General features: G+C 63.0%; 822 protein-coding genes, 9 tRNA genes, 1 other RNA gene and 23 pseudogenes (1 of these 855 running past the window's edge). 427 read left to right on the plus strand and 428 right to left on the minus strand.

The genetic code is table 11. The features are described from left to right. Positions 1 to 318: 318 nt before the first annotated feature. Positions 319 to 1556 (minus strand): annotated as a pseudogene (locus BXE_RS09115) (sensor histidine kinase). A gap of 134 nt (positions 1557 to 1690) precedes the next feature. On the opposite strand from BXE_RS09115, the gene BXE_RS09120 reads away from it, so the two are divergent. Then, positions 1691 to 2005: a hypothetical protein gene (locus BXE_RS09120; RefSeq protein ID WP_011488041.1), complete on the plus strand. Its 315-nt coding sequence runs from the start codon at positions 1691 to 1693 to the stop codon at positions 2003 to 2005. 237 nt (positions 2006 to 2242) lie between these two features. Here the strand turns inward: BXE_RS09120 and BXE_RS09125 are convergent, their stop codons facing one another. Both BXE_RS09125 and BXE_RS09130 read right to left on the minus strand, forming a co-directional pair. Continuing rightward, positions 2243 to 2617, minus strand: a complete 375-nt coding sequence (locus tag BXE_RS09125) for a hypothetical protein (protein WP_011488042.1) — start codon at positions 2615 to 2617, stop codon at positions 2243 to 2245. Between the two features lie 88 nt (positions 2618 to 2705). Further along, the gene (locus BXE_RS09130; RefSeq protein WP_011488043.1) at positions 2706 to 2969 is read right to left on the minus strand and encodes a hypothetical protein; all 264 of its coding nucleotides are present in this window, start codon (positions 2967 to 2969) and stop codon (positions 2706 to 2708) included. Positions 2970 to 3340: 371 nt separating this feature from the next. Here BXE_RS09130 and BXE_RS09135 point away from each other — a divergent pair. The 12 genes and pseudogenes from BXE_RS09135 (at position 3341) to BXE_RS09190 (ending at position 10041) form a co-directional block, all read left to right on the plus strand. Continuing rightward, a pseudogene (locus BXE_RS09135) lies at positions 3341 to 3794 on the plus strand (Hsp20/alpha crystallin family protein). Positions 3795 to 3830: 36 nt separating this feature from the next. Next, positions 3831 to 4238 carry an Hsp20/alpha crystallin family protein gene (locus tag BXE_RS09140; protein ID WP_011488045.1) on the plus strand — a complete coding sequence of 136 codons (408 nt, stop codon included), beginning with the start codon at positions 3831 to 3833 and terminating at the stop codon, positions 4236 to 4238. A 455-nt stretch (positions 4239 to 4693) separates the two neighbouring features. Continuing rightward, the gene (locus BXE_RS09145; RefSeq protein ID WP_011488046.1) at positions 4694 to 5257 is read left to right on the plus strand and encodes an Hsp20/alpha crystallin family protein; all 564 of its coding nucleotides are present in this window, start codon (positions 4694 to 4696) and stop codon (positions 5255 to 5257) included. 49 nt (positions 5258 to 5306) lie between these two features. Beyond that, a tRNA-Lys gene (locus tag BXE_RS09150) sits at positions 5307 to 5379 on the plus strand. 269 nt (positions 5380 to 5648) lie between these two features. Then, complete coding sequence (gene fdxA / locus BXE_RS09155; protein WP_011488047.1) at positions 5649 to 5972, plus strand: ferredoxin FdxA; 324 nt, start codon at positions 5649 to 5651, stop codon at positions 5970 to 5972. A 734-nt stretch (positions 5973 to 6706) separates the two neighbouring features. Next, positions 6707 to 6979 (plus strand): CsbD family protein, encoded by a 273-nt coding sequence (locus BXE_RS09160; protein WP_011488048.1) that lies wholly within the window; start codon positions 6707 to 6709, stop codon positions 6977 to 6979. Positions 6980 to 7294: 315 nt separating this feature from the next. Next, a pseudogene (locus BXE_RS09165) lies at positions 7295 to 7546 on the plus strand (response regulator); the annotation flags it as partial. Between the two features lie 225 nt (positions 7547 to 7771). Next, positions 7772 to 7975 (plus strand): cold-shock protein, encoded by a 204-nt coding sequence (locus BXE_RS09170; RefSeq protein ID WP_007584087.1) that lies wholly within the window; start codon positions 7772 to 7774, stop codon positions 7973 to 7975. Positions 7976 to 8174: 199 nt separating this feature from the next. Next, positions 8175 to 8405 (plus strand): hypothetical protein, encoded by a 231-nt coding sequence (locus tag BXE_RS47175; RefSeq protein WP_038456335.1) that lies wholly within the window; start codon positions 8175 to 8177, stop codon positions 8403 to 8405. A 365-nt stretch (positions 8406 to 8770) separates the two neighbouring features. Beyond that, complete coding sequence (locus tag BXE_RS09180; protein WP_011488051.1) at positions 8771 to 9346, plus strand: hypothetical protein; 576 nt, start codon at positions 8771 to 8773, stop codon at positions 9344 to 9346. A 41-nt stretch (positions 9347 to 9387) separates the two neighbouring features. Then, positions 9388 to 9624 (plus strand): hypothetical protein, encoded by a 237-nt coding sequence (locus BXE_RS09185; protein WP_038456331.1) that lies wholly within the window; start codon positions 9388 to 9390, stop codon positions 9622 to 9624. Between the two features lie 99 nt (positions 9625 to 9723). Further along, positions 9724 to 10041, plus strand: coding sequence for an H-NS family nucleoid-associated regulatory protein (locus BXE_RS09190; protein WP_038456327.1), 318 nt, complete (start codon positions 9724 to 9726; stop codon positions 10039 to 10041). A 978-nt stretch (positions 10042 to 11019) separates the two neighbouring features. Here BXE_RS09190 and tnpC (BXE_RS09195) read toward each other — a convergent pair. From tnpC (BXE_RS09195) to BXE_RS09210, 4 genes are read right to left on the minus strand one after another with little or no spacing between them, the layout of a single operon-like run. After that, positions 11020 to 12594, minus strand: a complete 1575-nt coding sequence (gene tnpC / locus BXE_RS09195) for an IS66 family transposase (protein ID WP_011488053.1) — start codon at positions 12592 to 12594, stop codon at positions 11020 to 11022. Positions 12595 to 12624: 30 nt separating this feature from the next. Then, the gene (tnpB, locus tag BXE_RS09200; protein ID WP_011488054.1) at positions 12625 to 12969 is read right to left on the minus strand and encodes an IS66 family insertion sequence element accessory protein TnpB; all 345 of its coding nucleotides are present in this window, start codon (positions 12967 to 12969) and stop codon (positions 12625 to 12627) included. Then, complete coding sequence (tnpA, locus tag BXE_RS47855) at positions 12966 to 13394, minus strand: IS66-like element accessory protein TnpA (RefSeq protein ID WP_011488055.1); 429 nt, start codon at positions 13392 to 13394, stop codon at positions 12966 to 12968. Before tnpA (BXE_RS47855) ends, tnpB (BXE_RS09200) begins: the two co-directional genes overlap by 4 nt. A 33-nt stretch (positions 13395 to 13427) precedes the next feature. After that, positions 13428 to 13913 (minus strand): hypothetical protein, encoded by a 486-nt coding sequence (locus BXE_RS09210; protein ID WP_407668615.1) that lies wholly within the window; start codon positions 13911 to 13913, stop codon positions 13428 to 13430. Positions 13914 to 15017: 1104 nt separating this feature from the next. Between BXE_RS09210 and BXE_RS09215 the strand changes: the two genes are divergently transcribed. The 3 genes from BXE_RS09215 to BXE_RS09220 all read left to right on the plus strand — a co-directional run bounded on the left by BXE_RS09215 (position 15018) and on the right by BXE_RS09220 (position 17628). Then, positions 15018 to 15299 carry a hypothetical protein gene (locus tag BXE_RS09215; RefSeq protein WP_038458019.1) on the plus strand — a complete coding sequence of 94 codons (282 nt, stop codon included), beginning with the start codon at positions 15018 to 15020 and terminating at the stop codon, positions 15297 to 15299. Between the two features lie 667 nt (positions 15300 to 15966). Beyond that, positions 15967 to 16200, plus strand: a complete 234-nt coding sequence (locus tag BXE_RS44125) for a DUF3460 family protein (protein ID WP_081435505.1) — start codon at positions 15967 to 15969, stop codon at positions 16198 to 16200. A 198-nt stretch (positions 16201 to 16398) separates the two neighbouring features. Next, a complete protein-coding gene (locus BXE_RS09220; RefSeq protein WP_011488060.1) occupies positions 16399 to 17628 on the plus strand; it encodes an efflux RND transporter periplasmic adaptor subunit in 1230 nt (409 codons plus the stop codon). A gap of 441 nt (positions 17629 to 18069) precedes the next feature. Here the strand turns inward: BXE_RS09220 and BXE_RS09225 are convergent, their stop codons facing one another. Continuing rightward, positions 18070 to 18303: a hypothetical protein gene (locus BXE_RS09225; protein WP_049782139.1), complete on the minus strand. Its 234-nt coding sequence runs from the start codon at positions 18301 to 18303 to the stop codon at positions 18070 to 18072. 40 nt (positions 18304 to 18343) lie between these two features. Beyond that, a pseudogene (locus BXE_RS09230) lies at positions 18344 to 18565 on the minus strand (hypothetical protein); the annotation flags it as partial. 262 nt (positions 18566 to 18827) lie between these two features. Between BXE_RS09230 and BXE_RS09235 the strand changes: the two are divergent. The 7 genes from BXE_RS09235 (at position 18828) to BXE_RS09265 (ending at position 24203) form a co-directional block, all read left to right on the plus strand. Further along, on the plus strand, positions 18828 to 19265 hold the full coding sequence (locus BXE_RS09235; RefSeq protein WP_011488063.1) for an Hsp20/alpha crystallin family protein: 438 nt from the start codon (positions 18828 to 18830) through the stop codon (positions 19263 to 19265). A gap of 15 nt (positions 19266 to 19280) precedes the next feature. Next, on the plus strand, positions 19281 to 19694 hold the full coding sequence (locus BXE_RS09240) for an Hsp20/alpha crystallin family protein (RefSeq protein ID WP_011488064.1): 414 nt from the start codon (positions 19281 to 19283) through the stop codon (positions 19692 to 19694). A gap of 90 nt (positions 19695 to 19784) precedes the next feature. Further along, the gene (locus tag BXE_RS09245) at positions 19785 to 20342 is read left to right on the plus strand and encodes an Hsp20/alpha crystallin family protein (protein ID WP_011488065.1); all 558 of its coding nucleotides are present in this window, start codon (positions 19785 to 19787) and stop codon (positions 20340 to 20342) included. Between the two features lie 209 nt (positions 20343 to 20551). Beyond that, entirely contained in the window at positions 20552 to 21064 is a 513-nt protein-coding gene (locus BXE_RS09250; RefSeq protein ID WP_011488066.1) for a phosphate-starvation-inducible PsiE family protein, read from the plus strand. 1206 nt (positions 21065 to 22270) lie between these two features. Beyond that, positions 22271 to 22735 (plus strand): hypothetical protein, encoded by a 465-nt coding sequence (locus tag BXE_RS09255; RefSeq protein ID WP_011488068.1) that lies wholly within the window; start codon positions 22271 to 22273, stop codon positions 22733 to 22735. 9 nt (positions 22736 to 22744) lie between these two features. Beyond that, positions 22745 to 23437: a protein mobD gene (locus BXE_RS09260; protein ID WP_011488069.1), complete on the plus strand. Its 693-nt coding sequence runs from the start codon at positions 22745 to 22747 to the stop codon at positions 23435 to 23437. Beyond that, positions 23430 to 24203, plus strand: a complete 774-nt coding sequence (locus BXE_RS09265; protein ID WP_011488070.1) for a hypothetical protein — start codon at positions 23430 to 23432, stop codon at positions 24201 to 24203. Before BXE_RS09260 ends, BXE_RS09265 begins: the two co-directional genes overlap by 8 nt. Here BXE_RS09265 and BXE_RS44130 read toward each other — a convergent pair. The 3 genes from BXE_RS44130 to BXE_RS09275 form a co-directional block, all read right to left on the minus strand. Continuing rightward, positions 24104 to 24349, minus strand: a complete 246-nt coding sequence (locus BXE_RS44130; protein ID WP_081435506.1) for a hypothetical protein — start codon at positions 24347 to 24349, stop codon at positions 24104 to 24106. The genes BXE_RS09265 and BXE_RS44130 overlap by 100 nt on opposite strands. A gap of 84 nt (positions 24350 to 24433) precedes the next feature. Beyond that, positions 24434 to 26674 carry a ParB/RepB/Spo0J family partition protein gene (locus BXE_RS09270; RefSeq protein ID WP_038456320.1) on the minus strand — a complete coding sequence of 747 codons (2241 nt, stop codon included), beginning with the start codon at positions 26672 to 26674 and terminating at the stop codon, positions 24434 to 24436. A gap of 129 nt (positions 26675 to 26803) precedes the next feature. Beyond that, on the minus strand, positions 26804 to 27637 hold the full coding sequence (locus BXE_RS09275) for a DUF932 domain-containing protein (protein WP_011488072.1): 834 nt from the start codon (positions 27635 to 27637) through the stop codon (positions 26804 to 26806). A 371-nt stretch (positions 27638 to 28008) separates the two neighbouring features. On the opposite strand from BXE_RS09275, the gene BXE_RS46470 reads away from it, so the two are divergent. Then, positions 28009 to 29715, plus strand: a complete 1707-nt coding sequence (locus BXE_RS46470; RefSeq protein ID WP_148311793.1) for a hypothetical protein — start codon at positions 28009 to 28011, stop codon at positions 29713 to 29715. A 202-nt stretch (positions 29716 to 29917) separates the two neighbouring features. Here BXE_RS46470 and BXE_RS09285 read toward each other — a convergent pair whose 3' ends face one another. Further along, on the minus strand, positions 29918 to 33058 hold the full coding sequence (locus BXE_RS09285) for an SIR2 family protein (protein WP_233518790.1): 3141 nt from the start codon (positions 33056 to 33058) through the stop codon (positions 29918 to 29920). Between the two features lie 525 nt (positions 33059 to 33583). Here BXE_RS09285 and BXE_RS09290 point away from each other — a divergent pair. From BXE_RS09290 to BXE_RS09315, 6 genes are read left to right on the plus strand one after another with little or no spacing between them, the layout of a single operon-like run. Next, positions 33584 to 33874, plus strand: coding sequence for a hypothetical protein (locus BXE_RS09290; protein ID WP_011488075.1), 291 nt, complete (start codon positions 33584 to 33586; stop codon positions 33872 to 33874). A 1-nt stretch (position 33875) separates the two neighbouring features. Beyond that, positions 33876 to 34196: a helix-turn-helix domain-containing protein gene (locus BXE_RS09295; RefSeq protein ID WP_011488076.1), complete on the plus strand. Its 321-nt coding sequence runs from the start codon at positions 33876 to 33878 to the stop codon at positions 34194 to 34196. Beyond that, positions 34196 to 35050, plus strand: a complete 855-nt coding sequence (locus BXE_RS09300; protein WP_038456316.1) for an ImmA/IrrE family metallo-endopeptidase — start codon at positions 34196 to 34198, stop codon at positions 35048 to 35050. Before BXE_RS09295 ends, BXE_RS09300 begins: the two co-directional genes overlap by 1 nt. Next, positions 35047 to 35841: a hypothetical protein gene (locus tag BXE_RS09305; protein WP_011488078.1), complete on the plus strand. Its 795-nt coding sequence runs from the start codon at positions 35047 to 35049 to the stop codon at positions 35839 to 35841. The genes BXE_RS09300 and BXE_RS09305 overlap by 4 nt, the downstream gene beginning before the upstream one ends. A 14-nt stretch (positions 35842 to 35855) precedes the next feature. After that, on the plus strand, positions 35856 to 36929 hold the full coding sequence (locus BXE_RS09310) for a nucleotide kinase domain-containing protein (RefSeq protein WP_011488079.1): 1074 nt from the start codon (positions 35856 to 35858) through the stop codon (positions 36927 to 36929). A 13-nt stretch (positions 36930 to 36942) separates the two neighbouring features. Next, entirely contained in the window at positions 36943 to 37863 is a 921-nt protein-coding gene (locus tag BXE_RS09315) for a nucleoside triphosphate pyrophosphohydrolase family protein (RefSeq protein WP_011488080.1), read from the plus strand. 536 nt (positions 37864 to 38399) lie between these two features. Here the strand turns inward: BXE_RS09315 and BXE_RS46475 are convergent. Further along, positions 38400 to 38630, minus strand: coding sequence for a hypothetical protein (locus tag BXE_RS46475; protein ID WP_167540865.1), 231 nt, complete (start codon positions 38628 to 38630; stop codon positions 38400 to 38402). Between BXE_RS46475 and BXE_RS09325 the strand changes: the two genes are divergently transcribed. From BXE_RS09325 to BXE_RS09350, 6 genes are all read left to right on the plus strand, one after another. Beyond that, positions 38619 to 40400: an ATP-dependent nuclease gene (locus BXE_RS09325; protein ID WP_233518789.1), complete on the plus strand. Its 1782-nt coding sequence runs from the start codon at positions 38619 to 38621 to the stop codon at positions 40398 to 40400. The genes BXE_RS46475 and BXE_RS09325 overlap by 12 nt on opposite strands. Then, positions 40346 to 42001, plus strand: coding sequence for a UvrD-helicase domain-containing protein (locus BXE_RS09330; RefSeq protein WP_199577082.1), 1656 nt, complete (start codon positions 40346 to 40348; stop codon positions 41999 to 42001). The genes BXE_RS09325 and BXE_RS09330 overlap by 55 nt, the downstream gene beginning before the upstream one ends. A gap of 148 nt (positions 42002 to 42149) precedes the next feature. Beyond that, entirely contained in the window at positions 42150 to 43634 is a 1485-nt protein-coding gene (gene istA / locus BXE_RS09335) for an IS21 family transposase (RefSeq protein ID WP_038456258.1), read from the plus strand. Next, entirely contained in the window at positions 43631 to 44482 is an 852-nt protein-coding gene (gene istB / locus BXE_RS09340) for an IS21-like element helper ATPase IstB (protein ID WP_011487036.1), read from the plus strand. Before istA (BXE_RS09335) ends, istB (BXE_RS09340) begins: the two co-directional genes overlap by 4 nt. Positions 44483 to 44578: 96 nt before the next feature. Then, complete coding sequence (locus tag BXE_RS44135; RefSeq protein ID WP_081435507.1) at positions 44579 to 45049, plus strand: 3'-5' exonuclease; 471 nt, start codon at positions 44579 to 44581, stop codon at positions 45047 to 45049. A 539-nt stretch (positions 45050 to 45588) separates the two neighbouring features. Further along, positions 45589 to 46035: a hypothetical protein gene (locus tag BXE_RS09350; RefSeq protein WP_038456309.1), complete on the plus strand. Its 447-nt coding sequence runs from the start codon at positions 45589 to 45591 to the stop codon at positions 46033 to 46035. 632 nt (positions 46036 to 46667) lie between these two features. On the opposite strand, the pseudogene BXE_RS44140 reads toward BXE_RS09350, so the two are convergent. After that, positions 46668 to 46883 (minus strand): annotated as a pseudogene (locus tag BXE_RS44140) (transposase); the annotation flags it as partial. A gap of 235 nt (positions 46884 to 47118) precedes the next feature. Between BXE_RS44140 and BXE_RS09360 the strand changes: the two are divergent. Next, the gene (locus BXE_RS09360) at positions 47119 to 48357 is read left to right on the plus strand and encodes an IS110 family transposase (protein ID WP_011488086.1); all 1239 of its coding nucleotides are present in this window, start codon (positions 47119 to 47121) and stop codon (positions 48355 to 48357) included. Positions 48358 to 48378: 21 nt separating this feature from the next. On the opposite strand, the pseudogene BXE_RS44145 reads toward BXE_RS09360, so the two are convergent. The 4 genes and pseudogenes from BXE_RS44145 to tnpA (BXE_RS09375) form a co-directional block, all read right to left on the minus strand. Next, a pseudogene (locus BXE_RS44145) lies at positions 48379 to 48826 on the minus strand (transposase); the annotation flags it as partial. Positions 48827 to 48998: 172 nt separating this feature from the next. Continuing rightward, positions 48999 to 50579: an IS66 family transposase gene (gene tnpC, locus BXE_RS09365; protein ID WP_011487049.1), complete on the minus strand. Its 1581-nt coding sequence runs from the start codon at positions 50577 to 50579 to the stop codon at positions 48999 to 49001. 89 nt (positions 50580 to 50668) lie between these two features. Further along, positions 50669 to 51022, minus strand: a complete 354-nt coding sequence (gene tnpB / locus BXE_RS09370) for an IS66 family insertion sequence element accessory protein TnpB (protein ID WP_011487048.1) — start codon at positions 51020 to 51022, stop codon at positions 50669 to 50671. Next, positions 51022 to 51489, minus strand: a complete 468-nt coding sequence (gene tnpA, locus BXE_RS09375) for an IS66-like element accessory protein TnpA (RefSeq protein WP_011490266.1) — start codon at positions 51487 to 51489, stop codon at positions 51022 to 51024. The genes tnpB (BXE_RS09370) and tnpA (BXE_RS09375) overlap by 1 nt, the downstream gene beginning before the upstream one ends. Before the next feature lie 87 nt (positions 51490 to 51576). Here tnpA (BXE_RS09375) and BXE_RS44150 point away from each other — a divergent pair. Next, positions 51577 to 52751 (plus strand): IS3 family transposase gene (locus BXE_RS44150; protein WP_085953587.1). Its coding sequence is split into 2 segments (ribosomal slippage): positions 51577 to 51850 and positions 51850 to 52751, totalling 1176 coding nucleotides; the frame shifts between segments, so codons are not numbered across the junction. A gap of 33 nt (positions 52752 to 52784) precedes the next feature. On the opposite strand, the pseudogene BXE_RS09390 reads toward BXE_RS44150, so the two are convergent. The 6 genes and pseudogenes from BXE_RS09390 to BXE_RS09420 all read right to left on the minus strand — a co-directional run. Then, a pseudogene (locus tag BXE_RS09390) lies at positions 52785 to 52982 on the minus strand (transposase); the annotation flags it as partial. A gap of 40 nt (positions 52983 to 53022) precedes the next feature. Continuing rightward, a protein-coding gene (locus BXE_RS09395; protein ID WP_085953580.1) for an IS3-like element ISBxe1 family transposase occupies positions 53023 to 54197 on the minus strand; the annotation gives its coding sequence in 2 pieces (ribosomal slippage) (positions 53023 to 53942 and positions 53942 to 54197; 1176 coding nt in all). A 70-nt stretch (positions 54198 to 54267) separates the two neighbouring features. Further along, positions 54268 to 54675, minus strand: a pseudogene (locus BXE_RS09405) (transposase); the annotation flags it as partial. A gap of 41 nt (positions 54676 to 54716) precedes the next feature. Beyond that, entirely contained in the window at positions 54717 to 55955 is a 1239-nt protein-coding gene (locus BXE_RS09410; protein ID WP_011488088.1) for a tyrosine-type recombinase/integrase, read from the minus strand. A gap of 152 nt (positions 55956 to 56107) precedes the next feature. Next, positions 56108 to 56194: transfer RNA gene (locus BXE_RS09415), tRNA-Leu, on the minus strand. Between the two features lie 241 nt (positions 56195 to 56435). Beyond that, positions 56436 to 56522, minus strand: a tRNA-Leu gene (locus BXE_RS09420). 338 nt (positions 56523 to 56860) lie between these two features. Here BXE_RS09420 and rnr point away from each other — a divergent pair. The 3 genes from rnr to rpiA all read left to right on the plus strand — a co-directional run bounded on the left by rnr (position 56861) and on the right by rpiA (position 61093). Continuing rightward, on the plus strand, positions 56861 to 59362 hold the full coding sequence (gene rnr / locus BXE_RS09425) for a ribonuclease R (protein ID WP_011488089.1): 2502 nt from the start codon (positions 56861 to 56863) through the stop codon (positions 59360 to 59362). 225 nt (positions 59363 to 59587) lie between these two features. Beyond that, positions 59588 to 60331 carry a 23S rRNA (guanosine(2251)-2'-O)-methyltransferase RlmB gene (gene rlmB / locus BXE_RS09430; protein ID WP_011488090.1) on the plus strand — a complete coding sequence of 248 codons (744 nt, stop codon included), beginning with the start codon at positions 59588 to 59590 and terminating at the stop codon, positions 60329 to 60331. A 66-nt stretch (positions 60332 to 60397) separates the two neighbouring features. Continuing rightward, complete coding sequence (rpiA, locus tag BXE_RS09435) at positions 60398 to 61093, plus strand: ribose-5-phosphate isomerase RpiA (protein ID WP_011488091.1); 696 nt, start codon at positions 60398 to 60400, stop codon at positions 61091 to 61093. 126 nt (positions 61094 to 61219) lie between these two features. On the opposite strand, the gene BXE_RS09440 is transcribed toward rpiA, so the two are convergent. Beyond that, positions 61220 to 62506 (minus strand): glycosyltransferase family 4 protein, encoded by a 1287-nt coding sequence (locus tag BXE_RS09440; protein ID WP_038456300.1) that lies wholly within the window; start codon positions 62504 to 62506, stop codon positions 61220 to 61222. 168 nt (positions 62507 to 62674) lie between these two features. Between BXE_RS09440 and BXE_RS09445 the strand changes: the two genes are divergently transcribed. The 3 genes from BXE_RS09445 (at position 62675) to BXE_RS09455 (ending at position 64873) form a co-directional block, all read left to right on the plus strand. Then, a complete protein-coding gene (locus BXE_RS09445) occupies positions 62675 to 63898 on the plus strand; it encodes a glycosyltransferase family 4 protein (RefSeq protein ID WP_011488093.1) in 1224 nt (407 codons plus the stop codon). Between the two features lie 256 nt (positions 63899 to 64154). After that, positions 64155 to 64454, plus strand: coding sequence for a type II toxin-antitoxin system HigB family toxin (locus tag BXE_RS09450; RefSeq protein ID WP_007182193.1), 300 nt, complete (start codon positions 64155 to 64157; stop codon positions 64452 to 64454). Then, a complete protein-coding gene (locus BXE_RS09455; protein ID WP_011488094.1) occupies positions 64451 to 64873 on the plus strand; it encodes a helix-turn-helix domain-containing protein in 423 nt (140 codons plus the stop codon). The genes BXE_RS09450 and BXE_RS09455 overlap by 4 nt, the downstream gene beginning before the upstream one ends. A gap of 235 nt (positions 64874 to 65108) precedes the next feature. On the opposite strand, the gene BXE_RS09460 is transcribed toward BXE_RS09455, so the two are convergent. The 10 genes from BXE_RS09460 to BXE_RS09500 all read right to left on the minus strand — a co-directional run bounded on the left by BXE_RS09460 (position 65109) and on the right by BXE_RS09500 (position 77785). Beyond that, a complete protein-coding gene (locus BXE_RS09460) occupies positions 65109 to 67517 on the minus strand; it encodes a polysaccharide biosynthesis tyrosine autokinase (protein WP_011488095.1) in 2409 nt (802 codons plus the stop codon). Beyond that, a complete protein-coding gene (locus tag BXE_RS46480) occupies positions 67514 to 67684 on the minus strand; it encodes a hypothetical protein (RefSeq protein ID WP_158340892.1) in 171 nt (56 codons plus the stop codon). Before BXE_RS46480 ends, BXE_RS09460 begins: the two co-directional genes overlap by 4 nt. Then, on the minus strand, positions 67663 to 68616 hold the full coding sequence (locus BXE_RS09465) for a glycosyltransferase family 2 protein (RefSeq protein WP_011488096.1): 954 nt from the start codon (positions 68614 to 68616) through the stop codon (positions 67663 to 67665). The genes BXE_RS46480 and BXE_RS09465 overlap by 22 nt, the downstream gene beginning before the upstream one ends. A gap of 2 nt (positions 68617 to 68618) precedes the next feature. Continuing rightward, the gene (locus tag BXE_RS09470) at positions 68619 to 70004 is read right to left on the minus strand and encodes an undecaprenyl-phosphate glucose phosphotransferase (protein ID WP_011488097.1); all 1386 of its coding nucleotides are present in this window, start codon (positions 70002 to 70004) and stop codon (positions 68619 to 68621) included. A gap of 35 nt (positions 70005 to 70039) precedes the next feature. Further along, entirely contained in the window at positions 70040 to 70774 is a 735-nt protein-coding gene (locus BXE_RS09475) for a Crp/Fnr family transcriptional regulator (protein WP_006048767.1), read from the minus strand. A 630-nt stretch (positions 70775 to 71404) separates the two neighbouring features. Next, positions 71405 to 74053 carry a glycosyl hydrolase 2 galactose-binding domain-containing protein gene (locus BXE_RS09480; protein WP_011488098.1) on the minus strand — a complete coding sequence of 883 codons (2649 nt, stop codon included), beginning with the start codon at positions 74051 to 74053 and terminating at the stop codon, positions 71405 to 71407. A 40-nt stretch (positions 74054 to 74093) separates the two neighbouring features. Continuing rightward, positions 74094 to 75197 carry a DUF1839 family protein gene (locus tag BXE_RS09485; protein WP_038456297.1) on the minus strand — a complete coding sequence of 368 codons (1104 nt, stop codon included), beginning with the start codon at positions 75195 to 75197 and terminating at the stop codon, positions 74094 to 74096. Beyond that, positions 75194 to 76258, minus strand: a complete 1065-nt coding sequence (locus tag BXE_RS09490) for an amino acid--[acyl-carrier-protein] ligase (RefSeq protein ID WP_011488100.1) — start codon at positions 76256 to 76258, stop codon at positions 75194 to 75196. Before BXE_RS09490 ends, BXE_RS09485 begins: the two co-directional genes overlap by 4 nt. Before the next feature lies 1 nt (position 76259). Next, positions 76260 to 77537 (minus strand): acyl-CoA dehydrogenase family protein, encoded by a 1278-nt coding sequence (locus BXE_RS09495; RefSeq protein WP_011488101.1) that lies wholly within the window; start codon positions 77535 to 77537, stop codon positions 76260 to 76262. Further along, positions 77534 to 77785, minus strand: coding sequence for an acyl carrier protein (locus BXE_RS09500; protein ID WP_011488102.1), 252 nt, complete (start codon positions 77783 to 77785; stop codon positions 77534 to 77536). Before BXE_RS09500 ends, BXE_RS09495 begins: the two co-directional genes overlap by 4 nt. A gap of 350 nt (positions 77786 to 78135) precedes the next feature. Between BXE_RS09500 and BXE_RS09505 the strand changes: the two genes are divergently transcribed. From BXE_RS09505 to BXE_RS09530, 6 genes are read left to right on the plus strand one after another with little or no spacing between them, the layout of a single operon-like run. Then, complete coding sequence (locus tag BXE_RS09505; RefSeq protein ID WP_011488103.1) at positions 78136 to 78669, plus strand: GNAT family N-acetyltransferase; 534 nt, start codon at positions 78136 to 78138, stop codon at positions 78667 to 78669. Continuing rightward, complete coding sequence (locus BXE_RS09510) at positions 78669 to 80246, plus strand: O-antigen ligase family protein (RefSeq protein WP_038456295.1); 1578 nt, start codon at positions 78669 to 78671, stop codon at positions 80244 to 80246. The genes BXE_RS09505 and BXE_RS09510 overlap by 1 nt, the downstream gene beginning before the upstream one ends. An 11-nt stretch (positions 80247 to 80257) precedes the next feature. Beyond that, on the plus strand, positions 80258 to 81436 hold the full coding sequence (locus tag BXE_RS09515; protein ID WP_011488105.1) for a glycosyltransferase family 4 protein: 1179 nt from the start codon (positions 80258 to 80260) through the stop codon (positions 81434 to 81436). Then, the gene (locus BXE_RS09520) at positions 81433 to 82590 is read left to right on the plus strand and encodes a glycosyltransferase family 4 protein (protein ID WP_011488106.1); all 1158 of its coding nucleotides are present in this window, start codon (positions 81433 to 81435) and stop codon (positions 82588 to 82590) included. Before BXE_RS09515 ends, BXE_RS09520 begins: the two co-directional genes overlap by 4 nt. Positions 82591 to 82603: 13 nt before the next feature. Next, positions 82604 to 85030: a hypothetical protein gene (locus BXE_RS09525; protein ID WP_011488107.1), complete on the plus strand. Its 2427-nt coding sequence runs from the start codon at positions 82604 to 82606 to the stop codon at positions 85028 to 85030. Then, the gene (locus BXE_RS09530; RefSeq protein ID WP_011488108.1) at positions 85027 to 86181 is read left to right on the plus strand and encodes a glycosyltransferase family 4 protein; all 1155 of its coding nucleotides are present in this window, start codon (positions 85027 to 85029) and stop codon (positions 86179 to 86181) included. The genes BXE_RS09525 and BXE_RS09530 overlap by 4 nt, the downstream gene beginning before the upstream one ends. A 52-nt stretch (positions 86182 to 86233) precedes the next feature. Here the strand turns inward: BXE_RS09530 and BXE_RS09535 are convergent, their stop codons facing one another. Continuing rightward, positions 86234 to 87694, minus strand: a complete 1461-nt coding sequence (locus tag BXE_RS09535) for an oligosaccharide flippase family protein (protein WP_011488109.1) — start codon at positions 87692 to 87694, stop codon at positions 86234 to 86236. A 335-nt stretch (positions 87695 to 88029) separates the two neighbouring features. Between BXE_RS09535 and BXE_RS09540 the strand changes: the two genes are divergently transcribed. The 8 genes from BXE_RS09540 (at position 88030) to lepB (ending at position 97376) form a co-directional block, all read left to right on the plus strand. Next, complete coding sequence (locus BXE_RS09540) at positions 88030 to 89022, plus strand: glycosyltransferase family 2 protein (protein ID WP_011488111.1); 993 nt, start codon at positions 88030 to 88032, stop codon at positions 89020 to 89022. Between the two features lie 142 nt (positions 89023 to 89164). Continuing rightward, on the plus strand, positions 89165 to 91069 hold the full coding sequence (locus BXE_RS09545; RefSeq protein ID WP_011488112.1) for an alpha/beta fold hydrolase: 1905 nt from the start codon (positions 89165 to 89167) through the stop codon (positions 91067 to 91069). A 49-nt stretch (positions 91070 to 91118) separates the two neighbouring features. Continuing rightward, on the plus strand, positions 91119 to 91952 hold the full coding sequence (locus BXE_RS09550) for a class I SAM-dependent methyltransferase (protein WP_011488113.1): 834 nt from the start codon (positions 91119 to 91121) through the stop codon (positions 91950 to 91952). A gap of 123 nt (positions 91953 to 92075) precedes the next feature. Further along, positions 92076 to 93668, plus strand: coding sequence for a mannose-1-phosphate guanylyltransferase/mannose-6-phosphate isomerase (locus BXE_RS09555; protein ID WP_011488114.1), 1593 nt, complete (start codon positions 92076 to 92078; stop codon positions 93666 to 93668). Next, the gene (locus tag BXE_RS09560) at positions 93643 to 94224 is read left to right on the plus strand and encodes a flavin reductase family protein (RefSeq protein ID WP_038456291.1); all 582 of its coding nucleotides are present in this window, start codon (positions 93643 to 93645) and stop codon (positions 94222 to 94224) included. The genes BXE_RS09555 and BXE_RS09560 overlap by 26 nt, the downstream gene beginning before the upstream one ends. A gap of 345 nt (positions 94225 to 94569) precedes the next feature. Beyond that, positions 94570 to 95289, plus strand: coding sequence for a FadR/GntR family transcriptional regulator (locus tag BXE_RS09565; protein WP_011488116.1), 720 nt, complete (start codon positions 94570 to 94572; stop codon positions 95287 to 95289). A gap of 146 nt (positions 95290 to 95435) precedes the next feature. Next, the gene (locus BXE_RS09570; RefSeq protein ID WP_049782231.1) at positions 95436 to 96434 is read left to right on the plus strand and encodes a Gfo/Idh/MocA family protein; all 999 of its coding nucleotides are present in this window, start codon (positions 95436 to 95438) and stop codon (positions 96432 to 96434) included. 240 nt (positions 96435 to 96674) lie between these two features. Then, positions 96675 to 97376, plus strand: coding sequence for a signal peptidase I (lepB, locus tag BXE_RS09575; RefSeq protein WP_011488118.1), 702 nt, complete (start codon positions 96675 to 96677; stop codon positions 97374 to 97376). Positions 97377 to 97395: 19 nt separating this feature from the next. Here the strand turns inward: lepB and BXE_RS09580 are convergent, their stop codons facing one another. The 7 genes from BXE_RS09580 to BXE_RS09610 all read right to left on the minus strand — a co-directional run bounded on the left by BXE_RS09580 (position 97396) and on the right by BXE_RS09610 (position 102973). Further along, positions 97396 to 98055: an amino acid ABC transporter permease gene (locus BXE_RS09580; RefSeq protein ID WP_011488119.1), complete on the minus strand. Its 660-nt coding sequence runs from the start codon at positions 98053 to 98055 to the stop codon at positions 97396 to 97398. Between the two features lie 112 nt (positions 98056 to 98167). After that, positions 98168 to 98962: a cystine ABC transporter substrate-binding protein gene (locus BXE_RS09585; RefSeq protein WP_011488120.1), complete on the minus strand. Its 795-nt coding sequence runs from the start codon at positions 98960 to 98962 to the stop codon at positions 98168 to 98170. A gap of 135 nt (positions 98963 to 99097) precedes the next feature. Next, positions 99098 to 100159, minus strand: a complete 1062-nt coding sequence (locus BXE_RS09590; RefSeq protein ID WP_011488121.1) for a quinone-dependent dihydroorotate dehydrogenase — start codon at positions 100157 to 100159, stop codon at positions 99098 to 99100. 97 nt (positions 100160 to 100256) lie between these two features. Further along, on the minus strand, positions 100257 to 101096 hold the full coding sequence (locus BXE_RS09595; protein ID WP_011488122.1) for an arginyltransferase: 840 nt from the start codon (positions 101094 to 101096) through the stop codon (positions 100257 to 100259). A gap of 116 nt (positions 101097 to 101212) precedes the next feature. Beyond that, a complete protein-coding gene (aat, locus tag BXE_RS09600) occupies positions 101213 to 101950 on the minus strand; it encodes a leucyl/phenylalanyl-tRNA--protein transferase (RefSeq protein WP_011488123.1) in 738 nt (245 codons plus the stop codon). Between the two features lie 9 nt (positions 101951 to 101959). Beyond that, positions 101960 to 102505 (minus strand): NUDIX hydrolase, encoded by a 546-nt coding sequence (locus tag BXE_RS09605; protein ID WP_007182161.1) that lies wholly within the window; start codon positions 102503 to 102505, stop codon positions 101960 to 101962. Positions 102506 to 102896: 391 nt separating this feature from the next. Continuing rightward, positions 102897 to 102973 (minus strand) — tRNA-Met (locus tag BXE_RS09610). Between the two features lie 242 nt (positions 102974 to 103215). Here BXE_RS09610 and BXE_RS09615 point away from each other — a divergent pair. Then, positions 103216 to 103713: a heme-degrading domain-containing protein gene (locus tag BXE_RS09615; protein ID WP_011488124.1), complete on the plus strand. Its 498-nt coding sequence runs from the start codon at positions 103216 to 103218 to the stop codon at positions 103711 to 103713. 10 nt (positions 103714 to 103723) lie between these two features. Further along, complete coding sequence (locus BXE_RS09620) at positions 103724 to 104056, plus strand: DMT family transporter (protein ID WP_407668616.1); 333 nt, start codon at positions 103724 to 103726, stop codon at positions 104054 to 104056. Positions 104057 to 104095: 39 nt separating this feature from the next. Here the strand turns inward: BXE_RS09620 and BXE_RS09625 are convergent, their stop codons facing one another. Further along, a complete protein-coding gene (locus BXE_RS09625; RefSeq protein WP_011488126.1) occupies positions 104096 to 104485 on the minus strand; it encodes a hypothetical protein in 390 nt (129 codons plus the stop codon). 75 nt (positions 104486 to 104560) lie between these two features. Then, positions 104561 to 104752 (minus strand): hypothetical protein, encoded by a 192-nt coding sequence (locus BXE_RS09630; protein WP_011488127.1) that lies wholly within the window; start codon positions 104750 to 104752, stop codon positions 104561 to 104563. A gap of 293 nt (positions 104753 to 105045) precedes the next feature. Here BXE_RS09630 and BXE_RS09635 point away from each other — a divergent pair, with 293 nt between their 5' ends. Together BXE_RS09635 and BXE_RS47190 are read left to right on the plus strand one after the other, a co-directional pair. Further along, positions 105046 to 105333: a hypothetical protein gene (locus BXE_RS09635; RefSeq protein ID WP_011488128.1), complete on the plus strand. Its 288-nt coding sequence runs from the start codon at positions 105046 to 105048 to the stop codon at positions 105331 to 105333. Then, positions 105333 to 105794, plus strand: a complete 462-nt coding sequence (locus BXE_RS47190; protein WP_011488129.1) for a DUF1488 domain-containing protein — start codon at positions 105333 to 105335, stop codon at positions 105792 to 105794. Before BXE_RS09635 ends, BXE_RS47190 begins: the two co-directional genes overlap by 1 nt. 173 nt (positions 105795 to 105967) lie before the next feature. Here BXE_RS47190 and BXE_RS09645 read toward each other — a convergent pair whose 3' ends face one another. After that, a complete protein-coding gene (locus tag BXE_RS09645; protein WP_011488130.1) occupies positions 105968 to 106966 on the minus strand; it encodes an NAD-dependent epimerase/dehydratase family protein in 999 nt (332 codons plus the stop codon). Between the two features lie 143 nt (positions 106967 to 107109). Here BXE_RS09645 and BXE_RS09650 point away from each other — a divergent pair, with 143 nt between their 5' ends. Together BXE_RS09650 and BXE_RS09655 are read left to right on the plus strand one after the other, a co-directional pair. Then, positions 107110 to 108102, plus strand: a complete 993-nt coding sequence (locus tag BXE_RS09650; RefSeq protein ID WP_038458000.1) for a TetR/AcrR family transcriptional regulator — start codon at positions 107110 to 107112, stop codon at positions 108100 to 108102. 46 nt (positions 108103 to 108148) lie between these two features. Further along, positions 108149 to 109279, plus strand: a complete 1131-nt coding sequence (locus BXE_RS09655) for an enoyl-CoA hydratase/isomerase family protein (RefSeq protein ID WP_011488132.1) — start codon at positions 108149 to 108151, stop codon at positions 109277 to 109279. A 45-nt stretch (positions 109280 to 109324) separates the two neighbouring features. On the opposite strand, the gene BXE_RS09660 is transcribed toward BXE_RS09655, so the two are convergent. Further along, entirely contained in the window at positions 109325 to 109750 is a 426-nt protein-coding gene (locus tag BXE_RS09660) for a hypothetical protein (RefSeq protein ID WP_038457998.1), read from the minus strand. 603 nt (positions 109751 to 110353) lie between these two features. Between BXE_RS09660 and ssuD the strand changes: the two genes are divergently transcribed. From ssuD to BXE_RS09680, 4 genes are read left to right on the plus strand one after another with little or no spacing between them, the layout of a single operon-like run. Next, positions 110354 to 111514, plus strand: a complete 1161-nt coding sequence (gene ssuD, locus BXE_RS09665; protein ID WP_011488134.1) for an FMNH2-dependent alkanesulfonate monooxygenase — start codon at positions 110354 to 110356, stop codon at positions 111512 to 111514. A 55-nt stretch (positions 111515 to 111569) separates the two neighbouring features. Then, the gene (ssuC, locus tag BXE_RS09670) at positions 111570 to 112412 is read left to right on the plus strand and encodes an aliphatic sulfonate ABC transporter permease SsuC (protein ID WP_011488135.1); all 843 of its coding nucleotides are present in this window, start codon (positions 111570 to 111572) and stop codon (positions 112410 to 112412) included. Then, positions 112409 to 113431, plus strand: a complete 1023-nt coding sequence (locus tag BXE_RS09675) for an ATP-binding cassette domain-containing protein (protein WP_038456285.1) — start codon at positions 112409 to 112411, stop codon at positions 113429 to 113431. The genes ssuC and BXE_RS09675 overlap by 4 nt, the downstream gene beginning before the upstream one ends. Positions 113432 to 113478: 47 nt before the next feature. Next, positions 113479 to 113694, plus strand: coding sequence for a TOBE domain-containing protein (locus tag BXE_RS09680; protein ID WP_011488137.1), 216 nt, complete (start codon positions 113479 to 113481; stop codon positions 113692 to 113694). 8 nt (positions 113695 to 113702) lie between these two features. Here BXE_RS09680 and BXE_RS09685 read toward each other — a convergent pair whose 3' ends face one another. Then, the gene (locus tag BXE_RS09685) at positions 113703 to 114008 is read right to left on the minus strand and encodes a hypothetical protein (protein ID WP_038456281.1); all 306 of its coding nucleotides are present in this window, start codon (positions 114006 to 114008) and stop codon (positions 113703 to 113705) included. A gap of 163 nt (positions 114009 to 114171) precedes the next feature. Here BXE_RS09685 and BXE_RS09690 point away from each other — a divergent pair, with 163 nt between their 5' ends. Both BXE_RS09690 and BXE_RS09695 read left to right on the plus strand, forming a co-directional pair. Then, positions 114172 to 114369, plus strand: coding sequence for a hypothetical protein (locus tag BXE_RS09690; protein ID WP_038456279.1), 198 nt, complete (start codon positions 114172 to 114174; stop codon positions 114367 to 114369). Between the two features lie 111 nt (positions 114370 to 114480). Then, entirely contained in the window at positions 114481 to 114723 is a 243-nt protein-coding gene (locus tag BXE_RS09695; protein WP_011488138.1) for a DUF6566 family protein, read from the plus strand. A 200-nt stretch (positions 114724 to 114923) separates the two neighbouring features. On the opposite strand, the gene BXE_RS09700 is transcribed toward BXE_RS09695, so the two are convergent. Then, positions 114924 to 115190, minus strand: a complete 267-nt coding sequence (locus BXE_RS09700) for a hypothetical protein (protein WP_011488139.1) — start codon at positions 115188 to 115190, stop codon at positions 114924 to 114926. Between the two features lie 315 nt (positions 115191 to 115505). On the opposite strand from BXE_RS09700, the gene BXE_RS09705 reads away from it, so the two are divergent. Both BXE_RS09705 and BXE_RS09710 read left to right on the plus strand, forming a co-directional pair. Beyond that, entirely contained in the window at positions 115506 to 115730 is a 225-nt protein-coding gene (locus BXE_RS09705; protein ID WP_038457992.1) for a hypothetical protein, read from the plus strand. Positions 115731 to 115894: 164 nt separating this feature from the next. Then, complete coding sequence (locus BXE_RS09710) at positions 115895 to 116140, plus strand: hypothetical protein (protein WP_011488141.1); 246 nt, start codon at positions 115895 to 115897, stop codon at positions 116138 to 116140. A 104-nt stretch (positions 116141 to 116244) separates the two neighbouring features. Here the strand turns inward: BXE_RS09710 and BXE_RS09715 are convergent. The 4 genes from BXE_RS09715 to BXE_RS44155 form a co-directional block, all read right to left on the minus strand. Continuing rightward, positions 116245 to 116320, minus strand: a tRNA-His gene (locus BXE_RS09715). An 89-nt stretch (positions 116321 to 116409) separates the two neighbouring features. Continuing rightward, a complete protein-coding gene (gene dusA, locus BXE_RS09720) occupies positions 116410 to 117411 on the minus strand; it encodes a tRNA dihydrouridine(20/20a) synthase DusA (RefSeq protein WP_011488142.1) in 1002 nt (333 codons plus the stop codon). Positions 117412 to 117551: 140 nt separating this feature from the next. Beyond that, positions 117552 to 117899, minus strand: coding sequence for a hypothetical protein (locus BXE_RS09725; protein ID WP_038457990.1), 348 nt, complete (start codon positions 117897 to 117899; stop codon positions 117552 to 117554). A 202-nt stretch (positions 117900 to 118101) separates the two neighbouring features. Then, positions 118102 to 118913 (minus strand): IS5 family transposase gene (locus tag BXE_RS44155; RefSeq protein ID WP_407668610.1). Its coding sequence is split into 2 segments (ribosomal slippage): positions 118102 to 118577 and positions 118577 to 118913, totalling 813 coding nucleotides; the frame shifts between segments, so codons are not numbered across the junction. Positions 118914 to 119161: 248 nt separating this feature from the next. Between BXE_RS44155 and BXE_RS09735 the strand changes: the two genes are divergently transcribed. Next, complete coding sequence (locus BXE_RS09735; RefSeq protein WP_011488144.1) at positions 119162 to 120754, plus strand: tetratricopeptide repeat-containing sulfotransferase family protein; 1593 nt, start codon at positions 119162 to 119164, stop codon at positions 120752 to 120754. Beyond that, positions 120751 to 121290, plus strand: a complete 540-nt coding sequence (gene cysC, locus BXE_RS09740; protein WP_011488145.1) for an adenylyl-sulfate kinase — start codon at positions 120751 to 120753, stop codon at positions 121288 to 121290. Before BXE_RS09735 ends, cysC begins: the two co-directional genes overlap by 4 nt. Positions 121291 to 121318: 28 nt before the next feature. On the opposite strand, the gene BXE_RS09745 is transcribed toward cysC, so the two are convergent. Together BXE_RS09745 and BXE_RS09750 are read right to left on the minus strand one after the other, a co-directional pair. Continuing rightward, complete coding sequence (locus BXE_RS09745; RefSeq protein WP_038457987.1) at positions 121319 to 121564, minus strand: hypothetical protein; 246 nt, start codon at positions 121562 to 121564, stop codon at positions 121319 to 121321. Positions 121565 to 121767: 203 nt separating this feature from the next. Continuing rightward, a complete protein-coding gene (locus BXE_RS09750; protein ID WP_035518164.1) occupies positions 121768 to 121980 on the minus strand; it encodes a DUF3820 family protein in 213 nt (70 codons plus the stop codon). 144 nt (positions 121981 to 122124) lie between these two features. On the opposite strand from BXE_RS09750, the gene BXE_RS09755 reads away from it, so the two are divergent. Then, positions 122125 to 123177, plus strand: coding sequence for an NADP(H)-dependent aldo-keto reductase (locus BXE_RS09755; protein WP_038456270.1), 1053 nt, complete (start codon positions 122125 to 122127; stop codon positions 123175 to 123177). Positions 123178 to 123711: 534 nt separating this feature from the next. Then, positions 123712 to 124134: a hypothetical protein gene (locus BXE_RS09760; protein WP_011488149.1), complete on the plus strand. Its 423-nt coding sequence runs from the start codon at positions 123712 to 123714 to the stop codon at positions 124132 to 124134. Between the two features lie 84 nt (positions 124135 to 124218). On the opposite strand, the gene BXE_RS09765 is transcribed toward BXE_RS09760, so the two are convergent. Both BXE_RS09765 and nodI read right to left on the minus strand, forming a co-directional pair. After that, positions 124219 to 125046: an ABC transporter permease gene (locus BXE_RS09765; protein ID WP_011488150.1), complete on the minus strand. Its 828-nt coding sequence runs from the start codon at positions 125044 to 125046 to the stop codon at positions 124219 to 124221. An 87-nt stretch (positions 125047 to 125133) separates the two neighbouring features. Then, the gene (gene nodI / locus BXE_RS09770; protein ID WP_011488151.1) at positions 125134 to 126048 is read right to left on the minus strand and encodes a nodulation factor ABC transporter ATP-binding protein NodI; all 915 of its coding nucleotides are present in this window, start codon (positions 126046 to 126048) and stop codon (positions 125134 to 125136) included. 285 nt (positions 126049 to 126333) lie between these two features. Between nodI and BXE_RS09775 the strand changes: the two genes are divergently transcribed. Then, positions 126334 to 126798 (plus strand): universal stress protein, encoded by a 465-nt coding sequence (locus tag BXE_RS09775; RefSeq protein ID WP_011488152.1) that lies wholly within the window; start codon positions 126334 to 126336, stop codon positions 126796 to 126798. A gap of 62 nt (positions 126799 to 126860) precedes the next feature. On the opposite strand, the gene BXE_RS09780 is transcribed toward BXE_RS09775, so the two are convergent. The 3 genes from BXE_RS09780 to lexA form a co-directional block, all read right to left on the minus strand. Continuing rightward, positions 126861 to 127511 (minus strand): DUF2939 domain-containing protein, encoded by a 651-nt coding sequence (locus tag BXE_RS09780; protein ID WP_011488153.1) that lies wholly within the window; start codon positions 127509 to 127511, stop codon positions 126861 to 126863. 108 nt (positions 127512 to 127619) lie between these two features. Beyond that, positions 127620 to 127967, minus strand: a complete 348-nt coding sequence (locus tag BXE_RS09785) for a hypothetical protein (RefSeq protein WP_011488154.1) — start codon at positions 127965 to 127967, stop codon at positions 127620 to 127622. A 119-nt stretch (positions 127968 to 128086) separates the two neighbouring features. Next, a complete protein-coding gene (gene lexA, locus BXE_RS09790; RefSeq protein ID WP_007182127.1) occupies positions 128087 to 128737 on the minus strand; it encodes a transcriptional repressor LexA in 651 nt (216 codons plus the stop codon). 314 nt (positions 128738 to 129051) lie between these two features. Here lexA and BXE_RS09795 point away from each other — a divergent pair, with 314 nt between their 5' ends. The 7 genes from BXE_RS09795 (at position 129052) to BXE_RS09820 (ending at position 136059) form a co-directional block, all read left to right on the plus strand. Next, on the plus strand, positions 129052 to 130092 hold the full coding sequence (locus tag BXE_RS09795) for a sulfate ABC transporter substrate-binding protein (protein ID WP_011488155.1): 1041 nt from the start codon (positions 129052 to 129054) through the stop codon (positions 130090 to 130092). A gap of 138 nt (positions 130093 to 130230) precedes the next feature. After that, on the plus strand, positions 130231 to 131124 hold the full coding sequence (cysT, locus tag BXE_RS09800) for a sulfate ABC transporter permease subunit CysT (RefSeq protein WP_011488156.1): 894 nt from the start codon (positions 130231 to 130233) through the stop codon (positions 131122 to 131124). Next, the gene (gene cysW / locus BXE_RS09805; protein WP_233518787.1) at positions 131121 to 132194 is read left to right on the plus strand and encodes a sulfate ABC transporter permease subunit CysW; all 1074 of its coding nucleotides are present in this window, start codon (positions 131121 to 131123) and stop codon (positions 132192 to 132194) included. Before cysT ends, cysW begins: the two co-directional genes overlap by 4 nt. Next, positions 132194 to 133252, plus strand: a complete 1059-nt coding sequence (locus BXE_RS09810) for a sulfate/molybdate ABC transporter ATP-binding protein (protein ID WP_007182123.1) — start codon at positions 132194 to 132196, stop codon at positions 133250 to 133252. The genes cysW and BXE_RS09810 overlap by 1 nt, the downstream gene beginning before the upstream one ends. 82 nt (positions 133253 to 133334) lie before the next feature. Further along, the gene (locus BXE_RS09815) at positions 133335 to 134261 is read left to right on the plus strand and encodes a CysB family HTH-type transcriptional regulator (protein ID WP_007182122.1); all 927 of its coding nucleotides are present in this window, start codon (positions 133335 to 133337) and stop codon (positions 134259 to 134261) included. A 470-nt stretch (positions 134262 to 134731) separates the two neighbouring features. Further along, positions 134732 to 134905: a hypothetical protein gene (locus BXE_RS46485; RefSeq protein WP_158340890.1), complete on the plus strand. Its 174-nt coding sequence runs from the start codon at positions 134732 to 134734 to the stop codon at positions 134903 to 134905. 113 nt (positions 134906 to 135018) lie between these two features. After that, the gene (locus tag BXE_RS09820) at positions 135019 to 136059 is read left to right on the plus strand and encodes an asparaginase (protein WP_011488159.1); all 1041 of its coding nucleotides are present in this window, start codon (positions 135019 to 135021) and stop codon (positions 136057 to 136059) included. 164 nt (positions 136060 to 136223) lie between these two features. Here the strand turns inward: BXE_RS09820 and BXE_RS09825 are convergent, their stop codons facing one another. The 4 genes from BXE_RS09825 to gcl form a co-directional block, all read right to left on the minus strand. After that, complete coding sequence (locus BXE_RS09825; protein WP_011488160.1) at positions 136224 to 136625, minus strand: DUF3597 domain-containing protein; 402 nt, start codon at positions 136623 to 136625, stop codon at positions 136224 to 136226. A gap of 546 nt (positions 136626 to 137171) precedes the next feature. Beyond that, entirely contained in the window at positions 137172 to 138080 is a 909-nt protein-coding gene (locus BXE_RS09830) for a 2-hydroxy-3-oxopropionate reductase (protein WP_011488161.1), read from the minus strand. Between the two features lie 96 nt (positions 138081 to 138176). After that, complete coding sequence (gene hyi / locus BXE_RS09835; protein WP_011488162.1) at positions 138177 to 138986, minus strand: hydroxypyruvate isomerase; 810 nt, start codon at positions 138984 to 138986, stop codon at positions 138177 to 138179. 144 nt (positions 138987 to 139130) lie between these two features. Then, positions 139131 to 140906: a glyoxylate carboligase gene (gcl, locus tag BXE_RS09840; RefSeq protein WP_011488163.1), complete on the minus strand. Its 1776-nt coding sequence runs from the start codon at positions 140904 to 140906 to the stop codon at positions 139131 to 139133. A gap of 295 nt (positions 140907 to 141201) precedes the next feature. On the opposite strand from gcl, the gene BXE_RS09845 reads away from it, so the two are divergent. From BXE_RS09845 to BXE_RS09930, 17 genes and pseudogenes are all read left to right on the plus strand, one after another. After that, entirely contained in the window at positions 141202 to 142116 is a 915-nt protein-coding gene (locus BXE_RS09845; protein WP_011488164.1) for a LysR family transcriptional regulator, read from the plus strand. 191 nt (positions 142117 to 142307) lie between these two features. Next, positions 142308 to 143045, plus strand: a complete 738-nt coding sequence (locus BXE_RS09850; protein ID WP_011488165.1) for an RNA polymerase sigma factor — start codon at positions 142308 to 142310, stop codon at positions 143043 to 143045. After that, positions 143035 to 143997: an anti-sigma factor family protein gene (locus tag BXE_RS09855; RefSeq protein ID WP_011488166.1), complete on the plus strand. Its 963-nt coding sequence runs from the start codon at positions 143035 to 143037 to the stop codon at positions 143995 to 143997. Before BXE_RS09850 ends, BXE_RS09855 begins: the two co-directional genes overlap by 11 nt. A 169-nt stretch (positions 143998 to 144166) precedes the next feature. Continuing rightward, positions 144167 to 144541, plus strand: a complete 375-nt coding sequence (rpsF, locus tag BXE_RS09860; protein ID WP_006048823.1) for a 30S ribosomal protein S6 — start codon at positions 144167 to 144169, stop codon at positions 144539 to 144541. A 50-nt stretch (positions 144542 to 144591) separates the two neighbouring features. Beyond that, a complete protein-coding gene (priB, locus tag BXE_RS09865) occupies positions 144592 to 144891 on the plus strand; it encodes a primosomal replication protein N (RefSeq protein ID WP_007182110.1) in 300 nt (99 codons plus the stop codon). Positions 144892 to 144893: 2 nt separating this feature from the next. Next, positions 144894 to 145169 carry a 30S ribosomal protein S18 gene (gene rpsR / locus BXE_RS09870; RefSeq protein WP_007182109.1) on the plus strand — a complete coding sequence of 92 codons (276 nt, stop codon included), beginning with the start codon at positions 144894 to 144896 and terminating at the stop codon, positions 145167 to 145169. A gap of 27 nt (positions 145170 to 145196) precedes the next feature. Next, positions 145197 to 145649: a 50S ribosomal protein L9 gene (gene rplI / locus BXE_RS09875; RefSeq protein ID WP_011488167.1), complete on the plus strand. Its 453-nt coding sequence runs from the start codon at positions 145197 to 145199 to the stop codon at positions 145647 to 145649. Positions 145650 to 145782: 133 nt separating this feature from the next. Continuing rightward, positions 145783 to 147168 (plus strand): replicative DNA helicase, encoded by a 1386-nt coding sequence (locus tag BXE_RS09880; protein ID WP_007182107.1) that lies wholly within the window; start codon positions 145783 to 145785, stop codon positions 147166 to 147168. A 305-nt stretch (positions 147169 to 147473) separates the two neighbouring features. Then, a complete protein-coding gene (locus BXE_RS09885) occupies positions 147474 to 148622 on the plus strand; it encodes a tyrosine-type recombinase/integrase (RefSeq protein ID WP_011488168.1) in 1149 nt (382 codons plus the stop codon). Between the two features lie 9 nt (positions 148623 to 148631). Beyond that, a tRNA-Pro gene (locus BXE_RS09890) sits at positions 148632 to 148704 on the plus strand. A 396-nt stretch (positions 148705 to 149100) separates the two neighbouring features. Continuing rightward, positions 149101 to 149667 (plus strand): molecular chaperone TorD family protein, encoded by a 567-nt coding sequence (locus tag BXE_RS09895; protein WP_011488169.1) that lies wholly within the window; start codon positions 149101 to 149103, stop codon positions 149665 to 149667. A gap of 313 nt (positions 149668 to 149980) precedes the next feature. Next, positions 149981 to 153214 (plus strand): hypothetical protein, encoded by a 3234-nt coding sequence (locus BXE_RS09900; RefSeq protein ID WP_038456263.1) that lies wholly within the window; start codon positions 149981 to 149983, stop codon positions 153212 to 153214. A gap of 8 nt (positions 153215 to 153222) precedes the next feature. After that, positions 153223 to 153951: a hypothetical protein gene (locus BXE_RS09905; protein WP_148222937.1), complete on the plus strand. Its 729-nt coding sequence runs from the start codon at positions 153223 to 153225 to the stop codon at positions 153949 to 153951. Between the two features lie 1093 nt (positions 153952 to 155044). Continuing rightward, positions 155045 to 155937, plus strand: a pseudogene (locus tag BXE_RS09915) (IS3-like element ISBxe2 family transposase); the annotation flags it as partial. A gap of 229 nt (positions 155938 to 156166) precedes the next feature. After that, positions 156167 to 157651, plus strand: coding sequence for an IS21 family transposase (gene istA / locus BXE_RS09920; RefSeq protein ID WP_038456258.1), 1485 nt, complete (start codon positions 156167 to 156169; stop codon positions 157649 to 157651). Beyond that, a complete protein-coding gene (gene istB / locus BXE_RS09925; protein WP_011487036.1) occupies positions 157648 to 158499 on the plus strand; it encodes an IS21-like element helper ATPase IstB in 852 nt (283 codons plus the stop codon). Before istA (BXE_RS09920) ends, istB (BXE_RS09925) begins: the two co-directional genes overlap by 4 nt. Positions 158500 to 158821: 322 nt before the next feature. Further along, positions 158822 to 159118, plus strand: a pseudogene (locus BXE_RS09930) (integrase core domain-containing protein); the annotation flags it as partial. 336 nt (positions 159119 to 159454) lie between these two features. Here the strand turns inward: BXE_RS09930 and BXE_RS09935 are convergent. Both BXE_RS09935 and BXE_RS09940 read right to left on the minus strand, forming a co-directional pair. Further along, complete coding sequence (locus BXE_RS09935; RefSeq protein ID WP_011488173.1) at positions 159455 to 160054, minus strand: recombinase family protein; 600 nt, start codon at positions 160052 to 160054, stop codon at positions 159455 to 159457. A gap of 381 nt (positions 160055 to 160435) precedes the next feature. After that, positions 160436 to 161143 carry a DUF4145 domain-containing protein gene (locus BXE_RS09940; RefSeq protein ID WP_011488174.1) on the minus strand — a complete coding sequence of 236 codons (708 nt, stop codon included), beginning with the start codon at positions 161141 to 161143 and terminating at the stop codon, positions 160436 to 160438. Between the two features lie 131 nt (positions 161144 to 161274). Between BXE_RS09940 and BXE_RS09945 the strand changes: the two genes are divergently transcribed. Beyond that, complete coding sequence (locus BXE_RS09945; RefSeq protein ID WP_011488175.1) at positions 161275 to 161649, plus strand: DUF5594 family protein; 375 nt, start codon at positions 161275 to 161277, stop codon at positions 161647 to 161649. Between the two features lie 955 nt (positions 161650 to 162604). Here BXE_RS09945 and BXE_RS09955 read toward each other — a convergent pair. Continuing rightward, positions 162605 to 164113 (minus strand): annotated as a pseudogene (locus BXE_RS09955) (TrlF family AAA-like ATPase); the annotation flags it as partial. Positions 164114 to 164384: 271 nt separating this feature from the next. Beyond that, the gene (locus BXE_RS09960) at positions 164385 to 165305 is read right to left on the minus strand and encodes a LysR substrate-binding domain-containing protein (RefSeq protein ID WP_011488178.1); all 921 of its coding nucleotides are present in this window, start codon (positions 165303 to 165305) and stop codon (positions 164385 to 164387) included. A 153-nt stretch (positions 165306 to 165458) separates the two neighbouring features. On the opposite strand from BXE_RS09960, the gene BXE_RS09965 reads away from it, so the two are divergent. From BXE_RS09965 to BXE_RS10050, 19 genes and pseudogenes are all read left to right on the plus strand, one after another. Continuing rightward, on the plus strand, positions 165459 to 166283 hold the full coding sequence (locus BXE_RS09965) for a transporter substrate-binding domain-containing protein (RefSeq protein ID WP_011488179.1): 825 nt from the start codon (positions 165459 to 165461) through the stop codon (positions 166281 to 166283). A 33-nt stretch (positions 166284 to 166316) separates the two neighbouring features. Continuing rightward, a complete protein-coding gene (locus BXE_RS09970) occupies positions 166317 to 167024 on the plus strand; it encodes an amino acid ABC transporter permease (RefSeq protein ID WP_011488180.1) in 708 nt (235 codons plus the stop codon). Then, entirely contained in the window at positions 167021 to 167860 is an 840-nt protein-coding gene (locus tag BXE_RS09975; protein ID WP_011488181.1) for an amino acid ABC transporter permease, read from the plus strand. The genes BXE_RS09970 and BXE_RS09975 overlap by 4 nt, the downstream gene beginning before the upstream one ends. Then, positions 167857 to 168627 carry an amino acid ABC transporter ATP-binding protein gene (locus tag BXE_RS09980; RefSeq protein ID WP_011488182.1) on the plus strand — a complete coding sequence of 257 codons (771 nt, stop codon included), beginning with the start codon at positions 167857 to 167859 and terminating at the stop codon, positions 168625 to 168627. The genes BXE_RS09975 and BXE_RS09980 overlap by 4 nt, the downstream gene beginning before the upstream one ends. 18 nt (positions 168628 to 168645) lie before the next feature. Continuing rightward, on the plus strand, positions 168646 to 169710 hold the full coding sequence (locus BXE_RS09985; RefSeq protein WP_011488183.1) for a C-terminal binding protein: 1065 nt from the start codon (positions 168646 to 168648) through the stop codon (positions 169708 to 169710). A 10-nt stretch (positions 169711 to 169720) separates the two neighbouring features. After that, on the plus strand, positions 169721 to 170428 hold the full coding sequence (locus BXE_RS09990) for an RraA family protein (RefSeq protein WP_011488184.1): 708 nt from the start codon (positions 169721 to 169723) through the stop codon (positions 170426 to 170428). Positions 170429 to 170433: 5 nt separating this feature from the next. After that, the gene (locus BXE_RS09995; protein ID WP_011488185.1) at positions 170434 to 171624 is read left to right on the plus strand and encodes an alpha-hydroxy acid oxidase; all 1191 of its coding nucleotides are present in this window, start codon (positions 170434 to 170436) and stop codon (positions 171622 to 171624) included. 46 nt (positions 171625 to 171670) lie between these two features. After that, complete coding sequence (locus BXE_RS10000; RefSeq protein WP_011488186.1) at positions 171671 to 173029, plus strand: acyclic terpene utilization AtuA family protein; 1359 nt, start codon at positions 171671 to 171673, stop codon at positions 173027 to 173029. Next, positions 173026 to 173355: a DUF4387 domain-containing protein gene (locus BXE_RS10005; protein WP_011488187.1), complete on the plus strand. Its 330-nt coding sequence runs from the start codon at positions 173026 to 173028 to the stop codon at positions 173353 to 173355. The genes BXE_RS10000 and BXE_RS10005 overlap by 4 nt, the downstream gene beginning before the upstream one ends. A gap of 20 nt (positions 173356 to 173375) precedes the next feature. After that, a pseudogene (locus BXE_RS45790) lies at positions 173376 to 173507 on the plus strand (FAD-dependent oxidoreductase); the annotation flags it as partial. Positions 173508 to 173591: 84 nt separating this feature from the next. After that, positions 173592 to 173816 (plus strand): annotated as a pseudogene (locus BXE_RS10015) (IS6 family transposase); the annotation flags it as partial. Positions 173817 to 174160: 344 nt separating this feature from the next. Next, complete coding sequence (locus tag BXE_RS10020; RefSeq protein ID WP_011488189.1) at positions 174161 to 174814, plus strand: glutathione S-transferase family protein; 654 nt, start codon at positions 174161 to 174163, stop codon at positions 174812 to 174814. A 285-nt stretch (positions 174815 to 175099) separates the two neighbouring features. Then, entirely contained in the window at positions 175100 to 175762 is a 663-nt protein-coding gene (locus tag BXE_RS10025; protein ID WP_038456250.1) for a HEPN domain-containing protein, read from the plus strand. A 455-nt stretch (positions 175763 to 176217) separates the two neighbouring features. After that, positions 176218 to 176679 (plus strand): hypothetical protein, encoded by a 462-nt coding sequence (locus tag BXE_RS45795; RefSeq protein WP_011488192.1) that lies wholly within the window; start codon positions 176218 to 176220, stop codon positions 176677 to 176679. A gap of 11 nt (positions 176680 to 176690) precedes the next feature. Further along, positions 176691 to 177353 (plus strand): hypothetical protein, encoded by a 663-nt coding sequence (locus BXE_RS10030; RefSeq protein ID WP_011488193.1) that lies wholly within the window; start codon positions 176691 to 176693, stop codon positions 177351 to 177353. Between the two features lie 50 nt (positions 177354 to 177403). Then, the gene (gene tnpA, locus BXE_RS10035; protein WP_011488194.1) at positions 177404 to 177790 is read left to right on the plus strand and encodes an IS66-like element accessory protein TnpA; all 387 of its coding nucleotides are present in this window, start codon (positions 177404 to 177406) and stop codon (positions 177788 to 177790) included. Next, positions 177787 to 178125, plus strand: a complete 339-nt coding sequence (gene tnpB / locus BXE_RS10040) for an IS66 family insertion sequence element accessory protein TnpB (protein ID WP_011488195.1) — start codon at positions 177787 to 177789, stop codon at positions 178123 to 178125. The genes tnpA (BXE_RS10035) and tnpB (BXE_RS10040) overlap by 4 nt, the downstream gene beginning before the upstream one ends. Positions 178126 to 178188: 63 nt before the next feature. Continuing rightward, on the plus strand, positions 178189 to 179769 hold the full coding sequence (gene tnpC, locus BXE_RS10045; protein ID WP_038456248.1) for an IS66 family transposase: 1581 nt from the start codon (positions 178189 to 178191) through the stop codon (positions 179767 to 179769). Positions 179770 to 179820: 51 nt separating this feature from the next. Beyond that, entirely contained in the window at positions 179821 to 180294 is a 474-nt protein-coding gene (locus BXE_RS10050; RefSeq protein ID WP_011488197.1) for a hypothetical protein, read from the plus strand. A gap of 256 nt (positions 180295 to 180550) precedes the next feature. Here the strand turns inward: BXE_RS10050 and BXE_RS10055 are convergent, their stop codons facing one another. The 3 genes from BXE_RS10055 to BXE_RS10065 all read right to left on the minus strand — a co-directional run bounded on the left by BXE_RS10055 (position 180551) and on the right by BXE_RS10065 (position 182911). Next, positions 180551 to 181132 (minus strand): acyltransferase, encoded by a 582-nt coding sequence (locus BXE_RS10055; protein ID WP_011488198.1) that lies wholly within the window; start codon positions 181130 to 181132, stop codon positions 180551 to 180553. A 607-nt stretch (positions 181133 to 181739) separates the two neighbouring features. After that, a complete protein-coding gene (locus BXE_RS10060) occupies positions 181740 to 182471 on the minus strand; it encodes a hypothetical protein (RefSeq protein WP_011488200.1) in 732 nt (243 codons plus the stop codon). Between the two features lie 89 nt (positions 182472 to 182560). Further along, positions 182561 to 182911, minus strand: coding sequence for a hypothetical protein (locus tag BXE_RS10065; protein ID WP_011488201.1), 351 nt, complete (start codon positions 182909 to 182911; stop codon positions 182561 to 182563). Positions 182912 to 182983: 72 nt separating this feature from the next. Here BXE_RS10065 and BXE_RS44165 point away from each other — a divergent pair, with 72 nt between their 5' ends. Continuing rightward, a complete protein-coding gene (locus BXE_RS44165) occupies positions 182984 to 183250 on the plus strand; it encodes a helix-turn-helix domain-containing protein (protein WP_011488202.1) in 267 nt (88 codons plus the stop codon). Between the two features lie 29 nt (positions 183251 to 183279). Here BXE_RS44165 and BXE_RS43310 read toward each other — a convergent pair whose 3' ends face one another. From BXE_RS43310 to BXE_RS10080, 4 genes are all read right to left on the minus strand, one after another. Beyond that, positions 183280 to 183918 carry a hypothetical protein gene (locus BXE_RS43310; RefSeq protein WP_011488203.1) on the minus strand — a complete coding sequence of 213 codons (639 nt, stop codon included), beginning with the start codon at positions 183916 to 183918 and terminating at the stop codon, positions 183280 to 183282. A gap of 2 nt (positions 183919 to 183920) precedes the next feature. After that, positions 183921 to 184229, minus strand: a complete 309-nt coding sequence (locus BXE_RS10075) for a hypothetical protein (protein WP_011488204.1) — start codon at positions 184227 to 184229, stop codon at positions 183921 to 183923. Between the two features lie 112 nt (positions 184230 to 184341). After that, positions 184342 to 184518 carry a hypothetical protein gene (locus BXE_RS46490; protein WP_158340888.1) on the minus strand — a complete coding sequence of 59 codons (177 nt, stop codon included), beginning with the start codon at positions 184516 to 184518 and terminating at the stop codon, positions 184342 to 184344. Between the two features lie 429 nt (positions 184519 to 184947). After that, on the minus strand, positions 184948 to 185256 hold the full coding sequence (locus BXE_RS10080) for a hypothetical protein (protein WP_011488205.1): 309 nt from the start codon (positions 185254 to 185256) through the stop codon (positions 184948 to 184950). A 597-nt stretch (positions 185257 to 185853) separates the two neighbouring features. Here BXE_RS10080 and BXE_RS10085 point away from each other — a divergent pair. The 3 genes from BXE_RS10085 to BXE_RS45800 all read left to right on the plus strand — a co-directional run bounded on the left by BXE_RS10085 (position 185854) and on the right by BXE_RS45800 (position 188264). Next, positions 185854 to 187398 (plus strand): methyl-accepting chemotaxis protein, encoded by a 1545-nt coding sequence (locus BXE_RS10085; RefSeq protein ID WP_011488207.1) that lies wholly within the window; start codon positions 185854 to 185856, stop codon positions 187396 to 187398. Positions 187399 to 187521: 123 nt separating this feature from the next. Then, positions 187522 to 187821 (plus strand): transposase, encoded by a 300-nt coding sequence (locus tag BXE_RS44170; RefSeq protein ID WP_011488208.1) that lies wholly within the window; start codon positions 187522 to 187524, stop codon positions 187819 to 187821. Between the two features lie 101 nt (positions 187822 to 187922). After that, a complete protein-coding gene (locus BXE_RS45800) occupies positions 187923 to 188264 on the plus strand; it encodes a hypothetical protein (RefSeq protein WP_011488209.1) in 342 nt (113 codons plus the stop codon). A gap of 720 nt (positions 188265 to 188984) precedes the next feature. On the opposite strand, the gene BXE_RS10090 is transcribed toward BXE_RS45800, so the two are convergent. After that, positions 188985 to 189377: a helix-turn-helix domain-containing protein gene (locus BXE_RS10090; protein WP_038457966.1), complete on the minus strand. Its 393-nt coding sequence runs from the start codon at positions 189375 to 189377 to the stop codon at positions 188985 to 188987. Positions 189378 to 189619: 242 nt separating this feature from the next. Between BXE_RS10090 and BXE_RS10095 the strand changes: the two genes are divergently transcribed. Further along, the gene (locus BXE_RS10095) at positions 189620 to 190282 is read left to right on the plus strand and encodes a hypothetical protein (RefSeq protein WP_011488211.1); all 663 of its coding nucleotides are present in this window, start codon (positions 189620 to 189622) and stop codon (positions 190280 to 190282) included. Between the two features lie 230 nt (positions 190283 to 190512). On the opposite strand, the gene BXE_RS10100 is transcribed toward BXE_RS10095, so the two are convergent. Next, on the minus strand, positions 190513 to 191739 hold the full coding sequence (locus tag BXE_RS10100) for a hypothetical protein (RefSeq protein ID WP_011488212.1): 1227 nt from the start codon (positions 191737 to 191739) through the stop codon (positions 190513 to 190515). 473 nt (positions 191740 to 192212) lie between these two features. Between BXE_RS10100 and BXE_RS45805 the strand changes: the two genes are divergently transcribed. Continuing rightward, entirely contained in the window at positions 192213 to 192731 is a 519-nt protein-coding gene (locus BXE_RS45805; RefSeq protein WP_148222938.1) for a hypothetical protein, read from the plus strand. Here BXE_RS45805 and BXE_RS10105 read toward each other — a convergent pair whose 3' ends face one another. Beyond that, a complete protein-coding gene (locus BXE_RS10105) occupies positions 192732 to 192992 on the minus strand; it encodes a helix-turn-helix transcriptional regulator (protein ID WP_038456237.1) in 261 nt (86 codons plus the stop codon). 179 nt (positions 192993 to 193171) lie between these two features. Between BXE_RS10105 and BXE_RS10110 the strand changes: the two genes are divergently transcribed. From BXE_RS10110 to BXE_RS10120, 3 genes are all read left to right on the plus strand, one after another. Further along, entirely contained in the window at positions 193172 to 193933 is a 762-nt protein-coding gene (locus BXE_RS10110) for a hypothetical protein (protein WP_011488215.1), read from the plus strand. Positions 193934 to 194383: 450 nt separating this feature from the next. Continuing rightward, positions 194384 to 195010, plus strand: a complete 627-nt coding sequence (locus BXE_RS10115; protein WP_007182106.1) for a DUF47 domain-containing protein — start codon at positions 194384 to 194386, stop codon at positions 195008 to 195010. Next, positions 195010 to 196020, plus strand: coding sequence for an inorganic phosphate transporter (locus BXE_RS10120; protein ID WP_011488216.1), 1011 nt, complete (start codon positions 195010 to 195012; stop codon positions 196018 to 196020). The genes BXE_RS10115 and BXE_RS10120 overlap by 1 nt, the downstream gene beginning before the upstream one ends. A gap of 90 nt (positions 196021 to 196110) precedes the next feature. On the opposite strand, the gene BXE_RS10125 is transcribed toward BXE_RS10120, so the two are convergent. The 12 genes from BXE_RS10125 to BXE_RS10185 all read right to left on the minus strand — a co-directional run bounded on the left by BXE_RS10125 (position 196111) and on the right by BXE_RS10185 (position 209572). Further along, positions 196111 to 196917, minus strand: coding sequence for an SDR family NAD(P)-dependent oxidoreductase (locus tag BXE_RS10125; protein WP_011488217.1), 807 nt, complete (start codon positions 196915 to 196917; stop codon positions 196111 to 196113). Positions 196918 to 197062: 145 nt separating this feature from the next. Next, positions 197063 to 198277, minus strand: a complete 1215-nt coding sequence (locus BXE_RS10130; RefSeq protein ID WP_011488218.1) for a C40 family peptidase — start codon at positions 198275 to 198277, stop codon at positions 197063 to 197065. Between the two features lie 205 nt (positions 198278 to 198482). Beyond that, positions 198483 to 200339 carry a PhoH family protein gene (locus tag BXE_RS10135; RefSeq protein ID WP_038457965.1) on the minus strand — a complete coding sequence of 619 codons (1857 nt, stop codon included), beginning with the start codon at positions 200337 to 200339 and terminating at the stop codon, positions 198483 to 198485. Between the two features lie 356 nt (positions 200340 to 200695). Further along, the gene (locus BXE_RS10140; protein WP_011488220.1) at positions 200696 to 201157 is read right to left on the minus strand and encodes a peroxiredoxin; all 462 of its coding nucleotides are present in this window, start codon (positions 201155 to 201157) and stop codon (positions 200696 to 200698) included. A gap of 141 nt (positions 201158 to 201298) precedes the next feature. Continuing rightward, entirely contained in the window at positions 201299 to 202192 is an 894-nt protein-coding gene (locus BXE_RS10145) for a polysaccharide deacetylase family protein (protein ID WP_011488221.1), read from the minus strand. A gap of 10 nt (positions 202193 to 202202) precedes the next feature. Beyond that, positions 202203 to 203249, minus strand: a complete 1047-nt coding sequence (locus tag BXE_RS10150; protein WP_011488222.1) for a bifunctional UDP-4-keto-pentose/UDP-xylose synthase — start codon at positions 203247 to 203249, stop codon at positions 202203 to 202205. After that, positions 203246 to 204181: a formyltransferase gene (locus tag BXE_RS10155; RefSeq protein WP_011488223.1), complete on the minus strand. Its 936-nt coding sequence runs from the start codon at positions 204179 to 204181 to the stop codon at positions 203246 to 203248. Before BXE_RS10155 ends, BXE_RS10150 begins: the two co-directional genes overlap by 4 nt. Beyond that, positions 204178 to 205221, minus strand: coding sequence for a glycosyltransferase (locus tag BXE_RS10160; protein ID WP_011488224.1), 1044 nt, complete (start codon positions 205219 to 205221; stop codon positions 204178 to 204180). The genes BXE_RS10155 and BXE_RS10160 overlap by 4 nt, the downstream gene beginning before the upstream one ends. A gap of 6 nt (positions 205222 to 205227) precedes the next feature. Further along, positions 205228 to 206379 carry a DegT/DnrJ/EryC1/StrS family aminotransferase gene (locus BXE_RS10165; RefSeq protein WP_011488225.1) on the minus strand — a complete coding sequence of 384 codons (1152 nt, stop codon included), beginning with the start codon at positions 206377 to 206379 and terminating at the stop codon, positions 205228 to 205230. Positions 206380 to 206622: 243 nt separating this feature from the next. Next, complete coding sequence (locus BXE_RS10170) at positions 206623 to 206994, minus strand: SMR family transporter (protein WP_007182095.1); 372 nt, start codon at positions 206992 to 206994, stop codon at positions 206623 to 206625. Positions 206995 to 207019: 25 nt separating this feature from the next. Then, positions 207020 to 208756: an ArnT family glycosyltransferase gene (locus BXE_RS10175; protein WP_011488226.1), complete on the minus strand. Its 1737-nt coding sequence runs from the start codon at positions 208754 to 208756 to the stop codon at positions 207020 to 207022. Positions 208757 to 209197: 441 nt separating this feature from the next. Beyond that, positions 209198 to 209572: an Mth938-like domain-containing protein gene (locus BXE_RS10185; RefSeq protein ID WP_011488228.1), complete on the minus strand. Its 375-nt coding sequence runs from the start codon at positions 209570 to 209572 to the stop codon at positions 209198 to 209200. Positions 209573 to 210107: 535 nt separating this feature from the next. Between BXE_RS10185 and BXE_RS10190 the strand changes: the two genes are divergently transcribed. The 6 genes from BXE_RS10190 (at position 210108) to BXE_RS10215 (ending at position 216548) form a co-directional block, all read left to right on the plus strand. Beyond that, positions 210108 to 211358, plus strand: a complete 1251-nt coding sequence (locus tag BXE_RS10190) for a pyridoxal phosphate-dependent aminotransferase (protein ID WP_007182091.1) — start codon at positions 210108 to 210110, stop codon at positions 211356 to 211358. 132 nt (positions 211359 to 211490) lie between these two features. Further along, positions 211491 to 212822, plus strand: a complete 1332-nt coding sequence (locus tag BXE_RS10195) for a homoserine dehydrogenase (protein WP_011488229.1) — start codon at positions 211491 to 211493, stop codon at positions 212820 to 212822. A gap of 8 nt (positions 212823 to 212830) precedes the next feature. Further along, positions 212831 to 214282, plus strand: a complete 1452-nt coding sequence (gene thrC / locus BXE_RS10200) for a threonine synthase (protein ID WP_011488230.1) — start codon at positions 212831 to 212833, stop codon at positions 214280 to 214282. 242 nt (positions 214283 to 214524) lie between these two features. Next, on the plus strand, positions 214525 to 215754 hold the full coding sequence (gene glp, locus BXE_RS10205) for a molybdopterin molybdotransferase MoeA (RefSeq protein WP_038456231.1): 1230 nt from the start codon (positions 214525 to 214527) through the stop codon (positions 215752 to 215754). 26 nt (positions 215755 to 215780) lie between these two features. After that, positions 215781 to 216038: a molybdopterin converting factor subunit 1 gene (gene moaD / locus BXE_RS10210; protein WP_007182087.1), complete on the plus strand. Its 258-nt coding sequence runs from the start codon at positions 215781 to 215783 to the stop codon at positions 216036 to 216038. 33 nt (positions 216039 to 216071) lie between these two features. After that, positions 216072 to 216548 carry a molybdenum cofactor biosynthesis protein MoaE gene (locus tag BXE_RS10215; RefSeq protein ID WP_011488232.1) on the plus strand — a complete coding sequence of 159 codons (477 nt, stop codon included), beginning with the start codon at positions 216072 to 216074 and terminating at the stop codon, positions 216546 to 216548. A gap of 261 nt (positions 216549 to 216809) precedes the next feature. On the opposite strand, the gene BXE_RS10220 is transcribed toward BXE_RS10215, so the two are convergent. Next, positions 216810 to 217355: a group III truncated hemoglobin gene (locus BXE_RS10220; protein WP_011488233.1), complete on the minus strand. Its 546-nt coding sequence runs from the start codon at positions 217353 to 217355 to the stop codon at positions 216810 to 216812. Between the two features lie 306 nt (positions 217356 to 217661). Here BXE_RS10220 and BXE_RS10225 point away from each other — a divergent pair, with 306 nt between their 5' ends. Both BXE_RS10225 and clpB read left to right on the plus strand, forming a co-directional pair. Next, on the plus strand, positions 217662 to 218162 hold the full coding sequence (locus BXE_RS10225; protein ID WP_011488234.1) for an Rrf2 family transcriptional regulator: 501 nt from the start codon (positions 217662 to 217664) through the stop codon (positions 218160 to 218162). 119 nt (positions 218163 to 218281) lie between these two features. Continuing rightward, complete coding sequence (gene clpB, locus BXE_RS10230) at positions 218282 to 220879, plus strand: ATP-dependent chaperone ClpB (protein WP_007182083.1); 2598 nt, start codon at positions 218282 to 218284, stop codon at positions 220877 to 220879. Between the two features lie 144 nt (positions 220880 to 221023). Here the strand turns inward: clpB and BXE_RS10235 are convergent. Then, positions 221024 to 221455, minus strand: a pseudogene (locus BXE_RS10235) (YidB family protein); the annotation flags it as partial. A 207-nt stretch (positions 221456 to 221662) separates the two neighbouring features. Next, a complete protein-coding gene (locus BXE_RS10240; RefSeq protein WP_011488236.1) occupies positions 221663 to 222268 on the minus strand; it encodes a ComEA family DNA-binding protein in 606 nt (201 codons plus the stop codon). A 332-nt stretch (positions 222269 to 222600) separates the two neighbouring features. On the opposite strand from BXE_RS10240, the gene BXE_RS10245 reads away from it, so the two are divergent. Further along, a complete protein-coding gene (locus tag BXE_RS10245) occupies positions 222601 to 223107 on the plus strand; it encodes a MerR family transcriptional regulator (protein ID WP_011488237.1) in 507 nt (168 codons plus the stop codon). Then, positions 223059 to 223505 (plus strand): carboxymuconolactone decarboxylase family protein, encoded by a 447-nt coding sequence (locus tag BXE_RS10250; RefSeq protein WP_011488238.1) that lies wholly within the window; start codon positions 223059 to 223061, stop codon positions 223503 to 223505. Before BXE_RS10245 ends, BXE_RS10250 begins: the two co-directional genes overlap by 49 nt. An 18-nt stretch (positions 223506 to 223523) precedes the next feature. Here BXE_RS10250 and BXE_RS10255 read toward each other — a convergent pair whose 3' ends face one another. From BXE_RS10255 to trxA, 8 genes are all read right to left on the minus strand, one after another. Then, positions 223524 to 224903 (minus strand): MATE family efflux transporter, encoded by a 1380-nt coding sequence (locus tag BXE_RS10255; RefSeq protein ID WP_011488239.1) that lies wholly within the window; start codon positions 224901 to 224903, stop codon positions 223524 to 223526. Between the two features lie 2 nt (positions 224904 to 224905). Then, complete coding sequence (locus tag BXE_RS10260) at positions 224906 to 226663, minus strand: ArnT family glycosyltransferase (protein WP_038456228.1); 1758 nt, start codon at positions 226661 to 226663, stop codon at positions 224906 to 224908. A 284-nt stretch (positions 226664 to 226947) separates the two neighbouring features. Beyond that, positions 226948 to 227214: a type B 50S ribosomal protein L31 gene (locus BXE_RS10265; protein WP_007182076.1), complete on the minus strand. Its 267-nt coding sequence runs from the start codon at positions 227212 to 227214 to the stop codon at positions 226948 to 226950. A gap of 237 nt (positions 227215 to 227451) precedes the next feature. Beyond that, a complete protein-coding gene (locus tag BXE_RS10270; RefSeq protein WP_011488241.1) occupies positions 227452 to 228285 on the minus strand; it encodes a zinc-dependent peptidase in 834 nt (277 codons plus the stop codon). A gap of 15 nt (positions 228286 to 228300) precedes the next feature. Further along, positions 228301 to 229857, minus strand: a complete 1557-nt coding sequence (locus BXE_RS10275) for an MFS transporter (protein WP_011488242.1) — start codon at positions 229855 to 229857, stop codon at positions 228301 to 228303. After that, the gene (locus BXE_RS10280) at positions 229857 to 230390 is read right to left on the minus strand and encodes a MerR family transcriptional regulator (RefSeq protein ID WP_038456226.1); all 534 of its coding nucleotides are present in this window, start codon (positions 230388 to 230390) and stop codon (positions 229857 to 229859) included. Before BXE_RS10280 ends, BXE_RS10275 begins: the two co-directional genes overlap by 1 nt. A gap of 253 nt (positions 230391 to 230643) precedes the next feature. Continuing rightward, positions 230644 to 231912, minus strand: coding sequence for a transcription termination factor Rho (gene rho, locus BXE_RS10285; RefSeq protein WP_006048863.1), 1269 nt, complete (start codon positions 231910 to 231912; stop codon positions 230644 to 230646). Between the two features lie 238 nt (positions 231913 to 232150). Further along, positions 232151 to 232477, minus strand: coding sequence for a thioredoxin TrxA (gene trxA / locus BXE_RS10290; protein ID WP_006048864.1), 327 nt, complete (start codon positions 232475 to 232477; stop codon positions 232151 to 232153). 453 nt (positions 232478 to 232930) lie between these two features. Between trxA and ffs the strand changes: the two genes are divergently transcribed. The 9 genes from ffs to BXE_RS47860 all read left to right on the plus strand — a co-directional run bounded on the left by ffs (position 232931) and on the right by BXE_RS47860 (position 241823). After that, positions 232931 to 233029: signal recognition particle sRNA small type (ffs, locus tag BXE_RS43410), an RNA gene on the plus strand. Between the two features lie 260 nt (positions 233030 to 233289). Next, on the plus strand, positions 233290 to 236163 hold the full coding sequence (locus BXE_RS10295) for a DNA polymerase III subunit gamma/tau (RefSeq protein ID WP_011488244.1): 2874 nt from the start codon (positions 233290 to 233292) through the stop codon (positions 236161 to 236163). Between the two features lie 67 nt (positions 236164 to 236230). Beyond that, positions 236231 to 236557: a YbaB/EbfC family nucleoid-associated protein gene (locus BXE_RS10300; RefSeq protein WP_007182071.1), complete on the plus strand. Its 327-nt coding sequence runs from the start codon at positions 236231 to 236233 to the stop codon at positions 236555 to 236557. 236 nt (positions 236558 to 236793) lie between these two features. Further along, positions 236794 to 237390 (plus strand): recombination mediator RecR, encoded by a 597-nt coding sequence (gene recR / locus BXE_RS10305; RefSeq protein ID WP_011488245.1) that lies wholly within the window; start codon positions 236794 to 236796, stop codon positions 237388 to 237390. A 64-nt stretch (positions 237391 to 237454) separates the two neighbouring features. Next, on the plus strand, positions 237455 to 238696 hold the full coding sequence (locus BXE_RS10310) for a CaiB/BaiF CoA transferase family protein (protein ID WP_011488246.1): 1242 nt from the start codon (positions 237455 to 237457) through the stop codon (positions 238694 to 238696). A 69-nt stretch (positions 238697 to 238765) separates the two neighbouring features. Further along, positions 238766 to 239803 (plus strand): ABC transporter substrate-binding protein, encoded by a 1038-nt coding sequence (locus tag BXE_RS10315; RefSeq protein ID WP_011488247.1) that lies wholly within the window; start codon positions 238766 to 238768, stop codon positions 239801 to 239803. Positions 239804 to 239929: 126 nt separating this feature from the next. Then, positions 239930 to 240742, plus strand: coding sequence for an ABC transporter ATP-binding protein (locus BXE_RS10320; protein ID WP_011488248.1), 813 nt, complete (start codon positions 239930 to 239932; stop codon positions 240740 to 240742). Between the two features lie 86 nt (positions 240743 to 240828). Continuing rightward, positions 240829 to 241653, plus strand: coding sequence for an ABC transporter permease (locus BXE_RS10325; RefSeq protein WP_007182066.1), 825 nt, complete (start codon positions 240829 to 240831; stop codon positions 241651 to 241653). Between the two features lie 47 nt (positions 241654 to 241700). Next, positions 241701 to 241823, plus strand: a complete 123-nt coding sequence (locus BXE_RS47860; protein WP_267886359.1) for a hypothetical protein — start codon at positions 241701 to 241703, stop codon at positions 241821 to 241823. Here the strand turns inward: BXE_RS47860 and BXE_RS10330 are convergent. After that, a complete protein-coding gene (locus BXE_RS10330; RefSeq protein ID WP_011488249.1) occupies positions 241820 to 242794 on the minus strand; it encodes an NADPH:quinone oxidoreductase family protein in 975 nt (324 codons plus the stop codon). The genes BXE_RS47860 and BXE_RS10330 overlap by 4 nt on opposite strands. A gap of 209 nt (positions 242795 to 243003) precedes the next feature. On the opposite strand from BXE_RS10330, the gene surE reads away from it, so the two are divergent. The 6 genes from surE (at position 243004) to rlmD (ending at position 249344) form a co-directional block, all read left to right on the plus strand. Then, entirely contained in the window at positions 243004 to 243762 is a 759-nt protein-coding gene (surE, locus tag BXE_RS10335; RefSeq protein ID WP_011488250.1) for a 5'/3'-nucleotidase SurE, read from the plus strand. Next, positions 243759 to 244859, plus strand: a complete 1101-nt coding sequence (locus tag BXE_RS10340; RefSeq protein ID WP_038456220.1) for a protein-L-isoaspartate(D-aspartate) O-methyltransferase — start codon at positions 243759 to 243761, stop codon at positions 244857 to 244859. Before surE ends, BXE_RS10340 begins: the two co-directional genes overlap by 4 nt. 5 nt (positions 244860 to 244864) lie before the next feature. Further along, positions 244865 to 245800, plus strand: a complete 936-nt coding sequence (locus BXE_RS10345; RefSeq protein WP_011488252.1) for a peptidoglycan DD-metalloendopeptidase family protein — start codon at positions 244865 to 244867, stop codon at positions 245798 to 245800. An 11-nt stretch (positions 245801 to 245811) separates the two neighbouring features. Further along, positions 245812 to 246894, plus strand: coding sequence for an RNA polymerase sigma factor RpoS (rpoS, locus tag BXE_RS10350; RefSeq protein WP_007182061.1), 1083 nt, complete (start codon positions 245812 to 245814; stop codon positions 246892 to 246894). Between the two features lie 4 nt (positions 246895 to 246898). Beyond that, positions 246899 to 247675 carry a 3'-5' exonuclease gene (locus BXE_RS10355; RefSeq protein WP_011488253.1) on the plus strand — a complete coding sequence of 259 codons (777 nt, stop codon included), beginning with the start codon at positions 246899 to 246901 and terminating at the stop codon, positions 247673 to 247675. Positions 247676 to 247925: 250 nt separating this feature from the next. Beyond that, positions 247926 to 249344, plus strand: coding sequence for a 23S rRNA (uracil(1939)-C(5))-methyltransferase RlmD (gene rlmD / locus BXE_RS10360; RefSeq protein ID WP_011488254.1), 1419 nt, complete (start codon positions 247926 to 247928; stop codon positions 249342 to 249344). 127 nt (positions 249345 to 249471) lie between these two features. On the opposite strand, the gene BXE_RS10365 is transcribed toward rlmD, so the two are convergent. Beyond that, on the minus strand, positions 249472 to 250332 hold the full coding sequence (locus tag BXE_RS10365) for an outer membrane protein assembly factor BamD (protein ID WP_011488255.1): 861 nt from the start codon (positions 250330 to 250332) through the stop codon (positions 249472 to 249474). A gap of 38 nt (positions 250333 to 250370) precedes the next feature. On the opposite strand from BXE_RS10365, the gene BXE_RS10370 reads away from it, so the two are divergent. The 15 genes from BXE_RS10370 to BXE_RS47865 all read left to right on the plus strand — a co-directional run bounded on the left by BXE_RS10370 (position 250371) and on the right by BXE_RS47865 (position 266878). After that, entirely contained in the window at positions 250371 to 251687 is a 1317-nt protein-coding gene (locus BXE_RS10370; RefSeq protein ID WP_011488256.1) for an RluA family pseudouridine synthase, read from the plus strand. After that, complete coding sequence (gene pgeF, locus BXE_RS10375; protein ID WP_011488257.1) at positions 251684 to 252541, plus strand: peptidoglycan editing factor PgeF; 858 nt, start codon at positions 251684 to 251686, stop codon at positions 252539 to 252541. Before BXE_RS10370 ends, pgeF begins: the two co-directional genes overlap by 4 nt. Positions 252542 to 253175: 634 nt before the next feature. Next, positions 253176 to 254981 carry a class I poly(R)-hydroxyalkanoic acid synthase gene (phaC, locus tag BXE_RS10380; RefSeq protein WP_011488259.1) on the plus strand — a complete coding sequence of 602 codons (1806 nt, stop codon included), beginning with the start codon at positions 253176 to 253178 and terminating at the stop codon, positions 254979 to 254981. A 138-nt stretch (positions 254982 to 255119) separates the two neighbouring features. Further along, complete coding sequence (locus BXE_RS10385; protein WP_011488260.1) at positions 255120 to 256301, plus strand: acetyl-CoA C-acetyltransferase; 1182 nt, start codon at positions 255120 to 255122, stop codon at positions 256299 to 256301. 182 nt (positions 256302 to 256483) lie between these two features. Then, a complete protein-coding gene (locus BXE_RS10390) occupies positions 256484 to 257224 on the plus strand; it encodes a 3-ketoacyl-ACP reductase (protein ID WP_007182053.1) in 741 nt (246 codons plus the stop codon). 133 nt (positions 257225 to 257357) lie between these two features. After that, entirely contained in the window at positions 257358 to 257987 is a 630-nt protein-coding gene (gene phaR / locus BXE_RS10395; RefSeq protein WP_011488261.1) for a polyhydroxyalkanoate synthesis repressor PhaR, read from the plus strand. 252 nt (positions 257988 to 258239) lie between these two features. After that, positions 258240 to 259211 (plus strand): DUF3800 domain-containing protein, encoded by a 972-nt coding sequence (locus BXE_RS10400; protein WP_011488262.1) that lies wholly within the window; start codon positions 258240 to 258242, stop codon positions 259209 to 259211. 125 nt (positions 259212 to 259336) lie between these two features. Continuing rightward, positions 259337 to 260359, plus strand: a complete 1023-nt coding sequence (locus tag BXE_RS10405; protein ID WP_011488263.1) for a tRNA dihydrouridine synthase — start codon at positions 259337 to 259339, stop codon at positions 260357 to 260359. 81 nt (positions 260360 to 260440) lie between these two features. Then, complete coding sequence (gene rimO, locus BXE_RS10410) at positions 260441 to 261826, plus strand: 30S ribosomal protein S12 methylthiotransferase RimO (RefSeq protein WP_011488264.1); 1386 nt, start codon at positions 260441 to 260443, stop codon at positions 261824 to 261826. A gap of 3 nt (positions 261827 to 261829) precedes the next feature. Then, positions 261830 to 262780, plus strand: a complete 951-nt coding sequence (locus BXE_RS10415; protein WP_011488265.1) for a sugar kinase — start codon at positions 261830 to 261832, stop codon at positions 262778 to 262780. Between the two features lie 66 nt (positions 262781 to 262846). Next, the gene (gene bktB, locus BXE_RS10420) at positions 262847 to 264031 is read left to right on the plus strand and encodes a beta-ketothiolase BktB (RefSeq protein ID WP_011488266.1); all 1185 of its coding nucleotides are present in this window, start codon (positions 262847 to 262849) and stop codon (positions 264029 to 264031) included. 55 nt (positions 264032 to 264086) lie between these two features. Beyond that, on the plus strand, positions 264087 to 264725 hold the full coding sequence (locus BXE_RS10425; protein WP_038456213.1) for a hypothetical protein: 639 nt from the start codon (positions 264087 to 264089) through the stop codon (positions 264723 to 264725). A gap of 138 nt (positions 264726 to 264863) precedes the next feature. Continuing rightward, a complete protein-coding gene (locus BXE_RS10430; protein WP_011488268.1) occupies positions 264864 to 266048 on the plus strand; it encodes a cystathionine beta-lyase in 1185 nt (394 codons plus the stop codon). A 199-nt stretch (positions 266049 to 266247) separates the two neighbouring features. Further along, complete coding sequence (locus BXE_RS10435) at positions 266248 to 266697, plus strand: hypothetical protein (protein ID WP_011488269.1); 450 nt, start codon at positions 266248 to 266250, stop codon at positions 266695 to 266697. A gap of 49 nt (positions 266698 to 266746) precedes the next feature. Then, the gene (locus tag BXE_RS47865) at positions 266747 to 266878 is read left to right on the plus strand and encodes a hypothetical protein (RefSeq protein ID WP_267886358.1); all 132 of its coding nucleotides are present in this window, start codon (positions 266747 to 266749) and stop codon (positions 266876 to 266878) included. 84 nt (positions 266879 to 266962) lie between these two features. Here BXE_RS47865 and serB read toward each other — a convergent pair whose 3' ends face one another. Next, positions 266963 to 267802 (minus strand): phosphoserine phosphatase SerB, encoded by an 840-nt coding sequence (serB, locus tag BXE_RS10440; protein ID WP_011488270.1) that lies wholly within the window; start codon positions 267800 to 267802, stop codon positions 266963 to 266965. A gap of 297 nt (positions 267803 to 268099) precedes the next feature. On the opposite strand from serB, the gene BXE_RS10445 reads away from it, so the two are divergent. The 4 genes from BXE_RS10445 (at position 268100) to BXE_RS10460 (ending at position 273917) form a co-directional block, all read left to right on the plus strand. Next, a complete protein-coding gene (locus BXE_RS10445) occupies positions 268100 to 269353 on the plus strand; it encodes a cytochrome P450 (protein WP_011488271.1) in 1254 nt (417 codons plus the stop codon). A 132-nt stretch (positions 269354 to 269485) separates the two neighbouring features. Further along, positions 269486 to 270493 carry a Ku protein gene (locus BXE_RS10450; RefSeq protein WP_011488272.1) on the plus strand — a complete coding sequence of 336 codons (1008 nt, stop codon included), beginning with the start codon at positions 269486 to 269488 and terminating at the stop codon, positions 270491 to 270493. Positions 270494 to 270535: 42 nt separating this feature from the next. Next, positions 270536 to 273541, plus strand: coding sequence for a DNA ligase D (gene ligD, locus BXE_RS10455; protein ID WP_011488273.1), 3006 nt, complete (start codon positions 270536 to 270538; stop codon positions 273539 to 273541). A 43-nt stretch (positions 273542 to 273584) separates the two neighbouring features. Next, on the plus strand, positions 273585 to 273917 hold the full coding sequence (locus tag BXE_RS10460) for a hypothetical protein (protein WP_011488274.1): 333 nt from the start codon (positions 273585 to 273587) through the stop codon (positions 273915 to 273917). Positions 273918 to 274080: 163 nt separating this feature from the next. Here the strand turns inward: BXE_RS10460 and BXE_RS10465 are convergent, their stop codons facing one another. Continuing rightward, on the minus strand, positions 274081 to 275034 hold the full coding sequence (locus BXE_RS10465) for a LysR family transcriptional regulator (RefSeq protein WP_011488275.1): 954 nt from the start codon (positions 275032 to 275034) through the stop codon (positions 274081 to 274083). 137 nt (positions 275035 to 275171) lie between these two features. Here BXE_RS10465 and BXE_RS10470 point away from each other — a divergent pair, with 137 nt between their 5' ends. Both BXE_RS10470 and BXE_RS10475 read left to right on the plus strand, forming a co-directional pair. Then, positions 275172 to 276194 carry a zinc-binding alcohol dehydrogenase family protein gene (locus tag BXE_RS10470; RefSeq protein ID WP_011488276.1) on the plus strand — a complete coding sequence of 341 codons (1023 nt, stop codon included), beginning with the start codon at positions 275172 to 275174 and terminating at the stop codon, positions 276192 to 276194. A 381-nt stretch (positions 276195 to 276575) separates the two neighbouring features. Continuing rightward, positions 276576 to 277133 carry a DUF6013 family protein gene (locus BXE_RS10475; protein WP_011488277.1) on the plus strand — a complete coding sequence of 186 codons (558 nt, stop codon included), beginning with the start codon at positions 276576 to 276578 and terminating at the stop codon, positions 277131 to 277133. Positions 277134 to 277175: 42 nt separating this feature from the next. Here BXE_RS10475 and BXE_RS10480 read toward each other — a convergent pair whose 3' ends face one another. Together BXE_RS10480 and BXE_RS10485 are read right to left on the minus strand one after the other, a co-directional pair. Beyond that, positions 277176 to 277982 (minus strand): ABC transporter permease, encoded by an 807-nt coding sequence (locus tag BXE_RS10480; RefSeq protein WP_011488278.1) that lies wholly within the window; start codon positions 277980 to 277982, stop codon positions 277176 to 277178. Further along, positions 277979 to 278707, minus strand: coding sequence for an ABC transporter ATP-binding protein (locus tag BXE_RS10485; RefSeq protein WP_011488279.1), 729 nt, complete (start codon positions 278705 to 278707; stop codon positions 277979 to 277981). The genes BXE_RS10480 and BXE_RS10485 overlap by 4 nt, the downstream gene beginning before the upstream one ends. A 208-nt stretch (positions 278708 to 278915) precedes the next feature. Between BXE_RS10485 and BXE_RS10490 the strand changes: the two genes are divergently transcribed. Continuing rightward, entirely contained in the window at positions 278916 to 281435 is a 2520-nt protein-coding gene (locus BXE_RS10490; protein WP_011488280.1) for an AsmA family protein, read from the plus strand. Continuing rightward, positions 281435 to 281560 carry a hypothetical protein gene (locus BXE_RS47870; RefSeq protein WP_267886357.1) on the plus strand — a complete coding sequence of 42 codons (126 nt, stop codon included), beginning with the start codon at positions 281435 to 281437 and terminating at the stop codon, positions 281558 to 281560. The genes BXE_RS10490 and BXE_RS47870 overlap by 1 nt, the downstream gene beginning before the upstream one ends. A gap of 181 nt (positions 281561 to 281741) precedes the next feature. On the opposite strand, the gene BXE_RS10495 is transcribed toward BXE_RS47870, so the two are convergent. Beyond that, on the minus strand, positions 281742 to 282236 hold the full coding sequence (locus BXE_RS10495) for a hypothetical protein (protein WP_038456208.1): 495 nt from the start codon (positions 282234 to 282236) through the stop codon (positions 281742 to 281744). A gap of 401 nt (positions 282237 to 282637) precedes the next feature. Here BXE_RS10495 and BXE_RS10500 point away from each other — a divergent pair, with 401 nt between their 5' ends. The 3 genes from BXE_RS10500 to BXE_RS10510 all read left to right on the plus strand — a co-directional run bounded on the left by BXE_RS10500 (position 282638) and on the right by BXE_RS10510 (position 286887). Then, positions 282638 to 284248, plus strand: a complete 1611-nt coding sequence (locus BXE_RS10500) for a sensor histidine kinase (protein WP_011488282.1) — start codon at positions 282638 to 282640, stop codon at positions 284246 to 284248. A gap of 81 nt (positions 284249 to 284329) precedes the next feature. Beyond that, the gene (locus tag BXE_RS10505; RefSeq protein ID WP_011488283.1) at positions 284330 to 284833 is read left to right on the plus strand and encodes a response regulator; all 504 of its coding nucleotides are present in this window, start codon (positions 284330 to 284332) and stop codon (positions 284831 to 284833) included. An 80-nt stretch (positions 284834 to 284913) separates the two neighbouring features. After that, a complete protein-coding gene (locus BXE_RS10510; protein ID WP_011488284.1) occupies positions 284914 to 286887 on the plus strand; it encodes a hybrid sensor histidine kinase/response regulator in 1974 nt (657 codons plus the stop codon). A gap of 101 nt (positions 286888 to 286988) precedes the next feature. Here the strand turns inward: BXE_RS10510 and mscL are convergent, their stop codons facing one another. The 4 genes from mscL to mfd all read right to left on the minus strand — a co-directional run bounded on the left by mscL (position 286989) and on the right by mfd (position 293499). Then, a complete protein-coding gene (mscL, locus tag BXE_RS10515) occupies positions 286989 to 287435 on the minus strand; it encodes a large conductance mechanosensitive channel protein MscL (protein WP_011488285.1) in 447 nt (148 codons plus the stop codon). Between the two features lie 89 nt (positions 287436 to 287524). Beyond that, positions 287525 to 288559 (minus strand): pyridoxal-phosphate dependent enzyme, encoded by a 1035-nt coding sequence (locus BXE_RS10520; RefSeq protein WP_011488286.1) that lies wholly within the window; start codon positions 288557 to 288559, stop codon positions 287525 to 287527. Between the two features lie 54 nt (positions 288560 to 288613). Next, a complete protein-coding gene (argE, locus tag BXE_RS10525; RefSeq protein WP_011488287.1) occupies positions 288614 to 289864 on the minus strand; it encodes an acetylornithine deacetylase in 1251 nt (416 codons plus the stop codon). 152 nt (positions 289865 to 290016) lie between these two features. Continuing rightward, positions 290017 to 293499: a transcription-repair coupling factor gene (gene mfd, locus BXE_RS10530; protein ID WP_011488288.1), complete on the minus strand. Its 3483-nt coding sequence runs from the start codon at positions 293497 to 293499 to the stop codon at positions 290017 to 290019. Between the two features lie 121 nt (positions 293500 to 293620). Here mfd and ispD point away from each other — a divergent pair, with 121 nt between their 5' ends. After that, complete coding sequence (gene ispD / locus BXE_RS10535; protein WP_011488289.1) at positions 293621 to 294334, plus strand: 2-C-methyl-D-erythritol 4-phosphate cytidylyltransferase; 714 nt, start codon at positions 293621 to 293623, stop codon at positions 294332 to 294334. A 45-nt stretch (positions 294335 to 294379) separates the two neighbouring features. Then, positions 294380 to 294859, plus strand: coding sequence for a 2-C-methyl-D-erythritol 2,4-cyclodiphosphate synthase (gene ispF / locus BXE_RS10540; protein ID WP_011488290.1), 480 nt, complete (start codon positions 294380 to 294382; stop codon positions 294857 to 294859). Positions 294860 to 294917: 58 nt separating this feature from the next. Here the strand turns inward: ispF and BXE_RS10545 are convergent, their stop codons facing one another. The 4 genes from BXE_RS10545 to ompR all read right to left on the minus strand — a co-directional run bounded on the left by BXE_RS10545 (position 294918) and on the right by ompR (position 298440). Further along, positions 294918 to 295442 (minus strand): carboxymuconolactone decarboxylase family protein, encoded by a 525-nt coding sequence (locus BXE_RS10545; protein ID WP_011488291.1) that lies wholly within the window; start codon positions 295440 to 295442, stop codon positions 294918 to 294920. Positions 295443 to 295520: 78 nt separating this feature from the next. Further along, positions 295521 to 296069 carry a peroxiredoxin gene (locus BXE_RS10550; RefSeq protein ID WP_007182021.1) on the minus strand — a complete coding sequence of 183 codons (549 nt, stop codon included), beginning with the start codon at positions 296067 to 296069 and terminating at the stop codon, positions 295521 to 295523. A gap of 185 nt (positions 296070 to 296254) precedes the next feature. Further along, positions 296255 to 297604 carry an ATP-binding protein gene (locus tag BXE_RS10555; protein ID WP_007182020.1) on the minus strand — a complete coding sequence of 450 codons (1350 nt, stop codon included), beginning with the start codon at positions 297602 to 297604 and terminating at the stop codon, positions 296255 to 296257. 101 nt (positions 297605 to 297705) lie between these two features. Continuing rightward, positions 297706 to 298440: an osmolarity response regulator transcription factor OmpR gene (gene ompR / locus BXE_RS10560; RefSeq protein ID WP_006048917.1), complete on the minus strand. Its 735-nt coding sequence runs from the start codon at positions 298438 to 298440 to the stop codon at positions 297706 to 297708. Between the two features lie 228 nt (positions 298441 to 298668). On the opposite strand from ompR, the gene BXE_RS47195 reads away from it, so the two are divergent. The 3 genes from BXE_RS47195 (at position 298669) to BXE_RS10570 (ending at position 302106) form a co-directional block, all read left to right on the plus strand. Beyond that, positions 298669 to 298989, plus strand: a complete 321-nt coding sequence (locus tag BXE_RS47195; protein ID WP_081435512.1) for a hypothetical protein — start codon at positions 298669 to 298671, stop codon at positions 298987 to 298989. A gap of 180 nt (positions 298990 to 299169) precedes the next feature. After that, a complete protein-coding gene (locus BXE_RS10565) occupies positions 299170 to 300807 on the plus strand; it encodes a DUF1800 domain-containing protein (RefSeq protein WP_038456200.1) in 1638 nt (545 codons plus the stop codon). Positions 300808 to 300900: 93 nt separating this feature from the next. Next, positions 300901 to 302106 (plus strand): DUF1501 domain-containing protein, encoded by a 1206-nt coding sequence (locus tag BXE_RS10570; protein WP_011488294.1) that lies wholly within the window; start codon positions 300901 to 300903, stop codon positions 302104 to 302106. A gap of 103 nt (positions 302107 to 302209) precedes the next feature. On the opposite strand, the gene BXE_RS10575 is transcribed toward BXE_RS10570, so the two are convergent. Continuing rightward, positions 302210 to 303034, minus strand: a complete 825-nt coding sequence (locus BXE_RS10575) for a squalene/phytoene synthase family protein (RefSeq protein WP_038456197.1) — start codon at positions 303032 to 303034, stop codon at positions 302210 to 302212. Between the two features lie 220 nt (positions 303035 to 303254). Here BXE_RS10575 and BXE_RS10580 point away from each other — a divergent pair. Further along, a tRNA-Leu gene (locus BXE_RS10580) sits at positions 303255 to 303341 on the plus strand. Positions 303342 to 303438: 97 nt separating this feature from the next. Here the strand turns inward: BXE_RS10580 and BXE_RS10585 are convergent. Together BXE_RS10585 and BXE_RS45810 are read right to left on the minus strand one after the other, a co-directional pair. After that, positions 303439 to 303726, minus strand: coding sequence for a hypothetical protein (locus BXE_RS10585; protein WP_038456194.1), 288 nt, complete (start codon positions 303724 to 303726; stop codon positions 303439 to 303441). A 246-nt stretch (positions 303727 to 303972) separates the two neighbouring features. Further along, positions 303973 to 304233 carry a hypothetical protein gene (locus BXE_RS45810; RefSeq protein WP_148222939.1) on the minus strand — a complete coding sequence of 87 codons (261 nt, stop codon included), beginning with the start codon at positions 304231 to 304233 and terminating at the stop codon, positions 303973 to 303975. On the opposite strand from BXE_RS45810, the gene BXE_RS10595 reads away from it, so the two are divergent. Further along, the gene (locus tag BXE_RS10595; RefSeq protein ID WP_011488297.1) at positions 304233 to 305702 is read left to right on the plus strand and encodes a DUF3999 domain-containing protein; all 1470 of its coding nucleotides are present in this window, start codon (positions 304233 to 304235) and stop codon (positions 305700 to 305702) included. The genes BXE_RS45810 and BXE_RS10595 overlap by 1 nt on opposite strands. 27 nt (positions 305703 to 305729) lie before the next feature. Here the strand turns inward: BXE_RS10595 and BXE_RS10600 are convergent, their stop codons facing one another. Together BXE_RS10600 and BXE_RS10605 are read right to left on the minus strand one after the other, a co-directional pair. Then, positions 305730 to 306179, minus strand: a complete 450-nt coding sequence (locus tag BXE_RS10600; RefSeq protein ID WP_011488298.1) for a MarR family winged helix-turn-helix transcriptional regulator — start codon at positions 306177 to 306179, stop codon at positions 305730 to 305732. A gap of 62 nt (positions 306180 to 306241) precedes the next feature. After that, on the minus strand, positions 306242 to 307387 hold the full coding sequence (locus BXE_RS10605) for a glycerate kinase (protein ID WP_011488299.1): 1146 nt from the start codon (positions 307385 to 307387) through the stop codon (positions 306242 to 306244). A gap of 525 nt (positions 307388 to 307912) precedes the next feature. Here BXE_RS10605 and tig point away from each other — a divergent pair. From tig to BXE_RS10645, 8 genes are all read left to right on the plus strand, one after another. Continuing rightward, the gene (gene tig / locus BXE_RS10610) at positions 307913 to 309259 is read left to right on the plus strand and encodes a trigger factor (protein WP_011488301.1); all 1347 of its coding nucleotides are present in this window, start codon (positions 307913 to 307915) and stop codon (positions 309257 to 309259) included. Positions 309260 to 309448: 189 nt separating this feature from the next. Next, complete coding sequence (clpP, locus tag BXE_RS10615; RefSeq protein ID WP_007182010.1) at positions 309449 to 310102, plus strand: ATP-dependent Clp endopeptidase proteolytic subunit ClpP; 654 nt, start codon at positions 309449 to 309451, stop codon at positions 310100 to 310102. Between the two features lie 184 nt (positions 310103 to 310286). After that, positions 310287 to 311558 carry an ATP-dependent Clp protease ATP-binding subunit ClpX gene (gene clpX / locus BXE_RS10620; protein WP_011488302.1) on the plus strand — a complete coding sequence of 424 codons (1272 nt, stop codon included), beginning with the start codon at positions 310287 to 310289 and terminating at the stop codon, positions 311556 to 311558. A 203-nt stretch (positions 311559 to 311761) separates the two neighbouring features. Beyond that, positions 311762 to 314185, plus strand: coding sequence for an endopeptidase La (lon, locus tag BXE_RS10625; RefSeq protein ID WP_007182008.1), 2424 nt, complete (start codon positions 311762 to 311764; stop codon positions 314183 to 314185). Positions 314186 to 314525: 340 nt separating this feature from the next. Continuing rightward, positions 314526 to 314798 carry an HU family DNA-binding protein gene (locus BXE_RS10630; RefSeq protein WP_007585907.1) on the plus strand — a complete coding sequence of 91 codons (273 nt, stop codon included), beginning with the start codon at positions 314526 to 314528 and terminating at the stop codon, positions 314796 to 314798. Between the two features lie 83 nt (positions 314799 to 314881). Continuing rightward, a tRNA-Val gene (locus tag BXE_RS10635) sits at positions 314882 to 314957 on the plus strand. A gap of 47 nt (positions 314958 to 315004) precedes the next feature. Then, a tRNA-Asp gene (locus tag BXE_RS10640) sits at positions 315005 to 315081 on the plus strand. Between the two features lie 86 nt (positions 315082 to 315167). After that, positions 315168 to 317105 carry a SurA N-terminal domain-containing protein gene (locus BXE_RS10645; protein WP_011488303.1) on the plus strand — a complete coding sequence of 646 codons (1938 nt, stop codon included), beginning with the start codon at positions 315168 to 315170 and terminating at the stop codon, positions 317103 to 317105. Positions 317106 to 317193: 88 nt separating this feature from the next. On the opposite strand, the gene BXE_RS10650 is transcribed toward BXE_RS10645, so the two are convergent. Both BXE_RS10650 and BXE_RS10655 read right to left on the minus strand, forming a co-directional pair. Then, complete coding sequence (locus tag BXE_RS10650) at positions 317194 to 317535, minus strand: hypothetical protein (protein WP_011488304.1); 342 nt, start codon at positions 317533 to 317535, stop codon at positions 317194 to 317196. Between the two features lie 118 nt (positions 317536 to 317653). Further along, positions 317654 to 318328, minus strand: coding sequence for an arylesterase (locus BXE_RS10655; protein WP_171914662.1), 675 nt, complete (start codon positions 318326 to 318328; stop codon positions 317654 to 317656). A 28-nt stretch (positions 318329 to 318356) separates the two neighbouring features. Between BXE_RS10655 and BXE_RS10660 the strand changes: the two genes are divergently transcribed. Then, a complete protein-coding gene (locus BXE_RS10660) occupies positions 318357 to 319043 on the plus strand; it encodes an ABC transporter ATP-binding protein (RefSeq protein ID WP_007182003.1) in 687 nt (228 codons plus the stop codon). A 171-nt stretch (positions 319044 to 319214) separates the two neighbouring features. Here the strand turns inward: BXE_RS10660 and pgi are convergent, their stop codons facing one another. The 4 genes from pgi to BXE_RS10680 form a co-directional block, all read right to left on the minus strand. Next, the gene (gene pgi / locus BXE_RS10665) at positions 319215 to 320837 is read right to left on the minus strand and encodes a glucose-6-phosphate isomerase (RefSeq protein ID WP_011488306.1); all 1623 of its coding nucleotides are present in this window, start codon (positions 320835 to 320837) and stop codon (positions 319215 to 319217) included. Positions 320838 to 321071: 234 nt separating this feature from the next. Beyond that, positions 321072 to 322673, minus strand: coding sequence for a bifunctional ADP-dependent NAD(P)H-hydrate dehydratase/NAD(P)H-hydrate epimerase (locus tag BXE_RS10670; RefSeq protein ID WP_011488307.1), 1602 nt, complete (start codon positions 322671 to 322673; stop codon positions 321072 to 321074). Positions 322674 to 322845: 172 nt separating this feature from the next. Next, a complete protein-coding gene (locus BXE_RS10675) occupies positions 322846 to 324144 on the minus strand; it encodes an FAD-dependent oxidoreductase (protein ID WP_011488308.1) in 1299 nt (432 codons plus the stop codon). Positions 324145 to 324410: 266 nt separating this feature from the next. Continuing rightward, positions 324411 to 325952, minus strand: coding sequence for a M35 family metallopeptidase (locus tag BXE_RS10680; RefSeq protein WP_011488309.1), 1542 nt, complete (start codon positions 325950 to 325952; stop codon positions 324411 to 324413). 324 nt (positions 325953 to 326276) lie between these two features. Here BXE_RS10680 and purL point away from each other — a divergent pair, with 324 nt between their 5' ends. The 3 genes from purL (at position 326277) to BXE_RS10695 (ending at position 332240) form a co-directional block, all read left to right on the plus strand. Then, a complete protein-coding gene (gene purL / locus BXE_RS10685; protein WP_011488310.1) occupies positions 326277 to 330362 on the plus strand; it encodes a phosphoribosylformylglycinamidine synthase in 4086 nt (1361 codons plus the stop codon). Positions 330363 to 330700: 338 nt separating this feature from the next. After that, a complete protein-coding gene (locus tag BXE_RS10690; protein ID WP_038458856.1) occupies positions 330701 to 330958 on the plus strand; it encodes a helix-turn-helix domain-containing protein in 258 nt (85 codons plus the stop codon). Continuing rightward, entirely contained in the window at positions 330948 to 332240 is a 1293-nt protein-coding gene (locus tag BXE_RS10695) for a HipA domain-containing protein (protein ID WP_011488312.1), read from the plus strand. The genes BXE_RS10690 and BXE_RS10695 overlap by 11 nt, the downstream gene beginning before the upstream one ends. 149 nt (positions 332241 to 332389) lie before the next feature. Here BXE_RS10695 and BXE_RS10700 read toward each other — a convergent pair whose 3' ends face one another. The 5 genes from BXE_RS10700 to BXE_RS10720 form a co-directional block, all read right to left on the minus strand. After that, positions 332390 to 333169 carry a peptidylprolyl isomerase gene (locus BXE_RS10700; protein WP_011488313.1) on the minus strand — a complete coding sequence of 260 codons (780 nt, stop codon included), beginning with the start codon at positions 333167 to 333169 and terminating at the stop codon, positions 332390 to 332392. Between the two features lie 11 nt (positions 333170 to 333180). After that, on the minus strand, positions 333181 to 333501 hold the full coding sequence (locus tag BXE_RS10705) for a BolA family protein (protein WP_011488314.1): 321 nt from the start codon (positions 333499 to 333501) through the stop codon (positions 333181 to 333183). Position 333502: 1 nt separating this feature from the next. Then, on the minus strand, positions 333503 to 334033 hold the full coding sequence (locus BXE_RS10710) for a septation protein A (protein ID WP_011488315.1): 531 nt from the start codon (positions 334031 to 334033) through the stop codon (positions 333503 to 333505). A 162-nt stretch (positions 334034 to 334195) separates the two neighbouring features. Continuing rightward, positions 334196 to 334618: a peptide-methionine (R)-S-oxide reductase MsrB gene (msrB, locus tag BXE_RS10715; RefSeq protein ID WP_007181992.1), complete on the minus strand. Its 423-nt coding sequence runs from the start codon at positions 334616 to 334618 to the stop codon at positions 334196 to 334198. Between the two features lie 129 nt (positions 334619 to 334747). Continuing rightward, on the minus strand, positions 334748 to 336304 hold the full coding sequence (locus BXE_RS10720) for a protein adenylyltransferase SelO (RefSeq protein WP_011488316.1): 1557 nt from the start codon (positions 336302 to 336304) through the stop codon (positions 334748 to 334750). Between the two features lie 197 nt (positions 336305 to 336501). On the opposite strand from BXE_RS10720, the gene BXE_RS10725 reads away from it, so the two are divergent. From BXE_RS10725 to BXE_RS10735, 3 genes are all read left to right on the plus strand, one after another. Then, on the plus strand, positions 336502 to 338190 hold the full coding sequence (locus BXE_RS10725; RefSeq protein ID WP_011488317.1) for a 3-(methylthio)propionyl-CoA ligase: 1689 nt from the start codon (positions 336502 to 336504) through the stop codon (positions 338188 to 338190). A 169-nt stretch (positions 338191 to 338359) separates the two neighbouring features. Then, a complete protein-coding gene (locus tag BXE_RS10730) occupies positions 338360 to 340444 on the plus strand; it encodes a 3-hydroxyacyl-CoA dehydrogenase NAD-binding domain-containing protein (protein WP_011488318.1) in 2085 nt (694 codons plus the stop codon). A 138-nt stretch (positions 340445 to 340582) separates the two neighbouring features. Next, a complete protein-coding gene (locus BXE_RS10735) occupies positions 340583 to 341761 on the plus strand; it encodes an acetyl-CoA C-acyltransferase (RefSeq protein ID WP_011488319.1) in 1179 nt (392 codons plus the stop codon). 16 nt (positions 341762 to 341777) lie between these two features. On the opposite strand, the gene BXE_RS10740 is transcribed toward BXE_RS10735, so the two are convergent. Then, positions 341778 to 342281 carry an LEA type 2 family protein gene (locus BXE_RS10740; protein WP_011488320.1) on the minus strand — a complete coding sequence of 168 codons (504 nt, stop codon included), beginning with the start codon at positions 342279 to 342281 and terminating at the stop codon, positions 341778 to 341780. Positions 342282 to 342512: 231 nt separating this feature from the next. Between BXE_RS10740 and BXE_RS10745 the strand changes: the two genes are divergently transcribed. The 5 genes from BXE_RS10745 (at position 342513) to BXE_RS10770 (ending at position 346960) form a co-directional block, all read left to right on the plus strand. Further along, complete coding sequence (locus tag BXE_RS10745; RefSeq protein WP_011488321.1) at positions 342513 to 342902, plus strand: hypothetical protein; 390 nt, start codon at positions 342513 to 342515, stop codon at positions 342900 to 342902. A 439-nt stretch (positions 342903 to 343341) separates the two neighbouring features. Further along, positions 343342 to 343827: a PaaI family thioesterase gene (locus BXE_RS10755; RefSeq protein WP_011488322.1), complete on the plus strand. Its 486-nt coding sequence runs from the start codon at positions 343342 to 343344 to the stop codon at positions 343825 to 343827. A gap of 112 nt (positions 343828 to 343939) precedes the next feature. Then, positions 343940 to 344938 carry an NADP-dependent oxidoreductase gene (locus BXE_RS10760; RefSeq protein WP_011488323.1) on the plus strand — a complete coding sequence of 333 codons (999 nt, stop codon included), beginning with the start codon at positions 343940 to 343942 and terminating at the stop codon, positions 344936 to 344938. Between the two features lie 55 nt (positions 344939 to 344993). Further along, positions 344994 to 345908, plus strand: coding sequence for an SDR family oxidoreductase (locus BXE_RS10765; RefSeq protein WP_011488324.1), 915 nt, complete (start codon positions 344994 to 344996; stop codon positions 345906 to 345908). An 86-nt stretch (positions 345909 to 345994) separates the two neighbouring features. Then, positions 345995 to 346960: an alpha/beta hydrolase gene (locus BXE_RS10770; protein ID WP_011488325.1), complete on the plus strand. Its 966-nt coding sequence runs from the start codon at positions 345995 to 345997 to the stop codon at positions 346958 to 346960. 50 nt (positions 346961 to 347010) lie between these two features. Here BXE_RS10770 and BXE_RS10775 read toward each other — a convergent pair whose 3' ends face one another. Then, positions 347011 to 347856 (minus strand): NRDE family protein, encoded by an 846-nt coding sequence (locus tag BXE_RS10775; protein WP_011488326.1) that lies wholly within the window; start codon positions 347854 to 347856, stop codon positions 347011 to 347013. 89 nt (positions 347857 to 347945) lie between these two features. Next, positions 347946 to 349031 (minus strand): YgfZ/GcvT domain-containing protein, encoded by a 1086-nt coding sequence (locus tag BXE_RS10780; RefSeq protein ID WP_011488327.1) that lies wholly within the window; start codon positions 349029 to 349031, stop codon positions 347946 to 347948. 78 nt (positions 349032 to 349109) lie between these two features. On the opposite strand from BXE_RS10780, the gene mltG reads away from it, so the two are divergent. From mltG to BXE_RS10835, 11 genes are all read left to right on the plus strand, one after another. Further along, the gene (mltG, locus tag BXE_RS10785; RefSeq protein ID WP_038458853.1) at positions 349110 to 350120 is read left to right on the plus strand and encodes an endolytic transglycosylase MltG; all 1011 of its coding nucleotides are present in this window, start codon (positions 349110 to 349112) and stop codon (positions 350118 to 350120) included. Next, on the plus strand, positions 350120 to 350740 hold the full coding sequence (gene tmk / locus BXE_RS10790) for a dTMP kinase (RefSeq protein WP_011488329.1): 621 nt from the start codon (positions 350120 to 350122) through the stop codon (positions 350738 to 350740). Before mltG ends, tmk begins: the two co-directional genes overlap by 1 nt. 94 nt (positions 350741 to 350834) lie before the next feature. After that, complete coding sequence (locus BXE_RS10795; protein WP_011488330.1) at positions 350835 to 351869, plus strand: DNA polymerase III subunit delta'; 1035 nt, start codon at positions 350835 to 350837, stop codon at positions 351867 to 351869. A gap of 111 nt (positions 351870 to 351980) precedes the next feature. Beyond that, positions 351981 to 352511 carry a GNAT family N-acetyltransferase gene (locus tag BXE_RS10800; RefSeq protein ID WP_011488331.1) on the plus strand — a complete coding sequence of 177 codons (531 nt, stop codon included), beginning with the start codon at positions 351981 to 351983 and terminating at the stop codon, positions 352509 to 352511. Positions 352512 to 352545: 34 nt separating this feature from the next. After that, positions 352546 to 353337 (plus strand): TatD family hydrolase, encoded by a 792-nt coding sequence (locus BXE_RS10805; protein ID WP_011488332.1) that lies wholly within the window; start codon positions 352546 to 352548, stop codon positions 353335 to 353337. 67 nt (positions 353338 to 353404) lie between these two features. Beyond that, positions 353405 to 354142, plus strand: a complete 738-nt coding sequence (locus BXE_RS10810) for an ankyrin repeat domain-containing protein (protein WP_085953590.1) — start codon at positions 353405 to 353407, stop codon at positions 354140 to 354142. 193 nt (positions 354143 to 354335) lie between these two features. Further along, positions 354336 to 354692 (plus strand): Rap1a/Tai family immunity protein, encoded by a 357-nt coding sequence (locus BXE_RS10815; RefSeq protein ID WP_007181973.1) that lies wholly within the window; start codon positions 354336 to 354338, stop codon positions 354690 to 354692. A gap of 391 nt (positions 354693 to 355083) precedes the next feature. Beyond that, a complete protein-coding gene (locus BXE_RS10820) occupies positions 355084 to 356307 on the plus strand; it encodes a mechanosensitive ion channel family protein (RefSeq protein ID WP_011488334.1) in 1224 nt (407 codons plus the stop codon). Positions 356308 to 356564: 257 nt separating this feature from the next. Further along, on the plus strand, positions 356565 to 357977 hold the full coding sequence (gene otsA, locus BXE_RS10825; RefSeq protein ID WP_011488335.1) for an alpha,alpha-trehalose-phosphate synthase (UDP-forming): 1413 nt from the start codon (positions 356565 to 356567) through the stop codon (positions 357975 to 357977). 115 nt (positions 357978 to 358092) lie between these two features. Next, the gene (locus BXE_RS10830) at positions 358093 to 359274 is read left to right on the plus strand and encodes an AAA family ATPase (protein ID WP_011488336.1); all 1182 of its coding nucleotides are present in this window, start codon (positions 358093 to 358095) and stop codon (positions 359272 to 359274) included. A 230-nt stretch (positions 359275 to 359504) separates the two neighbouring features. After that, positions 359505 to 360572: a glycosyltransferase family 4 protein gene (locus BXE_RS10835; protein WP_011488337.1), complete on the plus strand. Its 1068-nt coding sequence runs from the start codon at positions 359505 to 359507 to the stop codon at positions 360570 to 360572. A 290-nt stretch (positions 360573 to 360862) separates the two neighbouring features. Here BXE_RS10835 and BXE_RS10840 read toward each other — a convergent pair whose 3' ends face one another. The 4 genes from BXE_RS10840 to BXE_RS45815 form a co-directional block, all read right to left on the minus strand. Further along, on the minus strand, positions 360863 to 361450 hold the full coding sequence (locus BXE_RS10840; RefSeq protein ID WP_007181968.1) for a BPSL1445 family SYLF domain-containing lipoprotein: 588 nt from the start codon (positions 361448 to 361450) through the stop codon (positions 360863 to 360865). Between the two features lie 379 nt (positions 361451 to 361829). Next, positions 361830 to 362279: a hypothetical protein gene (locus tag BXE_RS10845; RefSeq protein WP_011488338.1), complete on the minus strand. Its 450-nt coding sequence runs from the start codon at positions 362277 to 362279 to the stop codon at positions 361830 to 361832. 237 nt (positions 362280 to 362516) lie between these two features. Further along, positions 362517 to 362813, minus strand: a complete 297-nt coding sequence (locus BXE_RS10850; protein WP_007181966.1) for a PsiF family protein — start codon at positions 362811 to 362813, stop codon at positions 362517 to 362519. Positions 362814 to 363099: 286 nt separating this feature from the next. Beyond that, positions 363100 to 363450 (minus strand): hypothetical protein, encoded by a 351-nt coding sequence (locus BXE_RS45815; RefSeq protein ID WP_011488339.1) that lies wholly within the window; start codon positions 363448 to 363450, stop codon positions 363100 to 363102. A 467-nt stretch (positions 363451 to 363917) separates the two neighbouring features. Here BXE_RS45815 and BXE_RS10855 point away from each other — a divergent pair, with 467 nt between their 5' ends. Further along, positions 363918 to 365123 carry a transposase gene (locus tag BXE_RS10855; RefSeq protein WP_011488340.1) on the plus strand — a complete coding sequence of 402 codons (1206 nt, stop codon included), beginning with the start codon at positions 363918 to 363920 and terminating at the stop codon, positions 365121 to 365123. Positions 365124 to 365252: 129 nt separating this feature from the next. Here BXE_RS10855 and BXE_RS10860 read toward each other — a convergent pair whose 3' ends face one another. Beyond that, complete coding sequence (locus BXE_RS10860) at positions 365253 to 366806, minus strand: mannose-1-phosphate guanylyltransferase/mannose-6-phosphate isomerase (protein WP_011488341.1); 1554 nt, start codon at positions 366804 to 366806, stop codon at positions 365253 to 365255. A gap of 635 nt (positions 366807 to 367441) precedes the next feature. On the opposite strand from BXE_RS10860, the gene BXE_RS10865 reads away from it, so the two are divergent. From BXE_RS10865 to BXE_RS10915, 11 genes are all read left to right on the plus strand, one after another. After that, a complete protein-coding gene (locus BXE_RS10865) occupies positions 367442 to 368839 on the plus strand; it encodes an undecaprenyl-phosphate glucose phosphotransferase (protein ID WP_011488343.1) in 1398 nt (465 codons plus the stop codon). Positions 368840 to 368973: 134 nt separating this feature from the next. After that, the gene (locus BXE_RS10870; protein WP_011488344.1) at positions 368974 to 370422 is read left to right on the plus strand and encodes a UDP-glucose dehydrogenase family protein; all 1449 of its coding nucleotides are present in this window, start codon (positions 368974 to 368976) and stop codon (positions 370420 to 370422) included. Between the two features lie 77 nt (positions 370423 to 370499). Beyond that, a complete protein-coding gene (locus BXE_RS10875; protein WP_007181961.1) occupies positions 370500 to 370955 on the plus strand; it encodes an exopolysaccharide biosynthesis protein in 456 nt (151 codons plus the stop codon). Then, positions 370949 to 372178 (plus strand): polysaccharide biosynthesis/export family protein, encoded by a 1230-nt coding sequence (locus BXE_RS10880; RefSeq protein WP_038457944.1) that lies wholly within the window; start codon positions 370949 to 370951, stop codon positions 372176 to 372178. The genes BXE_RS10875 and BXE_RS10880 overlap by 7 nt, the downstream gene beginning before the upstream one ends. Positions 372179 to 372301: 123 nt before the next feature. Next, on the plus strand, positions 372302 to 374500 hold the full coding sequence (locus tag BXE_RS10885; protein ID WP_038457942.1) for a polysaccharide biosynthesis tyrosine autokinase: 2199 nt from the start codon (positions 372302 to 372304) through the stop codon (positions 374498 to 374500). Positions 374501 to 374562: 62 nt separating this feature from the next. After that, the gene (locus BXE_RS10890) at positions 374563 to 375495 is read left to right on the plus strand and encodes a glycosyltransferase family 2 protein (RefSeq protein ID WP_011488347.1); all 933 of its coding nucleotides are present in this window, start codon (positions 374563 to 374565) and stop codon (positions 375493 to 375495) included. A gap of 97 nt (positions 375496 to 375592) precedes the next feature. After that, positions 375593 to 376783 carry a glycosyltransferase gene (locus BXE_RS10895; RefSeq protein WP_011488348.1) on the plus strand — a complete coding sequence of 397 codons (1191 nt, stop codon included), beginning with the start codon at positions 375593 to 375595 and terminating at the stop codon, positions 376781 to 376783. 3 nt (positions 376784 to 376786) lie between these two features. After that, on the plus strand, positions 376787 to 378280 hold the full coding sequence (locus tag BXE_RS10900) for a glucose-6-phosphate isomerase (protein ID WP_011488349.1): 1494 nt from the start codon (positions 376787 to 376789) through the stop codon (positions 378278 to 378280). Continuing rightward, a complete protein-coding gene (locus BXE_RS10905) occupies positions 378277 to 379506 on the plus strand; it encodes a glycosyltransferase family 4 protein (protein WP_011488350.1) in 1230 nt (409 codons plus the stop codon). Before BXE_RS10900 ends, BXE_RS10905 begins: the two co-directional genes overlap by 4 nt. Positions 379507 to 379585: 79 nt before the next feature. Continuing rightward, positions 379586 to 380752: a glycosyltransferase family 4 protein gene (locus BXE_RS10910; RefSeq protein ID WP_011488351.1), complete on the plus strand. Its 1167-nt coding sequence runs from the start codon at positions 379586 to 379588 to the stop codon at positions 380750 to 380752. 242 nt (positions 380753 to 380994) lie between these two features. Next, positions 380995 to 381555: a hypothetical protein gene (locus BXE_RS10915; RefSeq protein WP_011488353.1), complete on the plus strand. Its 561-nt coding sequence runs from the start codon at positions 380995 to 380997 to the stop codon at positions 381553 to 381555. A 98-nt stretch (positions 381556 to 381653) separates the two neighbouring features. On the opposite strand, the gene gmd is transcribed toward BXE_RS10915, so the two are convergent. From gmd to BXE_RS10930, 3 genes are all read right to left on the minus strand, one after another. Further along, positions 381654 to 382697: a GDP-mannose 4,6-dehydratase gene (gmd, locus tag BXE_RS10920; protein ID WP_007181954.1), complete on the minus strand. Its 1044-nt coding sequence runs from the start codon at positions 382695 to 382697 to the stop codon at positions 381654 to 381656. A gap of 172 nt (positions 382698 to 382869) precedes the next feature. Beyond that, the gene (locus tag BXE_RS10925; protein ID WP_011488354.1) at positions 382870 to 383598 is read right to left on the minus strand and encodes an SGNH/GDSL hydrolase family protein; all 729 of its coding nucleotides are present in this window, start codon (positions 383596 to 383598) and stop codon (positions 382870 to 382872) included. Then, positions 383595 to 384713, minus strand: coding sequence for an acyltransferase family protein (locus tag BXE_RS10930; RefSeq protein ID WP_011488355.1), 1119 nt, complete (start codon positions 384711 to 384713; stop codon positions 383595 to 383597). The genes BXE_RS10925 and BXE_RS10930 overlap by 4 nt, the downstream gene beginning before the upstream one ends. Before the next feature lie 692 nt (positions 384714 to 385405). Here BXE_RS10930 and BXE_RS10935 point away from each other — a divergent pair. The 3 genes from BXE_RS10935 (at position 385406) to BXE_RS10945 (ending at position 391642) form a co-directional block, all read left to right on the plus strand. Beyond that, the gene (locus BXE_RS10935; RefSeq protein ID WP_011488357.1) at positions 385406 to 387607 is read left to right on the plus strand and encodes a hypothetical protein; all 2202 of its coding nucleotides are present in this window, start codon (positions 385406 to 385408) and stop codon (positions 387605 to 387607) included. 109 nt (positions 387608 to 387716) lie between these two features. After that, complete coding sequence (locus BXE_RS10940) at positions 387717 to 389183, plus strand: flippase (protein WP_011488358.1); 1467 nt, start codon at positions 387717 to 387719, stop codon at positions 389181 to 389183. Continuing rightward, entirely contained in the window at positions 389180 to 391642 is a 2463-nt protein-coding gene (locus tag BXE_RS10945) for a glycosyltransferase family 4 protein (RefSeq protein WP_011488359.1), read from the plus strand. The genes BXE_RS10940 and BXE_RS10945 overlap by 4 nt, the downstream gene beginning before the upstream one ends. A gap of 143 nt (positions 391643 to 391785) precedes the next feature. On the opposite strand, the gene BXE_RS10950 is transcribed toward BXE_RS10945, so the two are convergent. Continuing rightward, a complete protein-coding gene (locus BXE_RS10950; RefSeq protein ID WP_011488360.1) occupies positions 391786 to 392997 on the minus strand; it encodes an acyltransferase family protein in 1212 nt (403 codons plus the stop codon). Positions 392998 to 393261: 264 nt separating this feature from the next. Between BXE_RS10950 and BXE_RS46495 the strand changes: the two genes are divergently transcribed. Continuing rightward, entirely contained in the window at positions 393262 to 393405 is a 144-nt protein-coding gene (locus BXE_RS46495) for a hypothetical protein (RefSeq protein ID WP_007181947.1), read from the plus strand. Positions 393406 to 393687: 282 nt separating this feature from the next. Beyond that, positions 393688 to 394605 (plus strand): UTP--glucose-1-phosphate uridylyltransferase GalU, encoded by a 918-nt coding sequence (galU, locus tag BXE_RS10955; protein ID WP_007181946.1) that lies wholly within the window; start codon positions 393688 to 393690, stop codon positions 394603 to 394605. Positions 394606 to 394763: 158 nt separating this feature from the next. Here the strand turns inward: galU and BXE_RS10960 are convergent, their stop codons facing one another. From BXE_RS10960 to glcD, 6 genes are all read right to left on the minus strand, one after another. Further along, positions 394764 to 395216 (minus strand): DUF4279 domain-containing protein, encoded by a 453-nt coding sequence (locus BXE_RS10960; RefSeq protein WP_011488361.1) that lies wholly within the window; start codon positions 395214 to 395216, stop codon positions 394764 to 394766. A 182-nt stretch (positions 395217 to 395398) separates the two neighbouring features. Further along, a complete protein-coding gene (locus tag BXE_RS10965) occupies positions 395399 to 397573 on the minus strand; it encodes a malate synthase G (protein WP_011488362.1) in 2175 nt (724 codons plus the stop codon). A 107-nt stretch (positions 397574 to 397680) separates the two neighbouring features. After that, positions 397681 to 398085, minus strand: a complete 405-nt coding sequence (locus tag BXE_RS10970; RefSeq protein WP_007181944.1) for a heme-binding protein — start codon at positions 398083 to 398085, stop codon at positions 397681 to 397683. A gap of 19 nt (positions 398086 to 398104) precedes the next feature. Next, the gene (gene glcF / locus BXE_RS10975; protein ID WP_011488363.1) at positions 398105 to 399346 is read right to left on the minus strand and encodes a glycolate oxidase subunit GlcF; all 1242 of its coding nucleotides are present in this window, start codon (positions 399344 to 399346) and stop codon (positions 398105 to 398107) included. A 37-nt stretch (positions 399347 to 399383) separates the two neighbouring features. Further along, a complete protein-coding gene (glcE, locus tag BXE_RS10980; protein ID WP_011488364.1) occupies positions 399384 to 400451 on the minus strand; it encodes a glycolate oxidase subunit GlcE in 1068 nt (355 codons plus the stop codon). After that, complete coding sequence (gene glcD / locus BXE_RS10985; RefSeq protein ID WP_011488365.1) at positions 400451 to 401950, minus strand: glycolate oxidase subunit GlcD; 1500 nt, start codon at positions 401948 to 401950, stop codon at positions 400451 to 400453. The genes glcE and glcD overlap by 1 nt, the downstream gene beginning before the upstream one ends. 267 nt (positions 401951 to 402217) lie before the next feature. Here glcD and glcC point away from each other — a divergent pair, with 267 nt between their 5' ends. Both glcC and BXE_RS10995 read left to right on the plus strand, forming a co-directional pair. Continuing rightward, on the plus strand, positions 402218 to 402985 hold the full coding sequence (gene glcC / locus BXE_RS10990; RefSeq protein ID WP_011488366.1) for a transcriptional regulator GlcC: 768 nt from the start codon (positions 402218 to 402220) through the stop codon (positions 402983 to 402985). 62 nt (positions 402986 to 403047) lie between these two features. Beyond that, positions 403048 to 403923 (plus strand): MOSC domain-containing protein, encoded by an 876-nt coding sequence (locus tag BXE_RS10995; RefSeq protein ID WP_011488367.1) that lies wholly within the window; start codon positions 403048 to 403050, stop codon positions 403921 to 403923. Between the two features lie 69 nt (positions 403924 to 403992). Here the strand turns inward: BXE_RS10995 and BXE_RS11000 are convergent, their stop codons facing one another. Beyond that, the gene (locus BXE_RS11000; RefSeq protein WP_007181938.1) at positions 403993 to 404373 is read right to left on the minus strand and encodes a response regulator; all 381 of its coding nucleotides are present in this window, start codon (positions 404371 to 404373) and stop codon (positions 403993 to 403995) included. Positions 404374 to 404632: 259 nt separating this feature from the next. Then, entirely contained in the window at positions 404633 to 405448 is an 816-nt protein-coding gene (gene cobA / locus BXE_RS11005) for a uroporphyrinogen-III C-methyltransferase (RefSeq protein WP_011488368.1), read from the minus strand. Positions 405449 to 406091: 643 nt separating this feature from the next. Here cobA and nirB point away from each other — a divergent pair. The 6 genes from nirB (at position 406092) to BXE_RS11035 (ending at position 416180) form a co-directional block, all read left to right on the plus strand. After that, complete coding sequence (nirB, locus tag BXE_RS11010) at positions 406092 to 408632, plus strand: nitrite reductase large subunit NirB (RefSeq protein ID WP_038458840.1); 2541 nt, start codon at positions 406092 to 406094, stop codon at positions 408630 to 408632. A gap of 32 nt (positions 408633 to 408664) precedes the next feature. Beyond that, the gene (nirD, locus tag BXE_RS11015; protein ID WP_011488370.1) at positions 408665 to 409036 is read left to right on the plus strand and encodes a nitrite reductase small subunit NirD; all 372 of its coding nucleotides are present in this window, start codon (positions 408665 to 408667) and stop codon (positions 409034 to 409036) included. Between the two features lie 42 nt (positions 409037 to 409078). Beyond that, on the plus strand, positions 409079 to 413284 hold the full coding sequence (locus BXE_RS11020) for a bifunctional nitrate reductase/sulfite reductase flavoprotein subunit alpha (RefSeq protein WP_011488371.1): 4206 nt from the start codon (positions 409079 to 409081) through the stop codon (positions 413282 to 413284). Positions 413285 to 413484: 200 nt separating this feature from the next. Further along, positions 413485 to 414852 carry an MFS transporter gene (locus BXE_RS11025; protein WP_011488372.1) on the plus strand — a complete coding sequence of 456 codons (1368 nt, stop codon included), beginning with the start codon at positions 413485 to 413487 and terminating at the stop codon, positions 414850 to 414852. A gap of 103 nt (positions 414853 to 414955) precedes the next feature. Further along, positions 414956 to 415630, plus strand: coding sequence for a type IV pili methyl-accepting chemotaxis transducer N-terminal domain-containing protein (locus BXE_RS11030; protein ID WP_011488373.1), 675 nt, complete (start codon positions 414956 to 414958; stop codon positions 415628 to 415630). A 61-nt stretch (positions 415631 to 415691) separates the two neighbouring features. Next, a complete protein-coding gene (locus tag BXE_RS11035; protein ID WP_011488374.1) occupies positions 415692 to 416180 on the plus strand; it encodes an MgtC/SapB family protein in 489 nt (162 codons plus the stop codon). Between the two features lie 149 nt (positions 416181 to 416329). On the opposite strand, the gene BXE_RS45825 is transcribed toward BXE_RS11035, so the two are convergent. The 7 genes from BXE_RS45825 to BXE_RS11055 form a co-directional block, all read right to left on the minus strand. Further along, positions 416330 to 416731 (minus strand): hypothetical protein, encoded by a 402-nt coding sequence (locus BXE_RS45825; RefSeq protein ID WP_011488375.1) that lies wholly within the window; start codon positions 416729 to 416731, stop codon positions 416330 to 416332. Then, the gene (locus tag BXE_RS45830; RefSeq protein ID WP_011488376.1) at positions 416728 to 417069 is read right to left on the minus strand and encodes a hypothetical protein; all 342 of its coding nucleotides are present in this window, start codon (positions 417067 to 417069) and stop codon (positions 416728 to 416730) included. Before BXE_RS45830 ends, BXE_RS45825 begins: the two co-directional genes overlap by 4 nt. A gap of 417 nt (positions 417070 to 417486) precedes the next feature. Beyond that, complete coding sequence (locus tag BXE_RS44190; protein WP_011488377.1) at positions 417487 to 418299, minus strand: hypothetical protein; 813 nt, start codon at positions 418297 to 418299, stop codon at positions 417487 to 417489. Between the two features lie 22 nt (positions 418300 to 418321). Continuing rightward, positions 418322 to 419110, minus strand: a complete 789-nt coding sequence (locus BXE_RS44195; RefSeq protein WP_237712039.1) for a hypothetical protein — start codon at positions 419108 to 419110, stop codon at positions 418322 to 418324. Between the two features lie 576 nt (positions 419111 to 419686). After that, positions 419687 to 420052, minus strand: a complete 366-nt coding sequence (locus BXE_RS11045; protein WP_007181921.1) for a hypothetical protein — start codon at positions 420050 to 420052, stop codon at positions 419687 to 419689. 154 nt (positions 420053 to 420206) lie between these two features. Continuing rightward, a complete protein-coding gene (gene tam / locus BXE_RS11050) occupies positions 420207 to 420983 on the minus strand; it encodes a trans-aconitate 2-methyltransferase (protein WP_011488380.1) in 777 nt (258 codons plus the stop codon). A 120-nt stretch (positions 420984 to 421103) separates the two neighbouring features. Then, a complete protein-coding gene (locus tag BXE_RS11055; RefSeq protein ID WP_011488381.1) occupies positions 421104 to 421934 on the minus strand; it encodes an oxidoreductase in 831 nt (276 codons plus the stop codon). A 215-nt stretch (positions 421935 to 422149) separates the two neighbouring features. Here BXE_RS11055 and BXE_RS11060 point away from each other — a divergent pair, with 215 nt between their 5' ends. The 3 genes from BXE_RS11060 (at position 422150) to BXE_RS11070 (ending at position 424333) form a co-directional block, all read left to right on the plus strand. After that, entirely contained in the window at positions 422150 to 423097 is a 948-nt protein-coding gene (locus BXE_RS11060; protein WP_011488382.1) for an AraC family transcriptional regulator, read from the plus strand. Between the two features lie 97 nt (positions 423098 to 423194). Further along, positions 423195 to 423818, plus strand: coding sequence for a glutathione S-transferase family protein (locus BXE_RS11065; protein WP_038457935.1), 624 nt, complete (start codon positions 423195 to 423197; stop codon positions 423816 to 423818). 170 nt (positions 423819 to 423988) lie between these two features. Then, entirely contained in the window at positions 423989 to 424333 is a 345-nt protein-coding gene (locus BXE_RS11070; protein ID WP_011488384.1) for a hypothetical protein, read from the plus strand. Between the two features lie 78 nt (positions 424334 to 424411). Here the strand turns inward: BXE_RS11070 and fabV are convergent, their stop codons facing one another. Next, positions 424412 to 425608 (minus strand): enoyl-ACP reductase FabV, encoded by a 1197-nt coding sequence (gene fabV / locus BXE_RS11075; protein WP_011488385.1) that lies wholly within the window; start codon positions 425606 to 425608, stop codon positions 424412 to 424414. A 170-nt stretch (positions 425609 to 425778) separates the two neighbouring features. On the opposite strand from fabV, the gene BXE_RS11080 reads away from it, so the two are divergent. Next, on the plus strand, positions 425779 to 428295 hold the full coding sequence (locus BXE_RS11080; protein ID WP_011488386.1) for a penicillin-binding protein 1A: 2517 nt from the start codon (positions 425779 to 425781) through the stop codon (positions 428293 to 428295). An 81-nt stretch (positions 428296 to 428376) separates the two neighbouring features. On the opposite strand, the gene BXE_RS11085 is transcribed toward BXE_RS11080, so the two are convergent. Next, complete coding sequence (locus BXE_RS11085) at positions 428377 to 430254, minus strand: glycoside hydrolase family 15 protein (protein WP_011488387.1); 1878 nt, start codon at positions 430252 to 430254, stop codon at positions 428377 to 428379. Between the two features lie 180 nt (positions 430255 to 430434). Between BXE_RS11085 and BXE_RS11090 the strand changes: the two genes are divergently transcribed. Beyond that, positions 430435 to 430806, plus strand: coding sequence for a hypothetical protein (locus tag BXE_RS11090; protein ID WP_011488388.1), 372 nt, complete (start codon positions 430435 to 430437; stop codon positions 430804 to 430806). Between the two features lie 236 nt (positions 430807 to 431042). Here BXE_RS11090 and BXE_RS11095 read toward each other — a convergent pair whose 3' ends face one another. Then, positions 431043 to 432014: a helix-turn-helix domain-containing protein gene (locus BXE_RS11095; RefSeq protein ID WP_011488390.1), complete on the minus strand. Its 972-nt coding sequence runs from the start codon at positions 432012 to 432014 to the stop codon at positions 431043 to 431045. Between the two features lie 93 nt (positions 432015 to 432107). On the opposite strand from BXE_RS11095, the gene BXE_RS11100 reads away from it, so the two are divergent. The 3 genes from BXE_RS11100 (at position 432108) to BXE_RS47200 (ending at position 435749) form a co-directional block, all read left to right on the plus strand. Next, positions 432108 to 433352, plus strand: a complete 1245-nt coding sequence (locus BXE_RS11100; RefSeq protein WP_011488391.1) for a DUF1479 domain-containing protein — start codon at positions 432108 to 432110, stop codon at positions 433350 to 433352. 77 nt (positions 433353 to 433429) lie between these two features. After that, positions 433430 to 434677 carry an ABC transporter substrate-binding protein gene (locus BXE_RS11105; protein ID WP_011488392.1) on the plus strand — a complete coding sequence of 416 codons (1248 nt, stop codon included), beginning with the start codon at positions 433430 to 433432 and terminating at the stop codon, positions 434675 to 434677. Between the two features lie 55 nt (positions 434678 to 434732). Then, entirely contained in the window at positions 434733 to 435749 is a 1017-nt protein-coding gene (locus BXE_RS47200; RefSeq protein ID WP_011488393.1) for an aldo/keto reductase, read from the plus strand. A gap of 9 nt (positions 435750 to 435758) precedes the next feature. Here the strand turns inward: BXE_RS47200 and BXE_RS47875 are convergent. Both BXE_RS47875 and BXE_RS11115 read right to left on the minus strand, forming a co-directional pair. After that, positions 435759 to 435902: pseudogene (locus BXE_RS47875) on the minus strand (helix-turn-helix domain-containing protein); the annotation flags it as partial. A 259-nt stretch (positions 435903 to 436161) separates the two neighbouring features. Then, the gene (locus BXE_RS11115; protein ID WP_038457933.1) at positions 436162 to 437607 is read right to left on the minus strand and encodes a DEAD/DEAH box helicase; all 1446 of its coding nucleotides are present in this window, start codon (positions 437605 to 437607) and stop codon (positions 436162 to 436164) included. A 197-nt stretch (positions 437608 to 437804) separates the two neighbouring features. Between BXE_RS11115 and nudC the strand changes: the two genes are divergently transcribed. Then, complete coding sequence (gene nudC / locus BXE_RS11120) at positions 437805 to 438752, plus strand: NAD(+) diphosphatase (protein WP_011488395.1); 948 nt, start codon at positions 437805 to 437807, stop codon at positions 438750 to 438752. A 159-nt stretch (positions 438753 to 438911) separates the two neighbouring features. On the opposite strand, the gene BXE_RS11125 is transcribed toward nudC, so the two are convergent. The 8 genes from BXE_RS11125 to BXE_RS11155 all read right to left on the minus strand — a co-directional run bounded on the left by BXE_RS11125 (position 438912) and on the right by BXE_RS11155 (position 446442). Further along, positions 438912 to 440342 carry a cytochrome c gene (locus tag BXE_RS11125; RefSeq protein ID WP_011488396.1) on the minus strand — a complete coding sequence of 477 codons (1431 nt, stop codon included), beginning with the start codon at positions 440340 to 440342 and terminating at the stop codon, positions 438912 to 438914. A gap of 2 nt (positions 440343 to 440344) precedes the next feature. Next, on the minus strand, positions 440345 to 440758 hold the full coding sequence (locus tag BXE_RS11130; protein ID WP_233518786.1) for a hypothetical protein: 414 nt from the start codon (positions 440756 to 440758) through the stop codon (positions 440345 to 440347). Then, positions 440755 to 441408 (minus strand): cytochrome c oxidase subunit 3, encoded by a 654-nt coding sequence (locus BXE_RS11135; RefSeq protein WP_011488398.1) that lies wholly within the window; start codon positions 441406 to 441408, stop codon positions 440755 to 440757. The genes BXE_RS11130 and BXE_RS11135 overlap by 4 nt, the downstream gene beginning before the upstream one ends. 1 nt (position 441409) lies before the next feature. Further along, on the minus strand, positions 441410 to 443449 hold the full coding sequence (ctaD, locus tag BXE_RS11140) for a cytochrome c oxidase subunit I (RefSeq protein WP_011488399.1): 2040 nt from the start codon (positions 443447 to 443449) through the stop codon (positions 441410 to 441412). Between the two features lie 28 nt (positions 443450 to 443477). Next, complete coding sequence (coxB, locus tag BXE_RS11145) at positions 443478 to 444494, minus strand: cytochrome c oxidase subunit II (RefSeq protein WP_011488400.1); 1017 nt, start codon at positions 444492 to 444494, stop codon at positions 443478 to 443480. A 249-nt stretch (positions 444495 to 444743) separates the two neighbouring features. Then, entirely contained in the window at positions 444744 to 444920 is a 177-nt protein-coding gene (locus tag BXE_RS46500; RefSeq protein WP_167540873.1) for a hypothetical protein, read from the minus strand. Between the two features lie 311 nt (positions 444921 to 445231). Continuing rightward, a complete protein-coding gene (locus BXE_RS11150) occupies positions 445232 to 445873 on the minus strand; it encodes a DUF1109 domain-containing protein (protein ID WP_011488402.1) in 642 nt (213 codons plus the stop codon). Next, complete coding sequence (locus BXE_RS11155) at positions 445870 to 446442, minus strand: sigma-70 family RNA polymerase sigma factor (protein ID WP_011488403.1); 573 nt, start codon at positions 446440 to 446442, stop codon at positions 445870 to 445872. Before BXE_RS11155 ends, BXE_RS11150 begins: the two co-directional genes overlap by 4 nt. A 277-nt stretch (positions 446443 to 446719) precedes the next feature. Between BXE_RS11155 and BXE_RS11160 the strand changes: the two genes are divergently transcribed. The 3 genes from BXE_RS11160 to BXE_RS11170 all read left to right on the plus strand — a co-directional run bounded on the left by BXE_RS11160 (position 446720) and on the right by BXE_RS11170 (position 448460). Beyond that, the gene (locus tag BXE_RS11160; protein WP_011488404.1) at positions 446720 to 446971 is read left to right on the plus strand and encodes a pentapeptide MXKDX repeat protein; all 252 of its coding nucleotides are present in this window, start codon (positions 446720 to 446722) and stop codon (positions 446969 to 446971) included. A 69-nt stretch (positions 446972 to 447040) separates the two neighbouring features. Continuing rightward, positions 447041 to 447667 carry a cytochrome b/b6 domain-containing protein gene (locus BXE_RS11165; RefSeq protein ID WP_011488405.1) on the plus strand — a complete coding sequence of 209 codons (627 nt, stop codon included), beginning with the start codon at positions 447041 to 447043 and terminating at the stop codon, positions 447665 to 447667. A 16-nt stretch (positions 447668 to 447683) separates the two neighbouring features. Beyond that, positions 447684 to 448460: a molybdopterin-dependent oxidoreductase gene (locus BXE_RS11170; RefSeq protein WP_011488406.1), complete on the plus strand. Its 777-nt coding sequence runs from the start codon at positions 447684 to 447686 to the stop codon at positions 448458 to 448460. Positions 448461 to 448478: 18 nt separating this feature from the next. Here the strand turns inward: BXE_RS11170 and BXE_RS11175 are convergent, their stop codons facing one another. From BXE_RS11175 to BXE_RS11250, 16 genes are all read right to left on the minus strand, one after another. After that, positions 448479 to 449816 carry an LLM class flavin-dependent oxidoreductase gene (locus BXE_RS11175; protein WP_011488407.1) on the minus strand — a complete coding sequence of 446 codons (1338 nt, stop codon included), beginning with the start codon at positions 449814 to 449816 and terminating at the stop codon, positions 448479 to 448481. A 127-nt stretch (positions 449817 to 449943) separates the two neighbouring features. Further along, entirely contained in the window at positions 449944 to 451281 is a 1338-nt protein-coding gene (locus tag BXE_RS11180; protein WP_011488408.1) for an LLM class flavin-dependent oxidoreductase, read from the minus strand. 222 nt (positions 451282 to 451503) lie between these two features. Next, entirely contained in the window at positions 451504 to 452181 is a 678-nt protein-coding gene (locus tag BXE_RS11185) for a hypothetical protein (protein WP_011488409.1), read from the minus strand. Beyond that, positions 452178 to 453584: a selenium-binding protein SBP56-related protein gene (locus tag BXE_RS11190; protein ID WP_011488410.1), complete on the minus strand. Its 1407-nt coding sequence runs from the start codon at positions 453582 to 453584 to the stop codon at positions 452178 to 452180. The genes BXE_RS11185 and BXE_RS11190 overlap by 4 nt, the downstream gene beginning before the upstream one ends. A 189-nt stretch (positions 453585 to 453773) precedes the next feature. Beyond that, positions 453774 to 454652, minus strand: a complete 879-nt coding sequence (locus BXE_RS11195; RefSeq protein WP_011488411.1) for an ABC transporter permease — start codon at positions 454650 to 454652, stop codon at positions 453774 to 453776. Next, positions 454649 to 455479, minus strand: a complete 831-nt coding sequence (locus BXE_RS11200) for an ABC transporter ATP-binding protein (RefSeq protein WP_011488412.1) — start codon at positions 455477 to 455479, stop codon at positions 454649 to 454651. Before BXE_RS11200 ends, BXE_RS11195 begins: the two co-directional genes overlap by 4 nt. Positions 455480 to 455549: 70 nt before the next feature. Next, on the minus strand, positions 455550 to 456602 hold the full coding sequence (locus BXE_RS11205) for an ABC transporter substrate-binding protein (protein WP_011488413.1): 1053 nt from the start codon (positions 456600 to 456602) through the stop codon (positions 455550 to 455552). Between the two features lie 48 nt (positions 456603 to 456650). Further along, on the minus strand, positions 456651 to 457559 hold the full coding sequence (locus tag BXE_RS11210) for a TauD/TfdA dioxygenase family protein (RefSeq protein ID WP_011488414.1): 909 nt from the start codon (positions 457557 to 457559) through the stop codon (positions 456651 to 456653). 148 nt (positions 457560 to 457707) lie between these two features. Then, positions 457708 to 461061 carry an enterotoxin A family protein gene (locus BXE_RS11215; RefSeq protein ID WP_011488415.1) on the minus strand — a complete coding sequence of 1118 codons (3354 nt, stop codon included), beginning with the start codon at positions 461059 to 461061 and terminating at the stop codon, positions 457708 to 457710. Between the two features lie 271 nt (positions 461062 to 461332). After that, entirely contained in the window at positions 461333 to 461911 is a 579-nt protein-coding gene (locus tag BXE_RS11220; protein WP_038457928.1) for a c-type cytochrome, read from the minus strand. Further along, the gene (soxC, locus tag BXE_RS11225) at positions 461904 to 463178 is read right to left on the minus strand and encodes a sulfite dehydrogenase (protein WP_011488417.1); all 1275 of its coding nucleotides are present in this window, start codon (positions 463176 to 463178) and stop codon (positions 461904 to 461906) included. Before soxC ends, BXE_RS11220 begins: the two co-directional genes overlap by 8 nt. 12 nt (positions 463179 to 463190) lie before the next feature. Beyond that, positions 463191 to 464228 carry an ABC transporter substrate-binding protein gene (locus BXE_RS11230; protein WP_011488418.1) on the minus strand — a complete coding sequence of 346 codons (1038 nt, stop codon included), beginning with the start codon at positions 464226 to 464228 and terminating at the stop codon, positions 463191 to 463193. 41 nt (positions 464229 to 464269) lie between these two features. Next, positions 464270 to 465100 (minus strand): ABC transporter ATP-binding protein, encoded by an 831-nt coding sequence (locus BXE_RS11235; protein ID WP_011488419.1) that lies wholly within the window; start codon positions 465098 to 465100, stop codon positions 464270 to 464272. Then, positions 465094 to 466155, minus strand: coding sequence for an ABC transporter permease (locus BXE_RS11240; protein WP_011488420.1), 1062 nt, complete (start codon positions 466153 to 466155; stop codon positions 465094 to 465096). Before BXE_RS11240 ends, BXE_RS11235 begins: the two co-directional genes overlap by 7 nt. Before the next feature lie 56 nt (positions 466156 to 466211). Beyond that, positions 466212 to 467666 carry a SidA/IucD/PvdA family monooxygenase gene (locus BXE_RS11245; protein WP_038457926.1) on the minus strand — a complete coding sequence of 485 codons (1455 nt, stop codon included), beginning with the start codon at positions 467664 to 467666 and terminating at the stop codon, positions 466212 to 466214. Between the two features lie 164 nt (positions 467667 to 467830). Beyond that, the gene (locus BXE_RS11250) at positions 467831 to 469330 is read right to left on the minus strand and encodes an MFS transporter (RefSeq protein ID WP_038457923.1); all 1500 of its coding nucleotides are present in this window, start codon (positions 469328 to 469330) and stop codon (positions 467831 to 467833) included. A 288-nt stretch (positions 469331 to 469618) separates the two neighbouring features. Between BXE_RS11250 and BXE_RS11255 the strand changes: the two genes are divergently transcribed. From BXE_RS11255 to BXE_RS11285, 7 genes are all read left to right on the plus strand, one after another. After that, the gene (locus BXE_RS11255; RefSeq protein WP_011488423.1) at positions 469619 to 470686 is read left to right on the plus strand and encodes an ABC transporter substrate-binding protein; all 1068 of its coding nucleotides are present in this window, start codon (positions 469619 to 469621) and stop codon (positions 470684 to 470686) included. A gap of 31 nt (positions 470687 to 470717) precedes the next feature. Continuing rightward, positions 470718 to 471569, plus strand: coding sequence for an ABC transporter permease (locus tag BXE_RS11260; RefSeq protein WP_011488424.1), 852 nt, complete (start codon positions 470718 to 470720; stop codon positions 471567 to 471569). Positions 471570 to 471728: 159 nt separating this feature from the next. Next, positions 471729 to 472607 (plus strand): ABC transporter permease, encoded by an 879-nt coding sequence (locus BXE_RS11265; RefSeq protein WP_011488425.1) that lies wholly within the window; start codon positions 471729 to 471731, stop codon positions 472605 to 472607. A gap of 34 nt (positions 472608 to 472641) precedes the next feature. Next, complete coding sequence (locus BXE_RS11270) at positions 472642 to 473508, plus strand: ABC transporter ATP-binding protein (protein ID WP_011488426.1); 867 nt, start codon at positions 472642 to 472644, stop codon at positions 473506 to 473508. A 46-nt stretch (positions 473509 to 473554) separates the two neighbouring features. Then, positions 473555 to 474931 (plus strand): LLM class flavin-dependent oxidoreductase, encoded by a 1377-nt coding sequence (locus BXE_RS11275; protein ID WP_011488427.1) that lies wholly within the window; start codon positions 473555 to 473557, stop codon positions 474929 to 474931. A 113-nt stretch (positions 474932 to 475044) separates the two neighbouring features. Beyond that, a complete protein-coding gene (locus tag BXE_RS11280) occupies positions 475045 to 475992 on the plus strand; it encodes a TauD/TfdA dioxygenase family protein (RefSeq protein ID WP_011488428.1) in 948 nt (315 codons plus the stop codon). A gap of 116 nt (positions 475993 to 476108) precedes the next feature. Then, on the plus strand, positions 476109 to 477662 hold the full coding sequence (locus BXE_RS11285; protein ID WP_011488429.1) for a phospholipase D family protein: 1554 nt from the start codon (positions 476109 to 476111) through the stop codon (positions 477660 to 477662). A 27-nt stretch (positions 477663 to 477689) separates the two neighbouring features. Here BXE_RS11285 and BXE_RS11290 read toward each other — a convergent pair whose 3' ends face one another. The 10 genes from BXE_RS11290 to BXE_RS11335 form a co-directional block, all read right to left on the minus strand. Continuing rightward, entirely contained in the window at positions 477690 to 478520 is an 831-nt protein-coding gene (locus BXE_RS11290; RefSeq protein ID WP_011488430.1) for a polysaccharide deacetylase family protein, read from the minus strand. Further along, positions 478517 to 479632: a glycosyltransferase family 4 protein gene (locus BXE_RS11295; RefSeq protein WP_011488431.1), complete on the minus strand. Its 1116-nt coding sequence runs from the start codon at positions 479630 to 479632 to the stop codon at positions 478517 to 478519. The genes BXE_RS11290 and BXE_RS11295 overlap by 4 nt, the downstream gene beginning before the upstream one ends. Before the next feature lie 498 nt (positions 479633 to 480130). Further along, complete coding sequence (locus BXE_RS11300) at positions 480131 to 480805, minus strand: nucleotidyltransferase family protein (protein ID WP_038457921.1); 675 nt, start codon at positions 480803 to 480805, stop codon at positions 480131 to 480133. Further along, on the minus strand, positions 480802 to 481863 hold the full coding sequence (locus tag BXE_RS11305) for an XdhC family protein (protein WP_011488432.1): 1062 nt from the start codon (positions 481861 to 481863) through the stop codon (positions 480802 to 480804). The genes BXE_RS11300 and BXE_RS11305 overlap by 4 nt, the downstream gene beginning before the upstream one ends. A 10-nt stretch (positions 481864 to 481873) precedes the next feature. Then, on the minus strand, positions 481874 to 483079 hold the full coding sequence (locus BXE_RS11310; RefSeq protein WP_011488433.1) for a vWA domain-containing protein: 1206 nt from the start codon (positions 483077 to 483079) through the stop codon (positions 481874 to 481876). Then, entirely contained in the window at positions 483073 to 483966 is an 894-nt protein-coding gene (locus BXE_RS11315; RefSeq protein ID WP_011488434.1) for an AAA family ATPase, read from the minus strand. The genes BXE_RS11310 and BXE_RS11315 overlap by 7 nt, the downstream gene beginning before the upstream one ends. Before the next feature lie 15 nt (positions 483967 to 483981). After that, positions 483982 to 484608 carry an SRPBCC domain-containing protein gene (locus tag BXE_RS11320; protein ID WP_011488435.1) on the minus strand — a complete coding sequence of 209 codons (627 nt, stop codon included), beginning with the start codon at positions 484606 to 484608 and terminating at the stop codon, positions 483982 to 483984. An 88-nt stretch (positions 484609 to 484696) separates the two neighbouring features. Continuing rightward, positions 484697 to 487108: an aerobic carbon-monoxide dehydrogenase large subunit gene (locus tag BXE_RS11325; protein WP_011488436.1), complete on the minus strand. Its 2412-nt coding sequence runs from the start codon at positions 487106 to 487108 to the stop codon at positions 484697 to 484699. Positions 487109 to 487124: 16 nt separating this feature from the next. After that, positions 487125 to 487646, minus strand: coding sequence for a (2Fe-2S)-binding protein (locus BXE_RS11330; protein ID WP_011488437.1), 522 nt, complete (start codon positions 487644 to 487646; stop codon positions 487125 to 487127). Between the two features lie 25 nt (positions 487647 to 487671). Then, positions 487672 to 488538, minus strand: a complete 867-nt coding sequence (locus BXE_RS11335) for an FAD binding domain-containing protein (RefSeq protein ID WP_011488438.1) — start codon at positions 488536 to 488538, stop codon at positions 487672 to 487674. Positions 488539 to 488905: 367 nt separating this feature from the next. Here BXE_RS11335 and rcoM point away from each other — a divergent pair, with 367 nt between their 5' ends. Next, positions 488906 to 489709, plus strand: coding sequence for a heme-containing CO-sensing transcriptional regulator RcoM (rcoM, locus tag BXE_RS11340; protein ID WP_011488440.1), 804 nt, complete (start codon positions 488906 to 488908; stop codon positions 489707 to 489709). 16 nt (positions 489710 to 489725) lie between these two features. Here the strand turns inward: rcoM and BXE_RS11345 are convergent, their stop codons facing one another. From BXE_RS11345 to BXE_RS11375, 7 genes are all read right to left on the minus strand, one after another. Next, positions 489726 to 490055 (minus strand): hypothetical protein, encoded by a 330-nt coding sequence (locus BXE_RS11345; RefSeq protein ID WP_038457917.1) that lies wholly within the window; start codon positions 490053 to 490055, stop codon positions 489726 to 489728. A gap of 374 nt (positions 490056 to 490429) precedes the next feature. Continuing rightward, positions 490430 to 491806: a BatD family protein gene (locus BXE_RS11350; protein WP_011488442.1), complete on the minus strand. Its 1377-nt coding sequence runs from the start codon at positions 491804 to 491806 to the stop codon at positions 490430 to 490432. After that, on the minus strand, positions 491803 to 493395 hold the full coding sequence (locus BXE_RS11355; protein WP_011488443.1) for a vWA domain-containing protein: 1593 nt from the start codon (positions 493393 to 493395) through the stop codon (positions 491803 to 491805). Before BXE_RS11355 ends, BXE_RS11350 begins: the two co-directional genes overlap by 4 nt. Further along, positions 493385 to 494422, minus strand: a complete 1038-nt coding sequence (locus tag BXE_RS11360; RefSeq protein ID WP_038457915.1) for a vWA domain-containing protein — start codon at positions 494420 to 494422, stop codon at positions 493385 to 493387. Before BXE_RS11360 ends, BXE_RS11355 begins: the two co-directional genes overlap by 11 nt. Next, positions 494409 to 494951 carry a DUF4381 domain-containing protein gene (locus tag BXE_RS11365; protein WP_049782156.1) on the minus strand — a complete coding sequence of 181 codons (543 nt, stop codon included), beginning with the start codon at positions 494949 to 494951 and terminating at the stop codon, positions 494409 to 494411. The genes BXE_RS11360 and BXE_RS11365 overlap by 14 nt, the downstream gene beginning before the upstream one ends. After that, entirely contained in the window at positions 494948 to 495904 is a 957-nt protein-coding gene (locus BXE_RS11370) for a DUF58 domain-containing protein (RefSeq protein ID WP_038458826.1), read from the minus strand. Before BXE_RS11370 ends, BXE_RS11365 begins: the two co-directional genes overlap by 4 nt. Before the next feature lie 38 nt (positions 495905 to 495942). After that, positions 495943 to 496902, minus strand: coding sequence for an AAA family ATPase (locus BXE_RS11375; protein WP_011488447.1), 960 nt, complete (start codon positions 496900 to 496902; stop codon positions 495943 to 495945). 382 nt (positions 496903 to 497284) lie between these two features. Between BXE_RS11375 and BXE_RS11380 the strand changes: the two genes are divergently transcribed. The 4 genes from BXE_RS11380 (at position 497285) to BXE_RS11395 (ending at position 504187) form a co-directional block, all read left to right on the plus strand. Next, a complete protein-coding gene (locus tag BXE_RS11380) occupies positions 497285 to 498439 on the plus strand; it encodes a formylglycine-generating enzyme family protein (RefSeq protein ID WP_011488448.1) in 1155 nt (384 codons plus the stop codon). Between the two features lie 105 nt (positions 498440 to 498544). Continuing rightward, entirely contained in the window at positions 498545 to 499603 is a 1059-nt protein-coding gene (locus BXE_RS11385; RefSeq protein WP_011488449.1) for an HAD family hydrolase, read from the plus strand. Between the two features lie 113 nt (positions 499604 to 499716). Further along, the gene (locus tag BXE_RS11390; RefSeq protein ID WP_011488450.1) at positions 499717 to 501399 is read left to right on the plus strand and encodes an arylsulfatase; all 1683 of its coding nucleotides are present in this window, start codon (positions 499717 to 499719) and stop codon (positions 501397 to 501399) included. 295 nt (positions 501400 to 501694) lie between these two features. Beyond that, positions 501695 to 504187 (plus strand): spermidine synthase, encoded by a 2493-nt coding sequence (locus BXE_RS11395; protein WP_011488451.1) that lies wholly within the window; start codon positions 501695 to 501697, stop codon positions 504185 to 504187. A 194-nt stretch (positions 504188 to 504381) separates the two neighbouring features. On the opposite strand, the gene BXE_RS11400 is transcribed toward BXE_RS11395, so the two are convergent. Then, the gene (locus BXE_RS11400) at positions 504382 to 504831 is read right to left on the minus strand and encodes a glycine zipper domain-containing protein (RefSeq protein ID WP_011488452.1); all 450 of its coding nucleotides are present in this window, start codon (positions 504829 to 504831) and stop codon (positions 504382 to 504384) included. Between the two features lie 805 nt (positions 504832 to 505636). Here BXE_RS11400 and BXE_RS11405 point away from each other — a divergent pair. From BXE_RS11405 to BXE_RS11440, 8 genes are all read left to right on the plus strand, one after another. Further along, positions 505637 to 506974, plus strand: a complete 1338-nt coding sequence (locus BXE_RS11405; protein WP_038458818.1) for a DUF3300 domain-containing protein — start codon at positions 505637 to 505639, stop codon at positions 506972 to 506974. 22 nt (positions 506975 to 506996) lie between these two features. Further along, positions 506997 to 507962 (plus strand): DUF2950 domain-containing protein, encoded by a 966-nt coding sequence (locus BXE_RS11410; protein WP_011488454.1) that lies wholly within the window; start codon positions 506997 to 506999, stop codon positions 507960 to 507962. Positions 507963 to 508236: 274 nt separating this feature from the next. Next, on the plus strand, positions 508237 to 509856 hold the full coding sequence (locus BXE_RS11415; protein ID WP_011488455.1) for an intermembrane transport protein PqiB: 1620 nt from the start codon (positions 508237 to 508239) through the stop codon (positions 509854 to 509856). Further along, on the plus strand, positions 509853 to 510662 hold the full coding sequence (locus BXE_RS11420) for a PqiC family protein (RefSeq protein WP_081435515.1): 810 nt from the start codon (positions 509853 to 509855) through the stop codon (positions 510660 to 510662). The genes BXE_RS11415 and BXE_RS11420 overlap by 4 nt, the downstream gene beginning before the upstream one ends. 425 nt (positions 510663 to 511087) lie before the next feature. Further along, positions 511088 to 511690, plus strand: a complete 603-nt coding sequence (locus BXE_RS11425; RefSeq protein ID WP_011488457.1) for a DUF2760 domain-containing protein — start codon at positions 511088 to 511090, stop codon at positions 511688 to 511690. Continuing rightward, positions 511687 to 513555 (plus strand): Hsp70 family protein, encoded by a 1869-nt coding sequence (locus BXE_RS11430; protein ID WP_011488458.1) that lies wholly within the window; start codon positions 511687 to 511689, stop codon positions 513553 to 513555. The genes BXE_RS11425 and BXE_RS11430 overlap by 4 nt, the downstream gene beginning before the upstream one ends. Then, complete coding sequence (locus tag BXE_RS11435) at positions 513552 to 516512, plus strand: Hsp70 family protein (protein ID WP_011488459.1); 2961 nt, start codon at positions 513552 to 513554, stop codon at positions 516510 to 516512. The genes BXE_RS11430 and BXE_RS11435 overlap by 4 nt, the downstream gene beginning before the upstream one ends. 421 nt (positions 516513 to 516933) lie before the next feature. Continuing rightward, on the plus strand, positions 516934 to 520506 hold the full coding sequence (locus tag BXE_RS11440) for a helix-turn-helix domain-containing protein (RefSeq protein ID WP_233518784.1): 3573 nt from the start codon (positions 516934 to 516936) through the stop codon (positions 520504 to 520506). Between the two features lie 61 nt (positions 520507 to 520567). On the opposite strand, the gene BXE_RS11445 is transcribed toward BXE_RS11440, so the two are convergent. Continuing rightward, positions 520568 to 521599 carry a sensor domain-containing diguanylate cyclase gene (locus BXE_RS11445; RefSeq protein ID WP_011488461.1) on the minus strand — a complete coding sequence of 344 codons (1032 nt, stop codon included), beginning with the start codon at positions 521597 to 521599 and terminating at the stop codon, positions 520568 to 520570. Positions 521600 to 521830: 231 nt separating this feature from the next. Between BXE_RS11445 and BXE_RS11450 the strand changes: the two genes are divergently transcribed. Beyond that, on the plus strand, positions 521831 to 523048 hold the full coding sequence (locus tag BXE_RS11450) for an amidohydrolase family protein (protein WP_011488462.1): 1218 nt from the start codon (positions 521831 to 521833) through the stop codon (positions 523046 to 523048). 91 nt (positions 523049 to 523139) lie between these two features. On the opposite strand, the gene BXE_RS11455 is transcribed toward BXE_RS11450, so the two are convergent. Then, positions 523140 to 523397 (minus strand): helix-turn-helix domain-containing protein, encoded by a 258-nt coding sequence (locus BXE_RS11455; protein WP_038457910.1) that lies wholly within the window; start codon positions 523395 to 523397, stop codon positions 523140 to 523142. A 190-nt stretch (positions 523398 to 523587) separates the two neighbouring features. On the opposite strand from BXE_RS11455, the gene BXE_RS11460 reads away from it, so the two are divergent. Continuing rightward, positions 523588 to 527421: an ArsR family transcriptional regulator gene (locus BXE_RS11460; RefSeq protein ID WP_063719321.1), complete on the plus strand. Its 3834-nt coding sequence runs from the start codon at positions 523588 to 523590 to the stop codon at positions 527419 to 527421. A gap of 101 nt (positions 527422 to 527522) precedes the next feature. Here the strand turns inward: BXE_RS11460 and phnX are convergent, their stop codons facing one another. Both phnX and BXE_RS11470 read right to left on the minus strand, forming a co-directional pair. Continuing rightward, a complete protein-coding gene (phnX, locus tag BXE_RS11465; RefSeq protein WP_011488465.1) occupies positions 527523 to 528326 on the minus strand; it encodes a phosphonoacetaldehyde hydrolase in 804 nt (267 codons plus the stop codon). Between the two features lie 122 nt (positions 528327 to 528448). After that, positions 528449 to 529681: a 2-aminoethylphosphonate--pyruvate transaminase gene (locus BXE_RS11470; protein WP_011488466.1), complete on the minus strand. Its 1233-nt coding sequence runs from the start codon at positions 529679 to 529681 to the stop codon at positions 528449 to 528451. A gap of 158 nt (positions 529682 to 529839) precedes the next feature. Between BXE_RS11470 and BXE_RS11475 the strand changes: the two genes are divergently transcribed. Continuing rightward, a complete protein-coding gene (locus tag BXE_RS11475; protein WP_011488467.1) occupies positions 529840 to 530724 on the plus strand; it encodes a LysR substrate-binding domain-containing protein in 885 nt (294 codons plus the stop codon). Positions 530725 to 530830: 106 nt separating this feature from the next. Here BXE_RS11475 and BXE_RS11480 read toward each other — a convergent pair whose 3' ends face one another. Both BXE_RS11480 and BXE_RS11485 read right to left on the minus strand, forming a co-directional pair. Continuing rightward, the gene (locus BXE_RS11480) at positions 530831 to 531577 is read right to left on the minus strand and encodes a glucose 1-dehydrogenase (protein ID WP_011488468.1); all 747 of its coding nucleotides are present in this window, start codon (positions 531575 to 531577) and stop codon (positions 530831 to 530833) included. Between the two features lie 400 nt (positions 531578 to 531977). Continuing rightward, positions 531978 to 532733 (minus strand): sulfite exporter TauE/SafE family protein, encoded by a 756-nt coding sequence (locus BXE_RS11485; protein ID WP_011488469.1) that lies wholly within the window; start codon positions 532731 to 532733, stop codon positions 531978 to 531980. 129 nt (positions 532734 to 532862) lie between these two features. On the opposite strand from BXE_RS11485, the gene BXE_RS11490 reads away from it, so the two are divergent. Further along, complete coding sequence (locus tag BXE_RS11490; RefSeq protein WP_011488470.1) at positions 532863 to 533747, plus strand: LysR family transcriptional regulator; 885 nt, start codon at positions 532863 to 532865, stop codon at positions 533745 to 533747. 183 nt (positions 533748 to 533930) lie between these two features. Beyond that, positions 533931 to 534908, plus strand: coding sequence for a PDR/VanB family oxidoreductase (locus BXE_RS11495; protein ID WP_011488471.1), 978 nt, complete (start codon positions 533931 to 533933; stop codon positions 534906 to 534908). 49 nt (positions 534909 to 534957) lie between these two features. On the opposite strand, the gene catC is transcribed toward BXE_RS11495, so the two are convergent. The 3 genes from catC to BXE_RS11510 form a co-directional block, all read right to left on the minus strand. Then, complete coding sequence (gene catC / locus BXE_RS11500) at positions 534958 to 535248, minus strand: muconolactone Delta-isomerase (protein WP_007181832.1); 291 nt, start codon at positions 535246 to 535248, stop codon at positions 534958 to 534960. 113 nt (positions 535249 to 535361) lie between these two features. Then, positions 535362 to 536270 carry a catechol 1,2-dioxygenase gene (gene catA / locus BXE_RS11505; RefSeq protein ID WP_011488472.1) on the minus strand — a complete coding sequence of 303 codons (909 nt, stop codon included), beginning with the start codon at positions 536268 to 536270 and terminating at the stop codon, positions 535362 to 535364. 47 nt (positions 536271 to 536317) lie between these two features. Next, positions 536318 to 537475: a muconate/chloromuconate family cycloisomerase gene (locus BXE_RS11510; RefSeq protein WP_011488473.1), complete on the minus strand. Its 1158-nt coding sequence runs from the start codon at positions 537473 to 537475 to the stop codon at positions 536318 to 536320. Between the two features lie 104 nt (positions 537476 to 537579). On the opposite strand from BXE_RS11510, the gene BXE_RS11515 reads away from it, so the two are divergent. After that, positions 537580 to 538467, plus strand: coding sequence for a LysR family transcriptional regulator (locus BXE_RS11515; RefSeq protein WP_011488474.1), 888 nt, complete (start codon positions 537580 to 537582; stop codon positions 538465 to 538467). 23 nt (positions 538468 to 538490) lie between these two features. Here the strand turns inward: BXE_RS11515 and BXE_RS11520 are convergent, their stop codons facing one another. Then, positions 538491 to 539411, minus strand: a complete 921-nt coding sequence (locus BXE_RS11520) for a LysR family transcriptional regulator (protein ID WP_038458804.1) — start codon at positions 539409 to 539411, stop codon at positions 538491 to 538493. Positions 539412 to 539515: 104 nt separating this feature from the next. Here BXE_RS11520 and BXE_RS11525 point away from each other — a divergent pair, with 104 nt between their 5' ends. The 7 genes from BXE_RS11525 (at position 539516) to BXE_RS11555 (ending at position 545676) form a co-directional block, all read left to right on the plus strand. Beyond that, entirely contained in the window at positions 539516 to 540799 is a 1284-nt protein-coding gene (locus tag BXE_RS11525) for an aromatic ring-hydroxylating oxygenase subunit alpha (protein ID WP_011488476.1), read from the plus strand. After that, positions 540796 to 541296 carry an aromatic-ring-hydroxylating dioxygenase subunit beta gene (locus BXE_RS11530; RefSeq protein ID WP_011488477.1) on the plus strand — a complete coding sequence of 167 codons (501 nt, stop codon included), beginning with the start codon at positions 540796 to 540798 and terminating at the stop codon, positions 541294 to 541296. Before BXE_RS11525 ends, BXE_RS11530 begins: the two co-directional genes overlap by 4 nt. A 26-nt stretch (positions 541297 to 541322) precedes the next feature. Then, positions 541323 to 542639: an MFS transporter gene (locus BXE_RS11535; protein WP_011488478.1), complete on the plus strand. Its 1317-nt coding sequence runs from the start codon at positions 541323 to 541325 to the stop codon at positions 542637 to 542639. 211 nt (positions 542640 to 542850) lie between these two features. Then, on the plus strand, positions 542851 to 543228 hold the full coding sequence (locus tag BXE_RS11540) for a hypothetical protein (protein WP_011488479.1): 378 nt from the start codon (positions 542851 to 542853) through the stop codon (positions 543226 to 543228). A gap of 10 nt (positions 543229 to 543238) precedes the next feature. Continuing rightward, entirely contained in the window at positions 543239 to 543754 is a 516-nt protein-coding gene (locus tag BXE_RS11545) for a nuclear transport factor 2 family protein (RefSeq protein ID WP_038458802.1), read from the plus strand. After that, the gene (locus BXE_RS11550) at positions 543751 to 544875 is read left to right on the plus strand and encodes an amidase (protein WP_011488481.1); all 1125 of its coding nucleotides are present in this window, start codon (positions 543751 to 543753) and stop codon (positions 544873 to 544875) included. The genes BXE_RS11545 and BXE_RS11550 overlap by 4 nt, the downstream gene beginning before the upstream one ends. 57 nt (positions 544876 to 544932) lie before the next feature. Next, complete coding sequence (locus BXE_RS11555; RefSeq protein ID WP_011488482.1) at positions 544933 to 545676, plus strand: SDR family NAD(P)-dependent oxidoreductase; 744 nt, start codon at positions 544933 to 544935, stop codon at positions 545674 to 545676. A gap of 159 nt (positions 545677 to 545835) precedes the next feature. On the opposite strand, the gene BXE_RS11560 is transcribed toward BXE_RS11555, so the two are convergent. Beyond that, positions 545836 to 546864 (minus strand): ImpA family type VI secretion system protein, encoded by a 1029-nt coding sequence (locus BXE_RS11560; RefSeq protein WP_407668617.1) that lies wholly within the window; start codon positions 546862 to 546864, stop codon positions 545836 to 545838. 254 nt (positions 546865 to 547118) lie between these two features. Next, positions 547119 to 547823, minus strand: coding sequence for a TagK domain-containing protein (locus BXE_RS11565; protein ID WP_011488484.1), 705 nt, complete (start codon positions 547821 to 547823; stop codon positions 547119 to 547121). Positions 547824 to 548357: 534 nt separating this feature from the next. Here BXE_RS11565 and tssH point away from each other — a divergent pair. The 9 genes from tssH (at position 548358) to tssL (ending at position 558197) form a co-directional block, all read left to right on the plus strand. Beyond that, the gene (gene tssH, locus BXE_RS11570) at positions 548358 to 551108 is read left to right on the plus strand and encodes a type VI secretion system ATPase TssH (RefSeq protein ID WP_011488485.1); all 2751 of its coding nucleotides are present in this window, start codon (positions 548358 to 548360) and stop codon (positions 551106 to 551108) included. Positions 551109 to 551147: 39 nt separating this feature from the next. Then, positions 551148 to 551696, plus strand: a complete 549-nt coding sequence (gene tssB, locus BXE_RS11575) for a type VI secretion system contractile sheath small subunit (RefSeq protein ID WP_011488486.1) — start codon at positions 551148 to 551150, stop codon at positions 551694 to 551696. A gap of 33 nt (positions 551697 to 551729) precedes the next feature. Beyond that, positions 551730 to 553223, plus strand: a complete 1494-nt coding sequence (gene tssC, locus BXE_RS11580; RefSeq protein WP_011488487.1) for a type VI secretion system contractile sheath large subunit — start codon at positions 551730 to 551732, stop codon at positions 553221 to 553223. Between the two features lie 166 nt (positions 553224 to 553389). Further along, positions 553390 to 553791 (plus strand): hypothetical protein, encoded by a 402-nt coding sequence (locus BXE_RS11585; protein ID WP_011488488.1) that lies wholly within the window; start codon positions 553390 to 553392, stop codon positions 553789 to 553791. Continuing rightward, positions 553788 to 554279, plus strand: a complete 492-nt coding sequence (locus tag BXE_RS11590; protein ID WP_011488489.1) for a DUF3828 domain-containing protein — start codon at positions 553788 to 553790, stop codon at positions 554277 to 554279. Before BXE_RS11585 ends, BXE_RS11590 begins: the two co-directional genes overlap by 4 nt. Before the next feature lie 42 nt (positions 554280 to 554321). After that, complete coding sequence (locus BXE_RS11595) at positions 554322 to 554804, plus strand: Hcp family type VI secretion system effector (protein ID WP_011488490.1); 483 nt, start codon at positions 554322 to 554324, stop codon at positions 554802 to 554804. A 114-nt stretch (positions 554805 to 554918) separates the two neighbouring features. After that, on the plus strand, positions 554919 to 555419 hold the full coding sequence (gene tssJ, locus BXE_RS11600; protein ID WP_011488491.1) for a type VI secretion system lipoprotein TssJ: 501 nt from the start codon (positions 554919 to 554921) through the stop codon (positions 555417 to 555419). Positions 555420 to 555431: 12 nt separating this feature from the next. Beyond that, positions 555432 to 556778: a type VI secretion system baseplate subunit TssK gene (gene tssK / locus BXE_RS11605; RefSeq protein ID WP_011488492.1), complete on the plus strand. Its 1347-nt coding sequence runs from the start codon at positions 555432 to 555434 to the stop codon at positions 556776 to 556778. A gap of 150 nt (positions 556779 to 556928) precedes the next feature. Continuing rightward, positions 556929 to 558197, plus strand: a complete 1269-nt coding sequence (gene tssL / locus BXE_RS11610; protein WP_171914070.1) for a type VI secretion system protein TssL, long form — start codon at positions 556929 to 556931, stop codon at positions 558195 to 558197. 121 nt (positions 558198 to 558318) lie between these two features. Here the strand turns inward: tssL and BXE_RS11615 are convergent. After that, a protein-coding gene (locus BXE_RS11615) for an IS3-like element ISBxe1 family transposase (protein WP_085953580.1) occupies positions 558319 to 559493 on the minus strand; the annotation gives its coding sequence in 2 pieces (ribosomal slippage) (positions 558319 to 559238 and positions 559238 to 559493; 1176 coding nt in all). Between the two features lie 68 nt (positions 559494 to 559561). Here BXE_RS11615 and tssM point away from each other — a divergent pair. Then, complete coding sequence (gene tssM, locus BXE_RS11625; protein ID WP_038457907.1) at positions 559562 to 563608, plus strand: type VI secretion system membrane subunit TssM; 4047 nt, start codon at positions 559562 to 559564, stop codon at positions 563606 to 563608. Positions 563609 to 563803: 195 nt separating this feature from the next. On the opposite strand, the gene BXE_RS11630 is transcribed toward tssM, so the two are convergent. From BXE_RS11630 to BXE_RS11640, 3 genes are all read right to left on the minus strand, one after another. Then, positions 563804 to 564199 (minus strand): copper resistance CopC family protein, encoded by a 396-nt coding sequence (locus tag BXE_RS11630; RefSeq protein ID WP_038458801.1) that lies wholly within the window; start codon positions 564197 to 564199, stop codon positions 563804 to 563806. 22 nt (positions 564200 to 564221) lie between these two features. Beyond that, entirely contained in the window at positions 564222 to 565118 is an 897-nt protein-coding gene (locus tag BXE_RS11635; protein ID WP_011488496.1) for a hypothetical protein, read from the minus strand. A gap of 108 nt (positions 565119 to 565226) precedes the next feature. After that, the gene (locus BXE_RS11640) at positions 565227 to 565697 is read right to left on the minus strand and encodes a DUF2946 domain-containing protein (protein WP_011488497.1); all 471 of its coding nucleotides are present in this window, start codon (positions 565695 to 565697) and stop codon (positions 565227 to 565229) included. Between the two features lie 235 nt (positions 565698 to 565932). Here BXE_RS11640 and BXE_RS11645 point away from each other — a divergent pair, with 235 nt between their 5' ends. Next, positions 565933 to 567285 (plus strand): TAXI family TRAP transporter solute-binding subunit, encoded by a 1353-nt coding sequence (locus BXE_RS11645; RefSeq protein WP_011488498.1) that lies wholly within the window; start codon positions 565933 to 565935, stop codon positions 567283 to 567285. Positions 567286 to 567301: 16 nt separating this feature from the next. Here the strand turns inward: BXE_RS11645 and BXE_RS11650 are convergent, their stop codons facing one another. Then, positions 567302 to 568156, minus strand: a complete 855-nt coding sequence (locus BXE_RS11650; RefSeq protein ID WP_011488499.1) for a ProQ/FinO family protein — start codon at positions 568154 to 568156, stop codon at positions 567302 to 567304. Positions 568157 to 568312: 156 nt separating this feature from the next. Between BXE_RS11650 and BXE_RS11655 the strand changes: the two genes are divergently transcribed. Next, on the plus strand, positions 568313 to 569224 hold the full coding sequence (locus tag BXE_RS11655; protein WP_011488500.1) for a LysR family transcriptional regulator: 912 nt from the start codon (positions 568313 to 568315) through the stop codon (positions 569222 to 569224). Positions 569225 to 569260: 36 nt separating this feature from the next. Here the strand turns inward: BXE_RS11655 and BXE_RS11660 are convergent, their stop codons facing one another. The 8 genes from BXE_RS11660 to BXE_RS11695 form a co-directional block, all read right to left on the minus strand. Continuing rightward, positions 569261 to 570637, minus strand: coding sequence for an MFS transporter (locus BXE_RS11660; RefSeq protein WP_011488501.1), 1377 nt, complete (start codon positions 570635 to 570637; stop codon positions 569261 to 569263). Between the two features lie 123 nt (positions 570638 to 570760). Next, positions 570761 to 571579, minus strand: a complete 819-nt coding sequence (locus BXE_RS11665) for an enoyl-CoA hydratase/isomerase family protein (RefSeq protein WP_011488502.1) — start codon at positions 571577 to 571579, stop codon at positions 570761 to 570763. 4 nt (positions 571580 to 571583) lie between these two features. Then, positions 571584 to 573161: an AMP-binding protein gene (locus BXE_RS11670; protein ID WP_011488503.1), complete on the minus strand. Its 1578-nt coding sequence runs from the start codon at positions 573159 to 573161 to the stop codon at positions 571584 to 571586. Continuing rightward, a complete protein-coding gene (locus BXE_RS11675; RefSeq protein ID WP_038458799.1) occupies positions 573154 to 573675 on the minus strand; it encodes a (2Fe-2S)-binding protein in 522 nt (173 codons plus the stop codon). The genes BXE_RS11670 and BXE_RS11675 overlap by 8 nt, the downstream gene beginning before the upstream one ends. 32 nt (positions 573676 to 573707) lie before the next feature. Continuing rightward, complete coding sequence (locus tag BXE_RS11680) at positions 573708 to 574529, minus strand: FAD binding domain-containing protein (protein ID WP_011488505.1); 822 nt, start codon at positions 574527 to 574529, stop codon at positions 573708 to 573710. Next, on the minus strand, positions 574526 to 577564 hold the full coding sequence (locus BXE_RS11685) for a xanthine dehydrogenase family protein molybdopterin-binding subunit (RefSeq protein ID WP_038457902.1): 3039 nt from the start codon (positions 577562 to 577564) through the stop codon (positions 574526 to 574528). Before BXE_RS11685 ends, BXE_RS11680 begins: the two co-directional genes overlap by 4 nt. Beyond that, positions 577561 to 578217: a UbiX family flavin prenyltransferase gene (locus BXE_RS11690; RefSeq protein ID WP_011488507.1), complete on the minus strand. Its 657-nt coding sequence runs from the start codon at positions 578215 to 578217 to the stop codon at positions 577561 to 577563. Before BXE_RS11690 ends, BXE_RS11685 begins: the two co-directional genes overlap by 4 nt. Continuing rightward, on the minus strand, positions 578210 to 579694 hold the full coding sequence (locus BXE_RS11695) for a UbiD family decarboxylase (RefSeq protein WP_011488508.1): 1485 nt from the start codon (positions 579692 to 579694) through the stop codon (positions 578210 to 578212). Before BXE_RS11695 ends, BXE_RS11690 begins: the two co-directional genes overlap by 8 nt. Before the next feature lie 329 nt (positions 579695 to 580023). Here BXE_RS11695 and BXE_RS11700 point away from each other — a divergent pair, with 329 nt between their 5' ends. Then, entirely contained in the window at positions 580024 to 581010 is a 987-nt protein-coding gene (locus tag BXE_RS11700) for a LysR family transcriptional regulator (RefSeq protein ID WP_011488509.1), read from the plus strand. A gap of 91 nt (positions 581011 to 581101) precedes the next feature. Here the strand turns inward: BXE_RS11700 and hpnK are convergent, their stop codons facing one another. Genes hpnK through BXE_RS11715 form a run of 3 tightly spaced genes read right to left on the minus strand, consistent with a single transcriptional unit; the run spans position 581102 to position 583553 of the window. Further along, positions 581102 to 581926: a hopanoid biosynthesis-associated protein HpnK gene (gene hpnK / locus BXE_RS11705; RefSeq protein WP_049782162.1), complete on the minus strand. Its 825-nt coding sequence runs from the start codon at positions 581924 to 581926 to the stop codon at positions 581102 to 581104. Continuing rightward, on the minus strand, positions 581916 to 583190 hold the full coding sequence (gene hpnI / locus BXE_RS11710) for a bacteriohopanetetrol glucosamine biosynthesis glycosyltransferase HpnI (protein ID WP_011488511.1): 1275 nt from the start codon (positions 583188 to 583190) through the stop codon (positions 581916 to 581918). Before hpnI (BXE_RS11710) ends, hpnK begins: the two co-directional genes overlap by 11 nt. A 12-nt stretch (positions 583191 to 583202) precedes the next feature. Then, a complete protein-coding gene (locus tag BXE_RS11715; RefSeq protein WP_038457899.1) occupies positions 583203 to 583553 on the minus strand; it encodes a hypothetical protein in 351 nt (116 codons plus the stop codon). Between the two features lie 330 nt (positions 583554 to 583883). Between BXE_RS11715 and BXE_RS11720 the strand changes: the two genes are divergently transcribed. Then, a complete protein-coding gene (locus tag BXE_RS11720) occupies positions 583884 to 584543 on the plus strand; it encodes a response regulator (protein ID WP_038458795.1) in 660 nt (219 codons plus the stop codon). Then, positions 584540 to 585943, plus strand: coding sequence for an ATP-binding protein (locus BXE_RS11725; protein WP_011488514.1), 1404 nt, complete (start codon positions 584540 to 584542; stop codon positions 585941 to 585943). Before BXE_RS11720 ends, BXE_RS11725 begins: the two co-directional genes overlap by 4 nt. A gap of 127 nt (positions 585944 to 586070) precedes the next feature. Here the strand turns inward: BXE_RS11725 and BXE_RS11730 are convergent, their stop codons facing one another. The 4 genes from BXE_RS11730 to BXE_RS11745 form a co-directional block, all read right to left on the minus strand. Then, positions 586071 to 587066, minus strand: coding sequence for a flippase-like domain-containing protein (locus tag BXE_RS11730; protein ID WP_011488515.1), 996 nt, complete (start codon positions 587064 to 587066; stop codon positions 586071 to 586073). Positions 587067 to 587168: 102 nt separating this feature from the next. Further along, positions 587169 to 588329: a bacteriohopanetetrol glucosamine biosynthesis glycosyltransferase HpnI gene (gene hpnI, locus BXE_RS11735; protein ID WP_011488516.1), complete on the minus strand. Its 1161-nt coding sequence runs from the start codon at positions 588327 to 588329 to the stop codon at positions 587169 to 587171. Continuing rightward, the gene (gene hpnJ, locus BXE_RS11740) at positions 588326 to 589747 is read right to left on the minus strand and encodes a hopanoid biosynthesis associated radical SAM protein HpnJ (RefSeq protein ID WP_011488517.1); all 1422 of its coding nucleotides are present in this window, start codon (positions 589745 to 589747) and stop codon (positions 588326 to 588328) included. The genes hpnI (BXE_RS11735) and hpnJ overlap by 4 nt, the downstream gene beginning before the upstream one ends. A 176-nt stretch (positions 589748 to 589923) precedes the next feature. Next, positions 589924 to 590127 (minus strand): cold-shock protein, encoded by a 204-nt coding sequence (locus tag BXE_RS11745; RefSeq protein ID WP_007181784.1) that lies wholly within the window; start codon positions 590125 to 590127, stop codon positions 589924 to 589926. A 412-nt stretch (positions 590128 to 590539) separates the two neighbouring features. On the opposite strand from BXE_RS11745, the gene BXE_RS11750 reads away from it, so the two are divergent. The 4 genes from BXE_RS11750 (at position 590540) to BXE_RS11770 (ending at position 593446) form a co-directional block, all read left to right on the plus strand. Continuing rightward, positions 590540 to 591985: an NAD-dependent succinate-semialdehyde dehydrogenase gene (locus BXE_RS11750; RefSeq protein ID WP_011488518.1), complete on the plus strand. Its 1446-nt coding sequence runs from the start codon at positions 590540 to 590542 to the stop codon at positions 591983 to 591985. 563 nt (positions 591986 to 592548) lie between these two features. Then, on the plus strand, positions 592549 to 592677 hold the full coding sequence (locus BXE_RS47880; protein ID WP_038457896.1) for a hypothetical protein: 129 nt from the start codon (positions 592549 to 592551) through the stop codon (positions 592675 to 592677). A 53-nt stretch (positions 592678 to 592730) separates the two neighbouring features. Then, positions 592731 to 593111 (plus strand): hypothetical protein, encoded by a 381-nt coding sequence (locus tag BXE_RS11765; RefSeq protein WP_011488520.1) that lies wholly within the window; start codon positions 592731 to 592733, stop codon positions 593109 to 593111. Between the two features lie 86 nt (positions 593112 to 593197). Next, positions 593198 to 593446: a hypothetical protein gene (locus BXE_RS11770; RefSeq protein ID WP_011488521.1), complete on the plus strand. Its 249-nt coding sequence runs from the start codon at positions 593198 to 593200 to the stop codon at positions 593444 to 593446. Between the two features lie 53 nt (positions 593447 to 593499). On the opposite strand, the gene BXE_RS11775 is transcribed toward BXE_RS11770, so the two are convergent. After that, positions 593500 to 593751, minus strand: a complete 252-nt coding sequence (locus BXE_RS11775) for a hypothetical protein (protein ID WP_011488522.1) — start codon at positions 593749 to 593751, stop codon at positions 593500 to 593502. 353 nt (positions 593752 to 594104) lie between these two features. Here BXE_RS11775 and BXE_RS11780 point away from each other — a divergent pair, with 353 nt between their 5' ends. Further along, entirely contained in the window at positions 594105 to 595007 is a 903-nt protein-coding gene (locus BXE_RS11780; RefSeq protein WP_011488524.1) for an aspartyl/asparaginyl beta-hydroxylase domain-containing protein, read from the plus strand. Positions 595008 to 595043: 36 nt separating this feature from the next. Here the strand turns inward: BXE_RS11780 and BXE_RS11785 are convergent, their stop codons facing one another. From BXE_RS11785 to BXE_RS11830, 10 genes are all read right to left on the minus strand, one after another. Then, positions 595044 to 595685, minus strand: a complete 642-nt coding sequence (locus BXE_RS11785) for a glutathione S-transferase family protein (protein ID WP_011488525.1) — start codon at positions 595683 to 595685, stop codon at positions 595044 to 595046. A gap of 16 nt (positions 595686 to 595701) precedes the next feature. After that, entirely contained in the window at positions 595702 to 596238 is a 537-nt protein-coding gene (locus BXE_RS11790) for a chromate transporter (protein ID WP_011488526.1), read from the minus strand. Further along, positions 596228 to 596800 carry a chromate transporter gene (locus BXE_RS11795; protein ID WP_011488527.1) on the minus strand — a complete coding sequence of 191 codons (573 nt, stop codon included), beginning with the start codon at positions 596798 to 596800 and terminating at the stop codon, positions 596228 to 596230. Before BXE_RS11795 ends, BXE_RS11790 begins: the two co-directional genes overlap by 11 nt. Before the next feature lie 75 nt (positions 596801 to 596875). Continuing rightward, a complete protein-coding gene (locus tag BXE_RS11800; RefSeq protein ID WP_011488528.1) occupies positions 596876 to 598423 on the minus strand; it encodes a tripartite tricarboxylate transporter permease in 1548 nt (515 codons plus the stop codon). Positions 598424 to 598435: 12 nt separating this feature from the next. Beyond that, a complete protein-coding gene (locus tag BXE_RS11805) occupies positions 598436 to 598966 on the minus strand; it encodes a tripartite tricarboxylate transporter TctB family protein (protein ID WP_011488529.1) in 531 nt (176 codons plus the stop codon). A 176-nt stretch (positions 598967 to 599142) separates the two neighbouring features. Continuing rightward, a complete protein-coding gene (locus tag BXE_RS11810) occupies positions 599143 to 599523 on the minus strand; it encodes a VOC family protein (RefSeq protein WP_011488530.1) in 381 nt (126 codons plus the stop codon). A 46-nt stretch (positions 599524 to 599569) separates the two neighbouring features. Then, a complete protein-coding gene (locus BXE_RS11815) occupies positions 599570 to 600568 on the minus strand; it encodes a tripartite tricarboxylate transporter substrate binding protein (protein ID WP_011488531.1) in 999 nt (332 codons plus the stop codon). A gap of 35 nt (positions 600569 to 600603) precedes the next feature. Beyond that, a complete protein-coding gene (locus BXE_RS11820; protein ID WP_011488532.1) occupies positions 600604 to 601587 on the minus strand; it encodes a 4,5-dihydroxyphthalate decarboxylase in 984 nt (327 codons plus the stop codon). 183 nt (positions 601588 to 601770) lie between these two features. Further along, the gene (locus BXE_RS11825; protein WP_038457894.1) at positions 601771 to 602508 is read right to left on the minus strand and encodes a GntR family transcriptional regulator; all 738 of its coding nucleotides are present in this window, start codon (positions 602506 to 602508) and stop codon (positions 601771 to 601773) included. A 162-nt stretch (positions 602509 to 602670) separates the two neighbouring features. Beyond that, entirely contained in the window at positions 602671 to 603834 is a 1164-nt protein-coding gene (locus tag BXE_RS11830; RefSeq protein ID WP_011488534.1) for a porin, read from the minus strand. Positions 603835 to 604121: 287 nt separating this feature from the next. On the opposite strand from BXE_RS11830, the pseudogene BXE_RS47210 reads away from it, so the two are divergent. Then, positions 604122 to 604870 (plus strand): annotated as a pseudogene (locus BXE_RS47210) (heat-shock protein); the annotation flags it as partial. On the opposite strand, the gene BXE_RS11840 reads toward BXE_RS47210, so the two are convergent. The 8 genes from BXE_RS11840 to mprF all read right to left on the minus strand — a co-directional run bounded on the left by BXE_RS11840 (position 604867) and on the right by mprF (position 616967). Continuing rightward, positions 604867 to 605631 carry a ParA family protein gene (locus tag BXE_RS11840; protein WP_011488535.1) on the minus strand — a complete coding sequence of 255 codons (765 nt, stop codon included), beginning with the start codon at positions 605629 to 605631 and terminating at the stop codon, positions 604867 to 604869. The pseudogene BXE_RS47210 and the gene BXE_RS11840 overlap by 4 nt on opposite strands. A gap of 120 nt (positions 605632 to 605751) precedes the next feature. Continuing rightward, positions 605752 to 606936: a 4-hydroxybenzoate 3-monooxygenase gene (locus tag BXE_RS11845; RefSeq protein ID WP_011488536.1), complete on the minus strand. Its 1185-nt coding sequence runs from the start codon at positions 606934 to 606936 to the stop codon at positions 605752 to 605754. Between the two features lie 241 nt (positions 606937 to 607177). Next, on the minus strand, positions 607178 to 608752 hold the full coding sequence (ilvA, locus tag BXE_RS11850; protein ID WP_011488537.1) for a threonine ammonia-lyase, biosynthetic: 1575 nt from the start codon (positions 608750 to 608752) through the stop codon (positions 607178 to 607180). Positions 608753 to 608966: 214 nt separating this feature from the next. Beyond that, a complete protein-coding gene (locus tag BXE_RS11855) occupies positions 608967 to 610868 on the minus strand; it encodes a serine aminopeptidase domain-containing protein (RefSeq protein ID WP_233518783.1) in 1902 nt (633 codons plus the stop codon). Beyond that, positions 610852 to 611112, minus strand: coding sequence for an acyl carrier protein (locus tag BXE_RS11860; protein ID WP_011488539.1), 261 nt, complete (start codon positions 611110 to 611112; stop codon positions 610852 to 610854). The genes BXE_RS11855 and BXE_RS11860 overlap by 17 nt, the downstream gene beginning before the upstream one ends. Before the next feature lie 79 nt (positions 611113 to 611191). Further along, a complete protein-coding gene (locus tag BXE_RS11865) occupies positions 611192 to 612817 on the minus strand; it encodes an amino acid adenylation domain-containing protein (protein WP_011488540.1) in 1626 nt (541 codons plus the stop codon). 335 nt (positions 612818 to 613152) lie between these two features. Continuing rightward, a complete protein-coding gene (locus tag BXE_RS11870; RefSeq protein WP_011488542.1) occupies positions 613153 to 614418 on the minus strand; it encodes a virulence factor family protein in 1266 nt (421 codons plus the stop codon). Next, the gene (gene mprF, locus BXE_RS11875) at positions 614415 to 616967 is read right to left on the minus strand and encodes a bifunctional lysylphosphatidylglycerol flippase/synthetase MprF (protein WP_011488543.1); all 2553 of its coding nucleotides are present in this window, start codon (positions 616965 to 616967) and stop codon (positions 614415 to 614417) included. Before mprF ends, BXE_RS11870 begins: the two co-directional genes overlap by 4 nt. A 40-nt stretch (positions 616968 to 617007) precedes the next feature. On the opposite strand from mprF, the gene BXE_RS46505 reads away from it, so the two are divergent. Beyond that, entirely contained in the window at positions 617008 to 617874 is an 867-nt protein-coding gene (locus BXE_RS46505) for a hypothetical protein (protein ID WP_167540866.1), read from the plus strand. Positions 617875 to 617914: 40 nt separating this feature from the next. Next, positions 617915 to 619312: an MFS transporter gene (locus BXE_RS11880; protein WP_011488545.1), complete on the plus strand. Its 1398-nt coding sequence runs from the start codon at positions 617915 to 617917 to the stop codon at positions 619310 to 619312. Positions 619313 to 619356: 44 nt separating this feature from the next. On the opposite strand, the gene BXE_RS11885 is transcribed toward BXE_RS11880, so the two are convergent. From BXE_RS11885 to BXE_RS11905, 5 genes are all read right to left on the minus strand, one after another. Beyond that, on the minus strand, positions 619357 to 619851 hold the full coding sequence (locus tag BXE_RS11885) for a DUF421 domain-containing protein (RefSeq protein WP_011488546.1): 495 nt from the start codon (positions 619849 to 619851) through the stop codon (positions 619357 to 619359). Positions 619852 to 619953: 102 nt separating this feature from the next. Then, the gene (locus tag BXE_RS11890; protein WP_011488547.1) at positions 619954 to 620607 is read right to left on the minus strand and encodes a glycosyltransferase; all 654 of its coding nucleotides are present in this window, start codon (positions 620605 to 620607) and stop codon (positions 619954 to 619956) included. Next, entirely contained in the window at positions 620604 to 621209 is a 606-nt protein-coding gene (locus BXE_RS11895; protein WP_011488548.1) for a class I SAM-dependent methyltransferase, read from the minus strand. The genes BXE_RS11890 and BXE_RS11895 overlap by 4 nt, the downstream gene beginning before the upstream one ends. Before the next feature lie 24 nt (positions 621210 to 621233). Then, positions 621234 to 622424 carry an acyl-CoA/acyl-ACP dehydrogenase gene (locus tag BXE_RS11900; protein WP_038458782.1) on the minus strand — a complete coding sequence of 397 codons (1191 nt, stop codon included), beginning with the start codon at positions 622422 to 622424 and terminating at the stop codon, positions 621234 to 621236. A gap of 192 nt (positions 622425 to 622616) precedes the next feature. Continuing rightward, on the minus strand, positions 622617 to 624590 hold the full coding sequence (locus BXE_RS11905; RefSeq protein WP_011488550.1) for a PAS domain-containing hybrid sensor histidine kinase/response regulator: 1974 nt from the start codon (positions 624588 to 624590) through the stop codon (positions 622617 to 622619). 191 nt (positions 624591 to 624781) lie between these two features. Here BXE_RS11905 and BXE_RS11910 point away from each other — a divergent pair, with 191 nt between their 5' ends. Next, a complete protein-coding gene (locus BXE_RS11910; protein WP_011488551.1) occupies positions 624782 to 625018 on the plus strand; it encodes a hypothetical protein in 237 nt (78 codons plus the stop codon). Positions 625019 to 625168: 150 nt separating this feature from the next. Here the strand turns inward: BXE_RS11910 and BXE_RS11915 are convergent, their stop codons facing one another. Beyond that, positions 625169 to 626230 carry an NAD(P)/FAD-dependent oxidoreductase gene (locus BXE_RS11915; RefSeq protein ID WP_011488552.1) on the minus strand — a complete coding sequence of 354 codons (1062 nt, stop codon included), beginning with the start codon at positions 626228 to 626230 and terminating at the stop codon, positions 625169 to 625171. A gap of 61 nt (positions 626231 to 626291) precedes the next feature. Here BXE_RS11915 and BXE_RS47885 point away from each other — a divergent pair, with 61 nt between their 5' ends. Further along, positions 626292 to 626417 carry a hypothetical protein gene (locus BXE_RS47885; protein WP_267886354.1) on the plus strand — a complete coding sequence of 42 codons (126 nt, stop codon included), beginning with the start codon at positions 626292 to 626294 and terminating at the stop codon, positions 626415 to 626417. A 22-nt stretch (positions 626418 to 626439) separates the two neighbouring features. Here the strand turns inward: BXE_RS47885 and BXE_RS11920 are convergent, their stop codons facing one another. Both BXE_RS11920 and BXE_RS11925 read right to left on the minus strand, forming a co-directional pair. After that, positions 626440 to 628014, minus strand: a complete 1575-nt coding sequence (locus tag BXE_RS11920; RefSeq protein WP_038458780.1) for a methyl-accepting chemotaxis protein — start codon at positions 628012 to 628014, stop codon at positions 626440 to 626442. A gap of 353 nt (positions 628015 to 628367) precedes the next feature. Then, positions 628368 to 629228, minus strand: coding sequence for a LysR family transcriptional regulator (locus tag BXE_RS11925; protein WP_011488554.1), 861 nt, complete (start codon positions 629226 to 629228; stop codon positions 628368 to 628370). A 156-nt stretch (positions 629229 to 629384) separates the two neighbouring features. On the opposite strand from BXE_RS11925, the gene BXE_RS11930 reads away from it, so the two are divergent. Beyond that, complete coding sequence (locus BXE_RS11930) at positions 629385 to 630785, plus strand: DHA2 family efflux MFS transporter permease subunit (RefSeq protein ID WP_011488555.1); 1401 nt, start codon at positions 629385 to 629387, stop codon at positions 630783 to 630785. Positions 630786 to 630803: 18 nt separating this feature from the next. Here BXE_RS11930 and BXE_RS11935 read toward each other — a convergent pair whose 3' ends face one another. Then, entirely contained in the window at positions 630804 to 631577 is a 774-nt protein-coding gene (locus tag BXE_RS11935) for an SDR family NAD(P)-dependent oxidoreductase (RefSeq protein ID WP_011488556.1), read from the minus strand. A 251-nt stretch (positions 631578 to 631828) separates the two neighbouring features. Here BXE_RS11935 and BXE_RS11940 point away from each other — a divergent pair, with 251 nt between their 5' ends. Beyond that, entirely contained in the window at positions 631829 to 632758 is a 930-nt protein-coding gene (locus BXE_RS11940; RefSeq protein WP_011488557.1) for a LysR family transcriptional regulator, read from the plus strand. A gap of 37 nt (positions 632759 to 632795) precedes the next feature. Here BXE_RS11940 and BXE_RS11945 read toward each other — a convergent pair whose 3' ends face one another. Continuing rightward, entirely contained in the window at positions 632796 to 633047 is a 252-nt protein-coding gene (locus BXE_RS11945) for a DUF1488 domain-containing protein (RefSeq protein WP_007181749.1), read from the minus strand. A gap of 252 nt (positions 633048 to 633299) precedes the next feature. On the opposite strand from BXE_RS11945, the gene BXE_RS11950 reads away from it, so the two are divergent. Then, positions 633300 to 635630, plus strand: a complete 2331-nt coding sequence (locus BXE_RS11950) for a hypothetical protein (RefSeq protein WP_038457887.1) — start codon at positions 633300 to 633302, stop codon at positions 635628 to 635630. Between the two features lie 43 nt (positions 635631 to 635673). On the opposite strand, the gene BXE_RS11955 is transcribed toward BXE_RS11950, so the two are convergent. From BXE_RS11955 to BXE_RS11975, 5 genes are all read right to left on the minus strand, one after another. Then, positions 635674 to 637104: an amidohydrolase family protein gene (locus tag BXE_RS11955; RefSeq protein WP_167540874.1), complete on the minus strand. Its 1431-nt coding sequence runs from the start codon at positions 637102 to 637104 to the stop codon at positions 635674 to 635676. Positions 637105 to 637170: 66 nt separating this feature from the next. Beyond that, positions 637171 to 637929 (minus strand): ABC transporter permease, encoded by a 759-nt coding sequence (locus BXE_RS11960; RefSeq protein WP_011488560.1) that lies wholly within the window; start codon positions 637927 to 637929, stop codon positions 637171 to 637173. A gap of 161 nt (positions 637930 to 638090) precedes the next feature. Next, positions 638091 to 638924 carry an ABC transporter ATP-binding protein gene (locus tag BXE_RS11965; RefSeq protein WP_011488561.1) on the minus strand — a complete coding sequence of 278 codons (834 nt, stop codon included), beginning with the start codon at positions 638922 to 638924 and terminating at the stop codon, positions 638091 to 638093. Positions 638925 to 638926: 2 nt separating this feature from the next. Next, positions 638927 to 639973: an aromatic ring-hydroxylating oxygenase subunit alpha gene (locus BXE_RS11970; protein WP_011488562.1), complete on the minus strand. Its 1047-nt coding sequence runs from the start codon at positions 639971 to 639973 to the stop codon at positions 638927 to 638929. 75 nt (positions 639974 to 640048) lie between these two features. Next, positions 640049 to 641080, minus strand: coding sequence for an ABC transporter substrate-binding protein (locus BXE_RS11975; RefSeq protein ID WP_011488563.1), 1032 nt, complete (start codon positions 641078 to 641080; stop codon positions 640049 to 640051). Between the two features lie 594 nt (positions 641081 to 641674). Here BXE_RS11975 and BXE_RS11980 point away from each other — a divergent pair. Then, complete coding sequence (locus BXE_RS11980; RefSeq protein WP_081435516.1) at positions 641675 to 641854, plus strand: hypothetical protein; 180 nt, start codon at positions 641675 to 641677, stop codon at positions 641852 to 641854. 79 nt (positions 641855 to 641933) lie between these two features. Here BXE_RS11980 and BXE_RS47890 read toward each other — a convergent pair whose 3' ends face one another. Beyond that, positions 641934 to 642068 carry a hypothetical protein gene (locus tag BXE_RS47890; RefSeq protein ID WP_267886352.1) on the minus strand — a complete coding sequence of 45 codons (135 nt, stop codon included), beginning with the start codon at positions 642066 to 642068 and terminating at the stop codon, positions 641934 to 641936. Between BXE_RS47890 and BXE_RS11985 the strand changes: the two genes are divergently transcribed. Together BXE_RS11985 and BXE_RS11990 are read left to right on the plus strand one after the other, a co-directional pair. After that, the gene (locus BXE_RS11985) at positions 642067 to 643149 is read left to right on the plus strand and encodes a glycosyltransferase family 2 protein (protein WP_011488565.1); all 1083 of its coding nucleotides are present in this window, start codon (positions 642067 to 642069) and stop codon (positions 643147 to 643149) included. The two genes, BXE_RS47890 and BXE_RS11985, sit on opposite strands and share 2 nt — an antisense overlap. Before the next feature lie 159 nt (positions 643150 to 643308). Then, on the plus strand, positions 643309 to 643530 hold the full coding sequence (locus BXE_RS11990; RefSeq protein WP_011488566.1) for a hypothetical protein: 222 nt from the start codon (positions 643309 to 643311) through the stop codon (positions 643528 to 643530). Between the two features lie 120 nt (positions 643531 to 643650). Here BXE_RS11990 and BXE_RS11995 read toward each other — a convergent pair whose 3' ends face one another. The 12 genes from BXE_RS11995 to BXE_RS12050 all read right to left on the minus strand — a co-directional run bounded on the left by BXE_RS11995 (position 643651) and on the right by BXE_RS12050 (position 661697). Beyond that, positions 643651 to 644955: an MFS family transporter gene (locus BXE_RS11995; protein WP_011488567.1), complete on the minus strand. Its 1305-nt coding sequence runs from the start codon at positions 644953 to 644955 to the stop codon at positions 643651 to 643653. A 244-nt stretch (positions 644956 to 645199) separates the two neighbouring features. Further along, positions 645200 to 646918 (minus strand): SpoVR family protein, encoded by a 1719-nt coding sequence (locus BXE_RS12000; protein WP_038457884.1) that lies wholly within the window; start codon positions 646916 to 646918, stop codon positions 645200 to 645202. Continuing rightward, positions 646915 to 648186: a YeaH/YhbH family protein gene (locus BXE_RS12005; RefSeq protein WP_011488569.1), complete on the minus strand. Its 1272-nt coding sequence runs from the start codon at positions 648184 to 648186 to the stop codon at positions 646915 to 646917. The genes BXE_RS12000 and BXE_RS12005 overlap by 4 nt, the downstream gene beginning before the upstream one ends. A 140-nt stretch (positions 648187 to 648326) precedes the next feature. Continuing rightward, positions 648327 to 650249: a PrkA family serine protein kinase gene (locus BXE_RS12010; RefSeq protein WP_011488570.1), complete on the minus strand. Its 1923-nt coding sequence runs from the start codon at positions 650247 to 650249 to the stop codon at positions 648327 to 648329. Positions 650250 to 651057: 808 nt separating this feature from the next. Next, positions 651058 to 651819: a 2-keto-4-pentenoate hydratase gene (locus tag BXE_RS12015; RefSeq protein WP_011488572.1), complete on the minus strand. Its 762-nt coding sequence runs from the start codon at positions 651817 to 651819 to the stop codon at positions 651058 to 651060. A 414-nt stretch (positions 651820 to 652233) separates the two neighbouring features. Further along, complete coding sequence (locus tag BXE_RS12020) at positions 652234 to 654039, minus strand: methyl-accepting chemotaxis protein (protein ID WP_011488573.1); 1806 nt, start codon at positions 654037 to 654039, stop codon at positions 652234 to 652236. A gap of 472 nt (positions 654040 to 654511) precedes the next feature. Further along, complete coding sequence (locus BXE_RS12025) at positions 654512 to 655552, minus strand: LacI family DNA-binding transcriptional regulator (RefSeq protein WP_011488575.1); 1041 nt, start codon at positions 655550 to 655552, stop codon at positions 654512 to 654514. Positions 655553 to 655737: 185 nt separating this feature from the next. Continuing rightward, on the minus strand, positions 655738 to 656835 hold the full coding sequence (locus tag BXE_RS12030; protein ID WP_038457881.1) for an ABC transporter permease: 1098 nt from the start codon (positions 656833 to 656835) through the stop codon (positions 655738 to 655740). Further along, positions 656832 to 658430, minus strand: a complete 1599-nt coding sequence (locus tag BXE_RS12035) for a sugar ABC transporter ATP-binding protein (RefSeq protein WP_011488577.1) — start codon at positions 658428 to 658430, stop codon at positions 656832 to 656834. Before BXE_RS12035 ends, BXE_RS12030 begins: the two co-directional genes overlap by 4 nt. Positions 658431 to 658742: 312 nt before the next feature. After that, positions 658743 to 659705, minus strand: a complete 963-nt coding sequence (locus BXE_RS12040; RefSeq protein WP_011488578.1) for a sugar ABC transporter substrate-binding protein — start codon at positions 659703 to 659705, stop codon at positions 658743 to 658745. Between the two features lie 366 nt (positions 659706 to 660071). Next, on the minus strand, positions 660072 to 661049 hold the full coding sequence (gene corA / locus BXE_RS12045) for a magnesium/cobalt transporter CorA (protein WP_011488579.1): 978 nt from the start codon (positions 661047 to 661049) through the stop codon (positions 660072 to 660074). A gap of 180 nt (positions 661050 to 661229) precedes the next feature. Beyond that, the gene (locus BXE_RS12050) at positions 661230 to 661697 is read right to left on the minus strand and encodes a hypothetical protein (RefSeq protein WP_011488580.1); all 468 of its coding nucleotides are present in this window, start codon (positions 661695 to 661697) and stop codon (positions 661230 to 661232) included. Between the two features lie 253 nt (positions 661698 to 661950). On the opposite strand from BXE_RS12050, the gene cydX (BXE_RS43665) reads away from it, so the two are divergent. Then, a complete protein-coding gene (gene cydX / locus BXE_RS43665) occupies positions 661951 to 662100 on the plus strand; it encodes a cytochrome bd-I oxidase subunit CydX (RefSeq protein WP_038457877.1) in 150 nt (49 codons plus the stop codon). Next, positions 662097 to 662714 (plus strand): AAA family ATPase, encoded by a 618-nt coding sequence (locus BXE_RS12060; RefSeq protein WP_011488582.1) that lies wholly within the window; start codon positions 662097 to 662099, stop codon positions 662712 to 662714. The genes cydX (BXE_RS43665) and BXE_RS12060 overlap by 4 nt, the downstream gene beginning before the upstream one ends. A 141-nt stretch (positions 662715 to 662855) precedes the next feature. On the opposite strand, the gene BXE_RS12065 is transcribed toward BXE_RS12060, so the two are convergent. The 4 genes and pseudogenes from BXE_RS12065 to BXE_RS12075 all read right to left on the minus strand — a co-directional run bounded on the left by BXE_RS12065 (position 662856) and on the right by BXE_RS12075 (position 666203). Beyond that, on the minus strand, positions 662856 to 663953 hold the full coding sequence (locus BXE_RS12065) for a saccharopine dehydrogenase family protein (protein ID WP_011488583.1): 1098 nt from the start codon (positions 663951 to 663953) through the stop codon (positions 662856 to 662858). A 498-nt stretch (positions 663954 to 664451) separates the two neighbouring features. Continuing rightward, a pseudogene (locus BXE_RS47215) lies at positions 664452 to 664556 on the minus strand (3-octaprenyl-4-hydroxybenzoate carboxy-lyase); the annotation flags it as partial. A 135-nt stretch (positions 664557 to 664691) separates the two neighbouring features. Further along, positions 664692 to 665150, minus strand: coding sequence for an Lrp/AsnC family transcriptional regulator (locus BXE_RS12070; protein WP_007181725.1), 459 nt, complete (start codon positions 665148 to 665150; stop codon positions 664692 to 664694). 168 nt (positions 665151 to 665318) lie between these two features. After that, positions 665319 to 666203, minus strand: coding sequence for a LysR family transcriptional regulator (locus tag BXE_RS12075; protein WP_011488584.1), 885 nt, complete (start codon positions 666201 to 666203; stop codon positions 665319 to 665321). 198 nt (positions 666204 to 666401) lie between these two features. Here BXE_RS12075 and BXE_RS12080 point away from each other — a divergent pair, with 198 nt between their 5' ends. Continuing rightward, a complete protein-coding gene (locus BXE_RS12080) occupies positions 666402 to 666920 on the plus strand; it encodes a Spy/CpxP family protein refolding chaperone (protein ID WP_011488585.1) in 519 nt (172 codons plus the stop codon). Positions 666921 to 667109: 189 nt separating this feature from the next. Then, positions 667110 to 667547, plus strand: a complete 438-nt coding sequence (locus BXE_RS12085; protein WP_011488586.1) for a PGDYG domain-containing protein — start codon at positions 667110 to 667112, stop codon at positions 667545 to 667547. 103 nt (positions 667548 to 667650) lie between these two features. Here BXE_RS12085 and BXE_RS12090 read toward each other — a convergent pair whose 3' ends face one another. Next, positions 667651 to 668955: an MFS family transporter gene (locus tag BXE_RS12090; RefSeq protein ID WP_011488587.1), complete on the minus strand. Its 1305-nt coding sequence runs from the start codon at positions 668953 to 668955 to the stop codon at positions 667651 to 667653. A 279-nt stretch (positions 668956 to 669234) separates the two neighbouring features. On the opposite strand from BXE_RS12090, the gene BXE_RS12095 reads away from it, so the two are divergent. Next, positions 669235 to 671199: a hypothetical protein gene (locus tag BXE_RS12095; protein ID WP_011488588.1), complete on the plus strand. Its 1965-nt coding sequence runs from the start codon at positions 669235 to 669237 to the stop codon at positions 671197 to 671199. Positions 671200 to 671339: 140 nt separating this feature from the next. On the opposite strand, the gene BXE_RS12100 is transcribed toward BXE_RS12095, so the two are convergent. The 8 genes from BXE_RS12100 to BXE_RS12135 form a co-directional block, all read right to left on the minus strand. After that, a complete protein-coding gene (locus BXE_RS12100) occupies positions 671340 to 671705 on the minus strand; it encodes a DUF3022 domain-containing protein (protein WP_011488589.1) in 366 nt (121 codons plus the stop codon). Positions 671706 to 671817: 112 nt separating this feature from the next. Continuing rightward, positions 671818 to 672648 (minus strand): YhfC family intramembrane metalloprotease, encoded by an 831-nt coding sequence (locus tag BXE_RS12105; RefSeq protein WP_011488590.1) that lies wholly within the window; start codon positions 672646 to 672648, stop codon positions 671818 to 671820. A 71-nt stretch (positions 672649 to 672719) separates the two neighbouring features. Then, on the minus strand, positions 672720 to 673802 hold the full coding sequence (locus tag BXE_RS12110; RefSeq protein WP_011488591.1) for a LacI family DNA-binding transcriptional regulator: 1083 nt from the start codon (positions 673800 to 673802) through the stop codon (positions 672720 to 672722). 67 nt (positions 673803 to 673869) lie between these two features. Beyond that, a complete protein-coding gene (locus BXE_RS12115; RefSeq protein WP_011488592.1) occupies positions 673870 to 674835 on the minus strand; it encodes a 2-hydroxyacid dehydrogenase in 966 nt (321 codons plus the stop codon). A gap of 4 nt (positions 674836 to 674839) precedes the next feature. After that, positions 674840 to 676129 (minus strand): MFS transporter, encoded by a 1290-nt coding sequence (locus BXE_RS12120; protein ID WP_011488593.1) that lies wholly within the window; start codon positions 676127 to 676129, stop codon positions 674840 to 674842. Positions 676130 to 676239: 110 nt separating this feature from the next. Further along, positions 676240 to 677223, minus strand: coding sequence for a sugar kinase (locus BXE_RS12125; RefSeq protein WP_011488594.1), 984 nt, complete (start codon positions 677221 to 677223; stop codon positions 676240 to 676242). A gap of 230 nt (positions 677224 to 677453) precedes the next feature. After that, entirely contained in the window at positions 677454 to 678227 is a 774-nt protein-coding gene (locus tag BXE_RS12130; protein ID WP_011488595.1) for a TIM barrel protein, read from the minus strand. Positions 678228 to 678397: 170 nt separating this feature from the next. Continuing rightward, the gene (locus BXE_RS12135) at positions 678398 to 679288 is read right to left on the minus strand and encodes a LysR family transcriptional regulator (protein WP_011488596.1); all 891 of its coding nucleotides are present in this window, start codon (positions 679286 to 679288) and stop codon (positions 678398 to 678400) included. 118 nt (positions 679289 to 679406) lie between these two features. On the opposite strand from BXE_RS12135, the gene BXE_RS12140 reads away from it, so the two are divergent. The 6 genes from BXE_RS12140 (at position 679407) to BXE_RS12170 (ending at position 685703) form a co-directional block, all read left to right on the plus strand. Then, positions 679407 to 680504, plus strand: coding sequence for a YeiH family protein (locus tag BXE_RS12140; protein WP_011488597.1), 1098 nt, complete (start codon positions 679407 to 679409; stop codon positions 680502 to 680504). A gap of 157 nt (positions 680505 to 680661) precedes the next feature. Continuing rightward, entirely contained in the window at positions 680662 to 681399 is a 738-nt protein-coding gene (locus BXE_RS12145; RefSeq protein ID WP_011488598.1) for a glutathione S-transferase, read from the plus strand. A 112-nt stretch (positions 681400 to 681511) separates the two neighbouring features. Then, positions 681512 to 683245 carry a ClcB-like voltage-gated chloride channel protein gene (locus BXE_RS12150; protein ID WP_038458774.1) on the plus strand — a complete coding sequence of 578 codons (1734 nt, stop codon included), beginning with the start codon at positions 681512 to 681514 and terminating at the stop codon, positions 683243 to 683245. Between the two features lie 162 nt (positions 683246 to 683407). Further along, positions 683408 to 684745, plus strand: coding sequence for a C45 family autoproteolytic acyltransferase/hydolase (locus tag BXE_RS12155; RefSeq protein ID WP_011488600.1), 1338 nt, complete (start codon positions 683408 to 683410; stop codon positions 684743 to 684745). Positions 684746 to 685012: 267 nt separating this feature from the next. Further along, positions 685013 to 685267, plus strand: a complete 255-nt coding sequence (locus tag BXE_RS12165; protein WP_007181707.1) for a hypothetical protein — start codon at positions 685013 to 685015, stop codon at positions 685265 to 685267. A gap of 205 nt (positions 685268 to 685472) precedes the next feature. Further along, on the plus strand, positions 685473 to 685703 hold the full coding sequence (locus BXE_RS12170) for a DUF2795 domain-containing protein (protein WP_011488602.1): 231 nt from the start codon (positions 685473 to 685475) through the stop codon (positions 685701 to 685703). Positions 685704 to 685845: 142 nt separating this feature from the next. On the opposite strand, the gene BXE_RS12175 is transcribed toward BXE_RS12170, so the two are convergent. After that, the gene (locus BXE_RS12175) at positions 685846 to 686913 is read right to left on the minus strand and encodes a LysR family transcriptional regulator (protein WP_011488603.1); all 1068 of its coding nucleotides are present in this window, start codon (positions 686911 to 686913) and stop codon (positions 685846 to 685848) included. A 281-nt stretch (positions 686914 to 687194) separates the two neighbouring features. Here BXE_RS12175 and BXE_RS12180 point away from each other — a divergent pair, with 281 nt between their 5' ends. Further along, entirely contained in the window at positions 687195 to 687407 is a 213-nt protein-coding gene (locus BXE_RS12180) for a hypothetical protein (protein ID WP_007181704.1), read from the plus strand. A 9-nt stretch (positions 687408 to 687416) separates the two neighbouring features. Here the strand turns inward: BXE_RS12180 and BXE_RS12185 are convergent, their stop codons facing one another. Continuing rightward, positions 687417 to 688034 carry a TetR/AcrR family transcriptional regulator gene (locus BXE_RS12185; protein ID WP_011488604.1) on the minus strand — a complete coding sequence of 206 codons (618 nt, stop codon included), beginning with the start codon at positions 688032 to 688034 and terminating at the stop codon, positions 687417 to 687419. A gap of 218 nt (positions 688035 to 688252) precedes the next feature. Here BXE_RS12185 and BXE_RS12190 point away from each other — a divergent pair, with 218 nt between their 5' ends. The 3 genes from BXE_RS12190 to BXE_RS12200 are packed head-to-tail and all read left to right on the plus strand — an operon-like array spanning position 688253 to position 694037. Continuing rightward, positions 688253 to 689404, plus strand: a complete 1152-nt coding sequence (locus tag BXE_RS12190) for an efflux RND transporter periplasmic adaptor subunit (RefSeq protein WP_038457853.1) — start codon at positions 688253 to 688255, stop codon at positions 689402 to 689404. Further along, the gene (locus tag BXE_RS12195; RefSeq protein WP_011488606.1) at positions 689401 to 692538 is read left to right on the plus strand and encodes an efflux RND transporter permease subunit; all 3138 of its coding nucleotides are present in this window, start codon (positions 689401 to 689403) and stop codon (positions 692536 to 692538) included. The genes BXE_RS12190 and BXE_RS12195 overlap by 4 nt, the downstream gene beginning before the upstream one ends. 2 nt (positions 692539 to 692540) lie before the next feature. After that, positions 692541 to 694037, plus strand: coding sequence for an efflux transporter outer membrane subunit (locus tag BXE_RS12200; RefSeq protein ID WP_011488607.1), 1497 nt, complete (start codon positions 692541 to 692543; stop codon positions 694035 to 694037). A 269-nt stretch (positions 694038 to 694306) separates the two neighbouring features. On the opposite strand, the pseudogene BXE_RS45425 reads toward BXE_RS12200, so the two are convergent. The 5 genes and pseudogenes from BXE_RS45425 to BXE_RS12225 form a co-directional block, all read right to left on the minus strand. Then, positions 694307 to 694618: pseudogene (locus BXE_RS45425) on the minus strand (IS66 family transposase); the annotation flags it as partial. A 288-nt stretch (positions 694619 to 694906) separates the two neighbouring features. After that, positions 694907 to 695182 (minus strand): hypothetical protein, encoded by a 276-nt coding sequence (locus BXE_RS12210; protein WP_038457847.1) that lies wholly within the window; start codon positions 695180 to 695182, stop codon positions 694907 to 694909. After that, positions 695182 to 697464 (minus strand): DUF6531 domain-containing protein, encoded by a 2283-nt coding sequence (locus BXE_RS12215; protein ID WP_233518782.1) that lies wholly within the window; start codon positions 697462 to 697464, stop codon positions 695182 to 695184. The genes BXE_RS12210 and BXE_RS12215 overlap by 1 nt, the downstream gene beginning before the upstream one ends. Before the next feature lie 1174 nt (positions 697465 to 698638). Next, positions 698639 to 699490 (minus strand): lipid A biosynthesis lauroyl acyltransferase, encoded by an 852-nt coding sequence (locus BXE_RS12220; protein ID WP_216669001.1) that lies wholly within the window; start codon positions 699488 to 699490, stop codon positions 698639 to 698641. Positions 699491 to 699930: 440 nt separating this feature from the next. Beyond that, positions 699931 to 702432, minus strand: coding sequence for a penicillin-binding protein 1A (locus tag BXE_RS12225; protein WP_038457845.1), 2502 nt, complete (start codon positions 702430 to 702432; stop codon positions 699931 to 699933). Positions 702433 to 702924: 492 nt separating this feature from the next. Here BXE_RS12225 and BXE_RS12230 point away from each other — a divergent pair, with 492 nt between their 5' ends. The 3 genes from BXE_RS12230 to BXE_RS12240 all read left to right on the plus strand — a co-directional run bounded on the left by BXE_RS12230 (position 702925) and on the right by BXE_RS12240 (position 705941). After that, on the plus strand, positions 702925 to 703557 hold the full coding sequence (locus tag BXE_RS12230; RefSeq protein ID WP_038458768.1) for a hypothetical protein: 633 nt from the start codon (positions 702925 to 702927) through the stop codon (positions 703555 to 703557). Positions 703558 to 703961: 404 nt separating this feature from the next. Then, entirely contained in the window at positions 703962 to 704642 is a 681-nt protein-coding gene (locus BXE_RS12235) for a PspA/IM30 family protein (protein ID WP_011488613.1), read from the plus strand. A gap of 87 nt (positions 704643 to 704729) precedes the next feature. Beyond that, complete coding sequence (locus BXE_RS12240; RefSeq protein WP_011488614.1) at positions 704730 to 705941, plus strand: tetratricopeptide repeat protein; 1212 nt, start codon at positions 704730 to 704732, stop codon at positions 705939 to 705941. A 108-nt stretch (positions 705942 to 706049) separates the two neighbouring features. Here the strand turns inward: BXE_RS12240 and BXE_RS12245 are convergent, their stop codons facing one another. Next, positions 706050 to 706739 (minus strand): TetR family transcriptional regulator, encoded by a 690-nt coding sequence (locus BXE_RS12245; RefSeq protein ID WP_011488615.1) that lies wholly within the window; start codon positions 706737 to 706739, stop codon positions 706050 to 706052. Positions 706740 to 706882: 143 nt separating this feature from the next. On the opposite strand from BXE_RS12245, the gene BXE_RS12250 reads away from it, so the two are divergent. The 3 genes from BXE_RS12250 (at position 706883) to BXE_RS12260 (ending at position 711127) form a co-directional block, all read left to right on the plus strand. Beyond that, positions 706883 to 708373 carry a flavin-containing monooxygenase gene (locus BXE_RS12250; RefSeq protein WP_011488616.1) on the plus strand — a complete coding sequence of 497 codons (1491 nt, stop codon included), beginning with the start codon at positions 706883 to 706885 and terminating at the stop codon, positions 708371 to 708373. 90 nt (positions 708374 to 708463) lie between these two features. Beyond that, positions 708464 to 709483, plus strand: a complete 1020-nt coding sequence (locus BXE_RS12255; RefSeq protein WP_011488617.1) for an alpha/beta fold hydrolase — start codon at positions 708464 to 708466, stop codon at positions 709481 to 709483. Between the two features lie 240 nt (positions 709484 to 709723). Next, a complete protein-coding gene (locus BXE_RS12260; protein WP_038457842.1) occupies positions 709724 to 711127 on the plus strand; it encodes a methyl-accepting chemotaxis protein in 1404 nt (467 codons plus the stop codon). A 59-nt stretch (positions 711128 to 711186) separates the two neighbouring features. Here the strand turns inward: BXE_RS12260 and BXE_RS12265 are convergent, their stop codons facing one another. The 4 genes from BXE_RS12265 to BXE_RS12280 form a co-directional block, all read right to left on the minus strand. Beyond that, positions 711187 to 712005 (minus strand): ABC transporter permease subunit, encoded by an 819-nt coding sequence (locus BXE_RS12265; RefSeq protein ID WP_007181611.1) that lies wholly within the window; start codon positions 712003 to 712005, stop codon positions 711187 to 711189. After that, positions 712005 to 712934: an ABC transporter permease subunit gene (locus BXE_RS12270; RefSeq protein ID WP_011488619.1), complete on the minus strand. Its 930-nt coding sequence runs from the start codon at positions 712932 to 712934 to the stop codon at positions 712005 to 712007. Before BXE_RS12270 ends, BXE_RS12265 begins: the two co-directional genes overlap by 1 nt. Next, positions 712931 to 714097: an ABC transporter ATP-binding protein gene (locus BXE_RS12275; RefSeq protein ID WP_011488620.1), complete on the minus strand. Its 1167-nt coding sequence runs from the start codon at positions 714095 to 714097 to the stop codon at positions 712931 to 712933. Before BXE_RS12275 ends, BXE_RS12270 begins: the two co-directional genes overlap by 4 nt. A gap of 92 nt (positions 714098 to 714189) precedes the next feature. Continuing rightward, positions 714190 to 715290, minus strand: a complete 1101-nt coding sequence (locus tag BXE_RS12280; protein WP_011488621.1) for a polyamine ABC transporter substrate-binding protein — start codon at positions 715288 to 715290, stop codon at positions 714190 to 714192. A gap of 403 nt (positions 715291 to 715693) precedes the next feature. Between BXE_RS12280 and BXE_RS12285 the strand changes: the two genes are divergently transcribed. The 3 genes from BXE_RS12285 (at position 715694) to BXE_RS12295 (ending at position 718996) form a co-directional block, all read left to right on the plus strand. After that, positions 715694 to 716998, plus strand: coding sequence for an Nramp family divalent metal transporter (locus tag BXE_RS12285; RefSeq protein WP_038457839.1), 1305 nt, complete (start codon positions 715694 to 715696; stop codon positions 716996 to 716998). Positions 716999 to 717271: 273 nt separating this feature from the next. Continuing rightward, positions 717272 to 718630, plus strand: a complete 1359-nt coding sequence (locus BXE_RS12290; protein WP_011488623.1) for a phospholipase A — start codon at positions 717272 to 717274, stop codon at positions 718628 to 718630. Between the two features lie 162 nt (positions 718631 to 718792). Then, on the plus strand, positions 718793 to 718996 hold the full coding sequence (locus BXE_RS12295) for a DUF1289 domain-containing protein (RefSeq protein ID WP_011488624.1): 204 nt from the start codon (positions 718793 to 718795) through the stop codon (positions 718994 to 718996). A 145-nt stretch (positions 718997 to 719141) separates the two neighbouring features. Here BXE_RS12295 and BXE_RS12300 read toward each other — a convergent pair whose 3' ends face one another. From BXE_RS12300 to BXE_RS12315, 4 genes are all read right to left on the minus strand, one after another. Then, positions 719142 to 719798, minus strand: coding sequence for an OmpW/AlkL family protein (locus tag BXE_RS12300; RefSeq protein WP_011488625.1), 657 nt, complete (start codon positions 719796 to 719798; stop codon positions 719142 to 719144). A 70-nt stretch (positions 719799 to 719868) separates the two neighbouring features. Beyond that, positions 719869 to 721059, minus strand: a complete 1191-nt coding sequence (locus BXE_RS12305) for an NAD(P)H-dependent flavin oxidoreductase (protein ID WP_011488626.1) — start codon at positions 721057 to 721059, stop codon at positions 719869 to 719871. Between the two features lie 134 nt (positions 721060 to 721193). Beyond that, positions 721194 to 722618: an aldehyde dehydrogenase family protein gene (locus BXE_RS12310; RefSeq protein WP_011488627.1), complete on the minus strand. Its 1425-nt coding sequence runs from the start codon at positions 722616 to 722618 to the stop codon at positions 721194 to 721196. A gap of 160 nt (positions 722619 to 722778) precedes the next feature. Beyond that, positions 722779 to 724371 carry an ABC-F family ATPase gene (locus BXE_RS12315; protein ID WP_011488628.1) on the minus strand — a complete coding sequence of 531 codons (1593 nt, stop codon included), beginning with the start codon at positions 724369 to 724371 and terminating at the stop codon, positions 722779 to 722781. A gap of 264 nt (positions 724372 to 724635) precedes the next feature. Here BXE_RS12315 and BXE_RS12320 point away from each other — a divergent pair, with 264 nt between their 5' ends. Beyond that, positions 724636 to 724842 carry a dodecin gene (locus BXE_RS12320; RefSeq protein ID WP_007181599.1) on the plus strand — a complete coding sequence of 69 codons (207 nt, stop codon included), beginning with the start codon at positions 724636 to 724638 and terminating at the stop codon, positions 724840 to 724842. A gap of 126 nt (positions 724843 to 724968) precedes the next feature. On the opposite strand, the gene BXE_RS12325 is transcribed toward BXE_RS12320, so the two are convergent. The 4 genes from BXE_RS12325 to BXE_RS12340 all read right to left on the minus strand — a co-directional run bounded on the left by BXE_RS12325 (position 724969) and on the right by BXE_RS12340 (position 729868). Continuing rightward, positions 724969 to 726063, minus strand: coding sequence for a BMP family ABC transporter substrate-binding protein (locus BXE_RS12325; RefSeq protein ID WP_011488629.1), 1095 nt, complete (start codon positions 726061 to 726063; stop codon positions 724969 to 724971). Positions 726064 to 726116: 53 nt separating this feature from the next. Next, a complete protein-coding gene (locus tag BXE_RS12330) occupies positions 726117 to 727046 on the minus strand; it encodes an ABC transporter permease (protein WP_007181597.1) in 930 nt (309 codons plus the stop codon). Positions 727047 to 727084: 38 nt separating this feature from the next. Beyond that, positions 727085 to 728191, minus strand: a complete 1107-nt coding sequence (locus tag BXE_RS12335) for an ABC transporter permease (protein WP_011488630.1) — start codon at positions 728189 to 728191, stop codon at positions 727085 to 727087. A gap of 75 nt (positions 728192 to 728266) precedes the next feature. Then, the gene (locus tag BXE_RS12340; RefSeq protein ID WP_011488631.1) at positions 728267 to 729868 is read right to left on the minus strand and encodes an ABC transporter ATP-binding protein; all 1602 of its coding nucleotides are present in this window, start codon (positions 729866 to 729868) and stop codon (positions 728267 to 728269) included. A gap of 251 nt (positions 729869 to 730119) precedes the next feature. On the opposite strand from BXE_RS12340, the gene BXE_RS12345 reads away from it, so the two are divergent. Continuing rightward, entirely contained in the window at positions 730120 to 731052 is a 933-nt protein-coding gene (locus BXE_RS12345) for a LysR substrate-binding domain-containing protein (RefSeq protein WP_007181594.1), read from the plus strand. A 69-nt stretch (positions 731053 to 731121) separates the two neighbouring features. Here the strand turns inward: BXE_RS12345 and BXE_RS12350 are convergent, their stop codons facing one another. Continuing rightward, entirely contained in the window at positions 731122 to 732519 is a 1398-nt protein-coding gene (locus tag BXE_RS12350) for an 8-oxoguanine deaminase (protein ID WP_011488632.1), read from the minus strand. Positions 732520 to 733056: 537 nt separating this feature from the next. Here BXE_RS12350 and uraH point away from each other — a divergent pair. The 4 genes from uraH (at position 733057) to BXE_RS12375 (ending at position 736802) form a co-directional block, all read left to right on the plus strand. Then, positions 733057 to 733410, plus strand: coding sequence for a hydroxyisourate hydrolase (gene uraH, locus BXE_RS12360; RefSeq protein ID WP_011488634.1), 354 nt, complete (start codon positions 733057 to 733059; stop codon positions 733408 to 733410). Between the two features lie 316 nt (positions 733411 to 733726). Continuing rightward, positions 733727 to 734920 (plus strand): urate hydroxylase PuuD, encoded by a 1194-nt coding sequence (locus tag BXE_RS12365; protein ID WP_011488636.1) that lies wholly within the window; start codon positions 733727 to 733729, stop codon positions 734918 to 734920. A gap of 269 nt (positions 734921 to 735189) precedes the next feature. Beyond that, positions 735190 to 735456, plus strand: a complete 267-nt coding sequence (locus BXE_RS12370) for a helix-turn-helix domain-containing protein (RefSeq protein ID WP_011488637.1) — start codon at positions 735190 to 735192, stop codon at positions 735454 to 735456. Further along, a complete protein-coding gene (locus tag BXE_RS12375) occupies positions 735453 to 736802 on the plus strand; it encodes a type II toxin-antitoxin system HipA family toxin (protein ID WP_011488638.1) in 1350 nt (449 codons plus the stop codon). Before BXE_RS12370 ends, BXE_RS12375 begins: the two co-directional genes overlap by 4 nt. Positions 736803 to 736925: 123 nt before the next feature. On the opposite strand, the gene BXE_RS12380 is transcribed toward BXE_RS12375, so the two are convergent. The 14 genes from BXE_RS12380 to BXE_RS47895 all read right to left on the minus strand — a co-directional run bounded on the left by BXE_RS12380 (position 736926) and on the right by BXE_RS47895 (position 748458). Next, positions 736926 to 737438: an ureidoglycolate lyase gene (locus BXE_RS12380; RefSeq protein ID WP_011488639.1), complete on the minus strand. Its 513-nt coding sequence runs from the start codon at positions 737436 to 737438 to the stop codon at positions 736926 to 736928. Beyond that, a complete protein-coding gene (gene alc / locus BXE_RS12385; protein WP_011488640.1) occupies positions 737435 to 738448 on the minus strand; it encodes an allantoicase in 1014 nt (337 codons plus the stop codon). Before alc ends, BXE_RS12380 begins: the two co-directional genes overlap by 4 nt. A 72-nt stretch (positions 738449 to 738520) precedes the next feature. Continuing rightward, positions 738521 to 739042, minus strand: a complete 522-nt coding sequence (gene uraD, locus BXE_RS12390; RefSeq protein ID WP_007181588.1) for a 2-oxo-4-hydroxy-4-carboxy-5-ureidoimidazoline decarboxylase — start codon at positions 739040 to 739042, stop codon at positions 738521 to 738523. Further along, on the minus strand, positions 739039 to 739989 hold the full coding sequence (puuE, locus tag BXE_RS12395; protein WP_011488642.1) for an allantoinase PuuE: 951 nt from the start codon (positions 739987 to 739989) through the stop codon (positions 739039 to 739041). The genes uraD and puuE overlap by 4 nt, the downstream gene beginning before the upstream one ends. A gap of 233 nt (positions 739990 to 740222) precedes the next feature. Beyond that, the gene (locus BXE_RS12400; RefSeq protein ID WP_011488643.1) at positions 740223 to 741089 is read right to left on the minus strand and encodes an aspartate/glutamate racemase family protein; all 867 of its coding nucleotides are present in this window, start codon (positions 741087 to 741089) and stop codon (positions 740223 to 740225) included. 26 nt (positions 741090 to 741115) lie between these two features. Further along, a complete protein-coding gene (locus BXE_RS12405) occupies positions 741116 to 742597 on the minus strand; it encodes an NCS1 family nucleobase:cation symporter-1 (protein ID WP_011488644.1) in 1482 nt (493 codons plus the stop codon). Positions 742598 to 742940: 343 nt separating this feature from the next. Beyond that, positions 742941 to 743678: a GntR family transcriptional regulator gene (locus tag BXE_RS12410; RefSeq protein ID WP_011488646.1), complete on the minus strand. Its 738-nt coding sequence runs from the start codon at positions 743676 to 743678 to the stop codon at positions 742941 to 742943. A gap of 323 nt (positions 743679 to 744001) precedes the next feature. Beyond that, positions 744002 to 744928 (minus strand): muramoyltetrapeptide carboxypeptidase, encoded by a 927-nt coding sequence (ldcA, locus tag BXE_RS12415; protein ID WP_011488647.1) that lies wholly within the window; start codon positions 744926 to 744928, stop codon positions 744002 to 744004. A gap of 29 nt (positions 744929 to 744957) precedes the next feature. Beyond that, on the minus strand, positions 744958 to 745548 hold the full coding sequence (gene tadA / locus BXE_RS12420) for a tRNA adenosine(34) deaminase TadA (protein WP_011488648.1): 591 nt from the start codon (positions 745546 to 745548) through the stop codon (positions 744958 to 744960). Positions 745549 to 745682: 134 nt separating this feature from the next. Further along, positions 745683 to 746084: a DnaJ family domain-containing protein gene (locus tag BXE_RS12425; RefSeq protein WP_011488649.1), complete on the minus strand. Its 402-nt coding sequence runs from the start codon at positions 746082 to 746084 to the stop codon at positions 745683 to 745685. 144 nt (positions 746085 to 746228) lie between these two features. Beyond that, entirely contained in the window at positions 746229 to 746834 is a 606-nt protein-coding gene (locus BXE_RS12430) for a 2'-5' RNA ligase family protein (protein WP_011488650.1), read from the minus strand. Between the two features lie 320 nt (positions 746835 to 747154). Continuing rightward, positions 747155 to 747751: an NAD(P)H-dependent oxidoreductase gene (locus tag BXE_RS12435; protein ID WP_011488651.1), complete on the minus strand. Its 597-nt coding sequence runs from the start codon at positions 747749 to 747751 to the stop codon at positions 747155 to 747157. A gap of 48 nt (positions 747752 to 747799) precedes the next feature. Continuing rightward, positions 747800 to 748333, minus strand: a complete 534-nt coding sequence (locus tag BXE_RS12440) for a flavin reductase family protein (RefSeq protein ID WP_011488652.1) — start codon at positions 748331 to 748333, stop codon at positions 747800 to 747802. Beyond that, complete coding sequence (locus BXE_RS47895) at positions 748330 to 748458, minus strand: hypothetical protein (RefSeq protein ID WP_267886351.1); 129 nt, start codon at positions 748456 to 748458, stop codon at positions 748330 to 748332. The genes BXE_RS12440 and BXE_RS47895 overlap by 4 nt, the downstream gene beginning before the upstream one ends. A 464-nt stretch (positions 748459 to 748922) precedes the next feature. Between BXE_RS47895 and BXE_RS12445 the strand changes: the two genes are divergently transcribed. The 10 genes from BXE_RS12445 to BXE_RS12485 all read left to right on the plus strand — a co-directional run bounded on the left by BXE_RS12445 (position 748923) and on the right by BXE_RS12485 (position 758809). Next, on the plus strand, positions 748923 to 749912 hold the full coding sequence (locus BXE_RS12445) for an HlyD family secretion protein (protein ID WP_038457831.1): 990 nt from the start codon (positions 748923 to 748925) through the stop codon (positions 749910 to 749912). Continuing rightward, the gene (locus tag BXE_RS12450) at positions 749909 to 750853 is read left to right on the plus strand and encodes an ABC transporter ATP-binding protein (protein ID WP_011488655.1); all 945 of its coding nucleotides are present in this window, start codon (positions 749909 to 749911) and stop codon (positions 750851 to 750853) included. The genes BXE_RS12445 and BXE_RS12450 overlap by 4 nt, the downstream gene beginning before the upstream one ends. Further along, on the plus strand, positions 750850 to 751800 hold the full coding sequence (locus BXE_RS12455) for an ABC transporter ATP-binding protein (RefSeq protein WP_011488656.1): 951 nt from the start codon (positions 750850 to 750852) through the stop codon (positions 751798 to 751800). Before BXE_RS12450 ends, BXE_RS12455 begins: the two co-directional genes overlap by 4 nt. Then, complete coding sequence (locus tag BXE_RS12460) at positions 751797 to 752933, plus strand: ABC transporter permease (RefSeq protein ID WP_011488657.1); 1137 nt, start codon at positions 751797 to 751799, stop codon at positions 752931 to 752933. The genes BXE_RS12455 and BXE_RS12460 overlap by 4 nt, the downstream gene beginning before the upstream one ends. Before the next feature lie 6 nt (positions 752934 to 752939). Continuing rightward, positions 752940 to 754070, plus strand: coding sequence for an ABC transporter permease (locus BXE_RS12465; RefSeq protein WP_011488658.1), 1131 nt, complete (start codon positions 752940 to 752942; stop codon positions 754068 to 754070). Positions 754071 to 754534: 464 nt separating this feature from the next. Beyond that, positions 754535 to 754795 (plus strand): cytochrome oxidase putative small subunit CydP, encoded by a 261-nt coding sequence (cydP, locus tag BXE_RS12470; RefSeq protein ID WP_011488659.1) that lies wholly within the window; start codon positions 754535 to 754537, stop codon positions 754793 to 754795. Beyond that, positions 754785 to 756392, plus strand: coding sequence for a cytochrome ubiquinol oxidase subunit I (locus tag BXE_RS12475; protein WP_011486685.1), 1608 nt, complete (start codon positions 754785 to 754787; stop codon positions 756390 to 756392). Before cydP ends, BXE_RS12475 begins: the two co-directional genes overlap by 11 nt. A gap of 35 nt (positions 756393 to 756427) precedes the next feature. Then, the gene (cydB, locus tag BXE_RS12480; protein WP_011488660.1) at positions 756428 to 757564 is read left to right on the plus strand and encodes a cytochrome d ubiquinol oxidase subunit II; all 1137 of its coding nucleotides are present in this window, start codon (positions 756428 to 756430) and stop codon (positions 757562 to 757564) included. Positions 757565 to 757618: 54 nt separating this feature from the next. Further along, positions 757619 to 757744: a cytochrome bd-I oxidase subunit CydX gene (gene cydX, locus BXE_RS44225; RefSeq protein ID WP_081435520.1), complete on the plus strand. Its 126-nt coding sequence runs from the start codon at positions 757619 to 757621 to the stop codon at positions 757742 to 757744. Positions 757745 to 757789: 45 nt separating this feature from the next. After that, positions 757790 to 758809: a transporter gene (locus BXE_RS12485; RefSeq protein WP_011488661.1), complete on the plus strand. Its 1020-nt coding sequence runs from the start codon at positions 757790 to 757792 to the stop codon at positions 758807 to 758809. Between the two features lie 163 nt (positions 758810 to 758972). Here the strand turns inward: BXE_RS12485 and BXE_RS12490 are convergent, their stop codons facing one another. From BXE_RS12490 to BXE_RS12520, 7 genes and pseudogenes are all read right to left on the minus strand, one after another. After that, positions 758973 to 759560, minus strand: a complete 588-nt coding sequence (locus BXE_RS12490; protein WP_038458762.1) for a hypothetical protein — start codon at positions 759558 to 759560, stop codon at positions 758973 to 758975. A 131-nt stretch (positions 759561 to 759691) separates the two neighbouring features. Continuing rightward, complete coding sequence (locus BXE_RS12495; RefSeq protein WP_011488663.1) at positions 759692 to 760189, minus strand: TPM domain-containing protein; 498 nt, start codon at positions 760187 to 760189, stop codon at positions 759692 to 759694. A 2-nt stretch (positions 760190 to 760191) separates the two neighbouring features. Further along, complete coding sequence (locus BXE_RS12500; RefSeq protein WP_011488664.1) at positions 760192 to 761049, minus strand: TPM domain-containing protein; 858 nt, start codon at positions 761047 to 761049, stop codon at positions 760192 to 760194. After that, positions 761046 to 761666 carry a LemA family protein gene (locus BXE_RS12505; protein WP_011488665.1) on the minus strand — a complete coding sequence of 207 codons (621 nt, stop codon included), beginning with the start codon at positions 761664 to 761666 and terminating at the stop codon, positions 761046 to 761048. Before BXE_RS12505 ends, BXE_RS12500 begins: the two co-directional genes overlap by 4 nt. A gap of 349 nt (positions 761667 to 762015) precedes the next feature. Continuing rightward, complete coding sequence (gene ftsH / locus BXE_RS12510) at positions 762016 to 763995, minus strand: ATP-dependent zinc metalloprotease FtsH (protein ID WP_011488667.1); 1980 nt, start codon at positions 763993 to 763995, stop codon at positions 762016 to 762018. Between the two features lie 51 nt (positions 763996 to 764046). Further along, positions 764047 to 764559, minus strand: a complete 513-nt coding sequence (locus tag BXE_RS12515) for a BCAM0308 family protein (RefSeq protein WP_011488668.1) — start codon at positions 764557 to 764559, stop codon at positions 764047 to 764049. A gap of 75 nt (positions 764560 to 764634) precedes the next feature. Next, positions 764635 to 765284, minus strand: a pseudogene (locus BXE_RS12520) (BON domain-containing protein). 399 nt (positions 765285 to 765683) lie between these two features. Here BXE_RS12520 and BXE_RS12525 point away from each other — a divergent pair. Then, positions 765684 to 766358 (plus strand): phosphoribosyltransferase, encoded by a 675-nt coding sequence (locus tag BXE_RS12525; RefSeq protein WP_011488670.1) that lies wholly within the window; start codon positions 765684 to 765686, stop codon positions 766356 to 766358. Between the two features lie 14 nt (positions 766359 to 766372). Here BXE_RS12525 and BXE_RS44235 read toward each other — a convergent pair whose 3' ends face one another. Beyond that, a complete protein-coding gene (locus BXE_RS44235; protein ID WP_011488671.1) occupies positions 766373 to 766516 on the minus strand; it encodes a ChaB family protein in 144 nt (47 codons plus the stop codon). Beyond that, the gene (locus tag BXE_RS12530; protein ID WP_011488672.1) at positions 766513 to 767523 is read right to left on the minus strand and encodes a hypothetical protein; all 1011 of its coding nucleotides are present in this window, start codon (positions 767521 to 767523) and stop codon (positions 766513 to 766515) included. The genes BXE_RS44235 and BXE_RS12530 overlap by 4 nt, the downstream gene beginning before the upstream one ends. Before the next feature lie 365 nt (positions 767524 to 767888). On the opposite strand from BXE_RS12530, the gene BXE_RS12535 reads away from it, so the two are divergent. Next, positions 767889 to 768470: a lipocalin family protein gene (locus BXE_RS12535; RefSeq protein ID WP_011488673.1), complete on the plus strand. Its 582-nt coding sequence runs from the start codon at positions 767889 to 767891 to the stop codon at positions 768468 to 768470. Positions 768471 to 768779: 309 nt separating this feature from the next. On the opposite strand, the gene BXE_RS12545 is transcribed toward BXE_RS12535, so the two are convergent. From BXE_RS12545 to BXE_RS12555, 3 genes are all read right to left on the minus strand, one after another. After that, on the minus strand, positions 768780 to 769430 hold the full coding sequence (locus BXE_RS12545) for a BON domain-containing protein (RefSeq protein WP_011488675.1): 651 nt from the start codon (positions 769428 to 769430) through the stop codon (positions 768780 to 768782). 209 nt (positions 769431 to 769639) lie between these two features. Next, positions 769640 to 770116 (minus strand): carboxypeptidase-like regulatory domain-containing protein, encoded by a 477-nt coding sequence (locus tag BXE_RS12550; protein ID WP_011488676.1) that lies wholly within the window; start codon positions 770114 to 770116, stop codon positions 769640 to 769642. Between the two features lie 133 nt (positions 770117 to 770249). Beyond that, entirely contained in the window at positions 770250 to 771203 is a 954-nt protein-coding gene (locus BXE_RS12555) for a universal stress protein (protein ID WP_011488677.1), read from the minus strand. Between the two features lie 320 nt (positions 771204 to 771523). On the opposite strand from BXE_RS12555, the gene BXE_RS46510 reads away from it, so the two are divergent. Further along, complete coding sequence (locus BXE_RS46510; RefSeq protein WP_158340951.1) at positions 771524 to 771694, plus strand: hypothetical protein; 171 nt, start codon at positions 771524 to 771526, stop codon at positions 771692 to 771694. A gap of 235 nt (positions 771695 to 771929) precedes the next feature. On the opposite strand, the gene BXE_RS12560 is transcribed toward BXE_RS46510, so the two are convergent. Then, a complete protein-coding gene (locus tag BXE_RS12560) occupies positions 771930 to 772406 on the minus strand; it encodes a universal stress protein (protein WP_038458756.1) in 477 nt (158 codons plus the stop codon). A 369-nt stretch (positions 772407 to 772775) separates the two neighbouring features. Between BXE_RS12560 and BXE_RS12565 the strand changes: the two genes are divergently transcribed. After that, the gene (locus BXE_RS12565; RefSeq protein ID WP_011488680.1) at positions 772776 to 775661 is read left to right on the plus strand and encodes an ATP-dependent Clp protease ATP-binding subunit; all 2886 of its coding nucleotides are present in this window, start codon (positions 772776 to 772778) and stop codon (positions 775659 to 775661) included. 36 nt (positions 775662 to 775697) lie between these two features. Here BXE_RS12565 and BXE_RS12570 read toward each other — a convergent pair whose 3' ends face one another. From BXE_RS12570 to atpD, 9 genes are read right to left on the minus strand one after another with little or no spacing between them, the layout of a single operon-like run. Then, a complete protein-coding gene (locus tag BXE_RS12570) occupies positions 775698 to 776552 on the minus strand; it encodes a F0F1 ATP synthase subunit gamma (protein WP_011488681.1) in 855 nt (284 codons plus the stop codon). Then, on the minus strand, positions 776549 to 778105 hold the full coding sequence (locus tag BXE_RS12575; protein WP_038457824.1) for a F0F1 ATP synthase subunit alpha: 1557 nt from the start codon (positions 778103 to 778105) through the stop codon (positions 776549 to 776551). Before BXE_RS12575 ends, BXE_RS12570 begins: the two co-directional genes overlap by 4 nt. Then, entirely contained in the window at positions 778083 to 778832 is a 750-nt protein-coding gene (locus tag BXE_RS12580; protein WP_011488683.1) for a F0F1 ATP synthase subunit delta, read from the minus strand. The genes BXE_RS12575 and BXE_RS12580 overlap by 23 nt, the downstream gene beginning before the upstream one ends. A 9-nt stretch (positions 778833 to 778841) precedes the next feature. Continuing rightward, positions 778842 to 779090, minus strand: coding sequence for a F0F1 ATP synthase subunit C (locus BXE_RS12585; RefSeq protein ID WP_007181539.1), 249 nt, complete (start codon positions 779088 to 779090; stop codon positions 778842 to 778844). Then, on the minus strand, positions 779087 to 779782 hold the full coding sequence (locus BXE_RS12590; protein ID WP_011488684.1) for a F0F1 ATP synthase subunit A: 696 nt from the start codon (positions 779780 to 779782) through the stop codon (positions 779087 to 779089). Before BXE_RS12590 ends, BXE_RS12585 begins: the two co-directional genes overlap by 4 nt. Further along, the gene (locus BXE_RS12595; protein WP_081435522.1) at positions 779779 to 780072 is read right to left on the minus strand and encodes an ATP synthase subunit I; all 294 of its coding nucleotides are present in this window, start codon (positions 780070 to 780072) and stop codon (positions 779779 to 779781) included. The genes BXE_RS12590 and BXE_RS12595 overlap by 4 nt, the downstream gene beginning before the upstream one ends. Next, a complete protein-coding gene (locus BXE_RS12600) occupies positions 780065 to 780382 on the minus strand; it encodes an AtpZ/AtpI family protein (RefSeq protein WP_011488685.1) in 318 nt (105 codons plus the stop codon). Before BXE_RS12600 ends, BXE_RS12595 begins: the two co-directional genes overlap by 8 nt. After that, the gene (locus BXE_RS12605; RefSeq protein ID WP_011488686.1) at positions 780382 to 780837 is read right to left on the minus strand and encodes a F0F1 ATP synthase subunit epsilon; all 456 of its coding nucleotides are present in this window, start codon (positions 780835 to 780837) and stop codon (positions 780382 to 780384) included. The genes BXE_RS12600 and BXE_RS12605 overlap by 1 nt, the downstream gene beginning before the upstream one ends. Next, positions 780834 to 782324, minus strand: a complete 1491-nt coding sequence (gene atpD, locus BXE_RS12610) for a F0F1 ATP synthase subunit beta (protein ID WP_011488687.1) — start codon at positions 782322 to 782324, stop codon at positions 780834 to 780836. Before atpD ends, BXE_RS12605 begins: the two co-directional genes overlap by 4 nt. Positions 782325 to 782570: 246 nt before the next feature. On the opposite strand from atpD, the gene arcD reads away from it, so the two are divergent. The 4 genes from arcD to arcC are packed head-to-tail and all read left to right on the plus strand — an operon-like array spanning position 782571 to position 787252. After that, a complete protein-coding gene (gene arcD, locus BXE_RS12615; RefSeq protein WP_011488689.1) occupies positions 782571 to 784052 on the plus strand; it encodes an arginine-ornithine antiporter in 1482 nt (493 codons plus the stop codon). Between the two features lie 25 nt (positions 784053 to 784077). Next, positions 784078 to 785295, plus strand: coding sequence for an arginine deiminase (locus BXE_RS12620; RefSeq protein ID WP_007181532.1), 1218 nt, complete (start codon positions 784078 to 784080; stop codon positions 785293 to 785295). 36 nt (positions 785296 to 785331) lie between these two features. Beyond that, the gene (argF, locus tag BXE_RS12625; protein ID WP_011488690.1) at positions 785332 to 786330 is read left to right on the plus strand and encodes an ornithine carbamoyltransferase; all 999 of its coding nucleotides are present in this window, start codon (positions 785332 to 785334) and stop codon (positions 786328 to 786330) included. 10 nt (positions 786331 to 786340) lie between these two features. Next, positions 786341 to 787252 carry a carbamate kinase gene (arcC, locus tag BXE_RS12630; RefSeq protein ID WP_011488691.1) on the plus strand — a complete coding sequence of 304 codons (912 nt, stop codon included), beginning with the start codon at positions 786341 to 786343 and terminating at the stop codon, positions 787250 to 787252. Positions 787253 to 787368: 116 nt separating this feature from the next. On the opposite strand, the gene BXE_RS12635 is transcribed toward arcC, so the two are convergent. Then, positions 787369 to 787845, minus strand: coding sequence for a phasin family protein (locus BXE_RS12635; RefSeq protein WP_233518781.1), 477 nt, complete (start codon positions 787843 to 787845; stop codon positions 787369 to 787371). A gap of 42 nt (positions 787846 to 787887) precedes the next feature. Further along, a complete protein-coding gene (locus BXE_RS12640; protein ID WP_011488693.1) occupies positions 787888 to 788577 on the minus strand; it encodes a CBS domain-containing protein in 690 nt (229 codons plus the stop codon). A 331-nt stretch (positions 788578 to 788908) separates the two neighbouring features. Here BXE_RS12640 and adhP point away from each other — a divergent pair, with 331 nt between their 5' ends. After that, positions 788909 to 789934 carry an alcohol dehydrogenase AdhP gene (adhP, locus tag BXE_RS12645; RefSeq protein WP_011488694.1) on the plus strand — a complete coding sequence of 342 codons (1026 nt, stop codon included), beginning with the start codon at positions 788909 to 788911 and terminating at the stop codon, positions 789932 to 789934. Positions 789935 to 790223: 289 nt separating this feature from the next. Here the strand turns inward: adhP and BXE_RS12650 are convergent, their stop codons facing one another. From BXE_RS12650 to BXE_RS12660, 3 genes are all read right to left on the minus strand, one after another. Next, positions 790224 to 790469: a hypothetical protein gene (locus tag BXE_RS12650; RefSeq protein ID WP_011488695.1), complete on the minus strand. Its 246-nt coding sequence runs from the start codon at positions 790467 to 790469 to the stop codon at positions 790224 to 790226. Between the two features lie 139 nt (positions 790470 to 790608). Continuing rightward, complete coding sequence (locus BXE_RS12655) at positions 790609 to 791259, minus strand: BON domain-containing protein (RefSeq protein ID WP_011488696.1); 651 nt, start codon at positions 791257 to 791259, stop codon at positions 790609 to 790611. Positions 791260 to 791335: 76 nt separating this feature from the next. Continuing rightward, a complete protein-coding gene (locus BXE_RS12660) occupies positions 791336 to 791764 on the minus strand; it encodes an Hsp20/alpha crystallin family protein (protein ID WP_007181522.1) in 429 nt (142 codons plus the stop codon). Positions 791765 to 792071: 307 nt separating this feature from the next. Between BXE_RS12660 and BXE_RS12665 the strand changes: the two genes are divergently transcribed. Together BXE_RS12665 and BXE_RS48175 are read left to right on the plus strand one after the other, a co-directional pair. Further along, a complete protein-coding gene (locus tag BXE_RS12665; RefSeq protein ID WP_011488697.1) occupies positions 792072 to 793721 on the plus strand; it encodes a bifunctional aminoglycoside phosphotransferase/ATP-binding protein in 1650 nt (549 codons plus the stop codon). Between the two features lie 10 nt (positions 793722 to 793731). Then, positions 793732 to 793884 (plus strand): PAS domain S-box protein, encoded by a 153-nt coding sequence (locus tag BXE_RS48175; protein ID WP_407668618.1) that lies wholly within the window; start codon positions 793732 to 793734, stop codon positions 793882 to 793884. Here BXE_RS48175 and BXE_RS46515 read toward each other — a convergent pair. Continuing rightward, complete coding sequence (locus tag BXE_RS46515) at positions 793812 to 794018, minus strand: hypothetical protein (RefSeq protein ID WP_158340950.1); 207 nt, start codon at positions 794016 to 794018, stop codon at positions 793812 to 793814. The two genes, BXE_RS48175 and BXE_RS46515, sit on opposite strands and share 73 nt — an antisense overlap. A gap of 59 nt (positions 794019 to 794077) precedes the next feature. On the opposite strand from BXE_RS46515, the gene BXE_RS48180 reads away from it, so the two are divergent. Beyond that, a complete protein-coding gene (locus BXE_RS48180; protein ID WP_407668619.1) occupies positions 794078 to 794278 on the plus strand; it encodes an ATP-binding protein in 201 nt (66 codons plus the stop codon). Here the strand turns inward: BXE_RS48180 and BXE_RS12675 are convergent. Then, positions 794241 to 795086 carry a potassium channel family protein gene (locus tag BXE_RS12675; RefSeq protein ID WP_011488698.1) on the minus strand — a complete coding sequence of 282 codons (846 nt, stop codon included), beginning with the start codon at positions 795084 to 795086 and terminating at the stop codon, positions 794241 to 794243. The genes BXE_RS48180 and BXE_RS12675 overlap by 38 nt on opposite strands. A 13-nt stretch (positions 795087 to 795099) precedes the next feature. Beyond that, the gene (locus BXE_RS12680; RefSeq protein ID WP_233518780.1) at positions 795100 to 795417 is read right to left on the minus strand and encodes a hypothetical protein; all 318 of its coding nucleotides are present in this window, start codon (positions 795415 to 795417) and stop codon (positions 795100 to 795102) included. Positions 795418 to 795690: 273 nt separating this feature from the next. Here BXE_RS12680 and BXE_RS47220 point away from each other — a divergent pair. From BXE_RS47220 to BXE_RS12705, 5 genes and pseudogenes are all read left to right on the plus strand, one after another. Further along, positions 795691 to 795936, plus strand: a pseudogene (locus tag BXE_RS47220) (hypothetical protein); the annotation flags it as partial. A 69-nt stretch (positions 795937 to 796005) separates the two neighbouring features. Then, positions 796006 to 797037 (plus strand): Acg family FMN-binding oxidoreductase, encoded by a 1032-nt coding sequence (locus BXE_RS12690; protein ID WP_011488700.1) that lies wholly within the window; start codon positions 796006 to 796008, stop codon positions 797035 to 797037. A 39-nt stretch (positions 797038 to 797076) separates the two neighbouring features. Next, on the plus strand, positions 797077 to 797763 hold the full coding sequence (locus BXE_RS12695; RefSeq protein ID WP_011488701.1) for a nitroreductase family protein: 687 nt from the start codon (positions 797077 to 797079) through the stop codon (positions 797761 to 797763). A 296-nt stretch (positions 797764 to 798059) separates the two neighbouring features. Next, complete coding sequence (acs, locus tag BXE_RS12700; protein WP_407668620.1) at positions 798060 to 799958, plus strand: acetate--CoA ligase; 1899 nt, start codon at positions 798060 to 798062, stop codon at positions 799956 to 799958. A gap of 118 nt (positions 799959 to 800076) precedes the next feature. Further along, on the plus strand, positions 800077 to 800712 hold the full coding sequence (locus BXE_RS12705; RefSeq protein ID WP_011488703.1) for an acetate uptake transporter: 636 nt from the start codon (positions 800077 to 800079) through the stop codon (positions 800710 to 800712). Positions 800713 to 800891: 179 nt separating this feature from the next. On the opposite strand, the gene BXE_RS12710 is transcribed toward BXE_RS12705, so the two are convergent. Genes BXE_RS12710 through BXE_RS12720 form a run of 3 tightly spaced genes read right to left on the minus strand, consistent with a single transcriptional unit; the run spans position 800892 to position 802848 of the window. Further along, positions 800892 to 801932, minus strand: coding sequence for a zinc-dependent alcohol dehydrogenase family protein (locus BXE_RS12710; protein ID WP_011488704.1), 1041 nt, complete (start codon positions 801930 to 801932; stop codon positions 800892 to 800894). Between the two features lie 48 nt (positions 801933 to 801980). Next, positions 801981 to 802454, minus strand: coding sequence for a universal stress protein (locus tag BXE_RS12715; protein ID WP_011488705.1), 474 nt, complete (start codon positions 802452 to 802454; stop codon positions 801981 to 801983). A 40-nt stretch (positions 802455 to 802494) separates the two neighbouring features. Next, complete coding sequence (locus tag BXE_RS12720) at positions 802495 to 802848, minus strand: hypothetical protein (protein WP_011488706.1); 354 nt, start codon at positions 802846 to 802848, stop codon at positions 802495 to 802497. Between the two features lie 252 nt (positions 802849 to 803100). Here BXE_RS12720 and chrA point away from each other — a divergent pair, with 252 nt between their 5' ends. Further along, complete coding sequence (chrA, locus tag BXE_RS12725) at positions 803101 to 804318, plus strand: chromate efflux transporter (RefSeq protein WP_049782170.1); 1218 nt, start codon at positions 803101 to 803103, stop codon at positions 804316 to 804318. A 157-nt stretch (positions 804319 to 804475) separates the two neighbouring features. Further along, positions 804476 to 806107: an oleate hydratase gene (locus tag BXE_RS12730; protein ID WP_011488708.1), complete on the plus strand. Its 1632-nt coding sequence runs from the start codon at positions 804476 to 804478 to the stop codon at positions 806105 to 806107. Between the two features lie 78 nt (positions 806108 to 806185). Here BXE_RS12730 and BXE_RS12735 read toward each other — a convergent pair whose 3' ends face one another. Continuing rightward, the gene (locus tag BXE_RS12735) at positions 806186 to 806701 is read right to left on the minus strand and encodes a flavodoxin family protein (RefSeq protein WP_038457813.1); all 516 of its coding nucleotides are present in this window, start codon (positions 806699 to 806701) and stop codon (positions 806186 to 806188) included. A 216-nt stretch (positions 806702 to 806917) separates the two neighbouring features. Between BXE_RS12735 and BXE_RS12740 the strand changes: the two genes are divergently transcribed. The 9 genes and pseudogenes from BXE_RS12740 to BXE_RS12785 form a co-directional block, all read left to right on the plus strand. Then, complete coding sequence (locus BXE_RS12740) at positions 806918 to 807754, plus strand: universal stress protein (RefSeq protein ID WP_011488710.1); 837 nt, start codon at positions 806918 to 806920, stop codon at positions 807752 to 807754. 37 nt (positions 807755 to 807791) lie between these two features. Next, positions 807792 to 808298 carry a universal stress protein gene (locus BXE_RS12745; RefSeq protein WP_011488711.1) on the plus strand — a complete coding sequence of 169 codons (507 nt, stop codon included), beginning with the start codon at positions 807792 to 807794 and terminating at the stop codon, positions 808296 to 808298. Further along, positions 808295 to 809122, plus strand: coding sequence for a universal stress protein (locus tag BXE_RS12750; protein ID WP_011488712.1), 828 nt, complete (start codon positions 808295 to 808297; stop codon positions 809120 to 809122). The genes BXE_RS12745 and BXE_RS12750 overlap by 4 nt, the downstream gene beginning before the upstream one ends. 297 nt (positions 809123 to 809419) lie before the next feature. Next, entirely contained in the window at positions 809420 to 810766 is a 1347-nt protein-coding gene (locus tag BXE_RS12755; protein WP_038457810.1) for a PAS domain-containing sensor histidine kinase, read from the plus strand. Then, complete coding sequence (locus BXE_RS12760; protein WP_011488714.1) at positions 810763 to 811413, plus strand: response regulator; 651 nt, start codon at positions 810763 to 810765, stop codon at positions 811411 to 811413. Before BXE_RS12755 ends, BXE_RS12760 begins: the two co-directional genes overlap by 4 nt. Before the next feature lie 220 nt (positions 811414 to 811633). Continuing rightward, a complete protein-coding gene (locus BXE_RS12765) occupies positions 811634 to 812065 on the plus strand; it encodes a response regulator (protein ID WP_011488715.1) in 432 nt (143 codons plus the stop codon). Continuing rightward, positions 812058 to 812633, plus strand: a pseudogene (locus BXE_RS12770) (cyclic nucleotide-binding domain-containing protein); the annotation flags it as partial. The gene BXE_RS12765 and the pseudogene BXE_RS12770, both read left to right, overlap by 8 nt. A 66-nt stretch (positions 812634 to 812699) precedes the next feature. Further along, positions 812700 to 813874, plus strand: a protein-coding gene (locus tag BXE_RS12780; RefSeq protein ID WP_085953580.1) for an IS3-like element ISBxe1 family transposase whose coding sequence is annotated in 2 segments (ribosomal slippage) — positions 812700 to 812955 and positions 812955 to 813874 — 1176 coding nt in all. Because the reading frame shifts where the segments join, the coding sequence is not laid out codon by codon here. A 38-nt stretch (positions 813875 to 813912) separates the two neighbouring features. Beyond that, positions 813913 to 814131, plus strand: a pseudogene (locus BXE_RS12785) (helix-turn-helix domain-containing protein); the annotation flags it as partial. A 98-nt stretch (positions 814132 to 814229) separates the two neighbouring features. On the opposite strand, the gene BXE_RS12790 reads toward BXE_RS12785, so the two are convergent. Together BXE_RS12790 and BXE_RS12795 are read right to left on the minus strand one after the other, a co-directional pair. Further along, positions 814230 to 815216: a zinc-dependent alcohol dehydrogenase family protein gene (locus BXE_RS12790; protein WP_011488716.1), complete on the minus strand. Its 987-nt coding sequence runs from the start codon at positions 815214 to 815216 to the stop codon at positions 814230 to 814232. 102 nt (positions 815217 to 815318) lie between these two features. Then, entirely contained in the window at positions 815319 to 815603 is a 285-nt protein-coding gene (locus BXE_RS12795) for a DUF1488 domain-containing protein (protein ID WP_085953616.1), read from the minus strand. A 227-nt stretch (positions 815604 to 815830) separates the two neighbouring features. Here BXE_RS12795 and BXE_RS12800 point away from each other — a divergent pair, with 227 nt between their 5' ends. The 3 genes from BXE_RS12800 (at position 815831) to BXE_RS12810 (ending at position 817126) form a co-directional block, all read left to right on the plus strand. Next, entirely contained in the window at positions 815831 to 816166 is a 336-nt protein-coding gene (locus BXE_RS12800; protein ID WP_011488718.1) for a c-type cytochrome, read from the plus strand. Between the two features lie 73 nt (positions 816167 to 816239). Further along, positions 816240 to 816614, plus strand: coding sequence for a DUF3564 domain-containing protein (locus BXE_RS12805; protein WP_038457804.1), 375 nt, complete (start codon positions 816240 to 816242; stop codon positions 816612 to 816614). A 35-nt stretch (positions 816615 to 816649) separates the two neighbouring features. After that, positions 816650 to 817126, plus strand: a complete 477-nt coding sequence (locus tag BXE_RS12810; protein ID WP_011488720.1) for a hypothetical protein — start codon at positions 816650 to 816652, stop codon at positions 817124 to 817126. Between the two features lie 27 nt (positions 817127 to 817153). Here BXE_RS12810 and BXE_RS12815 read toward each other — a convergent pair whose 3' ends face one another. Further along, complete coding sequence (locus tag BXE_RS12815) at positions 817154 to 817351, minus strand: DUF2964 domain-containing protein (protein ID WP_038457802.1); 198 nt, start codon at positions 817349 to 817351, stop codon at positions 817154 to 817156. A 90-nt stretch (positions 817352 to 817441) separates the two neighbouring features. After that, positions 817442 to 817954, minus strand: coding sequence for a hypothetical protein (locus BXE_RS12820; RefSeq protein WP_011488722.1), 513 nt, complete (start codon positions 817952 to 817954; stop codon positions 817442 to 817444). A 257-nt stretch (positions 817955 to 818211) separates the two neighbouring features. Between BXE_RS12820 and BXE_RS12825 the strand changes: the two genes are divergently transcribed. From BXE_RS12825 to BXE_RS12830, 3 genes are all read left to right on the plus strand, one after another. Beyond that, on the plus strand, positions 818212 to 818688 hold the full coding sequence (locus BXE_RS12825; RefSeq protein ID WP_011488723.1) for an NUDIX hydrolase: 477 nt from the start codon (positions 818212 to 818214) through the stop codon (positions 818686 to 818688). Positions 818689 to 818821: 133 nt separating this feature from the next. After that, positions 818822 to 818974: a hypothetical protein gene (locus BXE_RS46520; protein WP_158340949.1), complete on the plus strand. Its 153-nt coding sequence runs from the start codon at positions 818822 to 818824 to the stop codon at positions 818972 to 818974. A 136-nt stretch (positions 818975 to 819110) separates the two neighbouring features. Beyond that, positions 819111 to 820952 (plus strand): thiamine pyrophosphate-requiring protein, encoded by a 1842-nt coding sequence (locus BXE_RS12830; protein ID WP_011488724.1) that lies wholly within the window; start codon positions 819111 to 819113, stop codon positions 820950 to 820952. Positions 820953 to 820982: 30 nt separating this feature from the next. Here the strand turns inward: BXE_RS12830 and BXE_RS12835 are convergent, their stop codons facing one another. Beyond that, positions 820983 to 823331: a hybrid sensor histidine kinase/response regulator gene (locus tag BXE_RS12835; protein WP_011488725.1), complete on the minus strand. Its 2349-nt coding sequence runs from the start codon at positions 823329 to 823331 to the stop codon at positions 820983 to 820985. A gap of 248 nt (positions 823332 to 823579) precedes the next feature. On the opposite strand from BXE_RS12835, the gene yghU reads away from it, so the two are divergent. Next, positions 823580 to 824455 (plus strand): glutathione-dependent disulfide-bond oxidoreductase, encoded by an 876-nt coding sequence (gene yghU, locus BXE_RS12840; RefSeq protein ID WP_011488726.1) that lies wholly within the window; start codon positions 823580 to 823582, stop codon positions 824453 to 824455. Positions 824456 to 824552: 97 nt separating this feature from the next. Here yghU and BXE_RS48185 read toward each other — a convergent pair whose 3' ends face one another. Further along, positions 824553 to 824795 carry a PrpF domain-containing protein gene (locus BXE_RS48185; RefSeq protein ID WP_158340948.1) on the minus strand — a complete coding sequence of 81 codons (243 nt, stop codon included), beginning with the start codon at positions 824793 to 824795 and terminating at the stop codon, positions 824553 to 824555. Positions 824796 to 824820: 25 nt separating this feature from the next. Here BXE_RS48185 and BXE_RS12845 point away from each other — a divergent pair, with 25 nt between their 5' ends. Further along, positions 824821 to 826083 (plus strand): multidrug effflux MFS transporter, encoded by a 1263-nt coding sequence (locus tag BXE_RS12845; protein ID WP_011488727.1) that lies wholly within the window; start codon positions 824821 to 824823, stop codon positions 826081 to 826083. A 193-nt stretch (positions 826084 to 826276) separates the two neighbouring features. Here BXE_RS12845 and BXE_RS12850 read toward each other — a convergent pair whose 3' ends face one another. From BXE_RS12850 to BXE_RS12880, 7 genes are all read right to left on the minus strand, one after another. Beyond that, positions 826277 to 826675: a RidA family protein gene (locus tag BXE_RS12850; protein ID WP_011488728.1), complete on the minus strand. Its 399-nt coding sequence runs from the start codon at positions 826673 to 826675 to the stop codon at positions 826277 to 826279. Positions 826676 to 826828: 153 nt separating this feature from the next. Continuing rightward, a complete protein-coding gene (locus BXE_RS12855; RefSeq protein ID WP_011488729.1) occupies positions 826829 to 828445 on the minus strand; it encodes an MFS transporter in 1617 nt (538 codons plus the stop codon). Next, the gene (locus tag BXE_RS12860; RefSeq protein ID WP_011488730.1) at positions 828442 to 829404 is read right to left on the minus strand and encodes an ornithine cyclodeaminase family protein; all 963 of its coding nucleotides are present in this window, start codon (positions 829402 to 829404) and stop codon (positions 828442 to 828444) included. The genes BXE_RS12855 and BXE_RS12860 overlap by 4 nt, the downstream gene beginning before the upstream one ends. Positions 829405 to 829547: 143 nt before the next feature. After that, a complete protein-coding gene (locus BXE_RS12865; RefSeq protein ID WP_011488731.1) occupies positions 829548 to 830573 on the minus strand; it encodes a 2Fe-2S iron-sulfur cluster-binding protein in 1026 nt (341 codons plus the stop codon). A gap of 54 nt (positions 830574 to 830627) precedes the next feature. Further along, entirely contained in the window at positions 830628 to 831107 is a 480-nt protein-coding gene (locus BXE_RS12870; protein ID WP_011488732.1) for a GlcG/HbpS family heme-binding protein, read from the minus strand. A gap of 60 nt (positions 831108 to 831167) precedes the next feature. After that, a complete protein-coding gene (locus tag BXE_RS12875; protein ID WP_011488733.1) occupies positions 831168 to 832625 on the minus strand; it encodes an aldehyde dehydrogenase family protein in 1458 nt (485 codons plus the stop codon). An 84-nt stretch (positions 832626 to 832709) separates the two neighbouring features. Then, complete coding sequence (locus BXE_RS12880) at positions 832710 to 833441, minus strand: TenA family transcriptional regulator (RefSeq protein WP_011488734.1); 732 nt, start codon at positions 833439 to 833441, stop codon at positions 832710 to 832712. Positions 833442 to 833777: 336 nt separating this feature from the next. On the opposite strand from BXE_RS12880, the gene BXE_RS12885 reads away from it, so the two are divergent. The 4 genes from BXE_RS12885 to BXE_RS12900 are packed head-to-tail and all read left to right on the plus strand — an operon-like array spanning position 833778 to position 835721. Continuing rightward, positions 833778 to 834083: a 2Fe-2S iron-sulfur cluster-binding protein gene (locus BXE_RS12885; RefSeq protein ID WP_038457797.1), complete on the plus strand. Its 306-nt coding sequence runs from the start codon at positions 833778 to 833780 to the stop codon at positions 834081 to 834083. Next, complete coding sequence (locus BXE_RS12890) at positions 834080 to 834418, plus strand: hypothetical protein (protein ID WP_011488736.1); 339 nt, start codon at positions 834080 to 834082, stop codon at positions 834416 to 834418. Before BXE_RS12885 ends, BXE_RS12890 begins: the two co-directional genes overlap by 4 nt. A gap of 44 nt (positions 834419 to 834462) precedes the next feature. After that, positions 834463 to 834741, plus strand: a complete 279-nt coding sequence (locus tag BXE_RS12895) for a 2Fe-2S iron-sulfur cluster-binding protein (RefSeq protein ID WP_011488737.1) — start codon at positions 834463 to 834465, stop codon at positions 834739 to 834741. Beyond that, complete coding sequence (locus BXE_RS12900) at positions 834735 to 835721, plus strand: alpha/beta hydrolase (RefSeq protein WP_011488738.1); 987 nt, start codon at positions 834735 to 834737, stop codon at positions 835719 to 835721. Before BXE_RS12895 ends, BXE_RS12900 begins: the two co-directional genes overlap by 7 nt. 182 nt (positions 835722 to 835903) lie before the next feature. On the opposite strand, the gene BXE_RS12905 is transcribed toward BXE_RS12900, so the two are convergent. Further along, positions 835904 to 837094 carry a methyl-accepting chemotaxis protein gene (locus tag BXE_RS12905; RefSeq protein ID WP_011488739.1) on the minus strand — a complete coding sequence of 397 codons (1191 nt, stop codon included), beginning with the start codon at positions 837092 to 837094 and terminating at the stop codon, positions 835904 to 835906. A 437-nt stretch (positions 837095 to 837531) separates the two neighbouring features. Between BXE_RS12905 and BXE_RS12910 the strand changes: the two genes are divergently transcribed. From BXE_RS12910 to BXE_RS12920, 4 genes are all read left to right on the plus strand, one after another. Continuing rightward, on the plus strand, positions 837532 to 838626 hold the full coding sequence (locus BXE_RS12910; RefSeq protein ID WP_011488740.1) for a porin: 1095 nt from the start codon (positions 837532 to 837534) through the stop codon (positions 838624 to 838626). A 94-nt stretch (positions 838627 to 838720) separates the two neighbouring features. Further along, positions 838721 to 838876: a hypothetical protein gene (locus BXE_RS46525; RefSeq protein WP_158340947.1), complete on the plus strand. Its 156-nt coding sequence runs from the start codon at positions 838721 to 838723 to the stop codon at positions 838874 to 838876. Between the two features lie 220 nt (positions 838877 to 839096). After that, positions 839097 to 840674 (plus strand): hypothetical protein, encoded by a 1578-nt coding sequence (locus BXE_RS12915; protein ID WP_038457794.1) that lies wholly within the window; start codon positions 839097 to 839099, stop codon positions 840672 to 840674. A gap of 14 nt (positions 840675 to 840688) precedes the next feature. Then, the gene (locus BXE_RS12920) at positions 840689 to 841417 is read left to right on the plus strand and encodes a YjbE family putative metal transport protein (RefSeq protein ID WP_011488743.1); all 729 of its coding nucleotides are present in this window, start codon (positions 840689 to 840691) and stop codon (positions 841415 to 841417) included. 195 nt (positions 841418 to 841612) lie between these two features. Here the strand turns inward: BXE_RS12920 and BXE_RS12925 are convergent, their stop codons facing one another. The 6 genes and pseudogenes from BXE_RS12925 to BXE_RS12955 form a co-directional block, all read right to left on the minus strand. Next, entirely contained in the window at positions 841613 to 842254 is a 642-nt protein-coding gene (locus BXE_RS12925) for a response regulator (protein WP_011488744.1), read from the minus strand. Between the two features lie 7 nt (positions 842255 to 842261). After that, positions 842262 to 843569 (minus strand): HAMP domain-containing protein, encoded by a 1308-nt coding sequence (locus tag BXE_RS43325; RefSeq protein WP_158340946.1) that lies wholly within the window; start codon positions 843567 to 843569, stop codon positions 842262 to 842264. A 154-nt stretch (positions 843570 to 843723) separates the two neighbouring features. Beyond that, the gene (locus tag BXE_RS12935; RefSeq protein ID WP_158340945.1) at positions 843724 to 844578 is read right to left on the minus strand and encodes a MipA/OmpV family protein; all 855 of its coding nucleotides are present in this window, start codon (positions 844576 to 844578) and stop codon (positions 843724 to 843726) included. Positions 844579 to 844708: 130 nt separating this feature from the next. Beyond that, a complete protein-coding gene (locus BXE_RS46530) occupies positions 844709 to 845494 on the minus strand; it encodes a hypothetical protein (RefSeq protein ID WP_158340944.1) in 786 nt (261 codons plus the stop codon). 22 nt (positions 845495 to 845516) lie between these two features. Continuing rightward, positions 845517 to 846216: pseudogene (locus tag BXE_RS12945) on the minus strand (tyrosine-type recombinase/integrase); the annotation flags it as partial. Positions 846217 to 846900: 684 nt separating this feature from the next. After that, positions 846901 to 848055, minus strand: a complete 1155-nt coding sequence (locus tag BXE_RS12955; protein ID WP_011488748.1) for a PIN domain-containing protein — start codon at positions 848053 to 848055, stop codon at positions 846901 to 846903. A 232-nt stretch (positions 848056 to 848287) separates the two neighbouring features. Between BXE_RS12955 and BXE_RS12960 the strand changes: the two genes are divergently transcribed. The 6 genes from BXE_RS12960 to BXE_RS12985 all read left to right on the plus strand — a co-directional run bounded on the left by BXE_RS12960 (position 848288) and on the right by BXE_RS12985 (position 855450). Next, a complete protein-coding gene (locus BXE_RS12960; protein ID WP_038457787.1) occupies positions 848288 to 848863 on the plus strand; it encodes a hypothetical protein in 576 nt (191 codons plus the stop codon). Then, entirely contained in the window at positions 848860 to 850236 is a 1377-nt protein-coding gene (locus tag BXE_RS12965) for a 7-cyano-7-deazaguanine synthase (protein ID WP_011488750.1), read from the plus strand. Before BXE_RS12960 ends, BXE_RS12965 begins: the two co-directional genes overlap by 4 nt. After that, positions 850229 to 851419 (plus strand): XRE family transcriptional regulator, encoded by a 1191-nt coding sequence (locus BXE_RS12970; RefSeq protein WP_011488751.1) that lies wholly within the window; start codon positions 850229 to 850231, stop codon positions 851417 to 851419. The genes BXE_RS12965 and BXE_RS12970 overlap by 8 nt, the downstream gene beginning before the upstream one ends. A gap of 4 nt (positions 851420 to 851423) precedes the next feature. After that, positions 851424 to 852050, plus strand: coding sequence for a DNA-binding protein (locus BXE_RS12975; RefSeq protein ID WP_011488752.1), 627 nt, complete (start codon positions 851424 to 851426; stop codon positions 852048 to 852050). A 379-nt stretch (positions 852051 to 852429) separates the two neighbouring features. After that, complete coding sequence (locus BXE_RS12980) at positions 852430 to 853536, plus strand: IS5-like element ISBxe5 family transposase (RefSeq protein WP_011488753.1); 1107 nt, start codon at positions 852430 to 852432, stop codon at positions 853534 to 853536. Positions 853537 to 853755: 219 nt separating this feature from the next. Next, positions 853756 to 855450, plus strand: a complete 1695-nt coding sequence (locus BXE_RS12985; protein ID WP_148222946.1) for a hypothetical protein — start codon at positions 853756 to 853758, stop codon at positions 855448 to 855450. 380 nt (positions 855451 to 855830) lie between these two features. On the opposite strand, the gene BXE_RS12990 is transcribed toward BXE_RS12985, so the two are convergent. Beyond that, complete coding sequence (locus tag BXE_RS12990; RefSeq protein ID WP_011488755.1) at positions 855831 to 857708, minus strand: UvrD-helicase domain-containing protein; 1878 nt, start codon at positions 857706 to 857708, stop codon at positions 855831 to 855833. Further along, the gene (locus BXE_RS12995; protein ID WP_011488756.1) at positions 857705 to 860053 is read right to left on the minus strand and encodes an ATP-dependent nuclease; all 2349 of its coding nucleotides are present in this window, start codon (positions 860051 to 860053) and stop codon (positions 857705 to 857707) included. Before BXE_RS12995 ends, BXE_RS12990 begins: the two co-directional genes overlap by 4 nt. Positions 860054 to 860601: 548 nt before the next feature. Here BXE_RS12995 and BXE_RS13000 point away from each other — a divergent pair. The 6 genes from BXE_RS13000 (at position 860602) to BXE_RS13025 (ending at position 868497) form a co-directional block, all read left to right on the plus strand. Continuing rightward, complete coding sequence (locus BXE_RS13000) at positions 860602 to 861471, plus strand: restriction endonuclease (protein WP_011488758.1); 870 nt, start codon at positions 860602 to 860604, stop codon at positions 861469 to 861471. 18 nt (positions 861472 to 861489) lie between these two features. After that, a complete protein-coding gene (locus BXE_RS13005) occupies positions 861490 to 862266 on the plus strand; it encodes a Hachiman antiphage defense system protein HamA (protein WP_011488759.1) in 777 nt (258 codons plus the stop codon). After that, entirely contained in the window at positions 862250 to 862978 is a 729-nt protein-coding gene (locus tag BXE_RS13010; RefSeq protein ID WP_011488760.1) for a hypothetical protein, read from the plus strand. Before BXE_RS13005 ends, BXE_RS13010 begins: the two co-directional genes overlap by 17 nt. 273 nt (positions 862979 to 863251) lie before the next feature. Continuing rightward, positions 863252 to 864805 (plus strand): IS21 family transposase, encoded by a 1554-nt coding sequence (gene istA, locus BXE_RS13015; RefSeq protein WP_011488761.1) that lies wholly within the window; start codon positions 863252 to 863254, stop codon positions 864803 to 864805. A 15-nt stretch (positions 864806 to 864820) separates the two neighbouring features. Beyond that, the gene (gene istB / locus BXE_RS13020; protein ID WP_011488762.1) at positions 864821 to 865570 is read left to right on the plus strand and encodes an IS21-like element helper ATPase IstB; all 750 of its coding nucleotides are present in this window, start codon (positions 864821 to 864823) and stop codon (positions 865568 to 865570) included. A 278-nt stretch (positions 865571 to 865848) separates the two neighbouring features. Then, positions 865849 to 868497, plus strand: coding sequence for a DEAD/DEAH box helicase (locus BXE_RS13025; RefSeq protein WP_011488763.1), 2649 nt, complete (start codon positions 865849 to 865851; stop codon positions 868495 to 868497). 117 nt (positions 868498 to 868614) lie between these two features. Here the strand turns inward: BXE_RS13025 and istB (BXE_RS13030) are convergent, their stop codons facing one another. From istB (BXE_RS13030) to BXE_RS13040, 3 genes are all read right to left on the minus strand, one after another. Next, a complete protein-coding gene (gene istB / locus BXE_RS13030; RefSeq protein ID WP_011488764.1) occupies positions 868615 to 869403 on the minus strand; it encodes an IS21-like element helper ATPase IstB in 789 nt (262 codons plus the stop codon). Positions 869404 to 869411: 8 nt separating this feature from the next. Further along, on the minus strand, positions 869412 to 870935 hold the full coding sequence (gene istA, locus BXE_RS13035) for an IS21 family transposase (protein ID WP_011488765.1): 1524 nt from the start codon (positions 870933 to 870935) through the stop codon (positions 869412 to 869414). A 556-nt stretch (positions 870936 to 871491) separates the two neighbouring features. Beyond that, positions 871492 to 872376: a hypothetical protein gene (locus BXE_RS13040; protein WP_011488766.1), complete on the minus strand. Its 885-nt coding sequence runs from the start codon at positions 872374 to 872376 to the stop codon at positions 871492 to 871494. A 724-nt stretch (positions 872377 to 873100) separates the two neighbouring features. Here BXE_RS13040 and BXE_RS13045 point away from each other — a divergent pair. After that, on the plus strand, positions 873101 to 873982 hold the full coding sequence (locus tag BXE_RS13045) for a hypothetical protein (protein ID WP_148222947.1): 882 nt from the start codon (positions 873101 to 873103) through the stop codon (positions 873980 to 873982). A gap of 224 nt (positions 873983 to 874206) precedes the next feature. Continuing rightward, positions 874207 to 875085 carry a hypothetical protein gene (locus BXE_RS13050; protein WP_116611317.1) on the plus strand — a complete coding sequence of 293 codons (879 nt, stop codon included), beginning with the start codon at positions 874207 to 874209 and terminating at the stop codon, positions 875083 to 875085. Between the two features lie 561 nt (positions 875086 to 875646). Here BXE_RS13050 and istB (BXE_RS13055) read toward each other — a convergent pair. Both istB (BXE_RS13055) and istA (BXE_RS13060) read right to left on the minus strand, forming a co-directional pair. Then, the gene (istB, locus tag BXE_RS13055; protein ID WP_011488769.1) at positions 875647 to 876489 is read right to left on the minus strand and encodes an IS21-like element helper ATPase IstB; all 843 of its coding nucleotides are present in this window, start codon (positions 876487 to 876489) and stop codon (positions 875647 to 875649) included. Continuing rightward, positions 876486 to 877979, minus strand: coding sequence for an IS21 family transposase (gene istA, locus BXE_RS13060; protein WP_011488770.1), 1494 nt, complete (start codon positions 877977 to 877979; stop codon positions 876486 to 876488). The genes istB (BXE_RS13055) and istA (BXE_RS13060) overlap by 4 nt, the downstream gene beginning before the upstream one ends. Between istA (BXE_RS13060) and BXE_RS46900 the strand changes: the two genes are divergently transcribed. Next, positions 877917 to 878414 (plus strand): hypothetical protein, encoded by a 498-nt coding sequence (locus BXE_RS46900; protein WP_193352969.1) that lies wholly within the window; start codon positions 877917 to 877919, stop codon positions 878412 to 878414. The genes istA (BXE_RS13060) and BXE_RS46900 overlap by 63 nt on opposite strands. Beyond that, a complete protein-coding gene (locus BXE_RS46905) occupies positions 878414 to 878596 on the plus strand; it encodes a hypothetical protein (RefSeq protein WP_049782174.1) in 183 nt (60 codons plus the stop codon). The genes BXE_RS46900 and BXE_RS46905 overlap by 1 nt, the downstream gene beginning before the upstream one ends. A gap of 205 nt (positions 878597 to 878801) precedes the next feature. On the opposite strand, the gene BXE_RS13070 is transcribed toward BXE_RS46905, so the two are convergent. Then, entirely contained in the window at positions 878802 to 879500 is a 699-nt protein-coding gene (locus tag BXE_RS13070) for a hypothetical protein (protein WP_011488771.1), read from the minus strand. Between the two features lie 845 nt (positions 879501 to 880345). Here BXE_RS13070 and BXE_RS13075 point away from each other — a divergent pair. After that, the gene (locus BXE_RS13075) at positions 880346 to 881179 is read left to right on the plus strand and encodes a DUF932 domain-containing protein (RefSeq protein WP_011488772.1); all 834 of its coding nucleotides are present in this window, start codon (positions 880346 to 880348) and stop codon (positions 881177 to 881179) included. Between the two features lie 128 nt (positions 881180 to 881307). Next, the gene (locus BXE_RS13080) at positions 881308 to 883491 is read left to right on the plus strand and encodes a ParB/RepB/Spo0J family partition protein (protein WP_011488773.1); all 2184 of its coding nucleotides are present in this window, start codon (positions 881308 to 881310) and stop codon (positions 883489 to 883491) included. Positions 883492 to 883536: 45 nt separating this feature from the next. Here BXE_RS13080 and BXE_RS13085 read toward each other — a convergent pair whose 3' ends face one another. The 4 genes from BXE_RS13085 to BXE_RS13100 all read right to left on the minus strand — a co-directional run bounded on the left by BXE_RS13085 (position 883537) and on the right by BXE_RS13100 (position 886802). Continuing rightward, complete coding sequence (locus BXE_RS13085; protein ID WP_011488774.1) at positions 883537 to 884211, minus strand: hypothetical protein; 675 nt, start codon at positions 884209 to 884211, stop codon at positions 883537 to 883539. After that, entirely contained in the window at positions 884204 to 884896 is a 693-nt protein-coding gene (locus BXE_RS13090) for a protein mobD (protein ID WP_011488775.1), read from the minus strand. The genes BXE_RS13085 and BXE_RS13090 overlap by 8 nt, the downstream gene beginning before the upstream one ends. A gap of 9 nt (positions 884897 to 884905) precedes the next feature. After that, a complete protein-coding gene (locus tag BXE_RS13095; RefSeq protein WP_011488776.1) occupies positions 884906 to 885367 on the minus strand; it encodes a hypothetical protein in 462 nt (153 codons plus the stop codon). A gap of 925 nt (positions 885368 to 886292) precedes the next feature. Further along, positions 886293 to 886802 (minus strand): winged helix-turn-helix transcriptional regulator, encoded by a 510-nt coding sequence (locus BXE_RS13100; protein ID WP_233518779.1) that lies wholly within the window; start codon positions 886800 to 886802, stop codon positions 886293 to 886295. Between BXE_RS13100 and BXE_RS13105 the strand changes: the two genes are divergently transcribed. Then, the gene (locus BXE_RS13105) at positions 886788 to 887381 is read left to right on the plus strand and encodes an FMN-dependent NADH-azoreductase (RefSeq protein WP_011488779.1); all 594 of its coding nucleotides are present in this window, start codon (positions 886788 to 886790) and stop codon (positions 887379 to 887381) included. The genes BXE_RS13100 and BXE_RS13105 overlap by 15 nt on opposite strands. Positions 887382 to 887521: 140 nt before the next feature. Next, positions 887522 to 888037 (plus strand): DUF2867 domain-containing protein, encoded by a 516-nt coding sequence (locus BXE_RS13110; RefSeq protein ID WP_011488780.1) that lies wholly within the window; start codon positions 887522 to 887524, stop codon positions 888035 to 888037. A gap of 39 nt (positions 888038 to 888076) precedes the next feature. Here BXE_RS13110 and BXE_RS43335 read toward each other — a convergent pair whose 3' ends face one another. The 4 genes from BXE_RS43335 to BXE_RS13130 form a co-directional block, all read right to left on the minus strand. Continuing rightward, positions 888077 to 888637 (minus strand): SAM-dependent methyltransferase, encoded by a 561-nt coding sequence (locus BXE_RS43335; RefSeq protein WP_011488781.1) that lies wholly within the window; start codon positions 888635 to 888637, stop codon positions 888077 to 888079. 2 nt (positions 888638 to 888639) lie between these two features. After that, complete coding sequence (locus tag BXE_RS13120; protein ID WP_011488782.1) at positions 888640 to 890436, minus strand: CocE/NonD family hydrolase; 1797 nt, start codon at positions 890434 to 890436, stop codon at positions 888640 to 888642. Between the two features lie 81 nt (positions 890437 to 890517). After that, on the minus strand, positions 890518 to 891483 hold the full coding sequence (locus BXE_RS13125) for an SDR family oxidoreductase (protein ID WP_011488783.1): 966 nt from the start codon (positions 891481 to 891483) through the stop codon (positions 890518 to 890520). A gap of 22 nt (positions 891484 to 891505) precedes the next feature. Further along, positions 891506 to 892417, minus strand: a complete 912-nt coding sequence (locus BXE_RS13130; RefSeq protein ID WP_011488784.1) for an SDR family oxidoreductase — start codon at positions 892415 to 892417, stop codon at positions 891506 to 891508. Between the two features lie 101 nt (positions 892418 to 892518). Here BXE_RS13130 and BXE_RS13135 point away from each other — a divergent pair, with 101 nt between their 5' ends. Further along, entirely contained in the window at positions 892519 to 893436 is a 918-nt protein-coding gene (locus BXE_RS13135; protein ID WP_011488785.1) for an AraC family transcriptional regulator, read from the plus strand. A gap of 229 nt (positions 893437 to 893665) precedes the next feature. Here BXE_RS13135 and BXE_RS13140 read toward each other — a convergent pair whose 3' ends face one another. The 21 genes from BXE_RS13140 to BXE_RS13240 form a co-directional block, all read right to left on the minus strand. Further along, positions 893666 to 894679, minus strand: a complete 1014-nt coding sequence (locus tag BXE_RS13140) for a relaxase/mobilization nuclease domain-containing protein (protein WP_011488786.1) — start codon at positions 894677 to 894679, stop codon at positions 893666 to 893668. A gap of 1 nt (position 894680) precedes the next feature. Beyond that, positions 894681 to 895220: a hypothetical protein gene (locus BXE_RS13145; protein WP_011488787.1), complete on the minus strand. Its 540-nt coding sequence runs from the start codon at positions 895218 to 895220 to the stop codon at positions 894681 to 894683. An 8-nt stretch (positions 895221 to 895228) separates the two neighbouring features. Further along, entirely contained in the window at positions 895229 to 896749 is a 1521-nt protein-coding gene (locus tag BXE_RS13150) for an LPD7 domain-containing protein (protein WP_011488788.1), read from the minus strand. Between the two features lie 55 nt (positions 896750 to 896804). After that, complete coding sequence (locus BXE_RS13155) at positions 896805 to 898670, minus strand: PriCT-2 domain-containing protein (protein WP_011488789.1); 1866 nt, start codon at positions 898668 to 898670, stop codon at positions 896805 to 896807. Further along, the gene (locus BXE_RS13160) at positions 898667 to 900394 is read right to left on the minus strand and encodes a type IV secretory system conjugative DNA transfer family protein (protein WP_011488790.1); all 1728 of its coding nucleotides are present in this window, start codon (positions 900392 to 900394) and stop codon (positions 898667 to 898669) included. The genes BXE_RS13155 and BXE_RS13160 overlap by 4 nt, the downstream gene beginning before the upstream one ends. Beyond that, positions 900391 to 900765 (minus strand): hypothetical protein, encoded by a 375-nt coding sequence (locus tag BXE_RS13165; protein WP_011488791.1) that lies wholly within the window; start codon positions 900763 to 900765, stop codon positions 900391 to 900393. The genes BXE_RS13160 and BXE_RS13165 overlap by 4 nt, the downstream gene beginning before the upstream one ends. A gap of 9 nt (positions 900766 to 900774) precedes the next feature. Beyond that, the gene (gene virB11 / locus BXE_RS13170; protein WP_011488792.1) at positions 900775 to 901893 is read right to left on the minus strand and encodes a P-type DNA transfer ATPase VirB11; all 1119 of its coding nucleotides are present in this window, start codon (positions 901891 to 901893) and stop codon (positions 900775 to 900777) included. Beyond that, positions 901890 to 903119: a type IV secretion system protein VirB10 gene (gene virB10 / locus BXE_RS13175; RefSeq protein ID WP_011488793.1), complete on the minus strand. Its 1230-nt coding sequence runs from the start codon at positions 903117 to 903119 to the stop codon at positions 901890 to 901892. The genes virB11 and virB10 overlap by 4 nt, the downstream gene beginning before the upstream one ends. Continuing rightward, a complete protein-coding gene (locus tag BXE_RS13180) occupies positions 903112 to 903948 on the minus strand; it encodes a TrbG/VirB9 family P-type conjugative transfer protein (RefSeq protein WP_011488794.1) in 837 nt (278 codons plus the stop codon). The genes virB10 and BXE_RS13180 overlap by 8 nt, the downstream gene beginning before the upstream one ends. Further along, a complete protein-coding gene (locus BXE_RS13185; RefSeq protein ID WP_011488795.1) occupies positions 903945 to 904664 on the minus strand; it encodes a virB8 family protein in 720 nt (239 codons plus the stop codon). The genes BXE_RS13180 and BXE_RS13185 overlap by 4 nt, the downstream gene beginning before the upstream one ends. 195 nt (positions 904665 to 904859) lie before the next feature. Further along, positions 904860 to 905555 carry a P-type DNA transfer protein VirB5 gene (virB5, locus tag BXE_RS13190; protein ID WP_011488796.1) on the minus strand — a complete coding sequence of 232 codons (696 nt, stop codon included), beginning with the start codon at positions 905553 to 905555 and terminating at the stop codon, positions 904860 to 904862. 27 nt (positions 905556 to 905582) lie between these two features. Beyond that, positions 905583 to 906737 carry a type IV secretion system protein gene (locus BXE_RS13195; RefSeq protein ID WP_011488797.1) on the minus strand — a complete coding sequence of 385 codons (1155 nt, stop codon included), beginning with the start codon at positions 906735 to 906737 and terminating at the stop codon, positions 905583 to 905585. Beyond that, positions 906734 to 909226: a VirB4 family type IV secretion/conjugal transfer ATPase gene (locus BXE_RS13200; protein ID WP_011488798.1), complete on the minus strand. Its 2493-nt coding sequence runs from the start codon at positions 909224 to 909226 to the stop codon at positions 906734 to 906736. The genes BXE_RS13195 and BXE_RS13200 overlap by 4 nt, the downstream gene beginning before the upstream one ends. Before the next feature lies 1 nt (position 909227). Then, positions 909228 to 909548 (minus strand): type IV secretion system protein VirB3, encoded by a 321-nt coding sequence (locus BXE_RS13205; RefSeq protein ID WP_011488799.1) that lies wholly within the window; start codon positions 909546 to 909548, stop codon positions 909228 to 909230. A 16-nt stretch (positions 909549 to 909564) separates the two neighbouring features. Further along, complete coding sequence (locus BXE_RS13210) at positions 909565 to 909906, minus strand: TrbC/VirB2 family protein (protein WP_011488800.1); 342 nt, start codon at positions 909904 to 909906, stop codon at positions 909565 to 909567. Positions 909907 to 909956: 50 nt separating this feature from the next. Further along, the gene (locus BXE_RS13215; RefSeq protein ID WP_011488801.1) at positions 909957 to 910610 is read right to left on the minus strand and encodes a lytic transglycosylase domain-containing protein; all 654 of its coding nucleotides are present in this window, start codon (positions 910608 to 910610) and stop codon (positions 909957 to 909959) included. Continuing rightward, positions 910610 to 911185 (minus strand): hypothetical protein, encoded by a 576-nt coding sequence (locus tag BXE_RS13220; RefSeq protein WP_011488802.1) that lies wholly within the window; start codon positions 911183 to 911185, stop codon positions 910610 to 910612. The genes BXE_RS13215 and BXE_RS13220 overlap by 1 nt, the downstream gene beginning before the upstream one ends. A gap of 359 nt (positions 911186 to 911544) precedes the next feature. Beyond that, positions 911545 to 911829, minus strand: a complete 285-nt coding sequence (locus BXE_RS13225) for a hypothetical protein (protein ID WP_038457760.1) — start codon at positions 911827 to 911829, stop codon at positions 911545 to 911547. Next, a complete protein-coding gene (locus tag BXE_RS13230; protein WP_011488803.1) occupies positions 911822 to 912061 on the minus strand; it encodes a helix-turn-helix transcriptional regulator in 240 nt (79 codons plus the stop codon). The genes BXE_RS13225 and BXE_RS13230 overlap by 8 nt, the downstream gene beginning before the upstream one ends. A gap of 115 nt (positions 912062 to 912176) precedes the next feature. Next, on the minus strand, positions 912177 to 912719 hold the full coding sequence (locus BXE_RS13235) for a hypothetical protein (RefSeq protein ID WP_148222949.1): 543 nt from the start codon (positions 912717 to 912719) through the stop codon (positions 912177 to 912179). Between the two features lie 201 nt (positions 912720 to 912920). Further along, positions 912921 to 913319 carry an ACT domain-containing protein gene (locus BXE_RS13240; RefSeq protein ID WP_233518777.1) on the minus strand — a complete coding sequence of 133 codons (399 nt, stop codon included), beginning with the start codon at positions 913317 to 913319 and terminating at the stop codon, positions 912921 to 912923. 209 nt (positions 913320 to 913528) lie between these two features. On the opposite strand from BXE_RS13240, the gene BXE_RS13245 reads away from it, so the two are divergent. Next, the gene (locus BXE_RS13245) at positions 913529 to 914470 is read left to right on the plus strand and encodes a fatty acid desaturase (RefSeq protein ID WP_011488806.1); all 942 of its coding nucleotides are present in this window, start codon (positions 913529 to 913531) and stop codon (positions 914468 to 914470) included. Continuing rightward, positions 914463 to 915743, plus strand: a complete 1281-nt coding sequence (locus BXE_RS13250; protein ID WP_011488807.1) for a hypothetical protein — start codon at positions 914463 to 914465, stop codon at positions 915741 to 915743. Before BXE_RS13245 ends, BXE_RS13250 begins: the two co-directional genes overlap by 8 nt. A gap of 438 nt (positions 915744 to 916181) precedes the next feature. Here the strand turns inward: BXE_RS13250 and BXE_RS13255 are convergent, their stop codons facing one another. The 3 genes from BXE_RS13255 to BXE_RS13265 all read right to left on the minus strand — a co-directional run. Continuing rightward, complete coding sequence (locus BXE_RS13255; RefSeq protein ID WP_011488809.1) at positions 916182 to 917135, minus strand: HTH-type transcriptional regulator ArgP; 954 nt, start codon at positions 917133 to 917135, stop codon at positions 916182 to 916184. 20 nt (positions 917136 to 917155) lie between these two features. After that, positions 917156 to 917983: an SDR family oxidoreductase gene (locus BXE_RS13260; protein ID WP_011488810.1), complete on the minus strand. Its 828-nt coding sequence runs from the start codon at positions 917981 to 917983 to the stop codon at positions 917156 to 917158. Positions 917984 to 918137: 154 nt separating this feature from the next. Next, positions 918138 to 920555, minus strand: the 3' portion of a protein-coding gene (locus BXE_RS13265; protein WP_011488811.1) for an efflux RND transporter permease subunit. It continues 837 nt past the right edge of the window; the window shows 2418 of its 3255 coding nt (coding positions 838-3255); its start codon lies beyond the right edge, outside the window; its stop codon occupies positions 918138 to 918140.

The raw sequence follows: 920555 nt of genomic DNA on the forward strand, positions 1-920555 counted from the left end.
ATGAGAGAAACACCTATGCGCGTCGGCTGGTGGCTGTTCCCGGCACAGTCGTTCATGCGTGCGGCCGCTTTGACGAAAAAAGGTCTTCGCACGAGTGAACTCTGGAATGTCAGCCTTCGCTTGGACTGGATGGCTATCGGGATGAATAGCCGCCGCAGGCGGCAGCGTGACTGTCTCGTTTATCCCGTCGACACGCGGCCATTGACGACACACCTATCGATAGGACCCGCCCCCGGAAAAAGTGAACATGCGCGACTTCGAAAGGGCGCGGCGGATCCAGTCTGGAGATCGTTCCGGGTCATGTCGAAGTGATCACAGTCAGCGTGCGCAAAAGCGCGAATCCTGAGACGTTTCGGGTTGGACGGCGAAGCGGATTTCAAAGGTGGTGCCGTGACCTTCGCGGGTCTCGAAGCGGATCCTGCCGTCAAGAACCCAGCAAAGTTCCTTGACGATAGCCAGCCCAAGGCCCACGCCGGTATGTCGTCGCCAGCGGCCCGTTCGAACTCGTCGAAGACGCGTTCCCTGTCCGATTGCGCAATGCCCACACCGGTGTCGGCGACGCGCAGATACCAGCCACCTTCGCCGTGGCCACCCATCGCTAGTTCGATTTCACCGGCGTTCGTGTACTTTGTCGCGTTCGACAGCAGGTTCAGCGCCACCTGCTTTACCTTGATGCGGTTCGATAGCACCATTGTCACGCCCGCGTCGAAAACGGTAGACAGACGCAATCCTTTTGCCTCGATAGCCGGACGGCAGGTCGTTACCAGTTCGTCAAAGAGTTCGCGCAGGTCAAACGGATCGACCGCAAGCGGCGCGCTGTCGCCCAGCACCACCGAGTACTCGACCATGTCGTCCACCAACTGCTTCATGTCCGCGGCCTGCCGGGTGGCCAGTGCCAATCCGGCTTCCGTTTTCGATGGCGCGCGCGAAATCAGCTGCAGCGCGATGGAGAATGCGTTCAGGAAGTTGCGCAGGTCGTGCACGACACTGCGGGTAATCTGCATGCGCGATTCATAAAGGTCGCTCACTAGCCGCTGTTTCAGCGTCAGTTCGTGGTTCGCCCGCTCGAGACTACCGGTGTAGTTATCGATTTTCCGGTCGCGTTCCGTGACCACTTCCCGGATCGATGTCACCGCGACGACGCCGAGCGCCTCATCAATCAGTCGCCGGGCACGCCTTTCGTGGCGCCTCGTGAACGAGTCATTCGTTTCCGCAAACGTCTCGGCCGCGTCCGCCAGCACCTGCCGGAACAGGTCGAGTTCGTGAACCAGTTCATCGATGCGATAGCCCTGTTGCCAGCGGACCTTTCCGTGCGTGCGGGCGTCGCGTTCGATCGCCGGCTCCGGCTGTTCGAGATCCTGCGCTTCGAGAGCAGTACAGATCCCGTCCAGGATTTCCGGCAGATGATCGGCGAGCTGATCGTACGTCAGCTTGTCGGCCTCGACGAGGCCGGCGTCGCCGAACACCGCATTCATCCATTTTTCGGTGAGAGCGGTCCGCTCCCGACGCAGGAACCCGGCAAAACTGCGAAGCGGACCTGCTTGCGTATCAGTCATGGTTGGTGCTTGCAGAATAGTATTTCGACAGAACGGGGCGCCCAAATGACGCAGAACGCGTCAGGAACCCCCCTGTAACCGGTTCAAAGCGACGCACCGGAGTCTGTCTGACACGGGAAAGGGAAGACCCTCAAATGGTTCTTGCCGTGGCCAGAAGGGGCGCTGGCGCGGTGGGCAGGATCGCCACGCGTTATTCCTTCAATCCCGCAATTGGAACACGTCTTGCGGTTCGACTAGGGGAAAAAAAGCATAAACCGGGGCCGTATTATTTAATTCTCCTTGTTGACGACGAGCCACGGGCTTGTCCGGTGTTTCACAACGCCTCCAAGGTGGCTCGGGTGGCGCCTGGCAAAGGGTATCTGTTTGTCGACGACGTGCAGACGGCCAAACAGCACCGCCGCGAGGTGGATGCCGCGGTCGAGAAACCACCGGCGGACAGAATGGCGTAGGCACGCTATCTCCGGGACTCACGACCAGATCGACTCGACACGTTGCGCCGTACCAGCATCTGCGCGGCCTTCGTGCGCCGCCTCGCTTCGTGGCCTGGCGCAGCACACATGAATCTCGATATAGCGCCCGGCCAGACAGCATGCGCATCGGCATTACGTCAGGTCGTGACCGGCTAACAGCCAGGCCACCTATCAAAGCCCGAGCCGGTTCGCGCTCCGGGCGTGCCGCGGCTGCCGTCAGTAGATAGGAAACACCAGATCAGGCGTCGGTGTAAACCGGATACCGTTATCCGGACAGATAACGCGTCCGTTGACGGCGACCCGCTGCCCCAGATAAGGCAGCAGGAGCAAAGGGTCTGGTATGCCTGCTTTCCCGAGCACGATGTCGGTCACGACCTTGTCGTTACAGGGCGACGTTGACGGACGGTCGAGCCGGAGCGACGTATAGTCGCCCGGTGCGTACTGTCCGTTACCCCGCTGGATCGTGCCAGTGATCCAGATGTCCTGTTGCGACGGCAACGTTTTCAGGGGTGGCTCAGCGGCTACCGCCGCAGCCGCCGAGCCGGCGGCCAGCACGGCCGACGCCAGCAGTGTCTGTGAGCGTTTTTTCATGGTGCTGCTCCCGTCTGGTTTGATGGTTTGATCCAGGGCGTGACCGGCGAACGGACCGCCGCTGCGGGACAGCTCGATCTCCCGACGATCACTGGATTGGCGGCAAAAAACCCAGCTTCTCGGCGAGCGCGCTAACACACGCACACGCATACACGCCAAAGTGCAGTTCGACTTTTCCCTGGCTTACGGTCGTCACGGTCATCTTCACCTGCTCCGGCAGCAGGCCGGGCACTATCGTCATCGCCGCTTCCAGTTGCTGCGCACAAACGTTGTCTTCCAACAAGGTCGTGCCGACGGCGATATCGTAGGTCTGCTCCTGTGGGAAGACGGTCTCGACCGGTCTCGCACACACGCATGTGGTTTTCGGTTGGCCGCCCCACGACCCCCTTCACGTTTCGCATCGTTTCAGTCGGAAAGCCTCGGGTCGAGCGCAGTCCGACGCGGTGACTGCCCAGCGTCAGCCAGTCCGAGTTGAACTCCATGGTGTCCTCCTTGCAACGCATCGCGACAATAGGGGCTGGCAGGCGGTTTTCAAGACCGGAATTTCACTATCATCTCGGCCCCTTGAAATTTTCGCTGTGGTGTCTATCTTGGATTTCGCTCACGCAGGCGCGCTGGTGTATCAGGCGCGCTGCGTGTTTCGATTTGTTTGCCAGCAACTGGCAGGCGGACCGGAGCGCGTAGGCCGGTCCGCTTCCAGGCTTCACCACGGAGGATATGACCATGAGTGACCTCTATTCCCGAACCGACCTGTTCAGCGAATTCGACCGTCTGCAGCGACAGATGACGAGTCTGTTCGGCGGCTTGCCGTCCAGCATCCGTGCTGGCCGCCTCGGCGCCTTCCCGCAGGGTCAACATTGGTACGACCGACGACTCCATCGAGATCGTCGCATTTGCACCGGGCATCAATGCCGCTGAACTCGACGTGTCGATCGACAAGGGGCTGCTGACGATTGCTGGCGAGCGCAAGCCGGCGCGGTCGGAGGCCAGTGGTGATACGCGCGACGACAGCCGCACCTATGCGCAGGAGCGCTTCGCCGGCGCGTTCCGGCGGGTGATCGAGCTGCCGCAGAACGCTGACCCCGACAAGGTGCAGGCGCACTACGCCAACGGCTGCCTGTCGATTACCGTCGGCAAGCGCGAAGCGTCCAGGCCGCGTGCCATCACCGTCCAGTAATGCCAGTTGTTAACGCCACTTATCCGGGAGTAAGCCATGAACGACAGGACTCAGGTTGCTGAACGCGACCAGCAAGCCGTAGCACGACGCGAGGGCGACCAGCCGGCACGACGGATGACGCTCACACCGGCAGTCGACGTGTTCGAGGACAGCCAGGGCATCACGCTGTGGGCGGACCTGCCAGGCGTCACAAAGGACAAACTCGATGTAAAGGTGCACGACGGAAATCTGTATATCGAGGCTGAAGCGGTTGTGCCGACACCGGCCGGTTTGCGGCTGCAGCATGCCGAGATCCGTGAATCGCGTTTCGCGCGGGCGTTTTCGCTGAGCCCGGACTTCGACACATCGAAGATCGACGCGAACCTGCAGGATGGCGTGCTGAAGCTGACCATTCCACGCCGCGACGAAGCAAGGCCGCGACGGATCGAGGTGCAGACGAACTGAGCCCGGAAGACCCGCAACGACGACAGGAGAAAAGCGGTGACGGCCGCGAGGGCGAGGCCGCCGCCGTTCGTGAAGGAGCGGATGAAGAACGTCATGGAAGAACGTTCGCGCGAAGACGCGATCAGCGCCCGGGCCGTGTTGGTGCGCCGGTTAGCGAGAGGACTGGCCGTCCCCTGATGGATATGTCGCGCTGGTAACGATCGGCATGCGATGCCCGGCTGCTCGCCGACTGCTATCGGCGGCGTGGCGCCAGGCGGGAGGTGGCCGCTGCTGATGCGAGGCGCAATGCGCTGTCTTACGCCGTCTGGCTGACTGCGAGCAGTGTATTCGCGAACGCAGCGCGCGAGGCGACGGTGGCCGCTCGTGAGACGTAGTCCAACGGCGTGAGCAGGGGCGTTGCAGTGTGAGCGCGGACGGATATCCCATTTTCCTGCCAGAGCGTCGAGGAGGATACGATGAACACCGACCTGAAAAAGTGGAACCCTTTCAAATTTCTTCGTGGATCAGCGCGCAAGTCCGACACGGACAACCCGCAAAGTCAGCCAGCCAGCGAACAGTGGCGTGCCGCGTGGCCTGACATTCCTCGACTTTTCTCGCGCGATTCCTGGCGTGCGATGGAGGACTTCGTTCACGATCCGTTTGCAGCGCGCGGAGCGCTCGAACGATGGTTTGGTGACTTCAGTTCCTCGCGTTTCCAGCCGCGCATCGACGTGGTCGACGAAGGGAAGATACTGCGCGTGACCATCGAACTGCCAGGTATGGAGCGGGAGGATCTGAGCGTTAGCGTCGAGGACGGAGCACTGGTGTTGCGCGGTGAGAAAAAGCAGGACGTGCACAGTGAGGAAGACGGCTGCTATCGGCTTGAGCGCGCATATGGGGTCTTCACGCGTACGATCCCGATGCCGGACAACGCTGATCCGGACCACGCTCTCGCAAAGTTTGACAAGGGCGTGCTTACGTTGACGGTGCCAAAACGGGAGCAGTTGCGATCCGCGAGCCGCACGATTGATATCGGCTAGCGTCGGATGGCAACGTTGCGCTTGCGAGGTGAATGAATGGGAGCAGTTCGGGTCGTTAGCTCAGTTGGTAGAGCAGCGGACTTTTAATCCGTTGGTCACTGGTTCGAATCCAGTACGACCCACATCGAACGCACGGGCAGCCATTACCGTTCTCAACGGGATCGGGGGCGCCGCCGTAACGGTTGGCCCCTGCAGACCGCTCGCGGCGCCTCGCGGGCAACCATGCCTGTCGTGAATGGGATGGCCGGCTTTGACACTGCGCCAGATTCAACCGCAGTAACGGCATCTTGTTCTGGCGAGATGCACGAGAGGGCATCGCCATGTTTAGTCATCCAGGTGCCGTACCTATGCTGGTGCACGGACCGCCACCACAAATGCTGAAGGAGCCGGAATGACTCACGTTGTGACCGAAAGCTGCATCCAGTGTCGTTATACCGATTGCGTCGATGTGTGCCCAGTGGATTGCTTCCGTGAAGGTCCGAATTTCCTCGCGATCGACCCGGATGAATGCATTGACTGCGCCGTATGCGTAGCAGAGTGTCCCGTGAATGCGATCTATGCTGAAGATGATGTCCCTCGCGACCAGCGGCATTTCATCAAACTGAATGCGGAACTGGCGCGTCGGTGGCCGGGCATTACGAAGACGAAGGCGCCACTCGCGGAAGCGGACCGGTTCAAGGACGTCAAGGACAAGTTTGGTCTGCTGGAGCGTTGAACTGGCTCATTAACGCCGCGGATGCTCCGTGGCAATGTTATCAAGGGAACGATTGGGTCTGGGAATCGCCGCGCGTTGAGTCAACGGATTTCCGACGATTACTGCGCTCAAAAATCGAGGACCAGTTGCCAATATTCGTTGGGCCGCCCCGCGGACGGTTCTTCTGCACCCACAGCACGTGGGTCCGCTCGCGAGCGGTTTGCTCCAGTCCCGACATCGCGTCCGAACTGCTGGCCAGTTCGTCGCCGCAGGACGCCATCCGGCCTGGACGTCACCGCTGCACAGCCCGGAATTGCAACGTGTCTGTAAAGACGTCACCCACATTTACCAGCGCTGCGGAACCGGTTGGCCGCGCCGCTGCGCAGGGGAGCCGTTATCTGCATTCCCCCTTTCAGAAGCTGATGCAGATGTATGCTTTCCGATCGCGAGTGCATCCTGACCGACCGGTGTGCACGCTCTTTGCAGGACAGGCAATGCACGCGTTTATGCGGTGGACTCGCCACGGGACCTGTGCTGGCTGCCGTAGGGGGAACGATCGCGTACGCCTCACGTCTGTCGTTTCCTTTCGCTTCGGACCTTGCTTTCCGGCAATCCCGGTGATTGCCTGGCTGGGCCTGCTTCTTGCGGCTCCGCGAGCACTTGAATGTTATCGCGTCAGTTGGACTTCGCCGATGGCGGTGCGAAGCTGCACGGTATCGCGTGCGTAGTACCCAACTCAACGAGGGAGCATAGAAATGGACACGGAAAAGGCAGAAGGTGCGGTCCAGGAAGTAGCTGGCAAGGTTCAGAACGCGGCCGGCGCGCTAGCCGGGGACTCCGCGACGCAACTGGCAGGAAAGGCCAGGGAGCTCTCCGGCAAGGCGCAGCAGCTTTGCGCCGACGCCGTCAGCGTGGTACGCGAGACAACTGCCGCCAAACCCTTTGCGACGCTGGTCGTGATTGCCGTTGCGAGCTTTGTTGCCGGTGCCATATGGAGCGTCGGCGGTTCCAGACGCGACGACCGGTAAGCTTGCCTCGGTCGGCAGCCGCGCCGCGGCCTGTAACACTGTGCGTGCCTGTTGGACCATGGCAGTGAGGAGGCGAGGGACGTTCTGCAAACGGATGACCGTCGGGACAGTGGTGGCGCCGGGAGCGGCGGGCTGCGTTCGTGAACCGGGCAAGACCGGTGCGGTCGCTGCCCATACTCTGATGCACTTTCATATGCGCAAAAAGCTTCTCCTGGCAGACGACAACGGCAACGCAACCGCGGCGGTCGCAGCGTTTTTCGAAGCCCACAATTTTGAAGTGCGGACCGCCACCGACGGGGTTACGCGCTCCGGTGCTGTTCCACCTGGCAGCCGGACGCGGCCATGCTGGATATCGATATGCCCGGCGCAAGCGGATATGAAGTCGCGCAGCGCGTGAGACGCACCGAACCCTCGGGCAAGCGGATGTTGCTCGTTGCCATTACCGGGGAAATGCCACCGCACGAGGTGGCCGCTAAATGCTATTCGGCCGGATTCGATCTGCATGTCGCGAAGCCAGCCGATGTCAAGGCGCTCGCCGAATTTGTCATTCTGGGAATCACGAGCTGATTTCTCCGCCGGCTGTCTGAGCAGTCCGCGACGCGGATGACGTGCGTTCCGAAATGCGTTGACAGTCCCGGCTTGCCACTGTATTGTGAACTTTGAACACTCAAGAAGTTCGATTGCTGATCAGCATTTTCCGCCTCTTCTGCGCGGTACTCGTTATCCTCTCCTCTTCCTTGAAGTTTTTGTCGCTCCGCAACGGAGCTGTTATTTCTATCTCAGGGAATTCTCATGGATACCGGTACTGTCAAATGGTTCAACGATAGCAAAGGCTTTGGCTTCATTACTCCTGATGCTGGCGGCGACGATCTCTTCGCTCACTTCTCGGAAATTCGCGGCGACGGTTTCAAGACGCTCGCAGAAAACCAGAAGGTGAGCTACGAGACAAAGCGCGGCCCGAAGGGTATGCAGGCCGCGAATATCTCGCCGCAGTAAAGTATTTCAAGGGCCGGTCTACCGGCCCTTTGGTTATTCGCCTGACTACCATCCTCGCGGAGCCATGCGCTCCCGATCTGATCGCCGGGTTTCAACGTGCGCATCATTTGTCTTTTTGACACGATCCGTCTCGCCCCATTTTCAATTTATTTCGCTTGTACGGCATGGATGTCGTGCGGGTGTTGCCCGGTTATCGCTTATGCAAAATAATAAAGACCTTCACCACTACAACGGTTATTCAGTCTCCCCCGCTGCCCATCGGTTACCGGACGGCTGGTTTGCCGCCAACCTTCTGCTCGTCAGGGGCGATGCGCTTTGCTCCGAGCCAGTGTCCTACAAGTTCCACGCGCTCGACTATTTCGATAACGAAACGCAGGCCCTGGGACACGCTACAACCTGGGCGCGTGACTGGGTCGACAGTCGCGGTTAGTCGACGCTTCCCCCTGCGTAGTAGCGGCAAGACGGACAGCGATCGAGGCTCGATAAGCCGTTGGTGCCGGACCTGTCTGATCGCATCAATACAGAATGGACCAGTGCATTCCGGCGACACGGCTTGAGCGCCTCGCCCTCGTTTCGTCGCAGAGCGATTCGCAGGATGCCCACTGCATGATGAGTCCCACGACGCACGATGTGTGTCACACCCGCGTCAATCATGCCGGTTACGTAACGTCGCAATGAAAAGCTTCGAAGATGGCCAGCCTTGCGACGGCAAGACTGTCACTTGACCGGATCACGGGATCCGGTCGGTTGATCTGCACAACGCTATTCCCGTCAGTCGCATCACAAGGAGCAGAGATGGCGTTATTGGTCATGCAGGTCGCGGTAAGCGGGGAACTGGTCGAGGTTTTCGAAATGCCGGTCGATGACGTCGACGGCCACCGGATGCTCGCTGCCGCCAATGAGGACGAACGGGTGATTCATCCCTCGGGACAGGCACTCGAAGACGGTGAGGTCTGGATTGATCTGATCGACGGAGAGGGGGAAACACTGTTCGATCAGGTGGCGTGTTTTCACCGCGCTGATGCCTCCGACGCGTTGCAGATTCATTTTGGTATGAATGTCGACGTGGTTAAAGATTGCCTTTCAAAGTCGAATATCGCTTCACTCCATACAAGGCACCGTCTGGCGGCCCAGGCGTACTTTCGCAAGGTTGATCGTCTTGTAGACTGCTCACTGGTTGGTTCCCGGCAGAGCAATCGCCGCCGTGCTGGTGACGCCAGCGTCATGGATCTCGTGATAGAACTTCGCAGACGTCTGGATGGTGTTGTCACCCAGCTCGCACTGAGCGAGCTGCCAACGCCTGTGCAGGTCGCAGCACAGCAACTGAAAGACGCGACAAAGAGTTACGTGGGTGCAGTTCAGCGTCTGTGAACCAGCGGCAGTCGCTGTATTGTGGAAGGTGGAGAAGCAGTATGCAAAGAACGGTCAGGTATCGCGGGTTCGACATTTATATTGACCTGGCGCCCACTTCCAAAGACATGTTTGACGCCTGTTTCCGCATAGAGGGACCGACTTATGCCACGGGAGTGGCAGCGCCAGGCCAGCGTATCAAGGTTCACGGTGGCCCGTTTTCCCGTCGTTGGGCTTACTTCGTCGCGGAGATTGCCGGCCAGGCGTCAATCGACGTCATTCTCGGTCCTGACGGATAGTTTTGTCGGCAAAAGCGTGAGAAGCAGACTTGCCTCGCGCGCTTTGCCACCTGCGGTTGCGAGAAGCACTGCACACCGACTTAAAAGGAGAGATGTTCCATGGACGAACGCAAGCGAGACAGCATGATTGCCTATCTCCGTCACCGCATGGATGACTTCGGCATCAGCCCGGACGATCTGGCTGCAGTACTCGCGGCCGAACCGGCAGGCGGCCGCTACCGCAGCGCGAATGGCGATAGCTGGAGCGGCGAAGGGACGATGCCACAATGGCTGAAGCAGGCGATCAGTGCCGGACAGTCCATTGGGCACTTTGAACTGTCATCAGGGTCGGCTTCCAGGCCACCGCTGCCGGCGGGTGCAGACTGGACTAACGACCCGTTCGCCGGCAGTCCACTCGCGCGGCCGAACCCCCGTTAGGCCATCCTTTATGTTTTCCGGTTGTCCCCTGATCAAGACATCGCTGATCGAATTACCGCTACACCGGCATGCATCAACGGCCAGTAAAGCCGCACGGCATATCTGCTCTTGCCTCGAATAAATGGCGGCGAATGACGACGTTTCTAGCAGCAGGTAGTGCTTGCTTCTCCTCTCGGAGGGCAGGCTGGCGATCAGGAGGCTCAGCGCTGGACTTCCTCCAGTATCAGGTAAAACGCAGCGAAGCCTCTAAAATTCACCGGTTTGGTCAGGGGGTATTCAAAAGCCGCCTGAACCGGTGAATCCAGATCACGACATATTTCCGGATGTGCCACGATGTGGTTCGGCTTCAGACGGATCACCCAATCGATATACACAGTGCGCCGGCAATATAGCTATCCCCGACTACGGCCAGATGGTTCGGTACGACAGCGTCGCCCGGCGACCATTCGAGGCTCCGTGGCAGAGGCACCGGGTGACGGCGTCCCGCGGAAGGAACGGTCAGTCTGGGAACGACCGAACCTGGCTTCTATGGGCGGCGCGCGATCGGCGGTGCGGGTGACTTGAGCGCGCGATCGCGACTGGCTGGAAAGTTGACCTCAGGCCAGGCTACCGTGGCCGCGGTCTCGTTGCCGCGAAACAGGCCCGTCGCCTGATCTTGAGCGACGGGCCCGGACGAAGGCGGAATCTTACGACGCCGGTTGGGGGCGGCAAAGCTCCGGGCGGGGGAGGTGGCAGGGGCGAGGTTCCCATCGACGGAGTGGACATCATGCCGGCGCGCACCGGCACGCGTTCGCCGTTCGCATACATGCACTGAAGGTAGGCATGGTCATAGCGTAAGCGGCTCAGCGCGGCCGTTTATCGATTCGCGCGCGCGTGATGCATGATGGTGTTGACGTGGTGGAATCCGTCTAGATCACGGGAGATCGTGTCCATGATCTAGGCCGATCGTGGACACGATCTCTCCAGACCTATCCAGACCTATCCGGTTAGCGATGTAGATGGGGCGGGCGGAGTCAGTTTGCCGACCACGTTCCAAGGTAGCAATTCGTCGATGCGAGTAATCTTGTGATCAGCGATATGGGTCAGGACGTATTCCAGGTAGGCACGCGGGTTGACTCCGTTGAGCTTGCACGTCGCGATCAAGCTATACATCGCTGCGGCGCGCTCGCCACCACTGTCGGAGCCCAGGAACAGATAGTTTTTGCGTCCGAGCGCGACACAACGCAGGGCATTCTCGGCAAGGACGTTGCTGATCTCGGCGCGACCGTCCTCGCAGTAGAACACGAGTGCAGCCCAGTGGTTCAACGAGTAGTTAATCGCGCCTGTCAGAGCGGACTTCTTCGACAGCGTCGCCAGTTTTGCCCTGATCGTCGCTTCGAACGTCGAGAGCAAAGGCTTGCTCTTTTCCTGACGCGCACGCAACCGCTCGTCAGGTGGCTTGCCACGGATCTCCGCTTCGATACTGTAGAGCTCACCGATCATATTGAGCAGTTTCTGGGTATCCGGAGTCGGCGTGTGCACGTGAACATCGTACACGTACCTCCTCGCGTGGTCCCAGCATGCCGCTTCGTGAATCTGTCCGCCGGCATACAGCTTGTCGAACCCGCTGTAGGCATCAGCCTGCAGGATGCCGCGGAATCCGGTGAGCCGGGATTGAGGATGGATGCCTTTGCGATCCGAGGAGAAGTCGAACCATACCGCAGCCGGGTCAGTCGAGCCCGAGCGGCAATCGTCGCGCACATAGACCCAGAAGCGGCCAGTCGACGTCTTTCCGCTGCCTGGCGCGAGCACGGCGACAGGTGTGTCGTCAACGTGCAGTTTTCCGGGGCGCAACGTGTAGCGCTGGAGCGCTTCGACCAGTGGCATGCAAAGCTCGGCGATCTGCCCCATCCAGCGACCCATGCTGGCACGATCCAGCGTCACGCCGTCGCGTGCCGCGATCTCCGACTGGCGATACAGCGGTTGGTGATCCGCGAATTTCGATACCGCAATATCGGCCAGCAGGCTTGGATGCGCGATACTGTGCTCAATCGGCAGGCTGGGCATCGCGGGCTGTTCGATTTGACCACAATCAGGGCAGCACAGCTTGTGGCGTATCGTGCGGATCACTTTGAATGCGGCTGCCACGCGGGCGAGCTGCTCGGATACATCCTCGCCGAGTCGCTGCATCGGCGCTGCGCATCTGGGGCAAGCTGGATCCGGTGTGAGTTCGATTTCGTCGCGCGGCAGGTGCGGCGGCAACGGTTCTCTCGTCCGCGCCCGACCGGGTGGCGCCTGCGATGTCTTGTCTTGATGCCATCGCGTCTCTGCAACACCCTGGCCGGCTGTCAGGTCTTCCAGTTGCGCCTCGAGTTTATCAATCTGGCGGGCCAGTTTTTCGGACTTGCTCCCAAAGTACATCCGCCTGAGCTTGTCGATCTGCGCCTTCAGGCGTTCGATTTCGTCGTCGCGGGCGGCGATCTCCCGGACCATGTTCGCGATCGATGCCTGCTGCTTGAGCACCAGGGCCTGGAGCTCAGCGACGCTGGCGGGAAGCGGCGCATCTTTAGACATGCGTCGCAGTTTACGAGCCTTCGGCGCGGTTTACAACATCGACAGAGTTGCGGTACGTCGGGGCTGCCGCCAATCGATGCCCTCAAGAAGCATCGACAGCTGGGCGCTCGTGAGATGGATCTTTCCACCATCGGCCTGTGGCCAGATAAAACGGCCTCGCTCCAATCGTTTTGCGAGCAGCCAAAGTCCGTCTTCGGTTGCCCACAGCAGTTTCACGAGATCGCCACGGCGGCCGCGGAAGATGTACAGGTTGCCGCCCAGTGGATTTTCGTCAAGCGCAGTCTGTACCTTTGCAGCCAGTCCCTGGAAACCACAGCGCATATCTGTCACACCCGCAGCAAGCCAGATGCGTGTGCCAGCTGGCAGTGCAATCATTTCAGGCATTCCTGCAGGAATGCTTCGGCTCGATCGGCAGACAGACCACGAATCGTCACGCGCCGTTTACCGATCTCCACCTCAATCTCGCATATGAGCGCGGCGGGCGGCGCAGGCGTGGGTATGTCGTCCGGCAATTTCGATACAACGTTCGAGGCCGGCTGCATCGCTGACTCCGCAACATCGATCACATCGACGGCAAGCAAGCCCAAACGCGGCGTTGTCAGTTCGGCCGCGTTATCCAGCGTCAGCCGGCCGTCCCGATACTGCTGTCGCCACGAGAACACGACGTTGGTGTTGATGTTGTGCCGTCGGGCAACGATCGACACCGACATGCCAGGCTCCAACGTTTCCCTGATCACCTGTTGCTTGAATTCTCGCGTATACGTGCGATGACTGTGGACACGTTCCCCTGCGCTCGACATGGCTGACTGGCTCCGTCAATCTAGACGCGCCCATCATGCATAGGAAAAATCAGCATGGGCAAACGGCCGCACTGAGCCGCTTACGTCATAGCGGCGTTGCGCGTTATAGATGGAACCCCGTGCGGCTGCCGTCCCGAAGGCGCTGCCCGCGAGGAGACCTGCACCTGCTCCGACTGCCGCGCCAGCGCCACCGTTGAAAGCGGCCCCCGCGGCAGCGCCAAGTGCAGTGCCCACTGCGGCGCCGCCCAGCGCGGTGTTCGCCGCCGTCTCATTGGCGCCTGCGCCACCTGCCTGGCCTAATGCGAAATGACGACAGGTCGCATCATCCGTTTCGAACTGGTCAAACGTCTTGCCGGTGCCGGGAAGGGCCATTACGCTCGGCGCGGTCGGAAGTTCGGCGCACGCTCCAGGAAGCCGATGGGCGCCCCGATCGCTGCAAGAAACAACAGCTTTGAGGAGTTCATAACGGTTGCCCCCCGTCAGTTCGTGGCCGAAGGCTGCGGGGCGACAGGGCGCCAACCTGCAGGGCAATTCTTGACGTATGGGTAGTAGGCTTTCGACGCATCGCAGTAGTACCACGGCGTGTTCGACGTACCGGAGCCGTCACTGGAAGAAGTCGCTTGTGGAGCCTGTTCTACATAGCTCACTGGCGGAGCTGGGATTGCTACTACCGGTGGGTAGTAATAGGGAACCGGCGCCACGGGATAATAGGGCACTCCGGCACCGACAAATACGCCCACACGTGCAGCGTCTACGGGTGCGCACGCGCACGCCGCCGCGATGGCAGCCAGCGCCAGGCTAAGGTTTACGCGTTTCATGATGTTCTCCTGATACCGGATGGACAGTGCCTGATGCGAGTGTCGCCGGGAAAACGCGGCGGCCCCCGCATACAAGCGTTACTAACCAGACCGGTCATAACGTAGGAAACACCCGATGGAAAATCAATTACAAAAACTGGGTTCAAGTTTTCAGATTGTTACGTCATTGGTCCCATTCCTAGGCAGCGGACGATCCGGTTTTTGCCATGAATCAGGTACGCCGAATATGCCGACCGGTTGCCAGCCTGGTGGGTCGGGAAGCTCTTCTCTGCGGTCATCTACCCCTTGAAATCCGCCCGGGTGCATCCTATTTTGAATCTCGCCAGACAACCGGTCTTCATCACACGGCAAGTTCGTTAATGTCGTCGAGGGTGGCGTAGCCGAAACGGCAACTGTAGTCGCGCCAATGGGTACTTCGACTAGCGATGGAGCGATACGAGTCCGAAGACGCTGAACTTTGTACTTTGCATCCAGCTACGTCGGTTGTCTGGCTTTGGAATGGCACCGACTGGAGAGACAGGTTTCCTATGGAGAGTTCGTTTGCGCTTTAAGCGCGGCCGCTGGGTTCCGGCTTGAACGGAGACATTAGCGAAGCCATCCGTTGTTCATGCGGATAGTAGCCGCCGACCCTGAAGCGCCGCTTTTCGAATAGCAGGAGATCGGCGTTGTGGATGAGTGACGCAATGTGGGAAATACATGGCTCCGCGGCGCGCCTGGTTGGGAAGCTCGCGCTGAGTGCGCCGCGATTTGGAACAGGAGATTTGTGGCGCCCGATGGCGCCGTCCCGATGATCTGGAGGCTTACTATGCTCGACGTAATAGAAACGTCCTGGAAAGGGCACACGATCAAGGTTCGCCCGATTGCCGTACGCCAACTGGGGGCACGGAAGTCATCGCCGGATAGTTACATCGCCATTGTACAGATCCAACGAGACGGATTGACCGTGTCCGACTGGCATCTTCCCCGTTTTAGCCAGCGGTGGGCCAGCAAGGATGGCGCGGCAGGAGAGGCACTGGATTACGCGGTGCAGGCGATTAACGATGGGGCGTTGGACGACCCGAGCGGTGCGATGATTCTCGCCGCATAGAGAGGCAAGGTCATGAGCGCGACTGGCGACGCACGGGCTACTCGACCAGGCGAAGTGAACTTACGTTGATGCCAACGATACGCCAATTCGCGAACTGGCTAAAGAGGAGCCGGACGCAGGCGTCGGATGATTTCACGGCAGTTCTGCTCATGGCCGGTTCAACTCGACGACCGGCGACGTAAGACGCTGGGATATCGCGGGCGCATCCGCGTTATCGAAGCATGGTCGCTTCGGATAATCGACGGAATATCGCGCGATCACATTCTTCAGTGGAGTTGCTAAGCGGCAGACTTGCCATGGGTCGACCGGCGGTTCAGGTCGCATCGTGCTTCGGCGAGCAATGAGAGCAGTTGCGAAAGCGGAAAACACGGCTGTCGCTGCGCCCGCGACTGTGATTCTGTGCGGGCTCGTCTATGTGAATTGCGCGCAATTACGGTTCGCCACGCATCGAAAGTGAAGTGTGCGGTCCCGCTATCACCGTGAGGGCTGCGAACCAGAGGCGGCAAGGCAGAAGGACGTCGGAGGTGCCGGAAATGCATTGAACGACCGGGATGCTCTGTATAAGGGTTGCATGTCATCCGTACAGCATCAGAGATCGTTTGCTGGATCTTCATCGCGGCGACCTCGTCAGCCTTCATTAGGCATGCATCAGATGTAGAGGTTGAAAATGGAGCGCTTTTATCTTTCTGAATTTGACCAGTTTCTGAACCAGCTAAAGCTTGGCCACCCGGATATTCCGGAACAGCAAGAAAAAGGTCGAGCGCTGCAATGGGACAAATTGCCTGCGGCCCCCGACGGGCGCCCCTGGTTCGTTGCTGAACCATTTACGCGGGAGGGTTATGTCTATTATGAGAACCCGCCTCGCCGGACTTTAAACATTCCGCGGGGTACGCGTGTGTAACGCGCACAGCGATGCCTGCTCGGGCAGTTCATGAGGCCTTGCGAGGATCCGAATCACGCATATGCATTAGCTCGGAGAATCCGCACTGTTACAAGTGGCAGTGCCCGATAGCCTGGCTTCCAGTGGCCGCGGTTCCCGGGAAAGGCGTGTCCCGACCGATTCGTGACGGCCACCATGATTGCCACCCAGGTGAATGACATGAACGAACAAACTTCCATTTCGCGCGTCATTCCCGCGCAGCCAAGGACCGGACTTGGTGCCTTCGAGCCCCGGGTGCCGGAACGAGCGGGTGCAATAATTGGCGGCGCGATTGTTCTTGCCCTGGTAGCACTGGGCATCGTACACGTATTCGTCTCCGGCCTGATGACGAGTACACCGGGCTATGTAAAGCCACAGGACGACGGCAGCACGCAGTACGTCAATGTGGTGTTGCCAAAAAAGGTATCGGGCAGCGGTGAAATCTTCTTGCCTGGCACGCTACACGGATACATCGAATCCCCGATCTATTCCCGGGCAACAGGTTACGTGTTGCACTGGTACGCTGATATTGGCACGCGAGTGACAAGGGGGCAGGTGCTTGCGATTCTGGACACACCGGAGATCGACCAGGAACTGGCACAGGCCATCGCGCAACGGAACGAGGCGAACGCGACTCTGGCACTTGCCAGGACTTCATACGAGCGCTGGCAGGAACTTCGCGAACACGATGTAGCGTCCGAGCAGGCACTGGAAGAGCGCCAGAGCACATATATGCAGGACGTTGCCAGTCTCGAGGCAGCCGACGCCAACGTGCAGCGTCTGCGGCAACTGGAGGCGTTCAAGCGCATCGTAGCGCCGTTCTCCGGCGTCATCACCCAGCGCAATGTCGACATAGGCGACCTGGTCTATGCAGGCAATGTGTCGGGCCGCGCGCTCTTTGCGATGGTGCAGGCGGACCCGCTGAGGGTGTATGTGCAGCTACCGCAGGCTTACGCACAGAATGTGAAGCAGGGGCAGGACGTGACGGTTACACAGGCTGAATTGCCTGGGCAACGGTTCCACGGCTCGATTGCTCATATCTCCGGCGCAATCGATGCCTCGACCCGTTCGCTGCAGCTGGAAGTGAGATTACCCAACCCCGATAACAGGCTGAGACCAGGTGCGTATGTACAGGTGGCGCTACGGCTCTCTGCTGACGGGCCGCTTCTCGTTCCGGACAATGTGCTGGTGTTTCGTTCGGAAGGGCCTCGCGTGGCGGTCGTCGGTCAGGATGGCAAAGTTCAGTTACGGAAAATCGTCATTCGTCGCGACCTGGGCGAGTCGCTTGAGATCGAAAGCGGTATCGGTCCAGCGGACAAGATCATTATCAACCCCAGCGATTCCATCGCCGATGGAGAGCACGTGCGCATCGTTCCTGGCCAACAGATGGTGAGATTACCAACGTCGTAAAGCAGGGGCTCAAATGAAGTCGACCTATACGAGGCCAAAAACCGCATGCCTGGAAGGCAGGACGAATTCGAACCGCGGACCAGTTCGAGCAGCGCCTGCAATGCGCGTTTGAATGCACTGCCTCAGACTGGCTTCTGAACGCGCGTTCGGATGCCAGAATGCCGTCTCCTGGCGATGTTTGCCGAACGATCGGGAGGGCGCATTGTCGTGCCGAGTAGAAGCCTTCCTGCTGGCCTGAGGAATGACATGCGGTGACGACAGATCGAGCCGCCCGTACGCTCTACGGCGGAGCGTCGCCGCAAGACAGCCGCTCCTCCGTGCGGACGTAGGTAACAAGATGTTAAGCGGCCCCGTCAAACAAATGCCACGAGGCGAGCCCGTGGCATTTGTCCAATCGACGATCCAGGCGATAACACGGGCCGCCCGGGCAGCCTTACCTCGCTATTCAACGTTCCAGTAGAATGCCGCCCGCGTAGCTCCATTGCTGGCAACGCTGACGGTCTTCGTCTGGTCGCAGTTCTTGTAAGTCGCGTGCACGGTATAGCGGCCGGGACGTTGCTTGACCAGCATGAATGGGCCTTGCGAATCGGCGTGCAGCACCTCGTTGTTGTGAGCATCGACGACCCGGACATGGATATCAGCGAGAAAGTCAGACGACGGTCCGATAAACTGCATTGACAGCGGCCAGTGACTTCACATTCGCTCCAGCGCCGTCGATTCGTCCTTCCGTCACAGTGGTGCCGACGAAGACGTCGTACGCCTTGTCCAGGTCCCGAAACACGACCTCTACGAGCCGCGCACGTGCGCTCATGTTGTTCTCAATCGCCAGACGCGCCACGTCGGCAACCGTCCGCAATGTCTCAGTCGGAAAACCACGTGTCGAGCGGAACCTCACCCGGTGCTTGCCCAACGTCAGCCATTCTGCGTCGAAATCCATAGTCGTCTCCTTGAAAAAACGCATGCGCGCCAAGAATAGGGTCGCCCGAGCGGATTTCAAGGCTTGGGTGACGTGCCTTGGGACGATGCAGCGCACTCCCTTGAAATTTCGCGGAAGTGTCCCTATCCTGTGTCTCGCTCAGGCAGTCGCGCCGGTGGATCTGGCGCGCTGCGTTTCATTTTGTTTGTCAGCTATCTGGCAGGCGGACTGGAGCGCATAAGCCCGTTCGCCTCCAGTTTGTGGACGAAAGGAGGATACGACCATGAGTGATCTCTACTTCGGGAACGATCTCTTCAGCGAGTTCGACCGCCTTCAGCGGCAGATCGACGAACTCTTCGGGGACTTCCCGTCCAGCATCCGCTCCGTCAGGCGTGGTGCGTTCCCGCAGGTCAACATCGGCGCCACCGACGACACCATCGAGATCGTCGCATTCGCACCAGGCATGACGGCCGCTGACCTCGAGGTTTCGATCGACAAGGGCTTGCTGACGATCAGCGGCGAACGCAAACCCCCGGTGTCCGACGACATCGACCGGAAGATCTACGCTCAGGAGCGCTTCGCTGGCGCGTTCCGGCGGGTCATCGAACTCCCTCAGAACGTGAATCCTGACAAGGTGCAGGCGCGGTATGTCGACGGCTGTCTGTGTGTGACGGTCGGCAAGCGTGAGTCGTCCACGCCCCGGTCGATTACGGTCCAATGATCTGAGGAGGTAGCCATGAGCAATGCAACTCAAGTTGTCGAGCACGAGGCGCAAACCAGTGGGGTGCAAAGCACGCCGGCGAAGTCCGTGGAGCGCCGCATGTCCATCGTGCCGGCCGTCGATGTCTTCGAGGACAAGGCAGACATCACGGTTGTGGCCGATCTGCCTGGCGTCTCGAAAGACCGGTTGGCGGTGAAGGTGCTGGACGGCAATCTGGTGATCGAAGCGGAGGCGAGCGTGCCGACACCCGATGGTTTGCGGTTGCAGCGTGCGGAAATGCAGGTACCCGGCTACTACCGCGCCTTTACGCTAAGCCCGGACTTTGACACCGCCCGGATCGAGGCGAACCTGCAGGACGGCGTGCTGAAGTTGCATATCCCGCGCCGGGAAGAAGCACGGCCTCGTCGCATCGACGTCAAGGCTGGGTAATCCGGAGCACGTCATCACGACAACGAGGAAACAACGGGGCGCGCCGTCCAGGCGCCCTCGCCGCATCCAGACAACTTGTAGGAGGGCGAAATGAACATTGAGCTGAGTAAATGGAATCCGTTCAAATTCCTGCGCAAAGCGCAAAACGGGCGCGAGAAACCTTCGTCGAATCCACCCACAACGAAGAACTGGCTGACCGAGTGGCCCGACGCCTCCCGGCTCTTTTCGTCGGACCCGTGGCGGGTGATGCGCGAGTTGCTGCACGATCCATTCGCAGGAGGCGCGCTTGAGCGATGGTTCGGCGACTTCAGTTCGTCGTGGTTCCAGCCACGCATCGATGTCGTCGACGACGGCGATGTGCTGCGCATTACCGCCGAGTTACCGGGAATGGATCGCGGAGATCTGCAGACATCGATCGAAGAGGGCGTATTGGTGCTGCGTGGCGAGAAGAAACAGGACACGAGAAGCGAGGAAAACGGCTGCTACCGGCTGGAACGGTCGTATGGTGCCTTCACTCGCACGATTCCGCTGCCCGATGGGGTGGACGTCGACAAGGTAGATGCGAAGTTCGACAAGGGCGTCCTGACGGTGCGTTTGCCGAAGACGGATTCTGCGCGCCCCACGATCAGGAAGGTTGAGATCAAATGAGTTTTTCCCGGCACAGGCCGGACGGCAGGACGCGTCGCGCGGCGCGGCAGTCATGCGCCACGCCGCGCGGCGACGTTGCCGTCTACACCTCCAACGGGGGCGTACCCGATACGCTACGCAGAGGATCGAACTTGTTTCGACAAACGAGAAACTGAGCCATGAAAAACGTAGGTGGAAATGGTGGAAACAACCCGGCTATGTCGGTGGCCATGGAAAAGACTCGACGCCCGATAAATGAAAAAGCGGATACGTCCCGCGGAGTGATAGACGCACTCCGGTTAGAGCGGCGCGTCCTCGGCTTTTACGCGCGCTTCGAAGCGGCTGTCGCCCATATACTCAGCGTCGTTATTTCCGTCATTATCGCCATATCGCTCTGGCAACTGATCCGGGCGGTAGTGGCATTGCTTGTGTTGAAGGCGCTAAACCCGATGGATCACGCGGTATTCCAGACGGTCTTCGGCATGGTCATGACGCTGCTGATTGCGATGGAATTCAAACATTCCATTATTCGCGTGATGCTGCGACGCGACCATATCGTGCAGGCAAAGACGGTCGTATTGATTGCCTTGCTTGCGATTGCGCGCAAGTTCATCGTGCTTGACCCGAGCACGGATCCTGCCCGGATAGGCGCGCTGGCCGCTGCGCTTCTCGCTTTGGGCGGAGTCTATTGGCTCATGCGTCAACGCGATGATCCGATCGACGCAGAGCGCTTCGCGGAATGACTGTTGCTGTTGGTGCTTTCAAAGCGGGTCACCCGCGCCAGGAGCATCTCAACGCCAATCGAATTCGAATTAAAACTGCGATTTGCAAGGACTCAGACTCAGCGCCGGCAGATGATCACCCTCTGTGGTCATGCGCATGCTCGGCATGAGACAAAGCACGGGACAATTGTTATCCGAGGCCAGAGCTTTCGATCTTGCTTCCGTTCAATCCGCCGGCAATACTGGCCACCGGCTGCACCTCAGCGAGGCTACAGCCAAGTCGATGTTAAAAATTACAACGCTGGGCGACGACAGAGCTCGTCAAGAGGATCAATATCTGTCTCATACCTATAACCATACGGAAGAGAGAGGGATGAAAGCCCACACGTCGTAAGCGAACCAAGCATTCTGTATTTCGGCACAAGCGAAGAAGACCTTCACACGTCTGAGACGCGATGAGGATATATGCGATAGCTGGGTGGTCCGGCGCCCAAAACCGGCGGTAGCCTATCCTGCCATCCCTCGTTTTAACTTCGTTTTTTATCTGCTGGCTAAATGCTTTCGGCGAGGTCCGTTGAAAATTTCCGTGAGCTAAGGAGCGGCGTTCGTAGGATGCTCCCAATGAGTCCGCTGATCTCCCTTGTGCGACCGCGTACCGCGTCGCTCGAGTGCGAGATGTCGATTGATCGACCCAGTGTACTGGGCGGACCGATTCCTGCGTAGTGGTCCGGTCCACGTCCGACATCTGAATGCCACTTATCGGCGAGGGCGCAGTTGGAGTCGGCAATCGCATGCTCTGAATCAGTTAGATCAACCTGCTTTAGGTGGCTATTGATCTCTCAAAATCTGCGCGCTCATTTCCGAGAGTACGCCATAAGGGCTATCGGAGGTTCGTCAGGACAGGGGCATAGTCTGCGCGCTTGTCGTGTCGTTGTCGGCGCAGTCCTCGTGCGTGTCCTAATGGTCAAAGCGCTTCTGTCCATTGGTAGGGATCGTTCCGCGACTGCGCCGCCGCTGTGCGTTTCCCTCGAAGGTTTACGGTGCGTTTCCCGGACTCCGGCCTGTGTCTGTTGCTCCTGCCACGCGCGCCCAAAATATTTCTTTTATTCCGACGCCATCCGTCTGAGTCCATGATGTGCCAATAAAGAAAATAAGGCCGAAAACAGGTGTTGACGGCGGATTCCTGAGTCAACAAGATGGGATGAAGAAAGCACGACGGAGCGAACCATGCCGGTTGGGAAAAGCTATACCCGAGCGCAATGGGATGAGCTCGCTCGCTCCCTGGAGTCACTGCCCGTCAAGCCAGAGGCCGAGCAGCGCGTCTCGATTACCGACGCGATGAAAGAGATGCGTCCGGTGATCGGTGCGGTGAGGAAGAAGGGTTATACGCTGGAAGAAATCGTTGATCATGCAAGGAAGAATGGCGTCGATTTTAGCGTTGGCTCGGTCAAGTATGCGTTATATCCCTCGAAGAAAGACAAGCCAGCTCGACAGGTAGTAAAGGAGTCAGCACGGAGCAATGCCGCGCCATCGCCCCGTGTGAAGAAGGTAAGCAAGGACAATGTACCGCGCGCGGAGGCTGTCAGAGAGAATCAGAAGCAGGATGGGGGAAAGCCAGTCAGCCGGCCGGGGAGCATGGTGATGCGTGACGCGTTCTCATTCGAGATCCGGCCCGATACCGAGAACCTTTAGAGGATTCCAATGGACATGACGACTTACCCCATTTATCTCGTTGGCGGCAGCAAGGGCGGCGTAGGCAAGAGCTTTGTCGCACTCGCGCTGGCCGATTATCTGCTACGACAGAATATTCGTGCCGCGCTGGTGGAAACCGATACCTCCAATCCGGACGTGATGAAAGCGGTTCAGGATGAGATGCGTTGCATCGCCTACAACCTGGACGATGCAGACGGCTGGATCGGCCTCGTCAATTTTTGTGACGAGCAACGGGATGCCGCGATCGTAGTCAACACGGCGGCGCGGAGCCAGACGGGTGTCGAGCAGTTCGGCGCGACACTGGCGGGCGCGCTTGGCGAACTTCAGCGTCGGCTTGTTGTCCTGTGGGTGATCAACCGGCAACGCGACAGCCTTGAACTGCTGCACGCTTTCAGCAAGACGTTCCCGGACGCGGTGACGAATGTCGTACGCAATGGCTACTTCGGTCCGGCGGAAAAGTTCACGCTGTATCAGGGATCGCAGCTTCGCCGCTCCATCGAAGCGCGCGGTCATTCGCTGGACTTTCCCGATCTCGCCGATCGGGTTGCCGACGAGCTTCGCAGCCAGCGCATGTCGATCCGCAAAGCGGCGGAGACGATGCATATTGGTGAGCGGGTCGAGCTAATGCGTTGGCGTTCGCTGTGCGATGCAATGTTCGCCAGGGTCACGGTTGATGGATAGCGGGCGGGGCAGGCCGGTAGATCCGCTTGCCTCCCTGTTTCTCGACGTCACCGGCGAAATACCCGACGACGCCAGTGTGGTGCGAATGCGGCGGATATCGGGCGCACTCAACCTGCGTGACAACGATGCGCTGTGGTCAGTGTTGGTCATGCTCGAGCACTACGGGCGGCTCTACGAGACCATGCCGGAGCGCATCCGGCAGGCAGGCGCGGGCAGCCTGGATGCCGTGCGGACGGAGGCACGGGCGGCGACGGACGCGCTCATGACTCAGCATCGTGACGCGCTCGCGCGTTGCAAGGCCACGATCGAGCTGGCCGGACAGATGACCGATGAGCACGAGGCGCGCTACCGGGCCGCGCTTGCGGCGCTGAGTGACGAGGCACTGGCTGCACTTACGCAACGGGCGGCGAGCCGTATTGCCCGCGTTGCCGGAAACCGGATCGTGGGCGCAAGTGCGGTTGCCGCGCGCGAGCAGCGGCAGCGGCTCGATGCGGCGCTCGCGTCAGTCGAACGGGTCGCAATGAGGCGGATCATGCGGGCGTGTTACGGACTGGTCGCTGGCGGGCTGGTCGTGATGCTGCTGGCGGCGGGCGCGGGTGGACTGGCCGGATGGTGGGTTGGTGTCCATTGGGGGCGGGCAGACGGGTTATCGTCTGCCCGCGCGGGTTACACCTCGTCGGTGTCGCCTTCCATGAATTCTGCGGCGAGGCGGAGCATGCCGGCTGCGGCGTCGTTCGGGTCGAAGGCGATCATTGGTGCGCGGTAGCCTTCATCCTCGGCGCGGGCGAGGGCTATGTCGTAGTGCTGGCCTTCGTTGTATTGCAGGTCGGTGGCCTCAACGAACGTCAGGTAGAGGTCAGGCGAACCTTCGGCGTTGGTGGCGAGTACTGCCATGCGGACACGGTTGTTCATGACGCGGTCCTCCAGTTCGGTCTGGCAGGAGGCGGATATAGACTTGCCGCCTGCCTCGCCCCGTTGTCGGGGCGAGGGGTAGGGTTATGCCGCAAGCGGGCCGGATTGCTCGCTGTTGATGCTCTCGGCCGTCGGGAAGGGCCACGGTTTCAGCGGACTACCGGCGGCGGGCGCGGCTTCTGCGTCGGTGGATGTATCGTTGATCTGCTCAGTCCCGTTACCGGCATCGGGTTCCGCGTCAGCGTCCCCGCCTTTCGGCGGGTCGTCCGTGCCGTCGCCGGTATCCGCATCGCCGCTGTCGTCCTCATCCTCGTCGTCGCGGTTCGACCATGACGGCGTGGCCGGGACTTCGAGATCGGTGAGGACTTCCGGGAGCCATGCCGTCTTGGCGAGCCGAAGCTCAGCGGCGGCTGCGGCGTCGGCCTTCTTCATCTTGTCGAGGTCGGCTGCGGCCTTGGGCGACACGGCAGCGGACAGGACTTCCGCGATACGTGCCTTGCTGACATGATCGAAATACGTAGTGCGCGTCGGAGTCCAGTACCGGGTCATGTCGAGGTTCAGCGCGCCCGCGAGCCGGTTGATCGCATGCGGCTTTTCCTCGGCGGCGATACCATCGAGCAGTGTGCCGGTACAGAACGCGAGCAGGTCGAGCAGCGTCGTGCCTGGATCCTGTCCGAGCAGCCACGGCAGCAGGTCGTCTCGTTTGGCGGGCAGTTCCGCGATCCAGCGAGCCCGCTGCGTCTCGACGGCGTTCCATGCGGGACTGGCGGGCAGATCGTCGGCGACACTCAGCAGGGTGTCGTGGTTGTTCTCGCCCGAGATTGCCAGATAACCGCATGAGGACGTGCGCCCGTAGTGCTCGGGCAGTGCCTTCGGAATCAGGCAGTGCAGGACGGCGGCGAGTGCCACGGTGGGCTGCGCAATCAGTTCCGCGTGGACGGCGGCGGTGCGGTGCGCGGTGAGCCGCTGGCAGAGCTTCGCGCTGTGGACGGGTTTGACGTTCGGCGCCTTCGCGGGCAGCGTGTCGGGTGCCTCGGCTTGCGGGCCGCCGGTGACGGTCGCGCCTGCCGCGTCGAGTGCTGCGCTGTTCTCGCGCCGCACGAGGCCGCGCTCGATGACGAGTTCGCCCTGCGGCCCGACGATCACGAATGCGCCTGCTTGGGCCATCTGCTGCGTGTCCCATACGAGTGCGCGGCTTTCGAGTGCGATGATCGTCGCGTTGACCCGTTCGATTTCGTCGTTGAGCCGGTCGGCTTCCTCGTAGGCATCTTCGTCGTCCTCCGACAGCGCCTCGATCTTTTCCGCGAGCTCGTCCTGCTGCGCGGTGAGGGCATCCATTTCGCGCTGCTCGTCCTCTGTGTGCGGGCGCTGCACCGGACGAAGCTTGCCGTAACGGTTAAGTTCCAGAAAATCACGCTCGACGCGCGTTTCCGTCCAGGCCCAACCCTCGGCACGTACCTCGGCGGCAGTCGTGTCGAGCTTATGCGCGACGAGCTTCTGCAGCAGTTCGGCGTCGGCAATGTATCCGGCGTTCTCATCGTCGCTGAACAGGTCGCGGCGCACATATCCGCCCGCTGCCTCATAGGCGGCGAGGCTGATGAAGCGCACGAGGCGACTGCGGCTTGCGTCGATCTCGGCTCGAGTGATGGCCTGTCGCAGATAGTTCGGCTGGCGCTGCCACTCGTTCGCGTCGAACCAGATGTGTTCCTGCGTCTCGTGGTCGTCCGCGAGGGCGAGCGCAGCAAGCTGGTCGAGCGTGATCGCGTCCTCACGCAGCAGGGAGAGCAGCCTGGGCGACACGTTGGCAAGCTTCATGCGCCGCTTGACGGTGAGCGGCGAGGCGGAGAACAGCGCCGCGATGTAATCGACGCTGTGGCCTTCCTCTGCGAGCATCCGGTACGCGCGCAGAACGTCAAACGGATCGAGTCCTTCGCGTTCGCTGTTCTCGATCAGCGAAATGGCGAGCGCTTCGCCTTCGCTGACGATCCGTACGGGCACCGGATAATCGGCCGCGATGTGCTTCTGCTCATGCAGCAGGTCGAGCGCGGCTTCGCGGCGCTGGCCCGCACAGACGCCGTACTTGCGCTGCTTACCGCGCGAGCCCTTCATCTCGTGGACGACGAGATTTTGCAGCAGACCCTTCGCGCGGATGTTGGCGGCAAGCGCCGGAATGTTCGACAGCGGTTTCGTGCGCGCGTTGAGCGCCGAGGGCCGCAGGCTGGAATACGGCACGGTGACGACGGGCTGTTCGTTGCCGAAGTTGGTTTCGAGCGGCGAGACGGTTTCGTCGGTGTTGGCTGTGGTGGTTTCGGTTTGGGATTGCATGACTGACTCCAGAAAATTAAAAGGAGAAATTCCGGGTCGGGCGCTACCGGATTCCATCAGGACACGACCCGGATAGGATTCCTGATGGAATGGAGAGAAGGGGCGGCACGCTGCCACCCCTGTGGCCCCTTACGCCTTCATCTGGCGCATGGCGTCAGCGAGCATCCACAGCGCACGGTTGAGCTTCACGTTCTGGTCGATGCCGGTGATGGGACGCGTAGACATGGCGCGTCCGTTGCGCGAACGTCCGTGCAGGCCGCCTTTGGTGAGGTTTTCCTGAACCCGCTGAAATACCGTCCAGAGGTCGTCGCGGCGATCCTCGAAGCGGCGGGGAGCGAGTAGCTGGCTTTCAGTAACGGGGGCCGGTGCCTCGGCGTCGGTCGGGTTGTAGCGCAGCGCGAGCGCGGAACGGGCGAAAGCGTGTTGCTCGTCGCGATTCAGCTCGACGGCGTGCATGCCGTCCTTCTGCTCGCGGATCAGATCAAAGCCGTCGAGCACGTCAAATGCGCCGTTGATGACGTTCTGGACGATGTTGCCCTGGTGCGGCACTCGGATATCGGCCACGTTTTCGCCCGCGACCAGACCGTTCTGGCAAACGAATCTCAGCACGCCGCCGATCATCTGATAGCTGCTGGTGCCGTCGTGCGAATTGAGCAGCACGACTTCCTCAGCTTCGTCGCCGGTGATCTGGTCAGCATGGCGAAGCCGGAGCATGTGCTTCGTGTATTCGCGCTTGGCCTCGTCGCGTACGCGGGTCTGGCAGACCATGAACGGTTGGAAACCTTCGTTGCGAAGGCCGCGCAGCACATCAATGGTCGGGATGTAGGTGTAGCGTTCGGAGCGGCTTTCGTGCTTGCCGTCCGCGAAGATCGACGGGGCGACGCGGTGAATTTGATCGTCCGACAGCGGTGTATTGGCGCTCAGCATCGGGGAGCCGTAACGGAAAGAGGAAGCGAGTTGCATGGCGTTCTCCACAGTAAAAGGGTTGAATTACGGGCTGTGGGATGGCCTTGTCGCTCGCGCGTGAAACCTTCCCGGTGGAACTCGGGGTTGGCTTCTGCTTTTGCCTGGTGCCCGGTTTCCTGCCCGTGCGACCCAAGGAGTCGAAGGCGGGGCGGTGTCAAGGAAGGAGGCGAGGGATGGTGCGGGCAACCCGGTCCCTCGCCCCTTGACGCCGCCCCGCCTTCGACTACGGTCGCGGGACAGGGCAGGAAACCGGGTGCCACGCAGATGCCTGGACACGGGTTCGACCGGGAGGAACAGCGAAGCCTCGGTTATTCACAGTTTTTGGGGGCAACGCTGTGGATAACCCTTCCGGACGGGACAGCAAGTGATTGAAGGGGATCAGGTTTCTCGCTGCCGGCAGATATACTTACGGTAAAGAGTCACAACGTAATGGGGAGCTGGCGGCGATGGGGAAGGCGTGGCTGAACAAACTGCAATCGTGGAAGGTTTGCATTTTTGATCAGCGAAAAGTAGAGACATTCAGGGAATTACATGAGGCCTATGCGGCTCGCCAACCACCCAGGTTGCATCCCGTCGAAATGAACAACGTTCGTCAGTGGCTCGAGGCAGAGCGGGCTGGCTTGCTGGCACGCCTCCGGGGTAGTGTCACTGCATTGGCTGAATTCGAGGACTACTGCGCCACTGTGATCGCATGCGTGCGCAGAGCCGATGCGAAATCGACGCCGCGGCCCTCCACCGTTGCAAATGCGCGCAGTCAGCCTGTCTCGAAAGAACTGCGCCATACCAGGGAGGCTGCGGCGCGGGTTCTGTATCTGCTGGCCGCAACTTCGAGTCATGAAGATGCGATGCGTAACGTCAGGTCGGTGGACTGGTTCACGTCGACCATCCTGCGTCCTCGAACGTATCCATCCAGATGGGGCCAGCCACGCGATGTGGCTCGGCTCGGGTTAGGCGTTAAGGTGAAGGCTGAATGTCCGCAATGCGGGGTTTCCGGCTCGGCGGAGTGCGACAACCTGACCGGCCTCCTGAGCTCGTGTACGGAACAGGCTCTTTTCCAGACTAGCTTGCCCCGTTTCGGTTGTCAGTCGTGTGGACATGGGTATGGGCGGGGAGAGGGGATCTGCAGTTGCCATTTCTGTGTGGACGCGCGTGATGAGGTTCGCGTGGCTGCACTCGATACCCTCAAGACGGCGAGGAGCATTCGAGATAGGGTTACGACGGCACTACCAGCACTGTTGGCGATGTGCAGCATGCCGGATTTGCGCCGCATGCGTGATGATTTTGACCGTAATCGCGTGCTCTTGGCAGCACAGTCCCATGAATCGTTCCCCGCAGGCGCAGACGACAACGTCTATGGCATCGCCTGGAGCCGGGAACGTTGCATGGCAGCGATCAAAAACGCACTTGGAAGAGGCGCTGTCGACTATGACGAGTATGAGAACGCCCTGCGGCGTGAGGTATCCGACGATGACGAGTTTTACTACAGCGGATTGCTTGATGTATCGCTGGAGTTAGGTTGCCACTATGTTGGCGTGCAACCGCGTGAAGAATACGAAAGCATTGTGGGTGACGTGGCGTCCGTTGCGAAAGCACACCTGAGGTCGGACGGCGGCTGGCGCTACGTTCCGGTGGGCGAAGTTGACGACATGATCGACGAACTGGAGCGCGATCCGTCGAAGTTGTGTGTTACCGAGAGTGCGGTTTCGTTTCATAACGGCAATCGGCACGATTTCCTGCTTGTCAGCGGTATGCAACGGGCTTTGACCGACGCACTCGAATACGATGATTTTGTGAAACAGGAGCGTTGGCTTAATCCCTATTTCTTTGCGGGTGCTCATGACGATGAGCTGCATGTCACGTTCGGGGTAACGGCGCATCTGGATGTCGCCGCTCTTTCAGGTGATGCAGCGAAAGTGCTTTATCTTGTTGCGCGAGAAGCAGTTGATCCCGGTGGGCGGCAGGTGCTACTCCGAACAAAGCGGCTGGAGGGGCAATCGGGGATTTCTGGCCAGACATTCACAAAGGCACTAGCAGAGCTTTTCGAAGGAGGCTGGCTTCATGACGTGGCTGGCTGACCTGTGGTGCCGAAAATTGCCCGATCGGCGCGATTGTAGCCAGGTGCGTTTTGCATTGCCGTCGAGCTGAACTCGCAGCCTAACCCGAAGGCTGTATGTTGGTGCCCACGCAGAACGGACCCACCTGAGCCAGTACTGCGGGCGCAGTTGGGTCAACCCAGCCTGAACATCAACACTCGGAGAATTGATGGAAGCACTTCCCCTACATAAACAGACGGTAATCGTACGAGTGTTCCGAGAAGCGATCGAGAAGTGCGCCGATCTTCGCAACGCGGCGTGACGTCTCGATCGTCGCTGGAAGTTGCCCGTAAAGGTCGAAGCTGTTGAAATTCATCTTCGACAAGCCGAGAACTTCGTCGGCGATCGTCATCAAATCGGTCGTGCCCGCATGACGCCGAATTACCAAGGGGGCTGGAATTCGACGCTTGCCCTGGAAATAGTGCCTTCTGGGATTTAGTGCAGTAGATGCGCCGTGGACCCACAGAAGAGCCGTGTGATCGTCGATGACCACTGTCGTTCCCCGCCGGATGGGATAGTTGTCGGTCTCGAACTTTCCGTCGGAGGTCGGATGGGACGCCACATACCGTAGCGTGTCGTCAACGAAGATCTGCAATAGCTCTACGCACGCAACTCCCTCGAGTCCAGCCTGGAGCCCACTGCGTTCTTCGCGAAGGAATGGGGTCTGCTTGTGGATCACCACTCGCTCAGGAAGTCGAAGTTGGGCGGCGAAAAACAGTTCACGGATGCCCTCACCGAGCCGTCTTGCATCGTCGAAGCTCATGAAGGGATTCTTGTTGCGCATAATTGGATCTTCGATCTTGCTCAGGCGGAACTGCAGACCGATGCCGTTCGGGCTATAGAGGTGGCTACAGCCCAGCACGACGTGTGCGCCCGCATTCTGTGTCGTCTTGCGTTTGACGCTGAAGCCGAGACCCACGTAGGCGGATTTCTCGCTGAGGCCTTCCAAAGTCCACGGCGTGCGCATGCTTTTCACGTACAGGGCAAGCGAGAGCCACCAGCGCACGCGGCATTGCTGCTGCGTGTTACGGAGGGTGTCCTCTTCGACAAACTGTGTGGCGCAACCTTTCGGAATCGCCGCCGCCTTGACGAAATCGTGTAGATCGAACTCTTCATCGTCGATCATGTAGTTGCGCAACGGAGCCCAGCGATCGGGGACGTAAATGATGGTTACGTCGGGACGCTGCGACGCGCTCAAGGAGGCAATCGACCTCGTGATTGCTCCGGCCAAAGCGCGTGCTGACGAGGGTGTCATGCTGTCCGGCTCGTCAAGCTGGACGAAAGATTGTTCACCAACCGCAGGGATCTCGAGCGGGCACTGGTAGGCGGACGCGAAACCTGGAAACGGCGGGAGATAATCCGCGTCCTTCCCTGGCTGTGCGGCGACGTGAAGCTGGGACAGGTACTGGTGAACTCGTGTGGCGTCCTGGGCAGGCGCAATGATTCCGACGCGGATGGAGGAAGCTATGCCTGTCGTGGTGAGGCTGGAATCGAACGGCCTGTTGTTGATCAGGCCTCGGACAGGATGGGTGTCGAATGCCAGTCCGGCTGCCGATTTGCGCGCGAATTTCAGTCGTGGTTCTGCGAGTTGAAGTCCGGCTTGCCTCGCGGCTAACTCCTGAGCGGAACTGAGTGAAACGGTACGCTCGCGCTCGTCAGTGATTCGCGCAAACAGCGGTCGTCCAGAGAAAGTCAGATCGATACCGTCTTCATGGTCAGGGAAGCGGACATGAAAATCGCGCTGAGGCACGAGGCGACGTCGCCACGCTTCGGTTGCGTCGTTGAATTCCTTGTTGTGCTGATAGCCCAGCACGCGCTGCTTGACGAGCCGCTCAGTATCCTTGGGTGCGATCGCTCCGCTCTTGTCGGTAACGTACAGGGTGGGCTTCAGGACGAGCGCCATCTCGGTTCCGAGCGGGCGTATCTGGACCAGTACGGCCTGGTGAACTTTCCAGTCGACCCTGTCCAGGCGCAAATTCTCGACCTTCTCGGATGTCCAGATCAACGACTCTCCGTCTGACGGGCAATTTGCCTTGGCCGATAAGGCGAGGACGGTCGCACGGCGGACAAGCTGGTTGATGACGCCGTCTTCGTATCGCAGATCGTCATCGTTCAGGGGAACCCGTTTGATTTCCCCTTTCAGATTCTCGCCGAAGGCGAGGCGAAGACTTTCGGCTATAGCGATCGCATAAATCTTCGATCGGAACGGCGCGGCGACAAAATTGTGTTTGTCGCCAAGCTCCCTCAACGTGGCCCACACGGTTCCGGAGGCCGGCCATTGATGCAAATCAAACTCAAGAAGCTCCTGCGGCGGTGTCAGCGGAATTGCGTTGCTTTTGATGAGGCCGGTCGGGGGAAGAGGGGGGAGCCCGAAAGCAGTGAGCTGGTTAACGGGCGTTGTCGCATGCTCGTCGAGGATTTTATTGACGCGGTCTCTGGCCGGCCCCTTTGACAGGTAGAGCGCCAACCGCCGCATGAGATCGTCGAAGGAAACGCCCGGAACGATGAAGCGGGATGGCTCGTCGTCGTTCGTCGAGAGGAAGGCGCTGACCGTGTCCAAAGGCGGGTCCTCGCCGTATTGCGTCCAGAACAGCGGCAAATCTGTTCGCGCGGGACCTGATGCCGCATATTGGCGGAATGCCTGCATCACACTCTCGTCGCGACCGCTGTATCCAGCAACAACGACGGTATGCGTTCTTAAGGCCTCAATGAGCGAGTCACGAAGCTGGACTTCGACCTGGGCGAGTTCTCCTGGCGAATTTTTGAGGCGATCATATCGGTAATCGCCGTGCATCGAGACGCAAGCCAGTTCGTCTTTACCCGGCGCGCGGTAAAGTCGTTGCTGGGAATCTATTCCAATTTCGATGGATGTCAGATTCGTGGCAACTGCAGCACGCGCGATGAGTCCGTCGAAATTTGTCGTCCACACGGTCTGAATCAAACCGGAAGCGGCGAGTTCGGCTAGCAGCCTATAACCGGTGTGAGGCGTAGACTGTTTGACCCATCTTTCAAAATAGCGACGACGATCGTCACTGCGCGAGAAACAGGCTTCAATGTAGGCACCGTATTCGTCAGGATGCCCGGCGACCGGATAGCACCGTTGCCTGTCCAACCATGTTTGAATTCTGTCGCGAACGGAGGGGAGGGAAAGTTCGCTAAACTGCTCCTCGATACCTGGATTATTCGAAAGAAAAATATCCCGCTTCCATTCCCAGATGCATTGGTTAGCGGAAGGCATCCCGGAAGTCATCGATGCGCCCGCGCCAAGGAAAAGCATCAAGGGACGGTCTTGGGACACGGCCAGCGACCGAACGAGGGCGTCCACGCCCAACCGCCTTACAGAACTCCCCGTTTGCAACGCAGCGTGAATATGCATATTGGATTTTCATTCGTGACGTAAAATCAAAACGCGGTGCGGAGTGTGAATTGTCAAATCTTCTGTGGTCACACTGATGCCTGCAACTATCGGTCTCTACGCTGATGGTGCCGCGCAGTAAGTATATGGTCTTCCGGTACGGGTGAGCGCAAACAGGCCATGTACTACAGTCGCGATGTCGCCAATTTTTACTCTCGCAAATCCAAGCAGGTAATCCGTTAACGGGCTGTAGATGGCCTCGCTGAGGGCCTCGTCGTCGCCTCAGGAGTAGCTCCTGCGATCTGATGCTCGACTAACAGCATCATGGGCTAATCGTCGCTCCCTGTTGCGTGGCCGTCCTCGCCTCTGGTAGCTGTCGTCAGTTATGAACCCGCATGCGCCTTCCGGGATCGGGCGAAGGGGCCATTGCCAAATCTAAAATCTAGTAGTAAGATTATCTTACCACCCGATTCGGGGCACTGACAAGGCTGACGTATGACGCAACTTGAGCTTGAAGAACTGTTGATCGTTGCGGTGACCAACGTTCAGAAATCGAGCGGTCGCGAAGAAACGAATGTAACCGCTGAGACAGTGCCGCTCGATGAACTTCCGGGCTTCGACAGCCTTAACGGCGTGGAAATTACGGTCGACGTCATGGAACAGCTCGAGTTGCCGTTGGAAGCGAATAATATTTTTGTTGCCGACGACAAGCCTCTTTCTATCCGGGACGTCGCGAAGATGCTTTCTGCCATGCACCCGAAGCTGAGCGGACCGATTGGAGTCTGAGATGTCCATTGCGGAAAGGTTGAAGGAAGCGCGGGAGATTGCTGGGCTTTCGCAGGGCCAGGTCGCGAAGCGACTTGGCATGCACCGCCCAACTATCAGCGAGATTGAAGCGGGGCGGCGCAAGGTCGCGGCGGATGAGCTTGATCTATTCGCGGAGCTCTACGACGTTTCGGTCGAGTGGATCGTCAATGGTTCTGTGAAGGATGAAGCGGCCGACGCCCGCATGCTGATGGCAGCCCGGGAGCTCAGCAAGATGTCCGACCAGGACCTCGATCGCCTGATGAATATGTTGCGGATGCTGCGAAAGGGCGAGGACAAGTGATGTCGGACAAAAAGTCGCTATTCACTGCAGCGGTTGCGAAAGCGCTGCAGACGCGCAAGCGGTTGGGCATCTCACTGGAAGACGCTGTCTCGCCTCTTGATGCAGCAGAAAAGCTCGGCGTCGAAGTTAGGCTTGCCGATCTTCCTTCCATGGAAGGAATGTACGTTTCCGGCGGCAGACCGACAATTGTCTTGTCAAGTATGCGTCCATTCGGGCGACGAAACTTCACTTGTGCACACGAACTCGGTCACCATGCGTTTGGCCACGGCGAACAGTTTGACGAGCTAACTAGTGATCGCTCATACCGGCGCGCGACCGATACTAAAGAATTCCAGGCCGACACTTTTGCTGCGTTCTTTCTGATGCCCAAAAGCGCGCTTGAAAACGGGATGTTGCGTCGTCAGCTTCGCTATGACACGCTCGATCCGATTACCGTATATGGGCTGGCCAACTGGCTTGGCGTCGGGTACGCGACGCTTGTGAATCATATGGTGAACGGTATAGGGGCTATTTCTCGTACGGCCGGCGATCGCTTTCTTCGCAGTGCACCGCGGGATATACGGCAGCAACTCGTTGGCACACCGTCTGCCGCTCGCCAAATCATCTTGGCTGACCAGCACTGGCGAGGCCGCTCCGTCGATTGCGAGGTTGGTGATCTGATTCGCTTCCCTCAAAACTGTCGCTATGAAGGTGCGCTTGCTGCTAGCGGGATCGCAGGTTTTGCGCAAACGCATTCGCCAGGTATTTCGCGCGTTGTGCACGACGACACTGGTTGGAGCGCTTTCGTGCGAACGGCCCCAAAGAACTTCAAGGGGCGAGCGTGTTTTCGTTTCGAAGAGGAAGCAGACGAATGATCAAGCCGCTTTTCAAATCGGCGTCCAGCATTTCTGAAGCGTGGGCGGACGTTTTCCTTTCTACCATGGAAAAGGGTGGAGCAACCCGTCATCCGGTTGTAGTAACGATTGACGGACTCGAACACAACCGAGAAATCGAGGTACCGTCTATCAGGACGCGTCTCGACACAGAACTGGTAGCTTTCTCGGAAAACAAATGCAACACCGTCGCGAATACCATCTTCCCGATGTCCATGTGGAACCCGCATCTCGACGATGACGCTGACGCGCTTTTTCGACGCTATGAGCGCGCGTGGCCGGGCATCAAGAAGTGCCCCGCGAACAAGTACGGCGTGTATTTTCGACGCCTCACCGCCTATCAGCCTAACGGTGTACAGAAGTCGGTGAATCAGCTCGAATCTATCATCGACTCGTATCAACGTGGCAATCACCGCAAGAGCGCGTTACAAGTCTCCGTCTTCGATCCGACGCGAGACCACACAAATCAGCGGCAGAAGGGGTTTCCCTGCCTGCAGCAGGTCTCTTTTACTCCGCTTGAAAACGGACTGCTGTCAGTCACGGGATTCTACGCAACGCAGTACCAATTCGAGAAAGCGTACGGCAACTACCTTGGACTCTACTGGCTCGGCAAATTCGTTGCAGCGCAGCTGAATATGACGTTGTCGCAAGTTGTCTGTTCGGCCGCAGTGTTGTCACGCGGAAACCCTAAGGCGCATCAATTGCAGCCGCTGGCAACTGATATTCAGAACATGCTTGATGAGCTGCGCGCGCAGCCAAAAAACCAGACATGAGTAGGAAGCAATACGTGCAAAATGCAAAGTCCAGTGACGCGGCAAAGTCGCGGAACAGCACCCGCCGACCAACAGTTTTTTCGACCTTGGCGCCGGCAGTGCCAACAGAAGTATTCGACTCATATTGGCGGTTTGCAGTGTTGCGTCAGGATGTATTTTTCGCGCGGCTCGAGGGCCGTTCGAAGCCTTGGACGAAAGATCCGATTCTCAACGAGTACAAGTTCACCAACGCATATCGGGCGTCCGACCGCGTGAGTCAGTTCCTGATTCGCCATGTTATCTATAACGGACCTCAGGAGCCCGATGAGCTATTTTTTCGAATACTGCTCTTCAAGCTCTTTAACAAGATCGAAACCTGGAAGCTGCTCGAATCGACTCTTGGCGAAATTTCATGGAATACATATCGGTTTTCGGACTACGATCGTGTTCTCGCAGAAGCCATGTCAGCAAAAGCGACGATCTATTCCGCCGCATACATCATGGCATCGGGTCATCAGATATTCAATGTCGGCCGCAAACACCAGGGTCATCTGAAGCTGCTAGAGCTTATGCTTAACGACGCTGTTCCGCAGCGGATAGCTGAGTGCGCAAGCATGCGCGACGCGTTCGAACTATTGCGATCCTATCCGCTGATTGGAGATTTTCTTGCTTACCAGCTTGTGACAGACCTCAACTACAGCGAGCTTACGCCCTTTTCTGAAATGGACTTTACGATGCCGGGGCCGGGTGCACGGGATGGGATTCGAAAGTGTTTTAGTTCCCTTGGTGGTCTTTCCGAAATAGACATCATTCGACTTATGGCAGACAGGCAGGAGCATGAGTTCGATAGGTTGGGGTTAAAGTTTCGGGATCTTTGGGGGCGGCGACTCCAGTTGATTGATATCCAAAATCTTTTCTGCGAAGTAGACAAGTACGCAAGGGTCAAGCACCCGTCAGTGGCAGGGGTTTCTGGCAGAACACGGATCAAGCAGAAATTCAGGCAGACAGAGGATCCAGTCCAGTACTTCTATCCACCGAAATGGAAGCTCCAGTTGCCGACGATGCCGCTTCCGCGTGTGCGAAGCAAACAACAGGGTGCATTATTCTGAGGGGAGGCGCGCAGTGCTATTTTCAACTTATCAACAAGAAGCGGAAAAGACGGATCAGACGGATCAGACGGATCAGACGGATCAGACGGATCAGACGGAAGCGCGGAATGCTGACACGATGACCGGCATCATGGTTCCTTTGCTTGGCCTCGCCGGGGAGACAGGAACGCTGCTCACGGAATACAAGAAGTATCTAAGAGATGGAGCGGCATACAGAATCTTCAATGAAAAAATCGCAGAAGAGCTTGGAGACATCCTTTGGTATGTGTCGACCATTGCTACGAAGCAGGGGCTCGATCTCGAGTCGATCGCCCGGAGCAACCTTGCCAAGGTTTCTGATCGGTGGCATGAACACAGCAGTCCGCTATTTGGTCCCAAACTGTTCGACGATGGACGAGAAGAAAGCGAACAGTTTCCCCGACGCTTCGACGTGGTTGTGAATACGGTAGTTGATGACGACGGCAAGGAGCGCGTCCTGCTGACCTTGAATGGGGAGCCGCTGGGTGATCCGCTTCGGGATAATACGTACGAGGATGACGGATATCGACTGCATGACGTTTTCCATCTGTCGTACGTTGCGGTCCTAGGGTGGTCTCCGGTCATGCGCAAACTGTTTGGAAAGAAGCGAAAGACGGATCCGTTGCTTGACGAGAACGAGGACGGGGGGCGCGCCCAGGTCATTGATGAGGCGATTTCGGCGCTGGTGTTCGAGGAGGCCAGAAAAACTTCTTTCTTCGCAAATGTTCAGGCGCTGGATTATGAGTTGCTGCGCACGATTAAGGGATTGACGACAAGGCTCGAGGTTGGCCGGTGCTCGGGGAAACAATGGGAGGTCGCAATACTGAGTGGTTTCGAGGTCTGGCGTGCTTTGCGCAATCGACGGAGCGGTACCATCTGTTGCGACCTCATCGCCGGAACGATCAAACTGATCTGACAGGTATGGTGGCATCGCAAGCGATGTCTAGCGATTGCTGCCATTATGGGGATGGCCCCGCGAATCTTCGCTTTATGGAATCCTGTGATAGACCCACCGTCAGTGGGAACGCTGGACCTGGGGAAACCACAAGGCTCATTCGGAGCAACTCAACTTGGAATGTGCCTTGGTAGTACCGAATGCTTCTCGCTACCTTCGACGACCGACAGTGGCGTCGAGGCATTGAAGAAGAAGATCATAAGGGCCCCGTCTGATCCGGTCGAAGCCCTTTACGACCCCGTGGATCCAAGTTTGCCCCGGGTTGCCGAACTTGGACAACCTGATCGAGTAGTTTCCCTTTTCTTCGTCGCCAGTTCCGTCGTTTGCAATTTCGATCGTGCCTAGGTGGCGACGTCGCGACACGTCGCCACCGGGCAGAAGTTCAATCGTGACGCGGATCATTTTGTGTGCCGTTCAGTTGTATCATCGCGAGAGTCTAGCGAAGTAAGACAGGAATGTCATCTGCCGGCAGCTGTAGACCGAGGTGGATTTATTGATCATCTGATGTTGTCTGCGGAGCGCTGATAAGTGCAGACTGAGCTTTTCGATTTCGTGACAACCTGAGCTTCATGAAAGCTGCGCAGACAAAGGGCCTCATCAGCGTGCGCCCGATCTCCGATGTGGAAAAGAAGATCTAAGGAATAAACAGGCTGCCCATGCGATTGAGTCGGATCGTTATCAAGAACTTCAGAAACTTCAAGCACTTCGATGTCCGGTTGGGTGAGCATGCCGTTGTTCTCGGCGAGAACAAGGTCGGCAAGACCAATCTCCTGTTCGCGCTGCGACTGATCCTTGATCCCGCGCTTCCCGATTCATCGCGCAGACTGCGTATTGATGACTTCTGGGATGGACTGGCGCGCCCGCTGAAGGCGGAGGACGTCATCGAGGTGTCCGTCGAATTTCGGGACTTCGAAAACAACGAGAATCTGCTTGCAGTATTGGCGGACCATTTGGTGCGGCCAGATCCGATGGTGGCGCGCGTCACGTATCGCTATCAGCCGGTGCAGGGGCTCGAAGGAGCGCCGCGGAGCGAGGCGGACTATGAGTTCATTCTCTTCGGTGGAGGTCGGATCGAAAACGCGATCGGTTATGAACTGAGGCGATGGATGCCGATGGATTTGTTCCCGGCCCTACGCGACGCCGAGTCGGACCTCGCGCGCTGGTCGAGATCACCACTTCGACCGCTGTTGGACCGTGCAGCAAAGACGGTAGATGCGAAAGCGCTCAGCGCGATCGCTGGCGAGGTCCATGCAACAACCTCGAAGATTGCGGCGCTCCCTGAGCTGTCCGATGTGGTGAGTCAAGTCAACGATCAGCTCACTGTCATGGTTGGGGATAAGCACGCAGTTAAAACAGCCTTGGGGTTCGCACCGACCGAACCGGAGCGCTTGCTGCGCGCATTACAAATGATGATCGATAGCGGAAAGCGCGGCGTGGCCGAGGCCAGCCTCGGTTCCGCCAATGTGCTTTATCTTGCCCTGAAGCATCTTGAGCACCAGTACTTGGTAGATGAAGGGGAACGTCAACACACCTTCTTAGCCATAGAAGAGCCTGAGGCTCATCTGCATCCGCACCTCCAACGGCTCATTTACCGAAACTACCTGCAGACGCGCGACGAGGTTCAGGCCGATACAGAGCCACGCAGCATTCTTCTCACAACGCACTCACCCAACGTAGCAAGTGTGGCGCCGCTCGCCAACGTGGTTGTCCTACGCCATGTTGTCGATGCAGGACATACCGTTGGGCGTTCTCTCAAGGGAGTCAAGCTCAATACCAGCGATCGCGAGGATCTGGAGCGCTACATTGACGTCACGCGCGGCGAGCTTTTTTTCTCGAAGGGTGTCATCCTGGTTGAGGGCGATGCGGAGAAGTTCCTATTGCCCACGCTGGCCAAGCTGAATGACAAGGCTTTGGATTTCGATGCTATGGGTATCTCCGTCTGTTCCATTGCTGGAACCAACTTTGCGCCCTATGTTCAATTGTTGGGCCAGAAAGGACTTGATATTCCGTTTGTGGTGCTGACGGATTTCGATCCCAAGAATCAAGCGGTGAGCCAGGAGGACGCAGACCCTGACGACAATGGTGTGGGAAACAGCTATGGCAAAAATCGTGTCGTTAATCAGATCATGCGTCATCTTCTGGACGAGGAAGTCTGGGACAAGAGCAGCTATGGAGAGGTTCTCGAGCTCGCGCCGAAGCATGGCATCTTCCTGAACGAGTTCACGTTCGAGATTGATCTCTTTAAGGCGGGGGCTGAGGATTATTTTCATACAGCGATCGGTTCGCTAACCACCAACAAGAAAATGCATGCGCGCTTTAAGGGCATGTCCGCAGACCCCGACTCGCTCGATCCCTCGCAGTTCCTCAAGGACATCGATTCCATCGGTAAAGGAAGAGTGGCACAGCGCCTTGCAGCGGTCCTCGTGGAGGAGAGCGTCGATGTATGCCCAACGTACATAAAGAAGGCTCTGAAGTATTTGAAAGCCAAACTGGCATGAGTACCTCGACACCTCTCTATCTCAAAGCTGCGGAAGATTTGCGCGAGAATGAAGATCAATGGTGCGCCTACCAGGCGACGGGGAACTGTGTCATTTTGGCAGGCCCTGGCAGTGGTAAGACGAAGACGATCACCATTAAGATCGCCCGACTTCTTGCTGAGGACGTCCGCAGACCGCGCCGCGTCGCGTGCATCACCTACAGCAATGCTTGCGTCGGTGAACTGCGATCACGGCTTACGAGACTCGGCGTGGGCGACAGCGATCGTCTCGTGCTTTCCACTGTTCACTCTTTTTGCCTGACGGAGTTGGTGTTCCCTTATGCCAAGATGGCGGGGCTCCAAATGCCGGATCCACTGGTTGTGGCTTCACCAGCACAGGCAAGAGCGCTTTTCAGCGATGCCTATCGTGCGCAGTTGGGCGGGAACGCACCGGCGTGGTTCCGCATGGCCTGCGACAGGCTACGGCGCACGATTCTGGACCGAGGAAGTGACGAATGGCGAGCGGGGTCGGCCCGGGAAACGATGGTAGTCGAGGCCTACGAAAATTTGCTTCTACAAAACGGCCTGATCGACTTCGACGGATTGGTCCTCGCCGGCCTGCAGCTTGTTGAGAAGAACGAGTGGGTCCGGCATGCTATTCGGGCCAAGTATCCCGTGGTCGTGATCGACGAATATCAGGATCTCGGCGTGCCCCTGCACCGCATCGTGTTGGCGCTCCTTCAAGCGGGAGTTCGGATCATCGCTGTGGGTGATCCTGACCAGTCCATTTACGGGTTCACCGGTGCAAAGCCAGACCTGTTGACAGCGTTGGCTGGTCTCCAGCAGATGGAGTCCGTTACGCTCAAGTTGAATTACCGGTGCGCCGATAGAATCATCGCTGCCTCCAGGGCGCTCTTGCCCGAGCCAGCGGAGTTCCGTTCCCATGATGGCCGGTCCGGCGAAATCCATATTCACCGTTTGGAGTGCAGCATTCGCGAGCAGGCGGACTATGCGCTCGGTACGCTGGTGCCAGCGTTGCTCGAGGCGAATCCGTCGTGGGCGCCGGGAGATATAGCGGTGTTATACCGCACGCTTAATGAGGGCGCGCCGATTGCGGAGGCGGCAGATGCTCTTGGTCTGCAATACTTCCGTCTTGACAACGGCTCACCCATCAAGCGCACACGCGTGACCGAGTGGCTCACGGATGCGGCACGATGGTGTTCCGGGGGATGGCAGACCGGGGAAATCTCGCTCTCCCAACTCCTCAAAGCATGGCGACGGATGTACCGCTCGGTCACGCACGAGTCCGAGTTGCTGGCTACACGGAAGCGCTTGATTTCGGCACTGTTCTCGCTTCGGGATAGTGCGCTCCCTTTACGCCGATGGCTCTTGGCATTGCGTCGCGACGTGCTGGATGAATTACTTGAACAAGAGCCTGGACTTGCCGATGAGAAAGACAACCTTGAAGAACTGACAGCGGCCGCGGGGGCAGGCGGCCCCCTGCGGGCATTCACGGTGGAGATCTTCGGGAATCAGGGTAAGATGCCGCGCGTCAAACAAGATGAGAGCAGCGCGTCAATCTGGATGAGAGTACTGGCGTTGCGGCAGCGGTGGAGGGCGTAGCCCGGAACCGCTGCCGCAACGCCGCGCCGAGGAGTCCGCCCCGCTGCCGGGGTGCCTTGTCGGTGGTCGCGGTAAATCGGGTATGAACAGCTCTTCCATGTAGCGAAGGGAGGCTGAGTTGCCCGGCCGACACATCAACGACCATCAGATGAGGCTCTACATGAAGTACAGACTCAAGGAAGGACCAGCTCAAGCGGCTGCGCGCGCCGGGTTCAGCGCCGCCACGGGTTATCGCATCGATCGGGACCGGCGACTGCCATCGCAGAAGAAGGCCCCGCGCGGGCGTCGCCGGGCCGATCCCCTCGTCGCGATCTTTGACACCGAGATCGTGCCGCTGCTCCAGTCCGCCCCCGGCATCCGGCCGATAGCCGTACTCGACGAGATGCTTCGGCGCCATCCCGAGCTCCCGGGCAACGTGCGTCGCACTCTCGAGCGGCGTATTCGCGACTGGCGCGCCCTTCATGGCGAGGAACGTGACGTCATGTTCCGTCAGGTACACCAGCCCGGTCAGCTAGGCTTGTCCGACTTCACCGAGATGGACAGCCTGGGCATCACCGTGGCGGGTATCGCGCTGGACCACCGCCTCTATCACTTCCGGCTGGCCTGCTCGGGCTTTGAGCACGCTCACGTCATTCTCGGCGGCGAGAGCTATGTCGCGCTGGCCGAAGGGCTTCAGAACGCCATCTGGGCACTCGGAGGCGCACCGCGCGAGCACCGCAGCGACAGCCTGTCGGCGGCGTTCCGCAATCTCGATGCCGACGCGCGCGAGGATTTGACCACGCGTTATGATGCGCTGTGCGCTCACTACGGCATGCAGCCCACACGCAACAACCGTGGCGTTGCCCACGAGAACGGCTCCATCGAGAGCCCTCATGGGCACCTCAAGAACGCAGTGCGTGATGCGTTGCTTCTGCGCGGCAGTCACGACTTCGACGATCTCGATTCCTATCGCCGCTTCATCGACGAGATCGTCGGTCGAATCAACGCGCGTAATGGCAAACGCATTGAGGCCGAGCGTGCACTGCTTCAGCCGCTTCCGGTCCAGCGTACGTGCGACTACGAGGAAACGCGCGTGTACGTCACGACCACCTGCGGCTTCGTCCTGCGCAAGGTGTTCTATACCGTCCCGTCACGACTGATAGGCCATCACCTGCGCGTGCGGCTGTATGACGACCGCCTGGAGCTGTTCCTGGGCGGCACGGCCCTGATGACACTGCAGCGCGGCCGTGCGGGCCCCAATGGCAAGCACGGCCACGTCATCAACTACCGGCACGTCATCCACGCGCTGCGCCGCAAGCCCATGGCGCTGCTCAACCTGGTCTATCGCGATCAGATCTTTCCGCGCGAGGCCTATCGCCTGACCTTCGATCGCCTGCTCGAGCAGCTCCCGGAGCGTCAGGCATGCAGGACCATGGTTGAACTGCTTAGCCTGGCCCACGAGCACAACTGCGAAGCGCAACTGGCCCAGGCACTGCAGCAGTGTCTGGGCGATGGACGGTTACCCGACCTGGACACACTGTGTTCGCGTTTCGAAGCGAAGCGCACGAACAGCATGCCGGAGGTGAACGTCCAGCTGGCACCGCTGAGCGACTACGAAGCCCTGCTTGACATGGCAACGGAGGTGACGGCATGAGTCTCGACATCGACGCCACCCGCCTGTCGCTGCTGCTCAACGATTTGCGGCTGCCCGCCATCAAGCAGATCTGGTCCAGCTTTGCCGAGCGATCCGACACGGAAGGCTGGCCGGCAGCGCGCCTGCTGATGGCGCTGGCCGAACACGAGATCGCCGAGCGCGATCGACGCCGGGTCGAACGTCACCTCAGGGACGCAAAGCTGCTGCCGGGCAAGACGCTGGAGAACTTCGATTTCGACGCGGTGCCGATGGTGTCCCGCGCGCACGTCTCGGCGCTTTGCGCTGGCGACGGCTGGCTGCGTAACGGCACCAACCTGATTCTTCTGGGACCGAGTGGCGGTGGCAAGTCGCACTTGTCGTCGGCCATCGGACTGAGTCTGCTGGAGAAGGGCTGGAAGGTCCTGTTTGCGCGTACCACCGACCTCGTGCAGCGGTTGCAGGTCGCGCGCCGCGAACTCGCTCTGGAGTCCGCCATCAACCGGCTGGATCGCTTCGATTTGGTCATCCTGGACGATTTCGCCTATGTCAGCAAGGATCAGGCCGAGACGTCGGTCCTGTTCGAGCTCATCAGCGCCAGATATGAACGCCGTTCTCTTTGCATAACAGCAAATCAACCGTTCGGCGAATGGGACAAGGTCTTCCCCGACCGGGCCATGACGGTGGCCGCCGTCGACCGGCTGGTCCATCACTCGACCATCTTTGAGCTGAACGTCGAAAGCTACCGTCGCCGTACGGCCCTGCAGCGCAAGCAGCAGGAACCGGGACGCCCGGCCAGTCGCGCGACACCAAAGAACGTTGGCGTGCCACCGACACAGGAGGATCAGCACGGCATTGACCTCACCAACTGACCCGCTGTCTCATCCTGATTGACGCGCGGCTCGCAGGTAAAGCTAGCCGGCGTCAATCAACCCATCACCTTCCACGCCACCCCATTCTCATCCTGATTGTCGCGCAGCCAGAATACCTGCGGCGTCACACATTACACAGCAATCCTCAACGACGGAAGGCTTCAGCTTGATTGTCGCGCGACACCCGCTCGCCCGCGTCAATCAACACCGCGCGTCAATCAACAAACGCTTGCCAGCGTCAATCAACATCGGCATCATCATTCCTGCCGCGACATTCTCAACTTGATTGTCGCGCGTCTCTCATCCAGATTGTCGCGCCACAGTAAGAGCCCCGACCAGATAAATCTGATGACGCTGCATAGCTCGAAAGGATTGGAGTTCCAAGCTGTCATCATGGTAGGGCTGGAGAACGGAGTGTTCCCCAGTGGCTTCGACAGGACCGACGAGCAGCTGGAAGAGGCGGCTCGTCTGTTCTATGTAGGCGTGACGCGCGCCAAGACACAGATTCACCTGACCTATGATTCAGATGAGTCGCCGTTGATTACGTCCATAAGGGAGGCGGCCTAGTTGAATCGACTTTCAAAGTCCGACCGGTGATCGGCCCAGCCACGACCATATGTGGCTACAGTAAGCGATCAAAGAGAGGCGGGGCAGTGTTGGACTACTTCAACGGCAGAGAATGGCTGACCTTGCTGTGCCGATGCGGCGACTTCAATTAATAGCGAAGCGCCGAATCAGCCTTCCACAAACCTCGCTGGGATTTCGTTGAAAATTGCCGGACGTATCCGAAGAGACAAACTGAGATTTCAAGTATGCCAAGACCTGAGATTGACCTTCGGCGAGACGATTTTCTCCTCGGGGATTTCCGAAATCTGGATAGGCTAGCAAAGGTCGAACATCCGGGTAGAGATGAAGTCAGACTCCATGCTGCGACAATACGGAGGCTCCTGCTGGACGGAGAGTTAGGAGCTGCTGCCGGTCGGCGAGGGTTGCCGCTCAAATTTGCGGTTCCCGATTCCCAGCCGCTTGTTCGGTCAGCGCGTGAGGGGCATGTTGGTCAGTTTTGCTTGATGGGAATGTCTGGGTATGGAAATCTTACGGCGTATATGTCACCAGGTCCTGGCGGCTACGACTCCATTGCCGAGGAGTTCGATCCGAACAACGTTGTCCGTCTCAATTTGGCGAAATTCCTCGGCCAACAGGTGGCATTCTGTACCGGTGTGTTTCTTACGCGGCATGACGTGATCGCTTATGTAGCAAACAAGGTTGCCGGTGTTCACTACGACACCTCTACGACGGGGCGTCTTGACGAAGCCAAGATGCGTGCCCTCGGTGAGTTGATGGACCGCTTTCACATTCGCGCGGAAGGGGGATCGCTACTCTTGTACTCAGGTCCGCGCACTGCCAAAACCGAACCGACAGGCTTCAGATACGAGCCTGACTCTATCGGCGGAGTGTTCTTGGAGCTTCTCGCGTGTGTCACGTACATTTTGGAGAGTGAATGCGTCCTCGTGCTCAGACGGAGCATCGAGCGAGACCTCTTGCGACACTGACATGCTGATTTGTCGTGTGGCATAGTGCGAGCAGTGTTACAACGGGCGGGGAGCGATGGACACCCTGCGGGATGGCTCGTCGACCGCCGTAAATTCGCAAATGCACGATACCTGTAGCGAGACACTGAACGCACGGGTTCGTTAGCGTGACGCGTTTGTATCCGTTTTTCCATATCATTCCGCCTACCCGTGGGGGCAAGGTTTGGGGTAAGAGGGCACCCCCTCATTGAGTAATTCCCTGTGGGGCGGCCCCCAGGGGTACTATGCAATTCCGACCTGGATCTGGCTCTGTGAATTGAGGCGTCGGCGCCCGCAGGCTTTAATCGGACCGCATTGGAAAATGCTTTGCGGTATCGATGACGGTATTGCCAACAACAATGGTCTCGAGGTACTTCATCTTTGGGACTGCTTTAACAGGGTTGGTAGTGGATATCCGATGGGGTCCGCGGAGCCGCGGCAAGTACCGGAGGTATTTTTCGGTATCCTTGGCGGTATCGTCGATATTTGAACTAGCTGCTTCCCTGTCCAGATAAGGTTGCAGCCATCGGGTTGACAATCGAGTGGGTATGGCTCAGGTTTGCTTGGTTGATCCTGCGGGGGGCGTCCCGGATTTTGTGTAAACGGGTTTTGGTTTAGCCCTGAGCCATGCGGTCTTCGAACTGAATGGTGAACCGGTTTAAGGCTGCTTTCCAGTCTCTGATCGGCATCGTCCATTTCTTGCTGATGTTGTTCAATGCCAGTTAGAACAGTTTGGTGACGGCTTCGTCGGTCGGAAACGAACTACGCGTTTTGATCACTTTGCGCAGGCTCATGTTGATCGATTCGATCGCGTTGGTAACCGGCATGATATAGCCGGTGCCTCACGGTCCCGCGCCGTGCATTTCTGGCGTATGGTGTGACCATCCGGGACAAGGGGCACCGGGGAGCACTTCGGGTGGGCAGGCCGTTGTTATACGATGAGCCGCGAGCTCGTGTTAGTAGTTGGCCGCCCCTGCGACCCGCCCGGTTGCGCTGCGAGCGCGAATCCGTAGTTGTCGTGCTGTCCCACCGGCTCCCAACATTCATCTGAATGGGAGAACGGTTATGCGAATCGTAGGACTGGATGTTTCGCGCTCCGTGGCCGAGATCGCGTATCTGGAGGACGGCGTGCTGCATGCTGGTGGCCGTGCCGGGCTCAGACGCGACGAACTGGAGCGCTTTGCCGCAAGCCTGCGCAGCACCGATCATGTGGTGCTCGAAGCGACGGGCAATACCGCCGCCATCGTCAACGTACTGCGCCCTCGCGTCGCGCGTGTCGCAATTGCGAATCCACTGCTGGTACGGCTCATCGCCGAGGCACGCGTCAAGACGGACAAGATTGATGCGGCAGTGCTGGCCCAACTGTACGCAAGCCATTTCCTGCCGGAAGTCTGGATGCCCGACGAGAGCACCCTGGCGCTACGCCGACAGGTCTCGCGCCGGTCACAACTCGTGCGGCAACGCACGAGGCTGAAGAACGAAGTTCATGCGGTGCTGGCTGCGCATCTGATCGAGCGGTGCCCCGCTACTGATCTGTTCGGCAGGAAGGGACGCGTATGGCTCACGGCACAACCGCTGCCGATGGACGAGCGTCTGGGCGTCGAGCAACGCTTGCGGGAGCTGGACCGTCTTGGGGAGGATCTGCACGAGGTCGACAAGGCCCTGGCGCAAGCCAGTATCGGCGACGAGCGGTTGCGCAGGCTGCTGACCATCACCGGCGTCAATGCCACTGTGGCAATCGGCCTGCTGTCGGCAATCGGCGCCGTTGAACGGTTTCCCAATCCGGAGAAGCTGGTGAGCTACTTCGGGCTGAACCCGTCGGTCTATCAGTCGGGCCCAACGCCCGCCAGGCACGGTCACATCACCAAGCGGGGACGTTCGTACGCGCGAGGATTGCTCGTCGAGGCAGCCTGGGGCGCAGCACAGGCGCCCGGCCCTCTGCGCGCTTTCTTCCTGCGCGTACGCGACCGTCGCGGCCAGCAGGTCGCCATTGTCGCGACGGCACGCAAACTGGCGGTCATCGTGTGGTACGTGCTCACGCGCAATGAGCCGTTCGCCTGGGATCGTCCAGCCCTGACCGCACACAAGCTGCGCGCCCTGGAGTTGCAGTCCGGCATGCCGGCACAACATGGCTCGCGCAAAGGATCGGCTGCCGCTTACAGCCTGAAGAGCGTACGCGACCAGGAACGGGCCATAGCCGAGCAGGCCGAGCGCACCTATCAACGCCTGTTCTCACGATGGAAGCAGACGCGTCCCAACAAACGCGAGGTACCACTGGTGTGGCCGGGAACGCCGACCTCATAAAAATATCAAGCAGGGGCTTGTCGATTTCATCCGTCGTATAAATCACCTTGCGGATCTCCGGCGGGTAGTCGAAGAACGGTATCACCCGAGCCCAGTTGCGCCGCCAGCTTTGACCGACTGACGGGTAGTCCTTGTCCCATTTGGCCTCGAAGGCGTTCAGCATCTGCTCGGCCACCTCGACGGTCGATGAGGTGTAAATCGTCTTCAGATCGGCGGCCACTTCGCGCTGCAGTTTCCACGACACGAAGTTCAGGCTGTTGCGCACCATATGCACGATACACAACTGCACAGCCGCCTTCGGATAGACCGCTTCAATCGCTTCTGGAAAGCCCTTGAGCCCGTCCACACAGGCAATAAAGATGTCCTGCACGCCGCGCGTCTTCAGCTCGGTGACCACCTGTAGCCAGAACTTGGCGCCCTCGGTCTGGGCGATCCACAGCCCCAGGACTTCCTTGTGTCCGTCCATGTTCACGCCGATTGAGGTAGGCTGAAGAAGGTGGAGATCAATGTTTCGTAGAATGAGCGAAACGGAGATCAAATGAATCGTAAGCGCGCGATCTAGCACACCGAGTTCATAGGGGTGCATGGAGGTTGACGTGCCAGGCGGCGGCGCATCGATCGGCAAGGCGACCAGATCAAGCTCAACGAGCGGCGGTGGTCAGTTTTGCAAGGTGGAACGGCAAGAGGTCGGTCACGTCAGCATCCGGTTCGCGCTTCGGTAGTTCGGTGAGTACGTGCACGAGGTAGGCGTAGGGTTCGACGTTGCAAGCCCTGCAGGTCAGCATAAGACTGTAGATCATGGCGCTTGCCTTCGCGCCGGCAACCGTGTCACTGAACAGCCATGAATTTCTGCCGGTACAGAATGGACGGATGTCTCGCTCGATGACGTTATTGTCGATGGGGGCCAGCCCGTCGCTCACGTAGCGACACAGATACGTCCACTGGTTTCGCGTGTATGAGATTGCCTTGCCCAGCAGACTTTCTGGCAGGACTTGCGGTGCCTGGTCGTCCAGCCACTTTCTGAATGCTTCGAGTAGTGGCACGCTGTGTTGCTGACGCAGGCGGTATGTGTAGTCAGCGCGCGTCTCGCCTTCGGGCAGATCGGCTTTGGTGAGCGTTTCGACCTGATACAGCGCCTTGAAGTATTCCAGCGCCTGCGCGGCACGGCCACCGGGTTTCTTCATGCCCTTGAGCGCTTCAACGAAGGCGCGACGGGCGTGAGCCAGGCAGCCGAAGTGCGTGGGGCCTTCGAGTGTGCGCCAGGCGGCATAGCCATCCGTCATCAGCAGGCCTTGATAGCCCGCGAGGAACGCTTGAGGATATTCCTGCCCGCGCCCCGGCTGGTAGTCGAACAGCACAACCGGCTGCGTGCTGCCGTCGGCACTGCGATATGTCCACATATACGAGGTGCTCTGCGCAGCACGGCCGGGTTCCTTGAGTACCTGCACCGTTGTCTCGTCACCGTGAATCAGCGGTTGCGACAGCAGTGTCCTGTGTAGAGCCTCATAGAGCCGGCTATAGTGCAGCTCGGCGGGCCGGATGATCCAGTTGGCCAGTGTGCCGCGTCCAACTTCAATGTCGGCGCGCCCCAATGCGTTGGCCATCCGGTATAGCGGTGTTCCGTCGACATACTTGCCGGCAGTCACGGTGGCGATCATCGCCGCACTCGCGTTGCTGCCCGGCAATGGCTGCGCCGGCATCGGTGAGGTGATCACCGGCGTGCGTTCGGCGTGGCGCTCGCAGTGCCGGCACGCGTACTTGAAACGTACATGCTGCAGCACCGAGGCCTTCGCCTCGATATGCAGCTGTTCGCTGATCTCTTCACCCATACGGTGAAGCTCGTGTGCGCAGCACGGACATATCTTCTGGTCATCAGGCAGGTCGTATTCGATGCGCTGACGTGGCAGATGGGCCGGTAGCGGTTTGCGCCCAGGACTGCGCCGTGGCGGTTGCGGCGCATCGGGCAGGCCAGTATCGGGCAGTGTGAAGGTGTCGGCAGCGACGTCCGCGTCATGCGCTTCGGTCGCAGCGATCTGCTCAGCCTCGTCGAACACACGATCGCGTAGCCTCTCACTGCTCGGGGCGAAACGTTGGCTCTGCGCCAGGCGGAACTGCTCCTCTAGTTGGGCAATACGTTCGCCCAGCTGCTGGTTGCGTGACTCCAGTTCACGGATATAGGCCTGGGCGGCGGGCGGCAATCGGGAGAAGTCGTCTTCATTCATGCTCCCAGGATAGTCGAATGCCGCGCGCTACAGGTTTACGGAGATTTGTAACAGTCCCTCGCGCGCGTTGCTGGCCGGCAGGCCGGTCATTAGCTGGCGTGGCGGTACCGCCGCGCCGGATGACGGCACATTGCCTCGATGTCGATACCCTCGAGCAGCCAGCGTAGCTGCTCGGTCGTCAGTTCGATCACCGCCTGTTGCCGACGCGGCCAGATGAAGTGATCTTCTTCCAGACGCCGCAACATCAGCCAGAAACCGTTGCGCTCGTAAAGTAGCAGCTTGATCCGGTTGCGTCTGCGGTTGTGGAAGGCGTACACGGCACGCGCAAACGGGTCCAGTTGCATGGATTGCTCGACCAGCGTCACCAGACTGTTGATGCCTGCCCGGAAGTCGATTGGCTCGCGGTGCAGGAACACCTTCAAATCAGCTTCGAAGCGAAACATCAGCGCCGTCCCAGTGCCGCGATCATGGCGCTCACGAGCGCGGCGTCGCGTTCCGAGCATTCGAGCTCAAGCTTTACGCCATTGGGCAACTGGGCCGACAGCCATGCTGACGCTGGTGAGCGCGAAGACAGATGCGATGACCGCTGTTCTGGCTGCATGCGCACAGAATGCATCGACGCAGGCGCCGGCGCCGTATCGGCGATGGCGACGACCGGCACGAACGCCGACGGTGAAGCGGCCATGCCGTCGTTGCTCATGCGCGTTTGCGCCTGCCGATGCAGCCGAACCCATTTACGCAGTTGATTGGCGTTCACCCCGGCCTTCAACGCCAGACCGGACAATGACGCACCGGGCTGCTCGCAGGCCTCGACCAGCCGCCGCTTGCCTAGAGGATCGAAGCTGCGCTTGCCACCCACGCCAACGCGGGTCACCCGCAGGGGCAAAAATGAAAGGTCATCCTGGGTCATAAATTGCGTCCGCAAGTTGTGAGTTGCGGACGCAATCGTGGATCTTGCTGGACTCAAAAGCTAGGTGGGGAAAATTTCGCGCTTACAATGAATCGAGTACCGAAGGGCACCTACACGAAGGAATTTCGCGAGCAGGCGGTGAGGCTCGTGGTTGTTGACGGGCTCACGCAGCGCGAAGCGGCCAGCCGTTTATCTTTGTCGGTAAAGACACTGGGTGCCTGGGTTGTTGCTGAGCGTAAAGGTACGTTGGCCAAAGTCGGTGAGACGCAAAAGCCGCAAAGCGAGCTCGAAGCGGAGTTGGCGCGGGTGAAGCGAGAGCTTGCAACAGTCACGATGGAGCGGGACGTTCTAAAAAAAGCGACGGTCTATTTCGCGAAGGAGTCGCGGTGAAATACGACCGGATCGAAGCAATGCGACATGACTATCCGATCGCAGTGCTATGTCGGGTGTTCGAGGTGGGAGCCAGTAGCTATTACGCTTGGCGTCGACGTGCTGAGTCGCCACGTGCACAGGAGAACGCACGGCTTGAAGTCCAAATTGCTGCAGCCCATGAACGAACCCGGCACACTTATGGACGCGAGCGGCTGCAAGCCGATTTGCGAGATCACGGCGTGCGCGTTGGTCTCCATCGCATCAGGCGCATTCGCTCCAAACTGGGACTTCGTTGCAAGCAGAAGCGCAAGTTCAGAAATACAACGGATTCCAAGCACGATCTGCCAGTCGCTCCGAATTTGCTAGAACGCAATTTTGACATGAGCGCGCCGAACCAGACTTGGGTAAGTGATATCACTTACTTATGGACCGACGAGGGCTGGTTGTATCTTGCTGGCATCAAGGACCTGTTTAACGGCGAATTGGTCGGCTACGCCATGAGCGAACGGATGACTCGCAGCCTGGTGATGCAAGCGCTTTTCAGCGCGGTGTCGCTCAAACGACCACAGGCGGGACTGGTTGTTCATTCCGATCGCGGCGCGCAATACTGCTCACGCGACTATCGCGATCTCACAAAGCAGTTCGGCATGACCATATCGATGAGCCGCAAGGGCGATTGCTACGACAACGCACCAATGGAAAGTTTCTGGGGGTCGCTCAAAAACGAACTCGTGCATCACTGCCGGTTCGCGACACGCGCTGAGGCTCGACAGGCCGTCACAGAATACATCGAGATATTTTACAACCGGCAGCGAAAGCAGGCCCGTCTTGGCTATCTGTCTCCTGCCGCCTTCACCCAACGATTTTACAAGATGCAACTCGCAGCCTAGGCCATTGCTCTCCACGATTGACGACCGACCTCAGATCGCCAGATAGACGGCCTTGGTCCGTACCGCCCCGCTGTCACGCACTTTGACGTGGATGCAGTCCAGATAAATGATCGGGTACAGCGCATCCAGCGGGCGACCTTGCCACAGCTTCACCTCCTCACTCACCGCGTCCGTTACAGCCGAGATGAGCGCGGGTGAGACCTCCGTACCATACATTTCTTCCAGATGGCTGACGTTGCCCGCGAATTTCGGATCCCTTAGCTGAGTGAGATTATGCCACCCGTTGGTTCTGGGCAGCGTACCAGTCCCGCTCGAACTGCATCGGACTGACGTAGCCCAACGTCGAGTGCAAGCGCGAATGATTGTAGAAGCTCAACCAGTCGATTACCTCGTCCATCGCTTCCCGACGCGTTGCAAAGCGCTGGCCAAGGATGCGTGCTCGCTTGAGCGATCCCCACAAGCTCTCGGTCGGCGCGTTGTCCCAACAATTTCCTCGACGGCTCATCGAGCTGCGCATGCCGTAGCCCTTAAGCAGGTCCTGGAAGTCACGACTGCAATACTGGCTACCGCGGTCGCTATGGACGATCAGGCCCGCTTCCGGCCGGCGGCGAAACCACGCCATACGCAGCGCGTCAGACACCAGCTCCGTGCGCATGTGCGGCTGCATCGACCAGCCCACCACCTGACGGCTGAACAGGTCGAGGATGACGGTCAGAAACAGCCAACCCTCGTCCGTCCAGATGTACGTGATGTCCGTAGTCCAGACCTGATCTGGACGCGCGGGAGAGAAGTCTCGTTGCAGCAGGTCCGGCGCGACCGGCAGGCTGTGGTTGCTGTCGGTCGTGACCTTGAACCGGCGTTTGGTCTTCGCCCTGATGCCGTGCAGCTTCATGAGCTGTTGGACACGATCCTTGCTGACGCGAATGCCCTGGGCCAGCAACTTCTTCCACACGCGCGGCCAGCCGTACTCGCCTTTGGATTCAGCGTGCACGGCCTTGATGTGCACCAGCAGAGCGTCGTTGCTGATGCGTCGGCGCGCTCGGTCAGTATCGACATCCCGCGCCTTGCGCGCGTGGTAACCGCTGGGGCTGACACCCAGCACCTGGCAGGTCAGGGACACCGGCCATTGTCGGCTGTGAAGCTCGATCCAGGCGTACTTCATGCCGACACCTTTGCAAAGTACGCCGTGGCTTTTTCCAATATGTCGCGCTCCATTTTCACGCGTGCCAACTCCGCGCGCAGCCGGGCAATCTCCATCTGTTCAGGAGAAACCTGTTTGCCTGCGCCGTTCAGCTTCCCAGCGGCATCGGCCTTAACCCAGTTGTGCAGCGTCTTCGGGCTGATACCCAGTATCTTCGCCACCGCCGCCATGCTCTGGCCGCCGCGGACCATGCGCACGGCTTCCAGCATGAATTCCCGCGTATATCGGGCTCTCGGATTACCCATCTTTCCTTCCTCCTTGCGTGAGTTTTACACACTCAGCAAGGGATCCATTTTTTGCGGGCAAGCTCAGGCCCTGGATCTCGCGCACGCTCAAGCCTCGTGCATACAGCGAGATGATCTTGTCGTCAAAGCCCGACCAGCGCGTCTGGTGACGCGCCACCAGCTTCGGCTCGAACTCGCCCTGACGGTCTCGCGGGATATCCAGCGGTAGTTCGCTAAACTCGCCTTGCAGCGTCTTGGCGCTGTGCCCGTTACGGGTATTGCCCGTGGCGTTGGTCACCGCTTCGCTCTTGCCGTGACCCAAATGCTCAGACATCTCTGTCTCGAGCGCCCGCTCGACCAACATCTTCGTGAGTTGCTTGAGCAGGCCATTCTCGCCAATCAAATCCTCAGGTTTCTGATAATTCGCCAGCAGGCTGTCCGCCAGTTTGACCAACTCAGGATCGGGTTTCACTCGTTTGTTGCGCTTCGCTACGGTCATTGTTGCTCCTAGATGCTGGCAGTCTCCTGCCAAATGACCGTTTACACAAAACTAATTACACCCTCTCCTGCGGCCGTCGTTGGCATGCTTAGCCGATCAATATAGTCGGCCCACTCCTGCATGACCCTGCGACGATCGTCGTCAAACGTTGTTCTATCGTAGGCCTTTTGTACATCGCCACGCTTGGCGTGTGCCAGTTGCGCTTCCAGTACATCGATATCCATACCAAGTCGCTCTCGTCCGACCGTACGAAGCATGCCCCGAAAACCATGCGTCGCGTGCTTTCCTTGAAATCCCATCTCCCGCAGTGCTTTGCTCAATGCGTCTCGATGTAAATGAAGAGTCTTTTGACGGGCAGGGGACGGAAAGACGAAATGCCCCTTGCCGGTAAGCGACTGCAACTCGTTCAGGACGGCGATCGCCTGCTTTGGCAATGGCACGATGTGATCGTGCCGCATTTTCATCCGCTCGGCTGCAACATGCCATTCAGCTGTCTTGAGGTTCACCTCGTCCCACGGCACTGCGGCAACCACGCCTGGGCGAAGGCCGGTCAGCATGGTGAGCTTGAGGGCGGCGCGTGTAATAGGTGACTTGTAGGCATCGATAGCAAGAACGAGCGGAGCGATGTCCGCAGGCCTGGTGATCGCTGGTATATGGCCTTTCTTGTGGCGGGGCACAACGCCGCGGAGGGTCAAGGCGGCGCCATCTTCGCGCAACCCGTTCTGGACGGCGTACGTCACGATGCCACCGACATACTGCCGTGCCTTGGTCGCGAGGTTAGGCGCATGTGCTGCAATCGCTTCGAGTACGGGCTTGACCTCTGGCGTGGCAAGGGTCGAAATGGGCTTGTTGCGGAGTGCGGGAGTCAGGTATTCACGCACGACAAACTCCGCCTTCCGGTAGGTTTCGTCCGCCCATTCCTTGCGTTTGAAGTCGAGCCAGCGCTGGGCCACGAGATGGAAGGCGCCGTCGGCCACGCGTTTGCGGGCGATGGACTCGGCCTGGCGATATGCAACCGGATCGATGCCTTCGCGTACGAGATTGCGTGCGGTAGTGGCCGATCGTCGCGCATCAGTGAGCGTGATATCGGGGTAGGGGCCGAGGCTGTGGAAGTTCTCCTTGCCTGTGCTCGGTCGTCGATAGCGGAACAGCCAGGTTTTGGTGCCGTTCGGCTGGACCCTCAGGGCGAGTCCGTTTCCATCCGCGAGAAGGTAGGAACGGGCGCGCGCTTTGGCGGCACGGAACACTAATTCTGACTTCGGTTCGACGCGTCTGGGCATGCGTTTGCCCCCGAATCTGGTATACGCAACAGTATACGCAAAAATCGTCGATGTCAGTGGAACGCAAGGGATCTTTAGAGAACAAAAAACCCCGTAAGACCTTGATCTTACGGGGTTTCTCGGACTTCTTCGGCTTGCGCCGGAACAACTGTTGGTGCCCAGGAGAGGACTCGAACCTCCACGGTGTTGCCACCGCTAGGACCTGAACCTAGTGCGTCTACCAATTCCGCCACCTGGGCACGTCTTCAAGCTAGACCGCTATTTTAGCGTGATGATGCAGCGTGTCAATCCCCACATTCAAACTGACTCCGCTTCAATCAACCGCCCGGATTTCGCGTGCAATAAAGGGATACTTTCACCGCCCGACAACCGTCCTGCCACTCATCATTTCACCACGTGACCTGCGCTGATAAACAGAAACGGATCACATGGCTTCACACAAAAAGTAAAGCCGCTCGTAAGCGGCTTTACTTTTGAATCTGGTGCCCAAGAGAGGACTCGAACCTCCACAGTGTTGCCACCGCTAGGACCTGAACCTAGTGCGTCTACCAATTTCGCCACCTGGGCAGGTGATGAACAGCAAAGAACGCCATTATAGCGACAGATTGGTGACTGTCAAGCGTTTCTCAAAACTCGCTTGAACATCGCGCCGTCGAGCGTGCATGCGCCTCGCGGCAACCGCCCGGCGACTATTGTTGGGGCCGCTTGACGCACAATACGGGTGTTAGAATGCCTCGCAGTAGTTCGTTGGCACGGTGCACACGCCCGTCGGACTCAGCCTTGAACGAGCCGGACCCGAGCAGTCTTTTCTGTGCATTTGCAGGTGCAATTCAAGCGCGACCGAAGCGCAAGCGAAGCGCGCCGTCATCGCTTTCCAAGCCGAGCCACATCGCAGACCGACGTCCATGCAACGAGAAAAAATCATCGACAAGCCCTTGAGCAAATTCCCGTATCCGATTCCAAGCCGCGAAGAAATCCTGGGCGTCCTGCGCACGAGTGAAGCGCCGCTTGCCGCGAACGACATCGCCGAAGCCTTGTCGATCAAGCGCCAGGAGCGCGAAGGATTTTTCAAGCGCTTAGGCGCGATGGAGCGCGACGGCCAGATCCGGCTCGATCAGCGCAATCTCTATCAGTTGACTCATCCGTCGAACTTCGTCGCCGGCCGCGTGCAAGGTCATCGCGACGGCTACGGTTTTCTGGTTCGCGACGACGGTCAGGACGATCTGTTCCTGCCCACCGGCGAGATGCAGAAGGTCATGCACAACGACCGCGTGCTTGCGCGCATCGTCGGCTATGACCGGCGCGGCCGTCCGGAAGGGCATATCGTCGAAGTCACGGATCGCGCCAACAAGCGCGTGATCGGCCGCCTGCTCAACGAGAACGGCGCGCTGATCGTCGCGCCCGAAGACAAGCGCATCGGCCACGACATTCTGATCACGCAGAACACCAAGAAGGCCAAGGTCGGCCAGGTGGTGGTGGTCGAGCTGACCGATTTCCCGAGCCGTCATTCGCAGCCGCTCGGCCGCGTGGTGGAAGTGCTCGGCGATATCGACGACCCCGGCATGGAAATCGAAATCGCGGTGCGCAAATACGGCGTGCCGCACGAATTCAGCCAGGCCGCGCTCGACGAAGCCTCGCGGCTGCCCGACGAAGTGCGCCCGGTCGACGCGCGTCATCGCATCGATCTGCGCGACGTGCCGCTCGTCACGATCGACGGCGAAGACGCCCGCGACTTCGACGACGCCGTGTACTGCGAGCCGGTTCAGGTCGGCCGCGGCGAGGGCTTCCGCCTGATCGTCGCGATCGCGGACGTCTCGCACTACGTGCATCCGAAGAGCGGCCTCGACGCCGACGCGATCGAACGCAGCACCTCGGTGTATTTCCCGCGCCGCGTGATTCCCATGCTGCCGGAGAAACTGTCGAACGGTTTGTGCTCGCTGAATCCGAACGTCGACCGTTGCGTGCTGGTGTGCGACATGATCGTCACCACGCGCGGCGAGGTGAAGGCGTATCAGTTCTATCCCGGCGTGATGCACTCGGCCGCACGGCTCACCTATACGGAAGTCGCCGCGGTATTGAAGAACACCAAGGGCCCGGAGGCCGCGCGCCGCGCCGCGTTGCTGCCGCAACTGCAGAATCTGTACGGCGTGTACAAGTCGCTGTTCGCCGCGCGCCAGAAACGCGGTGCGATCGACTTCGATACGACCGAGACGTATATCGTCTGCAATGCGCAGGGCAAGATCGAACAGATCATTCCGCGCACGCGGAACGACGCGCACAAGCTGATCGAGGAATGCATGCTGGCCGCGAACGTCTGCGCGGCCGACTTCCTCAAGCGCAACAAACATCCGGGGCTGTTCCGCGTGCACGCCGGGCCGACCGCGGAAAAGCTCGAGAATCTGCGCACCTTCCTGCGCGGCATGGGCCTCACGCTCAACGGCGGCGACAAGCCGCACGCGAGCGACTACGCCGCGCTGATGGCGCAAATCCGCGAGCGGCCCGACGCGCAGATGCTGCAAACCATGCTGCTGCGCTCCATGCAGCAGGCGGTATACAGCCCGGACAACATCGGCCACTTCGGTCTCGCGTACGAGGCGTATGCGCACTTCACGAGCCCGATTCGCCGTTATCCCGATCTGCTCACGCACCGCGCGATCTACGCGATCCTGCAAGGCCGCAAGTATCAGCCGGAGCCGCCGCAAGGCGTCGAGCTGAATACGGCGCTCTCGCCACGCGCTCGCGCCATGCAGCAGGCCGACGACGAAAAGCGCGGCCGCGTGCGTGGCAACAACGTGGCGATCTGGGAAGAACTCGGTCTGCATTGCTCGGCCAACGAACGCCGCGCCGACGAAGCCTCGCGCGACGTCGAAGCCTGGTTGAAGTGCTACTTCATGCGCGACAAGCTCGGCGAAGAGTACGGCGGCATGGTGAACGGCGTCACGTCGTTCGGCATTTTCGTGCAGCTCGATTCGCTGTTCATTGAAGGCCTCGTGCACGTCACGGAACTCGGCTCGGACTACTTCCAGTACGACGAGATCAAGAACGAGTTGCGCGGCGAGCGCACCGGCATCCGTTATCGCCTGTCGGATCGCGTGCGGGTGCAGGTAAGCCGTGTCGATCTCGACGCGCGCAAGATCGACTTCCGGCTCGTGCGCGACACGCCGATCAAGCCGCCTTTGGTGCGTGGGTCGGGGACCGACAAGTCGTCCGCTGAAAATGGCGGTGCACGCGTGCGTGCGCTGCCGCCGGTGGAAGGTGGAGCGGCAACGCAGGGCGCGCGTCGCAAGCGCGCCGCGCCCGCGCAAACCGAGGCGGTCAAGGAAGCACGCGCGGCGCGCGGCGCGGCGAAGAAGCACGGCGCCGCGACCAAATCGGCGTCGAAACCGCAGGCACGCAAGAAGCGCTGAAGCCGGCTGACTGCCTGAACCGCGCGCATCGGGCACGTAGCAACGTGCCGGTTGCGCGCGGTCTGCGTTTTATCGCCGCGAGGCATTCGAGCGCGGCGGCGAAATGCAGCAAGCGAGCGCGGCAGTCGAGCGCGGCAGACAAGCGCGGCGGACAGGTTCGCGCACATTCATATTCATCACAGCAGCGCATGTTGCACGCGCGCTCAATCAAAGGTTGTATCAGTCATGGCACGTCTCAAGGTTTTATATGGTTTCCACGCAGTGACCGCGCGTATCCGGCACGATGCGTCGACAGTCGAAGATGTTTACTACGACGCAACGCGCAAAGACCGTCGCATGACCGAATTCCTGCACGCGGCCAAAGAAGCCGGCGTGCGCCTGATCGCCGCCGACGAAACGCGTCTGTGGGGCCTCGCGCACACCGAGCGCCACCAGGGCGTGGTCGCGCGCGCGGGCGACATGCCGCTCGCGCAGAACCTGGCCGAGCTGCTCGACGGCATCAACGGTTCGCCGCTGATTCTCGTGCTCGACGGCGTGACCGATCCGCACAACCTCGGCGCCTGCCTGCGCGTGGCCGATGCCGCCGGCGCGCACGCGGTGATCGCGCCGCGTGACCGCGCGGTAGGTTTGAACGCGACGGCCGCGAAGGTGGCGAGCGGCGCGGCCGACACCGTGCCGTACATCACCGTGACGAATCTGGCGCGCGCGCTGCGTGAGTTGAAGGATGCGGGCGTGTGGGTCGTCGGGACGGCCGGCGAGGCCACCAAAAGCCTCTACGACACGGAGCTGGACGGTCCGGTGGCACTGGTGATGGGCGCCGAAGGCGAGGGCATGCGCCGCCTTACGCGCGACACCTGCGACGTGGTCATGCAGATTCCGATGGCGGGCACGGTGGAAAGCCTGAATGTCTCGGTGGCGAGCGGCGTGTGTCTGTTCGAAGCCGTGCGGCAGCGTTCGGTGAAGAAGTAAGCCCGGCCGGCGCTCGCGCGCCACTCCGGTAAACTACCGTTTTTCTACTGCCCGCCAGCCTCTCCCATGACTCAAGACGAACTCAAACAACTGGTCGGCCAGGCCGCCGCCGACTACGTCAACGCCAACGTGCCCGAAGGCTCGGTGATCGGCGTCGGTACCGGCTCCACCGCTAACTGCTTCATCGACGCGCTGGCCGCCGGCAAGACGCGCTATCGCGGCGCGGTGTCGAGCTCGCTCGCCACCACCGCGCGGCTGCAGTCGCACGGTTTCAAGGTGCTCGATCTCAACGAAATCGATTCGCTGCCGGTGTACGTGGACGGCGCCGACGAGATCGATCACAGCGGTGCGATGATCAAGGGCGGCGGCGGCGCGCTCACGCGCGAGAAGATCGTGGCGTCGGTGTCGGACGTGTTCGTATGTATCGCGGACGCCAGCAAGCTGGTGGAAACGCTCGGCAGTTTCCCGCTGCCGATCGAAGTGGTGCCGATGGCGCGCACCTCGATCGGCCGCCGCGTCACGGCACTCGGCGGCGTGCCGGTGGTGCGCGTCACTAAAGAAGGCGTGCCGTTCATTACCGACAACGGCAATGAGATCATCGACGTCAAGGGTTTGCGCATCAGCGACCCGCGCACGCTGGAAACGCATGTCAACGCGTGGCCGGGCGTGGTGACGGTGGGATTGTTCGCGAGCCGTGGCGCTGATCTGTGTCTGCTCGGCACGGACACCGGCGTCGACACGATCAGGTTCAGCAAGGGTTGAGCAACGCTGCCCGAGCGTCGCGCGCGAGCTCGGGTCGACCGGCTCGCGCAGACAGCGAATGCGGGACTCGAGTCGACATGCGTGAACGTGCGTCAGCCTGTATTGACGCGAGCATTCATGCGAGCATCAACGCGCGGCCTGCCTGATCTCCTGCGTCATCCGCTGCAAATACTGCTCCACCGAAAATTCCGTTTGCGCATCGGCCAGCGCCTGTTTGGCAAGACGCTGCGCCAAGGCCGGATCGGCGCGCAAGGTGCCGATCGCTTCCGCGAGCGCCGCGGCATCCCCCGGTTTCACCAGCCAGCCGTTGTGCCCGTGCCGCACGATCTCGGTCACGCCGCCGGCCGCCGAGGCGATCACCGGGCGCGCCGCCGCCATCCCTTCGACCACCACTCTGCCGAACGGCTCCGGTTCGGTCGATGTATGCAGGATCACGTCCATCGCTTTCATCCACGCGGGCACGTCGTCCTGAAAGCCCGCAAAGTGCACGCGATCGGTCACGCCGAGCGTCGCGGCCTGCTCGCGCAGGCGCTGCGCATACGCATCCTCGCCGAATAGCGGGGCGCCGACCAGCACGAGATGCGCGTCGGCCAAGCGCGCGAGCGCGTCGAGCGCGATATGCTGGCCTTTCCACGGTGCGAGGCGGCCGAACAGACCCGCGAGCCAGGCCGTTTCCGGCAAGCCGAGGCGCCGCCGCAGCGCGGCCATGTCGCTGCCGTTCACACGGCTGAACGCGGCGGCGTCGATACCGTTGTAGACGACCGGCGCCGATCCGGCCGCGTTGCCGGTCAGCGCCGCGAGCGAACGCTCCGACGCCTGCGAGTTCACCACCACGTGATCGACCGCGAAACGCACCAGCCATTTGACGACACTCAACTGCACGCGCCCGAAATGCTCGCGCGTGAGAATGTCGTGCTGATACCAGATCACCGGTTTGCGATGCAGCGGTTTGCCGAGCGCGCCGAGCACCAGCGCTTTCTGCGTGTTGAGAAACAGCACGTCGAAACGCCGTGCACGCGTGGCGATTGCGCGCACCTGGCGCAGGATGCCGGGCACGACGCGCAGACAGTTCAACACCGACGCCTGCCGTTCGACGTTCGACACGCGCGCGTCGTTGATCACCTGCACGCGCACGCCGAGCGTTTCGAGGCGTGCGCGAAACGGGCCGTCGGAAAGCAGCACGACTTCGCTGCGCGCGGCGCAATGTCCTGCAAGTTGCAGCAGCGCGAATTCAGCGCCGCCGAGCTGGCCGCTCTGATCGACGAACAGCACGCGAGGTATCGCGAGCGCCGCGGCGGTTGCCGCCGACGCGGAAGGCGCGGCTGCAGCGGGTGGATCGATCAGCGCGGGCTGAACCCGTTGCAAGGAATGAGTAAGCGGGGCGAGTGGCGAGGCTTCGATCGTCGGGCGCATAGGAAGGCGAAGTAATGGAAGGCGCAGGTTCGCAATAGGCGAATGGCGATACCTGATTATTCGCGTACAGTCGCGCGTCGAATGTGGGCACGCGCACGCACAGCCAACGATGCGCCACATACACTCGTTGCTAAGCCCAAGAGGCGTTAATTAAAAATCGGGGGGATCATGAAAGTGGCGATCGTGCACGACTGGCTGGTCGCGCCGGGCGGGGCGGAGAAGGTGCTTGAGCAGATCATCGAGTGCTTTCCCGACGCGGATCTTTTCAGTCTCGTCGATTTCCTCGAAGACCGTAGACCCCTGGGCGGCAAGCCCGTGACGACATCGTTCATTCAGCGGCTGCCGTTCGCGCGACGCCACTATCGAGCTTATTTGCCGTTGATGCCGCTTGCCGTCGAACAGTTCGATCTGTCCGGCTACGATCTGATCATTACGAGTTCTTATGCGGTCGCCAAGGGTGTACTGGTCGGCCCGGATCAGACGCATGTAAGTTATGTGCATTCACCGATGCGCTACGCGTGGGATCTGCAGCATCAGTACCTACGCGAAGCGAATCTGACGCATGGACCGAAGTCGTGGGCGGCGCGCGCGCTGCTCCACTACTTGCGCGGTTGGGATTCGCATTCGGCGAACGGCGTCGACCGGTTGATAGCGAACTCGCAGTTCGTGGCACGCCGCGTGATGAAAACCTACCGGCGCGATGCAGCCGTGATTCCTCCGCCCGTCGATGTGCAGGAATTCGAACTGTGCACGCGCAAGGAAGACTTTTATCTGACTGCTTCGCGAATGGTGCCTTACAAGCGTATCGATCTGATTGTCGAGACCTTCAATGCCACACCGCACCGCAAGCTGATCGTGATCGGCGACGGGCCGGAGATGGCGACGATCCGTGCCAAGGCCCGCTCGAATGTGACGATCCTCGGCTATCAGCCGTTCGAGGTCCTGAAGGATCACCTGCAACGCGCGCGAGCTTTCGTGTTCGCCGCCGAAGAGGACTTCGGCATCGTTCCGCTCGAAGCGCAGGCATGCGGCACGCCGGTCATCGCATTCGGCAAGGGCGGCGCGCTCGAAACCGTGGTGCCGATCGGCGAGGCGCATCCCACCGGCGTGTATTTCGCGCGCCAGACGGTGGTGTCGATGCTCGACGCGATCGATCGCTTCGAGCGTCAGCGCAACCAGATCACGCCCGCGGCATGCCGTGCGAACGCGGAACGGTTTTCGGCAGCGGTGTTCCGGCGCGCATTCATGGCCGAGGTCACGCGCACGATCGCGGCGGCGGGTTTGCGTCAACGGGTCGGGGCAGTCGAGCGGGTCGAGCCCGATCCGGCCGCCCAGGCCCAGGATCTGCGCTGGCCGGCCGAGCCGGCGCCGAAAAGCAGTTGGGGCCGCTGACGGGCGCGCAGGCGACCACGTCGGCCGGCCCGCGCATGGTGGCGAGACGACCGCGGGACAGCGGTAGGTTGTCTCATTATTCGCATATTGCGAACTTCGCAACATGCGAATAAAATGCTGTTCGTGGTACCGCAGTAAGTTGTAAACAGCCGTTCGGACTATGCCTTCCGGCCGGCTATCGGTGTCGATTCGCTCCGTTTAGCCTTGCAGGTGGCGCGCGCACGTTCAGCGCGCGAATACGTGCGAGGAAATCCGAATGCGGGTCATTTCAAAGAAAGCGTTGCTGGACTTCATAAACAGACATCCGGGGGCGCGCAGTGCGCTATTGACATGGTATTCACTGGCGCAGGCATGCCTCGCGTATGGCTATAACGACCTGAAGCAGACGTTCGCCGGCGTGGACTACGTGCCGCCTCAATACACCGTTTTCGATGTAGGCGGCAACCGGTTCCGGATCGTTGCGGCGATTCACTACAACAGGCAGTCGTTATTCGTTCGTCATGTATTGACGCATGCGGAGTACGACCTTTGGACGAGGAAGAATCTAAACTCATGAATGCCGATCGCCTTCCGGGAGGTTTTCCCGACATCGCACAAACCTGGGCCACGCTGCAAGCCCAGTTGCCGATCACGCCCATTCGCAACGAGCAGGACTACCAGACAATGGTGCGGCTCGCCAACTCGCTTGCCGATCATCTGAACGGCAACGAGGAGGATCCGCTGTCCGATCTGTTCGCGATCGTGACGGACCTGATCGAGAGCTGGGAAGCGCACAACGTCACGATTCCAAAAGCGGAGCCGCGCGAGGTGTTGCGTCATTTGCTGGAAACGCATGGGCTCAGGCAGAAGGACCTGATAGGTATCGCATCGCCCACCGTGGTGAGCGATATTCTTGCGGGCCGCCGCGCCATCAGCAAGAAGGTGGCCAAGGCCCTGGCCGTGCGTTTTCATACCGACGTCAGTGCGTTTCTGTAAGAACGGTGCCGCGCCGGCCTTGTGCCGTGCGCTGCGCTGACCGGCAAGCTTTTTCCCGTCCTTCACTTCGCTTCGGTTCACTTCGGTTCTATCCATGCGCTATCGGCGGCATTTCCAGCTGCCGGTATCGGTGCCTGTCCTCTGTCCTCTGCTTTGAATACCCCGTCCCGCCCAATACAAAAGGGCTGCGCCCTCAATGCGGCGCAGCCCTTTCCGTTATCCCGCTCAACGCGCTCTAGCCTGGCGCGTGAATATCGGGCGGATCGCCGGCGGAGTACGTGTACGCATACGCATAGTCGTACGTGCCGTTGCGATTGTGACTCTTGAGCGGCACGGCATTCATCACGCCGCCCACCACCCGGGCCCGCGCGCGCCGCAACTTCTTCAGCGCATCGGCCACGTGGCCTTCGGTGTGCGCGCCGGAGCGCATCACCAGCACCGTGGACCCAGCGATGTTGGCGATCACCGCCGCGTCCGCCACGGCCAGCAGCGGCGGCGTATCCACGATCACCAGATCGAACTCCTGCTCGAAGCGCGCAAGAATCTCACTGAAGCGCGACGACGTCAGAATCTCCGACGGATTCGGCGGATAAGCGCCCGCCGCGATGAAGTGCAGGCCGTCCACGCCGGTCGCGCGCGCCACGGCTTCGAGGTCCGCTTCTCCGGTCAGCAGTTCGGTCAGGCCGCCGTTCGGCGAGCGGCCGAGATAGTGCGCGAGCCGGCCGCGCCGCAGATCGGCGTCGATCAGCAGCACGCGCTTGCCCGATTCCGCCATCAGCGCGGCGAGGTTCGCGCACAAAAAGCTCTTGCCGTCCGAAGGCGCCGGGCTCGTGATCGCGACGATCCGGTTGGGCGCGTCGAGCAGGCCGAATTGCAGCGTGGCGCGCAGACCGCGCAAGCCTTCCACGGTCGTATCGTACGGATGCGTCTTGACCAGCAGCGGCCGTATCGGTGTCTTGCCCGAGCCGATGATGGTCTGCGTACCCACCGGCACACTGGCTTGACCACCGGCCGCCGGGCGCGGCCGCAACAGCCGCATGACGCCCGCGGGTTCGTCGGCGGCCGCGCGTACTTCCGTGGGCGTGGAGCGCGGCGCGGGCAGGGCGGCGCGACGCGTTGCGCTCAATTGCCGGTCGCTGCGCGCCTGTTCCGGACTGAAGGCGATCGAACCGAAAATCGGCAGATGAAAGCGCCGTTCGACGAACTCCGGATCGGACACGCCGGTAAAGAACGTGCGGCGGCAGAACGCGAACAGAATGCCGCCGATCACGCCGAGCACCGTGCCCGCCGAAATGATCAGCGCCGACTTTGGCCGCACCGGCTGGGACGGCAGCAACGCTTCGTCGATGATATGCACGTTGCCGATCGTGCCGGCTCGCGAAATCGACAGCTCCTGCGTCTTGTTCAGCAGCGTCACATAGATTTCTTCCGCGACCTTCGCATCGCGCTGCAACGCGATGGCGTTGCGCTCGGAACTCGGCAATGACGCGAAGTGATCTTCGAAGCGCTTTTTCTCGCGCGTCATCGCGGCGATTTGCGCGTCGACCTGCTGCACTTCCTGGGAGGCTTCGGTAAAACGCTGCAACAGTTGCGCGCGCTGGATGCGCAGCGTGCCGAGCTGCTTGTCGTAGTCGAGGCCGCCCGCCAGGTACACGCCGGCTTCCTGAGTCGGCTGGAACGAGAACGAGCCGACTTTCGACTGATACTCCGACAAGGCGGTTTCCGTCCTCTTCACTTCTTCGCGCAGGCGCGGCAATTCGCCGTTCAGGAAGGTCAGCATGCGGCTCGCTTCTTCCTGCGCGCGCTCGGTGCGCTGCTTCAGATACGACTGCGCCACCGCGTTGGCGATGTCGGTGATCGCGTGCGGGTCGGTGCCCGTGTACGACAGTTGCACGACGCCGGTGTCGCGGCCTTTCTCCGTGACCTGCAAACCGGCCGCAAGGCCGTTGACCGCGTCGAGCTGGTTGTAGCGCGTCACGTAGAACTCGGTGCCGGGACGCGCCACCAGTGTCTTCACGAACAGCGTGACGCCGCTGCCTTCGGCTTCCTGGCCGGCCACGCCGGTCAGGATCTGCTGGCCGAACGCGTCGCTCAGTTCGTAGCGGCCGCGATCCAGCGCGCGCAAGGTCAGGCGCGCGCCTTCGAGCGACTTCGGCACGGTGATCGACTGGACCTCGAATTGCTCGCCGCCCCACGCATACGAATCCATGCCGAAGGCCGCGCCGAGCGGATGACCCGGACGCGCGAACAGCGCCGAAATCTTGCCGAGCACCGGCACGGATTTCGCGGACGTGGTGAAGTTCAGCTTGAACTGTTCGACCACGGGTTCGACCACGGCGCGGCTCTTGACGATCTCGATTTCGGCGTCGGTGTGCATTGGGCCGACCGTCGGCATCAGCGACGCCGAGTTCTGCGCCTGCCCGCTGCCGTTGTTGCTGCTCTGCGCGTCGACCTGCAGCAGCGCGTCGGCGGAATAGATCGGTGTGGCGATCTTCGTGTAGAGCACCGCGGCGAGAATCACGCTCGCGGCAATGCCGATCACCCACCAGATCTGATCCATGACCATGCGCAGGAGGTCGCGCAGCACGGCATCTTCGTCGCTGCTGGGCGCCGGTCCCGGTTCCAGCATGTCGTATGTACTCATAGTGATTCCCCGTTGCGAGCAATTTTTCTGAACAACTGCGCGGTGTGGCAGAGCGTTATGGCCGCGAGCCCGGCGGCCATTGTTTTGATGATCATGTCGTGGTCCCTCGCGAGAAACCGCTGCGTCGATCCGATGCGTCGATCGGTCAGCGCATCGCTTCCTGCCATGCCCCGCGCATTGCGCGTAAACCGACCCGCCATTTGCGAAGCGCAAGTGCCACGCCGCCGCGCTCGAACGCGAGCGACAATGCGCGCAGGAACCCCGGGTCCGCGCGATCGCCGATCAGCGTCGAGTAAACGACGAACGCCCATCGGCCGGGTGGCGTCAGGTATTCGCACATGATGAGTCGGAGATTGAACGACGCGTTATAGAAAGCCGCGTCGTTGAAGATGAAACGCTGGTCTTCGTCGCTGCGCTGGGCAGGGAAGTGCTCCACCAGCAGCGTCGGGTCGTAGATCAGTTTCCAGCCGCGCCGCTGCACGTCCAGACTGAAGGCCATCTCGCAGTGGACCTGCGCGCCGGTGCCGAGCAAGCGGGCGTCGAAGCGCAGCGCGCCGATCGCCTCGCGGCGAAACGACATGTTCACGCCTTTGAGCACGTGGACTTCGCGCGCCTCGCCGTGGCCGATATGGTGATTGCCGATGGTCCGCCCATACCAGCGCACGATGCCCACGCGCGGCTTCTGCCCCTGCGGGATGCCGTTGCGTTCATGCACGATGTCGCGTCCGCCCAGGCCGCCGAGCGTCGCATCGCGTTCGAAAGCGCGCGCGATCCGCGCGACCCAGTCGGCGTGCGGCGCGGCGTCGTCGTCGGTGAAGCACAGCACGTCGCCGCTCGCGCTTTCGATGCCGAGGTTGTACGCGGCAACCACGCCCGGCTTGCGCACCAGCACGACCAGGCGGCGCGGATCGGGCCGGCTGGCCTCGCGGGTGCGCAACCAGTCGAGCGTGGCGTAATCGTCGTGGCGCGCGATCACGATCACTTCGTCGGCGCGGCGCTCCTGGGCGTCGAGTGCCGCGAGGCAGCGCGCCAGGTCGGCGGTGCGCCGGTAGGTCGGCACGATCACGGAGACTTTCACGAACGGTTCCCGTATTGGCATGATCAGAATGCGTTGCGGCCGACAAAGCCCTTGAAGATCGTGATGAACACGATCTTCATGTCGAACCAGAACGACCAGTTATAGATGTAGAAGAGATCGAACTTGACGCGCGCTTCCATCTTTTCCACCTTGCTGGTGGCGCCGCGATAGCCGTTGACCTGCGCCCAGCCGGTAATGCCCGGCTTGATCCGGTAGCGGTACATGTAGCCGTACACCTGATCCTTGTAGAGATCGTCGTGCTCGAGCGCATGCGGACGCGGGCCGACTACGGACATCTGCCCGAGCAGCACGTTGAGGAATTGCGGCAGTTCGTCGAGGCTCGTGCGGCGCATGAAGCCGCCGAGCCTGGTGACGCGGGCGTCGTTGCGCGAGGCCTGGGTGAGCTGGCCCTGCGCTTCGTGATGCACGGTCATAGAACGGAACTTGTAGATCGCGAACGGCTGGCCGTCCACGCCCTTGCGAATCTGGCGAAAGAACACCGGTCCCGGCGAACTAAGCTTGATGCCGATGGCGAGCACCACGAACACCGGCGCGAGCGCGAGCAGCGCGGCCGCCGCGAACAGGCGGTCGAAGATCAGCTTCGGCCACATCTGCGGCGACGAGAACGGCGTCGCGCTGAGATTGAGCGTGGGTAAACCGACGACATCGACCAGCGCGTGATTGAAAAGCGACAGGCTGCGCACATCGGGAATGAAGCGCAGATTCACGAAGTCATGCCGGAACATGCGCGTGAACCGGTAGATCGTACGCTCTTCGGAAAGCGGCAACGCGAGCCACACTTCGTTCACGTGTTCTTCCCGCACCCTGGCGGCGAAGGCGTCCAGATCGGTCAGTACCGGCAGGCGGTTCAGACGCGCGCCGTACGATTCGGCCGCTTCGATGCTGGTGTCGAATACGCACACCGGCTTGAAGCCGGCTTGCGGCGCATGTTCGAGATGAGCGAGCAGCGTGCGTGCGAAGCCGGGCGCGCCGACAATCGCCACGGTGCGGTAATTCATCCCACGGCGCCGCACGATGCGCAGCGCCACGTGCACGAGGCACTTGGTGACGATGATCAGCGCGCCGGAAATGAGCGTGGAGTAGCCGAACCACAAACGCGACACGGCATCCATGCGATGCAGCGTGAACGCGAGAAAGAGCGCGGTGGCGACCACCACCATCCACGCGGCGGCCACTCTCGCCAGCATGGACGACAGGTGCTTGCCGCGCCAGGTTTCATAGACCCCGAAGCCGGGAAACAGCAGCAGGACCAGTACGCAGTTGAAGGCGATCAGAAGACGCTCGGTGTCCGCCAGCGCAATCGGCGTCGAGAACCGCATCCAGTGAGCGAGCAGGCCTCCCGCAATCACGAAGAGTGCGTCGAGGAATCGCGCAGTATTCCTGAACATTTTTGACTCTACCCATTAGTCGGACGGACCAGCGCTTATTCGACGGTTTCGGCCTGGCGCAGACGCGGCAGCAGGCGGTCGAATTCGCGCTTGACGAGGCCGTAGCATTCGCAGGCGCGTGCTTCGAGTCCTTTGCGGTCGAGCACCTTGATGTGGCCGCGGCTGTGATGGATCAGGCCTTCGTCGTGCAACTTGCCGGCTGCTTCGGTAATGCCCTCGCGGCGCACGCCGAGCATGTCGGCGATCAGTTGCTGGGTCACGGTGAGATCGTTCGATGCAACGCGGTCCACCTCGATCAGCAACCAGCGGCACAGTTGCTTGTTCAGCGCGTGATGGCGGTTGCAGGCGGCGGTTTGCGCGACTTGCGTGAGCAGGGCGTGCATATACAGCAGCATCAGGCGGCGCAGAAAGTCGGAGCGGGCGAATTGCTGCTTGAGCGCCTGTGCGCTCATCCGGTACGCGAAGCCCGCGCATTGAACCTGCACGCGGTTCGGCATGGTTTCGCCGCCCGTGAGCACCGGCACGCCCGTCATGCCTTCGCGGCCGACCGCGGCGATTTCGACGGAGCTGCCGTCTTCCATCGTCGAGAGCATCGAGATGATCGCAGTGGTGGGGAAGTAGACATGATGAATGCGCTGACCCGAGTCACACAGCAATTGCTCGGTGCGCAGGTGAACCAGTTCCAGGTGGGGTGCCAGTGCCTGCCATTCGTGGGACGGCAGTGCGCCGAGCAAATGGTTACCGTGCAAATCGGATTGAAGTGTCAACATGATCGGTCCTCGCGTGAAAGTCGCGCTCTGCGTGACTTTCTGTTTTTGATCCGATGCCTGCATCCCCTGGTGAACACGTGCTGCCTGGCGAGCAGCGAAGGATGAACAGTACCGGCCCCGTATTGGCCTGATGCGCCGCCGCCGTTGTTGTCGATTCCGTTTGCGGTGGCGCGGTGTTGCGCTCTTCTATTAGCGAGGAGCGTGCCAGCGATAGGGAAAACGAGGACTGGTGCGGGGTAACGCACGAAGGCTTAGCGCGGCGCGAAGCCAAACGCGGCTTTTTGTTTCAAATCTGTACATCGGCCCCGCGCCCGCCGCGCGCTGCGCACAGCCCCTTCGTTTGGATCAATGCCTTGCTGGGATTGGGCCGGCGGCTGATGCAAGGGGGTGAATGCCAGGTGTCTCAAGGGTGAATCAGCCTTGCTGGGCGTGTTTTCATGCGGCGTCCGGAATGTGCCGGAATTGATTCAGATGTGTTCGACACGTTGCGTGCGGCGCCGCACCGATGATGTTTTTGGCGCCGCAAAAGTCTGAGAAAAACCAACAGTGATTCCGCAGACCAGACAGATGGATTCGCGCAGCGCGAGGTTTTACGCGCCTCGCGAAGGGGTGGCCAGAGCAGGGAGACGTTCAGCCGTAGAACGTGGCGGATATCGCATTGACCGCGCGAACTTCGCCGGCGGGCGCCGCGTATGTTGCATCAGCTTTAAACGCGCCATTCGATGCGTGTGCAACGAATCCGTCGTGCGAGATGAGCGGCTTGAGCGGGATGAGCGGCACGACGCAACGCCGGTTCGGCGGCAGATGGAACCAGTCGTGCGCGGCGCGGTAGTGTGTGTCAACGATATGAACGAAGCGCGCAAATCGCTTCGCTTCGATCACGAGCTGCCAGCCGTCGCCGTTACGCTCGGCGGCAACGCTCACGCCCAGATCGTGGCGTTCGGCAACGCGCCGCTCCGGTAGATAAAACGCTTCCGAAACGATCTCGCCGCTCGCCTTGTCGTGCAACGTGGCCATCACCACGTCGTGCGCGCGCGGGCCGAAGCGGTACGCGTGCGTGAAATCGAAGAACTGGCCGAGGCACGCGGCCGCGCTCATACGTTGCGCGCCGTGCGGCGCAAGCTCGACTTCGCAGCTTGCGGAGGCGACCTTGACGCTGCCCTCGCGCAGGCAGACCAGTTCGAGTTGTGCGACGAGAGGCTGCGCGCGCTCGTTGAGCAGATGAATATCGAGCCCGTTGAGGCCCTCGTCGGTCATCAGCACCTGAATGGGTTGGAGCGCTTTCGCGAGGCCGTGCAGGGCGCTTTTAGGCCGTCCTGTGGCATCGATCAAGCCCCAGCCTGCGCCGGCTCGCAAATCCTGAAGCTGCCAGACCAGCGCACCGCCGCATGTCGAACCGCTGCGGCGCCATTCAGCGAATACGTCGCCCATCAGTTCGGCGACCACCGCGCGCGACAGATCCAGATAACGCTCAGGGTCTTCGTAACGCAGGCGCGCGGGCTCGACACCATACAGCGTTTGCAGATAGTGGTCGCGCACGTCGTCGAAATCCCAGCCGGCGCCGGGGTCGCGCGGCACGGCGGCTTTCCAGCGCGGATCGTGCAGATGAATCGTGCCGAGCGCGTCGTGCAAGGTGGCGTCGTCGGGCACGTTGGCGAAGGCGAGGCATTCGGCGGCGAAGCGCACTTGCGAGCGGCGCACGTCGTCGAGCGGACGCTGATAGGCGCCGACGCCATAGTAGTGAGTGACGCCCTCGTTAGTCGAAAACGGCCACACGCCTCCCGATGGCGAGTTGCTCACGTACGGCACGTCGCTGCGTTCGCGCGCGACGATGGCGGGCAACCGTTCGGTGAAGAGTGGTTGCGCGCGCATCGAAGGCGGCAGGCCGAACATGGCCGCCTGCTGGTCGACTTCGCTGCCGCCGCACAGTACCGCGAGCGAGGCGAAGCGCCGGGTACGCGTCAGGAACTGGGTGGCTTCGCGTTCGATCGACGCACTGAACGCGGCATCGGTCGGGTAGTCGAAATTCGCCAACGCGAAGTCCTGCCACACGAGCATGCCGTATTCGTCGGCGAGCGCATAAAACGCGTCGGACTCGTAGACCATCGTGCCGCCCACGCGCAACATGTTCATGCCAGCATCGCGGGCCAGCGTGAAAGCGTGGCGCAGTTGCGCCTCGCTGCCGTCGAGGGTGACGAGGTCCGCGCTGGTCCAGCACGCGCCGCGGCAGAACACCGGCAGGCCATTTACGCGCAATGCGAAGCCCATGCCGTCGGCGCCGCGGTCTACTTCAATGCTGCGAAAGCCGATCAAACCCAATACGTGAGATGTGGGGTGTCCGTCATCAAGCTGCAACGTCAATGAATATAACGTGGGCTCGCCGTGCGTGTGCGGCCACCAGCGCTGCGCGCACGGCACGCGCACGCTGCCGGTCAGTGTATATGCATCGCGCCATTGCAAAGACGAAACACGGTCCCCGCATTCAAACGAGGCGCGCAAGTTCGGATCATTCTGTGGACGAAGGAAACGTAGCGTCAACGAAACAACGCCGTCGTCGCCGTCGAGCCGGCTCGACACGTCCACGGTGTCGAATGCGTGAGGCGCGTCGCCCAGCAGTTCGACGGGACGCCACGGCCCGACCGCCTGCACCGAAGGACACCAGCCCGGCATATGGCCGAGCAGCGTGGTGCGCACGTTGCGCAAGGTGGGCGGCGACACGAGCCGTGGCCGCCAGCGCGCGCGCGAACGTTTTGCCGCCAATGCCGGGGTGAGGGAGCGGAAGCACAGCGCGAGCGTCGCGTTGCCGTTCAGTTCGATGTCGAGATCGTGCGTGACGAACATCGAATCGGAGTCGAGAAGCCTGACGCCGTCGAGCCACACTTCGGCGACGGTCGCGAGGCCGTGCAGGCGCAAGCGGCGTTGGCCGGTGCCTTCGAGCGCGAGGCGATACCAGTGATCGTCGAAGGCAAGCGGCGGCGGCTGCGAAATGTCCAGCAGGCCCGCGGCCCGCCGCGCGCTCGCGACGGTGCCGGGCACTTGCGCGGCGAGCCAGCCGTGCGCGGGCAAATCGGCCGGCGACGCGCATGCGCCCGCCGGCGTGCTGACACATTGCCAGCCGATGTCGAGTCGCTGCGGCCAGAGCGTCTGCGGCGCCCGCGCCGGGGCGACGTCGACAGGCATATCGATTTGCGCGGCGCTGCGGGCTTCGTCGGGCGCGCTCACGAGCGCACCGCCCGCGTCGCCTTCAGCGGGCGCGAGGTTGATCGTCAGTCCATCCACGGCAGGTTCCTGAGAAGTCCGCAAAGCTTCGCGCGGCGCGTCACAGCACCAGCGCGGCCAGCGGCGGCAGCGTCTTTTCGTAAGCGCTTTCGAGCACGTCGAAGCAGTCTTCGCACAGATCGCGGCGCCCGCGGGTAATGGCCCGCACGAGCCGGAACTGCATGACCATCGACTCCGACGCAATGCTCTGCGCCGCCGCCGGAATCGATGCCGGAATCTCGAAGCCTTGTGCGGAAAGCCACAGCAGATACTTCGAGAGAAACTCGAAGTTCGCGCCGAGCTGGCGCATCAGGTTGAACGAGTACGGGTGGAAAAACTTTTCGCCACGTTCGAGCAGCGTCTCGAGATGCGCGGGAAACGCGGCCCGCCATTGCGAAACCGGATTGACGAGCGGCCGGCGTGCAAGATGCGCGCACAGCAGTTCCGCCGATGCCTCCGCCAGCGCGGTGCCTTCGAGCGCGGGCCGCGCCTGCTTGGCGAATTCCACGTACGGAAACAGCAGATCGGGCTGCTGCGCGAATTGCGGCAGCTTGCGGAACACGCCGTCGTAGTCCTCGCCGTCGAGCTGGTGATAGCCGGTGTTGTGAAAATAGCCGAGACGGCGCGCGTCGGGATCGATGAAGTCGATACCCACCGTGGTTTTCGGATGCTCACGCCGATACGACGTGGCGCGCGTGTTAGGCAGGTAATAGCCGTCCACTTCCACCAGCACCGTATGGCCGCGCGAGGTCTGCGCGAGCACGCGAGCTTCGAGCGAATCGTAGATGGCCAGTTCCTGCACCTGGGTGCCGTAGAGCCGTTCGATGTCTTCGAGCGGAAACTTGAAGAAGGTGAACTGGTCGCCTTCGAAATCCTGCGTGACGGTAAAGCCGAACGCCGCGCGCGGATCGAGGCCGAAGCCATGCAGCAATTCGATCCACAGGTCGACGTAACAGTTGGTCTCCTGCCACACGCGCTCGCCCTGATGCAGCGCATGCGGCGCATGCTCGCGCGAACGCGTGACCGGCGTGACCGGCGTGACCGGCGTGACCGGCGTGGCAGGCGTAGCCGTGGCGATGCCGCCCGCGGGCGGCGGATTGGCGCGCCGGCTCAGCGGGAAGGTGGTGTACGCGCCGTTCGGCAGGGGTGTCATCGACGGATTCATACGCGCTCTCCGGCGTTTTGCGCCGCCGCGTCGGCCACTGTCCGCATGGACGCGATGCCATGCGCGACGCGTCCTTCGCTATCGCCCCACAGCAGCGCGCGCACGTCGTCCGGCCAGGCGTTCACGTCGAGCCCATGATGACGGAACAGCGCGAGCGTGATGCGTTCCATGCCGAAGCCGACGCAGCCCGTATGCGCGACCGTGCCGTCTTCGCACGCGATCTTCCAGATCGCGCCGAAGTGTTCCATGTGATAGTTGAACGACAGGCAAGCCGTCTTGCCGCGCGGGTCGGCCACCGGAATCAGCAGTTCGAACTTGAGCGCCTGGGCACGCTGGCTGTCGGCGACGATCTTGCCGCCGCGACCGAAGAACGGGTCGTTGGCGAGATCCACTTCAACCGGCAGTTGCAGCAGGTTGACGAGCAGCGAGCCGCGCTCGATCCACATCTGCCGGAACGCCATCACCTGTTCGGCGTTGCCGAGGCGCACGTATTCGCGCTGACGGAACATCTGCATGCGGCCGGGATCGAGCGAGGGTTCGTGACGGAAGCAATACGACAGCACGTCGATCGTGCGGCCGTTCGCGGGCAACGGACCGCGCCGCGCCATCACCGGGTAGATCGGATAGCAGGCGGCCGGCGTGAGCACCACGCGGGTCGGTTTCTGCTGCGCCATCCATGCGTCGCTGCGGTCGTCGTCGCTTTCGGTCATGGCGTCGTCGAGCGCGCGCAACAGGCGCCGGTGGCCCATGTCGTCGCCGCAGAACGAGTGAATCGTGCCGGCCAGATTCGGGAAGCTCTTCAGATACTCGCTGTCTTCGAAGTCGGTGCGGCGCATGGCGGGCGGAAAGCGCAGCACTTCGGGCTGCTGGTCCGCGCCCAGATGCGTGATCGCCACGTTCAGTCGGTCCACCACGTCCTCGAAAATCTGACTGCGGCCGTACAGGCCGTTTTCGCCGGTATCGATCAACAGGCCCGCGGCCAGCAGTTCGTCACGAAAGCTCGGCGCTTCGGCCTGCTGTGCGGCCGCCGCGAGGGCGGCGGTATCGGTCATCGTGTTCATCTCAGGCTCTCCCCGGGGCGGCAGGACGTTGCGCGAGCAACAGGCTCGCGGTGTTCTGCGCAATGCGGTCGTTGTTGATCATCAAAGGCGCGGAGTACAGGTCGCGCAAATGGCGCCCGACGCTGTACGGTGTGCCGTTCTTGTAGCCCGCCATGCCGCAGATCATCAGCACTTCCTGCACGACTTGCAGCGCGGTGGTGGAGATGCTCGTCTTCAGCGTGTTCATGTCGGACGCGAAGCCGAGCATGGCCGCGAGCGGCGCGTCGGCCTGCGAGCCGCCGTGGCGCGCGTGGTGGGCGGCGCGCGCCGCCTCCAGCGCAACCGCGAGGCGCGCCTGCATCATCTGCAGCAGACCGACCGCTTCGGCGAGGCGCAAGCCGGCCGGCGGAATCGAACCGGGTTTCGCACGCGCCTGCGCACGGAAGAAAGCTTTCGCGCGATTCACGGCGTCGCTTGCCACGCCGGTCCAGACCGAGGCCCACAGCGTGTGCGAGACCGGCAGCATGGTCTGATCGGCGATCTCGGCGAACGGTGTCGGCAGAAGCTGTTCGGCTACGCCCGTGGCGATGAGCCGGAAGCCCTCGCTGCAGGTGCCGCGCATACCCATCGAATCCCAGCCGCCGCGCTTTTCCAACTGCGTATCGGCGCGCAGTGCAACGATCAGCACCTGGTCGGCGGCGGCCGACTCGGCCGTGCGGCGGGCGGTGACGAGAATGCCGTCGGCGTGAGCGCCATACGAGATCGTCGGTGCGAGCTTTTCGATGCGAAAGCGCGCAGCGTCGAGCTCGACTGCGCAGGCGCTGGTGCGCATGTTGCCGCCGATGGTCTCCTCCGAAGTGGCCGAAGCCAGCAGCCATTGGTGTTCGACCAGTTGCGCGAGCAACTTCCGGTGCCACGCCGAGCCGCTGCCGTGCGCCTCGATGCAGGCCACCTGGATCTGGTGCATCGCATACACCATCGCGGTGGAAGCGCAGCCTTGCGCCAGCGTTTCGCAGATCGCGCCGACGTCCGCGAGCGACAGGCCCGCGCCGCCGAACGCGGCCGGCACCATCGCCGAGAGCAGGCGCTCGCGTTTGAGCGCGTCGAATGCTTCGACCGGAAAGCGGGCTTCGCGATCCACCGCGTCCGCGAACTGCGCGGCCACCGCGGCACAGCGTTGCGCGGCCGCGCGCCAGCCGGGTTCGGTTTCGACGGCGGTCAGAATGACCGACGGATCGGTTTCGTCGTGCGCCGGCGTATGAGCGGCCGACGGCGCCGCATCCAGCAATGGGGCGTTCATGCTGCCGCCTTCGCCTGCTGCAGCTCGGTCACCGCGGCGGCCATCGAATCGATGCTGGAGAACAGCCGGCGCGTCAACAGACGGTCCGGAATTTCAATGTCGAATTCATCTTCGATTGCCAGCATCAGATGCACGGTCGCGAGCGAGGATAGGCCCGCGGCGTACAGATCGGCGTCGTCGGCCAGGGTGTCCGGCGGGACATCCAGGCGGGCCGATTCGGAAAGGATGCGTCGCAATGCGGTTTTCATGGTGTGGTCCCCCAGTTATTCAACGGTCTCGAATGTTGCGGACATCGATCGAACGCACGTGAATCGTTTTTGTGTCTATTGCCGCGGCGCATGCCGGTGTGGTCCATTTGCCGGGCGCGACGCGTTCACAGTGACGGCGTGCGGTTTCAGGCGGCGTGCTGACATGCCGTGCCCCGATGTCCTGTATTTAAGAATTGTCAAAGCCCAGCGTCAGTGCGATGGCGCACGGAAACACGCGGTTTGCGGACGTACCGTGTAGCCATCAGAACGGGCCGGCGCAGGCAGCCAGGCCCCCGGGGCGGGCGTGCGATGCCGGCCTCGTTGAATTTATTGGACCGCTGGGGAACGTGATGAACTGGAAAACGCTGGAATTCGATCAGCTTTCGGCACGCGAGTTGTATCTGATCTTGCGGGCGCGCAGCGCGGTGTTCGTGGTCGAGCAATCGCATGTTTGTCTCGACGCCGACGGCCGCGACGAAAACGCGTTGCATGTGTTCGCCGTGGAGGACATGGCGCGCCCGATGCCGATTCTCGCCTATGCCCGCCTGCAACCGGGCGACGCGGAAGATCCGGAGATCACCATCGACAAGGTGCTGACGAGCCCGCTGCGGCGCGGCGACGGCACTGCCGAGCTGCTGCTCGAACGCGTGCTGCAGGCGATCGCCGAGCGGTGGCCGGGACATGCCGCGCGTGTCAGCGCGCCGCTCGGCCTGCGCGGGTTCTATGAGCAATTCGGCTTTCGCAAGACGGAGGGGCCGTATCTCGAACATGGCGTGCCGTTCATCGGCCTCACTCGCCAGGTGCGCATGAGTCAGCCGCTGTTCGGCGTGCGCCGCCGCGAGCGCGACAGCGCCGTGCTGGTCAATACCTTCGAGTTGCTGTGATGGGGCGCATGCTCGTCACGCCATCCAGCGCGCAGCTTGCCCTGGCGAGACCGGCGCCGGACAGGCCACGCGCGCTGCCCGGCGCCGTTGCCGGGCCGGTTGCGCCGGTTGCGCCGGCCGCACCGCGTGCGCCGATTACGCGCGCGCAGCTCAGAGGCCTGCGCCATCCGCTGCGCCTGCCGTTGCTGCTGTTTGCGGTGACGTTGGGGCTGATCGCGCTGCATCAGGGCCGCCTGGTCGAGTACTTCTTTCCGTTCGCCGCGTTCGGTATCGCGTTGCTGCTGTACTGGCGCTCGCCCGCGCATTACCTCGGGTTCGTCTGCTGGCTGTTTTTCCTGACACCCGAGGTGCGCCGTCTCGCGGATTTCGTCAACGGTGCGTTCAATGATCAAAGTCCGATCATGATCGCGCCTTTGCTCGCCGTCGCGCTTACCGGGCTGACCCTGCTCAAGCATGTCTCGCTGCTGGGGCAGCGCCGCGCGGCGCCGCTCGTGCTGATCGTGATCGCGCTGCTGTATGCGTATGTGGTCGGCATGGCGCAGGTCGGTCCCGCCGCCGCGACCTATACGCTCATCAACTGGCTGTATCCGGTGATGGTGGCGTTTTATCTCACCGTCACGTGGCGCCACTATCCGGACTATCACCGGGTGTTGCTGAAGACGTTTGTTTATGGCGGACTCCTGATGAGCGTGTACGGCCTCGTCGAATTCGTTTCGCCGATGCCGTGGGACGCGTTCTGGCTGATCGCTTCGAAAATGCAGTCCGAGGGGCAACCCGTGCCGTTCGGCATGCGCGTGAGCAGCACGATGAATTCGTGCGGCCCGTTCGCGGTGACGCTCATGACGATTCTGCTGATGTCGTTCGCGGCGCGTGGTAAAGCGCGCATCGTGCTGGGCTGCGTGGGCATTCCCGTGTTGCTGCTCACCAGCGCGCGCAGCACGTGGGGCGGCTTTGCGATCGCGCTTGCATATTCGTTTCTCATGCTCAACGGCAAAAGCCGCATGCGTCTGCTGGCCGGCGTGCTGGGACTGGCCGTGATGGCCGCGCCGCTGATGATGATCGATCAGGTTGCCGAACCGGTGATACAGCGCTTCAGCACGATGGAGAACCTCGGCCAGGACAACAGCTATCAGGCGCGCGCCGAGTTCTACAAGAGCTTCTTCTCCTCGGCGTTCACCGACATCGCGGGGCAGGGGCTCGGCACGATCGGACTCGGCACCAAGCTCTCCGACGACAAATCATCCACGGCGATGGTCGATTTCGACAGCGGCCTGATGGAAGTCCCTTTCGTGATGGGGTGGCCGGGCACGCTGCTGTACGCCACCGGCGTACTCATGCTGCTGTGGCGCGCGTACCGCGCGAGCCGGCTGCATCCGAACGACCTGCTGGCGATTTCCGGCGTCGGCGTGGCAGTGGCGATCTTCTCGATGATGATTTTCATCAACACGCTGACCTCCGTATCGGGAATGTTTTTCTTTCTCGGCGTGACGCTGCCGGTGATCTCGCTGCGTTATGCGCGTGAACGTCAGAGCATGGCCGCCACGGCTTCACCACGTCACAACAAGATATCCAGATGAAGGACAAGAGGATGCGGATTCTGATCGTTACCCACGTCGTGCGCAAGAACGACGGCCAGGGGCGGGTCAATTATGAAATCGTGCTGGCGGCGCTCGCCGCCGGTCATTCGGTGACGCTGCTCGCCGCCGAAGCGGCGCCTGAACTGGTGCAGCATTCCCAGGTGCGCTTCGTGCAGGTCCCCACCAGCCGTTTGCCGACCAAACTGCTTCAGTACCAGATGTTCGCGTGGCGCTGCGGCGCATGGATTCGCGCGCATCGCAACGAATTCGACGTAGTGCACGTGAACGGCTTCATTGCGTGGGCGCGTGCCGATGTCAACGCCGCGCATTTCGTCCACCACGGCTGGTATCGCTGCGGCTTCTATCCGTTCCGGCTGCTGCACAGCCTGTATCACGCGTACCAGGTCATTTACACGCTGCTGAACATCGCGTGCGAAAAGTGGGCGTTCAGGCACGCCGAAGTAATCGTGCCAGTGTCGCAGAAAGTGGCGGGCGAGGTTCGCGCGCTGGGCATCGGCGAGGCACGCGTGCAGGTGATCCATAACGGCGTCGATACCGGCGAATTCACGCCCGGTGCGCCGGAACGGGCCCGCTTCAACCTGCCGCAAGCGCCGTTCATGCTGCTGTTCGCCGGCGACCTGCGCATGTCGCGCAAGAATCTCGACACGGTACTGCATGCGCTCGTGCGTACGCCCCCGGACGTGCATCTGGCGGTCGCGGGGATTTTGCACAACAGTCCGTATCCCGCGCTGGTGGAATCGCTCGGATTGACGCAGCGGGTTCATTTCACGGACATGGTGATGGACATGCCCGCGCTGATGCGCTCGGTCGATGCGTTCGTGTTTCCGTCGCGCTACGAGCCGATGGGACTCGTGCTGCTCGAAGCGTTGTCCGCCGGATTGCCGGTCATCACCGTGCGCACCGCGGGTGGCGCGGAAGTGATCGCGCGCGGCAGCGGCATCGTGCTCGACGATCCCAACGACGCCGCCGCGCTCGCCGTGGCGATCGAACATCTCGCAAGGGAACCGGACTACGCGCGGCGCCTCGGCCTCGCCGCGCGCGCGGTAGCCGGCACGTTGAGCTGGCAGGTCATGGCCGAGCGTTATCTGTCGGTTTATGAGCAGGTGCATGCGCGGCGTACGTCGCGCGAGCTGCCGGCGGCGTGTGCGACCGCATCGGCGGAGCTATGACCGATACGTCGATCGACTCGCTGCAGATCGGTATGCACTGGTTCAACGAGAGGCCGGGTGGCCTCGACCGCATGTTCAAGGCGCTGATCGATACGCTGCCCGACCAGGGCGTCAATGTGCGCGGCATGGTGGCGGGCACACCGGGCGTGTTCGATGTGTCGGGCGGGCGCGTGCTGGCCTTTGCCGGCGCGCAGTCGCAACTCGGCACGCGGCTGTGGGGCTCGCGCAGGCAGTCGCGCGCGCTGCGGGCCGCGAAGATGCCCGACGTGGTCGCCACGCATTTCGCGCTGTACGCGGCGCCCACCGTGGGCGTGTTCCGCCGCGTGCCGAAGGTCGTGCATTTTCACGGGCCGTGGGCGGCCGAATCGTTTCCGGGCGGTGGCGGCGGCTGGTCGCGCGCGGCGCGTGTCGCGCTCGAACGTTTCGTCTATCGCAGCGGGACACGGCATATCGTGCTTTCGCAGGCATTCGGCCGGGTTCTGCACGAAACCTATGGGGTGCGCGAGGACAGCATCCGTATCGTGCCGGGTTGTGTCGACGTGGCGCACTTCAATACGCGCGCGACGAAGCGCGAGGCGCGCGGACGTTTGCGCTTGCCGCAGGACAGGCCGCTGCTGTTCTGCATGCGGCGCCTCGTGTCGCGCATGGGACTCGAGGACCTGATCGACGCGATGGCTATCGTCAAGCCGATGATCCCGGACGTACTCCTGATCATCGCCGGAAAGGGGCCGCTGGAAGCGCAATTGCAGGCGCGCATCGTTTCGCGCGGCCTGGAGCGCAATGTCCGGCTGGCGGGTTTCGTGGCCGACGAGAATGTGCCGCTGTGGTATCGCGCGGCAGATCTTTCGGTGGTGCCCACGGTGTCGCTCGAAGGCTTCGGGCTCACCACGATCGAATCGCTGGCGGCCGGCACGCCGGTGCTGGTGACGCCGGTGGGCGGCCTGCCGGAAGCGGTGGCGCCGCTTTCGTCCGAACTGGTGCTGCCTTCGAGCGGTTTCAGGTCGATCGGCGAAGGTATTGCCGACGTACTGCTCGGTCGGCGCGTGGTGCCGGATGCCGAAGCGTGCCGCGCGTATGCGGGCGCGCATTTCGACCGGCCAGTGGTCGCCGCGCAGGTTGCGCGCGTCTATCGCGAAGCGATCAGCGCATTCTGATGCGCCTGTGATCATGCGAAGCTCTGCACGCAAAACCTTCGAGCGGCTCGTATGCGTTATCGCCGTGGCGTTGCCGGTGCTCGTGCTGGTCACGGCGGGCGATGCCGGCTGGACGACGCACGGGCCGACGCTTGCCACCGAAGCGGCGGCCGCCACTGCTGCGGCAACCACCATCACAACCGCAACCGCAACGACCGTGGCCGCGGCCAGCCGGCCCGCCGCCGAAGCTCAGGCCGTCTCCGCGCATCCTTCGCTATCCTACCGAACCTCGTGGATCGGCAACACGTGGGGCTATGCCGATCATCGCTGGATGCAGATCGACGTGCAGGCGCTCGCCGTCACGCCCGACGGTGACGTATTCACGAACGCGCCCTGGGACGAAGGCGGCGGCGAACTCGGCCAGTACCGCAACGGCGAGCTGGTTCGCCACGGCGGCGAGTCGCATGGCTGGGGCATGATGGGTGGCGACGCGATCGCCGTGAACAGCGAGTACGTATACGTCGCGCAAACGATGGTGAGCCTCGGCAACGAAGAAGCGAAACACCGCGCGACTCCGCGCGAGGGCGAAGTATGGACGGGCGTGGCGCGCCGCAGCCGCGCCGACATTCGCGACGGCGTGCCGTTCGCCGGTCAGGTGAAGTTTCCCGCCGGCAGCCGGCTCGCGTATCTGTTGATCTCCACCTATTCCGACAAGACGGACTATGCGGTGCGCGGCCTCGCTGCTGACGACACGCGTCTGTTCGTCTCGAACCTGCTCGATAACCGCGTGCAGATCTACGACGCGCAAACCATGCAGCCGGTCGGCGCATTCCCGGTACATGAGCCCGGCCGCCTCGCGCTCGCGCCCGACGGTTCGTTGTGGGTGATTGAGAACAGCCGCACGGACAGCGCGCGGCGCGTGGTTCACCATGCGCGCGATGGCACACGCCTTGCCGAACTCGCGTTGCCCGACGGCGTGGTGCCGGTGGATCTCACGGTCGATACGCGCGGGCGCCTGTTGATCGCCGACAACGGCGTACGCCAGCAGATCCTGATCTTCACGGCGGCGCCCGGCGCGACGGCGGGCAGCACGATTGAGCAGGGAGCGGCCATGCAGCTGTCGGCGAGCTTCGGGCAGGAGGGCGGCATCTACGCGGGGCGCGCCGGCGCGCCGGGGCCGCGGCGCTTCAACGGGCTGACCGGCGTGGGCGTGGACCGCGGCGGCAACCTGTACGTGTCGATGAACGGCGCGGGGCCGCGCCCGTTCGGCACGGGCCCGAGCACCTACGACGGCGCACTGCTCGAAAGCTATACGCCCGACGGCAAGCAGCGCTTCAGTCTGCAGGGACTGTTGTTCGTCGACGGCGCGCAGTTCGTGGATGGCGAGCCGCCTTCGGTGTACAGCGGCAGCAAGCGCTTCACGCTCGATCTCTCGCGTCCGCTTGGCCAGGAGTGGTCGTATGCCGGCTACACGGCGGATCGTTTCCGCTATCCGTACGATCCGTATTTTCATCTGTATCTCGGCGGCCAGCGCGGCATGCCGATGGTGCGCGACGTGCGCGGCCACCGGCTGCTCTACACGACCGACATGTACTCGTCGTATCTGCGCATCTACCGTTTCGCCGACGACCGCGAGACCGCGATTCCCGCAGGGCTCTTCTCTCAATCGCATATCGACGGCGCATGGCCGCCGAACCAGCCGCGCCAGGGGGAATGGATCTGGCGCGACATGACGGGCAAGGGCGACTTTTCCCCGGCGGCGTTCGACCAGAACCTGCGCGGCACCGACGCGCCGCCAATGCGCGGCTGGTGGGTGGATAGCCACGGCGATATCTGGCAGGGCACCGAATCGCAGGGCATTCGCTGCTTTCCGCTGCAAGGCTTCGACCGCGTTGGCAACCCGATCTACCGCTACGCGGCGATGCGGCAGTATGCGCCGCCCGCGCCGTTCTACCGGATCGCACGCCTGAATTACTTCCCCGACCAGGACAGCATGTTCGTGTCCGGTTCGACGCCCGCGCATCCGTTCGTTCAGGAGAACTGGAATGGCGCGGGTTCGCAGTTGGCCCGCTACGACCACTGGAAGAGCGGCAAGCCCGTGCTGCGCTATGTGATCGGCTTGCCCGACCGCGGCGCGCCGGACTGGTCGTCGATCAGCGGCTTCGCGGTGGCCGGCGATTACGTTTTCGCGGTCGAAACGCGCGGCGCGGTGGTGCGTGTGTACGACCGCGCGAGCGGACGCGATGTCGGCCGCCTCTCACCGGGCAAGGAAGTCGGCTCGACGAGCGGCTGGGTCGATGTGCCGATGCCGATGACCGCGCATCGCCTCGCTTCGGGCGAATACCTCGTGCTGGTGGAAGAAGACGCGTACGGCAAAGCGCTGATGTACCGCTTCACGCCGCAAACGGCGCCGCCTGCCGCGGCCGCCTCTCACTCAACGACTGTTGCGCAGACTCCATGAAAATCATTCACCTCGCCAATCACGCGAAATGCATCGGCAACGGCATCGTCAACGTGATGATCGACCTGGCCTGCCTGCAGGCGCGCGCCGGCCACGACGTGACGGTGGCGTCGGCCGGCGGCGGCTTCGAGGCGTTGCTGGCGCGGCACGGCGTGCGCCATGTGCTGCTGCCGCAGTCGCCCAGACCGTCCCGCGTGGTGGGCATGGTGGCGGCCTTCAGACGCCTCGTCGCGCAGTACGATCCCGACGTCGTGCACGCGCACATGATGACCGGCGCGTTGATCGCGCGCATGAGCGCGCTGCGGCGCCGCTACGTGCTGATCACGACGGTGCACAACGAGTTTCAGCGCAGCGCGACGCTGATGGGCGTGGGCGACCACGTAGTGGCGGTCAGCGATGCGGTGGCCGTGGCAATGGCGCGGCGCGGCATTGCGCGGGAGCGTCTGAGCGTGGTGCGTAACGGCACGATCGGCACGCCGCGCCTCGCCGACACGCCGATGCCCGCACAGCCGCAACTCGCGCATCCATGCGTCGTCACGGTGTCGGGCATGTATGAACGCAAGGGCATCGGCGATCTGCTGCACGCCTTCGTGCTGCTGCACGAGCGCGTGCCGGACGCGGTGCTGTATCTCGTGGGCGACGGGCCGGACCGTGTTGCAATGGAGGCGTTGGCGCGGCAGCTGGGTGTCGCCGCGCAGGTGCGTTTCGAAGGTTTTGTCGCGGACCCGCGTGCGTATCTCGCCCAGGCCGATGTGTTCGTGCTCGCTTCGCACTATGAAGCCGCCGGGCTCGTGCTGTGCGAAGCGCGTGAGCTGGGGCGCGCGATCGTGGCGACGCGCGTGGGCGGCATTCCCGAGATGCTCGACGGCGGCGAAGCCGGCGTACTGGTGCCGGTGCAGGATCCCGCTGCATTGGCGGAAGCGATCGGGCATCTCATGACCGCGCGCGACGCGCATGCGGCGCTGACCGCGCGCGCGCCGTACAAGCTCGAAAAATTCAGCGTGCAGCAGGTGAGCGACGGCTATCTGTCGATCTACGAACGCACGTTGGCAAGTTGCCAGCCGCGCCGTTTTGCGAGCATCGCCACGCGTGGGATGACTGCACCGGGCAGGGTGGTGCGCGACAGCGTCACGCAATCGACCACGATCTGATAGAACGGGCCGCGCACAGCGACCCGCCTGTTGAACCCGCCGTCCTCCGGACTTAGCTGCTGGTGGACGGCGTAAAGCGCGCCCAGAGCTTGTAGACGACGCCGCGAAGTTCGCTCGACCCATGCAGCGACAGCCCGAGATTCGCGAGCGCCAGCACCAGTGCCGCGGCGATCAGCGTCGGCAGCGCGCTGATCGAATCGGCGAGCACGACCGCAACCAGCAGGAACGCGAGGTGAGCCAGCATATTGCGCACGATGGTCCACACGTGCAGCCGCGCGAAAGCCAGCAGCACGCCATAGTCGAAGAGCGTTTTCAGCGTGACGACGATCCCCGCGCCCATGATCCCGAACCAGTGAATCCCGCACCATAGCGCGCCGGCGAACACCGGCAGTTCGAACCAGCTCACCGTGGCGACGGCGGCCGGACTGGTCTGCGCCTGGATCAGAATGCCCAGAATCCCGCACTGGCCGCTCAGCCAGACGCCGAGCACGAGCACGCTGGCGACCGGCGCGGCGGCCGCGACAGTCGGCCCGAGCCAGAGCAGCAGGAAAGGCTTGAGCGCGAACAGCGCGACGATCACACACGGTGTAAACGCGCCGTTGAGAAAGGCGAGAGCGCTATGCGCCAATGCGTCCGCATCCGCGCGGGAGACGGCCGACAGGCGCGGGAACAGCGTGCGCACCATCGCGATAGGCAGCAGATTCAGGCGCGTGATCAGATTCTGCGGCGTCGCGTAGTACGTCACGTAGCGCGCGCCGAGCAGTGCGCCGACCAGCACGCGGTCGAGTGTCGACGCAATCATGTTGGCGCCGGAGAACATCAGCATCCAGCGGCCATAACGGAACAGTTCGGCCATCACATGCCATTGCGGCATGCGCACGCGGCGAATTCCCAGCGCGCGAAACGCGGCCGCGCCCAGCATCATGCCGGCGACAAGACGCGCCACCACAGCAGCCGGAATCACCACCGCGAGGGAGGGCGAAAAGCAGAAGATCGCCGCTAACGGCAGCAACTGGAACAGCGCCGTGCCGAGCGTCTGGTTGATGTTGAAGCTGGCGAAGCGTTCCACGCCATTGATGGCGCCCGCAAACACCCACGAGACGTTGGCGATCGGCACGGCCACGGCGATCCACGGCAGGCTCGCCATCACTTCGCGCTGGAAGGCCGGTTCGATCTTCACGCCGTGCGTGATATAGACGACCGTGCCGACATAAATGAGGAGTCCGCCGACGATGCCGGTGCCCAGATTCATGAACCACGCGCTCCAGAAGATGCGCTCGATCGAGTCGTCGTTGGCGGCGCGTGCCTTGGAGATCTGATTTTCCGTGGCGAGACTCGTGCCGAGATCCAGCACGCTGAAATAGCCGATCAGGGTCCACACCAGATTGATTACGCCGTATCGCTCGACGCCCATCAGGTGAATGTAGGCGGGCACGGTGACGAGGGAGATGAACGTTGGAGCGATCGCTCCGGCGAAATTGATGACGATGTTCCTGACGATACTTCTTTCCATGGTGCGCGGTCCGGCGTCTGAATTTCAGCAATGGTGTGGTTCGTTCTGGCCGCCGTCGGTGCGTAGTCGCACCTTGCAGCACGCTTTACGCGACGGCGTCGGCCCCGTCGCAGGTTCCGATATTGCCCTGGCCCCCAGCGCGTCTATGTGTGTGGCCGTACAGATACTTGCCATCGGCCGGGGTTAAATGCAAATCATCAGAAGGTAGTGCCGCGCGGCGGCCTGTTGCCGCGCAATCATCAAACGGGGTTTGACAATGAAGCGTGCCGGATTCGAGCGCCGCTCGCGAGCCAGAATGCAAAGCGGCCTGAGCGCAAACGGTTTGCGGAGCACACATGAGTGATCGTACCGGCGACCCGCAAGGAGGCGGCGCGTCTGAACTGGATGCGCGGCTGATCTCCATCTGCATTCCCACCTGCAACCGGCCCGCATTGCTCGAACAGGCCATCGCGAGTTGCCACGCGCAGACGTATGGCGAGTTCGAAATCGTGATCGGCGACGATTCGACCGAGGACAGCGCGCAGCAGGTGGTGGAGCGCTGCCGCTCGCGCAGCGACCGGCCCATTCGTTACGAACGCAATGTGCCGCGGCTCGGCCAGGCGTCCAATGTCAACCGGTTGTTCGCGCGCGCACACGGTGCCCGGCTCGTACTGCTGCACGACGACGATCTGCTCGAACCGGACGCGTTGAGCCGTCTCGACGCATGCTGGCAAGCCTGTCCGGAGTTGACAGCGGCATTCGGCAAGCAGCGCGTGATCGCCGACGACGGCACGCCGCGGCCCGACGCCAGCGAACGCCTGAACCGTGACTATCGCCGTGTGCCCGGCCGTGCCGGAAGGCTGCCCGTGCCGGCGCTGGCCGGCATCGACCAGATGTTCCCGAACAACGGCTATCTGGTGAATACCGTGGACGCGCGCCGCATCGCGTACCGGCCGGCGGCCGAAGTCGGCGAAGCGTGCGACTTCGATTTCGGCCTGCGGCTGAGCGTCGCCGCAACGGCGATCTGCTTCGTGGACGAGTTCGTGTCCGTATCGCGCGAAACGGCGTTGTCGATTTCAACGCATGCGCTGCCCGCCATGCACGCGTTTGCGCAGCTACGCGAGAGCCATGTGCCCGCCGCGGCGCAGGCCGCGCGCGAAGATGCGTTGCGCCGCGTGGCGCCGCGCGCGGCCTCGGCCTATGCGCGTGCGGGCGAGCCGGCCGCGGCCTGGCGCGTGCTGCTGTCGAAGCATTACCCGATGCGCGACAGATTGCGCGCACGTTTTCTCTATCACGTGCTGCTCGCCGCGCGCTCGACGTTCGCGCTGCGCGCGCCGCACGGCAACTGACCTTGCTGTCCGCTGCTGATGCCATGTGCCACAGGCATTCGCCGATATATCGGACTCCGAGACAATGTGGCGGGACGTACAGAGCAATCATGCGATGTCTGCTGTAATGCGTCGAAAGGGAGAACCTCGTGAGGAGCGTAGCGTGAGGCCTGTCGTGTTCGGCGACCAGTTCGGCTGGTTGCATCCCGCGAGTGAGCCGGACGGTGTGGTGTTGTGTTATCCGTTCGGCTACGACGCGCTGTGCACTTATCGCGGCATGCGCAGGCTGGCCGAGCGGCTCGCCGCGCGCGGCATGCCGGTGCTGCGTTTCGACTATCCGGGCACGGGCGATTCGGCGGGCGAGGCAAGTGAAGCCGGCCGCTGGCGCGCCTGGATCGACAGTATCAAGCAGGCCGTGGCGTTGCTGCGCGAGACCGCCGGCGTCGAACGTGTGACGCTGTGCGGCATGCGGCTCGGCGGCACGCTCGCCGCGCTGGCCGCTCAGGAGCTTGGCGGCGTGGACGGACTCGTGCTGCTCGCGCCCGTTCTGTCGGGGAAGAATTATCAGCGCGAGTTGCGTGCGCATTATCGTCAATGGCTGTCGATTCCGGCTGCGATGGATTGCGTGGCCGAACCCGATACCGACGCTTTTGTGGAAGCGTACGGTTTTCGTCTCTATCAGGACACCCTGGAGAGTTTGCGCGCGGTCGATCTGAAACGCGATGCGGAACGGCCGGCTGCCCGCGTTCTCATACTCGATTCGCTGGATCCCGTGCGCGTCGACGCGCTGGCTGCGCATTATCGCGAGCAAGGCATCGACGTCGACCGGCAGTCGTTCGACGAGTACAGCAGGTTCATGATGGAGTCGCTCGATAGCGAGCTTCCGCAGGCGGCATTCCAGTCCATAGAAAACTGGCTGGCGAATGGGGCGGCCCGTGCGAGTGCGTCCGCGCGTGCGGGCACGATCAGCGATAGCCAGGATAGTGACCAGCATGCCGCGGATCACGAAGCGGCCCATGTGGTCGAACCGGGTGTGATCGAAACGCCGGTATGGCTCGACGGCGGCAGGCTGTTCGGCATCTATTGCCGGCCTGAAGCACGCGGCGCGGCCGCCGCGCCGGCCGCGCTGCTGCTGAACACAGGCGCCGTGTCGCGAATCGGCAATGCGCGGCTCGGCGTGCGCTTCGCAAGGCGTCTCGCGCAACAGGGCATCGCTTCGCTGCGCGTCGATCTCGGCGGTCTGGGCGATAGCATGCCGTCGCTCGACGCATTGAGTCTCGACGCGCTCTACGCGCAGTCGGGCGTCGACGACGCCGCCTGCGCCGCGCGCTTCCTGACGGCGCAAGGCCATCGCGGCGCGGTATTGCTCGGCATCTGCGCGGGCGCTTACGTCGGCCTGCATGCCGCGGCGCGCGAGCCGGCGGTGCTCGGCGCGGTGCTGGTGAATCTGCAGAAGTTCGTCTGGCAGAACATCTGCGATGAGCACGGCAAGCCGACCGTCGCGGTAGCCGCGTTTGGTTCGACGCGCAGCTATCTGCGCTCGATGTGCCAGCCTGGCAAATGGCTGCGCGTGCTGAAGGGACAGTCGGGCGGCTGGCCGGTTGCGCGCGAACTCGCGGGCCGCTTCGCGGCGCGCTTCGCTCTCGCGTTTGCCGACCGGCTCGAACGTGTTTGCGGCATCGAGATCGCTGCGCAGGAAGAGCGCAGGCTGATAGCCGCAGTGGATGCACAAGGTGTCGAGACACGGCTTCTCTATGGCGTCCTCGATGAAGGCGTCGAAGAACTGGAACGCCATTTCGGTGTACGTGGCGCGCGATTGCAGCGCTTCAGGCATGTTCGCGCGGCGTTTTGCGTGCACACCGATCACGCAATCCTGTCGTCCAGCGCGCAGGAAAATGTGATGTCGTATTTCGAGCAGTTTTATCGCGGCAGCTTTAGCGAGCGCCACGTGGCCGATACCGTAGCCGCCCGCGAGCCGTCCACGCAGCGCGCCGGCTGGCGGCGCGCCCGGGCCACGCAATGGCTTGTAAAGCGTGCGCGCGCGTTTCGTCTATTCGGGGAAGCGTAATGAATGCGCAAGGATTGTCCGGCGCACCTACGCTTGAAGGGAGCACGCCATGAACAGTCCTTCCGAGTTGGACCGCATCAACCAGGTTGCATGGAATTCGCCCGACGCCGCGCGCGTTTTCACGCTCGACAAGACCTATTCCGATCCCGGCGAGCAGGCGGCGTTCGATTGGCTCGCGCCGCGTTGCGCGGGCGAGCCGCTGCTCGATATCGGCGTCGGCACCGGCCGCACCATTCCGCTGATGACGGCGATCTCGAACGACTACACCGGCGTCGACTACACGCTGAAGCTGCTCGATCTGGCGAAGGCGCGCTATCCGGAACGCGACCTTCGGCATATGGATGCGCGGGACATGTCCGCGTTGCCGTCGGGCCATTTCGGACTCGCGGAATTCAGCTGGAACGGCATCGACTGCGTGGACTACGACGATCGCGTGAGGATTCTCGAGGAGATGTATCGCGTGGTGCGGCCCGGCGGATACGTGCTGTTTTCATCGCACAACCGCGGCGGCCCCGGCTACCGCGAAAACATCTGGCAACTGCTGCCGCGATTCACGTTCAATCCGCTCAGATTGGGCTGGCGCACGCTGCATTCGGTGCGCCGCTTTCAGCTAGGCACGCTGAACTATCTGCGCAACGTGAAGCTGAACCATGACTACGGCCGCTACGCGATCAAGACGGCGGCGGCTCACAACTTCGGCATTGTGATCATCTACACGACACTGGGTGAGCAGCGCCGGCAGCTCGCGCAGGTGGGCTTGCAAAGCGACGCCGTGTTCGGCAGTTGCGCAGGCGATCGCATTGCCGACGACGTGGAGGAGAGCAACGCGTGGTGGTTTCACTTCATCGCGCACAAACCGCTGGCCGCTTACCGTTTCGATTGATGGGCGCTGAAACGAAGAAGAAACAAAGATGAAGCAAAGAAAGACACGGCATCGCCCGCAGCGCGCGGACGACTCCCTGCAACAAAGAACCGCGCCAGTTTGACCATACACGGGGAATCGCAAATGAATCGCATCGTAGAACCAGGCAATCCGCTCGCGGCGACCGCGAGCGTTACCGGAACGGCCACGCGTTTGTCCGTGCAGCCGGTGATACTCGCAGGCGGCTCGGGGACGCGATTGTGGCCGCTGTCGCGCGAACGCAATCCGAAGCAACTGATCGGCCTGATGGGCGACGAGTCGCTGCTCGAAAGGACCCTGCGCCGGCTCGACGCGTCGTTCGCCGCGGTGGAGCACGAAACGCCGGCAGCCGGCACGCGCCTTATCGCGGCGCCGCTGGTGGTCTGCTGCGAGGACTTGCGGCTGCAAACGCTCGAACGTCTGCAACGCCTGGAGAGGCCGGGCCGGCCGGTGCGCATGGTGCTCGAACCGGTGCCGCGCAACACCGCGCCCGCGCTGACGGTGGCGGCGCTGGCGGCGCGCGCGGCGGCTGTCGAGGGCGACGATCCGGTCATCGTGGCGCTGCCGGCGGATCACCTGATCGGCGATCACGTTGCGTTCGGCAAGGCGCTCGCCGAGGCGCTCGAACACGCGGCGGCGGGCGCGATCGTCACGCTCGGCGTGCCGCCGAAGCGCGCGGAGACCGGCTACGGCTATATCCGCACGGGTACGGCGCTCGGCACGCGGGGCGCGCGCGTCATCGAGCGGTTCGTCGAGAAGCCCGATCCGGAACTCGCGGAGCGCTACGTCGCGTCCGGGGATTACTGGTGGAATAGCGGCATGTTCGTGGTGCGCGCTTCCGTGTGGCTCGCGGCGATCGAGTTGTGCCAGCCGGCGATCGCCGCAGCCTGCGCGGACGCGTTCGAGCAGGCCACGGTGGACGGCGACGGCGCCCTGCATCTCGCGCGCAAGGCGTTCGCCCTGTGCCCGTCCGATTCGATCGACTACGCGGTGATGGAGCGTGTGGCCACCGACGCGCGGCTGGTCGGCGTGGCCGTCCCGCTCGTCGCGGGTTGGTCGGACGTGGGTGCGTGGGATTCGGTGTGGGAAGCGTCCGCGAAAGACGCCGACGGCAATGTCGCGCGCGGCCGCGTGATGTTCGCCGGCTCGACCGACAGCTTCGCGCATTCGGAGGGCCGGCTCGTCGCCTGTGTCGGCGTGAGCGGCGTGATGGTGGTCGAAACCGCCGACGCAGTGCTGGTCGTCGCGAAAGACCGCGTGCAGGACGTCAAGGCGGTGGTCAGCCGTCTCAAGCTGGAGCACGGCGCGGAAGCACAGGAGCATCGCAAGGTCGGCCGGCCGTGGGGTTATTACGACTCGCTCGAACGCGGCGCGCGCTTTCAGGTGAAGCGCATCGTCGTCAAGCCGGGCGGCCGTCTTTCGCTGCAGATGCATCATCACCGCGCCGAACACTGGATCGTGGTGCGCGGCACGGCGCGCGTCACGCGCGGCGAGGAATGCTTCTTTCTCACGGAGAATCAGTCCACTTACATTCCGCTGGGCGTTACGCACCGGCTGGAGAATCCGGGCAAGACTTCGCTCGAAATGATCGAGGTGCAATCGGGCGGCTACCTCGGCGAAGACGACATCGTGCGTTTCGACGACCAGTACGGTCGCGATCAGGAGAGCGGCCATGCAGGCAAGGGTACGTCACGCTGAAGCACCGCAGCCCGCGCAGGCGGCGGCTTTCGACGAGCGGCGCTTCCGTCATGCGCTGGGGCGCTTCGCGACCGGCGTCGTGGTGATCTCGACGGGCAGCGGCGACGGTTTGCATGCGATGACGGCGAACGCCTTCATGTCGGGCTCGCTCAATCCGCCGCTGATCGTCGTCTCGGTTGGACACCGCGCGCGCATGCACGAGCGCCTGATGGACAGCGCGCTGTTCGGCGTGAGCGTGTTGTCAGAGGCGCAGGAGCCGCATAGCCGCCACTTCGCGGGCGAGCCGCAAGGGTGGCTCGCGCCGCGCTTCGCGGCGGTCGAGGGGCTGCCGGACGTGGTGCTCCTCGAGCACGCGGCGGCGCGTTTCGCGGCGCGCGTGGTGGACCGGCATCCGTGCGGCGACCATACGTTGTTCGTCGGCGAGGTGCTGGTGTTCTCGCTCGACGAGCACGCGCCGCTGATTTTCTTCGGCGGCCGCTATGGCTCGGTTGCGGCGCGGGGTGCAACGCAGGCGTCGACCCAGGACTCGCCGCCACTCGCGGCCCGCCCGTGCTGATGCGAACCGATACGCACGCCGGCCGTCGTTTTGCGCCAGTCGATATCCGCCTCGCGTGTTGCAGATCAGACAATTCGCGTTGCAACGTGCGTCTTCGCACTATGCAAATTTCTCCGCACAGGCACGCTTGAGACGCAAGCTTATGGCCCGTCAGAATATGCGGCGTTACACGGAAGAAACAATTCTTCAGAGGGATAACCCTCTCGGGAAGTGTCCCAACTGGCGCAAGCGTTTTGAAGCTAGCAACGTATCGTAGAAGAACAAAGTCACACTCATAAAACGACACACAAGGGCCGCTCGATCAACAGGCTACGCGGGGGCAAACACCGCTTCGGGGAGAGTGTCATGGAACAGGCAAACAAAGATCGATCGCTCGTGAGCAAAGTCATGGATGGACTGGTCACGGGCATCGTCGAAGAGAAATACGGCGCCATACTGCCACCGCAGGATGTGCTGTCCAAGGAGTTCGATGTCAGCCGCACCGTCATGCGCGAGGCGCTGTCGATGCTGCTCGCGCGCGACATGCTGGACGTGCGGCCCAAAATCGGCACGCGCATCCGGCCGATGAGCGATTGGCGCATGATCGACGAGGACGTCGTGAACTGGCGTTTTCGCGCGAAACCCGATCCGCTGTTTCTGCGCGACGTGATCGAGTTTCGCATCCTGATCGAGCCGCGCGCTTCGGCGCAGGCGGCCGCGCGCGGCAGCGCGGCGGATATCGCGGCGATTCGCGAGGCGTTCGAGGCATTCCGCGCGATCCGCCCCGGCGAGCCGGGCTATCAGGAAGCGGATGAACTGTTCCACGCCCGCATCGTGGTCGCGAGCGGCAACCAGTTCTTCAAGCAGATGGCCGCGATCATTCGCGGTGCGCTTTCGACCGTCAACCCCATCGTCACCGACCGTGACGGACTGTGGGAAACGGCGGTCAATTCACACCAGCGCGTGGTGGACGCGATCGAGCGGCATGATCCGAAAGAAGCGGAAATCGCCTCGCTCGCCATGATCGATTACACCGCGGAAGAAGTCGGCAGCCAGTTTTCGGCGGAACCGCCGGCACGCGGCTGAGCGTGGCCGCTGCGGCGGCACGGCGGCTCGCCGATTGTTCCTCGTGAGACTGTGCAGCACGAAGGGCGCGAGTTCAGGCCCACGCGGGAGCGTGCGGCATGCGCGACAATAGCGCCTGTTCTGAACTGCATGGACTCGAAGGAACGATGACAATCGCAACACAGGAAGTCCCCGCGGACGGCACGATCCGCTGGGGCATCGTCGGGACGGGCCGCATTGCCCGTCGTTTTGCTCAGGGTCTCGCTCACGTGCCGCAGACGCGACTGACCGCGCTGTGGTCACGCCGCGCGGAACCCGCCGGCGCTTTCGCCGAAGAGTTCGGCGGCGAGGTTTGCGCAAGTTTCGACGCGCTGCTCGCGAGCGGTATCCACGCGCTCTATATCGCCACCGTTCAGGACAGTCACGCGGGCTATGCGATCGCCGCGTTGCAGGCCGGGCTGCACGTACTGTGCGAAAAACCCGCCACCATCAATCAGCCGCAACTCCAGCGCGTGCTCGACGCCGCGCGTGCCGCGCAGCGGCTCTTCATGGAAGCCATGAAGCCGCCGTTCTATCCGCTCTACAGAAAGTTGCGCGCGCATCTGGACGCCGATCCGATTGGCGCGGTGGGGCTGGTGCGGGCCGGTTGTTCGGTGCCGGGCGTGCCGGACGATCATCCTTCGCTGTCGTTCGGGCATGCGGGCGGTGCGCTGCTCGACATCGGCATCTATGAAATGTTTCTCGCCGTCGACTGGCTGGGTGCGCCGCGCGAAGTGCAGACGCTCGGGCGGCTCGGCGCGACCGGCGTCGATACGTTCGCCAGCCTGAACAGCCAGCATGAGGGCGGCATCGCCCAACTGTTCTGCGGACTCGATCTGCACGGCAAAGGTGATGCGCTGCTGATGGCGACAGGCGGCCACGTCACGATTCACGAGCCGTGGTGGAACCCGTCGCGCGCAACGATCCGGTATGCCGGCGGACGTGTGATCGAACTCGATGAACCGTTCGAAGGCGGGGGCCTGAACTACGAGACCGCGCACTTCTGCGAGTTGATCCGGGCGGGGCAGGTGGAGAGTCCGGTGATGCCGCACAGCAAGTCGTTGCAGATGATCGCAATGGCCGACGCGGCGCGTGCGGCGCTTGGGTTGAAGTTCGCGGGCGAATGAGAGCGCGCCGAGCGTTCGTCGAGGCGCGCATCTCGTGGGCATGCGCGAACCCCGCGCGCGTCTGACGAGACGCGCAAGCCGGTGCTGCTGCCGTGCGATTGCGCGAAGCTGCTATGCCGATTCGCCGCCGACGTTCGCCGTTGCTGCCGGCGGCGGTGGTACGATTTGCGCGGGCATGCTGCGAGAGAAAACGCCGCACATGCCACTGCTTTCGAATCCCTTCCAATGGAGCCGCCTGCCATGCGCATGCTCGGAAAACTCTGGCGCGACAACAAGAGCCTCGTCGCGTTCCTCTTCCTGATGGTGCTGTTTCGCAGTGCCGTGGCCGACTGGAACGTCGTGCCGAGCGGCTCGATGCTGCCGACCATCCGTGAAGGCGACCGGATTTTCGTCGACAAGATGGCCTACGATCTGCGCGTGCCGCTCACGCATATCGCCATCGCGCATCTGCATGATCCGCAGCGCGGCGATATCGTGACGATCGATTCTTCGGCCGCGCATGAATTGATCGTCAAGCGTCTGATCGGTTTGCCCGGCGACAGCGTGGCGATGCGCGAGAACGTGTTGTACGTGAACGGCGTACGCGCCGATTACCAGCCGCTGAAATTCAAGCCGCTGCCCGGCGACGCGAGCTCACCCGGCGATTATCTGACCGAGCGCTTCGATGGCATCGCGCATATCGTGCGGCTCGCGCCGCAAGCGCCAAGTCCGCGCGATTCGTTCGGGCCGGTGATCGTGCCGCCCGGCGAGTATCTGATGCTCGGCGACAATCGTGACGACAGCGCCGATTCGCGTTACTTCGGTTTCTTTTCGCGCAAGGAGCTGATGGGGCGCACGCGTCGCGTCGCGTATTCGCTCGACCCGGATCATTACTACGCGCCGCGCTTCGAGCGCTTCGGCGCGCGGCTCGATAGTTCGGCGTCGGCGGTCGCGAGCCGCTAAAGCGGGCGCGGCCGGGCGTTCAGTGGCGCGACGGCAGCGCGAGGCGCCGTTCGTACCAGCGCTGCACGCTTTCGAGCATCTGGCACAGCACCCAGTAGACCGCGGCCGCGGCGAGATAGAGCGGCAGCGGCTGATAGGTCGAGGCGATGATTTCCTGCGCGCTGCGCAGCAGTTCGGTCACGGTAATCACCGACACCAGCGAGGTGTCCTTGATGAGGCTGATCAGACTGTTCGACAGACTCGGCACGGCAATGCGCAACGCCTGCGGTGCGATCACATAGCGCAGCGTCTGGCGGCGCGAGAGGCCGAGACTATAGGCGGCGAGCCACTGACCCTGGTGAATCCCCAGAATCGCGCCGCGCATGCTCTCGGACAGATACGCCGCGACGTTCGCCGACAACGCAATCACGCCGGCCGGCGTGGGGTCGAGTGAAATGCCGAAGCTCGGCAGGCCGTAATAGATCACGAAGATCTGCACCAGCAGCGGCGTGCCGCGCATCACGCTCACGTAAATGCGTGCGATCCAGTTCAGCGCGCGGCTGTGGCTCACGCCCATCAACGCGAGCACGGCGCCGGCGATCAGGCCGAAGATCATCGACAGAACCGCGAACTTGATCGTCAGGACGGCGCCCTGTGCGAGCACGGGCAGCGATTCAACGAGCAGGGAAGTGGTGGACATGAGCTGAACGGTGGTCGGGTTGGCGCGCAAACGCGCACATCATGAAGTTCGCTGCAGAAGCGCGAAGGGCGGCATCGCCGACGATGCCGCCCTTCGTTCCAGCCAGCGCGTCTTATTTGATCGGCTTGCTCACGTCGATACCGAACCACTTGTCCGAGATCTTCGAGAACGTGCCGTCCGCTTCGAGCTGGGTCATCGCGTCGTCGATCGCCTTGGCGAACTTCGGGTTGCCCTTTCTGAACGGAATGCCGGAAGGGTTGCCCGCGCCGACGTTCGCGCCGGTGCGCAGCGGCAGCGGCGAGTTCTTCATCAGGTAGGCGAGCATCAGGCGGTCGTTGAGCGCCGCGTCCAGACGCCCGGCAGCCAGATCGCGCAGGTATTCGGGCGCGCCCGGATAGGTCTTCACGTCGATGCCCGGCACCGACTTCGCCATGTCCATGTAGTTCGTGCCCAGACCGACGCCGAGCTTCTTGCCCTTCAGATCCTCGAGCGACTTGAACTGGCGCGTGTCGTCCTTACGCTGGATCAGTTGCGCGGCCGAGTACGTGTAGGCCGGCGAGAAATCGAGCGCCTGCTTGCGCGCGTCGGTAATGCCCACCTGGTTGACGATCACGTCGAACTTGCCCGCCTGCAGGCCGGCGATGATGCCGCTCCACTCGGTCGTGACGAATTCCGGCTTCACGCCGAGCTTGGCCGCCACGGCTTTGGCGATGTCGACGTCGTAGCCGACCAGTTCACCCGAAGGCGCTTTCGAATTGAACGGCGGGAAGGTGCCTTCGAGACCGATACGCAGCGTACCGCGCTGCTTGACCTGGTCGAGCAGGTCGTCGGCATGCGCGGTGACGGCGGTGAACGACGCGCCGATCAGACCGGCGACCAGAATCTTTTTCAGCAAACCAAATTTCATCGAGTTCCTTTTTGTTCGTCTGGCGTTTTAACAGACGAAAGCATAACAAAGCAGACTATCGAAACCAAAATACCGTTTGTTTATGTCTATATTACGGGCGCCGCACAGGCTGGCGTGCCGCCCGGCGGGCTGCGCCTAGCGCAGCGCCTGAACGCATTCGGCCACCAGCGCCGGTCCGCGGTAGATGAAGCCGGTATAGAGCTGCACCAGCGACGCGCCGGCCGCCATCTTGGCGCGCGCGTCCTCGCCCGAGAAAATCCCGCCGACGCCGATGATCGGCACCGTTTCGCCGACTTCCGCGCGCAGCTTGCGGATCACTGCGTTCGACGCGTCGAACACCGGCTTGCCCGACAGGCCGCCGGCTTCGTCGCCGTATTGCATGCCGGCGACGGCGGTGCGCGAGAGCGTGGTGTTAGTGGCGATCACGCCTTCGAAGCGATGACGCAGCAGCGTGTCCGCGATCGACTTGATCTGTTCGTCGTCGAGGTCCGGCGCGATCTTCAGCGCGAGCGGCACCAGCTTGCCGTGCATGTCGGCCAGACGCTGCTGCTTGTCCTTGAGCGCCGCGAGCAGCGCGTCGAGTTCGCCCGCGCCTTGCAACTGGCGCAGATTCTTCGTATTCGGCGACGAGATGTTGACCGTCACGTAGCTGGCGAACGGATACACGCGGTCGAGGCAGTACAGGTAGTCTTCGGCGGCGCGCTCGATCGGCGTGTCGGCGTTCTTGCCGATGTTCAGACCGAGAATGCCGCGATAGCGCGCGGCCTGCACGTTCTTCACGAACTGGTCGACGCCCGCGTTGTTGAAGCCCATGCGGTTGATCACGGCGTTCGCCTGCGGCAGACGGAACATGCGCGGGCGCGGATTGCCCGGCTGCGCGCGCGGCGTCACCGTGCCGACTTCGATAAAGCCGAAGCCGAGCGCGGCGAGACCGTCGATGCATGCGCCGTCCTTGTCGAGCCCCGCGGCGAGCCCCACCGGATTGCGGAACGTCAGCCCCATTACGGTGCGCGGCGCATCCGGCACGCGCGGCGCGAGCGCGCCGGCGAGGCCGGTGCGGCCGGCGGCGCCGAGAATACGCAAGGTCAGGTGGTGGGCGTCTTCCGCGTCCATGCGAAAGAGTTGGGCGCGTACGAGCGGGTAGAGGGAACTGAACACGGGACGAAGCCGGGCGGCCGGAAAATGGGAACCCGCCATTTTACCGGCTTTAGGGGATGACTTTGACGCATTGATGAAGCCGACTCGCGGGACCGGGCGGCGACCGGCCAGGTGAGCTACTGTGAGCTACGATGAGCTACGGCTTGAACGGCGGACGTTTGCCGTGAATCGCCAGATCGACCGGCGGCAGATCCAGGCCGGTGGGGTCGAGCACACGCCAGGCGCCGTCGATCAAACCCTCTAGCGGGTGGAAATTCGCCTTGTACGCCATTTTCGGACTCTCGCGAATCCAGTAGCCGAGGTACACATAGGGCAGCTTCAGGCTGCGCGCCTGCTCGATCTGCCAATAGATGTTGTAGGTGCCGAAGCTCGTGTGCGGCAGCCCCGGCTCGAAAAACGTGTACACCGACGAGAGCCCGTCACCGAGAATATCGATCATGCTGATCATGCGCAGAATGCCGGGCGCATCCGGGCGCTCTGGCTGTTCTGGCCACTCGCGCGGCGGCTCGCGGAATTCGACCAGCCGCGAGTTGATCCGGCTCTGCAGCAGGAACTGCTCGTACTGGTCGCGGCTGTCGCGGTCCATGCCGCCGCCTGCGTGCCGCGCCGACTGATAGCGCATGTAAAGCGCATAGTGTTCTTCGTCGTAATGGAGCGGTGCGACGGTCGCGATCAGTTCGCCGTGTTTCTTCCAGACGCGGCGCTGCGTGCGGTTCGGCTCGAACCGGTCGACAGGTACACGCACCGGCACGCAGGCGCGGCAGCCGTCGCAATACGGCCGGTAGGTGAACACACCGGAGCGCCGGAAGCCGGCCTTGACGAGGTCGGTGTAGACGTCGGAGTTGATCAGATGACTGGGGGTGGCGACTTGCGAGCGCGCGATGCGCCCGTCCAGATAACTGCAGGGATAGGGCGCCGTTGCATAAAATTGCAGCGCCGAAAGCGGGGAAAGAGGCAGCTCGTTGGGATGAGTCACGTTGGCAGCTCTCGAAGCGTCTCTGGTAATGCAAACCCGGCGCCTTGCGGTCGACGACCCGCGGCTAGTGACCCGCGGCTCGGTGGGCGGCGGGTCCGGATTCGGCCTGATTCTTCCTACGCCGCCGGCGCGACGATCTCGAGCAGCACGGTCTTGTCGAAGAGCCAGGGAATAGGCGGCGCCTCGACCGACGCGCGAACATGCGCGATGAACGCCTTGCGCGCTATCTCGCGACCGCCCAGCGACGCCAGATGCGACGTATTCTGCTGGCAGTCTATCATTTCTATTTCGTGACGGCGCAAGTGTCCGACGAGCGCGGCCAGCGCCATTTTCGACGCGTCGGTGACCTCCGCGAACATGGATTCGCCGAAGAACATCTTGCCGAACGACACGCCGTACAAACCGCCCACGCGCCTGCCTTCGAACCAGGTTTCGATGCTGTGCGCGTCGCCCACACGATGCAGCGACGAGTACGCCTCGACCACGTCGGCGGTGATCCACGTGCCGCGCTGGCCACGTCGCGGCGCCTGCGCGCAGGCGCGCATCACGGCGGCGAAATCATGGTCGACGCGGATTTCCCACGCGTCGTCGCGCAGCACGCGCCGGAGCGTTTTGCGCAGCGACGGCGACACTTTGAATTCGGCGGGGCGCAGGATCATGCGCGGGTCGGGACTCCACCACAACACCGGCTGGCCGTCCGAATACCACGGGAAGATGCCGCGCCGGTAGGCGTCGATCAGGCGCGACGGCAGCAGATCGCCGCTGGCGGCGAGCAGGCCCGGCGCGCCACTGTTCGCGCCGAGCGCGCGCTCGACGGGAGGAAACGGATCGTCGGGTCCGAGCCAGGGAACCATGCGCGCCGCTCAACCTTCGCGCAGCGAGCGGAAGATGTCGCCCGTGTGCAGGCCGAAGCTGCCGGCGGCGCGGTCGGCGAAAAAGAAACGCAGGGTCTGGCCGACCGTGGGGAAGGCGATTTCGTCCCAGGGGACTTCATGTTCTTCGAAGAGTTTGACTTCGAGACTTTCTTCGCCGGCGGCAATGTCGAGATCGAGCAGGCGCGCCATATAGAACAGATGCACCTGATGCACGTGCGGCACGTTCAACAGCGAGAAGAGATTTTGCACTTCGACGCGCGCGCCGGCTTCTTCCAGCGTTTCGCGCGATGCCGCCTCGGCGGTGGTCTCACCCATTTCCATGAAGCCCGCCGGCAGCGTCCAGTAGCCGTAACGCGGTTCGATCGCGCGACGGCACAGCAGCACCTTGTCGTCCCACACCGGAACGGTGCCGACCACGTTGCGCGGATTCTGATAATGCACCGTGCCGCAACTGGCGCATACGAAGCGCTCGCGGTTGTCGCCCGGCGGAATGCTCAGGCTGACGCCGTGGCCGCAGACAGAACAGAATTTCATAGGAAGGGGGCAGGAAAGGGTGATAGGAGTTTATCACTGGGGCGCGGTTTTACTCAGGTGGGGGAAAGGTGGCGTGCGGGAGCTGGGGGTGAGTGGGCCTTATGCGAAGGGGTGCGACGGGGACAACAGGCAGAGGAAGGGTATATTTGATTCGGGATGCAGAATATCTTTCGCGCGGGCGTTGATCCGCGGGCGCGAATGGTGTTGCGGGTAAGGCATATCCTGATATCGCGAACCCCTGATGAGCTCCGGGTACGGAACGGGAAAGACGGACGCAGCGCGCGGAACTCGCAACCCGTTATGAAAGATTTGGAAAAAGAAACAAAAAAGGCCTGCCGGTTTGGCAAGCCTTGAATGTTGTTTTCGACGTCTTGAGCATACGCGATGCACTTGGTTGCGGGGGTAGGATTTGAACCTACGACCTTCGGGTTATGAGCCCGACGAGCTGCCAGACTGCTCCACCCCGCGTCCGTCGAAGAAAAGATTATAGAAGAAAGTGCATGACTATGCAACAGCTGATTAAGAACCGGCTTCAATCCACCTATCTCGCGGCCGGCGCCGCGATCTCCTCAAAGTCGCCGCACGCATTGCCCGCGTCGTATGCCGGAAGGCACACGTAAGACGCTGCGCTAGAATTCAGGTTCTCTTCGCGGCGCCGCCGTGTCTGCACGACGGCGTACGCTTCACCTCCTACGTTGCCCCGAACCCTCATGGATATCGCTCACGATCTGCAGGTGATTGCCGCTCAGGAACATGCCCTGGTGTTTCCCCAATTCGATCCCGACCGCGCGTGGCAGGTCGGTGCCTATCTGCATGAGGTCGCCAAGGCGCGTGGCATCCCCGCTGCGATCGACGTGCGCACTTTCGGCCAGCCGCTGTTCTTCAGTCTGCTCGACGGCGCCACGCCGGACAACGTCGATTGGGCGCGCCGCAAAGGCAATACGGTCGCGCATTTTCGCCGCAGTTCGTACGCGATCGGTCTGAAGATGCAGCAGGCCGGCAGCACGCTCGCCGACAAGCACGGCTTGCCCAATACGGAATACGCGTCGCACGGCGGCGCGTTTCCGCTGACGGTGGCGGGCGCGGGCGTGATCGGTTCGATCACGGTGTCGGGTTTGCCGCAACGCGCCGATCACGAACTGGTGGTGGAAGCGCTGTGCGCGCACCTCGGCCACGACTACAGCAAGCTCGCGCTTGCAAAGGCCTGAAGCGATGCGGTTGCCCGCTTACGCATTGCTAGGCATCGCCATCGTGGCCGAAGTGATTGCAACCTCCGCGATGCGCGCATCGGACGGTTTCTCGCGGATACTGCCTTCAGCGGTGGTGGTGCTCGGCTATGGCGTGGCGTTCTATTGCCTGTCGCTGACGCTCAGGAGTATTCCGGTCGGCATCGTCTATGCGGTATGGTCCGGCGCCGGCATCGTGCTGATCACGCTGGTCGCGGTGGTGTTGTACCGGCAGGTGCCCGACGTGCCGGCCATTATCGGCCTCGGGCTGATCATTGCCGGCGTCGCCGTGCTGAACATGTTCTCGAAGATGCAGGCGCACTGAGCACTCGCGCCGACCCACGAGCTTCGGGTTCGCTTCTTCTTATTTGCAGCGCACGATCATCGAACGGTTCTTCACGTTGGCCGAGACGACGTTCGTGACGCTGCCGCCCGCCGTGCCGCCTTCGTCATTGTCTTTCGACACGATGTCATAGCCCGTCGCGCCGCATGCCTTGCCGGCCTGCACGTAGCACGAGGCCCAGCTGGAAGCGGCGTCGGCGCCGCTGCAATTCACGGCGAAACCGGTCTGGCCGTTCGGCAGGTTGATCAGCGACGTGGTGTTTGACGATGCGCAGCCGGCGAGGCCCACGCCCAACAGCACGGCGGCGGGAAGGGCGGCCGCGAGCGACGTCCGGCGAACCAGCGCAAGCGCCGCACGGGTTCGGAGGCGGTCGAGGCGGCCGGCGCGGCGCAGTTGCGTCATGAAATGCATCGTGATGTTTCCTTTCAGATTGAGAGGTTCGGACGTGTCGCGCCAACCGGGCGCGGCTGCTGATTCACGGCGATCTCAGGGCGTTTCGATCGTAATGCCCGCCGCACTGACCAGCCGACGGCTTTCGGCGCCTTTCTCGGTGGCCGCGTCTTCCCAGATGCTGATGGCTTTCGGAATGTCGATGCCGTGGCTTTCGGCGTAGGCAAACCATTTGTTCGCCGCATCCGGTTCGGGCAGTTCGTGGTTTTGCAGAAAATATTTTCCCATATTGCGCTCGCTGAACTGGAAAAGGCGTCGTGGCAGCAGCACGGATCGTGCCGATGATCCAGTTCGACCGGCGCGAGCCGAACAAGTGCGATCGAGAGATCGCGTTGCTGGCCGCTACAGAACTAATCGGCCCGCGAGGCGCCTTACATACTGGCTGGCTAGAGCATGCCGACGTGCGTGCGGCACATCGGGCATGTGCGCGAGGGCCAACGGAGGTCGACGCAGGGGGGCTGTCGGGTGCAGATCCACGCGGCGTTCGCCCATGAACTCGAATTGCAACGAGGAGAACGAATATGGCTGAACGGGTCAGTGGCCCTTATCGCGGTTATTACATCAGCGCCGCCGCGCGCCTCGTACCGGCGGTCGATACACCGGCTCCATCGGCCACATTGGCCGGCGGCGCGAGCGGCACTTACGTCGGCTCGGTGAGCCTCGCGGAACATGGCCCGGACGATCCTCATCGGATGGAAACGCTGCTCGAACTCGGCGACGGGCAGCGCTTCGGCAGCGAAGAGGAGGCGCTCGTGTTCGTCGAGCAGGCGGCGCGCGACTACGTCGACCGCCTGCTGGGAGGCAGTTGATGGCGGCGCGTCAAGGAGAAAAGGGCGTCGCCTGGCGCACCGGCAAAACTGCTGACGAAAGCGCTGCGGCAGGCTGGACCGCGGTCCGGCCGCGCGAGTACCATATCGACGTTGTCCGGGGCCGGCCGGTTCTCGCCGGCACCGGTTTCGTGTCGGATCTTCCTGATGAGGCGACCATGGAAATTCGGTTTCCCGCGGACGCACCCGCTTACCGCGATTCCAATCTGACCGTTGTGTTTGCCGCGCTGGTGGACGGCGAGTCCGTGCCGTGCGCGATCTCGGTCGAAGCGCTCGAAGATCACTTCGGCGCCTATTCCGAAGATCTGGAGGGCTGGATGCGCGCGTTCGACGCCGGGCGTCGGCGCATCGAGGCGGTGGCGCGCGAGCATCTGCAGATCAGTAACGGCACGCCCGTGCTGCTGAAAAGCGGCCACTTCCCACCGGGCAACGTGGCCGGTTGATGGCAACTGATCGTAATCGAGCGCGGCCGTTGGAACCGGGCGGACGGGGCGAGCCTGGGCGAGCTTTTATACATCGGCGCATACATCGGCGCAAAAGGCCGCTCGCTGGCCGGTAACGAGGCGCGAGCGCCGCTCATCGCACACTGGCGCGTCTGTCTTCTTCGCGCCCCCGATCAAACCGCGTTCGCGGTGCTGCCGTTTGTTCCAGCCTTCGGTGCTGCCGCCTCGCGCGCGGCGTCGAAAGCATGGCGGATGCCTTCCTCGTAAGACGTTCTGGCGATCGGGCCGATCAGTTTCGTCAACGCCGAATCGTCGAGCACGACCGGTTCGGTCATCAGGTAGTTCATCTCCACCAGTTCCCGCATCAACGGATTGAACAGGCCGAGCAGGCGTAGCAGCGTCTTGCCGGCCACCATCAGCTTTGGTGCGCGGCCCGCCAGTGCGTAGGCCTGCCGCGCGACTTCGCGCTGCGTGATGGTGCCTGCGCCGGCACGGTGCCACCAGCGCCCATACGCTGCGGGCGTGCGCGTGAGCTTTTCGACCACCGGCCCGATGTCCGGCAGATAGATGAATTCATGCGGGACGTCCAGCGGGCCGATCATCTGCGCGCGCTTGCCGGTTGCGGCGCCTTCGAACACGCCGTTCAGCAGGCTGCGCTCGATGCATGGGCCGTAGAAGTCGGGTAGACGCAACACGAGGGTCGAGAGGCCGTTACATCCGTGCGCCGCCAATACCAGATTTTCCTGCGCGAGCCGCATCCGGCCTTTGAACGTGTGCGGCTCGCGCGGATGATCTTCGCTGATCGGGTTGCCCTGCGCGCGGCCGTACGGATACACCGTGCCGATCAGAATGAAACGCTCGACGCCCGCCGCCGTGACGCCGGCGAGGGTTCGCTCCATCAGCGGCGGGTGCGCGGCAAACTGGTCGTAGGGCACGCCAACCAGATAGATCACCGTTTGCAGGCCTTCTGCCGCCGCGCGGATCGAAGCGGGGTCGTCCGGATTCCACGTAACGATCTCCGCGTGCGGGTCGCGGCCGAACGCGGCCTCGAGCGGCCCGCGCGAACGGCCCACCACCCGGTAGTCGCGGCCCGCCGCGCCGAGCGCCGCCGCAATGCTCTGACCGGCCGCGCCCGCGGCTCCGAATAAACCCACTTTGCCCGTGGCTTGCATGACGACTCCTCGAAGCGGCGCCGTATCGCGGCCGCATAAATGGACTGACGTTGTATGACGGTTGGAAATTTAGTGAACACCGTTTAGTGAACGGTGTTCAGTTTAATTTGACTTTTCAGTTTGTCAACCCGAGAATGTTCGTCATGGGAATCGCTGAACGAAAGAACCGCCAGAAACAGGCACTGCGCGAGCGCATCCTTGATGCCGCCCGCCGCATCGTGATGCGCGAAGGATTCGCCGCGCTCTCCATGCGCAAGATCGCCGACGCCATCGAATATTCGCCGGCCACGCTGTACCTTCACTTTGCGAGCCGTGACGAGATCGCGCAGGCGTTGTGCGCGGAAGGCTATGCACAACTGCTGGAGACGTTCGTGCCGCTTGCGGGCATTGCCGATCCCGCGGAGCGGCTCAAGGCGCTGGGGCGGGCTTACGTGGCGTTCGGCGTCGCGCATCCTGAAACATACCGGCTGATCTTCATGGAAGATCCGAGCTATACCGGCGCGGCAATGGGCGGCGCGGCGAGAGGTGCGGGCAAGGACAAGGCGGAGCTGGACGAGGACACCGGAGTCGCGGCGGCGGCGCAGGCGGCGAACGGCGAGGCGGCCGCGCCCGAGGACGACCCCGGCGAGGCCGCGTTGCACATCATGATCGCCGCGCTCGAAGAACTCAAAGCGGCTGGCGGGTTGCCGGCGTCGACGGATCTGGCGGTGTGGGCCGAGGCCTTCTGGGCGACCTTGCACGGCATCGTTGCACTGAATCTCACGTGTCCGGTGTTTCCGGCTACATCGCTCGATACGGTCGTGACCGTCGCGCTGGATACCTGGCTGGGTGCGTCGCAGACAGCGGAAAACTCCGCGCGGTCGCGGAGCGGCGGGACTGCCGGCGGCACGCGCAAGAAGAAATCTCCGGGGGCGAGCGCGGAGCCGGAACTGAAGCCGGAACTGAAGTCGGAACTGAAGCCGGAACTGAAGCAGGAACTGAAGCAGGAACCGAAGCAGGAACCGAAGCAGGAACCGAAGCAGGAACCGAAGCCGCACCATAAACCGGCCGCCCAGCCGTCGGGCAAGAAGCAGGCGCAAGCGGCAACGGCCGGTGTCGACGCGCCCGCCGTCAGGCGCAAAGCCGCGAGTGCGTGATAACGTTCAATTCCACCTCACTTTGCGCCGTTGCGCTTAGCTCCCCATGTCCATTTCCGCCTCGCCCGCCGTCAGCGACGAAGTCGCGACTTACGTAGCCAACCGCATCGGTTTCATCGAACTGGAACGGCCGAAAGCGCTCAACGCGCTGTCCACTGGCATGATTCGCGCCATCCACGCGGCGCTCGACCAGTGGCGTGAAAATCCCGATGTGCTCGCCGTCGTGGTGCGCAGTCAGCACCCGCGCGCGTTTTGCGCGGGCGGCGACGTCCGCTTTCTGTATGAGACGGCGCAACGCGGCGAGCCCGACGCGCGCGACACGTTTTTCATCGAGGAATACCGGCTCAATCACGCGATCTTCACTTATCCGAAGCCGTATATCGCGTTGATGAACGGCGTCGTGATGGGCGGCGGCATGGGTATTTCGCAGGGCGCGCATCGCACCGGCGGCCTGCGCGTCGTTACCGACTCGACCAGAATGGCCATGCCCGAAACCCGCATCGGACTCTTTCCCGATGTCGGCGCGAGCTGGTTTCTGGCCCGCACGCCAGGCGCGATCGGGCGCTATCTGGCCGTGACCGGCGAGACGATCGACGCGGCCGACGCGCTCTACGCGGGTCTGGCCGACACCTACATCGAGGACGCGGCATTGCCCGCGCTCGTCGATACGCTGCGCAGCGAGCTGTTCGAGCGAGGCGCTGACGTGGTAGCGTGCATCGAACGTGAGGCGCTGGCGCACCAGGTCGTGCCGCGGCCCGAGGCGTCGTTGCTGGCGAACGCGCGTGCGCTGATCGACCGCCACTTCGCGTTACCCGATGTCGCGCGGATTCTCGCCTCGCTCGAAAGCGAGCGCAACGGCGAGGCCGCCGATTGGGCCGAACAGATGATCGCGATCTTGCGCGAACGTTCGCCGTTGTCGATGGCGGTGTCGCTGGAAGTGGTGACGCGTGCCGAGGGTTCAATGGCGGACGTGCTGCGCTGCGACCTCGATCTGACACGTTCGAGCTTTCTGCATGGCGACACGATCGAAGGCATTCGCGCGCGCATCATCGACAAGGACAACGCGCCGCGCTGGCGCTTTGCGCGCATTGAAGACGTGAGCGCCGCCGAGGTCGGGAAGATGTTCGAGAGTCCGTGGCCGGCCAGCGAACACCCGTTGCGGGATTTGCGCGGTTAGGCTCCAAGCCCGGCACAGCGGGAAACTGCGCCGGCTTGCGCGCGTTCATTCTTCCTCTTCGCTCGCCATGAACGCGCGCATGAACACCAGCGCGCCCCAGCCCCACATGGCATTCGCCGCGAAACCCACCGCGAGGCGCGGCAGCATGTTGCCGCTCGGCCAGATGCCGCGCAACGGATCGACGACGAACACGCCCGCCGCCGTCAAGGCAATGCCGCCGAACACGAAGGCCGGCACCCACGGCGCACGCCGATGCGGCGCGACGCGCAGGAGCCAGGCCATCAACGCGGCCCAGAACGCGCTCCAGATCGCGTTGGCGATGAACTCAGGCAGCCCGAACGGTAAAAACGGCGCGGTCGAAAAACCGCTCGGGTCGATCATCCCGGCTGCATGCAGCAACGCCAGCGTCGATTCGTGAAAGAACAGGGAAGCCAGAAAACCGGCGACGAACGGCAGGATGAGTTTTTGCATGCATTGCACCGCCAGGGTACAGGCGGCGTGCTGTCGCGTGGCCTGCACCGGGTTATTGGAAACGTGCGCCATTATATAGAGCGCCCCCCGACCTGTCGCTTTACGCCAGGCTCCGGATAGGGCGCAAAACGGGCGCAAAACCTGGCGCGGCCCGGCATTTATTCGCGAGGTGCACGCCGAGGTGCACGCACTTGCGCGCGTGCGTAATGCGCAGGATCCGTATGCTTTAGCGTCGGGCTAATCACGAAAGTGGAAAACCTAAGCTAAAAAAAATCGTTCAAAAGCGACAGCCCAATCCATAGACTGTTTCTCCATACAGACGGCGTTTGCCGCCGTCGCTGTTTAATCGAGCGCATGACGCGCACGTTTGGTCGAGGGAAGCCGTTGCGATGTCCTGCCTGATGCCGATCTTTACCTGCCACCTGGCGCACGCGCGCCGGCGGGTCCGCTGCCGCCGCTAGCCAGCGCCGCTACCGCGTTTCTTCCGCCTCCTTGCGATGCACCGTCCGGCTGTGTGCCAGATGGATGCGCGCGGCCGCGTGCGCGCCGGCACTCGACGCACCGTTTCCATTCAATCCAGTTTCGACCATGCAGGAGCAGCAAATGAATGTGTTCTGGTTCATTCCGACTCACGGCGACAGCCGCTATCTCGGTACGTCCCAAGGCGCACGCGCAGCCGATTACGACTACTTCCAGCAGATCGCCGTCGCCGCCGATACGCTCGGCTACGAGGGCGTGCTGCTGCCGACGGGCCGTTCATGCGAAGACGCGTGGGTGGTCGCGTCGAGCCTGATCGCCGCGACCAGACGGCTGAAGTTCCTGGTGGCGATCCGCCCGGGCATCTCGTCGCCGGGACTGGCCGCGCGCATGGCGGCGACGTTCGACCGTCTGTCGAACGGGCGTCTCCTGATCAACGTCGTGACCGGCGGCGATGCGGCGGAACTGGAAGGCGATGGCGTGTTCGTCGATCACGACACGCGCTACGAAATCACCGACGAATTCCTGCACATCTGGCGCAAGCTGCTCACCGCCGCGCATACCAACGACGCGATCGACTTCGAAGGCAAGCATCTGAGCTCGAAGGGCGGCAAGGCGTTGTATCCGCCCGTGCAGCACCCGCATCCGCCGCTGTGGTTCGGCGGTTCGTCGCCGGCTGCGCACGACATGGCGGGCGAGCATATCGACACCTATCTGACGTGGGGCGAGCCGCCCGCCGCAGTGGCGAAGAAGATCGCCGACATTCGCGCGCGCGCCGAGGCGCGTGGCCGCCAGATCAGGTTCGGGATTCGTCTGCACGTGATCGTGCGCGAGACCGAAGAAGAAGCGTGGGGCGCCGCCGACAAGCTGATCAGCAAGCTCGACGACGAAACCGTCGCGCGTGCCCAGGCCTCGTTCTCGAAGATGGACTCCGAAGGGCAGCGCCGCATGGCCGCGCTGCACGGCGGCAAGCGCGGCGGCCGCGCGGAGCTCGAGGTCTATCCGCACCTGTGGGCGGGCGTGGGCCTCGTGCGCGGCGGAGCGGGCACGGCGCTGGTCGGCAATCCGGAACAGGTGGCGGCGCTCATGAAGGAATACACGGACCTCGGTATCGAGACCTTCATTCTGTCGGGTTATCCGCATCTGGAAGAGTCGTATCGTTTCGCCGAACTGGTGTTTCCGCTGCTGCCGAACCGGTTGAACAAGGTTTCGAATGGGCCGCTGTCGGGTCCGTTCGGCGAGATCGTCGGCAACAACTATCTGCCGAAGGCGGCCAGTTCGAGCTGAGTGCAGTGCTGCCAACGGCATGCACGATCATCGACAGGCAATGAGGAAGGCAAGCATGGCTCAATCCACTGTAAGCACGGATCGGGACGAAAGCGCTGAGTCCGGCGCGGGTTCGAACACGTTGCGCCGGATCGGCGCGCATCTCGCGCCGTGGCTTGCGCCGCTCGCGATTCTGCTGGTGTGGGAATTCGCCGCGAGGAGCGGCGTGCTGTCCACGCGCGTGCTGCCCGAACCGCTCGCGGTGGTGAAGGCCGCGTGGTCGCTGATCCAGTCCGGTGAAATGTGGGCGGACGTGAAGGTCAGCACGTGGCGCGCGGTGTCGGGTTTCGCGATCGGCGGCGGCATCGGGCTCGTGCTCGGGCTCGCCACGGGTCTGTTTAAACCCGCCGAGATCGTGCTCGATTCGACCGTGCAAATGGTCCGCAACATCCCGGCGCTCGCGATGATTCCACTCGTGATCCTGTGGTTCGGCATCGAGGAGGAAGCGAAGGTGTTTCTCGTCGCGCTGGGCGTGTTTTTCCCGATCTATGTGAACACTTTCCACGGCATCCGTTCGGTCGATGCCAATCTGATCGAAATGGCGCGCAGTTATGGCGTGAGAGGTTTCGCGCTGTACCGGCATGTGATTCTGCCGGGCGCGTTGCCGTCGATCCTGGTCGGCGTGCGCTTCGCGTTCGGGCTGATGTGGGTCACGCTGATCGTCGCCGAGACCATTTCCGCGCAATCGGGCATCGGCTACATGACGATGAACGCGCGCGAGTTTCTGCAAACCGACGTGGTGGTGGTCGGCATTCTGCTCTACGCGGCGCTCGGCAAGCTCGCCGACGTGCTGGCCAAGAGTCTCGAGCGCGTCTCGCTGCGCTGGCACCCGGCCTATCAGCGAGGAGCGAAGCCATGAGCGCGACGACATGGTCGGCGTCGTTCGGCGGGATTGCCGGCAGCGATCTCGAAGCCGAACTGGCGCAAGCGCGCACCGTCGATCACGACGCGAACGAAGCCGCGGATCTGGAGCATGCCGAAGCCACGCATCATCATGCCCGCGTCGCTGCGCAGGGTCATGCGCGCGGTGATGCGCAACCGCCGGCCGGCGCACTGGCACGCGACGACGGCCGCCGCGCCGCGGATTATTCGGTGCAGTTGCGCGGCGTCGGCAAGCGGTACGGCGAACGCGAGGTGCTGTCCGGTTTCGATCTGTCGATCGAGCGCGGCAGCTTCGTGGCGATAGTCGGCCGCAGCGGCTGCGGGAAATCCACCTTGCTGCGGCTCGTCGCCGGTCTGGAAAAGGCTACCTCGGGCGTGCTCGAAAAGCGCAACGAAGAGGGCGGCCCGCTCGACACCCGCATCATGTTTCAGGACGCGCGTCTGTTGCCCTGGAAGAGCGTGCTGCAAAACGTGATGCTGGGCCTTGGCCGCAGCGCGCGCGAGGACGCCCGCGCCGTGCTCGCCGAAGTCGGCCTGCTGGAGCGCGCCAACGACTGGCCCGCGCAGCTTTCCGGCGGTCAGCGTCAGCGCGTGGCGCTCGCGCGGGCGCTCGTGCATCGGCCGCAATTGCTGCTGCTCGATGAACCGCTCGGTGCGCTCGATGCGTTGACGCGCATCGAAATGCACGCGTTGATCGAACGGCTGTGGCGCGAACATCGATTCACCGCGCTGCTGGTCACGCACGACGTGCATGAAGCCGTGGCGCTCGGCGACCGGATTCTGCTGATCGAAGAAGGGCGCATCGCGCTCGATCAGCCGGTGCCGCTGGCGCGTCCGCGGGCGCGCGCGTCGGCCGGTTTCGCCGCGCTCGAAGAGCATGTGTTGCAGCGCGTACTGAAGACGGCGCCGAATGACGACGCGTTGTCCGATGGTGCGTACGACGCACGTGACGAAGGCCGCGCGAGGCGGCCGACAGACGTCCGCTGGGCCGTCTGACATTCCTTGACTGACTGTTCTCAATCGCTTCTCTGGAGCTACCCGATATGAGCATTTCCGCAATCAACGTACGCAATCAGTTCAAAGGCAAGGTCAAGGAAATCATCCGCGGACCTGTGGTGTCCGAAGTCGATGTGGATACGCCGTTCGGTATCGTCACCTCGGTGATCACCACGCGCTCCGTCGACGAACTCGATCTGAAGGTCGGCTCGGAAGTGGTCGCGCTGGTGAAGTCGACGGAGGTATCGATCGCGCGCCTGTGAGGGCCGTCTTATTTCGCGTTCGCGCCGCTCGCGGGCGGCTCGTGCATCATCCTGTCGTTGGTCGGCTTGCGCGGACGCTTGATCGGCATGTTGTCGGGATTGCCCGATCCGCTTGAGCCCGAAGCGGACTCGGGCGGTTTGACCATTGATGAATTGTCGCCCGGCGCTGCGGTCTGCGCCGTTTTTTGCGTGGGTTGTTCTGCCTGCCGCGCCTGTCCCGGTTTCGCGGTTTGTGCGAATGTCGCGGTGCCGCTCATGCCGACTATCGCCAGCGCGGCACTCGCTGTCAGCACTGTCCATCTGTTTCGCTCCATTGCCGTTCTCCTTGGCGACGCCACCTGCCGGTTTCGCCGCCGTCACGCTGATGGGATGACTCCCGCTACGCAACCCGCGTGCCTCGACGCGCCCGCCTGTACGTGGCCTGCATACGCCCCCGAAACTTGCTAGGATGAATTGAGCATGTAGACGGAGACGGCCATGTCGAAGTCATTGAGTCCCGAAGCGGTTGAAGCCCTGCGGCGTCTGAACGATGTCGGCGTCGGACAGCAGCCGCCCGAGCTGGCGCAGTCGGTTGCCGCCGAATTGCTGGCGAGCGGACTGGTTGCCGAAGCGAGCGGCGGCGACGTCGAGATTACCTGCAACGGCCGGCAATACCTGTCGGGCGATTGCGATTGATAGTCGAGGCAGGCCGCTCTGGTGGCCAGGCCGCGTCACTTCGCGAGCCGCCGAGCGTGCTCGCCGGGCGAGTCCGGCCGTCATATTCGCGGCAATATCACGGAGGCGAACATGGAGCCGAAAGGCCTCGACATGGGGGACTATCAGGAGCGCTATCAGGACTTTGACATCGAGGTCGCCGTCGAACAGGTGCTGACGGGCGTCAAGGCGCATTTTCGGGTGCTGCGCGACGACGTGGTGGTGGTCGACTGGCGGCTCGTGCATATCGAAAGCCTATGGTCAACCGAGCATGCCGCCGCCGAGGCGGGTTTCGAGGCAGCGCGCGCAGTGATCGACGCGGGCCTTGCCGTTTAGCGGCGCGAAGAGAAATAAGCCGCCGCGCAGCCGCGAAGCGGTGACAATGAGCAGCGCGCCAGGCGCAATGGCTGGCCGTGCAGACTCAGCGGAACGGTTGTGGAACGGGTAAACGCAACTGGGCGCCGGCATCGATACTGCATGCGCGGCGCCCAGTTGACCGGTTGCCCTCGTGAGGCAGCCGGTTCGACGGCAACTGCTTAGTGGCCGAAGAAAACCGATTGCGGACCCGAAACCGGCTCTTTGGCGCCCGATTGCGACGACACGTTCTTCACGCCGCCGTAGGCATTCGATTCAGCGTTGGCGCGTTCAGCTGCGACGGTTTGTGCGTTCTGGCCTTGTTGCGAAGCCGGTGCGCCGACCGACGGACGGTAGAACGGTGCCGGGCCGTAACCGCTAGCAAAAGCGGGCGCGGCGATCGAGGCACAAACAGCAACCAGCAGGGCGGCGATGAGCTTGGTCTTCATGATGTAACTCCGGGAACGTTTCGACTTCATTTCAAGGAAGGCGTCGCAGGAGCCGGTGAGGTGTGTCTGCAACGTCGATAGAAAGCAGTGTATACCCCTACTATCGGGAATTTGTGCCGATAATCTGAAATTACTGTTCTTGATTCTGAAATAATCGGCTTGAAGTAGGCGGGACAAGCCTGAGCGACGGTCCGACCCCGTGTGACAAGGGTTTCACGGGATTAAAGGCCCGGATCACGGTGGGGTTAAAAGCGGCGGATGGAGCGTGATTCCAGCGAATATCGATCTGAATCCGTGGCTTGGGAGAGCACTCTGATGGACCTATGGATTCAACCGTGCGCCGCTTGTGCCGATCTTTACGGCCAGCCGGCCAGCAAAGGCCCGCACGACCGGCTGAAGCTGAACAACCGAGGTGCGGAAAAGGATGTGCGGGCGGAGGAGCACTACACCTGCGTACGCTGTAAGGCCGTGTTCGCTCGCATTCTGGCGGGTGAGTCTCACAAGCAGATATGGATGTTGCTGAATGCGAGTCAGCACTGACCGGCGGCGGACTCATTCCGGCGAAGGTGCCATGCGTGGCGTTATAGCAATAGCAGGGCGCCAGGCGATTAACGGTATCGGGAAGGACGCCACGCCACAGGCGCGATCAGAAGCGTTGACGGCCTCGCTATAAAGTTTTCGGTGCGGCTGCCGAAAACGGAAGCATGAAATACTTCTTCGACTACACACTCGCCGATCGATACGGCTACGGAATGGCCGTGTATATCGCCGCTGAAACTTCCGATTTGCAGCGTGCCATTGATTTGACGAACGCACGACGCCTGCGCGCCGGCCGGCGCCTGCTCGAAGACGCGCGAATCGAGGATGTGCTATCGGCCCTGCGCAACACGGGACGGCTTTCGGCTGAAACGGATGAGGGCGGAACTAACCTTTCCGGCGCGGCGCACTGAAGCGAGTTGAAAGCTGAAGTGGGTTGAAAACCGTACAGCCAAAACAAAAACGGCGCAGTGATTTCTCACAACGCCGTTCATAAAACTTTACCGCTTGAATTCTTTGGGGTGGCTGATGGGGCTCGAACCCACGACAACAGGAATCACAATCCTGGACTCTACCAACTGAGCTACAGCCACCACTGACATCTGCTTGACTCGCCGTAAAAACTTGGCTCGCCGATGAAGAAACGAGATTATACGAACAAGAATCTCGTTTGCCTAGTCCTTTATTCAAAAATTTCGACGGGCTCGCGCAGATGCTGCCTTGCTTCGTCGAAGATGCTCAGATCGCGCGCGGCGAGGCGTTTGCTATCCGACAGCACACGGCGCCATCCACGTGCACCCGCTTCGCCACGATAGAGGCCGAGCGCATGGCGCGTAATGGCGCCGAGATAAGTACCGCGTGCCATTTCAGCGGCGCAATAGTCGATCAGCTTCGCTTCGACCTGCTCGCGAGTCAGCGGCGTGTCTGCCGAACCATAGAAGCGGGCATCGACACCGGCCAGCAGATACGGGTTGTGATACGCCTCGCGTCCGAGCATGACACCGTCGACATGTTGAAGATGGGTCTCCACTTCATCGAGCGTCTTGATGCCGCCGTTGATGATGATCTCCAGATGCGGGAAGTCGCGCTTCAACTGATACGCGTAGTCGTATTTGAGCGGCGGAATCTCGCGATTTTCCTTCGGGCTCAAACCCTTGAGAATCGCGTTGCGCGCATGCACGATGAACACATTGCAGCCGGCATCCGCAATCGTGCCGACGAAATCGCGCACGAAACCGTATTCCTCGACCGCATCGACGCCGATGCGGTGCTTCACCGTCACCGGCACGGATACCGCATCGCGCATGGCCTTCACGCAATCGGCGACGAGTTGCGGCTCGTTCATCAGGCACGCGCCGAATGCGCCGCGTTGCACGCGCTCGGATGGGCAACCGCAGTTCAGATTGATTTCGTCGTAACCCCATTGCTCGCCGAGCTTTGCCGAGCGCGCGAGGTCGTCGGGTTCGCTGCCGCCGAGTTGCAGGGCGACCGGCGCTTCTACGGGCGTGAACGCGAGATGGCGCGGCACGTCGCCATGCAACAGCGCGCCGGTGGTCACCATTTCCGTGTAGAGCCACGTATGGCGGGAGATCACGCGATGCAGGGAACGGCAATGACGATCGGTCCAGTCCATCATGGGTGCAACCGAGACGCGGCGCGGACTGGGAATTCGAGGTGACGACATGGGGCGGCCAGACGGCTGGATTCAAAACACCGATTTTACCGCAACGCGTGAAATCGCCTTGACGCCCTGACGGGATGCTCGCGAGCGATCTCAACCAGGCGCCGTGCAATCACCCGCCCGAGAGTCACAGGCGGACCACGTCAATGTCCGTGTCCTCCGCCGTGACCGCCGCTGCTGCCCCACGAACTCCCGCCGCCGTGGTAGCCGCCGTAACCTCCGCCATGCCAGCCGCCGCCATGCCCTCCGTTTCCGCCATGCCACCCATGACCGCCGTGCCAGTAGCCGCCGTGGTAATAACAGCAGGAGCTACCCCAGCCGCCATAGATGCCGACGCTGCCGTAAACCGGCGCATACGGTGGTCCGTAAGCGTAGCCGTAGCCGGGGTAATAAGGTTGCGCGTAGCCATAGTCGTATGCCGGTGCAACCACGCATCCGGTCAGACTGGCCATCACCGCCAACAGCGCCATCGATGCAATGAGCCTGCTCACGATTTTCTCCTTCGCATCAGATTGAGAAAAGACGCACGCGCAGTAGTTCAGCAGCATTTGTGTCCGCACATTACGGGCTGCGCGCGATCTGGCGGCTCAATGAGACATGCATGGCGGCTGGAGACCACGGAATAAGGCGAAGCGATACGCTTGCACACCTTACGCGATCCTCCTGCTGTAACAGTTAGAAGCTGTTGCGAAATTAGTTAAACAGAGGCTTTAGGCGCGTCCAGCAAATTAAGGCGCAAGCCAAAGACAGGAATGCTTCGTGAACATGCGCATAGCGTTCGTAACGAATCTTGAGCCGTCGAAACGAGTGAAGCCACGCAATCGAACGCTCGACTGGCCAACGTGTTTTGCCGAGCCCACTGCCATGCGGCGCGCCGACTTTTGCGAGTAGTGGCGTGATGCCTCGCTCACGCAAGCGTTGCCGATGGGGTTCGGAACTGTAGCCCCGGTCGCCCTGAACGATTCGCGGCTTGTGCAAGGGACGACCCCGCTTGCCCCGGATGCGCGGAATGGCATCGACCAGCGCATCAAGCTGGGTAATGTCGTGCCGGTTCGCCGCGCTCAGGATGACCGCGAGCGGGATGCCTTGCGCGTCGACGATGAGGTGGTGTTTGCTGCCGAGCTTGCGCCGGTCCGTGGGATTCGGGCCGGTTTTTTTCCCGCCAGCACGGCGCGAATCGATGAGCTGTCGACGAGCGCACGCGAGAAATCGATTTCGCCACGGCGACGCAGTTCGGCGAGCAACGCTTCGTGAATGTGTTGCCAGACACCTGCCTTTTGCCACGCGACGAGCCGTCGCCAGCAAGCTGTGCCTGAACCACATCCCATTTCTTGCGGCAGAAGGTTCCACGCAATGCCTGAGCGCAGCACAAACACGATGCCGGTCAGCACCGCTCGGTCGGGTTTCGGTTTGCGGCCCGCAAACTGGCGATTGCGTGGTGCTCGCGCAGGCAGCAGTGGTTCGATGAGTAACCACAATTCGTCGTCTATCAGTTCTTTAGGCATCGCTTCCTGTCAGGCAAAACAAGACAGAAAGTTAACACCAAGCCGGAAAAGTTAACAGACCCAAAACTTAATTTCGCAACAGCGTCTTAGTTAAATTTCCGCAACGCAACTGTAGGGCGCGCCTGTTAAGTTCCCTTCAGACAATTACCTCGAATCCAGGCCATGCCCATTTGCCGGCCGGATGAAAACACTGCACCCGCTCACTGCCAGGACCGCTCCATGCGAAGCCTGCAAATATCCCGCCGTCAATGAAGCACGATCCACAGCCGGCCACCGCATCAGAATGGCGCGCCGAAGGCGACGCCTGTGCGGCGCGCGGCGAACTCGACGCCGCGCTTCAACGTTTCGAACACGCGCGCGTGCTTGCCCCTGCCGATGCGCTCGTGCATCAGCGCATCGCGGCGACGCTCGCCGCCCTGAACCATTTTCCCGAGGCCGTCGAACGCTATCGGGAAGCGATCGCGCTCGATCCGCGCGACACGGATTCGCATCACGGCCTCGGCTGGACGCTCGAGCAGATGCATCGGCTCGAACAGGCGGTGGACGCTTATCGCGAGGCGGCTCGCCTGAATCCGCACGCCGACGGCTCGCACAACAACATGGGCAACTGCCTGCAGGCGCTCGGCCGTTTCGACGAAGCGCACGCAGCGTATCGCCGCGCAATCGAAGCCGCACCGCAGGTGCCGCTGTACTACCGCAACTTCGTGCAGACCAAGCGCCTCACTACTGAAGATCCGGTATTCGTCGCGATGGAAAGCCTTGTCGGCAACGCGGCGTCGCTCACGCCGGCCAACCAGGCGGAGATTCACTTCGCGTACGGCCAGGCACTGTCCGATGTGGGCCGCAACGACGCATCGTTCGATCACTTCCTGAAGGGCAATGCATTGCATCGCGTTAGCGTGCGCTACAACGAAGCGGACACGCTCGGCCTGTTCGCGCATCTGCCTGAGCTGACGGCTTCGGAAGTGCTGGAGGCGAAGCGCGGTCTGGGCGATCCGTCAGCGGCGCCGATCTTTATCGTCGGCATGCCGCGCTCGGGTTCGACCTTGATCGAACAGATTCTCGCGAGCCATCCCCAGGTATTCGGCGCGGGTGAGCGCACGGAATTCGGCGAGGCGCTGGTGCACTGCATCCGCCGCGATCCGGCTGATCCGTTGCGGATCGATATCGAAGCACTTGGGGACGTCGAGTCCGCGCCGTTGCGCGAACTCGGCGCGGACTATCTGCGTCGCATGCGCGGCGCGCTGCCTGAAATCCACAGCCTCGCGCAGACCGGAGAAACCGGCCCGGCTCCACGCTATACGCACTTCACCGACAAATATCCGTTCAACTTCATCAACCTCGGTCTGATCCATCTGGCGCTGCCGAATGCGCGCTTCATTCACAGCAGCCGCGCGCCTTTGCCAACCTGCCTGTCGATCTTCTCGCGCATTTTTCACGACGTGCCGTTCAGCTATGATCTCGGCGAACTGGGCCGTTACTACCGCGCCTATAACGCCCTGATGAACCACTGGCAACGTGTGCTCCCCGAAGGTGTAATGATCGAAGTCAAATACGAAGAACTGGTCGACGATTTCGAAGCCAATGTGCGCCGCTTGCTCGCGCATTGCGGGCTCGACTGGGACGAGCGTTGCCTGTCGTTTCATCAGACCACGCGGCAAGTGAATACGGCCAGTTCCGCGCAGGTGCGCCGTCCGCTGTACAAGACTTCAGTGCAGCGCTGGCAGCCGCAGCAGGCGTTGCTTCAACCGCTGTTCGACGGCTTGGGCCCGGAGCTCACACCGGCTCATGGCGCTCCGCCTGACGAAGTCGTGGCCACTGGCATGGAGCGTCGCTCATGAGCGCGGCGCGCGGTGCCGTGATATGGATGACGGGGCTCTCCGGCGCCGGCAAGTCGACGTTGGCCAACGCCTTGCATCTACGGTTGAAGGAAGCAGGGCAGGCCGCGATCGTGCTCGACGGCGATGTGCTGCGGCGTGGGCTGAACGCCGACCTAGGCTTCACGCCCGAGGACCGCACTGAAAACCTGCGGCGGGTCGCGCACGTTGCTGCGCTCTTCATGCAGCAGGGCTTCGTGGTGATCGCCGCGGTGATTTCTCCGGAGCATCGGCACCGGCGCGCGGCGCGTGAAATTGTCGGCGAAGGGTTCGTGGAAGTGTTCGTGAATGCTCCGCTACAGGTCTGCGAAGCGCGCGACGCCAAAGGACTCTATGCGCGCGCGAGACGCGGCGAAATTGCGCATTTCACCGGTATTTCCGATCCGTTCGAAGCGCCGCTCGCCGCCGACCTGGTGATTGAAACTGATCGCATGCCGGTCAACGAGGGTGTAGACCGGCTGCTCGCGCATCTGGTCACGATGGGGCGTGTGAGCGGATAGCGCGCTGTCTTCATGCTGCTCGCGCCATCTATCGCAACAAACCGCCCGAATGATGCAACACCGGATACACGCCGATGATGAACGCCGCGTAGATCGCGGCCATCGTCACACCGGCGGCCGTGCCCCAGATATCGCGCGATGCGGCACCCTGGCGGAAATGAACGGGCAGTCCGACCACAACGTAGCCGATCAGAAAGAACGTGATGACCGCCCGCACCGGCGAGAGATCGTGGCCGATAAATTCGAGCAGCGCGGACCAGTTGAATTCAGACATGAACGGGCAGGACGACATACGGACAATGGCGGGAACCGTGGCAGAGCGCGCGAGAACCTACGTGGATTAAAGTCCATTCAGCCGGCAAGGTACAAGCAAAAGACTGTATGAATTTGTACAGACCTGCATGGCTTGCACAATGCCTGCGGGCTAACTTTCAACCGCGCTTCATGACACTTCACGGCGCTTTCACCGCGGGACGATCAGCGCTTGCGCAAGGGCTCGAGTAGCGACTTCAAACCGTTGTGATCGATCTCGTGCATCAGGGCGAGTAGCCGGCCGATTTCGCCCGGCGGAAAGCCCTGACTCGCGAACCAGTTTAGATAATGACCGGGCAGGTCCGCAATCAGGCGGCCCTTATATTTCCCGTAAGGCATGATGCGCGTGACCAGCAGTTCGAGGTGTTCGGGATTCATTGCGGCAGGGGCGGCGCGGAGAAACCTTGCGCGTGGAAAAACGGGCGGCGCCCGTCGGAACCGCATTTTAGCGTGCCCTGCAGGTATCGCGCGGGCATGGTAACGTCAGCGCTTTTCGTTCAACCAATCAACAGGACAAGTTCGATGCAATATCGCAGCCTTGGCGATTCCGATGTGCAGGTTAGCCTGATCGGTCTCGGCACCATGACATGGGGCGAGCAGAACACGGAGCAGGAAGCGCACGCGCAGATCGACTACGCGCTCGATCACGGCGTCAATCTGATCGACACCGCCGAAATGTACCCGGTGCCGCCGATTGCCGAGACGCAAGGTTCGACGGAGCGCTTCATCGGCACGTGGCTCGCGCAGCATCGCAGCGCGCGCGAAAAAATCGTGCTCGCCACCAAGATCGCCGGCCCGGCGCGTCAGCCGCATAACCCGCGCCATATTCGTGGCGAAGGCAACCAGTTCGACCGCAAGAATCTCACCGAAGCGCTCAACGACAGTCTGAAGCGCCTGCAAACGGAGTACGTCGATCTGTATCAGCTGCACTGGCCGGATCGCAGCACGATGACGTTCGGCCGCGCCTCGTATCCGTGGGTCGACGACGCGTACACGGTGCCGATCGAAGAGACGTTGTCCGTACTCGCCGAGTTCGTCAAGGCGGGCAAGGTGCGTCACATCGGCGTGTCGAATGAAACGCCCTGGGGCGTCGCGCAGTTTCTGCGCGCGGCCGAAAAGCTCGGCTTGCCGCGCATCGTCAGCATCCAGAATCCGTACAGCCTGGTCAATCGCACGTACGAAGCGGGTCTGTCCGAGTACGCGCATCGCGACAACGTCGGCCTGCTGGCCTATTCGCCGCTGGCCTTCGGCTGGTTGTCGGGCAAGTATGAAGGCGGCGCGCGTCCGGCCGGCGCCCGCATCACGCGCTTCGATCGCTTCCAGCGCTACAGCAAGCCGCAAGCGGTGCAGGCCACCACGCGTTACGTCGAACTCGCGAAGCGCCACGGTCTGGCGCCCGCGCAGTTCGCGCTCGCGTTCGTCAATAGCCGGCCGTTCGTGACCAGCAATCTGATCGGCGCGACCTCGCTCGATCAATTGAAGGAAAACATTGCCAGCGTCGACGTGAAACTCTCGCCGGACGTGCTCGCGGAAATCGACGCGCTGCATGAATTGCAGCCGAATCCCGCGCCTTGATGCGCGAATGGCGGCGCGCTGGTTCGAGTCGGGCTTGAAAGAAGAATGAAGTCTGCGTCCCGCCCGAATCGCCGCGCTGCCCCAGGTGCCCCGGCTTCATGGCCGGGGCGCTTGCGGGATCAGGATGGATGGCGTCTGAAATTCCGTCGCCGCCCGACGCATGTCCAGCGGAGCGTCCGCTTGCCGCGCACAGCGCGAAGGCGCACAGCATGGAGCGCGAACAAACTCGCCACCGCACAGAACATCGGACTGGAGCCCGGCGCGAGCTGATTGCTGGCCAGCCGGCGTGCGGCGACGGCAGACCGCGGCGTGCGTGCGGTACCTCTCCATTCGCCGTCGATTGGAGGGTAAATGTCCCTGCCGGAACACGAATCACGACCTAAACTGTGGTGGACGGGGCGGGCTGACAGCGCCGGACTGCGCGGCCGGCGTTGCTGCGGCGCACACCGGTGGTACGATTCAGCCCGAAAAATGGAGAGCGGCGCGCGCTCGATGCAGCGCGCTGTCCACAACAGAGCGACAGGAACTCATCGAATGGCGCAACAAAAAACAAACCCAAAACTTGAGCAGGCGCTGACGCGCGGGGATCTGGCAATCCGTCAGGCGAATTCGGCGCGTGCGACGGCACTGCTGCGTGCGTTGGGCAAGATGATCGTGGAGGCCTCGGCGACGATCGGCGTGGAAGCCTTCACGCTGATTCCCGACGGCGACAGGATCTATGATCCGGCCGATGGCCTATGGCCGCAGGAATTGCAGATCTCGCTAGACGGTCCGGTCGAAGAATCCGATCCGGACGAAGTGCGCACGGTCCGACTGATCGCCGATGATCCGGGCACGATGTTCCGGGTCGAATGGCAGCGCGCGGACGGCAAGATCGGCCGTCAGGACGGTGGACCGTTCGCGACCGTGGCGTTCATTTCCGACGTGGACATTCCGTGGACGGACGACGAGGACTGAGTGGAGCCGGGCCGCCGCAGGCGCTGGTCGCTGATAGCAACCGTTGGCCGGGCATCAGCGCCTGTGTTACTCGAAAGCCAGAACCTACTTCATCATCCTGCGTCTGAACAGAATCGCCGACACGATAAAGCCGCCCAGCGCATACGCCGCCAGCACGGCCACATGCACCAGCGCGTGCTCGACCGGCCGCCCGAGCATGGCCGGCCGCATCAGGTCGACGGAGTGCGCCAGCGGCAGCACTTCGGTGACACCCCGCGCAATGGCGGGCAGTTGCGACACCGGAAAGAACACGCCGGACAGTAACAGCATCGGCGTCAACACCAGTGTCTGATAGAACATGAAGAAGTCGTACGAAGGCGCGAGCGCCGTGACCACCATTGCGATGCTCGCGAACGCGAGCCCGGTCAGCACGATGACCGGCAACGCCAGCAGCATCGACGGAAAATTCGCGTAGCCCAGCGCGCCGGCCACCAGCATGATCGCGGCGCCAGAGAGTATCGACTTGCTGGCCGCCCAGATCACTTCACCGAGCACGATGTCGCCCAGCGTGAGCGGCGTGTGCATGATCGCTTCCCAGGTGCGCTGCACGTGCATGCGCGAGAAGCCCGAATACATCGACTCGAAGCTCGCGGACATCATCACGCTCGACGCCACCGTGCCGGCCGCGAGAAAGGCGATGTACGACACGCCGTCCACATGGCCGACCATCAGCCCCAACCCGAAGCCGAGGCCGAACAGATAGATCATCGGATCGGCGAGATTGCCGAACATCGAGGCGATCGCAAGTTTTCTCCACACCAGATAGTTGCGGCGCCACACGGCGATCCAGTTGGTCGCGTTCGCGGGAAAGGCGGCGAAGGTGTCCTGTCTCGATGGCGTGTCGCCCGGGGTTTCGTATGTGCGTGCGTCCATTGCGTGTCTCGTGCGGTGCCCCTCCAGGGGCTTCCTTCGTCGTTATAGCCGTAGCGCGTTGCGTGCGATGCCGGTATCCATGCGCCTCTAGTCCTGCATCTCGCGGCCGGTGAGCCGCAGGAACACATCTTCCAGATTCGCCGGGCGGTGCAGATAGCGCAGGTCCGCGCGCTGTTTCAGGCGCGCATGCACCGGCTGCGCGTCGATGACGTAGCAGAACAGCGTCTCGCCGCTGATCTCGGTGCGCTCGACGAGCGGCGCCAGTTCATCGCGCAGGGCAACCGGATCGGGTCCGAAAATCTCGATCACGTCGCAGCCGATCTCGGAGGCGATCAATGCGCTCGGCGCGCCTTCGGCGATCTTGCGTCCTTCCTCGATCACGCATAGCCGGTGGCAGAGCCGTTCGGCTTCTTCCATGAAGTGCGTGGTCAGCAGAATGGTCTTGCCGCGCGCGAGCAACGAACGCAGCCGCTCCCAGATCAGATGCCGCGCCTGCGGATCGAGACCGGTGGTCGGTTCGTCCATAATCAGCACGTCGGGGTCGTTGACGAGCGCGCGCGCCAGCGTGAGGCGCCGTTTCATGCCGCCGGAGAGTTCGCTCACGCGCGCGTCGGCCTTGCTTTCGAGGCGCGCGAATTCGAGCAGCGGCGGCACCATTGCCCTGCATTGCGCGGCGCTCATGCCGAAGTAGCGGCCAAACACCAGCAGGTTCTCGCGCACCGTGAAGTCGGGGTCGAGATTGTCGAACTGCGGCACCACGCCGACGCGTGCCCGCGCCACGCGCGCGCGTCTGGGGATCGGTTCGCCGCACAGGCGGATCGTGCCCGCATCCGGCGCGGCGATGCCGAGCAGCATGCGCAACGTGGTAGTCTTGCCCGCGCCGTTCGGGCCCAGCAGGCCGAAGCATTCGCCGGGGGCGACATGGAACGACAGCCCGTCGACGACCGTTTTTTCGCCGTAGCTTTTTTTAACCTTGTCAAATTCGATGGCGGCTTCAGGCATGGATCGAACGGATCTCCGGGAAAGACGTGAATGACGCGAATGGCCGGGAAGGCCGCCTATTCTAGGGCATTGGCTGCCCGGCGTCGGTTCGCGCCCGACGCTGCGGCGCGGGTTTCCCGCACTGCGGCATCGGCCTGTGGGCGCCGTCCAGCGGCGCGCGCACCTGTTTAGGGCGAAGCTGGCGGCCGGTAGCACGCAGTTAGCGTTTTCCATCCCTTGCAACCTGAATTGCGGCGCACCATGATTCATTCAGATCGCGCGCCCCGCGCGAAGGGAGAAAAAATCATGGCGAGCTACCAGAAAATCCTGCTGTGCTACGACGGCTCGCGCGAAGGCCGCAAAGCGTTGCGTTGCGGCGCCGACCTGGCGATGGATCTGAAAGCCGAAACTCACCTGTTGTCGGTTGTCGACATGCGTTCGAGCATCGCGCAAAGCGCGGGCCTGCTGACCGATGTGGCTTGCGGCAGCTTCGAAAAGACCGCCCGCGACGTCCTCCAGGAAGGCGTGGACTGGCTCACCGAGCGAGGCGTGAGCGCGCAAGGGCATTTCGCGTTCGGCCATCCGATCGACGAGATCGCCAACCTCGCCAATGAATTGCATGTCGACCTGGTCGTGGTCGGCCACCGCTGCCGTACGGGTCTGTCACGGTGGTGGATGGGTGCGGGCAATACGCCGCTGCTCGATCGCGTCTCGTGCAGCATTCTGGTGGCCTGTTCTTCCGCGCAGGAGCAGCAGCAAGCGGCGGCTTGACGCACGGTCACGGGGAGCGTGTTTGACTGGCGCGGCCGTGCAAGCCTGACGACATCAGACAGTCATTCGTTGAGGTTGACCGCGGCCAGCTTCCATGTGAATACGCCCTCGCGCTGAAAGATCGCCGAGTAGCGCGCGTCGCCGGCGCCATGCTGGTACGTGACGACGAATTCGTTGAGGCCGCGATAGCCCGCCGTGGTTTGCGGCGGTTGCGCCGGCGCGGCGTTGCCAGTGCCATTGGCTGCGTTGCCAGTGGCCGGTGCTGCCGGCGCGGGTGACGTCGCTGCGGAATCTGGTGGGGTGTTCGTGGCAGCAGGCACAGGCGGCCGCTCGCCCGGATCGCCGCGTGGCGGCATGCCGTTCAGCAGGGCCGCCACGCCGTCCGGCGTGGCATAGGCATCGACGAGCGGGCCAATCAGCGCGACGCCGATCATCGCGCCAATGGCGGCCAATGGATTACCGTTGCTGTGCGCGTCGAGCCGCCGTGTCAGCAAGCCGGCGACCTGCTGCTTCAGGCTCTCACGCAGCGCGGGGAAGTCGACGTACTGATTGACCGTTTGCGCGTCGCGCGCGTCGGCCGCACGTTTGAGATTGTTCAGCGCGATATAGGGTGTCGCGTACGCGAACCCGAGCCCGGCGATCACGACAATCACGAGCAGGGTGACAATTAGCGGCCGGGTGGCGCCGCCTTTGCTGCGTTTCAGAACGGCCATCGAATGGGATTCTCCGTCAGGTGTGATCTAACGTGGACCGCTGCCACGCGAAAACGATCCCACGCGCAACCCCATGCGATGCAGTATCGCCGCCCGATTGAGGGCCGATCAAGACTCGAATACCGCGCCGTGGAAGTTTGCTTCATCGGCAATGCAGCGGTCGATCATGCGGCATACGGCGTCTACCGTGCCGACCATGATGAGCCGCGACGGGCCGTGATAGACACGCACCGGTGCGCGGCGCGCCGGCTCGGCCGTGTTCAAACCCGAATTCAACGACACGCGGGCAAATGCCGGCAACGACGACGGCAAGCTCGACACGCCGGCGGGCAAATCGAACAGCGACGGTGTATTGGCCGCAGTAGACGCCTCGATCAATGAGCAGGGCACCAGCTTGCGAAGATGGCGCAAACGACCGAACTGGCGAAAAGGCAACAGGCGGGCAAAGCGTTCCATGAGACTCTCCAGACGATGCAACGTTGATGCGGCGCCGGCGCGGCTTTCTATTCTGCCGAACGGGCAAGAAGGGCCTGGAACCAGGGCGCTCGATATCAAGGCGCCTGGAACCAGCGTGCTCAGAACTCGCCGGGGCGGATCAGCCCGACGGCGATACCCTCCAGCGCGAACTCCGCACTGCCGGTTTCAACGAAGATGTTTTCGTAATCGGGGTTCTCGGCGATCAGTTCGAGCCCATTCGGCCGGCGCTTCAGGCGCTTGACCGTGACGTCGTCGCCAAGCCGGGCAATGACGATCTGGCCGTCTTTGGCTTCGCTCTTTTTCTGCACCGCGAGCAGATCGCCGTCGAAGATGCCCGCGTCGCGCATGGACAGCCCGCGCACCTTCAGCAGGTAATCGGGCTTGCTCGAGAACAGCGCCGGGTCGCACGCGTAGTGCTGCGAGATATGTTCCTGCGCGAGGATCGGGCTACCCGCGGCAACCCGCCCGATCAGCGGCAGCGACAATTGCATGATGCTGGCGTGCGGCAGCGTGAACTGATGCGGCGAATCTTCCGGGCCGGCCAGCAGGCGAATGCCGCGCGACGCGCCCGCCGCAAGCTCGATCACACCCTTGCGGGCGAGCGCGCGCAGATGTTCTTCAGCCGAGTTGGCCGAGCTGAAGCCCAGTTCGGCGGCGATCTCCGCGCGGGTGGGCGGAAAGCCGGTGCGTTCGATAGCCCTGCGGATCAGATCGAAAACCTGCTGCTGTCGTGCGGTGAGTTTGGTCATGGCGCCACTGTATGTATGAACAGGTGACTGTATTTTTATACAGTATCGGGCGCAATTCAAGCTTTACTTTAAGTTCGTGCCGAAGGGTGGCGTTGCAGCGTCGTCAAATGACGCTCCAACACCCGTTTTCGTGCCGCAACGCCTTATCCAGCTGTCATTACCACTTTTGCGTATTAAAGAATGAATAAACATTATTTTTAATGATGAAAGCCCTTCGATAGACTGGCCTCCAGTTGGGGCTCATGTGCACGTGACCGCGACGCAGAGCAACACCACACGCTGTTTCAGCGAATTACAACGCGGAGAAAGTTGACATGAATCACCAAGGTACGGGGCTGGCGGGCAGGGCGAAGACACTCATCGTGGCGCTGGCACTGGGTGCGGCAGGCGCGCTAGGCGTAATGGCGCAGGCACACGCTGCCGACACGACGCTGCTGAACGTGTCCTACGACCCGACGCGCGAGTTGTATCAGGACATCAACCAGGCGTTCGGCAAGCAATGGAAGGCGAAGACCGGCGACACGATCACCTTCAAGCAGTCGCACGGCGGCTCCGGCGCGCAGGCGCGTTCGGTGCTCGACGGTCTGCAGGCCGACGTCGTGACGCTTGCGCTCGCTTACGACATCGACGCACTGGCCAGCAAGGGGCTGCTGGACAAGGGCTGGCAGAAGCGTTTGCCGGATAACGCGTCGCCGTACACGTCGACGATCGTGTTTCTGGTGCGCAAGGGCAACCCGAAGCACATCAAGGACTGGGATGATCTGATCAAGCCGGGTGTCTCGATCGTCACGCCGAATCCGAAGACGTCGGGCGGCGCGCGCTGGAACTACCTCGCGGCCTGGGCGTACGCCGAGCATCAGCCGGGCGGCAATGACCAGAAGGCCAAGGAATTCGTCGGCAAGCTTTACAAGAATGCCGGCGTGCTGGATTCGGGCGCGCGCGGCGCGACTACCAGCTTCGTGCAGCGCGGTATCGGCGACGTGCTGATCGCGTGGGAAAACGAAGCCTTCCTGTCGCTGAAGGAATTCGGTCCGGACAAGTTCGAGATCGTCGTGCCGTCGGTCAGCATTCTGGCGGAGCCGCCGGTTGCGGTGGTGGACAAGGTGGTCGACAGGCACGGCACGCGCAAGGTCGCCGAAGCGTATCTGAACTTCCTCTATAGCGAGGAAGGGCAGGAAATCGCCGCGAAGAACTTCTACCGTCCGCGTTCGAACAAGGTGCCGGCCGAGCTGACCGCGAAGTTTCCGAAGCTGAAGCTGTACACGGTGGACGACTCGTTCGGCGGCTGGACCAACGCGCAGAAAACGCACTTTGCCGATGGCGGCGTGTTCGATTCGATCTACCAGCCGCAGTAATACCGCCCGTGCCTGCAATGGCACAGGCAAAGCGACACGCTCACGCGTCACACCCAGGCGCGCCCCCAGGGGCGCGCTTTTGGCCAGCCAGGGCCCGGCGGCCGGTAACACGAGCATCAACCTGAACGAGTAACGAGCATGACGACGTTGACCTTCCGAAAACCGAGCGCGTTGCCCGGTTTTGGCCTGACACTCGGCATCACGGTGGCTTATCTGAGCCTCGTGGTGCTGATTCCGCTTGCGGCGACCTTTCTGAAGACCGCGACGCTCGACTGGGAGCAGTTCGTGCGCGCGGTGAGCTCACCGCGCGTGCTCGCGTCGTATCGCCTGACGTTCTTTTCCGCGCTCGGCGGCGCGCTCATCAATGCGGTGTTCGGCTTTCTGGTGGCGTGGGTGTTGGTGCGCTACACGTTTCCGTTCAAACGCATCGTCGATGCCGTGGTGGATTTGCCGTTCGCGCTGCCCACCTCGGTGGCCGGCATTTCGCTCGCGGCCGTGTACGCGGGCAACGGCTGGATCGGACAGTTCCTCGAACCGCTCGGGCTGAAGATCGCGTTTACGCCGGCGGGCGTGCTGGTCGCGCTGACGTTTATCGGTCTGCCGTTCGTGGTGCGCACGGTGCAGCCGGTGCTCGAAGAGTTCGAGCGCGAACAGGAGGAAGCGGCGGCCTGCCTTGGCGCGTCGCGCTGGCTGACGTTTCGCCGCGTAGTGTTGCCGGCGGTGTTTCCGGCGCTGTTGACGGGCTTCGCGCTGGCATTCGCCCGCGCGCTCGGTGAATACGGTTCGGTGATCTTCATCGCCGGTAACGTGCCGATGAAATCGGAAATCACCTCGCTGCTGATCATCACGAAGCTCGAGCAATACGACTACGCGGGCGCAACGGCGCTGGCGGTGGTGATGCTGGTCGTGTCGTTCCTGATGCTGCTCCTGATCAATACCTTGCAGTGGTATCTGCAGCGCCGCACGAGCCGCGGCGGCGCGGGTCCGGCGCCTGCCGCCAGTGTTGCGGCCGTCGGCGGAGGTGTGCAATGAGCCGCGGCACCGCGAATGGAGCGGATGACGTGAATGGCGTGCGCGGCGTGAATAACGCCGCGGTGGCCGTGGCGCCGCGCGCACCGTTGAACGTTGCGCGCCGTCCCGATCCGGTCACCGAGCCGCCCGTCGTACGCTGGATCCTGACCGGCGTGGCGCTGCTGTTTCTCGCGCTGTTCCTCGTCGTGCCGCTCGTCGCCGTGTTCTATCAGGCGTTGAACAAGGGACTCGGTTTCTATCTGGAATCGCTTGCCGATCCCGACGCGCTCTCGGCGATCAAGCTCACCGTGATCACCGCCGCGATCGCCGTGCCGCTGAACCTCGTGTTCGGCCTCGCGGCTTCATGGTGTATCGCCAAATTCGAATTCCGCGGCAAGGCGCTGCTGACTACGCTGATCGATCTGCCGTTCTCGGTGTCGCCGGTGATCTCGGGCCTGATCTATGTGCTGATGTTCGGCGCGCAGGGCTGGTTCGGGCCGTGGCTGCAGGATCACAACATCCAGATCATTTTCGCGGTGCCGGGCATCGTGATGGCGACGATCTTCGTGACGTTCCCGTTTGTCGCGCGTGAACTGATTCCGCTGATGCAGGCGCAAGGCAACGACGAAGAAGAAGCCGCGCACGTGCTCGGCGCGTCGGGCTGGCAGATCTTCCGCCGCGTCACGCTGCCCAACGTCAAATGGGGCTTGCTGTACGGCGTGATTCTGTGCAACGCGCGGGCGATGGGCGAGTTCGGCGCAGTGTCGGTGGTGTCGGGCCATATTCGCGGCCAGACCGACACCATGCCGCTGCACGTCGAAATTCTCTACAACGAATACAACTTCTCGGCGGCGTTCGCCGTGGCGTCGGTGCTGGCGCTGCTCGCACTCGTGACGCTCGGCCTGAAGCTGCTCGCCGAGCGCCATATGTCGGCGGAACTGTCGGCCGCGCGGGATGTGCCCGCGTACGCCGGTCCCATCACGCCGCCGGCCAGTGCAGCAGCAACAGCAGCAACAGCAGCAACAGCAGCAACGGCGACACACGCACCGCATGTATCGCAGCAACACCCGCTCAAGCAAGGAGAGCTGTAATGGGTATCACCGTTCGTAACCTGCAGAAGCGCTTCGGCGATTTCGTCGCGCTCGATAACGTCACGCTCGACTTTCCGCCGGGTGAACTGGTTGCGCTGCTCGGGCCCTCGGGTTGTGGCAAGACCACCTTGCTGCGCGTGATCGCCGGGCTCGAATACGCGGACGGCGGCCAGGTCGTGCTGCAAGGCCAGGACGTGGCGACGGTCGGCGCGCGCGAGCGGGAAGTGGGCTTCGTGTTCCAGCACTATGCGTTGTTCCGTCATATGACGGTGTTCGAGAACGTGGCGTTCGGCTTGCGCGTGAAGCCGCGCAAGGAGCGTCCCTCGGAAGCGGTGATCCGCGAGAAGGTGCATGAGCTGCTCAAGCTCGTGCAGCTCGACTGGCTCGCGCAACGCTATCCGTCGGAACTGTCGGGCGGCCAGCGGCAACGGATTGCACTCGCGCGCGCATTGGCGGTCGAGCCGAAGGTGCTGCTGCTCGACGAGCCGTTCGGCGCGCTGGACGCGAAAGTGCGCAAGGAACTGCGCAGCTGGCTGCGGCGCCTGCACGACGACCTGCATATCTCGACGATTTTCGTCACGCACGATCAGGAAGAAGCGCTCGAAGTGGCCGACCGCATCGTCGTGCTCAATCGCGGGCATGTGGAGCAGGTGGGCAGTCCGCAGGACGTGTATGACCATCCGCAAACCTCGTTCGTCTACGAGTTTCTCGGCGCGGCGAACCGCCTGCACGGCAACGTCGACGCGAGCGGCTTCGTGGTGGACGGCGCGGCGCTGCCGGTGTCGATCAAGGCCGATTTCAGCGGCCCGGCGTTCGCCTATGTGCGTCCGCACGATTTGCAACTGTATCCGCAGGCGTCGGGTCATCGCGAAGGTATCGTCGTCGACGTGCGGCGCGTGGTGACGCTGGGCGGCTCGGTGCGGGTCGAACTCGCGGGCCGCGAGGGCAACCTGCTCGAAGCCGAACTCGACCGCGAAGCATGGCGCGATCTGCAGCTCTCCATCGGCGACGGTGTGACGGCGGTGCCGCGTGCATTGCGCGTGTTTCCGGCGCAATGAGCGCAGTGCGCTCAGGCGCGGCAGACCCGGTGTTTCAATCAAACTCAAATAGCTCGACTCTGGACGAACCGGAGACATACAGATGAATTTCCAGCAATTGCGCTTCGTGCGCGAAGCCGTACGTCAGAACATGAATCTGACCGAGGTGGCGAACGTGCTGTACACGTCGCAATCAGGCGTGTCCAAACAGATCAAGGATCTGGAGGACGAACTCGGCGTCGATATTTTCATCCGGCGCGGCAAGCGTCTGACGGGCCTCACCGAGCCGGGCAAGGCGGTGCATCAGTTGATCGAGCGGATGCTGCTCGACGCCGAGAATCTACGCCGCGTCGCGCGCCAGTACGCCGATCAGGATAGCGGGCACCTCGTCGTGGCCACCACGCACACGCAGGCGCGCTACGCGCTGCCAAAGGTGATCCGCCAGTTCACCGAGGTGTTCCCCAAGGTGCATCTGGCGCTGCGCCAGGGAAGCCCGCAACAGATCGCGCAGATGATCATCAACGGCGAAGCGGACATCGGCATCTCCACCGAAGCGCTCGACCGCTTCCCGGATATCGTCACGTTCCCGTGCTATTCGTGGCATCACGTGGTGGTCGTGCCGAAGGGTCATCCGCTGGTGGGCCGGCCGAATCTGACGCTCGACGAGATCGCCGAATTCCCGATCGTCACGTACGACCAGGATTTCACGGGCCGCTCGCATATCGACCAGGCGTTCGCGAAAGCGGGCGCGTTGCCCGACGTCGTGCTGACCGCGATCGACGCCGACGTGATCAAGACGTATGTCGAACTGGGCATGGGTATCGGCGTGGTTGCGGCGATGGCCTACGACCCCAAGCGCGACACGGAACTGGTCGCGCTCGACACGCAGCATCTGTTCGAAGCGAGCACGACGCGGGTCGGTTTGCGCAAGGGCGCGTTCCTGCGTGCTTACGCGTACCGGCTGATCGAGATGTTCGCGCCGCAGTTGAACGAAGCGGATATCGCCGCGCAGTTGCGCGAAGCAGTCTGACGGTTGCATTCGGGTGCGTTCGGGCGGTTGAAGGGCCATCAGTTTCTTGCGAGGGGAAGAAGGCGGCCCTGGCTAGATCCTGATGGTTGAATCACGGAACGGGCGCAGTTTACAGACCTGCGCCCGTTCCTACGCAGACGTCGGTCCGCTACATACAGATTTCGCGACGCGCCAGCCTGGCACCTCGCTCTGGTTCGCCCGCTAACGGGTCGCCAATCCATTCAAGCACGCCCGAGCACGCCCCTCCGGCGTTGTGATGAAATTTGACAGATGCGTCCTGCATCATCGAATTCGTCACCGGCGTACCAGCGCTGAAATATCTCTCACTTCTCCTTCGGTTGTCCTACGCAGTGGGCGGCGGTATCCGGTTGTGTTGTCGGCGTGTCCGATTGCACAGTGCTCTTATTAGGCATGCCTACAAGATCGCCGACAATCCTGCGAAGTAAAAACGACAACGACGTGAACAGAAGATGAAACTCAAGATACTTGGCTCGGCTCGGCTCGGCTCGGCTCGGCTCGGCTCGGCTCGGGCTACGTTCGACCTGGCGGACGCAATAAACCTGGGGATCTTTATTCTGGTGCTCGCAAACACCGTGAACTTTCTGCGCTCGGGGCGACGGCGCATCGAGCGCCGACCTCTTTGAAGTAATGCGCCAGTTTCGTTCGCGCAGCCATTGGCTCAATCCGTCCAGGAGTTTGAAGCCATTTCTTGCGTGACGGCATGGCAGCACCCGGCGCATCGCTTACAATCGCCGCCATGAATACTTCGATTCCTTCCTCCACCACATCTTCAGACGAAGGCGCCACGCTGCTGCCGCGCATCGCCGTGCTGGCAACCGGCGGCACGATTGCCGGCGCGGCTGCGGACGCCACCAATACGTCCGGCTACCAGGCCGGCGTGGTCGGCGTCGAGCAATTGCTGGCGGTGGTGCCGGCTTTGTCCGCGGTGGCGCGCGTCGCGCCCGAGCAGATTGCCAGCATCGACAGCAAGGACATGGCGTTGCCGCTTTGGACCACGCTCGCACAACGCATCAACGCGCTGCTCGCCGACGACGACATCGACGGCGTGGTGGTCACGCACGGCACGGACACGCTCGAAGAAACCGCCTACCTGCTGCACCTGACCATCAAGTCGGACAAACCGGTCGTGCTGACGGCGGCCATGCGCCCGGCCTCGGCGCTCTCCGCCGACGGTCCGCTGAATCTGCTCAACGCCGTGACGGTCGCGGCGCACGTGGCGTCGCGCGGGCAGGGCGTACTGGTGGCCTTCAACAACAGGATTCACAGCGCGCGCGACGTGGTGAAGACGAGCACCTACGCGGTCGATGCATTCCATTCGCCGGAAATCGGCGCGCTCGGCTGGGTGCAGGACGGCCGCGTCGAATTCCAGCGCAGCGTGGTGCGGCCGCATACGCTCGCCACCGAATTCGTGATCGGCGCGAAGTGGCCGCACGTGGAGATCGTCGTGAGCTACGCGGGCGTTTCGCGGATTGCCGTGGATGCGCTGGTTGCCGCCGGCGTGCGCGGTATCGTGGTGGCAGGCACGGGCAACGGTTCGATTCATGCCTCGGTGCAGCAGGCGCTGGCCGATGCCGCCTCGCAGGGCGTAGCGGTTGTGCGTGCGTCGCGCGTGGGTTCGGGGCATGTGATGCGCAACGGCGCGGCCGCCGACGACGCGCTCGGCTTCGTCAGTGCGGGTTCGCTGAATCCGTACAAGGCGCGTGTGTTGCTGATGCTGGCATTGGCCGCGGGCGCCGCGGGGCCGATGGTGTTGCAGAAGATATTCGATACGTACTGATCGATTGAACGCGGACGGCCTGGTTCAAAGTCAGAACGGTGTCGCGCACATTAAGCCTGAATGACAACGCGGCGCCCGGGTCATTGACCGGGCGCCGCGTTGCCGTTTCAGCTCGAGGCTTATATCCACATGCTGCCGCAGAAACCAGCGGCTTGTGCCAGCCGTTAGCTCGCCAGATCCGGCGGCAATTTCCCGCCGTTCGCCGCCAGCGCCAGCATCACCTGTTTGTGCAGCCAGATGTTCATGCTCGCCGAATCGTTCGTGTCGCCGGTGTATTTCAGTTCCTTGGCGAGCTGCTTGCGATGATCGAGGCTGCTGTCGACGCCGAGCGCCTTTAGCGTGTCGACGATCGACGTACGCCAGTTCAAGGTTTGCCCGCTCTCACTGACGAACTGGTCCATGACGGCAGCGACGTCGACGTCGGCCAGCGGCGCGGGCGCCGCTGCAGCCGCCGGCGCAGCAGCTTGCGCCGCTGCCGGATCCGGTGTCGGCTCGACCGCAGGCGCAGGCTGGTCGGGTTTCGCTTTGCCGAAGAGCTTGTTTACGATGCCACCAAAAATGCTCATTCTGAATCCTTTGCAGATGGGTTACTGGCGCAAGCACATGCCGCTTGCGGGTTGCACACTGGTTGGGAATCGGGCGAACGATGCAGAGCACATGCGTTGCCTTGATCAGCACGCCGCGTTTGAACGCTGATACGCCCGCAACCAGACTCAACGAGTGTAGGAGAAAAGCGCGGCACGATGTGTCAAAAAAGGTCGTGCCGCGGGCGCGGAGTTGCAAGCAAATGCAAACGGACTTGCGAGCAGGCGTGCGAGCGGACAGGCGAGGGGAGATGCCGGCAGGCGGCGTGCATGATGCAGCCGCAACGGAAGATTGGCGGAAAAAGCATAACAATGAAATCCGACAGCCGGACACCCGACGACGACGTCTGACCGACCAAGGCTTCCCCGGCGCCGCCGGGTGCCGCTGCGGACCCCACTTGCCGCTCTCAGCCCAGAGCGGCACGATTTGCCCGTTCCGCCGCGTCTCTCGCACGACGAACCGGGCGCCCCACCTGCGACTGCCATGACGTTGATCACGCAACGACCGCGGCAGTCCGTATCACTCGCTCAAGCCGCCTTGGCTTCGCTGCCCGGCGCCTGCGCGACTTCATGGTTGGCCATGATTTCGAGCGCTCGCACCATCGCCGAGTGATCCCATGCCTTGCCGCCATTCGCCGCGCAGACGCTGAACAGTTGCTGCGCGCTCGCCGTATGCGGCAGCGAGATGCCGAGCTTGCGTGCGCCGTCGAGTGCGAGGTTCAGATCCTTCTGGTGCAGTTCGATGCGAAAGCCCGGATTGAACGTGCGTTTGGTCATGCGCTCGCCGTGCACTTCGAGAATCCGCGACGAGGCGAAACCGCCCATCAACGCCTTGCGCACACGTTCCGGATCGGCACCCGAGCGCGACGCGAACAGCAACGCTTCGGCCACGGCTTCGATGTTCAGCGCGACGATGATCTGGTTCGCGACCTTGCAGGTCTGACCCGCGCCGTTCTCGCCGATCAGCGAGATGTTCCTGCCCATCAGATCGAACAGCGGCCTGGCCGTGGCGAATGCTTTTTCCGGGCCGCCCACCATGATCGTCAGCGACGCTTCACGTGCGCCGACTTCGCCGCCGGAGACCGGCGCATCCAGATAGTCGACGCCGAGCGCATTGATCTTCTTCGCGAACGCCTGCGTGTCGAGCGGCGAGATCGAGCTCATGTCGATCACGAGCTTGCCTGGCGAGAGGCCGGCGGCGACGCCGTCGTCGGCGAACAGCACGTTGGCGACGTCAGGCGTGTCCGGCACCATGATGATGACGATGTCGGCGGCCTGCGCGACAGCGGTCGAATTCGCGACGACGCTCGTCGTCTTGCCCAGATCTTCCGGCACCGGGTACGCGCCATTCACGAACAGCGAGTGACCGCCCTTGATGAGGTTGCGCGCCATGTGCGCGCCCATGATGCCGAGGCCGATAAAACCGATCTTTGCCATGTGTCTGAATCTCCAGTGTTGTTGGGTGTCCCGCGAGAGGACGTCCTTCGGGGCGTGAAGCGCCTGATCCGGCCGATCAATGAAGCAATGCGGCGTTCAGGCGGCGGCGTGGGCTGCGCCGCGGGTTTGCCCGGCCACGCTCTGAATCCAGCCGAGACCGGCGGCCGTGGTCGTGCGCGGTTTGTATTCGCAACCGACGTAGCCGTCGTAGCCAAGCGAGTCGAGCAGCTCGAACAGGAACGGGTAGTTGATTTCGCCCGTGCCCGGTTCGTTGCGGCCCGGATTGTCGGCGAGCTGGATGTGCGCGATCCGCGGCAGGTTCTTCGTGATGGTCGCCGCGAGTTCGCCTTCCATCCGTTGCATGTGATAGATGTCGTACTGCAGGAACAGATTGTCCGAACCGACTGCGCGGATCACGTCGAGGCCTTCAGCAGAACGATTGAGCGCGAAGCCCGGAATGTCGTAGGAATTGCACGGTTCGACCAGCAGCCTGATGCCGGCTTTTTGCAACTCGCCCGCGGCGAAGCGCAGGTTCTCGACGATGGTCGAGCGCGCCTTGTCCGCATCGACGCCGGCCGTCGGAATGCCGACGAGGCAGTTCAGTTGCGGCACCTTCAGCGCGCTCGCGTATTCGATCGCGCGGCCGACGCCTTCCTGGAACTCGCCCACCCGATCCGGCAGACACGCGATGCCGCGCTCGCCGGCTTCCCAGTTGCCCGCGGGCAGGTTGTGCAGCACCAGTTTCAGGCGGTTCTGCTGCAGACGTTCGCTCAACTCGACGATCTGGTACGGGTACGGAAACAGGAACTCGACGGCGTGAAAGCCCGCGTCCGCGGCGGCCGCAAAGCGGTCGAGAAACGGGACTTCGTTGAACAGCATGGTGAGATTCGCTGCAAATTTCGGCATGGTGCGTCTGTCTCTCAGGTCGGTCAGTGGAATGACTCAGTGGAATGACTCAGTGGAATAGCTCAGCGGAATAACTGCGTGACGCGGCTCGGTATCGCAGAACCGCGCTCACGTGAGGCTTATCTGTTCAACACGTCAGGCAACTCAGTCGAGCATGCTGATCGCGGTCGGTGCGTCTTCGCGCGTGGCGGCCAGCTCTTCGAATTCGTTGATCGCGTCGATCTCGGCGCCCATCGAAATATTGGTCACGCGTTCGAGAATCACTTCGACGATCACCGGCACGTTGAACTCGGAGAGCATCGCTTGCGCTCGCTGCAGCGCGGGCTTCAGTTCTTCCGGCTTGAACACGCGGATCGCCTTGCAACCCAGACCTTCCGCAACGGCGACGTGGTCCACGCCGTAGCCGTTCGTTTCCGGCGAGTTGATGTTTTCGAAGCCGAGCTGCACGCAGAAGTCCATGTCGAACGCGCGCTGCGCCTGGCGGATCAGCCCGAGGTACGAGTTGTTCACCACCACGTGCACGTACGGCAGCTTGAATTGCGCGCCGGCCGCCAGCTCTTCGATCATGAACTGGAAGTCGTAGTCGCCCGAGAGCGCCACGATCGGACGTTGCGGATCAGCCGCACGCACGCCGAGCGCCGCCGGAATGGTCCAGCCGAGCGGGCCGGCCTGGCCGCAGTTGATCCAGTTGCGCGCCTTGTAGACATGCAGGAACTGCGCGCCGGCGATCTGCGAGAGACCGATCGTGCTCACGTAGCACGTGTCGCGGCCGAACACCTGGTTCATCTCTTCGTACACGCGCTGCGGCTTCATCGGCACGTTGTCGAAGTGCGTCTTGCGATGCATGGTCCGCTTGCGCTCCTGGCAGTCGGCGACCCATGCGCCGCGGTCCTTCAGCCTGCCCGCGGCTTTCCATTCCTTCGCCACTTCCACGAACAGTTCGAGCGCGGCTTTCGCGTCCGACACGATGCCCAGATCCGGGCCGAACACGCGGCCGATCTGCGTCGGCTCGATGTCCACGTGCACGAACTTGCGGCCCTTCGTATAAACCTCGACGCTGCCCGTGTGACGGTTCGCCCAGCGGTTGCCGATGCCGAGCACGAAGTCGGCGGCGAGCATCGTCGCGTTGCCGTAGCGGTGCGAGGTTTGCAGGCCGACCATGCCGGCCATCAGCGGATGGTCGTCGGCAATCGCGCCCCACGACATCAGCGTCGGAATCACCGGCACGCCGACGGTTTCAGCGAACGTGACGAGCAGGTCTTCGGCCGCCGCGTTCAGCACGCCGCCACCGGAGACGATCAGCGGCTTGTCCGAGTCGTTGAGGAGCGTGAGGGCGGCTTCGATCTGCTTGCGAGTCGCTTTGGGCTTGTAGACCGGCAGCGGTTCGTATGTGTCGATGTCGAACTCGATTTCGGCGAGCTGCACGTCGATCGGCAGATCGACCAGCACCGGACCCGGACGGCCCGAGCGCATCAGGTGGAAAGCCTGCTGGAACACGCGCGGCACCAGCGCCGGTTCACGCACGGTGACGGCCCACTTGGTGACGGGCTTGGCGATCGATTCGATATCGACGGCCTGGAAGTCTTCCTTGTACAGACGCGCGCGCGGCGCCTGGCCCGTGATGGCGAGAATAGGAATGGAGTCGGCCTGAGCCGAGTACAAACCGGTGATCATGTCGGTGCCGGCGGGGCCCGACGTGCCGATACACACGCCGATGTTGCCCGGCTGGGCGCGCGTATAGCCTTCGGCCATATGCGACGCACCTTCGACGTGGCGCGCCAGCACGTGGCTGATGTTGCCTGCCTTGCGCATGGCCGAGTAGAACGGGTTGATCGCTGCGCCCGGAACGCCGAATGCGGTGTCGATGCCTTCTTTTTCGAGCACCAGCACGGCTGCGTCGACGGCTCTCATCTTGGCCATGAATGTCTCCTGAATGGCGGGGAATAGGCGAAATGAACGGGTTGAGTGCACTTTAGGCCTGACCTAAAGGTTTGATAAGATCAGTCCGGGTCGCTTATTTCGAAACAAAAAGTATGGAATGGGTGCGCTGCATCGACCGCGCTGCATGGGGGCGGAGTGAGCGCTGAAGCGCTAACTGCGGTCGACCGCGCTGCATGGGACCGGAGTAAGCGCTGAAGCGCTAACTGCGGTCGACTGCGCTGCATGGGACCGCAGTAAGCGCTAAAGCGCTAACTGCGGTCGACAGGAGACGGAAATGGATCGCTTCAAACAGATCGAAACCTTCGTGCGCGTCGCGGACGCAGGCAGCCTCGCGGCGGCGGCGCTTGAGGAGGGCGTGTCGCCTGTGATCCTCGGCCGCCGCATCGACGCGCTGGAAAAGCGCCTCGGCGTCAAGCTGATGTACCGCTCGACACGCCGGCTGGTGGTGAGCGAAGACGGCGCCGCGTTTCTGGAGCGCTGCCGGGGCCTGCTCACCGAATGGGATCAGGCGGAAAACGAACTGAGCGCCGGGCGGCGCGCGATCAACGGCCATCTGATCGTGTCGGCGCCGGCAGCGTTCGGACGCAAGCACGTCGCGCCGCTCGCGCCGGCATTTCTCGCCGACAAGCCGGAATTGCAGGTGTCGTTCAATCTGACCGACCGGGTGGTGGATCTGGTGCGCGAGGGTTACGACCTGTCGATCCGCATCGGCGGCGCGGTCGATCCGAATTTCGTCGCGGTCAAGCTGGCGTCGAACCGGCGCGTGGTGTGCGGCACGCCGGAGTATTTCCGTCGGCACGGCAGGCCGAAAACGCTCGAAGACCTGCCGCAGCACAACTGTCTGGCGTTCAATCTGCAGGGCGGACAGAACCGCGGCTGGTACTTCCGCCGCAACGGCAAGCTGGCGACGGTGCGGGTGGGCGGCACGCTCGACTGCAACGACGGCGAGCTGCTGCACCGCTGGGTGTCGGAAGGGCTCGGGCTCGGCTGGCGCTCCACGTGGGAAATCCAGCAGCAACTGGCGCGCGGCGAACTGGAAACCGTGCTCGACGAGTTCGCGCTGCCCGACTACGACATTCTCGCGGTCTATCCGCAGCAGCGGTATGTGCCGGCCAAGGTGCGGTACTTCATCGATTATCTGAAAGACGTATACGCCAGCGGAGATTACTGGAACCGGCCGGCTTACTAGACTTAGGCGAGGCGGCGCCCGGCACCCCGGCACCGCCGGCACGCCGGCGGTCCTGCATCCACCGGTCCGGCCAGACTTTTTTGGGATTGCGCGCGGTGTCGGGAATAAACTCGGCGAATGCCCGGTTATGCGCTGTAGAGAGCGTCACGACGAGCTCCACCGCATAGTCCGCAATGCCTTGGAGGGCCGAGGTGGTCCAGACCGATTCTGAACCTGTTCGCGCGCACGGCGAGACCGACGCGGCGAGGAGCCGGCGCTTTCAGCAGATGGCGCTGCCGCACCTCGACGCCGCGTACAACCTCGCGCGCTGGTTGTGCGGCAACGCCAATGATGCCGACGACGTCGTGCAGGAAGCCTTCATGCGCGCGTTTCGCTTCTTCGACACCTTTCGCGGCGACTCGGCCCGGCCGTGGCTGCTGGCGATCGTGCGCCGCACCTGGTACACGGAATGGCGGCGGCGGGCCTCGTCGCACGAAACGGTGGAGTTCGACGACACGATGGACGACGCGTCCTTCGACGGCTGGACGGTGGGCGGCGCCGACCCGCAGGCGCTCCTGATCCGCGACGAGGATACGAAGCTGGTACACGAGGCGCTCGCGCAGTTGCCGGTCGAATATCGGGAAGTGCTGATGCTGAGGGAACTGGAGGAAATGGGTTATCGGGAGATCGCGCTGGTGGCGGACGTGCCGATCGGCACGGTGATGTCCCGGCTCGCGCGGGGACGCCGCAAGCTGGCCGCGGTGCTGACGGAGAAGCAGGGCGGCGCGACGGCGCCGCCCAGACCGTCGATGTGCGCGGCGGCGCCCGGCGCAAGCAAATCGGCCACGGCGAGCGTGACGCCCCTGCGGGCGTCCGCCAACGGCCGGCCACTCAACACGCCGGGCGGCAGCGCCGCCGGCAACGCTCAGGAGACGCCAGATGGACTGTAACGAAGCGCGGCCGCTCCTCGATGCGAACGCCGATCACGAATTGCCCGCGCCGGATGCCCGGCGCGTCCAGCAGCACATCGAGAGCTGCGCCGCCTGCCGGCGCGAAAGCGAGAACCTGCGGGCCTTGAGCGGTGCGCTGCGGGCGGCGCCTTATCATCGTGCGCCGCAGTCGCTGCGCGAGCGGATTGTCGCCGGATTGCCGTCTGTCGACGAGCCGGCTGCGGCGGCCGAGGCGCCCGTTGAGCGCGTCTCGGGCGTCACGAGCGTCACGCCGCCGCAGCGCGAACGGGCGCGGCGCGGCTGGCTCGACCGTTGGCTGGACGGCTGGCGCGCCCCGCAAGGCGGCTTCGGCTGGCCGACGGGCGCGGGCGGCCCGGTGGGCTCAGGCGGCGTGTTTGCGCGTGGCTGGCTGGTGGTGCTGGTCGTCGCGTTGTGCGCGGTGGCGGCGGGCGTGGCGTTGAATCTGCGACGGCCGGCGGAATTCGGGCCGTTCGCCGACGAACTGGTGGAAAGCCATGTGCGCGCGCAGGTGTCGGGACGCGACATCGACGTGATCTCGACGGACCGGCATACGGTCAAGCCGTGGTTCAACGGCCGGCTCGACTATTCGCCGCCGGTCGAGGATCTGGCGGCGAACGGTTTCGCGCTGGAGGGCGGGCGCCTCGATTATCTCGCGCATCAGCGCGTGGCCGTGCTGGTGTACCGCTACCAGAAGCACGTGATCGACGTGTACGTGTTTCCACAGGCCGGTGCCGGCGGCACGGGCCGGAACACGGACGGCGCCGCGCCGGCCACGCTCGCTCGCGAAGGCTACTCGATTGCGCACTGGAACGCGGAGGGCATGACCTGGTGGGCGATTTCGGACGCCGCGCCCGACGCGCTGAAGGGGCTGGAAGTGGCGCTGAAGGCGCGTTTGCAAAGCGGTAGCGAGCGGACGGAGGCGGGGTCCTAGACGGTCCGCCACCGCCTAAACCCTTGAAAACACACCCGATTCGCGCGCCGCAATAACGGGATATCTTGCAACCCGGCCCCATTCGGGTTATACTCTTTGGCTTCTCACTTGCCACACCGGTTCCGACGCCCGGGTGGCTTCTATCCAAAAGTCAGCACAAGGAGTGTGTATGCGTCATTATGAAATCGTCTTTATCGTGCATCCCGATCAGAGCGAGCAGGTGCCCGCCATGATCGAGCGTTACAAGAGCACGATCACCTCGCACGGTGGCCAGATCCACCGTATCGAAGACTGGGGCCGTCGCCAACTGGCCTACATGATCGAGAAACTCGCGAAGGCTCACTACGTCTGCATGAACATCGAATGCGACCAGACCACGCTCGACGAGCTGGAACACGCATTCAAGTTCAACGACGCTGTTCTGCGTCACCTGATCGTCAAGATGAAGAAGGCCGAAACCGGCCCGTCGCCGATGATGAAGGAAGTGCAGCGCGAAGAAGCCAAGAAGTCGGCTGCTACGCAACCGTCCGAAGCGCAGGCTTAAGACACACTATTTAAGCTACCAGATTCAGCGTCGTTCACGCCAAAGGCTACATGAACCGGCTGCAACTCACGGCCAGCGTCGTCGAACGCGAACCGGTGCGGTACACACCCGCCGGCGTTCCGATTGCAGGCTGCACGTTGCACCACCGCACGGAAGTCGTCGAAGCCGGTATTGCCCGGCAAGTCGAACTGACCATGCAGGCAGTAGCCGCAGGCGAGGCGAGCGGTAAGCTCGAAAGCTGTCAGATGGGCGTGGAAACGCTCTTCACAGGCTTTCTGGCGAAAAAGCACCGCAACGCAAGAACTCTGGTATTTCACATCACAGCATTGCAGGACATTGGAAAGGACTGAACATGCCCCGCCCGACTGGTAAGAAATTCGACAAGCGTCGTCAGCAACAGAATCCGCTCTTCAAGCGCAAGAAGTTCTGCCGTTTCACGGCCGCTGGCGTCGATCACATCGACTACAAGGACCTCGAAACGCTGAAGGACTTCATCGGCGAAAACGGCAAGATCACGCCGGCGCGTCTCACGGGTACGAAGTCGCACTATCAACGCCAGCTGGATACGGCAATCAAGCGCGCACGTTTCCTCGCGCTGGTGCCGTACACCGACCAGCACAAGGCCTAACCCGACGACGCGATAAGGAGTCTCCGAATGCAAATTATTCTTCTGGAAAAAGTCGTCAATCTGGGCAACCTGGGCGATATCGTGAAGGTCAAGGACGGTTACGCACGTAACTTCCTGATCCCGAACAAGCAGGCTCGCCGTGCAACGAAGGAAGCCCTGGCTGAATTCGAAGTGCGCCGCGCAGAACTCGAAAAAGTCGCCGCTGAAAAGCTGGCTGCCGCTCAGGCTCAAGGCGAAAAGCTGGCCGGCTCGACGGTTCAGATCAATCAGAAGGCTGGCGTCGACGGCCGTCTGTTCGGTTCGGTGACGAACGCGGACATCGCTGAAGCCTTGGTCAAGCAAGGCTTCGCAGTGGAAAAGGCGCAAGTGCGTCTGCCGGAAGGCCCGCTGAAGCTGGTCGGCGAGCACGCTGTCCAAATCTCGCTGCACACCGACGTTCTGGTCGATGTGACGGTGGCTGTGATCGGCGAACACGTCTAAGCAGCAGGTAGTATTTGCCAGGATGTTGCTGGCGAAGGGCAGGGGCCGGGTGACCGGCCCCTGCCTTTTTTGTGTCCGCTTTTTAGTTTTTCGGCCGCCCGCGCGCCCTCGATTTGCCCGATAATTCCTCTCCATGAACGCACCGTCCAAAGATCCCCAACTCGAGTCGCTGAAAGTCCCGCCGCATTCGATCGAGGCCGAGCAATCGGTGCTGGGCGGCCTGCTGCTCGACAACGCCGCATGGGACCGCATTGCGGACTTTCTGTCGCAGAGCGATTTTTACCGCTATGACCACCGCATCATCTTCGAGCACATCGGCAAGCTGATCGCGGCTACGCGTCCGGCGGACGTGATCACGGTGTACGAGGCGCTCGGCACCGCGGGCAAGGCGGAAGAGGTCGGCGGTCTCGCTTACCTGAATGCGCTGGCCCAGAACACGCCGAGCGCGGCGAATATCCGGCGCTACGCGGAAATCGTGCGCGACCGCGCGGTGCTGCGGCGGCTGGTTTCCGTCGCCGACGAAATCTCGGCCGACGCCTTCAATCCGCAGGGCAAGGAAGTCCGGCAGTTGCTGGACGAAGCCGAATCGAAGGTGTTTTCGATCGCCGAAGACGGCGCGCGCGGCACTCAGGGTTTCCTGGAAATCGGGCCGTTGCTGACCGAAGTCGTCGAGCGGATCGATACGCTGTATCACACGGCCAATCCTAGCGACGTGACCGGCACGCCGACCGGCTTCGTCGATCTGGACCGCATGACGTCCGGCATGCACGGCGGCGAGCTGATCATCGTCGCGGGCCGTCCGTCGATGGGTAAGACGGCGTTTTCCATGAACATCGGCGAATACGTGGCAGTCGAGTATGGTTTGCCGGTCGCGGTGTTCTCGATGGAAATGCCGGGTTCGCAGCTCACCATGCGTATGCTCGGCTCGGTCGGGCGGCTGGATCAACACCGCATGCGAACCGGGCGCCTGACCGACGAGGATTGGCCGAAGCTCACGCACGCCGTGCAGAAAATGAGCGAGGCGCAGATTTTCATCGACGAAACCGGCGGCCTGAACCCGATGGAATTGCGCTCGCGGGCGCGCCGGTTGTCGCGCCAGTGCGGCAAGCTGGGACTGATCATCATCGACTACCTGCAACTGATGAGCGGGTCGTCGTCAGGCGAAAACCGCGCGACCGAAATCTCGGAAATCTCGCGCTCGCTGAAGAGTCTCGCGAAGGAACTCGACGTGCCGGTGATCGCTTTGTCGCAGCTCAACCGGGGTCTCGAGCAGCGCCCGAACAAGCGTCCGATCATGTCGGACCTGCGCGAATCCGGCGCTATCGAACAGGATGCCGACGTGATCCTGTTTATTTACCGCGACGAAGTATACAACCCGGACAGCCCGGACAAAGGCACCGCCGAGATTATCATCGGCAAACAGCGGAACGGTCCGATCGGACCCGTTCGGCTCACGTTCCACGGTCAATTCACGAAGTTCGACAACTTTGCAGGCGCACAGAATTTCTACAGCGATTGAGCGGAGAAGTGAAGCGATAACTGGGGCGCCGTTGTAACGGCGCTTTCAAAAGTGCGGCGCGGGTCTCGCGACGGTACAATGTGGCGGTTTTATGTCAGCCATAATGTGACCAATTTCCGGGATCCCAATGTTCGGTCGATTCATGCCCACCGAGGGCAAAATGTGTCGTCCGACGCCGTTTAGAGAAGTTCGCGGTAACCTTCATAGAGCATTGAAAATTAAGGAATTTGTTCGAATTCGTTCGTGGTCGTCCGGCAGTGATTTTTCGTATAAAATCCGTATACGGAACTTCGCCGGGGTTTTGCATGATGAAGATGAGCATTCAGACGAAAACGGCGCGCGCCAAACTTGAGCCGCGCCGTGAGCCGTATTGGGAGCGCATAAGCACGGGCGTTCACGTCGGGTACCGTAAGTTGGAATCGGGGGCGGGCACTTGGATCGGACGTCGCATGAGCGAGGATGGCAAATACCAGTTCAGCTCGTTCGGCGATGCGCTTTGCGAGTACAACGAGGCGCGCAAAGGGGTTGAACGGTGGGCGGATGAGTTGGCGGCGGGTGTTCACCATGACAGAAAAACGGTCGCCGACGTGTGTCGCCTGTATGTCGAGAATCGGCGTTTGGAAAAGGGTGAAGCTACCGCTCAAGACGCCGAGGGCAGATTTAAGCGATTGGTCTATGAGAAGCCCATCGGCATGGTCAACATCGCAAGGCTGCGCCCTTTGGATGTCGAGCGGTGGCGCAATGCACAATTAGATGATGCTTCTCCCGATGACGAGGAAAGTTACAAGCGCGCCAAGGATTCCGTAAACCGCAACCTCAAGTCGTTGAAAGCGGCGTTGAACTATGCCAAGGCGCGACTCAAACTTGTTTCGAGCGACGCGGGCTGGAAAGAGGTCAATCAATTCCCTGATGTGGGTAGCCGCCGGAAAGGCTGGTTGACGGCTGAGGAACGTACTCGCTTACTTCAGGCGATGCCTGCCGATTTACGCACACTCGCGATCGCATTGCTGCATATTGGAGCGCGGCCTGGCGAAGTTGCGAGCGCCAATGTGGCAGACTTCGACCGTAGTGCGGGGGTCTTGACGCTCAATGGAAAGACGGGCAGTCGCAAGGTGCCGCTGTCTGACAAGGCACGCGAATTCTTCGCGACGCAGGCTAAAGATAAGATCGCCAATGCGCCGTTATTGACCACTACAGACGCACAGCGTTGGACCGCACCCGTTTGGGGCAAGGCATTCCGGGAGGCTCGAGAAATCGCTGGATTGTTGGATGCGGTTTTATATTGCATGCGACATACCTATATCAGCGAGGCTATCGCGCAGGGCATCGACGTTTATACAGTGGCTGAATTGACGGGCACAAGTGTTGCAATCATCCAATCGAACTATGGGGCATTCACCGACAATATCGTCGAGCGCCTCAATCGCGTTTCCGTGATCGGCGAAAATTACTGACGTTCTACCCGGAGCGCGATTCATGATGATCGGTTGTTTTGGGATCAGAGGGTCGAAGGTTCGAATCCTTTCGCTCCGACCACGAAAAAAAGCAGCAAAAATAAGGACTTACGAGCTAACGCCGTAAGTCCTTATTCTTTTCTCGACCGCCAACATGCCGCCCGTTACCGTCTGGTTACCGGATTTGCGGTAGCTGCGGAACCGTTACCGGCCCGTTTCGGTTCAACATGTGGTCAGTCCGGTTGCGTACACTGCGCTATCGGGATCAGTGCCAACGGACGGCGGCGATTGCCCCAACTCCCGTCATCTCCGATACAGGCCCAGCGCAGAGCCGTTTGAGCAAATCGGGGCACCGCTTACGATCAGACATCAATGAGGACCTCGCGGTGAACCGAACCACCACTGTGATACTCGGTAGCAGTTATGATGATCCGCCGGTAGGCGATACCGCAGGAGTCACCGTGCTTCGGATGAACGCATGACAAGGATGTTTCATTCGCAAGAGCTATCTGATCTGCCGCCGGGCAAGCGGCTGTTCGTACTCTCGCGAGCATATATCGGCGGCAGCGAGCAGTTATGTCGAGCATTGCTCGGAGAAGACTGCGTACCAGAGTTCGCTAGTAGCAGAGTCGTGCTCCACCTGTGCTGTCATGGTGTCGAACTTTTCCTCAAGGGCGCTATTCACTGCGCATCCAGCAGGACACCGTCGCGGACGCACGAACTCCATAAGCTCGCCGAGGAATACACGCGTCTGTTCCCTGGTCCGGGTTTCCAGTTCGCGATGCCGTTTGGGTTCGAGACGCTCGATAGCATGGAATTGTTTGAAGAACTGAACAGCCAGTTCCACAAAACACTGGATCAGCGGTATCGATATCCAGTGGATAAGCAGTTCGCGCCCTTCGACGGGCCGGAAGGATTTCAGCCTGAGGCGTTCCTCTCGCAGATTGAAGCCCTACGCGTTGAGCTAATTAAGCTGGAAATCCGTATTCTGTCGTCGCTGAATTTAGGATACTCGGGTGATCCGTTGGACGATGCTGCTCGCTGAGGCTGCATAGGCCGGGAAAATGCCGAAATCTAGCCTGAGGCACCCTTTCCGCCAAGTTTTTTAAAAAAAACCCGAAAATTCAATAACCTATGGGGGTTGTTGTTTTTTCGGCTCACAAACCGACTATCAAATCAGTCGGCGATTGTGTTGACGCCGTTCAGCAACGCAGGAATTTGTTTGCGGAGAGGAGCAAAGGCCCGCGACACGTGCGATTTGTGGCCTTGAGTTATATGGTTTGTGCGGGTAAGTTATTGCCAGACGTTTAATGGTCTTGTCAAACCGCGACGACGGCGGTGAACGAACGGAACAAAAAATGCAGATTCTCTTCGCCGAAAGAGCCACTGACGACATCCTAAATGATCTGCTGTCCGGACAGGCGGTTCTTTGGGTATCCGAAACGGACCTATCCGATCCCGAAATGGTCGACGCGTTCCGGAAGCTAGTTCGAGCTCCGTGGCGCGGCGTATTTCTCGAATCCGCTTCCGCCGCGTTTGCGCAAGCGTTGAGCCAAGACAATGAGTCAGGGCAGTGGTCCGCCAAAGCCGGATTCCTACATCTAATCGCGAGCGATCCGTCTTCCATTGTTTTGCCCCGCCGCTCGCAGCCGGTCTTTTTTCTCAATGGTCGAGACGACCGTGAAGGTGCCGAGTCGTCCAGCCTAACTACGAGAACAGCCCTTCGTCGGCGACTCAATATGATCGCTCAGTTGCGTGATCTGGAGCCCAAGCGGATTGTTGTCGTTGGGCGTGATACGTCGAACGCGATTGACGAGCTGATCGATTTATGGAGCTCAGAATTCCGGGCGCTCGTTACCATCGTCGCGGAAGACACTGATGAATCGACGGAAACGACCGACAAGCTTGATACGTCGACGGACTTACGAGCAGTCAGTTGGATTCGGCAGTCGCCGGATGACTTTGCTTCAGACGTTGCCGAGCGTGCCGCCACTATTTCAGAAGAGTCTACGACTCTCGTTACTGTGCGCTTACCGGCTGGCAACTTGCTTACCGTCGATGTCGCTCATGCCGAGTTGGCGGAACAGCCACTGTCAGACGCCTGTGCATTTATCGAAGTTAGAGACACGCTGCCTGTTTCACCTCGCGATCTATCGGACGATGAGTTTCGGCGGTTCTTCACAAAATCGGAGCCGACATGGCGGGCGTTCGCAGCCGGACTACCGTGGATTCCCGACTCGACGCCGGAGCGTGAACTGCTTGGAGCGCTGCAGGAGTGTCTGTTAGAACCCGCCGGTACGGTACGCATATTTTCAGTTGTTTCAGAGCCAGGGGCAGGAGGTACTACTCAGGCTCGCACGCTCGCATTCGCCGCGGCAAAGGCCGGCTTTCCGGTTCTGTCGGTCAAGCAGCAGTCGGAGGTCCCGAGCGCCCTAGAGATTACGAATTTCCTTCACCGCTCCAATTTGGTGATCGAGGTCGCAGCCTCGGAAATGGATCGAGATGCTGGATTCGGCGAGCCTGTGTGGCTTCTGGTACTTGACGTTCAGCATTTTGACGGGGGGGGCGATGACTTCTGGCGGTTCTGCGCCGAACTCGTCAGAAGCGGTCGAAAGGTTTGCATCCTCAAGGTCGTCGAGGCAGATACACCCTTGCAACCACCCAAGGGCGTTTCTCATACTGAGCTGACTTATGTGAATCACGATCTCGACTTGGATGGAGTCACAAGCCTTGGCGATCACCTTAACGTATTCCTGAGAAACGTTGGCCGCGAAAAATCGAGAGAGGAGTGGCGTGCGTTTTGGGACAAACACCGGCCTGACATCGATACCGGAATCGCAAGCTTTTGGATTGCGCTGGAATTTTGGCTGGCCGGATTCCTTGAGTTAGGTGAGTCGATTCAAGGATGGGCGCTGCGGCAATTTTGTGACCTACAAGCGTCGTCCGAAGTGAAGTGCGGCATGCTCGAGATTGCCGCTCTGTCAGTCGAGCGCCGCGCGCTTCCAGAGCGGCTTTTGCCTCCGTTGGGTGCTCCCCGGGTGCCGTGGTCACAGGCACTTGATGACGCACGGCGAGCGAGCCCAGGCTTGAGTCTTCTGCAAGCTGATGCCGTGCCGCTTGGAAGAGTTTGGGCGATTGCGCACGATGTTCTTAGCCGATATCTTGTGAATTCCGTCTGGAACGATCGCATTTTGTGCGCGCAACTGGGTATCGAGCCGACCGCCGATCCAGTCGCATTGCGTCTCCACCTGATATCGCGGGTGGTGCGCCGTCCGCAAATGGGTGAAGCGTTCGCTAGGCCACTGGCCATTGCGCTGGCCTCGCAGGTTCTTAAGTTGGATGAGCAGACGGGCAATGCGGAATTTCTACCGCACTGGCGAGAGGTGTTGTCCATTCTCGAACAGATTCCTGCCGCCGTTCGTGACGGTAGTCGAATCTTTAACCATCACCTGGCGATCTCTCGGCGAAGAGTCACGCAGGGGGAAATTTTTCAGATCGGCGCGGAGGAAAAAAGGCGTTTGTTGCTTCAGGCTGCAGACGAAGTAACGTTCGCTCTAGATCGCATTGTTGCAAATGTCGACGACGAACCGGACCTCAACCTCCTTAACACACTCGCACTCCTGTATCAGGATTTGGCAGCGCTTGAGAGGTCGGCTTTTGGTGACAAAGATGCACTTGCGCATTACCTCGCTAAGTCGGACGACGCTACCCGTCGAGCGTTGAAGGAAAATCCGAACAACTCGTACGTCTTGGAGACAGCGGCAAAGAATTTGTTGCGTAAGGAGTTCGAGGCGGATGAGACAAGCAGAGTACAGGCGGCAGCCGAAGCACTCTGCTACGTGTTTCAAGCTTCGGCCCTCGACACGGCGACTTCCAGAAGAATGAGTCTCGGAAACCTTGCGCAAGAAGCGTTGAGAGTGCTTGAGTCACCATTTGCAGGCGCCGCGGTCGACCAATTGTGCAAAATTGGTAGTCCATTCGGTTTCGTTGCCAAGGCTTGGCGCTCGTTGCCGCGTCGAAAGGATACGCTTGACCTAGTTCCTTGGGAGAATATCCAGTCCAGTGAAGCGGCTGTGGCGCTCGAGATTTTGCGAGCCTCACCGCAAAGAGATTGGCTACTAGTTCGATTGCAATACGACTTGGAAGCTGTCGCGGAGCCAAATAACTTCGCACTTCAACTCGCACTACTGGACGAACTTGCAGATACAGCGGGCTACCGGCTGTCGCTTCAACAGAGACTCGAGCGAGCGGTATTACTTCAACTTGAGGGACGGCACAAACCCGCAACCGACGAATTCTATTCGCTTCGAAAAGACGTTCGGACGTCGCAGGCAATACTGTCTGTCCCGGATAGGCTTCGCTGGCTTCTGGTGCCAAGCAGAGATCGTAGAGCTACGTGTTCCGCCCGCGTCATTGATAGCTCGTCGGGCAGACCACTTGCGAAAGTAGTGGAACTTGCTGGTGCCCATGTTCCATTTACGCCTCAGGAGTTTGGGAAGTCGCGAATGGCCGTTGGAGAGTTGTTCAAGTGTCAGGTCACGTTTTCGGCGATGGGGCCGTTTCTTAAACCTGCTAACGGCCTCGACCGGTGATTCGTGATATGGATAAATCATCGATGTCTCTGGTCGGCTGCCAATGGTATGCGGCTCAAATGGGCTGGCAACTATTGAAGGGCAACGTCATGGTGGAGGGGAATCTTGATGTGCGCTATTTTCGCCGCGCTGCTGCCCTGTACCACCGCGATTGCGGTCTGCATCTCCTAGGTAAGGATTTGTCGGTTTTCGCTGCTGGCACCGGAGATGCTGGGGGTACCTATGGAATTACCGAAAACTTCCCGGCGCTATTCAAATTGGCTAGGCTTGATCTTGATGCCAACGGCAAAGTGAAATATCGGACCATAGCATTGCTTGATAGCGATAACCGAGGCAAGTCGGCTACAAGGCTTATCTGCCAATCAAATCGGTCGATTCGAGAGAACGCAAATGTGTTCCTGCTTCGTCGGAACATGCCTCGTAAGTCGCGTGACGTGGCACCTTTAAGCAAGCATTTGGAGGAATCCAATCAAGAATTCAACGGGCTGGACTGCGTTATAGAAGACCTTCTTGACGCATTTCTATGTGAACTTTATGAGACCGAGTATCCTCAGCACATAGAAGGTAAGACAGCTTCTTCAGGATCGGGACATCATCGGCGCTGGACTCAAGACGGCAAGTTCGGATTGTGTAAATACATGGAGCAATATGCTGAGCTTGGGCATGTAACTCTAATCGTGGAAGTGTTGAAATCCTTGCGCTTCTACCTCGGTCTCCCTGAGGAGGGAGTTCTTTGAGCGCGCTTGCTAATAGTGCTTTGGCCATCAGGCGCGGTATCTATGAGCGCCCGGACGCGTGCCGTGTTCTGCAGGGGCGATGGAAATTGCAGGGTTAAGGACGTCGCACTTTGTCGAAAGTGATGCGGTAATCAATCGTCCGATTTCTTGCCACTCGGAACATTGGCACGCCAGCGGAAGTCAAGTACTAGTAAACGAGATAATTACCGTTTGAAATGATTTGCACATTTGCTTGCCGTGAGGAATGCAAATCCGCATGCTACATGCGTTCGTCTTCGAGCAAGCTGACGTCGCCGACCTGCGATTGCATGATCTACGCAATGGTAGTTTGCGGACGAATGGGGATTGATCGGATATCATACGCGGAGCTGCTCAGGCAGTCAGCCACGGGTATATTTCGGTCATTTGTTGAGTCGCATTAATATCACCAGAAGGGAAGCGGAGGGAATGACTGGCCTCAATAATTTTCTAACATTCATAGGGCTAGGCTGGGTAGGTACATCCATTACATTGGGTGCGGCTTTGCTTTCCATATGGTTTTACGTAAAAGGAAATAAACGGCCGGTCCCGATTGCAACCCGCTCAACTGAACGTCTCGTAGGCGGCCCACGTCAGGCACTCCCTAGTAATGTCGAAATCCGATATGACGGCGAAGTTGTTCCTCGAATCGCCCGAACGTTAGTCTGCTTCTGGAACGCTGGCAGTGCGACGCTGGAAGGAGCCAACATCGTCGGCGCAGACCCGTTTCGTCTTCGGTACGGCGCGCAAACAAAGGTTCTCTCGGCTACCGTTCTTAGCACGACCAGAAGCGTTCTTGGCGTTCGGGCGGCCACGTCCCCGCACGACGTACGGCAGGTCGATCTGACTTTCGACTATTTAGACCCAAAGGACGGTGCGCTGATAGAAATCCTCCATACAGGAACTGGCTCGCCTAAGCTGCTGGGAACAATCAAAGGGGTGCCGAGAGGCTTTCGCCAGAGACGTAAAACGAGAATATCTCGGGCGATTTCCTCTGGTTTGGCCATAGGTATGAGCTTGCCCCGGAAAAACGAATCCCTTGCTGAGCAGGTAAACTCAAGCAAGGAGAAGAACTATGACAAGCAAGGCAAAGCGAGCGCAGTACACGCTCGAGTTCAAGCTGGAAGCGGTGCGACTGGTCAAAGCCGGGCAAAGCATGGCGGCGGTGGCGGCGACACTGAGTGTGGTTGAACAGACGCTGTACAACTGGGTGAAGGCTGACCGGGAAGGCAAGCTGACGGGAGCCGGCACGAAGCCTGTGAGTCCGGAGCAGATGGAGCTGGCGCGGCTGCGTGCCGAAGTGGCTCGCCTGAAGATGGAGCGAGATATTTTAAAAAAAGCAACCGCGTACTTCGCCAAGGAGTCGATGTGAAGTACGCGTTCATCGAGCGCAATCGACACCACTGGCCGGTCTCGGTGCTATGTGAAGTGCTGGAAGTCAGTCCCAGCGGATATCATCAGCGCAGGCAACGCACCGCGCAGGCCAAGCCGCACCGAGGCCGCGTGAGTGACGACGCACTGCTTGCGCACATCAAGACGATTCACACGCAGGTCAGGGGCGAATACGGCTGGCCGCGCATGTGGAAGGAGCTGCTCACGCATGGCGTGCGCGTGGGCAAGGAGCGGGTTCGCAAACTGATGGCACAGCATGGCATTCGAGCCCGGCACAAGCGCAAGTACATCGCGACGACAAACTCGAACCACGATTTGCCGGTTGCGCCAAATCTGCTGGAGCGCAATTTCACTGCAACTGCACCGAACCAGGTCTGGACGACCGACATCACGTATCTGGCGACAGCCGAGGGCTGGGTGTACCTCGCGGTCATCATCGACCTGTTCAGCCGGCAGGTGGTGGGCTGGTCGATGCAGCCGCACATGAAGGCTGAACTGGTCACGGACGCATTGCGCATGGCGTGGTTCCGACGCCGCCCTGAAGCCGGCGTAATCGTGCATAGCGACAGGGGCAGCCTGCCGCGCGTCAAACAAGATGAGAGCAGCGCGTCAATCTGGATGAGAGTACTGGCGTTGCGGCAGCGGTGGAGGGCGTAGCCCGGAACCGCTGCCGCAACGCCGCGCCGAGGAGTCCGCCCCGCTGCCGGGGTGCCTTGTCGGTGGTCGCGGTAAATCGGGTATGAACAGCTCTTCCATGTAGCGAAGGGAGGCTGAGTTGCCCGGCCGACACATCAACGACCATCAGATGAGGCTCTACATGAAGTACAGACTCAAGGAAGGACCAGCTCAAGCGGCTGCGCGCGCCGGGTTCAGCGCCGCCACGGGTTATCGCATCGATCGGGACCGGCGACTGCCATCGCAGAAGAAGGCCCCGCGCGGGCGTCGCCGGGCCGATCCCCTCGTCGCGATCTTTGACACCGAGATCGTGCCGCTGCTCCAGTCCGCCCCCGGCATCCGGCCGATAGCCGTACTCGACGAGATGCTTCGGCGCCATCCCGAGCTCCCGGGCAACGTGCGTCGCACTCTCGAGCGGCGTATTCGCGACTGGCGCGCCCTTCATGGCGAGGAACGTGACGTCATGTTCCGTCAGGTACACCAGCCCGGTCAGCTAGGCTTGTCCGACTTCACCGAGATGGACAGCCTGGGCATCACCGTGGCGGGTATCGCGCTGGACCACCGCCTCTATCACTTCCGGCTGGCCTGCTCGGGCTTTGAGCACGCTCACGTCATTCTCGGCGGCGAGAGCTATGTCGCGCTGGCCGAAGGGCTTCAGAACGCCATCTGGGCACTCGGAGGCGCACCGCGCGAGCACCGCAGCGACAGCCTGTCGGCGGCGTTCCGCAATCTCGATGCCGACGCGCGCGAGGATTTGACCACGCGTTATGATGCGCTGTGCGCTCACTACGGCATGCAGCCCACACGCAACAACCGTGGCGTTGCCCACGAGAACGGCTCCATCGAGAGCCCTCATGGGCACCTCAAGAACGCAGTGCGTGATGCGTTGCTTCTGCGCGGCAGTCACGACTTCGACGATCTCGATTCCTATCGCCGCTTCATCGACGAGATCGTCGGTCGAATCAACGCGCGTAATGGCAAACGCATTGAGGCCGAGCGTGCACTGCTTCAGCCGCTTCCGGTCCAGCGTACGTGCGACTACGAGGAAACGCGCGTGTACGTCACGACCACCTGCGGCTTCGTCCTGCGCAAGGTGTTCTATACCGTCCCGTCACGACTGATAGGCCATCACCTGCGCGTGCGGCTGTATGACGACCGCCTGGAGCTGTTCCTGGGCGGCACGGCCCTGATGACACTGCAGCGCGGCCGTGCGGGCCCCAATGGCAAGCACGGCCACGTCATCAACTACCGGCACGTCATCCACGCGCTGCGCCGCAAGCCCATGGCGCTGCTCAACCTGGTCTATCGCGATCAGATCTTTCCGCGCGAGGCCTATCGCCTGACCTTCGATCGCCTGCTCGAGCAGCTCCCGGAGCGTCAGGCATGCAGGACCATGGTTGAACTGCTTAGCCTGGCCCACGAGCACAACTGCGAAGCGCAACTGGCCCAGGCACTGCAGCAGTGTCTGGGCGATGGACGGTTACCCGACCTGGACACACTGTGTTCGCGTTTCGAAGCGAAGCGCACGAACAGCATGCCGGAGGTGAACGTCCAGCTGGCACCGCTGAGCGACTACGAAGCCCTGCTTGACATGGCAACGGAGGTGACGGCATGAGTCTCGACATCGACGCCACCCGCCTGTCGCTGCTGCTCAACGATTTGCGGCTGCCCGCCATCAAGCAGATCTGGTCCAGCTTTGCCGAGCGATCCGACACGGAAGGCTGGCCGGCAGCGCGCCTGCTGATGGCGCTGGCCGAACACGAGATCGCCGAGCGCGATCGACGCCGGGTCGAACGTCACCTCAGGGACGCAAAGCTGCTGCCGGGCAAGACGCTGGAGAACTTCGATTTCGACGCGGTGCCGATGGTGTCCCGCGCGCACGTCTCGGCGCTTTGCGCTGGCGACGGCTGGCTGCGTAACGGCACCAACCTGATTCTTCTGGGACCGAGTGGCGGTGGCAAGTCGCACTTGTCGTCGGCCATCGGACTGAGTCTGCTGGAGAAGGGCTGGAAGGTCCTGTTTGCGCGTACCACCGACCTCGTGCAGCGGTTGCAGGTCGCGCGCCGCGAACTCGCTCTGGAGTCCGCCATCAACCGGCTGGATCGCTTCGATTTGGTCATCCTGGACGATTTCGCCTATGTCAGCAAGGATCAGGCCGAGACGTCGGTCCTGTTCGAGCTCATCAGCGCCAGATATGAACGCCGTTCTCTTTGCATAACAGCAAATCAACCGTTCGGCGAATGGGACAAGGTCTTCCCCGACCGGGCCATGACGGTGGCCGCCGTCGACCGGCTGGTCCATCACTCGACCATCTTTGAGCTGAACGTCGAAAGCTACCGTCGCCGTACGGCCCTGCAGCGCAAGCAGCAGGAACCGGGACGCCCGGCCAGTCGCGCGACACCAAAGAACGTTGGCGTGCCACCGACACAGGAGGATCAGCACGGCATTGACCTCACCAACTGACCCGCTGTCTCATCCTGATTGACGCGCGGCTCGCAGGTAAAGCTAGCCGGCGTCAATCAACCCATCACCTTCCACGCCACCCCATTCTCATCCTGATTGTCGCGCAGCCAGAATACCTGCGGCGTCACACATTACACAGCAATCCTCAACGACGGAAGGCTTCAGCTTGATTGTCGCGCGACACCCGCTCGCCCGCGTCAATCAACACCGCGCGTCAATCAACAAACGCTTGCCAGCGTCAATCAACATCGGCATCATCATTCCTGCCGCGACATTCTCAACTTGATTGTCGCGCGTCTCTCATCCAGATTGTCGCGCCACAGGCAGCCAGTATTGCAGCGGCCTGTTTCAGGACACGTTGAAGGCCTATGGCATGCGTTCGTCAATGAGCCGGCGCGGCGATTGTTGGGATAACGCGCCTACTGAAAGTCTATGGAGTTCGCTAAAGGTCGCACGTATGCATGGGCGGCACTTCGCCACGCGGCGTGCCGCAATGGATGAAGTGATTGATTGGCTAGGCTTTTACAATGCGCGGCGCCTACACTCGACGCTCAACTACGTCAGCCCCATGACGTTCGAGAAAAACTGGGCCGCAGTTCAGCGAGGCGAAGCGGCCTGATTTCCGTGGCTATGGGATTCGTCAAACAGGGGCAAGGTCAGTAAGATACTTGGGCTACTTCTTATCACGATCCCTTTGGGTTTAACATTCGCGATAGGCGTCCGTCCACTGTTACCGGAAAGAGCGTGGATTATTGGATCATTATCGTTGGGTCTAACGTTCTTGGTGTCAGCCGTTCTTTATGAGGTTTGGGAACGACGTACCTTCCAGCCACCAAGGGCCTTAAATAATCCTTCCCCCGACCAATCTACGGACTGACCAACCAACTTCGGTTACCCATACTGCACGATTTTCAGAATGGTACCGGCCGCATCGATTTCCGTGGCTGGCTACCAGTCAGGATGTCATGTCCTCGGCGCACGCCCGCTTGACCGTAGCAGTGCCGACACCGAACTTCTCGGCAGTCGCCCGGATACTCGCGCCGCGTTCCGCCCGCCATGCCTTGATCGCAGCGTAGTCATGTGATCGCGAGCGCCCCTTGTATTTTCCTTCCGCTTTCGCGATCGCCACGCCGCGCCGCTGCATTTCGGCACGGTTAAGATAATCGGCTTCGCCCTGCGCGGCCATGAACGCCAGCACTGCGTCGCGCGTTGCTTTCTCGATGGCGTCTTTGGCCTTTCCATCAAAGACCATCCCGTTGAGCGTGCATTCGACCCGAACACCCAGTTCCATCAGTCGGCGTATGGTGGCGTGCAACTCGTCGTAACGGCGGCTGATGCGGTCGAGCCAGCGCACGATGAGGACGCCGCCATGCCGGAGATCGTGCTCCGCTTTGCGCCACTGTTCCCGCTGGTCGGGGGCAACATGGTAGCCGCTCACGCCCTCGTCAATGAAGACGTCCTTATCCTGCACGCCGTGGGCTTTGGCGTCGTCGTACTGGCTCGCCGAGGACTGGCCGTCAGTGGTGGAAATCCGACCGTAGTAGAGCTTGCGCATAGTTTGAATGGATCATTAGAGATGATGGATCAATAATAACATGGATCAAATTGACGGCTAACCCTGTTGAGCCAAGTGTCGGCACCCGGCCCGATAGCTCGTTACGGTGTACCCTTTTGAGCCAAGCTGCAGCAGCGGGATGCGGGATGCGGGAGACCCTAGCACCATCCGTTTCGGTTACCATCGGGATCGGCGCTAGGGTCTCATCGATAACTGACAACTACATTTGCTGACGTTCCATGATGGCTATGTCTGCTGTATGGTAGTTAAAGCGTCCAACGTATGCGTGGGACGCATTGCGGCCAGGAACGGTCAGTCGACGATGGCCTCAAGATCGTAGCCAATCGTAAAGCTTGGACACGGCGGCCAGCTTAAGCAAATCTACTTCGCTGTTCCCGCTGACTTCGCGTGTCGCGCCGCACGCCGCTCCTTGGCTATCTCTAGACGCTTCGGCTCGGTGTAAAGCCGCTCTAGCAGTTCGAACGTGAATTCTTGCAGGTCTTCCGCATCGACCGCCGAGAGTGTGCCGTCGTGCGCACCATCGTTACCGTCGTCCTTCACGCACTGCGCCAAGTCTTGAAGTGCCGCGGGAAGTATATTGTTCTCGAACATCCAATTCATACGCAGGCCGAGGCTGCGCCGCCCCTGCGCGTTCAGGCCGGGCGTCTCATCAGGCATCAGTGCCTTCGTGGCGAAGTCGAGGCACAGTCTAAACATCGTCGCAGCTGCGTTATAGCAGCGCACACCCATACAGGTCGCGCCCTCACGGAATGCGATGTCGATATTCTCCGGCAGGTGCTCAGGCGGAGGCGCAACGTCGCGGTCTTTCAATGTGATAGGCCCCTTGACGCCAAACAAATCATTCAGCGAACCCCTGTAGGCCGTCACAGCGACTGACTTATCGAAGTCGTGGTTGACGACACACTGCTCGATAAAGAACATGACGCCCCTATGGCAGCCTCGGCAGACGCAGAACACCTCATACCTGTTCAGCCAGTCGTATGCCCTGTCAACATGGTTGACTCCCCCGACATCGAAGGAGACGTGCGCGCTTCCGCATCGCGGGCAGTCAGTGATGAGTTCTGCCATCGTTTGGTCCTTTGTTAGTGTGACATTCGACCGTATTGCCTCTCATTCTATAGATATACCGCTCAGGCAGACGTGATCGGCGATTAGCCTCGTGCGATACTGATCCCTCAGACGAGCCTTTGGGGGTTTAGATGAATGCGAACGACTGGCAAAAATTCGAAGACGAATTCGCGATACGAATCGCGGAGAGAATCGGTGGCCTCTATCACGCCCAGCAAGTCACTGTCGACGTCGTCCGGCATGAGAGCGGGCACCCGTCCCGGGTTCGAATCGGAGCGAAAAGTCGTGAAGGCGATACCGGATTTCCCTACTTACTGAATGTGCATCTAACGTGGCGTGAGAGGGCTATCAAAGAACTACTTGCGAACCCAGATAATTTCGACGCCTATTTAGAATCACTTCCGGGCAAGATGCAGCGATGGATGCAAGAACGCCCGATCGATTTCGGCTCCAGAACGCAGCGTGAACCGCTTGAGCGCTTGTATCTCGATCATTTCGACGTGTAATCGGCGACTGATCGGATGGACCACAACGCAGCGCGGCGGGCGATAGCCGACATTCTGAGCGCGACAAAGCTCAGCGAAATAAAGAAAATATGCAAGAACGCGACAATAACTGAAGACGTTTTCGGGGATTTCGTTATGTCGTGCGACGCAGGCATTCTCCCTTGGGTACATCACATATCGTGGCGGGACTTTCTTCCATCAAAATTCGTTTGGACAGACGAAGACAGTAAGCGACTGGGAAACATCGATAACGGGCCATTGACCCGCGAGTCGACCAAGGCAATGAGGAAGTGGTATCAGCTCCTTGACGAGCGGCGATACCTCGTTGGGCACGTTTTCTATCTACGGGACCATTCCAATTGGCACTTCTTCTACTTCGACAATCGTGATATATGGGCTTACGCAAACCACTTTAAAGGCGGCCCACACATTCATCTTATAAACCACTTATGGCCCAATCGTACCCTCGAAGGGGTCTGGAATGAGTTCCGAAACGGCAACCCGGAAATGAAAGGAGCGGAGCATATTCGATTCCACCGGGAAAACCTAGGACCACCAAATTTGTAGCAACGTTACCCGGTGACGGTGCGAGCGACGACCGCTTGGGAGGAACCCGAGTGGCCGCTCAGGGTCGGACTGAGCCCAACGCCGGCCGGCCTGTGACAGATCGGTGATCCATTCAGCATCAGGCCGGGTTCGGCCAGTTTCTGACATTCAGTCTGCGCCAAAGGTGGACGCTGGAAAGACTCCTTGACGGCTTATATCGGACATTGCGGTCGGCACCGACAACGCCGAAAGTCCGCCGCTGCGGTCAGTCGTGACGCCCTCAAGGCGATGCCCGGCAGACTATACGGGATGGGCAGCGCGTCTCATCCCTGATTAGAAACGGCGCTGGTGGCGAGCCACAGGCCTCGGAGTGCTGGGCCCGCTTCGTTCGTCACGCTGGCGTTGCCCGCTAGATAGCGACGCGTAGCCGTTTCGCCCGTTCCTTGAAAGCCAGTTCGCCGCCTTCGAGAATGTCGCAAACGTGTTTACGGATAATCGGATTTTCCAAGCTGCCGCTTACGTATGAGATCTCCGGCAGTTGAGACGGCCGGTGTGGTCCGCAGGTCGCGACAATGACTTGTTCTGCGTCAGTATTCACAACCAGGTTTGCGTTGTGGGTGACGATGATGATCTGCCGGCGCTTCTTTGCCTCGCGGAAGCGATTGACCAGTTCTTGGAAAATCGACTGCGGGTCGAGATTCTCCTCAGGCTGGTCAATGATGAGCGGTCGATCATCCTCCGCATCGATGGCAAGGTACAGCAACAGGAGCACAATCCCGCGGGTGCCCGGAGAAAGTTGCTCGATGTCGACGCCGTCGTACTGAAGACCGTAGCCTACAGAAATATGCTCGGTGCTATAAAGCCAGTCGGATACATCCCGCGCCCAACTACGGAAAACGTCGCCATCGGGAATGTGAGCCCTGAGATCGGCTTCGTTTGCCTTGACGAACTCGAGCAGAGCTCCGGCAGCGGTGGCCGCGTTGCCTGTCGACCAGGCGCTGAAGAGCTTTTCGGTAGCACGCTTTTGAAGTTCCCCACGCCCTCGGAAAGGGCCGGTCTTGCGAAGATCGAGCAAGCTCTCACCTTTGGCTGCCCATTTTCCTATGTCGACGGCGCGTCTAACCGAGAAAGAGAGCTTCGACAACGATCCGCCGGCTTGCTCGATTCTTTCCTTGATCGGCGCATACAGCGACGCAAGTTCGGCTTCTTCCTCGACGATCCCGGTAAAAATCTGCGCGTACGCGGCGCGTCTCGCTTCGACGAGCTCCTTTATCTTGGCGTCTGATGCTTTGGCCCGCTCGATCTGCTGCATCACTTTTTTGAGCCCCGAGTCGGCCTTGGTGATTTTCTCGGACAGATTTGCGTAGCGCTTTGCGTTCTGGACGTCGATCCCTACGAGATTCTTCAATCGGTTGAATTCGCGCTCAAGCAAGGCAAGTGTCTGGTCGCTCAAGATGGCGGCGTCGGAGATCAATGCGACATTCGGGTCGGTCGCTGGCTCCGGTGTTGTCTGCACTCCCTCCGCGGCGACGACAACTCGTCGCGCCTCGCCAAGACGGGTCTCAAGGAGGGCGTCGACGTCGCCGGCGAAGTCGAGCTTGAATTGATCCCAATCCTGCTTCGATAGCCCCGTTTCTTCCCTTCGTTGCATGAGGTCTGCAAGATGTTCGGTCGCTTCACGAGCGCGGAAATCCACGACATCTTCCTTCAAGAGCTGCAACCCACGGAGCTTCCGTTTCGCGCGATCCACCTCCTGGCGCTTTCGGTCGACCGCTTCTGATACCTGTTCTAGGCGAAGGGCGCGCGCCGCGTTCCCCTTGCTGATCAATGAATTCCGGTCCTTCTTATCCTTCTCGATTGCAGCCTGTCGCTCGTCGCGGTCCTTTTCCAAGGCCTTGAGGCCATCCTTTCTCACGCGCCTGATCTTTGTCCGCTTTCGTGAACTGGGCAGCGCGCGTCAAGCCTTCCTGTCGCTTCTGGCCGAACAGATCCACTTTCCAAGGCCAACCGACGGCAGGATTCCGACGCAATTCGGCTGGACGTTGATACGCTATCGCAACGTCATATCAGTGCTTAGGAATCCGTTCTACGCTGGAGCTTCAGCAAAAGCGGCAAGCCCGGCGGCGATCTGTTTGTGACCTTCATGAGCGTGCTGTGTACGGGATCGAAGGCGAAGTGCCCGAGCAAAATTAGCCGCGCGGCTGCCTGATGTCGATTTCTTCTTCCTTCAGCCGCATCAACTCCGCGCACGCGTAGTCTGAGAATGTGTCGATCAGCGCGAACGGGCGTGCGGTCTTGGGCCGGATCAGCCAGATTTCGAATTCCATCTTCGGCTCGAAGGCGCACACGACAAAATCCGCGCCCGCGTTGTTCCACACGCTGATCGGATCGACCACCGCCACGCCCACGCCGTTTGCGACGAACGAGCACGCCGTTTCCGATTGGCCCACTTCGACCTGGATGCGGCGCTGCACGTCGGCTTCCTCGAAAATCTTGTCTATCTGGAAACGCGAATGATCCTGCGGGCCGAGGGCGACGAACGCTTCGCCGTCGAGATCTTTCGCGCGGATCAGCCTACGTTTGGAGAGGCGATGTCCTTTCGGCAGGATGCACAGGCCGCGCAGCGTACACACATGCGTGCTGTCCACTTCGGGACGGTCGCCGGGCAGAATGCTAAAGCCGAGATCGACCTGCTGCGTCGCCACCGCATCGACGAGCGAGCGCGACCGCATGCTCTCCACGCTGAATTTCACGTCGGGCCGCGTCTTGCAGAACGACGTGACGATGTTCGGCAGCATGCGCCGCGTCAGCACCGGAAACGATGCGATCGACAGCGCGCCCCACGTCTGGTCGCGCAGCGCCTTGGCCACGTTCGCCACCCGTCCCACGCCGATAAACATGCGCTGCACTTCCGCATGCAGCACTTCAGCTTCGCGCGTCGGACGCATTTTCGTCCCCGCGCGGTCGAACAAGGAAAACCCGCAGTTGCCTTCGAGCTGTGCGATCAATTGACTCACCGCCGGCTGCGACACGCTGAGCAGCCCGGCGGCCGCAGTCAGGCTACCGGCGGACATCACAGCCTGAAAGGCCTCGAGCTGACGAACGTTCATTGAGCCGTTTTCCGCATAAGCCACCCTTATAAGAAATGAATTTTGTCCTATTTGACTATTATAGGCCGCGAACCAAGAATGGCTTCACGCCAGGCACCGGGGCGAGGTCCCGCACGGTCAGCGGGAATTCATACTTTTCTTCTGGAGAGGGTTATGTCGAAGCGTTCCTGGTGGGTCGTCCTGATGATGTTCGCGCTTGGCTTCAGCTGGCTATCGGCTGGTGCGCACGCCGACGAATTGCAGATGGCGAAGGCGCGCGGCAAGCTGATCGTCGGCATCCGCAACGACTACGTGCCGTTCGGTTATCTCGACAACAAGGGTCATGAAGTCGGCTTCGAAGTGGATCTCGCGAAGTTCATCGCGAAAGACATGTTCGGCTCGGATACCGCGATCGAATTCGTGCCGGTGGTGGCGTCGAACCGGATCGAACTGCTGAACGCGGGACGCATCGACGTGATCTTCGCGACGCTCGGCAAGAATCCGGATCGCGCGAAGGTGATCGACTTCACGGATCCGTACTACATGATGGCCGGTATGGTGCTGCTCGCGCCGAAGAACACCACCATCACGAAATGGGAAGACCTGAAGGGCCGCAAGATTTGCGGCAGCCAAGGCAATATGTATAACCGCACGCTGCAGGAAAAACTCGGCGCGGACACGGTGCTGTTCACCGGCACGGCGCAGATGTATAAGGCGTTCGAGGACAACCGCTGCGAAGCGATCGCCTACGACGGCCCGAATCTCACGCTGAAGGCGAACGAGCCGGGCTGGAAGGACAAGGACAAGATCGCGCTCGACGCCTTTGAATTCGTGCCGATCGTCGGCGGCGTGCGCAAGAACGAACCGGCGTTTCTCAACGCGCTGAACCAGTCGATCAAGAAGGCTGAAGCGGCGGGCGTACTCGTCAATGCGGAAAAGAGGTACAACATGGGCACGAGCAAGTTCGTCACCGAACAGCAGGCGGCGGCTTCGAAGTAATATGCACTTGCCAAAGCCGCTCAAGGAACGCCGATGAGCCTCGACTTCTCCTGGCTGGCCGATCCGGTCTATCAGACGTGGCTGTTGCGCGGCATCGGCACCACCGTGGCGGTGTGCGTGTGCGCGATCGCGCTGATGTTCGTGATCGGCATTATCGGCGCGGCACTGATCTATTTTCGCGTGCCGGTGCTGGAGACGCTGACCACCGTCGTCGTCGAGTTGCTGCGCAATACGCCGCCTCTCGTGCAGTTGTTCGTGCTGTATTTCACGCTGTCGGAACTGGGTTTGTCGGTGCGTAATCTGGCGACCGGTCAGCAGATTCCGGTGTTCAGCGGCTTTACGTGCATGGTGTTGTCGCTGGCGCTTTACAACGGCAGCATCGCGGTGGAAATCGTGCGCTCGGGGTTGCATGCGGTGCCCGATGCGACCGTCGATGCCGCGCGCAGTCTCGGCTATTCGCGGCTGCGCATCTTCTGGCACATTCAGTTGCCGATGGCGATGCGCCTGTCCACCACTCAGATGACCAACAACATCGTCAGTCTGATCAAGACGTCGTCACAGGCGGCGTTCGTCGCGGTCGCCGACGTGATGTATTACGCGACGCAGATCACGCTGGAAAACTTCCGCAATCTCGAAGTGATGCTGACGGTGTGGGTCTGCTATCTGGTGCTCGCGTCATTCGCATCAACGGTGGCGGGGCGCATCGGCCGCGCGGTGCGCATTCCGGGGTATGGCGTATGAGTACGGCGGCCACCGTCAAACCCGGCCGCTCGTCGCGCGCGATGCAACCGGAAACGCGTGCCTTCGCGTACGGCATGATCGGCGTGCCGCTGCTGCTGGTGGTGGCGCTGGTCGGCTGCTACGGACACCAGAGCGGCGGCGCCTTCGCGCTGCTCGCCGCGCGCAACGCGATGCTCCTGACCGGTGCGCCCGGCGCGGGCATCGGCGGCTTCTGCGCAAATATCCTGATGAGCCTCGCGGCGATGTGCGTGTCGCTCGTGACGGGCGTGCTGCTGTGCGTCGGCACCGTCGCGCAGACGCGCTGGATCAGGTTCATCGCGCTCGGCATCGTCAATCTGTTGCGCAATACGCCGTGGTTGATCGCGCTCTACGCGATGCTGTATCTGCTGCCGTTCTATGTGCCGGTGTTCGGCGTGGTGATTCCGTTTTCGCCGTTCGTGAAGGCGGTGGCGGGTTTATCGCTGCCGGTTACGGCGAACGTGGCGGAGGCAATGCGCGGCGGCATCGAGGCGATTCCGAGTGGCCAGTGGGAGTCGGCGCGCGCGCTCGGGTATCGCAAGAACCAGATTCTGCGTTACGTAATCGTGCCGCAGGCGATCCCGTTCATCATGCCGAACATGATGACGGTGTTCGCGATGCTTTTTATCGGCAGCAGTCTCGCGGTGGTGACGGGCACGTCCGATGTGCTGTCGGTGGCCAACACCATCACCGCCAGCGACGGCTCGCACTACGCGACCGCGGTGCAGATGTACGTGCTGCTGCTGTTCTTCCTGTTCGCTTTTCCAATAGCGACTCTGGCCCGCCGGCTCGAACGGCAGATGCGGGAGAAGTCATGAACGTGATCCAGCAGAAAGCGCCGCTGATCGAACTGGTCGACGTCCACAAGGCGTTCAACGGCACCGACGTGCTCAAGGGCGTCTCGATGACGATCCGCAAGGGCGAAACGGCCTGCATCATCGGCCCGTCGGGTTCGGGCAAATCCACCTTGCTGCGCTGCCTGAACGGCCTGATTCCGATCGATGCGGGCACTATCCGCGTCGGCTCGTTCGCCGTTGAGACGTTGAAGCGCGACCGCGATCTGGTGCCGCTGCGCCATCAGGTGTCGATGGTGTTCCAGCAGTACAACCTGTTTCCGCATCGTACGGTGCTGCAGAACATCATGATGGCTCCGCTGCAGGTGCTGCGTCAGCCGCACGACGAGGTGAAGCAGCGCGCGCTCGATCTGCTCGCGCGCGTGCGCCTGACCGGCAAGGAAGACGCATATCCCGCGCAGCTGTCGGGCGGCCAGCAGCAGCGCGTGGCAATCGCCCGCGCGCTGGCGATGCAGCCCGCCATCATCCTGTTCGACGAAGTGACGGCCGCGCTCGATCCGGAGATGGTCAGCGAAGTGCTCGCGGTGATCCGCGACCTGAGCCGCGACGGCATGACCTGCGTGCTAGTCACGCACGAGATGCGTTTCGCCGAGGAAATCGCCGACGTGGTGTTCTTCACCGACCGCGGCACGATCGTCGAATCGGGGCCGCCTGCGGAGATGTTTCACACGCCGCGCGATCCGCGTCTGGCGAGTTTCCTGGGCAAGGTGCTGTCGCGTACGGCGGCCTGATTTATACGGTTATTGACTATGACGAAGAGCGTTCAAGGCGGAGGACATGTGCCGAACAAACTGAAGGTGCTGGTGCCGGATGCGCATCTGCGCGATCTCGATGTCGAGCGGGGCGTGACGGGCGAACTGATCGATTATCAGGTCTACGACGAAATCGACGCCGCCGCGATTCCCGACGAAGAATGGACCTCGTGCGACGCGATTCTCGTCTGGCACCGCATGAAGATCACGCGCGAAGTGGTGAGCCGTTTGAGCCGCTGCCGGATGATCGTGCGCGTCGGCGTGGGCTTCGATAACGTCGATACGGCGGCGTGCAGCGAGCGCGGCATTCCGGTGTCGAACGTGCCGAACTACGGCACCACCGAAGTCGCCGATCACGCGATCGCGATGATGCTGTACCTGGCGCGCGGCCTTGGCACCTATCAGGCGCGCATCAAGGCCGATCCGGCGCATGGCTTCGTTGCGGAAAACGTGCCGGTGGTGCGGCGGCTGCGCGGCGGTACGTTCGGCGCGATCGGTATGGGCCGTATCGGCACGGCGATCGCTCGGCGCGCGGCAGCGCACGACATGCACGTGATCTATCACGATCCGTTCTTGCCCGAGGGCCACGAACTCGGGCTCGGCTACGAGCGCGTCGGCTCGCTGGACGAACTGCTCGCGCGCGCCGATGTGGTGAGCCTGCACGTGCCGCTCTCCGACGCCACGCGCTTCATGATGAGCGACGCGCAGTTTCAGGCGATGAAGCCCAATAGCATCTTCATCAATATCGCACGCGGCAAACTGGTGGACGTCGACGCGGTGTATCGCACGCTGCTCTCTGGACATATCGCCGCAGCAGGGCTCGACGTGCTGCCCAACGAACCGCCCATGCCGCTGCCGCCGCTGCTCGAAGCGTGGCGCAACGGCGAAGAATGGCTGGCGGGCCGTTTCATCGTCACGCCGCACGCCGCCTTCTATTCGGAAGCCGGCTATCTCGACATGCGCACGTTCTCCGCGCAGATGCTGGTCGATTATCTGGTGCACGGACGCCTGCGCAACAACGTCAATCCGGCCTGGCAGCACGCCACCCCTTCAACCCGATAAAGCGAACGTCATGGCCTATCAACAGCTTTATGTGAGTTTCACTCTTCTCTCCGACGACGTGCTCGCGCAATGGCGTCTGATTCCGCCCGCCGTCGCCTCCGACTGCATGAACCGCACGCAGGTGATGGCGTCGATCATCAAGCCGATCAACGCGGGCGTGCGCTTGTGCGGCCAGGCGCGCACGGTCGCGACGATGGTCGGCGACTGCGGGCCGATCTGCAACCTGATCGGCAGCGCGCGGCCCGGCGAAATTCTCGTGGTCGATGCAGGCGGCGCGGAAGACATCGCCGTGTGGGGCGGCGTGATGACCGAGGAGGCCGTGCATCGCGGCCTCGGCGGCGCGGTAATCGACGGTGCAATTCGCGATGTCGCCGATATGCGGCGACTCAAGTTCAACATGTTCTGCCGCTCGGTGGTGCCGCGCGGTCCGCATCACGGTTTCGGTGGCACGGTCGATACGACCATTGCGGCGGCGGGCGCGCCTGTCAGTCCCGGCGATATCGTGCTCGGCGACGACGACGGCGTGGTGATCGTGCCGCTCGCGATCGCCGAAGAAGTGCTCAAGGCGGCGCAAGCCCATCTGCTGAAGGAGGCGAAGTGGATCGATGGCATTCGAGGCGGGGTGTCGATCAGCGAGATGTTCGCGCTGCCGCAGGCGCAAACCACGACGCATCCGACGGCGCTGGGCCAGGCGCAAGCAGCGGAACCGCAGCGTTAGCGCGGATGCATGCGCGGCGCGCGGAGCAAACGGATCTACCCGCCCGCTTGCGCAACGTGCTGTGCCTGAACGATTTCGCGAACGTGGCGAAGCGCCGTTTGCCCGGAGCGATGTACGCGTACGTGCACGGCTGGTCCGAGGATGGCGCGACACACCGGCGCAATCTGTACGGCTTTGAGACACGCGCTTTCGTGCCGCGTGTGCTGGTCGATATCGAGCGGCGCGATACGCGCACGACGCTGTTCGGCGTCGAATACGCAGCGCCGTTCGGCATTGCGCCGATGGGGTGCAGCCGTCTTGCCGCGGCGCACGCGGACGAACTGTTGGCGCGTGAAGCGGCGACGGCGGGGCTGCCGTTCATCCTCAGCGGCGCTTCGCTGACGCCGCTCGAAACGGTGCGCGCGGCGGGCTCGACAAGTTGGTTTCAGGCCTACATTCCCGGTGATTTCGCGCGCATCGATCCGATGCTGGAACGTGTTGCGTTAGCGGGCTACGACACGCTGGTCGTCAATGTCGATACCGCCGTCCACCCGCAGCACGAATACGCCGACAAGCGCGGCTTCCGCTCGCCGTTCAGACCGAGCGCGCAGCTTGCGTGGCAGGCGTTGACGCGGCTTCCGTGGTGCTGGCGCGTGCTCGGCGAGAGCGTGCTGACGCGCCATCCGCTGCGCTTCGAGAATATGGATGCGATCGGCGGGCCACCGGTGTTTTCGCGCACGCTGGTGCGCGATATCGGACGGCGCGGCGCGTTGTCGTGGGCGCATATCGAACGGATCCGGCAGCGCTGGCCGGGGCGTCTGGTGCTAAAAGGCGTGATGTCCGCCGACGATGCGCTGCTCGCCCAGCGAGCGGGCATCGACGGCATCATCGTGTCGAATCATGGCGGACGTCAGGTGGATTGCGCGCTCGGCGCGCTCGATGCGCTCGATGCGATTGCCGCGCGGGTGGATCGCGATCGTCTCGCGCTGATCTATGACGGCGGCATCCGGCGCGGTTCCGACGTGCTGAAAGCGTTGCATGGCGGCGCGCATTTCGTGCTGGTTGGACGGCCTTTGTTGATGGCCGCAGCCGCCGCCGACGCGATAGGCATCGCGTACGCGCTCTCGCTCCTGCAGCGCGAAATCGGCACGAATATGGGACTGCTCGGCATCAACCGCATCGACGAGGTGGCGCAGCTCGAACTGCGGCGCGACTGATTTCGGCCTTTGCGCGTTTTTCATAAACGTTATCAGGGAGAGGAACATGATGGACAAGCCAATCCGCGTACTCACGCCGACCTGCACGCTCGGCTACGGTTTCGCCGCCGACGCCTTCGAGCGCGCGATGTCGATGCATCCCGACGTGATCGCCGTCGATGCCGGTTCGACCGATCCCGGCCCGCACTATCTCGGCTCGGGCGAAGCGCTGGTGTCGGACATCAGCATCCGCCGCGAACTCACGGTAATGATCGTCTCGGCGCAGCGCGCGGGCATTCCGGTGATCGTCGGCAGCGCGGGCGGCGCGGGCACCGGCACGCATGTCGACGAAGTGGTGCGGATCGTACGCGAGATCGTCGCCAGCGAGCGTTTGAGTCTGCGGCTCGCGTGGATCTATTCGGACATTCCGGCGAGCCTCGTCGCGGATGCAACCGGCTGCGGCGAAGTGCGTGATTTCGAAGCGGGCTGGGAACTGAGCGCCGACGACGCGCGCACCAGTCACGCGATCGTTGCGCAGATGGGCCATGAGCCGATCGTCGAGGCGCTGAAAGCGGGCGCTGATGTGATCATCGCGGGCCGCGCCTGCGACGACTCGGTGATCGCCGCATTCCCGATCTGGAAGGGCGCCGATCCGGGCCTGGCAATTCATATGGGCAAGATTCTCGAATGCGGCGCATTTTCTGCCGAACCGCACGGCACAGACGTGATGATGGGCGTGATAGACGACACGGGTTTCACGCTGGAGCCGGGCAGTCTGAAGCGTCGCGCGTCGCTGACATCGGTAGCTGCGCACACGCTGTACGAGCGCGAAAATCCGTTCCGTCAGGCGGGGCCGGGCCATGAACTCGATTTGTCCGCCTGCGATTTCACGCAGATCAGCGATCGCGAAGTGCGGGTGACCGGCTCGCGTTTCATTGCCGCGGACGACTATTGGGTGAAGCTCGAAGGCGCGCGGCGACGGGGTTATCGCACGATTACCGTAGCGGGCGTGCGCTGCCCGACCATGATCGCGCGCATCGACATCTTGCTCGCCGATGCGAAAGCCGCGGCGCTCGCGTATTTCGAATCTCCCGATCTCGACGTGCAGTTCCACGTGTATGGCCGCGATGGCGTGATGCGCGGCCTCGAACCCGTTCGCAAGTCCATGAGTCACGAACTCGGCCTCGTGATCGAAGCGGTCGCGCACGAACAGTCGCTCGCGCATGCGGCGGCGCATTTCATCAGCGGCACGCTGCTGCACGTGAGCTTTCCGGGCATGTTCAACACGGCGGGCAATCTCGCCTTTCCGTATTCGCCTTCCGAAGTCGATGCCGGTCCGGTATATGAGTTCTCTGCGTATCATCTTTTGAAAACCGCATCGCCGACGGCACTTTTCCCCATTCACTACGAGGCGCTCGCATCATGACGACCGTTCCGCTTTCGTCGCTCGCGACGGTGATCCGCAGCAAGAACGCCGGGCCGTTCCTGCTCACCTTCGACGTGATGTTCGAAGACGCCGCGCATTTTGACACCGTCTGGGAATCGGGCCGCTTCACGAAGCCTGCGATGGCCGAACTGTTCGGCGTCGAAGAAAACGCCATTACGTCGATTTTCGCCGTGCCGCGCGGCCAGGCGATAAAGGTGACGATGCGCCGGCAATTGCCGCAAGGCAAGCTCGGCGAATCGGATATGTACGGCTGCCAGCAGCACGCGCCGTTGCTCGATTTAGCGATTCCGCTGCGTGTGGCTTGAGTTCTGGCGCGACCAATAAAGTGATCGTGGGCGGCGGCGTGGCCGGCAGTTCGATCGCCTATTTTCTGCGGACGATGGATCTGCGTGCCGACGTGACCATGCTGGAGCGCGATCCGACGTATGCGCGCTCGTCGTCGGCCTGGTCGGCGGCGTTGAACGGCAGTAGGTTTCCAGGTTTCGTCGTAATAGGGCGTTCAGGTAACCTTGCTCAATCGAAACGGTGGCGTGGGTGAAGAATGAAGACGCTGGATCCGAGTGTGGCACGGGTGCTTAAACGGTTGCACTATCCGATGGAAGTCATGCTGACTTGCGTGCGTTGGTACGTCGCCTATCCGCTAAGCTTGCGTCATCTCGAAGAAATGATGGCCGAACGTGGGATTGCGGTGGATCATTCCACGGTGCACCGCTGGGCCATCAAGCTTCTGCCCGTGCTTGAGAAGGCGTTTCGCCGCTGCCGTAGAACGCATTAAAGATGTCAACTTTGCGAGTATAAAGTTGTCAATCCGCGCTTCGGAGCGTCCCGGTAGCATGGCGATCCTTGGTCAGTATGGGTTTGCCGGGCGCGAAATAAAGTCGTCACCTCGCGCTTGATGCGCCAGTTGACGCGGGGCCGCTTACTGTGATCCAAATCGCGGCGACCCACGTATGCGAACCGCATCGGTCAGCAAGCGGCCATGAGCGGCCAGTCGACATTGGTGCGTAGATCGTCAACAATTACCCGGTGTATATGCCCAGTCGGAGCACGCGAATTACCGCAGCGTTATCATGAGCAACACAATCTAGGCATCAGCAATCGACGTTTAACATGACCATCAAGAAACTGTTCTATTACCCCAGCAACGCAAGCATGGCCCCGCACATTGTTCTGGAAGAAATCGGCCAGCCTTTCGGGTTAATGCTTGTAGATCGCACGCAGGATGAGCATAAGTCGACGGAGTATCTGCGACTGAACCCCAACGGATTGATCCCGGTATTGGTTGATGGCGACATGGTGCTGTATGAGACGGCTGCCATTTGCCTGCATTTGGCTGACACACATCCAGAGAGCAGGATGGCGCCCAGACTGGCGACGCCGGAACGTGCCGACTTTTACAAGTGGCTCATGTGGTTGACGAACACACTGCAAACGGCGTTGATTGTCTATTTTTACCCGGAGCGCTGGGTGGATGCCGACAACGCGCTGGGCGCGAACCAAGTGCAAGCTCATGCCGAATCAAAGATCGGCACCTTGCTTGACCAGTTGGAGTCGCAACTTCAATCGAGCGATGGTCCTTGGTTGCTGGGGGAGCAATACACGATCCTTGATCCCTACGCGTTCATGCTCTGCCGGTGGACAAGGGGCTTCACGAAACCCGCGCGCGTATGGCCACTGCTCGGTCAGTATTTGCAACGGATGCTAGCGCGACCTGCGATCCAGCGCGTGATCAAAACGGAAGGGCTTGCAGCTCCATTGGTGTAATACGATCCCTGCCAGATTGTTTGTCTGTTGTCGGGAGGTCCCGACCGTCCTTTTCGGATCGATTCGTCCAACGCGTCGGGCAGGACCCGGCCAACAAGCGTCGTTCGCTGCGCTCGGGTAACGGATGGTGGAGCGACTTCCTTGCACCGGAAAGCGGCCGGTAGGATTCGATGGGCGGCAACATACGCAGACTCCGGCGGACGTGCGTTGCTGGATAATCTAGCTTTTTTGCGCTAATTTTGGCGTGCTGTGACCCTCCCTAATCAGAATTACAAGGAAGCTTTCGTGACTGTCGACTCCAAAATCATTTCTCGCTTGAACGAATTGATTGAGTTGGGCAAACGTGTACTAGCGACTCGGCGCTCTCCCACGCCCGGCTTTTTAACCGGTGACTTTGTTGACGTTCAACTTGCAAATCAATGGCTCACGAGTTGCCTTAACCTTCTATCCAGAGTGCTAGGGGAAAACAGCGCCCACTATCAACGCATCAAGGAGCAGTTCCCGGAATATCCTAAGTGGGCAAATGTTGATCAAGCTTTCGGGGTCCTACTTGCGGCGAAAGACGACTACGAGTCTGGCAGCATCTTCAGCGTTAAGACGCTTATCGAAGCAGAGGTCTTTGATGAGTTCTTGGGCCAGGCGGAGCACCTATTGGAGGCAGGCTATTTTCAGCCGGCGGCTGTCCTTGCTGGAAGCGTCCTGGAGGACGGTTTGCGAAAACTTTGCATCGCAAACGACATAACGTTACCGGATAAAGCAAAGCTAGATTGGATGAATTCCGAATTGGCAAAGAAGGGAAAATACTCAAAGCTCATGCAGAAAAGAATCACTACGATTGCCGATCTTCGAAACAGTGCTGCACATGGCAAGTGGGACGAATTCGAGAAAGCGGATGTGGAATCAATGTTGCGCGACGTGCGAGACTTCATGACCAAACATTACGACTAGCATGGGCGAGGCGATGGTAAGCAACGGCTGGAATGGTCAGCTCCCCTCGCGAGCCGCCCTTGGGAACCGCGATAGATGACGGTCTTTTCGCCTGACTCGCGTTGGTGATATCCACTATCTGGCAAAAAACACTCGAACGGATGAGTGTTGTACACATGGGTGGTGTGTGCTTCTCCAAAGGCTCGGTTGCGTATCGCCCTCGCAATCGGTATGCCGCTTACTATGACGTATCCAGCGTCGAGTTTAGGACAATTGAGTCGACCATCGGTTCGTTGGCCCGTGCGACCTCCATCAAACGGGGGAAATTGAAGACCGGCTTCGACAAACCTATCGCGGAAGGAATGTGCGCTAACGCACATTCTCGACGTTTATCACAGACTCGAACCGGTGAATATTGTTGAATAATTAACTGCTACGCCAGCAGGTTATGCCACCACGAGGGGCGAGGAGGCAATATGCGGGAATTGCATCCAAATCAGGAGTTGGTACGCGTACTGCGTCGTGTCGTTGACCACATCGTTACGAGCGCACCTGAAGCAATTGCGTATAAAGCGTATCCATGGTGGGAGTATCTTAAGAACGTCGACTATCGGCTTGATGAGCGGCGCGCGCACTCCGCGTCAGACAAAGCAAAAACTCGAGCATTCGCGGAGGCGATCGACACTGTCGTCCAAGCGATAGCTCGCGAAGACTGGCTGCCGGCTTACGAAGCTTTAAAAATTGCGGTTATGGCGGGTCCGCTACCTGGGAATCCGGGACATCGTCCATCGTTGCCACCGGACGACGATGTGTTGGCTGATCCCGCACAAGAAGAGCGCATTCGAAAGCGAGTGGAGGAACGTCGACGTACTCGCGCAAGTGGGCAATCGAATCTTACAGGGACGACAGTCGACTCGATCCTCGGACGCCTGAAATAGAGGGCAAAAGCATGTTCAGCGCGTTGACGAAACTCGCCGACAAGCCGTTCATAGTCGGCTATTTTCTGCCCGTTTTGCTTGCGGCAATATGCTTCGTTTACACCGCTCCGGAATCCTATCTGCCGACGCTGAAAGATCTCTCCAAGACTAAAGATATTGGCGATTTAACCTTCTTTGTTCTCGCCGTATGGACGTTCTCAGTCTTGCTTACCGAGGGAAACTATTGGATGTATCGAGCGCTTGAGGGATACTTTGGTCCACTAAATTCAAAGAATCGACTTAAAAATCGTCAGGAACGGCATATGTACCTTATTAATAAAATATCGACGGCGCGGTTTTCTTGGCAAAAAAAACTTGACCAGCTTATTGACACAAAGAATCCGTCCGAAGCGCAGCGGATCGAGGAGCGGACCGCATACGACCAGTATTTGGCTTTGCTCTATACGTTTCGGAAAAGATATCCCAAGGATATTAGTAGGGTGCGCCCTACTAGATTCGGCAACACGATTGTCGCATTTGAGAGCTATCCGCTTCAAGTATACGGAGCAGAAAGCATTACATTTTGGCCTCGTCTTCAGGCTGCGATCCCGAAGGATTTCGCTGCCTCGCTGACCGATGCAAAGTCACAAGTGGATCTCTTCGTTAATGGTAAGCGCACGGCCATCCCGTCTTGAGTTGCGTGGAGGGTCTTGGGAGCATCGTATCCACTTGAATAGGTGGACACGTGAACACTATCGAAGAAGAAGCGCCACTTGGCCGTCGTCGACGCCGGCGCTATAGCGTCGAGTTCAAAGCCCAGGTGGTGGCGGCTTGCCAAGGCCCCGGGGTGTCGCTCGCGGCCATCGCATTGCACCACAAGCTGAACGCGAATCTGCTGCGACGTTGGGTAGAGCAGGCCGAAAGGAACGATTGCGTGCTGGTGGCGCGTGGCGACATATCAGCACCATCAGTAGCGGCACCGGCGTTCGTTCCGCTTCCTCTGGAGACGCGGACCGCGCGTGCGGCTGAGATCCGCGTGGAAGTTCGTCGCGCGGACCAGTCGATTACGGTTAGCTGGCCGACATCAGAGGCGGCGCAATGCGCCGCCTGGCTGCGGGAGTGGCTCGCGTGATCCGCATTGATGAAGTGTGGCTGGCAGTCGAGCCGCTGGATATGCGTGCGGGCTTCGACACCGCACTGGCGCGTGTGGTCAAGGTGTTCGGCGCTGCGCATCCGCACCATGCTTACCTCTTTGCCAACCGGCGGGCCAATCGCCTGAAGGTGCTGGTTCACGACGGAATCGGGATATGGCTGGCAGCGCGACGTTTGAACGAGGGACAGTTCGCCTGGCCTCACGCTGGCAGCGAGCCGAAGCAACATGCACTCACGCAGGAACAGCTCGCCGCTCTGGTGGTGGGCTTGCCGTGGCAGCGCATCGGCCCGAATGGTGTGATCCGCGTCGTATGAGGCCAACAGGGACGTAAACAGTTGCGCTTCCACGGTGCCTGGGGTTCTGGCAGACTGGTTTGCATGACCCTGCCCGCCGACCTCAACGCCCTTAGCCCGGAACAGTTACGCGCCCTTGCCGCGCAGCTGATTGCCCAGGTGCAGGACAGGGACCGGGAGATTGAGGAGAAGACGCGGGAGGTCGAAGAGAACGAACGCGAACTGCATTACCGGCAGACGCGTATCGAGCAGTTAAGCCACGAGATATCCATCCTCAAACGCCAGCAGTTTGGCCGGCGTAGCGAACAGTTCACCAGCGAGCAGATGAGCCTGCTGGACGAAGCAATCGACGCCGATCTGGCCGCCATCGAACTGGAGCTCGAGCAGCTTCAGCCACAAGCGCCCGCCGACCAGTCAACCCAGCAACCGAAGCGCACATCGCTGCCAGCGCAACTGCCGCGCACGGAGATCCACCACGAACCGGACAGCATCCTGTGTCACTGTGGCTGCGAGCGCGTGCGAATCGGTGAGGACATAAGCGAGAAGCTGGACTACACGCCCGGTGTCTTTGCAGTAGAGCGACATATCCGTGGCAAGTGGGTGTGCAAGAACTGTGAAACGCTGATTCAGGCGCCGGTGCCCGCACACGTCATCGACAAGGGTATCCCGACTACGGGACTGCTGGCCTCGGTGCTGGTCGCCAAATATGCGGATCACCTTCCGCTGTATCGTCAGGAACAGATCTTTGCGCGGGCGGGTCTGGCGATACCGCGATCGACATTGGGTGCGTGGGTTGGCACGTGCGGCGCACAGTTGCAGCCACTGGTCGACGCGCTCCATCAGGAACTCCTGCAGCAGGGCGTGCTGCACGCGGATGAGACACCGGTGCAGATGCTCAGTCCCGGTAAAGGGAAGACACACCGGGCGTACCTGTGGGCGTATACACCCACGCACTTCAACGAGCTTCGCGCTGTGGTCTACGACTTCGCCGTCAGCCGTGCAGGCGAACATGCCCGTGCGTTCCTCGCTGACTGGCAGGGCAAACTGGTGTGCGACGATTACGGCGGCTACAAGGCTGGCTTCCAGCAGGGCATCACTGAAATCGGATGCGCTGCGCACGCACGGCGCAAGTTCTTCGACCTGCATGCCAATCACAGCAGTCAGGTTGCCGGACAGGCCATGCCATTCTTCGCTGCGCTTTACGATATCGAGCGCGACGCTGCAGTGCTCGATGCAGAGGAACGGCGCAAACTGCGGCAGAGCCGGGCCAAACCATTGTGCGACGCACTTTACGAATGGATGGTGGCGCAGCGCAAGCTGGTTTCGGAAGGTTCAGCGATTGCAAAAGCGCTGGATTACAGTCTCAAGCGTTGGGAGGCGCTCACGCGTTATCTCGACGACGGACACGTGCCAATAGATAACAACTGGGTAGAAAACCAGATCCGTCCATGGGCCATCGGGAGGGCCAACTGGTTATTTGCCGGCTCGCTACGGGCGGGTCAACGCGCTGCCGCCATCATGAGCCTGATAAGGTCGGCACAACTTAACGGCCATGACCCGCACGCCTATCTGAAGGACATCCTCACGCGGCTTCCTATCCACAAGGCCAGCGACATCTCGGCATTGTTGCCGCATCGCTGGCAACCAACGGGGATCGTCGACTAACCCGACCCGTCAAGATGGGTTTGCTGCGCGCTTACCGTTAATGTCATCTACTTGGCATTAACCTTCGGTATTTGGTCGGCGGCACGGTTTCTTGTTGAAAGCTTTGGAACTGGAATCTGGCACTTTTTGCCTCTTCTTCAAATGCTTGTTGCGTTCGCGCTGGTACGTCTGGCTTACGAGTTGGCTGTCTCGTCCGCCGCTCAGTGGGGTGATGTCGTAAAGTCTGCATTTGATCTCTATCTCCCGGCGTTAGCGCATCAACTAGGCTACGAATTGCCTGATACGTTGGATCAACGCTTCAAATTCTGGGAGGCCGTCGCAAAGCAGTTTCAATTTTTTCAGCCACTCCGTCCGGAAGATTGGAAGGTCTTCTCCAAGACCACCGGTGAAGCAACTCCGTCGGATAATTCGGCGCAAACGGAGGGAAAACCGGAAGAGGAAAGTGACGATGCGGAAGGGGAGCATGCACGCAATCGAGTGCTGGCAAAAAAGGACAGCGTCGCCTTTCAAGAAATCGAGCACTAAGTTCATTTCGATTCGATATTTTCATCGTTTGCGTTCGCATTGGCAGGCTCGCCTATTCCAGCAGGCCGATGAACGCCATCGCACGGGCGATGGACCCGAATGTCTGCTGCGCACACGTTAGGTGCCTTTGAAAGGGCGCGGACACCACAGGCAGCTTCGGGTCGACTTCTGCCAAACGAAAATGGGTCTACGGATGGAATATCCATTAACCGGCGAATAGTTTGCGCTCCTGGACTTTGGGTCCGCAACGGCACCGCTAAGCCTTTTTCATAAACTCTTCTTCCAGTTTGAGAAGTCGTCTTGATCGCGCGCGAAGTCGCTTGACGGGAGTCCCAAAGTAGACACCCCACGGGCCGAGACTCTTGGTAACCAATGACAGCGCCCCGATCGACGCTCCTTCGCCAATGGAGCACCCTGGCAGGATGATACTTCCCGATCCAACAATGACGTGGCGTCCGAGGATTACTGGCGCGACCTTGACGTTCAGGAAATCCTTCGGCACGGTAGGATTCGTCAGCGCCGCGCCCGAGTAATCGTCCGATGTGCTGTAGATACGCACTCCTTGCGACAATCCAGAGAAGTCGTCCAGCTCGATACCGCCGCCGCCAGCGAGAAACGCCATGCCTCCGATATGGACGTGCGACCCGATTCTTATGTAGCCGCTCGCCGCTGATAGCACCGTTGGGCCGTCGATGCGAACGTTGTCGCCGATCGAGATGTTATCGAGGCCAATAATGATGCAGTTCTTTGCCACCCTGACGTTCGTGCCGACCTTGCGAAATCCGAACTTCGAAAGTTCGTCGTCGGCCCAGTAACCTGGATTGAAAGTGGTTTCCATAGTATCTAGCTAACTCCTGTCTGCGATCTGATTTGAAACCCGTCCGATACAATGAGGACGCTCACGTCCTGAAATCGAGCGTTGGTGGGAGCGCATGACGGCCTACTGCAACGGCCGCGACGCGCAGAGTGCTTGCCGTAGTACGCAAGAATGGAGATGTCCGCGCAGGCGGGAGCCGATGGACGAACGGCATCGGTCATGGTGGCGATTTCAAGCACTTCCAACAGGCGCGAGCCGACGATCGCGATAAGAGCGCCAGAAGCGTCTGCCAGGCGGGACGGTCCGACATCCGCAATGGCTCGCGCTGCCGCACGTCGCGCCCGATCTGCGCCGTCGATTCCGATGTATGCCTCGGGTTGTCCGGCACACAGGAGGCACTCCGAGAGAACTCGGATCGACCGGGCGCGCCTTGTTGAAATGCTCCGGATAGTCCATCAGCGACAATTTGCGCGGAGGCATTGAATGTGCTGGAAGCAGTCGTCACGAGATAGAGTCGCAGACATATTTGTTCCTTCGTATGACACGTCTTTCAATAGGACCCCGTCAGCGCTATCGAGCGTCTCGTCGACCAGTGCAGCAATCCATCGCTCCACCAACGGCTGTACGGTTAGTTGAACCTGCTCGCTTGCTGCGCTGCGGTGTCGGTGGTCTTCAGCGTAAAGGAGTTGTCGGGGAAAACGTCTGCTTCCCAACCACTGCGGTCGCGGTACGCGAGGCGGAGCTCGTTGTTCGGACCGTCCTCCGGGTTCATGTCCGGTATGCTGTAAGCGCTCATGAAGTTCTGCACGAAGACTTTGCTCGGCAGACTTCCAAATGTCTGGTTGACCAGTGCCGAACCAAACGTGAGTATCGACAGGCGTCCCCCGACAAACGTCATTGCGGCGAGGATGACGCCATCGCTATTGCAGATTCCCGCATAGATGCCGGCCCCAAGCGACTGCGAAGCGTCGTAGACCGTACACGCCGGATTATTCAGCAGGGCGCTGAACTCGTGCTTCACGTCCTCAAGCGAATCGCCCAGCTGGATGCCCTTGACGCGTGGTCCACGATGCACCTTGTCGGATGGCGCAAATGTCTTTTCGACTTTGGCTGCAGGCGCGCCGTTTTCGTCGGCTTCGTCCTTTTCGTTTTCCGTCGCGCTGGCCGCCGGTGTAGTACTCGCGGATGTCGCAGGCGGCGCGGATATCGTTGCAGGCGTCGCTGACGATGTGGACGCACTGTCGGCAGAAGTGGTTGTGGTCGGATGCTCGGAGCAGGCCGTAAGCAGCAACGACAGCGCCAGCATAACGGCAGTGCACGACATGGTAATCAGCGTATGACGGAATTCTATGGATTGCATCTCTGGTCCTGTTTGTGAAACGGAAGGTTGGTTCGTTTGTTATTGAAATGGCCGCAATACGACTGCCAGAGATACATGCGGATCAACGGTCAGTTTGTGGTCGGATCGTGCTGCGCATCGAGCGCGCGTGCGCATACCCGAAACGCCGCTTCGCCGATAAGTCCGCTCGTCCTGAGTGCCTGAAGCCGATCACGCCGAACATCAAGGGCATGCGCGTTATCACCAACGAAACGCCATACGACTTCAATCAGCTTTCGCCAGACACGACGGCGCAGGATCAGGTACGGCACAACCGCAAAAGCACTAAGGCAGATGCACGTCGCAGCCCAACCCCATGAGGACAGTCCCACCCGGTTGACTCGCAGCCGGTGCATGTCGAATGCGATGCCAGCGGCGGCAGGTACAGCGGTGAGTAGCCAGATCATCGTCACGTTTTTCACGATCTCTCCTGTGGAGATTATACATATATATGCGCATACAGCATATTCAGAATGCGCATCTAGAATTTGAATATGAGACCCCATCCCATCCATGACGACCGCTATCAGAACGCCGTTGCTCGACTTAAGCAGCTACGCGAGCAGCGTGGCTTGCACCAGCAGGCCGTAGCTGAGCGGCTTGGCCGAACGCAAACGTACGTATCCAGATACGAGAGCGGCGGACGGCGTCTCGATCTGATCGAGTTACTGGATGTCCTCGTCGCCCTGGGTGCAGATCCGCATGAGTTCATTGACCGCGTGCTGGAGCAACCCCTGAAGGCGTTGCCGCGAGGACAATAGTGGCTGTTCCACGGTGTGCAATTGCGCCGTCACGGCGGTTTCCTGTCTGGCCGTTTTGATCTAGTAAGCCGCAAGGACATCGCGGCGTCCAGCGTGACCCGGTAGCTCGCCCATGCGGTGACGTACAGGCCGCTGCGCTCACGTTTGGCACCCGGCGAAAATTCGAGGCGGGCGTTGTGTGGCCCAATTCCTGGGTGCGATTCCGAAGAGTCCGTGATGAGGATCGCCGACGGTACGAAGCAGCGCGCCACCGTGATCCCCTCCGTTCCCGTCGCAAGCACGGCATGTTGCTGTCGGGGACAGCCAAGCGGAGCAAAGCTCAGAATCACGGGTAGTCCGTTCTGCAAGGCCGTCTGGGTGAAGTCGAGTACGCGGTAGTGAGCCCCAGCTACGTGGGCAAAAGTCAGCCCGAAATCCAGTTCCTCAAGCCGCTGCCCAAGTTCTTCAAGGCCAATGCCATCCGTATAGGCGTCTTTGAGCTTCAGCCAGAACCGTTTCGCGTTCGGCTTGGACCGCGGATTCGATATAAGGCCAGGCGCATCGAGGATGCCGAGGAGGGTCAGCGCCGCTGCTGCTGCGTGGGTCGCGCAGCCCCCTGCAATCTCGCCTTGTGAACAGTAAATCTTCGAGTCTGTCGACAGCAGTTTCTGCACAATAAAATCAGGCATGCTTAATATTCACTCGGCAAAAGTAAGGTTGATGCGCTACGGTCTGATTCTGTGATTACCCAGACCTTCTCCCGTCGTGTGCCGACTTCGTAGCACGACAGGATGCGCGCACCGGTCAGAATGGCGTCCCGATTCGCCCTAACATCGGACGCACACAGGTCTCCGAAATCGCCGCACTGATGGCGATGCAGCAGGCTGGTCGCGTTTGTGCCGGTTCTATCGAGCAGGTCAATTGCGCCGGGAGTAGCCAGGAGGCGGCCGAGGGGAAATAACGGGTGTAACAGGACGCCCGGCAAGGCTTCTGAATTCATGGTCAGTTTCTCGAAAGTGCAGGCGAGCTTGTGCTTCCGGATGGACTCGGATGAACAGGCGTTAGCCCGGCGAAAACAGGGGAATCAAGGGGATGCGGCGAGGCCGCGAAATCTAGTACAGCGAGACGATGCGGAACGGCGCTTTGTCGACCGCGAGCACATGGCGGTCAGGTGCAGCCGGGAAGGACGGATTTCGCTCCGTGATCATGATTGACGGCGAGGCCAAAACAGCTGGAAATGCGTGCGGCGAGGCGCGAATTTCAGCGCTGCTTGTGACATAGGCAACCATCGATCAGGCGCTAATTTCATCAGCATAAAATCGCGATATTTAGTCAAAAATCAACTAAAAATCTTGAAATTTTCGTTATCCTAGCACGAAAATCCTGCTCCGCAAGCTCCCCGCAGCCCATAAAAGGGAAAGGATCAAACACCGAATTCTTACAAAAATAACAATTTTTCTTGCTGGTGCGGCGTCCGGACGGTGCATCGTCCCCTCCTACGGCGCAGCAAACACGGTAGATCGGGCCGGAATGGCCCGCAGGAGCTCTTCAGAGGGCATGGGTAGGGGCACGTAGCTCGAATGGCCCTGGCCGCCCGAACGTGTGGGTTTATGGGTGCAAATGAAGGATTTTTGTAATATATGTCGCGCGTCCACTCGATAATCTGACCAAATCCCCGCTGGCACAGTCCGAAAATGGCGGCACGGAGCGACGCGTCATCACACTTTTGTGGTGTAGGGGAACGGTGAACCGGCAGCTTGCCATTTCACAACGGCCTGTGCGACGCGCCCGCTTGTTATCAACGATTCAAAGCTCTCGACGTCGTCGTTGATCAGGTAATGATGCCAGTCGTGGTCCGCGCCTTCGACTGATAAAGGAAGGACGCATTCCGTCATGCGGTGCATGACGGTCGCAGCAATGCTTTTGAAATTCGGACGTGTCGTTTCGATTACGACAACGCCGTCGTTCGTGAGATCGGTGCAGACCAGGTCGAGGTCGACGGGGTCCGTGTGGAAGTTGACGATCATGGTAGTCGGTTAACAGCCCGGCAGTGCACATATGTGCGAAGCGCCGAGATCGGCCCACTCTGTCCTTCGGCCAGTTTCTGCGAACGTCTCCGTTGCGATTCAGCGTGGCCCTTCCGGCTCGGACATACAGGCTGGATGTAGCTGTAATCGGTCAATGAGCGGTTCCGCTCATGCTCATGAGAAATGATTCCGTTCAGGACGTAAAGGTTGTCGGGTTGATCTGCACGCTTAGCTGCTCGACGACGCTCGAAGAGCGTACATCCAGACCGAAGTAATGCCGAACGCCGAGAGTTCGCGAGCGTCGGGGTGAACGCACGCTGCATGTAATCACCCTTTCACTCGCTATTTGTAAGCGTTTCAATAAATAAAAGATGAGGTAAAGCACAGCCTCTCTGAAAAACATCTCCAGATTGCAGCCGATCTGGCACCGCTTTAAAAATGACTGTCCGCCGCGCATTTTCACCTTGATGGCTCTAGAGTTCTCGCTGACATTTGCCGTTATCACAAGAAGACTGCGGTGTTGTCAAATCGATTTGACGTGTTCGCTGTTCATAAAACCAGAATCGGACATCCGATCCGCCTTCCGAGGGCCGTAATATGCGTAATAACCAACCCATTACCCAGCAGGAATTCGAGTTTCCTGACAATGCAACGCTGATGTCGACAACCGACACAGAGAGTTACGTCACCTACGCCAACGCCGCATTCATGCAGGTGAGCGGTTTTTCCCTTGAAGAAATCCAGGGACAGCCCCACAACGTCGTGCGGCATCCGGACATGCCGAAAGAGGCGTTTGCCGACATGTGGTCGACGCTTAAAGGGGGCGAGCCGTGGTCCGCTCTGGTCAAGAACCGGCGCAAGAACGGCGATCACTACTGGGTCCGTGCCAACGCGACGCCGGTAGTGCGTAACGGACAACCGGCGGGATACATGTCAGTGCGAACCCAGGCCTCACGCGAGGAGATCGTGGCGGCGGAGGCACTTTACCGGGATTTCCGCGAAGGCAAAGCGGGCAACCGCCGTTTCCACAAGGGGCTGATTGTCCGGACAGGGCTCATGGGCTGGACCTCAGTGCTTCAGACGATGCCTGTACGCTGGAGAATCCGCTCGGCTTTGCTCACGCTTGCACCTGCGGTCGTTCTGGCTGCGTGGCTGCTGGGACTGAGAGGTGTCGCAGCCGCGGGCTTCGCGGGCGTATGCGCAGTGGTTTCGATGCTTGCATCGTTGTGGCTCGAAGCACAGATTTCGCGCCCCCTCGAGCAGGTTCTCGAACAGGCCCTGCGTGTAGCGTCGGGTGAAAGCCAGAAGGCCGTCCACATGAATCGTGTAGACGAAATCGGTATGACCTTGCGTACGATCAGTCAGCTTGGGTTGATGTTTCGCTGGCTGATCGACGATGTCAGCGGACAGGTGATCAATGTACAGACGGCAAGCAACGAGATCGCACAGGGCAACCACGACCTGAGCGTTCGCACTGAGCAGGCCGCATCGAACGTGCAGCAGACAGCGGCATCAATGACGCAGATGACCGCCACCGTCAAGAGCAACGCGAAGACGGCCGTCCATGCCAATCAACTCTCGGGTACAGCGCGCGACGCGGCCGCTGAGGGCGGGAGGGCCGTATCGGAAGTCGTCAGCACGATGAACGAGATCACGGAGAGTTCGAGAAAGATTGCCGACATCATCGGCGTGATCGACGGAATCGCCTTCCAGACAAATATTCTCGCGCTCAACGCGGCCGTTGAGGCTGCGCGCGCAGGCGATCAGGGGCGCGGCTTTGCCGTTGTTGCTGGTGAGGTGCGAGCGTTAGCGCAGCGTAGTGCCAACGCGGCCAAGGAGATCAAAAATCTGATCGGCGTGAGCGTGGAGAAAGTCGAGTCCGGCTCCAGACTGGTCGATGACGCCGGCAAGACGATGGACGACATCGTAGCGCAAGTGAAGCGGGTATCGGACCTGATCGCGGAGATCAGTTCGGCAACTGAGGAACAGAGTAGCGGCGTGACCCAGGTCGATCAGGCGGTCAGCGAGCTCGACCATATCACGCAACAGAACGCGGCCCTCGTCGAGCAAAGCACTGCGGCTTCCGAAAGCCTCAAGCAGCAGGCGACCCGGCTGGTGAACGCAGTGAGCGTTTTCCGGTGATGCGCCGTGCATGGGAACTAGTCACATGATCGCCCTTAAGCCCTTCTGGAAGATTTCTTGCCAGTGGTTGGGGAAGGTGGGTAGCCAACCAGATTTATCTGACGGCGTTGCGGGAGGATATTAATGAGCGAATTCCATCTTTCAGACGCGCAGTGGCATTGCGTGGAACATCTTTTCAACCATACCGATGTCAGGCGTGGACGCCCGCGTCGCGCCGATCGAGACATACTGAACGCTATCTTATGGGTGCAGACCAACGGTGAGAAATGGCATCACCTTCCTTCTCTTTACCCGCCGTCACAGACCTGCTATGCAAGGTATATTGCATGGCAACGTGCCGGTATGTTTCAACAAGCGCTGAACACGCTTGAGCGAGCAGGCATGTCTGCAGTGAGAGAAAGAGAGCGCGCTGCCAGAGATTAATGTTATGGCTCTCGCGATTGGTGCATTTGCCTCTCACGCCACTCGCTCGCACGGCGACGACATCGTTGCTTGCTCCCGGCGCTGTTCGGTAGGCATTCCGAGTGGGTCAGAAAATTTTCAATTCGAACAATGTGATAGAGAAATCGACGATTGCACGATCGCAGCCAGAAAACGGGCGCTCCTGGACGGCGGGCGATGGCTTTTGCCAGTTGCACGATGCAACCCTGCTGTATCTCATGAGGTGGCAACGCATTGCGATCACATTTTTTCGTCATGGGCGCTCAAATATCGAATTGTCGTTGACCAACTTTGGTCTTTGCGACCCGAGCGCCGGAGGTAACGCCGATGGTCCCATGTCTGTTCGGGACCGGACGGTTGAGAGATACGCGCCGGACTGGTACGAATTGGCCGTCATCTGTCCGATGCAGTCGGCGCATACGTGAGGCGGTTGATGGTCTTAACGGGCTTCAAGGCCTGATAGCGGGGGGACGACTTCGAAGTGCCAGACAGTTGGCTGGGTCTGCATCGGACGCACCGCTGTCGATACGGACGCTACCTGATCAAGCCAGAAAATCAGACATAGTTAGGGTAACGGTGTTGCGGCTGACGGTGATGGCGGTGCTGCGGCGGCACCGACCGGCAGCGACGAACCGAATAGCCGCGATGCCAGACGCGTTTGCAGACAACACGCGGATGCGCTTCCGCAATTGTCGGGAAAAATGCTGTCGCCGACGTAACCAGCAAGATCAATGAGATGAGTTTCCGCACTGTGCCCCCGTTCAATTCGCGCCATTTTACCGGGTACCCCCACATCGATAGCTTGCCATCTTTCGCACGTCTCCCTCCCGCCTCTCCTCTCGCGGGAAACTGGACCGGAACGTCGGGAGCAACCCCTTCCGCCGTTCGGAGGGGCTGGGTGAGGGTATGGTGTGGGGCAATCGCCCAAATCGATCGCAGAACTCCAACGAATCGGAAGTTAATCGTAATGTTTCGGAAATTCATCACTGCGTCGCCGTTTTGGCGCGGCTAGGGAAATGACAGCTCGGGTCGGTTGCAATGTGCCGCCGCGTTGTCGAAGGTTCCTCCAAAGCTTCAGAGGTGAACGGCGCAGCGCCCTGTGCATCTACCGTTGAAGCAGAGGAGAGAGCGGCATGCCTCCGTGTTCACGTACCCTTTCTATTCAGTTTTGCGTTGGCCCGCTGAGTTCGTCGGCCTTGCGGTGTTTCCAGGAGTGCAAGGGCGTCGTCAATGAGTCGCTCAAAAATTTCCTGTTGCGAAGGTGTCAAGTGCGAAAGTTTTTCGTGAACTCTCGCCGCGCGATCATGTGAGTTGACGCCGCCAACATAAAACAAGTCGGCAAGCCCACACTCCAACTCTTCCGCGATGCTAGCAAGGCGCTCAAGACTCGGTATCAACGTTCCGCGCTCGATTCTAGAGAGCGAGGATTGCTCTATTTGGATCAATTCAGACAACCTTTCTTGTGTCATGCCGAGCGCCTTTCGGCGAGCCGCAATGGCCGCACCGATCGACCGCGCTAGCTGTTCTATGTTGCTCAAGCCTGACACTCCCCTCGTTTGACGGGGAAGTGTCAGTTTCAAGCGCACCTTGTGGAAGGGCGTCATAGGACATAATATTCTCCATATGAAATAATATGTAACGCGCTGCGGGCGATTACTCCGTGCGCAGCATGCGCGTCGCCAATGTATCCGTCGGACAGTCGAAGGCTTCGCTGGCGTGGGCGGCAGGAGCAGCGCGTTCACGCGAACCATCTATCAACCACAAACGGGGTAACGCAACCATGAAGCTCGCGCACTCTTCTGTCATCGTTGTCGCGTTCGCCGCGACTGCTGCCCACGCACAATTGAATCTGCTGGGCGTCATTCAATCGGCGCAGTCTGCGATTGCGCAGGGAACGTCATCAGGCAAGCCTGACATACCGTCCGGCACGGCCTTGCTACAGCAAGCGAAAGGGCTGGCCGCGCAGCAAGTTTGGGCGCAGAAATCCTCCGAGGCCCAGCAGGAAAACGCGCAAGACATGGCCACGAGACAGGCGCAGCAGAACGCGTTCATGCAGCAGCAGCAAGCAAAAGACGACGCTGGACAGGCGGCTGGAGATAAGCGGGTCCGTGACGCGGAGGAATATCACGAGAAAGCTCAGCAGGAAAGCGCGCAGCGGGCCGCGCAAGCTGCAACGCAAGCGCGAGCAGCTTGCCCGGAGCTGGCGAACAAAAAACTAGGATTGGGCGCCGCGATGGTTACCTGCAAGAACAAAGGAATGTCGGAACAGCAAATGATGGCGACATTTGGCGATGCGCCGATTGCTGCGCAAGCATACGCGTCGGCTGTGGTGCAGGACATTTACGAGGACAATGTGACCAGCCCTCGCAGGGGAAACGACGTCTCCGACTATTACGACAAGTGCTATCGGCGGGGCACGCCCTGCCCCCGCCCACAGTGGTGACGATCACCCAAGACTAGGCCCGGTTCCGCTGGGACTGCGTGATTAAAGCAGGTGGGTTACCGGCATTTATCGCGCCCACAGGTTGTCGAGTTCGACGCTGTCTCTTTGGTGTCGGGCTCGACAAGCGCGATTTAAGTCGCCGCCGATGTGATCTGCTTATTGCACGGCGCGTCCCCGGTCTGACCTCCACTCCGATGGATCGGCTGCAGCACGCTTGACAGCGACACGCGTCACAGGCGCACGCGCTTGTCTGCCGATTGATCTGTGGGTCGCATCCCCACTTTCAACGCGCGCGGTAGCACCGTCGTGATTGCCTGCTGGCGCGCTGGAACCGATGGCGGCTGCTTCACCGGCAGCGATCGCGTTGGCACTTGTTGTTGGCTCGCACCGGGTAAGCGCGGTCGACCGGGCGCGCAGAACATCGGTGCGAGCCGCTCGATAGCCGCCTTGATGTAGTCACGCAGGATTTCTGCGTTGAACCACTCTATCTGATCCAGTCTCGAGATCGCCCTTTGCATACTGCGGCGATCGTTATTATCCAAGGCTTGCAATGCGACTTCGATGCCGACATGACAGGCGAGCCCCATGAATGTGCGACCGAGTGAAGTATTGAACGGAGCGCGATCCGGCTGCAGATGGAACAGTCGCACACCGTCGAAGCTCGACGCAAGTCCGGCCACCTCGGAAAGCAGATAGCCTCCTTTGCGCTGGCAGCGAACTTCCATGCGCCAGTGTTCCGGAATGGTTTTTTCCTTCTCCTTCGCCTGCAGCTTCCTGACGACAAGCTGCCAGTCCTTCGGGGACGCAAGCGCAGCTAGCGTCACCCACGCTGTTGACTTCAACTCGCGCCGCAGCGTTTCGGCGGCCTTGTCGTAGACGGTCAACCGGCAATCCGAGCCGAGGACGCCAACATAGAGCGTCGCGAGCGTGCCCTTGCCGTCGAAATCGCGCATGACGTTCGCGCCACCGCGTTTTTCCTTCATCGACACAAGCGTGCCCTCCAGCACGTTAATGTCGAAATCGATGTTGACGTCCATCCTCAAAACCAAAGCCTGCGACATGATCCGGGCAGTATTGACGCCGAACAGGAGTCGGAAGAAGCTCGCCAGTTCGCGAACGGCTTCAGCACCCGCGCGCAGATACGGGTTGGGGTTGAACTCGACGGTCAGCCAGTACGGATACACGGTTCGATTCGGCGACCACTCGATTCGAAGATGATCATTACCTACGCGCACGGAGAGGCAGTTCCTGAACGCACGGCCCTTCACGGATTTCCTCTTCGCTCCTCCCTTTTCAAGATCGGCCAGCTGTTGCTCGATAAAGTCGACGAGCGCATCGTCCGTATGCTTGACCAGCAAGGCAAGCTTGAACTTGTCGACACCAATGGCTAACACGTGTTCGAGCGGAAACGCGCTGCCGGTCTTTCGCCGCGGCGCAGGTGCTTCATGCAGCTTCATAATTGATCCTCGTACTATGGTGCCCATAGGGGCGAGTTCATTCGGCGCTCTCCCGTGCGGGAGAACGAGAGCTAAGACAGATACGCAGCCCTTTACAAGAATTAAGGCCGAGCGTCACCACAGCGCGTTGATCGTGCGGCCAACGTCTGTGCTTCGTGTTGAGATCAAAATCGTTAGTCGGCTATGTGCCAAGCGCTCCTATGCATCTGCCGATGCGAATGGGTTGACGGATCAGGTGACCATCGAATGCCTGTCATAAGCAGATGTTCGATGGGCTCGGGATGCCGACTACGTTTAGATGCGGTGCTGTTCGTGGTATTGAGTTGTGCGTCAATGGTTATAGGGAGACACTTATTACAGCCGCGCCACGCAGTGATACGAACTGCGAAAAACCCCTATAAAACAGGGCATGTTGCGATATCAAGGCAGTGCGAACGTCCGCACGTACCGGAAAAGTGGTTGAGTTTCCTGACTTGGACACACATACGTTGCGACCGGGTCAGGTTGTGCTGGTAACGCTATTTTTAAGGGATTTTTTCGATTTATGCGCTTCGCCGTCGACGCTTCGGTGGTCGACTTTCCTGACCTGGCCAACGACACCATACGGTTGGGAAAGTCGACGCACCACACGTCAGGTACGTCAGGCGGGCGACATAAAAATCATCATGGTCGGTTTCGTCCTCTTCAAAATTAGCATGCGGCGTTGCTGTACTTCACTGCGTGAATCTGCGTCGCTCGCTAACGGAACCTGCACGTCATTCCGTCGCGCGCTACAATCATTTTCAGGTCCACGGGAGGCCGCATGCTTCAAAGCGGGTTACTGGTCAGTGGTCGATGCCTTCATCACGAACGGCGCAGGCGCTTTCGCTCTAGTGACAACGCAGGGTGCGTGCGTGTTGTCGGCCGGATTCGAAACCGTTGCTTTCGGCGTGCTGCTGAAGGTGTTCGCGCCGAGCTTCTGGTCAGTAGATGACTGGGCTGAAATGCTATGATTATTTGTTGTTAGCCTCAGCCTTCAGTTTGGCGATGCATTCCTCGATTTCGGACAGGACCCAGCCACGGGCACGTTTCGACAGCGCGATCGGACGCGGCAGCTTCTGCATTTTGATCAATTCGTAAATGGTGGTGCGACCGACCGGATACATCTGCAGGAGATCGGGCATGCGGATGACGCGGGAATGCGACATCGTGGGCGTGTCCATCGGCGCAGCGACAGGCTGCGGAACCGATTTGGCATTGGGGCTTTTCTTCACGTGGCAGGCTCCGGGTTGTTTAACGGAATACGGCGGGACACTGACGAACATTTAGCGTCTGCGTGCAGTTTCGTTGCCTGCCCGCCCTCGTAGAGGAATTTTCCCGAGAAAATGCAATTTTCCGATTGCGGGTAGTTACCTGACTCACCGCAAGCACACTTCACGGCGAAGAAAACAGCATGCCCATGAAAGATCGTGCGCCTACATGGCTCACCCCTTCGCTTGAGCGAGATTTCGATCTGTTATCGGCAGACATGAAGCAGAGCATCCTTGAAGAGCGCGAACGGTGGCGCGTGGATGCTGAATCTACGCGGCACGCAAACGAAGCGTCATTGAATAGATTGGTAAAATCAATTGACGTGATCGCGTGGGCGACGATACCGGATCAACCGTTCTATACGCTTCACAAAGCGATCGAAATCACGGCTCGAGCGATAACAGTTGCCCTTCACGGCATATCCGCGAGTGAGGTCGAAACGTCGGAATATTGGACCGACACACTTGCAAAGCATCAAGAGCGTCTTCACGCACTGGTCGAACTTGGTCGATTGGATGTATTCGATATACACACGGCCGGTGCCTGCGCATTTGAGTCTGGTCTGCCCGACTGGGCGCAGTGCGCTAACCTTGGTCTCACCCGGTCAGGGATGGCGACCTTTGCGCGAAGTCAGGGCGTGGAGATCGGCGATGACCAGAAACCCGGGAAGACGAACAAAAAGAAGCAAGACACGTTGCTTAGGGTCGTTGCAGCGTTAATCTACTTGCGCAATCAGCCGCGAAGCGGACTCGCCATTTCGACAGAAATAGCGAACTGGACCGAGGGGCAGGGAATCAACGTCTCCTCGAAGACGGTAAACAACTACATCACGGACATCGAGAAAGAGCTTGGCCTCTCGCGAAAGGAGCTCTGCCTGTCCGAACGGGGAGATGTGTCAGACTGAGCGCGGCGCGAGCCAGCATGTAGCTTGCGGGGATAAGCGTTTCTTTGCACGCCTGCATTAGACGTTTCCCACTTGAGCAATATCTTCGCCTTCGTTGGTTGTCAAAATTGAATGTCGCTCGCCCAGCAGTTGCCATGCGTCTCTCATTTCGTTCGCATAGTCATGTTGCAGGTAGACCCGGTCGAGCTCGTCGTTGCGAGCGTCATTATGCATCGGTGAACGATGCTTTCGGCCACGCCAAGACTCTGCATCAAGGTTCCACGCGCGCTTCGCAAGTCATGGCACTCCCACTGTCGCTTTCCTATAGAATTCCGCCTATCACGAATTTGTCACAATCCGATACGGCGTGTGTTGAATTCCGTACCAACTCCGTACGGCGTATAAAATCGGCATGGAGTCTGTTGGTAACTATCTGATTTATTTGAATTTAATAGCAATAGGCTATCCTATATGTTCGGTCGATTCATGCCCACCGAGGGCAAGTTCTTTGAAATTTTCAATGCGCACGCAACGTGCATCGTCTCGGCAAGCCGTGAACTCGAGCTGCTGATCGACAATCTGCAGGACGCCGAGACCCATAAGCAAAACGTGCAGAAAGCCGAGAAGGCCGCTGACAAGCTCACGCACGAAACCATCGACCTGCTGCACAAGACGTTCATCACGCCGCTCGACCGCGACGAAATTCACAAGCTGATCACCACGATGGACGACATCCTCGACCTGATGGAGGACGTTGCCACCGCCATTTCGCTGTACGACGTGCAGGCCGTGACTTCCGAGGCGAGCCAGTTGGCGCACATCTGCACGGCCACTTCCGAGCGCGTGCAATTTGCCGTCAGTCTGCTGTCCGACATGAAGCAGGCAAGCCAGATTCTGAAGGCTTGCGAGGAAATCGACCGGCTGGAATCGGAAGCCGACCGCGTGCTGCGCTCGGCCATGTCGAAACTGTTCCGCGAAGAAGACAACGTCAAGACCCTGATCAAGCTGAAGGCGATCTACGAGTTGCTCGAAACGATCACGGACAAATGTGAAGATGTAGCGAACATCATCGAAGGCATCGTGCTGGAAAACGCATAATGCAATCGATACAACTCGCAATCTGGGTCGTCACTGGCCTGGTCGCCGTCGCGCTGATTTTCGACTTCATGAACGGCTTCCACGACGCGGCGAATTCGATCGCCACGGTCGTCTCGACCGGCGTGCTGAAACCGCAGCAGGCGGTTGCCTTTGCCGCGGCGTTCAACGTCATCGCGTATTTCGTGTTCCATCTGAAAGTGGCGGCGACCGTCGGCAAAGGCACGATCGATCCGAACATCGTCGACCATTACGTGATTTTCGGCGCGCTGGTCGGCGCGATCGGCTGGAACATCATCACCTGGCATTACGGCATTCCGTCGAGCTCGTCGCATGCGCTGATCGGCGGCCTGGTGGGCGCGGCGCTCGCCAAGTCGGGCTGGGGTTCGCTCAATGTCGACGGCCTGATGAAGACGGTGGCCTTCATCTTCATTTCGCCGCTGCTCGGCTTCGTGCTCGGCTCGTTCTTCATGCTGGCGGTGTCGTGGATCTATTTCCGCACGCCGCCGAGCAAGGTGGACCGGCGTTTCCGGCGTCTGCAACTGGTGTCCGCGGGCTTGTATAGCCTCGGCCACGGCGGTAACGACGCGCAGAAAACCATCGGCATCATCTGGATGCTGCTGATCGCGACCGGCTATGCGTCGTCGATCGCGGATGCGCCGCCGCTGTGGGTGATCGGCGGCTGCTATCTCTCCATGGGCATCGGTACGCTGTTCGGCGGCTGGCGGATCGTCCGCACGATGGGTCAGAAGATCACCAAGCTCAAGCCGGTCGGCGGTTTTTGCGCGGAGTCGGGCGGCGCGATCACGCTATTTACCGCCTCGTGGCTCGGCATTCCGGTGTCCACCACACATACGATTACCGGCGCGATCGTCGGTGTCGGCGCGACGCAAAAGCTGAGTGCGGTGCGCTGGGGCGTGGCCGGCAACATCGTCTGGGCGTGGATTCTGACGATTCCGGCTTCTGCGGCGCTCGCCGGGGTTGCGTGGTGGCTCGGCCACCGTTTCCTGTAGCCGCGGAAAACGCGGAAAACGCACGACGCGAGCGGCAGCGCCGCCTGCCGCCCGCTCCATTGCAGGGTTCTAGCGGGTTTCGAAGCGCGCCTAGATCAGCGGCGCGCTGCCTCCATCCATCGGGACGATCGCGCCCGTCACATAGCTTGCACGGCGGCTCGCCAGAAACAGCGCGACATCGGCGATTTCCTCCGGTTTGGCGAAGCGCCCAAGCGGCACTCTGGCCTGGCCGCGCGCGAGCGCTTCCGCACTGCCGATGCCTTGCTGCGTCGCCTCCAGTTTGACGGCTTCCTCGACACGCTCGGTAAGCGTCGCGCCGGGATTGATCGCGTTGATGCGGATGCCGTAGCGCGCGTAATAGTGCGCAAGGCCGACAGTGGCGAGCATCAGCGCGGCATTCGCGGCGCCGCCGGCAATGTGGATATCGCTCGCTATCTTGCCGCCCATGCCGATGATATTGACGATCGTGCCGGGCTCGCCCCCGCTCCCGGATTTTGCCCGCTCGGCCATGCGGCGCAGCACTTCCTGCTGCGGGTAGATGTAGGGGAAGTATTTCGCTTCCATCGTGGCGCGGAACGCCTCGGCATCGAGCGTTTCCGGGTCGTAGCGGCGCGCGGCGCCGGCGCTGTTGATCAGCACATCGATCGGGCCGACCGCGGTGCTGACTTCCTCGACGATATCGGCGGCGCTGTGCGGTTCGTGCAGATCGGCGCGGGTCCGGTGCACGTGCAGGCCTTCGTGTTTCAACTGTTCGTAGGCGCGCGCGAGGTTGGCGGGATCGCGCGAGACGATCGCGACTTTCGCGCCCTCGAGCGCAAACGCACGGGCACAGGCCAGCCCGATTCCCTTGCTGCCGCCCGTGATCAACACCACCTTGTCCTTGAGTCCGAGATCCATCGTCATCACCCGCTGTCGAAAGAATATCGATGACGATAGCAGATCGGCGGCGAGCTTGTGATGCACTGGTCCGCAGCGCCGTGCATGAGTGCAAGCCGCCGGGCGGACGTGTCAGCGCACTGACCACCAACCGCGCTGCGCGGCCTCAGAAGTTGCCGTTGGCGAAGCGGGCGATCGGGTCGTCGTTGGTTTGCGTGGGAGCGGGCATGCCGCGCGACGCCGTGGAAGCCCGCATGATCTGCACGTTGCCGCTTTCATCGGCTTGCTGCGCCTGCCGGGCCTGGCGTGCGGCGACGGCGGCGGGCGGCGGCGGTTCGAACGCGTCGGCTGCCGCGTCGATAGGATCGGGCGCGCGGACGGCCGCTGTTTGCGCCGCGCCGCGTGAAGCGGCCGGTTGTTGTTGCGCCATCGAGCCGGCGTTGCTGTCGTAAGCGCTGACCTGAGCGCCAGCAACCGGCGCCGGCGATACTGCGCCAGCCGCACGCGCCTGGATCTGCGCGGCGCTCATGGCGGGCGGTGGCGGCTCGAACGGATCAGCTTGTGCCGATGCCGTGAGCGGCTGAGCCTCCGCGGTCAAAGGCGCGCGAGGCGCCGCCGCAACTCGGGCCGTCTGCTGCGGCTGGGATTGGGGTTGCAGCGCACCTGCGGCATAGACCGGCGGTTGTGCCGCTGTCTTCGCCGAGGGCGGCGCCGCCACGGCCGCCGTCGTGCCCGCCGCACCCGCGTATGCCGGGGTTGTCTGCACCACCGGCGCGACGCGCTCAGGCTGCGGCGCCGCGGCCTGATAGCTCGGCGTATCGAACGGCGTTGGCGTTGCAGCCGGCGCGGCCACCCGACGAATGCCGTCGAAGCGTTTGGCCCAATACGGATTGGTCAGATAGTCGAGCCGCACCGTACCGCCGGTCGACGGCGCGTTGACGAAGCGCAGCTTGCCCACATAAATACCGACATGCGAATGCGCGCGCCCCGTCGTGTTGAAGAAAATCAGATCGCCCGGCGCGATCTCGTCCGGTTCTATCGACTCGCCGCGCCCGCTCATGTCCGCCGTCGTGCGCGGCAGATTCACGGAAGCCGCGCGCGAAACCACATAGCGTACCAATCCGCTGCAATCGAAGCCGCTATCCGGCGTATTGCCACCCCAGCGGTATGGAATGCCGACGAGGCTCATCGCCTGAATCGAGATTTCCTCACGGCCGATGCTGTGATCGACGAAGTTCGGAAACCCGGGCGGCGGAGCGTGATAAGCGCCGTTCGCCACCACGATCCCGCTGCCCGAGCCGCGCGACGACGTCTTTTGCGGCGCGCCGGCACAGGCGGCGAGCAGCAGAACGGTCAGCAGCGAAAAGGCGAGTCGGCGCATGAATACGAGGAGAGCGGTAAACGCTCGTTTAATGGCGGACGATGTCGGGATGGTAGCCCTTGGAGCCTTGCTCCGGCAAGAATTCTTCACAAATTACATGAAGTTCATGCGCTAAGTGTTGCCAGTCGGGAACGCACCGCCAAGAAAAAAGCCACGTCCGGAGTGCTCCGGACGTGGCTTCGGACTGAAGCTAACTAATTGAAACCTAGAGAATTTCCGACGCGTAGTCGGCAAGACGCGAACGCTCGCCGCGTGCCAGTGTCACATGCCCGCTGTGCGCCCAGCCCTTGAAGCGATCGACCACGTAGGTCAGACCCGAACTGCCTTCCGTCAGGTACGGCGTATCGATCTGCGCGATGTTGCCCAGACAGATGATCTTGGTGCCAGGACCCGCGCGGGTGACCAGCGTTTTCATCTGCTTCGGCGTCAGGTTTTGCGCCTCGTCGATGATCAGATACTTGTCCACGAACGTGCGGCCGCGCATGAAGTTCATGCTCTTGACCTTCAGGCGCGAGCGGATCAGTTCCTGAGTCGCGGCGCGGCCCCATTCGCCGGCTGCGTCGTCGGTTTTCTGCAGGACTTCGAGGTTGTCGTCGAATGCACCCATCCACGGCTGCATTTTTTCCTCTTCGGTACCCGGCAGGAAGCCGATGTCTTCGCCGACCGGTACCGTTGCGCGCGTCACGATGATCTCGTTGTAGCGCTTGTCGTCCAGCACCTGCGCAAGACCGGCGGCGAGCGCGACCAGCGTCTTGCCGGTGCCGGCCTGACCGAGCAGCGTGACGAAGTCGATCTCCGGGTTCATCAGCAGGTTCAGCGCGAAGTTCTGCTCGCGGTTACGCGCCGTGATGCCCCACACGTTGTTCTTGTGGTGGCCGTAGTCGCGCAAGGTTTGCAGCAGCGCCGTCTTGCCGTTCAGTTCGCGCACCAGCGCGTGAAATGCCGGCTCGCCGTTCTGAGGCTCCAGATAGACGAACTCGTTGACCAGCATCGATGCGCACAGCGGACCGGTCACGCGGTAATACGTGGTTCCGGTCTTGGTGTCCTGCCAGCTCTCCATGCCTTTCGCGTGCCTGGTCCAGAAATCCTGCGGCAGCGCGCGAATGCCGGAGTACAGCAGATCGCTGTCTTCGAGCACCTGGTCGTTGAAGTAGTCTTCAGCCGGCAGGCCGAGCGCATGCGCCTTGATGCGCATGTTGATGTCTTTCGACACCAGCACGACCAGGCGATCCATCCGGTCGCGCTGCAACGCGCGCACCACGCCGAGGATCTGGTTATCGGCCTTGCCTTCCGGCAGACCTTCCACCGGTTCGATGGCGGTGAGCTTGGTCTGGAAATACAGGCGGCCGGAAGCCTCGCGGCTGCCCAGACGCGCGAGCGATATGCCGTCGGACATATTGCCGGCGTTCGCCACGAGTGCGTCCAGTGTGCGGCTCACCTGACGGGCATTACGCGCGACTTCCGACATGCCCTTCTTGTGGTTGTCGAGTTCTTCCAACGTCATCATCGGCAGATAGACGTCGTGTTCCTCGAAACGGAACAGGCAGCTCGGATCGTGCATCAGCACGTTCGTGTCGAGCACGAAGAGCTTCTGGACTTCGACCGGCTCGGTAGCCGCGCCGCGTTTCCTGCCGCTGCCGCGCGTGTTCGGCGCGGTGGCTGCGGGTGTGCTCGCCTCGGCTTGCTTTGCGCTCGGCGCGCGCGCGACGACCGGCTCTGCGGGCGCGGCCGGCTCGGCTTGCGGACGGGCGGCGGGAACCGGCTGCAACAGGGCGGCCGTCTGCTTCGATTTGCGGCTGCGGGTGGGTGCGGCCTGGCCCGAGGATTCGGATACAGCCGGAGCCGCCGACGACGTCGGCACAGGCCGCAAAGTGGTCGCGGCATTGGCGGCGTGCGCCATTGGCGTGGCGACGTTTGCGCGGCCATAGTCGGCCGACTCTGCGGATTCCCCAACGGTCGCCTGTTTCTTCGCGGCGGAGCGCGCCGGGCTGGCGGCTTTGGCCTTGTATTCGTCAGGCGGCAGGAGATTGCCGAGCTTGCTGGGGGGGGTAGGCAAAGGCATGGTTTCCCTCGAATTAATCGGGTCGCATATCGTGCGCCGCCTGTCGCATTCTGCCGGTGCCAAAGGATGCGCACGCAGTTTGCGCCCGGAGGCGCGCATTCGGTCTAGAGATGCCGGTTCGCCTGGTCTTCGATCGGCTCCTTAACGGAAGCGCGTGGCCGAGTGAACGAACGGCCGCGCGCAATTAAAAAAGCCGCCGCCCCGGCGTACGGGGCAAGCGGCTCGCCTACAGTGCTCGCGTTGCGCCTCACGACTCCGACGGCACCCGGGAAAAACCGGAAACGGCCGTCAAGTCTGGCGCAGCGGCGAAGAATTTGGGATGTACAGGCACTCATTGCAACCCAATATAACGCGCCTCAAAGCGCTTGTACAGCCTCCAGAATGTCGTCGACGTGGCCGGGCACCTTCACGCCTCGCCACTCCTGGCGCAGCACGCCTCCAGCGTCGATGAGGAACGTGGAGCGTTCGATTCCCCGTACTTCTTTGCCATACATTTTCTTCATTTTGATGACGTTGAAGAGCGCGCACAGCGTTTCTTCGGGATCCGAGATCAACGGGAAGGGCAGTTCGAGCTTTGCCTTGAAATTGTCATGCGAGCGCAGGCTGTCGCGCGACACGCCGATGATCTCCGCGCCGGCCTTCCTGAACTTCGGATACAGGTCGCGGAACTGCAGACCTTCGGTCGTGCAGCCCGGCGTGTTGTCCTTTGGATAAAAATACAGCACCACCTTCTTGCCCCGCAGCTTGGACAGCGTGATCTCGCCGCCGGTAGCGGGGGCGGTGAAGTCGGGGATGGGTTGGTCGACTGCGATGGGCACGAGGTTCTCCGGTTGTTATGGCCGGTGCCGGACGAATGCGGCGGCGCCGGCCTGGCGTCGAGACTTTTGGGGAGGGGCGGCCGGCGCGCGGCATGTCTCGCGCGGCGGTCGGGTCGTCAGGGCCGGCTGCGGGTTGACCAGTCAGGGCTGGACAATCAGTTCGCCGGAGCGCCCTGGAATTTCGCCCCATGTAACAGGGTACGATGGCAGCGTGCTGCGGTCTAGCGTCGCGTAGTAATCGCCCATCGTCGCGAAGGTGTGGCCTTGCGCGCGCCAGCCTTCCAGAAGCTGTTCGAAAATCGGCGCGAGCTTTTGCCCTTCGAGTTCCGCGTGCAGCGTGTACACCTGGTCGTGCGGATTGTTTTCCGTATGCTTGAGCATCCACGCGGCGACATTGTGCGGCTCGACACCGTCCACGCCGAGCACTTCGTCGAGCGTGGGCAGCGTGGTGGGCATCTGCACATGCGTGAGCGTTCGCCCGCCGACCACCGGCAGATACGGCGAGTGGCCGCGGCCGTCGGACGCGTAGCGCATGCCCCACGCGTCGATCTGCTCGAACGCGTGGCCGTTCATCTGCCAGCCGGCCGCGCCGTGCGTGACCGGCGGCGTGCCGAACACCTCGACGAAACGGTCGTGGCTTCGCTGCATCTGCGCCGTGGTCCATGCGCGGTCTTTCGAGCGCACGTTGTCCTGCCAGTAGACGTGATCCCACGTATGAATGCCGCATTCGAAGCCGGCTTCGTGGATCGCGCGCATTTCCGCCGCGGCCTTGGCGCCGATGTCCGGGCCGGGCAGCAGCACGCCGTACATCAACTGTTTGATACCGTAGTGTTCGACCACCGAGGTGCGCGACACCTTCTGCAGAAAGCCCGGCCGCAGCACGCGGCGCATCGCCCAACCGGTGTGGTCGGGCCCGAGGCTGAAGAGGAAGGTGGCGCGCGCCTTGAAGCGGTCGAAAATACGGGCGAGGTTCGGCACGCCTTCGCGGGTGCCGCGCAGCGTGTCGACGTCGATCTTCAGGACGATACGGGCCAAGGATCTGCCCTTACTGCTGTTCGACGAGAGCGCGCGCTTCGCCGACGTGGCCGCGATACGCTTCGAAAATCTTGCGCAGCGCTTCGTCGAAAGTCGACCTGGGCGCCCAGCCGAGTTCCTGCATGGTGTTGTCGATCTTCGGCACGCGGTTCTGCACGTCCTGATAACCGGCGCCGTAGTAAGCGCCCGACGAGGTTTCGACCAGTTGCACCTGTTTGGCCGTATCCGCGTATTCCGGGAATTCGGCGGCGAGCGTCAGCATCTTGTGCGCGAGCTCGCGCACCGAGAAATTGTTGGTCGGGTTGCCGATGTTGTAGATCTTGCCCGTCGCCACGCCGTCCTTGTTCTCGATGATCTTCATCAGCGCGCCGATGCCGTCGTCGATATCCGTGAACGCGCGCTTTTGCGCGCCGCCGTCCACGAGGCTGATGTTCTCGCCGCGCACGATATGGCCGAGGAACTGCGTGACCACGCGCGAGCTGCCTTCCTTCGGCGTGTAGATCGAGTCGAGGCCCGGGCCGATCCAGTTGAACGGACGGAACAGCGTGAAGTTCAGGCCTTCCATGCCGTAACCCCAGATCACGCGGTCCATCAACTGCTTGGAGCATGCGTAGATCCAGCGCGGCTTGTTGATCGGGCCGTACGACAGTTGCGACTCTTCCGGATCGAACTGCTCGTCCGTGCACATGCCGTAGACCTCGGACGTGGACGGAAACACGAGGTGCTTGCCATACTTGACGGCCGAACGCACGATCGGCAGGTTCGCCTCGAAGTCGAGTTCGAACACGCGCAGCGGCTGCTTCACGTACGTGGCGGGCGTGGCGATCGCGACCAGCGGCAGGATCACATCGCACTTCTTGACGTGATATTCGACCCACTCCTTGTTGATCGTGATGTCGCCTTCGAAGAAGTGCATCCGTTCATGATTGATCAGGTCGCCCAGACGTTCGGTCTGCATGTCCATTCCGAACACTTCCCAATCGGTCGTTTCGAGAATGCGTTTGGACAGGTGATGGCCGATAAAGCCGTTCACACCCAGAATCAGGACTTTTTTCATGAGTAACGGGGAGTTTGGATGAGCTGGGCAAATTCGGCCGGTGTGACGACAGTCTCGCTGCCGTCGTGCTGGTGCCGCAATTCGTGGATGGCGATCGCGCGACCGTCGCCGCATATCGCGAAAATGCCATTATCGCTTACGTGCAGGCCCGCGGGCAAATCCGAGCGAAGCGCGCCGGGCGCGGCCAGCCGCGCGCGCGCCACCATGAAGCGGTGCCCGCCGAGGTCCGTGAAAGCGCCCGGATAGGGCGGCGCGACCGCGCGGATCAGGTTGTAGACCTGCTGCGCCGGTTGCGTCCAGTCGATGCGCCCGTCTTCCGGTTTGCGTCCGCCGTAATAGCTGCCGTGCGAGATATCGTTCGGCAGATGCGGCGCTTCGCCCGCCAGCAACGACGGCAGCACGCGCCACAGTGTTTGCTCGGCGGCCACCGTGACCTTGTCGAACACCTGGGCGGCGGTGTCGTCGGGCAGGATCGGCACCGGCGTTTGCGCAATGATCGCGCCCGCGTCCGGCCTGGCGGCCATTTCGTGCAGCGTCGCGCCGGTTTCGGTTTCGCCGTGGATCACCGCCCAGTTGGTCGGCACGCGGCCGCGGTACTTCGGCAGCAGCGAGCCGTGCATGTTGTAAGCACCTCGTGTGGCGAGCGCCAGCAACTCGACCGGCAACATGTGGCGGTAGTAGAACGAGAAGATGAAGTCCGGGCGGGCGGCGCTCACCGCGGCGCGCAGCTCGGGACTCTTCGGATCGCTCGGTGTAATCACCGGAATGCCGTGCTCGGCCGCGACGGCGGCGACGCTGCCGAACCAGATGTTTTCGGTCGGGTTGTCTTCGTGCGTGACGACGAGCGCCACGTCCACGCCGCGCGCGAGCAGCACCTGCAGACAGCGCACACCGACGTTGTGATACGCGAATACGATGGCGCGCGGCTTCATGGAGTGGGGCCCTGATCGAGGAGCGGCGCGGCCTGCACGGCCTGGACGACCGTCTGGCGCGGCGCTTCGGCGACGGTCGTGCCGTCGCGCTGTTCGAGAATGGTTTGCACGAGGTAGCGCGGACGCGCGCGCACCTGCTGATAGATCCGGCCGATATATTCGCCGAGCAGGCCGAGCGCGAAGATGATCACGCCGAGCAGGAAGAACGTGATCGCGAACAGCGTGAACACACCTTGCACTTCCGCGCCGATGATGAAGCGGCGAATCAGCAGCAGCACGAACAGCGCCGCGGAGCCGAGCGACAGGATCACGCCGATGAACGACAGCCATTGCAGCGGCACCACCGAGAAGCCGGTCACGAGGTCGAAGTTCAGGCGGATCAGCGAATACAGCGAGTACTTCGATTCGCCGGCAAAACGCTCTTCGTGCGCGACCTCGATTTCCACCGGATTCTGCGCGAACGTGTACGCGAGCGCCGGAATGAAGGTGTTGATTTCGCCGCAGCGATTGATCGTGTCGATGATGTGCCGGCTGTACGCGCGCAGCATGCAGCCCTGGTCGGTCATCTTGATGCGGGTGATGCGCTCGCGCAGCCGGTTCATCGCGCGCGAAGCCTTGCGGCGCCACAGGCTGTCCTGGCGCTGCAGGCGAATCGTGCCGACGTAGTCGTAGCCTTCGCGCATCTTGTTGACCAGCTTGGCGATTTCTTCCGGCGGATTCTGCAGGTCGGCGTCGAGCGTGATGACGATCTCGCCGCGCGATTGCTCGAAGCCCGCCAGAATCGCCATGTGCTGGCCGTAGTTGCCGTTCAGCAGAATCACGCGGGTCGAGTCGGGACGCGCGCGGAACTGCTCGGCGAGCAGGGCGGCGGATTTGTCGCGGCTGCCGTCGTTGATGAAGATCACTTCATAACCGGTGCCGAGCGCGTCGAGCGCGGGATAGAGGCGCGCGAACAGCGCAGCCAGACCGGCTTCCTCGTTGTACACCGGGATGATGACCGACACTTCCGGTGCGACGGCGCGATGTTCCGAATAAATCATTTCCGCTTATTTTCCGTATTGTTCGCAAATTTCATTGACCGCGCGGCATACGCGCTCCACGTCGCCTTCGTTCATCAGCGTGAAAAGCGGCAGCGTGACGGTGGTCGCGCCGAACCGCTCCGCATGCGGAAACATGCCTTCGCTGAAGCCGCGCGCGCGGTACAGCGAGAACAGGTGGATCGCCGGGTAGTGCACGCCCGAACCGATGCCGCGCTCTTTCAGTTGGCCCATGAAGCCGGCGCGGTCGATCGAGAGTTTTTCGAGCGGCAGCGTGATCTGGAACATGTGCCAATTGCTGTTTTCAAAGTCAGCAAACGGCAGGCCGACTCCCAGTTTCGTCGCCGCGCCGCCCTCGAAGCCCGCGAAATACGCGCGCACCAGTTTCCTGCGCTGCGCGAGAAAGCGCTCCAGATGCGGCAACTGACCGAGGCCGACGCGCGCGGCGACGTCCGTCAGGTTGTACTTGCCGCCGAGCACGTCGCAGTCCATGCCGTCGAAGCCGGTGCGCGTGATGCCTTGCAGGCGGTATTTCTGCGCAAGGATGGCTTCCTGCTCATTGTTCAGCACGAGTGCGCCGCCTTCGATCGAGGTGAGGTTCTTGTTCGCATGGAAGCTGAACGAGACCATGTCGCCCAGCCGGCCGATGCGCTCGCCTTTCCACGTCGAGCCGAACGCCTGCGCGGCGTCTTCGATCACGCGCAGCTTGTGGGCGCGGGCAATGGCATACAACCGGTCCATATCGACCGGCAGGCCCGACAGATAGACCGGAATCAGCGCTTTGGTGCGCGGCGTGATGGCCTTTTCGAGCAGATCGAGGTCGATGTTGCGGGTGACCGGGTCGATGTCGGCGAACACCGGCGTCGCGCCGACTTCATAGATCACGTTGCTGGTCGAGACCCACGAGGCCGGCGAGGTGATCACCTCGTCGCCTTCGCCCACGCCGGCAATGCGCAGGCCGATTTCCAGCGTCGCCGTGCCCGAATTGAACGTGCGCACCGGGCGGCCGCCGCAGAATTCGGAGAGCGCCGCTTCGAATTTCTGGTTCTGCGGGCCGGTGGTGATCCAGCCGGAGCGCAGCACGTCGGCGACGCCCTGAATCGTTTCCTCGTCGATTTCGGGTTTCACAAAGGGCAAAAACGGGACTGTTGACTGGCTCATGAATGCTTCGCTCGATTGAAAGGGGGCGCAGCCCGAAGGGCGCGAACTAAACCACACACCATGCGCAACCAGGGCCGCGACTAAAACGGGGCGCAACCGCGCAGCATACCGTGGTCAACCTTACGTATTCCTTAGCCGGCCGGATCGCCGGCTCATGGTCTTTGCCGCCTGCGTCTGTGCAGGCGGTGCCGGCAATAAACAGTAATAGATTGTGGCCGGCACGCCGCCGCCGGGCCGTTACCTCTAGCTGCGCGCCAGTACCAGCACGCCGATCAGGATGATGCCGATGCCGATCATTTTCTGTACCGACAACACTTCGCCGAACAGGTACCACGCCGCGAACGCATTGACGACGTAGCCGAGCGAGAGCATCGGATAGGCGATCGACACGTCCACCCGCGACAGCCCGACGATCCACACGGCCACGCTGATCACATAACAGGCCAGCCCGCCGATGATGGGCGGCTGGGTTGCGAGGCGAAAGGCGATGGGCAGGATGTTCGCACGGGTGAATTCGAAGTGTCCAACGGCATTCGTTCCGGCTTTGAGCAGCAACTGCGCGCCGGCGTTCAACGTGACGCCCGCAAGAATGCAAAAGAGGGAAATCGGGTTCATTGAACGGTCAGATCCTGATATGGGGTCATTGTTGTGCTTTTTCCACCGGAGCCGGAGCCACGGCCGCCGGCGCGCCGGGCGCGGCGCGCGGCTTCTCGACCACCACGCGGCGCGAGTCGCGGGCGATCACCTGCATCGGCAGGCCTTGCTTGAGGAGCCGGTCGTAGGTCGGCGGCGGGATCAGCGCGAGCGCGTAGCGGTCGGCCTTCCAGCGCTCGATCCACGCATCGACGGACGGGATCCATTTCTGCGGTTCGACGGACACGCCGAACGCCAGTTCGTCGGGATGCTCGACCATGATCATCGCGTGGTCGACATAGAACGGCAGCGTGTGGTCGAGCACGCCCACCGAGTAGAACGGCGTATCCGCCGGCAACCTCGCGATCTCCGCCTTGATGGCGGGCGCGAGCGGCGCACCGGAGCTCAGGCGGCCGAACACGTCGTGACCCGTACCGGCGATGGTGCCGAGCAGCAGCCAGGCGGCGCCGAAAGTGGCGAGCGCGCCGAGGCTGCCGGCCCGGCTGCGGCGATTCAGCCACAGCGCGGCCAGCGTCAGCACGAAGGCGACGGCGAGCGCCGCCAACACCCACGTGCGGTATTCGGCATACAGTTCGGCCGGATTGCGGGCACTGCCGAAACGCGGCAGGAACAGCGCGCCGAACGCGGCCGCGACGAGAAAGAGCGCATAGCCGGCGAGGTGGCGGCGCAACTGGCCGCGCGTGACGAGCGGCAGGTACAGGCCGATCAGAAGCGCGATCGGCGGCGCGATCGGCAGCGTGTAGGACAGCAGCTTCGAATGCGACGCACTGAAGAACAGGAAGATGAAGACAGTCCACGTCAGCATCAGCGTGACCGGCGCGAAGCCGTTCGGCTGGCGCGGCAGGCGCCATGCGTGGCGCACGCTTTGCAGCGTCACCGAGAGCCACGGCAGGAAGCCCACCAGCAGCACCGGCACGAAGTAGTAGAACGGCCCCGGACGGTTCTGCTCAGGCGTCAGATAGCGCTTGAACTGCTGAACGATGAAAAAGAAATTGAGGAATTCCGGGTTGCGCTGCTGCACCAGCACGAACCACGGCGTGACGATCGCGAAGAATACGATCAGGCCGCCGATCAGATGCAGGCGCTTCCACACGGCCCAGTCGCGCGCGATCAGTGTATAAAGCACGAGCACGGCGCCCGGCAGGATCACGCCGACGAGTCCCTTGGACAGCACCGCCAGCGCCATCGAGCCCCAGCACACCCACATCCAGCCGCGCACGCAGGCGGTGCGCAGGTTGGGGCGCTGCGCGAGCAGCAGCGCGCACAGCGTCAGTTCCATCCAGAACGACAGGCCCATGTCGAGCGTGTTGAAGTGGCCCATCAGGTTCCAGTACGGCGAGGTGGCCAGCACGATCGCCGCAAACACGCCGGTCGCCGCGTTGAACGCGCGCGCGCCGGTGAAGCCGATCAGCAGCACGCCGGCAAAGCCCGTCAGTGCGGTATAAAGCCGCGCCTGCCATTCGCCGATGCCGAACCACGCGAACGTGAGTGCGTTCGCCCAGGTCTGTAGCGGCGGCTTCTCGAAATACTTGTAGCCGTTGTAGCGCGGCGTGATCCAGTCGCCGGTGACGAACATCTCGCGCGCCATTTCGGCGTAGCGGCCTTCGTCGCTCGGCAGCAGGTGGCGCCAGCCGAGCGGCACGAACCAGATCACGGCGAGGGCCAGCACCAGCAGCAGAATCGTGGTGCGGTTGAGCGGTAGCCTGGAAGGCGTATCGTTCATGGATTTCAACCTTTGTGGCGACGCCGCGCGGGCGGCGAAGCGGTGTTGTTCGGAACTGGCGACCGGCCAGGCGAGGCGGCCCTCCGCGCAGCAACCGGCGCTGCGCGGGACTGCCGTGCGCAAGGCGCGCGTGCGTCAGACTCTGCGCGCCGCATTCTGGTTGCCCGCGAGCGCAGCCGGCGTTGGCGGCGGTGGCTTTTTCGCCTGCCGTCGACAGCGCGCGGCCGGAACGCGCAGCCGTGGCCAGCTGCCGGTACTGCCTTCGATGGCGCGCAGTGTACGTGATCGGCCGCCGCGCGGACAGGGCGCGTAGTGAGCCCGGCGAGTCAGCCGGGCAGCGCGAATGCGGCCGGCACTCGCCGGGCACGCAGCGCGAACGCACCGGGCACGGGTGCGGCGCGCCGCGGCCAATCCGCGCCGGAGCGGCTGCACGGCACGCGCCTACGCTTCGATCAACAGCGCGGCCGCGACCTTGCGACCCTCGGCCATCAGAATGTTGTAAGTGCGGCAGGCGGCCTTGAAGTCCATCGTTTCGACGCCGATGCGCTTCGCGCTCAGCGCGGCGGTCAGGCGTGGATGCGGAAAGCGCAGCCGCCCGCCGCTGCCGAACACGACCACCTCGGGCGCGGAATCGACCAGCATGGCGAAGTGCTCGGCGCTCAGTTGCCCGAAAGAGGAGACGGGCCAAGGGATGACCGGTGCGTCCGGCAGCACGAGAAGGCTGCCGGAATGGCGCACCAGATTGATTTCGACGTAGTCGACGCCGTAACCGGTGACGGTGTTGAGGGCGCCGCTCGAATCCTGATGTAATTTCAAATTGGTTTTCCGAAGTCGTCGTGAGACATCATGCGTGTTGGCGGCCTGACCGGGCAGCGCCCGGGCGGGGCGATTCGACGCGAGCGGGACACGCGAATGGGGCAGCAGCGAGGCAAAAGCGGCCGAAAAGGCTTGCCGTTGCGGTTGGTGCATTGCGGAAGTCGGCCAAAATCCGCTAAATTATAACTTTTTAGCCGCCTTGCGGCGCCCCTCGCTCATATGCCGCCACAAGCCGCGCTGAGTCGGCGGGTGCGGCCCACCGGCTACCCGCCTTGGTTTTGCCCGCTTTCGGCCGCTTTTCGTCTGCTGTGTCTGTGTTCGCCATCGCGAGGAGGGTGCGCGAAGCGGCTTGGCGCAGCGGCTCGACGAATGGGCTCTGTAATGGGCTCTGTGATTGACCTGACCCGATCCGCGTCCGCCGGCCGTCGCGTGCCGTCGCCGTCCGTGCCGCGTCCGGATTCCCCATATCGGCAAACCTGCCCGGCCCTGTTGCCGTTGCCCGCGCCGGTTTGCCCCAGCCATCAACCAGGATGAAGTGCCCGCCGTGAAACCGATACTCAAATCCAACAAGTTGTTGAATGTCTGCTACGACATTCGCGGGCCCGTCCTCGAACATGCGAAGCGGCTCGAAGAAGAGGGCCACCGCATCATCAAGCTGAACATCGGCAATCTGGCGCCGTTCGGCTTCGACGCGCCGGACGAAATCATTCAGGACATGATCCTGAACCTGCCGGGTTCGTCGGGTTATTCCGATTCCAAGGGGGTGTTCGCCGCGCGCAAGGCGATCATGCATTACACGCAGCAAAAGGGCGTGCACGGCGTGGAACTGGACGACATCTATATCGGCAACGGCGCCTCGGAGCTGATCGTGATGGCGCTGCAAGGGTTGCTCAACGACGGCGACGAAGTGCTGCTGCCCGCGCCGGACTACCCGCTGTGGACCGCCGGCGTGAGCCTGTCGGGCGGCACGCCGGTGCACTACATCTGCGACGAATCGAATAGCTGGATGCCCGATCTCGACGACATTCGCGCGAAGATCACGCCGAACACGCGCGCGCTCGTGGTCATCAACCCGAACAACCCGACCGGCGCGCTGTATTCGGACGAACTGCTGCTCGGCCTGATCGAGATCGCCCGCCAGCACGGCCTCGTGATCTTCGCCGACGAGGTCTACGACAAGATCGTCTACGACGGCAAGAAGCATACGTCGATGGCGGCGCTCTCCGAAGACGTGCTTACGGTCACGTTCAATAGCCTGTCGAAGAGCTACCGGTCGTGCGGTTATCGCGCCGGCTGGATGTTCATCTCGGGCCTGACCGCCGGCGAGAACCGCCGCCACGCCAAAGACTACTTCGAAGGGCTCGGCATTCTGGCTTCCATGCGCCTCTGCCCGAACGTGCCCGGCCAGTACGCGATCCAGACCGCGCTCGGCGGCTACCAGAGCATCAACGACCTGATCGTGCCGAGCGGGCGCCTGTACAAACAGCGCGAACTCGCGTATGACATGCTGACGGCGATCCCCGGCGTGAGTTGCGTGAAGCCCGAAGCGGCGCTGTACATGTTCCCGCGCCTGGATCCGAAGATCTATCCGATCCAGGACGATCAGCAGTTCATCCTCGACCTTCTGCTGGAAGAGCGCGTGCTGCTCGTGCAGGGCACCGGCTTCAACTGGCCGACGCCGGATCACTTCCGCGTCGTGTTCCTGCCGAACGTGGACGACCTTGCGGATTCGATCAACCGGATCGCGCGTTTCCTCGACGGCTACCGCAAGCGTCACACAGCCTAGCGCACAATAGGAACCGGGCGCACGGCCGGCGCGCCTCACAGCAAATACGTCTGGGCGCATGCCGCGCCGCGCGGACCGCGCCGGACCCGAAGCCCGTTTACTTTTAATCATCTACTCGAAAACACACGCTGCATGGAACCGATCAAAGTTGGACTGCTGGGCTTCGGCACGGTAGGCAGCGGCACCTTCACGGTACTGCGCCGCAATCAGGAAGAAATCAAACGCCGCGCGGGCCGCGGCATCGAGATCGCGCGCATTGCCGTGCGCAATCCCGCCAAAGCGACGGCGGTGCTCGGCGCCGAGGCAGGCACCGTGGCGCTGACCGATGACTTCAACGCGGTGGTCGACGACCCGTCGATCGATATCGTGGCCGAAATGATCGGCGGCACGGGCGTGGCGCGCGACCTCGTGCTGCGCGCGATCCGCAACCGCAAGCATGTGGTGACCGCCAACAAGGCGCTGCTCGCGGTGCACGGCACGGAGATTTTCGAAGCGGCGCGCGCCAACGGCGTGATGGTGTCGTTCGAGGCGGCGGTGGCGGGCGGGATTCCGATCATCAAGGCGCTGCGCGAAGGGCTCACGGCCAATCGCATCCAGTACATTGCGGGCATCATCAACGGCACCACGAACTACATTCTCTCGGAAATGCGCGACCGCGGGCTCGACTTCGCGACCGCGCTGAAAGCGGCGCAGGACCTCGGTTATGCCGAAGCCGACCCGACCTTCGACATCGAAGGCGTGGACGCCGCGCACAAGGCGACCATCATGAGCGCGATCGCGTTCGGCGTGCCGGTGCAGTTCGACAAGGCCTACGTCGAAGGCATCAGCAAGCTCGCGGCGATCGACATCAGATATGCCGAGGAACTCGGCTACCGTATCAAGCTGCTCGGCATTGCGCGCCGCACAGATAAAGGCATCGAATTGCGCGTGCATCCCACGCTGATTCCGGAAAAGCGCCTGCTGGCGAACGTGGAAGGCGCGATGAACGCAGTCGTCGTGCACGGCGACGCGGTCGGCACCACGCTGTACTACGGCAAGGGCGCGGGCGCCGAGCCCACGGCTTCCGCGGTGGTGGCCGATCTGGTCGACGTGACGCGTCTGCACACGGCGGACCCGGAGCACCGCGTGCCGCATCTGGCGTTCCAGCCGGACAGCCTGTCGAACACCCCGATCCTGCCGATCGACGAAGTGACGAGCGGCTACTACCTGCGTCTGCGGGTGGCGGACGTGACCGGCGTGCTGGCTGACATCACGCGCATTCTGGCCGATACCGGCATTTCGATCGACGCGCTGCTGCAGAAGGAATCGGAGCAGGTCGACGCGAACGGCAAGGGCGAAACCGACATCATCCTGATTACGCACGAAACGGTTGAGAAGAACGTCAACGCCGCGATCAAGACGATCGAAGCGCTGAAGACCGTTGTTTCGCAAGTCACGAAGCTGCGCATGGAAGCGCTGAACTAGGCCGAACTATGAACTACCTCTCCACGCGCGGCGCCGGAGCCGGCGAGCACCATACCTTTTCCGACATCCTGCTGGGCGGTCTCGCGAAAGACGGCGGCCTGTACCTGCCCGCCGAATATCCGCGCATCACCGGCGACGAACTGACGCGCTGGCGCACGCTGCCGTACGCGGACCTGGCCTTCGAGATCCTGTCCCGATTCAGCGACGACATTCCCGCCGAAGACCTGCGCGCGCTCACACGCAAAACGTACACCGCGGCCACCTACTGCAACGTGCGCGACGACGAAAGCGCCGCGCAGATCACGCCGCTGAAGACGCTCGGCGTCGAGAACGGCGCGCCGCTGTCGCTGCTGGAACTCTCGAACGGACCGACGCTCGCATTCAAGGACATGGCGATGCAGTTGATCGGCAACCTGTTCGAATACACGCTGGCAAAGCACGGTCAAACGCTGAACATTCTCGGCGCGACCTCGGGCGACACCGGCAGCGCCGCGGAATACGCGATGCGCGGCAAGAAAGGCATCAGCGTGTTCATGCTCTCGCCGCACAGGAAGATGAGCGCGTTCCAGACCGCGCAGATGTACAGCCTGCAGGATCCGAACATCTTCAACATCGCGGTGGAAGGCGTGTTCGACGACGCGCAGGACATCGTCAAGGCCGTCTCGAACGATCACGCATTCAAGGCGAAGTACAGGATCGGCACGGTCAACTCGATCAACTGGGCGCGCGTCGTCGCGCAGGTCGTGTATTACTTCAAGGGCTACTTTGCGGCCACGAAGTCGAACGACGAGCGCGTGTCGTTCACGGTGCCGTCGGGCAACTTCGGCAACGTGTGCGCGGGTCACATCGCGCGCATGATGGGTTTGCCGATCGAAAAGCTGGTCGTGGCGACGAACGAAAACGACGTGCTCGACGAGTTTTTCCGCACCGGTATTTACCGCGTGCGCAAGGCGGCCGAGACGTATCACACCAGCAGCCCGAGCATGGACATTTCGAAGGCTTCGAACTTCGAGCGTTTCGTGTTCGATCTGCTCGGCCGCGATCCGGCGCGCGTGCTGCAACTGTTCCGCGACGTCGAAGAGAAGGGCGGTTTCGACCTCGCCGCGAGCGGGGACTTTGCGCGCGTGCAGCAATTCGGTTTCGTGTCGGGCCGCAGCAGCCACGAATCGCGCGTGGAGACCATCCGCGACGTGTTCGAGCGTTACGACACGATGATCGACACGCACACGGCCGACGGACTGAAGGTCGCGCGCGAATATCTGCAGCCGGGCATTCCGATGATCGTGCTGGAGACCGCGCAACCGATCAAATTCGGCGAGACGATCCGCGAAGCGCTGCTGCGCGAACCGGAGCGGCCGGCGGCTTTCTCGGGCCTCGAATCCCTGCCGCAGCGCTTCGAAGTGCTGCCCGCGGACGTTCAGCGCGTGAAGGACTTTATCGCGGCGAACGTGGACGCGTAAGCGAGTCTCACGTTGCCGTAAAGCGTAACCGGATCCGCGGCCCACGCACCGTCCGGCACGCTCGCTGCACCCCGTGCGCTCCATGTTTAACGACGCTTGCCGCGAAATCTCGCGGCAAGCGCCAACCACCAGAAACCTCCCGTAACGCCACGCAGCCCAGGCTTCCTGCTTCGACCGCTACAATATTCTTTTAACCTGCGGCTTCGAGACCAGAGATGTCCACACCCACGCCCCGCGCGCCGATGCTCGCCACCGCCGAAGCGCTGGCGACCCTGCTCAGCGCCGCGAGCCCGATTGCCGGCACAGAGTCGATTCCCACGCTGGATGCGCTGAACCGTGTTCTCGCGGCCAACGTCACTTCACCGCTCGATGTCCCGCCAATGAACACCAGTTCAATGGACGGCTATGCGATCCGCACGGCGGACCTGACGGTTCGGGACTACAGCCGCTTGCCGGTTTCGCAGCGCATTCCGGCCGGCCACGCGCCAGAGCCGCTCAAGCCCGGCACGGCGGCGCGCATCTTCACCGGCGCCACGGTGCCGCCCGGCGCCGACGCGATCGTGATGCAGGAGCAAACCGAAGCCGCCGACGCAGACGTCGTGATCCTGCACAGTCCGGAACCGGGCGAATGGATTACAGCGCAGGGCGCGGATATCCGCAGCGGTTCGGTCATCCTGCCGGCGGGCACGCGGCTTACGCCGCAGGCATTGGGGCTCGCCGCGTCGGTTGGTTGCGCCGAGCTCGTGGTGCGGCGGCGCGTCAAGGTTGCCGTATTCTTCACCGGCGACGAGCTGACCATGCCGGGCGAGCCGCTGAAGCCTGGCGCGATCTACAACTCGAACCGTTTCACGCTGCGTGGCCTGCTGGAAAAACTCGGCTGCGAAGTGACCGACTACGGCATCGTCGCCGACAGGCTCGATGCGACCCGCGCGACCTTGCGCGAAGCCGCCGGGGCACACGACCTCATCCTGACGTGCGGCGGCGTGTCGGTGGGCGAGGAGGATCATGTGAAGCCGGCTGTGGAAGCAGAAGGGCGGCTCGCCATGTGGCAGATCGCGATGAAGCCCGGCAAGCCGCTCGCCTTCGGCGCGGTGCGCCGTGCAGCGCGGCATGGCGAGACCTCGTCGGCGGAGACCTTCTTTATCGGTCTGCCGGGCAATCCGGTGTCCAGCTTCGCAACCTTCCTGCTGTTCGTGCGTCCGTTCATCCTGAGTCTGGCCGGCGTGCAGGCGGTCGCGCCGCGCGCGCTGTCGCTGCGCGCGGACTTCACGCAGAGCAAGGCCGACCGCCGCAACGAATTCCTGCGCGCGCGTATCAATCCGGCTGGCGGGCTCGATCTGTTTCCGAACCAGAGCTCGGCAGTGCTGACCTCGACCGTCTGGGGCGACGGCCTGATCGACAATCCGCCGAACCACGCGATCAGCGCTGGCGAGACCGTGCGCTTCATTCCTTTTTCCGAACTGTTGAACTGAGGCCGGCAACCGCCGGCGCCATCCCGATGAAGATCCAACTCCGATATTTTGCGAGCGTGCGCGAAGCGCTCGAATTGGCCGACGAAACCGTCGATCTGCCCGACGGCATCGCGACCGTCGGCGACGTGCGCGCGTGGCTGCGCGTGCGCGGCGGCATCTGGGCGGATACGCTGGCCGAGGGCCGCGCGCTGCGCATGGCCCTCAACCACGTCATGACCGGCGCCGGCACGCGCGTCACCGAGGGCTGCGAAGTCGCGTTCTTTCCGCCCGTCACCGGCGGCTGAGCCGCCACGCAGCTAACCGTACAGGAGCCGCAGATGCCCGTTCGTGTCCAGACGGAAGACTTCGACCTCACCGCCGAGGTCGCCGGATTGCGCGCGCGCAACCCGAAGATCGGCGCGGTCGCCTGTTTTGTCGGCACCGTGCGCGACCTGAACGACGGCAGCATGATCGAGACGATGGAGCTCGAACACTATCCCGGCATGACGGAGAAGTCGCTGGAGGCGATTATCGTCAGCGCGCGTGAACGCTGGCCGGGCATCGAGGTGCTGATCGTGCACCGGGTCGGCAAGCTGTATCCGCTCGATCAGATCGTGCTGGTGGCGACGACGGCCGCGCATCGCGGGGAAGCCTTCGCGTCGTGCGAATTCGTGATGGATTATCTGAAGACCCAGGCGCCGTTCTGGAAGAAAGAGAAGACCGAGGCCGGCGAGCGCTGGGTCGACGCCCGTGTCACCGACGACGCGGCACTCGCCCGCTGGGGCATCGAATCGGACAATCGGACGGTGGAGTAGGCGTGGCGGGGTTGCGGCATGATGGGAGTCAGCAGGCGTTTCTGGCGCTCTCAAACGGTTCTGAAGCGCGCCTGGCACCCCACGGCATCTCCGCATCTTGCGAGCGCGTGACGAGCCCAAACAGTCTGAAGCCGTATTGAGGCAGACAGCCCGAAGCAGCCCCGAAGCAGCCCCGAAGCAGCCCCGAAGCAGCCCCGAAGCAGCCCCGAAGCAGCCCCGAAGCATCAGCGCGTAACGCGCCAGCGTCGATAAACCCACTAGTCACGCGTCCCGAGCCCGACCGACAACCCGCGTCGGAAACGACTCGCCTGGCGCGCGTGCCGCGTGAGCGGCATCGTCACCCTCGCGCGGCGGCCGTTTAGGCGCAACGCGTTCGAGCAGCGCCTGTTGTTCCTCCGGGATCTTGTAATCCCAGCCGAAGCGACTCAACTGCAGACTCTGGGCGATACGCAGCGCCGGTTCCATGAAACGGACCGCAGCGGCCGGCTCATAGCGCGACTGGACCGTGTCCAGAAACAGATACAGCCAGCGGCTGAAGTGCTGCGGCTCGATTCCCTCGAGCGGCTGGTGTGCCTGCTGCACGTTGCCGCGGTATTGCTTTGCGCCAAGGACGAGGCTTCCCCAGAACGTACACATCTTGGGCAGATGATCGTCCCAGCGGTCCGCCAGCGTCGCGTCGAACACCGGGCCGAGCAGCGCATCGGCACGCACGCGCTCGTAAAAGGCGTAGACCAGGTCGCGGATATTCGCTTCGGTGGGATGGGCGGCGCGTTCAACCGCCGGCGCGGCAGGGAAAGACGGATTCATGCTGATTCCAGAAAATGCGGCGCTTCATTGCGAGTTGCCACACGGCGCCCGCGCAGCGTCAGAAATGGCCTCAAACTGGAGTCCAAACGAAAGGAAGTAGGCCGCGAATACCCCGCTTTTCGTAAGAATGCCCCAGGCAGGAAACGTTACCATTACTGCCGAAAGATCAACACCGCCCGTCTGCGCAGAAACAGGAAAACATGCGTAGCGCCTGCATCTTAGGGCGAAGCGACGGTCCACGGCAACCCTTGCATCGACGCGGTTATCTCCGGATCGCGGCTTGCGTTCATCGTGATACCTGCACCCATGAGACTGACCGACTATACGGATTACTCACTACGCGTTTTGCTATACCTCGCCGTGCGCGGCGAAGGCTTATCGACGATCCAGGACATTTCGGACGCATACGGCATTTCCCGGAATCACTTGATGAAAGTCGTGCAGCAACTCGGCGAACTGGGCTGGGTCGAGACGGTGCGTGGGCGCAACGGCGGCTTGCGGCTCGCCGATCGAACCAGCGCGCTGACGGTCGGCGAAATCGTGCGCGCGACGGAAAGCGACTTTGCACTCGTCGGCTGTTTTCCGGACCAGCAGGGCGAGCGTCGGGCTTGCGTCATTACGTCGCAGTGCCGTCTGCGTGGCGCGCTCGAGGCGGCACGCCACGCCTTTCTCTCCGAGCTCGACCGGCATACCATTGGCGAGGTGGCGCAGCCGCACGGGCCGCTGTCCGCGCTGCTCGGCCTGAGCAGCGTGATTCCGATCGTGCCGGTTGCGCCGGCCGGCGGCGGCTCCGCGCCGCTTACCTGAACGTGGTGCGGCAGTTCTCTTGCGTCAAATGTCAAATATTCGTCGCCTGATGCAAAAAAGCGCTTGAAACCTGGATAAAACACCTCATTTTGGTGGTAATCGAAATTGGAGGTCTCTTGATGAGAATCGACAAACTCACCACTAAATTCCAGGAAGCACTGGCCGATGCCCAAAGTCTGGCTGTCGGCCACGACAATCAATACATCGAACCGGTTCACGTCCTGTCGGCGCTCGTCGCCCAACAGGATGGCTCGGCGCGTTCGCTGCTCTCGCGTGCCGGCGTGCATGTGCAGGCGCTGCAAACGGCGCTCGGCGACGCCATCACGCGTCTGCCGCAAGTGCAAGGCACCGACGGCAACGTGCAGATCGGCCGCGATCTGACCGGCCTCCTGAACCAGGCCGACAAGGAAGCGCAAAAACTCAACGACACGTTCATCGCGAGCGAGATGTTCCTGCTCGCCGTCGCGGACGACAAAGGCGAAGCCGGCCGTCTGGCGCGTCAGCATGGCTTGTCGCGCAAGTCGCTGGAAAGCGCGATCGCCGCGGTGCGCGGCGGTTCGCAGGTGCATAGCCAGGACGCGGAAAGCCAGCGTGAGGCGCTGAAGAAATACACCGTGGATCTGACCGAGCGCGCGCGGGCCGGCAAGCTCGATCCGGTGATCGGCCGCGACGACGAAATCCGTCGCTCGATCCAGATCCTGCAACGCCGCACCAAGAACAACCCTGTGCTGATCGGCGAACCGGGCGTGGGTAAGACCGCGATCGTCGAAGGTCTGGCGCAGCGTATCGTCAACGGCGAAGTGCCGGAGACGCTCAAGGGCAAGCGCGTGCTGTCGCTCGATATGGCGGCGTTGCTGGCCGGCGCCAAGTATCGCGGCGAATTCGAAGAACGCCTGAAGGCCGTGCTGAACGACATCGCGAAAGACGAAGGCCAGACCATCGTCTTCATCGACGAAATTCACACTATGGTCGGTGCGGGCAAGGCCGAAGGCGCGATGGACGCGGGCAACATGCTCAAGCCGGCGCTCTCGCGCGGCGAGCTGCATTGCGTCGGCGCGACCACGCTCGATGAATATCGCAAGTACATCGAAAAGGACGCCGCGCTCGAACGCCGCTTCCAGAAGGTGCTGGTCGACGAACCGACGGTCGAAGCCACCATCGCGATCCTGCGCGGTCTGCAGGAAAAGTACGAGCTGCACCACGGCGTGGATATCACCGACCCGGCGATCGTGGCGGCGGCTGAACTGTCGCATCGCTACATCACGGATCGGTTCCTGCCGGACAAGGCCATCGACCTGATCGACGAAGCCGCTTCGAAGATCAAGATGGAAATCGATTCGAAGCCGGAAGAGATGGATCGGCTCGACCGTCGTTTGATCCAGTTGAAGATTGAGCGCGAAGCCGTCAAGAAGGAAAAAGACGAAGCGTCGCAGAAGCGTCTGCAACTGATCGAGGAAGAAATCGAGCGGCTGAACCGCGAATATTCGGACCTCGACGAAATCTGGACCGCGGAAAAAGCCGCGGTGCAAGGCAGCGCGCAACTGAAGGAAGAGATCGAAAAAACGCGTGCGGAAATCACGCGCCTGCAACGTGAAGGCAAGCTCGAGAAGGTCGCCGAGTTGCAGTACGGCAAGCTGCCGGGACTCGAAGCGCAGTTGAAGGAAGTGACCAAGGCCGAGGCGAGCGAGCAGAACAATCCGACGCGCCCGCGCCTCTTGCGCACGCAGGTCGGTGCGGAAGAAATCGCTGAAGTCGTGTCGCGCGCCACCGGCATTCCCGTGTCGCGCATGATGCAGGGCGAGCGCGAAAAGCTGCTGCAGATCGAAGAGAAGCTGCACGCGCGCGTGGTCGGCCAGGACGAGGCGATCAGCGCGGTGGCCGATGCGATCCGCCGCTCGCGTGCGGGTCTGTCGGATCCGAACCGGCCGTATGGTTCGTTCCTGTTCCTCGGCCCGACCGGCGTGGGCAAGACCGAGTTGTGCAAGGCGCTCGCGTCGTTCCTGTTCGATTCGGAAGATCATCTGATCCGTATCGACATGAGCGAATTCATGGAGAAGCATAGCGTCGCGCGTCTGATCGGTGCGCCGCCGGGATACGTCGGCTACGAAGAGGGTGGATACCTGACCGAAGCCGTGCGTCGCAAGCCGTATAGCGTGATCCTGCTCGACGAAATCGAGAAGGCGCATCCGGACGTGTTCAACGTGCTGCTGCAAGTGCTCGACGACGGCCGCATGACCGACGGCCAGGGCCGTACCGTGGACTTCAAGAACACGGTGATCGTGATGACGTCGAACCTCGGTTCGCAGGTGATCCAGGCAATGGTCGGCGAACCGCAGGAAGCCGTGAAGGACGCGGTCTGGGAAGAAGTGAAGCTGCACTTCCGGCCCGAGTTCCTGAACCGGATCGACGACGTGGTGGTGTTCCATGCACTCGACCGTTCGAACATCCAGTCGATCGCGCGGATCCAGTTGCAGCGTCTGCAGGAGCGGCTCGCCAAGCTCGATATGCAATTGCTGGTGTCGGACGAGGCGCTCGAACACGTCGGCAAGGTCGGCTACGATCCGCTGTTCGGTGCGCGGCCGTTGAAGCGCGCCATCCAGCAGGAAATCGAGAATCCGGTCGCCAAGCTGATTCTGGCCGGCAAGTTCGGTCCGAAAGACGTGATTCCGGTCGAAGTGGAAGACGGCAAACTGGTGTTTGAACGCGTCGTGCATTAACAGGACGCGCTCGGCGAGGACGGAACGGCAGCGTTCGAGCCGTTCCCGCCGAAGTAAAAAACCGGCAACGAAGGTGACTTCGTTGCCGGTTTTTTTTGCCCGCTGCCCGCGCGGGCCATGCGATTGCGTGCGTTCGTTCGGTGCTTAAGCGTTGCCCTTGCCGAACAGCGCCGACAGGCCGCCGAGCGCGCCGAGCACGGTGGTGGCGTTCAGCTTGCCCTCGGCCGGCACTTCGCCTTCGGGCGTGGCGGCATTGACGACGTGCGGCAGAATCTGCGACAGCAGGCCGGTGACCTGATCCGGCTGCACGCCGGCTTTTGCCGCGAGGTTGGCGACGGTCTCGGAGCCGAGCACGCTGTGCAGCGCGTCGGCCGCGATCGGCTGGTTCTCGCCGTTGCTGACCCACGAGGTCACGACGTCGCCGAGACCTTTTTCCCTGAAGCGGTCGATCAGGCCGTTCAGGCCGCCCGGCTGGCTATTGACGAATTCGAGTGCGGCCGCAACCAGGGCTTGCTGGCCTCCGCCTTCGGGCGACTTGCCAACCAGGGAACCGAGTGTGTCGAGTAGGCTCATGACGGTCTCTCTTGAATGCCGACACGTGTTTGACGGGTCGGCGGGTGAAACGCCGCGCTTGCGCGGCGCCGTGGAAGGAAGGCGGGCGGCGGCGGGACGGCGCCGGTGGTTCGTTGCATGAGGTTCATGCGCGGATCACACGGGCCGCTACGCTGCCGGCGCTCAATCCTGTTTCGTACTCCGTTTCATTCGCGTCGGTCCGCGTCCGGTTCACGCACCGCCCGAGGCCGCCGCAGCCGATGCGGCCTTGCTCTTCTTCGCTTTCTTCTTCGAAGCCTTGCTGCCGGAGGCATCGGCCGGCGCCGCCGCGGTTGTCGCGGCCGGTGCGGAAGCCGCTGCCGCCTCGGAGGCCGCGGCCTTGCTCTTCTTCTTCGACTTCGACGCCTTCGCGCCGGAAGCTTCAGTTGGCGCGGCCGGCGTGGCGTTCGCTGCCGGCGCTGCCGGCGTGGTCGCCGGGGTGGTCGCGGCAGTGGCCGCAGGAGCGGCGGCCGGTGCTGCCTTGGTGCCGGCCGCCTTGGTGGCGGGCTTGGCGCCGGTAGGCGGCGTGGATGAGCCGTTGATCGTCAGGCCGGCCGCTTCGAGGTTGGTCACCGATTTCGTGCCGATGCCCTTGACGCGTGTGGCGAGATCATCGGCGTTCTTGAACGGGCCATTCTTTGTGCGTTCGTCGATGATCGCTTTCGCATGCACCGGCCCGATACCCTTGACCGATTCGAGCGCCGCCTGGTCGGCGGAATTCACTTCGACGGCCGCCGCGAATCCGGCCGACAGCGATAAAGCCAACGCGACGCAAAGCATTAAAAGCTTCTTCAGCATGGCAAGCACTCCATTGAGGGCAAAAAAGTTAGCCGCAAAGGGACGATTCAGGAAGACTCGGGACGACGCATCCTGTCAGCAGATGCTGCGCTTAAGCATAGAACAAATTGCGCGCCCTTATTTGCGGACGCGGACGATTTATACCGATCGATTCGTGACAAGTAAATCAATGTGAACAGGATTTAAACCTTTTTGCCTGGTTATTAGGCTGTTGTGAGTTTATCGATCAAACGCGCGTGCCAAAAAGAACGAGCGAGAACGGCGGCGAGAACAAATGACAGCACGACGCGCTTGACTTAGAGTGCACTCGAAGTCCTAACCTGAGTTCCGTCATGTCGAATATCTCGAAAGCACTCACCATCGGCCAAGTTGCCGAAACGATCGGCGTCTCGACGCATACGCTGCGCTATTACGAACAGGCGGGCTTGATCCGCGCCGTCGGGCGCACGGCGGCGGGGCATCGTCTGTATTCGCCGGCCGATCTCGACTGGCTGCGGTTCGTGATGCGGCTCAAGGCGACCGGCATGCCGATCGCCGGTATGCAGGCGTTCGCGGCGCTGCGCGCGCAAGGCCAGCCGAGCGTGGGCGCGCGCCGCGACGTGCTGGTGGCGCATCGGGACGCGGTTTTGGCGCGCATCGCCGGGTTGCAGCTCAATCTCGGCGCGATCGTTGACAAGATCGCGCACTACGAAGCGGCCGAACGCGCACCCGCCGCGGATCATTCGACACGACAGATCGACGAACCGACCGGCGAAACCCCGACGCATTCACACCAGGAAAAGGACTCATCATGGATCACGCACACAACGACCGCTACGCCCGAGGCTGGGACAAACTGAAGGAGATCGACGGCTCGGCCGGCGAGCAGGTGATCGCCGCGCTCGCGCCGATCGCGCCGGATTTTGGCCAGTTGCTGATCGAATTCGGTTTCGGCGATATTTACAGCCGGCCGCAGCTCGACCTGCGCGCGCGTGAAATCGCGACGATCGCGTCGCTGGCCACGCTCGGCTGCGCGCAACCGCAGTTGAAGGTGCATATCGAAGCGGCGTTGAACGTCGGCTGCACGCGCGAGGAGATCGTCGAGGTGTTCATGCAGATGGCGCTTTATGCAGGCTTTCCAGCGGCGCTGAACGCGCTGTTCGCGGCGCGCGAGATTTTCGAGCGGCACGATCGGGCATTGAGCGAGGCGCAGCCTGCAAGCGCGGCGCAGGTGCCGGAGGAGGCGCACGCGGGGTGAGAACCCGCGGCCACTCCGTCAAGCGGCCGAATCGGCCCGAAGCGCCGTCTCGCCACGCAAATGCCGCTTGCTCACCACCCGCCAGTACATCAGCAAGCCGATGCCGGCAATCGCCAGGCTCGCGGTATTCGCCACCCAGAAGCCGCGCGCGCCGGTCAGCCATTCCGGCGTGATACCGGTCACGTCGAAGCCGAGCGCATAGCCGCCGCCGAGCCCCACGCCCCACAGCGCCACCGCGTAGATCACGGTCGGCACGACCGCCACCTTGTAGGCGCGCAGCACGAACGCGGTTGTGATCTGCAACGCATCGAACAGGTGATAGCACGCGACGATCAACACCAGCGGCAACGCCGCCGCCACGACCTGCGCATCCGGCGTATAGCCTTCGATGATGAATGGCCGCAGCGCCAGCACGATCGCGGCGTAGCAGCAGGCGATCGCCACGGCCATCATGATGCCGTGACGCGACAGCGTGCGCGCCGCTTCCGGGCGATGCGCGCCGAGCGCCTGTGCGACCAGCGTCGACGATGCAATGCCGATCGACAGCGGCGTCATGTACAGCACCGCGCCGATATTGCCGGCGATCTGGTGACCGGCCAGCGTCGTCGTGCCGAAGCGCGCAATGAAGAGCGCCATGAACGTGTAGGAGGTGACTTCGATCAGATACGACAGGCCCATTGGAATGCCCAGCCGCAGTTGCGCCGCCTGACGCCGCCAGACTGGCCAGCAGAACCGCGCGAAGATTGCGAACGGCGTGAATACGTCGACGCGCGTGAGCAGCACCATGCCGAGCACGGCAAGCCCCCAGTTGATCGTAGTGCTGGCGAGCGCGCAACCGGGGCCGCCGAGCGCCGGCACGCCGAGGCCGCCGAAAATGAACCACGTATTGAGCGGCACCTTGAGCAGCAGGGCGCCGATCTGCAGGATCATCACGAGCCGCGGTTTGCCGACCGCATTGGTGACCGAACCGTAGACCCGAAAGGCGAGGCCGGCGGGCAAGCCGAAGGCCAGAATCCGCAGGTAGGCAACCGTGCGGTCGTGCAGCGCGTCGGGCACGCGCGCCAGATGCAGCACCGGGCCGGGGAAAAACAGAATCAGAAAGCCGATCACGGTCAGCGCCAGTGCGAGCCACAAGGCCTGGCGAACTTCCTCGCCGATCTCGTCATAGCGGCGCGCGCCGTAGAGCTGCGCGGTGATCGGCTGCAGCGCGGTCAGAATGCCGGTCAGGCCGATGTAGACGGAGATATAGATCGACGAGCCCAGGCCGAGCGCGGCCAGATCGACCGCCGAGTAGCGGCCGACCATCGCCGTGTCGATCACGCCGAATGCGATGATCGCCAGTTGGCCGATTAGTACCGGCCAGGCGAGCGCGGCGATTTTCCGTACGTCGGCGAACATGGTCAGCCGGACTTCTTGTGCCAGTTGCGGCGTTTGACGACCGGCGGCTTCGGACGGTCGATGCGTACGTACAGGCGGAAGCGTTCGTCGCGGTCGGCCACGCGGCGGCCTTCCCACACCAGTTTCCAGACGAAGTCGGACATCGCGCTCGGTTCGCCGTAGTCCTGCGTGTCCTGGCGCAGGATCACGTCGCAGTCCTGGTCGAAGGAGAAATGCATGTCGCCGAAATAGGCGAAGGTCGCGATCTGCGCATTGCCGAGGCGCACCGGCGAAATGCAGGTGTAGTCGTCCGGCAGATGGGCTGCGATCTGTTCGGCAACATCTTTATAGGTCCGGCTGTAGTTGACGACCGGCAGCCATAACGTCATGAGCAGCACCCACATCAGGGTGGTGCCGGCGCTCGAGAGCACCACGCTGCGCCACAAGACTTTCGGATGACGGGCAAGGCGCCATTGCACCAGCACGAACCAGCAGATCGTCACGGCGACCGCGCAGACGAACGACAGCACCTTGAACTGCGGCGCGAAGCCCGGCGCGAGCCGCGCGAGATTGCGGGCAAGCGGATGCGGGAAGCCGGTCAGCCCGGCGATATAGACCAGCCAGACGAAGCTGCCGAGAATCGTGAAGCTCAGGAGCGCGAACCAGTCGATCGCATTGATCGCGCCGCGTTTGAGCGTGGGCAGCGCGAAAGCGGCCAGCACGGCGAGCGGCGGCAGCAGCAGCATGTACAGCCGGTTCGATTGATGGCTCTGCAGGATGACCAGCACCAGCAGCGGCCCGATCACCGAAAGCGGAATCGCCACGTGCGGCGCGCGCCGCAGGCCGGACCAGCTGAACCACGCCCAGAGGGCCAGCGGCCACGCCGGCCAGGTGAAGAGCGGCAGATTCTTGAGCGCATAGCCGGCGACCGAGCCGGGCGGCCCGGCGAACGAACTCAGGCTGACGTGCACCCATTGGTTGAGGTACCAGACGGCGTCGTCGGGAAAAGTGGCGAGCGCGGCGACCGGCCATGCCGACGACAGCACCAGCGCCACCGGCAGACCCGCGAGCAGCAGCCAGCGCGAGCGGGTCTCGCGCACGATCAGGGTCATTGCCAGCGTGCCGAGCAGTAGCGCGCCGACCAGCACCGGGCTGCTCGCCAGGGTCACGAGGGCGATGGCGAGACCCCAGATCAGCGCGCCTTGCACCGGCTTGTCGATCATGCGCACGAGCCCATACACGAGCATCGCAATACCGAAGAACTGCGCGAGCTGCGGCGTGGTTTCGTGGCCGCGCTCGGCGAGGCCGAAGCAGGCGAGCAGGATCAGCAGCGCGCCGTCGGCGAGGGTGCGGCCGTAGTCGCGCGGTTCCGGCTCGCCGCCGAACGCGTATTTGAACGGCTGGACTTCGGCGCGCCGGCCGAGCAGGTAAGCGGCATACCAGACGAACGCGCAGCCCGCGCAGAACAGCAGGCCGGTAAAGACGCGCGAGGCGTTGCTCGCGTCGACCCACGGTGCGAGTGCGCGGATCGCGCTGGCGCCGAACCAGTAGCCGAGCGGGCCGTCTTCGGTGAGATATTTGCCGACCAGATTGGGCAGCAGCCAGTCGTGCGCGCTGCCGTTCGCCATAGTCCACATGACGCCGAAGCCGGCTGCATCCTCGTTCTTCCACGGATCGCGGCCGAATAGTCCAAACGATGCATAGACGATACAGATGGTCAGCAGCAGCCAGCGCGGCAACGCACTGGTCGCTGAGGCAGTGAGGCGAACGACAGGTCTCATGCGGTGTGTGGATATCGGATAAGCGGTGCAGCCGGGACCGGACGGCATGTCCGGCTGGAATGGCCAATTTGTAGCATCCGGCATTGTAGTCGTGCCGTGCGATGCGCGTCACGGCCGGTAACGGCTCGCAACGTGGATGGAACAGCTGTAACACGGGTTCGGCAGTGCGCCGCGTTCGTTCCGGGACATCGCTGATCAATCGGCAAGGCGACAAAAAAGGGCAGCTCGCGCTGCCCTTTTTGCTCCTGCTTCGCTACCGGCCAGAACCGGCGACGAGGCGGGTATTACTTCGCTGCGACCTTGCCGGTAGCGCGCGAGCCGAACTTGTTGCGGAACTTCTCGACGCGGCCTGCCGTGTCCATGATCTTTTGCTGGCCGGTGTAGAACGGATGCGATTCCGACGACACTTCGATCTTGGCGAGCGGGTAGGTCTTGCCTTCGAATTCGGCGGTTTCACGCGTCTGGATGGTCGAGCGCGTCACAAACTTGAAGTCGTTCGACACGTCGATGAACAGAACTTCGCGGTAATCCGGGTGAATGCCTTCTTTCATGGTCTTTCCTTTAATCTGGCGGTAGCCAACCCGCGTGCGACCGTATTTGCACGGACCGCATCTAGGCGCGAGCCACTTGCCTATGGTCGAAAAACGGCGATTATGCCAGAAAATCAGTCGCTTGACGACCTTTGTGCCAGCTTTTTGCGAGGAGCGGGCGGCGTTTGCGCGGTTTTTTGACGGCTCGCCGTTTGCGCCCGGGCACGGCTGCGGACTATGGCCGGTGGACGTTGCGCGTCAGCCGGCGGTGAACGTCAGGCCGACCCGCGCCGGGTCCTGCCGGTAATAGCGCGCGAGCAGCCGGTAAAGCTCCGGATATTCTGCTTCGAACGCTTGCGGCCTGACAAACAGCGCCTCACTGCAAACGGCAAAAAATTCCGATGGATGGTCCGCCGCGTACGGATCGATCAGCGACTCGCGTTCGAAGCGCGCCCAGCGGCGCTCCGGCACCGCGTCGACTTTGGCGCAGAAGCGGTCGTAGGCATTGTCGAACACGTCGGCCCAACCCTGCGAATCGAGCGGCGCGTGCCAGCGGCGCATCAGCGGCGGGTGGCCGTCCGCCTCGCCGTTCAGCATGTCGATCTTGTGCGCGAATTCGTGAATCACGACGTTGTAGGCGTCCGTGCCGTCCGTCATCTGCGCGTCTTCCCACGACAGCACCACGGGCCCGCCTTCCCACGCTTCGCCGCTCGCGTCCTGTTCGACTTCGTGCACCACGCCGTCTTCGTCCTCGACGGTCTTGCGGATCACGAACTCACCCGGATAGACGATCACGCCGACCCAGCCGCGATACAGATCGAGGCTCAGGTTCAGCACTGGCAGGCAGGCCTGGGCGGCGATCGCCACGGTCATCGCGTCGGTGAGTTCGAGTTCGTGCGCGGTCGAAAATTCCTTTTGCGCGAGGAAGAGGCTCGTCAGTTCGCGCAAACGCACGAGGTCCGGCGCGTCGAGGTGCGCGAGGAACGGCAGGCCGTCGAGCGTGGCTTGCCAGAGCGAGTCGTCGATCGCGTAGTCGCGCAGCGCGCGCTCGCGGCGGCGTGTGCCGAGCCATTGAGTGAGTTTGGAGAGCATGGCCTGATGCAACCTTTAGTCGATCTGTTTTTGCCACGCGGCGAAAATGCCGCCGCATATCGCCACGCCGGCCAGGAAATAGAAGCCGTCCAGCGAGGCGAGGAAGCTGGCCTGTTGCGCGACCGCGCGGCTGATTTCCACGAGCGCCAGCGAGTGCGCCTCGGACGGTGAGCGACCCGCGGCGGCGAAGCCTCGCGCCAGCGTGGCGAGCGAATTCTGGAACACCGGATTGTACGGATTCACGAACTCCGCGAGGCGGGTTTGATGCAGCGCCTGCCGATGCTGCTCGACGATGATCACGGAGGCCGTCGCGAACGAGATCGTCACCTGCCGCACGATGTTTTTCAGCCGGTAGCCGTGCGTGAATTCTTCGATGGCGAAGATCCTGAAAGTGAGATTGGCCACCGGCAGCACGATGAACAGCAACAGCAGGCCGCGCAGCAGCAGGGGCAGCATCAACGCCGCCTCGCCGACGCCGGGCGACATGCGCGTCATCCACGCCGCGGCGAACGCGGCCACGGCGAAACCCGGCACGATGATCCACTTCTTGCGCGGCAGCAGCTTCGCGTAACGCAGGTAGACGAACAGCGCGCTCGCGGAAATCAGCGACGTCACGCCGACCAGTTGCCCGGTGTTTTCGACCGGATAGCCAAGACCGCCTTCGAGAAAGCGCGAGATCAGATAGCTGAACACGGTCGAGATGTAGTAGTAGAACATGTAGAGCACGAGCCCGGCCTGGAACACCTTTTCGCGCAGCGCATTGAGGCGTACGAGCGGCGCGGGATGATGCCACTGATGATAGGCGAACCAGCCCAGCGCAGCGATGCCGGCGAGTGTCAGCAGAATCAGTCCGGGTGACGCGCTGAACAGCTGGAAGCGCACCTGCTGCATGACGATTTGCAGGGCGCCTTGGGCGAAAGCGAAGATGAGATATGGCCAGAAATGTGCGGAGCCGCGTTCTTCGGGCAGGCGATTGCCCGAGTCGGGCAGCGCGAGCAAGGCCAGCACGGCGAACAGCATGCCCACGGGCGCGGTGCATGCGAACAGCGCGCGCCAGTCGAAATATGCGACCAGCTGGCCGCCGATCAGCGGCGCGAGCGCACTGCTCAGGACGATCAGCACGAGAAACGCGCGGGTGGCCGCGGGCCGCTGCTGCGGCTTGAAACTCATCTGGATCAGGATGCGGCAGGTGCCCATCATCGGGCCGATGAAGTAACCCTGAAAGCCGCGCGCGAACGCCAGTTCGATCGACGATTCGCATAGCGCCGCGGCCATCGAGCCGACTGAATAAAGCAGCATGCAGCCGGCCACGTAGCGCCGGTAGCCGAAGCGCTCGACCCACCATTGTTGCTGCAGGATGCCCAGCACGGCCGCGACCGCATAGGCGCTCGACGCCCACACCAGTTCATCGGGCGACGCGTTGATGCCGCCCGCGATATAGCTGGTGAAAAACGAGAAGATCGAATTGTCGAAATAGTCGAGGCCGGTGACGACGGCCAGCACCCACGGGAAAAAGTCGCCGCGTAGTTTTTCGACGCTGAACAACGGCACGCGGGACGACGCCGTGCTCATCAGGATTCGTCCGGCGAGGTGTCGTCCGGGTTGTCGACGCGCTTCGTGGGCGGCGTGCTGCCTGTCCTCGCGCGTGCGCTGCGGCGCTGCGCGAGCAGCGCGTCCGCATTCTCGCCGGCAAGGCGCCGCTGAAGATAATCGAGATCGGGGCTGAGCTCCGCGCGCAGCTTTTGCGCTTCCTTCAGTTCGCGGCGCATGGTGTCGATGCGCGCATCGAGCGCCTTGACCTGCTGCGCGATGGCGTCGTGAATCTGCCGCAGCGATTCGGCGGAGTAGCGGTGGCCGCCGTCAACGGGTTCGAGCGGGCGCTTGAGCATTTCGGTAACGCTATGCAGCGAGAAGCCGAGCGAGCGCAAACGCAGAATGCGGCCGAAGCGCTTCAGATCTTCCTCGTCGTAAAGCCGGTAGCGGCCTTCGCTGCGCGTGGGCGAGACGAGGCCGCGCTCCTCGTAGTACTTCAGCGTGCGCGGGGTGACACCGAGGCGTTCGGCGGCGTCGCGTACGGTCAGCAGAGTGGGTGAGTCTTTCGACATGGGGCGGTGATGGATGTGGCAGACCGCGTACATTGTACTTTAACGTGTACGTTCACGTATAGGTTGGCGTGTGGATTGACATGCGAGTTGACATGCGGCAAATGGCGCTAACGGCCGAAAGGCGAGGGGTGAAATCTGCCGCGCGAAAACGGCAAGAGGACGGACAAAAAAACCGCTCGTTTGCGACGAGCGGTTTTTTTACGCGATGCGGATGTCGTGGTAAGGGCCGCCATACCGGCCCAGGACCTTGGCCTTAGCTGCCGCCACCACGGCGCATCATGTCGAAGAACTCGGAGTTGCTCTTCGTCTGGCGGATCTTGTCGAGCAGGAATTCCATCGACTCGACTTCGTCCATGTCGTGAATGAACTTGCGCAGCACCCAGATCTTTTGCAGCACTTCCGGCTTGATCAGCAGTTCTTCGCGACGCGTGCCCGACTTGTTCAGGTTGATCGACGGATAAACGCGCTTTTCAGCAAGGCGACGCTCCAGGTGCACTTCCATGTTGCCGGTGCCCTTGAATTCTTCGTAGATCACGTCGTCCATGCGGCTGCCGGTTTCGATCAGCGCCGTGCCGATGATGGTCAGCGAACCGCCTTCCTCGATATTGCGTGCCGCGCCGAAGAAACGCTTCGGACGTTGCAGCGCGTTGGCGTCGACACCACCGGTCAGCACCTTGCCCGAGGCCGGCACGACGGTGTTGTACGCACGCGCGAGACGCGTGATCGAGTCCAGCAGAATCACCACGTCGTTCTTCATTTCGACGAGGCGCTTGGCTTTTTCGATCACCATTTCGGCCACTTGCACGTGACGCGCAGCCGGTTCGTCGAACGTGGAGGCGATCACTTCGCCCGCCACCGAACGCTGCATTTCGGTCACTTCTTCCGGGCGTTCGTCGATCAGCAGCACGAACAGCACGACATCCGGATGGTTCTGCTTGATCGCGTGGGCGATGTGCTGAAGCATCACGGTCTTGCCCGACTTCGGCGAGGCGACCAGCAGGCCGCGCTGGCCTTTGCCGATCGGCGCGATCATGTCGATGATGCGGCCCGTGACGTTTTCCTCGCCACGCATTTCACGTTCGAGCAGCAGCACCTTGTTCGGGTGCAGCGGCGTCAGGTTTTCGAACATGATCTTGTGCTTCGAGGCCTCCGGCGGCTGGCCGTTGACCTTGTCCACCTTCACCAGCGCGAAATAGCGTTCGCCGTCTTTCGGCGTGCGCACTTCGCCTTCGATCGTGTCGCCCGTATGCAGGTTGAAGCGGCGGATTTGCGACGGGCTGATGTAAATGTCATCCGTGCTGGCGAGGTACGAGGTTTCCGGCGAACGCAGGAAGCCGAAGCCGTCCGGCAGCACTTCGAGCGTGCCGTCGCCGAAGATCGTGTCGCCCGTTTTGGCTCGTTTTTTTAGAATGGCGAACATCAATTCCTGCTTGCGCAGGCGGTTCGCACTTTCGATCTCGAGGCCATTGGCCATCTCGATCAATTCGGACACGTGCAGAGTCTTAAGCTCGGATAAATGCATACGGAGAACCCGCAGGAGAAGGTGCGACGAAATGAAATCTGGGAGGAGAGTGAGCGGAACCGCTCAAGGACTTACACGTCTTTTCGACGTTTTGCGGATTCTAGCATAGCACACGCCAATTTCCGCCAGTGCGACGGCATGGCATCTTTCCTGTCGAGCGTGTTGCCGGCTGACAACACGCCCGACCCAGCGAGCCCGCGAACCTCAAAGAGGCTCCGGACGCGCCGCTGCGGCCGCTTTACAGGTTGCCGTCGAGGAACGCGGTGAGTTGCGACTTCGACAACGCGCCGACTTTCTGCGCGGCGACAGCGCCGTTCTTGAAGAGGATCAGCGTGGGGATGCCGCGCACGCCGAACTTGACCGGTGTCGATTGGTGTTCGTCGACGTTGATCTTGGCGATTTGCAGGCGATCGGCGTAATCCTTCGCGACTTCGTCGAGGATCGGCGCGATCATCTTGCACGGACCGCACCATTCAGCCCAGAAATCGAGCAGCACGGGTTTATCGGATTTCACGACGTCCTGTTCGAACGATGCGTCGCTAATATGCTTGATTTGTTCGCTCATTGTATGAATACCTCTATCGGTTCGAGGCCCGCCTGAATTGCTCGCCACGATACGTCAAAACCTAAGGAAACTTCCGTTCGCTTTGCCGCAATCGAAGCCTTGCCGACACATGCCGGAAAAGGTGAAAACCTGTTACGGAATATGCGGAAGGCTCGCGCTCGCGGGTCATCCGTACGGCAGTTTAGCTTAATTCGCTATGCGTTGCCGGGGGCGATAGTACTCATCAGGGGCAGTGGGGCCAACGACTGCCGATGAAGTGCCACCGTGTTTCATCAACCACGACGTAGCCTATCTGGTGGCTCGGCGGCCAAACTCAAGTGGCTGCATTGGGGGCGGCCGCGACGCCGATACGGGCTTGTCCACATGAGGCGAAGGTCGCGATTCAGCGCACCGTTGACGCTTTGGTCGTATTAACAGTCGCGCGACAGGCCAAGCGATGATAGAATGTTTCGTGACGGGCCTCCTCGCATGGAGGGATGGTCAACCTGGTCAGGTCGGGAACGAAGCAGCCACAGCCGTTTTCCACCAGTGCCGAGGGTCAGGCTCGTCACCTTCCTCTTTTGTATTTCCGCTGTTTTCCGTTTTGTTCTGCGGTGTGTCCTGCGCGGGTTCTGCCGCGACGCTTTCCCTCTCCTGTTTTACCCTGGATACGTTGAGTACAGCCGCATGAGTCCGTGCTCTGTAGTGTTTCCTCGCGCGCCTCGTCTATTTTTTTCTATCGGTCCGTTAGCCAGTTTCAATGATGTGGCAGCATGCGTTCGCGCGCCGTCGCGAAACGTTTTGCGCGGCATCGTTACTGATACAATTTCCCGATGACCTATCAAGTTCTCGCACGCAAATGGCGGCCGAAGGATTTCGCTTCGCTCGTCGGACAGGAGCACGTGGTGCGCGCGCTCACGCACGCGCTCGACGGCGGCCGTCTGCACCATGCCTATTTGTTTACCGGCACACGCGGCGTCGGCAAGACCACGCTGTCGCGCATCTTCGCCAAGGCGCTGAATTGCGAAACCGGCGTGACCTCCACGCCGTGCGGTGTATGCCGCGCGTGCCGCGAAATCGACGAAGGGCGCTTTGTCGATTATGTGGAGATGGACGCGGCGAGTAATCGCGGTGTCGACGAAATGGCGGCGCTGCTGGAGCGCGCCGTGTACGCACCGGTGGACGCGCGCTTCAAGGTCTACATGATCGACGAAGTGCACATGCTGACCAACCACGCCTTCAACGCGATGCTGAAGACGCTGGAAGAACCGCCGGCGCACGTCAAATTCATTCTCGCCACCACGGATCCGCAAAAGATTCCGGTCACGGTGCTGTCGCGCTGTCTGCAATTCAATCTGAAGCAGATGCCCGCTGGCCATATCGTCTCGCATCTCGAGCACATTCTCGGCGAAGAGAAGGTGCCGTACGACGTCCAGGCGCTGCGCCTGCTCGCGCGCGCGGCGGACGGCTCGATGCGCGACGCGCTCTCGCTGACCGATCAGGCGATTGCCTACTCGGCCAACCAGGTCAATGAAGAAGCGGTGCGCGGCATGCTCGGCGCGCTCGACCAGAGCTATCTGATCCGCCTGCTCGACGCCCTCGCTGACGGCGACGGCGCCGCGGTGCTGTCGGTGGCCGACGAGATGGCGTTGCGCAGCCTGTCGTTTTCGACGGCGTTGCAGGATCTGGCGAGTCTGCTGCACCGGATTGCGTGGGCGCAGTTCGCGCCGTCGTCGGTGCTGGACGAGTGGCCCGAGGCGGGTGATCTGCGCCGCTTCGCTGAAGCGCTGAGCGCCGAGCAGGTGCAACTGTTCTATCAGATCGCGACCATCGGCCGAAGCGAACTGGGTCTCGCGCCGGACGAATACGCCGGTTTCACCATGACGCTGCTGCGCATGCTCGCGTTCGAACCGGCGCCTACGGGCGGCGGTGGTGCCGTGGGCGCGGCGCGTGCGCCTGGCCAGTCCGGCGCGGGCGGAGCGAGACGCACCGGTGCGCCGGCCGTGGCCGCGCAGCAGGGCGCGTCGGGTTCGCCGGTGTCACAGGCGCGGGCAGTGGCGGCTTCGGGCGCCGTGCCGGGGACTTCTTTTGAAGCGCAAGTGAGCGCCGCTGCGCCGGGCCGCGAAACACAGCCGGGTAATGTTGTCGTGGCTGACAAGGGCGCCGTGGTCGGCGCGGTGTCGGTTGAACCCGCAACGCGTGCCGTGGCGCAAGCCGGCAGCACGGTTGAAGTGCCGCCCGCGGTTGGCGACGTTCAGGCTGCGGCGGCGGATTCTGCTCAAGGCGCAGTCGCAGGGCAGTCGCCTGCCGCGGAACCGGCAACAGTTGCAGGGCCGGCGCCGGTTATCGATGAATTGAATCCGGCGCCGGCGTCTGCGGCGCCTGCCGCCCCGGCACCCGCGTTGGCCCCGTGGGACGATGCCCCTGCCAACCCGGCAGCGAGAGAAGCTTCCACGACCGCTGGCCTTGATGATCCTGCCGCGGGTGAAGTCTCTGCAGCCGCTGGCGACAACGGTTCGGCAGCGAGCGAAGCCTCCACAACTGCCGGCCTCGACGATCCTGCCTCGAACCACGTCTCCGTAACTGCTGGTCTCAGCGATGCCGCCTCGAACGAAGTCTCCGCCGCTGGCCTCAACGGTGCGGCCCCGAACGAAGCCCTCACAGCCGCAGCTCTCGAGGACGAAGCTCCCGCCAACGAAGCTCCCGCGTCTTCGCTGAGCGCACCCGCAGCCGCTGCGTTTGCGCGCACGGAGCAAGCCGCGGCTGCGGCAACGTCGCAAGAACTACCGCCCGCAGCCGCAACCGAACCTCGCCGCGCGGGCGGTGCGAGCGCCGCTCTCGACGTGTTGCGCAGTGCCGGCTTGAAAGTGTCGTCGGACCGTGGCCGCGCGAGCGCGGCCGCCGCCGCGAAGCCCGCCACGCCGAAGCCCGCCACGCCGCGCGTCGTCGTTCCCGTGCCGACGCCGGGCGCGCCGCGCCGTGCGCCGCAGCAGGATGCCGCACCGGCAGCACCTGCGGCGCGCGCGGCTGCATCGGCGTCTTCGTCGCCGGGCCAGCGCAACGGCGCTGAGCAGAATGGCGCGTCGGTGCCGCCGTGGGATGACATGCCGCCGCCTGACGAATACATGCCGCTCACGGCCGCCGACGAAGGCTATTATGGCCTGCCGGACGAAGGCTACATGCCCGTGTTCGACAGCGGCCCGGACGATGTCCGCGTGAGCGCCGCGCCCGCGTCGACGGCCGCGCCGGTGATCGACCAACGTCCGCTGCCGCCCGCCGTGCCGCTCGATCCGCTGGGCTTCAAGGGCGACTGGCCGGCGCTTGCCGTCGACTTGCCGCTCAAGGGCATTTCGTATCAGCTCGCGTTCAACAGCGAACTCATGGCGCTCGAAGGCAATACGCTCAAACTGAACGTGCCGGTGCCGCAGTACGCTGAAGCCTCGCAGGTCGCCAAACTGAAAACCGCGCTCGCCGACAGGCTCGGCCACACTGTCGAGGTGCTGGTCGAAGTCGGTCCGGCGCGCCGTACGGCCGCCGCGCACGACGCCGCCATGCGCGCACAGCGGCAGCAGGAAGCCGAGCGCGAGATCGGCGCCGATCCGTTCGTGCAGTCGCTGATCCGCGAGTTCGGCGCGAGCATCGTGCCCGGCTCGATCCGCCCGATTACTCCGGACGCCGGTTCGAACGGCGCGCCGTCGGTCCACTGATTCGCCGCGCGACACGCCAGAGCGCGCCCGATTTCCGAATTTCACGCTATCAAGAAGGAGCATGTCCATGATGAAAGGCCAACTCGCCGGGCTGATGAAGCAAGCCCAGCAGATGCAGGAAAACATGAAGAAAATGCAGGAGCAACTCGCACTGATCGAAGTCGAGGGGCAGTCGGGCGCCGGTCTCGTGAAGGTGACGATGACCTGCAAGAACGACGTGCGCCGCGTATCGATCGACCCGAGCCTGCTCGCCGACGACAAGGACATGCTGGAAGACCTCGTCGCCGCCGCGTTCAACGACGCCGTGCGCAAGGCTGAAGCCACCGCCCAGGAAAAAATGGGTGGCATGACCTCGGGCCTGCCGCTGCCGCCGGGCTTCAAGCTGCCGTTCTGAACGACGCCGCGACTGTAGTCGCGGCGGCGTGACCGGCACAATGGAACGCGCGAGCCGTACCTCCCGTCAGGGTTGCACGCGCGGCGCGCGTTCCGCGCTTGATCCAACTGGCCGCGCCGCGGCTGGAATGTGCAGCGCGCGCCACGCGAGGCCGTCGCCGCAATGATGGAAACCGAACGAATCACCTGTATCGCCACCCGCATAACCGGGCGCTACCCACTTCGACGCCGATCCGCATGAAACAACCTTCCGCCTTGTCGGCGCTCGTCGAAGCGCTGCGCGCGCTGCCTGGCGTCGGGCCGAAGTCCGCGCAACGCATGGCGTACCACCTGATGCAGCACGACCGCGACGGCGCCGAAAAACTCGGCCGCTCGCTGCTGTTCGCCACCGAGCATCTGCAGCACTGCGAGAAGTGCAACACCTTCACCGAAGCGCAGATCTGCGAGGTCTGCCTCGACGAGGAGCGCGATCCCACCTTGCTGTGCGTCGTCGAAACGCCTGCCGACCAGATCATGCTCGAGCAGACCATGACCTATCGCGGTCTTTATTTCGTGCTGATGGGGCGCCTGAGTCCGCTCGACGGTATCGGTCCGAAGGAGATTCATTTCGACCGGCTCGTCCGGCGCGCGTCGGACGGCGTGGTCAAGGAAGTGGTGCTCGCAACCAATTTCACCAACGAAGGCGAAGCGACCGCGCATTACCTCGGGCAGACGCTCAAGGCGCGCGGCCTCGCCGTCACGCGTCTTGCGCGCGGCGTGCCGGTGGGTGGCGAACTGGAGTACGTGGACGCCGGCACGATCGCCCGCGCCATGCTCGATCGCCGCTCGATGTAGCGCGAGGCGCCGGTTTCAACCTGACGCAGCGCAGCGCGCGTCAGGATCAGAACAAAGGAGACACATGAGCGTCACCCCTGAATCAGGCGCGGGCGCCGCGCCTCAAGAGAAAACCGGCCCGCTCGCCGGCGTCAAGGTGCTGGAACTCGGCACGCTGATCGCCGGTCCGTTCGCCGCGCGCTTTCTCGGCGAATTCGGCGCCGACGTCGTCAAGATCGAAGATCCCAAAGGCGGCGACCCGCTGCGCAAGTGGCGCAAGCTTTATCCGGAAGTCGGCGGCACGTCGCTCTGGTGGGCCGTGCAGGCACGCAACAAGAAATCCGTCACGATCAATCTGAAGGCCGAAGAGGGCAAGGAGATCGTGCGGCGCCTCGCGAAGGAAGCGGATATCGTCGTCGAAAATTTCCGGCCGGGTTTGCTGGAGAAACTCGGGCTCGGTTACGACGTGCTGTCCGCGGAAAATCCCGGCCTCGTCATGGTGCGCCTGTCCGGCTATGGCCAGACCGGGCCGTACCGCGACCGGCCCGGCTTCGGCGCGATCGCCGAATCGATGGGCGGCCTGCGGCATATCACCGGTTATCCGGATTTGCCGCCGCCGCGCATCGGCATTTCGATCGGCGATTCGATCGCCGCGCTGCACGGCGTGATCGGCGCGCTGATGGCGCTGCATCACAAGCAGGTGAACGGCGGCAAGGGGCAGGTGGTCGACGTGGCGCTGTACGAGGCCGTCTTCAACATGATGGAAAGCGTGGTGCCCGAATACGGCGTGTACGGCATGGTGCGCGAGCGCACCGGCGCGTCGCTGCCCGGGATCGTGCCGTCCAATACGTATCCGTGCCGCGACGGCAGCATCGTGATCGGCGGCAATAGCGATCCGATCTTCAGGCGCCTGATGATGGCGATCGACCGCGAGGATCTCGCGAACGACCCGACGCTCGCGCACAACGACGGCCGTGTGCCGCGCACCCAGGAAATCGACGGTGCGATCGCCGCGTGGCTCGCCACGCGCACCATCGACGAAGCCCTTGCCGTGCTGAACGCGGCCGACGTGCCGGTGGGCCGCATCTACAGCGTGGCGGACATGTTCACCGATCCGCAGTTCATGGCGCGCCACATGATCCAGCGTTTCAAGTGGCAGGACGGCCGGGAAATCACGCTGCCGTCGGTCACGCCGAAGCTCTCGGCCACGCCGGGCGAGACGCGCTGGCTGGGCCCGGAACTGGGTGAACATACCGATGAAGTCCTTCAATCACTGGGTTATGATGCAGACCACATCGCGAGGTTGCACGCGCAACAAATAGTCTGAGTGTGCGCGCTGCGACAAGACAGAAAAGCCGATAAAAAACGGACAACAAAAGTTTGGAGACTCAAGACCATGCAACGGAGAAGCTTTCTCGCCGGTACCGCCGCACTCGCGGGCGCCACGCTCGCCGCCACGCCGCTTGCCTTCGCGCAGGGCAAACCTGAAACCACCAAGGTGGCGATCGCCGTCGGCGGCAAGAACCTGTTCTACTACCTGCCGCTGACCATCGCGGAGCGCCGCAACTACTTCAAGGACGAAGGGCTCGAAGTCGAAATTTCCGACTTCGCCGGCGGCTCGCAGGCATTGAAGGCGGCGGTTGGCGGTAGCGCGGACGTGGTGTCCGGCGCGTTCGAACACACCTTGCTGCTGCAGGCGCAGAAGCAGATGTTCCGCGAATTCGTGCTGCAGGGGCGCGCGCCGCAGATCGTGCTCGCGGTCTCGAAGAAGACCATGCCGAACTACAAATCGATTGCCGATCTGAAGGGCAAGAAAATCGGCGTCACCGCGCCGGGTTCGTCGACCTCGATCATGGCGAGCTTTGTGTTGGCGAAAGCCGGGCTGACCGCGAAAGACGTCGCCTTCATCGGCGTGGGCGCGGGTGCCGGCGCCATTGCCGCGTTGCAGTCGGGGCAGATCGACGCCATTGCCAATCTCGACCCGGTAATGACCAAGCTCGAACGCACCGGCGAGATTCGCGTCGTGTCGGACACCCGCACGCTTGCCGATACGCGCAGCGTCTTCGGCGGCGACATGCCGGCGGGCTGCCTGTATGCGTCGCAAAGCTTTATCACCAGGAATCCTAACACCACCCAGGCGTTGACCAACGCGATGGTGCGCGCGCTCAAGTGGCTGCAAACGGCAACCGGCAGCGAACTGATCAATACGGTGCCGGAAGGCTATCTGCTCGGCGACCGCGCGGTGTATCTGGACGCGTGGCAGCACGTGAAAGAAGCCATGTCGCCCGACGGCCTGATGCCGGCGGACGGTCCCGCGACGTCGCTGAAAACGCTGCAGGCGTTCGACCCGAACGTGCAGGGCAAGCCGATCGATCTGTCGAAGACGTGGACCAACGACTTCGTCAAGAAAGCGCTGAGCACCGTCAAGGCTTGAGGCGAACCTGGCCGCGCGGGCTGGGCGGCGGCAGCGCTGCAAGGTGACGCGCGCCGCGTTCGCTCCCGGGCCCGTTTGCCATGACGCGATCACACACCGAATCCGATCTTCGAAGCGAGCTGAACGATGACAGTTGCCGCACTGGCGCTCGACAACATCACCTGCACGTTCGCTGCGCGCGACAACCGCGCGCAGCGCTACACGGCGGTGAAGGACACCACCTTGCGCATCGCGCCGGGCGAGTTCGTCTCGGTGGTCGGTCCGACCGGCTGCGGTAAATCCACGCTGCTCAATGTCGGCGCGGGGCTGCTGGGGCCGTCGTCGGGAACGGTCAGCGTGTTCGGCGAGCCGCTTGTCGGCATCAACCGGCGCGCCGGCTACATGTTCCAGGCCGACGCGCTGATGCCGTGGCGCTCGGCGATCGACAACGTCATGGCCGGTCTCGCTTTCCACGGCGTGCCGCCCGCTGAAGCGCGCGTCAAGGCCGACGAGTGGTTGAAACGCGTCGGCCTCGGCGGCTTCGGCGATCGTTATCCGCATCAGTTGTCGGGCGGCATGCGCAAGCGCGTCGCGATGGCGCAGACGCTGATTCTCGATCCGGACATCATCCTGATGGACGAGCCGTTTTCCGCGCTCGATATCCAGACGCGTCAGTTGATGGAAAACGAGTTGCTCGACCTGTGGGCCGCCAAACGCAAAGCGGTGCTGTTCATCACGCACGATCTCGACGAGGCGATCGCCATGTCGGATCGCGTGGTGGTGCTCTCGGCGGGGCCGGGCACGCATCCGATCGGTGAATTCACGATCGATCTGCCGCGTCCGCGCGATGTGGCGGAAATCCGCGCGCATCCGCGCTTCGTCGAATTGCATGCGCAGATCTGGAGCGTGTTGCGCGACGAGGTGCTCAAAGGCTATCAACAGCAACTCACCGCCGTTTGAGCGCGTCACGTCATTGCGTCACTTAATTGCGTCATATAGCGGCGTCATGTATTGGCGTCGATCAATCGTCCAAGGCAAACCGAGTCATGTGGAAGACGTTGCGCCCGAACCGGGCGAATCTGGTGATCTGGCAATGGCTGCTGCTGGTGCTGTGCTTCGTGCTCTGGTACGTGCTGACCAGTCCGACGCTGCTGCCGGCGTTCTATTTCGACGACCCGAATAAAGCGGCGTTCTTCTTCGGCGAGCCGCAGAAGGTGTTGCAGCGAATCTGGGAGTGGTTCACGGGCGGTGAGATCTATCTGCACCTGTGGATCACGCTGGTCGAAACCGTGCTCGCGTTCACGCTCGGCACGGCGCTCGGGCTCGGCGTGGGCTTGTGGCTCGCGCTCTCGCCGCTTGCGAGCGCGCTGTTCGATCCATATATCAAGGCCGCCAACTCGATGCCGCGCGTGATTCTCGCGCCGATCTTCGGCGTGTGGTTCGGGCTGGGCATCTGGTCGAAGGTGGCGCTCGGCGTCACGCTGGTGTTCTTCATCGTGTTCTTCAACGTCTATCAGGGCGTGAAGGAAGTCAGTCCGGTCGTGCTCGCCAACGCGCGCATGCTCGGCGCGAACCGCAAGCAGTTGCTGCGCTTCGTCTACTTGCCGAGCGCGATGAGCTGGGTGTTTTCCAGCTTGCATACGTCGGTGGGGTTGGCGTTCGTCGGCTCGGTGGTGGGGGAGTATCTCGGCTCCGCGCGCGGCGTCGGCTATCTGATCCTGCAGGCCGAAGGCACCTTCGATATCAATACCGTGTTTGCGGGGATTCTGGTGCTGACCGCGTTCGCGCTGATTCTGGATGCCATTGTAGGCATGGGCGAGCGGCGTTTGATGAAATGGCAGCCCAAAACAGGCGACACGGAAAAGCTGTAGGCCTGCGAGCGCGAGCTTGCTCCGCGCAAGGCGCGAACGAGAACGGCGTGAGAACGGCGCGCGGGCAGGAAAAGCCGCGTGCCGTGTTTCGTGGCTGCCTGAGCTTTTCCGGCCTGCGCAGCGAATCGGCCTGCCTGACTTCGCTCAAGCGCACGACACGCCTCGACTAAGGCGTCACCACCACCTTCCCGATCACGCGACGCTCAGCCATGTCACGCAACGCACGCCCGGTGTCCTCGAGCGAGTAGCGCGCCGACACGTACGGCTTGAGCTTGCCCTCAGCGATCCACCGTGTCATCTGCCCGAACGCCGCATGATTATGCTGCGGCTCGCGCCTCGCGAAGTCGCCCCAGAACACGCCGACCAGACTCGCGCCTTTGAGCAGCGTCAGGTTGAGCGGCAGTTTCGGAATCTCGCCGTTGGCAAAGCCGACCACCAGATAACGCCCGCGCCAGCCGATGCTGCGAAACGCCGGCTCCGCATACACGCCGCCGACGGGGTCGTAGATCACATCCGGGCCTTTCCCGTCGGTCAGCGCCTTGATGCGCTCGCGCAGATCCTCGGTGCTGTAGTTGATGGTGGCGTCCGCGCCGTGCTTGACGCAGATCGCGAGTTTCTCGTCATTCGAGGCTGCCGCGATCACGCGCGCGCCGAGCGCCTTGCCGATCTCGACGGCCGCGAGCCCGACGCCGCCGGCCGCGCCCAGCACCAGCATCGTTTCGCCGGCTTGCAATGCGCCGCGATCGACCACGGCGTGATGCGAGGTGCCGTACGCCAGCGTAAAGGCCGCGGCGAGTTCGAACTCGACACCGTCCGCCAACGGCACGCAGGCCGAGGCCGGCGCCAGCGCCTGTTCCGCGAAACCGCCCTGACCGGTGAACGCGACCACGCGCGAGCCGGGCTTGAACTGCGTGACATCCGCGCCGACCGCGCGCACCACACCCGCGAGTTCCGAGCCGGGCGTAAAGGGCAGGGGCGGTTTGAACTGGTATTTGTTCTCGATGATCAGCACGTCGGGAAAGTTGACGGCTGCGGCTTTGACGTCGATGACGACGTGACCCGGCGGCGCCACCAGGTCCGGCAGGTTTTCGACGACCAGGCTCTCCGGCGGCCCATATTGATTGCAGCGAATCGCGCGCATCGTGTCTCCATATCGATCAGGGGTTCGCAAGTAGCAAGTATTCTGACTGTAAAACAACCAGCACGACCGTGCGTTTTTATTGCGCTGCGCGCGGCTGGCGGGCGACTCGCGCGAGGTATTCGCGATCCTCGCGCGTGCGCTTTGCATACGGCGCGGGCACGGCCCGCGGTGTCGTTCGCGCGTCTTCTTTCCTCGGTTACAATCGCCGCATGCGAATCCTACTCAGCAATGACGACGGTTATCTGGCGCCCGGCCTTGCTGCGCTTTACGAAGCGCTCAAGCCGATCGCCGACGTCACCGTGATGGCCCCCGAACAGAATTGCAGCGGCGCGTCGAATTCCCTGACGCTGTCGCGGCCGCTCTCGGTACTGCGCTCGGCCAATGGTTTCTATTACGTGAACGGCACGCCTACCGACTCGGTGCACATCGCGCTGACTGGCATGCTCGACCATCGGCCGGACCTGGTGGTCTCGGGCATCAACAACGGTCAGAACATGGGCGAAGACACGCTCTATTCGGGAACCGTCGCCGCCGCCACCGAGGGCATCATGTTCGGTGTGCCGGCCATTGCCTTCTCGCTCGTCGACAAGGACTGGGTGCATCTCGAAGACGCCGTGCGGGTCTCCGCCGAAATCGTCGCGCATTATCTCGAGCAGCCGTTGCCCGGGCATCCGCTCCTGAACGTCAACATTCCGAATCTGCCTTACGATCAACTCGGCGACTGGCAGATCACGCGCCTCGGCAAGCGGCATCCGTCGCAGCCGGTGATCCGGCAAACCAATCCGCGCGGCGAACCGATCTACTGGATCGGTCCGGCGGGCAGCGCGCGCGACGCGAGCGAAGGCACCGACTTTCACGCCGTTGCCAACGGCCACGTGTCGATTACGCCGCTGCAGCTCGATCTGACCCACACGCAAATGCTGCCCGCAGCGCGCGACTGGGCGCGCGCCGGCAGCGGCGCTTCATGACCAGCGAGCGCGCCAGGCGCTTTCCGCTCGGCCTTGAGGACCTGGTGCGCGAACCGCGCCGGGCCGAAGGGCGTCCGGGCGAAATTCGCGCGGCGGCGCTTGCCGCGAGCGCGGCGTTGAACGCACGTCAGCAGCCGGTGAAAAACTCGCCGCCCGGGTCCGCGGGTAAGTCCCAGTCCCGGCAGGCGAATGCGCAAACTGCGGCGCCGGCGAAGCCGCAGGCGAGGCCATCCGCGGCAACTCCGCCGAAGCCACTGGCGGCGCCTTCCGCCAAAGCGCCGGTGAAAGCACCGCTACAAGCACCGCTGAATGCATCGGTGAAAGCGCCGGCCAGGAGCGCCGCGCAGAATTCCACCGCGCGTCCCTCGCCGCAGCCGGCGGCATCCGCCAAACCTGCGGCCCGCGCCACCGAGCGCAGCGCCGCGCCGAACGTTGCTTTGAACGGCGCATTGGCGCTGACTTCGGAACGGGTTCGCGAACGGATGGTCGAACGCCTGCGTGCGAACGGTGTGACCGATCAGCGCGTGTTGAACGCGATGTCGGTCGTGCCGCGCCATATGTTCGTCGACCCGGGTCTCGCGGCGCAGGCCTACGAAGATGCCGCATTGCCGATCGGTCATCACCAGACGATCTCCAAACCCTCGGTCGTGGCCCGGATGATCGAACTGGCCGCCGCCGGCCGCGCGCTGAACAACGTGCTCGAAATCGGCACGGGCTGCGGTTATCAGGCGGCCGTGCTGAGCCAGGTCGCGCGCGAGGTTTACTCGATCGAGCGCATCAGGCCGCTGTCGGAGCGCGCCAAGACAAATTTGCGTCCGCTGCGCATTCCGAACATCCGGCTGCACTATGGAGACGGGCGGTTGGGTCTGCCCTCGGCGGCACCGTTCGACGCGATCGTGATCGCCGCGGCGGGGCTCGACGTACCGCAAGCGTTACTTGAACAACTCGCGATCGGCGGCCGCCTGGTCGCGCCGGTCGGCTCGCAGGAGGGCCAAAGCCAGGTGCTGACTCTGGTCGAGCGCCTCGGACCCGCGCAGTGGCGCGAGTCGCGGCTTGATCGCGTTTTCTTTGTACCCTTAAAATCCGGAGTGATTTGACACCGATGAGTATGTTGCGCGCGATGCAAAGAACCAGACTGAATGCCCCCATGACCGTAACCCAGCGTAGCGTGTGCGTGCTCGCCTTGTCCCTGTTGATGACGGCGTGTGCGTCGCGGCTCGATCAGGCGCCGGTCGTCGACCGCTCCGGCGGCGGCACGCTCAGCACGCAAGCTACGCAACCGGCCGTGCCGCTCGGGCCGCCGCCGCCGGGCTACTATCGCGTAAAGCCGGGCGACACGCTGTATCGGATCGCGTTGGAGAACGGCCAGAACTACCGCGACATTTCGGCGTGGAACAATCTGACCAACCCGAATCAGATCGAAGTCGACCAGTTGCTGCGCGTCGTGCCACCGGGCGCGAATACCGCGGCGCTCACGCCGGGTGTTTCGACCGCGCCGATCGGCGGCGGCGCTATGGTGCAAAGCGCGCCGCTCGGCAGCACGCCGCCGTCCACGGGCGCGACCGCAGGTGTCGCGGCACCGCCGCTCTATGGTTCGGCTGCGAACAACGCGTCGTCGGCGCCGCCTGCCAGCGCGGGCGCGGCGAGCGACTCGAACGCCGGCGCGTCCGGCAACGTGACCTTCGCATGGCCGGTGCGCGGGCCGCTGCTCGGCACCTTCAACGACTCGACCAACAAGGGCGTGAATATCGGCGGCGCCGCCGGCGATCCGGTGAAAGCTTCGGCGGATGGCCGCGTGGTTTATGCCGGAAATGGGCTGCGTGGTTACGGCAATCTCATTATCATCAAGCATGACGCAACTTATCTCACCGCGTATGCACACAACCGCGCTTTGATGGTAAAAGAGGGGGATGCGGTGACGAAGGGGCAGAAGATCGCTGAGATGGGCAATAGCGATTCCGACCGCGTGATGTTGCATTTCGAAGTTCGCCGGCAGGGTAAACCTGTCGACCCACTGAAGTATTTGCCGCCGCAATAAGCGATACGACCATGCCGAAATCGAAGCGCCCGCCACCGCAAGCCGAGTCTGAGACGATCAGCCACGCTATGTCCGCTTCGGTGGATGAAAGCGGCGCTTCGGAAGTGGAAGAGGAGATCGCAGAGGAGCGCGATCTCGACGAACGCCAGGGCGGCGCGGACGAAGCGGGCGACGCCCGCGAAGGCGCGAGCGAAGTCGCGCCCGACGCGGACGATTTCCGCGCGCTGCTGCAAGCCGAGCTGACGGCCGACACGATTCAGCACTATCTGAACCGTATCAGCGTCAAGCCGCTGCTGACCGTCGAGGAAGAGCAGAAGTATTCGCGTCTCGCCAAGGCGGGCGAGTTCGAAGCGCGGCAGGTCATGATCGAGCGCAATTTAAGGCTCGTTGTCAGCATTGCGAAGGGTTATCTGAACCGCGGCGTGCCGCTGCTCGATCTGATCGAAGAAGGCAATCTCGGCCTGATGCACGCAATCGAGAAATTCGACCCGACGCGCGGCTTCCGCTTCTCCACCTACGCCACCTGGTGGATCCGCCAGAGTATCGAGCGCGCGATCATGAACCAGGCGCGCACCGTCCGTTTGCCGGTGCACGTGATTCGTGAGCTCAATCAGGTGCTGCGCGCCAAGCGCCATCTGGAAAAGAATTCGATGAACTCCGGCGAAGCCGCCGAGCGCCGCGACGCCAGCATCGACGACATTGCCTATCTGACCGGCAAGACCACCGACGAAGTGACGGACATCCTCGCGCTGAACGAGCACACCGCGTCGCTCGACGCGCCGCTCGATCTCGATCCGGCGAGCAGCCTGCTCGACCTGCTGTCGGACGACCAGAGCCAGTCGCCGGACGCCGAAGTGCAGCACCGCGAACTGGAAACGCTCACGCGCGCGTGGCTTGCGCGTTTGTCGGACAAGCACCGTCACGTGATCGAGCGCCGCTTCGGCCTGAATCACATCGAACCCGCCACGCTCGAAGAACTGGCCGACGAAATGGGCCTCACGCGCGAGCGTGTGCGCCAGATCCAACAGGAAGCGCTCGTGCGGTTAAAGCGCTTCTTCGCCTCCAACGGTGTTCGGAAAGACGCCGTTCTATAACCTGATGACACCGATTCTTGTTTTCGACATCGAGACGATTCCCGATGTCGCCGGCATTCGCCGCCTCGAAGATCTGCCCGCCACGCTCAGCGACGCCGAAGTCGCCGAGCATGCGTTCGCCGCGCGCCGCGAAAAGACCGGCGGCGATTTCCTGCCGCATCATCTGCAACGGATCGCGGCGATTTCCTGTGTGTTCCGCGACAACAACGGCTTCCGGGTCCGCTCGCTCGGTACGCTGGAAGACGGTGAGGCGGCGCTGGTGCAGTCGTTTTATCGCGTGATCGAGAAGTACACGCCGCAGCTCGTGTCGTGGAACGGCGGCGGATTCGACCTGCCGGTGCTGAACTACCGCGCACTCGTCAACGGCATTCCCGCCTACAAGTTCTGGGACCTCGGCGAGGACGACCGCGAGTTCAAGTGGAACAACTACATCAGCCGCTATCACGCGCGTCACACGGATCTGATGGACGTGCTCGCCATGTATCAGGCGCGCGCCAACGCGCCGCTCGACGCGCTCGCCAAAATGTGCGGCTTCCCCGGCAAGATGGGCATGGACGGCAGCCAGGTGTGGCACGCGTACCAGGAAGGGCGCCTCGAAGAGATCCGCAATTACTGCGAGACCGACGTCGTCAATACTTATTTGCTCTATTGCCGCTTCCAGTTGATTCGCGGCGCGTTTTCGCCCGCTGAGTATGCTGATGAGATCAACCTGGTCAAGAATGCACTGGCGCTGGAAACGGCGCCGCAATGGGCCGAGTATCTGGCGGCATTCGATCAGTAAGTGGCTTGTAGTCGGGCCGCGGAGGGGCCCGCAGGGCGGCGCGGGTAGCGAGGCCGCCGCGGTCTTTCGCTCCAAAGGCTCCAAAGGTGCAAGGCGGTGCGAAGCGCTCGTCTCCGGCTCCCGCCGCTGCCGGCGTTATCGTGTCGTGGCTCGCGCGGCTGGCGGCCATTCCCGCCGCGCCGAATGATGGTGAGGCGCGGCGCTTCGTCTACAATCTCGCCTTTCCCCCAAGTTTGTCAGGAAGTAGCAGGTGTCCCGAACTGCCCCCCATCGCCGCGCGCCGAAGCGCTACAAGACGCCTCCGCCCGCGCCGGCACACGTCGTCACCGGCAATGAGCCGGTCATCGAAATCATTTCGCTCGATATGGAAGCGCGCGGCGTCGGCCGCACCGAGACCGAAGACGGCACACCCGGCAAGGTGATCTTCGTCGAAGGTGTGCTGCCCGGTGAACGCGTGAGTTATTCGACGCATCGCAGCAAGCCGAAATTCGAGCAGGCCGAAGTGGTGCAGGTATTGCGCGAAAGCGTGATGCGCACCAAGCCGAAGTGCACTTACTTCGATATCTGCGGCGGCTGTTCGATGCAGCATCTGGACATTCGCGCGCAGGTAGCGGTCAAGCAGCGCGTGCTCGAAGACAACCTCCAGCATCTGGCGAAGCTGCGCCCGGAAACGGTGTTCCGGCCGATTCACGGGCCCTCCTGGGGTTATCGCTACCGCGCGCGTCTGGCCGTGCGTTTCCTGCCGGAAAAGGGCGGTATGCGGATCGGCTTCCACGAGAAGAAGAGCAGCTACATCGCCGACATGAAGACCTGCGAAGTGCTGCCGCCGCATGTGTCGGCCATGCTGATGCCGCTGCGCTTCATGGTCCGCAAGCTGTCGATTTACGACCGTATGCCGCAGCTCGAACTGGCGGTCGGATCATCGGTGACGGCGCTGGTGGTGCGTAATCTCGAACCCATCACTGCGGCCGACGAGCAGGTGCTGCGCGATTTCGCCGACGAGCACAAGGTGCAGTTCTGGCTGCAGCCGGGCGGCCCGGATACGGTCACGCCGTTCTATCCGCTCGACGTGCAGCTCGACTACACGTTGCCGGAGTACGGCATCCGCATGCCGTTCAAACCAACCGATTTCACCCAGGTGAATCACGCCATCAACCGCGTGCTGGTGAGCCGCGCGCTGCGGCTGCTGGCGCCGGCGCGTACCGATCGCGTGCTCGATCTGTTCTGCGGGATCGGCAACTTCACTTTGCCGCTCGCGCGAATCTCGAAAGAAGTGATGGGTATCGAAGGCAGCGAGGTGCTGACTTCGCGTGCGCTCGCCAATGCCGGATTGAATGGCGTGGCGGGGCATACGTCGTTTGAATGCCGCAACCTGTTCGAAGTCACCGCCGACGACCTGCGCGCGCTCGGCCACTTTGACAAGTTCCTCATCGACCCGCCGCGCGAAGGCGCGCTGGCCGTCGCCAAGGCGCTCGCGGAAATTGCCCGCAGCGGCAATGGCCCGCTGCCGAAGCGCATCGTCTACGTGTCATGCGCGCCGGCGACGCTCGCTCGCGACGCCGGTCTGCTCGTGCATGAGGCCGGCTATCGCCTCGTGGGTGCGGGCGTGGTGAACATGTTCCCGCACACGTCGCATGTGGAGTCGATCGCGTTGTTCGAGCGGGACTGAACAGCGCCGCCGCCGTGCCCGGTGCGGCATGGCAGCGCGGCAGCGTAGCGCGGGGCACAAACAGAAACGCCACGACCGAAGTCGTGGCGTTTTCTATTGCCGGCTGGTTTTCAGCGCGCCGCGCGGCTTAGAACTGCCACCACGACTTTGCCGTACCCGGCCTTGCATGACCCGTAATGTACGGGCTGTCCGGGAAGGTGCCGGCCAGCACGCGCTTCGTGTCGTCCGCCAGTTGCGGCTGGTTCAGCCTCTGATACGACAGCATCATGATGTGCAGTGCGTCTTCGATCGCCGGGGCGTTCTTGTATTGCGTGAGCGCCAGTTGCGCGCGGTTGATCGCGGCGACGTAAGCGCCGCGGCGGTAGTAGTAATCCGCCGCGTGGACTTCGTGCGACGCCAGCGCGTTCACGATATAGCGCATGCGTTGCGCGGCGTCCGGCGCATACTTGCTGTTCGGATACTTGTCCACCACGATCTTGAAGGCGTCATACGATTCGCGCAGCGACTTCGGATCGCGCTCGCTCATGTCCTGGCCGGAGAAGCGGCCGAACAGTCCGAGGTCGTCGTTGAAGTGGATCATGCCCTTCAGATAGTACGCGTAGGCGATGTCCGGGTGATCCGGGTGCAGCTGGATGAAGCGGTCGATGGCCTGGTCGGCGGCGGCGTTTTCGTTGTCTTTCCAGTTGCAGTACGCGACGTTGATCTGCGCCTGCTGCGCAAAGTGACCGAACGGATCGCGCCCTTCGAGCATTTCGAAGTACTTGGCGCACTTGCCGAAATCACCACCGGTCAAGGCGTCGTTCGCCTCCGTATATAATTTGTTGTTGTTCCACGTTGCCGTTTCGTCGGTCTTTTCCGGCAGGCCGTGGCAAGCCGCGACAACCGCGACGGCTGCGGCGCACGCAATGTATCCGGCCACTTTCCGGGCCGCCTTCTTGATGGCCGCCAAATTGAGCGCCGCTTTAGTGATGGTGTTCAAGGCTCGCATTTTCCAGTCTAGCTTTACGTCCAGGTGACCCAGACTCAATGACCCGCTCAAATACTCCAGGCGCCGCAACCGGTGCCGGGAATAGCAACGAAGATTATAGCGTAAGCGCTGACCCCTCCGACGCGTTGGGCGTCGATTCCCTCGACGACGATCTCGGCAGCGACGCGCTCGGCGCCGCGGCCCTGTCCGGCCTCGTGCCGACCATCGCGAACCGCGTGACGGACGAGACGCCGCGCAGCATTGTCGTACCCGACGAACTGGCCGGCGAGCGCCTCGACAAGGTGCTCGCGCGGGTGTTCCCCGAATTCTCGCGCAACCGTCTGCAGAGCTGGATCGAGGCGGAGCGCGTGCGGATCGACGGCAAGCCCGCCAAAATCCGCCAGCCGGTGCCGCTGGGCGCGACCATCGAACTCGTGCCCGATCTGCTGCCCGAGCAACTCGCCTTCACGCCGGAACCGGTGCCGCTCGAAATCATCTACGAAGACGACACGCTGGTGGTGATCAACAAGCCGGCGGGCATGGTGGTCCATCCGGCGGCCGGCAACTGGAGCGGCACGCTGCTCAACGGTCTGCTGTACCGCTATGGCGACGCAGCGGCGGGCCTGCCGCGCGCGGGTATCGTGCACCGGCTCGACAAGGAAACCTCCGGGCTGATGGTGGTGGCGCGCACGCTAGAGGCACAGACCGACCTCGTGCGCCAGTTGCAGGCGCGCACGGTCAAGCGCCGCTATCTGGCGCTGGTGTGGGGCAACATGCCTGAAGAAGGCACGATCGACGCGCCGATCGGCCGCGATCCGCGCGAACGCACGCGCATGGCGGTGGTGACGAGCGCCGCCGGCAAGCCCGCGCGCACGCATTTCCGGCGTGTCGATTCGGCGATCTGGGAGCGTCAGCCGGTGACCGCGATTCATTGCGATCTCGAAACCGGCCGCACGCATCAGATTCGCGTGCATTGCGCGCATATCGGCCATCCGCTGCTCGGCGATCCGGTGTACGGGCGCGCGCGCGGCAAGCGTTCGGTCACGCCGCTGCCCGGCGGCTTCGCGCGCCAGGCGCTGCATGCATGGCGCCTCGGCCTGATTCATCCGAAGACCGGTCGCACGATGCAGTGGCGTGCCGACGTGCCGGAAGACATGGAGGCGCTATCCGCGGCGCTCGGCCTCGGCCGCGACGACGCAGGCGAGTTCGACGAGACGTACTATGAGGAAGACGACTACGAGGCATTGCTCGACGAAGATGCCGGCGAAGACGGCGCCCCCGATCACGACGAAGCCGACGAAGCCGATGAACACGACGGCGGCCACGCCGACAAGCGCGATGAACACGATGAGGACAACGAGGACGATCACGCATGAACGTGCCCGAACTGAGCTTTGACGATGTCGTGCAGCCCTCATGGAACGTGTCGCCGCGCGTGCGCGCGCTCGTCACCACGCGCAACGGCGGCGTGAGTGACGCGCCGTTCGGCCGTTGGCGCAACGGCGTGGAGTTGCCCGGCGGCCTGAATCTGGGCATGAAATCCGGCGACGATCCGGCCGTGGTCGCGGCCAACCGTCAACGTCTGTTAAAGCTGGCCGGCGTGAGCGAGGCCGCGTGGCTCGAACAGATTCACGGCGCCGGCATCGTGCGTGCGGAAGAGGTGCTGGCACAGGCGCGCGCGAACGGCACGCCGACGCGCGCCGATGCCAGCGTCACCGATCGCCCCGGCATGGTGTGCGTGGTGATGGTGGCCGATTGCATGCCGGTGCTGCTATGCGACGAAGCCGGTCGTGCGGTCGGCGCGGCGCACGCGGGGTGGCGCGGACTGGCGGCGGGCATCGTCGAACAGACTGCGCAGCGCGTTGCCGAACTCGCGGCTGTGCCGGCGAGCGCATTGCACGCTTATCTCGGTCCGTCGATCGGACCCGAGGCCTTCGAAGTCGGCCCGGATGTGCGTGACGCGTTCATGAACGGCGTCGGCGATGTACAACGCGATGCCACGGCAAGCGCATTCGTCGAGCATCCGCATAATCCGGGCAAATATCTCGCCGATCTTCCGGCGCTGGCGCGTTTGCGTCTGCAGGCCCTCGGCGTGACGCGGATTGTCGGCGGCGATCTCTGCACGGTCACACTGCGTGAGCGTTTCTACTCTTATCGCCGCGATCGTGTGACCGGCCGCATGGCCGCGCTGATCTGGCTCGACGATCAGGCGCAGTCGATCGCGGACTGACCGGCGCGAACCACCTGCATCACGCGCATCAATCTTCCTTCGAATCGCGACGGAAACACACGCCCGCGCGACGACGTTTTACGATGTCGATGTCGTCATGCGGGCATGCTATGTCAGAGCATTGCCGCCGCTCGTCACGGGCATGCGTATGAGGGTTTGTTGGGAGGCGCCGCGCGTATTTTGCTGCACCGCCGGAATTCCCGCCGATGGCGTAAATCTGCCGCATAAACGGTTCGCATACGAACGGATAAGTGCGCATAAGCCTATGCAATATGGGAGCTTTTTTCGTTCGCGGCCATCGTCAATGACACATGTCCAAAAAGGGCGATCTGCTACACAGGGAAAACGATAATTAAAAAACTATCGCACTGCGGCAAAATCGGGAACAAGCATTGACATGCCTTGCGATGGGGAGCAAGAATGTTCCTCACGGCTCCTCGTACAGGGACAGGGCGTGACGAGGTCGCGAGCAGTTGCTCACGTGCGCACGAACCTGCCTCTCAACCCGTCCGCAAGGACTTACCGGTCAAAAGCAGGCATGGCAGCATCACATTCCTCAGCTTCCCCCAAGACGGACTCCACGACGGAGCACACGCAGCAGGCCGGTACGAGCGGTGCAGCGCCGGCCGCAGGGATGCAACAGTTATTCGACGCCTGGATGGGCGCCTGGCGTTCGCTTGGCACGCCGCCCGGCAGTAACGGCATGCCGTTCCCCGTGCCTCAGATGCCGCAAACAGGTCTGCCGCAGATGCCGTCGTTTCCCGGCATGCCGGACTTCGCCAGACTCGCGGCCGGATCGATGCCGGCCATGCCGTCCTTCGCCGGCCTGAACATTCCGAGCGCAGCGATTCCCTCCGAGCGACTGCAGAAACTTCAGGCCGACTATTCGCGCGAGGCGATGGAGTTGATCCAGCAGGCCGCCACGTCCGCGACCAAAGCTCCTGAACTCAAGGACCGCCGCTTCAGTTCCGACGCATGGAGTTCGGCGCCGGCCTACGCATTCACCGCCGCCTGGTATTTGCTGAACGCGCGCTATCTGCAGGAAATGGTCGACGCGCTCGACATAGAACCCAAGGTGCGCGAGCGCATCCGTTTCGCTGTCCAGCAGTGGACGGCGGCGGCATCGCCGAGCAACTTCTTCGCATTGAATCCCGAAGCGCAAAAAACCTTGCTGGACAGCAACGGCGAGAGCTTGCGCCAGGGCGTGATGAACCTGCTCGGCGACTTGCAGCGCGGCAAGATTTCGCAGACCGACGAATCGCGTTTCGTGGTGGGCGAGAACCTCGCGAACACGGAAGGCTCGGTCGTGTTCGAAAACGAGCTGATGCAGCTGATCCAGTACAAGCCGCGCACGGCGACCGTGCGTGAGCGGCCGCTGCTCATCGTGCCGCCTTGCATCAACAAGTTCTACATTCTCGATCTGCAACCGGAGAATTCGCTGGTGGCCCACGGACTCGATTCGGGACACCAGGTATTCCTGATTTCGTGGCGCAATGCCGATCAATCGATCGCGCACAAGACGTGGGACGACTACATCGGCGAAGGCGTGCTCACCGCTATCGAGACCGTGAGCAAAATCAGCGGCCGCGAGCAGATCAATACGCTCGGCTTCTGCGTGGGCGGCACGATGCTGGCCACGGCGCTGGCGGTGGCCGCGGCGCGCGGCCAGCATCCGGCCGCGTCCATGACGCTGCTCACCGCCATGCTCGATTTTTCGGACACGGGTGTGCTCGACGTATTCGTCGACGACGCGCATGTGAAGATGCGCGAGCAGACCATCGGCGGCAAGAACGGTACGCCGCCGGGGCTGATGCGCGGCATCGAATTCGCCAACACGTTTTCGTTCCTGCGGCCGAACGATCTGGTGTGGAACTACGTCGTCGACAATTACCTCAAAGGGCGTACGCCGGTGCCGTTCGACCTGCTGTACTGGAACAGCGACTCGACCAGCCTGCCGGGCCCGATGTATGTCTGGTATCTGCGCAATACGTACCTCGAAAATCGTCTGCGCGAGCCGGGTGCGGTGACCACCTGCGGCGAGCCGGTCGATCTGTCGAAGATCGACGTGCCTACCTTCATCTACGGTTCACGCGAAGACCATATCGTGCCGTGGCAAACGGCGTACGCGTCGGTGCCGTTGCTGAGCGGGCCGTTGAAGTTCGTGCTGGGCGCGTCGGGTCACATCGCGGGCGTGATCAATCCACCCGCGAAGAAAAAGCGCAATTTCTGGATGCTGGAAGGCGACGTCAAGACGCTGCCGGAGAACCCGGAGGAATGGCTCGATCAGGCCGCCGAAGTGCCGGGCAGCTGGTGGCCCGAATGGACCACATGGCTCGACCAGTACGGCGGCAGGAAGGTGAAGCCACGCGCTGCTGCCGGTTCGGCCGAATTCCCGGTGATCGAGCCGGCGCCGGGGCGCTACGTGCGGCAACGGGAGTAGGTTCGAGCCCGCTTCATGGCATGGCTCTTTTCGGTGTGAACGCGTAGCTGACCGGGTCAGGGCGCAAGCAGAAGGAACGAGATTTTTTAACTTGACGGGCTGCGGCGCATTTGGCCGACTCGCCCGGAGGATATGGAAATGACTGATGTTGTGATCGTATCGGCCGCCCGTACGGCAGTGGGCAAATTCGGTGGGTCGCTGGCGAAAATCGCCGCGCCCGATCTCGGCGCCGCGGTGATTCGCGCCGTTCTCGAGCGTGCCGGTCTGAAGCCCGAGCAGGTGAGCGAAGTGATCCTGGGCCAGGTGCTGACGGCAGGCTCGGGCCAGAATCCGGCGCGTCAATCGCTGATCAAGGCGGGTCTGCCTTCGGCGGTGCCGGGCATGACGATCAACAAGGTCTGCGGCTCCGGCCTGAAGGCCGTGATGCTCGCGGCCAATGCCATTATCGCGGGCGACGCGGACATCGTGATCGCCGGCGGGCAGGAAAACATGAGCGCCGCGCCGCACGTGCTGCCGGGCTCGCGCGACGGCTTCCGCATGGGCGACGCGAAGCTGGTCGACTCGATGATCGTCGATGGCCTGTGGGACGTCTACAACCAGTATCACATGGGCGTGACGGCGGAAAACGTCGCGAAGGAATACGGCATCACGCGCGAACAGCAGGACGCGTTCGCGGCGTTGTCGCAGAACAAGGCGGAAGCCGCGCAGAAGTCGGGCCGGTTCGACGACGAAATCGTGCCGATCGAGATTCCGCAACGCAAGGGCGAGCCGCTGCGTTTCGCGACCGACGAATTCGTGCGTCACGGCGTGACGGCCGAGTCGCTCGCGGGCCTGAAGCCGGCCTTCTCGAAGGAAGGCACGGTGACGGCGGCCAATGCCTCCGGTCTTAACGACGGTGCTGCGGCCGTGCTGGTGATGTCGGCGAAGAAGGCCGAAGCGCTCGGCCTCACGCCGCTCGCGCGCATCAAGGCGTATGCGAACGCCGGCGTGGATCCGAAGGTGATGGGCATGGGCCCGGTGCCGGCTTCGCGCCGTTGCCTCGAACGCGCGGGCTGGACGCCGGCCGACCTCGACCTGATGGAAATCAACGAAGCGTTTGCCGCGCAGGCGCTCGCCGTGCATCAGCAGATGGGCTGGGACACGTCGAAGGTCAACGTGAACGGCGGCGCGATTGCGATCGGCCATCCGATCGGCGCGTCCGGCTGCCGGATTCTCGTCACGCTGCTGCACGAAATGCAGAAGCGCGATGCGAAGAAGGGTTTGGCCTCGCTGTGTATCGGCGGTGGCATGGGTGTGGCGCTGGCGGTCGAGCGCGCCTGAGTATCGTCGCGCGACCGGAGCCTGCTGCGTCGGTCGCGCGACACACAGAGCGTTGCCGCGCGCCGAGGCGTGCGGTCAGCGGTGGCCTCGTCGGCCGGTCGCCCGGCGGCTGCGGAGATGAAGCACAGACGAGGGAAGAGGCGGCCGTTCGGCGCCTCGAAAACGATAACGGAGTGTAGTTTATGACACAGCGAATTGCGTACGTAACGGGCGGGATGGGCGGCATCGGCACGAGCATTTGCCAGCGGCTGCATAAAGAGGGCTTCAAGGTCGTCGCAGGCTGCGGCCCGAACTCGCCGCGCCGGGTGAAGTGGCTCGACGAGCAGAAGGCGCTGGGCTTCGATTTCATCGCGTCCGAAGGCAACGTCGGTGACTGGGAGTCGACGAGGAGCGCGTTCGACAAGGTCAAGGCCGAAGTCGGAGAGATCGACGTGCTGGTGAACAACGCCGGCATTACGCGCGACGTCGTGTTCCGCAAGATGACGCACGAAGACTGGACAGCGGTGATCGACACCAACCTGACCAGCCTCTTCAACGTCACCAAGCAGGTGATCGACGGCATGGTCGAGCGCGGCTTTGGCCGTATCATCAACATTTCGTCGGTGAATGGGCAGAAGGGCCAGTTCGGCCAGACCAACTACTCGACCGCGAAGGCCGGCATTCACGGCTTCACGATGTCGCTGGCGCAGGAAGTGGCCACCAAGGGCGTGACGGTCAACACCGTTTCTCCCGGCTACATCGGCACCGACATGGTCAAATCGATCCGCCCCGACGTGCTGGAAAAGATCATTGCTACGATTCCGGTGCGCCGCCTTGGCCAGCCGCAGGAAATCGGCTCGATCGTGGCGTGGCTGGCATCGGAAGAATCGGGTTTCGCCACAGGCGCTGATTTTTCGCTGAACGGCGGTTTGCATATGGGCTGAGTCACAGGCGCGCCGCTCACGAGGCAGCGCGCTTCGGCTCAGATGGTTCGGCGGCGTCCCGATTGCGCAATGGCCAGATTGCGCAGCCGGCAGGACGCCGTCTCCGCGCTCGACTTGCGCTCAAAGGCGTTACATGACCACTACTACAAAGAAAACAGCCGAACGACTGATCAAGAAATATCCGAATCGTCGGCTCTACGATACCGAGACAAGCACGTACATCACGCTGACGGATGTCAAACAGCTCGTGCTGGATCAGGAGGATTTCAAGGTCATCGATGCGAAGAGCAACGAGGATCTGACGCGCGCCATCCTGTTGCAGATCATTCTCGAAGAGGAGAGCGGCGGCTTGCCGATGTTCTCGTCGTCAATGTTGTCGCAGATCATCCGTTTCTATGGTCATGCGATGCAGGGCATGATGGGCACGTATCTGGAAAAGAATATCCAGGCCTTCATCGACATTCAGGCGAAGCTCGCCGACCAGTCGAAGAATCTGTACGAAGGCAAGGCCATGAATCCCGAGGTCTGGTCGCAGTTCATGAACATGCAGGCGCCCATGATGCAGGGCATGATGACCAGCTACATCGAGCAGTCGAAGAACATGTTCGTGCAGATGCAGGAGCAGATGCAGAACCAGGCGAAGTCGATGTTCGCTACCTTCCCGTTCACGCCGGGTGGCGCGGTCAATGTGGCTGGTGGCGGGAATGCGCCGGCTAGTCCGCAAGGCAACCCGCAGGGCAATCCGGAGCCGGAGAAGAAGTAGGGGCGCGAAAACGGACGGTGGAACGGGTGGCGTCTCTCCGGCGCGGGGACACCGCCGCTGGTGCGCGCTTCGCGCCCGACGCATATCAAGCAAAAAAACGTTGACAGTGGGCCCCGGAATTTATTACCATCTTCTTCACGGTTAGGCACGCCTAACCGATCGTCGAATGGGGAAACCTGGCGACAAATACGGTCTTAGGCCGCCAAACAGCCGCTCAAGCGGCTGTTTTCATTTCCGGGGGCAAAAGAAGCAGTGTCGTACATCTGCTATATCGACGAGGCGGGTTGCAGTGCATCTCTGCCTGCGAAGAAGACCGATATTCAGCCACTACTCGTGGTAGCCGGCCTGATCGTTCAGCAGGAGGCTTTGCCGCACATCACGCGTGAATTTCTCTCACTCAAGCGCAAGTATTTCCCTGGGGCGTTCACTTCCCCTCATCTGCTCGATGATGTTCGCGAGGAGATCAAGGGTTCCGAACTCAGGAGTGCAATACGTAAGAAAGGGCACAAGGCCGGAACGCAGTTGAGATTCATCGACGATATGGTGGCCTTGCTGGAACGTTATGCTTGCCGCGTGCTCGCTACGATCTGGGTAAAGGGCATCGGCGCACCGTTCAAGCCGCGCGAGACGTATACCCAATCGGTCCAGTACGCCTGTAAGGCCTTCCAGGCTTTCCTCGAAGAAAAAGACGCGCAAGGTTTCATGGTTGCGGACTTCAGGACCACGCAACTCAACGATCAGGTCGCGCATTCGATCTTCACGCAAAAGTATCGTGCGAAAGGCGATCCGTTCGACCGGGTGCTCGAGCTACCTACCTTCGGCGTCAGCAACAATCACGTCGGCTTGCAGATCACTGATGTTTTATGCAGCGCGCTTCTGTTTCCGATGGCCTCGTCGGTCTACTGCTTCGGTCACGTTTCGGGCGTACACGTCAATGGGCGCGACCTCGTCGCTCGACGACGCTACACGAGGCGAATAAAGATGCTTCAGTTCAAGGTCGATTCGGGCTGGAGTGTCTGGGTGTCCGACAAGCACCTGAAACGCTCGGCTGCCGACCTTTTTGTCGTTCCGCCGATGCAGCCGAAGTCAGAGCGTGGTGGCATTGGCCTCGCGCTTCCAGATGTGTTGGACAAGAACGTGCGCCAGCAGGACACGCTCGATGAAAAGATCAACGGCATTGAGATCGCGCGGAGACTGCCCACCGTTCACGAGCGCGTTTCATAAGACACCGACGTATCCCGGCGCAGGCCGCCACAGTTGTTTCAGTTCTATCAATCGATTCGACCCATGTTCCTTACACGCTACGCCTGCCGTCCCGAACGGGGTCAACCGCCTGTGACCGCGCCAGCATGAGCCGCATCTATCTCGCCCCAATGGAAGGCCTCGCCGACTACGTATTGCGCGACGTGCTGACCGGCATCGGCGGATTCGATGGATGCGTGTCCGAGTTCGTCCGCGTGACGGGCTCCCTGCTGCCCAGCCGAGTCTACGAAAGAGAAGCGCCCGAAGTGCTCGACGGAGGTCACACGCCCAATGGCACGCCGATGGTGATCCAGCTGCTCGGCAGCGATCCCGAATGGATGGCGCGGAATGCCGCCCACGCGGCCAGCCTGTCGCCGCATGGAATCGACCTGAACTTCGGATGTCCCGCCAAGGTCGTCAATCAGCACGGCGGCGGCGCCATGTTGCTGGCCGACCCTGAACAACTGAACCGGATCGTGTCGTCGGTACGGGCCGCCGTGCCCGCCGGTGTCCCCGTGACGGCAAAAATGCGCCTTGGCGTGTCCGACACGTCGCTGGCGATCGAATGCGCAGTCGCGCTCGCGGAAGGCGGCGCCGCCTCGCTCGTCGTGCACGCCAGAACGCGCGATCACGGCTACCGGCCGCCGGCCCACTGGGAGTGGATCGCGCGGATCGATGCCGCCGTGGACGTGCCGGTCGTCGCGAACGGCGAGGTATGGACGGTGGCCGACTGGGAGCGCTGCCGCGCGGTCAGCGGCTGCGCGAACGTCATGCTCGGGCGGGGCGCCGTGTCGGACCCGTTCCTGGCACTGAGAATACGCGGCCTGATGGAGCGGACCCCGTCCCACGGGGAATGGCGGCACGTGCTGGGCCACATCGCCGGTTATCTGAGGAAATTGCAGACGCGCGTCGCATCGCGTCATGAGCACGGGCGGGTCAAAAAGTGGCTCAGCTACCTGCAGCGCACCTGGCCGCAGGCGGCCGAGCTGCATGCGGCGATCCGCCGGGTGCAGGATTCGCACGAAATTCTGGCGATGATCGAACGCGCATTGGGATTCGATGAATTAATGGCGACGCATCGATTCGCGTCCGCCAGTCAACTCGACGTAGCGGACCTCGCAGCCGGTTGAAGGCGAAAATTCAAAGACTTACGAGCGGCAGCCCTGGCGAACCGCTACAATTCAGGGTTTAACGTCTTCAAGCGGTTCCCCATGTCTGCCACCCCACCGATTGCCCCGATTGCCACGCCGAAAGTCGGCTTTGTCTCGCTCGGGTGCCCGAAAGCCCTGGTCGATTCCGAGCAGATCATCACCCAATTGCGCGCCGAAGGTTACGAGATTTCCGGCACGTACGACGGCGCGGACCTCGTGGTCGTCAACACCTGCGGTTTCATCGACGAAGCAGTGCAGGAGAGCCTCGACGCGATCGGCGAAGCGCTCAACGAAAATGGCAAGGTGATCGTGACCGGCTGCCTCGGCGCCAAAAAGAGCGCGAGCGGTTCGGGGCTGATCGAAGAAGTGCATCCCAAGGTGCTGGCCGTGACCGGCCCGCACGCGCTCGGCGAAGTCATGCAGCACGTGCATATGCATCTGCCGAAGCCGCACGATCCGTTCGTCGACCTCGTGCCGGCCGCGGGGGTGAAACTCACGCCGCGCCATTACGCGTATCTGAAGATTTCCGAAGGGTGTAATCATCGTTGCACGTTCTGCATCATCCCGTCCATGCGCGGTGACCTGGTGTCGCGTCCGGTCGCCGACGTCATGCTCGAAGCGGAAAATCTGTTCAAGTCCGGCGTGAAGGAACTGCTGGTGATTTCGCAGGACACCAGCGCGTACGGCGTGGACGTCAAGTACCGCACCGGATTCTGGAACGGCAAGCCGATCAAGACGCGCATGACCGATCTGGTCGGCGCGCTCGGCGAACTCGCCGCGCAATACGGCGCATGGGTGCGTCTGCATTACGTGTATCCGTATCCGAGTGTGGACGAAGTGATTCCGATGATGGCCGAAGGTCCGTTCAAGGGCCACGTGCTGCCGTATCTGGACGTGCCGTTCCAGCACGCGCATCCGGAAGTGCTGAAGCGCATGAAGCGCCCGGCCAACGCCGAGAAGGTGATGGAGCGCGTGAAGAAGTGGCGCGAGATGTGCCCGGATCTGACCATTCGCAGCACGTTTATCGCCGGCTTCCCAGGCGAGACTGAAGAGCAGTTCCAGACGCTGCTCGATTTCATTCGCGAGGCGGAACTGGACCGGGTCGGCTGCTTCGCCTATTCGCCGGTCGAAGGCGCGACGGCCAACGAACTCGACGGCGCGTTGCCCGACGAAGTGCGTGAAGAGCGTCGCGCGCGTTTCATGGAAGTTGCCGAAGAAGTATCGGCGAAGCGTATCGCGAAGAAGGTCGGCAAGACGCTGAAGGTGCTGGTCGACGAGATCAACGCCGACGGCGGCATCGGCCGCACGGCGGCCGACGCGCCTGAGATCGACGGCGTGGTGTATATCGCGCCGGCTGTAAAGGCGTCCAAACGTTACAAGGTCGGCGATTTCGTGTCGGTGAAGATCACCGGCGCCGACGGTCACGACCTGTGGGGCGAGGTATAGGCAATGGCGGCGAGCATGAGCGCAACGCCGGAGGTCCAGCGTCCGGACATCCTCGCGCTCGGCGAGGCGATGATCGAATTCAACCAGTCGGTCAAAGACGAGCCGAACTATCTGCAAGGCTTCGGCGGCGATACGTCGAATTTTTGCATCGCGGCCGCCCGCCAGGGCGCGCGCACGGGTTTTGTGTCCGCGGTCGGCGCGGATCATTTCGGGCGTTTGCTGGTCGATCTGTGGGAACGTGAACAGGTGGATACGTCGCTCGTACGTGTCGATCCGCATGCGTCCACCGGCGTTTATTTCGTGTCCCACGGTCCCGAAGGCCACGCGTTCGACTATCTGCGCGCCGGCTCGGCCGCAAGCCGCTATGCGCCGCAAGATCTGCCGCTCGAAGCGATCGCCGCTGCCAGGGTGATTCACCTGTCCGGCATCAGCCTCGCGATCAGCCTGAGCGCCTGCGACGCGGCGCTGGCGGCGATCGCTCATGCTCGCGCCAACGGCGTGCGCGTGAGCTTCGACACCAATCTCCGGCTGAAGCTGTGGCCGCTCGCCCGGGCGCGCGCGGTCATGCTCGAAGCGATTCGCCAGACGGACATCTGCCTGCCGAGCTGGGACGATGTCACCGAACTCACGGGTCTGACCGGCCGTGACGAGATCGTCGATTTCCTGCTGTCGCACGGTCCGGGCGTGGTCGCGCTCAAGCTCGGCAAACAGGGCTCGTATATCGCCACGCCTAACGAGCGGCGCGTCGTGCCGGGCCAGCTCGTCGACGCGGTCGATGCAACCGGCGCGGGCGACTGCTTCGGCGGCGCGTTTATCGCGCGTATCGTCGCGGGTGACGATCCATTTGCGGCGGCACGTTATGCGAACGTCGCGGCGGCGCTGTCCACGCAGGGTTATGGCGCGGTGGCGCCGATTCCTTCGCGCGAGACGGTCGAACAACTTCTGGCGGACTGAACACGCGCGGTGATGCGCGGCCCGCCGGGGAAAAATCATCTTGAGAGACGGAACAGGGAGGCAGCGATGCAACGGGACGTAGTGGTGGTAAGCGGCGTGCGCACGGCAATCGGCACTTTCGGCGGCAGTCTGAAAGATATTCCGCCGACCGATCTCGGCGCACGCGTGGTCCGTGAAGCGCTGGCGCGCGCCAGTGTGTCGGGCGACGAAGTCGGCCACGTGGTGTTCGGCAACGTCGTGCATACGGAACCGAAAGACATGTATCTGGCGCGAGTCGCCGCGATCAACGGCGGCGTCGCGCAACACGTGCCGGCCTTGACCGTCAACCGCCTGTGCGGCTCCGGCCTGCAGGCGATCGTCTCGGCCGCGCAAAGCGTGCTGCTTGGCGACGCCGACATCGCCATCGGCGGCGGCGCGGAGAACATGAGCCGCGCACCGTACTCCATGCCTGCCGCGCGCTTCGGTCAGCGCATGGGCGACGCGCGCCTCGTCGACATGATGGTCGGCGCGCTGAACGACCCGTTCCAGTCGATCCACATGGGTGTGACCGCGGAGAACGTCGCGCGCAAGTACGATATCTCGCGTGAAACGCAGGACGCACTCGCGCTCGAATCGCATCGCCGCGCGGCCAACGCGATCACGAGCGGATACTTCAACGAACAGATCCTGCCTATCACGATCCCGTCGAAGAAAGGCGACATCGTGTTCGACACGGACGAGCATGCGCGCATGAGCGCGTCGGCTGAAGATTTCTCCAGGCTGAAGCCCGTGTTCGCGAAAGAAAACGGCACGGTGACGGCCGGCAACGCCTCGGGCATCAACGACGCCGCCGCGGCCGTCGTGCTGATGGAGCGCGGCATCGCCGAACAGCGTGGCATCAAACCGCTGGCGCGGCTGGTCTCGTACGCGCATGCGGGCGTCGATCCCGCGTACATGGGCATCGGCCCGGTGCCGGCCACCCGCAAGGCGCTCGAACGGGCCGGACTGACGATCGCCGACCTCGACGTGATCGAGGCGAACGAAGCGTTCGCCGCGCAGGCCTGCGCGGTCAGCAAGGAACTGGGCTTCGATCCCGCCAAGGTCAATCCGAACGGCTCAGGCATTTCGCTTGGCCACCCGATCGGCGCGACCGGTGCGCTCATCACCGTCAAGGCGCTGTATGAGCTGCAGCGGGTCGGCGGCCGCTACGCGCTGGTCACGATGTGCATCGGCGGCGGCCAGGGTATCGCGGCGATCTTCGAGCGGATCTGAAGCGCTCACGTAGCAGGCAGTATCGAGTCAGTATCGGGCAATGAGGAAGGAACGGATGCGGGAACTGAAAGCGATGATAGGTGCGAGGCTTCGGCGCGGTTGGGCGGTAGCGACCGTTGCCGCAGTGCTGTGCGCGGGCGCGGCGGTGGTGATGCCCGCGCAGGCTTGGGCGGAAAGCGACGCAGTAAAGGAGTTGGCGGCACCCCCGCCGATCCAGTTGCCGCTCAAGCCCAGTGCCGAATTCGCGAAGTTTCCGCGCTACGCCGGCATGCTGGGCTCGCGCCAGATCGTGCTGAAGCTCGGTCCGAAATCCGACGACCCGGCCGGCGTGCATGGCGAGTATCAGTACTCGGACACGGGCGAAGTGATCCTGATTGCGGGCGACCGCGACGGCGATACGCTCGAAGTCGAGGAATCGAACGACGGTACCCATATCACCGGCAACTGGGTCGGCAAATTCGCAGCGGACGGCTCGGTGGCGGGCGACCGCATGAACGTCGACGATTCCGACCCGCAGCCGTTCGACCTGAAGCCGCTGGCGGCCGAGCAGCCGGTGCCGCCGCCCGGCGCGCCGGCAAGCACGGCAAGCACGGCAAGCACGGCTGCGGCCCAGCCTTCCGCTGGGGCCGCCACCGCTCCGGCTTCAGGCGGCCACGCCGTGGGCGGCGTCAGCAATCTGCAAACCGGCGAATGACCCCGTAGCCGCGCGGGTCCGCGCGGCTCGCGCCGTCTCATGAGCGCAATCCGACCGGCTCGGCTACTCTTGCGAATGCGGCGCGCGGCCTGAATCTGCGTCCCCTCCGTTTTCGTCCGCTTTTCACCGACACTCACCATGACCCAATCCAAACTCAAACGCGATCTGCAAACCCGTATCGTGCGTGCCGAGGACCAGCTCACGCCGGGCTTCGAGTCGTTCTCGATGCCGGTCACGCGCGCTTCGACGGTCGTGTTCCCCGATCTCGCGACCATGCGCGCGCTCGACTGGAAAAACGACGCGCAATGGCGCTACGGCCTGCATGCCACGCCGACTTCGCTCGCGCTGGCGCAGCGTCTGGCCACCATCGAAGGCGGCAATCATGCGTTGTTGCAGCCGTCGGGGTTGTCGTCGATTTCGAACGTGTATTTCGGCCTCGTCAAGGCGGGCGACGACGTGCTGATTCCCGATAACGTCTATTCGCCGAACCGCGATCACGGCGACTGGCTGGCGCGCGACTTCGGCGTCTCCGTGCGCTATTACAATCCGATGATCGGCGCGGGCATTGCCGATCTGATCCGGCCGAATACGCGTCTCATCTGGCTCGAAGCACCCGGCTCGGTGACGATGGAAGTGGCCGACGTGCCCGCCATTACCGCGGTCGCGCGCGCGCACAACGTCGTCACGGCAATCGACAATACGTGGTCCGCGGGGCTCGGTTTCCGTCCATTCGATCATGGCGTCGATATCTCGGTGCAGGCGTTGACCAAGTATCAGTCGGGCGGCGGCGACGTGCTGATGGGCGCGACCATTACCGTCGATCGCGAACTGCATCTGAAGCTGAAGGCGGCGCGCATGCGCATGGGCATCGGCGTCTCGTCGGACGACTGCTCGCTGATTCTGCGCAGCCTGCCGACCATGCAACTGCGCTTCGAGCAGCATGACCGCGCGGCGCTCGGATTGGCCAGGTGGTTGAAGACGCGGCCGGAAATTGCCACCGTGTTGCACCCGGCGCTGCCGGATTGTCCGGGCCATGAGTTTTTCGAGCGTGATTTCACGGGCGCGGGCGGGCTCTTTTCCGTCGTGTTCGACGGCCGTTACAGCCCGGCGCAAATCGACACGTTCTGCGAGTCGCTCGAACTGTTCTCGCTCGGCTGGAGCTGGGGCGGCGCGCACAGCCTCGCAATGCCGTACGACGTCGCGTCGATGCGCACGGCGGGGCAGTGGCCGCATCGCGGCACGTTGGTGCGGTTCTATATCGGTCTCGAAACCGAGGCGGATTTGCGTGCGGATATCGAGCAGTCGCTGGCGGCGCTGGGCTGAAAAGTCCGGGCGACGTTTTTCCGCATGCGTAGGATGAGCAAGTCCATTGGGACACGTTTCCAATGGGCTTTTTTCCTGTCTACGGTGTTTGCGAGGATAGCGAGTCAACCTGACCATTCGGCCGAATGGTCGACCTGAGGTTCCGACGCTACGATGGTGTGCATTCCGGCTAACGGTTGCCGCACTATGGTGAGCCTCAATGAATCTTTTCTTCTGGATGTTGCTGAATCTCGGCGTGCCGATCATCGGCCCGATCTTTACGCTAACCCTTGTCGCGCCTGCGCACGGTTGGCGCGTGGCGAAGGCGTTGATTGCCGGCTCGGTGAAAGACGGCCAACTGTTCTGGTGTGCGATCGGGCTGTTAGCGGCGGCGGTTTATGAGGTGCTGACGGCGCTGGAGCGGGGCCGTGGTGAAGCGTCGGTTCTGGCGTACTGGGTGGTTGGGTTGTGCGTGATGGCATTTGCCTGTTCTAGCCTCGTGATGTCGGGGCTCGTCAATCCACATTCCGGGCGGGCAAGGGCGGGAGCACCGCGGCGAACCGGATCACTTGCTGATGGGAGCTTTTCGCCCGCGGAAATAGTCTTGTCGATTTTCTTCACGATGATCGCAGCAGCTTTCCTGGCATTCCTACATGTACAGCTAACGTAGATTTATTGGATAGTGCAGCATTTATACTGGTCCTCTCAAGGAGGCAATCATGAAAAAATTCTCGTTGTGGCTAGTGTCAGAAAAAATCTACCCGCGCTTTTTGATGTGGACTGCTATCGTCGTAAGCCTTGATGCGATCAGCATGATGGTGGTGTTCACAACAGACATTCTGAAAAAATAGAGCCACTGCCAGCGCCGGTCAGCGCGTCGGCCATTGCATCGGCCAGCGCATCAAACCGGCGTTGGAACACGCATCCAACCGGCATCAGAACAGCCGCAGCAACCCGTCCAGCCCGACATGGTTGAACGCCACGCTGGCCGCTTCGCGCACCACCGGCTTCGCACGGAACGCAACGGAGAGACCGGCTTCGGCCATCATCTTCAGATCGTTCGAGCCATCGCCCATTGCGATTGCGCGTCGCGGCTCAATGCCCAATTGCGCGCATGTTTCGAGCAGCGTGCGTGCTTTGACATCAGCGTTGACGATCTCGCCGATCACTTTGCCGGTCAGTTTGCCGTCCACGATTTCAAGCGTGTTCGCGCGCGTGAAATCGAGGCCGAGACGCGCCCTCAGCTTTTCGGTGAAGAACGTGAATCCGCCCGACACCAGCAGCGTTTTCAATCCGGCCGCCTTCGCGCCGGCCAGCATCTGCTCGGCGCCCGGCGAGAGTCGTAGCCGCTCTTCATATACACGTTCGAGCGCGCTTGCGTCGAGCCCTGCGAGCAGCGCCACGCGCCGTGTCAGGCTCTCGTTGAAGTCCTTGATCTCGCCGCGCATCGCGGCCTCGGTGATCGCCGACACTTCCGCTTTCAGTCCGCAAAAGTCGGCAATTTCGTCGATGCATTCAATCGTGATCAGCGTCGAGTCCATGTCCATTGCGACCAGCCCGAAGTCACGCAACTGGCGGCCGGCTTCAACAAACGCGTAGTCCAGTTGATGGGTGCCGCAATAGACGTCGAGGTCGGCGCGCTGGGCGACGCTTGCATCGGCAATCCGGATCGCGTTGGCGTCGATGACGCTGGCGTGCGAACCGCGCGCCAGCGCAACGAGCGTTTTGTGATGGTCGGCGGAAAGGGGCGCGGGGCTTTGAATGACGAGGTTCATGGACGTCGACGCAGTGACACGGTAGAGGGCGGACGCGCGGCGCGCGCGGCAAATCCCGCTATTGTAACGGTTCGCCGCTTTGCCTCGCCTCGCGCGATCCGCGCCAAACGCTGCTGCGCACGGCATCCGGCATGGCGCCGTGCAATCCTTCGGCGCGCGGTTCATACTGACGAATCGAACGACGCCTCGCAGCCACCGCGCACACCAACGGTCGCATGCACGCCTTCGCGGCGTGCAAAGTCCGGCACCCGAACGCAGCGGCACCCTCGACGAGGCGCACCACTACGGAGACACCGCATGACCCCGGCGACCGCCAGCGACGCATCCACTCTTGCGCGCGACTTCGATCTGCGCCACCTGAATCCCGCTTTCCATGCCGATCCCTATCCGGTCTATCACGCGTTGCGCGCGCACGAGCCGGTCAAGCGCATGCCTGACGGCTCGCTGTTTCTGACGCGGTTTCGCGACGTGCAGGCGGTCTATCGCGATCCGAAAACCTTCAGCTCCGACAAGACGGTCGAATTCAAGCCGAAATATGGCGACTCGCCGCTCTACGCGCATCACACCACAAGTCTGGTCTTCAACGACCCGCCACGCCATACGCGCGTGCGCAAGCTGATCGCCGGCGCGCTGACGGCGCGCGCCATCGCGGCGATGGAGCCGGGACTGGTACGCCTCGTCGACGGCTTGCTCGATGCGGCCGCCGCACGCGGCCGCATCGATCTGATCGACGAGTTCGCGTCGGCCATTCCGGTCGAGGTCATCGGCAATCTGCTGGATGTGCCGCACACGGAGCGCGCGCCGTTGCGTGACTGGTCGCTTGCGATACTCGGCGCGCTCGAGCCGTCGCTCAGCGAGGCGCAGCTCGAACGGGGCAATCGCGCGGTGAGCGAATTCATCGACTATCTGCGCGATCTGGTTGCGCGGCGCCGCCGCGAGCCGGGCGATCCGCAGCACGACGTCCTGACGCGTTTGATCCAGGGCGAAGCGGGCGGCGAGCAATTGTCCGAAGCGGAGTTGCTGCAGAACTGCATCTTCATTCTGAACGCCGGACATGAGACGACCACGAATCTGATCGGCAACGGACTCGTCACGCTGACGCAATGGCCGGAACAGCGCGCGGCGTTGCTGCACGAACCGTCGCTGATCGAATCGGCGGTGGAGGAATGCTTGCGTTTCGAGAGTTCGAACCAGCTCGGCAACCGCATGGCAACCGTGGACACGGAGATCGGCGGCGTGGCGGTCGCGCGCGGCACGCCGGTCACGCTATGCATCGGCGCGGCCAATCGCGACCCGGAGCAGTTCGCGGATCCGGATCGCTTCGATATCCGCCGTGATCCGAACCGGCATCTTGCATTCGGCTTCGGCATTCATCAGTGCGCCGGGTTGTCGCTCGCGCGGCTCGAAGCGCGCATTGCGATTGGCCGCTTCGTCCAGCGCTTTCCGGCGTATCGCGTGAACGGCGAGCCGACGCGCGGCGGCCGAGTGCGGTTTCGAGGCTTTGCCGCGGTGCCGGTCGAGCTCGAACCGGCAGGACGCCGAACGGCGTAGCTTTTGCCGGCCTGACGCAAGACTTACAGCCCGGGAGCGAGGCCGCCCTGACGCAGCACGCGCCAGCCGTGGCCGAAAGGCCGTGGCACGCTTGCTGCTTCGCTTCAGGTCCTGGGCCCAAGGGAGCGCACGATGGCACACATGATCTGGAAGGGCGCAATCAGCTTCGGCCTCGTTCACGTGCCGGTGCAGTTATATCCGGCGACGCAATCGGAGAAGGTCGGCTTCAATCTGCTGGACAAACGCACGATCGACCCGGTCGGCTACAAGCAGATCAACAAGCGTACCGGCAAGGACGTGACGCGCGACAACATCGTGCGCGGCTTCGAGTACGAAAAGGACAAGTACGTCGTGCTCTCGGACGACGAGATCCGCGCGGCGAACCCCGAGTCGACGCAAACGGTCGATATCCTCGCGTTCGTCGATGCGCTGGACATTTCGTTTCTCTATCTCGACACGCCATATTTCCTCACGCCCGACCGCAAGGGCGAAAAGGTCTACGCGCTGCTGCGCGAAGCCATGAAGGCGTCGGGCAAGATCGGCGTGGCGAGTGTCGTGCTGCACAACAAGCAGCATCTCGCGGCGTTGATTCCGGTCGGTCCGGTGCTGGCATTGAACACGTTGCGCTGGGCCGCGGAAGTGCGCGACTTCGACGAATTCAAGCTGCCGCCCGAGGGCATGAAAGCCGCGGGGGTGTCCGCGCGCGAACTCGACATGGCGAAGAAGCTGATCGACGACATGAGCGACAAGTGGGATCCGTCGCAGTATCACGACACTTTCCGCGACGACATCATGGCGCTGGTCGATCGCAAGATTCGCGCGGGCAAGACCGAGGAGATCACCGAAGTCGAAGCGCCGCACGAGTCGCGTCAATCCGCTGACATTCTCGATCTGTCCGATCTGCTCAAACGCAGCCTGGGACGCGGCAAGGGCAAGCCGGCGGCGGGCGGCCGCAAGCGCGCTGCCGACGACGAAGACGACGCCGAAACCGCGGCGCCGGCCCGCAAGAAACCACGCGCTCCGCGCACCACGAGCACCGCCGCGAATACGACAACGCGTAGCCGCAGCAGCGCGGGCGGCCGTGCGAGTGCGAAGACTGCCTCGACGCCTGCGGCCCGCAAACGCCGCGCGGCGGCCTGACCGCCGGCCCGTGCCTGAGCCGCCTGCGACGACGCCATCGCCATGAACGACAGACTCGACACCTACAACCGCAAACGCCGCTTCGACGACACGCCGGAACCTGCGGGCACGCGCACGAGTCGCAAGCAGGGCGGCCGGAAGACGGCCGGGCAGGCGTCCCCGGAGGCGCTGTCGTACGTGATTCAGGAGCACGACGCGCGTCGTTTGCACTACGACTTCCGGCTCGAACTGAACGGCACGCTCCTGTCCTGGGCGGTGCCGAAAGGGCCGAGCCTCGACCCGTCAGTAAAGCGGCTGGCGGTGCATGTCGAAGACCATCCGGTCGAATACGGTTCGTTCGAAGGCGAAATTCCGCTGGGCAATTACGGCGCGGGCAGTGTGATCGTGTGGGATCGCGGCACATGGGAGCCGCTCGGCGGCGCGGCCGAGGCGGCGCGCGCTTACGCGGCCGGCAAGCTCAAGTTCCAGTTGCACGGCGAGAAGCTGCACGGCGGCTGGACGCTGGTGCGCAGCCATATGCGCGGCAGCGGCGACAAGGAACAGTGGCTGCTCATCAAGGAACGCGACGACGAAGCGCGCGACGAAAGCAAGTACGACATTCTGAAGAAGCGTCCGGGCAGCGTGCTCGCCGATAGCGCTGCGGCAGTCAAAGGCGCAAAAACTGCAAAGACGGCGGCCGCGAAGAGCACAGCAAAAACTGCAAGCAAAGCGGCCGTGGCCACGGCCACGAAAGCCACTGCGGATCCTGACTCGGCGTCGCTCGCAAAACGAACCGGCAGGAACGGCGCGCAGAAAGCTTCATCCAGCCGCGCGGACCCGAAGCGACCCGACATCGTCGCCACGCGCAGCGCGCAATCGCTGCGCGACCTCGCCGCTTCGCCGTCGATCGAGGGCGCGGTGCCGGCACGCTTGCCCGCGACCTTCAAGCCGCAACTGGCGACGCTCGTCGACGGCGCGCCTCCCGGCAATGAATGGTCGTACGAAATCAAGTTCGACGGCTATCGTGTGCTGGTCCGAATCGATAGGGCGACCAAGGGAAGCGCGGTCAAGGTGCTCACCCGCGCCGGCAACGACTGGACCGCGAAGTTCAGCAAACAGGTCAAGGCGTTCGAACAACTCGACATCGAAAGTGCATGGCTCGACGGCGAGGCCGTCGTGCTGAACCAGAACGGCGTGCCGAATTTTCAGGCGCTGCAAAACGCGTTCGATTCGAACCGCCCGCAAGACATTGTGATTTACCTGTTCGACATACCGTTTCTGAACGGCTACGACTTGCGCGGCGTGCCGCTCGAACAACGCCGCGCGATTCTGCGCGCGTTGCTCGAAGACGCCGACGACAGCGTGCTGCGCTTCTCGAACAATTTCGAGTTCAGCGCGGATGACCTCCTCAGGAGCGCGTGCGACATGGCGCTGGAAGGCATCATCGGCAAGCGGCGCGACAGCGGCTATATGTCGGGACGTTCGTCGGCGTGGATCAAACTGAAGTGCCGCCGACGCCAGGAGTTCGTGATAGGCGGCTACTCGGAACCGTCCGGCAGCCGCGCGGCGTTCGGTGCGCTGCTGCTCGGCGTCTATGACGGCAACGGCAAGTTGCAGTATGCAGGGCGCGTGGGCACCGGTTTCGACGCGGCGCTGCTGCGCTCGGTGAAGAAAGAACTCGATGCGCACGAGACCCGGCACATGCCGTTCGCCGCCGCGCCGCGCGAACGCAGCCGCACGCCGGTGCATTGGGTCGAACCGGTGCTGGTCGCCGAATGCAATTTCGCGGAATGGACGAGCGACGGCATCGTGCGGCAGGCGTCGTTCGTGAGTCTGCGCAGCGACAAGCCGGCGCGCCAGATCGTCAAGGAAACACCTCGACAGGGAGCCGACGTGCAACAGCAAACCGATTCTGTGTCTAACGACGCGCCGACCAAACGTGCCGCGCGCAAGACTTCCGCCAGTGCGGCGACAACGTCCGGCGAGGGGAAAACTCGCGTGGCGAAATCGAAGACTGCGGATGCGAAAGACGCCAGTACAAAGAGCCGTGGAGTAGAGGCAAGCGGTGCGAAAGGCAGCGCTGCGAAAGCCGCTGCAACCAAACCAACGGCAGCGACAGCCAAAGCAGCGAAAGCGACGAAAACCTCAGCCGCAAAAGCAAACACCACCTCAGCCCCCGGCGAAGTCGCCGGCGTCCGCGTCTCCCATCCCGACCGCGTCATCGACAGGAGCACGGGCACGCGCAAGATCGATCTCGTGCGGTACTACGAATCGGTGGCCGACTGGATGCTGCCGCATCTGCGGGACCGCCCGGTTTCGCTGGTGCGCGCCCCCGAGGACATCGACGGCGAGCTGTTTTTCCAGAAGCACAGCCAGAAGCTGTCGATTCCGAATGTCACCCAGCATCCGGGGCTCGATCCGGGGCATCCGCCGCTGATTACCGTCGATACGCTCAAGGCGCTGGTCGGCGCCGCGCAAATGGGCACCGTCGAATTTCACACGTGGAATGCCGTTGTGTCGAACATCGAAAAGCCGGACCGCATGGTGTTCGACCTCGACCCGGATGCCTCGCTGGGTTGGGAGCGCATGATCGAAGCCGCGCAATTGACGCGTTCGCTGCTCGAAGAACTCGGTCTCGCGTCGTTCTGCAAGACGAGCGGCGGCAAGGGATTTCACGTGGTCGTGCCGCTCGCGAAGCAGGCCGGCTGGGACGAAGTGAAGGACTTTTCTCAAGCCGTCGCGCAGCACATGGCGGCGACGCTGCCCAGGTACTTCAGCGCGAAGATGGGCGCGCAGAATCGCAAGCAGAAAATTTTCGTCGACTACCTGCGCAACAACCGCGGATCGAGCACGGTCGCCGCATTTTCCGCGCGCGCGCGGCCGGGCCTGGGCGTATCGGTGCCGCTGGCCTGGGACGAAGTCGCCACCACGACGGGCGGCGCTCAGTGGACCATCGAGAATCTGCACGAACGCCTCGCCGACCTGAAAAGCGACCCGTGGGCGGACTATGCGAAAACGCGCCAGCGCATTACCGCTGCCATGAAAAAACGCCTGGACGACGCGCAGTAAGCGCGCTTCAGCGACCCTGATTCAAAGCGAAAAGGAGCACATCATGAAGACCTCACCGCAATCGTCGGACGGCGACAAGCAGGCCGATCCGCACGGCAGGAAGCAACCTCGATCGCTGCAGGAGGCCGCCGCGCCGCTGCCGCATGAAACCGACCAGAACCCGGAATCGCAACACGAGGACGGCCCGCGCCATGTCGGCAAGCAGGCGCATCGCGACCTCGAACGCGGGCTGAAAGATACGGACCGGCGCGGCGGCGACGAGTATCAGCAAAAGACGCAGAACGATGCCCATACCGACGTCAATTCGGACGGCAAGGCACCCGGCGGTAAAACATCCGGCGGCAAAACATCCGGCAGCGGGCGCGGCAAGCACTGACGGCGCGGCGGCACGGGCGCGCCATGTGAGCCCGGTCTTGCCCGCTTCGCCGGCTGGGCCCGGGCCGCCGCCACCGTGACCCCGGCCCGCCACCGTGACCCCGGCCCGCCGCCAAGACCCCGGCCCGCCGCCAAGACCCCGGCCCGCCGCCGGCGCATCGGCTTCAACCCGGCTCGCCGTCCCAGTAAGGTGGGTCGCCGAAATGGGCGGCGAGGAAGTCGATAAAGGCGAGCGTCTTCGGCGGCACGAACGAACGGCTCGGATACACCGCCCAGATTGCCACCCGTTCGGCGAGCGGGTAGCTGTCCAGCACGCTGACCAGCTCGCCGCTGCGCAGAAACGGCGCGACATCCCACGTCGATTTGAGCGCGATACCGAAACCGGCGAGCAGGGCGTCGCGGATCACTTCGCCGTTATCCGTGACGAGGCGTCCGCTCACACGTACCTCGATCGGCCCGGCGGGTGTCACGAAAGCCCAGTCGCGCTGGTCCGACAGGATCATGCACTCGTGCTGCGCGAGATCCGAAGGATGATGCGGCGTGCCGCGTTCGGCAAGATAAGCGGGCGCCGCGCACAGCACCCGCCGGTTCACCGCGAGGCGCCGCGCCACCAGCGACGAATCCTTCAGCACGCCGACCCGGATCGCCACGTCGATACCCGCATCGACGAGATCGATCACCTGATCGGTCAGGCGCAGATCGACGCTCACGCCGGGATAGCGGCGCAGAAACTCGCTGATCACCGGCGAGACGTGCTGCCGCCCGAACGACGAGGGCATCGAAACGCGCAAGCGGCCCTGCGGCTCGGCCTGTGCCCGGCCGACCGAGGCGCGCGCGGCGGCGGCCGCGTCGAGCAGGGCTTCGGCGCGCGTCATGAAGACTTCACCGTCCTGCGTGAGGCTGATGCGGCGGGTGGTTCGGTGCAGCAAACGCGCGCCGAGCAGCTTTTCCAGCTGCGCGATGCGCGAACTGGCCACCGCCGCCGACAAGCCGAATTCGCGCCCGGCCGCCGATACGTTGGCGAGCAGGGCGGCCCGCACGAACAGGGCGACGTCGAGCAGATCGAGCCGCTCCCGCTCGCCGGACGAAACACGGGTGGATTGCGCAGGAAGATTCATTCCATTCTTCTGAAATTCAAAAAGATGTTTCAGTCATTATCGCGGTTTTATAAGAATAAGAACCGTCTTACGATACCGCCACCGGGATCGCCAGGTATCGCGATCCTCCAACCGCATGTGAACGAACAGGAGCATGTATGAAAGCCGTCGGTCTCTATCGTTATTTGCCGATCGATCAAGCCGAAGCCTTGGTCGATGTGGATATCCCCAAACCCGAAGCCAGCGGTCGTGATCTGCTGGTGAAGGTGGAGGCCATTTCCGTCAATCCGGTCGACACCAAAGTGCGCGCCCCGAAAGACACGGTCGAAAAATCGCCGCGCATACTCGGCTGGGATGTCGCCGGCACCGTGGCGGCGGTCGGGCCGGAGGTCACGCTGTTCAAGGTCGGCGATCCGGTGTTCTACGCGGGCAGCATCACGCGGCCCGGCGCCAACAGCGAGTTCCATCTGGTGGACGAGCGGATCGTCGGGCGCAAGCCGGCGTCGCTCGACTTCACCCACGCGGCCGCGCTGCCGCTGACCGCGATCACCGCCTGGGAAGCCCTGTTCGACCGGCTCGGCGTATCGCCGCAAGGCGCGGACGAAGGCCGCACGGTGTTGATCATCGGTGGAGCGGGCGGGGTCGGCTCGATCGGGATTCAACTGGCAAAGCAGCTTGCGAAGCTGAAGGTGATCGCAACCGCATCGCGGCCCGCATCGGCGAAGTGGGCCACGGAGCTGGGCGCGGATCACATCGTCGATCATTTCGGCGACATGCCCGCGCAATTGAAAAAGCTCGGGATCGACGAGGTCGATTACGTGCTGATGTTCAATGATACCGACAGGAACTTCCCGGCGGCAGCCGAAGTCATCAAGCCGCAAGGCGGCATCTGCACGATCGTGGAAAACAGCCAGCCGGTGCCGGTCGAACTGTTGAAGGCGAAGAGCGCCGCGTTCCACTGGGAATTCATGTTCACGCGTTCCATGTTCGGCACGCCTGACATGATCGAGCAGCACAAGCTGCTGACCGAAGTGGCGCGTCTGGTCGACTCGGGCACGTTGCGCACCACCGTCGGCCAGGATCTCGGCACCATCAACGCCGCGAATCTGCGCCGCGCGCATCAACTGCTCGAAGAAGGACGGGCAATCGGCAAGCTGGTGCTGACCGGCTTCGAGGCCTAGGCAGCACCGCGCTCGCAGCAGTCAGACTGAACCGGCATGGCCGGCGTCGCAGCAATGCGCGCCGGCCGTTTTCATTTGATGCGCATCGAGCGGCGCGACCCGGCACCGGGGTGTGTCGATTTGTAGCAGGGCGGCCGGTGCGCACGCGAGCGCGCGAGCCGCCACACGCGCAGAAAACGCGTTGCCGCAAGCGGGTTAACACCCGATCCGCAGGCAGCGCGCAGGGCTTCGCTTGGCGTTAGACTGATGGGGCATCATGCTAAAACAGTTGCGTGTCTCGCAGCCCGGTTGGCCAGGCATCTAACGGCTTCATCCGGTCACGCGGTGCGTGGGCAGTCGTGCTGACGCGAGCGCGCAGCGGCACAACAACGAGGTGACAGTATGAGCTTCCGACTCTCCGCCGTTTCAGTTGTTGCTTCTCTCGCCTGCGCACTCGCGCCCGGCATGCTCGTGCCGGTGGCCCACGCGGCCACGCCGATCACGGTTACGTCCCAATCCGCTCTCGACGGTCCGATTCGCTACACGGTGCGCGTCACGTCGAAGCAGTTCGGCAATTCGCAGGAAACCCGCACGATCCGCTCCGGCGAATCGGACGACTTCACATGGAAGACCGTGCCGCCGGGCGGCCCGGTTCCCGCGACGGACGCGTGCCCCAACTACGCTTCACTGCCGACCGACGCCAACGGCGCGATGATCCGCCAGACGCAGATCCGTTTCGCGCCGGTCGTCGCGGCCGACGGCACGGCGACCGTGCAACTGAGCTTCCAGGCGCAGACGCCGAAGGGCGTGAAGACGGTGACGACTGGCGGCAAAACGATCAAGTGTCCGAACGACGTAAGCGTCAGTCAGATTCTGCGCTTTACGATGCCGGTCAACGGCAGCACGAAAACGCTCACGCTCAATGACGGCACGGAAGTGGCGATCAGCGCGAAGCGTTGAACCGGGCGCACGCAAGGCGCGCAACATGGCGCGGGGCGCGGCTCAACGCCGCGCGGCGGCCCGCTCCACCAGCCGCGCCGCCAGAAACCGGTGCTCCGCCGAAAAGAGCCGCCGGTACGTGAGCAGCACCGCGCCCACCGTCCCGAGCGCCGACGACGCGGCGATCAGGAACATGATCACGATCTGATAGCGCACGGCCTGCAACGGCGATTGCCCAGCCAGCACCTGGCCGGTCATCATGCCGGGCAGGCTCACCACGCCGACCACGGCCATCTGATTGAGCGTCGGCATCATGCCCGCGCGTACCGCCTGGCGCGCCGGCGCCTGCGCCGCTTCCCAGCGCGTCGCGCCGAGCGCGAGCGCCATGTCGACCCGATCGCGCCGCGCGGTCAACTCCTCGGTCATCCGTTCGATGCCGAGCGACACGCCGGTCAGCGTATTGCCGAGGATCATGCCGAGAATCGGAATCGCATATTGCGGCTCGTACCACGGGTGAATGCGGATCACGACGAACAGCCCGAGCGCGCCCACCAGCCACGAACTGACCCAGATCGACAGCACGCTGTCCGCGCGTTGGCCGCGATACGTGCGGCTGCCGCGCTGCGCGCCCGCGAAACCGGCAATCAGCGTCATGACGATCATCAGCGGGAGCACCACGTACCAGCGGTCGTAGCGGAACACCCAGCCGAGCACATAGCCGATCGCCAGCAACTGCACCACGGTGCGCGCGGCCGCCCACGCCAGCTTGCGTTCGAGATCGAGTTTGAGCGCCACCGACACGACGCCGTTCACGACGATCAGCAGCGCCGCAATCGCGACGTCCCACAGACTCAGGTTTTGCAATGTCATCGTCCCGGCTCCGGATGATCGTGATGCGCGGCCGTCGCCTCGCGTCGCGCCGTTTCGCCGAGGACACCCGCGCGCATGGCGAGGTGCCGCTCGCTCATGCGCGAGGCTTGTGCCGGATCGTGCGACACCCATATCGACGCATGCCGACCGGGCGCGTCGTCGAACCATGCATGCACTAGACCTTCGATCGCACGCGATGACTCCGGGTCGAGCGACGCGGTGGGTTCATCGAGCAGCAGGACCTCGGGCGCCAGTTGCAGCACGCGAATCAGCGCGGTGATCTGCGCTTCTCCACCGGACAGCTCGCCGGCGCTTTTGTCGAGAAAGTCGTCGCCACGGCCGGCCTGCGCCGCGAGGCTCGCCGCCCGCGCGCGATCGAAGCGCACGTCGCGATACGCGCGCAACCCGAACGGGTAACGCAGATTGTCTTCCACGCTGCCGTCGAGCAGCGCGGGCCGCTGCCGGATATACGCGACGTCGCGCCGGTAGCGCGGAATGGCGGCGCGCTGTACCGCCGCGCCATGCCACATGATGCGCCCCGCATCGAGCGGATCGAGCAGGGCGAGGGCACGCAGGAACACGCTCTTGCCCGAGCCGGACGGCCCGGTGATCGCGACGCGGTCGCCCGCGTGCAACGCGAAGGTAGTCGGCTGCAGCAGCACCTGGCTGCGCACGGCGTCACGTCGCGCGATGCCGTCGGCGAGGACGAAGGGAACGTCGGTCATGAATGGAATCGTGATGGGGTATGTGGGGTCGAAGATTGCCTGACGTGGCGACGATCCGTTCGCGACCGCCTCGGCAAGCTTCGGCACCGTATGCGCGAGTGGCCGTGCAGCATGATAAAGCGGCGACGACATGACGCTTCCAGACCACCAGGCGGGCACGTAACGTGCTGATCGGTGCTCAACATAGAACAATCCGCGGAGCCTCTCAATGGCAGTGTCGAGCACAACTGGAAGGCGCATCGGGAAAATCATCGCATGGCTGGTGGCGATCATCGTCATTCTGATCGTGGCGTTGACCATTTTCATCCTGACCTTCGACTGGAACCGTGCAAGGCCTTATATCAACGACAAGGTCACGCAGGCAATCGGCCGGCCGTTCGCGATCAACGGCGATCTGAAAGTGGGCTGGCGGCATCCCGTGGGCGAGACCGGCTGGCGCGGCTGGGTGCCCTGGCCGCGTTTCTCGGCGGCCAACATCACCGTGGGCAATCCGGACTGGACCAAACAGCCGCAATTCGCCACGCTCGACGAGATCGACTTCCAGGTCAAGGTGCTGCCGCTGCTCACGCACGATATCGTGATTCCGGCCATCAACCTCGTGAATCCCTCGGTCGACCTGGAGCGCCTGCTCGACGGCCGCAACAACTGGACCTTCAAGCTGGCGTCGTCCGGCGGGCCTTCCGAATGGAAGCTCGATCTGCACGATATCGCGTTTGCCAAGGGCAACATCGCGCTGTCCGATCAGCAGAAGAAGGTCGATTTGCAGATGGTGGTCGATACGCTCGGCCAGCCGATTCCGATTGGTGAAGCGATGAAGCAGCAGGAAGTGGCGTCGCGCAGCGCGTCGGCCGAAGCGATCGGCAAGGCGGGCGCGACCAGGCTGACCGCGCAGGCGAATGCGCAGGCGGCATCGGAGGCTGCGGCGGCATCCGCGGCGGCGGCCTCCGGCGCATCGGCCGCGGATATCACCGCGTCGGGCACGACGGCGGCCACGGGCGCGTCAGGTGCGCTGGTCGCGGGCGGTTCGAAGGGCACCAGCGCGGCAGTCAGCGCAGGCGCGAGCGGTGCAGTGGTGGCGTCGGCTCCGGCATCGGCGCCCGCATCGGCTTCGGCGGCGAGCGGCGCGGAAGCTCAGGCGGCAGCGAAACGCGAGATTCCGCCATACGCCATCGGCTGGACCGTCAAAGGGACGTACAACAAGACGCCAGTGTCGGGCAGCGGCAAGGTCGGCGGCGTGCTGGCGTTGCAGGACGCCAACCGGCCGTTCCCGGTGCAGGCCGATGTCAAGGCAGGCGATCTGCATGTCGGCCTGGTCGGTACGATTACCGACCCCGCGCACCTCGCAGCGGTCGATCTGCGCCTCTGGCTGCAAGGCAACAGCATGGCGCGTCTCTATTCGCTCACCGGCGTAACCCTGCCCGACACGCCGCCCTATGCGACCGAAGGCCGCTTCGTCGGCCAGTTCAGGTCCAGCGGCAACGTCTTCAAGTATGAAAATTTTACAGGCCGGGTCGGCGGCAGCGATCTCAACGGCTCGTTGACTTATACCGCGCGTGAACCGCGTCCGCTGCTGCAGGGCGACCTGATCTCGCATGTGCTGCAGTTCTCGGATCTGGCGCCGGTGATCGGCGCGGATTCGAACGCCAGCAAGGCGAAGCGTGGCGACGCAACCGCGCAGCCGTCCAACAAGGTGCTGCCGGTGGAGGAATTCCGCACCGACCGCTGGAAGGCGATCGACGCCGACGTGAAATTCACCGGCCGGCGCATCATCAAGAACGTGAACCTGCCGATTACGGATCTGTACACGCATATCGTGATGACCGACGGCGTGCTTTCGCTGGAGCCGTTGAAGTTCGGCGTGGCCGGCGGCACGCTGGCTTCGGACATTCATCTGGATGGCAGCGGAACGCCGCTCAAGGGGCGCTTCGCGACGTCGGCGCGGCATCTGAAGCTCAAGCAGCTGTTCCCGAACTTCAAGACCATGCAGAACGCGCTCGGTGAAATCAACGGCGACGCCGCGCTGACCGCGACGGGCAATTCGCCGGCGGCGCTGGCCGCCACCTCGAACGGCGAGGTGAAGGCGCTGGTGACCGACGGCACGGTAAGCCGCCTGCTGATGGAAGCGGCCGGCCTGAACGTGGCGAATGTCGTGTATGAAAAGCTGTTCGGCAATCGCGACGTGAAGATCAACTGCGCGGCCGCCGATTTCGTCGCGACCAACGGTGTGCTCGATTCGCGTGTCTTCGCGCTCGACACGGACGACGCAGTGATCGATATCGAGGGCAATGTGAATATGCGCGACGAGACGATGGACCTGGGCGTGCATCCGCATACCAAGGGTTTCCGGGTATTCTCGCTGCGCTCGCCGCTCTATGTGAAAGGCACGTTCAAGGATCCGCACGTGGGCGTGAACGCGGCCGCGCTGGCGTTGCGCGGTGGTGCGGCGGTCGGCCTCGGGCTGATCAATCCGTTTGCGGCACTGATTCCGTTGCTCGCGCCGAGCAACAACAAGCCGCTGCCATGCAACCAGTTGCTCGCGCAGGTCCGGCAGGCGCCGACGGCGCCGCCGCCGGGCTTGAAGCAGCAGCCCAAGTCCTCCATTTCGCTGGATGGCGTGCCGGTCAACAAGTCTTCGGGCGGCGCGTCCGCGCCCGCTGCGCCCGCTACGGCGGACAAAAAGCCAGCGGTGATGTCGCCGGCCAGCGCGGCTCAATACAAGGGGAGCTGATGCCTTTCGATCTGCCTGCGGACTGGTTCAGCTGGAGTTTCGGCGGCGGCCTTTCATTCATTTTCCTGTGGCTGATCAGCGCACCGTCAGCGCGCGGCGATATTGATGACATCGCGGTGAAATGAGCACGTGAGTCCGGCACGCGCGCACAGGTGAAGCGCGTGTCAGAAGTCGAATGAAATGAGGGAGGGCACTGCGGCAACGCAATAAAGCAACGCCGCCTGGCCGACTTTGCGAACAGGCGCCTGGCGTTGCGAGCGTGAAGGTGTACTGCGTGGAGGCTTGGGTTCAGCGCTTGGGGCTTACTTACCGCAGGGATCGCGGAGCCGCATCTCCGGCCGCGTCCTGACGACGAACCCCGCGACGCGTTCCGCCAATGCGGGTCGCACCGAATTCCGTGAGGATCTTGCCGCGAGCCCGGCTGGCAAACACCAGGAAGCCGAAGCCGTCCGCCTCGTACCAGTAGCCGCCGTTCTCGAGCCCGTCGAGCGGTTGCTCCAGTGCATTGGTAATGGATTCGATACAGCGGCGCCGCAACTCGGCGGGTGCGGGATAGGGTGGTTGCGCCCCCCGCACACTGCACAGGAGGACGTCGAGCCCAGGCAGCACGTGCGCATAAAGGACGGGCTCGTCTTGCGCGCGAGCGCGCGCAATCTTGGTGTCGAGCTGACCGAACGGCTTGAAATGTCGTAGTACCGCGAGGAACGACTCATCGCCGTCCACCTTCGCGCGTCTACGCTTTTTCGGGAAGGACATAAAAATTCGCCTGAAAAAGAATTGCAAGAAACGCAGCGTCCTCATGCGACCACTCCCGGCTTCGCGCGCCGCACGTCGATCTTTTATAGCATACGACAAGGCCGGATTCACGGTGATTCGACGACTGCGCCGCCCCACCGCTTCCCGCACGAATCATGCCGAACCGCCTCGCCGCGCGCTTTCGCTTCCCAGCACATCTGTCTCCATCATAGACGCACGAGGCGCGTAAAAAACATCTTAGACCAATAAAAAAGTCATTTTTGTGTGGGCGAGCGCATCTTGCCGCTACGTTGAAATATCTCCCATTCACGTCGATAATGGCCCGTCCGGCTGCACTGCGCCGTGCTCGCCGATTCCGTCATCGCGAAGGCCGCCCAGCGCGGCACGGCGTGGCCGGGCTCGCGAACGGCGCGGCCTGAGTGACCCTTGCGACGCTTCGGGCGAACATGAAACTATTCACGAAGGGTCTGCTGCTGATTGCCGTGCCGAGCGCGGTCGAGCTCGCGCTTCTCGGCGTCGTCTTCGACACCCAGGAGCAGACAGCGCAGGCCGCGCAGTGGGTTACCAACAGCAAGCAGATCCTCTATCAGTCGTCGGCTATCGTCGATCCGCTGCTGCGTCAGGCCGCGCGGGTCCGCACGGCTATGGTGATCGGCGACGCGTCGCTGATCGACCGCCACACGGTGTGGGTCGATCTGGGCGACCGTCTGTCGAAGCTCGAGGTCCTCGTCGCCGATACGCCGCAGCAGGTCGAACGCGTGCACGAGATGCAGCGGGCAGTCGAAGCTTATCGCGCGCAAACGGTCGCGATCTCGCAGGCGCTGCATGCGGGGCGCAGCCCGAATTCGTTCGCCGCGCAGGAATCCGGCGCGTTGCCGCGGCAGGTCGCGTTGTTTCGCGACGAACTCGCGGCGTTCGGCGACGAAGCGTCGCGGCTCGACACCGAGCGCTCGGCGGCGCTCGCGCGGCGCCGGGCGCGTCAGCAATACGCGCTGATCGGCGCGGTGCTGGGCTCCATGCTGATCTGGGCGGCCACCGCAGTGGTGTTTGCGCGCAGCATAGGCCGCCGGCTGGAAGTGCTGGCCGGGAACGCAGAGCGCCTGGGCAGTGGGCGCACGCTTGCCGCGCCTCTATCCGGCAGCGACGAAATTGCCGCGCTCGACACCGTGCTGCATCAGACCGGCGAGCGTCTGCGCGAAGCCGAAGCCGAGCAGGCCATGCTGAAAACGCGGCTCGAAGCGCGCGCGCGGGAACTGGCGAGCGTCAACGAGGAGTTGCGTCAGGAGACGCAGGACAATGAAATGTTCATCTACAGCGTGTCGCACGATCTGCGCTCGCCGTTGGTGAATCTGCAAGGTTTCTCGAAGGAATTGCAGGTCTCCTGCGACGAACTGGACAGCGTCGTCGAGGCCGCGAAGTTGCCGGAAGCCGAACATCGGCGCATGGTGCATATTCTCGACGGCGACGTGCGCGAATCCCTGCAGTATTTGCGCGCCGCGGTCACGCAGGCCGCGGCGATCATCGAGGCGCTGTTGCGGATTTCGCGTGCCGGCCGGCTCGAATATCAGTGGCAGCGTGTGAGCGTGGGGCGCGTGGTGGGGCGGGTGGTCGACGCACTGCAGGGCGTGATCGGGCAGCGCGCGGCCGTGGTGACCGTACGCGAGTTGCCGCCCGCATGGGGCGATCCGGGCGCGATCGAGCAGATTTTCAGCAACCTGATCGGCAACGCGCTGAATTACCTCGACCCGGCGCGCAATGGGCGTATCGAAGTCGGCGCGCTGGACCCCGAACCGGTCGAGGAGACGGAGCCGCGCGCGGTGCGCATGCGCACGTATTATGTACGCGACAACGGCCTCGGCATCCCGGCGGCCTACATGTCGAAGGTGTTCCGGGCGTTTCAGCGCCTGCACGGCGACATCGCCAACGGCGACGGCATCGGCCTCGCGGTGGTGCGTCGCACAGTGGAGCGGCATGGTGGCCGCGTGTGGGTCGAGTCGGCGGAAGGCGCGGGTTCAACTTTTTTCGTGGTGTTGCCGGAGCAACCCGCGCGCCTCTGAACAGCAGCGGCAGGTGCGGCGGCAGCAGCGCGGACAATCACGAGCGGCGGGCATCAACGAATCGTTCAGCATGGAGAGCATATGACTCACGGGGAAACGGTCAGCATCGTGCTGATCGAAGACGACGACGGCCATGCGACGCTCGTCGAGCGCAATCTGCGCCGTGCCGGCATTTCGAATGGGTTCGTCCGTTTTCACGACGGCCAGCAGGCACTCGATTATTTCTTCGGCCCGGCGCCGGCGGACGCCGCCGCGAGTTCCGCCGCCACGCCCGCGGTCAACGCCTATCCGCCACGCGAAGATCTGATGAATTTCGTCGTGCTGCTCGATTTGAAAATGCCGCGGGTGGATGGCTTCGAAGTTCTGCGGCGCCTGAAAGAGTCGCCGCAGACGGCCGCCGTGCCGGTGATCGTACTGACCACGACCGACGATCCGCGAGAGATCGCGCGCTGCTACGAACTCGGCTGCAACGTCTACATTACCAAGCCGGTCGAATACGATGCCTTCATTGAAGCCGTGCGTCGCCTCGGGTTTTTCCTGCAGGTGGTCAAGCTGCCCTCGGGGCATCGTTTTTCGGGCCCGTGATGGAAGGCCGCATGAAGGTGGCCGAAAGCCGCTCGTGACAAGATGGACCACTTGCCGACCCTAGCCAGAGAAGACTTCGCATGACCGAAGAAGTGTCCACGCAGCATGCCGCATATGTGCTGGTCGTCGATGACGACGAAGGCATCCTGCGGCTCGCGCGCAAGTCGCTGGAACGCGCCGGCTGCCGGGTCGCGATCTGCGCGGGCGTCGACGCGGCCCGTGAGCGTCTCGCGCGCGGCGGCCCCGATTTGCTGGTGCTCGACTATCAGCTCAGCGGGCCCGAGACCGGTCTCGACTTCTTTCGCCATTTGCGCGCTGAAGGCGTGCGGATTCCCGCCATTCTCGTGACCGGTTTCACCGACGAATCGCGTGTCATCGAAGCGCTGCGCGCGGGCGTGTCCGACGTGGTGCCGAAATCGGGCGACTACCTCGATTACCTTCCCGAAGCCGTCGAACGGGTGCTCTCGCAAGTGCGTTTGCAGCGAGCGTCGGACGAGGCCCTGCTGCTGCGCGACCGCGAGCAGCATTACCGCACCTTGTCGGAGGCGTTGCCGCACCTCGTCATGACCTGCAACGCCGCGGGCGACTGCGATTTTCTGTCGAAGCAGTGGTACGACTACACCGGCCTTGCCGAAGGCAGTTCGTATGGTCTCGCCTGGCTCGACGCCGTGCATCCGGACGACCGCGAAGTGATCCGCCGCAGCTGGCTCAAGGCCGTGTCGGGCAATGCCGGCGACTACCGGCACGAGTTGCGGATTCGCCGCCACGACGGCGAATACCGCTGGTTCGACGTCCGCGTGGTGGCGATGCGCGACGCCGAAGGCAACATCAGCAAATGGTTCGGCAGTTGCACCGACATTCATTCGCAACGCGAGGCGATCGAGGAGCGCGAACGTCTGCTTGCGTCGGAACAGGCCGCGCGCCAGATCGCCGAAGAAGCGAATCGCGCCAAAGACCGCTTTCTGGCCATGCTGTCGCACGAACTGCGTACGCCGCTCACGCCGGTGCTCGCCGGCGCCAGCGTGCTGGAGATGATTCCGGAACTGCCCGACCAGGCGCGCGCGAGCGTGCGCATGATTCGCCGTAACGTCGAACTCGAGGCGCGGCTGATCGACGACCTGCTCGACCTGACGCGGGTGGCGAACGGCAAGCTGCGGCTCTCGCTGGAAACTGTCGACGTGCACGACGTGATGGACAGCGTGCTCGAACTGTTTCGCAGCGAGATTCAGGTCAAGCAGCAGGACGTGCACGTTCATAAGAACGCCCGGCATCATTACGTGCTGGCCGATCGCGCCCGGCTGCAGCAGATGCTGTGGAACCTGATTCGCAATGCCGCGAAGTTCACCCCGGACGGCGGCCATATCTATGTGCGCACCCGCGACGAACGCATGCACGTGCAGATAGCGGTCGAAGATACGGGCATCGGCATCGAGCCGGACCAGATCGGCAAACTCTTCAACGCGTTCGAGCAGGGCAACCAGAACATGACGCGGCAATTCGGCGGGCTCGGTCTCGGGCTCGCCATCACGAAGGCGTTGACCGACGTGCATGGCGGCACGGTGACTGCGCAAAGCCCCGGCGCGCATTGCGGCGCGACCTTCACGATCACCTTGCCGACGGCCACGGCGCCGGAAGTCACGTCACCTGTCGTAGTGCCGGACCAGGTGCATCCGGCCGGTCTGCTGACCATCCTGCTGATCGAAGATCACGTGGATACCGCTGAAGTCATGGCGCAACTGATTCGCAGCCTCGGCCACGAGGTGACGACCGTGGGCCGGGTGGACGACGCGCTGGCCGCCACCCAATCGGCGGACTTCGATCTGGTGATCAGCGACGTGGGTCTGCCCGACGGCACCGGCCTCGACTTCATCAAGGTGTTCCGCGAGCACTCGGACGCGCCCGCGGTGGCATTGACCGGCTTCGGCACCGACGAAGACGTGCGCCGCTGCCTCAGCGCCGGCTTTACTTCGCATCTGACCAAGCCAGTCAACTTCGGCCAGCTCGAGACAATGATCGAAGGCGCGGTGAACCGCAAGGAGCAGAAGGAGGCTTGAGCGATTGCGCTGCCGGTATCGGCTCACGCTATGAATAAGGCCTGTTGCGAGCGGATCGCAACAGGCCTTTTGCTTTACCGGCGGCTGACGTGCCGGAATGCTTAACGCGGTGAGTTCTTCAACGAATCGCGGATTTCACGCAACAGCAGAACGTCTTCCGGCGTGGGCGGCGGTTCTGCCGGTGCGGCTTCGGCCGGCTTGCGCAGATTGTTGATGAATTTGACCATCAGGAAAATGATGAACGCGAGAATCAGGAAATTGATCAGCACGGTGATGAACGAGCCATAACCGAATACGGCAACGCCCGCCGTTTGCAAGTCTTTATACGACTCGGGGCTGCCTTTGAAGCTGGGCGGAATTGCGCCGAGACGAATGAACTTGTTGGAAAAATCGAGGCCGCCAGTGGCAAGCCCGACAACCGGCATGATCAGGTCTTTAACAATTGAATTGACGATGGTGGAGAATGCGCCGCCGATAATCACACCGACGGCGAGATCCATCACGTTGCCCTTGAGGGCAAATTCCTTGAATTCCTTGACCATGCTCATAGAGGTTCCTCCCAGAAGTCGATATTCGAATGATACCAACCTGAGAACGATAGGCTAGTCTTTTGGCCGTGAACCGGGGATTGTTTCTTTTATTGAGGAAACAGTGACTCGCTATGCCGCGCGCGTTCTATATGCGCGGCAAATGTGACCGGGTCGGTATTGGTGCCGCACAGCAGAACGCCCACGCGTTTGCCTTGCAACTGTTCGCGCAGCGGGCCGAGCAAGGCGGCGGTGGCGGCGGCGCAGGCCGGTTCGACGGCGAGCTTCAGTTGTCCGAACAAGGTCAGCATGGCCGCGCGCAACTGGTCGTCGGATACGGTGACGAGCTGATCGATATGACGGCGGCACAATTCGTAGCTGTATTCCTCGGTATGCGGCGACATGAGCGAATCGGCAATGCCGTGCATCTTGCCCATCCTGACCGTGTGATTGGCGGCGAAACTCTTGCCCATCACGTCCGCGCCTTCGGGTTCCACGCCATAAAGATGCACGTTCGGATTCGCGAGCCGCATGGCGGTCGCGACACCCGCGGCGAGGCCGCCGCCGCCGATCGGCACGATCACCGCTTCGAGATCGGGCGTTTGCGTGGCCCATTCGTAGCCGAGCGTGGCCGAACCCAGCACCGTGCGATAGCCGTTGAACGGATGCACGAAATAACGGCCTTCTTCGGCCTCGATACGGCGCACCAGTTCGAACGCCTCGGCAATGTTTTCCGCGAACACGATGTCGGCGCGATATTGCCGGCACAGCGCCACGCGCGCCGGATTGGCCGCGCGAAACAGCACGACCTTGGCGCTGATGCCAAGCCGCATGGCCGCGTACGCGACCGCCACCGCATGATTGCCGCCCGACACGCAGGTGACGCCCGCGCTGCGTTGAGATTCGTCGAGTGCGAGCAGATTGGTGAAGGCGCCGCGTGCCTTGAAGCTGCCGCCTGCCTGCAACAGCTCGAACTTGAAATTCACCAGCGTGCCTTCCAGCGATGGAAAGTCGAGCCTGTCGAACACCGGCGTTCGAGCCACCCACGGCGTCAACGCAAAGTGCTGCGCGGCGATGTCGTCGAGCGTGGGGATCGGCTCGCCGTCGATCGTATGGTCGGTGTGTTGCGGCGCGGCAGTTGACATGGCGTGGGCGTGCGGGGAGCGGTATGGGTAAGACTCTTTTTATGCCGGCCGGTTTCAGTGCGCGTGCGCTTCGACCGACATGCTGTGAATGAATTTCTGCAGGAAGCGCTCGCATGCCACCAGCTGATCCAGCGCGACGAACTCATTGGCCTTATGCGCCTGCTCGATGTTGCCGGGGCCGCAGACGATGCTCGGAATGCCCGCCAGCGAGAAGAGGCCGGCTTCCGTGCCGTAAGCGACCTTGCGCTTGTCCTGATCGGCGGTCAGTGCGCGCACCAGTTGCGTGATGGCCGCTTGTTCAGACGAATCGAGTCCAGGCGCCGCGGCAATCTTCGTAATCTCGATCGCCGCAGATGGATGCTCGCGCAACATTTTCGGCAGCAGCGTTTCGCGTGCGTATTGATCGATGCGCGCGAAAATCGGCTCTGGGTCGAGCGTGGGCAGATTGCGGAATTCGAACTGGAACCTGCATTCGGCCGGCACGGTATTGATCGCATTGCCGCCCACGATCGTGCTGGTTTGCGCGGTGGTGAAGGGCACGTCGTAAAGTTCGTCGAACGGACCTTGCTCGCGGAACTGATCGGCCATGTCGCGGATGTAGCAGATCAGACGCGCGGCGTACTCGATCGCGTTCAAGCCCTTCGGCGTGAGCGACGAGTGGGCCGCCTGACCGCGCACGCAGCACTGGTAGGCGTTGATGCCCTTGTGCGCCACGATCGGCCGCATGCTGGTCGGCTCGCCGACAATGCAGCCGTCCGGTTTCACGCCGCGCTTCAGCAGATCGGCAATCAGCAGCGGCGCGCCCGCGCAGCCCACTTCCTCATCGAACGAGAGGGCGAAGTGAATCGGCCTCGCGAGCCTCGCGCGCTGCATCTCCGGCACGAGCGTAAGCGCCGCGCCGATGAAGCCTTTCATGTCGCAGGTGCCGCGGCCGTACAGCTTGTCGCCGCGAATTTCCGGCTTGAACGGATCGCTGTCCCATTGCTGGCCGTCCACGGGCACAACGTCCGTATGGCCCGACAGCACCACGCCGCCGTTCGTTTCGCCGTCATGGGCGGGAATCGTCGCGAACAGGTTGGCCCATTTGCCGCTCGGGTCGTGCGTGAGCGTGGCCTCGATGCCGACGGCACGCAACTCGTCGCGCACGGTTTCGATCAGGCCCAGATTCGGATTGCGGCTGACCGTGTCCATCGAGACGAGACGCGTGACCCAGGGCAGTGAAACAGGTGAGGCGGGATTCGATGCAGAGGCGGGCGATTGGGGTGACTGCGGAGAGGACTGCGCTGATTCAGCGACGTAAGACATGACAAGACTCCGGCATTTGAGTCTTTCGATCATACCCAAAAAAAAGCCGTCCGTACGCCGCGGCGCGCGTTTGCGCACCGCAGCATGAACGAAAAAACGCCCGACGTGCCGCGTTTTCGCGCTTCGTTTTTTAACGCGGCGCTATCCCGGCCTCATCGCGCGGCCACGCCGGCCGCCGTACCGCGGCTCGGCGTGCCGAGCGCGCGCAAGGTTTCCTTCACCGTGGCGACACGCACCGCGAGATCGGGGCTGCGCGTTTCGATACGCAGCTTGTCCTGGCCCGCGAGCCGGATGTGCCTGTGTTTCTGCACCATCTCGATGATCCGCATCGCGTCGATCGGCGGGTTGGGGATGAATTGCAGGCCGATCACGGTTTCGCCGGCATCGATCTTCAGAATGCCCAATGGTTTCGCCGCGAGCCGCAGACGATGCGTCTCCACCAGTGCATGCGCCTGCGGCGGCAGCTTGCCGAAGCGGTCGATCAACTCTTCCTGAATGCTGTCGATCGAATCGTTGTGTTCGCAATTAGCCAGCCGCTTGTAGAGCGACAGACGCTCCTGCACGTCGCCGCAGTAGTCCGCGGGCAGAATCGCCGGCGCGTGCAGATTGATCTCGGTGGTTGCGGCGAGCGGCGCGGTGAGGTCCGGCTCCTTGCCTTCCTTGAGCGCCTTCACGGCGTCGTTCAGCATGTCGGTATAGAGCTGGAAGCCGATCTCGTGAATTTCGCCTGACTGCTTGTCGCCGAGCACTTCGCCCGTGCCGCGAATTTCGAGGTCGTGCATGGCCAGATAGAAGCCCGAGCCGAGTTCCTCCATCTGCTGGATCGCTTCGAGGCGGCGTTGTGCCTGCTTGGTCAGCCCTTGCGGATCGTGGACCAGCAGATACGAATAGGCCTGGTGATGCGAACGGCCCACACGTCCGCGCAACTGATGCAACTGCGCGAGACCGAACTTGTCGGCGCGGTGGATCAGGATGGTGTTGGCGCTCGGCACGTCGATACCGGTTTCGATAATGGTCGTGCACAGCAATACGTTGGCGCGCTGGGCCACGAAGTCGCGCATCACGCGTTCGAGTTCGCGCTCATGCATCTGCCCATGCGCGACTGCGATACGCGCTTCGGGCACCAGCGCTTCGAGCATTTGCCGGCGATTCTCGATCGTTTCGACTTCGTTGTGCAGGAAGTAGACCTGGCCGCCGCGTTTCAACTCGCGCAGCATGGCTTCGCGAATCACGCTGTCTTCCTCGCGCCGCACGAAGGTTTTGATCGCGAGGCGCTTTTGCGGCGCGGTGGCGATCACGGAGAAATCGCGCAGGCCTTCGAGCGCCATGCCGAGCGTACGCGGAATCGGCGTGGCGGTGAGCGTGAGCACGTCCACTTCGGCGCGCAAGGCCTTCAGCGCTTCTTTCTGCCGCACGCCGAAACGGTGTTCCTCGTCGATGATCACGAGTCCGAGCCGCTTGAACTGCACGTCCGACGAGAGCAGCTTATGCGTGCCGATCACGATATCGACAGTGCCTTCGTTGATCTGGTGGATCGCGGCGTTGACTTCCTTGGTGGACTTGAAGCGCGACAGCTCGGCAATCCGCACCGGCCAGTCGGAGAAGCGGTCGGTGAAGGTTTGCGTGTGCTGTTCGGCGAGCAGCGTGGTGGGCGAGAGGAGCGCGACCTGCTTGCCGCCCATCACCGCGATGAACGCCGCACGCAACGCGACTTCGGTCTTGCCGAAGCCGACGTCGCCGCATACCAGGCGATCCATTGGCTTGCCGCTCGTCATGTCGCCGATCACGGCCGCGATCGCGGCGGCCTGGTCCGGCGTTTCCTCGAAGCCGAAGCTCTCCGCGAACTTCACGTAGTCTTTCGGTTCGAGTGCGAACGCGTGGCCTGAACGCGCGGCGCGGCGCGCGTATAAATTCAGCAGCTCGGCCGCCGTATCGCGAATCTGTTGCGCGGCTTTGCGTTTGGCTTTTTCCCACTGGCCCGAGCCGAGCGAGTGCAGCGGTGCGCTTTCCGGATCGGCGCCGCTATAGCGCGAGATCACGTGCAACTGCGCGACCGGCACATAGAGCTTGCTGTCGCCGGCATATTCGAGATGCAGGAACTCGGTCTCGCCTTCGCCGAGATCCATCGTGACGAGGCCCATATAGCGGCCGATGCCATGCTGCGAATGCACGACCGGATCGCCGAGTTTCAGCTCGGACAGATCGCGCACCATCGAATCGACGTTGCTCGCCTGTTCCTGGCGGCGGCGCCCCGCGCGCCGCGCGAGCGGACCATACAGCTCGGTTTCGGTGATGATCGCGATGCCGTCCACGGGCACGGCAAAACCGTTGGCGAGCGGCGCGACGCCCAGCGAAAAACGCGAGTCGCCAAGGAGCCAGTCCTGGAAACTGTCGCTCGATGCCGGTCTCAGATGATTGTCGGCGAGCAGTTGCAACAGCGTTTCGCGCCGGCCCGCGGATTCGGTGGCGAACAGCACGCGGTTCGGCGTGGTGTCGAGATAGGCGCGCAAGGCCGCGACCGGATCTTCCGCGTGACGGTCGATTGCCAGGTTCGGCAATGGAGTCGACCAGCCGCCGCCCGCGTTGGCCGGCAGAGCGAGCCGCGCGAACGGCTTGGCGAGCGTGAAGAAATCTTCGTCCGACAGGAACAGACGCTGCGGCTCGAGAATCGGCCGGTCGCGGTCGTGCGAGAGGAAGTTGTAGCGCTGCTTCGTGTCGTTGGTGAATCGCCGGATCGCCGCGTCGAGATCGCCCACGAATGCCAGTTGCGCGCCTTCGGGCAGGTAATGGAACAGCGTGGCCGTGTCGTCGAAGAAGAGCGGCAGATAATATTCGATGCCCGCGGACGGCACGCTATTGCCGATGTCCTTGTAGATCGAAGCGCGGCTCGGGTCGCCCTCGAAAGTCTCGCGCCAGCGGCTGCGGAATGCGGTGCGCGCGGCTTCGTCGAAGGGGAATTCGCGGCCTGGCAGCAGGCGCACGTCTTTCACCGGATAGAGGCTGCGCTGCGTGTCCGGGTCGAACGCGCGGATCGAGTCCACCTGGTCGTCGAACAGGTCGATCCGGTAGGGCAACGGCGAGCCCATCGGATAGAGATCGAGCAGCGAGCCGCGCACGCAGTATTCGCCCGGACGCACCACCTGGCTCACGTGCTCATAGCCGGCCAGCGTGAGTTGCGACTTGAGTTTCGCTTCGTCGAGGCGCTCGCCCTGCGAGAAGGAAAACGTGTAAGCCGCGAGAAACGAGGCGGGCGGCATGCGGTACAGCGCCGTGGTGGCGGGCACCAGCAGGATGTCGCAACGGCCTTCGCCGAGATCGTGCAGCGTGGCAAGCCGCTCCGAGACCAGATCCTGGTGCGGTGAAAAGGTATCGTAAGGCAGCGTTTCCCAGTCGGGCAACAGCCGTACGCGGGCCTCGGGCGCAAAGAAGCCGATCTCCTGGGCCAAACGTTGCGCGTCGACAGCGCTTTCGCACACGACCGCGAGCAGCGGCACCTTCTCGCGATAGGCGAGATGGTAGCGGGCGATCAGCAGCGCGTCGGACGAGCCGTGCGTGCCGTCGAAGGCGAAACGCTGGCCGGCCTTGACGAGCGCGACGGGCGGGGAGTACTGCGATGATGCGGCGATGTCTGACATAGAAGAGAAAAAGCGGCCTCAGGCTCACACGTGACCGGCAAGTTTACGCGCGTCGGGGCGTGGATGCGAAGGACCTATTATAAAATCCGTCCTTTACTTTGACTTCGCGGCATCCGCACTCGTGACTTCCCGTCTATTTGCCCTGATTCCGTGCGCAGGCACCGGCAGCCGTTCCGGCGCCGCGATGCCCAAACAATATCGCACTGTCGCCGGCCGCGACATGTTGCATTTTTCGCTGGCGGCATTCGACGCCTGCAGCGAGTTTGCGCAAACCCTCGTCGTGATCGCCCCTGATGACGCCCATTTCGACGCGCGCCGCTTCGGCGGCTTGCGTTTTGCCGTGCGCCGCAGCGGCGGAGCCTCGCGCCAGGCGTCGGTGCTCAATGGCCTGCACGCGCTTGCCGAGTTCGGCGCCCATGACGACGACTGGGTACTCGTGCACGATGCGGCGCGTCCCGGCATCACGCCTGCGCTGATCCGCACGCTGGTCGGCGCGCTGAAGGACGACACGGTAGGCGGCATCATGGCGTTGCCCGTGGCGGACACGCTCAAACGCATCGACGCGAATTCGGCCGACGGCCGGATCGCCCGCACCGAGGCGCGCGACGGCTTGTGGCAGGCGCAGACGCCGCAGATGTTCCGCATCGGCATGTTGCGCGCGGCGATCCTGCGCGCGCAGGCCGACGGTCACGACCTGACCGACGAAGCGAGCGCGATCGAATGGTTGGGTCACGCGCCGAAACTGGTGCAGGGCAGCTTGCGCAACTTCAAGGTGACTTATCCGGAAGACTTCGATCTGGCCGAAGCCATTCTGAGCCGGCCAGCGGTTTCGTGACGGGCGACTTCAAATTTAATGAGCGGACTTGAGGACTTGACGCATATGGATTTCAGAATTGGGCAAGGGTACGACGTGCATGCGCTGGTGCCGGGACGTCCGTTGATTATCGGCGGCGTGACGATTCCCTATGAGCGCGGTTTGCTCGGCCATTCGGATGCGGACGTGCTGCTGCACGCCATTACCGACGCCCTGTTCGGCGCCGCCGCGATGGGCGACATTGGCCGCCATTTCTCGGATACCGATGCGAAGTTCGCCGGCGCGGATAGCCGGGTTCTGCTGCGCGAATGTTTCGCGCGCGTGACGGCGGCGGGTTTTTCCATCGCCAACGTGGATAGCAGCGTGGTGGCGCAGGCGCCGAAGCTGGCGCCGCATATCGAGGGCATGCGGGCCAATATCGCCGCCGATCTTGGTTTGCCGGTCGAGCGCGTCAATGTCAAAGCCAAGACCAACGAGAAGCTCGGCTATCTCGGCCGTGGTGAAGGTATCGAAGCTCAGGCCGCGGTTCTGCTGATCAGGAACTGAGTGGCTCGACAAACGCGCGCAGCGGCGGGAACGGCATTGCACTGCGCGCATTTCGCGATTATTTGCCTTCCGCGGCGATGCACTGCGCGGTCGCGTTGATCACGGCCGCGATGCGGCCAACGTCGCGCAATTGGGTCGAACTCATACCTTCGGCCACCAGCGTGTCGAAATGTGACTTCACGCAAAAGTGGCATTTGCCGATGATCGACGCCGCCAACGCATACATCTCGAAGCGCCGCTTGTCCACGCCGCCATGCGACGCATAGGCGTTCATGCGCAGTTGCGCCGGCTGCGACTTCAAATCCGCGCTGCCCGTCATTTCGATATACGGATACCAGACGTTGTTCATGCCCATCAGCGCAGCGGCGGTCAGCGCGCCATTGGCTTCTTCCGGGGACAGCACGCCGGCGTTGCGGATCGCGTCGACGATCAGCGTGCTCTTCGCGGCGAATGCCGCGGCTAGCGCCACCCCGACAGCGTCATTTCCTTCGAGCGACGAGCGCGCAATCGTGCCATCCAGATTCAGCCGGATGTCTTTGGCGTAGTCAGGCACAAGCGCCTTAATCGAAGACAGGAATTCCATTGAGATCTCCTATAAGGTTGTCGATAAAAAAGCCCGCTGCCTGTTCAAGCTTAGCGGGCTTTTGACAGACAGCACGGCTTAGAGCGTTGCGCCGCCGACTGCACGGTTGCAAGGGCACAGTTCGTCCGTTTGCAGGCCGTCGAGAATCCGCAGCACTTCTTCCGGATTGCGGCCGACGTTCAGGTTGTTCACCGATACGTGCTGGATCGTATTGTCCGGATCGACGATGAAGGTGGCGCGCAGCGCGACGCCGGCTTCCTTGTCGCGCACGCCCAGCTGGTCGATCAGCTCGCCTTTCACGTCGCCGAACGCGTAGTGGTTCAGCTTGTCCAGGTCCTTGTGCTCACGGCGCCATGCCAGCTTCACGAATTCGTTGTCGACGCTGCCGCCCATCAGCACCGCGTCGCGTTCTTCGAAATCTTTGGCCAGCTTGGCGAACTCGACGATTTCCGTCGGGCACACGAACGTGAAATCCTTCGGGTAGAAATAGATGATCTTCCACTTGCCCGGGAACGACTGCTCCGTGATCTCTTCGAACGCCGAGACGCCGTTTTCCTCGTGATGGTTGAAGCCCGGCTTTGCAGCAGTGACGGTGAACGCTTCGACTTTATCGCCAACGGTTTTCATGCGAATGCTCCTTCGTGTGTTGGAAAAACAGCATGTTGAGGCTACCAGCTCGTCCTGACGAGCGCGTTACGCGTGATTCACTATAACTCTATTAAACTATTAATCCAATAGTTTTTAACTAAATACCGGGATAGTTATTATTCAACGCGACAGGCTGTCGCAGCAGGGCGGTGAGCCGGTTTCGGTCAGACGCCCTTGGCCAGCGGAAATTCGATGGTGACTTCGAGTCCCGGTCCTGGCGTGCGATTGCGCAAGCGCAACGCGCCGCGGTAACGACCCACCAGCCGCTGGACGATGGCCATGCCAAGGCCCGTGCCGTTCGCCTGGGTACGCGCCGAATTCACACGATAGAACGGCCGCGTGACAAGCGCCAGTTGGTCTTCCGGAATGCCGGGCCCTTCGTCGACCACGGACAGTTCGACCCGCGAGTGCGACACGCGCGTTTCGAGGATCACGTGCGGAATGCCGTCGCCGTCGCTCAAGCCATACTTGCGCGCGTTTTCCAGCAGATTGCCGACCACCCGCCGCATGTCGGTCTCGTCCGCCTCGATCACCGCCGACGGCGCGAGCCGCGTAATCAGCCGCATGCTGTCTTCGCTCTGCATGCGCGCGGCCAGTTCTCCTGCGATCACGGAAAGGTCGACAGGTTCCGGCACGCGCTGCACCGGCCGCGCGTAATCGAGAAACCGGCCGATGATCATGTCCATCTGCTCGATGTCGTCGACCATCGCGTCTTTGGTGGCCTGATCCGACGGACTCATTTCGGTCTCGAGACGCAGTCGCGCGAGCGGGGTGCGCAGATCGTGCGAGATGCCCGCGAGCATCAGCGCGCGGTCGGCCTCGAGCTGTTCGAGGTCCTGCACCATCTGGTTGAAACTGCGATTGGTTTCCGCGGCCACGCCCATGCCGCGCTCGGGCAGCGGCTCCGGCGACTGCCCCGAGCCGACTTTGCGCGCGGCCATAGCAAGACGCGCGAACGGACGGTTCACCAGACTCGTGATGAACGCCGCGCCGAACAGCGAGAGCGCCAGCGCGAACACGCCCCAGCCGGCCCATTGCAAACCGGTGGCGTTGTCGAGTTGATCGCGGTCGAGCGCGACCCAGTAGTCGTCGTCGTCGATCTTGAAGCTGATCCACACGCCGGGGATGTCGTTCACGCTCTGCGCAATTACGGTGTCGTCGCCGAGGCGGCCGCGAATGTCGTGTTCGATCAGCCGGTTCAGCGATTCGTCGGGTTGCAGTTTGTACTTGTCGGTGGTTTCGCGCGGGTACACGCGCACCCCTTCATTGCTTTCCAGATCCTGCAGCAGTGCGCGCCGCAGGTCGGGATCGGAATAGAGGAGTGCGGTACGCGTGAGCTTGACGATGGCGACGAGCTGCAACGCCACGCGCTGCGCGCGCGGCTCGCGTTCGATCACCCGAAAGCTCTGGAACCACGCGGCGAGACTGACTGCGATCAACAGCGCGATCAACAGAAAGGTCCGCCAGAAAAGGCCGCCGAACGCGAGCGTCAGGAGGCGCCGGTCGATCCGCATGGGCCCTTCTTATCTGAAATCAAAGCAGGCAATGGCTTTGCATCGGACCAGAGTAAGCGCTGAAGCGCCAACTCTGATCGACACTCGAGGCGAGAACAAACTCAGGCTGCACCGTCGGGGATGAACACGTAGCCCAGACCCCACACCGTCTGGATGAAACGCGGGCTGCCCGGATCCGGCTCGATCAGCTTGCGCAGACGCGAAATCTGCACGTCGAGACTGCGGTCGAACACTTCGTACTCACGGCCGCGCGCGAGCTCCATGAGCTTTTCACGCGACAGCGGCTGGCGCGGATGACGTGCGAACACCTTGAGCACCGAGAACTCGCCCGTAGTGAGCGGAATTTCCTGGCCGGCCTTGGTGAGTGTCCGGGTGGCGAGATTCAGCGCGAACTCGCCGAACTCGAATACCTCGGTTGTTTCGGACGGTGCGCCCGGCAACTCCGAAGGGGACTGGCGGCGCAGCACCGCGTGGATTCGCGCAACCAGTTCGCGCGGATTGAACGGCTTGGGCAGATAGTCGTCAGCGCCCATTTCGAGGCCGACGATACGATCGACGTCTTCACCCTTGGCCGTCAGCATGATGATCGGTGTACGGTCGTTGCTGCCGCGCAGGCGGCGGCAGATCGACAGGCCGTCTTCGCCGGGCAGCATCAGATCGAGCACCAGCAGATCGAAGCGCTCACGCACCCAGAGTTTGTTCATGGAGGGTGCATTTTCGGCGACATAGACATTGAAGCCCTGTTCACCGAGGTAGCGGCGCAGCAGATCGCGCAGGCGCGGATCGTCGTCGACGACGAGGATTTTCGAAGGGTTTTTGGTTTCCATGGTCGGCATCTTAGCGCGATTAGAAAGGGGTGCGCGTTTGCATCGTTTACTGGGTTACAGTCAGTTACAAAATTTACCCGCACTGTGGCACGGCGTAAAGCGGGGGCAGGTAGACTCCTTTACTGAATGCGGCTGTTCGGTGGATACTCACTCGAATAAAACTCTCGTACCCGGCCCGTTACCGGGGTTTGTATACGCATTTGAGGTAGCCGGTTGCCGCGCCACGAAGGGAACAACATGAAGGGAGGGGTTTGGCCGAATGTGCGCCTAAGCGTTATTGCACTGGCGGTTGCCGGTACGCTTGCAGGCTCACTGGGACCAACGCTCGCCCATGCCCAGCCTTCCGCCGACAGAGCTGCGAGCGAGCATGCGCCGAGGCCGGGCAAGCCGAAACGCCGCGACCCGGCTCCCGAACGTCCCGCATCAGACGCAATCTTGCGCACCGCAGTTCCCCCCGATCTCGATCAACGCCGTCGTGATGGCCATATGACGCCCGACGAACGGCGCCTGTTACGGCAGCACATTGAAGACGCCGTCCGCGAACTCTACAAGCGGTAGCCATTTTCGTGCCCGCCCCGGCACGTGTTCCGCGTCTGTGCCCTGTGCGTGAAAGAATTCGTTGCACTTCCAGGGGCAACCTCCCGTCCCGTCTGCCGTTGAATATCAATGCGAAACGCGTTGTGCACGCGTGGCACGCCCAAATGCCTGTTCCATGACTCCCGTCAATTCGGATCACCGATGATGAGATTGCTCACACGTGGTAATTGCCGCCGCCGGTTCGCAGTATCGGCCATTGCTCTGGCGGTCGTGACGATCGGTCTGCCGGCCGCCGCGATGCAGTCGGGCGCACTGCATGTCAGGCACAACAGACACCATGCGCTGCCCGCTGACGGAAGCGCGGCTTCAGAGGGCGAACAGCGCCTTCTCGATGCAGACGACGCGCGCTTTTTCCTGACCCGCATCGGCTTCGCGCCGGATAGCGGCGAGCTCGCCCAATACACCGGACTCACGCGTGAGCAGGCTGTCGACAAAGTACTCGCGAGTGCACGCACCGAGGCGGTTACGCCGTTACCCGACTGGGTCCTCGAACCGATTCCGACACGCCAGACGCGCAAGGCCTGGACCGACGATCAGCGTCGCGAAGCGCAGCGATTGCGCGGACAGCGCTACGAGTCATTGCGCGGGTGGTGGGTGCGCGAGATGCTGGTTACGCCGTCGCCGCTCACCGAGCGCATGACGCTGTTCTGGCATAACCATTTCACCTCGGGTCAGGACAAGGTGCAGTACCCGCAGCAGATGGCGCAGCAGAACATGCTGCTGCGCCGGGACGCGCTCGGCAACTTCGGCGAGCTCCTGCACGACATCGCGAAAGATCCCGCCATGCTGCAATACCTCGATGGCGCGAGCAATCGAAAGGGCAAGCCCAACGAAAATTTCGCCCGTGAGGTGATGGAACTGTTCACGCTTGGCGAAGGGCATTACACCCAGCGTGATGTGGCGGAGGCCGCGCGTGCCTACACCGGATGGAGTCTCGACCCGGACACGCAGGCCTACGTATGGCGGCCCAACCAGCATGACGACGGCGAGAAGACGGTGTTTGGTGAGAGCGGGCCGTTCAACGGCGATCAGGTGCTCGATATCCTGCTCGCGCGGCCGGAAACCGCCAGCTTCGTGACTACCGGATTGTGGCGCGAATTCGTCTCGGATACGCCGGACCCGTCGAGCATCGCGCCGATCGCGGCGCGGTTCCGCGCGAGCCACTACGATATCAAGGTCGCGTTGCGCGGCATTTTCCTAAGCGACGCATTCTGGGACGACGGCGATCGCGGCGTCCTCGTAAAGTCGCCGGCCGAGTTCGTGGTCGGCACGCTGCGCGCGTTCGACATCGGCTACGACAACACCGCGCCGTTCGCCTCGCAAATCCGCACGCTCGGCGAGAATCTGTTTTATCCGCCGAACGTCAAAGGGTGGCCCGGCGGTACGACATGGATCAACAGTTCCACGCTGCTCGCCCGCAAGCAATTCGTCGAGCAGCTGTTCCGCGCGACCGAGGCTGCCGGTCCACGGCGCACGGCGACTCCGGCGAACGCGAGGATCGCCGCAAGCGGCACGTCGCCCGACATGCAGACGGGCGCGCCGCTGCAACGCGCAATCGCCCATGCGGGTCAAGGCGGCAAAGGTGGCGTACGCTTCGACATTGGCGCATGGCTCGCGCACTACAACACCGCGCCCACGGCAAGGCCCGGATTGTCGGCCGAGTTGCAGATGCAGCACGCGGTCTTGCCGCTCACGCCGGTGGACGCGATCGAAACCGATTCGACCGCGGGCGCCTACCTGGAAGCGTTGTTGATGGACCCGGCTTATCAACTGAAGTGAGCAGCCGGATCAAGCACGCGTCAACGCGGCGCAAATGAACCTGACTGTGGACAGCGTCACGATTCGCGCCGTGACAATCGAACGAGGTGCAGCATGAAACGACGCAGCTTTCTCTCGATGTGGGCCGCTTCGGGCGCCACACTCTGGCTGCCGCGCGTATTCGGCGCGCAGGCAGCGGCGGTGGGCACGTCTTCGGCGCCGGGCTACGAGAACCTGCTGATCCTCATCGAACTGAAGGGTGGCAACGACGGTTTGAATACCGTGATTCCGTTTGCCGATCCTGCGTACTATCAGTTGCGCAAGAACATCGGCATCAAACGCGAGCAGGCGATTCAACTCGACGAGCGCACGGCGCTGCATCCGTCCTTGCAGGCGCTGATGCCGCTGTGGCGCGACCGGCAACTGGCGATCGTGCAGGGCGTGAGCTATACGCAACCGAACCTGTCGCATTTCCGTTCGATCGAGATCTGGGATACCGCGTCGCGTTCGGACCAGTATCTGCGCGAAGGATGGCTCACGCGCGCGTTCGCACAGGCGCCGGTTCCCGACGGGTTTGCCGCCGATGGCGTGGTGATCGGCAGCGCCGAGATGGGGCCGCTCGCGAACGGCGCGCGGGCGATCGCGCTGGTCAATCCGGCGCAGTTCGTAGCCGCTTCGCGGCTCGCGATGCCGGTATCGCTGCACGAACGCAATCCCGAGCTGGCGCATATTCTCGACGTGGAAAACGACATTGTGAAAGCCGCGGAGCGGCTGCGTCCCACGCAAGGCCAGGTTCAGCTGAAAACCGTGTTTCCGGGCGGGGCCTTCGGCAGTTCGATCAAAGCGGCGATGCAGGTGCTGGCGGCCGGTGACGCGCCGAAGAACAGTCACGGCGTGGCGGTGATCCGCCTGACGCTGAACGGATTCGACACGCATCAGAATCAGCCGGGACAGCAGGCGGTGCTGCTCGGACAACTGGCCGAAGGCATGGCGTCGATGAAGTCGGCGCTCGTCGAACTCGGCCGCTGGAACGAAACGCTGGTGATGACCTACGCCGAGTTTGGCCGGCGCCCGCGTGAGAACCAGAGCAACGGTACCGATCATGGCACCGCGGCGCCACATTTCTTCATGGGCGGGCGCGTGCGCGGTGGTTTGTACGGCGTGCCGCCGGTGCTGGCGCGGCTCGACGGCAATGGCAACTTGCCGGTGGGCGTCGACTTCCGCCAGCTTTACGCAACGGTGCTCGGGCCATGGTGGGGACTCGACGCGCCGGCGATCCTCCAGCAGCGGTTCGAACCGCTGCCGTTGTTACGCGTTTAACGGCACGCGTGGCTACGCCATTTAACAACCTTGAAACAACGTTAACGACGCGTTTAACGACGCGCGCCAAACGCGACTGGCGTGACGCGGACGGCCCGTCCGGTCATTTCGCCCGCCACGCAATCCAGAGTTTGCGAATCGGCGTCAACGCAATGCGTTGATGCAGAACGTGATAGCCGTCGCGTTCGATTTCATCCAGCAGCGCCGACGCCAACGCAGCCTGCGCGACGAGCGTGCGCTGCGTGCGGCGCTCGCTGCCGGGCACGGCGCCTAGCGCGCTCTGCAACGCATCGCGGGCGCGCTTCGTCTCGAAGCGCATCAGTTCGGTGAATGCCTCGGTGTATTTTCGATTGATCAGATCCGCGGCGGTCACATTGAAGCGCTGCATTTCATCGATCGGAATGTAGATGCGGCCGTGGCGCGCGTCATGGCCCGTTTCGACCACGAATTGCGCAAGCATCAGCGCCTCGCCGAGCGGTGCGGACCAGTTCGACGCCTGCGCGGCATCTTTCGCCGTGGCGCGCGCGACCAGCGACGCGAACGTGCCGCCCACGCCCTGCACGTAGCGACGCAGATTCGGGTAGTCGAGGTAACGGGCCTGGTCGAGGTCCATTTCGAAACCGGCGAGCAACGTTTGCAGCGCCGGATACTCGGTCTTCACGTCGGGCAGATACGCCGCCAGCGCCTTGGACACCGGATGCGACGGCGAGTCCGAAGCCAGCGCGGCGATTTCGTTTTGCCACCACGCGAGTTTCGTCCGGCCAATGGTCGGATCGCTGGTTTCCTTGACCGTTTCCTCGAACTCCCGGCGCAGCGCGAACAGCGCGGTCAGTAGCGGCTGGCTGGCGGCAGGCGCCTGCCGAAGCGCATAGTAAGTGCTCGATCCGGGCGGCGCCGCTTTCTGCTGGCAATATTCTTCGAAATTCACGGGAATGGGAATGTGGGGAAGGGCAGGCAAAGAGGGAGCACGTCATACGTGCATCAAGCCAAAAATTGTAGCATCGGCGTCGCTTCGACAGATGCCAGGCAGGTGCAGACAAGCGCGAATCAATCGGTTAGAATCTCGCGCTTACGCTTTCGGGCGCGTGTTTGCGACGCGGCCGACAGTATGCAGGACAACGGGCGGACGCATCGCGTATTGCCCGGCTGCGAGGGTGGCGAAATTGGTAGACGCACCAGGTTTAGGTCCTGACGCCCGCAAGGGTGTAGGGGTTCGAGTCCCCTCCCTCGCACCATCTATTCGTAGTGAAGAACCCCGTCAAGTCTTTGGACTGACGGGGTTTTTTGCTTTTTCGGCGTTCCTGTTCACGCGGTCCGGCCGCGCTCAGGCGTTCAGGCGTCCGGCGTCTGCGAGGCTGCCTGTGTACCGGGCAGGTCCGCTTGAGCGGCGCCTTCGAGAAAACGACGGGTCGATTCGAACGCCTGCAGCATCTGATCGGGCCACGGCGTTTGCAGCATGACTGCCTGATGGTTTTCGAATGCCGACGACAACAGCTTCGCCAGCTCAGGCGAGCGCAGATGGCGCAGCAGTACGCTCACCGCGATCGCTGTGGCCTGGCTCGCGCCGGCCGTCTGGAGTTCCGAAGCGGTGAGGGCCGCGACCTGTTTGTTGATGTCCACTGCAACTTCCTGGATGAAATGTGGGGGATTGGAGGCTCGATGGCCAGTGCCGAATTTTGACATGGTTGGCGGCTTGCCGCGAGCGCCTGCTGGTACGAGGCTATCTCGAACGAGGCCATCTCAAAGGCACGGTTCGGCGCGACCGGATTCATCTGCTTGAACGCAATGCCGTTGCGCACGCGGCATCATTGGACCGGCGTCGCGTATGAACTCGATACCATGTCACACTCCGTGCGCGTGCAGGCGTCAATATCGGTATTCTGGACAGCGCGCGCGCCCGGCATGATGATGAACAAACTGATGAGCCATGCCTCGGGCGAACTGAATGTCCTGCTTCATCGGCACCGCGCCGCTGGCGGTGAGCGTGGCCAGTTGTTCCTGTTCGATCTCTCCCACGCGAGCTGGGATCGGGTGGATCGTATCGTTTACCGGCATCGGGTTGATGTAGCTGCTGATCGGCCACTCTCGCCGTTGCCGCCCAAGGCTTGAGTCCTGGAAATTGAGCAATGAAGCGTGTCTTTACCCTGACCGGCTGGTGTTTTGCGATCGTGGCGGCATGGATTTGCGCGCCGGCGCTCGCGGCCGATGATTTCGCACAGCGTTTTACGCTTCAACTCGACGAGGGCGCCGCGTATTACAGCGTGACGTTGCCGGCGGCCGTCTATGCGGCGAGCCAGCGCGGCGATCTCGGCGACGTGCGCATTTTCAACGGTGCGGGCGAATCGCTGCCGTACGCGCTCAGTGTGCCGCGCGAGCCCGCTCGCACACCGCCCACGCTGCGTCCGGTGCACTGGTTCCCGGTGCCACCCGCAGCCGCCAAAAGTTCCGGCGCGCCGCCCGGCGTTTCGATCGCCGGCGACGGTTCGTTGTACGCGACCTCGGCGCCGCCGGCCCGCGCGCAACACGACACGGACCTTATCGATATCGGCAAGGTGTCGCAAACGAGTCACGTCAGCGCGTTGCTCGTGCACCTGCGCGACGACAATTACCAGGGGCGTGTGAGCGTCGAAGCCAGCGACGATCTGCGTCACTGGCAACCCGCGGGCGACGCGCAACTCCTCAAGGTCAGCTATAACGGCAGCACGCTGAGCCAGGACCGGATCGAACTGGACGGCATGCATGCGCGTTACCTGCGCTTGCGCTGGCTCGACGGCGCGCCGTATGTCGACTCGCTGGACATGGAGATCCAGGCCGTTGCCGCCGAGCCGGCCCAACGCGCGGACCGGACGTGGCGCGACGGTATCGTCGCCCATGCGGGACTGAAACCGGGCGAGTATTTCTTCAGCACCGGCGGCGCGTATCCCGTCGACCGGTTGCGGCTGAATCTGCCTCAGCCGAATACGGTGGCGCCGGCTGTCGTCTATTCGCGTACGGGGCTGGAGGCGCCGTGGCGCGAAGTCGCGGGCGCGATGCTGTTCCGGCTGCACAACGGCGCGGTTGAGCAGAGCAATTCTTCGCTCGAATTGACGCCCGACACGGATCGTCAATGGCGCGTGGTGGTCGACACGCGCAACGGTGGACTGGGCGCCGGAAGCTTGACCGTTGCCGCGGGCTGGCGTCCGGCAACGCTGACGTTCGTCGCACGCGGTGCGGCGCCGTTCACTTTGGCGGTGGGGAATGCGGCGACGGCATCGGCGGCGGTGAGCCGGGACAATCTGTTGATCGGCGCTTCAGCGGTGGCCGCGACGGCGCGCCTGGGTGAGGCGTTGTCCGCCGAGCAGGCCGCGAGTGCGCAGGCCGCGAGTCGCGGCCCGGATGCCATGCGCCGGTACTGGCTGTGGGCGGCGCTGCTGCTGGCCGTTGGTTCGCTCGGGGCGATTGCCTGGCGGCTCGCACGTCGTGCCCAGCCTCCTGCGGGTGCTGCGTCAGGCGCTGCGGGCAGCGGGTCGGCAGTGTCCGGGATAGCAGGCGCAACAAGCGCGACCACTAACAGTCCCGGTGCGGCCGACGCCAACGGTCAAGGCGGCAACGGCTGAACCCGGCGGCCGAATACGGCGTGCAGGTCACTCCTCGCGCGCCGTCATCGTGCCGATGATCTTGTCGAGCGCGAGCCCGAAGGCCAGTTGCTCCTGTTCGTCGAGACAATCGAACATGTCGCCGTTCCACTTGCGCGCGATCGGCATTACCTTGCGATACAGCGCGCGGCCCTCCGCAGTGAGCGAGACCAGCACGACGCGGCCGTCTTCGGCGCTTGCCTCGCGCTTCACGAGCCCTTGCCTGATCAACGCTTCGGCGGCGCGGCTTGCCTGGCTTTTGTCGAGATTGGCATGCCTTGCCAGTTCCATGATCGAGAATGGCCCGAACGATCCCACCGACGCAATCACCCGGGCCTCGGGCAAGGTTACGCCGAGCTTGTCCTGATAGCGTTCGCTGATGCCGCGCTCGGCGAGTTTGTTGAGAACATGCAGACGGTACGTGAGGAATTGTTCGAGCCCGGCTTTGGGTGCCTTCATGGTCTTCCCGTAGAGAGTGAGCGGTCGCGGCGCTGTGATTGTTGCCGCAACCGTTCCGCCGGTCAACGCGTGCCGTACTTCAGGCGCGTCAACTGTTCGGCTTCGTCCGCCAGCAGGCGCGCCGCGTCGCGAATCGCGACCTCGAGCGTGATCGGCCCGGGCGCCGGCGAGAAGCAGCCGCTGAAATATTCGGCGAGGCGCGGCAAGGCGGCGGAGTCGACTGCGCCCGAGAGCAGCGTGGCCGGCACGCCCGCTGCCTGCGCGTGACGGCAGGCGATGAAGGGCGCCTTGCCATGCAGCGTTTGCACGTCCGACCGGCCTTCGCCGGTGATCAGCCAGTTCGCGCCTTCGAGCGCGGCGTCCAGACCGATTTGCCGTGCGACGGTTTCCGCACCCGGTTCGAACTGCGCGCCGAGCATGTGCAGCGCGAAGCCGAGGCCGCCGGCCGCGCCCGCGCCGGGCTGCTCGCGCGCGGTGCGGCCGAGCGACGGCTCGAGCAGATCGGCAAAGCGGGCGAGCGCCGCGTCGAGCGAGGCAAGCTGCTCAGGTTTCACGCCCTTTTGCGGACCGAACACCGCGGTTGCGCCGTGAGCGCCGGTGAGCGGATTGTCGACGTCCGACATGCCGACGAACTGCGTGTCCGCGAGGCGCGCGTCGAGTTGCGACACGTCTACCCGGGCGAGATGCGCGAGTTGTTCGGGCGTGGCGTCGAGTTCCTTGTCCTGCGCGTCGAACAGCTTGAGGCCCAAGCCGGCCAATAGGCCCGCGCCGCCGTCGTTCGTGCTGCTGCCGCCCAGCGCGACGAAAAAGCGCCGCACGCCAGCGTCCATCAGCGTGCGGATCGCTTCGCCCATGCCGCGTGTGCTGCGCGCCTCGACGGGCACACTCATTCCCACCGGGTCCGTAATGCCGACGATCTCCGCCGTTTCGATGATCGCGCTGCCGTCGGCAAGGAGCCCGGTGAGCGCTTCACGCACTGGACCGGCCGCGCCGCGCACGCTTAGCTTGCGGCGTTCGCCGCCGCTCGTGAGCATGGCGTCGAGCGTGCCTTCGCCGCCGTCGGCCATCGGGCAGATGCGCACACTCGCATCGGGACGGGCGCGCTGGATGCCCGCCGCGATCGCTTGCGCGACCTGTTCCGCGCTAAGCGAGCCTTTGAAGGAATCTGGAGCGATGACGACGACGGGCGAGGACGGCGAATTCGGCATGGTGTCTCTGAATGGTTGGAGTCGTTGCGAGGGCCGGTGAAACGACGGGATGCGGGCGCAGCCCCGAGCGCGTCCATTAGCTTATCAGCATGGGCGCGCCGACTGAATATGTCGAATGGCATAGCGGGCATGGTTGGGGCGCGTGTGCTTTGCGGCGGAGGATGATCGGGGGGAGGCGGGCGCAAAGCGTTCGGACTCTATGCGTGAGCAGGCTGCGCGGCCGCAGTGGGATGGTCCCGATTGCGCGGGAGAAGGGCGGAAACAGCGCCGAAACAGCTTGGAAAGCGCCTGGAATCCGGTCAAAACCGCGAGAAAAACGCGCGCGTTCATCGAATCCCGGCTAGCCGCGCAAATAGTTTGCTAAAATATTCGGCTCTTTGGACCCAACCGTGCTGCCGGTGGCCTGCAAGCCCGCGGCGCAGGCGCGCAATCGATGCTAAAGACGTGGTCGCGACATCGCGCAACATCGAAGCGGCACGGAGAAGATAACTGATTCGCTCGAATAATTTTAGGACGATTGAAGCCATGGCTAACGTTGTTGAAAACCTCGGCAAGCTCGAACGCCGCGTCACGATTTCCCTGCCGAAGGACGCCGTGCAGAAGGAAGTGGATTCGCGTATCCGTCAACTCGCGAAGAACGTGCGCATGCCGGGTTTCCGCCCGGGCAAGGTGCCGCTCAAGATGGTGACGCAACAGTATTCGGGTCAGGTGGAAGCCGAAGTGCTGAGCGACAAGGTCGGCAAGGAATTCTTCGACATCAGCCGCGCCGAAAACCTGCGCGTCGCCGGTCAGCCGAGCTTCGCGCCGAAGACCGATGCCACTGAAGGCGACTACGCGTTCGACGCAACGTTCGAGGTGTATCCGGAAGTGAAGCTGGGCGACGTCGCCACGGCAGAGATCGAGCGCACCACGACCACCATCAGCGAAGCGGAAATCGACCGTACGCTGGACATCCTGCGCAAGCAGCGCGTGCACTTCCATGCTCGCGGCGAAGCCGGCGAGCACGGTGACGGCGGCGGCGACACGGCAGCGAAAGAAGGCGATCGCGTGACGGTCGACTTCGTCGGCAAGATCGAAGGTGAAGTGTTCCAGGGCGGCAGCGCAGACGACTTCGCGTTCGTGCTGGGCGAGGGCCGCATGTTGCCGGAATTCGAGAAGGCGGCCACGGGCCTGAAGGTCGGCGAGTCGAAGGAATTCGATCTGGCATTCCCCGAGGACTACCACGGCAAGGAAGTCGCCGGCAAGACCGCGCAATTCACGATCACGATGAAGAAGATCGAGTGGCCGCACCTGCCGGAAATCGACGCGGAATTCGCGAAGTCGCTCGGCATCGAAGACGGTGATCTGACCAAGATGCGCGCTGAGATCAAAGACAATCTCGAACGCGAAGCCAAGCGCCGCACGCAGGCCATCGTCAAGAACCAGGTGATGGACGCGCTCCTGAAGATTTCCGAACTGGACGTGCCGAATGCGCTGATCGAACAGGACCAGGAACGCCTCGTTGCGATGGCGCGTCAGGATCTGGAGCAGCGCGGCGTGCCGAACGCCAAAGACGCACCGATCCCGGCCGCCATGTTCAAGGAACAGGCTGAGCGCCGCGTCAAGCTGGGCCTCGTGCTGGCCGAACTGGTAAAGGCCAATGAGTTGCAGGCGAAGCCGGAGCAGATTCGTGCCGAAGTGGACGAATTCGCGAAAAGCTATGAAGACCCGAAGGAAGTCGTCCGCTGGTATTATTCCAATCAGCAGCGCCTTGCCGAAATGGAAGCCTACGTCGTTGAAGCCAACGTCGTCGAATTCGTGCTCAGCAAGGCCAAGGTGACGGACAAGGAAGTAAGCTTCGAAGAACTGGCAAGCGCAACGGCGCAAGCATAAGCGTTGCTGCAACGGCGTGCCGGCTGTCGGAGCGACGGCCCGCACGCCGTTTTTTCGTGCTGTGAAAGTGTGTCGCATGTGCATGGTGTTGCGCACACGCCCGCACTGGTCGCGCACTTGAATACGGGGCCGTCGACCATACCTGTCTAGCATGTAATATTTAGAATATTTCAGACAAGGATCCATTGCATGACCTTTCGCGCTCAAATGCTGGACACGTTGACCTCCCAGTCGTCGCGGGATCTCGAAGCGCAGGCGCTCGGACTTGTGCCGATCGTCGTGGAAACGAGCGGCCGGGGTGAGCGCTCGTATGACATCTATTCGCGTCTGCTGAAGGAGCGCATCGTGTTCCTGGTCGGCGAAGTGAACGACCAGACGGCCAATCTCGTTGTCGCGCAGATGCTGTTTCTCGAAAGCGAGAATCCGGACAAGGACATCAGCTTCTACATCAACAGCCCGGGCGGCTCGGTGTCCGCCGGCATGGCGATTTACGATACGATGCAGTTCATCAAGCCGGACGTTTCCACGCTGTGCATGGGCCTCGCGGCCAGCATGGGCGCGTTCCTGCTGGCAGCCGGCGCGAAGGGCAAGCGTTTTGCTCTGCCGAACTCGCGGGTGATGATTCATCAGCCGCTCGGCGGCGCGCGTGGTCAGGCGTCGGACATCGAAATTCAGGCGCGCGAAATCCTGTATTTGAAGGAACGGCTGAATCATCTGCTCGCGCATCACACGGGTCAACCGGTCGAGCGTATCGCGCGCGACACAGACCGCGACAATTTCATGTCCGGCGACGACGCGCAAGCTTACGGTCTGGTTGACCAGGTGGCGCACAAGCGTCCTTGATCTGGTGCGGTTTTGCCCCGAATTGGGGCGAAGCCGTCAACAGATCGATTGTGAAACAATCAAGACTCGTCCGAGCGCCTGCGGCAAACGCCGTCACCCTGGCTCAGCCCCTGCCGCGCCCAAACTGCGAGGTGGGGGCTAAACGGCGTATCATGTTATTGAGTGTCCGGAGGCTCACACATCTATGGCGGACAAGAAAGGTTCTAACAGCGAAAAGCTGTTGTATTGCTCGTTTTGCGGTAAGAGCCAGCATGAAGTCAAAAAACTGATTGCCGGCCCGTCGGTGTTCATCTGTGATGAATGTATCGACCTGTGCAACGAAATCATCCGTGATGAGGCTGCAGGTGCGGGCATCGAGGCGGGCTTGTCCAAGTCCGATCTGCCGAGTCCGCAGGAAATCCGTGAAATCCTCGACCAGTACGTGATCGGTCAGGAACGCGCGAAGAAAATTCTCGCGGTGGCGGTGTACAACCACTACAAGCGCCTGAAGCATCTCGACAAGAAGGACGAGATCGAACTGTCCAAGAGCAACATCCTGCTGATCGGCCCGACCGGTTCCGGCAAGACGCTGCTCGCGCAGACGCTCGCGCGCCTTCTGAACGTTCCGTTCGTGATTGCCGACGCAACCACGCTGACGGAAGCCGGCTACGTCGGCGAAGACGTCGAGAACATCATTCAGAAGCTGCTGCAAAACTGCAATTACGAAGTCGACAAGGCCCAGCGCGGCATTGTCTACATCGACGAAATCGACAAGATCAGCCGCAAGTCCGACAACCCGTCCATCACCCGCGATGTTTCGGGTGAGGGCGTGCAACAGGCTTTGCTCAAGCTGGTCGAGGGTACGATGGCGTCGGTGCCGCCGCAGGGCGGCCGTAAGCACCCGAATCAGGACTTTATCCAGGTCGATACCACCAACATTCTGTTCATTTGCGGTGGCGCGTTCGACGGGCTCGAAAAGGTCATCGTCGATCGTACCGAGAAGACCGGTATTGGCTTCGGCGCAAGTGTGAAGAGCAAGCAGGACCGCGACGCCGGCGAAGTGCTGCGCGAAGTGGAGCCGGAAGATCTGATCAAGTTCGGCCTGATTCCCGAGCTGATCGGCCGTCTGCCGGTGGTGGCCACGCTCGGCAAGCTCGACGAAGTCGCGTTGATGAAAATCCTCGTCGAACCGAAGAATGCGCTGGTGAAGCAGTACCACAAGCTGTTCAATATGGAGCGCGTGGAGCTTGAAATTCGCCCGGCCGCGCTGCAGGCTGTGGCGCGTAAGGCAATTCGTCGCAAGACGGGTGCTCGTGGTTTGCGCTCCATCCTGGAACAGGCGTTGCTTGATGTGATGTACGACCTGCCGCAAATGAAAGGCATTAGCAAGGTCATCATCGACGACAACGTTATTGACGGCGACGGCAAACCGCTACTGATCTACGAAGACGCGCCCAAGGTCGCGGGTTCGAACTGATCGGCTTTCGGGTTCTTGCAAAAAAAGCCGTTCATGGCAACGTGAACGGCTTTTTTCGTTTATCGTGTGGTCAGGATGGTTGTTTTCACTATGGAGTCACTGAACCTTCGGAGTCACTGAACTTTTCCCACACGCGGAGGCTTGCAATCTTTTCTGCTGGCCTCACCTATCGAACGAACTGATTCCACTCATGGGGAAATGAAATGTCAGGAACCCAACTCCTTCCGCCGGAACGCATTACGCTCCCGCTGCTCCCGCTGCGTGACGTAGTCGTTTTCCCGCACATGGTGATTCCGCTCTTCGTAGGCCGCCCGAAGTCGATCAAGGCTCTCGAAGCAGCGATGGAAGGCGGCAAGCACATCATGCTCGTCGCCCAGAAAACGGCTGCGAAAGATGAGCCGACCGAAAAGGACATGTACGAAGTAGGATGCGTTGCTAACATCCTGCAAATGCTCAAGCTGCCCGATGGCACCGTCAAGGTGCTCGTCGAAGGCTTGCAGCGCGCGAAAACGCTTTCCATCGAAGAACAGGAAACGCAGTTCTCGTGCGAAGTCATGCCGCTCGAACCCGACCACGCCGACAGCGCTGAAACCGAAGCGCTGCGCCGCGCGATCGTGTCGCAGTTCGACCAGTATGTGAAGCTGAACAAGAAGATCCCGCCGGAGATCCTGACGTCGCTGTCGGGGATCGACGAGGCCGGGCGTCTGGCCGACACGATCGCGGCGCATCTGCCGCTCAAGCTCGACCAGAAGCAGCACATCCTCGAAATGTTCCCGGTCATCGAGCGGCTCGAGCATCTGCTCGCGCAACTCGAAGCCGAGATCGACATCCTGCAGGTCGAAAAGCGCATCCGCGGGCGTGTCAAACGCCAGATGGAGAAGAGCCAGCGCGAGTACTACCTGAACGAACAGGTCAAGGCGATTCAGAAGGAACTCGGCGAAGGCGAGGAAGGTGCGGATCTCGAAGAACTCGAGAAGCGCATCACGGCTGCCCGCATGCCGAAGGAAGCCAAGAAGAAGGCCGACGCCGAGCTGAAAAAGCTCAAGCTGATGTCGCCGATGTCGGCTGAAGCCACCGTCGTGCGCAACTATATCGACACGCTGATCGGCTTGCCGTGGCGCAAGAAGAGCAAGGTCAACAACGACCTCTCGAATGCGGAACGCGTACTCGACGAAGACCACTTCGGTCTCGAGAAAGTGAAGGAACGCATTCTCGAGTATCTCGCGGTCCAGCAACGTGTCGACAAGGTCAAGGCGCCGATCCTGTGCCTCGTTGGGCCTCCGGGTGTCGGTAAGACGTCGCTGGGTCAGTCGATCGCTCGCGCCACGAATCGCAAGTTCGTGCGTATGGCGCTTGGTGGCGTGCGCGACGAAGCCGAGATTCGCGGTCACCGTCGTACGTACATTGGTTCGATGCCCGGCAAGATTCTGCAAAGCCTGACCAAGGTCGGCGTGCGCAATCCGCTCTTCCTGCTCGACGAAGTCGACAAGATGGGCCAGGATTTCCGCGGCGATCCGTCTTCGGCTCTGCTGGAAGTGCTCGATCCGGAACAGAACCATACGTTCGCCGATCACTACGTCGAAGTCGACTTCGATCTCTCGGACGTGATGTTCGTGGCGACGTCGAACTCGCTGAACATTCCGCCGCCGTTGCTCGACCGGATGGAAGTGATCCGTCTGTCGGGTTACACGGAAGACGAGAAGGTCAGCATCGCGCAACGTTATCTTTTGCCCAAACAGAAGAAGAACAACGGCCTCAAGGATGGCGAGGTCGATGTGACGGAAACCGCGATCCGCGACATCATTCGCTACTACACGCGTGAAGCGGGCGTGCGTTCGCTCGAGCGTGAAATTTCGAAGATCTGCCGCAAGGTCGTGAAGATGCTTCTGCTGAAGAAGGCGGAAGGCGCGGTGAAGGTGGACGGCAGCAACCTCGACACGTTCCTCGGCGTGCGCAAGTACGACTTCGGTCTGGCTGCGAAGGAAAATCAGGTTGGCCAGGTCACGGGTCTCGCGTGGACGGAAGTGGGCGGCGATCTGCTGACCATTGAAGCCGCGGTGATGCCGGGCAAGGGCAACGTGATCCGCACGGGTTCGCTCGGCGACGTGATGAAGGAATCGGTCGAGGCAGCACGCTCGGTGGTCCGTTCGCGCTCGCGTCGTCTCGGCATCAAGGACGAAGCGTTCGAGAAGCAGGACATTCACATCCACGTGCCGGAAGGCGCGACGCCGAAAGACGGCCCGTCTGCCGGTATCGCGATGACGACCGCGCTGGTGTCGGTGCTGACCGGCATTCCGGTGCGTGCCGACGTCGCGATGACGGGCGAAATCACGTTGCGTGGCGAAGTTCTGCCGATCGGCGGCCTGAAGGAAAAGCTGCTGGCGGCGCATCGCGGCGGCATCAAGCTGGTGCTGATTCCGGAAGAAAACGTCAAGGACTTGACGGAGATTCCGGACAACGTGAAGAACGCCATCGAAATCGTGCCGGTCCGCTGGGTCGACAAGGTGCTCGAACTCGCGCTCGAACGTGTGCCGTCGGCGTTGCCGGATGAAGAGCCGAAGCCTGCTGCGCCGGTTGCAGCGGAGCCGGGCAAAGACGCCGCAGCAACAGAGGTGGTGAAGCACTAGGACGGTCAGCAACGAAGCTGTTTGCTGCAAAGAACCCGCGGTCACGGCCGCGGGTTTTTTCTTGTCCGCTCTCCATTTCCGCAAAGCGTCCGCGAGGCACGCTTCCCACCTATTGAGCAAAGCCTTGGTGCGTGCGCCGATTGGTTGCATGCACACCGATTTACCGCAACATCCGGTTATAGGAAGCCCCCTCCAAAACCGCCCGACTCAGGCTCAACCCCGCTTGACACAAGGGTTTCGGCCAATTCTAATGGGTGCGCCCGGCGTTGCCCGCCGGCCGTGTGATGCCAGGCGCTACAGAGCGCCGTCACGATTGCCATAAACATTCTCGGGGGTTGGAATGAACAAGACGGAATTGATCGATCACATTGCACAGCAAGCCGACATTTCGAAGGCAGCGGCAGGCCGTGCACTCGACGCTGTGATCGGTGGTGTCAAAGGCACGTTGAAGAAGGGCGGTTCCGTGACGTTGGTCGGTTTCGGCACGTTCGCGGTGGGCAAGCGTACCGCGCGCACGGGGCGCAATCCGCGCACTGGCGCCGCGATCAAGATCAAGGCGGCCAAGGTCCCTAAATTTAGGCCTGGCAAAGCTCTGAAGGATGCGCTAAACTAATGGGCTTGCTGCTTGACGAATGTTGATTGCAGATCGATTGACAGAATCAGGCAGTAGAGCCGGAGCAGGCTGAATCATGAAACGGGTGCTTAGCTCAGTTGGTAGAGCGGCGCCCTTACAAGGCGTAGGTCGGGAGTTCGAGCCTCTCAGCACCCACCAGTTTCAGATTCGGCTGAATGTTCCAGCGCAGCTTCATTGCAGTATAAGGAGTGGTAGTTCAGTCGGTTAGAATACCGGCCTGTCACGCCGGGGGTCGCGGGTTCGAGTCCCGTCCACTCCGCCAGTATCCTCGAAAGGCGAACTCCGGTTCGCCTTTTTTGTTGCCCGCTGTTGTAAGATCGGGCGTTCTGTTTTTGGCACTCCTCACGCATGCTCGATTTTTTCCGCAATCACAAACGCCTGATGATGTTCATGCTCATCCTCGTCATTGTGCCGGGGTTGGGTTTTGTGGGTATTCAGGGCTTCCGCGGCTTCTTTGACGAAAGTGCAAACGTCGCGAGCGTCAACGGTCACAAGATCACTCGCGCAGAATACGACGACGCAATGCGTCAGCAGCTCGACCGCGCCCGTCAGATGCTCGGCGCGCAGTTCGACATGAAGTCGTTCGACACGCCGGAGCGCCGTAGCCAGATGCTCGACGGTCTGATCGAGCAACGCGTGCTGGCCGACGAAACACAGCGCCTGCATCTGACCGCTTCCGACGACGCCGTGCGCCGCGTGCTGCTCAACGATCCGGTGATCTCGTCGCTGAAGAATCCTGACGGCACGATCGACGTCGACCGTTACAAGCAGTTGCTCGCCATGCAGGGCATGACGCCCGACCAGTACGACGAACGCGTGCGCTACAGCATCGCCACGCAGCAGTTGCCGGCCAGCATTCAAGGTAGCGCGTTCACGTCGAAGACCCTCGCGCAGCATCTGACCGAGCTCGCTGAACAGCAGCGCGAAGTGCAGGGCATCGCGTTCCATCCGCGCGACTACGCGGCAAAGGTGCAGCCCACGGACGCGCAACTGCAAGCGTATTACGACGCGCATCGCAACGACTTCGCCACGCCGGCTACCGCAACGATCCAGTATCTCGTGATGTCGCCGGCAACGCTCGCCGCTTCCGTGCAGCCTGGCGACGCCGATCTGAAAAAGTACTACGACGACAACATCGCGCACTACCGCGTCGAGGGTCAGGTGCGTGCGAGCCACATCCTGATCGCGGCGCCGAAAGACGCGAGCGCGGCCGACAAGGCCAAGGCGAAGCAGAAGGCCGAGGAATTGCTCGCACAGATCAAGGCACATCCGGATCAGTTCGCGCAGATCGCGCAGCAGAATTCGCAGGATCCGGGTTCGGCCTCGAAGGGCGGCGATCTGGGTTACTTCGGCCGCGGCATGATCGCAGGCGGCCAGGCGTTCGACGACGCGGTGTTCGCATTGAAGAAAGACGAAGTCAGCGGCATCGTGCAGACCGACTTCGGCTATCACATCGTCAAGGTGACGGACGTGAAGCCGGCCGTCACGAAGCCGTTCGACGAAGTGAAAGATCAGATCTCGAAAGACCTGAAGACGCAGTTGGCAAGCAAGGCTTTCACCGACGATTCGGAAGGCTTCACATCGATCGTCTACGAAAAGGCGAAGAGCCTTCAGCCGGCTGCCGACAAGTACAAGCTGCAATTGCAGACCGCCACGGTCACGCCGCAGCCGGACCCGAAGCTCGCGCCTGACAGCCCGCTGAACAACGCCAAGTTTCTCGCCGCGGTGTTCGCGAGCGACGCGGTGACGGCTCACAACAACACGCAGGCTATCGACGTCGGCGGTAACACGTTGATCGCGGCCCGCGTGATCGACTACAAGGCCGCAGCCGTGCCGTCGCTCGACGCCGTCAAGGACGCCGTACGGCAGAAGGTCATCGCGGTTCAATCGGACGAAGCGGCTCACAAAGACGGCGCCGCCAAACTCGCCGAGTTCGAAAAGTCGAAGTCGACCGCAGGCTTCTCCTCGCCGCTGAAGGTATCGCGTAACGACGCGCAGGGCGTGCCGCCGGCCGCATTGAGTGCAATCTACAAGGTGGACGCGCAGAAATTGCCGGCCTATGTCGGCGTGGACCTCGGTGACGACGGCTATGCGATCTATCGCGTGAACGCGGTGGTGGCAGGCGCGGCGGTGGATCCGCAGCGTCTGGCCGCTGCGCAGCAGCAGATCGCGCAGGTCGATGCGCAGTCCGAAGCAGAGGCGTATCTCCAGGCGCTGCGCGCGCGTTCGAAGGTGAAGTTCTATGGCTCGCTCGATAGCAGCAACGCGCAGGCGAGCAGCGAGTAAAATCGCGCAAACGCAAAAAAGCCCCGCAAATTGCGGGGCTTTTTACATTTGACGAGTGCAAGCTCGTCAAACGGCTTGCCGCAGCGCGTTACAGGCAGCCGCTGATTGCACCGGTGGCGTCGCTACCCGCTGCGCCGTTCCCGCGAAAGCCGACCCACGTGCCCTTGCCGGTGTACGAAGGACGTACGACCGCGGCGGCGCCGTTAGGCGGCTGCTGGCCTGGAACATACACATCCATTGCCTGATCGTTAGCCAGCGTGTCTTGCGACACGACTTGCTGTTGCGAACTGTCTGCCCACTTCTGCGCGATGCAGGTGGCGACAGCCTTCGGCGGTTGCTGGCTTTGACCAACGGATTGAACGCCAGCGGGCGGTTGAGCGGCGCAGGCAGAAATTGCCACGGTCAAAGCGATTAACGGTAAATATTTCACGTTATCTCCTCAAAAGTCGCTCAAAATCGAGCCGGGTTACACGGGATTACGAAAGTGTCGTATAGACCTTACCGATCCGTGTTCCCGAAGTTCTGGAAACAAGTTGTTAGCAGGCTTTTCAGTGCGGCGAACTTGTGCGAAGGAGTGGCTTGACTGCGGGCCACACGTTGTTGAGTAGCACTGGCTGTGCCTGCTGGGTGGGATGAATCTGATCGGCCTGGAACATGTCAGGCTTGTCGGCAATGCCGGCGAGCAGAAACGGCACGAGCGGCACGCGCAGCTGCTTTGACAACTCGCCATACAGGCCGTGGAACTTTTGCGTATAGTCGGGGCCGTAATTAGGCGGCACATACATGCCCACCAGTACCACCTTCGCGTGACCTTGCTGAGCCTGCTCGATGATCGTGCGCAGGTTGTCTTCGGTAGTGGAGAGCGGTACGCCGCGCAAGGCGTCGTTGGCGCCGAGTTCGACGATCACGATGCTCGGCTTCAACCGTTGCATGAGCGCGGGCAAGCGGGCTCGTCCGCCGCTCGTGGTGTCGCCGCTGATGCTTGCATTGGCGACGCTATAATCGATTCGCTCGTCGGTGAGGCGCTGGCGCATCAACGCAACCCAGCCAGTGTCACGGGGCAAGCCGTATTCGGCGGAGATGCTGTCGCCGAGCACGACGATCACCGGCCTGGCCGGTTCGGGTGCATTGGCGGCCCGGGCCGCGAAGCTCGCTGAAAACAGGGTGGCGGCCATCACGGCACAGCCGCATGCCGTTGTCAGCGCCGTGGCGTGAGACGTCATGGCACGCACTTTCAACCTACGCTTCACCATGCTAAACAAAACTGATCCAGTCATTGAAGTGCGGGGTTTGTGCAAGAAGGTTAAGGATGCAACGGGCGAGCTGACGATTCTCGACGACATCGATCTTGCTATCGCTGCCGGCAGCAGTGTGGCGATCGTCGGTGCATCCGGGTCGGGCAAGTCTACGCTGCTGGGCTTGCTCGCAGGATTGGACAGCGCGAGTTCGGGCTCGGTTCGGCTGCTCGGCCGCGAACTGGGTGAACTGAACGAAGACGAGCGCGCCGCATTACGCAGCGGCTCGGTCGGCTTCGTGTTCCAGTCGTTTCAACTGATGCCGCATCTGACCGCGCTCGAAAACGTCACATTGCCGCTGGAACTGCAAGGCGGCATCAGTACCCGCGAGGCTGCAACGCGTGCGCGCGGCTTGCTGGAGCAGGTGGGACTCGGCAAGCGTACCGGTCATTATCCGAAGCTGCTGTCCGGTGGCGAGCAGCAACGCGTGGCGCTTGCGCGCGCATTCGTCACGCATCCGGCCATCCTGTTCGCCGACGAGCCGACCGGCAGTCTGGATGCCGCTACCGGCCACGCGGTGATCGATCTGATGTTCGAGATGAACCGCGCGAACGGTGCCACGTTGATTCTCGTCACGCATGACATCGAACTGGCACGCCGCTGCGATACGACGGTGACGATCGAGGCGGGTCGTCTCGTGTGAACGCGACGCGGCGCCCCTTGAGTTGAGTGTCGCAACCAGAGCCGGGCGGGCCGCAAGAGCCCGCGCTTTTTCAATCCGGGCTCGCCTCGCCGGCAGATCAGCGGGCCAGGCGGGCTCAGCGCAGGTTCAGCATAGACTCAAGCGGCGCGAATCACCGCGCCGCCGGCATAGTCACTTCTTCAACGCGGCGCGTGCCCGGGCAATCAACGCTGACGTCGACGAGTCATGCTTCTTCTCATCGACGCTCGGCGCTGTCAGATCGGCCTCGACCACTTTGCCGAGAATCTTGCCCAATTCCACGCCCCATTGATCGAACGGATTGATGTCCCACACCGACGCCTGCACCAGCACCTTGTGCTCGTACAGCGCGATCAAAGCGCCGAGCGAACGCGCGGTCAGTGCGTCGACGAGCAGCGTGCTGGTGGGACGATTCCCCGGAAACACCAGGTGCGGCGCCAGCTCCGGCTTGTCCGCGCCGGCCACTTTCTTCGCTTCCTCGAGCGTGCGGCCGAGCATCAGCGCTTCACTCTGCGCGAAGCAGTTGGCGAGCAGCTTCGGATGATGACTGACGAGCGGATGCTCCGGCGTCAACACGGCGATGAAGTCGATCGGCACGATCGTCGGGCCCTGATGCAGCATCTGGAAGAACGCATGCTGGCCGTTCGTGCCCGGTTCGCCCCACGTCACGGCGGCGGTCGGATAGTCGACCATTACGCCGTCGAGACGCGCCGACTTGCCGTTGCTCTCCATTTCGAGCTGTTGCAGATACGACGGCAGGAAATGCAGCGCTTCCGAATACGGCGCGACCAGGTAGCTTTGCGAGCCGAAGAAGTTGCGATACCAGATGCCGATCATGCCGAGCAGCACCGGCAGATTCTTCTCGAGCGGCGCGTCGCGGAAATGCTGGTCCATCTCATTGGCGCCGGCGAGCAGTTCGCCGAACTGCTGCGGTCCGACCGCGATCATGATCGACAGACCCACCGCCGACCACAACGAGTAACGCCCGCCAACCCAGTCCCACATCTCGAACACGTTTTCTTTCGCGATGCCGAACTTGACCACTTCCGCGGGATTGGCCGACACGCCGACGAAGTGTTTCGCCAGCGCGCTTTCCGGGCAGCCTTTCTCGACGAACCAGTCACGCAGCGAGCGCGCGTTGGTCATGGTTTCGAGCGTGGTGAAAGTCTTGGAGACGATGATTGCGAGCGTTTCTTCGGGATCGATCTGCTGCATCACGTTGTAAAGATCGGCGCCGTCGACGTTCGACACGAAATGCGTGGTGATCTCCGGCGTGGCCAGATGATGCAGCGCGTGCACGACCATCTTCGGCCCGAGGTCCGAGCCGCCGATGCCGATGTTCACCACGTAGCGGATCCGCTTGCCGGTATAGCCTTTCCACTCGCCGCTGCGCACCTGGTCGGCGAACGCGGCCATCCTGGCGCGCTCGGCCTGCACCTGGTCGTAGAACGGCGCTTTCGGGTCGGTGGCGCGCAGGGCCGTGTGCAGCGCGGCGCGGCCTTCGGTCGGGTTGACGACTGCACCCGCGAACATCGCGTCGCGGCGTTTCTCGACGCCGGCTTCGCGCGCGAGTTGCACGAGCAGTTTCAGGGTTTCGTCGGTGATGCGGTTCTTCGAGAAATCGGCCGCGAGACCGCCGCCCGCGAACGCAAAGCGTTCGGCACGGGTAGGGGCGGGATCGTTCTCGGGGGCGAACCAGTCGCGCATGTGCGCATCGCGAATCTTTTCGTAATGCGTTTGCAGCGAGGACCAGGAGGGGAGCGAGTTCTGCGTCATAGCGTCCGTCTAGCGAAGGGGCACGAAGAAAGGCGCGCGCGTGAAGCGCTGCCGAGGATGATGCAACGATGCTGTTAGAGCGATGCCGCGCAGCCGGGTTCGCCGCGGGCGGCGACGAAACTTCGCCGTCTCCCGGGCTGGCTCCGACGCGCAGCGCAGTCAGTCAGTATAGCGGCGTTGCGTGACAGCGGGCAGCGCTTTGGAGGGGCTGCCCACAGGTTGGGACGCAGCGCTTCAGCAGTCCGCCGCCGGATAGAACAGACGGTTCAGCAAGGTGCGCACCATCGGCGCCAGTTCGCCCGCGGTCAGGCCGGCGGGACCGTGGCCTTGCGCGCTCAACGTGTCGGCGGCGAGGCCGTGCAGATAGACGCCCGCGAGCGCCGCTTCGTAGCGCGGCAGACGCTGCGCGAGCAGGGCGCCGATGATGCCGCCGAGCACGTCGCCGGTGCCGCCCGTCGCGAGCGCGGCGTTGCCGGTCGGATTGATCGCGAGGCGGCCGTCCGGTGCCGCGACGACGGTGCCGGTGCCTTTCAGGACCACTACACTGGCAAAGCGCGCGGCGAGCGCGCGTGCCGCGGTGAGGCGGTCGCGCTGCACGCCCGGCGCGTCGGTGCCGAGCAGGCGCGCGGCTTCGAGCGGATGCGGCGTGAGGATGCACGGATCGCCTTGCACGCCGCGCGCGGTGACTTCGGCGGCGAGCGCGGGGTCTTTCGAGATCAGGTTCAACGCGTCCGCGTCGAACAGCTTGGGCACGTAGAGGTGCAGCACGTCGTGCATCACACGCGTGGCCCGCTCGCGATGACCCATGCCGCAGCCGACTGCGAGCGCGTCCATGTGATCGAGCGGCAGATCGTCGATCGCATGCAGCATGAGTTCGGGATGCGGTGGATCGTAGGGCGGGGCGCCTTCGCCCAGTAGCGCGACGTGCACCTTGCCCGCGCCGGTATAAAGCGCCGCGCGCGAAGCGAGAATCGGCGCGCCGCACATGCCGGTGTCGCCGCCCACCACGGCAAGGCTGCCGAAGCTGCCCTTGTTGGTCGCGAAATCGCGCGGCGGCAGGAACGCGGCGAAGAGCTCGGGCGCGTTGAGCTGCACGGCCGTGCGGCCGCGGGTGTCGACGCCGATCGGCGCGACCGTGACGGCGCCCGCGAGGTCGCGGCCTTGCGCTGTAAACAGCCCCGGCTTGGCGCCGATGAAGGTGATGGTATGGGTGGCATGGACGGCGGCGCCCTCGCCAATGACATTGCCATTGCCCACCGCCGTGCCGGTGTCGCTGTCGAGCCCGCTCGGTACGTCGAGCGCCAGCACGCCGCCTTTGCGGGGCCGTGCTTGGGTCCGTTGCGAGAGCCGGCGGGCGACGTCCGCGAACACGCCTTCGAGCGGACGTGTCAGGCCGATGCCGAACATGCCGTCCACGAGCCACGTGTAGTCGTCGAGCGACGCGGGCACCGCGGCGCCGATCGCGACGCCCGCCGCGCGGGCTGTTTCGAGCGCCCAGCGCGCGTCGTCCGGTTTCACTTCGACCGGCATGCACAGTTCGACGGCAATCCCGGCTCTGTGCAGTTCCGTCGCGAGCACCAGCGCGTCGCCGCCGTTGTTGCCCGGCCCGGCGATGAGCCACACCTTGTGCCGCGATTTTTCGATCGAGATGTCGCGGGTGATCTGCTCCTGCAGGAAGCTCGCCGCCGATTTCCCGGCGCGAGACATCAGCGTGTGTTTGGGCAGCGTTGCCTGCGCCTGGGATTCGGCGATCCGCAAATCGGTCAGCGTCAGTAAAGGCAAGGCGCGATTGTGCGGGCTGATAAGCGTCGGCGGCGTGGGGTCGGCTTCTGTCATGGCGGGCTCGGCGGTTCACCTGGAGCCAGGTGAGAAAGCTTGGGAATCGCTATGGTAGTGCCGATAGGCGCCCGGCGGGGTCTCTTGCGGGCAGCGTGTGCATGGGGCCGTCCCCGAGGCATCCATAAAACAAAAAGCCCCTTCCGTCACCGGCGGGGCCTTGGGATTGGTTTCAACGGAAGCGATCCGCGCGCAGGGCGGCCAGCGTGTCTGCGGGAAGCTCGGGCGCGCTGCCCGAAATCAGGTCGGCAACCAGTTTGCCCGATCCGCAGGCGAGACCCCAGCCCGCGGGGCCGTGGCCGATATTGACGAAAAGGCGCGGATGAAGCGCATTGCCGATCACCGGCAAGCCGTCCGGCGACAGTAGTTTGGCGCCTTCCCACGGCAGCGCCGCCGAGATTCGCGCGGCGCCCGGAATCCAGTCGTGCGTGGCCTGGCCGAGCAGCGCGAGGGCTTCTTTCGTCACCGCTTCGCCCAGCGGCTTGTCGATCTGGCCGGCGCTTTGCAGAACCGCGCCGCCCGCGATCCGCAGGCGATGGTTCATCCGGCTGATCGCGATCCGCTTCACCGCGTCCACGATGGCGACGTGCGGCGCGCATTCCTCGTGCGCGATCGGTGCCACCAGCGTGTGCAGGCGCAGCGGATGCAGCGGCAGGCGCAAGCCGAGGCGCTCGAGCAGCGCCAGGCTGCCGTGGCCGGCGGCCACGACCACCGCGTCGGCGTGGATCACGTCGACTTCGCGCGAGCGGGATGCCGCGCCCGGCCGCGGCGCCAGCTCCACCGCGGCGCGCTGGCCTTCCAGGCGGATCGACGCGACTTCGCAGCCCAGCATGAACTGGACGTCGCCCTGGGTATCCAGTGTCTGCTTGATGAGCTTCGTGAACAGCGGGCAGTTGGCCGTGCGCTCTTGGTCGAACAGCACGCCGCCGGCGAATGCCGGCTCGGTGCGCACGGAATGCTCGAACGCGGCGCATTGTTCGGGAGTCAACTCGTGGTGCGGCACTTCGAAGAGCCGCAGCAGCCCGAGGGCCGGCCGCAACTGCTGCCACTCCTGTTCGGTACGGACCAGATAGAGCACGCCGCTCGCCTGTTCGAACTCCAGCCCGAAGCGCGCTTCCATGTCCGCGAGGGTGTCGCGCGAGAGCTCGATCAGCGGTCGCAGCAGTCCGTATTGATGGCCGAAGGCGTTGGGCTCCTGCAACTCGGCGAGCTGTTTGACCAGCTGGCGCGCCGGCCCGTTGAAGCCGGCTTTGTTGACTATGCCGTTTTTGGCGTTCTGACGGCTGGCCATGAAAGTCGGGCCGAACCAGACGTCCAGCGGGGTCGGCAGGACGGTGCCGCTGTGTCCATAGGTCGCGCCCTGCGCGACAGTGGCGTGGCGCTCGACGACGCATACCCGGTGGCCGGCCGCGCGCAGTTGATAAGCGGTGGCGACGCCCGCAATCCCGCCGCCGATGACGATGACATCCATGTTCTGATTCGATTTGCCGACGGGACGCCGAAGCGGCGCATTCCCGTTGAGCGTGACATGCGGCGCGTTGCCCGGCCTGACGAGGCCGCTCGCGCCGATCTGGTGAAAGGGCGAATGATAGCAGTCAAACCGGCCACGCGGCCACGCGGACAGCGTGCCGGTCCGTCCGCGGCCGACGCGAGCCGAGGAGACGGAAGCGCGCGGGTTGCGGCGTCGTTTCCCGTGGTCCGTCGCGGCCGCGGCGAGGGCCGGTGCCGCTCAGAGGCTCATGCCGTCGCCTGCGCGCGAATGAACATGCCGTAGTTTTCGGCGTTGTCGGTGGCCATGTCGCTGTTCCGTTGCGCGAGCCCGGCGACGGCGGCCGGACCATACAGGTGGTCCCTGGTGTTGCCGATGTACGGGAAATGGCTCAGTTCGTGAGCGATCGTCGCTTCCGGAGTGTTGGCGCCGAAGGCGTGATCGAAGAAGTGCGGCTTCAGATTGATCTGATGAGGTGAACCGGGTTGCACGTGCGCCAGCTCCGAGTCGTCATGCGGCGCACCGAGGACGAAGGTGAACCGGTCGTGCGACATGGCGTGCTGCATGCGGGTGAAGACCTGCTCGACTTTCTGCACGTTCCGCTGAGTCGGGCTGCCGAACCAGCGCGCAAAGTTGCCGTCCGGATGACCGGATTCGAGCTTGTCGAGCGCGCTGTCGATCATGCGTTTCACGTGTTGATAGGCGCGGGTCACGATGCCGCCTTGCGCCGGCGTGAAGCCGATCATCCCCGGCGTCCGCGCGGTGCCGGGGGCGGGTTGATCGTAGTCGGTATCGCCGCTGTTGTCGTCGGGCGCCTGGATGTCGCCGCTATCGCCGCCCGTGGGTGTTGATGGCTGGCCCTCGTTATCGCCGATGGGTGCGGAGGTTTGGCCGCCGCCGTCGCCGTCAGGCGCGGAGAGTTGACCGCCGCCGTTGCCGATAGGCGCGAAGAGTTGACCACCGCCGTTGCCTGCGGGCCCGGAGGGTTGACCGCCGCCGCCGATCGGCGCCGAGGGTTGTCCGCCACTGCCGCCGATGGGCGCGACAGGCCGCCCAGCATCCCCGCCGCCGCCAGGTGTCGACGGCTCGCTGCCGCCGTTGCCATTACCCGGGAGCGGCGATGACGCCGGAGCGCCGCCGGCCACGGGTCGAGGCATCGGGCGTCCGTTCTGGCCCGCGTGTCCGGGGGAGAGACCGTGGGTCCTCATCGACGTCGGCAGGTTGTCGTGCTTTTTGTGCCAGACGATTCGTTTGTGCTTGCCTTGCGCATCCCAGATGTCCAGGACGTGCTTGCCGCTCGCGTCCCAGACTTCATGGATGTGTTTGCCTTTCGCATCCCAGATGTCAAGCACGTGCTTGCCGTTCGCGTCGCACGTCTCGTGCAGGTGTTTGCCATCCGCTTCCCACGTGTCGCGAATGCGCGTGCCGTCGGCGCCCACGCTGTCGCGGGTGTGCCGCCCATCCGCCTCCCACGTGTCGCGAACCGGATTGCCGTTGGCGTCCTTGCTCTCCCGAACGCGCTTACCCGCACCGTCCACCGTATATGTCGCCGCTTTGCCGCCGGTGCGCTCGATCGGGTCAGCCAGGCCTCCGACCCTCGGCGCCCGGCCGGGCACCTTGCCGAGTGGCGGCGAGGCCGGCACATTGCCGATCGGCGCACGCGGTGTCCCGTCCGTCGCATGAATGCGTGGCGACGGACGCGCGGGTGCTGCAGCCATGCCCCACGGAGGCTGCATCAAGGCCAGCGGATGCGAAGTCTGATGGGTACTGCCATAGCGGTTCACGTTCATGACATGCCTGTTCAGATGAGTTTGCGGTTCGCGTCGCGGGCGTGTTCGCCCATCGCTGGGTGCCCCAACGCGTCCGGGCGAACGAATCGCCCCACTTGCGCGTCGATTAAAGCATCGGGATGTCGTCGGGATGTCGTATCGGAAGAACACATTCGCGAGCATGCGGCCGCCGGTCGCCCGGACACGCCCCGCGGCCGTCGGAAGCCCGTTCCCGGGGTATAATCCCGGACTTCCCTTGCGTCTCACGTCGCCATCACGCGCGACCCATCGGCGCGACTCATCCGCATCACTCATCGGCATCATTAGCGACGCAACGTCAAGTCCATGGCCCACTTCTCGTGTTTCCCCGGCGCTTCGGCCCTTTCCGATTTCCGTCAAACCCGCCTGCTCGAAACGCTTACGCGCATCGACCCGAACATCACCGGCGTGCGCGGACAATATCTGCACTTCGTCAACGCCCAGACACCGCTTTCCGCTGAAGACAACGCGAAGATCGAAGCGCTGATGCATTACGGCCAGCCGCTCGAAGAAAGCAAGGAGCGCGGCACGGCCGAGGCCTTCCTCGTGGTGCCGCGTTTCGGCACGGTGTCGCCGTGGGCGAGCAAGGCAACGGATATCGCGCATCTGTGCGGTCTCACGCAGGTGCGCCGCATCGAGCGCGGCGTCGAGTACACGGTGACGCTGAAAAGCGGCCTGCTGGGCGGCAGGAAGGCGCTTTCCGACGAAGCCCGCGCGGCTGTCGCGGCGGCCTTGCACGACCGCATGACCGAAAGCGTGTCGCCTTCGCGCGACCACGCATTGCATCTGTTCGACGAACTGCCGGCCAAGCCGCTGCAAACCGTCGACGTGCTCGGCCACGGCCGCGGCGCGCTGGTCGCGGCGAACACGGAACTGGGCCTCGCGCTCGCCGAGGACGAAATCGACTACCTGGTCGACGCGTTCACGAAGCTCGGCCGCAATCCGACTGACGTCGAACTGATGATGTTCGCGCAGGCCAACAGCGAACACTGCCGCCACAAGATTTTCAACGCCGATTGGACCATCGACGGCGAGAAGCAGGACATCTCGCTCTTCAACATGATCCGCAACACCGAGAAGCTGAATCCGCAGGGCACGATCGTCGCGTATTCGGACAACTCGGCGATCATGGCGGGCGGCATGGCCGAGCGCTGGTTCCCGCGCACGCCGGCCAATCTCGGCGCGAGCGAGCTGCCCGAGCACTACCGCCGCAGCACCGAACTCACCCACACCTTGATGAAGGTGGAAACGCATAACCACCCGACCGCAATTTCACCGTTCCCGGGCGCCGCGACCGGCGCGGGCGGCGAAATCCGCGACGAAGGCGCGACCGGCCGCGGCGCGCGTCCCAAAGCGGGTCTGGCGGGCTTCACGGTGTCGAATCTGGAACTGCCGGACGGCGTCGAAGCATGGGAAAACGCACGCGACGCCGCGCAGCCGCTCGCGCACCGCAATCCGGGCGACAAGCACGAAGCGTACGGCCGGCCCGATCGCATCGCTTCGCCGCTGCAGATCATGATCGACGGCCCGCTCGGCGGCGCCGCGTTCAACAACGAATTCGGCCGGCCCAACCTGGGCGGCTATTTCCGTGCTTACGAGCAGAACGTCGCGGGTCTGGTGCGCGGCTATCACAAGCCGATCATGATCGCCGGCGGCATCGGCAATATCTCGGACCAGCACACGCACAAGCACGATCTGCCGGAGGGCTCGCTGCTGATCCAGATCGGCGGTCCCGGCATGCGCATCGGCATGGGCGGCGGCGCCGCGAGCTCGATGGCGACCGGCACCAACACCGCTGAACTCGATTTCGACTCGGTCCAGCGCGGCAACCCGGAAATCGAACGCCGCGCGCAGGAAGTCATCAATGCGTGCTGGCAGCTCGGCGAGAAGAACCCGATTCTGAGCATTCACGACGTCGGCGCGGGCGGTCTTTCGAACGCCTTCCCGGAGGTGGTCGATGGCGCGGGCAAGGGGGCGCGCTTCGACCTGCGCAAAATCCAGCTGGAAGAGAGCGGCCTGTCGCCGCGCGAAATCTGGTCGAACGAAGCGCAAGAACGCTACGTGCTGGCCATCGCGCCGGCCGATCTGCCGGCGTTCGAGGCCATGTGCCAGCGCGAGCGCTGCCCGTTCGCCGTGATCGGCACGGCCACCGCCGAGCGTCAACTCAAGCTGATCGACTCCGAACTGAACGACGACAACGCGCACCAGCCGGTCGACATGCCAATGGAAGTGCTGCTCGGCAAGGCGCCGCGCATGCATCGCGACGTCAAACGCGTCGAGCGGAAGCTCGAACCGGTGGATGTCACCGGCCTCGTGCTGGCGGATGTCGCGACCAGCGTGCTGCGTCATCCCACGGTGGCGAGCAAGTCGTTCCTGATCACGATCGGCGACCGCTCGGTGGGCGGCACGACCGCGCGCGACCAGATGGTCGGCCCGTGGCAGGTGCCGGTGGCCGACGTCGCGATCACGACGATGGACTACGCGGGCTTTCGCGGCGAAGCCATGACTATGGCCGAGCGCACGCCGCTCGCCGTGATCGACGCGCCGGCGTCGGGCCGCATGGCGGTCGGCGAGGCGGTGACCAACATCGCGGCGGCGCCGATCGCGTCGCTCGACAAGCTCAAGCTGTCGGCCAACTGGATGGCCGCGTGCGGCGCAGCGGGCGAAGACGCCGCGCTGTACGACACGGTCAAGGCGATCGGCATGGAATTGTGCCCGGCGCTCGGCATCAGCATTCCGGTCGGCAAGGATTCGCTGTCCATGCGCACCAAGTGGGAAGACCGCGGCGTCGCGAAAGAAGTGGTCGCACCGGTCTCGCTGATCATCTCGGCATTCGCGCCGGTCGAAGACGTGCGCCGCCACCTCACGCCGCAACTGCGCCGCGCGAGCGACGTGGGCGAGTCGGTGCTGATCGCGATCGACCTTGGCCGCGGCAAGCATCGTCTGGGCGGCAGCATTCTCGCGCAGGTCACCCAGCAGGTCGGTGACACGGTGCCGGACGTGGACGACCCGGAAGACCTGAAGCGTTTCTTCGCCGCGATCCAGGCGCTGAACCAGGACGGCAAGCTGCTCGCCTATCACGACCGTTCGGATGGCGGCCTGTGGGCGACCGTGTGCGAAATGGCGTTCGCGGGGCACGTGGGCGTGTCGCTGAACGTGGACATGCTGGTGCTCGATCCGAACCACGAATCCGACTACGGCGACGCCAAAGACTGGGCGAAGCAGACCAGCGGCCGCCGCGAAGACCGCACGATCCGCGCGCTCTTCACCGAGGAACTCGGCGCCGTCGTGCAGGTTCGCGCGTCCGAGCGCGACGCGGTGCTGGTCGCGTTGCGCGAACATGGCCTGTCGGCGTGCTCGCATGTGATCGGCAAGATCAACGAGCGCGACACCATCGAAATCTATCGCGACGCGAAGAAGATTTACGAAGCACCGCGCACCGAACTGCATCGCACGTGGAGCGAAGTGAGCTGGCGGATTTCGCGTCTGCGCGACAACCCGGCTTGCGCCGACGCCGAATACGACGCGCTCTCCGACGCGGCCGATCCGGGCATTGCGCCGGTGCTGAACTTCGATCCGACGGAAGACGTGGCCGCGCCGTTCGTCGGCAGGAGCGCGCGTCCGCGTGTGGCGATCCTGCGCGAGCAGGGCGTCAACTCGCACCTCGAAACGGCCTATGCATTCGACCGCGCCGGCTTCGACGCGCACGACGTACACATGAGCGACCTGCTGGCGGGCCGCGCCAATCTGGCGGATTTCGCCGGCGCGGTGGCATGCGGCGGCTTCTCGTACGGTGACACGCTGGGCGCTGGTGAAGGCTGGGCGAAGGCGATCCGCTTCAACGCGCAACTGGCCGACATGTTCGCCGCGTTCTTCGGCCGCGCAGACACGTTCGCGCTCGGCATCTGCAACGGCTGCCAGATGATGAGCAGCCTGGCCTCCATGATTCCGGGCGCCGAAGCCTGGCCGAAGTTCACGCGCAACAAATCGGAGAAGTTCGAAGCGCGCTTCTCGCTGGTCGAAGTGCAGGCTTCGCCGTCGATCTTCTTCAACGGCATGGAAGGCTCGCGCATTCCGGTGGCGATCGCGCATGGCGAAGGTTACGCGGACTTCTCGCAGCAGGGCGATGCGTCGAAGGTCGCGGTGGCGATGCGGTATGTCGATCACCGGGGTCAGGCCACGGAGCAGTATCCGTTCAACCCGAACGGCTCGCCGAACGGCATCACGTCGGTGACCACGCCGGACGGGCGCTTCACCGTGCTGATGCCGCACACCGAGCGCGTGCATCGCGCGGTGCAGATGAGCTGGCATCCGGAAGGCTGGGGCGAAGGCGGCACGGACGCGAGCCCGTGGATGCGCGTATTCCAGAACGCGCGCCGCTGGCTGGGCTGACGATATGACGTGCCACGGGCCGTGCGGCCGCGTGGCACGGGCAAAAGGCGGGCAAAAGGCGGGCGGCGAAGACGCGGTGCCGCCTTGCAGTGATGTCCAGACTATCGGCATATGCTCCGTATCCGCTCTGGTACGTGAAGGCCGCCAGTCGGCCATTTTTCCGTTCTTCGTACCCGAGCGGGTACGAAATGAACTGAATAGACCTCTACCATGCCACTTCGTACCCGAGCGGGTACGAGATCAAGTCTCCATCCCGGTCACGTGGCATAATGTTCCCGAGCGGGTACGAACGTACACAGGGGTGGACAGTGCGGCAATCCGAGGTTTTCATTGGCGACATGACGGCGCTCGGCGATCTCGTGCGGGCGTCGCGGCTCGCCCAGGGGCTGACACGCGACGACCTCGCCATTGCGGCAGGGCTGTCCCCCAAGTTCATCACGCATATCGAAGCCGGTAAGCCAACCGCGCAGATCGGCAAGGTGCTGCATCTTCTCGCTGAACTGGGCATCACGCTGCGCGCGCAAGTTTCCGTGGACATTCCTCCAGCCTCGGCCACCAAGGCGCTCCAGCGCAGACGGACCACTCATGGCCGCTAGAACGCTCGTCGCCTATGCGAATGGCCGGCGCGTTGGCATCGTGAGCGATGACAGCGGTATCTGGTCATTTACCTACGACAAGGACTGGCTCGCTCGCGAGGACGCGTTCGAGCTGTCACCCGCTTTTCCGCTTGCTGCCGGGTCTTTCGTGGACGGTTCGAGCCAGAGGCCGGTGCAATGGTTTTTCGACAATCTCCTGCCTGAAGCGGAAATGCGTATTGCACTCGCTCGCGAGGCCAGGGTCGAGGCGGGCGACGCCTGGGGTCTGCTCGCCTATTACGGGCGGGAGTCGGCCGGCGCCTTGACCTTGCTTGCCGAAGGTGAACACGAGGCGTCCGGCGGTCTGCAACCTTTGTCGTACGCGAATCTGGAGGCGCGCATTCAGGCCATGCCGCAGCACGCGCTAACCGCCACGGCGCCCAAACGCATGTCCGCGGCAGGCGCCCAGCAGAAGCTGCTGCTGACCTTGCGAGGCGATGCGCCGGATTACGAACTGTTCGAGCCGGTGGGAAGCGAGCCGTCCATGCATCTGCTCAAGCCCGACATGCGGAGCACGGGCTATCCCCATTCAGCGATCAACGAATTTTTCTGCATGCGGCTGGCCCGGGCGATGGGTGTGCGCGTGCCGCCCACGCACTTCATACGCGTGCCCTCGGCCTGCTACGTCATCGATCGTTTCGACCGTGATACGACCACTGAGCCGGCCCGGCGCCTCCATACGGTCGACGCCATGCAGTTGTTGAACTACGACCGCAGCTTCAAATATCAGAACGCTACGGCGCAGGTGTTAAGCGATGCCATCGAAAAAACGAGCACCCGCGCAGTGGCGCGTCTCGATGTCTTCCGATGGGCGGTCTTCAACGTCCTGATCGGCAACGCCGATTCGCATCTGAAAAACCTGTCGTTCTTCGTCAGTCCGCGCGGCTACATGCTGGCTCCGTTCTACGATCTGGTGAGCACGGTCGTCTACCATACGCCGACCTACCAGCCGCAACAGCGGGACCGTTGGCCGCATTGCGACCTGACCATGCCCGTTGGAGACGCCACCCGGTTCGCGGACATTTCCAGAAGGAACATGCTGGCATTCGGCGAGGCGCTTCATCTCGCGCCAAGAGGTTCGGAAAGGTTGCTGGATGACATGCTGGCCATTCTCGACGCGCGCGTGATGGACACGCGGCGTGCCGTCGGCGAAATCGCGCAGCCGAATGCCGGCGAGGTCCGGCTGCTCGACTCGATCGTCGCGATGCCGCTCGCGGAGATGAGCGCGGCGCTGCGCAAGTGAGCGCGGTGGTTTAACCGAGTGGTCGACCGCATATGAAAAAGGCGCTGTTCAGTCATTGACTGAACAGCGCCTTTTTCAGAATCGAGGACCGCCGATCACGAGAAGCGCCAACCCGAAGCGCAATCCCGATTCTCAGCGGCAAGCTCCGCTCACTGAATCTTCGCGTTCTTACGCAGGCCTTCTTCAAACGCCTGCAGCTTTTCCTGCTGGATCTGCTGCACGATCTGCGGGCGCACTTGCTCCAGCGGCGGCGGCGTGACGTTGCGCACGTCGTCGACACGGATGATGTGCCAGCCGAATTGCGTATGCACCGGCGTGTCGGTCATCTGGCCTTTCTGCAGATGCGTGGCCGCGTCCGCGAACTCAGGCACGTAAGCCTTCGGGTCCGACCAGTCCAGATCGCCGCCGTTCTTGCCCGATCCCGGGTCCTTCGAGTATTGCTTGGCGAGATCTTCGAAGCTCGCGCCGGCCTTGATCTTCGCGATCAGGTCTTTGGCCTGCTGCTCGTTGTCCACCAGAATGTGATGCAGGTGATATTCCTTGCCGCCCGCGTCCTTGATCAGCGCGTTGTAGCGCGCCGTGACTTCGGCGTCGGTCGGCGTGTTGTTCTTCACGAAGTCTTCGATCAGCGCGCGCAGCACCACGGTTTGCTGTGCCACGGCGATTTGCGCCTTGATGTCCGGACGATTCGGCAGGCCACGGCGCAGCGCTTCCTGCATGAGGATCTCGCGGTTCACCAGTTCTTCGCGCACGGCCATTTGCAGTTGCGGCGTATTTTGCTGGCCTTGATGAACCAGTTGATCGATCAGCGCATCGGCACGTGCTTTCGGAATCGGCGTGCCGTTCACGACGGCGATGTTCTGTGCGAATGCAGGTGCGGCTGCAAATGCAGCCAGCAATACCCAAAGGCGGGTTTTCTTCAAGGTCATCGAAAATTTTCCTAGCGGGGCAACAAAGCGAATTCTTCGGGCGTGTACGCCGTGATTGCAAGGGCGTGAATGCCGCGCTGCATGGCATCGGCCAGCGCATCATACACCATGCGATGCCGCGCCACGCGGGCCTTGCCGGCAAATGCGGCAGCCACGATCGTGACACTGAAATGACCGCCGGCCGAGGCGCCGGCGTGGCCTGCGTGCTGCGCGCTGTCGTCGGTGATCCGGATCGACTCGACCGGCGCGAGGGCGGCGGCGAGGCGCGTCTCGATCAGCGCGGCGCGCTCGGCGGTGGTGGCGTGCATGAATACATCGGCATTGCTCGTCATGTCATTCTTCCTTCATATACTTCGACAGCCACAAGCTCTGCCCGACGATAAACACCACGAGACAGCCGGTCGCGCCGAACAGCTTGAAATTGACCCACTGGTCGGTCGTGTAGTTGTACGCGACGAACAGATTGACGAGCCCGAGCAGCACGAAAAACACCCCCCACACCACATTCAGCTTGCCCCAGATCGCGTGCGGCAGCGTGATCTGCTTGCCCATCATCGCTTCGATCAGGTTCTTGTTGAAGGCCAGTTGCGAGACGATCAGCGCGACCGAGAACGCCCAGTACAGCACGGTCGGCTTCCATTTGATGAAGGTATCGTTGTGCAGCACGAGCGTGGCGCCGCCGAACACGGTGACGACGCCGAGGCTCACCCACAGCATCGGGTCGACCTTGCGGTGGCGGAACGCCACCCATGCGATCTGCACCAGCGTGGCGACGATCGCCACTGCCGTCGCCGTGAAAATGCCCCAGATCTTGAAGGCGACGAAAAACAGGATGATCGGGAACAGATCGAACAGGAATTTCATTATCTGGTCGGGAAATCGGAGAATGGGTCGGAGATTAGGGGCGCGGTGCGAAGCCGATCGACCGGTTCGACCGGCTCGCAAGCAGGATGACGGGTGTCGCGGCCGGCGCGCGCCTGGTTGGACGCGGGCGCCGGCCGGCAACGCGCCGGACTCCGCGCTGCGTTACTTGGGCTCGAATTGTAACGCAGCCGAATTGATGCAGTACCGCAGGCCGGTCGGCGCCGGCCCGTCTTCGAACACGTGGCCCAGATGCGCGCCGCAGTTCTTGCATTGGACCTCGATGCGCAGCATGCCGTGCGAGCGGTCGGTCTTCTCGGCGATCACTTCGCCGTTGATCGGCTTGAAGTAGCTCGGCCAGCCGCAGCCGGCATCGAACTTGGTGTCCGATTCGAACAGCGGCGTGCCGCAACAGACGCAGTCATAGATGCCACGGTCCCAGTGGTCGTGATAGCGGCCCGTGAATGGGCGCTCGGTGGCCGCGTGGCGCGTCACCTGATATTCGACGTCGGAAAGCTGCTTGCGCCACTCGGCGTCGTCTTTCTGCACGGCGGGGGCGTCGGTGTTGAGGTCGTCGGGCTTGTTCATGGTCGGGTTCCTGTCTCGGGCTTGCTCGGGGTTGTTCTGGGGGCGGCTGGATAGGTCAGGCGGATTCGGCTCCGGATTGGCTCATTAAGCTGCTACGCAATCAGACGCAAGCAGCGGTGTTTCCGCGCGTCACGACGAGCAACTCACTTCCAGCGAACTCGCCCAGTCCGGCGGCAACCCGGCATACGCTTCGTGCTCGGGCTGTTCGTCGAATGGGCGGCGCAACACGGCCGCCAGTCGCTCCACTTCCGAAAAATCCTTCTCTTTCGCGCGGCGGATCGCCGTTTCCGCCAGATGATTGCGAAGTACGAATTTGGGGTTCACACGGTTCATTGCAATGGCGCGCGCGGCGTCCTCGCGTGTTTCCTCCGACAGCCGCGCGCGGTAGTCGTTCACCCACGCATCGAACGCGGCGCGGTCGAGGAACAGATCGCGCACCGCGGCGTCGCCGCTCGCGTCGTGCTTCGACACGCGCGCCAGATTGCGGAAGGTCAGCGTGAAATCCGCGCGATTGGCGTGCATCACTTCGAACAGGCGATTGGCGAGCGCGTCGTCGCCGGCGCGTTCGGTTTCGAGGCCGAGCTTCGCGCGCATGCGCCGCTCCAGCGCCGGCGCGAAACGGTCCTTGAAGCCGCCGAGCACACGCTGCGCGTCTTCGATCGCCTTGTCGCCGCGCACGCTTTCTTCGTGCTTTTCGCCCAGCAGCGGCAACAGGCCTTGGGCGAGGCAGAAGAGGTTCCAGTAGGCGATCTGCGGCTGCATCCGGTACGCGTAACGGCCTTGCGAATCCGAGTGATTGCAGATGTAGCCGGCGTCGAAGCCGTCCATGAAACCGAACGGACCGTAGTCGATGGTGAGACCGAGGATCGACATGTTGTCCGTGTTCATCACGCCGTGGCAGAAGCCGACCGCCTGCCACTCGACCATCAGGTCGGCGGTCGATATCACCGCTTCGTTCAGCAGCGCGAGATACGGATCGTCGGCTTCGCGGCAATGCGGATAGAAGCGTTCGATCACATGATCGGCGAGCGCGCGCAGCGCGTCGGTGCGATCGTTCGAATAGAAATGCTCGAAGTGGCCGAAGCGCACGAAACTCGGCGCCACGCGCGTGACCACCGCGGCCGTTTCGACTGTTTCACGCCGCACAGGCTGATCGGAGCCGATTACACACAGCGCGCGGGTGGTCGGAATGCCGAGGTGATGCATGGCCTCCGAACACAGATATTCGCGGATCGACGAGCGCAACACCGCGCGGCCGTCGCCCATGCGCGAATAGGGTGTGCGCCCCGCGCCTTTGAGCTGCAGCTCGAAACGCCGGCCGCCGTGTTCGACTTCGCCGAGGCCGAGCGCGCGGCCGTCGCCGAGCTGGCCGGCCCACACGCCGAACTGGTGGCCCGAATATACCGACGCATAGGGCAGCGCCTCGGCCGGCCACTCGCGCGTGGCATTGCCCGAGAACAGTTCGGCAAACGCAGGATCGTTCTCGATGCCGGGCTCCAAACCGAGCAGCGCGGCGGTTTCCGCGGAGAATCCAACCACATATGGCGCGCTGAGCGGCGCCGCCGGCAGGCGCGTGAGAAACACGCTGCCAAGGCTCGCAAACGCGCTTTCCGGCGCAGTGGTGAGCGCATCGGAAAGGGCCGACAAAGGCCCGGATAACCCTGCAATGCTTGGGGAAAACGACATGTTGAGCGCCTCTGGATTAACCGATATTGTAAGTCCGCGCCCGCGGAGCTGCTGGCCGGCCTTGTGTGCTTCCATATCGGAGCATCAGGAGCCGTTTGCCGGACTTCCGCCGGTTTCGCTGACGGCGCGTCGAGGCTGAGGCGCGCCCCCCGAGCTGCCAACCGATTGAAACAATCAAGCCGAGGAGACCCCTTCTTATGACGACGCCGCTCGCTGGCCAGATGATGGACGTGCCGCTCACCGTGCCTTCGCTGCTCGCGCATGCCGCGCGGCATTTCGGCAGCACTGAAATCGTGTCGCGCCGCATTGAAGGCGACCTGCATCGTTATACCTATCGCGATTGCGAAAAGCGCGCGAAGCAGCTCGCGCAGGCTTTGATCGCGCTCGGCGTCGAACCCGGCGAACGGGTCGCGACGCTGGCATGGAACGGCTACCGGCATCTGGAAGCGTATTACGGCACGACCGGCTTCGGCGCTGTCTGCCACACGATCAATCCGCGTCTCTTTCCCGATCAGATCGCCTACATCATCAATCACGCGGACGACGCTTACGTGCTGTTCGACACCACGTTCGCCCCGCTCGTCGACGTGCTCGCGCCGCAGTGCCCGAAAGTGCGCGGCTGGATCGCGCTCGCCGACGAAGCGCACCTGCCTGCCATGCAGACACCCGTGCTCAGCTACGAGACGCTCGTCACCGCGCAGGACGGCAATTACGAATGGCCGCCGCTCGACGAGCGCCAGGCTTCATACCTTTGCTATACGTCCGGCACCACCGGTAATCCGAAGGGCGCGCTGTATTCGCATCGCTCGACGGTGCTGCATGCGTTCGGCGCCGCGTTGCCCGACGCCATGAGCTTGTCCGCGCGCGACTGCGTGCTGCCCGTCGTGCCGATGTTTCATGTGAACGCGTGGGGCATTCCGCACTCGGCGCCGCTGACCGGCGCGAAGCTGGTGTTCCCCGGCAAGGATCTCGACGGCAAGTCGCTGTACGAATTGATGGAAAGCGAACGCGTCACGTATTCGGCCGGCGTGCCGACCGTGTGGCTCGGTCTGCTCAACTATCTGCGCGAGGCGAAGGTGCGGTTTTCGTCGCTCAATCGCACGGTGATCGGCGGCTCGGCGTGTCCGCCGGCCATGCTGCGCACGTTCGAGGACGACTACGGCGTGCAGGTGATCCATGCATGGGGCATGACCGAGATGTCGCCGCTCGGCACGCTGTCCAGGCTGACATGGGAGCAAAGCCAGCGTCCGCTGGAAGAGCAGCGCAAGTTGCTGGAGAAGCAGGGGCACGTGCTCTATGGCGTCGATATGAAGATCGTCGGCGAAGACGGCCGCGAGCTGCCGTGGGACGGCGTGGCGTTCGGCGATCTGCACGTGCGCGGGCCGTGGGTGATCGACCGGTATTTCCGCAAGGACGACTCGCCGCTGGTGGACGGCTGGTTTCCCACCGGCGACGTCGCCACTATCGACCGCGACAGCTTTCTGCATATCACGGACCGCTCGAAAGACGTGATCAAGTCCGGCGGCGAATGGATCAGTTCGATCGACATCGAGAACGTGGCGATCGCGCATCCGGCCGTGGCCGAAGCGGCGTGCATCGCGTGTGCGCATCCGAAATGGACCGAGCGGCCGCTGCTGGTGGTCGTCAAGCGTCCCGGCTTCGAGGTGACGCGAGATGAGCTGATCGCCTTCTACGAAGGCAAGGTCGCCAGATGGTGGATTCCCGACGACGTCGCCTTTGTCGACGAACTGCCGCACACGGCAACCGGCAAGCTGCAAAAACTCAAGCTGCGCGACATTTTCCGCGACCATGTGCTGCCGTCCGCGCTGGAGGATGAAAAGGACTGCCCGCTCACGCCGCTTGCCAGGGGAAACCCCGTCTCCTGATAAATTGAACGAGCGTGCTTTTCTGTGTATTCTGCCTGCTGACCCCGGCGTCAAACGACAATTCGTCCGACAATGAGTCGGACCGATAGTCCGACCTGATGAACCGGAAGGGCGGCGCGCCTGAGCGTCGCCTTATTGCAGATCGCATGGATCGCATGGAGGCAGGCAGATGGCAGTGGACTACACAACTCATGACGGCGTGGCCGTCATCACGCTGAACAATCCTCCCGTCAACGGCCTCGGCCTGTCGACGCGAGCCGGCATCGTCGAAGGGATCGAGCGCGCGCAGAACGATCCGGGTATCGAGGCGATCGTGCTGACGGGCGCGGGCAAGGCCTTCTCGGGCGGCGCGGATATCACCGAATTCAATACGCCGAAAGCGACTCAGGAGCCGACGCTCGCCACGGTCATCAAGATCGTGGAAGGCAGCGCGAAGCCGGTGGTCGCGGCGATTCACAGCGTCGCGATGGGCGGCGGTCTGGAACTCGCGCTCGGCGCGCATTACCGCGTGGCCGCGCCCGGCGCGCAGATCGCGCTGCCGGAAGTGAAGCTCGGCATTCTGCCGGGCGCAGGCGGCACGCAGCGTTTGCCGCGCGCCATCGGTCTCGAAGCCGCGCTCAACATGATCGTCTCCGGCACGCCCGTGATGTCGGAGAAACTCGCTGACTCCGGCTTGTTCGATGAACTCGCGCAAGGCGATCTGGCCGAAGCAGCGCTGGCATTTGCCCGTAAGGTCGGCGCAAAAGAAGGCCCGCATCCTAAGCTGCGCGACCGCAGGATCGAGCATCCGAACGCAGCCGGTTTCATCCAGTTCGCGCGCAACAGCGTGGCGGCCGTCGCGAAGCATTTCCCCGCCCCGCACAAATGTATCGACGCCGTGGAAGCGGGCGTGCAGAACGGCTTCGACAAGGGCCTCGCGTTTGAACGCGAATGCTTTATCGCACTCGTGCAGACGCCGGAAAGCCGCGCGCTGCGTCACGCCTTTTTCGGCGAACGCGCGGCGAGCAAGATTCCCGATGTGCCGTCCGACACGCCGGTGCGCGACATCAACCAGGTGGCCGTGATCGGCGCGGGCACGATGGGCGGCGGCATCGCGATGAACTTCATCAACGCGGGCATTCCGGTCACGCTGCTGGAAACCAGACAGGAAGCGCTGGACCGTGGCCTCGCGACCATTCGCAAGAACTACGAAGCGAGCGTCAGGAAAGGCAAGCTCAAGCCCGAAGCGCTCGAACAGCGCATGGCGCTGATCACACCCACGCTTTCCTATGACGACCTGAAAAACGCCGACCTGATCGTCGAAGCGGTGTTCGAAGAACTCGACGTGAAAGAGCAGGTGTTCAGGCGTCTGGACGAAGTGGCGAAGCAAGGCGCGATCCTCGCCTCGAACACCTCCACGCTCGACGTCGACAGGATCGCCGCTTTCACGAAGCGTCCGCAGGACGTGGTCGGCATGCACTTCTTCAGCCCGGCCAACGTGATGAAGCTGCTCGAAGTCGTGCGCGGCAGGGAGACGGCGAAAGACGTGCTCGCCACCGTCATGAAGCTCGCCAAAAAGATTCGCAAGACCGCCGTGGTTTCGGGCGTGTGCGACGGCTTTATCGGCAACCGGATGATCGAGCAGTACATCCGCCAGGCGCTCTTCATGCTCGAAGAAGGCGCGCTGCCCGCGCAGGTGGATCGCGCGATCGAAAAGTTCGGCTTCGCGATGGGTCCGTTCCGCATGAGCGATCTGGCCGGCAACGACATCGGCTGGGCGATCCGCAAGCGCCGTTATCAGGAACATCCCGACATGCATTACTCGAAGATCGCCGATCGTCTCTGCGAGACAGGGCGTTTCGGCCAGAAGACGGGCGGCGGCTGGTACGACTACAAGGCGGGCGATCGCACCGCGTATCCGTCGAAGGTGGTCGACGACATGATCGTTGCGTTTTCGAAAGAAGCCAACGCCGGGCGCCGCAAGATCAGCGATGAGGAAATCGTCGAGCGCCTCGTGTTCTCGCTCGTGAACGAAGGCGCGAAAATTCTCGAAGAGGGTATTGCGTCGAAGGCGTCGGACATCGACATGGTCTATCTGGCCGGCTACGGCTTTCCGCTTTATCGCGGCGGCCCGATGCTGTATGCGGACACGGTCGGGCTCTACAACGTGGAGCGCGCGATTCGCCGCTATGCGGCGCAACCGAACGGCGATGCCTGGCAACTGGCGTCGGGTATCGCTGCGCTGGCGGCCCAAGGACGCGGGTTCAACGGCTGACTTACCGTTCGAGTGAAAAGATTGGGGCGGCGCTATCCGGTGATCGATTCGCCAGCGCGCCCCCATCGACATCTGCAAGTATCGATCAACTCGTATGGGATCAGAGCGCGCCACCTCTGATCGACACAGGAGACACGCATGACTGACGCCGTAATCGTATCGACCGCTCGCACAGGCCTCGCCAAATCGTGGCGCGGCGGTTTCAACATGACGCACGGCGCGACGCTCGGCGGCCATGTGACGCAGGCCGCCGTCGAACGCGCGAAGCTCGACCCGGCGCGCGTCGAGGACGTGATCATGGGCTGCGCCAATCCGGAAGGCGCGACGGGCATGAACATCGCGCGGCAGATCGCGCTGCGCGCCGGTTTGCCGGTCAGCGTGCCGGGCATGACGGTGAACCGTTTCTGTTCGTCGGGATTGCAAACTATCGCGCTGGCCGCGCAACGCGTGATCGCCGGTGAAGGCGACGTGTATGTGGCAGGCGGCGTGGAATCGATCTCGTGCGTGCAGAACGAGATGAACCACCACATGCTGACGGAAGGCTGGCTCAGCGAAAACAAACCGGAAATCTACTGGTCGATGCTGCAGACCGCGGAGAACGTCGCGAAACGCTATTCGATCTCGAAGGAGCGTCAGGACGAGTACGGCGTGCGTTCGCAACAGCGCGCGGCCGCCGCGCTCGAAGCCGGCAGGTTCAAGGACGAGATCGTGCCGCTGACGGTGCTCGCGGGCGTCACCGATAAAGCGGGCGGGCGTCTTTTCACGAAGGAAGTGACCGTCAGCGGCGACGAAGGCATTCGCGCCGACACGACGCTCGAAGGCGTCTCGAAGATTCGTACCGCATTGCCAGGCGGCGTGATCACCGCGGGCAATGCGAGCCAGTTCTCGGACGGCGCGTCGGCGTGCGTGGTGATGAACGCGAAGGTGGCGGAGCGCGAAGGCCTGCAGCCGCTCGGTATTTTCCGCGGCTTCGCGGTGGCAGGTTGCGAGCCGGACGAAATGGGGATCGGCCCGGTGTTCGCGGTGCCGAAGCTGCTCAGGCAGGCAGGTCTGAAAGTCGAGGACATCGACCTGTGGGAGTTGAACGAAGCGTTCGCGGTGCAGGTGCTGTATTGCGCCGACAAGCTCGGTATTCCCCAGGATCGTCTGAACGTGAACGGCGGCGCGATCGCGGTCGGGCATCCGTATGGCGTGTCGGGCGCGCGGCTGACCGGGCATGCGCTGATCGAAGGCAAGCGGCGCGGCGCGAAGCTGGTTGTCGTGACGATGTGTATTGGCGGCGGGCAGGGCGCGGCGGGGTTGTTCGAAGTGGTGTGAGCCATGCCGAACGCCATCAGGGCAACGCCATGCCGGACGACGGCAGGCTCAACGTCCCCTGATCGACGAATCGCGTCGTGCCGGTGAGTCCACCCGCGAGCTTGCCGCGCAGAATGTACGGAATCTGTCCCGACTGCGCAGCGCCCGCGAAGGCGAAGGCCTGGCGAACCGCGGCGAAAGCAGGCACGGTCAACGGTACATCGACGACCGTTTCGCCGAAGCGTGGCACGCTGCCGGCCTGATCGCTCACGCCGCTCGCGAAAGGCTTGCCGTTCAGTTCGAGATCGAGCGATACGCCGTTGAAGCTGACCGCGGAATCGTTGGGATTCTGCACGCGCAATTTCACGTTGAAGCGTATCTCGAGACCCTGGCCCTGCAGCGGTTCGATACCGGCCACGTTCACGCGCAGCGGGTCGCCGCCGAACAGGCCGGCGCAACCGTTGAGCGTCAGCGTGACGAGGGCGAAGACCGTGGCGAGACGAACGCAACGGCCGCACAGCAGCGCGCGAAAGAAGGACATGACCTGCACCTCGAAACAAGCGCGGAAGCGAGCGCGAAACAAGCGCGGAACAAGCGGCTTGGGTCATGCATTGTACCGGGCTGCGCCGCGCGAGGAGCCGGTGGCATTTGCACGGCATTAGCAATCCGGTCATCTGCTGATTGCTCCGTGACTGCTTCTGGCAGATCGTTTCCCGAAGGGCGATTCCGATCTGCACCGCGCCACGATTCGAAAATCATCACGGAGACCGATATGCCATTCATTTGCGAAAACGTCGAATGTCGAGCTGTGCTGGCTCGCAAACAGGTCAAACCGAATCGGGACAGCAATGCGTTTTTCTTCTATTGCCCCGACTGCAACACGCGCAACGAGCTGATCGACGTGGGCATGGCCGGCGGTCCACTCGAACTGATTCAACCCGTGCGGCAAGGACTCCCGCACAAGGTGGTCGCAACCGCCCGGCCTCTCCAAGACGGAACATACGCGGCGCAGTTGAGCATTCAGAAGGCGCTTGGCATCAAAGGGCCTTTCGCGGCGGAAGAACGATGGGACCAGCTCGGCGTTTTTCCCGACGCACAAGACGCCGTCAGTCATGCGAAAACCACTGCGGCGGGTTGGCTGGGGGCCGACTTCAGCCACTGATACCTTGAACGGGTTGGCTGCGCGCCAGCGCGAAGCCAACCTCGATGGTTTGTCTGAACGTCCGCAGACACCTTCCCATTGACCTTCGATGCAGTCCGTACCCGATTGGCGCAACTCGATGAGCCCGATCGGGTCACGACCCCGCCAGTCGTTGCGATACCTGTCATTTCGATCTCTCCGGCGTCATTCGCAGCGCAATGCTCGCGAGCGCGCCATCACCGGTACCGGCAAGGTCCATACCCGCCGGCCCGACCTCCTGATAAAGCGCCATCGAAGGTGTAAGTTTGATAGGCTTAGCGTCTGCCTCGGCCGAAGGCATCCTCGCGTCCTGCCTTGGCCGCATGAACGCACCGATCGTACCGATCGTACCGATCGTACCGATCGTACCGATCGCACCGATCGCACCGATACGCACCGACCACGAAATCCGAAAACAGCCATGACCGATTCGTCTTCCTCCAAAGCGGGCCCCGCGACCTTGCCCGAGAGCCCGTTCGTCGACCGGCTCGGCGCGCGGCTATTGTCGGCCGCGGACGGCGCCAGCGAAGTCGCGCTGCCGTTGCAGCCGGATCATATGAACACGTGGGACGTCGCCCACGGCGGCGTCACGATGACGCTCGCCGACGTCGCGCTGGCAATGGCCGCGCGCAGTCTGGCCGGCGACGGCGTTGGCGTGGTCACGGTCGAAATGAAGGTCAACTTCATGCAGCCGGGCCGCGGCGAATTGCGCGCCACCGGTCGCGTGCTGCACCGCTCCACCACCATGGCGTATTGCGAAGGCGAGATCCGCGACAGCGAAGGTCACTTCGTCGCCAAGGCGCTCGGCACATTCAAGTACATGCGGCGCCTCGCCGTGGGCCGCGAGGTGAGGCAGCAGCGCTTGCGCAGCGACCCGTCGGCGACACCCGGCCCAAGCGACGGCTGAGCGCCGCAATGTGAGCTTCGCGCGTGTGCGGAAGGCACGTGCGGTTTCCGCCTTCGTGCACGCCGTTCGAATCATTCGCCGATCCAGTCGGCAACCTATGGAGACGATCGCCATGAGCCAGATCAACCGCCAACTCGTGTTGGCGTCTCGCCCGCAAGGCGCCGTGACGCCCGATAATTTCCGCCTCGTCGAAGCGCCGCTCGCGCCGCTGGCCGATGGCGAATTGCGCGTGCGCAATCACTATCTGTCGCTCGATCCGTACATGCGCGGCCGCATGAACGACAGCAAGTCGTATGCGCCGCCGCAGCCGCTGAACGAAGTGATGATCGGCGGCACGGTGGGTGAAGTGGTGGAGTCGAAGAATCCGAAGTTCGCGGTCGGCGACAAGGTCGTTGCGATGTTCGGCTGGCAGGAATACGGCACCTCGAACGGAACGGGCCTGCAGAAAGTCGACGATACGCATGTGCCGCTCTCGGCCTATCTCGGTCCGGTCGGCATGCCGGGCGTCACCGCGTGGTACGGACTGAACCGCATCATCGCGCCGAAAGCGGGCGAGACCGTGGTGGTCAGCGCGGCGAGCGGCGCGGTGGGCAGCGTGGTCGGCCAACTGGCGAAGCTGGCCGGCGCACGCGCGGTGGGCATTGCCGGCGGCGCGGACAAGTGCCGCTATGTCACCGGGACGCTCGGCTTCGACGCCTGCGTCGACTACAAGGCCGGCAATCTCTATCAGGATCTCAAGGCCGCGACGCCGAATGGCGTGGACGGCTACTTCGAGAACGTCGGCGGCGAAGTGCTCGACGCGACGCTCGCGCGCATGAACCCGTTCGGCCGGATCGCGCTGTGCGGATTTATCGCGGGCTATGACGGCCAGCCGGTGCCGCTCAGGCATCCTTCGCTGATGCTCACGCAGCGTCTGCTCGTGCAAGGCTTCATTGTCAGCGAACATATGGACGTGTGGCCCGAAGCGCTCAAGCGACTCGGCACGCTGGTCGCGCAGAAGAAGCTGCACTATCGCGAGACCATCGCGCAAGGGCTCGATGCCGCGCCCGAGGCTTTCATGGGCCTGCTCAAAGGCAAGAACTTCGGCAAGCAGCTCGTCAAGCTGATCTGAGCGTGGCGGCAACTGGGCGAATCCCACGAGACAACGGTCAACGCAAAGGAACCACATGACGTTCGAGTTCGCAGGCAAGGTGGCGGTGATCACCGGAGCGGCCAGCGGTTTCGGCCGCGCGTTTGCGCAGAAGGGTGCGTCGCTCGGCATGAAGCTGGTGCTGGCCGACGTGAATCCCGGCGCGCTCGCGCAAACCGTCGAAGCGTTGCGCGCCGGCGGCGCCGAAGCGATCGGCGTGCCGACCGACGTCGCCAGCGCGGCGCAGGTCGAAGCGCTCGCGCAAGCGGCGCTCGCTGCCTACGGCAAGGTGCATCTGCTGTTCAACAACGCGGGCGTGGGCGCGGGCGGCTTCCTGTGGGAAAGCTCGGCGAACGACTGGTCGTGGGTATTCGGCGTGAACGTGATGGGCGTCGCGCACGGCGTGCGGGTGTTCACACCGATCATGCTGGCGCAGAACGAGCCGGCGCATATCGTCAACACGGCATCGGTCGCGGGTTTGTTGTCGCCGCCCGCAATGGGTATCTACAACGCGTCGAAGCACGCCGTGGTGTCGCTCACCGAAACGCTGTATCACGACCTGCAACTGGCCCAGGCGGCCCAGTCGGCCCAGGCCGCCCAGGCGGAAACGGCCGGCGCGCAGGTCGGCTGTTCGCTGCTGTGCCCGGCCTTTGTGCCGACCGGCATCGCCGATGCGGAACGCGCGCGGCCCGCGGACCTGCGCAACGACAGCCGGCCGACCCGCTCGCAGATCGCCGCGGGCAAGCAATTGCAGCGCGCGGTGCAGTCAGGCAAGCTGAGTGCCGACGATGTCGCCGGCATCACCTTCGAAGCGATCGCGGCGCGGCGTTTCTACGTCGTCACGCATCCGGGCATCATGGCGACGGTGAAGTTGCGCCATGAAGACATCGAGCAGTTGCGCAATCCCACCGATCCGATGTCGCTGAAGCCGGAAGTGAAGGGCGCCGGCTAGGCGAAGCGCTCATCGCAACGCCGGCGCCGCCGACACCGCGGCGCTGTTTTTCAAACCTTCGGCGCTCACGCGCTATCAGACGGACCATGCCGCTGAATCCCAAGATCGAGCAGGTGCTCGACATGATCGAGCGGGCCAGGCGCCCGAAGTTCCATGAAATGACCGCGCAAGACGCGCGGGCCTCGTACGAAAAAAGCGCGCCGATCCTGGAGATCGCCAGCGCGCCGATGTTCGCGATCGAAGATCTGCGGATCCCGACACGCGACGGCGCGACGATTCGCGCGCGTCTTTACCATCCGGTCGAGCCGGGCTGGGCGGAGCCCGCGCCGGCGCTGGTGTACTACCACGGCGGCGGCTTCACGGTGGGCAGCGTGAATACGCACGATGCGCTGTGCCGGATGTTCGCGCGCGACGGCAAGTGCACGGTGTTGTCGGTGGATTACCGACTCGCACCGGAATACAAGTTTCCCACTGCCGTCGAAGACGCTTTCGACGCATTGACCTGGCTGCACGCGCACGCCGCCGAATACGGCGTGGACGCGAGCCGGATCGCGGTGGGCGGCGATAGCGCGGGCGGTACGTTGGCCACGGTCTGCGCGGTGCTCGCACGCGAGCACGGCATCGAACCCGTGCTGCAATTGCTGATCTACCCGGGCACGACCGGCCATCAGCAAACCGATTCGCACTCGCGCTTCGCCAACGGGTTTCTGTTGTCGGGCGACACGATTCAATGGTTCTTCGAGCACTACGTGCGCGACAGAAGCGACCGTGACGACTGGCGTTTCGCGCCGCTCGACGGCCGGCACGGCGCGCCCGATTTCCGCGGCGTTGCGCCCGCATGGATTGCCACAGCCGAATACGATCCCCTGAGCGACGAGGGCGACGCCTACGCGGAGAAATTGCGCGCGCTGGGCAACCGGGTCACGCTCAAACGCTATCCGGGCATGATCCACGAGTTCTTCAAGATGGGTGGCTTCGTGCCGGAGGTCGGCGAGGCGCATGCGGACGCCGCGGCGGCATTGCGCGCGGCGTTCGGGGTCGATGCGCACTAGGCGCGCCTCGCCGGGCGGCGGCCAATGGCCAGCGAGCCGCCGCGCAACCGTCACACCCTCTCGCGTTCGATATTGAAAGCGAAGCTGCGCTCGAAATCGCCGGGCCGCGCGATCCGATGCGAGCCGTTGTCGTCGCTGCGTTCGGCGACGGCCACGTTGATCACTTCGCCATGCACGGCGACGCGCAACGCAGTGGTCCCGCGAGTGCCGTAGTCAGGCGTTTCGATGAACGCAGCCGATAGCGCCCGTTCGCGTTCGAGCGGAATGCCGGTGGACGGCAGTTCGTCGTCGCGCGCGAGACGCGGATCGCGCATCAGTTCGATCAGGCGTTCGAGCGGCGGCATTGCGGTACGTGCGAGCAGCGTGCCCAGTTCGGCGCGCTTTTTCACCAGCTTCGGCCACGCGGTGTCGAGCACCGCGTTCGAGATGCCGTGCGTGCCCGCTGCGAGCAGCGTAGGCGCGCGGTCGGAGCGGTTGCAGTACCAGGCGAGTTCGCGGCGCGTCCAGTCGCCCACCAGCAGATTGAAACCGTTGTAGATGTCGCCGGTTTGCGCGACATGCTGCAGATACGCGAGCGGCGTAGCGTGCGGGCTGCCGTTCGAATCGCGCGTGGCGCTGGTCAGCCAGTCGCTGACGAGCGTGCCGCGAGTGGGCGCGTCGGCGCGCATTTCGTGCGGCGCGCGGTAATTGGTCAGCGCGGCGAAGCGGCCGTCGCGCGACGAGCCGAGCCACGTGCCGCCGCCTTGCAGATCGCGCCCGGCCAGCACCGTTGGCGCGTCATGCCACCAGCTGACCGGTTCGGCCGTGCGGCGAAAGAATTCGTCGCGATTCGCGGCGAGCGTGAAGAGCGGGCCGTCGACCGCGTCGGGTCGCCAGTCGAAGACGATCAGGCACATCGGGGGGCGTCTCCCGGTGGAGGCGTTGCAGTTGAAAAGGCCAGTAAAAAGCGGCGCCTGATTGCGCCGCCTTGTACCCTGCGAGAAGTTCAGACTTCGGTGGGCAGCCCGTAGGGCAGCGCGAGAAACCGCAGCGCCGGGCCGGTTGCCGCACCCAGATGCACCGAGCCGTTCTCCAGCGCCGCGAGCTTGATCTCGACCAGCACATCGACGCCGCCTTCCGGCGCCGATGCCGCGTTCACCACCATGCCGCATGGCTGGCCCGGATCGTCCGAATGGAACAGTTCCGCGCCGGCGCGCACCGTGTCGGGCTCGCCCGCCACGGTGGCGAGCGAGGTGCGCCGCTTGATCGTGCCGCGATACTGGCTGCGTGCCACCACCTCCTGGCCGGGATAGCAGCCCTTGCGGAAATTCACCGCGCCGAGCACGTCGAAATTGACCATTTGCGGCACGAACTGCTCGACCACCGGCTGGGTGATGCGCGGTTCGCCCGCGCGAATGTCGAGCCAGTCCCACACCGCCGGCGACACGCGTTTGAGCGTCTCGTCCAGCAAGGCAAGCTGCGACTCGATCTGCGCCTTCGGGCCGACCCACAGATAGCGCAGGCGCCCGAGCGCATCCGGCACGCGAATCAGCGAGCCCGCCGCGCCGTCCACCTTCACATGCACGCCGTCCGGCAGTGCGTCGAATACGCCCGAGAGCGCCTTGCGCACGTCGCCGGCCAGACCGATCACCGCCAGCTCGCCGCTTGCGTCCGTGAGTTTGGCCTTGGCGCGCAGCACGAACATGGACAGCCGCTTCTGCACGGCGGCCTGCACGTCTTTCGACACCAGCAGGCGGATCGTGTCGCCGCTGCGCCAGGTCAGGAACGATGCCAGCAGGCGCCCCTTGGCCGAGCAGTAGCCGGCCAGACGCGCGCTGGCCGCGTCGAGGTGCTGGGTGTCGTTGGTCAACTGGCCATGCAGGAAGCTTGCGGCGTCGTCGCCGGTGGCGTCGATCACGCCGAACTGCGTGAGCGGCATGTACGCGCCGTGCGCAACGACCGCGTCGAATTCATCGGCGCCGGGGCGCGGCAGAGTGGGCAGACCAGCCGGCGCGGCGGCAATCGCCGCGGGAGCCGTGCCTGACGGAGAGCCGGTAGGAGTGCCTGAAGCGGTAGCGAGCGGTGTGTTCATGGATTCCGGGAACAGTCAATTCTGACTTTGGCTAAGGCAAACAAGTATTATATGCAGTCCAACCTTGCCACGTTTCGCATGTCCCTGTTCAAGAAATGTTTCATTGCCGGCTCACTCGTCGTCGTGCTGGCCGCAGCCGCAATTGCTGGCGGATACCACTGGGCCACCAGCCCGCTCGAACTGACCCCGGCGCAACTGGATGTCACCGTCAAGCCGCATAGCAGCTTGCGCAGCGTCACGCTGCAACTCAATCGCGGCGGCGTGCCCGTCGAGCCTGAACTGTTTGTCCTGATGACGCGGTTGCTGGGGCTGCAAAGCGCGCTGAAATCGGGCAACTACGAGTTCAAGACGGGTGTGACGCCTTACGAGGTGCTGCAGAAAATCGCTCGCGGCGACGTCAACGAATACGTGGCGACCATTATCGAAGGCTGGACCTTCAAGCGCATGCGCGCCGAGCTGGATGCCAATCCGGCGCTCAAACACGACACGGCCGGCATGAGCGACACGGATCTGATGAACGCGATCAATGCACCGGAAGCGCCGATCGGCAATGGCGAAGGGCTGTTTTTTCCGGACACGTACCTGTTCGACAAGAACACCAGTGATCTCGACGTGTACCGCCGCGCCTACCGCCTGATGCGCGTGCGTCTGGACGAAGCGTGGATGGCGCGCGCGCCGAACCTGCCGTACAGAACGCCGTACGACGCGTTGACGATGGCGTCGATCATCGAAAAGGAAACCGGCAAGACGTCGGACCGGCCGATGGTGGCGGCGGTGTTCGCGAACCGGCTGCGCGTGGGCATGCCGCTGCAAACCGATCCCACCGTGATCTATGGCATGGGCGACAGCTACGCCGGCCGTATCAGAAAAAAAGACCTGCAGACTGACACTCCCTACAATACCTACACCCGGATGGGACTGCCGCCAACGCCCATCTCGCTGCCCAGTGTGGCGTCGCTGCAGGCGGCGCTGAATCCGGCGCAAACTACCGCGCTGTACTTCGTTTCGCGCGGCGACGGCAGCAGTATCTTTTCCGACACCCTCGGCGATCACAACAAGGCCGTGGACAAATACATTCGAGGGCAATGATGGCGCGGGGCAAATTCATCACGTTTGAGGGCATCGACGGGGCGGGCAAGACAACCCACCTCAGCTGGTTTCGGGAGCGCCTCGAACAGAAAGTCGCGAGCACCGGGCGCTCGGTCGTCATGACGCGCGAACCGGGCGGCACGCCGCTCGGCGAGCAGATTCGCGAAATCGTGCTGCATCAGAAAATGGACCTCGAAACCGAGGCGCTGCTGATGTTCGCGCTGCGCCGCCAGCATCTGGCCGAAGTGATCGAGCCGGCGCTCGCGCGCGGCGACTGGGTGCTGTCGGACCGTTTCACCGACGCGACCTTCGCCTATCAGGGCGGCGGCCGCGGACTGCCGCGCGACAAGCTGGAAACCCTGGAGCGCTGGGTGCAGGGCGGCTTTCAACCGGACCTGACGGTGCTGTTCGACCTCGATCCCGAGGTCGCCAGCGAGCGGCGCAGCGCGGCGCGCGACCCGGATCGTTTCGAGAGCGAATCGGAGGCGTTCTTCAGCCGTACCCGCGCCGAATATCTGCGCCGTGCCGAAGAAGCGCCGTACCGGTTCGCTATCATTGACTCCGCGCAGAGCATCGCGCAGATTCAGAGGCGACTTGAAGAATTGATTGCAATTCTTTGATTTTAAAAGAATATAATTCTGGTTTATAACGGTTTGAAGAGTTCTTGCTATATCTCGGATAACGTCTTCAACCGATTGATTTTAAAGAGAAACGATGATTTATCCGTGGCAAGCCGATGACTGGAACCGCCTGCAGCAGCTGCGCGGCCACTGGCCTCACGCCTTGTTGCTGCACGGACAGGCGGGCATCGGCAAGCTGCGCTTCGCGCAGCACCTCGCGCAAGGCCTGCTGTGCGAGGCCCAGCAGGCCAACGGCGAGCCGTGCGGCGCGTGCGTGGCCTGCAACTGGTTCGCGCAAGGCAATCACCCGGATTACCGGATCATCGTGCCCGAGGCGCTGGCCGCCGAAGCCGGCCTCAACAATGCCGCGGACGAAAAAGCCGACAAGGCCGACGCCGACGAAGGCAAAAAGACCCGCACGCCCAGCAAGGAAATCAAGATCGAGCAGATTCGCGGCTTGCTCGACTTCGTCGGCGTGGGTTCGCACCGCGGCGGCGCGCGCGTGGTCGTGCTGTATCCGGCGGAGGCGCTGAATATCGCCGCGGCCAACGCGCTTCTGAAGACGCTCGAAGAACCGCCGGCGGGCGTCGTGTTCCTGATGGTGTCGGCGCGTATCGACCGTCTTCTGCCAACCATCATCAGCCGCTGCCGCCAATGGCCGATGACCATGCCCGCGCCGGACGTGGCAACCCGGTGGCTTGCCGCGCAAGGCGTGGCCGAAGCGTCCGCGCTGCTCGCCGAAGCCGGCGGCGCGCCGCTCACGGCGCTCGCGCTCGCCAGCGACGAAAATCGCGCGCTGCGCGACTGGACGCTGAAACAGCTCGCCGCCGGCCCCGACTGCGACGCCTTCGCCTGCGGGGAGGCGCTGCAGAAGCTGCCCGTACCGCTGGTGCTAGGCTGGCTGCAACGCTGGATGTACGATCTGCTGGCGCAGCGCACGGCGGGCGCGCCGCGTTATTTTCCGCAGGCGTCCGCGGCGTTGACGCGCTGTGCGTCGCAAGCCGACGCTAGCGCGTTCGCGCGTTTCATGCGCACCGTGACGCGCCAGCGCGCCGTCGAAAACCATCCGCTGAATGCGCGGCTGGTGTTCGAGGAACTGTTTATCGGCTACCGCGATCTGTTCGCTTAAACCGCCTTAAGCTGCTTTAGGCCGCATCTACGGGGCACGCGGCGGCGGCCGGCGCCGGGTTCATCCTCCTGTTCGTCCTGTATTGGCCTTCCATCTCACGTTCAACGCACCATGAGCCTTTTCTACCGCGATGCCACGCTCGACGATCTGCCCGCCATCGTCGCCATTTACAACTCGACGGTGCCGTCGCGGCAAGTCACCGCGGATCTCGAGCCGGTCAGCGTCGAAAGCCGGCTGGCCTGGTTTCACGCGCACGGACCGCAAAAGCGCCCGTTGTGGGTCGTGGAAGACCCGCAACAGCCCGGCCGCGTGATCGCGTGGCTGAGCTTTTCGGATTTCTATGGCCGTCCGGCCTATCTGCGCACCGCGGAAGTCAGCATTTATCTCGACGAAAGCGCGCGTGGCCGCGGCCTCGGCAGGCAGTTGCTGGCGGCTTCGCTGGCAGCGGCGCCGGCGCTCGGCATCGATACCGTGCTCGGCTTCATCTTCGGCCACAATGAGGCGAGCTTGCGCCTGTTCCGCGGCTTCGGCTTCGACACGTGGGGCTCGCTGCCGCGCGTGGCCGTGCTGGACGGCGTGGAGCGCGACCTGGTGATTCTCGGCAAGCGCCTGGACGTCACCGGCAGCACCGCAGCCGCCTGATTCATCTCGAGCCAGCCCTACGCAGGACATCACCATGTTTGTCGATTCGCATTGCCATATCAACTTCGAAGGACTCGCCGAGCGCTTGCCGCAGGTGCTCGAAAACATGCGCAGCCATTCGGTCACGCATGCGCTGTGCGTGTCCGTCGATCTGGAGACGCTGCCTGCCGTGCTGGATATCGCCAGCCGGTACGAGAACGTGTACGCGTCGGTCGGCGTGCATCCGGATCACGAGCACATGCGCGAGCCGAGCGTCGCCGAACTGGTCGAACTGGCCGCGCATCCCAAGGTGGTCGCGATCGGCGAGACCGGTCTCGACTACTACCGGCTGGAAGGCCGCACGATCGCCGACATGGAATGGCAGCGCGAGCGCTTTCGCAACCATATCCGGGCGGCGCATGCCACGCACAAGCCGCTGATCATCCATACGCGTTCGTCGTCGGCAGACACGCTGCGCATCATGGCCGAGGAGCGCGCGAGCGAGCCGGGCGGCGTGATGCATTGCTTCACCGAACCGTGGCCGGTCGCCGAACAGGCGCTGGCGCAGAATTTTTACATCTCGCTGTCGGGCATCGTCACATTCAAAAGCGCGACCGACGTGCAGGACGTCGCGCGCCGCGTGCCGCTCGAGCGTTTGCTGATCGAAACCGACTCGCCGTACCTCGCGCCCGTGCCGTATCGCGGCAAGCCTAATGAACCTGCCTACGTAAGTTATGTCGGACGGTTCATCGCGCAGCAACGCGAGATGCCCGAAGCGGCGCTGGCCGCCGCGACCACGCAGAACTTCTTCCGCCTTTTCAAGATCCCGGCGCCCACTGGCGCGTGAGACGTAAAGTCGATAAATATCAAAAGGATAGGGACGTTTCCTAAAGTTAAATATGAGAGAAATTTCGATGTCGGATACCGTACTCCAAGACACGTCGGCAGCGAACGTAGCGGCGCATGGCGCGCTGGCTTCGGCGCGGCGCGGCGCTTCGCGCCTCGCTTTCGCGGCTTCGCTGGCCTGTGCCGCGCTGACTTCGCTGGCGGTGTCGCCGGCCCAGGCTGCGCCGATCGATTCGCTGATCAAATCGGTCAAGTTCGACGACGTCGACGGCGTCAACAAGCTGCTCGCCAAGGGCATGGACCCCAATAGCGTGGATAACCAGGGCATGCCGCTGCTGGTGCTGGCCGCGCGCGAGAAATCGGACAAGGTCGGCGCCGCGTTGCTCGCCAATCCGAAGACCAACATCGAGATTCAGGACAAAGCCGGCGAGAACGCGATGATGATGGCCGCGCTGAACGGCGACCTCGACTTCGTCAACCAGCTGATCGCGAAAGACGCCGAGGTCAACAAGAAGGGCTGGGCACCGCTGCACTACGCGGCGGCGAACGGCAACGACGACATCGTCAAGGTGCTGCTCGACCATTCGGCCTACGTCGACGCCGGCTCGCCGAACGGCACCACGCCGCTGATGATGGCCGCGCGTGGCGGCCACGTTTCGACCGTGAAGCTGTTGCTCGACAACGGCGCGGACCTGACCGTGAAGAACCAGATCGGCATGACGGCGCTCGATTTCGCCAAGACCTACAAGGAGCCGGACGTGGTCGAAGGGCTGACGGCGCGGTTGCAGCAGATGCAACAGAAATAATATGCATGGTGGCGCGGGTAGCCGGTCTGCGGGCCGCCGTGCCGCCGCGCTAAAAAAGTGCCGGAAGATAGCGGCGGCGCGCACGCTTGCGCTTCGCAAAACAGTGCAGAATGACGACTTTGGCGCGCCACGTGGGCGCGCCCTTTGGATGCGGCGAAAGACCGCCTGATAAACGACCCTGGAAAGGAACACCATGCTGCGGGCTTTGATTTTCGCCAGCGCGTTTGCCGTACCGCTATCGGCAGCCGCGTTTACGGGAGGCGACCTCAACAAGCTGTGCACCAAGACGGACGTGGCATCGCGAAGCGCGTGTGCCGCCTATATCGAAGGCGCCGCCGACGGCATCTTCAACACCATCGACGCGATCGGCGGCACGACCGGTCCGCGCGTCGGCCAGTACTTCTGCTTGCCGCAGGACGCGCGCTCGGCGCAATTGACCGACGCGGTGCGCAAGTACATTGCGGAGAATCCGAACGTTGCGGGCTACAACGCCAGCACGGCGATTTCGCTGGGGCTCGGCAAGGCGTTTCCCTGCAAGAGCGGCAGCTGAATTGAATGGCGGCTGATGTGATGTCGCGCGCGCCCGAAGCGGACGCGTTAGGTGGTTCGGCTCATCCCATGAGTGGCTTTCGGTTTTTTAGGCAGGACCTTTGCGGCGGGTTCCTCCAACCCATCTGAAACCTGGTCTGAGCTCCGGCTGTCCACTTGCAGAGGCGGCCGGCCAGGACACCTTTCCCGGATCGCGCCGAAGAACAATCTAAGATGTCAGTAAGCAGGCTGCAACGGCGCGCAGTCGTCCGGTTCGCGCTTGCTTCATCGTCGCGTCACGACCGGAGCTTTTGAAGCGGCCCGATGCGTCGCGCAACACGCTGCCGCATTCGAGGTCTCACGATTCCGCGCCGGTTCTGTTCACCCCTCAAGCCAGGAGGACGATCCCCTTGATGCCTACTCTCGACGACCTCAGCCGTATCGCCGAAGCGCCGTTGCATACGTGGCTCGGCGCGTTGATCGTCTCGGTGATCGCGGTGCTGCTGGCCGTGGGCATCCATCGGATCGGCGCGCGGATGGCGGCGCGGTTCGCGCGGCCTTACCCGCTCACCAGCGTGGTGCTGCGCTACATCGACAAGCCGTCGCTCTTCGTGCTCGTGATCCTCGCGCTGGAAGCGGTATGGTGGGAAGCGCCCGACACGCTGACCTTCATCACGCCGCTGCGCGACGCCGCCGCGATCGGGCTGATCGGTGCGATCACGTGGCTCTCGGTGCGCTCGGCGGCGGCAATCGGCGAGGCGATCATTCAGGCCCATCCGCTCGATACCGCCGACAACCTGCAGGCGCGCCGCATCCATACGCAGGCGCGCGTGCTGGCGCGTTCGGTGATGTTCGTGATCGTGATCGTCGGCGTGGGCGGCGCGTTGATGACGTTTCCCAATGTCCGGCAGATCGGCGCGAGCCTGCTGGCGTCGGCGGGCGTGGCCGGCCTCGTCGCCGGTATCGCCGCGCGGCCGGTGCTCGGCAACCTGATCGCCGGCTTGCAGATCGCGCTGTCGCAGCCGATCCGTCTGGACGACGTTGTCGTGATTCAGGGCGAGTGGGGGCGTATAGAGGAAATCACCGGCACGTATGTGTCGGTGCGTCTGTGGGATCAGCGGCGGCTGATCGTGCCGCTACAGTGGTTCATCGAGAATCCGTTTTCCAACTGGACCCGCAGCAGTTCGCAGATCATCGGCACGGTGTTTCTGTACGTCGATTACCGGATGCCGCTCGCGCCGTTGCGCGAGGAACTCGCGCGCATCGTCGAGGACGCGCCGGAGTGGGACCGCCGCGTGCAGGTGCTACAGGTCACCGACGGCACCGAGCGCTCGATGCAATTGCGCGCCCTCGTCAGTTCGCTCGATTCCGGCCTGAACTGGGATTTGCGCTGCCGGGTGCGCGAGGGACTGCTCGACTTCATACAGAAGCACTATCCGCAGTATCTGCCGCGGGCGCGCGCGGAAGTGTCGGCGGAACTCGAAACCGGCAAGGGCGCACCGCTCGACTGGGTGCCGCGCGGCACGCAGACGCCGGCCGGCAGCACCGCCGCGCATACCGAGGCCGATCCAGTAGCAAGCCGCGCGGGCCGGGCACCGGCGGCCGATGTACCGCAGCCTGTGAAGGAAAAAGTCTGACGGCGGGTTTGATACCCGGTTTAACAGCGGTCCGGCGGTGGGTTCGACGGCGCAAGCGCCATACTGTGGCGCACAGGCGCCGATGAATGCAACTGATCGGGCACCAAAGCGGTCGAACCGTCCACTCACTCACGAAGCCGGCGCGGCATCGTGTGCTTCAGGGTGGCTCGGGTTCCGTCGCGCGATTGCGCGGGACGCCGCCGGGACCTGATGCAACGCACCCGCGCGCGCCGCGCGAACCAAGGAGGACATGCAACATGGGGCGATTGATCGTCGTGTCGAATCGCGTCGCAACGCCGACGGAAACCAAGGGATCGGCCGGCGGCCTCGCGGTCGGCGTATTCGGCGCGCTGAAGGATGCCGGAGGCGTGTGGTTCGGCTGGAGCGGCGACGTGGTCAGCGAGACCGTCGCGAACGCCGGTCCGACGCTGGAGCAGGACGGCGCGGTGACCTTCGCGACCGTAGGGCTCACGCGCAAGGATTACGACCAGTACTATCGCGGCTTTTCGAACGCGACATTGTGGCCGGTGTTCCACTACCGCAACGACCTCGCGCGCTACGAGCGCGAGGAATACACGGGCTACCGGCGCGTCAACGCGTGGCTCGCGCACAAGCTGATCAAGCTGCTCGAACCCGACGACGTGATCTGGATTCACGACTACCACCTGATCCCGTTCGCCGAGGCGCTGCGCAACGAGGGTGTCACGAACCGCATCGGCTTCTTCCTGCACATTCCGTTTCCCGCGCCGCAGATCCTGCTCAACATTCCGCCGCACGAGGAACTGGTGAAGTCGCTGTCGTGCTACGACCTGCTGGGCTTCCAGACCGCCACCGACGAACTCGCGTTCAAGGATTACGTCACGCGCCACGCGCGCGGCACGGTGAGTGCGGACGGTCTCGTCGAAGCGTTCGGCCGCAAGCTGCGCACCGGCGTCTACCGGATCGGCGTGTTCCCCGACGAAATCGCCGAGCAGGCGAAGCGCTACGAAAGCCGTCAGCACGTGCTCGACCTGAAGCAGAGCCTGGAAGGGCGCAAGCTGATCATGAGCGTCGACCGGCTGGACTATTCGAAGGGACTGGTCGAGCGGTTCCGGGCCTTCGAGCATCTGCTGGAGCGCTCGCCGGAATGGCGCGGCAACGTCACGCTGGTGCAGATCGCGCCGCCCACCCGTTCGGACGTCGCCACCTATCAGAAGATTCGCCAGGATCTGGAGTACGAAGCGGGGCGCATCAATGGCCGCTACTCGGGTCTCGACTACACGCCGATCCGCTATCTGAATCAGCAGTACGACCGCTGGAAGCTGATGTCGCTGTTTCGCGAATCGCAGATCGGTTTCGTCACGCCGCTGCACGACGGTATGAATCTGGTCGCGAAGGAATACGTCGCCGCGCAGAATCCCGACGATCCCGGCGTGCTGGTGCTGTCGATTTTCGCGGGTGCGGCGGCGGAGCTGAGCGGCGCGCTGCTCGTCAATCCACATGATGCGATCGGCATGTGCGAAGCCTTGCAGCGCGCGTTGCAGATGCCGCTCGACGCACGTCAGCGGCGCCATGAAATCAACATGGCCGCGCTGCGCAAGAACGATCTCGGCGTGTGGCGCGACACGTTCCTGCACGATCTGCGCAGCGTGCCGGTGCAGCAGCCAGGCAAGGGTGGCGGGCATAACTGATGGGGCGTCGTGACCCATACCTGGCGTGTTCGTCGCGCGGGCGATTCGCCGCGTGCGGGTGCGTAGCGGAATTACGGAACACGCGCGCGTGCGTGACTGAATGGCGGGTGGCCGCATGCTGACCACGCTGGCTGTCGCGGGTTACCGCTCGCTGCGCGAGCTGATCGTGCCGCTCGGCCGCCTGAACGTGATTACGGGCGCCAATGGCAGCGGCAAGTCGAGCGTGTACCGTTCGCTGCGTTTGCTGGCGGAGACCGCGCGCGGCGGCGTGATTACCTCATTGGCGCGTGAAGGCGGCTTGCCGTCCACGTTATGGGCCGGTCCCGAACGCTTTTCGCGCGCCGTGCTGGCCGGCGAGTTTCCGGTGGAGGGTACGCGGCGCAAAGAGCCCGTGAGCCTGCGGCTCGGCTTTGCCGGCGATCAGTTCGGCTACGCGATCGATCTGGGTCTGCCTGCGCCGGAGCGGCCGCCGCCTCCCATGCCGAGCAAGTTCCTGCTCGATCCGATCATCAAACGCGAGTGCATCTGGAGCGGCCCCGTGCTGCGGCCGTCGGCGTTGCTGGTGGACCGGCACGGCCCGGCGCTGCGCACGCGCGACGAGCACGGCGACTGGCAAACCATTCCGCAACCCGTCGCCAGTTTCGACAGCATGATGACGGAGTTCTCCGATCCACGCACCGCGCCCGAGATGGTCACGGTGCGCGAGCAGATCCGCTCGTGGCGTTTCTACGACCATTTCCGCACCGACGCCGAAGCGGCCGCGCGTCTGCCGCAGATCGGCACGCACACGCCGGTGCTCGCGAACGACGGCGCGGACCTCGCCGCGGCCTTGCAAACCATCCGCGAGATCGGCGACCCGGCCGCACTCGACGCCGCCATCGACGACGCCTTTCCGGGTTCGAGCCTCGACGTCACGACACAGGACGGCCGCTTCGAAGTGGTGATGCAGCAGCATGGCCTGCTGCGGCCGCTGAAGGGCGCGGAACTGTCGGACGGCACCTTGCGCTATCTGCTGCTGGTCGCCGCCTTGCTCACGCCGCGGCCGCCGGAGCTTCTCGTGCTGAACGAGCCTGAAACGAGCCTGCATCCGGACCTGCTGCCGGCGCTCGCCCGCCTGATCGCGCGGGCGGCCGCACATTCGCAGGTGCTGGTGGTGTCGCACGCGGCGCGGCTGATCGCGGCGCTGGAACGGGAGGAGGCGAGCCAGTCGATCGTGCTGGAGAAGCATTTCGGCGCCACCCGTATCACCGACGAGGACGAGCGCGATCTGCCGCCCTGGAAATGGGCCGCCCGATAACCGCGGGACCGTTTCGGTGGCGAGTCGCATGTAAGCTGAATGTAACAGCGCCGAGAAAGTGCAAGATTGGGGGCTTTTTGTTGTCCCGTGGTGAATAATGCGTCGATGCCGGTCGTGCACCGCGCCGCAGCGCGGCCATTGCATCGATCGGAGGTAGTGGCGCTGTCCATACCCAGCGCCGCTGACGCGCACCGCCGCAGGCGCAAGCCGTCAGCTCACGGAGACAGAATATGAAGATTGCGCAGATCGCCCCTTTGACCGAATCGGTGCCGCCCAAGCTGTACGGCGGAACGGAGCGCGTCGTGTCGTACATCACCGAGGCGCTGGTCGATCTCGGCCATGACGTGACGCTGTTCGCGAGCGGCGACTCCGTGACCAACGCGAAACTCGAAGCCGTCTGGCCGCGCGCGCTGCGTCTCGATCCGGGCATTCGCGACCGCGTGGCGCCCCATATGCTGCTCATGGAACTGGTGCGCCGTCAGGCGGAGAATTTCGACGTCCTGCATTTCCACCTGGACTATTACTCGTTCTCGGTGTTCAAGCGCCAGGAAACGCCGTTTGTCACGACCATGCATGGCCGCCTCGATCTGCCCGAGCAGCAGCCGGTGTTCGACACCTTCAACACCGCGCCGGTGATCTCGATTTCGAACGCGCAGCGCCATCCGCTGCCGCAGGCCAGGTGGCTGACCACCGTGTATCACGGCCTGCCGGAGCAGCTTTATACGCCGCAGCCGGTCGAGCAGAAGTATCTTGCGTTTCTCGGCCGGATCTCGCCGGAAAAGCGGGTCGACACCGCGATCAGGATTGCGGGCCGCTGCGGCATGCCGATTCGCATCGCCGCCAAAGTGGATGCCGCCGATCGCGAGTATTTCGAACGCGACATCCGGCCGTTGCTCGATTTGCCGTACGTGGAGTTCATCGGCGAGATTGCGGATCATCAGAAGGCCGAATTCCTGTCCGGGGCGCACGCGTTGCTGTTTCCGATCGACTGGCCCGAGCCGTTCGGCCTCGTCATGATCGAAGCGATGGCATGCGGCACGCCGGTCATCGCGTTCAACCGCGGCTCGGTGCCGGAAGTGCTGGAAGACGGTGTGACGGGCTTTATCGTGGAAGACGAGATCGGCGCGGTGGCGGCGGTCAATCGCCTGCACAAGATGCCGCGAGCGGGCGTGCGGCAGCGCTTCGAGGAGCGTTTCACGTCGCACCGCATGGCTCAACAGTATGTGAACGCGTATCAGTCGGTGATTCGCGCGCAGAAGCGTTCGCGCTTCAAGGTGATCGACACGTCGGGAAGCTGAGCCGGAAAGATCTGGACAGCGAGCGTGGCGGGGTGAAAAAAGAGCGGCGATGCATTTGAGTGCATCGCCGTTTTTTTGTTGCTGCAGCATTCGGGACAATGGCGTCAGGCAGCGCGACCGGCTGCGCCGAGCCGCGAGCGGACCACAAAAGCTCACTGCCGCGGCGCCTGCCACATTGCTTGCGTTGCAAAGCGGGCTGCGCGGGATTGCGTCTGATCCGGCCACCGCTGCTCACGGAAACCCGGCGGATCAGACGCACACCCCGCAGTCCGGCGACCGGCGCGCGCGCCTTAGATCTTCAGACGCGTAACCTTGGTGCCTTGCAGCGATACATCGGCCATCAGGCCGGCATTGGTCAATACGAACACTTCGACCGGAGCCGTAGCCGTGGTGGTGTCGATCGCGCCGTTGGCGCCCATCTTCACCAGCGCGACGGAGGCGTCGCCGCCCGCCGACCAGCCGTCGGCATTGCGGAATTTGTCCAGTGCGTCCTGCGTCATGAACAGGAAGATGATCGCCTTCGACTGCGCACCTGCCTGCAGGCCGAACGAACCGGAAATCGTGCTGTAGTAACCGACCGTGCCGCCGCCGACCTTCAGCGAACCTTCGCCGTACTGACCGCCGACGATAAAGCCGACCTGAAGCACCGACGGGAAAACGAGGACGCCGCGCGCCTTCGAAACCAGTTCGCGCGAGCCCTGCACAGTCGTGAAAAGCCGCGACATCGTGCCTTCGACACTAGCGTCGATCGACTGGCGCTTGGATGAGTCGGTGGCAGGGGTGTCCGGGTTGCCTTTATTCGTCGTACAACCAGCCAGTGCAAGGCCTCCGAAAGCGAGCGCAGCGGTAGTCTTCAACATGAAGTTTCGTCTTTGCATCGTTTTTCTCCGTCATTGTTCCGGGGCGCAACCTCATCTGATGTTGCCGGGTTGCTTTTGAGTTATATCACACGCAAGCACAAATAGCGCGCTTCCTTGGCAGGCGAAAAGCCTTGTGCGGCGGGGGTTTCCGGCTAGTCTTAAGAGATCGTGCCGTAATTTTGACTGGTGCCGGCGAGCGCCCCGCGGGCTCGCGGGCCGCGCATCGGAACAGGCTTCCGGGAAATCGGGCCTGATTTGACCTCGCTCAAGGGGACTGAAGCGGCAGCGGCGCCAACAGTTCGTTTTTACCGATTTTCACGCGCCGCGGATCAGCGTTGTAATCAAAGTGAAAGTGTTGCGTCGATGCCGCAGATCGGCGCCTGGAGCGGGCGCGCCGTCATCCGTGATTCGCCGGGGTTTTGACCGGCGGCGGACGCCGCAGCACGCGGCGCAGCATGCCGATCAGCACACCAATCAGAAACAGCGTGACGGCCGGCACGACCCAGTAACCGACGAAGGCGTGCCACAGATAAGCCATCAGGGTAGTGCGGCGCACGCTGTATTCGTTGCGGGCGTCCTGCTGACGCGCCGCGTTGGCGGCCAGCACATCGGCCGGACAACCGGCGGCTCGCGCTTCGTCGGGATTGCCGTGACAGCGCGCAGGGGCGCCGGCCGCGCGTTGCGCGTCGGTGAAATTCCAGGTGGTCAGTGCGCGGTCGAGGTCGACGGCGTTGTACGCCATTTCCTCGCGGATCTCGCTCACCGCCACGATCGCCACGGGCACTGCCCAGAAAATCATGACGACCAGCCACCGCCTTAGCCAGCGGTTTTTATGCTTCGATACCATCCTTGCCTCCGTGGATGCTCTGCAGCTCCAACGACAAGATGGCGGCCCGTCTAATGTTGTATATGGGGGTGGGCCGTCTCCGCAGCCATCATAGAAGAAAAATGGCGCGTTCGGGCGGACGCCCGGGGTGGGCGTGGGGCGGAGAGTGGGAAGCGGGCGTGCCGGAAACGGCGTTGCGTTGTTCGAGCGCAGGGCGCTCGCGCGCCGCGCTGCTGGCGCGGCGCTGACTCACGATGTTTAGTTGGACGGTGCCGACGACAGGCAGCTCTTCATGAACGCCTTGCGGTCATCACCCTTCTTGCCGGTGGCTTGCGTGTTGCACGCCTTCATCTTGTCCTGCTGACTCATCGGCGCAGCGGCCGCCGGCTTCGCGGACAGGCACGTTTTCATGAATGCCTTGCGGTCATCGCCCTTCTTGTCACCGGCCTGCTTGTTACAGTCGGCCATTTTCGTCTGCTGGCTGTTCTGTGCGAACACCGGAGAAACGAGGACAGCGCCCAGCACCAGCGTAGCGATAGCGGATTGGACTTTCATGTGACACTCCATCGGTGGTGAAAACGTTTTTGGTGGTTCATGCGCGCGGGCGTCAGCGATATCCGGGACCCTCGGCAACGCCCATTATGGCAAATGCTGTCTGCCAGAACGGCCGGAACGGCAATCCGGTTGACAGATGCTCACGCTGGTTTTCCCTGACGGGGAGGGCAGCGAATACGTATTGGAGAATGAAAGGGCAATGGCGATCGTAGCGAATTATGTTATGCAATCCAGATTAAATGTGCGAGGCGGATTCAAACGGAATTAGCGCGAGGAAATGCGCCGGTCACGTGAAAAAATAAAACATGCATTGGGCATTGCTGCGGATGCAACTGAATAGTAAATCGGAAGTAAATTCCATAAGCTGTCGTTTAGGTAACATTGACCACAACGCATGCCGGCAGTTCGCCGCCGTCCGCTCACGGAAGGCCGGCGGCCACTTCGCAACACGCTGCGGGGCGAGGGAAGGGATGGCGGCAGTCTTTAAAAATGCATGAAACCAGTGAGATGAAACCAGGTCTACTGAGCGTATCGGCGCGGCATTGAGCGGCGGACTCAGGCGCTTTTGGCTGGCGTCACCGGGCCGGATGGGCGGCGCCATTCTCCGCACGGTGATGCGCAGCACATAGACCATCAATCATTGCTTCCTGCTTGCCGGCATTCGTCCAGGCGCTTGCCGGGGTGACCAGAATTCATGCCTCGAAGACGGTGGGATTCGTTAAAGCCAATTCGCCGTCGATATCCCATTGTTGTGCGCTGCAATAGCGTAATTTTTCAGCAAGAACCAACCGGACTTGTGTGACGGCAATGCGAGAAAAGACGCAGCAAAAAGGACAAGTTTGTTTCTATCCGTAACACTTGTCTCACGCATATTCACGGAAACCCTGGGGATGGTATGCTTCGTGCACAATTCTCCCATGCACGAGTGAGACCACGTTTTGTGCTTCGCAATAGGGATAAACCGCACTAAGACAGGGCGGGTTTGACCGGCAGACAGAACGTACAAGACATATTTGTGCAACCGCGGGCTGCACACGGATCGTGAAAGTTGAATCCGTGGCGTCCCAAAGCCGCGGCCCGGCCAGGCTGCGTGGAGAAAATCCAATGTTTTTCGATGAGCTAAGCAATGACGAATGGGCGCTGCTGGCAGCGCTTGTCTCAGATGAGCCGGCCGTCCGTCTAAATCGACGCGGCCGGCCGCGCGCCGAACCACGCATCGTGGCGAATGCCGTGTTGTGGATACTCACAACCGGCGAGCCCTGGTCGAAACTGCCCGGCCGCTATCCGTCGGGTCCCACTTGCCGGCGCCGTTTTGAAGAGTGGCAGTTGAACGGCACGCTCCTCGAGATGGTTCGGCTGCTGTCGCAAACCGGGCGCACCTTTGCGTACGTCCCCCAGCCGGCGCCGCCCGTCGCGGCCAAACCTGCGGCACCGGTAGCGGAAAGCCCGCGCGCGCGCGACGAAACGCTGCGCGGCGTGTCCTGGAGAAGTCCCGAGTCGTGGCAGGCGCCCGGCGTGTCCAACAGCCTGAGCCACTGGCGTTCGGCCGATCCGATTGCGGACATTACCCGTCAGTTGTCAGGAGCAGCGCACGTCGCGCCAGACGTGCCGCCGGTATCGCGCGCGCCGGCCGCACCCGCACGATATGTCGATGTCGCGAGCCCGCACGCGTTTCGTCCGGACGAAGCGGGAGCGGTCAATGCGGCCATGCATGGTCTGAATTCCGCTGTCGCGACGGCGCGCGCCACACCCGCGCCCGACGACCGGCGCAGCCCGCTGTCATTGAGCCTCGCGCCACGCGGCACGGAAATCGCCGATCGTGGCTACGTGATTTACGTCGCGGCGGAGCGGGTGCCGAACGCCATGTTTCGCGCATGGGCGGAAATCATGAAGGACGGCAAACGCGTCGAGCGTTCCGGTCTCGTCGGCCCGCGCTTTGCGGATGCGGATGCGGCGGAGCACTACGCGCTCGACTGGGCGCGGCAGTGGATTGATCGCGAATGCCTCACGCTGGCGGCAGCAGCAGAATCCGCGGCTGCGGCTCGTGCATCGACGCAAGCATCGACTCAGGCATCGGCGCATGTTTCACCAACTCCGGTGCCCACGGCGGCTCGTCCGCTGCCTGCCTTGCGCCACGTGCCCGAACCGGTCGCGGCCAGTCACGGCGCACCTTTGCATGGACCGCTGAACGCGTTTCGTGGTCCGCTGCGCCGTTATCCCAGCGAGCCGGCTACTGTCAACGCCGCGACCGAGAGCAGTGCATCGGATCGTTTTACGTCGTACCCAGAACTCATCTCCCACGCAGGGTGAGCACGGCAGTTCCCCGCGGCCGGTAGGAGCAACCGCCGCAGGTTCCCGCTTCATTCGTTGTGATTCACTGGTGATGTCAGAAGGACGCCGTTCGCCGACGCCCGTTGATCGACGCTTGCTGGTGACTTGTCACTGGCGTCCGTAAGTGTCGTCGAAGCGCACGATATCGTCTTCGCCGAGATACGAACCGGACTGGACCTCGATCATTTCGAGCGGTATCTTGCCCGGATTTTCGAGCCGGTGAGTGACACCCAGCGGAATATAAGCCGATTCGTTTTCGGAGACGATAAAGCGCTCTTCACCCCGCGTGACGAGCGCCGTGCCGCGCACGACGATCCAGTGTTCGGCGCGGTGATGATGCATTTGCAGCGAGAGCCGCGCACCGGGTTTCACCACGATCCGCTTGACCTGGAAACGCTCGCCGGTGTCGACGGAATCGTAATTACCCCACGGACGATGCACCTTGCGATGGTTGGCCGCTTCCAGCCCGCCGTCGCTGCGAATCCGGCCCACGATCTTCTTCACGTCCTGCACGCGCGACTTGTCGGCGACCAGAATGGCGTCGGCCGTTTCCACCACCACCAGGTCCTGCGTGCCCACGCAGGCAATCAGGCGTCCTTCCGAATGCGCGAAGGTCGAGACGGCGCCTTCGAACATCACACGGCCGCGCCCCACGTTCTGGTCGGCGTCCTTGTCCGAGATGTCCCAGATCGCGTCCCACGAACCCACGTCGGACCAGCCGGCCTGCAACGGCACGACGATGCCGGTGGCCGCGCTCTGATCGGTGCCGAGCTGTTCCATCACCGCGTAGTCGATCGAATTGGACGGCGAGGCGCTGAACGCGTCGCGCTGCAGGCGGAAGAAGTCGCCATCCGCCTTGCCGCCCGCGAAGGCCGCGTCGCACGCTTCGTAAATGGCCGGCTGGAAATAGCGGATCGCCTTCAGCCAGGTCGACGCGCGCATGATGAAAATACCGCTATTCCACCAGTACTCCTGCGATTCGATATACCGCTGCGCCAGCTCCAGATGCGGCTTCTCGACGAAGCGATCGAGCTTGTGCGCGCCGATCCTGCCGGCGGCTTGCGTGCCGGCCTGCTGCATATCATTAGTCGTGCCAAGCGCTGCGCCGATGCGAATGTAGCCATAGCCCGTTTCCGCGCGCGTCGGCACGATACCCATCGTGACGATATGCCCGGCTGCCGCATGCTGCACGCCGGTCGCCACTGCCGCATGAAATCCGGCGATGTCCGTGACCGCATGATCGGCGGGCATCACCACCATGATGCCGTCTTCGTCTTGCGCGGCGACCGAGAGGGCGGCCACCGTGAGCGCCGGCGCCGTGTCGCGTCCGGTGGGTTCGAGAATCAGCCGGGTCGGCTTGCCGCTCGTGCGCAATTGCTCGGCGGTGGTGAAGCGCTGCTCTTCATTGGCCACCACGATGAGTTGCTCGGTGAGCGGATAGCCGGCTTCGAGTCCTTCGAGACGGCGCGTGGTGGACTGCAGCAGCGAATCGTCGCCGAGCAGGCCGATGAGCTGCTTCGGGTGCTGTTCGCGCGACATCGGCCATAACCGCGTGCCGGAGCCGCCCGCCAGAATCACAGGATGAACCTTGAGCTTGACGTTCAGGGACTTGACTTGCGTGGACCGGGTGTCGGCAGACGTGGCCGTAACCGGAGCTGTCATGATGGACTCCTCGAGGCTGGGTGAATGCCTCGATTTTTATCACGAACCCGGGAATCAATAAAAGCGCGTTAAATGGAAACTATATAAAGCGATCAATAAAATTATCCATTTCATGAAGAAAAAATGTCTCGCCAATTTTTTAAAAAGAAAAATTACGCGAAAAAAATCACGGGCTATTTTTTTATCGCCGTCCGGATCGCAGAATGATCGCGGAGACTGTGGCGTAAGCTTCGTAGGAAAACGATCGGACGACGCCGGATCGGCCTGTGGAAAGGCGTTCTGGCTGATGAAAAAACACCGGAAACGGTAAAAAATGCCGAACAAAATTCAGAAAAAATGCCGAAACATTGACCGATACAATTTGAGATATTTTGCGGTCTTGCAGTGGGAATTTTAATATCGCTTTATCTATACCTGTACAAGGGTATTCACTCATTCCGGCACACATTTCCTGATCCGGTCGTTCAGGCGATCTTTTCGATTGGGAAACAGAAGGGCAATTAGCACCGCTTCGAACAGTTTCGCGTCGCGCATGGAATGGCATGACGCGGATAGCGGCGTTGTGCGTCCCATCGCCGGAGTGGATTTCAACCAACCAACGGATGGCACTTGACTGACGAACTGAGGGGCAGCGCATGCTGAGCGTTCTATCGAGAATCATCGACATCGCCATGGTCGCGCTCGGTGCCGCCATTGCGGCGGCCGTGCACAGCGGGAAAGCCGTGTGGCTGGACGACATGCAAAGCGTCTCGCTCGCGTTCGACTGCCTGCTGGTGGTGGTATTTTTCCCGGCGCTCGGGATCTATCAGTCGTGGCGCGGCAAGCCGCTGTACGACCTGCTGTGCCGCGTGGCGGGCGGCTGGCTGCTGGTGGAAGTCACCGGCGTGCTGATCAGCTTCAGCCTGCACCGCTCGGACAGCCTGTCGCGGTTGTGGCTCGTTTATTGGGCTGCGGCCACGATCGTGCTGCTGATCGTCACCAAGGTGATCGTCTATTCGATCCTGCGCGGACTGCGCCGCGAAGGCTTCAATCAGCGCGCGGTGGCGATCGTGGGCGGTGCGCCGTACGGGCGCTTTCTGATCCAGCAGATGCGCAGCCGTCCGGATGCGGGCTTCAGCCCCGTCGTCGTGTTCGACGAGGACGGCACCATCAATCCGTATGAGGACCCCGACGCGGGCGAGGCGATCGAAGGCGTGCCAGTCGAGCGCGACTATCAGCGCATGCTGCACCTCGTGCGCCAGCGCGCGATCCGCGAGTTGTGGCTTGCGCTGCCGATCTCGAAGGAGAAAGCGATTCACCGCTTCGTGATGGATTTGCGCAACGACTTCGTGAACATCCGCTTCATTCCCGACGTGCGCAGCCTCACGCTCTTCAATCAGCCAATGGTCGATCTGCTCGGCGTGCCGGCGATCAACCTCGCCGCTTCGCCGATCACCGATCTGCGCGTGCTGCCCAAGCGCGTGTTCGACCGCCTGTTCGCGCTCGCCGCGTTGACCGCGCTCGCGCCGGTGATGGTCGTGATCGCGGTGATGGTCAAGCTGAGCTCGCCCGGTCCGGTGTTCTTCCGGCAGAAGCGCAAGGGTATCGACGGCAACCAGTTCGAGATCTACAAGTTCCGCTCGATGAAGATCCACCACGAAGAGGCCGGCAAGATCACCCAGGCCACGCGGCGCGATCCGCGCATCACCGCGGTCGGCGCGTTCCTGCGGCGCACCAGCCTCGACGAGTTGCCGCAGTTCATCAACGTGCTGCGCGGCGAGATGTCGGTGGTGGGTCCACGTCCGCACGCGCTCGAACACGACGACATCTACAAGGATCTGGTGAAGGGCTACATGCACCGCTACCGGATCAAGCCGGGCATTACCGGGTGGGCGCAGATCAACGGCTATCGCGGCGAAACCGATCGCATCGAAAAGATGATGGGCCGCGTCAAGCTCGATCTGTACTACATGCAGCACTGGACCTTCTGGCTCGACATCAAGATCGTCGTGCTAACGCTGTGGAAGGGCTTTGTGGGCAGCAATGCTTATTGACGGCCCCCACCTGTCGCTTGGCGCCAGCCCCCCGAGGGATGCAAGAAAACCTGGGGCGGCCCGGCGTTTTCTTGCGGGCTTCGGTCACGCGTCATGTGACTTTTTACTGGATTCAATTCTGCGAGGTGTAATACATGAACCTGACGATCATCGGTAGTGGCTACGTAGGCCTCGTGACAGGCGCGTGTCTGGCCGACATTGGCCACGACGTGTTCTGTCTCGACGTCGATCAGCGCAAGATCGACGTGCTCAACAACGGCGGCGTGCCGATCCATGAACCGGGTCTGCAGGAGATCATCGCGCGCAATCGCAAGGCCGGCCGCCTGAAGTTTTCGACCGACGTCGAAGCGGCGGTCGCGCACGGCGATATCCAGTTCATCGCGGTCGGCACGCCGTCCGACGAAGACGGATCCGCCGACCTGCAATACGTGCTGGCCGCCGCGCGCAACATTGGCCGCCATATGACGGGCTTCAAGGTGATCGTCGACAAATCCACTGTGCCGGTCGGCACGGCCTCGCGCGTGCGTGACGTGATCGCTGCCGAACTGGCCGGCCGCAACGCTGCGCACATGTTCTCAGTGGTGTCGAATCCCGAGTTCTTGAAAGAGGGCGCGGCGGTGGAAGACTTCACGCGGCCCGATCGGATCGTGCTCGGTTGCGACGAAGACGTGCCGGGTGAAAAAGCGCGCGAGCTGATGAAGCGCCTCTACGCGCCGTTCAACCGCAATCGCGAACGCACGCTGTACATGGACGTGCGCTCGGCCGAATTCACCAAGTACGCGGCCAACGCCATGCTCGCCACGCGTATTTCGTACATGAACGAACTCGCGAATCTGGCCGACCGCGTCGGTGCGGATATCGAGGCGGTGCGGCGCGGCATCGGGTCCGATCCGCGCATCGGCTACGACTTCCTGTATGCCGGTTGCGGCTACGGCGGTTCGTGCTTTCCGAAGGACGTGCAGGCGCTGATCCGCACGGCCGCCGACCACAAGGCGAATCTGCGCATTCTCGAAGCGGTGGAAGCGGTCAACGACACGCAGAAGCAGGTGCTCGCGCAGAAGATCGTCTCGCGTCTGGGCGAAGACCTGTCCGACCGCACCTTCGGCGTATGGGGCCTCGCCTTCAAGCCGAATACCGACGACATGCGCGAAGCGCCGAGCCGTCCGCTGATCGCCGAACTGCTGCGCCGCGGCGCCCGCGTGAAGGCATACGATCCGGTCGCGATCGACGAATCGAAGCGGGTGTTCGCGCTGGATCTGAAGGACGTGCCGCAGCAGCATGCGCGCCTGTCGTTCGTGAAGGAAGAGATGGAAGCCGCCGAAGGCGCGGATGCGCTGGTGATCCTCACCGAATGGAAGGTGTTCAAGAGCCCGGACTTCGATTCGCTCAAACGGATCCTCAGGACGCCGCTGATTTTCGACGGCCGCAACCTGTACGAGCCGGACGCGCTGCTCGAACTCGGTATCGAGTATCAGGCAATCGGCCGTCAGCACGCGCTGCGCAGCGCCCCGGCGAAGGTCGGCGCGAACGGCTTGCCGCTCGCGCATGTGCCGGCGCTGAATGCCGCCGGAGCCGGCCGCTGAGCTGCCGCCGGAGCGCCGCCATTGCACCGTCAAGCACCCGCTCAGCCGCCGTCACGCGCCTCATCACGGAGCCCGCCATGTTTGCCAATGTTCTGATCGTCTGCCACGCCAACGTGTGCCGTTCGCCTGCCGCCGAAATGCTGTTCAAGGCGCGGCAACGGGCGGCGTCGCGTTCGCACGCGGAGCCGATCGCGTTTCATTCGGCGGGTCTGCGTGCCGTGAACGGTCACGGCATGGACCCCGTGATGCGGCGCCTGCTCGCCGAGCAGGGCGTCGCCTCGGGCATCCACTACGCGCGGCGTCTGGACCGGCAACTCGTGCGCAGCGCCGATCTGGTGCTGGTCACCGAGCGCGCGCAGGTGAGCGACGTCGAAGCACTCGATCCGGCTTCGCGCGGCAAGGTCTATCCGCTCGGCAAGTGGGAAGCGGATTCCGACGTCGCCGATCCGCACGGCGGGGCGGAAACCGCTTATAGGGAGAGTCTCGTGCTCATCGAACATCTGGTCATGGGATGGCTGAAAAAAATATGCTGATGAAAAAACTCACTGCACACCCGTTCACGGACGGCAAGTCGACGAATTTCAGGTCCGGACTCGCCGCCACGCTTTTGCTGACGTCCTTTCTGTCGGCCTGCGCCACCGCACCTGGCAACTACCTCGATACCTCCCGTCTGAAAGACGACGGCCAGCACGACAGTCAACCCGCCGAAACCTATCCGGTCCATCTCATCGACGCGAATGTCGTGACCGCGCAGGCGCAAGCCGCCGCGGCGAAGATCCAGGTACTGCCGACCTCCACCGTGAGCGACCCGTCGCAGTATGTGTACCGGCTCGCGCCGCAGGACATTCTCGGCATCACCGTGTGGGATCACCCGGAACTGACCACGCCGCAGGGCAGCACGCTGTCGGCGGGCGGCAACACCACGCAGTCGATCGGCGGCGCGTTGCAGCAGCCGTACACGGCCGCGCTGCCGGGGCAGGCCGATCCGTACGGCCAGACCATTGCCGCCGACGGCACGATCTTTTTCCCGTTCGTCGGCCGCATTCGCGCCGCCGGCAAAACCGTCAGCGAGTTGCGCGATCAGTTGAGCACCGGACTCGTGCGCTATATCCGCAATCCGCAGGTGGACGTGCGCGTGCTGTCGTATCGCGGCCAGAAAGTGCAGGTGACCGGCGAAGTGAAGACGCCGGGCCCGCTCGCGGTGAGCGACGTGCCGCTCACGCTGGTCGACGCGATCACGCGTTCGGGCGGCACCAATGCGGACGCCGATATTCAGCGCGTGCGTCTCACGCGCAACAACAAGCTCTACATACTCGACGCCGACCGCATGCTCGATCGCGGCGACACCACGCAGAACGTGATGCTGCAAAACGGCGACGTGATCAACGTACCGGACCGCACCGACAGCCGGATCTTCGTGATGGGCGAAGTGAAGACGCCGATCCAGCTGCCGATCATCAGGGGGCGCATGACGATCGCCGACGCGCTCACGCAGGCCGGCGGCATTCTCGACACGGACGCCAATCCGCGTCAGATCTTCGTGATGCGCGGCATGAGAGATCACCCGACCACGCCGGACGTGTATCGCCTCGACATGACGCAGCCGGACGCCATCATGCTGTCCTCGCAATTCCAGTTGCAGCCGCTGGATGTCGTGTACGTGGGCACCGCTGCGTCGACCACCTTCAACCGTGTGTTGCAGCAGGTGCTGCCGACTGTGCAGACGTTGTTCTACCTGAAACAGCTGACGCGCTGATCATCTGAACCGCTGTCGTCAGGCCCGCGCCGCGCCGCCCATCGGGGACGCGGCGCGGGACCGAAGCAAACGCGATGTAACCGATACGGGAAGCGAATTGTGAGCAACCAGATCTCTCCACACATGGCCGGTCCGATCAAGACCGAAGAAGAGGACGTCGTCCTCGGGCAACTGCTGCAGGTGATCCTCGACGACATCTGGTGGCTGATCGCCATCGCCGCCGTGATCGTCGCGATTGCGGGTGCGTACTGCTTCCTCGCCAAGCCGATCTATTCCGCCGATGCGCACGTGCGGGTCGAGCAGTCCGACAACACGTCACAGGCGCTCACGCAGACGCAAACGGGCGCGGCGATCACCACCGGCTCGACCGCGCTGCCGACCGACGCCGAGATCGAAATTATCAAGAGCCGCGGCGTGGTCGGCCCGGTCGTGCAGCAGCTCAAACTGAACTTCAGCGTCACGCCGAAGACCTTCCCGCTGCTCGGCAGCATCGCCGCGCGCATGGCGACGCCGGGTCAGCCGGCGCGTCCGTGGCTGGGCTTGTCGTCGTACGCATGGGGCGGTGAAGAGGCCGACGTCGATTCGATCGACGTGATCCCCGCGCTGGAAGGTCAGAAGCTGACCATGAAGGTGCTGGACGACCAGCACTACGAACTGTATGCGACCAACGGCGCGCTGCTGCTGCGCGGCGTCGTCGGCCAGCAGGAACAGGGCGGCGGCGTGACCATGACGGTCAACAAACTGGTGGCGCGCCCCGGCGAGGAATTCACGGTGATGCGCGCCAACGACCTCGACGCGATCACCGCGTTCCAGTCGGCCATCACGGTGCAGGAGCAGGGCAAGCAGACCGGCGTGATCCAGATTTCGCTGGAAGACAAGAGCCCGGAACATGCCGCGCTGGTCGCCAACGCGCTCGCCCAGTCGTATGTGCGCCAGCACGTGCTGAACAAGCAGGCCGACGCGAGCAAGATGCTCGACTTCCTGAAGAGCGAAGAGCCGCGCCTGAAGGCCGACCTCGAACGCGCCGAAGCCGCGCTGACCGCGTATCAGCGTCAGTCCGGCTCGATCAACGCGAGCGACGAAGCCAAGGTGTACCTGGAAGGCAGCATGCAGTACGAACAGCAGATCGCCGGCTTGCGCCTGCAGATGGCGCAGCTCACCGAGCGTTACGGCGACGACCACCCGATGCTGGTGGCCGCGCGCGCGCAGATGGCCGAATTGCAGGCGCAGCGCGCCAAATACGCCGACCGCTTCCGCGATCTGCCGGCCACCGAAGTGAAGGCCGTGCAGTTGCAGCGCGACGCGAAAGTGGCCGAAGACATCTACGTGCTGCTGCTCAACCGGGTGCAGGAGTTGTCGGTGCAGAAGGCCGGCACCGGCGGCAACGTGCATATCGTCGACGCCGCGCTGCGCCCGGGCGTGCCGGTCAAGCCGAAGAAGGCGCTGATCCTCTCGGCGGCGGTGATTCTCGGGCTGATCGCGGGCACCGGCTTCGTGTTCCTGCGCCGCAATATGTTCAAGGGCATCGACGACCCCGATCACATCGAGCGTGCGTTCCACCTGCCGGTGTTCGGCCTCGTACCGCAAAGCGCCGAACAGGCCGTGCTCGAAAGCAGCTTCCTGCGCGGCGGCGAACGCCTGCGCTCGGTGCTGGCGAATGCGCGGCCGAAGGACGTCACGGTGGAAAGCCTGCGCAGTCTGCGCACCTCCATGCAGTTCACCATGATGGACGCGAAGAACCGCATCGTCATGCTGACGGGGCCGATGGCCGGCGTCGGCAAGAGCTTCCTGACGGTCAACCTCGCGGTGCTGCTCGCGAATTCGGGCAAGCGTGTGCTGATGATCGACGGCGACATGCGCCGCGGTGTGCTCGAACGCTATCTGGGCGGTGTGCCGGATAACGGTCTCTCTGAATTGCTGAGCGGCCAGATCTCGCTGGAAGAAGCGATTCGCAGCTCGAATGTGGAGGGCCTGAGCTTCATCTCGTGCGGCCGCCGTCCGCCGAATCCGTCGGAGCTGCTGATGTCGCCGCGCCTGCCGCAATACCTCGAAGGTCTCGCCAAGCGCTACGACGTGATCATGATCGATACGCCGCCGGTGCTGGCCGTGACCGATGCGTCGATCATCGGCGCGTATGCCGGATCGACCTTCTTCGTGATGCGCTCGGGCGTGCACAGCGAGGGCGAAATCGCCGACGCGCTCAAGCGTCTGCGCGCGGCCGGCGTGCACGTGCAGGGCGGCATTTTCAACGGCATGCCGGCGCGTTCGCGCGGCGGCTACGACCGGGGCTATGCGGCGGTTCAGGAATACCTGAGCACCTGAGCCGGATGCGTTTCGGGATGCAATCCGGTCTTCGCGCAACGACGATTAAAAAGGACATCACGATGAAAGTGACGGTACTGGTTCCGACTTTCCGACGCCCGGCCGATCTGGCGCGCTGCCTCGCCGCGCTGCAACGGCAGTCGCGCCTGCCCGACGAAGTGGTGGTAGTGGCGCGCGCCGACGACGAAGCGACGCATGCCTGCCTGCGCGATCCGGCCGTGCCGGGCGCGCTGCCGCTCTCGGTGGCGCTCGTCGAAGTGCCCGGCCAGGTCGCGGCGCTGAATCGCGGACTGGACGCGGCCAACGGCGACGTGATCGCGATCACCGACGACGACGCCGCGCCGCACGCCGACTGGGTTGAACGCATCGCGGCCGCATTCGAGGGCGACGCGCGCCTCGGCGCGCTCGGCGGACGCGACTGGGTGCACGAGAAAGGCCGCGTGCTCGACGGCGAGCGGCCGCTGGTGGGCAAGGTCACGGCCCACGGCAAGATCATCGGCAATCATCATCTCGGCGTGGGCGGTGCGCGCGAAGTCGATATTCTGAAAGGCGCGAACATGAGTTATCGCCGCGAGGCGGTGCGCACCATCCGCTTCGACGCGCGCCTGCGCGGCGCGGGCGCGCAGGTCCACAACGACATGGCCTTCAGCCTTGCGGTGAAGAACGCCGGCTGGAAGCTGATGTACGACCCGCGCGTGGCGGTCGATCACTTTCCCGCCGAGCGTTTCGACGACGACCGGCGCGACGCGCAAACCATGACCGCGTTGCGCAACGCCGCCTTCAACTTCCATCTGATTCTGCTCGACCAGTTGCCGCCGCTGCGCCGCGAAACCGCCTGGTGGTGGTGGACGCTGGTCGGCACGCGGGTTTATCCGGGGCTCACGCATGCGGCGCTCGCGCTGCTCTCGAAGCAGGCCGGCCTGAAGCTCACGCGTTGGCGTGCGGTGCGCACCGGCGCCCACGAAGCGCGCCGCGCGCTGTCCCGCGCCGCGTGAGTTCCGCGTTCCCTACGTTCACGCAGCGCGTTCGCGCGTCGGCAGCCCGCATGCGGGCCGCCGATGCCCCTTTCCACCGGCAGAGCGGAGTGTCTGCATGAGTACGAAAGTCCACGTTCATCTGTTTTACGGCGCGGATCCGCGCTTTTACCGGCCGGGCGACAATATCGGCTGCCTGTACGGCTATCACCACGCCGAATCCGACGCGTTCGCGCTGACCTATTCGCAGGACGCCCGCGAAGGCAAGCCGGTGCGGTTGCTGCGCCGTGCGCTGAAGGCCGCGCTCGGCTTCGACTTCATCCATACGTGGCGCAATCGCGCCGAGATGCTGCGCTCGGACGTGATCTGGACGCATACCGAGCAGGAATGGCTCTCGGCCGCGCTCATGCTGTTGCTGAGCGGCCGCAAGGCGGGCACCGATAGCGGCCCCTTGCTGCTCGCGCAAAGCGTGTGGCTGCTCGACAAGTGGCCTTCGTACGGCGTGCTGCGCAGCTGGCTGTATCGCAAGCTGATGAAGCGCGCGGATCAGCTCACCACGCTCGCCAGCGAAAACGCCGAATTGTGCCGGCGCTATTTCGATCGCGACGCCAGGCCGCTGCTGTACGGCCTGAATACGCGCGATTTTCCGGTCAGGAGCCCTGTTGAGTGGACGCCGCACACGCCGATCCGCATCGCCGCCATCGGCAACGATCGCGACCGCGATTGGGAGACGCTCATCCAGGCATTCGGCAACGACGCGCGCTATACCGTGAAGCTCGCTACGCGGCGCCGGATTCCCGCGTCGCTGCGCGCGCCCAACGTCGAGATCGCGCTGTTCTCCGGCATCAGGAAGCAGCACGAACTGTACGACTGGGCCGACGTGATCGTCGTGCCGCTGCGGCCGAATTCGCACGCCTCGGGCATCACGGTGATGCTCGAAGCAGCGGCGGTTGGCAAGCCGATGGTGGTGACGAATGTCGGCGCGTTGCAGGATTATTTCCCGGCGGGCGAGGCGTTCTATATCCCGCCGTTCGATCCGCGGGCACTGCGCGAAGCGGTCGACCAGCTCGCCGCCGCACCGGCGGACGCGTTGCGCCAGGCGCAGGCGGCCGCGGCCGGTTTGCTGTCGCGCGATCTGACCACGCAGCACTACGCGATGCAGCATGTGCGGATCACCCAGGAGATGCTGCGCGCGAGGGCCGCGACGCGCGCGCGCCCGGCGGCCAGCATGGCTGCGGCTGCGGCGACGACGGCGGCGGCAGTGGCCGAGCCCGAGCGGTCGGCGCGCCAGTCGCGTGGAGGTCTCTGAACGATGTCGACGATCGCGCGAAGCGCCGATAGCTCGAACAGCGGCTCGAACAGCGCGGGACGGGCGCCGTCCCGTACCCGCAAGGAATGGCTGCCGGAGGCTTTGCTGTGGCTCGTCACGGCGCTGCTGATCGGCGCGCATCAGGGCACGGTGCTCACGCTCGCGTTTCCGATGCTCGCGATCCTGACGGGCCTGTGGCTCTACTTCAGGAGCCCGGCGCGCTACATCGGCTTCATGTGGTGGCTGTGGTTCCTGAGCCCGGAAGTGCGGCGTCTGGCCGACTGGTCCAAAGGCTCGTTCACGCCGACCAGCCTGATCCAGGTTGCGCCGCTTGCGGTGACGATGATCAGCGCGCTGTCGCTGCTGCGCTACTACAAGCTGCTCGCGCAGCGGCGCGGCCTGCCGGTGCTGCTGATCCTGCTCGGGCTGATCTATGCGTTCCTGGTGGGCGTGATGTCGAGCGGACCGCTCGCGGCCACCTACGATCTCGCGAACTGGCTCTATCCGATCCTGATCGGCTTTCACATCATGGCGCACACGCGCCAGTATCCGAAGTACCGCGACACCATCGTCAATACGTTCATCTGGGGCATGCTGGTGATGGGCGGCTACGGCCTCGTGCAGTTTTTCATCATGCCGCAGTGGGACGCGCTGTGGATGCTCGGCTCGCAGATGAACTCGCAAGGCGACCCCGTGCCGATGGGCGTGCGCGTGTTCAGCACGATGAATTCGTCTGGACCGTTCGCGTTCGCGATGATGGGCGCGATGGTGTTCGTGATGGCGGCCACGCACCGGGTACGCTGGATCGCCGCGGCGCTCGGCTTTTTCGCGTTCGCGCTGAGCCTCGTGCGCTCGACCTGGGGCGGCTGGGTCATCGCGCTGCTGATCCAGCTCGTCAAATCGAACAACAAGGTGCGGGTGCGCATCATCGCCAGCGCGGTGCTGCTGGCGGGGCTCTGCGTGCCGCTGCTGGCGGTCGGCCCGGTTGCCGAGCGGATGCAGGCGCGCCTCACCACCATCGTCAACCTGAACGACGACCAGAGCTATGCGGCGCGTAACGAATTCTATGCGACCTTCGCCAAAACCGCCTTTACCGATGTGTCCGGCGAGGGCATGGGCGCGACCGGCACCTCCACCAAGCTCTCGAACGACGGCGGCCAGCTCGGCCAGTACGGCAACTTCGACAGCGGCGTGATGAACATTCCGTTCGTGCTCGGCTGGCCCGGCACGCTGCTCTACATGTCCGGCATTGTCTGGATCCTGACACGCGCCGTGCTCGCGTCGTTCAAGCTGCGCAACGACAAATTCGTCTCCGCCTGCCTGAGCCTGAGTCTCGCGACCTTCGCGATGCTGGTGTTCACCAATTCGCTGGTGGGCACGGGCGGCTTGCTGCTTTTCATGAGTGTTTTTTCGATCCTTTCCGCGGTGCATTACGAAAAACTGAACCGCGCAGGTACGTCATATCGCACGCTATTACTTCACGGAGGCACTGATTGAGAGTTGCCATTGTCACGCACGTTGTGCGCCATAACGACGGCCAGGGGCGCGTCAACCACGAGATCGCGCGCGCGGCGCTCGACGAGAACATCGGCGTCACGCTGGTCGCCTCGCATGTCGCGCCCGATCTGCTCGCGCATCCGAACGTCCGCTGGGTGCCGGTGAAAATCGGCCGCTGGTGGCCCACCAATCTGCTGCGCCAGCAGGTGTTCGCGTTCAGAAGCGCGATGTGGCTGCGCGCGCATCGCCGCGAATACGACGTGCTGCATGTGAACGGCTTCATCACGTGGATGCGCGCCGACGTCAACACCTCGCACTTCGTGCATAGCGGCTGGTTCGGCAGCAAGTACTACCCGTTCGGGCTCACCAAGGGCGTGTGGTCCGCGTATCAGTCGGTCTATACGCGCTGCAATGCGCTGCTCGAACGCTGGGCCTACCGGCGCTCGAAGGTGATCACAGCGGTGTCGCAAAAGGTCGCCGACGAAATCCGCGCGATCGGCCTCACGCCGGATAACCGTGTGGATGTGATCTACAACGGCGTCGATACGCAGGGCTTCGCGGCGGCCACCGGCGACCGCGAGAAATTCGGCCTGCCGAAAGACGCGTTCCTGCTGCTGTTCGTCGGCGACCTGCGCACGCCGCGCAAGAACCTCGGCACCGTGCTCGCCGCGCTCAGGTTTCTGCCGGAGCACGTGCAGATCGCGGTGGCCGGTTTTCTGCCGGGCAGCCCGTACCCGGAACAGGCGAAGGCGCTCGGCATCGCGCACCGCGTGCATTTTCTCGGGCTCGTGAAAGAGATGCCGGTGCTGATGCATTCGGTCGACGCCTTCGTCTTCCCGTCGCGCTACGAAGCGATGAGCCTGTCGCTGCTCGAAGCGATGGCGGCCGGTTTGCCGGTGGTCACCGCGCGCACCGCGGGCGGCGCTGAAATCATCACGCCGGAATGCGGCATCGTGCTCGACGATCCGGACGATCCCAAGGCGCTCGCCGAGGCGATCGCGCGTCTCGCCGGAAATCACGACGAGCGCCGCGCGATGGGTGTCGCCGCCAACGAACTCGCGACCGGCTTCGGCTGGGCGCGCATGGCCGCGCAATACATCGCGCTGTATCGCCAGTTGGCGGGGCAGCAGAAGGATCGACGGCGCAGCGAGGCGGAGGCAGCGGCGGTCGCCAGAAACGACGCGCTGACGCTGAACACGCTGGCCGGCCAGAAGAGCGCGGAATGACGCGGCGGGTTTCAACCAGCCGGCTGACGTATGCGGCGCTTCATCATCACAACTCTCAGAACGCACAGGGGTCACAATCATGACGACAAGCTCCATCAAATCGCTGCAGATCGGGATGCACTGGTTCCCCGAGCGCGCGGGCGGCCTCGACCGCATGTACTACTCGCTGGTGGGCGCGTTGCCGGGCGCGGGCGTCGCGGTGCGCGGCGTGGTGGCCGGCTCGCCGAAAGTGGCCGCCGACACCGGTGGCGCGATCAACGGCTTCGGCTCGGCCGCGCAATCGCTGCCGTTGCGCCTGATGGCCGCGCGCCGCGCGCTGCGAGAGGAGATCGGCAAGTCGCGCCCGGACGTGATTTCGTCGCACTTCGCGCTCTACACGTTTCCGGGTCTCGACGTGACGCGCGGCATACCGCAGGTCTCGCATTTTCAGGGGCCGTGGGCCGACGAAAGTCACGTGGAAGGCGCCGACTCGCTTGGCCAGCGCGCCAAGCGTTACCTGGAGCAATCGGTCTATGCGCGTTCGTCGCGGCTGATCGTGTTGTCCGAGGCGTTCGGCAAGATTCTGACCTCGCGCTATCGCATTGCGCCGGAGCGGGTGCGCGTCGTGCCCGGCTGCGTGGATGTCGAGCAGTTCAATCTGCCGATCTCGCCCGCCGAGGCGCGCCTGCGGCTGCAATTGCCGCAAGACCGGCCGATCGTGCTGGCGGTGCGGCGCCTGGTGCGCCGCATGGGCCTCGAAGATCTGATCGACGCGGTGAAGCTGCTCAAGCGCAGCGCGCCGGACGTGCTGCTGCTGATTGCCGGCAAAGGGCGGCTCGAAGGCGAACTGCAGGCGCGCATTACCGAGGCGGGTCTGGAGGACAACGTCAAGCTGCTGGGTTTCGTGCCCGATCAGCATCTGGCGGCGTTGTATCGCGCGGCGAACATCAGCGTGGTGCCGACGGTCGCGCTGGAGGGTTTCGGGCTGATTACGGTGGAATCGCTGGCCTCGGGCACGCCGGTGCTGGTGACACCGGTCGGCGGCTTGCCGGAAGCGGTGGCGGGTTTGTCGCCGAATCTGGTGCTGCCGGAGACGGGCGCGAAGGCGATCGCGGATGGTCTGGCGGGCGCGCTCAACGGCACGCTGAAGTTACCCGATGCCGAAGCATGCCGCCGTTATGCGCGTGAGAACTTCGATAACTCGGTGATCGCGAAACGGGTGGCGTCGGTGTATGGGGAGGCGATTGCGGCGGGTGGGGTGCATTGAGGGCTGAGCGGGGCACATCGCCAGTCGCGGCTGTATGAAAATTCCTTTCTCATTTTCAAAATTTTCCCGTGGCGATGAATGCGGGGCAGGAGGACCATCGATCTCACGACGGTTGATGCCTTCGTCCACCACAAGCGGTATCGCGGTGTCGCGAACGGTATCTACCTGAAAAAGATCAGTGCATGTGCTACGAAACTTCGAGATGATCCTGACTCAATGCAGATACTTCGTGACATGGTGAAATGAAAGCCGTTGTCCTTGCTGTCGCGTTGGCTGCGGCCGGCACCGTCACCATTGACGCGCGCGCAGACGGAGCCAGTCAGTTGCGTCCGGTCGTCTCGTGCGCTCTCAGTGACGGTAGTCGCGCGACACTAAAGGCCAGATCGAGTGGGCCAGATGGAAACGCCTTGTTCGTGCAAGTTGGGAATAAAGCCGAGCGCGCGTTCCTCGACATGCCAGACAGCGACTTTGTCGGTCGCATTGTCTTGTCAACCTGCATTGACAGGACGCTGATTTTTGCATTGGAGTATGGGCCGCCCTATCTGAAGGGCGTCGCGATCCGCCGGAACCCAAGAACTCACGCAGACGAAAGGATTTACTTTGCGGAGAAGGCTCTACCTCGCTGGGTGTACCTCGGGGACAGCGAGATGCTCGTGGTTATTCAAGATCGCGGCAGTGAAGCGAATGGAAGGTACGTCATCTATCGATACATTTCTGGCAAAGGGCAAACGGCGGAGCCGACAATTTCCAATGTTTTGCCTGAAAGACGTGGTCGCAAAGTCTTATTCTTGAAGACGCACTGATCCACGACCATCCACCATGCTTCGCGATTTTTGCGTTGACGAACAATGGGCCAGCCGACCCGCCGCGCTGGCGGGGGCTCGGCTGCCGCCCCGTCGAATCAGAACGTCTCGTGATGCTCGTTGCGCCCCAGATCCGCATGAACCATCATGTGGCACAGCTGTTCCAGCGTGGTTGCCGGTTTCCAGCCGAGCTTCTCGTGAGCCTTGTCCGCGCAGCCGATCAGCAGATCCACTTCGGCCGGCCGATAGAACTTCGGATTCACGCGCACCAGTGTCTTGCCGGTAGCGACATCGATACCCGTTTCGCGCTCTTCCTTGCCCGACCATTCGAGCTGATACCCCGCCGCGGCGAACGCCATGCGCACGAAATCGCGGACCGTTTCGGTGCGGCCGGTGGCGAGCACGAAGGTGTCCGGCTCATCGGCTTGCAGCATGCGCCACATGCCTTCCACGTATTCGAGCGCGAAGCCCCAGTCGCGCCGCGCGCTCATGTTGCCCAGCTCCAGCACGTCCTGCTTGCCGAGCTTGATCTTGGCGACGGTGTCGGTAATCTTGCGGGTGACGAATTCACGCCCACGCAGCGGCGATTCGTGATTGAACAGAATCCCGCTGCTCGCAAAGAGCCCATACGATTCGCGATAGTTGATCGTCGACCAATGCGCGAACAGCTTGGCCACGCCATAGGGGCTGCGGGGATAGAAGGGCGTGTCCTCGCGTTGCGGCACGGCCTGCACGAGGCCGAACATCTCCGACGTGGACGCCTGGTAGTAACGCGTCTTCGGGTTGAGAATGCGGATGCCTTCGAGCAGATTCAGCGCGCCGATGCCGGTTACTTCGGCGGTCGTCACCGGCTGGTCGAACGAAACGCCCACGAAGCTTTGCGCGGCGAGGTTGTACAACTCGTCGGCCTGCGCGCCTTCGAGCAGCCGCAGCGTCGAACCGAGATCGGTGAGATCGTGTTCGACCAGACGCAGATTCGGATGATCGAGCACACCCAGCTCACGCATACGCCAGAAATTGACGGAACTCGTGCGCCGGTAGGTGCCGGTCACGTGGTAGCCCTTGTCGAGCAGCAGTTTGGTCAGATAGGCGCCGTCCTGTCCGGATACGCCGGTGATGATCGCTTTGCGTGGTTGGCTCATAGCTTGCCTTCGTGATTGTTAAAAGAAAAAGAAGAAGCGGTCGCGCCGGTCAGGCGCATTTCATCGGCACACCCGGAAGCGCATCTCAGAAGCACGTTTCGCAAGCGCTAACGGCACCCAAAGACACCAAAGACACTCCAAACAAAGCGCGAAACGCACTTGAAAAACCGCTTCAAGGCGAGCCGTCCAGCAGCCGCCGCACCAGCGGTTCGACGACCTGAAAATCCTGCCCGGCCTTCAGCCGGTACAAACCCGGCTTGGGGTGCGCACCGTCGGACATCAACGTCTTCCAGTCCGGCAGGCTGCTGATATAGGCGAACTGATCGACCAGCGGCACCTGCTGCTCGGCCGCCACGCGGCGCGTCATCGCGACCATCGTGGCGAGCCGCGCGTTGAGGCGGTTGTCGGGCATCGGGTTCGCGGTCTGCAGAACCGGCTCCTTGCCGAGCGCGCGAGCGGTTTTCACGAGCGCCGTCTCGGCCGTGTAGAACTGTTCGGGCGTCTGGTTCTGCATCACTTCGTTGATGCCGTAGTTGATCAGCACGATCTGCGCGGGCGAGAAGGCAAGCCGTTCCTGCCAGGGCAGGCCGGCAGTCGGGCCGGCGCGCCGATTGCCCGTGCCGTCACGCAGTTGCGCCGCCATCGTGTTGCCTACGCCGTAATTCGTGACGCGCACCCGTTCGCCGTGGCGTGCCTGCAGTTCGTCCTGCAGATACGACACGGCGTTTTGCGCCTGCGGGCCGCAATGGCCGTCGCTGCACGTAATGCCGAGCGTGGTCGAATCGCCGTAGGCTTCGATCAGCACCTGCGTACGCGGGCCCGGCGCCGCGGCGGCATCAGTCGGCGCCAGCATCGACGCACTCATCCACATGCCGGCAACGAGCCATGCGCGGCGCTTCATGCGCGGCTTTGCGGCGCTTGCGGCGCCGTGCTGACGCCGCCGCCGGTCGCAGCCTGCGAATGCGTTGGTGTCTGCACAGGCGCATGCACCTTGCCCGCCGAACCGAAAATCAGGCGCTTCTCGAACGCGAACCGTGTGATGGTGGCGTAAGCGAGCGTGATCGCGAGCGCCAGCGCGGCGGTCACATAGCGGTTCAGATGCAGCGGCCACAGCGTGTACAGCACGCTCAGGTGAATCAGATAGACCGTGTAGCTGATCGTGCCGATATAGACCAGCACGGGATTGCACAACAGCCGTTTGACGATGCCCTTGCTTTGCAGGGCGATGACCACGACGGAAGTACAAAGCACCAATGAAACGCTGTAGAGCCCGGCATTCGAAAGCGGCGTATTCGCCGCGCGAAAGCGCGGAAAGTGCAGATGCAGCCAGGCCAGCACCGCCAGCGCCGCGAACAGTCCCAGCACGGCGAGACCCTTGAACGGTTCGAGCGCGTTGCGGTCGCGCCGCACGGCAACCGCGAGCAACGCACCGGCCGCGAGCAGATCCATGCGGAACGGTGTGAGGTAATAGATCGGCCAGAACGAATCGAACCAGGGCGTGGCTACCGCGCGCAGAACCGGCACCAGCACGATCAACGCGGCCGCCACGTAGCCGAGCACGCGTTCGGGCAGGAGCAGGATCACGAACGGCCAGACAATATAGAACTGCTCTTCAACGGCGAGCGACCACAGCACATTCAGGCTGTCGTGACCGCTCTGGTTGAGCGCGTCGCCGATATTGGTCGCGAAGAATGCATACCACTGCCAGTGCTGCGCCCAGCCAAAGCCGAACAGAATCGACGACACCACCATCAACAGCACGTACGGCGGCAGGATGCGGCGTGCCCGGCGTGCGTAGAAATAGCCGAAATACGACTGCCCGCGCGCCTTGCGTTCGAGCAGGATGCCGGTGATCAGAAAGCCGCTCAAAACAAAAAACAGATCGACGCCCATCCACAGCGGCGCTTTCAGTGCGTGCTGCGCGAATACGGCGAGCACGGCGATGGCGCGCAAGCCGTCGAGCTGCACGATGCGGCGGGAGTGAGAGGGCGCTAAGGGCAGTGCGCTGGCAGTCATGAACCGTCCATAGTGTGAAGCGGATGGGCCGGGCGAAGCGTCGCGCGAGGGTTGCGAAGAACAGGCGCGCTCGCTTCGCGTCGCAACGGAAGTGCAATCGATTCTAGGGAAAATAAAATCGTGAAAAAACGGGAATGAATTGGATAAATGAATCAGATTGCAACAGGGTGTTTCGTTAGCCTTTCTCAATGAATTTTTATGGTGGTGCCGAATGGGTGCGGGATATGTAATAAGTGCAGTTCGTGCCGCGAAAGATCGGTAAGGATGATGCGAAGCACGCGCGGCGTTAGGCGCCGGAGACGATTTAGTTTTAATCGATTTTTAAATCAGTTTCTTTCACGACGCTTAAAGCGTCGAATATTTTTGAATTATTTTCGATTTTCGTCGCGGTGTTTTTTCCGCGTAATGTGAGCCGTGCTGACTGGATGGCGAGGGATGGCTCGCGGGCTTTGCGCTTTCGCCTGGCTGCCGGACCACCGGACTCGCGGCGGCCGTCCTGTTGAGGGCCAGCCCGAGTCCCGGCTCCCGAATCCCGAGTCCTATCCCGCACGAATGTGTCTCATGTCCTTGCATGGCTTCCCGTGGCTTGCGCCGCTAGATCGACTGCGATTCGTACCGTCATTTCACCGGGTTATGTAGCCGCGCGAGTCTCGTTGCCCGCGTGCGGCGCGGCGCTGATTGGAGGAAATACCTTGCCCCGTTTCACGTTCAAAAGCTGGCTCGCCGTATTTGCGTGCGCTGCGGGACTGACCGCGGAATCGGTCAGTTTCGCGGTGCATGCGGAAACCGCGTTGAACGCGAAAACGTCGTGGATCGGCAATACGTTTGGTTTCGGCGACGGCACATGGGCGCAGATCAACATCACCGCTATTGCGGTGTCGCCCGACGGCAAGGTTTATACGAACGCGCCGTGGGACGAAAGCGGCGCGGAAGCGAGCGTCTATCAGAACGGCAAGATGCTCGGCTTCGCGGGCGGCACGCACGGCTGGGGCAACAGCGGCGGCAGCGCGGTCGCGGTGAATCGCAAGTACGAGTTCGTCGCGATCGCGGTCGGCAACGAGAAAGGACGGCTGGTCGAGCAGGGCGTGTGGCCGGAGAAGGGCAAGCAGTGGTTCGGCATCTCGCGCCGGCAGATCGCCGATCCGAAACGCGCCGCGCCGTTCCAGCCCGCCGCGAAAAGCGCCGATCCGCATGCGCAACTGGCGGCCGGCTTCCTGATGATGAACGAAGTGCCGACCGGCACGAGCGCCGAAATCGGCGGCCTCGCGGCGAACGACACCACGCTCTATGCGGCCAACACGGCGCGCGATCGTATCGAGGTGTACGACGCGGAGTCGATGCAGCAGAAGAGCACCTGGAGCGTGCATGAGCCGGGCCGTATTGCACTGGCGCCGGACGGCACGCTGTGGGTATTGAGCGGCACGCGCAACGACGCCGCGCCGCGTGTCGAACACTACACGGCGGCGGGCAAGCGTATCGACGAAAACTTCACGCTGCCTGGCGGAACGGTTGCAGTGGATATCGCGGTCGATGCACAAGGCCGCGTGCTGATCGCGGACAACGGTCCGCGTCAGCAGGTGCTGTATTTCAGCAGGAATAACGGCCGTTATACGGAGTCGGGTTCGCTCGGCGAGCGCGGCGGGATTTTCAGCGGCGTCGCCGGCAAACCGGGACCGCAACGGTTCAATGGGCTGACCGGCGTGGGCGTGGATGCGCGCGGCAACGTGTATGTGTCGACCAACGGCATCGGTCCGCGCTATGACCCGATCGGCGCGGGCCTCGGCGCGACGCTCGAAAGCTACGCGCCGGACGGCAAACAGAACTGGCAGGTGCAGGGGCTGCTGTTCGTCGACGGCGCATGGATCGATCCGGCGCGCCCGGACAGCGTCTATACCGGCAACAAGCGCTTCGAGCTCGATCTGTCGAAGCCTGCCGGACAGGACTGGAAATACGCGGGTTTTCTGTCGAATCGCTTCAAGTATCCGGACGACCCGGTGTTTCACACCGATCAGTATCCGGGTCTGCCGATTGCCCGCAAATTGAAGGGCCGCACCTTCCTGTATCTCACTGACATGTATGCGGACCATCTGAAGATCTATCGCTTCGATCCGCAGCATGACGGCGAAACGGCGATTCCTTCGGGCTTCATCGCGGGGCGTGAGCGCGCGGTGGCCAAGGTGCCGAATGCGCCGCCGGGCGGCGACTGGATCTGGCGCGATGCGAACGGCGACGGCAGATTCAACGCCGACGAATTCACGCTCAACACGACCGGCACCAAACTCGCGGGCGGCTGGGGCTGGTGGGTGGACACCGCCGGCGACATCTGGCGCACGCGCGATACGAAGGGCATTTATCGCTTCCGGTTCGGCGGGCTGGATACGAAGGGCAATCCGGTCTACTCGTATTCGAACATGACGCAGTACCCGGTGCCGCAGCCGTTCACGGAGCTGCATCGCGCGATCTACGACCCGGACACCGACACCCTGTACGTGACGGGCTATACGCCCGATACGCCGGTCGATCGCGGCTTCTGGAAAGAAGTGGGCCGCGTGCTGGTGCGCTACGACAAATGGTCGAGCGGCAATCCGGTGCAGCGTTATGCGATCACGCTGCCGTGGCAGACGCAGAGCAAACCCATCGCCACCATCATCGGCCTGACGGTCGAAGGGCAATACCTCTTCGGCGTCGAACCGGTCGGCGCGGTACACGTGTGGGACAAGGACAGCGGCAAGGAAATCGGCGTGATCCGGCCGGGCCCGGAAGTGGGGCGCGCGTCGGGCTGGGTGGATGTGCCGAACGGCATCAGCGCCGCCAGACGCGGCAATGGCGAGTACCTCGTGTTCGTCGAGGAAGACGCGCGCGGCAAAGTGATGATGTACCGCTGGAAGCCTTGACGGGCGAAACATGAGCGCTTCATTCGCATAACCAGGTAACGCAGCCAGGCAACCGCAGGCAACCGCAGCTAGGCAATCGCAGGCAACCGCAGACAAACCAGGGCATCCGATGGACAAAGGCATTCTCAAGAACGTAGCGATCAATTTCTTCGGATTGGTGCTGCCGACTTTCGTCTCGCTCGTGACCGTGCCGTCGTATATCAGGCTGCTCGGCGTCGAGCGCTACGGCGTGATCAGTCTCGTGTGGACGCTGATCGGCTACTTCGGGATTCTCGATCTCGGCATGAGCATGGCCGCGCAGAATCACATTTCGAAGGCGCGCGCTTCCGGCGACAAGGAAGAGAGCGCCCGCGTGTTCTGGAGCGCGACGTGGCTCAATCTCGCGACCGGCGTGATAGGCGGATTGATCATCTATTTCGGCGCGTTTCTCTACACGGCGTATTTCACCAAGGTCTCGCCCGAGTTGCAACACGAGGTGTATATGGCGCTGCCGTGGCTCGCGGTGGCGATTCCGATTGCCAACGTGTCGTGGGTGTTCGCGGGTGCGATCAACGGCGCGGAACGCTTCGGCGTCTACAACACCAATCAGACCATCGGCACCTTCCTGTTCCAGTTGCTGCCGCTCGGCGCCGCGCTGTGGCTGGGCGCGACCTTGCAGAACGTGCTGGCCGCCGCGGTGTTCGCGCGGATCATCGCCGCGCTGCTGCTGGGCCGTTCCGCGCTGAAAGTGCTGGAGATCCGCCGGGTTCTGCCGCCGCAGTTCGGCGTGGCGAAAGGGCTGTTCAATTTCGGCGGCTGGATGCTGATTGCGAGCGTCACCACCATGATCGCCGACTCGCTCGACCGCGTGATGCTCGGCACGAGTCTCGGCGCGCGTTTCGTGACCTATTACACGGTGCCGCAAAACCTCGTGACGCGTCTGAACATCGTGCCGACGGCGCTGGTGCGCACGCTGTTCCCGCGCCTTTCGGCGGTAGGACGTGCCGATGCCGACACCATCACCCGGCAATCGCTCGAGTTTCTCAACGGTGTGTTCACTCCGGTCGCGCTGGTCGCGATGCTGGTGCTCGAACCGTTCCTGCATCTGTGGGTCGGCAATGAGATCGCCACCGTGGCGGCGCCCGTGGGCCGCATCATGATCGTCGCCGTGTGGCTCGTCGGCCAGGCGAACGTCACGCGGATCCTGATCCAGTCGCAGGTCAATCCGGCCACCGCCGCGCGCGTCGGTTTGTTCGAATTGCCGCTGTTTGCAGGGGCATTGTGGTTCGGCATCACGCATTTCGGCCTGACCGGCGCGGCAGTGGCCGTGGCCGGCCGGGCGTTGTTCGACTACGCGCTGTTGCTGCGCCTGTCGGCGATTCACGCGCGGCAGATCGCGCTCGACATGCTCGCCCACCTCGCTTTCCTGCTGGCCAGCCTGTGGCTTGCCAGTTTTCTACCGGGTCTCGCGGCGGCGATGGTTGCCGGCGTCTTGATGGTGGGCGCGAACCTCGCCTGGTCGATCACCATGACACCCGCCCTGCGCGATCTTGCGCGATTACTGCTGTTACGACTGAATCCGAGGAAAAGCGCATGAACCACGAAGTCCTTGAAGAAGCCGTGCTGCAACCCGCGACGCGCAGCGCACTGGCCGAACTCACCACCGTTCCCGGCGTTCAGGCGCCACGCCGCGCGGTCTTCCGCAGCGACAAAACGGTGCGCGTCGCAATCGTGCATGACTGGCTCGTCACCTATGCGGGGGCGGAGAAGGTGCTCGAACAGATCGTTGCGTGCTTTCCCGACGCGGACCTGTTCAGCCTCGTCGATTTTCTCGACGACCACAGCTTTCTGCGCGGCAAACCGGTTACGACGTCGTTCATCCAGAAGCTGCCGCTCGCGCGCACCAGGTACCGCTCGTATCTGCCGTTGATGCCGCTTGCGATCGAACAGCTCGACGTGTCGGCCTACGACGTGGTGATCTCGAGTAGCCACGCGGTCGCCAAGGGCATTCTGACCGGCCCCGACCAGGTGCATATCAGCTACGTGCATTCGCCGATCCGCTATGCGTGGGATCTGCAGCACCAGTATCTGCGGCAGTCGAAACTGACGGCCGGCCTGAAGTCGGGTATGGCGCGGCTGATTCTGCATTACATCCGCAACTGGGATATCCGTACGTCGAATTCGGTGGATGGCTTCGTCGCCAACTCCGAATTCATTGCGCGGCGTATCAAGAAGGTCTATCAGCGCGACGCACACGTGATCTTTCCGCCGGTCGACGTCGAAGCCTTCGCGCTCTGCATCGAGAAGGACGACTTCTATCTGACCGCCTCGCGAATGGTGCCGTACAAGAAAATCGATCTGATCGTCGAAGCGTTCGCGCGCATGCCGGAGCGCAAGCTCGTGGTGATCGGCGACGGTCCCGACATGCAGAAGATCCGCGCGAAGGCGGGGCCGAACGTCGAGATCATGGGCTACCAGCCGTTCAAGGTGCTCAAGGACCGGATGAGCCGCGCCAAGGCCTTCGTGTTCGCCGCGGAAGAGGACTTCGGTATTTCCGTGGTCGAGGCGCAGGCCTGCGGCACGCCGGTGATCGCCTACGGCAAGGGCGGCGCGCTCGAAACCGTGCGCGATCTGTCCGAGCCCCGGCCTACCGGCATGTTCTTCGATGAACAGGATGCCGAATCGATCATCGCCGCGGTCGAGCGTTTCGACGACCACGTGAAGCGTTTTTCGCCGCAGGATTGCCGCGCGAACGCCGAGCAGTTTTCGGCCGCGCATTTCCGCGAGCGTTTCTTCGCGCATGTGCGGGCCGCGGTGCCGGCGTTGCGCACGGCGACGCTGCCGCCGTACGCGCCCTACGTTCCATACGAAGGCGGGACCGTGGCCAGCGGACCGCGCATTCTGGCCGTCGATCAAAGCGGGGTGCTCGGCGGCGCCGAACTGTCGCTGCTGGAAATCGTCAAGGCATTGCGCTCGCGCATCGAAGTCGTGCTGTTCGACGACGGCCCGTTCCGCACCGCGCTCGCCAAAGCCGGCGTGGCCGTCGACGTGCTCGACGCGGGCGCGCTGCGCCATGTTCGCAAGCAGGGCGGCTCGTTGCCGAAGGGCCAGGCGCTCAAAGGCCTGCTGTCGCTCGTGCGCGCCACGGCCAAACGCGCGCGCAAGGCCGATGTGATCTACGCGAACACCCAGCGCGCGATGGTGATCGGCGCGCTCGCCGGCAAGCTGGCGCGGCGCCCGGTGGTCTGGCATCTGCGCGATATCGTGAGCCCCGAGCATTTCGGCGGCAAGCAACTGGCGATCATCAAATGGTGCGCGCGTCTTGGCCTCACGCATGTGATCGCCAATTCGGCCGCATCGGCGCGCGCCTTTGCCGAGCTGACGCAGTTCGACGAAAAACGCATCGACGTGGTGTTCAACGGTATTTCCGCCGCACCGTTCGACGCCTTGCGCACGGTCCCGCAAGCGACGCTGCGCAAGCGCCTCGGCTTGCCGGAGGATGCATTCCTGGTGGGCTCGTTCAGCCGTCTCGCACGTTGGAAAGGGCAGCACGTGCTGCTCGAAGCAATGGTCCTCAATCCGCAGATGCATGCGGTGCTGGTGGGTGCGCCGCTCTTTGGCGAGGAGCAGTACGAGATCGAATTGCATGCGTTCGTCGCCGCGCACAGCCTGGGCGGGCGGGTGCATTTTCTCGGCTTCCAGCACGATATCGCGGCCTGCATGTGCGCGGTCGACGCGGTCGTCCATACGTCGATCACGCCGGAGCCGTTCGGCCGCGTGATCGTCGAAGGCATGCTGGCGCAGCGGCCAGTGGTGGCGGCACGCGCGGGCGGCGTGCTGGAGATCATCGACGACTACGAGAACGGCGTGCTGTGCACCCCGGCGGATGCGCATGGCCTTGCCGACACGCTCGCCGAATTGCGCTCGAACGACGAACTGCGCAACCGGCTGGTCAGGAACGGGTATCAGACGGCGCTGAGCCGGTTCGGCACGGCCACCTATGTCGAGGGTGTCGAGCGGATTCTGAAGCGTGTGACAGGCCCTGCAACGGCTTAGGGAGGATTTTTACGCGGGGTTGGCAGGGACTCGGCCAGTCCCTGCCGTTTGCGCAGCGGAGCGAAAGTCCGAGGACCTTCGCTCCGTTTTTTTGTCGCCCGTTTTGCGGCCCGGTTTTGTGGCCCGGTTTGGTGGCGGGGATCTCAAGCCTGTTTGAGTGCCGCTTTCGGCTTGAAGCTGGCGGACCACTTCATGGCCGGCAACTCGACCAGCCGGTAGAACACGTAAGCCGCCGGCACCGCCACCAGCATGTAGCCGAACGACGGCCAGATCGACATTTGCAGCGACGAGCGGAACAGCAGCGACGATAGCAGCACGAAGATCGGCAGATGGATCAGATACAGCGAGAAGCTGAAATCGCCGAGCCGCGAGAGCACGCGCATGCCGAACGCGGGGCCGCGCCCGGCGTTGCCGCGCTCCAGCGCCTTGTACAGATAGAACGCGAAGCCGATGGCCCACAGCTGGAATGCACCGTACTGGCCGAAATGAAATGCCGCGCAGCCGAGTGCGACGAACGCCGCGGCGAGCGCATACAGCCACACCGGCAGGCGGGCCTGCGGCGCGCTGCGGGCACGGGCGTCGGCGATCCACGCGCCGAGCGTCCACGAAAACCAGTACGACGTGAAGAACTGGATGTCGTGACGCTCCAGCACGTAGGCGGACACCACGTTGATCGCCGCGACGATCGCCAGCACGGACGTCATGCCGATGCGCCGGCGCAGCGCGAACAGCAGCGGATAGATCGCGTAGAACTGCACTTCGAGCGAGAGGGTCCAGAGCGCGCCGTTCGAGCCGAACGTCTTGCCGGCCACGCCTTGCAGCGAAAACAGGTTGACGAGAAACGCCTGCAGGCCGATCTCGCGGATCTTGTGATTGACGGGCGGCAAGTGCAGGCTGAACCAGTCGAGCGCGAAGGTCAGCACCAGCGCCGCGAGCAGCACGGGATAAATGCGCGCGAAGCGCCGCACCCAGAAATTGCCCATATCGAGCCGGTAAGCGGGATTGGCGGCGAGCCGCAGCGCGCCGCCACGGTGAATGCAATAGCCGCTAATCACGAAGAATATCGGCACGCCCGCCGAGCCCCAGGCAATCGGGAAGGTCAGATACGCTGCAATCGCATTCAGGCTGAATGCGTGGCCTACGCTCTGGTGAAACGCCTGCATGCCGACCCATTCGACCTGGCGGCAATGAAAATACGCGACCAGCAAGGCCGCGAAGCCCCGCATCGCGTCGATGACATGCTCCTTGCCGGCGCTGTCGGCGCGCGCTTCGCTCTGGGCACGCGGCGCGGCCGCCGTGCGAGGCGGGGAGAGGGGCAGGGATGAGCCGGCGGCATCCAGTGCTGAGTCGCTCATGCGCGGTCCTTATTCTGACGGAGGGAAACCAGCTTGGCGGGTTTACGAGTTCGGAGTTCGCGCGGACGCCTGACGCGTCCACGGTGCATGACATGCTAGTGCACGGCGCACGCAAAAAAATCGATAAAAAATTGCGGAGTGAATTGAATTAAGTGGCGATTTTGTGACGAATTGTAATTGAGGATATCCGGGTGCTGAGGCGAATTATTTACCGCTTTTGTCGTGCTAATTTAAGACACGGATTCTCTACCACGAGGTGAAGTCATGAACCTGCATCTACTCGCCGGCATTGCCGTGCTGCTGATCCTTGTCGCCGCCTCCGCCTATCGGGAGGCGCTGCGCAACGAGCCGATCCGCCGCTTTCGCATGAACCCGGGCAAGCTGCCGCAGCTCGACGACAACGAATAATGGAACTTGAAGAGATGGCGCGCACGCACGTTGCGTGTCACATCTGCGCAGGTCCGCTGTCAAAATATGTAGAATTTTCTGAAAATCCAAAAATAAACCATTCAATATGTAATTGTTGCTTATGACGATTCTGCATATCGAAATAGAATGAATTTATTTATTCGGATTGAGGAAATTTCAGGCGCGCGCTGGCGTAATTTTTTGCTAGTCTTTCCGGCGACATCGAATTGGCCGCCTGGCCCGCGAACACACTAATTTCTAACCGATGTGGGAATGCCTACCATGCTGAAAGTCACCAAAGCCGTGTTTCCCGTAGCGGGCCTCGGGACACGATTCCTGCCGGCTACCAAAGCGAGTCCAAAGGAAATGCTGCCGATCGTGGACAAGCCGCTGATTCAATACGCGGTTGAAGAAGCGATTGCCGCCGGCATCACCGAGATGATCTTCGTGACGGGCCGCAGCAAGCGCGCCATTGAAGATCATTTCGACAAGTCCTACGAGATCGAAGCCGAACTCGAGGCGCGTAACAAGCAGAAGCTGCTCGATCTGGTGCGCAGCATCAAGCCGGCCAATGTCGACTGTTTCTATGTGCGCCAGGCCGAAGCGCTCGGTCTCGGCCATGCGGTGCTGTGCGCCGAGAAACTGGTGGGCGACAGCCCGTTCGCCGTGATTCTGGCCGACGACCTGCTGCACAGCTCGAAGCCGGTAATGAGCCAGCTTGTCGATACGTTCAACCACTATCACAGCTCGGTGATCGGCGTGGAAACCATCGCGCGCGAAGACAGCCGCTCGTACGGCGTGGTGGACGGCCGCGAATGGGAAGACAACGTGATCAAGCTGTCGGGCATAGTCGAGAAGCCGGCGCCGGACAAGGCACCGTCGAATCTCGGCGTGGTGGGCCGCTATGTGCTGATGCCGACCATCTTCAAGCATATCCGCGCGTTGAAGCCGGGTGCGGGCGGCGAGTTGCAATTGACCGACGCGGTGCAATCGCTGCTGACCGAAGAGCAGGTGCTTGCGTATCGCTATTTCGGCACGCGTTTCGATTGCGGCAGCAAGCTGGGCTATCTGAAGGCGACGGTGGAATTCGCGCTGCGTCATCCGGAAGTGAAGGCGGAATTCGAAGCGTATTTGCAGGCGTATATGCAGACCAACATGCAGGAAGGTGTGCCGGCGCAGTATGCGGCGGAAGCGGCTTGAGTCGCGAGATACTTCGAGTCCTGGGCGCTCTGAACGGGTGGCCGGGTACTCGCCTTCCGGGCCTACGGTTCAGAGTTGATGTCTGGATTCAGGGCTTCTCGGCGCACTGGCCTTTCAGGCGTATGCCCGAAGTCGTGCTGATTCCGCGCTGCGGCCGGCTACCGGTATTCGTCGATCTCAATGGCTCCTCCCAAAGATTCGATCATCAGCCGGATGTCCTCAGGCACGTCGGGAACACGGTGGCCCGATGGGTCAAACCAGAAACACGAGAGTCGTACTTTCGCACCGGCCTGTTGTACGGCTTCACGCAGGCCCTGACGGGGTAAGCCGAGGCGACTTGCGAGGTATCGAAAATGAGGGGCCAGCAAGTCACTTTGTACCGCAAGCTCACTGCTTACGCCCCACAGACCGGTTTTCCCCAAGGCTTTGCTGAGCTTGCCGGATGGCAGGATAAACGGGCGCCCTTTAACGATCGTTGTATCGGGGGCTACTTGAAAATATTCCGTCCAGCATTCCGGCAATACCGTGTCCCCGGTTATCAGGAAAGAGACGTAGGCGCTGGCGGCTGAGGATGGGTCATGGTGCATAGTCGGATTTAACTGCACAGTCATACCACTCTGCCTTTGCTAGTTGAGCAGAGACTATCGTAACTATGGCTCGTCCCCCATTCGTAAAAGTTTGTTCGCGAGGTCGAGTAGCGGGCGCCAATAAAAAGACGGGCGCCGCAAACCACGCGGCGCCCGTCTTTCTCTCAGCCGGCCCGCGCTTCACGCGCAGCCCGGCGTCCGGGGCATCAAGCCTCCTTCTTCACTTCCAGCCGGAACTTATGCAGCAACGGTTCCGTATAGCCGCTCGGCTGCTGGCGTCCTTCGAATACCAGCGCTTGCGCGGCCTTGAAGGCGATCGTATCGAAGCCCGGCGCCATCGGCTTGTAGAGCGGGTCGCCGGCGTTCTGCTCGTCGACCACCCTGGCCATGCGCCTGAACGTCTCTTCAACCAGCTCGCGCTTCACCACGCCGTGATACAGCCAGTTGGCAATGTGCTGGCTGGAAATACGCAGCGTGGCACGGTCTTCCATCAGGCCGACATTGTGAATGTCCGGCACCTTCGAACAACCCACGCCCTGGTCGATCCAGCGCACCACGTAGCCAAGAATCCCCTGCGCGTTGTTGTCGATCTCGCTGCGGATCTCGTCGTCGCTCCACTTTGCCTCGGCCACCACGGGAATGGTCAGCAGGCCGTCGAGCAGTTCGTCTCGCACCTTCGCATAATCCGTGCGCTCCAGTTCCTGCTGAACCGCTTGCACGTCGACCTGGTGATAGTGCAAGGCATGCAGCGTCGCGGCGGTCGGCGAGGGCACCCACGCGGTGTTCGCGCCGGCTTTCGGATGCGCGATCTTCTGTTCGAGCATTGCGTGCATCAGGTCGGGCATGGCCCACATGCCCTTGCCGATTTGCGAGCGGCCGCGCAGGCCTGCGCTCAAACCAACCAGCACGTTGCTGCGCTCGTAAGCCGCAATCCAGGCGCTCGATTTCATGTCGCCTTTGCGCAGCATCGGACCGGCTTCCATTGCCGTGTGCATCTCGTCGCCGGTACGGTCGAGGAAACCGGTGTTGATGAACGCGACGCGCTCCCGCGCTTCGTTGATACAGGCGAGCAGGTTCACGCTGGTGCGGCGCTCCTCGTCCATGATGCCCATCTTGATCGTGTTGCGCGGCAGCTTCAGCAGGTCTTCCACGCGCGCGAACAACTCGCTGGCGAAGGCGACTTCGGCCGGACCGTGCATCTTGGGTTTGACGATATAAATCGAGCCGGTGCGCGAATTCAGCTTGTGCTTGCGGTCGTGCAACGCGCACAGCGAGGTGATCACCGCGTCGAGAATGCCTTCCGGAATCTCGTGGCCGTCTTTGGTCAGCACCGCCGGATTGGTCATCAAATGACCCACATTCCGGATGAACAGCAGCGAGCGGCCATGCAGCACGACCGGCGCCGTGCCGTTCGCCGCCGTGTAGACGCGGTCGGCGTTCAGCCGGCGCGTGAAGGTCTTGCCGTTCTTCGTGACCTCTTCGGTCAGGTCGCCGTTCATCAGGCCGAGCCAGTTGCGGTAGAGCTGGACCTTGTCGTCCGCGTCCACGGCCGCGACCGAATCTTCGCAGTCGATGATCGTGCTCACCGCCGCTTCGACCACCACGTCCTTCACATGCGCCGAATCGGTCTTGCCGATCGAGTCGTTCGCATCGATCTGGATTTCGAAGTGCAGGCCGTTGTGCTTGAGCAGCACGGCGGACGGCGCGCTCTCTTCACCCTGATAGCCGATGAATTGCGCGGGCGTCTTCAGCTCGCTCGTGCCGTTCTTCAGCGTGACGACCAGCTTGCCGCCTTCGACGCCATAGCGCGTCGCGTCGGCATGCGAGCCGTTCGCGAGCGGCGCGGCCTGATCGAGAAACCTGCGCGCATAGGCGATCACCGCGGCGCCGCGCACCGGGTTGAACGCCTTCTGCTTTTCGGCGCCATTGGCCTCGGGAATCGCGTCGGTGCCGTACAGCGCGTCGTACAGGCTGCCCCAGCGCGCGTTCGCGGCGTTCAGCGCGTAGCGTTGATTCGACAGCGGCACCACGAGTTGCGGGCCGGCCTGTTCGGCGATTTCGGTGTCCACGTGGTCGGTCGTGGCTTTGACGCTGGCGGGCACTGGCACGATATAGCCGATGCCTTCGAGAAACGCGCGGTACGCACGCAGATCGCGCACCGGACCCGGATTGGCGCGATGCCAGTTGTCCAGTTCGGTCTGCAGGCGGTCGCGTTCGGCGAGCAACGCACGGTTTTTGGGCGCCAGCTCGTGCACGAGGGCGTCGAAACCCGACCAGAATGCAGCGCTGTCGAGTCCGGTGCCGGGCAGGGCTTCGGTTTCGACGAACTGGTCGAGGTTGGCGGCGACTTGCAGTCCGCCGCGCGGGTTCATCTGAGTCATCGACTGCTCCATCTATCTGAATGGGGCCGATGAGGGGGCATCGGCCCGCGTTGTGCAACGGTTTAGCCTGTTTCGTTATTCGCCGCGGATTCGGGCGGCACGCGAACTCAAGCGGCGATAGCCTGAATCCCCGCCTTGGCGATCTGCGCGTCCTGATCCGACTTGACGCCCGACACACCGACCGCGCCGACCACCTGGCCCTCGACGATCACCGGCACGCCGCCTTCCAGCGTGCCTTGCAGCGGTGCGCTCAGGAACGCGGTGCGGCCGTTGTTGATCATGTCTTCGTATAGCTTGGTCTCACGGCGGCCGATCGCCGAAGTGCGGGCCTTTTCGGTCGCGATGTACGAGCTGGCCGGCGCGCTGCCGTCCAGACGCAGCAGTCCGAGCGGGTGACCGCCGTCGTCGACCACCACGATGGCGACGGCCCACTGGTTCTTCTCGGCTTCCGCGCGGGCGGCTTCGAGAATGCGGGTCGTTTCGGCAAGGGTCAACACAGGTTTGCTCAGCATAATGAAATTCCTGGTTCGTTTATGGTAAGGATGCTTCTACAAGTTCTATCCAGTGGCGCACCGGAGTGCGCCCGGCGCCGTCCATATGTACCTGGCAGCCGATGTTGGCCGTGACGATCATCTCCGGCTTGCCGCTTTCCAGCGCGTCGAGCCTGTTGTTGCGTAACCTTTGCGCAAGCTCGGGCTGGGTAATCGAATACGTGCCTGCCGATCCGCAGCACAGATGGCCTTCGGGCACGGCGGTGAGATCGAAGCCGAGTTGCCGCAGGATCGACTCGACCGCACCGCCCAGCTTCTGCGCATGCTGCAACGTGCATGGGCAGTGAAACGCGATTCTCTGCCGAGTCTGCCCTGGCAAGCTTGCTTGCAGCTGACCGAGCGGCTCGTTAGCCAATACCTCGACGAGGTCTCGCGCCAGCTCGCTGACCCGCTGCGCTTTTGACGCATAGCGAGGGTCGTCGTGCAGCAGATGCCCATATTCCTTGATGAACGCGCCGCAGCCGCTCGCGGTTTGCACGATGGCTTCGGCGCCGGCCTCGATGGCGGGCCACCATGCGTCGATATTACGCCGTGCCCGCGCGAGGCCTGCCTCCTGCGCATTCAGATGATAGTCGGTCGCCCCGCAACAGCCGGCCCGCGGGGCATTCACGATGCTGATGCCGAGCCGGTCGAGCACGCGCGCGGCGGCCGCGTTGGTGTTCGGTGACAGCGCGGGTTGCACGCAGCCCTCCAGCATCAGCATTTTGCGCGGATGCCGCGGCGCCGGCCTTGGGTGTGTCCCAGCGTTGGTCCGGGCGCTTCGCTTGGGGATTTTACGTCCAAGCGCGGCCGGAAGAAACGGCCGCATCGCGCGGCCGGTCTTCAGGAGCGCATTGAACACCGCCGGGCGCGGGATCACACGGCGCAAACCCTCGCGCAGCACGCGTTCGGACAGCGGCCGCTCGATGCGCCGCTCCAGTTCGGCGCGGCCGATATCCAGCAGCGCGTGATAGGTGACACCGGACGGGCAGGTGGTTTCACAATTGCGGCAGCTCAGGCACCGGTCGAGGTGCAACTGGGTTTTCTGCGTGACCGGTTCGCCCTCCAGCATCTGTTTGATCAGATAGATGCGCCCGCGCGGGCCGTCGAGTTCGTTGCCGAGCAGCTGATAGGTCGGGCAGGTCGCGTTGCAGAAGCCGCAGTGTACGCAGGCGCGCAGGATCTGTTCGGCTTCGTCCGCGCGCGACAGGGTTTTGGCGGCATCGCTGAGATTGGTTTGCATGATGGGGTTTCGCCTTCAGGTCTTCGCGGGGCCGCGTTCAGAGGCCGGCATACAGGCGGCCGGGGTTGAAGAGGCCGCGCGGGTCGAGTTGCCGCTTGAGTTGCTGATGAAAGCGCAGCAACGTGGGCGGCAGCGGCGCGAACGGTTCGGCATCGGCTTGCTGAGTGAAGCAGGTCGCGTGGCCGCCGGCGGCATGCGCGATCTGGAGGATCGTCGCGGCGGGCGCGGTGCTTTTCAGCCAGCGTTGCGCGCCGGCCCAGTCGAGCAGCGTGTCGCCGGGCAGCGCGGTCAGCGGCGACGCGTTCGGCAAGGAGAGGCGCCAGAGCGGCCGCGGATCGTCGAAAAACGCCAGCCGGTGCTCGCGCAGATCGTCCCAGAAGCACGGATCAAGCTCCGCGCCGCCGATGCGATCCACCGCCGACGCCACCGACCCCACGCCGCCTTCGAGGCGCACATGCAAACGGCCGTCCACATGGCAGGCCGCGCTGACCGGCAGCACGGCGCGGCGCCAGGCGGACAGTTCGCGCAGCGCCTCGGCCGCTTCCAGATCCACGGTGAGACAACTGAGCGCGCGCGGTTTGGGCAGCACTTTCAGCGAGACTTCCGTGATCAGACCGAGGCAGCCGAAGCTGCCCGCGAGCAAACGCGACACGTCGTAGCCCGCCACGTTCTTCATCACTTCGCCGCCAAAGCGCAGATGCTTCGCCTCGCCGGTGATCACGCGGCAGCCGAGTACGAAGTCGCGCACCGAACCGGACCACGGCCGGCGCGGACCGGCAAGCCCGGCCGCGACCATGCCGCCGACGGTGGCCGCGCCGCCAAAGGCCGGCGGCTCGCAAGGGAGCATCTGTCCGGCGGCATCGAGCGTGGCGGTGAGTTCGGCGAGCGGCGTGCCGGCGCGCGCGGTGATCACGAGTTCGGTCGGGTCGTAGCTCACCACGCCGCGATGCGAGCGCGTGTCGATCGGCGTGCCTTGCACGAGGCGGCCGAGAAACGCCTTGCTGTCGCCGCCGCGAATCCTGAGCGGCGTGTTGCTCGCACGCGCTTGCGCAACTTCGGCGACGAGCCGTTCGCTATCGTCCATCGGGACGGGTTCGATGCGCATCAGAAACGCTCCAGTTCGGGAAAGGGCAGCGCGCCGTGATGCACGTGCATCGAGCCGAATTCGGCGCAGCGATGCAAGGTCGGTACGTTCTTGCCGGGGTTGAGGAGACCTTGCGGATCGAATGCGGCTTTCAGTGCGTGGAAGAAGGTGAGTTCGTCGCTATTGAATTGCGCGCACATCTGGTTGATCTTTTCGCGGCCCACGCCGTGTTCGCCGGTGATGCTGCCGCCCACCGCCACGCACAGTTCGAGAATGCGCGCGCCGATCGCCTCGGCGCGTTCGGTTTCGCCGGGCGCGTTGGCGTCGAACAGGATCAGCGGATGCATGTTGCCGTCGCCGGCATGAAACACGTTGGCGACCTGCAGGCCGTATTCCTTCGAGAGGTCTTCGATGCCTTTGAGCACGCGCGGCAATTCGCGGCGCGGAATCGTGCCGTCCATGCAGTAGTAGTCGGGCGAGATACGGCCCACGGCGGGGAACGCATTCTTGCGGCCGGCCCAGAAGCGCTGCCGTTCGGCCTCGTCTTTCGCGAGACGGATGTCGGTGGCGCCGGCTGCGCGCAGCAGCGCTTCCACGCAGGCCACGTCTTCGCGCACGTCGCTTTCCACGCCGTCGACTTCGCACAGCAGGATCGCTTCGGCATCGACCGGATAGCCCGCGTGGATGAAGTCTTCCGCCGCGCGGATCGCGAGGTTGTCCATCATTTCGAGGCCGCCCGGAATCACGCCCGCGCCGATGATCTGCGCGACCGCCGCGCCGGCTTTTTCGACGTCGTCGAAACTGGCCAGCAGTACTTTCGCGCTTTGTGGCTTGGTGAGCAGCTTCACGGTGACTTCGGTGACGATGCCGAGCATGCCTTCCGATCCGGTGAAGAGCGCGAGCAAGTCGAAACCCGGCGCGTCGAGCGCGTCCGAGCCGAGCGTGATGCGCTCGCCGTCGATGGTGAGAATCTCGAGCTTGAGGATGTTATTGACGGTCAGCCCGTACTTCAGGCAATGCACGCCGCCCGCGTTTTCCGCGACATTGCCGCCGATCGAGCAGGCAATCTGCGACGACGGGTCGGGCGCGTAGTACAGGCCATGTGGCGCGGCGGCCTGCGAGATCGCAAGATTGCGCACGCCGGGCTGGACGCGCGCCACGCAGGCCTCGGGATCGACTTCGAGAATCCGGTTAAAGCGCGCCATCACCAGCAGAATGCCTTTGTCCAGCGGCAATGCGCCGCCCGACAAACCCGTGCCGGCGCCGCGCGCGACCACCGGAATCTTGTGAGCGTTGGCGAATTTCAGCAGCGCCTCGACCTGTTCGACCTTGTCGGGCAGCGCGACCATCATGGGCGTTGCGCGATAGGCGGCGAGGCCGTCGCATTCGAACGGACGCAGGTCTTCCTGTTCGTGAAGGAGTGGCAGATCGGGGATCAGCGCCTGCAATTGTGCGACGACGGTGGCTTTGTCGTGCGTCGCGAGCGGGCCGTCGACGCGTTCATCGTATTGGTAACTCATGGGGTGTCTCCTCAAGCCGCGCTTCGCCGGAGCTTGCCGGAAGCGGTCGGAATGCCCGTGAGCGCGGGCGCGCGGGCGTGTTGCCAGAGAGATTGTTGCGGCTGCGCGCGCCGCTGTCGACGGTTGCGGGAAGTGGTCGTACCAGTTTTTGAAATGCTGGTGCGTGACCCATTTCATGAAAAGCATTGATAGCTATGGCCCGTATCCTGCCTGTCCGGGTCGTGCGTGTTAGCATCTCATAGTGGTCGTACCAGTTGGAAGTGAGCGATGCAGACAGCGGATTCGAACAACTCAAGGCAGGTCGCGGACGTGGTGGCGGAGCGTATCGAGCGGCTGATCGTCGACGGCGTGCTGAAAACGGGGCAGGCGCTGCCGTCCGAGCGGCGCCTCACCGACAAGCTCGGCGTCTCGCGCACGGCGCTGCGTGAAGGGCTCAAGCTGCTGCGGGCGCGCGGCATCATCGAGACTTCGCATGGCAGGGGTTCGTTCGTCGCGAGCCTCAGCGCGCAGCCGGCCCTCACGCCGCTAATGCATCTGCTCGGTTCGCAACCGCGCACGCTCTACGATCTGTTCGAGGTGCGCGCGCTGCTGGAAGCGGAATCCGCACGGCTCGCCGCGCTGCGCGGCACGCCCGCCGACTTCGTGCTGATCACGCGCCGCTATGAGGAGATGATCGCGGCCCAGGGCACCGAAACGAGTGCTTCGACGCATGCGCGGCTCGACCACGCATTTCACCTGGCGATCTGCGAGGCCTCGCATAACCCGGTGCTGGTGCACACCTTGAGCTCGCTGACCGACCTGCTGCTGAGCTCGGTGTTCGCGTCCGTGAACAATCTCTATCACCGTGCGCCGCAAAAGCGGGTGATCGACCGTCAGCACGCTCGGCTCTATAACGCCGTTACCGGCAAGCTGCCCGAACAGGCGCGCAAGGCGGCGGCGGATCACATCGAGAGCGTGTGCGCGAATCTGCGCGAAATCGAGCAGGAAGAGCAGCGGCTGGTACGCGCGACATTACGGCTGGAAGGATGGGAGTAGAGGGCTTTACAATCGGGCCTTAAACATAACAATTCGCACGCTCCCCGCGTGCCCCCCACTTCATGGCGACCATCAGCGAGCTCTTTGTCTATCCGATCAAATCCTGCGCGGGCATTGCGCTGCGCGAGGCGCGCCTGCTCGCCACCGGCCTCGAATACGACCGCTGCTGGATGGTCACCGACCCGGCCGGCGCCATGCTCACGCAGCGCGCGTATCCGCGCATGGCCTTGATCAAGGTCGAAATCGGCGCCGATGACCTCGTGATCCGCGCGCCCGGCATGAGCGAGTTGCGCACGCCATTGAACGCCGCGCGGCTCGACGCGGCGCCCGCGGTGCAGACCAAAGTCTGGCGCGATGCCGCTTACGGCCTCGACACCGGCGCGGCAAGCGCCGCGTGGTTCTCGGCGTTTCTCGGCGTGCCCGCGCGGCTTCTGCGCTTCGATCCCGGGCACGAACGCATTGTCGACCCCGACTATACGGACAGCGTGGGCGGCGCAACCACGTATTTCACCGATGGTTTTCCGCTGCTGGTGATCGGCCAGGCGTCGCTCGACGATCTGAACACGCGGCTCAACAGCAAGGGCGCTCCGGCGATTCCGATCGACCGGTTCCGCCCGAATGTCGTGCTGACAGGGCTCGACGCGTACGAAGAAGACTATGTGGAAACGCTGAGCGTGAACGGAGACGCGGGCGAGAACGTGCAACTGCAACTGGTCAAGCCGTGCTCGCGCTGTCCGATGCCTACCATCGACCAGGCGAAAGGCGCGCCCGATCCGGACTGGCCGAACGAGCCGACCGACACGATGAGTGTCTACCGCGCCAATCCGCAGCGAAACGGAGCGATAACCTTCGGCAATAACGCGCTCGTCGCGAGCGGGGCTGGGCAGTGGCTGAGAGTAGGGCAGTCGGTGGAAGCGGAACTGGGCTTCGGCGACTAAGGGTGGTGGCCGGGGGCGAATGCGGTCGACATGCCGGTGCAGCGTGCAGCATTTACCGGAACAGAATGGCTAATGTCGTACGAGCCCGCTCAATGCCGCGAGAATGACCGGCATGGGCACCGGCTTGACGAAATGATGGTTGAAGCCCGAGCGCAGCGACTCGCTTCTTTCCTCGGCACGCTCAAGCCCCGTGACCGCGACCAGCGTGGGCGCCGGCACGTCGCCCACGTAGCGGATTCGCCGCGCCACCGCGCGCCCGTCCAGACGCGGCATCTCGACGTCCAGCAGGGCGGCGTCCGGATGCCAGTCGCAGTATTGGGCAAGGGCGTCGAGGCCATTACGCGCGGTCCGGATGTCGAAACCATGCGCGGTGAAAAAGAGTACGTAAGCAGCCAGCAGATTCGCGTCGTCGTCGGCGATCAGAAGGCGTGCGGCTCGTTGATGGGCCATCCGATTTCCCTCAGGTTATGTTCCTAGTGTTCCTGGTTAGTGAGCAATTTGAAGTCCTGATAGAAATCAGGTTTGGGAAAGTGTGCTTTCAGGCTGGATATCGACGATATATATCGCAAGGATCCGGGTCATAACGGACCTTGCACGGGGCGAATCCAGACGCTGGGCAACGGCGTATGTGCATCGATCATTCTTTCCGACGGCAGCGGTTTCGGTAATCTCTGCGTGTGCGTGTGCGTGTGCGTGTGCGTGTGCCCATTCACGCGGCCTGTGCAATTGCTTCTCGCGCGATCCGCATATCGGCCTGCATGGCCGCCTTTTCATCGCGCCCTGCGCTGTCTTCTCCCCATGCGCGTTCAATGCTCTCGCCGATCGCACTGCCCACCAGAATAACCGCAGGGCTGCCGAAGCCCGCGCTCACCGCATCCTCGGCAAGACGATCGAGGCGGCTCATCAGGCGCCGCTCGTTGCCGCCCCCCGCCCATTGCACGACGGCGGCCGGCGTGTCGGCCGGCAGGCTCGCGAGCAACGCGGCCGCAATACTGCCGATGCGCCGCATCCCCATATAGATGGCCAGCGTGGTGCGGGTCGCAGCCAGTGCGGCCCAATCGGGCTCGCCATGATCTTCCGTATGCGCGGTGACGAAACTCACGCCGTGGCAATGGCGGCGATGCGTGAGCGAAATACCGAGCCCCGCGGCGGCCGCGAACCCCGACGAGATGCCGTTGACGATTTCCACCGGAATACCGGCGCCGCGCAATACTGCGAGCTCCTCGCCGGCACGCCCGAACAGCAGCGCTTCGCCGCCCTTCACGCGAACCACGTGCAAGCCCTTGAGCGCATAGCACCGCATCAGGCGTTCGATGAACGCTTGCGGCGTAGACCGGCAACCGCCGCGCTTGCCGACGCGGATCACCCGTGCTTGCGGCGCCAGCGTCACGATCTCGGGATTCGCGAGGTCGTCGAGCAGCACGACGTCGGCGGCCGCCAGCGCTTTCGCGGCTTTCAGCGTGAGCAGATCGAGATCGCCCGGGCCTGCGCTCAATAAGGTGACCTTGCCGGTGTTCGGATTCATCGCGGTGTCCTTCGGTTCTGTGTCGGCCAGCGATAGTTGAATCGCCGGCGCCAAATAAAAAACGGCGTCCGCTCGCGATGGTCGCGAGGGGACGCCGTTGTCCGTTTGCTGCCTGGTGTGTACTGCTTCTCGACTTCGAGTGGGACGAAACACAGCGTTGTGGTTCGTCTGGGCAGGCGCAGTCATGCAAGGACTACGCCACGCATCGACAACCAGCGTTCGATGCCTTGCCGCGCCTGCCCGCCACCGCAAAAAACGCCCACCGACGCACCGCTTGCGTGCCAGCACCTCGCACGCCCACAGTGCTGCGTCGCACCATGCGTGTGCTTCGCTGCATCGAAATGCGTCGCGCGCCGGGCTCGCCGCACGCGCGTGCCATTTGCCCCAAAGCCCCGCACAGCGGCCTTTCGGCACGCGTTTCATGCAATTGGCACAGGCCTTGCGTTAAGCCGTGCCATCGGATCAACGTGGATCCGTCGCGAGTGCAACACAAAGTACTCGCCGCAGGACAGGTCAGGACAACGGCGTCCCCCGAATTCAGTCATCGACTGGGTTCGCGGGACGCCGTTTTTATTTCCGGAATCGTTTTCGCTCCATGCCGCAAGACGGCGCCCGCAACCAGCACATCGAGGAAACCGCGCTCATGAAAATCATCGTTATCGGTCACGGCATGGTCGGGCACAAACTGGTCGAGTGCCTCGCCGAGGACGCCGCGCACGGCCTGGACATCACGGTGCTGTGCGAAGAATCGCGGCCGGCCTACGACCGCGTGCACCTGTCCGAGTTTTTCGCGGGCAAGACGGCGGACGATCTGTCGCTGGTCGAGCCGGGTTTCTTCGAACGTCGGAACGTGTTGCTCAAGCTGAACGCGAAAGCCGTGGCGATCGATCGCGATGCGCGCACCGTGACGGTATCGACGGGTGAAACATTGCCTTATGACAAGCTGGTTTTCGCCACCGGCTCCTATCCGTTCGTGCCGCCCGTGCAGGGACGTGAGCGCACCGATTGCTTCGTGTACCGAACCATCGACGATCTGGAAGCAATGCGTGAATGCGGTGCGCGTTCGAAGACGGGCACGGTGGTCGGCGGCGGCCTGCTCGGTCTCGAATGTGCGAAGGCGCTGCGCGACATGGGCCTGCAAACCCACGTGGTCGAGTTCGCGCCGCGTCTGATGGCCGTGCAGGTGGACGACGGCGGCGGCCGCGTGCTGCGCACGAAGATTGAAGAGCTGGGCGTGACGGTGCATACGCAGAAGAACACCACGGCGATCGTGGACGGCGAAGCGGGCACGCACCGCATGCAATTCGCGGACGGCAGCCATCTCGACACCGACATGATCGTGTTCTCGGCGGGCATCCGTCCGCGTGACGATCTGGCGCGCGAGAGTGGCCTGACGCTCGGCGCGCGCGGCGGCATCGTGATCGATAACGCGTGCCGCACCAGCGATCCGCACATCTATGCGATCGGCGAATGCGCGCTGTGGAACGGCCAACTGTTCGGCCTCGTGGCGCCCGGTTATGAAATGGCCCGCGCGGTGGCCAAGCAATTGCTCGGTGGCGCGGCCGAATTCGCCGGCGCCGACATGAGCACCAAGCTGAAGCTGATGGGCGTGGACGTGGCGAGCATCGGCGATGCGCATGGCAGCACGCCGGGTAGCCGCGCCTACCAGTTCAGCGACGAACGCAAGCAGGTCTACAAGAAACTGGTGGTGTCCGAATGCGGCAAATACCTGCTGGGCGGCGTGATGGTGGGCGATGCGGGCGAGTACGGCGCGCTGCTACAGATGATGCTGAACCGCATCGAGTTGCCGGCATCGCCTGAATTCCTGATCCTGCCGCAGGCGGACGGCAACGCGAAGCCCGCGCTCGGCGTGGAGGCGTTGCCCGCCGGCGCGCAGATCTGCTCGTGCAACAACGTCTCGAAGGGCGAACTGTGCGCCGCGGTGTGCGCGGGCGCGACCGACATCGGCGCGCTCAAAGGCGCGACCGGCGCCGGCACCTCGTGCGGCGGCTGCGTGCCGCTCGTTACCCAGGTGATGAAGGCCGAGATGAAGAAGCAGGGTCTCGCGGTCAACAACCACGTCTGCGAACACTTTCCGTATTCGCGCCAGGAGCTGTATCACATCGTGCGTGTGGAAGGCGTGCGTAGCTTCGGCGCACTGCTCGCGAAGCACGGCCACGGTCTCGGTTGCGACATCTGCAAGCCGCTGGTCGCGAGCATTCTCGCGTCGTGCTGGAACGAGTTCGTGCTGAAGAAAGAACACGCCTCGTTGCAGGACACCAACGATTACTACCTTGCCAACATCCAGCGCGACGGCACCTATTCGGTCGTGCCGCGCATGGCGGGCGGCGAAGTGACGCCCGACGGTTTGATCGCGGTCGGCCAGGTGGCGAAGAAATACGGCCTCTACACGAAGATCACCGGCGGTCAGCGCGTCGATCTGTTCGGCGCGCGCGTCGAACAATTGCCGCTCATCTGGGAAGAACTGATCGCCGCCGGTTTCGAATCCGGTCACGCGTACGGCAAGTCGCTGCGCACCGTGAAGTCGTGTGTCGGTTCGACGTGGTGCCGATATGGCGTAGGCGATTCGGTGGGTCTCGCGGTCGAGATGGAGAACCGCTACAAGGGTCTGCGCACGCCGCACAAGATCAAGTTCGGCGTGTCGGGCTGCACGCGCGAATGCGCGGAAGCGCAGGGCAAGGACGTCGGCATCATCGCGACGGAGAAGGGCTGGAATCTCTACGTATGCGGCAACGGCGGCATGAAACCGCGCCACGCTGAACTGCTCGCATCGGACCTCGATAAGGAAACGCTGGTGCGCTACATCGACCGTTTCCTGATGTTCTACGTGCGCACCGCCGACCGTCTGCAACGCACCAGTGTATGGCGCGACAACCTGGAGGGTGGCCTTGAATATCTGATCGACGTGGTCGTCAACGATCGCCTCGGCGTGGCCGGCGAACTCGAGTCGGAGATGCAGCACGTGGTGGACACCTACGAATGCGAATGGAAGAAGGCGGTCACCGATCTCGAAACGCGCAAGCGCTTCCGTCATTTCGTCAACAGCGGCGAGTCCGACAGCAACCTCGCTTTCGTCGAGGAACGCGGCCAGATCCGGCCGGCCACGCCCGCCGAGCGACGCTCGAAGCTCGCCGCGATTCCCGTGGTCGCCGAAACCGTCTGATTGATCCGCACCATTCACCGAGGACTTCCGTCATGAACAACGATCGCCTGCCACGCTCCTGGACGCCCGTTTGCCAGCTCGACGACATCGTGCCTAACACGGGCGTTTGCGCGCTCGTCAACGGCGAGCAGGTGGCGGTTTTTCACGTGACCAACGGCGCCGGCGATGACAACGGTGACGCTACCGCCACCGTCTACGCGATCGAAAACTTCGACCCGGGCTCGCAGGCGGCAGTGCTCTCGCGCGGGCTGATCGGCAGCCTTGGTGAACGCGTCGTGGTCGCCTCGCCGATCTACAAGCATCACTTCGACCTACGAACCGGCGAATGCCTGGAAACACCGGCGTATTCCGTCGACGCGTTCGCCGCGCGAGTGGAAAACGGCCAGGTGTGGGTCGCCGTCTGAGCGGCTGATCGTCTGAAACCTTTTCGAACCAAGTTGCCCGCCATGTCCTCCACCAGTGTAAAAACCGTGTGCCCCTACTGCGGCGTTGGCTGCGGCATGGTGCTGCACGTCGAGGACGGCCAGGTGGTGAAAATCTCCGGTGACAAGGAGCACCCGGCCAATTTCGGACGGCTGTGCACGAAGGGCCAGTCGGCGCACGTCGCGTTGCGCAAGTCGGGACGGCTGGAGGGGGCGTTCGTGCGTCATGCGCGCGGTCGGGACCCGGCGCCGTTGCCCATGACGCAGGCGATCAGCGCCACGGCAGCGCGTTTGCGCGGCCTGCTCGATGAACATGGGCCGGATGCGCTGTCGTTCTATGTTTCCGGGCAGATGTCGATCGAGGCGCAGTACCTCGTCAACAAGCTCGCCAAAGGCTTCGTGGGCACCAACAACATCGAATCGAATTCGCGCCTGTGCATGGCGAGCGCGGGCAGCGGCTACAAGCTCTCGCTCGGCGCGGATGGTCCGCCGGGATCGTACGAAGATATCGACCACGCCGACCTGTTCTTCGTGATCGGCGCGAATATGGCCGACTGTCACCCGATTCTGTTCCTGCGCATGATGGATCGCGTGAAGGCCGGCGCCAAATTGATCGTGGTCGATCCGCGCCGCAACACGACGGCGGAGAAGGCCGATCTTTTCATGCAGATCAAGCCGGGCACCGATCTCGCGTTGCTCAATGGCCTGCTGCATCTATTGCACGAAAACGGCCATACGGATGCCGCTTTTATCGCCGAGGCCACCGAAGGCTGGGAGGCGATGCCCGCGTTTCTCGCCGACTACACGCCGGAGAAAGCCGCGCAGATCACCGGCCTTGCCGTCGAGGATATCCGTGCGGCCGCGCAGATGATCGGCAGCGCCAATGAGTGGATCAGTTGCTGGACGATGGGCCTGAATCAAAGCACGCACGGCACATGGCACACCAACGCGATCTGCAATCTGCATCTCGCGACGGGCAAGATCTGCCGGCGCGGCAGCGGGCCATTTTCGTTGACCGGCCAGCCCAATGCAATGGGCGGCCGCGAAATGGGTTACATGGGGCCGGGTTTGCCGGGCCAGCGTTCGGTGCTGGTGGAAGAAGACCGCGCGTTTATCGAAGACCTGTGGCGCATTCCAAAGGGCACGCTCAAGCCCGAAGCCGGCAACGGTACGATCGACATGTTCACGCGCATGGCGGCGGGCGAGATCAAGGCGTGCTGGATCATCTGCACGAATCCGGTGGCGAGCGTAGCGAATCGTCAGAACGCGATCGACGGATTGCGCGCGGCGCAACTCGTGATCGCGCAAGACGCTTTCCTCGACACCGAGACCAACCGTTACGCCGACGTGCTATTGCCCGGCGCGCTCTGGGCCGAAGCGGAAGGCGTGATGATCAACTCGGAGCGCAATCTCACGCTGATGCAAAAGGGCGTCGAGCCGCCGGGCGCCGCGCTGCCGGACTGGCAGATCATCGCGCGTATCGCCTGCGAAATGGGTTACGCAGAAGGCTTCACCTACGCGAGCGCCGAGGAAGTTTTCGCGGAAATCACCCGCGTGTCGAATCCGAAAACGGGCTATGACCTGCGCGGTGCGAGCCATCGCCGGTTGAAGGAAACGCCGTTGCAGTGGCCGCTTGCATCGGACGAATCAGCGGAGCGCAATCCGGTTCGCTATCTCAACGACGGCGTGAGCCAGACACTCAAGGAACTGGCGGACGGCAGCCGTCCGCGGCTTGTTTTTCCCACGGCGAGCTGCAAGGCGGTGTTCTTCGCGCGTGCTTATGCAGCGCCGGCCGAATTGCCGGATCGTGAATTTCCGATCGTGCTGAATACGGGCCGCTTGCAGCATCAATGGCACACCATGACCAAGACCGGCAAGGTCGCGATGCTCAACAAGCTGAACCCGGCGCCGTTCGTCGAGATTCATCCCGAAGATGCCACCACGCTTGGTATCAAGGCACAGGACCCGGTGGAGATCCGTTCGCGCCGGGGCCGCGCGGTGTTGCCGGCCGTCGTGACCGAACGCGTGAGCGCGGGCAGTTGCTTTGCGCCGATGCACTGGAACGATGTATTTGGCGACGACCTGTGCATCAACGCCGTGACGAGCGATGCCGTCGACCCGATCTCGCAGCAGCCCGAACTCAAGTTCTGCGCGGTCGCGTTGAGTCCGGTGGCGGCGGACAGCAGGCAGCCGCTTCTGACTGACGACGATGCAACGATCACCGATGCATCCGTGGCGGTTGCCGTCAGCGCGGCGCCCGGGAACACCGTATCGGCAAGCGCCGAGGATCTGGATATGCCCCGTATAGATGCACTCACGAGCCTGTTGCAGCTGCCGCCGACACCCGCGCCGTCATTCAACGATCAGCAGCGGCTCTACCTCGCCGGCTTCGTCAGCGGACTGCGTTCAGCGGAAGCAAAAGGTATCGACAGCACGCCGGTTCTGCCCGGCAACGCGCCGTTCGATACGACCAGCCGTCTGTACGTGGATGGCTTGCTTGCCGGTCTGTATAGCCGCAGCGCGATGGTTCCCGCCGCGTCGGCCCCTACGCTTGCGGTGTCGCATGCGGAGACGTCGCACGCATCCGGCGTGCGGATCGTGCGCGCACGTCCCAAGGTCACACTGCTGTGGGCCTCGCAAACCGGTAACACCGAGTCGCTGACCGAAGGCTATGCCACCCGTCTGATGGAATCGGGGTTTGAAATCCGCACGTCGTGCATGGCGGATTATCCGGCTTCGGCGCTCGCCAAAGCCCAATACGTGCTGCTGATGACAAGCACCTTCGGCGATGGCGACCCACCCGACAACGCACAAAGTTTCTGGACGCAATTGAGCGGCGAGGGCGCGCCCCGGCTCGACGGCGTGCGCTTCGCGGTGCTCGCGCTCGGCGATCGCAACTATGACCAGTTCTGCGGTCACGGCCGCCGTCTCGACGAGCGGCTCGCCGGGCAAGGCGCGCAGCGGCTGATGGATCGCGTCGATTGCGATAGCGAGTATCAGGCAAGCGCGGACGCGTGGCTCGAACGCATCATCGTGCGGATCAAGGAAGAAGATGCCGCGCTGTATGCCGTGCCGGCGGGTGGCATGGTCAACGCCGTGGTGCCGGGCACGGTGCCGACCAAAACGCGGCCGGCCGCCTCGCGGCTCGTCAGCAATCTGCGCCTGAACAAGCAGGGCGCGGCGAAAGATACGCGCTACGTCTCGCTGCATACGGGCGACTCGGGGCTCGAATACGAAGCGGGCGACGCGCTCGGTGTCTGGCCGAGCAACTGTCCCGAACTGGTCGATGAATTGATCGGCCTGAGCGGTCTGCACGCGGACGCCGCGGTAAACGTGGCGGGCGCCGGAGAGATGCGTCTTGCCGATGCGCTCGGCAAGCACTACGAGATCGCGCGGCCGAATCCGGACCTGCTTGCGTTTGTCGCCGCGCGCAGCAATAACGGCGCGCTGCGTGATCTGCTGGCGCCGGATCGCAAGGCCGACCTCAAACAATGGTTGTGGGGCCAGCAGATTGCCGACGTGCTGCATGAATTTCCAGTGAGTCTCACGGCAAGCGAATTAACCGGCATGCTCAAGCGTCTGCAACCCCGGCTGTATTCGATTGCATCGAGCCCGAAAGCGCATGCCGGCGAAGTTCATCTGACGGTTGCCGCTGTGCGTTACAGCAACGGCCGCCGTCATCGCAAAGGCGTCTCGTCGACTTTTCTCGCCGACCGCGCGGGCGATGTCAACGTGCCCGTGTTCGTGCAGAAGTCCGCACACTTTCGTCCTCCTCACGGTTCGGAAACGCCGATGATCATGGTCGGCCCCGGCACCGGCGTTGCACCGTTTCGCGGCTTTCTGCACGAGCGGCGTGCACGTGGCGACACTGGACGCAACTGGCTGTTCTTCGGCGAGCAGCACGCCGCCTCTGATTTCTACTATCGCGACGAACTCGAATCGATGCGCGACAGCGGTGTGCTGACCCGGCTCGACGTCGCCTTTTCACGCGACCAGGCGGACAAGGTCTACGTGCAGGACCGCATGCGCGAGCAGGGTGCGCAGTTGTGGGCATGGCTCGAAGACGGGGCGCATTTCTATGTGTGCGGTGACGCCAACCGGATGGCGAAAGATGTCGATGCGGCGCTTAAGGAAGTGGTCGCGCGACACGGCGGCATGAGCGACGACAAGGCACTCGAATACGTGAGCCGCCTCGCGCAGGAAAAGCGCTACGCGCGCGATGTTTATTGATAGCCGGACCGTTTCAGGCGCCACGCGCGCAGTTGACATTTCAAGGTTTCAAAGAGTACGCAGTAAAGCTTCAGAAGACAGAGCCGGATGGCATGGAGGTTGCATGTTCATACCGGTTTTCAACATCGTGATCATTCCGGTGCGTAGCGCATGGCGCGATCTGCCGGATAGTCGAAAAATCAGCATTGTGAGGATATCTGATGAAAAACGTGATGAGCTCCCTAAAGAGCGGGGACTGGCGCGCGCTGGTGGCGTGTTTCCTCTATTTCGACACCGGCTTTACCGTCTGGGTCCTGTATGGACCGCTCGCGCCGTTCATCAGCAAGAGCATTGCAATGACGCCCGCGCAACAAGGTTTGCTGGTGGCGGTGCCGGTGCTCTCGGCCGCGATACTGCGCGTCACGCTCGGTAATCTTTATCAGTCCGCGCACGGCAAGCGCATTGCGTTGATGGGCGTGCTGCTTTCGGCAGTGCCGACCATCGTGCTGCCGTTGATGCCGTCTGTGCCGTCGTACACCGTGCTGCTGGTGCTCGGCGTATTCCTCGGTGTCGGCGGTGCGAGTTTCGCCGTGGCGCTGCCGATGGCCGGCAGCAACTATCCGCCGAAGGTGCAGGGTCTGGTGTTGGGCCTCGCCGCGGCCGGCAATATCGGCGCGGTGCTCGACGGCTTCCTGTTCCCGCAACTGGCCACGCATTACGGCTGGCAGATGGCCGCCGGCGGCGCACTGCCGCTGCTCGCGATCGCGGCGATCACGCTGTATTTCTGGGCCAACGATTCCGGCGTGAAATCGGGCAGCGTGCTGCGCGCATTCGGCAGCTTTACGGTGACGCTGGTCGGATTGATCGTGCTGGTGCTGCTCGTCGAAGCGGGCATGTTCGGCTCCGGCAAGACCGGTGTGCTGCTGTTGCCCGTGATCGGCGCCTTGCTGGCTATCGCGGTGCTGCCCAAGCGCTATCGCGCGGTGCTGGCCGAACGTGACACGTGGGCGATCATGCTGGTGTACAGCATTACGTTCGGTGGTTTTGTCGGCATGTCCTCGTACGTTTCGCTGCTTCTCACCAACCTCTATCAGCTCTCGAAGATCGACGCGGGTCTCTTCATGGCGCTGCTCGCCGCAACGGGCGCGATGGTGCGTCCGCTCGGCGGCCTGATCGCCGACAAGGTGTCCGGTGTGCGCGCGCTGACTTTCCTGCTCGCGATCATCTCGTTGTGCGACTTCGTGTTCGCCGCAGCCATGCCTGCAATGGCGGGCGGCATTGCGCTGCTGTTGGTCCTGTATGTGGCCTTCGGTCTCGGCAACGGCGCGACCTTCCAGTTGGTGCCGCATCGCTGGGCCGGCCGCACGGGGCTGATGTCGGGCATTGTCGGCGCCGCGGGCGGCATCGGCGGATTCTATCTGCCGGTCGTGATGGGTATCGCGAAGGAAAGCACGGGCAGCTATCAGATGGGCTTTGCGACGTTCGGCGTGCTGGCCGCATGCGCGTTCCTCGCGATCGTCGCGCTGCGCCGTCCGTGGATGGCGTGGTCGATGCACTCCGGCGTGATGCATGCGCACGCAACGGAGTAGTGGTGTGGCGTGGAGCGGAGTAGCGCTCCCGATCCGGCCGCCGCATTGACGCGGAAGCCGGGTCACACGCAACGGAGCCGATCAACCATCACCAGAAGTTGACATGAGCATCACGACAGAACGGGTTCAGGCGCCACCGTCCGACGCGGACGTTTCCAGCGAGGTGTTGAGCTCGTTGATCAACATGGCGGGGCGTCAGCGGATGCTCTCGCAGCGCATTGTGTTGAAAGCGATGCTGGCATTCCAGCAGTTCGACGGTGCGCTCGCGATCGCGCGCGACACGTTGAACACGTTCGCCGACAGTCATACGGCGCTGACGCAAGGCCGCGACGGCTTACCCGGACTGTTCTCTCCGGCGCTGCGCGATGCATTTCACGGCAGTGGGCAAGTGGCCGCGAAGATCACCGAATTTATCGCGCTGGCTTCGGCCGCGCTGGAGGCGATCGGGCGTGCGTCGCCGCGCGCGGACGATGCATTGAAGGCGCTGGTCGATTCCGTCGATCCGTTGCTGACGCATCTGCACGGCGTCACGGCCGTCTACGAGCAGGAGAGCCGGCGGATAGCGCGCTTGCAGAAGAAAGAGCAGCAGCAACTGATCGAACGGATCAAGGCGATCGCGAAAGAAGCGCACATCGTTTCGTTCAACGGACAGATCGTGGCGAGCCGCGCGCACGTGACCGGGCGCGAATTCGCCGTGGTGGCCGGCGTGATGACGACGATCACGAAAGAACTGGAGGCCGTAGTGAGCGCGTTCGTAAAGAAGACCTCGGCGGGGTGAAGCACGCGGCGCGGCGATATTGCCGTATGCTTGGCGTTTTCCGGAACGTCGGGCAAATGTAATGACCAACTGGTGGCAGGTGGTGTGGGGAACTGCACGCGCAGAATTCTCCGATCTCGGCAGCGCGGCCGACGTCACGCAGGTGCTGATGCGCCTCGGACTCGCATTGATACTCGGCGGCATACTCGGATTCGAGCGTGAGATGTCACGGCGCGACGCCGGCATGCGCACGCATATGATGGTGTCGGTCGGCGCGGCCTTGTTCGTGGTCGTGCCGCTGCAGGCCGGTTTCTCGCAGGACAATATGAGCCGGGTGCTGCAAGGCCTCGTGTCCGGAGTCGGTTTTCTCGGCGCGGGCGCGATCATCAAGCTCAGTGCGGAGCGCGAGGTGCGTGGGCTGACTACGGCGGCGAGCTTGTGGTTGAGCGCGGGCGTCGGCGTGGCGGCGGGGTTGGGGCGCGAAGCTACGGCGATTCTCAGCGTGGCGATTGCGCTTGCTATTCTGTCGAGCGCGCGGCTGTTCAAGAGTCGCGAGGGGGAGGAGAAGTAGGGCGAAATTTTACTGGTTGGCCCGCAGCGTGTTGTCGGGCTGGTTGGTTTGGACGCTCGCGCCGGGCTTGTTGTTGGGTGCTTGTGCGAGCGAAGCGGTCTGCGTGCAGAGGATGGGTGAGTGTGGCTCGACGGCGCTATTTGGCGTGCTCAAAAATTTCCACGCCCGTCTTTTCCAGAGAGAATTAATCTAGCCAGGTTTCCTCGAAACGGCTCGGGCAGCAATACGCCTTTGGAGAACATCGTCCGCACGGTCGCACATGTATCTGTATTGCTTGCAGTCCTTAAATTGACCAGGTTATGCAAAAATGTATTCGACTCATCTGCTGGAAGCGATGCCGCGACCTTGAGGAGCGCCTCTTTGGCGTTTTCCTGTGACACGAGGACAAACGGCAGATTGTCGAGTCGAGCATTGATCGCCGACTTGGTAATAGAAAAAAATGCCTTCCTCTCAGTATCGGTTAGCGACTCAAGGAGCGGGAATGTACGAGAACTGAAGTCAGTTATTGACATTCTTCCTGTTACGAAGTCGCTGCATTCCTTGTCGTTCAATCCATCCAGTATTTTCTTAACGGCATGTACGCCTCAAGTACAGCGGTTGGAAGCCGAGCCATTCCTTCCGCGCCCAGCCGACCGACTAGATTGATTTGGTCCGCAGGACTCGTGGAATTGCGGGCACTCTCAAGTTTCTTGTTTTGCGCAAGCCATTGATTGAAGTTCACCGTCTCGCGATACGCGGCCGATGATGTCGAAAAAGAATTCGTCGTGGCAGCGGCGACCGGTGTCTTTTCTACAGCATTCTCTGGCGCCGGATGCGAACCACGAAAAAATACCGCCGTGGTACAGATAACTACTGCAGTACCGAATAGGAATTTCGTCGTTGATTTCATTTTGTAGTCCGATCACTCGCTGCGCGCCTTTCGGAGGATTGAGCAAGCCCCTAATTTATCGTTCGAGCGCGTTTTTGGGTGTGTGCAGAGATGATCCAGAAAATGCCGCACGGCCGTCTATCAGAAACATCTGCAATAGAGCCAGGAATTGTCAGTGCTTATCAGGCGATGCGCACACGCACGCAAGGGCGCGGAGCGCCTACACCGCAGATTGAGTCGGACAACGGTTGCCCAATCTTTTCCATGACATCACGTCGACTCCCGTCGCTGTCTACATAGTGCCGGCCGTCGGTATGCTCGCATTAATTACCCGGTCGAGGTAATCGAATAACAAAAAAGGAGCGAATTATTAGATAGTCCTGAGTTGCCGGGTCAATCCGTGGAAAGTAATCAAGATTTATATGGGAAATATTGTCATTACTCTGAGTGATAAATTTTTTCATTCCCATTGCGCCCCGTAAGCAGCAGTCTCGCTATGTGTCCCCGATAAGGCTCCGGCAGCGCATTTCCTTTTGAATAAAGCGTGCGGGCCGTCGCGCATGCATCCTCGTCGCTCGCCGTCTTCAAACTGGCGAGCCCACTAAAATATATTTTCGATTGGGATGCATTCGATAGCCTTGCTATTTTTATAATGGCTAGCGTTGCGTCCTCGGTCGATAACACGATATTTGGTGAGCCGGCTAGTTGTGCTTCGATGGCAGCCTTGTTAACCTGGATCCAGGCTTTCGCTTCGCCTTCATCGAACGAGTTCATTACCGGAAAGGCCTGGATCGTGAACTCCGAGAGGTTGAACCCTCCTCTTATGAGCGTACTGCATGTATGAGCATCCAGAGACGCTATTATCTTATTTACCGAGGAAAGGCGTTGCTCCAGCAGTTCCGTCGATATTTTAGACACCCCCTTGGCTTCCAGTGTGCCTGAAAGGTCTAATAGATCTTGTGGATTTCCTGAAGGACTGAGCGCGACTATTTTTTTATTCTCCCATACCCATTTTCGAAATTCATCATATTCACGGCGCATGGGTGAGGACGGCGAATACGGATTGTCTGACGCGGCGGATTCATCGACATCGGCTTCGCCAGTTCGGCGGTAGACATTCTTGTTTTCGCTGGCCGGCGTCTTGGCATGATATTTTGTGGTGAAAAGGCATCCAAGAGAAAACGCGGCGACGGTAGCGACAAGCAGGGCCACAACATGGCGGAGATAAAAATGACAAATGGGAGGTGTCATTGAATTTTCCTGAAATTAATTGTTAAATTTTTTCATTTCCATCATCCCCGGTGAGCAACATTCTTGCGATATACCCGCGATAGGGTTCGGGTAAAGAGTTACCTCGCGAGTAAAGGATTCGCACCGTCGCACAGGCTTCCTCATCAGACGCCGTCTTCAGTCCCGTCAAACTTGCAATAAATTCCTTGGATTGTGGCGCATACATTGATTTGGCTATCTTGACAATACCTCGCGTTGCGTCTTCAGTGGAAAGGACGATGACCGGTGACCGATGTAGTTGCGCCTCGATCGCGGCTCTACCAACAGAAAACCATGCTTTCGCTTCTTCTGAATTAAATGAGTTCATTTTCGGAACCGACTGCGCCGCAAACTCCGTAGCATCAAAGTTTCCCTTTATTAACGTGGCGCAGATATGGTTGTCCAGCGACGGCAATATCTTGTTAACAGATGAAAATCGTTGCTCAAGTAAGGCCGTTGATAAACGGGGCATTCCTTTCGCCGCCAGTTGACCAGATAACATCATCAAACCCATTGGATCTGCTGCGTCATTTACAGCCTGTATATCCTTGTTATTTAACAACCATTTTCGATAGTCGTTGAATTCACGGTAAATGGGAGCCGATTCGTCGTAAGGATTAATTCGCAGGGCAACATAATTGTTATAATCTGAATTTTCATTGCCACGGATGACCGGGCGGCTATTGTCAGCACCCCTTGCATTGACGTGGATATTGGTTAAATAGCCACCCAATAAAAAAGCTGCCGCAGCCGTGGCAACCCAAATCGTAATATGGAGAGGATTTAATTTCATGTTCATTTCCATTTCCGAGGCTGTGCAGAATTCGGATCTGAGGGCGTCGCTGACGCAACAGTCCTTCACCGCTCGGGCGCTTTTTTAGCGCGCCTTGCAATCATGAAAGAAGCGCCCAGTGTCAGGGTTTCAGAAACATCTGCAAAACTATCGCGAAAGATCAGGTCGTCGAGGTGGCCTTGATTTTTGCTATGCGATTTGCATTATGGAGAGATGCGAGCCGACGGAAAGGCGCGAGCAATGGCGCTTTCGAATACTGATTCGATATTCAGATTCCGGACCGGAATCTGAAATAAGAGAGGGTATAGCGGTTCTGTTCTAACGAGAGGACAGCAGATTTGTCAAATTTCGACACAACCCTAGCGCGCCGCTCCGCGGTGTGATCGAATGGTTTGGCTGGTCCACGAACAGTGGCAGGCTTGAGCAGGCGGGGTTTTCTCCCTTTGACCTCCTGCGGGCCCGAATGCTAGTGGACCGGCGCCCACCGATATGCAAAAAACAGAACGAAATCCCGCCTCGCAGGGAGTGCGGTGAGTGCAGTGACCAGTGCGTTACCGATATACCCGCGATCGAGCACTAATCCGCCAGCCTCTTATCCGCCAAAGCACTCTGGCAATCCGCAATCACCTGTCGCACAAGCCTGGCTTGAGGATCGAGTTCATCCGTATCCAGAATCTCCTCGACCGCATCTCTGGCCCAATCGGCCTCGATAAACTGCGCATGCCGCCGCGCAATCTCAACCGCGGTGGCGGAGAGCTTCGCAACACTCAACCAGTCGGCCTCGCGCGCGCGGCGGTCGAGCCATTTATGCGCGGCCTGCACATGAAACGCCGCGTCGGGCCAATCCTCATTCAGGTAATAAGCGCCAAGACTTCCGCATGTGAGCCAGCACAACAGCTCCAAACGGTCACGTGGACTCAGATGATGGCGTACATCACTCATGGCGACGCTCGCTGCTGTAAATTGCGTTCCGGTGAGGACGGCGAGCCGCCGTCCTCCGCTTTCATTGAACAATATCACGCACAATTCAAGCGCGGCAATTCCTGACGTACCCTGGCGCGCCGGCACCACAGGCCGCCGCTCGCGGCCCGCAGAGCTAGCGGGTGGCAACGATGAACAGCCGCGGAAACGGCAGCAGCACCGTGCCGTCGGCGAGCGCCGGATAAGCCGCGGCGATCGCGTCCCGGTATCGCTGCAGGAAGGCGGTTTGCCCGGCGTCGTCGAGTTCGGCGAGGAACGGCCGCAGCGCGCTGCCCTTGAACCATTCGACCACCGCGTCCGCGCCGCCCGCAAGCGGGTGGTGGTAGACGGTGCGCCATACGTCGACACGCGCGCACAGCGGCTCGAGCAACGCGTAGTACCAGCCGGCGCCGTACCGCACGGTGCGCTCGAGTCCCTTGAGCGTGGGCGCCCACGGGCCGTCCGCAGCGATTTCGCGCAGCAGGCGGTGCGCGGGTTCGTCCAGATTGTCCGGCATCTGCACGGCGAGGCTGCCGCCCGGCGCGAGCTTCGCCACGAGCGCCGGAAACAGCCGCTCATGGTCCGGCACCCATTGCAGCACCGCGTTGGCGAGGATCAGATCGTATGGTCCCGGCGCGTCCCACGTGGAAATGTCGCTCACGTCGAACTGGAATTGCGGCAGGCGTTTGCGGGCCGCCTCGATCATGTCGGGCGAACTGTCCATGCCGCTGACCGCCGCGCCGGGCAGGCGAGCGGCGAGCGTTTCAGTCGAATTGCCGGGTCCGCAGCCAATGTCCACCGCGGTCTTCACGTCCGTTGCCGGCACGGCCGCCAGCAGATCCCTGACCGGACGTGTGCGCTCGTTTTCGAACAACACGTACTGCTTCGCTTCCCAATCCTTCTTCGACGTCATCTGATACCCCTTTTGTGCGTGATGGCCGGACCGGCGGCTGCCGGCGCTGCCGTCTGCCTCGCGTCCTGAGTTGAACCGTTCCGGTTCGCTCATTCTCGCTCACGCACGGGCATCATGGCTTCATGCGAAGTCGGTCGAACGCGACAGCGCTTCCCACGCGTCGATCTCCGCGCCCAGTGCGGCCAGTTTTGTTTTCACCAGATCGAACGCGTCGTTGCCGAGCAGCAGATGCACCGGCGGATTGTTCGCGGCGACGATCGCGAGCAGCGCCTGAGCCGCTTTGCGCGGGTCGCCGGCCTGCTTGCCGCTCTTCGTTTCGCGCGCTTCGCGGATCGGGTCGAAGAGGGCGTCGTAGTCGGAGATGCTGCGGCCTGCGCGAACCATCGAGCGGCCGGCCCAATCGGTACGAAACGAGCCGGGCGCGACCGCGGTCACCTTGATGCCGAAGCCCGCCACTTCCTTCGCCAGCGTTTCGGTGATGCCTTCGAGCGCGAACTTGCTGCCGCAATAGTACGCAATGCCGGGCATCGTGATGAAGCCGCCCATCGACGTGATGTTGATGATGTGTCCCGAGCGGCGCTCGCGCATGGCGGGCAGCACGGCCTTGATCATCGCCACCGCGCCGAACACGTTGACGTCGAATTGCCGGCGCAGATCGTCGAGCGGCGACTCTTCCAGCGTGCCTTCGTGCCCGTAGCCGGCGTTGTTGACGAGCACGTCGATCGGCCCGACGGTTTGCGTGATCGCGGCGACGGCGGGCGCGATGGCATCGAATTGCGTCACGTCGAGCACGATGGCGTGGGCCCGTTCGGCGGCTAGCGCCTCGAACGCGCTGCGCGCGGCTTCATTGCGCACCGTGCCGACGACGGTATGGCCCGCGTCGAGCGCCGCCTGCGCGAATGCCTGGCCGAAGCCGGAACTGACGCCGGTGATCAGAAACGTTTTGCTCATGGTGATCCACTCCTTTGTTTTGCCGGTCGTCACACGGCGCCTTCGGACGAAAGCGCACGGCATCGACCGGTCTACAGGACAGCATGGTAGGAGCAGCAAAGGCGGGCGCAAATGCCGGTTCGTCTGCGGTGATTGCCTGATCCTATGAGCAGATGGATTTTCCAGCGCGATGGTGGCACATTGCAGTCTGGTTGACCACGTTGACAGGGCTCAGAATGGCGTTCAAACACGGGGACCCGGCCGCGCGGCAACGCATGGTGGCCTTGCTCGAAACTCTCGCTCCGGTGGAAGGCTACAACCTCACGGTTTTGCCCGACGTGCGCTTCCTGCGTTCGAACCGGCCGCTTAGCCGCACACCCGTGCTGTACGACCCGGGCGTGGTGATCGTGTGCCAGGGGCGCAAACGGGGCTTTCTCGGCGACACGGTGTACGTGTATGACGCGCAGCACTACCTGGCCGTTTCGGTGCCGGTGCCGTTCTCGATGGAAACCGAAGCGAGCGCGGCGAAGCCTTTGCTCGCGATCTATTTGCGCCTCGACTTCAAGGTCGCCGCCGATCTGATGCTGCAACTCGACGAGCGCGACGCGGGCGTGCCGGCCGAGCCGCGCGGCATGATGTCGACGCCGCTCGATGCCAAGCTGAGCGCCACGGTGCTGCGCTTTCTGGAAGCGATGAGCGTGCCGCTGGAGGCGGAGTTGCTCGGACCGGCGCTCGTACGCGAAATCTACTTCCACGTGCTGACCGGCGAGCAGGGCGGATCGATGCGTGCCGCGCTAACCGCACAAGGCCAGTTCGCGAGGATCGCCAGAGTGATCCGCAAGATTCACGCGTGCTATCGCGAACCGCTCGACGTTGGCCAACTCGCGCTCGAAGCAAACATGAGCGTGCCCACTTTGCACGCGCACTTCAAGGCGGTGACGCGCACCTCGCCGATGCAATATCTGAAGTCGACGCGGCTTCATCAGGCGCGCCTTCTGATGGTGAGAAACGAGGTGACGGCGGCGTCGGCGTCCGTGCAGGTCGGCTATGAGAGCGCTTCGCAGTTCAGCCGCGAGTTCAGGCGCCTGTTCGGCCGCAGCCCGGTGGAGGAGGCCGAGCGGATGCGCAGAACCTTCGCCATTCCGCCGCCCGCGCCGGGCTCGATCTTCGTCGCGTCGCACTGAACGGGCTAATGGGCTAACGAGCTAACGGGCTGGCCCGGTGCTCATGACGCGAACCGTGCCTGTCCGCTCCCGCGCGCCGTCGATACACTTTGAACCCATGCTGCACATTCTCGGCAAGACCTCATCCATCAACGTCCGCAAAGTTCTGTGGACGTGTGCGGAACTCGCGCTTCCCTTCGAACAGGAAGACTGGGGCTCCGGATTTCGCGCGACCGGCGTGCCCGAGTTTCTCGCGCTGAATCCCAACGCGATGGTTCCCGTCATCAAAGACGGCGATTTCGTGCTGTGGGAGTCGAACTCGATCATTCGCTATCTGGCTGGCCGCTATCACGGCGAGTGGTTATATCCCGCCGATCCGAGCGAGCGCGCCCGCTGCGATCAGTGGATCGACTGGCAGGCGAGCGAATTGAACCGTTCGTGGAGCTATGCCTTTCTGGCGCTGGTCCGGCATTCTCCGGCGCACCAGGACCCACGTCAGATCGATCTGTCGTGCGCGAACTGGGCAAAGCATATGGCCATGATCGAAGGGCAACTGGAGAAAACCGGCGCGTTCATCGCGGGAGACGCGTTTTCGCTCGCGGATATTCCGATCGCGCTGTCTATCAACCGCTGGCTGGAAACGCCGTTGCAGCACGGCGATTTGCCCGCCGTCGAGGCGTACATGGCGCGGCTCGCCGCGCGCGAAGCTTACCGGGCGTACTGCCGCAACGGCACACCGTAACGCCTGCCAGCAAACGCGGCACGTTTTGCGCAAACGCCTGCAAACATCGGCTCCGCTTACAAAATCCATATGCAACGCTTACGGATTGCCGGCTGCGCAAGCGCTTCTGCGCGGCGCGCCCCGAGTCGCCTACAATGGCCGCTTTTGCGACACCGACTGAAGGTTCCACGATGCGGGTATCGAAAATTGCGCTGGCGTTGCTGACAGCGTGCTTCACTCTGAATGCGAGTGCCGAGATGACGGCCGCGCAGTACAAACAATGGGCGCACGCCGATAACAACTCGATCTACGCGGCGTACATTACCGGCACGATCAACGCGTTCGGCTGGGCGAACGGCGACCTGGTAACGAAGAAGCGTCCGCCGCTTTTCTGCCCGCCGCAAAATCTCGCCATCGGCAACCAGAACGTCTACCCGTTGCTCGACGAGTTCTTCAACAACCACCCGAGCATTTCGGACGACTTTCCGATCGGCCTTGCGATTCTTCGTTCACTTCAGGCCGCGTTTCCCTGCTGAGACCGATCGGGCCCGATCGGGGCGATGTGACTGGCGCTGCTGCATAGCGAACGGGGCCGCCGCAGACCCCGCCATTCATCAAACCTGAACGAGCTTAGGAATCTGCACGTCCGGATTGACGTCCGCTTCGTAGTCCACGCCCGCGATCTCGAAGCCGAACAGACGCAGGAAATCGGTCTTGTAGCCGCTGAAATCGGTGAGTTCGTAGATATTGTCGTTGGTCACCTGACTCCAGAGCGTCTGCACGCGATCCTGCACCTCAGGATCGAGCTCCTTGTAGTCCGCGCGCAAACGTCCCTCGTCGTCGAGATGCGGCGCCGCGCCGTACAGGCTGTCCTTGTACAGGCCGTAGACCTGCTCGATGCAGCCTTCGTGCGTGCCTTTTTCCTTCATGACCTTGAAGAGCAGCGACAGATACAGCGGCATCATCGGGATCGCGGAGCTGGCCTGGGTGACGACCGCCTTGAGCACGGAGACGCGCGCATCGCCGCCTTTGGCCGCCAGCTTCTCGCGAATGCCGAGCACCTTCTGGTCGAGGTCTTTCTTGGCGGCGCCGATCGAGCCGTTCCAGTAGATGTCGTGCGTGATCTTTTCGCCGAGGTAGGTGAACGCGGTGGTCTTCGCGCCGTCCGCGAGCACGCCGGCTTCGAGCAGGGCGTCGATCCACATCTGCCAGTCTTCGCCGCCCATCACCGCGACGGTGTGGTCGATTTCGTCCTGGGTGGCGGGTTCGAGCACGGTTTCCCTGATGACTTCCTTGTCCGTGTCGATGCCGCGCAGATTCACGGCCTGACCGACCGGCTTGAGCGTGGAGCTGAACACCTCGCCGCTTTTCGGATGCGTGCGCTTGGGCGCGGCGAGGCTGTAGACGACCAGATCGACCTGACCGAGATCGCGCTTGATGACCTCGATGGTGCGCTGCTTGACTGCGTCGGAGAAGGCGTCGCCGTTGATGCTCGTCGCGTACAGGCCCTGTTCCGTAGCGAATTTCTCGAAGGCGGCGGTGTTGTACCAGCCGGCGGTGCCCGCCTTGGTTTCGCTGCCGGCGCGCTCGAAGAATACGCCGAGCGTGGCGGCGTCGGAGCCGAATGCCGCGCTGATGCGGGCGGCAAGGCCATAACCCGTGGATGCGCCGATCACGAGCACCTTCTTCGGGCCATTGGCGATGGGGCCGCGTGCCTTGACGTACTCGATCTGTTCCCTGACGTTGGCCTCGCAGCCGGTCGGATGGGTAGAAACGCAGATGAAGCCACGCACGCGCGGTTTGATGATCATGAAGCACCTCTTGTCGGAATTGGCGACATTATAGTGGGCCTCGATTGTTGCGGGCGCGCCGCGCCGGTTTGCGGCTTGCGCCGCGCCCACAACGCTCCGTGACTACAAAAATCGGCCGCCGCCGCGCATCTTGGTAGGATTGCGCCTTTCCAAGCCGACTACGAGCTAGTGTGAAGCGCCTGATCCCCTCATTGCTGGAGACCCTTGAAAAAGGGCTGACCCTGGCGAACCCGCTGATCGCCCAGGCCCTGTGGCACTTGCGCCATCCGACCCGGCGCGGCGTGCTGAAGGCCTGCGCCGCGCTTCCGCTGCTGTTCGTCCTGTATGTGCTGATCCTGATTCCGTTCACGCCGGGCATCGGCGACATCCGCAAGGCCAAGGTCGAGCAGCCGGCGCAGATCCTGTCGGCGGACGGCAAGCTGCTGGCGGAATTCAAGCCCTCCAACCGCGAGTGGGTCAAACTCAGGGACATCTCGCCGAACGTGGTAAACGCGCTGATCGCCACCGAAGATCACCGTTTCTACCAGCATTGGGGCCTCGACTGGCGGCGCACCGCCTCGGCCGCGCTGCATACGTTTTCCGGCGACCGGCAGGGCGGCTCGACCATCACCCAGCAGCTCGCCCGCAATCTTTATCCCGACGAGATCGGCCGCGCGCCGACGCTCACGCGCAAGCTCAAGGAAGCGATCACCGCCTTCAAGATCGAGGCGCTCTACACCAAGGACGAGATTCTCGAGACTTACCTGAACACGGTGCCGTTCCTCTATAACGCGTACGGCATCGAGATGGCGGCCCGCACCTATTTCGACAAATCGGCCTCCGATCTGACCGTGCTGGAAAGCGCCACGCTCACCGGCATGCTGAAAGGCAATAGCTACTACAACCCGGTGCTGAACCCCGAACGCGCGTTGCAGCGGCGCAATACGGTGCTCGGCCAGATGGTCAAGTACGGCAAGCTGACGCCGGCGGCCTACGCCACGCTCAGCCGCAAACCGCTGCGCATCGATTTCGAGCGCCAGACCGAGCCGCCGGGTCCGGCGCCGCACTTCGCGCAGCAATTGCGCAAGTGGCTGGCGTCATGGGCGGATCGCAACGACTACAACATGTACGCCGACGGGTTGGTGGTGCGCACCACCATCGATTCGCGTCTGCAGACTATGGCCACCCAGGCGGTCACCTTGCAGGGCAACCAGTTGCAGGGCATCGCCAACTCGGTGTGGGGCACGCGCGCGGGCTGCTCGAACGGGCGCGACCTGCTGCAGACTTTTCTGCGCGAAACGCCGGATTACCGCGCCGCCAAAGACGCGGGCCTGAGCGACGACGACGCGCTCAAGCGCGTCTCGTCCGACCGCGAGCTCGTAAAGTCGCTGTGCGAATCCAAGACGCGCGTGCAGGCGGACTTTCTGGCAATGGACCCGCGCAACGGCCAGATCCGGGCATGGGTGGGCAGCCGCGACTTCAGCCAGGATCCGTTCGACCACGTCCAGCAGGCGCGGCGCCAGCCGGGTTCGACCTTCAAGCCGTTCGTCTACGCGGCCGCGTTCGAGGCGGGCGCCAAGCCTACCGATACCTTCGTGGACAAGCCCGTGGAGATCCCGCTGGCAGGCGGCGAAGTCTGGCGTCCGGGCGACGAGGACGAGCCGAGCGATCGCAAGATCAGCCTGCGCGACGGCCTCGCGTATTCGCGCAACCGGATCACCGCGCAGTTGATGGAAACGGTCGGGCCGAACAAGGTCGCGCGCCTCGCCCGCGCGATGGGCGTGCGCGACAGCGAGCTGGACCCGGTGCCGTCGCTCGCGCTCGGCACGAGCCCCGTCACGCTGAAGGAGATGGTCTCGGCCTACGGCACGATCGCCAATCTGGGCGGCTACGTGGAACCGGTGATGGTCACGCGTATCGAGGACCGCAAGGGCGACGTGCTGGCCGAGTTCGCGCCGGTGCCGCCCAAACAGGAACTCTCCGCCGATGCCGACCGGATGCTCATCGACGTCATGCGCGACGTGGTGAACCGCGGCACGGGGTCGAGCATTCGCAGCCGCTTCGGCGTGCGCGGCGACGTCGCCGGCAAGACGGGGACGACGCAGGGCAATGCGGACGGCTGGTTCATCCTGATCCATCCGCAACTCGTGGCGGGCGCGTGGGTCGGCTTCAACGACAGCCGCGTGACCTTGCGCAGCGACTATTGGGGGCAGGGGGCGCACAGCGCGCTGCCGATCGTCGGCGATTTCTTCCAGCGCGCGCAGCGCTCGAGGCTGATCGATACGCGCGTCAAGTTCGCGACCGACCAGGAGCCGGGGTGGTTTGCCGAGCGTTCGGCCAGGTTGCGCGCGTGGTTCGGGAACCTGTTCGCGTCGTCGCCGCCGGCCAGGCCGGAGGCGCCGGTTGCGCCGCGCGGTACGACGCGGCGCGCGCCGGCTAGTGCTCCTGCGGTGCCCGTGGAGCCGTCGGCGTCCGCTACGTTGGCGGAGCCGCGTGACATCCCGCAACCGCCGTTGCTTCAGGCGCCGGGGTCCGCGCCGGGTTCAGCGCCGGCAGCAGCGAGCGGGGCGGTCGACGGTGAAGCGCGCGGCGGCGGCGAGCCGGCGTTGGCGCCGACGCCCACGCCCGACGATGTGGTGCCGCCGGACGCCGGCAGCCCGGCCAACGCGTTGCCGGGAACGTCGACGAACGGCGGCAGCTCGCCTTGAGGTGCGAAGCTGGCACGATGTCGACGCAGAGCCGGCGCCGAGGTCCGATTGCGGACGTTTTTGCGCCGCACGCCGTGCTCGTCACGTCCACGGAATGTGCACCTTGTCGAGATTGCGATCGAGCTGATACGCGGCGCTGATCAGCGCCAGGTGCGTCAAAGCCTGCGGAAAATTGCCGAGCGCCTCGCCGCTGGTTGCCACTTCCTCGGAGAACAGGCCGACGTGATTGGCGTACGCGAGCATCTTCTCGAACACGAGCCGGCCTTCGTCCACGCGGCCGGCGCGCGCCAGCGCTTCCGCGTACCAGAACGAACAGGCGCTGAAACCGCCTTCTATGCCGGGCAGGCCGTCGAGCGTCGAGCCTCGCGTGTAGCGGAAGATCAGCGGGTCCACCTTGAGTTCGCCGCCAATCGCGTCGAGCGTGCCGAGCCAGCGCGGATCGGTCGGGCCGATAAAGCGCACGAGCGGCATCATCAGTGCGGACGCATCGAGCCGCTTCGAATCCGGCGTCTGCACGAACGCGCCCAGTTCGTCGTTCCAGAAGTGCTCGTGGATGTCGGCGCGGATCGCGTCGCGGGTGTCGAACCAGCGTTTCAGCGGCGCGGGCAGCGAACGCTTTTCCGCCAGACGCAACGCGCGGTCCACCGTGACCCAGCACATGAGCCGCGAGTGCAGCAGGGGCCGCAGGCCGTTGCGAAACTCCCAGATGCCGTGGTCCGGTTCGCGCCAGTGTTCGACCACGTAATCGACGGTGCGCGTGACGTCGCGCCAGCCTTCGTGAGAGATCGCGGCGCCGTACTTGTTGTACAGATAGATTGCGTCGAGCAGCGCGCCGTACACGTCGAGCTGGATCTGTTCGCGCGCGGCGTTGCCGACGAGCGGCGCGCCCGCGGCGCCGTCGCCGTCGCCGTTCGCCAGCGACGCGACTTCGGTTTCCGCGGGCGGCTTCCTGCCATCGACGGTGTACATGACGTTCAGCGAGCCGTCCGAGTCGCAGTGACGGCTGCGCTCGGCGATCCACTTCATGAAATGCCGCGCCTCGCCGGTATAGCCGAGACGCAGCAGCGCGTACACGGAGAACGCGGCGTCGCGAATCCAGGTGAAGCGATAGTCCCAGCGGCGCGAACCGTCGAGCGCTTCGGGCAGACCGAAGGTCGGCGCGGCCACGATCGCGCCGTGCTCGCTGGAACTGAGCAGCTTCAAGGTCAGCGCCGAGCGCATCACGACTTCGCGGTAGCGGCCGCGATAGGTCGATTGCGCCGACCAGCTTCGCCAGTACTGCATCGTATCGGCGAGCGCCGCTTCGCAGTCGAATGACTTGTCGCGCAAGCCGGCGGCGTCGCCGAAAGCAAAACCGGCCGACTCTCCATGCTGGAGTTCGAATCCGGCGTGCGCCGCGTTGCCGTCGAGTGCGAGGGGCAGGGTGCTGTTCAGGCGCAACTGCATTCCGCTGCCGCTGTCGGCGTTAGTTTCGGCGTGAAATTCCACCGCTCCGTCTTCGAGGATATGCGCCGTGTGCGTGCCGTCCGCGTAGTCGAAGCGCGGTTCGCAACGCATCGTGAACGCCATGCGCCCATGCACCATCCGTGCGACGCGGATCACGCAATTCGGCAACGGCGCATCGGCGCTGAGCTTGCCGTCATCTCTCGGCACCGGCATGAAGTCCATCAGTTCGCACACGCCTTCGGGCGTCATGAAACGCGTCAACAGGACATTGGTGTCCGGTAGATACATCTGTTTGACGTTGGCGGCTTCGCAGGTGGGCGCGATCGAAAAGGCGCCGCCGCGCGACGGTTCGAGCAGGCCGGCGAAAATCGCCGGCGAGTCGATGCGCGGAAAACACATGAAGTCGATCGAGCCGCGCAGCGAAACCAGCGCCGTCGTTTTCATATTGCCGATCAGGCCGCGCGCGTCGGTCGCAAGGGCAGGTCTCGGCGGGATAGGTCGATGGTCGGGCATGTCTGCATACTCCGGAGAACGAGCCGCGCTGCGCTCACATGAACCACTGTCAGCAACGACTGTGCCGGACCGGATTGTTCAGGCGCAAGCAACAGTGTTTTCAGATGGTGAGGCTGATCTCTTGCACGCGATTGCGGATAATTCACTACCGGTTAATCCGCAATGATGTGCAGGTGATACATGTTCAACACGGTTTCAGGCCGCAAGCGCGAAGACGCGGCGACATCCGGCGTGCCCAGCGGGCGATCCCCGTTGTCGCGGCGCGCGCGCGGGGCCGTCGCGGCGATTGTGGCGTGCGCGAGTCTGGTGGGATGCGCGTCATCCAGCGACGTAGTGGCCACCGGCAAGCCCAATACCTACGCGGTCGCGGCAAGCGCGACCGGCGGGCGGCTGGCGTGGGCCCGCGCGCATGAACAGGCCATGAACCAGGCGCGCGATTACTGCGAGCGTCGCGGCATGCAGACCAGTGTGACGATGGAAACCGTCAGCGGCGTGCAGACGATGACGGAGCATGGGTCATCCATGAACTTCGAATGTCATCCGAAATTCTAGGCGTGAAATCGGCGCCGCCTCGTGTCATGGATCGGTTGGCCATTGCCGCGCCGGCCGATCGTCAGTATCCCTGAGCACCCCCCGATCCTGAGAAAGTCCGCGTTGCGCTCCGCCTCGCTCCCCAGGCGATCGCAACGCTCGAGGAAGTGTTCCGGTCTTCCGGTCCAGCAGGACCACGTCTTGCCGAGCCAGGACAATAAGCGGGACGTGCAGCGCAGGAGCGCTCAGGCCGGCCGCTACGAAGCGCTCGCCTCGCGATTTTTGCCTGACGATTTTCGCTTTCGTTGAAGGGAAGGCGAGCGTTCGGTCAAGCGCGCCGTTGCGTCCTGATCTGCCGAACCCGCAGTCGCGAACTGCCGCCGGAATTCAGCCGGCGTTGTTTGCTTCGCAGCCTTGAACTGCCGGTTGAAATTGGCGACGTTCGCGAAGCCGGAGCGCGCGGCGATCACGGCAACGGGCAGGGAGGTGTCGGCCAGCATCCGGCATGCGTGTCCAATGCGAACGCGGGCGATATACCGGCCCACGCTCTCGCCGATATGTTGAACGAAGTAACGCGTGAGCGTGCGCTCCGACAGGCTGGCCGCCGCGCAGAGATCCGACAGCCGCAGCGGTTCGGCAAAGCGCGCGTCGATCATCGAAAGCACGCGGTTGATCTGTTCGGGCTCGTGGCCGGACGGACCCATGCTCGCCTGATTGAACGCACTTGGCGAAGCGAGCGGCTGACCCGGCGCGTCAGCGAGCGTGCATAGAATATCGAGCGCGGCGCTCAGGCGCTCGCGCGCCACGTTCGACAGCAATTGCTCCAGGCGACCGCGCATCCATTCACCCGCAGGCGGTTCGAACGCCAGCCCACATGCGGCCCTGCGCAACAGCTTGCGCAACGGTTCATATTCGCGGCAACAGTCCGCCATACGCCGCGCCCAATCGCCGTCGAACCAGATAACGATGGCGACTTGCGGCGAGGACGGCTCGATCGAGCGATTCGACGCCCACGTATGCGGCAAATCCGGCGGCACGAGAACGAGATCCTCGGCCTCATAGTCGTTGACCGAGTCGCCGATGTAGCGCTTGCCATGACTGTTCATGGTCAACGTCAGCTCGTACTCCGGGTGGTGATGCCACTCGAACGGAATACGCGGCAGCCGCCGATGGTAAACCCGGACCGAACTGTCCTTGCCAAACTCGACGTGTTCATAGGCTGGTTTCATGGCCGAAAACGCAAATGAATTGCCTGAATAGTATCACCAAGGCTCGCATGCGCGGCATATCCTAGCGCATACGAAATTCATACGGAGACATTCATGGCGTTGAAAATCGACGACTTGCCAGGCGCAATCCGGCAAGCAAAAAAGGAGTTGCGCGCGGCCTTGCCGAACTACCGGGAAGTGTTCGCCGAAGTCGAAGCGGCGATCATCGCCGAGGCAAAGCGAATTGCCGCCCAGCGGGATCGTGGAGAAGACGTCATTCCCGAGATCCAGTTTTCAGACATAACCGCACAACGCGTCACGCCGGACCAGATCGCGCTCGTTAAAGCGCGGGGCGCATGCGTCATTCGTCAGGTGTTTCCGCGCGCACTCGTGCAGGGTTGGGACCAGGACATTGCCCGCTATGTCGAGACCAATAACCTCGACAAACACCTCGAAAACCGCGCCGAGGACAAATACTTCGGCCAGTTGGCCTCCAGCAAGCCGCAGATCTATGGCGTGTACTGGTCGAAGCCGCAAGTGCTGGCCCGTCAGTCGGAATCGCTGACCGCCGCGCGCGTGTTCCTCAACAAACTGTGGCGCAATGAGAGCGACGGGCGCGTCCATTTCGATCCGGAGCATGTGCCTGTCTATGCCGACCGTTTGCGTCGCCGGCCGCCGGGCTCGGCGTCGCTCGGCTTGTCCGCGCATTGCGACGGCGGGTCGGTCGAGCGCTGGATCGAGAGCAATTTCCGCAAGGTGTACCGCCACGTGTTTGCCGGCAATTGGCGCCACTACGATGCGTTCGATGCGGCGTTCCGGACCGATGTCGAGGAGATCGCTTCGCCGGCGGTCTGTTCGATGTTCCGCACCTTTCAGGGCTGGACCGCCTTGACGCCGCAAGGCCCCGGCGACGGTACGCTGCAACTCGTCCCCATTGCCAATTCGATGGTGTATATCCTGCTGCGCGCGCTTCAGGACGATGTCGCGGAAGACGATCTGTGCGGGGCGATGCCCGGACGCGCGCTCTCGATCAAGCCGGAATTTCATGCGCCGCTGTTCGAGGCGTTGTCGTCGATTCCCGGAATGGAAGCGGGCGACACCGTGTTCTGGCACAGCGACGTCATCCATGCGGTCGAAGACGAGCATAAGGGCTCGGGTTACAGCAATGTGATGTACATCGCCTCGGTCCCCGCGTGCGCAAAAAACGATGCTTACCTGAAGCGTCAATTGCCGAGCTTCCTGAAGGGCGAAAGCCCGCCTGATTTTCCAACCGACCATTTTGAAGTCGATTTCACCGGCCGCGCCACGGCCAAGGACCTGACGCCGCTTGGCAGGGCGCAACTCGGGTTCGATCTGTAGCTGACATGGGCACGCACGCGCAGTCATTCTGATTGCGCATGCGTCGTCCAACCATAACGAAAAATTCGGAGACTGCAATGAAACGATCACTGACGTCGGTTGCGACGGCTGTCACGCTGCTCATGGCTGGAACGCAGGCGGCATTTGCCGCCGAACAGCTCTCGGTGCTGCACTGGTGGACCTCCGGCGGCGAATCGAAAGCGATCCGCGTGCTCAAGGACGATATGAGCAAACAGGGCTACGAGTGGAAAGACTTTGCGATTGCGGGGGGCGCGGGCGCGGCGGCCATGACCGCGCTGAAGACGCAGGTCATCTCGGGCAACGCGCCTTCGGCGGCGCAGATCAAGGGGCCACTGATCCAGGATTGGGCGGAGCAGGGGTCGCTGGTCACGATCGATCAGGCCGCGACCGATTGGAAAGCGCATACGCCCGCGCAAATAGACAGTGCCATGAAGGCAGGCGGTCACTATGTGGCTGCACCGTTCTCGGTGCATCGAATCAACTGGTTGTGGATCAACAAGGCGGACCTGGACAAAGTCGGCGGTACACCGCCCACCACATGGCCGGAGTTCTTCGCGCTCGCCGACAAGTTTCGCGCAGCCGGCATCACGCCTGTCGCGCATGGAGGTCAGCCCTGGCAGGATATGACAATCTGGGAGACCGTGGTGCTGTCCCAGGGCGCGGACTTTTACCGGAAAGCCCTCGTCGATCTCGATCAGAAAACGCTGACTTCGCCACAAATGGTTCAGGTGTTCGAGACCGTCCAGAAGATCCGCACTTACTTCGATAAGGGCTATCACGGCCGCGACTGGAATCTCGCGACGGCAATGGTGATTTCAGGCTCGGGCGGCATGCAGTTCATGGGCGACTGGGCAAAAGGCGAGTTCGCCAACGCAAGCAAAAAGGCGGATGTCGACTATATCTGCGCGGCCGCGCCCGGCACGTCGAATGCCTATACGTACACGGCGGATGCATTCGTGTTCTTTCAGCAGAACGGCAAAAAGGAGGCGACGCCGGGGCAGCTCGCGCTTGCCAGAACGATCATGTCGGTCGATTTCCAGCAGCAGTTCAGTCTCTACAAGGGTTCCATTCCAGTTCGGCTCGATGTGCCAATGGACAAATTCGATAGCTGTGCCAAAAAATCGCGTACGGATGAGCTTGCCACGATCAAATCGGGTGGCTTTCTGCCGTCGTTGGCGTTTGGTGAGCTTCAGTCCTCGGTGACGGCCGGTGCGATAACCGACGTCGTCACCAATTTCATGAACTCGAATGAGGATGCGAGAGAGGGCGTGCGAAAGCTTGCCGCCGCTGCGAAGGTCAAATGAGAGCAGTGTATTGGCTCAGTATCAAACGCTGCTTTACTGTTGAAAGGGGACAACGATGGATCCGGTAGCAAAGCGGAAATGGCCACGTTCAGGGCTTGAAACAACCGTGATGGGCTTCGGCGCGGCGCCGATCGGCAACATCTTCAGGCCGGTCAGCGAGGAGGATTCGGCAGCGCTCATCAAGGCAGCGTGGGACGCGGGCGTGCGCTATTTCGACACCGCGCCGATGTATGGCCACGGCTTGAGCGAGGTGCGCTGCGGGCAGGGACTGCGCTGGTATCCGCGCGACCAGTATGTGCTGTCGACAAAGGTCGGACGGCTCCTGAAACCACGCAGGCGCGCCGAGATCGACTTCGCGCCGTGGGTCGACGGACTGCCGTTCGAGCCTGTTTTCGATTACAGCTACGACGGCACGATGCGCTCGATCGAAGACAGCCTGCAGCGACTGGCGCTGGAGCACATCGATATCGCGCTGATCCATGACATCGACGTCTTTACTCACGGTGAGCGTCAGCCTGAGATGTTCGAGGCCGCGATGGCGGGCGCGTCGAAAGCCCTGCTTAAACTGCGTGACGAAGGGGTGGTGAAAGCGGTGGGGCTGGGTGTCAACGAGTGGCAGGTCGCGCACGAGGCGATTCGGCGGCAGGATTTCGACTGCCTGCTGCTGGCGGGTCGCTACACCCTGCTCGAACAGGATGCGCTGGACGGGTTTCTGCCGCTTTGCGAGAAGAAACAGGTGTCGGTGATTCTCGGCGGCGGCTACAACAGCGGCATTCTCGCAACGGGCGCGGTGCCCGGTGCGAAATATAACTACGCGCCCGCGCCGGAAGCCATTCTGGAACGCGTGCGCAAGATGGAGCAGGTATGCCGCGAGTTCTCGGTGCCGCTGAAGGCAGCGTCGCTGCAATTCGTGCTCGGTCATCCGGCCATTCCGACCAACATTCCGGGCGTGCGCACGGTTGCTCAACTGGAAGACAATCTTCAAACCTTCCGGGCTGAAATTCCGGCGGAGTTCTGGGCGGAATTGAAGCGCCGCGAGTTGATCCGCGACGACGCGCCGACGCCGCGGTAGCAGTCCCGAAGCACCCTGGCTGCGATACCGCAGCGTTAGCCGCTCAACCTGGCGCCGGCTCAGATGAAGCCGCTCTGCGGCCTGCCACGGCATCAGCAGGCCATCGGCCAGCGACTGGATTATCCTGAGCCGGTCTACCTCGCGCATCGTCATGGTGATCGTCCCGGGTTGGGCCACGATGGACTCCGGCAGTCAGAACCGGCATCCAGCATGAGCCGAAAAGGCTCCAGCTACGACATCTGAACTTTGCCCAGGTACGACATTACAACTTTGCTGTAACACACAATAGGTTGATAATTTATATTATGTCAAATATAGGATTCAATCCGAAGAAGCCCGATCCTCCTATCCTTGTGCTTCGCCTGAACGAACCGCCAACCCGTTCCGGGCTGGCCTCACTCACCCCCACGAATCACGATTGACGTTTACCGCGCCCACCAGCGGGTTTGCCAGCCGGCTTACGTGAACCCGCAACCGGCTTGCCGGCGGCCTTGCTACGCGGCTTCTGCACACTGAATGGGCTACCGCTCACCGGGCTCGTGTCCTTACCCACAGCCACAGCGCGTTGCGCCGCAAGCTTGGGTTTGTTTTCTCCACGTTGCGGGTGCGGCTTTTTGCTGAGTACCTGCATCTCGCGCGGCGCAGCTTGCGGCACTTTAGATTTCTTGGGTTTTTTCGGCTTCCTGATGATCTCGCCCGTCGCGCTGGTTTGCGGCACGCGGTGTTCCGCTTCAAAACCCGGTTCTTCTTCACGGCGCAGCGTTTGCCGGATCAGTGCTTCAATCGCGGCCAGTTGCGGCGCTTCATCGGCACACACGAGCGACACCGCCACGCCGCTGGCGCCCGCGCGGCCGGTACGGCCAATCCGGTGCACATAGTCCTGCGCCACGATCGGCAGATCGACGTTGATCACCAGCGGCAGATCGTCGATATCCAGACCGCGCGCAGCCACATCGGTGGCTACCAGCATCTGCACTTCGCCCGTCTTGAAACGTTCGAGCGCACGCAGGCGCGCGGGTTGCGGTTTGTCGCCGTGGATGGTGTCGACCGCATAGCCCGCTGCATCCAGCATGGCCGCCAGGTAATCCACGCCATTGCGGGTTTTGACGAACACCAGCGCGTGCCGCCAGTTGTTCCCAGCCACGAGGTGCATGAAAAGGTCGGGCTTGTTCTTTTTGTCCACCGTCACCACCCACTGCCTGATCTTGCTGGCCGTGGCATTGGGCGGGCTGACGCTGATATTGACCGGGTCGCGCAGAATGCCCGCCGCCATCGCGCGGATATCGTCGGTGAACGTGGCGGAGAACAGCAAGGTCTGGCGCCGAACGGGCAACGCGGCAAAAACGGCGTTGAGCTCGCGCGCAAAGCCCAGATCCAGCATGCGGTCGGCTTCATCCAGCACCAGCGTTTGCACCTGATCTAACTGCACGGCGTTCTGGCGATTGAGATCCAGCAAACGGCCCGGCGTAGCGACGAGCACATCCACCCCTTTGCGCAGCTTCATCATCTGCGGGTTGATGCTCACGCCGCCATAGGCGGCCAGAAATCGTAAGTCGAGGCCTTTGCCGTAATCGATAAAGCTTTGCAGCACCTGTTCGGCCAGTTCACGCGTGGGCACCAGTACCAGAACACGCGCGCGGTTGCTGGACACTGCCGGGCCGTGTTGCACCAGCCGTTGCAATAGCGGCAGCGCAAAACCCGCCGTTTTGCCAGTGCCGGTCTGTGCCGCAGCCATGACGTCCCTGCCGCCCAGCACGGCAGGAATCGCCTTGACCTGCACCGGCGTAGGTGTCTGGTAATTGAGGTCCTGCACATTACGCAGCAAAGGATCGATCAGGCCAAGCAAGGCAAAGGACATTGGCGTATTCCAGGCTAAAGCCGCAATTCTAGCGGGTGCTTTGTCACGCGAGTTGCAGAACCCATTGGCGGCGCCAAACCGGCGCTTCAGACGGATCGAAAAATACCATGCCGCCTGAATCCTCATGAACCCCGGCCTGCGAGCGCACTGAACCCCGTGCCATACTTGCGGATCCTCCTGTCCCTCTGTCAACGACCGTGATAACCGCCCTTCCCGCGTCCATCGGCTTTAACCTCAACCCGCTGGAGCGCCGCTCCGACAAGCGGGACGACCACGCCTACCTCGAGCATCTGCGCAGCGACCCGGCCGCGCGTTTTCTCGTCTTCGACGGCGACGTGCCCCTGCTCAAGCGAGGCAGCGAGCACGACCCGTGGTTCGCCTCCAGCGAGACCGCGGCCTTCGGCCAACCGTTGCATAGCGTCTTCCTCGGGGAAGACGCCGACGGCAGCGGACGCTTCGCGCTTGGCTTCGCGCTCGACCTTGCGCCAGAGGCTCCTTTGCCAGGCACCGGCCATGAGCGCATCGACGTTCGCTCGCTCGCGCAGCAGGGCCTCGTCGCCGCGGGAACGCTCGGCATACTGGCGGAGGCGAAGTCGATGCTCGACTGGCATCGCCGCCACGCTTTCTGCGCGAACTGCGGCTCTGCGAGCCGCGTCGCGATGGCGGGCTGGCAACGCGCGTGCGATGTTTGTGGCGCACGCCATTTTCCCCGCGTGGATCCAGTCGTGATCATGCTGGTGATAGACGGCGAACGTTGTCTGCTCGGCCGCCAGCGCCATTTTGCCCCGGGCATGTATTCGGCGCTTGCCGGTTTCGTTGAGCCGGGCGAGACGGCGGAAGACGCCGTGCGCCGCGAAGTAATGGAAGAGGCTCGCCTGAAGTGCGAACAGGTTGTCTACTTCGCGTCGCAGCCGTGGCCCTTTCCTTCGTCGCTGATGATTGGCTGCTTTGCACAGGCAAGCGATACCGACATCGTCGTCGATACTGAAGAACTCGAAGACGCTCGCTGGTTCACGCGCCAGGAGGTCGCGGCAATGCTCGCGGGAACGCATGCGCACGGGCTGTCGGCACCCAAGCCGTTCGCCATTGCCCATCATCTGCTGCGCGCGTACGTGGAGCAAGGCGGCTCGGTATTGCCCGGCTGAGGGTCCCGCAGAAAGAGCGCTGCGCTTACGGCACGGCACCGCCGCGGCGATTCCGTTGCCCGCGCAGACGCTTCGCACTCCGGCTTGGTCGCGATCGGGTTTCCGCGATTGCAAGGCAAACGGTCGGCCGGTCAGGTCGCTTTACCGACGAACGACACCCTACTTATGCAACGCGCTGCGTACGCTCGACACGTCGCGAACCGTCACCGGCGCCGCGGCATTGCCCCACGTATTGCGAATGAACGTCAGCACATGGGCTATTTCGCGGTCGTCGAGCTTGCCGGCAAAGGGCGGCATCTTGCGCGGCTCGGGTCCTGCTTCGGTGTGCGGACTACCGCCGCCTTCCACCAGCAGTCGCACGAGCGAGGTCGCCGAAGCGGACAGCACAGCCGGATTCCCCGCGAGGCGCGGATACTTCGGCGCCAGACCCGCCCCATTCGGCTGATGGCATCTCGCGCAATAAGTCGCGTAAATGCCCGCGCCGGGTCGCTCGACCTCGCCGGTTCTCAGCGCTTGCGCAGTTTGCTGCGCGGCACGCGAGTCTCCATTGAAAAAGCCGCTCTGCGCGCGCGGCGGAAGGCTCTTCAGATAAACCGCGATGGCCGCGAGGTCCGCGTCGCTCATGTATTGCGTGCTGTCCTCCACGACCTGGACCATGCTGCCGAACGCGATCAATCCGCCGCCGTGGCCGAGCTTCAGGAACGCGGCGATGTCGGCGGCGGAAAAGCGGCCGAGACCCGAGCCGGGATCGGCGCTCAGGTTCGGCGCGAACCAGTGGTCGTTGGTGCCGCCCGTCAAATAGACCGCGCTGGTTTCGCTGTAGCCGCGCTCTTCGTAGGCGGGACCGCGCGGCGTGTGGCAGGCTCCGCAGTGTCCGAGCGACTGCACCAGATAGGCGCCCCGGTTCCACTGCGCGTCGCGGCCCGGTTCCGGCCTGAATGGGCCGTGCGGCACGAACAGCCAGTCCCAGAACAGCAGCGCCCAGCGCTGGTTGAACGGGAATGGCAGGCTGGTCTCGGGCGCAGCGACGGCCACCGGCTGAACGCCGTGCATGAAGTAGTCGTACAGCGCGTGCATGTCGTCGTCCGGGATTCTGGCGAACGACGGATACGGCATCGCCGGATATAGCCGCTTGCCGCCGGGCGCGACGCCGTCACGCAGCGCGTGCGCGAAATCGTCGTAGCTATATTTGCCGATGCCCACATGCGGCTCGGGCGTGATGTTCGACGAATAGATCGTGCCGAACGGCGAGGCCATGCCAAGGCCGCCGGCGAATGGCGGCGAGAGGATCGGCTTCGCGCCCGGTTGGGTCACGCGTGGCGCCGCCGTGTGGCAGCCGGCGCAGTCGGCGGCTCGGGCAAGGTAGGCGCCACGAGCGATTTGAACGGCGTCGGCCGAGCCATTGACCGCGCCGCCGGTCGCCCTCATCGCCGCGTTGCCGGCAGGCGCGATGGCCGGTGCCTGCGCATTGCACGCGGTGCTGCTTACCGCGAGTGCCGACACAACGGCCACGATGAGTCCCGCGCTCCTCAGCGAGCGCGAACGCAGCACGACACTCGGAGCGGCAGGTTGCTCGCCGAGGGTTCGCATCGTCACCACCATCCGCAAGGCGACACGAGCGCCAATGCGACATCCGTCGCAATCAGCGCGAACAGGAACAACGTGCTGCACATCATCGCGATGCGGCTCAGAAACCTCTCCAGTTCGGCGCGCGAACGCCGCGCGCCGCTCAAGGCGCCCCACTCTTTCGGGCCGGTTTTCCGGAGATTGCGCCACGCGATCAGGCTACCGGCCGTACCCGCGAGCAGGCACGTTGCACTGATCGTGACGAGCGCGGCACGCAGCCACGGAACGACCGGCGCGGATAGCGGCTGGTTGAACGGATAACAGGCCTGCGCAGCCAGCGTCTCCATGCTCAGCATCTGCAGAAGCCATGCGAGCGGCGTGGCGAGCAGGCCGATCAGCAGCCAGCGCATGGCCGGGTGCGACCCGTCGGGCAGAGTCATGTCCCGGTCCATGATGCGCCCTGAAAGAGATACGGCGTCAGATACAGCGTGCTGAAAATGAACAGCCACACGACATCGACGAAATGCCAGTAGAGGCCGCCGATCGTCAACGCGGCGCAGCGTTTTTCGTCGAAGTAGCCGAGCGCGGTCCATAGCAGCAGGAATAGCAGCACGATTATCCCGACCACCACATGCGCCATGTGGAAGCCGGTGATCGTGAAATACAGCGAGCCGTAAAGATGCGTGGCCAGCCCGTAAGGGTGATCGTGCCATTCGATCATCTGAATACCGACGAACACGCAGCCCAGCACGACGCCCACCGCCAGCGACGCGACCGCCCATCGCAGCCGCCTGCGTCGCACCAGGCGCTCGCATAGCCAGACAAACACGCTGCTCGACAGCAGAATGAAGGTATTCGCAATGCCGAGGCCGAGCTTCGGCAGACCTTCCGGCGGCCAGTGCTGCGAACTTTGCGAGGCGAGATACAGGTACGAAAAGATCAGATAGCCGAACAGCGCCCCTTCGGTGACGATCAGCGTGAGACACCCCCACCAGCCGCCCGAGCGCTCGCCCGCGCTGCCAACGGGCAATTCGCGCAGCGGTTCGGCAGGCCCGGAGGGAGGCTGATTCAGATCGATCGCGTCGCTCATCTCAGCCTCTCGCGTCGTGAACCATGTCCGGCTCGCGCTGGATCAGCGCACGTTCGGGCCACAGCCAGGCCGTGATCGACACCGCGCAGCCGGCCACCATCGCGCCCGCGAAAATCCATGCGCCCAGCACGAGCCCGGTGAACACGAGGGTCGCAAACACCGCGAGCCAGAATGGCGCGTACGAATCGCCGGGCATCTTCAGAATGACATCGGGAAACGCCTCGAGTGCGGTCGTGCCGAGCGCTTCACGGCCTTGTGCCAGCAGATAGCCTTCGTCGAGTTGCGAGCGCATATGCACGGTGACGCCGGGCTCGTCGATGCGGCCTTCCCACAACGGATGACGGCTCGCGAGCGTCGGCACGACCGCGAAGTTATACGGCGGCGGTGGCGAGCTGACCGACCATTCGAGCGTGGGCGCATCCCACGGATTGTCGCCGGCGGGCTTGCCGCTTTTCAGGCTCACCAGCAGATCGGTCAGAAACATCAATACGCCCGCCGCGAACAGGAACGAGCCGAGCGACGTGACGAAATTCACCGTGTTCCAGCCCATGTCGGCGGGATAGGTGTAGATACGCCGCGGCATACCGAGCAATCCGGCAATATGCATCGGAAAGAACGCGACGTTGAAGCCCACGAACAGGACCCAGAAGGCCATCTTGCCCAGCCGCTCGCTCATCATCCTGCCGGTGAATTTGGGAAACCAGAAATAGATGCCGCCGATCACGGGAAACACGTTGATGCCCAGCAGCACGTAATGCAGATGCGCGACCACGAAGTAGGTGTCCGTGAGTTGCCAGTCGAACGGAACGGCCGCCGTCATCACGCCGGACACCCCGCCCACCACGAACAGCAGCACGAAGCCCGCGAAGAACAGGAAAGGCACGCGGAACACCGGCCTGCCCGTCCAGATCGTCGCGATCCACGCGAAGGTGGCCACCGCGCTCGGAATCGCGATCACCATGCTCGCCGCGCCGAAAAACGACAGCGCCAGCGCCGGTATGCCGGTCGCGAACATATGGTGAATCCACACGACGAAACCGATCACCATCGTCGCGACGGTCGAGAGCGCCACCGGTCCGTAGCCCACCAGCGGACGCCGGCAGAACACCGGCAGCGCGTCTGAAACGATGCCCATCGCCGGCAGCACGACCGCATAGACCCACGGGTGCGCGAAGATCCAGAACAGGTGCTGCCAGAGCAGCGGACGACCGCCGTTGAGCACGTCGAAGAAATGCGTGCCGATACGCCGGTCCATCCACAGCAGAAAGAACGCGAGACTCACGGAAGGCACCGCCAGCAGATTGCCGGCCGACGCGGTGAGCGTGCCCCACACCAGCACCGGCATCCGGTCGAGCGACATGCCCGGCGCGCGCATGCGCAACAAGGTCACCACGAAGTTCATCGAGCCGACCGTGGTCGAGATGCCGAGCAGCACCATGCCGAGCGCGTAGACATCGATATTGGGCCCGGTGCTGTATTCGAGCCCCGAGAGCGGCGCATAGTTGAACCAGCCTGCATCCGGCGCCTGTCCCGCCGGAAAGCTCGCATACAGGAAAATGCCCGCAAACAGAAAGACCCAGTACGAAAGCGCATTGAGCCGCGGAAACGCCATGTCGCGCGAACCGAGCACGAGCGGCCACAGATAGTTCGAGAACCCGGACAGCACCGGCAGCGCGTACAGGAAAATCATCGTCACGCCGTGCATCGTGAAGAGCTGGTTGTATTGCTCGGGCGTGAGCACGGTTGCGTTGGGCCGCGCGAGCTGGATGCGCATGAGCAGGGCTTCGACGCCGCCCATCAGCAGAAACACAAAGGCGGTGACCAGATAGCGCAGGCCGATGGTTTTATGATCCACCGTCGAGAGCCATCCGCGCCAGCCGGGCGGCGTTTCCCAGATTTCGCGCAGACGTTTTTCCCCGATGCTGCCCCGCGCCACCCGGCCGCGCTGCGGGATGCGCGCAAGTGGCAGGCCGCTCGGGTCGCGAGGCGAATTCCCTGGTGGTTCGTCGGGCGTTGCGGCAGTCGCGGGATGATCGGACATCGGAACGCGCTCCTCGTTTTCAACGGCGTTAATGCAAGGTCGCCAGATAGGCCGACAACGCGGCTGCGTCACCGCTCGTTAGCGCGATATCGGGCATCAGCGCGTCGGGTTTGAGACGTTGCGCGTGCTCGATCCAGTCCAGCAGATGAGACGGCGTATTGGTGAGCGTGGCCGCCGCGATCGCGCGGCGCGAGCCGAGATGCGTGAGGTCGGGCGCTTGCCGGCCATTGGCATCGGTGCCGCGAATTGTGTGGCAGCCGGCACAGCGCTCGGCGAACAGATGCCGGCCGGCCACCAGCGCAGCGTCGCCGACAGGCGCCGCCGGCTTGCCTTGCGCGGCGCGCCAGGCGTTGAAGTCCGCGACGTTTTGCGCGACCACTTCGAAAGCCATATGCGCATGCTGGGCGCCGCAAAACTGCGAGCATTGGCCGCGATAGACGCCTGCGCGATCTGCCTGAATCCACTGCTCGTTGGTTTGCCCAGGGATAGTCTGGGTCTTGCCCGCGAGCTGCGGGACCCAGAACGCGTGCACGACATCGGCGCTCTTCAGTAGCACTTTGACCGGCGTGCCGACCGGGATATGGATTTCGTTCGCGGTGCTGAAGTTACGCGCCGGGTCGGGGTCGTCGGCATAATCGACTTTCCACCACCAGTCGTAGGCCGTGACCGTGATCGTCAGTTGCGGATGCGTGACCGGCGACGCGACCGACTCGAGCGTCACCAGAATGGCGACGAGCATCGCGAGCAGCGCGAGCGACGACACGCCGGTGCCGATGTAAATCCAGCGCATCCCGCCCGCTTCGGCGCTAAAGCGCTCCGTTTGCGCCAGCGGCCGTCGGCGCGCGATTGCCGCGATCAGCAGTCCGGCAATGGTTAGCGTCACCAGAACGGAAATGGCGGCCATCACCCAGCCGAGGCGCAGGGTCGGACTGGCGGCTGGACCGGCCGCGTGAAGAAAGTAATTGAGCGGCGCCGTCGTGCCCGCATGGACCGGTGAAGACGCAACAGCCGCTAGCCGGGAGGCGCTTCGGAACCAGGCGCGCAAAATTCGCGGTTCAATCGTCTTCCTTGCGGGCACTGTTGGCTCCCGTGGAATTCCCTGCCATGCCAGCGCGACCCATGCGCTACCCATGCGCGACACCGGGTCGAGGCGGGATGAGATGAAGTTGCGATAGCAAGAAACAGACCGCATCGACGGCGACGAATCATTCCGCTTCCGACCTGCGCGCTGCTGCGCATGGTTACGGCGCTACCGCGCGAGCAACTGCCGCGCGGCGCATTTGACCTCTCGCTATCAGCCGGCTTCGCCCACCTCTTTCGGATCGGGCAGTTTTTCGCCGCTATTCGGCTTCGGAGGCGCCGGTTCATTCTTCAGCGAATCTTTCTGTTCGTCGCTCAAGCGCCGGTCCCCGGCGGTCGGGTCGGTCTCCGTCTGGCGCGGCGGCGTCGGGCGTGAAGATTCGGTAGCCATAGAAACTCCGTTCTGGTGGGTGGACTGTTGACGATCAGATGCGTAATCCTTTCCGCAGAAGCATGCGGCGTGCCGCACGTCGGCGGAGCTGCCCCGGCGCTGGCTTGTCCGATCGCCGCCCCTCGGGAGCCTCGCGGATTCGCGCGAACGTGGACAAACGCTTGAGTTCCCGCGCAAAGCGGCTGCTACGCCATTGCCGCGCGTGGATCGACTGGACGCTGCCGGCGCACCGGACGCGTATCAGAAGTTCGCCTGTTGAGTCAGTCGTGCAGATTTCGTGTGCGACTTCGCAGGCTCAGCCGGCACGGCAATCACCAGCGCAACAGCCGCGGACCCAGCAGCGCGCCGGCGATCGCCGGCAACAGCATGCCCAGCACGTACCACACCCCCCAGAACGGAATCCCCATCTCCGGACAATGCAGGCAATACGCCAGCGTCGCGGTCGAGCCGGCCAGCAGGCCGCCCACAGCGCCTGTCAACGCGAGCCGGGTCGGCGCCAGTCCTTTGAGTGCCCAGAACGCGGCGATAAACCCGGGAACCGACAGCATCGCGATATTGAACGGACAGACCCGCCAGGTTTTGCCGAGCACGAGCGCGAGTCTTGCGTCGCCCGGTGCGGCCATCAGCACGTACGCACCGGCGAGCCACACCGCCGCGACGGGCGCCGCGATCAGCCAGCCGCTGCCACCCGTGCGCACGCCGGGACGCGCGAGCCGCGTCGACATCCACAGCGCGCCGATCATCACACATAACGGCAGCGCGATCTTGGCCCAGAAGATCGGCGTGAGCGCCACTTCGGCGAGATCGCGGCGGATGCCGAGCACCGTCGCCATGATCAGCGTCGCGCCGGCCGCGCCGGCCAGCACCGCGACGCCAAAGCGTTTCGTGAGCGCGTAACGGTCCACCGGCGCGACGCCGGTAGCGAGCAGGGAAATAAAGTCATCCGTTTTCATCGCGTTCCTCGAATCCTTGCAGCCAATGCCTTCAGTCCACGATGCACGCCAATCTTCACCGCGGATTCCGACAAGCCGGTCAATTTCGCGGTCTCCGTCACGGAAAGCCCTTCGAGCTTCACGTGCACGATCGGCAGACGCTGGCGATCCGGCAACTGTTCGAGCAGTTTTCCCACATCGCGCTTTGCTTGCGCCGGTTCGAGATCGGGTGCGGCGAGCAATTCGAACGCATCGTCAAGCGGATCGTTCAGCGCGTCATGCCGGGCGCGCGCCCGAAAGTAATCTGTCAGCTTGTAGCGCGCGATGGCATGAATCCATGCAGTCAGCGGTTCCTGCGAGCGGTAGGTATGCCGTGCGTTATGCACTGCAAGCAATATTTCCTGCATGAGATCTTCGGCGTCGGACGCGCCGTCGTGAAGCCGCCTTCGCAGGAAGCCGCGCAGGTGCGCGCCCAGTTCCGCGAGGAATTGCCGGTACGCGGCGCTGTCGCCGTCCAGTCCGCTCAGGAACAGGGCTCGCAGATGCGCCTCTTTCGCCTGCGCTGCGGTGATATCGGTAGTTCGATTCATCTGGGACGTCGGTTACAGGAAACAGGAGTTTATTCCATCGCCCCCCGCATTGGCGCGCGCGACCACGCTGCCCGTCCCTCTTTTTCCGTTCCGGAAAAAAATTCACGTCCGCTGTAACCGCGCCGGCATTCGTGGCGAATTACCTCACAGATGCGGGATGACGACGCATCGGTAGTTGCCGGGGTAGTTGCCGGAAAGCAGATTCACCTCACAAACACATGGACCCGATACGCCGCTTCGGCCACACGGTCCGATCAACAACATTCAAGGAGTTGTCATGAAAAGCATTGCAATCGCAGCATTCGCCGCAGCGTTGCTCGTCAGCGGCGGTTCGGCGTTCGCCCAGGCGAGCGGCGCCATGTCCCACGATTCGATGTCGAAAGACGCGATGAGCAAGGACTCGATGGCCAAGGATTCCATGTCCAAAGATTCGATGGCCAAGGACTCCATGTCCAAAGATTCGATGAGCAAGGACGGCAGCAAGATGAAACCCGACGCGATGAAAAAAGGCGACGCGATGAGCAAGTAAGTACCCGAGGTGCATTCCCGGCCCGCAGGCCGCGAATGCACCTGCGGATTCCACTACCGGAGGTTCACCATGAACGCGATCCCCCAACCCGGCGCATCGCAAGACAGGTCGCGCACGATTCAACCCGCGTGGGTACGTATCGCGCACTGGCTCAACGCGCTCGCTGCGGTGCTGATGATGCTCTCGGGCTGGCGAATCTACGACGCGTCGCCGGTATTCGCGGGTTTCAGGATTCCCACCGGCATCACGCTCGGCGGCTGGCTCGGCGGTGCGTTGCAGTGGCACTTCGCGGCGATGTGGCTGCTGTTTTTCAACGCCCTCTTCTATCTGGCGATGAACCTCGTCACCGGACGGCTCAGGTCGAAGTTCTTCCCGCTGTCGCCGCGCGCGATCCTGCACGACCTCGGCGAGGCGCTGAAAGGCCATCTGTCGCACGCGGACCCGAGCCGCTACAACGCGGTGCAGAAGTTCGCGTATCTGTTCGTGATGCTCGACATCGCCATCCTGATCCTGTCGGGGCTCGCGATCTGGAAATCGGTGCAGTTTCCGTTGCTGCGCGACCTGATGGGCGGATACGACAATGCGCGCGTCGTTCACTTCTGCGCAATGGCCTTGCTGGCCGGCTTTATCGTCGTCCATCTGACGATGGTGGCGCTTGTGCCGCGTTCGTTGCTCACCATGATTCGCGGCCGCTAACCGGGGGAGTAAAACCATGAAGCCATTCAAACCTTCGTCGCCGGGCGTGGATCGGGCGTCGCTCGCTATCGACGTGCGACGTGAACTCGATATGCCGTCACGCAGGCTGTTCGGCAAGCGCATCATCACGCTCGGTGGCCTTGCCATGCTGACCGGATGCAGCCTGTCGGACGACAAATCGGTCGAAACGTTCTTATCGCGCGTGTCGAAAATCAACGACAGCGTGCAGGGCTGGCTGTTCGATCCGAATCGTCTCGCGCCGACCTACACGGAAGCACAGATCACGCGTCCGTTCCCGTTCAACGCGTTCTACGGCATCGACGATGTCCCGCACGTGGACGGCAGCGACTTCCGGTTGAAAGTCAGCGGCCTCGTGCAGGAAAAGAAGACATGGACCCTCGACGATCTGTACGCGTTGCCGAAAGCCGAACAGATTACGCGGCATATCTGCGTAGAAGGATGGAGCGCGATCGGCCGCTGGGGCGGCACGCCGTTTGCCGAATTCCTGAAACGCGTGGGTGCTGATACGTCGGCGAAATACGTCGGCTTCAAATGCGCCGACGACTATTACGAAAGCATCGATATGCCGACGGCGCTGCACCCGCAGACACTGCTGACCTTCACCTACGACGGCCAGCAATTGCCGGCAAAATACGGCTATCCGATGAAGCTCAGGATGCCTACCAAACTCGGCTACAAGAACCCCAAGCACATCATGGAAATCTTCGTGACCAATGCGTTTCCAGGCGGCTACTGGGTCGACCAGGGCTACAACTGGTTCGGCGGTTCGTGAGCGGCGGGCCGGATACGATTACGTTCGAGCACCGGAACCCGGAAAGAACCGGTTCTCAGGCCGCGGCAGTCCCAGATTTTCTCGCAGCGTGGCCCCTTCGTATTCGCGCCGGAACAGCCCTCGCCTCTGCAACTCAGGAATCACCTTGTCGACGAAGTCGTCGAGCCCGCCCGGCAGATACGGAAACATCACATTGAATCCATCGGAGCCCTCTTCCACCAGCCACTGCTCCATCTGATCGGCGATCATCGCGGGCGTGCCGACCATCTCCAGTCCCGCGTAGCCGCCAATGCGCTGGGCCAGTTGACGAATCGTCAGCCGGTCGCGCTCCGCCCATTCGAGCACACGCTGGCGTGACGTACGGCTCGCGTTGGTTTCAGGAATGTCGGGCAGCGGGCCGTCAGGATCGAAGCCGGACACGTCGTGCCCCAATGCAATCGACAATGAAGCGATACCGCTCTCGTAATGAACGAACGTGTCGAGCCGCGCTCGCGTTTCGAGCGCCCGCTCCAGCGTATCGCCCACCACCACAAAAGCGGCCGGCAGGATCTTCATGTGATCGCGTGAGCGCCCCAGTTTCTCCATGCGGCCTTTGACATCGGCATAGAAGCGCTTGCCGTCCGCCAGTTGGGTTTGCGCGGTGAACACCACCTCGGCGGTTTCGGCGGCGATCTGCCGCCCGGCTTCCGACGATCCCGCCTGCACGATGACCGGCCAACCCTGAACCGGGCGCGCGATATTCAACGGCCCGCGTACCGAGAAGTTCTCGCTTTTGTAGTTGAGCACATGCAGTTTCCGCGGATCGAAGAATGTGCCGGTTGCCGTATCGCGGATAAAGGCGTCGTCGGCCCAACTGTCCCACAGTCCGGTGACCACATCGAAGAATTCGCGGGCGCGACGGTAGCGTTCGTCGTGCTCGACATGTTCGTCGAGGCCGAAATTGAGCGCTGCGTCCGGGTTCGACGTGGTCACGAGATTCCATCCCGCGCGGCCGCCGCTGATATGGTCGAGCGAGGCGAAACGCCTTGCCACATGATAAGGCGCGTCGAACGTCGTCGACGCGGTGGCAATGAGCCCCAGCCGCTCGGTGACTGCCGCGAGCGCGGGCAGCAGCGTGAGCGGCTCGAACGACGTGACCGTGTGGCTGTGCTTGAGCGCCTCGAGCGGCATGTTGAGCACCGCGAGGTGGTCGGCCATGAAGAACGCGTCGAAGCGCCCGCGCTCCAGCGTCTGCGCGAAACGCTTCAGATGCCCGAAATTGAAGTTGGCGTCGGGATAGGCGCCGGGATAGCGCCATGCGCCGGTGTGAATGGTAGTCGGGCGCATGAATGCGCCGAGGCGAAGCTGACGTGACATTAAACGATCTCCGTCCCGAACTGGGTCGAGCCAGTTTAATCCGGCTTCGGCGCGGCTGCTTGCAAGTCCTCGGCGCGGGTATGGTTGGCGCTGTGGTCGCCGCTGCGGTCGCCGCTATACCGCGCCGCTATCCGGCGCGGTGCGCCGGCCGCCGCAAGCCGAGATTGTCGCGCAGCGTGCGGCCTTCGTAGTCCTCGCGGAACAGGCCGCGTCGGCGCAATTCGGGCAGCACCAGTTCGACGAAATCGGTCAAGCCGGTGGGCAGCAATGGCGGCATCACGTTGAAACCATCGGCACCGTAATTCACGAAGCGTTCTTCCAGTTGATCGACGATCTGCGCCGGCGTGCCGACGAGTTGCCAATGACCACGCGCTCCCGCCACCCGCAAATAGAGCTGGCGGATCGTCAGATTCTCGCGGCGGGCCAACTCGATCGTCAGCACTTGCCGGCTCTTGCTCGCATTCGTTTCGGGCAGATCCGGAATTGGCCCGTCGAGCGGATAGCCGGACAGATCGAAGCCGCCGGTCAGTCCGGAGACGAGCGCGAGCCCGACCTTCGGATCCACGAGCGACTGCAAGTGCTCGAACTTCTCCTTCGCTTCGTCCTCGGTGCGGCCCACGATCGGGAACACGCCGGGCATGATCTTCAGGTCGTCCGGACGGCGGCCATAGGCCTCCAGTCGGCCCTTCACATCGGCATAAAAATCGACGGCGTCCTGCAACGTCTGCTGCGCCGTGAAAATCACCTCGGCGGTCTTCGCGGCCAGATCCCGGCCGGCTTCGGACGACCCTGCCTGCACGACGACCGGATGCCCTTGAGGAGAACGGGCGACATTGAGCGGTCCCTTGACCTGGAAGAAACGTCCCTTGTGATCCAGCACATGGCGTTTGGCCGGGTCGAAGAAACGGCCTTCTGCCTTGTCGCGAACAAAGGCGTCGTCTTCCCAGCTGTCCCATAGCCCCGCTGTGACTTCAGCGAATTCGGCGGCACGCTCGTAGCGCTCGGCATGGTCGAAATGCCTGTCACGATTGAAGTTCTTCGCCTCATGCTCGCTTGACGAGGTGACCAGATTCCAGCCCGCGCGTCCCCCGCTAATGTGATCGAGCGACGCGAACTTGCGCGCGATGTGATACGGCTCGTTGAAACTCGTCGAGGCCGTGCCGACCAGGCCGATGCGTTCCGTCACGGCGGCCAGCGCCGATAGCAAGGTGATCGGTTCGAACTGGGCCACATAGCTGTGCGCCGTGCGGCTGAGAAAATCGACGTTATCGCCGCGCGTGCCCACGCCGTCGGCGAGAAAGACCAGATCGAACTTTGCGGCTTCCGCCGCTTGCGCGAGCTGGACGTAGTGACGGAAATCGACACCGGCGTCCGCCCGCGCCTCGGGATGCCGCCACGCCGCAATGTGATGCCCGGAAGGGTAAAGGAAAGCGCCGAGGCGCAAGTGCCCGCTACGTCTGCTCATGGAAGTCCGCGAATCAGGAATGGATGGGGACGCGCCGCGCCTGCCCGGCTGAATGCGCGCGGGCACCGTGTGGGTTCGCCAGAGCACACCGCGGCATGCGGCCGGCGCTCACAGGCGAAGGCGTGCGACCTGTCTGATTCTCGTTGTGTTCGCCGCCTTGCGCCACGAACAAATCGGCAGATCCATATTCGCCAACGCACTAACGAAAGCCGGCGTCCTTCGTCACCCCTCGCCCGCCACGAGGGCATTGATCGCCAGCGAAAGCACGCCGACCAGCACGAGACTCACCGCCCAGACAGTATCCAGATTGAACCAGCTCCGCGCCACGAATCTGAGCCCCAGGTAGCGGTAGACCAACCAGGCCAGCAGCCCGCCCACCACCATCATGGCGCACGCATGCACTCCCGAGACCAGCAGCGCCATGCCGAGATTGGCTTCGATCAGCGTTTGTGCGGCCCGGTGGCCTTGATCGTCGTAGGCGCGGCAGAGGCCGAGATAGATCGGCACGAGCATCAGTCCGGCGCCGTGCGCGAGCGCAATGGTGAAGGACCAGAGCGTGAGCCGCGAGGGCGGAATCCGCGTGAGGATGCGCGGATGGCGTCTGCGGATCAGCAGGAATACGCCGAAGCCGATCACGAGCACGCTGGCGCCGATCTGGATCTGGCGCTGCCAGGCGAGCAGCACGGTGAGCATGGCGAACGGCAGCATCACCAGCAGCACCGCCAGCATGTGCCCCAACGCGAGATAGACGAGCGCGCTGAACAGCGCCCGCGCCCGTCTTTCCATCAACCCGCCCGACACCGCGAGCGGCCACCCCATTGCCGGGTTGATGCCGTGATAAAGGCCGCTCGCGAGAATGGCCAGCCACAGGCCGGTCTGCGACCAGCCTGCCCCGATCAAACGCCCACCGACGGATAACAGAACGAATCGGTCGAGCAGTCCCCTCCTTCGAGCCGGATCTGATGCGCGCGATATCCGTCGGGAAAGTCCACCCAGTAGTCGTCGGTCAGCGTGAGGCCGCCGCCGGGCTCGGCCCGCGCCATGACCTGGGCCGCGGGTACGCCGCCCGGGTAGAACTGGTTGTCCCAGGTCGAATAGAGCGAGTTGGTCCAGTAGACACGCTTGCCGTCGCGGCTGATCTCGACCATCTGCGGGCCGCCCGCGAAGGTCTTGCCGTTCGGATGCGGCGTACGCCGCGCAATCCCGCCGATGTGAACCGATCCCGTGAGCTTCGGCTTGCGGGGTTCGGTCACGTCGTACTGACGCATTTCGCCGGTGCCCCAACAGGCGACGTAGAGGAATTTATCGTCGATGGAGAGATCGATATCGGTGACGAGCGGCGGCACCGCGCCGAAACCCTGAAGCAGAGGCGGCAGCAATTCCGTGGCCGCGGGCTCGGGCGGAATGGTCACCGTCTTCTCGATGTGGAACTCGCCGCCCTCGCGCCACCATGTCCAGATCGAGCCTTCCAGATTCGTCGTATCGACCACCACGCCGATAAAGCCGTATTCCCGGCTGGGATCGTGTGCGGGCCGCACTTCGAGCGCCATCTGGTGGTTCGCGCCGAGATCGATTGTCTGCACGTTGCGCCTGCCGCTCAGATCCCAGAAGTGGATGCGGTGCCCGTATTTGTTCGCCAGCAGATCCTCGGCGACGATCCCGTTCTCGAACTGCGGCGGCAACGCCCATTCGCTCGACACCATATAGTCGCGCGGCAGGTTCCACCAGAAATCGTAGTGCTTCTCCTGCAAGCCGCGATCGATCTCCCAGCGGCCGAGCACCTCGAACGTTTCGCAGTCCATGATGAAAATGCCGGGCGGCCCGTCGGTGCCGTCTTTGCCTGCGCCGCCGAGCGTGCTGATATAAATCCCTTCGGGTCCGCAATGCACGGTGTGCGGGCGCGAGTAGCCCGTCTTGCTGAAGATTTCCTCGGGCTCGATGATCTTGTGAATGCGCGCCTGGGTGGGATGCGGATGCGTGTCCACAATGTAGATGCGCGAAGAACGCATGCCCGGAACGATCAGGTAGCGCCGTTCGAGGAAAGCGTGGCCGGTCAGCGGCGACAGCGAGGACGAGCAGGCATTCCAGCCGAAATGATGGAATTCGTCGCCCTTGTACGGCACCGGCACGGTGTGAACCACCTGGCTGTAGGTCGGCGAACCGGGTTTCACGTCGATGACGGCAAGCGCGTCCGGCTGCGAAAAATCGGGGCTGAGAAGTACCGTATAGGCGTACTCTTCCGCCGGCGCATCCATCGCGAGTTTCGGTGATGCATGGAACGTAGGATCCGGACGCATACCCATGACGGCAGTCTCCTTGTCTGTGGGGTTCGGGGCCGTGGCGCAGTTCCAGATTTGTAGTCCACGGCGGCGGTGAGAGCAACCGGGAGTTTCGCCCGTTTTTGTGCACTGCGCCTTTGTCGTACCCGGGCGCCCTCTCACCATATCGTAGTCGCCAACACCGGATAGCGCTACCGGATCGTCGCGCAGCCGTCAGTGCTGCACGCCCCAGCGCCGCACGGTCACGCGCTCCAGCGTATCGAACACCAGATGCTCGATCAGCAAGCCGATCACGATCACCGCGGCAAGGCCCGCGAAAACACGATCCGTGTACAGTTCGTTGCGGTTCTGGAAGATGTACCAGCCAAGGCCGCCGCTGCCTGAACTCGCGCCGAACACGAGTTCGGCCGCGATCAGCGTGCGCCAGGCAAATGCCCAGCCCACCCGCAAGCCCGCCAGAATCGCCGGCAATGCCGCCGGCACCAGAATCAGCAGCACATGGCGGATGCCGGTGAGCCCGTAGTTGCGGCCGGTCATGCGCAACGTCGCCGGCACCGATTGAAAACCGGAGTAAGTGTTCAGCGCGAGCGGCCAGAGTACCGAATGGACCAGCACGAACAGCAGGCTGCCAGTGCCGAGACCAAACCAGAGCAGCGCGAGCGGCAACAGCGCGATGGACGGCAACGGGTTGAACATCGCCGTCAGCATCGACAGGACATCGCGGCCGAGGCGCGTCGACACGGCAAGCGACGTCAGCACGAACGCGAGCGCGGCGCCGAGCAGATAGCCGCGCAGCAGCACGGACATCGACACGGCCGTTTTTTGCAGCAGCTCACCCGACCACACGCCTTGCACGAACGCGCTGAACGTCGCGCCGAAGGTGGGCAGCAGCAGATCGTTGTCGATCGCACGCGCGGCGATTTCCCAGATGCCGATCAACACCAGTGCGATCAGCGTCTTGCGCACCCAGCCTTGCGCGAAAATCCGCTTGCCGAGCGGCAGCGGGGCTTCGAGAACGAGTTCGCCGAGCGGTTCGAGCGGACGCTCGTATTCTTCGCGAACCGGCGGCAGCAAGGTGCCGGGAGAGCTCATTGCGCGGCCTCCGTCTCTTCAAACAGCAGGTGATGAATACGCGCGACGCTGCGCTGGAAATCGGTGCGCCCGAAGCTGTCCTGAGAGTACTGATGGCTGTTGAGCTCCGCGCGCACTCGACCCGGATGCGGCGACAGCAACAGAATACGGTTGCCGACCACGAGCGCCTCTTCAATGGAATGCGTGACGAACAGCAGCGTGAAGTTCACCTCTTCCCACAAGCGCAAAAGCTCTTCCTGCATCTTGCGGCGCGTGAGCGCATCGAGCGCGGCGAAGGGTTCGTCCATCAGCAGCACGCGCGGCTGCATCGCCAGCGCGCGGGCAATCGCGACACGCTGTTTCATGCCGCCCGACAACGTATGCGGATAGGCGTTGGCGAACGACGCAAGCCCCACCTTCTCCAGATAATGCAGCGCCCGCTCTTTGGCCTGCGCGCGCGAAAGCTTCTTCGCGACACGCAGCGGAAAGGCGACGTTCTGCAAAACCGTCATCCACGGCGGCAACTGATCGAATTCCTGGAACACCACGATACGATCGGCGCCCGGGCCTCGCACCATCCGGCCGTCGAGCGAGATGCTGCCGGAGGTCGGCTGGATAAAGCCGGCCACGGCCTTGAGCAGGGTCGACTTGCCGCAGCCCGAGGGCCCCAGCAGCACGAAACGGTCGCCGCCGTAGACGTCGAAACTCACGTCATGGGTCGCGCGAACGATCCGCTCGCGAATGCGGTATTCGAGGTTGACGTGGTCGACGGTGAGCAGTTTTCCGCTGGTCGCCGCAGCGGCTTGATTACCGTGATTCGGAAACAGCGAGTCAGGATTGGCCACCATCAGATCGCTCCCTGTGAACCGACCACTCGGGCCGGCAGATATCCGGCAAAGCGCGGGTACACGTTCACGGTCAGCTTCCCGCCGCGGTTGCCGGGTCGTCGAAGAAATAATCCTTCCAGGACTGCGGGTCGTTCCTGATCACACCCACGCGATGCATGAACTGCGCAAGTCCGAACGTGTTTTGCGGTGCGACCTTGAACTGCACTTGCGGATCCTTGATGACCTTCAGCAACAGGTTGCGGTCGATCTTCGACTGATTGGTGCGGATGTAGATATCGGCCGCGGCGTCGGGATTCGCCGTGATGAAGCGCGCCGCGTCCGCCAGCGCATCGACGAATGCGCGGTACGTCCTGGGATTGTTGTCGCGGAATTTCTCCGTCGCGTATAGCACGGTTGCCGAGCTGGGCCCGCCGAGCACGTCGTATGAATTCAGCACGATGTGCGCCTTCGGATTGCCGGCGAGTTCCTGCTCCTGAAACGGCGGATTGCCGAAGTGCCCGGTAATTTCCGTGCCGCCCGCAATGATCGCCGCGGCCGCGTCGGGATGCGGCAACGCCTGCGTGAACTTGTCGAGGCGGTTGTAATCCTTGTCGCCCCAGCGTTTCGCCGCCGCGTATTGCAGCACGCGCGATTGCACCGACACATTGACGGCCGGCACCGCAATGCGGTCCTTTTCGGTGAAGTCGGCAATCGTCCTGACGTTAGGATTGTTGCTGACGAGGTAATACGGCAGATTGCCGAGCGACGCCACGCCTTTCACGTTCTGCTTGCCGCGCGTGCGGTCCCAGATGGTCAGCAACGGGCCGACGCCCGCGCCGGCGATATCCACCGCGCCGGAGAGCAGCGCGTCGTTGACGGCGGCGCCGCCGGAGAGCTTCACCCAGTCGACCTTGATGTCGATGCCCTGCTTGCGCCCTTCCTTTTCGACGAACTGCTGGTCACGCGCCACGTTCAGCAGCAGGTAGACCACACCGAACTGTTCGGCCACGCGGATCTGCCCTTCGGCATGCGCGGGCACGGCAGCGCCGAGGCCGGCCACGCCCGTCGACAGGGTCAGCAGCGCCGCGGTGAGACAGCGAGCAAAAGACGACCGCGCAGCGGTCGGGCGAAACAGGGCGAGCATCGGAACTCCGGTCAGCGTGTGAGAGAGGTAAAACGGGCCACGTTGCCGTCAGAACGGCACGTCGCCTTCAATTGTCGTGCGGTACAGTTTGCGGCGCAGATGATCCGGCGTGCCGGCCGCGAGGTGCATCAACGAGCGGTTGTCCCAGAACACCATGTCGTGTTCGGACCACTCATGCCGGTACAGATGCTCGGGGCGCACGCTATGCGCGAAAATTTCCTCGAGCAGAGACCGGCTCTCGTCCTCCGGCAAGCCGATCACGCGAGTCGTGAAATGCTCGCTGACAAAGAGCGCCTTGCGGCCGGTCTCCGGATGCGTGCGGACGATCGGGTGCACCACCGGCTTGACCTGGGCGATCTGCTCGGCGGAGAGATCCGGGCGCCACGGGCTGCGCTTTTGCAGCTCAGCGTATTTCGCGAGATACGTGTGTTCCGCCGAACGCCCTTCCACTGCGGCGCGCAAATGCGCCGGGAACGTGTCCCACGCCAGATGCATGTTGGCGAACAGCGTGTCGCCGCCTTGCGCAGGCAACTCCTGCGCATGCAGCAGTGAACCGAGGCTCGGCGTCTCCTTGTAGGACAGATCGGAGTGCCAGAAATGGCCGGCGTCGCCCAGACCGATCGGCTGGCCGTTCTCGACGATGTTCGAGACGACCAGCACCTCCGGATGGCCCGGCAGTTGGAACTGATGCAGCACGTGAATCTGCAGCGGACCGAAGCGGCGGCTGAAAGCGATCTGCTGATCCGGCGTGATGCGTTGATCGCGGAACACCAGCACGTGATGGTCCAGATGCGCACGGTGAATGCGCTCGAAATCGTGCTGGCTGAGCGGCCGGCCGAGATCGAGGCCGAGCACTTCCGCGCCGACGGGGCCGTCGAACGCGCGAATCTCGATGTGCTGGGCCGGTTGGGCAAGGCCAGCCTGGCTGGCGGCGGTGGATGCAAAGGCAGTCGTCACAGGGCACTCGTCGTCGAATCTGATCGGAATACGCCAGCGAGGGCGCAGTCCGACGAATTTACCGGCGCTCGCGTGCGCCGGCAACGAAGCAAATCCGATAGCGATATCTGCTGAAGTGATAAAGCCGATGCTTTAACGCGTTCCGGCCTTAGCCGCGCAAGTCATAACGGGTCTTGAGCAGATATTGCAACTGCCGGTTCCGTGTTTCGTCCGCCTTGATCCTGTCCCAGGTCAGAGCGGGAACCCTGTAGTTGGACGCGAGTGTGCCCACGCGTTGAGAGCGGATCTGGCGCGTGGCCGGGTCGATGGTTGCGCGCCAGACCGGCGTGCCGTCGAGCTTGCGCACTTCGAGCTGATTCGGCTTGTTGGCAACGGCGCAAAATCCATCCCTGAACAGCCATGCGGCATTGTTCCGCGCGAGCCATTTCGACGTTTTTCCAACCTCTTTCCCCGTCCATTTCTCCACAGAGTCGAGAAAGTTGTCCCGTTGGTCGATGCCCGGCATTTGCGTGACGAAACGCGTCGTGCCCGCGGGCAAAGCCGAATCGGGATTTCTCGAGAATTCGTACAGCAGCAACCGGTCGCCTGCGCTGCCGCTCCAGAAGGTGTGCAAGCTGGTTGGCGGCGGTACGACCGTTTTGCCGTCGAACCCGGTCAAGCCCCATTCGGATCGGCTGCCGAGGTTTTGTGTCGTGACATAAGGGTAGAAAGAATACTTGCCGACACTGAGAAACTTGCGATCCTCGCTGTGAATGAGATGCTTGCCATCGAATTCAAAAACGCCGTTGCGGTTAGTTCGGGTGGACGGCACGCTGCCGGCATAGAGGTAGCCGTTGTTATCCACGCGGAGCACCCTTTTGTTATCGCCGGAGAGGTGAAAGCGGCCATCTTCGCCCATGACGAATTGACTCGTGTTCCCAGGCACGTCGACCCTGCGCGAATAATCGAAGCAGACCTCGCCCTTGCCGCCGACATAGAGTTTGGTCTGCCATCTGGCGTCCCCATATCCCCACAAGGTCATCGGGCCGCGATAATCGAGCCGCCTCGCCTGCCGGTCCACGAGGTACTCGATCTGCGAGTTGGCATGGTCATAAAACTCGGCCTGCGTGCGATTCGGGTCCTGTTCGGGCCGCGCAACCGCGGGTTTGCCGCCGTATGACACATGCGACATGAACGGGCTGTGAGTCCCGTCGTTCCAGACCGGACTGTCGACCGGATAGCGCGCCAGTTGCGGCTGGGCGCCACCCGTTTGCGTCTGGTCGTAGATATCCCAGCGGTAGTCGGGGTTGGCGACGAACGGCTGCAATTTGCCATCCTCCACGCGCTGCCAGCCCGCGATCTGCGTGTAGTCGATACGTCCCATTGCCGCCTGTTCGTGGATATGCGGGTCGCGGGTGCCGGCACCGAGGCTGCCATTGACGTCCACCATGTTCGGTGCCGGCGCCACATGGTAGAGGTAGCCGCTATTCGACTGGGAGGCGAGGCGGTCCAACGCCGTTCTGCCGTACTGGAAGGTGCCCAGATAACCCGCCGAGTCGACGGCCGACGGGTTCGAGCTCACGTCGAAATCGTGCATATCGAGACTCACGTCTTTGAGCGGCGTGCTCTCGATGCTGAAGCCGCCCTGCACCTTCAATGCTTCCGGCGTCAGCGTCGACGGCCGGAAAAGCAGGCCGCGCCGCGAACCGTCCGATGCGTCGAGCGAGCGCTTCCTGAACTCGGGGCGCCCGCCCGCGAGCCTTTCCATGTCCGGCTCGGGCGGCAGCGCTATCGGCGGCACGGCCACATGGTGCGCTTGCGCGATATCGCTCAACGTGACGTTGTTGATGGAAGATTCTCCCGCCACGGCGAATTCGTCCTGGCTGGCACCGTGCATGGGCCGGCTGCGGCCCAGATTGGCGAACCATGTGGTCGTCGCGTGATCGGCGTCACGCTGATCGGCATCCGCTGAACCATAGCGGCTGCTGATTGCGGACGACATATCGGCAAAATTCTGATAACTGAACACGCCCACCGCCGGGTCGTAGATCTGGTACGCGTCGTTCAGATAGTTGGCGGACGGATTGATTCTCTGAACGATCACGGGAGGCTCCGCGGGGTCGGGTCTGCCGCGTGTACGGGTAGCCCCGGAGCCTGCCGGATTGCCGCCGGACGTAAAACGGATTTCGACGAAATCGTCGTCATAACCTCGCAGGCTGTTGTCGCGAACGTAAGGCTGTTCGAAGTGCCGGTTGAGGTCGTCGGCCAACTGCGCGGCGCTCTGAATATGGCTTTGGCCTTCATGCCTGACATGGTTCGGCAGATTCGAAACCATCGCATACCGGTTCACATCCTGCAGGCCGCGGATCCCGTCAATCGCGGCTTGCCGCGTTTGCGGGTTACGCAGCCGCTCCCTGAGATCGGCTGTTGCGCTCGCCAGGTCTCTCGAGCGTCCACCGGCGATATTCACCAGCGCGTCGGCAGCCATGCCGGTAGCCGAGTCGGCCATCGCGCGCGGTTGCCCCGCGGCCGCGAAGAGGACGCCTTGCGACAGTCCGTTCGCGTCGACCGCGGTGCGCGCATACAGGCCGTGGCGATAGAGCTCTGGCGGCGGCTCCGGAAGCAAGGGCGCCAGAGGCGCCTGCGTTGCACGCACTCGCGGCTGCCCGCGAGCATAGACCTGGATGCTGTCGGGCATGACCTGAAGACCCGTTTCGCTGTACGCGGTGTCCAGATACCCTCTCAGTGCGTGCGCCATGTCGGCCTCGTTGCGATACACGAACGCGCCGTTGTTCGGATCGAAAACGACGTAATCGCCGCTGGCTCGCCTTTGCATCAGCAACGCGTGGCCGTGTTGCCAGCTATTGTCGACCGGAGATGTCATGCCGAGCCGCAGGTATGCCATGTCGCCCGGTTGCAGCCAGTCATGCAGGCGGGTCATCAAGCCCGCGATGCGCTGGCTGCGATCCGGCGTTCCGTCGTATAGCTCGGCGTTGCGCTGTACATACCGCCCGAGCGCGAATGGCGTCAATCCATCCTGAAACCGGTCGATCCGCTCGAACATCTCCCGGCTGGCGCGAGAGCGGGAATCCGCGTCGATCAACATCTGGTTGACAGCGGATGGCACGTCCGCGGTGGCCCCGCTGTCGTCGCGGTCGATTCGGCGCATCGCTTCGCGAACGAGGCCGTCACAGGTTCCCCTACCGCGTGGCCCGCGCGTGCGCCGGCGATCGTTCTGATCGAACTTCTGATAAGACACGGCCATTTCCTTCAATGCTTCGCCGCCGCGACATTCGCGGAACTCGGGCTGTGCGCCGCATGTGCCGAGTACGCCGCCGCGCCGGATGCGCGAAAGGGTCGACGCTGGTGCGGCGTATGTGCCGGCATTTGCGGAGTGACTCGCGACGCGTGCGGGCGAACCAGTGTGCGGCTGCATCGACGTCGGCGTGCGCGGCGAACGATCGCCCGGCTGGCCGCGCGGTTCCACAGGGTACGACAATGCATAAGTGCGGCTGATTTCCATACGACTCTCCCACGAGAAGGGACACGGTAAATGTGCCGCAGCGATGAAAGTCCACGACTGCGCCTTTCATACGCATGGCGGTTGTGGACGGCACAGGTCGAGTGTCGGGGAGCCCGCTTCACGTGGGGAACTGAATAACTGCTACAACGAGAATCGGCGTTGGCGCGCCGGGTCGTTGCAAACATCGCGGTACAGCGTGAGACTGTCGCTCGTCTCTGCCAACGCCGCTAACCGGGCACACCAGCCGCACCGATTATCCGGCGCGAACCGCTCACAATTGCCCCGGGCGCGGATCAGCTACGAAGCCGCCGCGATTGGGCATGACCACACGCGGCAAAGACGCCGCGTCGAGGCGCGTATCTGCCGGTACGATGCCGTTCTGGTTGAGCAGGAAAGCACTCACCGCATACACCTCGTCGGCGGTGAGCGACTCGGGCGCGTTGTACGGCATCGCGCGGCGAATATAGTCGAAGAGCGTCGTCGCATACGGCCAGTAGCTGCCCACGGTGCGCTTCGGCTTCGCGCTTGCCAGCGAGCCCTGGCCGCCCACCAGCGCGTCGCCGAGACCGCCCTCGCCCTGCGCGCCGTGACACGCGGCGCACTTCGCGGTGAATATGTGCGCGCCGGTCGCGACATCGCCGCTGCCCGCGGGCAGGCCGCGTCCATCCGGCGCGACGTCGATGTTCCACGCGGCGAGATCCTCGCCGGTCAGCGGTGTGCCGATATCGTGAGCCGCGCCGGTTTTCCTCGCGATCGGCGTGGCCGATGTGCAGGACGCCAGCACCGCCAGCGACAGCAACGCGGCCAACGCCATGCGCGCCGGTACAGCTTGGCGGTGGCCGTCACGCATTGCGCACCTCGCCGCTCTCGTCCACGCGCCATTGCTGGATCGCGTTGTAGTGATATTGCGAATTCAGGCCGCGCGCGGCGACGAGTTCGGCGCGCGTTGGCTGCAGATAGCCGGTCGAATCCGTGGCGCGCGAGAGAATGGCGGCAGCACCGCCGTCCCAGCGCCAGTCCGCTTCGAAACGCGTGAGCGCGCGATCATGAATCGCGCCGACCAGACGCGCGGCACGCCACGTTGCGCCGCCATCGGTCGAGACCTCGACCTTGCGGATCGTGCCGCGTCCGGACCACGCAAGACCTGTGATCGGGTAGTAACCCTGCGTGGTGAGCCGATGGCCTGGCGAGGGCCGCGTAATCACCGACTTCGCGTCCATCTCGAAGGCGAACTGACGCGCCTTGCCGTTCGCAAGCAGGCTCGTGTATTTCGAGGTTTCCTCGCGCGTTTGCAAGGGCGCGTCGACCACTTTCAGCCGGCGCAGCCACTTGACGTTGGTATTGCCCTCGAAGCCGGGAACGATCAGCCGCAGCGGATAACCGTTCTCCGGGCGCAGGCGCTCGCCGTTTTGCGCATAGACCACGAGTGCCCGGTCGAGGATGCGATCGAGCGGCAGGCTGCGCGTCATCGCGGCGGCGTCGGCGCCCTCCGCGAGCAACCAGCCGCCGCCTGCATTACCGGACACCGGAACGCCGCCCACCTCTTCCAGCAAAGTGGATAAGCGCACGCCGGTCCATTCGCAGCACGACAGCAGACCGTGCGTGAGTTGCAGCGGCATGCCGCTCGGGCCATTCCATTCGTTGCCGGTATTACCGGAACATTCGAGAAAATGAATCCGCGATTCGGACGGCAGGCGCAGCAGGTCGTCGAGCGTGAATAGTTTCGGCGTGCGCACGAGGCCGTGAATCGCCAGCCGGTGCTGATCGGGATCGATGTCGGGCACGCCGCCATGATGGCGCTCATAGACCAGACCGTTGGGCGTGAGCGTGCCGTGCAGATCCGCGAGCGGTGTCATCGAAGAGGCCGCGCCGGGCAGCGGCCACGCTCGCGCGCTGCGCCGCACGACGTCGGCTTCGTGCGGCGAAGGCAGCCCATAAGGATGCTCGAGAATGGGTGCGCCAGGCACGCGGCTCGAAGGCGCGATGTCGAGCGGCCTGAGCAGTTCGCTCGCCGCCGCGGCATGCGAAACGGCGAGGCCGCCGGCCGCCAGACGGCCGAGCCATCGACGGCGGCCGCGCGATGGCGGCGTGTCGGGCTTTGAAATACGTAACGGCATCACGCCTCGCCGTCAAGCCAGCACATTCGAGAACACCCGGTCCGCGAGGCGATTCGAATCGGTGCCGCTGTTCAGCACGCCGACCGCTTTCAGGTCGTCGGCATAGAGCGAAATCTCTTTCTTGAACGCGTCGCCGACCGGATGATGGTGATCGGTGTGGCTCCTGAGCATTGCGGTCAGTTGGCCCACGTCGGCGGACGGCGTATAGACCGAGAAAATCGCGGCCGCGTCCGCGGGATGATTCGCGGTCCACTCGGTGGCTTCGAGCAGCGCCTGGGTCAAGGCCTGCGCGGTGGCGCGATCCTTTCGCACCAGCGAGCCGCGCACGCCGAGCACGCAGCACGCGCGCGTCTGGTATTCGCCGCACAGATTGTTCGACACTTCGTAGAGATGGTCGGACTCGCGGATCGTCCAGATGGTCGGGTCGCCGTCCGCGATGGCCTGCACTTCGCCCTTCTTCAACGCCTCGCCCAGCAGATTGGCCGGATACTGGCGCCAGTTCACGTCGCGATCCGGATCCACGCCGATTTTCTTCAGCACGATGGCAAAGAAATTCCTGCTGGGACTCGCCATATCGCTGACGCCGATCGTGCGGCCCTTCAGCCCCGCCACATCGACGATGCCCGAGGCCCGCGTGGCCAGCAAACGCATACAGCCGCCGTGAATCCCGGCGGTCAGTTTCACGTCGAAGCCCTGCTCCAGCGGTTTGATCCAGCGCAGCGCCATGCCGACGCCCGCGTCGGACTTGCCGGTGGCGATCGCTTCCAGCAACTGATCGGTCGAGCCGGAAAAATTCACGAGCTCGACCTGCAGGCCGTGACGTTCGAAAAAGCCCTGCTTGACCGCCACGGCCACGGGTGCGGTACAGATCGCGCCCGCATTCCACGAGAGCTTGAGCGGCTTGAGCGGAGCCTGCGGCGTTTGCGCAAAGGTCAGCGGGCCGGGCATCAGTATCGTGCCGCCTAGCGCCGCGGCACCCGCGCTCCAGGCTGTCTTGCGCAACCATGCGCGGCGCGCCGGGTGCGGTGGAGCTTGATCGTACGGATTCATGGTGGGTCTTCCTCAGGTCGTCTATCGATTGTTCTGTTTGTTCAGGTATCCAGACCAAGTTGGGCGAGTACCTCGCGGCGCAGCGCTACCAGCTTCGGGTCGTCGCGATGGCGCGGATACGGCGCGTCGTTGCGGACTTCGGCGATCACCCGCGCCGGCCGCTCGCTGAAGACGATCACGCGATTCGCCAGCAGCAGCGCCTCTTCCACGTCGTGCGTCACCAGCAGCACGGAGAACCGCGCGTCCTGCCAGAGTCGCGCCAGTTCGTTCTGCATGCGGATGCGCGTCAGGGAATCGAGCTTGCCGAACGGCTCGTCCAGCACCAGCAGCGCCGGATCGTTGACGAGCGCGCGCGCCAGCGCCACGCGCTGCGCCATGCCGCCGGACAACTGATGCGGAAACGCCTCGGCGAATTCGGTCAGGCCGACCAGTTCCAGCGCGGCATCGATGCGCTGCTGCACCCGCGTGTCCCGCGCAGCGCCATGCCGGGCAAAGCCTCTGCGCTGCGCCTGCGGACCGACGCCGACATTGCCGCGCACCGTGCGCCACGGATACAAGGTCGGGTCCTGGAACACCACCACGCGCGACGGATCGGGACCGGTGATCGCGGCGCCGTCGGCCTGCACGCCGCCCTGCGTCGGCGTATCGAGCCCGGCCACCAGCCGCAGCAAGGTGGACTTGCCGCAGCCGCTCGGGCCGAGCAGCGCGACGAACTCGCCTGGCTCGACGACGAAACTGACGTCCTGCAGAACGGGCAACGCGGCACCGCGCAGCGCGAACCGATGGCTCACGTGACGCACGTCGATGCGCGCGCCGTCGCGGACCGGCGCCGCGGCGGCCGGCTGATTCAAAACATCGGGTACGGCTACCATTTGAGCAGTCCTTTTTGCCAGGCCAGCAGGCGGTCACGCACACGGAACAGCAACGTGATCAGACCGGAGCACATCAGCGCCATCACCAGCAGCGCGGCATACATATTCGAATACGCCGCCCAGCCTTGCGCCCATTGCAGATACCAGCCGAGCCCCGCTTTCACGCCCATCATCTCCGCGACGATCAGCACCGAGAACGACGCGCCGAGCCCCATGAACAGCCCGACGAACACCGAGGGCAACGCGGCCGGAATCGCGACGCGCAGGATCAGGAAAGACGGTCTCGCGCCGAGCGTGCGCGCAATGTCGTAGTACGCGGAGTTGACGCCGGCCACGCCCGACCATGTCAGCACGGCGACCGGAAACGCGGTCGCCAGTGCGATCAGGAACACGCTCGCGCTAAAGCTGGACGGAAAGAAGAAGAACGCGAGCGGCAACCACGCGGTGGCCGGCAGCGGGCCGATCAGCCGCAGAACCGGATGCACCCAGTAACTGACGGCCTGCGACCAGCCGATGCTCACGCCGATCGCAAAACCCGCAACCGCGCCCAGCAGGTAGCCGTAAGCCAGCAGGCCGAACGAATGCACGACGCTCGTGCCGAGCCGCGGATAGTCTTCGGCATAGACGCCGATCAGCGCTTGCGGCGGCGCGAAGAAGGGTCGCGGCAGCCATTCGAGTTGTGCCGTGACCGCTTCCCAGACGCTGACGCCGAGCGCCAGCGCGAGCAGCCAGGGCATCGCGGCGAGCCATGCACCGATGCGCGTGGCCGTCACCGCCTTGCGGTTTGACGGACCGCGCCGTCCCGCCACCGCCGTCGCAATCGCGAAGGCCGCCAGCACCAGCTTGAGTGCGATGAATGTTTTCGTGTACGGCCAGTCGTCGGGACTCGGCCACCACTGGGTCAGCGCCGCGCTGCCCAGCCACGCGAGCGCGGCCAGCCATGCGATCAGCACGCCGCGCGGGAGGCCGCGCCGTGTCGTGCGGTGCCCGGCATTGCCGGAATCCCCGTCGACGGCCGCACCTCGCGTCGCAATCGATTCGAACTGGGTGGACATAGCGTTCCAGCCTCCTGCGTTGTTGAATTAGCGTGAGTGCACGCCAAAGCGCGATTTCACGCGATGTCGACGTCGACGCCCTCGCGCTGCCAGACGCTGCGCGCATAGATCGAATCGTCGAAATCCGCGGCGATGTCGTCGTTAAACCGTGCTTCATGCGCGTCCAGATCGGCGAGAAACAGATCGCGGCTGATTCGCTGCACCACGGCGGGAATGTCGCGTTTCATGCTCGGCACGTCGCCCACCGGCAAGCCGAAACTGACGAATGCCGCCGGGTTGTAGACGTGGATATGCTTCAGGTACGGCGCGGCGCCCTCCACCTTCTCCAGGTATTCGAGCCCGGCGCCGAGATAGGGATGCGAACCCAGCGCTTCGTCGCTGTCGGCGGCGTTCGGGACGTACTGATCGCGCCAGAGCCGGATATGCGCGGCGAACTCCGCGAGTTCCGGGCGCAGCGCCGGATTCACCACATACCCCGTGCCGGCAATCACGAAATCGAATGCAAACGGTTCGCCCGCCACACGGGTTTCGACGCGTTTGTCCCGCACAGCGGCTTGGGTCCACGGCGCGCCGAGATGCAGATGAAAGTTCGGAAAGCGCGTGACGCGCTCCACGGCGTCGGCAGGCGGCGTCGAACCGGCTTCGCGCAAGCGCCGCGCCTGCGACCAGCGAATCGCGTCGGGCAACTGGAAATAGTTGTCGTACGCGCCGGGATAAGCGCGCGTACGCGTTACCGGCACCGACGCGATACGCTCGCGCCGTGCGAACAGATGCACCTGCTCCGCGCCGGCTTCGAGCGCCGTTGCGGCCGCGTCGAATGCGGACGCGGCGGCGCCGATCACCGCCACGGATTTGCCGCGCAGCGCCGCGAAATCGATTGCTTGCGAGGTGTGGGCAAAGAGTGCCGGCGGCAGGTCTTTCAGCACCGCGGGAAGATTCGGCCCGCCGTTGCCCGCCACGCCGTTGCTGAGCACGATCTTGCGCGCCGTCTCCACCACGCCGCGGACCGAGGCGCCTTCGCGCACTTCCAGATGCAGACGGAAATGCTCGCCCACCGGCTCGATTCGCGTCAGACGTGTGCCGTAGCGAATCGGGATGTCGAGAAAATGCCGGTACCACGCAAGATATTCCGCCCAGCGCGTACGCGGAATCCGGTCGATCTCAGCATACGAAGCGGCGCCGAAGCGCGCTTCGTACCATGCCTGAAAGCTCAGACCCGGCAGGCCCGCTTCGGGACCCACCAATGTTTTCGGCGTACGCAGCCTGTTCATGCGCGCGCGATTCAACCAGACGCCTGCCTGACTCTCGTCGGGCGCGGCGTCGATCACGCTGACCTGACCGATGCCGGCACGCCGCAGCGCGAAAGCAAACGCCGCCCCAGTCTGTCCACCGCCGATGATCGCCACGTTATGATCGATGCCGTCACGCGGCGGCACCCAGTTGTCCGGCGCGGGGCCGATCAGCCGCAATGTGTCGAGCGCATGCTGGTCGGGATGGCTGAGTTCCGTCATGGTGTCGATTCGGTCAGGATATTGAGCGGCGGGCAAAACGCCGGGATGGTAAGGAGCCGCCATCGGTCGCTTCAGTATCGCGTCACCGATGGCTGGCCCAAACCAACTTATTTCGCTTTGCTTATTTGTTTTGTGATGCTGTTCGCAGCGGCGTTCCGGGTCCGTCAGGCGCGCGCGGGCTCTGCTGCCACGGCGGGCTGCGCGTAGTCCTCACCGTCGATGTCATAGCCCGACGGCTCCCAGCGGATCACCAGCAACACGAGCAGCGAACTCAGCGGCGCAATCGCGATCAGCCAGAACACTTTGGTACCGAATGCGGCGGCCAGCACGGGGAACAGGAACAGCGACACCGTCGAGGCGCTGCGCACCAGCGTCTGGTTGAAGCCCACGCCGATGCCGCGCAACGAGGTCGGATAGCTGAGCGATGCATACGTCATCGAATGGGAACCGGGGCCGAAGCCCTGGCCGAACAGATAGCCGCCGAGCAGCAGGATCGCCACCACCACGAGCGCGCCGCTGCCCGGTTTGCCGATCAGCGCGAGCCCGATCAGCGAGGCGAACTGCAGCGCGTGGCCGAGCACCGTCATTTTCCACGCGCCGACCGTGGGCGCGGTGCGCACGCCGATCAGGCCGCCCACGAACGCGAACACCAGATTCAGTCCCAGCGCCGCGATAATCGTGGTGAGCGGGCCCTGATGAAAGAAGCTGGTGATGATCACCGGCAAGCCGAAGATGATCGCGTTGTAGCCGAACGAGGAGGCGCTGCCGATCACCGCGGCGAGAATCGTGCGGCGCCGGTAAGTGGCGTTGAACAGCACCCCGAAGTTGCGCCACGACGCGGCGCGCGGCGCCTTCACCGGTACGGCGCCGTGCTCGACCACGGCGTCCACGCCATACGAGCGCTTGAGAATCCGCGCGGCCTCTTCGAGATTGCCCTGATTCGCGGCCCACACCGGCGATTCGCTGATATAGCGGCTGCGCACGAGAATGATCGCGATGGCGCGCACCGCGCCGAAGGCCAGCGTCAGACGCCATAACCAGCCGAGTTGATGCTCCGGCAGAATCGCGTAGAGACCGAGAATCAGCAGATAGCAGGTGCTCGTGGCCGCATACCACGCGGGGCACCAGGCGGCGACGCTGGCCGCCTTGTTGCCCTTGCCCGCCACGCGCGAGAACTCCGCAAGAAAGGCCATCGCCACCGGCAGATCGAGGCCGACGCCGAAACCCATCAGAAACCGCGCGCCGCCGAGCACCCACGCGTTCGGCGCCAGACCGGCCGCGATCGCCGCGACCACGAAGAACAGCATGTCGGCCATGAACACGCGGTAACGGCCGATGCGATCCGTCAGATAGCCGCCGAATAGCGCGCCGAGAATCGCACCGAACGTAATGGCCGACGAAACGAAACCCACCTGTACCGGCGAGAGCGAGAACTGCCGCGTAATGTCCTTGATCCCGTAAGCGAGCGAGGTCAGGTCGTAAGCGTCCAGAAAGACGCCGCCGAGCGCGATCGCAATCACGATGCGCGCATTGCTGCCCTTGGCAGCGCCGGCATTGACGATACGCGAGACATCCTGCGCGCTACGGATGATGGCGGGCCGCGCCACGTTGTCGGCGCTCGCTTGCGGGTCGACCGCGGTCGATGGAAAAGCAACTGTGGACATGATCCGGACTTCGCATGAGTGGCTGAAGCGTTGCATGGTAGCCATGCGATCGATGCCGGCAAAACGACGAATTCAACTATGCAAATCGGGAATCGCGCGCTGGCGTCGTTGCACCACCATGAAGCGGCGCGCGGACGGCACAGTTCGCACTTCTGCAGATTTTCTTATCTGCAATGATTGGTTGGATTCGGGCGCACGCGAATCTAACGTGTAGTTCCGGCCCTGCCGCCGACCCGAGCTTTCGCCTCTCTTTCGCACCCGTTTTCTTCCCTTGATTGGTATTCGCGCATGCGCTATTTCCGTCTGCTGAAGTCTTTCGTCGCCGTGGCGACACTCTCGCTCGCCGCGGCTCACGCGTACGCCGACAAACCCGCGGTGATCCGCATCGGTGTCGCGCAGCAAGGCACCGGCGATCCGCCCTCGTTCGGCGGCTCGCCGGCGGCGACCGTGCAGTTGCAGCAGTCGCTCGAAAAGGAATTCGCCGCCGACGGCATCAAGGTGGAGTGGCTGTTCTTCAAGGGCGCGGGCCCGGCGGTCAACGAGGCGATCGCCGACAAATCGCTCGACTTCGCCTTCCAGGGCGATCTGCCCGCGGTGCTCGCGCGCGCCAATGGGCTGAAAACACACCTTCTGCTCGCCTCGGGCGTGCGCACCGGCATCAAGATCGCAGTGCCGGCGGACTCGGATGTGCACTCGATCAAGGACCTGAAAGGCCGGCGCGTGTCGATCTTTCGCGGCACCAATCTGCAGCTCGTCGCCGACAACGCGCTCGCCGCCAATCAGCTGAACGAACGCGACCTGCGCGTGATCAATCTGGACACCGCCAGCTCGCTCGCGGCGCTGGCGTCCAAGGGCATCGACGCGTCGGTCAATGACTACCACGTGTACAAACTGCGTGACCAGGGCCTCGCGAAAGTGGTCTACGAATCGCAGAACGACGGGCCGCAATTCACCCGCCAGTCCCATCTGCTCGTGCTCGACGATTTCGATCACGCGCATCCGGATATCGTGCAGCGCGTGGTCAACGTGTTCGTGAAAGGCGCGCAGTGGTCGTCCGACGAAGCCAACCGCGATGCTCTCTTCAAGCTATGGGCCAAAAGCGGCGTGTCTTATTCGTCATGGCAGGCCGAGTTCGCGAACCAGAGCCTGAAGGAGCGCAATTCGCCGCTGATCGATCCGTTCATCGTGGCGCGCTACAAAGCCGTGGCGGACGACGCGCTGAAACTCAAACTGATCCGTCAGCCTGTCGAGGTCGATGGCTGGTTCGAAACGAAATATCTCGACAACGCGCTGCGCGCACAAAAACTCGACCACTACTGGACGCGTTACGACGCCGCGGGCAAACCGCTCAGCTAACGCCAGCCAACCACTCACCGGAGCGATCACGATGAGCGAAACCGCAATCCCGCTCGAACGCGAGCGGCTCGCGCCCACCAAAGCGCCGCACGCGTCGCCGTTGCGCGATCCGCGACTGCGCGCGCTCGCCTGGCGACTCGCGCCGTGGGTATTGCCGGCCCTGCTGCTCGCGCTGTGGGCGGTGGGTTGCGAACGCGGCTGGATCGCGCCGCAAATCCTGCCGCCGCCCGAGCGCGTGTTCGACACACTCGTGGAGCTCGCAAAGAGCGGCGATCTCGCGCGCAATACGCTGATCAGCCTGCAGCGCGTGCTGCTGGGTTTCGGCGCGGGCACACTGCTCGGCTTCGCGCTCGGCGCGGCGCTGGGTCTGTCGCGCACATTAGAGGCCTATGTGCTGCCGAGCTTCAATGCGCTGGTGCAGATTCCGGTGCTCGGCTGGCTGCCGTTTCTGCTGTTGCTCGTAGGCGTGGGCGAGCCGCTCAAATACATCCTGATCGCGCATGCGGCGCTCGTGCCGGTCACGCTGAGCACGCTGCAGGGGTTCCAGCAGACACCCGCCACGCTGGACGAAGTCGCGCGGGTGTTCGAATACAGCGGCTGGCAACGGATTGTCTATCTGATTCTGCCCGCTGCCGTGCCGACGCTCGCCACGGGTGTGCGGCTCGCCTTTACCAAGGCCTGGCTCGCGCTGGTGGTGGTCGAACTGGTGGCGTCTTCCGAAGGGCTCGGCTATCTGATCGTCTACGGCCGGCAGCTCTTTCAACTCGACCTGGTGATGGCGTCGGTGGTCGTGGTCGGCGCGATCGGCTATGCGGTGAACCGGGCGCTGGACGCACTCGAAGCGCGCTTGCGGCGCGGACAGCCGTCGGCATTTCGCGAGTGACGGCAAGCGCACGCCCGCACGCTCGCACGCATCAAGACTGACCAGGCGCACCGATACGCAAAAACGCGCACAAACACGCACAAACACGCAGCACCGGCACCCACAAACACGCACCACCGGCAGCCGCGCGCACGTGGCGCCGCCCGTGAGGAAACCACGATGACTCTCGCCCGCTTCAAGCGTTTCAACCCGTCGCCGAAGGCCGCCGACGCATCCTGCGATTGCGCCGCGCCCGCCGCCTTCCGGCGCGCGGCGCAGCCGCGCCGCCCGCTGCTGGCACGCTTCGACTGGCGCGGCACTGTCCTGCCCCTCGTCGCGATCGCGATCTGGTGGGCGGTCTCGGAAGCGCACGTGATCAAAAGCGGCCTGCTGGTCAGCCCCGCGCAGGTCCTCGCCACCGCGTGGCAGCAGATCGTCAGCGGCGCGCTGCTGAAGGCGCTTTCGGCGTCGCTCGCGCGCGAAGCCAGCGGCTTTGTGATCGGCACGCTCGGCGGCCTGCTGCTCGGCAGCGTGCTCGGCTTCTCCCGGCTCGCGACACGCATGATCGGGCCGAGCTTCGACACCTTCAAACAGATCTCGCTGTTCGCGTGGATTCCGTTGATTTCCGTGTGGTTCGGTCTGGGCGACGCGGCGAAAGTCGTGTTCCTGTCACTCGCCGCGCTGCTGCCCGTCACCGCGCACACCTGCGACGGCATCCATGCGGTGCCGCGCGCCTATATCGAGGTCGCGCGCGCTTTCCGCTACTCGCGGTGGCAGTTGATCCGCGCGGTGATCCTGCCGGCCGCGCTGCCGTCGATCTTCACGGGCATTTACCTCGCGCTGATCTATTCGTGGCTCGCCACGCTCGGCGCCGAATATCTGCTGGTGGCGGGCAGCGGCATCGGCAATACGCTGATCGACGGCAGCGAGCAGTTCCGCATGGATCTGGTGCTGTTCGGCGTGATCGTGGTCGGCGTGACGGGCTGGGCGTTGAACGCGCTGGCGCGTGCCGTGGAGCGGGCGATCTTTGCGCGCCGGCTCCAGTCCTCCGCCCGCTGAACCCGCCTCCGAACTCTCACCACCCGGATCGCTCATGACGTCTTCCACGCTCTCCGACAGCATCGACATTCTTCACGTCAGCAAACGCTATGCGCAGCAAGGCGGTGCGCCCCTCGCGGTGCTCGACGACATCAGCCTGCGCGTGCGCGCCGGCGAGTTCGTCAGCGTGCTCGGTTCGAGCGGCTGCGGCAAATCCACGTTGCTGCGGCTGATCGCCGGACTCGACACCGACTATAGCGGCGACATCGTGGTGGCCGGCGACAAGGTCTGCGATACCTCGCTCGAACGCGGGATCGTGTTCCAGGACCATCGGCTGTTTCCGTGGCTGACGGCTTCGCAGAACATTCTTGCCGCGCTGCGCAATGCACCGCTTTCCGCAGCCGAAAAGCGCGAGGCCGTGGCGGAACATATCGCGCTCGTCGGCCTCGACGGCTTTGAGCATGCCTATCCGCATCAACTGTCGGGCGGCATGGCGCAGCGTGTGGCGATTGCGCGCGGTCTCGTCAACCGTCCGCGCGTGCTGCTGCTCGACGAGCCGTTCGGCGCACTCGACGCGCTCACGCGCGGCCGTTTGCAGAACGAGTTGCAGCGCATCTGGGAACACGAACGCATCACGATGATCCTCGTCACGCACGATGTCGACGAGGCGCTTTACCTCGGTGACCGTGTCGTTACGATGGCGCCGCGGCCGGGCCGCATCAAACGGATCGTCGACGTGACCCTGCCGCGCCCACGCGAGCGCCACGATCCACGCTTCATCCGTTTGCGCGACGAGGTGCTGGCCGACTTCGCCGGGCATGACGGCGCGCCACGCGAACCGCGCGAAGACGACACGCCGCACGACGGCCCGCGCATTCCGGCGGCAAGCGCTCCGATCACCGATTGGCGGCTCGCATGGTGACGCACGCGTTCTCCCCTACCCACGACAATCCTTCACGGAGCAGACAATGAGCGGCGAAAAACAGCAGAAGCGGCAGATCAGACTGGGGGCCTTCCTGATGGAGACGGGCCATCACATCGCCGCATGGCGGCATCCCGATGCGCATGCGGGCGGCGGCCTCGATTTCGCGCATTACGCGGAGCTCGCGCGGATCGCCGAGCACGCCAGATTCGACGCGATTTTTTTCGCCGACAGCGTGAGCGTGCGCGACACCAATCTGCCTTCGCTGTCGCGCACCGCGCGCGCCGATCATTTCGAACCGCTGACCTTGCTGTCGGCGCTTTCGGTCGTGACGAAACATATCGGGCTGATCGCGACGGTCTCCACCACGTTCAACGAGCCGTACAACCTCGCGCGCAAATTCGCGTCGCTCGATCATCTGAGCGGCGGCCGCTCCGGCTGGAATCTCGTCACGTCGAGCACGGAATCCGAGGCGCACAACTTCAGTTTCGACCGGCATCCGGATCACGCGGTCCGCTACGAGCGCGCCAGAGAGTTCTACGACGTGGTGGCGGGCCTCTGGGATAGCTGGGAAGACGACGCGTTCATCCGCGACAAGGAAAGCGGCGTCTACTTCGATCCGGACAAGCTGCACGTACTCGGCCATGCGGGCAAGCATTTCAGGGTACGCGGGCCGCTGAACGTCGCGCGTTCGCCGCAGGGTTGGCCGGTCGTCGTGCAGGCCGGCGCTTCCGAGGCCGGGCGCGAGCTCGCGGCGCAAACCGCCGAGGTCATTTTCGTCGCGCATCAGACGCTCGATGAAGCGCAGGCGTTCTATCGCGACGTCAAAGGGCGCCTGGCGAAATACGGGCGCGCGCCGGAGCATCTGAAGATCATGCCGGGCATTTTCCCGGTTGTCGGCCGCACGCAGGAAGAAGCCGAAGAGAAATTCGCCGCGCTGCAGGACCTGATTCATCCCACCGTGGGTCTGTCGCTGCTGTCGAACATGTCGGGCGGCGTCGACCTGTCATCGTATCCCGTGGACGGACCGCTGCCCGAATTGCCGGAAACCAATGGCGGCAAGAGCCGTCAACGCCTGCTGTTCGATCTCGCCCGGCGCGAGAACCTGACGATCCGCGATCTGTATCTGCGCATTGCGGGCGCTCGCGGCCATCAGCAGGTGGTGGGCACGCCGCGGAGTATCGCCGACCAGTTGCAGCAGTGGTTCGAAGAAGAAGGCGCCGACGGTTTCAACATCATGTCGCCGTGGTTGCCGGGCGGCCTGACGGAATTTGCCGAACGGGTGGTGCCTGAGTTGCAGCGGCGCGGACTGTTCCGCACGGAATACGAGGCAGGCACGCTGCGCGGCAATCTCGGGCTGCCGCGCCCCGCGAATCGTTATACCGCCGCCACGCGGCAGGTCGCTGTCGCGGCCGGCCGGTGAAGCGCCACCGGAGCGCGACTGGAGCGCCACTAAAAGGCCGCTGAACGGCCAGTAAAGCGACGGCGTTCGCGCCGTCGGCCCCACCCGTTCTCTTCGTCAGGAGCTTTTCATTCATGAGTGCAGCCGCAGTGCAGGAAATACAGTCGATCGAGGTCACGCCGCTTTCCGCGCATATCGGTGCGGAGATTCACGGCGTCGATCTTACGCAGAAGCTGGAGGCGCGCCAGATCGCGGAGATTCGCGCGGCGCTTCTGAAGTGGCGCGTCGTATTCTTTCGCGAGCAGTTCCTGACGCACGAGCAGCACGTCGCGTTCTCGGCGCAGTTCGGCGAACTGACCTTGGGGCACCCCGTGTTCGGCCATGTGGAAGGGCATCCGGAGGTCTATTCGATCTCGAAGTACCGCAAGGCCACGCGCTTCGAGGGGCAAACGCTGCAACGCCCGTGGACCGGCTGGCATACGGACGTCACGGCGGCGGTCAATCCGCCGTGGGCGTCGATCCTGCGCGGCGTGACGATTCCGCCGTACGGCGGCGACACGCAGTGGACCAACCTGGTGGCCGCGTATCAGAAGCTGTCGGCGCCGCTGCGTTCGTTCGTCGACGGGCTGCGCGGGATTCACCGCTTTACGCCGCCGGCCGGCGCGAGCGGAACGCAGGCGTTTGTCGAAGCCGTCGAGCAGCGCATTCTCGTCACCGAGCATCCCCTTGTCAGGGTTCATCCGGAAACGGGCGAGCGGGCGCTCTATGTGAGCCCGAGCTTCCTGAAGTCGATCGTCGGCGTGAGTCCGCGCGAAAGCCAGGTGCTGCTCGAACTGCTGTGGGAACACGTGACGCGGCCGGAGTTCACCGTGCGCTTCAAATGGCAGGCCGGCAGCGTCGCGTTCTGGGACAACCGGGCAACGGCGCACCTCGCGCCCACGGATATTTTCGATCTCGACTTCGACCGGCAACTGTATCGCACCACGCTGGTCGGCGACGTGCCCGTCGGCCCGGACGGCACGCAATCGGTGGCGATCGAAGGCTCGCCGGTGAGCGCCGCCGCGGCCGTCGCATTGAACTGAGCTGGGCACGCCCGCGTCCGGCATGAGCGCGCCAGGCTGACCAGACCATCCGTGTTCACTCGACTCGCCCCCCCGTCTGCGGCTATCTTACGGACTGGGCGATCGAAGGGCACAACATGGCGACGTTTCGTGGCATTGCGGCAATCCTGCTGATCGCGTTGCTGTCCGCCTGCGCGAGCCTGCCGCCACAGGCCGGGCGCAGCGCGACACACGCGCTGACGGACACCGACAGCACCCGGCTCGGCGCCGCGTTCGTGCCGCAGGAGCGCAAGCATCCCGACAGCAGCGCATTCCATCTGTTGCCCAACGGCGTCGATGCCCTTCTCGCCCGTATCGTGCTGGCGGATGCGGCCGAGCGTACGCTCGATCTGCAGTACTACATCTGGCACGACGATCTGACCGGCCGCCACCTGGCCGACGCCGTGCTCAAGGCGGCCGATCGCGGCGTCAGGGTGCGCGTGTTGCTGGACGACCTGGGCACCGGCGCCGACGACCAGGTTCTGCTCGCCATCAGTTCACACTCCAACATCGAAATACGGCTGTTCAATCCGATTGCCAGCCGCAGCTTCAAGAAGCTCGGCAGCGCGCTGGAGTTCAGCCGGATCAACCGCCGCATGCACAACAAGGCGCTGATCGCGGACAATCAGGCCGCCATCCTGGGCGGCCGCAATATCGGCGATGAGTATTTCGGCGCATCCAGCGAGGTCGATTTCGGCGATCTCGACGTGCTGACTTTCGGGCCGGTGGTCCACAAGGTCTCCAATGCCTTCGACGAATTCTGGAACTCGGAGGCCGCCTATCCGATTGCCAGTCTGACCGGCCACGCCGCCGGCCCGGACGCGCTGCCGGGCTATCGCGCGAAGCTCACGGCATTCGTTGCGTCCGAACACGATTCGCCGTACGTCACGCAGGCACGGGAAAGGCTTCGCGACACTCTGGATGCGCGCGAGACCGACTTCGCCTGGGGAAAAGCCACGCTCCTCTACGACGATCCCGCCAAGATCACGCGCTCGCCGGACGATCCACAGGGACACTTGCTGTCGCAGTTCGACGCGCTGAGTATCCAGCCCGCCAAGGAAGTGCTGATTATCTCGCCGTACTTCGTGCCCGGTAAAAAGGGCGTGGCGTGGATGCGTGCACAGACGCAGCGCGGCGTGCGCGTGACGGTGCTGACGAACTCGCTCGCCGCTACGGACGTTGCGGCGGTCCACGCGGGGTATCAGCGCTATCGCAAGGATCTGCTCGACGCGGGCGTGCATCTCTACGAACTGAAGCCGGCTCCCGGCGAAGACAACGGCGAGAAAAAGAAATCGATTCTGGGTTCCTCGAAAGCCTCGCTGCATGCAAAGACCTATGTATTCGACAGGACGAGTGTCTTCATCGGCTCGATGAATCTCGATCCCCGTTCGATCACGCTCAATACGGAGATCGGCGTGTACTGCGAAAGCGCCCCGCTCGCCGCTCAGGTGGCGGATGGACTCGAACCGAGACTGGATCAGATCGCGTGGCGGCTGGAAACCCGCACGGATGGCAATGGCACGAGTCGCATTGTGTGGATCGACACCGCGCCGGACGGCAAAGTGACCGAGAGCGACGAACCCGGCGTGTCTGGCATCAAGCGTGTAGGTATCTGGTTTCTCGGCCTGTTGCCGATCGAATCGGAGTTGTGATGCGCAGCCGCTGGCCCGTTCAGCGGATCAGCGTTTGATCTTCAGATACGCCCGGCTGATCGTGGGCCGCGTGTGCACCCATAAGCGCGAGGCCAGCCAGGAAGCCGGCTTGTTGCGTACTTCGAGACGGGTGATCGAGCGAGCCGCGCCGTCGTTACGGCCCACATAGTTCGAGCCCGGTTCGCACGTGTAGAAGTGCCGGAAGCCGGCCTGAGCCGCTATGCGCCGGTAGTCCTCGTCGTGATATCCCTGCGGCCAGCACAGATGATCCGATACGGCGCCCAGCCGCTGTTCCAGCATGGCGCGCGCAATCGCCAGATCGCGTGACAGTCCCGCGCATTTCTGGTCGGCATGCGCGGACACACGGTCCCACCGCACATGGCTATGCGTGTGGCTGTGAAATTCGAACGTGCCGGCTTCACGCATGGCGTGAATTTCGGACCATCGGAGAATGGCCCGATCGGGTTCTCCGTTTTCAATCGCCAGTTCGCCCTGGCGGTGATCGAGTAAAGCGGGCATGGCGCCGCCCGAGCGCGCATGCGCACGCACCGGCCCCTCGCCGATCCAGCTCGTCACCAGAAAGCACAACGCGGTGAATCCGTGCGCCTGCAGAACCGGATGCGCATGCACCCAGTTGTCGAGATAGCCGTCGTCGAAAGTCAGGACGACAGATTTATTCGGCAACGGCTCGCCCGCCAGATAGGCCGACAGTTGCGCGCTGCCGATGGTCGTGTAACCCGCGGCGGCCAGATACGCCATTTGCGCGGCGAAATGGTCGGGCGACACCGTGATCATGCCGGGCGACGTGCTGACATGGTGATACATCAGCACCGGCACCGCGCGCGCGAACTTCGTCATGCCGTCGCCCGCCATTGGCCATAATAAGGACGCCGGCCGACGATGCCGCGCATATAGCAGTCGACGGTCTCGTTCGCCATTGCGTCGACCGTAAAACGGCTGTCGGTCTTCAGACGCGCGGCAAGCCCGAGGCGCGCGCGCAGCGGTGCATCGTCGATCAGACGGGCGAGCGCGGCTCGCAATGCCTCGATATCGTGCGCCGGCACGAGCAGGCCGTTCACGCCATCGTCGATCAACTCGGGCACGCCGTCCACGCGCGTGCCGATCACCGGCAGGCCGGCCGCCATCGCTTCGATAAACGACTGGCCGAGTGCTTCCTGATGTGTGGGCAAAACGAACAGATCGCATCCGCGCAATACGTTGGTGATGTCCGTGCGGAAGCCGAGCAGATGGATGCGATGCGCGAGGCCCATGCCATCCACGATGGCCCTGATCTTGCCGAACCACACGCCGTCGCCCGCCATCACGACATGCAGGTCGGGCCGCTCGGCCAGCATCGGCCGGACAGCCGCGATGAGATCCTCGTGACCTTTCTTCTCGCGGACGATCGCCACCATGCCGGCGACAATGGCCCCGGCGTTCAGTCCGAGTTCATCGCGCAGCGTGGAGTGTGTCAGCGCTTCCGGCTTGACGATGCCGTCGTAGATCGTCTCCACGCGGCTTTCCTGCACGCCCGCGGAAATCAGATACCGGCGCACGTGATGGCTGACCGCGACGACGCGATGCGGAATCCAGTTATACGTGGCGAGCGACGTGATCGGCAACGCCAGATGCCGCGTACGTACGATGAACGGCGTGCGCGCGAGCCGCCCCGCCATGCCGGCGACGAGGCTGTCATGCCCGCTATGCGTGTTCAGCACATTGAAGCGGCCACGTTCGAGCAGCGTCCGGATGGTCAGCATGGAGCGCAGATCGCCGCCGGTTCGCATGCGTGCGTGATGCACGGCAAAGCCTTCGGCGCGCGAACGGATACCGAGGCGCGCATCTTCCGGGCAAACCAGTTCGACGTTATGACCCAGTGCCCGCAACGCGATCATTTCCTTGAGCGTGCGAACCTCCTGGCCTCCCCATCCCCGCGATGACTCACTGTGGAGCACGCTTAATGCTTTCATTACGCTGACTTGCCTCCCGGCACCTGTTCTGTCTACGAGGACCGGCTCGTAATAGTTCGTAATATTGACCCGGGAATGCTGCGTTTGGCAGGGCAAACGCTTTATTCATGGGGGACGCGGCGATCTGGAAGTGACGTCGCCCTGCTGACGGGCGACGTCCGTTTAACGAACTGGCATGACTTCTCGTTGACACTCGACTTTCAAGCCGAGGCTGGAGTATTTCGGCGGCTTCCGTTTTTGTAAATAGGCAAACACACCGTGGCGAGTGCGCCGGGTGTGCGCAAACGTTGTCGTGCGGGAAGTGTTGTATTTGCGCTGTCGAAGCGCGATGGAAAAACGGGCGAAGGGAAAAGCGCTTGACTGGCAGTCAGACTATCCGGCGAGCGAGCGCCGGTTCGTTCTGGATAGACGGGGAGCGGATTCGTCCGGGGAAAGCCGCGCACGACGCGCGCATGACATTCCAGGCCGCCAATCGTCAGAGGGATCCCGGCAGGTTTGTCAGGTCGATGCGAATGCGCGTCTCTCCCGCGGCTCCGCCAACGCCAGCCGCTCCAGAATCCGCGCATAGTCTTCCGGCGTGTCCATGTCGATCGTAAAGCGGTCGTGGGCGGCCTCGTGGATGAACACGTCGTCGGGATGCTCGGCGATCAGCTTGCGGCATCCCGGATTCACGTGGCCGCTGACAACCTCGGCGGCATAGCTCGCGGAGAATGCTACAGGGTTGCCGCGTTGCCCGTTGAAGAACGGCACGAGGATCGAGCCGCGCGGCATCGCGGCGAACGCATCGATCAACTCACGGTAATCGGCGGCATCGAGCAGTACCTGGTCAGCCAGACACACCATCACCACGCTGCATGGCGCGGTCAGGGCGGCCACGCCCGCGGCGACCGAGCTCATCTGCCCTTCCTCGTAGCGCGGATTGCTCTGGAAGCCGACCGGCAGGCCGTCGAGCGCTTCCATCACCGCCCGTCCCTTGTAACCGGTCACGACCACGATCTGCGCGGGACCTGCCCCGGCGAGCGCGCTCACGGTGCGTCTAACGGCGGGCTGGCCGTCGAGCGGCAGCAGCAGCTTATGCTGCCCCTGCATCCTCGACGACAGGCCGGCGGCCAGCACCACCGCCGAGAATGTCGGCGCCTCGCCGGGCGCGGCGACCTTCCATGCGTCGTTCATGTCTTCTCCAGTTGGGCGCGGCCTTGAGCGATCGCCAGATATTTGTCGGGCGCGCGTTCGAATTCGAGCTTGCAACCGTCGCAGCAAAAATAGACGCGCTCACCGCCGTAGTCGATCACGTGCTTTGCCGACGCAGGGTCGACGGCCATCCCGCACACCGGATTCAGATAGCGCGCGCGCGGCGTTTCGATCGAAGCCGAAGTCTCACACGGCGACAACGCCGGCACCGTTTCGCCGCTCACGAGATGCAGTGCATCCACCTCGGCGGCGGCAGCCTGTTGCTGCAGTTCACGGCGCAGCGTCACGAGGCCCGCGACCGCACCCAACGCGATCTCCTGCGGCGTACGCGCGTGGATGTGCGGACCCGCGGGTGAACGCAGCGCGGCGAGGCGCTCAGGCGTAATGCCGCGCAGGCGCATCGCGTCGCGCAAGCGGTCGGCCTTGCGCTCGCTCGCGACCAGCAGCACGGCGGCGGCCGTACTGCGCAAGGCGGCTTCGAGCGCGTCTTCGTCGTTGTCGCCTTGAGTCGCGACCAGAATCGACTGAGGCTCGGTTTGATCGAACGCGGCCGCGTCGAAACCTTGCATCACCCACGGCAGACCGAGCGCCGCCAGCGGTGCCGTCACGCTCGCCGCAGCGCCCACGCGCAACCCTACTCGCTGAGCCAGCACGCAGGCTTCGAGCGCGGTGGGCGTCGCGCCCAGTATCAGCACCATCGGCGTGGGCAAGGTCGGTTGAATGAACAGTTCGAGCGTGCCGTTGCTCGCACAGGGCATGGCGTGCGCCTCGACGTCGGCTTCCGGCCTGCCCGGCTCGTTACTGATGCGCACGCGTTTGGGCTGGCCGGCGCGAATGGTCTGCCGGGCAGCCTCGATCACGATCGAGCGAGAGCAGCCGCCGCCGATCCAGCCATGCAGCGCGCCGTCGCCCTCAACCAGCGCCTGCGCGCCCACCCACGCCGAGGTAGGCGGCGCCGCGCGAATCACGGTGACGACGGCGAACGGCTGCGCTTCTTCGATCAGCCGCTGTTCGAGTTGGAGTAGGGTTTCAGTGCTCATGGCAGGACGCTCATTGCAAAACCGACAGCACTTGCGGCAGCACGCGTTCGAGGCTCGCCAGATCGCGTGCGCCGGCCAGCAGGTCGACATGGGGAAGCGCCGCCTGCATGCCGGCGCTGGCCGGCGTGAAATCGGCGCGGCTCGCCAGCGGGTTGAGCCACACCAGACACCGGCAGCGGCGCCGCATCGTGGCAAGCGCCTGTTCGAGACGCTCGGGTTCGCCGGCGTCGTAACCGTCGCTGACCACCACCACAGCCGTGCGCGAGTGCAGCAGCCGCGCGGCATGCTGCTGGTTGAATTCGTCGAGACTGTCGCCGATGCGCGTGCCGCCCGCCCACCCTGCCGACAGCAATTGCAGGCGCTCCTGCGAGCGCCACGGGTCCGGGTCGCGCAGCGCCTGCCCGACGCCCACCAGCCGCGTGTGGAAGATGAAGCAATGCACGTCGGACACCCGCGCGCTCAGCACGCGCGCAAGCCGCAGATAGAAAAAGCTGTACAGGCTCATGGAGCGGCTCACGTCCAGCAGCAGCACGATGCGCGGCCGCAGGCGCCGCTTGCGGCGCCAGCCCAGTTCGAGCGGCAGGCCGCCGCGCGATACGCTGCGGCGCACCGTCCACGCCATGTCGATCACGCGGCCGGCGTTCGCGCGCCGCTCGCGGCGCAACTGGATGCCGTGCAGACGCTGCACGAAGCGGCGGATCGCGGCGTCGATCGCGAACAGTTCGTCGGGCTGGTGCAGATGACGGAAATCCGCGTGGGCCAACGACGCCTCCAGGCTGGCGCCCTGCTCGGCCGTGCCGCCGTTGGGCAGCGCCGCGGCGCTGCCTCCGCTCGCCAGAGAGAGCGGCATGCCTTCGCTGCCGTCGCGCGGCCCCGCGCCGTTATCCCGCTCGATGCGGCCCGCGCCGCCCGCCCGCGTTTCGACCAGCTTGCGGCGGTTCGGCGCGAGGAAATATGCGTCGAACAGTTCGTCGAAGCGCCGCCACTCCTGCGCACGCGAGCAGAGCAACGCGCGCAGGCTCCAGCGCAGCACCTGGCTGTCCAGTTGGCCCATGTGCAGCGCGATTTCCATCGAGGCGGCCACGTCGCCGCCCGTCACACGAAAATCGTTCGCGCGCAGCCAGCCGGCAAAGCCGGCATAGCGGGCCACGAGCGCCTCTTCGAGGCTCGCCGGCGGAGGGCGCCGCGCGTCGGCCCGGTCGATGCCGGTCAGCATGACGCCACCAGTTTTTCGACAACCGGCCGGGTCAGGCCGGCCTGGTCCTCGCGTGTTTTGACGAGCGCGGCGAGTGAATCCATGATCCGCTCGACGCCGTCCGCATCGATCGCGCTGACGCCGAGGCGCAGCAACGCGGCAACCCAGTCGAGCGTTTCGGCAAGGCCGGGTTTCTTGCGCAGATCCATTTGCCTCACTGACTGGACGAATTCGACCATCTGCCGCGCCAGCTGCTCCGGCACGTCGGGAATCTGGGTACGCACGATCAGCAGTTCCTTGTCGAAGCCCGGATAGTCGACGTACTGATACAGGCAGCGGCGCCGCAACGCGTCGGAGATTTCGCGCGTGCCGTTGGAGGTCAGAATCACGAACGGCCGCTCCACGGCACGTATCACGCCCAACTCCGGAATCGACATCTGGAAGTCGGAAAGCAACTCCAGCAGATAGGCTTCGAACGCTTCGTCGGTCCGGTCGATTTCGTCGATCAGCAGCACGGGAGCCGGCGTCGTGGTGATCGCTTCGAGCAGCGGCCGCTTGAGCAGATAGCGCTCGGAGAAAATGTCCTGCTCCTTCTCCGGAATCGGCCGGTCGTCCTGTTCGAGCAGTTTGATCGCCAGCAGTTGATGCTGGTAGTTCCATTCATAGAGCGCGGAATGCGCGTCGAGCCCTTCGTAGCATTGCAGGCGGATCAGCCGCGTGTCCAGCAGCCGCGCGAGCGCCTTGGCGACTTCCGTCTTGCCGACGCCGGCCTCGCCTTCGAGCAGCAACGGCCGGCGCATTTCCATCGTCAGCAGCAAGGTCGCGGCAAAGCTGCGCTCGGCGATAAAGCCGTGCTGCGCAAGCCGCGCCTGCAGATCGACGACGTCGTGCATGCGGTCGGTGGCCATGATCGCTTCGCGTCCTCAAGCCGTCTTGCGGGAGAACAGCCCCCGCAGCCATTCGCGTATCACGGCCCATGCAAGTGCAAGGCCATTCAGTTCGGAAGGCTGGGCGGCGGCTTCAGGCGTGACGGACGGCGGCGGCTGCTGCGAGCTTGCCGGCGCCGTGCTGGCGGGCGTCGCGCCCTGCTGCGCCGGCGCGGCCGGCAGCCGCGCCGCGAAGTTCGCCACGAACTGCTTGAGCATCTGCTCCGACACCGGGCCCATCAGCCGGCCGCCGAGCGAGGCGGCCTTGCCGCTCATCGTCACTTCGCTCCTGCCGGTCAGCTCGCAGGTCTCGCCGCTCGCCTGCACCGCGGCGACCAGATCCATCGAGGCCGCCGAGGTGCCGGTCGCATCCGCGCCCTTGCCGGTCAGATGCAGGCTGCGCGCCGCCGGGTCGAGATCCAGCACTTCGATATCGCCCTTGAACGACATGGTGGCCGGTCCGAGCCGCACCGTGATCGTCCCTTTGTAATGCGTGTCGTCGATGCGTTCGGTAATCTTCGCGCCCGGCATGCAGCCGGCCACCGCCTCGATGTCCTGCATCAGTTGCCACGCGCTGTCCGCCGTGGCGGCCAGCGGAAATACTTTTTCGAGTACGACTTTCATCGGACCATCCTTTGCATGGGTTGCGCGCTGCCGGCGTGTCTGCCGGCGTGCGTGCCTGTATGTCGTTAGCCCGGCATACAGGCAGGCGTCACTGGCGCGTGAGTCCCAGCGCACGGCACTGCTGCCAGACGCGATATGCGTTGTGCGGCATGTTCATATGCGTGACGCCCAGGTGCGCGAACGCATCGACCATCGCCGCCGTAAAGCACGGAATCGAGCCCACGTGCGGCGATTCGGCCACGCCTTTCGCACCGATCGGATGATGCGGCGACGGCGTCACCGTGAAATCGGTCTCCCAGTGCGGCGTTTCCACCGATGTCGGCACGAAGTAATCCATCAGCGTCGCGCCCAGCAGATTGCCGGCCTCGTCGTAGGGCAGCTCCTGCCCCATCGCCACCGCGAAGCCTTCGGTCAGGCCGCCGTGGATCTGTCCTTCGATGATCATCGGATTGATCCGCGTGCCGCAATCGTCGAGCGCGTAGAAGCGGCGCACCCGCGTTTCGCCGGTGTAGCGGTTCACCTCCAGCACACAGACGTATGCGCCGAACGGGAACGTGAAGTTGGGCGGGTCGTAGTAATCGACGGCTTCGAGGCCCATCTCCAGCCCTTCGGGCACGTTGTTGTACGCCGCCCACGCCACTTCCTTGATGGTTTTGAACTGGCCCGGCGAGCCTTTGAGGACGAAGCGGTCGAGATCGAACTCGACGTCGCCGGGGCTGGCTTCGAGCAGATGCGCGGCGATCTGCCGGGCCTTCTCGCGAATCTTGCGCGACGCGCGGGCGATCGCCGCGCCCGCCACCGGCGTGGAACGCGAGCCGTAGGTGCCGAGGCCATAAGGCGCGGTGGAGGTGTCGCCTTCTTCGACCGTAATCACCGACGCGGGAATCCCCGCTTCTGACGCGATGATCTGCGCGTAAGTGGTTTGATGCCCCTGTCCCTGGGTGATCGTCCCCATGCGCGCAATGGCGGAGCCGTCGGGATGCACGCGAATCTCGCACGAATCGAACATGCCCACGCCGAGGATGTCGCACATTTTCGACGGCCCGGCGCCGACGATCTCGGTAAAGTTCACGACGCCGATACCCAGCAGCCATTCGGCGTCCGGATCCGCGCGGCGCGCGGCCTGTTCGGCGCGCAGTCCGGGGTAGTCGACCGCGGCGAGCACTTTCTTCAGCGCCGGTTCGTAATCGCCCGAATCGTATTCCAGGCCGAGCGGCGTGGTGTACGGAAACTGCTCCTTGCGGATGAAGTTGCGCAAGCGGATTTCGGCTTTGTCGATGCCGAGCTTTTGCGCCAGCACGTCGACCATGCGCTCGATCAGATAGACCGCCTCGGTGACTCTGAACGAGCACCGGTACGCGACCCCGCCTGGAAACTTGTTGGTATAGACGCCGTCGACCGAAACGAAGGCGTTGGGAATCGCATAGGATCCCGTACAGACATGAAACATGCCGGCGGGCCATTTGGTCGGGTCCGCGCAGGCGTCGAACGCGCCGTGATCGGCGGTGACGTGCACGCGCAGCGCCTTGATGCGGCCATCGCGATCCACCGCGAGTTCGCCGCTCATGTGATAGTCGCGCGCGAACGCGGTGCTGCTCAGGTTTTCCGCGCGCGATTCGATCCACTTGACCGGCCGCCCCAGCACGATCGAGGCCACGATCGAGGTCACGTAGCCCGGATACACGCCGACCTTGTTGCCGAAGCCGCCGCCAATGTCCGGCGAGATGATGCGGATTTTCGACTCGGGAATCGCCGACAGCAAACCGACCACCGTCCGCACCACATGCGGCGCCTGCGACGTGATATATACCGTCAGATCGCCGCGCGCCTTGTCGAACGACGCCACGCAGCCGCAGGTTTCGAGCGGACACGGATGCACGCGCGGGTACAGCATGTCCTGCGTGACCGTGACTTCCGCGTTGTCGAACACGCGGTCGGTCTTGTCCTTGTCGCCGACCTGCCAGGTGAAGATGTGATTCGGGTGCTTGCGCGCGCCGTGCGCACCGGCCTGCTTGTCCTGAATGTCCTCGCGGATCACCGGCGCATCCGCGGCGAGCGCCGTCAGCGGATCGACCACGGCGGGCAGTTCCTCGTACTCCACTTCCACGAGTTCCGCGGCGTCCGCCGCCACATAGCGGTCGTCGGCGACCACGAACGCGACTTCCTGATTCTGGAAGCAGACCTTTTCATCGGCCAGCACGGCTTGCACGTCGCCGGCCAGCGTCGGCATCCAGTGGAGTTTGAGCGGCTTCAGGTCGTCGGCGGTCAGCACCGCGTGTACGCCAGGGTGCGCGAGCGCGCGCGACTTGTCGATCTTCTTCACGCGGGCATGCGCATAGGGACTGCGCACCATCACGCCGAACAGCATGCCCGGCATCTTCACGTCATCGACATACGTGCCCTTGCCCTGGATGAAGCGCGGATCTTCGCGGCGTTTGCGCGAGCAGCCCATGCCTTCCAGCGCGGCGAGACGATCGAGATTGGTGTCGAGATTGCCCATCACGTTCTCCCGGTCGTCAGTGGGTGTCCGCTGTCATCAGCGGATGCGATGTTTCCACCGCTTCGCCCCGCAGCTTGCGCGCCGCGTATTGCACCGCCTTCACGATGTTCTGATAGCCCGTACAGCGGCACAGGTTGCCCGCCATCCAGTAACGGATCTCTTCTTCGCTCGGGTCGGGATTTTCCTGCAACAGCCGATAGGCCCGCATCAGCATGCCCGGCGTACAGAAGCCGCATTGCAGCCCATGCTCCTGCATGAAGCCTTCCTGCAGCGCATGCAGCTCGCCGCCTTGCGCGAGCCCTTCGACGCTCAGCACCTCGGCGCCTTCGGCCTGCACGGTCAACACCGTGCAGGATTTGACCGACATGCCATTGAAGTCGACGGTGCAGGCGCCGCAGTGCGAGGTCTCGCAGCCGATATGCGGCCCGGTGTGCAGGCACTTTTCGCGCAGCGTATGGATCAGCAACTCGCGCGGCTCGACTACCACGTCCGTCTCCTTGCCGTTCAGATTGAACGACACCATGATTTTTTTGCTCATGTCGCCTGTCTCCTGGAATCCGCGTTCAGTGCAGCGCCCGCATGGAGGCGGTGGTCAGCGCGCGGCGCGTCATCTCGCCGGCCATCGCTGTTTTGTAGTCGGCGTCGCCGCGCAGATCGGCGACCGGCGCGCAGGCCGCCATCGCCAGGCGGACGGCTTCGGCGAGCGCGGCGTCATCCAGCGGCCTGCCTTGCAGCGCGTGCTCCGCGTCGCTCGCCCGCAGTGCGGTGTCGGCGACATTCGTCAACGCAATCCGCACCTCGCTGACGGCTCCCGCGCTGATTCGCAGCGTGACCGCCGCGGCGGCCGTCGCGAAGTCGCCGGTTTTGCGCTTGAGCTTGGCGTAGCAATAGCCGGTGCCCGGCGCCGGCGTGGGAATGCGGATTTCCGTCATGATCTCGCCGGGTTCGAGTTGCGTCATGTACGTGCCGAGAAAGAAACCGTCGGCCGGCACCACGCGTTCGCCCTGTCCGCCAGTCAGCACGAATGATGCACCCAGCGCCATCATCAGCGCGGGGTGGTCGTTGCCCGGATCGCCATGCGAAAGGTCGCCGCCGAGCGTGCCCCGGTAACGTACCTGCGGATCGGAAATCTGCCGCGCGCCCTCGACGATCAATGGACACCTGGTTTGCAGCAGTTCCGACCAGATCAGTTCGTTCTCGGTCGTCATCGCGCCGATGCGGATTTCGGCGCCGGCTTCGCGAATGCCCTTGAGTTCGGTGAGCTTGCCCAGATCGATCAGATGAGCGGGCTCGGCAAAACGCAGCTTCATCATGGGCAGCAAACTGTGGCCGCCGGCCAGCAGCTTCGCCTCGTCGCCATACTCGCTGAGCAGCGCGATGGCTTCCGGCAAACTTCGGGGAGCGTGGTATTCGAACGGGCGAGGGATCACACTGGCCTCCTTTGTCGTCAAAGTCGCACGGCCGGAAACGTCACGGGCCTTTAAGCAAGGATTTCACAATGCAATGCAGCAATTCAACGCAATTTCCCGAACGGCGGGTTCACGCGCGCCAACTAGCGGAAAACGTACATGAAACCCGAACCGGCCGGCTGGTGCCGCCGTGACAGCGCCTGTTCGCTCGCGCGCGGCGGACAGCACGATTGCGCGACGCAACGGGCCCTTTCATGCCGGTTTCCCGAACGGCGGGTTTACCTGCGTGAACGACCCGGAAATTTGCGCGAAAATCGGTAGATAGCGATACTGCAAGATAAAAATCGCCTGAGAGCGTGGACAGCCCCATGAGGACAGGAGAGCCCGCATGAAATCGTCTGAGCCCGCTTCCGTATCGGCGGCCGAGCGCCGCGCGGAGACGTTCCAGCACAAGCTCGAGCAGTTCAATCCGGGGATCGTCTGGCTGGACCAGCACGGCCGCGTCACGGCATTCAACGACGTCGCGCTGCAAATTCTCGGGCCGGCCGGCGAGCAATCGCTAGGCGTGGCGCAGGATAGTCTGTTCGGCATCGACGTGGTGCAACTGCACCCGGAGAAAAGCCGCGACAAGCTGCGCTTCCTGCTGCAGTCGAAAGACGTGGGTGGCTGCCCGGTCAAGTCGCCGCCGCCGGTGGCGATGATGATCAATATTCCCGACCGGATCCTGATGATCAAGGTGTCCAGCATGATCGCCGCCGGCGGCGCGTGCGGCACCTGCATGATCTTCTACGACGTCACCGATCTGACCACCGAGCCCTCCGGCCTGCCGGCGGGCGGCAGCGCGCCCTCGCCGAGGCGCCTCTTCAAGATTCCCGTGTACCGGAAGAACCGCGTGATCCTGCTCGATCTGAAAGACATCGTGCGCTTTCAGGGCGACGGCCACTACACGACGATCGTGACGCGGGACGACCGCTACCTGTCCAATCTTTCACTGGCCGATCTGGAGCTGCGTCTCGACAGCAGCATTTATCTGCGCGTTCATCGCAGCCATATCGTGAGCCTGCAATATGCGGTGGAGCTGGTCAAACTGGACGAGAGCGTCAATCTCGTCATGGACGACGCGGAACAGACCCAGGTGCCGGTCAGCCGCTCGCGAACGGCGCAACTGAAGGAGCTTCTCGGCGTGGTTTGAGAAGGTGTGGGCTTTCTCACCGCAGCCACTTGCGCACGTCCTTTTCCCACTCCGGATCGCCGCAGCCTTGCGGGTTTTCCGGCCCAAGCACGGTAATGTAGCCCCGGCTCTTCATACACGATTCGTATGCGCGAACTTTCGTGCATCGGTCCGGACCCGCGTTCCTCGACACCGCCTTGCATTGTTCGATCGATCGGTCCATCGGACCGAAGTCCATATCGCTTGCCTGGTTGAACATCGGCGCGTCGGCACCGGACGCCGAAAACTCGACGGGGCCGGATTGTGCGCACGCATTCAGCAGACCGGCCAATGCCGCAACGAAGAGAAGATGAACACGCGGATGCATGGGTGACTCCTGCTGGGGTAGAGGTTGCAGAATCATACGCCCGAGCGGTTGCCGCCATGCGCTTGCCGACCGGATCGCAGGTTCGGCTCGTGATTGAAAAGATGACTGACGCGTTGCCACGCGTCGTCTGAAAGAGGCAGAAATAGCATGTAGATCAACGATTAACTAACCAGTGCATTTTGATCTTATACGTTTGATACGTCGCTCTAAATCCTGATAGGGCTGTGGTTCTACCTGCAAACTGCGGAATCGTGCTCTTCCGTGGCGTGCTAAAGAGAAGGACGACACGTTCGTAGGCTCCTTACTCTGCATGCGCATTTTCGCCGGCGCGCCGCATTCCTATGCCGCCTGCGATAGTCGCAATCCGTACGTGTTCATTCCGTCGGCTCCCTGAACGGGTTCAATGGTCGCGGCAAGGTTTCGTCTGCGCGCTTCGCCCCGGCCCGATCCGCACTCCTGCGCAGAACCGCGCTGATCTCTTTCCAGCCTGGACCTCGCGCATTGCCCCCCGCATAGTTCGACTCGACCGCCGCAATCAGCCTCGCGGCGTCCTGGTCCCCGGCGGTCTCGATGTTCTCGAATCGCGCCGGGTGGCCGAAGTCGCGCCCTCTGTCCATCCACGAATACAACGCGGCAATGGTGCGCCGCCACTCTCCCTTGCGCGCGGCCGCTGCCAGCTTGCGCCAGGCACGCGCGTCGCTTGCCAGCCAGCGGGTTCGCACTTCGCCCAATGCGCGCTCGCCGCGACGAACGAAAAACGCGACACGCGCGCGCCAGGAAATCAGAAGAATCACACCCAGCACCACGAGACAACCGGCAATGGCTTCGCGCGCATGAATCACGACGATTCGATGCGGCATACCCTCGCGCATGGCGTCCAGCGGTATGTCGAACAGCGGCTTTTCGCGCACGGCGGCGGCCGAAAAATGCACTGCCGGCAGCACGATCGTCTCCTTGCGACGCGCCGCCGTGTTCCACCATTCGATCGTCAGCGGCGGCAGGCTGAAGGTGCCGCTGCGATCGGCAACGTAACTCGCGCTGTCGGTTCGCTCACCGGCGACGAGTCCCGCTCGATCCTCCACGATGTTGCGCGTGACCGCGGGTCTCGCGTAGCGTTTGAGTCCGGCTACGTCGGCGAGTATTGCGGGCGGAATCAGCATCGACTCGGTGCCCGCCGCCCGCTGCGTGATCGTGCGGGTAAGCGGCGCGCCGACGGCAAGATGTCCCGGCGCCGGTTCGATTTTCTGTTCGACGGTGAGTCGGGGCACGGCAAAGAACGTGGTCATGCCCTCCGCACCGGGCGGCAACGTCGCCACGAACTTCAATGCGGGCGTGCTTACCTGCGCCGGTCCTTGCATGCCGCCCGGGTACACCGTAATGGTGAGCGGTGCGATCTCGTAGGTCTTGCCCGCCTGCGGCGCGATCCGGTATGCGCGGCTCACGCCGAACCAGCGCGTGCCGCCGATGTCCTCCGACAGATTGTCTGCCTGCTCGTCGGGCAGGTTCACGATCGCATCGGCAACGGTGAACAAAGGCCAGTTCGGCGCCTCGGTAAACCATGTGGTCGTCAGCAGATCGACGACCAGTTTGACCTCGCTTCCCGCCACGACCGGGCCGGCCGGTTCGAGATGCGCGCGCGCCATGATGCGTGGTGCGGGATCGGCCGCTACGGGTCCTGTCGCCAGCACGGACGCCAGCAGGAAAGCGAGCAAGGCGGCAAGCAGCGCATCACGGCGTGAAAATCGCTTCATGGCGTGCCGCCCGTCTTCGCCGTGGATTCCTGTTCGAAACGCTGCTGCAGGAACGCGGCCGGCGATGTGTTCAGATTGCGCATCCACGCATCCTCACTCGGACGCGGCGCGGCTTCGATCACCGCCGTCGTGCCTCTGCCTTTTTTCTTGTCCACCTGTACCTGGTCGGGCGGGTCTTCTTCCGGGTCGGCCTCGTTCTGTTTGTCTCGTGCCAGCAGCGTTTGCATGTACGCGCGATTGGCCACGGCCTGCGCGAGCGAAGGTTGCAGTTTGAGCGCGTTGTCGTACGCCTTGATCGCGCCCGCGTAGTCGTCCAGATGCGCGAGCGTATTGCCGATATAGAAATACGCTTGCGCCGTTTTGAGGCGCGAGAAGGTTTCGAGCGCGGCCGCGTAGTCTCCCGCCAGATATTGCGCGCGCCCCTTCCACATCGGATCGTCGAAGCGCTCGGCCGCCGCCTTGTAGTTGCCGTGTTCGAGATTCCAGCGACCTTGCTGGTCGTGCGTCGCGAACAGATCGAGCCACTGCCACTGCGCCGCCTGCGCGGCGTGCGGCAGCGCGCCGAAGGCAAGCGAGATCAGCACGATGGGCAACCACTTGACCGTCCAGCCGCGCCGGAAACTCCACAGCGCGAGCAGCAGCAACGGCAGGACGAGCCAGTAGCCGCTCTCCTTCCAGCGCGGCTCGATCCGGTTCTCTTCGGCTTGCGCGAGGTAAGCCTGCGCGCGATGCTGGACCCACGACACGTCGTCGTCATCCGCACGCATGCTCGCGAGCGGAATGCCGGCGTCGCGCGCGACATTGCGGATCGCGTCGGCGTCGAACGTGCCCATCAGCGGATGGCCTTCCGGGTCCATCTGGATCATGCCGTCGGGGCCGCGAATCGGACCACCGTGTTCCGTGCCGACCGCGAGCCAGAGCAGTTGGTGCCGCAGCGATTTCGCTTTCTGCACGAAGGCGTCTGCCTCATTGGTATCGAAGCCGTCGCTCATGAAGACGATCGTGCCCGCCGCCGGGTCGTTCGCCAGAAGCTGTTCGGCAACGTCGAGACCGGCCGCGGCGTTCTTGCCGTCGCGCGGCATCAGTGCCGGTGAGAGCGCGGGCACGTAGAGTTCGAGCATGGCCGGATCTTCGGTCGGCGGCACCACGAGGTGGGCGGTCGCGGCGAACACGACGAGCCCGGTTCGCGCGCCTTTGCGCGCTCTCGCGAGATCGAGCACCTTCTGCCTCGCGCGTTCGAGGCGGGTCGGCGCGATGTCGGTGGCGTCCATCGAATGAGCGAGTTCGAGTACCACGACGAGCGGCGCCTTGTCCTGATTGAACGGCGGACGCTCCTGCTGCCACGTCGGCCCGGCTGCGGCAATCGCACCGATGCCGAGCAGCAGCGCGAGGGTATGAACCGGCTGGATCACGCGCCGTTTCGTGTCGCCGACGATCAGATGTTCGAGCAATTCCGGCGCGATCACGCCACGCCAGCGCGCGCGCACGTCGTTGCGGCGCAGCCAGACGAACGGCAGCACGAGAGCCGGGATCAGCAACAGCAGCCATGCCGGCCGCAGGAAATGGAACGCGGTCAGATCAATTTCCATGCTGCGCCTCGCTGACCGGCAAGCCCGGCGCGTTCTGCGTTCGCCGCGGCGAACGCAGCAGCGCAATCAGTAACGCCAGCACATGATAGAGCGCGAGAATGGACAAGCCCACGGCAACGGGCACCCAGAAGTAGTCGCGCTGCGGCCGGTAGATTTCCCGTTTGATTTTCTCGGGCGTCAGTTTGTCCAGCGTCGCGTAGACTTCGGTCAGATCTTTTTCCTGACCTAACGCACGAAACGCGCGCCCGCCTGTGATGCTGGCAATGCGGGCCAATGCTTCCAGGTCGACCCGGTCTTCACCGGTAGTGCCCGGGTCGCCGATGCCTACCGTGTGCACTACCAGTTTGTGCTGCTTCGCGATCTCCGCGGCCCGCTCAGGTGGGATGGCACTGCTGGTGTCGTTGCCGTCGGTGAGCAGGATCAATACTTTCTCCTGCGCATGCGAATCCGCCATCAGCTTGACGGTCAGCCCGATCGCGTCGCCAATCGCCGTACGCGGACCTGCCATGCCGATCTGCATCTGATCCAGCAATATCCGCACGCTGTCGTGATCGAGCGTGAGCGGCGCCTGCGGATAGGCCGCGTCGCCGAACACCACGAGGCCGATGCGGTCGCCCTTGCGCTTCGCCACGAAGTTAGCCACCACGCGCTTGACGGCGCTCAGCCGGTCCATCCGTTCGCCGGCCGGATCGACGAAGTCGCGCGTGGCCATTGACCCGGATAGATCGATCGCGAGCATCAGGTCGCGCGCGGGCTCGTCGCGCACGATCGGCGGCTCGACGAACACCGGTTTCGCCGCGCCGGTCACGAGCAGCAGCCACAGCACCGGCAGCAGCAAACGCAACAGCCAGTGCCGGCGCAAACGCACGCCGCCGGGCGCCGGTTTTTCGCCCGCGGCCCGCGCCATTTCGTGAAAGAACGGCATGCGCACGGCCGTGGCCGTGGTGCGATAGGCCGGCACCAGCCACCACACGAATACGGGCAGCGGCAGCAGCGCGAACATCCACGGAAAATCAAACTTCCACATGATGATGCTCGATCCAGTCACGCGCATGCCGGATCAGCGCGGCAGCTTCGTCCGCTGAAAGACGCGCGACTTCCTGCGGCGGCGCATAGCTTGCCAGTGTGAGAAGCGGACCGGTTTGCGCGTCGAAGCGGCCGCGCGTACGGCGCAGAAAAGCAAGCCACGCGTCGCCGGTCAATGCCGCGACCTGGTCGCGCGGCGCGATCTCGAGCGACGTGCGCTTGAGCAGGCAAGGTATGGCCGCGAGCATGGCCGCGCGCCGCAGCGGCTCGGCCTGGCCCGAGGCCAGACTTGCCTCGATGTCCGCCAGTTCCTGCAAGGCGTTGCGCCGGTAACGCTGCCGCCGGTAGCGGCGTAACGCCGCCCATGACGTCAGCAGCACGGCCCCGAGCAACACGATTGCGATAAACAGCCAACCGATAGTTTGCGGTGCGTACGATACCGGCGCGGGGAGCGGCAGCTCCTGCAATCCCTGCAGTTGCGGCGACGAGCCGGCCGGCACAAGCGCGTTGCCCGATGAGGTGCCGCTCATATGCCGCTCCCCGCAGTGGGGCGTGCGCGCTCGCCAAACAGACGGCGGACCTGATCCACGGCCGGTTCGCCGGTGGACAATGCCATGAGCGGCACGCCGCTCGTGCGCAGCAATTCGGCCACTTCAGCGGTGCGTCCGCTGAACAGGCTCGACAACGGCTGCCGCACGCGCTCCTGCTCGATGCGCAATTCGACCTGCAGGCGCCCCTCGCTGACTACCAGCGCACGGTGGCCGGGCATCTGCTGCCACAATGGATCGAAGATCATGGCCGCGACGACGTCGTTGTGTGCCGCGAGTTGCCGCAGCAGCTTTCGCGTGCGCTCGCCCGCCCCGGCAAAATCGCTGACCACGCAAATCAGATAGTCATGCCCGGCGAGTTGAAGCACGCCTTCGAGCGCGGCGTCGAGTTGATCGTAAGCGGTTCTGACTTCGCTTTCGGCATGCAGTGCGCCGTTCATGGCCGCAAGTGCGCCAAACAGTGTCTTGATGCGGCTGCGACTGCGCAAGGGTTTGATTCGCACGAGCTGGCTGTCGTTGAACAGCACACCGCCGACACGGTCGCCCGCGGCAAATCCCATCCACACGGCAAGCGCGGCGGTCTCGGCGGCCACGACCGATTTGAACGCACGACGCGAGCCGAAAAACATGCTCATGCGCTGATCGACGACCACCAGCAGCGGCCGGTCGCGCTCCTCCGTATAGGTGCGGACTTGCGCTTTGCCGAGCCGCAACGATGCCTTCCAGTCGATATGACGCACGTCGTCACCCGGCAGATAGCCGCGTATTTCCTCGAAGTTCAGACCACGCCCGCGCAGACGCGACGCATGCGCGCCCGACAGCACGCTCGACACCGGCGCGGGCGCGACGAAACTCAGCCCGCGCGCCTGAAATTCGAGCTTTGCCAGATGCGCGGCATCGACATACACACTGCCGATCGCAGTTGAAGACAGCACGGCCACGCTACTCCTCCGGATTGAGAACACACCGGCTGTCAGGCCGGGACCGCGACCTTTTCGATCAGACGGTCGATCACCTGGTCGGCGCTGATACTGTCCGCGTTTGCGTCGTATGAAAGTATCAGCCGATGCCGCAGCACCGGATGAATGACGGCGCGCACGTCGTCCGGCGTGACGAAGCTGCGCGCCTGCAACCATGCGTGTACGCGGCTCGCGCGGTCGAGGCCGATCGCGCCGCGCGGGCTCGCGCCGACTTCGATCCACTTGCCGAGTTCTGCGTCGAGCTGCGCGCCGTGCCGCGTGGCGTTGACGATCGACACGATGTAGTCGTCTATCGCGGGCGCAACGACAATCTGCCCGATCTCTTCGCGCACCGCGAAAATGACCTCCTGCGAAAGCACGGCCGGCGCCTCGGCAGGCGCGCTGCTTTCCTCGCGCAGCAGACGCAGCATGGCAACTTCGCTTTCCGGCGACGGATAGCCGATCAGCACCTTGAGAAGAAAGCGGTCCATCTGCGCTTCGGGCAACGGATAGGTGCCTTCCTGTTCAATCGGATTCTGAGTGGCCATCACCAGAAAGAGCGCGGACATGCGGTGCGTTTTTCCCGCGACTGAAATCTGCCGCTCTTCCATCGCTTCGAGCAACGCGGATTGAACCTTGGCCGGCGCGCGATTGATTTCGTCCGCGAGAATCAGATTGCCGAATATCGGGCCCGGTTGAAAACTGAGCGTGTGCCCGGTGCCGGATTGCAGCAGCGTCTCTGCTCCCGTAATGTCCGAGGGCAACAGATCAGGGGTGAACTGGATGCGGCTCATGGTCGCCGCGAGCCGTGTGGCGATTGCCTTCACGGTGCGCGTTTTGGCGAGCCCAGGCAAACTCTCCAGCAGCACATGGCCATCCGCCAGCAACGCGATCAACACCTGTCTAACCACGGACTGCTGCCCCACGACCGACTGATTCACGCTCGCTTCGAACTGCAGAACGATATCGCGCATTGTGCCCTCTCTCAAGTCATTTATGTAGTAGCTGACTGGACGACCCGAATGCCAATGCCCGCCGCCAGACACGTTAATGCAACAGCGCGAATCCGTCAAAGTGTCTGACGTACGTACTAAAAAAAAGATAGGAAATATCGGCAAAAAATTGCTAATCTCCAACTGCTTGTTTTCACTGATTGTGCTTCTTTATTCTGTATCGCTAAGCTTGTTGTGAAGCTGAAATAGAAAGTCCAGAGCGTTGACCGTTGCGTACTACCCGGCCGTTCACTGCACGAGAGAAAAAATGAAGAGTGAAAGAGATCGAGAGCCCGCAAAGTCGTCCCGCTCGAACGGGTCGGTCGCAGCAACCCAAACGCGCGCCGGTCGCGTGCGCAAACTAATGTTGTGGGGCGCCCTGCTCGTCATACTGCCCGCCTGTGTCGGCGCCGCGGTCAGTTGGGCCTTCACGCCGCACGCACCCGCTCACCCGCAAATCGTTTTCGGCGACGGCACGCATGGTCCGCTCGGCATGGCGTGGGTGCCCGGCGGCCAGTTCCTCATGGGCAGCGACGCCAAACAGGCGCAACCGAACGAACGCCCCGCGCACAAGGTCAAGGTGCACGGCTTCTGGATGGACCGCCATCACGTGACCAACGCCGAATTCCGCCGCTTCGTCGAAGCGACCGGCTACGTCACCACGGCCGAGAAGAAACCCGACTGGGAGACCCTGAAAGTCCAGTTGCCGCCCGGCACGCCGCGCCCGCCCGAGAGCGCGATGGTGGCGGGTGCAATGGTGTTCGTCGGCACCAGCCGTCCCGTGCCGCTAGACGACTATTCGCAGTGGTGGCGCTATGTGCCTGGCGCTAACTGGCGTCATCCAGCCGGGCCTGAGAGCAACATCATCGGTAAAGATGATCACCCCGTGGTTCAAGTGTCCTACGAAGATGCGCAGGCTTATGCGAAATGGGCCGGCAAGCGTCTGCCGACCGAAGCCGAATGGGAATTCGCCGCGCGCGGCGGCCTCGAACAGGCCACGTATGCGTGGGGCGATCAGTTCTCTCCCAACGGCAAACAGATGGCCAACGTCTGGCAGGGCCAGCAGCCGCAGTCTTTCCCCGTTGTCAACCCGAAAGCGGGTGGCGCGCTCGGTACAAGTCCGGTGGGTACTTTCCCGGCCAACGGCTACGGCCTTTCCGACATGACCGGCAACGCCTGGCAGTGGGTTGCCGACTGGTATCGCGCGGATCAGTTCAGGCGTGAGGCGGTAAGCACCAGCGCGATCGACAATCCGGTGGGCCCGAGCGAGTCGTGGGACCCCGCAGACCAGGGCGTGCCCGTCAACGCGCCCAAGCGTGTCACACGCGGCGGTTCGTTCCTCTGCAACGAAATCTATTGCCTGAGCTACCGGCCCAGCGCGAGACGCGGCACCGATCCCTACAACAGCATGTCGCATCTGGGCTTCCGGCTGGTGATGGACGAAGACACCTGGAAAGAAGCCGGTGCTCGCCAGGCTTCGGCGAAAGCTGCCGGCGCGCCTGGAACCCCTGGCGGCTAGCGCACACCGTACCGCTGGAAAACCCTTAGTTTCCGCGCCCGTAATCCGCCGGCGCGCATCGCGATCGTCCGTCTGATCGCCCATCTAATTGAACCTGGAGCCTGAATGCAACTGCGCCATCAGACTGTGTGGTCGAGCCGTGCCTTGCGCGCGATGCGAGCCGCATTGATCGTGTTGAGTCTCGCCGGCTGCGCCGCGTCGCACAACGGCATGGCGCCGGCCCAACCCACGGCGACCAACCCTTCGGCCACCCTGGCCTCATGGCGTGATACGCCTACGAAGCGCGCTATCGAGTCGTTCGTTGCCGACGTTACGCGCGAGGGTTCGCCGTCGTTCGTGCCGCCTGCGCAGCGCATCGCCGTGTTCGACAACGACGGCACGCTGTGGAGCGAACAGCCGTTGTATTTTCAGTTTGTCTTCATGCTCGATCAGGTGAAAGCGGTCGCACCGCAGCATCCCGAGTGGAAAAACAATCCGGCTTTCAAGGCGCTCATCGCGAAAGACTACGGCGCGCTCGCGAACCAGCAGAAGGCGTTGCTGCAGTTAGTCGCGGTGGCCAATAGCGGCATGACCGTCGACGAGTACGACAGGACCATCGGCGCGTGGCTGGCAAGCGCGCGTCATCCGAAATTCGGCCGGCCTTATACGGACCTCGTGTATCAGCCGCAGCTGGAATTGCTGGACTATCTACGTGCCAACGGCTTCAAGACCTTCATCGTCTCGGGCGGCACGATCGAGTTCATGCGGGCGTGGGCCGCGAAAGCTTACGGTATTCCGCCCGAGCAGGTCATCGGCTCGAGCCAGGTGGTGCGCTATGAGGTGCGCAACGGCCAACCCGTTCTCGTGCGCGAGCCCAAACTCGAGTTCGTGGACGACGGCGCGGGAAAACCCGTCGGCATCTATCGCAGCATCGGCCACAAGCCGATTCTCGCGTTCGGCAATTCCGACGGCGATCTGCAAATGCTGCAGTACACCGCCGCCGGCCCAGGACCGCATCTCGCGCTGCTGCTCCATCACGACGACGCCGCGCGTGAATTCGCTTACGACCGCGCGTCGAAAGTCGGCAAGCTCGACAAGGCATGGGACGAAGCCGTCACCGACGGCTGGACCGTGGTGAGTATGAAAAACGATTGGCAAACGGTCTTTCCCGCGCCGCAGCAGTAAGCGGCGCGCGGCAAGTTGAGGCCGTGGAATGCCGGCGGCCGACGAGGGGCGACCCCGTCACGCTGAACACTGCGTAACGGGTGAATAAGAGTCAACTCCATTGGAGCGACAAAATGACGAAGTTGTTAAAAAGAGGGCGTTACGCGTTGGGGGCCGGCGCGCTTGCCCTTGCCGCGTTTGGTGCGGTGATTTTTCCATCCATCAACGCACCGGCCCAAACCCAACCGGCGGCCAAACCCGCCGCCACGAGCGCGCCACAACCGGCCGCGAAGTCTTCGGCGAAACCGAACATCCTCGTGATTTTCGGCGACGATATCGGGCAGGCGAATATCAGCGCCTACACGCGCGGCGTGGTCGGCTACAGGACACCGAATATCGACCGTATTGCGAATGAAGGCATGATCTTCACGGACTATTACGCCGAGAACAGTTGTACGGCAGGCCGCTCTTCCTTCATCACCGGCCAGTCGCCGTTGCGCACCGGGCTGTCCAAGGTCGGCGCACCCGGCGCGCCGGTTGGTCTGCAAAAGGGCGACATGACAATCGCCCAGGCGCTCAAGCCGCTCGGCTATGCAACCGGCCAGTTCGGCAAGAATCACCTCGGCGACAAGAACGAGTACCTGCCCACCAATCACGGCTTCGACGAGTTCTACGGCAACCTGTATCACCTGAATGCCGAAGAAGAACCGGAGCGCCCTTATTGGCCGAAGGACAAGAACGATCCTTACGTGAAGAACTTCTCGCCGCGCGGCGTGATTCATAGCACGTCGGACGGCAAGGTTCAGGACACCGGCCCGCTCACGGCCAAACGCATGGAAACCATCGACGACGAAACCGGCGCGCACGCGGAGGAATTCATCCGCAAGCAGGTCAAGAATGGCACGCCCTTCTTCGTCTGGATGAACTTCACGCGAATGCACGTCTTCACCCACGTGCGCCCGGAGTTCAGGGGCAAGAGCGGCATGCCCGGCAACGAATATGCCGACGGCATGTGGGAGCACGACCAGGATGTCGGCAAACTGCTTAAGTTGCTGGATGACCTGAACATCTCCAAAAACACCATCGTCATTTACACGACGGACAACGGGCCGAACCAGTTCTCGTGGCCCGACGCGGCAACCACGCCGTTCCGCAGCGAGAAGGACTCCAACTGGGAAGGCGCGTTCCGGGTGCCGGCCATGGTGCGATGGCCGGGGCATATCAAGGCCGGCGAGACGTCCAACGGCATGTTCTCGGGACTCGACTGGTTCCCCACGCTGCTCGCCGCGGCGGGAGACACCGGTGTAAAGGACCGGCTCCTGAAGGGCTGGGCGCCCAAGGCGGGTAGCACGAGTTTCAGGAATCACCTCGACGGCTACAACCAGTTGCCGTTCCTGACCGGACAGACCACCAAGGATCCACGCACGGAGTTCTATTATTTCGACGACGACGGGCAGCTGGTCGCCATGCGCTGGGACCAGGACGGCAACGCGTGGAAAGCGGTGTTTTGCGAGCAGCGCGCCAAAGGCAACCTGAACATCTGGCAGGACCCGTTCGTCTGCCTGCGAGTGCCCAAGCTGTTCAACCTGCGCATGGACCCTTATGAACGCGCGGACATCACCTCGGATCAGTACAACGACTGGGTGACGAAGAACGTCTATCTGAACGGCATTGCGACACTGAAAGCGTCTGCATTCCTGCAGACCTTCGTCGACTACCCGCCGAGCCAGCGGCCCGCGAGTTTCAGCGTCGACCAGGTACGCCGGCAGGTCGACAAGAAGATCGACGAGTCGTTCAAGAAGCGCGGACTCGAGTAACACGTTCAAGGCGCCGCGCCCGCCGGTTTCGACCGGCAGACGCGGCGCTTGCACGCTTCGCAGCCGAAGTCCATTTACCACGTCCCGACTTGCTTCAGCCGGGTATCTCATCCGCGCACTTCATCCAATGACCCAAACGTTGGCTCACCGCGCCAGAACCTCACGCCGCGAACGTCGCGCACACGAACGCTCGCAACGTCAGGCCGATCCGCGCGAAAGCGGACGCGAACGCGAACGCGGCCCGCACGAGCCGGATGGGACCTCTGCTGAACCGTCTCTGTCCGTTGCCTGGCCAATGCTCCTGCTGTTTGCATCGGGCGCGGCGTCACTGATTTACCAGGTGCTGTGGATCAAACAATTAGCGCTCGTCGTGGGTGTGGACGTACAGGCGGTCACGACGGGCGTCAGCGCCTTTTTCGCAGGTCTCGCGCTGGGTGGCTGGCTGCTCGGCAGGCTGGCCGATCGCCTCTCGCGGCCGTTGCTGCTTTACGCCGCACTGGAAAGCGGCGCGATGGTGCTGGCCGTGGCCGGCACCATCGCGCTGGCGCACGCGGCCGCGCCGTTCGCATGGCTGCAGGATCGCACGGGGCCGCTTGCGTGGGTGTTGCCGTTCGCACTGGTCGGCCTGCCCGCCGTGCTGATGGGCGGCACGCTGCCGGTGCTGATGCGCGCGTTGGGCCCGCGTGCGACACGCCTGGGCCGCGCCGGCGCACGCTTGTATGCGGCCAATACGGGTGGCGCGATCGCCGGTACGCTCGCTGCCGCCTTCATACTGATTCCGTTACTCGGCGTACAAGGCAGCGCGTTTGCCGCGGCCGGGTTGAACGCGCTCGCCGCGCTGAGCGCGCTGCTCATTAGCCATTTCACTTCCGATCGCGATCCCGCCGTTATACCGCCACTCGAAACGCCGCCACTCGAAACACCCTCTCCAGCCGGAACAACTTCCGACCATGCCACGCCCGGCGCTCGCCTCGTCGTCGCTCTCTATGCGCTAGCCGGTGGCATCGCGCTGGGTTACGAGGTGGTGTGGTCGCAACTGATCGTCCAGTTCATCAGCACCCGCAGCTTCGCGTTCGCGATCGTGCTCGCCACGTATCTGCTCGGGCTCACACTCGGCAGCGCGCTCAGCTCGCGCCGTGTCGATCGCGCGCGCGATCCGTGGGGTGTGTTCGCGCTGCTGATCGTAGCGGCCGGACTTGTCGCGTTGCTGCAAGTCGCCGCGTTGGGTGGCTGGCTGCTTCAATGGCAAAGCCTTGCGCGCGAGGCGACGTTCTCCGCCACTGGCAGCCTGCTCGCCGCGATGTGCGCGGGCTTTGCGGTCGCGGCCGCGTGCATCGTATTCGTGCCCACGCTATTGCTGGGTGCGGCGTTCCCATTCGCGCTGCGCGTGAGCGTGGATGCGCGGCATACAGGCCGCGATGTCGGCGCCGTAGTGGCGCTCAATACCGCGGGCGGTATCGCCGGCACGCTGCTCGCCGGCTTCCTGCTGGTTCCAGCCCTCGGGCTGGTGCATGCGCTAGCCGTGCTCGCCGTCCTGGCCGGCGCGGTGGGCGTTGTCGCCGTGTGGCGAGGTCATGGCGTGCGGCGCGGCACTCGCTGGAGCGTCCCGGTGCTTGCTATGGCAACCCTGTGCGCCGTGCTGCTGACACCGTCGGACCGTTTCGCCACCCTGCTCGCCGCGGCACGCGGCGGCACGCTGCTCTCCTACGAGGAAAGCGCGGGCGGCACCGTGGCCGTCGTTACCCAAGGCGCGGGCGACAAACAGTTCCGGCGTCTCTACATTCAGGGAGTCTCCAACTCCGGCGACGCGATGACCTCGCTGCGCTATATGCGTCTGCAGGCATTGCTGCCACTGCTGGTTCACCGCGACACGCCGCGCAGCGCGCTTGTAATCGGACTCGGTACGGGCATCACGGGCGGTGCGCTGCTCACGTGGCCCGGCCTCGACAAGCGCGTGGTCGCCGAGTTGTTGCCGGCGGTCGTGCACGCCGCGCCGCAGTTCAAAGGCAACTACGGCATCAACGCCGACCCGCGTGTCGATATCCGCCTGCGCGACGGGCGGCGCGAACTGCTGCGCAGCAGCGAACGATATGACCTGATCACACTCGAGCCGCCGCCCCCCTCGGCAGCCGGCGTGGTCAATCTCTACTCGTCGGACTTCTACCGATTGGCGGCCTCGCGTCTGAGCACGAATGGCGTTGTTGCGCAATGGCTGCCGCTACCCACCCAGAACGAAGACGACACGCGTTCGCTGATCCAGAGCTTCATCCAGGTGTTTCCGTATGCCGCGCTATGGACCACCGAGTTGCACGAGATGATGCTGATCGGTTCAATGCAGCCAATCGAACTGGATGTGCCGCGTATCGAGTCGCGCTTTGCGCAACCGCAGGTGGCGGCGGCACTGCGCGAGGTGGGCGTGGCCTCGCCGGCAGCACTGCTGGCGACCTGGATCACCGATCGCGCAGGACTCGCTTATTACACCGCAGATGCCCCGCCGGTAACCGACGACAGGCCACGCATCGAATACGCGGCGTGGGTGCGCCGCGACGGTTTCCCGGACACGCTCACGCACCTGCTAGCGCTTCGCGGCGAGCCGCCATTGCTGCACGCCGACAGGGCATTCCGCGCGGCCCTGGACGCCGAGCGCGGCGCGCTGCAAAGTTTCTATGCAGCGGGCCTGGACGCGTACCGCGGCGAGCGTGATACGTGGTCTCGCGACATTGGCGATGCATTGCAGGCACAGCCGGATAATCCCTACTTCCGCTGGTTCGTCGGCAACGAACCGTAGCGGTGGATAAGTGCGCTTCGCGCGCGCGTCCGCCAATCGACATTCAACGGGTATTCAACGCCGGACATAACGGAGCAGAACAGCAGAACAACGGGCGACATTGCTGCTGCAAGATGATCCGGCGCCCTTCATCTTCGGCGAGGGCGACACCTTCGGTTAATGCGGTCCCCCAGTTCTATTGGCGTCGCTAACCCCTACTGAACCGTATAGCCTTTGCCTTGCATGCAGGCTCCGTAAGAGCGCCAATAGGTGCTCATTGCCGATTGCTGATTGGCCTGCGCTGTTTGCGCCTGTGCGGCGTGTTGCTGACGGCTGCGCACGCCGCCGGCGAGCGCGCCCGCGGTCGCGCCGACCGCGGCGCCGTGTCCTGCGTCGTTATTGCTCACGTCACCAACGATCGCACCCGCCGCCGCGCCGCGTGCCGCGCCCCGCACGCGCGCGCCGGTCGGACCCGACGGAGGCGGAGGCGTTTGCGCGACCACGGCCGGGTCGATGCCGGTGCTTTGTTTCGCCCATGAATAGCACGCTCCGTCATCCGACATCTGCTGCTGTTGGCTTTGTCCGTGCGCAGGATACACAGCCGGTTTTTGCGCCAGGGCGAGCGTACTCACACTGGCCAGGATCACCACGGCGAATCGTTTCATATCGGTCTCTCAATAGGTTGGACGTGGGTTGGGCGCGGGTTGAGCGCTCGAATGGCACGCGCAAGGATCAGACGTGCGCGCACGCACCGATCGCCGCCTTACGGATCTGCGGCGAGGGAACCGCAGATTAGCTGAAGGGATTCGGAAAACACCTAACGTAAATGTGTTTTTACATTAATCGATTGATATCGAGCCGCGCTAATATTCTGCCGTTTCATGCACAGCTTTTTCGAACGATACCCTATGAACGCATAGATGATTGATGCGACAAGATGTCCATGCAATGACCATGCGCCGTGATTCGAACAATCCGGTTGAGCCGTGCGCCCACGCAAATGACCAACGGAACGCTCCGTGTGAAGCGTCGGCTAACAAGGTGCGGTCGCTCGCCGCATGCGGTCTTCCTCGGGAAACGAAACGGGCGCAGGCTGAGTCATATGGAGCTTGACCTCTTGGGGTAGCACACAGACTATTCAATGTTCTTCAAACACCATATGAAACCTGTGCACGAAACGCAAGGACATTGTTAGATGGGCTGAAGGTCGGCAAAATCGCTGCACGCGTCGAGCCGCTAATCCATCAGCAAAAGAAATTCAACCAGAATTTATTTGAGCAAAAGACTGCACACTTCGAGTGAAAAGGTTTATTAATCTTGCCATCAAGCGTGTCACCAGACGAGCGCCACCTGCAGCACGATTCGGAGTCCATTCGAAATGCGATCCATTGAGTCTTGCGTGGGTCTTGACTGGATCTCACGCAGCAGTTCGCTGCACCATATACAACTTCCAACAGGGGAGACTTGATCGTGAAACGCTCCAGGGCATACCAGAGAAGATCGCGGATTCTTATAGTCACATTGAGCGTACTGGCGGGCTCGCCATTCCTGCTCGCGGTCGTGGCGCCCGCCGCCTACGCACAAGCGCCGGCAAAAATCTCGAACCAGCAGTTGGACTCGCTGACCGCGCCGATCGCGCTCTACCCGGACGCCCTCCTCGCCCAGGTGCTGATGGCATCCACCTTTCCGCAAGACGTGCCGTCGGCGGCGGCGTGGTCGAAAGCCAATCCGAACCTCAAGGGTGACGACGCCGTGAAGGCGGTCGCGGCAGAGCCGTGGGATCCGAGCGTGCAATCGCTGGTGGCGTTCCCGCAGGTGCTGGCCACGATGGCGTCGAAACCCGACTGGGTGGCGCAACTGGGCAATGCCTTCCTCGCGCAGCCGAACGACGTGATGGACTCCGTGCAACGCTTGCGCAAACAGGCCCAGCAGGCGGGCAACCTGCAGACTAACCAGCAGCAGAAAGTCGTCGTCGAGCAGAGCACCATTCAGATCGTGCCGGTGAACCCGCAGGTCGTCTACGTGCCAACGTATAACCCCACGGTCGTCTACGGCACGTGGCCATATCCGGCCTACCCACCCGTATACGTGCCGCCCCCGCCGGGCTATGCGGTGGCGAGCGGGCTCGCCGCGGGACTCGCGTTCGGCGCTGGCGTTGCGATTACCAGCTCGCTGTGGAGCAACGTCAACTGGAACAATCACAGCGTCAATATCAACGTCAACCAGTACAACAACATCAATGTGAATCACCGGCTCGACGTAAACAGCAGCACGACGAACTGGAACCGCAATTCGACTTTCAATCGCAATACCTCGGCCAACGTGGGCAGCGCGCAGCGAGACGCGTATCGCGGGCGTGATACATCGGCCTCGCGTGCGCAGGCGCAGCAGACCTTGCAGAACCGTACCGGCCAGAACATGGGCGGCACGGCAAGTCAGCGTCTGCAGGGTATCCAGCAAGGCGGCAACAATGCGGCCAACCTTCGCAACAACGCGCAGAACGTGAACCGCGACAACGCGCTGCGCGGCGCGGGAGACGGCGGCGCCGCGAAACAGGATATGCAACGCGGGCAAGCAAGCCGGCAGTCGCTCGCGAACAACCGCGGCGGCGGTCCCGGCGCGAACGGCGGCGGTCAGCAACGTGGCGGCAATCTGGGAGCGGGGGGCAGTGGCGAGCGCGCCAGCTTCGGCGCAGGCGGTGGTGGACAACCAGGCGGCGGCTTTGGCGCGGGCGGTGGCGGACAACAGCGCGGCGGCGGGCTGGGTGCGGGCGGTGGCGGCCAGCGTCACTTCGGCCGGCAACATTGAACCGATCTCACAGGAGCCGCTCATGATCCGTATCCGTACCTTCCAGACCTTCGGCGCACGTGTTGCCGACACGCTTGCACACGCCCTCGCCTGCGCTTCCACACCGCGCGTCGCCGGCATCGCACTCGGGTTTGCCGCGCTGCTGTCCGGCGCGTCCGCCGCGCACGCACAAGCCGTATATCCAACAGCCGAGGCCGCGTCCAACGCGTTTGTCGACGCGCTTTCCAGCAACGACAACGCCGCAATGCAGCATGTGCTCGGCAAGGACTTCACCCGCTTCATTCCGACCAGAAATGTCGGCGAAGACGATATCTACGAGTTTCTCGGCGCATGGGCGGCAGGACACCAGATCGTCGACGATCCGGCGCCGCTGAACGGTCGCGCGAGCAAGCATCTTTCGGTCGGCACCAGTGGCTGGACCTTGCCGATTCCTCTCGTGCAGGCGTCCGGCGGCTGGCGTTTCGATCCCGCTGCCGGTCGCGACGAAATCATGACGCGCCGTATCGGCCGCAACGAACGCGCGGCAATGCTGACCTCGCTTGCCTATCTCGATGCGCAACACGATTACCGGGAATTGACCCAGCACTACGCGCTGCGCATTCTCAGCACACCGGGCCAGCACGACGGTTTGTACTGGCAGAGTGCGCCGGGTGAACCGGAAAGCCCGCTTGGCCCGCTTGCCGCGGCCATGCCGCATACCGGCTCAATCGCGAAGGAGGGTTATCACGGATATCACTTCCGCATCCTGAGCGCGCAAGGACCGCATGCGAAGGGTGGCAGCCAGAACTACGTCGAGAACGGCACCATGACGAAGGGTTTTGGCCTCGTCGCGTGGCCCGCCGAGTATGGCAGGACAGGTGTGATGAGCTTCATCGTCAATCAGGACGGACAGCTTTATCAGAAGAACCTCGGGCCGCAGTCGGCGCGTATCGCGGCCGGGCTCAAATCGTTCGATCCGGACTCCTCGTGGGAGGCCGTGCAGCCCTGAACGAGGCGACCGCGCAGTGGGCTCCGCGCAGTGTGGGCGGAACCCCGTGCGCGATGCCCAGCGGTGAGCGCGTGATAATCGGTCTGTGAGCGCGTGGTGATCGGTCGGTGATCGGTCGTGAGCGATCGGTAAGCGGTGAGCACGGGGTGACCGCCGGGCGACACGCGATGAACACTGGATGGTGATAGTGATGCAGTTCCCCGGTACCCGATTCCGAGATGCGTTGTGAGCAGCGAGCGCCAGAACGCAGCCTGTCACGCTTCGGAGCCCAGTCATGAGTAGTCCGCAAGGTCCCGGCTTACCGCCTGATCTGCCTGATCCTGACATTGCGCCGCGGCGCAGCTGGCTGCCCTCGCTTGTCTGGTTAGTGCCGCTGATCGCGGCGTTGATCGGTATCGCGCTTGTCGTCAAGGCCGTCACGGAACGTGGTCCGGCGATCACGATCATCTTCGACAATGCCGAAGGCCTCGAACCCGGCAAGACCCAGGTCAAGTACAAGGATGTCGAAATCGGTTCGGTGAAGGCGATCACGCTGTCGAAGGATCAGACGCATGTGGAAATCGCCGTGCAACTCACCAAGCAGGCGGAAAACTTCGCAGTCAAGGACACCCGTTTCTGGGTGGTTCGTCCCCGCGTGGGCGCCTCCGGTGTGTCGGGTATCGGCACCCTGCTCTCGGGTGCATATATCGGCGTGGATGCCGGCCGCTCAAAAGAGCCACGAACCGAGTTCGCCGGACTCGAGACGCCGCCTCCCATCACAGCGGACCAGAAAGGCCATCGCTTCATCCTGCATGGCGATTCGCTCGGCTCGATCGACATCGGCTCACCGATCTTTTACCGGCGCATGCAGGTGGGCCAGGTCTACGGCATTGCCCTCGACAAGGACGGCACTGGTGTAACCATGCAGGTCTTCGTCGCCGCGCCGTACGACCAGTACGTCGGCACCAATTCGCGCTGGTGGCATGCAAGCGGTGTCAATGTGCGGCTCGACTCGGCCGGCTTCGTCGTCAACACGCAGTCGCTCGCGGCCATTCTCGTCGGCGGTCTCGCATTCCAGACTCCGCCGGGACAGCAGATGGGTGCGCAGGCGGCGGAGAAAACCGACTTCCGCCTCGCCTCCGACGAGACAGACGCCATGCGCGCGCCGGACGGCGTACCCGTGCGCGCCGTGATGAACTTCAACCAGTCGTTGCGAGGGCTTTCGGTAGGCGCGGTGGTCGACTTCCGCGGCATCGTGCTGGGACAGGTGACGGACATTGGTGTCGAATACGATCCGCAGACGCAAAGCTTCACGATGCCGGTCACGCTCGACCTGTACCCGGACCGGCTCAGACGGCGCGCCCGTAGCGCGACGATGCCGCAGGCCCGTACGTCAGCCAGCCACGAACTGCTGCGGCATCTCGTCGAACGCGGACTGCGTGGCCAGTTGCGCACCGGCAATCTGCTAACAGGCCAGTTGTACATCGCGTTGGACATTTTCCCGAAGGCTGCGCCCGTCAAGTTCGACGTCGACGCCGAGCCGATCGAACTGCCGACCATTCCGAATACGCTCGACGCGCTACAGGTACAGGTCGCCGACATCGCGAGAAAGCTCGACCGGGTGCCATTCGATCAGATCGGCTCGAATCTGAACACGTCGCTGAAGAACGCCGACGCGCTGTTCAATCGGCTGAACAACGAGGTCGTGCCGCAGGCGCGCGACACGCTCGCGGCCGCAAGGCAGACTTTCGGCTCGGCCGAAGCGGCTTTGCAGCGGGATTCGCCGTTGCAGTCGGATGTGCATCAAGCGCTGCAGGAATTGACCCGCACGCTGCAATCGCTGAACGCGCTGGCGGACTATCTGGAGCGTCATCCGGAGTCGCTCGTGCGCGGCAAACCCGGAGACAAGCCATGACCACCTCGCAGCCCAACTGCGGGTGGCGGCCAGCCGGCCCCTCCGCAGCCCGCCCGGTTGATTGCCCGGTTGACAGCACGGCTAACAACCCGCTTCACCACGTGGTGAACCACGCGGTTGCCCACGCAGCTCCCCGCTCAATCGCCCGCACCGCGGCTTGCGTGGGGCTGGCTGCGCTCACCGCCTGTTCGTCACCGTCGAGCCGCTTCTACACGCTGGGTTCGAGCGACGCGCCAATCGCAACACGCAATGCCGCCACACCGCCGCTGCTGATCGAAGTACCGCCCGTCGAAGTGCCGCCGCAGGTTGCGCGCACCGCGTTCGTCGTGCAGACCGGCGCGAACCAGGTCGACGTGCTCGAACAGACGCGCTGGGCATCGCTGCCGGCCGACGAAATCCGTCAAGCGCTGTCGCAGGATCTGACTCGGCAGCTCGGCGCCATCGACGTGTTCAACACGCCGCATCCCGAAGGCGCGCCGGTTTATCGCGTCAGCGTGAGCGTGCAGCGTTTCGAGTCGTGGCCGGGTTCGCATGCACTGATCGATGCGGTGTGGAGCGTAAGGCCCTTGTATTCGCAAACGGTGTTGACCTGCCGCAGCGTCGTCAGTGAGACAGTGGCGAGCGGCTACGATGCGCTGGTGGCCGGCCACCGGCTCGCCCTCGATCAGGTGGCCGCGAAGATTGCCACCGGCGTCGAAGCGCTCGACGCTGCGCAGGATGCGCGCACCGCGCCCGTTGCCACAACGGGCGCGACGACCGCACGCGTGCGCCGACCAGCCATCGGCGTGGCCTGCCCAGCGGACTAACGGCCTCCACCCGGACTCCACTCTTCCACGTGCTCTCCTCTGTTCCGTCCCGGGTAGAGGACATCAAGCGGACATCGAGCAGCCATCAAGCGAACACCCCGCACGCGGACCACAACCCCGTCACCCCCGTCCAGTAAAAAACCTCCAACAAGCGCCCAACCATCCCCTGACAACCGCCAATCTGGCCGCATTGCCCGCTAGAATGACCGGCTTTGCCCGCTTCCGGCGCGCCACAAGGCAAAATACGGGTTTTGCGCGCGCAAACGCCGCGCTCCCGGCTCGATCAGACGCCGGCGGCACCCACGCCGCCGGCCTCGCCACGACGCACGTCGACGGCCCGCTCAAGCCCAGCGCGGCGGCGCCGCTCATCGCGTAAGGCGCAGCCAGGACAGCTCGTCCTTTAACAGAGCACCTCAGGAGCATTTATGACCGATTCGAACCCATCCTTCCTCGGCAGGATTTCCCTGGCCGTGAGCACGTTCTTCCGCATCCTCGGCGATGGCGAGTTTGCCGCCGGGGTCCTGCGTCTGCGTCAGGGCGGCGCTGCCGCCAGCGCCGCGCCCGCACCGGTCAAGGCCCCGGTCACGGCACCGCCCCCCGCGCCCGCGGCACAGCCCAGCCCGCAGCCCGCGCCCGTGCTGAAGGAAGCCAGCCCCGACGCCGCGCTGCAACTGCTCGGCCTGCTGCAACGCGACGCGCGTTTCATCGATTTCGTCGAGGAAGACATCAAGAGCTACAGCGACGCCGACATCGGCGCGGCCGCGCGCCTCGTGCACGACGGTTGCCGCGCAACCTTGCGCGAGCACTTCACGATCCGCCCGGTGCGCGAAGAAGCCGAAGGCAGCCGCGTCACGCTGGCCGAAGGCTTCGACGCGGCCTCGATTCGCCTGACCGGCAATGTGGTCGGCCGCGCGCCATTTAACGGCAGCATCAGCCATCGCGGCTGGCAGGTCGTCGAAGTGCGCCTGCCGAAGCTCGCGGACAGTCACAACGCGAAAGTGATCGCACCGGCTGAGGTGGAGCTATGAGCGACGCACGCCAGCCAGGCACATCACGCTATGCCATCGGCATCGACCTCGGCACCACGCACTGCGCGCTGTCCTATGTGGACACGAGCGCGAGCGACGGCGAAAAGACCGCCCAGGGCGTGCTGCCAATCGCCCAGCTCACCGGTCCGGGCGCGATCGACAGCCTCGATCTGCTGCCCTCGTTTCTGTATCTGCCGCATCCCGACGAACTTGCGTCGGGCGACCTCTATCTGCCGTGGACCGGCCAGCGCGAATTCGCGGTCGGCGAGTTCGCCCGCAGCCGCGGCGCGGCCACGCCGATCCGGCTCGTGTCGAGCGCGAAGAGCTGGCTGTGCCATCCGGGAGTCGACCGGCGCGCCGCGATTCTGCCCAACGACGCGCCGCCCGAAGTCGCGCGCGTCTCGCCGCTCGAAAGCTCGGTGCGTTATCTGACCCACTTGCGTGAAGCCTGGGATCATGCGCATCCCGACGCGCCGTTCAGCGAACAGGACATCACGGTGACGATTCCGGCATCGTTCGATCCGGCCGCGCGTGAACTGACCGCCGAAGCTGCCGCGGCCGCCGGCTACGGCAGCATGACGCTGCTGGAAGAACCGCAGGCCGCGCTGTATAGCTGGATCCAGAAAAGCGGCGGGCAGTGGCGCAAGCAGGTCAAGGTCGGCGACATCATTCTCGTGGTGGACGTGGGCGGCGGCACGACCGACCTCTCGCTGATCGCCGTGATCGAACGCGAAGGCAATCTCGAACTGCATCGCGTCGCGGTCGGCGAGCATATTCTGCTCGGCGGCGACAACATGGACCTCGCGCTCGCGCACGTGGTCGCGCGCAAGCTCGCGGGGCAAGGCACCCAGGCCGACGCATGGCAACTGCGCGCCCTCACCTATGCGTGCCGCTCGGCCAAGGAAACGCTGCTCAGCGATCCGGCCACCGATACGGTGCCGCTCGTCGTGCCGAGCCGCGGCTCGAAGCTGATCGGCGGCTCGATCCGCACCGAGCTCACGCGCGCCGAATTGACCCAGACGATTCTGGAAGGCTTCTTCCCGCAGGTGGAGAGCGCCGCGCGTCCGGTGAGCCGCGCGCGCGCCGGTCTGACGCAACTCGGCCTGCCGTATGCGCAGGACGCGGGCATCACGCGGCATCTGGCGGCGTTTCTCGGCCGTCAGGTGGGCGCGCTCGCCGAGCTCGAAGGACTGCGCGATCTCGCCACGGCGCAAAACGCCAGCTTCCTGCATCCCACTGCCGTGCTGTTCAACGGCGGCGTGTTCAAGTCGCCGTTGCTGGTCGAACGCATCATGGGCACGCTCAACGGCTGGCTCACAGCAGAAGGCGCGGCGCCGGCGCGGCTCCTCGAAGGCGCCGATCTGGATCTCGCCGTCGCGCGCGGCGCAGCTTACTACGGTTACGTGCGACGCGGCCAGGGTGTGCGGATTCGCGGCGGCACGGCACGCGCGTACTACATCGCGATCGAATCGGCGATGCCCGCGGTGCCCGGCCTCGAACCGCCCATCCAGGCGCTGTGCGTGGCACCGTTCGGCATGGAAGAAGGCACCGAAGCCGAACTGCCCGCGCAGGAATTCGGGCTGGTGGTCGGCGAGCCCGTGCATTTCCGCTTCTTCGGCTCGTCGGTGCGGCGGCAGGACCAGGTCGGCACGCTGCTCGACTTCTGGGGTCCTGATGAATTGCAGGAACTGGAAGAGATTCAGGCGACGCTGCCCGCCGCCGGCCGCAATGCCGGTGAAGTCGTGCCGGTGAAGCTGCATGCGCGCGTCACCGAAGCGGGCACGCTCGAACTCGAAGCCGTGCCGCGTGGCACCGACGAGCGCTGGAAAGTCGAGTTCGACGTGCGCGGCAACGCAAATGCATGAATGAGATGAAGCGGTACAGCGTCGGCATCGATCTCGGCACCAGCAACACGGTGCTCGCCTATGCGCAGATGGGCGCACCAGATGGGTCGCGGGTCGAGTCGCCACGCATTTACGTCTTCGAGATCGAGCAACTGGTGAGTCCAGGCGAAGTGGCCGCGCGGCCGCTTCTGCCCTCGGTGCGCTATCACGCGGCGCAAGGCGAACTGAACCCCGGCGATCTGCAATTGCCGTGGTCCGGTGCGGACCAGGCCGGCGCCCAGACCGAAGCGCAGAGCCAAGCGCAGAGCCAAGCGCAGTCTGGAGCACAGTCAAAAGCAGGCGAAGAAGCAAACAAAGAAGCAAACAAAGAAGCGCAGCCGGTCGTGATCGGTCGGCTCGCGCGCCTGCTGGGCGCCCAGGTGCCGGGGCGGCTGGTGACGAGCGCGAAGAGCTGGCTCTCGCATGCGTCGGTCGACCGTGTTGCGCCGATCCTGCCGTGGGGCGCCGCCGACGACATCCTCAAAGTCTCGCCGGTCGAAGCCAGCGCGAGCTACCTGGCGCATGTGCGCGCCGCCTGGAACCACCGTTTTCCGGACGCGCCGCTCGAACGTCAGGACGTGGTGCTCACGGTGCCGGCGTCCTTCGACGAAGGTGCGCGCGCATTGACCGTGCAAGCGGCACGCATGGCCGGCCTGCACAACCTGAAGCTGCTGGAAGAGCCGCAAGCGGCTTTCTACGACTGGCTGTTTCATCACCGTGACCGGCTGGCAAGCGAACTCGCTGCCACCCGTCTGGTCCTCATCTGCGACGTCGGCGGCGGCACCACCGACCTCACACTGATCGAAGTGGGCCTGAGCGACGGCGAGCCTCGGCTCACGCGAATCGGTGTAGGCAATCACCTGATGCTCGGCGGCGACAACATGGATCTGGCGCTCGCGCATCTGGTGGAAGCGCGGCTGCCGGGCGCGGACCAGGCGGGCGGACGCACGCGCCTGTCGGCGGCGAGCCTGTCGCAACTGGTCGAGCGTTGCCGCAATGCGAAGGAGCTTCTGCTCGGTCCACAAGCGCCCGACTCCGCATCGGTCACGCTGCTTGGCGCCGGTTCGAAGCTGATCGGCGGTGCGCGCACGGTGCAGGTCACGCGCGAGGAGGTGGAGCGGATCATCGTCGACGGCTTCTTTCCCGCGGTGGCGTCGAACGAACGGCCTGGCAGACCGCGTGGCGCGATCGTCGAGTTCGGCCTGCCCTATGCCACTGACGCCGCCGTCACACGTCATATCGCGGCGTTCCTCGGACGCTTCGCGGCGCAGTCGCGCAAAGCGCTCGGCGCTGCGGTATCGGGCACGCCGGACGCTGCCGACGAAAACACCTTGCCGGTGCCCGACACACTGCTGCTGAACGGCGGCGTGTTCCGCGCCGAAGCGCTCACGCAGCGTCTGGCGAGCACGCTGGGCACGTGGCGCGGCGCGGCGCTCAACGTGCTGCACAACGACAACCCCGACGTGGCCGTAGCACGCGGCGCGGTTGCCTATGCGCTCGCGCGCGCGGGCAACGCGCCGAAAATCGGCGGCGGCTCGCCGCGCAGCTACTTCCTCGTGCTCGACGAAACCAGCGACGGCAAGCACGAAGCCGAGCCCGTGCAACGCGGCATCTGCCTGCTGCCGCGCGGCACGGAAGAAGGCCGCGAGATCCTGATCGCGGATCGCACCTTCGCGCTGCGGCTCGGACATCCGGTGCGTTTTCATCTGGTCTCGTCGAGCGCGGACACGGTGTACCGGCCAGGCGAGTTGATCGACCTCGCCGGTGGCGACTTCGTTCGCCTGCCGCCGATCGCGACCATCGTGCAGCCGCGCGGCGCGAGCGCCGCGCGCCAAACCGCGGTGCAGATCGCGACCTCGCTCACCGAGGTGGGCACGCTCGAAGTCCACTGCATCGAACGGGACAATCCGGCGCAGCGCTGGCTGCTCGAATTCCAGTTGCGCCGTGAAGACGCGCAAGTGAACCTGACGGCCGATGCCGCGCCCGCCCGCCACCCCGCGCTCGACGAGGCCATCGAACATATCGACCGCAGCTTCGGCTCGCGCTCGCAAAACGTCGGCCCGAAAGAAGTCAAACGCCTGCGCTCGCAACTCGAACAATTGCTGGGCCCGCGCGAGAGCTGGAACAGTGCGTTGCTGCGCGAACTGTTCGGCGCGCTGTGGGAACGCGCGCGCCGGCGACGCCGCTCGGCGGATCACGAGCGCCTCTGGCTGAATCTCGCGGGCTATTGCGTGCGGCCGGGTTTCGGCTATCCGCTCGACGAATGGCGGGTTGAACAACTCTGGTCGCTGTTCGACGACGGCATTCAGTACGTCAACGAAAGCCAGGTCTGGTCCGAATGGTGGACGCTCTGGCGGCGCGCCGCCGGCGGCCTCGATGAAAGCGCGCAATTGCGCGTGCTCGACGCGATGGCGTATCTGCAAAAAGCCGCGCATTCGCGTCACAAGCTGCCGTTCGACGTCGCGAAAACCGGCTTCACCGATATGGTTCGCCTGAGTGCGTCGCTCGAACGGATTCCCGTGGAGCGCAAGATCGAGCTTGGCGAGTCGGTGCTGGCCCGCCTGAAGAAGCCCGCTGAAAATCATCAAAGCTGGTGGGCGGTCGGCCGGATCGGCGCACGCCGGCCGTTCTACGGCAGCGCGCATAGCGTCGTGCCGCCGGAGATTGCCGGCGCGTGGCTCGACGCGATACTCGCGCTCGACTGGAAGAAGGTCGATCCCGCCGCCTTTGCCGCCGTGCAGATCGCTCGCATGACCGGCGACCGTTCGCGCGACTTGCCCGAAGACATGCGTCGTACGGTGGTACGGCGGCTGGAAGCGGCCAACGCGCCGCGCGCGTGGATCACGATGGTGAGCGAGAGCGTGGAGCTCGATAACGCCGACGAAGGCCGCGTGTTTGGCGAATCGCTGCCGGCGGGGTTGAAGCTGCTCACGGGTTGAGCGGGCGTCACTGTCGCTTCGCGTTGCCTCGCCTCGGCCGCCGCTTTACACCTGCACCCCGCCGCCGCGAACGAACACCTTGCGCTCGTCAGGCAGCGCGCTGCATTCATCAAAGACACCCTCCCGCATACAGATAAACGCTACATCCGCTGACTTCGCTCATGCTGCAATGTCGCCAGCAGCGTCCTGCTTCTCCGTGATTCGCTGCGCCGATCATTCAGAGGAGTTTCGCAAGATGGCGAAATCATCAGTAGGCAGCCCGACGTCCGCGGTTTGGGATGAATTTCGGATACCTGACGAAGGCAACAACAAGGCTCAGACTACAGGACATGTTTCGCGCGGCACAGCCTCCCATTCCCCACCACGATCACACACGGCACACGGGAACCGCGATGCGTCCCATCCTCCTGGCGCGCACTCCGTGTTCACCCGCGGACTAGCGGCCGCCGCGTTCTCGCGTCAGACTTCCGGCCAGGGATTAGCGGCACATACTGCCACCTCGCCTGGCAGAGTAAGCGGCGGCGTCCACACCCGGGATGCGCTGCTGCGCCGGACCGGCTCCGTCAATGGCACATACGCGCGCACGCCCGTCCAGGCAGCACGGAGTGATGACACGTCCCAGCCAATCGCGGAAACGAAGCCCATCAGCATCAAAGAGTTCAACGAACTCAACAGCAATTACGACACCGTGGACGGTTATCCTCGCAACAGCGAGGCCAACGGCGAGATCGCACAAAAAATCGAAGACGGCATCGGGCAGGAAATGACCGGCTATCCGCCCGAGGTGATCCAGTTCCAGCAGAGAGAAACCCGCCTGCACGGCATGCTGGCCGACCTGCCCGAGAGCGAACGCCAGTTCTACGCCGCCGCGGCCGCCATGCTGGGCACGGCCTACCCGCTAGAAACGGGCAGCGACAACCGCTACGAAATCGGGCAGCAGATGACCGCGCTGGAAGACGCCGTTCGTGACGAAACGAACCGCGTTCGCAACGATCCCGTCGACCGGGCCCTGAGTATCTTTAACCCGCCTATGGGAATTGCCTGGCTGAACAAGGAAGACCGGGACAATGTCGATTACCTCGATAAATTGCGCGACGACTTTCTCGACGCGACGAACGCCGACGAACGGGACGAAATATTCGAGGAAGCCAGCGAACTCAAAGACGGGCTGCAACGCAGCATCTCGGCCGAAGTCGACCGGCGCCGGCTCAAGGCAAACGCCCAGTGGCAAGAAGCCAATGGCGAAGTCGACCGGATCCTGAGTGACGCACGGGCACAGACCGACCCCGCAAAACGCTACGAGTTGATTGGCCGCCAACTCTATGAGGGCGATCCCGGGCAGGACACGCTAAAGGACAAGGTCGTTTTGGCCTTCACGCAGCGCATGCAAGACTCCGCCGAATTGCGCGACACGCTCGATACCTGGCACGCCCAGGTCAGCGGCCCTTTGAATGCCCACTCGGTGGGCGCTGCAAAGCGATATACGGACATCCTCAGGAGCCTCCCGCCGGCGAGCGGCGACTACGTGCGCGATCTCAGCGATCAATACAATGCCGTACTCGAGGATACGAGCTACAAGGACTATTCCATCACTCCCGCCGCCCGCTCGGAGAAACTGGCCGGACAAGTGCTGGAAGGCATTGCACGCGTGCTGTTGGGCGTGACGCCGCTGGCCCCGCTGGCCGATCTGCTACCTTCCACATTGCCGGCCGGCATCCGGATGGGGCTCGATTATGGCTCGGCACTGCTAGGCACGATCGCCGGCGAAGCCCCGGCCATTCTCAGCGATGTCGGTCTCGCGGGTAAAGCCCTTGCCACGGCCGCCAAAGATGCCGAAGCGGCCAACATGGCTTCAAAAGACGGCGCAGCGACGGGGGAAAACCTGGCGCAAAGCGCCGGTCGAATCGCGGACAGGACGAAAGCTGGTCCCAGCGCTGGCCGGGACGCGCAGGCCGCCGGCCAGGCAATCGGCGACAAGCCAGCGGTGGACGCCGGACCGTCCATCGACCCGACCAGCCAACTTGCGCATCAACGCGCCGGCGACAACCCCTATGGATCACTCGCGGCCTATGCCGACCCCGATGTCCACCTGGCAGATTTACATTCCGGGGCCAGGCCCGGCATCCTCGAGGACGCCCGAGGCGACCGATATGTCGCGATGCATGGAAAGGCTTATCACGTGCGCTTTGACAATCAGAGCGACACCTGGCGGGTATTCATGAAAGGCGCCGATCTCAAGCCGCAATATCCGGTTCGCCTGAATGAGATAACCCGCCGTTGGGAAATCAACTCTGAAGTGGGTTTGACCGGCGGCGTGTGGCAAAAAATTAGCGATCACACACGCGAGGAAGCCATCAGACTCCTTAAGGAGGGGAAACTGTCGCGCGCGAAAATCGCGGCCACGCTGCGGATTTCTCCAAATTCGGTAGCAAGGTTCATGAACGAGGAAAAAATTGTTCCGACTGCTCCTGGTTCTCTGCGTACCCTGAAAAGTACGCCGACGGACAAACGCGAAATTCTCAGACTGCTGGAAGAGGGAGTTCTCACGCAGGTTGAGATAGCAAAAAGGATGGGTACTTCCACCGGTCTGGTAAACAGAATCTCGAAGCAAAATAACTTTGCTCGGCGTGGCAAGGTCCCGCCCGCAATCCGAAGGGAGGTTGAGAACCTGCTCAGGGAGGGGACACTAACCAACGCTCAGATAGCGGCAAAAACAAAAATATCATCACGTACGGTGGCCACGATCAAGAAAGACATGCATTTTGCCAATTTCGTCCGCAGGCGAGAAATCGCGCCGGAAGTCCGGCAAGAGGTCATCCAGCGGATCAACGACGGATTGACGTATGACAGGATAGCCGCAGCCACTGGCGTAAGCAAAATAACCGTTTGGCGAATCGCCCAGCAAACGAAGACGTTCCGCGGAGTGGCCCGGACTTCGCCCGAACAGATCGACCGGGTCTTTACACTGAAAGACGAGGGGAAAACCCCTCAGGAAGTCGCCGACGCGGTCGGGATCTCAGTCAGCAAAGTCAGGGACATCTATGGCAATGTCAATGCCGACTCCTACAAAAGGATCTGGTGGGACACGACGCCAGAAAAGCGGACCGCTGCCATCCGTCAACTCGATGAAGGCAAAAACGCAAACCAGGTGGCCAAAGATCTAGGCCTCCGGATCGAGACAGTGCGCGGGATTGCCAATCAGCACCGTGTCGCAAGAGACTCGCTGGCGAGCGAACTTCTGGCAGAAGGTCGATCGCCTGAAGAGGTGGCCGCTTCTCTAAACATATCGCCGAAATATGTGGCCAAGCTCACAAAAGGTGTGCCCGAAAGCACTCACGAAATCCGTTTCACCGCAAAAGATCGCGATGCCGCAATGGAGATGTTCGAGAAGGGTTATAGCCGCGAGGACGTTGCCGCGAAACTCGGCATTTCTCCGTGGAAAGCCCATAGTCTTGCCAATGAGTTCCGCACGAATACGATGAACTCGGTGACGCCGCAACAACTCGACGATATTGCACGGGCGCTGAGCCTCCGGGACTACGACTTTACGACCGGCGATCTGGCGAGAGCAAGCGAGTTGCCGGAAACCACGGTGAGCGTCGTCGAACAGGAATATGCACGCGGCCTGCTGGTATCGCGCCACTCGTCTCCCATAGCCGGCACGTCATCGGCAATGCCGGTTGCTGAACACTACGAATGGTTGCCGCCGCTTTCGGCAGCCCAGGAAATCGAGGCGATCCGCGCTATGGATGAAGGCCTCAGCCTGACGGCCATTGCCGCTCAACTCAAGGAACCCGGCGCGGTGATTCAGCAATTGTACGAAGATGACCTGCCTCTCATGATGTTGAGAGACGATCCGCCCGATGCTCCGCCGGCACAACCGCCCGCCCCGCAAACCCGGGTGCTCAGCATGCAGGACGAGGCCGAAGTGCAGAAAATCGTGCAGCGAACAGGCCTGCGTCGATCATTCGTTACCAGTCTGTTCTTTGCATAAGCGCAAGCTATTCGGTAGGCCTGCCGAGCACCATGCCGGCGCCGAAGCCCCGCACGAATGACTACGCCATCGTCACCTGATTCCTGCCGCCATGTTTCGACCGATACAACGCCCGGTCGGCGCTCGCGAATCCATCGCGATATGCCGGCCGTGAGGTTTCGGTGATGCGCGTGAGCGCCGCGCCCACGCTCACCGTCACCGTGCCGAGCGGCGACGCGCGATGCTCGATCGCCAGATCCTCCACACCCTGGCGCAGCGCTTCGAGCGTGTTTTCGAGCGCAGCCGGTCCGGCGCGCAGCATCAGCAGGCCGAATTCCTCGCCGCCCATGCGCCCGACGATAACGCGCTCGCCATAGGCGGCCGCCTGCATGACCGAGGCCACTTTGCGCAGACAGTGATCGCCCGCCTGGTGGCCGTAGGTGTCGTTGTATTGCTTGAACCAGTCCACGTCGACCACGACCGAACCCATCACGTCGCCGTTACGCGCTTCTTTCCATCGGCGGGTAACGCTTTCCAGCAGGAAACGGCGGTTATACAACTGCGTGAGCGGATCGATCGCGGTGGCCGTGCGCATCTTCAGATCGTTTTCGATCATCGCGCGCAGGTGGTAGAACACCGCCCGCTGTCCCGCATCGAGCCGGCCGGGCGACGGGCCCATCGCGCACAACGCGCCGACGATTTCACCATTGGGCGCGCGCAGCGCGATCGCCGCATAGAAACGCACGAACGGATGACGCTGCACCAGCATGCATTCGCCGAAGCGGGTATCGCTGTGCGCATCTTCGATGACGAACAGTTCGGCGTCGCGCACCGCATAATCGGCAAGCGAGCGGGCGCGCGTGACGAGCGGCATTGCCATGCCGACCTCGGCGCGGTAGTGCTGATATTCCTCGTCGAGCAGCGTAATCGCCGTGATCGCCGCGCCCGTCACGCTCTTGAGGATTTCCGCTGCGTGGGTGAAGCATTCGCGCATCACCTGATCGTCGTGCAGCAGCCATTCAATGACCGACGATTCCACCTCGGGTTCGCCGGTGGCGAACGGATCGAACTGCATCCGGCTGGACAGACGGTCGTTACTGAAGGCGAGTTGCACGGCGCGATCCCAGAATGTATTTAGCTCGTGTCAACGGCAGATACTCACCAAACTTGAGTGCCCGAACGCCAGAACTGCGCGGATAGCCCGCGCGGTTCCACGAAGTACAATTCACGCGCCGTCTCTCATTGTCCGCCGGGTCGGCAACACGTCTATTGGTCAGACAATTGAACGCGTCTTCGACCGTGCACCACCGGCCTCTGTCTCTCGCATAACAACCGCCCTGCTTTCATGCCCACGACCGCTTCCGACCTCCCGACAACCGGCCTGCTGATCACCGACGTCCGTCTGGCGAACGGCGCGCGCGTCGACGTGTCGATCGCCGCCGGCCGCATCGCCGCGCTCGGTCCCGACCTGCCGCGCGAGCCGAACCTGACCGTCGAGGACGGCGCCGGCGCGTTGCTGCTGCCGGGTTTTGTCGAAGGACATACGCACCTGGATAAAACCAGTTGGGGCTTGCCGTGGTATCGCAACGAGGTCGGCCCGAAGCTCACCGACCGCATCGAAAACGAACGGCGCTGGCGAGCGCAAAGCGGACATGACGCGGGTCAGCAATCGCTCGCGCTCGCCCGCGCGTTCATGCAGGCGGGCACGACGCGCCTGCGCACGCACGTCGATATCGACACCGCTGCCGGGTTGCGTCATCTGGAAGGCGTGCTTGCCACGCGCGAAACGCTCGGCGACGTGCTCGACATGCAGATCGTCGCGTTTCCGCAATCGGGCGTGCTTGGCCGACCCGGCACCGAAGCGCTGCTCGGCGACGCCCTGAAGGCAGGCGCCGACGTGCTCGGCGCGCTCGATCCCGCGTTGATCGACGGCGACCCGGTGGCGTCGCTCGATCTGACTTTCGATCTCGCGCAGCGGCATGCGAAGCCGATCGACATCCATCTGCACGAGCCGGGCGAAATCGGCGCGTTCACGCTCGGTCTGCTGCTCGACCGGGTTGCGGCGCTCGGCATGCAAGGGCAAGTGGTGGTGAGCCATGCGTTCTGTCTCGGCGCGTTGCCCGAGCGCGAACGCGACGCCCTGCTCGAACGGCTGGCCGCTCTGCGCGTTGCGTTGCTCACCACCGCTCCGCCATCGACAACCGTTCCGCCGCTCAAGGCCTGCCTCGAAAAAGGCGTGACCTTGTTCGGCGGCAACGACGGCGTGCGCGACACGTGGACACCCTACGGCTCGCCCGACATGCTCGAACGCGCGATGCTGATCGCAATGCGCTACGGCCTGCGCCGCGACGACGACCTCGCCATCGCATTCGACTGCGTGAGCACCGCCGCCGCGCAGGCCTGCGGATTCGCCGACTATGGCTTGCACGCGGGCGCGCGCGCCGACCTCGTGCTGGTGGACGCGGACACGGTCGCGCATGCGCTCGTCGCCCGGCCGCCGAGAAAGCTCGTGGTGTCGCACGGCCGGATCGTCGCGCGTAGCGGCACGCACGCAAGCCACTGAAAAACGCGTGGCAGAGGCCGGCCGTATTCCGATTCACACGGCGGCGTACACACCGGCCATCCGCGGCTCTCGAAACGGCGCGCGTCCTGCATCACATCACGCCAATCACATGACGCGCGAACACTTCACCCGCGGCGGTCAGCGCGAGTCCGGAGGCGAGCCGCTCGAAAAGCGGCGTGCCGACCTCGGCTTCGAGCTTGAGCAATTGCCGGTTGACCGCCGACGCCGCCACATGCAATTGCCGCGCGGCTTCACGAATCGAATCGCAGCGGCGAATCGCATCGAAATAGCGCAAGGAGCGTGCGTGAATGTGCCACGCGAGCGTGTCGGCGGGAGTGGATTTCGGCATATGGGTTGGCGCGCGTGAAAAATCAAAACCCCCACCTTACCCCGTCAAAAACGCTCACTCCGCGTCAATCTCTCTGCCATGTAGCGATAGGTGCTACATCCGTGAACACGCGCCGTGCTGCAATGTATCCAGCCGCGTCGTACCTCTCATCACGTCGCCGGCTAATCTCTTGCAACAGGAGTTCAGGAAAATGACGACATCATCGGTGGGCAACTCGATGTCCGCAGTTCAGGATGGTACGGCTTCAACCTTTCCCTCATCTGCAGACACCGTATCGAACAGGCATGAAGTACCGAACCACCCGCGTGCCCCTTCTCCAGCCGCTCATGAAAAAGCGGCCGCGGTATTCTCCCGTCACACTTCCGGCGAAGCGATTGCGGCACATACTCCTTTGCCGGACAGGGCCGCGCCGGACCTCCGCACCCAGGATGTTCTATCGCGTTCGATCCGTCCTGCAACGGCTCTGCTCGCGCGTACGCCCGCTGCGTCGCGACAGAACCTCGACAGGCCCAATGCGTCGCTTTCCACCGGAAGCGAGAAAGCGTCACAGACCGCGCCCGCCATTCAGCCCACGCCAGGCACCTATACGCTGCCCGGCGCGAGTATCGAAGAGTTCGACCGGCTCAACAAGGACTACGACACCCAGCAGGGCTACCTCCCCCGCAATAGTGAGGCCAACGCCGGGATTGCACTAAAAATCGAAGACGGCCTCCAGCAGGAAATGACCGGATATCCTCCTCAGGTAATCCAGTTCCAGCAAAGACAGATCCATCTGCAAGGCATGCTCGCCGAACTGCCCGACAGTGAACGCCAGTTCTACGGCGGCGTGATTGCTACCCTGGCCGCGGCGTACCAGCTTGAAACCGGCAACGACAGGCGCTACGCGATCGATCAGAAATTGACCAGTCTGGAGAACGCCGTTCGTGAAGAAGCGAACCGTGTGCGCAACGATCCTGTCGACCGCGTATTGAGCCAGTTCAATCCGCCTATGGGCGCCGCCTGGCTGAACAAGGAAGATCGGGAAAGCGTCGACCGCCTCGATAAATTGCGCGACGACTTTTTCGATGCCGAGGATGCCGGTGAACGGGAAGAGATATTCCAGGAGGCCAGTGACCTCAAGGGGAAATTGCAGGAACGGATCTCCACCGAAGTCGGCAAACGCCAGCGCGTAAAAAGCGCCCAGTGGAAAGAAGCCAATACGGAGGTGGACCGCATCCTCAACGAAGCGCAGGCGCAAACCGACCCCGCAAAACGCTACGAACTGATTGGCCGTCAGCTCTTTCAGATCAACCCTGGACAGGACGAGTTGAAAGACAAGGTGGTTCTGGCCTTCACGCAACGCATGCATGATTCGTCCGCGTTGCGCGACCAACTCGATACCTGGCATGATCAGGTCAGCCGCCCACTCAATATTCACTCTGTGGGGGCCGCTAAAAGATATACGGACATTCTCAAGGATCTCCCGGCCGTAAGCGGCGACTATGTGCGCGATCTCAGTGACCGGTATACCGCGGTGCTTCAGGACACCAGCTACAAGAACTACTCGATTACTCCGGCCGCACGCGCGGAGAAACTGGCCGGACAGGTTCTCGAAGGCATCGACCGCGTGCTTCTGGGTCTGACGCCCCTGGCTCCGCTCGCCGATCTCCTGCCTTCGACCCTGCCCGCCAATGTCCGGATGGGGCTCGATTACGGGTCCGCGTTTCTTGGCATTCTGGGTGGCGAAGGCGCGGGGCTTGCCAAAGAGATCGGTCTTGCGGGCAAAGCCGTTTCCGCGGCAGCCAGAGACGCGGAAGCGACCAACATGGCCGGCAAAGGCGGCAGCGTTTCAAGCAAAGATCTCGTTCAGCCCGCCGGGCTGGGCCTCGCCAAGGCGAGCCAGGCAGAGCCCACCCTGAGCCTGGAAGCACGCGCCGCCGAGAAAGCACTGGCGGAACAGACGCTCGCCGAAGCGGGGCCCGCGGTCGATCCCACCAGCCAGCTCGCGCATCAGGGCGTGGGCAGCAGCCCGTACGGGTCGCTCGAGACCTATGCCGATCCGGACGTTTCGATTAAAGATCTCCGGTTGGCAGACAAGCCGGGCATCCGGCTCGATGCCAAAGGCGACCGATATATCGAACTGCGCGGCAAGGCTTATCACGTCCGTTACGACAAAGACTACGAAAGCTGGCGCGTGTTCAAGAAAGGTATCGATCTGAAACCACAGTATTCCGTCCACCTGAATGATTCAACGGGGCATTGGGAACTCAGTACTGATGTACCCGCCGCCGGAGGACAGCCAAAAATCGACGACAAGGTGCGCAACGAAGTGATCAGGCTCGTTCGCGAGGGCGAATTGACCAGCCGCAAGATAGCTGCAAAACTAGGGATAAGCCAGCCGGCCGTAACAAGAATCGCGCAGGAAGAACGTATGACGTTTTCCGCCCCCGATTCTCTGCGTAGATTGCCACTCACGCCTGCGACCCGGCAGGAAATCCTCGACCTGCTACGGGAGGGGCGGGAATCGCGTAGGCAGATAGCCGCGAGATTTGACGTAGACGTTGGCTCCGTAAGCAAGATCGCCAGGGATAACGGCATCCGGCCCAGCGCTGCCTATGGCCGTCCAGTCAGTCCGGAAATACGCCAGCAAGCGATCAACCTGTTAAAGAAGGGGGAGCTGCCCTGCAACCAGATCGGAAAGCAACTTGGCATATCCACTCCAACAGTACTCAATATCGCGAGAAAAGAAGGTATCTCCCTCTCGGCGGCCGCCTCTCTACGTGGTATGAAAATCACACCAGAGACGCGGCAGCAAATCGTCGGATTGCTAAAAGATAGAGCACCGGTGAAAGAAGTCGTGGCAAAGGCGAACGTATCCGAACGTGCAGTGAGAAAGATTGCCGCGCAGAATGGTATACGCCCGTCCTTACCCAGGGGCGTTACGCCCGATCAGATCGACCAGGTATTTGCCTTGAAAGACCAGGGGAAATCCACTCGCGAAGTTGCCGATTCGGTCAAGCTATCAATCCAAAAAGTCCAGGACGTTTTCGCCAACTACAACGCCAATACCTACAAGAGATCGTGGTGGAATACGACGCCAGAGAACCGGACCGCCGCCATTCGGCAACTGGATGAAGGCAAAGCCCCAAAAGACATTGCCAAGGGCCTGAATCTGCCGCTGGAAACCGTGCGAGGCATAGCCAATCAGCACCGGATCGCGAGAGATTCATTAGCCAGTGAGCTGCTGGCCGAAGGGAAACCAGCCGATGAGGTGGCTCGATCTCTCGGCATGTCTTCCAGCTATACGAAGCGGCTGGCCCAACGCGTGCCTGAAGGCAGCCACGATATCCGCTTCACTTCGGAAGACCGGAATGCGGCAATGGATATGTTCGAAAAAGGCTACACCAGAGAAGACGTCGCCGCGAAACTCGGCATCTCACCGTGGAAATCCCATAGTCTTGCTAACGAATTTCTCAAGAAAACCATGGACTCCGTGACGCCACAACAACTTGACGACATTGTGCGAGCACTCGAGATCCGCGATTACAATTTTACAACCGGCGATCTGGCCCGTGCGACCCATTTGCCGGAGAGTACGATAACGGTCATCGAGCAGGAATATGCGGGCGGCTTTTTTGTGGCACGCTCGCGGCCTCCTCAACCGGTTTCGTCGGCAGGTCTGTCGCCGACGCCTGTCGATCATTACGAATGGGTCCCGCCACTTTCGCCGGACGACGAAATTCACGCGATTCGCGCAATAGATGAAGGCCACAGCCTGAAGGATGTTGCCGATCAGATCAATCAGCCTTACGCAGCCATTGCGCGGCTGCATGAAGAGGATTTACCGCTTGTCGCGTCGGCGGGAGATGTTGCCGGGGCCGGGCCGGCAGACCTGCCTCAACGGGCAACGACCGCGTTCAGCGAAGACGACATGAACGAGATCCGAAACCTCGCGAAAGGCAGCGGTCTGAGCGCGTCATTTATCGCCAACTGGTTTAATGCGTCAGTGGAAGACATTCAAAAGATCCTGAACGCACCTTCCTGAGCAGTCCGCACAAAACGGAAAAAGCGCCTACCAGTCGGTTCAGGCGCTTCCCCCTGCGACGACGCGCGCCGGTCATATTCAGCTGACTGCAACGCGGCCCCTCACGGCCGCTCGCCCCGCGCCAGTCTCGCCTCGATGTCGTACACCACCGGCATCAGATCCGCGACGCTGTCGATCACATAATGCGCGCCCGCCGCCTGCAGCTTCTGGATCGCCGCGTTGCGGCGCCATGCGAACTCGTCCGGCGCGAGCGCCTTGACGTCGCCTTCGGCCATCCCGAACGCATTGCCGCTCACCGAGACTCCAACCGTCCACGTGCCGCCGTTGATTCCTTCTTCAATGCCGACCTCGGTGTCGTCGACCTTGATCGCTTCCTTCGCGCGCCAGACGCCCAGCTCCGGCAACGTCCTGTAGATCATGTACGGCGATGGCCGCCCTTCCGCCGTGTCGCCGGTGCACACGATGCTGTCCGGCGAAAACCCCTGCGCCGCCGCACCCGGCACGATCTCGGCCATGATCTCGCGCGTATAGCCGGTGGTCGTGCCGATCCGGATATCGTCGCCGCGCAGCGCGCTCGCCACGTCGGCCACGCCCGGAATCACCGAGCTATAGCTCGCCGCCACCGCGATGTTCTTCGGCACGAACACGTCGTACACGGCGTCGATATCCGCGTCATCCGGCGCGTGCCCGTACTTGTCGGTCCATGCCTGCGCGACGCGGGGCAACGCCATCAGCGCCGCGATATGCGGGCGCTTGGCCATGCCCATCGGGCCGCGCGCTTCGTCGATCGTGATCGGCACGCCAAACTGCCCGAAGGTCTCCACAAAGGCGCCCATCGGCGCCAACGAACCGTAATCGACCACCGTGCCGGCCCAATCGAAAATCACCGCTTTTACGTGCTTCATCGACTTCTATCCTTCGGAGGTTCCAACGCTCGCGCGGCGTGCCGCGCGTTTTTCATGACGTGCTGTCCGGCCGTCCGCGTGCCGGCTACCCGGTCCACGCGCCGCACGGCCAACGCCGATCTTCAGGCCGCCTCGGCCAATGTCCTGCGTTCTTCGAGCGCCGCTGCGGGCGGCGCCGCATGCCCGACGCCCATCGTGCGCAGCGAGTTGGCGCATGCCTCGACGACGCGGCGCATCACGTGCTCATCCACCTGACCGATGCAGCCAATACGGAAGCTGTCCACCACCGTCAACTTGCCTGGATAGATGATGAAGCCCTGCTGCTTCATCAATTCATAGAAGGTTTCGAACCTGAACGACGGGTGCGCCGGCGCAAAAAACGTCACGATGACCGGCGAGCGCCAGCGTGCATTCAGCAACGGCTCGAAGCCGAGTTCGCGCATGCCGGCCACCAGCACGTCGCGATTGTTCGCGTAACGCGCGAGGCGCCCCACCTGTCCGCCTTCGAGCCTGAAGAGACGCAGCGCTTCGATAAACGCGGCCACCGCATGCGTGGGCGGCGTGAAGCGCCACTGACCGGTGCGGTTCATCACGTCCCATTGATCGTAGACGTCGAGCGCGAGCGAGTGACTGCGGCCCTTCGCCTCCCGCAACGCGCTTTTGCGCGCGATCACGAAGCCGAAACCCGGCACACCCTCGATACATTTATTCGCCGACGACACGAAAGCCTCGCAGGCAATCTCGCGCACGTCGAGCGGCACCGCGCCGAAGGCGCTCATCGAATCGATCAGCAGCTTGCGGCCTTTCTTCGCGGTGGCGGCGGCGATCTCTTCGATCGGATTGAGAATCCCCGAACTGGTTTCGCAATGCACGGCGACCACATGGGTAATGCGCGGATCATCGTCCAGCATGCGTTCGATTTCGGCGCCGCGCGGCGGCAGATAATCGCCCTTATCCAGCACCGTGCAGGCGCGGCCGAGATAGCCGAGCGTGGTCACGATGCGCTTGCCGTACGCTCCGTTGGCCAGCACGAGTGCGTGAGCGTCGCGCGGAATCAGGCTGCCTAGCATGGCTTCGACGCAATAGCTGCCGCTGCCTTGCAGCGGCACGCAGTCGTATTCGCCTGCCGTGTCGCCGGCGATTTCCAGCAGGCTGCTGCGCAGCAGCGCGGTCATCGCGCGGAAATCGCCGTCCCACGAGCCCCAGTCGCGCAGCATCGCTTCTTTGGTCGAGAACGCCGTGGTGAGCGGCCCGGGTGTCAGCAGATACGGCTCGCCCCTGCGCGGCTGCACGCACGTGAGCGCTGAGAACCCGGCGGCGCTCACGGCTCGGGAATGGTCGGTCACGCTATCCATGTTCGGCATCTCCGGCATTGCTGTTTCAGTGACTCATTCCGGTACTTCATTCCGGTACTTCATTTGGGTATCTCACACAGTACAGAAACACGCTGCATCGGTAAAATCGATATAATCGATGCTGATATCGTAATAACTTATACCCCAGCGAGGCACACGTGCAATACGCGCAATTGCGGGCGTTTCATGCGGTCGCGGAACATGGTGGCTTTTCCAAAGCGGCGCAGGCGCTCTCGCTCACCCAGCCGGCCGTGTCGGATCACGTGCGGCGGCTGGAACAGGATTACGGCGTCAAGCTGTTCGAGCGCGGGCCGCGCGGCGTCGCGACCACGGAACTCGGTCTGCGCCTTTTCAGCGTGACGCGGCAGATGCTCAGTTGCGAGCGCGACGCGCGGCAACTGCTCGAATCTGCGGGCGGGCTCGAATCCGGCTCGCTCTCGCTGGCAGCGGACGCGCCCGATCTGGCGGTCGCGCTGATCAGCGCGTTTCGCAAGCTGCATCCGGGAATCGTCGTGACGCTGTCCATCGCCAACGCCGCGGATTGCATGCAGCGCGTGCTGGCGAGCGCCGTGGACGCGGCCATTACCGCCGCGCCGCAGGTGCATAGCCGGCTGGAAGCACGCGTATTGCGGCGCGATCCGCTGGTGGCAATGGTGCCGGCCAGCTACCCGGTGGCGAAGAAACGCAAGCTGAGCTACGCGGAACTGGTGCGGCAGCCAATGATCTTCCGCGAGGCGCAATCCGTCACGCAACAACTGCTCGAGACCGAACTGGTGCGCGAATCGCTGCAAGTGGAACCGGTGATGTACGTGGACGGCCGCGAGGCGCTCGAAGAAGCGGTCGCGCAAGGCATGGGCGTGGGCGTGATCGCGCGCGCCGAATTCAACGAATCGCGGCGCATCAGAATGATTCCGCTACAGGACTGCCGGGTGCAGATGATCGAATCGCTGACACGGCTCGCGGAGCGGCCGGGATCGAATCTGCTGGACGCATTGTTTGCGGTGGAGTTGACGAAGCCGGCTCCGGCTACCTCCGCCCGATAAAACCGACAGCCGCCCGGCAGGCGCAGCCTGCGGGCGGCTTTTCTTCATGCCGCACGATGAGGCGTGACGCTATCGCGCTGCGCCACGCGCCTTCGCGCAGAACCGCTTAACGCGAGCCACCGCTCGCGATCAGGCTTTCGCCCGTCAGCCAGCGCGCGTCGTCGGACGCGAGGAAGGCGACCACATCGGCGATATCGTCGGGCTGGCCGATACGGCCGAGCGGCGTCGTGCTGACGGCCCACGTTTCGAAGTCGGAACCGAGAATGCCCGCGGTATGCGTGCCTTCCGTGGCCACCATGCCCGGATTCACCGAGTTGACGCGGATCTTGCGCGGGCCGAGTTCGCGTGCGAGCACACCCGTAATGCCGTCCACCGCGCCCTTGGTGGCGGTATAGACCGCGCTGCCCGGCGGCGTGATGCGGCTCACCACCGAGCTGATATTGACGATGCTCGCGCCTTCGCCGAGATGCTTGACCGCAGCCTGCGTGGTCAGCAGCAAACCGAGCACATTCACGTTGAAGTGCCTGTGGAAGTGCTCTTCGGTGATTTCTTCGATCGGTGCGAATTCATACACGCCCGAGTTGTTGACGAGAATGTCGAGACGGCCATACGTTTCCACGGCAGTATCGATGATGCCCTGCGCGTCTGCCGCTTTGGAGACGTCGCCCGCCACGGCCACCGCCTTGCCGCCCGCGGCGGTAATCGCGGCGACCACGCTGTCCGCACCCGTCCTGCTCGACGAATAGTTCACCACCACGGAGGCGCCCTGCGCAGCCAATGCCTTGGCGATAGCCGCGCCGATACCTTTCGATGCGCCCGTTACAACTGCAACTTTGCCTGTGAGCTTGCTCATGATCGATTCCTTTAAATGGGATTTGCGCCGATGCTGCTGCGAAGATTCGCGGGCTGCGTTGGAAATCCAGTAGCGCTGTCACTGGTGACAATGTAGGCAGGTTGAGCAGGCGGATAAAGCGGCTGGAGGCGAACAGATACGTCGGTTGAGCCGAACAATCGGCGCACGCCTGCTGCGCATGGCTGGAAAAGCATGATGGGGGGGCGGCTCCATGCGGGTGAAGCCAGCGGCACGGCATGCCGCGCATTGAATTCAGCGCCAATTCAGCACTAATTCAGCACTTACGCATCAACATGAACTGCACGGCGACACTGGCCAGCACCGCCAGCGCGCCGAGCGTATCGAGAATAGTGGGCCACACAATATCGCTCCTTCCACGTTCGCTTTCACCACTGTTTGATTAAACGAATGCGCGCGCCATCAATTGAATGCCCAGTCCGAGCAGACAGATAAAGAACCAGCGCCTGAAGGTCTGCGCGCCGATACGTCCGCGCACGCGCTGTCCGAGCCACATGCCGAACAGTGCCGGGACCACGGCGAAGAACGACTCGCCCAGATCGCCGGGCGCAAACGCGTGCTCTCTGGCAAGCCCGATCGCGAGCGCGATGGTGGACACCGTGAACGAAAGCCCGAGCGCCTGCACCAGATCCTCTTTCTTCAACGCCAACCCTTGCAGATAGGGTACGGCCGGCACGACAAACACGCCGGTGCCGCCGGTGACGACACCCGTCACCGCGCCGATCGCCGGCGACAACCAGCGCTCATGCCGCGCCGGCACCGAGAAGCGCCATGCCAGCAAACCGGCCACCGCATAGAGCGTCAGCGCGGCACCGAGACCGACCACGGCCCACTCGCCGCCGCCCCCCGCAATGAACGACGCGGCCCCCACCGTGCCGGCGACGATGCCCAGCATCATCGGCCACAAACGTCTGACGAGCATCCGCACGCTCGGCCCCGCCACCAGTTGCCAGACGTTCGTGATGAAGGACGGCAACAGCAGCATGGCGGCGGCCTGCGCCGGCAGCATCAGCGTGCCGAGCACGCCCATCGCGACCGTCGGCAGTCCCATGCCGGTCACGCCCTTGACGAAGCCGGCGACAACGAAAGTCACGGCGACCACACCCGCGCGCATCGCAAACGAAGAGATCATCGGCATGTCGTTATTGAAGTGATGCGGCAATTCTCAATCGCCGCAAGGCCGGCCACAATGCGTAAGATACTTACCGTGACTTAGGCTGGGGCTAAGGCACGCGCCCCCGTGAAACCGCACCTCCACTTGCTCTCCATGCGCTTCGACCTGATCGACCTACGCCTCTTTCTGCATATCCTCGAAACCGGCAGCATCACGCACGGCGCGGCGCGCGCGAACATGTCGCTGCCCTCGGCGAGCGCGCGGCTGCGCGGCATGGAAGACGCACTCGGCATGCCGCTGCTCGAACGCGGCCGGCGCGGCGTCGAATCCACGCCGACCGGCGACACGCTCGCGCATCACGCGCGGCTCGTGCTCGGACAGATCGAAAGAATGCAGGGCGAACTGGGCGAGCATCAGGAAGGCCGCAAGGCCTGCATACGGCTGTGGACCAACACGGCGGCCATCACCGAGTTCCTGCCGGCCGCGATCGGTCTCTTTCTGCGCGATCACCCGAACGTGCAGATCGACCTGAAGGAGCGGCAAAGCAGCGAAACGGTCAAGGCGGTGCTGAGCGGCGCGGCTGAAATCGGCATCATTTCCGATGCGGTCGAACACGGCGCGTTGCAGACCTTCCCCTTCGCCATCGACAAACTGGTGCTCGTCACGAGCCGTGACGATGCGCTCGCCACATGCCGCCGTACGACGCTGGCCGAAGTGGCGGACCGGGAGTTCATCGGGCTGAGCGCGGACAGCGCGTTGCAGGCCTACCTCGGCGAGCGCGCGCTGCTGGCGGGCCAGCCGCTCAGCTTCCGCACCCACGTGCGGACCTTCGACGCCGTGTGCTGCATGGTCGACCAGGGCGCCGGAGTGGGTATCGTGCCGGCCACGGCGGCGAAGCGCTATCGCGGCACGCCCGGCATCCGCACGATCGAGCTGACCGATAGCTGGGCCACGCGCCAGTTGCTGATCTGCATGCGCGACCTGAACGCGATGGCGCGGCCGGAAAAGGCGCTTGTCCGGCATCTGGCCGGGATTTGAAATGCGCGCCCCAGGGGCGATACTGAGCCGGTCGCGCACTTTGAATTATCAGCCTGATTTATCTGACTGACCATTTTTAATCGATTTGCCTGATTTGGCGTGGTTTCTTATCCTTGATGCACTTGCTGCACAACCGCATGCGATCCGACGCATGCGCCGTCCGCTCATTCTGCCGGCCCTATCATGGAAAGAACCACCTTTAACGTGCGCGTAGACAGCGTCCGTGACGAAGCGCACGGCGTGCGCTCGTTCAGCGTGTCGCGTCTGGACGGCCAGCCGTTCGACCACTACGAACCCGGCGCACATATCGACGTTACCGGACCTTCCGGCGTCACGCGGCAATACTCGTTGTGCGGCGATCCGGATCACCGTGAAACGCATCTGTTTGCAGTGAAGCGTGAAGACGCCTCGCGCGGCGGTTCGCGTTCGCTGCATGACGAAGTCACGGTTGGCAGCCAATTGACCATCGGCGCACCGCGCAATCTGTTCCAACTCGCGCCGGGCGCCGAAGAACATGTTCTGATCGCCGCCGGTATCGGCGTAACGCCACTCCTGAGCATGGCGTACCGCTTGCTCAAACAGCGGCAACCCTTCGTTCTGCACTATTTCGCGCGCAGTGCCGAACACGCGGCGTTCTTGCCGCTGCTCTCACGCGCGCCGTTCAGTGAATACGTGAAGCTGCATTTCGGCGTCGAGCGCGATCGGCTCGATGCGGTACTCGGCGATTGTCTCGCGGATGCGCGCGACGGCACGCACATTTACACGTGCGGGCCGTCGGCTTTCATGGAACGCGTGGTGGCGATCGGCGAAACGCGTGTCCAGCCGCAAGCGATTCACCTCGAACGATTCGCGGCCGAGCCGGCTTCGACCACGAGCGCCGAATCCGCCACGCTCGATACCTTCGACGTGCGAATTGCAAGCAGCGGCGCGACCGTGCGTGTGGACAGGAACACGACTATCGTCGCGGCGCTCGCGTCGATCGGCATCGAAGTGGATACGTCGTGCGGCGAAGGTGTGTGCGGCACGTGCATGGTCGACGTGGTGAGCGGCACGCCCGAGCATCGCGACCATTGCCTGAGCAAAGCGGAACGCGCGAGCGGCAAGGTGATCTGCTGCTGCATCTCGCGCGCGGCATCGCCGGTTCTGGTGCTGGATCTGTAAAGACCGGCCAGGGTGCTGCAATCGCAGCACCTTTCCCAAACGCCGGCTGTTACCGGTCGTCGTCGCGAATTGACGACGCATGCCGGCACAGCGCGCGCACTTCGACATCCATATACGGAAACAGCGGCAACTGGCTCAGCACGTCGTGCAGATGCGCGGGGCTCTCCACGTCGAACACGCTGATATTCGCGTAGCGCCCGGCAATCCGCCACAAATGCCGCCACACGCCTTCCTGTTGCAGCCTTTGCGACATCGCTTTCTCATCGGCCTTCAGGCGCGCGGCGCGTTCGGCGTCCATATCCACCGGCAGATTGACGGTCATTTCAACGTGAAACAGCATGCTTGCTCCTATCCCTGATCGATAACCAAAAAGCCCTGGTGGCCCGGCCGATCTCGCCGCGCAACCAGGGTTGACAGATTCATGCGGTACGTCCAGCCGTTTTCTCGCGCGAATCAGGCTTCAGCGCGCAAACGCTCCACTTCGGCGTCAGGCAGGTTGTCGCGTTCCCTGAACAGCGTGAAGTCGAAATCGATCAACGCGAAATTGCCGTCCACGCCATACGGTTTGCCTTCGGCGCCCTCGGCCTGCTTGACGGCAGGCACGAGTCCGTCGCGCGTGGCGAACGCGAAGTCGTCCCACAGATACGGATCGCCGTCGATGTTGATCTGCGTGGTCAGCTTGCGGAACCCCGGCGCGGAAACGAAAAAGTGAATATGCGCCGGACGATGCCCATGACGGCCGAGCTGATCGAGCAGCAACTGTGTCTGCCCTTGCGGCGGCACGCTATAGCCGACCGGCACGACGCTGCGGAAACTGTATTTGCCTTCGGCGTCGGTACGGATCGAGCGGCGCAGATTGAAGGCCGGCTGCGATTTGTCGAAGTACGAGTAGTTGCCGAGATGATTCGCGTGCCACACCTCCACGAGCGCATGCGCCAGAGGCTTGCCGTCTTCGCCCAGCACGCGGCCGCGCATCACCAGCGTCTGGCCCGGATCGGTGCCGTCGTCGAGCCGCGCATGCCCTTCGGAGAGCGGCGCGCCGGCCACGTACAACGGACCTTCAATGGTGCGCGGCGTGCCGCCTTCGATCCCGGCCTTCGCCTCCGCTTCGTCCAGACGCAGATCGAGAAAATGCTCGAATCCCAGACCCGCGGCCAGCAGACCGAGCTCGCCGCTCTTGCCGGCGTCGCCGAGATAGTTCAGCGCGGTCCAGAATTCGGCGGGCTGCACGTCGAGGTCTTCGATCGTATAGAACAGATCCTGCACGATCCGGTTGACGATCTGCGTGGTGCGCGGATTGCCTGCGTGGATGGCGCTGTCGTTGATCTTCTGGAGCAACGCGTCGATAGCTTGCCTGTTCATGGGGTATCTCCTTCGTATGATGTTCTGGATGGCTAACGGATGAGCCTTCAGTTCGTGGTAACGCTGGCACCTTTGCGCGTATCGCGTCGCAGGCGGTCGATCTTGTCCCAGTCGAGCGTGATGCCAAGACCCGGACCTTGAGGCAGGTGCAGCGCAAAGTTCTCGTAGCGCAGCGGTTCGGTGAGAATTTCTTCGGTCAGCAGCAACGGGCCGAACAGTTCGGTGCCCCACTTCAGCTCGCCGAAGGTGCTGAACAGTTGCGCCGAAGCCATCGTGCCCACCGCGCCTTCGAGCATGGTGCCGCCATACAGGTCGATATTCGCGGCCGAGGCGATGGCCGCCACCTGCGCCGCGCCCGCGAGGCCGCCCGATTGCGCGATCTTCACGGCGAAGACATCGGCGGCACGGGCACTGGCAATCGCGAACGCGTCGGCCGGACCGTGCAGCGCCTCGTCCGCCATGATCGGCACTTGAGCGAGGTCGGTCAGACGTTTGAGGCCCGCGCGGTTTTCCGCGGCAATGGGCTGCTCGATCAGCGCCACGCCGGCATCGGCGAAACGCCGCGCGGCCCAGATCGTTTCCGATTCCGTCCATGCCTGGTTCACATCGACCCGCACTTCGCCGCGCCCTTCCAGTGCTTTCCTGATGGCGACGACATGCGCCACGTCGTCGGCCAGCGCGCGCGAGCCGATCTTCAGCTTGAATACCCGATGCCGCTTCGTCTCGTACACCTGCCCGGCTTCGTCGATATCGCGCTTCGTGTCGCCGCTCGCGAGCGTCCACGCCACGTCCACGCAATCGCGCACGCGACCGCCGAACAGTTCCGACAGCGGCACGCCGAGGCGCTGTGCCTGCGCGTCGAACAGCGCCGTTTCCAGCGCGGATTTCGCAAAGCGGTTGCCCTGAAACAGCTCGCGCAGTTTTGCCATCGCGGCGCCCGGACGCGTTGCGTCCAACCCTTTGAGCAGCGGCGCGAAATAGGTGTCGATGTTGACCTTGATACTTTCCGGGCTTTCCTCACCGTAAGCGAGGCCGCCGATGGTGGTGCCCTCGCCTACGCCGACTACCCCGTCGGCGCAACGGATGCGCACCAGCACCAGCGTCTGGCAATTCATCGTTGCGACCGAGAGCCGGTGCGGACGGATCGTCGGTACGTCGACGAGAATCGTCTCCACGCTCTCGATCTTCACGGGTGTTGCTATCATTCGTTGCCCTCCTGAACTGCCTGACCGGGAGCCCCCATATTAGAAACAAACCCGCGAAGCAGTCCAACACCGATTCCGACTACTTCCATACCTTAGAGGTATGCATGGAACTTCGCCAACTCCGCTATTTCATCGCGGTCGCGGAAGAAATGAACATCACGCGGGCCGCCAATCGCCTGCACATGACGCAGCCGCCGCTCAGCCGGCAGATCCAGCAGATCGAAGAAAACGTCGGCCTGCCGCTGTTCGAACGCGGCTCGCGGCCATTGCGGCTGACCGAAGCCGGCCGCATTTTCTATGCGCAGGCAAAGCGCCTGATCGATGAAGCGGACGAGCTCGCCCCGCTCACGCGGCGCCTCGCGCAACTGGCCGAGCGCGTCGTGATCGGCTTCGTGCCGTCGACGCTTTATGGCGCGCTGCCCGCCGTGATCCGTGCGTTTCGTGAAGCCGCGCCGCATATCGAGCTCTCGCTGATCGAAATGTTCACGATCGAGCAGCTCGGGGCGCTCAAGGGCGGCCGCATCGACGTTGGCTTCGGGCGCCTGCGCTTCGACGACGCGCAACTCGCGCGCGAAGTCCTCGTCGAAGAACGGATGATTGCGGCGCTGCCGCAAGACCATCCGCTGGCGCGCCAGAAGAAGGCGCTGACATTGGCGGCGCTCGCGCAGGAAACCCTGATCGTCTATCCGAGCACGCCGCGGCCGAGCTATGCCGACCAGCAGCTATCGGCCATGCACGATCATGCATTGGAGCCGAAGGCGATCCATGAAGTGCGGGAATTGCAGACCGCGTTGGGTCTGGTCGCGGCGCAGGTGGGCGTGTGCCTGGTGCCGGAGAGCGTGGAGGGTTTGCGCGCGCACGGCGTGGTGTACCGGCCGATTCCGGCGGCCAACGTTGCTTCGCCGATCATCATGAGCCGCCGTTTGCAGGACGAATCGCCGACCACCACGTTGCTCTGTTCGCTCGCACGTGAGCTGTTCAAACGGGTTTGACGAGATTTAACCGGGCCGCGCGGTCACTTCCCATCGAAGTGCCGCACGATATCCGCCATCAGGTTGCGCAGCCACACGTTGCCCTCGTCCTGATCGAAATGCTCGTGCCAGTGCATCGTCACGGCCGCGATCGGCAAGGTCACGGGCAACTCGTAGATCTGAAAATTGCCGCCGCGATTGAAAATCTGCGCAAGGCGCCGCGGCAGCGTGGCGAACAGATCGGTGACCGCCAGCACGCTCGGCAACGCCACGAAATGCGGTAGTTCCAGCGCGATATGACGCCCCACGCCCTGCGTGCGGAATTCGTCGTCGAGCGCGCGGTGACTGTGCTCGACCGACGTGATCTGCACGTGCGAAGCATCCAGAAACGCCTTCAGACTCAGCTCCTTCGCGCGCGGCAAGCCGCGGCGCTTCCTCGTCATGCATACGTACGTCTCTTCGAACAGTGCCTGATGGCGCGTGCGTGCGGTCAGTGTAGGCAGATTGCCGATGGCGAAATCGAGCCGGCTCGCGCGCAATGCGTCTTCGATCTCCTCGACCGGCAACGGCTCGATGCGCAATCTCACGCGCGGCGCCTGCTGGTGCAAAGCCTCGCAAATGGGCGGCAGATAGGCGAGTTCGCCCGCATCCGAAAGCGACACGCGAAACGTGCGCGTGCTCACCGCCGGGTCGAAATGTTCCGCGTAGCGCAGCGCCTCGCGCACCGTGTCCAGCGCGCGCGCCACGATAGCCGACAGCTCCAGCGCTATCGGCGTGGGCTGCATGCCGGCGCGCGTGCGGATAAAGAGCGGGTCGTCGAATAGCGTGCGCAAACGCCCCAGCGAATAGCTGATGGCGGGCTGCGACAACGCCAGCCGCTCGCCCGCGCGAGTCAGGCTGCGTTCTTCGACGATCGCCTGAAAAACGCGCAGCAGGTTGAGGTCGACCTGATCCAGCGAATTCATCCAGATATCCATGCGGTTGATTTTATATTTCATTTTAGATCAATTTGACGCATATCAACGGGTCGGCGAGACTGGCCTTCATCCACCACCCCACCTGCATAGCCATGAGCGAATCCCCGTATCAGAGCGTCGACGCGAGCGCGTTGTATCAGCGCGCGCAGTCCGATCGCGTGGCCCCGTCGCTGTACTACGACCCTGCCGTTTTCGAAGCGGAACTCGAACGCATTTTCTACAAGACATGGGTCTGGGTCGCGCACGAAAGCGAATTGCCGGATCCGGGCGACTTCCGCACCACCACGATCGGCCGTCAGCCGGTGATCGTGGTGCGCGACAAGACCGGCGCGGTCAACGTATTGCAGAACCGCTGCCGCCACCGCGGCGCAACCGTCTGCGAACAGCACAAGGGCAACGCCAAAGGCTTCACGTGCCCTTATCACAGCTGGACCTATGGTCTCGACGGCGCACTGCGCGCACTGCCGTACGGCGACGGTTACGAAGGCGTGATCGACAAGACCGAGCTGCCGCTCGCCAGCCTGCGCGTGGGCATCTATCAAGGCCTGATCTTCGCGAGCTTCAATCAGGAGATCGAGCCGCTCGAAGATTTCCTCGGCGGTGCGAAACCGTGGATCGACCTGTTCATGAAGCAAGGCGCCGGCTATCCGGTCAAGACCAACGGCGAGCATCGCTTTCGCTTTAACGGCAACTGGAAGATCCAGCTCGAGAACACCACGGATCTGTATCACTTCCCCGTGGTCCACAAGTCGTGGCTGAAATCGATCGACGAGGAAACCACCGCCGCGATCACGAGCTTCATGACAAGCGACCAGGCTTTCTGCCGTTCGCTCGGCAACGGCCACAGCCTCGCCGTGCTGATGCCGGAACTAGTCGATCTCGACCGCGATGACGGCGCGCCGATCCCCGAGCGCTTCACAGAGCTGGCCGCGTCACTCGCAAAAGACCACACGCCGGAACAAGTGCGCCGTATCGTGCGCTCGCTGATGGGCGTCGGCTTCAATCTGAATCTGTTTCCGAACCTCGCGCTGTCGATGGCGTTTTTCCGCGTACTGCGGCCCATTTCCGCGAACGAGACCGAGATCCGTCATGTCGCCCTCGCAATGGACGGCGGCCCCGAAGAAGCGAACCGTGTGCGCCTGCGCATTCACGAACACTTCCAGGGCCCGTTCGGTTTCGGCAGTCCGGACGACGCCGAAGCGTGGGAACGCGTGCAGCGCGGCTCGCACGCCGGCCCCGATCTGCCGATTCTCGTCAACCGTGGCCTGAATCGCGAGAGCACGGCGCCGAATGGCGAAAAAACCGCCCACGCCACGGACGAAACCGGCATGCGCGAAGCTTACGCGCAATGGCGCACGATGATGGAGCAGGCATGATGGACGACAGGAACACGCTGTTTTCGCAGAAGACATTCACCGGCGCGATCGAACTCATCTGGCGCGAAGCGGAACTGCTGGACCGCAAGGACTATCGCGAGTGGCTGTCGCTGTGGGACCCCACGGGCTTCTACGTGGTGCCGATCGAGCACGACACCACCGACTTCGCCGCCACGCTGAACTATGCGTACGACGATCACGACATGCGCGAAAAACGCGTGCAGCGCATGACGTCCGGCTATTCGGTATCGGCTGCCGACGCCGCCCGCACCGTACGCACCGTGTCGCGTTTCACGCTCACCAGCGAAGCGGCCGACGAAGTCACGGTGAACTCGGCGCAAGTCATCGTCGCGTTCAAGCGCGGCAAGTCGACGCTGTTCGCGGCGGACCTCACGCATCGCATCGGTTTCGCGAGCGGAGAGCCGCGCATCGTGCAGAAGGTGATCCGCCTGATCGATTCGACCGATGCGTTGAGCGCGATCGGCTTCCTGCTCTGAACCCCAAAAAACCAGCGAGCACGACGATGCCAAACGACACGTTCTCTCCCACGGCCGGATCGCCCCCCGCATCCGCCGCACCGGCTGCCTCGCGGACCTTGCGGCGCATCATCGTCGCCTCCGTCCTCGGCAATGCGCTGGAGTGGTACGACTTTTTTCTGTACGGCACGGCCGCCGCACTGATCTTCGGACCGCTGTTCTTCCCGTTGCACGGCGACCCGCTGCTGGGCACCCTTGCCGCGTTCGCCGGCTTCGCGATCGGCTTTCTCGCGCGGCCGCTGGGCGGCATCGTGTTCGGCCATATCGGCGACCGCCACGGCCGCAAAGGCGCGCTCGTCGTCACGCTGATGATGATGGGCGTGGCGACCTTCGGCATCGGCCTGCTGCCCACGTTCTCGCAGATCGGCTTTCTCGCGCCCACGGCGCTCGTGTGTCTGCGCGTCGTGCAGGGCATCGCGTCGGGCGGCGAATGGGGCGGCGGCGTACTGCTGATCAGCGAAAGCGCACCGGCCAACCGGCGCGGCTACTACGCGGCGTTCAGTCAGTTGGGCGTCGCGGGCGGCTTCGTGCTGTCGGCGGCCGCGTTCTATCTGGTGCAGCGCCTGCCGCTGGAAAGCTTCATGTCCTGGGGCTGGCGCGTGCCGTTTCTGGCCAGCGTGCTGATTTTCGGCGTGGGCGTGTACATTCGCCGGCGCTTGCCCGAAAGCCGCGATTTCACCGCCGCCAAACCAAAGCACATGCCCGTGCTGACGGTGATACGCAATCATCCGAAGCAGGTATTACAGGCTATGGGGCTGCGCGTCGCCGAAAACGGCGGGACGTATATCTTTCTTTCGTTCGTGCTGGTGTACGGCAAGACGATCGGCGTGCCCGTTTCGGTGATGCTCGGCGGCGTCATGATCGCCATGCTGCTCGAACTCGTCACAATCGTGTTGTGGGGGCGTTTGTCGGACCTGATCGGACGGCGGCCGGTGTATATGATCGGCGCGCTCGGACTGGTGGTGATCGCGTTTCCCGCGTTCTGGCTGATCGACACGCACCAGCCGATGCTCGTCTTCCTTTCTCTCGCGCTAGGCTTGCCGTTCTGCCACGCCGCGATGATCGGCACGCAGCCCGCGTTGATGGGCGAACTGTTTCCCACGGAAGTGCGCTACTCGGGCATGGCGCTCGGGCATGAAATTGCCTCGGTATTTTCCGGCGGGCTCGCACCGCTCGTCGCCACCGCCCTGTATGCGAAAGTGCGTGCGCCGTGGCCAGTGGCGCTGATGCTGATCGCTTTCGGGCTGATTACCGCGCTTACGCTCGTGACCATTCCTCGCAACACCAGCGCCACGCATGATTGAGTTGTGATCAACCGGCCGGGGCGCCTCGGCGGTCGGGTGCTCGTAACCAGCACGCGTTTCCACGCGAAGGCGGCCCGGACAGCGGCGGTGGCTTGGTATTCGCGGGCGTCGTGCCGATTCCAGGCTATTCCAGGCTATTCCAGGCTACCTGTAGGCCACTTTCCAGTTGATCCGTCATCCTGACGATTACGATTGCAAGGAGCAACGCCTCATGTCCGATACTTCAACGCCGCCGCTGCGCGTTCTGTTCTGCTGCGGCGTCACGCAGAATTTCTTCGATCTGTCGCGCGAGCAGATCGGCGAAGTCTGGCAGGCTTACGGCAAGATGCTGGCCGCCGTCGAGTCGATGCAAGGCGTCAAGGTGCTCGGCATCATGGACGACGACCGTCTCACCGTCGGCCATGCCGACAATTCGCCGTGGACCTTTTACATCATGGCCGACGTGCGCGATTTCGACACCGCCGTGGCCGTGTGCAATCTGTATCGCACTACGCCGGTGGGCGAATACAACCTGTGGCGCTATGGGAAGATCGAAGCGCGGGTCGGGCGCGCGCTGCAGGTGCCGCCGCAACATGCCCATGCAGCGTGAGCGCGACGCCATGAATGCCGCTCCCGCCACGCTTGCCCTGTTGACCGAGCGGCTTGCCGCGCTCGAAGCCGAATCCGCGGTGCGCCGCACGATGTCGCGCTATATGGCGCTATGCGACGTGCCGTGCAGCGCGCTCGAAGGCGAGTCGCTCGCCGCGCTCTTTACCGCCGACGCGATCTGGGAAGGCGTCGGCCCGCAGTACGCGAGCAGGTTCGGCCGCCTGACGGGCCACGCCGAAATCCTGACGATGCTCACGCGCTACCTGCCGCCGTCGCCGCATTTCTCGGTGAACGTGCACTTCCTCACGTCGGAAACCATCCACGTGCAAGGCGCGAACGCGAAAGGCCGCTGGATCATGCTGCAGGCTTCGGGCTATGTCGATGCACAGGCCGAGCTGATCGCGGCGCGACTCGAAGTGGATTTCGCGCCTGCCGGCAATGGCCGCGACTGGCTCATCACGCACTTTCGCACGGAACGCCTGTTCGACGCGCCGTGGCAAGTCAATGCAAGGAAACCGCAGACATGAACGAGTTTATCCAGACCCTGTCGTTAGGCAGCAGCGGTCCGAGCATCGCGATCAAGGACACGATCGATATCGCCGGCTACCCCACCACCGCCGCGAGCCGCGCGCTGGCGGATACGCCACCCGCGCGGCGGCATGCGCAGGTGGTTGAACGGTTGCTGGCGGCGGGCTGGCATATCGTCGGCAAAACGAACATGCATGAACTGGCGTTCGGCATGACCGGCATCAACGACTACACCGGCACGCCGCAGAATCCGCAGGACGCCACGCGCATTCCGGGCGGATCGTCGAGCGGATCGGCGGCCGCGGTCGGGCTGAAACTCGCCGACGCCGCGCTCGGCACCGACACCGGAGGTTCCATTCGCGGCCCCGCCGCATGCTGCGGCGTGATCGGATTGAAGCCCACCTTCGGGCGCGTGTCGCGGCTCGGCGTGGCGCCGCGAGAATCCACGCTCGACTGTGTCGGGCCATTTGCGCGCGACATGCGCATGCTCGCCGCCGCGATGCTCGCCATAACCGCGGATTTCGATGCGAACGCCGCGCACGCGTGGCAAGGCCCGTGCAAGGTCGGTATCGTGCAGGCCGACGCCACGGCCGACATTCTCGCCGCCGTGGCACGCGCCGCCGACACGGCCAACTGTACCGCGCATACGTTGCAACTCACGGGTCTCGCAGCCGCTTTCGACGCGGGCCTCACCGTCATCAACGCCGAGACTTCGCGCGCGTTCGGGCATCTGGTGGCAGGCGGAAAGATCGGCGCGGATCTCGACGCGCGCCTGCGCGCGGCAGCCAACACCACCGCCGCGCAAGTCGATGCGGCGGAACAGGTGCGCCGCCAGTTCACGGCGGCCATCGACCACGCGCTCGACAACGCCGACGTATTGATTCTGCCCACACTGCCCGCTCTGCCCATCACCCTCGAAGAAGCGCGCAGCGGCAAGTCCGTGATCGCGATGTCCTCGCTGATCCGGCCGTTCAATCTGAGCGGGCATCCCGCGTTGAGTTTGCCGCTGCCGGTTGAAGGCTCGCCGCTCAAGGCGGGGTTGCAGATCGTGGGACGCAAGGGGCATGACGAGCAGGTGTGCGCAATCGCGGCACGTTTCGAAGCCGCCCTTGCCGCCTGACGCAGGCATCAAGTCATGCCGCCCGCGCGGCTGGCTGTTTTATCCGGAGCGCAAGCAATGCAGAAGAGAGTCGTACTCGTCACCGGCGCCGCGCGTGGTCTGGGCGCCGCGCTTGCCGCGCGCTTTCACGCGGCGGGCTACGCGGTCGCGATCGGCGATATTGCGTTCGATGCGGCACAAGCCCTTGCGCGCGATCTGAGCGCAGACGGTTCCAGCGCATTCGCCCTGCATCTCGACGTCACCGCGAAGGCCGCTTTCACTGCTGCGCGCGACGCCATTCTTCAACGCTGGGGCCGTGTCGACGCGTTGGTCAACAACGCGGGTGCCTCCAAAGTCGTGTCCGTGATGGACATTACGGCGGAGCAGTTCGATCAGGTCATCAACGTCAATTTGCGGAGCGTGCTGTTCGGCTGCCAGGTGTTCGGCCAGCATTTCGCCGACACGGGCATGGGCCGCATCGTCAACATCGCGTCGCTCGCGGGACAGAACGGCGGCTCGGCGACCGGCGCGCATTACGCGGCGGCGAAAGGCGGGGTGATTACGCTCACCAAGGTATTCGCGCGCGACCTCGGCGCGGCGGGCGTGACCGTCAACGCCATTTCGCCCGGCCCGATGGATCTGCCGATCGTGCATGAAAGCGTGGCGGCCGACAAACTGAAGGCGGTGATCGCGAATATTCCCGCAGGCCGTCTCGGCTCGGCGGATTATGTCGCCGATGTTGCCGTGATGCTCGCGGCGGAAAATGCTTTCTTCGCGAACGGCGCGTGCTGGGATGTGAACGGCGGGCTGTTCATGCGCTGACGGCTGAAGCCGGCTCGTGCCACGAGCGGCAGGCGCTCGATGCTGCATGCCGCAGTTGGCCGCAGACTAGCCACCCCGACTGCGGGTTATAGGCTTTCTCGACGAAATCCATCACGCCGATAGCCGCCTGGTGAGGTGGCGTGACGATGCCGGACGTGCTCAGGCCTCGCTATCCCACTGAACGAGCAGTTCAGCGGGAATAGCCTTCACCACTTCCGCGTACCGCTTGCCCACCAGCAGCTCAGCACGCCTGAGCAGCAACGGAACCGGACTGCTCGGCTCGCTTTTCTCAAACCACTCGCGCGCCTGCCTGATCAGTTCGAGCGCGGCATGGCGATCTACGGCGGCCGTGCCGGCGCGCTCGCCTGCGGACATATCAATATCCGCGTGTACTGTCTGCGCTTCGCGCGCGGCCGGGGAATCCCGAGTCGCATCTTCCACGCGTTGTTCGACGCTGGGCGGGTCGATCGTCGCGGTCCCGGCCTTCGCCCGCACCGGGCGCGCGTCGCCCTGCGCGACGTGCCGGAGCAACCGCGTCAGCGTCGACAGATCCGGCGCGTGCATGCCCAGGTGTTCCCGGCTCCATGCGTCGATCGCGGCCAGGCTTGCGAAGGCCTCGTCGAAACCCGTCAGCGTTTCCTGCTGCTGCGAACGCAGATCGTCGAGTTGCCGCGTCACCGATTCCGGCGCGAGCGCATCGCTCGGGCGAGGCTGCGCAAACGCCCGTTCAATGTCGCGCATCTGAAGGCGCGTCGCAGTCGACTTCGTCAACGCGATTTCGCGCACATCCGCGAGCAGGCCGTCCGCGTCCGTCAGCGCCTGCAAGGCGTTCATGCGGATTTCGAGCGCGGCCTCGCGATCCGCGTCGACGCCGGGCTGCGGGTGAATCTGCTCGGGAAACGCGGCCAGCCACGCGGCCAGCAGGCCAACGCCCTCGGCAAGACCGGCCGCGCCGCTGAGCCGGGTGCGGCAGCGCGCGAACAGCACAGCGAGGCGCATGTCCTTGCTGCGCACCATCAGACGCCGGCAGTCGCGATCGACGTCGCTCCAGTTGACGGGTTCCGGCGACCCTACGAAATCGCCGTATTGCGCTTCCTGCCTCGCGGTCATTCTCGCCGCGAGAACGACGAATTCCGGATCGTATTCGAGGTCGATCCCGCACGGCGCGGCAGCGTCCACCGGCGCCATCCAGTCATGCGACGGGGCGGCCTTGATCCGTTCGGGTTTCTGGAGGGAGGATTTTCTGCTATTGCTCATTGTTGACCTTCACACTACATGCCAGCGGATTTGCCAGGCCACGGGACCACGCCCGGCCCGGCACGCATTCCGGTGACGTTCAACTGACTCGTTTCCAGATCGGGCTAACGCCTGCGCTCAAGCCTTTCCGTCGTATCGCCGTGCGGCCATTCAGTCCTGCTGCCGCGGGATAGCCGCACGGTCGGTCATCGAACGCCCCCGTGTGCCGCGCAATGTTGCGCGGGCAACGGGCTGTCGAGTCCCAACGTATGGTGTTCGCGCCGCGCCAACGCGGGCGGCAACACGCGCGCGCGCCGCGCGGCTGCGGCGAGATACTCTTCCGGCGCGAAAAGAGCCAGAACTTCGGGCACTGGCTCCGCCGCCGCAAAATCAGCTTCGTGGTCCGCGGCGAGCGGGCCGAAGACGTCCTCCACGAAACGCGCACCGGACAGAAACGCCTCGATCGAGCCGACGTGCGGCGGTTGGGCTGCGGCTGACGCTTCGTCGTGCGAGGCCGGCTGCACGCCGGTCGAAAACACCGGCTGCCCTTCCCACCCCACGGCGAGCGACGCATGGGGATCGTCGAGCGCGCGGCGATACTGCTCGTGCAGCACCTCGATCAGATCCACGGCGCCCTGCTCCACGCCGTCGCTTTCCTGCCGCGGCTCGCCGCTCTCCGATGCCAGCGCGGCGCCGATCAGGCCGAAGATCGCATTGCGGCCGCGCAGATCTTCATCAACGCCGTGCTCGGAATCGGATTCGTGGACGCCCGGATGATCGCCCTCTGCCTCGCGGCCGAAGCGGCTGTTTCGCGACAGTTCGCATTCCGCTTCTGCCGCGCCTGGTTCGATGCGAGCGGACGCATCGACGTCACGCCTGATAAGTCTGCTTGCCCACATGTCATTACCCATGCTTTCCTGATTGGCGGGAGTCGTATTCTAAACAAAATTGGCAAGCATCTTCCCACTCAATATGAATAAATGTGATTTCTACGATTATTCTTATTTTCAAAATAAAAAATTAGGAATCAATCCGTTCACGAACGTAATTTTTCAACATTTCATGATTTCCATCACGATTTCCAGATAAATAACAAATTCAATATCCATCATCAAAACAAGATGTTATAGATCGAAGTCGGTCGGATTAGGGCTTGCCCGACGAATTATCCGAAGCCACCCATGAAATTTCCCAATGTTGGTCATTTGCAAGTTTTTCGGCTGGCGTCAATTGACGGACCATGCAGTTCAAGTGCTTAATATGCCCCAGACAATTTGATTGAATTAAAGGAATACGGGGACTTCATAATGCGAATCCGATTCGAAATCAACCGGATCAGATAGCTTATAAGACTTATTCCTGACCGGGTTTCGCGCAAATCAGCAATTACATTGCCCGCGCCGGTTGAAAGTAAAAAACCAAAAACAACGAATCAGAGAAACCACATGGCGATTTCACGTCAGGCGCTTTTCGGCAAGCTTGGAACCACGCTGTACAGAAGCATCGAGTCCGCCACGGCCTTTTGCAAGCTGCGCGGCAACCCTTATATCGAGCTCGTGCACTGGCTGCATCAGTTGCTGCAACAACCCGACTCGGACCTGCATCGGCTCGTGCGGCATTGCGGTATCGAGCGCGAAACACTGGATCGCGATATGGCCCGCGCGCTGGCCGCGCTGCCGGCAGGCGCCAGTTCGATCAGCGATTTCTCGCATCACGTGGAACTGGCCGTCGAGCGGGCCTGGGTGCTCGCCACGCTCAGCTTCAATGACCGGCGTATCCGCAGCGCCTGGCTCGTCGCCGCACTCGTGCAGACGCCGGAATTGCGCCGCGTGCTGCTTTCCATCTCGCCGGCGTTCGGCAAGCTATCTGTCGTGGGTCTGGACGAAGCGCTGCCGGCCTATATGGAGAATTCGCCCGAAGCCGCCGAGGCGCCCTACGACAACAGCAATTTTTCAACCGCGGTGCCGGGCGAGGCTTCTCACGCCCTTCCCGCGCAATCGAAAGGGTCGCCGCTCGAACAGTTCTGCACCGACCTCACCGTGCGTGCGCACAGCGGCGAAATCGATCCGGTGGTCGGCCGCGAACTGGAAATTCGCACCATGATCGACGTGCTGCTGCGCCGGCGCCAGAACAATCCGTTGCTGACCGGCGAGGCCGGCGTCGGCAAGACCGCGGTCGTCGAAGGGCTCGCCTGCGCGATCGCCACCGGCAACGTGCCGCCCAGGCTGGTGGGCGTGCGCCTCCTGAGCCTCGACGTGGGCGCGCTGCTCGCCGGCGCCAGCATGAAGGGCGAATTCGAGTTGCGTTTGAGAGGCGTGCTGGAAGCCGCGCTGAAGTCGGCCGTACCGGTGATCCTGTTCGTCGACGAAATCCATACGCTGATCGGCGCGGGCGGCCAGGCCGGCACGGGCGACGCGGCCAATCTGCTGAAACCCGCGCTCGCGCGCGGCGCGATCCGCATGATCGGCGCGACCACCTGGGCGGAATACAAACGGCACATCGAAAAAGACGCGGCGCTCACGCGGCGCTTCCAGGTCCTGCAGGTGCGGCAGCCGCAGGAACCGGCGGCGATCGACATGGTGCGCGGCCTCGCGAACACGTTCTCGCGGCATCACGGCGTTGTCGTGCGTGACCAGGCGATCCGCGCGGCGGTGAGGCTGTCGCATCGCTACATTCCCTCCCGCCAGTTGCCGGACAAGGCAATCAGTCTTCTCGACACGGCGTGCGCGCGCGTCGCGCTTTCGCAGCATGCACCGCCGCGAGAATTGCAGGACGCGCGTCAACGCGTGCTGGCCGCGCGCGTCGAAAGCGAGTTGCTCGTCGCGGAATCGCGTATCGGGCTCGATACCGCGAGCGCATTGGCGGCGGCCCGAACGCGCATCGGCGAACTGGTCGCTGTCGAAGAGCGCATCGAAGCGCGCTGGAAAGCACAACTCGCGGCGGCGCAAGCCTTGCTCGCCGCCCGTGATGCGGCGCTCGGGGCCGATCACGGCGCGCCGCACACCGGCGCGAACAGTGACGCATGCGCGTCGCCCGATTCGCTCAAGGATCTGGAGCGCGCCCTCACGCAATTGCAGGGCGATGCGCCGCTGGTGTTTCCCGAGGTGAGCGAAGCAATCGTCGCCGAAGTGGTATCGGATTGGACCGGCATTCCCGTGGGCCGCATGGTCACCGACGAAGTGGCCGCCGTGCAATCACTGCCCGCCACGCTCGAAGCCCGCGTGATCGGCCAGCCCGATGCATTGCGTCAGATCGGCGAGCGGGTGCAAACCGCACGCGCCGGGCTCACGGATCCGAAGAAGCCGCTCGGCGTATTCCTGCTCGCGGGCCCTTCCGGTGTGGGCAAGACCGAGACGGCGCTCGCCCTCGCGGAGGCGCTCTACGGCGGCGAGCAGAACCTGATCACCGTCAATATGAGCGAGTACCAGGAGGCGCACACGGTCTCCGGACTGAAAGGCGCCCCGCCCGGCTATGTCGGCTACGGCGAAGGCGGTGTGCTCACGGAAGCCGTGCGGCGGCGCCCCTATTCCGTGGTGCTGCTCGACGAAATCGAGAAAGCCCATCGCGACGTGCACGAAATGTTCTTCCAGGTGTTCGACAAAGGCTATATGGAAGACGGCGACGGCCGCTATATCGATTTCCGCAACACCACGATCCTGCTCACGAGCAACGCCGGCTCGGAGCTGATCGCGAGCCTGTGCGCGGACGCGCCGCTCCCGCCCGATGCCGAAGGTCTGCGCGAAGCTCTCACGCCCGCGTTGCTCAACGCATTTCCCGCGGCGTTTCTCGGCCGCGTCACCGTGGTGCCGTACCGGCCGCTCGCGCATGAATCGCTTGCGCGCATCGTGCGGCTGCATCTGGACCGCGTCGTCACTCGCATGGCGCAGGTTCACGACATTGCGCTTGCCTACAGCGGGCAAGTGGTCGACTACATCGTTGGCAGATGCCTGGTTCAGGAAACCGGAGCCCGCGTGCTGATTGGCTTTATCGAACAACACGTGCTGCCGCGCCTTTCCGCGTTATGGCTCGACGCGTTGGCGTCGAAACAGCCCATCACGCGTATTGAAATCGGCGTGGTCGACGCCAGCGCGCCACCCACTGCCGCTCTCGCTTTCCCCTGCACGTATGCGCATGCCCCGGCAATGCCGGCAGCAGCCGCAACGCCGTCCACCCTTTCCGTCGCGCAGGTTGACTGAACGCTGCCGACTCTTCACCACCCGTTCACGGAGACCTCCATGTCCGTTCCCAGCAGTTCGCAGAAATTCATCGCGCTCAATCGGGCGCCACGTGTGCAGATCGAGTACGACGTCGAAGTCTACGGCTCCGAGAAGAAAGTCGAATTGCCGTTCGTCATGGGCGTGCTGTCCGACCTCTCCGGCAAGCCCGTCGAAGCGCTGCCGCCGGTCGCCGAGCGCGGTTTCCTCGATATCGATATCGACAATTTCGACGAGCGGATGAAGGCGATCGGCCCGCGCGTCGCATTCGCCGTGCCGAACACGCTTTCGGGCGACGGACAACTGGTGGTGGATATGACTTTCGAGAGCATTGAAGACTTCTCGCCGGCAGCCGTCGCCCGCAAGGTCGATTCGCTGCGGCAACTGCTCGAAGCGCGCACGCAACTCGCCAACCTGCAAACGTATATGGACGGCAAGTCCGGTGCGGAATCGCTCGTCAACAGGCTGCTGCAGGATCCGGCGTTGCTGAAATCGCTCGCGGCCACGCCGAAGCCGCAGGTTGCGCACACCGCCGGCGACACAGTAGAACCCGCGGACGCGACCCGCTGATCGAGCGGACAGAACAGACTCAGAGGACATAACATGGCAAAACAGCAAATACAGGCCGCCGCCGCGGACGTACATACGCAGTCCGACTTTACCCAGCTGCTCAACCAGGAATTCAGGCCGAAAACCGAACAGGCTCGCGAGGCTGTCGAACACGCCGTGCAAACCCTCGCCGAGCAGGCGTTGCTGCAGTCGGCCACGATCAGCGACGACGCGTACAAGAGTATCGAGGCGATCATCGCCCAGATCGATCACAAGCTTTCCGAACAGATCAATCTGATTCTGCACCATGCCGAGTTCCAGAAACTGGAGTCGGCCTGGCGTGGCATGCACCATCTGGTCTCCAACACCGAAACCGACGAACGCCTGAAGATCCGCTTCATGGATGTGTCGAAAGACGAGTTGCGGCGCACGATGAAACGCTACAAAGGCATTGCCTGGGATCAGAGCCCGCTCTTCAAGCAGATCTACGAAGAAGAGTATGGCCAGCTCGGCGGCGAGCCTTATGGCTGCCTCGTGGCCGACTACTATTTCGACCATACGCCGCCCGACGTCGATCTGCTCGGCTCGATCGCCAAAGTGGCCGCGGCGGCGCACACGCCGTTCATTTCCGGCGCGTCGCCTTCGGTGCTGCAGATGGAATCGTGGCAGGAGCTCGCCAATCCGCGCGACCTGACCAAGATCTTCACGCAGAACCTCGAGTACGCACCGTGGAACTCGTTGCGCAATAGCGAAGACGCGCGTTATGTCGGCCTCGCCATGCCGCGTTTCCTCGCCCGCCTGCCCTACGGCGTGAGAACCAACCCCGTCGACGAATTCGATTTCGAAGAGGACACCAACGGCTCCGATCACCGCCGCTACGCATGGGCCAACGCGGCCTATGCAATGGGTGTGAATATCAACCGTTCGTTCAAGCTGTACGGCTGGTGCTCGCTGATCCGCGGCGTCGAATCGGGCGGCACGGTCGAAAATCTGCCGTGCCACTCATTCCCCACCGACGACGGCGGCGTCGACATGAAATGCCCGACCGAGATCGCCATCTCGGACCGGCGCGAGGCCGAGTTGTCGAAGAACGGCTTCATCCCGTTGATCCACCGCAAGAACACCGATCACGCCACGTTCATCGGTGCGCAGTCCTTGCAGAAGCCGGCCGAATACTACGACGCCGACGCCACCGCGAATGCGAACCTGTCCGCGCGCCTGCCGTATCTGTTTGCCTGCTCGCGCTTCGCGCATTACCTCAAGTGCATCGTGCGCGACAAGATCGGCGCGTTCAAGGAACGCGAGGAAATGCAGCGCTGGCTGAACGAGTGGGTCATGCATTACGTCGACGCGGACCCCGCCAACTCGTCGCAGGAAACCAAGGCGCGGCGGCCGCTCGCCGCCGCCGAGGTGGTAGTGGACGAAGTGGAAGGCAACCCCGGCTACTACCAGGCGAAGTTCTTCCTGCGCCCGCACTTCCAGCTCGAAGGGCTGACGGTGTCGTTGCGCCTCGTCGCGAAACTGCCGTCCATCAAGGAAGCGGCTTGACTGACCCGTCCGGGAGCGGGCTCCTGGATGCAGACCCTGCTGGCTGTGCGAAAGCAGGTGTCCATCCGGGTGTCGCCCCGCTTTCCGTTCGTGATTCTTTACCGATTGCGATCCCGATTGCGATCCCGATTTCGATCCCGACTGCAATCCGATTCGAGGCGTTGATATGTCCGATGAAAACTACGATGTCGATGCAGCCGTCAGGTATCTGAACGCGCACGCCCATGCGGATTCCACCAGCCGATGCGCGGCCTACGTGCGGCAGGCGCTGGCGGCCGGCGGAATCGTCATTCCCCAGGGGCCGGCCGTCAATTACGCAAAAAATTACGGCCCGGTTCTGCGCGAGCATGGATTCGCCGAGGTATCCGCGAGTGAGCTGATTGCGCCGCGCAAAGGAGACACGGCCGTCATCCAGCCTTATCCCGGCGGCAATGTCGCCGGCCACATCACCATGTACAACGGCCAGCGGTGGGTCTCGGATTTTCGCCAGAACGACATGTGGGGCGGACCGGGCTATCGCCAGCACAAGCCTGCGTACAAGGTGTATCGCTGGCAGGGGGCGCAATGACGCGATGGCGAGCCTGCGCGTTAGCGGCGATGGCATGGGCGGTTCTCGGCGTGCATCCGGCGCTTGCACAAAGCGCCGATTCGGCGAAGCGGTTTCTGCAAGGCCTCTATGGCGCCTATACGTTCAACGGCGATCCTCCCGGCATTGAAGCGTCCGGCGCCCGCGCCATTGCCTCGCCGTCGCTCCTGCAATTGATCAGGAAAGACCAGCGCGCATTGAACGGAGAGGCCGGCTATCTGGACATGGATCCGCTGTGCCGCTGCCAGGACTTCGACGTGAAAACGACCGGCGTCGACGTCACGCTGGAGAAGCACCACAAGGCGAAGGCTGTCGTGACGTTCACGAACTTCAGGGAGCCGCGCAAGGTGGAGTTCGATCTGCTTTGGGTTCGTGGCAAATGGCTGATCGACGATATCAGGGGCAGCGACGATCGGCGCGGTCTTCGCGAGGCCCTGCAGACAGAGATTGCCGATCTGGCCAGCAAGTAGTGGGAACCGGCTGTAGATATTCAACATCAAGGAGCTTTTTAGATGGCACAAGACATTTTTCTCAAGATCAACGGCATCGACGGAGAATCGCCGGACGCTGCGCACAAGAACGAGATCGAGGTGAAGAGCTGGGGCTGGCGCGTGTCCCAGCAGGCGAACATGCATGCGGGCTCCGGTGGCGGCGCGGGAAAGGCCACGGTGGATGACCTCGAGTTCGAACACCTCGTGGATCGGGCAAGCCCGAACCTGATGAAATACTGCCTGACGGGCAAGCACGTCGACCAGGCTGTGCTGGTGGTGCGCAAAGCCGGTGGCAATCCGCTCGAATTTCTGAAGATCACCATGAGCGATGTGATCGTCACTCAGGTTCATCCGTCCGGCAGCAACGGCGACGACGGTATTCGCGAGCACGTTCGCCTGTCGTTTGCGAAGGTCAGGCAGGAATACGTGGTTCAGAACGCACAAGGCGGTAGCGGCGGCGCCGTGACGGCCGGGTACGACATCAAGGGCAACAAGGAGGCTTAAGCCAGCTTAAGCCGACCTGCCGCCCATTGCCCAGGCAGGCGTCCCGGCCCGCCTGGGCCTTTCCGGTTTGCTGCCCTGCTGCCGCTTCTATCGCGCCTCATTTTGCGTTGCCCAATGCGTCTCATCACCCTTGTTATCGCTCTCGCTTTTGCCTCCGCGCTGACCGCGTGCGCCAGCAGCGATCCAAAGACCGCGAAGGAACCCGTCAAGCTCGAACTGTCGGTGGTGGCGTCCGCGGGCGTCAATCCGGACGACCAGAAGCGCGCGGCGCCGATCGTCGTGCGCGTCTATGAATTGAAAACCGACGGCGCATTCAATTCCGCCGACTTTTTTTCATTGCAGGACAAGGACAAAACCGTTCTCGCGGAGGATCTGGTGACGCGGACGCAATTCCAGTTGCGGCCAGGGGAGAGCAGATCGATCCGCACGAGAGCCGATCCCGCAACGACCGTCGTCGGGGTGCTCGCGGCCTACCGGGATCTGCCCAACTCGGTATGGCGCGCGGTCTATCCGCTGCCGGCGGCGCCGGACGCCGCCTGGTACCGCAACGCGCCCAAACTGAAACTGACCATCGATCTTGAAGCGAACGCAATCAGGATTACCGAGATTAAATAGTGGAATGAACGCATGAGCTGGCACAACAAAGTCGTCTGGAGCGAGGGGCTTTTTCTGCGCCCGCAGCTTTTCCAGCAGCAGGAGCGGTACCTCGAACATTACGCGCACCGGCGCGCGGCCACCCTGTCGCCGTTTTTCTTCGGCTTCAGTCATTACAGCCTCGATAGCGAGGCACTGGCGCTCGGCAAGGTAATCGTGAAGTCGGCCAGCGGCGTGTTCGCGGACGGCACGCCGTTCGATACGCCCGGCAGCACGCCGCCGCCCGCGCCGCTCACCATCCGCGCGGAACATCTCGATCAACTGATCTATCTCGCCGTGCCTGTGCGCGTGCCGAACGCCGAAGAGACGACGTTCGACAACGCCGCCGACTCGCTTGCCCGCAACTTCGTGTTCGACACCGAGCTGCGCGATACGAATTCGATCGGACAAGGCCCGAAGACCGTGCAGTTGTCGAATCTGCGGCTGCGCCTCGTGCCCGAGAAGGAACTGACCGACGCATGGATCGGACTCGCGCTGACACGCGTGAAGACGATTCGCGCGGACAGCAGCATCGTTCTGGACGATACATTGATTCCGCCGGTGGCGGGCTTCGGCGCAAGCGAGCTGCTCACGAGCTGGCTCGCGAAGATTCACGAGCTCACGCGCCTGCGTGCAAACTCGCTCGCAATCCGGCTGACCGGCGCCAACGGCAACGCCGGCACCACGGCGGAAGTCTCCGACTATCTGCTGTTGCAAACGCTCAACCGTTACGAGCCGTTGCTTCAGCATCTGCGGCGGGTGCCGACCACCTCGCCGGCGGATCTGTACGCGCTGCTGCTCAGCATGGCAGGAGAACTGTCGACCTACCTGCGCACCGACAGCCGGCGTCCGCTCGACTCCCATCCCGCCTATCAGCACAGCACGCCGCATCTCTGCCTGAAGCCTCTGGTGGACGACACGCACGTGCTGCTCAATGCGGTGCTGGTGCGTAGCGCGCAGAGCATCGAACTGAAGGAACTGGGACACGGCATGCGCAACGCCGTGGTCGATCCCGTCGACATGGCCGGCTTCACCGCGGTGGTGCTCGCGGTGCACGCCGCGATGCCGCCCGACCTGCTCCAGCAACAGTTTGCCGCCCAGGCGAAAGCCGGTCCTTCTGAACGGCTGCCGGATCTGGTGCGCGGACATCTGCCGGGCATCACGCTGCAGGCGTTGCCGGTGCCGCCGCGACAGATCCCGTTCAACGCGGGCTTCGTCTATTACGAGCTCGCGCGAAGCGGTCCGTTGTGGGACGAGGTGGCGCGGCACGGCGGACTCGCCCTGCACGTGGCCGGCGAGTTCCCGTCGCTGAAGCTCGAACTGTGGGGCGTGCGCAGCTAACACGCATGAGCCGGTAGCAGGCCGCGCGAACTGCTCGTGCCTCGAATCGGCAGGGGCCACAAACATCCAGAGAATAAAGGTCAGTCAGTGAATTCAGAAGCAGCGAACCGTTCAGGCGAGCGTGATCCGTGGTCCGGCGACCAGGGCCGCATACCGGCTCCCGTCTCGCGTGCCGCGCCGGATGGAGCGTCTTCACGAGGCGCGGGCGCGGCGCCGTCTGACCCGCCTCCTCATCGGGATGTACCGCCGGGTGAATCGGCTGCGGAGCGCCTTGCGGCCATCAGGGCGGCGCGCAACCCGCTGCTCGAAGCAGCTCGCCCATTGCTGCGAGCCCTGGCGGACCTGCCCGTGCAGTTGAAACGGGACGAGATAGAACAGCTGCGCATGCTGCTGGAGCAGGAAGTGCGGATGTTCCAGAAACTCTGCGACCAGATCAGCATCCGCCGCGATCATATGCTCGGCGCACGCTATTGTCTGTGTACGGCGCTCGACGAGGCCGCGATGCAAACGGTATGGGGCAAAGGCGGAGAGACCGGCGTCGAGTGGAATACCAACGGACTCGCCACGCTTTTCCACGAAGACCGGCAAGGCGGCACCAAAGTCTATCTGCTGATCGGGCGGCTGATGAGCGATTCGCACGAACATCTCGACCTGCTCGAACTCATTTACCGGATTCTTAGCCTGGGCTTCGAAGGCCGCTACCGCTACGAGGCCGATGGGCGACGCAAACATGAAACCGTGCGTCAGCGGCTCTACAACGAGATCATGACGCGGCGCGGGAGTCTCGCCGTCGCGCTGTCGCCGCACTGGCAATCGCACGTAAAGGGCAGGCGCGTGTCGTTCTTCGACTTCCCGGTATGGGTCACGCTCGCCGTTCTGTCAGTCATCCTGATCGGTCTGTTCGGCTATTTCAAATACGAACTGCTGAACCGGAGCGCGGAGGTGCGCAAACAGATCGCCGACATCGGGCGCATGACGCCGCCTGTCACGCGCGCACTGCATCTCAAGGAACTGTTGAAGAACGAGATCGCCGCGGGCACCGTGAGCGTCGACGAAGACGCGCATCACAGTTCGGTGACGTTCCGCGGAGATTCGATGTTCCCGCCGGGAGCGGCGGCGGTGAAGACCTCGATGACGCCGTTGATCACGAAGATCGCGGGCGAAATTGCCAAGGTGCCGGGCAAGGTGACGGTGTTGGGATACACCGACAACGTGCCGATAAAAAGCCGTCAGTTCGCATCGAACGCAGCGCTCTCCGAAGAGCGCGCGACGCAGATCATGCAGATGCTTCAGACAGCGGGCGTGCCAGCGGTCCGGCTCGAAGCCGTGGGCAGGGGCGACGCCGATCCGATCGGGGATAACACGACCGTGCAGGGGCGCGCGCAGAATCGCCGCGTCGAAATCACGGTCGCGCAATAGCCGCTGAAGAAACGCCCGCCATAACGTCAAAGCAATAGCGGGTCAAAAAGGCCACTCGGGAAATTCAAGCATGAAGAAGTTGACGTTGCCCGCGAATTTCGGATCCCTTAGCTGAGTGAGATTATGCCACCCGTTGGTTCTGGGCAGCGTACCAGTCCCGCTCGAACTGCATCGGACTGACGTAGCCCAACGTCGAGTGCAAGCGCGAATGATTGTAGAAGCTCAACCAGTCGATTACCTCGTCCATCGCTTCCCGACGCGTTGCAAAGCGCTGGCCAAGGATGCGTGCTCGCTTGAGCGATCCCCACAAGCTCTCGGTCGGCGCGTTGTCCCAACAATTTCCTCGACGGCTCATCGAGCTGCGCATGCCGTAGCCCTTAAGCAGGTCCTGGAAGTCACGACTGCAATACTGGCTACCGCGGTCGCTATGGACGATCAGGCCCGCTTCCGGCCGGCGGCGAAACCACGCCATACGCAGCGCGTCAGACACCAGCTCCGTGCGCATGTGCGGCTGCATCGACCAGCCCACCACCTGACGGCTGAACAGGTCGAGGATGACGGTCAGAAACAGCCAACCCTCGTCCGTCCAGATGTACGTGATGTCCGTAGTCCAGACCTGATCTGGACGCGCGGGAGAGAAGTCTCGTTGCAGCAGGTCCGGCGCGACCGGCAGGCTGTGGTTGCTGTCGGTCGTGACCTTGAACCGGCGTTTGGTCTTCGCCCTGATGCCGTGCAGCTTCATGAGCTGTTGGACACGATCCTTGCTGACGCGAATGCCCTGGGCCAGCAACTTCTTCCACACGCGCGGCCAGCCGTACTCGCCTTTGGATTCAGCGTGCACGGCCTTGATGTGCACCAGCAGAGCGTCGTTGCTGATGCGTCGGCGCGCTCGGTCAGTATCGACATCCCGCGCCTTGCGCGCGTGGTAACCGCTGGGGCTGACACCCAGCACCTGGCAGGTCAGGGACACCGGCCATTGTCGGCTGTGAAGCTCGATCCAGGCGTACTTCATGCCGACACCTTTGCAAAGTACGCCGTGGCTTTTTCCAATATGTCGCGCTCCATTTTCACGCGTGCCAACTCCGCGCGCAGCCGGGCAATCTCCATCTGTTCAGGAGAAACCTGTTTGCCTGCGCCGTTCAGCTTCCCAGCGGCATCGGCCTTAACCCAGTTGTGCAGCGTCTTCGGGCTGATACCCAGTATCTTCGCCACCGCCGCCATGCTCTGGCCGCCGCGGACCATGCGCACGGCTTCCAGCATGAATTCCCGCGTATATCGGGCTCTCGGATTACCCATCTTTCCTTCCTCCTTGCGTGAGTTTTACACACTCAGCAAGGGATCCATTTTTTGCGGGCAAGCTCAAGTTGTCGTTTCTGGTATCGCGCCAGTTCCTCGCACTCGTCGCGCTGCTCGTCGTCGCGCTGGTGATCTGGTTTGTCGGTCCCCTCGTGGCGTTCGGCGGCATGAAGCCGCTCGCCACCGTCGGCATGCGCGTGCTGGTGATCGCGCTCATGCTGGCCGGCGTGCTGCTATGGCTGGCCGGCTGGTCCCCCAGTGTGTTCTTCGTGGCGCTACTGTGTCTGCTGATCTGGCAGGCCTCGCCGCTTCTCGCGTTCGGCCGTGAACAGCCGTTCATGCCCGCCTCGGCGCGCGTTATCGCGATTGCACTCGTACTGGCGATATTCGTCGTGTACTGGGCATTCCGGCTCTGGCAAAAAATGCGTAGCGACGCGCAGTTCCTCAAGAGCCTGCTCGAATTCGGCGGCAGGAAAGAGGCCTCGCCCGCGGCGGAGCAACTGGCGAACGTGCAGGCGATCGTATCCGGCGCGCTGGCGCGCCTGAAGGCAATGCGCACCGGAGCGCGCGGAATCGGGCGGCTGTTTCAGGGCAAACGCTACCTGTACGAACTGCCGTGGTACATCACGCTCGGTTCGCGGGGCTCCGGCAAGACGACCGCCTTGCTCAATGCGGGATTGTCGTTTCCCGTCGCGGCGCAGATGCAGCGCACCATCGGCGCGCTTGCCGGCACCGAGTCAGTCGACTGGTGGCTGACCAACGACGCAGTGCTGATCGATACCGCGGGTCACTATACGCGGCACGGCACCTCGCAGCGTGAACGCCTGTCGTCGACGCTCGCTGCCGCGGCCGCAAAGTCTGCTGACAAGGCGAAGGCTGCGTCGAAGAATGAAAACGCGAGCGACAAGGGCAAAACAGCCGTGGCGTTCTCCGCGCAAGCCGGCGCGGCGGCAGGCTCCAGCCCGGGCAATCCGGATGCGGCCCGGTTGCACGAGAAAACCGATGCGGACGAATGGTTCGGCTTTCTGGCGCTGCTGCGCAAGCACCGGCCGCGCGCGCCGATCAACGGCGCAATACTGACCCTGGAACTTGCCACGCTGACGGGGCTGGACGAGAACGCGCGCATGGCCGAAGCCGCCGCGTTGCGCGGCCGTCTCGCGGAGCTGCGCGAAACGCTAGGCATCCGCTTTCCGGTTTATCTGGTCATCACCAAAATGGACCGGCTGAGCGGCTTCAATGAATACTTCGCTTCATTGCCGGCCGAGGGGCGTGCCCAGTCCTGGGGCTTTACCCTGCCCTACGGCAAGGAAACCATTGCGGCCCAGGGCGTGCGCACTCGCTGCGAAGAGGAACTCGGCCTATTGGCAACCCGTCTGGCCGACGGCGTCAACACGCGTTTGCAGGACGAATTCGATTCGACCCGACGCCGGCAGCTTGTCGCGCTATCCGAAGAGTTTGCCGCGCTGTCGCAGCCGCTCGGCGAGTTGATCGAACGCGTGTTCCTCGACTCGCGTTACGACGACACGCAGCTTCACGCCACCCTGCGCGGCGTCTATTTCACGAGCGCGCTTCAAGCCGGCGACACGCTGGTCGCCGAGCGGCGGACAATCGCACAGCGGCTGGCGGCGTCGTTCGATCGGGTGGCGGGCGCGCGCGCGTCCAGACCGGGCGGCAATCAGAGCTACTTCCTGCACGACCTGCTCACCAGAGTGGTATTCGCCGAGTCGCAGCTCGTGCGGCCCAACCTGCGCTGGGAATTCCGTTTCCGTCTGCTGCGGCTCATCGGCCATGCGCTCGCCGTGCTTCTGTTCGCGTGGCTCGCAATCGGGCTGCGGTTCAGTTTCGGCCACAACAGCGACTATCTTTCGCTGATCAGCCGCAAGACCCAGGCGCTGAGCGCAAAGGTCGCGCAACTGTACAAGGAGCCGAAAGCCGAAGCGATCCCCGATACGCTCACCGAGGCGCGCTACCTGCCGGCCTTTCCGGGGCTCGACCTGGCGGACCCGGACAGCGCGTATCGTTTCGGCCTTTATACGGCACCTGAGATTGTCACCGAAAGCAGCCGCACTTACGACATGCTCGAAGACAATCTTCTGCTGCCGCAGATCGTGCGGCGTGTCGAGGACGTCATCGCGCAGGCGGTGGCAAACAGGGATTCGAAGGCGGCCTACGACGCGCTGCGTGTCTACCTGATGCTGTACGACAAGGCCAGATTCAACGCCGACGACGTGAAAGCCTGGGTGCTCAACGACTGGGCGAACACGGACAGCGCGGCGGCTTTCGGCGGCCGGGCCTCGATGATCGGGCACGTTCAGCAGCTCTTTTCAGGCAGCCGCGTGGTTCAGTCACCGTTGATCCGCAACGATTCGCTGGTGCAGCAGGCACGTTCGTTCCTGGATGGCAGCAACGCCACCGAGCGTCTGTATGAACGCGCGAGGACGGCAATGCAAAAGGAAGCGCCCGACGAATTCACGCTGATCCGCGCGGTCGGACCGCAAGCCGGACTCGTCTTCACGCGGGCGAGCGGCGCGCCGCTGTCGCGCGGCGTGCCGGGACTCTTCACCTTCGACGGATACCGCCAACTGTTCGACAAGCGCCTGCCCGAGTTCGTCGCGGCCGCGCGCGACGACGACGCCTGGGTGATGGGCCGCTCCTATCTCGGCGAGGCTCAAAAAAAAACGGCTGAATTCGTCAGCGCCGCGACCGGTGCCGACGACCCTTTGACCGACGCGATCCGCCGGCAATACCTGACGGAATACGCGCGACAGTGGGACGCGTTTCTGGGCGACATCCGCACGGTCAGCGGCACCAGTCTGCAGTTCAACCTCCAGGTGCTGCGCAGTTTCGCGGCGCCGGATTCACCGCTGGCACGGCTCGCTCGCGCGGCGGTGCGCGAGACCACGCTGACGCAACCCGCCACGGCGGCAGACGGCTCCCTCCTGCAGAAGACGACTGACCAACTCAGCCAGCAGGCGGACAGGACGCTCGGGATCCGGGCTTCGGAAATCGTCGAACGCGAGCTGGTGGATAGTCACTTCGCCGCGCTGCGCGAGGTGGTCACGGGCAACGCGGACGCCCAGACCGCCCAGGCTGCCACTGCGCAGGCCGGCAAGACCGGTCTGGACGGCGTGACGAATCTGCTGAACGACTACTATACGTCGCTGACGGTTGCCGACAACGCGCTCGCCAACAACAGCATGCCGCCGGCGAGCGACACCGCGGCGAAGCTCAAGATGACCGCCAACACCATGCCGCCGCCGTTTCGCGCCGTGTTGCTGGCGCTCGCCGGCGACGGCTCGCGCGAGGTGAATCAGGGCATCGGCCAATTGCTGTCGCGGCAGATGCAGGCGGTGGTCGGCGACACCTGCCGTCTCACGATCGAAGGCAACTATCCGTTCGCCGCCGACAGCAGGCGCGAGGTCCGTATCGACGACTTCACGCGCGTGTTCGCGCATGGCGGCATCATCGACGACTTCTTCACGAAGACGCTCGCGACATTCGTGGATACCTCGGCGAAACCCTGGCGCTACAGGACGCTGCCCGGCGCCACCGAGCCTGTCCAGGGACCGGACCTCGAACCCTTCCAGCACGCCAGGGCGATTCGCGAGATCTTCTTTGCCGATGCGGACCAGAAACAGTTGTCCTGGAAGGCCGATATCCGGGTTCCGGAGCTCGATCCGACCATCAGCGCCCTGATGATCGATATCGACGGCCAGACGCTGCTCTATCAGCATGGGCCGGTTACGCCGTTCCCGGTGACGTGGCCGGGCACACGCGGCGGGGTGCGCGCGGAGCTGACGGCCGAACCGCGCATCCGGCCGGAGACTTCGACGCTTGCGGCGGACGGTCCGTGGGCGCTGATGCGGCTGGTTCAGAAAGGACAGATCGTCGAGACCACGATACCCGGCCGCACGCGGGTTGCATTCGACTTCGACGGCCGCAAGGCCGTGCTCGATATCGCGGCGGTGGGCAGCGTCGCCAATCCGCTGACGAGCGATGTGCTGAAGACCTTCAGATGCCCGAGTTCGATGCCGACGCTCACCCTCACCGACAGCGGGCCGCCGCCGGGCCTGCCGCAGGCGGCGCCACCCGCGGCCCCGGATGCGCGCGATTGAAAACGCGCGCAAGTGCAATGGGCAGGAATGCCGACGTGACCGATGTGACCGACGTCATGGCAACCGGAAACGGCGGTCAACGCGGCATGAAAAACCGATGCGTCTTTCCGGTAGTAGACCTTTTCACGCGCTGCGCCCTTGCCCGATGAAGCCCGAGCGGGCCCGATGGATGGCGCAGCGCATCACCGTTTCCGGCTACTTCACGTTGAACGCGTAGTCGCCGTGGGTGCGATGTCCATCCGACGCCACGGCCACCCAATGCACCGTATAGCGGCCCGCCGCGAGCGGCGGCAACGGCACGGCGATCAGCGCCGGTTGATGCTCGTCGACCGCGGCTTTCTGCGCGTTGACCTGCTTGCCGCTCGCGTCGGTCACCGTCAGCGAACTGAACGCCGCCTCCAGCGGCCCGTCGAAAATCACCCGCACCTGTGCGGGCGAGGCCACCGTCGCGCCCGCTCCCGGCTCCTGCTTCTGCGGGAACACATGTGCGAAGGCCATGCTCGCCATTGCGAAAACGGCGAGCGACGCCGCCAGCAGTTTCGCGGCTGCGCGCATGCCGCCGCGGCAAAGGTTCCTGATCGTGTCATTCATCTTCATCGTGACTCTCCTGCTCTTACTGGAATAGAGGTTTGCCGATCGTGGCCGGCGCGACATCGTCGAAGAAGATATGCGCCTGAACCAGAATGCCCACGTGCGAGCCGCTCGCGCGATTGATCGGGACTTGCGCTTCCACGCCGAACTGCCCATAGCGGTTGATCCAGATAAAGCCCGGATTGACCGTGCCGGTGGTCTGCCCCTGGCTGCGCGACAACGGAATCTCGACCAGTGGAATCAGATTCGCGAACGGCTGCGGCAGACCGACGTCGCGCACATGCTGCTGCAGATACGGCAAGCTGTATTGCACCGTGAAGCCGTAGTTGAACGCGTTCGGCTGTCCCGCGCCGGTGGTCAGCGCGGGTCCCGCTTCGCCCGTGATCGCGAGCGGACGCAGATACGCCAGCGAGTCGGGCAGATCGCCCATGCCCTTGCCGGCGTATACGGTCGGCGAGATCGTCGAGAAGTTGTCGGCGATCGCGCGGCTGCCCGTGCCGCCGAGCTCGGCATCCACGCCGATCGAGGTCATGAACTCGTGCGCGTCGTTGACGTACAGCAGGTACTTCAGGCCCACGCCGAAGTTGTCGAAGCCGCGCGCCCGCGGGTTGTTCTGCATCGCATAGGTGCCGTCCACGGACACGGCGAGACGCGGCGTGATCAGTTTGTCGTACTCGAAGTCGAAGGTGTTGATGCTCTGGTCGCCGTTGTCGCCCGGCACGCGTTGATGGCCGAACTGGAGGTTGGCTTCGTCGCCGACGCCGGGGTCGTCCACGGCCATCGTCGACGGGAAGATGCGATTGCCCGCAATCGCGTGGGCACTGACGGGCGAAGGCGCACACAACAGTGCGCCGGCGGCGGCCGCGGCAAGCGACGCCGCGCGCAGCGGTGTCCCGCTGCGCGTTGTCTGGGTAAGCATGATTGATCCTGTTTCATGGGTCGTGACAAGGCTGGCGCGCACAGTCGCGAGGGACGTGCGTCGGCAGCCGCGATGCACTCGATGCATCGCGCGTGATGACTCGTCGAATCAGGATGCGAACGGCGGGGCGCGGGGCTGCGCGAAGGTGAGCGGTTCGACGCGGCGCACGCTCTCGAAGCGGGTCGCGGCGGTGTGCTGCAAAGCACGGACGGTGACGACGAACAGCGCTTCGACGCTCGGCACGACGGGCATGTGGGCGAGCAGGCTGCAATAGCCGCAGGCGTCGCCGTCGGACATGGCGGTGTGCCGGGTGTGATCGCTGCCTCGCTGACCGGACGTAGCGGATGCGACCGATGACGCGTCCGGCGCGTCGTCCTGCATCGCGCTCATTGAAGGCATCGAATCCATCGAGTCCATCGAGCCCGTGGACGCCATCGACGGCATATCGCAATGCTCGCCTGACATGGCGCTTTCATCGCTGCGGGCGGCGAGCGTATGCGAGATCGTGGGAGCGAGCGTGGCCATCAGGATCGCGAACAATCCCAGCCAACTGCCGATCTTCCGATAGAAACGACTCACGATGCGCCCGGCGACACGATGGAAAGCTGTCGCGGATTATGCCACGGCAACCCGCGCAGTCGGCTTGCCATTGCCGCTCTCCCGGCAGCCCTGTTTGCATCGTCCGCATCGCCTGCATCGCTCCACATCGAAAACTTTGCCCGCGCCCGGTCGGTCAATAGAGCAAACTGCCGACGGCAAACGCGCCACGGACAGTGGACAATGCGATCATCCCGGCTCCCGGCACGGAGTATCCATGAAAGCGCAGCGCCCGCGTCCCCCGCACTTCAACGGCGAACAGCCGCATGCCGAGTGGCGCGATCACACGTTGCCTTATATCGCCGTGGCCGTGGTGATCGTGCTCGTGGTCACGCTGGCCGTCTGGCTGATCGATCCGGCGCCGCCCAGAACGATCACCATGAGCGCCGGTCCGCACGAAAGCTCGTTTCTCGTCGCCGCGGAGCAGTACCGGAAAATCCTTGCCCGCAACGGCATTACGCTGAACGTGCTGGAGTCCGACGGCTCCGTGCAGAACCTGCACCGTCTGCTGGACCCGAAGCAGCATGTCGACATTGCCTTCGTGCAGGGCGGCGTGGCCGACGGCCTCAACACTGCGTCGCTGATGTCGCTCGGCAGCGTCTTCTATATTCCGGTGGTGGTGTTCTATCGCGGCGCGGGCCTGAACCAGCTTTCGCAACTGGAAGGCAAACGGATCGCGGTGGGCCGCGAAGGCAGCGGCACGCGGCTGCTGGCGCTCAAACTGCTGGATGCCAACGGGATCGAGCCGGGCGGCAACACGGCACTGGTGCCGAGCGACGGCTTGCAGGCCGCCACCCAGCTCGTGGCGGGCGAAGTGGACGCGGCGATCCTGAGCGGCGACTCCGCGACCCGTGGCCTGATGCTGCGCCTGCTCAAGGTGCCGGGCGTGTCGGTCATGAACTTCGCCGAAGCGAGCGCCTATACGCGCCTCTTTCCCTATCTGGACGAAATCGACCTGCCGGTCGGCGTGCTGGATCTGAAGCGCACCATTCCGCCCGAAACGGTGCATCTGATCAGCCCGACGGTCGAACTGGTGGCCCGCAACACGCTGCATCCGGCCATTTCCGACCTGCTGATCGAAGCGGCGCAGGAAGTGCACGGCATGCCGGGGTTATTGCAGCGCGCGGGGCAATTTCCGAGTCCGGTCGCGCGTGAATATCAGATCAGCGAGGACGCGCAGCGCTACTACAGGACGGGCAAGAGCTTTCTCTACCGCACGCTGCCGTTCTGGCTGGCGAGCATCGGCGACCGCACGCTGGTTCTGCTGCTGCCGGTGGCCGTGCTGCTGTTTCCGGCCATGCGCCTGATTCCGGCGCTGTACCGCTGGCGGGTGCGCTCACGCATCTATCGCTATTATGGTTCGCTGATTGCGATCGAACGCGGCGCGCTCGCCGATTCGACCGACGAGGAGCGCAAGCGGCTCTTCGCGGAACTGGATCAGATCGAGGATTCGTTGAACCGGCTGCGCATGCCGCTCGCTTACGCCGACGCGTTCTATGTACTGCGCGAACACGTCGGCTTCGTGCGCAGCCGGCTAGCGGCTGCGTCGCGGCAAGGCAGCCACCCCTAGGCGGGGTGGCGGGTTGTTATGCTTCGCGGGTGGCCGGCGCGCTGAGCGGTTCAGCGGTGGCCTCGTGAGCCGTTCCCTGCGCGGAATCGGGGGCATTTTCCTGCGCGGGGTCCCGGGCGGTTTCTTGCGCGGGTTGATGTGCGCTGTCCTGAGCAGTTGCCTGCGCCGGTTGATGTGCGCTGTCCTGAGCAGTCGCCTGCGCCGGTTGATGTGCGGCTTGCTGACCACCCGGCGCATTCTCCGCCCCGCCAGCGGCTTGCGCGCCGCCTTCCGTGGCTGCTCCGGCGGTTGCGGTTGCGCTCGCGTTCCCCGTGCCGGACGCCGCCTTCGGCGCGCCCTTGCCGGCCCGATGCGCCTGCAGACGCTGCGCGCCGGCGGCTTCCTGCGCCGTGACCTTGCCCGCCTCGGCGCCCGTCAGGTCGACGCGCGCCGCGCCTTCCACCAGACTTTTCCAGTAGCGGCTGCCACGGCACCATGTCTTGATCGCGTCGCGCAATTCGGCTTCGCTCAACGACAGGTCCTTCGCATGCGCGACGAGATCTTCAAAAATACCGACCTTCAGCGGCAGCTTGGGCGCCGGATTCTTGGGGAAAGCAATGGGGAAGCGTTTCTGCAGCCGCCCGATCGACTTCACCACCGGATCCACCGGTTTCGCCTCCACCGCCGGCTTCGCGCCGGATTCGGCGGCGGGCGCGGCACGGCGCGGCGGCGCGGGCTTGCGGGCAGGCCTCGCGCCCGGCTTGGACGCGTCCTTGGCAGCCGGCCTGGCGTCCTTCGAAGCAGGCTTGGCGCCGGACCTGGCGGCGGGCGCAGCCTCGCCTCGGGCCGCGGCCAATTGCTTCTTCAGTTCAGCGAGTTGTTCGAAACCCATAGCGCACAATCGATCGAGAAAGACGAGATTGTAGCAGCGTAAGGAGACACGCTCGCGACGATGCCGCAAGGCACGCCGCGCCGGCCGGCGCGATGGCCCGGCGCGCTGCGGTTAGACTCGGGGTTTTCCGCTCTCCACGGCCACTTCCGGCGTTTCATGGACCTCAGGCAAATTCAGTATTTCATTGCACTTTTCGAAGACGGTTCCGTCACGCGGGCGGCAAAACGGCTCAATATCGTGCAACCCGCGCTCAGCATGCAGATTGCAAAGCTCGAAACCGAATTGCGCCAGCAGCTCTTCGAGCGCGGGCCGCACGGCATGACGCCGACCGACGCGGCGCGCCAGATGTACCGCCTCTATACGCCGATCATGCGCGACATCGACCGGGCCCGCGACCAGTTGAGCCGCCAGGATGCGATCGTCACGGGGCGTGTGTCGCTCGGCATGGTGTCGTCGGAGGCGGAAAGCGTGCTGCCGGAGTCGCTCGCCAGGTTCAACGCGCTGTTCCCGCAGGTGGAAGTGTCGGTCGCCGACGGCTTCAGCGCGCAGCTGATCGACGCGGTCGAGGCGGGCCGGCTGGATGCGGCCGTCATCAACAAGCCGCGCGGGCGCCTCGCGCTCGACGTGGTGCCGCTGCTCGACGAGGAAATGGTGCTGGTGACGAGCGCCGCGCTCGGCCCCGAGCTGCCGCCCGCCATCGATCTCACGACGCTGACCGGCATCGAGCTGGTGCTGCCCACGCGCCGCAACGGCCTGCGCGGCGTGCTGGACGCCGCGCTGCTGGCGGCGGACGTGGTCATCAAGCCGAAGTTCGAAATCGACCTGCTGAACACCATCGTGCAGTTCGTCGAGCAGAGCGCCGTCGCGACGATCCTGCCGCGCGTGGTGGTGCAGCGCAAAGTGGACGAAGGCGTGCTGCGCGCGCGCACCATCGCCGCGCCGCCGATCGTGCGGCACATCATCCTCGTGAGCCATCCCAAGCGGCCGATCGGGCCCGCGGCGCGCGCGCTGATCGACATCATCGGCGAAGAGATCCGGCGCGTGACGACGGGCACGCCCGCCGCGTGAAACGGTGAAACGCGCCGCAAGCCGCTTGCCCGCGAACTAGACCGCGTCGCGCGCCGCGACCTGATCGAGTCTGCCGCGCGTTTCCGGCACGATGAACGCGCCGGTCAGGAAGATCACGCTGATCGCACCGACGAAGATGGCCAGCGTCACCGGCAATTCGCTCGCGTCTTTCGCCACCAGCGAGACGGCAGTCGGCATCATGCCGCCGATCGCAAAGCCGATGTTCCATGAAAGCCCCGTGCCGGTCGCGCGAATCGCGGTCGGAAACCGTTCGTTCAGGAAGATCAGGATCGGCGCGTAGCCCGCGCTGCCGAGCGCGCTGAGAATCACCGCGTAGACGCCGATCATCGTGATGCTCTGCGCCGTGGGCAGCAGCAGGAAGAGCGCGGGCAACGCGAACAGGCGAATCACCCCGAGCCAGATGAAAGCGCTTCTGCGCCCGATGAAGGTGCTCAGATGCCCCGCCGCGACCGAGGCGATCACCACCGCCACGCTGCAGATCAGCAGAATCGCCGCCGCGGCGCCGTTCGGCGCGTGGCTCACCACCTTGAGGAAGGTCGGCAGATAGCCGGAGGTCAGGTAATAGCCGCTACCGCCGCCGATGGTGAGCAGCAGGTTGACCAGAAGGATCGAGCGATAGTCGCTGGAAAACAGCGTGCGCAGCGGCGAGCGCGCCACTTCGACCGGCGCGTCGAGCTTTTGCGCGGCGGCCTTGGCGGCCTTCTCGGCGGCGAGCTTTTTCCACAGCGGCGATTCCTCGAGACTGCTGAAAACGAACAGCCCGAGCACCGAGCTGATGATGCCGGTGAAGAACATGCAGCGCCAGCCCCACACCTCGAACGCCGCGCCGGGGAATAGCGCCGACATCGCCAGATACGTGAGCGAGGCGATCAACGCGCCGAGCCCCGCTCCGCCTCCGCCGATCAGCCCCGACACCGCGCCGCGATATTTCGGCGCGACCGATTCGGTGCCGATGGTATGCGTGGACGCCACTACTCCGCCGACAAACACGCCCTGCACCAGCCGCAGCACCAGAAACAGGATCGGCGCAACCAGCCCGACCTGCGCGACGGTCGGCAGCACGCCGAACGCCGCCGTGGAAAGGCCCACGCCGACCACGGCGATGATCATCGCGCCCTTGCGGCCGTGGCGGTCCGCATAGGAGCCGAACCAGGCGGAGCCGAGCGGGCGCATCAGCAAGGTCACGGCAAACGACGCATAGACCGCGGCGAGCGACAGCATGGCGTGCTCGGACGGGAAGAACAGCCGCCCGACCACCGGCGCGACGAACAGCAATACGAACAGATCGAACAGATCCAGTGCCCAACCGAGGCACGAGGCCGCGACCGCACCCATCACCTGCCGCTGGTCGACCGCGGGCAAGGCGGCGCCATTTTGCGCTGCTACGGACATTGTCATCTCCTTGACTATTGGCGGGCCGTCTTTCGACCGTGCCCGTTTTCGAGGCACGTTCTTTTCGCGTGCTCTTCTGGTGGTTATCTGGCGTCGGCGGCCGCCCGCCGGGCGGCGCTCGCGCTAGCTGCCGCGGAACACCGGCTTGCGTTTGCCGTGAAAGGCCTCGACGCCTTCGCGGAAATCGTCGGACGTGCGCAGACGGCTATAGCAGTGCCCTTCGAGTTCGATCGCGATCGACAACGGCGCGTCTTCGGTGTCGTTGAGGAGCTTTTTCGCGGTGCGCTGGGCAAGCGGCGAGAACGCGCGCAGTTCGTCCACCAGCGCGTCGGTCGTCGCTTCGAGTTCGGCGTCGGCCACGCATTCGACCGCGATGCCCCACTCGTAGGCCTGCTTGCCCGGAATGCGGCGCGAGCGCATCACGATGTCCTTGGTGCGGCCGATGCCGACCATCTGCTGCAAGCGCGCCGAGCCGCCCGAGCCCGGAATCTGCCCGAGTTTCTGTTCCGGCAGCGCGTAGAAGGTGGTGTCGGTGGCAATGCGGAAATCGCACGCGAGCGACAGTTCGAAGCCCACCCCGAAGCAGAAGCCGCGATTGGCGGCGATCACCGGCTTCGAGCAGCGCGCGGGCGCGGCGATATTCCAGGCGAGCTTCGACACATGTTCCGGCGACGCTTCGAGAAAGCCCTTGATGTCGCCGCCGCTCGAAAAGTGCTCGCCCTGGGCGCGCACCACGATCACGCGCACGCGCGGGTCGTCGTCGAGTGCTTCGAAGGCGGCGCGCAACTGGTCGCGTGCATGCATCGAAATCACGTTCAGCGGCGGCCGGTGCAGGATGATGTCGGCCCGCTCGCGCGCGGCGTCGATCTCGATGGAAAAGCCGTCGAGATCCTGCAGCAGGCTCTGGCCGTGATGGCGCAGGTCGGTCGAGAGTTGCGTCATGGAGTTACTCCTTGGTGGTTTCGGTGTGGTTTGCATGGGATTCGCCGCGCCGGTCGGGCTCGTATTCGCCGGCTGAGAGCTTGCGGCGCAAAATCTTGCCGACCGGCGATTTCGGTATGTCGTCGACGAACACGTATTCGCGCGGACGCTTGAAGTTGACGAGGTTCGACGTGCGGCAATACGCGTCGAGCGTGTCGGCGTCCACATACTCCCGGCGCTTGACGAAGGCGACCACGCGCTGGCCCCAGCGCTCGTCCTTCACGCCGGCCACCGCGACCTCGTCGACGGCGGGATGCAGCGACAGCACCGACTCGATATCGACCGGTGAAATGTTCTCGCCGCCGCTGATGATCATGTCGTCGACGCGGCCCGACACGTACAGGTCGCCTTGCGCGTCGAAGAAACCGGTATCGCCCGTGAAGTACCAGCCGTCGCGCAACGATTTCGCGTTCGCGTCGGGACGGTTCCAGTAGCCTTCGAAGGCTTCGTCGCCGAGCAGATCGGCGATGATCTGCCCTTCTTCTCCGGCTTGCGCCAGATCCTCGGGCGTGTGGGCTTCGAGCCTGACCACGCGCAGGCGCGTGTTGATGCCCGCGCGCCCCGCGCTGCCCGGCTTCTTCGTGGCGTCCTGGTCGATGCTGAAGGTGTAGACCTCGGACGAGCCGTAGTGATTGACGAACAGCTCCGGTTCGAACGCGGCCGAGAGGCGCTTGAGCAAACCGTCGTTCATCGGCGCGCCGGCAAAGCCGAGCTTTTTCACCGTCGAGGTATCCGTCGACGCGAAGGCCGCGTCGGCGAGCAGATCGTGATACAGCGTCGGCACCAGATAGAGGCAGGTGAGCTTGTGCTGCGCGATCGCATCGAGTGCGAAGCGCGCATTCCAGCGGCGCACGCAGACGAACAGGCCGTCCACCAGCGCCATCGAGAGCAGCGAGCGCACGCCCATCGTGTGATAGAGCGGCATCACGCCGAGCGTGCGCTCGCCGTGGCCGTACAGATTCTGCGCAACGTGTGCGAGCGCGGCGGCGCGTTCGTGGCGGTGGCGGCGCGGCACGCCCTTGGCCTTGCCGGTGGTGCCCGAGGTGTAGAGAATCAGCGAGTAGTCGTCGGCATTCGCGCAGGTGCGCCCGGCGTTCGGCGCCTCGGGCTCGCCCCGCGCCATGAGCGTGTCGAAGTTCGCGGTGCGGCCTTGCGCGTCGTCGAGACCGACCCGCGGCAGACCTTGCGCCGCGACACTTTGCGCGACGGCTTCCGCGCAAACCGGCTCGTATACGATGGCCTTCACGCCCGCATCGGTCACGCAGTATTCGAGCTCCTCCGGTTTCGCGCGCCAGTTCAACGGCACGATCACCACGCCCGCGAACTGGCAGGCCCAATGCAGGGTCGCCATTTCCCAGCGGTTTTGCAGCACCACCAGCAGGCGGTCGCCCTGCGCGAGGCCCAGAGCGCGCAGACCTTCGGCGACCTTCACGATGAGCCGGTGCCACTGCGCGTAAGTCAGCGCCAGTTCGCCGTCCACCAGCGCCAGCGCATTGGGGCTGCGTTCCACGCTTTGCAGAAAGGTTCGGCCGAGGTCAAGCATGAGCGGCCTCCACGGTCTCGCCGGCCGCGTTGCCTTGTCTGCGCCGCGCCGCCACGTCGAGCACCGCGGCGACGATCGGCGTATAGCCCGTACAGCGGCACAGATGGCCGGAGAGCATGTCGCGCACCTGCGCTTCGCTCGGATCCGGCACGCGCCGCAGATAGTCCGCGCACGACATCAGGATGCCGGCCGTGCAGAACCCGCACTGCAGCGCATGATGACGCTGGAACGCCTGCTGCAGATCGCCCAGCTGCATGTCGGGCGCGAGTCCCTCCACGGTGTCGATGCGGCGTCCCTGCGCCTGCACCGCGAGCATCAGGCACGAGCGTCCCGCCACGCCGTCCACGTGCACCGTGCACGCGCCGCACACGCCGTGCTCGCAGCCGACGTGGGTGCCGGTCGCGCCCAGCTCGTGACGGATGAAATCCGACAGCAGTTCGCGCGGCTCGCAATAGCCGCTGCATTCACGGCCATTGAGCGTCAGCGTGACGCGCTGCTGCTCGCCCTGCCGCATGACGTGCACGACGTTGCCGTTCGATGTGTTGCTCACTTCGCCTCCTCGATCACGCGCCATCCGAGTTGCCGGACCAGATGCCGGCGATAGGTCGCGCTGATATGCGCGTCGTCCTGCGCGCCCAGCTTCCAGCTCAAATCGTTCAATGCGCTGCGCAGATCCTCGTCACGCAAACGCGGCCACTGCTCGACCACCGGCCGGTCCGCCACACCGCCCACCGCGAGGCGGATCGAATCGTCCGTCACCACGGCCGCGCAGGCCACCATCGCGAAGTCGCCGTGGCGCGCGGAGAATTCCGTGAAGCCGTAGCGCTCGCCTGGCCGCTTGAGCGGAAAGCGTACGGCTTCGACCAGTTCGTCCGGCTCGCGCGCGGTCATCAACATGCCCTGAAAAAATTCGCCGGCGGGCAGCACACGGTGCTTCTTCTGCGAGCGCAGCATCACGTCGCCGCCGAGCGCCGCCAGCACCAGCGGCAGTTCCGCGCTCGGGTCGGCATGCGCCACCGAGCCGCACACCGTGCCGCGATTGCGAATCTGGAAGTGCGAGATATGCGGGAACGCCATTGCCAGCAACGGCACTTCGTCGCGCAGCGATTCGCGCCACTCCACGCTGCCTTGCGTCGCCGCCGCGCCCACCACCAGCAGGCTGGCTTTGTGATCGACGCGCACCGAGTTCAACTCCTCGGTGCGCGAGATGTCGATCAGCATGCGCGGTTGCGCGAGGCGCATGTTCAACACCGCCATCAGCGACTGGCCGCCCGCCAGCACGCGCGCGTCTTCGGCGTTGTGCGCGAGGGCGTCGAGCGCATGCTGCGTGGTCATGGCGCGCAGATAATCGAACGGCGCGGGTTTCATGCCTGTCTCCTGAAACGGGCCAGGAGGCGCGAGAACCACGAGCCGCCCGCGTGAACCGGTTTGCCCGCCGCCTGGCGGCCCAGCGATTCGAACAGTTGCCGCAACACGACCCTGGCCGCGCCTTCGAGCATGCGTCCGCCCACCGCCGCGACCTTGCCCGACACCTGGGCTTCGTAGTCGTACGAAAGACGTGTGCCGTTTTCGATCGGTGTCAGTTCGACCAGGCCGCTGCCGCGCGCGCTGCCGAGCGACGACATGCCAGCTCCTGCCAAACGCAGCCGATGCGGCGCGTCGATTTCCGACAAGCCGATCTTCGCTTCGAAGCGCGCCTTGATCATGCCGACACCCACTGTCACGTCGGCGCGATACTGGTTCGTGCCTTCGGCTTCGAGCGCATGGCAACCGGGAATCACTCTGGCGAGCGCGGCCGGATCGAGCAGCACGGCAAAGATCGCTTCCGGCGACGCCGGCAGATCGACGCTGCCCTGCGCGGTGAGCGCCTTGCCGCCGCCCGGCATCGCCGGTTTGGCCGCGGGCGCTTCACGCAGCTCGGGACGCGACGGCGGCGGGTCGTCCATGCCCACGAGCGCCATCACTTTCGAAGGCGTCAGCGGCAAGCGGATATCGGCGACGCCGAGCGCGTCCGCCACTGCATTCGCGATGCAAGGCGGCGTGCTCATGTTGTTGCCCTCGCCGAGTCCTTTCGCGCCCAACGGCGTGAAGGGCGACGGCGTTTGCAGATGCACGATCACCGGATCGGGCACTTCGCAGGTGGTCGGCATCAGATAGTCGGCGAGCGTGCCGGACTGGAAGCTGCCGTCCGCGCCGTAGCGGAATTCCTCCATCAACGCCGCCCCGAGTCCTTGCGCGAAGGCGCCGCGAATCTGGCCGTCGGCGAGCGCGGGATTGAGCAGCGTGCCGGCGTCGTGCGCGCTCACGTAGCGGTCGATCCGCACGCGGCCGGTGGCGCGATCCACTTCGATCCCGCACATGTCGAACACAAAACCGTAAGCCGCCGATGTGTTGATGCGATCGTTCCCGTCCGGCGCGGCCATGTTCGGCGGATTCCAGAACACCGTCTCGCGCAGGCCCGGCTCTTCGCCTTCGGGCAACAACGCGGGCGCCCAATGCGGCGCATTGGCGGCGACGCGGCCGAACGGCTGCGCGCGATCCTCGGCGCCCTTTGCATAGATGCGGCCTGCTTCGAAACAGACATCTTCCGGCGCGCAGCCCAACTGCTTCGACACGATGCGCGCGATCTTGTCGCGCACGCGCACGGCGGCCAGATGCACCGTGCCCGCCACCGCGCCGGCAAAGCGGCTCGAATAATTGCCCGCCGCCACCGACCACGCGTCCTTGTGCGTATCGAATTCGACATTGACCACCACGTCCTGCGGCGCGACACCGAGCACATCCGCAACCACCTGCCCGCACACCGTCATATGCCCCTGGCCCGCGGGCGTCGACGCAATCGTCACCACCACGCCGCCGAGCAGATCGACGCTCACCGTCGCGCTCGCAATCGCGCCGCTCTTCGGTCCGGCTTTCCTGCGCGCCTCGGCGGGCATCACGGTCGTGATGTAGCCCATGTTCGATACGGACGGTTCGACGATCGCCGCGAAGCCGATGCCGTACAGCCGCCCTTCCTGGCGCGCCGCCTCGCGGCGCGCCAGCAGTTCGGCATAGCCGCCTTCGTCCAGCGCGCGGCGCAGCGCTTCCTGATAGTTGCCGGAATCGAGCAGCGCACCCGCTGCGGCGCGATACGGGAACGCGTCGGCGGCGACGAAATTGCGGCGGTACACGTCGAGCACATCGAGTTGCAGTTCGAGCGCGATACGCTGGATCAGCCGTTCGAGCGCGAAGTACACCTGCGGTCCGCCAAAGCCGCGCACCAGACCCGTCGGCGTCTTGTTGGTCAGCACGACGCGATTGCGCACCAGCAGATTGTCGATCGCGTACGCGCCGGTCAGGCAGCCATGCATGCGATAGAACGTGGCGGGTTCCGGCGCGCGCAGGTAGCCGCCGCAATCTTCGAGTTGATCGTAGGCGAGCGCCGTAATGCGGCCGTCGCTTTCCACGGCCGCTTCGAGCGTCGAGACGCGCGCGGTCGCGGAGGTCGCCGCGCTCAGATGTTCGAGCCGGTCCTCGACCCATTTCACCGGCGCGCCGGCCTTGCGGGACGCGAGGCACATCAGCACGACATACGGAAACACCGCCTGCTTCACGCCGAAGCTGCCGCCCGAATCGCGCGGCGCCTTGTGGCGCAGACGGTTGGCGGGCACGTTCAGCGCCATCGCCATCACCGCGTGCAGCGAGAACGGGCCCATGAAATTCGACGTGACGTCGTAGCCTTCATCGCCCGCCAGATACTCCGCGATCACCACGCCGCATTCGATCGGCGCGCAGCTGTTGCGCGGATAATGCGCGACCAGTTTCACGCGATGCGGCGCCTTCGCGAACGCGGCTTCCGGCTCGCCGTAGCGGAAGTGCCGGTCGCTGATCACGTTGCTGCCCACTTTCTCGTGCAAGACCGGCGACTGGTCGCTCGCCGCCTGTTCGATCGACGTGACCGGATCGAGTGTCGCGTACTCCACCTTGAGCAGATCGAGCGCGTCTTCGGCGATGGCGCGCGATTGCGCCAGCACCACTGCCACCGGTTCGCCCACGTAGCGCACGCGGTCAATCGCCAGCGCCCACTGTTCCATCGGCGATTTCACGCCGACCACGAAGGGCCGCGACCAGGCGCGCAGGTCGTCGCGTGTCAGGATCGCGCGCACACCGGGCAGTTTCGCGGCGGCGTCCGTGTCGATCGACACCAGCTCCGCATGCGCGTGCGGCGAGCGCAGGATCGCGGCGTGCAGCGTGCCGGGCCGCACGCCGATATCGTCGCCGTAACGGCCGCGGCCGGTGAGAATCGCGGGATCTTCCAGACGTTGCATCGGGCGGCCAAGATGCCGCTGCGGGCGTTTTTCCAACTCCGTGTCGCGTTCCTGCGTCGCGGCGTCGCCTGCATGGAGCATGTCGCGTTGATTCATTGGTCGACTCCCGCACGGCGCTCACCGAATTCATCGGCGAGTCCGCTCCAGCGTTGCGCGATCTCGCGATGCTCGATACCGAACAGATCGAGAATGCGCCCCACGGTGTGATCGACCACGTCCTCGATGGTCCTGGGGTGCACGTAGAACGCGGGCACCGGCGGCATGACGATCGCGCCCATTTCGGTGGCGAGCGTCATATTGCGCAGATGCGCGAGGTTGAGCGGCGTTTCGCGCGCGACCAGCACGAGCCGGCGGCGCTCCTTGAGCATCACGTCGGCGGCGCGCGTGAGCAGGTTGTCGGCGAAACCGTTGGCCACGCCGGCGAGCGTCTTCATCGAGCACGGCGCGATCACCATGCCCGCCGTGATGAACGAACCGCTCGCCACGGCCGCGCCGATGTCGCGCACGTTGTAGACCACATCGGCCACGCGCTCCAGGTCGCCGCGCGTGATGCCGAGTTCCTGGGCCGCCGTGAGCGCGCCGGAGGCCGATACGATCAGATGCGTTTCGTGCGTGCCGAGGCGCCGCAACGCGGCGAGCAGACGCACGCCGATCATCGCGCCGCTCGCGCCGGAAAGGCCCACCACGATGCGCTCGCGCGTCTGCCCACGCTTGTGCTCATGTTCGTGCTCATGTTCCTGCTCAGCCATGAGCGCCATCCAGATACGCGTCGAACGCGGTGTTGTCCGCAGCGACGAGCGCGTCCAGGTCCACCGTGTCCTGCCCCGGAATCCGCACGCGCGTGAACACGTGCGACGCGTACACCACCGGCCGCGTGGCATCGAGGCCCATCTTCGCGCTCACGCCCTGCAGATGCGGCGGCGCGTCTTCCGGCTGGCCGACGGTGGTCGACGGATCGAGCGGCGAGCCTTGCGCGCCTTCGATCACCACCAGGTCGCGGTCGGCCTGAAAGCGCGTGGCGACGGCCCATTCGATTTCGGCCGGATCGTGCACGTCCACGTCGGTATCCACCACGACCACCTGCTTGATGTCGTAGTGCGCGCCGAACGCGCACAGAATCACGTTCTTCGCTTCGCCCTCGCGCTTCTTGTCGAACTGCACCCACAGGTGATAGCGGCACACGCCGCCCACGGACAGATGCACGTCCTTCACGCCGGGATGGCTGCGTTGCAGGTGCGCGAGCAAGCTCGCCTCGCGCGGAATCGCGCCGAGCAGCAGATGCTCCATTTCCGCCGGCACGATCGTATGAAAGATCGGCTTCTCGCGATGCGTCACTGCGGTGACTTCGATCACTTCGCGCGCTTCCCGAGCGCTGTAGTACTTCGGAAATTCGCCGAACGGACCTTCCGGTTCACGCACGTTGGGCAGGATGCGGCCTTCTATCACGATTTCGGCGAAGGCCGGCACGTTCACGCCGTGGCTCACGCATCTGACCACCGGCAGCGGCGCGCCGTGCAGCGCGCCGGCGATTTCCAGTTCGTCGGAATCGATCGGGGAAATGGCTTGCGAGGCGAGCATCGTCAACGGATCGACGCCGATGGCAATCGCGACGTCGAGCGCCTCGCCCGCCTCTTCAGCAGTCTTCTGAAACGCGTGCAGGTGACGCGGCAACAGCAGGATCGCCATGCGGTCGGGCCCATGCACCTGAATGCGGTTGATGGAAACGTTCTGCACGCCGGTACGCGGATTGCGCGCAATCACGAGGCCCGCGGTAAGGTACGGGCCATTGTCGTGTTCGCTATGGGTCGGAATCGGCAGCAGTGCGTGCAGGTCGATGCCGCTGGTATGCACGACCTGCTGGCAGGCCGCCTCGGCACGCGGGATTTCCTGCGAGGCAAGCGGCTGCCCGGCCGCGTCGCGAAAGCGCGCCAGCAGATCGGCCTCGGCTACGCCCATCGCTTCCGCGATCCAGGCGCGGCGCGACATGAACCCGCTGACCACCGGCACGTCGTGACCGCCCGGCTGCGTGAAGAACGCGGCTTGCGTGCCGTCCAGGCGCCTGGCGATCGCGGCGAGTTCGTGTTCGAGCGCCACCGGCCGGTCGATCGTGGCGACCCGGCCCGTGCGCGCCAGATGCGCCAGCCAGTCGCGCAGCGTGAGCGCGCCGGACGGACGGCTCCATGCCAGGTGGAAAGTGCCGTGCGATGCGGCATCGCGAGTGTTCATCCACGTCTCCATCAATGCCTGGCTTGAGGTCCGGAGCAGACCGCCAGTCGATGACGAAAGCGTAACGAGATCGGCTTATAACTTCTAATATTGATTATTGATGCTTCGAATCATTCCTGATGATATGCGTGTTAGCCCCAATGACAGCCTTTTGTAGGCAGGATACCAATAGCTATTGCACGAGTTTTTGCACGAGTTACTGCACGAGGCGGCGGTGCTGCCGGCGCACCGGCGCGCCGCGCCGAAGCGTTCGTGACGTGCGGTTCAGGCCTTCATCTGATACGGCGCGGCATGCTCATTACGTTTGCTGATGTTTTATTGATTCCCACATGGACCTCAGGCAAATCCAGTATTTCATCGCGCTTTTCGAAGACGGTTCGGTCACGCGGGCAGCGAAACGCCTGAACATCGTGCAACCCGCGCTCAGCATGCAGATCGCCAAACTCGAGGACGAACTGCACCAGCAGCTATTCGAGCGCAACGCTCACGGCATGGCGCCGACGGCGGCCGGCCGGCTCATGTACCGGCTCTTTCTGCCGATCATGCGCGACCTCGCGCACGCGCGCCAGCAACTCGTGCAGCGCGACGAAGTGGTGACCGGCCATGTGTCGATCGGGCTGATTGCCTCGGTAACGGAGAGCGTGCTGGCCGATGCGCTGTCACGCTTTCACGCGCGCTATCCGCATGTGGAGGTGACCGTGGCGGACGGCTACAGCGCGACATTCATCGACTGGGTGGCGGGCGGGCAACTCGACGCGGCCCTGATCAACAAGCCGCGCGCGCGCCTTTCGCTCGACTCGCAGCCCCTGCTCGACGAGGAAATGGTGCTGGTGACGAGCGCCACGCACGGCCCGGAACTGCCGCATGCCATCGAACTCGCGCAACTGCCCGAACTGGAACTGGTGCTGCCGACCAAGCGCCACGGCTTGCGCGGCGTGCTCGATACGGCTGCGCAGCATGAAGACGTGCTGCTCGCGCCGCGCTTCGAGATCGACGTGTTGAGCACGATCGTGAAACTGGTGGAAAGCACGCACTTTGCGACCATCCTGCCGCGCATCGCCGTGCAGCGCGCGGTGCGCCAGGGCACCCTGCGTGCCTATCCGATTCTCGCGCCGCGCATTGTGCGGCATATCGTGTGCGTGAGCCATCCGCGGCGCCCGTTGAGCGCGGCGGCGGATGCACTGGTGTCGATCATCGCCGACGAATTGCGGCAGGTGTCGAGCGAGTCGGAGCTGGATGCGACCGTGACGGGCTCATCCGCCGATGCGCCGGGTGAATCGCGCTCAGCGGCTGTTTCCAGAGAACGTTCTGCGTGAACGGCGGGTGTTTACGATCGCAAAGAAGATGGGCCAAAACTTTTCATATCATTCGGATACCCAGGCAGTTCTTGGCCGGTCGGGTTCCTCTTCAGGGAGCCAGCACGTCGCCAAATCCACCGACCCGCACGCCCGCCAGGCGAATCGCCATCGCGACCCTGGCCGATAGAAGCGCTTGCAGTTCCGCTTCGTGCCGGTAATTCCGCATGCCGTCGCTCAACGCCCGCTCCCCCGCCACTGCGGGATGGCAATAAATCTCCCCCACCCCGTGCGGCAGATCGGTGAGCGCCGCAAGCCACGCCGTTTCATCCATCCGCCCGCTATCGGCGATTCCGACCACGTAATCGTTATGCGCGATGCCGGCGCGATCCAGACGCGCCTTGACCTGCGCGATCCACGGCCGCAACCACAGCGGCGCATTCGCTTCGAACGGCAGGCGCATGGCCTTCATCCCATACTCGCGGCCGATGTCCAGAATCAGTCCGAGCACCGTCGGATGCAAATGAAAATGCTTGTGCGTGTTGACGTGATCGAGCGTCAGACCGGTTTTTGCAAACGCCTCGAACTGCGCGCGAATCTCACGCGCGAGCTGCTTGCGCACATGCGGCAAGCAGAGAAACCGCACGCCGTCCCACACCATGTTGTTGCCGAAGCGGCCCTGTTCGTCGACGAGCGCGGCAACCCGTTCGCGCGGCGCGGTCGCGGCGCCGTCGGCCAGCACCAGATGCAGGCCGACCCGCAGTTGCGGCAAAGCGCGGGCGCGTGTCACCGCGTCGGCGGCGGCCGGCGCACCGGTCATCAGACTCGCGGCGGTCAGCACGCCGTCGCGATGCGCGCGCTCGACCGCCTCGTTGACTCGCGCGTGCAGGCCGAAATCGTCGGCGGTCACGATCAGTCCGCGTGGCTTAGCCGCCATCGGATGTTTCCATGACATCCATTACGTTCAGCGCGCCCTTGCGCGCCGCCGTCGGCGTGGAACCGCCGACAGGCACGCGTGCGCCGCGCCACACCACATGTGAGCCGAACGCACCGGCCAGCCACTGCAACGCCAGCAACGTATCGCGCAACGGCACCAGCGGCAGATCACGCCAGAAGGTGCGCTCATGGCGCGTGGCGCGCAGATGCAGCAGCAGGCGGGCCACCAGCCCGGTTGCCGTGCCGGTTGCGCTCGTGAGCGCGGCGCACGCGTGGAGCGCGTCGGATGCGCTCGCTGCGAGGCCCGCGGTGAGCCAGGCGCCGGTCAACAGCCACGGCGTGGGGAACGTGATGAAGAGGAACGCGAAGCCAAGCGGATTCACCGAGCGGATCGTGCGCAGCCAGCGCGTTTCGCGCTGCCATAACGCGTGAAACGTCGGCTCGATCACGTCGGTGGCGACCATCACGCGCGACAGCACGGTTTGCAGCCCGAGCGCGCGCACGTGTTCGGCCAGCCAGTAATCGTCCGCGAGACAATTTTTCAGCGCCTCGAAACCGCCGATGCGCTCGAGCGTGGCGCGCCGCAACGCGAGCGTCGCACCGAAGCCGAAGCGGCGCGAACCGGCCGCGTGCGCGACGCGCACCGACGGCGCGAACCATTCGTTGATGAAAAGCGCGCCCACGCGCGGCCAGAAGCCGCCGACGCCTTGCGCCACGTAAAGACACGTGACCACGCCCACGCGTGGATCCGCGAGCGGCGCGGCCACGCTGTCGAGATAATCGGATTCGACGGCGATGTCGCTATCGGCGATCACGATCACGTCATGGCGGGCCCGCTCCGCCATGTTGATCAGGTTGCTGACCTTGAGGTTGCTGCCGTGTACGCGCGTGTCGATCGCGAGTTCGATGTCGTGCGCCGGATAGGCCGCCTGCAAACGGCGCACCACGGCAATGGCCGGATCGTCGGGCGACGATACGCCGAGCACGAGCTGGAAATATCCATGACGCTGTTCGCAGAAGGTTCGCAGATTTTCGTAGAGACGCGGCTCGGCGCCGCATAGCGGCTTGAGTACGCTAACGCCGACAGATGCGAACGGATACGGCGCGGACGAGGCGCGCGGCGCGTCCTGAGCGGGACCGCCCGCCACGCTGCGGCGCGACGCATAAAACGGCATTGCGACCGCCGCCAGCATCGCGTAAAGCGACGCGCCCGCGCAGCCGGCTAGAAGAACCCACTGGCATGCCGTCAGTACGTGTGCCGCCATTGTCCGGTTCCGTCAACGCTCAGCCAGCACGAACGGCCTACCCGTCAGGCGCAGATGAAGAATCACGAGCCGGCGCCGCGGGCAGTTCGAGGCAATCGCGAAAGGCCGCGCGGGCCGGCCGGCGCTCGTGACGTAATGCCCGTGGAGCGCGAGTTCGAAGGCGGCATGCGCGAACTGGCGCGTCACGATCACGCCGCTGACGATCACCGCAATGGCCAGCAACCGGAACGGTGTGGAGCTGAGGGCGTGCTGGGAAACCGGCAACAGCAGCAGACCGAGGCACACGAGCACCTCGGCGCCCATAGCCGTGAGCGAAGCCACCAACAGGTGGGCGCGCAGCATCTCGACGGTGACTGGCTTCATGAGTGGGTCTCGTGGCCCGACGAAATGCGCGGCGCCGTGTATCGGCGCGACTTGCCGGCCGGGAAATTCACCGGCCGTCCATCTCATCGATGTGCTGACGATCGAACTGCAATGACATGGCAACAGGGCCGAAGCCGCATGCCCGCAATCACGCTGCGGCAGCGACCTGTTGAGGGGCGATAGTAGCGAGTCAAGCTGAAGGAAACCTTAAGGAATAAGGCGTATAAAGCGGGTTATGAACAGCATGGTTAAACTTCGGGTTGCGCTTGGGCGCCTGCCTGAATATGCCGGCCGCCATGCAATAAAACATCGAATGGAATGAACGGACTCATGCGCGTACTCCTCGTAGAAGACGACGATCTGATCGGCTGCGGTGTCGAAGCGGGACTGCGTCAAGCCGGCTTCACGGTCGACTGGACCCGCGACGGCCATAAGGCCGGGCTCGCGCTCGACACCACCGTCTACGCACTGGTGGTGCTCGATCTCGGCTTGCCCCGCGTATCGGGCATGGAACTGCTCAAACGGGTGCGCGATTCGGGTAAGGACGTGCCGGTGCTGGTGCTGACCGCGCGGGGCACGGTGGCCGACCGTGTCGGCGGCCTCGAAGCGGGCGCTGACGACTACCTCGGCAAGCCCTTCGATCTGACCGAGCTGATCGCCCGTTGCCGGGCCTTGTTGCGCCGCGCGCAGGGCCGCAGCGTCGAGCAGATCCGCTATCTGGACCTGACGGTCAACCCGGCCGCGCAAACCGTCGACGTAGGCACGAGGCGCGTGCCGCTCACCTCGCGAGAATGGGCGATCCTGCTGCAGTTGCTGACCAATCAGGGGATTCCGCAATCGCGCTCGCGTCTGGAAGAAAGCCTGTACGGCTGGCAGGAGGAAATCGAGAGCAACGCGATCGAGGTGCATGTGTCCAATCTGCGCAAAAAGCTCGGCGCGAAGCTGATCAAGACGGTGCGCAATATCGGCTACGTAGTGGAGAAAGCATGATGGGCGCGTCGATTCGCCGGCGCCTCGTGCTGCTGGTGCTCGCCAGCATCGTGCTGATGTGGGGCATCGCGCTCGTGTCCAGCTATCGTCAGGCCACGCGCGAAGTCGGCGAGTGGGAAGATGCGCGGCTCGCCGAACTCGCGCAGATTCTCGCCCTGCTCGATCAGCGCAATCTGGTCACGCTCGCCAATGCGCGGATCGACGTGCGCGAGGAAGAACGCGGCGGCGAGCCCGGCGCCAACGACAGCGACGACGACGACTCGCTGCCGCGCGACGCGCTGTTCCAGGTGCGCGGCCCGGGCGGCGAAGTGCTGGCCGGCAGCCCGCAGTTGCGCGACCTCAACGCATGGGATCTGCCCGTGCCGGCCGCAAGCGGCGCGCGCGACATCACGCTCGGCGGCCAGATGTATCACTCGTTCACCTTGCGCAACACCCTGCTCGGCCACACCGTGCGCGTCTTCGAACTGGCCAACACGCGCAGCGACCTGGTGAGCGGCGTCGCGAGCCGGATCGCCCGCCCCACGCTGATCGCGCTGCCCGTGCTGGCGGTGCTGGTGTGGTTCAGCATCGGCTGGAGTCTGGCGCCGCTCAGGGTACTGTCGGGCGCGATTCGCGCGCGCGACGTGAACCGGCTGGAGCCGGTCGATATCGGCCGCGCGCCGACCGAGGTGCGCCCGCTCGTCGATGCGATCAATCTGCTCCTGTCGCGTTTGCTGCACTCGCTGGAGCGCGAACGCGCGTTTACCGCCGACGCTGCCCATGAACTGAAAACGCCGCTTGCCGCGATCAAGGTGCAGGCGCAGGTGGCTCTGGCCGAAACGGACGAGGCGCGGCAGCGGCTCGCGATGGAACGCGTGGTGCAAGGCGTGGATCGCAGCGCGCGCCTCGCGGAGCAGTTGCTGCTGCTCGCGCGCCTCGACGTGCACGAAAAGATGACGACGGCGCCGCTCAAACCCGCCGTGGTCGCGAAGAACGCGCTGCTCGCCAACGAGCGCAGCGCCCAGCAGAAAAACATTCACGTCATGCTGACCGGCGACATGCGCGCCGAGATCAACGCGGAGCCTGTGCTGATCGGCATCCTGCTCGACAATCTGCTCGATAACGCGATCAAGTACGGGCGCGCCGGCGGCAGCATCGAAGTGGCGGTGCAGCACGCCGAAAACCGCGTACAGGTGACCGTGCGCGACGACGGCCCCGGCGTCGCGCCAGGCGATCTCGACCGTCTGACGAATCGCTTTTTCCGGGCGACCGGCAATCAGGCTACCGGCAGCGGGCTGGGGCTTTCGATCGTCGCGCGGATCGCGGAGCATTTCGGCGCGAGCCTGCGTCTGGGCAAAGGCATCGGCGAGCGGGGCCTGGCGGTGGAGGTATCGTTTCCCGCTTATGCGCAGGCGAGTTGAGGAGAATGCGGGAGCGCCTCGCATCGACGCATCTCGCTTGTGAGGGTGCGCTCTGTCGCGTCCACGTGCCCGATGTACTGCGAACGGTAGTGTCCTGGTGGGCCTTGCGCCGCGCGCCGTTCGTCGCTTAAGGCGAGCGCCCGAACGCTCGCTGCGGCGCCCGGTTCGACGACTCCGCGAACTGCCACGCAATCAGCCCCGGCACGAATATCACGAGATCGCGAATCCGGCGCGCGCCGGCCAGCGCGAGACAGATGGAAGGGTCGAGGCCGAGCGCGCCGCCGATCAGAATGAAGCCGCCCTCCTGCACGCCCAGACCACCCGGCACGAAGAACGCCGCGCTGCTGATCGCCTGGATCAGCGATTCGATCACCACCGCTTCGACGAGCGTGACGTGCACGCCGAGAAAATACAGCGCCAGCCAGATTTCCAGCGACGTGAGAAAGCACTGCAGCGGTTGCCAGAAAAACAGATAGCGCAGCACCACGCCACGCCGCCGCCAGATCAGCTTGATGGCCTGATCGATCTGCGCCGACTGGCCGACCAGCGCGGCGAGCTTGCCGCTCGTCATGTGATTGAGCGCGCGCGTGATGCGTTCGAACGGACTCGCATGCTGCACGAGCGCGAACAGCACGAAGAGCGGCGTAAGCACCACCACGCCCCAGGCCAGTTGCCCGGCAAGCCGCAGCGTGCCGGAATGCGCATGCGCGAACAGAAAGCCGATGCCGACCATCGTGAAGAGCAACTGGCTGATCACCGTGAGCTGCATGTCGACGACGATGCTGCCCACCGCCGTGGAGGGTCGCACGCCCCAGCGCCGCAGCATGCGGAACGACACCACTTCGCCGCCGATGCGCGCCACCGGCAGCATGCTGTTGACCGATTCGCGCACCCACGCGAGATGCAGCATGTTGAGGACGCCGGGACGGTTCGCGCCGCGAATCAGCGAACGCCAGTCGTAGGCATTGGCGAGCATGGGGAGCACGTGTGCGAGCGCCGCCAGCAGCAGCCCCGCGCCGGCCGCGCGCAGTGCACCGAGCACGGCGCCGGGATTGTCGTGCCAGACGAGCCAGAGCGACACCAGCAGGCCGGCTAGCGCGGCCACGCGGCCGAGATGCTTCATCACGCGGCCACCTCGTGCGCGCGCTTGCGGCGCGTTGCGCCGCGTATAACAGCTGCTTCGAAAAAACGATCCATCATGCCGATCCAGGCTGCCCTTCGTCCGTCATTCGTCCTGCGCCGCCGACAGCAGGCCGTCGCCGTCCACGTTGAAGCTGAAGCCTCGCCAGATCACACGCGACGAGCAGAAGCTCGCGACGAAAATCGCAAACGATACGATATCCCATAACGGCAGCAGCCACAGGTCGCGATGCGCCTGCTTCAACGCGCGATCGGACAGCAGTTTCAACGCGAGGCGCGCGCACATGGCGGCCAGCGCGAGCGACCATGCCCACCATCCGCCGCCCGAGAAGACGAGCGCGAGCAGCGCGAACGCGAACGGATGAATCAGCGCCGAGCCGAGATGGCCGAGCGGATCGATGCGGCGGATCGTGCGGCTCCAGCGCAGTTCATGCGCGATCAGTTGCGCCGCACTCGCTTCGACGCACGCATGCGAGATCGTGAACGGCGGGATCGCCACCTTCTCGCCGGTCATGCGCACCGCCTCGCCGATCGCGTGGTCTTCCGCCAGATGCCGCACGAACGGCGTCAGCCCGCCAATCTTTTCGAGCGTGTCGCGCCGCATCGCAATGGTCTGGCCGAAACACGGGCGCGCAAGCCCGAGCGCGAGACCGGTCACGACGCCCGGCAGGAACTGATAGTTGGTCGCCTTGGCCGACAGACGCGGCCAGAAGCCAGGGTCGGGCTGTCCGCGATACGCGCAGGTGACGAGCCCCACGCCGGGTTTCTGCAATTCGCCGATCACATTGCGCAGATAGTCCGGCTCGACGCTCACGTCGCTGTCGGCGAAGACGAACACGTCGTGCTGCGCCTGCGGCAGCATATTGAGGATGTTGCTGATCTTGCGGTTCGGCCCGTAGAGACGCGCATCGGCCACCACGGTGATGTGCGCTTCGGGATAGAGGCGGCGCAGTTCGTCGACGGTTTGCAGCGCGGGATCGGCCGAATCGTGCACGCCGAACAGAAACTGCACGGGCCCCGGATAGTCCTGCCGGCAGAAGCTGGAAAGATTGTCGAGCAGCGCCCACTCGTTGCCATGCAGCGGCTTGACGATCGTGACCGGCACGAACTCGCTCGGCTCGGACACCGCCCGCTCGAAGAACCGTCCGATCAGCGCACCGGCAAGCACGGTGTAGCCAATGCCGAAGACCGCGCCCGCCGCGCAGGCGCAGGCCAGCGTGACGGCGACCAGATGCGCGGCGCTCACGCCTCGTGGGCGCGCAGGAAACGGAAGAATTCGACACCCTCGCGCAGGCGCCGTTTCATCATGTCCCAGCTCGTCAGCATCTCCCGCAGGATTTCCCAGATCTTCGACGGCCGGAAATAGAAACGCTTGTAGAAGTTTTCGAGCTGATGGTAAATCTCGTCGCGCGACAGATGCGGATAGCCGATCGCCGCGAGCTGCACGCCCGATTTGCTGACGAGGTTGATCACCTTGTTCTCTTCGAGCCAGCCGTTGTCGACCGCCTGGTTGTAGAGCGTCGTGCCGGGATACGGCGCCGCGAGCGATACCTGGATCGTGTGCGGGTTGATCTCTTTCGCGTATTCGATCGTCTTCTGGATCGTGTCCTGCGTTTCGCCCGGCAGACCGAGAATGAAGGTGCCGTGAATCTTGATGCCGAGTTTGCGGCAATCGTCGCTGAAACGGCGTGCGATGTCCGTGCGCAAACCCTTCTTGATGTTCAGCAGGATCTGGTCGTCGCCCGATTCATAGCCGACCAGCAGCAGGCGCAGGCCGTTTTCCTTCATGATCTTCAGCGTCGGGTACGGCACGTTCGCTTTCGCGTTGCACGACCACGTCACGCCCAGTTGCCCAAGACCGCGGGCAATTTCTTCGACACGCGGCTTGAAGTCGGTGAAGGTGTCGTCGTCGAACATGATCTCCCTGACTTCAGGCATGTTGTCGCGAATCCACTTCACTTCCGCCAGCACGTTCTCCACCGAGCGCGTGCGGTAGCGATGCCCGCCCACCGTTTGCGGCCACAGGCAGAACGTGCACTTCGAGCGGCAACCACGGCCCGTGTAGATCGACACGTACGGGTGCTTCAGATAGCCGATGAAGTAGTTGTCGATCTTCAGATCGCGCTTGTAGACGGGCGCGACGAACGGCAACTCGTCCATGTTCTCGAGGATCGGGCGTGCTTCGTTGTGCTCGATCGAACCGTCGGCGGCGCGATAGCTCAGACCTTTGATCTGCGCGAACGGCTTGCCTTCGGCGACTTCCTGACAGGTGAAATCGAATTCCTCGCGACAGACGAAGTCGATCGCTTCGGTAGCCGTCAGCGAATTGTGCGGATCGACGGCGACCTTGGCGCCCACCATGCCGATCAGTACGGACGGTTTGCGCTTCTTCAGGTCTTCGGCGAACAGGGCGTCGGTGGGAAAGGACGGCGTGCTGGTGTGGATCACCACCAGATCGTATTGCTCGGCAATGTCCAGCGTTTGTTCGACCGACAGACCATCTGCCGGTGCATCGAGCACGCGGCTGTCGGGCACGAGTGCGGCGGGCTGCGCGAGCCACGTGGGATACCAGAACGAACGGACTTCACGTTTGGCCTGATAGCGCGAACCCGCGCCACCATCGAAGCCGTCGTACGACGGCGCCTGCAAGAACAGGGTTTTCATGGATGCTCCAGCAAGGCTTGTATCGGCGCTTTCAGTTCTCTAGCGACAAACTGTCGGAACTATTTCCCGCCGGGCGGCGGGCAATCGCGCAAATACTACGGAGCAAAGCTGAAGGAAACCTTAAGCAAATCCACTGACCGGCCGCGCGCCTGTCGCGCGCGAACCGGCCCCTGCGTTCAGACCGGCTTGATGTCCGCCGCCTGTTTGCCCTTCGGCCCCTGCTTGATTTCAAAGCTGACCTTCTGGTTTTCCTGCAACGACTTGAAACCCTCGGAACGGATCTCCGAGAAGTGGGCGAACAGATCTTCGCCGCCGTCGTCGGGCGTGATGAAGCCAAAGCCTTTCGCGTCGTTAAACCATTTCACTGTACCGGTTGGCATGTCGATTCCTCGTGTGCATCTGGGTTGATTGGCCTGCATTGGCCGGGTTTCGCCCGCCGCTTCTGAAGGTTGCCTCGCTTGCTGCTTCGGCGCTGCTTCCGCGTGCTGTCTTGCATCACGCTTGCGCCTGCTTCCGGCAACATCCACGGCCGCGGGATCAGGCCGGTTTCTGCTACTGCTGCTCGACTCTACGCTTCTTTGCGCGGCGCCGCTTCGACCAGTTTTTCGCCGCCGCGGCAGTCGCGCAGCAAAACGCGTGCCGTGGATCGTGCGCACGGCCACCCATCGGTGCGATTTCGCACAATCAGATAAGATGTTTGCAATCTGCAGTCCATCCAGGGCCCGCGCAGGTCCAGCCCCCATGTGTGACGATCGCGCGGCCTGCCGTTTTCCCCTATACAGGAACCCCAGCATGGCCATTCCGAGCTATACCGATACCCGACTTCTGATCAACGGCGAATGGTGCGACGCCGCCAGCGGCAAGACCCTCGACGTCATCAACCCGGCCACCGGCCAGGCCATCGGCAAAGTGGCGCACGCCGGCATTGCCGATCTGGACCGGGCGCTCGCCGCCGCGCAGCGCGGCTTCGAAGCCTGGCGCAAAGTGCCGGCCAACGAGCGCGCCACGACCATGCGCCGCGCCGCCGCGCTGGTGCGCGAGCGGGCCTCGGACATCGGCCGTCTGATGACGCAGGAACAGGGCAAGCCGTTCGCCGAAGCGCGTATTGAAGTGCTGGCGGCGGCGGACATCATCGAATGGTTTGCCGACGAAGGCCGCCGTGTCTACGGCCGGATCGTGCCGTCGCGCAACCTGGCGGCGCAGCAACTGGTGCTCAAGGAGCCGATCGGCCCGGTAGCGGCCTTCACGCCGTGGAATTTCCCGGTCAACCAGGTGGTGCGCAAGCTGAGCGCGGCACTCGCGTGCGGCTGCTCGTTCCTCGTCAAGGCCCCGGAAGAAACACCGGCGTCGCCGGCAGCACTGCTGCAGGCTTTCGTCGAGGCCGGCGTGCCGGCGGGTACGGTCGGTCTCGTGTTCGGCGATCCGGCTGAAATTTCCGGCTATCTGATTCCGCATCCGGTGATCCGCAAGGTCACGTTCACCGGTTCGACGCCGGTCGGCAAGCAACTGGCGGCACTGGCCGGTGCGCACATGAAGCGCGCGACAATGGAATTGGGCGGTCACGCTCCGGTCATCGTGGCCGAAGACGCCGACGTGGCGCTGGCCGTCAAGGCCGCGGGCGGCGCGAAGTTCCGCAATGCCGGCCAGGTCTGCATCTCGCCCACGCGCTTCCTGGTGCACAACAGCATCCGCGAGGAGTTCGCCGCGGCGCTGGTCAAGCATGCTGAAGGCCTCAAGCTGGGCGACGGCCTCGCCGAAGGCACGACCCTCGGGCCGCTCGCCAACGCCCGGCGTCTGAGCGCAATGAGCAAGGTGCTCGACGACGCGCGTAAAACCGGCGCCAAGGTCGAAACGGGCGGCGAACGCGTGGGCTCGGAAGGCAACTTCTTTGCGCCCACCGTGCTGACCAACGTGTCGCTCGAAGCCGACGTGTTCAACAACGAGCCGTTCGGCCCGATCGCGGCGATTCGCGGCTTCGACAAGCTCGAAGAAGCGATCGCCGAAGCGAACCGTCTGCCGTACGGTCTGGCGGGCTACGCGTTCACGAAGTCGTTCAGCAACGTGCACCTGCTGTCGCAGCAGGTGGAAGTGGGCATGCTGTGGATCAACCAGCCGGCTACGCCGTCGCCGGAAATGCCGTTCGGCGGCGTGAAGGATTCGGGTTACGGTTCGGAAGGCGGCCCGGAAGCGATGGAAGGCTACCTGGTCACCAAGGCGGTATCCGTGATGGCGGTTTAAGGCCGGCTCAGGCGGCGCGTTCGCCGCCGCCTCTTTACCCTGTACGAGGTCCGCGAGCTTTCGCTCGCGGACTTTTTTTATTGTCATCTGTCCGCGCCCTTTTGCTTATCCCTTTTGCTTATCCCTTTTGCTTATCCCTTTTGCTTATCCCTTTTGCTTGCGCACGACGCGAAAACGCACGATCAACCCGCTCAATCCACCTGAACGGCTGAAGTTGCCAGGCAGCGACTGACTCTGCAACTGAATGTATCCGTGCGGCATGGCTGCCGCGATACGCCGCGCCGAACGCCTGAGCCCGGTCGACCCAACTGCCAGCCGCCCCACCCTGGTACGCAAGCCGCGCCGCCATTGCGTCTTTTTCACAGCGTGTTCAACGGCTTGCGTGTCTGGCGCGACGCCGCCCGTCATCCGCTCGTTACGCGCATTACGCTCCGGCGCAAGCTCTTCACACCACCCACATGTTGCCGCCGCACGCGGCTATCGACACGTCCTGTTACACACAAACACACCGGTAATGCCGCCGGTCAGTAGAGTTCGGGTCACAAGGAAACGGGAGCAATGCCATGAAAAGAATTTTCGCGCTGGCCATTCTGGCCGTCACGCTCGGCGGTGCATTGAGCGGTTGCATCGTAGTTCCGGAAGGCGGCTATCACGACCACGATCACTACCATCACGATCGCGACCACTATTGAGCGCGAACCGCGCAAGACTGTCCACTCACCACCGTAGAAGCCGGAAATAAAACATGAACGAATCACGAAACCGCTGGCTGTCCGTGGCGATCGTTGCGGGTCTGGGAATTGGCGCATCGTCAGCCGCGCTGGCCCACGTCGATGTAGGCGTGAACATCGGCATTCCGGGGGTCGCATATGCGCCTGAACCCGTGTATGCCCCGCCACCTCCGGTCTACGCGCCGGCTCCGCCGGTGGTCGTGGTGAGTCCGGGCTGGTACGGCGAGCGCTACTACGACGGCCGCCGCTACTGGGACCGGCGCGAGTGGGAAGAGCGCCATCACGGTGGACGCGAATGGCATGAGGCGCGCGGCCCGCATGGCGACTGGCGCGGCCACGACAATGGGTGGCATGGTCAGGGCGACGACCGCGGCCACGATCACGGCGAGCATTGATGCGCATGCCGCGCTCGCATCAGTGATGACGCGATGACGCGGCAACGCACACGCATCCGCGCCACATCTTCTGCAGGAGCGACGCTTTGCTACGCAGCGATCCGAGACGAGTCACCGCGCAAATCAACGACACGCTGATCAGCGCTGAATATAGCGAGCAGACCGGTCAATTGTGTTTGCGTCAGGACGGCGCACTATTGCGCGAATGGTTTCCACCTCACTCGTGGATCGCGATTGCGTCAGTGGCGGGCGCGCGGCACTGGGGCACGCGACCTGACGACGATGATCTGCTGGCGCTGTTGCACAACGAGATGACCCTGTTGCGCGCGCCATAGAAAACAGTCTGCTTGCGCGCGGCGCTACGCTCGCCGCGCGCTTCGCCGTTCGCTCAACGGGCGTTGTAAATCGGCGGCGAATAGGAGCTGACCGTCGTGTCCGTGCCGTGACCGGCTTGCCACGTACCACGGCTACCTGAACCATAACCGCTGTTATCGGCTTGAGCCGGGACCTGCTGGCCCGAAGCCTGCGCCTGCACGCCCTGTGCGTCTTGCGACGCGGGCTGGCTGGACGACTGAGCGAACGAAGCCACCGGCGCGGCAAGAACAACGGCGATAGCAACAGCTTGAATGAGCGACTTCATGAAACCACCTCCAGAGATTGTCTTTCTACATGCTGCGGATGGTGCTCTTGTTGCAGCGGTAGATGTAGTGTAGGTGCCCGGCGCAGCGGGATAAATCCGCCAATCCTGAATTCACTGTTGCTGCTGCTACTACAATGGAAAACGACTGTTCGTCGAGTGTTTGATAAAACCATTTGCTCGAAATACGCCGTTTCCCTGACCACCATACGGTGACTGTTAAGGACGGCGCTCACAGTGGCTCTTCTGCAGAAGCGCATGTCGGCGAAAAAGCACCGAATTTATCTTTTATATAAGATGTGCATTTTCAGAATCCGCAGCGCAATTACGCTGCCACGTGCGCTTCAGGAGCAAGCATGCGGTGGTTTATTCTTATCTGGTTCACAGCGAGTGCCGCCTATGTTTCACGGCGCGGCACGGTCCGATTCGGATTCTGGCGGCAACTATCAGACCATTCGACATTCATGGCACCGGTCAATTGCCTCTGGTACATGCTGTCGACACTCAAGTCCAACGCCTTCATCGATAAAAAGCTTTTTCCGGAGCTGGCGGCATTACAGGCCAACTGGAAAACCATCCGGGACGAGGCGCTCGCAGTAGATGCGGCACAAAAGATATCCGCGTCGAGTAACTATAACGACATTGGCTTCAACTCGTTCTTTAAAACGGGTTGGCGGCGCTTTTATCTGAAATGGTATGACGCGCCTCATCCCTCCGCTGAAGCCCTGTGTCCGGTCACCACGCGGTTGCTGCAGGATATCCCCACCGTCAAGGCCGCCATGTTCGCGCAATTGCCGCCGGGCGCGAGTCTCGTTCGCCATCGCGATCCGTACGCGGGATCCATTCGCTATCACCTTGGACTCGTCACGCCGGACGACCCTAAATGCTATATCGACGTAGACGGCCAGCACTATTACTGGCGCGACGGCGAAGCCGTGCTATTCGACGAAACCTATATTCACTACGCGAAGAATGAAACCGATAAGTCGCGCATCGTTCTTTTCTGCGACATCGAGCGTCCAATGTACTTTCGCTGGGCGGCCGCGCTCAATCGAATGTTCTCCGCCATTCTGCTTCGCGCGGCAACCTCGCCGAACGAAGCCGGAGATCGCACCGGCTTTCTGAATCTCATTTTCAAATACCTGTATGCCGTGCGGCGGCTCGGCAAGCGTATCAAGGCATGGCACCGGCCAACGTACTACATGATCAAATGGATTCTGTTCGGCGCGATTATCGTAGGTCTATTCGCCGCGTTGTAATCTGGCGAGGCGCGTGTGCGCCGCGCCTCCCCCTATTCAGGAAACGACCGCCGCGGAAAAGGCCGGCCTGCTTCTGATCGCCTGAAGCCACCGGTCCAGCGAGGGCAGCGGTTGCGGCGCGTCCAGCCGCCCGGCAAACCGTTCGGCCAGATGCACCCAGCGGTGCGCCGCGAGGCCAACGCCGATATCGGCCACGGTAAAGCGATCCTGCGCGAGATAGTCGTGTTTTTCGAGGACCGCGTCCGCAATGCCGAGAAGCCGCGTTGCTTCACGATATGAACGCCCGATGGCGTCATAGTCGCGTTGCGCCTCCGGCACGCGGGTCAGCCCCAGGAACGCAACGCGCAATGTCGCCCACAGCGTGCCGAGTTGCCAGTCCATCCAGCGCTCGACGTCGGCGCGCTCAGCGGGTTTGGACGGCAGCAAGGTGTGCGCGTCGTATTTCGCGGCCAGGTAACGCACAATCGTATTGGATTCCCACAGCACACACTCGCCGTCGACGAGCGTGGGCACCAGTGCGTTCGGATTGAGCGCGCGATACTGCGGCGTGTCGATCACGCCGAATTCGAGTCCCGCATCGATCCGTGAAAATTCCCGCCCTTCCGCGAGACCCAGTTCAGCGAGACACCACAGCACTTTCTGCACATTGATCGAACTGCGTCGGCCATAGACCTGCATTGCAATACCTCATTGGCTAGTGAATTCTGGCGATTATCACATTCACGAGCCCCGCGCCGAATAGAACGATCAGCGGATTCATCTTCGGGCGTGAAAGAAAAAGGGCCAACGCGATGGCGGCGAGCGCCCAGATCGTCCATGTGGACGAGGAAGCGTGCAGCACCGAAAATGCGCCTGCGAGAATCAGCCCGGTTGCAACCGGCGCGAGGCCCTGCTCCGCGGTCCGGTGCCAGGGATGCTGCTTGTGCCGCGTCCATGCGATCGTCGCACCGTAGGCAAGCATCGAAGACGGTACGAAGAGCGCCAGCGAAGCAACCACGGCACCCATGAAACCGGACGCCTTCCAGCCGATCAGTGTCGTCAGCAACGCACCCGGGCCGGGCGCCGCGCGCGAGATCGCGAACAGGTCGACGAATTCCGCCTGCGTGACCCAGCCGTGGATTGCAACGGCCTGCTGGTTGATATCGGCGACGATACTTTGTCCGCCGCCCAGCGACAGCAACGACAGCGGCGCGAATACGGCGATCAGTTGCAGGTAGATGTTATCGCGCACCGTGACGGCTCCTGGAGGCGAGGTACAACCCGGCGGCTCCCGCCACCAGTGCGACCGGCACGAGTGGCCAGCGCAGCACGCCGACCGCGACGAAGACCACGGCGATCAGCGCAAGCGGCCAGCGTCGTACCGCGAGCAGCGAGCGTGCGGTGCGAAAGCCCACCGAAGCGGTCATGCCGATCGCCGCGGCGGCCACGCCTTCGAGAAACTCATGCAGCCACGCGAGTTGCGCGAACTGATGAAACACCGTGGCGAGCAGAACGATCACCACCATAGGCGGCACGAGCAACGAAGACACGGCAACCGTGCTGCCGATCGCACCCTTCATGCGGTAGCCGACATAGATCGACAGGTTGATCACGTTCGAGCCGGGCAGGATCTGCCCGAGCGTGAGTGCCCCAAGGAACTCATCTTCATCCAGCCAGCCTCTTTGCGTCACCACTTCGCGATAGATCCACGCGGACAGGCCGCCGCCGAAACTCGTGAGCCCGACGCGCGCGAACAACAGAAGAATCTGCAGCAACGACACGTCATTCGTTTTACGCACGGACACGGATTGCATGCAGGCTGACTCCTTGCTGTTACCTGTCGCGACGGAGGCAGCCGGCGCTGCCGCACGGATAAAACTCAGGTGGCGTCAATGCCGCTCGTTCGCCAGCCGATGCGCGGCGGCCACCTGCTCCTCCACCTCACGCACCAGCTTCGACGATTTTCTCCGGCGGCTCCAGACCGACGCCGCCACGCTGATTGCGGCGCAGCCGAGCAGACTCGCGGCGATGGGACTGCGAAGAAACACGCTCGGATCGCCATTCGAAATGGTCAGCGCCTGACGGAACGACTGCTCGAGCGTGTGGCCCAGAATCAGCCCGAAGAGCAGCGGTGCCTTGGGAATGTCGAACTTGCGAAACGCGTAGCCGACAATGCCGAAGAACAGCGCGAGAAACAGGTCGAACACGTCATTGCTGAATGAATACACCCCTGCGGACGCGATCACGAGAATCAGACACAGCAGCACGCCGGACGGCACATAGAGGATTCGCGACAGAATGCCGACGAGTGGCAGATTCAGCAGCAACAGCATGATGTTGCCGATATACATGCTCGCGATGAGGCCCCAGACGAGATCCGGCTGGGTGTGAAACAGCATCGGGCCGGGCTGGATGCCATACATGATGAACGCGCCCATGATCACCGCCGTCGCGCCGGACCCCGGAACACCGAGCGCCAGCAGATGCACGAACGCGCCGCAAGTGTCCGCGTTGGTCGCCGCTTCCGGCGCCGCAACCCCTTCGATCGCGCCGTGGCCGAACTCCTCCGGATGCTTCGAGATCTTCTTTTCCAGCACATACGAAAGCATCGCCGCGAGCGTGCCGCCGAGTCCCGGCGCCGCGCCGCAGATAAAGCCGACCGCCGAGCCGCGAAAGATCGCCGGCCGCGCGCGGCGCCATTCCTGGCGGGTGAACCACACTTTGCCCTCCACGCGCACGGTGTGCAGCGTGCCGCCGAGCGTGCCTTCGACCATCCGGCTGACTTCGGCAATGGCGAACAGACCCACCACCACCACGAGAAAGTTCACCCGGTCCTGGAGTTGCGTGAGGCCGAGCGTAAAACGCGGCACCCCGCTTTGCAGATCGATCCCGACTGTTGCGAGACCGAGCCCGAGGAATACCGCCATCATCCCTTTGCCCAGCGAATCGCCGGTGAGCGCGCCGACTGTCGACAGCGCGAAGCAGATCAGCGCGAAATATTCAGTAGGCCCAAAATGCAGCGCGACGGCAGCGAGCGGCGCCGCGACGAACGCAAGCGCGGTTACGCCCATCATGCCGGCCATGAACGAGCTGACCGCGGCAATCGCCAGCGTGGCGGCCGCTCGGCCTTTCCTTGCCAGCGGATAGCCGTCGAGCACGGTCATCACTGCGGCTGCGTCTCCCGGCGTGTTGAGCAGGATCGCGGTGACCGCGCCGCCATACATGCAGCCGTAATAAATGCCGGTGAGCATCATGAGGGCCGAAATGGGATCCATGCCGAAGGTCACCGGAATGAGCAATGCAATTCCCGCCGACGGGCCAATGCCCGGCAAATGGCTGATCATCGTGCCGATGAACACACCGAAAAGCGTATACATGAGATGCATCGGTGTCGCGGCAACCGCGAGTCCGTGCAGAATGCCTTGCAGACTGTCCATGATGCGAACGCCTCAAAATGGGAGAAGGCCGGTCGGCACCGGAACGCCGAGAAGCTGGGAAAACAGCAGATCGAAGACCACCGTCACGCCGAGCGCGATGGCGAGATTGGTTTTGTGGCGTCGACGGTTGAAATAGCTGAGCAGCCCAAACAGAAACACCGAGGTCGAGAGTACATAGCCGGCACGCTCGAAACACAGGTAATAGACGGCGGTCCAGACCACCATGCCGATCAGGACGAACGGACGCTGCTTCGGTTCGGGCGCCGTCTGTTCCGCGTGCGGGTTCTTTGTGTCGGCCGCCGTTTGCGCGGAAGTCTGCGCGCAAACCGGTTCAGCCATTTTCGAATGAACCTTGCCGCGCCCTTCGAGCAGGATAACCAGCGCCGAGGCGATCAGTCCCACGCCGACGAGAGCCGGAAACGCCCTCGGCCCGAGCGGGTCGCTCAGGCGGACTTCAGGCAAGCGCATATCCATGTACAGGTACGCTGCGGCGAGCGCCATTACACAGAATGCGAGCCATACATCGCTGCTGATGCTTTTCATGTCTCCTCCAGAGTTCGACTCCGGCGGCGGCTGCCCAGGGTGGCCGCTGCCGCCGGTTCACGCGGCCCACGAGGAGCTCGCGTAGTCGTGCCCGTTTATTTGCGAGCGCGTCGTGCCGCGCCCGCCGCTTGCGCCGTGCAGCCAATGCGCGACGTCTCAGCTACGGCAGCGCCGCATCACTTCTCGTTGTAGCGGCCCGGCTTCACCACCTCGGCGATCGTGCCGTCCGGTGCGCGAAACTTCAGTGCACCCTCGCCTTTCGCCGAAAGAATCTCGCCACCGTACTGCTTGATCTTCTCGGCGGCCACTTCCTGGTCGTCGACCGTGACGCCCCAGTGGTGCAAACGCGGACCGGCGCCGGCGAGTTGCGCTTCGTGCGAGTCTTCGCTGTCGTACTTCATCAACGTAAAGTCGATGTGACCGTCGGTCATGTGACGCGAGATGTGCTCGCGGTTGCGCCCGGTCTTCACTTCCTTGAAGCCGAACACTTCGGTATAGAAACGGGTCGCCTGTTCGAGGTCGTCGACCTTGACTGCGAGGTGAACGATGCGTGACATATGGATCTCCATGTCGATAGGTACTGCGGGTTGGAAGAAAGATTCGCTACTTCGCGATGCCAAGCTCGCCAAGCAGAGGGGTCAGGCGATTGCGCTCGTCCTGAAGAAATGCACGGGTCTGAGTGCTGTTTTTATAGTCTGCAGTCCAAAGATTCCGTTTCACGGCCACGGCCCACTCCGGCGACGAGGTAGCCTTCTGCAATACGTTGTCCCACCACGCTATTTCGGCGGCCGTCATGTTCTTCGGACCGACCAGCACGCGCCAGGTCGTAAAGTCCACATTGATGCCCTGCTCCTTCCACGTCGGCACGCCTGCCAGTTCGCCGCCCTGACGCGCGCCGGCGGGAATCGCAATCATGCGCACCGCGCCGGACTTGCTCGGTCCCAACACCACGCCCGCAGGCGTCGCGGCAGCCGTTACGTGGCCGCCCATCAACGCCGTCAACGCTTCACCGCCTGAATCGAAAAATACGACTTTGATTTTCTTCGGATCCTGGCCGGCGCCTTTCATCACGAGCGCCGCGGCGTCGTGACTCTGACCGCCCGGCGAACTCGACACGCCCAGCGTGACGCTGGTGGGATCTTTCTTGAGCATCTGCACGAGATCGCTGCCCGACTTGATCGGCGAATTGCCCGGCACCGAGAACACCACCTGCTCGGTCACGAACACGGCAAGCGGCGTCACGTCGTCGATACCTACCGTGGAAAGGCCCGTAATCCGGTTGGTGATCAGCGGCAGCGCCTCTACCGTGACAAAGTGGCCGTCGCCTTCGTGTGAATTGATGTACGCGATACTGACCGTGCCGCCTCCGCCAGGCCGGTTGATGACCGTAACGGGCCGGGGCGACAGCTTCTCCTGCTGAATGACGCTCTGCAGCGTGCGGGCAACCAGATCGAGTCCTCCACCAGGCGCGCTCGGCACCACGATCTCGACCGGCCGTCGGGGCTGCCACGTGTCCGCGGCGCTCGCCAGCGTCGCGCACGCCGATAGCAGCACGACACAGATGCCACGCGCGACACCTGATATCTCAAGCCTCCTCCTCATCACTTCGTCTCCTGTTTATAGTGCTCTGTGGCCGTTTAGAAATTGAATGCGTCGAATGTACTGGCGGCGAAGAGGCTTTCCATTGGCACCTCGTTCTGGATCAGCCCGTCGCTCTTCGCATAACGCTGCAACGTGTCGAGGTCGAGACGGTTCTCTTTCAGACCGTAGCGCCAGTAGTCCACCCCCATCAGCGATTTGACGCGCTCGTATTCGGACGTGAGCCACGGATGCATGACGCGCAGCGTGTCGGTTATCGCGAGTTCGTCGAGCGCGATATCGCGCGACTTCCTGAACGCGGCAAACACATTGACCGGCAGCCACGGATGCTGCTCGACGAGCGAGCGGCGAATGCCGACCACATGCATGGGCGGGAAGAGTCGCGTTTTCCGGAACCACGTCTCCTCGTCTTCGCGGAAGGTGGGAAAAAGACGCTGCACGTGTTCATTGCGGCCGAAGCACGAAGGCGGTTTCGGCGCGATCACCGCGTCGATCTCTCCTTCGTCGAGCAGGCGCGCGAGCGTCTGGTCCGAGGCGATCGGCTCCACCTGAATAGCGGGCGCGAGGTTGTACGGCACGCGCGCCTCGCGGCCGGTCTGTTCGAGACCGCCGACCCTCCACTGCACGTCGCGGCTGCGAACGCCGTATTCGTCCGCGAGCATGCCGCGCGCCCAGATTCCCGCCGTCTGCTGAAAGTCGGGCACGCCGATACGACGGCCTTTTAGCGCTTGCGGGGAATCGATGCCGCGATCGGTACGGATATAGATCGCCGAATGACGGAACGAGCGCGACAGGAACACCGGCACACCGATATAACTGCTTTGCCCACGAGCGGTAGTCAGCAGGTGCGTGCCGAGCGACAGCTCCGATATATCGAATTCGCCATGACGGAACGCGCGTTGAAAGAGCTCTTCGGCGGGCCCATTCACGAAGTTGATCCGGCAGCCGTCGATCACGGCTTTTCCGTCGATCAGCGCACGTGTGCGGTCCGTAACCTGGCAAGCCAGCGATAGTTCAAGCATAGAGAAAAGCACCGTAGGCTAATATGAAAACTGGGGACCGGTACTTGAAAACGAGCATCGATCCGCCTCCGTAATTCGTACTGCAAAATAATAATCATGCGCCCGACGCAACGTTGGGCGGTCATCGATCCGCGCACTCTTCGCGCGGTCCTGCTTCGGTTTTTTTGTGCGCGCCCGCCTTTGTCAGGCGAGCTGATCGGCGGCGGGCGGCACGGCGTTTTCTTCTCCGGATTTCACCAGACCGTCCAACGCGACGAGCATGCGTTCCTTCCCCTTCGACACGTGGCTGAAACTCGTCTCATAGCTCAGGCTGGCGTTGCGGGATTTGAGCGCATTGACGATCTCGCGATGCTCGTCATTCGACTGAAGCAACGCGCCACGCTGAACCATTCCGTGAACCCGGAACAGATGAAATTCCTTAACAAAGCCGCGATAGAGCTTGATCAGCCGCGAGTTACCGGTTGAACGCACGATGTAGTCGTGGAATTCGAGGTTTAGTGGATCGAACCGCGAAAAATCCCCTTTTTGCGCGGCCTCCTGCATCTCGTCGACATAAGCGTCAAGCTGGGTGGCCATCTCTTCGGTCATTAGCGGCGCGAGCAGCGATGCCGACAATGCCGTGAGTCCCGCGCGCAAATCGTAGACTTCAATTGCGTCGTCACGTGTGACACGCTGAATGAATACGCCACGCTGCGGGATCAGATACACGAGGCCGAGTTCGGCGAGCGCGCGGCACGCCTCACGCACGGGCCCGCGGCTCACAGAAAGCCTGTCTGCGACCGCCTTCTCATTGAGCCGCTGACCCGGCTTCAATTCGCCGCTCAGAATCATTCGCTCGATCTCGTGCTGAACCACGCCGGTCAATGTGTGCGCCCGGAAGTCAGCCAGCGAGACGGTGGGGGAGATGTGATCAGTTTCCATGAAAACGAGTCTAGGGTGCACCCTGAAAAATGTCAACACTTTACTTTTCCTGATCCCGTCTCTGTCGAAGGCCCGTGCGGCGGGCCTGACGCCCCTGCCATCTCACTGACATTTTCACGCCAGCCCCATCTGAAATCAGGCTGAGCGGCTCTTCGCCAGCCCTCAGAACCGGTGCCGCATTCCTATCCGGAAAGCGAGTTGATTTTGCGCATCGCTTCCCGAGTTGCCGAAGTAACTCGTCGACTTGCCGATCATCGCCTGCACCGGTACGCCGTCGTTCGATCCCGAGGCCTTCTGGTAAATCGCCAGCACGTAGACGCTGGTGCGCTTGCTCAGCGCGTACTCCACGCTGCTGTTGATCTGGTTCCACGAGCCTGTGGCCGACCCTCGAACCTGCGTGCGCGTATAACCCAGTGCCGCCTCCAGCGGCGCGCTGATCTGATACACCACGCCGCCTTCGTAGATGTTGAGCGTAGCCGCGCTGTGGTCCAGATTCTCCAGCCGCGTATTGGTCCAGAGCGCGTAACCGAGCAGCGAACCGAACTGGTACTTGGCGCCAATGCCCAAGGTGCGCAGATCGCGCTCGCCCAGCGGTTCGACATTGGCCAGCGTCAACTTGAGCGGCGGTACTTCCTGCAGCGGATAGGTGATGTCGGTGTAAGCGAAGGCCATGCTGAACGGCCCATTGCGATAGTCGAATCCGAAGCTGTAGGTGCGGGACGAGCCGCCTTTGCCATTATTTCCGTTCGAGCCGCCGAACTCCCCTGCGGCATTCGAAAAACCGTACATCGCGCCGACCTTGAAGCCGTACATTCGCACGCTGTCGAACTTCACCGAGTTGTTGATCCGCACCGACGTCAGCAGATCGAGCGTGTCGATGTGGTAAGCGTAAGCGTCGCCGGCAGTCAGGCCGCCTGTCGCATACCGGTTCAGATAGTCATGTGAGAACGGATACTGACGCCCCATCGTGAATGTGCCGACGCCGGTTCTGGATATCCCGACGAAAGCCTGCCGGCCGAACAGCGCGCCGCCCTGGCTGAGGGAGCCGTCGGCCAGGCCGAAACCATTTTCCAAAGTGAACACGGCCTTATAGCCGCCGCCCAGGTCTTCCGCGCCCTTCAAACCCCAACGGTTGCCTCCGTTAATGCCGTCGTCGAACTTGACGAGACTCGAACTGCCTCCAGACGCGTTCTCCGCGTGATTGACGTAGCTAATGCCGGCGTCGATCAATCCATAAAGGGTGACGCTGCTCTGAGCGTGAACCGCGCCCGTCACCCCTCCCAACGCTACGACACACAACAGCTTCTGAGCCTTACGGGTAATCACTTAAGTCTCCTAATTTTATGTCAGCCTGAAAGTAATTCATGGGTTCGGGTGCCGGCCTCGATCGGCGCCCCCCGGACTTCAACCTTCAACTGCTTTACCGCTCCGTTGCGCATCACCGCGCGCCGTAATACGTCTGCGTCCAGCAGACGGTTTCGGTGGTGCCCTACAACTTGAAAGCGAGTGTCGAAGGTTTTATGATAAATGTCAACATTTTACAGACCAGGGTTTTCCTGACATACGCACTCCATATGGCTTACTGCGCAATAGATTTCGGCACCTCGAATGCCGTCATCGCCGCCGATATCGGCGGAGGCACTTCGGATTTCTCGCTGGTGCGGATCGGCCCGCAGCGAATGGGGAAGATGGATCGCAAGCGGGACGCATTCGCGCATCACGGCGTACATGTCGCCGGGACGGATATCGACCGACGGGTCGAACTGGCAGCCATCCTGCAGGAGGCCGGCTACCGCAGCCTGGACACCGAAGGACGCGAAATACCGACCACGCCTATTTCGAGCTCGCGACCTGGCACCTGATCAATTCGCTCTACACGCCCAAACGGCCAGCAGAGCTTCGACTCATGCGCCACCTGTATCGGAATCCGGTTCACCACGACCGACTAATGCGTGTGGTGAAACGACGGCCCGGTCACGCGCTTGCCGCGAGCGCGGAGCAGGCAAAAATCGCGATCGCCGCCGGGGGTGACACGCTCATCGGGATCGACCCGATCGAGCCGGGCCTGAGCGTCGCTTTCGGTCAACAGCAACTGGTCGACGCGACGTGTGAAGAAAGCATGCGGATCGTTCACGCCGCCCGGAAAACGGCGCGACTGGCCGGCGTCGCTGCCGGGAAAGTCGACGCCGTATATTTCACCGGCGGTTCCACCGGCCTTGCGTCCCCGACGCGTGCGCTTGCGGGTGTGTTTTCGTTTTCCGAAGCCGAACAGGTGTTCGGTGATCCGCTGGCGAGCGTAGCAACCGGCCTCGGCATTCACGCAAAAACGGCTATTCGCTTAGCCGGACACGCGTGCGACTAGCCGATCAGTTCCCGATGCAACGCCATGAATTCATGAGCGAGCTTGTGCCGGGGGTCGAAGTGAATCATCGGCTTGGCGTACTGATGCGACTCGCGAATTTTCACGGACGTCGACAGTCGCGACGCCAGCACGGGCAAACCTTCGCTGATCAGTTCCTCGACTAACCGAAGGGGCAGGCTCGCACGCGCTTGAAACTGGTTGATCACGATTCCTTCGACCTCCAGCCCCGCGTTATGGTCCTGTTGAATCTCCCTGACGTTGTCGAGCAGCGTATATAGGGCCCGGCGCGAGAAATCGTCGCAATCGAAGGGAATCAGGCAGCGTTCGACCGCAATCAGCGCGGAGCGGGTATAGAAATTCAACGCAGGGGGCGTATCGATGTAAATCGCGTCGTACTCGTCCAGTTCGTTCAACGCGTCGCGCAGTTTGTAGATCTTGTAGCGCGACTCGAGCTTGCCGTGAAGCGTGTCGAGATCCGGATGAGAGGGCATCACATCGAGGTTCTCGAACGGCGTGCGGTGAATGAAAGTCGAAACCGGCGCCGGCCTGAAGCTGAAACTCAAGGCCGTTTCGAAGAAGTCCGCGACGTTGGGCTTGAGATCGGTCGCCTCTTTGCCGAGCAGATACTGGCTGGAATTGCCCTGTGGGTCGAGATCGATGACCAGCGTACGCAGATTCTCGCTGGCGTTGATGGCCGCGAGGTTGCATACGATGGTCGATTTGCCTACCCCGCCCTTCTGGTTGAAAATGACACGCCGCATTTGCCTTTGCCCCTATTTCGAAGAACGCGCTAAAGGGAGAGCATACCCCGGCAAAATGACAGCGCGAACATGGGCAGTCCGCGGTATGTCCGCTGAACACTGCGCCCTGCCCGCTCATGCTCATGCTTGCGCTTGCGCGCCGGCCACGCCAACGTAATTTTCGGCCATCGCGGTGGCCGCCGCGCGCGAGGTGGTCACATATTCGAGCTCGGCGACCTGCAACTGCTGGTCGAAAGGCGATGCACCGTCGATACGGTGCATCATGCTGGTCATCCAGTACGAGAAGTGCTCGGCACGCCAGATGCGTTTAAGCGCGGTCGCGCTGTAGCCGTCCAGCAGGTCCGTGCGGTTTTCAACGTAGAACGCATTGAGCGCCTCTGTCAGCACACGCACGTCGGCCACGGCCAGGTTCATGCCTTTCGCGCCGGTGGGCGGCACGATATGCGCCGCATCGCCGGCCAGAAATAGCCGGCCATGCTGCATGGTGTTCGACACGAAACTGCGCATGCCGACAATGTTCTTCTGGAAGATCTTGCCGTCGATAATTTTCTGTCCGTCGTGCGAGTCGACTCGCGCATGCAGTTCCGCCCAGATCCGGTCGTCGGACCAGTTCTCGACCGAATCTTTAGGATCGCACTGGAAGTACATGCGCTGCACGTTCGGCGAGCGCGTGCTGACCAGCGCGAAACCGCGCTCGTGACGCGCGTAGATCAGTTCATCCGACGACGGCGGCCCTTCACACAGGATTCCGAACCAACCGAATGGGTACACACGTTCGAAATCCCTGCGCAATGCCGGTGGAATCGATGCGCGCGACACGCCTTGCGAACCGTCGCAGCCGATCACGAAGTCGCATTGCAGTTCGTACGCTTCGCCTTCGTGGTGATAGCGGATCGACGGCTTGTCCGTTTCGATGTCGTGAATCGAGGTCTGCGACACGCCGAAACGCAGCTTTCCGCCGTCGGCCACACGCGCCGCGACGAGGTCCTTGATCACTTCGTGCTGTGCGTAGACCGTAATGGAATGCCCCGTGAGTCCAGTCAGATCGATGCGGCGCCGCTTGCCTTCGAAAGCCAGTTCGAAGCCGTGATGCAGCGCGCCTTCGGCTTTCATCCGCGCGCCGACGCCGGCATCGGTCAACAGGTCCATCGTGCCCTGTTCGAGTACGCCCGCGCGAATGGTGGATTCGATCTGATCACGAGCGCGCGACTCGAGCACGACGGAGTCGATGCCACGCAGGTGAAGAAGATGGGAAAGCAGCAGACCCGCAGGCCCGGCACCGACGATGCCAACTTGAGTGCGCATGAGTTGTCTCCTGAATGCGGCGTTAGATTTGCACTCAGTTTGACGAACACGCGCTATATCCGGCAACGCGATACGGTGGATAGGCTGTATCTGGTTTTGAAATAGCAGTCTGCATTGGGCACCCACGGCCGCCGGGCGCAACTGGGTGCTAACGCCGTCCAGGCACGGCTCGTGGCTCATCCGCCGGACGGCTCATCCTTCGCGCCGTGTCGCGCAAGGTCAAGGTAAACCCCGAGCCGTTCTACGACGCGAGAAACAGGCGATAAACAGGATTCTGCGTCTCTTCCCAGTTCGGATAGCCGAGCGTGGCGAGAAACTGGTCGAACGCCGCATTCTCGCTCTCCGGCACCTGGATGCCGACCAGAATCGAGCTATAGTCCGCGCCCTGGTTGCGATAGTGGAACAGGCTGATATTCCAGTTCGGCGCCATCGACGAAAGGAATTTCATCAGCGCGCCCGGACGTTCGGGAAACTCGAAGCGGAACAGCCGTTCGTCGTGCGCCAGAGGCGAGCGGCCGCCTACCATGTAACGGATGTGCTGCTTGGACAGTTCGTCGAAAGTCAGATCGACGGTGGCGAAGCCGTGCGCTTCGAACGCCCCCGCGATCTGCGCGGATTCGCTGCGATTCCTGATCTGCACGCCCACGAAGATATGGGCGGAATTCGCGTCCGCAATCCGGTAGTTGAACTCGGTGACGCTGCGCGTGCCCACCAGTTCGCAGAAACGCCGGAAACTGCCGCGCTCTTCGGGGATCGTCACGGCGAACACGGCTTCACGCGCTTCGCCGACTTCGGCGCGCTCGGCCACGAAGCGCATGCGGTCGAAGTTCATGTTCGCGCCCGATGTGATCGCGATCAGCGTCTGGTTCTCGATGCCTTCGCGCTCCGCATACTGTTTCGCCCCGGCCACCGCGAGCGAGCCGGCGGGTTCCAGCACGCTGCGGGTGTCCTGGAACACGTCCTTGATGGCGGCGCATAGCGCGTCGGTGTCCACGAGCAGCACGTCGTCGAGATATTCGCGGCAGAGGCGGAAGGTTTCTTCGCCGACCAGTTTCACCGCCGTGCCGTCCGAGAACAGGCCGACTTCGTTCAGCGTGACCCGCTCGCCGGCTTTCAGCGATGCGGCCATCGCGCACGAATCATCGGTCTGCACGCCGATCACCTTGATCTCGGGCCGCACCGATTTCACATACGCGGCCACGCCTGCCGCGAGTCCGCCGCCGCCGATCGGCACGAAGATCGCGTGAATAGGCCCCTGGTGCTGGCTCAGGATCTCCATTGCCACCGTGCCCTGTCCGGCGATCACGTACGGATCGTCGAACGGATGCACGAAGGTCAGGTCGCGCTCTTCCTGCAGTTTCACCGCATGGCCATACGCGTCGCTGTACGATTCGCCGAACTGCACGACTTCGACGGTCGGCCCGCCGTGCGCGCGCACCGCGTCGACCTTCACCTGCGGCGTGGTGACCGGCACCACGATGATCGCCTTCACGCCCATGCGCGCGGCCGACAGCGCGACGCCCTGCGCATGATTGCCCGCCGAGGCCGTAATCACCCCGCGTTCCAGCGCCTCGGCCGGAATATGCGCCATCTTGTTGTACGCGCCGCGCACCTTGAACGAGAACACCGGCTGGTTGTCCTCGCGCTTCAGGTAGACCGGATTGCGCAGACGTGCAGACAGATTCGGCGCGCGTTCGAGTTCGGTCTCGCGGGCGACGTCGTAGACGCGCGCGGTCAGGGTTTTCTTCAGGTAGTCGTGACGAAGCGCGACGCTATCGGCGGCTTCGGCCGCCTGTTTGAGTTCGTGTAACAACAAGGCAAGCTCCTGTGCGGCAAGGACGAATCAACAAAGAGTTCACAGGAGGCAGGTTGCAAGCGGACATAAAAAAACCCGCCTCAGGTGGCGGGTTATGTGTCACTGCTATCCGACGCGCGCTAACCCACCATTCGATGAATGATGCTAATAATCAGCGCAATACGGATGTCGAGGTAGTTCATGCGTTCGATCTTCGTTGACTTGAGGCGCTTTGTCAATCCCTGTTGATTGCAATGCGTGCCGTCGCCTCGTGCTCCCGGCATAGCGGCGGAATGTGCGCGACGCGCAAACCACGATCCGGCACGGCGACCGAACGCCCCGCATTCAACACACGCTCGCGCAGAAACTGTTCGAATCGCGCCATCACCACATTGCGTGCGGACTGCGAAAAGAGCGCGTGATCCACCTTCCCGACCAGTTCCACGTCGACGTTTTTCAACCTGGCCAGGCGATTACCTCGGGGTCCGAAATGAATTTCCAGCGCGTCGAGTCCTTCATCCAGCGAACCATATATCAATGCAGTCTGCACGCCCTTGCGCTCCAGTTCGCGCACGAGTCTGCGCACTATGCCGCCCGGCGTGCGTTGGCCGAGCAGCCATTCGAGTGCTGTACCGGCGCGCGCTGAAACGCGCGCACCCAGACGGCGCGCAAGTTCGATCGCAATCATCCTGCCGTTTGCCTGGCCGGTCAGCAGCCGCAACCATTTGCGCGGATTGCGCATGGCACGCCGGTAGACGACACTCGCCGCCACATGCCGCGCACCAGGCCGCGTTTGCGCGCCGTCCCACGTAAAAAACGGCAGATTGACAGCGGCGCAGCCCACCACCGCCGGATGCGCATGCGCCGTATGCAGGCTGACATAGGCGCCCGTGCACACGCCGAACATCACGGTTTCCGGATACCCGGCCGCCACGAGCCAATCGACGCCGGCTTTCGCATCGCCAACCGCATATTGCGCATACACCTTATCGAGCGACAGCGCCGCATCACGGCGCAGACTATCGCCGAGACCACTCAGGTCCATGCGCAACGAGGCGATACCTTTTGCGGCCAGATAGCGCGCCATCAGCACGGTGAAGCGGCCGTCGCCGATCCGGTGCACACCGCCCGTATTGACGAACAACACCGCCGGCGCACCTTCGAGAGCGTGGCGTGGCTGACAGAACACGCCGGCATAGTGCGCGCCCGCGAACACAACCGGCGTTTCGTGTCCGTGCAAAAAATCGATCCGCGCAGTGGTTGCGCCCGCAAGCATCTCGACGACCGGCTCGCGTTCGGCGATCGCGCCCGCACCGAACCATTCGAGCACGCTCGCAAACGCGTGCCGCGGCGTTTCGCTGTAACTGGGATTGACGAGAAACTTGCCGTATTCGCCGAAAAACTGCAGATCCGTTTGGGCGCCGAGCGCCTGATAGTGCGCCGCCAGACGCTTCAGACGCGCGCTCTCGTTGAGGTCCTGCAGCAGCACTCGCCGCGCGGGATATCGCGTGGTCCGTTCGAGATCGACCTTGGCGAGCGACTCGAGCGTGTCCGGATAGAGACGGAAGCCGTGTGCGCCGACCGTATTCGCGGTCTCGGCATCGAGGCTGAGCCCGAGCGCCTGCTGCGAGCTGAGCCAACTTTGATGCTGAAGCTCCAGTTCACGGATGTAGCTCTTGCCCGAACTCGCCGGCATGAGCAGCACCAGATCGTCGACGCCGCCCATCTGTTCGGCGGCGAGCGCCGCCAGCGTCGCGCCCAAACGCAGTCCGCACAGACTCAGGCGCGTCACCGCGGTTTCGGCGCGCAGCCAGCGCGCTGCCGCCTCGATGCTGTCGAGCCAGGCACGCATGCGCTGCGGATCGTCCTCGTTGCCGCTCGAATCGCCGGTACCAGGATAGTCGAAGCGCAGCACCGCCATTCCACGCGCGGCGAGCCTATCGGCGAACTCGCGCCAGCCTCGATAGACGCACAGTGCCTCATAACCGAACGGGTTGCACAACACGACGCCCGTCTCGGGTTGCGTGCCGGCCGGACGATGCAGCCAACCGGAACAGCCGCCGAACGTGACAGGCGTCATGGTGAGCCGAGCCGCCATGAGCGGACGGCGTAGCGCTACTTCAGGTTCGCGTTGCACTCGATTCCTCCGGCACGATATGCGCAATCACGCTTGCGAGGGAACCGATGCTTTCGAACAGCTCATGCGTGATCTGCGCGCCTGGAATTTCAATGGCGAATTCGTCCTCGATGGCCATCATCAAGCGGACCGTGCCGAGCGACGACAACCCGGCGGCGTAGAGATCGTCGTTGTCGCCGAGCGTTTCGACCGGTACGGCGAGACAGGCGGTCTCGTGCAGAATACGGCGTACATGCGTCTTCATTGTGATTCCCCCGATCCTTCGATTTTTCAACACGGCACCGATCCGTCAGGAACGTGCAACGAGACACGCCGCGGGATGCTCAGGTGAATACATCGCCGGTCATACACTGTCCGGCCAGCGCCCTTCTATCGACCTTGCCATTGACGTTCAGCGGCAACGTGTCCAGCATCACGACCCGTTGCGGCACGGCGTACGCGGGCAAGCGCTGACGACACGCCTGCAGAATCTGCGTCGCGCCGCCCTGCACCTGCGTCACGAAAGCGATCAGGCCACCCGCGCGGCCCGCTTCATCCACAGGCCACGCGATAACCGCGCACAGCGCGGCCTGACTGCACGACCTGACGACATGCTCGACTTCTTCGAGCTCGATACGATTGCCGCGAATCTTGATCTGCGTATCCAGGCGGCCTTGAAACACGATGCCCTCGCCGGCCACCTCGCGCGCGGCGTCCGCGCTCCGATACCAGCGCGACGCGCTGTGGCCCGGATACATCCGCGAAATGAAACGGCGATTGCCGGGCTCGTCCGCCGACAGATAACCCGAAGCGACCTGCGGACCGCCAATCAGCAATTCGCCGCTGATGCCCGGTGCGACCGGTTCGAGCGCGGCGTCCACGATCAACAGTTCCATGCCCGGCAACGCGCGGCCAAGCGGCATGACCGCGCGGCGCGGATCGGCGAGAAATTCCGTGGTGACTTCGAATGCGGTGCACGCAACCGTCGTTTCAGTCGGCCCGTACATGTTCAGCACCCGGCTGTTCGGCGCGGCGCGCAGCCAGGCTTGCACCAGCAAACGCGGCAACGGTTCTCCGCCGAACAACGTCACGCGCAGGCTGGGAAATTCGTCCGGCTGCAGCTTGCGGAACTGCTGCATGAAGGCGGCGCCCGAAGGCACGCTGCTCCAGTGCGTGATCGCGTGTTCCTTGATGAAGGCCGCGTTGTAGATCGGCTCGACGGTCTTCGGCACGTACAGGCATGCGCCATTTGCCCAGCACACGAACATGTCGTGTACCGAAGGATCGAAGGAAAGCTCGCATAACTGTATATAGCGGGCACCCGGCAGCCTGTCGATCAGATGCAACTGCCCCGCCACGTAAGCACAAGCATTCCCGTGCGAGATGGGCACGCCCTTGGGTGCGCCGGTCGAACCTGACGTGAACAGAATATAGGCCACGTCGCACGTCGCGCGAGGCATGACGGTTTCGGCCACAAGCGGATCGCTTGGCAGCCGTGTCAGGTCGCGGCCGGCCGACACTTCACGGGTCGGAGCCGTTTCGTCGGAGTCCTGAGAGACTTGTTGGACTTCGCCCTCTTCGTCGTCGAGCAGGAAGATCCTGGGCGATTCGTCCAGCAGCGACACCACCTCGTCGAGCAGCGCGGCGCAACGCCGGTCAACCAGCATGACCGGTGCGTCCGACTGTTCGATTATGGCGGCAATACGCGCCGCAGGCATGTTGGGATTGAGCGGTACATAAGCGCAGTCTGCGTTGAGGATTCCTAGCAAACCCGCGTAAGCGTCCACGCTGCGATGCGCGAATAGCAGGCAGCGCCGCGCGCGGCCGGCCGGCAGCACCGCAGATACGTCGGCCGCGATCCGGCCCGCTCGCGAAGCAAGTTCGTCGTAGCAATACGAGCGCTCGTCCACCCATAGCGCGGGACGATCCGGCTCACGCGCGGCGGTCTCGAAGAAGAATGAATCCAGCATTCACGGCCTCGACGCATGGGGCAACGTGCCGGCCTCGCCGGACCGGTCGCTCGAGCGCGCCGGAGTGGCTGCCAGCCATGCCGGCAGCACGCTGCCGGGCGGCTGGGCTACCCGGCGACGCGCTGCGTTATCGTAGGAGAATTCACAAGACAAAGACGCGGACGACAACCCGCCACGCAGGCTCGTCACGCAGTATCGCTTGATGAGCCTGGCGGTCAGGTCTTTGTAAGAATCATAGATGCCGGTGAAGCCGGACTATGTGCGATAGCGCTCTCAACAGACGAATGAGCATTCGAAGGCGCGTGCCGGCGGCACGCCCCGGCGGTCCGGCGATATCAGTCGCGCACGCCGCTCTGCTTTCTGAAGGCGCTCAGAATGCGCTGTTCCAGCGAGTGGTAATCGCCGCCGAAGTGGTGATCGCCCGAGGTGCGAATCACCTCGACGCCGGTTTTCGTCAGCGACGGACACAAGGTGTCCTTTTCGTTCTCGCCGTAGAAGCACTGCACGATCGCGGGCGGCACACGGGCCAATTCCGGCTGCACTTTCAGTGCCTTGTCGCTTGCCGGCATGCCGAGCCAGCCGCCCACGCGAATCTGAAAATCGGCGTCGGGCGCGAAACCGAGCAATGCGATCAGCGAGACTTTCGCGCGCAGCGCTGCCGGCAAACGGTTATACGCGAACGGCATCACGTCCGCGCCAAACGAATAGCCGATCAGTGCGATGTGCTGCGCATTCCAGCGCGCGCCATAGGTTTGCATCACGCGTGCGAGGTCGCGGCTCGTCTGCGCGGGCGGCTTTTCGCTCCAGAAATAGCGCAGGCTGTCCCAGCCGATCACGGAAACGCCGTCTTTCTGCAAAGCCTGGGCGATCGTCTTGTCGAGATCGCGCCAACCGCCGTCGCCGGAAATCACGATCGCCATGAGGCCGTTCGGATGCGCAGCCGGCAATTCGATCAGCGGCAGATCGGAGACGTCGTCGTCGCTCGTCGAGACCGCCTGCAGATGCGGCGTGACCAGCGCGACGAGGCGCGTGCGATCGGCGCTACCCGTGGCCGCTTTTTCGACGAAGCCCGGCACCTTGTCGCGGATCACCGTCGGGTCCGGCGGGCACGGCTGGAAGCGCGGATCGAGCGTGCGCTCGGCATCCACCGCGACCGCACCGGCAATCGTATTCGACGGCGCCTGTTCGAGCACGCGCATGGCGAGCGTCGCGCCCTGCCCCGTACCCGCGACGATCGGCGCGAAATAGTGGCTCGACTGCGATTGCCGTTCGAGTTGATGGCTCAACGCTTCGGCATCGCCCACCAACTGATGGCAGGCTTCTTTCTTTGCGGCGAGGTTGGCGGCATAGCGCGCGGTATCCACGCCGACGGTCAACGCGCCGGCCCTGGCGAGCGCATCGGCGCTCTGCTGATCCGCCGCGCTCCAGCCGCCAGCTTGCGAGTAGAGCACCACGAAGCCGCGTAACGGACCAGCGGGCCGAGTGACCGTCACGTCGCCATAGCGGCCGCCCGCCACGGTGGTGGTCGCGGCAAGCGCGAGCGCGCCACCGGTCACGAGGCCCGCCGCCACGGCGAGCCTGAAAAACGGATGCAATGTCATGAACGCCGGCCTCCCGCCAGCAATGACAGGTCCGCGAGTGTGAAGAACACGCCCACCGAACCCGACGCCGCGAGATAGCGCGGCTCCCAATGCGGCTGGAATTTGCTCTTGAAAGCGCGCAGTCCGCGGAAGTTATAGAAGCGGCCGCCGAAACGCCACACCATGCCGGCCAGCCGGTGCCAGCGCGAAGCGAGCGGCGTGGGCTGCATGCCCGACAGCGGCGCGATGCCGAGACTGAGCGAGCGGAAACCCGCCTGCTTCAGATGCAGCGCGAGTTGCGTGAACAGATATTCCATCGCATACGGCGACGCGCTTTCCACATGACGCATCACGCCGACGGTCGCTTCGGTGTTCATATCGGTCGTCATGAAGGTGACGAACGCGACCGGCTCGCCGTTCTGGCGCACCAGCATCACCGATTGCGCGGCGAGGTACTCGTCCGTGAACGCGGCGACCGAGAAGCTCTTTTCGCGCGCGTCGCGGCTGTCGAGCCAGCCATCGGAAATCCCGCGCAGCGTGTCGAGCGACGCGGGCACGTTCGCCTGATCGATCACTTCGACGGTGAAGCCATCACGCTCGCCGCGTTTGAGCGCATAGCGAAGATGCGCGCGATGCGAGCCCTTCAGGTCGAAGTCGTCCAGCACGATATGCGCTTCTTCGCCGAGTTTCATCAGCGTGAGACCTGCGTCGAGATAAAGCGGCAAAGCGTTGGCGCGCACCTGATAGAACGCCGCGCGCCCGCCGTGCGCATGCGCGAGCGCGACGAACTTGCTGATCAGGCCGGCCCACTCTTCGCGCGGCCCCACCGGATCGTGCAAAGCGGCCCACGTACGGCCGTATTTCGCGTACATCAGGAAAGCCTCGCGCGACTCGGAAAACAGGAAGCTCTTGTCGCCCATCAGCGCAAGACCGGCGTCGCTGCGCTCCTGCGCGCGCACGATGCGCGCCGCGTCGTGCAGATCTTCCGGCGCCGGCTTGACGAAGCGGCCCGGCGCCGGACGCAACAGTTGCCAGAAGGCGAACGTCGCGGCGAACAGGCTCGCGGCCAGCGTTGCGCGCAGCGCACGCGGCGCGCGTTCGTCGAAGGCGAATTGCCACCACAGGTCGCGCGTGTACGGCACGTCGCGGAAAGCAAACAGCATGACCCACGTGGCGAGCATCAGCACCATCGCCACCGAAACCAGCCAGCCCGCCGTAAAGCGCTCCGCGAACAGCGACGAATGACGGTTGAAACGCTGGCGCGTGGACAGCAGCAGCACGATCAGCATGCCGAGCACGCCCGCTTCCACGAACGCAAGCCCTTTGGTCAATGACAACGCGAGACTCAGCACCGCCAGCAGGAGCGTCATCCACCACGCGGCGTCCAGCCGCCGCAGCAAACCACGCGCGACGAACAGCAGCAGCACGCCGAGCACGCTGCAAAGCATCTGCGAGCTTTCGAGCACCCATAGCGGCAGCACGTCGCGCAGAATGCGGATGCGTTGCCAGAACGCGGGCGTCGCGCTGGAAATCACCAGCATGCCGCCCACCACGAACGTGACGAGACTCAGGAACAGCGGCGCAAGCTTCGACGCGGCAGCCGCATGCTGCAGCGGCAGACGGCTTTTCAGCGCACGCCCCTCGAAACCGGCGAGCAGCGCGGCCGAGACGATCAGCGGGACGCCGAAATAAATCGCCCGATACGCGAGCAGCGCGGCAACCATCTGATGCGTTGGCACGCTGCCGTTCAGCGTGAACACCATCGCCGCCTCGAACACGCCGACGCCACCGGGCGTATGGCCGATCATACCGAGCAGCATGGCCGCGGCGTAGACCGTGATGAAGGTCACGAAGCTCACGTCCGCATGCGGCAGCAACGCCCACAACGCGAGGCCGGCGGCCACCACGTCGAGTACCGCGAGCGCCACCTGCGCGAGCAGATCGCGGCGCGCGGGAAGGTCGAACGAGAGCCACTGCCAGCGCGTGCGGAGCGGGCGCGTTTCGCTGCGGCATGCGGCGGCGGCCAGCGCCAGCGCGACCAGCAGCGCCGCCCCGCTCCAGCGCAGCGCGACGGGCTCGAGATGCAGCATCGGCGCGAGCGTGCCGGCGAGGCCGAGCATGCCGAGCGCCGTCATCAGCACCAGCGCGAGCGCGAGCGACACGCTCGTGAACACCGTCATGCGCCCGATCTGCGTGGGCGTGACGCTCGCCACGCTGTAGACGCGCGCGCGCACGGCGCCGCCTGTGAGCGCGCCGAAACCGGTGGCATTGCCGAGTGCCGAGCCCGCGGTCGCGCCGATCCACAGCGCCACACGCGGAACGGCCACGCCCAGATAGCGCAAGCCGACGGCGTCGCGGCCGACCAGCGCCACGTAACTGAGCGCGGTGGCGCCGAGCGCGGCGACCCACTCGCCGGCCGTCAGTTCACGCAACTGACGCATCACCGAGCGATAGTCGACCGCTTGCGAGAGATGTTGCAAGACGACCAGCAGCAGCACGCCGATCACGAGAGCGAGAACAGGCGAGAGAAGCCCCCGGTTACCGAGCGCTTTCGATGCACGGTCGAACATCGCGCCTAGCCGGTCGAATTTATTGTTATATCGATGGAACATGGTCAATGCAGGCCTTGCTTGGAGCTGTCACGACGACGATTCGTCCGCCGCGGCTTCGCCTCTCATTGGCGATTTACAAATGGATAACGGCACAGGGGTGAAAAGGTTGACAGTTCCAGCCCTGTCGCGGGGTTTAACCTGGTCCGTCGAATCTGAATGCCGGGCGCGGCGTGGCAACGCGAAACACCTGAATGAAACGGTCGATATTGCCGATCAGGTGACGATCACGCGCGCCCATATTGACAGGGGCTGGAGTTTAAACGCTATTTGCGCGCCGCGAATGAAGAATCGGCGCCATGCGGTAACGGCGGATCAGGATGGGGTGATGGCGCGCGTGTATCGGCGCGGTTTAACGGCTATGACGCTTTTGGAAAGCGCATTGGCGAAGAGAACGACCAGGGAGCGTAAGGGAGCGCCGGCTGTCGAGGAGCGGCGCCCACAACTCATTCATTCAGGACATGCGAGTCCGTCCGGCATGAGCAGGCAGACAGTAACGGCATCGCCCCTGCGCGTTCAGCTTTTGTATTACTGCGGGCGACGATACGCTTCAGCGATCACGGCGCAATTTTGCAAATGCAGATTGAGTGCATGCAGCGCCAGTGCGCGCAGTTTGCCGAGGAACGTCTGGTTGGCGGCTACGGTAGCGTGCGCGGCGGCAGCGTTGGAAGCGGTGTTCATGGTGGACTCCATTCAGGGTTTATACCTAGGCAATAACCCGATTATAGCCAGCTTCTGCCGCACCGCAACAAATATCAATAAAGTGGCGGACCGCGTCGCGACAGGCCGCATCAACGGTTGGCCTGTCTTAAAAAGGGCGGCATCGCAACGTTGTCTTTTAACAACCCGCACCGTACAGGTGCAATAATGCCGCTTTATCTGCGAACGCCCGCCGCAGCCCCGCCTTCATGACCGTCGCCCAGAAAGCCCTGATTGCGCCCCTTATCGTCGCGTGCGCAATGTTCATGGAAAGCGTGGATGCGAACGTGATCGTTACCGCGCTGCCGGCAATGGCGCGCGACTTCGGCCGCGATCCGGTCACGCTGAAAATCGCGGTGACGAGCTACGTGCTCGGGCTCGGCGTGTTCATCCCCGTGTGCGGCTGGCTCGCCGACCGGTTCGGCGCGCGCACGATCTTCCGCACGGCGATCGGCATTTTCGTGACGGGTTCGCTGCTGTGCGCCGCGTCGAACTCTCTCGCCACGTTCACGCTCGCGCGCTTCGTGCAGGGTGTCGGCGGCGCGATGATGGTGCCGGTCGGGCGGATCATCATTTTTCGGGTGGTGCACAAGGCCGACTTCATCCGCGCGATGAACTACCTGAGCGTCCCCGCGATGCTCGGCCCGGCGGCGGGGCCGCTGCTCGGCGGTTTCATCACCACCTATCTGCACTGGCGGCTGATTTTTTTCATCAACGTGCCGATCGGCATTCTGGGCATCTATCTGACCAACCGGCACATCGCCAACACGCGCGAACCCGATCCCGGCCCGCTCGACTGGATCGGCTTTTTCCTGTCGGCCGCGGGCGCGGTGTTGCTGCTGCTCGGGTTGTCACTGGTCGGCGGCGAACTGATTTCGAATCGCGACGCGTTCGGCATGTGCGCGAGCGGCGCCGTTCTGCTCGCGGCCTACGTGGCCTACGCGCAGCGCGTTCCGCTGCCGCTGCTGGACCTGCGCTTTTTCAAGGTGCCCACGTTCCAGGCGAGCGTGCTCGGCGGTTCGCTGTTCCGTATCGGGCTCGGCGCGTTGCCGTTCCTGTTGCCGCTGATGCTGCAGGAAGGCCACGGCATGAGCGCGTTCGAATCCGGCCTGATCACCTGCGCGTCCGCATTCGGCGGCATGTTCATGCGCACGGTCGCTTCGAGCGTGCTGCATCGCTTCGGCTTCCGCTCGGTGCTGGTGGTCAACGCCGCGCTGTCGGGGCTTTCTATCGCGGCTTGCGGCCTGTTCTTTCCCGGCACGCCGACCTGGATCATCTGGGCGATCGTGCTGCTCGGCGGGTTCTTTCCCGCGTTGCAGTTCACCAGTCTGAACTCGCTGACTTACGCGGAGATCGCCAGCCGCGACGTGGGCCGCGCCACCAGTCTCGGCAGTGTCGTGCAGCAGATGTCGCTCGGGCTGGGCGTGACGATCGGCGGTATCGTGCTGCAGATTTCGCGCGTGCTGCACGGACATCCGGCCCTCATGTGGTCGGATTTCTGGCCGGCGTTTCTGGTGGTCGGCCTGTGCTCGTTCGCGTCGATTCCGGTCACGCTGCGCATGCCGCATCGCGCGGGCGAGGAAATCTCGCGCGGCGGCCGCGGCTGAGCGGGCGCACCGGTCGCTGCCGTCGCCGTCACTGTCGGCCGGCTTCAGCGCTTCTTGCGGATCACGCTCACTTCGCCATTGCGTTCGAGAATGGCCGCGGCGACGTGATCCATCGAACGTGAGCCGGTTTTCTGGCGCACGCTTTCCTGCACATCGGTCGGTGTGATGAGGGCCGCGTCCATTTCGCGCGCATTGAACGCGCCGTTGCTGAACACCTCGCGCTCGACGCCGCCCACCAGCCGCTCCAGCGCGGGCGAGCGCATGCATGCCCACGCCAGCAACCGATGGCACGCGACGATCACGAACGACGCCACCACCGTCGCGACAAACGGCGACGCACCGACAATGGCCCGGCTCAGCGTCGCGCCGAGCAGGATCACCACCACCGAATCGAATGGCGAGCGCTGCCCGAAGGAGCGCCGGCCCGAAATGCGGATCAGCACCAGCGCGACAAGGAACACGACGATCGAGCGTAGGCCCATCTGGAGCGGGTCGAGCGTCCTGCCCTGACCGAACAGCAAGGAGATTGTGTCCATCATGCCGCCCTCCTCGCGGCGTGCAGCCGTCTTTGATGGTGCGCGGCCGAAACGGTTTTTGCGGCGCGGCGCGCTCACGCTTTCATGCGCTTTCCTCCGCCCGCTTTACCCCACCGCCCAACCCGCCAGCGTATCGCCGAACCCACCCCGCGCGCGAGCCACCGCGCGCGCGCTCGTAATCACGCGCGGCGCCGCGCTCCATGCAATGCGCGCGCCGATCGCAATCAGCCGGTCGACCAGTGCGACATCCTCGCTGCACGTGAGCGGCGGAAACCCGCCCGCGCGCCGGTATGCATCGGCCGACACGCCGAGATTCGCACCGTGAATGTGACGATGACCGTCGGCGTCCACGTAGGTCTTGCGGAAATATTCGCGCACGCTGTGCGGATGCGGCGTCCAGTCGTCGACGGCAATCGAGCCGCACACCGCGTCCGCCTCCAGCGAAAGCTGCGCGACCAGCCAGCCTGGCGACACGCGGCTGTCGGCGTCGGTAAACGCCAGCCAGCGCGCGCCGTCCGCCAGCAGAAAGTCCGCGCCGGTCGCACGCGCAATGCCGACATTGCGCGCCTTCAGCGTCAGCGTCTCGACGCCGTAAGCTCGCGCGATGGCGCCGGTGAAGTCGTCGCAGTCGTCGAGCACCACGACGATACGCACCGTTTCACGCGCCAGTTCCGCATGGCGCGAGGCTTCGATCAAGGCCGCGAGGCAAGGCGCGAGCAACGCCTCTTCGTTATGTGCCGGAACGATCACGCCGATCATAGGAGCCCCTCGCGTTGCGCAACCGAACGGGCGTCGCGCGACCAGACGTCGATCAGCAGATCGGCTTCGTCGTGATGCGCGAGACGCGACAGGCCGCAACGCGCGTCGAACAGTGCATGCGCGGCGTCGGCGGATTCGAGCGCTTCGGCGAAGGGCCGGCGCCAATGACAGGCAAGCAGCGTACCGTCTGTCGTGAGCGAGGCGGCGATTCGCGCGGCCAGGGTTTCGAGCTCCGCGGCGTCCAGGTAGTAGGCGAATTCGCTGATCACGATCAGATCGAACGGGCCGGCCTCCGTCGGCCACTCGCGCGGCACCGTGCGTTGTTCGACCCGCACCTGCGGCGCGCCTGCGACGCGCTCGCGCGCAAGCTGCACGGCACGCTCATGCAGATCCGCGGCGAGCAGCGTATCGCAGCGCTTTGCCAGCTCGACGGTCAGTTCGCCGTTCGCGCAGCCGGGTTCGAACGCGTTCCGGTAGCGTGGACGCGGCAGCAACGCGAGCGTGAGCGAGCGCTTGCGGCGTTCATACCAGCCCTCGCGCAGCTTCCACGGATCGTCGCTCTGTTGATAGAGTTCATCGAAGTAAGTGGCAGGAGAGCTCATGTCAGCAGCCCTCCGCGCAACGTGTCAGAGCATCCACGGGGCACCTCCGGCACTACGATCAGTGCGACCCGCACCGGCCTCGTCCGCTCCAGCGGCGACGCTCAGTTCGCCGAGCGCGGCAAGATCGCGCTCCGCGTGGCTCTGCCGCAGAAACACCGGCAGATCGGCAAGTGCCCGTGCAAAGCGCGCGTCGCGGCACAACGGACCGGCGCCGAGCGTACGCGTCGCGTGATTCATCACCGCGCTCGCGGCTTCTTCCACCACGAGGCGCGCCCGCATCGCCTCGCGTTGCGAGTCGGCCTGCGGATGCGCGTCGATGTACGCGGCGGTCTCGCGCAACACCGCGGCCGCGCCGGCCAGCGCGACTTCGACCGCGCCGAGATGCGCGAGCCGATGCGAGTCCGCCCGCTGCGCGGACGCCTCCCGCAACATCCGGCCGATCTGCGCGGCGGCACCATACCAGCACGCGGCGATACCGGCTCCGCCATGCCAGAAGCCGGGGCGGCGCACATAAGCCTGCGCGGAGCCGACCAGCGTTGCCGGTGTGCGGTCGAACGTAACGTCCGCGCTCGCCGTGGCCTGCATGCCGACCGCCTGCCATTTCGACGTATCGATCGCGATCGACGGCTGATCCATCGCCACGGCCGCGAGTACCGGCTCACCATCCAGCCACGCGGTCACGAGCGCATGCGAGACGACACCGGCGCCCGAACACCAGGCTTTCGTACCGGTGAGGTAAAGGTCTCCGTCATCGCTTCGGAATCCTACTTTGACTGCCTCGACGCGCGCATCGGGCGGCTCCGCTGCCCATACGCCCCAACGGCTTCCCGCTCGCGGCTCGGGCCCCTGCAATTCCGCGAGAATGGCGAGCGCGTCCGTGTGGCCTTCGAACAGTTTGACGAGTCCCAGGTCGCACGCCGCCACTGCGGCAAGCGCGCGCCAGCGCGCGAGCGTGTCGCCGTGGCCCGGCAAGGGCACGGTGGGCGCACGGTCATAGCCGCGCTCGACCAGCGCGCGCAACACGCCGCCCAACGCGGCGGGGTCGTTCGGCTCGAAACGCGTGCCATGCAGATAATCTTCGAGCGACCCGGCAAGGTTCGCTTCCTTGCGCGCAGCACGGCGCGCCGCCGCATGCGCGGCGCCGGAAGCAATCAGGCCGGAGCCTTGTGGCGGCCGCGCATTGATGCCGGCCCCACGATCACGCGTATCGAGCATCGTGCCTCCCTGAAGCTGTTCGATCGGTTGCCAGCGGCTCATCGAGGAAGCCGCTGCACATACGAAGCGGACAGCAAGCGGCGTGCCTCACACGCCGGAGGCCGGACAGGCGACGATTCTGCTCAGGGATGCGGATGCCGGCGAGCCGTCAGGCCCGCTCTGGTATGAAGGAAGCGCGCGCTGATCCGAACGCTAGCCTGAAGTGCGCCCGCTGCGCCGCGCTTCAACTTCGGCCAGCAGCGTATCGAATAGCGCGAGTTCCACCGGCTTCACCAGATGCGCATGGAAACCGGCGTCGCGGCTGCGCTCGCGATCGGTTGCATGGCCGAAGCCGGTCATGGCGGCGTACATCGTGTGGGCCAGCCCGGGCATTTCGCGCAGCGCCGCGATGGTCGCGTAGCCGTCCATTTTCGGCATTGCAATGTCGATCACGGCGAGATGCGGCGCGAAGCGCGGCGCGACCTGCAGCGCCTGCTCGCCCTCGTAGGCAATGCGCACCTCGTGGCCTTTGAGTTCCAGCAGCATGGCCAGACTGTCGGCCGAATCGCGGTTGTCGTCGACCAGCAGAATGCGCAGCGGCGCGACCTGGCCGTTGGCCGCGTTCGCCTCGTCACCGGCGGCGTTGGACGGTGCGGCGGCGAGCGGCAGGCTCAGCGTGAACGTACTGCCGCTGCCTGGCCCTTCACTGCTCGCGACAATGCTGCCGCCGTGCATCTCGACGAGCGACTTGCACAACGTGAGGCCGATACCCAGACCGCCTTCGCCGATCGTCTGCGCCTCTTTTTCCTGAGCGAACAGGTCGAAGATCCTGTCGAGCGAGCGCAGCGCAATGCCGCAACCGGCGTCGCGCACTTCGAGCACGGCCATGTGAAAATCGATGCGCGCCACGATGTCGACAACACTGCCCACCGGCGAGAATTTGGACGCGTTGTGCAGGAGATTTTGCAGCACCTGAACGAGACGCGTCATGTCGCCGCGCACGGATATCGGCTCGAGCGGCATATGCGCGACGACGCGCTGCTCGTGCGCGTCCGTGAACGGCCGGGCCGCCTCGATCCCGCGCGCCACCACCTCGGCCAGATCGACACGGCCAACGCGCAGTTCGACCTTGTTGGACATGATCCGGCCAACGTCGAGCAGATCATCGACCAACCTTGTGAGGTGCGTGACCTGGCGGTCGATCAGATCGCGCGAACGCGCGAGCGTCGGGCTGATGCCGGTTTCGAGCTGCATCACGCCGATCGCATTGCGCACCGGCGCGAGCGGATTGCGCAATTCATGCGCGAGGGTCGCAAGAAACTGGCGCATGCGTTCACCCGAACGCTCCAGTTCTTCACGCTGACGCCGCTCGGTCAGATCGCGCGTGACCTTGGCGAAGCCGCATAGCCGCTTCGATTCGTCATACACCGCGGTGATGTTGACGTTGGCCCAGAAAGTCGTGCCGTCCTTGCGCACCCGCCAGCCTTCGTCCTCGACATGGCCGATCTGCCGCGCAATCGCCAGTTCGCGCGCGGGCTTGCCCGCCGCCGCGTCTTCCGGCGGATAGAAGGTCGAGAAATGCCGGCCGACGATCTCTTCGCGCGTATAGCCTTTGATGCGCGCGGCGCCTTCATTCCAGCTCACCACGTTGCCTTGCGGGTCGAGCATGAATATCGCGTAGTCCTTGACACTGTCGACCAGCAAACGGAAACGCTCTTCGCTTTGCCGCAGCGCCTCCAGATAGTCGCGCCGCGCGGTCAGATCGCGCGTGATCTTGGCGAAGCCGGTGAGAATGCCCGCGTCGTTGCGGATCGCCGTGATCACGACATTCGACCAGAAGGTGGTGCCGTTCTTGCGAACCCGCCAGCCTTCGTCCTCGAAGCGGCCGGTCAGCGAAGCCTGCTGCAATTCGTACGCGGGCCAGTCGCGTGCCACGGCATCCTCGGTATAGAAGCACGAAAAGTGCTGGCCGATGATCTCCCTCTCCGTGTAACCCGCCTGCTTCAGTGCGCCGGTATTGCAGCTGACGATCCGGCCGGTCGCGTCGAGCAGGAAGATTGCATAGTCTTCGATCGCCTGCATCAGCGCCCAGTAGTCGACGTCCGCCGCCGGGTTCATGCGGGTCGGCGCCGGGACGTTGGCAGGCTCGACGTTCTGGCCGGCGGAGGGGACATCGAGTTGGTTCATGGTGTCGACGAAGTAGGGCTATGTCCAAAAGCATACACCGCGATGCGGCGGCTGCTTCGTTTATGGTGTCGCGTGACTGTCACCGGGCCGGCATGGCGCCGCCATCCTGAGTCGGGAAACATCGGCGGGACGAGCGGGCCTCGCAATTGCTACTCCGTCATCGCCCATCACCAGAAGAACAGGAGTCACAATTGAAACGAGCCTTCACTACCTTTGCTTTCGCCGCTGCATTGGCACTCACTCATACGGCAGCGCAGGCGGAGGGCTGCACTAAAGGCGCGGTCGTAGGCGGCGTGGCCGGCCACGTTGCCGGCGGCCACGGCGTAGCGGGCGCGGCGGCCGGCTGCGCAGTCGGCCATCACGAGGCTAAAAAGAAGGACAAGGAAGCGAGCGCGGCCGCGGCCGCCAGCCAGCCCGCGGGCAAATAACCGGCGTGACGAACCGGGCCGGTGGTGATCGCCCGGTTGCCACCGGTTCGAATGAGGTCTTTGTTGACGCGGGACAGTCAGTACGAAGTCAGCGGCGAAGTCGGCCGCGAAATCAGCGGCAAAAACGGAGCCCTCGTTGCCACCGGACAGTCAGCCGGCAGCACTGACCTTTTCCGCCAGCTTCGCGTCGTAACTCGAATGGACGTGCACGCGCTTCTTCTCCGGATAAGCGTACGAGTACGCCTTGCGCAGCGCCAGCGACGCCTCGTGAAAGCCCGACAGGATCAGCTTCTGCTTGTTCGGATAGTGGGCAATGTCGCCGACCGCGAAAATGCCGGGCCGCGAGCTCTCGTAGTTCGACGTATCCACATCGACACGGCCGCCGTGAATCGACAGTCCCCATTGCGCGATCGGCCCGAGATCGGCGACGAGTCCGTACAGCGCGACGAGATGCTCGGCGGCGAGTTGCGTCTCGCCCTCGATATGCCGCAAGGTAATCGACTTCAACGCATCGTCCTCGACGTCGAGGCCCGCAATCGCGCCGACCACGAAGTCCATCTCGCCCGCCTCGACCGCGCGCCGCATCGACTCGACACTCGAATCCGCCGCACTGAAACCGCTGCGCCGATGCACCAGCGTCACCCGGCGCGCGACCTTGCGCAGCGCCAATGCCCAGTCGAGCGCGGAGTCACCGCCGCCGGCCACGACCACGGTCTTGCCGGCGAAGTCGGCAAGACGCGGCACGCTGTAATGCACGTGACGCGACTCCAGCGGCACGGCTTCAGCCAGCGCCAGCTTTTGCGGCACGAACGCGCCGTTGCCGGCGGCCAGCAGGATCGCCGCGACATCGAACACGAGGCCGCGATCGGTACGCACGGTCCAGCGCCCGTCGCCACCCTGCTCGACCGACTCGACCCGCTGTTCGAGATGAATGGGCGGGTCGAACGGCCTGCATTGCGCGAGCAGGCGCTCGACCAGCTCCCGCGCCGTGCAGGATGGAATGGCGGGAATATCGTAGATCGGCTTGTCCGGATACAGCTCGATGCATTGGCCGCCGACCTTGTCGAGCCCGTCGACGATCTGGCAGGACAGGCCGATTACGCCCGCCTCGAAGGCGGCAAAAAGTCCCACGGGGCCCGCGCCCACGATCAGGACGTCGGTGCGGATCGGCGGCGATGGCGATGGCGATGGCAGGTTGGCGGCGGAACTCATGCGCGATCTCTTCGGATAGGTGGATGACCCACCATACCGAATCGCCGAATGCACGGCAACGATGCCATTACCATCGGTAAGGGCGCTCGGCGTGGCCGATTCCGGCTTCGTTGCGCAAGCGGGCTGCTACCGGATACCGTTGCGCGAAGGCAGCCTGGAAGGCGCCTGTGCGAACGCCGCGGCGTGAATACGATTTAGAAGCGGACAGTTCAGAAAGCGGCCTCGCGCTGCGCCGCATCGCTCGCGACTTTGAATGCCGCGGTCAGCTCGCTCAATTGCCGAGCCTGGTCCGCGAGCGAGTTCGCGGTCGCCGCGCTTTCTTCCACCAGCGCCGCATTGTGCTGCGTGACCTCGTCCATCTGCGTGACGGCGAGGCTCACCTGTCTGATGCCTTCGCTCTGTTCTTTCGAGGCCGCCGCGATTTCGCCGACGATACGCGCCACGCGCCCGATCGCGGTTTCGATTTCCTGCATCGTGCCGCCCGCTTCGTCGACGAGTCCCGCGCCGCTCTCCACGCGCGAGGTCGACTCCGCGATCAGCGCGCCGATCTCTTTCGCAGCAGCCGCCGAACGCTGCGCCAGACTGCGCACCTCGCCCGCCACCACCGCGAAGCCGCGCCCTTCTTCGCCCGCGCGGGCCGCCTCGACAGCCGCGTTCAGCGCGAGGATATTGGTCTGAAACGCAATGCCTTCGATCGCGGTAATGATGCCCGTCATTTTCGACGAACCCGCGTGGATCACGCGCATGGTCTCGACCATGCTGCCCACCGAATCGCGCCCGCGCGCGGCCATTTCCGACGCGCGCGTGGCCAGCTCGCTCGCGTGATGCGCGTTCTCGGCATTCAGTTGCACGGTGGAGGTGAGCTGCTCCATCGCCGCCGCGGTTTCTTCGAGCGACGCGGCCTGTTCCTCGGTGCGTTGCGACAGATCGAGATTGCCCGCGGCGATCTGCTGCGTGGACGATGCGATCGAATGCGAACCGGCCCGCACGGTGGTGACGGTCGCGCCAAGCTTGTCCTGCATCGACGCGACACCGCGCAACAGCGTCGCCATTTCGTCGTTCGAACGAATCGGCACATGGGTCGTCAGTTCGCCGGCGGCGATCGCGTCGAACTGGCGCAGCGCGTCGTTCAGCGGCGCCATGATCGCGCGGCGCAACGTGCGCCAGCTGATGAACGCCACCGTCAGCCCCACCAGAATGCTGCCGATGCACGCGTAAAGCAGCGTATGAAAAAGCGCGGCGGAGCGCTCGTTCGCGTCGCTCGCCTGCTGGTCCAGATAATTCTCCAGCGCACCCTGGCTCGCGTTCATCGCCGTATAAAGGCCGATCAGATGATTCGCGCGGCTTTCGTCCATCCAGCTCGCGTCGCCGCTGCGGATCGCCGCGATCAGTTTGTCGATGCCGTCGCGGCGCACGGCGGTGCGCTTCGCGTCGAGGTCGTCGGTGAGGCGCTGCAGTTCGGGCGTTTTCGGCAGATCGCGAAAGGCGTTCCACCATTTGTCCGAATCGCCGAGCAGCATGCGGGCGCGCTCGAGTTGCGCGGCCAGTTGCGGCGAGTGCGGATTGCTCATGGCCCAGTCGAGTCCGAAACGCGCCCGCGACATGGCCGTGCCTGATTTGCCGAGCGCGACGACCGACGCGAAATGGACCGTGTACGCGTCGTGCTGCGCCTCGTTGCTCCGGTTCATGCCGAGAATGCCGAGCGCGCCGGTGGCAATCAGCAGCACGCCGAGAAACGCGATCGTGATCGCGATCCGTAGATTGATAGTCAGGTTCCTGGTCATCGTGGTTTTGATCGCTCTGGCTGTTTTTGCGCGCTGGCTCATGACGTGCGGCCCCGCGCACGGTGACAGGCGATGGGTCCCCGACGCCTTTCACATGACCAGTTTGATTTTGTGATTCAACGATTTTGTTCCACAAATGGAACGTATAACCGTATATGGAAAGTATAACGACTCGTGTCTAGGCGAAAAAATAATATTTGGCAGGGGCGCGGCAAACGCGCAACAGGCTGTGCCTGGCTGTGCCTGGCTGTGCAAGCCGTCACGTGTGGCGTGACTGAAGCGCGGCGCGGTGTTCCCCATGCCGACCGCGCCCTACCGCGCTCTGTTAGCTGCGTACGCTCACGTGTGCTGGCTCACTCCCCGATCCACGACCCACGCAGATCGCTGTCATGCAGCAACTTCAACAGCGTGCCCGCCGGCCGGCTGAGCCGCTTCGCCGCCAGCGCGATGAATTCCACCGACGGCAACGCCGGCAGACTCGCCGCGTTCAGCGGCGCCGCCAGACCCCGAGCGGCCAGATACTGCGGACGAACCATGATGCCGAGCCCGCCGCGCGCCGCCGCGATGCAGCCGGCGTGACTGCTGCTCGTGCACACCACCTGCCAGCGGAAACCCGCCTCGGCGAGCGCGTCGAGCACGACGGCCCGCGTCACGCTCGGCTCGGCGACGAGAATCAGCGGCAATGGCTGGCTCAGATCGACCAGTGTGCCGGCGCGCGCGAGCCACTCCAGCCGCCCGGTGAAAAGCGGCACGCCGCGCCGGTCGCCAAGACGCCGCTTGCCGACCAGCAGATCGATCGCGCCCGCGTCGAGCAGTTCATACAGCTTGCCGGTCATGCCGATGGTGATTTCCAGTTCGACATCGGGATGCGCGTTGCGAAACGCGGCCAGTACGGTGGGCAGCGGGCCGAGCGCGACGTCGTCCGAGGAACCGAGCCGCACGCGGCCCTTCAGGCGCGGCGCGCGAAACTGCGACTCGGCTCGCGCGAGCGCCTGCAGAATCACGCTGGCATGCGCGAGCATGGCTTCGCCGTCGGGCGTCATGGCAAGCGAATGGGTGTCGCGCACGAAGAGGCGGCGGCCCACGCTTTCTTCGAGCCGCCGGATGTGTTCGCTGACGCTCGATTGCGTCAGGCCGAGCCGCCGCCCTGCCTCGGTGAAACTGTGGCAGGCCGCGACGGTCGAGAAGGTCTTGAGCCAGATGGGATTGAGCATCGGCTATTCTCGCGCTGCTTATCGGCAATGTCGATGACAATCAGCGCCCCTAGTGGGGTTCCCGATTGACGAGGATGTCAATATCATGACGCAATTCCCCCAATCAATGCTCCGAGCCCAGGCGCGCCTCTGCCGGCCCGCCGCCCCCCGTAAAAGATGACCAAGGATTCTTCCCAGACCGCTCTGCTCTGGATCGTCGCTGCCGGTTTTTTCATGCAGTCCCTCGACACGACGATCGTCAATACCGCCTTGCCGTCGATTGCGAACAGCCTGCACGTCGCACCGCTTGCCATGCAGCCCATCGTGGTCGCCTACACCCTGACTATGGCGATGCTCACGCCCGCCTCCGGCTGGCTCGCCGACCGCTTCGGCACGCGGCGCGTCTATTTCGCGGCCATTCTGCTGTTCGTGATCGGCTCGATCTGCTGCGCGAGCGCGCATACGCTCGGCCAACTGGTGATGGCGCGCGTGCTGCAAGGCGTGGGCGGCTCGATGCTGCTGCCGATCGGACGGCTCGCCGTGTTGCGCAGCGTGACGGGCGAACAGTACGTCGCGGCCCTCGCATTCATTTCGGTCGCGGGACAGTTGGGACCGATCGCCGGGCCGACGCTCGGCGGCTGGTTCGTTCAGGCGATCACGTGGCACTGGATTTTCCTCATCAACGTGCCGATCGGCGCCGTGGGTCTGTACGCGGTGCAGCGCTTCCTGCCCTCGCACGGCGAAACCCAGGCGCCGCCGTTCGACTTCGTCGGCTGCGGGCTGCTTTCGCTGTGCATGATCGCGTTCTCGCTCGCCATCGACGCGCCCATGCCCACGCATCGGCTGGCATGGTCCGCGGCGCTCTTCGTACTCGCCGCGCTGAGCGCGCTCGCCTACATTCCGCATGCGAAACGCCGGGTCAATCCGCTCTTCAAGCTTTCGCTGTTTCGCGAGCCCAATTTCAGCGTCGGTCTGATCGGCAACCTGGTGTGCCGCATCGGTTCGAGCGCCGTGCCGTTTCTCGTGCCCTTGCTGCTGCAACTGCAACTGGGCTATTCGCCGCTGCATTCCGGCCTGATGATGCTGCCCGCCGCGCTGGCCGGCACCGTCGCCAAACGCTGGATCGCGCCGCTCGTGCGCCGCTATGGCTACGACACGTTCCTGCTCGTCAACACCGTGATCGTCGGTTCCTCGATCGTGGCCTTTGCGCTGATTACGCGCGGCACGCCGCTCGTGGTCGAGATCGCGATCCTCGCCGTGTTCGGCGCCGCCAATTCCATGCAATTCGCGGCGATGAACAGCGTCACGCTCAAGGACCTCTCGCATGCCGACGCCGGCAGCGGCAACAGCCTCTTTTCGATGGTGCAGATGCTGGCGATCGGGCTGGGTGTATCGATCGGCGGCGGGCTGGTGAATCTCTTCTCCGCGCAGGTGGGATCGGCGGCACTCGGGTTTCGCCTCGCGTTCGTGTGCGTGGGCGTGATCACGCTGGTGTCGGCCTGGGTGTTTCGTCATCTCGACGAAGCGCCTGCCTCGCGCACGGTGCGCGGGCAAGCGACTCAAGGCGCGGGGCGCTGAGCGCCGCCGCCCTCTGCATCAGTCCGGCAAACGGATGCCGGAAAAGCCCGCGCACGCTTCGAGCAGACGCTCCTGAACAGCCACGTTGTGCACCGCCGGATGCGTCTCGCGCGGCTTCATATGGTAGAAGTACGCGCCGCTGACGGTGGCCGCCGGCTCGTCGCTGACGGCAAGCCACACCTGGGTTTTCGGCGCTGCCAGCAGATCGTCCGGTGCGCCCGGTCCACCCATTTTCGTCGCGACCCAGCCCGGCTCCAGCGCGTTCGACAACACCTGCGGCCAGCGGCGCGCGAGCGCGAACGCCAGCAACGCGTCATGCAGTTTCGAGTCCGAGTACGCCGCCGTGCCCCGCCAGGGGCGCCGCTCCCAGGCCAGATCGTCGAGGCTCGCATCGCCGCTGCGATGCAGCGCCGAGCTCAGATAGACGAGCCGTTTCGGCTTCCCGATCAATGCGCTCAGAATGTACGGCGCCAGCGTGTTGACCGCGAACACATGCGACAGGCCGTCGACGGTCGCGATCCGGCGCGGCTCCTGATAACCGACCGCCGCGTTGTGAATCACCGCATCGAAACGGCCTAGCCGGTTGACCTGCTGCGCGAGTTCGGCCGTGGCGGCAATGCTCGACAGGTCGGCAACCAGCGCCGTTTCGGCTTGCGGCACCGCTTGCAACGCATGCTCGGCGCGCGCGGCGCTGCGCGCGTGCAACACCACCTGATGTCCGGCGTCGACGAGCAGACGCGCGGCCATCTGACCGAGGCCATCGGCGGAACCGGTAATAAAAATACGCGACATGGGACGCTCTCCGTTATTCAGTCCGAATATGCCCAATGCATGACGAGAGTCGTATGTCTTTGTGCATCGGGCGGGTTCGTACAGATTAACGCGCGCCGTGTGGCTGACGCGATAGCCTGGCTGTCATTCCACTCATGACATGACATCATTCTTCGGCCTTGCCGGACGGCATTTCGCCGCGCCGGCGCGTGAATTCAAACGGACTTTCGCGTTAGCATGTCACGCATTAATGCATAACAAAGGACTATCACATGCCATTTGACGAGCGCATGCTGAACGGCATGGGCGTCTTGACGGCGATCGTCGATTCGGGCAGTTTCGCGGCGGCGGGCGTTGCGCTCGACATGTCGCAATCCGGGGTCAGCCGTTCGGTCGCGCGGCTCGAAGCGCGTCTCGGCATCCGGCTCTTCGATCGCACCACGCGCTCGGTCGTGCTGACCGACGAAGGCCGGCGCTTCTACGAACAGATCGTGCCGTTGCTGGGTGGACTCGAAGAAGCGGCGGCCTCCGCCGCGCAGGGCGCGACCGCTGTTCGCGGACGTTTGCGCGTGAACATGGACCCGTTCTTTTCGCGCCTCGTGCTGGGGCCGAGGTTGGGCGGCTTTATCGACAGGCATCCCGATCTGCAGCTCGAACTGATCACCCGCGACCAGTTGGGCGACATGGTCGCCGACGGATTCGATCTCGCGATCCGCTTCGGCGACCCGCCGGTGTCGACGCTGATTGCCCGCAAGCTGCTGGACACGCGGATTCTCACCGTGGCCGCGCCGTCGTATCTGAAGAAGCACGGACACCCGGCGAACCCGGCCGAGCTCGAAAGCGGCAAGCACGTGTGCATCAAGTTTCGCGATCCGCTGACAGGCTACCCGTTCAGCTGGGAATTTCATCGCGGCCGCAAGAAGATCGTGGTGACGCCGCAAGGCCGTTTGACCGTCAACGACGTGGGCACCTTGCACAGCGCCTGCGTAGCGGGCCAGGGCGTGGCGCAGATTCTCGAACTCGGCGCCGAATCGCTGGTGGCGAGCGGCAAACTGGTCGCGCTGTTTCCCGACTGGTGCGACGAGGTTTATCCGCTGTATGCGCTCTACCCTTCGCGGCATCATCCGCCGGCCAAGGTTCGGGCGTTCTTCGAATTTATCGTTTCGCTCACGGGTGGCGCGCCGCGCGAACCGGCGGCCTGAGTGCGGTTGCGGCGACGTGCGCGCGCGGCCGCTCGCGTCAGGAAATCGTGTAGCGGTTTTGCGGGCCGCCGAGATACAGGCCGCGAGCGAGCGTCAGGATCTGCTCGCGATGCCGGTCGAACGCCGCCAGCACGGCGGGTTCATCCGCGCCCACGCTGGGGCTCAGATTCGAAATCACCGAACGGGTGACGATGAAAGCGATTTCGCGCGCATTGTCGTAGCCCCAGAAATTGACGCAGTGGTGCGAGGCGTCATAGCTGCGGCTCGGGTTCGGGAAGTTGAGGGACATTTCGTACTCCCGGGATAAAAGGTTCTCGTCCCACGGTGCGCTGAATGACGGGCGTGGTCAAGCGCTTGTTTGTAAGTGTGAAGGGGCGGCCCGATCTTGCGTGAGCGAGCAAGGAGCCGGCGCCGAGTCAACTCGCGCACCTGGTGATGCACCTGCAACACACGGCGGCATGACCGCAATGTTCTCATCGTGATGGCAATCCGCACTAAGGGATTGCTATGCCCACTTCCCTTGACCATCACGAGAAGCTCTATGTCGAATGCCATTTCCGGTTTGCACCAGACGGTCTGGACGCCAACCGGCACGTCGCCCGACAGGCGCGACACCTTCGCCCCGACGCACAACACTGCCGCACCGAAAAGCTCAATGGCGCCGAGTGAATTCGCCAGCACGATGCTGAAGAAGTACGACGGCGGCGACCAGTCGACCAACTACGCCAACGACGCCAAGGCAACGCTCGTCCAGCAACAGACGACTCAACTGCTGATGACCGGTTACCCGCCAGGCTTCGTCACCGCGCGAATGCATCTGGAGGGTCTTGCGCCCCTCACGGCGCAGATGGACGAAGAAACACGCGAGCGCTTCGCCGCGCGTGCGAAGACCGTGCTCGGTGAGCCGGACTCACAGCGCGACACCGATATCCGCCAACTCGAAACAGACGTGCAGACGGCACTGCAACGGACCCGCGCCGACCCGCTGCGCCGCCTGAATGCCATCTTCAATATGCCGGCCGGCGCCGGCCTGCTCGGCGAAAGCGGCACGCAACGCCTGCAGCAGTTGCGCAACCAGTACGGCGCATTCAGCGCGCCGGGCGCGACACCGCAGCAACGCGAGACGAGCTTCGCGCAGGCCGTCAGGATCAAGACCGAGATGCAGCGCGACATCCACAACAAGGCCAGCGACATTTACGCGGCGACCCGGAAGTCATGGAACGAATCGGCGGCCCGCGTGAACGGCATACTCGACGAGACGGCAAAGTACACGCCCGACACCCTCCATCTGCCGCACGATTCCGACGACCCCGATTGGGACACCAACACGCGCAAGCCCGCCTACGCGAAGACCTTTCCGTACCAGTCGGTGATGGAGAAGCTGCTTTCCGACGACGGCTATTCAAGCCAGGAACGCAGCATATCCTCGGCGCGCAAGCGCCCGCCCGAGCAGATTGCGCAGGATCTGCTGACGTTCCAGCAGGGTATGACGGACCCGAACTCGGCAATACACCGCCGCGTGCAGGCGCTGCAGGATACGGCGCTCGCGACGATGAACCAGCCCGGACCGGATCTGGACCACGTCGAGCGTCCGAAGACGTACGAGGACGTCGCCCGGACCCCTCCCGCCGCCGACAACGACTACGTCAACAATCTCGCGAAGAGCTACGGCGGCGCGCTCAAGGACATCGACGGGAAGAACCGCGCGATGCTGCGCGAGCATACGCCCGGCCTCGCCGACAAGATTCTCTACGGCATTGGCCGGGTGTTATCCGGCCTGTCGCCGATCCCGGGCGCCGACTGGCTGGCCAACAAGCTGCTCGACGCCGAATTCCCCGATCAAGGCGGCCTGACCCGGGAAGAAGTCGGCATGATCGACGCCGGAACGGCGCTCGCCGGCCTGTTGCTCGGCGGCATCGAACCCGAAGGGGAGCACCTCCCTGGCGCCGGCGAGCCTCATCCGTCCGGTGCCGGCGTGGCTCGCGACAAGCCGTCGCTGCCCGCCAGCTCGGTGGAGACGTTCGAGCATAATTTCCAGGGTAGCGGCAGCCAGCCGAACAAACGGGGCCCCACCGGATCCGGCAATCAGCGCACGTCGGATATCCCCACGCTGCCCACGCGCTACGCGGCCGAGCCCTCAGGCATGTTGCAGCCGGACCCGGGTCACGCCGGAGTCCTGACGGATCCAACGGGGCAGCAGTACATTCTGGATCACGGCCAGAGCTATCCGGTGCGCTACGACGCGGCCAACCGGACGTGGCGCCTCGTGCAGCCGGACAAGCCGACCGATCCGGGCGTGCCCGTCGAACGTCGGCCGGACGGCAACTGGCAACCACACGGCGATGTCGGCCTGCAAGGTGGCGGAAACGAGTCCAGGGAACGAACCACGGCCGTGGGCGACGAGCAGAAGGCCCATCAGTTGCAGCAGGCGCAACAAACTCTTGCCGACTTGCAAACCCAGATACACGCTGTGCGGCAGGATCTGGCCTCCACCGCGCAAAGAATTCAGGAGATAGAGGGGCTTCGAGCGGGGTACGAGCAACGCAGGGTGGACCTCGCGCAGCGGAAAAGTCAGGCAGAACAGGAGCGGCAAAGCCTGCATGCCCAGCTTCAACAGCTCCGGAGCACGGGGCAGCCCCTTGATCCGCACTTTCAGGCACACGTCCACGATTTCAACGGTCGAATGGACTCCGTTCTCGCGGACATCGCCCGCTACAACGATGAACTGGCGTCGATAACACAGGAGATAAACAGTCTAGGTTCGAGATTCCAGCAGCTCGGTGCCCAGCGGCAGCAATACGAGGATGTGAGCCGGGACCTTCAGACGCATATAAGTGCCGTGCAGCTCGAGTTGAATCAGTTGCTGAATTAGTCGACCGGGGCAATGCGGCCGCGCACGCCGCATTGCCCCCACCTCACGCCACTTCCTCCAGCAACTCCCGAACAGCCGCCCTCGCCTCGTGCGCCAGTTCCTTGAGATCGACCCCGTCGATCCGGTCATCGGCCACCACGCGCCTGCCGGCACAAAACAGCGCCGCGAGCGTAGGCCTGCCGCCCGATGCCACCGGCCCGATCGCCGGATCGTGCAAGCCGAAATACCGCGGGTCGTCGAGCCGGTACACCGCGAGGTCCGCGGCAAAACCCGCCGCGATCCTGCCGACCTCGTCGAGGCCCATGATCCGCGCGCCGCCCGCCGTGCCCCAGTGAATCACATCGGCCACGCTCGCCGCGTTCGCGCCGCCTTCGAAGCGGCCGCCACGAAACGTGGGCTGCGCCAGCATGCCGCGCCGCGCGCGTTGCGCGAGCCATGTCATGTGCACTTCGGAGATCATGTCGGCCGCTTCGTTCGACGCCGCGCCGTCCACGCCGATCGACACCGGCACGCCCGCGTCGGCCATCTCGCGCACCGGGCAAATGCCGCTGCCGAGGCGCCCATTGCTCTGCGGACAATGGGCGACGCCGGTGCCGGTTTGCGCGAGCAGCGCGATCTCGTCGGCGTCGACCTTGACGAGATGCGCGTACCACACGTCACCGCCGAGCCAGTCATGCTCGCCGCAAAACGCCACCGGCGACTGCCGGTATAGGGCATGCGCGCTGTCCTGATAGCCCACCGTCTCCGAGAGATGGCTGTGCAGACGCAGTCCCAGACGACGCGCCAGCGCCGCCGTCTCGCGCATTTCGGCGGGCGAGATCGAATACAGCACGGTGGTCGGCGCCATCACGACACGCTGCATCGCGCGCGGCGAAGCGTCGTGATAACGGGCGGCAAGCCGTTCGACATCGGCGACATAGGCGTCCAGCGTTTCGGGCCGCAAAGCGCTCGGCAATTCAGCTTCGAGCTGGCGCGTCTGCGTGGCGCCACCGCGCAGCAGCACGAAACGCAAGCCGAGTTTCTGCGCCTCTTCGAACAGGATCGCCGAACTGTCGAACGGCATGTCCGGGTAATACACGTAGTTGTGATCGGCCACCGTCGCGCAGCCCGAGCGCGCCAGTTCGATCAGGCCGATGCGCGCCGCGAGCCGGAAGCGCCGCTCGTCGAAGAGCGCCCGGAAGCGGTACGGCGTCGCCGCGAGCCACGGCGTGAGCGTGGCGTCCAGCCCGGCGGTATCGCCCTTGAGCAGCGACTGGAACAGATGATGATGCGTGTTGACCCATGCCGGGTAGACCACGCAATCGGTGGCGTCGACGATCGTCTCGCCCGGCCGTGGCGTGAGCGCGCCGATCGCTTCGATCGTGTCGCCGGTAATGCGGATGTCGGGACCGTTCACGCGCGCGGGATCGTCGGCTGAACCGCGGCCGCCGGTCATGATCGCCGCTGCATTGCGGATCAAGGTGGAAGGTGTCATGTGGTGTGTCGTCATGAGTTCGAGCCGGAGTTCGTTGCTAACGCAATCATGGGCATTCAAAAGCTTTCAAAGTTGGCTGTCGTGCCAGCCGCGCAAGCCCACGCGCGACACCCACGCTGTGATGGCGAACAGCACGACGCCCGTCACGGTGATCAGCAGCAGCGCCGCGAACAGACGCGGAATATTCAGCTGGAAACCGGCCTGCAGGATCTGATACGCGAGCCCCGCGCCGCTGCCGCCCGTGCCGGCGACGAACTCCGCCACTACCGCGCCGATCAGCGCCAAGCCGCTCGAAATCCTCAGTCCTCCGAAAAAATACGGCAACGCGCTCGGAATCCGCAAACGCACCAATGTCTGCCAGCGGGTCGCGCGATTGATCCTGAACAGGTTGATCAGGCCGGGGTTCACGCTGCGCAAGCCGAGCGCCGTGTTCGAGATGATCGGGAACAACGCCACGAGTGTCGCGCACAGCACCAGCGCGACGGTCATATCCTTGACCCAGATGATGATGAGCGGCGCGATCGCCACGACCGGCGTGACCTGCAACAGGATCGCGTAGGGAAAGAGGCTCGCCTCGATCAACGGACTCTGCACGAACAGCAGCGCGATTACGACACCCAGCAGCGTGGCCAGCGCGAACGCCAGCAGGGTGATCTTCAAGGTGGCGAGCAGGCTGCCGAACAGCAGCGGCGCATCCTGCACCAGCTCGCTCACGATCGCCGCGGGCGACGGCACCAGATACGCCGGCACTTTCATCACGACGCACCAGGCCTGCCACGACGCGAGCACCACGAGGCCGACGACCCACGGCGCGAGCGCCTTCATTACGCCGGGGCGTTGCAACCACGGCTGATGCCGGGCATTGGTAGCGGCACTTGTAGCGCGGCCCGCGGCAGGCCTCGCACCTTGCGCCGCTGTCGCGGTCTGCGAAGCGCCCGCCGCCCCGCGCCCGCCATTGCCCGAACGACCCGCAAGCACTTCGCCCGTCATGATTGCACTCCTGTTTCTTCGTTCGCGAACGACGCGCGATGCGCATCGGTGATCAGCTCCGAGAGCGTCTTGCAATGCTGCATGAACGGCGCGCTGACGCGATAGGCTTCGTCGCGTTTGAGCGGACCGTCGATCGGCACGTCGGCGATGATGCGGCCGGGCCGCGCCTGCATCACGACGACCCGGCCCGACAGATACACCGCCTCGTAAATGCTGTGCGTGACGAATACCACCGTCATGCCGCGCCGTTGCCACAGGGCGCGCAAATCGCTGTCGAGGCGGTTGCGGGTGAATTCGTCGAGCGCGCCGAACGGCTCGTCGAGCAGCAGCAGATCCGGCTCGGTGACGAGCGCGCGCGCCAGCGACGCGCGCATCTGCATGCCGCCCGACAGTTCGCGCGGCAACGCGTTGCCGAATCTGGCGAGCCCCACGCCGTCGAGCGCGGCGGCCACGCGCGCGTCGGCCTCGCGGCGCGGCACATGGGCGAGATCGAGCGGCAGGCGTACGTTGTCGGCGACCGTGGCCCACGGCATCAGCGTCGCTTCCTGAAACACCATCGACATGCGCCGCCCCGGCGAGCCGACCGTTCCGAACGGCTGTCCCCACCAGCGCATGTGGCCATGCGTGGGTGTTTCGATGCCGGCGAACATTTTCAGCAGCGTGCTCTTGCCGCAACCCGACGGCCCGAGCAGCGAAACGAACTCGCCGGGCTCGATGGCAAGCCGCACGTCCTCCAGCGCAATCGTGCCGTTCGGATAGCGCTTGTCGACGCGCTGCACCGAGAGCGACGGCGCGGCCGCGTCAGCAGTAAAGGCTTCAATCGTCGCCATGATCATTCCTCCATGTGGGTGGGCAAGACTTCGCGAAATACTTCGGACTCGCCATGATCGTTCAGCAGCTTGAGCAGCATGCGGCGCATCAGCAGGCCGGGCTGATCCGATTCCATATGGCACTCCTGCTGACGGCGCACGTCGATGCACGCGTCGTAGTCGGTGGCTTCGAGAATGTCGCGGTCTTCGTCGGTGATCGGGCGATCCCAGTCGATCAGTTCCTGCGTCGAGCAGGCGTCTTCGGTGTCGTTGCGATAGAGCCATTGCGACAGCATCAGCGTGCGGTCGTCGATCGGCGTCGCGCAGTTGTAGATGATGTGGTGGATACCGCTCGCCGGATACACGCAGCCGAAGCGCCGCGCGAACGGCATGAACCAGCGGTTGATCAGATGGCGCTCGGTGACTTCCTCCGTCGTGCCGGTGATGCGATAGCTCGCCGGCGGATTGCGCACGGGCACGTGCGTTTCGGCTTCGAAGCCCCATTCATGGGGGCGGAATTCGTACTTAGACGGCTTCGGGTTGTCGAACAGGCCGAAGTTGCCTTTATGCACGAAGCTGAAATGCGAGTTGTCGAACGAGTTCTCCATCATGCGCAGCGGACTCGTTTCCCAGCGCTCGTAAAACTGCAGGATGCGGCGATAGCCGGGCGCGCCGTCTTCGGGAAACCCGGGGATCGGCTGCAACGGATCCTCGAGCGCGACCCATGCATAGCCGTAGCGCTCCTCGCAACGATACGACGGCACCACTGCGCGCGACGGAATCGCCCCGCCGCTGTTCTGCGGAATCCTCACGCATTGGCCCGAGCAGTCGTAGGTCCAGCCGTGATAGCCGCAGGCGATGTTGCCGTCGCTATCGACGAATCCTTTCGAGAGTTTTGCCGTGCGGTGACAGCAGCGATCGCGCAACGCATGCGGCTTGCCGCCCGCGCCTTTCCATAACACGATCGGCTCGCCGAGCAGGGTGAACGGCTGCGGGCCGGCATCGAGCCGGGCCATTGGCATGATGGCGTACCAGAAGCGGCGCAGGACGTTTTGACGGGTGACCAGCATGTAATACTCCTTGTTCGGTGCGTTCAGACGTTCAGGTATGCAGATGATGTGAAGTGTCCGCGTCGAGAACCGTCCTCAAGGCATCACCTTCGCGTTCTGAATGAATTGCAGCGTGTAGGCCGCGTGATAGTCGGTGGCGGGTTTCAGCAGCCTGGCGTCGACCATGTAGTCGAAGGTCTTTTTCCAGCGCGCGTCGGTCATCGTGCCGATGCCCTGCGTAGCTGCATCGCCGCCGGTCACGAGCTTGAGCTTCTTCAACTGCGCGACGCCGTAGGCGAGCTGCGCGTCGCTCATCTGCGGGTTGTCTTTCTTGATCAGTGCATTGCCCGGCGCGGGATCGTTCAGATAGCTCTTCCACCCTTCCATCGACGCCTTCACGAAACGCGCCACTACGTCCGGCCTGTTTTTCACGGTGTCGCGCATCGTGACGATCGTGGTGTTGTACGGCGGATAGCCGTCGTCGGCGAACAGGAAGAAGTGCGCGTTCGCATGAGCCTGTTCGGCCTGGAACGTTTCAGACGACGGATACGCCTGCATTGCAACGTTCGGATCGGCGAAGAACGGTTGCAGGTTGAAGGTGTACGGGCGTGCTTGCGCTTCGGTATAGCCATACTTCGCCTTCAGCCACGGCCACCACGTCGTGCGGCCCGAACCGGCGACGAGGATCGTCTTGTTCTTCAGACCGGCGAGACTGGTCACGTCGGCGTGGGTCATCATGCCTTGCGGGTCGTACTGGAACGCGGCAGCCACCGTGGTGACGGGAATACCGGCTTCCACGCCCGACAGCACCTGAAAGTCGTAGCCGAGCAGAAAGTCCGCCTGACCGCCGGCAAGCAACTGCATGCCATTGACTTGCGGACCGCCCATCCGGATGGTTACGTCGAGCCCATATTTCTTGTAGATGCCGGTCGCGACTGCCTGATAGAAACCGCCGTGTTCGGCTTGCGCGTACCAGCTGGTCAGCAAGCTGACGTGGTCGTCGGCATGAGCCGGCGGCGCAATCAACGCGACCGCTACGGCGCCGGCCAGCGTGGCCGCAGCGGCGCTGCGCGTTGCGAATGAACGCGCGGACACCGCAAGGCGGGAGAGAAGATGCGAAATGCGCATGACTGAACTCCGTGTGAACGTGGGGAAGGTTGGGAACGTGAGAAGGCAAGGCTGAATGCCGTGCAGGGAACGGGCGATGTGACTGCTGCGCTGCGCGCAAGCCGAATCGATACGACGCGCAGGCATGCGCGAACGCGCCAACCGGCGCGAACGCAGATCACCGCGTGTGATCGCGATGATGCGCAACAACAGTCGGGGGAACATCTGGGGCAACTGCATCGCACGCTCCTTGTCGGCGGAACCGGACGGTTCCGTTCAAACGCCGAATCGCTTCGACGTGGGCGCGCGATGCGCCCCAAGAGCAATGCCCCACGGTGACCGGCATGGATATGCCGGCTCGCTAGCCGCTTCTACTCTGATTTTCCTTTAAGCGAATGTTGTGCCAACTGCAGCGAAGCGGCGTGTCACGCGCGCAGCCGGGCCCTCCGGCGCAACGCATGGGCGGCGCTCGCGTACGACTGCACTCGCGCGATGCGCGTCGGCACTGTCCAGGTGCAGACGCGGCACGCGGGCGTTTCGCTCATGGCGCACCGGATCATGAGGCCGGGTCTACGGCTTGCTGCAACAGTCATGTCATCCAGTCAGGAGAGAAACATGAGCGACACCAAAGAGCACGTCAACGGAAAGCCGGCGGACATCGAACATCCGCAGCCGGCCGTACATAGCGATAACGAGAAGAGCAAGCTGCCCGAGCGCGACGACGAAGGGCGCACCGAGTCCCCGGCAGACCATCCCGGCAAAAAACCCGGCGAGGGCGAACCGTCGGTCAGCTGACGTATTAAGCCGTAACCTACAAGCGGCTTTGCTGCATTCCGGCAGCGAAGCCGCATAAATATTCCCCTTCGACGCCCTTTCATACGCCAAACATTTCTTCCTGATTTTTACCGATTATTTTTCCGATGTGATGGACTAGTTTTCTGCTTGCAGCGACCTGTGCGCCAAGCGAACCGGCTGCCGCCCCTCCACAGATAAAAAAGGAGACGCTCATGTCCATCACCTCGACTTCCTTCCAGCCACCCAAGGTATCCATCTGCCTGCCGACTTGCGACCGAGCGGAACTGATCGCGACATGCATCGACTCATGCCTCACGCAGAGCTACGGCAACCTGGAAATCGTGATCGGCGACGACTCGAAGGACACCCGCACCGAGCAGTTGATCGCGGCGCGCTATGCGCATGAGCCGCGCGTGCGCTACAGGAAAAACCAGCCCGCGCTCGGCCAGGCGCGCAATGTCGCGAGCCTGTTCGAACGCGCGAGCGGCGACAAGATCCTGCTGATCCACGACGACGATCTGCTCGCCACGGACGGCGTGGAGAAACTGGTGTCGTTATGGACGCGACATCCGCAACTGGATGCGGCGTTCGGCGACCAGTACGAGGCCGATCACGGCGGCGCCATCGACTTCGAGGCAAGCGCGCGCCTGAACATGGCGTTTCGGCGCACGAAGGAAGCGGAAGGCCTGCAGGCTCTACCAGGCAGAACCGGCCTGGTCCAGATGTTCCCCAACAACGGCTGGATGGCCAACGCCGAACTCGTCAAACGGATCGGCTACGAGGAAGCGTATGGCGTGTGCTGCGACTTCGTGTTCGGCACCCAGCTGTGTCTCGCGGCGCGCGAGGTGTTCTATCTGCACGACTATGTGTCGGTGTATCGCAAGACCGCAAGCTCGATCTCGCATAGCACGCGCGGCACGACGCTCGCTGCGACGCTCAGCGCGTATGCGTTCGTCAGGGCGCTGAAGTTGCCGGCAGAACTGGAGCCTTCGCGCAGGCTGGCGTTGCGCCGTCTGGCGCCGATCGTCGTGTCGGTCCACGCGAAGAATCGCCAGGCGCTGCCCGGCTTCAAGGTCGCCTTCACCCATCTGTTCGCGTACAGGTATGGGCTGAACATGCGGCTCTACTACCATCTTCTGATGCTCACGCGCAGCGCGTTGAGCGTGCACCGGCAGGCCGTGGCGGCGGCCGCGGTCGCGGCAGTGACCACTGCGCCCGCCGTTGCCGCGGATCCGGCCGGCGCCGTCAAGGAGTTCGTTTCGGAGTTCGTCAGCGATCGATCGGAGCCGGTGTGACGCAACGCCGGTGCGGTACTCGCCGCCGGTTAGTGCGGTGCGATAAGCGTGTTTTCTGCTAAGCATCCTCTGCTAAGCAAACGCGTATTTGTTGCTTGGTCCGGCGTGGCGCGCTGATTAGGATAGGTGCGAACACCACCAGACCCGAGGCGATACGCCATGTCCGACAGTGCCTGTTTCAAGCCGCGTGTGATCGAACCGGTCGTCGTCAACCAGCCCGAAGGCTTGGGCCTCGCGGTGGAGTTATGGCTCGCGCAACCCGTGGATGGCATTACCGGCCGAGCGCTGCAGATTCATTTGCGCAGCGACGCCAAAATGGCCCAGGCCGAAGCGCTGCGCGATCTGCTGCATGCGTTGGGAACGGAGATCATCGTGGCGTGAGTCTGCGCCGCGCCTTCGACGCGTGCGGCCCGCTCGTATCGCCCGGGCCGCGAAGAAGTAGCGCGCCGGTTACATCGGGGCGCTGCTTCTGAACCGCATTCGTCGTCGTGCGTCAAGCGCTCACGGCGCGTGCCGCAGATACCCTTCTTTCGACGGGTCACGCATGAGGAACGCTACGACACCGGCGATCGCGCACATGGCCGTCACATACCAGTAGAACGTGGACTCGCTGCCCGCCTGCTTCAGCCACAGCGCGACATATTCCGCCGAGCCGCCGAAAATCGCATTGGCCACCGCATACGACAACCCCACGCCGAGCGCGCGCACTTCCGGCGGGAACATCTCCGCCTTGATCAGGCCGCTGATCGACGTATAAAAACTGACGATCGCCAGCGCCGCCACCACCAGGCCAAAGGCTGCATACGGGCTCGTCACGTCTTTCAGCGCGTGCAGCAGCGGCACCGTGCCGATGGTTGCGAAGAACCCGAAGAACAGCATCGAGCGGCGCCGGCCGATGCGGTCCGACAACGCGCCGAATGCCGGCTGCATCAGCATGTAGACGAACAGCGCCGCGGTCATCACGTTGCTCGCCGTCTTCGCGTGCATGCCCGCCGTGTTGACCAGGTACTTCTGCATGTAGGTGGTGAACGTGTAGAAAATCAGCGAGCCTCCGGCCGTGAAGCCGAGCACCGTCATGAACGCGCCCTTGTGCAGCCAGAGGCCGCGCAGCGTGCCGGCTTCCTTGCGATGGCGCGTCTCCGCCGTGGTGGTTTCGTCGAGCGATTTACGCAGATACAGCGCGATCAACGCCGCCAATGCGCCGATCACGAACGGCACGCGCCAGCCCCACGCCTTCAGCTCTTCGGTGGAGAGCGTCTGTTGCAGCACCACCAGCACCAGCAGCGCGCACAACTGCCCGCCAATCAGCGTGACGTACTGGAACGACGCGAAGAAACCACGCCGCCCCTTGAGCGCGACTTCACTCATATAGGTCGCACTGGTGCCGTATTCGCCGCCCACCGACAGCCCCTGGAACAGCCGCGCGAGCAGCAGCAGCGCCGGCGCCAGCGCGCCGATCTGCGCGTAAGTAGGAAGCACCGCGATCACCAGCGAGCCGCCGCACATCATGAACACCGACACCATCATCGCGGTGCGCCGCCCGTGCTTGTCGGCAAGGCGGCCGAAGAACCAGCCGCCGATCGGGCGCATCAGGAAGCCGGCGGCAAACACACCCGCGGTGTTGAGCAGCTGCGTGGTCGGGTTGCCGCTCGGGAAGAACGCCGGCGCGAAGTACAGCGCGCAGAACGAATATACGTAAAAGTCGAACCACTCGACGAGATTGCCCGATGAAGCGCCAACGATCGCAAAGATGCGGCGCCGGGTGTCGTGGGCCGAAGCCACGGATTGGTCGGTTAGGTCGGTCATGCCTGTTCTCATTCCTTGTCTTTAAACGGAGTTAGCGGTCGTGGCGCCGCCTTCACAGCGCGCGCGTCGAGGTGCCCCGGTGGCATGGCTCGCGCGTGCGCGAATTTTACAGAATTGCAAGGAAGAGATGGTGATTTGTCAGGTGAAAAATCAGTCGAAAAAAAATCCCTGCCAGTCGCGTGACTGGCAGGGACTTCTCACGGATTCAATCCGGTTTCGATGCGAGCGCAACTTCAGGAAGACGTCACACCCTCACCGCAGGCGGCACATACCGGCATTCATAGCGCTTGCGGACCGTTCCATTCTCATCGACGCTCTCCAGATACACGTCGAACTGCCACAGTCGCGCCATGTGCTTGAGCACTTCGTCGCTGTCGCCGGAAAGGTGCCGGTTGTCGCTCATGAAATGCCGCAGCGTCAAACTCCGGTCGCCACGCGTATTCACCGACCACACCTGAATGTTCGGCTCGCGGTGATGCATATCGTACTGCCGCGACAATGCCTGACGCACGTACTGGTAGCCGCTGTCGTCGTGAATCGCGGAGACTTCGAGCGCGTCGCGCATGTCGTCGTCGAGCACCGAGAAAAGGCGCATTTCGCGGATCAGATGCGGCGACAGATACTGCGCGACGAAACTCTCGTCCTTGAAGTTGCGCATCGCATAGTGCATGGCGGGCAACCACGGGCTGCCCGCCAGTTCGGGGAACCACTTGCGGTCTTCTTCCGTGGGTGCCTCACAGATGCGGCGAATGTCGCTCATCATCGAAAACCCGAGCGCGTACGGATTGATGCCGCTGTAATACGGCTTGGTGACCGGCGGCTGATAGACCACATTGCTGTGCGAATGGAGAAACTCCATCATGAAGCCGTCTTCCAGCTTGCCCTGGTTGTACATGGTGTTGAGCAAGGTGTAATGCCAGAACGTCGCCCAGCCCTCGTTCATTACCTGGGTTTGCCGTTGCGGGTAAAAATACTGGCCGACCTTGCGCACGATGCGGATCACTTCCCGCTCCCACGGCTCCAGCAGCGGTGCGTTCTTCTCCGCGAAATACAGCAGGTTTTCCTGCGGCTCCGGCGGATAGCGTTCCTCGATTTCCTCCGGCAACGGCGTATGCCGGGTCGGCAAGGTGCGCCACAGTTCATTCACCTGCGATTGCAAATACGCTTCGCGTTCGCGGCGCGCCGCGAATTCCTTTTCGAGCGACAGCTTCTGCGGACGCTTGTAGCGGTCCACGCCGTAGTTCATCAGCGCGTGGCACGAATCGAGCAGTTCTTCGACACGGTCGAGCCCGAAGCGCTCCTCGCACTCGGCAATGTAATTCTTCGCGTAGACGAGATAGTCGATGATCGCGTGCGCATCCGTCCACAAACGGAACAGGTAGTTGCCCTTGAAAAACGAGTTGTGCCCGTAGGCCGCATGGGCGATGACGAGCGCCTGCATCGTCATCGTGTTCTCTTCCATCAGATACGCGATGCAGGGATTCGAATTGATGACGATCTCGTACGCCAGCCCCATCTGCCCGCGACGGTAGCTTTTTTCGGTGGAGAGAAAGTGTTTGCCGAACGACCAGTGACGGTAGTTCACCGGCATACCGACGGACGCGTACGCGTCCATCATCTGTTCGGCGCTGATGAGTTCGAGCTGGATCGGATACACGTCGAGTTCATATTGCTCTGCAACACGGGCAATATGCGAGTCGTACTCTTCGATCAATTCGAAGGTCCAGTCGGACGGGCACGGCAGAGGCCGTCTATCGGCTACGTTCATACGGACTTCCCTTTGCCCCGCAGTGGGCGTTCCGGTGTGTCCCCGTGCTGCAGCGGTGTCGACTGCTCCGGCTGCGGCGGCTCCGGTATCGTCCGCCTTTGCCTCGGCATGCCCCGACTGTTGCTGCTGCGGCACGCCTTTCCCACGCTCCGGCTGATAGCCGCGCGCTTCGTTGTGCAGGTGCTTGCTCGTCATGAATTAGCCGCCTGCTTTTCAAACAACTCCCGGAACACCGGATAAATATCGGCCGCGGTCTCGACCTTCTTCATTGCCATGTGCGGCTGGCTCAATGCCAGTTGCGCATATTCGAGCCACAGGTTCTGCTCTTCCGGTGTCACCTGAATATACGCAAAATAGCGCACCTTCTCCAGGATGTCATCCGAGAGTATCTTGCGGCACTTTGGCGAGTCGTCGGTCCAGTTGTCGCCGTCCGACGCCTGGGCGCCGTAAATATTCCATTCAGTCGGCGAATAACGCTCGTCCATTACCTTCTTCATCAGCTCCAGCGCGCTCGATACTACCGTGCCGCCGCTTTCGGTCGAATGGAAGAAGGTGTCTTCGTCGACCTCTTCGGCGCGCGTATGGTGGCGGATGAACACCACCTCGATACGCTCGTAATTGCGCTTGAGAAACAGATACAGCAGGATGAAGAAGCGCTTGGCGAGGTCCTTGCGCTGCTCGTCCATGGAACCGGACACATCCATCAGACAGAACATCACCGCCTGGCTCGAAGGCGTGGGCTGCTTCACGCGGTTCACGTAGCGCAGATCGAAGGGATCGATGAACGGAATCCGCCAGATGCGCCCGCGCAAATGGTGAATTTCCTCTTCGAGCAGCTTGATCTCTTCGCGACGATCGTCGGGATCGGCTTTCATCGTCTCGAGTTGCCGTTCCATCTCGTGCAACTGGTTGACGAGCGGCGCACCGAGCGCGATGCGGCGGCCGAGCGCGCTGCGCAGCGAACGGACCACGTCGATGTTATTCGGCGTGCCTTCCGCAGCCCAGCCCGCGCGGATGCTTTTCCACGTGGGCACGGCCATCAGATGGGTTTTGACGAGACGCGGCAGTTCGAGGTCGTCGAAGAAATACTGCATGAACTCTTCGCGGCTCAGCTCGAACACGAAGTCGTCCTGACCCTCGCCTTCATTGCTGGCCTGATTGCCCCCGCCTCCGCCGCCGCCCCCTTGCGGGCGCTGGATCTTGTCGCCGCGGATGTAGTCGGAATTGCCCGGATGCACCATTTCCCGCTTGCCGCCGGGCCCATGCCGGAACGACGGCTCCGCAATGTCCTTGCGCGGAATGGTGATGCTCTGGGTGTTCTGAATATCCTTGATGCTGCGATCGCGCACGGCTTCCGAAACTGCGCGACGAATGTAGTTCTTGACGCGACGCAAAAAACGTTCGCGATTCGCAATGCTCTTGTTCTTGCCTGCCAACCTGCGGTCGATGATTTGATGAAGCACGCCCGGTCTCCAATCCCATGCAGCTGCGCTAATTTCCGGTGCGCGAGACGCACGCTGCGCGATGCAGCGCTATGTCCATACAGCTTGCGCCTCGCAAGGTGCCCGCGCGACCCTGCCGCGCGGGCGGCACGCAATGCGCATCATGACGACTTGCGCACGCGCAGATACCAGTCACACAGCAAGCGCACCTGCTTCGGCGTATAGCCCTTCGTCACCATACGATTGACGAAGTCTTCGTGCTTGCGTTGCTCTTCCGCCGAGCCCTTGGCGTTGAACGAGATCACCGGCAACAGCTCTTCCGTGTTCGAGAACATCTTCTTTTCGATCACGACGCGCAGCTTCTCGTAGCTGACCCATGCCGGATTCTTCCCGCCATTGGCAGCACGCGCACGCAGCACAAAGTTCACGATCTCGTTGCGGAAGTCCTTCGGGTTGCTGATGCCCGCGGGTTTCTCGATCTTCTCCAGTTCGGCGTTCAGCGCCGCGCGGTCGAAACTCTCGCCGGTGTCGTGGTCGCGGAACTCCTGATCCTGAATCCAGAAGTCCGCATACGTCACGTAGCGATCGAAAATGTTCTGACCGTACTCGGAATACGACTCCAGATACGCGGTCTGAATCTCCTTGCCGATAAATTCCGCATAGCGCGAGGCAAGCACGTCCTTGATGAAGGACAGATACTTCTGCTCGGTTTCCGGTGGGAACTGCTCGCGTTCGATCTGCTGTTCGAGCACGTACATCAGGTGCACCGGATTGGCCGCGACCTCGGTCGAGTCGAAGTTGAATACGCGCGAGAGGATCTTGAACGCGAAACGGGTCGACACGCCGGTCATCCCTTCATCCACGCCCGCGAAATCGCGGTACTCCTGATAAGACTTGGCCTTCGGATCGGTGTCTTTCAGGTTCTCGCCGTCGTACACCTGCATCTTCGAAAAGAGGCTCGAATTCTCCGGCTCCTGCAAACGCGTGAGCACGGACATCTGCGCCATCATCTTCAAGGTGCCCGGCGCGCACACCGCATTCGCGAGCGAAGAATTACGCAGCAGCTTCTCGTAGATCTTGATCTCTTCACCGTAGCGCAGGCAGTACGGCACCTTCACCACGAAGATCCGGTCGAGCAGTGCTTCGTTGTTGCGGTTGTTGCGGAACGCCTTCCATTCGGACTCGTTCGAGTGAGCGAGAATCACGCCGTCGAACGGGATTGCACCGAAGCCTTCCGTACCCTTGAAGTTGCCTTCCTGAGTCGCCGTGAGCAGCGGGTGCAGCACCTTGATCGGCGCCTTGAACATTTCCACGAATTCGAGCAGGCCCTGATTCGCGAGACACAGGCCACCGGAGTAGCTGTAGGCGTCCGCGTCATCCTGTGCGTACTGTTCGAGCTTGCGGATGTCGACCTTACCGACCAGCGACGAAATGTCCTGATTGTTTTCGTCGCCCGGCTCGGTTTTGGCTATACCGATCTGGCGAAGGATCGACGGGTAGCGGCGCACCACGCGGAACTTGCGGATGTCGCCGTTGTATTCGTGCAGGCGCTTGACCGCCCACGGACTCAGGATGCTTTTCAGGTAGCGCCGTGGAATGCCATATTGTTCTTCGAGAATCGGGCCGTCTTCCTCGTAGTCGAACAGACCGAGGGGCGACTCGTTCACGGGCGAGCCCTTGATCGCGTAAAACGGCACACGCTCCATGAGCTGCTTGAGACGTTCCGCGATCGACGATTTACCGCCGCCGACCGGGCCCAACAGATACAGAATCTGCTTCTTTTCTTCAAGCCCCTGGGCCGAGTGCCGGAAGTAGGCGACCACCTGCTCGATCACCTCTTCCATTCCGTAGAACTCACGGAATGCGGGGTATACCTTGATGACCTTGTTCGCGAAGATGCGCGACAGGCGCGGATCGTTACGAGTGTCGATCTGTTCCGGCTCCCCGATCGCCGTCAACATGCGTTCGCCAGCCGTGGCGTACGCGGCGGGATTGTCTTTGCAGAGCGCGAGATACTCCTCGAGCGAGAGCTCATCTTCTCGCGTTTTCTCGAAGCGGGTCGCGAAACTGCTGTAGATATCCATGCTACCTCCTCGCCGAAGTCTAGACCGATGTCGTGCGCGGCGCGCTATTCGGAAACGACATCGCTCGAATTCATCCTAAACCCTTTTAAATTTTTTTTCACGAACTACGTTGCGAAAATCGCGCCGCATTCGCCTCCCGACATTCCTCACTTGGAAACAAAGTTTCGACCACCTACAATCTTGCACTCATATCGCAGCGATTGCGGTCATGCGCCGCTGCCTTTGCACTCATGCCTCGACGCCGCATCAGCACTCTCGCGCAGTGCTGCTCAGTGCTCCTGCCATACTGTCCTGCGGCAGCCGTTACGTTCATCGAACAATCCCACTGCTGTATCAGACAGCGTGTCTGCACACACACACTTTGTTGCCGAAAGCGCGCACGTCTGGCCGCTTTCTGTGTCCAGCCACTTTTTTCATCAACGCGCGACACAAGCGTTCGGTCTACACAAACAGTCGGCTGTTACATGTTGATGCGCAGTTAGTGTGCCGTGCCAATCTGAAACAGACTGCGCCTGTGCCACATCACCCGGTTCGTCAACGCGTGAGCGGTTTTGTTCCGCACGCTTTCGCGAGCGCGTCACAATTCCCGCGTGAACCGATAAAGCTTCGTCCTTCACATGCCGCTTCGCATTAACCGCGTGAGCGGCATGGTTAGTCGCATGTTTAACTGGATGACGGCAAGACCGTGCGCCGTTCCAATAGGTGTATACGGCAGCGGCGCCGTCACGGATGCGATGAATGTAAAACGGCTGCCCGCAGGCAGCCGTTCGAGTGAAATTCCGTAATGCGCTGTTACAAGCGCGACGTCTCAGGTCAGTTCGATTTCCACTTCTCCGAGGCCGTCGATATGTCCGCGCACGATGCCCGCTTTGTGCAGCCGGTGAGCGCCGACGTACGAACCGGTGGTGAGCGTCCATTCCGGCTCGATGGTGATGCCCATCGCGGCGCAATGGTTGACGAACCACACCAGCAATTCGCGCGGGTCGCCCGCCGGATTGCCCGTGGCTTCCGGGATTAGCGAATCGCCGTCGAAACTCAGCTCCAGTTCGGGTGAAACGAAGTCGAAGCCACGCGCCAGGCCCGCGTACGCGACCGGATGGCCCGTAATCAACGCGCCGTTGTTTTGCGCGTCGGCCAGCTGCGCAAGCGGCGCGACGTTCGGCCACTCGGTGAATCGGCTGTCGACGATCTCGATGGCCGGCAGCACGACGCCGACTTTGGCCAGCACCTCGTCGCGCGCATAGGCGCGGCCGCGGGGCTCGATCGCCTCCGCGAAGCGGAATGCGATCTCCAGTTCCACCAGCACCCGGAAGAAGCTGTCGTGCGCGATGCGCGCCGGCGACGGCAGCACCAGCGAGCCCGGAATCGGCGCGCCCGCGGCGGCGCCGCCGGGCACTTTGGCGCCGATCTTCCAGCCGCCGGTCGATTCGCCGAGACCGGCGATGACCGCCTGCTGGATCGCGTACGCGGTTGCCGCATCGGGCGGCAGGCTGTCGGGGGCGGGCACATCGATCGGGCGATGCTGCCGGCGTGCTTCGACGAGGCGGTGCGCGAGGTCGTGAGGCGTCATGTCGGTCCTTTGGGGCTGGCGCATTGAGCGGTTGAGTATGGCGTGCTGGTGAATGGATGGCCATGTGTGGCAGCGCTCGAAGGCGGCGAAACCACGCCCGTCGGACTGACGCTGCGCGTCAGCGATCGCCGCAACATGCCTGCAGCGTCCCAGGGGAACTCCCTTCGGGGCGCAGCCCGGGAAGAGTTCCTTCGGGGCGTCCGTCAATGTACCGGATCATGACGCTCGCCAGGGGTACGGACTGCGCTCGCAAACGTTACTTAACGCGCTCACCATGAAAAAAGACCGCGAATGCCGATGCAATCGCGGTCTTTTTGAGCAACGTAGCCACGGCGCCGGCAGATTACCCAGTTACTGGGATCCATCCGCGCGGCGGGAATGAATGTTGCGAAAAAATTTCAGCGGCACTCCCGCTCAGAACGTTTCCCAATCGTGGTCGCTGCCGGCGTCGGCCGTCGCGATGGCTTTGGCGGGCATGCGTGCCGGCGCGGCGGCGGGCTGCGGCGTCGCGGCTGGCGCTTTCGTTACGGCTACGGGCGCGGACGCGGTTGCAGTTGCGCCTTGCGGCGCGGAATGCGCGGCGGCGGTACGCGCCCCCTTCCGGGCTACCACGGCGCGCTGCGGCGCGGGCGCGGGCGCGCGCTTCGGCGCGGCGCTCGGCGGCGCCGCGTAACCGGTTTCTTCCAGCTGGAACACGGCGACCGCGTGCCGCAGCTTGCCGGCCTGATCTTCGAGCGACGACGCCGCGGCCGCCGCTTCTTCGACCAGCGCGGCATTTTGCTGGGTGACTTCGTCCATCTGCGTGACGGCGCGCGCCACCTGATCGATGCCGCCGCTCTGTTCTTCCGAAGCCGCGGCGATTTCGCCCATGATGTCGGTCACACGCTGCACCGCGCCGATGATATCGGTCATGGTGCGACCGGCTTCGTCGACCAGGGCCGAGCCCGACTGCACGCGCTCGACCGAGGTATCGATCAGTTCCTTGATTTCCTTCGCCGCAGCCGACGAACGCTGCGCGAGGCTGCGCACTTCGCCCGCCACGACCGCGAAACCGCGCCCGTCTTCGCCGGCGCGCGCCGCTTCCACCGCCGCGTTCAGGGCGAGGATGTTGGTCTGGAACGCAATCCCTTCGATGATCGAAATAATGTCGGCGATCCGGGCCGAGCTCTGGTTGATGTCGCCCATCGTGCCGACCACCTTGTCGACCACCGCGCTGCCCTTGTTGGCGATCTCCGACGCGTTGGCCGCCAGCGAACTCGCCTGGCGGGCGTTGTCGGCGTTCTGCCTGACCGTGCCGGTGAGCTCTTCCATGCTGGAGGCGGTTTGCTGCAGCGCCGAAGCCTGCTCTTCGGTGCGCGAGGACAGGTCGATATTGCCGGCGGCGATCTGACGGGTGGCGGTCGCAATCGATTCGCTGCCGCTGCGCACGCTACGCACCGTGTCGGTGAGGCTGCGCTGCATCCTGGCGATCCCTTCGAGCAGTCGCCCCATTTCATCGCGCGAGGTCACGATGACCGGCCGGCGCAGATCGCCCGCTGAGATCGCGTCGAAATAGCCGAGCGCCGCGTCGAGCGGCCGGGCGATCGCGCGGCTGAGCGCCAGGTACGAGATCGCCGCGGCCAGCACGCCGATCAGCAGCGCGCCGCCACTGATCAGGCGGAACAGTTCGAAGCTGCTTTCCGCCGCGTCGTAGCCCTCTTTCGCCGATGTGAACTGGTATTTGCGCAAGGCGTCGTCGGCATTGGCGAGGTCGTTGTAGGCGACTTGCAGGCGCTTGGCGCCGTCCACCAGCTTCGCCTGATCGTTCGCGGCGATGGTCGCCGCAAAGGCGTCCAGTTGCTGATGCAGTGCTTCGCGTCTGGACACGACGTCCTGCGCGAGGCGGTCCTCGTCCGGCTCGCGCGGCAGATCCATGTACTGTTTCCACCACATGTCCGACGTGGCGCGCATGCCACGCGCTCGCTCGAGCGTCGGCGCGGCTTCCGGCGTGCCTATCATGAACGCTGCGCGGTCGAGCGCCAGCCGCTCACGCGCCGCGTAAAGTTCGGCATTGCCGATGTCGACCGCGCTCGGCATGGCGTTGGTGAAAGTGTCGCTTAAGGCGTGGTTCGAACGGCTCATGCCGAACAGTCCGAACACGCCGATGGCCACCAGCAACGCGGCGAGAAAAGCCATCGTGAGGCCTATCCGCGCCTTGATCGTAATGCCCTTGTTCAACATGCGTGGTTCCTGTGCTTGAAAAATGAGAGTTGCGTGCGCAGCGTGGAAAAGCGTGTGGTTGCTGCGTGTCGGCGCTCATTTGAGGCGGCGCTCTAATAACTTCTGTTTACGGCATGGCGATGGCTTCCTTGAAGGATTTATATGGTATGAGGAAAGCCGCCGTAAGCAACAGGAAGAAATTACAAACCGCTGACGATGTTGCGGTTGCGGGTGAATGAACGCAGCGAGTGCGCACCAACGCGTGCAGAGGGAAGTTAGAAAGGGGAAGCTGCGGCGGCGCGGTGGAAATACGGCGGGTGACGGCGTGGCTGGCGGCGAGCGCGCCAGCCACGCCACCCGTGCCACGAGAGCCACCCATGCCACGAGAGGCCATTCCGGTTATCAGCAGCGGTTACGCACGAATGCGTAGCGCAAGTAGCCGCGGTCCGCCGCTGGGCGAATGCGCGTCTGAAAGTCCGCGCACGGCGGCGCCTCAGGCCGCCAGATTGCGTTTGGCCGCACCGCCCCAGGTCGCGGTGGATTCGCGCACGATCAGGCGCGGCGAAACGACGCGCCGGCGCCCCGGCGGACGCGGACTGCCGGACGAGGTGCCGGCGATCCGCTCGATCAGCGTCTGCGCGGCCATGTCGCCGAGCGCGCGCACCGATTGCCCGACGGTCGAGAGCGCTGGATAAGTGAAGCGTCCCAGTTCGATATCGTCGAAACCGATGATCGAGCAATCACGCGGCACGCTGATGTTGCGTTCGGCGGCTGCGCGCAGCGCGCCGATGCCCATCATGTCGTTGCAGGCAAAAATCGCCGACGGTTTGACCGTGTCGAACAACTGGCCGGCCGCACGGTGGCCGCCGGTGCCCGAAAAATCGCTTTCGACGATCGCATCGGGCGGAATCTCGATGCCGCGCTCGGTCATCGCACGGATAAAACCGTGCACGCGCATTGCGCTGACCGCCGTCTGAACCGGCCCCGTTATGCAGCCGATCCGCACGTGCCCCAGTTCGAGCAGGTGCCGGGTCGCGAAATACGCGCCCTTCTCGTGGTCGATCTGCACCAGATCCGCGTTCAGCCCTTCGATGTTGCGATCCAGAATGACCAGCGGCTCGCGCGAGTCGGCGAGCGTCTGCGCGAGCACGGCGTCGTCGCCGGCGGAGGCGACGATCAGGCCGTCGATGCGCTTTTCCTGCAGCACGCGAAGATAGTTGCGCTGCTTGGCCGGATCGTCGTCGGAATTGCAGAAGAACACGCAATAGCCGTTGCGTGAGCAACCGTCTTCGATCCCGCGCGCCAGTTCCGCGAAATACGGGTTCGTGGTGTTCGGCACGACGAGCCCGATCGTCGCCGTCGAACGCGCCTTCAGCGAGCGGGCCACCGCCGACGGAACATAGTGAAGCTGACGGATCGCGTGTTCGACCTTCGCGCGCACGTCGGCCGACACCGGCCGCGAGTTGTTCACCACGTGGGATACCGTCGTGAACGACACGCCCGCCGCGGCCGCTACATCCTTGATCGTCGCCATAACCTGTTGCTCTCCTGCCTGTTTTGCCCACCGGCCACGCCACCTGGCGACCCACCGGACGTCTTCTTCGAAGACTGACCAAACCCATGAATTCTTACGCTTTACCGCTCATGACGCCGTGACTGCCCTTGCTGCGTTATTCTCCGGCCCGTGCTGTCGGCCTGTTCCGCGCGTGCCGCCCCCAATCAGGCGCGCTTGCGGCGGCTGCGATACGTATCCAGCACCACCGCCACCACGATCACCGCGCCGGTGATCATCCGCTTGGTCGGCTCGTTCGCGCCGATCTGCGCGAGCCCGGCCGCCAGCACCGATATGATCAACACGCCAAAAAAAGTGCTGATGACCGAGCCGCGCCCGCCCATCAGGCTCGTGCCGCCAATCACCACGGCCGCGATCACCTGCAGCTCCAGGCCGACGCCCGCATTCGGATCGGCCGCTTCCAGACGCGAGATCTGGAACAGCGCGGCCAGCCCGGCGAGGCCGCCCATCAGCGCAAACACGATCACCTTGTACGGCCGCGGATTGACGCCCGCCAGCCGCACGGCTTCCTCATTGGTGCCGATGCCGACCAGGTAGCGGCCGAACACCGTGCGCGTCAACACCAACTGCGCGATCACCATCACCGCCACCGCGATCAGGAACGCCGGCGAGATGCCGACGGCGATCGGGTTCGAGAGAAAATCGAACGCGTCGCCGATGTAGGCGGTGCGCGAATTCGTCATCTGATACGCCATGCCGCGCGCGGCTTCCAGCACGCCGAGCGAGACGATGAACGACGGAATCCGCCAGCCCACCGTCACCGCGCCGGTAAGGGTGCCCGTCAACGCCGCCGCGGCGACGCCGAGCAGCGCCGACGGCAACGGCCCCCAGCCCCACTTCAGCGCGGCCACGCTCACCACCGACCCACCCAGCGCCAGCACCGATCCCACCGACAGATCGATCCCGGCGATGATCAGCACGAAAGTCATGCCCACCGACATCACCACCAGATCGGGAATCTGGTTGGCGATCGTGCTGAACGTGTCGTACGTCAGAAAGTGCGAACTCAGCAGCGAGAACAGCACGATCATCGCCAGCAACGCGCCGGCGAGCCCGAGGTAATTCGAAAAGCCCAGGCGCGTGCCGGCCGGCTTGCCGCTCGCGAGCGGCGCCGACGGGTCGGCTGGCGGTGTCGCGCCACTCGCGCCACTCGCGCCGCCTGCGCCGCCTGCACCACCTGCACCATCCGTGCGGCCCGCGCCCGGCTTGTCGCCCGATGCTTCCGGCAACGACTGATCGTTCATGACAGACTCCCTGCTTCGCTGATGTCGGGGGCGGCGTGCAGCAACGCGTCGCGGCTGCGATAGCCGGCGAAAGCCGCGGCCAGCAACGCATCCTGCGACCAGTTGTCGCGCTCGAACACACCCGTCATGCTGCCCGCGGACATCACGCCGATCCGGTCGCAGATCAGCATGAGCTCGCGCAGGTCGCTCGACACCACCACGAGCGCGCGGCCTTCGCGAGCCAGCGCACCCATCAGGCCATATATATCGAACTTCGCGCCGACGTCGATACCGCGCGTCGGTTCGTCGAATAACAGCACGCGGCAGTCGCGCGCCAGCCAGCGGCCGATCACGACCTTCTGCTGGTTGCCGCCCGAGAGCTCGCCGACAATCTGCGCGGGCCCGGACGTGCGAATCCGCATCGCCGCAATCTGCGTCTGCGCCAGCGCGTTCTCCCGCTTCGCATCGACGATGCCGTGCCGCGCCACGCTGCCGATATTGCCGAGCGACACGTTGGCCGCGATCGGCTGCGGCAGCAGCAGGCCTTCGCCTTTGCGGTCTTCTGTGATCAGCGCGATGCCGGCGCGCACCGCGTCCGCGGGCGAAGCGATCTGCACCGGCGTGGGCGGCGCGCCCGGCGTTCCAGCCAGCGCGACGCTGCCGCTATCTTTCTGATCGGCGCCGTAGATCAGCCGCATCAACTCCGTACGGCCCGCGCCAATCAGGCCGCTGATGCCGAAAATCTCGCCCGCGCGCACTTCGAACGACACGTCGCGCACCACCTTGCCGCGCGTGAGCCGCTCCACTTTCAGAAGCGGCGCGCCGATGTCGCGCACGCCGAGATCGATCCGCTCACCGAGTTCACGGCCGACCATCCATGTGACGATCTCGTCACTGGTGAGGTTGGCCATTGCGTCGACATGCACCAGCCGCCCGTCGCGCAGGACCGCGATCCGCTCAGCCACCCGCGCCAGTTCTTCGAGCCGGTGCGAAATGTAGACGAGCGCCACGCCGCGCGCCTTCAGCCGGTCGATCTGGTCGAACAGCAGATCGACCTCGCGCGCGGTCAGCATCGCGGTCGGCTCGTCGAGAATCAGCACGCGGCAGTCGCCGATCAGGTTGCGCGCGATCTCCACCATCTGCTGATGGCCGATACCGAGCTCGCCCACCAGCGTGTCCGGATCGATCGCGTCGAGACCGACCTGCGCCATCGCCTCGCGCGCGTCTTCGCGCAGCCTGCGCCGGTCGATCCAGCCGAAGCTGAACGCGCCGAGCCGCGGCAAGCGGTTCAGGAACAGGTTTTCGGCCACCGATAAAGTTGGCAGCAGATTCAGCTCCTGCATCACCATGCGCACGCCGAGCGCCTCGGCTTCGGTGCGGCTTGCCGGCGCGTAAGGCTCGCCGACGAGGCGCATCGTACCGGTGGTCGGCTCGACCAGCCCACCCATAATTTTGGACAGCGTACTCTTGCCTGCGCCGTTCTCGCCGGTCAACGCCAACACCTCGCCCGCGCGCAGCGACAGCGAAATGTCCGCCAGCACCGGTTCGGCGTAGGTCTTGCCGATTCCGCTGACGGACAGTACGGCAGGCACAGCGTCGTGATCGGTCGAATCCATCGCAATCCTGGTTCCAGAGCGGCGGCGGCCTCATACGATCCGCTCGCACGAAGCCGCCGCCGGCCGCCTCGTGTCATGCCGGCCCAATGCGCGGAATGCGCGGGCGCCAACAGCCACGCCCCCAGTCACGCACCCCTCCCGTCGCGCGGCGCCGTCATGACGCTTATCTCTGAAATTAACGGCGGCGCGGCAGGTTTCTTGAGCGTTTATTGAATAGACGCAAGTCGGTGCGCGCATCTCATGCAGCGCGCAGCAGACATGCACTGACACCGGCCTGCGTACGCACTTACCCCGGCACTCACCGGGCGATGCCTACTTCGTGATCAGATCGCACGGCGTTTCCACCACGCCGGAAAGATCGGACTGCTTCTTGTGCTCGCTCAACGCCTTCAGCGCGGTGTCGATACCGAACACGGCCTGCTTGGCCGCATACTGATCCGCGGTGGCGAGCACGCGGCCGTCCTTGAGCATCGGCCTGATCGCGTTGATGTTGTCGTAGCCGACCACCAGCACCTTGCCCTGCTTGCCGGCCGCGCGCACGGCCGAGACCGCGCCGATCGCCATGTTGTCGTTGCCCGCGAGGAGCGCCTTCAGGTTCGGGTATTCGTTGAGCATGGCCGAAGCGACCGCGTTGCCCTTGTCGATTTCCCATTCACCCGATTGCACCGAGACGACCTTCGCGCCGACCTTCTGCATCGCGTCCCTGAAACCCGCGGTGCGCTGCTGCGCGTTGGTGGTGGTCGACACGCCTTCGATAATGCCGACCTCGTCGCCCGCCTTGAGCTTTCTGGCCAGGTAATCGCCGACCTTCTGCGCACCCTTGCGGTTATCCGGGCCGACGAACGGCACGTTCAGGTCTTTCGACCTGAGCACGTCCGGATCGAGCCGGTTGTCGATATTCACGACGATGATGCCCGCATCCACCGCCTTCTTGACGACCGGCACCAGCGCCTTCGAATCGGCCGGCGCCAGCACGATCGCGTCGACCTTCGACACGATCATCTGCTCGACGATGCGGATCTGGTTCGCGGTATCGGTCTCGTCCTTGATGCCGTTGGTAATCAGGTCGAACTGCGAGGCATTGTGCTTCTGATAGTCCTTCGCGCCGGTTTCCATAGTCAGGAAAAATTCGTTGGCGAGCGACTTCATCACCAGCGCGACCCTCGGCTTGTGGGCGGGCGCGTTCTGCGCGTACGCAGACGAAAACGGCAAGGCGGCGCTAGCGATGGCGAGGACGGCAGCCACCAGGATGCGGCGGCGAATGCGTTGGCTCATGCATATCTCCAGGGTCTGGCAGGCTCGCTGCGGAGCCTTATTTTTTAATTAGTGCGTTTTAATGGCGCGCAAACGTTTGCGAGGCTCATTCTCAGCGCAGTCGGTTCAGCTTGTCAACGCCGCACGGTGTTGCGGTGCACCGGCGCTCGGCCTGTGCGGCGCAGGCGATCGATTCGAACCGGCGCACCGGCAGGTTGCGTGTAGTGAAGCGTGTAGTGAAGCGTGTGGCAAAGCGTCCCTCGCTGGGTCTGGGCATGGCAAATTTGCCGTCAGCCGCAAGATCACAGGCCGACGGGCCGCCTATGCTGGACTTTTATTGCGCGCGATGCAAGCCCGGATAACGCGGCACGATGCCGTGCCCGACCGTCAGAGCCAGCCGACCTTGCGGAACCGCCAGTACAGCACGAGGTCGACGGTCAGCATGACCGCCAGACAGATCGGGTAGCCGTACTTGTAGTGCAACTCGGGAATGCTCTCGAAGTTCATCCCGTAGATGCCGGCGATCATGGTCGGCACCGCGAACAGCGCCGCGAACGAGCCGAGCCGTTTGGTCACCTCGCTCTCGGCGAGCGAAATCATGCCGAGATTGACCTGCACGGCGGTCACCACCATTTCGCGCCGTCCGTCGATGATTCTGACGATCCGTTCGAGATGGTCGTAGACGTCGCGGAAGTACGCCTGCATGCCCTCGCAGACGCTCGGAATGCGGCCGCCCGTCAGTTTGCTGATGGCTTCCTGCAGCGGTGCGATATGGTGCTGCAGGATCACGAGACGGCGCTTTAACGAGTAGAGATCCTGGATGATCGCGCGCGAGGCCGCGGAATTGTTGCGGTCGAAGATCCGGTCTTCGATCTCCTCGATCTCGCTGTTCAGCGCCTCGATGATCGGGAAATACCGGTCGACGATATCGTCGGCGAGCGCATACAGCACGAACGCCGAGCCTTCCTTGAGCAATTGCGGCTCGCGCTCGCAGCGCGCGCGCACGTTCCTGAAGCCGGTGCGCGTACCGCGCCGCACCGAAAGCACATAGTTGCTGCCCACGAATACGTCCACTTCCCCGATCAGCAGTTCGCCGTGTTCGTCCATCTCCACCGTGTGCATCACGGCGAACAGCGACTCGCCGTACTCCTCGATCTTGGGACGCTGGTGGCCGTTCTGCGCGTCTTCGATCGCCAGTTCGTGCAGGCCGAACTCGTGTTTCATCACGGCCAGTTCGCCCGGGCCCGGGTCCATCAGCGCCACCCAGACGAAACACTCGGGCCGCGCCACGTAGTCGCTGATGCTATCGATATCGATGTCTGCCAGCTTCCGGCCGTCCTGATAGGCGGCGCAATTGATCAGCATGTTTGGATTACCTTCAAAACGAAAACAGACCGGCCACACGCTTACGACGCGTAAGCCAGGCAGCCGGTCTGCATGGACAGATTTGCGTTAGCCGCCATGTTAGCGGCTACGCGTGGCGCTCAGGTATCGAATTGTCAAGCCGCAAAGGTGCGGGCTCAACACCTGCGCGGCAGACAACGCCTAGTGAGCCACCCGTTGCAGCGCAATGCGGTGGTCTTCGCCGAACGTGACCGATGCGCGGTTCGTGTAGCGCGTATCCGCCGTCACCGTGAAGCGCATTTCGACAACCGGATCGAACTGCGTCGACACGCCGACACGATGCACGCCCGGGCTCAGATAGAAGACCACGTGCTCGCCGTTCATCAGGTCGGTGACCTGTTCGCCGTCGACATACACGAGGACATCGCGAAAACGGACGATCACGTCGCGCGAGCGCTCGCGCCGCACATCCACGGCGACGAGTCCCGCGCCCGGCTCCGTGTAGCCGGGCTGAACGATGCGCGCGGCCGGCACCGGCTTGAACGGAACGGGCTCGGCGGGTGTCGACGCGCAGCCGGCGAGCACGCCCAAGCTCAACATGGCCAGCATGCCGAGCCTCGCGCAGGCGACCAGCGCGGCTTTGCGGCGGTAATCAAGACGCACCGGCATGCGGGTTCTCCCGTATTGTTGATTGTAGTCCCGCCTTGCTGCCTCTTCTAACAGCAGGCTGGACGACGCTGCATTGCCGTCCTCACCGCCGCCGCTCATTGCTGCTCATCTATTGCCATTCATGATAGCAACGCGAGCCCGTTCCGCCAGCCTGGCCGAATGGACGACCCCATGCCCCCTTGCGTGGCGCCGCGTTCTTCTTCATGATCGCTGCAAAGGGCAGTTCCGTAAGCTGCCGGTCAAGGAGACAGCAATGTGGTATTTCACATGGATTCTCGGCATTGGCGTGGCATTGGGCTTCGGCATCATCAACGTGATGTGGCTGGAGGCCGGCGGCAAGTTCGCGCGTGACCCGCAGCGCGCCGACACCATCGCCGCCACGCCCGGAGACACGCCTTCGTGACGCATCTGGTTTTCTTCTGCGGTCACGCAGGCACGGGCAAGACCACGCTCGCAAAAAATCTGCATGGTCCGCTGACGAAAGCGAGCGGCACGCCCTTCTGCCTGCTCGATAAAGATACGCTCTACGGCGGCTACAGCGCGGCCGCGATGGCCATGCTGACCGGCGATCCGAACGACCGCGACAGCCCGTTGTTCCTGCAGCATCTGCGCGACCCCGAGTATCGCGGCCTGCTCGATACCGCCCGCGACAATCTCGAACTCGGCGTTAGCGCGCTGGTGGTCGGGCCGCTTTCGCGCGAAGTGCGCGAGCGGCGCCTGTTCGATCGCGCGTGGCTGGGAGTCGGCGCGGAAGTGGTGATACGGGTCGTGTGGGTCTATACGTCGGAAGAGACGGCGCGGCAGCGCATCGTGAAGCGCGCGAATCCCAACGACGCCTACAAACTCGCGCACTGGGACGAGTACCGGCAGCGCCGCTTCGTCCCCAGCGGCGCTATCTGCGACGACCTGTTGATGTTCGACAATACCGCGCCTGCTTCAGCGGACTACCAGACCCTGCTCGCGCGCATCGTGGATGAACCGCAGGCGGCGGCGATCATGCCGCCGGTGCCGGTATAGCCGGCGTCGCGTCCGGCGAAAAAACGACGCCCCGCATCGCGGGGCGTTCCAAAGGCGCTCTGTGGAGCCTTCGTTCCTGCTTGCGGCAAAGCGTTCAGCCTGCTGCCACGTTGTTGCCGCACGGCCCTCGGTGCCGGGTCCTCAGACCGTAGCCACCGTCTCCAGCGACTGTCCCTCGTACAACTGCCCGAAACGGTTCGCGAGGAAGTCGCGCAGCACCACCTGCTCCTGACGCACGAAACCCTTTTGCGGCAGCTTCTGTTCGCGGAACAGGTCGAGCACCGCGCACATCGCGCCGGCCGTGGTGATCTGGATCGCGCTCATCGGCACACCGCACACCGTCTTCGCGAAGATCTTGCGAGTGAAGACTTCCTGCACCAGTTGACCGTCGCGCATGCCGCTCACCGTGATGAACACCAGCACCACGTCCTGCGCGGTGGAAGGCACCGAACGGCGCAGGATGTTCTTGAGCGTGTCGCGGTCGCTGGCAAGACGCAGGTCTTCGAGCAGGAACTGCATCAGGTTGCGGTGGCCCGGATAACGCACCGACTTGTAGTCGAGCGACTCGACCCGGCCCGACAAGGTTTCGCACAACGTGCCGAGGCCGCCGGAGGTGTTGAAGGCTTCGTATTCGGTGCCGTCGAGCGAGAAATGTTCAAGGCCTTCGAGCGGCTGCACCCATTGCGTGCGGCTGTCGCGGATCGCTTCGCACGGCTGGCAGTACTCGTTGATCAGACCGTCGACGCTCCACGTCAGGTTGTACTTCAGCGCGTTGGTCGGGAATTCCGGCAGCGCGCCCACGCGCATCTTGACGTCGCGGATTTCAGTGAAGCGGTTCGCCAGTTCGTGCGCGGCAATGCCGATGAAGCCCGGCGCGAGCCCGCACTGCGGCATGAAGGCGTGATCGGCGTCGTCGGCGATCGCGCGGATCGCATGGGTGGCGCGCACGTCCTCCGTCAGATCGAAGTAATGCACGCCCGCACCCTTGGCCGCCGAGGCCACGTTCACCGCGAGGTAGTAAGGCAGCGCGTTGACGAGCGCGTCGAAGCCCTGCATGGCGGCGCGCAGCGCGGCGGCATCGGCGGAATCCACGCGGCGGGTCGGAATGCCCTGGGCCGCGAGCTTGTCGAGCGCGTGCTGGTCGCGGTCGAACGCGACGACTTCGTAGTCGCCGGTTTCACGCAGCATATGGGCGATGGTGTGACCGATCAGACCTGCACCAACAATGGCTACTTTCATGCGCTTCTCCTTTATCGGCCGGAGCGGGTGCTTTTGCGTGGGATCGGCGTGCGCGCTGTGCCTGGGACCGGAGTGACGCGCTCAAGCGCGAACTCTGGCCGGTAGCTGAAACGCAAACTCCGATCGACAGCTAAAGCGCCAATTCCAGTCCTTTTCTGTGTGCTGTTTCCAGCTTGGGAAGTGCGCTGCGCTCGTGGCGCGGCGCCCGGCGGGCTGAACCCTTGAGTCACAGTTTAGGGAGAAGCAAAAACACTTCATACGCGCAAAATGCTGCGCTATGACCATTAACTTCGACGTTATGACGAATGACTCAGTCGATATGTCGAAAAGCTGTTAAAACGGTGTAAACGGATCGAGCGGTGCGAGCTGAACGAGGGCAGCCTGAATGGAGCAGCCTGGAGAGCGTGAATCGAACACGGAAGCCTGAACAGCGCGGCTCCGTCCACGCGGCCCGAACCGGAGGAAGCGAACCCGGGAAAGCGAACAGGGAAAGCGAACAGGGGAAAGCAAACCGGGGAGCGAACAGCAGAAACGATCCAGCACGCGCGCCACGGTGTGATCGACCATTTCGTCGATGGAAGCGGGCTGGTTGTAGAAGGCCGGCGACAGGGAAGCGAACGGCGCGCAGCGCGCACAGCGGTGCGAACGGCGGCACGAACAGAGTCAACGCGCGCAGTCAACGCGCAATCAACGGCGCCTCGCTAAGCAACGCACAGCGAACAACGGCACGCCACGCGCTCACACCATGCCGCGGTCGATCTTGCGCGCGAGAATGATCGAGGTCGTGGTCCGCTCCACGCCTTCCAGTCCGCCGATCTGGTCGAGCAGATCGTTGAGGCGATCGGGCGAATCGGCGCGCAGCCATGCAACGTAGTCGAACTCGCCGCTCACCGCGCACAGCAACTGCACCTCGGGCATCTTGCCAAGGCGTTTCTGCACGGCCGGCCCGTGCTTCGGCGCGATGATGATGCCGACATAAGCCATGATGCTCGAGTCGAGCACGTCCTGGCCGAGCCGCACGCTGTAGCCGGCAATCACATTGCTGCGCTCGAGCCGCGCAATGCGCGCGATCACCGTGGTACGCGCCACGCCCAGTTGGCGCGCGAGATTGGCGACGCTCTCGCGAGCATTGGCTTGCAGAAGCGCAACCAGGTTGCGGTCGAGATCGTCGAGTTGGTCGAGGCGCGGAGGTCTCATCGAGAGGCGAATGAAGTGGTCAGGTGAGGCGGATTATCGCGCGTCTTCAGCGGCGCATGGAGAATGCGCAGGACCGGTCGGCATGCACCGCCCATGCATCGCCATGCATGCCGCCACAGCATGGCAGGCATTCCTGCATATCAAGGAAGCTCGGGGCGGCCGCCAGGCTTACGCGCCGAACCGTTCGATCACGAAATCGATGAAGCTGGTCAGCTTGGGCGTGGCGCGGCGATCACGCGGATACAGCAGATGGACCGGCGCGCCCTCGGGCAGATAGTCTTCCAGCACCGACACCAATTCGCCGCTGGCGATTTCTCTGGCGAGCAGCGCCTCCGGCTGCAACACCAGACCGAAGCCGTGCAGCGCGGCCACCTTGAGCGCCTGGCCGTTGTTCGCGCGAAACCGTCCGGCGCGCAGATGGTTTTCGTCCGCGGTCTCGCCGCCCAGGCGCCACAAACCTTCGCGGCCCCAGTGCAGAAACCCCAGGCATTCGTGCTGCATCAGATCTTCCGGCGTGCGCGGCGTGCCGGCGCGCGCCAGATAGGCCGGCGACGCGCATGCGCGCATCCGGTAAGGCTTCAGCGGCCGCGCGACGAAACTCGAATCCGGCAACTGGCCGATACGCACCGACGCGTCGAAGCCCTCTTCCACGAGGTCGATCACGCGGTTCGAAAGGTCGAGTTCGAGCGTGATGTCCGGCCACGCGGTAAGGTACTCGGTCATCGCCGGAGCGAAGACTTCGACGCCGTAAGTGAGCGGCGCCGTCACCTTGAGCACGCCGCGCGGTGCGGCGGCCATTGCCTCGGCGAGCGACTCGGCGTCTTTCACGTCGGCGAGGATGCGCCGGCATTGCTCGTAATACTGCCGGCCAATCTCGGTCAGGCTTTGCCGGCGCGTCGTGCGCGTCAGCAGCCGCGTGACGAGGCGGGTTTCCAGCGAACGGATATGCTTGCCCACCATCGCCGACGAAATATCGAAGCGCTCGGCGGCCGCCGTCAGGCTGCCCGCCTCCACCACGGCGACGAAGATTTCCATGCTGACGAATTTATCCACCCGCTATTTCCTGTTCGTTTCGGTTGTAAGCGTTTGTCGCACAACAGCCGCATTGTAGGGATATCGTGATACTAATAGCGGCGGCGGCAAACTGGGCAGCCGGCCGGCGTGCATAATCATGACCCACGCATGACCACCACACGACAGGCCGCCCGCACGCGAGCCTTGTCCCAATTCGAACAGACATCAGGAGTTTCGATGAAAAAAGCACTGGTAATGCTGGCCACCGCGGTCGCCATGAGCGGCGCGTTCGCACAAACTTCCGCGCCGGCGTCGGCACCGGTGAACGCCGCTTCGGCACCCGCCGCCAGAGCCGGCCACGAGCGCAATGTCGAAGACCGCATCGCCTACCTGCATTCGCAACTGAAGATCACTTCGGCACAGGAATCGCAGTGGAACGCGTTCGCCGACGTCATGCGCAGCAACGGCCAGACGATGGGCGAGTTGTTCCAGCAACGCCGCGCCGCGACCAACGTGTCGGCACTCGACGACATGAAGCAATACGCAACGATCGCGCAAGCACATGCGGACGGCATGAAGAAACTGGTCGATGCGTTCGATCCGCTGTACAACAGCTTCTCGCCGGAGCAGAAGAAGCTGGCGGATGCGACGTTCCGTCAGCCGGGCGGGATGGAAGGCCACGGTCATCATGGCAGAGGCAAGGGTAAAGGCGGCAAGCCCGCCGCGCCCGCCAGCGACGCCATTGTGAAGCCGTAATAGACCAATTAGACCAATTGCGAAACGATCGCCCGCCGCGCGGATTTGCCGCACGGCGGGCTCCGGCCCGCGCTGTCATCGTCGCAAAAGAAACCGGTTCTCTGATGCATCTGGCATGATGCGAGTCATACGCGGCCCGAACAGTTGAAGTCCGGCGCCGCCGCCCTGCTCTTCATACCCGCCCGCTTCATGACCGACCTCAAAAATCTCGATCTGAGTCAAGACGTTAACGCGTGCCGTGTCGTAAAAGACGAAACGGTCAGCGTGGAATTTGCCGCCGCCGCAGGCGAGCTGATGAGCCTTGAAGGCCCGAACCGCTATGTCCGCGGCGACGCATTGATCACCGGATCGACGGGCGACCGCTGGGTCGTCTCACGCGAACGCTTCGACGCCAAATACGTTCCCGCCGACGCAGCCGTCTCACACGGCGCAGCGGGCGCGTACCGCAACCGCCCCGCCGTCGTGCTGGCCAAACAGATGCATGAAGCGTTCACGCTGGCACGCTCAGCCAACGGTGGCGACGTGCTGCACGGCGCCGCCGGCGACTGGGTCATGCAATACGCGCCCGGCGACTACGGTGTCGTACAGGCCGCACGCTTCGCGAAAGTTTATCGCCCGGCGAGTTAGACATGGACAACAACATGCACAGCGACGCTGACCGCGCAGGCACCTGACTCGTGACGGCCAGGCCCGCGCGATCAGCGCGTGGTGTCCGGGCTTTGCGCGCGGCTCACGGTTCGTGCCGCAGATACCCTTCTTTCGACGGGTCACGCATGAGGAACGCTACGACGCCGGCGATTGCGCACATGGCCGTCACGTACCAGTAGAACGTGGACTCGCTGCCCGCCTGCTTCAGCCACAGCGCGACATATTCCGCCGAGCCGCCGAAAATCGCATTGGCCACCGCATACGACAACCCCACGCCGAGCGCGCGCACTTCCGGCGGGAACATCTCCGCCTTGATCAGGCCGCTGATCGACGTGTAGAAACTGACGATCGCCAGCGCCGCCACCACCAGGCCGAACGCCGCATACGGGCTCGTCACGTCTTTCAGCGCGTGCAGCAACGGCACCGTGCCGATGGTTGCGAAGAACCCGAAGAACAGCATCGAGCGGCGCCGGCCGATGCGGTCCGACAACGCACCGAATGCCGGCTGCATCAGCATGTAGACGAACAGCGCCGCGGTCATCACGTTGCTCGCCGTCTTCGCGTGCATGCCCGCCGTGTTGACCAGGTACTTCTGCATGTAGGTGGTGAACGTGTAGAAAATCAGCGAACCCCCGGCCGTGAAGCCGAGCACCGTCATGAACGCGCCCTTGTGCAGCCACAGGCCGCGCAGCGTGCCGGCTTCCTTGCGATGGCGTGTTTCGGCCGTGGTGGTTTCCTCCAGCGAGCGCCGCAGATACAGCGCAACCACTGCGGAGAGCGCGCCGATCACGAACGGCACGCGCCAACCCCATGCCTTCAGTTCTTCAGTGGTCAACAATTGTTGCAGGATCACCAGTACCAGCAGCGCGAACAACTGCCCGCCGATCAGCGTGACGTACTGGAACGACGCGAAGAAACCGCGCCGGCCCTTGAGCGCGACTTCACTCATATAGGTCGCACTGGTGCCGTATTCACCGCCCACCGACAGCCCCTGGAACAGCCGCGCGAGCAGCAGCAGCGCCGGCGCCAGCGCGCCGATCTGCGCGTAAGTAGGAAGCACCGCGATCACCAGCGAGCCGCCGCACATCATGAACACCGACACCATCATCGCGGTGCGCCGCCCGTGCTTGTCGGCAAGGCGGCCGAAGAACCAGCCGCCGATCGGGCGCATCAGGAAGCCGGCGGCAAACACGCCCGCGGTGTTGAGCAGCTGCGTGGTCGGGTTGCCGCTCGGGAAGAACGCCGGCGCGAAGTACAGCGCGCAGAACGAATACACGTAAAAGTCGAACCACTCGACGAGATTGCCCGATGAAGCGCCGACAATCGCGTAGATGCGGCGCCGGGTGTCGTTCGTGGAAACTGCCATTGGAATATTGAGATTTGTCATTGGTTTTTGTGCTCCTGGATGTCCCCTGTTAATTATTAATGGCGAGGTTCCTCCACGCCTGTATTCGTCTCTTGGTTCGGCATTCTAAATGAATGTTTCACTTCCCGGCTTGACCTTCTGCATCTCTAATTTAATGTTGGGCGTCTCAATGATTTTTTGTCAAAAAATGTATGTCCACTGCCGCCGGGCAATCAGACAGAGCGAGCATGAGACGCCGCTCAACGCGCGCCGACGGCATGATGATGTGACTGAACAAGGCGCCTTCCTGCAGGAGTTCCAATGAAAGTCAATGCCACCTCTCATTCATTCTGGCCAAACGTTGCGTCGAACGTTCAGGGCAACGCGCGACCCTCGCAGACGCGTGTCGCTCCGGCACGCGCCGGCAACAATGTCGATGTCGATGCCGAAGCGGGCGCCGTGGCGACCGAGGCGGTGATCGGCAACGAGATCGCAGCCGAAATGGAAAGGTTCAACGCGTCGCTCGGCATGGTTGACGAGGACGTCGAGCGCGGCCGCGATACAACGCACGACATGATCGCGGCCGCGTCGGCCTACAACCAGGCGTTGCAATTGGGCGCGCTGGCCACCCCCCCAGCCGGATTGCAGTCGAAGATCGACCGGCTCAAGACGGCTCTGCGCGATTCCAAAGGCAATGAGTCGCTCGGCTCGGCCGGACAGAAAGCCAACGTCGACCTGTCCGCACTGACTCATCAGCCGGATGCCGCTTCAACCTACGGCAAATATGGCAAGGCGGCGAGCACCTATACACGCGCACTCATCTTCGACGAAGCGCGCTTCAACAACTCCGCGGTGCTGAAGAACACGCCTCTCGCGGCGTTGCAGCGGCCAAACCGGAGCGTGCTCGATCCTCTGGGACTAAACGGCCGGCTAGGCATCCTGACAGGCACCCGTCTGAATTCCGCCGCGAGTTATTTCGCAAAAGGCGGGTTGTCTTTTCTGTCCGGCATGGAGAAATTGCACAATGGTCAGGATCCCACGAAGGACTTCATCACCGCGGGCGCGACCACCGGACAGGGCATCAACGAGCTCACCGTCGGCATTGGTACGGACGTCGGCAATCATCTGGTCAAGCTGCGGCAGGTGAAAGCAGCGGCGCAGACAGCCGGCAAGCCGGACACCGGGCCTGGCGGTTCCACGGCCAAGGCGGGTCAAAGCCAGAGCGGCGCGACGCCAGGCACTTCGGAGCCGGTTGCGGGACCCAGCAGCGCCACGGAGTTCACGGACTTCGATCCGCACAAGGACGATGCCGGGGTCGACGCGCTCGAACAGAAAACCGCTGGAGACATCGACGACCAGCTCACGCAGCAACAACAAAGCTTGCGCGAGGGCGTCATCGCGAGGCTCGCGAACACGAATCCCGACGTACAGCAGCTCGAGTTGCAGGACGCGACGAACGATCTCGCGCCGCAGTACTTCGAGATGCAGGACATGGCGAAACAGCTCAAGGCTTCAACGGTCGATGCGGCTAACGACGCCCACGAAAATATCAAGACGATCGACGCCAAGGCAGAGGGCATTATTGCCAGACTGAAGAGCCAGGGCTTCGATAGCGCGGACGCCGCACGCCAGTCCGGCAAACCGGAGGCGATCGAACTCGGCAAGCAGCTCGATCAGCTGGCAGGCCTGAAGCACGCAGCCTACGACCAGTTCAACAGCGCGATGCAGGAACGGGAAAACGCGCTCGCCGATGCCAGGACCGCTTTCGGCGACCTCGGCAGGCTGCTGGAAAATACGCCCGCGAGCGAGCGCCCATCGAAATTGCAGGAGTGGTCCGACAAATACACGAAATTCTTCGCGCAGCGTCAAGCCAACATCCTCTCGAAAACCGACAGCTGGCCCGACTGGATGAAGATATCAAAGCCGCTGCGCATGCAGATGGTGCCCGCCGCGATCAATACGGTTCTTGGTGGCGCGACGTTCGGCGTCGCGCTGGACACGTATCTGAAAAAGCAGAAGGCGGGCACGCTGACGCCTCAGGACAAGATGGACTTTGCGGCATCGGTAATCAATCTGTCGAGCGGCATGATCGGATTCGTGCCGGTCATCGGGCCGGCCCTGTCGTTTGCACTCGCGACCACCGGCCTGGTTCTCGGTGGAATGTCGGATCAGTACGACGCCCGCAAGCGCGAAACCGATACGTACAACCTGAAGGAAAAGATACGCGGGGAATACAACGCGAAGCACCCGGACAAGGAGATCGCCGAGGCCTTCGACGGAGATTGAGCGGCGCCGGCGTGCGTGACGGCGCCGCTCGTCGGCGCCGCCTCGTATGTTCATGTCCGCACGAACGCGACGTGACATCGCAGCATTCTGCCGTGGTGGCATCGCGGCGGGCGATCTAACCGTGATTCGAGCGAGCGCCGTTACGCGAACTCGTCGCCGGGTTCGATCGTGATTTCACGCGGGACCGCCTCGCCGTTCGCATACTGTTCCTCCAGCGAACCCAGCGAGGCCTCGACATACGCGCGCAACACCGCAAAACTGCGCCCACGCAGACGCGCCGGCATCGCGCGATAACGTGCCCATGCCGCCGGCGCAATCGCCACGGTCATCACCGTACGGCGCGCCGCCGCGCCGAAGCGCATCGCCACCCAGTGAATCGCCAGCGTCGGCGTGCCTTCCTGCACCGCGCGCTGGATGAACTGCGTCTGCTCGGGAAACAGATCGCTGATGACGCGCGCCAGTTCCTCGAACTCGGGATCGGCGCAATCGTATTGGTAAGCTTCCATGAGGTGTGCCAAAAAGAATAGGCGTGGCGGGAGGCCGTTCGTAGGGAACGGCCAACGGTTCAACGTGGCGCGCGTATCGAGCGGCCACCGACGCGGCTATCGGGCGCGCCCATCAGGCAACCACCGCCGGGCGCCTGAACGTCCGGAACAGCAGCCCCGCAACGATCACCGCTCCCACCGCATACACGGCGTCCACTGCCGCGAGCGGTACGAGCTGCGCCTGGAACATGGCGGCGGGCACGTCCACCAGCGCGTGCAACGCGATCGCGAGCGGCAGGATCCCGCGCCAGCCGGCCCGCAAGCCGCGCCACATCAGCACCGACAGGCCTATCTGGAACACCAGCGCGGCGACGCGTTCGAGCGCGAAAATGCCGGCGGTCTGCGGCGTCAGGCTGGCGAGAATCAGGTGGATGCGCATCAGCGATTCGGTCGGCAGATTGCTCAGATAGCCGTCCAGTTCGCCACGGTTTTCGAAGACCGCGAACAGCAGCCATTGAATCTGCACCAGCACGCCGACGAGCCACGCTTCGGCGCCGCCGTGGCCGAGACCGTAGGTCAGCGCGGTGCCGTCCGTGGCGATCTCGGCCTTGCCTTGCGCGAGCGCCGCGGCACCGGACTTCGCCGCCGCGCGTTTGAGCAGCAGCCGCATGCCGATGAACCGCCCCACTTCCTCGCAGATACCCGCGGCCAGCGCGCCGTACACCACGAAGGCAAGCGGATGCGACAGGAACTCCGCGGTTGCTTCGTTCCGATGCAGCACGAAGTCGTTCAGCGCGCGCTCGATCACCATTGCGAACAGCGCGAACACGGCGATGCCGGCGATCGCGTCGCGCGGCTTGAGCGCGAGCGGCCGGCGCAGACGGCGGTAGATCAGGAAGGGCAAAGCGGCGACGAAAAGCGTCGCGAGGGCGAGGCTCGAGAGGGTAAGCGGTGCAACAACCATGAGTTTCCTTGCGATGACCGGCGCGCACCCGCTGCGTGCCGCAGCCCGAATGATCGCAGATCGGCGCGAATTCAGCGCAAAGTGGAGGCGCGCACGATCAATTCGCCCGGCAGCAGGCAGTCGCGCGCGGTGGTCTGGATACCTTCGATGCGCTCGTGCAGGAACTCGACCGCCCGGTAGCCGATCTCGTAGGTCGGCTGGCGGATCGTCGTGACGCCGGTCAGTTCGGCCCAGTCGGGGTCGTCGATGGAAAGCAGCGCGGCGCGGGCTTGCCAGTCGGCACCGTAGCGCGCTTTCAGATGCAGCGCGAGACGCAGCGCGACGGGTGCGTTGGCGGCGAACAGGGCAATGCGCGCGGGCTTGCCCGCGGCGCCGGCGGCTGCATCGATTGCCCGATCCAGCTCGGCGAGGCCACGCTCGACCTCTGCTGCATCCGCGAGATTCAGCACCAGCGTGTGACTGCATGCCGCGCCCTCGCCGCAGCCGTTTCCGCCTTCGGCACACCGGGCGCTCATCGTCTCGCGGAACGCTGCTTCGCGCAATTGCCGCGAGCTGACCTGCTCGAAAGGCTGGACCACGAACCAGATATCGTCGAAACCATTGTCCAGCAGATGCCGCGTGCCGAGTTCGGCGGCCGCCCGGTTGTCGAGACCGACCATATCCGCGACCAGTCCGTCCACCAGACGGTCGACCAGCACCGCCGGAATCCCGCCTCCGCCCACCGGCCGCAGCGTTTCCTCGCGCACGCCGGTTGCGTTGACGATCACGCCTTCCACCCGGTACGTGGTGAGCAGTTGCAGATAGCGCCGCTCCATCTCGACTTCGTTCGCCGCATGGCAGATCAGCGGCATCAGCCCGAGCGCGTGACAGGCCGCTTCGACACCTTGCAGCACTTCGACCGAGTAGGGATTGGTCAGGTCGGCCAGCAGCATGCCGATCAGACGGTTGCGGCCACGTTTGAGGCCGCGCGCCATCTGGTTCGGCTGATAGTCCAGACGTGCGATCGCGGCTTCGATCCGTGCGCGCAGTTCGGGCGACAGCACGCTCATCTCGCCGTTCAGATAGCGCGAGATGCTGGTCTTGCCGGTGCCGGCTTCGCGCGCGACGTCGGTGATCGTCGCGCGGCGCGGCATGGGCTGCGGCGTCGTGCTCATCGGTTCCTCGTGGTTCGGCTTGTGGTGCGGCTTGTGGTTCGGCTTGTGGTTCGGCTTGTCGTCCGGTTCATCCGGCGAGCACTTCGCGGTTGACGATGTTGACGGCCAGCGTGCCGTTAAGCGCGGCGACGAGGTTTTCCGCCGCGTTGCACGCCATCGCATAACGGGTTTCGTGAGTCGCCGAACCGATGTGCGGCAGCGCGACCACATTCGCGAGCTTCAGGAGCGGCGAGTCGGCCGGCAGCGGTTCGGTCTCGAACACGTCGAGACCGGCGCCGTGGATCGTGCCGTTCTGCAGGGCTTCGATCAGCGCCGCTTCGTCGACGGTCGCGCCGCGCGAGGCGTTGATCAGGATCGCGCTCTTCTTCATCGACCTGAGTTCGGCCGCGCCGATCAGGTACTTCGTCTCCGGCGTCAAAGGCACTTGCAGGCAGACAAAATCCGCAGTGGCGAGCAGTTCCGCCAACTCGACGCGCCGCGCACCGTAAGCCGCTTCCGCCTGCGGATTCGCGCTACGGTTGGTGTACAGCACCTTCATGTTGAAGCCGAGCGCCGCGCGCCGCGCCACCGCGCCGCCAATCCGCCCGAGCCCGACGATGCCGAGCGTCTTGCCCTGCACATCGACGCCGAACTGCGCCGGCCCGATGCCGTGCTGCCAGTGCCCCGCCTTTACCCAGTCGGCGAGTTCCACCACCCGCCGCGCCGACGCGAGAATCAGCGAGAACACCGTGTCCGCGGTGGATTCGGTCAACACGTCCGGCGTGTGCGCGAGCACGATGCCGCGGCGCGTGAGGTCGGCCACGTCGAACTGGTCGAAGCCCACCGAGATGGTCGACAGCGCCTTGAGCCGGGTCGCGCCTTCGAGCATTGCCGGCGTGATCTTCACGCTCGAACCGATGCCGCCGTCCGCGTCTTTCAGCGCGGCCACGAACGCGTCGTGCTGCGCGGCGTCGACCTGCACGACCTGCGCGTGCTGCTGCAGATACGCGAGCACGTCTTCGGGCAACGACTTCCAGGCGACGATCTTTTTCATCAGCTTATTTTCCTTGCAACGGGGTAGCGAGCGGCGGCGCATTGTTCAGCGCTTGCGGCTGCGGTTTGACGACCAGCGTCAGAATCACGGCGGCGACGAGCGCCACGCTCATGAACGCGTACGACGCGGCGGGCGAACCGGTGGCGCCATTCAGATAACCGACCACATACGAGCCGACGAACGAACCGAGCGCCCCCATGCTGTTGATCAGCGCCATTGCGCCGCCCGCGACGTTCTTCGGCAGCAGTTCCGGCACGATCGCGAAGAACGGGCCATACGGCGCGTACATCGCGGCGCCGGCGATCACCAGCAATGCATATGAAAGCCAGAAATGCGTGGAGCCGAGCGCGTACGAAGCCGCGAACGCCACCGCGCCGACCAGCAGGAACGGCCACACGAAGACTTTACGGCGGTTGAGTTTATCCGATGCCCACGAAGCTGCAAGCATCGCGATGGTCGCGGCGAGATACGGCAGCGCCGAGAGCCAGCCGGTTTCGACCATGCCGAGCGTCGAACCGTTCTTCAGGATCGACGGCAACCACAGCACGAAGCCATACACGCCGATGCTCCAGCAGAAATATTGCGCGCACAGCTTGATCACCGCGGGCGTTTTGAAGGCCTCGCTGTAGTTGCGCACCGGCTTGATCGCGGCCTGCTCGGCGCGCAGCGTTTCGGCGAGGTCGTCCTTCTGCTGCTGCGTGAGCCACGACACCTGCTGCGGCTTGTCCTGCACGATGAACCACCAGATCACCGCCCAGATGATCGCGGGCGCGCCTTCGGCGATGAACATGTGACGCCAGCCGAACGAATGCACCAGATAGCCCGACACCACCGACATCCACAGCACCGTCACCGGATTGCCGAGAATCAGGAACGTGTTGGCGCGCGAGCGCTCGCTCTTGGTGAACCAGTTGCTGATGAAAATCAGCATGGCCGGCATGACCGCGGCCTCGACCACGCCGAGCACGAAGCGGATCACCATCAGCGACGGAATGTTGCTGACCATGCCGGTCAGCGCCGCGCAACCGCCCCACAGAACCAGGCTCCAGAACACGAGCTTCTTGACGCTGCGGCGTTCCGCGTAGATCGCGCCGGGAATCTGGAAGAAGAAATAGCCGAGGAAGAACAGCGCGCCGATCAGCGACGACAGCCCCTTGCTGATGCCGAGATCCTGGTTGATGCCGGCGGCGGACGCGAACCCGAAGTTCGCGCGATCCAGATAGGCGAGGCTGTACGTGATGAATACGATCGGCATGATCGTCCACCAGCGGCGAATCGCAAGCGATGAGGTCATGGGTGTCTCCTTTGACTTCCCGAAACAATGATGGACGGTCATGGGGCGCTCTGTCCGGGCGCTCTTGCTGTTATCGAAGCAGACTGCTGAACAGGTCTTACGGGTCTTCTTCAGGCCGCCGCGGCGATGGATGTCGCGTCGGCCGATTCGAGCGCGTCGAGTTCGGCACGGCCCGGCAGCCCTTCCGAATCGCCGATCACCTGAATCGCCAGCGCGCCGATACGGTTGCCGCGCGCCACGGCTTGCGGCAGCGACTTGCCTTCGAGCAACGCGCTGACCACGCCGACGGCGAAACCATCGCCCGCGCCGACCGTATCCACGACCTTCGCGACCGGCTGGCCGGCGATCAGCGCGGCGTCGGCGGCGGTGCGGAAATATGCGCCCTGCGCGCCGAGCTTGATGATTACGCCGCGCGCGCCCCGGTCCAGATAGAACTTCGCGATGTCGTCCGGTTGCGTATAGCCGGTCAGGATCTCGCCCTCGCCGATGCCGGGCAGCACCCAGTCGGCCAGTGCGGCCAGCGCGTTCAGGCCTTCGACCATCGCGGCGCGCGACGGCCACAGCGTCGGGCGCAGATTCGGGTCGAAGGAAATCGTCTTGCCGGCAGCACGCATTTCGCGCGCCAGATGAAACGCGAGTTCGCGCGAGCTGGCCGAAATGGCGGGCGCGACGCCGGTTAGATGCAGATGGCGCGCCGGCAGCACGTAGTCCGCCGCATAGTCGTCCAGCGACAGATGGCTCGCCGCCGACCCCCTGCGGAAATACTCGACCGCCGGATCGCTGCCGTCGTCGTTCCTGGACTTCAACTGGAAGCCGGTCGGGTAGCGCTCGTCGGTGGTCACGCAGCGCTGGTCGATGCCCTCTCGGGTCAAGGTGTCGCGCACGTACTGGCCGAACGAATCGTTGCCGACGCGGCTCATCCAGCCCACCTTGAAGCCCAGCCGCGACAGGCCGATCGCCACGTTCAGATCGGCGCCGGCAATACGCTTCGCGAACTGGCCGACGCCGGCGAGCCGGCCGGTTTCGGCGGCCACGAACATGGCCATTGCTTCGCCGTAGGTGATGACATCGAGTGCTGCGCCTGTGTTGCTCATGCTTCGCTCCTGCGTGTTCCGGTTTGCTGCGGGTCAGGCGGTTCTGGCGTGCCTGGCGTGCCTGGCGTTTATGGCGTTTATGGCGTTTATGGCGTTTATGGCGTTTATGGCGTTTATGGCGTGTCTGAAGCGTGCCGCTTGCCGTGTGGCGTCTGCATTGGGCTTCCTGCCGCCCGCTTCTCGCCGCGCGCTGTTTTCGGCTGTGCCGCGCGCTCAGGCTCCAATGCCGCTCACGCAGCGGCCAGCCATGCGACGTAATGCGCCGCGTCCGTCTCGACGCGGCTCGTATCGAACGGAAATTCGATGCCGCGCGGCACATGGCGCGGCAGACGGTCGAGCACCGCGGCGAATTGAGCGTCGTCGGCGGCCGGCGCGGCGGGAAAGCGCCGCGCGCCCTCGCCCACCACCGTCTTGCAATGGATGTATTCCACGTGCGCCGCCAGCGGCGCGGCGGCGTCGAGCGGCGCGACGTCGCGCCATGCCCAGTTGCCGATGTCGAAGGTCATGCCGAGCAGGCCGCCGTGACCTTCGCGCGCCAGCGCATCGAACAGGCCGGTGAACTGCGCGAGCGAACCGCCCTTCGCCAATTGCCCGTTTTCGACCACGAGCCGCAACTCCGCGCAGCGCAGGTGATCGGCGATCACGGCGGCATTGGCGTCGGCGGCAAAACCGCCGAGTTGCAGCTTGACGAAGCGCGCGCCGAGCGCGATCGCTTCCTCGATCGAGAGGCGCAGCGCGTCGGCATCGAGCTTGCCTTGCGCGGTGTAGAGCGAAGCCGGCGTGGAAAACACCGACCACAAACCCAGCTCCGCAATCTGCCTGCCGAGCACGCGCAGGTTGTGCGGCGTGGCGTCGGTTTCATCGGCGAACAGTTCGCGGCGCACTTCAAAGCCCGCCGCGCCGGCCTGCCTGCTCGCTTGCGCCCACTTCAGATGGCCGCCCGTGCGGACCGCATCCGTCCCGAATGCGCTTGCGACGATCACCACGTCTGCTGCGTCAGCCATGTCGAATTCACTCAAATCTGTCTCGTCACGGCATTTGGAACCGGTTCCAAATGCATTTCGAAAAAAAGCGCCGAGGCGCTTGCGATGCCCGAATAGTGCGCCGAGGCCGCCGCGGCACACCATAGTGGAAATCCCCAGGCGCGCCTGGCGCGAGCGTGGGCCTGCCCGTTTCAAGGTCCGTCGTCGAGACACAGCGCGAGAAACCGCTCCACGACGCGCGACGGCGCGCTCGCATGGGGCACGAGAATCGACAGCCGCCGTGTGAGCGGCTCCGGGCTCAGCGACAGCAGGCACAGCGCGCGGTCTTCGTGGCGCATCGACATCGCCGAGACGAAGCCGATGCCCATGCCCGCCCGTACCGCTTCCTTCACGCCTTCCACGCCGGCGATCTCCAGCGCCACGCGCATCGGCACGCCGGCCCGCGCGAATGCGCGCTCGACGATCTGCCGCACGCCGGAGCCCGCCTCGCGCAACACCAGCGGATGCTCGCCGAAGGCCGCGAGGCCGGCCAGGCCGCCGTCGCCCAACTGCGCCAACGGATGCGAGCGCGGCATGATCGCGACGATTTCGTCCTCGCGCCAGGCATGCACGGCGGTGTCCGGCGGCAGATCCTCGCCGACCGGCCCCTCGATCAACGCGATATCCACCGAGCCGAGCGCGCTGACGATCTCGGTGGTATTGCCGTCCGCGGTATGCAGCGTCACGTCCGGATAACGGCGATGGAAGTCGGCGATCAGATACGGCAGCAGGTAGCTCGCGGGCGTGGTGCTCGCGCCGATCCGCAAGGTGCCCTGCTCGAGACCGCGCAAAGCGTCGCGGTATGCGTGCGCCTGCCGCCACGTGTCGCGCAGCCGCGTGGCGTAACTGGCGAGCTGCTCGCCCGCCGGTGTCAGGCGCACGCCGCGGCCGTCACGCTGATAGAGCGGCTCGCCGAACTCGTCCTGCAACTGCCGCAGCTGGCCGGACACGGCCGGCTGCGATAGATGCAGCGCCACGGCCGCCCGGCTGATATTGCGATGCTCGGCGACAGCGGCAAACGTTATAAGTTGATCCGGGGTCATGGCGGCTAAGTATCGGATGAATTGATACTTCACATTCTAAATGATGATTTTTCATATCGATATATCTACTTTAGGATTAGCCCATCGAATTTCAGTCAGTCACAGAAAGGGCTGCACCATGTCCACCGCTCATCTCACCGCTTCCAGTACGACGCCTGCCGGGTCCTCCACCCGCGGCCAACTCAACGGCATTCTCTTCGTCGCGCTGTTCGCCGCCGCCGTCACGCGGATCGCCGCGATTCCCGCTATTGCCGGACTGGGCCTGAGCCCGCTGATCGTCGGCATCGTGGCGGGCGCCATTTACGGCAACGCGCTGCGCGACGGCATGCCCGCCAGCTGGGCGGCCGGCGTCAACTTTTCGGCGCGCAAGCTGCTGCGCATCGCAGTCGCGTTCTTCGGGCTGCGCGTAAGCCTGCAGGAAATCGCTCAGGTCGGCGTACCCGGCCTCGCGGAATCGGTGCTGGTCGTGGTGAGCACGCTCGTGATCGGCACGTGGGCGGGCATGAAGATCATGAAGCTCGACCGCGACACGGCGTTGCTGACCGCCGCGGGCAGCGCGATCTGCGGCGCCGCCGCCGTGCTCGCCTTCGAATCGACGCTGCAGTCGAAGCCGCACAAAAGCGCAATGGCCGTGGGCAGCGTGGTGCTGTTCGGCACGCTTTCGATGTTCCTGTACCCGGTTCTGTTCAAGGCCGGCTGGCTGCATCTGGACACGGTCGGCGCGGGCCTCTTTTTCGGCGGCACGATCCATGAAGTGGCGCAGGTGGTCGGCGCGGCCAGCAACGTGAGCCCGGAAGCGACCCACATTGCCACCATCGTCAAGATGACCCGCGTGATGCTGCTGGTGCCGGTGCTGCTCGTGGTCGGCATGTGGGTGAACCGCTCCGCGCGCCGCAGCGCCGCTTCGGCCGGTACGCAAGACGGCGCCCACAGCCACGCGCCGCGCAAACTGGCGGTTCCCTGGTTCGCGCTCGGCTTCCTCGCCTTCGTCGTGATCAACTCGCTGCACGTACTGCCGCAAGCCGCGACCAGCACGCTCAACTCGCTGGACACCTTCGCGCTGACGATGGCCATGACCGCGCTCGGCATCGAAACACGCATTTCGCAGATCCGTCAGGCCGGCCCCCGCGCACTGACCACCGGCTTCATTCTGTATGTGTGGCTGATTGCCGGCGGACTGGGCATCACATGGACTGTCCAGCACCTGTTCGGCTAAGCCGCCCTCGCCTTCGAACCCACCCCGCCGCGCGCGGGGTTTTGCGCATTCTGGAGACCCATCCGGGCCGCCCGCGCGGCATACTGGCTGCTGACGTCGTCAGCTCATGCAGTGCGTCGAGGCGCCCTGTCCATGCAACCGGAATGAGGATCGATCGATGAGTCTGGAACTTTACTATTGGGACGGCCTGCAGGGCCGCGGCGAATTCGTGCGGCTCGCGCTGGAAGAAGCCGGCGCCGACTACGTGGAAGTGGCACGCGGCGAACCGTCGAAAGGTCTCGGCACGAAGGCGATGATGTCGGTGATGAAGAGCAAGGACGAGCCGTATCCGCCGTTCGCGCCGCCGTTTCTGAAAGACGGCGATCTGGTGATCTCGCAGACCGCCAACATCCTGCTCTATCTCGGCCCGAGGCTGAACCTCGCGCCCACGGTGGACAGCCTGCGGTACGTCGCCAACGGCCTGCAACTGACGATTGCCGACGTCGTCACCGAAGCCCACGACACCCACCACCCGCTCGCCAGCTCGCTTTATTACGAAGACCAGAAAGACGCCGCCAAAGTGCGCGCGCACGATTTCATCGACAACCGCATTCCGAAGTTCATGTCGTATTTCGAGCGCGTGCTCAAGCAGAATCCGGCCGGCGACCAATTCATGGTGGGCGACACGCTCACTTACGTCGACCTGTCCATGTTCCAGCTGATCGACGGCTTGCTGTACGCGTTTCCGCGTGCGCTCAAGCGTTTCGGCGAACACTATCCGCGGCTCGCCGCGCTGCACGACAGGGTGATCGAGCGGCCGAACATCGCCGCGTATCTGCAGTCCGACCGGCGCATCGAACATAACGAGGCCTGCATCTTCCGGCACTACCCGGAACTCGACAAGGCGGCCACTTGACCGGCGCCGTTTTCCTCCGCTCGCTCACCGCATCGCGCCCGCCGCTTCAGGCGGGCGCGATGCCGTTGCAGTGCGCGCTTTTCAACCCGTTTTCACGCCCCGTACCGCCGACGTGCTTTCATTCCTGCTGAAGCTGCGCACCCGCGCCCAAGATCTGTTCCGCCTCTCCGAAGCCCACACGATGCTGGTCTGGTCGGTCGTGGTCGGCGTCGCGGGCGCCTTCGCCACGATTGCCTTTCGGGAAGGCATCGCGCTGCTGCAAACGGCGGTGGTCGGCAAGGCCGGCAGCTTCGTCGAAATGGCGCGCAGCCTGCCGTGGACCGTGCGGATCTGGCTGCCGGCGGCAGGCGGCCTGATCGCCGGCTTCTTTCTGCTGATCGCGCGGCGTCACGAGGACAAATCCAATCACGTCGACTACATGGAAGCGGTCGCGATCGGCGACGGCGTCGTGCCGGTCAAGCTGAGCTTCTGGCGCAGCGTGTCGTCGCTGTTCACGATTTCGAGCGGCGGCTCGATCGGCCGCGAAGGTCCGATGGTGCAGCTGGCGGCGCTGGCCGCGTCGCTGATCGGCCGCTGGGTGCATTTCGATCCGGCGCGGCTGCGTTTGCTGGTGGCGTGCGGCGCGGCGGCCGGCATCACCTCCGCGTACAGCGCGCCGATCGCGGGCGCGTTTTTCGTCACCGAAATCGTGCTCGGCTCGATTGCGATGGAAAGCTTCGGGCCGGTGGTGGTGTCGGCCGTGGTGGCCAACATCACGATGCGCGAATTCGCCGGCTACAGGCCGCCGTATGAAATGCCGGTATTTCCGCCGGTGGCCGGTCTCGAGGTGCTGCTGTTCGTCGCGCTCGGCCTGCTGTGCGGCGCGGCCGCGCCGCAGTTTCTGCGGCTGCTCGACGTATCGAAGAAAAGCTTTCGCAAGCTGCCGGTGCCGCTGCCCGTGAGGCTCGCGCTCGGCGGTCTGGTGGTCGGGATTCTGTCGGTGTGGACGCCCGAGGTGTGGGGCAACGGCTATAGCGTCGTCAACTCGATCCTGCATTCGCCGTGGACCTGGACCGCGCTCGTCCTCGTGCTGGTGTTCAAGCTCGTCGCGACCGCGGCCACTTCCGGCTCCGGCGCGGTAGGCGGGGTGTTCACGCCGACGCTCTTCGTCGGCGCGGTGGTCGGCTCGCTGTTCGGCCAGGGCATGCATGCGCTGTGGCCGCACGGCACCTCGGCGCCGTTCGCGTATGCGATGGTCGGCATGGGCGCGTTTCTGGCGGGCGCCACCCAGGCGCCGCTGATGGCGATCCTGATGATCTTCGAGATGACGCTCAGCTACCAGGTCGTGCTGCCGCTGATGCTCTCCTGCGTGGTCGCCTATTTCGTGTCGCGCGCAATCGGCAAGACGTCCATGTATGAAATCACCTTGCGCCGCAATCACGAGGAACAGGAGCGCTCGCGTCTGCGCGCCACGCAGATGCGCGAGCTGATCCGTCCCGCCGAAACCGTCGTGCGGCCCAATGCGACCGTGCACGAAATGACACGCGTGTTCCTCGAATATCCGGTGAAGTATCTCTACGTGGCCAGCGAGTCCGGCGCGTTCCTCGGCGTGGTCGCGCTCAAGGACATCACTTCCGACCTGCTCGACGGGCGCGACACTGCCGCGAAGACGGCGGCGGATTATCTGCAGCCGCATTTCGACGTGCTCACGCCGGACATGCCGCTCGGCGTGGCATTGCAGCACTTCCTCGCGTTTCAGGGCGAGCGCCTGCCGGTAGTCGAAAGCGCGGCGCATCCCACGCTGGCCGGCGTGGTCTACAAAACTTCGTTGCTCGACGCCTATTTCCGCATGAATCCGACACGTTAAGCGCCGCGCGGTCCGCGTTCAGCGCCCGTCCGCGGCCTCCTTGCGGCCCGTGCAAAGCCCGGCAAATTCTCTACAATGGACAGACCGCTGCGGCGAACGCCGGCAGCGCGCGTTACGCCAGAACGGGCGCACCGAGACGCCCGTCCTTCGATCGGAGCGAAGATGAGCGAACCGTCCCTCGATGCCGTGCGCCGCGACCAGGCGGGCTGGATTTTCCTGCATATCGAAGGCGAACCCTACGACCGCGGCGAGCAGCACGGCCAGTTGCTCGCCACGGAAATCCGGAACGCGATCCGCACCGCCCGCTACCTCGCGAAGTGGGACACCGGCGAAGACTTCGACACCTTCGTCGACGCCGCCGTCGCTCAGTTCGCCAATAAACTCGACACTGAATTCGCCGACGAAATCCAGGGCATCGCCGACGGCGCGAAACTGCCGTTCGCCGAAGTGCTGGCCTGGAACGGCTACATGGATCTGCTGCAAAGCTGGTGGCCCACCCACGCGGCGCAGCAGCAGCCGAGCCTTGGCCTGAAACCGTGGCGCGGACGGCGCGGACACCATTGCAGCGCGTTCATCGCCACCGGCCGCGCAACCCGCGACGGCCGCATCGTGATGGCGCACAACTCGTGGGACCGCTACGCGGCCGGGGACGCCTTCAATGTCGTCTTCGACATCGTGCCTGACTGCGGCAACCGCATCCTCATGCAAGGCTTGCCCGGCTGCATTTCCAGTCTCACCGATTTCTGGGTCACCGCCGCCGGGCTGATGGTGACGGAAACCACCATCTCCAATTTCGTCGGCTACAACGCGGCGGGCGCGCCCGAGTTCTATCGCTCGCGGCGCGCGTCGCAGTACGCGAACAGCATTGGCGAATGGTGCGAAATGTTCGCGGTGGCCAACAACGGCGGCTACGCGAACAGTTGGCTCCTCGGCGACGCCAAGACCGGCGAGATCGCGCGCTACGAACTGGGCCTGCACTTCTCCGGTTTCGAAAGCACCAGGGACGGCTTCTACAGCGGCTACAACACCGCGACCGATCTGAAGATCCGCAATCAGGAATGCCTCGGCGAAGGCGAAGACTATACGGACGTGCGCAAGAACGGCGCGCGGCGCCTGCGCTTCATGCAGCTGGAAGAGATGCATCGCGGCAAGATCGACGTGGAACTCGCGAAGGAGATGATCGCCGACCATCACGACGTCTACCTCGAGCGCAACGACAACCCGTGCTCGCGCACCATCTGCGGGCACCTGGAACTGGACGACGCGCGCTTCGGTGGCACCGATCACGGACCGTTCAATCCGTGGGGCGCCAACGACGGCAAGGTGGTCGACACCGACATGGCGCGCGAGATGGCGTTCAGCGCGCGCTGGGGCCATCCGTGCGGGCGGCCGTTCGACGCTCAGGCGTTCATGAAGCGGCATCCGCAGTGGAACTGGCTGAACGGCTACATGCGCGACCGGCCTTCGTGGCCGTGGACGCGCTTCGAAGTGCTGCGTTAGCAGCCGCCCGTATCGCGCCGCAACACGAGCGCCGCACGACCGTTCGCGACGGCGCTGCTGCGTTGTTGCCGCGTTTCTGCCATCATCTGAAATCGACAATACGGTTTTGTCGCAAACATGCGTGCGCTGCAAAATTTGCCATCTAAGATGGAAAGACGCGCGTACGCCGCGCGCCACGCCGCGTGTAGCATGCGCCGTCCTTTCGACGCGGGGACGGCACAGCGCTTGCTCTACTGTCAGCGCCGCATGAGCTTAGGAGGTCGGGTGATGAAAACCTCGACGCTGTTGATCATGGTGACGCTGTCAGCCTCGTGTTTTGCCGCGCCGGTTCGCACCGCGCCGGACAGCACGAGCGCGAGCAGTCTCGCCGAACGCGCCAACGCCGCACCCGTCGCCCCCGCGGCGCCGGATGTCGCCGCCACGGACGACAATCGTCCGCAACAGTGGCAACATATCGCGTTGCCCAAATCGCGGCATCTGGATCGAAGCTTCATGGGGCAGAACGAGCATTTGCAGACCTGACGCCGCGTGCAAACGTGCGAGCCGGCCGAGGCTGGCAGGTGTGAAGTTCCTGCGGCATGAAGCCGCGGCGGCGAGAGCGGAGCTACGCTGCCAGATCGCATTCCGCTTTCGGTATCGCGTCAGCCACGGCAGTCCCGGCCCTTTGGCCAGCCACGGCGCAACCGCGGCAATCGTCACGTCCAACCGTATCAACAGGAGCGTTTGCATGACCGCATCGGCCATTCCCGGCGAATCCATCGACCTGCAGATCGCCGATCTTCTCGGCGAAGTCCAGTTTCCAACCAATAAAGATGCGCTCGTCGACGCCGCACGCGAAGCCGGCGCGAGCAACGAAGTGCTGTCGATGCTCGACGGCTTGCCGGAACAGGATTACGCCGATGTGGGCTCCGTAACGCGTCTGGTCAGCGGAAACTACGGCCCGGGGTTGAGCGGCTGAGGGGCTGCGTGGAAGGGCCGGTCCTGTCACCAGCTCGTGTTCGTGTGTGCTTGTGCCGGCATCGTAGCCACGCGCGCTTTTGCGGCGCGTCGCGGCCACCCGACTCCTCAGCGCGATTTTCTTCGCGCGCCGCGCGCCGGAACTAGAACGGCGACGAAGCGGCGATCCGCGCGCGCGCCGCCTTATGCGCGGGGCGCGCCGCGTCCGCGGACAGCGCCGGCGTCGGCAGGCTTTTCGCACCCTTCGCCATCTCCACTCTATCCACCTTATCCGCCACGGAACGCACCGGCGTCATCATGCGCGGATCGCGCGGTTGCTGACCCGGCTGCTGGAAATACTCGACCAGATGGTCGATGAAAGTGCGCACCTTCGCCGGCAGATGCAGGCGGCTCGGATAGGCGATGGTGATTTCGATCTGCGGCAGACGGTAGTTGGAAAGCAGCGGCACGAGCCGCCCGGACGCCAGATCGCGGCCAATCAGATAGCTCGGCAGAATCGCCACGCCCATGCCCAGCAGCGCGAATTGCCTGAGCATCTCCGCGTTGTTCGCCACGATCGCGTTCGTGGGACGCACGCGCACTTCGCCGTCCGGCCCGGCGAACACGCGCTCCTCGCCGCCCTGCTCGGCCGGCCGGCTCAGGCACGGATGCGCCAGCAGATGCTCGGGCCGCGTCGGCGTGCCATGCTGCGCCAGATAAGCAGGCGTCGCGCAAACCGTCATAAAGCCCGTGGTCAACCGCCGCGTGACGATGCTCGCGCCGCGCATGTGCCGCGCCACGAGAATGCCGACATCGAAGCCCTCTTCCACCAGATCGACATGCCGATCCGCGAGCGTGACGTCGGGCACGACATCCGGATACCGCGCGGCATAAGACTGCACCACCGGTGCGAGACTATGCAGCCCGAACACCACGGGCGCGACGATCCGCAAGGTGCCGACCGGCTCGTGATTGCGCGCCACCACCATCTGCTCCACGCCTTCCAGGTCGTCGAGAATGTGGCGCACGCGTTCCAGATACGTGCTGCCGGATTCGGTCAGCGACAGGCGGCGCGTGGTGCGATTGAGCAGCCGCGTGCCGAGGCGCGCTTCCAGATCGGCTACGTGGCGCGTAACGACCGCGGTGGAAAGATCCAGCGCGCCCGCCGCGCCGACGAAACTGCCGAGGTCGGCCACCTTGACGAATACGCGCATCGACTGCAATTGGTTCATGGGACGACTCCTGCCGCGGTAAAGCCGGGCCGGCGCAACCTTCGCGCCTATGTCGACCCGGGCGACAAGGCGCGCGCGGGTTTGCCCAACGCTTCCGATTGTATCGACCCGATCATGTCCCAACCCTGACCTCAACATGACAATCCGGACAGATTGCCGCGACGTTCGCGCACAGTTTGGGAAGGTTTATGGCGAGGTTCCTGCGAGGTTTATTGCGGATTTTGACTAGGTATAAACCCTAGGATGCTGGTATCATAGCGGCCGAAAGGAAATCAATCGCTATGACACATCGTTTTCAGCTTTTCGAAAAAATCGCGTTCTCGCTGGTCTGCTGGTCCGCCGCGGCCTGCTCGGCTTTCATCGCGTACGAACGTTGCCCGGACATCAAGGTGATCCTGCACGTGGGCGAAGAAGTCCTGCGCTACAGCGGGCAATATTCGTTCGCATGCGCCACGCCGGTGGCCGACGCCTGCACGCAGTTGCCGGCCGACTGATCCAGCGCTCTACGCTTCGCGTCCGAACACCACGCGCGCGAAAAATCCCGCCAGCACCTTTTCAGCCATCTCCGCCGGCACGTTCTGCGGGTCGACCGTGTAGAAAAACTGCACGCCGTCGCACAACCCCATCAAGCCGATCGCCAGCGTCTCTGGCGGCATCAGCATCGGCGTGCCCACGCGCGCCGAAAATTCGCGGATGTACGCGCTCAACTGCTCGAGCTTCTCGTGCATGAACGCGTTAAAGCGCATCCGGAAACGGCCGTCGCGCACCGCGAGCAGCTTCGCCTCCACCCACAGCAGGAAACACTTGTTCTCGCGATGCAGGTTGCTGTAATAGCGCAGCACGCGCTCTTCCATTTCTTCACGCGATGCCGCGTTCGCGAAGATCGCCTGCAATCCCGCCTGCATGACCTCGTGGTCGCGCCGCAGTAGTTCGAGAAACAGCTCGCTCTTGCTACGGAAGTTCGAGTAGAACGCTCCGCGCGTATAACCCGCTGCCGCCGCGATGTCTTCGACACTCGCCGCGACAAAACCTTTCTTCATAAAAATGGCTTGCGCAGCATCGAGCAGACGCTCGCGCGTCTGGTCTTTGCTCTGTTCGCGTGTCAGTCGTTGCCGTTTCATGGGCGCAAGTCTAGCACTGAAAAGAATTCGAATTCACTCCAACATTCAAATACAGGTGTGTATTAGAATGCAAATCGTCATTCGAAGTCAGATGCGTATGCCAATTGCATGAACGGCCGTCGTGTCTTCGCTGGCGGGCCGCTGCGGCTTGCCGTGTTCGTTCGCTGTCTCCAGTCGGGGTAAATGTGAAGCGTCCCGGTCTCCCCGCATCGCCCGCGATGCGTCCGCAGTTTCATCGGTATTGTCATCCCGCGCGCGTGCGCCGGGCTGCATTCGTGCTGGTTCTCGCCGGCGTCGTCACGCTGGCCGCGTGTTCGAAGAAGGAAGCGGCGGCGCCCGAACCGCGCCCGGTAGTCGCCGTCGCCGTGCATGCGGACGGCAGCGCGACGCAGGCGGCCTCGCTGCCCGGCGAGGTTCAGGCTCGCTATTCGACGCCGCTGTCGTTTCGCGTCGGCGGCAAGATCATCGAGCGGCGCGTGCGCCTCGGCGATGTGGTGAAGAACGGGCAGATCGTCGCCCGGCTCGATCCGGCGGACGCGCAGAAGAACGCCGCGAGCGCGCAGGCGCAACTCGCCGCCGCCCAGCACGCCTTGGTGTATGCGAAGCAGCAGCTCGATCGCGATCAGGCGCAGGCCAAAGAAAACCTGATCGCGCCAGCGCAGCTCGAACAGACCACGAATGCGTACGCGTCCGCGGTTGCGCAGCGCGATCAGGCCGCGCAGCAGGCCGCGCTCTCGAAAGACCAGTTGCAGTACACCACGCTCGCCGCCGACCACGCCGGCGTGATCACCGCCGAACAGGCCGACACCGGCCAGAACGTCTCCGCGGGCCAGGCCGTCTACAACCTCGCCTGGAGCGGCGACATCGACGTGGTGTGCGACGTGCCGGAGAACGCGCTTGCCGCGCTCTCGGTCGGGCAAACCGCCAGCGTCACGCTCGCCGCGCTGCCGGGGCGCAAGTTCGCCGCGCGCGTGCGCGAACTCTCGCCCGCCGCCGACCCGCAAAGCCGCACCTATCGCGCCAAACTCACGCTCGACAATCCCGGCCCGGACGTGCGCCTGGGCATGACCGCGGATATCGAACTCGCCGCGCAAGCCGGCGCTTCGGCCAGTCAGCACGGTTCGTTCACCGTGCCCGCCACCGCACTGTTCCACGACGGCACGCAGCCCGCCGTGTGGATCGTGCGCGCCGCGGACAACGCGCTGGAACTGCGCCGTGTGACGGTCACGCGCTATAACGAACGCACCATCGTGATCAGTCAGGGCCTCAAGGACGGCGAACGCGTCGTGCTGCAAGGCGTGCATACCGTGACCGCCGGCGAAAAAGTCCGTGCGATCGCGCCGCTGCATCCCGAGGACTTCGCTTCATGAGCACCACGCATGAGGAGGGACGCTTCAACCTGTCCGCATGGGCGTTGCGCCACCAGGCGCTGGTCGTTTTCCTGATCGCGCTCGCGACCGCCTTCGGCATTCTCGCCTATACGCGGCTCGCGCAATCCGAAGACCCGCCCTTCACGTTCCGCGTGATGGTGATCCGCACCTTCTGGCCCGGCGCCACCGCGCGCCAGGTGCAGGAACAGGTGACGGACCGCATCGGCCGCAAATTGCAGGAAACGCCCGCCATCGACTTCGTGCGCAGCTACTCGCGCCCCGGCGAATCGCTGATGTTCTTCTCGATGAAAGACTCGGCGCCGGTCAAGGACGTGCCCGAAACCTGGTACCAGGTGCGCAAGAAAGTCGGCGACATCGCAGCGACGCTGCCACAAGGCATTCAAGGCCCGTTCTTCAACGACGAATTCGGCGACGTCTACACCAACATCTACACACTCGAAGGCGACGGCTTCTCCGCCGCGCAACTGCACGACTACGCGGACCAGTTGCGCACGGTGCTGCTGCGCGTGCCGGGCGTCGGCAAGGTCGATTATTTCGGCGATCCGGATCAGCACATCTACATCGAGATCGCCAACACGCAGCTCACGCGTCTGGGCATCTCGCCGCAGCAACTCGGCCAGGCGATCAACTCGCAGAACAGCGTTTCTCAGGCCGGCACGCTGACCACCGCCGACGACCGCGTGTTCGTGCGTCCCACCGGGCAGTTCAAGGACGTCAACGCGCTCGCCGACACGCTGATCCGCATCAACAACCGCTCGTTCCGTCTCGGCGATATCGCCACCATCAAGCGCGGCTACGACGACCCGGTCGCCACGCAAATGCGCTCGGGCGGCAAGGCGGTGCTCGGCATCGGCGTGACCATGCAGCCGGGCGGCGACGTGATCCGTCTCGGCAAGGCGCTCGATCAGCAGATGGCCCAGTTGCGCCGCGCTCTGCCCGTCGGCCTGCAACTCGTCGAAGTGTCGAGCATGCCGACCGCCGTCGCGCATTCGGTGGACGACTTTCTCGAAGCCGTCGCCGAAGCGGTGGCGATCGTGCTGGTGGTGAGCCTCGTTTCGCTCGGCGTGCGCACCGGCATGGTGGTCGTGATCTCGATTCCGGTGGTGCTCGCCGTGACGGCGCTGTGCATGTATCTGTTCGACATCGGCTTGCACAAGGTGTCGCTCGGCACGCTGGTGCTCGCCTTGGGGCTGCTCGTCGACGACGCGATCATCGCGGTCGAGATGATGTCGGTGAAGCTGGAGCAAGGCTGGAACCGCACCCGCGCGGCGGCCTTCGCATACACCAGCACTGCGTTTCCGATGCTGACCGGCACGCTCGTCACCGTTTCCGGTTTTCTGCCGATCGCGTTGGCCAAGTCCAGCACCGGCGAGTACACACGCTCGATTTTCGAAGTGTCGGCGATCGCGCTGATCGCCTCGTGGCTTGCCGCCGTGGTGCTGATTCCGCTGCTCGGCTATCACCTGCTGCCCGAGCGCAAACGCGAGGCGCACGAGGCGCACTTGCCCGACGATCACGAGCACGACATCTACGACACGCGCTTCTACCGGCGTCTGCGTGGCTGGATCGGCTGGTGCATCGAGCGGCGCTTCGTCGTGCTGGTGATTACTGTCGTGCTGTTCGTGCTGGCTATGGCCGGTTTCACGCTGGTGCCACAGCAGTTCTTCCCCAGCTCCGACCGTCCGGAGTTGCTGGTGGACGTGCGCCTGCCCGAGGGCGCTTCGTTCGACGCCACGCTGCGCGAGGCCACGCGGCTTGAAAAAGCGCTGGTGGGCCGCCCGGAAATCGATCACACGGTGGACTTTGTCGGCACCGGTGCGCCGCGTTTCTATCTGCCGCTCGATCAGCAGTTGCCGCAACCCAATTTCGCGCAATTCGTGATCACGGCGAAGTCGGTGAAGGATCGCGAAAAACTCGCGCAATGGCTCGAACCGGAATTGCGCAACTACTTCCCGGCGATCCGCACGCGCCTGTCGCGTCTCGAGAATGGACCGCCCGTCGGCTATCCGGTGCAGTTTCGCGTGAGCGGCGACGAAATCGCCACCGTGCGCTCGATCGCCGAGCGCGTCGCCGCGAACATGCGCGCGGACCACGGCACGCGCAACGTACAGTTCGACTGGGACGAACCCGCCGAGCGCTCGGTGCGCTTCGAAGTCGATCAGAAAAAAGCGCGCGAACTCGGCGTGAGCTCCGAAGACATTTCGAGCTTCCTCGCGATGACGCTCTCCGGCTACACCGTTACGCAGTACCGCGAACGCGACAAGCTGATCAGCGTCGACCTGCGCGCGCCGAAAGCCGAGCGCGTCGATCCCGCGCAGCTCGTCACGCTCGCCATGCCGACGCCGAACGGCCCCGTGCCGCTCGGCACGCTCGGCCATCTGCGCAATGACCTCGAATACGGCGTGATCTGGGAGCGCGACCGTCAGCCGACCATCACCGTGCAGTCCGACGTCGCGCCGGGCGCGCAAGGCATCGACGTCACGCATGCGGTGGACAAGGCGCTCAGCCAGATTCGCGCTACCCTGCCGGTCGGCTACCGGATCGAAATTGGCGGCTCCGTCGAGGAAAGCGGCAAAGGCCAGACCTCGATCAATGCGCAGATGCCGATCATGATCATTGCCGTGCTCACACTGCTGATGATCCAGCTGCAAAGTTTCGCGCGCGTGCTGATGGTCGTGCTGACCGCGCCGCTCGGGCTGATCGGCGTGGTGCTCACGCTGCTGCTGTTCGGCCAGCCGTTCGGTTTTGTCGCCATGCTCGGCGTGATCGCGATGTTCGGCATCATCATGCGCAACTCGGTGATTCTGGTCGATCAGATCGAGCAGGACATTGCCGCGGGCCACAAGCGTTTCGACGCGATAGTCGGCGCGACCGTGCGGCGTTTCCGGCCGATCACGCTGACCGCCGCCGCCGCCGTGCTCGCGCTGATTCCGCTCTTGCGCTCGAACTTTTTCGGCCCGATGGCGACCGCGCTGATGGGCGGCATCACGAGCGCCACGATCCTCACGCTGTTCTATCTGCCCGCGCTGTACGCCACGTCGTTCCGCGTGCGTGCCGATGAACGCGAGCCGCAGACGCCGTCCGCGTCCGGCACGACGCATACGGGGAATTGAGCATGACCACGCCCACACTCTTCCGATACTCGCGCATCACCGCGCTCGCCGGCATGGCATGCGCGCTCGCCGCCTGCTCGTTCGGGCCGGGCGGCGAGCCGCCCGCCATGCCGCAACCCGCGCACTACGGCGCCGAAGCGCAGCCGGCGCAAACCGTGCCCGCGCAAGGCGTCACCCAGCAGTTCGTGGTGGGCGCGAAGCCGGTGCCCGAATGGTGGAAGCTGTATCAGTCGGACGCGCTGAACGCGCTGGTCGACGAAGGCTTGCGCAGCAGCCCCACCCTCGCCGCGACCGACAGGAGCCTCGCCGCCGCGCGCGAGCAGTTGCGCGCGCAGATCGGCAGCTCGATGCTGCCCACCATCGACGCCGGCGGCCAGGCGACCCGCAATCGCGCGCTGGCGATCCCTGAGATCGGACCCAACACGTTTCTGTACAACGTCTTTGTCGGTCAATTGCAGGCGCACTACACGTTCGACCTGTTCGGTGCGGCGCGCCTCGCCGATGCCGCGCTCGCCGCGCGCGTCAACGTTCAGGCCTATCAGTTCGACGCCGCGCGCCGCGCTCTGGCCGCCAACATCGTGACCGCGGCGATCACCAGCGCGGCGCTGCATGCGCAGATCGAGACGACCGAACGGCTCGTGACGATCGCCAACGATCAGGCACGCGACACGCAGCGGCGTTATGCGCTGGGCGCGGTCTCGCATGCGGATCAGCTGAGCGCGCAACAAAGCGCGGCCAGCTTGTCGGCGAGCTTGCCGGGCCTGAAGCAGCAATGGCTGAGCACGCGCCACGCGCTGGCGGTGCTACTCGGCCGGACGCCTGACGCGGCGCCGGAGGATCTGGCGCTCGCGCAACTGCACGTGCCTGAGCAGGTGCCGGTGGTGGTGCCGTCGGAACTGCTGCGCAGCCGCCCCGACATTCAGGCCGCCGACGCTGCGTTGAAGGCCGCGGCGGCCGATGTCGGCGTCGCCACGGCGCAGATGTATCCGAGTCTGTCGTTGAGTGCATCGATGGGACAAGGCGGCTTTAGCTGGCCGGTCGCGCTCTCCGGTGCGGGCGCGATCTGGAGCATCGGTGCGTCGCTGTCGCAGCCGTTGTTTCATGGCGGCGCACTGGTCGCGCAACGGCGTGCGGCGCTCGATACCTATGACGCCACGGTCTCGCAGTACAAGCAAACGGTATTGGCCGCGTTCCAGAACGTCGCGGACACGCTTGCGGCGCTCGAGCACGACTCGCAGGCGCTGGACGCCGCGAATATTGCGGCGCGCTCGGCGCAAGGCATCTTCGATGAAACCTCCGGGCGCTACCGGCTGGGCGCGCTGCCTGTGGCGTCGGCGCGTTCGAGCGAGCAGCAGTTCCGCAACGCGCAGCTTGATGAGATTCGCTATACGAGCGCGCGGCTGACGGACACGGCGGCGCTGTTCCAGGCGATGGGGAATCCGCCGGTTGAGACGGGGGTGGGTGGGGCTTCGGCGGCGAGCGCTGGCGTCGCCGAGTAGCTAAACCTGGGATTCCATACGGATGGCCTGGAAGTTATCCCCACTTTTTGTGCACAAGTCCGTGGATAAGTCTCTCCCCACAGCGCTGAACCCATGCCATAGAGCTTTGCAGGCTATGTGAGGGAACATTGAGCACTCCCCATAGACCGCCAAACATCGTCCCCCCACGTTCCCCACACGATGCGGTGCGGGGAGACTGCCTTTCCTCTCAATGGGAAAGGGCCGGCATATAAGACATGTGTAAGCGCGCAGCAAACCCGTCTTGCTTGTGGCTGAAGCTGCCCGAGCTCCAGTTCGATGGCGGCCAGATCGGCGTCGATTGCTTCGTCCAGCAGGTTCATCTGCTCGCTGCTGAGCTGTTCGTTGCGCCGGCCAAACTGCTGGCGTTTGAGGATGGCGATCTCGTGGCTTAACTGCTCGATACGGGTCTGCCGGTAATGCAGCTCGCGTCCGTTCTCCTCGACCTCCCGCGTCTTCTCCTCAATCTCCCGGTCTCCCTCCTGCACCTGGGCAATCAGCTCCGCGGCGAGCGTGCACAACTGTTCAGCGCTGAGGGCGTTGAGGTCGGCGGGCAGGTTCATGCAAACCAGTCTGCCAGAACCCCATGCACCGTGGAAGCACAACAGCTTACGTCCCAAGTGGCATTTCGCGCGACTCGCCATCGAAGCGGTAGCGGGAGTGGACACTGGTTCCCTTCGCCCCAGTATGCACCCGGCCGGGGAGGCCGGTGCCGTCGTCCGAGTGCGACCATGATCGGAGACCTTGTACATCGCAGGACACTTTATCGACCGTTTGTGTTGATAAGTCTCTCCCCACAGCGCGCGCTGCGACCGGAATTGCGATGGTCGCAGCGCCGGGCACTTGGCCAGTTACTCCTCTGGTGACGCGTCAATGGGGTGTTGCGTGACGTTTAAACGCTTTTTGACTTCAGGCCGCCCCTCCGCGATCACGTTAAGCATTGCTACGCCGAGCTGCCGCGCTAACTCGTCGTCAAATTCGAACTCATCGTCGTCCACAAAGAATGGTACTTCCATACACTCGGCCAGAAGCGGAGCCACCCTGGCTGACTCAACAATTTGCATGATCAACTGTTGTGGATTTTCGACGTAGGTCACAACCATTGAATACGGCGGACGTTTAAGCATCAATACCCCCTGCATTGTTGATATCTGTCAAAAGCGTTCGCCAAGCATAGGGCCCAGTTTCGCTTCCCTCTTGGTCCGGCCAGGAGACGGCATTCGTCTCTGTCGTTTTCATACTGAGCATAGCATTCGGCCTCGTGAGCTTCTCTACCGCCGCATTTAGCGAATCCACCATCCCCCCCCTTGAACAGGCTGCTGTAAAGCGTTGACCGCTTCGCAGAACTCGTCAGATCGGGCACGAGCGAAGGATATGGAACCTGCGCCTGATCGCTCAGCATCAACTCGGTGGTTTCGCGCCATGCCGGCAGTGTTTCGCCCAATTCCTGGCCGAATAGCTTACCTGTCGGCAACGCCTTCCAGGCCATGTAGCATTCAACGCAGATTTCTGGAACGAAGGCTCTGCCATTGGATTGCAGGCCGGTGAGGCTCGCCGGGGGTGCAACCGGATCATTTCCCAGTTCCCAGTTGGTGAGCCACACTCCCAGTTCGGCATCGCTGATCGGCTGCCACCAGGCGCCGTTCGTCGACACCTGAGCAGTGTACGAGGACACCGTACCGTCTGGACCATACCGGTAATCGACTGCCAGTACACGGGCAAGTCCACCATTTAACGAACTTGCCGGTTCGCTATACTGAAAGGACTTTACGCGACCGCGCTCATCGTACCCGATGCTCGCCTGACCGCTGTTTCCAGCTATCTGCGTTGCACGATTCTCAGCATTGCGCGAGAGCGTTCGCATCGACCAGCCAGATACGGCATCCTGCACTGACTCGACATTGCCCCGTACATCGTATGTGTAGGTCCAGTCTTCACGCTTCGAGCCATTACGTGTGATGACAGCCGACAGAAGGCGGCTCGCCGAATCGTAGCTTGCACCAACTGTCCACTGGTTACCGGTCCCAACGGCTTGCATCCCCTGTTCGCCCGTCAGATCGGTCGTCTCCGTCTCGGCGTAGCCAGTGACGTTACCGCCCTGGTCATAGACAAACGCGCGGATTTTACCCGGCGTGGCGACCAGATGCGGACGCAACGAGGTACTGTCGCTATACTCGATCGTCGTTACCGTCCTGTTGCCAGAGACTGTCGCAACTGCTTTCGTCGGCCGGTTGGCGCCGTCCCACGTGTACTGTGTATTCCCATCCGGTGTAATTGTCTGCTTCAGGTTCCCTGATGTATCCCATGTACGTGAGACCGCGCCGCCAGGCGTAACAATTGAGCCAGGACGCGACGTGTCTCCAACATTAAAAGAATACGTGCTGTTGCCGGACATATTGCTAACAGTGGTCGTGTTCGCGCCATAACTGAAAGAAACGTTACGCGTCGTGTCCGGATGGGTGACTGAGATTGCGCGTCCGCTGGAATCGTAGGTCCATGTTGCAATCCGTGAACCGGATTCGTCCTTTATCCCGGTCATCGCATTGGGGAAGCGGGCATCCTCATAAAGGTACTGACGAACGTATCCAATCGGCGCGGTTACTGAAACAAGATTGCCTTTCGCATCGTACGCATAATGTGTCGCGTTGCCCGAAGGCGGCACTACACTCACAACGCGACCATTACTGTCATATGTCAGACTAAGTGTCAGCCGCGATGCCGTCTGCCCGATCCGATCAACGGGCCACTGCGCGATCGAATCTATCTGTTGTCCAACGTATTCAACTTCACGATACATACCCGTGCGTGTTGTCTCGGAGTGAAACAGACCTGTGCTGACGGAGTATGTTTCGGTCGTGCCAAGCCGTTCGTCCTTCAGGTAGAAGTATCCGTCGCCAGCTTTCAAGAGAGAAAGACCCGACGTACCCGGCACCGCCCACCCGCCGTTAACCCACTTGAAGATCAGAGGCTGGCCGTTACTCCGATACGCGGTGATTTTCGGCGTACTTGCATTGACCGAGGTCAGATCAAGCCGTCGCTGCCAGTTACTTGCCCAGTACCCGCCCATCGCTGTCTGCACTTTATCGAACGGCTTGGACAGGTAGCTACGACTGAACACAAGCGGCGACGTGTCGCCGCTTGCAAAATCAGTTTCAGAGAGAGTCACAATCCCGTTCGCGGGAAACACCGGGTCAGCCACCGGGCAGGTATCGTCCGGCGGAGTGCCGGTTGAATTACACCACTGATCAATCTGCACGAGGTCATTAATACACGCGTAGTTGCCCATACCACCCGGCGTGTTGCTCGTAACGTCGAGCTTGCAGGTCTTGGAGCCCGGCGTGGCGCCGGACTTCGCGTACAGTGAGAAGCAGTCGTCTGCATTTGCGCTGAACGCAAGTATCAGCAACATGAACGCAGCCATTAGGCGGCCCGAAAATCCGGACGCATCTCCATACAGTCTGTGTCTTTTCATTTTTATCCCTATTGGCTTGCTTTGTACTTGTATGACGCACAAGCACCCTATAGGGATCACGATGACCAGAAAATCCGACAATTCTTAAAATTACGCTCGACCTGCGTTCACACAAAACCGGACCAGGGAATGCCGACGTGAGCTGTAGGAACCTATAACAAAAATCGTTCTCTTCCTCTTCCTTCCTTACTCTTCAGATATGGTTGAGCCAAGGCTTAAGAAATGGCGAACCCAAGGCTTCCGATTCAGCCCTATGCCCCTAGGCAACCAAGAAAAAATTGGGGTGCCGTGAAGGCCGGCCCAAGGGAAGTTCGACCCTATTGGAATGGCGTCGCATTTGAATAGTAATGCCAACTTATATATGGATAATTAAATGCGTTTTGCGTCATCAAGTCATTTATAGCAGGACGCCTCTGACGCTGCCCGGCAACAGGCCAGTTGAACACGGAGAAATCATCTAGGCACCTGGCGAACTCTGTGCGGGAAACCACCGCACTCGATCTCGCGGTGCGGGCGATAAAGACGAGAACTTGGGGACCGGCGGCGCTGCGACAAATGCAACGAAAGGACTGCCCGCCCTACGCGCAGGCGAATGCCCTGTACTACTCGCAAGCAGTTCATTTTGGCTTTCTCATATAGTCAGTAACGTGACCGGGCAAGTCACGCGATCTCTGGCACATGCAAACATACTTGGAATCTTTGGAGCCGAGGACGATTGCGACGTTCTTATAGATGCAGAGCTGGCGACCCGCCTTCATTTCAGCAAATAAGCTCGGCATTCTGGCCGTAGAGATCAAGCGCTGATACCAGACGCTAGTGGTCCGCCCGCACGACGCGGTCTGCAGGAGTGAGTTCGTGCTGTGGTGGAGCGTTCCCGCTGCGACGGCCGCGCGCTGCGCGGTTGATCTTGCGACGAGCGTCACGCGCGAACATGCACCAATGACCTTTATCCACAGTTTGTGTTGACAGACCTGTTTATAACATCCGGAGATACTCGCTAAGTCCTTGGCCGCGCACCAGATTCTTCCACCGACGCGTTTAACGACGCCCTCTGCTCAAACCAGGACCAGCGCAGCGCCCCGCTCATTGCCGCAGTCCGACACCGGCAGCATCAATAAACACTCGCCTCGCCCGCCGGCCGATTCTTGAAGCGCCTGTGCACCCAATAATACTGATCAGGAATCCGTCTAACCTGCGTCTCCAGAAACGCCGTGATACGCCGCGCGTCGACCGCCACGTCGTCGGACGGAAAATCGCCCAGCGCCTCAAAGATATTCAGCTTGTAGCCGCGATAATCCGGCAGCACTTCCGTCACGAACGGCACCACCCGCGCATTCGCCGCACGCGCCATCCGCGAGACGGAGGTCAGCGTGCAGGCCGGCACGCCGAAGAACGGCACGAACACCGAATCCCGCAAGCCGAAATCCATGTCGGCGGCCAGCATGACCGGCTTGCCTTCGCGTAGCGTGCGCAACGCCCGCCGCACGCTATCGCTGCGCGGAATCATCTCCGTGCCGAAGCGTCCGCGCTGACGCTTGGCCATCGCGTCGAGCAGCAGGTTCGACATGGGCGTATAGAGCGAGGCGACCGGATGCCGCGTCGAATACATCATGCAGCCCGCTTCGATGCCAACGAAATGGAAGCCGACGAAAATGGTCGGCTTTCCCGCCATATCCGAGAGATCGATCGCGCTCTCCACCTCGACGAGGCGAGCCAGCGCCTGCGCATTGCCGAACCACTGCGGGCCGCGCTCGACATAACTGCGGATCACGTGACAGAAGTGCGCGCGCGCCAGACGTTCGCGCGCCTCGTCGCTCATGTCCGGAAAACACAGCTTCAGGTTGGTATGCACGACGCGCCGGCGCGTGCTCGGAATCCGGTACAGCAAGGCACCGATACCGGTGCCGATCCGCGCGACAACGCTGTATGGCAGAAAGGCAAACGCGCGCAGCAGACCTGTCATCAGACAGATCAGGATTCGACTTTTCACAAGGCGGGACCCGGTGGGTGCTGGATGGCAAACACGCCGGCCGCTGCAACCTCGAAATTGCCAGCGGACGAAGTGACTTGCGCGCGCGTCATACCGGGTCTCGCGCGGCGCGGATTCAGGAACGGACGTCTCGCTCGTGGCAAGACGCAGAGGTGCCGGAGGCCGAAACCGTGCCGGGATCAGGCGCCTATCAGGCGTCCTTTAGGACCCTTGATAAATGCACCGCAGGCGTGATTAAAACACACTGTGCCCGCCGCGCACACAAAAGGCCGGGCGGCCTGTCCGGCAAGCGGCGTGAAAGCCGCGCCAGGCGGCGATTCCCTGCTGTTTTACAAAGAATGCGTGCGCGGCCCCGCCAAGTTCACGCGGCCCGCGCACACCTGCTGCCCCTCAAAGACATCCCGTGCGGGACATCAGGGCTTGTTCGACTCGAACAGATCCATGATCTGCTTCTTCTCGTTCGACGAGACGCTCGGCGGCGGTACCGCCGGCGGCGTCATGCCCGCGGGTCCCACGCCGCCGACCGCATCGCTCGCGCCCGCGGTGGGGTTCGCCGAATCCAGACCGATGCTGGCCACGAAGCCGTTGCCCGGCGTCATGTCTGTATAGAACAGCTCACCGTCGACGGATGTCACGCCGTCCGGCTGCGCCGGTTCGCTTTGCGGCACGCCGCGCAACGCGCGCTGCATGTATTCCACCCAGATCGGCAATGCCAGTTGCGCGCCGAATTCGCGGCTGCCGAGGCTCTTGGGCTGGTCGTAACCCATCCACGCCACCGCCACGAGCGACTGCTGATAACCAGCAAACCAGCCGTCCTTCGCGTCGTTGGTGGTACCCGTCTTGCCCTGCAGGTCCGAACGATGCAGCACGTTGGTGCCCGCGCCCGTGCCGGCGGTCGCCACCGAATGCAGCAGGCTGTTCATGATGTACGCGTTGCGCGGTTCGAGCGTGCGCGGCGCATCGCGACCGGCTGTGAGCGGCTGCGCTCTGGAGAGCGGCTCGCCGCGCGCGTCCGTCACCTCGTTGATCAGATACGGATTGATCCGGTAGCCGCCGTTGGCGAACACCGAATACGCACCCGCCGACTGCAACGGTGTGACGAGGCCCGCGCCGAGCGCCATCGGCAGGTACGGCGGGGTCTTGTCGGCGTCGAAGCCGAAACGCTGCGTGACGAAGTCCTGCGCGTATCTGGTGCCGATGAACGACAGAATACGGATCGACACCAGGTTCTTCGACTTCTGCAACGCGAGACGCATCGGCATCGGACCGTCCGGCTGGTCGTCGTCCTTCGGCTCCCACGCGTCGCCGCCCGGTGTGCTGGACGGGAAATACAGCGGCGCGTCGTTGATGATCGTGGCCGGTCCGAGACCTTTGTCCAGCGCCGCCGAGTAAATGAATGGCTTGAAGCTCGAACCCGGCTGGCGCCACGCCTGCGTGACGTGGTTGAACTTGTTCTTGTTGAAGTCGAAACCGCCCACCAGTGCGCGAATCGCGCCGTCCTGCGGCGTGAGCGATACCAGCGCGCCTTCCACCTGCGGCAGTTGCGTGATCTGCCAGTTGCCCTTGTCGTCGGCAACCAGACGCACGATCGAGCCCGGCCTGATCTTCGTGGCCGCCGCCGCGCGCGTGCTCAGCGCGCCCGCTACGAAGCGCAGACCGTCGCCGCTGATCGCCACCTGCGTGCCGTCCACCAGTTGCGCCTTGACCTGCTTCGGACTCGCGTCCGTCACCACGGCGGCGATGATCTCGCCGTTGTCGGGGTGATCGGTGAGCGCGTCGTCGATCGTCTGATCGCGGTCGTCACCCGGCGCGGGCAGCTGCACGAAGCCCTCCGGCCCGCGATACCCGTGCCGCCGCTCGTAATCCATCACGCCCTTGCGCACGGCGCGATAGGCGGCGTCCTGGTCGGCGGAGTCGATCGTGGTGGTGACGTTCAGGCCGCGCGTATAGGTTTCGTCCTTGTACTGGGCGTACATCATCTGCCGGACCATTTCGGCAATGTACTCGGCGTGCACGCTGTATTCGTTGCCCGGATTCTTGGTGTGGATCTCTTCCTTCACCGCCTGGTCGTACTGCTCCTGGCTGATGTATCTGAGCTCGAGCATGCGCCGCAGAATGTACTCCTGACGGATCTTCGCGCGCTTCGGATTGACCACCGGGTTATACGCGGAGGGCGCCTTCGGCAAGCCCGCCAGCATCGCCGATTCCGCCAGCGTGATGTCCTTCAGATCCTTGCCGAAGTACACGCGCGCGGCCGCGGCGAAACCGTAGGCGCGCTCACCCAGATAAATCTGGTTCATGTACAGCTCGAGAATCTGATCCTTGGTGAGCGCGCGCTCGATCTTGTACGCGAGCAGCATTTCGTAGATCTTGCGCGTGTAGGTCTTCTCACTCGACAGGAAGAAGTTGCGCGCCACCTGCATGGTGATCGTACTCGCGCCCTGCGAAGCGCCGCCGTGCGAAAGATCGGAGACACCTGCCCGCAGAATACCGATGAAGTCGACGCCGCCGTGCTCGTAGAAGCGATAGTCTTCGATCGCGAGCACCGCTTTCTTCATCTGATCGGGAATGTCCTGGAAGCGCACGAGACTGCGCCGCTCTTCGCCGAATTCGCCGATCAGCACATGGTCCGCGGTATAGACGCGCAGCGGCACCTTCGGGCGATAGTCGGTGAGCGCGTCGAGCGACGGCAGTTGCGGGCCCATCACCACCAGCGCATAGCCGATGATCAGCGCACTCACCACCGCGATGGTCGCGATCAGGCCGGCGAACCAGATGGCGATGGTCACGCCGATGGAACGGCGGCCGGCCCCGGCCTCGCGCGAAGCTGCATTGCGTCCCGGCGTGCGTTGGTAGGAATCCCGGTCTTCACCAGACGGAGAATTGGATGAATGCGGTCGTTTGATGATTGGCATGACTGGAATAGTGGGCGCATAACCGAACGCCTTTCTGCACGCGCTCCTCGCGCGCACATGGATCGTGATCGAGCATCGTAGCCTGAGGCGCGAACCACCGCACGGCCTTCTGCCCCCGGCCGGCCGCACGGCACGCCCGGGACCATGTCCGGCGCAACGTAACAGCGCATTTTAAAAGAAATCGAGCGCGGTCCAAGTCAGTTTTTTTGTAAGAATTCCCTTCGCGCGAAAGGAGTCTGTAGTTCCAGGCAGCCAGACGAGCGCTTTCGCGCCCAATCGGAGTTATTCACAGAAAATGTTGAAAGGCCTGTGGACAAGCCACCCGCAAACGCCACAAGCCATTGATGTCACGGGATTTTCATGTCGCGCCCGTTCCGCATCGGCGCAACTCGTCTTATGATGGACTCGGCGCGCGCCAACACCTGCGCGCGCCGCGGCGTCCGCCAAATGTCCGCTTTGTACCGCCCATGCCAACAAGTATGCGAGCCGACCATGAACAAGCCCAGCGAACGCATCGTCGTATTCGTCACGACCGCGCAGAAACGCGCGATCACCGCCACCGCCGAAAATCTGGGCATTAGCGTCAGCGAACTGATGCGGCGCGCGGTGCTCAGCTTCGGCGCGACCAGCGAACAGGTGAAAGCGGCGAGCATCGTCGACCGCTTGCGCGCGCCGCGCGCCCCGGACGCGCTCGACGCCGCGCTGCAACGGGTCGCACGCGGCACACGGCATGCGCGCGCCGCGCTGCCGCCGGCGCTGCAAACGCACGGCGAAGCCGCGACGGGCGAGGCCACGGATAGCGCCGCGGATGCGGCTGCGGCTGCGTCCACGCCGGCTGCGGCCGGGTTGCCGCGCGCACCCGTGGAAGCCCAGCCTGCGCCGTTGCTGCCAGCGGGTGTCGCCGCCGCCCTCGCCGCCGAAATCGACGAGGAAGCCGCGGCAACAGCGGAAGCGGTAGCGCGCGTGGCGGCGGCCAAGGCAGCTTCGGCGGAAGCATCCACGCCTCAGCAGAGCGATACGGACGCGCAATTGCGCAGCGTGCTCAAACGCCCACGCCTCGATAACACGCGCGAGGACGACGATCCGCTCGGCGACCCGAGCACGAAGGGCGGCCGCTTCGCTTGATGAACAGCTGCGCTGCCTGTCGCGCAACGTGAATCGGCAGGTTGCCGTTGCATATCGTTACACGAGCGCTCACGCCAACCTCGCGCAAACGTGCGAGCTTTCGGCATGGCACGCGCGCAAAGTTGGCGAATCTGTCATCGCTCCCTTTAAGGCGGTTTTAAGAGAGCACGTGGTGTAATATCCGCGAGCGTTGGAATGACGCGCCGCGCGATTTAACCTTTGAACTGTCCGCCGCTCGATATCCGAATCGAACAATTTACGCCGCCGCTATTGCAATCGGTGCGTGCGCCCCGACCTCCGGTCCGAACGTTGCGCAGCTTCGCGCGCAGCGGCGTAAAGTAGCAGTTGAATGCAGTTAGGCGCGCGGAATCATTCAGCGCCGTTTACATTCTTTGGAGGTTTTCATGTCGCTTTTTGACAGCATTTCGCGCACGCTCAAAGGTCTCCTGAACGACGCAGCCGATTCCGTGCAGGATCCGTCGCGCGACTCGCGCCAGATCGTGCGCGAACTCGACGAGAGCATCGCCAAAGCCGAGAACTCGCTGATCGAGATTCAGGCACAAGTGGCCACGCAGCAAAGCAAGCGCGATGTTGCCGCGGACAAGGCGAAGAAGTACGAAGACGGCGCCAAACGCGCGCTGCAATCCGGCGACGAAGCGCTCGCGCGCGAAGCCCTCGGCGCACAAGCCACGGCAGAAGCCGAACGCGACGCGCTGGCGAAGGAACTGACCACGCTGGAGCCGTCGGTGGCGCAGTTGAAGAGCCAGATCGAAGACATGCGCACGCGCCGCAACGACCTGAACGCACGCTCGAACATTCTGCAGGCCAAGCAGCAGATCGCGCAGGCGAAAGATGTGGCGGCCACGGCGTTGGGCGGCATCGGCGGCAAGAATCTCTCCGAAGATTTCCAGAAGCTCGAAGACAAGGTTGCGCTCTCGAATGCCCGTTCGGACGCCCGCCTGAATTCGGCCGACGTGAAGAGCGGCAAGGCGCTCGACGACAAGCTCGCGGATCTGAACCGCGGCCCGTCGGTCGAAGATCGTCTCGAAGCGTTGAAGAAGCAGATCAACACGCCGGCCCAGTAATTGCGTCAGCGGCAGTGCATACCGGCGGCTTCGTGTGAGTCGCCGGAATCGACTGAAGGAGACGGGCGCATTGCGCCCGGTCCGTAAATGAAAAAATTTCTTGCAACCGCGTTTGCGTCACTGCTGTTCGTGTCGGCTGCGGCGTTCGCCGTGCCTACGGTGCAGCAGATCGAATCGGCCATGTCGCAGGGCAACTGGCAGCAGGCCGACGCCGGCCTGAGCGAAGTGCTGCAGGCGCATCCGAACAATGCGCGCGCACATTATCTGTACGCCCAGGTGCTCGACCGCGAAGGCCGTTCTGCCGACGCGCTCGCCCAGGTGCAGCAGGCCAGGACACTCGACCCGCAAATCCGTTTCACCGACCCGACCCGTTTCGCGCAAACCGAAGCGCGTATCCGTAAGGACGCGGAACGTGCCGGCGCAGCGGGCGGCAACACCACCAGCCACGCCGCCAACCCGTTCGTGCAGCAAAACTCGCCGGCAGTGCAGCAGCAGCCGGCCATGATGTCGCAAGCGCCGCAACGGCATGGTCCGGGCATGGGCATGTGGATCGGCATCCTTGTCCTGATCGGGGTGATCGCTCTCGTGCTGCGCTGGACCTTGCGCCGCGCCCGCACGCAAGGCGATACGCGCGCCGACGACGATCGTCGCGTGCAACTCAAGCGCGCCACGGAGATGCTCAACACCGTGCGTTCGCTCAAGCTCGACGTGAAGTTGTCCACCGTGCCAGGCCATGAGGCGCTGGAGAAGGAAGTCGAAGCGACCGAAGACCAGTTGCGCGGCCTCGTCGAAAGCCTGTCGAACAGCAAGAGCCCGGTGCCGCCCTATCAGCTCGACGAACTCGAGCAGCGCCTCGGCAGCCTGCGCGCGCGGGTGGACGGCAGGCCCGATCCGTATGCCGCGCCGGCCGCCGGCACGCAACAATCGCCGTATGCACAGGAAGCCGAACGTTTCGGCAATCCGCCGCAAGCGCCTTATCCGCAGCAAGGACCGTATCAGCAGCAGCCGCAGCAGCAGCCGCAGGTCATCGTGCAGCAAGGCGGCGGTGGCTTCGGCGGCGGCATGGGCGGTCTGCTGACCGGCGTGCTGCTCGGCGAAGCGCTGAATTCCGGGCGTGAACGTGTGGTGGAACGCGACGTGATCGTCGACGACGAAGCGCGCCGCCGTGGCAACGACGGCGGCAATGGCGGCACTGGCGGCGGCCTCGACTTCGGCCAGGGATCGAACGACTGGAGCGACAACAGCGGCGGCGTCGATATGGGCAGCAACGACGACTCCGGCGGCTGGAACGATACCTGAGCCTGGGTCAGCGGCCGAAATCCGGCCCGTTCAGCCAGGCATCTGCAAGCGAAAGAAACAGGCTCCGTCACACGGAGCCTGTTTCTTTATGGCCCTTCGTTTCAGGCTTCAGGCACGCATCGATAAAGGCGCCCTGCCCGCCTCATGCTGCGCCAGCAACACCGCGCCCGCAAACAGCCTGACGATGAAACGCTCCGCATACGCGATCAGCGCATCGCGGCGCGCCTCGTTTGCATCGATATATTCAGCCGAGAGATGGAACAGTTGCAGCACGATCTGCGTGCAGACTTCATCGACTGTTTCGCGCGAGAGCGTCGGCATCAATTCCAGTTCAACCACGTCGTCGGCCATTTCCGCCGACACCTCGTGCAGGTTGGCGCGCACGGCTTCGCGCAACGCCCGCGATGTGCCGTGATATTCGGCCAGCGCGCTCAGAAACGCCTCGCGGTTTTCCAGCGTGAAGGCAAAGAACGCGACGCACGCACGACGTGGCACGCTATGCGGCTCGTCGTGCGCGGCGAGCCAGCGCTCACGCCGCAACATCGGCCGCAAACGGCGGCTCACCGACTCGACGGCTTCGCGCGCCAGATCGTCGAGCGTGTCGAAATGACGATAGAAGGTATTGGGATTGAGCCCCGCCTCGCGAGCCAGCTCGCGCAAACCCAGGCTCGTGAAACTGCGGCCGCCCGCGGTCAGCCGCAACGCGGCCTCGATCAGCTTGCGCTTGCCGGCCGGCAATTCCTGGCCGGCGGCAACACCATGCTCGGCGGCGGCTGCCGCTTCGGGGACGGGTTTCATGTGATTTCAATCGATGCGCGCCATGCACGTTTAATAGCAGTACTCTAAACGATCTTGACGTCAGGTGCACAGTTGTCTACCCTGCGCGTTATGCTGAAATAGACACCTGCATACCCCTGAATTTGTCTATGCCGGAGACCGCCGTGACGCCTGCCTCATCTGCCCCACCTGCCGCGCCACGCATCGCGATTGTCGGCAGCGGCTTTGCCGGCATCGGCATGGCGATCCGTTTGCAGCGCATGGGAATCACGTCGTTCACGATCTACGAGGCGGCCGGCGATATCGGCGGCACATGGCGCGACAACACCTATCCCGGCGCCGCCTGCGACGTGCCCTCGCATCTCTATTCGTTTTCGTTCGAGCCGAATCCGGCCTGGTCGCGCGCGTTCGGCGGCCAGGCGGAGATCTTCGCGTATCTGAAGCATTGCGCCCGCAAATATGGCGTGGAGCGCTACGTGCGTTGCAACGCGCGCGTGAGCGCGGCGCGTTTCGACGAAGCGCACCAGCTCTGGCGCGTCGAGCTCGATGTGAACGGTGTGCGCGAAAGCATCGAGGCCGACGTGGTGATCGCCGCAAGCGGCCCCCTGTCGCGCCCGGCCATGCCGCGGATCGCGGGGCTCGACCGCTTCGAAGGCAAGCTGTTCCATTCGGCGCGCTGGGACCATGCGTATCCGCTCGACGGCAAACGCGTCGCGGTGATCGGCACCGGCGCGAGCGCAATCCAGTTCGTGCCGCAAATCCAGCCGCGCGTCGCGCAGCTCGATCTGTTCCAGCGCACCGCGCCGTGGGTAATGCCCAAGCCCGACAAGCCTGTCGGCGCGCGCGCCCAGTGGCTGTTCCGGCATCTGCCGTTCACGCAGCGCTTTGTGCGCAGCGCGATCTACTGGCAACTCGAATCGCGCGCCATCGCCTTCGTGGTCAATCCGAAACTGATGAAAATGCCGATGAAGTTCGGCCTGAGCTACCTCGAACGACGCGTCAAAGACCCCGCATTGCGCGCCAGGCTGACGCCGAACTACCGGCTCGGCTGCAAACGCGTGCTGCTCTCCAGCGACTACTATCCCGCGCTCAGCCAGCCGAACGTAGACGTGGTGACGAGCGGCATTCGCGAGATCGTTGCCGACGGCATCGTGACTGAAGATGGCGCGCATCATCGCGCCGACGCGATCATCTGCGGCACGGGCTTTCAGGTCAACGACGTCGGCGCACCGTTCGACGTGACCGGCCTCGACGGCGCGGATCTCGGCGCCCTGTGGTTGCGCGACGGGCCGGAAGCCTACCTCGGTGTCAGCATTGCGAACTTCCCGAACTTCTTCATGATCGTCGGCCCGAATACCGGGCTCGGCCACAACTCGATGATCTACATGATCGAGTCGCAGGTGCAGTACATCGCGGATTGCCTGCGGGTATTGCGTCGGCGAAAAGCACGCACCATGAATTTGCGGCCCGACGTGCAGCGCGATTTCAACGCGCGTTTGCAGGAGGAAATGCAGCGCTCCGTGTGGGTGAGCGGATGTCATAGCTGGTATCAGACCCGCAGCGGCAAGGTCACCGCGTTGTGGCCCGGTTTCACCTTCAGTTTTCGCAAACGCACGCGGCGTGTGCGTCCGCACGACTATCGCTTCACGCCCTGACCACATGAGCGGTGGCGGTTGAACCGGGAGAGAGACGCCGCCGATGCAATCCGATTCGAAGCCAATCGAACTAAAAGGGAGACAACAATCATGGCAAGCATCGACTCCACCACGCCCGCCTCGACCACCGCGCTGCCGCCGCGCTCGCTCGCCGCGCGCCTCGGCATCACCAGCGTGACGCGCGACGAATTGCGGCAGCGTTATACGCAAAGCGGCTCCAGGTTCGTGAAGATCATGGGCGCCGACGTGCACTATGTCGACGAAGGCAGCGGCGACATCATCGTGATGATCCACGGTTTCGCCTCTTCGCTGCATACGTGGAATCGCGTCGCCGATGAGCTCAAGCGCGAGCACCGCGTGATCCGCCTCGATCTGCCGCCGTTCGGCGTGACAGGACCGCTGCGCTCCAGCAGCGGCGCAATCGAAACGATGGACCTGCCCACCTATCGGCGCTTCATCGACACGTTCATGCAGGCACTCGGCATCTCGCGCGCAACCTTGATCGGCAACTCGCTCGGCGGGCTGATTTCGTGGGACTATGCGGCGCGCCATCGCGACGCCGTTGAGCGGCTCGTGTTGATCGACTCGGCCGGCTTTCCGATGAAGCTGCCGATTTACATCGGCCTGTTCAATAGCGCGCTGGTGCGGGTGAGTTCGCCCTGGTGGCTGCCTGAGGCCATCGTCAAAAGCGCGGTGCGCAACGTCTATGGCGATCCGCGCAAGATCGACGCGGTGACGCTGCGCCGCTACGTCGAGTTCTTTCACGGCGAAGGGACGCGCGCCGCGATCGGCAAGATGGTGCCGACGCTCGATTTCAGGCAAGTCGACACGAACGTGCTGAAAACATTCGATGTGCCGGCGCTGGTGCTATGGGGTGCGAAGGATCGCTGGATTCCGACGGCGCACGCCGCCGAATTCGCAAGCCGCATTCCGGGTGCGAAATCGGTCATGTATGCCGGATTAGGCCACATTCCAATGGAAGAAGCGCCCGAACGCGTCATGGTCGATCTGCGCGCGTTTCTCGGCATCAGGCCGGCGCACTCAGCCGCCGCCGAGCAGGCGCAACAGCCCCCACAGAAATTTGCAGAGCATCACGATCAGCTCCCATAGATGGTAGAGCTGTTGCCAGCCCGAAACGCGCGCGAAGGAGTCGATCATGGATTCCGGCAGGAGAAGGTAAGGTCTGCGGTGACGCGGTCAATCGGGATTGGACCGCACATGATAGCGACTCCGGGATACCCCGTATCAAGTCGATTGGAAATCGGCCGTAGATGCATGAGGAACACGCTGCATCCGCATTGGATGGAGGTGTCGACAGACTGCGTCAAGCACGCCATCCAGGAGACCACAATGACGCGTTTCAGCTTTCGCCGGACGGCCCGTTCGCAAACGGTCGTCGGCGATATTGCCGCGCAAGCCGGCAAACTGGGTATCGAGATCTGCGACGTATCGGGCCACGTCGAGGAAGTGGCGGCGCGCGTGCAGCGCCAGGCGCACGTATGCCGGGCGCTGCGCGAATCGGCGGCGCACACGCTCGCGGGCAATCATCGCATTGCCGCTGCCGCGCGCGAAATGAGCCACGTATCCGCCGAAGCGGCGACCGGTGTGCAGCAATCGCAGCAGACGCTCGAAGCGTCGCTGGCCGATATCCACGGACTCGTGGAAGGCGTGACCGTTATCGAAAGCCAGATCGGCGCGCTGCGCAGCGCGCTCGCGCATGTGAGCCGCGTCTCCGAGGAGATCTCGCTGATCGCCCGGCAGACGCATCTGCTCGCGCTGAATGCCGCAATCGAGGCCGCGCGTGCCGGCGACTCCGGCAAAAGCTTCGCAGTAGTCGCGGCCGAGGTGAAGACTCTCTCGGCCAAGACCGCCCAGGCCACGGGCCAGATCGAGACGACGCTCTCGCAACTCACGCAGCAGACCGAGCAGCTGATCAGCGAGGGTTCCGCCAACACGGCACGAGCACACCGGGTGCGGGAAGGCACGCGCAAGATCGGCGATGTCGTGCATGCAACCGGCGACGCGATCGCGCATCTGAACAATGAAGCGGGACAGATCGCCCTGCTGACCGGCGAGATCGAAACGCAGTGCGACGGACTCGAGGCACAGGTGCTGGAAATGGCGAGCGGCGTCGAGGATTCGAGCGAAAACTTCGCGCAGGCTAAAGACCGTTTGGGCAATCTGCTCGATGTATCCGAAACCCTGATCGAACTGACCGCCGCGACGGGTGTGGAAACGGCGGATACGCGTTTCATCGAGGCCGTGCAGAAAGCCGCCGCCGCGGTGAGCAAGGCATTCGAAACGGCCGTGGCGCGCGGTGAAGTGTCGATCGAAGATCTGTTCGATCAGCATTATGTAGCGGTGACCGGAAGCAATCCGCCGCAGTTCCTGACGCGGTTTACCGCGTTGACCGACCGGGTGTTGCCGGCCATTCAGGAGCCTTTGCTCGATCTCGACCCACGTGTGGTCTTTTGCGCGGCGGTCGATGTGCGGGGTTATCTGCCGACGCACAATCGCAAGTTTTCTTTGCCGCAGCGTGATGACGTGGTCTGGAATATGGCTAACTGCCGTAATCGGCGGATGTTCGATGACCGGACCGGGATTGCAGCGGCCTCACATACGAAACCGTTCCTGTTGCAGACGTACCGGCGCGATATGGGCGGCGGCGAATTTGTGTTGATGAAAGATGCGTCCGCACCCATTTTTGTCGGCGGGCGGCATTGGGGCGGCGTTCGGATTGGGTATAAGGTTTGAGGTTTTTCAGGGTGGCCGGCTGGGTCCGTGCAACACGCCCAACCGCTTCCACCCATTGCCTAAACCGCCATCACGGCCCGTTTTCTCTCCGCCCGCTGCATGAAGTAGTTGGCGACCACGACCCCAACCGTGACCACCGCGATAAACAGCGTGGCCAAAGCGTTCATCTCCGGATTCAGCCCCAGACGAACGCGCGAGAAAACGACCAGCGGCAGCGTGGTCGAACCGGGCCCGGACAAAAACGCCGACAGCACCAGATCGTCGATCGACAACGTAAACGACAACAACCAGCCCGACACAAGCGCCTGCGAAATCAGCGGCAACGTGATGAAGAAAAACACCCGCAACGGCGTAGCCCCAAGATCCAGCGCCGCCTCTTCGAGCGAAGGATGCAGTTCCTTCACCCTCGACTGCACAATGATCGCCACATAAGAGATGCACAGCATCACGTGCCCGATCCAGATCGTGAAAATGCCGCGTCCGGCCGGCCATCCCAACCACTTGGCCATTTCGATGAACAGGAGCAGCAGCGAAATGCCCTGAATCACCTCGGGAATCACCAACGGCGCGTTGATCATCCCCGTATACAACGTGAAGCCGCGAAACCGTCCCATGCGCGCGAGCACGAACCCGGCCCACGTGCCGATGATCACCGACGCAAACGCCGTCAACAACGCCACTCGCAACGACAACCACGCCGCCGCGATCAGTTCGTCATCCTGTAGCAACGCCGCATACCAGCGTGTCGAAAAACGCGTCCACACCGTGACCAGTTGCGATTCGTTGAACGAATACACAATCAGACTCACGATCGGCACGTACAGAAACACAAACCCGATTCCGAGGGCAATGAACTGCAAAATCCGGTTCGGCTTCATCAGCGCTTTTCCTCCATCGCCTTTGCCTGCGAGTACTGGAAAAGCGCCATCGGCACCAATAGCAGCAACACCATCGCGCACGTCACGGCGGATGCCATCGGCCAATCGGCATTGTCGAAGAACTCGTTCCACATCACGCGGCCGATCATCAGCGTGTTCGCGCCGCCCAGCAATTCGGGAATCACGTACTCGCCCACTGCCGGAATGAACACCAGCAAACAGCCGGCGATGATGCCGTTCTTCGAGAGCGGCAACGTGATCTGCCAGAATGCCTTCCAGGGCCGCGCTCCGAGGTCGTAGGCGGCCTCCAGCAGCGTCATGTCCATTTTCACCAGATGCGCGTACAGCGGCATGACGAGAAAAGGCAGATACGAATAGACCATGCCGATATAAACGGCGGTATTCGTGTGATACAGCTCGATCGGCGAGTGAATCAGCCCGATCGACATCAGGAAGTTATTCAGCAAGCCATTGTTCTTCAGGATGCCGATCCACGCATACACGCGAATCAGAAACGACGTCCAGAACGGCAGCATCACGGCCATCATCAGCAGATTGCGGCTGGCCGGATTCGAACGGGCGATGTAATACGCCATCGGGTAGCCGATCAGCAAACACAACAGCGTCGAGATCGCGGCCACCACCACGGAATTCACGTAGGTCGCGAAATAGAGGCTGTCGGTCAGCAGAAACGCGTAATGCGACAGGTCGAGCGTGATGTGAATCGCGCCGTCCGCGAAGTTGGTCAACTCCGTGTACGGCGGAATGCCGAGCTGCAAGTCGGCGAAGCTGATCTTGACGACCAGCAGGAACGGCACGAGAAAAAACAGCAGCAGCCAGATGAACGGACCGGCCACCACCGCCGTGCGGCCGGTCAGGTTGAAGCGCCGCACCGGCCAGTTGGCGAAGGAATTGAACGAGCGCTTCATGACGTCAGCACCACGCCGGCCGACGCGCTCCAGCGCACGTACACTTCGTCGCCCCAGGTGGGCGGATCGATCTCCGTCAACGCGAGGCTCGTCACATTCGCAATCACCGTTTTGCCCGCGTCGAGCTTCACGTGATACAGCGAATAGCCGCCCATGTAAGCGATATTCGTGACGACACCTTTACCCCAGTTGTACGCGCCCTCAGGCGGTTTGCGCGTAAGCGCGATGCGCTCGGGGCGCACCGAAATCGTCACCGGCATGCCGAGCGGACCGGTGATACCGTGACTGACATACAGGCGGCACGGCAGATCCGGCGTTTCGATGAATACGTGATCGGGTTCGTCTTCGACCGTATGCCCGTCGAACAGATTCGTCGAGCCGATGAACTCGGCCGAGAAGCGGCTGTTCGGATACTCGTAGACTTCGTGCGGCGTGCCGAGCTGAATGATCTCGCCTTCGCTCATCACGGCGAGACGGCTCGCCATCGTCATCGCCTCTTCCTGATCGTGCGTCACCATCATGCAGGTCACGCCGACCTTGTCGAGAATGTTGACCAGTTCGATCTGGGTGCGTTGACGGATCTGCTTGTCGAGCGCGGACATCGGCTCGTCGAGCAGCAGCAGCTTGGGCCGCTTGACCAGTGATCGCGCCAGCGCCACACGCTGCTGCTGGCCGCCCGAGAGCTGATTCGGCTTGCGCTTCGCGAAGCGGCCCATCTGCACGAGGTCGAGCACGGCCTGCACGCGGTCCTTCAGTTCGGCTTTCGGCACGCCTTCCTGCTTCAGACCGAAGGCGACATTCCCCTCCACCGTCATGTGCGGAAACAGCGCATACGACTGAAACATCATGTTGACCGGCCGGCGGTACGGCGGCAATTGCGCGAGGTCCTCACCGTCGATCAGGATCTTGCCCGAAGTCACGCTTTCGAGCCCGGCCATCATGCGCAACAAGGTGGACTTGCCGCAGCCGGAACTGCCGAGCAGCGCGAACAGCTCGCCCTTTTTCACCGACAGGTTGACCCCTTTGACCGCCACGGTCTCACCGAACTTCTTGACGACGTCGACGACCTGGACGAAGTTGTCCGCGGCGTCGTTCGCAACGGCGTTCAGGCTCGGGGACGACGCGGCGGCCCCCGCCAGCGCGCCCGACTGGTCACTACTCATCACAATGCTTTACTCCGGCGTTTGACGAACAAAGCCCCCGGTGAACACCGAGGGCTTCATGATGATGCTTACCCGCTCACACCGGCCGCGAGTCAGCGGCCGGACTTGAACTCAGTCCACAGCCGCGTTTGCAGCCGCTGGATTTCCGGCGGCAGCGGCTTGAGGAGGAACAGGGTCTTGATGACTTCAGGCGGCGGATAGACTGCCGGGTCGTTCGCCACGTCCTTGTCCACGTATTTGCGCGCTTCGAGGTTGGCGCTCGGATAGTACACGGCGTTGGTGATCGCGGCGTGAACCTGCGGCGTTTCGATGTAGTTGATCCACTCGAGCGCGGCTTCCTTGTTCTTCGCGTCCTTCGGAATCGCCATCACGTCGAACCATACCGGTGCGCCGCCCTTCGGAATGTAATACTCGACCTTGTAGGCCTTCTTCGCTTCGACCGCGCGATGCTTGGCGATCACAATGTCGCCGGACCAGCCGTACGCGAAGCACACGTCGCCGCCCACCAGGTCGTTGATATAGCCCGACGAGTTGAACTGCGTGATATACGGGCGGATCTTCTTCATCATCTCGAGCGCGGCGCGGTAGTCGGCCGGATTCGTGCTCATCGGATCCTTGCCGATGTAGTGCAGCGCGGCGGCGAACATCTGGTCCGGCGCGTCGAGCACCGACACGCCGCAGGCCTTCAGCTTCGAGATGTTTTCCGGTTTGAAGAGCACGTCCCAGCTGTCGAGCGGCACGTTCTTGCCGAGGATCTGCTGCGCTTTGGTGACGTTGTAGCCAAGGCCGGTCGTGCCGTATGCCCAGGGCACGGTAAACTTGTTGCCGGGATCGGCGCCCGCGACGAGCGCCATCAGCGAAGGATCGAGGTATTTCAGGTTAGGCAGCTTCGATTTGTCGAGCGGTGCGAAGATGCCGGCGGCGATCTGCTTGCCGGCGTAATTGCTGGTGGGCACGACGATGTCGTAGCCGGAATTGCCGGTGAGGAGCTTGGCTTGCAGCGTGTCGTCGCTGTCGTAGTTGTCGTATCTGACCTGGACGCCGGTCTGCTTCGTGAAGTTGGGAATGGTGTCCTTGGCGATGTAATCGGACCAGTTATACACGTTCAGTTGCGTGTCTTTCGCAGCGGCCGTCAACCACGGCGTCGCACACAGAACCAGCGCCGCCACTTGCCCCACTACCCGTCTTTTCATCCCGTTCTCCGATCCTGACCGGCCGAGCCGACCGTCTTCACCTACGCCGCGCCACAGCGCGCGGCTCCCCTGAAAAAACCGCAAAGTACCATCAATTATTGCGCGCTTCAAAAAAAATGCCAGGCTGTCGCGCAAACGGTACAGCGCAAGCCGCACCGATGGAAAATTGGCCGCAATTTTAGCGGGTTATGCGCCGCTGTCTACCCGAAAAAAACACGGGTACCGGCCGCGCTGTTATCTCGTTGTCAAGTCGCCGCCGTGAAGGCGCACCGCGTCACGTCCGACGGAGCACAATAGCTCTCACCAGCCCAAACGACACGGCCCGCCGCGAATCCCGCGGCGCGCGCCACGCCCGGCGGGCATGCGGCTTGCAAGAGGATGCAGTCTTGAACCTCAGGCACTGATGAACACCAATCCGTCCGCATTGCGACCCAACCGACGCCGACGCCTGCCGGCCAGTGGACCGGCACGTCCGCCGCACTGGTTCTCGTTCGTCGGCGCGGGCGCACTGATCGCGGTCGGCTATATCGATCCGGGCAACTGGGCGACGGCGCTCGGCGCCGGGGCCGGCTACGGCTACCGCCTGCTCAGCATGGTATTGCTGGCGAGCCTGATGGCGATGCTGCTGCAATGGCTGTCGTCGCGCCTCGGCGTGGTGACCGGCCGCGACCTCGCGCAGATCTGCCGCGAGCGCACGAGCCGCCGCGGCACCCTGTTCCTGTGGCTGACGAGCGAGGTCGCGATCATCGCGTGCGACGTCGCCGAGGTGGTCGGCAGCGCCGTCGCGTTGCAATTGCTACTTGGCGTGTCGCTCACGGTAGGCGTGTTGATGTCGGCCGTCTGCACGTTCGCGCTGCTCGCGCTCCAGCAGAAAGGCGGCCGCAAGCTCGAAGCGGTGATCGCGGCGCTGATCGGCTTTGTCGGCCTGTGCTTCGTGGTCCAGCTCGCGCTCGCGCGGCCGGACTGGCATGCAGCGCTTGCCGGCACCGTGCCGAGCGTCGAACTGCTGCGCAATGCGGGCATGGTGTGGCTTGCGGCGGGCATCGTGGGCGCGACCGTGATGCCGCACAACCTCTATCTGCACTCGGCGCTCGTCAAGCACCACGCGCCGGAGGGCAGCGACGCGCAGATCAAGGCCGCGCTGCACGTGGTCAATCTCGACACCTTCGGCTCGCTCTCGTTTGCGTTCGTGATCAATGCGGCGCTGCTGATCGTGGCCGCCGCCGTGTTCTACGTGAGCGGGCATCGTGACGTGACCGATCTCGCGGATGCCCACCGGCTGATCGCGCCGCTCGTCGGCACGCACTGGGCCGGCATCCTGTTCGCGGCCGCGCTGCTCGCCTGTGGGTTGAGCGCGACGGTTACCGGCACGCTGGCCGGCCAGGCGGTCATGGAAGGCTTTCTGCGCATCCGCCTGCCGCGCTGGCAGCGCGCCCTGCTGACCCGCGCGCTGGCAATCGGGCCGGCGCTCCTCGCAGTCGCGCTGTTCGGCCAGCATGGTTCCAACCAGTTGCTGGTGGCAAGTCAGGTAGTGCTGAGCCTGCAATTGCCGCTCGCGGTCGTGCCTTTGATCCGTTACACCTCGGACGCCGGACTCATGCGCGGCTGGCGCGTGCGCGGCGTGCCGCTCGCGCTCGCCTGGCTGTCCGCCGCGTTCATCGTGATGCTCAATGGCGCGCTGCTGTGGCAACTGGCGTTTGGCAATTGAAAGACCTTTTTCAGGCGGGCTGTAAATGATGTGACTTTGTAAGTATTCTCTGAGTATCTGGAAATGACCGGTGATCTTGCCCGTAGCTGAAGCATGCCGGCCGTTTGACCCGTTTCATCCCGGCTGCCGGGTTCTTGCGGCAGCCGTTTTTTTGCCCATTTTTTGCGCCTTTGGCGCTTTCGCGCGATCGATCCGGTTCGCCCGGCATGTGTCGTGGTCCTACGCCTGCCGGCCTCCGTTTCGCTCGTTGCCCTGCTCCCTGGACGACAACCCATGCGCTTTGACGCTTCAATCGACCGCGTTGCCCGCAATGCCGCTTCTCACGCTCGCCGCCCTGTTACGCGCTTTGCACGCTTCGCGCGCTCCGGTCCACGCTTCGGCCGCGCCATGCTGCTGGCTGCGCTCGTTGCCGGCGCGGCGATGTCCGGCCAGGCGCGCGCGACGGTGGCGATGCTGCAACCGCTTCGCGTGGCCGCCGCCAACGAGCCGTTGCAGATCACGATGCTCTACTCCGCCGACGACGCCAAAGCGCTGACCGTCACTGTCCCGCCGACCATTCGCGTGAGCCTGAGCGCGGGCGAGCAGTCGCCGCAGCCGCTCGACCTGCAACGCGAGCCGGGTGTGCCGGGCACGCTGCACCTGCGGCCGGGCCAGTTCCGCAAGGTGCGTTTCTCGGCGCCGTGGCCGGAATCGGCGCGCGGCGAGGTACGCATCGACCCCGTGGGATTCGACGCATCGCCCGCGCTTGTCGCGATCAATCGCGGGCCGCAGCAGGACGCGATTGCGCAGGCAGAACGCACGGAAGGCCAGGCGAGCACGCCCGCGCAGGCTGCCGCGACGGCGGCAATGGTCGATGGTCCGACCGGCGACGCCATCTCGCCGCCCGGCGACTCGCTCGCCACCACCGGACGCGGCGTGCTCGCCCACCTCTCCTATTACGAGCCGATGTACATCGCCGCGGGCCACAACGGCGACACGAACGCGCGGCTGCAGTTGAGCTTCAAATATCGGATCCGCATACCGGACGATCTGCGCTCGAAGGCGTTTCTCGACAACCTGTATTTCGCCTACACGCAGACTTCGATCTGGGATCTGTCCGCCGATTCGCGGCCGTTCCGCGACACCACCTACTCGCCGCAACTGTTCTACTACGTGCCGGACACCGGCTGGAAGAGCCCGTTCTTCACCCGCATGGGCTTTGCAGCGGGCGTCGCGCACGAATCGAACGGCAAGGCCGGCGCGGATTCGCGCAGCATCAACATGCCGTTTATCCGGCCGACGTGGGAATTCGGCGATCTGAGCGCCAACCATCTGACCGTGTCGCCGAAGATCTATTACTACGTGGGGACGAGCAGCAACCCGGATATCGCCGACTATCGCGGCTACGTCGATCTGCTGGTCAAATACGGCAGCCCGGACGGCTGGCAGCTGGCGACCACGCTGCGTAAAGGCACCAAACACTGGTACGGCAGCGTGGATACGCAATTCACCTACCCGCTCGCCAGACTGCTGGGCAGCGCGTGGGGCGGCTATCTCTGGGTGGGCTACTTCAACGGCTATGGCGAGGATCTGCTCGACTACAACAATCGCCAGCACTGGATGGCGCGGATCGGCTACAGCATCGCGCGCTGAGATGCGCGGACATCGGCTGGGATGCAGGCCGCGCCGCCACGAGACAGGCCGCGGACGCCGCCAGACGCGCGCCAACGGCGGCCTCGCCGTTGGCCACGGCGAGGCGCGTGCCGCGCATCGGTTAACATAGCGAAACTCCGCTTTCTCGCTCCAGGGTATCCGATGGCATCGAATCTTCACGATCTTCCCGACAGCCCGTGCATCGGCGTCTGCTCCACGCTGTTCGACGACATATGCAAAGGCTGCGGCCGCACCGCCGCAGAAGTGTCCAACTGGGTTTTCCTGAGCGACGAGGAGAAACGCGCCGTGTGGGTTCGCATCGAGCAGGAAGGCACGGCCATGCGGTTTGCGAACGACAAGCTTTAGGCCGTGTGGCCGGACCCGCACGGAGCGCGCCGCAGCTGACGCTCCAGGCAACGCCGCGGTCAACCCGAAGCGCAAAAAACGCCGGATCCGGCGTTTTTTTACGTGGCGACACACCGCTGGTTGTGCGCGCAAGCAACGCGCGAAATCAGAAGCGCATCCCGACACCCAGGCCGACCACCACCGGATCGATGCTCAGGCGACCCAGCGGCTGGCCGCCGAGCGTGGCATCCGTATGCATCCAGATTTTCTTGATGTCCGCGTTGACGAACAACGTCTTGGTCACCTGAACGTCGACACCGGCCTGCAGCGCCGGGCCCCAGCTATGGTTGGTAATCCCGATCGACTGGCCGCCCGCGTTCAGGCCGTTGTTGTAAAACAGCGTGTAGTTGAGACCGGCGCCCAGATACGGACGAATGCGTCCCGCATGGTTGAAGTGATATTGCAGCAACAGCGTAGGCGGCAGCACGTTCACGCCACCGAGATTGCCGAGGCTCGAGGTCAGCTGATGCCGCGAGGTGGCGAGAATCAGTTCGACGCCGAGGTAATCGCGGATCATATAGGTCAGATCCAGTTCCGGCATGATCGCGTTGTTCACGTCCACGTTGAGCGCCGACAGCGATTGGGTGGTGCTCACGTTCGGCATGATGCTGATGGCGCGCAGCCGCACCAGCACGTCGCCGGCATGAATGCCGTTCATCGTATCATCGCCCTCGGCATGCGCCTGCGAGGCAAAAGCGCCCGCGCACAGCAGGCTCGAAACGATGGCGGCGGCTTTGAATCGGTTCCTCAACGAGTGCTTCATGTGCTTCCCCAAGTATTTGTTTGCGTGTCGGAATTGTCGAAGTTCCCGTCGCGCGACATGTTGACGCGTATCAAATCAGCGAGAATGCCCATCGCCCTGCGACAGCCGGTCGCGTCGCCCCCGTGAGCAGCAGTTCGAGCAGATCGTGCACGCTGCGAATGGCCGTGCCGAACGGCAGCGCTTCGCGGCCGCGGAAAAACAGACCGTTTGCCACGTCCCCGCGCAATGCCGCCGCGAGCCGCGTGTCGATGCAGAAATGGCCGAACTTCTCGATGCCGTCGCGCCAGCCGCACGTGCTGAGACATTCGAGCGCGGTGGGACAAACGTGTTTGAGCGCGCCGACTTTCTCGCGAATTCCCGTTTCGTGGCGCAGATAACGCGCGAGCCACGGCGTTTTCACGGCGCGCGCGGGCAGCCCCGTCACGCTGACGAATTCGACGATATCCTCGGGCGTGGCCTCGGCCAGCACGCGCTTGAAATTCGGATGCGCGTCGCCTTCCTCGGTCACGGCGAACGGCGTGCCGAGCTGCACGCCGCTTGCGCCCGCGCCCAGCAGCGCGCGCACGGCTTCGTGGCTATTGATGCCGCCCGCGAGGATCAGGGGCACGTCCCCGCGCTTCAGGCCAAGCGAGGTAAAAACCGTGTCGAGCTCTTCGAGGATGCGGAAAAAATCGAAGCGCTGATCGTGCTGGTCGGCCAGGTTGTTGACGCCGAGATGGCCGCCCGCGTGCGCCGGATGTTCGATCACCACGGCGTCGGGCAAACAGCCTTTTTTCATCCACTTCTTGAGCACGAGCGCGACGCCGCGGCTGTCAGACAGAATCGGAATCAGTGCGATATCGTGCCCTTGGGTCATGTCCGGTAAATCGAGCGGCAGGCCCGCCCCCATGACGATCGCATCGGCACCGTTCTCGCACGCGACGCGCACGTAGTCCGCTTGCGCGCTGACCGCTTTCATGACGTTGACGGCGATCATGCCGCGGCCCTCGCTCAATGCTTTGGCAGCGTGGATCTCGCGGGCCAGCGCGGTGAGGTTGGCCTGTTCGAGCGTGGCACGCTCGGGCGACGCGCGGCAGAGTTCGACCAGGTCCTGATGATGGTGCCGCAGGTCGATACTGGCGATCGTGCCCAGTGCGCCTTCACGGGCGACGCTGCCGGCCAGCCGGTGCGCCGAGATGCCGACGCCCATGCCGCCTTGCACGATCGGCAGCAACGAACGGCCGCGAACGACGAGCGGCGGGAAAGAATGAGAGTTGAGCATGACTGGCCCAATGGCGGATTATCGAAGCGGTGATAATCGCCGGTCGGGCGCAGCCTGCGTTGTTTCAGGTCAATGCGCCGGCAGATGGCTCAGTGTTATGTGCCGGCCGGTTGACGCCGGTCATCTGAACCGGATCACACCCTGAATTGCATGGATTTCAGTTCGAAATACTCTTCGAGCCCGTAGACGCCGTTTTCGCGCCCGAATCCCGACTGCTTGAAACCGCCGAACGGCGCGGCCATATTCCACGTGCCGCCGTTGATATCGACCTGACCGGTTCGAATCCGCCGCGCAATGCCGACGGCACGCTCGTCGCTGCCGGCCCATACCGCGCCGCCCAGGCCATACGGTGAATCGTTGGCGATCCGAACGGCTTCCTCTTCGTCCTTGTAGGTCAGAATCGACAGGACCGGGCCGAAGATTTCCTCCTGAGCGATCGTCGCCTTGGGATGCACGCGGCCGAACACAGTGGGCTTGACGAAGAAGCCCTTCGACAACCCATCGGGCAGACCCACCCCGCCTGTCACCAGTTCGGCGCCCTCCTCGATCCCCTTCGCGATGTATTGCTGCACGCGCGCCTGCTGCGCGGCCGAAGCCAGCGGGCCGAGACGGCTCGTCTCGTTGCGCGGATCGCCGGCCACGTAAGTCTCGGCGGCCTGCTTCGCCAGCACGCGCGCTTCGTCGTAGCGCGCCTCGGGCACCAGCATGCGCGTATGCGCGGAGCACGTCTGTCCGGAATTCAGAAAGCATGCGCTGACCGTGCCTTTCACGGCCGCGGCGAAATCCGCATCGTCGAGAATGACCGAGGCCGACTTGCCGCCGAGTTCGAGCGCGACGCGCTTGACCGTCGCCGAAGCCAGCTCGGACACCCGTTTGCCGGCGCGAGTCGAGCCGGTGAACGACACCATATCCACCGACGGATGGCTCGCCAGCACTTCGCCGACCACCGGCCCATAACCGCTCACGAGGTTGAACACGCCGGCCGGCAGCCCGGCCTCGTGGATCGCCTCGGCAAGCACGAACGCGGTCAGCGGCGCGATCTCCGAGGGCTTCAGCACCACCGTGCAACCCGCGGCGAGTGCCGCCGCGACCTTCAGCGTGACCTGATTGAGCGGATAGTTCCACGGCGTGATCGCCGCCACCACGCCGACCGGCTCACGCACCACCAGCGAATTGCCGACGCGTTCCTCATACTGGAACTCGCTCGCGAGCTTCGCATACGCGCCCCAGTTATAGACCGGGCTGCCCACCTGGATGGCACGCGCGAGTTTTAGCGGCATGCCGACTTCGCCGGCGATCAAACCGGCCAGTTCGTCCGTGCGCGCTTTCAGGTTCGCCGCGACCTTGCGCAGATACTCGCCGCGTTCGGCGGCGGGCGTCGCGGCCCAGGCGTCGAAGGCCACGCGGGCGGCGGCGATCGCACTTTCGGCATCGGCCTCGACTCCCTCGGGAATGCGGCCCATGATCTCTTCCGTGCCCGAGTCGATCACGTCGATCGTGCCGGTGCCGCACGGCGCGATCCATTTGCCATCGATATAGAGTTGCTCGTACGTCTTCATGATGGTCGGTCCCTGTCTGTGTCTCCGGAATGGTCTTCTATTCTAACCAGCGGAGCGGACCGGCCGATACGCGAAGCGCGCACCATGAAAAAAGCCCGCTTCTTCGAAGAAGAAGCGGGCTTTGCGGTGCGGCGTGCTGCGGCGAGCGGTTCAGGCGCGCTTACTGCACGCCCTGGCTCAGCAGGAAGTCTTCGTAATTGCCGCCGAAGTCGTTCAACGTGCCGTCCGTCTTCACTTCGATGATCCGGTTCGCGAGGCCGCTCACGAACTCACGGTCGTGCGAGACGAAAATCAGCGTGCCTTCGAACTTGTCGAGCGCGATCTGCAGCGACTCGATCGATTCCATGTCCATGTGGTTGGTCGGCTCGTCCATCAGCAGCACGTTATGGCGGCCCAGCATCAGCTTGCCCCAGATCATGCGGCCCTTCTCGCCACCGGAGAGCACCTTGACCGACTTGCGGATGTCGTCGGCATTGAACAGCAGCCGGCCGAGCGTGCCGCGCACCATCTGCTCGTCGTCGCCTTCCTTGCGATAGACGTCGATCCACTCCATCAGCGTGACGTCGTCCGGAAACTCTTCGTACGTGTCCTGCGGCATGTAACCGATGTTCGCGTTCTCGGCCCACTTCACCGTGCCGTGATCGAGCTCCAGCTTGCCGAGCAGCGAGCGCAACAGCGTGGTCTTGCCCGCGCCGTTCTCGCCGATGATCGCAATACGCTCGCCCGGCTGCACGCTGATGCTGAAGTCGTTGAAGATGGTGCGCTCGTATTTCTTCGAGATCTTCTCGGCCACCACCGCGATGTTGTGCAGCTTCTTTTCGTACTCGAAGCGGATGAACGGGTTCTGCCGCGACGACGGCTTGAATTCCTCGATCTTGATCTTGTCGATCATCTTCAGACGGCTGGTGGCCTGACGCGCCTTCGACTTGTTCGCCGAGAAGCGGCGCACGAAGTCCTGCAAGTCGGCGACGCGTTCCTTCGCCTTCGCGTTGGCGTTCTGCTGACGCTCGCGCGCCTGCGTGCTCGCCAGCATGTAGTCGTCGTAGTTGCCCGGATAGACCTTCAGCGTGCCGAAGTCCATGTCGGCCATGTGCGTGCAGACCTGGTTCAGGAAGTGGCGATCGTGCGAGATGATGATCATCGTCGAGTTGTACTGGTTGAGCACGTCTTCCAGCCAACGGATCGAGTTGATGTCCAGGTTGTTGGTCGGCTCGTCGAGCAGCAGCACGTCCGGCTTCGAGAACAGCGCCTGTGCGAGCAGCACGCGCAGCTTCCAGCCCGGCGCCACGTTGCTCATCGGGCCGTTGTGGTTCTCGATCGCGATGCCGATGCCGAGCAGCAGCTCGCCCGCGCGCGCTTCGGCCGTGTAGCCGTCGTACTCGGCGAACTTCGCTTCGAGTTCGGCGGCATGCATGTAGTCGTCGTCCGTCGCGTCGGGGTTCGCGTAGATCGCGTCGCGCTCGGTCATGGCGGCCCACATTTCGGCGTGGCCCATCATCACGACGTCGAGCACGCGCACGTCTTCGTACGCGAACTGATCCTGGCGCAATTTACCGAGGCGGATGTTCGGTTCGAGCATGACGTTGCCCGAACTCGGCTCCAGGTCGCCGCCCAGAATCTTCATGAAGGTGGATTTACCACAGCCGTTCGCGCCGATCAGGCCATAGCGGTTGCCGCCCCCGAATTTGACCGAGATATTCTCGAAGAGGGGCTTCGGCCCGAATTGCATGGTGATATTGGCGGTAGACAGCACGGCGCGTCCCTTTGAATGTGATATCGGCGAAAAACCCAATATTTTAGCAGGTTATCGCGAATTCAACCCACACGTGCGTCGCGCTACGCGCGCCGGACGCCGCGCGGCGTCTGCAAAACGTCGGCACGCAAATCCGCGGCGGCGGACCGCGCACGGCATACCGGGCACGGCCCGTGCGGTATGACTCGCTCATGCGGGAGCCGTCCGCGGCGCTCGCGTTGCCTATACTTTTTGAACACCAACGAAGATCAAAGGAGGAAGTTCATGTCAGAACACGTCTACAAACAGATCGAACTGACCGGTTCGTCGACCAAATCGATCGACGACGCCATTAGCACGGCCATTGCAAAAGCGTCGAAAACGCTGCGCAATCTACACTGGTTCGAAGTGACGGAGACTCGGGGCCAGATCGAAAACGACAAGGTGGCTTTCTGGCAGGTGACCATCAAGGTCGGGTTGCGCATCGACTGATGGCGCGCGGGCGCGATCGTCCGCGGAAAAATCCGGAGTTGAAAAAAGCTGCGTCCGCACTGGACGCAGCTTTTTGAAGCAGCGGTCGCCGGAAATGCCGCCTCGTCGATCCTGACCTTGACGCCCTTACTTCGGCAGCGATCCGTCCACGCCTTCCACGTACCAGTTCAGGCGTTGCAGTTCCGGATCGGTCAGCGTCTTGCCGGCCGGCACCTTCACCGCGCCGGACTGATCCTTGATCGGGCCGGTGAACACGTCCCACTTGCCGCCCGCCAGTTCGTCGCGCCTCGCCGAAACCTGCTTCTGCGCGTCAGCCGGAATCGCGGACGTGTTCAGATCTTCGAGGTTGACCGCCTTCTGCGGAATGCCCCACCACACCGGATCGTTCTTCCACTTGCCGTCCAGCACCTGCTGGATCGCCGCGTTGTAATACACGCCCCAGTGCGCGACCACCGAGCCGAGGTGCGCGTCAGGACCGAACTTCTTCATATCCGAATCCCAGCCGAACGCGTGCACGTGCTTTTCCGATGCCGTGGCGAGCGTGGCGCTCGAATCGGTGTTCTGCAGCAGCACGTCCGCGCCCTGCCCGATCAGCGTTTCGGCCGCCTGCTTTTCCTTGCCCGGATCGAACCAGCTGTTGATCCAGATGACCTTGGTGTGCACCTTCGGATTCACCGAACGCGCGCCGAGCGTGTACGCGTTGATGTTGCGGATCACCTCCGGAATCGGCACCGACGCCACGAAGCCGAGCGTATTGGTCTTCGTCACGTAGCCCGCGGCAACGCCGGCGAGGTACGCGCCCTGGTACATACGCACGTCATAGGTGCCGAAGTTCGGCGCCTTCTTGTAGCCGGTTGCGTGGAGGAAAACGGTGTCCGGGAAATCTTTCGCGACCTTCAGTTCGAAGTCCTGATAGCCGAAGCTCGAACCGATGATGATCTTGTTGCCCTTGTTCGCCAGATCGCGGAACACGCGCTCGGAGTCGGCCGATTCCGGCACGTTTTCGATCCGCGTGATCCTGATCTTGCTGCCGAACTTCGCTTCCGCTTCCTTCGAGCCCTGATCGTGCGCGAAGGTCCAGCCGGCATCGCCCGGATTGCCGAGATAAACGAACGCGACGCCCGGCGCATCGGCGGCCTGCGCGCTTTGCGCGAGCGGCGCGGCGAGCGCCAGCGAGGCCGCGCCCCATGCGAAAGCGGTCAGCAGATTTCTTCTCTTCATGTTTTCTCCTGTTGTGTTTATCGAATGATGTGAAAAGCGGAGTCGATGGTCGGTCAGCCCGCCGAGAAAAACGGTTTGCCCAGCGAGGCGGGCGCATTCAGCCGGATCGTGTTCGGGTTGCGCGAAATCAGCACCAGCACGACGACCGTCGCGACGTACGGCAGCATGGCGAGGAATTGCGTCGGCACCGGCACGCCGATCGCCTGCGCATAGAACTGCAGGCCGGTCACGGCGCCGAACAGCAGCGCGCCGATCAGCAGGCGCCCCGGGCGCCACGTCGCGAACACGACCAGCGCGAGCGCGATCCAGCCGCGCCCCGAGGTGAGCTGCTCCTGCCACAAATGCAGATTGACGATCGAGTAGTAGCCGCCCGCGAGCCCGGCCATGCCGCCGCCGAAGGCCACCGCGCCGTAGCGCACGCCCACCACCGGAAAGCCGACCGAGTGCGCCACCTGCGGCGATTCGCCGACCGAGCGCAGCACCAGACCCGCGCGTGTGCGATACAGGAACCAGCCGATCACCGCGAACATCAGGAACGCGAGGTAATCGAGCGGCGTGAGGCTGAACAGTGCGGGCCCGAGCACGGGAATCTTCGAGAGGCCGGGAATGGTCCACGTGTCGATGGTCGCGCGCACCGCGGCCGACGTGTAGGGCTTGCCGACATACGCCGAGAGGCCGATGCCGAAGATCGTCAGCGACAGGCCGGTAGCGACCTGGTTGGCGAGCATGGTGAGCGTGAGAAAGGCGAACAGCAGCGACATCGCGAGACCGGCGCCGATCGCGGCAAGCACGCCGAGCCACGGGTTGCCGGTGATCGCGGTGACCGCGTAGCCGCTCACCGCGCCCATCAGCATCATGCCTTCGACACCGAGGTTGAGGACGCCCGACTTTTCGGTGACGAGTTCGCCCGCGCCCGCGAACATCAGCGGAATCGCGGCGGTGACGGCGCTCGAGGTGAGCGCGCTGGCTTGTTGAATGTCCATGAGAATCCGGCGGAAATCAGTGAATGTGAGTGAGCGGATCAATGAACCTGGGCGGCCAGCGTCCGGCGGCGCACACGGTAGTTCACGAACAGATCGGCACCCAGCAGGCAGAACAGCAACAGCCCCTGGAACACGCCGGACAGCGCCTGCGGCAACTGCATCGAAGTCTGCACCGCTTCGCCGCCGAGATACAGCAACGCCATCAGCAAACTCGCCAGCACGATCCCGACCGGATGCAGCCGCCCCACGAACACGACGATGATCGCGGTGAAGCCGTAACCCGGCGACCACGTCGCCTGCAACTGCCCGATCGGACCGGCGATCTCGCCCATACCGGCGAGGCCCGCGAGGCCGCCGCTGATCAGCAGCGAGGTCCAGATGGTTTTCTTGTCGGAGAAACCGGCGTAGCGCGCGGCGAGTGGCGCGAGTCCGCCGACGTTCATGCGGTAGCCCGCGAAGCTCTTGCGCATGAAGACCCATACGAGCGGAATCGCAATCAGCGTGACGAATACCGAGGCGTTCAGACGTGTGCCGCGCAGCCATTTGATGTGCCAGTCGCCGGCGAAGGTCGGATAGAGCGCGTCGCCGCTGAACATCTCCGACAGCGGGAAGTTCATGCCCTGCGGGTCGCGCCACGGGCCGCTCACCAGGTAGATCAGCAGTTGCGTGGCCACATACGTGAGCATCAGGCTGACGAGAATCTCGTTGGTGTTGAAGCGGCTCTTGAGCAGCGCCGGAATCGCCGCCCACACCATGCCGCCGAGCACGCCGGCGATCATCATGGTCGGCAGGATCCACCAGCCGCTGGCCTGGTCGAAATAGATCGCGACACCGCTCGCGGCAATACCGCCGAGCAGCATCTGCCCTTCGGCGCCGATGTTCCACACGTTGGCGCGATAGCCGATGGCGAGACCGAGGCCGATCAGGCACAACGGCGACGCCTTGAGCAACAGCTCGGACCAGCCGTTCACGCTGGACAGCGGCTCGATGAAAAACGCGTGCATGGCCTGCAGCGGATCGCGGCCGACGAGGCCGAAGATCAGAAAGCCGATCGCGAGCGTGAGCAACGCGGCGATCAGCGGCACGGCGAGCTGCATGGTGCGCGAGGGCGTCGTGCGTGCTTCGAGTCGATACGGGAGAGTCATGGGTAGCGTGTGATTTATAGGGTTCTCGTTCTGATGCAGGGCGACGTCACGCGTATTCGCGAGACAGACGCCGGCTCAGGCATGCGCCGGCTGTTCCGCCGAAGGCGCCGCGCCCTCGCGGTCGCCGAACAGGCCCGCCATCCAGCGGCCGATTTCCTCGGCGTTGGTCGCCCCCGTGGCGCGCACCGGCGAGAGCCGGCCGCCGGCGAGCACTGCGATGCGATCGCAGATGTCGAACAACTCCTCCAGTTCCTCCGAGATCACCAGAATCGCCACGCCGCGCGCCGACAAGTCGAGTAGCTGCTGACGGATGAACGCCGCCGCGCCCACGTCGACGCCCCATGTAGGTTGCGCGACCACCAGCACCTTGGGCGCCTGCAGAATCTCGCGGCCCATGATGTATTTCTGCAGATTGCCGCCCGACAGACTTTGCGCGAGCGCTTCGGAGCCGCCGCAGCGCACGTCGAAAGCGTCGATGCAGCGCTTCGAAAACGCGCGCATCGCGCCCGACCTGATCCAGCCCGTCTTCACCATCTGCTGACGATGCGCGGTCAGCAGCGCGTTTTCCGACAGCGTCATGGCCGGCACCGCGCCGCGGCCGAGGCGCTCCTCCGGCACGAAGCCGAAGCCGAGCGCGCGCCGCCCGCCCGCGCCGAGCCGCCCCGCCGCCTTGCCGCAAATCGTGACCGCGTCGGCGCGCACGCCGCGTTTTTCGCCCGACAGGGCCGACAGCAGTTCGGCCTGCCCGTTGCCCGACACGCCCGCGATGCCGAAGATCTCGCCGGCATGCACGCTGAACGACACGTCACGCAGCGAGGTGCCGAACGGGTCGTCGCTTTCCACCGAGAGTTGCTTCACGTCGAGCAGCACCGCGCCCGGGTTGTGCTCGCGCCGCGTGTAGTCCGGCAGCGAATGGCCGACCATCAGTTGCGCGAGCGACGCGTGGGTTTCGCCTTTGGGCTTCACGTGACCGGTCACGCGGCCGCCGCGCATCACCGTCGCGGTGTCGCACAGTTCCTGGATTTCGTCGAGCTTGTGGCTGATGTAGAGAATGCTGCAGCCTTCGGCAGCCAGCCGCCGCAGCGTCTCGAAGAGCTTGCGGACCGCTTGCGGCGTCAGCACCGAAGTCGGTTCGTCCATGATCAGCAGACGCGGGTTCTGCAGCAGGCAGCGCACGATCTCGACGCGCTGCCGCTCGCCCACCGTCAGGCTATGCACGTGGCGCTGCGGATCGATGTCGAGGCCGTAGTCGGCCGAGACTTCGCGAATGCGCCTCGCGAGCGTTTTCAGATCGAACGGTTCGTCGAGGGCGAGCGCGATGTTTTCGCCGACCGTGAGCGTCTCGAACAGCGAAAAGTGCTGAAACACCATGCCGATGCCCAGCTTGCGCGCCGCCGCGGGGCTCGCGATCTCGACCGCCTGGCCTTCCCACTGGATCTCGCCGGCGTCGGGCCGCACCGCGCCGTAGATGATTTTCATCAGCGTGCTTTTGCCGGCGCCATTTTCGCCGAGCACGGCATGGATTTCGCCGGGCGCGACGATCAACGTGACGTCGTCGTTGGCTCGCACGGCCGGATATTGTTTGGTGATGCCCTGAAGCACCAGCCGGGGCGCCGTCTGTGCCGGCCTGTTCGCCGGCTGCGCGGCGGCGCCGTTGCTATAAGAAGAGTCGCTCATGTGATTCCGTAGTGCGTCAGTGACTGCCGGTTACAGCGCGTTCGCTCCCCTTGCCGGCAAGCGATCCGTCACCACAACCGGATGACAATACCTAATTCGATCCAGTCAGTCGAGCCATCAAAATTCCCCGCAAACCCGCGTCGCAGCGCGCTTTGCGGGTATCCCACCCTTGACGCGGCTTTTCGTTCATATTAAAAGTCATATACCCCCACGCCCGCTCGATCAGCCAGAACATATATTTCGGAGAAGTCATGAGTCAGCAACGCGAGGCGATCGATACCTACCTGTTACGCGTCTTGCACACCCTGTTGATGGAGCGCAGCGTCACGCGCGCGGCCGTCAAACTGAATCAATCGCAACCCGCCATCAGCGCGGCGCTGCGCCGTTTGCGCGACATCACCGGCGACCCGTTGCTGGTGCGCGGCAAATCCGGCATGGTGCCGACGGAATACGGCCTGCGCCTGCTCGAACCGGTGCAGAACGCGCTGCGCGAGATCGAACGCATCAAGTTCCAGCAGCACAACTTCGATCCGGCCACCTCCATCCGTTGCTACCGGATCGGCTGCCCGGACTACCTGAACGTGCTGTTCGTGCCGACGGTGGTCGAGCGCTTTCGCCAGGCCGCGCCGAATGCGACGCTCGAGTTTCACTCGCTCGGACCGGCCTTCGACTACGAACTCGCGCTCGAAGACGGCAAGCTCGACATCGTGGTCGGCAACTGGCCGGAGCCGCCCGAGCAGTTGCACCTGTCGAACCTGTTCGTCGATCAGATCGTCTGCCTGATGAGCAACGCGCATCCGTTCGCCAAACGCGGCGGGCTCACGCTCGACCAGTACCTGAATGCGCCGCATCTTGCGCCGACTCCTTACTCGGTGGGCCAGCGCGGCGCGATCGACGTGCACCTCGCGCGCGAGCGGTTAAAGCGTCATGTCGTGGTTACGTTGCCGTACTTCAATCTGGCGCCGTACGTGCTGATCAAGTCCGATCTGATCTTCACGACCACGCGCCTCTTTGCCGATTACTACGCCAAATTCCTGCCGCTCACGGTCGTGCCCGCGCCGCTCGATTTCCCGCCGATGCAGTACTACCAGTTGTGGCACGAGCGCGTGCATTACTCCGACGAAGTGCGCTGGCTGCGCAGTCTGGTCGCCGAAGCCACCAGGACGTTGATCGACAAGCCTTAATGTTTTCGCATTCATGTGGGTTATCGGCGGCGCGATGCGTTTCATCACCGATAACCCTGCTCTCTCGCGTTACGCCGCTGCTTCGTAAAGCGTCTTCGCCAACCGGTTGTGTTGCTCGATGACCGGTCCGAGCTCCAGCGTCGTCAACTGCCCGTCCTTCACGACCACCTTGCCGCCGATCACGCTGTGGCTCACCTGTGACGGCGCGCAGAACACGAGCGCCGCAACCGGATCATGCAAAGCGCCCGCGAACAGCGGCTGACGCAAATCGAACGACACGAAGTCCGCCGCCATGCCCGGCGCCAGCGCGCCGATATCGTCGCGATTGAGCACCTTCGCGCCGCCGAGCGTGGCGATTTCCAATGCTTCGCGCGCGGTCATCGCGTCCGGACCAAAGCCGACTCGCTGCAGCAATAAAGCCTGGCGCACTTCGGCGACCATCTGCGCGCCGTCGTTCGACGCCGAACCGTCGACGCCGAGACCCACCGGCACACCGGCCAGACGCATGCGCCTGACCGGCGCGATACCCGACGCGAGCCGCATGTTCGAACACGGACAATGCGCGACGCCGGTGCCGGTGCGCGCGAACAGTTCGATGCCCGCGTCGTCGAGTTGCACACAGTGCGCGTGCCACACGTCGTGACCGACCCAGCCGAGGTCTTGCGCATACTGCGCCGGCGTCATGCCGAACTTCTCGCGGCTATATGCGACGTCGTTGACGTTCTCCGCCAGGTGCGTATGCATCGACACACCGTACTGCCGCGCCATGACCGCCGATTCGCGCATCAGATCGCGGCTCACCGAGAACGGCGAGCATGGCGCGACCACCACGCGTAGCATCGCGTAACGGCCTTCGTCGTGGTATGTCTCGATCAGGCGCTGCGTGTCTTTCAGAATGTCCGCTTCACTTTCGACCACCGAATCCGGCGGCAGGCCGCCGTCTTTCTGCCCCACGCTCATGCTGCCGCGCGCCGCGTGAAAACGCATGCCGATCCGGCGCGCCGCGGCGATGCTGTCGTCGAGCCGGCTGCCGTTCGGATAGATATACAAATGGTCGCTCGAAGTCGTGCAGCCGGACAGCAACAGTTCGGCCATTGCCGTCAGCGTCGAGATTTCGATCATCTCCGGCGTGAGGTTCGCCCACACCTTGTAGAGGCTCGTCAGCCAGCCGAACAACTCGGCGTTCTGCGCGGCGGGAATCGCGCGCGTCAGGCTCTGATACATGTGATGGTGCGTGTTCACGAGACCCGGAATCACCAGGTGGCCACGCAGGTCCAGCACGTCATCGGCCGTTTGCGGCAATTGCGCCGTCGGTCCGACCGCGACGATGCGGTTGTCCTCGATATACAGGCCGCCGTCGCGCAGTTCGCGCCGGGCGCCGTCCATCGTGACCAGCACGTCCGCATGCTTGACCAGCATCGTTTGCTTCGGCTTGTTCGTTCGATTGGCCGTTTGTTCCATCGTCATTCGTTTCTCCGCTTCATTGCTTCCGTGCAAAGCCGTTCGAACGCGATGTGACGGCACGCCACCGTGCCGCCGCGTCACGTAGAACGCCGTTGGCCCGGTTACCCAGCGTGTTTGCGCCGTCTTCGGGGTGGGTTGCGGCCGGATCGTCGCCGAGTCCTGTTTGCTGCAACGCACAGACGTAACCTTCGACGGCCAAAATAATGCTGGCAACTCACGCCAATGCGATACCCAACTTCACGCCGCCGATATAGTGGGCCTTTTTTGGCGCCGGTACGATCCGCCGGTAAGACGAATGCGCTGTCATGGTCGAAGGATTCGACGCATTGCGGCTTTCAGCAGGCTGTCTGTCATGCGCCAGGTATTATCTTTCCTATCTCGCGCGCGCTGAGCGGAACAACCTTTTTACAATGGCTGCCACGGCGCTCGTTTCAATTCGCCGACGGGTATGTAGCCACTGACGTGGAGCCTCGATCCGCCGCAAACGTATCTGGATCGGGCTGCCGCCGAAACCTCGCATTCACATAAGGAAAATTGCGAATGGGAAAGCTCACTACCCATGTGCTCGACACCGCGAACGGCCGTCCCGGCGCGGGCATCAAGATCGAACTCTTCGCGCTCTCCGGCGACACGCGCCGCGCGCTCAAAACCACCCTGACCAATGACGACGGCCGTTGCGACCAGCCGCTGCTCGAAGGCGACGCGCTCGTTCCGGGCGAATACGAACTCGTGTTCGGCGCCGGCGACTACTTCGCCTCGATCGGCACGAAGGTGCCGGAACCGCGTTTCGTCGATCGCGTCGTGTTGCGCTTCGGCGTGGCCGATGCCGGTGCGCACTATCACGTGCCGCTATTGGTGTCGCCGTGGTCGTACAGCACGTATCGCGGCAGCTAGGGAGACATCTGCCGCGAGCTGTCGGGAAAACGAGTTCGAGGTCGCGCCGCCTGACGATCGCTCGATTGCATTGCGCAGATGCTCGCCGAGAGACATGCGAGCACCCGCGAAACGCAATCGAGCGTACGCGGTTCCAGCGAACCCGATCCGGTCCGACCAAGCCAATAAGAAACGGCGCCGTGCGAACTGAGCGCACCGCGTCTTTCGCCCCGCAGTCCGCGCTCTGACGTGCCGCCCTGCCAACCACCCGCCAGCCGGGGTCCAGAAGGCGCAGAACGTCGTTGCGTGTACAACGAATCAGAAGTGGAGGAGTTTCATGGAAGGCTTTATCACAGACTGGTTGAATCTGGCGATTCGCTGGTTTCACGTCATCGCCGCGATTGCATGGATCGGCGAATCGTTCTATTTCGTCGCGCTCGACAACAGCCTGAAACCGCCCGCGGACCCGAACCAGCGCAAGCGCGGCGTGTTCGGCGAACTGTGGCACGTGCACGGCGGCGGCTTCTACAACATGCAGAAGTACACCGTCGCGCCGCCGGAAATGCCGGACGATCTGCACTGGTCGAAGTGGCCTTCGTACACCACGTGGCTGTCGGGCTTCGGTCTTTTTACCGTGCTGTATCTGTTTTCGCCCAGCACCTACCTGATTGACAGGAACGTACTGGATATGGGCCCGGTGGTCGCGGTCGCCTCGGCACTAGGCTTCCTCGCCGCCGGCTGGATCGTGTACGACTCGCTGTGCCGCATTCTCGGCAACAAGGACAAGGTACTCGGCATCTGCGTGGGCGTGTACGTGCTGATCGCGGCATGGCTCGCGTGCCATATCTTCGCGGGCCGCGCGGCTTATCTGATCATGGGCGCGATGCTGGCGACGATCATGTCGGCCAACGTGTTCTTCGTGATCATTCCGGGCCAGCGCAAGATGGTCGACGCCATGCTCAAGGGCGACACGCCGAACCCGATCTACGGCAAGCGTGGCAAGCAGCGTTCAGTGCACAACACGTATTTCACGTTGCCGGTGGTGTTCGCGATGCTGTCGAACCACTACGCGATGACCTACACGCATCCGTACAACTGGGCCGTGCTGCTGGTCATCATGCTGGCCGGCGCGCTGATCCGTCAGTTCTTCGTGATGCGTCATCGTGGCCAGGTGCTGTGGTATCTGCCGCTGGTCGGCATCGCGCTGATGTTCGTCGCGCTCTTCTGGACCATGCCGAAGCCGGTGGTTCCGCAAGCCCAGGCCGCGAACTCGCCGGTGCTCAAGGTGGCCGATATCGCGCCGGTGCTGCAGCAGCGCTGCGTGGCGTGCCACTCCGCGCATCCGACGATGATGGGCAGCGCGCCGGCCGGCGTGCTACTGGATACGCCGGATGAGATCTCGCAGAATGCACAGCGGATCTATCAGCAAGCGGTGACGCTGAAGGCCATGCCGCTCGGCAACGTGACGCATATGACCGACGACGAGCGGATGAAGATCGCCGCGTGGTTTGAAGGCGGTGCGGTGAAGTGATGAGCGGCTGGGCGTGCGGCCCGGCGTGGCGTGCCAAAAGATGAGCAATGTGAAGCGGGCTTTTCGCGCGAGCGGAAAGCCCCTTTTCTTTGGCCGCCTCACCGCCGGTATCTTGGACGCGAATCCAGTCGATCGCAGCCTTTGGGCTACAAAAACACTTAAATTCGCGCAATATGTAGCCCATGAGACACAAATATAAATGGCATTATTGTGCCTCATGGGCTACAATAATGTGAAAATCCGTTGAAATTGACGCCGTAGGGCTACAAATGACTAACCTCGCCGATGTATCGGACATGCTGAAGGCCGTGCGCCGCGAAAGCAATCTGTCGCAGGAGGAACTGGCGCACCGGGCAGGCGTCGCGCGCACCACCGTGGCGCGTATGGAAACGCTCGCCAAAAACGATATGAGCGTGTCCGTGCTCGTGCGCCTGCTCGAAGCGGCAGGCTACGACCTCAAGTTCGTCGCGCATGGACACGGGCGCACGCTCGAGGACATCCTCGCTGAACAACGCAATCCAGACGCGAACTCATGAGGCTCGACGTTCAGGTGCTGGGCAAGAACGTCGCCACGCTATTTCGCGAGCGCGACGACTACGTCCTCAAATACAACCGCGAAGCGAGCGCGGCGGACTTCGTCAGCCTGACCATGCCGGTGCGCGAAGAGGCCTGGCGCTGGCCGCGCGATCTGCATCCGTTTTTCCGGCAGAACCTGCCGGAGGGTTATCTGCTGAATCTGATCCGCGAGCAATTTGGTCCGTTGCTCGACGGCACCGACCTGTCGCTGCTGGCCGTGGTCGGCGCAATGGGGATCGGCCGCGTCACCGTGACACCCGAAGGCGTCGCGCCGGGCACGGAGTTGCAGGCGCTCGATGTGCAGGACATTCTGCACGGCGACAACACGGCCGAACATTTCGCGCAGCTCGTGCGCGAGTACGCGCGCGCGGCCATCTCGGGCGCCGTGCCGAAATTCATTGCGCCTCAGGGCGGTATGTCCAGCACGTTCTCGCCCATGCCGCTCGGCAAACCGACCATCCGGACGAGCCGCCACATCGTCAAAGGCTCGGACGACAACACGCCGTTTCTCGGCTTCAACGAGTTTTATTCCATGCGCGTGCTGGAGCGGCTCGGCGTTGCGCCGGTCGCGCGCACGCAGATGTCGGACGATGGCCGGGCCCTGATCGTCGAACGCTTCGACGTCGACGCGCAGGGATTGCCGGCCTACGGCGTCGAGGATATGTGCGGCCTGCTGGGTTTGCCACCCCATGAAAAATACAACTCGACCAGCGAGAAAATGCTCAAAGCCGCGCGAGCCTATCTGCTCGATCGCGACACCATGCGCTCACAACTCGAACATCTTGGCTGGCATTTACTGACAAATTACGTCGTACGCAACGCGGATTGTCATACGAAGAATGTGGCGTTGTTCTATACGTCGGTCGACGATGTCGCATTTACGCCCGTCTACGACATCGTCACAACGCAGGCGTACTCGCGTTTCGCGGCCAATCCGCCGGGCTTGCCGATCGACGGCCGCAAGACCTGGGCGGCCGGCAAAACGCTGGAGCGCTTTTTCAATACGCGCATGGGCATTGCGTCGCGTCAATACGCACAGATGGTTGAGGCGTTATGCGATTCGGCCGTCGCCGTCGGTCATGAATTGATCGAAGCCGCGCGCAATGAGCCGCAATGGCACGCCGTCGCGAAACACATGCTTCACGCCTGGGACGACGGCATGGCGTCCTTGCGCTCGCCGAGGAAGAGTCTGCAATTCAAGGGGCTCAAACCGGCGATCGAGGCTGCGGGTTTTTTCGCGCCTGAACCGGCGGAACGCGCGCGCGAAGTGATCGGGCACTCGCCGCTTCTTGCCAGGCGTAGCTAAACGCGAACGGCGGCGTCGCGCTACTTTGCGGTGGCTCGCCGCCAAAAACAAAGAACCCACAGCATCGGTGATGCTGTGGGTTCTTTTCAAGTCAGCCTGCGCGCTACGTCAAAGCGATAGAACTCAAACCGCCACCGCGCTCAACGCATCTTCCGTGAGCCACAACGACTCAGCCAGATCCTGCTCATTGAGATTGAGCCCCTCCCCGCCGCGATCGACAACGATAAAGTCGCTCACCTCACCCAACGCAATCAGCGGATGGTGCCACACGCCCTTCGCATAGTTCACGCCCTGCCAGCCGCTCGTCACGAACGCGCGAATCTTCGACGCATCCAGCTCGCCCGCCGGCGCCACGACCACCAGATACGGCTTGTCGTTCAGCGGCACGAACGCCTGGCTGCCAAGCGGATGCCGCTCGAGCATCTTCACCTCGAACGGCAGCGTGCGCGGCTGTCCGCGAAACAGGTTCACGAGCGTACGGCCGTTCTCGTCGGCGACGTCCACTTTCGCGAGATCGTGATAGCGGATCGTCGTGCCGAGGTTGATCGAGATCTGCTTCGCGCCTTCGAGTTCGATCACGTCGCCGAATGCGGCGAACGCTTCTTTCTTCAACGGTTCGATCGCGAGCGTTTTCATGATGCGAGCGTGCCCCACAGACGCAGACGCGACACGCCGCCGTCCGGAATGATATTGAAGCGTACGTGCGTCACCGGACCCAGTGCCGCGATTTCGCTTTCGAAATAATGCTGGTTGTCCATCTTCAGCTTCTGTTCGCCGAGCAGCACCGGCCAGAACATGGCTTGCGTGATCAGCGAACTGTCCGTGCCGCCCGTCACGTACGCGGCCTGAATCGAGCAGCGGTCCGGATAGTTGCCCTTGAAATGCGCCGTATCGACTTCGATCTTCCTGATCACGCCCGGCTGCGCCAGCGCGACGATCGCCCAGTCATTACCCGGCTCGCGACGGCGGCGCGTCTCCCAGCCGTCGCCCATGTTCACGCCGCGGCCCGGCATCAGAATCGTCGACGCGGCGCCGAAGTGCTGGTTGTTCGCGGCGACCAGATACGCGCCGTTTTCCATCGCGGCCAGGTCGAACTGCTCGGTGCGGCTCGCGCCGGCCCAGTCCACTTGCGGCTGACCATACACACGCAGACGCGCGATACCGCCGTCCGGGTAGATATTCACGCGCAGGTGCGTGTACGCGTTCGCGTCGCTGACTTCATGATAGTGGTGGCTATTGCCCTGCAACGTGGTCGACGCAACGATTTCGGTCCACTGTGTCGACTGATTCGGCACGCCGTCCACCACGCGCGCGGCTTCCACCGACGCCGCCGGCGGGAAATTACCCGTGAAGTGGCTGGTGTCGAGATCCAGTCCCTTGATCACACCCGGACGCGCCAGCTTCACCACGCACCAGTCATAGCCGGTGACGCGCTTGCGGCGCGTTTCCCAGCCGTCCATCCATTTGCCGTTGTCGTCGTACTTGCCCGGAATGAAAACGGCCGGCTCCGGATTCAGCATGCGCTCCTTCGGTGCGAAGAAATCGTCGCTGGCCTCGAGCGCCTGCGCGCCCAGACGCGGGTCCGCCAGGTTCACATAGCGGCGCGTGAATTCCGGTGCGTTGGGGTCGAGAATCGGGAGTGCCATTTTTGTCTTCCTTGATATTTGCCAGTGCGGAGAAAACGTTTCGGTTCGATGTTCGCGACGCGTGGTTGAACCTCACGCGTCGATCAGGTCGTCGAGCCGGAAACGTGCGATGCGGTAGATCTGATCGAGGCTCGCGCGCAGTTCTTCGGCGCGGCTGTTGTTCACGCGTGCCTCGAAGTTCGCAATGATGCCGTGACGGTCATAGCCGCGCACGGCGAGGATGAACGGAAAGCCGAACTTCTCGCGATAAGCGGCGTTCAGCGCGAGCAGCTTGTCGAATTCTTCCTGCGTGCATTGTGCGAGCCCGGCGCCGCTCTGCTCACGCGTGGATTCGGCCGTCAGTTCGCCGCGCACGGCGGCCTTGCCCGCGAGTTCCGGGTGAGCGTTGATCAACGCCAGTTGCCTGTCTTCGCCGGCCGTCTCGACCACGTTCGACATCTTGCGATGCAACTCGTCGATGCTGGCGAACGGCCGTTGCTGCGCGGCAATTTCCGCGACCCACGGCGAGTGCTCGAAAATGCCCGACAGCGCTGCCACGAACGCGTCGGTCGAGATACTGTTGAGTTGGTCCAGAGTGTATTGCATCGCCTTCATGCCGCTGCCCCGCGGTTGTCTCGTTGGTAAGGATGATGTTCGCGCCAGTGGAGCGCAATGTCGACGCGCCGCGTCACCCACACGCGATCGTGCTGTTCGATATGATCGAGAAAACGTTGCAGCGCGCGAAAACGACCAGGCCGGCCAAGCAGACGGCAATGCATGCCGATGGACAGCATCTTCGGCGCTTCGTCGCCTTCTTCGTAGAGCACGTCGAATGCATCGCGCAGATACGTGAAGAAGTGGTCCGCCGTGTTGAAGCCTTGCGGGCTGGCAAAGCGCATGTCGTTGGTGTCGAGCGTGTACGGCACGATCAGTTGCGGCACCGTCGCGCCGCCGGTAACGCCCACGTCCATCCAGAACGGCAGATCGTCGCCGTAGTAGTCCGAGTCGTAGAGGAAACCGCCGTATTCGGCGACCAGACGACGCGTATTGGGACTGTCGCGACCGGTGTACCAGCCGAGCGGACGCTCGCCTGTCACGCGTTCGATCGCGGCCATGCCCAGACGCATGTGCTCCGCTTCTTTCTCCGGCGACACGTCCTGATAGTGAATCCAGCGATAGCCGTGGCAGGCGATCTCATGGCCGAGTTCCACGAAGGCGCGCGCCAGTTCCGGATGCCGTTCGATCGCCATACCTACGCCGAACACCGTAAGCGGCAGGCCGCGCTTTTCGAATTCGCGCAGGATGCGCCACACACCCGCGCGCGAGCCGTATTCGTAGATCGACTCCATGCTCATGTGGCGAGCCGGATAAGCCGCGGCGCCGACGATTTCCGACAGGAACTGCTCCGAGCCGGGATCGCCGTGCAACACGCAGTTTTCACCGCCTTCTTCGTAGTTCAGGACGAATTGCACCGCGACACGCGCTTGCCCCGGCCAGTTGGCCTGCACCGGGTGGCGGCCGTAGCCGGTCAGATCGCGTGGGTAGTTCGGGTCGAGTGGCATGGTTTGACGAATGCGTGGTGATGGTACGTAAAATTCGCGTGGAACTCACGCGGCAGGCACGTGGGGCTGGCGCGAGATGCATGCTGCGTATATCTCGCGCCGGCGCGGGTCGTAAAACACCGGAAACAGCACGTTAAGCGGCAGAAAAAAGCCTTTCAGGCACCCCGCGCCGAGTTGGACCAGTGTAGCGAAAACACCCGGACCCGCCCATACACCCGGGCAGATAGTGCGTGTCACACTGAATGTATGTGCCGCCCTGCTTCCGTAGTGTTTACCCGCAACGGATCGGGCGTTGCCGCATTCTCCGGTGCGCTCGCGGAGGAAACGCCGGCAGAACCACGCGGTGGCAACGCATCCGGATCGGCCTCAGCCGGACTGAAGGACTCCAGCGCGCCGTCGTAACGCTTGGGCAGCGGCCGCGCGTAGTCACCGCGCTTGGCTGTCGAAAGACGCAGCGCGACCAGCGCCTCGGTCCATTTCACCGCTGCGGTCACACCCTCGATCACCGGCGCGCCGAGCGCGTCTTCGATCTCCGCGCACAGTTCGGCCATACCCGCGCAGCCGAGCACGATCGCGTCCGAACCGTCCTCGTCGAGCGCGCGGCGGCATTCGTCGAGGATGATGCGGCGCGCCGCCGAGCCCGGCTTGTCGAGGTCGAGCACGGCGACGTCGGTGGCGCGCACGTTACGGCAAAACCGCTTCATGCCGTAGCGCTCGGCGAGGTGCCACGCCATGCCGCATGTGCGCGCCAGCGTGGTCACCACCGAAAAGCCCGGCGCGAGCACGCTGGCCGCGTGCATCGCCGCCTCGGCGATGCCGATCACCGGCCCTCGCGCCAACTCACGCGCCGCATAGAGACCGGGATCGCCGAAGCAGGCGATCACGTAGCCATCGCAGCCTTCGCGCTCGCCGGCGGCGACCTCGGCGAGCAAACCCGGCGTCGCGAGTGCTTCGTCGTAATAGCCCTCGATCGACGGCGGTCCCATTGTCGGATTCACGGCGATGACTTCGGTGCCCGGCGCGGCCACTTCACGCGCGCAGCGGCCCATCGCCTCCGTCATGCGTTGCGTGGTATTCGGGTTGATCAGTTTGATGCGCATATCGACTCCTGTTGCATCTGCAAAATTCAGCGTGCAATCACGCGATAGAACAGCGCGGCGAGCCCGGCGCCGATGAACCACGAGAAGTTCGCCATACCGTCGAGCGAGGGCACCATCACGCAGATCACCGCGATCACGGCTGCCGGCAGCAGCGCGGCCACGGCCCGATAGTTCACGCCGTTGCGATACCAGTACGAGCCGGTGGGCGCGACCGTGTACAGATCGTCGAGAACGATTCTCTGACGCTTCACGAGGTAGTAATCGACGATCAGTACACCGTACAAAGGTCCGATGAAGCTGCCGAGAACGTCCAGCGTGTAGTGAATCACGGCCGGGTTGTTGAACAGATTCCACGGCGTGATGAAGATCGACGCCACCGCCGCGAGCATACCGCCCGCGCGCCAGCTGATCAGGCGCGGCGCGACATTGGAAAAGTCGAACGCGGGCGAGACGAAATTGGCGACGATGTTGATGCCGATCGTCGCGATCGTGAAGGTCAGCGCGCCGAGAATCACCGCGGTCGGGTAGTCGATACGGCCCACGGTTTCGACCGGGTCCGTGATCAGCTCGCCGAACACCGGCAGCGTGGCCGCGGTCGTGATCACAGTCACCAGCGAGAAGGCCAGAAAGTTGACCGGCAGCCCCCAGAAGTTGCCACGCTGCACGCTGCGAAAGCTCTTGCCGTAGCGCGAAAAGTCGCCGAAGTTCAGCATGGGTCCGGAGAAGTACGACACCACCAGCGAAGTCGCCGTGATCATCACCGGCACGACCTGCATGCCGTGATATTTGACACCGCCCAGATTGATGCCGATGTTGCGCCACCCTGCGCGATACACCATGTAGCCCGCGAGAATGAACATCACCACGTAGACGGCCGGCCCGGCAAAGTCGATGAACTTCTTGATGGTCTCCATGCCGTGCCAGAACACGAGTGCCTGCAAGACCCACAGCAGCATGAAACCGGCCCAGCCGAGCGTGGAGAGCCCCATGAAGCCGTGATGATGAACATCGGCATAAGGCAGCAACTGCGGAACGAACTTCAACACCACGATCACCAGCGCGCTCGACGCCAGATAGGTCTGAATGCCATACCACGCAACCGCGATCAGGCCGCGAATCACCGCGGGAATATTCGCGCCGAGCACGCCGAAAGTCGCGCGGCATGCGACCGGATAAGGTACGCCGTTCGCCTGGCTGGGCTTCGCGATCAGGTTGCACAAGAGGTTCACGATCGTGATGCCGACCAGCAGCGCGATCAGCACCTGCCAGCTCGTCAGGCCGAGCGCGAACAGACTGCCCGCGAACACATAGCCGCCGACGCTGTGCACGTCCGACATCCAGAACGCGAAGATGTTGTAGGCGCCCCAGGTTTGATGGCGCAACGGCGCGAGGTCTTCGTTATAGAGCCGCTCGCTGTAGCCTGCCGGCATCGACGGATCGCCGGGCGCGCCGCCGTCGGCGTAAGCGGGAATTGCGGGACTGCCGGGCGCTGCACTGAACTGAGCCATGATTCCTCCTTGGGATAGGGACCATCGATAGCGAATCGAAGGACGTTGCATCGGCCATGCCAGTCGCGCGCGCTCTGTCCGCTCGGAACAAAGGACATGCAAACCGTTGGTTGGCCGTGCCACGGATGTCTCCGTACTGAAGTACTTGTGGTTATCGCACCGCCGGCAGCCGCGGACCGCCGGCGATGCGTTGCTGCTACTTCAGGTCCGCCTCCCGGCGGCGGACACGCGTGCGCAAGCCGGCAGCGCTCACGCCGAGCCGCCTTGCAACGCCTTGATTCGTTCAGTTCAGTTCAATTCAGTGCGGCGCGCACCACTAAAGCGCGCACGCCGGCCGCCTGCCTCAGACTGGCGCGGACTTTGTCGTGGGTGAATCTCCAGGCGCACCGTTGAGTGCGCCGAATACTTCACGCAGATCGGCCGCGCCGCGGGCGGGGCGGTCCAGCATCTTCAACTCGACGCTTTGCAGATGGCGCGACATCAGTGCCGCCGCCTCTTTCGCATTGCCGGCGTCGAGCGCGGCGAGAATGGCTTCGTGGTCCTCGAACGAGCATGGGCTGCGTCCGAGCGACTCGTACAGCGCGGAAATCAGCGTGGAGCGCGCCACCAGTCCGTTCAGGCAGTCGCACAACACGGTGTTGCCGGTGAGCCCCGCCAACTCGGTGTGAAACTCGCCCGACAGGCGAATCCACGCCGGAAAATCACGCGTTTCGAACGCCTTGCGTTCCCGGCCGATCATGCTGCCAATGCTCTTCAAACGCCGCACGCCGTGACCGCTGCAAATCTTTTCCACCACCGCCAGTTCGATGATGCGGCGCATCTCGAATACTTCATGCACTTCCTGCAACGACGGGCTCGCCACGAACGCTCCGCGATTCGGTTCGAGATCGACGAGGTGGTCGGTGGCCAGTTGCGCTAGCGCCTGGCGGATCGGGCCGCGCTTCACGCCGAATACTTCGCACAACTGCGCTTCTGTCAGCTTGGCGCCCGGCGCGAGCCGATGCTCGAGGATCGCCGCGCGGATGCGCTCGGCGATCGCTTCGGGTTTCGAACTGTTGGCGGCGGACTCTGTGTCGGACATGATGTTCGTCTCGGTATGTTGGTCATCATAGGATGGACATAAAGATTGTCAACAATTTTTGATTTTAATTTTGACAAATTTTACGGTAACGGTGGGCGGTGTGTCTGTTGACTTTGGGTCTGGCTCGGCTCCGCAGCCCGTCCTGTATATGGAATGGGTTTAATCAAGGTGGAATGACAGCGTCTCATGTGAGCGCGTTTTGTCAACAAAATCGCCGGACCTTCACGGAGCATCCTGTTGGCGGCCGTCTTTTGATATGACCGTTAGTTGCGATATTGAACTGAAAGAAAACGGGCGATTGCCCGCTTCCCTTCTCTGCCGCTTCAGGCGAGGTATGGATAGTCCGACAAGCTCAGTCTGAATCCGTGTGCGTCGGCAACCAGATGCGCGTTCGCGCCAACCGGCAGCGTCAGCATGTTGCGAACATGCCCGAATTGCAGGCCGGTGACGATCGGAATGCCGATCACCGACCTCGCCTGCTCGATCACTGCATGCAGATCGTAGCCGTTGTCGTAGTCGTACGCTTTGGCGCCGGAGAAGTCGCCCAGCACGAGCGCCTGTTGCTGCGCGAGGATGCCGGACAGGTGCAGTTGATAAATCATCCGCTCGACCCGGAACGGCTGTTCGTTGACGTCCTCGATGAACAGGATGCCGCCCTTCACCGGCGGCATATACGGCGTGCCGATCAGCGAGACCAGCACCGCCAGGTTACCCCCCCACAACATGCCCGAGACGTCCACCGGCTGCGCCTGCGGCGTGTTGCTCGAAACCGTCATGGTCGGCTTTGTCAACGCGGACCAGAAGTGCTGCATGGTGAATTCGCTGAGTTCCTCAGCGCCGAAGTCGCTCATCACCATCGGGCCGCCGAAGGTCTTCACGCCGGCGCGCGCCAGCAACGCAAGCTGGATCGCGGTGAAATCGCTGTGCCCCACCAGAGCGACCGGCTGATCGGTCAACCGCCGTTGCAGCCCTTCGTAGTCGAGCCCGTGCAGAATGCGCACCGCGCCGTAGCCGCCGCGCACGGCCAGCACGATGTCCGGCAACTCGCGCGACGGGTCGGCGAGCCGGTTCAGATCGGCGGCGCGCTGGCCGTCCGTGCCCGCGAAACGCTGGTAGCGGCGCTTCGCCGCCTCCGCGCCCTCGACACGATGTCCCTGCGCATGCAAACGTTGCAGCGCGCGATGCAGCACCTCCGGATCATGCGGATACCCGGACGGAGCGATCAGTTCGATGGTGCGATGGACGGCCATGAGCGAGGACCTTATTGAACGTGGTTGTTTCAGGGCGCTTTCGCCGGGCCCGCGTCGGCACCTGCGTCGGCACCCGCTTCGGCACGTGCCGACACGCGCGCTTCGCGGCTTGCGCGCCGCCGTTCGGCAAAGAACGCTTTGAGCGCCGCGCCGCATTCGCTTTCGAGCACGCCGCCGGTCACCGTGGTGTGATGATTCAGTTGCGGATTCGCGAACGCATCGACGACACTGCCACACGCACCGGTTTTCGGATCGCGCGCCCCGAATACGACACGGGCGATGCGCGCGTGCATGATCGCGCCGGCGCACATCAGGCACGGCTCAAGCGTCACGTAAAGTTCGCAGCCCGGCAAACGGTAGTTTTCGACAGCCTGCGCCGCGGCGCGCAACGCGACCATTTCCGCATGCGCAGACGGGTCGTGCGCCCCGATTGGGTGATTGAAACCTTTGGCGATGACTTCGTCGCCTCGCACGAGCACCGCGCCGACGGGCACTTCGCCGATGGCGCGCGCCTCTTCGGCGGCAGCTTGTGCGAGCGCCATGAAGCGGCGATCGCGCTCCAAGACCGCGGATGATGCGGGCGAATCGCCGGGCACGGACCCGGCCGCTGCCTCCATCATGGCGGCGGTGCCGGAATCCATCGCGATCGGTTCGGCGACGCCATTCGCCGAGGCTGAAGAACTCATGGCATCCGGCGCTTCGTGAGATTTGAAAGAATCTGAAACCGGCACCGTGGAAGGGGCAAGCGGCTCGCTCACGGCGAACCCGCCTCTGCCGTATCGGGACTGCCGGCGCGCTCCGACAACCGCTCGGCGATCCGCCGACAGTATTCGCGTGGCAGAACCAGCGGGCCGCCGCGCAGTGATTCAAGCGCCATATCGAGCGCCAGCATGCGCGCCTGAAGCCGGCAGCGGGCAGCCCGGTCGCTCACGGCATTCAACTCCGCTCGCAGGTCGCGCAACGCGCGCAACTGCTCGACAGCGGGCGGCACGAAACCCGCGTTCTTCAAAATCCGGTTGGCGACGCGCACTTCTTCGGGGACCAGCGCATCGTCGCCCAGGGATAGCGGCGCGCCCGCGCCCGGTAACTGGTCGAACTCGCCGCGTGCGGCTGCGGCGGCAATACGCTGTTCGACTAACGCATCAAGCAATTTCATCTGCGATCCACTACGTTGCGGCCCAAGCATTCTATCAGGCAGCGCACGATCGTTCCGGCTCTCCAGCCGACGAAACCTCCTGCGGCATGCGGCTTCGAGCCGTCGCATTTCAACAGGTCAGCATCGCCTGGGTGCCGCAGAGCGCTATGACCCGTGATCGGCCAAAGGCCACCGCGCCAGCAGGACATGGCGCGTGCGCCCGAGCAGACTGTGCACCAGCGCGAACTCGCGCACATTCCAGCACACCGGCTCGATAGGGCGTGCGGCGGCCCACGGCATGCCATACGCCAGCGTGACGTGCGGCGTATAGTCCACCGCGGCCGGCGCGGCGTGCTCGCCGAAATCCGCGTTTTGCAGTTCGCGGCACAAAGCGTCGTGCAGCCTATGCAACCCAACCACACCCTCGCCGCCTGTCAGCACCAATGGTCCCGGTCGAGGCTTCGAGGCAAAGCTCACCACCGTGTCGAATTCGACGCTGAACGGCTCCATCCTGATTGACGCAGCAGCTTTCATCGCCGCGTCGACTCGCGCTTGCGGCAAACCTCCCACGAAATTGCCGAGGTGCTGCAAGGTGACGTGCAAGCGGGCCGCCGCGAGCGGCTTGCTGCGCGCGCGCGTCTCCGCGCAAAGCCGTTGCGCCAGCTTCGAGATGCCGGCCGCTGTATTGGCGTCTGGAAAGACGGCAAAAAACAGGCCGTCTGTCGGCGTTGGCGGCGCCTCGAGCCCAGGCAACCAGAATTGTTCAGGCATGGAGTTCCTGACCAGATAAAGCCGGCATGTAAATGAATCCCCGTTCATTGCACAGGCTTGCCTGAGCGCCTGATCGATTCAGACCACCCGACTATGCGAAGCTGTGCGATCGCCTTGCTACGACAAGCCCCGGGATTAGCAAGGTGTATGCGGGCCGCCGGAAACGCGCCGTTATTCGGCGGGTACTCATTTCCCGTTATAGCGCTTGCGCCTCGCACTCAAACCGATCGCGGTGACCAGCCCGTGCACAATACTGTACATTCATACAGTACAAACAGCAACGGGAACTGGTGAAAAAACAGGAAGAAAATCTGGAAGTATCAGCCGCGGCCAAAATGCTGCCGCGCGCAGGCTCGAACGCGTTCCATATGTTGTGCTGCCACGTCCGCCGGCAGTTCAGGCGCGATCTCGTCGAAATGCAGGTGCTCGATCAACTCGAAACCGGTGGAACGGAGCACATGCGTATCCTGCAGAACCTGCACGGCGTTCCAGTTTCCGCTCTTCACCAGGACCGGCAGCGGCGCACCCGAGCAGGTGATCAGCACAGCCTTCTTTCCGCCCAGCAGTCCGCGCACCACGCCATGACTGGACTCATAGGCGAAACCGCGTGCAAAGACCCGGTCGATATACCCCTTCATCATGGCCGGCATCGACATCCACCAGAGCGGATAAATCACAGTGAGGGCGTCGGCGGCGCGAATTTCATCCTGAGCCTCGGCCACATCGGCACAGACAGGGTGTTTGTCGTTGGCTGGCGACAACTCCTGCGCGTTGAGCGCCGGGTTGAATCCCATACGATAGAGGTCGTAAGTACGCTGGGTATGTCCGAGCTTTTCGAGTTCATCGGTATAGGCACGCGTCAGTCCCATCGTGAAGCTGTTTTCGACGGGGTGAGCTACTACGGCAAGATGTTTCATCTCTTCCTCCCAGACAGGTGAACGGCAACGCGCCCGGCTGAAGGTTCGCTATGGCATACGCGATTTGAGCCGGATCGTTTCGCCGTCGACCGTGAATACACCGTATCCACGGTGGTGGATGGTCTTCGGATTACGCTGCCGCGGATCTCGCCATGCTTTCAGCACCTCCACCACGAACAGGTTGTACCGGTTCACCAGCCGCGTATCGACCACCTTGCATTCAAGGTTCGCGAAGCACTGCGCCACAAGTGGCGCAGCCACGCATTCGGCCGGCAGCGGCGTCAAACCGGAAGCGTCGAATTTATCGACGATCTCGCGCCCGCTGCAATTGCCGATCTCGACCACGGCCGAGGCCAGTTCCACGGCCGGGATGGCGATGACGCACTCCCGCGTTGCGCGCAACGCGGCGAAACTGTAGTCGGCCTGGCTCACCACGCACGCCACGAGTGGCGGCACGAATTCGACCATCATGTGCCAGGACATCGTCATGACATTGGCACGGTCCTTATGGCGCGTCGTGAGCAGTACGACCGGCCCCGGTTCGAGCAGTTGGTAGACCTCCGCGAGCGGTACTTCTTTCATTGTCCGCCGCGCCGGACCGTCGCCCGTTTCAGCACGGCCCGCCTCTGCGGCATGCGCCCGAACATGGCAATCGTGACAAGCGTAGAGACGGCCAGAAATCCCATCATCATGATCTGCGACTGCATGGATATTCTCCTCGTGAGTTAGAACGCCCAAGGCCCGATGTTCGGGGTCCAGCAGGAAATGTAGGCGTCTTGACTATTGCCACGTTGACTCACGTCAAGAACGGAATGCGCCGACCACGAAGATGGCAGTGCCGCGCGCGGCAAGTGCGAGCGCACGGGCAGGTGAAACCGCATTGACGTTGGCATGGGCACTGGTGGCGCCGGGAGCACAAGCCGAAGATTACGAAATGCCTCACCGCAACTCACCGTTACGGGATCGAGCCGGCGAATGCGGCCTCGCGCGATCGTAACGATTCCGTCAGACGGCGGATCAGCCGCGACCTGGCCCCTATGGAGTTTCAACTTGACCTGAGTCAATTGGCCGGACGGGCAGCGGCTCTATCTTCAGCAAACGCAACATAGATAGCCTCGCGATCTCCGGCTTCGCCTTCTCCATCCGGATGCAGTTCAAACGAACGAAAAATATGGACCTATCGAAACACCGCACGCAGGCGCTGCTCGTGCTGGTCGCCGTCACGGCAGCCGGCATCGTGGCGTGGCGCTGGCCGGTGCTGTTCGGCTCGCATGCCGATACGACTCATATCGTGGTGTCCGGCAACATCGAGGCCCACGAAAGTGTCCTGAGCGTCACTCAGGTGCAGGCACCCATTGTTTATCTGCCTTTCGACGAAGGCGCTTATGTCCGACGCGGCACCGTGCTCGCGCGCGTCGACGATCGCCTGTATCGCCAGCAGACGGAAATCGACCGTACCAATCTGCAGGTGGCCACGGCGCAGATCAGCGCCAATGAAAGCACCCTGGCCGCGGCACGCAACAATGTCGTCAGCGATCAGTTCGATCTCAGCGAAAAGCAGCTCGACCTGGGGCGGGCGGAAAACCTGGTGAAGGGCAACGCCATTGCGCGCCAGACGCGCGACCTCGCCTTCACCGCCGAACGGCAATCCGCCGCGACGCTGGCGCACGACAAGGCGCTGGTGGAAGTCGCGAGCAACAACATCGCGCTCGCGCGCGCGAACCAGGCCGCGGCGGATGCGAAGCTCAAGCTCGACGAAGTCATGCTCTCCTACACGGTGCTGCGCGCGCCATTCGACGGCGTGATCGCGGTACGCGAGGCGGAGCTCGGCCAGCTCGCGGGATCGGGCGTCGCCATCTTCACGCTAGATGAACTCGATCACGTCTGGCTGCGCGCGTATGTGAACGAGCCGGATATCGGCAAGGTTCGTCTCAACGAGGCCGTCACCGTGACCACCGACACCTACCCCGGCAAGACGTATCACGGACGCATCAGCTTCATTTCTCCGCAGGCCGAATTCACGCCCAAAACGGTCGAGACGCACGCCGAGCGCGTGACGCTCGTCTATCGGGTTCGCATCGATATCGACAACCCCACGCACGAACTGCTGCCGGGCATGCCGGCCGATGCGTCGATCGCCTTGCTGGCGCCCGGCAAATGAGCACCGCCGCGGCCGTGACCGCGATCCATGTACGCGACCTGGTCCGCAGTTTCGGGGCCGTGCAGGCGGTGCGCGGTGTCAGCCTCGATATCGAGCGCGGAGAAATCTTCGGCCTGGTCGGCCCCGACGGCGCGGGCAAGACCACCATCATGCGCATGCTGGCGGGCGTGCTGCGACCGGACGCCGGCGAGATCTCGCTGGAAAATATCGACGTGATAGCGAAGCCGGAACTCGCGAAAGCGGCGCTCAGCTATATGCCCCAGCGTTTCGGCCTGTACGAAGATCTGACGGTCGCCGAGAACATTTTTTTCTACGGCGAACTGTTCGGGGTGTCGCGCAAAACCAATCGAACCCGCAGCGGCGAACTTCTCGAGGCCGCCGGGCTCGTGCCGTTCCGGGATCGTCTCGCCGGGCAGTTGTCGGGCGGCATGAAGCAGAAACTCGGCCTGGTTTGCGCATTGATTCACACCCCGCGCGTGCTGCTGCTGGATGAGCCGACTACCGGCGTGGACCCGGTGTCGCGGCGCGATTTCTGGGCGATTCTGTACAACCTGCGCGAAAGCGGCGTCACCATCGTGCTGTCCACCGCTTATATGGACGAAGCCGAACGCTGCTCGCGGCTCGCGCTGCTGCATACCGGGCAAATCCGCCAGTGCGATACGCCGTCACGGCTGAAGCAGACCATGCCGGGAGCCCTGTTCGCAGTCGTCGCGGCAGACCCGCGCGCGGTACACGACGCACTCGTGGATGCGCCCGGCGTGCTCAGCGCATTACTGATGGGCGACCGTGTGCACGTGCGCGTCGACGACGCGGCGCGCCGTCTGCCGGAGTTGCAGGCACGGCTTGCCGCGCGCTCCATTGCGAACGCAACCGTGAGTTCCATCGAGCCGGGCATCGAAGATGTTTTCGTCGCGCTCGTCGGGTCGGGAAGCGCAACATGAGCGCCGCGGCTCCGGTCGTGGAGGCGGTCGGCCTGACCAAACGATTCGGCGCGTTTACTGCGGTCGACGGGCTCAACCTGTCCATCGCCCAAGGCGAGGTCGTCGGCTTCATCGGTCCGAACGGAGCGGGCAAGTCGACCACCATCCGCATGCTGTGCGGGCTGCTTTCGCCCAGCGCCGGGCGCGCCTGCGTGGCCGGCTTCGACGTCGGCACCCAGGCCGAGGCGCTACGCTCGCATATCGGCTACATGTCGCAGAAGTTCTCGCTATACGGCGACCTGACCTGCCGCGAAAACCTGCGCTTTTTCTGCGGCATCTACCGGGTTCCCCGGCGCGAAATCGCCGAGCGTATCCAGCTTGCCATTTCGACCGCGGGACTCGAAGGGCGTGAAGATACGCTGGTGCGCACGCTCGCGGGTGGCTGGAAGCAACGGCTCGCGCTCGGCTGTGCGAATCTGCACCACCCGCCCGTGCTGTTTCTCGACGAACCGACCTCAGGCGTCGAGCCCGAGGCGCGCCGCCGGTTCTGGGACCTGATTCACGGCCTCGCCGCGGGCGGCGTGACAGTACTGGTGTCCACGCATTACATGGACGAGGCGGAATACTGCCACCGCATCGCGCTGATCGATGCGGGCCATCTGGTGGCAATCGGCAGCCCCAGTGAGCTGCGCGAACAGAATCTCGGGGGCAACCTGTTCGAGGTGGCATGCACGCCGCTGGGCGCGGCCCTCGCCGCGCTGCGCGAAGCGCCCGAAGTGATCGACGCCGCGATCTTCGGCGACAGGCTGCACGTGCTGATGCATCTGGGTGCGGCTAACACCGTGCTTCAGCAGTTTCTCGCAGCCCGGCATATCGAGGTGACGAGCGTGCGCGCCATCCGCGCCAGCCTCGAAGACGTGTTCGTCCAGCTGGTCACCCACGCGGACAAGGGAGTGCACTCAACATGAGCCTGCGGCGTCTGCTGGCAATGGCATTCAAGGAAACGCTGCAGATCTGGCGCGATCCGCGCAGTCTCGCCATCGCGCTGCTGATGCCGCTGCTGCAGATGGTGCTGCTCGGCTACGGCGTCAGCCTCGACATCCGGCGAGTGCCGCTGTGCATCAACGACGAGGAGCACAGTCAGCTCAGCCGCGAACTGGTGCAGGACTTCGTGTCGTCGCACTGGTTTTCCGCGGTTCGGAACGTGGACAACGAGCGTGCGCTGCGCGATGCGATGGATCGCGGCACGTGTGCCGGCGTCGTCACCATTCCGGTCAATTTTTCGCGTGTCTTCACCACGACGGGTACGGCCTCGGTGCAAACCGTGTTCGATGCGACCGACGCCAATACGACCAACATTGCGATCGGGTACGCGCAGAACGTCGTCGCGCGAATCACGGCCGCGTTCCAGACGCGCTGGCAGCAGTCCCACGGCATACCGGCACAGACCGTGGGAGCGGTCGATCTCGAACCGCGTGTCTGGTTCAACGAGACGCTCGACAGCCGCAATTTCATCATTCCGGGCGTCGTCGCGGTCATTCTCGCGCTGGTCGGCGCGCAGCTCACGTCGCTGACCATCTCGCGCGAGTGGGAACGCGGCACGATGGAGCAACTCATTTCCACGCCGGTCACCGCACTCGAAGTGATGCTCGGCAAGCTGCTGCCGTACTTCGTGATCGGGCTCATCAACGCGGCATTCTGTCTGCTGAGCACGGTGTACTGGTTTCACGTGCCGTTGCGCGGCAGCGTGGGCACGCTGATCGCCACGACCGCGCTGTTTACGCTCGTCGTGCTCGGCATCGGCTATCTGGTGTCGGTGCATATCCGCAGCCAGCTCGGCGCGAGCCAGGTGGCACTGCTGCTGACCATGCTGCCGACCAGCATGCTGTCGGGCTACACGTTCGCCATCGACCAGATGCCCGCGCCGATTCAGGTCGCCACGCTGCTCGTCTACGCCCGCTACTACATCACGATCCTGCGGGCCGTGTTCCTGAAAGGCAGCACCATTCCCGATCTCGCCATGCCGATTCTCGCTCTGGCTGTGTATGCGCTGGCCATTATCTGGATCGCCTCACGGGCGTTCCGCAAACATCTGGACTAGCACATCATGTTCGACCGTCTGCAGGTCATGTTGATGAAGGAGTTCCTCGAACTCAAGCGCGACCCGTGGGCGATATTCCGGCTGGTCGTGCCGCTCCTGCTGCAGGTGATCATCTACGGCTACGCCGCGACTTTCACCGTCAACCACGTGAGCCTCGCCGTACTCGATCTGGACCATAGCCAGGCGAGCCGCAACCTCGTCTCGCATTTCGTCGCCACGGGCAAGTTCGACGTTGTCGATAACGCCACGACGGCCGGCGCGATCACGCATGACATCGATAGCGACAAGGCGACGATGGCGCTCGTCATTCATGCCGGATTCGCGCAGTATCTCGGCAACGGCCAGAGCGCGCCGCTGCAGGTCGTGGTGGACGGCACCAACTCCAACACGGCGCTGATCGCGCTCGGCTACGTCAGCCAGATCGTCGCGCAATTCCAGACGGATCAGATGGCTGACCAGTGGTCCAATTCCACGGCGCCGGCGCCGCCCACCGTTGACGTGACGCTGCGTGAAAGACCCTGGTACAACGATACGATCGACGACCGCTGGTTCTTCATTCCAGGCGTGGTCGGCACGCTGACGCTGATGCAGGTGGTCAGCCTCACGGCGTTTGCCGTGGTTCGTGAACGCGAGATCGGCACGCTGGAGCAGATCATGGTCAGTCCGATCAAGCCGGTCGAATTCATTCTCGGCAAGACCGTGCCGTTCTTCCTGATCGGTCTCGGCGACGTTGCTCTCGTCACCGCGGTCGGCATAGGGTGGTTTCGCGTGCCGTTCGTCGGCAATCCGTTCGTCATGCTGGTCGGTGCATCGCTTTTTCTGCTCGCCGCACTCGGCCTGGGTTTGCTGCTGTCCACCTTCTCGCGCACGCAGCAACAGGCATTCGCGCTCAATTTCTTTCTCATCAATCCGCTCTTCATTCTGTCGGGTTTTGCGTTCCCTATCGCCGCGATGCCCAAAGTGCTGCAATGGATTACGCTCATCAACCCGCTGCGCTACTTTCTGGTCGTACTGCGCTCGGTATTCCTGAAGGGCACCGGCTTTGCGGTGCTATGGCCGCAACTCGCGGCAATGGCGGCGCTCGGCGGGATCATGCTGACGCTGAGCGTCCTGCGTTTTCGCAAATCGCTCGACTGAATCGCAGCTTCTGTGCGATGGGTTCCGGTTGTGCACGGCCTGGCGGACGATTCAGTGCTTGAGTATGCGTCAGTACGTCAACGCACCTGCAAACAAGTCCGGATCCACGCCCTGACGAGCTGACGATTCCCCGAGATTGCAAGTGAGCACGTTTCTTTCAGCCTGCATGGCGAATCTGATGTCGGGACATCTTTCATACGCGCGTTCCGTATAGGGCGTACGCGGACTTTTGCCAGCCCGGTTGACGTGCCGCAACGAACCCGTCACGTTGAAAAACCACCACGCCCGGCAGACGAATCCAGCACGAGATCGGCTATTTATCGACCTCGCTGCGTTGCAGCCCCGAGTTTCTTGACATTGCTCAAGCGTGGACGGCCGTTCTTTCATGAAGATATGACTTACCGCGACCGATCGCATGGCAGTCGGCCCGCTCAAACTCGAACGAAGTCGTCCATCGACCGATCATGACCATCACGCTGAACGACAGGAATCCACGCCGCGCCGCCCTGCGCACGCGACTCGCCGGCTGGCTGCGCGGACCGACTTTCCGACGGGATATCGTTATCGTCCTCGCCATCAAGTTCGCATTACTGATGGTGCTCAAGTACACCTTCTTCAATCATCCTCAGGCGGAAAACATGTCGCTGCCGCCCGAGCAAGTCGCGCAGGCGCTGCTCTCCGTGCCTGCCTCGCATCCGTCCCAAGGTGATCAACATGCCCGTTAGCGAAGTCGTAGAACTGTCGCGCCTCCAGTTCGCCATCACGGCGCTTTATCACTTCCTGTTCGTCCCGCTCACGCTCGGCCTGTCCTGGCTGCTCGTCATCATGGAATCCGTCTACGTGATGACCGGCAAGCAGATCTACAAGGACATGACCCAGTTCTGGGGCAAGCTCTTCGGCATCAACTTTGCAATGGGCGTGACCACCGGTCTCACGCTCGAATTCCAGTTCGGCACCAACTGGTCGTACTACTCGCATTACGTGGGCGACATTTTCGGCGTGCCGCTCGCCGTCGAAGGCCTGATGGCGTTCTTCCTCGAATCCACCTTCGTCGGCCTGTTCTTCTTCGGCTGGAAGCGGCTCTCCAGGGTGCAGCACGTGATCGTGACGTTCCTCGTCGCGCTCGGCTCGAACCTCTCGGCGCTGTGGATTCTGGTGGCCAACGGCTGGATGAACAATCCGGTCGGCGCCACCTTCAACTACCAGACCATGCGCATGGAACTCGACAGCATCTTCTCCGTGCTGTTCAATCCGGTCGCGCAGGTCAAGTTCGTGCACACCGTCTCCGCCGGCTACGTGACGGCCTCGATGTTCGTGCTCGGCGTGTCGTCGTGGTATCTGCTCAAGCGCCGCGACACCGAATTCGCACTGCGCTCGTTCGCGATCGCCGCCGGTTTCGGCCTTGCGTCCACGCTGTGCGTGATCGTGCTCGGCGACGAATCCGGCTACCGCACCGGCGAAGTCCAGCAGGTCAAGCTCGCCGCGATCGAATCCGAATGGGAAACCGCGCCCGCGCCGGCCCCGTTCACGATCATCGGGATTCCGAACCAGAAAGAAGAGCGCACCGACTACGCGATCCGGGTTCCCTACGCGCTCGGCCTGATCGCCACCCGTTCGCTCGACGAACCCGTGGTCGGCCTGAAAGACCTGATGGTGCGCAACGAAGCGCGCATCAGGAACGGCATGCTGGCCTACGCCGCGCTGCAGAAGCTCAAACAGGGCGACGTCACCGACGAAGCCAAAGCCGCCTTCGACGCGCACAAGCAGGATCTCGGCTACGGCCTGATGCTCAAGCAGTTCACCGCGAACGTCACCGACGCCACGCCGGACCAGATCACCCAGGCCGCGAAGAAAACGATCCCGCCGGTAGCGCCCGTGTTCTTCTCGTTCCGGCTGATGGTGGGCCTCGGCATCCTGTTCCTCGCCACCTTCGTGCTCGCCTTCTGGTTCTGCGCGCAACGTTCGCTGCTGCTGGAAAAGCGCCGCTGGTTCCTGCGCTGGGCGCTGTGGGCGATTCCGCTGCCCTGGCTCGCGGCCGAATTCGGCTGGATCGTCGCCGAGGTGGGTCGTCAGCCGTGGACCATCGCGGGCATTCTGCCGACTAACCTGTCGGCCTCGAGTCTGACCGCGGGCGACCTGTATCTGAGTATCGGCGGCTTCGTGGTGTTCTACACGGTGCTGTTCATCATCGAAATCATGCTGATGTTCAAGTACGCGCGGCTCGGTCCTTCTTCGCTGCACACGGGCCGCTATCACCACGAACAACCGTCACCGGATCAGCCGCTGGACAACCGGCCGCTGCCGACCAGCACGGTCGCCTGATTCGCCGCCACCGAGATTCAAGGGAAAAGATCATCATGGATTATGCAACCCTCAAACTGATCTGGTGGGTACTGATCGGCGTACTGCTGATCGGCTTCGCACTCACCGACGGCTTCGACATGGGCGCGGCGATCCTGCTGCCGTTCATCGGCAAGACGGACGCCGAACGGCGCATCGTCGTCAATACCGTGGGCGCGACCTGGGAAGGCAATCAGGTCTGGCTCATCACCGCGGGCGGCGCGATGTTTGCCGCGTGGCCGCTGGTGTACGCGGCGTCGTTCTCCGGCTTCTATTTCGCCATGCTGCTGGTGCTGTTCTCGCTGTTCTTCCGGCCGGTCGGCTTCGACTACCGCAGCAAGCGTGAAGATCCGCGCTGGCGCAGCGCGTGGGACTGGGCCCTGTTCGTCGGCGGCTTCGTGCCGTCTCTCGTGTTCGGCGTCGCGTTCGGCAACCTGCTGCAAGGCGTGCCGTTCTCGTTCGATACCGATCTGCGCGTGACCTATCACGGCGGCTTCTTCGCGCTGCTCAACCCGTTCGCGGTGCTGTGCGGGCTCGTCAGCGTGTCGATGCTGGCCGCGCATGGCGCCGCCTTCGTGAAGATGAAAGCGGACGACATCGTGGCCGAGCGCGCGTCGCTCGCGCTGCGGATCGCTTCGTTCGCGGCCGTGGTGCTGTTCCTGATTGCCGGCGCGCTGATCGCCACGATGATCGGCGGCTATCAGCTGGTCGACGCCGCGCCGCTCGACACGGTGGCCAATCCGCTGCTCAAGAGCGTGACCGGCGCGCCCGGTTTGTGGCTGGCCAACTACGCGACCTATCCGTGGATGGTGGCCGCGCCGGTGGCCGGTCTGGCGGGCGGTGTGCTGGCCACGCTGCTCGCGCGCTCGCGCTTCGAGAAGAGCGCCTTTCTGGCGACCTCGCTGATGATCGTCGGCGTGATCCTCACGGCGGGCTTCTCGATGTTCCCGTTCATCATGCCCTCCTCGCTCGACGGCCGCAGCAGCCTCACCGTGTGGGATTCCACCTCGAGCCGCATGACGCTGCAGATCATGCTGATCGCCGTGATCGTGTTCCTGCCGCTCATCCTGATCTATACGAGCTGGGTGTATCGCGTGATGCGCGGCAAGGTGACCGCGGCGGCGCTCGAAGAGAACCGGCACACGATGTACTGAGCGGCATTCCGCACATTTTCGCAAATCACTGGAACTGCTTACCGGGAGCACACAATGTGGTATTTCAGCTGGATTCTTGGTATTGGCGTAGCGCTTGCGTTCGGCATAATCAACGCGCTTTGGCTTGAATCGGCCCGACCGGTTCAGGGCACCAGGCGCCCTGATCAGAAGCGGGTCTGAGTCGATGGAAGGGTGTTCGGGTCGCCGGGCAGGAAGGAGCATTCAATGAGCACCGCCGCGCCGTTGGCGCAGAAAACCGACACCTTCCCGCTGGACCGCGGCTATCTGTTTTCAGCCAGTGGAACCGGCCGCGAGATAGACGCGGACACCGCAGCCGGGTGGCTGGAGCATCGGAACGACAGCAGCGGGGAATTCATCTGGCTACATTTCGACGATATTCCCGCAGTGCTGGACAGTCTGCCGTTGCGACGCATGGTGAGCATGCCGCAAGCCTTCACTGAAACCCTCAGGGAAGGCTCGCGTTCAACCCGGATGACGCACGTGCGCGAAGACGTCATTGCCGTGCTCAACGACGTCGAATACGACTTCAGAAGGCAAACGCCCCTCCAGGTGGCGACGTTGTGGCTCAATGTCGGCGACCGCTGTCTACTCAGCGCGCACGCCCGGCCGCTGCGCTCGGTCAATCAGCTGACACTGGCTATCGAAGCCGGGCAGCCCTTTCGCAGCCCCATGTCACTTCTGATCAACCTGCTGGAAGAGCAGGCCGATGTCCTGACCGGAATTGTGCGAACGGCCGCCCAAACAGCCAATAAAGTGGATGAAACGCTGCTCACCGGCAAATTGCCGAAACGTTCGAGCCTGGGCATCATACGCCGCGACCTGGTGAGCCTGCGCCGGCTGCTGGCGCCGGAGCCTGCCGCACTCTTTCGCCTCGTCAACCGGCCGCCCAGATGGGCGCGTGACGAAGACATCCAGTCGCTGCGGCAATCCGCCGAGGAGTTTTCGCTGAGACTGCGCGACATGAGCGGCCTCGAGGAACGCATCAAGCTGCTGGAAGCGGAAATCGCCAATCGCGTGGCCGAGCATACGAACAGGAGTGTGCTGATCCTCACGGCCGTCACCGTGATTGCGTTGCCGATCAACCTGATCTCCGGCTTGCTCGGAATGAACGTGGGCGGCCTTCCCTTCAGATACGACACTCGCGGATTCTGGATCGTCGCCACGATCGCCGTGCTTCTCACGAGCCTCGCAGCCTGGCTGATCTTTCGCCCGAGGCGCGATTGATGCCGGTTCATACCGGTCACCGGCAGAAAAAAAGCCCGGACGAACCGGGCTTAACACGCTACTCCCGGGGGTCCCCACCCCCAATGCAAACCTTACCCCGGTCCCGCTCGAACTCCCTTGTGCTGAATCAAGGCCGGCTTACGTCGACGATCGATCAGACCAGTCAGACGCCCGATTTCCAGGGCCACGACGGATATAAGCGTCCGCCGTTTTCCACGCTCTCACGCGCAGCCTGTGACCGGTCGCCACTATCGCGTTCGATATCGCCGGCATCCGGCCGCCCCGTATCCGCGTCGGCGAGAGGATCCGGCTGTTGCGTATCCGCGCCAGTGGCGGCCTCGCCGGGCTGCTCGCCCGCTTCGACGGGCTTCAGGTTCGCGCCGAACCACGCAACCGCCTTGCGCAGTGTCGCGACATAGTCCTGCCAGCCTTGCGCGTTGCCCGTAAAAAGCGCCTGCTGAACCGTACGCGCCAGCTGCTCGCGATCGAGCTCCAGTTCAAGCAATTCCCTCGGCCAGGAAAGAAAGGCAGCAGTGGCATGCTCGACGAAATCCCGCGTGGTCATCGAAGGCGATACATGCGTGAGCAGAGGCAAGCCCTCCAGCGAATCATGCGCGGCCACTGCTTCGTGCACGGTCTGTTTGTCCTGTTTGCCCTCTTTGTCGCCGCTGCAAATCATGAGACGATTGACCGCCTCCAGCACGTCGCCCAGATGAAGCAGCAACGCACGCCGCTCATACGCATCTTTCACGTTTTCGACTCCCTGCACACGACACCCATCCGAACCCCGCGCATGGCGGCCGACGGTGCAAACGAAACGGGCACCGCTAACGGCCGCTCACTCGCGGACGCCTTGTCGCGCCTCTGCAAGCGGACGCATGCTCACAGGATAGCCGGCTTACTCGGCAATTCGTCGCATGTCCCGGTTTCTGCCGGGAAGTGCTTCCTGAGTAACTCCGTCACCTGCCCGACGCCGCCCAGCACGCCGGCCTCATAGTTACCGCGCCTGAATTCCGCCTCCATTCGCTGGCAGATCGCTTCCCACTCGCCTCGTCTGACCCTGGCGTGCACACCCCGGTCGGCGACGATCTCCACATCATGATCGGCGAGCAGCACATAAATCAGTATCCCATTGTTGTGCTCGGTATCCCAGACGCGCAATTGGGAAAAGACGTCGATCGCGCGCTCCCGGGCCGAGATCCCTTCCCAGAGCGCCGCGATGTGAAGCGTGCCTTCAACGGCGAAACGGATCTGCCCCATGTGCGCGGCATGGCTGTCGCGCACGGCTTTGTCGATGGCCCGCAGCACCGGGACCGGAAAGGCCCGGTTCACATGCCAGCGGGTCAGGAACAGATGTCTGCTGATGCGTTCGAGATTCATGGCTACCACCTGCCCGACGCGCCGCCGCCGCCGAATCCGCCACCGCCGCCCCGGAAGATATCGCGGCCGGAACCGCCGCCGAGCCTTCCGGACTGCCCGCCGATCACGCGCGCGCCGGCGCTGGCGCCGAGACCGCTGCCGAGCAGCGTAAACGCGAGCGCGATCACACCGGCGGCGATCGCGATCAGCAGCGCGCCCGACAGCATCCACGCAACCACCGCGACGGCGCCCCCGGTCACGACGGCGCCGGGCAGCCGCCCCAGCAACACGCGCAAGACACCGCCCGCCACCAGGGTCAGCACGAAAAGAACCGGCAGATAGCGCCCGAACCGCGTTGAGCCGCTGGCACGCTGATCCGGCGCGGGTAAAGGCTCGCCGTCGACCACACGCATGATGCTGTCGACACCGGCCGCGACGCCGCCGTAGTAATCACCCTGTCTGAACCGCGGAACGATCGTCTCGTTGATGATGCGACTGCTCGTTGCGTCGGTGAGCGCGCCTTCGAGGCCGTAGCCCACTTCGATGCGAAGCGTCCGGTCGTTCTTCGCAATGATCAGCAGCACGCCGTCATCGACGTTTTTGCGGCCCAGCTTCCATTGCTCGACGACGCGAAGCGAATATTGCTCGATGGTCTCCGGCGCGGTGGTAGGCACCATGAGCACGGAAATCTGGCTTCCCTTTTTCGTCTCGAACGCTTGCAAGGTCTGTTCGAGCGAAGCGCGCTGGTCGTCCGCGAGGGTGCCGGTCTCGTCGGTGACATGCGCGCTCAGCGCCGGAATCGGCACTTCCGCGCCCGCGCCGGGCGGCAGGAAGGCGCAGAGGACAAGCAGCAGCGTGCCGGTCAGCTTCAGGATGTTCAATTTGCCGCTCCGCTGGCCGGCGTGGGCGCCGTGTTGAAATCGACCTGCGGCGGGCGGGCGATCTCCGCTTCGTTCGTGACCGAAAAGTTAGGTTTCTCTTTATAGCCGAACACACTGGCCGTGAGATTGGACGGGAACGACCGGACAGTCGTGTTGTAGTCCTGCACGGCCTTGATATAGCGGTTTCGAGCCACCGCTATACGGTTTTCGGTGCCTTCGAGCTGCGCCTGCAGGTCGCGGAAGTTGGCGTCCGACTTCAACTGCGGATAAGCCTCGGAAACGACCAGCAGTCTTGCCAGCGAACTCGACAGTTGCGCCTGGGCGGACTCGAAACGCGCGAACGCCTGCGGGTCGTTCAGCAACTCGGGCGTAGCCTGCACGGATCCGACCCGCGCGCGAGCCTCGGTAACGCCGAGAAGGACAGCCCGCTCCTGGCCTGCAAAGCCCTTCACCGTATTCACGAGGTTCGGAACCAGATCGGCGCGGCGCTGATACTGGTTGACGACCTCCGACCAGCTTGCCTTCACCTGTTCGTCCTGCCTCTGGATCGCGTTGTAGCCGCATCCGGAGAGCATCGTGACGATGGCGGCCAGCAAACCCAGATATAGCGTGCGCATTGAATTTTCTCCCTGTTTTAATAGCCGCATGGACCGGGCCGATGAGCGGAAGCATCGACACACGCCACGCGACGCAAGCGGTTCTATCCCTGCAACGAACAGTATTCGCTGTGAAGCTGGGTTCGTTGATCCCGGTCAAGCCCATGAGAACTGGCGGATCGGCGCGCGTGACGTGCGGCCGTTCAATGCGCGGGCCGGTGCAAAACCCGGCCTCATGAATCGCCATTTGCGTCGTGTCGAGGCTGCCGTCGCGAAACCCTTTCGTCAGTTGCGGACGCGCGCAGCACCCGCGCCGCCGTTGCACTGGCTACACCGCCGCCGGGTAGCAGATAGTCGATTTTTCGCGCCGTCATGCCACTGACCCGTGCTGGGCGAGTGGAGACGGAGTGCCCGCGGCGTTCGCCTCGGGCGCCGCGGGCCCTGAAGCGCCGGTCCCCGCCGCACTGGCTGCCGCCGTGGCGTTCTGTTGCAGCGCGGTTGGCGGCGCGGCGTCGCCGGTCATCAGTTGCAGCAGCGTGGCCTGGTCGAGCACTTCGCACTCCAGCAAGCGCCGCGCAATGCGGTCCAGTTGCGCGCGGCTGTCGGCGAGCGTGCGCGTCACGCGTTCGTGGGCCTCGGCCAGTTCGCGTCGAACTTCGTCGTCGACCAGCTTCGCGGTGCTTTCGCTGAAGCGCTCGCCTCGCCCGCCCGCCGACGGATAGCCCACGCCGGGATCACTGCTGTCGAACGTGAAAAGCCCCAGCCGCTCGCTCATTCCGTAGCGTGTCACCATATGCCGCACCAGCGCCGTTGCCCGGTCCAGATCGTTCTCGGCTCCGGTCGATACGTCGCCGAAAACGATTTCCTCCGCCACGCGTCCGCCGAGGTACGCGTCGAGCCGGTCCAGCAGTTCGCTCTTGCGCAGAACGTAGCGGTCTTCGGTCGGCACCTGCTGCGTATAGCCGAGCGCGGCGACGCCGCGCGGAATGATCGACACCTTCTTGACGGGGTCGCAATGTGGCCGGCTCAGCGCGACCAGCGCGTGGCCCGCTTCGTGATAGGCAATGGTGATCTTTTCCTGTTCGTTCATGACGCGGCTTCTGCGTTCCATGCCGGTCATCGCCCGGTCGATCGCTTCGTCGAAATCCACCATGCCGACCGCGGATTTGTCGAGTTCGGCCGCATGCAGCGCGGCTTCGTTGACCACGTTGGCGAGATCGGCTCCGGCAAAACCGGGCGTGCGCGATGCAATCTCGGCCAGATCGACGTCCGCTGCGAGCGTCACTTTCTTCACGTGGACCTGCAGGATCTGCCGGCGCCCGTTGAGGTCCGGCCGGTCGATGGCAATATGCCGGTCGAAGCGTCCGGGCCGCAGCAAGGCCGGATCGAGAATCTCGGGGCGATTGGTCGCCGCCAGAATGATCACGCCGGAATTCGGCTGGAATCCGTCCATCTCGACCAGCAGCTGATTCAGGGTTTGCTCGCGTTCGTCGTTGCCGGATGTGACACCGGCGCCGCGCACTTTGCCGAGCGCATCCAGTTCGTCGATAAAGACGATGCACGGCGCCTTCTTCTGCGCCTGTTCAAACAGGTCGCGCACCCGCGCCGCCCCCACTCCCACGAACATCTCGACGAACGCCGAACCGCTGATCGAAAAGAACGGCACGCCCGCTTCCCCCGCCACGGCCTTGGCAAGCAGGGTCTTGCCGGTACCCGGCGCGCCGACGATCAGCACGCCCTTGGGAATCTTGCCTCCGAGGCGCCGATAGCGCTCGGCATTACGCAGAAATTCGACGATCTGCTTCAGCTCGGCCTTCGCTTCGTCAATGCCGGCGATATCGTCGAATGTGACGTCGGTGTCCTGTGCGACGTAGACTCTGGGCCTGCTTTTGCCGATCCCGCTGAAATCACGCAAACCGCCGCCACCGCGCCGCATGAAAACACTCCACACAGCCGCGAGCATCAGTATGGGGACGATCCAGCCGAGCACCGCCGCCAACCCTATCCTGTCGGCTACACCGGTATAACGGACGCCCGAGTTGGCGAGATCCTCGATCAGATGATCGTCGCTCACGCGCACGGTCAAAAAGCGCCACGGCTCGCCATTGGCGGCGAGTCCGCTCGCGGCGGATGCCGGCAGCAAAGGAGCCGCGCCTGGCATCCGGACGCTGCCGGTGATCTGGTCCGAACCGATCTCCAGGTTGTCGAGTTGCCGCGCGACCAGCAGCCGGTGAAAGTCGCTGTACGCGATCGCTTCGGTCGGTTGCCGGTACAGGAAGATCTGCGCGAGAAGCAGCAGCACGACGCCGATCGGTATCAGTACACCTGTGTAATTCGATTTTTCGTTCATCGCCGTTTGCGCCGATCGTCAGACAGCTTGAGGGAAATCCGGCCTCGCCTGTCACTTGCCCGATGAACGGACCCAATGGGCACGCAGAAGCCCTTCGTTGTCGCGATAGCTGATCTCCAGCTCGCCCTGATGCGCATGCAGCATCGCCGCGCCGAGCCGGCGAACCAGATGCGGCCCCGTGGTCTGCACGACGATATGCTCCGGCTGCTGCTGTATATCCATGATCCGTTCGAGCGGATGCTCCTCCTTCTCGCCATCGGCCTGATGATGCAGCAAGGCCAGAACTTCGTCGGCGCGGTTCAGCAGATAGTCGCCGTCGAAAGTGATTTCTCCCGCCGGCGCCTGCTCATGAATCCGCTTGCACGCCGGGCATTGCAACTGATGCATCTGCCCGGCCGACATGCGCCACGTCCAGCGGCCGTCGTCAAATACCGCGCCGCAGTCGGGACAGCGCGAAGCGCCCGCGCTTCGTCCGCGCGGCCGGTAACTGTCGTAGATATGGGCTTGGGGCTGCCTGTCCCGGCGCATCTGTTTGCGCTTCAATCGTGTCTGTATCGTGGTCATTTCGCAGCCCCTCGTGGTAATAGTCACAGCTGATTCAAACAGGACGGGAAAGCGTGCAGCGCCAGTCGCCGCGACTCATGCGACGACCAGCTGGTCGACCACCCACCGCACGCCCTTGGTGCCCCAGGCGACGCCGCAGGCCACACGCTTTCGAGGAGCGAATCGGCCACGCCGGTCAGGCGGACCACGCCGTCATGCACGTCGACCGAAATACCGCCTGACTCGCGCCGCGAGCGCCGTTGCAACGCTTCGGCGATATGTTTGCTGACGTCGGCTGCGACCGGATCGATTCGCACCTCGATCTGATTGGCCACGCCTACGACGCCTCGCATCCGACTCACCAGTACTTCGGCCATCTGGCGCTGGAAGCCGTAATCCACCTCGCCGGTGAGCGTGACGCAACCGTGTTCCACCACCACGCGTATGGCGTCTTCGGGAAGCCCTTCCTGCCATTGCAGCGCCGAGACGATCGCCGCGGCCAGATCTTCGTCGGTGTGCCTCAATGGAGACGGTGCACGGACCACCAGGTCGAGCACGACCGCACGACTGCCGGCCACCCGCTGCACCGCTTTCTGCAAAGCGAGTTTCTGCGCGCAACTGTTCACGGAGCCTTCCAGGGTCACGATGCGGTTGAGCACCGTAGCGGTGACGTTTCTGGCATCGAGCGCAGGATCCCAAAGCAATTCCTGATCCACGTCATGCTTGAGTTCCAGATCTGATTTCATCGGTATCTCCTGCCGCTGTATGTCCTTCGTCGTGCGCGATGCGCGCCGTGAACGCGAAAGAATCCGGGAACGGATGCGTGAACCATAGTCCCGCGCCGGCAACATCCGGTTGACTCAGGTCAAGCGCGCTCGGACCACCGCTGGTGCGCTAATCTGGGCGCTGAATCGAGAGGCAGCGGTCGATGAAGCATTTCGCTACGGCATGGCGGCAGCATCGGCGACTTTGCCTGGCGCCGGCACGGCGCCTGGTGAGCGTGGGCGAATCGAGCGGCTCTATCGCGAGATAGCGATCAGGCAGTCAAGCGACAGGGCCAGGTCTGCTGCGCATCCACAGGGAGGCGGGAAATGGCGAAGATATCTTCGCAGGACAAGCGGCGCGTAGGTCGCAGCGGCGGTGCCATGAGCGCGGAGCGGATGGCGGCCGGGCCGCCGTTTCGCGACCGTGCCGAAGCAGGACGCATGCTCGCCCTACAGTTGGGCGAATACGCGGGACGTCGCAATGTGATCGTGCTCGCGCTGCCGCGTGGTGGCGTGCCGGTCGGCTATGAGGTCGCGCGGGCGCTGGGCGTCGAACTCGACGTGCTGGTCGTGCGCAAGCTGGGCGTACCGCATTATCCGGAACTGGCGATGGGCGCGATCGCCACCGGCGGGGCGCTCTATCTCGACGAGCAGACCATCCGCATGGCGCGCGTCACCCAGCCGGAAGTCGCCGCCGTACTCAACGACGAACACCGCGAACTGGCACGGCGAGAAGCGTTATATCGCGGCCCGCGGCCACCGCCGAACCTCGAAGGCCGGACAGTCGTCATCGTCGACGACGGCATCGCCACCGGCTCATCGGTACGTGTCGCCGTCGAGGCATTGCGTACCGGCAAACCTGCGCGAATCGTGGTGGCCGTACCGGTCACGCCGGAAAGCACGGCAAAACGGCTCGAAGGCTTGGCCGACCAGTTTGTCTGCACCCACCCTGCGCGTCATTTCGGCGGCGTCGGCCAGTTCTATCGGGACTTCGGGCAGACGAGCGACGCTGAAGTGCGCGCGCTCCTCGCCCGCTCCCACCAGGACACACTGTAATGCGCCGCCCGGCCTCATTCCGGCAGAACCCAGCTATCGCCGTATTTGACGTAGGACCGCTTCACCGCGGCCCAGGCAATGCGATGGGCAATTTCCTCACAGCGCGCATCCTCGGAGTGCGCCGCAACCAGCCTGCCCCAACGTTCGCCAGTCCTCACTGCGCGGAGGGTCGCACAGCCTGGGCGGAAGGACCCTGAGCCTGCGAGCCGTCAGCGAAAGCCTTTTCAAATGCGAGGGTGAATTCGCCCAGACGATCATGCGGAAGCCGCCCGATCCCCGCGGCAGCCTCGCGCCCGCCGCCGGCTGCGAACTGCCTGCACAGGTCGGCCGCGCCATAAGGATGGGCGAGCGGAGCACGCACGCTCACCGTGTATTCTCCGTGAGCGCTCTGGCTCAGCACGGCGTGAGCACGATCAGGAGAACCCGTCGCCAGAAAGTTGCCGAACGCGCCGCGCACCCGTCGTGCCCACGGTTCATCTGGCAGTACATAGATCTTTCCGTCCGCGAGAACACTGTCGGCCGACAAACTCAAGGCCCGTTCCATGTCCCGGCGCAGTGCGTTGCACAGCGCGCGCGCAATCGGCTCGTTTGCGAGGAAATCGAATGGGTTGGAGTAAGGGCGCACAGTGTTGTAAAGCCTGGCAGGCGGGATCAGAAGATCCGCCTCACTCTCCCCATAGGCGTTGTAATTGATCGCCTCTCCCAGTTCGCGCAACTGTCCGGCTTGCCCGGATTGAAGCGCGCATTTCGCGGCAAGTGTGCCGGCCGCGTGCAGGAGGTTGTCGCCATAGGCGCCGACGATCGCCCAAAGCCGGTGTTGTCCTCCGATATGACGATCCACGAGCAGGCTCGTACAAACTTCAGGCGTCGTGTCGATATATGGCTTCAGATTGGGCGCTTCAGGAACAGCTCCCGAGAAGTGGTGATCGAAGTACTCCACTTCGGCGCCATGTCGAAGCAATGCAAGCAAGGCTACCCGATTGGAGTCCAGAGAGATGTCCAGCACAGTCACCGAGATGCCTGCCCCAGGCGGAACGCGGGCAAGCAGCGCCACGTCGCGCTTGACGCCGGTGATCAACACCGACCTCAATGGCTTCCATAAGCGCAACTGATGCAGTGCGCAGATTCCGTCGGCATCGCCATTGAACACATCGAAATGTTTCATGCCCTGTCACCGTACCGGCTAGCGTCGCCAGAAAGCAGATCCGCGATGGTCAGAATACAGCCCCGATGTCAGCATTGTGGACCCGCAGGTTTCTATCCGCTGACAGCGCTCCGGTTCACTCTATTCGCCGGCTTATCCGCCACTTTGACATGGCTCAATCCGGCGGGCCACCACGCACCATCGCAGACATGACGACGCACCATCGCATTCGATCCGCCGAACATCGGCCTGCGCGGCTTCGACGTACGGTTGACTCACATCAATTGCATCGCTGACAATCGCGGTTGAATACGCGGTTGAATAATCAGAATCATCACGTGTGTTGCGAACGTAGCCCAGCACGCCGGGCCAATCGGATAATCCTTATGCACAAGTCAATTGCGTGCATCGCCTCGCTCGCCATCTTCCTCGCAGGATGCGCGCACGATCAGGCGGTCCCGCCGCAAGCACAAGCATCCCAGTCGGCATGTGTGGCAGGGCCGCCACTCGACCTCGAACGGTACATGGGACGCTGGTACGTCATCGCGGACACGCCGTTCCTGAGCGAGTCCGATTATGTGGGCAGCTATGACGAGTGGACGTTGCGCAACGACGGAAGCATCGACGACAAATATCTCGGCCGTCGTCACGGTTTCGATCAGCCGGCCACCGGAAGCCAGTTCGTGGCGAAGGTGATGTCCGGAACCGGCAACACGAAATGGCGAGTGGGATTGATCTGGCCATTCGAAGTGGTGGTCGTCACCGCCTATGTGGACCCCGACTATCGCTACACGATCCGCTGCATGGCCGACGGCAACATGCTGTGGGTACTCGCGCGCGAGCCGGTAATGGACGATGCCACTTACGCCGGCATGCTCGCCCGGCTTGCCACTATGGGCTTCAACACTGACCGGCTACGCCGGGTTCCGCAAACCGCCGGGCAAATCGGCCAACCCGGCTTTCAATGAGCGTTGCGCGGCAACGGAACCAGCCGGGAACGCGCATGACAACCCTGCCTAGGCACGCGGCAACCGAAGCCGGCACGGCACTTGATAATCGTGCTGACGCGATGTCTGCGCCGCATCAGGACGCACCCGGATTGTCCGAATACGCGTGCAGAGCGCCGCGAGCTCGCGCCGATACGCCGTCCGAACGTTCGGCGCGCGTACGCCGCAAGATCGCAAGCCCGACGTATCTGGAGACGGACGAAGACCTCGCCTTCCTGCGGGACAATCGGCAACGGCGGCAATGAACCCCGCGACGGCGAGGCTACGCCGTCAACCCACCACCAGACGATCGACCACGGCCTTCACGCCGGGCGTCGAGCGCGCTGCCCCCGTCACGATGGAACGCTCGATCACCGAGCTGAGTCGCCCCGACAGGGTTACCTTGCCGTCTTCGACGTCGACGCCCACGTGCTTCAGCTCGCGATCGGTATGGCGCTGAATGGCTTTGCGGATGCTGTACTCGATGTCGACCGGGGAAGCCGAGCCACGGATTTTGATTTCGTTTGTCACGCCCGTCACGCCGCGCATATGAACGACGTTTTTCTCGGCGATGTGGCTGCGATAACCGTCCTCGACTTCGCCGCTCAATGTCACCCAGCCCTTCTCGACCTTGATTTTGATCGCATGGTCTTCGAGGCCCGCGATCCAGTCGAGGACGACGCGCACGTTCAAGGCGATGTCCTCGTCGGTACGCCGCTCCGACTCCTGCAGCTTCACGTCGATCGCGACGACCACCGCCACGACGCCGGCGATTCTCATCGCGCATTTTTCGGCGGCGACTTTCGTTGCGTAGTCCGGAACGTGTCCGCTGATCGTCACGATGCCATCGACCACTGCAACGCCAATTCCGTTTGCGTCGACGGCCGGACTGTGCCTCAGTTCGTCCTCGACTTCCTGCTTCAGTTGACTGTCCGACTTCATGGAATTTCTCCTCCGGCTTGACCTTGCAACGCGACGGACCACGGCCGCAAACTGATTGAGCGCGGCGACCATTGCGGCGGACCAATCGTGTTCCGCCGCAAAAGCGCCACGTACCCAGACTATTGCTACCCGGCCTGATGCGATTGATCGAGGTCAAAGGCCATGCGACGCTTCACGACGTCTCGCGCCGCAATGGATCACGGTTCGCTCTAACTGTGCATCGACGCGCGGCAATGCGGACAGTTCATCAGCGCGTCGCCGGCGGAGCGCTCCTGCAAGACGATGTGCAGATCCAGCCCGCCGCGACGCGGCACGTCTACCGTCTTCGCGAACGCCGTGCGCCCGGCATGCGCGACGATACGATAACGTCCGGCCGGAAGCATCACGAACAGGAACGGGCCTTCGGTACGGGTGTCGAGAATGGCATGGCCCGACGCGCTCGCGATCGTCACGTCCACATCGGAGAGGTAGTTGCCCGCGGGCGCGGTCAACGTCATGCGCAGGCTGTAGCGAGGTGCAAGCGCGCGAAATGCTTTCGCGTCGTCCTCGCCGATTCCGCCTGTCATGTACAACACGCCATCGCGGCTGACCGGCTCCGGCAGCGTTTGCGCGGCGAGCGCCGCGCTCATCGCGAGAAACACGGATGCGATACCGATACGCAGCAAGCGTGGATTGATGAATGGCATAACGAAGAGATCTCCAGGTTCGTGAACGTCTGGAGGCGCTCCGTGCCGGCGTTTCGGCCGCTCCTCCCGTTCACATGGCGCAATACGCGCAAAGTGTGTTCAGCCGATGTTCGACCGGTGTCCGCCGGCCGTTTCATTCCTCGGGGCGAGGCCGCGCCAGCAGCAACGGCGTGCCGGCAAGACGCGCGGTGCGGGCGGCCACGCTGCCGAGAAACCAGCGCGCGATGCCGCGCCGCCCGTGAGTGCCCACGACAATCAGATCCGCCCGCCACTGTTGCGCGTCGCGGACGATTGCGTGCGCCACGTCGTCGCGTGACGGCGCCGTTTCGACAGCCTCGGTTTCAGCGCGATTCGGGAATTCGGCAAAGACCGTCGCTGCCGCCTCCAGAATCACCTTTCCTTCTTCGACGAACGCCTGCTCGAGCACGCTGATCGGCACGATATCGGTCAGCCGGACGGCACGATCTATCACGTAGATCGCACGAAGACGGGACTTGGGTGTGGCGAGTTGCAGCCCGAAGTGCAACGCGTCGAGCGAAGCGGCGCTTCCGTCCAGGGCGAACAGGATCCGGCGCGGCGATGTGCGGATCTCCGCTTCGTAGCTGGCAGGCACCACGAGAATCGAACAGGGTGCCTCGGTCGTGACATATTCCGACACCGTTCCTTCGACCCAGCGCAACATGCCGTGATGCTGGCGCGCGCCCATGACGAGCAGATCCGCCTTCCATTCGGCCGCGGCATCGATCAATGCGTTTGCCGTGTAGCCACCTTCCCTTGAAATTGCCGTGATGCCCGACTCCACGTCGATACCGGCATCCGCGAATATTTTCCCGGCGTGCGCCACGGCTTCGTCCGCATCGTGGGCGAGTTCGGCGCGCGCAAGCTGCAGTTCGGCATCCGTCTTCGATCCGAGCGGCAGGAGCACACGAGGATTTTCCGCGACGCTCACAATGCGGATCCGGGCACCCGGTAGAGCCAGGTGGCACACGTAGGCCACCGCGCGCGCCGACTCCGGCGAAGTATCGACGGCCACGAGTATCCGTTGAATTGTGCGAGTGACGTTACCACCGACGGGTGTTGTGCTCATGATCGGGTCTCCATGAGGGCGTGGTGTTCGCCCTGCTGACATCGAGATCTGATTCTCTGCGCACGGCTCTTTGGCTCGTTGATGCACGTCAAGTCGCTGCCACCGCTGCCCGGGTGGTATTATCGCTGCCGCGCGAAGGAGCGGACGCCGTTGCGTCGCCGTTGCGTCGCCGTTGCGTTATCGAGCCATCCTCGTCGCGTGCATTTGACCCGGATCAATCGTCCCTCCGGGCGGCCCCTATGCTGGCTGAGACAGAGGGATTGCGTCGTGCATCGCGACGAATCGCCTCCAGCGAACAATGCCACCAAAAAAGGACGTTCATGCCCGGCGCACACGCGCAGACGCCGTCCATCCGCGTGCCGATCCTGGTCTACCACCGCTTTGCCGCGACCGTGAACGATTCCATGACGGTCCGCGTCGCGACCTTCGAGGCACAATTAAGATTCCTGAAGGAACGCGGCTATCAGGTGGTCCGCTGCGAAACGTCGTGAACTGCTGCGCGATCCTTCCGTGACGCTGCCGCCACGGCCGGTTGTCCTGACTGTCGACTAAGGCCATCGGTCGGTCTTCGACGAACTGCGGCCGATCGTGGAGCGCGAGCGTCTTTGCAGGCATGGGGGCACGGCGCCACTCGATCTCGTTGACGTGATTCGCACGTCACACAAACTGTCGGCTTCAGTCCCACGTGACTGCATGAGCATTGCAACGGGCGCTGCTGACCGGCCCTTACAGCCCTTCCGGTATCTCGTCCTGATCGCGTGGGCACCTGACCAGCAGCACCGGAACGTGCGCGCCCCGCAGGAACGTTTCCGCGACGCTGCCCTGTAGCAGCCGCCCTATGCCATGCCGGCCTTGCGTGCCCATCACCACCAGACCCGCGCCCTGGCGCTGCACGCAACGGGCGAGACAGTGCGGGATATCGTCCGCCGCACTCTCCGTTTCCTCGATCTCGGTATCGCCGGGCACGCCACGCTCGGCCATCGCCCGGCGCGCCTCATCGAGGGCGAGCCGGCCGTCTTCACGCAGCACGTCACGAAGCTGGTCGGGATTGAAATAGCCCGCGTAACGGGACGCACACCACGGATGGACGACATACACCGCATGCAGCCGCGCTTGCGTGAGCTGCGCAAATTGCAGCGCTTCATACAGCGCCCATCGGGACGACTCGCTGCCATCCAGCGCCACGACGATCTTCTGATACATGATCCGCTCCTCGCAGACGTTGCGGACACCCCGCCCGACGTCCTGATACTGCTCATCGCGGCAGATTAGCTGGATCATCGGCGCGAATGGCTCCACGCACCTGACCTGCGTCAAGCAATCGCACGACGAGCCGGGGAAGCGAGGTCTCGCGCGCAAACATCGGCCGCCCGCGCGCATCACGCTGCGCGGCGCCTCACGTCGCGAGCCGGCGACGAAACCCCGCGCTCACACCGGGCCAACGCTTGATCGAGCTCAACGACTCGTGCGGGCCTGCGCCCACAATGACCCGATCGACAGGCGGCGGGCAGCACGACAGTCACCTTCCCGCTGGCCTGCTTTTCCAACATCGGTACATTCGGGAGATACGACATGGCGGAACATCTTTGCGAACTTTGCGGTGTCAGACCGGCGACCATCCGGGTCGCGGTCATTCAGGGCGGCCGCAGAAGGCAACTCGATGTTTGCGACTATCACTACGCGCAGCTCACGCGGCATCAACGGCAGGTGTCGCCGCTCGAATCGCTGTTTCGGGGCGGCCTGTTCGAGGGATTGCTGGACTCGGGTATGGACGGCTCCGGCCCCGAACCCGCCGCCACGCGCCACGACGGCCCGGTCAGCAAAGGCGTCGACCTGCAACAGCATTTCAGCGACCAGGCGAAGGAAATACTGCAACGCGCCGCCGAACGCGCCGTGCAATTCGGCCGTCACGAAGTGGACACCGAACACGTGCTCTATGAACTCGTCGAAAGCGAAGCAGTACAGCGCATTCTGTCGGCGCTGAAGATCTCCGCCAGCGACCTTCAGAAGCATATCGAAGCAAACGCGCCCAAAGGACACGCCACGTCGAAAGCGCCGCAAGGCGAGATTTCCGTTTCGCCGCGCCTGAAGAGTGCGCTTGAACGCGCGGTTATCGCGTCGCGCGAATTCGGACAGAACTACGTCGGGCCCGAACATATTCTCACCGGCCTCGCCGAAGTCACCGACAGTTTTGCCGGCGATCTGTTGATGAAGTATGGCCTGTCGTCTCACCAGTTGCGTCAGCAGACGTTGAAACAGGCCGGCCAGGAAGAAGCCGCACAGGCGCCCAGCAACACGCCGCAGCTCGACAAATACAGCCGCGACGTCACGCGGCTCGCCCGTGAAGGCAAGCTCGATCCGGTGATTGGACGATCGAAGGAAACCGAGACGCTCGTCGAGGTGCTGGCCCGCCGCAAGAAGAACAACCCCGTGCTGATCGGCGAGCCCGGCGTCGGCAAGACCGCGATTGTCGAGGGCCTCGCGCAGCGCATGATCAGCGGCGACGTGCCGGAAACGCTGCGCGAAAAACGCCTGATCGAACTCAATGTCAACTCGCTGGTCGCGGGCTCGAAATACCGCGGCGAATTCGAGGAACGCGTCAGGCAGGTGATGGACGAAATCGCCGCGCACAAGGATCAGCTGGTCCTCTTCGTCGATGAAGTGCACACCATCGTCGGCGCGGGCCAGGGCGGCGGCGAAGGCGGCCTGGATATTGCCAACGTGTTCAAGCCGCCGATGGCGCGCGGCGAGCTCAACCTGATCGGCGCGACCACGCTCGCCGAGTACCAGAAGTACATCGAGAAAGACGCCGCGCTGGAACGGCGCTTCCAGCCCGTGCTGGTCGGCGAGCCGAGCGTGGAGCAGACCATCGGCATTCTGCGCGGGCTGCGCGACCGTCTGGAAGCGCACCACAAGGTCACGATCCTGGATGAAGCGTGCGTCGCCGCCGCCGAACTGTCCGACCGCTACGTCACGGGCCGCTTCCTGCCGGACAAGGCCGTCGACCTGATCGACCAGGCGGCCGCGCGCGAGCATCTGTCGTCCACATCGCGCCCGGCGGAGGTGCTGGAACTCGAATCGGAAATCGCCCAGATCCGGCGCGAACAGGAATACGCGGCGTCGCACAAACAGTTCGAACGGGCCACGGCGCTCGGAGAGCAACTGTCCGGCAAGCAAACCCGGCTCGACGACGCGACCCAGGCATGGAAGCGGCGCGTGAGTACGAGCACCGCGGAGGTGACCCGTACGCTGGTCGCCGAAATCGTCGCGAAGATGACGGGCATTCCGGTTGCCGACCTGACGCAGGAAGAGAAAACCAGACTGCTGCAAATGGAGGACCGCCTGCACCGGCGCGTGATCGGCCAGGAAGAAGCGATCAGCGCGGTAAGCGATGCGGTGCGGCGAAGCCGCGCGGGTTTGCAGGCCCGCCATCAGCCGCTCGCCGTGTTTCTGTTCCTCGGCCCGACCGGCGTCGGCAAGACCGAACTGGCCAAGGCGCTCGCCGAAGTCGTATTCGGCGACGAGGACGCCATTGTGCGTATCGACATGAGCGAGTACATGGAGCGGCACGCGGTGGCGCGACTGATCGGCGCGCCGCCCGGCTATGTCGGCTACGACGAAGGCGGCCAGCTGACCGAGCGCGTGCGGCGGCGTCCGCATAGCGTGATTCTGCTCGACGAAATCGAAAAGGCGCATCCGGACGTCTACAACGTGCTGCTCCAGGTATTCGACGACGGCCGCCTGACCGACGGCAAGGGCCGCGTCATCGACTTCGCCAATACGCTGATCATTGCGACCAGCAATCTCGCCTCCGACGTCATCATGGGCACGCCGCGCAAGCGTCCCGGCTTCATCGCCGCGGACAACGACCTCGCCGCCGACAAGGGCGCCCGCAAGGACCGCCAGCCGGACGGCGTGCGCGAAGGTGTGATGACGGTGCTGCGGTCCCATTTCCGGCCCGAGTTCCTGAACCGTATCGACGAGATCATCATTTTCGAATCGCTGAACGCCGACCAGATCCGTTCGATCGTGCGCCTGCAACTCGACAAGGTCGCGCACATCGCGAAGAGTCAGGATATCGACATCGTGTTCGACGACAGTATCGTCGATCAACTGGCGAAGGAGGCTTACCGGCCCGAATATGGCGCGCGTGAGTTGCGGCGGCGCATCCGCCAGGTCATCGAGAATCCGCTGGCAAAGCAGATGCTCGACGGCGCGGTCCGCGAGGGCAACCGCGTGGTGTGCCGGTTCGATCCGCTCGCGGACGATACGGTGTTCGAACTGGGCGAAGCACCGCAGCAGGAGCTCGCCGGCACAACGCAGCAGCAAGACCAGAAAGACCCGGAAGCCGGCAATGGTGCGGCTGACGCCGGACCGGCCGCGAAACCCGCGCGCAAGCGTGCCAGCCCGGCGCGCAAGCGCGGCAACACGGACGGCGGCGACCACGCCGCGGGATAAAGCGGGGGGCGCCGGGCACGACCGCCCGGCGCTCCGCTAGACCGGCTGCGTGGTGGCTGCGGCCAGCTCTGCGATATCGTCGGTGATTTCGTCCTGACGGACCCGGCGATAGCTCTGCGTCAGTTCTTCGAGCGTATCCCGCACATTGGTGCGCGCGGCCAGCATCGCGTTCACCCTCGCTTCGTTTTCCGCGGCGAACGAGAGCATCAATGCTTCGCAGATCTCGACGAACACATATTCCTCGACGAGACCGGGAAGCAAACGTTCGACCGGCAATGTGAGCAGCGGCGGCACAGCGCGCCGCGCCACCTGAAAGCGCGAAAAATCAAACGGTATCAACCGGTGCTCGACCATCTTGCCAGAGGCGGCGCCGCCGCCCGGCAGCGCATGGATGATCGAGACTTGATCTACCGCGCGCAGGCCGAGACGCGCGTAGAGCGCATCCGTAATGCGGTTGGCCAGAGACGGCACTTCGTCGGCGTGGGAAACCGCGGGGGAACTCCATGCGAGCGCAAGGCGGCGCTCGCTGGCCGCCATCTCGCCGCGCGTGCCGACGAGCAGCAGCTCGCACCGTGCGCTATCGACGCGAGTCCGTACATAGTCCAGCACCTGCTCGTTGAACGAGCCGACGAAGCCCTGCTCCGAGCACAGCGCGATCACGATCCGCACGCCATGATCCGGCTCGGCCGAAGGTGCCTGCGCCCCTCTGCCATAGGCGAGCACGGCGCCGATCGCGGCCCCCACGGTCGCGGCCGACGAGCGGATACCGGGCAGCCGCCGCTGCGCTTCTCGCGAGCGAGCCGCGGCAATGCCGCGCATGGCGCCGATCACGGCGTCCAGTTGGCGCGCGGTGGCGGTACGCGCTTCGATTTCCGCGAGTCTGCCGCTCATTTTCCGCTCCCGGTCCGGGCAGGGACATTCGCCGCTTCCAGCGTCAGGCGCTGCACGATCTCGCGCACCGTCGTGACGAGCGCGGCCTGCGTGGCGGGGTCCAACGGCGCATCCATCCAGCCGGCTGCCATGCCTGCGCCCAGCAGTTGTTCGGCGAGCTGAGCCCGCGCCTCAGTGGCAATGGCCGGCGGCGCGGCATCGAACACGCCCTCCGCCAGTGCGGCAAGCAGCGCGATTTCATCGACCGTGCGCAGCGGCCTGAATCGTGGTTGCGCGATCAATGCCCGGATGCGTTCGCCACGGGCTATCTTGCCCGCGACGTGAGCATCCGTCAGGCCGCCGAAGCGGCTGAACATCTCGAGCTCCAGGAACTGCGCGTAGTCGAGCCGCAAGCGGCCCGACACCTCGCGCAACGCGGGATGCTGCGCCTTGCCGCCCACCCGGCTCACGCTCAGCCCGACATCCACCGCGGGACGCTGGTTCGCCGCAAATAGCGCGGCATCCAGCACGATCTGGCCGTCCGTGATGGAAATCAGATTGGTCGGGATATAGGCGGACAGATTGCCCGCGTCGGTCTCCGCGATCGGCAATGCCGTCAACGAGCCGCCGCCGAGCTTGGCCGACAGTTTCGCCGCGCGTTCGAGCAATCTCGCGTGAACGTAGAAGATGTCGCCGGGATAGGCCTCGCGGCCTGGCGGCTCGCGTGTGAGCAGTGCCAGCTCCCGATGGGTCGCGGCATGCTTGGTGAGATCGTCGATGACGACCAGCGCGTGCTGCCCGCGGTCGCGAAAGTACTCGGCGATCGTGACGCCCGCGAACGGCGCGATCCATTGCAATCCGGCCGCCGAAGCCGCCGGCGCCACCACGAACACGCAGCGCTCGGGCGCGCCGTAGCGGCGCACGGATTCGATCACCTGCTGCACGGCCGTCGAGCGCTGGCCGATCGCCACATAGATGCAGATCATGTCCGAGTGCTTCTGGTTGACGATCGCGTCGAGGGCCAGGGCGGTCTTGCCGGTTGCACGATCGCCGATGATCAGCTCGCGCTGTCCGCGGCCCACGGCGAAAAGCGCGTCGACGATCAGCACGCCGGTTTCGACAGGCTCGCTGACCAGATCGCGATCGATGATCGCCGGCGCGGGCCGCTCGATCGGCATGCGCTTCACCGTCGCCACCGGCTCGTCGCGATCGAGTGGCCGGCCTAGCGGGTCGATCACGCGCCCGAGCAGGCCTTCGCCGACCGGCACCTCGATCACCGCGCCGGTGCGGGTCACGCGCGCGCCGGCTTCGACCGTGGCGCCGTCGTCCAGCAGCACGACGCTCATCAGATCGGCTTCCAGCGTGTGCACGAAACCGCTCGCGCCGCTTTCGAAGCGCAGCAGTTCGTCGAGCGCCGCATCGGCCAGTCCCGAAACGAACGCGATACCGTCGCCGATCCGCTCCACGCGGCCGAGCGTGTCGGCATAAGGCGCGGGCGCCGTGCGGGCCAGCACCTTGCGCTGTGCCGCGAGCCAGGCGTCATCGCTCATTTCAGCTGGCAGCATGACTGTCATCGAGCAGCGCCTCCTTGATGCGAACGAGTTCCGCGCCGAAGCTATTGCGCACCACGGCATGCGGCGAGCGCAGTTCGAGGCCGGCTATCAGTTGCGGATCCACTTCGAAGTTGACCGGCACCTCGCGCTTCATGCACGTTGCCAGCATTGCGCGGCACTGGTCCTGTTCCTGCGGGCTCAACGCTCGCGGCGCGGCGAGTAGCGGCACCGCGCCGTCCTCCCAGAACCCGGCGCGCGCGCTTTCCGGAAGCCGTGCGATTCCCTCGGCAAGGCCGTCGACAAAACCGCTCACGCGCATGCTCTCCGGCAACCTGTCGAGCAGCTTGGCGGCGATATCCACGGCAAGCCGGCTGGCCCGTTCAGACGCGAGCTTGTCCTGCTCGGCGCGCGCTCCCGCGGCTTCGCCTTTCGCTGCGGCTCGCAACGCGTCCGCTTCGGCCTGGGCAGCGTTTAAAAGCGCCTGCTTCTGCGCCGCGGCCTCCGTGGCGACGGCTTTCATGGCTTCGCCGTGCGCCGCCGCGAGCTGCTGCGTTTCCTGGGTCGCCTTGTCGCGCTCCTGCACTGCGACGAGCTTCGCCGCCTCGGCATCGGCGATCAGGGCCTGCGCCGTCTTCTGACGTTCAGCGATGATGCCAGCGACCGGGCGGAACAGGAAACGCGCGAGCAGCCATATCAGCACCAGTGCATTGATGGTCTGAAGCGCGAGTGTCCACCAGTCAATTCGCATGGCGTCCGCCTATTTCGCAAACGGGTTGGCAAACAGCAGCAGCAAGGCGATCACGAGACAATAGATCGCCATCGTCTCGATCATGGCCAGCCCGACGAACAGCGTGCGCGACACGGTGCCTGCCGAATCCGGCTGCCGCGCGATCGCGTCCATTGCCGCGGCGACCGCACGGCCTTCGGCGAGCGCCGGCCCGATCGCGCCGAACGAGACGGCAAACGCTGCCGCGGCGATACTGACGACTTCGATAAGGTTATTCATGAGACTTCGCCCTTTTTGACACTGACATGGTGCGGATCGCCGATCGCGGCGCCGATGAAGACCATCGAGAGAACAGCAAAGATGTAGGCCTGAACCGCGCCCGTGAGCAGATCCAGCGCCATCAGCGGAATCGGCACGAGCAGGCCGGCGAGCGACAGCAGAATGCCGATCACGAACACGCCGCTCATGACGTTGCCGAACAGGCGCACCACCAGTGAGAACGTGCGCGTGATCTGCTCGACGACGTTCAGCGGAATCATCACCCAGCTCGGCTCCGCGAACGACGCGAGATAGCCCGTCGCGCCGCGGCTGCGAACGCCGTAAAAGATCGTGGCGCCGAGCACGATCAGCGCGAGCGCGGCATCGGTTTCGAGGTGCGCGGTAGGCGGCGTGACGCCCGGCACCAGCGCGCACCAGTTGGCGACCAGCACGAAGACGAACAGCGTGCCGATCAGCGCGCGATACGTTGCGGCCTCGGTTTGCATGGTGTCGCGAATCTGCTGGTCGATCGTCTCGACGAGCAGTTCTAGCGCGGTTTGCGTCTTGCCGGGCGCAAGCGAGAGTCTTCGGCTCAGCACGACAGCCCCGGCGGTGACGATGGCCATGATGCCCCAGGTGATCAGCACGGGCCCGGTGATCGGAACCGGGCCAAGCTGCAGAAGCGGCGCGATGGTAAGCGGTGATTCGGTCATGACAGACGTCCGTAACGCCGTAGCGCGATCCTGCGTGTGAGCAGCACGCCCGCCATCCCTGCCAGCAGCGCCAGCGCGCCCACGCGTACGAGCACGAACAGCAACGCACAGGTCAGCGCGATGCGCGCGATTTGCAGCGCCAGCGCCGCGACTGTCTTGCCAGCCGTGAACAACGGCCAGTTCCAGCGCAGCGAAAGGAAATGCCACGTGCCCGCAACCACGCCGAGCGCGAGTCCGATCACGAGCTGGGCGGCGAGCGGCGCTAGCGGCCATGCCAGCGGACTATTCACGATGTGCTCCCTGTTGACGATGCATCCATTTCCATGCGGACCAGAAGCCGAGCGCTGCCCCCACCATGAGAAGCGGCGCCGAGAAAAATACCCGCGTACCGAAGGTGCGGTCGAGCCAGTGTCCCAACGCCAGCCCGAGCAGTGTCGGCACCACGATGGCCCAGCCGAGAATGCCGATCTGGCCGAGCCGGGTGCCGAGCGAGGGCTCCGGCTCCGCCCGCCCGCGCGCCGCGCGTTCCGCGGCCTGCTGGGCCGCGCCGGCCAGCTTGTCCTCACGAGAGCTGCGCTCGTCGCGCTGCGGTGTGCTCATTACAGCGTTGCTCCCGTGCCGGCCGGATTTGCGCCATCGGCCCCGGCTCGCGGCCGCAAATAGCGCAGCATCTGACGCACCGCGCGCGCATGCAGTCGCATCTGGTCGACGCGGGCGCGCCGCGCTGCCTCGTCTTCGTCGGCGTGACGGCTGCGCACGATCGCTTCGAGGCCTTCCAGCGAATCGCCCGGAATCGCTTCGCGGCACGCGATGGACACCGTCGCGCCGCCCGACACCAGCAGCACGCCGCCGTTCACCGCGCAGTAGCGCAACACGTTGTCCGTACCCGTCCAGCGGACCACCGACGACGTCAGCTGCGTGACGAAATCGGCATGACCAATACGGATGCCGAACGAACCGCTTGCGTCTTCCGCCCGCAACGAGACGATTTCGACAGCGTCGAACCAGACTCGCGACGGCGTCGCGATGGTGAGCCTCAAGGCATCCTTGCTCATGCCGCCGGCTCCTTTTCAGCGGGAGCAGCCTGTTGCGCGGTGCTCTGCTGCGCGGCGGCCGCCTCCCTTTGGCGCCCTTCATCGAGTGTGCCGATCATGTACAACGAACTCTCCTGCCACGTATCGCACTCGCCCGCGAGAATCGCTTTACAGCCGGCGATCGTATCGGCGAGCGCGACCGAGCGGCCGGGCTCGCCCGTGAACGCCTCGGTGACTGCGAACGGCTGGGTCAGAAAGCGCTGCAGGCGGCGCGCGCGGCCGACCAGTGCGCGGTCCTCGGCGCCCAGTTCTTCCACGCCCAGCAACGAGATCACATCCTGCAACTCACGGTAATGCTCGATGATGCGGCGCACTTCGGTTGCGACCGCCGCATGTTCTTCGCCCACCACCAGCGGATCGAGCAGGATCGACGACGACGCAATCGGATCGACGGCGGGATACATGCCTTCGGCCGCCATCGAGCGGGACAGCACGACCATGCTGTCCAGGTGCGCCGCAATCGCGGTCACGGCGGGGTCGGTGAAGTCGTCGGCGGGCACGTACACCGCCTCGATCGCCGTCACCGACACACCGCCCACGGACACGATGCGTTCCTGCAAACTCGCGACTTCGGTCGCCAGCGTGGGTTGGTAGCCGACTCGCGACGGCATGCGCCCGAGCAGACCCGACACTTCGGCGCCAGCCTGCACGAAGCGAAACACGTTATCCATCAGCAACAGGACGTTCTGCCGACGTTCGTCGCGAAAGTATTCGGCAATCGTCAGCGCCGTGAACGGCACCCGCCAGCGTGCGCCCGGCGGCTCGTTCATCTGTCCGTAAACCAGTACGGTGCGCGGCAATACGCCGGAGGTCCGCATGTCGAGCAGCATCTCGTGACCTTCGCGCGAGCGTTCGCCGACACCGGCGAACACCGAGATACCTTCGTAACGCTCGACCACTGCATGAATCAGTTCCATCACCAGCACGGTCTTGCCGACTCCGGCGCCGCCGAACATGGCCGCCTTGCCGCCCTGGGCGAGCGGCGCGAGCAGATCGATCACCTTGATGCCGGTCGAGAACAGCGTACTGGTGCCCTTGAGCGACGCCAGCGGCGGCGCCGCGCGATGAATCGGGCGACGCTCGATCTGCGCGGGAAGCGCCGGGCCGTCGTCGCGCGTCGCACCGGTTACGTCGAGCAGCCGGCCGAGCACCGCTTCGCCGACCGGCGTTTCAATCGGACCGCCGGGGGCCTGCACGCGCGTGCCGCGCCGCAACCCGGCCGTGGTCTGCAAGGCCAGTGCGCGCACCATTGTTTCGCTCAGATGCGCCTGGACCTCGGCGAGCACCGGCGCGAGATCGTCAGGCGTGACGACGAGCGCATCGCCGACGGCGGGCAGCGCATCACGCTCGAACCTGACGTCGACGATCGCGCCGCGCACGGCAACAACGTAGCCATCCCGTGCAGCCGACGGAGTTGCTGAAAACGCTGCTGCTGAATGACTCGGCATGGTTGGGGCTTCCGCGGCAAGGTATGAACAGCCAGAAGATATGCCTGGAATGCTCCACAAAACTGATTTTCATCAAATGTCCGAGAGATAGAGGCGAGAAATACCTTGGCCGCGAACAGGCTGTCCGCCCTTGCGCCGGACACACCGGTGCGCGGACATGCGACCTTGCACGGACTGATCCAGATCAACTGCCGAGCCTTCATGAAGTGACCTAATCCACCTATCTAAAAAACAGTGAGGTCCGTCATGAAGAACCTGGCAGATTCATTTTCGGCACCATCCGTTCCAACGCCGGCCGGCCAGACTGGCAGCGCGGTAGCGAAGCCATTGCGGCTCGGCCTGCTCACCGCGCTGGTGATCGGTTCGATGATCGGCAGCGGCGTCTTCTCCCTGCCGCAGAACATGGCATCCGGCGCGGGCGCCGCCGCCGTGCTGATCGGCTGGCTGATCACCGGCGTCGGCATGTTGATGCTTGCGTTTGTCTATCAGACGCTGACAACCCGCAAGCCTGAACTCGACAACGGCATCTACGCTTATGCGCGCGCCAGTGCCGGCGAGTTCGTCGGCTTCAATTCGGCCTGGGGCTACTGGGTCAGCGCGTGGATCGGCAATGTCGGCTATCTCGTCATCGTGTTCGGCACGCTCGGCTACTTCTTTCCCATATTCGGCGACGGCAACACGCCCGCGGCCGTGCTGGGCGCGTCCATCGCGCTATGGATCATGCATGCCGTGATCCTGCGCGGCGTGCGCAGCGCAGCGGTGCTCAACGCGATCACCACGGTCGCCAAGGTGATCCCGCTGCTGCTGTTCATCGTGCTCGCGGCCATCGCCTTCAGAAGCCATGTGATCGCTCAGGACTTCTGGGGCAACGCGAAGCTCGGCAGCGTCTTCACGCAAGTCAAAAGCACCATGCTGATCACCGTGTGGGTGTTCATCGGTATCGAAGGCGCCAGCGTGTTCTCGGCCCGCGCGCAGCGGCGCGAGGATATCGGGCGCGCCACGCTGCTCGGCTTCGTGGTGGTCCTGCTCCTGCTGATGGCGGTCTCCCTGCTGTCGCTCGGTATCGTGCCGCAAGGCGAGCTCGCCGCGATGAAGAACCCCTCGATGGCCGGCGTGCTCGACAAGGCCGTCGGTGCCTGGGGCGCGGTGCTCATCAGTATCGGCCTGCTGGTCTCGGTGGGCGGTGCGTTGCTGGCGTGGACCCTGCTGGCGGCGGAAACACTCTTCACGCCGGCGAACGGCGGCGTCATGCCGAAGTTTCTGGCGCGCGAAAACAGTCACGGCGTACCGGCCAATGCACTCTGGGTGACCAACGGACTGGTGCAACTGTTCCTGATCATCACGCTCGTCTCCAACGCGACCTATCAGGCGCTGATTTCGCTTGCGACTTCGATGATCCTGATCCCGTATCTGTTCTCCGCTGTCTACGCGACTGGCATCGCCATGCGCGGCGAAGGTTACGCGCCGGCGGAAGGCGCGCGCACCCGCGACATGCTGATCGGCGCGGCCGCAACCGTTTATTGCTGCTGGCTGCTGTATGCCGCCGGCCCCAAGTATCTGCTGCTCTCCGCTCTGCTCTACGCGCCCGGCGTGCTGCTGTACGGCTGGGCGAAACGCGAACGCGGCGCACGTCTGTTCAAGCCGTTCGAAGCGGTGATCCTCGCGGCTCTGCTCATCCTCGCCGCCGTGGCGGCATGGCTGCTTTCCACCGGCGCGCTCGGTTTGTAAGCCGCCGCTCTTCAGGAGAAACTCAATGACATTCGGCGTCTATTCCGAAATAGGCACGCTGCGCAAGGTCATGGTCTGCCGCCCGGGACTTGCCCAGGCGCGCCTGACACCGGCCAATTGCCGCGACCTGCTGTTCGATGACGTGCTGTGGGTATCGCAGGCAAAGAACGACCATTACGCATTCGTCAGCACGATGCAGGAGCACGGCGTCGACGTGCTGGAAATGCACGATCTGCTGGCCGACATCCTGCAAGGCCGCGAGGCGCGCGACTGGGTGCTCGAACACAAGCTTGCGCCCGGCACCGTGGATGCGGAACTGGCGGCGCAACTCAGGCCCTGGCTCCAGGAGATGGAGCCGGGCGAACTCGCCACACGCCTGATCGGCGGGATCGTTCGCGCCGAATTGCCGTTCGAGGCCGACGGCCTGCTCGCGCAATGCACGCCGCCCTCGGGATTCATTCTGCCGCCGCTGCCCAACACGCTCTTCACGCGCGACAGCAGTTGCTGGATCAACGACGGCGTCGTGCTCGGATCGATGTACTGGCCGGCACGGCGACAGGAGACGCTGCTCGCCACCGCCATCTACCGCTTCCATCCGCTGTTCAGCAGCGGAACACGCGTGTGGTGGGGCGGCCCGGAAACGGACCACGGCGGCGCGACGCTCGAAGGCGGCGATGTCATGCCGCTGTCGCGTGACGTCGTGCTGATCGGCATGGGCGAGCGCAGTTCGCCGCAAGGCGTCGCGCAGCTCGCGCGGGCCCTGTTCGCCGGCGAATCGGTCAAGCAGGTGATTGCTGCGCAGTTGCCGCGCTCGCGCGGCGCGATGCACCTCGACACGGTGTTCACCTTCTGCGATCGCGACCTGGTCACGATCTTCCCCGAGGTGGTGGATGCCATCCGTTGCACGAGTTTGCGCCCCGGCAAGCAGCCCGGTCAGCTCGACGTGCGGGCCGAAAGCGCGCCGTTTCTGGACGTGGTCGCGCAGGCGCTGGGTATCGGGACGCTGCGCACCGTCGCCACCGGCGGCGATACGTGGGAATCCGAGCGCGAGCAATGGGACGACGGCAACAACGTGATCGCGCTCGCGCCGGGCATCGTCGTGGCCTACAACCGCAATGTGTACACCAACACGCTTCTGCGCAAGGCAGGCGTGGAAGTCATTACGATCCCGAGCGGCGAACTGGGCCGCGGGCGCGGCGGCGGCCATTGCATGACCTGCCCGATCGAACGCGCCCCCCTCTGACGCGAAGCGCGCGTCGCACCTTTGGAGAATCCGCTCATGGCTTTCAATCTACGCAATCGCAGTCTGCTCAACATGCAGGACTTCGCGCCGCGCGACATCCGCTTTCTGCTCGACCTCGCCTCCGAGCTGAAGCGCGCCAAGTACGCCGGCAACGAAGTCCCGCGGCTCAACGGCAAGAACGTCGCATTGATTTTCGAAAAGACCTCGACGCGCACGCGTTGCGCATTCGAGGTCGCCGTGCACGACCAGGGCGGCCACGTCACCTACATCGACTCCGCGAGTTCGCAGCTCGGCCGCAAGGAGTCGCTCAAGGACACCGCGCGGGTACTCGGACGGCTCTATGACGGTATCGAATACCGCGGGTTTCATCAGAGCGTGGTCGAGGATCTCGCGACCTATTCGCATGTTCCGGTCTGGAACGGACTCACCGACGAATTCCACCCCACCCAGGTACTCGCCGACCTGCTCACCATGCAGGAATTCGGCGAGAAACCGTTGCACGAGCTATCGTTCTGCTACCTCGGCGACGCCCGCTTCAACATGGGCAATTCGCTGCTGATCGGCGGGGTGCAAATGGGCATGGACGTGCGCATCGCGGCGCCGCGCGAATTGTGGCCGCACGACGAACTGGTAGCGCAAATGCGGCTTCTCGCCGAGCGCACCGGCGCCAGCGTGACGATCGTCGAGGATCCGCATGAGGCGGTGAGCGGCGTCGACTTCGTCTACACGGATGTCTGGGTGTCGATGGGCGAGCCCGTCGAAGCGTGGGGCCCGCGAATCGATCTCCTGCGCCCCTATCAGGTCAACGCCGCGCTGATGAAAGCGACCGGCAACCCGCGCACCCGCTTCATGCACTGCCTGCCCGCCTATCACAATCTCGACACCGACACCGGCCGGATGGTCCACGAGCATTTCGGCATGTCCGAACTCGAAGTCAGCGACGAGGTGTTCGAATCGGATGCGTCGATCGTCTTTTCCCAGGCTGAGAACCGCATGCACACGATCAAGGCCGTGCTTGTGGCAACCCTCGCTTGAGGCGCTCACCATGCGCATTCTGATAGCGCTGGGCGGCAACGCGCTGCTGCGCCGCGGCGAACCGATGACGATGGCGCGCCAGCTCGACAATATCCGCCGTGCCGCGAAGCAGATCGCGCTGCTGGCCGACGGCAACCAGCTGGTGGTCGCGCACGGCAACGGTCCTCAGGTCGGACTGCTCGCCTTGCAGGCGGCCGCCGCCGGCGGCGCGGAAAACACCGCACCGCTCGACGTGCTCGACGCCGAATCGGAAGGCATGATCGGCTATCTGCTCGAACAGGAACTGGCCAACGCATTGCCCGCCACTCGCCACGTCGCGACCTTGCTCACGCGTGTCGAGGTGGACGCACACGACCCCGCCTTCGCGCACCCGACCAAACCGATCGGCCCCGTCTATACGAAGGCGCAGGCCGAAGCGCTGGCGCAGCGCAACGGCTGGAGCATTGCGCCGGACGGGACGGACTTCAGGCGCGTCGTTGCTTCGCCGAAGCCACAGCGCATTGCGGCGCTGAAACCGGTTGAATGGCTCGTGGAGCACGACGTGATCGTGATCGCGGCCGGCGGCGGAGGCATTCCGGTCACGCTGGCGGCGGACGGCCAAACCCGCACGGGTATCGAGGCCGTAATCGACAAGGATCTGTGCAGCGCGCTGCTCGCCGCCGATGTCGGCGCCGATCTGCTGCTGATCGCGACCGACGTGGATGCGGTCTATGCGGACTGGCATTCGCCGACGCAGCGTGCGCTGCGGGAGATATCGGTAGCGGAATTGAGGTCGCTTGCATTTCCCGCCGGCTCGATGGGTCCCAAGGTCGAAGCGGCGTGCGACTTCGTTACACGCACCGGCAAACGCGCGGTGATCGGCTCGCTCGAGAATATCGAGGCGATGGCGGCCGGCACGGCGGGCACGCAGATCAGCCCGTGACAGCACCGTCGTAATGCAGTGAGCCTTCGCCACTAAGCCGTTCGCGGAAGAACCTCCGCGAACGGCCTGGTGACGCTCTTACAATATCGACTCAGACCAGCTTCGACGGAAGGCCGCTACTCGGTGTGCATCGGCTGGATTGCCTTTCTGTCCGCCGACTTTTTCTCGCGTTCGGTTGCCGTGGTTGTCGTGGATGTCGTCGCCGAACCGGCTGCCGAGCCTGCAGGCACGGCCGACTGGGTAGCCACGCTGCCCGCAGCATGCCGTTGCCGGACCGCGCCAACCGGCGGCACCGCGAGATCCGGCTGAAGGTCCGACAGGATCTCGAAGAACTGCCGGCTGTACGAAAGCGCCTGAGCGGCCCCCGCAGGCGCAAGCAACGTGGGTAGACACAGAATCTCCGGCAGATTGCCCGCCGCACATGCCCGGGCAACCACCTCCTGCGTTTCGGCAATCCCGAACCGGATTGCCTGCAGGTTCAAAGCCGTAAGCCGCTCGAACGCCTCCATGCTCCGGGTGGTGATGCCGCACAACTGGCCGAAGCCGGCGCTTTCCGTATTGAACCATTGCCCGGAAATGATCTGAGCCATCATGCCTCCAAAGTTGATTGCCGACCCGCGTCGGCCGCTTGTCTGCTAGATGCCCGGCATCACCGGATACGGCTCGGTGTGATCCTCCACCCGTTTGACGCCGGGGATGTTTTGCGCCGCCACCCGAACCGCGTCGACGGCTTCCATCGCATGGAATACGCCCCACAGATGCACGACTCCGTCGGTGACGACGATATTGCGGCCGGCAAAGCTCCATTTACGGCCCGCCAGTTCGCCCATCAACATCGCGCGGATCTCGGCGTCCGAGAGCGTGACGTCCGATGCCGGTTCGTCCGGCACGCTGGCCAGCGCCTGCACGAGATTGGCGCGGCTCACGATGCCCACCACCCGCCCCGCCTGCGTTACCGGCACACGCTTGATGCGCCGCGTCTCGAGAATGCTGGCCACTTCACCGAGCGGCGTGTCGGGCTGAACCGTCACCACATCGGGGGTCATCACGTCGCGCACTTTCACCGCATGAGTCTTGATGTAATCCCTCGCTTCATGGCTCGCGGACCAGACGTCGAGCCATGAACTCGGCTTGCGCTCGTCGGTGCCGATTTCGGTGCGGCGAAGCAGATCGCCTTCGCTGATCATGCCGGCGATATGGCCCTCCGGATCCAGAACCGGTGCGCCGCTGATGCCGTTGTCGACGAAAATTCTGGCGACCTCTCTCACGGTCATGTCGGGTGTGACCGATATAACGTTGGTGATCATGACATCGGATGCGCGCATGGTAAGCCTCCTGGACAGTTAGGATCATTGAATTCGTGGGACCGGCACGTCCCGGCCGTCAGTCTCGGAACGCCGGCAAGCCCCCGGGTGATTTCAGATTAGGCCGGTGCGACGCCCTTCCGTTTGACGTGGATCATCCCGAAGGCCGTTGCATGCATCCGCCGATCCGTGCGCGGCGACAGAACCCTCGCGCTTGACTCATATCAACCCGGCACGGGCCGTCTGCTGTCGAATGAAGAAGCGCGCATGGGTCCTGGATGACCCAGGTCAACCGCCCCGTATCGGTGAAGGAGATACTGGTCGCCACGTCATCAACGTCCGGAGAAAAGTTATGGCCCAACTAATGAAAGCTGCTGTCGTTCACGAATTCGGCGCTCCGCTGCGTATCGAAGAGGTTCCCGTCCCGCAGGTGGGGCGCGGCCAGATTCTGGTGAACATCAAGGCGTCCGGCGTCTGTCACACGGACCTGCACGCGGCCGACGGCGACTGGCCGGTCAAGCCCACCCTGCCCTTCATTCCCGGTCACGAAGGCGTGGGCTATGTCGCTGCCGTCGGCGAAGGTGTCAAGCATGTCAAGGAAGGCGATCGCGTCGGCGTGCCGTGGCTTTATACCGCCTGCGGTCACTGCGAGCATTGCCTGGGCGGTTGGGAAACGCTGTGCCAGGAACAGCAGAATACGGGCTACTCGGTCAACGGCGCTTACGCCGAATACGTGGTGGCCGACCCGAACTTCGTCGGTCATCTGCCCGCGGCCGTCTCGTTCGAAGATATCGCCCCGATTCTGTGCGCGGGCGTGACGGTGTACAAAGGCATCCGCATGACGGACGCGCGGCCGGGTCAATGGATCACGATTTCGGGGATCGGCGGCCTCGGCCATGTCGCGGTTCAATATGCCATTGCGATGGGCCTGCGCGTGGTGGCCGTCGATATCTCGGAGGACAAGCTGGCTCTTGCCCGCGAACTCGGCGCAACGCTTGCGTTCAACGCTTCGGAGTGCGACCCCGCGGCGGCGATCCAGAAGGAAATCGGCGGAACGCACGGCGTGCTCGTCACCGCCGTATCGCGCAGCGCCTTCGCTCAGGCGCTGGGCATGGTGCGCCGCGGCGGCACCGTTGCGCTGAACGGTCTGCCGCCGGGCGACTTTCCGCTGCCGATCTTCTCGACCGTGCTCAACGGCATTACCGTGCGCGGCTCCATTGTCGGCACGCGCCAGGACTTGCAGGAATCACTCGAATTCGCCGCACAGGGCCGTGTGCGTGCCCGAATCCATCTCGACCGGCTGGACAATATCAACCATGTTCTCGCCGAATTGAAGAGCGGGAAAGTGGATGGACGCATCGTTCTGAATCTCGATTGAGCAAGCGGGCGAGCGGCAGAGTCGACGAAAGAGAAAGCGGCGCGAGCGCCTGAGCGGCTCGCGCCTTTTTCGTTTGAGGCCTCTTCCCATGACGTTCTGGTGAATGCTTGCCCCGGTCGACGTTGTGCAGGCGAAGCGTGAAGAAACGATGAACAGGCCGCGAAGCACGCCACGAAGCACGAAGCGATTGAGACGCTTGCGAGGGGATTGAAAAGAAACAGCGGAGAAAGAAGCGCGCGCCTGACGGAAATCGCTCAGCACTCAGGCCCGGCGGAACCCCGGCAGAACATCACCGTGACTGAACCGACAGCGTATTGGACATCTTGAGACGCAGCCATTCCATGCCCTCGCGCAAACCGGCCAACACGGCTTCGCGTTCCGTCGGAAACACGCTGCTGTGCCTGAACTCGTGGTTGAAAATTCCGTCCGGCGTGTGGTGGCTGAGCTTGATCGAGCAGTCGTAGCCACCCGTTGTGCGATGCGTGGTTGCGGCGACCGACCAGTCGCCGTCGCCCACGCTACCCGAGATCGTCATGAGTCGCTCCTTGGTTGATGCGCCGTCCATCCCATCAGACGTCTTCGGCGCGCCTGCATCGTCCCGCGTGGTCCAATCTGCCGGGCATGGCAGGCGCCGCATGTACGGTGCCCGTCCGGTCGCCGCCGGGCAAGCATGTCTATCCCACCGTCAGATTGTCGATCACCGCATGAACACCCGGCGTCGACCATGCCGCGCCGCGCGCGGCCGAGCGCTCCGCCATCGAGTCGACCGTGCCCGTCAGCGTGACCGTTCCTTCGTGCACCTTCACGCTGATGTGCTTCGCTTCGCGTTCGGCGTGGCGTCGCAGCGCCTTGCCGATCTCTTCGCCGATATCCAGCGCGGCCACTTTGCCGCCGATCCGGATGAGGTTCGAAACCCCGGTCACACCGCGCATATGTGAAATCGTGCGTGTGGCGACATGGCTCTGATAAGCCCAGTCGACCTCGCCGCTCAATGTCACCCAGCCTTTCTCGACCTGCACCTTGACCGCGTCCTCGCTCAAACCTACGGTCCAGCGCATGATGGAGCGAACGGCGTTGGCGAGTTCCTCGTCGGTTCGCACATCTGAATGCAGCAGGCGCACGTTCAGTTCCACCACGACGGCCTTCACGCCTGCCACACGCTGCGCGGCTTTTTCCGCCGCAAGCTTCTCCGCGTAGCTGACGGGATGCCCCGATAGCGTGACGACACGGTTATGCACTTCGACGCCGATGTCCGTAGCGTCGACTGCCGGATCCCAAGCCAGTTCGTCTTCGACCTGCTGCTTCAATTCCATGTCCGACTTCATTGCGTGCTCCTTGTTGGCATACGGCTGGCGGCGGCGCGCGGCCCACGAAGCCACTCGTGTTCCGCGCGGCCACGGATCAGTTGATCTGCAGGCGCTTGCGTTCGGAGGCCGCCTTTTTCGGCAAGGTGAGCGAGAGTACGCCGTCCTTGTACTCCGCCGCCGCCGCGCTCTCGTCGACTTCGCTCGCCAATGAAAAGGCACGGCTCACGGCACCCGCGTAACGCTCGCGGCGAATCACCCGTTCGCCTTCCTTCATTTCCTGATTCCGTTCGACTTTCGCGCTGATCGAAACAAGGTTGCCGTCGATTTTTACGTCGATATCCTTCTTGTCGACGCCCGGCAGTTCAGCCTTCACCGTGTACGCGCTATCGCTCTCCGTCACGTCGACCTTGATGTCGGCAAGCGGCGCTTCGCCGCCTGCGCCGCGCAGCGGCCGGAACAGGCCCTGAAAAAGTTCCGACATGGGTTCGAGGGGAAAGGGATCAAATCGGGTCAAGTTGCTCATCGTCCTGCTCCTGATTCATTCAATGACATCGTGGATACCAGATCGCGTCGCACGCCTCATACCGGCCCGTTTCACGCTGAACCCGCAGCCGGGAGCGGTGCACCCCAGCCTGCTCACACGCGCGGCTTTCGCTGTCGCGGCGAACATGCTGTACCGCTAACTTTAGGCGCGCCTGCAAAGCATCCATTGACGTGTGTCAAGTGGCGCACATCGCAGCCCAGGACGTCCGCAAGCATGATGTCGGTCAAGTCGCCGCGATGGTCCGCATCTATTCTGAAAGAACCCTTGATGCCCGACGGAGAGTTCCATGCCTGCTCACTTTTCACCGGCACATCAGCGTCCAGTTCACAGACGGCAACGCGAACGGCTGGCGCAGCGAGGCTGGCGCGCGCTCGACCGCGCGATGCAGAGGCCGTCGACATATCGTCACCCCGCGGGCCGCATTCGCCGCATCGAAACGCACATCTCGGTCGTGTACCTGGCCGGCCGGTATGCGTACAAGCTGAAGAAGCGCGTCAATCCCGGTTTCGTGGACTTCACGCAGGCACGCGCGCGCGAACGCGCGTGCGCCGACGAGTTCCGGCTGAACCGCCGGCTCGCCCGTGAGATTTATCGCGGCGTCGTATCGATTACGCGCCGCGGGGGCTCGTACCGTGTCGCGACAACGGGCGAGGTCGCCGAGCACGCCGTCCTGATGCGACGCTTCGACGAGCAGGAAATTTTCAAGGCATTGCAGGCGCGCGGCGAACTCGGTTTCGCGGAAATGGACGCCCTCGCCGGACAACTTGCGGCGTTCCACCGCCGTTCCTCACGCACGCCGCCTCGCGCGGTCTTCGGCTCCGCAGCGTTTGTTCAGGAACAGATGCAGACCGTGGTGGAAGCACTCCGCCGTGAAACCGGAGCGCGCCTGCCTGCCCGGATTTCCGCCTGGTGCGGGAGCGAAGGCCAACGCCTTGCCGGGCACTTCGCCGCGCGTCACGCAGGCGGCTTTGTGCGCGAGAGCCACGGCGACCTGCACCTCGATAACATCGTTCGGTGCGGCAAGCGCGTGCTCATGTTCGACTGCATCGAATTCGACGACGCCTTGCGCTGGATCGACATCGCCAGCGACCTGAGCTTTCCGTTGATGGATCTGCACGCGTGTGGCCGGCAAGATCTCGCGGCGCGCCTGTTGAACGGCTGGCTGCAACGTACAGGCGATTTTGCGGCGCTGCCGGTGCTGCGTTACTACATGGTCTACCGCGCATTGGTGCGCGCCCTCGTGGCAGTGTTGAAAACACGCGATCAGCCGCCTGATGAGGGCCTCGCGCGCGCCATGCCGTACCTGAATCTGGTCGAGCGCATGATCGCGCCGCAGCGGCCGTACTTGCTGCTATGCCACGGCTACTCCGGATCGGGCAAGTCAGTGGCGAGCGAAGCGCTGGTGAGCCTGGTCGGCGCCGTGCGTCTGTCGAGCGATATCGAGCGCAAGCGCGGCCGCCCCTTCGCGCCTATCGATTCCCGTCCGCTGCCGGCCGAAGCCTACACGCACGACTCGATCGACCGGCATTACGATCTGCTGCTGCAATTGGCGCAACAGGTGCTGCTGGCCGGCTACCCTGCGCTGGTCGACGCGACCTTTCTCAAGAGCGCGCATCGCGCCCGCTTCGCCGCGCTCGCACGCTCGCACGGCGTGCCGGTTTTTCTGCTCGATTTCCATGCGCGGGTACGTCAACTCGAACAGCGCGTGCAGGCGCGCGCCGCCGCTTCCCATACGGAATCGGACGCCGGCCCGCTCGTGCTGATCCGGCAACTGGCGAACGAGGAACCGCTCTCCGCGGAAGAAATGCAGCGAACGGTGAGCTTCGATACGGAAGTGCCGCTCGCCGATTTCGGCCGTCTGGACTACTGGCGAAAACTGCTGCGGCGGCTTTGCGAGCCGGAAGCGGCAGCGCCGCCGGAGGTGGCGAGCGGCTAGCGCGAGGCATCTGTCAGGCAAGCTCCAACGCGAGTTCGATCAGCAGGGCCGCGTAACGAGCTGGAACAACGGCGCACGCAAGATCAAGGGCTACACACCCGACGAAATCATCGCCCGCCATTGCTGGATGATCTCGGCCTCGCCGCGGCGCTGGAGTGGCTGACGGACGACTTCACGCAGCGCTTTAACGTGGCCGCCAGACTGCGCATCGATACCGACGACGCGGGCTTCACGCCTTTGGCGTCCTCCGCGCTCTTCCGCATCGTGCAGGAAGCGCTGACGAACGTGGCCCGGCATGCGCAGGCAAGGCAAGTGAAGCGGTCGTCCGGATTTCTTGCAATGCGAAGACCTGCTCGATCCATATCGACAACAACGGCCGCGGAACCGTACTCGAAGACACCGGCAGACGCGGCTCGTTCGGCCTGCTCGGCATGCGCGAACGCGTGCGTCAGTTGCGCGGCACCCTGACGATCGACAGCACCCCAGGCAACGGCTTCAGGATCACCGCCACGATTCCGCTCAGTGCGATTCGCCCGGATGAGACGCCGCCGGTTTGACCGGCCCGGCTGAAGCGGCAGCAACGCGTGCTTCGCCGCCTGCCGCCGCCTGTACGTCTTGCCGCAACGCGGCAATCTCGTCGCGCAGTGCCTTGATGTCGCGATGCATTTCCCGCCGCAAGATCCGCTCTTCCTGCTCGACGAACGTCGCGGCAATGCTGGCGAAGACCAGCGACAACAAGCCGTAGCCGAGCAACACCACGAAGGCGGCGAAAACGCGTGATGCGGGCGTGGTCGGCGCCATGTCTCCGTAGCCGACTGTCGCGCTGCTCTCGAATGCGAGCCAGACGCCTTCCGCGTACGTATGCACGCCCGGTTCGAGCCAGTAAAACCCCGCCCCCGCTGAAGCGAGCAGCAACACGGCTATCACCAGCAGCAACCCCAGGCGGCCCGGGGAGAAAAAGCTTCGCAACGACACGACGATGCGCGCCGCCACCAGCCCCACGAAGACAACGCGCAACAGCCATTCGAGCGGCGACCACGGCAACGCGCCCCACGCCACGCTGATCGCCGAGCCCGCTGCGATCAGGACATCGTAAGCGTTGCGTGTGATGAACCGTTCGGGCTTGCGGCTGAGAAAGGCGATCCGGCCAAGGACCATCGTGAATCCCGCGGACATGGACGCATAAAGCGCACGGCCGGCCAGATGAAACCGGGACGCAGCGGCCAGTTCGAAATAGAACGCGGGAATTGCAAGCAGGCTGAGAGCGAACAGCACCCACTGCATCCAGCGCCATGCCCGCATGGCCCGCGCGTCGTCGTGAACGTCGACCCCGGCGAGACCCGCAACGCGCCAACTCTCCTTCATGTCGCCACCGTCGTCATGACGCCGCGCCGATGAACGAGCGGAATTCCGTTTCGACCGAGCGAATCTGTCTGGCACACGTTCCATACAGCCAGCCGGGATTGCCGTCCGCGCGGTACATACCCCGGCACATTCCCTTGACCTGGATGGTCGATATACCGCCCGCGCCGCTCGTTCGCGTCGCCCACACATAGACGGTGCCGAAGGTATGCGGCTCGGCCGTTTCGATCGCCGTGTCGTCCGCACGCCGGATCGGCGTCGCGGAGCGTTGCGCCACGTACAGTCTGGTGCGGCTCCACAGCAGCTCGCAAGCGGCGGGAGAAGAACAGTCCACGTGCGCCTGCTCGCGCGCCGTTTCGAGCGCGACCTCGGTGTCGCGGCGTGCCGCCATACGCGATTCTTCGGTACTGCAGCCAGCAAGGATGATCATCAGCAGCGCAAAGGCTGCCAGCCGCCCGTTCTTCATATCAGCCTGTCCATTTTCCCGTTCAGCGGCGCGATGCGCCGTTGCAAACCATCGGCCCGTCTTTTGCAAACTCGCCCGTTTACAAAAGTATGGGCAGGACGCCTGTTGGGATTTGACCTGGATCATCGTCTAACGTGTGAGACGCACGCACGCATGCCGGCCGCCGCCGATGCGATGCGCCGCCACATCGAGGAAACGTATCACTGGCGCTGCGAAGTGCCGATCTATCTCGATGCCGTCGAATTGCCGGCTTGGTGGGCAATGTGGGCGGGGATCCGTGTGTCGCCGTCGCGAATGCAACCACCGCACACAGCGTGCCTGCGTGCGTCGTTGCAGGCGAGCAGCCCGGCGGATAAAAGTCACCGTGGCCCGTTCAATGCGGAATGATCCAGATCAATCCGCGTACGGTGCATGCCTGACACAGTGGCGTTATGAAATCGTGCAGGGGATCATCACATGAGCGCACTGCCGCAGACAGCCGCCTGGGCTGTCGACGAATATCAGCTTGACCGCACCGCCGGCGTTGAAGAGAAACTGAAATTCGCGCTGCGCTACGCAGTGCTCGCACCGTCGAACCATAATACGCAGCCCTGGCACTTCATTCTGGATGGCGACAGCGTGACGTTATGCGCCGACCGGTTGCGCGCGCTGCCGGTGGTCGATCCATTCGACCGCGAACTGATCATGAGTTGCGGTGCGGCGCTGCTCAATCTGCGCGTGGCGCTGAGCCACTTCGGCCTTGCCTACGCGATCACGCCATTTCCGTCTTCCGCCGACCCCGACGTGCTGGCGCATTTGCGAATCGTCCCTGACGGACATTGCGACGCCAGTCTCACGCCGCTCTTCGCGGCGATTCCACGCCGCGTCACCACCCGCGAAATCTTCGTGGACGAACCGCTGCCTTCGCTCATCCAGCAACAGCTCGAAGAAGCCGCCGAAGCCGAAGGCGCGGATGTGGTCTGCATCTCGAACGCGCCGATGCGCGAGAGTCTTGCCGAACTAATCGCCGAGGCCGATCGGGTGCAGTTCAAGGACCCGCGTTTTCGCCGTGAACTGGCCAGCTGGATTCATCCGCGACGCCATGCGGACGGTATGCCCGCGCTGTCCGCCGGCATGAGCGTGCTGCTCGATCTGGCCGCGCCGCTACTCACCTCCGTCATTCGAACCTTCGACCTGGGCGGTGGCTTGGCGGCGGCGCATCATGCGCTGGCTGCGGGCTCGCCGCTGCTCATTTGCCTCGCGACGCCGACAGACGATGCCGCCGCCTGGCTGGCGGCCGGCCAGGCACTGGAGCGGCTGCTGCTGGTCGCCGCGAATGCCGGGATCACGGCGTCCTATCTGAATCAGCCGATCGAGCTGAGCGGGCTTCGTGAGCGGCTAGGCGCCGTGCTGGCGATAGACGCGACGCCGCAACTGCTGTTACGCGTCGGCCGCGGCAAGCCGGCGCCTCATTCGCCGCGCCGGCCGCTTGCCGAGGTTGTTTCCTGAGGCGCGACGCCCGCTCAACGCCTGTTCGACGAGGCCGCGATGAAACACTTTTTCAGACTCGGTACTGCGACGCGCGATCCGGCCCGCGCGCGCCCGGCCACCGGCGAGTCGGTATCGCATATCACGCTGCCCGCGCCCCTGTCGAGCGGCGGCCTGCCTCTGCTCGACGCCCTCTCGAAACGGCGAACCACACGCCGCTTCGCCGCGACCGACCTCGACGAGGCCACCCTCGGCCAGTTGCTCTGGGCGGCCAACGGCGTCAACCGCAGCGAGCCCGACGACGGCAGCGGACGCACGGCGCCGTCGGTGCTCGCCTTGCACGAGATCGACGTCTATGCGGCGCTGGCCTGCGGCATGTATCGCTACGACCCGTTGCAACATTGCCTCGAACTGGTGAGCGCTGCCGATCTGCGCGGACTGACGGGCTACCAGGACTTCGTCGGCGAGGCGCCGGTCGAACTGGTCTACGTAGCGGACCTTGCACGCATGCACGACATCGCCCAGTCGCAACGTGAACCGTTCGCGTATGCCAGCGCCGGCGCAATCGTGCAGAACGTGTACCTGTTTTGCGCCGCCGCCGGCCTCGCGGTCGCCGCCCGAAGCTGGCTCAATCGCAGCGCGTTGGGCGCAGAGATGCACCTCGCGCGCGGCAGCTTGCCGGTTCTCGCGCAAACCGTCGGCCACTTCGATCAATCCGACCCCGCCGGTACGCGTGACGCGCCTTGACGTGTGCCCACGGAAGATGCCGCGCTTCCCGGTTGACGTGCATCAATAGCGCTATCCGCCACCCGGTCATAGTGATTGCACACACACGCTGATTCAGCGTCGTCCGGTCCGCGCCGCAATCCAGGCTCAGGCGCCGGCACTCATGGCCAACAAGAGCCCTCCCTAATCGGTGAAGCGTTGTAAGCGCTTCACCCCTTCATGTTTTATTGGAGGAGACTATGTCTACCATCGATACCGCCCCGCCCAACTCCACCGCGTTGCAGATCCCGCTTGCCCGGGACGCCAGCATCGACGGCATGGAGGCTTATCGCGCCCTCGTTGCCGAAGCGAGCCAGGATCACGAAGCGTTCTGGGCACGTCTTGCCCGCGAACACCTGACGTGGCGCCGCCCATTCACGAAAGTACTGAACGACGCAGACGCGCCGTTCTATCGCTGGTTCGAAGACGGCGAACTGAACGCCTCGTACAACTGCCTCGATCGCAATCTCGCCAACGGGCTCGCGGAGAAAACCGCGATCGTGTTCGAGTCGGACGACGGCAACGTCACGCATGTCACCTATCAGGCGCTGTATCACCGCGTATGCCGGCTCGCCAATGCACTGCGTGCCCGCGGCGTGAAGAAAGGCGACCGCGTGGCGATCTATATGCCGATGTCCGTGGAAGGCGTAGTCGCGATGCTCGCGTGCGCACGCATCGGCGCGCCGCACTCGGTGGTGTTCGGCGGCTTTTCCGCCAAGTCGCTGCATGAGCGCATCGTCGATATCGGCGCGTGCGCGATCATTACCGCGGACGAGCAGGTTCGCGGCGGCAAGACCCTGCCGCTCAAAACGATCGTCGACGAAGCGCTCGCAATGGCCGGCACGGCCGGCATCAGGACGGTGGCCATCTACCGGCGCACGGGCGGCCAGATTCCGTGGATTGCCGGCCGCGATACATGGCTGCACGAACTCGAAGCGGCGCAGCCGGACACCTGTGAGCCTGAGTGGGTCGGTGCGGAGCACCCGTTGTTCGTGCTCTACACGTCCGGCTCGACGGGCACGCCCAAAGGCGTCCAGCACAGCACCGGCGGTTACCTGCTGTGGGCTGCCGTGACGATGAAGTGGACCTTCGACATCAAACCGGCGGATGTGTTCTGGTGCACGGCGGACATCGGCTGGATCACGGGTCACACCTATATCTGCTATGGGCCGACCGCGGTCGGCGCGACGCAGGTGATCTTCGAAGGCGTGCCTACCTATCCGAACGCGGGACGCTTCTGGGACATGATCCAGCGCCACAAGGTCAGCATCTTCTACACGGCGCCGACCGCCATCCGCTCGCTCATCAAGTCCGCCGACGCCGATCATTCGGTGCATCCGGACAGCTTCGACCTGAGCAGTCTGCGCCTGCTCGGCACGGTCGGCGAGCCGATCAATCCGAGCGCCTGGACGTGGTATGCCCAGCATGTCGGCGGTGGACGGTGTCCCGTGCTCGACACTTTCTGGCAGACGGAAACGGGCGGACACATGATTTCTCCGTTGCCGGGCGTCACTCCGCTCGTGCCGGGTTCGTGCACATTGCCGTTGCCGGGCATCGACGCGGCGATCGTCGACGAAACCGGTCAGGAAGTGCCGAACGGAAACGGTGGCGTGCTGGTCATTCGCAAGCCCTGGCCTTCCATGATCAGAACCATCTGGGGTAATCCGGAACGCTTCCGGCAGGGGTATTTCCCCGAAGAGCTCGGCGGCAAGCTGTATCTCGCCGGCGACGGCGCCATCCGTGATCGCGACACCGGCTACTTCACCATCACCGGCCGTATCGACGACGTGCTGAACGTTTCCGGCCACCGGCTCGGGACGATGGAAATCGAGTCGGCGCTCGCCGCGCATCCGCTGGTGGCCGAAGCCGCGGTGGTCGGGCGTCCCGATGAAACCGCCGGCGAGGCGATCGTGGCGTTCGTGGTGCTCAAGGCAGAGCGGCCGTCCGGAGCCGACGCAAAGCGCGTGGCCGACGAACTGCGCGCGTGGGTCGGCAAGGAGATCGGCCCGATCGCCAAACCGAAGGACATCCGCTTCGGCGACGCCATGCCGAAAACGCGCTCCGGCAAGGTGGTGCGCCGGCTGTTGCGCTCGGTGGCCAAAGGGGAAGTCATCGTGCAGGACACGTCGACGGTGGAAAACCCCGCGGTCATTTCACAGTTCGCCGACGCCGCCTGACACGCAGGCGAGCACGGATCGCGCATCTCTTCCGGCGCGATCCGATGTCGCGCGTGCACCCGCACGTGCGCGCGCAACCCAATTTTCAGCGTTCCTGCATGGAACGGAGGATGTCATCATGAACATCAAGGCTCCCAATCCCGCTTCACTCGGCCTCGCCGGCTTCGCCCTGACAACGTGGCTGCTCAGCATGATCAACGCCGGCTGGTTCAGCGGCAACGCGATGGGGATGGTGCTTGCCGTCGCGTTCGCTTACGGCGGCACCGCCCAGGCGCTCGCCGGACTGATGGAAATTCCCCGCGGCAATACCTTCGGCGCGACCGCTTTCCTCAGTTACGGCGCCTTCTGGTGGTCGCTGGCGCTGTTCGTGCTGTTTCTGCACGGCACGGTGCCGGCCGCGTTTATCGGTTGGTATCTGTTTCTGTGGGGCGTGTTCACGCTCTATATGTGGGTGGCGACATGGCGATCCGCACGCGTGCTGCAACTGGTGTTTCTCTCGCTGTGGATCACGTTCTTCGTGCTCGCCGCGAGCGAATGGACCGGACTCGAATGGCTGCATCACGCCGGCGGCTACCTGGGAATGCTTACCGCGCTACTGGCGTTCTATCTGTCGGCCGCGGAAATCATCAACGAGACTCATGGGCACGTGGTATTGCCTACAGGTGTCGCGAGCGAACGACTTGCTCTGACGTTGTCGATTCAGGAAGAGTTGCCGCTTGGCCTGCCGATCGAGGAAAAGCTGCGCAATGCGTGATGAGGTTCGCTGCTGATGGCGCTCGTGTTGCCGCCTTTGTATTGCCGCCCTTGTATTGCCGCAGCGTTTCGCCATCCTGGGCGGCGCTGCGGCACACGAATTTAGCGGGCTTTGCGGCGGGCTTTACTGCGTTTGCATCGCGCCGCCAGGCGCTCGACGCGGCGCCGCCCGCTGTTACGTCACGACATCTCGATGATCACCTTCAACGCATGCGAATCCGCCGCGCGGCCGAAGGTATCGTAGGCGTTCAACACGTCGTCCAGCTGGAAATGATGGGTGATGAGTCTGGCCGGATCGATCCGGCCGGATTGCACCGTCTTCAGCAACATCGGTGTACTGACGGTATCGACGAGGCGCGTCGTAATGGAAATGTTGCGATCCCACAGCGATTCCAGATGCAGATCCGCCTTCACCCCATGCACGCCGATATTGGCGATCACACCACCGGGCGCAACCAGCGCCTGGCACAACTCGAAGGTGTCGGGCACGCCCACGGCCTCGATCGCGCAATCCACACCGACGTGCCCGGTAAGCTTCATCACCTCCACGACCGGTTCGGCCACCCGGCTGTCGATACACGCGGTCGCGCCGAAACGGCTCGCCACTTCGAGCCGGCGCTCGTCGCGATCGATCATGATGATCTGGGCCGGCGAATAGAACTGCGCGGTGAGCAGCGAAGCCAGTCCGATCGGCCCGGCGCCGACAATCGCCACGGCGCTGCCCGGCTGCACCTTGCCGTTGAGGACGCCGCATTCGAAGCCGGTCGGCAGGATGTCGGACAGCATCACCAGCGCTTCTTCGTCGGCACCGGCGGGAATCGGATAAAGACTCGTCTCCGCATGCGGAATGCGCACATATTCGGCTTGCGTGCCGTCGATACGGTTGCCGAGAATCCAGCCGCCGGTCGTGCAGTGCGAATACATGCCGCGCCGGCAATAATCGCACTTGCCGCATGCGGAGATGCACGAGATCAGCACGTGATCGCCCTCTTTCAACGAACTGACCGCGGCGCCGACCTGCTGCACGATGCCCACTCCTTCGTGACCCAGAATGCGGCCGGGCTGGCACGTGGGCACGTCGCCCTTCAGAATGTGAAGATCGGTACCGCAGATCGTCGTGCGCGTCACCTTGACGATGGCGTCGGTGGCGCTGGCGAGTTGCGGCATGGGCCGCTCGTCGAGCGACTTCTTTCCGGGACCGTGATACACGAGTGCTTTCATGGATTACCTCATTGGTCAGTCAAGGCCGCAGCGAGACAGGCATCACGCTCAGGCCGGGGTGTCATGCTCCGTCTTCGCCTCTTCACGGATCAGCAGTACCGGGCATGTCGCAAGGCGCACGCAGCGCTCGGCTACGCTGCCGATCACCATGCGCCGCACACCGCGGCGTCCGTGCGTGCCCATCACGAGCAGGTCCGCGCCACGGCGTTGCACACAGCGTATCAACGCACCGGCGATGTCCTCGGCAATGCCCTGGGTCTCCACGATCTCCGCTTCGCCCGTGACGTCGAGTTCGCGCATCTGGGCGAGCGCGCCGTCGAGCAGGCTTTGCCCGACCTGCCGCGCGGCGTCGGTCAACAGATGCGGATCGCAGGCGCCCGCATACGTAAAAGCCGCCGATTGATCCAGCACGTAAACCGCCGTCAACTTGCCGTGCGCGAGCCGCGCGAGCTGGATCGCTTCGGAAAGCGCGCACTTCGAGGCTTCGCTGCCGTCCAGGGCCACCACGATGTTGTCGTACATGACTCACTCCAGAAGAAAACGTTGGAACGTTCGTTAGACATCAGTTGCGCGTGACGCCCTGTTGAAGAAGCCGCTCGGCCGCGTCGAAAGCCGCACGTATCACGTCGTCAGGATCAGGACCCTGGCGATGCTCGAGCGGCACGAGTTCACCGCTGCGCAGCACCAGGTCGAGACGCGCGTCGAACACGGTGCGATTCAGCGCGGTATCCGGCACGGCGCGGCGCGCCTCGGGCAGGTCCTTCGACGCCCGCGCATGAATCACCTCGATAGCAAGGTGGCAACCGGAGATGGCTCTGCCGAACCGTTCGAGCCGCACCAGCTGTGCTGCGGCCTCGGACTCGATTTGCGCGGATCCCGCAAATCCGAGGTAGACGATCTGCATATCAATTCCCATGCGGCCTCCGCGCGTGCTGTCCTGCTATCGACCGTTGCTGCAGCGAAGCCGCATGGGCAACGAGCCTATTGAGAGATCATCGGCACTATTGGCGCCTTGCGATTGACCTGCATCAACGGGGTGTCAGACCCACACAGCCTGCGCGGCCGTGTGTTTGGACGCGGTAGCGTTCGCGAGATGGCCGGGCCGCTGGACAGGCCGCGTGTGCTATTTTCTGGAGCCCGACGCGGCTTGACCATTACGACCTTTCCCATGCACGACGCGCATACAGAGACGCCCCTCGCCCTGCCGGCACATAGCTCATCGTGGGCACTCTTCTGCATTTTTCTGAGCCTCGGCCTGACTTCGTTCGGCGGCCCGGCGGCCCATCTCGGCTACTTTCGCGACGAGTTCGTCAGACGCCGCCGCTGGCTCGACGAACACACGTTCAGCGACGTGGTTGCGCTGTGCCAGTTTCTGCCGGGTCCCGGCAGCAGCCAGGTCGGCATCGCCATCGGCCGGCTGCGCGGCGGCGTTGCCGGCGCGATCGCGGCCTGGCTCGGCTTCACACTGCCGTCGGTGCTGCTGCTCGTCGCGTTTGCTTATGGCTTCACGCTTCTGTCGGATGCGAACTCGCTTCATCTTCTGCGGGGACTGAAGATCGCGGCGGTCGCGGTGGTCGTCCAGGCGGTCTGGTCGATGGGGCGCATGCTCTGCCCCGACCGCACCCGCGCAACGATCGCCGCGGCCTCCGCGATCGCCGTGATCGTGTTCGGCGCAGCCTTCGGGCAGATCGCGTCGATCGTCGCCGCGGGGCTTGCCGGCGCTGCGCTGCTGAATTCGTCGACCGAGGTGCCGGGCGCACCGCCCGGCATGCCCGGATCCAGAGCCGGCGCGCTCGCCTGTCTCGCGGTCTTCGTCCTGCTGCTGTTCGGATTGCCCGCGGCAGCCGCCTCTCTTCACAGTTATCCGCTCGAGCTGTTTGCGTCGTTCTACCGGGTCGGCTCGCTGGTGTTCGGCGGCGGCCATGTGGTGTTGCCATTGCTGGAGGCGGTGGTCGTGCCGCATGGTTGGGTTCCCGCGAACACTTTCATGGCAGGGTACGGCGCGGCGCAGGCAGTGCCCGGCCCGCTGTTTTCGTTTGCCGCATTTCTCGGCGCCGCGAGCAGCGGTCATCCCGCGGGCATCGCGGGCGCACTGCTCGCCACCGTGGCGATCTTCCTGCCTTCGTTCCTGCTGGTCGGCGCGGCGTTGCCGCTCTGGGGCAAGCTGCGCGCGTTCGCGTCGATGCGCCGCGCTATGGCGGGCATCAACGCCGCCGTGGTCGGCATCCTGCTCGCCGCGTTGTACGACCCGGTGTGGACGAGCGCCGTGCATACCGCGCGCGATTTCGCGCTGGTCGTCGCGGCACAGGTGTTGCTCGGCTGGTGGCGAGTGCCGGCGTGGGCGGTCGTGCTGATCACGGTCGCGCTCGCATGGTCGGTCGTGTAAAGGCGACTTCGTCCGCTTGCCGAATGTGCGCGTCGCGCCCTTGCGCCGCGCCGGCGAGCCCCGTCGCGCGGCGTTGATCCAACTCAACGAGCCTGTTCCGCCGCGCGAGTATGGTTCAGCAATACGTCCACGGCCATTACCCCACGGGGAGCATCACATGAAGAATTCCGACTACCCGGCCACGCAGGCGGCCGCGGATCCTGCCCGCAACGAAGCCATCGCCTCCGGACATTTCTACCTCGTCGGCGGCGGCATTGCATCGCTGGCGGCCGCCGCCTTTCTGATTCGCGACGCCGACATGCCCGGCGCGCGCATCACGATCCTGGAAGCACTCGACAAACCGGGCGGCAGCCTGGACGGCGCCGGATCGCCGCAGGAAGGCTATGTCGTGCGCGGCGGACGGATGCTCGAAAGCAAGTATCTGTGCACCTACGATCTGTTCGACTCGATCCCCACGCTGGACGGCCGCAGCAGCGTCACGAAGGAAATCTTCGACTGGAACGAAACCATCCGCACCTCGTCGAAAGCGCGATTCGTGCGCGACGGCCACCGCGAGGACACGCCGTCGTACGGGCTTGCCGAAACCCATCTGCTGACGCTCGGGCGTCTGTCGATCGAACCGGAAGCCATGCTTGGCGACAGCCGGATTGCCGACCACTTCGAGCCGGATTTTTTCGAAACCAACTTCTGGTACATGTGGTGCACCACGTTCGCCTTCCAGCCGTGGCATAGCGCCGCCGAATTCAGGCGCTATCTGCTGCGTTTCGCGCACATGACGTCGGGCTTCAACCAGTTGCACGGCATCATGCGCACGGTCTACAACCAGTACGATTCGATGGTGCGGCCGCTGCGCAAATGGCTCGACGAACGCGGGGTGAGATTTCGCACCAACACGCGCGTCGTCGATCTGCATTACGACGAAAGCGGTGAACTGAACCGGGTCGCCGGCATTGTGTGCGAACAGGAAAACCGTCGTGTCGAGATCGCGGTGGGCGCGCAGGACAAGGTCATCGTCACGCTCGGTTCAATGACGGCGGGATCGAGCCTGGGCGGCACGGATCACCCCGCCGTGCCCAATCACGACGACAGCAGCGGCGCGTGGGCGCTGTGGAAAACCATCGCCGAGGGGCATTCCGGGTTTGGCCACCCTTCGGTCTTTGCCGATCATGTCGACGAATCCAGGTGGCTCTCGTTTACCGCGACGCTGCATGACCGGACGCTGTTCCGTCTGGTCCGCGATCTGACCGGCAACGTGCCCGGCGAAGGCGGTCTGATCACCTTCCCGCAATCGAACTGGCTCGCCTCGATCGTGCTGCCTCACCAGCCTCATTTCATGGGCCAGCCGAAAGACGTCGAGGTGTTCTGGGGCTACGGGCTGCATATCGACCGGCCGGGCAACTTCGTCAGCAAGCCGATGGCGGAGTGCACGGGCCGCGAAATCATGACGGAGCTTCTCGGCCATCTGCAGATTCAGGCCGAAGCCCCGCGTATTCTCGACGACGCCATCTGCATTCCGTGCCTGATGCCGTTCATTACCAGCCAGTTCCTGCGGCGCAAGCGCGGCGACCGGCCGCAAGTGGTGCCCGAAGGCTGGGCGAACCTCGCGTTCGTCGGACAGTTTTGCGAGTTGCCGAACGACGTGGTGTTCACCGTCGAATATTCGGTGCGTTCCGCGCAGACCGCTGTGTATACGCTGCTCGGCCTGAACAGGTCCGCTCCGGCCGTGTACAAAGGGCAGCACGATCCGCGCGTGCTGTATGGCGCGGTTTCCGCGTTGCATCACCGCTAGACGACAGTGCGGGCTTCGTGCGCCGTCGCTTCACGCGGCGCACCGGCAGGTGCATTACAGCCTGAACGCAGTCCCGGATCATGAGGCCCATGCGAGCGCCCGATAGTTGGCAAGATGCCGTTTCAGCACGGTCATGAAAGGCGACAGCGACGCGGCCACCGCGCCGCGGTGCACTTCCGCGGCGCGCACCTTGCATTGCGCGACCGGCGCCTTGCCGGCCAGGTCGCGCATCTCGTCAAAGGCGGTCTGACCGCCGAGGCCGCCCAGGCTGCAAAAAAACGCGACATGTCTGAACTTCCAGCGGTTTTCGAGCAGGTACGCCCGCACCGGCGCGGATACCGAGCCCGCCCAGACGGGCGTGCCCACCACCACCAGGTCGTATTGTGCGGTGTCGAGCCCTGCCGGGACGATCTCGGCGGGCCGTTTGCGCCACGAGTCGACAAGACAGCGCATATACCCCAAGGCGCCGCGCCGTTCAGTGCAATCGCAGATTTCCTCCATGTCGGCGGACAGCATCCTGGCGAGCGTTGAAGCGAGCGTGCGCGTGGTACCGGTACGCGAGAAAAAAACGACTAGAACACGGGCTTCAGACATGACTTGCTCCTTCTGTGCAAAACGCTCAGGCGCGCATGGCGCCATACATGTCGGGAGCATAAGTGGGCCCCGCCGGCGGCTCATGACGCAAGTCAAATAACGGTTTCACGCGCCGCGCTGGAAGCGCCGTTGATCTGCGTCAATGAGACCGGCGCCACCGTTCATAGACTCAAGCTCACCCGTGCGTGCGTCACCTTTTCTTCCGGAGCGACTGTCATGAGCTACAAAACCATCGTTGTTCATCTGGACACCAGCCAGCGCGCCCATCCGCGGCTCGAAATCGCACTGCGTCTGGCCAACCAGTTCGGCGCGCATCTGGTCGGCGCGTTCGCCGTGTTCTCGCCGGACCCGCGCTCGCTCTATGTGATGGCCGGCACGGCGGAGTATTACCGCACGCACGAGGAGATGCGCGCCGAGCGCAGCGCCGCGCTCGAACGCCTGTTTCACGCCGAATTGCGGCGCGCCGGCGTGTCGGGCGAATGGCTCGCCATCGAGGAGCCCGCCAGTCTCGCCATACCGCGCGCGGGCCGCTGCGCCGACCTGATCGTGGCCGGTCAGGACAATCCGGGCGACCCGGAATCGTATGTCGGCGACTTTTTCCCGGAAAACCTCGTGCTGTCGAGCGGCCGGCCGGTATTGCTCGCGCCTTATGCAGGCAATGAAAGGACGACGGGCAGCCGGGTGCTGGTGGCGTGGGACGGCAGCCGCGAAGCCACTCGCGCCGTGCACGACGCGCTGCCGTTCATGCAGGCGGCGAGCAGCACCACCGTCCTCACCGTCAATGGCACGGACGACGGCGAAGGCAGCCGCATTCCCGGCGCGGACATCGCCGCCGTGATCGCGCGGCATGGCGTGCGCGTCGAGCTCGCCGATATCGAAACCGGGCCGGGCGGATCGGTCGGCGAGGTGCTGCTCTCGCAGGTCGCCGACAGCGGCGCCGATCTGCTGGTGATGGGCGCGTATGGCCACGCGCGCTGGCGTGAACTGGTGATGGGCGGCGCCACGCGCACGATTCTCCGCTCGATGACCGTGCCGGTACTGATGTCGCACTGAGCGCGGCATCTGCCCTTCTTATTCTGGAGTGTTCGCCATGTATAAACAGATTCTGGTTGCCGTCGACGGCAGCGAAACCTCGTCGCACGCGCTGGCTGCCGCGATCGAACTGGCGCGCGATTCAGGCGCGCGACTGCAGCCGCTCTACGTGGTGGACGTGCCGTTGATGTCCTACGACGTGCCGGGCTACGACCCGTCCTACGTGCGCGACGCGCTCGTCGAGGAAGGCAGGCACGTGCTCGCCGACGCCACCGCGCTGATGGCCAGCGCGGGCGTGCAAGGACCGTCGCGGATGGTCGAAACCGACCTGACGGGCGACGACATCGCGCACCGCATCCTGCTCGCCGCGCAGGAATTCAATGCCGATGTCGTGGTACTGGGCACCCACGGCCGGCGCGGTGTGCGACGGCTGGTGCTGGGTAGCGTCGCTGAACATTTTCTGCGCATCGCCACCTGTCCGGTGCTGCTGATCTCGGCGCATTGTGCAGCGCCTGCCGCACGTCTCGCCCAGGCCGCGGCCGAGCCTGTCAAGGATCCGTCATGAACTGCAAAACCCTGCTGGTGCATCTCGACGACAGCACCCACTGCGCCGCCCGGCTCGACTATGCGCTCGATCTGGCCGCCCGCCACGACGCGCATCTGATCGGTCTCTACCTGGTTTGCGAAGACCCGGCAGGGCCGCTCTTTCTGCACGGCGAAGACATCTGGAGCGCCGCCCGCGAGGTGCAACGGGACAAAAGCCTCAAGAGCGCGCACGCGGCCTTCCTCGCCGCGGCGAATCGCGCCGGACTCAGCGTCGAATGGCGCGCGCCGGACGGAGCGCCGACCGCTACCGCGATTCTGCATGCACGCCACGCGGATCTGCTGATCCTCGGCCAGGACGACCCCGAAGACCGCGACGCATTCATCGCGCGCGATTTCGTGGAAGACGTGATCATGGGCGCCGGGCGGCCGGCCATCGTGCTGCCGTACGCGGGGCCGGTGCGGCCTCAGATCGGCAATGTGATGATCGCCTGGGACGGCGGCCGGGAGTGCGCGCGGGCCGTGACCGACGCGCTGCCGCTCATCCGCGACGCCGGTTTTGTCACGATCGTGAAAGTCGAACGTCATCCACATTACGGCGAGCCGAGCGGCATCGACGTGGCCGCCTGGCTGGCGCGGCACGGCATCGAGGCGAGCTTCACGGCCGTGCCGAAAGTGTCCGGGCTCGACACCGGCTCGATGCTGCTCAATGCGCTGGCCGACCGCCATATCGATCTGCTGGTAATGGGCGCATACGGCCATGCGCGGGCCCAGGAACGGCTGCTTGGCGGCGTCACGCGCACCATGCTTCAGTCGATGACCGTGCCCGTGCTGATGTCGCATTGAGCCATACCTCGATATATCTCGATATACCTCGACACCAGGCGGGTGCCCGGTGTCCGCTCCAGCGGCAATCGGCAGGCCTTCCGCGCCCCTCGCCGACCGGCAGGACTGGCATGAACCCGGCGTTTCACGGACAATGAGCGCAAACACAAACTTTCCGCGCGGTGTTTCCCCGGCCTGTGGCCGTACGAAGAACCCTGGAACCACCCGGAACAGACGTGCTTGCCGTGCGCGCCGCCGTACCGACGTCGTCGGGCGGCGCGTCCGATCCTTGTTCGCAGTCATTCCAAAGAGATGCACATGCCCGTCAGCGGTAAGACGCCCACATCGCGCAGTGCCGTTTTGCGTGAGCGAGCCGGCTCACTCGTGGCCCAGCCCGCAACTGCGGCCGCTGCCGCGTTCGTCGTGACGCTCACCGCCATGCTGGCCGCCCGGCACTGGTTCGACCCGGCGTTCTTCATTTGCGTCGCCGCCGCCCTGCTTCTGGCCACGAGCGTGTTTCTGCTCGTGCGCGCGCGGCGCGACGGCCTGTCCGCACGCAGCGAGGAACACGCCCGCCACAGCCAGTCTGCCGTGAATGAAGCGCGCATGATGGCGATCATCCGTTCGTCAATGGAGGCGATCATCACCATCGACGAGCAGCAGCGGATCGTCATCTTCAATCCGATGGCGGAACAGGTTTTCGGCTGCTCCGCGATGGACGCGATCGGCGCGCCGCTGGCCCGCTTCATCCCGGATCGCTTTCGGGCGGCGCACGCACAGCATGTTGCGCAGTTCGGCGTAACGGGCGTGTCGGACCGGCAGATGGGCAAGCAGCGCGTGCTGGCGGGCTTGCGCGCCAACGGCGAGGAATTTCCGCTGGAGGCTTCGATTTCGCAGATCCGCGACGGCAACATCCGCCTCTATACGGTCATGCTGCGCGACATCACGGAGCGCGTCAAAGCGGAACGTGCGCAACGCCAGGCGCGTGAGGAACTGCGCGAGCTGTCGGCCAATTTGCAGAACATCCGCGAAGACGAAAAAACGCGTATTGCGCGCGAACTGCACGACGATCTCGGCCAGCAGCTCACCGCGCTGAAAATGGACATTTCGTCGGTCGAACAGGCGCTGGACGGCGCGGCAAGCGGGCCGGTGCGCGAGCAGTTGCAAGGCATGCGCCGCTTGATCGACGTGACCGTGGCCTCGGTGCGCCGCATCGCGGCCGATCTGCGGCCGGTCATGCTCGACGACCTCGGCCTGATTCCCGCAATCGAGTGGCTCGCCACCGACTTCACCAACCGCTACGGCATCGACGTGGAGCGCGATATCGAAACCGGCGACGCGCGCTTCAGCCCGGCAGGCGCCACCGCGCTGTTCCGGATCGTGCAGGAGGCGCTCACAAACGTGGCGCGCCATGCCGATGCCACGCTGGTCACGCTGAGCCTGCGCGCGGGCGATCAGACCTTCGTGCTGCGCATCGCCGATAATGGCCAGGGCGTGCATCGCGCGGCCGAGCCGGGCACCAAGTCCTTCGGCCTGCTCGGCGTTCGCGAACGCGCCCACATGCTCGGCGGCGCGGTCGACATTCATACCGCGCATGGCCAGGGCTTTGCGCTCACCGTCACCATTCCGGCAGAAACCGTGCAGATGCAGGAGATGCAAACATGACCCGCGTCCTGATTGCCGACGACCACGCGCTGGTGCGCGACGGTCTGCGCCATATCCTCAAGGGCGCAAGCGGCTTCGAAGTGGTCGGCGAAGCGGACGATAGCGCCAGCACCGTCGCGCTGATCCGCGAGCGGGCCGCCGACGTGCTGGTGCTCGACCTGTCCATGCCCGGGCGCAACGGGGTGGAGTTGATCAAGCAGATCAAGGAGGAAAAACCCACGCTGCGCATTCTCGTGCTGACCATGCACGCCGAACAGCAATATGCGGTGCGCGCGTTCAAGGCCGGTGCGTCCGGTTATCTGACGAAGGAAAGCGCGAGCGCCGAACTGGTGGCCGCCGTGACCAAAGTCGCGGCCGGCGGTGTCTACGTGAGCCTCGCAATGGCCGAACGGTTCGCGCAAAGCCTGAACGAACCCGCCGATCTGCTGCCGCATCAGCGTCTGTCCGATCGGGAGTTCGACGTTCTGAAGCGGATTGCCGCGGGTCAGACCATCACGGAGATCGCGGCCGAGCTGTGTGTGAGCAGCAAGACCGTCAGCACCTACAAGACGCGCATCCTGGAGAAAATGCAGATGCCGCACGAGGCCGCCCTCGTGCGCTATGCGATGCGCCACAAACTGGTCAGCGACGAAGAAGGCGACATCTAGACGTTTTCCCGGCGCCGCCGCCTGCGCGCCATGCCGCAGGCGGCGGCGCCCGTTTTCTCTCTCCAATCTGCACCACGACCCACCACCCTTCGCACCCAGGGACTCTCCTGGTGCATCCCGCCCCCATGTAGGAAACTCCCTACAAACCTTCACGCTCACCTACTCGAAGTTCGTTCGGCGCCGATTTTATTTTGAGACAGCGCGGCCGATACTTCGAGCCATGAACTCAAGCCCCGAGAATCCCGTCCTCCGAGTTTTTCTGGTCGACAACGCAGTATCCGTGCGGCGCCGTATGGCCGCACTGCTTGGCACGCTGGACGGCGTGGAAATTGTCGGCGAAGCCGAAGAAGCCGGCGCCGCACTCGCGGGCGTCGAAACTGGCGCGGCCGATCTGGTCGTGACGGAGTTGCATCTGAGCGGAGGCACCGGCATGGAACTGCTCGCATCGCTGGCAAAAAGAATGCCCCATGTGATCGCGATCGTGCTGACCAACCACTCGGGCGCATGGTTTCGGCGTGCCTGCCTGATAGGCGGTGCCCACTACTTTTTCGACAAGACCAGCGAATTTGATCTCGCGCGCAACACGATCCAGCGGATCGCCAGCGAATACCGCACGCGCACCTTTCAACCATCTGGAGCACATCATGTCTGACGTCCTCGCCTATTCCGTCCCCGCGCCTGCCGTCGTCTTCCCGCCGATGTCGCCCGCTCCCCGGGTGGTGCCGATCGCCGTGCAAGCGCCGCGCAAGGACGCACTGGGTTGCACGGCCTGCTCGATGCGCTCGATCTGCATGCCGCAAGGTCTGACGCCCACGGAACTGCAACGGATCGAAGCACTGATCTGCCCATCGCGCACGATCAAACAGGGCGAGACGATCTACCGCGCGAACGATTCGTTCCAGAGCATCTACGTGGTGCGCGTGGGATCGTTCAAGACCGTTGTCATGCATCGCGACGGCCGCGAACAGGTGACCGGCTTTCACCTCGCAGGCGACTCCCTCGGCCTGGACGGCGTGTGCTCCGGCCACCACAGCTGCGACGCCATCGCGCTCGAAGACAGCAAGATGTGCATCATCCCGTTCCATCTGCTCGAAACCATGTGCCGCGAGGTCAAGGCCGTCCAGCAACACGTGCACCGCATGATGGGCGGCGAGATCGTGCGCGAATCATCGCAGATGATGTTGCTCGGCACGATGTCCGCCGAACAGCGCGTGGCGACGTGAGCTTGCCCGCAAAAAATGGATCCCTTGCTGAGTGTGTAAAACTCACGCAAGGAGGAAGGAAAGATGGGTAATCCGAGAGCCCGATATACGCGGGAATTCATGCTGGAAGCCGTGCGCATGGTCCGCGGCGGCCAGAGCATGGCGGCGGTGGCGAAGATACTGGGTATCAGCCCGAAGACGCTGCACAACTGGGTTAAGGCCGATGCCGCTGGGAAGCTGAACGGCGCAGGCAAACAGGTTTCTCCTGAACAGATGGAGATTGCCCGGCTGCGCGCGGAGTTGGCACGCGTGAAAATGGAGCGCGACATATTGGAAAAAGCCACGGCGTACTTTGCAAAGGTGTCGGCATGAAGTACGCCTGGATCGAGCTTCACAGCCGACAATGGCCGGTGTCCCTGACCTGCCAGGTGCTGGGTGTCAGCCCCAGCGGTTACCACGCGCGCAAGGCGCGGGATGTCGATACTGACCGAGCGCGCCGACGCATCAGCAACGACGCTCTGCTGGTGCACATCAAGGCCGTGCACGCTGAATCCAAAGGCGAGTACGGCTGGCCGCGCGTGTGGAAGAAGTTGCTGGCCCAGGGCATTCGCGTCAGCAAGGATCGTGTCCAACAGCTCATGAAGCTGCACGGCATCAGGGCGAAGACCAAACGCCGGTTCAAGGTCACGACCGACAGCAACCACAGCCTGCCGGTCGCGCCGGACCTGCTGCAACGAGACTTCTCTCCCGCGCGTCCAGATCAGGTCTGGACTACGGACATCACGTACATCTGGACGGACGAGGGTTGGCTGTTTCTGACCGTCATCCTCGACCTGTTCAGCCGTCAGGTGGTGGGCTGGTCGATGCAGCCGCACATGCGCACGGAGCTGGTGTCTGACGCGCTGCGTATGGCGTGGTTTCGCCGCCGGCCGGAAGCGGGCCTGATCGTCCATAGCGACCGCGGTAGCCAGTATTGCAGTCGTGACTTCCAGGACCTGCTTAAGGGCTACGGCATGCGCAGCTCGATGAGCCGTCGAGGAAATTGTTGGGACAACGCGCCGACCGAGAGCTTGTGGGGATCGCTCAAGCGAGCACGCATCCTTGGCCAGCGCTTTGCAACGCGTCGGGAAGCGATGGACGAGGTAATCGACTGGTTGAGCTTCTACAATCATTCGCGCTTGCACTCGACGTTGGGCTACGTCAGTCCGATGCAGTTCGAGCGGGACTGGTACGCTGCCCAGAACCAACGGGTGGCATAATCTCACTCAGCTAAGGGATCCGAAATTCGCGGGCAACGTCAACGTTCCTCCTGAATCTGTCGGACCGCCTGAGAATGCGCGGCTATTCGCCGGCCGAGTTTTACCTGCGCATGACGCGCGAGGAAATCGGCAGCTACCTCGGCATCAAGCTCGAAACGGTAAGCCGGATGCTCTCCAAATTCCAGCGTGACGGATTGCTCGACGCACACGGCAAGAATATCCGCATCCTCGATCACGACGGTCTCGTGCGGGTTTGATTCGCCGGGGCCGGAAGGTAGCGCCAGCGCGAAGCGCACGGCAACGGAATGGCGCGCCGCGTCGCGCCAAACGGCCAACGAACTAATGGACTACCGGACTACCGGACTACGAGCACCGCGGCGCCGGTTAACCTGCCATCCCGCAGATCGCTCAGTGCCCGGTTCGCATCCGTCAGCGCGTAAGTGGTCGTGTCGATCTCGAGGCGCCGCTCGGTAGCAATTCGCATGAAGGCAAGTCCGTCCTCGCGCGTCAGATTGGCGATCGATACCACGCGCCGCTCGCCCCACAGAAATGCGTAGGGGAATGACGGAATGTCGCTCATGTGAATCCCGCCGCACACCACCGTCCCCCCTTTTGCCACCGCGCGCAATGCTTGCGGAACGAGCGCTCCGACGGGTGCGAAGATCAGGGCTGCATCCAGCTCGGCGGGCGGCGCTTCGTCGCTGCCGCCCGCCCACGCCGCGCCAAGGCGCAGCGCGAGTTGCTGGGCCGCGTGATCGCCCGGGCGCGTGAACGCATACACCGTGCGCTTCTGATGAAGCGCGACCTGCGCGACGATATGCGCCGCCGCGCCAAAACCGTAAATGCCGATCCGCTGGGCGTCGCCCGCCATTTTCAACGTGCGGTAGCCGATCAGACCCGCGCACAGCAACGGCGCCGCCTCGATATCCGGGTACTGCGCCGGCAGATGAAAGCAATACTGACTGTCGGCGACGGTGCGCTCGGCGTAACCGCCGTCGATCGTATAGCCCGTGAAGCCCGGTTCGTCGCAGAGATTTTCCCGCGCCGACAGGCAGTAGCGGCAATGCCCGCAGGTGTGGCCGAGCCACGGCACGCCCACCCGGTCGCCGACGGCAAAGCCCGTCACACCCGCGCCGAGCCCGGCCACGGTACCGACGATCTCGTGGCCCGGAATCACGGGCTGCTTCGGATGCTCGAGCTCATGGTCAACCAGATGAAGATCGGTGCGGCACACGCCGCACGCGTGAATCTGGATCAGCAGTTGCCCGGGACCGGGCTTCGGGTCCGGCACCTCCTGCTCACGCAACAACGCTGAGCTACCGTCGAACACCATCGCACGCATACGGTTCTCCTCAAACCTGGTAAGCCAGCGTACATATCAAGTCCCGCCGCGGCAAGCATCGCGACGCGATACTGCGACCCACGCCGGCTGCCCTGCCGGCATTCACTCGCAAAAGCGGAAGTAGCCGCTATGCATGAGCACCGGTTTGCCGCCGATCTCGTGGAGCAACTGCCTTGCGGCGTGTTCGATCGGATGCCGGTTCGAGTTGAACGCGCTAATCAGGTCGTCCTCGCGCAGCGACGCTGCACCGAAATGATCTTCGAGCGCTTCCGCGGTAATCGCGCACTGCACACGCTCGCCGTCCACTTCGGCAGGAAACGCGACGACGAGATCGCGCGCGCAGTACTCCGGACGTTCTTCAGGAAAATGAATCTTCATGACCGTCACCTGATTCGTTGCGCAGGGTGCGAAGCTGGACCGGTCGTGTTCGCGCACCTACGCGCCGCGCGCCACGCTTCGGGACGGATGCGACCTATGCGTCGCCCGCCTGTCAGCAGCATAGGACCTATGCGCGGGACGTCAAATTCAGGCATTACGTCCTGGTTGACCGAAGTCAACGGCACCCAACCTGGTCCCCGTACACTGAACTCATCCCCTGCGCAGGAGAACTTGCCGTGAATGCCTTATTCCGAAGCTGCCTCGTCGCGTGTACGGCGTTAGTGCTGGTAGCCGGCGCCGCGCGGGCCGAGCCGGAACCGGCCGCGCTGGTCGATCAGCAGCACTGCATGTTTTGCCACACCCGGGATGCGCCGTTTCTCGCTCCGTCGTTCCAGCAGATCGCCGAACGCTATCGCAACGTACCGAATGCGCAGTTCATGCTCGAGCACAAACTGCGGCTCGGCGGCAAGGCGCATTGGGGCGACATGGCGATGCCGCTGCCGGGCGATCGCGGCGGCCCGTTGTCGGCGGAAGATGCCCATACGCTGGTGCAATGGGTACTAAGTCAATAAACCCGCTTTCGGAGCCGCGATGTCTCGCGGTCCGCTTCGATTGAACGACGGCCGTACGTTTCGGAGAACTTTCATGCGTCTCACTGTCCACCTCGACACGTTCGATCGTGTCCATCCGATGGCATTTGCAATCCTGTGGCTCGACAAGGACGCACGGAAATGGTCGCGTGAAGGCCATCTCGGGCTCGAACTGCCCGAATGGGGCACGCTGCACGTGGATTGCGGCAATACGCTCGTATGCGGGCCGCACGATACGACGCCCGTCTGTGTGCTGGAAGGGCTCGATCTGAATGACCGCGATGGACCGTTCGAAGGCGAAACCGGTCGCGCCCAATGGTGCGCCGAACGCGGCCGCACCCTGATGACCGGCCACTGGCACGTGCAATGTGTCGACAACGAACAGGTGCAGCCGGAACACGGCCTGTTCGCCTCCGACAGCGACCTGTGAAACGCTGATGTCTCGACCTGCGGGAGGCCACCGTCATGGGACTAACCACCGATCTGGACGGCGTCCGTCACGCGTACGGACTCTGCTTCGTGCGCGTGCCGTGGGCCTATTTCACACGCTTGCCGCTCACCGGGCAATGGGGCGACGGCTGGGAACGCGCGCCCTATGAACAGCACGCCGGCCTGCCCTACGAGGACGCGGCGCAGCAGATTCTGACCGTGGCGTTCGATGGGCCGCTGTTGCCGCCCGACGCCGGGTACGACGGCCGCGCGCGCAGCGTCAACGAAATCAACCGCGGCGACGCGCCCTGGCTGCGCACGCAGGATTTCATCAATAACGCGCCGGTGCGAATTGCCGCGGGCGTATCGCTCGAACGATTCGTGGAACTGGTGGAACTGGCTGGCGGCCATGTGTTTGCGCCGCTCGGCTGGGGTTCGCTGCGGCTCGCGCCCGTGGAACCGGACGGGCCTTCAGGCGTGACGAAGTGCGGACACCGGCCGGATGTTGCATGAGCGGTGCCGCGCAACAACGCTCATGGCTTAACCGTGCCCGTCGCCGTCGGCTGTCGAATTGAGCAGCATGACAAAACACGCGACGCCGACGATCAGCGCCGCGACGCCGTAGTGAAACACCGGCGCCTCATCGAAGAGCAAACCGCGAATCGACGCCGCGATACCTGCGAGTGCCACGAATACGGCGATGGCCGAAAAAACGATTCTATTTTCTGAGCGGACCATGATGTCCTCCATGAAGTCTGAACGGAGTGGTGAGGACATCATCGGCCTTGCGGGCCGGTCGGGTTTGATGAGCGTCAATCGCCGTAGCGGTCACGGCTTCTTTGTACGCGGCAACGCCGCATTCAGGAATGGATTGAAGCTGTTCGAACGCGCTGGCGGGTTGGTCTTTTTTGAGCGGCGCCGCTTGTCCGGCTGCGCGCCGCCGGACAATTGCGCGAGGAGTTCATCTGTGCCGGAGTCTTCGTCCGCATTTGCGTTTTTTCTGTTTTTTGCGCGCGCCCGCTGACCGTCTTCGGCATTTGCATCTGCATTTGCAGTGCGTGCCGGCACCGATACGCCGGCGATATGTTCGACGACGCTCATGAACGAGTCCGAAGGCGACTGCAGGGCATCGCCGGGCAGCATCGTCAGCACGACGATTTCATGCAGCGAGCGGCCGTCGACGGAACGGGCATGAGGGGCCGTGTTCCAGTCGGCATCCGCGTGCGCGAACGCGCCGATGACACGCTCCAGTACCGCTGGCGACAGCACGCCGCCGTCATACAGGCTGACGACCAGACGCTCGAAAACATGGAACGGCGTCGCTGCGGCGGCTTTTGGCATGCGTTTCTACTCCTTGATGAATTCGCTGTGTTCGCCCGCAAACGGACGCCGGAACGGCTGGACTCGCGCGGGCCACAACGTCCGCGCGATCTTTCCCGTGGCCCTGGCGGGAAAAGACGTTGCCCGTTTCGCATGGAGATAGTCTACGCAGGCGGGCATCGAATGTATCGAATGCGGCGGGTTTTTTGAACCGGCTCGAATCGGCAGGCAACCGCGCCGGACCCGGCACGTTAGTTGCCTCTGAGCCAGTTCCCGAAGTGCTGTTCGGCGGCGGCGCTCCTGAGCCGACTGCGACCCGCTTTGCGTCAATCCCGGCACGGAACACAATGAAAGACCGATCGACCGTCATCTGTATCCGGGACAGGAGGATTCTTCTCGTAGCCCGAACGCGCCTGTCCTGGCCCTTGCGATGGTCATTGCCGGGCGGCACGGTCAAACTCGCCGAATCGCCCGTGGAGGCGGCCGTGCGTGAGCTCAGAGAGGAAACGTCCATCGAGCAGTCAAGGCTCGATTACCTTTTCCAGTTTGGCGGCCTCGCGAAACGGCACCATGTGTTTGCGGCAAACCTCGCGCTTGACGTGTCACCCAAGCCCTGCAACGAAATCTCGCGGTGCGACTGGTTCAGTCCGGCCGAGATAGCAGCGCTGCCGGCCAGTATCCCGACACGGTCGATCGTCGAGTTGTTCCTGACCTGGCACGGTGCGAAGGTCATGCAAGGCGACCCGTCCCTGTGAACCGTTCGCACGCGACGCGCCACGCGCAGCGTCGCGGGCGGGGTCGTCACCATCACCGCTGCGACACGCGGCATCTGTCACGCCAAGCTTTTTTCAACGTTTGAAAAAATGACGCGTTAGTGGCAAGAAAAAAATGGCGCAGCCCGCCCGCTCCCCGAAACCTGAGTGCTCGCGCAAACAGGCACGCGGCAAACTCGGCGGCAAGCTCGGCGACAAGCACCGCGGCGAACGCCACGCCGCACCCGAGCAACGCGACGTGCCACAGCGCGAGATGTGCGCAGCCTGAATGCCGGCCGGAGGAAGCATGTCTTGCGGCGCGACAGGACCCGGATCAGCTTACGCCACGCCTGCAACGGCAGGGAACAGCGCTTGCTCGCCGTTGCTTCGACCACCCTCATGCACCGTGTACGAAGGAGAGCCTGATGTCTCAAACCGTCGGCGATTTCATCATTGAACGACTTCACGCCTGGGGCGTGCGCCGCATCTATGGCTACCCCGGCGACGGCATCAACGGCGTTTTCGGCGCGCTCAACCGCGCGCAAACCGAAGCCGCCAGGCACCGCAAAAAAGGATCCGACGACAGCGCGCACGCGATCGAATTCGTCCAGGTTCGCCACGAGGAAATGGCCGCCTTCATGGCGGCGGCCCATGCAAAATTCACCGGCGAGCTTGGCGTATGCATCGCGACCTCCGGCCCCGGCGCCTCGCATCTGCTGACCGGACTGTACGACGCTCGCATGGACCATATGCCCGTGCTCGCCATAGCGGGCCAGCAGGCGCGCGCCGCGCTCGGCGGTCACTATCAGCAGGAGCTCGACCTCGTCTCCATGTTCAAGGACGTGGCCGGAGCTTTCGTCGAACAGGCTACGGTGCCCGCGCAAGTGCGCCATCTGGTCGACCGCGCTGTGCGCACGGCACTTTCCGAACGCAAGGTCACGGCGCTGATCCTGCCCAATGATCTGCAAGATCTGCCCTACGAAGCACCCGGACGCAAGCACGGCACGCTGCATTCGGGCGTGGGTTATCGCGCGCCGCGCCTCGTGCCCTACCCCGACGATCTTCAGCAAGCCGCCGATATCCTGAACGCCGGCAAGAAAGTGGCGATCCTCGTCGGCGCGGGCGGCCTGCACGCCACCGACGAACTGATCGCCGTCGCCGAAAAGCTCGGTGCGGGGGTCGCGAAGGCGCTGCTCGGCAAAGCCGCGCTGCCCGACGATCTGCCGTGGGTGACCGGCTCGATCGGACTGCTCGGCACCAAACCCAGCTACGACCTGATGGCCGAATGCGATACGCTGCTGATGATCGGCTCCGGTTTTCCGTACGCGGAATTTCTGCCGAAGGAAGGCGCGGCGCGCGGCGTGCAGATCGACATCAAGGCCGACATGCTGAGCCTGCGTTACCCGATGGAAGTGAATCTGGTCGGCGACAGTGCCGAAACCTTGCGCGCGCTGCTGCCGCTACTCGAAGAGAAGAAGGATCGCGCGTGGCGCAAGCGGGTCGAAGGCTGGAGCGCAGACTGGTGGAAAACGCTCGACAAGCGTGCGCACGAGCCGGGCAAGGACGCCGTCAATCCGCAGCTCACCGTGTGGGAACTGTCGAAGCGCATTGCGTCCAACGCGATCGTCACGAGCGACTCCGGTTCGGTGGCGAACTGGTACGCGCGCGACCTGAAAGTGCAGCGCGGCATGATGTGTTCGCTCTCGGGCGGACTGGCGTCGATGGGCGCCGCCGTGCCATATGCGATCGCCGCCAAATTCGCGTATCCGGAGCGCCCTGTGATTGCGCTCGTCGGCGACGGCGCAATGCAGATGAACAATATGGCCGAGCTGATCACCGTGTCGAAGTACTGGCGAGGCTGGTCCGATCCGCGCTGGATCTGCATGGTGCTGAACAACCAGGACCTCAACCAGGTGACGTGGGAACAGCGCGCGATGGAAGGCGATCCGAAGTTCGAAGCATCGCAGGACATTCCCTGCGTGCCGTATCACAAGTTCGCGGAACTGATCGGCCTCAAGGGCATCTACGTCGACGACGCGCAGCAGATGGGCGCCGCCTGGGACGATGCGCTCGCCGCCGACCGCCCGGTGGTCATCGAAGTGAAGGCCGATCCCAACATCGCGCCGCTGCCGCCGCATATCACGCTGGCCCAGGCGAAGGCGTTTGCATCGACGCTGATGAAGGGCGATCCCAACGAAGGCAATGTGATAGTCGAGACGGCGAAGCAGGTGCTCGACGCGGTGCTGCCGGGCCATCACAGCAAGTGAGCGCGGCGGCGCCCGCCGAAGTGCCGAAGGCTATTGACGCAATTCCTCCAGCACCGCGCTGAGATCCTCCAGCGCGTAAGGCTTTCGCAGCGCCTTCCAGACGAAGTCCAACCCCGGTACGTCCGGCATCTCACGGCCGGACGCGAACACCACTCGCAGCTCGGGCCGCCGTTGCACCGCCTTTTGGGCCAGTTCAATGCCCGACATGCCGGGCATCGCAAGGTCCGCAATCAGGATATCGAACGATCTGGTTTTCAGCCAGTTCAGCGCCTCTCCCGGCGAATCGGTCATCGCAGGCTCGTGGCCCAGCATCTTCAGCAGCGCGCCGATGGCCTCGGTGGATTCGGGATCATCGTCCACCAGAAGAATGCGCAGGACGGCGGTGACATCACTGCGCGCGGCGGGCTCTTCCTGCGCGTCGACGTGGGTCTGCCCGGTGAACGGCCCCAGCAGTTGCCGGATCTTGTAAGCCAGCTGTTCACGCGAGTAGGGCTTGCTCAGCAGTTCCACCCCCGGGTCGAGCCGGCCGCCGTGAACTATCGCATTTTGCGTGTAGCCCGAGGTAAACAGCACCTTCAGGCGCGGCAGGAACTGAAGCGCCTGCGCAGCCATGTCCGGACTGCGCAGCGGCCCCGGCATGACGACGTCGGTAAACAGCAGATCGATATGGACTCCGCTGCGGATTACGGCCATTGCCTGCTCCGCGTCGTCCGCCTTCAGCACGCTATAGCCGAGACCCGACAACGTGTCGACTACCGTCGACTGGACCTTGCGGTCGTCTTCGACGACAAGGACGGTCTCGGCGCCCCTCAGCAGCGTGACGCTGCTCCTCTGCGGCGGTTCAACCGCGGTTCCCATCGACCGGGCAAGATAAATCTTGACGGTCGTACCGTGCCCGACCTCGCTGTACAGGCGGATGTGGCCGCCGCTCTGCTTCACGAAGCCGTACGCGGTGCTCAGTCCGAGGCCAGTGCCCCGGCCTTCCGGCTTGGTGGTAAAAAATGGATCGAAGGCGCGCTGCAATACGTCGGCGGCCATACCCGTACCGGTATCAGTTACCGCAAGCAGCACGTACTGGCCCGGCGGCACGTCGGGCAGTCCCGCGACGTAATGATCGTCGAGCATCGCGTTCGATAGTTCGATGGTCAGCTTGCCGCCGTCCGGCATCGCGTCGCGCGCGTTGATCGCCAGGTTCAGCAGCACGTTCTCCAGCTGATGAATGTCGATGAGCGTGTTCCACAAGCCGCCGGCCACGACGGTCTCGACCTCCACGGTCTCGCCGAGCGCGCGGCGCAGCAGGTCGTCCATGCCCCGTATGGCGGGCGCCAGATTGATCACGACCGGTTGCAGCGGCTGCTGGCGGCCGAACGAAAGGAGTTGCGACGCCAGCTTCGCGCCGCGTTCCACGGCGTCGATCGCCTTTTCGAGCCGCTCACGGGTCCATGCGTCGCGGCCGTGCCGGTGTTCCAGCAGTTCGAGATTGCCCCGCAGCACCTGCAGGACGTTGTTGAAATCATGCGCGACGCCGCCGGTGAGCTTGCCGATCGCCTCCATTTTCTGCGACTGGAAGAGTGCCGCGCGGGTTTCTTCCAGAAGCCGGGCGGCTTCCGAGCGCTCGGTGATGTCGCGGGTAATCTTGGCAAATCCCGCCAGCATGCCGTCGTCGTCGCGGATCGCGTCGATCACGACGTGCGCCAGAAACCGCTCGCCATTGCGCTTGACGCGCCAGCCTTCGGCCTCGAAACGGCCCTCGCGCGCCGCGACCGCGAGGCCGTGCTGGGGCAACCCGGCCGCGGCGTCTTCGGGCGTGTAGAAGCGCGAAAAATGCGAACCAATGACTTCTTCCGCCGTGTAACCCTTGATCCGTCGCGCGCCCGGGTTCCAGTTGGTAATGATGCCCTCCGGCGAGAGCATATAGATCGCGTAGTCGGTCACGCCATGAACCAGCATGCGAAAACGCCGTTCACTTTCGAGAACCGCGTCGTGCGCGGTCTTCTTGTCGGTCATGTCCCGCACGATCTTCGCGAAGCCGGTAATCTGACCGTCTTCCGCGCGCAAGGTGGTCGTCACCACGCTCGCCCAGAAGACGGTGCCGTCCTTGCGCACTCTCCACCCTTCGGTGTCGTAGCGGTGGGTCCGCCGCGCGGTCTCCAGACCTGCCGCGGGTAGACCCTTTGACCGCTCTTCCTCTGTATAGAGGATGTCCAGCGGCTGGCCCAGGACCTCGTCACGCCGGTATCCGTAAATGGCTTCTCCGCCGGGATTCCAGCTCTGGATCCGGCCGTCCGGTGAGAGTGCAAAGATCGCGTAATCGGAGACGGATTCCACCCACCTGACTGACCAGTTCGAGTCGAGCCCATCGAACAGGGGCGAATTCATTATGGCGTTCCTTTCTTCCAGAGTTGCTCGTCAGTGAACGCGAAGCAAACGCATTATCGTAATCGTCGCACTATACCGCGAGAGACTTTGCCTCACCAACCACCCCGCGCCGTTATGCAACGCAAAAATCAGTTGCAACCGGCCGGCCGGGCGCCGCTTCGGCCGGGAGCACCGCCAGCGCGTTCCGCGCCGATTTGTTAATCTCTCTGCGAAAACACTTGTCCCCCCCGGACACAAGGAGCCTGAGCATGAGTGACCGCGCCGATTACGTGCCGCCGAAAGTATGGACCTGGAACAAGGAGAACGGCGGCCGCTTCGCGAACATCAACCGCCCTGTCGCGGGGGCCACGCATGAGAAGGAACTGCCGGTCGGCCGCCATCCTCTGCAGCTCTACTCGCTGGCCACGCCGAACGGCGTGAAGGTCACGGTGATGCTCGAAGAACTGCTGGCGAGCGGCCACAGCGGCGCGGAATATGACGCGTGGCTGATCAGGATCGGTGAAGGCGACCAGTTCGGCAGCGGCTTCGTGGCCGTGAATCCGAACTCCAAGATCCCCGCGCTGCTGGATCGCAGCGGCCCCACGCCGATCCGGGTTTTCGAGTCCGGTGCGATTCTGCTGTATCTCGCCGAAAAGTTCGGCGCTTTTCTGCCGACCGAAGCCGGCGCGCGCGCCGAATGCCTGTCGTGGTTGTTCTGGCAGATGGGAAGCGCCCCGTATCTGGGCGGCGGCCTCGGCCATTTTTACGCATACGCGCCGACAAAAATCGAATATGCGATCGACCGTTTCGCGATGGAAGTAAAACGTCAGCTCGACGTGCTCGACAGGCGGCTCGCGGAAAACGAATACGTGGCGGGCAGCGAGTACACGATCGCCGACATGGCGATCTGGCCTTGGTACGGCGGCCTCGTCAAGGGCTGGCTCTACGAGGCGGGCGAATTCCTGTCGGTGCAGGACTACCGGCACGTTCAACGCTGGGCCAACGCGATCGGCGAACGTCCCGCGGTGCGTCGTGGACGCAAGGTCAACCGCGTGTCCGGCGAGCTTTCAGATCAATTGCACGAGCGTCACGACGCAAGCGACTTCGAGACGAGCACGCAGGACATATTGGCCGCGCAGAAGTAACGGGGGTTTTGGGTGATCTCGCAGGGCAATGGGCACGCGTGTGCGTGCCCGTCAGCGAAAGCCTCGGCGATGCACCGGCACCCCGGGATACCGGCCGTTATCTGGCCGGCACATAAACCCAGCCCGCCATCAGACGACAGGCGGCGCGGCTGAGATCCGCTGTCGCAACTGTCCATCGGGAGCCTGCCTGCAGCACTTCGGCGGCGATAGCCGTGGCGCCCGACGGATGCCCGATGCGCACTGGGCCGGCGCCCCAGCCTGGCGCCGCAGCGACCCCGTGCGCCCATGCTCCAGGTATCGCCGCCGCGACGGCCAGGACGATCGCGCCTGTTCCCGTCACCAGAATCTGTTCCCTTTATGCTGTCATGAACCACACTATCACCGACTGTTCCACTTCTACCGCGCGCCCACCGAACTCGCCGCGCTTCCTGCTGTTCCTGATCTGCCTGTTCGCTTCGGCCGGACAACTCGCAATCGACATCTACGTACCCGCGCTACCCGCGATGGCGCATTTCTTTGCGACATCCCCTCAGGCGATCCAGTCGAGCGTGTCCGGATACATGGTGGCCTATGCGCTCGGCCAACTCGTCTTCGGACCGGTGGCCGACGCTTATGGACGCAAACGCGTGCTGGCTTTCGGGCTCGTGATCTACACGCTTGGCTGCCTGCTGTCACTCGTCGCATCGAATCTGGAGACATTCGTTCTTGCCCGCTGTCTGCAAGGATTCGGCATCGCTACCACGAACCTGCTCGCGAAAGCGATCATCACCGATTCGTTCGCCGGACAAGCGCTGGTGCATGCGTTCACCTATATGTCGATCGCGTGGGGACTCGCGCCGATCGTGGCGCCGGTGATCGGCGCGCATCTGCAAACGTGGTTTGGCTGGCAAGCCTGCCTCGTCTTTCTGCTGGTTTATTCGCTGGTGATGTGGGGACTGCTGTGGCGCTACCGCGAAACATTGGTGCAGCCGGTGCATCTCGCGCCGCGCACGCTGATGGCGAATGCGGGCAAGGTGCTGTCGAGCCCGGTGTTCCAGAGCTGCTTCCTCGCGCAAGGCCTGTGCTACAGCATCCTGCTCGTGTTCAACATCGTCGGGCCCTTCATGGTGCAGAACACGTTGCACAAACCGCCGACTTTTTTCGGCTACCTCGCGCTCGGCATCGGGGCCATGTACTTCCTCGGCGGGCTTTCGAATCGTGTGCACGGCGCACGTCTGCCGGATGCGGAACAGCGGCTGCGCATCGGCGCGCGCGTGATGGCGGCCGCGTCGATTGCGATGCTGGTTCTGGCGCTGACAGTCGGCCTGCGAGTGTGGACACTCGCGCTGCCCGTGCTGGTGATGGGGTTCTGCGCGGGTGCGATGTATCCGACTCTGATGGCCAAGGGAAATTCGCTGTTCCCGCACATCGCGGGCCTGACGAGCGCGATCCTCGGGTGTGCGCTGCTGCTGGTCTCGTCGGCGATGATGGGACTGGCCGGCTTCGTATCGGTCCAGGAACTGACGTCGCTGGCGGTGTTTTTTGTGATCCTCGCCCTTACGGTCGTGGCGATGGTGACTAAGCTGCTACGCCATCTGGCGCAACCTCAGTCCGCAGCCGTGGCACGCGGGAGCGGCGAAGCGGTGTAAGTACGCTTCTGCTTCCGAATTCGCCGCACGTCAAAACGGAGTGTATGGAAACGACGTGCGGTCCTGAGTAACGAGGGCTCGTGAGGTTCCGCCAGACCGTCGCAACCTGGCGCCTTACGCGTCCTGATGACGACACCTATGCTCTATCAACGCGCTGCGCGCGCTCAGAAAGACTCGATATTGCATGTCGAATTCACGGACGAGCCGCGACAACCTTCAGTTCGACAACCATCCCGGGCTTCGGCAGCGCTTTAACGGCGAGCGTGGTGCGGGCCGGCCCCGTTTCGATCCGGAAATGTTCGGCATAGACCCGGTTGAATGCCGGGAAGTCGTCCATATCGGTCAGAAAAGCGGTGACGTCAAGACACTCCTCCAGACACGAGCCATGTTCCTGGAGCAGCGCGTCAAGTTTGTCCAGGATAACCTGCGTCTGTATCGCCGCGTCACCCTTTATCTGCCCACCAATCTGTTCGACTCCCGCAACGCGATTATCCGGCAGGCGCGCACTGATACCCGAAACAAAGATCAGATTTCCGAAAATTTTCACCGCGGGGTAATTACCAAGCGGCGCTGCTTTTCCGTCGATTGTCATCGTGTCCCCGCAAATTGTGCAGAATCGGCGCAACCCTGAACCGGGCGGCTTCCTGTGCGACGGCTTCGATCCATGTCGCCAGAGAAGCCGCGTACATTGATTGCCAGAAATGACGCGGTGCACTCGCACTCTTTCGGGCCGTCGGCGTAGTCATTATTCCGGTGCGCCCTGCTGCCTCGATGCCGCTATCGAGGTAATCGGAATCAACGGCAGTAGCCGCACAATCACGCACGCCGCGGCCATCAGCAGCGCGACCCCGAAGAGCGACGTTTGCAGCGCGTGGACGAGCACCGCGCGCGCCGCCCCCAGCATTGCCTCGCCATCGAAGCCGGCGTGATTGGCGTGCCCGGCGAAGTCCGCTGCCGCCTGCGCCGACATGAGCGTTTGCGGGTCCTGCAACGCAAGGGTCCAATGTCCGGGCGCTGCGGCTGCCTTCGCCGTCAACACCGGTTCGAGCCCTGCTCGATACAGGTGGCGCGCCATCGTCCCCGCCATCGCCGTACCCAGCATGCCGCCCACCATCCGTGCCGACTGGATCAGCGCCGTGGCAATGCCGAGGCGCGTTTTTCCGGCGACCTGCTGCACGAACACGGTCAGGTTCGGCATCACAAACCCGATACCGACGCCGGCCATCACCATCGCGACGACGAACCCCACGCTCGCACCGCCGGCGCCGACAGAAGCAATCGCCGCGCAGGACACGCCGAGAAGACCAAACCCGAGATACAGCAGGAGGTTCGGCTTCTCCAGGCGAGTCACGATGCGCGTGTTGGTAATGGTGCCGACCGTGATGCACACGACCATCGGTGTCACGACGATTCCAGCCTTGCCGGCGTCGAGCCCCAGACCGCCCTGCAACAGCAGCGGCACATAAAAGAGCAGCACGAACATCGCGACGCCCATCAGCAGCGACAGCACGAGCAGCACGAGGGTCGCGCGATCCTTGAGCAAGCCGGGCGGAATGACGGGATTGGGCGCGCGCCGCTCCTGCCGCACCAGCAATCCCATCGAAAGCACGGCCACCGCCGCGTAGAGGCCGGCATGGGAACCCGTACTACCTGCCGCCTCGACGAGGAGCTGAAGCGAGCCCAGCGCAACGGTAATCAGACATGCTCCTTTCCAGTCCGCGTTCAACCGCTCGAACCTGGCATGCCGGATATGCGGCAGATGCTTCGCTGCGAGATAAAGGCTTACAACGCCCACCGGTATGTTGACGAGAAAGGCGGAGCGCCACCCGTAATGCTGGCTCAGAAAGCCGCCGAGCGACGGCCCGACGGCATTGGCCAGACCAAAGGCGCTCGAGAACAGGACCTGCCAGCGCAGCCGCACCACCGGATCCGGAAAGAGGTCCGGTATGGAGGCAAAGCAGGTTCCGACCAGCATGCCGCCGCCTATCCCCTGCAATGCGCGGCAGGCGATCAGCATGGGCATGGTCTGCGCAAAACCGCACAACGCCGATGCAACAGTGAAGAGCACGATCGCAATGACGATCAGGGGTTTTCTTCCCAGCCAGTCTCCGAGCCGGCCGAAAATCGGCACGGTAATCACCGACGTCAGCAGGTAGGAGGTGGCGACCCACTCGTAGAGATCGAAGCGATGCAGATCCGCGACGATAGACGGCAAAGCCGTACCGACCACCGTCTGGTCGATCGCGACCATCATGACCACGCTCGATAGCCCCAGCATCGCAAGCAGTGACTGCCGGAACGACCTGATGCCCTGACCGGCGGAGCTCTCTTCCTCGCGGACGCTGCCCGGCGCAATGCTCATTGCAGCCCCTGCAACTCTCCCCGCAATCTGATCATGTTGCGACTCACGTGCTTCTCCCATGCAATCCCCGCCAGAACAATATCCTGTAACCCGATGCCTACTGCCTTGTAGACAATCACGTCGTCATCCCGCACGCGCCCTTTCTCGCTGCCGACGAGAACATTGCCGAGTTCGACGGTATCTTCCCAGCTGAAGGTGCCCGGTTTCGCGAGGACCAGGTCGCCCGCCTCCTGGCGCGCCTGATCCCGCAACTCCACCACGATCCGCGAAGCGCGCGCGATCAGCGCGTCATCGAGTTCGCGCGTGTGAGGCAGGCTGGAGCCGATGGCGGCGACAAGCGCGCCTTGCGCCACCGTTGTACCGTCGAACAGCGCACCCGTCGCACGGGTTGCCGTAACGATGACGTCCGCACCGCGGACCGCGTCCGCCGCATCTGAAACGACGGCCTCGACACCGCGCGATGCGCCCGCTGCACTGACCTCTGCCGCCAGCTCCTCCGTTCCCTCCAGACCGACGATACGGAATGACCTGAGCTGCGTATGAGCGGCGAGTGCCAGTGCGTGCGCCCGCCCCTGAACCCCCGTGCCGAAAATGGCCGCGGTGGTTGCCTGTTGTCGCGCAAGTGCGCGCACGGCCACCACTGTCGTTGCAGCGGTGCGCAGGCGCGTAATCGCGTTTGCCTCCAGCGTCGCCAGCAGACTGCCGTCGACCGTCGAGAACAGCACGATCGAGAAGTTGAATCGCCCGGCAATGGTTGAATAGACCTTGGCGCCGGCAACGCCCAGTTCGGGCACCACCGCGCCCAGGGTCGAGAGTTTTACCCCGTCCGCCTCGGTACGCACGCGCTGCTGCACGGCTGCGTGGCCATTCGCAAGTCCGCGAAATCCCCGCTCCAGCGCCGGGATCGCATCGTCGATATTGATCAGCTCGTCGATCTGCGCATCCGTCAAATGAATCATGAAGCCTACCTTTTGCAGCCAGAATAAAAGTGGAAGACAAGCGCGGTTCGCGTGGCACGACGTTTTGCATGGACGTCGCCCAAGGTGGTCGGGTGCACGCCAACGGCCACGGCACCAGTGAAGCCGTCACCCGTCGGCAACGTTCACGTTCCGCTGTTTGCGAGCGCTTCGGCGTCGTGCTGAAAAGTGAAACTGTCCGCGTACAGATGATTGATGCTTGCCCCTTTCTCCAGGAAGTGACGCCGGGCATCGTTAATCATCGTCGGAGAACCGCACAGGTAGACGGCGTATTCCGACAGGTCCGCAAAATCTTCGCACACCGCGTGCTGGACGTAGCCCTGTCGTCCCGCCCATTCGCTGCCGGGACGCGAGAGCACCGGTACGTACTGGAACTCGTAGAGACGCGCACCCCATTGCTGAATCTCGTCGTGCAGATACAGATCCGCCTCGGTACGTGCGCCCCAGTAGAGCCACACTGGCGGACAGTCCGGATCGTCCATGAGCGATTCCAGAATCGCCTTGACGGGCGCGAGTCCCGTTCCCGTCGCCACCATCAGAAGCGGACGATAGTCCTCCACATGAAAGCGGAAACTGCCCAGCGGCAACTCGACGTTCAGCGGATCCCCCGGCTTCAGCGACGCCAGCATGTGATCCGTAAACCGGCCGCCTGGAACCCGCCTGATATGAAAATCGAGCACGGAGCCGGCGGCAGCCGAAGCCATCGAAAAGCTCCTGCGTTCGCCTTCGCCGAGCAGAACGTTCATGTATTGGCCGGGATTGAACCTGAGCTCCGCCTGCTCGGGCAGCTCGATCGACAGATGCCGGACTCCGGGCCCCAGCGGGCTGACGGCAACCACACGCGCTTCGATCTCCGCAGGCGCCGATGCATCTCCGCCCACGTGCGCCGCGGCAATCACCATGTCGCTGCTTGCCCGCGCCTGGCAGGCAAGCATAAAACCGGCGTCGGCTTCCTCCTGCGAGATGCCGAACGGAAATTCTTCATATTCGTGCGTCCCGCTGATTACCTTCACGCGACACGTTCCGCATCCGCCCAGTTGGCAATCGTGAGGAATTGCAACCCCTGCACTCGTCGCCGCCTGCAGCAGCGATTCGTCGGCACGGGCTTCGAATCGCTCGCCGGTTCCCGCCATTTCTATCTGATAGACCATCTTGCAATCTCTAACGAAACAATGGACCAGCCTGCCACCGGGCGGCAGACCGCATTACTTCTTGATGTCGGCTTCCACGAGGACGCGACGTCCGCTGGCCGAAAGCAGATCGTGCAAGGCCTGCAGCGCCGCAAGTCCGCACTGCGTGTCCTGCTCGCCGTTGCCGCCGCTCAGACCCACGCCGCCAATCACCTGATCGTCGACCACGATCGGAAAGCCTCCGACAAACGCGGCAAAGCGCCCCTCGAAACTCAGCTGAATGCCAAACGCCTCGTTGCCCGGCAATGCGGGCCCGTGAGGCGCCTTGGTAAAGAGATGGGTCGAGCGCTTATGGCCCGCCGCCGTGAACGCCTTGTTCCACGCGATCTGGGGTCCGGTGATGCGCGCGTCGTCGGCCCGCTCCAGCACGATCGGATACCCGCCGTCATCGACGATGCAGACCGACTCGGCCACGTTGATCGCTTTCGCTTTCTCCAGGGCGGCGCGCGCCATCGCGCGCGCCTCGGACAGCTCAAGCTTGAAAAAACTCTTCATGATGGATTTTCTGAAATGAATGGATTGTCGTCGTAGCGAAGCGTCGCCCGGGAGACCGGATCACAGCCCGCGATAGACGGTCTTGATCTGCGTGTAGAACTCGAGTCCGGCTCGCCCCGATTCGCGGAACGTTGACGTGCTCGATCGCTTCAGGCCGCCAAACGGCGCATTGATCACATTGCCGGTAGTGGTGCGATTGATCTTGACGGTCCCCGCCTCGATCTCGTCGGCAAACCGGTGCATGTAGCGTGGATTCGAAGTGGCAATCGCCGCCGACAGGCCGTACTCCGTATCGTTCGCCTTCGCGATCGCGTCGTCGTAGCCCGTCACGGACGTGATGGCTAGCACGGGTCCGAAAATTTCCTCGCGATAAATGCGCGCGCTCTCGGGAACGTCGCTGAACACCGCGGGCGTGACGTAGTAGCCGTGCTCGAAGCCCTCGCCCGTCAGCTGCTCGCCTCCGATCAGATGCGTCGACTGTTCCTTGCCGGACGCAACATATCCGAGTACCGATTCGAGCTGCTTGCGATTGGCAAGCGGGCCGAGGTCCATACCGGGAGTAACGCCGCTGCCGATCTTGAGGCTCTTTACCCGCTCGACCAGTTTTGCCGTGAATGTTTCGCGCACCGACTCCATGACCAGGATTCGGCTGGTGCCGGTACAAGCCTGCCCGCTCAGCGACAACCCGCCTTTAACCGCGAGATCCACGGCGCGGTCGAGATCCGCATCGTCCATCACGATCAGCGGATTCTTCCCGCCGAGTTCCATCTGCGTGCGCGTCGTGATCGGCACGGAGCGGTGAATATGTTCGCCTGCGGCGGTCGAGCCGGTAAACGAGATGGCACGCACGACCGGCGACTCTGTAATCGCAGCACCGATATCCGACGCGCGGCCCGTGATGAAGTTGAGCACGCCGGCAGGAATGCCCGCCTGTGCAAATGCTTCGGCCAACCGGTAGCCGATCAGCGGCGCGTCGGACGACGGCTTGAAAATCACCGTGTTCCCGGCCATCAGCGCGGGCGCAATCTTGCGCGCCGGGATGGAGATGGGGAAATTCCACGGCGTGATGACCGTGACCACGCCCAGCGGCTCGCGCTGCGTGTACACGTGCTGCTCCGGATCGTCGCTCGGAAACGTCTCGCCGGTGAATGACTGCGCCTCGACCGCATAAAAACGCAGGACCTGGGCGGACCGGAGAATTTCGTCGCGGCTTTGCGCGAGCGGCTTGCCCTCTTCGCGCGTCAACTCCTGTGCGAAGGTATCTGCGTGACTCTCCAGCCAGTCGGCCGCCTTGTTGACGATCCTGGCCCGCGCCGTGACCGGCGTGCGACGCCATTGCGCGAAGGCGGACGACGCGGCCTGGATCGCCGCCTGCGCATCCGCGACCACCGACGCCTGAAACTGGCCGACGACATCGCGCGTATCGGCCGGATTGATATTCGCGAAGGTCTTCCCGCTGACGCTCTCGGTCCACTCTCCGGCGATCAGGTTCTTGAATACAGTTGCGGATTCGCTCATTACACATCCTCTTTTACGCGGCGGCAGTTTCGCTGCCACCGTACCAACAGAACAACCGGGCCGCAGCACCCGGCCCCGACGAACTCAGGCGGCGAGCCCGAGTTCCGGCAGCGGGATTTCCTTCTCGACGTAGTCGTAATAAAGGGCCGTTGTGTAGAGCAGGCGCATCTGGGCGCCGATCTCGCAGATCTTCAGACAGCGCTGCTGGAGTTCCACCGTAGTCGCGTTCTCGAGCACGATCTGGTAGCCGCGCTCGCCGTGAATCTCGTCCGACACGATGTGCAGGTCGAAGAATTCGACCTCTTCGTCCGTGAACTGGTACTTCTCGCGCAGCGTCGGCGTCTGCTTGCGGTAGATGGACGGCACTTGCGACTCGAGACCGACCACGAGCGCAGCAACGGCGACGACCGGGTCTTCCCGCATGGCCACCGAATAGCACCAGGCCTGCAGGCCGCGTGTGGTCGGCGACATGTTGTCGGGGTTGATCACGCGCTCACGCGTCGTGCCGCACGCTTCGGCAAAGCGGATCAGCAGGTCGGTATGACGATCGCCGCCGATTTCTTCTTCATACATGTTGGCCAGCAGAAAATCCTTGGCCTCGGTCATGTGGTCGGGCGTGCGCGCGTAGAGATAGGCCAGGTAGTCGGCGAACGGGCCGACATAGTGATAGTGGTTCTCGGCCCAGCGGGCGAGATGTCCACGGGAGAGCTTGCCGCTCGCCCACGCGATGCTGAACGGCGCCTTGTTGGCGCTCTTGCCCTTGATCGCTTCTTCAAGCGCCTTACGGAAATCGTCACGATTCAATAGTTCGGCCATTTTCTCTGCTCCTGATCTTGGTGGGAACGACGTCCGCGGTGCGTGGCCGGTGGCCCGAACAGCAGACAGCGGAGATAGCATAAAGCAAATACAAGAATACTGTATACTGAAAACTAATAGTGTTTACCCGCACCGAAGTCGGCGCAGCTTCCGCTCGACCTTGTGGGTATTAGCCTCAGCGACCAACATGAAGTACTACATGAATTGCATGTCGGCGGTGAAACTATATCGCACGCTCAGGCAACAGTATACAATGTTCCAAAGGACGCGATGAAATTGCAGAGCAATGCAATGTGCCGGGTCCGGGACCCATCCGATGCAAAGGAAGAAACAGTCATGCCTATCGTCACATTTCACCGGGACGGACAGACCTACCGGGACGAAGTAAAGGAACACACGAACCTTGTCGTTCGCGCCGGGATCAGGCAGTTTCCCTTTCCACATCTGCGGTACGAATGCGGCATGGGGAAGTGCTCCCGATGCGCGTGCGTCGTCCGCGCCGGCGGCGAACATCTTCCGCCACCCAACTGGAAGGAAAAGAAACAGCTCGGGGAGCGGCTCGAGCAGGGCTATCGTCTCGCCTGCCAACTCTGGATCGAACACGACATCGAACTCGAACAAACGGACATGGAGACACTATGAACGACATTGCAATCACGCCGGTCAGCTATGTAATTCTCACCAGCAAGCCGGGGCAGTACCGGACGGAAGCCGCGGGCAAGCTGACCCCGGCCGAGGCGTGGGACTACGTGTATTGCGGGCGCCACCTGGCCACCTTCGTGATCGCGACGCTCTATGGCGAGGCGCGAATTCGCGTCGTCGACGAATCCGGCGACGCGGCCGTCAACGACATGCCGGTCCGATTTCTCGAGAAATTCCCCGACAGGGACGCTGCCTTCAAGGCGCTCCAGATACTCGTGGGCACGCGCAATTCCGACGCACAGCTTCTGCAACGGGTCGGCGCGCGCGCCGCCTGAGCTCGTCGCATCGATCCAGCAGTTCAACAGAACAGGCTTTCTGCATGATCCAGATTACTTTTCTCAGCAATGACAACAAGTGCGTCAGCGCGCCCCCCAACAGCAATCTGCTTCGCGTTTCCCTGCGCGAAAAAGGCGGTATTCCGTTCAAGTGCGGCGGCGGCCTTTGCGGCACGTGCAGGTGCAAGGTCGAACAGGGCATAGAGAATACCGACGCCGTGAAGGAGAAGGAAAAGCGGCACCTGAGCGCCGCTGAACTCGAGGCAGGCTACCGGATGGCCTGTCAGACATTCGTCAACGGAGACGTGAGCGTGTCATGGTGACGCCTGAACTCACACTCGAACCGCATGGTTCGCTGCCAGAAGACCAGCGTCGCCTGATGCTGGATATCGGCCCCCGCTGGGGCGAGGATATTCTCGGACACCGGCTGAAAGTGGTCGAGTGTTATACGCCCGTCGTGGCGGCTGCGCCGAAGGACGGCATCGTGGTCGAACGGGACGTGCGCTATGGTCCACATGAACGGCATGTGCTCGATACGTTCCTGCCCGCCCGCAGCACGGAGACCGTCCAGGCCGGGCACGGCCGTCCGCTCGATGCAGTCGTATTCGTGCATGGTGGCGCGTTCGTCCGCGGCAACAAAAGCGTGAACGGCGAGATTTACGATAACGTGTGCTACTGGTTCGCTTCGCAGGGATTGGTGGCCATCAACGTCGAATACCGGCTTGCCGACGCCGCGCCCTATCCGGAAGGAGCCCGGGATGTCTGCGATGCACTCGCGTTCATCCACCGGAATGCCGAGAGGTTGAGCATCGACCCGCACCGTGTTTTCGTGATCGGCCATTCGGCGGGCGGCGCCCACGCGGCGACCTGCCTGTTCGATCCGGCCATCACGGAGAAAACCCCGCCGCCGCCCGTTGCCGGACTCGTGCTGATCAGCGCCCGACTCGTTGCCGACGTGCGCAGCGGCAATCCGAATGCGAAGCCGGTGCGCGCGTACTTCGGGGACGACGAAACGCTCTACCCCGAACGCTCGCCGCTCGCGCACGTGGCACGATCCACGGTGCCGCTGATGATCGCGATCGCCGAATTCGAGAACCCCTACCTCGACGAATACGGTGCCCAGTTCTTCGTCGAAGCATTGCGACACCGCGGCGTCCCTCCGCGTCTCATCCAGTTGCGGGGACACAACCATACGTCGATCGTCGCGCACTTCAACTCGGGCGAGGAATACCTCGGGCGCGAAATCCTTCATTTCATCGCCAATGTGCCGGGCCACGCTGTCCGGCATGACACACCGGAATGAAGTCGCGGATCTTGAGGTGTTTTGACGGCGTACCTCAGAAGTCCTCAAGATCGTCCGGCCCACTGCCGGCAATACCACGAATCCGGAGTGCGCCGTGATGCGGCGGACCGCTCGACCCGCGCGTTGCCGCGCTGCCGCGTAATTTCTCGCGAGGTGATCCGTCAATTGCGCGTGCTGCGACTTCAGCACGGCAATGCATCGATCTCTCCGCCAGACCAGGTGAATGATTCCGGGGTCGCGGCGCGGGTGCGATTCGTGGCTTCATCTTCCAGCCTGAACTCGTTGACGGCCTGCTGAAGTTGCGAAGCCTGAGCCGATAAAGAGGACGCTGCTGCCGCAGCTTCCTCGACAAGCGCGGCGTTCTGCTGCGTAGTCGAGTCCATATGCGCGACTGCCTGGTTCACCTCTTCGACGCCGACGCTCTGTTCCGCCAGCGCAACGGAAATTTCGCCGAGCAAGCTCGCCACTCCGCTCACCGCGCGGATTATTTCCTTCATCGTGGCGCCGGCGTCATTGACGAGCCGCGATCCACTCGCGACGTGATCGACCGAATCGACGATCAGCCCTCGGATCTCCTTCGCCGCTGTCGCGCTGCGCTGGGCGAGGCTGCGCACCTCGCCTGCCACGACGGCAAAACCTCTGCCCTGCTCACCCGCACGGGCGGCCTCCACCGCGGCGTTGAGCGCCAGAATATTGGTCTGAAATGCGATGCCCTCGATCACCTCGATGATGCTGACGATCTTGCCCGAACTGGCGCTGATCGACTCCATGCTGCCCACCACCCGTTCCACCACCGCGCCTCCATGCGTCGCAACGGCCGATGCGTCGGTAGCGAGCGCGTTCGCCGCGCGGGCGCGCTCCGCATTCTGACGCACGGTTGCGGTGATCCTGTCCATGCCTGCGGCCGTCTCCTGCAACGAGGCAGCCTGCCGTTCAGTGCGTTGCGACAGGTCGCCGTTTCCCGAACTGATTTGCTGGGATGCGATGGCGATCGTATCGGTCGACCGCTTGATACCGGTGACAAGGTCTGTCAGCGTATCTTCCATGTTGGCCAGCGCGTTAAGCAGCCGGCCGAATTCACCACGCTGCCCGGCTGGAAATTCCTTGCTCAGATCGCCCGATGCCACGGTCTCCGCGATATAGATCGCGTCGGCAAGCGGCTTGTCGACGCTTCGCGCCAGCACGGCAACGGACAATACGCACACGGCGGCCGCGAGAACGCCCAGCCCGACAAGCGACGCGCATTCGCGCGCGAAGCCGGGACTTCGAGTGTCCATATGGACGAGACTCAGCGCAATAATTCCTGCTAGCAGCAGGAACAACAGACCATACGACAGCGCGAGCCGGTAACCGATTTTCAAATCGCCAAACATGGAGTCTCCATAAACTGTATGGACTGCAAAGCGACGAGATTTTTTCAGTTCGTCCCGTCGACCCTTGTCCTGGACGCCGCACGCTTGCCGATGCGTGACAGCGAGACGTGGATAACGGAATCATTCCGCTGACTATTACGTATACTATGTACATCAACACAACCAGGCAACAAGAAAAATAAGGCGCGTTTACCCTGTGCAGGTCGCGCAGAAAGCCGGACCCTGCCCGCCATCAACGCCTTTTCGGCCGGTGCGCGCGGGGTCATATATCACGTCATAAAAATGATCGCAATGCGTCGATTCCCTATGAGGGAATCACCGAATAAAAAACATGTGGTCGTATATTTTGTATACACCATACTGTGTTCCGCTGGATGACTACAAAACCTTCGACCTCGCACCAGCATCGAGGACGCCCGTATCAAAGGAATGCACCGATGAAAAAGACGTTCTGTACTGCAGCGATACTTTCGTGCGCAGCGGCCACCGCACACGCACAGGGAAGTGTCACCTTGTATGGCCTGATTGACGCCTCCGTTCAGTTCACAACCAACCAGGACGGCGGAAAAACATGGGCGATGAGCAGTGGCACAACGCGCGGCAGCCGCTTCGGCTTGCTCGGAAGAGAAGACCTTGGTGGCGGAACCCGCGCAGTTTTCCGGCTTGAGAACGGCTTTGACGTCACGGACGGTTCGCTCGGCCAGGGCGGTTTGATGTTTGGCCGTCAAGCCTATGTCGGAATCGAAAACGACAGCTGGGGCGCCTTGACCTTCGGCCGCCAGTACGAGTCGATGGTGGACTATGTGGCCCACCTCACGGCCGCCGACTGGTCGGTCTATATGGAACACCCGGGCGACATGGATCTGACGAACCGCGGCGTGCGTGTCGATAACTCCGTGAAGTACACGAAAAGCTACGGCGCCTTCACAGGAAGCGCGCTGTACAGCTTCGGCGGTCAGGCGGGGAGTTTTGGCAAGGACAGCATGTGGAGCCTTGGCGGCAGCTACGACGACGGCCCCCTGTACGTCGGTTTCGGCATGACTTACGCCCGTCAGCCCGGCGACCGGTCCGCCGGGACCTTCTGGAAAGCGACGAACTCCGCCATTGGCGAGTTCGTGACGGTTGCACATTCATTCCTGACTGTCGGCGGCGGCGCCGCCTACAGGTTCGGCTCGATCAAGCTCGGTGGCGACATCACGAGTACCACCTACAAGGATGGCTTCGAAGGTCAGAACGTCAACTTCATGAACTACGAGCTCAACGGGGTGTATTACTTCACCCCGGCGTTCTCTGCCGGGCTGGGCGCCACCTACACCGACGGCAAGATCGACGCCAACGACGGCGATCCCCGCTACATCCAGTACAACGCTACCGCCACCTATAGCCTCTCCAAACGCACGGATCTTTATGCGTTTGCCACATTCCAGCGTGCTATGGGTGACGCGCAGGTCGCTCAGGTCACGCAGTTTATTTCCCCATCGAACAACCAGAAGCAGGCGTCAATAGGCGTCGGCCTGCGCCACAGCTTCTGACGGGCGCCGCGACACTGGAGAGACTCCATCCCATATCCGGTTCATTTCCATGCCCTGGCAGTGCCAGGCATGGATGTATCGAAGGAACAGAGAAATGGCCGACTTGATGAACCTGGCGCGACTCAGCACGGCGTATGGCGAGCCGGAAAAGTGCAGCAGCGCCAACGCCGTCGATCGCGGCAGAAAAGTTCTCCTGATCGAACCCGGCCTCGTCGGCCGACACCTGGCGTCCTGCATGGCCTCGCGGTGAACTTCACCTGACAGGTCTTACGGCGGCAGAGCGCCAATGGTCGCAACACGGTAACTGGAGAGGGGTCAGCACCACGCCTGAATACATTTCAATTTAGTAGCACTGAGCTAATTACGCAGGTGATTCAGGTTACCCGGAGATGTTTGAGTCATCTTCGACGATGGTCATCCGAAGCAGCCTTATTACCTGTATATCCGATTATCCGAGCCGAGGTTCCCACATGCACTCCCTCACCCTCCTCACTCCAGCACATTTCTGTTATCTGGTCGGAGTAGTGGCGATCGTTGCCACAATGATCTTCCGGGCGAACGTTGTCGTCCCCGCGATCCTTGCTACTTTTGCGGTCGCATTCGCCTATTCGGGCAAGGTACTCGTCGGGCTGCAAGCCATCTTTCTGGGCAGCCTCACTGCCGCCCACGAGTTGTTCAACATTTTTCTCGTCATCGCATTGATGACCGCGCTTCTCAACGGATTGCGCGAAATCGGCGCCGATGTCCGGATGGTCCGGCCATTCAGGAAGATCATGGTCAACGGCCACGTGGCCTTTTTCATCCTGGCGTTGATTACGTATCTGATTTCGCTGTTCTTCTGGCCGACACCGGCTGTGCCGCTCGTGGGCGCGATTCTGATCCCGGCGGCTATCTATGCCGGCCTCTCTCCGCTGGGCGCCGCCGTTGCCATTGCGATTGCCGGCCAGGGTATGGCGCTCTCGTCGGACTACGTCATCAAGGTCGCACCCGGCATCAGCGCGAAGGCAGCGGGTACCGATATGCTGCCGGTGGCCAACACTGCCCTTCTGCTGTCCCTCATCGCCGGCGCCGTCGCGCTGGCTCTCAGCTGGTATCTCACCGTGCGTCGGAACGTGCGGAAACCCGGCGCCATCAATCTGGTCGAATGGGAATCGTCGGGTGAGATCGACCCCACTGCCCAGCCCGAGGCTCACCAGGGCAGCTTTGCAAAAGCAGAACTCGCGCGCAGCACGGCCGGCATGCATGACGAAGACGTCGACGCTTTGCCGGCTGTTTCCTCTGCCGGTGCTGCGTCGATGGCGCTGCCCGCGATGGGCGGAGGGGTCATTCTCCCTCCGAAACGGGAGATGTGGTCCAAGGTGTTCTCGATCGTCACGCCGCTCACCTTCCTCGCGGTGGTGATCGTCATGACGCAGCCGGAACTGGTCGGCGCAACGGTCATTCGCGGGGGCGATGCGGCTGCGCTGATCGGGGGCATGGCAGCCGTGCTGATGATGCTCACGACGCTCTCTTACGGCCGCAAGGGCTTTCTGGACAGGACGGCCGGCCACATCATCGACGGTCTGGTGTTCGCCTTCAAGGCGATGGGCGCCGTTCTTCCCATTGCCGGCTTTTTCTTCGTGGGCGACGCCAGCACCGCTGGCCCGATTCTCGGCATCGAGTCCGGCGTCCATGTTCCGTCGCTGCTGTTCGAACTGGTTCAGGCGTGCAGTCAGTTCATTCCGCACAGTCCGGTTCTCGTTTCTCTGGGCGTGTTGTTGACGGGGATGATCACCGGAATCGACGGTTCGGGATTCGCCGGTCTTCCGCTGACGGGCTCGTTATCCGGCGCGCTTGCCCCGTTGGCCCATATGCCTGCGTCTACATTGGCCGCGATCGGGCAGATGGGCGCGGTGTGGACGGGTGGCGGCACGCTCGTTGCCTGGTCTTCCCTTATCGCAGTCACGGGGTTCGCACGTGTACCCGTCCTGGACGCGGTTCGGGTACTGTTCGTCCCCGTGGTATCCGGTCTCGTGATTGCCACGCTCGTCGCCGTCGCGATTAGCTGAACGGTCGGGAAGTCATGTCAATCTCCCTGACCTCCGCGACGTTGGCGCACGAAGGCTGGGCCGCGCTGCAGATTGTATTCGTCAACGTTCTGCTGGGGGGCGATAACGCTATCGCCATCGCAATGGCCTGCCGCTCGCTTCCGCCCAAGCAGCAACGCTTAGGCATCCTTCTTGGTACGGGTCTCGGCATTGTGCTTAGAATAGTGCTGATCGGTATCATTGGAAGACTGCTTGCGATCCCCTTCATGCACGTGATCGCTGCAGCGCTGCTGATCTGGATCGGCATCCAGCTTGTACGGCCAGGAGAAGACGACCCTTCAGTCAGTCAGGCTACTGCATTGTGGCGCGCGGTGATGGCGATTTTATGGGCCGATCTCGCGATGAGTCTCGACAACGCACTGGCAACAGCCGCCGTTGCACAGTCGCTACCGGAAGATTCACGCCTGGTCATTGTTTTTGTCGGCCTCGCCCTGGGTGCGCCGGTGATCGCTTTCGGCAGCCAGCTCGTGCTGACATTGCTCGAACGGTTCCCTGCACTCGTGTACGCGGGCGCAGCGGTTCTTGGGTGGATCGCAGGGGAGCTTCTACTGGCGGATCCGACGGTTGGCGGCACACTTCACCAATGGTTGGCGGTGATCCCCGGCATCAGCCCTGCAATTGTCAGCACCTTCACCTGCATCGGCGCCGCAATCCTGGTCCCGCTGTTGGGCCGCGTGATGGTCCACCACAATCGCGCTGGATAGTATCCGTTACCCGGTCACCACGCTGGCCGGGTAACGGGACTACCGGAAACTTACTCTGCAGCAGCAATTCAAGTTGCGCGTTCGTGCGCATGTCAGAACCGGACAGGAAACGGTACGATCGCGCAAATGTGACGCAGCGCGGATCGGCGGAGTGCGTGCGCAGCTGGCGCGCTGCCTCGCGCCGGTCTGCTCTGTTCAACCGATCAGACCGTGACGCCACGCAAACGCAACCGCCTGAGTGCGGTCACGCAGATCCAACTTGGCCAGCACGTTGCCGATATGGGTTTTCACCGTGCTCTCGCTGATGTTCAGCATCTTCCCGATCCGGCCGTTACTCGACCCTTCGGCCAACGCCCGCAATACATCCATTTCCCGTTCAGTCAATGACGCGAAAGGATCCGTCACGCGTTCGCGCGCGGTCCGCACGCTGCGCAGGATTCGATGCGCGACGTCAGGGTGAATCACCGCTTCACCCTCCGCGAGGCGGCGCAGCGTGTCGAGCAGTGCGTCGCCGGACATCGACTTGAGCAGGAAGGAGTGCGCGCCGGCTTCGATTGCCGAGAACGCGAGGTTGTCGTCGTCCGATGATGTCAGGACCGCAATCCGGGAGTTCGGACTGAGCGAGCGCAGCGAGCGGATCGTTGCGGCCGCATCCATGCCTGGCATCAGCAGATCCAGCACGATGAGATCGGGCTGGTGTTCGCGCGCGAGTTCGATGGCGTGCACGCCGTCGCCCGCTTCACCGACCAGTGTGAAGTCGTCGGTCATCGTCAGGATACTCACCAGACCCTGCCGCACAACGGCGTGATCGTCGACCAGCAAGACCGTGAATTTCATCGAACCCTCAAAGCGTTAATTGGAACGAGACAGTGATTTCGGCGCCTTTTCCCGGGCTGCTCGCCAGGTGAAGTTCTCCGTGCGGCAAACTGTTGGCCCTCAGGCGCATGTTGGACAGTCCCATGCCCAACGCTTCGACGCGCCGTGCGTCAAAGCCCTGGCCGTCGTCGGCGATCTTCAAGGTGTACGTATCGTCGAGCCGGCTGAACGCCAGCTCCACATGGGTCGCGGCGGCATGCTTCAGCACATTCGCACAGGCTTCGATCGAGATCAGCAGCAACTGACGCGCAATGTCCGGCACGACTTCGAGCGCGCGTTCGTCGTCGTGGCTCAGGTGCAGGGTCCAGCGCGCGCGGGCACCGGCGAGCAACGCGTCGATGCTGTCGCTCAACGCGCGCCGCAAGCCGATTTCCGCGATCGTCGGCGCCGACAGCCGGCGGATGACATCGGCCAGGTCCTGCTGAAGATGCGACACCAGCGCCAGAGACGCGCGCGTAAGGTTCGCCGAATCCACGTTCGCCGCGCCATGCTTTTTCAACGCCGTGAGCTGCAGTCCCAGCGCGAAAGCGCGCTGCTTCGCCGTATCGTGCAGGTCGCGCGCGAGGCGGTTACGTTCCTGTGAAGCCGCCAGCGCCAGTTTCATCTCGATCATGGAAGACAGGGCATCGGCCATCTCGTCGAAACTAGTGGTGAGCCGGCCGAATTCGTCCTTGCCGCCGTCTTCGATACGCGCCGCCAGATCGCCGTCCGTCCACGCGGATGCCGCGCGTTCGGCCTTGCGGATCCGTTTGACCAGCAACGGCACCAGCACCAGCACGGAACAGAAATTGATGACGAGTACGTATAGCCCGATGACCGTCCATGACACATCGTCACTATGCAGCAGGGATGCGAGCGGCGACAGCACGAACATGCCGACCGTCAGGGTCGCGCCGGGTTCCACGGGCGAACGTACCGTCAGCGTGACGGTCTTGCCGTTGCCCTGCGCATCAGAAGATGCGGCGCTGCCAACTCCATTGGGGAAACGGCACGTTACCCCATCGGGCCATTGATAGCGGACGAACACCCGGCCACCATCGAGCGCGCGACTCACGCGATTCGGGCCCTTGATAGCCGGCAGCCGGTCGGTCAGCACTCTGGCGGACAACTCGTGCAGGACCAGTCGGCAAATCTCTGGCGATTGGCGCGCTTGCGCCAGAAGGGCCGCATTCGGCGCGAGTTCACGCTCGAATGCGCGCGTGAGTGCCGGCGACGAAAACGCTTCCGACACACGCCAGTTGTCGAGTATCGCATTCCCCGCGACTGTGACGGTCACGCCGGCGCATGACGCCAGCATCATCGCGCATAGAAAGCGCCAGAAGAGACTGTTACGCCAGCGGCCGGCCATAACGATGGGAGAAAATGTGCGCTGCGCCGTGTCGTTCACCCGGAATTAGCGTCCGTGAAAGAGAAATGGGAAGACCGCTGCATCAGAACGTATAGGCTGCACCTACGCCGCCGAACAGCGACGTGCTGTGCTCGACAACCGGACTCTCCGCTGCATCGCCAAGCAGATGGTCCACCCGGAGTGTGCCATTGACCGACCACTTCCGGCTCAAGAGATGCACCCACGTCGCCGACGTGCTGATGTCCTTGAATCCCGCCGACGGCGAAAAGACCGGCAGACCCGCGGCGCTGCTCGCCGCCTGCACAGGCGATACGCCGAAGAAAGTCTGCATCGAACCCCTGTTGGCCCACACAGCGCCATTGCCAACGGTCAGTCTGTCGCGCGCGCCCAATTTGAACGTGTATTTTGTTTCCAGCGTCAGCGTAGCGCCGTAACCGGCGTGCAACGACTGGAGTAACTTGAGCGACGCATCGAAAGCGCCCGGATGCCAGTCCAGAAACGCACCGAATCCGGCCGTGGTATGGATGTCGCCGAGGCCGTTCAGCCGGTCGCCGTCGCTCTGGTCGCGGCCAAACTGGGTCGACAGGATCAGGCCGGTCTTCAGATTACCGCCCAATGGAAAGGCAACGCCGCCTTCGAGTCCATCGAGAAAGAAAATGCCGCGCGATGCGGACAGAATCGGAAACGGTTCGAGGTGATAGGTGCTACTGCCTTCATAGCGCGGCGCGGCAGCAACGCCGATGCCGATCGTCGTCGGGGCGGCGGCTTGTGCTTCTGTGCTGGCGAGGCTCAATGCGCCGACGCCGGTCGTGAATGCAATCGAGCAGCACAGTACTCCCAGCGCCGGCCAGTATTGATGAACACGCGCGATCGATGCGCGTCGCCCTGCCCCGGCTTGCCCGAACTCCAAAGCCCTTGTCTTGCAGTGATGCGCCAACGTGATTCTCCTGGTCGTTTCCTTGATCGGCTTGCAGGCCCGTTCGCAACGACGCGCCTGGACTCAAACATCCGGGCGTATCGTACGTAACGGCAACCGGTCTGGAATCGGCCGAAGGGATCGATTCAGGTCATCCGAAAGTATGAGCCTGCATTCCCCCTATGCCGTGGCCCTTGCGCATGATCATGTCCCTGCGAATCAGAAGAAATGGCGGAGACCAAGCATCGCGCCCGTCTGGTTCGTACCGGCAACGGCGTCGTTCCGCCACCGCCCGTGCATACGCTGTACGCGACATGGGCACTGTCGTGAGGTAGCCTACCTGCACGTATAGGGCTGACGCCTTCGACAGCAGGTACATGGCCCGCGTCGTGACGAGCGTGGCACGCGTGTCGTGCTCCGGGTTCGCGATGCGATACAACTGCGTCGCCCATACGATGTCAGGCGCAATGTTCCATGACGTACCGGCGAACCAGAGTCTGGTGCGCACCGTTGAAGGAAGCGCTTTCGAGAAATTCACGGTGCGCGAGATCCAGCCGGTCGACAACGTCAGGGTCGAGACCTTCAGATAGCCGCTCAGCAGAAGGTGCCGGTCCGTATCAGTACCGGCGCTCAGGGGTTCCGGTGCGATCCCGTCGGAGAGGTTCGCCGAGGCACCTGGTCCGCCATGCCGCTCGTCGTACGCGACGATCGCGCCAAAGCGCGGGCCAGTGTATTTTGCAATGGCAGACCATTGCTTGCATTGCGTGAACCACGCCGCGGTCTGCCCTGCACAGGTGCCCTGTCCCGGCGTATGCGCCGTGCCGGTCGAATCACTGCCAAACGAATAGGTACCGTTGAGGAAAAAGAAAGCTGGCGCTGGCTGGAGAATGTGCGTCAGTCGAGCGAGGTTCTCGACGACCCGGTGCGCGGTGTTCACATTGGTGATCGGGAAAGCGACATAGAACCGGGCGCAGTGCGAGCTTGATGGGCGGATAAGCCGCCACCGACTCCATCTGTTGCACCATCAGCCGGATTTCCGGTGGCGACAAGGCGTGATCCTTCGGCGCGAAGGTGGCGTTCGAGGCTGCTTCTACGCTGTTAGCGGGGTTATCTACCTTTTCACCGTGGGCGATGGCATAGACGTAGACCTGCTTCACGATGTCCCGAATCTGCACCGCCGTAGCAGGTGCTCCGCGCTCCTTGACCTTGTTGCACAAGGCCCGCAGGTCTTCGGGCTGGATTTCGGTCAGCAGGCGATTCTGGAAAACCGGCAGGATGTCCCGGTCGATGATGTGCTTGCGCATGGCGCGGGTGCTGTCGGCCAATCTTGCATTGGCCAACCATGTCTCCATCGCCGTGCCGAAGGTCTTGATGGCGACCACCCGGCGTTTCTCGCGTTGCTTTTCGAGCGCGGGTGATATGCCCTTGAGGACGGTTTTCCGCGCGTCCAGAATAGCTCGCGCGCCATGGCCAGAGAGAAATACCGTCAGAGCCATAGCGCCCGAGGGTCGGCGTTTCCCGGCGTCCGTTGAAACGGTAATCGTAGCGGAAGGTGACAGTACCGCTGGGTGATACCGTCACGTACATCTCGTCCCGGTCAGAAGCCTTATAAATCTTGGACTTGGGCTTGAGATTGCGTAGTGCAGCGTCAGTGAGCATCGAGGTTTCCTCCGGTATTTTGACGGTTTTACCGTCAGGTTTTACCGTCAGGGACCAGGAGACCTGTTGATGCCCGGAAAGCCGCATAAAACAAGCTTTCCCGAGAAGCCTTTTACCGTCAAAGACGGTAAAAGTCTGAATAGTGAACGGGAGGGTCTTGATTCGGCCTCGATTCTTACCGTCAGCTTTACCGTCAACCTGTTTTGCTGGCCGGCGATAGCCACCGATAGCTGTCGTAACGCATTTCTTTCCAAATCAATACGTTAAGAGCGCTTTTCGATAGCTGGCGATAGTCCTCGAAGGACGTAAATTCACTCCCACTCGATTGTCAATCGCATGGCGGGAGCCCTGTGGCGACGGCGTTTCCGCCTAGCCACGTGGCGTCGATACCGTCAGCGATACCGGAAATTCCAGTCGGCAGTTGTCAGCTCTGAGGAGACTGTATCGGAGAATCAACTTGAGCCTCCGCTGAAAGATCGCAACCCCCAGGAGATCGAGGACGACTTCTGCGGGAATACCGTCTTCGATACCGTCAGGCACGTTCCAATGCGGTCCGGGCAGAGCTTGCAGAAGCATGCTACGCATTCAATGGCGGCAAGCATCTCCGCTACGAAGCGATCTCTCTCGAATCAATGCAGCCGCCGCGGTCTAAAGTGATAGTGTTAAATTCTTGCGCCGACACGCTCAATCTCCACTATATTCCGGCTCCACCTCGCCGACGTCGATCTCATACTGGCCGGGAGCTATTTCGACGCCTACATCCCACTTGGCCGGGTCCACTTCGGTCTCAGCACCACCAACGGTCAAAAAAGCTTTCACTTCGATGTTCGTCTTGCGTCGGACTGTTTGCGTATCAAGCTCCATCTCTTCCCGATCGATCGCATCCCAAACATAGAACGTCACATCGATCTGCACCTCCACTGTCAACGACGCCGTCAATTCGACAACCCATACAGACTTATCCTCCTCAAGATTCCAGACCTTCGTGCGATCGGATTGCAACACATGGCTGATGACATCCGCTTCGCAGGTTGCCGCTTCAACGCGAGGTACTACGCCACTGTACACATTCTCGACATTCCATGACGACTCATGGATGTGCGTCCTGAATCCGTCAAGAAGCGCGGCCCGCACGAACGAATTCTCGTCCTCTACCGCGGAAGCTATTCGGTCAGCGAGTGTCTTCGCGTGCTCGCCGGTGGCCTCGAAAAGCGCGATCAATGCGTCAAGTGACTTAACGCAATACAGATACTCCGACTTCCCTGCAAACTCGCTCCATCCCTCGTCTCGCGAAGCGACAACCCCTCTCGTCCCATGGTCACGAGCGTAGTCCTCAAGCAGCAGTAAGGACATTGCGTCCGGGAATTCGGCCTTCTTGTCCTTCCGCGCACCAAACGGAGGCAGCCCCGCGAAATATCGTTCAAAAATTCTGGGCATCATGTCACCGCCGCCAATCGGCAGTACCTCGCCACGGCATCGTTCTGCATAGCTGTCGACGCGCTCACGGAACACCGCCTCTGCGCTGCTCACGACCGACAGCGCTTCGAACAATTTATCAATCTGATCCATGTCGATGCCGACAGAACGTTTGAGCGTGTCGGAGCCCTTCCTGAACTCTCCCATAGCCTGCGTCACCGATTTCATAAGGTGGCTAACAATTTCTCTGGCCGTGACTTCGGTCAACAGAAGCTGCATCGTTTTGGGGAACACCTGAGGCAGTTGGTTAAGCACACCTGCGTCGAAACTGTACCCGGCACTTTGTATCAGGTCGGTATCGAGGGAAAAAAACGAGATTTCACCGCTCCAAAGCTGAGCCGCGGTCGGACGATCTTGAGGCATGTGTTTGATTTGGTGGATGGTCGATGTCTGAATGATACCGACCCGGGTTACGACTTCACTAACGGCACGTCGTCCATCCAGCGGTTCGCACTGACGCGGCGAGATTCCCTCCTCCGTCACCGCGGCCGATCGTCAGCGTTTTAGCCCTTGACCCGACTCAATGTCAGCTTTTCTTGGAATTATATTGACATTGTCAGAATCGTCTCGTACATTACTGACATTGGAGGGCGCTATGTCTGACGGACCATTCAGAAATGCCGCGTTAAGTAGCCGCTGGAAGGTATACGGCCAGAAATTGGTCAGCGATGCCACGAATGCTGAAGAGCGCATGGCGCAGGCCTGCCACAGCATGATTGGCGACGTTGACATGAAGGTCTTCCAACCGCTTTTAGGCGAACTCCATGCGCATGCCCGACGTCCCCAAATGGACCTGGACCCCGTGGCATCGATTGAGACGATCTTTGACAGCCATCCAATACTGCCTCTGGCCGATTTTCTGCGCAGGCATTTGGTCGCCAATCTCAGGGATCAAATCTCTCCAGAGAAAGCACTTGACCGAGCACTGGAAAGCACGACCAAAGAGTGGATTGGCACCACCAAGAACCGCCTCGACGAACAATGCATCCGCGCCCGCGACCTTGGAGACATGAAACTTGAGGATTATCGCAAAGGGCTTGAACGAAACCACGAGACGTTTTCCTCCATCAAGGTCGAGGAACTCTGCGCTGCTTTGGCCTCAGGCAATAAGCGCGCATTTAGTGAGGCGCTTCAGAAAAAACTCGGCGTAGATGAGGGCCCCGAAGAATGAGCACTATTCCCAAAAAGCCGGCTAGATCTGACAAGCGCCTCGTTGTTCTCGAGAATGGGCAGAAGCGGGGCCGCGCTGTCCCTAAAGACGCTGTGATCGCCGAAGTTGGCCAGCATATTTGCTTTAATGCATCAGCTCTGGACAGCTTCGACGTCGAGGGCTGCAAACCAATTCACTTCAATATGCTGGTTCTCTGCGCCGCAGTTGAGTTCGCTGATCGCTATTGGAAACGTCCGATGGGCTGGCGCCGCATCTTGCATGTGACCCTTCCGGTTGCCGATCCAAGGAATTGGCAAAAATCTGAGGTTCTGCAGAGCCTCCATGATGTCCTCAACCACCTGACCGGCGACACTTGGCAGTTTACCTTTGTCCAGGCGAAGGCCCCTTCGCCTATTGGCACGCGGCAGTTGCCTCTGGACTTCGGCAAAACCAAGACCTTTGCCGTTGCCTACAGCAATGGTTTGGACTCGCGTGCCGTGTCTGCTTTGAGCGGCGACGAGGGCGAGGCCCTTTGTATCCGGGTTGCTGGAAATCGCCAACCCCGCAAGGACGGCGATAGTTACTTCACTCACATCCCATTCAATATCAGTGGATACCGCGGCAATGAGAGTAGCTTCCGTTCGCGCGGCTTTCAATTTGCAGCAGTAACAGCGATTGCCGCACAACTCTCAAACGTGACGCGAATTGTGGTTCCAGAGAGCGGCCAAGGCGCGCTTGGACCGGTGCTGCTTCCGCTCTACGGCGTTTACGCCGACTATCGCAACTATCCAACTTTCTTCCGGAAGATGGAACGGTTCATCAAGGCTCTGCAAGGCTATCAGGTAAGGTTTGAGCAGCCGCGCCTGTGGTTCACGAAAGGCCAAACATTAAGCGCATTTTTGCGCATACCCGGAAAGTCCGGAGAGCATCTTAAGAGTACTCGGTCCTGTTGGCAAACACGCCGCGTCGTAAATGTCGGCAGCAGGAAGCAGTGCGGGCTGTGTGCGGCCTGCTTACTGAGACGCTTGAGTCTGCATGCCGCTGGCGTCAGCGAGGCGCCTGACACCTATGTTGTATCCGACCTCGCTGCTTCTAATGTGGATGACGCTTTGTCGGTCATTCCTCAAAAAGCTGATCGGGACATCATGGTCGAATATGGAAGCGTCGGTATGCGTCATCTGCAGCACCTCGCGGACATGGCCGATCTATCTGATGACGTTCTACGCGCGTACGCCTCGCAAATTGCGGCCGCGACCGAGAACACCTACGAGGAAACGTTGAAAAAACTGAAGTTGATGTTGGCATCGCATGCCAAGGAATGGCGAGCATTTCTGTCCGCTCAAGGGCAACAGAGCTTCCTGAACAACTGGATGGATGGAGGACGCTATGGCTGATTTGAATGAGCTGACCGCACAGGAAATAGGACGCCGCCTGCGAATAGCGCGAGAGAACGCTGCCATTCGACAAGAGGATGCGGCCCAGATCATCGGCGTTTCCCGACCCACGCTCGTATCCATCGAGAAGGGCGTACGCCGCGTGCGTATTCAGGAAATCCAGTTACTCGGCCGCCACTACGGCGTATCGGTGAACGCCCTGCTCCGCCGGGAAGCCGTCCACGTCGACTTAGTGCCTCGCTTTCGCAAATTGCGTGAGACAGAGGACGCGCAAACCGCTGAAGCCATTCGGCTATTCAACGACTTGATTAAGGCGGATGTAGAAATGGAGAACATACTCGGCATCCAGCGCCGACGAAATTACCCACCGGAGCGCGGCCTCAATGAGGGCGACGTCACGGCACTCGCCGAAAAGCATGCAAAGGAATTGCGCGACTGGCTTGGTCTTGGCCCGGGACCGATCGCCGACATTTTTTCGGTAATCGAGCTGGATCTCGGCATACGCTTGTATCAACGTCGCCTTGCTTCCAACTCGAAGATTGCGGGCCTCTTTAGCTACGATGAAAACATTGGTGCCTGCATTCTTCTCAACGCTAGCCATCCACTACCCCGGCGCATCCAGTCCGCGGCGCATGAGCTCGGTCACTTCTATGGCACGCGTCAGACTCCGGAGGTGCTCGAAGAAGATGAGAAATTTCTGTCACGCGACGAACGCTACGCCAATGCTTTTGGTCGTGCCTTCCTGACGCCGGCCGAAAGTTTCTCGGAAAGCTTCGGCCAATTGAAGCAAATTACCGGCAAGACGACCCGGCGTCTAATAATTCTCCTGGCCCAACAGTACAACATATCGCGGCAGGCGTGCTGCCTCCGGCTCGAGGAATTAGGACTTGCCAAGAAAGGTACCTGGGTCTGGTTCGAAAACAATGGCGGCATCACCGATGAGCACGCTCGGGAGGTTCTCGGCGAAATGACTGAACGCCGAGATCCTGCGAAAAGCGATGCCGACCGCCCCATCTCCCACCGCCTGAGCCTGATGGCACATGCTGCCTGGAAACGCGAATTGATGTCGGAAGGACAATTGGCGGAGCTACTGAAGCTAGGCCGAGTGGAGGTACGCGGCATTATCGATCAAATCGAGCTTGAGGAAAGGGATACGGATGAACTGCTCAAGCTCCCGGATTGATATCGTGAACCAATGGGTTCTCGACACCAGCGTACTAATTAACCTTCACGCGTGCAAATATGGTGAACGAATCCTCTCGGCAATCCCGAACGACATTCTCGTTCCAGAAATTGTCGCAGGAGAACTGGAACATGAGAGAAGCCGTAAAAATGGCGAGTACAGCTTTCTGCGAGCGCTTGTGGCAGATCGAATCGTTACGGTCGTCAGCCTGACCGATGCCGAGTATCCAATGTTTCACGAACTTACATCGACATCTCCGTCGCTGGACGATGGTGAGGCCGCGACGATTGCGATCGCCGCCTCCAGACAACTTCGGCCGGTTATTGATGAACGAAGGGGGCGAACACGCGCCAGCACACTGCTGCCAGCGTTAGTGCCGCACTGGTCGCTAGACCTCCTTCGGCATCCGACGGTCATCGCCACACTTGGTCTCCAACATGCTGTAGACGCGCTATATCACGCCCTACGCGACGGTCGCATGCGGATTCCCTCGGAAAGTGCGGATGACGTTATCGCACTCATAGGCGTGGAGCGGTCGCGCGACTGCACGTGCCTCCCTGGGTACCGCGAACGATTTTTTGACAGTCAGAACCATAAAGATGGTGACTTCACCGCGTTGACGGCGCGCTAAAAATGACTATCACGTCAGCTTTTCACCCACGTCGATCGGCCTTTACAAGCGCATACGGCGGGCAGGCCGATGTCGAGATGGGCGAGCGGAAAGCAAGGTGATTATCTTCGCGCTCAGGCCGTTGAAAGACGCCTCAGGAAGTACGCCGCGCACGCCTTCTCGGAGTCTTTGCTATTCCGTCCCTATGGTAGGATGAATTTGTCCGAAGAATTGATTTTATCCCCAATGTCGCTCGATACACTCACCGAAACTACCGAAGCCAGTCCGTCCGTTGAGCATCGCTCTCCTAGCAGGCTGTTGAAATAGCTTCCGCCATGGTCATCGGACCGGGAGCGGTAAACGTTGAAACAAGGAAGCGGACAACACTGAGACCGAAGCGATGCGCGGAGCGGACGGCTACACCGAGACGATGTTTACGATGGCAAGGCTGGATGACTTCGTGCCGGCCAATCACCCGCTGCGCCCGATTCGCATTTGGCTGAACGACGCACTCAAGCGCATGGACCCGGTGTTCGCTCGGATGTACGAGAGCGACGCGAAGGGTGGCCGCCCGAGCATCGCCCCGGAGAAATTGATTCGCGCGTTGCTGTTGCAGGTGCTGTATTCGATTCGAAGCGAACGCATGCTGATGGAGCAAATCTCCTACAACATGCTGTTTCGCTGGTTCGTCGGCCTTTCGATGGACGATGCGGTGTGGGACCACTCGACCTTCAGCAAGAACCGTGACCGGCTGCTCGAGCACGACGTCATCGTTGAACTGTTCAACGAGACGGTTGAGTCGGCGCATGCGCGCGGTTATCTGTCGGGCGAGCATTTCAGCGTGGACGGCACGCTGATTCAGGCGTGGGCCGGGCACAAGAGCTTCGTGAGCAAGAACAAGTCGGATGACGATGCGCCGCCTGATGGCGGTGCGCGTGAGCGCGAGAACTGGCACGGTGAGAAGCGTAGCAACGAGACCCACGAATCGAGCACGGACAGCCAGGCGAAGCTGTTTCGCAAGAGCCGGCGCACTGGTGCGCTGCTTTGCTACATCGGGCACCTGCTGACGGATAACCGGCATGGTCTGGTGGTGAACGCGCAAGTGACGCAGGCCAGCGGTACGGCCGAACGCGACGCTGCGGCTCAAATGCTCGCGGACGCGGCGCAAGTTGCCAGCGCCCCCATTACTGTGGGGGCGGACAGGAATTACGACACGGCGGGCTTCGTGGCGAGTTGCCGCGCCAATCGTGTGACGCCGCACGTGGCGCAAAACGACGGCCGCGCGGGTGGCTCGGCGATTGACGCTCGGACGACACGCTGGGCTGGCTACGCCATCAGCCAGCGCAAGCGCAAATGCATTGAGCAGGTCTTCGGCTGGGGTAAGACAGTCGGCCGGATTCGTCAGGCGATGTATCGCGGCCGCGAGCGGGTCGAGCAGTTGTTCTTGCTGACACAGGCGGCCTACAACCTCACACGCATGCGTACGCTCGCGAACAGAACGGAGTAGAAGTGCAAATCGGCGAGGAGACGGCATTGGTTCCACCTGAATTAAGGGCGCTCGCTATCAAATCGACACGAACCAAACCGACGCGATGGTTCTTTAGAAAGACATCCCTTGCGTCAGTGAAGTGTATTTCAACAGCCTGCTAGTGGGGCAATCGTCGTGCGACCGGTCTCCGGAAATGTCAGACCTAGTGAGGATCTCCGCGCGATACAGGGGAGAGTCGTGGTTTGGTGGTTTGGCGGCGTAGTTCAGAACCGCCGCGATGAAAGCGTGCCCAAAGTCGCAGTGTTCCTCCGCACGCTCGACAAGGACAATGTACCCCGAGCATGGCAGCAAATTAACGTGGCGTTGACCCACTTGGGCATTCTGCGCGTTGGGACGGTTTGGCAAAATGGAGTTCGTATTGGCAACGTTGAACAAGAAGATCTGCGTGCCGAGATCGAGTTTAATCCCGGGGAATGGAGTTTTACCTCGCCTGATGAGTGTTCGTATAAAGGTGAACCGAGCCCCCTGTCCAGTTCCGACTACCCGCTCCGGTATCAACGCGACAGGAATTGGTTGATGAGCTTCCGCTTGCCCAACGGCAGCAACCTTCTGGTCCCATGCATCGAGTTTTTGACCAGATGCTATGGCCGCTCCCAGGAAGTGCCTCGCATACTTACAACATATCGTTGGGAAGAAGCTGCGGACCGCTTTTTCGCTCCATTCGACCCGACAGCGGTCGAGCCAGGGTACTGGCCGATCAGATTACGCAAGCGTCTGCACAACGGCGACACGGTATTCCTCGCCCATGCATTGCACGACGATTTCGCGCGCAACGCAGCAAAGAGCATCTTCACCCAGATCAGGACTGCATTCAAACGCGGCGACTCGTACGCTTTCCCCAAAGTTGGCCCCTGGTTCTCGGGCACGGCAACAATCAAGGTCCGTGGCCATTGGATAAACAATGGCCAGACGTTTTTGGCTCTTCGCGTCGACGGCTTGACAGAGCCAAGCGGCATTCCACTACAGCGCGATAGGGAAAATTCGAACAAAGCGGAAAATCCGGCGACAGGCAGCGGCGTCGGAGAAGCGTGGAAAGGAGCACCGGGCCGTCACATCGTTCGCCCTCCAGAGATCGTGGACCTCACTGATGCTGATGCCCCGCAGTTCGGAGCCGCGTCGACCGACGTGGTCGAAGACGACTTCGAAGTATTGGGAGAAAAGCGGGTAGTTAAGGATTATCGCCGCTACCAAGCGGAAACATCCGCGGGGAAACGCAGCGATGGCGGCAATCCAGACTCGTTCTCAAGTGGAGAAGTCCGCGGTACCGGGACTGACACCGGCCATGCTTCCATTCACGCGCATGTGGCAATGGAATCCGAGGGTACACTACGTGACATATGGACGGCTCTCCGAAAACTACCAACGTCACATCCCGATCAGGTTCGCAGCGTTGAATGGTACACGCACGAGAACGGTTTCAGAAGCAGCGAGCCACCGCAACTCGTTGCGCTTACACCGTTTGACAAAGACGACAAGGACATTACAACAAGGAAGCGCAACTGGCTTTTCTTCGATGTCGAAAACCGCCTTCCTCGCGGCATACTTGTAGCGCGCGTTGTTAGCCCCAAAAAGGTAATTTATATCATTGAAATACAGAGGCGCCCGCGAATTGCGAAAGCAGATGATGGCACGGAAACTGATGCAGAAGAAAGTTTCCAAGGTCTGGTTTTCGAGCTTCACGATGAACTTACGTTTCTCGACTGGCTGAATCAATTGCTGTCGGAGATTAGGCATGTCATCGGTATCGTCAAAAAACTGACAGCTCTATGCCCTGGTAATGCTTTTTCGTTCAGGCACGTACGGTCCGGCGACAAGCATCCAGGTCAAGCTGCAGTGAGAAATGCTCTCGAGAAACTCGACATCAAAATCTGACAACAAGTCAATCCCCGCATTGCACAAATCAGCACAACATTGACCTGGCAAACTCCGACCACACTTTCGTGCCAAACAGAATGCAAAGGGTGCCGCACACGCCAGGCGACAGACACAGAAATCAACTTCACGCGAACTGCCGGAGCAGATAGAAACCTGAGCCCTCACCCCGTTAGATTGCGAATTGTTCGTTCTGTGCGCTACTGGATCGCACCCGGTCATCATCGTTCCCTGCGTGAACGCGCATGCCAGCCGGAAGCGGCAAGCATAGGCGATCGAGAGAAGCCGACCGGATAGCTCTCAATAACCGCCGTAATCCTGATGCCAGAGCTAGATGCGCTCCAAGTCCTCGAACTTTTTGTTTTTTGAGATCGATGACCTCAATCCAGATGCTCCACTCCCCGTATTACGGCCTCGGGAAATAGATTCTTCCCGACGATCGCGGTGCGGGCCGCCGTGACATCAGGGGCGAAAACCACGACTGCCAAATCCTTCACCGCTCGTGAGCAGCACACGTAAAAGAGGCGACGTGTTCGATCAAGTACGGATTCTTCATCTGAAGCAATCCTGGCTTCGTCGCTTTCCGAGAGCGGGACGTACCCAAAATACTTTCCATAGGAATATTGCCGGAAGCCAGCTTCATCATCGTCAATCACGACCAGAACACGCTCAAACTGCGCACCTTTCACACCATGATGGGTCGCGAACGGTGATTCCTCGGTGAAGTAGCGCCGGTAAGCCCAGAGTTCGTCGACACCGCACGCCAGGTACGCCTGAACGTTCTCGAATCCGCTGCTGCCGTCGTCTACCGGCTCGGCAACCAGATGCACGCCAAAGCGATCGTCGAGGCGCAACAGTTCGCTATCGCGCACAAGTGTCAAGACGTCTCGCACGGTCGCCTGCGATCCTTCCGCCAATAACGCCACAAGCCCGTCGAGCGCTTGTTGCAGCGCTCTAAGAACAGGTGCCGTCGCCTGTCCTCGAAGCCGCTCGGGCTCGAGTTTCGGGCTTTCGCTGCGCAAGACCGACATCACGGTGAACTGATCCCCCGCTCGCGCCGCGACGACAAGCGGGAGTATGTGCTGGGCAACCGGGCGGAGGGGCCAGGCTGTTCCATCGGTCAAACCCTCACTCAAGCTCATTGGGGCTCGGTCATTGAGCGCGGCATACAGATTGGGAAAGCCGAGCCGGGTGGCGGCCATGCGGTGCACCAGCACAAGCAGGCGCACATCGCCCTCCCGCATATCGCTTAGCCAGAGATCATCCCCGGTTTCGACCGCCAACCACCGCCGAACAGCGGCGAGGTGCGCGCTCCGTTCACCGTCCGCCGGGAGGACGAACAGATTAGAGGAGCCAGCGACGGGTTGCTGGATGCCATCAACGGTCACTGTCCGACCACGCACCTGCTCTAGGCGGTCGCCACCGGCGCGGATCGCATTGATGACCCCAAGTACTGATGTCGGGCAGCGGAAGTTCTCGGGTTTTGTGACCTCCGCCCAGCCGTCGTTCAACGGCACAGCGCCTGCTCCGCTCATATAGATCTTCTGCATGGGGTCACCGAAGAAACCAACGCAAAGATCAGGATGGTCCCCCGCGATTTGTCGTAGCGCCTCCACCACCTCCGGATTGGTGTCCTGGCTTTCATCGACGAAGATGTAGGGAAAGCGTTTAGCAACAAGAAGTCTCAGCAGTGGATGCGAAGCGACACACGCTGGAGCAAGCTTAAGGATATCGTCGTGGCCGAGAATGCCCTCGGCGTAACTGCTGCCATTGCCGTAGACGAACTTCCCGACTCCACCGATTGCATCCAACTCGGCCTCCAGATCAGCAATCTCCTGTGCAAGACGCGCCTTCGTTCTCTCCTGCGTCCGGGGCCTGTCGTAATGTTCGCGTCGCTCCGCGATCTTCTCCTCGATACGGGTAGCGACCCAGGTCGCGATATCGATATGAAACGGCCGGATGATCGACCACAAGAAACTGTGGATCGTCGAAATGTGGAATAGCGGCGAGACGCCAACGTCGGCCACAATTTCACCGACAGCGACTTCGGTATATGTGATGCAGGCAATTTGCTGCCCCGCCCGACGCAGAGCGGGACCGCGTGTCTCGGCCAGATGCGCGATAGCCTTGACCAGCGAGGTCGTCTTCCCCGACCCTGCGCCGGCGACCATGACGAACGAGCGCGGCGGCATCCGATCGAGACACGCCCGAACGTCCAGGTCGGCTTGCGTGTTGGGACTGCCAATGCGGCTCGTCACGCAACCACCCCATCGCCAGCGACAACCACCCCGTTCGCCAGCTCAAGACCGCCTTCTTCTTGCTGCTCGCCGTCTTCACCATCGTCTAGCGACAGCGGCGCGATCTCGGTCTCCAGCCAGCACAGGCCCTCGGCGATATAGGCCGGGACCGTCCAATTACCCGGATCCTCGGCGAGCAAGGCGAGCGCGAAGTCGGTCTTGCTGAAGCTCTTTGCCTGCACCCGCTTGTGGATACGCTCCGCAAGCGTAACCAGGTCCTTTTCGCCAGCCTTAGCGATGCGGAGCTGAAGCGGCTTGCGGTCTTTGTGTTGGCACCATTCCAGATTTTCGAGCGCGAATGCTTCCTCTAGCGTACGACCGGCGAGCGCCAAGGTTTCTCCGCCCCAGGTCACATCAGTCCGGCACTGATAGGCAACCCGTACCAAAGCGTCATTGTCGTTCGCCCGTGCCTGAATCTTCTGCTCAGCCGACGCAGCCCACAGGGCGGCGATCGTCGCACATTTCGGTAGCCATTGGACCAACGTCTGATTGGATGTCGCTGCGCCGGGTTGGCCGGCGACGCACGCCTTACCGGGCTTCTCCGCCGCCGCAGGCGCATCCTCATCTTCATCGTCCGTGTCTTCGACGTCAGCGTCCGGAGCCACCGCATTCTCAGCAGGCGGCGCCACGTGTGCTGGCTGAACATGGGCAGCGTCCTCGCCGTCCTGCGCCAGTGGACCAAACACGCTGTCAAGGTCGGTGATAATAAGCGTCGTGAGGCCGAGAAACTCGATCAGCGTCTTGAATCGGAAGCCGAACGCCCCGCCGATCTCTAGGACGGTGAGATAGGTCGATTGCAGTCGCGGCGCGGCATTGGCGATCATCTGCGGCAACAGCAGCCGTTCAACATTGCCTTCGACCAGCACGGCGCCGTCGGCAAAAAAGAGATCGCAGTGCGCAAGCTTCAAATAGCGCTCAAGAAAGCTCCGAATGTCCGGGTCAGTGCTGTCGTAGAAGAGCGATAGGTTGAGGACATCCGAGGTCGGTACATTCTGCAAACGGCTCCGACGAAAATAGCGAATCGGCCGGAAGCCTCGTTCGTAAAGAATGTGAGTCGAGTGGGTCGTGACGACGACTTGGCTCGTATAGTGCGTGCGGTCCTCGTCCTTAAGCGCGAGGATATCCATCACTTTCCGGATGAAGGCCTGTTGAAGCTGGGCGTGAAGGTGCGCCTCGGGCTCCTCGACAAAAATCAGGTGGACCGGCGGACGGCTCCCCTCGATCGCCAGCCACTGGGCGTGAAGATCGAGCAGTTCGACAACCATGAAAATGAGGTTCTTGAAGCCCAAGCCGTTATAGTGGTCGGGCAAAGTGGGCGGGTCGGGATTCCCGTCATCCCCACCCAGTGCATAGTGGACGATCGCACCATCGCGCCCGTTCATGATCTTGACCGGGTCGAGCGCCGAGCGGATCATCATGCGCGGGTTTGAAAGACCCGGATAACCTAGCTTCGACAAGCTCTTAAGCGTCGGCTCGAACACCCGCTCAAGATGCTCATTGAGCGAGACCTCTGACGCTGCCAGGGCACGCAACGCCTCGATATCTTCGCCTTTCTGTTCGAGGTTGCGTCCATAGAAGCGACTGAGCACGTGGGAGAGATCCTCGGCGCGCGAGCCACCAGGGCCGTCCGAGAGATGGCGTTGCGCGTTCAAGAAGTCGATATGAAGAAGACCGTTCAAGATCTCACGCCCACTCCGGTCGCGACCGGTTAGCGGGGCCGGGGCATAGCCATCCTCTGGGATCATATTCGCGCTGAAACGTGCAGGATCCAGTACGAAATGACATAGCTCATATTCGTCGTGCAGCCTGTCGCGGAGGAACTCCCGCAGGTTACGTGGCGATGGGTCAAAGACTGGCGCTCCGTCTTCATTCTTTGCGACTGCATCGAGCGCGCGCTGACGCACTTCCGCATAGCGCGCCCGCGTCTCCGCAGGATTTCTGGGCGCGTAGGCGACACGCATCCCCACCAGCGTGCCCTCCCAAGCCAGGCTGGGCAGAAGATCGATGACACGGTGAACATCGTCCGGGCCGATTTCGAGCCAGATGTCGATTTCGATCTGAGGCAAGGACGATTCGCCTACGCCTTCGCCTTCGTCCTCACCGAACGCGACGATGTCGGGCCAAAGCTCGGCGCTGAAGTCGTGGATGTTGAAACGACCGCCTCCGGTGAACAACTGGAGGGCGTGCCCAACTGATGTCTTGCCGCTGTTGTTCGCGCCGACGAAAATCGAGATGTCGGATGCAAGATCGATCACGACGTTGCGTAGCCGCCTGAAATTGCGGACGACCAGCTTTTTCAAATGCATCCCCATCCCCCGGTTATTGGACCACCCGCGTGCTCAAAAGGCCAGCTTTCTTAAGCAGCTTACTACACCGTTTCTCTGGAAGCGATGACCTTGACCGGCCGCTAGTCGCCGCAAAAGTGAATGGACAGTTCTTCCGATTACGCGATCGTCCACGGATTTCGCTCAACGTTCCGCGATTGGGCCGGCGGGAACACGTCACACACCGCGAAACGGTCTCGGCTGCCCTGTCTCACAAATTGCCCGACAAAGCCGAAGCGTCATACGTTCGCTGCGAGCTATTCCGATATAAATGCGATTGATGGAAAATTGGGCAGACTATTGTGGCAAAAGTCCGTGCTGACCAGCCCGGAATTGTCTGCCGCGCAAAGGTGCGGACCACCGAACCGCCCTCCAGGGGATTTCCCGTCCTTCACGGCAGACAGCCTTGGGGCACCAGTTATCAGACACTATTTATAATAGGCACCGGCTTATGCTGACATCCAGCTGTCAGCCAGGGATTTAGGGATTTCAGAGGGGCAGGCGGCCAACCCTCCGGGGGAAGGGAAAGTATGGATACCATCCGCACCATCGATATGATGTTGATCGATGATCTGTTCGACATGGGCGGCGGCTACGTCCTGAACTTTACTGATCGCACCTTCGCTCAGTTTTTCGCGAGCGAACTGGGTGTCAATATCGACGACCCACGCTACGCGCAGGGAGGGAACTCAAAGGCAAAGCGCCTTCGCTACTTCCTCCAGAATGTCGACAAACCAACCGCTATCCGGACACTCGATGCGCTCTGGCAGTATCGAGAGGCTCTTCGCGCCCGCACCAAAGAGCCGGAAAAACTTGAAGACGCTGGAAGAAAGCTACGCTCGCTCATCAATCGGTTGGAGGGACGCCCGGACAACACTCCCCCAACTCCGCCAGCCAGCCCTGCCTTCGACAAGGCAAAGATTGCCCAGATCAAGGGCAACCTGCTAAGCATTACGTCTCTGGAACCGCATGCACGCGGTTACGCATTCGAAAAATTCCTCCGGGATCTGTTCGACGCCTATGGATTGGCGCCCCAAGATCCGTTCCGCCTTCGGGGCGAACAGATCGATGGCAGCTTCCAGTTTGGCAACGAGACGTATCTGGTCGAGGCGAAATGGCACGGAAAGCCGATAGGTGTCGGCGAACTTCATGTCTTCCATGGGAAGATCGAGCAGAAGGCCGCCTGGACCCGTAGCCTGTTTGTAAGCAATAGCGGCTTCACTGAGGAGGGCCTCGCTGCCTTTGGCCGAGGCAAACGCGTGATTTGCATGGATGGCTACGATCTGTATGAAATGCTCAACCGCGAAATTTCGCTTGACGAGGTTCTAACCCGCAAGGTCCGTGGCGCGGCAGAAACCGGTGCGCCCTTCCTGCGCGTACGCGACCTCTTTCCAAACTGAGCCTGAAAGGCGGCAAACATGGTTCAGTTCAACGATTGGTGCGATTCTGCCGACACTCCCATTGGGAATCACTATGTCCGGGTCATTACCAGCAGGCCGGCAGATGTTCCCACTGGTATCCAGTTGACCGCGTCCACCGTGCCTGGTCACTACGCGGCGGAAGAGCGCGTGTCCCGCGCACTGGCGCGCCTGGGGAAGGTCGAAGCTGCGAGGATGGTGACTGACCTGTTGCCCCAAACACCACAAATCAGGTCCGGCGATCTTGGCGAAATCTATGCGACGGAATGGATCAACTCCCAAAGCGGCTATCGCGCTCCGGTAAAGCGGCTTCGCTGGAAAGATCATCGTGAAATGGCGATGCGCGGTGACGACGTTATCGGCATGATCCTCGATCCCGAGACCCAACGTCTACGCTTCCTGAAAACCGAGGCCAAAAGCCGGAATAATCTGCGCGCACAGACCCTTACAGAGGCGCGGGCCGGACTTGACAAGGATGGCGGTCTTCCGTCCGCTCACGCCCTCTCTTTCATTTCTGCGAGACTGCTCGACCTCGCGGATCTTCCGTTAGCGGACGCAATCGACGACGCGCTCCTCCGACATGGAATTCCCGTCGATAACGTACGTCATCTGTTGTTCACTTTCTCCGGTAACGCACCACAGGCGCTGTTGGAGCAGTCGCTGCAGGCGTATCCCGGTCCAATCACCCAATGGGGCGTTGGCCTCCACGTCGATGGACACGCCGCTTTTATCGGTGCGGTCTACACACAAGTGATCGCCAATGGCAACCACCCCTGACGCAATCGGACAAGCCATCACCGAAGCCGCGGCCGCTGGGTTCCGCGGTCGATTGATCGCACGCGGCCAGGCGCGTGCAATGATCTGGCGGGATGGCATCCTGCCAGCTGACGCGCCGGCCTTTTCGCCCCAGCTCAGCTTCGACCTTCACAGCTACGGCTATGCCCTCCTCAACCTCGGCCTGCGCCTCCTGGAGATGGGCGGCGATCCGGGTCAGGCCCGTCTAGCTTTTGAACAGGCGGCGACCGCCCTCGAGGCCGTCATGGCGAAAGGCAACCGCCGAGAAGTGGATCGAGACTTTCACTTCGTCATGGCGGCCGCCAGCTACCATCTCGCCCACCTGTCGGCACGCGCGTATTCGTTGCTCGCCATCGTCGCTGCAGACGAGAATTTCTCGCCGGTCGAACGAGCTCTCGCACTACTCATGCGGCGAGATATCGCTACCCTCCGGGCTCATGTCTACGCCTTTCGTCTCGATGGTCAAGGTTCCGATGCTCGGATCGCTGGCCTTTTTCAGGAACGCCTTGGACAAGAAAATGTCGCTGGCGACCTTCAGCGCGATGGTCACGACTTCCTGTTCGAAGGCCTCGATCTCGCCCTAACAGACATCTTCTTCGGCGCGCTTGCTCAGTTCCTGCTCGCGCTGGAGCGCGGTGAGCGACAACTCGTCGAGCGTGCTATTGGTGCGTATTTCGGCGAAGCCGAACACTGATTTCGGTTGAAGTCGAACAGGGTTTCCGGAGGAAGGTGAACAGCCGTTTCGCTTGAAGTCGAACGGTTCTGGGGAATTCCGGAATCGGTGTTCGGCGCTCCGAAACGCGCGTTCATCTTCCCGAAATCGGTGTTCAGCCCGCCGAAACGGCTGTTCACTCCACCGAAATGCGTGTTCGGTGGACCGAAACGAAAGGCGCGGTTTCGGTTGGCGGTACTGCGGATGGCTCAATCGGCCGGCGGTTAAGGTGGCTCCTTTTGGGAGAAACCGACGATGCCGGCTCACCGGACGACCATGCGCAAAATAAAAGATGTGCTTCGCCTGAAATGGACCTGTAATCTGTCTCACCGGCAGGTGAGCGGCGCGCTCGGCGTCGGGCTCGGTACCATTACCCAATATTTGCAGCTCGCCGCTTCGGCCGGCCTGGACTGGGCGAAGATCGAGCCGCTGTCTGAAGCAGAGCTGGAGCAGTTGCTCGTCAACGGTGCTGCTCCGACGACGGCCGCAGGCAAACGCATAGAGCCAGACTGCGCCTGGATCCATCGGGAATTGCGCCGCAAAGGCGTGACGTTGCAGTTGCTGTGGGAAGAGTACGTCGCCGCGAATCCCGGCCAGCGGACCTTGCGCTACACGCAGTTCTGCCAGCGATACAAGGACTGGGCCCAGACGTTGAAGCGGTCGATGCCCCAGCAACATTACGCCGGCGAGAAGTTGTTCGCCGACTACGCCGGGCAAACGGTGCCGATTCTCGATCGCACCGGCGGCATTGCGTTCAAGGCACACATCTTCGTCGCAGTGCTCGGCGCATCGAATTACACGTATGCGTGCGCCACGCGCTCGGAAGCGACGCCCGACTGGATCGGCGGCCTCATTGACGCGATGGAGTTCTATGGCGGCGTGCCAAGGTTGCTTGTGCCCGACAACCCGAAGGCACTGATCTCGAACGCCGACCGCTACGAACCCACGCTCGGCCTGACCACGCAAGACTTCGTGAGCCATTACGATACCGCGATGCTGCCCGCGCGCCCGCGCAAGCCGAAGGATAAGGCGAAGGTCGAGGTAGGCGTACAGATCGTCGAACGCTGGATTCTCGCCCGCCTCCGGAATCACCGGTTCTACAGTCTGGCCGAACTGAACAAGGCGATCGCCGGGTTGATCAACGATCTGAATACGCGGCCCTTCAAGAAGCTCGAGGGCACTCGACGCGAGTGGTTCGAGCGGCTCGACAAACCGGCGCTGCGCCCGCTGCCGACGCGTCGCTACGAAATCGCCACCTTCCAGAAATGCCGCGTCAACATTGACTCGCACATCGAGGTCGACGGTCACTACTACAGCGCGCCTCACAGCCTTGTGCGTCAGGAAGTCCACGCGCGCGTGACGCGTTACGGTGTGGAAGTCTTGCACGGCGGCAAACGCGTCGCCACTCACGCTCGCAGTCGGCTCAAGGGGAAGTACACCACTGTGGCCGAGCATATGCCTGCGGCGTACCGTGCCCACCTGGAATGGACGCCGAGCCGGTTGCTGAACTGGGGCGCATCGATCGGCGTCAGCGCCGAGGCGATCGTCAGGCATTTGCTGACGAACCGTCCGCACCCGGAAATGGGATACCGCGCGTGCCTGGGTCTGCTGTCGCTCTCGCGCAAGTACGGCAAGGAGCGACTGGAGGCGGCGTGCCAGCGAGCACTCGTGATTGGCGCGCCGACCCAGCGGTCCGTGCGAACCATCCTGCAAACTGGCTCCGACAAGCAGCCGCTGCCACAAAGCGGGGCCATCGAATGGCAGTCGCCCCTGCACGAGAATGTGCGAGGGCCCAAGTATTACCACTGACCTTAGGAGGTCACGATGTTGATGCAGCAAACCCTCTCCCAGCTCAAGGCCCTCAAGCTGGACGGTATGGCTCGCGCGTTCGAGGAACAGGCGGCGCTGACGGCCAGCACGAGCCTGTCGTTCGATGAACGCTTCGGCATGGTCGTGGATCGTGAAATCGCCTGGCGCGATACGCGGCGGCTGGAGCGATTGCTCAAGTCTGCGAAGCTCAAGAATCCCCAGGCCTGCGTTGAGGACATCGAGTACCGGCAGAGCCGAGGCCTCGACAAAAGTGTCGTCGCTGCGCTCGCCAGCTGTGACTGGATCCGCAATGCACAGAACCTCATCCTGACAGGGCCAACTGGCGCCGGAAAAACATGGGTTGCCTGCGCCTTCGGCCAGCAGGCCTGCCGACAGGGATTCTCCGTGCTGTACGTGCGCGTCGCCCGGCTGTTCGAGGAATTGAAGATCGCCCACGGCGACGGCAGCTTCACACGTCGGCTTGCGCAGCTCGCAAAGATGGACGTCTTGTTGCTCGACGACTGGGGACTGCAGGACGTCGATCAGGGCGCGCGCAACGATCTGCTCGAAGTGCTCGACGATCGCGTTGGCACACGGTCCACGATCATCACCAGCCAACTGCCCCTTGAACACTGGCACGCCTGGCTGCAAGACCCGACGCTCGCCGACGCGATACTCGACCGCCTCGTTCATCAAGCTCACAAGCTTGCATTGAAGGGCGATTCGATGCGCAAGAAGAGCGCACCTGATCAAAAAGTAGCCTGATCTCGAACACTCGCAGTACAATCTAAGCACTACGCAGCACCTCCCTCCTGGCCTGTTCGACTTCACCGAAACGGGCGTTCAACTTCCCCGAAATACGCACTATTGGCATACTCCGGGAGAACCTGGGCATATGTGCGGAGCTTAATCTCCTACCGCAGTGGTGGTCACATCGCGTCGCGATCCATCTTCTATCTGATCTCTGGTCGAACAGTTTTCATGAGAAGGTGCCACTGCACCCTGCCGGGGGAGCCGCAGCCGACTGGACGAACCTCCGCGAAATGTTCATTGCGTCGCTCGGATGCCGTCCCAAAGCCGAGGTGGATCTCTGGCCATCCCAAATCCTCGCCGCTACCCGCGCCGTGGACCAGACGGACAATCTCGTCGTGTCACTACCGACCAGTGCAGGAAAAACGCGAATCGCTGAACTCTGCATTCTTCGCTGCCTGGCAGCGAACCGCCGGGTCATTTTTGTCACCCCGCTGCGCGCCCTGTCAGCTCAGACCGAAAGCACCCTCCAGCGCACTTTCTGCCCGCTCGGGAAAACCATCTCTGCTCTCTACGGCAGTATCGGAGTTTCTGGATTCGATGAGGACGCGATACGCGGACGGAACATTGTCGTCGCAACGCCTGAGAAGCTTGACTTCGCCCTGCGCAACGATCCATCCCTTCTCGACGATGTTGGCCTGCTGGTATTCGACGAAGGCCATATGATCGGACCTGGCGAACGCGAAGTGCGCTATGAGGTTCAGATTCAGCGCCTTCTTCGCCGGCCAGACGCCGATCAACGTCGGATTGTGTGCCTGTCGGCCATTCTGCCCGATGGCGACCAGTTGGAGGATTTCTCCGCGTGGCTGCGTCGCGATCATCCCGGTGGCCCAATCAAGCACGACTGGCGCCCTACTCGACTACGCTTCGGCGAAGTAATCTGGAACTCCCCCACCGCACGCCTGAATCTTCGCGTCGGCGAGGAGCGCCCCTTCGTTCCTCGCTTCCTGACTGGCGTTGCGCCTCCGCTTTTTGTTCGACCCAAGAGGCGGCGCACACGCCCATTCCCGAACGATCAACAGGAATTGAGCATCGCTACAGCATGGCGACTTGTCGACGACGGTCAGACCGTTCTGATCTATTGCCCCCAACGACGCAGCGTCGAACCCTTCGCTGAGGCGATTGTCGATCTGCATGAACGAGGCGCGCTGCGATCCTTGCTCACTGACGCCCCTGCCGTCCTGCAAACGGCTATCGCGCTTGGAGAAGAATGGCTCGGAGTAGAGAGCAACATTCTCAAATGCCTCCGGCTCGGCGTCGCGCTACACCACGGAGCGTTGCCCACAGCTTATCGCAAAGAAGTTGAGCGACTCCTGCGTGATGGTGTCCTGAAGGTCACGATCTCTTCACCAACGCTCGCTCAAGGGCTCAATCTCTCCGCAACGGTCATCGTTATGCACTCGCTTTACCGCAACGGAGAGCGAATCAAGGTTTCGGAATTCAAGAACGTCATAGGCCGCGCTGGACGCGCCTATGTCGACGTCGAGGGCCTGGTGCTCTTTCCCATATTCGAAGATGTGCGAAACAAGAAGCACAATGACTGGGTCGAATTAATTGAAGACCTAGGCGCACGCGAGATGGAAAGTGGCCTTATCCAGCTCATCGTGGGTCTACTTGTGCGCATGCACGCCCGCGTCGGCGGTGACCTCAATAATTTGATGGAGTATGTGGTCAACAACGCTGAGGCATGGACTTTCCCTGAGGTCATCGGCGAGAGGGCCGACAAGCGCGATCGCGCCTTGAAGGAATGGGAACGCAATCTCCCCACCCTCGATACCGCCATCCTCGGCCTGATCGGCGACATAGACGTCCCCGATGATGGTATCGAAGCAGCACTGGATGCAGCCCTCCAGTCATCGCTGTGGCAGAGACGGCTCGTGCGCCAGGACGCTGCCAACCAACAAGCCTTTCGAACCACACTCCTGACCCGCAGCCGCTACATTTGGGCACGCTCCACGCCGGCCGCTCGCCGAGGCTATTTCCTTGCTGGTCTTGGCCTTGAGGCGGGGCGTGCCCTTGATGCCGTAGCGCCCGAAGCTAACCTTCTACTCGTCCAGGCCAATGCCTCACTCCTTGTGTCTGATGCGGAAGCGGCCATCCAGGCGATTACAGCGCTCGCCGAGCGCGTCTTCGGCTTCTATCCCTTCACGCCTGATCCGTTTCCGGATAACTGGCGGCACATTCTGCGGTGCTGGCTCCTGGGGCAGCCGCTCGCTGACCTCGTCGCCGGACAGGAAGGCGACGCGCTGCAGTTCATCGAAGGTGGCCTCGTCTATCGCCTGCCTTGGGCGATGGAAGCGGTGCGGGTACGCGCGATTGCGAATGGTGATGTAGTCGGTGACTTTGGGCTAACGCTGAATGACTACGAAGTCGGCCTGGCTGTGCCCGCAGTAGAAACCGGAACGATGAATCGCTCCGCCTCCATCCTGATTCAGTCCGGTTTCAATTCGCGGCTCTCCGCCATTAAGGCGGTGAATGACACGGCCGCAACATTTACCACTGGCTGGGAACTCCGCGCTTGGCTGCGATCACCGCTCGTCACAGCCTTGTCCACTCAACCTGATTGGCCCACCGCGGAAACCAGAGCGTTGTGGCTCGATTTCACGCGGGATTTCGCCCCTTTCGATGGTCGGACATGGGCTGAGCGCCGGTATCGAGCACAAGTGCAATGGCATGGGGTTCCTCCGCCGCCCGGCACTCCCATGACGGTCTACCATTGGAATGGACAACCAATCGTGCTGTCAGCCGAAGGAACGCTGCGAGGCGCCCTCAACCATCCGCTCAATCCCAACCGCCGTGGCCTCGTTCGCGCCACTGTGGCGCAGGAGCACGGCCATCTCGATCTGAGCTATCGCGGCCCTGATGACCTATGGATACCTTGAGGCACGTCCGTTTTTTTGTCACAGTTTCCCAGCTGTCACCTTTCGGCGTAATGGCGCCGGGCGTTTTCGCCGTAATGGCGCCACTGGAAACGAGTAATTCGAGGGTTCGAACGGGGATCAAGGTTGCTTGATTTTGCCTCCTTTTGCAAGCTCGCTTCTGAGTGTTTCGACGCCTGGTTTCAGTCCGCGATAGCTCTCGCCGTCGAGAACGATTTTGTGGGCGCCGTGACGCAAGCGGTCGAGGGTTGCCGCGCCAATCATCTTGTTACCTGGGAATGCTTCACCCCATTCCGGGAAGTCCAAATTTGAAGTCAAGATTGTCGCCGCGCGCTCATAACGTTCGGCGATCAGGTCGTGGAAGTCCTCGTCGTCAGGCGAACGCAGCGGCTTGAGACCGAAGTCGTCAATGATCAGCAACGGGAGCTTGGCAAGATACTGGAAACGACGGTCGTAAGTTCCCACGGCCGCTGCGCTGCGCAGGCTAGCCAGCAACTGGCTTTGCGTGGAGAACAGGACATCATGTCCTTGCCTTGCTGCTGCGTGTCCGAGGGCTTGCGCCAGATGGCTCTTGCCGGTGCCACAGGGGCCGGCGATTAAAACGGCCACTTTCTCGTCGATGAATCTGCAGGTGGCGAGATCATGAATGGCGGCTCGATTCAGGCTTGGCAACCGATCGAAGTCGAATCCTTCCAGCGTCTTCTGGCTGCGGAAGTTGGCGCGTCGCATGCGCAAGCTGAGCTTTTTGTTATCGCGCCGGGCTACCTCGTCATGTATGAGCAGCGAAAGGAATTCGGTGAAGGCAAGCTTGCGATCGATTGCCTCGCGGTTTCGCGCTTCCAGGGAATCGAGGATGCCGGACAAGCGAAGTTGTTTAAGCAGCGGAGTCAGTTCAGGAATGGGATGCATGGCCGGCCTTATTGAAGAATGGTTTGTGTGTTGCGGCAGAAGCGGCCCCCTTCGGTGTAGGTGCTCGCCAGCGCATCAAAGGCGTTCAACAGCGTCAGCTGATCCAATCCCTTTTGCAGGATCGTTTTAACCGCCGTGTAGTGCGGCGTGCCGTAGTGGTTGGCGCGCGAACAAGCTGCTTCGAGTCGGACCGCGCCATATTTCTCTTTGAGTCGCAACACGCCTTGCACCGAACGCATCTTGATCAGGACCTTGTCGCCGAAGAGCGCGTGGACCAAGGCGTAGCAGGCGGGTCCGATCTGCTCGGCAGTTGCCAGGCACCATTGAGTGTCCTGCAATTGCCACGCTTGGGCAGCGGAGGGCAAGTGATCGTCTACCGTGCGACGGCCGCCCGCGCGAGTAAGACGGACGTGGGCTGCGACCGAGTCCTGCCCCCGATACAGCGTCACCATGGTGTCGGTCGCCTTGAGCCACAGTTCCTGGCCGACCAGCCTATACGGGACCGAGTAAAAACTCTGCTCGAACTGGACATGAGCGTCGCGGTGCACCTTGGTCTTCGCCCACACGGCGAGCTCCGGCGGCACGTCCGGCAAACTGATCAGCAGGCTTCGTTCAACTTCCGCGAAGCGCCTGAGCGGCATCTCGCGAGTCGTACCGTGGATGCGGTTGCCGGCTTCGTTCATTACCCACGCGTGTACCTGGCGATTGGCGTCAGCCAAGCCACGAAAGTCGCGCAAGGGCAAGAAGCTTCGCTTCACAAATTTGACGCCCGATTCCACGATTCCCTTTTTTTGTGGATCCCTCGGCGGACAAGCATCAATCTTGAAACCGTATCCTTCTGCGCACTCGCCGTACGCGCGTTGCACCTCGGGCTCGTAATAGCACGCGCGCGTGATCGCACATTTACAATTGTCGATGATGACCCGAGCCGGCACCCCACCAAATGCCTCGAACGCGCGCCGGTGACATCCCAGCCAGGTCGCTACCGTTTGGTCCCGGACGAACTCAACATATTGGTGGCGCGACCAGGCCAGGGTCATGACGAAGAACCACGTCTTGTGGATCTCGCCGGTGAGCGCATCGGTCATCATCGGACCGGCGCCGAAATCAACCTGTGCCGCTTCGGCCGGCTTGAATTCCAGGCGCAGCGGCACGTCGGGCGTGTGCGATGCGTCTATATGCAGAAGGAAACGATAGACCGACGAATAGCTGCCGCCGTATCCGTGGTTGCGAACGAGCGTGGCGTGGATCGTCGTGCATTGAACGCCGGTTGCCCGCCACTTGGTGATCTGCTCCCGCCACGGTTCCAAAGTTGAGACGCAACTCGATGGTAGCGGCGCCTCCTTGCGATCCAGGAAAGCGGCCATTGCGTGTTCGTCGGGTAAGGCCGCTTCACGCGCCAACCATCCATTCCTGGCGGCAATCTCCCGCACCTGCGCAATCTTCTTGCGCCCCATGGTCTTCGATCGTGCGATATCCCGGTCAGAGTCACCTCGGCGCATGCGCACCAGAATCTGTCGGTATTGGTACATCTCAAACCTCCGATTAGCCACGGCCTCTCCCGGCAAAAGGCCGGCAGTCTAGCCGATCAACGAAAGTTCGAACCCTCTGTACTCGTCGCCCGGGTGGCGCCATTACGCCGAAAATCAACTGGCGCCTTTACGCCGAAAACGCCATGGCTCCTTTACGCCGAAAATCCGGTGGCGCCATTACGCCGGAAACGAAATGGCTCCTATATGCCGGAAATTCACACCAGCTGTGAGATGTGAGATGTGAGATGTGAGATGTGCACGCTATCGTTTGAACTACGGAGCCACGAAGTATTGCGCGCCGATTTCTGCTCATCAAGGTCATCAGATCACCGAACCTGTGGAATGTGAAGGCTACATCGTGAGTAGACTACCCGCGGCGAACATTCGCAGAATCATCCGCATTCCGGAACCCGAATTTCTGGCCCTCACCTGCTGCGCAAACTGGAGAAAACCGCTTGGCTGAGCCTGTCGCGCTGGACGCCACCGTCATATACCAGACCGCAAATCCGACTCCGCCATACGGGCCATATCAGTTCGTGCCCCCATGAGTTCGCCATCATGGCACAGCAGACGCCTGACCTGAAGGGCCAATGCCCATGGCGTTAAGGAATTCCTCATTTGACATCACGTGAGACGATCCGATAGGTGCTTGCAATACCGTATTTAAGGCGGAAATTGTATTTCTTAGTGCCTCGATCGTTCCAGTGTCGTTCGTGACCAGCGTGTCCCCCCTACAAATGTCAAGACAGGACGCGATATAAGCATCTTCGCAGTCGTTGGTGTCAACGTTCAGGGTTACTTCGTTGATCGGCCGAGCATTGGCGTACTTATACAGTCGATGTATCAGGTAGCCTGCGTAGGGAACGGTCGCAAGAAACGCTGGTGATTGAATATCTCCATTGAAACCAGGGTTCAAATGACGTATTACGCTAATCAGGCATGCAGCCAGATTTTCGGGTAGCAGGGTATGCTGCCCGTTCAGTTCTGGATCTAGCTGTATGACGGTAGCCAGCGATTGAATGTGAGATACAAACTCTGCCTCCTCGTTAGCCAGCCCACTGGCGATCCGAGCACCGACACCTTTGCAGGACGCAACCGCACCATCCGGAAAGGTCACAGTCTTTTGATCCAGTTCCGCCAAGGTATTGGATTGCCGAACCGCCTCAAGCAACTGATCAAGGACAATTTGATCTTCGCGCCTGGACGGGTTGGCTTGCGTCCCGGTCCGTTGCGACAAAAGCACGAACGGGTCCTCGAGCATGCTGGGTATTGCGCACTTGAGAAAATTTCCCCGAGCCCGTAGATAGCGGGCCTCCTCATGGAGATGGCTCCCGAGTTCAAGCACAGAAAAAGTTGAGACCGAAATATCTGCCTTAGCTGCGACGAGCTCCAGCTTGGCCCTCGCAATTCCCTGAATTGCCGAGGTATCGAGAATGTACATTGCGGATTCCTATTCGGATAGTACAGGTATCGCTAAATCAGCCAATTGTTCCGTGCGGTATTCTAGCAAGCGCATCCGGACGCCCCTCACATATGTTGCGGGCCGGGCTTTCGTGCTGCGCGAGCCACTTGAATTAGCTAACTCCGACGAAGCTGGAAGCATGGGGCGCTTCAGTCAGCTTCCCTTGATAAGATTGTCTTCTGTTGCACATGGCAGGCGGCGTCGACAATAACATGTCCGTATGACGGCCGTTCGTGCTCACACCACACTCTACATATCGAATCGACAGTTCCGCAGAAGCGCACATTCGGCGATCAAAGGGAAACAAATCATGCAAGACATCGGTCACCTGGCTCCCTTTGATCGAGAGCAACTTTACGAAGATGTCTGGTCAACTCCCATGAAGCATCTCGGAACGAAGTACGGCCTTTCTGGATCGGATATCCGACGCGTATGCAACGACCTGCAAATCCCGGTACCCGAACAGGGACATTGGACACGCGTAGAAATGGGATATGCGATCGAGCGACCACCCCTGCCGCAGTGGATAGAACGCCCAAAGCCAACAGATATACCGCGTAAGCGGGCTCGACGGCCACGTACGACTGAGCAGCCCACACACCCACAGCCGCTGCCTGAAGCCCCGTCTCAAAAAGCTTCACTGAGCGCTGTAGCCCGGACGCCCACGCGCTGGCATGACGCCATCGAAGGGCTACGCAAGCGCATGAAAGACGACGCCGACAACGCGGGACGACTTAAGCTGAAAGACGATTGGGAACGAGCGCATCCGGGGAAGCGACCTCCGGCCCATCTGGACTCTCGCGGAAACTGGGAATATTTTTGTGACGCTGGTCAATTACTCGCCACAACGCACCGGAAATCTGTAGCCCGGCTTTCTTTGCTAAGCTATGAGCGCGGTCTCGCACTGCTCAACATCATCTGCTGGCAGGCCGAGCGTAGTGGATATTCAGTCAGCATGGAGAAAGGAGACTCCAGACTCAGACTAACGCGCGAGCAGGCATACGTTCAGCTACGCATAGTCGAAAAACTGGATGCCGGCTTGCGCCAAAGAATACGCAGTTGGGATAGAAAGACTGAGCAGGTAAAAAGACTGACGCCGTCCGGTCTTCTCACTCTATTTGTCGAGCAGCAGGGCCTTGGTGAAACCGGAATTGCAGACCACAGGGATCAATTGCTGGAGCTACAGCTTGAGCGCATCTTTGACGTGATCGAACTCCGATATAGGCGCTCGGTGGCTGCGGTAGCGGAGTGGGCTCAACGTGATCTGGATTGGAAAGCCGCCGAGCTTCGGCGGCAAGAGGAAGAACGGCAGCGCAAAGAGGCCCAGCAAAGAGCAGAACAGGAGCGGCAGCGGAAAGCCGAGCTCGTTGCGGAAGCTAAGAGCTGGGGTGAGGCGGCCGTACTGCGCTCATACCTTGACATGCTGGACGCCAGACTCGGAAACGGCGGAAAAGCGATGGAAGGCTACGCGGTTTGGCGAGAATGGGCGCAGACCGTCATCGACGAACTCGATCGCAGCGCAACTCGAGTCGAAGCCGAATCGACCCACCCGAATCCTTCTACCGGAGGATCCAGACTCGAATAATTCTGGCAATGCCCCTTGCGAGAATGCGGCACCTGGCCCTGCCCGCTCGGTGAGAACGCACAGACGAACGCCTCGAGTACTACGTCGCCCTCCTGTTCGCACGCATCGTGCGGCTCACCTACCAACCAATGACGCATCGCGAATACAAATCCGTACGGCAATCTACTGTCGCTTGGTATGATCCCACGCTCTAGTCGACTATGATTGACACCAGTGAGCGTGCGATGAATAGCTACGTCCAGATAAGGGCCTGTCCGAATCCCAACAATTTCTTCGACGAACTCATTCCTGAAAGCGGACTTGAGGTTCACGGCTGGCGACTCTTCATCCGCAGGATACCTATGCCAATCCCGGACATGGACGGGAGGATTGCCTCCGTCGATACGACCTGGAATTGGCTCTACGCAGAGAGCGACTATGAGGAAGCGCAGCTAATGCGCTTCACGCAAGACAAGCTGCCCACCTTCAGGCAGCTCATTCGAGCCTTGGCAGGCGTTCGACACACACACCTGTCTGGTGGCATGGAGTTCAGCATGTACTTCGAGGAGTTCGTGAAGGATGGCGTCTGTCGAAATATCGCCCCTTACCATGTCAACGTAGGCGTCGGTGTTCTCAACGTACGCGTCAAGGACGCTGATGGGAACGTTGTATTCGATGCCAAAGAAGCTGAGGCGGAACAGGCACGACAAGCGCTCCAAGACGCCAAGGATGAGTTGCGGATCACCAGTACCAGCTTCGTGAAGCATCTAGGTGACGATTATTTCCGCCGCGCCTGGGAAAGTTTCAGTCTCGCCTTTGGTGCGGATGAACATGCTATCAACCACCTGTACGATGTGCGTGACGCAGTCACCGAGAAATTCGGCAAGGAGGAGTTAGCCCGCCAAGCCCTTAATCTCACCAAAGCCGAATGGAGCAATTTCGGCAAAATCTTCAATGATGGCGCCGTCGAAGGCGGTCGGCACAACGGCAAGCATCCTGCCCCGTTGCGGCCGATGACCAAGGAACAGCGAACACAGGTTATAAGTTTCGCCAGGGCGATGCTGTTTGCGTATGGACGTTATCTGGAAAATCAGGAAGCTGCTGCCCGAGAGCAGGCCACTTAGACCAGGTTTACTCCGATTCCCGGCGACCTGATTATTCGCTCTTGTGAAGGACGAGCCGCGCCGGGTGCTTCGTCGCGATTTCCGTTCGCCAGCGTGGCGAACGCCAGCACAACACTTCTCGATTTCACGCGTTGTGTGTGGTGGAATTCGTGCGGCCTTACCGATGACCACATAGCATTGTGCTACTCCGAGGCCATCGTCCAGGGGGGAACGACCAGCATGCTTGGGAAACGGACCCGCCTTTCGCTCGCCCAATTTCTGGCCCTGCAAGGAGCGGCGGTCAGCGAAGTGCTGCTGAGCAAGTACGGACAGCATCTCACACTATGGTCGACGCACTGCTCGCTGACCTATCGGTCAGCCTGCAGGTGCTCGATGAAAATATTCTGATGCAGGTACTAGCCGAGGTCGTGGCGACTCAAGGTAGAGAGCGTCAAGCAGCACGGCCGGTCAGCAACAACTATTTTGGCCGGTCAACGGGGTAGTTGTCGTTCGGTATCAGGTCATATTTGACGTTGCTCCTTCGTAGTTGTCGTTGCGTGATCGTGTAGTTGACGCTCATCGTTACTGCGCAACGTTGCCGTCGTCAGGCAACTGGCTGCTGAACGGATTGCTAGGTTTGTCGTCGTGTAATTGACGCCGCCGTGCATTCTGTTTGTCGCCGGCCTTGCGGCGGCGGTAGCTTTCGACATTGAGTTCGAAGATCGTCGAGTGATGCACAAGCCGGTCGATGGCGGCGACCGTCATGCCGGGGTCGGGGAACACGTCATTCCAGCCCGAGAACGGCTGGTTTGCAGTTATCAGAAGACTTTTTCGCTCATACCTCTCGGCAATCAGCTCGAACAGAACGCTGGTTTCGGCCTGGTCCTTGCGGGCATACGACAGGTCGTCGAGGATGATCAAATCGAAGCGATCGAGCTTGGCCAGCGCGCAAGGCAACTGCAGGCTTTGGCGCGCGGCCTGCAGCTTCTGGACGAGCTCGCTGGTACGCGTGAACAGCACGCGGTAGCCGACGTCGATCAATGCATGACCGATAGCCGATCCCAGGTGGCTTTTTCCGACCCCAGGCGGGCCGAACAGGAGAACCGTGGCGCCTTTCTCCAGCCATGACTCTCCGGTGGCCAGCGCTGTGACATGCGCTTTTGAGACCATCGGCACGGCGCCGAAGTCGAAGGCGGCGAGAGTCTTGGTCGGGTCCAGATGCGACTCGGTACGGTGCCGCTCGATGCGTCGCTTAGCGCGTTCGGCCAGCTCGTGCTCTAGCAGTGCGCCGAGCAGGCGTGCGGCCGGCCAGGCTTCCTTGTCCGAGCGCTCAGCGAACTCGGGCCACAACCTACCGATCGTTGGCAAACGCAGCTCGTTGAGCATCAAGGCCAGGCGGCCACCATCATGCGCGGGCGCGTTCATGCTGCCACCTTCTTGAGCAGTTCGTCATACACGGCAACGGGCGGCATCTGAACCTCGACATCGGGGCACTGGGCCTCACGGGGTGCGTACTGCTCACGCAGCGCCTTGAGATCGGGAAGCTCGCCGGTTTCCAGCATTGCATCAAGCTGCCCGGCCAGTACGGCCTCCACGCCGTGCAGGCCCGCGAGCTCAAGCAGGCCGACCATCGTCTTGCATGCGTCGCGTTGTGACAGGCGGGCATCAAGTTGTTCCCAGGTTCTGCGGTACGCATCACGCGGGAACAGCGCGTCACGAAACGCGAGCCCCTTGAATGCCTGGGGTTTGCGCTTCAGCGAGTCAATGAAGTGGCGGTAATCAAGCGCGTGGCGGTTGTCGCGCGCACGCGAGCCCCGTGCGGTGCTGTGGACCAGCACGCCGGACAGGTAACAGTCGAGCCGGTCGCCGTAGACGCGCACCTTCAGCCGGTGACCAATCAGGCGCGACGGCGCACTGTAGAGGATGCCGCGCACCGTAAAAGTGCTGCAGCGGGTCACAGGAGCCTCTTCCTCGACGAAGTCAGTGGTACGGTACTCCGGCAAATCCTGAAGCTGCTGGCGCTCGATACGGAACGCGGCGGCGCAGCGCCGGTTTCGGCGCATCACCTGCTCGCGGATGAATTCATCGTAGCCAGCACGATCAACGAAGTCTCGATGGCCACGCAGCATCAGGGCTTGATCGACTGCGTCCTTCAGATACCGGTGCGAGGATTCGACACTCCCGTTCTCGTGACCTAGACCGCGATTGTTACGCGTGCCCTGCATCTCGTAGTGATCGAGCAGCGCCTTGTAACGGGTAGTGAAGTCTTCCTTCTCGCTCAGGTTCTTGAAGGCGGCTGACAGGCTGTCGGTGCGATGCTCGCGCGGGCAACCTCCCGCCTGCCATAGAGCGTTCTGCAAACCGTTGGCGAGGGCTTCGAAGCTCTCGCCGCCCTCAACCACGCAGGCATACTCCCAGCGCGAGAATGCCAGCACGAAGTGATACAGCCGGTGCTCGAACGGTGCGCCGCCGATCGTCACGCACAACTTGCTCATATCAGTGAAGTCAGACAGCCCGCGCACGCCGGGCTGATGCTCCTGGGGGAAGAAGATCTCCTGGCTGGGACCTTCGAGCGCCCGCCATTGAGAAATGCGTCGTTCCAGCGTGCGACGCATGCTGTCGGGATAGCAGCCCGGGTGATCATCCTGCAGCTTGCGCAGGATCGTGATGCCCATCAGATGGGGAGCGTTACGCAGCAACGGCACGACCTCGCTGTCCCAGACATCGGCGAACGGATCGGGACGGGTGCGCCAGGAGCGCTGCGGCTTCTGGGATGGCAACGTCGCGTCACGCTCAATGCGACGTGCGCTGCGCACGCTTATTCCTGCCTTCGCGGCCGCGAGTTCCTGCGGATGGTGTTTGCGCTTGTTCATGTAGAGGCGAACCTGTTGGTCGGTGATGCGGGTTCCAGACATGTGCTGACCGCTTCTTCTTTAAGAATCGATCAGCCATCCTATTGCCCCGCCGACGCGGCGCCGCCGGTGGTTCGTCGTCTCCGGCGGCTACGCCGCCTCCGACTCCTCACCACCGGCCAAAACAAACGTCAACGACCGGCCAACATAATTGTCGCCCCCCATCAAGGCGACCTGCGTGCTCGCGTAAATCCCAAGTATCGCTTTGACGAACGCCTGCACGACCTGATGCAATGCCTGCTTCTAGATGGATACCTCGTCCGGGACAAGCGGCTTCTTCAGACCGCCCCATCGATTGCCGATGCGATGCCGATCAATGACGACCTGATTGAGCCATTGCTAAACTCAGGCGGCCTCGTCGGCAGGACATCGTCGCCAGGATCACCGCCTCAGCCGAATCATTCGGTGCGACACCACCCGATTACAACGCGTCGCTGATGAACGCGCGCGTCGCGCTGGAGACGTTAGCGGTCGATGTCGCCGCTGATGTCGCTGCACGACTGCCGAATCCGGTCACCTACGACCGTTCGGGTTGGGTCTCGGCGATTGCGTTCCTGCGCATCAGTGGCGAGGTATCTGTCGAAGCGGAAAATGGCTCGCAGGCGTGTTTCGTTTCCTGAGTCCAAATGCCCACCGCCCATCGGCATTCCCGAAGACCAGATGACGCGCCTCTGGCGTTCCTTCGCGCTCAACATGCGCTGATTTCTGCTCAAGAACCATCTTGCACGCACCGGTTGACGTTGCCATGCGCAATCGGCGTAATCCCGAGCGGCGGTTGCACCGCTGGGACGACGCCGATTCGTCCGTCAGGTTGACCGGTCCGACTTAGGGCTGATCGTCGTCACTTCCGGCGTCGCGCCAGCTATCGTCGGCCGCCGCACCTCCGCCGCTGTCGAGCATCAACAATCCCGCCCGGCCCGCCTTGAGGAAGGACAGCCACCCACGGCATTGCAGTGTGTCGCCGTTGAACATGCGATCACCATCCGGGTCATACTCCCCGGTCATCTCGCCATCGGCCTCGATCGTCCAGATTGCGGCCGCAGTCCAGAGGTCCGTGGTCAGTGGACATTCTTCGGGCAATTCCGGTTCCTCCGGGAACATGGCGTTGCTTCCTGCCATGACATCCGCCACATCGTCGGCTTCATAGATGGCCTCGGCCAACGCTTGGCGGGCGTGCGCATCGTAGAAATCTGCAATACCGACGAAGACCGGCGTGGGAGCCGCGCTGGCAACCAATGCCTCGATACATGTCGTGACCACCGCCGCCGCGACCATGCTCGACATGCCCATCCCCTCCTGACGAGCCCTTCCCTCGCCCATCGGCCGATTGAGCACAAGGATTTCAGCATCGTCCAGGTGATAGTCGAGTGCTAGATTGGCCTCGTCGACGGTCAGCGCCGCATGCGTGCCGTAACCGAGGAGAGCCGCAATTACTTCGGAAAGGTGGGAGCGTTTTACCACCAGCCCTTGCTGAGCAAGGTGCTGGGATGCCGCGTAGGCGGCCGTACGGACGAGCTGGGTCATCGGAATACTCCGTCACTGTTCGAGCGCTGGACGTTTTGTCGCTGTCGAACAGCCGGGTAATCCGGATGAAAGAAAGCGGAGTGTTGCAGGGTACCGCCGATGCCTTTTTCAAGCCGTCCAGAACTTGGGCGGGCGCCTGCCTTGATCATACTCCTAGATGCCCTTCGCCGCTATTCCAGTGCGTGGGATCTTGGCTCGCGCAGCTTGACAGCAAGACTCACATGCGACGCTCGCGCGATACCCGCGCATCCCATTCGCCGACCTCGTGCGTTGATCATCGGCGCCAACAAACCGGCAAGCGCCACTGACGCACGATGCCGGTCCCCTTGTTCTCAAGTCACCGACGGTATAGGTGCTGCTACCTCTTAGTGCCGATGTAGATCCTGAAGGAGTACGACCCAGATACATCAAATGACCCAGTCCTGACCCGTTTCGTGCTTGCCGCGAGACGCACCGGGAACTCCAATACCCCTCAACTACTTACGCCCCTTCGCCGGAAGTTATTCACAGCGTTGCCCCCAAAAACTGTGAATAACCAAGGCATCGCAATTCGCCCCGTCGCTCTCGACCTTGGCATCTTCTGCCAGACACCCTTTTTCCTGCCCTCTCCCGCGACCGTAGCCGGGAGCGGGACGGAATCAAGGGGCGAGGGACCGTGTTGCCCGCACCATCCCTCGCCTTATTCCTTGACACCGTCCCGCTCCCGGCTCCTTGAGTCGCACGGGCAGGAAACAGGGCGTCAGGCAAAGCAGAAGCCAACCCCGAGTTCCACCAGGAAGGTTTCGCGCGCAAGCGGCAAGGCCATCCCACCGCCCGTAACTCAACTTTTTTCTGTGGAGAGTGCCATGCAACTCGCTTCCTCATTCCGTTACGGCTCCCCGATGCTGCGCGCCGATTCCCCGCTCTCGGACGAGCAGATCCGTCGCGTCGCGCCGTCCATCTTCGCGGACGGCAAGCACGCAAGTCGCTCCGAACGCTACACCTACATTCCCACTATCGATGTGCTGCGCGGCCTGCGCAACGAAGGCTTCCAGCCGTTCATGGTCTGCCAGAGCCGCGTGCGCGATCCGGGCAAGCGCGAGTACACGAAACACATGCTCCGGCTTCGCCACGCCAGCCAGATCGTCGGGGACGAAGCCAACGAGGTCGTACTCCTGAACTCGCACGACGGCACGAGCAGCTACCAGATGCTGGCTGGCGTGCTGCGTTTCGTCTGCCAGAACGGCATGGTCGCGGGCGACAGCGTGCGCGATATCCGCATACCGCACAAAGGCAACATCGCACGGAACGTCATCGATGGCGCGTTCGACGTGCTCGACGGCTTCGACCTGATCCGCGAGCAGAAGGACAGCATGCGCGGCATCGAACTGGACCGCGATGAACAGCACGCGTTTGCCCGTTCCGCCCTCGCGCTGCGCTACGACCCGACTGACGCGGAAGCCCCCGCCCCCGTCACCGAGAGCCAGTTACTCGCCCCACGCCGTTTCGAGGATCGCCGCGACGATCTCTGGACGGTGTTCAACCGGGTGCAGGAAAACCTCACCAAAGGCGGACTGCACGGGCGCTCGCGGACCGGTCGCGCGATCTCCACGCGCCCTGTCACCGGCATCGACCAGAACGTGAAACTCAATCGCGCCCTCTGGATGCTGGCCGACGCCATGCGCAAGATGAAGGCGTAAGCGCCAGGGGCGACGCCACGTCGCCCCAATCCAACCTCACCTGTCAGGACTCCTATCCGGGTCCTGTCCTGACGGGGTTCGGAAGAAACGCGACCCGGAACTTTCCTTTCAATTTTCTGGAGTCAGTCATGCAAACCCAACCCGAAACCACCGATCGTGGTGCTGCCGAATCAACCGCCTTGCTCGAAACCCACTTTGGCAACGAACAACCCATCGTGACCGTACCGTATTCCAGCCTGCGGTGCTCACCGCTCAATGCGCGCACGCAGCCGCTGTCCGGCATTCCCGGTCTCGCCTCCAATATCCTTGCGAAGGGCCTGCTGCAAAATCTCGTCGTTCATGAAATGAAAGGATCACGCGGCAAGCAACGCCGGTATGGTGTCTGCGCGGGCCAGCGCCGCGAGGCCGCGCTTGACCTGCTATTCGAGCAGAAGCACATCGCCGCCGACTATCCGGTGCCCGTGCGGATCGTGAGTGAAGGCGAGGCGCTCGCGATTTCACTGATCGAGAACAGCGAGCGTGAAGGACTCGACCCGTTCGACGTGTTGCGCTCCTACCGGATGCTGGCTGAGGAAGGCCGCAGCATCGATTACATCGCCGCGCTCTTTTCGGCTTCACCGCTCACGGTCAGGCGGCGCATGAAGCTCGCCAGCGTGTCCCCGAAGCTGCTCGCGCTACTGCGTGAGGACGGCATTACCCTCGACCAGCTTGCTGCGCTCGCACTGGCCGATGATCACGAAACGCAGGAGCGCGTCTGGTTCGATGCGCCGAACGACTGGCAGCGCGCGTCGCAGTATCTCCGTCAGGCGATCACGCGAGCCGAGATTGACGTGAGCCGCAGCCGTCTGGTGCGCTTCGTCGGACTCGCCGCCTACGAGACGGCGGGCGGCTTTGTCCGGCGCGACCTGTTCAGCGACACTGAAAATGCCGGATTCATCGCCGACACGGAACTGTTGCAACGTCTGGCGGGCGAAAAACTCGAAACCGTGGCAGGGGAAGTCCGCGCAGAGGGGTGGAACTGGACCGAAACGCGCATCGAGCGTGACGTACTCGAACTGAACCACTACGACAGGCTCGCTCCGATCGACCGCGCGTATACCGAGGATGAGCAGCGCGAAATGGATGTCCTGACCGCACGGCAGGACGCGCTCGCGAAACAGTACGACGCACTTTCGGAGGATGATGAAAACGCCTATGAGGAAGGCGAACGGATCGAAACCGAACTGAACACCGTCACCGCCGCGATTCAGGCGCTCGAAATGCGCACGCAGGCATGGAGCACGCAGCAGATGGCCGAAGCCGGTGCGTTCATCATCCTCGACCCGCAAGGCGACCTTGTCATCGAGCGCGGGTTGGTACGCCATGACAGCAATGCCGCGCGGGGCATGGGTGCAGCGACAACCGGGCACGCCGTTGCCACACTCAAGGAGGCGAACCCGAAGTCCCCACCGGTTCACAGCGCAAAGCTCTGCCAGCGTCTGAGCGCCCATCGCACCGCCGCCATCCATGCGGAACTGATCGCGCAACCGTCCGTCGCGCTCGCGGCGCTGCTGTTCCGGCTCGCGCCGGTCGCTTTCCCCGAGCGGTATAGTGTCGTGTCGAGCCGGGAGTGTCTGGAACTCAACGCGACCAGCAACCACGATGCGCTGCTGAAGGCCGCCGACGATCTGTCCGCCAGCACCGCATGGGGCATCATCGGCGCACAGCGCCAGCAGTGGCTCGCGGCCCTCCCCAGGAATCTCGCCGATCTGCTGCCGTGGCTGATCGAGCAGGATGCTGGCACGACGCTGCTGGACCTGCTCGCCTTCTGCACCGGCACCCTGCTCGACGGCGTGACCGGCACGGAAGGCCCCCACGCCCTCAACGCTCTGAGCAACGCGCTACAGCTCGACATGACCCGATACTGGACGGCAACCCGCGCCTCGTATTTTGACCACGTCAGCAAGGCACGCATCGTGGACGTCGCCATGCAGGCGGTCTCGCCCAGGATTGCCCTTGACCTCAGCAAGATGAAAAAAGGCGATGCCGCCGCTGCTGCCGAACTGCGGCTGGCAAAGTCCGCATGGCTCCCGGATGTCCTCACCGATCGGGAAGTTCCGCCGATCCGGGCCCTCGGCGCGATGAACGCCCCGGACGATGAGGCTGACGGGGATGAAGCGGAAAACGCACAGGTCGCCAATGCGGACGAAGCCAGGGCACCGGAAACTGACGCTCCGGCTGACACGGCCCATGAGAAGGAAAACCACCCGGCGTGGCCCTTCCCGACCGCCGCCAGCATAGCGAATGCCGAAACCACGCAACACACCGCGTGACAGCCCAATCTCCGCCTGTGCCCGCGCGCAGGCGGGGAGTACCGTTTATCGGGCGTGTTCACCCATCCAGAATGCCGCAGCGACCAACGTCACAAACAGGCAGGCCGCAACGACCAACAGGCGCCCCAGCGTGTGAATCAAACGCCGTTCAGTCACCAGGATGCCCGTCTGCACCCGTTTCATGGCGTCCACTATTGCGCTCTCAAACAGGGCCACCGCCTCATCCATCCGTTCGCGCTGGTCCCGCGCCGCTACTGCCGCCGCGCCGACAAGGCGGTTACCGGCGATCCTCGCGACCCGGTTGGCCAGCCCGTCCGCGAGCGCGGCAATCGATTGCTCATTGAGCGACGCCAGCGCAACTTGGTACCTCGCTTCGTGTTCCCGGGTCATGTCCTCGGCCAGCTGGATCGTCGCCTTGCAGCGCGCGAGCGCGTCGCGGTGCTGGCGCATCAAGACCCCGGTCGCCTCATCGGCTTCCCGACGCACTGCATCGAAGCCACCATCCCCGGCCCTGCGTATACGATCGGGCATCGCCTCGTAAAGCCGTGCGTAGTATTCAAGCACGACGATCATCGACCACAGGGCGTCGTTGTCCCGCAAGCGCAACGCACCGGAAACCCGCCGCATCCGCAAGAGACTGCCATCGTCGGGCAATTCACCCGTGACCTCGAGAAACAGGCGGGCGAACGCATCAGCCGACCTCACTCGCTTCTCACGCATGAGGCGTCACTCTAGCGAACATCGTGCCGCACACTGCGCGCCAGCGCAGCAGTTCCGCCCGCTCACCCATATGCATCATTTCCGCCGCCTTGCTTACTGACAGGCGCTGGCTACGCAGTTCGTCCGCAACGCGATCCGCAAGATCGGGAAAATCCAGCGACTGGCCTTGCGCCTCAACAGCATTGCGCAATTGCGAGTCCCGATACAGGGTGAATTTATCCGGCGAACCGAAATAGCCATTGCGCACGACGTGCGTGATCGCATTCGGAAACGTCGCACCGAACCTGAGAAGCAATTCGAGGCTATCGCGCTGCCGGTTGATTACCCACAACACGACGAGACGCCGGGCCAGTTCATCGAGCGTGCTCGCAAGCGTCCCGCCGTACTGTGCGACGCCCGCCTGACTCCGCGCCGCCGTGTTGACGACAACGGTCGCATCCGGGTGCAGATCACAGAAATTGACGAAGTCAATCCAGCCGCTGACGTCGTCCAGATCACACGACCCGCATTCGATCTCGTCGTGGACCGCTTTCATCACATCGGGGTTGGAAGTATCCGTTTCTACCAGCACTACATTGACCTCCATCCGTCGCAGGTAATCGACCAGCGCCAGCGTCACGAAACTCTTGCCAACACCGCCCTTGCTGCCACCGACCATATAGATGGGGGGATTTTCCGTTGCCATGCGTAACCTCTACAAGTTCTCGGTATCCGGGCTGATCGGAAATCCGAGAAAGCCCTGTACCTGTTGCCCCGGCCTGGTTACCCCCTTGTCCCGCTTTTGCTGTAATCCGGCGCGTAGCGGGTTATCGCGTGGAGCTTCGGCTTGCGCTAACTTCCCGCCCTTAGTTGGCGCTGCCACCGGCTCTCGCGCCGCGTCCCGACTGCCCCGTCGCATTCGCCCCTTTCCGTCGGCGCGGCGCATCGCATATCTCAGGGAATTGAGACTCACGTCAATGCCTTCCTGCGCGGCCTGCTCTATCAGTTCATGCATCGTGTATCCCTTCTCCCGCGCTGCGACGATCTGTCTCCGTATGGCTTTCACGCCGTCGCCCACCTTGACCGGTTGCTCCTGTTTCGCTTTTTCCGGCAGCGCATCCAGCCTGCGCCCTAGCGCTTCCCACTGCCCTCGCGTGAAGTTCCTGACACCCGACATGACTCACTCCGACACACACCTTTCACTGCATCTTGCGCACGCCCTTACCCGTCGTCAACACCTGCCTCGTTCGGCTTTCGACGATGACGGAATACATCGGAATGCAGAGGAATATGACAGAACAACAAATATTTTTTACCATTGATCAAAGAGTTCCTTGATTCGCACAGGCCTTTCATCTGTTCGCCCGTTAGCGCACACCGGCGCGAATCGCATTGAACATCGTGTGCTTGCAGACTCGCACTGAAGAACCACCAAAGCGCATTTGGTGTCACAGGCGTGAGAACGCGATGCTCACTCGTCTCGCTCTACCATAGCCAAGCAAACGTTGTACACGCGCGTCCGCTTCGCGCAGACCTTCATAGCCATGCGAAACAGAGGTATCACCGGCACGACACGCGCGATGCATCGAGCGCACCGCCCATTCACTGGGAACCGACAGATGCTGTTCGCCCCACTACGCCTGACGTGCCGGGGATCAATCGCTCCCCCACGTGCCGATTACTTCTTCGCACCGCTACGTCAAACGCAGCGCGCACTGCGATTACACGGATTCGAATTTCTGTTGCACATGGCTTACACATCGTGTGCACGAAAGTCACACTCGGCACCGAAAACAAAACAAAAATCGGGGATGGCAGGATAGGCTACCGCCGGCTTTTGGCGCCAAGCACGATTGAAATTGAGGAAAAAAAGCGCCAACCACCTGGTTGTCCTTGCGCTGAAGGCCTGCGTGAACGTAAACCAGTTGCACAAGTGGGTACGACTGGAAGAGCGCCGGGAGCGCGCTGCTGAGGCGAATGCTGACGTTGAGCAACCGTCGTCGGCATTTGCCGCAGTCGTCACGGTCGACGAGGCGCCTTCGATGACTCCCAGGGCGCAGTGTGCTAATCACCGACGCGAGCTGCTCTTTCGCCTGCGGGCGTCAGGCCTGCCCGGTCCCGCGTCGAGTGGCGCGAGCATGTTTGTCCTGATCATAGCGTGCCTGGTTGCTCTCGATCTCGTCGAGATGCTCTCCCGCCCACGCACCCAGTGCACGAACCGGGACGGCGAGGGATTGTCCGAGCGGCGTCAGGGCATATTCGACCTGCGGAGGCACCGTCGGGTAGACCGTGCGGCTCACCATGCCGTCGCGCTCGAGTGCCTTCAGGGTACGCGTAAGCATCTGCTGCGAGATCCCGCCGATGGTCCGTTTGATCTCGTTGAAGCGGCGTGGCCGATCAATCAGTACCCTGACAATCATGACCGTCCATTTGTCGCCAACGATGGCGAGCACCTTGCCAACCTTATGGCATTGAGTACTGACGCCCGGTGAGGCAGGCATATCCATGTGACCTGGTCCTAAAAATATGCGTTCTTGGCGGATCGCCTCGACTTGCATAGCATAGTGCTGGTCACAAATCCAGACCAGAGGCCAAAAGTGAACCTGCTTCATCTCGATTCCAGCATCATGGGCGCAAACTCGGCGAGCCGCGTGCTCTCCGCCGCCATTGTCGAGCGGATCGTCGAAACACACGGCGCCGTGAATGTCACCTATCGCGATCTTGCCCGCGAACCGCTCCCCCATCTCTCCTTCGACGCGTTCACGGCGCTCGACACCGGCAACGACGTGCAGCAGTTCCTCAACACCGACATCGTGGTAATCGGGGCGGGCTTCTACAATTTTTCGGTTCCCACCCAGCTCAAGGCCTGGATCGATCATATCGTCGTGCGCGGCAAGACCTTCGCACGCGGCGAGAACGGACCGATCGGTCTTGCCCAGGGCAAGCGCGTGATCGTCGCGCTGGCGCGCGGCAACGTTTACAGCGAGGGCTCCCCGTATCAGGCGTTCGAACACGCCGAGACCCTGCTTCGCTCGGTATTCACGTTCATAGGCGTCTCCGATATCCAATTCGTCGTCGCGGAAGGACTCGGGCGCAGTGAGGAGGCGCGCCGCGCCTCGATCGCGAGCGCACTTGAAGCGGCGAGCAAGGTTTCTACGAACGCTGCCACCCCGGCTGCCCCTGGAGCTTGACAGCGGCGGTGCCCTCGCACATTTTCGAGTGCGAGGGAACGTCCCCCGTTTATATTGATTGCATCTGGCGGGCAGTCGATAGCGGGGACGCGCTGCTCCGACCGCATGGACCTGGCTCAACTTCATTTCGGTGATCGGATATGCACACAGCCGCGGAGATCGAACAGGCCGGCTTGCCGGCATCCTCACAACTGACGTCCTGCTACCGCAGAGCCGATTTTGCTGACGCATTTTCGGTCGATCTGCCGGAGGCCGCGTCCCACGACGCGGAATCTATCGCCCGGCACATCTTCGACCATCAGCCCGAATGGATTGCGGCGCTGCTGAAATTGCGCGACCTGCTGGTACGACCGCTTGGTCTAAAGCGCGCCGCGGACCTCTCGGCCGCAGGCGGCGACAGGCTGCACATTTTCCGCATATTCGGGCGATATCCGAATGAGATCGTGCTTGGGGAGGACGACACGCATCTGAATTTCCGCGTGTCGGTACTCGTGCAGCCACCATCCGATGAACACCCTCGCCGGGTAATCGTGACAACGCTCGTCTTCTACAACCGCCTGCTCGGCCGCGCTTATATCGCGTTGATTGCGCCGTTCCATCGCATGGTCGTGCGAGGCTCGCTTCGTCAAGCTCAGAAGATCGGATGGCCCGCCTGAGCGGATGCGGACATCGGTGCTGCAACGAGGCGTCGTCGCCTATTCGTAGTCGTCGGCTAGCCAGTGGAGGGCCGGCCAGAAATATAGCGCGACGAGGCCGCGCCGGCTTGCTCGACGAACCGCGGAGGCCGTGCGTCCCCGGAACAGGAATGTATTGGAGACCACGACAGTGCCCGGCTTCAGGTTCCTGTCGAGCAGATTGGTTACCGCCGGCATAACCGACGGCATCAGATAGCAAACGATCGCGTGGGCGCTGCGAAGATTACTGCGATGGAAGTTCCCCCACCTGAGCGTAACGTTCGGCAATCCAGACGCTCTCAGGCGTGAAATCAGGTACGGAAATGGCGATATCTCGATCCCTTCGACCGTAGCTTCGGGAAACGCGCGCGCGACTGCCACTACCAGTCCGCCCCACCCGCTTCCCAGATCGATGATCACGGCAGACCGGGCGAGGTTTGCCTGTTTGAGCAGTGCAATGACGTCGGAGGCTTCGACGCCCCTCGACGAAAGCGTCGGCACGCCTGTGACCGCCGCGAAAATCACGAGAGAGAGGCCCGCGAGCAGCGTCAGGGCGACGGTCACATACGACAGCAGCGTCATGATCAAGGCGGAATGCGCGGCAGCAGGAGGTACGACGCATGGTCCCTGCCGGTCGCGACCGTGTTCGTTCCGCCATACAGCTTTGCGTCCCGGTTCGGATGAGCGGCGAAAAAGAGCCCTGAGTTGTGGGCGTCGGGAAGGGGGTAATCGTTAGCGTGCACAATGTTCGCATCCGGTCCGTATCCGAAATCCTTGCCCTGGATCGTTAACGCAAGTCGATAGCCCCTTGGAATGACGATGCTAGTCGGCTCGGTAAATTCGACGTCGACGGGATAGAGCCGCCCGGGCGTCATCGGCTCAGAAGCGACATGAGGGTGGAAAGGCTGGTAGAGGGTCGATTTCGTCCGGTCGACAGCGCGGTGCGACACGCGCAAATATCCGAGATCCAGTGGCACGTTCGGATCGCTGTTGCCGATAAAGGTAACGTCCCTTCCCTGCGGATCAATCAGCCTGAGGGCCGCGAAGATATCCATATCCGCCGTCGACGAACCGACCCACAACCTCACGCCGATCGGGCCGGTGAATTCCGTCTCCTTGCTGAAGGGCTTCGTCGTGAAAGTGAGCTCATCGCCAAGTCCGGCGTACGATTTCTGGGCGGACGCCAGATGCTCCAGGCCCGGCGCCATCGAAGCGTTCGCCGCATCGAGATAGTAGCATTGCCAACGTGTGCCGGGTAGCGGCCAGGCGCCAGCATTCCTCCAGACTGTCCCGTTGGGCCGGCGGATCTGCACCGCAACGCGCGGCTCTTTCTCCCAGCCATTGTCCACGCCCTTCAGGAAATGATCGAAGAAGCGCTTTTGCAGCGCGAGCGCCTCGTCCGAATAGAAAGGCGTCAGATGGTCGCCGGTCTGAATCCGCAGCCATTTGCCCTTGCTGGCGGCGAAGCGATAGCCGGCGGTACTCCAGTCCGTCCAGTTCGCAACGTCGAGCAGCGGGACCTTGATCTGGCTGGCGTCGGGCGTGCGCTGCCGATAATAGGTGTCGTCGAACGGGTGCTGCGCAAAGGCTTCAACGGGATCGACGCGGTTTTGCTTCAAGACGTCCGGGGCAAGAGGCGCCCCCGTATCCGTGCCACCATTGATCGAATCGACCAGGGGCGTCTGCGCATTGCCGTTCTGATTGGGGACCACCTGATGGGTCCACCAGAACTCCCATGCAACGTTCAGAATGCCACCATAGTATGCGATCTCCCGATACTGATCGAACGCGCCTTCCCAGGGCAGTATCGCGGCAAGCCCTTCTGGCTGTAACGCGGCCACCTGATACTGATTGATCGCCTGGAAAGAAGTGCCGAGCAGACCGACCTTTCCCGAACTCCAGGTCTGCCGGGCCGCCCAGGTAATCAGCGTGGCGTAGTCTTCAGTCTCCCGCGGCGAGAAGGGGTCGAGCACGCCCGGAGATGCGCCGGCCCCGCGAACGTCGGCGTGGATGACGATGTAACCGTCGGCCACCCACCGCTCGGGATCGGGCGCCTCGAACCGGATGTAGCGGCACGAGGATTTCCTGCAGAGGTCTGGATATTTCGCGATCAGCTTGCCCCACGATGTCTTATAGGCTGGCGCATCCGCCATGCTCGTATCCTTCCCGTAGGGCCCCATCAACATGAGCACCGGATATCGGCCGGACTTTTCGGGACGATAGATGTTGACGCGCAACTGTACGCCATCGGTCATCGTGACCGGTACGTCATGGTCGAAAATCATGCCGGGAACGCCGCTATCGACCTGCTCGGCCAGACAAGGCTGGGCAAACGCGATCAGCAAGGCAGTGACCCACAGCAAGATTCGCCTGGAATGCATGATAAGAACTCCTGATTTATTGGTGTGGCAACTGCGCCGCCTCATCCCGGCTCGGTACCCGCCGCTGGGCGAAGTTGGCTTTTAGCGGCCCCGATCGCGCAAGGCGGCCGCAAGGTCGTTCATCAATGACGGATGCTGTGGCGTCCAACCCAGGCGTTCCCGTGTCATCTGACTGGAAACCGGATTGTCCGCAGCGACAAATGGCGCAAGCCAGCCGAAATGCCTCGCACAGTCTTTAGCGGGCAAAGGCACCACAGGGACGTCGAGATAGCGTCCAATCGCGTTGGCGATATCGCGGAACGGCATGCCCTCCTCGGCCGCGCCGTGATAGCGGTCCCCGGGCTCGCCGTTTTCGAGCGCAAGCCGAAACAGCCGCGATGCGTCCAGCCTGTGAACGGCGGCCCATCGGTTGAACCCATCACCGGGACAGGCGGACATCCGCTTTTTCCGTGCAATCTCGATCAACCGCGTGACGAGCCCGAGCTTCGTTTCATCATGTACCGTGGGCGGCAGACGAACGATGGAGGCGTTCACGCCGGCCCGCACAAGGTCAACTGCGGCCTGCTCGGAGCGCGCCCTTGCACCGCCGACGGCTGCGCGATCGGCATCGTCGGTCTCCAGCGCGTGCCGCCCTGCTGCCATCGCCATGGTCGGAAAGGCGATGACCAGCGAGACCTTTCGTGCCCCGAGTGCCTCGCCGAACGTCTCGATGGCGCGCTGATCCACAGCGACCGCCGCGGCCGCGAAGCGTTCGACGATACGGACCGGCGGGCCGCCGAAAAGTATCCGTGCGCGAATGCCCAGGCTGGCATGCGAGAGCGCGTGGAAGAAGGCGGTATGGATCACACCGTCGGCGAGCGCAGCCTCCTGGCGCAAGATGTCGGTATCCTCGATCGTTCCGCGACATGCCCTCGCCCCCACTGCCTCGAGCGGGGCGACGGCATGCGCCGAACGCACGAGGCCTGTCACCGCGTGGCCCGCCGCGATAAGTTCGCGAACGACCGCGAAACCGAGGACGCCCGTCGCGCCAGTGATGAAGATCCGCATGGTTGTCTCATTCAGTCCCGCTTCAATCGGACGAGCCAGTCGATTCGACGCGGAAGTAACCGGGATCGGCAAGATCCGCGAGGAGACACTGGTGCTGCGGCGACCAGCCCAGTATCGCTTGCGTGTGACGGCTGTCCGCAGGGGCGTCGATCGCCACGAAGGGTGCGAACCATCCGAAATGCTTGGCGGCTTCTTCGGCAGAAAGGGAAACTAGCGGCAGGCCCAGGCTACGGCCTATCGCCGCGGCGATATCCCTGAGCGCCACGCCCATTTCGCCGATTGCATGGAACGGCCCCGCTGTCACGTTCTCGAGAGCCAGACGGTAGACACGGGCCGCGTCGAGCCGATGAACGGCGGGCCAGCGGTTGAGCCCATCGCCCACATAGGCCGACACGCCCTTCTCCCGCGCAATGGCCGCGAGACGCGGCACAAAACCGTGGTCGCCCAGACCGTGAACCGATGGCGCGAGGCGTATCGTGGTGGCGTGTACGCCCCGCGCGGACAATTCCCTCACGGCCGCCTCCGACGCCCGGGGGAATCGCTCTGAAACCGGTGGCGCGACGTCTTGCTCCGTCGCGATTCGACCCGGGGCCAACAAGACCACGCCGGAGGTAACGAGGAAGGGGCGGTCCGATCCTTCGAGCACCGCACCGATCGCTTCGATCGCCCGCCGTTCTACGCCGCTGTTCTCGGCAAAGCGGGACCAGTCGTGATTGAACGCGGTATGTATCACTGCATCGGCTTCGGAAGCGCCTTCCTGCAGGCGCCTGGTATCTTCGAGCGATCCCACGAGCGTCCGCACGCCGGCCGTATCCAGATCGGCGGCCCGCTCTACTGACCGGACCAAGCCCGTGACCTGATGGCCTGCCCCGAGCAATTCACTCACAACTGCGGAGCCGACCCAGCCGGTCGCCCCGGTTACGAATATTCTCACCGCACCTCTCCCGTTCAGTTACGGGTACAGCATAGGGCGTTGAATCGGAACGATCCATGCCTTAGAGTTCGTTTCTGGTATTCAATCGTTCGAACTTCGTCATGGATACACTATCGGATGTGTTGTCCCTCCTGAAACTGCAAAGTTACGTTTCCGGCGGCTTCGATGCGGCCGGCGACTGGGCCGTGCGTTTTGGGCCCTTCGACGGAATCAAGTTTCATGCGGTGCTGCGGGGCCGGTGCTGGCTTAGCGTTGATGGCGAACCCGAGCCCCTTGAGGTCACCGAAGGAGAATGCTTTCTGCTCGCGCGAGGCAAGTCCTTTTGCATCGCGAGCAATCTTGCGGCAGAGCCGGTCGCGTTCGGTACACTCGTCCCGCAGATCAGGGATGGCCGTATCGTGACGCACAAGGGTGGCGGCGAATTCCTCAGCGTGGGCGGATATTTCACGCTGGCCGACGGTCAGGCCGATCTGCTTTTAAACGTGCTCCCTGCGGTCATCCACATTCGGGAGGAACCGGGCCCGTCAACGCTGCGATGGTGTATCGAGCGCATGAGAGAGGAATTGCGCGAGCCCCAGCCGGGTGGTGGCATTGTCGCGCAGCAGCTGGCTACCCTTGTGCTTGTCCAGGCGTTGCGGCTGCAGTTCGCAGGCGGGCGTAACGAAGCCGTCGGCTGGCTTTACGCGCTCGCGGATAAACGGATGCGCGCGGTGATCAACGCCATGCACGAGACGCCCGGCGCAAAATGGACCCTACAGACGCTGGCGGAGCAGGCTGCCATGTCGCGCACGAGTTTCGCCCTTCGGTTCAAGGAGCTCGTCGGGCTCTCGCCGATGGACTATCTGACGCGCTGGCGTATGAACCTCGCCGCTGCGAGGCTGACGCACTCGCGCGACTCGATTGCTGAAATCGGCCTGGCGCTCGGGTATGACTCGGAAAAGTCTTTCAGCGCAGCTTTCAAACGGATCATGAAGTGCGCCCCGCGACAGTACGGTCGCCGGCAAACCAACGGCGGCTAAAGCGGGACCGAGACGACCTCCGCTCGAACCATGAACACACTTACGTCCGGCCTGGAATACGCATAACGAGCCGGCCGAGCAAAGCTGCGTTCAGTTCGATTAGCCCTCCCGGCGTTTGATCGAGCTTGGCAAGCCTGGATGGGTTAAAGCGAACACTCAGTAAATAGTTGCAAAAACCAGACTCACCGATCCACGGCACGATAGGTATAGCCACGCTGCACTCTTGCCGTCACCGATCCACGCCCGGTCCGACATCGTCTGGCCAATCTCTGGCGTCTGGAACCTGCGAATCGGACCGCTCGGACCGTGCGTCCTGCACTCGCTCCACCACGGGCCGGTCCCGCTGCACCGGCATGCCGCCGACGAAATATGCCATCTCGACGGCCATCGAGCGATCCTCGCGCGCACGCGATCTCGCCATCGCATAAGCCAATTCCCGCCAGGCAGCGAACACCCCGCCGTGCGCGACCCAGCCTGCGTCACGCTGCGTATCGGCCGGCAGCGGCTTCCAGTATCCCGGCGTCTCGCCGCGCGCGATCATGTGAACGACAGCGGGTTTCGGATAACGCTGCGTCACGCCACGCACACGCCGGGGCGTCGCATTGGCGTCGGCGCCGTGCTCGCGCAGTTGCTCTGCAAAGTGCTCACGCCACCGCTGCAGATCCTTGCGCCGCGGATTCAGGCGCCGCCCATCTGGGCCACGAACCTGTACGCTCAGATGCACATGCGGATGGGCTTCATCGTCGTGCGCCGCAAATGCATACGCTCGGCCATCGCCGAACTCCTGTGCCGCAAAGTCGCGTGCCGCATCGCGCACGGCCCGCCTGTCCGTGCCCGGCGGCATCGACAGCAGGACATTGAATACCTCGCGACGTGTGCTGCTCTCCGGGATGCCCCATCCGCCGAGCTGCCAGGCCCGCGTCAGATCACGCAATGCCTCGACGCCCGCGATTCGATCGCCGTTCTGGTCTTCCAGTTCGACCTGGCCGTTGCGCGAGATGTAGCGCAGGTGTCGGCGCACGGCCCCCATGCCCTGGGCGCTCGCGGCCTTGTTCGTGATCTTGACCATTACCTCGGGCGTGCGCCGGAGCGTGCGTGCGATCTTGGCTCGCATGCGGGCGGCTTCGTCCCGGATATCAACATGCGAGAGCCGCGCAGCTCGAGCGTGCCGCAGCGGCTCCTGAAACAGCCGGTCGCCCCAGTTCACGAGCATCGCGTCGATGTAGATTTTTGGATAGGGCATATCAGCGGCTCCATCGGTCAAGGTTTGCGCGAATGACGCTCGATGTGGCACGCAGATGGGCGTCGATCCGGTCCCGCATATCCGCCCAGTCCGGCATCCGGTCTGGAGTCGCCAGTTCAGCCACGCCGGAACGGACAAGCTGGCCCAGCAGACGATTGATGCCAGCCAGTTGCTGACTGGATTCCGACAGCGCGCGCATCTCGTACTCGCCGAGCTGTGGCTCGCGCGTCAACTGCGCGCGGACCAGCGACACAATCCAGCGGTTTCCGCTCAGGCCTGCCGCCCACGCCCGCTCATCTACGGCAGCCAGTTCAGACGCCGTCAGCCGGATCTCGATGCGGGTGCGAGGTTCGCCAACCACGGGTCTGATCAGATCGCGCATGACGGTGGCGGATTGGACATCGCCCTCATCATCATGGATCGCGGCCATGATCAGTTGGCGGGCGCCTTCGCCGGCCGTCAGACCACGACGCGCACACCAGTCGTCCCAGCGCAGCCTGACGGCACCGAGTTCGACGCACAGACGCTCACGCGCGGCCACGATCTGCCTCAGCGTGACGGCGACATCGGTGCCGGCGCGGCCGGCTCGCGATCGATTTCAGGCGCAAGGGTCCGCTCCGGTGCCGAACGCCTGCGCTGATCCCGGCCCGACGGCGCCTTCGGATCGAATACCTTCGGCGGCGGGACGGAGACGCCCTCCTTCCCGAAGGCAACGAGCATCCGTTCGGCACGCTGCTGCACGCGGGCGATCGAACGTTCTCCGAAACCCTGTTCCCGCATCGCCGTCGCCAGCACGGTCATCTGCATGACCCAGTCGTTTTCCGGATGTCGGGCATCATGCTGACGGCGCGGAGGTGCCTCCGTAACATGCGCGGCCAGGGAATCGGCGACGTGCGCGTCATCCGAGGGACGATCGGGTTGCGCGGGAATGGCCGACTCCCGGTCGCGCTGCACGACGTCGACCTGCCAGGTATTCCGGTAAACGTCCTTGTCTTCCTCGCGCACCACGTTGCCTTCGCCGTCGAAGACCGGCACGCGCACCGTCACGAGGCGCTTGCCGAGATTTTCGAGGACGACCTCCTGGCCGACGCCAGCTCCCGACTCACGCACGGCGCGTTCGAGGTCGACACCCCACACTGCCTGATCGACGCCTGCCGGATCGCGGAATACCACGTAATAGGAGTCAGTGCGCGCGGGATTATGCAGGTACGGCGCGCTGCCATGCTCGCGCAGTTCACCGGCATAACGCCTCGGCGCATCGGGTTCGTCGCTGCCTGCTTTCCGGTCCGCCTGCGGGGTGCGCGGTTCCCGCACAACATCGTGCACCCGCGCAGGAGATGACGTTCCATTGACGGTAGCTGCGGCAACAGAAGGCGTCACCGGAAACACGGGCGACTGCGCATCCGCGCGGCTCTGTTGCCCCGTAGCTGCCGCCGTCGCCACCTCGATACGATTGTCGAGCCGCGCCTGCCGGGCATCGGCGAGACGCGCCAGGTCCGCCGCCTTCGGCTCGTAGCCGCTCACCTCGATACCCAGCAATGTCGCCTGCAGCCAGACCTCGCTGCGGAATGCTTCGTGGCCCGACACGCGGATGCGTTGCCACGATTTGGCATGTGCCATGTCGAGCATCGACTCGACCACGTCCGGCCGGTTATGCTCGGTGACGAGGTACGGTCCCAGGTCCTCGAAGGCGAGCTGGAACGGCGCGTCCTTCAGGAAATACTGGTTGCCCGAGCGCATATAGCGTTTGGTCACGCGCTCGGGCGGCCGCTCAAGCGGCACGTAACCACGATCGACCGCAGACGCCATTCCGGCCGGTGCCGGTGCTCCTCCCTGCTGCGCCGCGTGTGCTCCCGCACCGGGATCGTCCCGGACTGCCTGGTCGCGCAACCTTGCGCGGGCGGCGTCGAACTCACGCCGGCGCCTCGCAGAGACCGCATCCATCGCGGCCGAATCCAGCGTGCCCGGATAAACCTCGGACTGCACCGGACCGCCGTCGCCGCCCGGTACGTCCTGCTCGATCACGTTGATGACCGGATCGGCCTCATGAGCCGAAGTTGTCTGAGCCATATCGCCACCTCATATCCTTCAGGAACGGTCTTGCCCGCGAGTCGCGAGCCATCTGCTATCGATCGGGGTGCGCGCCCGGCTCGCGGGAAGAACCTGGCTCCTTCGCCGGCTCCTTCGCTTTCTCCAGTGCTTCGGTCCGCCATTCCCGGATGCGTGCCCACGACCGCGCCTGCAACTGGTCGAGCATGCCTTCGAGATTGGGACTGAAGTTCAGCTCCTGCGCGGATTTCTTCAGTGAACGCACGGCCCGGTCAAGCAGATCGCGCGCGCGGTCCCACGGATAAACTTTCGCTTCGCTGCCGTCGTAGCCGACCTGCAGCTCGGAACCATTCAGCCGCGCGTTGTCGTTCATCCATTTCAGACGGTCGGAAACAAAGGTCATCTGATCCTTGCGGTGAAACACGACGCTGCGCGTCGCGACCTCCTGGATCAGGTAGTGCTCGGTGTAAAACACCTCACCGCGATACGGCCCGCCGTTCTCGCGCGGCGTACCCATCTTCAGCGGCGAACCGAACCGGTGTTCGGCGAGCGCCTTGATCTCGTTCGGCACATCACCCACAGCAAACAGGGGTTCGCCGACCGGCGGACGCGATGGCGGAAGACGCGAGGGACTGGCGGCCGGCACCGTCGGCGGAACCGCATCCGACAATGCGGTGGCCGGAGAGTCTGCCGGTGCGGCCGCCGCCGGTTCAGCAGCGGCCGGTGGCTCGCCTGCTGTGAGTACATCCGGTCCAGCCTGTTTCGATGTGCTTCGCTTCGATGACCGACGACGCGGACTGCCACCTTCGTCGGACAGCAGCTTTTCCTTGACGTTGCCCACTTCTCCGCCCTCCTCACGCTCGCCCATTTCAATCACGTTCACGCCGTCCGCTTTCCCGACAGAACGGACCACCTCACGCAGGTACGCACCGACCGCCTCGAAGCCCGAGAGCACCGCCATGTCGCTGAAATCGTTCGGCACCTTGTCGTCGATACGCGCGTCGGCGGCGAACTGCGGCCAGGCCACGCGCGCCTGCGCGTCTTCTGCCGCCTGCCGGGCCTGCGCTTCGCCGCGGCCCAGTTCGCCGAGCACGATCAGGTCCGCTTCGGGATAGCGCTCGCGCAGGCGCGTCGCCACCAGCGACAGGTTTCCGCTCGACAGCGCCGCCACCGCGAACCAGCCGGTGGCACGCGACGCGGACAATGCCGTCGCCACGCCCTCGGCAATCAGGATCAGCGACGACTCGGCGTCTGGCACCAGCGTCGACTCCGTCATCCAGTAGCCGCCCTTTTTCACGCCACCGGCCAGCGACGACTTCAGTCCCTTCTCGTCGATCAGTTCCAGCGTCGACATGGAGCGGTCGTTCCAGACCGGCACGATCAGCACACGTCCCGCGAGCGTCTGCTCCTCGCTGGCCGGTGCATAACCGAGCAATGCGTGCAGCTCCAGCGCATCCAGTTCACGCAGCGTGTCCATCGGTTCCAGGTGCTTGCGCTCAAGATACGGATGCACCGGCCCGACCGGACGCGCCCATTGCCAGATCGATGCGGCCTCGCGCGCGACGGCCGCATGGCGTGCCTGTCGCTGCGCCTCGTCGCGCTCACGCCGCGCGAGCACTTCAACGGACGGCGCCAGCACGGCCGTCATCTGATCGGGGTAATGTGTGCGGCTGAGATCGAAACCGTGCTGGCGCGCGTGCCAGAACAGCGTGGCCAGCGTCTTGCCGCCCGACGCACTGGCCGAGCGCCACGTCGTGCGCGCCGCCCGGTCGTTATAGTTGGCGGCCGTGCGACTCCAGGCATCCCAGATCTCGAAACCCTCGTCACCGAATCCGTGCTTGAGCGCGAATGCCATATCGACCCAGGTCGCGTAGTCGTCGGCCGGGACCGCAGCAAGGGCGGCACGCGCGCGCTCGGCCTCGTTCGCATAGGGCGTGCTCATTGCAGCACTCCCGTCGCCTGCGAACCATTCGACATGGCGCGCCGTGCCGGCGCAACGAAATCAAGTTCGGCGACATCGAGATCACCAGCAACCAGACGGCGGCGGGCTAGCTCGACTTTCTTCGCGGGCACGCCGAGCAGCATGAAATGCCGCTCCACGTAAGCCACCGCGTCGTCCTCGCTGATATCTGCCAGGTTCGGCGGCAGGTCGCGCGGGTCCCATGCCTGCAGCACTTCGAGGTATTCAGGCGGCAGGTTGATCAGGCCCGCGCCGTCCGGATCAATCTCGTCCGGATGCAGGTCACGCAACCGCCTTTCGACCACGGCGCTGAAGTGCGCGAGGTTCATCGCGGGCACCTCGGGTGCGGTCATCACGCGCGCGGCAAACTCGGGATCGCGCCAGTAGCAGAGCTTGTCGGCCAGGATCGGCTTGGTGTTTTCGAGCACGATGATTTCCTTCTCGCGCCCCAGCTCCTTCAGTTCCTGCGGCAACAGCAGCGGCCGGCGCTGCTCGGACACGTTCTCGCTCGACCCGCCCCGCCCGCCGAAGATCGCGTTCGAGCGACTGACGCTGCGCGACTGATCCGTCAGCGTGCCCAGCATCTCTGAGTAGTCGTTGGCGTCCTTCTGCTCGCGCGGCGCATAGAGAATCTGCATCGCGTGGTTCGTGACGAAGGTGCGCGCATCGGCCCGTCCATAGACCGACTCGAGCTGCGCGATCGACTGGACGATCGACAGCAGGCGCAGGTTGTAGCCCGCCATGTAGGCCACCGCGCGGGCAAGAATGTGGATCTTGCCGATCGCCGTCATCTCGTCGAGCAGCAGCAGACACTGGAACCGGAGCGTGGGATCAGCCTCGGGCAGCTGCTTCGTATTCAGGTTGATCACCTGCGAAAACAGCAGGTTCACGATCAGCGCCGCTTCGGCCAGGTGATCGGGTGTCACGCCGATATAGACGGAGATACGGCGCCGACGCAGATCGCGCGGATCGAAATCGTTCGCGCTGGTGGCTGCGTCGACAACCGGATTGGCCCAGATTGTCAGCGGCGCGTTGAACGTCGCCAGCACACTCGCCAGCACCTTGTCGTCGTTCGACAGGAAGCGGTTCAGCGCGTCGACACACTGCCCGGACAGCAGATCCCGATGCTGAACCAGCGCGCGCTGCAGATACGTCTTGACCGGCATGCCGTTGCCCGAGGACTGCCGCAGTACCTCGCCCATCGTGACCGGATAATTCGGGATCGACGTGCCCTTGCCGGCGCGACGCGCATCGCGCCACTCGCACAGCAGCAATACGATGGCAAGGAACAGGTTTCGGGCCTGGTCTTTCCAGAAATCGTCGTGGCCGCCGGGTGGATACAGCGCGTAGCCGATCGCGAGAATGTCGCCCACCCGGAACAGACCGTCCGAGATCGCCGACAGCGGGTTGTAGCGATGCGTGCGACCGTCCTCGGCGAACGGATTGAAAAGGTACACGTCTTGCCCACAGGCTTTTCTGAAACCCGCTGTCACGGCGTAGTTCTCCTGCTTCACGTCGAGCACCACGACCGAATCCGGAAAACTGAGCAGGTTCGGGATCACGACGCCAACGCCCTTGCCCGAGCGCGCGGGTGCGGCCAGCAGCACGAACTGCTGGCCGGCGAACCGCAGGTAACGGCCACGCCATACGCCCACGACAATCGCAGGCAGGGAACCGGGGTATGCGGGCGATGCGTGCGTCGTCATAGCAGTCCCGCCCGGCGGATCTCCGCCTCCCTCGCAAAGCGCGCGCTGCCGTAGAGACGGCGTCGGCCCGAGCGTTCGAACAATGCGTGCAGCCCGAACACCGGGCCGCCGAAAGACAGCAGCACGCCAAAGAGCGCAGCCCCCGCAAGCTTGCGACCGGCGTTCGGCATCAGACCGTGCCGCCAGGCCAGCGCGGCGTCGAGCCAGCCCGACAGGCCCGCGTGCAATGGATTGATCCGCAGGCTCGCGTACAGGAAAAACGACGCGAGCCAGAGCGATGCGGCCAGTCCGCCAAGAAGGCATATCAGCACGACCAGCGTCACCGCTGCCGGTCGGGCATGCTGAAGCAGACGGGAGGATGGTCCGGTCATGGCCATCCCCTAGACGAACGCGGTGCGCGCCTTGCGCACTGGATCGAACCAGACTTCAGTCATGCGCCAGCGTTTGCCGGTCTGCTCGCCCGCAACGTCGAATACGGGCTGCGCCTCCATGTGCGCGACAACGTCGATCGTCAGGAACAGCAGGCGCTTGAGCGCGGCATCGTCCCAGGCAGCAGCCTCGGGGTGTTCCTTCGCCATCAGCGCGAAACGCTCGATCGCCACCGCGGCATTGGGCGCGTGGTAACTCGTGATCGAGCCGGCGTGGCCCGTCGTCAGCAGCTTCAGGAAATCGTAGGCTTCGGCACCGCGCAGCTCGGCGAGCAACACGCGATCGGGACGCATGCGCATGGTGCTGGCGATGAGATCGGCGGGCGTGACGCGCGCCTGGCCCTGCCCGCCTTTGCTGTACAGCAGGTGGACGCAGTTCTCGATGTGCCGGATGAACAGCTCGCGGACGTCCTCGATCGTCACGATCCGCTCGGTCGCCGGAATCGAACGGCACAGGGTTTTCATGAAACTGGTCTTGCCCGACCCCGTGTTGCCGACGACCACGAGATTGAGCCGGTCCGTCACCGCACGACCGAAGAAGGCACCCCAGTCGTGCTCTTCCAAACACCGGACGAGACGGTGGTCCTCTGCGCGCAGCACCGGCAGCGCCGCATCGAGCCCGTCCGGGCGATGCCATACCGTGTCGTCGAACAGACCTTCGTCGCGATAGGCATCGAGGCTTTTTTCGCGCGCGGACGGCCGGCGGATCGTGATGGAGACGGTGCGCGGCGGCACGACCGGCGGCACCACAATCTGGATGCGCGCGTCGCCTGGCAGCAACGCGGACAGGACCGGATGCTGGGCCGAGATCTCCTGGTTCGTCAGCGTGGCGACCGCTACCGCGAATGACATCAGCCGGTCGAAATCGAGGTCCACGCAGTCGTGACCGTGCCAGCCACGCGCGTTCTCGGTCAGGACGCGCTGCGGCCGGTTGATCACGAGTTCCGTCACGTCGGCGTCCTCGAGCAGCGGCGCGAACGGACGCATCAGCTCACGTACGGAAGCATCGTCGGGCAGACGAGCCAGCATGGGATCGTGGGGCGAATCCGACGTATCAGGGCGGAACGTCATTGCGTGCCCTCCGGCTTCAGGGCATAGACCGATCCGAAATCGAGATCGCGTGCAACGACGATCGTAAATTCTGCGCCCTGGTTCTGCGCCAGGGTCGGCGGGATATTGATAGTGCTGTCGAGCACGCGCGTGGCCATGTCGTTGCCCTGCTGCTGCGTGTTCTCGAACACCACCGACCCGTTGCTGTTGCCGCCGCGCGTGGCCAGATAGCCGATCGCGTCCTGCGTGATACCGAGCAGCATCGCCGCACCAATGCGCTGGCCCCAGTGGTTGTTCACGTAGCCATCGACGCCCATCCGGCCGAGCGCATCGGCCGCCGGCGAGTCGATCTCGACCGTGATGCCATTCGGGGTCTTGATGCGGGCCGACAGGACGAAGACGCGCTTCTGCCCTGGCGCCAGGTTCGAGCGGTACTCGCTGTTGATCTGCGAACCACGCTCGATCAGCAGCACGTTCCCGTCGTCCGAGTACACGTTCTTCGTGACCGTGCAGGTCGAAATTCCGGCCTCGGTCGAATCGAACGCGGTGTCGCCCACGCAGTCGATCTTGGCGCCCTGCGCGAGGGTGAGGCTGCGATTGCCGAGCATGGCGGCGCGCACGCGCGGCGTCGCTGTCGGCGTCAGTGCCTGGGCGAGCGCGCCGCCCGCCTGCCCCACAACCGGAGCCCCGGCGCCACCGGTCACGGCTGCCGCGACCGACGAAGCGGCACCTGCCACGCTGCCGGCCTCGAGCACGCCAGGCAGTCCGGCCACAGCCTCTTGCCCGCCTCCCGTGGCCAGCAGGGGCGCGTCGTAATAGCTACGGGGTGCCGCCGTATGCGGGGTGCTAACCGGGGCGGCAGCCACACCCGAAGCCGGCACAGGACGAACGACAACGGCACTTGCGGGCACCGGTACCGATGCAGCGATGACCGCGGATGCGGGAGCATCCTTGAAAGTGCGGCCTTGCGTGGACGTGTCGGCCACCGAGTCACGCCGCGCCTTCGCCTCAGCATCGTGGCGGGCGAGGAAGCCATGCACGGTCCAGACTGCACCGGCGCCGACGACCAGTACGATTGCGATTGGCGTCAGCCACCAGGCCCGCGGACGGGTGCTACGGTACTGGCCCAGCGCTGGCATGCCGCGATCGGCAGACATCGGCACAGCACCGCCATTCGGGTTGCGCGCTGGCTGCTGGCCCGCGGAGTCGTCGGGCTCGATCACGTTGCGTTCAGTATCGTCATTCATCGCCGGGGCTCCGCAGGACACGCTTCACGCCGCTGACCGTGGTGCCGTCATGCGGCGGCACGCCGTCCATGTCGTAGGCGTCGTTCCAGATCCCGACGACCTCGCGGCCGAGCCGCAGCACGAACCGCTTTGCGATTTCATGCACGGCAATCGTGTCGCCCTCGACGTGTTTGTCGACCACGCTTTCCGTGCCGTCGTCAGCCACCCGGAAAATCGCCGGCATGCGACGGTTGTTCGGGATGCGCAGGTAGGTGAAACGCCCGTCGTCCCATGCGGCAGTCGGCGCGATGTCGTCAGAGTCCGCCATGACCTGCATCGTGTACCGTTCGTTGCGAACGACGGGCGGCTGAGCGAGACGCTTTGCGAGTAGTCCAGCGTCCGAATCCTCGTGAGCCTGCTTCGCCAGTTCGTCCGGATAGACGAAGGTCACGCGGTACATCACCCGGTCGTTGCCGAATTTCGACTGGAGCGGCAGCACCACCAGATCGAAGCTGTAGCTACGGCGATCGGTGCGGATCTCGAGATTCGAATCGTGCGCAGCGAGCTGCGGCTTCAGGTACACGTCGTGATCGCCCTTGTTCGCCACGATCTGCCAACCGTCCCGGTCACCGGGCGCAACGATCTGGATCTGTTCATGCGGATCGAGCGCGATATGCGTAGCGAAACCGCGCTGCGCCTCGACGCGCACCACTTCGTCCGTGTGATAGATCACTTGGCGCACGCGCGAATCGTCGTTCCAGCCCGGCAGGTCGACCGCGTGGACCATGCCCGAAAACAGCAGGCCCACGAGCGCCATCGTGAACAGACGCGCGGAAAGAAGCGTTTTCATGGCGTGCCTCCCGCAGTCGTGGTCGCGGATGCCGCAGCCGATGCCGGCGGCGTATATTCGGGATCGCGGCTGTAGGCCGTGACCTTGAAGCCGAACGGATTGGCGATGGCCACGCTCTCGCGCGTAAACACAGGCGGCCTGTAGGTATAGGCCAGCGTGATCACGAAACGCTGCGTCGGCTCGGCATCGGCCTGGCCGTTCCTGAACGTCGTGCGCTCGACATGCACGACCGCGTGCCCCGGTTCATCGGGCGGCAGCGTGACCGAGAGAATCCGCACGCGCCGCTCGGTGCCCGCCCCGAGTTGCCGGTCGAGTGCATCGGAGCCGCTATAGATGCCGCGGTAGTCGCGTGCGACCACGTCATCGCTCATCGCGAGCACGCTATCGTAGTCCATCTGCAGCAGGCCCCAGTCGTAGCGTTCGCGCTCGCGCACATAGGTCTCGACCCAGTGCTTGTCCTGGATCTCCTTCGTATGCACATGGCGTGCATCGAGTACATCGATGACCTGGGACTCGCCCGTCAGGCGATCGACCTCGATCGGCAAGGGCACCACGCGGTAGAACGGCACCATCACCGCGAGAGCGGCAACACTCAGCACGGCCACACCGACCGCGGCATAGGCGACATGCCACGCGCGCCGCTCGGAACGTTCCTGCAGGTAGGTCAGCGACGCCTCGATGTCGAGCACACGCTCGTAGTTGTGCTGCGCGCTCATGACCGGTCTCCGCTATCCGGTATAGCTGGCCTGTCAGGAACAGGCTCGCTTTCCGACACAGGAGGCGCCCGGTTGACCGGCACGCGATGCAGGCCGTCGGGCAGTACAGGCTTCGGCGGTTCGCTGCTGCATGCGGCCAGACTGACGAGACATCCGGCAAGAATCAGGGAGGTCAGGATGGACATGGATGCTCCCTCAGTTTCCGAATGACGCGGGAACCATCTGGTCCTGGAGCCGGCTGGTTTTGCCCGCGCGACTCAGCACCAGCTCGCCCTGCTGCTCAGCCACGAGCTTGTCTTCCGCCTCGGACAGCATCCGGAACAGTTGCAGTCTGGTCATCTCGTTGTTGACCGTCGTGGTCTCGGCCTGGATGCGTGCCTGCAGTTCGGCGACGCCCTTCGGGTCCTGGGTCACGTCGATCTGCTGCGCGAGGCTCTGGATCTGGTTCAGCTCCTGCAGCTCGGTCTGGTACGCCTGCTGCCCGAACGCCTTGTCCTGGAACGGCTTGCTCAGCGCGCGCTGGCACACCTGCTGGTCGATCCCGGTCTGGTCCTCGCAGTTGTAGATCTGGCTAGCCGAACGCAGCGCCTGTGCGCTACCCGTCAGGCCCGAGTACCCGCCGTTCTGGATCGCCGTATAGACGCTCTGCCAGTTCGACGGCAGCGACTTCGCCACGACCGGATTGCTCATCAGCGCACCGAAACCACGCGTGCCGACCGTCGACTGGTAGATCTGGATTTCCTGCCGCACCTGCTGCTCCAGTTGGGCGACCGTCGCGATGGCCTGCGCGACGTTCTGCGCGTCAAAGACCGGGATGCCCTGCGCGTGCGCACCGACGCACCACATTGCCGGCACGAACACGGCACCGATCCATCTGTTTCGTCCGTTCATCGTCATCACCTCGCTGTCCATTCGCCTTTAATCGCCCTGCTGTCCCAGGTTCGCGCGCGCGGCCCGCTGATACGCGGGCGTCGTTCCTCCACCCGATCCGCCGCCAGAGCCCGTCCGGTCATGAATCTCGCCGCCGGGACGCGGGCCGCGTCCGTTGCCCTTGAATGCCCGGCCGATAGCCGTCATGGCGCTGCGCGAAGCAACACCGGCCACGAACGCGCCGAAACCGGAAAGCGTTGCGCCACCTGACAGGCCCGACGCGACAGACGGCAACTGCCAGCCGACCATGGCGAGAAACACGCCGGTCGCAAACAGGCCGAGCGCCGTGGCGGCCGCCGCCGCGTCGTCGAGCGCGGCCGAGATGCCCTGCATCACGACCGACGCATCGGCGCCGGGCGAGGCAGTCGCATGAAGCGTGGTGAGATCGGAAGAAAACGCCGTGAGCGCCATGCCGAGGAAGGCAGCAACGAGCACCTGCAGCAGCGCGTAATTGACGACCTTCGCGGTCCACGCCTCGAAGAAGCGGGCCGTCGGTGAAAACGCCGCGCAGGCGATGAAAACGGGACCTAGGCCGAGCACGAGATCGAGCAGCATCCGCGCCATCACGACCTCGAACGCGAGCACGATCAGGAAGATCGAGCCGCCGAGCGCGGCTATCAGGCCGCACGTAAAGTCGCCAATGGCGGCGGCGAGGCCGCTCGGACTGAATCCCTCATGCGTCGCCTTGTCGAAGTAGGCGTCCATCACGAGATCGATCTGCTGGTCGTAACAGTCGAGCGTCTGGTAGATGCTCGTTGCAGCTCCTTGACCCGTCGCGCTGCTGCCGTTGACTGAGCCGCACCCCGGATTGCCGCCGCCAGTCGTGTTCGCCGCGTTCTGGATCGTCTGCGCTAGCCCGGACGTCGCACCATCAACAGCGGTCACGACCTGCTGCTGGTAGATGCCAGAGCTCAGCGCGAACGCGAGCGTGATCGCCACCTTAAGTCCGCGCCACGCGAACGCCGGCACGGCTTCGTGTGCTTCACCGCGCACGACCGCGAGACCATAGGCGAGCACCCAGATCGTGACGCCAGTAGTGACAACAGGCACAAGCGCGCCGGACAGCGCCGACGAGACGTTCGTGACGTAGGTGGACATGCCGTTTTCGAGGGTGCCGCCGACAGCGGTGAAGAGGCCGCTCATCGCACACCTCCCTGCCCTGACTCCGGCCCTGGCAACTGCTTCGACTGGCGCGCACTGGCCTGTTCTGACTGCGCCGCTCGGCGCTTCGCCAACTGCTCGTGAAAGGCGGGCACCCAGTTCTGCGGCAGGTCGCCGACCTGGGCGCGGATCGTGTCAAGCAACTCCACGTTGTCGATCGTGCCGGACAGTACGTCGAGCACGTCGCCGAGACCCGCGAGATCGAGCCGGCCGATGGCCGACCGATGCCCCTGCTTGACGAGGAACATGCGGCTGTTCTCGCCAAGGTTGCGCACGATGTTGAATTCGGCCTCGGTCAGCTTGAAGCCGCGCACGTAGTCGTCATAATCGGCGCGCGGGTTCGGCAGGAAGAAGAACGTCGCGCTCTGCTCAATCAGCGCACTGGCGATCGGACTGCGCAGCACATCGGCCGGCGACTGCGTGTCGAAGATCCCAAGCCCGTTCTGCTTGCGTATCGTCTTCTGCTTGTTCTGGGCAAAATCGGTGAAGACCGGATCGCCGAGACGCTTCCAGAATTCGGTCATGACGTACACGAAACGCCGGCCGTCGATCAGGTTTTCGGTCCGGTGCAGCAGGTACATCGTGACAGGCGTGGCGACCTCCGCGTCGTCGAGCAGCTCGGTATCGTCGAAGCCGAACAGCGTCGCGTGCGCGAGATCGATGCGGTCGGTCGGGTTGTCGAACACCCAGCCCAGGCGCCCGCCCGCGCACCATTTCGCGAGCCGCGCATGCAGGCTGTTCTCGCCGACGTTCGGCAGGAGCTGCCGGACCATCGAGAGACGCCGCAGTGGCTTGTCCATGCGCGCGACTTCGCGCACCGCGCGCGAAATGTCGAGCTCGTCCTTCGCGGACAGCGTCACACCGATATCGACGAGCTTGCGGACCAGGCGCTCCCAGAAGTCGATCACGGGTTCGCCCGGTTCCATCTGGAACGGGTTCAGCCCGGTCGGCTCGCCGCGACGGAACACCGTATAGGTGCCGCCCATCGCCCGGATAGCGATCTCGGTGCCGCGGTCCTTGTCGAACAGCACGGCCGTGATGCCGTACTTCGTCGCCATCGCGAGCAGGAACAGTTCGAGCACGGTCTTGCCCGCGCCGGCGCGGCCGATGATCTGCGTATTGGCGAGCGCCTTCTCGTCGAGCGAATCCTGCTTGTCGGGCGTGACGTGGAAGTTCAGATAAAGCGGCTGGCCGCTCGGCGTCTTGAAGATGGTGATCGCCTCGCCCCACGGATTGCCGTCGCGTTTTCCCGTCGCAAAATTGTGCAGGCTCGACAGGCCGCAGAAGTTGCGCGAGGTAAGCTTCGCCTCGCGCGGCCGATAGCGCCAGTTGCCCGGTAGCTGAGCGAACCAGGCTGCATCGGCGACGAGGTCGATCAGCGCGGTCTGGAAACCAGCATCGGCGAGTTGCGTGCGGGCCTTCGCCACGCTACCGGACACCTCATCCAGCGTGTCCCCGAGCACGGCCAGCGAATAGTGATATTCGCCAAGCACAAAATCGCCGTTGACCAGTTCGTCGAGCGCACGGTCCATCGCCTCGACCTGCGACACAGCGACGTCCTCTCCCGCGATCAGCTGGTTGCGCTGCCGCTCCAGCGCTTCTTTCGCGCTGGGCCGGTCGAGAATCGTAAACGACTGCGTCTCGATGTACTCGAAGTCACCGTACAGCAGGCCGTTGAGCATCCCTGGTTCGGTGTCTTCCGGGTAATCCTTCAGGTCGAGCATCGCGGCGAAGCGCGTTGCGGCCGGCATACGGATCTCGATCTTCTCGGCACCGACGAACAGGCGTGAGGTCGGCAGTGCCTCGCGAATCGGGCCGGACGGTACGGGCTCGCGCTCCCAGACGCCGTTCACCAGATAACCGAACAGTTCCAGTGCCGACGAATAGCGGCGCGGGTGTGGCGTGAAGGGGCTTTGCCGCGTATAGACGCCGAGCGCGACCGGATCGTAGGGCTTGAGGCTCGATTCGACCTGCGCGGCCAGCTCGGCCATGACCTTCAGCGCGTCCAGCTGGTCGCGCCGGATATCGTCGCGCGTGCGCCGTGCGGCGCGACTGAAAACGCGCCCGAGCCGCGTCCGGTTCGGCCGGTAGACCACCGTCAGATATAGTTCGTTGGCCATCATCCGGTAGCCGGCGAAGCTCGCGTAGTAGCGCGTCGCCAGTTCCTCGCAGAAGCGGTTGCGGTACTCGGTCGAGAAGCGATCCGACACGCGCCGGCGCAGGCGATGAGACCACAACGCCACATGGCCGCCGGCCAGGCCCCGTACGAACTGGTTGAACCCGTCGTGCCGCGCGAGTATATCGGCCGGGTCCGCCGCCTCGAACGCAATGCCGGCGATCTTCCAGACCTGCAGATAGTCGCCTTCGCGCGTCTTGATGACGTGCTCGGTGACGTGCGTCGAGTACGGGATATAGCCTGAGAGCGGTACTTCCCGGTTGGCGACGGCTACTAATTGCGGATAGGCCGGCATGTCACGCCCTCCTCTTGAGGCGGACCGGCACATAGGCATGCCCGCCCCAGAAGCGGCGGTTGCCCTGGCGCAGCACCATGCGCACACGCAACAGGTACTGCGCGAGACGCTGGTCGTCGTGGCGCGTGATCATGCGCATCACGACGAACACCGGGATCATCAGGAAAAGGATCGCGACGCCGAGCGGCGGACTGGCGAGCAGCGCCCAGATGGCCGGGATCAGCATGCCGCCACCGACCATCAGGAAGGCCACGAGGGGCACGCCCCAGATCATCGCCGGACGTGTGGCACCCTTGAAGACGGGATCCTTGAGCGGTTTCATGGTTCGCGCTCCTGGATCAACTCGTCGGAATCAGCATGCCGGCGATCACGGTCGCGCAGCCGACGAAGAGCCCGCCGATGAACACGTTCGCGATATCGCCGAAGCGGGCGTGCTGAAACATCATCCGGAAGCCGGCCCAGATGATGGAGATCGAGCAGATCACACCACCGACACCGAGCAGCGTCGTCTGGATCGTCGTCAGCAGCGTATTGACCTGGGAAAGCTGCGCCCACGCGGGCGACGTAGCCAGCAGTCCCACAACCGCCGTGGTCACCCATCGGGCTACCAGCCGAGCGCGCCATCCACCACCCGGATTGGCATAGCCACGCCCCATATAATTTAGCAATCCTGATTTCATGGATGACTCCTCTACGCGCTGAATCTTTCCGTTACTGCCTGGCTGACGGGCTAGAACACCACGGCGCTACCGTCTGGATCGACGCCGGATTGCGTGGATGACGTATCTGCCGGTTTCGATGGGTGGCGCAGTGACGACCGGGATGACTCCGGCGATCTGCGGATATCGGCATCGACCGGTATGACCGGAATCGGCGCAATGGCCGGCACGACGACGGACGTCGTGGGCGCCGACGCGGCGCTGGCGTTGCCGACCACGCGCTGCACATAGCCCGTCCGGTATCCGGTCGAGAAATCGCCACTGGCGTAACAGGACAGGCTTGCGAGCAGATCCAACTGCGCATCGACCGGTGCACGCGCGTGTGCCCGCCGCGCCAGCTCGAGGCAACCCTGGAGAATTGCGGCGCCTGCGGCCAGGTTGCGGCACGGGTCGAACGCGCTGCGCTCGCCCAGGCCATAGACCGGCCAGTTGGAGCGGTTCACCTGCGCGAGCCCGACGCTGAAATTCCAGCCGCCGCGCTCCAGCGCATGTACCGTTGCAACGGCCTCGGCCTCGTTTGCGGGCTGACGCTCAAGCCGGCCATGTACAACGCCGATCGCGTACTGGTTGAAGCCCGATTCGGTTCGCACGATTGCAGCCATCGTCAACGGCGAAACCTGCGGCGCGCACTGCTGCGCGAGCGCGATGAAGTCGAGCGGCAACATCACCGGCCCCCACCACTCGCGCCGTCCTGCTGCTCCATCTGCTGCAGGAACCTCGAGGCGGACTGCGACGGGTCATATGTGACCTGCGTGCTGCCCGCGCCGTAGAATTCGGTGAGCGTGCGATCCTGACCGCTCACGTCCCACCAGACGCGGGTGTAGAGCCGGTTGTCGATCTCGACGTTGATCGCCCCGGTGGCGCGGCACAGCAACTCGCTCTGCTCGGAGCCGCCCCAGTACAGCAGGTCTTCGCGGCAGTACCCACCGCTTGCGAAGGTGCTGGTCGCAAACGTGCCCAGGGAACCGCCGGCGCCGAAGTCGCAGGTCGGAAACGGCTCGCCGTGACGCAGTGCGCTCCATAGCTTCTCGATCGGCGGCACGCACTCGCTGTACTGTTCCAGGCCACCAGGATTGGACAGGCACAGGAGCACCTGGCACCCCCAATCGTCTGCATGGGCCACGCCGGGTGCGAAGATCGAGGTGCTGGCGAGTAGCATCAATGCCATCGACCAGCGGCGCGCGATACGCTCCGCTGCATGCAGTCCGGGGCACCAGGGAACAGTCCGATCCGTATTCACAGCCGGCCCTCCATCCGTTCCTTCCATCAAGCCGAAGTACCGAACTGGATGTGCGCGGAAAAAGGAACCCACGGGGCCGGGGAGGCACGCCGCGGGTTCAAGGGGGATCAGCGCCAGACAAAAAAAAGCCTGCGACCGTCAGGCTCGCAGGCTTTACGCGCATCGCGACCACCACGCACATACGTCGGTACATCGGGCCGCTAACGCGTACTCGGTCTTGCGTTTGTGCAACGACCGGAACAGGTTGTTGACTGCACTCTAGGCTCGATTCTGCAGCGAATCAAGCGTCGAAATTGCCGGGTTTTATGGGGCGTCGTCCCGTGAATTCCGGGGCAATCCGGCAAGGTCCGAAAAAAATTTTATGTCGTCCCCTTCTCAAGCTGGCGTAAGAGCGCGCGCCGGGCCGCAGCCAGTTCTAGGTCGTAACGGTTACGCGGATAGCGGGGAATGCGGAGCCGACGGCACACCACCTCGCGACCAGCGTGCCACAGGTACACCATGCGAAGCAACTCCTTGTGATGAGGCTCGAGGCATCGCCATGCAGCCTCGATCTTCGCCGCGTCGACCGCATCATGCGGACCGCGCGCGGCGTTTGCCCAGTTATCCAGTCGGGATTCGAGCGAGGTACGGGATACGTCAATCATCGCCGTTCCCCTCGCTGGCCGTGGTGGACGACACCCGGTATCCGGCCGGGTCCGCCAGAAATAACTCGATCTCCGATACACGCCACCCAACCATTCTCCCGCCGAGTGAAATCGCCCGGGGAAACGTGCCGTCCCGCATCCGCTGATAGATCGTCGAACGAGACAACCCGACAAGCTGCTCGACCTGCCTGCGACGCAAAATCGCGCCTGCCACCTGTATCGAATCCGACATGATTTCCGTCCTCCTGGCTTTGCCCGGATCTGTCCGGCACAGATCCGATTGAAGCAGCAGGAGACGGAGCGGAAAATCCCGTCATGCCGGCGGAATCATCCGTCGGGGTTTGGCTTCAACGGTGACGGCCATCTGCATCGCCGAGGGAGTCGGGGCGCAGTGCAGCCGCAAACGACTGCGCGTTGCGGGAGGCCTCCCCATCGGCCTGCCCTTTGAGCCCGAGCTTCGCATCAATGGCGCGTGCAACGGTTGACGACTTGGGTGGACGCTCCGGGTCCCACTGTGCCCAGTGCTCCCACATAACCTCAAAGAGAAGAGAAAGCGTGCGCGTCAGGTGCGGCAGCCGGACGATGACGCTGCTGCCCGCATGGTCCGATGGAACCTGGAGCGACCGATCCCGCTCCGTCGTGTACTCCAGCAGTCCCGAATACTGTTCGAGGCGCTGCTCGAGACTGTCCTCAAGCGCATGATGAAGTGCAGCGGTACGCGCGAAGGCGCGCTCGAGCTGCAGAATTCGCTGGTCACGTCCGCGCAGACGGCATGCGAGACGCGATGCGTGAGCCTCGGCGTCTTCGAAACGGGTTCGCCAGTACTCGACCGATTCAGTGAGAACCTCGCTGTCTGCGGTGTGAAGATCACCACTCCTGGAATGGCACATCTGCCCTCCTTCCCCTCCGTGCATTATCAGCAGGACGGTAACGAATCCCCGATTCACAATTGCTCTTATATATGATCTTACAAAAGCAATCTAGAAAGGGAACTCCTCGGACGCAAGACAGATAAAGTGGCCGGCACGTTAACTATCCGGCCATCAGCAAAACTCACCGCATCTGCGTTAATCCCGAGCTATCCCCGGGGCTCAAACGGTAGTCCCGCGTATCTCCGTCAACACCGAAAGTGCCTCGTCCGCGCGATCAACGGGAACGAGAATGTGATCGTGATAGTAACCGGCGATTGCGTTGCAGGGAATTGCTGCCTTGGCGAGATGTGCCGATACGACGGCCAGAAAACCAACCGCCTCCAGGCTCGAATGCACTTTGAGCGTAATAAGCCGCGCCTTGAATGTGTACGCCAATGTGTAATTGTCGGCATCCCGCAAATCCAGCACAGCGGTCAACCCTTCGACTTCCCTGAAAGTGAAAAGCGCCGACAAGCCTTCGGGCAGCGCGAAATCGGGAAAGGAGCAGTAGACGTAAACCGGCTCAGCCATCTCCGGCTCGATCGTCGCACATAGCGTCGCAAGGTTTTTCTCGCTCAATGATTCCTCCATGAGTTGAGGCGCCTCAACTGAACCTTACACCACCGCTTACCGCTTCCTGCCGCCAGAAAAATTAAATACCCCGGAAAATTATTAACCGCCCCGATGACGAGCTGAATCCTGTCTATCCTCAGGTCACCACATACATAAAATTCAATACTTCCATCAATCCGAACCGCGGGGAGTTCACGCTTCCGACGGAGGCCGACATGAGTCACGGCGTTACATCGTCGATCCTGATGGACCGAATCTCAATCAGGCAGTCCCTTCTTGCCTGCAATCCTGCCTGGCAATCGCCGAAAGCGGATACGTGGCGCGCCGTTTCCGATATCGCCGTGGACTGGATGATGATCGCCCTCTCTGTCCTCGTCGTATATCGACTCGGATGGGCGATCGCTCCAATCGCATTGGTCACTATAGGGAATCGACAGCGCGCACTGGGCAATCTTCTGCATGAAGCCAGTCACGGCAACCTGAGCCAGAATCGTCGCATCAACGATTCCCTTGTGCATCTCCTGCTTGCCCCTCCGCTATTGAACAGTCTGACTGTCTACCGCGAGCTGCACGCACGCCACCACGCATGGCTGGGTGACGTACAGCGCGACCCCGACCTGCTGCCTCCATTGGCACACGAAGGAGACTCTTGGCTTCGCGTCTACACCCGATATCTTGTCAAATTCCCGATCCTTCGTGGATCGATCATGGGTCATTTGACGAACGGCCATTGTCGCCGTCGCCAGCAGCTATATATTGCGGCGTGGTGGACGGTGACGACGTCGCCGCTGTTCGTCGTCAATGCCCATCTCGGGACGATATTCCTCGCGCTGTGGCTCGGCGCGCGTATCACCGTTTTCCATGCCATCACGACCTTCCGGGAGATGACCGACCATTACGGTCTCAAACCCGGAGGTATCTTCAGTTCTACGCGCGAAATTCCAGATAACGGGGTGTCGTCGACTTTGATCCACCCACATCACAACGGCTACCATCTCACGCACCATCTTTTCCCGGCCGTGCCGTATCACCAGTTGCCTGCGTTACATGCTCAGCTGATGAGCCTGCCGGTCTTCAATGAGCACGCCATCGTATGTCCGTCGTACGTCGTCGGGCACCACTCCAGCGTCTTCGGTTGGGGAGTGAGTCATGGCTGATCGAACATTGAATGTCTGGGAAGTCGCAAGCCTGCTGGTGTCGACCAGTTGCGGAATCGGGTTCTTCCTGGGAACAGGCGAACTCGCACTGCGACAAGGCATGGCCGCCTGCCTGTACGCTGTCGCGACAGCAATCGGTCTTGTAGCACTAGCGCTTTCAGCGGCTCGCCTCCAGAGGACCGGGCAGTCCATCTGGACATATTTCGGCTCACTATATGGTCCCGCCATCAGCCAGCAGGTCGCGGCATTTTCGTTGATCTGGATGACTGGCGTGCTAAGCACCCAGATTCGCGGAGCATCATCAATACTGGCGCTGTCGGGCATGCCGCAAGCCGCCTCGATTATCTCGGTCGATTGCCTCGTGCTCGCATTTTCGTTTCTCAGGATATCATGGCTCTCCGGCATCTTCGCGCTCTGTATGTGCGGATGCACCGCCGTGCTGGCCCTTGCGTTGGCGGAAACGCACAACTTGATCCTATGGCTTCGCGCGCCGGTGATCTTCGAGAAGTCGATACACATGCAACCGGTTGAGCACACGGCGTTGGTACTACTATCCGTTGCCGCGCTAGTCCTGTGCGGCGCTGACTATCAGCAGTTTCCTGCGATGGCGCGAACTTCGGCGCACGCTCGATCCGGCTGTCTGATTGCTGCGACAATCGTGCTGGGAATCGGATTTCTACCCGCCACTGCGGTCATCGCCGGAGCAAATCTGTGGCATCTCAGCCATCTGGCCGATCAAGCGCAAGTAGTCCCCACACTGCTCATTCGGGTGATCGGCAGTTCCAGTCATGTCATGTCGCGGGCGGTCACATGCGTCTTGATAATAACGGCCCTTGGTTCGGCCTGCTCGATTCTTCGCGCCATGAGCGACGCGACGGCCGCCGTATCTCGCGGCGTCTCCATTCCACCTGCCTTCCACCGGATGCTGCCCATCTTCGCAGCGACACTCATCGCGATCTATGGACAAAGCATTATCAACGTGATGGTGACATTGAACGTCGTCTATCTGGCGGCGGTGGTCCCGTTGCTCATATTGACGTTGCTGGGCTATCCGGTTCTGAACCAGGCTGCGAGGCGATCCATGTTTGTCGGCGCAGGCGTGTCCGCCCTGTGTGCGCTGATTGAATGGACACGTGTTATCCACCTACCGGAAGCGACACCGCTCATACTGGGATGGCCCTGCGCGCTATTTGCGGCCTTGCGATCGCGCGCCGCAATCATCCAGACCAAACCTGACCGCGTCGGTGCGCGAGAAGTCCATCAACGCTCATAGGGATGGGTGGTCCATGGATTCCCGGCCATCGGTGCATAACATCGCATGATGGCCTACGGCCGCTTGTGGAAGACCAAGTTGCGCGCTCGTGTTGACCGCCCGGGGACGACCAATGAAAACGGTCTGCGATGTTCTCGGCGTGGCGCTCTTCTTTGGCAGTGAGAAAAAAACAATCACCAGACGGGCAGGACTGTCGCCGCACCAAGCATACCGACGACTCGGTGTTGGCCACCCGATTCAGGACCAGCCGCAAAGCAATCGTTGCAGGTTTGCGCTTGGGTATCGGCACTACGTGTCCTGACCGAGTGGACCGACACCATCCACATGCCGGAAGCAACGCCGCTAATACCGGCATGGCCTTGCGTTCGCTGCATCCCTGCGATTTCGCGCCCCAATCAGCCAGAGAAGATTTCAGTGCCTAACTCCGGCAGAACCGCATCAACGCTCACTGGGATGATCAGTGTCAACAGACTCATCACCATCGCTGAACGACATAGCATGATCACCCGCCTGAATGAGCGCCCGGTGCGCATGACGCACCACAAGTTCGCTAATCGCCTGGGCATTCGACGGGGCAGTTTCCCAATGATGCCAATAGAGGTTGACTTCCACCTTATGCTGAGGCGCGAGGCGCACCAGCTTGCCCGCTTCGATCAGAGAGCTGGCTTGCAGACAGGGAACGAGTCCGTACCCTATCCCCTTCTCGATCGCAGCCAGCAATGCCGACGGCGACGGAAAGTAATGCGTCGCGTAGTTCCGTACCTCAAGGTCCAGAAGTCGCTCGAGAAACAGCGTGTGCAATCCATCCTTCCGGTTGTAGAGCACCGCAGGCGCGGCAAGGACGCCATGCAACCCCAGGCCTTGCGGGAAGAACTTTGCGGCGAACTCCACGTTCGCGACACACTCATACTCCATCATGCCAATGGGTTCAGCGAGAAAACCCGTCGGGGGATTGCTGGAGGTCGAAACACAGCCCATCGCCTCTCCCTTGGTCAGTAGTGGTAGGGTGTAATCCTGATCGTCAACGATCAGTTCGAGAGCTACGTTTCTTTCCGCAATTTCCCAGGCGACAGCCTCGAACCACGTTGCGAGGGAATCCGCATTCACAGCGATAGCCACGCGTGGGTGCATGCCGTCCGTTGGTTTAATCTGCTGCTGCGTTTCCGCCTCGAGCATCTTGAGCACACGGATATGCCTCAGCAGGACCTCGCCTGCTGGCGTGGGGACATTTCCATCTCGCACAACCAGTGGAGTACCGAACTCCTCCTCAAGTGCCTTGAGCCGAAGAGACACCGCACCACGAGTGATACTCAACAACTTGGCGGCACGTCCGAAATGCCGCGTCTCCACAATGGCGGAAAACGCCTCCAACTGTTGTCGATCAAAATTCATGACCAGATTCTGCGCGCTCGTTATGCGCGCTCCATCACGGAAAGCGCGACGGTCTTCTGCGGCTCCAGCACGGCGAGGCGTTTGGCCAACGCGGTGCGGACCGACTCGTAGGCGGACCTGCCGAGCGCCACCCGGAACGGCGGAGACGGACTGTCGATCGCTGCAAGCATCGCATCGACCGTTTTGCTCGCATCGGCCAATTCGAAATAACCCGCGTCGATCGTGCGCCGCAGTTCGCGCACTGGCGTGCCGTCGTACGCGTCGAGCGGCGCCGCTCGATCCAGTCCCGCACCGAAGTTGGTGCGCGTGGGCCCGGGCTCCACGATCACGAAGTCGATGCCGAACGCTGCCACCTCTTGCGTGACGGCTTCGACGAAACCCTCGATGCCCCACTTCGTCGCGTGATACACACTGAAGCCTGGATAGGAAATCTGCCCCCCTTCCGACGACACTTGTACTATGCGTCCGCCGCCCTGCAACCGCAGACGCGCGACGGCGGCGCGAATCAGCTGGATCGAGCCGGTCAGGTTGGTGGCGATTTGCCGTTCGATCTGCGCGTCGCTCAATTCCTCCGCCGCGCCGAACAAGCCGTAACCCGCATTGCTGACGACGACGTCGATCCGTTCGCGAGCCGCGAAGGCATCTGCGACCGCAGCCCGGATCGCATCGGCATCGGTCACGTCGCACGCGACGATTTTCAGGCGATCGCCGTGTTGCGTCTTCAGATCGTCAAGCGAACCGGGTTTGCGCAGCGTCGCCACCACAGCGTCGCCGCGCGCCAGCAAGCGCTCGGTCAGTCCGCGCCCGAGCCCGCTCGAAGCACCTGTGATCAGCCAGTTTTTCGTCATTGCTCTCTCCGTTAAACGAGTCCGCGATCCATGCTAAGGCGATATGATTGGTGTGTGAACCACTGTCAATTAGCATGAGCCGTTGAAGGAACGACAGCGGCCCACGTTCTCGCTCTTCGTTGATGCCAGCAATCGACGTTCGCCTAGCTCCAGGTCATGCGACGATGTCTGTCCGGTCGTTGCCACCGTGCGGCAACCTGTTAGGGATCTCATCGAGCTTGTCCCCGAGAATACGCCGCACCACCACGTAGAACACAGGGATCAGCAGCAAACCGAGGACGGTCGCGAACAACATTCCGCCTATTACCCCTGTACCGATTTCGTGCCGGGATGACGCTCCCGCTCCGGTAGAAATCACGAGTGGGAAAACCCCGAGGATGAAGGCCATCGATGTCATCAGGATCGGTCGCAGCCGCAACTTTCCGGCCGTCAACACAGCGTCGTATAAAGTCATGCCCCTGGCCTGTCCGTCGACGGCGAATTCGACAATGAGAATCGCATTCTTTGCTGCAAGGCCAATCACGGTCACCAGACCAATCTTGAAGTAAATGTCATTTGGAATGCCACGTAGCAGACAGAAGGTCAGCATGCCGAGCATACCGAGCGGAACCACGAGCAGAACGGCCACCGGTATCGACCAGCTCTCATAGAGTGCCGCGAGGCACAGGAATACCACGACGATCGACAGAATCATCAGCAACGTCGCCGAATTGCCAGAGAGAACTTCCTGGTAGGACTGACCGGTCCAGTCCGCGGCGAAGCCCGGTGGCAGCCGAGTATCGACAATATGCTGCAGTGTCTGCATGGCCTGCCCGGTCGAATAGCCAGGCGCGGGATTGCCCACAATCTCAATGGCCGAATAGCCGTTATAACGCGGCAATGCGACGGGACCAACATCCCAATGTGTTTTCACCACGCTCGACAACGGAACCATGTTGTACGGACTCAGCGAACTATTGGTCGCCGTCGGGTTGACCTGGGTCAGGTACCCGCTGGTGTTGGTGGTTTCGCCAGAAGTACTAGTGGCACCGGTTGACGCGCTGCTGATCCCGCTGGGCGTGTAGATATGCTGGAACGCGTCGATCCCCATCCGGTACGGTGCATCGGCCTGCAGATACACGCGCTTGACACGACCCGCATAGGTGAACTGGTTCACATAGTACGGAGCCAGCTCCATCTGGATGGCGTTATAGACATCGGTCAGCGAGAGCCCCATTGCTTGCGCCTGCACGCGATCGACGGACATCTCAAGTTGCTGCGCATCGGGAAGCGAATTGGGCCGAACGCCATACAGCGTCGCGTTTTTTGCGGCATTACCAAGCAGAACGCGTCCGGCCTGCGCCAGTTCCGCGCGCGACTGACCCGCACGAGCCTGCAGGTACATGTCGATTCCGCCGAATTGGCTCAACCCGCGGATGGTGGGAAGATCGACGACGAAGACGCGCGCGTCCTGGAGTCCATGCAATATACGGTTCGCCTGCGGAATGAGCTGCATCGCGCTCTCGGAGCGCTTGTCCCAGTCGGTCAACTGGATAAACGCCATCCCCACGTTTTCGCTACTGCCCACGAAGCTGTAGCCTTCCACCTGGTAAACACCAGCGATGTCCCTGCCAATCGGGCTATGTTTGAGCCTGTCCGACATCGCGTCCATGACTTCTTCGGTACGCTGGAGCGTGGCGCCAGTTGGCAGATTGACGAGTGCGAGCATGAAACCCTGATCCTCATCCGGCACGAAGCTGGTCGGCAGATGCACATATAGAAACCCAGCCAGCACGGAGAGCAATACAAACACCACCATCCAGCGCGGCGCGTGACGTACCGCACCGCCGATCTGGCGCGCGTAACGCTCGTTGATCCGCGCAAGCCCCTTGTCGAACCAGCGGAAAATGAAGTTCTTTTTCTCTACGTGCGTGGGCTTGAGAATCGCCGCGCAGAGCGCCGGCGTGAACGACATGGCAAGGAACGCCGACACCAACATCGAAACCGCAATAGTCAACGCAAACTGAGCGTAGATGATGCCGGTGGCTCCCGGCTGTAACGCCGACGGAATGAACACGGCGGCCAACACCACGGTGATTGCGAGAATGGCACCGGTAATCTGCCCCATCGCCTTGCGGGTAGCCTCTTTGGGTTCGAGATGTTCCTCGCTCATGATGCGCTCGACGTTCTCGATCACGACGATCGCATCGTCCACCACAATGCCGATTGCCAGCACCATCCCGAACAGGGTCAGCTGATTGAGTGTGAAGTGCAGCGCCGAGAGGCCGATAAAGGTACCCAGCAGCGCCACAGGGATCACGAGGGTCGGAATAATGGTGGCGCGCAGGTTCTGCAGGAAGATCAGCATCACCACAAAGACGAGCGCAATCGCCTCCAGCAGCGTGCGCACCACATCGGCGATCGAAGCCGAAATAAACGGCGTCGTGTCATAAGGCACATTCCAGGTGACGCCAGCCGGAAGATCCTTGGCGAGTGTAGCCATTTCGGCCTTCACCGCTTTGGCCACCGCAAGCGCATTGGCGCCCGGCAGCAGATAGATGCCCATGCCGCCGGCCGCTTTGCCCTGATAGAC

It is taken from the genome of Paraburkholderia xenovorans LB400, from assembly GCF_000013645.1.
Classification (GTDB): domain Bacteria; phylum Pseudomonadota; class Gammaproteobacteria; order Burkholderiales; family Burkholderiaceae; genus Paraburkholderia; species Paraburkholderia xenovorans.

What these genes read in the sequence shown, in the direction of transcription:
- BXE_RS09120 (WP_011488041.1), top strand. Translation starts at nt 1,691, where the DNA reads ATGGTTCTTGCCGTGGCCAGAAGGGGCGCTGGCGCGGTGGGCAGGATC.
- BXE_RS09125 (WP_011488042.1), bottom strand. Translation starts at nt 2,617, where the DNA reads ATGAAAAAACGCTCACAGACACTGCTGGCGTCGGCCGTGCTGGCCGCC.
- BXE_RS09140 (WP_011488045.1), top strand. Translation starts at nt 3,831, where the DNA reads ATGAACGACAGGACTCAGGTTGCTGAACGCGACCAGCAAGCCGTAGCA.
- BXE_RS09145 (WP_011488046.1), top strand. Translation starts at nt 4,694, where the DNA reads ATGAACACCGACCTGAAAAAGTGGAACCCTTTCAAATTTCTTCGTGGA.
- fdxA (WP_011488047.1), top strand. Translation starts at nt 5,649, where the DNA reads ATGACTCACGTTGTGACCGAAAGCTGCATCCAGTGTCGTTATACCGAT.
- BXE_RS09160 (WP_011488048.1), top strand. Translation starts at nt 6,707, where the DNA reads ATGGACACGGAAAAGGCAGAAGGTGCGGTCCAGGAAGTAGCTGGCAAG.
- BXE_RS09170 (WP_007584087.1), top strand. Translation starts at nt 7,772, where the DNA reads ATGGATACCGGTACTGTCAAATGGTTCAACGATAGCAAAGGCTTTGGC.
- BXE_RS47175 (WP_038456335.1), top strand. Translation starts at nt 8,175, where the DNA reads ATGCAAAATAATAAAGACCTTCACCACTACAACGGTTATTCAGTCTCC.
- BXE_RS09180 (WP_011488051.1), top strand. Translation starts at nt 8,771, where the DNA reads ATGGCGTTATTGGTCATGCAGGTCGCGGTAAGCGGGGAACTGGTCGAG.
- BXE_RS09185 (WP_038456331.1), top strand. Translation starts at nt 9,388, where the DNA reads ATGCAAAGAACGGTCAGGTATCGCGGGTTCGACATTTATATTGACCTG.
- BXE_RS09190 (WP_038456327.1), top strand. Translation starts at nt 9,724, where the DNA reads ATGGACGAACGCAAGCGAGACAGCATGATTGCCTATCTCCGTCACCGC.
- tnpC (WP_011488053.1), bottom strand. Translation starts at nt 12,594, where the DNA reads ATGTCTAAAGATGCGCCGCTTCCCGCCAGCGTCGCTGAGCTCCAGGCC.
- tnpB (WP_011488054.1), bottom strand. Translation starts at nt 12,969, where the DNA reads ATGATTGCACTGCCAGCTGGCACACGCATCTGGCTTGCTGCGGGTGTG.
- tnpA (WP_011488055.1), bottom strand. Translation starts at nt 13,394, where the DNA reads ATGTCGAGCGCAGGGGAACGTGTCCACAGTCATCGCACGTATACGCGA.
- BXE_RS09215 (WP_038458019.1), top strand. Translation starts at nt 15,018, where the DNA reads ATGCTCGACGTAATAGAAACGTCCTGGAAAGGGCACACGATCAAGGTT.
- BXE_RS44125 (WP_081435505.1), top strand. Translation starts at nt 15,967, where the DNA reads ATGGAGCGCTTTTATCTTTCTGAATTTGACCAGTTTCTGAACCAGCTA.
- BXE_RS09220 (WP_011488060.1), top strand. Translation starts at nt 16,399, where the DNA reads ATGAACGAACAAACTTCCATTTCGCGCGTCATTCCCGCGCAGCCAAGG.
- BXE_RS09225 (WP_049782139.1), bottom strand. Translation starts at nt 18,303, where the DNA reads ATGCAGTTTATCGGACCGTCGTCTGACTTTCTCGCTGATATCCATGTC.
- BXE_RS09235 (WP_011488063.1), top strand. Translation starts at nt 18,828, where the DNA reads ATGAGTGATCTCTACTTCGGGAACGATCTCTTCAGCGAGTTCGACCGC.
- BXE_RS09240 (WP_011488064.1), top strand. Translation starts at nt 19,281, where the DNA reads ATGAGCAATGCAACTCAAGTTGTCGAGCACGAGGCGCAAACCAGTGGG.
- BXE_RS09245 (WP_011488065.1), top strand. Translation starts at nt 19,785, where the DNA reads ATGAACATTGAGCTGAGTAAATGGAATCCGTTCAAATTCCTGCGCAAA.
- BXE_RS09250 (WP_011488066.1), top strand. Translation starts at nt 20,552, where the DNA reads ATGGAAAAGACTCGACGCCCGATAAATGAAAAAGCGGATACGTCCCGC.
- BXE_RS09255 (WP_011488068.1), top strand. Translation starts at nt 22,271, where the DNA reads ATGCCGGTTGGGAAAAGCTATACCCGAGCGCAATGGGATGAGCTCGCT.
- BXE_RS09260 (WP_011488069.1), top strand. Translation starts at nt 22,745, where the DNA reads ATGGACATGACGACTTACCCCATTTATCTCGTTGGCGGCAGCAAGGGC.
- BXE_RS09265 (WP_011488070.1), top strand. Translation starts at nt 23,430, where the DNA reads ATGGATAGCGGGCGGGGCAGGCCGGTAGATCCGCTTGCCTCCCTGTTT.
- BXE_RS44130 (WP_081435506.1), bottom strand. Translation starts at nt 24,349, where the DNA reads ATGAACAACCGTGTCCGCATGGCAGTACTCGCCACCAACGCCGAAGGT.
- BXE_RS09270 (WP_038456320.1), bottom strand. Translation starts at nt 26,674, where the DNA reads ATGCAATCCCAAACCGAAACCACCACAGCCAACACCGACGAAACCGTC.
- BXE_RS09275 (WP_011488072.1), bottom strand. Translation starts at nt 27,637, where the DNA reads ATGCAACTCGCTTCCTCTTTCCGTTACGGCTCCCCGATGCTGAGCGCC.
- BXE_RS09290 (WP_011488075.1), top strand. Translation starts at nt 33,584, where the DNA reads ATGACGCAACTTGAGCTTGAAGAACTGTTGATCGTTGCGGTGACCAAC.
- BXE_RS09295 (WP_011488076.1), top strand. Translation starts at nt 33,876, where the DNA reads ATGTCCATTGCGGAAAGGTTGAAGGAAGCGCGGGAGATTGCTGGGCTT.
- BXE_RS09300 (WP_038456316.1), top strand. Translation starts at nt 34,196, where the DNA reads ATGTCGGACAAAAAGTCGCTATTCACTGCAGCGGTTGCGAAAGCGCTG.
- BXE_RS09305 (WP_011488078.1), top strand. Translation starts at nt 35,047, where the DNA reads ATGATCAAGCCGCTTTTCAAATCGGCGTCCAGCATTTCTGAAGCGTGG.
- BXE_RS46475 (WP_167540865.1), bottom strand. Translation starts at nt 38,630, where the DNA reads ATGCTCACCCAACCGGACATCGAAGTGCTTGAAGTTTCTGAAGTTCTT.
- BXE_RS09330 (WP_199577082.1), top strand. Translation starts at nt 40,346, where the DNA reads ATGCCCAACGTACATAAAGAAGGCTCTGAAGTATTTGAAAGCCAAACT.
- istA (WP_038456258.1), top strand. Translation starts at nt 42,150, where the DNA reads ATGAGGCTCTACATGAAGTACAGACTCAAGGAAGGACCAGCTCAAGCG.
- istB (WP_011487036.1), top strand. Translation starts at nt 43,631, where the DNA reads ATGAGTCTCGACATCGACGCCACCCGCCTGTCGCTGCTGCTCAACGAT.
- BXE_RS09350 (WP_038456309.1), top strand. Translation starts at nt 45,589, where the DNA reads ATGTCACCAGGTCCTGGCGGCTACGACTCCATTGCCGAGGAGTTCGAT.
- BXE_RS09360 (WP_011488086.1), top strand. Translation starts at nt 47,119, where the DNA reads ATGCGAATCGTAGGACTGGATGTTTCGCGCTCCGTGGCCGAGATCGCG.
- tnpC (WP_011487049.1), bottom strand. Translation starts at nt 50,579, where the DNA reads ATGAATGAAGACGACTTCTCCCGATTGCCGCCCGCCGCCCAGGCCTAT.
- tnpB (WP_011487048.1), bottom strand. Translation starts at nt 51,022, where the DNA reads ATGTTTCGCTTCGAAGCTGATTTGAAGGTGTTCCTGCACCGCGAGCCA.
- tnpA (WP_011490266.1), bottom strand. Translation starts at nt 51,489, where the DNA reads ATGACCCAGGATGACCTTTCATTTTTGCCCCTGCGGGTGACCCGCGTT.
- BXE_RS09410 (WP_011488088.1), bottom strand. Translation starts at nt 55,955, where the DNA reads ATGCCCAGACGCGTCGAACCGAAGTCAGAATTAGTGTTCCGTGCCGCC.
- rnr (WP_011488089.1), top strand. Translation starts at nt 56,861, where the DNA reads ATGCAACGAGAAAAAATCATCGACAAGCCCTTGAGCAAATTCCCGTAT.
- rlmB (WP_011488090.1), top strand. Translation starts at nt 59,588, where the DNA reads ATGGCACGTCTCAAGGTTTTATATGGTTTCCACGCAGTGACCGCGCGT.
- rpiA (WP_011488091.1), top strand. Translation starts at nt 60,398, where the DNA reads ATGACTCAAGACGAACTCAAACAACTGGTCGGCCAGGCCGCCGCCGAC.
- BXE_RS09440 (WP_038456300.1), bottom strand. Translation starts at nt 62,506, where the DNA reads ATGCGCCCGACGATCGAAGCCTCGCCACTCGCCCCGCTTACTCATTCC.
- BXE_RS09445 (WP_011488093.1), top strand. Translation starts at nt 62,675, where the DNA reads ATGAAAGTGGCGATCGTGCACGACTGGCTGGTCGCGCCGGGCGGGGCG.
- BXE_RS09450 (WP_007182193.1), top strand. Translation starts at nt 64,155, where the DNA reads ATGCGGGTCATTTCAAAGAAAGCGTTGCTGGACTTCATAAACAGACAT.
- BXE_RS09455 (WP_011488094.1), top strand. Translation starts at nt 64,451, where the DNA reads ATGAATGCCGATCGCCTTCCGGGAGGTTTTCCCGACATCGCACAAACC.
- BXE_RS09460 (WP_011488095.1), bottom strand. Translation starts at nt 67,517, where the DNA reads ATGAGTACATACGACATGCTGGAACCGGGACCGGCGCCCAGCAGCGAC.
- BXE_RS46480 (WP_158340892.1), bottom strand. Translation starts at nt 67,684, where the DNA reads ATGGCAGGAAGCGATGCGCTGACCGATCGACGCATCGGATCGACGCAG.
- BXE_RS09465 (WP_011488096.1), bottom strand. Translation starts at nt 68,616, where the DNA reads ATGCCAATACGGGAACCGTTCGTGAAAGTCTCCGTGATCGTGCCGACC.
- BXE_RS09470 (WP_011488097.1), bottom strand. Translation starts at nt 70,004, where the DNA reads ATGTTCAGGAATACTGCGCGATTCCTCGACGCACTCTTCGTGATTGCG.
- BXE_RS09475 (WP_006048767.1), bottom strand. Translation starts at nt 70,774, where the DNA reads ATGTTGACACTTCAATCCGATTTGCACGGTAACCATTTGCTCGGCGCA.
- BXE_RS09485 (WP_038456297.1), bottom strand. Translation starts at nt 75,197, where the DNA reads ATGAATCCGTCGATGACACCCCTGCCGAACGGCGCGTACACCACCTTC.
- BXE_RS09490 (WP_011488100.1), bottom strand. Translation starts at nt 76,258, where the DNA reads ATGAACACGATGACCGATACCGCCGCCCTCGCGGCGGCCGCACAGCAG.
- BXE_RS09495 (WP_011488101.1), bottom strand. Translation starts at nt 77,537, where the DNA reads ATGAACGCCCCATTGCTGGATGCGGCGCCGTCGGCCGCTCATACGCCG.
- BXE_RS09500 (WP_011488102.1), bottom strand. Translation starts at nt 77,785, where the DNA reads ATGAAAACCGCATTGCGACGCATCCTTTCCGAATCGGCCCGCCTGGAT.
- BXE_RS09505 (WP_011488103.1), top strand. Translation starts at nt 78,136, where the DNA reads ATGAACTGGAAAACGCTGGAATTCGATCAGCTTTCGGCACGCGAGTTG.
- BXE_RS09510 (WP_038456295.1), top strand. Translation starts at nt 78,669, where the DNA reads ATGGGGCGCATGCTCGTCACGCCATCCAGCGCGCAGCTTGCCCTGGCG.
- BXE_RS09515 (WP_011488105.1), top strand. Translation starts at nt 80,258, where the DNA reads ATGCGGATTCTGATCGTTACCCACGTCGTGCGCAAGAACGACGGCCAG.
- BXE_RS09520 (WP_011488106.1), top strand. Translation starts at nt 81,433, where the DNA reads ATGACCGATACGTCGATCGACTCGCTGCAGATCGGTATGCACTGGTTC.
- BXE_RS09525 (WP_011488107.1), top strand. Translation starts at nt 82,604, where the DNA reads ATGCGAAGCTCTGCACGCAAAACCTTCGAGCGGCTCGTATGCGTTATC.
- BXE_RS09530 (WP_011488108.1), top strand. Translation starts at nt 85,027, where the DNA reads ATGAAAATCATTCACCTCGCCAATCACGCGAAATGCATCGGCAACGGC.
- BXE_RS09535 (WP_011488109.1), bottom strand. Translation starts at nt 87,694, where the DNA reads ATGGAAAGAAGTATCGTCAGGAACATCGTCATCAATTTCGCCGGAGCG.
- BXE_RS09540 (WP_011488111.1), top strand. Translation starts at nt 88,030, where the DNA reads ATGAGTGATCGTACCGGCGACCCGCAAGGAGGCGGCGCGTCTGAACTG.
- BXE_RS09550 (WP_011488113.1), top strand. Translation starts at nt 91,119, where the DNA reads ATGAACAGTCCTTCCGAGTTGGACCGCATCAACCAGGTTGCATGGAAT.
- BXE_RS09555 (WP_011488114.1), top strand. Translation starts at nt 92,076, where the DNA reads ATGAATCGCATCGTAGAACCAGGCAATCCGCTCGCGGCGACCGCGAGC.
- BXE_RS09560 (WP_038456291.1), top strand. Translation starts at nt 93,643, where the DNA reads ATGCAGGCAAGGGTACGTCACGCTGAAGCACCGCAGCCCGCGCAGGCG.
- BXE_RS09565 (WP_011488116.1), top strand. Translation starts at nt 94,570, where the DNA reads ATGGAACAGGCAAACAAAGATCGATCGCTCGTGAGCAAAGTCATGGAT.
- BXE_RS09570 (WP_049782231.1), top strand. Translation starts at nt 95,436, where the DNA reads ATGACAATCGCAACACAGGAAGTCCCCGCGGACGGCACGATCCGCTGG.
- lepB (WP_011488118.1), top strand. Translation starts at nt 96,675, where the DNA reads ATGCGCATGCTCGGAAAACTCTGGCGCGACAACAAGAGCCTCGTCGCG.
- BXE_RS09580 (WP_011488119.1), bottom strand. Translation starts at nt 98,055, where the DNA reads ATGTCCACCACTTCCCTGCTCGTTGAATCGCTGCCCGTGCTCGCACAG.
- BXE_RS09585 (WP_011488120.1), bottom strand. Translation starts at nt 98,962, where the DNA reads ATGAAATTTGGTTTGCTGAAAAAGATTCTGGTCGCCGGTCTGATCGGC.
- BXE_RS09590 (WP_011488121.1), bottom strand. Translation starts at nt 100,159, where the DNA reads ATGGCGGGTTCCCATTTTCCGGCCGCCCGGCTTCGTCCCGTGTTCAGT.
- aat (WP_011488123.1), bottom strand. Translation starts at nt 101,950, where the DNA reads ATGGTTCCCTGGCTCGGACCCGACGATCCGTTTCCTCCCGTCGAGCGC.
- BXE_RS09605 (WP_007182161.1), bottom strand. Translation starts at nt 102,505, where the DNA reads ATGAAATTCTGTTCTGTCTGCGGCCACGGCGTCAGCCTGAGCATTCCG.
- BXE_RS09615 (WP_011488124.1), top strand. Translation starts at nt 103,216, where the DNA reads ATGGATATCGCTCACGATCTGCAGGTGATTGCCGCTCAGGAACATGCC.
- BXE_RS09625 (WP_011488126.1), bottom strand. Translation starts at nt 104,485, where the DNA reads ATGCATTTCATGACGCAACTGCGCCGCGCCGGCCGCCTCGACCGCCTC.
- BXE_RS09630 (WP_011488127.1), bottom strand. Translation starts at nt 104,752, where the DNA reads ATGGGAAAATATTTTCTGCAAAACCACGAACTGCCCGAACCGGATGCG.
- BXE_RS09635 (WP_011488128.1), top strand. Translation starts at nt 105,046, where the DNA reads ATGGCTGAACGGGTCAGTGGCCCTTATCGCGGTTATTACATCAGCGCC.
- BXE_RS47190 (WP_011488129.1), top strand. Translation starts at nt 105,333, where the DNA reads ATGGCGGCGCGTCAAGGAGAAAAGGGCGTCGCCTGGCGCACCGGCAAA.
- BXE_RS09645 (WP_011488130.1), bottom strand. Translation starts at nt 106,966, where the DNA reads ATGCAAGCCACGGGCAAAGTGGGTTTATTCGGAGCCGCGGGCGCGGCC.
- BXE_RS09650 (WP_038458000.1), top strand. Translation starts at nt 107,110, where the DNA reads ATGGGAATCGCTGAACGAAAGAACCGCCAGAAACAGGCACTGCGCGAG.
- BXE_RS09655 (WP_011488132.1), top strand. Translation starts at nt 108,149, where the DNA reads ATGTCCATTTCCGCCTCGCCCGCCGTCAGCGACGAAGTCGCGACTTAC.
- BXE_RS09660 (WP_038457998.1), bottom strand. Translation starts at nt 109,750, where the DNA reads ATGCAAAAACTCATCCTGCCGTTCGTCGCCGGTTTTCTGGCTTCCCTG.
- ssuD (WP_011488134.1), top strand. Translation starts at nt 110,354, where the DNA reads ATGAATGTGTTCTGGTTCATTCCGACTCACGGCGACAGCCGCTATCTC.
- ssuC (WP_011488135.1), top strand. Translation starts at nt 111,570, where the DNA reads ATGGCTCAATCCACTGTAAGCACGGATCGGGACGAAAGCGCTGAGTCC.
- BXE_RS09675 (WP_038456285.1), top strand. Translation starts at nt 112,409, where the DNA reads ATGAGCGCGACGACATGGTCGGCGTCGTTCGGCGGGATTGCCGGCAGC.
- BXE_RS09680 (WP_011488137.1), top strand. Translation starts at nt 113,479, where the DNA reads ATGAGCATTTCCGCAATCAACGTACGCAATCAGTTCAAAGGCAAGGTC.
- BXE_RS09685 (WP_038456281.1), bottom strand. Translation starts at nt 114,008, where the DNA reads ATGGAGCGAAACAGATGGACAGTGCTGACAGCGAGTGCCGCGCTGGCG.
- BXE_RS09690 (WP_038456279.1), top strand. Translation starts at nt 114,172, where the DNA reads ATGTCGAAGTCATTGAGTCCCGAAGCGGTTGAAGCCCTGCGGCGTCTG.
- BXE_RS09695 (WP_011488138.1), top strand. Translation starts at nt 114,481, where the DNA reads ATGGAGCCGAAAGGCCTCGACATGGGGGACTATCAGGAGCGCTATCAG.
- BXE_RS09700 (WP_011488139.1), bottom strand. Translation starts at nt 115,190, where the DNA reads ATGAAGACCAAGCTCATCGCCGCCCTGCTGGTTGCTGTTTGTGCCTCG.
- BXE_RS09705 (WP_038457992.1), top strand. Translation starts at nt 115,506, where the DNA reads ATGGACCTATGGATTCAACCGTGCGCCGCTTGTGCCGATCTTTACGGC.
- BXE_RS09710 (WP_011488141.1), top strand. Translation starts at nt 115,895, where the DNA reads ATGAAATACTTCTTCGACTACACACTCGCCGATCGATACGGCTACGGA.
- dusA (WP_011488142.1), bottom strand. Translation starts at nt 117,411, where the DNA reads ATGTCGTCACCTCGAATTCCCAGTCCGCGCCGCGTCTCGGTTGCACCC.
- BXE_RS09735 (WP_011488144.1), top strand. Translation starts at nt 119,162, where the DNA reads ATGAAGCACGATCCACAGCCGGCCACCGCATCAGAATGGCGCGCCGAA.
- cysC (WP_011488145.1), top strand. Translation starts at nt 120,751, where the DNA reads ATGAGCGCGGCGCGCGGTGCCGTGATATGGATGACGGGGCTCTCCGGC.
- BXE_RS09745 (WP_038457987.1), bottom strand. Translation starts at nt 121,564, where the DNA reads ATGTCTGAATTCAACTGGTCCGCGCTGCTCGAATTTATCGGCCACGAT.
- BXE_RS09750 (WP_035518164.1), bottom strand. Translation starts at nt 121,980, where the DNA reads ATGAATCCCGAACACCTCGAACTGCTGGTCACGCGCATCATGCCTTAC.
- BXE_RS09755 (WP_038456270.1), top strand. Translation starts at nt 122,125, where the DNA reads ATGCAATATCGCAGCCTTGGCGATTCCGATGTGCAGGTTAGCCTGATC.
- BXE_RS09760 (WP_011488149.1), top strand. Translation starts at nt 123,712, where the DNA reads ATGGCGCAACAAAAAACAAACCCAAAACTTGAGCAGGCGCTGACGCGC.
- BXE_RS09765 (WP_011488150.1), bottom strand. Translation starts at nt 125,046, where the DNA reads ATGGACGCACGCACATACGAAACCCCGGGCGACACGCCATCGAGACAG.
- nodI (WP_011488151.1), bottom strand. Translation starts at nt 126,048, where the DNA reads ATGCCTGAAGCCGCCATCGAATTTGACAAGGTTAAAAAAAGCTACGGC.
- BXE_RS09775 (WP_011488152.1), top strand. Translation starts at nt 126,334, where the DNA reads ATGGCGAGCTACCAGAAAATCCTGCTGTGCTACGACGGCTCGCGCGAA.
- BXE_RS09780 (WP_011488153.1), bottom strand. Translation starts at nt 127,511, where the DNA reads ATGGCCGTTCTGAAACGCAGCAAAGGCGGCGCCACCCGGCCGCTAATT.
- BXE_RS09785 (WP_011488154.1), bottom strand. Translation starts at nt 127,967, where the DNA reads ATGGAACGCTTTGCCCGCCTGTTGCCTTTTCGCCAGTTCGGTCGTTTG.
- lexA (WP_007182127.1), bottom strand. Translation starts at nt 128,737, where the DNA reads ATGACCAAACTCACCGCACGACAGCAGCAGGTTTTCGATCTGATCCGC.
- BXE_RS09795 (WP_011488155.1), top strand. Translation starts at nt 129,052, where the DNA reads ATGAATCACCAAGGTACGGGGCTGGCGGGCAGGGCGAAGACACTCATC.
- cysT (WP_011488156.1), top strand. Translation starts at nt 130,231, where the DNA reads ATGACGACGTTGACCTTCCGAAAACCGAGCGCGTTGCCCGGTTTTGGC.
- cysW (WP_233518787.1), top strand. Translation starts at nt 131,121, where the DNA reads ATGAGCCGCGGCACCGCGAATGGAGCGGATGACGTGAATGGCGTGCGC.
- BXE_RS09810 (WP_007182123.1), top strand. Translation starts at nt 132,194, where the DNA reads ATGGGTATCACCGTTCGTAACCTGCAGAAGCGCTTCGGCGATTTCGTC.
- BXE_RS09815 (WP_007182122.1), top strand. Translation starts at nt 133,335, where the DNA reads ATGAATTTCCAGCAATTGCGCTTCGTGCGCGAAGCCGTACGTCAGAAC.
- BXE_RS46485 (WP_158340890.1), top strand. Translation starts at nt 134,732, where the DNA reads ATGAAACTCAAGATACTTGGCTCGGCTCGGCTCGGCTCGGCTCGGCTC.
- BXE_RS09820 (WP_011488159.1), top strand. Translation starts at nt 135,019, where the DNA reads ATGAATACTTCGATTCCTTCCTCCACCACATCTTCAGACGAAGGCGCC.
- BXE_RS09825 (WP_011488160.1), bottom strand. Translation starts at nt 136,625, where the DNA reads ATGAGCATTTTTGGTGGCATCGTAAACAAGCTCTTCGGCAAAGCGAAA.
- BXE_RS09830 (WP_011488161.1), bottom strand. Translation starts at nt 138,080, where the DNA reads ATGGCAAAGATCGGTTTTATCGGCCTCGGCATCATGGGCGCGCACATG.
- hyi (WP_011488162.1), bottom strand. Translation starts at nt 138,986, where the DNA reads ATGCCGAAATTTGCAGCGAATCTCACCATGCTGTTCAACGAAGTCCCG.
- gcl (WP_011488163.1), bottom strand. Translation starts at nt 140,906, where the DNA reads ATGGCCAAGATGAGAGCCGTCGACGCAGCCGTGCTGGTGCTCGAAAAA.
- BXE_RS09845 (WP_011488164.1), top strand. Translation starts at nt 141,202, where the DNA reads ATGGATCGCTTCAAACAGATCGAAACCTTCGTGCGCGTCGCGGACGCA.
- BXE_RS09855 (WP_011488166.1), top strand. Translation starts at nt 143,035, where the DNA reads ATGGACTGTAACGAAGCGCGGCCGCTCCTCGATGCGAACGCCGATCAC.
- rpsF (WP_006048823.1), top strand. Translation starts at nt 144,167, where the DNA reads ATGCGTCATTATGAAATCGTCTTTATCGTGCATCCCGATCAGAGCGAG.
- priB (WP_007182110.1), top strand. Translation starts at nt 144,592, where the DNA reads ATGAACCGGCTGCAACTCACGGCCAGCGTCGTCGAACGCGAACCGGTG.
- rpsR (WP_007182109.1), top strand. Translation starts at nt 144,894, where the DNA reads ATGCCCCGCCCGACTGGTAAGAAATTCGACAAGCGTCGTCAGCAACAG.
- rplI (WP_011488167.1), top strand. Translation starts at nt 145,197, where the DNA reads ATGCAAATTATTCTTCTGGAAAAAGTCGTCAATCTGGGCAACCTGGGC.
- BXE_RS09880 (WP_007182107.1), top strand. Translation starts at nt 145,783, where the DNA reads ATGAACGCACCGTCCAAAGATCCCCAACTCGAGTCGCTGAAAGTCCCG.
- BXE_RS09885 (WP_011488168.1), top strand. Translation starts at nt 147,474, where the DNA reads ATGATGAAGATGAGCATTCAGACGAAAACGGCGCGCGCCAAACTTGAG.
- BXE_RS09895 (WP_011488169.1), top strand. Translation starts at nt 149,101, where the DNA reads ATGACAAGGATGTTTCATTCGCAAGAGCTATCTGATCTGCCGCCGGGC.
- BXE_RS09900 (WP_038456263.1), top strand. Translation starts at nt 149,981, where the DNA reads ATGCAGATTCTCTTCGCCGAAAGAGCCACTGACGACATCCTAAATGAT.
- BXE_RS09905 (WP_148222937.1), top strand. Translation starts at nt 153,223, where the DNA reads ATGGATAAATCATCGATGTCTCTGGTCGGCTGCCAATGGTATGCGGCT.
- istA (WP_038456258.1), top strand. Translation starts at nt 156,167, where the DNA reads ATGAGGCTCTACATGAAGTACAGACTCAAGGAAGGACCAGCTCAAGCG.
- istB (WP_011487036.1), top strand. Translation starts at nt 157,648, where the DNA reads ATGAGTCTCGACATCGACGCCACCCGCCTGTCGCTGCTGCTCAACGAT.
- BXE_RS09935 (WP_011488173.1), bottom strand. Translation starts at nt 160,054, where the DNA reads ATGCGCAAGCTCTACTACGGTCGGATTTCCACCACTGACGGCCAGTCC.
- BXE_RS09940 (WP_011488174.1), bottom strand. Translation starts at nt 161,143, where the DNA reads ATGGCAGAACTCATCACTGACTGCCCGCGATGCGGAAGCGCGCACGTC.
- BXE_RS09945 (WP_011488175.1), top strand. Translation starts at nt 161,275, where the DNA reads ATGAATGCGAACGACTGGCAAAAATTCGAAGACGAATTCGCGATACGA.
- BXE_RS09960 (WP_011488178.1), bottom strand. Translation starts at nt 165,305, where the DNA reads ATGAACGTTCGTCAGCTCGAGGCCTTTCAGGCTGTGATGTCCGCCGGT.
- BXE_RS09965 (WP_011488179.1), top strand. Translation starts at nt 165,459, where the DNA reads ATGTCGAAGCGTTCCTGGTGGGTCGTCCTGATGATGTTCGCGCTTGGC.
- BXE_RS09970 (WP_011488180.1), top strand. Translation starts at nt 166,317, where the DNA reads ATGAGCCTCGACTTCTCCTGGCTGGCCGATCCGGTCTATCAGACGTGG.
- BXE_RS09975 (WP_011488181.1), top strand. Translation starts at nt 167,021, where the DNA reads ATGAGTACGGCGGCCACCGTCAAACCCGGCCGCTCGTCGCGCGCGATG.
- BXE_RS09980 (WP_011488182.1), top strand. Translation starts at nt 167,857, where the DNA reads ATGAACGTGATCCAGCAGAAAGCGCCGCTGATCGAACTGGTCGACGTC.
- BXE_RS09985 (WP_011488183.1), top strand. Translation starts at nt 168,646, where the DNA reads ATGACGAAGAGCGTTCAAGGCGGAGGACATGTGCCGAACAAACTGAAG.
- BXE_RS09990 (WP_011488184.1), top strand. Translation starts at nt 169,721, where the DNA reads ATGGCCTATCAACAGCTTTATGTGAGTTTCACTCTTCTCTCCGACGAC.
- BXE_RS09995 (WP_011488185.1), top strand. Translation starts at nt 170,434, where the DNA reads ATGCATGCGCGGCGCGCGGAGCAAACGGATCTACCCGCCCGCTTGCGC.
- BXE_RS10000 (WP_011488186.1), top strand. Translation starts at nt 171,671, where the DNA reads ATGATGGACAAGCCAATCCGCGTACTCACGCCGACCTGCACGCTCGGC.
- BXE_RS10005 (WP_011488187.1), top strand. Translation starts at nt 173,026, where the DNA reads ATGACGACCGTTCCGCTTTCGTCGCTCGCGACGGTGATCCGCAGCAAG.
- BXE_RS10020 (WP_011488189.1), top strand. Translation starts at nt 174,161, where the DNA reads ATGACCATCAAGAAACTGTTCTATTACCCCAGCAACGCAAGCATGGCC.
- BXE_RS45795 (WP_011488192.1), top strand. Translation starts at nt 176,218, where the DNA reads ATGCGGGAATTGCATCCAAATCAGGAGTTGGTACGCGTACTGCGTCGT.
- BXE_RS10030 (WP_011488193.1), top strand. Translation starts at nt 176,691, where the DNA reads ATGTTCAGCGCGTTGACGAAACTCGCCGACAAGCCGTTCATAGTCGGC.
- tnpC (WP_038456248.1), top strand. Translation starts at nt 178,189, where the DNA reads ATGACCCTGCCCGCCGACCTCAACGCCCTTAGCCCGGAACAGTTACGC.
- BXE_RS10055 (WP_011488198.1), bottom strand. Translation starts at nt 181,132, where the DNA reads ATGGAAACCACTTTCAATCCAGGTTACTGGGCCGACGACGAACTTTCG.
- BXE_RS10060 (WP_011488200.1), bottom strand. Translation starts at nt 182,471, where the DNA reads ATGCAATCCATAGAATTCCGTCATACGCTGATTACCATGTCGTGCACT.
- BXE_RS44165 (WP_011488202.1), top strand. Translation starts at nt 182,984, where the DNA reads ATGAGACCCCATCCCATCCATGACGACCGCTATCAGAACGCCGTTGCT.
- BXE_RS43310 (WP_011488203.1), bottom strand. Translation starts at nt 183,918, where the DNA reads ATGCCTGATTTTATTGTGCAGAAACTGCTGTCGACAGACTCGAAGATT.
- BXE_RS10075 (WP_011488204.1), bottom strand. Translation starts at nt 184,229, where the DNA reads ATGAATTCAGAAGCCTTGCCGGGCGTCCTGTTACACCCGTTATTTCCC.
- BXE_RS46490 (WP_158340888.1), bottom strand. Translation starts at nt 184,518, where the DNA reads ATGGTTGCCTATGTCACAAGCAGCGCTGAAATTCGCGCCTCGCCGCAC.
- BXE_RS10080 (WP_011488205.1), bottom strand. Translation starts at nt 185,256, where the DNA reads ATGATCGTCAACTTCCACACGGACCCCGTCGACCTCGACCTGGTCTGC.
- BXE_RS10085 (WP_011488207.1), top strand. Translation starts at nt 185,854, where the DNA reads ATGCGTAATAACCAACCCATTACCCAGCAGGAATTCGAGTTTCCTGAC.
- BXE_RS44170 (WP_011488208.1), top strand. Translation starts at nt 187,522, where the DNA reads ATGAGCGAATTCCATCTTTCAGACGCGCAGTGGCATTGCGTGGAACAT.
- BXE_RS10095 (WP_011488211.1), top strand. Translation starts at nt 189,620, where the DNA reads ATGAAGCTCGCGCACTCTTCTGTCATCGTTGTCGCGTTCGCCGCGACT.
- BXE_RS10100 (WP_011488212.1), bottom strand. Translation starts at nt 191,739, where the DNA reads ATGAAGCTGCATGAAGCACCTGCGCCGCGGCGAAAGACCGGCAGCGCG.
- BXE_RS10110 (WP_011488215.1), top strand. Translation starts at nt 193,172, where the DNA reads ATGCCCATGAAAGATCGTGCGCCTACATGGCTCACCCCTTCGCTTGAG.
- BXE_RS10115 (WP_007182106.1), top strand. Translation starts at nt 194,384, where the DNA reads ATGTTCGGTCGATTCATGCCCACCGAGGGCAAGTTCTTTGAAATTTTC.
- BXE_RS10120 (WP_011488216.1), top strand. Translation starts at nt 195,010, where the DNA reads ATGCAATCGATACAACTCGCAATCTGGGTCGTCACTGGCCTGGTCGCC.
- BXE_RS10125 (WP_011488217.1), bottom strand. Translation starts at nt 196,917, where the DNA reads ATGGATCTCGGACTCAAGGACAAGGTGGTGTTGATCACGGGCGGCAGC.
- BXE_RS10130 (WP_011488218.1), bottom strand. Translation starts at nt 198,277, where the DNA reads ATGCGCCGACTCGCCTTTTCGCTGCTGACCGTTCTGCTGCTCGCCGCC.
- BXE_RS10135 (WP_038457965.1), bottom strand. Translation starts at nt 200,339, where the DNA reads ATGCCTTTGCCTACCCCCCCCAGCAAGCTCGGCAATCTCCTGCCGCCT.
- BXE_RS10150 (WP_011488222.1), bottom strand. Translation starts at nt 203,249, where the DNA reads ATGAAAAAAGTCCTGATTCTGGGTGTGAACGGCTTTATCGGCCATCAC.
- BXE_RS10155 (WP_011488223.1), bottom strand. Translation starts at nt 204,181, where the DNA reads ATGAAGCCGCGCGCCATCGTATTCGCGTATCACAACGTCGGTGTGCGC.
- BXE_RS10160 (WP_011488224.1), bottom strand. Translation starts at nt 205,221, where the DNA reads ATGATTTATTCGGAACATCGCGCCGTCGCACCGGAAGTGTCGGTCATC.
- BXE_RS10165 (WP_011488225.1), bottom strand. Translation starts at nt 206,379, where the DNA reads ATGAGCCAGTCAACAGTCCCGTTTTTGCCCTTTGTGAAACCCGAAATC.
- BXE_RS10170 (WP_007182095.1), bottom strand. Translation starts at nt 206,994, where the DNA reads ATGAACCCGATTTCCCTCTTTTGCATTCTTGCGGGCGTCACGTTGAAC.
- BXE_RS10175 (WP_011488226.1), bottom strand. Translation starts at nt 208,756, where the DNA reads ATGAACGATACGCCTTCCAGGCTACCGCTCAACCGCACCACGATTCTG.
- BXE_RS10195 (WP_011488229.1), top strand. Translation starts at nt 211,491, where the DNA reads ATGGAACCGATCAAAGTTGGACTGCTGGGCTTCGGCACGGTAGGCAGC.
- thrC (WP_011488230.1), top strand. Translation starts at nt 212,831, where the DNA reads ATGAACTACCTCTCCACGCGCGGCGCCGGAGCCGGCGAGCACCATACC.
- glp (WP_038456231.1), top strand. Translation starts at nt 214,525, where the DNA reads ATGCTCGCCACCGCCGAAGCGCTGGCGACCCTGCTCAGCGCCGCGAGC.
- moaD (WP_007182087.1), top strand. Translation starts at nt 215,781, where the DNA reads ATGAAGATCCAACTCCGATATTTTGCGAGCGTGCGCGAAGCGCTCGAA.
- BXE_RS10215 (WP_011488232.1), top strand. Translation starts at nt 216,072, where the DNA reads ATGCCCGTTCGTGTCCAGACGGAAGACTTCGACCTCACCGCCGAGGTC.
- BXE_RS10220 (WP_011488233.1), bottom strand. Translation starts at nt 217,355, where the DNA reads ATGAATCCGTCTTTCCCTGCCGCGCCGGCGGTTGAACGCGCCGCCCAT.
- BXE_RS10225 (WP_011488234.1), top strand. Translation starts at nt 217,662, where the DNA reads ATGAGACTGACCGACTATACGGATTACTCACTACGCGTTTTGCTATAC.
- clpB (WP_007182083.1), top strand. Translation starts at nt 218,282, where the DNA reads ATGAGAATCGACAAACTCACCACTAAATTCCAGGAAGCACTGGCCGAT.
- BXE_RS10240 (WP_011488236.1), bottom strand. Translation starts at nt 222,268, where the DNA reads ATGCTGAAGAAGCTTTTAATGCTTTGCGTCGCGTTGGCTTTATCGCTG.
- BXE_RS10245 (WP_011488237.1), top strand. Translation starts at nt 222,601, where the DNA reads ATGTCGAATATCTCGAAAGCACTCACCATCGGCCAAGTTGCCGAAACG.
- BXE_RS10250 (WP_011488238.1), top strand. Translation starts at nt 223,059, where the DNA reads ATGGATCACGCACACAACGACCGCTACGCCCGAGGCTGGGACAAACTG.
- BXE_RS10255 (WP_011488239.1), bottom strand. Translation starts at nt 224,903, where the DNA reads ATGTTCGCCGACGTACGGAAAATCGCCGCGCTCGCCTGGCCGGTACTA.
- BXE_RS10260 (WP_038456228.1), bottom strand. Translation starts at nt 226,663, where the DNA reads ATGAGACCTGTCGTTCGCCTCACTGCCTCAGCGACCAGTGCGTTGCCG.
- BXE_RS10265 (WP_007182076.1), bottom strand. Translation starts at nt 227,214, where the DNA reads ATGAAAGAAGGCATTCACCCGGATTACCGCGAAGTTCTGTTCATCGAC.
- BXE_RS10270 (WP_011488241.1), bottom strand. Translation starts at nt 228,285, where the DNA reads ATGCTCTCCAAACTCACTCAATGGCTCGGCACACGCCGCCGCGAGCGC.
- BXE_RS10275 (WP_011488242.1), bottom strand. Translation starts at nt 229,857, where the DNA reads ATGAGCACGGCGTCGTCCCGCGTGCCGTTGTTCAGCGTCGAAAAACTA.
- BXE_RS10280 (WP_038456226.1), bottom strand. Translation starts at nt 230,390, where the DNA reads ATGTCGAAAGACTCACCCACTCTGCTGACCGTACGCGACGCCGCCGAA.
- rho (WP_006048863.1), bottom strand. Translation starts at nt 231,912, where the DNA reads ATGCATTTATCCGAGCTTAAGACTCTGCACGTGTCCGAATTGATCGAG.
- trxA (WP_006048864.1), bottom strand. Translation starts at nt 232,477, where the DNA reads ATGAGCGAACAAATCAAGCATATTAGCGACGCATCGTTCGAACAGGAC.
- BXE_RS10295 (WP_011488244.1), top strand. Translation starts at nt 233,290, where the DNA reads ATGACCTATCAAGTTCTCGCACGCAAATGGCGGCCGAAGGATTTCGCT.
- BXE_RS10300 (WP_007182071.1), top strand. Translation starts at nt 236,231, where the DNA reads ATGATGAAAGGCCAACTCGCCGGGCTGATGAAGCAAGCCCAGCAGATG.
- recR (WP_011488245.1), top strand. Translation starts at nt 236,794, where the DNA reads ATGAAACAACCTTCCGCCTTGTCGGCGCTCGTCGAAGCGCTGCGCGCG.
- BXE_RS10310 (WP_011488246.1), top strand. Translation starts at nt 237,455, where the DNA reads ATGAGCGTCACCCCTGAATCAGGCGCGGGCGCCGCGCCTCAAGAGAAA.
- BXE_RS10315 (WP_011488247.1), top strand. Translation starts at nt 238,766, where the DNA reads ATGCAACGGAGAAGCTTTCTCGCCGGTACCGCCGCACTCGCGGGCGCC.
- BXE_RS10320 (WP_011488248.1), top strand. Translation starts at nt 239,930, where the DNA reads ATGACAGTTGCCGCACTGGCGCTCGACAACATCACCTGCACGTTCGCT.
- BXE_RS10325 (WP_007182066.1), top strand. Translation starts at nt 240,829, where the DNA reads ATGTGGAAGACGTTGCGCCCGAACCGGGCGAATCTGGTGATCTGGCAA.
- BXE_RS10330 (WP_011488249.1), bottom strand. Translation starts at nt 242,794, where the DNA reads ATGCGCGCGATTCGCTGCAATCAATATGGGCCGCCGGAGAGCCTGGTC.
- surE (WP_011488250.1), top strand. Translation starts at nt 243,004, where the DNA reads ATGCGAATCCTACTCAGCAATGACGACGGTTATCTGGCGCCCGGCCTT.
- BXE_RS10340 (WP_038456220.1), top strand. Translation starts at nt 243,759, where the DNA reads ATGACCAGCGAGCGCGCCAGGCGCTTTCCGCTCGGCCTTGAGGACCTG.
- BXE_RS10345 (WP_011488252.1), top strand. Translation starts at nt 244,865, where the DNA reads ATGAGTATGTTGCGCGCGATGCAAAGAACCAGACTGAATGCCCCCATG.
- rpoS (WP_007182061.1), top strand. Translation starts at nt 245,812, where the DNA reads ATGCCGAAATCGAAGCGCCCGCCACCGCAAGCCGAGTCTGAGACGATC.
- BXE_RS10355 (WP_011488253.1), top strand. Translation starts at nt 246,899, where the DNA reads ATGACACCGATTCTTGTTTTCGACATCGAGACGATTCCCGATGTCGCC.
- BXE_RS10365 (WP_011488255.1), bottom strand. Translation starts at nt 250,332, where the DNA reads ATGCGAGCCTTGAACACCATCACTAAAGCGGCGCTCAATTTGGCGGCC.
- BXE_RS10370 (WP_011488256.1), top strand. Translation starts at nt 250,371, where the DNA reads ATGACCCGCTCAAATACTCCAGGCGCCGCAACCGGTGCCGGGAATAGC.
- pgeF (WP_011488257.1), top strand. Translation starts at nt 251,684, where the DNA reads ATGAACGTGCCCGAACTGAGCTTTGACGATGTCGTGCAGCCCTCATGG.
- phaC (WP_011488259.1), top strand. Translation starts at nt 253,176, where the DNA reads ATGCAACAGTTATTCGACGCCTGGATGGGCGCCTGGCGTTCGCTTGGC.
- BXE_RS10385 (WP_011488260.1), top strand. Translation starts at nt 255,120, where the DNA reads ATGACTGATGTTGTGATCGTATCGGCCGCCCGTACGGCAGTGGGCAAA.
- BXE_RS10390 (WP_007182053.1), top strand. Translation starts at nt 256,484, where the DNA reads ATGACACAGCGAATTGCGTACGTAACGGGCGGGATGGGCGGCATCGGC.
- phaR (WP_011488261.1), top strand. Translation starts at nt 257,358, where the DNA reads ATGACCACTACTACAAAGAAAACAGCCGAACGACTGATCAAGAAATAT.
- BXE_RS10405 (WP_011488263.1), top strand. Translation starts at nt 259,337, where the DNA reads ATGAGCCGCATCTATCTCGCCCCAATGGAAGGCCTCGCCGACTACGTA.
- rimO (WP_011488264.1), top strand. Translation starts at nt 260,441, where the DNA reads ATGTCTGCCACCCCACCGATTGCCCCGATTGCCACGCCGAAAGTCGGC.
- BXE_RS10415 (WP_011488265.1), top strand. Translation starts at nt 261,830, where the DNA reads ATGGCGGCGAGCATGAGCGCAACGCCGGAGGTCCAGCGTCCGGACATC.
- bktB (WP_011488266.1), top strand. Translation starts at nt 262,847, where the DNA reads ATGCAACGGGACGTAGTGGTGGTAAGCGGCGTGCGCACGGCAATCGGC.
- BXE_RS10425 (WP_038456213.1), top strand. Translation starts at nt 264,087, where the DNA reads ATGCGGGAACTGAAAGCGATGATAGGTGCGAGGCTTCGGCGCGGTTGG.
- BXE_RS10430 (WP_011488268.1), top strand. Translation starts at nt 264,864, where the DNA reads ATGACCCAATCCAAACTCAAACGCGATCTGCAAACCCGTATCGTGCGT.
- BXE_RS10435 (WP_011488269.1), top strand. Translation starts at nt 266,248, where the DNA reads ATGAATCTTTTCTTCTGGATGTTGCTGAATCTCGGCGTGCCGATCATC.
- BXE_RS47865 (WP_267886358.1), top strand. Translation starts at nt 266,747, where the DNA reads ATGAAAAAATTCTCGTTGTGGCTAGTGTCAGAAAAAATCTACCCGCGC.
- serB (WP_011488270.1), bottom strand. Translation starts at nt 267,802, where the DNA reads ATGAACCTCGTCATTCAAAGCCCCGCGCCCCTTTCCGCCGACCATCAC.
- BXE_RS10445 (WP_011488271.1), top strand. Translation starts at nt 268,100, where the DNA reads ATGACCCCGGCGACCGCCAGCGACGCATCCACTCTTGCGCGCGACTTC.
- BXE_RS10450 (WP_011488272.1), top strand. Translation starts at nt 269,486, where the DNA reads ATGGCACACATGATCTGGAAGGGCGCAATCAGCTTCGGCCTCGTTCAC.
- ligD (WP_011488273.1), top strand. Translation starts at nt 270,536, where the DNA reads ATGAACGACAGACTCGACACCTACAACCGCAAACGCCGCTTCGACGAC.
- BXE_RS10460 (WP_011488274.1), top strand. Translation starts at nt 273,585, where the DNA reads ATGAAGACCTCACCGCAATCGTCGGACGGCGACAAGCAGGCCGATCCG.
- BXE_RS10465 (WP_011488275.1), bottom strand. Translation starts at nt 275,034, where the DNA reads ATGAATCTTCCTGCGCAATCCACCCGTGTTTCGTCCGGCGAGCGGGAG.
- BXE_RS10470 (WP_011488276.1), top strand. Translation starts at nt 275,172, where the DNA reads ATGAAAGCCGTCGGTCTCTATCGTTATTTGCCGATCGATCAAGCCGAA.
- BXE_RS10475 (WP_011488277.1), top strand. Translation starts at nt 276,576, where the DNA reads ATGAGCTTCCGACTCTCCGCCGTTTCAGTTGTTGCTTCTCTCGCCTGC.
- BXE_RS10480 (WP_011488278.1), bottom strand. Translation starts at nt 277,982, where the DNA reads ATGACATTGCAAAACCTGAGTCTGTGGGACGTCGCGATTGCGGCGCTG.
- BXE_RS10485 (WP_011488279.1), bottom strand. Translation starts at nt 278,707, where the DNA reads ATGACCGACGTTCCCTTCGTCCTCGCCGACGGCATCGCGCGACGTGAC.
- BXE_RS10490 (WP_011488280.1), top strand. Translation starts at nt 278,916, where the DNA reads ATGGCAGTGTCGAGCACAACTGGAAGGCGCATCGGGAAAATCATCGCA.
- BXE_RS47870 (WP_267886357.1), top strand. Translation starts at nt 281,435, where the DNA reads ATGCCTTTCGATCTGCCTGCGGACTGGTTCAGCTGGAGTTTCGGCGGC.
- BXE_RS10495 (WP_038456208.1), bottom strand. Translation starts at nt 282,236, where the DNA reads ATGAGGACGCTGCGTTTCTTGCAATTCTTTTTCAGGCGAATTTTTATG.
- BXE_RS10500 (WP_011488282.1), top strand. Translation starts at nt 282,638, where the DNA reads ATGAAACTATTCACGAAGGGTCTGCTGCTGATTGCCGTGCCGAGCGCG.
- BXE_RS10505 (WP_011488283.1), top strand. Translation starts at nt 284,330, where the DNA reads ATGACTCACGGGGAAACGGTCAGCATCGTGCTGATCGAAGACGACGAC.
- BXE_RS10510 (WP_011488284.1), top strand. Translation starts at nt 284,914, where the DNA reads ATGACCGAAGAAGTGTCCACGCAGCATGCCGCATATGTGCTGGTCGTC.
- mscL (WP_011488285.1), bottom strand. Translation starts at nt 287,435, where the DNA reads ATGAGCATGGTCAAGGAATTCAAGGAATTTGCCCTCAAGGGCAACGTG.
- BXE_RS10520 (WP_011488286.1), bottom strand. Translation starts at nt 288,559, where the DNA reads ATGTCAACTGCCGCGCCGCAACACACCGACCATACGATCGACGGCGAG.
- argE (WP_011488287.1), bottom strand. Translation starts at nt 289,864, where the DNA reads ATGTCTTACGTCGCTGAATCAGCGCAGTCCTCTCCGCAGTCACCCCAA.
- mfd (WP_011488288.1), bottom strand. Translation starts at nt 293,499, where the DNA reads ATGTCAGACATCGCCGCATCATCGCAGTACTCCCCGCCCGTCGCGCTC.
- ispF (WP_011488290.1), top strand. Translation starts at nt 294,380, where the DNA reads ATGGATTTCAGAATTGGGCAAGGGTACGACGTGCATGCGCTGGTGCCG.
- BXE_RS10545 (WP_011488291.1), bottom strand. Translation starts at nt 295,442, where the DNA reads ATGGAATTCCTGTCTTCGATTAAGGCGCTTGTGCCTGACTACGCCAAA.
- BXE_RS10550 (WP_007182021.1), bottom strand. Translation starts at nt 296,069, where the DNA reads ATGAAAACCGTTGGCGATAAAGTCGAAGCGTTCACCGTCACTGCTGCA.
- BXE_RS10555 (WP_007182020.1), bottom strand. Translation starts at nt 297,604, where the DNA reads ATGCGGATCGACCGGCGCCTCCTGACGCTCGCGTTCGGCGGCCTTTTC.
- ompR (WP_006048917.1), bottom strand. Translation starts at nt 298,440, where the DNA reads ATGCCGACCATGGAAACCAAAAACCCTTCGAAAATCCTCGTCGTCGAC.
- BXE_RS47195 (WP_081435512.1), top strand. Translation starts at nt 298,669, where the DNA reads ATGAAGGGAGGGGTTTGGCCGAATGTGCGCCTAAGCGTTATTGCACTG.
- BXE_RS10565 (WP_038456200.1), top strand. Translation starts at nt 299,170, where the DNA reads ATGATGAGATTGCTCACACGTGGTAATTGCCGCCGCCGGTTCGCAGTA.
- BXE_RS10570 (WP_011488294.1), top strand. Translation starts at nt 300,901, where the DNA reads ATGAAACGACGCAGCTTTCTCTCGATGTGGGCCGCTTCGGGCGCCACA.
- BXE_RS10595 (WP_011488297.1), top strand. Translation starts at nt 304,233, where the DNA reads ATGAAGCGTGTCTTTACCCTGACCGGCTGGTGTTTTGCGATCGTGGCG.
- BXE_RS10600 (WP_011488298.1), bottom strand. Translation starts at nt 306,179, where the DNA reads ATGAAGGCACCCAAAGCCGGGCTCGAACAATTCCTCACGTACCGTCTG.
- BXE_RS10605 (WP_011488299.1), bottom strand. Translation starts at nt 307,387, where the DNA reads ATGCCGAATTCGCCGTCCTCGCCCGTCGTCGTCATCGCTCCAGATTCC.
- tig (WP_011488301.1), top strand. Translation starts at nt 307,913, where the DNA reads ATGGCTAACGTTGTTGAAAACCTCGGCAAGCTCGAACGCCGCGTCACG.
- clpP (WP_007182010.1), top strand. Translation starts at nt 309,449, where the DNA reads ATGACCTTTCGCGCTCAAATGCTGGACACGTTGACCTCCCAGTCGTCG.
- clpX (WP_011488302.1), top strand. Translation starts at nt 310,287, where the DNA reads ATGGCGGACAAGAAAGGTTCTAACAGCGAAAAGCTGTTGTATTGCTCG.
- lon (WP_007182008.1), top strand. Translation starts at nt 311,762, where the DNA reads ATGTCAGGAACCCAACTCCTTCCGCCGGAACGCATTACGCTCCCGCTG.
- BXE_RS10630 (WP_007585907.1), top strand. Translation starts at nt 314,526, where the DNA reads ATGAACAAGACGGAATTGATCGATCACATTGCACAGCAAGCCGACATT.
- BXE_RS10645 (WP_011488303.1), top strand. Translation starts at nt 315,168, where the DNA reads ATGCTCGATTTTTTCCGCAATCACAAACGCCTGATGATGTTCATGCTC.
- BXE_RS10655 (WP_171914662.1), bottom strand. Translation starts at nt 318,328, where the DNA reads ATGACGTCTCACGCCACGGCGCTGACAACGGCATGCGGCTGTGCCGTG.
- BXE_RS10660 (WP_007182003.1), top strand. Translation starts at nt 318,357, where the DNA reads ATGCTAAACAAAACTGATCCAGTCATTGAAGTGCGGGGTTTGTGCAAG.
- pgi (WP_011488306.1), bottom strand. Translation starts at nt 320,837, where the DNA reads ATGACGCAGAACTCGCTCCCCTCCTGGTCCTCGCTGCAAACGCATTAC.
- BXE_RS10670 (WP_011488307.1), bottom strand. Translation starts at nt 322,673, where the DNA reads ATGACAGAAGCCGACCCCACGCCGCCGACGCTTATCAGCCCGCACAAT.
- BXE_RS10675 (WP_011488308.1), bottom strand. Translation starts at nt 324,144, where the DNA reads ATGGATGTCATCGTCATCGGCGGCGGGATTGCGGGCGTCGCCACCGCT.
- BXE_RS10680 (WP_011488309.1), bottom strand. Translation starts at nt 325,952, where the DNA reads ATGAACGTGAACCGCTATGGCAGTACCCATCAGACTTCGCATCCGCTG.
- purL (WP_011488310.1), top strand. Translation starts at nt 326,277, where the DNA reads ATGGCCCACTTCTCGTGTTTCCCCGGCGCTTCGGCCCTTTCCGATTTC.
- BXE_RS10690 (WP_038458856.1), top strand. Translation starts at nt 330,701, where the DNA reads ATGACGGCGCTCGGCGATCTCGTGCGGGCGTCGCGGCTCGCCCAGGGG.
- BXE_RS10695 (WP_011488312.1), top strand. Translation starts at nt 330,948, where the DNA reads ATGGCCGCTAGAACGCTCGTCGCCTATGCGAATGGCCGGCGCGTTGGC.
- BXE_RS10700 (WP_011488313.1), bottom strand. Translation starts at nt 333,169, where the DNA reads ATGACCTTGAAGAAAACCCGCCTTTGGGTATTGCTGGCTGCATTTGCA.
- BXE_RS10705 (WP_011488314.1), bottom strand. Translation starts at nt 333,501, where the DNA reads ATGACGAGCAATGCCGATGTATTCATGCACGCCACCACCGCCGAGCGC.
- BXE_RS10710 (WP_011488315.1), bottom strand. Translation starts at nt 334,033, where the DNA reads ATGAAATTCCTGTTCGATCTGTTCCCGATCATCCTGTTTTTCGTCGCC.
- msrB (WP_007181992.1), bottom strand. Translation starts at nt 334,618, where the DNA reads ATGAACAAGCCCGACGACCTCAACACCGACGCCCCCGCCGTGCAGAAA.
- BXE_RS10720 (WP_011488316.1), bottom strand. Translation starts at nt 336,304, where the DNA reads ATGTCGTTTTCCCCAAGCATTGCAGGGTTATCCGGGCCTTTGTCGGCC.
- BXE_RS10725 (WP_011488317.1), top strand. Translation starts at nt 336,502, where the DNA reads ATGACGACGCCGCTCGCTGGCCAGATGATGGACGTGCCGCTCACCGTG.
- BXE_RS10730 (WP_011488318.1), top strand. Translation starts at nt 338,360, where the DNA reads ATGGCAGTGGACTACACAACTCATGACGGCGTGGCCGTCATCACGCTG.
- BXE_RS10735 (WP_011488319.1), top strand. Translation starts at nt 340,583, where the DNA reads ATGACTGACGCCGTAATCGTATCGACCGCTCGCACAGGCCTCGCCAAA.
- BXE_RS10740 (WP_011488320.1), bottom strand. Translation starts at nt 342,281, where the DNA reads ATGTCCTTCTTTCGCGCGCTGCTGTGCGGCCGTTGCGTTCGTCTCGCC.
- BXE_RS10745 (WP_011488321.1), top strand. Translation starts at nt 342,513, where the DNA reads ATGCCATTCATTTGCGAAAACGTCGAATGTCGAGCTGTGCTGGCTCGC.
- BXE_RS10755 (WP_011488322.1), top strand. Translation starts at nt 343,342, where the DNA reads ATGACCGATTCGTCTTCCTCCAAAGCGGGCCCCGCGACCTTGCCCGAG.
- BXE_RS10760 (WP_011488323.1), top strand. Translation starts at nt 343,940, where the DNA reads ATGAGCCAGATCAACCGCCAACTCGTGTTGGCGTCTCGCCCGCAAGGC.
- BXE_RS10765 (WP_011488324.1), top strand. Translation starts at nt 344,994, where the DNA reads ATGACGTTCGAGTTCGCAGGCAAGGTGGCGGTGATCACCGGAGCGGCC.
- BXE_RS10770 (WP_011488325.1), top strand. Translation starts at nt 345,995, where the DNA reads ATGCCGCTGAATCCCAAGATCGAGCAGGTGCTCGACATGATCGAGCGG.
- BXE_RS10775 (WP_011488326.1), bottom strand. Translation starts at nt 347,856, where the DNA reads ATGTGCCTGATCGTCTTCGACTGGCGACCCGACGCGGTCGACGGCCCG.
- BXE_RS10780 (WP_011488327.1), bottom strand. Translation starts at nt 349,031, where the DNA reads ATGAACACACCGCTCGCTACCGCTTCAGGCACTCCTACCGGCTCTCCG.
- mltG (WP_038458853.1), top strand. Translation starts at nt 349,110, where the DNA reads ATGTCCCTGTTCAAGAAATGTTTCATTGCCGGCTCACTCGTCGTCGTG.
- tmk (WP_011488329.1), top strand. Translation starts at nt 350,120, where the DNA reads ATGGCGCGGGGCAAATTCATCACGTTTGAGGGCATCGACGGGGCGGGC.
- BXE_RS10795 (WP_011488330.1), top strand. Translation starts at nt 350,835, where the DNA reads ATGATTTATCCGTGGCAAGCCGATGACTGGAACCGCCTGCAGCAGCTG.
- BXE_RS10800 (WP_011488331.1), top strand. Translation starts at nt 351,981, where the DNA reads ATGAGCCTTTTCTACCGCGATGCCACGCTCGACGATCTGCCCGCCATC.
- BXE_RS10805 (WP_011488332.1), top strand. Translation starts at nt 352,546, where the DNA reads ATGTTTGTCGATTCGCATTGCCATATCAACTTCGAAGGACTCGCCGAG.
- BXE_RS10810 (WP_085953590.1), top strand. Translation starts at nt 353,405, where the DNA reads ATGTCGGATACCGTACTCCAAGACACGTCGGCAGCGAACGTAGCGGCG.
- BXE_RS10815 (WP_007181973.1), top strand. Translation starts at nt 354,336, where the DNA reads ATGCTGCGGGCTTTGATTTTCGCCAGCGCGTTTGCCGTACCGCTATCG.
- BXE_RS10820 (WP_011488334.1), top strand. Translation starts at nt 355,084, where the DNA reads ATGCCTACTCTCGACGACCTCAGCCGTATCGCCGAAGCGCCGTTGCAT.
- otsA (WP_011488335.1), top strand. Translation starts at nt 356,565, where the DNA reads ATGGGGCGATTGATCGTCGTGTCGAATCGCGTCGCAACGCCGACGGAA.
- BXE_RS10830 (WP_011488336.1), top strand. Translation starts at nt 358,093, where the DNA reads ATGCTGACCACGCTGGCTGTCGCGGGTTACCGCTCGCTGCGCGAGCTG.
- BXE_RS10835 (WP_011488337.1), top strand. Translation starts at nt 359,505, where the DNA reads ATGAAGATTGCGCAGATCGCCCCTTTGACCGAATCGGTGCCGCCCAAG.
- BXE_RS10840 (WP_007181968.1), bottom strand. Translation starts at nt 361,450, where the DNA reads ATGCAAAGACGAAACTTCATGTTGAAGACTACCGCTGCGCTCGCTTTC.
- BXE_RS10845 (WP_011488338.1), bottom strand. Translation starts at nt 362,279, where the DNA reads ATGGTATCGAAGCATAAAAACCGCTGGCTAAGGCGGTGGCTGGTCGTC.
- BXE_RS10850 (WP_007181966.1), bottom strand. Translation starts at nt 362,813, where the DNA reads ATGAAAGTCCAATCCGCTATCGCTACGCTGGTGCTGGGCGCTGTCCTC.
- BXE_RS10855 (WP_011488340.1), top strand. Translation starts at nt 363,918, where the DNA reads ATGTTTTTCGATGAGCTAAGCAATGACGAATGGGCGCTGCTGGCAGCG.
- BXE_RS10860 (WP_011488341.1), bottom strand. Translation starts at nt 366,806, where the DNA reads ATGACAGCTCCGGTTACGGCCACGTCTGCCGACACCCGGTCCACGCAA.
- BXE_RS10865 (WP_011488343.1), top strand. Translation starts at nt 367,442, where the DNA reads ATGCTGAGCGTTCTATCGAGAATCATCGACATCGCCATGGTCGCGCTC.
- BXE_RS10870 (WP_011488344.1), top strand. Translation starts at nt 368,974, where the DNA reads ATGAACCTGACGATCATCGGTAGTGGCTACGTAGGCCTCGTGACAGGC.
- BXE_RS10875 (WP_007181961.1), top strand. Translation starts at nt 370,500, where the DNA reads ATGTTTGCCAATGTTCTGATCGTCTGCCACGCCAACGTGTGCCGTTCG.
- BXE_RS10880 (WP_038457944.1), top strand. Translation starts at nt 370,949, where the DNA reads ATGCTGATGAAAAAACTCACTGCACACCCGTTCACGGACGGCAAGTCG.
- BXE_RS10885 (WP_038457942.1), top strand. Translation starts at nt 372,302, where the DNA reads ATGGCCGGTCCGATCAAGACCGAAGAAGAGGACGTCGTCCTCGGGCAA.
- BXE_RS10890 (WP_011488347.1), top strand. Translation starts at nt 374,563, where the DNA reads ATGAAAGTGACGGTACTGGTTCCGACTTTCCGACGCCCGGCCGATCTG.
- BXE_RS10895 (WP_011488348.1), top strand. Translation starts at nt 375,593, where the DNA reads ATGAGTACGAAAGTCCACGTTCATCTGTTTTACGGCGCGGATCCGCGC.
- BXE_RS10900 (WP_011488349.1), top strand. Translation starts at nt 376,787, where the DNA reads ATGTCGACGATCGCGCGAAGCGCCGATAGCTCGAACAGCGGCTCGAAC.
- BXE_RS10910 (WP_011488351.1), top strand. Translation starts at nt 379,586, where the DNA reads ATGACGACAAGCTCCATCAAATCGCTGCAGATCGGGATGCACTGGTTC.
- BXE_RS10915 (WP_011488353.1), top strand. Translation starts at nt 380,995, where the DNA reads ATGAAAGCCGTTGTCCTTGCTGTCGCGTTGGCTGCGGCCGGCACCGTC.
- gmd (WP_007181954.1), bottom strand. Translation starts at nt 382,697, where the DNA reads ATGAGCCAACCACGCAAAGCGATCATCACCGGCGTATCCGGACAGGAC.
- BXE_RS10925 (WP_011488354.1), bottom strand. Translation starts at nt 383,598, where the DNA reads ATGAAGCGCCGCGCATGGCTCGTTGCCGGCATGTGGATGAGTGCGTCG.
- BXE_RS10930 (WP_011488355.1), bottom strand. Translation starts at nt 384,713, where the DNA reads ATGACTGCCAGCGCACTGCCCTTAGCGCCCTCTCACTCCCGCCGCATC.
- BXE_RS10940 (WP_011488358.1), top strand. Translation starts at nt 387,717, where the DNA reads ATGGACAAAGGCATTCTCAAGAACGTAGCGATCAATTTCTTCGGATTG.
- BXE_RS10945 (WP_011488359.1), top strand. Translation starts at nt 389,180, where the DNA reads ATGAACCACGAAGTCCTTGAAGAAGCCGTGCTGCAACCCGCGACGCGC.
- BXE_RS10950 (WP_011488360.1), bottom strand. Translation starts at nt 392,997, where the DNA reads ATGAGCGACTCAGCACTGGATGCCGCCGGCTCATCCCTGCCCCTCTCC.
- BXE_RS46495 (WP_007181947.1), top strand. Translation starts at nt 393,262, where the DNA reads ATGAACCTGCATCTACTCGCCGGCATTGCCGTGCTGCTGATCCTTGTC.
- galU (WP_007181946.1), top strand. Translation starts at nt 393,688, where the DNA reads ATGCTGAAAGTCACCAAAGCCGTGTTTCCCGTAGCGGGCCTCGGGACA.
- BXE_RS10960 (WP_011488361.1), bottom strand. Translation starts at nt 395,216, where the DNA reads ATGACTGTGCAGTTAAATCCGACTATGCACCATGACCCATCCTCAGCC.
- BXE_RS10965 (WP_011488362.1), bottom strand. Translation starts at nt 397,573, where the DNA reads ATGACTCAGATGAACCCGCGCGGCGGACTGCAAGTCGCCGCCAACCTC.
- BXE_RS10970 (WP_007181944.1), bottom strand. Translation starts at nt 398,085, where the DNA reads ATGCTGAGCAAACCTGTGTTGACCCTTGCCGAAACGACCCGCATTCTC.
- glcF (WP_011488363.1), bottom strand. Translation starts at nt 399,346, where the DNA reads ATGCAAACCAATCTCAGCGATGCCGCCAAAACCCTGTCGCGCGCGGAC.
- glcE (WP_011488364.1), bottom strand. Translation starts at nt 400,451, where the DNA reads ATGCGCATCGAACCCGTCCCGATGGACGATAGCGAACGGCTCGTCGCC.
- glcD (WP_011488365.1), bottom strand. Translation starts at nt 401,950, where the DNA reads ATGAGTTACCAATACGATGAACGCGTCGACGGCCCGCTCGCGACGCAC.
- glcC (WP_011488366.1), top strand. Translation starts at nt 402,218, where the DNA reads ATGCAGACAGCGGATTCGAACAACTCAAGGCAGGTCGCGGACGTGGTG.
- BXE_RS10995 (WP_011488367.1), top strand. Translation starts at nt 403,048, where the DNA reads ATGGCGACCATCAGCGAGCTCTTTGTCTATCCGATCAAATCCTGCGCG.
- BXE_RS11000 (WP_007181938.1), bottom strand. Translation starts at nt 404,373, where the DNA reads ATGGCCCATCAACGAGCCGCACGCCTTCTGATCGCCGACGACGACGCG.
- cobA (WP_011488368.1), bottom strand. Translation starts at nt 405,448, where the DNA reads ATGAATCCGAACACCGGCAAGGTCACCTTATTGAGCGCAGGCCCGGGC.
- nirB (WP_038458840.1), top strand. Translation starts at nt 406,092, where the DNA reads ATGAAAATCATCGTTATCGGTCACGGCATGGTCGGGCACAAACTGGTC.
- nirD (WP_011488370.1), top strand. Translation starts at nt 408,665, where the DNA reads ATGAACAACGATCGCCTGCCACGCTCCTGGACGCCCGTTTGCCAGCTC.
- BXE_RS11020 (WP_011488371.1), top strand. Translation starts at nt 409,079, where the DNA reads ATGTCCTCCACCAGTGTAAAAACCGTGTGCCCCTACTGCGGCGTTGGC.
- BXE_RS11025 (WP_011488372.1), top strand. Translation starts at nt 413,485, where the DNA reads ATGAAAAACGTGATGAGCTCCCTAAAGAGCGGGGACTGGCGCGCGCTG.
- BXE_RS11030 (WP_011488373.1), top strand. Translation starts at nt 414,956, where the DNA reads ATGAGCATCACGACAGAACGGGTTCAGGCGCCACCGTCCGACGCGGAC.
- BXE_RS11035 (WP_011488374.1), top strand. Translation starts at nt 415,692, where the DNA reads ATGACCAACTGGTGGCAGGTGGTGTGGGGAACTGCACGCGCAGAATTC.
- BXE_RS45830 (WP_011488376.1), bottom strand. Translation starts at nt 417,069, where the DNA reads ATGAAATCAACGACGAAATTCCTATTCGGTACTGCAGTAGTTATCTGT.
- BXE_RS44190 (WP_011488377.1), bottom strand. Translation starts at nt 418,299, where the DNA reads ATGACACCTCCCATTTGTCATTTTTATCTCCGCCATGTTGTGGCCCTG.
- BXE_RS44195 (WP_237712039.1), bottom strand. Translation starts at nt 419,110, where the DNA reads ATGAAATTAAATCCTCTCCATATTACGATTTGGGTTGCCACGGCTGCG.
- BXE_RS11045 (WP_007181921.1), bottom strand. Translation starts at nt 420,052, where the DNA reads ATGAGTGATGTACGCCATCATCTGAGTCCACGTGACCGTTTGGAGCTG.
- tam (WP_011488380.1), bottom strand. Translation starts at nt 420,983, where the DNA reads ATGACGTCGAAGAAGGATTGGGAAGCGAAGCAGTACGTGTTGTTCGAA.
- BXE_RS11055 (WP_011488381.1), bottom strand. Translation starts at nt 421,934, where the DNA reads ATGAGCAAAACGTTTCTGATCACCGGCGTCAGTTCCGGCTTCGGCCAG.
- BXE_RS11060 (WP_011488382.1), top strand. Translation starts at nt 422,150, where the DNA reads ATGGCGTTCAAACACGGGGACCCGGCCGCGCGGCAACGCATGGTGGCC.
- BXE_RS11065 (WP_038457935.1), top strand. Translation starts at nt 423,195, where the DNA reads ATGCTGCACATTCTCGGCAAGACCTCATCCATCAACGTCCGCAAAGTT.
- BXE_RS11070 (WP_011488384.1), top strand. Translation starts at nt 423,989, where the DNA reads ATGCGGGTATCGAAAATTGCGCTGGCGTTGCTGACAGCGTGCTTCACT.
- fabV (WP_011488385.1), bottom strand. Translation starts at nt 425,608, where the DNA reads ATGATCATCAAACCGCGCGTGCGTGGCTTCATCTGCGTTTCTACCCAT.
- BXE_RS11085 (WP_011488387.1), bottom strand. Translation starts at nt 430,254, where the DNA reads ATGCCCGACCATCGACCTATCCCGCCGAGACCTGCCCTTGCGACCGAC.
- BXE_RS11090 (WP_011488388.1), top strand. Translation starts at nt 430,435, where the DNA reads ATGTTCAACACGGTTTCAGGCCGCAAGCGCGAAGACGCGGCGACATCC.
- BXE_RS11095 (WP_011488390.1), bottom strand. Translation starts at nt 432,014, where the DNA reads ATGAAACCAGCCTATGAACACGTCGAGTTTGGCAAGGACAGTTCGGTC.
- BXE_RS11100 (WP_011488391.1), top strand. Translation starts at nt 432,108, where the DNA reads ATGGCGTTGAAAATCGACGACTTGCCAGGCGCAATCCGGCAAGCAAAA.
- BXE_RS11105 (WP_011488392.1), top strand. Translation starts at nt 433,430, where the DNA reads ATGAAACGATCACTGACGTCGGTTGCGACGGCTGTCACGCTGCTCATG.
- BXE_RS47200 (WP_011488393.1), top strand. Translation starts at nt 434,733, where the DNA reads ATGGATCCGGTAGCAAAGCGGAAATGGCCACGTTCAGGGCTTGAAACA.
- BXE_RS11115 (WP_038457933.1), bottom strand. Translation starts at nt 437,607, where the DNA reads ATGTCCTTTGCCTTGCTTGGCCTGATCGATCCTTTGCTGCGTAATGTG.
- BXE_RS11125 (WP_011488396.1), bottom strand. Translation starts at nt 440,342, where the DNA reads ATGCGAACCCTCGGCGAGCAACCTGCCGCTCCGAGTGTCGTGCTGCGT.
- BXE_RS11130 (WP_233518786.1), bottom strand. Translation starts at nt 440,758, where the DNA reads ATGACTCTGCCCGACGGGTCGCACCCGGCCATGCGCTGGCTGCTGATC.
- BXE_RS11135 (WP_011488398.1), bottom strand. Translation starts at nt 441,408, where the DNA reads ATGAGCGACGCGATCGATCTGAATCAGCCTCCCTCCGGGCCTGCCGAA.
- ctaD (WP_011488399.1), bottom strand. Translation starts at nt 443,449, where the DNA reads ATGTCCGATCATCCCGCGACTGCCGCAACGCCCGACGAACCACCAGGG.
- BXE_RS46500 (WP_167540873.1), bottom strand. Translation starts at nt 444,920, where the DNA reads ATGGCTACCGAATCTTCACGCCCGACGCCGCCGCGCCAGACGGAGACC.
- BXE_RS11150 (WP_011488402.1), bottom strand. Translation starts at nt 445,873, where the DNA reads ATGAAAACGGATGACTTTATTTCCCTGCTCGCTACCGGCGTCGCGCCG.
- BXE_RS11155 (WP_011488403.1), bottom strand. Translation starts at nt 446,442, where the DNA reads ATGAATCGAACTACCGATATCACCGCAGCGCAGGCGAAAGAGGCGCAT.
- BXE_RS11160 (WP_011488404.1), top strand. Translation starts at nt 446,720, where the DNA reads ATGAAAAGCATTGCAATCGCAGCATTCGCCGCAGCGTTGCTCGTCAGC.
- BXE_RS11165 (WP_011488405.1), top strand. Translation starts at nt 447,041, where the DNA reads ATGAACGCGATCCCCCAACCCGGCGCATCGCAAGACAGGTCGCGCACG.
- BXE_RS11170 (WP_011488406.1), top strand. Translation starts at nt 447,684, where the DNA reads ATGAAGCCATTCAAACCTTCGTCGCCGGGCGTGGATCGGGCGTCGCTC.
- BXE_RS11175 (WP_011488407.1), bottom strand. Translation starts at nt 449,816, where the DNA reads ATGTCACGTCAGCTTCGCCTCGGCGCATTCATGCGCCCGACTACCATT.
- BXE_RS11180 (WP_011488408.1), bottom strand. Translation starts at nt 451,281, where the DNA reads ATGAGCAGACGTAGCGGGCACTTGCGCCTCGGCGCTTTCCTTTACCCT.
- BXE_RS11190 (WP_011488410.1), bottom strand. Translation starts at nt 453,584, where the DNA reads ATGGGTATGCGTCCGGATCCTACGTTCCATGCATCACCGAAACTCGCG.
- BXE_RS11195 (WP_011488411.1), bottom strand. Translation starts at nt 454,652, where the DNA reads ATGAGCTCTCCCGGCACCTTGCTGCCGCCGGTTCGCGAAGAATACGAG.
- BXE_RS11200 (WP_011488412.1), bottom strand. Translation starts at nt 455,479, where the DNA reads ATGGTGGCCAATCCTGACTCGCTGTTTCCGAATCACGGTAATCAAGCC.
- BXE_RS11205 (WP_011488413.1), bottom strand. Translation starts at nt 456,602, where the DNA reads ATGCTCGCCCTGTTTCGCCCGACCGCTGCGCGGTCGTCTTTTGCTCGC.
- BXE_RS11215 (WP_011488415.1), bottom strand. Translation starts at nt 461,061, where the DNA reads ATGGAAATCAGCCGCACTTATGCATTGTCGTACCCTGTGGAACCGCGC.
- BXE_RS11220 (WP_038457928.1), bottom strand. Translation starts at nt 461,911, where the DNA reads ATGCGTGACGGCCACCGCCAAGCTGTACCGGCGCGCATGGCGTTGGCC.
- soxC (WP_011488417.1), bottom strand. Translation starts at nt 463,178, where the DNA reads ATGCCGTTACGTATTTCAAAGCCCGACACGCCGCCATCGCGCGGCCGC.
- BXE_RS11230 (WP_011488418.1), bottom strand. Translation starts at nt 464,228, where the DNA reads ATGAATCCGTACGATCAAGCTCCACCGCACCCGGCGCGCCGCGCATGG.
- BXE_RS11235 (WP_011488419.1), bottom strand. Translation starts at nt 465,100, where the DNA reads ATGGTAGCCGTACCCGATGTTTTGAATCAGCCGGCCGCCGCGGCGCCG.
- BXE_RS11240 (WP_011488420.1), bottom strand. Translation starts at nt 466,155, where the DNA reads ATGTCCACCCAGTTCGAATCGATTGCGACGCGAGGTGCGGCCGTCGAC.
- BXE_RS11245 (WP_038457926.1), bottom strand. Translation starts at nt 467,666, where the DNA reads ATGACGGAACTCAGCCATCCCGACCAGCATGCGCTCGACACATTGCGG.
- BXE_RS11250 (WP_038457923.1), bottom strand. Translation starts at nt 469,330, where the DNA reads ATGTCCACAGTTGCTTTTCCATCGACCGCGGTCGACCCGCAAGCGAGC.
- BXE_RS11255 (WP_011488423.1), top strand. Translation starts at nt 469,619, where the DNA reads ATGCGCTATTTCCGTCTGCTGAAGTCTTTCGTCGCCGTGGCGACACTC.
- BXE_RS11260 (WP_011488424.1), top strand. Translation starts at nt 470,718, where the DNA reads ATGAGCGAAACCGCAATCCCGCTCGAACGCGAGCGGCTCGCGCCCACC.
- BXE_RS11265 (WP_011488425.1), top strand. Translation starts at nt 471,729, where the DNA reads ATGACTCTCGCCCGCTTCAAGCGTTTCAACCCGTCGCCGAAGGCCGCC.
- BXE_RS11270 (WP_011488426.1), top strand. Translation starts at nt 472,642, where the DNA reads ATGACGTCTTCCACGCTCTCCGACAGCATCGACATTCTTCACGTCAGC.
- BXE_RS11275 (WP_011488427.1), top strand. Translation starts at nt 473,555, where the DNA reads ATGAGCGGCGAAAAACAGCAGAAGCGGCAGATCAGACTGGGGGCCTTC.
- BXE_RS11280 (WP_011488428.1), top strand. Translation starts at nt 475,045, where the DNA reads ATGAGTGCAGCCGCAGTGCAGGAAATACAGTCGATCGAGGTCACGCCG.
- BXE_RS11285 (WP_011488429.1), top strand. Translation starts at nt 476,109, where the DNA reads ATGGCGACGTTTCGTGGCATTGCGGCAATCCTGCTGATCGCGTTGCTG.
- BXE_RS11290 (WP_011488430.1), bottom strand. Translation starts at nt 478,520, where the DNA reads ATGACGAAGTTCGCGCGCGCGGTGCCGGTGCTGATGTATCACCATGTC.
- BXE_RS11295 (WP_011488431.1), bottom strand. Translation starts at nt 479,632, where the DNA reads ATGAAAGCATTAAGCGTGCTCCACAGTGAGTCATCGCGGGGATGGGGA.
- BXE_RS11300 (WP_038457921.1), bottom strand. Translation starts at nt 480,805, where the DNA reads ATGAACGACGCATGGAAGGTCGCCGCGCCCGGCGAGGCGCCGACATTC.
- BXE_RS11305 (WP_011488432.1), bottom strand. Translation starts at nt 481,863, where the DNA reads ATGAGCACTGAAACCCTACTCCAACTCGAACAGCGGCTGATCGAAGAA.
- BXE_RS11310 (WP_011488433.1), bottom strand. Translation starts at nt 483,079, where the DNA reads ATGCTGACCGGCATCGACCGGGCCGACGCGCGGCGCCCTCCGCCGGCG.
- BXE_RS11315 (WP_011488434.1), bottom strand. Translation starts at nt 483,966, where the DNA reads ATGGCCACCGACCGCATGCACGACGTCGTCGATCTGCAGGCGCGGCTT.
- BXE_RS11320 (WP_011488435.1), bottom strand. Translation starts at nt 484,608, where the DNA reads ATGAAAGTCGTACTCGAAAAAGTATTTCCGCTGGCCGCCACGGCGGAC.
- BXE_RS11325 (WP_011488436.1), bottom strand. Translation starts at nt 487,108, where the DNA reads ATGGGCAATCTCGACACCAATCTCGATCGTCTCGCCGCGCTGGAAGGC.
- BXE_RS11330 (WP_011488437.1), bottom strand. Translation starts at nt 487,646, where the DNA reads ATGAGCAAAAAAATCATGGTGTCGTTCAATCTGAACGGCAAGGAGACG.
- rcoM (WP_011488440.1), top strand. Translation starts at nt 488,906, where the DNA reads ATGAAATCGTCTGAGCCCGCTTCCGTATCGGCGGCCGAGCGCCGCGCG.
- BXE_RS11345 (WP_038457917.1), bottom strand. Translation starts at nt 490,055, where the DNA reads ATGCATCCGCGTGTTCATCTTCTCTTCGTTGCGGCATTGGCCGGTCTG.
- BXE_RS11350 (WP_011488442.1), bottom strand. Translation starts at nt 491,806, where the DNA reads ATGAAGCGATTTTCACGCCGTGATGCGCTGCTTGCCGCCTTGCTCGCT.
- BXE_RS11355 (WP_011488443.1), bottom strand. Translation starts at nt 493,395, where the DNA reads ATGGAAATTGATCTGACCGCGTTCCATTTCCTGCGGCCGGCATGGCTG.
- BXE_RS11360 (WP_038457915.1), bottom strand. Translation starts at nt 494,422, where the DNA reads ATGTGGAAGTTTGATTTTCCGTGGATGTTCGCGCTGCTGCCGCTGCCC.
- BXE_RS11365 (WP_049782156.1), bottom strand. Translation starts at nt 494,951, where the DNA reads ATGAGCGGCACCTCATCGGGCAACGCGCTTGTGCCGGCCGGCTCGTCG.
- BXE_RS11375 (WP_011488447.1), bottom strand. Translation starts at nt 496,902, where the DNA reads ATGCGCGATATCGTTCTGCAGTTCGAAGCGAGCGTGAATCAGTCGGTC.
- BXE_RS11380 (WP_011488448.1), top strand. Translation starts at nt 497,285, where the DNA reads ATGTTGTGGGGCGCCCTGCTCGTCATACTGCCCGCCTGTGTCGGCGCC.
- BXE_RS11385 (WP_011488449.1), top strand. Translation starts at nt 498,545, where the DNA reads ATGCAACTGCGCCATCAGACTGTGTGGTCGAGCCGTGCCTTGCGCGCG.
- BXE_RS11390 (WP_011488450.1), top strand. Translation starts at nt 499,717, where the DNA reads ATGACGAAGTTGTTAAAAAGAGGGCGTTACGCGTTGGGGGCCGGCGCG.
- BXE_RS11395 (WP_011488451.1), top strand. Translation starts at nt 501,695, where the DNA reads ATGCTCCTGCTGTTTGCATCGGGCGCGGCGTCACTGATTTACCAGGTG.
- BXE_RS11400 (WP_011488452.1), bottom strand. Translation starts at nt 504,831, where the DNA reads ATGAAACGATTCGCCGTGGTGATCCTGGCCAGTGTGAGTACGCTCGCC.
- BXE_RS11410 (WP_011488454.1), top strand. Translation starts at nt 506,997, where the DNA reads ATGATCCGTATCCGTACCTTCCAGACCTTCGGCGCACGTGTTGCCGAC.
- BXE_RS11415 (WP_011488455.1), top strand. Translation starts at nt 508,237, where the DNA reads ATGAGTAGTCCGCAAGGTCCCGGCTTACCGCCTGATCTGCCTGATCCT.
- BXE_RS11420 (WP_081435515.1), top strand. Translation starts at nt 509,853, where the DNA reads ATGACCACCTCGCAGCCCAACTGCGGGTGGCGGCCAGCCGGCCCCTCC.
- BXE_RS11425 (WP_011488457.1), top strand. Translation starts at nt 511,088, where the DNA reads ATGACCGATTCGAACCCATCCTTCCTCGGCAGGATTTCCCTGGCCGTG.
- BXE_RS11430 (WP_011488458.1), top strand. Translation starts at nt 511,687, where the DNA reads ATGAGCGACGCACGCCAGCCAGGCACATCACGCTATGCCATCGGCATC.
- BXE_RS11435 (WP_011488459.1), top strand. Translation starts at nt 513,552, where the DNA reads ATGAATGAGATGAAGCGGTACAGCGTCGGCATCGATCTCGGCACCAGC.
- BXE_RS11450 (WP_011488462.1), top strand. Translation starts at nt 521,831, where the DNA reads ATGCCCACGACCGCTTCCGACCTCCCGACAACCGGCCTGCTGATCACC.
- BXE_RS11455 (WP_038457910.1), bottom strand. Translation starts at nt 523,397, where the DNA reads ATGCCGAAATCCACTCCCGCCGACACGCTCGCGTGGCACATTCACGCA.
- BXE_RS11460 (WP_063719321.1), top strand. Translation starts at nt 523,588, where the DNA reads ATGACGACATCATCGGTGGGCAACTCGATGTCCGCAGTTCAGGATGGT.
- phnX (WP_011488465.1), bottom strand. Translation starts at nt 528,326, where the DNA reads ATGAAGCACGTAAAAGCGGTGATTTTCGATTGGGCCGGCACGGTGGTC.
- BXE_RS11470 (WP_011488466.1), bottom strand. Translation starts at nt 529,681, where the DNA reads ATGGATAGCGTGACCGACCATTCCCGAGCCGTGAGCGCCGCCGGGTTC.
- BXE_RS11480 (WP_011488468.1), bottom strand. Translation starts at nt 531,577, where the DNA reads ATGAGCAAGCTCACAGGCAAAGTTGCAGTTGTAACGGGCGCATCGAAA.
- BXE_RS11485 (WP_011488469.1), bottom strand. Translation starts at nt 532,733, where the DNA reads ATGCCGATGATCTCTTCGTTTGCGATGCGCGCGGGTGTGGTCGCCGTG.
- BXE_RS11490 (WP_011488470.1), top strand. Translation starts at nt 532,863, where the DNA reads ATGCGCTTCGACCTGATCGACCTACGCCTCTTTCTGCATATCCTCGAA.
- BXE_RS11495 (WP_011488471.1), top strand. Translation starts at nt 533,931, where the DNA reads ATGGAAAGAACCACCTTTAACGTGCGCGTAGACAGCGTCCGTGACGAA.
- catC (WP_007181832.1), bottom strand. Translation starts at nt 535,248, where the DNA reads ATGCTGTTTCACGTTGAAATGACCGTCAATCTGCCGGTGGATATGGAC.
- catA (WP_011488472.1), bottom strand. Translation starts at nt 536,270, where the DNA reads ATGAACAGGCAAGCTATCGACGCGTTGCTCCAGAAGATCAACGACAGC.
- BXE_RS11510 (WP_011488473.1), bottom strand. Translation starts at nt 537,475, where the DNA reads ATGATAGCAACACCCGTGAAGATCGAGAGCGTGGAGACGATTCTCGTC.
- BXE_RS11515 (WP_011488474.1), top strand. Translation starts at nt 537,580, where the DNA reads ATGGAACTTCGCCAACTCCGCTATTTCATCGCGGTCGCGGAAGAAATG.
- BXE_RS11520 (WP_038458804.1), bottom strand. Translation starts at nt 539,411, where the DNA reads ATGAATTCGCTGGATCAGGTCGACCTCAACCTGCTGCGCGTTTTTCAG.
- BXE_RS11525 (WP_011488476.1), top strand. Translation starts at nt 539,516, where the DNA reads ATGAGCGAATCCCCGTATCAGAGCGTCGACGCGAGCGCGTTGTATCAG.
- BXE_RS11530 (WP_011488477.1), top strand. Translation starts at nt 540,796, where the DNA reads ATGATGGACGACAGGAACACGCTGTTTTCGCAGAAGACATTCACCGGC.
- BXE_RS11535 (WP_011488478.1), top strand. Translation starts at nt 541,323, where the DNA reads ATGCCAAACGACACGTTCTCTCCCACGGCCGGATCGCCCCCCGCATCC.
- BXE_RS11540 (WP_011488479.1), top strand. Translation starts at nt 542,851, where the DNA reads ATGTCCGATACTTCAACGCCGCCGCTGCGCGTTCTGTTCTGCTGCGGC.
- BXE_RS11545 (WP_038458802.1), top strand. Translation starts at nt 543,239, where the DNA reads ATGAATGCCGCTCCCGCCACGCTTGCCCTGTTGACCGAGCGGCTTGCC.
- BXE_RS11550 (WP_011488481.1), top strand. Translation starts at nt 543,751, where the DNA reads ATGAACGAGTTTATCCAGACCCTGTCGTTAGGCAGCAGCGGTCCGAGC.
- BXE_RS11555 (WP_011488482.1), top strand. Translation starts at nt 544,933, where the DNA reads ATGCAGAAGAGAGTCGTACTCGTCACCGGCGCCGCGCGTGGTCTGGGC.
- BXE_RS11560 (WP_407668617.1), bottom strand. Translation starts at nt 546,864, where the DNA reads ATGGCGCCGGTGGACGCTGCCGCGCCGTGCGGGATCGACCTCGAATAC.
- BXE_RS11565 (WP_011488484.1), bottom strand. Translation starts at nt 547,823, where the DNA reads ATGGGTAATGACATGTGGGCAAGCAGACTTATCAGGCGTGACGTCGAT.
- tssH (WP_011488485.1), top strand. Translation starts at nt 548,358, where the DNA reads ATGGCGATTTCACGTCAGGCGCTTTTCGGCAAGCTTGGAACCACGCTG.
- tssB (WP_011488486.1), top strand. Translation starts at nt 551,148, where the DNA reads ATGTCCGTTCCCAGCAGTTCGCAGAAATTCATCGCGCTCAATCGGGCG.
- tssC (WP_011488487.1), top strand. Translation starts at nt 551,730, where the DNA reads ATGGCAAAACAGCAAATACAGGCCGCCGCCGCGGACGTACATACGCAG.
- BXE_RS11585 (WP_011488488.1), top strand. Translation starts at nt 553,390, where the DNA reads ATGTCCGATGAAAACTACGATGTCGATGCAGCCGTCAGGTATCTGAAC.
- BXE_RS11590 (WP_011488489.1), top strand. Translation starts at nt 553,788, where the DNA reads ATGACGCGATGGCGAGCCTGCGCGTTAGCGGCGATGGCATGGGCGGTT.
- BXE_RS11595 (WP_011488490.1), top strand. Translation starts at nt 554,322, where the DNA reads ATGGCACAAGACATTTTTCTCAAGATCAACGGCATCGACGGAGAATCG.
- tssJ (WP_011488491.1), top strand. Translation starts at nt 554,919, where the DNA reads ATGCGTCTCATCACCCTTGTTATCGCTCTCGCTTTTGCCTCCGCGCTG.
- tssK (WP_011488492.1), top strand. Translation starts at nt 555,432, where the DNA reads ATGAGCTGGCACAACAAAGTCGTCTGGAGCGAGGGGCTTTTTCTGCGC.
- BXE_RS11630 (WP_038458801.1), bottom strand. Translation starts at nt 564,199, where the DNA reads ATGAATGACACGATCAGGAACCTTTGCCGCGGCGGCATGCGCGCAGCC.
- BXE_RS11635 (WP_011488496.1), bottom strand. Translation starts at nt 565,118, where the DNA reads ATGCTTACCCAGACAACGCGCAGCGGGACACCGCTGCGCGCGGCGTCG.
- BXE_RS11645 (WP_011488498.1), top strand. Translation starts at nt 565,933, where the DNA reads ATGAAAGCGCAGCGCCCGCGTCCCCCGCACTTCAACGGCGAACAGCCG.
- BXE_RS11650 (WP_011488499.1), bottom strand. Translation starts at nt 568,156, where the DNA reads ATGGGTTTCGAACAACTCGCTGAACTGAAGAAGCAATTGGCCGCGGCC.
- BXE_RS11655 (WP_011488500.1), top strand. Translation starts at nt 568,313, where the DNA reads ATGGACCTCAGGCAAATTCAGTATTTCATTGCACTTTTCGAAGACGGT.
- BXE_RS11660 (WP_011488501.1), bottom strand. Translation starts at nt 570,637, where the DNA reads ATGTCCGTAGCAGCGCAAAATGGCGCCGCCTTGCCCGCGGTCGACCAG.
- BXE_RS11665 (WP_011488502.1), bottom strand. Translation starts at nt 571,579, where the DNA reads ATGACGCAACTCTCGACCGACCTGCGCCATCACGGCCAGAGCCTGCTG.
- BXE_RS11670 (WP_011488503.1), bottom strand. Translation starts at nt 573,161, where the DNA reads ATGCTTGACCTCGGCCGAACCTTTCTGCAAAGCGTGGAACGCAGCCCC.
- BXE_RS11675 (WP_038458799.1), bottom strand. Translation starts at nt 573,675, where the DNA reads ATGCGGCAGGGCGAGCAGCAGCGCGTCACGCTGACGCTCAATGGCCGT.
- BXE_RS11680 (WP_011488505.1), bottom strand. Translation starts at nt 574,529, where the DNA reads ATGAAACCCGCGCCGTTCGATTATCTGCGCGCCATGACCACGCAGCAT.
- BXE_RS11685 (WP_038457902.1), bottom strand. Translation starts at nt 577,564, where the DNA reads ATGAATCAACGCGACATGCTCCATGCAGGCGACGCCGCGACGCAGGAA.
- BXE_RS11690 (WP_011488507.1), bottom strand. Translation starts at nt 578,217, where the DNA reads ATGGCTGAGCAGGAACATGAGCACGAACATGAGCACAAGCGTGGGCAG.
- BXE_RS11695 (WP_011488508.1), bottom strand. Translation starts at nt 579,694, where the DNA reads ATGAACACTCGCGATGCCGCATCGCACGGCACTTTCCACCTGGCATGG.
- BXE_RS11700 (WP_011488509.1), top strand. Translation starts at nt 580,024, where the DNA reads ATGGACCTCAGGCAAATCCAGTATTTCATCGCGCTTTTCGAAGACGGT.
- hpnK (WP_049782162.1), bottom strand. Translation starts at nt 581,926, where the DNA reads ATGGCGGCTAAGCCACGCGGACTGATCGTGACCGCCGACGATTTCGGC.
- hpnI (WP_011488511.1), bottom strand. Translation starts at nt 583,190, where the DNA reads ATGGCGGCACACGTACTGACGGCATGCCAGTGGGTTCTTCTAGCCGGC.
- BXE_RS11715 (WP_038457899.1), bottom strand. Translation starts at nt 583,553, where the DNA reads ATGAAGCCAGTCACCGTCGAGATGCTGCGCGCCCACCTGTTGGTGGCT.
- BXE_RS11720 (WP_038458795.1), top strand. Translation starts at nt 583,884, where the DNA reads ATGCGCGTACTCCTCGTAGAAGACGACGATCTGATCGGCTGCGGTGTC.
- BXE_RS11725 (WP_011488514.1), top strand. Translation starts at nt 584,540, where the DNA reads ATGATGGGCGCGTCGATTCGCCGGCGCCTCGTGCTGCTGGTGCTCGCC.
- BXE_RS11730 (WP_011488515.1), bottom strand. Translation starts at nt 587,066, where the DNA reads ATGAAGCATCTCGGCCGCGTGGCCGCGCTAGCCGGCCTGCTGGTGTCG.
- hpnJ (WP_011488517.1), bottom strand. Translation starts at nt 589,747, where the DNA reads ATGAAAACCCTGTTCTTGCAGGCGCCGTCGTACGACGGCTTCGATGGT.
- BXE_RS11745 (WP_007181784.1), bottom strand. Translation starts at nt 590,127, where the DNA reads ATGCCAACCGGTACAGTGAAATGGTTTAACGACGCGAAAGGCTTTGGC.
- BXE_RS11750 (WP_011488518.1), top strand. Translation starts at nt 590,540, where the DNA reads ATGGCCATTCCGAGCTATACCGATACCCGACTTCTGATCAACGGCGAA.
- BXE_RS47880 (WP_038457896.1), top strand. Translation starts at nt 592,549, where the DNA reads ATGAAAAGAATTTTCGCGCTGGCCATTCTGGCCGTCACGCTCGGCGGT.
- BXE_RS11765 (WP_011488520.1), top strand. Translation starts at nt 592,731, where the DNA reads ATGAACGAATCACGAAACCGCTGGCTGTCCGTGGCGATCGTTGCGGGT.
- BXE_RS11775 (WP_011488522.1), bottom strand. Translation starts at nt 593,751, where the DNA reads ATGAAGTCGCTCATTCAAGCTGTTGCTATCGCCGTTGTTCTTGCCGCG.
- BXE_RS11780 (WP_011488524.1), top strand. Translation starts at nt 594,105, where the DNA reads ATGCGGTGGTTTATTCTTATCTGGTTCACAGCGAGTGCCGCCTATGTT.
- BXE_RS11785 (WP_011488525.1), bottom strand. Translation starts at nt 595,685, where the DNA reads ATGCAGGTCTATGGCCGACGCAGTTCGATCAATGTGCAGAAAGTGCTG.
- BXE_RS11795 (WP_011488527.1), bottom strand. Translation starts at nt 596,800, where the DNA reads ATGCAATCCGTGTCCGTGCGTAAAACGAATGACGTGTCGTTGCTGCAG.
- BXE_RS11800 (WP_011488528.1), bottom strand. Translation starts at nt 598,423, where the DNA reads ATGGACAGTCTGCAAGGCATTCTGCACGGACTCGCGGTTGCCGCGACA.
- BXE_RS11805 (WP_011488529.1), bottom strand. Translation starts at nt 598,966, where the DNA reads ATGAAAAGCATCAGCAGCGATGTATGGCTCGCATTCTGTGTAATGGCG.
- BXE_RS11810 (WP_011488530.1), bottom strand. Translation starts at nt 599,523, where the DNA reads ATGTCACGCATCGTTCACCTCGCAGTCAAGGTCGACGACCTCGAACAG.
- BXE_RS11815 (WP_011488531.1), bottom strand. Translation starts at nt 600,568, where the DNA reads ATGAGGAGGAGGCTTGAGATATCAGGTGTCGCGCGTGGCATCTGTGTC.
- BXE_RS11820 (WP_011488532.1), bottom strand. Translation starts at nt 601,587, where the DNA reads ATGCTTGAACTATCGCTGGCTTGCCAGGTTACGGACCGCACACGTGCG.
- BXE_RS11825 (WP_038457894.1), bottom strand. Translation starts at nt 602,508, where the DNA reads ATGGAAACTGATCACATCTCCCCCACCGTCTCGCTGGCTGACTTCCGG.
- BXE_RS11840 (WP_011488535.1), bottom strand. Translation starts at nt 605,631, where the DNA reads ATGCGGCGTGTCATTTTCAACCAGAAGGGCGGGGTAGGCAAATCGACC.
- BXE_RS11845 (WP_011488536.1), bottom strand. Translation starts at nt 606,936, where the DNA reads ATGCGCACTCAAGTTGGCATCGTCGGTGCCGGGCCTGCGGGTCTGCTG.
- BXE_RS11860 (WP_011488539.1), bottom strand. Translation starts at nt 611,112, where the DNA reads ATGAAGACGCATGTACGCCGTATTCTGCACGAGACCGCCTGTCTCGCC.
- BXE_RS11865 (WP_011488540.1), bottom strand. Translation starts at nt 612,817, where the DNA reads ATGCTGGATTCATTCTTCTTCGAGACCGCCGCGCGTGAGCCGGATCGT.
- BXE_RS11870 (WP_011488542.1), bottom strand. Translation starts at nt 614,418, where the DNA reads ATGACATTGCATCCGTTTTTCAGGCTCGCCGTGGCGGCGGGCCTCGTG.
- mprF (WP_011488543.1), bottom strand. Translation starts at nt 616,967, where the DNA reads ATGTTCGACCGTGCATCGAAAGCGCTCGGTAACCGGGGGCTTCTCTCG.
- BXE_RS46505 (WP_167540866.1), top strand. Translation starts at nt 617,008, where the DNA reads ATGGTCAATGCAGGCCTTGCTTGGAGCTGTCACGACGACGATTCGTCC.
- BXE_RS11880 (WP_011488545.1), top strand. Translation starts at nt 617,915, where the DNA reads ATGACCGTCGCCCAGAAAGCCCTGATTGCGCCCCTTATCGTCGCGTGC.
- BXE_RS11885 (WP_011488546.1), bottom strand. Translation starts at nt 619,851, where the DNA reads ATGATGGACACAATCTCCTTGCTGTTCGGTCAGGGCAGGACGCTCGAC.
- BXE_RS11890 (WP_011488547.1), bottom strand. Translation starts at nt 620,607, where the DNA reads ATGATCGGCGTGATCGTTCCGGCACATAACGAAGAGGCGTTGCTCGCG.
- BXE_RS11895 (WP_011488548.1), bottom strand. Translation starts at nt 621,209, where the DNA reads ATGAGCTCTCCTGCCACTTACTTCGATGAACTCTATCAACAGAGCGAC.
- BXE_RS11900 (WP_038458782.1), bottom strand. Translation starts at nt 622,424, where the DNA reads ATGCTCGATACGCGTGATCGTGGGGCCGGCATCAATGCGCGGCCGCCA.
- BXE_RS11905 (WP_011488550.1), bottom strand. Translation starts at nt 624,590, where the DNA reads ATGAACCAACTCGATGTCCCCTCCGCCGGCCAGAACGTCGAGCCTGCC.
- BXE_RS11915 (WP_011488552.1), bottom strand. Translation starts at nt 626,230, where the DNA reads ATGAGTTCCGCCGCCAACCTGCCATCGCCATCGCCATCGCCGCCGATC.
- BXE_RS47885 (WP_267886354.1), top strand. Translation starts at nt 626,292, where the DNA reads ATGCCATTACCATCGGTAAGGGCGCTCGGCGTGGCCGATTCCGGCTTC.
- BXE_RS11920 (WP_038458780.1), bottom strand. Translation starts at nt 628,014, where the DNA reads ATGACCAGGAACCTGACTATCAATCTACGGATCGCGATCACGATCGCG.
- BXE_RS11925 (WP_011488554.1), bottom strand. Translation starts at nt 629,228, where the DNA reads ATGCTCAATCCCATCTGGCTCAAGACCTTCTCGACCGTCGCGGCCTGC.
- BXE_RS11930 (WP_011488555.1), top strand. Translation starts at nt 629,385, where the DNA reads ATGACCAAGGATTCTTCCCAGACCGCTCTGCTCTGGATCGTCGCTGCC.
- BXE_RS11935 (WP_011488556.1), bottom strand. Translation starts at nt 631,577, where the DNA reads ATGTCGCGTATTTTTATTACCGGTTCCGCCGATGGCCTCGGTCAGATG.
- BXE_RS11940 (WP_011488557.1), top strand. Translation starts at nt 631,829, where the DNA reads ATGCCATTTGACGAGCGCATGCTGAACGGCATGGGCGTCTTGACGGCG.
- BXE_RS11945 (WP_007181749.1), bottom strand. Translation starts at nt 633,047, where the DNA reads ATGTCCCTCAACTTCCCGAACCCGAGCCGCAGCTATGACGCCTCGCAC.
- BXE_RS11950 (WP_038457887.1), top strand. Translation starts at nt 633,300, where the DNA reads ATGTCGAATGCCATTTCCGGTTTGCACCAGACGGTCTGGACGCCAACC.
- BXE_RS11955 (WP_167540874.1), bottom strand. Translation starts at nt 637,104, where the DNA reads ATGACACCTTCCACCTTGATCCGCAATGCAGCGGCGATCATGACCGGC.
- BXE_RS11960 (WP_011488560.1), bottom strand. Translation starts at nt 637,929, where the DNA reads ATGAAGGCGCTCGCGCCGTGGGTCGTCGGCCTCGTGGTGCTCGCGTCG.
- BXE_RS11965 (WP_011488561.1), bottom strand. Translation starts at nt 638,924, where the DNA reads ATGGCGACGATTGAAGCCTTTACTGCTGACGCGGCCGCGCCGTCGCTC.
- BXE_RS11970 (WP_011488562.1), bottom strand. Translation starts at nt 639,973, where the DNA reads ATGCTGGTCACCCGTCAAAACGTCCTGCGCCGCTTCTGGTACGCCATC.
- BXE_RS11975 (WP_011488563.1), bottom strand. Translation starts at nt 641,080, where the DNA reads ATGCGCATTTCGCATCTTCTCTCCCGCCTTGCGGTGTCCGCGCGTTCA.
- BXE_RS11980 (WP_081435516.1), top strand. Translation starts at nt 641,675, where the DNA reads ATGAGCGACACCAAAGAGCACGTCAACGGAAAGCCGGCGGACATCGAA.
- BXE_RS11985 (WP_011488565.1), top strand. Translation starts at nt 642,067, where the DNA reads ATGTCCATCACCTCGACTTCCTTCCAGCCACCCAAGGTATCCATCTGC.
- BXE_RS47890 (WP_267886352.1), bottom strand. Translation starts at nt 642,068, where the DNA reads ATGAGCGTCTCCTTTTTTATCTGTGGAGGGGCGGCAGCCGGTTCGCTT.
- BXE_RS11990 (WP_011488566.1), top strand. Translation starts at nt 643,309, where the DNA reads ATGTCCGACAGTGCCTGTTTCAAGCCGCGTGTGATCGAACCGGTCGTC.
- BXE_RS11995 (WP_011488567.1), bottom strand. Translation starts at nt 644,955, where the DNA reads ATGACCGACCTAACCGACCAATCCGTGGCTTCGGCCCACGACACCCGG.
- BXE_RS12000 (WP_038457884.1), bottom strand. Translation starts at nt 646,918, where the DNA reads ATGACGAGCAAGCACCTGCACAACGAAGCGCGCGGCTATCAGCCGGAG.
- BXE_RS12010 (WP_011488570.1), bottom strand. Translation starts at nt 650,249, where the DNA reads ATGGATATCTACAGCAGTTTCGCGACCCGCTTCGAGAAAACGCGAGAA.
- BXE_RS12015 (WP_011488572.1), bottom strand. Translation starts at nt 651,819, where the DNA reads ATGACGCCTCACGACCTCGCGCACCGCCTCGTCGAAGCACGCCGGCAG.
- BXE_RS12020 (WP_011488573.1), bottom strand. Translation starts at nt 654,039, where the DNA reads ATGTTGAACAAGGGCATTACGATCAAGGCGCGGATAGGCCTCACGATG.
- BXE_RS12025 (WP_011488575.1), bottom strand. Translation starts at nt 655,552, where the DNA reads ATGGCGACGATCAAGGATGTAGCGGCCGCGGCGGGCGTGTCGTTCACG.
- BXE_RS12030 (WP_038457881.1), bottom strand. Translation starts at nt 656,835, where the DNA reads ATGAACGATCAGTCGTTGCCGGAAGCATCGGGCGACAAGCCGGGCGCG.
- BXE_RS12035 (WP_011488577.1), bottom strand. Translation starts at nt 658,430, where the DNA reads ATGGATTCGACCGATCACGACGCTGTGCCTGCCGTACTGTCCGTCAGC.
- BXE_RS12040 (WP_011488578.1), bottom strand. Translation starts at nt 659,705, where the DNA reads ATGAGCCAACGCATTCGCCGCCGCATCCTGGTGGCTGCCGTCCTCGCC.
- corA (WP_011488579.1), bottom strand. Translation starts at nt 661,049, where the DNA reads ATGCTGATCAATTGCGCCGCCTATCAGGACGGCCGGAAGCTGGCAGAC.
- BXE_RS12050 (WP_011488580.1), bottom strand. Translation starts at nt 661,697, where the DNA reads ATGCCGGTGCGTCTTGATTACCGCCGCAAAGCCGCGCTGGTCGCCTGC.
- cydX (WP_038457877.1), top strand. Translation starts at nt 661,951, where the DNA reads ATGTGGTATTTCACATGGATTCTCGGCATTGGCGTGGCATTGGGCTTC.
- BXE_RS12065 (WP_011488583.1), bottom strand. Translation starts at nt 663,953, where the DNA reads ATGAAAGTAGCCATTGTTGGTGCAGGTCTGATCGGTCACACCATCGCC.
- BXE_RS12070 (WP_007181725.1), bottom strand. Translation starts at nt 665,150, where the DNA reads ATGAGACCTCCGCGCCTCGACCAACTCGACGATCTCGACCGCAACCTG.
- BXE_RS12080 (WP_011488585.1), top strand. Translation starts at nt 666,402, where the DNA reads ATGAAAAAAGCACTGGTAATGCTGGCCACCGCGGTCGCCATGAGCGGC.
- BXE_RS12085 (WP_011488586.1), top strand. Translation starts at nt 667,110, where the DNA reads ATGACCGACCTCAAAAATCTCGATCTGAGTCAAGACGTTAACGCGTGC.
- BXE_RS12090 (WP_011488587.1), bottom strand. Translation starts at nt 668,955, where the DNA reads ATGACAAATCTCAATATTCCAATGGCAGTTTCCACGAACGACACCCGG.
- BXE_RS12095 (WP_011488588.1), top strand. Translation starts at nt 669,235, where the DNA reads ATGAAAGTCAATGCCACCTCTCATTCATTCTGGCCAAACGTTGCGTCG.
- BXE_RS12100 (WP_011488589.1), bottom strand. Translation starts at nt 671,705, where the DNA reads ATGGAAGCTTACCAATACGATTGCGCCGATCCCGAGTTCGAGGAACTG.
- BXE_RS12105 (WP_011488590.1), bottom strand. Translation starts at nt 672,648, where the DNA reads ATGGTTGTTGCACCGCTTACCCTCTCGAGCCTCGCCCTCGCGACGCTT.
- BXE_RS12110 (WP_011488591.1), bottom strand. Translation starts at nt 673,802, where the DNA reads ATGAGCACGACGCCGCAGCCCATGCCGCGCCGCGCGACGATCACCGAC.
- BXE_RS12115 (WP_011488592.1), bottom strand. Translation starts at nt 674,835, where the DNA reads ATGAAAAAGATCGTCGCCTGGAAGTCGTTGCCCGAAGACGTGCTCGCG.
- BXE_RS12120 (WP_011488593.1), bottom strand. Translation starts at nt 676,129, where the DNA reads ATGACCTCATCGCTTGCGATTCGCCGCTGGTGGACGATCATGCCGATC.
- BXE_RS12125 (WP_011488594.1), bottom strand. Translation starts at nt 677,223, where the DNA reads ATGAGCAACACAGGCGCAGCACTCGATGTCATCACCTACGGCGAAGCA.
- BXE_RS12130 (WP_011488595.1), bottom strand. Translation starts at nt 678,227, where the DNA reads ATGGCTGACGCAGCAGACGTGGTGATCGTCGCAAGCGCATTCGGGACG.
- BXE_RS12135 (WP_011488596.1), bottom strand. Translation starts at nt 679,288, where the DNA reads ATGACCCCGGATCAACTTATAACGTTTGCCGCTGTCGCCGAGCATCGC.
- BXE_RS12140 (WP_011488597.1), top strand. Translation starts at nt 679,407, where the DNA reads ATGTCCACCGCTCATCTCACCGCTTCCAGTACGACGCCTGCCGGGTCC.
- BXE_RS12145 (WP_011488598.1), top strand. Translation starts at nt 680,662, where the DNA reads ATGAGTCTGGAACTTTACTATTGGGACGGCCTGCAGGGCCGCGGCGAA.
- BXE_RS12155 (WP_011488600.1), top strand. Translation starts at nt 683,408, where the DNA reads ATGAGCGAACCGTCCCTCGATGCCGTGCGCCGCGACCAGGCGGGCTGG.
- BXE_RS12165 (WP_007181707.1), top strand. Translation starts at nt 685,013, where the DNA reads ATGAAAACCTCGACGCTGTTGATCATGGTGACGCTGTCAGCCTCGTGT.
- BXE_RS12170 (WP_011488602.1), top strand. Translation starts at nt 685,473, where the DNA reads ATGACCGCATCGGCCATTCCCGGCGAATCCATCGACCTGCAGATCGCC.
- BXE_RS12175 (WP_011488603.1), bottom strand. Translation starts at nt 686,913, where the DNA reads ATGAACCAATTGCAGTCGATGCGCGTATTCGTCAAGGTGGCCGACCTC.
- BXE_RS12180 (WP_007181704.1), top strand. Translation starts at nt 687,195, where the DNA reads ATGACACATCGTTTTCAGCTTTTCGAAAAAATCGCGTTCTCGCTGGTC.
- BXE_RS12185 (WP_011488604.1), bottom strand. Translation starts at nt 688,034, where the DNA reads ATGAAACGGCAACGACTGACACGCGAACAGAGCAAAGACCAGACGCGC.
- BXE_RS12190 (WP_038457853.1), top strand. Translation starts at nt 688,253, where the DNA reads ATGCGTCCGCAGTTTCATCGGTATTGTCATCCCGCGCGCGTGCGCCGG.
- BXE_RS12195 (WP_011488606.1), top strand. Translation starts at nt 689,401, where the DNA reads ATGAGCACCACGCATGAGGAGGGACGCTTCAACCTGTCCGCATGGGCG.
- BXE_RS12200 (WP_011488607.1), top strand. Translation starts at nt 692,541, where the DNA reads ATGACCACGCCCACACTCTTCCGATACTCGCGCATCACCGCGCTCGCC.
- BXE_RS12210 (WP_038457847.1), bottom strand. Translation starts at nt 695,182, where the DNA reads ATGCTTAAACGTCCGCCGTATTCAATGGTTGTGACCTACGTCGAAAAT.
- BXE_RS12215 (WP_233518782.1), bottom strand. Translation starts at nt 697,464, where the DNA reads ATGTTGCTGATACTTGCGTTCAGCGCAAATGCAGACGACTGCTTCTCA.
- BXE_RS12220 (WP_216669001.1), bottom strand. Translation starts at nt 699,490, where the DNA reads ATGACAGGTCTGCTGCGCGCGTTTGCCTTTCTGCCATACAGCGTTGTC.
- BXE_RS12225 (WP_038457845.1), bottom strand. Translation starts at nt 702,432, where the DNA reads ATGCCAATCATCAAACGACCGCATTCATCCAATTCTCCGTCTGGTGAA.
- BXE_RS12230 (WP_038458768.1), top strand. Translation starts at nt 702,925, where the DNA reads ATGAACAAGCCCAGCGAACGCATCGTCGTATTCGTCACGACCGCGCAG.
- BXE_RS12235 (WP_011488613.1), top strand. Translation starts at nt 703,962, where the DNA reads ATGTCGCTTTTTGACAGCATTTCGCGCACGCTCAAAGGTCTCCTGAAC.
- BXE_RS12240 (WP_011488614.1), top strand. Translation starts at nt 704,730, where the DNA reads ATGAAAAAATTTCTTGCAACCGCGTTTGCGTCACTGCTGTTCGTGTCG.
- BXE_RS12245 (WP_011488615.1), bottom strand. Translation starts at nt 706,739, where the DNA reads ATGAAACCCGTCCCCGAAGCGGCAGCCGCCGCCGAGCATGGTGTTGCC.
- BXE_RS12255 (WP_011488617.1), top strand. Translation starts at nt 708,464, where the DNA reads ATGGCAAGCATCGACTCCACCACGCCCGCCTCGACCACCGCGCTGCCG.
- BXE_RS12260 (WP_038457842.1), top strand. Translation starts at nt 709,724, where the DNA reads ATGACGCGTTTCAGCTTTCGCCGGACGGCCCGTTCGCAAACGGTCGTC.
- BXE_RS12265 (WP_007181611.1), bottom strand. Translation starts at nt 712,005, where the DNA reads ATGAAGCCGAACCGGATTTTGCAGTTCATTGCCCTCGGAATCGGGTTT.
- BXE_RS12270 (WP_011488619.1), bottom strand. Translation starts at nt 712,934, where the DNA reads ATGAAGCGCTCGTTCAATTCCTTCGCCAACTGGCCGGTGCGGCGCTTC.
- BXE_RS12275 (WP_011488620.1), bottom strand. Translation starts at nt 714,097, where the DNA reads ATGAGTAGTGACCAGTCGGGCGCGCTGGCGGGGGCCGCCGCGTCGTCC.
- BXE_RS12280 (WP_011488621.1), bottom strand. Translation starts at nt 715,290, where the DNA reads ATGAAAAGACGGGTAGTGGGGCAAGTGGCGGCGCTGGTTCTGTGTGCG.
- BXE_RS12285 (WP_038457839.1), top strand. Translation starts at nt 715,694, where the DNA reads ATGAACACCAATCCGTCCGCATTGCGACCCAACCGACGCCGACGCCTG.
- BXE_RS12290 (WP_011488623.1), top strand. Translation starts at nt 717,272, where the DNA reads ATGCGCTTTGACGCTTCAATCGACCGCGTTGCCCGCAATGCCGCTTCT.
- BXE_RS12295 (WP_011488624.1), top strand. Translation starts at nt 718,793, where the DNA reads ATGGCATCGAATCTTCACGATCTTCCCGACAGCCCGTGCATCGGCGTC.
- BXE_RS12300 (WP_011488625.1), bottom strand. Translation starts at nt 719,798, where the DNA reads ATGAAGCACTCGTTGAGGAACCGATTCAAAGCCGCCGCCATCGTTTCG.
- BXE_RS12305 (WP_011488626.1), bottom strand. Translation starts at nt 721,059, where the DNA reads ATGCTCAACTCTCATTCTTTCCCGCCGCTCGTCGTTCGCGGCCGTTCG.
- BXE_RS12310 (WP_011488627.1), bottom strand. Translation starts at nt 722,618, where the DNA reads ATGAAGACGTACGAGCAACTCTATATCGATGGCAAATGGATCGCGCCG.
- BXE_RS12320 (WP_007181599.1), top strand. Translation starts at nt 724,636, where the DNA reads ATGTCAGAACACGTCTACAAACAGATCGAACTGACCGGTTCGTCGACC.
- BXE_RS12325 (WP_011488629.1), bottom strand. Translation starts at nt 726,063, where the DNA reads ATGAAGAGAAGAAATCTGCTGACCGCTTTCGCATGGGGCGCGGCCTCG.
- BXE_RS12330 (WP_007181597.1), bottom strand. Translation starts at nt 727,046, where the DNA reads ATGGACATTCAACAAGCCAGCGCGCTCACCTCGAGCGCCGTCACCGCC.
- BXE_RS12335 (WP_011488630.1), bottom strand. Translation starts at nt 728,191, where the DNA reads ATGACTCTCCCGTATCGACTCGAAGCACGCACGACGCCCTCGCGCACC.
- BXE_RS12340 (WP_011488631.1), bottom strand. Translation starts at nt 729,868, where the DNA reads ATGAGCGACTCTTCTTATAGCAACGGCGCCGCCGCGCAGCCGGCGAAC.
- BXE_RS12345 (WP_007181594.1), top strand. Translation starts at nt 730,120, where the DNA reads ATGAGTCAGCAACGCGAGGCGATCGATACCTACCTGTTACGCGTCTTG.
- BXE_RS12350 (WP_011488632.1), bottom strand. Translation starts at nt 732,519, where the DNA reads ATGACGATGGAACAAACGGCCAATCGAACGAACAAGCCGAAGCAAACG.
- uraH (WP_011488634.1), top strand. Translation starts at nt 733,057, where the DNA reads ATGGGAAAGCTCACTACCCATGTGCTCGACACCGCGAACGGCCGTCCC.
- BXE_RS12365 (WP_011488636.1), top strand. Translation starts at nt 733,727, where the DNA reads ATGGAAGGCTTTATCACAGACTGGTTGAATCTGGCGATTCGCTGGTTT.
- BXE_RS12370 (WP_011488637.1), top strand. Translation starts at nt 735,190, where the DNA reads ATGACTAACCTCGCCGATGTATCGGACATGCTGAAGGCCGTGCGCCGC.
- BXE_RS12375 (WP_011488638.1), top strand. Translation starts at nt 735,453, where the DNA reads ATGAGGCTCGACGTTCAGGTGCTGGGCAAGAACGTCGCCACGCTATTT.
- BXE_RS12380 (WP_011488639.1), bottom strand. Translation starts at nt 737,438, where the DNA reads ATGAAAACGCTCGCGATCGAACCGTTGAAGAAAGAAGCGTTCGCCGCA.
- alc (WP_011488640.1), bottom strand. Translation starts at nt 738,448, where the DNA reads ATGGCACTCCCGATTCTCGACCCCAACGCACCGGAATTCACGCGCCGC.
- uraD (WP_007181588.1), bottom strand. Translation starts at nt 739,042, where the DNA reads ATGAAGGCGATGCAATACACTCTGGACCAACTCAACAGTATCTCGACC.
- puuE (WP_011488642.1), bottom strand. Translation starts at nt 739,989, where the DNA reads ATGCCACTCGACCCGAACTACCCACGCGATCTGACCGGCTACGGCCGC.
- BXE_RS12400 (WP_011488643.1), bottom strand. Translation starts at nt 741,089, where the DNA reads ATGCGCATCAAACTGATCAACCCGAATACCACGCAACGCATGACGGAG.
- BXE_RS12405 (WP_011488644.1), bottom strand. Translation starts at nt 742,597, where the DNA reads ATGGCTCAGTTCAGTGCAGCGCCCGGCAGTCCCGCAATTCCCGCTTAC.
- BXE_RS12410 (WP_011488646.1), bottom strand. Translation starts at nt 743,678, where the DNA reads ATGTCCGACACAGAGTCCGCCGCCAACAGTTCGAAACCCGAAGCGATC.
- ldcA (WP_011488647.1), bottom strand. Translation starts at nt 744,928, where the DNA reads ATGGCCGTCCATCGCACCATCGAACTGATCGCTCCGTCCGGGTATCCG.
- tadA (WP_011488648.1), bottom strand. Translation starts at nt 745,548, where the DNA reads ATGATGGAGGCAGCGGCCGGGTCCGTGCCCGGCGATTCGCCCGCATCA.
- BXE_RS12425 (WP_011488649.1), bottom strand. Translation starts at nt 746,084, where the DNA reads ATGAAATTGCTTGATGCGTTAGTCGAACAGCGTATTGCCGCCGCAGCC.
- BXE_RS12430 (WP_011488650.1), bottom strand. Translation starts at nt 746,834, where the DNA reads ATGCCTGAACAATTCTGGTTGCCTGGGCTCGAGGCGCCGCCAACGCCG.
- BXE_RS12435 (WP_011488651.1), bottom strand. Translation starts at nt 747,751, where the DNA reads ATGAAACATCTTGCCGTAGTAGCTCACCCCGTCGAAAACAGCTTCACG.
- BXE_RS12440 (WP_011488652.1), bottom strand. Translation starts at nt 748,333, where the DNA reads ATGAAAGAAGTACCGCTCGCGGAGGTCTACCAACTGCTCGAACCGGGG.
- BXE_RS47895 (WP_267886351.1), bottom strand. Translation starts at nt 748,458, where the DNA reads ATGCAGTCGCAGATCATGATGATGGGATTTCTGGCCGTCTCTACGCTT.
- BXE_RS12445 (WP_038457831.1), top strand. Translation starts at nt 748,923, where the DNA reads ATGGACCTATCGAAACACCGCACGCAGGCGCTGCTCGTGCTGGTCGCC.
- BXE_RS12450 (WP_011488655.1), top strand. Translation starts at nt 749,909, where the DNA reads ATGAGCACCGCCGCGGCCGTGACCGCGATCCATGTACGCGACCTGGTC.
- BXE_RS12455 (WP_011488656.1), top strand. Translation starts at nt 750,850, where the DNA reads ATGAGCGCCGCGGCTCCGGTCGTGGAGGCGGTCGGCCTGACCAAACGA.
- BXE_RS12460 (WP_011488657.1), top strand. Translation starts at nt 751,797, where the DNA reads ATGAGCCTGCGGCGTCTGCTGGCAATGGCATTCAAGGAAACGCTGCAG.
- BXE_RS12465 (WP_011488658.1), top strand. Translation starts at nt 752,940, where the DNA reads ATGTTCGACCGTCTGCAGGTCATGTTGATGAAGGAGTTCCTCGAACTC.
- cydP (WP_011488659.1), top strand. Translation starts at nt 754,535, where the DNA reads ATGACCATCACGCTGAACGACAGGAATCCACGCCGCGCCGCCCTGCGC.
- BXE_RS12475 (WP_011486685.1), top strand. Translation starts at nt 754,785, where the DNA reads ATGCCCGTTAGCGAAGTCGTAGAACTGTCGCGCCTCCAGTTCGCCATC.
- cydB (WP_011488660.1), top strand. Translation starts at nt 756,428, where the DNA reads ATGGATTATGCAACCCTCAAACTGATCTGGTGGGTACTGATCGGCGTA.
- cydX (WP_081435520.1), top strand. Translation starts at nt 757,619, where the DNA reads ATGTGGTATTTCAGCTGGATTCTTGGTATTGGCGTAGCGCTTGCGTTC.
- BXE_RS12485 (WP_011488661.1), top strand. Translation starts at nt 757,790, where the DNA reads ATGAGCACCGCCGCGCCGTTGGCGCAGAAAACCGACACCTTCCCGCTG.
- BXE_RS12495 (WP_011488663.1), bottom strand. Translation starts at nt 760,189, where the DNA reads ATGAATCTCGAACGCATCAGCAGACATCTGTTCCTGACCCGCTGGCAT.
- BXE_RS12505 (WP_011488665.1), bottom strand. Translation starts at nt 761,666, where the DNA reads ATGCGCACGCTATATCTGGGTTTGCTGGCCGCCATCGTCACGATGCTC.
- ftsH (WP_011488667.1), bottom strand. Translation starts at nt 763,995, where the DNA reads ATGAACGAAAAATCGAATTACACAGGTGTACTGATACCGATCGGCGTC.
- BXE_RS12515 (WP_011488668.1), bottom strand. Translation starts at nt 764,559, where the DNA reads ATGACCACGATACAGACACGATTGAAGCGCAAACAGATGCGCCGGGAC.
- BXE_RS12525 (WP_011488670.1), top strand. Translation starts at nt 765,684, where the DNA reads ATGAGCGCGGAGCGGATGGCGGCCGGGCCGCCGTTTCGCGACCGTGCC.
- BXE_RS12530 (WP_011488672.1), bottom strand. Translation starts at nt 767,523, where the DNA reads ATGAAACATTTCGATGTGTTCAATGGCGATGCCGACGGAATCTGCGCA.
- BXE_RS12535 (WP_011488673.1), top strand. Translation starts at nt 767,889, where the DNA reads ATGCACAAGTCAATTGCGTGCATCGCCTCGCTCGCCATCTTCCTCGCA.
- BXE_RS12545 (WP_011488675.1), bottom strand. Translation starts at nt 769,430, where the DNA reads ATGAAGTCGGACAGTCAACTGAAGCAGGAAGTCGAGGACGAACTGAGG.
- BXE_RS12550 (WP_011488676.1), bottom strand. Translation starts at nt 770,116, where the DNA reads ATGCCATTCATCAATCCACGCTTGCTGCGTATCGGTATCGCATCCGTG.
- BXE_RS12555 (WP_011488677.1), bottom strand. Translation starts at nt 771,203, where the DNA reads ATGAGCACAACACCCGTCGGTGGTAACGTCACTCGCACAATTCAACGG.
- BXE_RS46510 (WP_158340951.1), top strand. Translation starts at nt 771,524, where the DNA reads ATGCCCGGCGCACACGCGCAGACGCCGTCCATCCGCGTGCCGATCCTG.
- BXE_RS12560 (WP_038458756.1), bottom strand. Translation starts at nt 772,406, where the DNA reads ATGTATCAGAAGATCGTCGTGGCGCTGGATGGCAGCGAGTCGTCCCGA.
- BXE_RS12565 (WP_011488680.1), top strand. Translation starts at nt 772,776, where the DNA reads ATGGCGGAACATCTTTGCGAACTTTGCGGTGTCAGACCGGCGACCATC.
- BXE_RS12570 (WP_011488681.1), bottom strand. Translation starts at nt 776,552, where the DNA reads ATGAGCGGCAGACTCGCGGAAATCGAAGCGCGTACCGCCACCGCGCGC.
- BXE_RS12575 (WP_038457824.1), bottom strand. Translation starts at nt 778,105, where the DNA reads ATGACAGTCATGCTGCCAGCTGAAATGAGCGATGACGCCTGGCTCGCG.
- BXE_RS12580 (WP_011488683.1), bottom strand. Translation starts at nt 778,832, where the DNA reads ATGCGAATTGACTGGTGGACACTCGCGCTTCAGACCATCAATGCACTG.
- BXE_RS12585 (WP_007181539.1), bottom strand. Translation starts at nt 779,090, where the DNA reads ATGAATAACCTTATCGAAGTCGTCAGTATCGCCGCGGCAGCGTTTGCC.
- BXE_RS12590 (WP_011488684.1), bottom strand. Translation starts at nt 779,782, where the DNA reads ATGACCGAATCACCGCTTACCATCGCGCCGCTTCTGCAGCTTGGCCCG.
- BXE_RS12600 (WP_011488685.1), bottom strand. Translation starts at nt 780,382, where the DNA reads ATGAGCACACCGCAGCGCGACGAGCGCAGCTCTCGTGAGGACAAGCTG.
- BXE_RS12605 (WP_011488686.1), bottom strand. Translation starts at nt 780,837, where the DNA reads ATGAGCAAGGATGCCTTGAGGCTCACCATCGCGACGCCGTCGCGAGTC.
- atpD (WP_011488687.1), bottom strand. Translation starts at nt 782,324, where the DNA reads ATGCCGAGTCATTCAGCAGCAGCGTTTTCAGCAACTCCGTCGGCTGCA.
- arcD (WP_011488689.1), top strand. Translation starts at nt 782,571, where the DNA reads ATGAAGAACCTGGCAGATTCATTTTCGGCACCATCCGTTCCAACGCCG.
- BXE_RS12620 (WP_007181532.1), top strand. Translation starts at nt 784,078, where the DNA reads ATGACATTCGGCGTCTATTCCGAAATAGGCACGCTGCGCAAGGTCATG.
- argF (WP_011488690.1), top strand. Translation starts at nt 785,332, where the DNA reads ATGGCTTTCAATCTACGCAATCGCAGTCTGCTCAACATGCAGGACTTC.
- arcC (WP_011488691.1), top strand. Translation starts at nt 786,341, where the DNA reads ATGCGCATTCTGATAGCGCTGGGCGGCAACGCGCTGCTGCGCCGCGGC.
- BXE_RS12635 (WP_233518781.1), bottom strand. Translation starts at nt 787,845, where the DNA reads ATGATGGCTCAGATCATTTCCGGGCAATGGTTCAATACGGAAAGCGCC.
- BXE_RS12640 (WP_011488693.1), bottom strand. Translation starts at nt 788,577, where the DNA reads ATGCGCGCATCCGATGTCATGATCACCAACGTTATATCGGTCACACCC.
- adhP (WP_011488694.1), top strand. Translation starts at nt 788,909, where the DNA reads ATGGCCCAACTAATGAAAGCTGCTGTCGTTCACGAATTCGGCGCTCCG.
- BXE_RS12650 (WP_011488695.1), bottom strand. Translation starts at nt 790,469, where the DNA reads ATGACGATCTCGGGTAGCGTGGGCGACGGCGACTGGTCGGTCGCCGCA.
- BXE_RS12655 (WP_011488696.1), bottom strand. Translation starts at nt 791,259, where the DNA reads ATGAAGTCGGACATGGAATTGAAGCAGCAGGTCGAAGACGAACTGGCT.
- BXE_RS12660 (WP_007181522.1), bottom strand. Translation starts at nt 791,764, where the DNA reads ATGAGCAACTTGACCCGATTTGATCCCTTTCCCCTCGAACCCATGTCG.
- BXE_RS12665 (WP_011488697.1), top strand. Translation starts at nt 792,072, where the DNA reads ATGCCTGCTCACTTTTCACCGGCACATCAGCGTCCAGTTCACAGACGG.
- BXE_RS46515 (WP_158340950.1), bottom strand. Translation starts at nt 794,018, where the DNA reads ATGCCGGGCCACGTTCGTCAGCGCTTCCTGCACGATGCGGAAGAGCGC.
- BXE_RS12675 (WP_011488698.1), bottom strand. Translation starts at nt 795,086, where the DNA reads ATGAAGGAGAGTTGGCGCGTTGCGGGTCTCGCCGGGGTCGACGTTCAC.
- BXE_RS12690 (WP_011488700.1), top strand. Translation starts at nt 796,006, where the DNA reads ATGAGCGCACTGCCGCAGACAGCCGCCTGGGCTGTCGACGAATATCAG.
- BXE_RS12695 (WP_011488701.1), top strand. Translation starts at nt 797,077, where the DNA reads ATGAAACACTTTTTCAGACTCGGTACTGCGACGCGCGATCCGGCCCGC.
- acs (WP_407668620.1), top strand. Translation starts at nt 798,060, where the DNA reads ATGGAGGCTTATCGCGCCCTCGTTGCCGAAGCGAGCCAGGATCACGAA.
- BXE_RS12705 (WP_011488703.1), top strand. Translation starts at nt 800,077, where the DNA reads ATGAACATCAAGGCTCCCAATCCCGCTTCACTCGGCCTCGCCGGCTTC.
- BXE_RS12710 (WP_011488704.1), bottom strand. Translation starts at nt 801,932, where the DNA reads ATGAAAGCACTCGTGTATCACGGTCCCGGAAAGAAGTCGCTCGACGAG.
- BXE_RS12715 (WP_011488705.1), bottom strand. Translation starts at nt 802,454, where the DNA reads ATGTACGACAACATCGTGGTGGCCCTGGACGGCAGCGAAGCCTCGAAG.
- BXE_RS12720 (WP_011488706.1), bottom strand. Translation starts at nt 802,848, where the DNA reads ATGGGAATTGATATGCAGATCGTCTACCTCGGATTTGCGGGATCCGCG.
- chrA (WP_049782170.1), top strand. Translation starts at nt 803,101, where the DNA reads ATGCACGACGCGCATACAGAGACGCCCCTCGCCCTGCCGGCACATAGC.
- BXE_RS12730 (WP_011488708.1), top strand. Translation starts at nt 804,476, where the DNA reads ATGAAGAATTCCGACTACCCGGCCACGCAGGCGGCCGCGGATCCTGCC.
- BXE_RS12735 (WP_038457813.1), bottom strand. Translation starts at nt 806,701, where the DNA reads ATGTCTGAAGCCCGTGTTCTAGTCGTTTTTTTCTCGCGTACCGGTACC.
- BXE_RS12740 (WP_011488710.1), top strand. Translation starts at nt 806,918, where the DNA reads ATGAGCTACAAAACCATCGTTGTTCATCTGGACACCAGCCAGCGCGCC.
- BXE_RS12745 (WP_011488711.1), top strand. Translation starts at nt 807,792, where the DNA reads ATGTATAAACAGATTCTGGTTGCCGTCGACGGCAGCGAAACCTCGTCG.
- BXE_RS12750 (WP_011488712.1), top strand. Translation starts at nt 808,295, where the DNA reads ATGAACTGCAAAACCCTGCTGGTGCATCTCGACGACAGCACCCACTGC.
- BXE_RS12755 (WP_038457810.1), top strand. Translation starts at nt 809,420, where the DNA reads ATGCCCGTCAGCGGTAAGACGCCCACATCGCGCAGTGCCGTTTTGCGT.
- BXE_RS12760 (WP_011488714.1), top strand. Translation starts at nt 810,763, where the DNA reads ATGACCCGCGTCCTGATTGCCGACGACCACGCGCTGGTGCGCGACGGT.
- BXE_RS12765 (WP_011488715.1), top strand. Translation starts at nt 811,634, where the DNA reads ATGAACTCAAGCCCCGAGAATCCCGTCCTCCGAGTTTTTCTGGTCGAC.
- BXE_RS12790 (WP_011488716.1), bottom strand. Translation starts at nt 815,216, where the DNA reads ATGCGTGCGATGGTGTTCGACGGTAGCTCAGCGTTGTTGCGTGAGCAG.
- BXE_RS12805 (WP_038457804.1), top strand. Translation starts at nt 816,240, where the DNA reads ATGCGTCTCACTGTCCACCTCGACACGTTCGATCGTGTCCATCCGATG.
- BXE_RS12810 (WP_011488720.1), top strand. Translation starts at nt 816,650, where the DNA reads ATGGGACTAACCACCGATCTGGACGGCGTCCGTCACGCGTACGGACTC.
- BXE_RS12815 (WP_038457802.1), bottom strand. Translation starts at nt 817,351, where the DNA reads ATGGTCCGCTCAGAAAATAGAATCGTTTTTTCGGCCATCGCCGTATTC.
- BXE_RS12820 (WP_011488722.1), bottom strand. Translation starts at nt 817,954, where the DNA reads ATGCCAAAAGCCGCCGCAGCGACGCCGTTCCATGTTTTCGAGCGTCTG.
- BXE_RS46520 (WP_158340949.1), top strand. Translation starts at nt 818,822, where the DNA reads ATGGCGCAGCCCGCCCGCTCCCCGAAACCTGAGTGCTCGCGCAAACAG.
- BXE_RS12830 (WP_011488724.1), top strand. Translation starts at nt 819,111, where the DNA reads ATGTCTCAAACCGTCGGCGATTTCATCATTGAACGACTTCACGCCTGG.
- BXE_RS12835 (WP_011488725.1), bottom strand. Translation starts at nt 823,331, where the DNA reads ATGAATTCGCCCCTGTTCGATGGGCTCGACTCGAACTGGTCAGTCAGG.
- yghU (WP_011488726.1), top strand. Translation starts at nt 823,580, where the DNA reads ATGAGTGACCGCGCCGATTACGTGCCGCCGAAAGTATGGACCTGGAAC.
- BXE_RS12845 (WP_011488727.1), top strand. Translation starts at nt 824,821, where the DNA reads ATGAACCACACTATCACCGACTGTTCCACTTCTACCGCGCGCCCACCG.
- BXE_RS12850 (WP_011488728.1), bottom strand. Translation starts at nt 826,675, where the DNA reads ATGACAATCGACGGAAAAGCAGCGCCGCTTGGTAATTACCCCGCGGTG.
- BXE_RS12855 (WP_011488729.1), bottom strand. Translation starts at nt 828,445, where the DNA reads ATGAGCATTGCGCCGGGCAGCGTCCGCGAGGAAGAGAGCTCCGCCGGT.
- BXE_RS12860 (WP_011488730.1), bottom strand. Translation starts at nt 829,404, where the DNA reads ATGATTCATTTGACGGATGCGCAGATCGACGAGCTGATCAATATCGAC.
- BXE_RS12865 (WP_011488731.1), bottom strand. Translation starts at nt 830,573, where the DNA reads ATGGTCTATCAGATAGAAATGGCGGGAACCGGCGAGCGATTCGAAGCC.
- BXE_RS12870 (WP_011488732.1), bottom strand. Translation starts at nt 831,107, where the DNA reads ATGAAGAGTTTTTTCAAGCTTGAGCTGTCCGAGGCGCGCGCGATGGCG.
- BXE_RS12875 (WP_011488733.1), bottom strand. Translation starts at nt 832,625, where the DNA reads ATGAGCGAATCCGCAACTGTATTCAAGAACCTGATCGCCGGAGAGTGG.
- BXE_RS12880 (WP_011488734.1), bottom strand. Translation starts at nt 833,441, where the DNA reads ATGGCCGAACTATTGAATCGTGACGATTTCCGTAAGGCGCTTGAAGAA.
- BXE_RS12885 (WP_038457797.1), top strand. Translation starts at nt 833,778, where the DNA reads ATGCCTATCGTCACATTTCACCGGGACGGACAGACCTACCGGGACGAA.
- BXE_RS12890 (WP_011488736.1), top strand. Translation starts at nt 834,080, where the DNA reads ATGAACGACATTGCAATCACGCCGGTCAGCTATGTAATTCTCACCAGC.
- BXE_RS12895 (WP_011488737.1), top strand. Translation starts at nt 834,463, where the DNA reads ATGATCCAGATTACTTTTCTCAGCAATGACAACAAGTGCGTCAGCGCG.
- BXE_RS12900 (WP_011488738.1), top strand. Translation starts at nt 834,735, where the DNA reads ATGGTGACGCCTGAACTCACACTCGAACCGCATGGTTCGCTGCCAGAA.
- BXE_RS12905 (WP_011488739.1), bottom strand. Translation starts at nt 837,094, where the DNA reads ATGTTTGGCGATTTGAAAATCGGTTACCGGCTCGCGCTGTCGTATGGT.
- BXE_RS12910 (WP_011488740.1), top strand. Translation starts at nt 837,532, where the DNA reads ATGAAAAAGACGTTCTGTACTGCAGCGATACTTTCGTGCGCAGCGGCC.
- BXE_RS46525 (WP_158340947.1), top strand. Translation starts at nt 838,721, where the DNA reads ATGGCCGACTTGATGAACCTGGCGCGACTCAGCACGGCGTATGGCGAG.
- BXE_RS12915 (WP_038457794.1), top strand. Translation starts at nt 839,097, where the DNA reads ATGCACTCCCTCACCCTCCTCACTCCAGCACATTTCTGTTATCTGGTC.
- BXE_RS12920 (WP_011488743.1), top strand. Translation starts at nt 840,689, where the DNA reads ATGTCAATCTCCCTGACCTCCGCGACGTTGGCGCACGAAGGCTGGGCC.
- BXE_RS12925 (WP_011488744.1), bottom strand. Translation starts at nt 842,254, where the DNA reads ATGAAATTCACGGTCTTGCTGGTCGACGATCACGCCGTTGTGCGGCAG.
- BXE_RS12955 (WP_011488748.1), bottom strand. Translation starts at nt 848,055, where the DNA reads ATGCCTCAAGATCGTCCGACCGCGGCTCAGCTTTGGAGCGGTGAAATC.
- BXE_RS12960 (WP_038457787.1), top strand. Translation starts at nt 848,288, where the DNA reads ATGTCTGACGGACCATTCAGAAATGCCGCGTTAAGTAGCCGCTGGAAG.
- BXE_RS12965 (WP_011488750.1), top strand. Translation starts at nt 848,860, where the DNA reads ATGAGCACTATTCCCAAAAAGCCGGCTAGATCTGACAAGCGCCTCGTT.
- BXE_RS12970 (WP_011488751.1), top strand. Translation starts at nt 850,229, where the DNA reads ATGGCTGATTTGAATGAGCTGACCGCACAGGAAATAGGACGCCGCCTG.
- BXE_RS12980 (WP_011488753.1), top strand. Translation starts at nt 852,430, where the DNA reads ATGCGCGGAGCGGACGGCTACACCGAGACGATGTTTACGATGGCAAGG.
- BXE_RS12995 (WP_011488756.1), bottom strand. Translation starts at nt 860,053, where the DNA reads ATGCATTTGAAAAAGCTGGTCGTCCGCAATTTCAGGCGGCTACGCAAC.
- BXE_RS13000 (WP_011488758.1), top strand. Translation starts at nt 860,602, where the DNA reads ATGGATACCATCCGCACCATCGATATGATGTTGATCGATGATCTGTTC.
- BXE_RS13005 (WP_011488759.1), top strand. Translation starts at nt 861,490, where the DNA reads ATGGTTCAGTTCAACGATTGGTGCGATTCTGCCGACACTCCCATTGGG.
- BXE_RS13010 (WP_011488760.1), top strand. Translation starts at nt 862,250, where the DNA reads ATGGCAACCACCCCTGACGCAATCGGACAAGCCATCACCGAAGCCGCG.
- istA (WP_011488761.1), top strand. Translation starts at nt 863,252, where the DNA reads ATGCCGGCTCACCGGACGACCATGCGCAAAATAAAAGATGTGCTTCGC.
- istB (WP_011488762.1), top strand. Translation starts at nt 864,821, where the DNA reads ATGTTGATGCAGCAAACCCTCTCCCAGCTCAAGGCCCTCAAGCTGGAC.
- BXE_RS13025 (WP_011488763.1), top strand. Translation starts at nt 865,849, where the DNA reads ATGTTCATTGCGTCGCTCGGATGCCGTCCCAAAGCCGAGGTGGATCTC.
- istB (WP_011488764.1), bottom strand. Translation starts at nt 869,403, where the DNA reads ATGCATCCCATTCCTGAACTGACTCCGCTGCTTAAACAACTTCGCTTG.
- istA (WP_011488765.1), bottom strand. Translation starts at nt 870,935, where the DNA reads ATGTACCAATACCGACAGATTCTGGTGCGCATGCGCCGAGGTGACTCT.
- BXE_RS13040 (WP_011488766.1), bottom strand. Translation starts at nt 872,376, where the DNA reads ATGTACATTCTCGATACCTCGGCAATTCAGGGAATTGCGAGGGCCAAG.
- BXE_RS13045 (WP_148222947.1), top strand. Translation starts at nt 873,101, where the DNA reads ATGAAAGACGACGCCGACAACGCGGGACGACTTAAGCTGAAAGACGAT.
- BXE_RS13050 (WP_116611317.1), top strand. Translation starts at nt 874,207, where the DNA reads ATGAATAGCTACGTCCAGATAAGGGCCTGTCCGAATCCCAACAATTTC.
- istB (WP_011488769.1), bottom strand. Translation starts at nt 876,489, where the DNA reads ATGAACGCGCCCGCGCATGATGGTGGCCGCCTGGCCTTGATGCTCAAC.
- BXE_RS46900 (WP_193352969.1), top strand. Translation starts at nt 877,917, where the DNA reads ATGGTGTTTGCGCTTGTTCATGTAGAGGCGAACCTGTTGGTCGGTGAT.
- istA (WP_011488770.1), bottom strand. Translation starts at nt 877,979, where the DNA reads ATGTCTGGAACCCGCATCACCGACCAACAGGTTCGCCTCTACATGAAC.
- BXE_RS46905 (WP_049782174.1), top strand. Translation starts at nt 878,414, where the DNA reads ATGAACGCGCGCGTCGCGCTGGAGACGTTAGCGGTCGATGTCGCCGCT.
- BXE_RS13070 (WP_011488771.1), bottom strand. Translation starts at nt 879,500, where the DNA reads ATGACCCAGCTCGTCCGTACGGCCGCCTACGCGGCATCCCAGCACCTT.
- BXE_RS13075 (WP_011488772.1), top strand. Translation starts at nt 880,346, where the DNA reads ATGCAACTCGCTTCCTCATTCCGTTACGGCTCCCCGATGCTGCGCGCC.
- BXE_RS13080 (WP_011488773.1), top strand. Translation starts at nt 881,308, where the DNA reads ATGCAAACCCAACCCGAAACCACCGATCGTGGTGCTGCCGAATCAACC.
- BXE_RS13085 (WP_011488774.1), bottom strand. Translation starts at nt 884,211, where the DNA reads ATGCGTGAGAAGCGAGTGAGGTCGGCTGATGCGTTCGCCCGCCTGTTT.
- BXE_RS13090 (WP_011488775.1), bottom strand. Translation starts at nt 884,896, where the DNA reads ATGGCAACGGAAAATCCCCCCATCTATATGGTCGGTGGCAGCAAGGGC.
- BXE_RS13095 (WP_011488776.1), bottom strand. Translation starts at nt 885,367, where the DNA reads ATGTCGGGTGTCAGGAACTTCACGCGAGGGCAGTGGGAAGCGCTAGGG.
- BXE_RS13100 (WP_233518779.1), bottom strand. Translation starts at nt 886,802, where the DNA reads ATGAAGCAGGTTCACTTTTGGCCTCTGGTCTGGATTTGTGACCAGCAC.
- BXE_RS13110 (WP_011488780.1), top strand. Translation starts at nt 887,522, where the DNA reads ATGCACACAGCCGCGGAGATCGAACAGGCCGGCTTGCCGGCATCCTCA.
- BXE_RS43335 (WP_011488781.1), bottom strand. Translation starts at nt 888,637, where the DNA reads ATGACGCTGCTGTCGTATGTGACCGTCGCCCTGACGCTGCTCGCGGGC.
- BXE_RS13120 (WP_011488782.1), bottom strand. Translation starts at nt 890,436, where the DNA reads ATGCATTCCAGGCGAATCTTGCTGTGGGTCACTGCCTTGCTGATCGCG.
- BXE_RS13125 (WP_011488783.1), bottom strand. Translation starts at nt 891,483, where the DNA reads ATGCGGATCTTCATCACTGGCGCGACGGGCGTCCTCGGTTTCGCGGTC.
- BXE_RS13135 (WP_011488785.1), top strand. Translation starts at nt 892,519, where the DNA reads ATGGATACACTATCGGATGTGTTGTCCCTCCTGAAACTGCAAAGTTAC.
- BXE_RS13140 (WP_011488786.1), bottom strand. Translation starts at nt 894,679, where the DNA reads ATGCCCTATCCAAAAATCTACATCGACGCGATGCTCGTGAACTGGGGC.
- BXE_RS13150 (WP_011488788.1), bottom strand. Translation starts at nt 896,749, where the DNA reads ATGGCTCAGACAACTTCGGCTCATGAGGCCGATCCGGTCATCAACGTG.
- BXE_RS13155 (WP_011488789.1), bottom strand. Translation starts at nt 898,670, where the DNA reads ATGAGCACGCCCTATGCGAACGAGGCCGAGCGCGCGCGTGCCGCCCTT.
- BXE_RS13160 (WP_011488790.1), bottom strand. Translation starts at nt 900,394, where the DNA reads ATGACGACGCACGCATCGCCCGCATACCCCGGTTCCCTGCCTGCGATT.
- BXE_RS13165 (WP_011488791.1), bottom strand. Translation starts at nt 900,765, where the DNA reads ATGACCGGACCATCCTCCCGTCTGCTTCAGCATGCCCGACCGGCAGCG.
- virB11 (WP_011488792.1), bottom strand. Translation starts at nt 901,893, where the DNA reads ATGACGTTCCGCCCTGATACGTCGGATTCGCCCCACGATCCCATGCTG.
- virB10 (WP_011488793.1), bottom strand. Translation starts at nt 903,119, where the DNA reads ATGAATGACGATACTGAACGCAACGTGATCGAGCCCGACGACTCCGCG.
- BXE_RS13180 (WP_011488794.1), bottom strand. Translation starts at nt 903,948, where the DNA reads ATGAAAACGCTTCTTTCCGCGCGTCTGTTCACGATGGCGCTCGTGGGC.
- BXE_RS13185 (WP_011488795.1), bottom strand. Translation starts at nt 904,664, where the DNA reads ATGAGCGCGCAGCACAACTACGAGCGTGTGCTCGACATCGAGGCGTCG.
- virB5 (WP_011488796.1), bottom strand. Translation starts at nt 905,555, where the DNA reads ATGAACGGACGAAACAGATGGATCGGTGCCGTGTTCGTGCCGGCAATG.
- BXE_RS13195 (WP_011488797.1), bottom strand. Translation starts at nt 906,737, where the DNA reads ATGAGCGGCCTCTTCACCGCTGTCGGCGGCACCCTCGAAAACGGCATG.
- BXE_RS13200 (WP_011488798.1), bottom strand. Translation starts at nt 909,226, where the DNA reads ATGCCGGCCTATCCGCAATTAGTAGCCGTCGCCAACCGGGAAGTACCG.
- BXE_RS13205 (WP_011488799.1), bottom strand. Translation starts at nt 909,548, where the DNA reads ATGAAACCGCTCAAGGATCCCGTCTTCAAGGGTGCCACACGTCCGGCG.
- BXE_RS13210 (WP_011488800.1), bottom strand. Translation starts at nt 909,906, where the DNA reads ATGAAATCAGGATTGCTAAATTATATGGGGCGTGGCTATGCCAATCCG.
- BXE_RS13215 (WP_011488801.1), bottom strand. Translation starts at nt 910,610, where the DNA reads ATGTTGCCGCTCGACTTCATCGCGCTCGCGCAGCAGTGCGCGCCGCAG.
- BXE_RS13225 (WP_038457760.1), bottom strand. Translation starts at nt 911,829, where the DNA reads ATGATTGACGTATCCCGTACCTCGCTCGAATCCCGACTGGATAACTGG.
- BXE_RS13230 (WP_011488803.1), bottom strand. Translation starts at nt 912,061, where the DNA reads ATGTCGGATTCGATACAGGTGGCAGGCGCGATTTTGCGTCGCAGGCAG.
- BXE_RS13235 (WP_148222949.1), bottom strand. Translation starts at nt 912,719, where the DNA reads ATGTGCCATTCCAGGAGTGGTGATCTTCACACCGCAGACAGCGAGGTT.
- BXE_RS13245 (WP_011488806.1), top strand. Translation starts at nt 913,529, where the DNA reads ATGAGTCACGGCGTTACATCGTCGATCCTGATGGACCGAATCTCAATC.
- BXE_RS13250 (WP_011488807.1), top strand. Translation starts at nt 914,463, where the DNA reads ATGGCTGATCGAACATTGAATGTCTGGGAAGTCGCAAGCCTGCTGGTG.
- BXE_RS13255 (WP_011488809.1), bottom strand. Translation starts at nt 917,135, where the DNA reads ATGAATTTTGATCGACAACAGTTGGAGGCGTTTTCCGCCATTGTGGAG.
- BXE_RS13260 (WP_011488810.1), bottom strand. Translation starts at nt 917,983, where the DNA reads ATGACGAAAAACTGGCTGATCACAGGTGCTTCGAGCGGGCTCGGGCGC.